This is a genomic window from Rhodococcus sp. BH4 (assembly GCF_002079265.1).
Lineage (GTDB): Bacteria > Actinomycetota > Actinomycetes > Mycobacteriales > Mycobacteriaceae > Rhodococcus_F > Rhodococcus_F qingshengii.
Map to the genome: position 1 here is coordinate 1224388 of NZ_CP014941.1, position 922746 is coordinate 2147133.

854 protein-coding genes, 5 tRNA genes, 3 pseudogenes and 5 riboswitches (1 of these 867 only partly in view) are annotated in these 922746 nt (G+C 62.1%); of the genes and pseudogenes, 531 read left to right on the forward strand and 331 right to left on the reverse strand.

The features are described from left to right. Positions 1-168: 168 nt before the first annotated feature. Complete coding sequence (locus tag A0W34_RS05635) at positions 169-1251, reverse strand: M48 family metallopeptidase (protein ID WP_042452503.1); 1083 nt, start codon at positions 1249-1251, stop codon at positions 169-171. 77 nt (positions 1252-1328) lie between these two features. Continuing rightward, a complete protein-coding gene (locus A0W34_RS05640) occupies positions 1329-1532 on the reverse strand; it encodes a hypothetical protein (protein WP_003945456.1) in 204 nt (67 codons plus the stop codon). Positions 1533-1677: 145 nt separating this feature from the next. On the opposite strand from A0W34_RS05640, the gene A0W34_RS33125 reads away from it, so the two are divergent. Continuing rightward, positions 1678-1833 (forward strand): DUF6131 family protein, encoded by a 156-nt coding sequence (locus A0W34_RS33125; RefSeq protein WP_003945912.1) that lies wholly within the window; start codon positions 1678-1680, stop codon positions 1831-1833. Here A0W34_RS33125 and A0W34_RS05650 read toward each other — a convergent pair. The 3 genes from A0W34_RS05650 to A0W34_RS05660 form a co-directional block, all read right to left on the reverse strand. After that, positions 1827-3005 (reverse strand): carboxylate-amine ligase, encoded by a 1179-nt coding sequence (locus A0W34_RS05650; protein ID WP_064074098.1) that lies wholly within the window; start codon positions 3003-3005, stop codon positions 1827-1829. The two genes, A0W34_RS33125 and A0W34_RS05650, sit on opposite strands and share 7 nt — an antisense overlap. Before the next feature lie 1165 nt (positions 3006-4170). Next, complete coding sequence (locus A0W34_RS05655; RefSeq protein ID WP_081557446.1) at positions 4171-5577, reverse strand: serine hydrolase; 1407 nt, start codon at positions 5575-5577, stop codon at positions 4171-4173. A 184-nt stretch (positions 5578-5761) separates the two neighbouring features. Then, a complete protein-coding gene (locus A0W34_RS05660) occupies positions 5762-6649 on the reverse strand; it encodes a class I SAM-dependent methyltransferase (protein ID WP_047269285.1) in 888 nt (295 codons plus the stop codon). 384 nt (positions 6650-7033) lie between these two features. Between A0W34_RS05660 and A0W34_RS05665 the strand changes: the two genes are divergently transcribed. Next, entirely contained in the window at positions 7034-7519 is a 486-nt protein-coding gene (locus tag A0W34_RS05665) for an RNA polymerase subunit sigma (RefSeq protein WP_081557447.1), read from the forward strand. A 44-nt stretch (positions 7520-7563) separates the two neighbouring features. On the opposite strand, the gene A0W34_RS05670 is transcribed toward A0W34_RS05665, so the two are convergent. From A0W34_RS05670 to A0W34_RS05685, 4 genes are all read right to left on the reverse strand, one after another. After that, positions 7564-8334 carry a glucose 1-dehydrogenase gene (locus tag A0W34_RS05670; RefSeq protein ID WP_081557448.1) on the reverse strand — a complete coding sequence of 257 codons (771 nt, stop codon included), beginning with the start codon at positions 8332-8334 and terminating at the stop codon, positions 7564-7566. Beyond that, positions 8331-8918 carry a TetR/AcrR family transcriptional regulator gene (locus A0W34_RS05675; protein ID WP_081557449.1) on the reverse strand — a complete coding sequence of 196 codons (588 nt, stop codon included), beginning with the start codon at positions 8916-8918 and terminating at the stop codon, positions 8331-8333. The genes A0W34_RS05670 and A0W34_RS05675 overlap by 4 nt, the downstream gene beginning before the upstream one ends. 51 nt (positions 8919-8969) lie before the next feature. Beyond that, on the reverse strand, positions 8970-9497 hold the full coding sequence (locus A0W34_RS05680; protein WP_007734657.1) for an SRPBCC family protein: 528 nt from the start codon (positions 9495-9497) through the stop codon (positions 8970-8972). A 114-nt stretch (positions 9498-9611) separates the two neighbouring features. Beyond that, complete coding sequence (locus tag A0W34_RS05685) at positions 9612-10799, reverse strand: zinc-dependent alcohol dehydrogenase (RefSeq protein WP_081557450.1); 1188 nt, start codon at positions 10797-10799, stop codon at positions 9612-9614. Between the two features lie 181 nt (positions 10800-10980). On the opposite strand from A0W34_RS05685, the gene A0W34_RS33130 reads away from it, so the two are divergent. Then, positions 10981-11127: a hypothetical protein gene (locus A0W34_RS33130; protein ID WP_003945804.1), complete on the forward strand. Its 147-nt coding sequence runs from the start codon at positions 10981-10983 to the stop codon at positions 11125-11127. 139 nt (positions 11128-11266) lie between these two features. Here the strand turns inward: A0W34_RS33130 and A0W34_RS05690 are convergent, their stop codons facing one another. Together A0W34_RS05690 and A0W34_RS05695 are read right to left on the reverse strand one after the other, a co-directional pair. Next, positions 11267-11905, reverse strand: coding sequence for a PAS and ANTAR domain-containing protein (locus A0W34_RS05690; protein ID WP_075832399.1), 639 nt, complete (start codon positions 11903-11905; stop codon positions 11267-11269). Positions 11906-12073: 168 nt separating this feature from the next. Next, positions 12074-12949 carry a haloalkane dehalogenase gene (locus A0W34_RS05695; protein WP_081557451.1) on the reverse strand — a complete coding sequence of 292 codons (876 nt, stop codon included), beginning with the start codon at positions 12947-12949 and terminating at the stop codon, positions 12074-12076. Positions 12950-13011: 62 nt separating this feature from the next. On the opposite strand from A0W34_RS05695, the gene A0W34_RS33795 reads away from it, so the two are divergent. Continuing rightward, positions 13012-13470 carry a MarR family winged helix-turn-helix transcriptional regulator gene (locus A0W34_RS33795; protein ID WP_172827091.1) on the forward strand — a complete coding sequence of 153 codons (459 nt, stop codon included), beginning with the start codon at positions 13012-13014 and terminating at the stop codon, positions 13468-13470. A gap of 125 nt (positions 13471-13595) precedes the next feature. Here A0W34_RS33795 and A0W34_RS05705 read toward each other — a convergent pair whose 3' ends face one another. From A0W34_RS05705 to A0W34_RS05715, 3 genes are all read right to left on the reverse strand, one after another. Further along, positions 13596-14210, reverse strand: a complete 615-nt coding sequence (locus A0W34_RS05705) for a hypothetical protein (RefSeq protein ID WP_081557452.1) — start codon at positions 14208-14210, stop codon at positions 13596-13598. 49 nt (positions 14211-14259) lie between these two features. Beyond that, positions 14260-15048: a hypothetical protein gene (locus tag A0W34_RS05710; protein WP_081557453.1), complete on the reverse strand. Its 789-nt coding sequence runs from the start codon at positions 15046-15048 to the stop codon at positions 14260-14262. 72 nt (positions 15049-15120) lie between these two features. Beyond that, a complete protein-coding gene (locus tag A0W34_RS05715) occupies positions 15121-15993 on the reverse strand; it encodes a hypothetical protein (RefSeq protein WP_081557454.1) in 873 nt (290 codons plus the stop codon). A gap of 369 nt (positions 15994-16362) precedes the next feature. On the opposite strand from A0W34_RS05715, the gene A0W34_RS05725 reads away from it, so the two are divergent. Next, the gene (locus A0W34_RS05725) at positions 16363-17739 is read left to right on the forward strand and encodes a WS/DGAT/MGAT family O-acyltransferase (RefSeq protein ID WP_081557455.1); all 1377 of its coding nucleotides are present in this window, start codon (positions 16363-16365) and stop codon (positions 17737-17739) included. A gap of 15 nt (positions 17740-17754) precedes the next feature. On the opposite strand, the gene A0W34_RS05730 is transcribed toward A0W34_RS05725, so the two are convergent. The 6 genes from A0W34_RS05730 to A0W34_RS05755 form a co-directional block, all read right to left on the reverse strand. Continuing rightward, positions 17755-18966 carry a serine hydrolase domain-containing protein gene (locus A0W34_RS05730; protein WP_081557456.1) on the reverse strand — a complete coding sequence of 404 codons (1212 nt, stop codon included), beginning with the start codon at positions 18964-18966 and terminating at the stop codon, positions 17755-17757. A 74-nt stretch (positions 18967-19040) separates the two neighbouring features. Then, on the reverse strand, positions 19041-20366 hold the full coding sequence (locus tag A0W34_RS05735; RefSeq protein WP_064074089.1) for an MFS transporter: 1326 nt from the start codon (positions 20364-20366) through the stop codon (positions 19041-19043). Positions 20367-20498: 132 nt separating this feature from the next. Then, complete coding sequence (locus A0W34_RS05740; protein ID WP_007734680.1) at positions 20499-20813, reverse strand: DUF202 domain-containing protein; 315 nt, start codon at positions 20811-20813, stop codon at positions 20499-20501. Next, positions 20810-21181: a YidH family protein gene (locus tag A0W34_RS05745; RefSeq protein WP_081557457.1), complete on the reverse strand. Its 372-nt coding sequence runs from the start codon at positions 21179-21181 to the stop codon at positions 20810-20812. The genes A0W34_RS05740 and A0W34_RS05745 overlap by 4 nt, the downstream gene beginning before the upstream one ends. A 59-nt stretch (positions 21182-21240) precedes the next feature. Beyond that, entirely contained in the window at positions 21241-22425 is a 1185-nt protein-coding gene (locus A0W34_RS05750; RefSeq protein ID WP_063314921.1) for an acyl-CoA dehydrogenase family protein, read from the reverse strand. Positions 22426-22437: 12 nt separating this feature from the next. Further along, a complete protein-coding gene (locus A0W34_RS05755; RefSeq protein ID WP_081558755.1) occupies positions 22438-23994 on the reverse strand; it encodes an acyl-CoA synthetase in 1557 nt (518 codons plus the stop codon). 115 nt (positions 23995-24109) lie between these two features. Here A0W34_RS05755 and A0W34_RS05760 point away from each other — a divergent pair, with 115 nt between their 5' ends. After that, positions 24110-24718 (forward strand): TetR/AcrR family transcriptional regulator, encoded by a 609-nt coding sequence (locus tag A0W34_RS05760; protein WP_007734687.1) that lies wholly within the window; start codon positions 24110-24112, stop codon positions 24716-24718. On the opposite strand, the gene A0W34_RS05765 is transcribed toward A0W34_RS05760, so the two are convergent. The 7 genes from A0W34_RS05765 to A0W34_RS05795 all read right to left on the reverse strand — a co-directional run bounded on the left by A0W34_RS05765 (position 24676) and on the right by A0W34_RS05795 (position 31614). Then, positions 24676-25878 carry a CaiB/BaiF CoA transferase family protein gene (locus A0W34_RS05765; protein WP_063314920.1) on the reverse strand — a complete coding sequence of 401 codons (1203 nt, stop codon included), beginning with the start codon at positions 25876-25878 and terminating at the stop codon, positions 24676-24678. The genes A0W34_RS05760 and A0W34_RS05765 overlap by 43 nt on opposite strands. A 138-nt stretch (positions 25879-26016) precedes the next feature. Then, positions 26017-26877 (reverse strand): hypothetical protein, encoded by an 861-nt coding sequence (locus A0W34_RS05770; RefSeq protein WP_073513487.1) that lies wholly within the window; start codon positions 26875-26877, stop codon positions 26017-26019. Positions 26878-26902: 25 nt separating this feature from the next. After that, a complete protein-coding gene (locus A0W34_RS05775) occupies positions 26903-27676 on the reverse strand; it encodes an ABC transporter ATP-binding protein (RefSeq protein WP_075832411.1) in 774 nt (257 codons plus the stop codon). Continuing rightward, positions 27673-28713, reverse strand: coding sequence for a FecCD family ABC transporter permease (locus tag A0W34_RS05780; protein WP_042920161.1), 1041 nt, complete (start codon positions 28711-28713; stop codon positions 27673-27675). The genes A0W34_RS05775 and A0W34_RS05780 overlap by 4 nt, the downstream gene beginning before the upstream one ends. Beyond that, on the reverse strand, positions 28710-29462 hold the full coding sequence (locus tag A0W34_RS05785; RefSeq protein ID WP_081557458.1) for a class I SAM-dependent methyltransferase: 753 nt from the start codon (positions 29460-29462) through the stop codon (positions 28710-28712). Before A0W34_RS05785 ends, A0W34_RS05780 begins: the two co-directional genes overlap by 4 nt. Continuing rightward, the gene (locus A0W34_RS05790; RefSeq protein ID WP_081557459.1) at positions 29463-30476 is read right to left on the reverse strand and encodes an ABC transporter substrate-binding protein; all 1014 of its coding nucleotides are present in this window, start codon (positions 30474-30476) and stop codon (positions 29463-29465) included. A gap of 58 nt (positions 30477-30534) precedes the next feature. After that, a riboswitch (cobalamin riboswitch) is annotated at positions 30535-30715 on the reverse strand. A gap of 41 nt (positions 30716-30756) precedes the next feature. Beyond that, entirely contained in the window at positions 30757-31614 is an 858-nt protein-coding gene (locus A0W34_RS05795; RefSeq protein WP_003945614.1) for a siderophore-interacting protein, read from the reverse strand. 157 nt (positions 31615-31771) lie between these two features. Between A0W34_RS05795 and A0W34_RS32725 the strand changes: the two genes are divergently transcribed. Both A0W34_RS32725 and A0W34_RS05800 read left to right on the forward strand, forming a co-directional pair. After that, positions 31772-31930 carry a hypothetical protein gene (locus tag A0W34_RS32725; RefSeq protein ID WP_156511691.1) on the forward strand — a complete coding sequence of 53 codons (159 nt, stop codon included), beginning with the start codon at positions 31772-31774 and terminating at the stop codon, positions 31928-31930. A gap of 166 nt (positions 31931-32096) precedes the next feature. Further along, entirely contained in the window at positions 32097-32888 is a 792-nt protein-coding gene (locus A0W34_RS05800) for an SDR family NAD(P)-dependent oxidoreductase (protein WP_063314916.1), read from the forward strand. 50 nt (positions 32889-32938) lie between these two features. Here A0W34_RS05800 and A0W34_RS05805 read toward each other — a convergent pair whose 3' ends face one another. Further along, positions 32939-34294, reverse strand: coding sequence for a DUF1254 domain-containing protein (locus A0W34_RS05805; RefSeq protein WP_063314915.1), 1356 nt, complete (start codon positions 34292-34294; stop codon positions 32939-32941). Between the two features lie 101 nt (positions 34295-34395). On the opposite strand from A0W34_RS05805, the gene A0W34_RS05810 reads away from it, so the two are divergent. The 4 genes from A0W34_RS05810 to A0W34_RS05820 all read left to right on the forward strand — a co-directional run bounded on the left by A0W34_RS05810 (position 34396) and on the right by A0W34_RS05820 (position 36951). Beyond that, positions 34396-34797 (forward strand): nuclear transport factor 2 family protein, encoded by a 402-nt coding sequence (locus A0W34_RS05810; RefSeq protein ID WP_007734703.1) that lies wholly within the window; start codon positions 34396-34398, stop codon positions 34795-34797. A 164-nt stretch (positions 34798-34961) separates the two neighbouring features. Beyond that, the gene (locus A0W34_RS33135; protein ID WP_003945564.1) at positions 34962-35117 is read left to right on the forward strand and encodes a DUF6131 family protein; all 156 of its coding nucleotides are present in this window, start codon (positions 34962-34964) and stop codon (positions 35115-35117) included. A 135-nt stretch (positions 35118-35252) separates the two neighbouring features. Continuing rightward, positions 35253-35729: a hypothetical protein gene (locus A0W34_RS05815; protein WP_003945539.1), complete on the forward strand. Its 477-nt coding sequence runs from the start codon at positions 35253-35255 to the stop codon at positions 35727-35729. Between the two features lie 64 nt (positions 35730-35793). After that, positions 35794-36951 (forward strand): AI-2E family transporter, encoded by a 1158-nt coding sequence (locus tag A0W34_RS05820; RefSeq protein ID WP_081557460.1) that lies wholly within the window; start codon positions 35794-35796, stop codon positions 36949-36951. 7 nt (positions 36952-36958) lie between these two features. Here A0W34_RS05820 and A0W34_RS05825 read toward each other — a convergent pair whose 3' ends face one another. Continuing rightward, a complete protein-coding gene (locus A0W34_RS05825) occupies positions 36959-37174 on the reverse strand; it encodes a hypothetical protein (protein ID WP_003945874.1) in 216 nt (71 codons plus the stop codon). Positions 37175-37245: 71 nt separating this feature from the next. Between A0W34_RS05825 and A0W34_RS05830 the strand changes: the two genes are divergently transcribed. Both A0W34_RS05830 and A0W34_RS05835 read left to right on the forward strand, forming a co-directional pair. Next, on the forward strand, positions 37246-37767 hold the full coding sequence (locus tag A0W34_RS05830; RefSeq protein ID WP_156511690.1) for a hypothetical protein: 522 nt from the start codon (positions 37246-37248) through the stop codon (positions 37765-37767). A 191-nt stretch (positions 37768-37958) separates the two neighbouring features. After that, positions 37959-38750: a CPBP family intramembrane glutamic endopeptidase gene (locus A0W34_RS05835; RefSeq protein WP_081557461.1), complete on the forward strand. Its 792-nt coding sequence runs from the start codon at positions 37959-37961 to the stop codon at positions 38748-38750. Between the two features lie 332 nt (positions 38751-39082). Here A0W34_RS05835 and A0W34_RS05840 read toward each other — a convergent pair whose 3' ends face one another. After that, the gene (locus tag A0W34_RS05840) at positions 39083-41551 is read right to left on the reverse strand and encodes an RCC1 domain-containing protein (RefSeq protein ID WP_332316121.1); all 2469 of its coding nucleotides are present in this window, start codon (positions 41549-41551) and stop codon (positions 39083-39085) included. Between the two features lie 1418 nt (positions 41552-42969). Here A0W34_RS05840 and A0W34_RS05845 point away from each other — a divergent pair. Beyond that, the gene (locus tag A0W34_RS05845) at positions 42970-43239 is read left to right on the forward strand and encodes a DUF4235 domain-containing protein (RefSeq protein ID WP_007734706.1); all 270 of its coding nucleotides are present in this window, start codon (positions 42970-42972) and stop codon (positions 43237-43239) included. A 22-nt stretch (positions 43240-43261) separates the two neighbouring features. Here A0W34_RS05845 and A0W34_RS05850 read toward each other — a convergent pair whose 3' ends face one another. Continuing rightward, complete coding sequence (locus A0W34_RS05850) at positions 43262-43669, reverse strand: RidA family protein (protein WP_047269303.1); 408 nt, start codon at positions 43667-43669, stop codon at positions 43262-43264. 111 nt (positions 43670-43780) lie between these two features. Here A0W34_RS05850 and A0W34_RS05855 point away from each other — a divergent pair, with 111 nt between their 5' ends. Further along, positions 43781-43996 (forward strand): BldC family transcriptional regulator, encoded by a 216-nt coding sequence (locus A0W34_RS05855; RefSeq protein WP_003945782.1) that lies wholly within the window; start codon positions 43781-43783, stop codon positions 43994-43996. 72 nt (positions 43997-44068) lie between these two features. Here A0W34_RS05855 and A0W34_RS05860 read toward each other — a convergent pair whose 3' ends face one another. From A0W34_RS05860 to A0W34_RS05870, 3 genes are read right to left on the reverse strand one after another with little or no spacing between them, the layout of a single operon-like run. Next, positions 44069-45268 (reverse strand): acetyl-CoA C-acetyltransferase, encoded by a 1200-nt coding sequence (locus A0W34_RS05860; RefSeq protein WP_065456052.1) that lies wholly within the window; start codon positions 45266-45268, stop codon positions 44069-44071. Further along, positions 45265-45927 (reverse strand): 3-oxoacid CoA-transferase subunit B, encoded by a 663-nt coding sequence (locus A0W34_RS05865; protein ID WP_075832417.1) that lies wholly within the window; start codon positions 45925-45927, stop codon positions 45265-45267. Before A0W34_RS05865 ends, A0W34_RS05860 begins: the two co-directional genes overlap by 4 nt. Next, positions 45924-46691, reverse strand: a complete 768-nt coding sequence (locus A0W34_RS05870) for a CoA transferase subunit A (RefSeq protein WP_172403426.1) — start codon at positions 46689-46691, stop codon at positions 45924-45926. The genes A0W34_RS05865 and A0W34_RS05870 overlap by 4 nt, the downstream gene beginning before the upstream one ends. A gap of 167 nt (positions 46692-46858) precedes the next feature. Between A0W34_RS05870 and A0W34_RS05875 the strand changes: the two genes are divergently transcribed. Beyond that, positions 46859-47638 (forward strand): IclR family transcriptional regulator, encoded by a 780-nt coding sequence (locus A0W34_RS05875; protein ID WP_081557463.1) that lies wholly within the window; start codon positions 46859-46861, stop codon positions 47636-47638. Positions 47639-47655: 17 nt separating this feature from the next. On the opposite strand, the gene A0W34_RS05880 is transcribed toward A0W34_RS05875, so the two are convergent. After that, entirely contained in the window at positions 47656-48237 is a 582-nt protein-coding gene (locus A0W34_RS05880) for a helix-turn-helix domain-containing protein (protein WP_064689456.1), read from the reverse strand. 112 nt (positions 48238-48349) lie between these two features. Between A0W34_RS05880 and A0W34_RS05885 the strand changes: the two genes are divergently transcribed. The 10 genes from A0W34_RS05885 to A0W34_RS05930 all read left to right on the forward strand — a co-directional run bounded on the left by A0W34_RS05885 (position 48350) and on the right by A0W34_RS05930 (position 61948). Beyond that, on the forward strand, positions 48350-49753 hold the full coding sequence (locus tag A0W34_RS05885; protein WP_064075790.1) for an MFS transporter: 1404 nt from the start codon (positions 48350-48352) through the stop codon (positions 49751-49753). 109 nt (positions 49754-49862) lie between these two features. Then, positions 49863-51770: an alkyl/aryl-sulfatase gene (locus A0W34_RS05890; protein ID WP_081557464.1), complete on the forward strand. Its 1908-nt coding sequence runs from the start codon at positions 49863-49865 to the stop codon at positions 51768-51770. A 17-nt stretch (positions 51771-51787) separates the two neighbouring features. After that, complete coding sequence (locus A0W34_RS05895; RefSeq protein WP_081557465.1) at positions 51788-52768, forward strand: linear amide C-N hydrolase; 981 nt, start codon at positions 51788-51790, stop codon at positions 52766-52768. Between the two features lie 104 nt (positions 52769-52872). After that, positions 52873-54204 carry an MFS transporter gene (locus A0W34_RS05900; protein ID WP_042452397.1) on the forward strand — a complete coding sequence of 444 codons (1332 nt, stop codon included), beginning with the start codon at positions 52873-52875 and terminating at the stop codon, positions 54202-54204. Positions 54205-54250: 46 nt separating this feature from the next. Beyond that, positions 54251-55447: an anhydro-N-acetylmuramic acid kinase gene (locus A0W34_RS05905; protein ID WP_075832423.1), complete on the forward strand. Its 1197-nt coding sequence runs from the start codon at positions 54251-54253 to the stop codon at positions 55445-55447. Next, entirely contained in the window at positions 55444-56319 is an 876-nt protein-coding gene (locus A0W34_RS05910) for a MurR/RpiR family transcriptional regulator (RefSeq protein WP_003941452.1), read from the forward strand. Before A0W34_RS05905 ends, A0W34_RS05910 begins: the two co-directional genes overlap by 4 nt. 71 nt (positions 56320-56390) lie before the next feature. Next, complete coding sequence (gene murQ, locus A0W34_RS05915; RefSeq protein ID WP_039972677.1) at positions 56391-57308, forward strand: N-acetylmuramic acid 6-phosphate etherase; 918 nt, start codon at positions 56391-56393, stop codon at positions 57306-57308. Continuing rightward, entirely contained in the window at positions 57309-58088 is a 780-nt protein-coding gene (gene nagB, locus A0W34_RS05920) for a glucosamine-6-phosphate deaminase (protein ID WP_003941456.1), read from the forward strand. A gap of 60 nt (positions 58089-58148) precedes the next feature. Further along, entirely contained in the window at positions 58149-59564 is a 1416-nt protein-coding gene (locus A0W34_RS05925; protein ID WP_081557466.1) for an FAD-dependent oxidoreductase, read from the forward strand. An 86-nt stretch (positions 59565-59650) separates the two neighbouring features. Continuing rightward, entirely contained in the window at positions 59651-61948 is a 2298-nt protein-coding gene (locus A0W34_RS05930) for a serine/threonine-protein kinase (protein ID WP_054187591.1), read from the forward strand. A gap of 27 nt (positions 61949-61975) precedes the next feature. Here A0W34_RS05930 and A0W34_RS05935 read toward each other — a convergent pair whose 3' ends face one another. After that, positions 61976-62284 (reverse strand): amphi-Trp domain-containing protein, encoded by a 309-nt coding sequence (locus tag A0W34_RS05935; RefSeq protein WP_037129603.1) that lies wholly within the window; start codon positions 62282-62284, stop codon positions 61976-61978. A 248-nt stretch (positions 62285-62532) separates the two neighbouring features. Here A0W34_RS05935 and A0W34_RS05940 point away from each other — a divergent pair, with 248 nt between their 5' ends. The 3 genes from A0W34_RS05940 (at position 62533) to A0W34_RS05950 (ending at position 65788) form a co-directional block, all read left to right on the forward strand. Beyond that, entirely contained in the window at positions 62533-62976 is a 444-nt protein-coding gene (locus A0W34_RS05940) for a Fur family transcriptional regulator (protein WP_064443491.1), read from the forward strand. A gap of 36 nt (positions 62977-63012) precedes the next feature. Next, the gene (gene katG, locus A0W34_RS05945) at positions 63013-65235 is read left to right on the forward strand and encodes a catalase/peroxidase HPI (protein ID WP_081557468.1); all 2223 of its coding nucleotides are present in this window, start codon (positions 63013-63015) and stop codon (positions 65233-65235) included. A 79-nt stretch (positions 65236-65314) separates the two neighbouring features. Next, positions 65315-65788 (forward strand): NUDIX hydrolase, encoded by a 474-nt coding sequence (locus A0W34_RS05950; RefSeq protein ID WP_003941446.1) that lies wholly within the window; start codon positions 65315-65317, stop codon positions 65786-65788. Positions 65789-65805: 17 nt separating this feature from the next. Here the strand turns inward: A0W34_RS05950 and A0W34_RS05955 are convergent, their stop codons facing one another. The 3 genes from A0W34_RS05955 to ctaD are packed head-to-tail and all read right to left on the reverse strand — an operon-like array spanning position 65806 to position 68588. Continuing rightward, a complete protein-coding gene (locus tag A0W34_RS05955) occupies positions 65806-66624 on the reverse strand; it encodes a universal stress protein (RefSeq protein ID WP_065456042.1) in 819 nt (272 codons plus the stop codon). Continuing rightward, positions 66602-66853, reverse strand: coding sequence for a hypothetical protein (locus A0W34_RS05960; RefSeq protein WP_007726433.1), 252 nt, complete (start codon positions 66851-66853; stop codon positions 66602-66604). Before A0W34_RS05960 ends, A0W34_RS05955 begins: the two co-directional genes overlap by 23 nt. Beyond that, positions 66846-68588 (reverse strand): aa3-type cytochrome oxidase subunit I, encoded by a 1743-nt coding sequence (ctaD, locus tag A0W34_RS05965; RefSeq protein WP_007726434.1) that lies wholly within the window; start codon positions 68586-68588, stop codon positions 66846-66848. The genes A0W34_RS05960 and ctaD overlap by 8 nt, the downstream gene beginning before the upstream one ends. Positions 68589-68787: 199 nt before the next feature. Here ctaD and A0W34_RS05970 point away from each other — a divergent pair, with 199 nt between their 5' ends. After that, positions 68788-69168, forward strand: a complete 381-nt coding sequence (locus A0W34_RS05970; protein WP_007726436.1) for a VOC family protein — start codon at positions 68788-68790, stop codon at positions 69166-69168. A 3-nt stretch (positions 69169-69171) separates the two neighbouring features. On the opposite strand, the gene A0W34_RS05975 is transcribed toward A0W34_RS05970, so the two are convergent. From A0W34_RS05975 to A0W34_RS05985, 3 genes are all read right to left on the reverse strand, one after another. Further along, the gene (locus A0W34_RS05975) at positions 69172-70872 is read right to left on the reverse strand and encodes a GAF domain-containing sensor histidine kinase (protein ID WP_063314904.1); all 1701 of its coding nucleotides are present in this window, start codon (positions 70870-70872) and stop codon (positions 69172-69174) included. Then, the gene (locus tag A0W34_RS05980; RefSeq protein WP_058038975.1) at positions 70862-71593 is read right to left on the reverse strand and encodes a response regulator transcription factor; all 732 of its coding nucleotides are present in this window, start codon (positions 71591-71593) and stop codon (positions 70862-70864) included. Before A0W34_RS05980 ends, A0W34_RS05975 begins: the two co-directional genes overlap by 11 nt. A 234-nt stretch (positions 71594-71827) precedes the next feature. Continuing rightward, a complete protein-coding gene (locus tag A0W34_RS05985) occupies positions 71828-72172 on the reverse strand; it encodes a nitroreductase/quinone reductase family protein (protein ID WP_037129595.1) in 345 nt (114 codons plus the stop codon). Positions 72173-72410: 238 nt separating this feature from the next. On the opposite strand from A0W34_RS05985, the gene A0W34_RS05990 reads away from it, so the two are divergent. Further along, complete coding sequence (locus tag A0W34_RS05990) at positions 72411-72632, forward strand: RGCVC family protein (RefSeq protein ID WP_081557469.1); 222 nt, start codon at positions 72411-72413, stop codon at positions 72630-72632. A gap of 107 nt (positions 72633-72739) precedes the next feature. On the opposite strand, the gene A0W34_RS05995 is transcribed toward A0W34_RS05990, so the two are convergent. Next, positions 72740-73342, reverse strand: a complete 603-nt coding sequence (locus A0W34_RS05995; protein ID WP_081557470.1) for a hypothetical protein — start codon at positions 73340-73342, stop codon at positions 72740-72742. Positions 73343-73365: 23 nt separating this feature from the next. Continuing rightward, the gene (locus tag A0W34_RS06000) at positions 73366-73815 is read right to left on the reverse strand and encodes a winged helix-turn-helix transcriptional regulator (RefSeq protein ID WP_007726458.1); all 450 of its coding nucleotides are present in this window, start codon (positions 73813-73815) and stop codon (positions 73366-73368) included. A gap of 127 nt (positions 73816-73942) precedes the next feature. Between A0W34_RS06000 and A0W34_RS06005 the strand changes: the two are divergent. After that, a pseudogene (locus A0W34_RS06005) lies at positions 73943-75022 on the forward strand (MFS transporter); the annotation flags it as partial. An 84-nt stretch (positions 75023-75106) separates the two neighbouring features. Here A0W34_RS06005 and A0W34_RS06010 read toward each other — a convergent pair. The 4 genes from A0W34_RS06010 to A0W34_RS06030 all read right to left on the reverse strand — a co-directional run bounded on the left by A0W34_RS06010 (position 75107) and on the right by A0W34_RS06030 (position 78315). Continuing rightward, a complete protein-coding gene (locus tag A0W34_RS06010) occupies positions 75107-76357 on the reverse strand; it encodes an amidohydrolase (RefSeq protein ID WP_064689438.1) in 1251 nt (416 codons plus the stop codon). A 97-nt stretch (positions 76358-76454) separates the two neighbouring features. Further along, positions 76455-76877 carry a hypothetical protein gene (locus A0W34_RS06015; protein ID WP_007726468.1) on the reverse strand — a complete coding sequence of 141 codons (423 nt, stop codon included), beginning with the start codon at positions 76875-76877 and terminating at the stop codon, positions 76455-76457. 469 nt (positions 76878-77346) lie between these two features. Next, positions 77347-77895 carry a hypothetical protein gene (locus A0W34_RS06025; RefSeq protein WP_003943619.1) on the reverse strand — a complete coding sequence of 183 codons (549 nt, stop codon included), beginning with the start codon at positions 77893-77895 and terminating at the stop codon, positions 77347-77349. A gap of 159 nt (positions 77896-78054) precedes the next feature. Continuing rightward, positions 78055-78315 carry a hypothetical protein gene (locus A0W34_RS06030; RefSeq protein WP_042452363.1) on the reverse strand — a complete coding sequence of 87 codons (261 nt, stop codon included), beginning with the start codon at positions 78313-78315 and terminating at the stop codon, positions 78055-78057. Between the two features lie 67 nt (positions 78316-78382). Here A0W34_RS06030 and A0W34_RS06035 point away from each other — a divergent pair, with 67 nt between their 5' ends. The 5 genes from A0W34_RS06035 (at position 78383) to A0W34_RS06050 (ending at position 83033) form a co-directional block, all read left to right on the forward strand. Continuing rightward, positions 78383-80098, forward strand: a complete 1716-nt coding sequence (locus A0W34_RS06035; protein WP_058038916.1) for a 3-ketosteroid-delta-1-dehydrogenase — start codon at positions 78383-78385, stop codon at positions 80096-80098. A gap of 689 nt (positions 80099-80787) precedes the next feature. Beyond that, entirely contained in the window at positions 80788-81594 is an 807-nt protein-coding gene (locus A0W34_RS06040; protein ID WP_232329995.1) for a M23 family metallopeptidase, read from the forward strand. Between the two features lie 244 nt (positions 81595-81838). Further along, on the forward strand, positions 81839-82063 hold the full coding sequence (locus tag A0W34_RS33380) for a hypothetical protein (RefSeq protein WP_223304614.1): 225 nt from the start codon (positions 81839-81841) through the stop codon (positions 82061-82063). A 215-nt stretch (positions 82064-82278) separates the two neighbouring features. Then, on the forward strand, positions 82279-82602 hold the full coding sequence (locus tag A0W34_RS33385; RefSeq protein ID WP_411561140.1) for a pentapeptide repeat-containing protein: 324 nt from the start codon (positions 82279-82281) through the stop codon (positions 82600-82602). Between the two features lie 119 nt (positions 82603-82721). Next, complete coding sequence (locus tag A0W34_RS06050) at positions 82722-83033, forward strand: hypothetical protein (protein ID WP_232329997.1); 312 nt, start codon at positions 82722-82724, stop codon at positions 83031-83033. Positions 83034-83111: 78 nt separating this feature from the next. Here A0W34_RS06050 and A0W34_RS06055 read toward each other — a convergent pair whose 3' ends face one another. From A0W34_RS06055 to A0W34_RS06070, 4 genes are all read right to left on the reverse strand, one after another. Further along, a complete protein-coding gene (locus A0W34_RS06055) occupies positions 83112-83453 on the reverse strand; it encodes a hypothetical protein (RefSeq protein ID WP_063314901.1) in 342 nt (113 codons plus the stop codon). Continuing rightward, positions 83450-84601, reverse strand: a complete 1152-nt coding sequence (locus A0W34_RS06060) for an alkane 1-monooxygenase (RefSeq protein ID WP_063315140.1) — start codon at positions 84599-84601, stop codon at positions 83450-83452. The genes A0W34_RS06055 and A0W34_RS06060 overlap by 4 nt, the downstream gene beginning before the upstream one ends. Positions 84602-84696: 95 nt before the next feature. Next, positions 84697-85350 carry a class F sortase gene (locus A0W34_RS06065; RefSeq protein ID WP_003943710.1) on the reverse strand — a complete coding sequence of 218 codons (654 nt, stop codon included), beginning with the start codon at positions 85348-85350 and terminating at the stop codon, positions 84697-84699. Further along, a complete protein-coding gene (locus A0W34_RS06070; protein WP_081557472.1) occupies positions 85351-86685 on the reverse strand; it encodes an ice-binding family protein in 1335 nt (444 codons plus the stop codon). It lies immediately after the preceding gene. Positions 86686-86908: 223 nt separating this feature from the next. Between A0W34_RS06070 and A0W34_RS06075 the strand changes: the two genes are divergently transcribed. Beyond that, positions 86909-87625, forward strand: a complete 717-nt coding sequence (locus A0W34_RS06075; protein WP_058038923.1) for a TetR/AcrR family transcriptional regulator C-terminal domain-containing protein — start codon at positions 86909-86911, stop codon at positions 87623-87625. Positions 87626-87981: 356 nt separating this feature from the next. Here A0W34_RS06075 and A0W34_RS33140 read toward each other — a convergent pair whose 3' ends face one another. The 5 genes from A0W34_RS33140 to A0W34_RS06095 form a co-directional block, all read right to left on the reverse strand. Continuing rightward, complete coding sequence (locus A0W34_RS33140) at positions 87982-88125, reverse strand: hypothetical protein (RefSeq protein ID WP_193595562.1); 144 nt, start codon at positions 88123-88125, stop codon at positions 87982-87984. 58 nt (positions 88126-88183) lie between these two features. Beyond that, a complete protein-coding gene (locus tag A0W34_RS06080) occupies positions 88184-88645 on the reverse strand; it encodes an Hsp20/alpha crystallin family protein (RefSeq protein WP_007726499.1) in 462 nt (153 codons plus the stop codon). Between the two features lie 186 nt (positions 88646-88831). Further along, positions 88832-89716 (reverse strand): MBL fold metallo-hydrolase, encoded by an 885-nt coding sequence (locus A0W34_RS06085; RefSeq protein ID WP_042452347.1) that lies wholly within the window; start codon positions 89714-89716, stop codon positions 88832-88834. A 137-nt stretch (positions 89717-89853) separates the two neighbouring features. Continuing rightward, a complete protein-coding gene (locus tag A0W34_RS06090; protein ID WP_064689433.1) occupies positions 89854-91107 on the reverse strand; it encodes a wax ester/triacylglycerol synthase domain-containing protein in 1254 nt (417 codons plus the stop codon). Between the two features lie 46 nt (positions 91108-91153). Continuing rightward, entirely contained in the window at positions 91154-92818 is a 1665-nt protein-coding gene (locus A0W34_RS06095; protein ID WP_232329998.1) for a hypothetical protein, read from the reverse strand. A gap of 183 nt (positions 92819-93001) precedes the next feature. Here A0W34_RS06095 and A0W34_RS06100 point away from each other — a divergent pair, with 183 nt between their 5' ends. Both A0W34_RS06100 and A0W34_RS06105 read left to right on the forward strand, forming a co-directional pair. Then, entirely contained in the window at positions 93002-93619 is a 618-nt protein-coding gene (locus A0W34_RS06100; RefSeq protein WP_007726510.1) for a hypothetical protein, read from the forward strand. A 200-nt stretch (positions 93620-93819) separates the two neighbouring features. Then, entirely contained in the window at positions 93820-94311 is a 492-nt protein-coding gene (locus A0W34_RS06105) for an FBP domain-containing protein (protein ID WP_007726512.1), read from the forward strand. 149 nt (positions 94312-94460) lie between these two features. Here the strand turns inward: A0W34_RS06105 and A0W34_RS06110 are convergent, their stop codons facing one another. Genes A0W34_RS06110 through A0W34_RS06120 form a run of 3 tightly spaced genes read right to left on the reverse strand, consistent with a single transcriptional unit; the run spans position 94461 to position 96492 of the window. Further along, the gene (locus A0W34_RS06110; protein WP_007726514.1) at positions 94461-95201 is read right to left on the reverse strand and encodes a hypothetical protein; all 741 of its coding nucleotides are present in this window, start codon (positions 95199-95201) and stop codon (positions 94461-94463) included. Continuing rightward, positions 95198-96133 (reverse strand): ATP-binding cassette domain-containing protein, encoded by a 936-nt coding sequence (locus tag A0W34_RS06115; protein ID WP_064689432.1) that lies wholly within the window; start codon positions 96131-96133, stop codon positions 95198-95200. The genes A0W34_RS06110 and A0W34_RS06115 overlap by 4 nt, the downstream gene beginning before the upstream one ends. Then, positions 96130-96492, reverse strand: a complete 363-nt coding sequence (locus tag A0W34_RS06120; protein WP_064689431.1) for a GntR family transcriptional regulator — start codon at positions 96490-96492, stop codon at positions 96130-96132. The genes A0W34_RS06115 and A0W34_RS06120 overlap by 4 nt, the downstream gene beginning before the upstream one ends. A 353-nt stretch (positions 96493-96845) precedes the next feature. Between A0W34_RS06120 and A0W34_RS33610 the strand changes: the two genes are divergently transcribed. Continuing rightward, positions 96846-96974 (forward strand): hypothetical protein, encoded by a 129-nt coding sequence (locus tag A0W34_RS33610; RefSeq protein WP_269750087.1) that lies wholly within the window; start codon positions 96846-96848, stop codon positions 96972-96974. Between the two features lie 2009 nt (positions 96975-98983). Here the strand turns inward: A0W34_RS33610 and A0W34_RS06135 are convergent. Continuing rightward, positions 98984-99057: transfer RNA gene (locus A0W34_RS06135), tRNA-Gly, on the reverse strand. A 173-nt stretch (positions 99058-99230) separates the two neighbouring features. On the opposite strand from A0W34_RS06135, the gene A0W34_RS33615 reads away from it, so the two are divergent. From A0W34_RS33615 to A0W34_RS06155, 5 genes are all read left to right on the forward strand, one after another. Continuing rightward, on the forward strand, positions 99231-99353 hold the full coding sequence (locus tag A0W34_RS33615) for a hypothetical protein (RefSeq protein ID WP_256261805.1): 123 nt from the start codon (positions 99231-99233) through the stop codon (positions 99351-99353). 9 nt (positions 99354-99362) lie between these two features. Further along, complete coding sequence (gene dcd / locus A0W34_RS06140) at positions 99363-99932, forward strand: dCTP deaminase (RefSeq protein WP_003943702.1); 570 nt, start codon at positions 99363-99365, stop codon at positions 99930-99932. A 25-nt stretch (positions 99933-99957) separates the two neighbouring features. Beyond that, complete coding sequence (locus A0W34_RS06145) at positions 99958-100242, forward strand: hypothetical protein (protein WP_081557474.1); 285 nt, start codon at positions 99958-99960, stop codon at positions 100240-100242. A 130-nt stretch (positions 100243-100372) separates the two neighbouring features. Next, positions 100373-100540 (forward strand): hypothetical protein, encoded by a 168-nt coding sequence (locus A0W34_RS06150; protein ID WP_003943658.1) that lies wholly within the window; start codon positions 100373-100375, stop codon positions 100538-100540. 30 nt (positions 100541-100570) lie between these two features. Beyond that, the gene (locus A0W34_RS06155; protein WP_081557475.1) at positions 100571-102094 is read left to right on the forward strand and encodes a hypothetical protein; all 1524 of its coding nucleotides are present in this window, start codon (positions 100571-100573) and stop codon (positions 102092-102094) included. 3 nt (positions 102095-102097) lie between these two features. Here the strand turns inward: A0W34_RS06155 and A0W34_RS06160 are convergent, their stop codons facing one another. Further along, the gene (locus A0W34_RS06160) at positions 102098-102850 is read right to left on the reverse strand and encodes an IclR family transcriptional regulator (RefSeq protein WP_081557476.1); all 753 of its coding nucleotides are present in this window, start codon (positions 102848-102850) and stop codon (positions 102098-102100) included. After that, positions 102850-104361, reverse strand: coding sequence for an APC family permease (locus A0W34_RS06165; RefSeq protein WP_042452324.1), 1512 nt, complete (start codon positions 104359-104361; stop codon positions 102850-102852). The genes A0W34_RS06160 and A0W34_RS06165 overlap by 1 nt, the downstream gene beginning before the upstream one ends. A 238-nt stretch (positions 104362-104599) precedes the next feature. On the opposite strand from A0W34_RS06165, the gene A0W34_RS06170 reads away from it, so the two are divergent. The 3 genes from A0W34_RS06170 to tatA are packed head-to-tail and all read left to right on the forward strand — an operon-like array spanning position 104600 to position 107067. Then, on the forward strand, positions 104600-106180 hold the full coding sequence (locus tag A0W34_RS06170) for a flavin monoamine oxidase family protein (protein ID WP_081557477.1): 1581 nt from the start codon (positions 104600-104602) through the stop codon (positions 106178-106180). Between the two features lie 39 nt (positions 106181-106219). After that, positions 106220-106891, forward strand: a complete 672-nt coding sequence (locus A0W34_RS06175; RefSeq protein ID WP_003943640.1) for a Rid family hydrolase — start codon at positions 106220-106222, stop codon at positions 106889-106891. Then, positions 106891-107067, forward strand: a complete 177-nt coding sequence (gene tatA / locus A0W34_RS06180; protein ID WP_003943732.1) for a Sec-independent protein translocase subunit TatA — start codon at positions 106891-106893, stop codon at positions 107065-107067. The genes A0W34_RS06175 and tatA overlap by 1 nt, the downstream gene beginning before the upstream one ends. Positions 107068-107119: 52 nt before the next feature. Here tatA and A0W34_RS06185 read toward each other — a convergent pair whose 3' ends face one another. From A0W34_RS06185 to A0W34_RS06205, 5 genes are all read right to left on the reverse strand, one after another. Then, on the reverse strand, positions 107120-107734 hold the full coding sequence (locus A0W34_RS06185) for a class I SAM-dependent DNA methyltransferase (RefSeq protein ID WP_007726541.1): 615 nt from the start codon (positions 107732-107734) through the stop codon (positions 107120-107122). Continuing rightward, a complete protein-coding gene (locus A0W34_RS06190) occupies positions 107731-108489 on the reverse strand; it encodes a PIG-L deacetylase family protein (RefSeq protein WP_058038936.1) in 759 nt (252 codons plus the stop codon). The genes A0W34_RS06185 and A0W34_RS06190 overlap by 4 nt, the downstream gene beginning before the upstream one ends. Next, entirely contained in the window at positions 108483-109421 is a 939-nt protein-coding gene (locus A0W34_RS06195; RefSeq protein WP_007726542.1) for a hypothetical protein, read from the reverse strand. The genes A0W34_RS06190 and A0W34_RS06195 overlap by 7 nt, the downstream gene beginning before the upstream one ends. Beyond that, on the reverse strand, positions 109418-110122 hold the full coding sequence (locus A0W34_RS06200) for a glycosyltransferase (RefSeq protein WP_081557478.1): 705 nt from the start codon (positions 110120-110122) through the stop codon (positions 109418-109420). Before A0W34_RS06200 ends, A0W34_RS06195 begins: the two co-directional genes overlap by 4 nt. Before the next feature lie 233 nt (positions 110123-110355). After that, on the reverse strand, positions 110356-111123 hold the full coding sequence (locus tag A0W34_RS06205; protein ID WP_003943624.1) for a GAF and ANTAR domain-containing protein: 768 nt from the start codon (positions 111121-111123) through the stop codon (positions 110356-110358). Between the two features lie 109 nt (positions 111124-111232). Between A0W34_RS06205 and A0W34_RS06210 the strand changes: the two genes are divergently transcribed. Beyond that, complete coding sequence (locus A0W34_RS06210) at positions 111233-111931, forward strand: HemK2/MTQ2 family protein methyltransferase (protein ID WP_198035689.1); 699 nt, start codon at positions 111233-111235, stop codon at positions 111929-111931. Here A0W34_RS06210 and A0W34_RS06215 read toward each other — a convergent pair. After that, positions 111888-112937 carry an iron-containing redox enzyme family protein gene (locus A0W34_RS06215; RefSeq protein ID WP_007726547.1) on the reverse strand — a complete coding sequence of 350 codons (1050 nt, stop codon included), beginning with the start codon at positions 112935-112937 and terminating at the stop codon, positions 111888-111890. The two genes, A0W34_RS06210 and A0W34_RS06215, sit on opposite strands and share 44 nt — an antisense overlap. Here A0W34_RS06215 and A0W34_RS06220 point away from each other — a divergent pair, their 5' ends adjacent. Further along, positions 112938-113177, forward strand: a complete 240-nt coding sequence (locus tag A0W34_RS06220) for a CDGSH iron-sulfur domain-containing protein (protein WP_003943717.1) — start codon at positions 112938-112940, stop codon at positions 113175-113177. It abuts the gene before it with no gap. 130 nt (positions 113178-113307) lie between these two features. On the opposite strand, the gene A0W34_RS06225 is transcribed toward A0W34_RS06220, so the two are convergent. The 3 genes from A0W34_RS06225 to A0W34_RS06235 form a co-directional block, all read right to left on the reverse strand. Continuing rightward, complete coding sequence (locus tag A0W34_RS06225; RefSeq protein WP_003943666.1) at positions 113308-113511, reverse strand: cold-shock protein; 204 nt, start codon at positions 113509-113511, stop codon at positions 113308-113310. A 316-nt stretch (positions 113512-113827) separates the two neighbouring features. Then, positions 113828-114805, reverse strand: coding sequence for a YihY/virulence factor BrkB family protein (locus tag A0W34_RS06230; protein ID WP_003943713.1), 978 nt, complete (start codon positions 114803-114805; stop codon positions 113828-113830). A gap of 86 nt (positions 114806-114891) precedes the next feature. After that, on the reverse strand, positions 114892-115329 hold the full coding sequence (locus A0W34_RS06235) for an STAS domain-containing protein (protein WP_042452313.1): 438 nt from the start codon (positions 115327-115329) through the stop codon (positions 114892-114894). Positions 115330-115659: 330 nt separating this feature from the next. Here A0W34_RS06235 and A0W34_RS06240 point away from each other — a divergent pair, with 330 nt between their 5' ends. Then, positions 115660-115908, forward strand: a complete 249-nt coding sequence (locus A0W34_RS06240) for a hypothetical protein (protein ID WP_003943680.1) — start codon at positions 115660-115662, stop codon at positions 115906-115908. Between the two features lie 16 nt (positions 115909-115924). Here the strand turns inward: A0W34_RS06240 and A0W34_RS06245 are convergent, their stop codons facing one another. Together A0W34_RS06245 and A0W34_RS06250 are read right to left on the reverse strand one after the other, a co-directional pair. Then, a complete protein-coding gene (locus A0W34_RS06245) occupies positions 115925-116707 on the reverse strand; it encodes a SigB/SigF/SigG family RNA polymerase sigma factor (RefSeq protein WP_003943639.1) in 783 nt (260 codons plus the stop codon). After that, entirely contained in the window at positions 116704-117138 is a 435-nt protein-coding gene (locus tag A0W34_RS06250) for an ATP-binding protein (RefSeq protein ID WP_003943620.1), read from the reverse strand. The genes A0W34_RS06245 and A0W34_RS06250 overlap by 4 nt, the downstream gene beginning before the upstream one ends. A gap of 237 nt (positions 117139-117375) precedes the next feature. Between A0W34_RS06250 and A0W34_RS06255 the strand changes: the two genes are divergently transcribed. Continuing rightward, positions 117376-117813: a hypothetical protein gene (locus A0W34_RS06255; protein ID WP_198035690.1), complete on the forward strand. Its 438-nt coding sequence runs from the start codon at positions 117376-117378 to the stop codon at positions 117811-117813. A gap of 9 nt (positions 117814-117822) precedes the next feature. Here A0W34_RS06255 and A0W34_RS06260 read toward each other — a convergent pair whose 3' ends face one another. From A0W34_RS06260 to A0W34_RS33145, 5 genes are all read right to left on the reverse strand, one after another. Continuing rightward, positions 117823-118140 (reverse strand): WhiB family transcriptional regulator, encoded by a 318-nt coding sequence (locus A0W34_RS06260; protein ID WP_003943622.1) that lies wholly within the window; start codon positions 118138-118140, stop codon positions 117823-117825. A gap of 185 nt (positions 118141-118325) precedes the next feature. Further along, the gene (locus A0W34_RS06265; RefSeq protein ID WP_081557480.1) at positions 118326-118997 is read right to left on the reverse strand and encodes an ANTAR domain-containing response regulator; all 672 of its coding nucleotides are present in this window, start codon (positions 118995-118997) and stop codon (positions 118326-118328) included. Between the two features lie 48 nt (positions 118998-119045). Next, positions 119046-119180 carry a hypothetical protein gene (locus A0W34_RS33620; protein ID WP_256261806.1) on the reverse strand — a complete coding sequence of 45 codons (135 nt, stop codon included), beginning with the start codon at positions 119178-119180 and terminating at the stop codon, positions 119046-119048. 73 nt (positions 119181-119253) lie between these two features. Then, complete coding sequence (locus A0W34_RS06275; RefSeq protein WP_003943731.1) at positions 119254-119799, reverse strand: Dps family protein; 546 nt, start codon at positions 119797-119799, stop codon at positions 119254-119256. A gap of 84 nt (positions 119800-119883) precedes the next feature. Further along, a complete protein-coding gene (locus A0W34_RS33145; RefSeq protein WP_003943664.1) occupies positions 119884-120042 on the reverse strand; it encodes a hypothetical protein in 159 nt (52 codons plus the stop codon). Positions 120043-120400: 358 nt separating this feature from the next. Here A0W34_RS33145 and A0W34_RS06280 point away from each other — a divergent pair, with 358 nt between their 5' ends. Then, entirely contained in the window at positions 120401-120703 is a 303-nt protein-coding gene (locus A0W34_RS06280; protein ID WP_003943719.1) for a MerR family transcriptional regulator, read from the forward strand. Positions 120704-120727: 24 nt separating this feature from the next. Here the strand turns inward: A0W34_RS06280 and A0W34_RS06285 are convergent, their stop codons facing one another. The 4 genes from A0W34_RS06285 to A0W34_RS06300 all read right to left on the reverse strand — a co-directional run bounded on the left by A0W34_RS06285 (position 120728) and on the right by A0W34_RS06300 (position 123593). Next, positions 120728-121105, reverse strand: a complete 378-nt coding sequence (locus A0W34_RS06285) for a hypothetical protein (protein ID WP_081557482.1) — start codon at positions 121103-121105, stop codon at positions 120728-120730. Positions 121106-121241: 136 nt separating this feature from the next. Continuing rightward, a complete protein-coding gene (locus A0W34_RS06290) occupies positions 121242-122729 on the reverse strand; it encodes an alpha,alpha-trehalose-phosphate synthase (UDP-forming) (protein ID WP_064075809.1) in 1488 nt (495 codons plus the stop codon). Next, positions 122726-123145, reverse strand: a complete 420-nt coding sequence (locus tag A0W34_RS06295) for an STAS domain-containing protein (RefSeq protein ID WP_081557483.1) — start codon at positions 123143-123145, stop codon at positions 122726-122728. Before A0W34_RS06295 ends, A0W34_RS06290 begins: the two co-directional genes overlap by 4 nt. A gap of 259 nt (positions 123146-123404) precedes the next feature. Then, positions 123405-123593, reverse strand: a complete 189-nt coding sequence (locus A0W34_RS06300; protein WP_136472457.1) for a PI-type proteinase — start codon at positions 123591-123593, stop codon at positions 123405-123407. Positions 123594-123760: 167 nt separating this feature from the next. Between A0W34_RS06300 and A0W34_RS06305 the strand changes: the two genes are divergently transcribed. Continuing rightward, a complete protein-coding gene (locus A0W34_RS06305) occupies positions 123761-124009 on the forward strand; it encodes a hypothetical protein (protein ID WP_007726566.1) in 249 nt (82 codons plus the stop codon). A 220-nt stretch (positions 124010-124229) separates the two neighbouring features. Here A0W34_RS06305 and A0W34_RS06315 read toward each other — a convergent pair whose 3' ends face one another. Together A0W34_RS06315 and A0W34_RS06320 are read right to left on the reverse strand one after the other, a co-directional pair. Then, positions 124230-124721, reverse strand: coding sequence for a hypothetical protein (locus tag A0W34_RS06315; RefSeq protein WP_218960345.1), 492 nt, complete (start codon positions 124719-124721; stop codon positions 124230-124232). Then, positions 124718-125296, reverse strand: coding sequence for an RNA polymerase sigma factor (locus A0W34_RS06320; RefSeq protein ID WP_007726571.1), 579 nt, complete (start codon positions 125294-125296; stop codon positions 124718-124720). Before A0W34_RS06320 ends, A0W34_RS06315 begins: the two co-directional genes overlap by 4 nt. Before the next feature lie 186 nt (positions 125297-125482). Between A0W34_RS06320 and A0W34_RS06325 the strand changes: the two genes are divergently transcribed. The 10 genes from A0W34_RS06325 to A0W34_RS06365 all read left to right on the forward strand — a co-directional run bounded on the left by A0W34_RS06325 (position 125483) and on the right by A0W34_RS06365 (position 129204). After that, positions 125483-125947: an Asp23/Gls24 family envelope stress response protein gene (locus tag A0W34_RS06325; protein WP_003943699.1), complete on the forward strand. Its 465-nt coding sequence runs from the start codon at positions 125483-125485 to the stop codon at positions 125945-125947. Next, positions 125944-126228 carry a hypothetical protein gene (locus A0W34_RS06330; RefSeq protein ID WP_054781084.1) on the forward strand — a complete coding sequence of 95 codons (285 nt, stop codon included), beginning with the start codon at positions 125944-125946 and terminating at the stop codon, positions 126226-126228. Before A0W34_RS06325 ends, A0W34_RS06330 begins: the two co-directional genes overlap by 4 nt. Before the next feature lie 70 nt (positions 126229-126298). Further along, on the forward strand, positions 126299-126487 hold the full coding sequence (locus A0W34_RS06335; RefSeq protein WP_232329999.1) for a hypothetical protein: 189 nt from the start codon (positions 126299-126301) through the stop codon (positions 126485-126487). 38 nt (positions 126488-126525) lie between these two features. Next, complete coding sequence (locus tag A0W34_RS06340) at positions 126526-126705, forward strand: hypothetical protein (RefSeq protein ID WP_003943629.1); 180 nt, start codon at positions 126526-126528, stop codon at positions 126703-126705. Beyond that, positions 126698-127090, forward strand: coding sequence for an Asp23/Gls24 family envelope stress response protein (locus tag A0W34_RS06345; RefSeq protein WP_042452300.1), 393 nt, complete (start codon positions 126698-126700; stop codon positions 127088-127090). The genes A0W34_RS06340 and A0W34_RS06345 overlap by 8 nt, the downstream gene beginning before the upstream one ends. Next, the gene (locus A0W34_RS06350; protein WP_019747451.1) at positions 127087-127656 is read left to right on the forward strand and encodes a DUF6286 domain-containing protein; all 570 of its coding nucleotides are present in this window, start codon (positions 127087-127089) and stop codon (positions 127654-127656) included. The genes A0W34_RS06345 and A0W34_RS06350 overlap by 4 nt, the downstream gene beginning before the upstream one ends. Further along, positions 127653-128237 carry a hypothetical protein gene (locus A0W34_RS06355; RefSeq protein WP_081557485.1) on the forward strand — a complete coding sequence of 195 codons (585 nt, stop codon included), beginning with the start codon at positions 127653-127655 and terminating at the stop codon, positions 128235-128237. The genes A0W34_RS06350 and A0W34_RS06355 overlap by 4 nt, the downstream gene beginning before the upstream one ends. Positions 128238-128301: 64 nt before the next feature. Continuing rightward, positions 128302-128424: a hypothetical protein gene (locus tag A0W34_RS33625; protein ID WP_256520448.1), complete on the forward strand. Its 123-nt coding sequence runs from the start codon at positions 128302-128304 to the stop codon at positions 128422-128424. A gap of 219 nt (positions 128425-128643) precedes the next feature. Continuing rightward, positions 128644-128907 carry a GlsB/YeaQ/YmgE family stress response membrane protein gene (locus tag A0W34_RS06360; protein ID WP_047890188.1) on the forward strand — a complete coding sequence of 88 codons (264 nt, stop codon included), beginning with the start codon at positions 128644-128646 and terminating at the stop codon, positions 128905-128907. 99 nt (positions 128908-129006) lie between these two features. After that, the gene (locus tag A0W34_RS06365; protein ID WP_007726588.1) at positions 129007-129204 is read left to right on the forward strand and encodes a CsbD family protein; all 198 of its coding nucleotides are present in this window, start codon (positions 129007-129009) and stop codon (positions 129202-129204) included. A gap of 33 nt (positions 129205-129237) precedes the next feature. Here the strand turns inward: A0W34_RS06365 and A0W34_RS06370 are convergent, their stop codons facing one another. Further along, the gene (locus A0W34_RS06370) at positions 129238-129960 is read right to left on the reverse strand and encodes a hypothetical protein (RefSeq protein WP_063314882.1); all 723 of its coding nucleotides are present in this window, start codon (positions 129958-129960) and stop codon (positions 129238-129240) included. A gap of 306 nt (positions 129961-130266) precedes the next feature. Here A0W34_RS06370 and A0W34_RS06375 point away from each other — a divergent pair, with 306 nt between their 5' ends. From A0W34_RS06375 to A0W34_RS06390, 4 genes are all read left to right on the forward strand, one after another. After that, the gene (locus tag A0W34_RS06375) at positions 130267-132228 is read left to right on the forward strand and encodes a hypothetical protein (RefSeq protein ID WP_081557486.1); all 1962 of its coding nucleotides are present in this window, start codon (positions 130267-130269) and stop codon (positions 132226-132228) included. Beyond that, entirely contained in the window at positions 132225-133958 is a 1734-nt protein-coding gene (locus tag A0W34_RS06380; RefSeq protein WP_003943618.1) for an ArnT family glycosyltransferase, read from the forward strand. Before A0W34_RS06375 ends, A0W34_RS06380 begins: the two co-directional genes overlap by 4 nt. 46 nt (positions 133959-134004) lie before the next feature. Then, the gene (locus tag A0W34_RS06385) at positions 134005-135153 is read left to right on the forward strand and encodes a cellulase family glycosylhydrolase (RefSeq protein ID WP_081557487.1); all 1149 of its coding nucleotides are present in this window, start codon (positions 134005-134007) and stop codon (positions 135151-135153) included. A gap of 572 nt (positions 135154-135725) precedes the next feature. Further along, positions 135726-136649 carry a UTP--glucose-1-phosphate uridylyltransferase gene (locus A0W34_RS06390; protein WP_081557488.1) on the forward strand — a complete coding sequence of 308 codons (924 nt, stop codon included), beginning with the start codon at positions 135726-135728 and terminating at the stop codon, positions 136647-136649. On the opposite strand, the gene A0W34_RS06395 is transcribed toward A0W34_RS06390, so the two are convergent. The 3 genes from A0W34_RS06395 to A0W34_RS06405 all read right to left on the reverse strand — a co-directional run bounded on the left by A0W34_RS06395 (position 136643) and on the right by A0W34_RS06405 (position 140166). Beyond that, complete coding sequence (locus A0W34_RS06395; RefSeq protein WP_228232489.1) at positions 136643-136969, reverse strand: helix-turn-helix domain-containing protein; 327 nt, start codon at positions 136967-136969, stop codon at positions 136643-136645. The two genes, A0W34_RS06390 and A0W34_RS06395, sit on opposite strands and share 7 nt — an antisense overlap. A gap of 261 nt (positions 136970-137230) precedes the next feature. Further along, the gene (locus A0W34_RS06400) at positions 137231-138703 is read right to left on the reverse strand and encodes a glycosyltransferase (RefSeq protein WP_081305432.1); all 1473 of its coding nucleotides are present in this window, start codon (positions 138701-138703) and stop codon (positions 137231-137233) included. Beyond that, a complete protein-coding gene (locus A0W34_RS06405; protein WP_232330000.1) occupies positions 138697-140166 on the reverse strand; it encodes a hypothetical protein in 1470 nt (489 codons plus the stop codon). The genes A0W34_RS06400 and A0W34_RS06405 overlap by 7 nt, the downstream gene beginning before the upstream one ends. 1023 nt (positions 140167-141189) lie before the next feature. Between A0W34_RS06405 and A0W34_RS06410 the strand changes: the two genes are divergently transcribed. The 20 genes from A0W34_RS06410 to A0W34_RS06510 all read left to right on the forward strand — a co-directional run bounded on the left by A0W34_RS06410 (position 141190) and on the right by A0W34_RS06510 (position 166785). Then, complete coding sequence (locus tag A0W34_RS06410) at positions 141190-142584, forward strand: sugar transferase (protein WP_232330001.1); 1395 nt, start codon at positions 141190-141192, stop codon at positions 142582-142584. Continuing rightward, positions 142568-143965 (forward strand): O-antigen ligase family protein, encoded by a 1398-nt coding sequence (locus A0W34_RS06415; RefSeq protein WP_156511689.1) that lies wholly within the window; start codon positions 142568-142570, stop codon positions 143963-143965. The genes A0W34_RS06410 and A0W34_RS06415 overlap by 17 nt, the downstream gene beginning before the upstream one ends. Further along, positions 143966-144721 carry a WecB/TagA/CpsF family glycosyltransferase gene (locus A0W34_RS06420; RefSeq protein ID WP_063314877.1) on the forward strand — a complete coding sequence of 252 codons (756 nt, stop codon included), beginning with the start codon at positions 143966-143968 and terminating at the stop codon, positions 144719-144721. After that, on the forward strand, positions 144718-145614 hold the full coding sequence (locus A0W34_RS06425; protein ID WP_064689394.1) for a glycosyltransferase family 2 protein: 897 nt from the start codon (positions 144718-144720) through the stop codon (positions 145612-145614). Before A0W34_RS06420 ends, A0W34_RS06425 begins: the two co-directional genes overlap by 4 nt. Beyond that, positions 145611-146702 (forward strand): glycosyltransferase, encoded by a 1092-nt coding sequence (locus A0W34_RS06430; protein ID WP_064689393.1) that lies wholly within the window; start codon positions 145611-145613, stop codon positions 146700-146702. The genes A0W34_RS06425 and A0W34_RS06430 overlap by 4 nt, the downstream gene beginning before the upstream one ends. 37 nt (positions 146703-146739) lie before the next feature. After that, positions 146740-147483 carry a polysaccharide pyruvyl transferase family protein gene (locus A0W34_RS06435; RefSeq protein WP_197487693.1) on the forward strand — a complete coding sequence of 248 codons (744 nt, stop codon included), beginning with the start codon at positions 146740-146742 and terminating at the stop codon, positions 147481-147483. Between the two features lie 9 nt (positions 147484-147492). Then, positions 147493-148935, forward strand: coding sequence for a lipopolysaccharide biosynthesis protein (locus A0W34_RS06440; protein ID WP_063314873.1), 1443 nt, complete (start codon positions 147493-147495; stop codon positions 148933-148935). 99 nt (positions 148936-149034) lie between these two features. After that, positions 149035-150387, forward strand: a complete 1353-nt coding sequence (locus tag A0W34_RS06445; protein ID WP_063314872.1) for a UDP-glucose dehydrogenase family protein — start codon at positions 149035-149037, stop codon at positions 150385-150387. A gap of 712 nt (positions 150388-151099) precedes the next feature. Next, positions 151100-152554, forward strand: coding sequence for a polysaccharide biosynthesis tyrosine autokinase (locus A0W34_RS06455; RefSeq protein WP_064689390.1), 1455 nt, complete (start codon positions 151100-151102; stop codon positions 152552-152554). A 1088-nt stretch (positions 152555-153642) separates the two neighbouring features. Beyond that, positions 153643-155166, forward strand: a complete 1524-nt coding sequence (locus tag A0W34_RS06460; RefSeq protein ID WP_058038980.1) for a sugar transferase — start codon at positions 153643-153645, stop codon at positions 155164-155166. Further along, positions 155153-156478: an O-antigen ligase family protein gene (locus A0W34_RS06465; protein WP_064074617.1), complete on the forward strand. Its 1326-nt coding sequence runs from the start codon at positions 155153-155155 to the stop codon at positions 156476-156478. Before A0W34_RS06460 ends, A0W34_RS06465 begins: the two co-directional genes overlap by 14 nt. 1 nt (position 156479) lies before the next feature. Continuing rightward, positions 156480-157691, forward strand: coding sequence for a glycosyltransferase family 4 protein (locus A0W34_RS06470; protein WP_081557493.1), 1212 nt, complete (start codon positions 156480-156482; stop codon positions 157689-157691). Further along, the gene (locus A0W34_RS06475; protein ID WP_081557494.1) at positions 157688-158899 is read left to right on the forward strand and encodes a hypothetical protein; all 1212 of its coding nucleotides are present in this window, start codon (positions 157688-157690) and stop codon (positions 158897-158899) included. The genes A0W34_RS06470 and A0W34_RS06475 overlap by 4 nt, the downstream gene beginning before the upstream one ends. Beyond that, the gene (locus A0W34_RS06480) at positions 158896-159792 is read left to right on the forward strand and encodes a glycosyltransferase family 2 protein (protein WP_065456015.1); all 897 of its coding nucleotides are present in this window, start codon (positions 158896-158898) and stop codon (positions 159790-159792) included. Before A0W34_RS06475 ends, A0W34_RS06480 begins: the two co-directional genes overlap by 4 nt. Continuing rightward, positions 159789-160955: a glycosyltransferase family 4 protein gene (locus A0W34_RS06485; RefSeq protein WP_042452263.1), complete on the forward strand. Its 1167-nt coding sequence runs from the start codon at positions 159789-159791 to the stop codon at positions 160953-160955. Before A0W34_RS06480 ends, A0W34_RS06485 begins: the two co-directional genes overlap by 4 nt. 5 nt (positions 160956-160960) lie before the next feature. After that, positions 160961-161755: a WecB/TagA/CpsF family glycosyltransferase gene (locus A0W34_RS06490; RefSeq protein ID WP_042452261.1), complete on the forward strand. Its 795-nt coding sequence runs from the start codon at positions 160961-160963 to the stop codon at positions 161753-161755. 97 nt (positions 161756-161852) lie between these two features. Next, entirely contained in the window at positions 161853-162884 is a 1032-nt protein-coding gene (gmd, locus tag A0W34_RS06495; protein WP_007726640.1) for a GDP-mannose 4,6-dehydratase, read from the forward strand. After that, on the forward strand, positions 162881-163849 hold the full coding sequence (locus A0W34_RS06500) for a GDP-L-fucose synthase family protein (RefSeq protein ID WP_081558758.1): 969 nt from the start codon (positions 162881-162883) through the stop codon (positions 163847-163849). The genes gmd and A0W34_RS06500 overlap by 4 nt, the downstream gene beginning before the upstream one ends. A 55-nt stretch (positions 163850-163904) precedes the next feature. After that, on the forward strand, positions 163905-165230 hold the full coding sequence (locus A0W34_RS06505) for a UDP-glucose dehydrogenase family protein (RefSeq protein ID WP_081557495.1): 1326 nt from the start codon (positions 163905-163907) through the stop codon (positions 165228-165230). Positions 165231-165360: 130 nt separating this feature from the next. After that, entirely contained in the window at positions 165361-166785 is a 1425-nt protein-coding gene (locus tag A0W34_RS06510) for a polysaccharide biosynthesis tyrosine autokinase (RefSeq protein WP_064074620.1), read from the forward strand. Here the strand turns inward: A0W34_RS06510 and A0W34_RS06515 are convergent. Then, a complete protein-coding gene (locus A0W34_RS06515; RefSeq protein ID WP_081558759.1) occupies positions 166757-167281 on the reverse strand; it encodes an arsenate reductase/protein-tyrosine-phosphatase family protein in 525 nt (174 codons plus the stop codon). The two genes, A0W34_RS06510 and A0W34_RS06515, sit on opposite strands and share 29 nt — an antisense overlap. Positions 167282-167389: 108 nt before the next feature. Here A0W34_RS06515 and A0W34_RS06520 point away from each other — a divergent pair, with 108 nt between their 5' ends. The 3 genes from A0W34_RS06520 (at position 167390) to A0W34_RS06530 (ending at position 171811) form a co-directional block, all read left to right on the forward strand. Next, a complete protein-coding gene (locus tag A0W34_RS06520; RefSeq protein ID WP_081557496.1) occupies positions 167390-168709 on the forward strand; it encodes a UDP-glucose dehydrogenase family protein in 1320 nt (439 codons plus the stop codon). Between the two features lie 149 nt (positions 168710-168858). Further along, positions 168859-170535: an Hsp70 family protein gene (locus A0W34_RS06525; RefSeq protein WP_232330002.1), complete on the forward strand. Its 1677-nt coding sequence runs from the start codon at positions 168859-168861 to the stop codon at positions 170533-170535. 442 nt (positions 170536-170977) lie between these two features. Continuing rightward, complete coding sequence (locus tag A0W34_RS06530; protein ID WP_081557498.1) at positions 170978-171811, forward strand: glycosyltransferase family 2 protein; 834 nt, start codon at positions 170978-170980, stop codon at positions 171809-171811. Positions 171812-171829: 18 nt separating this feature from the next. Here the strand turns inward: A0W34_RS06530 and A0W34_RS06535 are convergent, their stop codons facing one another. Both A0W34_RS06535 and A0W34_RS06540 read right to left on the reverse strand, forming a co-directional pair. Further along, positions 171830-172516 (reverse strand): DUF998 domain-containing protein, encoded by a 687-nt coding sequence (locus A0W34_RS06535; protein ID WP_081557499.1) that lies wholly within the window; start codon positions 172514-172516, stop codon positions 171830-171832. Then, positions 172513-173673, reverse strand: coding sequence for a hypothetical protein (locus A0W34_RS06540; protein ID WP_081557500.1), 1161 nt, complete (start codon positions 173671-173673; stop codon positions 172513-172515). The genes A0W34_RS06535 and A0W34_RS06540 overlap by 4 nt, the downstream gene beginning before the upstream one ends. A 234-nt stretch (positions 173674-173907) precedes the next feature. Here A0W34_RS06540 and A0W34_RS06545 point away from each other — a divergent pair, with 234 nt between their 5' ends. From A0W34_RS06545 to A0W34_RS06570, 6 genes are all read left to right on the forward strand, one after another. Then, positions 173908-175098 (forward strand): glycosyltransferase family 4 protein, encoded by a 1191-nt coding sequence (locus A0W34_RS06545; RefSeq protein ID WP_047269049.1) that lies wholly within the window; start codon positions 173908-173910, stop codon positions 175096-175098. Between the two features lie 2 nt (positions 175099-175100). Continuing rightward, entirely contained in the window at positions 175101-177116 is a 2016-nt protein-coding gene (locus A0W34_RS06550) for a glycosyltransferase family 2 protein (protein ID WP_156888907.1), read from the forward strand. Next, entirely contained in the window at positions 177113-179365 is a 2253-nt protein-coding gene (locus tag A0W34_RS06555; RefSeq protein ID WP_081557501.1) for a serine/threonine protein kinase, read from the forward strand. The genes A0W34_RS06550 and A0W34_RS06555 overlap by 4 nt, the downstream gene beginning before the upstream one ends. Beyond that, positions 179362-179580 carry a hypothetical protein gene (locus A0W34_RS06560; RefSeq protein ID WP_007726658.1) on the forward strand — a complete coding sequence of 73 codons (219 nt, stop codon included), beginning with the start codon at positions 179362-179364 and terminating at the stop codon, positions 179578-179580. Before A0W34_RS06555 ends, A0W34_RS06560 begins: the two co-directional genes overlap by 4 nt. Before the next feature lie 174 nt (positions 179581-179754). Next, positions 179755-180471 (forward strand): glycoside hydrolase family 16 protein, encoded by a 717-nt coding sequence (locus tag A0W34_RS06565; RefSeq protein WP_081557502.1) that lies wholly within the window; start codon positions 179755-179757, stop codon positions 180469-180471. Positions 180472-180571: 100 nt separating this feature from the next. Continuing rightward, a complete protein-coding gene (locus A0W34_RS06570; protein ID WP_007726660.1) occupies positions 180572-181423 on the forward strand; it encodes a glycoside hydrolase family 16 protein in 852 nt (283 codons plus the stop codon). Here A0W34_RS06570 and A0W34_RS06575 read toward each other — a convergent pair. The 3 genes from A0W34_RS06575 to A0W34_RS06585 all read right to left on the reverse strand — a co-directional run bounded on the left by A0W34_RS06575 (position 181405) and on the right by A0W34_RS06585 (position 186121). Continuing rightward, positions 181405-182712, reverse strand: a complete 1308-nt coding sequence (locus tag A0W34_RS06575; RefSeq protein WP_230691577.1) for a lipopolysaccharide biosynthesis protein — start codon at positions 182710-182712, stop codon at positions 181405-181407. The genes A0W34_RS06570 and A0W34_RS06575 overlap by 19 nt on opposite strands. Positions 182713-183096: 384 nt before the next feature. Then, positions 183097-184359 carry a YibE/F family protein gene (locus tag A0W34_RS06580; RefSeq protein ID WP_003943628.1) on the reverse strand — a complete coding sequence of 421 codons (1263 nt, stop codon included), beginning with the start codon at positions 184357-184359 and terminating at the stop codon, positions 183097-183099. A 508-nt stretch (positions 184360-184867) separates the two neighbouring features. Further along, the gene (locus A0W34_RS06585; protein ID WP_003943683.1) at positions 184868-186121 is read right to left on the reverse strand and encodes a pyridoxal phosphate-dependent aminotransferase; all 1254 of its coding nucleotides are present in this window, start codon (positions 186119-186121) and stop codon (positions 184868-184870) included. A gap of 76 nt (positions 186122-186197) precedes the next feature. On the opposite strand from A0W34_RS06585, the gene A0W34_RS06590 reads away from it, so the two are divergent. Continuing rightward, on the forward strand, positions 186198-188138 hold the full coding sequence (locus A0W34_RS06590) for a S9 family peptidase (RefSeq protein ID WP_081557503.1): 1941 nt from the start codon (positions 186198-186200) through the stop codon (positions 188136-188138). Here the strand turns inward: A0W34_RS06590 and A0W34_RS06595 are convergent. Then, positions 188128-189060, reverse strand: a complete 933-nt coding sequence (locus A0W34_RS06595; protein ID WP_058038565.1) for a hypothetical protein — start codon at positions 189058-189060, stop codon at positions 188128-188130. The genes A0W34_RS06590 and A0W34_RS06595 overlap by 11 nt on opposite strands. 245 nt (positions 189061-189305) lie before the next feature. Between A0W34_RS06595 and A0W34_RS06600 the strand changes: the two genes are divergently transcribed. Both A0W34_RS06600 and A0W34_RS06605 read left to right on the forward strand, forming a co-directional pair. After that, the gene (locus A0W34_RS06600; protein ID WP_063314857.1) at positions 189306-190484 is read left to right on the forward strand and encodes a DUF6745 domain-containing protein; all 1179 of its coding nucleotides are present in this window, start codon (positions 189306-189308) and stop codon (positions 190482-190484) included. A gap of 45 nt (positions 190485-190529) precedes the next feature. Continuing rightward, positions 190530-190985, forward strand: coding sequence for a hypothetical protein (locus A0W34_RS06605; protein WP_081558761.1), 456 nt, complete (start codon positions 190530-190532; stop codon positions 190983-190985). A gap of 172 nt (positions 190986-191157) precedes the next feature. Here A0W34_RS06605 and A0W34_RS06610 read toward each other — a convergent pair whose 3' ends face one another. Continuing rightward, positions 191158-194310: a (Fe-S)-binding protein gene (locus tag A0W34_RS06610; protein ID WP_081557504.1), complete on the reverse strand. Its 3153-nt coding sequence runs from the start codon at positions 194308-194310 to the stop codon at positions 191158-191160. 359 nt (positions 194311-194669) lie between these two features. Here A0W34_RS06610 and A0W34_RS06615 point away from each other — a divergent pair, with 359 nt between their 5' ends. After that, positions 194670-195320 carry a glycine zipper family protein gene (locus tag A0W34_RS06615; RefSeq protein WP_003943407.1) on the forward strand — a complete coding sequence of 217 codons (651 nt, stop codon included), beginning with the start codon at positions 194670-194672 and terminating at the stop codon, positions 195318-195320. Between the two features lie 79 nt (positions 195321-195399). Here A0W34_RS06615 and A0W34_RS06620 read toward each other — a convergent pair whose 3' ends face one another. From A0W34_RS06620 to A0W34_RS06640, 5 genes are all read right to left on the reverse strand, one after another. Then, positions 195400-196710 carry a S1 family peptidase gene (locus tag A0W34_RS06620; protein ID WP_054187117.1) on the reverse strand — a complete coding sequence of 437 codons (1311 nt, stop codon included), beginning with the start codon at positions 196708-196710 and terminating at the stop codon, positions 195400-195402. 225 nt (positions 196711-196935) lie between these two features. Continuing rightward, positions 196936-198276, reverse strand: coding sequence for a S1 family peptidase (locus A0W34_RS06625; protein ID WP_054187118.1), 1341 nt, complete (start codon positions 198274-198276; stop codon positions 196936-196938). 109 nt (positions 198277-198385) lie between these two features. Beyond that, positions 198386-199633, reverse strand: a complete 1248-nt coding sequence (locus A0W34_RS06630; protein WP_081557505.1) for a hypothetical protein — start codon at positions 199631-199633, stop codon at positions 198386-198388. 111 nt (positions 199634-199744) lie between these two features. Next, positions 199745-202180 (reverse strand): LuxR C-terminal-related transcriptional regulator, encoded by a 2436-nt coding sequence (locus A0W34_RS06635; RefSeq protein WP_081557506.1) that lies wholly within the window; start codon positions 202178-202180, stop codon positions 199745-199747. A 14-nt stretch (positions 202181-202194) separates the two neighbouring features. Then, a complete protein-coding gene (locus tag A0W34_RS06640) occupies positions 202195-203922 on the reverse strand; it encodes an Hsp70 family protein (RefSeq protein ID WP_042452235.1) in 1728 nt (575 codons plus the stop codon). Positions 203923-204257: 335 nt separating this feature from the next. Between A0W34_RS06640 and A0W34_RS06645 the strand changes: the two genes are divergently transcribed. The 5 genes from A0W34_RS06645 to A0W34_RS06665 all read left to right on the forward strand — a co-directional run bounded on the left by A0W34_RS06645 (position 204258) and on the right by A0W34_RS06665 (position 212367). Further along, entirely contained in the window at positions 204258-206537 is a 2280-nt protein-coding gene (locus tag A0W34_RS06645; protein ID WP_081557507.1) for an IniB N-terminal domain-containing protein, read from the forward strand. 124 nt (positions 206538-206661) lie between these two features. Next, entirely contained in the window at positions 206662-208530 is a 1869-nt protein-coding gene (locus tag A0W34_RS06650) for a dynamin family protein (RefSeq protein ID WP_075832496.1), read from the forward strand. After that, a complete protein-coding gene (locus A0W34_RS06655; RefSeq protein WP_075832498.1) occupies positions 208527-210011 on the forward strand; it encodes a dynamin family protein in 1485 nt (494 codons plus the stop codon). The genes A0W34_RS06650 and A0W34_RS06655 overlap by 4 nt, the downstream gene beginning before the upstream one ends. A gap of 104 nt (positions 210012-210115) precedes the next feature. Then, positions 210116-211699: an MFS transporter gene (locus tag A0W34_RS06660; protein ID WP_054782100.1), complete on the forward strand. Its 1584-nt coding sequence runs from the start codon at positions 210116-210118 to the stop codon at positions 211697-211699. 23 nt (positions 211700-211722) lie between these two features. Then, on the forward strand, positions 211723-212367 hold the full coding sequence (locus A0W34_RS06665; RefSeq protein ID WP_081557508.1) for an FMN-dependent NADH-azoreductase: 645 nt from the start codon (positions 211723-211725) through the stop codon (positions 212365-212367). Between the two features lie 19 nt (positions 212368-212386). Here the strand turns inward: A0W34_RS06665 and A0W34_RS06670 are convergent, their stop codons facing one another. Together A0W34_RS06670 and A0W34_RS06675 are read right to left on the reverse strand one after the other, a co-directional pair. Then, complete coding sequence (locus A0W34_RS06670) at positions 212387-213391, reverse strand: TIGR03617 family F420-dependent LLM class oxidoreductase (RefSeq protein WP_042926298.1); 1005 nt, start codon at positions 213389-213391, stop codon at positions 212387-212389. Next, positions 213388-213963, reverse strand: a complete 576-nt coding sequence (locus A0W34_RS06675; RefSeq protein WP_039972689.1) for a hypothetical protein — start codon at positions 213961-213963, stop codon at positions 213388-213390. The genes A0W34_RS06670 and A0W34_RS06675 overlap by 4 nt, the downstream gene beginning before the upstream one ends. A gap of 262 nt (positions 213964-214225) precedes the next feature. On the opposite strand from A0W34_RS06675, the gene dnaK reads away from it, so the two are divergent. From dnaK to A0W34_RS06720, 9 genes are all read left to right on the forward strand, one after another. Beyond that, positions 214226-216079 carry a molecular chaperone DnaK gene (dnaK, locus tag A0W34_RS06680; RefSeq protein ID WP_081557509.1) on the forward strand — a complete coding sequence of 618 codons (1854 nt, stop codon included), beginning with the start codon at positions 214226-214228 and terminating at the stop codon, positions 216077-216079. Next, positions 216076-216672 (forward strand): nucleotide exchange factor GrpE, encoded by a 597-nt coding sequence (gene grpE / locus A0W34_RS06685; protein WP_003944430.1) that lies wholly within the window; start codon positions 216076-216078, stop codon positions 216670-216672. The genes dnaK and grpE overlap by 4 nt, the downstream gene beginning before the upstream one ends. 22 nt (positions 216673-216694) lie before the next feature. Continuing rightward, the gene (gene dnaJ / locus A0W34_RS06690; RefSeq protein ID WP_003944329.1) at positions 216695-217867 is read left to right on the forward strand and encodes a molecular chaperone DnaJ; all 1173 of its coding nucleotides are present in this window, start codon (positions 216695-216697) and stop codon (positions 217865-217867) included. Next, a complete protein-coding gene (locus tag A0W34_RS06695; protein ID WP_003944355.1) occupies positions 217864-218274 on the forward strand; it encodes a heat shock protein transcriptional repressor HspR in 411 nt (136 codons plus the stop codon). The genes dnaJ and A0W34_RS06695 overlap by 4 nt, the downstream gene beginning before the upstream one ends. A 332-nt stretch (positions 218275-218606) precedes the next feature. Next, positions 218607-219821 (forward strand): ABC transporter substrate-binding protein, encoded by a 1215-nt coding sequence (locus A0W34_RS06700; RefSeq protein WP_081557510.1) that lies wholly within the window; start codon positions 218607-218609, stop codon positions 219819-219821. Continuing rightward, entirely contained in the window at positions 219818-220675 is an 858-nt protein-coding gene (locus tag A0W34_RS06705; RefSeq protein ID WP_007726703.1) for a branched-chain amino acid ABC transporter permease, read from the forward strand. The genes A0W34_RS06700 and A0W34_RS06705 overlap by 4 nt, the downstream gene beginning before the upstream one ends. A 1-nt stretch (position 220676) precedes the next feature. Next, positions 220677-222527 (forward strand): branched-chain amino acid ABC transporter ATP-binding protein/permease, encoded by a 1851-nt coding sequence (locus A0W34_RS06710; RefSeq protein ID WP_081557511.1) that lies wholly within the window; start codon positions 220677-220679, stop codon positions 222525-222527. Then, complete coding sequence (locus A0W34_RS06715) at positions 222527-223246, forward strand: ABC transporter ATP-binding protein (protein ID WP_003944438.1); 720 nt, start codon at positions 222527-222529, stop codon at positions 223244-223246. The genes A0W34_RS06710 and A0W34_RS06715 overlap by 1 nt, the downstream gene beginning before the upstream one ends. Positions 223247-223378: 132 nt before the next feature. Beyond that, entirely contained in the window at positions 223379-224554 is a 1176-nt protein-coding gene (locus tag A0W34_RS06720) for an NADH:flavin oxidoreductase (RefSeq protein ID WP_081557512.1), read from the forward strand. 91 nt (positions 224555-224645) lie between these two features. Here the strand turns inward: A0W34_RS06720 and A0W34_RS06725 are convergent, their stop codons facing one another. Continuing rightward, a complete protein-coding gene (locus A0W34_RS06725) occupies positions 224646-225107 on the reverse strand; it encodes a hypothetical protein (protein ID WP_007726708.1) in 462 nt (153 codons plus the stop codon). Between the two features lie 176 nt (positions 225108-225283). On the opposite strand from A0W34_RS06725, the gene A0W34_RS06730 reads away from it, so the two are divergent. Beyond that, entirely contained in the window at positions 225284-225943 is a 660-nt protein-coding gene (locus A0W34_RS06730) for a response regulator (RefSeq protein ID WP_081557513.1), read from the forward strand. A gap of 7 nt (positions 225944-225950) precedes the next feature. Here the strand turns inward: A0W34_RS06730 and A0W34_RS06735 are convergent, their stop codons facing one another. Then, entirely contained in the window at positions 225951-226391 is a 441-nt protein-coding gene (locus A0W34_RS06735) for a hypothetical protein (protein ID WP_047269511.1), read from the reverse strand. A gap of 387 nt (positions 226392-226778) precedes the next feature. Here A0W34_RS06735 and A0W34_RS06740 point away from each other — a divergent pair, with 387 nt between their 5' ends. The 5 genes from A0W34_RS06740 (at position 226779) to A0W34_RS06760 (ending at position 231098) form a co-directional block, all read left to right on the forward strand. Then, entirely contained in the window at positions 226779-228404 is a 1626-nt protein-coding gene (locus A0W34_RS06740) for a flavin-containing monooxygenase (RefSeq protein ID WP_007726712.1), read from the forward strand. After that, positions 228401-229198 carry a mycofactocin-coupled SDR family oxidoreductase gene (locus tag A0W34_RS06745; RefSeq protein ID WP_081557514.1) on the forward strand — a complete coding sequence of 266 codons (798 nt, stop codon included), beginning with the start codon at positions 228401-228403 and terminating at the stop codon, positions 229196-229198. The genes A0W34_RS06740 and A0W34_RS06745 overlap by 4 nt, the downstream gene beginning before the upstream one ends. A gap of 4 nt (positions 229199-229202) precedes the next feature. After that, on the forward strand, positions 229203-230033 hold the full coding sequence (locus A0W34_RS06750; protein WP_007726714.1) for a mycofactocin-coupled SDR family oxidoreductase: 831 nt from the start codon (positions 229203-229205) through the stop codon (positions 230031-230033). 115 nt (positions 230034-230148) lie between these two features. After that, complete coding sequence (locus A0W34_RS06755) at positions 230149-230451, forward strand: hypothetical protein (RefSeq protein ID WP_042452216.1); 303 nt, start codon at positions 230149-230151, stop codon at positions 230449-230451. Further along, a complete protein-coding gene (locus A0W34_RS06760; protein ID WP_003944437.1) occupies positions 230448-231098 on the forward strand; it encodes a hypothetical protein in 651 nt (216 codons plus the stop codon). Before A0W34_RS06755 ends, A0W34_RS06760 begins: the two co-directional genes overlap by 4 nt. Before the next feature lie 21 nt (positions 231099-231119). Here A0W34_RS06760 and A0W34_RS06765 read toward each other — a convergent pair whose 3' ends face one another. Further along, positions 231120-232553, reverse strand: a complete 1434-nt coding sequence (locus A0W34_RS06765; protein ID WP_081557515.1) for an FAD-dependent oxidoreductase — start codon at positions 232551-232553, stop codon at positions 231120-231122. Positions 232554-232965: 412 nt separating this feature from the next. Here A0W34_RS06765 and A0W34_RS33390 point away from each other — a divergent pair, with 412 nt between their 5' ends. Next, entirely contained in the window at positions 232966-233277 is a 312-nt protein-coding gene (locus A0W34_RS33390; protein ID WP_228232503.1) for an STAS domain-containing protein, read from the forward strand. A 236-nt stretch (positions 233278-233513) separates the two neighbouring features. Beyond that, positions 233514-234785 carry an EAL domain-containing protein gene (locus A0W34_RS06775; RefSeq protein ID WP_081558762.1) on the forward strand — a complete coding sequence of 424 codons (1272 nt, stop codon included), beginning with the start codon at positions 233514-233516 and terminating at the stop codon, positions 234783-234785. 57 nt (positions 234786-234842) lie between these two features. Here A0W34_RS06775 and A0W34_RS06780 read toward each other — a convergent pair whose 3' ends face one another. Continuing rightward, positions 234843-235085: a hypothetical protein gene (locus A0W34_RS06780; RefSeq protein ID WP_003944403.1), complete on the reverse strand. Its 243-nt coding sequence runs from the start codon at positions 235083-235085 to the stop codon at positions 234843-234845. A gap of 72 nt (positions 235086-235157) precedes the next feature. Continuing rightward, on the reverse strand, positions 235158-236528 hold the full coding sequence (locus tag A0W34_RS06785) for a cytochrome P450 (RefSeq protein WP_007726721.1): 1371 nt from the start codon (positions 236526-236528) through the stop codon (positions 235158-235160). 91 nt (positions 236529-236619) lie between these two features. Here A0W34_RS06785 and A0W34_RS06790 point away from each other — a divergent pair, with 91 nt between their 5' ends. Continuing rightward, positions 236620-237240 carry a TetR/AcrR family transcriptional regulator gene (locus tag A0W34_RS06790; RefSeq protein WP_039972697.1) on the forward strand — a complete coding sequence of 207 codons (621 nt, stop codon included), beginning with the start codon at positions 236620-236622 and terminating at the stop codon, positions 237238-237240. Here the strand turns inward: A0W34_RS06790 and A0W34_RS06795 are convergent. Further along, positions 237218-237895, reverse strand: a complete 678-nt coding sequence (locus tag A0W34_RS06795) for a uridine kinase (protein WP_081557516.1) — start codon at positions 237893-237895, stop codon at positions 237218-237220. The two genes, A0W34_RS06790 and A0W34_RS06795, sit on opposite strands and share 23 nt — an antisense overlap. Further along, complete coding sequence (locus tag A0W34_RS06800) at positions 237892-238326, reverse strand: nucleotidyltransferase domain-containing protein (RefSeq protein ID WP_037131485.1); 435 nt, start codon at positions 238324-238326, stop codon at positions 237892-237894. The genes A0W34_RS06795 and A0W34_RS06800 overlap by 4 nt, the downstream gene beginning before the upstream one ends. A gap of 119 nt (positions 238327-238445) precedes the next feature. Here A0W34_RS06800 and A0W34_RS06805 point away from each other — a divergent pair, with 119 nt between their 5' ends. Continuing rightward, on the forward strand, positions 238446-238931 hold the full coding sequence (locus tag A0W34_RS06805; protein ID WP_081557517.1) for a flavodoxin family protein: 486 nt from the start codon (positions 238446-238448) through the stop codon (positions 238929-238931). Here the strand turns inward: A0W34_RS06805 and A0W34_RS06810 are convergent. From A0W34_RS06810 to A0W34_RS06820, 3 genes are all read right to left on the reverse strand, one after another. Next, positions 238904-239149, reverse strand: a complete 246-nt coding sequence (locus A0W34_RS06810) for a hypothetical protein (protein ID WP_007726731.1) — start codon at positions 239147-239149, stop codon at positions 238904-238906. The two genes, A0W34_RS06805 and A0W34_RS06810, sit on opposite strands and share 28 nt — an antisense overlap. After that, positions 239149-239535: a nuclear transport factor 2 family protein gene (locus A0W34_RS06815; protein ID WP_003944423.1), complete on the reverse strand. Its 387-nt coding sequence runs from the start codon at positions 239533-239535 to the stop codon at positions 239149-239151. The genes A0W34_RS06810 and A0W34_RS06815 overlap by 1 nt, the downstream gene beginning before the upstream one ends. A 112-nt stretch (positions 239536-239647) precedes the next feature. Then, positions 239648-240148, reverse strand: coding sequence for a flavin reductase family protein (locus tag A0W34_RS06820; RefSeq protein ID WP_007726733.1), 501 nt, complete (start codon positions 240146-240148; stop codon positions 239648-239650). A gap of 240 nt (positions 240149-240388) precedes the next feature. On the opposite strand from A0W34_RS06820, the gene A0W34_RS06825 reads away from it, so the two are divergent. Next, positions 240389-241090, forward strand: coding sequence for a PadR family transcriptional regulator (locus tag A0W34_RS06825; RefSeq protein ID WP_081557518.1), 702 nt, complete (start codon positions 240389-240391; stop codon positions 241088-241090). 1 nt (position 241091) lies between these two features. On the opposite strand, the gene A0W34_RS06830 is transcribed toward A0W34_RS06825, so the two are convergent. The 5 genes from A0W34_RS06830 to A0W34_RS06850 form a co-directional block, all read right to left on the reverse strand. Next, positions 241092-241874, reverse strand: coding sequence for an IclR family transcriptional regulator (locus A0W34_RS06830; RefSeq protein WP_007726735.1), 783 nt, complete (start codon positions 241872-241874; stop codon positions 241092-241094). Positions 241875-242125: 251 nt separating this feature from the next. Next, entirely contained in the window at positions 242126-243037 is a 912-nt protein-coding gene (gene bphC, locus A0W34_RS06835) for a biphenyl-2,3-diol 1,2-dioxygenase (protein ID WP_007726736.1), read from the reverse strand. A gap of 39 nt (positions 243038-243076) precedes the next feature. Further along, a complete protein-coding gene (locus tag A0W34_RS06840; protein WP_003944352.1) occupies positions 243077-244258 on the reverse strand; it encodes an acyl-CoA dehydrogenase family protein in 1182 nt (393 codons plus the stop codon). 51 nt (positions 244259-244309) lie between these two features. Continuing rightward, entirely contained in the window at positions 244310-245506 is a 1197-nt protein-coding gene (locus A0W34_RS06845; protein WP_058038551.1) for a Rieske 2Fe-2S domain-containing protein, read from the reverse strand. 126 nt (positions 245507-245632) lie between these two features. Continuing rightward, the gene (locus A0W34_RS06850) at positions 245633-246178 is read right to left on the reverse strand and encodes a hypothetical protein (RefSeq protein ID WP_003944299.1); all 546 of its coding nucleotides are present in this window, start codon (positions 246176-246178) and stop codon (positions 245633-245635) included. Positions 246179-246400: 222 nt separating this feature from the next. Here A0W34_RS06850 and A0W34_RS06855 point away from each other — a divergent pair, with 222 nt between their 5' ends. Further along, positions 246401-247975: an AMP-binding protein gene (locus A0W34_RS06855; RefSeq protein WP_039972740.1), complete on the forward strand. Its 1575-nt coding sequence runs from the start codon at positions 246401-246403 to the stop codon at positions 247973-247975. A gap of 24 nt (positions 247976-247999) precedes the next feature. Here the strand turns inward: A0W34_RS06855 and A0W34_RS06860 are convergent, their stop codons facing one another. Next, on the reverse strand, positions 248000-248683 hold the full coding sequence (locus tag A0W34_RS06860) for a response regulator (RefSeq protein ID WP_064074641.1): 684 nt from the start codon (positions 248681-248683) through the stop codon (positions 248000-248002). After that, on the reverse strand, positions 248680-250332 hold the full coding sequence (locus tag A0W34_RS06865; RefSeq protein ID WP_231915011.1) for a sensor histidine kinase: 1653 nt from the start codon (positions 250330-250332) through the stop codon (positions 248680-248682). The genes A0W34_RS06860 and A0W34_RS06865 overlap by 4 nt, the downstream gene beginning before the upstream one ends. A gap of 112 nt (positions 250333-250444) precedes the next feature. Here A0W34_RS06865 and A0W34_RS06870 point away from each other — a divergent pair, with 112 nt between their 5' ends. Together A0W34_RS06870 and A0W34_RS06875 are read left to right on the forward strand one after the other, a co-directional pair. Then, positions 250445-251497 (forward strand): Bug family tripartite tricarboxylate transporter substrate binding protein, encoded by a 1053-nt coding sequence (locus A0W34_RS06870; RefSeq protein ID WP_081557520.1) that lies wholly within the window; start codon positions 250445-250447, stop codon positions 251495-251497. 93 nt (positions 251498-251590) lie between these two features. Continuing rightward, positions 251591-252976 (forward strand): CitMHS family transporter, encoded by a 1386-nt coding sequence (locus tag A0W34_RS06875; RefSeq protein ID WP_003944372.1) that lies wholly within the window; start codon positions 251591-251593, stop codon positions 252974-252976. 6 nt (positions 252977-252982) lie between these two features. Here A0W34_RS06875 and A0W34_RS06880 read toward each other — a convergent pair whose 3' ends face one another. Next, a complete protein-coding gene (locus A0W34_RS06880; RefSeq protein WP_042924169.1) occupies positions 252983-254170 on the reverse strand; it encodes a nitric oxide synthase oxygenase in 1188 nt (395 codons plus the stop codon). 235 nt (positions 254171-254405) lie between these two features. On the opposite strand from A0W34_RS06880, the gene A0W34_RS06885 reads away from it, so the two are divergent. Then, the gene (locus A0W34_RS06885) at positions 254406-255566 is read left to right on the forward strand and encodes a globin domain-containing protein (protein WP_003944359.1); all 1161 of its coding nucleotides are present in this window, start codon (positions 254406-254408) and stop codon (positions 255564-255566) included. 3 nt (positions 255567-255569) lie between these two features. Here A0W34_RS06885 and A0W34_RS06890 read toward each other — a convergent pair whose 3' ends face one another. Continuing rightward, positions 255570-256316 carry an FAD-binding oxidoreductase gene (locus A0W34_RS06890; RefSeq protein WP_003944435.1) on the reverse strand — a complete coding sequence of 249 codons (747 nt, stop codon included), beginning with the start codon at positions 256314-256316 and terminating at the stop codon, positions 255570-255572. A 16-nt stretch (positions 256317-256332) separates the two neighbouring features. Then, positions 256333-257529 (reverse strand): FAD-binding oxidoreductase, encoded by a 1197-nt coding sequence (locus tag A0W34_RS06895; protein WP_007726748.1) that lies wholly within the window; start codon positions 257527-257529, stop codon positions 256333-256335. 182 nt (positions 257530-257711) lie between these two features. Between A0W34_RS06895 and clpB the strand changes: the two genes are divergently transcribed. From clpB to pyrE, 5 genes are all read left to right on the forward strand, one after another. After that, positions 257712-260264, forward strand: a complete 2553-nt coding sequence (gene clpB / locus A0W34_RS06900) for an ATP-dependent chaperone ClpB (protein WP_007726750.1) — start codon at positions 257712-257714, stop codon at positions 260262-260264. Between the two features lie 158 nt (positions 260265-260422). Then, a complete protein-coding gene (locus A0W34_RS06905) occupies positions 260423-261394 on the forward strand; it encodes a hypothetical protein (RefSeq protein WP_064688856.1) in 972 nt (323 codons plus the stop codon). Positions 261395-261480: 86 nt separating this feature from the next. Continuing rightward, positions 261481-262368, forward strand: a complete 888-nt coding sequence (locus A0W34_RS06910) for a hypothetical protein (RefSeq protein ID WP_003944407.1) — start codon at positions 261481-261483, stop codon at positions 262366-262368. Positions 262369-262414: 46 nt separating this feature from the next. Continuing rightward, a complete protein-coding gene (locus tag A0W34_RS06915) occupies positions 262415-263215 on the forward strand; it encodes an SDR family NAD(P)-dependent oxidoreductase (protein ID WP_037131478.1) in 801 nt (266 codons plus the stop codon). Positions 263216-263289: 74 nt separating this feature from the next. Further along, a complete protein-coding gene (gene pyrE, locus A0W34_RS06920; RefSeq protein WP_003944385.1) occupies positions 263290-263823 on the forward strand; it encodes an orotate phosphoribosyltransferase in 534 nt (177 codons plus the stop codon). A gap of 51 nt (positions 263824-263874) precedes the next feature. On the opposite strand, the gene A0W34_RS06925 is transcribed toward pyrE, so the two are convergent. From A0W34_RS06925 to A0W34_RS06935, 3 genes are read right to left on the reverse strand one after another with little or no spacing between them, the layout of a single operon-like run. Continuing rightward, entirely contained in the window at positions 263875-265131 is a 1257-nt protein-coding gene (locus tag A0W34_RS06925) for an MFS transporter (protein WP_003944384.1), read from the reverse strand. Positions 265132-265154: 23 nt separating this feature from the next. Then, positions 265155-265598 carry a MarR family winged helix-turn-helix transcriptional regulator gene (locus tag A0W34_RS06930; protein ID WP_003944339.1) on the reverse strand — a complete coding sequence of 148 codons (444 nt, stop codon included), beginning with the start codon at positions 265596-265598 and terminating at the stop codon, positions 265155-265157. A gap of 33 nt (positions 265599-265631) precedes the next feature. Then, positions 265632-266195, reverse strand: a complete 564-nt coding sequence (locus tag A0W34_RS06935) for a TetR/AcrR family transcriptional regulator (protein WP_081557521.1) — start codon at positions 266193-266195, stop codon at positions 265632-265634. Positions 266196-266258: 63 nt separating this feature from the next. On the opposite strand from A0W34_RS06935, the gene A0W34_RS06940 reads away from it, so the two are divergent. Both A0W34_RS06940 and A0W34_RS06945 read left to right on the forward strand, forming a co-directional pair. Beyond that, the gene (locus A0W34_RS06940) at positions 266259-266939 is read left to right on the forward strand and encodes a lysophospholipid acyltransferase family protein (protein WP_003944312.1); all 681 of its coding nucleotides are present in this window, start codon (positions 266259-266261) and stop codon (positions 266937-266939) included. A gap of 49 nt (positions 266940-266988) precedes the next feature. After that, complete coding sequence (locus A0W34_RS06945) at positions 266989-267702, forward strand: lysoplasmalogenase (protein WP_064443267.1); 714 nt, start codon at positions 266989-266991, stop codon at positions 267700-267702. A gap of 4 nt (positions 267703-267706) precedes the next feature. Here A0W34_RS06945 and A0W34_RS06950 read toward each other — a convergent pair whose 3' ends face one another. Next, positions 267707-268150: a hypothetical protein gene (locus tag A0W34_RS06950; protein WP_007726759.1), complete on the reverse strand. Its 444-nt coding sequence runs from the start codon at positions 268148-268150 to the stop codon at positions 267707-267709. A gap of 34 nt (positions 268151-268184) precedes the next feature. On the opposite strand from A0W34_RS06950, the gene A0W34_RS06955 reads away from it, so the two are divergent. From A0W34_RS06955 to A0W34_RS06975, 5 genes are all read left to right on the forward strand, one after another. After that, positions 268185-268967 (forward strand): SDR family oxidoreductase, encoded by a 783-nt coding sequence (locus A0W34_RS06955; protein WP_003944309.1) that lies wholly within the window; start codon positions 268185-268187, stop codon positions 268965-268967. A gap of 67 nt (positions 268968-269034) precedes the next feature. Then, the gene (locus A0W34_RS06960) at positions 269035-269634 is read left to right on the forward strand and encodes a DUF6636 domain-containing protein (RefSeq protein WP_003944380.1); all 600 of its coding nucleotides are present in this window, start codon (positions 269035-269037) and stop codon (positions 269632-269634) included. Next, positions 269634-270326 carry a TrmH family RNA methyltransferase gene (locus A0W34_RS06965; RefSeq protein ID WP_081557522.1) on the forward strand — a complete coding sequence of 231 codons (693 nt, stop codon included), beginning with the start codon at positions 269634-269636 and terminating at the stop codon, positions 270324-270326. The genes A0W34_RS06960 and A0W34_RS06965 overlap by 1 nt, the downstream gene beginning before the upstream one ends. Positions 270327-270383: 57 nt before the next feature. Further along, entirely contained in the window at positions 270384-271505 is a 1122-nt protein-coding gene (locus tag A0W34_RS06970) for a glycoside hydrolase family 76 protein (protein WP_003944321.1), read from the forward strand. 11 nt (positions 271506-271516) lie between these two features. Further along, positions 271517-272224: an alpha/beta fold hydrolase gene (locus tag A0W34_RS06975; protein WP_081557523.1), complete on the forward strand. Its 708-nt coding sequence runs from the start codon at positions 271517-271519 to the stop codon at positions 272222-272224. Here A0W34_RS06975 and A0W34_RS06980 read toward each other — a convergent pair. Further along, entirely contained in the window at positions 272187-273185 is a 999-nt protein-coding gene (locus tag A0W34_RS06980; protein ID WP_232330004.1) for a GNAT family N-acetyltransferase, read from the reverse strand. The two genes, A0W34_RS06975 and A0W34_RS06980, sit on opposite strands and share 38 nt — an antisense overlap. Positions 273186-273276: 91 nt before the next feature. Here A0W34_RS06980 and A0W34_RS06985 point away from each other — a divergent pair, with 91 nt between their 5' ends. Together A0W34_RS06985 and A0W34_RS06990 are read left to right on the forward strand one after the other, a co-directional pair. Continuing rightward, the gene (locus A0W34_RS06985) at positions 273277-274629 is read left to right on the forward strand and encodes an LLM class flavin-dependent oxidoreductase (protein ID WP_064074650.1); all 1353 of its coding nucleotides are present in this window, start codon (positions 273277-273279) and stop codon (positions 274627-274629) included. Positions 274630-274673: 44 nt separating this feature from the next. After that, positions 274674-275801: a GTP-binding protein gene (locus A0W34_RS06990; RefSeq protein WP_064074651.1), complete on the forward strand. Its 1128-nt coding sequence runs from the start codon at positions 274674-274676 to the stop codon at positions 275799-275801. Positions 275802-275812: 11 nt separating this feature from the next. Here A0W34_RS06990 and A0W34_RS06995 read toward each other — a convergent pair whose 3' ends face one another. Together A0W34_RS06995 and A0W34_RS07000 are read right to left on the reverse strand one after the other, a co-directional pair. After that, positions 275813-276475, reverse strand: coding sequence for a DedA family protein (locus A0W34_RS06995; RefSeq protein WP_003944306.1), 663 nt, complete (start codon positions 276473-276475; stop codon positions 275813-275815). 29 nt (positions 276476-276504) lie between these two features. Continuing rightward, the gene (locus A0W34_RS07000) at positions 276505-277242 is read right to left on the reverse strand and encodes a VTT domain-containing protein (protein WP_003944390.1); all 738 of its coding nucleotides are present in this window, start codon (positions 277240-277242) and stop codon (positions 276505-276507) included. Positions 277243-277423: 181 nt separating this feature from the next. On the opposite strand from A0W34_RS07000, the gene fbaA reads away from it, so the two are divergent. Beyond that, positions 277424-278461 carry a class II fructose-bisphosphate aldolase gene (fbaA, locus tag A0W34_RS07005; protein ID WP_007726777.1) on the forward strand — a complete coding sequence of 346 codons (1038 nt, stop codon included), beginning with the start codon at positions 277424-277426 and terminating at the stop codon, positions 278459-278461. A gap of 94 nt (positions 278462-278555) precedes the next feature. On the opposite strand, the gene A0W34_RS07010 is transcribed toward fbaA, so the two are convergent. Continuing rightward, entirely contained in the window at positions 278556-279434 is an 879-nt protein-coding gene (locus A0W34_RS07010; protein ID WP_081557525.1) for an Rv0361 family membrane protein, read from the reverse strand. A 125-nt stretch (positions 279435-279559) separates the two neighbouring features. On the opposite strand from A0W34_RS07010, the gene A0W34_RS07015 reads away from it, so the two are divergent. The 3 genes from A0W34_RS07015 (at position 279560) to A0W34_RS07025 (ending at position 282129) form a co-directional block, all read left to right on the forward strand. Beyond that, positions 279560-279976: a DUF3151 domain-containing protein gene (locus tag A0W34_RS07015; protein WP_007726781.1), complete on the forward strand. Its 417-nt coding sequence runs from the start codon at positions 279560-279562 to the stop codon at positions 279974-279976. Continuing rightward, the gene (locus A0W34_RS07020) at positions 279963-281108 is read left to right on the forward strand and encodes an FUSC family protein (RefSeq protein ID WP_019749453.1); all 1146 of its coding nucleotides are present in this window, start codon (positions 279963-279965) and stop codon (positions 281106-281108) included. Before A0W34_RS07015 ends, A0W34_RS07020 begins: the two co-directional genes overlap by 14 nt. A gap of 91 nt (positions 281109-281199) precedes the next feature. Next, complete coding sequence (locus A0W34_RS07025; protein WP_007726784.1) at positions 281200-282129, forward strand: cation diffusion facilitator family transporter; 930 nt, start codon at positions 281200-281202, stop codon at positions 282127-282129. Here the strand turns inward: A0W34_RS07025 and A0W34_RS07030 are convergent. Further along, on the reverse strand, positions 282119-282583 hold the full coding sequence (locus A0W34_RS07030) for a pyridoxamine 5'-phosphate oxidase family protein (RefSeq protein WP_198035705.1): 465 nt from the start codon (positions 282581-282583) through the stop codon (positions 282119-282121). The genes A0W34_RS07025 and A0W34_RS07030 overlap by 11 nt on opposite strands. A 64-nt stretch (positions 282584-282647) precedes the next feature. On the opposite strand from A0W34_RS07030, the gene A0W34_RS07035 reads away from it, so the two are divergent. Beyond that, positions 282648-283601, forward strand: coding sequence for a helix-turn-helix transcriptional regulator (locus tag A0W34_RS07035; RefSeq protein ID WP_064074653.1), 954 nt, complete (start codon positions 282648-282650; stop codon positions 283599-283601). Here A0W34_RS07035 and A0W34_RS07040 read toward each other — a convergent pair. Next, on the reverse strand, positions 283598-284539 hold the full coding sequence (locus A0W34_RS07040) for a DUF808 domain-containing protein (protein WP_007726787.1): 942 nt from the start codon (positions 284537-284539) through the stop codon (positions 283598-283600). The two genes, A0W34_RS07035 and A0W34_RS07040, sit on opposite strands and share 4 nt — an antisense overlap. A gap of 240 nt (positions 284540-284779) precedes the next feature. On the opposite strand from A0W34_RS07040, the gene A0W34_RS07045 reads away from it, so the two are divergent. Then, positions 284780-285436, forward strand: coding sequence for a class I SAM-dependent methyltransferase (locus tag A0W34_RS07045; protein ID WP_042452162.1), 657 nt, complete (start codon positions 284780-284782; stop codon positions 285434-285436). A 28-nt stretch (positions 285437-285464) separates the two neighbouring features. On the opposite strand, the gene A0W34_RS07050 is transcribed toward A0W34_RS07045, so the two are convergent. Together A0W34_RS07050 and A0W34_RS07055 are read right to left on the reverse strand one after the other, a co-directional pair. Beyond that, entirely contained in the window at positions 285465-286634 is a 1170-nt protein-coding gene (locus A0W34_RS07050; protein ID WP_042452159.1) for a thiolase family protein, read from the reverse strand. Continuing rightward, positions 286631-288046, reverse strand: coding sequence for an MFS transporter (locus A0W34_RS07055; protein WP_081557527.1), 1416 nt, complete (start codon positions 288044-288046; stop codon positions 286631-286633). The genes A0W34_RS07050 and A0W34_RS07055 overlap by 4 nt, the downstream gene beginning before the upstream one ends. Positions 288047-288104: 58 nt before the next feature. On the opposite strand from A0W34_RS07055, the gene A0W34_RS07060 reads away from it, so the two are divergent. Both A0W34_RS07060 and A0W34_RS07065 read left to right on the forward strand, forming a co-directional pair. Continuing rightward, a complete protein-coding gene (locus tag A0W34_RS07060; protein WP_003944415.1) occupies positions 288105-288602 on the forward strand; it encodes a winged helix-turn-helix transcriptional regulator in 498 nt (165 codons plus the stop codon). A 92-nt stretch (positions 288603-288694) separates the two neighbouring features. Further along, positions 288695-289933 (forward strand): HNH endonuclease signature motif containing protein, encoded by a 1239-nt coding sequence (locus tag A0W34_RS07065; protein WP_081557528.1) that lies wholly within the window; start codon positions 288695-288697, stop codon positions 289931-289933. A gap of 84 nt (positions 289934-290017) precedes the next feature. On the opposite strand, the gene A0W34_RS07070 is transcribed toward A0W34_RS07065, so the two are convergent. The 3 genes from A0W34_RS07070 to A0W34_RS07080 all read right to left on the reverse strand — a co-directional run bounded on the left by A0W34_RS07070 (position 290018) and on the right by A0W34_RS07080 (position 292018). Then, positions 290018-290506: a GNAT family N-acetyltransferase gene (locus A0W34_RS07070; RefSeq protein ID WP_007726792.1), complete on the reverse strand. Its 489-nt coding sequence runs from the start codon at positions 290504-290506 to the stop codon at positions 290018-290020. 70 nt (positions 290507-290576) lie between these two features. Next, complete coding sequence (locus A0W34_RS07075; protein WP_003944319.1) at positions 290577-291347, reverse strand: site-2 protease family protein; 771 nt, start codon at positions 291345-291347, stop codon at positions 290577-290579. Further along, entirely contained in the window at positions 291344-292018 is a 675-nt protein-coding gene (locus tag A0W34_RS07080) for a hypothetical protein (RefSeq protein ID WP_080961056.1), read from the reverse strand. Before A0W34_RS07080 ends, A0W34_RS07075 begins: the two co-directional genes overlap by 4 nt. Before the next feature lie 283 nt (positions 292019-292301). Between A0W34_RS07080 and A0W34_RS07085 the strand changes: the two genes are divergently transcribed. Beyond that, a complete protein-coding gene (locus A0W34_RS07085; RefSeq protein ID WP_003944351.1) occupies positions 292302-293591 on the forward strand; it encodes an adenylosuccinate synthase in 1290 nt (429 codons plus the stop codon). Positions 293592-293643: 52 nt separating this feature from the next. Here the strand turns inward: A0W34_RS07085 and A0W34_RS07090 are convergent, their stop codons facing one another. Both A0W34_RS07090 and A0W34_RS07095 read right to left on the reverse strand, forming a co-directional pair. Beyond that, positions 293644-294114, reverse strand: coding sequence for a 5' nucleotidase, NT5C type (locus A0W34_RS07090; RefSeq protein WP_073513520.1), 471 nt, complete (start codon positions 294112-294114; stop codon positions 293644-293646). A 45-nt stretch (positions 294115-294159) separates the two neighbouring features. Then, positions 294160-294390, reverse strand: coding sequence for a hypothetical protein (locus tag A0W34_RS07095; protein ID WP_003944349.1), 231 nt, complete (start codon positions 294388-294390; stop codon positions 294160-294162). A gap of 61 nt (positions 294391-294451) precedes the next feature. On the opposite strand from A0W34_RS07095, the gene yczR reads away from it, so the two are divergent. Both yczR and A0W34_RS07105 read left to right on the forward strand, forming a co-directional pair. After that, positions 294452-295927 carry a MocR-like transcription factor YczR gene (gene yczR / locus A0W34_RS07100; protein ID WP_019749471.1) on the forward strand — a complete coding sequence of 492 codons (1476 nt, stop codon included), beginning with the start codon at positions 294452-294454 and terminating at the stop codon, positions 295925-295927. 47 nt (positions 295928-295974) lie between these two features. Next, positions 295975-297078, forward strand: coding sequence for a class I SAM-dependent methyltransferase (locus A0W34_RS07105; RefSeq protein ID WP_081557529.1), 1104 nt, complete (start codon positions 295975-295977; stop codon positions 297076-297078). A gap of 59 nt (positions 297079-297137) precedes the next feature. Here A0W34_RS07105 and A0W34_RS07110 read toward each other — a convergent pair whose 3' ends face one another. The 3 genes from A0W34_RS07110 to A0W34_RS07120 form a co-directional block, all read right to left on the reverse strand. Continuing rightward, the gene (locus A0W34_RS07110; RefSeq protein ID WP_042924245.1) at positions 297138-298238 is read right to left on the reverse strand and encodes a CaiB/BaiF CoA transferase family protein; all 1101 of its coding nucleotides are present in this window, start codon (positions 298236-298238) and stop codon (positions 297138-297140) included. Between the two features lie 107 nt (positions 298239-298345). Further along, complete coding sequence (locus tag A0W34_RS07115; protein WP_003944426.1) at positions 298346-300412, reverse strand: ABC transporter ATP-binding protein; 2067 nt, start codon at positions 300410-300412, stop codon at positions 298346-298348. Continuing rightward, positions 300409-302142, reverse strand: a complete 1734-nt coding sequence (locus tag A0W34_RS07120) for an ABC transporter ATP-binding protein (protein ID WP_007726810.1) — start codon at positions 302140-302142, stop codon at positions 300409-300411. Before A0W34_RS07120 ends, A0W34_RS07115 begins: the two co-directional genes overlap by 4 nt. A gap of 320 nt (positions 302143-302462) precedes the next feature. Here A0W34_RS07120 and A0W34_RS33630 point away from each other — a divergent pair, with 320 nt between their 5' ends. The 6 genes from A0W34_RS33630 to A0W34_RS07140 all read left to right on the forward strand — a co-directional run bounded on the left by A0W34_RS33630 (position 302463) and on the right by A0W34_RS07140 (position 306928). Further along, positions 302463-302585: a hypothetical protein gene (locus A0W34_RS33630; RefSeq protein WP_003944443.1), complete on the forward strand. Its 123-nt coding sequence runs from the start codon at positions 302463-302465 to the stop codon at positions 302583-302585. 210 nt (positions 302586-302795) lie between these two features. Next, a complete protein-coding gene (locus A0W34_RS33635) occupies positions 302796-302918 on the forward strand; it encodes a hypothetical protein (RefSeq protein WP_019749478.1) in 123 nt (40 codons plus the stop codon). Between the two features lie 362 nt (positions 302919-303280). Next, positions 303281-303427, forward strand: a complete 147-nt coding sequence (locus tag A0W34_RS07125) for a hypothetical protein (RefSeq protein ID WP_007726811.1) — start codon at positions 303281-303283, stop codon at positions 303425-303427. Positions 303428-303667: 240 nt separating this feature from the next. Continuing rightward, the gene (locus tag A0W34_RS07130) at positions 303668-305173 is read left to right on the forward strand and encodes a GGDEF domain-containing protein (protein ID WP_223304638.1); all 1506 of its coding nucleotides are present in this window, start codon (positions 303668-303670) and stop codon (positions 305171-305173) included. Positions 305174-305213: 40 nt separating this feature from the next. Further along, positions 305214-306449 carry a formate-dependent phosphoribosylglycinamide formyltransferase gene (purT, locus tag A0W34_RS07135; RefSeq protein ID WP_003944342.1) on the forward strand — a complete coding sequence of 412 codons (1236 nt, stop codon included), beginning with the start codon at positions 305214-305216 and terminating at the stop codon, positions 306447-306449. Beyond that, positions 306446-306928 (forward strand): DUF456 domain-containing protein, encoded by a 483-nt coding sequence (locus A0W34_RS07140; protein ID WP_042924222.1) that lies wholly within the window; start codon positions 306446-306448, stop codon positions 306926-306928. Before purT ends, A0W34_RS07140 begins: the two co-directional genes overlap by 4 nt. On the opposite strand, the gene A0W34_RS07145 is transcribed toward A0W34_RS07140, so the two are convergent. Together A0W34_RS07145 and A0W34_RS07150 are read right to left on the reverse strand one after the other, a co-directional pair. Beyond that, positions 306832-307671 carry an amidohydrolase family protein gene (locus A0W34_RS07145; RefSeq protein ID WP_232330005.1) on the reverse strand — a complete coding sequence of 280 codons (840 nt, stop codon included), beginning with the start codon at positions 307669-307671 and terminating at the stop codon, positions 306832-306834. The genes A0W34_RS07140 and A0W34_RS07145 overlap by 97 nt on opposite strands. Positions 307672-307780: 109 nt before the next feature. Continuing rightward, the gene (locus A0W34_RS07150; protein ID WP_003944405.1) at positions 307781-309178 is read right to left on the reverse strand and encodes an FAD-dependent oxidoreductase; all 1398 of its coding nucleotides are present in this window, start codon (positions 309176-309178) and stop codon (positions 307781-307783) included. A 230-nt stretch (positions 309179-309408) separates the two neighbouring features. On the opposite strand from A0W34_RS07150, the gene A0W34_RS07155 reads away from it, so the two are divergent. Genes A0W34_RS07155 through A0W34_RS07165 form a run of 3 tightly spaced genes read left to right on the forward strand, consistent with a single transcriptional unit; the run spans position 309409 to position 311529 of the window. Further along, on the forward strand, positions 309409-309834 hold the full coding sequence (locus tag A0W34_RS07155) for an Rv0361 family membrane protein (protein ID WP_007726820.1): 426 nt from the start codon (positions 309409-309411) through the stop codon (positions 309832-309834). A gap of 46 nt (positions 309835-309880) precedes the next feature. Further along, a complete protein-coding gene (locus tag A0W34_RS07160) occupies positions 309881-310309 on the forward strand; it encodes a rhodanese-like domain-containing protein (protein WP_007726822.1) in 429 nt (142 codons plus the stop codon). Then, a complete protein-coding gene (locus A0W34_RS07165; RefSeq protein WP_172403504.1) occupies positions 310306-311529 on the forward strand; it encodes an O-succinylhomoserine sulfhydrylase in 1224 nt (407 codons plus the stop codon). Before A0W34_RS07160 ends, A0W34_RS07165 begins: the two co-directional genes overlap by 4 nt. A 43-nt stretch (positions 311530-311572) precedes the next feature. Here A0W34_RS07165 and A0W34_RS07170 read toward each other — a convergent pair whose 3' ends face one another. The 8 genes from A0W34_RS07170 to A0W34_RS07205 form a co-directional block, all read right to left on the reverse strand. Continuing rightward, entirely contained in the window at positions 311573-312169 is a 597-nt protein-coding gene (locus A0W34_RS07170) for an alternate-type signal peptide domain-containing protein (RefSeq protein WP_081557531.1), read from the reverse strand. Beyond that, positions 312169-313776, reverse strand: a complete 1608-nt coding sequence (locus A0W34_RS07175) for a signal peptidase I (protein WP_190287649.1) — start codon at positions 313774-313776, stop codon at positions 312169-312171. Before A0W34_RS07175 ends, A0W34_RS07170 begins: the two co-directional genes overlap by 1 nt. 5 nt (positions 313777-313781) lie before the next feature. Then, a complete protein-coding gene (locus A0W34_RS07180) occupies positions 313782-314384 on the reverse strand; it encodes a SipW-dependent-type signal peptide-containing protein (protein WP_081557532.1) in 603 nt (200 codons plus the stop codon). Further along, positions 314368-315012: a signal peptidase I gene (locus tag A0W34_RS07185; protein ID WP_063314823.1), complete on the reverse strand. Its 645-nt coding sequence runs from the start codon at positions 315010-315012 to the stop codon at positions 314368-314370. Before A0W34_RS07185 ends, A0W34_RS07180 begins: the two co-directional genes overlap by 17 nt. Beyond that, entirely contained in the window at positions 315009-315575 is a 567-nt protein-coding gene (locus A0W34_RS07190) for a hypothetical protein (RefSeq protein ID WP_081557533.1), read from the reverse strand. The genes A0W34_RS07185 and A0W34_RS07190 overlap by 4 nt, the downstream gene beginning before the upstream one ends. 4 nt (positions 315576-315579) lie before the next feature. Continuing rightward, a complete protein-coding gene (locus A0W34_RS07195; RefSeq protein ID WP_047269467.1) occupies positions 315580-316137 on the reverse strand; it encodes an alternate-type signal peptide domain-containing protein in 558 nt (185 codons plus the stop codon). A gap of 290 nt (positions 316138-316427) precedes the next feature. After that, the gene (locus A0W34_RS07200; protein ID WP_003944345.1) at positions 316428-317243 is read right to left on the reverse strand and encodes an HAD-IIA family hydrolase; all 816 of its coding nucleotides are present in this window, start codon (positions 317241-317243) and stop codon (positions 316428-316430) included. 37 nt (positions 317244-317280) lie between these two features. After that, entirely contained in the window at positions 317281-318048 is a 768-nt protein-coding gene (locus A0W34_RS07205) for a sulfite exporter TauE/SafE family protein (protein ID WP_003944404.1), read from the reverse strand. Between the two features lie 199 nt (positions 318049-318247). Further along, positions 318248-318342: riboswitch (SAM riboswitch) on the forward strand. A gap of 7 nt (positions 318343-318349) precedes the next feature. On the opposite strand from A0W34_RS07205, the gene A0W34_RS33800 reads away from it, so the two are divergent. From A0W34_RS33800 to A0W34_RS07275, 16 genes are all read left to right on the forward strand, one after another. Continuing rightward, a complete protein-coding gene (locus tag A0W34_RS33800) occupies positions 318350-318427 on the forward strand; it encodes a putative leader peptide (protein WP_350318888.1) in 78 nt (25 codons plus the stop codon). Between the two features lie 110 nt (positions 318428-318537). Further along, positions 318538-319512, forward strand: coding sequence for an amino acid ABC transporter permease (locus tag A0W34_RS07210; protein WP_003944440.1), 975 nt, complete (start codon positions 318538-318540; stop codon positions 319510-319512). Then, positions 319509-320294 carry an amino acid ABC transporter ATP-binding protein gene (locus A0W34_RS07215; protein ID WP_020968833.1) on the forward strand — a complete coding sequence of 262 codons (786 nt, stop codon included), beginning with the start codon at positions 319509-319511 and terminating at the stop codon, positions 320292-320294. Before A0W34_RS07210 ends, A0W34_RS07215 begins: the two co-directional genes overlap by 4 nt. A 34-nt stretch (positions 320295-320328) precedes the next feature. After that, the gene (locus A0W34_RS07220; RefSeq protein WP_063314821.1) at positions 320329-321300 is read left to right on the forward strand and encodes an ABC transporter substrate-binding protein; all 972 of its coding nucleotides are present in this window, start codon (positions 320329-320331) and stop codon (positions 321298-321300) included. 10 nt (positions 321301-321310) lie between these two features. Then, positions 321311-322420 (forward strand): FAD-dependent oxidoreductase, encoded by a 1110-nt coding sequence (locus tag A0W34_RS07225; protein WP_075832542.1) that lies wholly within the window; start codon positions 321311-321313, stop codon positions 322418-322420. An 8-nt stretch (positions 322421-322428) separates the two neighbouring features. Further along, positions 322429-323019, forward strand: a complete 591-nt coding sequence (locus A0W34_RS07230) for a GNAT family N-acetyltransferase (RefSeq protein WP_190287651.1) — start codon at positions 322429-322431, stop codon at positions 323017-323019. 17 nt (positions 323020-323036) lie between these two features. Continuing rightward, positions 323037-323131: riboswitch (SAM riboswitch) on the forward strand. 8 nt (positions 323132-323139) lie between these two features. Then, a complete protein-coding gene (locus tag A0W34_RS33730) occupies positions 323140-323229 on the forward strand; it encodes a putative leader peptide (RefSeq protein ID WP_310504006.1) in 90 nt (29 codons plus the stop codon). Positions 323230-323368: 139 nt separating this feature from the next. Then, positions 323369-325006: an ABC transporter substrate-binding protein gene (locus tag A0W34_RS07235; protein ID WP_003944291.1), complete on the forward strand. Its 1638-nt coding sequence runs from the start codon at positions 323369-323371 to the stop codon at positions 325004-325006. Positions 325007-325008: 2 nt separating this feature from the next. Continuing rightward, positions 325009-326007 carry an ABC transporter permease gene (locus A0W34_RS07240; RefSeq protein ID WP_003944382.1) on the forward strand — a complete coding sequence of 333 codons (999 nt, stop codon included), beginning with the start codon at positions 325009-325011 and terminating at the stop codon, positions 326005-326007. Further along, positions 326000-326890, forward strand: coding sequence for an ABC transporter permease (locus A0W34_RS07245; RefSeq protein WP_042925872.1), 891 nt, complete (start codon positions 326000-326002; stop codon positions 326888-326890). Before A0W34_RS07240 ends, A0W34_RS07245 begins: the two co-directional genes overlap by 8 nt. Then, positions 326887-328509: a dipeptide ABC transporter ATP-binding protein gene (locus A0W34_RS07250; RefSeq protein ID WP_081557534.1), complete on the forward strand. Its 1623-nt coding sequence runs from the start codon at positions 326887-326889 to the stop codon at positions 328507-328509. The genes A0W34_RS07245 and A0W34_RS07250 overlap by 4 nt, the downstream gene beginning before the upstream one ends. Continuing rightward, positions 328496-329614, forward strand: a complete 1119-nt coding sequence (locus A0W34_RS07255; protein WP_075832548.1) for an LLM class flavin-dependent oxidoreductase — start codon at positions 328496-328498, stop codon at positions 329612-329614. Before A0W34_RS07250 ends, A0W34_RS07255 begins: the two co-directional genes overlap by 14 nt. 24 nt (positions 329615-329638) lie before the next feature. Continuing rightward, a complete protein-coding gene (locus A0W34_RS07260; RefSeq protein WP_058038522.1) occupies positions 329639-331009 on the forward strand; it encodes an NtaA/DmoA family FMN-dependent monooxygenase in 1371 nt (456 codons plus the stop codon). Beyond that, entirely contained in the window at positions 331006-331830 is an 825-nt protein-coding gene (locus A0W34_RS07265) for a DUF1684 domain-containing protein (protein WP_081557535.1), read from the forward strand. Before A0W34_RS07260 ends, A0W34_RS07265 begins: the two co-directional genes overlap by 4 nt. After that, entirely contained in the window at positions 331827-332969 is a 1143-nt protein-coding gene (locus A0W34_RS07270; RefSeq protein ID WP_058228020.1) for an LLM class flavin-dependent oxidoreductase, read from the forward strand. Before A0W34_RS07265 ends, A0W34_RS07270 begins: the two co-directional genes overlap by 4 nt. Before the next feature lie 28 nt (positions 332970-332997). Next, a complete protein-coding gene (locus A0W34_RS07275; protein ID WP_075832552.1) occupies positions 332998-333363 on the forward strand; it encodes a nucleoside deaminase in 366 nt (121 codons plus the stop codon). Positions 333364-333393: 30 nt separating this feature from the next. Here the strand turns inward: A0W34_RS07275 and A0W34_RS07280 are convergent, their stop codons facing one another. Further along, positions 333394-334335: an alpha/beta hydrolase gene (locus A0W34_RS07280; protein ID WP_003944347.1), complete on the reverse strand. Its 942-nt coding sequence runs from the start codon at positions 334333-334335 to the stop codon at positions 333394-333396. A 115-nt stretch (positions 334336-334450) separates the two neighbouring features. On the opposite strand from A0W34_RS07280, the gene A0W34_RS07285 reads away from it, so the two are divergent. From A0W34_RS07285 to A0W34_RS07310, 6 genes are all read left to right on the forward strand, one after another. Further along, positions 334451-335200, forward strand: coding sequence for a hypothetical protein (locus A0W34_RS07285; protein WP_081557536.1), 750 nt, complete (start codon positions 334451-334453; stop codon positions 335198-335200). Continuing rightward, positions 335200-335673: an RDD family protein gene (locus A0W34_RS07290; RefSeq protein ID WP_003944375.1), complete on the forward strand. Its 474-nt coding sequence runs from the start codon at positions 335200-335202 to the stop codon at positions 335671-335673. The genes A0W34_RS07285 and A0W34_RS07290 overlap by 1 nt, the downstream gene beginning before the upstream one ends. Further along, the gene (locus A0W34_RS07295) at positions 335670-336017 is read left to right on the forward strand and encodes a YidH family protein (RefSeq protein ID WP_003944317.1); all 348 of its coding nucleotides are present in this window, start codon (positions 335670-335672) and stop codon (positions 336015-336017) included. The genes A0W34_RS07290 and A0W34_RS07295 overlap by 4 nt, the downstream gene beginning before the upstream one ends. 95 nt (positions 336018-336112) lie before the next feature. Next, positions 336113-337126, forward strand: a complete 1014-nt coding sequence (fgd, locus tag A0W34_RS07300) for a glucose-6-phosphate dehydrogenase (coenzyme-F420) (protein ID WP_003944371.1) — start codon at positions 336113-336115, stop codon at positions 337124-337126. 146 nt (positions 337127-337272) lie between these two features. After that, positions 337273-339357 carry a phosphate acetyltransferase gene (pta, locus tag A0W34_RS07305; RefSeq protein WP_042452123.1) on the forward strand — a complete coding sequence of 695 codons (2085 nt, stop codon included), beginning with the start codon at positions 337273-337275 and terminating at the stop codon, positions 339355-339357. After that, positions 339354-340553, forward strand: coding sequence for an acetate kinase (locus tag A0W34_RS07310; RefSeq protein WP_047269457.1), 1200 nt, complete (start codon positions 339354-339356; stop codon positions 340551-340553). The genes pta and A0W34_RS07310 overlap by 4 nt, the downstream gene beginning before the upstream one ends. Positions 340554-340586: 33 nt before the next feature. On the opposite strand, the gene A0W34_RS07315 is transcribed toward A0W34_RS07310, so the two are convergent. The 3 genes from A0W34_RS07315 to A0W34_RS07325 are packed head-to-tail and all read right to left on the reverse strand — an operon-like array spanning position 340587 to position 345284. Continuing rightward, on the reverse strand, positions 340587-342914 hold the full coding sequence (locus tag A0W34_RS07315; RefSeq protein WP_058228018.1) for a serine/threonine-protein kinase: 2328 nt from the start codon (positions 342912-342914) through the stop codon (positions 340587-340589). Between the two features lie 7 nt (positions 342915-342921). Then, positions 342922-343908 carry a glutamate ABC transporter substrate-binding protein gene (locus A0W34_RS07320; RefSeq protein ID WP_063315129.1) on the reverse strand — a complete coding sequence of 329 codons (987 nt, stop codon included), beginning with the start codon at positions 343906-343908 and terminating at the stop codon, positions 342922-342924. Between the two features lie 14 nt (positions 343909-343922). Continuing rightward, entirely contained in the window at positions 343923-345284 is a 1362-nt protein-coding gene (locus A0W34_RS07325; protein WP_081557537.1) for a hypothetical protein, read from the reverse strand. A gap of 158 nt (positions 345285-345442) precedes the next feature. On the opposite strand from A0W34_RS07325, the gene A0W34_RS07330 reads away from it, so the two are divergent. Next, a complete protein-coding gene (locus A0W34_RS07330; RefSeq protein ID WP_042925897.1) occupies positions 345443-346042 on the forward strand; it encodes an NUDIX hydrolase in 600 nt (199 codons plus the stop codon). Positions 346043-346134: 92 nt separating this feature from the next. On the opposite strand, the gene A0W34_RS33640 is transcribed toward A0W34_RS07330, so the two are convergent. After that, positions 346135-346266: a hypothetical protein gene (locus A0W34_RS33640; RefSeq protein WP_003944354.1), complete on the reverse strand. Its 132-nt coding sequence runs from the start codon at positions 346264-346266 to the stop codon at positions 346135-346137. Between the two features lie 248 nt (positions 346267-346514). Next, entirely contained in the window at positions 346515-347210 is a 696-nt protein-coding gene (thiE, locus tag A0W34_RS07335) for a thiamine phosphate synthase (RefSeq protein ID WP_003944422.1), read from the reverse strand. Positions 347211-347236: 26 nt separating this feature from the next. Further along, positions 347237-347383: riboswitch (TPP riboswitch) on the forward strand. Here thiE and thiO point away from each other — a divergent pair. The 7 genes from thiO to A0W34_RS07370 all read left to right on the forward strand — a co-directional run bounded on the left by thiO (position 347383) and on the right by A0W34_RS07370 (position 353857). Further along, positions 347383-348462 (forward strand): glycine oxidase ThiO, encoded by a 1080-nt coding sequence (gene thiO / locus A0W34_RS07340; protein ID WP_003944311.1) that lies wholly within the window; start codon positions 347383-347385, stop codon positions 348460-348462. (Overlaps the previous riboswitch by 1 nt.) After that, positions 348459-348674, forward strand: coding sequence for a sulfur carrier protein ThiS (gene thiS, locus A0W34_RS07345; RefSeq protein ID WP_003944402.1), 216 nt, complete (start codon positions 348459-348461; stop codon positions 348672-348674). The genes thiO and thiS overlap by 4 nt, the downstream gene beginning before the upstream one ends. Then, the gene (locus A0W34_RS07350; RefSeq protein WP_007726857.1) at positions 348667-349419 is read left to right on the forward strand and encodes a thiazole synthase; all 753 of its coding nucleotides are present in this window, start codon (positions 348667-348669) and stop codon (positions 349417-349419) included. The genes thiS and A0W34_RS07350 overlap by 8 nt, the downstream gene beginning before the upstream one ends. 129 nt (positions 349420-349548) lie before the next feature. After that, complete coding sequence (locus A0W34_RS07355; protein WP_058038516.1) at positions 349549-350538, forward strand: ABC transporter ATP-binding protein; 990 nt, start codon at positions 349549-349551, stop codon at positions 350536-350538. Continuing rightward, positions 350538-351308, forward strand: a complete 771-nt coding sequence (locus A0W34_RS07360; protein WP_047268852.1) for an ABC transporter permease — start codon at positions 350538-350540, stop codon at positions 351306-351308. Before A0W34_RS07355 ends, A0W34_RS07360 begins: the two co-directional genes overlap by 1 nt. A gap of 132 nt (positions 351309-351440) precedes the next feature. Next, on the forward strand, positions 351441-352892 hold the full coding sequence (locus A0W34_RS07365; protein WP_196305112.1) for a M20/M25/M40 family metallo-hydrolase: 1452 nt from the start codon (positions 351441-351443) through the stop codon (positions 352890-352892). Positions 352893-353005: 113 nt separating this feature from the next. Further along, a complete protein-coding gene (locus A0W34_RS07370) occupies positions 353006-353857 on the forward strand; it encodes an adenylate/guanylate cyclase domain-containing protein (protein WP_081557538.1) in 852 nt (283 codons plus the stop codon). An 18-nt stretch (positions 353858-353875) separates the two neighbouring features. Here the strand turns inward: A0W34_RS07370 and thiD are convergent, their stop codons facing one another. Next, entirely contained in the window at positions 353876-354718 is an 843-nt protein-coding gene (gene thiD / locus A0W34_RS07375) for a bifunctional hydroxymethylpyrimidine kinase/phosphomethylpyrimidine kinase (RefSeq protein ID WP_003945044.1), read from the reverse strand. A gap of 237 nt (positions 354719-354955) precedes the next feature. Between thiD and A0W34_RS07380 the strand changes: the two genes are divergently transcribed. After that, a complete protein-coding gene (locus tag A0W34_RS07380; RefSeq protein ID WP_042453439.1) occupies positions 354956-355306 on the forward strand; it encodes a GNAT family N-acetyltransferase in 351 nt (116 codons plus the stop codon). A gap of 44 nt (positions 355307-355350) precedes the next feature. Here A0W34_RS07380 and A0W34_RS07385 read toward each other — a convergent pair whose 3' ends face one another. From A0W34_RS07385 to A0W34_RS07395, 3 genes are read right to left on the reverse strand one after another with little or no spacing between them, the layout of a single operon-like run. Further along, a complete protein-coding gene (locus tag A0W34_RS07385) occupies positions 355351-356151 on the reverse strand; it encodes an exodeoxyribonuclease III (RefSeq protein ID WP_042926198.1) in 801 nt (266 codons plus the stop codon). A gap of 16 nt (positions 356152-356167) precedes the next feature. Further along, the gene (locus A0W34_RS07390; RefSeq protein WP_218960382.1) at positions 356168-357109 is read right to left on the reverse strand and encodes an N-acetylglutamate synthase, CG3035 family; all 942 of its coding nucleotides are present in this window, start codon (positions 357107-357109) and stop codon (positions 356168-356170) included. 10 nt (positions 357110-357119) lie between these two features. Then, positions 357120-357719 carry a peptide deformylase gene (locus A0W34_RS07395; protein ID WP_003945053.1) on the reverse strand — a complete coding sequence of 200 codons (600 nt, stop codon included), beginning with the start codon at positions 357717-357719 and terminating at the stop codon, positions 357120-357122. Between the two features lie 244 nt (positions 357720-357963). Between A0W34_RS07395 and A0W34_RS07400 the strand changes: the two genes are divergently transcribed. From A0W34_RS07400 to A0W34_RS07420, 5 genes are all read left to right on the forward strand, one after another. Continuing rightward, positions 357964-358314: a DUF3263 domain-containing protein gene (locus tag A0W34_RS07400; protein WP_007730120.1), complete on the forward strand. Its 351-nt coding sequence runs from the start codon at positions 357964-357966 to the stop codon at positions 358312-358314. A gap of 53 nt (positions 358315-358367) precedes the next feature. Next, on the forward strand, positions 358368-358958 hold the full coding sequence (locus A0W34_RS07405) for a LytR C-terminal domain-containing protein (RefSeq protein ID WP_054827817.1): 591 nt from the start codon (positions 358368-358370) through the stop codon (positions 358956-358958). Positions 358959-359053: 95 nt separating this feature from the next. Beyond that, positions 359054-359755 carry a superoxide dismutase[Cu-Zn] gene (sodC, locus tag A0W34_RS07410; protein ID WP_007730117.1) on the forward strand — a complete coding sequence of 234 codons (702 nt, stop codon included), beginning with the start codon at positions 359054-359056 and terminating at the stop codon, positions 359753-359755. Between the two features lie 90 nt (positions 359756-359845). Further along, entirely contained in the window at positions 359846-360970 is a 1125-nt protein-coding gene (locus A0W34_RS07415) for a glutamate--cysteine ligase (RefSeq protein WP_003945034.1), read from the forward strand. 107 nt (positions 360971-361077) lie between these two features. Continuing rightward, on the forward strand, positions 361078-362445 hold the full coding sequence (locus A0W34_RS07420) for a phosphatase PAP2 family protein (RefSeq protein WP_081557540.1): 1368 nt from the start codon (positions 361078-361080) through the stop codon (positions 362443-362445). Here A0W34_RS07420 and mnhG read toward each other — a convergent pair. From mnhG to A0W34_RS07450, 6 genes are read right to left on the reverse strand one after another with little or no spacing between them, the layout of a single operon-like run. After that, positions 362411-362755 carry a monovalent cation/H(+) antiporter subunit G gene (gene mnhG, locus A0W34_RS07425; protein ID WP_003945045.1) on the reverse strand — a complete coding sequence of 115 codons (345 nt, stop codon included), beginning with the start codon at positions 362753-362755 and terminating at the stop codon, positions 362411-362413. The two genes, A0W34_RS07420 and mnhG, sit on opposite strands and share 35 nt — an antisense overlap. Continuing rightward, positions 362752-363021 carry a monovalent cation/H+ antiporter complex subunit F gene (locus A0W34_RS07430; RefSeq protein ID WP_003945061.1) on the reverse strand — a complete coding sequence of 90 codons (270 nt, stop codon included), beginning with the start codon at positions 363019-363021 and terminating at the stop codon, positions 362752-362754. Before A0W34_RS07430 ends, mnhG begins: the two co-directional genes overlap by 4 nt. Next, the gene (locus tag A0W34_RS07435) at positions 363018-363590 is read right to left on the reverse strand and encodes a Na+/H+ antiporter subunit E (RefSeq protein WP_003945063.1); all 573 of its coding nucleotides are present in this window, start codon (positions 363588-363590) and stop codon (positions 363018-363020) included. Before A0W34_RS07435 ends, A0W34_RS07430 begins: the two co-directional genes overlap by 4 nt. After that, positions 363587-365287, reverse strand: a complete 1701-nt coding sequence (locus tag A0W34_RS07440; protein ID WP_003945059.1) for a Na+/H+ antiporter subunit D — start codon at positions 365285-365287, stop codon at positions 363587-363589. The genes A0W34_RS07435 and A0W34_RS07440 overlap by 4 nt, the downstream gene beginning before the upstream one ends. After that, positions 365284-365916 (reverse strand): Na(+)/H(+) antiporter subunit C, encoded by a 633-nt coding sequence (locus A0W34_RS07445; RefSeq protein WP_003945054.1) that lies wholly within the window; start codon positions 365914-365916, stop codon positions 365284-365286. Before A0W34_RS07445 ends, A0W34_RS07440 begins: the two co-directional genes overlap by 4 nt. Next, positions 365913-368750, reverse strand: coding sequence for a Na+/H+ antiporter subunit A (locus tag A0W34_RS07450; protein WP_007730104.1), 2838 nt, complete (start codon positions 368748-368750; stop codon positions 365913-365915). Before A0W34_RS07450 ends, A0W34_RS07445 begins: the two co-directional genes overlap by 4 nt. Positions 368751-368940: 190 nt before the next feature. Between A0W34_RS07450 and A0W34_RS07455 the strand changes: the two genes are divergently transcribed. Next, a complete protein-coding gene (locus A0W34_RS07455) occupies positions 368941-369366 on the forward strand; it encodes an NUDIX hydrolase (protein ID WP_007730102.1) in 426 nt (141 codons plus the stop codon). Here A0W34_RS07455 and A0W34_RS07460 read toward each other — a convergent pair. The 3 genes from A0W34_RS07460 to A0W34_RS07475 all read right to left on the reverse strand — a co-directional run bounded on the left by A0W34_RS07460 (position 369323) and on the right by A0W34_RS07475 (position 372842). Then, positions 369323-370702, reverse strand: a complete 1380-nt coding sequence (locus tag A0W34_RS07460; protein ID WP_223304380.1) for a hypothetical protein — start codon at positions 370700-370702, stop codon at positions 369323-369325. The two genes, A0W34_RS07455 and A0W34_RS07460, sit on opposite strands and share 44 nt — an antisense overlap. A gap of 67 nt (positions 370703-370769) precedes the next feature. Then, a complete protein-coding gene (locus tag A0W34_RS07470) occupies positions 370770-372197 on the reverse strand; it encodes a hypothetical protein (RefSeq protein ID WP_075832576.1) in 1428 nt (475 codons plus the stop codon). Positions 372198-372206: 9 nt separating this feature from the next. Continuing rightward, on the reverse strand, positions 372207-372842 hold the full coding sequence (locus A0W34_RS07475; protein ID WP_042926208.1) for a TetR/AcrR family transcriptional regulator: 636 nt from the start codon (positions 372840-372842) through the stop codon (positions 372207-372209). A gap of 128 nt (positions 372843-372970) precedes the next feature. Between A0W34_RS07475 and A0W34_RS07480 the strand changes: the two genes are divergently transcribed. From A0W34_RS07480 to A0W34_RS07490, 3 genes are read left to right on the forward strand one after another with little or no spacing between them, the layout of a single operon-like run. Then, positions 372971-374239 carry a cytochrome P450 gene (locus tag A0W34_RS07480; protein ID WP_003945041.1) on the forward strand — a complete coding sequence of 423 codons (1269 nt, stop codon included), beginning with the start codon at positions 372971-372973 and terminating at the stop codon, positions 374237-374239. 46 nt (positions 374240-374285) lie between these two features. Then, positions 374286-375038: an isocitrate lyase/PEP mutase family protein gene (locus A0W34_RS07485; protein ID WP_007730096.1), complete on the forward strand. Its 753-nt coding sequence runs from the start codon at positions 374286-374288 to the stop codon at positions 375036-375038. A gap of 2 nt (positions 375039-375040) precedes the next feature. Next, positions 375041-376060 (forward strand): DUF2804 domain-containing protein, encoded by a 1020-nt coding sequence (locus A0W34_RS07490; RefSeq protein WP_029254792.1) that lies wholly within the window; start codon positions 375041-375043, stop codon positions 376058-376060. An 88-nt stretch (positions 376061-376148) separates the two neighbouring features. Here A0W34_RS07490 and A0W34_RS07495 read toward each other — a convergent pair whose 3' ends face one another. Further along, a complete protein-coding gene (locus A0W34_RS07495) occupies positions 376149-377387 on the reverse strand; it encodes an HNH endonuclease signature motif containing protein (RefSeq protein ID WP_081557541.1) in 1239 nt (412 codons plus the stop codon). A 198-nt stretch (positions 377388-377585) separates the two neighbouring features. Between A0W34_RS07495 and A0W34_RS07500 the strand changes: the two genes are divergently transcribed. Next, complete coding sequence (locus A0W34_RS07500) at positions 377586-377738, forward strand: hypothetical protein (protein WP_003941486.1); 153 nt, start codon at positions 377586-377588, stop codon at positions 377736-377738. Positions 377739-377828: 90 nt separating this feature from the next. Here the strand turns inward: A0W34_RS07500 and A0W34_RS07505 are convergent, their stop codons facing one another. The 7 genes from A0W34_RS07505 to A0W34_RS07535 form a co-directional block, all read right to left on the reverse strand. After that, on the reverse strand, positions 377829-379451 hold the full coding sequence (locus A0W34_RS07505; RefSeq protein WP_081557542.1) for an amidohydrolase: 1623 nt from the start codon (positions 379449-379451) through the stop codon (positions 377829-377831). Positions 379452-379460: 9 nt separating this feature from the next. After that, complete coding sequence (locus A0W34_RS07510; protein WP_081557543.1) at positions 379461-381638, reverse strand: AAA family ATPase; 2178 nt, start codon at positions 381636-381638, stop codon at positions 379461-379463. Between the two features lie 21 nt (positions 381639-381659). Continuing rightward, positions 381660-382490: a CDP-alcohol phosphatidyltransferase family protein gene (locus tag A0W34_RS07515; RefSeq protein ID WP_029254795.1), complete on the reverse strand. Its 831-nt coding sequence runs from the start codon at positions 382488-382490 to the stop codon at positions 381660-381662. Positions 382491-382549: 59 nt separating this feature from the next. Then, positions 382550-383263 (reverse strand): phosphatidylserine decarboxylase, encoded by a 714-nt coding sequence (locus A0W34_RS07520; protein ID WP_003941540.1) that lies wholly within the window; start codon positions 383261-383263, stop codon positions 382550-382552. A gap of 72 nt (positions 383264-383335) precedes the next feature. Further along, positions 383336-384355: a DNA polymerase III subunit beta family protein gene (locus A0W34_RS07525; protein ID WP_007733712.1), complete on the reverse strand. Its 1020-nt coding sequence runs from the start codon at positions 384353-384355 to the stop codon at positions 383336-383338. Next, on the reverse strand, positions 384345-384797 hold the full coding sequence (locus A0W34_RS07530) for a hypothetical protein (protein WP_003941524.1): 453 nt from the start codon (positions 384795-384797) through the stop codon (positions 384345-384347). The genes A0W34_RS07525 and A0W34_RS07530 overlap by 11 nt, the downstream gene beginning before the upstream one ends. 34 nt (positions 384798-384831) lie before the next feature. Continuing rightward, a complete protein-coding gene (locus A0W34_RS07535) occupies positions 384832-385302 on the reverse strand; it encodes an SRPBCC family protein (RefSeq protein ID WP_003941500.1) in 471 nt (156 codons plus the stop codon). A 189-nt stretch (positions 385303-385491) separates the two neighbouring features. Between A0W34_RS07535 and A0W34_RS07540 the strand changes: the two genes are divergently transcribed. Next, positions 385492-386883 (forward strand): amino acid permease, encoded by a 1392-nt coding sequence (locus A0W34_RS07540; RefSeq protein WP_021333985.1) that lies wholly within the window; start codon positions 385492-385494, stop codon positions 386881-386883. On the opposite strand, the gene A0W34_RS07545 is transcribed toward A0W34_RS07540, so the two are convergent. Continuing rightward, positions 386855-388108 carry an NAD(P)/FAD-dependent oxidoreductase gene (locus A0W34_RS07545; RefSeq protein ID WP_042926583.1) on the reverse strand — a complete coding sequence of 418 codons (1254 nt, stop codon included), beginning with the start codon at positions 388106-388108 and terminating at the stop codon, positions 386855-386857. The two genes, A0W34_RS07540 and A0W34_RS07545, sit on opposite strands and share 29 nt — an antisense overlap. A 786-nt stretch (positions 388109-388894) precedes the next feature. On the opposite strand from A0W34_RS07545, the gene A0W34_RS07550 reads away from it, so the two are divergent. Beyond that, positions 388895-389602: a hypothetical protein gene (locus tag A0W34_RS07550; RefSeq protein WP_147307994.1), complete on the forward strand. Its 708-nt coding sequence runs from the start codon at positions 388895-388897 to the stop codon at positions 389600-389602. Between the two features lie 212 nt (positions 389603-389814). Here the strand turns inward: A0W34_RS07550 and A0W34_RS07555 are convergent, their stop codons facing one another. Both A0W34_RS07555 and A0W34_RS07565 read right to left on the reverse strand, forming a co-directional pair. After that, positions 389815-391275 carry a wax ester/triacylglycerol synthase domain-containing protein gene (locus tag A0W34_RS07555; RefSeq protein ID WP_064443291.1) on the reverse strand — a complete coding sequence of 487 codons (1461 nt, stop codon included), beginning with the start codon at positions 391273-391275 and terminating at the stop codon, positions 389815-389817. Between the two features lie 1428 nt (positions 391276-392703). Next, positions 392704-393852: a PucR family transcriptional regulator gene (locus A0W34_RS07565; RefSeq protein ID WP_064443504.1), complete on the reverse strand. Its 1149-nt coding sequence runs from the start codon at positions 393850-393852 to the stop codon at positions 392704-392706. 82 nt (positions 393853-393934) lie between these two features. Between A0W34_RS07565 and A0W34_RS07570 the strand changes: the two genes are divergently transcribed. From A0W34_RS07570 to A0W34_RS07590, 4 genes are all read left to right on the forward strand, one after another. Next, entirely contained in the window at positions 393935-394720 is a 786-nt protein-coding gene (locus tag A0W34_RS07570; RefSeq protein WP_064443292.1) for an HAD-IIA family hydrolase, read from the forward strand. A gap of 80 nt (positions 394721-394800) precedes the next feature. After that, positions 394801-395358 carry a DUF6764 family protein gene (locus A0W34_RS07575; protein ID WP_019744475.1) on the forward strand — a complete coding sequence of 186 codons (558 nt, stop codon included), beginning with the start codon at positions 394801-394803 and terminating at the stop codon, positions 395356-395358. Positions 395359-395631: 273 nt separating this feature from the next. Then, complete coding sequence (groL, locus tag A0W34_RS07580) at positions 395632-397257, forward strand: chaperonin GroEL (protein WP_003941476.1); 1626 nt, start codon at positions 395632-395634, stop codon at positions 397255-397257. A 282-nt stretch (positions 397258-397539) separates the two neighbouring features. Beyond that, positions 397540-398985: a wax ester/triacylglycerol synthase domain-containing protein gene (locus A0W34_RS07590; RefSeq protein WP_073512156.1), complete on the forward strand. Its 1446-nt coding sequence runs from the start codon at positions 397540-397542 to the stop codon at positions 398983-398985. A 272-nt stretch (positions 398986-399257) separates the two neighbouring features. On the opposite strand, the gene A0W34_RS07595 is transcribed toward A0W34_RS07590, so the two are convergent. After that, entirely contained in the window at positions 399258-399461 is a 204-nt protein-coding gene (locus A0W34_RS07595; protein ID WP_003941534.1) for a PspC domain-containing protein, read from the reverse strand. A gap of 145 nt (positions 399462-399606) precedes the next feature. Between A0W34_RS07595 and ppk2 the strand changes: the two genes are divergently transcribed. Then, positions 399607-400521: a polyphosphate kinase 2 gene (ppk2, locus tag A0W34_RS07600; RefSeq protein WP_007733731.1), complete on the forward strand. Its 915-nt coding sequence runs from the start codon at positions 399607-399609 to the stop codon at positions 400519-400521. 51 nt (positions 400522-400572) lie between these two features. After that, the gene (locus A0W34_RS07605; RefSeq protein ID WP_054827775.1) at positions 400573-401406 is read left to right on the forward strand and encodes an alpha/beta hydrolase family protein; all 834 of its coding nucleotides are present in this window, start codon (positions 400573-400575) and stop codon (positions 401404-401406) included. A gap of 4 nt (positions 401407-401410) precedes the next feature. Here A0W34_RS07605 and A0W34_RS07610 read toward each other — a convergent pair whose 3' ends face one another. The 3 genes from A0W34_RS07610 to A0W34_RS07620 form a co-directional block, all read right to left on the reverse strand. Then, positions 401411-403462: a prolyl oligopeptidase family serine peptidase gene (locus tag A0W34_RS07610; RefSeq protein ID WP_081557544.1), complete on the reverse strand. Its 2052-nt coding sequence runs from the start codon at positions 403460-403462 to the stop codon at positions 401411-401413. An 84-nt stretch (positions 403463-403546) separates the two neighbouring features. Further along, positions 403547-404563, reverse strand: a complete 1017-nt coding sequence (locus A0W34_RS07615) for an alpha/beta hydrolase (RefSeq protein WP_003941485.1) — start codon at positions 404561-404563, stop codon at positions 403547-403549. A gap of 255 nt (positions 404564-404818) precedes the next feature. After that, positions 404819-405868 (reverse strand): alpha/beta hydrolase, encoded by a 1050-nt coding sequence (locus A0W34_RS07620; RefSeq protein ID WP_007733735.1) that lies wholly within the window; start codon positions 405866-405868, stop codon positions 404819-404821. A 233-nt stretch (positions 405869-406101) separates the two neighbouring features. Here A0W34_RS07620 and A0W34_RS07625 point away from each other — a divergent pair, with 233 nt between their 5' ends. The 3 genes from A0W34_RS07625 (at position 406102) to A0W34_RS07635 (ending at position 409717) form a co-directional block, all read left to right on the forward strand. Beyond that, complete coding sequence (locus A0W34_RS07625; RefSeq protein ID WP_039973363.1) at positions 406102-407088, forward strand: dipeptidase; 987 nt, start codon at positions 406102-406104, stop codon at positions 407086-407088. Between the two features lie 49 nt (positions 407089-407137). Continuing rightward, entirely contained in the window at positions 407138-408541 is a 1404-nt protein-coding gene (gene lpdA / locus A0W34_RS07630) for a dihydrolipoyl dehydrogenase (protein WP_003941477.1), read from the forward strand. Between the two features lie 183 nt (positions 408542-408724). Beyond that, entirely contained in the window at positions 408725-409717 is a 993-nt protein-coding gene (locus tag A0W34_RS07635; RefSeq protein WP_073512154.1) for an iron-siderophore ABC transporter substrate-binding protein, read from the forward strand. Here the strand turns inward: A0W34_RS07635 and A0W34_RS07640 are convergent. Continuing rightward, positions 409693-410142: a winged helix-turn-helix transcriptional regulator gene (locus A0W34_RS07640; RefSeq protein ID WP_007735410.1), complete on the reverse strand. Its 450-nt coding sequence runs from the start codon at positions 410140-410142 to the stop codon at positions 409693-409695. The genes A0W34_RS07635 and A0W34_RS07640 overlap by 25 nt on opposite strands. 118 nt (positions 410143-410260) lie before the next feature. Between A0W34_RS07640 and A0W34_RS07645 the strand changes: the two genes are divergently transcribed. Next, a complete protein-coding gene (locus A0W34_RS07645) occupies positions 410261-411112 on the forward strand; it encodes an SDR family oxidoreductase (protein WP_081557545.1) in 852 nt (283 codons plus the stop codon). A gap of 52 nt (positions 411113-411164) precedes the next feature. On the opposite strand, the gene A0W34_RS07650 is transcribed toward A0W34_RS07645, so the two are convergent. Beyond that, entirely contained in the window at positions 411165-412766 is a 1602-nt protein-coding gene (locus A0W34_RS07650; protein ID WP_047268858.1) for an MFS transporter, read from the reverse strand. 68 nt (positions 412767-412834) lie between these two features. Here A0W34_RS07650 and A0W34_RS07655 point away from each other — a divergent pair, with 68 nt between their 5' ends. Further along, positions 412835-413410: a TetR family transcriptional regulator gene (locus A0W34_RS07655; RefSeq protein WP_003941498.1), complete on the forward strand. Its 576-nt coding sequence runs from the start codon at positions 412835-412837 to the stop codon at positions 413408-413410. Between the two features lie 3 nt (positions 413411-413413). Here the strand turns inward: A0W34_RS07655 and atzF are convergent, their stop codons facing one another. The 6 genes from atzF to A0W34_RS07685 all read right to left on the reverse strand — a co-directional run bounded on the left by atzF (position 413414) and on the right by A0W34_RS07685 (position 419605). Continuing rightward, positions 413414-415123, reverse strand: coding sequence for an allophanate hydrolase (atzF, locus tag A0W34_RS07660; protein ID WP_047268859.1), 1710 nt, complete (start codon positions 415121-415123; stop codon positions 413414-413416). A gap of 17 nt (positions 415124-415140) precedes the next feature. Beyond that, complete coding sequence (locus tag A0W34_RS07665; RefSeq protein WP_019744458.1) at positions 415141-415842, reverse strand: GntR family transcriptional regulator; 702 nt, start codon at positions 415840-415842, stop codon at positions 415141-415143. A gap of 76 nt (positions 415843-415918) precedes the next feature. After that, a complete protein-coding gene (locus A0W34_RS07670) occupies positions 415919-416452 on the reverse strand; it encodes a carboxymuconolactone decarboxylase family protein (RefSeq protein WP_047268860.1) in 534 nt (177 codons plus the stop codon). Continuing rightward, positions 416449-417255 carry an SDR family NAD(P)-dependent oxidoreductase gene (locus tag A0W34_RS07675; protein WP_054186871.1) on the reverse strand — a complete coding sequence of 269 codons (807 nt, stop codon included), beginning with the start codon at positions 417253-417255 and terminating at the stop codon, positions 416449-416451. Before A0W34_RS07675 ends, A0W34_RS07670 begins: the two co-directional genes overlap by 4 nt. 97 nt (positions 417256-417352) lie before the next feature. After that, the gene (locus A0W34_RS07680; RefSeq protein ID WP_047268862.1) at positions 417353-418606 is read right to left on the reverse strand and encodes an MFS transporter; all 1254 of its coding nucleotides are present in this window, start codon (positions 418604-418606) and stop codon (positions 417353-417355) included. Between the two features lie 9 nt (positions 418607-418615). Then, on the reverse strand, positions 418616-419605 hold the full coding sequence (locus tag A0W34_RS07685) for an LLM class flavin-dependent oxidoreductase (protein ID WP_039973481.1): 990 nt from the start codon (positions 419603-419605) through the stop codon (positions 418616-418618). 227 nt (positions 419606-419832) lie between these two features. Here A0W34_RS07685 and A0W34_RS07690 point away from each other — a divergent pair, with 227 nt between their 5' ends. From A0W34_RS07690 to A0W34_RS07700, 3 genes are read left to right on the forward strand one after another with little or no spacing between them, the layout of a single operon-like run. After that, positions 419833-420462 (forward strand): SipW-dependent-type signal peptide-containing protein, encoded by a 630-nt coding sequence (locus A0W34_RS07690; protein ID WP_058227456.1) that lies wholly within the window; start codon positions 419833-419835, stop codon positions 420460-420462. Positions 420463-420469: 7 nt separating this feature from the next. Next, on the forward strand, positions 420470-421087 hold the full coding sequence (locus tag A0W34_RS07695) for a hypothetical protein (RefSeq protein WP_232330006.1): 618 nt from the start codon (positions 420470-420472) through the stop codon (positions 421085-421087). Between the two features lie 10 nt (positions 421088-421097). Then, entirely contained in the window at positions 421098-421706 is a 609-nt protein-coding gene (locus A0W34_RS07700) for a signal peptidase I (protein ID WP_058227458.1), read from the forward strand. 565 nt (positions 421707-422271) lie between these two features. Here A0W34_RS07700 and A0W34_RS07705 read toward each other — a convergent pair. The 8 genes from A0W34_RS07705 to urtA form a co-directional block, all read right to left on the reverse strand. Next, positions 422272-422553 carry a hypothetical protein gene (locus tag A0W34_RS07705; protein ID WP_143173038.1) on the reverse strand — a complete coding sequence of 94 codons (282 nt, stop codon included), beginning with the start codon at positions 422551-422553 and terminating at the stop codon, positions 422272-422274. 45 nt (positions 422554-422598) lie between these two features. Then, a complete protein-coding gene (locus A0W34_RS07710) occupies positions 422599-422961 on the reverse strand; it encodes a hypothetical protein (RefSeq protein WP_081557546.1) in 363 nt (120 codons plus the stop codon). 205 nt (positions 422962-423166) lie between these two features. Then, the gene (locus A0W34_RS07715) at positions 423167-423856 is read right to left on the reverse strand and encodes a GntR family transcriptional regulator (RefSeq protein WP_020906727.1); all 690 of its coding nucleotides are present in this window, start codon (positions 423854-423856) and stop codon (positions 423167-423169) included. Between the two features lies 1 nt (position 423857). Continuing rightward, a complete protein-coding gene (gene urtE / locus A0W34_RS07720; protein ID WP_003941544.1) occupies positions 423858-424550 on the reverse strand; it encodes an urea ABC transporter ATP-binding subunit UrtE in 693 nt (230 codons plus the stop codon). 3 nt (positions 424551-424553) lie between these two features. Then, entirely contained in the window at positions 424554-425390 is an 837-nt protein-coding gene (gene urtD, locus A0W34_RS07725; RefSeq protein ID WP_047268867.1) for an urea ABC transporter ATP-binding protein UrtD, read from the reverse strand. Continuing rightward, positions 425387-426493: an urea ABC transporter permease subunit UrtC gene (gene urtC, locus A0W34_RS07730; RefSeq protein WP_047268868.1), complete on the reverse strand. Its 1107-nt coding sequence runs from the start codon at positions 426491-426493 to the stop codon at positions 425387-425389. Before urtC ends, urtD begins: the two co-directional genes overlap by 4 nt. Then, positions 426490-427374, reverse strand: coding sequence for an urea ABC transporter permease subunit UrtB (gene urtB, locus A0W34_RS07735; protein WP_003941514.1), 885 nt, complete (start codon positions 427372-427374; stop codon positions 426490-426492). The genes urtC and urtB overlap by 4 nt, the downstream gene beginning before the upstream one ends. Before the next feature lie 54 nt (positions 427375-427428). After that, positions 427429-428685: an urea ABC transporter substrate-binding protein gene (gene urtA / locus A0W34_RS07740; RefSeq protein ID WP_007735391.1), complete on the reverse strand. Its 1257-nt coding sequence runs from the start codon at positions 428683-428685 to the stop codon at positions 427429-427431. Positions 428686-428952: 267 nt separating this feature from the next. Here urtA and A0W34_RS07745 point away from each other — a divergent pair, with 267 nt between their 5' ends. From A0W34_RS07745 to A0W34_RS07785, 9 genes are all read left to right on the forward strand, one after another. Next, complete coding sequence (locus A0W34_RS07745; protein WP_003941474.1) at positions 428953-429693, forward strand: TetR/AcrR family transcriptional regulator; 741 nt, start codon at positions 428953-428955, stop codon at positions 429691-429693. A gap of 126 nt (positions 429694-429819) precedes the next feature. Further along, a complete protein-coding gene (locus A0W34_RS07750; protein ID WP_042452925.1) occupies positions 429820-431004 on the forward strand; it encodes an ABC transporter substrate-binding protein in 1185 nt (394 codons plus the stop codon). 15 nt (positions 431005-431019) lie between these two features. Then, complete coding sequence (locus A0W34_RS07755) at positions 431020-431895, forward strand: branched-chain amino acid ABC transporter permease (protein WP_020906730.1); 876 nt, start codon at positions 431020-431022, stop codon at positions 431893-431895. Continuing rightward, positions 431895-432923 carry a branched-chain amino acid ABC transporter permease gene (locus tag A0W34_RS07760; protein ID WP_047268869.1) on the forward strand — a complete coding sequence of 343 codons (1029 nt, stop codon included), beginning with the start codon at positions 431895-431897 and terminating at the stop codon, positions 432921-432923. Before A0W34_RS07755 ends, A0W34_RS07760 begins: the two co-directional genes overlap by 1 nt. Further along, positions 432920-433693, forward strand: coding sequence for an ABC transporter ATP-binding protein (locus A0W34_RS07765; protein ID WP_007735383.1), 774 nt, complete (start codon positions 432920-432922; stop codon positions 433691-433693). The genes A0W34_RS07760 and A0W34_RS07765 overlap by 4 nt, the downstream gene beginning before the upstream one ends. Position 433694: 1 nt before the next feature. Continuing rightward, positions 433695-434399 (forward strand): ABC transporter ATP-binding protein, encoded by a 705-nt coding sequence (locus A0W34_RS07770; protein WP_047268870.1) that lies wholly within the window; start codon positions 433695-433697, stop codon positions 434397-434399. A 9-nt stretch (positions 434400-434408) separates the two neighbouring features. Continuing rightward, positions 434409-436049, forward strand: a complete 1641-nt coding sequence (locus A0W34_RS07775) for a class I adenylate-forming enzyme family protein (protein ID WP_047268871.1) — start codon at positions 434409-434411, stop codon at positions 436047-436049. Positions 436050-436117: 68 nt separating this feature from the next. Further along, a complete protein-coding gene (locus A0W34_RS07780) occupies positions 436118-437137 on the forward strand; it encodes an alpha/beta hydrolase (RefSeq protein ID WP_081557547.1) in 1020 nt (339 codons plus the stop codon). 131 nt (positions 437138-437268) lie between these two features. After that, positions 437269-438291 (forward strand): alpha/beta hydrolase, encoded by a 1023-nt coding sequence (locus A0W34_RS07785; RefSeq protein WP_073512147.1) that lies wholly within the window; start codon positions 437269-437271, stop codon positions 438289-438291. 5 nt (positions 438292-438296) lie between these two features. Here A0W34_RS07785 and ramB read toward each other — a convergent pair whose 3' ends face one another. The 4 genes from ramB to A0W34_RS07805 all read right to left on the reverse strand — a co-directional run bounded on the left by ramB (position 438297) and on the right by A0W34_RS07805 (position 442179). After that, positions 438297-439709 carry an acetate metabolism transcriptional regulator RamB gene (ramB, locus tag A0W34_RS07790; protein WP_003941547.1) on the reverse strand — a complete coding sequence of 471 codons (1413 nt, stop codon included), beginning with the start codon at positions 439707-439709 and terminating at the stop codon, positions 438297-438299. Between the two features lie 125 nt (positions 439710-439834). Further along, positions 439835-441094, reverse strand: coding sequence for a formamidase (gene fmdA, locus A0W34_RS07795; RefSeq protein WP_042923284.1), 1260 nt, complete (start codon positions 441092-441094; stop codon positions 439835-439837). A gap of 94 nt (positions 441095-441188) precedes the next feature. Next, positions 441189-441476 (reverse strand): FmdB family zinc ribbon protein, encoded by a 288-nt coding sequence (locus A0W34_RS07800; RefSeq protein WP_037129638.1) that lies wholly within the window; start codon positions 441474-441476, stop codon positions 441189-441191. A 79-nt stretch (positions 441477-441555) separates the two neighbouring features. After that, positions 441556-442179 carry a serine/threonine protein kinase gene (locus A0W34_RS07805; RefSeq protein ID WP_223304378.1) on the reverse strand — a complete coding sequence of 208 codons (624 nt, stop codon included), beginning with the start codon at positions 442177-442179 and terminating at the stop codon, positions 441556-441558. Positions 442180-442683: 504 nt separating this feature from the next. On the opposite strand from A0W34_RS07805, the gene aceA reads away from it, so the two are divergent. From aceA to A0W34_RS07830, 4 genes are all read left to right on the forward strand, one after another. Further along, on the forward strand, positions 442684-443973 hold the full coding sequence (aceA, locus tag A0W34_RS07815; RefSeq protein WP_003941533.1) for an isocitrate lyase: 1290 nt from the start codon (positions 442684-442686) through the stop codon (positions 443971-443973). Positions 443974-444157: 184 nt separating this feature from the next. Next, the gene (locus tag A0W34_RS07820; protein WP_003941541.1) at positions 444158-445054 is read left to right on the forward strand and encodes a 3-hydroxybutyryl-CoA dehydrogenase; all 897 of its coding nucleotides are present in this window, start codon (positions 444158-444160) and stop codon (positions 445052-445054) included. A 91-nt stretch (positions 445055-445145) separates the two neighbouring features. Next, positions 445146-447452, forward strand: coding sequence for a 5-methyltetrahydropteroyltriglutamate--homocysteine S-methyltransferase (gene metE / locus A0W34_RS07825; protein ID WP_003941510.1), 2307 nt, complete (start codon positions 445146-445148; stop codon positions 447450-447452). Positions 447453-447524: 72 nt separating this feature from the next. Next, on the forward strand, positions 447525-448565 hold the full coding sequence (locus A0W34_RS07830) for an NAD(P)-dependent alcohol dehydrogenase (protein WP_003941488.1): 1041 nt from the start codon (positions 447525-447527) through the stop codon (positions 448563-448565). Between the two features lie 37 nt (positions 448566-448602). On the opposite strand, the gene A0W34_RS07835 is transcribed toward A0W34_RS07830, so the two are convergent. Then, a complete protein-coding gene (locus A0W34_RS07835) occupies positions 448603-449397 on the reverse strand; it encodes an RNA polymerase sigma factor SigF (RefSeq protein ID WP_003941515.1) in 795 nt (264 codons plus the stop codon). Continuing rightward, positions 449394-449825, reverse strand: a complete 432-nt coding sequence (locus A0W34_RS07840) for an ATP-binding protein (protein WP_003941553.1) — start codon at positions 449823-449825, stop codon at positions 449394-449396. The genes A0W34_RS07835 and A0W34_RS07840 overlap by 4 nt, the downstream gene beginning before the upstream one ends. Before the next feature lie 391 nt (positions 449826-450216). Here A0W34_RS07840 and A0W34_RS07850 point away from each other — a divergent pair, with 391 nt between their 5' ends. Next, a complete protein-coding gene (locus tag A0W34_RS07850; protein ID WP_007735372.1) occupies positions 450217-450660 on the forward strand; it encodes an STAS domain-containing protein in 444 nt (147 codons plus the stop codon). A 68-nt stretch (positions 450661-450728) separates the two neighbouring features. Here A0W34_RS07850 and A0W34_RS07855 read toward each other — a convergent pair whose 3' ends face one another. Continuing rightward, positions 450729-451997, reverse strand: coding sequence for a glycosyltransferase (locus tag A0W34_RS07855; protein WP_003941555.1), 1269 nt, complete (start codon positions 451995-451997; stop codon positions 450729-450731). 120 nt (positions 451998-452117) lie between these two features. On the opposite strand from A0W34_RS07855, the gene A0W34_RS07860 reads away from it, so the two are divergent. Then, complete coding sequence (locus A0W34_RS07860; protein WP_003941464.1) at positions 452118-452531, forward strand: DUF6292 family protein; 414 nt, start codon at positions 452118-452120, stop codon at positions 452529-452531. Between the two features lie 22 nt (positions 452532-452553). On the opposite strand, the gene A0W34_RS07865 is transcribed toward A0W34_RS07860, so the two are convergent. Beyond that, entirely contained in the window at positions 452554-453123 is a 570-nt protein-coding gene (locus tag A0W34_RS07865) for a DUF2231 domain-containing protein (RefSeq protein WP_003941554.1), read from the reverse strand. Positions 453124-453237: 114 nt separating this feature from the next. Here A0W34_RS07865 and A0W34_RS07870 point away from each other — a divergent pair, with 114 nt between their 5' ends. Further along, the gene (locus A0W34_RS07870; RefSeq protein WP_039973486.1) at positions 453238-453459 is read left to right on the forward strand and encodes a hypothetical protein; all 222 of its coding nucleotides are present in this window, start codon (positions 453238-453240) and stop codon (positions 453457-453459) included. A 16-nt stretch (positions 453460-453475) separates the two neighbouring features. Here the strand turns inward: A0W34_RS07870 and A0W34_RS07875 are convergent, their stop codons facing one another. Further along, entirely contained in the window at positions 453476-454330 is an 855-nt protein-coding gene (locus A0W34_RS07875) for a polyphosphate kinase 2 family protein (RefSeq protein ID WP_054827968.1), read from the reverse strand. A 57-nt stretch (positions 454331-454387) separates the two neighbouring features. Then, a complete protein-coding gene (locus tag A0W34_RS07880; protein WP_003941527.1) occupies positions 454388-455122 on the reverse strand; it encodes a TetR/AcrR family transcriptional regulator in 735 nt (244 codons plus the stop codon). A 170-nt stretch (positions 455123-455292) separates the two neighbouring features. On the opposite strand from A0W34_RS07880, the gene A0W34_RS07885 reads away from it, so the two are divergent. The 5 genes from A0W34_RS07885 (at position 455293) to A0W34_RS07905 (ending at position 459595) form a co-directional block, all read left to right on the forward strand. Further along, positions 455293-456573: a DUF445 domain-containing protein gene (locus A0W34_RS07885; RefSeq protein ID WP_020968906.1), complete on the forward strand. Its 1281-nt coding sequence runs from the start codon at positions 455293-455295 to the stop codon at positions 456571-456573. Positions 456574-456676: 103 nt separating this feature from the next. Further along, on the forward strand, positions 456677-457183 hold the full coding sequence (locus A0W34_RS07890) for a helix-turn-helix domain-containing protein (protein ID WP_003941483.1): 507 nt from the start codon (positions 456677-456679) through the stop codon (positions 457181-457183). Continuing rightward, the gene (locus A0W34_RS07895) at positions 457176-458003 is read left to right on the forward strand and encodes a heparin-binding hemagglutinin (RefSeq protein WP_003941552.1); all 828 of its coding nucleotides are present in this window, start codon (positions 457176-457178) and stop codon (positions 458001-458003) included. The genes A0W34_RS07890 and A0W34_RS07895 overlap by 8 nt, the downstream gene beginning before the upstream one ends. Positions 458004-458098: 95 nt before the next feature. After that, positions 458099-458395, forward strand: a complete 297-nt coding sequence (locus A0W34_RS07900; protein WP_003941505.1) for a DUF2516 family protein — start codon at positions 458099-458101, stop codon at positions 458393-458395. 168 nt (positions 458396-458563) lie between these two features. Then, positions 458564-459595: an alpha/beta fold hydrolase gene (locus A0W34_RS07905; protein ID WP_021333908.1), complete on the forward strand. Its 1032-nt coding sequence runs from the start codon at positions 458564-458566 to the stop codon at positions 459593-459595. A gap of 12 nt (positions 459596-459607) precedes the next feature. On the opposite strand, the gene purU is transcribed toward A0W34_RS07905, so the two are convergent. Next, entirely contained in the window at positions 459608-460495 is an 888-nt protein-coding gene (purU, locus tag A0W34_RS07910) for a formyltetrahydrofolate deformylase (protein WP_003941509.1), read from the reverse strand. A gap of 64 nt (positions 460496-460559) precedes the next feature. On the opposite strand from purU, the gene deoC reads away from it, so the two are divergent. Beyond that, positions 460560-461225 (forward strand): deoxyribose-phosphate aldolase, encoded by a 666-nt coding sequence (gene deoC, locus A0W34_RS07915; RefSeq protein WP_047268935.1) that lies wholly within the window; start codon positions 460560-460562, stop codon positions 461223-461225. Here the strand turns inward: deoC and A0W34_RS07920 are convergent. Continuing rightward, positions 461222-461992 (reverse strand): LmeA family phospholipid-binding protein, encoded by a 771-nt coding sequence (locus A0W34_RS07920; RefSeq protein WP_007735358.1) that lies wholly within the window; start codon positions 461990-461992, stop codon positions 461222-461224. The two genes, deoC and A0W34_RS07920, sit on opposite strands and share 4 nt — an antisense overlap. Positions 461993-462119: 127 nt before the next feature. Between A0W34_RS07920 and A0W34_RS07925 the strand changes: the two genes are divergently transcribed. The 3 genes from A0W34_RS07925 (at position 462120) to A0W34_RS07935 (ending at position 466557) form a co-directional block, all read left to right on the forward strand. Beyond that, positions 462120-462698, forward strand: a complete 579-nt coding sequence (locus A0W34_RS07925) for a type IV toxin-antitoxin system AbiEi family antitoxin domain-containing protein (protein ID WP_003941523.1) — start codon at positions 462120-462122, stop codon at positions 462696-462698. A gap of 310 nt (positions 462699-463008) precedes the next feature. After that, positions 463009-464442, forward strand: coding sequence for an Ig-like domain-containing protein (locus A0W34_RS07930; RefSeq protein WP_232330007.1), 1434 nt, complete (start codon positions 463009-463011; stop codon positions 464440-464442). Positions 464443-464523: 81 nt separating this feature from the next. Next, entirely contained in the window at positions 464524-466557 is a 2034-nt protein-coding gene (locus A0W34_RS07935; protein WP_081557548.1) for an Ig-like domain-containing protein, read from the forward strand. 70 nt (positions 466558-466627) lie between these two features. Here the strand turns inward: A0W34_RS07935 and A0W34_RS07940 are convergent, their stop codons facing one another. The 3 genes from A0W34_RS07940 to A0W34_RS07950 all read right to left on the reverse strand — a co-directional run bounded on the left by A0W34_RS07940 (position 466628) and on the right by A0W34_RS07950 (position 468498). Beyond that, on the reverse strand, positions 466628-467416 hold the full coding sequence (locus A0W34_RS07940) for a hypothetical protein (RefSeq protein WP_003941937.1): 789 nt from the start codon (positions 467414-467416) through the stop codon (positions 466628-466630). 7 nt (positions 467417-467423) lie between these two features. Continuing rightward, a complete protein-coding gene (locus A0W34_RS07945) occupies positions 467424-467924 on the reverse strand; it encodes a DUF2505 domain-containing protein (RefSeq protein ID WP_007735352.1) in 501 nt (166 codons plus the stop codon). A 76-nt stretch (positions 467925-468000) separates the two neighbouring features. Continuing rightward, positions 468001-468498: a DUF2505 domain-containing protein gene (locus A0W34_RS07950; protein ID WP_081557549.1), complete on the reverse strand. Its 498-nt coding sequence runs from the start codon at positions 468496-468498 to the stop codon at positions 468001-468003. 74 nt (positions 468499-468572) lie between these two features. Between A0W34_RS07950 and A0W34_RS07955 the strand changes: the two genes are divergently transcribed. From A0W34_RS07955 to A0W34_RS07970, 4 genes are all read left to right on the forward strand, one after another. Beyond that, positions 468573-469616, forward strand: a complete 1044-nt coding sequence (locus A0W34_RS07955; RefSeq protein ID WP_081558764.1) for a UDP-N-acetylmuramate dehydrogenase — start codon at positions 468573-468575, stop codon at positions 469614-469616. A 32-nt stretch (positions 469617-469648) separates the two neighbouring features. Beyond that, complete coding sequence (locus tag A0W34_RS07960; protein WP_042452959.1) at positions 469649-470845, forward strand: L,D-transpeptidase; 1197 nt, start codon at positions 469649-469651, stop codon at positions 470843-470845. 120 nt (positions 470846-470965) lie between these two features. Further along, entirely contained in the window at positions 470966-472504 is a 1539-nt protein-coding gene (locus tag A0W34_RS07965) for a hypothetical protein (RefSeq protein ID WP_081557550.1), read from the forward strand. Further along, entirely contained in the window at positions 472501-473259 is a 759-nt protein-coding gene (locus A0W34_RS07970; protein WP_064688316.1) for an ESX secretion-associated protein EspG, read from the forward strand. The genes A0W34_RS07965 and A0W34_RS07970 overlap by 4 nt, the downstream gene beginning before the upstream one ends. Before the next feature lie 15 nt (positions 473260-473274). Here the strand turns inward: A0W34_RS07970 and A0W34_RS07975 are convergent, their stop codons facing one another. From A0W34_RS07975 to A0W34_RS07985, 3 genes are read right to left on the reverse strand one after another with little or no spacing between them, the layout of a single operon-like run. After that, positions 473275-474024 (reverse strand): SDR family NAD(P)-dependent oxidoreductase, encoded by a 750-nt coding sequence (locus tag A0W34_RS07975; protein ID WP_003942076.1) that lies wholly within the window; start codon positions 474022-474024, stop codon positions 473275-473277. A 15-nt stretch (positions 474025-474039) separates the two neighbouring features. Then, on the reverse strand, positions 474040-476361 hold the full coding sequence (locus A0W34_RS07980; RefSeq protein ID WP_081557551.1) for an arylsulfatase: 2322 nt from the start codon (positions 476359-476361) through the stop codon (positions 474040-474042). Continuing rightward, the gene (locus A0W34_RS07985; protein ID WP_042452972.1) at positions 476358-477335 is read right to left on the reverse strand and encodes a TauD/TfdA dioxygenase family protein; all 978 of its coding nucleotides are present in this window, start codon (positions 477333-477335) and stop codon (positions 476358-476360) included. Before A0W34_RS07985 ends, A0W34_RS07980 begins: the two co-directional genes overlap by 4 nt. 342 nt (positions 477336-477677) lie before the next feature. Here A0W34_RS07985 and A0W34_RS07990 point away from each other — a divergent pair, with 342 nt between their 5' ends. Then, positions 477678-478949, forward strand: coding sequence for an ROK family transcriptional regulator (locus A0W34_RS07990; RefSeq protein ID WP_081558765.1), 1272 nt, complete (start codon positions 477678-477680; stop codon positions 478947-478949). Between the two features lie 15 nt (positions 478950-478964). Here A0W34_RS07990 and A0W34_RS07995 read toward each other — a convergent pair whose 3' ends face one another. Continuing rightward, a complete protein-coding gene (locus tag A0W34_RS07995; protein ID WP_054782316.1) occupies positions 478965-479324 on the reverse strand; it encodes a YybH family protein in 360 nt (119 codons plus the stop codon). Positions 479325-479394: 70 nt separating this feature from the next. Here A0W34_RS07995 and A0W34_RS08000 point away from each other — a divergent pair, with 70 nt between their 5' ends. Further along, positions 479395-480264: a LysR family transcriptional regulator gene (locus tag A0W34_RS08000; RefSeq protein WP_081557552.1), complete on the forward strand. Its 870-nt coding sequence runs from the start codon at positions 479395-479397 to the stop codon at positions 480262-480264. Here A0W34_RS08000 and A0W34_RS08005 read toward each other — a convergent pair. From A0W34_RS08005 to A0W34_RS08015, 3 genes are all read right to left on the reverse strand, one after another. Further along, positions 480230-481234, reverse strand: a complete 1005-nt coding sequence (locus A0W34_RS08005; RefSeq protein ID WP_081557553.1) for a tocopherol cyclase family protein — start codon at positions 481232-481234, stop codon at positions 480230-480232. The two genes, A0W34_RS08000 and A0W34_RS08005, sit on opposite strands and share 35 nt — an antisense overlap. After that, positions 481231-481623, reverse strand: a complete 393-nt coding sequence (locus A0W34_RS08010) for a PaaI family thioesterase (protein ID WP_007735335.1) — start codon at positions 481621-481623, stop codon at positions 481231-481233. The genes A0W34_RS08005 and A0W34_RS08010 overlap by 4 nt, the downstream gene beginning before the upstream one ends. Positions 481624-481687: 64 nt before the next feature. Beyond that, entirely contained in the window at positions 481688-482461 is a 774-nt protein-coding gene (locus tag A0W34_RS08015; protein ID WP_003942001.1) for a PIG-L family deacetylase, read from the reverse strand. Positions 482462-482572: 111 nt separating this feature from the next. Here A0W34_RS08015 and A0W34_RS08020 point away from each other — a divergent pair, with 111 nt between their 5' ends. The 8 genes from A0W34_RS08020 to A0W34_RS08055 all read left to right on the forward strand — a co-directional run bounded on the left by A0W34_RS08020 (position 482573) and on the right by A0W34_RS08055 (position 491064). Next, entirely contained in the window at positions 482573-483799 is a 1227-nt protein-coding gene (locus tag A0W34_RS08020; protein ID WP_003942019.1) for an MFS transporter, read from the forward strand. After that, a complete protein-coding gene (locus tag A0W34_RS08025; protein ID WP_042452989.1) occupies positions 483745-484572 on the forward strand; it encodes an alpha/beta fold hydrolase in 828 nt (275 codons plus the stop codon). The genes A0W34_RS08020 and A0W34_RS08025 overlap by 55 nt, the downstream gene beginning before the upstream one ends. Before the next feature lie 42 nt (positions 484573-484614). Beyond that, positions 484615-485943: a D-inositol-3-phosphate glycosyltransferase gene (gene mshA / locus A0W34_RS08030; protein ID WP_003941843.1), complete on the forward strand. Its 1329-nt coding sequence runs from the start codon at positions 484615-484617 to the stop codon at positions 485941-485943. Next, on the forward strand, positions 485940-486437 hold the full coding sequence (locus tag A0W34_RS08035; RefSeq protein WP_047268888.1) for a YbjN domain-containing protein: 498 nt from the start codon (positions 485940-485942) through the stop codon (positions 486435-486437). The genes mshA and A0W34_RS08035 overlap by 4 nt, the downstream gene beginning before the upstream one ends. Positions 486438-486576: 139 nt before the next feature. After that, positions 486577-488178: an AMP-binding protein gene (locus tag A0W34_RS08040; protein ID WP_042452995.1), complete on the forward strand. Its 1602-nt coding sequence runs from the start codon at positions 486577-486579 to the stop codon at positions 488176-488178. A gap of 46 nt (positions 488179-488224) precedes the next feature. Next, the gene (locus tag A0W34_RS08045; RefSeq protein WP_003941992.1) at positions 488225-488980 is read left to right on the forward strand and encodes a phosphoglyceromutase; all 756 of its coding nucleotides are present in this window, start codon (positions 488225-488227) and stop codon (positions 488978-488980) included. Between the two features lie 162 nt (positions 488981-489142). Further along, on the forward strand, positions 489143-490378 hold the full coding sequence (locus A0W34_RS08050) for a sensor histidine kinase (RefSeq protein WP_003941938.1): 1236 nt from the start codon (positions 489143-489145) through the stop codon (positions 490376-490378). Next, positions 490375-491064, forward strand: coding sequence for a response regulator transcription factor (locus A0W34_RS08055; protein WP_081557554.1), 690 nt, complete (start codon positions 490375-490377; stop codon positions 491062-491064). Before A0W34_RS08050 ends, A0W34_RS08055 begins: the two co-directional genes overlap by 4 nt. A gap of 87 nt (positions 491065-491151) precedes the next feature. Here the strand turns inward: A0W34_RS08055 and A0W34_RS08060 are convergent, their stop codons facing one another. Beyond that, entirely contained in the window at positions 491152-491937 is a 786-nt protein-coding gene (locus A0W34_RS08060) for a hypothetical protein (protein ID WP_003941928.1), read from the reverse strand. Positions 491938-492003: 66 nt separating this feature from the next. Here A0W34_RS08060 and A0W34_RS08065 point away from each other — a divergent pair, with 66 nt between their 5' ends. The 3 genes from A0W34_RS08065 to A0W34_RS08075 are packed head-to-tail and all read left to right on the forward strand — an operon-like array spanning position 492004 to position 494979. Beyond that, complete coding sequence (locus A0W34_RS08065; protein ID WP_003941975.1) at positions 492004-492954, forward strand: Ppx/GppA phosphatase family protein; 951 nt, start codon at positions 492004-492006, stop codon at positions 492952-492954. Next, the gene (locus tag A0W34_RS08070) at positions 492954-494087 is read left to right on the forward strand and encodes a hypothetical protein (RefSeq protein ID WP_064074200.1); all 1134 of its coding nucleotides are present in this window, start codon (positions 492954-492956) and stop codon (positions 494085-494087) included. Before A0W34_RS08065 ends, A0W34_RS08070 begins: the two co-directional genes overlap by 1 nt. 7 nt (positions 494088-494094) lie before the next feature. Further along, positions 494095-494979 carry a sugar phosphate isomerase/epimerase family protein gene (locus A0W34_RS08075; RefSeq protein WP_042923251.1) on the forward strand — a complete coding sequence of 295 codons (885 nt, stop codon included), beginning with the start codon at positions 494095-494097 and terminating at the stop codon, positions 494977-494979. Here the strand turns inward: A0W34_RS08075 and A0W34_RS08080 are convergent. The 4 genes from A0W34_RS08080 to A0W34_RS08095 form a co-directional block, all read right to left on the reverse strand. Further along, positions 494959-496392 (reverse strand): HAD-IB family hydrolase, encoded by a 1434-nt coding sequence (locus A0W34_RS08080; protein ID WP_003941905.1) that lies wholly within the window; start codon positions 496390-496392, stop codon positions 494959-494961. The genes A0W34_RS08075 and A0W34_RS08080 overlap by 21 nt on opposite strands. Beyond that, on the reverse strand, positions 496389-498725 hold the full coding sequence (locus A0W34_RS08085; RefSeq protein WP_007735324.1) for a glycerol-3-phosphate 1-O-acyltransferase: 2337 nt from the start codon (positions 498723-498725) through the stop codon (positions 496389-496391). Before A0W34_RS08085 ends, A0W34_RS08080 begins: the two co-directional genes overlap by 4 nt. A 3-nt stretch (positions 498726-498728) precedes the next feature. After that, entirely contained in the window at positions 498729-500195 is a 1467-nt protein-coding gene (locus A0W34_RS08090) for a wax ester/triacylglycerol synthase domain-containing protein (protein WP_058227475.1), read from the reverse strand. 155 nt (positions 500196-500350) lie between these two features. Beyond that, entirely contained in the window at positions 500351-500974 is a 624-nt protein-coding gene (locus tag A0W34_RS08095; RefSeq protein WP_003942051.1) for a TetR/AcrR family transcriptional regulator, read from the reverse strand. Between the two features lie 150 nt (positions 500975-501124). Here A0W34_RS08095 and A0W34_RS08100 point away from each other — a divergent pair, with 150 nt between their 5' ends. From A0W34_RS08100 to A0W34_RS08130, 7 genes are all read left to right on the forward strand, one after another. Continuing rightward, positions 501125-501763: a MerR family transcriptional regulator gene (locus A0W34_RS08100; RefSeq protein WP_007735320.1), complete on the forward strand. Its 639-nt coding sequence runs from the start codon at positions 501125-501127 to the stop codon at positions 501761-501763. Then, positions 501760-502605 carry a thioesterase family protein gene (locus tag A0W34_RS08105; protein WP_042453009.1) on the forward strand — a complete coding sequence of 282 codons (846 nt, stop codon included), beginning with the start codon at positions 501760-501762 and terminating at the stop codon, positions 502603-502605. Before A0W34_RS08100 ends, A0W34_RS08105 begins: the two co-directional genes overlap by 4 nt. Before the next feature lie 34 nt (positions 502606-502639). Further along, positions 502640-503455, forward strand: coding sequence for a pyrroline-5-carboxylate reductase (gene proC / locus A0W34_RS08110; RefSeq protein WP_003941923.1), 816 nt, complete (start codon positions 502640-502642; stop codon positions 503453-503455). A gap of 126 nt (positions 503456-503581) precedes the next feature. Next, a complete protein-coding gene (locus A0W34_RS08115) occupies positions 503582-503818 on the forward strand; it encodes a helix-turn-helix domain-containing protein (RefSeq protein WP_003941845.1) in 237 nt (78 codons plus the stop codon). A 244-nt stretch (positions 503819-504062) separates the two neighbouring features. Beyond that, on the forward strand, positions 504063-504164 hold the full coding sequence (locus tag A0W34_RS08120) for a 30S ribosomal protein bS22 (protein WP_003402602.1): 102 nt from the start codon (positions 504063-504065) through the stop codon (positions 504162-504164). 217 nt (positions 504165-504381) lie between these two features. Beyond that, positions 504382-505515, forward strand: a complete 1134-nt coding sequence (locus tag A0W34_RS08125; RefSeq protein ID WP_063314775.1) for an NAD-dependent epimerase/dehydratase family protein — start codon at positions 504382-504384, stop codon at positions 505513-505515. Beyond that, positions 505512-506549, forward strand: coding sequence for a lysophospholipid acyltransferase family protein (locus A0W34_RS08130; RefSeq protein WP_081557555.1), 1038 nt, complete (start codon positions 505512-505514; stop codon positions 506547-506549). Before A0W34_RS08125 ends, A0W34_RS08130 begins: the two co-directional genes overlap by 4 nt. A 39-nt stretch (positions 506550-506588) precedes the next feature. Here A0W34_RS08130 and A0W34_RS08135 read toward each other — a convergent pair whose 3' ends face one another. Then, positions 506589-507584, reverse strand: a complete 996-nt coding sequence (locus A0W34_RS08135) for an HAD family hydrolase (RefSeq protein WP_081558766.1) — start codon at positions 507582-507584, stop codon at positions 506589-506591. A 200-nt stretch (positions 507585-507784) separates the two neighbouring features. On the opposite strand from A0W34_RS08135, the gene A0W34_RS08140 reads away from it, so the two are divergent. The 12 genes from A0W34_RS08140 to A0W34_RS08190 all read left to right on the forward strand — a co-directional run bounded on the left by A0W34_RS08140 (position 507785) and on the right by A0W34_RS08190 (position 516539). Continuing rightward, a complete protein-coding gene (locus A0W34_RS08140; protein ID WP_003941953.1) occupies positions 507785-508045 on the forward strand; it encodes a glutaredoxin family protein in 261 nt (86 codons plus the stop codon). A 140-nt stretch (positions 508046-508185) separates the two neighbouring features. Beyond that, positions 508186-509073 carry a redox-sensing transcriptional repressor Rex gene (locus A0W34_RS08145; protein WP_007735314.1) on the forward strand — a complete coding sequence of 296 codons (888 nt, stop codon included), beginning with the start codon at positions 508186-508188 and terminating at the stop codon, positions 509071-509073. Then, the gene (locus A0W34_RS08150) at positions 509070-510431 is read left to right on the forward strand and encodes a glutamyl-tRNA reductase (RefSeq protein WP_003941867.1); all 1362 of its coding nucleotides are present in this window, start codon (positions 509070-509072) and stop codon (positions 510429-510431) included. The genes A0W34_RS08145 and A0W34_RS08150 overlap by 4 nt, the downstream gene beginning before the upstream one ends. Beyond that, positions 510428-511402, forward strand: coding sequence for a hydroxymethylbilane synthase (hemC, locus tag A0W34_RS08155; protein ID WP_081557556.1), 975 nt, complete (start codon positions 510428-510430; stop codon positions 511400-511402). Before A0W34_RS08150 ends, hemC begins: the two co-directional genes overlap by 4 nt. Before the next feature lie 60 nt (positions 511403-511462). Then, complete coding sequence (locus A0W34_RS08160; RefSeq protein WP_003941969.1) at positions 511463-513025, forward strand: uroporphyrinogen-III synthase; 1563 nt, start codon at positions 511463-511465, stop codon at positions 513023-513025. Between the two features lie 75 nt (positions 513026-513100). Continuing rightward, on the forward strand, positions 513101-514075 hold the full coding sequence (gene hemB, locus A0W34_RS08165) for a porphobilinogen synthase (protein ID WP_007735309.1): 975 nt from the start codon (positions 513101-513103) through the stop codon (positions 514073-514075). A 49-nt stretch (positions 514076-514124) separates the two neighbouring features. Beyond that, positions 514125-514787 (forward strand): hypothetical protein, encoded by a 663-nt coding sequence (locus tag A0W34_RS08170; RefSeq protein ID WP_003942024.1) that lies wholly within the window; start codon positions 514125-514127, stop codon positions 514785-514787. Between the two features lie 57 nt (positions 514788-514844). Further along, positions 514845-515000, forward strand: coding sequence for a hypothetical protein (locus tag A0W34_RS33150; protein ID WP_003941930.1), 156 nt, complete (start codon positions 514845-514847; stop codon positions 514998-515000). A gap of 15 nt (positions 515001-515015) precedes the next feature. Next, a complete protein-coding gene (locus A0W34_RS08175) occupies positions 515016-515453 on the forward strand; it encodes a hypothetical protein (RefSeq protein WP_003942066.1) in 438 nt (145 codons plus the stop codon). Beyond that, positions 515446-515961, forward strand: coding sequence for a hypothetical protein (locus tag A0W34_RS08180; protein ID WP_003941872.1), 516 nt, complete (start codon positions 515446-515448; stop codon positions 515959-515961). The genes A0W34_RS08175 and A0W34_RS08180 overlap by 8 nt, the downstream gene beginning before the upstream one ends. Next, positions 515954-516226 (forward strand): hypothetical protein, encoded by a 273-nt coding sequence (locus A0W34_RS08185; protein ID WP_051649637.1) that lies wholly within the window; start codon positions 515954-515956, stop codon positions 516224-516226. The genes A0W34_RS08180 and A0W34_RS08185 overlap by 8 nt, the downstream gene beginning before the upstream one ends. Before the next feature lie 31 nt (positions 516227-516257). Then, entirely contained in the window at positions 516258-516539 is a 282-nt protein-coding gene (locus A0W34_RS08190; protein WP_003942012.1) for a metal-sensitive transcriptional regulator, read from the forward strand. A gap of 12 nt (positions 516540-516551) precedes the next feature. On the opposite strand, the gene A0W34_RS08195 is transcribed toward A0W34_RS08190, so the two are convergent. Next, complete coding sequence (locus tag A0W34_RS08195) at positions 516552-517163, reverse strand: TetR/AcrR family transcriptional regulator (protein ID WP_003942004.1); 612 nt, start codon at positions 517161-517163, stop codon at positions 516552-516554. Between the two features lie 254 nt (positions 517164-517417). On the opposite strand from A0W34_RS08195, the gene A0W34_RS08200 reads away from it, so the two are divergent. The 9 genes from A0W34_RS08200 (at position 517418) to A0W34_RS08240 (ending at position 527009) form a co-directional block, all read left to right on the forward strand. Continuing rightward, positions 517418-518164, forward strand: coding sequence for a 3'(2'),5'-bisphosphate nucleotidase CysQ (locus A0W34_RS08200; RefSeq protein ID WP_042453014.1), 747 nt, complete (start codon positions 517418-517420; stop codon positions 518162-518164). After that, positions 518161-519066: a sulfate adenylyltransferase subunit CysD gene (gene cysD / locus A0W34_RS08205; RefSeq protein ID WP_019744365.1), complete on the forward strand. Its 906-nt coding sequence runs from the start codon at positions 518161-518163 to the stop codon at positions 519064-519066. The genes A0W34_RS08200 and cysD overlap by 4 nt, the downstream gene beginning before the upstream one ends. Beyond that, the gene (cysN, locus tag A0W34_RS08210) at positions 519066-520967 is read left to right on the forward strand and encodes a sulfate adenylyltransferase subunit CysN (protein WP_081557557.1); all 1902 of its coding nucleotides are present in this window, start codon (positions 519066-519068) and stop codon (positions 520965-520967) included. The genes cysD and cysN overlap by 1 nt, the downstream gene beginning before the upstream one ends. 24 nt (positions 520968-520991) lie before the next feature. Next, positions 520992-521351 (forward strand): nuclear transport factor 2 family protein, encoded by a 360-nt coding sequence (locus A0W34_RS08215; RefSeq protein WP_070162618.1) that lies wholly within the window; start codon positions 520992-520994, stop codon positions 521349-521351. Next, positions 521345-522136, forward strand: a complete 792-nt coding sequence (locus A0W34_RS08220) for an SDR family oxidoreductase (protein ID WP_064074195.1) — start codon at positions 521345-521347, stop codon at positions 522134-522136. Before A0W34_RS08215 ends, A0W34_RS08220 begins: the two co-directional genes overlap by 7 nt. A 22-nt stretch (positions 522137-522158) precedes the next feature. Next, the gene (locus tag A0W34_RS08225) at positions 522159-523304 is read left to right on the forward strand and encodes a sulfotransferase family protein (protein WP_073512135.1); all 1146 of its coding nucleotides are present in this window, start codon (positions 522159-522161) and stop codon (positions 523302-523304) included. Between the two features lie 88 nt (positions 523305-523392). After that, positions 523393-524454 (forward strand): DUF1214 domain-containing protein, encoded by a 1062-nt coding sequence (locus A0W34_RS08230; protein ID WP_081557558.1) that lies wholly within the window; start codon positions 523393-523395, stop codon positions 524452-524454. 24 nt (positions 524455-524478) lie between these two features. Then, positions 524479-526137 carry an ABC transporter substrate-binding protein gene (locus tag A0W34_RS08235; RefSeq protein ID WP_081557559.1) on the forward strand — a complete coding sequence of 553 codons (1659 nt, stop codon included), beginning with the start codon at positions 524479-524481 and terminating at the stop codon, positions 526135-526137. Then, positions 526134-527009 (forward strand): TIGR03619 family F420-dependent LLM class oxidoreductase, encoded by an 876-nt coding sequence (locus A0W34_RS08240; RefSeq protein ID WP_081557560.1) that lies wholly within the window; start codon positions 526134-526136, stop codon positions 527007-527009. The genes A0W34_RS08235 and A0W34_RS08240 overlap by 4 nt, the downstream gene beginning before the upstream one ends. Here A0W34_RS08240 and A0W34_RS08245 read toward each other — a convergent pair. After that, on the reverse strand, positions 527000-527560 hold the full coding sequence (locus A0W34_RS08245; protein ID WP_003941925.1) for a TetR/AcrR family transcriptional regulator: 561 nt from the start codon (positions 527558-527560) through the stop codon (positions 527000-527002). The genes A0W34_RS08240 and A0W34_RS08245 overlap by 10 nt on opposite strands. Positions 527561-527691: 131 nt before the next feature. On the opposite strand from A0W34_RS08245, the gene A0W34_RS08250 reads away from it, so the two are divergent. Further along, the gene (locus A0W34_RS08250; protein ID WP_003941940.1) at positions 527692-528708 is read left to right on the forward strand and encodes an ABC transporter permease; all 1017 of its coding nucleotides are present in this window, start codon (positions 527692-527694) and stop codon (positions 528706-528708) included. 39 nt (positions 528709-528747) lie between these two features. Here the strand turns inward: A0W34_RS08250 and A0W34_RS08255 are convergent, their stop codons facing one another. After that, entirely contained in the window at positions 528748-530679 is a 1932-nt protein-coding gene (locus tag A0W34_RS08255; RefSeq protein ID WP_024487810.1) for an acyl-CoA dehydrogenase family protein, read from the reverse strand. A gap of 59 nt (positions 530680-530738) precedes the next feature. After that, a complete protein-coding gene (locus A0W34_RS08260) occupies positions 530739-531086 on the reverse strand; it encodes a hypothetical protein (RefSeq protein WP_007735283.1) in 348 nt (115 codons plus the stop codon). Positions 531087-531196: 110 nt separating this feature from the next. Here A0W34_RS08260 and hemL point away from each other — a divergent pair, with 110 nt between their 5' ends. From hemL to A0W34_RS08295, 7 genes are all read left to right on the forward strand, one after another. Further along, complete coding sequence (gene hemL / locus A0W34_RS08265) at positions 531197-532522, forward strand: glutamate-1-semialdehyde 2,1-aminomutase (protein WP_064074192.1); 1326 nt, start codon at positions 531197-531199, stop codon at positions 532520-532522. Between the two features lie 66 nt (positions 532523-532588). Continuing rightward, positions 532589-533248 carry a histidine phosphatase family protein gene (locus A0W34_RS08270; protein ID WP_003941868.1) on the forward strand — a complete coding sequence of 220 codons (660 nt, stop codon included), beginning with the start codon at positions 532589-532591 and terminating at the stop codon, positions 533246-533248. Then, positions 533245-533850: a TlpA disulfide reductase family protein gene (locus A0W34_RS08275; RefSeq protein WP_007735280.1), complete on the forward strand. Its 606-nt coding sequence runs from the start codon at positions 533245-533247 to the stop codon at positions 533848-533850. Before A0W34_RS08270 ends, A0W34_RS08275 begins: the two co-directional genes overlap by 4 nt. A 2-nt stretch (positions 533851-533852) precedes the next feature. Beyond that, entirely contained in the window at positions 533853-534701 is an 849-nt protein-coding gene (locus tag A0W34_RS08280; protein WP_007735278.1) for a cytochrome c biogenesis CcdA family protein, read from the forward strand. Continuing rightward, entirely contained in the window at positions 534698-536362 is a 1665-nt protein-coding gene (gene resB, locus A0W34_RS08285) for a cytochrome c biogenesis protein ResB (protein ID WP_081557561.1), read from the forward strand. Before A0W34_RS08280 ends, resB begins: the two co-directional genes overlap by 4 nt. Continuing rightward, on the forward strand, positions 536359-537321 hold the full coding sequence (gene ccsB, locus A0W34_RS08290; protein ID WP_047268895.1) for a c-type cytochrome biogenesis protein CcsB: 963 nt from the start codon (positions 536359-536361) through the stop codon (positions 537319-537321). Before resB ends, ccsB begins: the two co-directional genes overlap by 4 nt. Before the next feature lie 143 nt (positions 537322-537464). After that, positions 537465-539126 carry a MinD/ParA family ATP-binding protein gene (locus A0W34_RS08295; RefSeq protein WP_156888909.1) on the forward strand — a complete coding sequence of 554 codons (1662 nt, stop codon included), beginning with the start codon at positions 537465-537467 and terminating at the stop codon, positions 539124-539126. Between the two features lie 25 nt (positions 539127-539151). Here A0W34_RS08295 and A0W34_RS08300 read toward each other — a convergent pair whose 3' ends face one another. Together A0W34_RS08300 and A0W34_RS08305 are read right to left on the reverse strand one after the other, a co-directional pair. Continuing rightward, positions 539152-539358 (reverse strand): hypothetical protein, encoded by a 207-nt coding sequence (locus tag A0W34_RS08300; protein ID WP_003941996.1) that lies wholly within the window; start codon positions 539356-539358, stop codon positions 539152-539154. A 165-nt stretch (positions 539359-539523) separates the two neighbouring features. Continuing rightward, a complete protein-coding gene (locus tag A0W34_RS08305; protein ID WP_003942029.1) occupies positions 539524-539736 on the reverse strand; it encodes a BldC family transcriptional regulator in 213 nt (70 codons plus the stop codon). A 291-nt stretch (positions 539737-540027) separates the two neighbouring features. On the opposite strand from A0W34_RS08305, the gene A0W34_RS08310 reads away from it, so the two are divergent. After that, a complete protein-coding gene (locus A0W34_RS08310) occupies positions 540028-540414 on the forward strand; it encodes a DUF4229 domain-containing protein (protein ID WP_030535490.1) in 387 nt (128 codons plus the stop codon). Further along, positions 540411-541514 (forward strand): PLP-dependent cysteine synthase family protein, encoded by a 1104-nt coding sequence (locus A0W34_RS08315; protein ID WP_003941980.1) that lies wholly within the window; start codon positions 540411-540413, stop codon positions 541512-541514. Before A0W34_RS08310 ends, A0W34_RS08315 begins: the two co-directional genes overlap by 4 nt. Here A0W34_RS08315 and A0W34_RS08320 read toward each other — a convergent pair. Then, on the reverse strand, positions 541412-542035 hold the full coding sequence (locus A0W34_RS08320; RefSeq protein WP_081557562.1) for a GNAT family N-acetyltransferase: 624 nt from the start codon (positions 542033-542035) through the stop codon (positions 541412-541414). The two genes, A0W34_RS08315 and A0W34_RS08320, sit on opposite strands and share 103 nt — an antisense overlap. A 122-nt stretch (positions 542036-542157) precedes the next feature. On the opposite strand from A0W34_RS08320, the gene A0W34_RS08325 reads away from it, so the two are divergent. The 4 genes from A0W34_RS08325 to A0W34_RS08340 are packed head-to-tail and all read left to right on the forward strand — an operon-like array spanning position 542158 to position 544203. After that, positions 542158-542895, forward strand: a complete 738-nt coding sequence (locus A0W34_RS08325) for a lysophospholipid acyltransferase family protein (protein WP_065352133.1) — start codon at positions 542158-542160, stop codon at positions 542893-542895. 54 nt (positions 542896-542949) lie between these two features. Beyond that, positions 542950-543201: an HTH domain-containing protein gene (locus A0W34_RS08330; RefSeq protein ID WP_003941869.1), complete on the forward strand. Its 252-nt coding sequence runs from the start codon at positions 542950-542952 to the stop codon at positions 543199-543201. Between the two features lie 5 nt (positions 543202-543206). Next, positions 543207-543773 (forward strand): Clp protease N-terminal domain-containing protein, encoded by a 567-nt coding sequence (locus A0W34_RS08335; RefSeq protein WP_042453051.1) that lies wholly within the window; start codon positions 543207-543209, stop codon positions 543771-543773. A gap of 49 nt (positions 543774-543822) precedes the next feature. Further along, positions 543823-544203 (forward strand): phage holin family protein, encoded by a 381-nt coding sequence (locus A0W34_RS08340; protein WP_003941998.1) that lies wholly within the window; start codon positions 543823-543825, stop codon positions 544201-544203. Between the two features lie 12 nt (positions 544204-544215). Here A0W34_RS08340 and A0W34_RS08345 read toward each other — a convergent pair whose 3' ends face one another. Next, entirely contained in the window at positions 544216-545085 is an 870-nt protein-coding gene (locus tag A0W34_RS08345) for a 1,4-dihydroxy-2-naphthoate polyprenyltransferase (RefSeq protein ID WP_019744341.1), read from the reverse strand. A 49-nt stretch (positions 545086-545134) separates the two neighbouring features. Between A0W34_RS08345 and A0W34_RS08350 the strand changes: the two genes are divergently transcribed. Then, a complete protein-coding gene (locus A0W34_RS08350; RefSeq protein WP_065352870.1) occupies positions 545135-548383 on the forward strand; it encodes a BTAD domain-containing putative transcriptional regulator in 3249 nt (1082 codons plus the stop codon). Positions 548384-548404: 21 nt separating this feature from the next. Here A0W34_RS08350 and A0W34_RS08355 read toward each other — a convergent pair whose 3' ends face one another. The 7 genes from A0W34_RS08355 to A0W34_RS08385 form a co-directional block, all read right to left on the reverse strand. Next, the gene (locus A0W34_RS08355) at positions 548405-549232 is read right to left on the reverse strand and encodes an ABC transporter permease (RefSeq protein ID WP_003941848.1); all 828 of its coding nucleotides are present in this window, start codon (positions 549230-549232) and stop codon (positions 548405-548407) included. Continuing rightward, positions 549229-550236 (reverse strand): daunorubicin resistance protein DrrA family ABC transporter ATP-binding protein, encoded by a 1008-nt coding sequence (locus tag A0W34_RS08360; RefSeq protein WP_003941960.1) that lies wholly within the window; start codon positions 550234-550236, stop codon positions 549229-549231. The genes A0W34_RS08355 and A0W34_RS08360 overlap by 4 nt, the downstream gene beginning before the upstream one ends. An 88-nt stretch (positions 550237-550324) precedes the next feature. After that, positions 550325-551464 carry an o-succinylbenzoate--CoA ligase gene (gene menE, locus A0W34_RS08365; RefSeq protein WP_047268942.1) on the reverse strand — a complete coding sequence of 380 codons (1140 nt, stop codon included), beginning with the start codon at positions 551462-551464 and terminating at the stop codon, positions 550325-550327. After that, positions 551461-551763, reverse strand: coding sequence for a DUF3349 domain-containing protein (locus A0W34_RS08370; RefSeq protein WP_003941976.1), 303 nt, complete (start codon positions 551761-551763; stop codon positions 551461-551463). Before A0W34_RS08370 ends, menE begins: the two co-directional genes overlap by 4 nt. Positions 551764-551767: 4 nt before the next feature. After that, a complete protein-coding gene (locus A0W34_RS08375; protein ID WP_003941853.1) occupies positions 551768-552103 on the reverse strand; it encodes a DUF3349 domain-containing protein in 336 nt (111 codons plus the stop codon). A 54-nt stretch (positions 552104-552157) separates the two neighbouring features. Then, positions 552158-552421 carry a hypothetical protein gene (locus A0W34_RS08380; protein WP_003942079.1) on the reverse strand — a complete coding sequence of 88 codons (264 nt, stop codon included), beginning with the start codon at positions 552419-552421 and terminating at the stop codon, positions 552158-552160. 15 nt (positions 552422-552436) lie between these two features. Beyond that, on the reverse strand, positions 552437-553636 hold the full coding sequence (locus A0W34_RS08385; RefSeq protein ID WP_007728486.1) for an inorganic phosphate transporter: 1200 nt from the start codon (positions 553634-553636) through the stop codon (positions 552437-552439). Positions 553637-553920: 284 nt separating this feature from the next. Between A0W34_RS08385 and A0W34_RS08390 the strand changes: the two genes are divergently transcribed. The 5 genes from A0W34_RS08390 to A0W34_RS08410 are packed head-to-tail and all read left to right on the forward strand — an operon-like array spanning position 553921 to position 559517. Next, a complete protein-coding gene (locus tag A0W34_RS08390) occupies positions 553921-555345 on the forward strand; it encodes an ABC transporter substrate-binding protein (protein WP_047268900.1) in 1425 nt (474 codons plus the stop codon). 60 nt (positions 555346-555405) lie between these two features. After that, the gene (locus A0W34_RS08395; RefSeq protein WP_003941895.1) at positions 555406-557664 is read left to right on the forward strand and encodes an ABC transporter permease; all 2259 of its coding nucleotides are present in this window, start codon (positions 555406-555408) and stop codon (positions 557662-557664) included. Beyond that, positions 557657-558400 (forward strand): ABC transporter ATP-binding protein, encoded by a 744-nt coding sequence (locus tag A0W34_RS08400; RefSeq protein ID WP_003942056.1) that lies wholly within the window; start codon positions 557657-557659, stop codon positions 558398-558400. The genes A0W34_RS08395 and A0W34_RS08400 overlap by 8 nt, the downstream gene beginning before the upstream one ends. Further along, complete coding sequence (locus A0W34_RS08405; RefSeq protein ID WP_003941866.1) at positions 558397-559155, forward strand: ABC transporter ATP-binding protein; 759 nt, start codon at positions 558397-558399, stop codon at positions 559153-559155. The genes A0W34_RS08400 and A0W34_RS08405 overlap by 4 nt, the downstream gene beginning before the upstream one ends. Positions 559156-559157: 2 nt before the next feature. Then, entirely contained in the window at positions 559158-559517 is a 360-nt protein-coding gene (locus tag A0W34_RS08410) for a hypothetical protein (RefSeq protein WP_003942018.1), read from the forward strand. A gap of 97 nt (positions 559518-559614) precedes the next feature. On the opposite strand, the gene A0W34_RS08415 is transcribed toward A0W34_RS08410, so the two are convergent. Both A0W34_RS08415 and A0W34_RS08420 read right to left on the reverse strand, forming a co-directional pair. After that, positions 559615-560004, reverse strand: coding sequence for a VOC family protein (locus A0W34_RS08415; RefSeq protein WP_003941917.1), 390 nt, complete (start codon positions 560002-560004; stop codon positions 559615-559617). A 28-nt stretch (positions 560005-560032) separates the two neighbouring features. Beyond that, positions 560033-560926, reverse strand: coding sequence for a 1,4-dihydroxy-2-naphthoyl-CoA synthase (locus A0W34_RS08420; RefSeq protein WP_024487301.1), 894 nt, complete (start codon positions 560924-560926; stop codon positions 560033-560035). 83 nt (positions 560927-561009) lie between these two features. Here A0W34_RS08420 and A0W34_RS08425 point away from each other — a divergent pair, with 83 nt between their 5' ends. Genes A0W34_RS08425 through A0W34_RS08435 form a run of 3 tightly spaced genes read left to right on the forward strand, consistent with a single transcriptional unit; the run spans position 561010 to position 563146 of the window. Then, a complete protein-coding gene (locus A0W34_RS08425) occupies positions 561010-561654 on the forward strand; it encodes a PaaI family thioesterase (RefSeq protein WP_037129937.1) in 645 nt (214 codons plus the stop codon). Position 561655: 1 nt separating this feature from the next. Beyond that, the gene (locus A0W34_RS08430) at positions 561656-562651 is read left to right on the forward strand and encodes an o-succinylbenzoate synthase (RefSeq protein WP_054187820.1); all 996 of its coding nucleotides are present in this window, start codon (positions 561656-561658) and stop codon (positions 562649-562651) included. A 48-nt stretch (positions 562652-562699) separates the two neighbouring features. Then, positions 562700-563146 carry a DUF6918 family protein gene (locus A0W34_RS08435; protein ID WP_003941973.1) on the forward strand — a complete coding sequence of 149 codons (447 nt, stop codon included), beginning with the start codon at positions 562700-562702 and terminating at the stop codon, positions 563144-563146. Between the two features lie 66 nt (positions 563147-563212). Here A0W34_RS08435 and A0W34_RS08440 read toward each other — a convergent pair whose 3' ends face one another. Continuing rightward, positions 563213-564040: a siderophore-interacting protein gene (locus A0W34_RS08440; protein ID WP_076948849.1), complete on the reverse strand. Its 828-nt coding sequence runs from the start codon at positions 564038-564040 to the stop codon at positions 563213-563215. Positions 564041-564098: 58 nt separating this feature from the next. Next, positions 564099-564701 carry a flavin reductase family protein gene (locus A0W34_RS08445; RefSeq protein WP_054187848.1) on the reverse strand — a complete coding sequence of 201 codons (603 nt, stop codon included), beginning with the start codon at positions 564699-564701 and terminating at the stop codon, positions 564099-564101. 68 nt (positions 564702-564769) lie between these two features. Here A0W34_RS08445 and menD point away from each other — a divergent pair, with 68 nt between their 5' ends. From menD to A0W34_RS08465, 4 genes are all read left to right on the forward strand, one after another. Then, on the forward strand, positions 564770-566383 hold the full coding sequence (gene menD / locus A0W34_RS08450) for a 2-succinyl-5-enolpyruvyl-6-hydroxy-3-cyclohexene-1-carboxylic-acid synthase (RefSeq protein WP_003942063.1): 1614 nt from the start codon (positions 564770-564772) through the stop codon (positions 566381-566383). Continuing rightward, positions 566380-566823: a DUF3592 domain-containing protein gene (locus A0W34_RS08455; RefSeq protein WP_007728471.1), complete on the forward strand. Its 444-nt coding sequence runs from the start codon at positions 566380-566382 to the stop codon at positions 566821-566823. The genes menD and A0W34_RS08455 overlap by 4 nt, the downstream gene beginning before the upstream one ends. 68 nt (positions 566824-566891) lie before the next feature. Then, entirely contained in the window at positions 566892-568037 is a 1146-nt protein-coding gene (locus A0W34_RS08460) for a glycosyltransferase family 4 protein (RefSeq protein WP_197494315.1), read from the forward strand. Between the two features lie 37 nt (positions 568038-568074). Next, positions 568075-568773 (forward strand): demethylmenaquinone methyltransferase, encoded by a 699-nt coding sequence (locus tag A0W34_RS08465; RefSeq protein ID WP_003941879.1) that lies wholly within the window; start codon positions 568075-568077, stop codon positions 568771-568773. Between the two features lie 55 nt (positions 568774-568828). Here A0W34_RS08465 and A0W34_RS08470 read toward each other — a convergent pair whose 3' ends face one another. Continuing rightward, positions 568829-570091, reverse strand: coding sequence for a geranylgeranyl reductase family protein (locus tag A0W34_RS08470; RefSeq protein ID WP_371684349.1), 1263 nt, complete (start codon positions 570089-570091; stop codon positions 568829-568831). Between the two features lie 104 nt (positions 570092-570195). Between A0W34_RS08470 and A0W34_RS08475 the strand changes: the two genes are divergently transcribed. Continuing rightward, positions 570196-571245: a polyprenyl synthetase family protein gene (locus tag A0W34_RS08475; RefSeq protein WP_037129929.1), complete on the forward strand. Its 1050-nt coding sequence runs from the start codon at positions 570196-570198 to the stop codon at positions 571243-571245. A 153-nt stretch (positions 571246-571398) separates the two neighbouring features. Continuing rightward, positions 571399-572262 carry a zinc metalloprotease HtpX gene (gene htpX / locus A0W34_RS08480; RefSeq protein ID WP_081558768.1) on the forward strand — a complete coding sequence of 288 codons (864 nt, stop codon included), beginning with the start codon at positions 571399-571401 and terminating at the stop codon, positions 572260-572262. Positions 572263-572333: 71 nt separating this feature from the next. Here htpX and A0W34_RS08485 read toward each other — a convergent pair whose 3' ends face one another. Continuing rightward, complete coding sequence (locus A0W34_RS08485) at positions 572334-572825, reverse strand: YajQ family cyclic di-GMP-binding protein (protein WP_003941854.1); 492 nt, start codon at positions 572823-572825, stop codon at positions 572334-572336. A 224-nt stretch (positions 572826-573049) separates the two neighbouring features. On the opposite strand from A0W34_RS08485, the gene A0W34_RS08490 reads away from it, so the two are divergent. From A0W34_RS08490 to A0W34_RS08620, 27 genes are all read left to right on the forward strand, one after another. Further along, positions 573050-573132: transfer RNA gene (locus A0W34_RS08490), tRNA-Tyr, on the forward strand. Positions 573133-573462: 330 nt separating this feature from the next. Further along, positions 573463-573535 (forward strand) — tRNA-Thr (locus A0W34_RS08495). 45 nt (positions 573536-573580) lie between these two features. Next, positions 573581-573653, forward strand: a tRNA-Met gene (locus A0W34_RS08500). Between the two features lie 61 nt (positions 573654-573714). Next, on the forward strand, positions 573715-573882 hold the full coding sequence (rpmG, locus tag A0W34_RS08505; RefSeq protein WP_003941903.1) for a 50S ribosomal protein L33: 168 nt from the start codon (positions 573715-573717) through the stop codon (positions 573880-573882). A gap of 86 nt (positions 573883-573968) precedes the next feature. Next, entirely contained in the window at positions 573969-574523 is a 555-nt protein-coding gene (gene hadA / locus A0W34_RS08510) for a (3R)-hydroxyacyl-ACP dehydratase subunit HadA (protein WP_007728457.1), read from the forward strand. Further along, complete coding sequence (gene hadB / locus A0W34_RS08515; protein ID WP_003941909.1) at positions 574510-574935, forward strand: (3R)-hydroxyacyl-ACP dehydratase subunit HadB; 426 nt, start codon at positions 574510-574512, stop codon at positions 574933-574935. Before hadA ends, hadB begins: the two co-directional genes overlap by 14 nt. A gap of 173 nt (positions 574936-575108) precedes the next feature. Then, positions 575109-575181 (forward strand) — tRNA-Trp (locus A0W34_RS08520). 31 nt (positions 575182-575212) lie between these two features. Further along, a complete protein-coding gene (secE, locus tag A0W34_RS08525; protein ID WP_007728455.1) occupies positions 575213-575716 on the forward strand; it encodes a preprotein translocase subunit SecE in 504 nt (167 codons plus the stop codon). An 84-nt stretch (positions 575717-575800) separates the two neighbouring features. Continuing rightward, complete coding sequence (gene nusG / locus A0W34_RS08530) at positions 575801-576637, forward strand: transcription termination/antitermination protein NusG (RefSeq protein WP_003942049.1); 837 nt, start codon at positions 575801-575803, stop codon at positions 576635-576637. A gap of 66 nt (positions 576638-576703) precedes the next feature. Continuing rightward, a complete protein-coding gene (gene rplK / locus A0W34_RS08535; RefSeq protein WP_003941896.1) occupies positions 576704-577138 on the forward strand; it encodes a 50S ribosomal protein L11 in 435 nt (144 codons plus the stop codon). 109 nt (positions 577139-577247) lie between these two features. Then, positions 577248-577967 (forward strand): 50S ribosomal protein L1, encoded by a 720-nt coding sequence (gene rplA, locus A0W34_RS08540; protein WP_081557564.1) that lies wholly within the window; start codon positions 577248-577250, stop codon positions 577965-577967. Positions 577968-578118: 151 nt separating this feature from the next. Next, a complete protein-coding gene (locus A0W34_RS08545; RefSeq protein WP_081557565.1) occupies positions 578119-578811 on the forward strand; it encodes a hypothetical protein in 693 nt (230 codons plus the stop codon). A gap of 419 nt (positions 578812-579230) precedes the next feature. Further along, positions 579231-579815 carry a 50S ribosomal protein L10 gene (rplJ, locus tag A0W34_RS08550; protein WP_003942074.1) on the forward strand — a complete coding sequence of 195 codons (585 nt, stop codon included), beginning with the start codon at positions 579231-579233 and terminating at the stop codon, positions 579813-579815. A 78-nt stretch (positions 579816-579893) separates the two neighbouring features. Continuing rightward, a complete protein-coding gene (gene rplL, locus A0W34_RS08555) occupies positions 579894-580280 on the forward strand; it encodes a 50S ribosomal protein L7/L12 (RefSeq protein ID WP_003941857.1) in 387 nt (128 codons plus the stop codon). Positions 580281-580539: 259 nt separating this feature from the next. Further along, positions 580540-581661, forward strand: coding sequence for an ABC transporter ATP-binding protein (locus tag A0W34_RS08560; protein ID WP_007728450.1), 1122 nt, complete (start codon positions 580540-580542; stop codon positions 581659-581661). A gap of 9 nt (positions 581662-581670) precedes the next feature. Then, on the forward strand, positions 581671-582465 hold the full coding sequence (locus A0W34_RS08565) for an MlaE family ABC transporter permease (RefSeq protein ID WP_003942038.1): 795 nt from the start codon (positions 581671-581673) through the stop codon (positions 582463-582465). A gap of 5 nt (positions 582466-582470) precedes the next feature. Further along, on the forward strand, positions 582471-583331 hold the full coding sequence (locus A0W34_RS08570) for an MlaE family ABC transporter permease (RefSeq protein ID WP_003941894.1): 861 nt from the start codon (positions 582471-582473) through the stop codon (positions 583329-583331). Then, positions 583328-584689, forward strand: a complete 1362-nt coding sequence (locus A0W34_RS08575; protein ID WP_003942007.1) for an MCE family protein — start codon at positions 583328-583330, stop codon at positions 584687-584689. The genes A0W34_RS08570 and A0W34_RS08575 overlap by 4 nt, the downstream gene beginning before the upstream one ends. Beyond that, positions 584686-585765 carry an MCE family protein gene (locus tag A0W34_RS08580; protein WP_003941932.1) on the forward strand — a complete coding sequence of 360 codons (1080 nt, stop codon included), beginning with the start codon at positions 584686-584688 and terminating at the stop codon, positions 585763-585765. The genes A0W34_RS08575 and A0W34_RS08580 overlap by 4 nt, the downstream gene beginning before the upstream one ends. Further along, positions 585762-586757, forward strand: a complete 996-nt coding sequence (locus tag A0W34_RS08585; RefSeq protein ID WP_003942053.1) for an MCE family protein — start codon at positions 585762-585764, stop codon at positions 586755-586757. Before A0W34_RS08580 ends, A0W34_RS08585 begins: the two co-directional genes overlap by 4 nt. Next, positions 586757-588010 (forward strand): MCE family protein, encoded by a 1254-nt coding sequence (locus A0W34_RS08590; RefSeq protein WP_003941941.1) that lies wholly within the window; start codon positions 586757-586759, stop codon positions 588008-588010. The genes A0W34_RS08585 and A0W34_RS08590 overlap by 1 nt, the downstream gene beginning before the upstream one ends. Further along, entirely contained in the window at positions 588007-589284 is a 1278-nt protein-coding gene (locus A0W34_RS08595) for an MCE family protein (RefSeq protein ID WP_042453094.1), read from the forward strand. Before A0W34_RS08590 ends, A0W34_RS08595 begins: the two co-directional genes overlap by 4 nt. Continuing rightward, a complete protein-coding gene (locus tag A0W34_RS08600) occupies positions 589281-590528 on the forward strand; it encodes an MCE family protein (protein WP_047268908.1) in 1248 nt (415 codons plus the stop codon). Before A0W34_RS08595 ends, A0W34_RS08600 begins: the two co-directional genes overlap by 4 nt. 99 nt (positions 590529-590627) lie before the next feature. After that, entirely contained in the window at positions 590628-591356 is a 729-nt protein-coding gene (locus A0W34_RS08605; RefSeq protein WP_007728440.1) for a hypothetical protein, read from the forward strand. A gap of 45 nt (positions 591357-591401) precedes the next feature. Then, positions 591402-592250, forward strand: coding sequence for a hypothetical protein (locus A0W34_RS08610; protein WP_064113963.1), 849 nt, complete (start codon positions 591402-591404; stop codon positions 592248-592250). A 483-nt stretch (positions 592251-592733) separates the two neighbouring features. Beyond that, positions 592734-596240 (forward strand): DNA-directed RNA polymerase subunit beta, encoded by a 3507-nt coding sequence (rpoB, locus tag A0W34_RS08615; RefSeq protein WP_003942068.1) that lies wholly within the window; start codon positions 592734-592736, stop codon positions 596238-596240. Positions 596241-596357: 117 nt separating this feature from the next. Continuing rightward, positions 596358-600314, forward strand: a complete 3957-nt coding sequence (locus tag A0W34_RS08620; RefSeq protein ID WP_003941914.1) for a DNA-directed RNA polymerase subunit beta' — start codon at positions 596358-596360, stop codon at positions 600312-600314. 165 nt (positions 600315-600479) lie between these two features. On the opposite strand, the gene A0W34_RS08625 is transcribed toward A0W34_RS08620, so the two are convergent. Further along, on the reverse strand, positions 600480-600866 hold the full coding sequence (locus A0W34_RS08625; RefSeq protein ID WP_003942070.1) for a glyoxalase superfamily protein: 387 nt from the start codon (positions 600864-600866) through the stop codon (positions 600480-600482). Between the two features lie 88 nt (positions 600867-600954). Here A0W34_RS08625 and A0W34_RS08630 point away from each other — a divergent pair, with 88 nt between their 5' ends. Further along, a complete protein-coding gene (locus A0W34_RS08630) occupies positions 600955-601962 on the forward strand; it encodes an LLM class flavin-dependent oxidoreductase (protein ID WP_042453102.1) in 1008 nt (335 codons plus the stop codon). 13 nt (positions 601963-601975) lie between these two features. On the opposite strand, the gene A0W34_RS08635 is transcribed toward A0W34_RS08630, so the two are convergent. Beyond that, positions 601976-602473, reverse strand: coding sequence for a SixA phosphatase family protein (locus A0W34_RS08635; protein WP_007728426.1), 498 nt, complete (start codon positions 602471-602473; stop codon positions 601976-601978). Between the two features lie 73 nt (positions 602474-602546). Here A0W34_RS08635 and A0W34_RS08640 point away from each other — a divergent pair, with 73 nt between their 5' ends. Next, a complete protein-coding gene (locus A0W34_RS08640) occupies positions 602547-602747 on the forward strand; it encodes a hypothetical protein (RefSeq protein ID WP_003941897.1) in 201 nt (66 codons plus the stop codon). Here A0W34_RS08640 and A0W34_RS08645 read toward each other — a convergent pair. Both A0W34_RS08645 and A0W34_RS08650 read right to left on the reverse strand, forming a co-directional pair. Beyond that, positions 602744-603502 (reverse strand): acyl-[acyl-carrier-protein] thioesterase, encoded by a 759-nt coding sequence (locus tag A0W34_RS08645; RefSeq protein ID WP_007728423.1) that lies wholly within the window; start codon positions 603500-603502, stop codon positions 602744-602746. The genes A0W34_RS08640 and A0W34_RS08645 overlap by 4 nt on opposite strands. 44 nt (positions 603503-603546) lie before the next feature. Further along, positions 603547-604536: an NAD(P)-dependent alcohol dehydrogenase gene (locus A0W34_RS08650; protein WP_007728421.1), complete on the reverse strand. Its 990-nt coding sequence runs from the start codon at positions 604534-604536 to the stop codon at positions 603547-603549. A 65-nt stretch (positions 604537-604601) separates the two neighbouring features. Between A0W34_RS08650 and A0W34_RS08655 the strand changes: the two genes are divergently transcribed. From A0W34_RS08655 to A0W34_RS08685, 7 genes are all read left to right on the forward strand, one after another. Further along, complete coding sequence (locus A0W34_RS08655; RefSeq protein WP_003941871.1) at positions 604602-605258, forward strand: TetR/AcrR family transcriptional regulator; 657 nt, start codon at positions 604602-604604, stop codon at positions 605256-605258. A 79-nt stretch (positions 605259-605337) separates the two neighbouring features. Continuing rightward, positions 605338-606303, forward strand: coding sequence for an NADPH:quinone oxidoreductase family protein (locus tag A0W34_RS08660; protein ID WP_003941986.1), 966 nt, complete (start codon positions 605338-605340; stop codon positions 606301-606303). Positions 606304-606392: 89 nt separating this feature from the next. Further along, positions 606393-606863 (forward strand): MarR family winged helix-turn-helix transcriptional regulator, encoded by a 471-nt coding sequence (locus tag A0W34_RS08665; protein ID WP_081557566.1) that lies wholly within the window; start codon positions 606393-606395, stop codon positions 606861-606863. Further along, on the forward strand, positions 606860-608392 hold the full coding sequence (locus tag A0W34_RS08670; RefSeq protein WP_003942006.1) for a DHA2 family efflux MFS transporter permease subunit: 1533 nt from the start codon (positions 606860-606862) through the stop codon (positions 608390-608392). The genes A0W34_RS08665 and A0W34_RS08670 overlap by 4 nt, the downstream gene beginning before the upstream one ends. A 147-nt stretch (positions 608393-608539) precedes the next feature. After that, positions 608540-609634, forward strand: coding sequence for an LLM class flavin-dependent oxidoreductase (locus A0W34_RS08675; protein WP_007728412.1), 1095 nt, complete (start codon positions 608540-608542; stop codon positions 609632-609634). Next, the gene (locus A0W34_RS08680) at positions 609621-610094 is read left to right on the forward strand and encodes a MarR family winged helix-turn-helix transcriptional regulator (RefSeq protein ID WP_070162590.1); all 474 of its coding nucleotides are present in this window, start codon (positions 609621-609623) and stop codon (positions 610092-610094) included. The genes A0W34_RS08675 and A0W34_RS08680 overlap by 14 nt, the downstream gene beginning before the upstream one ends. Before the next feature lie 20 nt (positions 610095-610114). Further along, complete coding sequence (locus tag A0W34_RS08685) at positions 610115-611101, forward strand: pirin family protein (protein ID WP_039972959.1); 987 nt, start codon at positions 610115-610117, stop codon at positions 611099-611101. Positions 611102-611141: 40 nt separating this feature from the next. Here A0W34_RS08685 and A0W34_RS08690 read toward each other — a convergent pair whose 3' ends face one another. Genes A0W34_RS08690 through A0W34_RS08700 form a run of 3 tightly spaced genes read right to left on the reverse strand, consistent with a single transcriptional unit; the run spans position 611142 to position 613371 of the window. Further along, on the reverse strand, positions 611142-611669 hold the full coding sequence (locus tag A0W34_RS08690) for a gamma carbonic anhydrase family protein (RefSeq protein WP_003941993.1): 528 nt from the start codon (positions 611667-611669) through the stop codon (positions 611142-611144). 44 nt (positions 611670-611713) lie between these two features. Next, a complete protein-coding gene (locus A0W34_RS08695; protein WP_042453112.1) occupies positions 611714-612574 on the reverse strand; it encodes an EamA family transporter in 861 nt (286 codons plus the stop codon). Then, positions 612571-613371: a crotonase/enoyl-CoA hydratase family protein gene (locus A0W34_RS08700; RefSeq protein WP_003942035.1), complete on the reverse strand. Its 801-nt coding sequence runs from the start codon at positions 613369-613371 to the stop codon at positions 612571-612573. The genes A0W34_RS08695 and A0W34_RS08700 overlap by 4 nt, the downstream gene beginning before the upstream one ends. A 109-nt stretch (positions 613372-613480) precedes the next feature. Between A0W34_RS08700 and A0W34_RS08705 the strand changes: the two genes are divergently transcribed. The 14 genes from A0W34_RS08705 (at position 613481) to tuf (ending at position 629432) form a co-directional block, all read left to right on the forward strand. After that, positions 613481-614302, forward strand: a complete 822-nt coding sequence (locus tag A0W34_RS08705; protein ID WP_081557567.1) for a TIGR03084 family metal-binding protein — start codon at positions 613481-613483, stop codon at positions 614300-614302. Continuing rightward, positions 614299-616020, forward strand: a complete 1722-nt coding sequence (locus tag A0W34_RS08710; protein ID WP_081557568.1) for an acyclic terpene utilization AtuA family protein — start codon at positions 614299-614301, stop codon at positions 616018-616020. Before A0W34_RS08705 ends, A0W34_RS08710 begins: the two co-directional genes overlap by 4 nt. Beyond that, positions 616017-617165 (forward strand): acyl-CoA dehydrogenase family protein, encoded by a 1149-nt coding sequence (locus A0W34_RS08715; RefSeq protein ID WP_007728404.1) that lies wholly within the window; start codon positions 616017-616019, stop codon positions 617163-617165. Before A0W34_RS08710 ends, A0W34_RS08715 begins: the two co-directional genes overlap by 4 nt. Next, entirely contained in the window at positions 617162-618760 is a 1599-nt protein-coding gene (locus A0W34_RS08720) for an acyl-CoA carboxylase subunit beta (RefSeq protein WP_042921023.1), read from the forward strand. The genes A0W34_RS08715 and A0W34_RS08720 overlap by 4 nt, the downstream gene beginning before the upstream one ends. Positions 618761-618768: 8 nt before the next feature. After that, positions 618769-620754, forward strand: coding sequence for an acetyl/propionyl/methylcrotonyl-CoA carboxylase subunit alpha (locus A0W34_RS08725; protein ID WP_081558769.1), 1986 nt, complete (start codon positions 618769-618771; stop codon positions 620752-620754). After that, positions 620754-621914, forward strand: coding sequence for an acyl-CoA dehydrogenase family protein (locus A0W34_RS08730; RefSeq protein WP_003942033.1), 1161 nt, complete (start codon positions 620754-620756; stop codon positions 621912-621914). The genes A0W34_RS08725 and A0W34_RS08730 overlap by 1 nt, the downstream gene beginning before the upstream one ends. Before the next feature lie 13 nt (positions 621915-621927). After that, positions 621928-622713, forward strand: coding sequence for an enoyl-CoA hydratase family protein (locus A0W34_RS08735; protein ID WP_081557569.1), 786 nt, complete (start codon positions 621928-621930; stop codon positions 622711-622713). Between the two features lie 60 nt (positions 622714-622773). Next, complete coding sequence (locus A0W34_RS08740) at positions 622774-623385, forward strand: TetR/AcrR family transcriptional regulator (protein ID WP_003942008.1); 612 nt, start codon at positions 622774-622776, stop codon at positions 623383-623385. Positions 623386-623468: 83 nt separating this feature from the next. Then, positions 623469-624017 (forward strand): DUF3558 domain-containing protein, encoded by a 549-nt coding sequence (locus tag A0W34_RS08745; protein WP_047268916.1) that lies wholly within the window; start codon positions 623469-623471, stop codon positions 624015-624017. Further along, the gene (locus A0W34_RS08750; RefSeq protein ID WP_064074181.1) at positions 624014-624559 is read left to right on the forward strand and encodes a DUF3558 domain-containing protein; all 546 of its coding nucleotides are present in this window, start codon (positions 624014-624016) and stop codon (positions 624557-624559) included. Before A0W34_RS08745 ends, A0W34_RS08750 begins: the two co-directional genes overlap by 4 nt. A 409-nt stretch (positions 624560-624968) precedes the next feature. Then, positions 624969-625343, forward strand: a complete 375-nt coding sequence (gene rpsL / locus A0W34_RS08755; RefSeq protein ID WP_003941908.1) for a 30S ribosomal protein S12 — start codon at positions 624969-624971, stop codon at positions 625341-625343. Next, a complete protein-coding gene (rpsG, locus tag A0W34_RS08760) occupies positions 625343-625813 on the forward strand; it encodes a 30S ribosomal protein S7 (RefSeq protein WP_003941856.1) in 471 nt (156 codons plus the stop codon). The genes rpsL and rpsG overlap by 1 nt, the downstream gene beginning before the upstream one ends. Positions 625814-626013: 200 nt before the next feature. Next, positions 626014-628116, forward strand: a complete 2103-nt coding sequence (gene fusA / locus A0W34_RS08765; RefSeq protein ID WP_007728394.1) for an elongation factor G — start codon at positions 626014-626016, stop codon at positions 628114-628116. 125 nt (positions 628117-628241) lie between these two features. Next, positions 628242-629432: an elongation factor Tu gene (tuf, locus tag A0W34_RS08770; RefSeq protein ID WP_003941926.1), complete on the forward strand. Its 1191-nt coding sequence runs from the start codon at positions 628242-628244 to the stop codon at positions 629430-629432. Positions 629433-629568: 136 nt separating this feature from the next. Here the strand turns inward: tuf and A0W34_RS08775 are convergent, their stop codons facing one another. From A0W34_RS08775 to A0W34_RS08795, 5 genes are read right to left on the reverse strand one after another with little or no spacing between them, the layout of a single operon-like run. After that, entirely contained in the window at positions 629569-630132 is a 564-nt protein-coding gene (locus A0W34_RS08775; protein ID WP_042921019.1) for a hypothetical protein, read from the reverse strand. After that, positions 630129-631103: a DUF6286 domain-containing protein gene (locus A0W34_RS08780; RefSeq protein ID WP_081557570.1), complete on the reverse strand. Its 975-nt coding sequence runs from the start codon at positions 631101-631103 to the stop codon at positions 630129-630131. The genes A0W34_RS08775 and A0W34_RS08780 overlap by 4 nt, the downstream gene beginning before the upstream one ends. Next, the gene (locus A0W34_RS08785) at positions 631090-631269 is read right to left on the reverse strand and encodes a hypothetical protein (RefSeq protein ID WP_003942043.1); all 180 of its coding nucleotides are present in this window, start codon (positions 631267-631269) and stop codon (positions 631090-631092) included. The genes A0W34_RS08780 and A0W34_RS08785 overlap by 14 nt, the downstream gene beginning before the upstream one ends. A 1-nt stretch (position 631270) precedes the next feature. Further along, entirely contained in the window at positions 631271-631648 is a 378-nt protein-coding gene (locus A0W34_RS08790; protein ID WP_042453130.1) for a hypothetical protein, read from the reverse strand. After that, positions 631645-632112, reverse strand: a complete 468-nt coding sequence (locus tag A0W34_RS08795) for an Asp23/Gls24 family envelope stress response protein (protein ID WP_003941912.1) — start codon at positions 632110-632112, stop codon at positions 631645-631647. Before A0W34_RS08795 ends, A0W34_RS08790 begins: the two co-directional genes overlap by 4 nt. A 127-nt stretch (positions 632113-632239) precedes the next feature. On the opposite strand from A0W34_RS08795, the gene A0W34_RS08800 reads away from it, so the two are divergent. Together A0W34_RS08800 and A0W34_RS08805 are read left to right on the forward strand one after the other, a co-directional pair. Next, entirely contained in the window at positions 632240-633475 is a 1236-nt protein-coding gene (locus A0W34_RS08800; protein WP_230691564.1) for an NAD(P)/FAD-dependent oxidoreductase, read from the forward strand. A gap of 42 nt (positions 633476-633517) precedes the next feature. After that, complete coding sequence (locus A0W34_RS08805) at positions 633518-634282, forward strand: glutamate racemase (protein WP_042453135.1); 765 nt, start codon at positions 633518-633520, stop codon at positions 634280-634282. Positions 634283-634353: 71 nt separating this feature from the next. Here A0W34_RS08805 and A0W34_RS08810 read toward each other — a convergent pair whose 3' ends face one another. Beyond that, a complete protein-coding gene (locus A0W34_RS08810; protein WP_003941901.1) occupies positions 634354-634722 on the reverse strand; it encodes an SPW repeat domain-containing protein in 369 nt (122 codons plus the stop codon). A 361-nt stretch (positions 634723-635083) separates the two neighbouring features. Between A0W34_RS08810 and A0W34_RS08815 the strand changes: the two genes are divergently transcribed. Both A0W34_RS08815 and A0W34_RS08820 read left to right on the forward strand, forming a co-directional pair. Then, on the forward strand, positions 635084-635821 hold the full coding sequence (locus A0W34_RS08815; protein ID WP_042921012.1) for a DNA alkylation repair protein: 738 nt from the start codon (positions 635084-635086) through the stop codon (positions 635819-635821). A gap of 38 nt (positions 635822-635859) precedes the next feature. Beyond that, positions 635860-637176 carry a glycosyltransferase 87 family protein gene (locus tag A0W34_RS08820; protein WP_065455904.1) on the forward strand — a complete coding sequence of 439 codons (1317 nt, stop codon included), beginning with the start codon at positions 635860-635862 and terminating at the stop codon, positions 637174-637176. Here A0W34_RS08820 and A0W34_RS08825 read toward each other — a convergent pair. Continuing rightward, entirely contained in the window at positions 637148-638203 is a 1056-nt protein-coding gene (locus tag A0W34_RS08825; protein ID WP_003941851.1) for a ferredoxin--NADP reductase, read from the reverse strand. The genes A0W34_RS08820 and A0W34_RS08825 overlap by 29 nt on opposite strands. A 361-nt stretch (positions 638204-638564) precedes the next feature. Between A0W34_RS08825 and mdo the strand changes: the two genes are divergently transcribed. The 4 genes from mdo (at position 638565) to A0W34_RS08850 (ending at position 642932) form a co-directional block, all read left to right on the forward strand. Continuing rightward, entirely contained in the window at positions 638565-639839 is a 1275-nt protein-coding gene (gene mdo / locus A0W34_RS08835) for an NDMA-dependent methanol dehydrogenase (RefSeq protein WP_003942095.1), read from the forward strand. A gap of 86 nt (positions 639840-639925) precedes the next feature. Continuing rightward, positions 639926-641008: a MadB family AAA-type ATPase gene (locus tag A0W34_RS08840; protein WP_042453145.1), complete on the forward strand. Its 1083-nt coding sequence runs from the start codon at positions 639926-639928 to the stop codon at positions 641006-641008. After that, entirely contained in the window at positions 641005-642528 is a 1524-nt protein-coding gene (gene madC / locus A0W34_RS08845) for a MadC family VWA domain-containing protein (RefSeq protein WP_064074178.1), read from the forward strand. The genes A0W34_RS08840 and madC overlap by 4 nt, the downstream gene beginning before the upstream one ends. A 56-nt stretch (positions 642529-642584) precedes the next feature. After that, a complete protein-coding gene (locus A0W34_RS08850; protein WP_054187805.1) occupies positions 642585-642932 on the forward strand; it encodes a hypothetical protein in 348 nt (115 codons plus the stop codon). On the opposite strand, the gene A0W34_RS08855 is transcribed toward A0W34_RS08850, so the two are convergent. Next, positions 642921-643340: an RNHCP domain-containing protein gene (locus A0W34_RS08855; protein ID WP_054187804.1), complete on the reverse strand. Its 420-nt coding sequence runs from the start codon at positions 643338-643340 to the stop codon at positions 642921-642923. The two genes, A0W34_RS08850 and A0W34_RS08855, sit on opposite strands and share 12 nt — an antisense overlap. 11 nt (positions 643341-643351) lie before the next feature. Further along, positions 643352-643714, reverse strand: coding sequence for an RNHCP domain-containing protein (locus tag A0W34_RS08860; RefSeq protein WP_003941922.1), 363 nt, complete (start codon positions 643712-643714; stop codon positions 643352-643354). A gap of 435 nt (positions 643715-644149) precedes the next feature. Here A0W34_RS08860 and A0W34_RS08865 point away from each other — a divergent pair, with 435 nt between their 5' ends. Genes A0W34_RS08865 through A0W34_RS08875 form a run of 3 tightly spaced genes read left to right on the forward strand, consistent with a single transcriptional unit; the run spans position 644150 to position 647467 of the window. Next, on the forward strand, positions 644150-645355 hold the full coding sequence (locus tag A0W34_RS08865; protein ID WP_081557571.1) for an iron-containing alcohol dehydrogenase: 1206 nt from the start codon (positions 644150-644152) through the stop codon (positions 645353-645355). 58 nt (positions 645356-645413) lie between these two features. Next, positions 645414-646787: a MadS family sensor histidine kinase gene (locus tag A0W34_RS08870; protein ID WP_003941844.1), complete on the forward strand. Its 1374-nt coding sequence runs from the start codon at positions 645414-645416 to the stop codon at positions 646785-646787. Next, a complete protein-coding gene (locus A0W34_RS08875) occupies positions 646784-647467 on the forward strand; it encodes a MadR family response regulator transcription factor (protein ID WP_003942005.1) in 684 nt (227 codons plus the stop codon). The genes A0W34_RS08870 and A0W34_RS08875 overlap by 4 nt, the downstream gene beginning before the upstream one ends. On the opposite strand, the gene A0W34_RS08880 is transcribed toward A0W34_RS08875, so the two are convergent. Further along, positions 647464-648003, reverse strand: coding sequence for an RNA polymerase subunit sigma (locus tag A0W34_RS08880; RefSeq protein ID WP_081558770.1), 540 nt, complete (start codon positions 648001-648003; stop codon positions 647464-647466). The two genes, A0W34_RS08875 and A0W34_RS08880, sit on opposite strands and share 4 nt — an antisense overlap. Before the next feature lie 83 nt (positions 648004-648086). After that, positions 648087-648581, reverse strand: a complete 495-nt coding sequence (locus tag A0W34_RS08885) for a GbsR/MarR family transcriptional regulator (RefSeq protein ID WP_081557572.1) — start codon at positions 648579-648581, stop codon at positions 648087-648089. Between the two features lie 68 nt (positions 648582-648649). Between A0W34_RS08885 and A0W34_RS08890 the strand changes: the two genes are divergently transcribed. After that, on the forward strand, positions 648650-649585 hold the full coding sequence (locus tag A0W34_RS08890; protein WP_003942009.1) for an ABC transporter ATP-binding protein: 936 nt from the start codon (positions 648650-648652) through the stop codon (positions 649583-649585). After that, positions 649582-651252: an ABC transporter permease gene (locus tag A0W34_RS08895; RefSeq protein ID WP_081557573.1), complete on the forward strand. Its 1671-nt coding sequence runs from the start codon at positions 649582-649584 to the stop codon at positions 651250-651252. The genes A0W34_RS08890 and A0W34_RS08895 overlap by 4 nt, the downstream gene beginning before the upstream one ends. 12 nt (positions 651253-651264) lie before the next feature. Here the strand turns inward: A0W34_RS08895 and A0W34_RS08900 are convergent, their stop codons facing one another. Beyond that, the gene (locus A0W34_RS08900; protein ID WP_042920993.1) at positions 651265-652053 is read right to left on the reverse strand and encodes a thioesterase family protein; all 789 of its coding nucleotides are present in this window, start codon (positions 652051-652053) and stop codon (positions 651265-651267) included. A 233-nt stretch (positions 652054-652286) separates the two neighbouring features. Continuing rightward, positions 652287-652763, reverse strand: a complete 477-nt coding sequence (locus A0W34_RS08905; protein WP_007728315.1) for a MaoC/PaaZ C-terminal domain-containing protein — start codon at positions 652761-652763, stop codon at positions 652287-652289. 110 nt (positions 652764-652873) lie between these two features. On the opposite strand from A0W34_RS08905, the gene A0W34_RS08910 reads away from it, so the two are divergent. Continuing rightward, the gene (locus A0W34_RS08910; RefSeq protein ID WP_042920992.1) at positions 652874-653299 is read left to right on the forward strand and encodes a DUF6314 family protein; all 426 of its coding nucleotides are present in this window, start codon (positions 652874-652876) and stop codon (positions 653297-653299) included. A 16-nt stretch (positions 653300-653315) separates the two neighbouring features. Here A0W34_RS08910 and A0W34_RS08915 read toward each other — a convergent pair whose 3' ends face one another. Further along, the gene (locus A0W34_RS08915) at positions 653316-653528 is read right to left on the reverse strand and encodes a TOBE domain-containing protein (RefSeq protein WP_003942061.1); all 213 of its coding nucleotides are present in this window, start codon (positions 653526-653528) and stop codon (positions 653316-653318) included. 141 nt (positions 653529-653669) lie between these two features. On the opposite strand from A0W34_RS08915, the gene A0W34_RS08920 reads away from it, so the two are divergent. Further along, entirely contained in the window at positions 653670-653873 is a 204-nt protein-coding gene (locus A0W34_RS08920) for a DUF4287 domain-containing protein (protein WP_007728313.1), read from the forward strand. A gap of 6 nt (positions 653874-653879) precedes the next feature. Here the strand turns inward: A0W34_RS08920 and mftM are convergent, their stop codons facing one another. Continuing rightward, entirely contained in the window at positions 653880-654713 is an 834-nt protein-coding gene (gene mftM, locus A0W34_RS08925) for a mycofactocin oligosaccharide methyltransferase MftM (protein ID WP_042920988.1), read from the reverse strand. Positions 654714-654742: 29 nt separating this feature from the next. Beyond that, positions 654743-655342, reverse strand: coding sequence for a mycofactocin system transcriptional regulator (mftR, locus tag A0W34_RS08930; RefSeq protein ID WP_007728311.1), 600 nt, complete (start codon positions 655340-655342; stop codon positions 654743-654745). 150 nt (positions 655343-655492) lie between these two features. Between mftR and mftA the strand changes: the two genes are divergently transcribed. The 24 genes from mftA to A0W34_RS09050 all read left to right on the forward strand — a co-directional run bounded on the left by mftA (position 655493) and on the right by A0W34_RS09050 (position 685685). Continuing rightward, positions 655493-655588 (forward strand): mycofactocin precursor MftA, encoded by a 96-nt coding sequence (mftA, locus tag A0W34_RS08935; RefSeq protein ID WP_063836238.1) that lies wholly within the window; start codon positions 655493-655495, stop codon positions 655586-655588. Next, entirely contained in the window at positions 655573-655860 is a 288-nt protein-coding gene (mftB, locus tag A0W34_RS08940; protein WP_007728309.1) for a mycofactocin biosynthesis chaperone MftB, read from the forward strand. Before mftA ends, mftB begins: the two co-directional genes overlap by 16 nt. 76 nt (positions 655861-655936) lie before the next feature. Then, positions 655937-657154 carry a mycofactocin radical SAM maturase gene (gene mftC, locus A0W34_RS08945; RefSeq protein ID WP_003942089.1) on the forward strand — a complete coding sequence of 406 codons (1218 nt, stop codon included), beginning with the start codon at positions 655937-655939 and terminating at the stop codon, positions 657152-657154. Between the two features lie 55 nt (positions 657155-657209). Then, a complete protein-coding gene (mftD, locus tag A0W34_RS08950; protein WP_065352152.1) occupies positions 657210-658388 on the forward strand; it encodes a pre-mycofactocin synthase MftD in 1179 nt (392 codons plus the stop codon). Between the two features lie 26 nt (positions 658389-658414). Next, positions 658415-660346, forward strand: a complete 1932-nt coding sequence (locus A0W34_RS08955; RefSeq protein ID WP_081557574.1) for a mycofactocin system FadH/OYE family oxidoreductase 1 — start codon at positions 658415-658417, stop codon at positions 660344-660346. Beyond that, complete coding sequence (locus A0W34_RS08960) at positions 660343-661170, forward strand: mycofactocin-coupled SDR family oxidoreductase (protein WP_003941966.1); 828 nt, start codon at positions 660343-660345, stop codon at positions 661168-661170. Before A0W34_RS08955 ends, A0W34_RS08960 begins: the two co-directional genes overlap by 4 nt. Continuing rightward, complete coding sequence (locus A0W34_RS08965) at positions 661170-663119, forward strand: mycofactocin system FadH/OYE family oxidoreductase 2 (protein ID WP_081557575.1); 1950 nt, start codon at positions 661170-661172, stop codon at positions 663117-663119. Before A0W34_RS08960 ends, A0W34_RS08965 begins: the two co-directional genes overlap by 1 nt. 41 nt (positions 663120-663160) lie before the next feature. Beyond that, complete coding sequence (locus tag A0W34_RS08970) at positions 663161-664399, forward strand: HNH endonuclease signature motif containing protein (protein ID WP_081557576.1); 1239 nt, start codon at positions 663161-663163, stop codon at positions 664397-664399. A 98-nt stretch (positions 664400-664497) separates the two neighbouring features. Beyond that, entirely contained in the window at positions 664498-665190 is a 693-nt protein-coding gene (gene mftE / locus A0W34_RS08975; protein ID WP_042922382.1) for a mycofactocin biosynthesis peptidyl-dipeptidase MftE, read from the forward strand. A 97-nt stretch (positions 665191-665287) separates the two neighbouring features. After that, positions 665288-666685 carry a mycofactocin biosynthesis glycosyltransferase MftF gene (gene mftF, locus A0W34_RS08980; protein WP_007730153.1) on the forward strand — a complete coding sequence of 466 codons (1398 nt, stop codon included), beginning with the start codon at positions 665288-665290 and terminating at the stop codon, positions 666683-666685. Next, the gene (gene mftG / locus A0W34_RS08985; RefSeq protein WP_070162567.1) at positions 666682-668163 is read left to right on the forward strand and encodes a mycofactocin dehydrogenase MftG; all 1482 of its coding nucleotides are present in this window, start codon (positions 666682-666684) and stop codon (positions 668161-668163) included. The genes mftF and mftG overlap by 4 nt, the downstream gene beginning before the upstream one ends. Positions 668164-668268: 105 nt before the next feature. Continuing rightward, entirely contained in the window at positions 668269-669582 is a 1314-nt protein-coding gene (locus tag A0W34_RS08990) for a helix-turn-helix domain-containing protein (RefSeq protein WP_047268928.1), read from the forward strand. A 143-nt stretch (positions 669583-669725) separates the two neighbouring features. Next, positions 669726-671249, forward strand: a complete 1524-nt coding sequence (gene adh / locus A0W34_RS08995; RefSeq protein ID WP_007730158.1) for an aldehyde dehydrogenase — start codon at positions 669726-669728, stop codon at positions 671247-671249. Positions 671250-671340: 91 nt separating this feature from the next. Beyond that, positions 671341-671901, forward strand: coding sequence for a DUF779 domain-containing protein (locus A0W34_RS09000; protein ID WP_003942021.1), 561 nt, complete (start codon positions 671341-671343; stop codon positions 671899-671901). Between the two features lie 165 nt (positions 671902-672066). After that, positions 672067-673539, forward strand: a complete 1473-nt coding sequence (gene eat, locus A0W34_RS09005; RefSeq protein WP_003941913.1) for an ethanolamine permease — start codon at positions 672067-672069, stop codon at positions 673537-673539. Next, positions 673536-674960 carry an ethanolamine ammonia-lyase subunit EutB gene (locus A0W34_RS09010; RefSeq protein WP_007730162.1) on the forward strand — a complete coding sequence of 475 codons (1425 nt, stop codon included), beginning with the start codon at positions 673536-673538 and terminating at the stop codon, positions 674958-674960. Before eat ends, A0W34_RS09010 begins: the two co-directional genes overlap by 4 nt. Beyond that, entirely contained in the window at positions 674957-675730 is a 774-nt protein-coding gene (eutC, locus tag A0W34_RS09015; protein WP_058227511.1) for an ethanolamine ammonia-lyase subunit EutC, read from the forward strand. The genes A0W34_RS09010 and eutC overlap by 4 nt, the downstream gene beginning before the upstream one ends. Before the next feature lie 80 nt (positions 675731-675810). Next, positions 675811-677109: an HAD family hydrolase gene (locus tag A0W34_RS09020; protein WP_058227512.1), complete on the forward strand. Its 1299-nt coding sequence runs from the start codon at positions 675811-675813 to the stop codon at positions 677107-677109. 142 nt (positions 677110-677251) lie between these two features. Beyond that, positions 677252-677791, forward strand: coding sequence for a hypothetical protein (locus A0W34_RS09025; protein WP_054827683.1), 540 nt, complete (start codon positions 677252-677254; stop codon positions 677789-677791). Between the two features lie 331 nt (positions 677792-678122). After that, positions 678123-679400: an MFS transporter gene (locus tag A0W34_RS09030; protein WP_020906868.1), complete on the forward strand. Its 1278-nt coding sequence runs from the start codon at positions 678123-678125 to the stop codon at positions 679398-679400. A gap of 207 nt (positions 679401-679607) precedes the next feature. Then, a complete protein-coding gene (locus tag A0W34_RS09035) occupies positions 679608-681245 on the forward strand; it encodes an AMP-binding protein (protein ID WP_054186890.1) in 1638 nt (545 codons plus the stop codon). 4 nt (positions 681246-681249) lie between these two features. Further along, positions 681250-682917, forward strand: coding sequence for a sigma-54-dependent Fis family transcriptional regulator (locus A0W34_RS09040; RefSeq protein WP_003942072.1), 1668 nt, complete (start codon positions 681250-681252; stop codon positions 682915-682917). Positions 682918-683025: 108 nt separating this feature from the next. Next, on the forward strand, positions 683026-684525 hold the full coding sequence (locus A0W34_RS09045) for an aldehyde dehydrogenase family protein (RefSeq protein ID WP_019744236.1): 1500 nt from the start codon (positions 683026-683028) through the stop codon (positions 684523-684525). 47 nt (positions 684526-684572) lie between these two features. Beyond that, positions 684573-685685, forward strand: a complete 1113-nt coding sequence (locus A0W34_RS09050; protein ID WP_003942086.1) for an NDMA-dependent alcohol dehydrogenase — start codon at positions 684573-684575, stop codon at positions 685683-685685. A 55-nt stretch (positions 685686-685740) separates the two neighbouring features. Here the strand turns inward: A0W34_RS09050 and A0W34_RS09055 are convergent, their stop codons facing one another. Next, on the reverse strand, positions 685741-687189 hold the full coding sequence (locus A0W34_RS09055) for a hypothetical protein (RefSeq protein WP_081557577.1): 1449 nt from the start codon (positions 687187-687189) through the stop codon (positions 685741-685743). Between the two features lie 224 nt (positions 687190-687413). Here A0W34_RS09055 and A0W34_RS09060 point away from each other — a divergent pair, with 224 nt between their 5' ends. From A0W34_RS09060 to A0W34_RS09070, 3 genes are all read left to right on the forward strand, one after another. After that, positions 687414-689660: an MMPL family transporter gene (locus tag A0W34_RS09060; RefSeq protein WP_047268953.1), complete on the forward strand. Its 2247-nt coding sequence runs from the start codon at positions 687414-687416 to the stop codon at positions 689658-689660. 183 nt (positions 689661-689843) lie between these two features. Then, positions 689844-691283, forward strand: coding sequence for a hypothetical protein (locus A0W34_RS09065; protein ID WP_058227516.1), 1440 nt, complete (start codon positions 689844-689846; stop codon positions 691281-691283). Continuing rightward, positions 691280-692644, forward strand: coding sequence for an outer membrane protein assembly factor BamB family protein (locus A0W34_RS09070; RefSeq protein ID WP_058227517.1), 1365 nt, complete (start codon positions 691280-691282; stop codon positions 692642-692644). Before A0W34_RS09065 ends, A0W34_RS09070 begins: the two co-directional genes overlap by 4 nt. 45 nt (positions 692645-692689) lie before the next feature. Here A0W34_RS09070 and A0W34_RS09075 read toward each other — a convergent pair whose 3' ends face one another. After that, on the reverse strand, positions 692690-693562 hold the full coding sequence (locus A0W34_RS09075) for a glycosyltransferase (protein ID WP_063892130.1): 873 nt from the start codon (positions 693560-693562) through the stop codon (positions 692690-692692). A gap of 533 nt (positions 693563-694095) precedes the next feature. Beyond that, on the reverse strand, positions 694096-695493 hold the full coding sequence (gene dctA / locus A0W34_RS09080) for a C4-dicarboxylate transporter DctA (protein ID WP_058227527.1): 1398 nt from the start codon (positions 695491-695493) through the stop codon (positions 694096-694098). A gap of 188 nt (positions 695494-695681) precedes the next feature. On the opposite strand from dctA, the gene A0W34_RS09085 reads away from it, so the two are divergent. Further along, complete coding sequence (locus tag A0W34_RS09085) at positions 695682-695942, forward strand: GlsB/YeaQ/YmgE family stress response membrane protein (protein ID WP_003942027.1); 261 nt, start codon at positions 695682-695684, stop codon at positions 695940-695942. Positions 695943-696100: 158 nt separating this feature from the next. On the opposite strand, the gene A0W34_RS09090 is transcribed toward A0W34_RS09085, so the two are convergent. Beyond that, positions 696101-696847 (reverse strand): GTP pyrophosphokinase, encoded by a 747-nt coding sequence (locus A0W34_RS09090; RefSeq protein ID WP_019744227.1) that lies wholly within the window; start codon positions 696845-696847, stop codon positions 696101-696103. A 48-nt stretch (positions 696848-696895) separates the two neighbouring features. Continuing rightward, positions 696896-697495 (reverse strand): SACE_7040 family transcriptional regulator, encoded by a 600-nt coding sequence (locus tag A0W34_RS09095; protein WP_003941968.1) that lies wholly within the window; start codon positions 697493-697495, stop codon positions 696896-696898. A gap of 98 nt (positions 697496-697593) precedes the next feature. Between A0W34_RS09095 and A0W34_RS09100 the strand changes: the two genes are divergently transcribed. The 11 genes from A0W34_RS09100 (at position 697594) to A0W34_RS09150 (ending at position 774710) form a co-directional block, all read left to right on the forward strand. Further along, the gene (locus tag A0W34_RS09100; RefSeq protein ID WP_042453308.1) at positions 697594-699183 is read left to right on the forward strand and encodes a carboxyl transferase domain-containing protein; all 1590 of its coding nucleotides are present in this window, start codon (positions 697594-697596) and stop codon (positions 699181-699183) included. Positions 699184-699188: 5 nt separating this feature from the next. Next, complete coding sequence (locus A0W34_RS09105; protein WP_081558771.1) at positions 699189-701228, forward strand: acetyl-CoA carboxylase biotin carboxylase subunit; 2040 nt, start codon at positions 699189-699191, stop codon at positions 701226-701228. After that, a complete protein-coding gene (locus A0W34_RS09110) occupies positions 701228-702391 on the forward strand; it encodes an acyl-CoA dehydrogenase family protein (protein WP_007730190.1) in 1164 nt (387 codons plus the stop codon). The genes A0W34_RS09105 and A0W34_RS09110 overlap by 1 nt, the downstream gene beginning before the upstream one ends. After that, the gene (locus A0W34_RS09115) at positions 702388-702876 is read left to right on the forward strand and encodes a MaoC family dehydratase (RefSeq protein WP_081557578.1); all 489 of its coding nucleotides are present in this window, start codon (positions 702388-702390) and stop codon (positions 702874-702876) included. The genes A0W34_RS09110 and A0W34_RS09115 overlap by 4 nt, the downstream gene beginning before the upstream one ends. Continuing rightward, the gene (locus A0W34_RS09120) at positions 702873-703700 is read left to right on the forward strand and encodes an HpcH/HpaI aldolase/citrate lyase family protein (RefSeq protein WP_081557579.1); all 828 of its coding nucleotides are present in this window, start codon (positions 702873-702875) and stop codon (positions 703698-703700) included. Before A0W34_RS09115 ends, A0W34_RS09120 begins: the two co-directional genes overlap by 4 nt. A 3-nt stretch (positions 703701-703703) precedes the next feature. Continuing rightward, entirely contained in the window at positions 703704-704459 is a 756-nt protein-coding gene (locus A0W34_RS09125) for a CoA transferase subunit A (RefSeq protein WP_007730192.1), read from the forward strand. Positions 704460-704500: 41 nt separating this feature from the next. Continuing rightward, positions 704501-705106 carry a 3-oxoacid CoA-transferase subunit B gene (locus tag A0W34_RS09130; RefSeq protein ID WP_198035706.1) on the forward strand — a complete coding sequence of 202 codons (606 nt, stop codon included), beginning with the start codon at positions 704501-704503 and terminating at the stop codon, positions 705104-705106. Positions 705107-705563: 457 nt separating this feature from the next. Continuing rightward, positions 705564-734285: a non-ribosomal peptide synthase/polyketide synthase gene (locus A0W34_RS09135; RefSeq protein ID WP_156888910.1), complete on the forward strand. Its 28722-nt coding sequence runs from the start codon at positions 705564-705566 to the stop codon at positions 734283-734285. A gap of 93 nt (positions 734286-734378) precedes the next feature. Continuing rightward, entirely contained in the window at positions 734379-748199 is a 13821-nt protein-coding gene (locus tag A0W34_RS09140) for a non-ribosomal peptide synthetase (protein WP_081557581.1), read from the forward strand. Positions 748200-748460: 261 nt separating this feature from the next. Continuing rightward, positions 748461-773462 carry a non-ribosomal peptide synthetase gene (locus A0W34_RS09145; RefSeq protein WP_081557582.1) on the forward strand — a complete coding sequence of 8334 codons (25002 nt, stop codon included), beginning with the start codon at positions 748461-748463 and terminating at the stop codon, positions 773460-773462. Positions 773463-773834: 372 nt separating this feature from the next. Continuing rightward, positions 773835-774710, forward strand: coding sequence for a glycosyltransferase (locus A0W34_RS09150; protein ID WP_051649603.1), 876 nt, complete (start codon positions 773835-773837; stop codon positions 774708-774710). A gap of 69 nt (positions 774711-774779) precedes the next feature. On the opposite strand, the gene A0W34_RS09155 is transcribed toward A0W34_RS09150, so the two are convergent. From A0W34_RS09155 to A0W34_RS09200, 10 genes are all read right to left on the reverse strand, one after another. After that, positions 774780-775700, reverse strand: coding sequence for an esterase/lipase family protein (locus A0W34_RS09155; protein WP_081558773.1), 921 nt, complete (start codon positions 775698-775700; stop codon positions 774780-774782). A 71-nt stretch (positions 775701-775771) separates the two neighbouring features. After that, positions 775772-776821, reverse strand: a complete 1050-nt coding sequence (locus A0W34_RS09160; protein ID WP_081557583.1) for an alpha/beta hydrolase — start codon at positions 776819-776821, stop codon at positions 775772-775774. A gap of 155 nt (positions 776822-776976) precedes the next feature. Beyond that, on the reverse strand, positions 776977-777837 hold the full coding sequence (locus A0W34_RS09165) for an ABC transporter permease (RefSeq protein WP_047270224.1): 861 nt from the start codon (positions 777835-777837) through the stop codon (positions 776977-776979). Further along, positions 777834-778697 (reverse strand): ABC transporter permease, encoded by an 864-nt coding sequence (locus tag A0W34_RS09170; protein ID WP_003940946.1) that lies wholly within the window; start codon positions 778695-778697, stop codon positions 777834-777836. Before A0W34_RS09170 ends, A0W34_RS09165 begins: the two co-directional genes overlap by 4 nt. Beyond that, a complete protein-coding gene (locus A0W34_RS09175) occupies positions 778694-779665 on the reverse strand; it encodes an ATP-binding cassette domain-containing protein (protein WP_037129211.1) in 972 nt (323 codons plus the stop codon). Before A0W34_RS09175 ends, A0W34_RS09170 begins: the two co-directional genes overlap by 4 nt. Before the next feature lie 702 nt (positions 779666-780367). Continuing rightward, on the reverse strand, positions 780368-781333 hold the full coding sequence (locus tag A0W34_RS09180; protein ID WP_081557584.1) for a diiron oxygenase: 966 nt from the start codon (positions 781331-781333) through the stop codon (positions 780368-780370). A 6-nt stretch (positions 781334-781339) separates the two neighbouring features. After that, positions 781340-782239, reverse strand: coding sequence for a prephenate dehydrogenase dimerization domain-containing protein (locus A0W34_RS09185; protein ID WP_058039009.1), 900 nt, complete (start codon positions 782237-782239; stop codon positions 781340-781342). An 8-nt stretch (positions 782240-782247) separates the two neighbouring features. Next, a complete protein-coding gene (gene pabB, locus A0W34_RS09190) occupies positions 782248-784332 on the reverse strand; it encodes an aminodeoxychorismate synthase component I (protein ID WP_081557585.1) in 2085 nt (694 codons plus the stop codon). Then, complete coding sequence (locus A0W34_RS09195) at positions 784329-784853, reverse strand: chorismate mutase family protein (protein WP_019747551.1); 525 nt, start codon at positions 784851-784853, stop codon at positions 784329-784331. Before A0W34_RS09195 ends, pabB begins: the two co-directional genes overlap by 4 nt. A gap of 85 nt (positions 784854-784938) precedes the next feature. Beyond that, positions 784939-785415 (reverse strand): hotdog fold domain-containing protein, encoded by a 477-nt coding sequence (locus tag A0W34_RS09200; RefSeq protein ID WP_003940943.1) that lies wholly within the window; start codon positions 785413-785415, stop codon positions 784939-784941. A gap of 552 nt (positions 785416-785967) precedes the next feature. On the opposite strand from A0W34_RS09200, the gene rpsJ reads away from it, so the two are divergent. The 32 genes from rpsJ (at position 785968) to truA (ending at position 804144) form a co-directional block, all read left to right on the forward strand. Continuing rightward, complete coding sequence (gene rpsJ / locus A0W34_RS09205; protein ID WP_003938093.1) at positions 785968-786273, forward strand: 30S ribosomal protein S10; 306 nt, start codon at positions 785968-785970, stop codon at positions 786271-786273. Between the two features lie 17 nt (positions 786274-786290). Beyond that, entirely contained in the window at positions 786291-786947 is a 657-nt protein-coding gene (rplC, locus tag A0W34_RS09210) for a 50S ribosomal protein L3 (RefSeq protein ID WP_003940826.1), read from the forward strand. Further along, the gene (gene rplD, locus A0W34_RS09215) at positions 786944-787618 is read left to right on the forward strand and encodes a 50S ribosomal protein L4 (RefSeq protein WP_003940723.1); all 675 of its coding nucleotides are present in this window, start codon (positions 786944-786946) and stop codon (positions 787616-787618) included. The genes rplC and rplD overlap by 4 nt, the downstream gene beginning before the upstream one ends. Then, a complete protein-coding gene (rplW, locus tag A0W34_RS09220) occupies positions 787615-787920 on the forward strand; it encodes a 50S ribosomal protein L23 (protein WP_003940990.1) in 306 nt (101 codons plus the stop codon). Before rplD ends, rplW begins: the two co-directional genes overlap by 4 nt. A gap of 39 nt (positions 787921-787959) precedes the next feature. Next, a complete protein-coding gene (gene rplB, locus A0W34_RS09225) occupies positions 787960-788796 on the forward strand; it encodes a 50S ribosomal protein L2 (RefSeq protein ID WP_003940895.1) in 837 nt (278 codons plus the stop codon). A 13-nt stretch (positions 788797-788809) separates the two neighbouring features. After that, entirely contained in the window at positions 788810-789091 is a 282-nt protein-coding gene (gene rpsS / locus A0W34_RS09230) for a 30S ribosomal protein S19 (protein WP_003940820.1), read from the forward strand. Then, positions 789088-789492, forward strand: coding sequence for a 50S ribosomal protein L22 (rplV, locus tag A0W34_RS09235; RefSeq protein ID WP_003940717.1), 405 nt, complete (start codon positions 789088-789090; stop codon positions 789490-789492). The genes rpsS and rplV overlap by 4 nt, the downstream gene beginning before the upstream one ends. Next, positions 789492-790298: a 30S ribosomal protein S3 gene (rpsC, locus tag A0W34_RS09240; RefSeq protein WP_003941003.1), complete on the forward strand. Its 807-nt coding sequence runs from the start codon at positions 789492-789494 to the stop codon at positions 790296-790298. The genes rplV and rpsC overlap by 1 nt, the downstream gene beginning before the upstream one ends. 3 nt (positions 790299-790301) lie before the next feature. Next, on the forward strand, positions 790302-790718 hold the full coding sequence (gene rplP, locus A0W34_RS09245; protein WP_003940899.1) for a 50S ribosomal protein L16: 417 nt from the start codon (positions 790302-790304) through the stop codon (positions 790716-790718). Next, positions 790718-790954, forward strand: a complete 237-nt coding sequence (rpmC, locus tag A0W34_RS09250) for a 50S ribosomal protein L29 (protein ID WP_003940734.1) — start codon at positions 790718-790720, stop codon at positions 790952-790954. Before rplP ends, rpmC begins: the two co-directional genes overlap by 1 nt. Beyond that, complete coding sequence (rpsQ, locus tag A0W34_RS09255; RefSeq protein WP_003941020.1) at positions 790951-791232, forward strand: 30S ribosomal protein S17; 282 nt, start codon at positions 790951-790953, stop codon at positions 791230-791232. The genes rpmC and rpsQ overlap by 4 nt, the downstream gene beginning before the upstream one ends. 326 nt (positions 791233-791558) lie before the next feature. Then, positions 791559-791927, forward strand: coding sequence for a 50S ribosomal protein L14 (rplN, locus tag A0W34_RS09260; protein WP_003940951.1), 369 nt, complete (start codon positions 791559-791561; stop codon positions 791925-791927). Beyond that, a complete protein-coding gene (gene rplX, locus A0W34_RS09265; RefSeq protein WP_003941019.1) occupies positions 791927-792244 on the forward strand; it encodes a 50S ribosomal protein L24 in 318 nt (105 codons plus the stop codon). The genes rplN and rplX overlap by 1 nt, the downstream gene beginning before the upstream one ends. Before the next feature lies 1 nt (position 792245). Next, positions 792246-792812, forward strand: a complete 567-nt coding sequence (rplE, locus tag A0W34_RS09270) for a 50S ribosomal protein L5 (RefSeq protein ID WP_003940924.1) — start codon at positions 792246-792248, stop codon at positions 792810-792812. 4 nt (positions 792813-792816) lie between these two features. Then, a complete protein-coding gene (locus tag A0W34_RS09275) occupies positions 792817-793002 on the forward strand; it encodes a type Z 30S ribosomal protein S14 (protein ID WP_003940698.1) in 186 nt (61 codons plus the stop codon). Between the two features lie 451 nt (positions 793003-793453). Then, the gene (gene rpsH, locus A0W34_RS09280; protein ID WP_003940873.1) at positions 793454-793852 is read left to right on the forward strand and encodes a 30S ribosomal protein S8; all 399 of its coding nucleotides are present in this window, start codon (positions 793454-793456) and stop codon (positions 793850-793852) included. A gap of 14 nt (positions 793853-793866) precedes the next feature. Then, positions 793867-794406 (forward strand): 50S ribosomal protein L6, encoded by a 540-nt coding sequence (gene rplF / locus A0W34_RS09285; RefSeq protein WP_003940970.1) that lies wholly within the window; start codon positions 793867-793869, stop codon positions 794404-794406. 1 nt (position 794407) lies between these two features. Next, on the forward strand, positions 794408-794815 hold the full coding sequence (rplR, locus tag A0W34_RS09290; protein ID WP_003940996.1) for a 50S ribosomal protein L18: 408 nt from the start codon (positions 794408-794410) through the stop codon (positions 794813-794815). Between the two features lie 31 nt (positions 794816-794846). Next, positions 794847-795518, forward strand: a complete 672-nt coding sequence (gene rpsE, locus A0W34_RS09295; RefSeq protein WP_003940718.1) for a 30S ribosomal protein S5 — start codon at positions 794847-794849, stop codon at positions 795516-795518. Then, on the forward strand, positions 795518-795697 hold the full coding sequence (rpmD, locus tag A0W34_RS09300; RefSeq protein WP_003940751.1) for a 50S ribosomal protein L30: 180 nt from the start codon (positions 795518-795520) through the stop codon (positions 795695-795697). Before rpsE ends, rpmD begins: the two co-directional genes overlap by 1 nt. A gap of 2 nt (positions 795698-795699) precedes the next feature. Then, entirely contained in the window at positions 795700-796143 is a 444-nt protein-coding gene (gene rplO, locus A0W34_RS09305; RefSeq protein WP_003940829.1) for a 50S ribosomal protein L15, read from the forward strand. A gap of 276 nt (positions 796144-796419) precedes the next feature. Further along, positions 796420-797739: a preprotein translocase subunit SecY gene (gene secY, locus A0W34_RS09310; RefSeq protein ID WP_003940773.1), complete on the forward strand. Its 1320-nt coding sequence runs from the start codon at positions 796420-796422 to the stop codon at positions 797737-797739. Further along, entirely contained in the window at positions 797736-798281 is a 546-nt protein-coding gene (locus A0W34_RS09315) for an adenylate kinase (protein ID WP_003940868.1), read from the forward strand. Before secY ends, A0W34_RS09315 begins: the two co-directional genes overlap by 4 nt. Continuing rightward, positions 798281-799078: a type I methionyl aminopeptidase gene (gene map / locus A0W34_RS09320; protein ID WP_003940806.1), complete on the forward strand. Its 798-nt coding sequence runs from the start codon at positions 798281-798283 to the stop codon at positions 799076-799078. Before A0W34_RS09315 ends, map begins: the two co-directional genes overlap by 1 nt. A gap of 314 nt (positions 799079-799392) precedes the next feature. Next, positions 799393-799614: a translation initiation factor IF-1 gene (infA, locus tag A0W34_RS09325; protein WP_003418601.1), complete on the forward strand. Its 222-nt coding sequence runs from the start codon at positions 799393-799395 to the stop codon at positions 799612-799614. Between the two features lie 90 nt (positions 799615-799704). Further along, positions 799705-799818, forward strand: a complete 114-nt coding sequence (gene rpmJ / locus A0W34_RS09330; RefSeq protein WP_003938068.1) for a 50S ribosomal protein L36 — start codon at positions 799705-799707, stop codon at positions 799816-799818. Between the two features lie 250 nt (positions 799819-800068). Further along, positions 800069-800443 carry a 30S ribosomal protein S13 gene (gene rpsM, locus A0W34_RS09335; RefSeq protein WP_003940834.1) on the forward strand — a complete coding sequence of 125 codons (375 nt, stop codon included), beginning with the start codon at positions 800069-800071 and terminating at the stop codon, positions 800441-800443. After that, positions 800443-800856 (forward strand): 30S ribosomal protein S11, encoded by a 414-nt coding sequence (rpsK, locus tag A0W34_RS09340; protein ID WP_003940683.1) that lies wholly within the window; start codon positions 800443-800445, stop codon positions 800854-800856. The genes rpsM and rpsK overlap by 1 nt, the downstream gene beginning before the upstream one ends. A 22-nt stretch (positions 800857-800878) precedes the next feature. Beyond that, entirely contained in the window at positions 800879-801484 is a 606-nt protein-coding gene (gene rpsD, locus A0W34_RS09345; RefSeq protein WP_003940769.1) for a 30S ribosomal protein S4, read from the forward strand. A 120-nt stretch (positions 801485-801604) separates the two neighbouring features. Further along, positions 801605-802666, forward strand: a complete 1062-nt coding sequence (locus A0W34_RS09350) for a DNA-directed RNA polymerase subunit alpha (RefSeq protein ID WP_003941016.1) — start codon at positions 801605-801607, stop codon at positions 802664-802666. Between the two features lie 29 nt (positions 802667-802695). Further along, positions 802696-803253, forward strand: coding sequence for a 50S ribosomal protein L17 (rplQ, locus tag A0W34_RS09355; protein ID WP_054188117.1), 558 nt, complete (start codon positions 802696-802698; stop codon positions 803251-803253). A gap of 6 nt (positions 803254-803259) precedes the next feature. Beyond that, a complete protein-coding gene (gene truA, locus A0W34_RS09360; RefSeq protein WP_064112324.1) occupies positions 803260-804144 on the forward strand; it encodes a tRNA pseudouridine(38-40) synthase TruA in 885 nt (294 codons plus the stop codon). Between the two features lie 57 nt (positions 804145-804201). On the opposite strand, the gene A0W34_RS09365 is transcribed toward truA, so the two are convergent. Next, entirely contained in the window at positions 804202-805344 is a 1143-nt protein-coding gene (locus A0W34_RS09365) for an acyl-CoA dehydrogenase family protein (protein ID WP_007728582.1), read from the reverse strand. A 57-nt stretch (positions 805345-805401) separates the two neighbouring features. Between A0W34_RS09365 and A0W34_RS09370 the strand changes: the two genes are divergently transcribed. Together A0W34_RS09370 and A0W34_RS09375 are read left to right on the forward strand one after the other, a co-directional pair. After that, complete coding sequence (locus A0W34_RS09370; RefSeq protein ID WP_081557586.1) at positions 805402-805980, forward strand: TetR/AcrR family transcriptional regulator; 579 nt, start codon at positions 805402-805404, stop codon at positions 805978-805980. A gap of 22 nt (positions 805981-806002) precedes the next feature. Further along, entirely contained in the window at positions 806003-806560 is a 558-nt protein-coding gene (locus A0W34_RS09375; protein WP_003940967.1) for an NADPH-dependent FMN reductase, read from the forward strand. A 16-nt stretch (positions 806561-806576) separates the two neighbouring features. Here the strand turns inward: A0W34_RS09375 and eccE are convergent, their stop codons facing one another. Beyond that, entirely contained in the window at positions 806577-808217 is a 1641-nt protein-coding gene (eccE, locus tag A0W34_RS09380) for a type VII secretion protein EccE (protein ID WP_081557587.1), read from the reverse strand. 97 nt (positions 808218-808314) lie between these two features. Here eccE and eccB point away from each other — a divergent pair, with 97 nt between their 5' ends. Continuing rightward, positions 808315-809781: a type VII secretion protein EccB gene (eccB, locus tag A0W34_RS09385; RefSeq protein ID WP_081557588.1), complete on the forward strand. Its 1467-nt coding sequence runs from the start codon at positions 808315-808317 to the stop codon at positions 809779-809781. Positions 809782-809795: 14 nt separating this feature from the next. Here eccB and mycP read toward each other — a convergent pair whose 3' ends face one another. Next, positions 809796-811208, reverse strand: a complete 1413-nt coding sequence (mycP, locus tag A0W34_RS09390) for a type VII secretion-associated serine protease mycosin (RefSeq protein ID WP_081557589.1) — start codon at positions 811206-811208, stop codon at positions 809796-809798. Between the two features lie 14 nt (positions 811209-811222). Beyond that, positions 811223-812689, reverse strand: a complete 1467-nt coding sequence (gene eccD, locus A0W34_RS09395) for a type VII secretion integral membrane protein EccD (RefSeq protein WP_081558774.1) — start codon at positions 812687-812689, stop codon at positions 811223-811225. A 221-nt stretch (positions 812690-812910) separates the two neighbouring features. Here eccD and eccCa point away from each other — a divergent pair. The 15 genes and pseudogenes from eccCa to A0W34_RS09485 all read left to right on the forward strand — a co-directional run. Next, positions 812911-814509: pseudogene (gene eccCa / locus A0W34_RS09400) on the forward strand (type VII secretion protein EccCa); the annotation flags it as partial. 14 nt (positions 814510-814523) lie between these two features. After that, a complete protein-coding gene (locus A0W34_RS09405) occupies positions 814524-815876 on the forward strand; it encodes a recombinase family protein (protein WP_081558775.1) in 1353 nt (450 codons plus the stop codon). 587 nt (positions 815877-816463) lie between these two features. Further along, positions 816464-816667 carry a helix-turn-helix domain-containing protein gene (locus tag A0W34_RS33805; protein ID WP_442971947.1) on the forward strand — a complete coding sequence of 68 codons (204 nt, stop codon included), beginning with the start codon at positions 816464-816466 and terminating at the stop codon, positions 816665-816667. A gap of 802 nt (positions 816668-817469) precedes the next feature. Further along, on the forward strand, positions 817470-817820 hold the full coding sequence (locus A0W34_RS33810) for a helix-turn-helix domain-containing protein (RefSeq protein ID WP_156888911.1): 351 nt from the start codon (positions 817470-817472) through the stop codon (positions 817818-817820). A 363-nt stretch (positions 817821-818183) separates the two neighbouring features. Then, positions 818184-819488 carry an IS256-like element ISRer3 family transposase gene (locus A0W34_RS09430; protein ID WP_042927240.1) on the forward strand — a complete coding sequence of 435 codons (1305 nt, stop codon included), beginning with the start codon at positions 818184-818186 and terminating at the stop codon, positions 819486-819488. 68 nt (positions 819489-819556) lie between these two features. Further along, entirely contained in the window at positions 819557-820639 is a 1083-nt protein-coding gene (locus A0W34_RS09435; RefSeq protein ID WP_081557594.1) for a hypothetical protein, read from the forward strand. Positions 820640-820716: 77 nt separating this feature from the next. Then, complete coding sequence (locus A0W34_RS09440) at positions 820717-821043, forward strand: hypothetical protein (protein WP_156888912.1); 327 nt, start codon at positions 820717-820719, stop codon at positions 821041-821043. 164 nt (positions 821044-821207) lie between these two features. Further along, positions 821208-821378 carry a hypothetical protein gene (locus A0W34_RS32735; RefSeq protein ID WP_156888913.1) on the forward strand — a complete coding sequence of 57 codons (171 nt, stop codon included), beginning with the start codon at positions 821208-821210 and terminating at the stop codon, positions 821376-821378. Beyond that, positions 821375-821725, forward strand: coding sequence for a hypothetical protein (locus tag A0W34_RS09450; protein WP_081557597.1), 351 nt, complete (start codon positions 821375-821377; stop codon positions 821723-821725). Before A0W34_RS32735 ends, A0W34_RS09450 begins: the two co-directional genes overlap by 4 nt. A gap of 52 nt (positions 821726-821777) precedes the next feature. Beyond that, a complete protein-coding gene (locus tag A0W34_RS09455; protein ID WP_081557598.1) occupies positions 821778-822494 on the forward strand; it encodes a hypothetical protein in 717 nt (238 codons plus the stop codon). Positions 822495-822844: 350 nt separating this feature from the next. Beyond that, positions 822845-823105, forward strand: a complete 261-nt coding sequence (locus A0W34_RS09460) for a hypothetical protein (RefSeq protein ID WP_081557599.1) — start codon at positions 822845-822847, stop codon at positions 823103-823105. Continuing rightward, entirely contained in the window at positions 823098-823526 is a 429-nt protein-coding gene (locus A0W34_RS09465; protein ID WP_081557600.1) for a hypothetical protein, read from the forward strand. Before A0W34_RS09460 ends, A0W34_RS09465 begins: the two co-directional genes overlap by 8 nt. Before the next feature lie 103 nt (positions 823527-823629). Further along, positions 823630-823905, forward strand: coding sequence for a hypothetical protein (locus tag A0W34_RS09470; RefSeq protein WP_156888914.1), 276 nt, complete (start codon positions 823630-823632; stop codon positions 823903-823905). Positions 823906-823908: 3 nt separating this feature from the next. Continuing rightward, positions 823909-828819, forward strand: a complete 4911-nt coding sequence (locus A0W34_RS09475) for a tape measure protein (protein WP_081557602.1) — start codon at positions 823909-823911, stop codon at positions 828817-828819. Positions 828820-829359: 540 nt separating this feature from the next. After that, positions 829360-829617, forward strand: a complete 258-nt coding sequence (locus tag A0W34_RS09485) for a hypothetical protein (RefSeq protein ID WP_081557604.1) — start codon at positions 829360-829362, stop codon at positions 829615-829617. 76 nt (positions 829618-829693) lie between these two features. Here A0W34_RS09485 and A0W34_RS09490 read toward each other — a convergent pair whose 3' ends face one another. The 5 genes from A0W34_RS09490 to A0W34_RS32750 all read right to left on the reverse strand — a co-directional run bounded on the left by A0W34_RS09490 (position 829694) and on the right by A0W34_RS32750 (position 832187). Continuing rightward, positions 829694-830146, reverse strand: a complete 453-nt coding sequence (locus tag A0W34_RS09490; protein ID WP_081557605.1) for a hypothetical protein — start codon at positions 830144-830146, stop codon at positions 829694-829696. A 365-nt stretch (positions 830147-830511) separates the two neighbouring features. After that, positions 830512-830673, reverse strand: a complete 162-nt coding sequence (locus A0W34_RS32740; RefSeq protein WP_156888915.1) for a hypothetical protein — start codon at positions 830671-830673, stop codon at positions 830512-830514. Positions 830674-830894: 221 nt separating this feature from the next. Then, complete coding sequence (locus A0W34_RS32745; protein WP_156888916.1) at positions 830895-831083, reverse strand: hypothetical protein; 189 nt, start codon at positions 831081-831083, stop codon at positions 830895-830897. 287 nt (positions 831084-831370) lie between these two features. After that, positions 831371-831754 (reverse strand): hypothetical protein, encoded by a 384-nt coding sequence (locus A0W34_RS09500; protein ID WP_081557607.1) that lies wholly within the window; start codon positions 831752-831754, stop codon positions 831371-831373. Between the two features lie 277 nt (positions 831755-832031). Further along, a complete protein-coding gene (locus A0W34_RS32750; protein WP_156888917.1) occupies positions 832032-832187 on the reverse strand; it encodes a hypothetical protein in 156 nt (51 codons plus the stop codon). 98 nt (positions 832188-832285) lie between these two features. Between A0W34_RS32750 and eccCb the strand changes: the two are divergent. The 10 genes and pseudogenes from eccCb to A0W34_RS09550 all read left to right on the forward strand — a co-directional run. Beyond that, positions 832286-834739 (forward strand): annotated as a pseudogene (gene eccCb / locus A0W34_RS09505) (type VII secretion protein EccCb); the annotation flags it as partial. Continuing rightward, complete coding sequence (locus A0W34_RS09510) at positions 834736-836238, forward strand: type VII secretion-associated protein (RefSeq protein ID WP_081558776.1); 1503 nt, start codon at positions 834736-834738, stop codon at positions 836236-836238. The pseudogene eccCb and the gene A0W34_RS09510, both read left to right, overlap by 4 nt. Positions 836239-836422: 184 nt before the next feature. After that, positions 836423-836728, forward strand: coding sequence for a WXG100 family type VII secretion target (locus A0W34_RS09515; protein WP_081557608.1), 306 nt, complete (start codon positions 836423-836425; stop codon positions 836726-836728). Positions 836729-836828: 100 nt separating this feature from the next. Continuing rightward, the gene (locus tag A0W34_RS09520) at positions 836829-837122 is read left to right on the forward strand and encodes a WXG100 family type VII secretion target (protein WP_003940975.1); all 294 of its coding nucleotides are present in this window, start codon (positions 836829-836831) and stop codon (positions 837120-837122) included. Positions 837123-837412: 290 nt separating this feature from the next. Then, on the forward strand, positions 837413-837856 hold the full coding sequence (gene rplM / locus A0W34_RS09525) for a 50S ribosomal protein L13 (protein WP_003940842.1): 444 nt from the start codon (positions 837413-837415) through the stop codon (positions 837854-837856). Beyond that, the gene (gene rpsI / locus A0W34_RS09530) at positions 837853-838362 is read left to right on the forward strand and encodes a 30S ribosomal protein S9 (RefSeq protein ID WP_007728596.1); all 510 of its coding nucleotides are present in this window, start codon (positions 837853-837855) and stop codon (positions 838360-838362) included. The genes rplM and rpsI overlap by 4 nt, the downstream gene beginning before the upstream one ends. 154 nt (positions 838363-838516) lie before the next feature. Next, positions 838517-839854 (forward strand): phosphoglucosamine mutase, encoded by a 1338-nt coding sequence (gene glmM, locus A0W34_RS09535; protein WP_003940774.1) that lies wholly within the window; start codon positions 838517-838519, stop codon positions 839852-839854. 110 nt (positions 839855-839964) lie between these two features. Beyond that, complete coding sequence (locus A0W34_RS09540) at positions 839965-840270, forward strand: hypothetical protein (RefSeq protein WP_064073932.1); 306 nt, start codon at positions 839965-839967, stop codon at positions 840268-840270. After that, positions 840267-841415 carry a hypothetical protein gene (locus tag A0W34_RS09545; RefSeq protein WP_081557609.1) on the forward strand — a complete coding sequence of 383 codons (1149 nt, stop codon included), beginning with the start codon at positions 840267-840269 and terminating at the stop codon, positions 841413-841415. The genes A0W34_RS09540 and A0W34_RS09545 overlap by 4 nt, the downstream gene beginning before the upstream one ends. Then, complete coding sequence (locus A0W34_RS09550; RefSeq protein WP_042922488.1) at positions 841412-841696, forward strand: hypothetical protein; 285 nt, start codon at positions 841412-841414, stop codon at positions 841694-841696. The genes A0W34_RS09545 and A0W34_RS09550 overlap by 4 nt, the downstream gene beginning before the upstream one ends. Here the strand turns inward: A0W34_RS09550 and A0W34_RS09555 are convergent. Beyond that, on the reverse strand, positions 841657-842496 hold the full coding sequence (locus A0W34_RS09555) for a poly(ethylene terephthalate) hydrolase family protein (protein ID WP_081557610.1): 840 nt from the start codon (positions 842494-842496) through the stop codon (positions 841657-841659). The two genes, A0W34_RS09550 and A0W34_RS09555, sit on opposite strands and share 40 nt — an antisense overlap. Before the next feature lie 112 nt (positions 842497-842608). On the opposite strand from A0W34_RS09555, the gene glmS reads away from it, so the two are divergent. Next, positions 842609-844471 (forward strand): glutamine--fructose-6-phosphate transaminase (isomerizing), encoded by a 1863-nt coding sequence (glmS, locus tag A0W34_RS09560; RefSeq protein WP_003940837.1) that lies wholly within the window; start codon positions 842609-842611, stop codon positions 844469-844471. A gap of 53 nt (positions 844472-844524) precedes the next feature. Here the strand turns inward: glmS and A0W34_RS09565 are convergent, their stop codons facing one another. Continuing rightward, positions 844525-844896 carry a plastocyanin/azurin family copper-binding protein gene (locus tag A0W34_RS09565; protein WP_081557611.1) on the reverse strand — a complete coding sequence of 124 codons (372 nt, stop codon included), beginning with the start codon at positions 844894-844896 and terminating at the stop codon, positions 844525-844527. Between the two features lie 38 nt (positions 844897-844934). On the opposite strand from A0W34_RS09565, the gene A0W34_RS09570 reads away from it, so the two are divergent. From A0W34_RS09570 to tsaD, 7 genes are all read left to right on the forward strand, one after another. After that, on the forward strand, positions 844935-846368 hold the full coding sequence (locus A0W34_RS09570; RefSeq protein WP_081557612.1) for an NAD(P)H-hydrate dehydratase: 1434 nt from the start codon (positions 844935-844937) through the stop codon (positions 846366-846368). A gap of 55 nt (positions 846369-846423) precedes the next feature. Then, a complete protein-coding gene (gene alr / locus A0W34_RS09575) occupies positions 846424-847626 on the forward strand; it encodes an alanine racemase (protein ID WP_007728606.1) in 1203 nt (400 codons plus the stop codon). After that, complete coding sequence (locus A0W34_RS09580) at positions 847623-848675, forward strand: alpha/beta fold hydrolase (protein WP_003940782.1); 1053 nt, start codon at positions 847623-847625, stop codon at positions 848673-848675. Before alr ends, A0W34_RS09580 begins: the two co-directional genes overlap by 4 nt. After that, entirely contained in the window at positions 848665-849156 is a 492-nt protein-coding gene (tsaE, locus tag A0W34_RS09585) for a tRNA (adenosine(37)-N6)-threonylcarbamoyltransferase complex ATPase subunit type 1 TsaE (protein ID WP_003940673.1), read from the forward strand. The genes A0W34_RS09580 and tsaE overlap by 11 nt, the downstream gene beginning before the upstream one ends. 107 nt (positions 849157-849263) lie before the next feature. Continuing rightward, complete coding sequence (tsaB, locus tag A0W34_RS09590; protein WP_042449737.1) at positions 849264-849947, forward strand: tRNA (adenosine(37)-N6)-threonylcarbamoyltransferase complex dimerization subunit type 1 TsaB; 684 nt, start codon at positions 849264-849266, stop codon at positions 849945-849947. A gap of 10 nt (positions 849948-849957) precedes the next feature. Then, entirely contained in the window at positions 849958-850452 is a 495-nt protein-coding gene (gene rimI, locus A0W34_RS09595; protein WP_003940971.1) for a ribosomal protein S18-alanine N-acetyltransferase, read from the forward strand. Continuing rightward, positions 850449-851486: a tRNA (adenosine(37)-N6)-threonylcarbamoyltransferase complex transferase subunit TsaD gene (tsaD, locus tag A0W34_RS09600; protein ID WP_007728610.1), complete on the forward strand. Its 1038-nt coding sequence runs from the start codon at positions 850449-850451 to the stop codon at positions 851484-851486. Before rimI ends, tsaD begins: the two co-directional genes overlap by 4 nt. 18 nt (positions 851487-851504) lie before the next feature. On the opposite strand, the gene A0W34_RS09605 is transcribed toward tsaD, so the two are convergent. After that, on the reverse strand, positions 851505-853094 hold the full coding sequence (locus A0W34_RS09605; protein ID WP_042449735.1) for an Hsp70 family protein: 1590 nt from the start codon (positions 853092-853094) through the stop codon (positions 851505-851507). Positions 853095-853255: 161 nt separating this feature from the next. Here A0W34_RS09605 and A0W34_RS09610 point away from each other — a divergent pair, with 161 nt between their 5' ends. Next, positions 853256-853816, forward strand: a complete 561-nt coding sequence (locus A0W34_RS09610; protein ID WP_054782245.1) for a potassium channel family protein — start codon at positions 853256-853258, stop codon at positions 853814-853816. Positions 853817-853835: 19 nt separating this feature from the next. Here the strand turns inward: A0W34_RS09610 and A0W34_RS09615 are convergent, their stop codons facing one another. After that, complete coding sequence (locus A0W34_RS09615) at positions 853836-855551, reverse strand: TIGR03767 family metallophosphoesterase (RefSeq protein ID WP_081557613.1); 1716 nt, start codon at positions 855549-855551, stop codon at positions 853836-853838. A gap of 233 nt (positions 855552-855784) precedes the next feature. On the opposite strand from A0W34_RS09615, the gene groES reads away from it, so the two are divergent. Then, positions 855785-856084, forward strand: coding sequence for a co-chaperone GroES (gene groES / locus A0W34_RS09620; RefSeq protein ID WP_003940763.1), 300 nt, complete (start codon positions 855785-855787; stop codon positions 856082-856084). Positions 856085-856170: 86 nt separating this feature from the next. After that, positions 856171-857781, forward strand: coding sequence for a chaperonin GroEL (gene groL / locus A0W34_RS09625; RefSeq protein ID WP_003940715.1), 1611 nt, complete (start codon positions 856171-856173; stop codon positions 857779-857781). 74 nt (positions 857782-857855) lie between these two features. Here the strand turns inward: groL (A0W34_RS09625) and A0W34_RS09630 are convergent, their stop codons facing one another. From A0W34_RS09630 to A0W34_RS09645, 4 genes are all read right to left on the reverse strand, one after another. Further along, positions 857856-858593, reverse strand: coding sequence for an anti-sigma factor (locus A0W34_RS09630; protein WP_081557614.1), 738 nt, complete (start codon positions 858591-858593; stop codon positions 857856-857858). 1 nt (position 858594) lies between these two features. Then, on the reverse strand, positions 858595-859263 hold the full coding sequence (locus A0W34_RS09635; RefSeq protein ID WP_007728615.1) for a sigma-70 family RNA polymerase sigma factor: 669 nt from the start codon (positions 859261-859263) through the stop codon (positions 858595-858597). An 88-nt stretch (positions 859264-859351) separates the two neighbouring features. After that, positions 859352-860017 (reverse strand): fasciclin domain-containing protein, encoded by a 666-nt coding sequence (locus A0W34_RS09640; protein ID WP_007728616.1) that lies wholly within the window; start codon positions 860015-860017, stop codon positions 859352-859354. A 165-nt stretch (positions 860018-860182) separates the two neighbouring features. After that, entirely contained in the window at positions 860183-860479 is a 297-nt protein-coding gene (locus tag A0W34_RS09645) for a WhiB family transcriptional regulator (RefSeq protein ID WP_003940939.1), read from the reverse strand. 768 nt (positions 860480-861247) lie between these two features. Here A0W34_RS09645 and A0W34_RS09650 point away from each other — a divergent pair. The 3 genes from A0W34_RS09650 (at position 861248) to A0W34_RS09660 (ending at position 863622) form a co-directional block, all read left to right on the forward strand. Continuing rightward, entirely contained in the window at positions 861248-861946 is a 699-nt protein-coding gene (locus A0W34_RS09650; RefSeq protein ID WP_081558777.1) for a hypothetical protein, read from the forward strand. 175 nt (positions 861947-862121) lie between these two features. Next, entirely contained in the window at positions 862122-862700 is a 579-nt protein-coding gene (locus A0W34_RS09655) for a sigma-70 family RNA polymerase sigma factor (RefSeq protein ID WP_003940953.1), read from the forward strand. Beyond that, on the forward strand, positions 862684-863622 hold the full coding sequence (locus A0W34_RS09660; RefSeq protein ID WP_230359675.1) for an anti-sigma-D factor RsdA: 939 nt from the start codon (positions 862684-862686) through the stop codon (positions 863620-863622). The genes A0W34_RS09655 and A0W34_RS09660 overlap by 17 nt, the downstream gene beginning before the upstream one ends. A 102-nt stretch (positions 863623-863724) precedes the next feature. Here the strand turns inward: A0W34_RS09660 and A0W34_RS09665 are convergent, their stop codons facing one another. Beyond that, complete coding sequence (locus A0W34_RS09665) at positions 863725-864129, reverse strand: DUF5319 domain-containing protein (RefSeq protein WP_003940777.1); 405 nt, start codon at positions 864127-864129, stop codon at positions 863725-863727. 243 nt (positions 864130-864372) lie between these two features. Between A0W34_RS09665 and guaB the strand changes: the two genes are divergently transcribed. The 3 genes from guaB to A0W34_RS09680 all read left to right on the forward strand — a co-directional run bounded on the left by guaB (position 864373) and on the right by A0W34_RS09680 (position 868991). Further along, positions 864373-865896, forward strand: a complete 1524-nt coding sequence (gene guaB / locus A0W34_RS09670; RefSeq protein ID WP_003940903.1) for an IMP dehydrogenase — start codon at positions 864373-864375, stop codon at positions 865894-865896. Between the two features lie 27 nt (positions 865897-865923). Further along, positions 865924-867063 carry a GuaB3 family IMP dehydrogenase-related protein gene (locus A0W34_RS09675; RefSeq protein WP_003940976.1) on the forward strand — a complete coding sequence of 380 codons (1140 nt, stop codon included), beginning with the start codon at positions 865924-865926 and terminating at the stop codon, positions 867061-867063. Positions 867064-867236: 173 nt separating this feature from the next. Then, complete coding sequence (locus tag A0W34_RS09680; RefSeq protein WP_003940689.1) at positions 867237-868991, forward strand: GMC oxidoreductase; 1755 nt, start codon at positions 867237-867239, stop codon at positions 868989-868991. 69 nt (positions 868992-869060) lie between these two features. Here the strand turns inward: A0W34_RS09680 and A0W34_RS09685 are convergent, their stop codons facing one another. Both A0W34_RS09685 and A0W34_RS09690 read right to left on the reverse strand, forming a co-directional pair. Further along, the gene (locus A0W34_RS09685) at positions 869061-870818 is read right to left on the reverse strand and encodes an Ig-like domain-containing protein (protein WP_003940813.1); all 1758 of its coding nucleotides are present in this window, start codon (positions 870816-870818) and stop codon (positions 869061-869063) included. A 51-nt stretch (positions 870819-870869) separates the two neighbouring features. Beyond that, positions 870870-872639 carry an Ig-like domain-containing protein gene (locus tag A0W34_RS09690; protein ID WP_081557615.1) on the reverse strand — a complete coding sequence of 590 codons (1770 nt, stop codon included), beginning with the start codon at positions 872637-872639 and terminating at the stop codon, positions 870870-870872. A gap of 367 nt (positions 872640-873006) precedes the next feature. On the opposite strand from A0W34_RS09690, the gene guaA reads away from it, so the two are divergent. After that, the gene (gene guaA / locus A0W34_RS09695) at positions 873007-874578 is read left to right on the forward strand and encodes a glutamine-hydrolyzing GMP synthase (RefSeq protein WP_007727510.1); all 1572 of its coding nucleotides are present in this window, start codon (positions 873007-873009) and stop codon (positions 874576-874578) included. A gap of 55 nt (positions 874579-874633) precedes the next feature. On the opposite strand, the gene A0W34_RS09700 is transcribed toward guaA, so the two are convergent. Both A0W34_RS09700 and A0W34_RS09705 read right to left on the reverse strand, forming a co-directional pair. After that, entirely contained in the window at positions 874634-874867 is a 234-nt protein-coding gene (locus A0W34_RS09700; RefSeq protein ID WP_003940832.1) for a hypothetical protein, read from the reverse strand. Then, complete coding sequence (locus tag A0W34_RS09705) at positions 874864-876249, reverse strand: PspC domain-containing protein (RefSeq protein ID WP_081557616.1); 1386 nt, start codon at positions 876247-876249, stop codon at positions 874864-874866. Before A0W34_RS09705 ends, A0W34_RS09700 begins: the two co-directional genes overlap by 4 nt. Before the next feature lie 236 nt (positions 876250-876485). Between A0W34_RS09705 and A0W34_RS09710 the strand changes: the two genes are divergently transcribed. The 3 genes from A0W34_RS09710 to A0W34_RS09720 are packed head-to-tail and all read left to right on the forward strand — an operon-like array spanning position 876486 to position 879926. Next, positions 876486-877766 carry an ATP-binding protein gene (locus A0W34_RS09710; protein WP_037125680.1) on the forward strand — a complete coding sequence of 427 codons (1281 nt, stop codon included), beginning with the start codon at positions 876486-876488 and terminating at the stop codon, positions 877764-877766. Continuing rightward, positions 877763-878422, forward strand: coding sequence for a response regulator (locus A0W34_RS09715; RefSeq protein WP_003940972.1), 660 nt, complete (start codon positions 877763-877765; stop codon positions 878420-878422). The genes A0W34_RS09710 and A0W34_RS09715 overlap by 4 nt, the downstream gene beginning before the upstream one ends. Positions 878423-878471: 49 nt before the next feature. Then, positions 878472-879926, forward strand: a complete 1455-nt coding sequence (locus A0W34_RS09720; protein WP_042449833.1) for an MFS transporter — start codon at positions 878472-878474, stop codon at positions 879924-879926. Here the strand turns inward: A0W34_RS09720 and A0W34_RS09725 are convergent. The 6 genes from A0W34_RS09725 to A0W34_RS09750 form a co-directional block, all read right to left on the reverse strand. Further along, positions 879923-881131 (reverse strand): MFS transporter, encoded by a 1209-nt coding sequence (locus A0W34_RS09725; protein WP_081557617.1) that lies wholly within the window; start codon positions 881129-881131, stop codon positions 879923-879925. The two genes, A0W34_RS09720 and A0W34_RS09725, sit on opposite strands and share 4 nt — an antisense overlap. Positions 881132-881319: 188 nt before the next feature. After that, positions 881320-882714: a sensor histidine kinase gene (locus tag A0W34_RS09730; RefSeq protein WP_081557618.1), complete on the reverse strand. Its 1395-nt coding sequence runs from the start codon at positions 882712-882714 to the stop codon at positions 881320-881322. Continuing rightward, positions 882711-883409, reverse strand: coding sequence for a response regulator transcription factor (locus A0W34_RS09735; protein WP_065455179.1), 699 nt, complete (start codon positions 883407-883409; stop codon positions 882711-882713). The genes A0W34_RS09730 and A0W34_RS09735 overlap by 4 nt, the downstream gene beginning before the upstream one ends. A gap of 75 nt (positions 883410-883484) precedes the next feature. Further along, complete coding sequence (locus A0W34_RS09740; protein ID WP_047270193.1) at positions 883485-884126, reverse strand: phosphatase PAP2 family protein; 642 nt, start codon at positions 884124-884126, stop codon at positions 883485-883487. A gap of 2 nt (positions 884127-884128) precedes the next feature. Further along, positions 884129-884713: a M15 family metallopeptidase gene (locus tag A0W34_RS09745; RefSeq protein ID WP_003940687.1), complete on the reverse strand. Its 585-nt coding sequence runs from the start codon at positions 884711-884713 to the stop codon at positions 884129-884131. 110 nt (positions 884714-884823) lie between these two features. Beyond that, on the reverse strand, positions 884824-885501 hold the full coding sequence (locus A0W34_RS09750) for a winged helix-turn-helix transcriptional regulator (RefSeq protein WP_003940889.1): 678 nt from the start codon (positions 885499-885501) through the stop codon (positions 884824-884826). A 135-nt stretch (positions 885502-885636) separates the two neighbouring features. Between A0W34_RS09750 and A0W34_RS09755 the strand changes: the two genes are divergently transcribed. Continuing rightward, positions 885637-886473 (forward strand): class I SAM-dependent methyltransferase, encoded by an 837-nt coding sequence (locus A0W34_RS09755; RefSeq protein ID WP_007727495.1) that lies wholly within the window; start codon positions 885637-885639, stop codon positions 886471-886473. Continuing rightward, complete coding sequence (locus A0W34_RS09760; protein ID WP_003940869.1) at positions 886470-887861, forward strand: FAD-binding oxidoreductase; 1392 nt, start codon at positions 886470-886472, stop codon at positions 887859-887861. The genes A0W34_RS09755 and A0W34_RS09760 overlap by 4 nt, the downstream gene beginning before the upstream one ends. Before the next feature lie 9 nt (positions 887862-887870). Here the strand turns inward: A0W34_RS09760 and A0W34_RS09765 are convergent, their stop codons facing one another. Next, positions 887871-889070: a serine/threonine-protein kinase gene (locus A0W34_RS09765; protein ID WP_003940952.1), complete on the reverse strand. Its 1200-nt coding sequence runs from the start codon at positions 889068-889070 to the stop codon at positions 887871-887873. A gap of 227 nt (positions 889071-889297) precedes the next feature. Between A0W34_RS09765 and A0W34_RS09770 the strand changes: the two genes are divergently transcribed. The 7 genes from A0W34_RS09770 (at position 889298) to A0W34_RS09800 (ending at position 896627) form a co-directional block, all read left to right on the forward strand. Continuing rightward, a complete protein-coding gene (locus A0W34_RS09770; RefSeq protein ID WP_081557619.1) occupies positions 889298-890188 on the forward strand; it encodes a hypothetical protein in 891 nt (296 codons plus the stop codon). Next, positions 890185-891738 carry a DNA polymerase Y family protein gene (locus A0W34_RS09775; RefSeq protein ID WP_065455178.1) on the forward strand — a complete coding sequence of 518 codons (1554 nt, stop codon included), beginning with the start codon at positions 890185-890187 and terminating at the stop codon, positions 891736-891738. Before A0W34_RS09770 ends, A0W34_RS09775 begins: the two co-directional genes overlap by 4 nt. Before the next feature lie 165 nt (positions 891739-891903). Further along, positions 891904-892749, forward strand: a complete 846-nt coding sequence (locus A0W34_RS09780) for an alpha/beta hydrolase (RefSeq protein ID WP_003940874.1) — start codon at positions 891904-891906, stop codon at positions 892747-892749. Further along, positions 892736-893491 carry an alpha/beta fold hydrolase gene (locus A0W34_RS09785; protein ID WP_030535116.1) on the forward strand — a complete coding sequence of 252 codons (756 nt, stop codon included), beginning with the start codon at positions 892736-892738 and terminating at the stop codon, positions 893489-893491. The genes A0W34_RS09780 and A0W34_RS09785 overlap by 14 nt, the downstream gene beginning before the upstream one ends. 67 nt (positions 893492-893558) lie before the next feature. Further along, complete coding sequence (locus A0W34_RS09790; RefSeq protein ID WP_007727485.1) at positions 893559-893900, forward strand: DUF6292 family protein; 342 nt, start codon at positions 893559-893561, stop codon at positions 893898-893900. Between the two features lie 45 nt (positions 893901-893945). Beyond that, a complete protein-coding gene (locus A0W34_RS09795) occupies positions 893946-895583 on the forward strand; it encodes a sulfatase-like hydrolase/transferase (protein WP_081557620.1) in 1638 nt (545 codons plus the stop codon). A gap of 87 nt (positions 895584-895670) precedes the next feature. Then, positions 895671-896627 carry a R2-like ligand-binding oxidase gene (locus A0W34_RS09800; protein ID WP_003940790.1) on the forward strand — a complete coding sequence of 319 codons (957 nt, stop codon included), beginning with the start codon at positions 895671-895673 and terminating at the stop codon, positions 896625-896627. 9 nt (positions 896628-896636) lie between these two features. Here the strand turns inward: A0W34_RS09800 and A0W34_RS09805 are convergent, their stop codons facing one another. Then, positions 896637-897275 carry an HD domain-containing protein gene (locus A0W34_RS09805; protein ID WP_081557621.1) on the reverse strand — a complete coding sequence of 213 codons (639 nt, stop codon included), beginning with the start codon at positions 897273-897275 and terminating at the stop codon, positions 896637-896639. A 125-nt stretch (positions 897276-897400) separates the two neighbouring features. Here A0W34_RS09805 and A0W34_RS09810 point away from each other — a divergent pair, with 125 nt between their 5' ends. Continuing rightward, positions 897401-898357, forward strand: coding sequence for a GlxA family transcriptional regulator (locus tag A0W34_RS09810; protein ID WP_030535113.1), 957 nt, complete (start codon positions 897401-897403; stop codon positions 898355-898357). Here A0W34_RS09810 and A0W34_RS09815 read toward each other — a convergent pair. After that, entirely contained in the window at positions 898342-899187 is an 846-nt protein-coding gene (locus A0W34_RS09815; RefSeq protein WP_081557622.1) for an alpha/beta hydrolase, read from the reverse strand. The genes A0W34_RS09810 and A0W34_RS09815 overlap by 16 nt on opposite strands. 292 nt (positions 899188-899479) lie before the next feature. Here A0W34_RS09815 and A0W34_RS09820 point away from each other — a divergent pair, with 292 nt between their 5' ends. From A0W34_RS09820 to A0W34_RS09835, 4 genes are read left to right on the forward strand one after another with little or no spacing between them, the layout of a single operon-like run. Then, positions 899480-900040, forward strand: coding sequence for a TetR-like C-terminal domain-containing protein (locus A0W34_RS09820; RefSeq protein WP_037129117.1), 561 nt, complete (start codon positions 899480-899482; stop codon positions 900038-900040). 8 nt (positions 900041-900048) lie between these two features. Beyond that, positions 900049-900552, forward strand: coding sequence for a hypothetical protein (locus A0W34_RS09825; RefSeq protein WP_081558778.1), 504 nt, complete (start codon positions 900049-900051; stop codon positions 900550-900552). A gap of 9 nt (positions 900553-900561) precedes the next feature. Beyond that, positions 900562-901134 carry a YdeI/OmpD-associated family protein gene (locus tag A0W34_RS09830; protein WP_064689601.1) on the forward strand — a complete coding sequence of 191 codons (573 nt, stop codon included), beginning with the start codon at positions 900562-900564 and terminating at the stop codon, positions 901132-901134. Between the two features lie 58 nt (positions 901135-901192). After that, positions 901193-902083, forward strand: a complete 891-nt coding sequence (locus A0W34_RS09835; protein WP_081557623.1) for a sucrase ferredoxin — start codon at positions 901193-901195, stop codon at positions 902081-902083. 54 nt (positions 902084-902137) lie between these two features. Here the strand turns inward: A0W34_RS09835 and A0W34_RS09840 are convergent, their stop codons facing one another. Further along, positions 902138-903121: a hypothetical protein gene (locus A0W34_RS09840; RefSeq protein WP_081557624.1), complete on the reverse strand. Its 984-nt coding sequence runs from the start codon at positions 903119-903121 to the stop codon at positions 902138-902140. A 76-nt stretch (positions 903122-903197) separates the two neighbouring features. On the opposite strand from A0W34_RS09840, the gene A0W34_RS09845 reads away from it, so the two are divergent. Next, the gene (locus A0W34_RS09845; RefSeq protein ID WP_081557625.1) at positions 903198-903779 is read left to right on the forward strand and encodes a GNAT family N-acetyltransferase; all 582 of its coding nucleotides are present in this window, start codon (positions 903198-903200) and stop codon (positions 903777-903779) included. A 13-nt stretch (positions 903780-903792) separates the two neighbouring features. On the opposite strand, the gene A0W34_RS09850 is transcribed toward A0W34_RS09845, so the two are convergent. Further along, entirely contained in the window at positions 903793-904407 is a 615-nt protein-coding gene (locus tag A0W34_RS09850) for an NAD(P)H-dependent oxidoreductase (RefSeq protein WP_081557626.1), read from the reverse strand. Positions 904408-904483: 76 nt separating this feature from the next. Between A0W34_RS09850 and A0W34_RS09855 the strand changes: the two genes are divergently transcribed. Further along, positions 904484-905059, forward strand: coding sequence for a TetR/AcrR family transcriptional regulator (locus A0W34_RS09855; protein WP_042449699.1), 576 nt, complete (start codon positions 904484-904486; stop codon positions 905057-905059). Between the two features lie 2 nt (positions 905060-905061). On the opposite strand, the gene A0W34_RS09860 is transcribed toward A0W34_RS09855, so the two are convergent. After that, positions 905062-905985, reverse strand: coding sequence for a LysR family transcriptional regulator (locus tag A0W34_RS09860; RefSeq protein WP_081557627.1), 924 nt, complete (start codon positions 905983-905985; stop codon positions 905062-905064). 81 nt (positions 905986-906066) lie between these two features. Between A0W34_RS09860 and A0W34_RS09865 the strand changes: the two genes are divergently transcribed. Next, on the forward strand, positions 906067-907056 hold the full coding sequence (locus A0W34_RS09865; RefSeq protein WP_081558779.1) for a threonine ammonia-lyase: 990 nt from the start codon (positions 906067-906069) through the stop codon (positions 907054-907056). Positions 907057-907439: 383 nt separating this feature from the next. Here A0W34_RS09865 and A0W34_RS09875 read toward each other — a convergent pair whose 3' ends face one another. The 5 genes from A0W34_RS09875 to A0W34_RS09890 form a co-directional block, all read right to left on the reverse strand. Further along, on the reverse strand, positions 907440-907880 hold the full coding sequence (locus A0W34_RS09875) for a hypothetical protein (protein WP_225320329.1): 441 nt from the start codon (positions 907878-907880) through the stop codon (positions 907440-907442). Positions 907881-907932: 52 nt separating this feature from the next. Then, positions 907933-909927 (reverse strand): SDR family oxidoreductase, encoded by a 1995-nt coding sequence (locus A0W34_RS09880; protein WP_081557628.1) that lies wholly within the window; start codon positions 909925-909927, stop codon positions 907933-907935. Positions 909928-909977: 50 nt separating this feature from the next. Next, entirely contained in the window at positions 909978-910100 is a 123-nt protein-coding gene (locus tag A0W34_RS33645; RefSeq protein WP_003940840.1) for a hypothetical protein, read from the reverse strand. Between the two features lie 284 nt (positions 910101-910384). After that, positions 910385-910852, reverse strand: a complete 468-nt coding sequence (locus A0W34_RS09885) for a hypothetical protein (protein ID WP_231917264.1) — start codon at positions 910850-910852, stop codon at positions 910385-910387. Positions 910853-910919: 67 nt separating this feature from the next. Then, on the reverse strand, positions 910920-913040 hold the full coding sequence (locus A0W34_RS09890) for an MMPL family transporter (RefSeq protein ID WP_081557629.1): 2121 nt from the start codon (positions 913038-913040) through the stop codon (positions 910920-910922). Positions 913041-913111: 71 nt separating this feature from the next. After that, positions 913112-913257: riboswitch (cobalamin riboswitch) on the forward strand. Between the two features lie 116 nt (positions 913258-913373). On the opposite strand from A0W34_RS09890, the gene A0W34_RS09895 reads away from it, so the two are divergent. The 4 genes from A0W34_RS09895 to A0W34_RS09910 are packed head-to-tail and all read left to right on the forward strand — an operon-like array spanning position 913374 to position 916985. Beyond that, positions 913374-914369, forward strand: coding sequence for an ABC transporter substrate-binding protein (locus A0W34_RS09895; RefSeq protein ID WP_030535103.1), 996 nt, complete (start codon positions 913374-913376; stop codon positions 914367-914369). After that, positions 914366-915406 (forward strand): FecCD family ABC transporter permease, encoded by a 1041-nt coding sequence (locus A0W34_RS09900; RefSeq protein ID WP_065455169.1) that lies wholly within the window; start codon positions 914366-914368, stop codon positions 915404-915406. Before A0W34_RS09895 ends, A0W34_RS09900 begins: the two co-directional genes overlap by 4 nt. Further along, complete coding sequence (locus tag A0W34_RS09905) at positions 915403-916218, forward strand: ABC transporter ATP-binding protein (protein ID WP_372452363.1); 816 nt, start codon at positions 915403-915405, stop codon at positions 916216-916218. The genes A0W34_RS09900 and A0W34_RS09905 overlap by 4 nt, the downstream gene beginning before the upstream one ends. Then, a complete protein-coding gene (locus A0W34_RS09910; RefSeq protein WP_081557630.1) occupies positions 916215-916985 on the forward strand; it encodes a (2Fe-2S)-binding protein in 771 nt (256 codons plus the stop codon). Before A0W34_RS09905 ends, A0W34_RS09910 begins: the two co-directional genes overlap by 4 nt. A gap of 31 nt (positions 916986-917016) precedes the next feature. Here A0W34_RS09910 and phoA read toward each other — a convergent pair whose 3' ends face one another. Continuing rightward, positions 917017-918549 carry an alkaline phosphatase gene (phoA, locus tag A0W34_RS09915; RefSeq protein ID WP_003940796.1) on the reverse strand — a complete coding sequence of 511 codons (1533 nt, stop codon included), beginning with the start codon at positions 918547-918549 and terminating at the stop codon, positions 917017-917019. Between the two features lie 268 nt (positions 918550-918817). On the opposite strand from phoA, the gene A0W34_RS09920 reads away from it, so the two are divergent. From A0W34_RS09920 to A0W34_RS09930, 3 genes are all read left to right on the forward strand, one after another. Continuing rightward, on the forward strand, positions 918818-922105 hold the full coding sequence (locus tag A0W34_RS09920; RefSeq protein ID WP_081557631.1) for an error-prone DNA polymerase: 3288 nt from the start codon (positions 918818-918820) through the stop codon (positions 922103-922105). 234 nt (positions 922106-922339) lie between these two features. Beyond that, the gene (locus A0W34_RS09925; RefSeq protein WP_007727425.1) at positions 922340-922687 is read left to right on the forward strand and encodes a hypothetical protein; all 348 of its coding nucleotides are present in this window, start codon (positions 922340-922342) and stop codon (positions 922685-922687) included. A gap of 14 nt (positions 922688-922701) precedes the next feature. Next, positions 922702-922746, forward strand: partial view of a glucose 1-dehydrogenase gene (locus A0W34_RS09930; RefSeq protein WP_030535097.1) — the start only. It continues 726 nt past the right edge of the window; only the first 45 of its 771 coding nucleotides appear in the window; the start codon lies at positions 922702-922704; its stop codon lies off the right edge, out of view.

Consider the following 922746-nt stretch of genomic DNA (forward strand, 5'->3'; position numbering starts at 1 on the left):
TACCCGACAACCGGTGATTCGACACGACCGCTTTCAGTTCGCACGTTTGTTCGACTGCTGGTACTGTCTGTGAACGTGAGGGTGGTGCAGAGGGAAGCCTGCATCACCTTCACGCCAAGAGCCCGGGACCTGCCGCCGACTGCCTTCGGTGGCAGGTCCCGATTCTGCTTACTCGGCGTCGTCAGTGCCCTTCGACCTGTCGGAACTCTTGCGCCAGTGAGTGAATCGTTCCTTGATGTCCGACGCTACATCGCCGACGCCATTCCCCACGGCGCCCACCGCACCGCCCAATCCGCTACCGATGTCGCGCACCATGCGGATCAAAGGGTCCTCCGACTCGTCGAAGTTCTGCTTGTAGGTCTTGGCTGCATTCTTGAACTCGTCGCTGATCTTCGCTCCGTCGTCATCGCCGCGACGGGGGTAGTTTCCGCGCAGAATCGCGGCGTAGTCTCCGCTGTCCACCCACTTCTTGAGCTCGGCGGCGCGAAGCACCGAGAACGGGTGAGAGAGCAGTTCGATGTTGAGGAGCTTGAGTACACCGTCGCGGAGGTCGCCGCTGGCGTCGTACTCGGCGGCCTGGGCAAGAAACGCGTCGATGTCGATTTCACTGACTCGGGATCCGCCCGCCAATTTCATCTGGACGCGAATCGCGGTGTGTACGTCCTGCCCGCACAACAGTCCGGCACGATCACCGGACAGTTCTGACTTGCGCTGCCATTCCATGAGGGCGGCGATGATCGCGCGCAATGCCCACCCGCCGACGGGCAGCCATCCGATGGTTCCGGCCAGTCGCATCAAATGCATCAGGATGGTCCGATACACAGCATGACCGGACAGCGCGTGGCCAAGTTCGTGGCCGATGATGAACCGCTGTTCCTCGTAGTTCATCACGTCCAATAGGCCGGTAGTGACCACCATGAACGGCTTGTCCATGCCGATGGTGAAGGCGTTGACCATCGGGGTCTGGAGTACGAACAGCTCGGGTGTCTCGTCGGCCTGCAGGATGTCGACGCAGTCACGGCGCAGGTCGTTCAGGTCGCTGAACTGGCGTTCGTCGACTCGCACCGACGTGGCGAGGTACATGAGGCGGTGCTGACGTTCTTGGAGCAGTCCGGACAGCGTCCGCAGGACAGTGTCGAACCCCCGAAGCGTCCGGAGCGTCACCAATGCAGCCCGATCGGCTGGGTGTTCCCACGCACGCGAGCTGATGTCCGGGAACTCGATTCGGGTGCGATCTGGTGCAGTGGTCATGGTGGCCCCTCACTTCGATGTGTGTCGACTCACCTCCAGGGTAACGACTAGTCGGTTTAGCGTGGATTTCCGGCAGCTCACTCGGTGGGCTGGGGGAGCGTGCAATCGGTGACTTTGGGGTTGACGCCGAAGTAGTTCAGCGGACCCGCGATGACCGTGAGCGCGATGGTCCCGACGCCGGCGCAGTTGGTCGGCGAACTGCTGTAGTAGCCGCGTTGGCCGGCCGCGACGGCCCCGACTATCAGCCAGATCAGAACGATCAGAGTCACAATTCTCATCATGGCGGGCTCGATTCTTCAAATATTATGGTGCCCAGCGAAATACCCGGTCAGAGTGGGTATGAAACGCTCTGCCGACGGGTATCCACGGTGTATGCGGCTCGAGGCGGGCGTATCCGCCCGAGTGAACGCACTGAAGGAGCTTGTGATGATCATCCTCGGCGTGATCCTGCTGATAATCGGTTTCGTGGTGAACATTCCGATCCTGTGGACGATTGGTGTCGTCTTGCTGGTGATCGGAATCATCCTGTACGCGCTGGGCGCGGCCGGGCACGCCATCGGTGGTCGGCGGCATTACTACTGATCCGTTGTCGGCTCGTCGTGCGTATCCGTGCCAGTCGGCGCGGTCGGTACGGTGCGCTGAACGGCACGCGCAATCAGTTCCCGAAGGCAGACCTGGCGCAGCGTTCGCTGTTGCCAGTCGCTGCCGTTGCCTGTGACTGACTTGAGCTGCAGCGCCGACTCCACGCTCGAGTACTCGCCTCCCTCGTCGAGGGAGTCACGGACATGGATCAGGAGCCGGTGCAACAGTTCCGTGGCTGAAATTCTTTGTGAGGTAATCGGATCGATCGACGCTCCCAGGACGCCTTCCTTCGCGGACACCCAGGTTGCGAGGCGGAGGCTCTCGAGGGAAATGTTCGGAGCCTCGATGCCCCGGTCTATCGCGCGTAACGCAGTTGCCACCAGAGCCCGTCCAAGGGTTGCAAGTAGCGCTGCATCCTCTGCTGTCGGCTGAACGTCGCAGACTCGGATCTCGACGGTCGGTAGGTGGCAGGAAGGTCGGATATCCCAGTAGGCCATCCGCTTGTCGAGCATCACGCCGCAATCCACCATCTTCGCAACCGCGGTGTCGAAGTCCCCGGTGGTCTCGAAGTACGGCGGCGGCCCGGCGACTGGCCACCGGGACCATTGGATCGCCCGCCAACTCGCGAAGTCGGTGTCGACTCCTTGGTGGACACGGGAATTGGCGCTCAGTGCCAACAAGGCGGGCAACCAGATGCGCACGTGATTGCAGACCTGCACGGCCTGTACTTGATCAGCGACGCCCACATGTATGTGGCAACCGCAGATGCTTTGTTCGGCAGCGAGGGCGCCGAAGCGTTCGCCCATCCGGCGGTAACGAGGCGAGTCGCTGATCTCGAAACGCGAAGGCCCCGAAAGAGGTGCGCCGACGGCCAACAGCCTGCAGCCGTTCAACTCGGCAGCTTTTGCCGCGAGCCGACGCATGTCGGTCAAGTGGGTTCGGAGTTCGTCGATGCCATGGCACACGGGAGAGTTGGTCTCGACTTGGCAGCGGGACAACTCGAGCTGAAGATCCAAACCCAGTGTCGACGCGGTTTCCGCAACCGCAGCATTGTCGGTGGACGGCAACCAGGAGGTCGGGTCGACGAGGATGAATTCTTCTTCGACGCCGACGGTCGGGGTCGTCGATTCGTGGCGGCCAGCGGTGGATTCGGTCGAGCAGGTGGCGCCCATGCTCGCGTCTACCCGGTCGGTCGAAGGCGGAAACCGACCCGAGGAAGCCCCGTTCTCGTCGGGAGAACGGGGCCTGTGGTCGGCCTTGCCAACATCTCGGAAGCGTCAACGAGTCCTTGCACACCGTATGAATCTGGGGACTGGCGTGCCTGGGAAAACGTACTGTGTCGGACTCGGTAAAACGAGACCCCAAGGCATGTCTCACCCCCTATTTCACCCTCGTGTGGACTTGTCCGCACACCCTTCGCCGAGTCGCGGATCATGACCTGGCGGCCTGCGGTGGTGCAGTCTCGGTTTTATCCGTGGGGCCGCCGTTATCGAGCAGATTCCGAGAATGCGAACCCATCTAAACTAACGTCCAGCATTCGGATGTGGCGTTCTGGCGGAGTGTGTGGGTTCGGTGAGTCAACAGATATTTGATCAGTTAATCGCGTGCACAGCATCCGGAGAAGTTGTGGAACTTTCGAACTGGTATTGCGTTTCACCAGCGCAAATCTTCAGTGGTCATGGGTAAAAGTCAGAAGATGGGAGAAAGTGCCTGGGATTGTGTTGCTACCGGTTCGTTATCGCAGACGAATGTCCACTATGTGCGTGGATGACGACTCTTGAAGGCGGGCAAAACTGCGTGTCAGCTGTGTCGGAGCTTCCTCTGTCTTTGTGTTCTTGGATTGAGAGTTTCACCAGGAATATCTTTCGTGATCGACGCGCCGGGAAATTTTTCTCAAGATTTACCCACTTGCGAATTGGGGAAATACGCGGGTTGCGGAAGACCGAAATATTGCGGGTGGGAGCTGTTATTTCCGGTGATTTGCCCATATCTTGCTGAGTGACGTATTTGCAACCGAAGTGTCGCGCGGTCGAGAAATAATGCTTTTCATGCTTTACATTGGAAATTGCAAGATGCACGTTTCATCCTCAGTGTTAAACGAAAGGACGAACGCAATGGGTAGCTTGGAAGATTTCGACATCGCGGCACTTCTTCAGAAGGTCATCGCATTCTTCGACGGATTCTCGTCGGACGAGACCGAGACCCCCACGGGCTAAGACTTAGCGAAGCCGCTGTGCATCCGGATGACACTGGATGTGCAGCGGCTTCTCTGTATCCGGCGCCTTCATCGGCGAAGGCAATGAATCGGCGTGCGTGGTTTCGGCCCGCCACTGGGCACTAACTGGTTGCATCCGTCTGGATCAAGAGCATCGCGTCGTCGACCGGATCGAAGTACAGAGCCGGGTCGGCAACCAGTGCAGCGTCGTCACCATGAGTTTGCATGGTGACAACCCAGGCACGATCGTCGTGTTCCACGTAATAGGCACCCGCGAGGACCCCGATGGAACTGCCGCCCTTGAATCCGCCGTAAGTGAACCATTTCGCGGACTCGTCACTGAGCGCCGGATCCTCGGCGAGAATGTCTCGAACCGGTGCGCCGCTCTCGGTCTTCGCCTTCTCTTGCAACGTGACCAACGCGGCACGCAGGTCGGCGGGCGAGGCGAACCAATCGATGTCGAAAGGCCATGCGGGGGTGGTGAATGCTGACGCCGGGATGTCCACCAGGCCGCCAGGTAGTGCCGCGAGTATCGCTCGACGCTCGTCCGGAGTTCCGTCGCGCCAAGCGATACGTTGTGCGCCTTGGTCACCCCAGCCGAGTTGGAACAGTGCGCGGGTCGGCTTGAGCGGGATGTTGAGCGAAGGATTTGCCATGCCCATCGGGGCGAATTCGGCTTCTACCTGCTCGCGCCCGACAGCAGCGATCAGCATGTCGGTGGCGGTGTTGTCGCTGATCGAGATCATCTTGCCGGCGGTATCTCGGACCGTGACTCCAGTTCCCGATGGCAGGTCCTGCATGGTCCCGCCGGGCATCGATTTGAGGTCGTCGGTGATGGTGAGCTTCTGATCCCAGGAGAGTGTCCCGTTCTGGACGGCCGTCGCGACCGCGCCGAGAACGTACAGCTTGATCGTTGACCCTGTGGGCTGTGGTGAGGTGTCGCCGACACTGAAGACTTCGGCGTTCTTTCCTTCGGTGACCTCGGTGACGGTCAGATTGGTCGGCGCGGGAAGCGCTTTGACGGCTGCCTCGAGTTCTTGCCAAGATGCGGCCGGCACATGAACGTCCTTGGTCGGTGTGATCGCCATTCCGAGGATCAGCCCGTTGCCGTCGACGACGACGTTGACGTCGAACGCACCGCCGGTGGTGCTGGTGATGGAAACTGTGCCGTCGGAGTCGCCTCCCTTGTACTTCACTGTTGTCCAAGGCTGTCCGGCTCGGATGGAGTCGAAGTCCGGAGGTGTCAGGACTACGGGTGCAACGGGCCCGAAGTGTTCGGCGATTTCTTCCTGGGTCAACGGCGTGCTCGTGTTGAACGCACTGAGAAGCCAGGTGATCTGCTTGCCGACGGAGCTGTCAGGGATCGTGACCGTAGCGGGTGCCGCGGTCGGGGAGGTCTTTGTGCTGTTTTCAGAGGTTTGTGCGGAATCAGTCCCGGAAGTACATGCGGCGAGGGCGAATACCGCTGCGGAGGCAAGTGCTACCAGCGCGAGCGGGCGGCCTTTCCTGCGTGTGTGTTCGAGATTCATGGACTTATTTCATCAGCATCTTCTTCGGCGCGCGTCCGTCTAAGGTGTAGACATACTCAGCCTGAGGTACTGAATCGCTTCATCCTGGAGTACCGTCAACCACTTGTAGTGGTGACACGCGCCTTGCCGCTGGACAAATGGGAGAAAGGCTGCACTCGAAGAACTTTCGTGATGACTGCGAGAGCTAGTTCTTGGTCGCGGCCAAAAAGGACGGTTGCGTTGACAGCGCTGCGATTTCTTCGGGGAGTTCGGGGATCCGACGATCGTACAGTTCTGCCAACTCGACCGAGCTGAAGCGTCGGACAGTCCAATTGTGTTCAGCCAACCACTGGCCCGGATCGGATCGCTTGTCGCTGTAGAACAGTTGCGAAATGTCCAGGTCTCCGAACGGGTCCTTGGCGAAGTACTTGGATCTGATGGCCGCAAGCTTGCTCGGGTCGGTTCCGGCCGGAAAGTCGTTCACCGCCAAGCGACTACCGGTGGCCGAGAGTTCGTCGATCCGCTCGAACAGGGCGTCGTGGGCCGGGCCGGGGAGATAGGCGAGCAGGCCTTCCGCCGACCAGGCTGTGGGTTCGTTCGGGTCGAAACCAGCCTCCTCGAGTGCGGCCGGCCAGTCGTTTCGCAGATCAGTAGGCACAGTGCGTCTATCGGTCTTCGGCTGGGCGTCGTGCGCAGCGAGCACTTCGGCTTTGAACTCCAGCACCTTTGGCTGATCCACTTCGAATACCGTCGATCCTGAGCTCCAATCCAGCCGGTACGCACGCGAATCCAACCCTGCTGCAACGATTACCGCCTGCCTTACTCCGGATTCGGTTGACGACGAGAAGAATTCGTCGAAGAACCTGGTTCGCAACCCCATGAAACCGCCGAAGGGGGTGTCCTCGAGGAGTGTGGGATCTTTCAGAAGAGCTGTGAAATGCGGCTCGGCTGCAGCTTCTACGAACCACGATGCGAACTTGTCTTCGATGATCGCGTCCGGACGGGTGCTCTCCAGTGCTCGGAACGTTGCCACTGCCAGCGCGGTAAGTCCGACGCTACTGACGATGTCCCACGTATCTCCATCGCTCCGCATTGTCTGGGTGTCCTTCCGCTCTTGACGACTGAGCCGAACTCTCTCGACCCTACGCCCGTGTGACCCCTCGTCGCCTGGAACGGAACGGTCGGACTTGGAGCAGCAAATACACGCTGACCGGATCGAAAAATTCTGCAGTGCAAGGCGTTCGGTTTGAATCAGCATCCTGCCAGGAATTTGCCAGGTCAGTGCCAGTGAGCGGCAAGGATGCAGGACTTCACTGGGGTGTGCCTCAGGGCTGAGAGAGAGCCTCGAGAATCCTTCGGGCAGGGGATTGATCGTGGCATGACCATCCGCCGGAACCACTTCGTGGGACCGTTCGGTTCCAGTTGATCTCTCGGACCGCACAACGAATGTCCCGTCGAGAAAGAGAGATGTGAGCCCATGTTGCAGGAAGGCTCGCTGGATGTATTGGCCGCCGCGGCGCGGAGCGGTAGCCGTGAGTCCATGGCCAGTTTGTATGCGGCGTTTCGTCCGATGGTTGTGCTGCGGTGCCGCGCCGAGCTTGATCAGGCCGTTTCCGATTCCGCCGCGGATGCCGCGTGCGTCGCCGTTCTCACGGCAGTGTGCGACGGATCGGAGACGTATCAGCCTTTTCTACGCGTGCTGTACGCGAGTACAAGCATCGCGATTGCTCGGGCGGCATCCGACGGGTTCAGCGGTGGATCGCTCCCGCCTCCGACAACGCTCCCGGTTGTCGAACGCGATGTCTTGGTGTTGCGGCTGATCGTCGGGCTCGATACAAAGGCGACCGCAACGTCGCTTGCCCGTACGACAGACGAGGTGTCGCTCGACCTGCATCGGGCGCTGCAGCGACTGCGAAAGTTGTCTTCTCCGAATGTAATCAGGGAGAGCTTGGTATTCACCTGAGGGCGTTCGGAATGCGCAGATTCGGGCGGGAACGGATCCCTGCCTTACTGGCCGGCGATGTATTCGATCGACGGGCCGGCAGTCCACCCGCCGTCGACGGCGATCTCGGAACCCGTTGTGTACGAGGCATCGTCGGAAAGCAGGTAGGTGACCGCGCCGACCAACTCCTCCGGGCGACCGACACGGCGATACGGATTGTTGGGGAATGCGCCCTCTTCGAGGCTGATACCCGTCGGTGCAGTCATGGGCGTCAGGACCATGCCGGGGTGAACCGAGTTGACCCGGATCTTGTCGCGGCCGAGTTCGACGGCGGCGATCTTGCTCAGCCCACGCACGCCCCACTTGGCTGCGCCGTAACCGCTGGTCAGGGCCATGCCCATCAGGCCGGCGGCCGAGGAGATGTTCACGATGGATCCGCCGCCGGCTGCCTTCATGAACGGCACCACCGTGTGGATACCGGTGTGCACGGACACCAGGTTGATCTGGATGATGCGCTGGAACGTCTCGAGTGGTTCCTCGGCGACTGTTTGGCCGGACGCCGAGATTCCGGCGTTGTTGACCAAACCGCTGATCGCGCCGAACTCGGATACCGCGTACTCGGCGGCGGACTTCCAAGACGCTGGATCGGTGACGTCGAGGTGAACGTAACGCGCTGCGTCGCCGAGAGATTCGGCCACTGCTCGACCGTCGTCGTCGAGTAGGTCGCCGATGACGACGCGGCCGTTGCCCGCGACGATGCCGCGGGCAAACGCCTCACCCAGGCCGCGTGCGCCGCCGGTGACGAGAACGATTTTTCCGGAGAGATCCTGAGTCATGATTGTTCCTTACCTGTTGGTGTTGCGAGATATGGCTTCGAGAACGCCCGGAGCGCGCGGGTGATGGCCTCGGGTGCGGGCGTCCGGAGGTCTGCCATCTCACGCAGTGCGGCCACTACCGCAAGTGTTGCCTGGCCCGAAGCCGCTGTGGTGTCGAGCGAGGTTTCCGGACGATCGATCAGGCGTGCGACTTCTGGGCGAATCAGTTCCATCGTCTCGAAAGTTGCTGATTCCCAAACTCTCCGGAGTGCCGCATCACCGAAGATGATGGGCATCAGTGACCGGGTCATCGGCTCGAAGGACTCGCCGACCGATGCGATAAAGGCATTCCTCACAGCCGCTGCGAGCCCGAATTCGCGGGCTTGCGCGCTGAGTGCCGTGGCCAGACTGCGGTTTCCCTCGTCGAGCATCGGCCAGATGCTCTCCTCTTTGGTGGCGAAGCAACGGTAGAACGTTCGCTCGGAGATTTCTGCCCGATCGGCGAGCTCCGCGATGGTCGTCGAAGTGTCGCCGCGTTCGACGAAAGCGGCAGCACAACTCTGCGAGACGCGGAGAAGTAGTGCAGTGCGGCGGGCTGTTGCCATATCCGCACTGTACCAAAAGTGGCAGAAACTGCCACAAATGGTGTCGGCCGGTCAGCCGACGTTACCTTCGATTCCGGAAACCTCCTGCTCAACTGCGTTCTTGAGGTTCAGGAGCGTCTTGCGGATGTTGCCGCGCTGAAAGTCGGCGAAGGTTTTTCCTCCGGTGGCAATTTTGTCGAACATGTCGGCGGCGAAGTCCGGCCAGCCGCGCCTGTCGTCGGTCCACGTTTCGGTAACTCGGGTTCCGTCGGGCACCGGCGAGAATCGGTACTGCCAGGTTGCGATAGAGGCGGGGATCCGGGGAGTACCGAGGCCGATCTTGTGAACACGGAATTCGAAGAGCTTCCCGGCCTCGGCAGCGGTGACTGTGCATCGCGTGGTCCACTGCGCGCGCCCACGCTTGTTGTGCCCGTCGAACTCCATGCCCAGGAAAGCGCTTTCGCGGTCTCCCCGCAAGGTTGCGCCTATGTTTTCGGGACTCCAGGCACCCATACGAGTGGGATCGCTGATGACCTCGTAGAGGGAAAGCGCGTCGGAGCTGACGACGATGCTGTCGGAGACGGTAAGTTCGCGAGCCATTTCGGTTTCAGGTTCTTTCTGTCGAGCGTGTGTGAGGTGTGAGTATGACGATCGGTGGTTTCGCGAACAAGATGCGGACGTGGCGGATGAACCGTCGAACTGATCGGCGTTGAACTACAGGTGCGGTTTCAGTTGGATCTTGACCGCGCCTTCCTGCTTCTTCTGGAAGATCTCGTAGGCGTGTGGCGCCTGATCGAGCGGCAGCTGATGGGTGGAAAAGGTGTCGACGCCGAGTGGGTCGTCGTCAGTGAGCAGGGGCATGATGTCCTCTACCCACTTCTTGACGTTCGCCTGGCCCATCCTGAGCTGAATCTGCTTGTCGAACATGGTCATCAGCGGCAGCGGATCAACCATTCCGCCGTAGACACCGATCAAAGAAATGGTTCCGCCGCGCCGAACGATGTCGATGGCCGAATAGACAGCGCCAAGGCGATCGATTCCTGCGTTACGCATCGCAGGCGCGGCAAGAGCATCGGGAAGGAGTCCGACGAACTGCTGCGCGAGCTTTCCGATCGGAGACCCGTGCGCTTCCATACCGACAGCGTCGATCACCGAATCGGTTCCGCGGCCGTTTGTCGTGTCTCTGATGGCATCGCCGATCTTGCTGCCGTAGTCGTCCAGGTTGAGGGTCTCGATACCGCGTTCGGCAAGGCGCGCAAGGCGTTCGGGTACACGGTCCACACCGATTACTCGAAACCCCTTGTGGTGGGCGATACGAGCCGCCATGTCACCGATCGGTCCGAGGCCGAGGATTGTCACGGACCCACCCGGCGGAATGTCGGCGTATTCGACCGACTGCCAAGCGGTGGGGAGCACGTCGGAGAGGTAGACGAATCGCGAATCCGCGGGACCTTCGGGAACTTTGATGTGTGTGAAATGTGCTTGCGGTACTCGGAGGTACTCAGCCTGCCCGCCGGGCACCGAGCCGTAGAGCTCGGAGAAGCCGAACAATGCTGCGCCCGTTCCCTGATCGCGGACCTGCGTCGTCTCGCACTGTGTGTAGAGGCTCGAATCGCACATGAAACAGTTGCCACACGAGATCTGGAACGGAATCACGACGCGGTCACCTATCTCGAGACTCGTGACTTCCGAACCGACTTCTTCGACGATGCCCATCGGTTCATGGCCGAGAATGTCGCCGGCATTCATGAACGCACCCAGAGTCTCGTACAGGTGCAGATCGGATCCGCAGATATTCGTCGTGGTGACCTTGATGATTGCGTCGGTGGGTTCGACGATCTTCGGGTCCGGAACCGTATCGACGCTTACTTTCCGTTTGCCTTGCCAAGTCACTGCGCGCACTGGGATCGACCTCTCATCGTGGAAATGCTGTTCGCAGTCACCTGCCCGAAAGCACTGAAATGCAAACAAAATCGGTGAGGGTTGCGAGAAGTCCTGAGCGCGTTAGATTGAGATGGAGCTGGGTCCCGGTCTCTTTGCACCGGCTCCAGGACCGAGACGACGAGATGATGAGGACGATCGCATGACCGACAAAGACGACAACGACCAGTCGCCCAAGGGCGGGCACCCAGGACCCGTGGACAAGGGCGGCGACGGGGGAATGGCAACGCGAGAACAGGCGCCTGAACTGGTCGAGGAGACCTCCGACGAGAAGTCTGACGACGAGTAGTTTCCTTTTACTCCGCGTTGGGTAACAACGGGGATAGGCCGCATCGGACCGTCCCGGAATCAATGCGGGCGAGGTTCCTCGAGGTTGAGCAGCCAGCCACGGGAACCGCCTTAAGCAGATCCCTCAACCCTGTTGTCATTCAACCCTGTAACAGCACGTGATCGAATCGGGTCCGCAGTAGTGTCGGGACCCGGAAGTCGTCAAGCGTTCGAATTATCAACTGTTCGGCAACATCCCGGAGTTTCACGTTGGTCTCTTGAGAACGCCACACGAGGATGTCGAAGGCGCGATCGGCCGAAATGCCGTAGATCACCATGAGCATGCCTTTGGCTTGCTCGATTACTCCGCGAGAAGCGGTGATTTCGTTGACCAGCACGTCGACAGACGCTTTCACCGTACTGTCGAGGGTTTCGGTGACGTCGATGTAGAAGCCTGAGCTGCCGACCACGGCACCCGACTCGTCCACGACGCTGTCGCCGACGACGATTACCGAGTGAGTGTCCCCTGCTGTGTCGATGATGCGGTGGCGGCTGCTGAAGGGTCCGCCTGAAGTGCGGATGGCGTGCAGTGTCTGAGCAACGTGTCTTCGGTCGTCGGGATGCTTGTGCGAGAGCATCAATTCTGTCGTCGGAGCTACTTGGTCGGGTTCGTATCCGTGAATCCGTGCAACTTCGTCCGACCACTCCCACCGGTCGCCGTTGCGGTGATAGAGAAAGCCGCCCACCCGGTGTGGAGCCCCCGATCCTGACGTTCGCCCCAACCCGTCCTCGTTCACCACACACGCCCCCTCGTTCTCGACCTCGTCCCAACCGGCGTACTCGCCAGTTAGTTATATCGGACAAATCCGGCGGAGGTGGTGTCGGTCCCATATTTCGGAGCATTGTCTGGATCGCTACCGCATGGGTCGGGGAAACCGGCGCTCAGAGTACTTGGCGACAGTCCCACGTCACTCGCGGTTGAAACAGTGTTGCCGCTGTGTCCATTCGGTGATCGCCGCCGCGATGGCCGCAGGCTGATCCTCGGGGGCGAGATGTCCTGCGGGACCGCACTGTTTCACCTCGAGATTTGCGATATTCGATCGGCTCCACGTGACTTCGTCAGGTCCGATCATGAGAAGTTCTGCGGGGCCGCTGAAGGTGAGAAGAAGTTTGGGTACGTCGGTGCTTTCTGCGAGCCAATCGCTGTACGCCGCCACACGTGCATTCACGTCACCGGGAGTTCCTTCGATGGGGAAGGATCGTGGCCACTCGAGAAGGGGTCGGCGACTCTCTCGTGACGGATAAGGGGAGCGATAGGCCTCGGCATCGGTTTCGGTCATTTCACCGAGAACCGTTCTGTGAAGCGCTATTTCGAGAAAGAAGTTCTCGTCGAGTACCTTCGTCTCTCCTGTGTCGGAGTCCCTCAGAGCTTCCACCCGTGCCCGTGCCTCTCCCGGGAAGTGTTCGTCCCAGGTCATCGGACGAAGGATCGTTTCGAAGAAGGCCACACCTCGGACGCGATCGGGGTGGCGGGCAGCCCAGTCCAGTGCAAGTGCCCCGCCCCAGTCGTGTCCGACGAGTACGACGTCGTCGAGTTCCATCTGGTCGAACCAGGCGTCGAGGTAGCGGGCGGTGTCGAGGAAGCCGTAGTTGATTGGCGGTTTGCCTGACCGCCCCATTCCGATGAGGTCAGGGGCAAGTGCACGGCCCAGATTTCCTATCTGCGGCAGGATGTTTCGCCACAAGTGCGAGGATGTGGGGTTTCCGTGGATGAGTACGAAGGGTGGTCCTTCACCGCGCGAGCGGTAGGCCATGGTCGAGTCGAGCACGGGAATTGTGGGCATTGCGACTCCTCAAATAGTTTCCATATACTCTAATTGAGATAGTAGCCATGTATTCTATTTGTATGCAAGATCGAGAAACATGGACGACAGGGTCGCTGGTGTGGCACCTTGGCTTGCGCTGGCGGGCGGGGGTTGACCGAGCGATCGCGCACCTGGGGTTGACTCACGCCCAGTATTCAGTGCTCGCGTCTCTGCATGGTCTGGTGAGTGCGGGGGAGAGGCCGAGTCAGCGAGAACTCTCAGCGCACACAGGATTGCAGCGAATCTACATATCCAAGCTCGTGCGAGCGTTGGAGAAGAGCGGGTTTGTTGTCAGTGAACGCGATAGTCGCGATGCGCGAGCCGTTCGCCTCGATCTCAGTGACGAGGGCAAACGAGTCATAGAGCTCGCTAAAGACATTGTCCGCCAATTGGATGCAAAGAATACGGAAGTGCTGACGAAAACCGGAGGGCGGGAACTCGCCGAGCTCCACCGCGCCCTTGACGCGTTACTCGACGCCACCGAAGCAGGAGATGGATAATGCGCCGGTCCGCTTCGTGGCGCAACCGAAGGCGATCGTGTGCGGACCCGGTCCACAGGACGTTCGTTGGGGGAGCGACGGAAGCGTCGATCCCCCAACGAGCCCTATTGTCTAGCTGTCGATCGTCACGGTGTCACGTTGATCGGTGTGGCCGATGCGAACTGCAGTGTGCCCGACATTGTTGCCGTCCCAGTGGCTGCGGCGGGGCAGACGGGTCCGGTGCCGGTGCGTGTGTAGTTCACGGTGCCGGTGTTGCTTGCCACGACGCGCTGGTTGGGAATATCGAATGGCAGCGGTCCGACAGTGCTGGCCCCGACGGTGACTGTGCACGTGGATCCGGGCATCGTCACGACTGCGCCTCCTGCAGGAATGACCAGGGATCCCTGAGCCGATCCGGTGTCTGCCGAGACGTTCAATAGCCACGAGCCGGAGGTGGTGACCACAACGGGTAGGCCGTTAGCCTTGCACCCCGTCAGGCTGGGGGTACCGATATTGACGTTGACTCCGCCGGTGCCGGTGTTGGAATTACCCGGCCCGGATGGGATGGTCCCGGAGCCCGTCGTACTGGAGCAGGTAAGTGTGATCGTTCCTGTCTTGATACTGAGATTGCTGCTCGAAGCAGTCACGGTTTGACCCGCTGGAGTGACGACGGTCGAAGCCAGAGCGGTGCCGGCTGCGACTGCAATCGCGGCTGCGGCGGCAGCTGTGACGATGGTGGTGCGGCGAACTGCATGGGTCATCGATATCTCCTTGTTGTCGGTGATACTTCGTGAGTCGCCGGTGCTTGCTCTACTGCGTCCGCAGGCTGTCGGCGCCGATGTTGAACACATCGCTTGTGGTGGTCAACGAGTTGTGACCACTCGAAGACGGAACGTTGGCGCGAAGATTGACTGCCCAATTCAATGCGCCGAACAGTCCACATCCAGATGCGCCCGGTACCGCGAACGTCTGGTCGGCGTGCGTCACGTTTCTGACGGCGGCGGTATCCGGAAATCCTGGAACTTCCTCCAGGACACCATTCTCGGACACTCCGAGTTTGAACATGATCGGGTTGCTCGCAGAACCCAGATAGCAGTTGCCGCCCAGCAAGGGGTTGGAGATCTTCAATCTTGCCGGAAGTGTGACACCGAGTTGGAATGCGTCGACTGTTGGCAACGCGACCGGTTCGACTGTTGCCTTGATGGTGGTCAAGCCGCCGGGGAACGGTATACCGAGCCCGAAGATTCCTCCTGGTACCTCGATGGGGCTGGAATAGACGCCTTTGGTGCCGTCAGTGGGAGGAATGAAGATCTGGTCGAACCCGAATTCTGCGTCGGGGTTCTCGCGATAGGCGACACCGCCGGCGATATTCAACGAGCCGGAAGGAATCGGTACTTTGAGCCCGTTGATGTTCATTTCGCCGCCTTTGACGACGACGTCGACACAGGTGCTTGTCTCCGGATTGGCTATCGGGCATTTTCCCCAGCCCCCGAACGGCGCATTGGGCAGCGGGGCCGCCGTCGCGGTTGACACCGCCCCGAGAGCGAGGACTCCCGCTGCGACGACGGCGAGCGCGGCTCTGAATCGTATTGTGCGCATGGACAAGTGAGCTCCGTTCGAAGTGAGAAATCTTTCGGTGCTGACGGCTTCGGCTGGGAGTGAGTTGGATTGCTAGTTGGCACTACGTTCGGCAACGACGGCAGCGGGTTCGGGTGAGCCTGCCGGCTGGGGCCTGAGGCTGTCGGCACCGATGTTGTAGACGTCACTCGTCGTGGCGAGGGAGTTGGACGTGGTGGACGAGGGAAGCCCGGCGCGCCAGTTGACGATTGGATTCAGAACGCCGAACGGGCCACACCCGGAAGCTGTCGGGACCGCGAAAGGCTGCCCAGTGTGCCCGGTGTTCCGAACAACGCCAGTATCCGGGAAACCTGGAACCTCTTCGAGGACACCGTATTCGGTCACATCCAAGTTGAGTTGGACGGGGTTGTTGTCCGAGCCCAGGTAGCATTTGCCGCCGAGGAGAGGGTTCGCGATCTTCAATTTGACGGGTAGCTTCACACCAAGCTGAAATGCGTCCACAGTGGGGAGTGCAGACGTCGACTCTACGGTGGCCGAAGCCTTGTTCAGTCCGAAGAGATTGTTGAATGGCAGGTCGATTCCGAGTGCGCCCCCGGGGATGTCGATGGGTTTGGCGTAGATCCCCCGACTGTTGTCGTTGGGTGGGATGAATACTTGGTCGAATCCGAATTCAGCCTCTGGATTCTCCCGGTATGCAACTCCGCCTGCGATGCGCATCGCCCCGGCGGGAATGTTGACGGAAAGCTTGCCGATCTTCATGTTTCCGCCGGTGACCGTGACGTCCATACAGGTGCTGGTCTCGGGATTGTCGATCGGACATGAATCCCAACCGCCGAAGGGGATCTCCGCTGCCGGGGCGGCACCGGCAATACCTGCCGACAAGCTTCCCACCGCAGCGGCGGTGGCGAACACAGTTGCGGTGGCGAGCGCGCCGAAAAGCCCACGCGACGTCGAACGTCGGGACATGTATTTCTCCTTTGGGTACAACCGACCAGTCGGGATTGTGATGATGGGTGACGGTAGTCACGTGTGACTTGGATGTACAGACAATTTGAAACAATTCCGACAAAAGTATTACTGCGATCGCCTCCGCTACTACTTGTGGCTGTGAGGATTGAAATTTGTTGCAGTGCTCTGTGTCTCGTCATTCACCCACGAATCGCTGTGAGGTGCTTCGACCCGAAAAGGCGTTCGTCGACGGGAATATCGGACTCCTGTCGAAATCGAGGGGGCAATGTTTTGTCGGAGTCGCCAATGAGGGAAGTCAGGGCGAGTAACTTTGTCGAACAGCGGCTGATCGGTACTCCGGGCAGCTGCCCGAGAGAACGGATCGCCATGACGCTGATGCTGCCGCTCGACTCGATGTTCCTACTGATGGAGTCACGGGAGCATCCCATGCACGTCGGTGGCCTGTCGCTTTTCGTTCCGCCGGAAGGGGACGACGGCGAATTCGCAAGATCGCTCTACCGTTCGCTCACCGACGTCGACTCGATTCGCCCACTCTTTCGCCGCAAGCCGGTGCAGTTCTTGTCGAACTTCGCGCCGGTGCGTTGGACGGAGGACGAGGACGTCGATCTCGAATATCACGTCCGGTTGCTCGCGCTGCCCAAGCCGGGGCGAGTCCGCGAGTTGCTCGAGCTGACCTCCATGCTCCACGGCACGCTGCTCGATCGGCATCGGCCGCTGTGGGAGGCGTACGTGATCGAAGGTCTCGCCGACGGCCGAGTTGCCGTGTACATGAAGACGCACCACGCGCTCATGGATGGTGTGTCTGCTGTTCAGGCGTGGTACCGCAGCCTCTCGTCGGACCCGCTCGATCGAGAATCGATGCCTCCGTGGGCGCAGCGACCTTCTTCGGGGCGGGTTCGTGCCGGTCGCGGGCTGGACCTGCAGAGGCGGGTGGGCTCCGTGATCGAGACTGTGCAAGATGTGGTCGGGGTCGGCCCTGCGATAGTGAGCGCCGCTGCCTCGGCAGTGAAGGACCACGTCGCACCGTTGCCGTTTGCTGCCCCGAAATCTATCTTCAACGTCCCGATCACCGGAGCGAGGCGTGTCGCCGCGCAGTCGTGGCCGATCGAGCGCCTGCGCAAGGTCAGCTGCGTTGCAGACGTGACGCTCAACGATGCGGTGTTGGCAATGTGCGCGGGTGCGCTACGGCGATACCTGATCGAACTGGACGAGTTGCCGGACAAACCGTTGATCGCGATGGTGCCGGTATCCCTTCGCAAAGGTGAAGAGGGTGAGGCTTCCGGCAATGCCGTAGGTGCGGTGTTGTGTGATCTGGCAACCGAATTGGCAGATCCGGCGGCCCGACTTCAGAGAGTTCACGACTCGATGAGTAGCGCCAAGTCCCTGATGTCGGGCCTGACGCCCCTGCAGATCACGGCGCTCAGTGCATTGAACGTCGCGGGTCTCGGGCTGCCGCTGATCCCTGGTTCATCCCGACTGATCACTGGGCGTCCAGTCTTCAATCTAGTGATTTCCAACGTCCCCGGCCCGACAACGACGCGCTATTGGAATGGCGCGAAACTCGAGAGCTGTTACCCGGCATCGATTCCGTTGGACGGGCAGGCGATGAACATCACCGTCATCGGCTACGCGGACACCATGCAGTTCGGGCTCGTCGGCTGCCGCCGCAATGTTCCGCACTTGCAGCGGCTCCTCGGCCATCTCGAGGAATCCTTGAGTGAGCTCGAAGCCGCCGCAGGTTGAATGCGTGAGGAAACCTCAGCTGACGGGGACCGCTCCGCGAGCGTTCGATACCAAGTGAGTGCCGATCTGAAGGAACGCGGGTACGAAGTTCGGGGTGTCGATTGCAGGCGAAAGGATGTGGGCTCCGAAATGCGCGACCACAAACTCCAGGTCGCGTGAGATCAAGAGCCTCTGGCCATGGATTCCGCTTGCCATGAACGATCCGAACGGATCATTGAGGATCCACCAGTAGTCGTGGTAGCTCATCGTCGCGGGGGAATCGACAGGGGCACGCGGGCTTCTGACCTCCGAAGGATAGCCTGCGGGCACTCCCGCGGTCATCGATCGCGCGATGTGCGGTGGGATCACCTGACGATCCTCGACGGCACCGTCACAACGAATCATCTCACCCACTCTGGCCACGTCTCGAAGGGTCGCACTGAATCCGCCCGCCGCCATTTCCGTTCCAGCGGAGTCGACTATGTAGAACGCATCTTCTTCGGCTCCGATTCTTGACCAGACCAGCTCACTGAGTAGTTCGGCGAGTGAAGTTCCGGTCACGCGGCGCAGTATTTCTCCGACAGTCTCGACATTGCCGTTCTCGTAGCGGAATTCGACGCCGGTCGGGCCCGCAGTGCGTGCCGTGGCGAGGTGCTCGAGAATGGTCTCCGGGCCGCGGTAATTCATGGGGCGCAGCTTCGGGGCGACTACGGCCCAGAAACGGCTGGCTTCGATGGTGCGATGGAACGGCCGACCGCCGTACGTTACATCAGTGCCCATGTGAAGAAGGTCCTGAATCCGATTGTCTCCGAACGCAGTTCCTGCCAACTCGGGAATGAATTTCGACGCCCGATCGTCGCGGTCGAACAATCCTTGTGCTTCGACCAGTGCAGCCATCAAACCGACGTAGGATTTCGCCATCGATGCATTGAGGTGCGGTTCGTGCGGTTCGCAACCGTGCAAGTAACTCTCGTACACGATGCGTCCCCGATGTAGCACTGCGATACCGTCACTGTGCGCACCCGCGAGGAACTCGGACACCGTCTGCTTCGGCTGATCCGGAAGGTTCAATGTGACACCGGACAGATCCGTGTAGTCGGTCGGGAGGGTCCATTTGGGTCCGTCGCCGCGCCACACACGGCGAGTCGCAACCATCTCTCGTATGGTTGTGGCTTGTTGGCGCACGTCGGCCGGGTCGGTGAATCCGCGCGCCCAGGGGATGTCATCCGTTGCGATGTTTCGTGCCATCTGAGGTCTGCTTCCGTCTTGATTGCCGAGTTGGAGTGTTGATTGCCGCGTTCGTAGTTGATGAACTGAATTGCCTAGTGCCGAAGCGCATTCTGTTCATGTAGGGGGTTGGCGGATGGCCCGGAGAGTAGGGCCGCACTGTCGCGGGCGTAGGGGCGATACAGTGCGCCTGAAGCGACCCCGTTGACGGTGGTCAGCACTACGGTGACGATGAAGAGCGCGCCTTGCAATCCGATTCTGTCGCCGAGGGTTCCGACCAAGACAGCGTATCCGGCGTAGGCCAGCGCTTCGACTGTCGAGACGGAGACGGCAAAGGCCAGGGCTCGCAGTTCCGGACGAACTACGGCCATGATAATCGGCCGATTGACCACTGGGACCTGACCTTGAAGGACGCCGACGATCCCGAACAAGACCGCGTAGACGCCGATGCTGTTCCAGGAAATCTGCGTAGCGATCAGTGCTGCGGCCGCGAATCCGAGTTGGCTGGCCTGAAGCATGATGATGCGGCCGTTTCGGGGTCGTTTGACGTGTACGGCGTCGTTGACTCGTCCGCCGACGAACGTGCCGAGCAGGTACCCGATTGCGAAGGGCGGTGCGATGATCGAAGCAGTTGCGGTCGTGAATCCGTGCTCCTCGACGAGAAATACGATGCTGAAGCTCATGATGACGTTCTGGCCCGAGAATGCGCGTTGTACGAGTAAGTATCGGAATGTCTTGATAGCGAGTAGCTCTCGTATCCCTTCGCGCCAGAATCTTGCTTTGGAGCCGAGATCGTCGGTGGTCGTCTGTGCGGGCGCATCGGCGGATTCAGGATCGTCGAGGAAAAGCATGATAAGCACACCGATGGCGATGCAGATTGCACCGGTGATGATGTATCCGTAGCGCCATCCATCTTCGAAGCGAGACAAAAGCCCGAATATCGGGGCGGTCGCGCCGGTGATGACGGCGACGCCGCCGTATACCAATCCCGTTGCGCGGCCCCTCCGGGCGTCCTCGTACAGATCTCCGAGGATGGACAATGCAATCGAGCCGGCGCCGGCGAAACCTGCGGCGCCGATCGCATAGAGGACGAGAAACTGAGTGAAACTGCCGGACAATCCGGCCAGGATTACCCAGACACCCCAGAACCCTGAACAGATGGCAAGTACCGACTTACGAGAATATCGTCGGGCAAGGAACGCCCAGGGGATTGCCGTGAAGACCCCGACGGCCTTGGCCACTGCAACGATCGTGCCGAGCGCCGCCGATGACAATCCCATGGCCTCGCGCATGAGCGGGAAGAGCACGGACGTCACGCTGCTTTCGGCGTTGTCCATTGCCGTGGAGCCGGTCAGGAGTGCGAGGTTCTTACCTCGCCGACTGCGTGGAAACTGAGTAGGTGCCGCAAGTTCTGTGGTCATTGTTCCCTCTCGAAAAATGCCGATGATTGCTTGGGCGCGGTGGGCAGCGCTCGGCGGTCGACTGTGCACTGAGTCACAGTGAGCATTAATGGAGACAATATACATAAATAGACATACTGTCTATCTCTTTGTTCAAAGTTGGATGACAGTGCAGGTGCCGAGTCCCGCAACCGTGACGCCTACGGCCAAAGTCGCCATGACAATGAACGGTATTTCTCGAGAATCCTTGTCGTCCAGACTGAGTCGACGATGACGGATTGTCGTGCCCACGATGACTCCGGCAGTCGTAATGATGAGCGTGGCGAACACTGCGATTCGTAGAACGGACGGATGCAAAGCGATTTCGCGACCGGTGATCACTGACACAGTCACAGAGGAGAGGGCAGTTCGTCGCCAGGCGAGCACGGTTCGCTCGGGTTGCAGTCCGGGCGGCTCGTTTTTCGTCACAACACGGTCATCCCTACGCCGAGACCCGCAACGACACACACCCCACCGACGAGAAGCGCGATCATCGGTGACGTGGGTAAGGGAAGATCACGCCTCATCGCGGTTTGGACGGCCTTCCAGTGTCTGAGCGCGCCGAGCGCTACAGCCGACGCCACGACGGTGCACACGACTCCGAGCATTTTGTACATATTGTTGTCGTTTTCGGATACGTAGAACTGACCGACTGCGACGCCGCCTGCCAACAACCCCAACGCAGTTCGTATCCAAGCCAGAAATGTTCGTTCGTTCGCAAGACTGAATCTGTAGTCCGGTTCGTGATCGATCACGGTGATTGCCTCCGAAATGTCGAGTGCCCGCCAGGCCGTCACGTCGAGCGTATGACGACCTGGCGGGCGCGAAATTGGATACGACTGTCCTTGAATGATCTTCAGGTGGTGAGTAATTGACGCGCGATTCCGTTCTTCTGAATCTCGGAGGAGCCGGTCAGGATTCGGAACATCCTCAACCGCTGGAACAGTGATTCGACCTCCGAACCACGGATGACCCCGGCTTTTCCGTGAATCTGAACTGCGTGGTCGGCGATGGTGAAGGCCTTCTCGGCAACGAACAGCTTGCACATAAATGCTTCGGTACGCGGACTCCCACCGGCATCGAGTGTGGCGAGTGCGTCGTAGGTCATCGAGCGCGCAGCGTAGTAGTCGGTCGCCATGTCGGCGAGTTTGTGTTGGATGGACTGCAACATCGCAAGAGGAGCGCCCTGCACCTGGCGAGTCTTGCTGTACTCCAACGACAATTCCAGTGCTCGGCGGGCTCCGCCGAGGACGGTGGGGCAGTGCAACAACCGGTTGACTGTGACTCGACCGAGTCCGATTCTCAAGCCTTCGCCCACATTTCCGAGAAGCTGTTCCGGCCCCACGTAGCAGCCGTCGAGGATGATGTCCGCTTCGATGTGCTGACCGGACATCGGGACGTCACCGTCCGCCACTGTGCAGCCAGGAGAATCCAAGTCGACCAGGAAGGCCGAGTACGAATCCGGTCCGTCGCCGTCGGATGCCATCTTTGCGATCAGGACCGAAAAGTCGGCGAAGGGGCCCGCGGACGAGAACACCTTGTGGCCGTTCAGGCGCCATCCGGCACCGTCCGGGGTAGCTGTGGTGAGCATGCCGCGAACATCGGAACCTGCGTCGTTCTCGGTGAGAGAAAAGCAGCACGCCTTCTCTCCTCGCAGCACCGGAATCAAGTACTTTTCCAACTGGTGCTCGGTGGCGTATTGAAAGATCGATCCCGCGCGGAGTGGGCCACCCATGTCTCCGAGCACGGACGTCGCGAGGACCCGCGGCGATGCACCGACCTCTTCTTTGAGTGCGGCGAGTTCGGTATAGGTGAGGTTCTGGCCGCCGAGTTCAGTGGGGAGGTGTATTCCGTAGAAGCCGAGTTCGCGGCTGCGTCTCCACACTGGCTCGAGTGTCTCACGGATGTAGTGGGATTCTTGAGTGAGACCCAATTCGGCTTCGTACTCGGCTAGTTCGCCGTCGAGATAGTCGCGTAGACGCTCGACGAGCGATTGAAGTCTTGGATTGTCTTCGTAGGTAGGGGTGAGAGCGAATGACATGTCTATTTCCTGTCAGTTGACGTGACGGTCAGCGGTGGTCCAGTAGGTCGCGCGAATCGCGCGGCGATCGATCTTGCCGTTTCGGTTGACAGGCAACGAATCTGCGAAGTCGACCGAACGTGGCTTCTTCATGCTTGCCAGACGCGTCGAGCAGTGCGCGATCAATTCCATTGCGGTGGTGTCAGTTCCATCTCTGGTCACGACAACAGCCTTGACTGCTTCGCCCCACTTCGGATCGGGAACTCCCACTACGCAGACTTCGGAAACGGCGGGATGTTCGTACAAAGCGGCCTCCACCTCGCTGCAGTAGATGTTGAATCCGCCCGAGATGATCATGTCCTTCTTGCGGTCGACGATGAACAGGTAGCCGTCTTCGCGGAAATAGCCGACATCGCCCGTGTGGACCCAGCCGTTCCTGAACGTCTCAGCCGACAGCTCGGGTTCGTGGAAGTATTCGCGGACACAGTCCGGACCACTGGCTACGATCTCGCCGATCGTGCCGGCCGGGACCTGTACGCCGTTGTCGTCGACCACGCGAACATCGGTGTCGTATGCCGGCCGGCCGCACGAGAGAAGAAGCTCAGGGTCGGATTCGATACCGCGCACCACGTCTTCAGCGGTCAAGACAGTGACGACGCTGGTCGTTTCGCCGAGCCCGTATCCCTGAATGACGATGGGACCGAACACCTTTACCGCGTCGCGCAACCGTTGTGGAGAAACCGGCGCTGCGCCTACGCCGATGCAGCGCAGAGAGCTCAGGTCGACTTCGGTAACCGACGGATGGTCCATCAGCAAGTTGAGCATCGTCGGGACCACCATGGTGGTGGTGATCCGCTCACGTTCGATGGTCTGCAGGAACGTCCTCGTGTCCCATGCCGGCAGGATCACCACTGCGGCGCCCCTGGCGAACATTCCGAGCATCACCATGCCGGAAGCGTGTGTGATCGGGCCGGGGGCGAGGTAGCGATCACCAACAGTCGGCGCGCCTTCGGGGCTCATCAGTCGCTTGCGCATGTTCGCCAAGCGGTTGCCGTGACTCTGGACCGCAGCCTTGAGCTTGCCGGTGGACCCGGATGTGTAGTTGAGGACAGCCGGGGCGTCAATGTCGACGTCCACCTCGACGTTGTCTTCGCTGCCCCTTGTCGTCAGTTCGTGATAACTGTCCGCGCCGGGAGTCGAAGTGCTGTAGTCGATCACCCTGCAGTTCAGCCCTGCGTCGGCGACGACCTTCAGTGCCATCTCGGCACGGGCGGGGTCGACGAAGAGGACACGCACATCGGCGTCGGCGAGGATATGCCCGAGTTCGTCGGCGCCCAGTCGTGCGTTGATCGGCACCCTGACGAATCCTCCCTTGTACAAGGCCATTTCGGTCACTACGAGTTCCCCGCAGTTTCCGGCAAAGGTTCCGATCATGTGTCCGGGCCGTGTCCCGGTCACTGCGAGAGCGGACGCGAGACGGTTTGCGGCCGTATCGAGCTCGCTGTAGGTCCACCGGCCTTCGCCGCAGACAAGGGCTTCGAGATCGGGGTAGTAGCTGGCGCTTCGGGCGAGATAAGTACCGAGGTTCATGGACATCTCCAGAGAAAATCGACATCACGATTGTTAATGGACAGTCTGTCTATATTCGATCGTCCTGTCAATGTTGAACTATGCTTCGTACAACAGTGCGAAGGAAGGGAACCCAATGCCTCCAGAAGACAGACGTGTCCGGCGTACCCGACGATTGCTGCGGGATGCCTTGGTCTCGCTCGTTCTGGAACGGGGATATGCCGGGATCACCGTCGAAGACATCACGGACCGTGCAGATTTGGGTCGGGCGACGTTCTACAGTCACTACACCGACAAAGACGATTTGCTCGGTCAAGTCGTGTCCGATCTGGCCGATGACCTGCAAGAGCGGCTCGGTCCACTCATTCCCGCCTCTTCGATCGGATTCACCGGCAAGCCTGTGCTCGAGATGTTCAGGCATGCCGCTGAGGAACGTGACGTCTACCGTGTGATCCTGCGTGGTGAGGGGGATGGCAAGGCGCTGCGAAAGTTCGTCGAAGACCGCAGCGTCGCCGCTGTGCGGATATTTTCCGCACGGGCAGAAGCGCTCGGGGTTACTCCGCGAATCGACATCGAAGTACTCTCGCGGGCATGGGTGGGTGAACAGATCGCGGTCATGCAGTGGTGGCTCGAGTCCGACCCGCCACCGCTGACGCCGGAAGAAGTCACCGAGATGCTGCTCGAACTTTCGTTGCGGGGACGCTACTGGTCTTCGGGTTTCGACGGCGAATTGAAATCCGAATAGCCGCTGTCACGTCTCGCCGTTGCCGCGGCGGCTTCGTCGAGAACCGACTCGGTGTGCTCGCCCACGTATGGAGTCGGAAGTCGAAAACTGTTCAGTCCCAAGCTGAATTGCGCCGGGAATCTCATCTGGGGCCAGCTTTCTCCGTTTTCGGTCGCGACCTCGCTGAACAGGTTTCGAGCAACGACATGGGGATCGCTCATCAGCTGTCCGGCGTCGGTGAACACCGGCGCCCATGGGGCATTGATCGCAGTCAACGATCTTTCCCACCACTCGTATGTGTGCGTACCGAAGGTGGTGACCAGGAGTTCCCGCAACTCAGCCTTGTGCTGTGTTCGGGTCCATCGATCGTCGTAGCGCAGTGTGTTCAGTGCTGGAAACTCAGCGCTGAATGCTGTGCGGAACTCGATCCAGAACCTGTCTTCGAAAGTGGCAAGTGAAAGCAAGCAACCGTCGGAAGTCTCGAAAATGTCGTTGTCTCCCTGGACGGTCGGTGAATCGGTAGGGTTCTCGATATCGCGGATCATGAGCGCGAAAGGCGCGCACCACGCGGTTGCAGCCTCGGCGAGGGAAATGTCTATGTGTTGTCCGCGTCCGTGCTTGTCCACGCTGGCGAGAGCAACCGAGATGGACAGTGCTGCGTACATCGAACCCACCAGATCACCGGCCCGGATACCAGGGCGAGTGACGACTCCGTCGGTGCACCCGGGAACTGCGAAAAAGCCGGAAAGGCCGAGGAAGTTCAATTCGTGCCCCGGCTTGTCGGCATAGGGTCCGGACTGCCCGTAACCGGTGATCGAACATAATACGATGCGTGGGTTGGCTTTTCGAAGTACGTCGTAGCCGAGTCCCATGCCTGCCAGTACCTGTGGCCGGAACCCCTCGACCACTGCATCTGCAGTCTCGACCAGTCGAAGGAACGTCTCGCGATCGGATTCGAGACGGAGATCGAGCGCGATCGATCGCTTGTTCCTGTTCAACGAGGCCATCCGTTCACCAGCTGCCCGCGTGGGATCAGGTCGCTTCGGGTTCTCGACCTTGACCACGTCGGCGCCCAGATCTGCGAGCAGCGTCGTCGCAAACGGGCCGGGCAGAAGGCGAGAGAGGTCGAGAACGCGCTTGCCGTGTAAGAAACTCCATTCCGACGTGTTGTCACTGTCCATGTTCACACTCCGAAGGCTGTCGAGGCAGTGGCCGATAGCGCCAAACCCTCATCGGCATGGCGTTGTCCGTAGCTGCTGGATCCCAGGATGATCAACCTGATCGATAATTGGCAGACTATCGATTAATGAACAGGATGTCTACGAATTGATTGCGGCGAGGTTTTGTTCTGCTTTGTCGACGCGACGCTCAGCAACACGGAGTTCCTTCTCGGATTCTCGAACCGCAGCGTCACTGGTCTTCTCGGCGTTCCGTGCGAACTGCCGTTGCTGCTCAGCGTGCTCGAGTTCGGTGCGCAGTTCTTCAACGCGCCGTTCGACGTCGGAAAGCGTCGTTCTGGCTTCCTGGAGTTCGGCGGTCTCGGACTTCACCCGGCGGCGGATCTCGTCGGCCTGCGCCGTGGCTTCCTTCAATTCTGCTTTTGCTCTGGCTTGTTCGGCCTTCAGTTCCGGAGTTTTCGACTTCGGAGTCGTCGGCTCTTCAATCGCGGCGTGCTGCGGTGATTTCTCATTCACCGCGGCGAGCCCGGCGGGTCCGAAACCGCTGTAAGTCGCAGCGGTCACGACCCGTCCGAGTCGAACCTGCGCGGCAGTCTCCTCATCGGCCAGGGCGGCATTGAGAGTCTGGGCGACATCGCGCAACGAATCCTCGCCGACGCTTTTTCCCCGTGAAGCGGCGATCTCACCGGATTTGTGGGCGAGACTCCGCACCACCTGCTGCCTCTGTGTCGTCAGCCGTCGCAAGTCCGGGCCCGAGAGATGGCGTTGAGCGTCGCGTAGCGATTCGCCAAGCGCGAGAAGTGCATCCAGATCCTCTGGTGCATCGCGCGAGATGAGATTGACCAACCACCCCACGGTGGTCGGCTTCCGAAGTTTGCCGATTTCCGCGGCCAATGTGCGGTCGTTGTCCTCCCGGGCGGCCTTCACATGATGTGTACGCGCCTCGACGAACTCGCCGGGGTCGAGCCCGTACAGTTCGTTGGCGACATCATCGAGGGTCACGTATCCATATTGGCACTCGGAACGGTTACATGTGGCAAGGCGGAAGGTATCGCACGGTAGGTACTCCGCCGGGACCGTCCAGGCGAACCTCGGCGTCGACCTGGTAGACCTCGGCTATCAGGTCAGCGGTCAGGACCTCGGTCGGGCTTCCGTGGGCAACGATGGATCCCCGGTTCAGCATCACTATCGAATCGCAGAACATGGCGGCCAGATTCAGATCGTGCAATGCCATGATCGTGGTGGTGGGGAGGCGTCGCACGAGCGCGAGCAATTCGAGTTGATGGTTGATGTCCAGGTGATTGGTCGGCTCGTCGAGTAGCAACTCATGAGGTTCCTGAGCGAGGGCGCGCGCGATCTGGACGCGTTGGCGCTCCCCGCCGGACAGGGTGTGCCACGACCGGTCCAGCATGCCGGCGAGATCGGTGTGTTCGATCGCTGCCCGAACGGCGTCGCGATCGGAATCCGATTGCCCACCCCACAGTCCGCGGTGCGGTGTGCGTCCGAGTTCGACTACCTCCGCGACCGTCAGATCGATCTCGGTGTTGCTGTGCTGATCAACGGTCGCGATCCGACGCGCGACGTCGCGGCGTTTCCAGTCGGACAACGGGGTTCGGTCCAGGGTCACGACACCGGACGTCGGACGATTGTGCCCGGCAAGCAGTTTCAGCAGCGTCGATTTCCCCGAACCGTTGGGGCCGAGAAGCCCCACCGTACTTCCGGTTGTAGGCGAGACGTCGAGGTCGTCGACGATGAGCGCCCCGCCGACCCGCCAACTGACGCCGGTAGCTTCGAGTGTCATGGCCTGGCCTTCCGTCTCCAGAGGATGACGGCAAACGCAGGCACACCGACCAGCGCGGTCACCACACCGGCCGGGAGTTCCTGCGGCGCAATGGCTGTGCGTGCCACAGCGTCGACCCAGACAAGGAAGATGGAGCCGATCAGTGCGGACGCGGGCAGGAGTCGGCGGTGGTTCGAACCGACGAGAGCCCGCGCCGCGTGCGGGAGGACCAGGCCCACGAAGCCGATGGCACCTGCGACGCTCACGATCACCGCGGTCATCAAGGCTGTTGCCAACAACAGGGTCACACGCACCCGCCACACGTTCACCCCCAGCGACGACGCCGCGTCCTCGCCGAAGGCAAAGGCGTCGAGTGCGCGGGAGTGAGTCAGACAGACCGCGAGGCCGACTGCGACCACCGCAGCGCAGAGTGCGACGTCGAGCCAGTCGGCGCCGCCGAGTGAGCCCAGGAGCCAGAACATCACGCCGCGGGTCTGCTCGGGATCGGCCGAGGTGATGACGATGAACGAGGTGAGCGCGGAGAACAGTTGGGTCGCGGCGACACCGGCCAGGATCACCCGATCCGGCGTGCCGCCGGCCGCATGGGCGAGCAGCAACACAAGGGCGAAGGAGATCACCGCGCCGATGAAGGCGCCGCTCGACAAGCCGATCACTCCCGACCCGACTCCGAGGATCACGATCAGTACGGCACCGGTCGAGGCGCCGGACGAGATACCGAGGACAAACGGATCGGCCAGCGGATTGCGAAGCAGCGACTGCATGATCGCACCGCACAACCCGAGACCGGCACCGCAGAGCGCGGCGAGCAGGGTACGCGGCAGACGGAGGTCCCAGACGATGCCGTCACGAATAGGGGTGACGTCCGCCGCGGTACCGCCGAGATGGCCGACGACGATCGAAGCCACCTCACCGACCGACAGACCGGCGGGCCCCAACGTGATCGCCACGGCAGCCGATCCGGCCAGCGTGACAACACCGATCATCCACAGCAGGGTGACGGTCGTCGGGTTGTCACGCAGCCGAACTCTTGTCGTCATCTCACGCCGTAGACCACGTAGTCGTCGAACAGTTGCCAGACCGTCCCCGACTCCCGAAAACCTGCTTGCGCGAGCGCCGCCAACTGGAAGTCGACGGCCGTGGGCGCAGTGGCGTCACGTCCGGCGAATCTGCGCTCACGCTCGTCGGTCAGTGCCCCGATGCCGTGAGTGGCCCGCAACTCGTCCCACCAGCTCTCCCACTCGGGAGCGCCCGCAGCAAAGGCAGAGTGTTGCGTCTGCTCGTCGTGAGCCTTCGCCCATCGCCCGATGACAGGGAAGCGGCTGTCGAAACGAAAGTGATCACCATTGAGCAGGACTCCGTCCGGACTCAGCAGTTCGCGGCACTGCCGGTACACCTCGACGAGTTGCTGCGGTTGCAACCAGTGAAGCGCGGTTGTCGACACTATCGCCTGAACCGGCGCAGCCACCGAATTCGGCCAATCGGCTCCCGCCAGGTCTGCGTCGATCAGCTGCAGTCGGTCACCGAAACGCGTCGACGACTGGCGGGCGAGCTCCAGCAGCATCGGGTCGTAATCGATCCCCACAACGCTCGCATGCTCGAACTTCTCGAGAATCCGGGCGCTCAGTGAACCCGGCCCGCAGGCCAGGTCGACAACCGTGAACGGGGTGTGCGCGTGCTGCAATTCGAGAACGTCGAGAATCACGTCGAAGCGCTTCTCACGGTCGGCGATGTATGCCGCCTGCTGGTCGTCCCACTGGCGCACCAGTTCACAGATCTCCGCGGACATCTAGACCACACCCAACTGGCGCAGCCCGTCGGAGAGCTGTTCGATGCCACCGACATTGCGGATCGAGGGATCCATCGTCGTTCCTTCGAGGATGATGTAACGCTTGTTCTTCACTGCGGTGAGCTTGCTGGCGACCGGGTCCGATTCGAGGAACGCGATCTTGTCTGCGGCACTGTCGCCGTCTCCACCGCGGTCGAGATCTGCGAGCACCAGCACGGTCGGGTCTCGATCGAGGACACTCTCCCAACCGATTTCGGGCCAGTACTGCTTGTTGTCGTCGAAGGCGTTCTTCGCACCCACCGCGTCGGTCATGATTCCCGGTGCACCGCAGCACCCGGCGAAGTACGGAGTCTTCGTGGCTGCGTACCACCACGCCAGCGTCACGTTCTCAGCTCCCAGTGCCGCCGTGGCGGTGGCCGCGCGATCCTTCAAATTCTCGGTGAGCTCGACACCTTTGTTCTTGACATCGAACAGTGTTGCCACGTCGTTGATTTCGTCGTACAAGTCGTCGAGCGTGAGGGCCTTGCTCTGCTCGGCATCCTGACCGGTGCACTCGCTGGGTGACTGATATGTCGCGACACCGAGGTCGGTGAACTTGATCCGGTCGGCGATGCCCTCCGAGGTGAACGTGTAGTTGAACGTCGTGTAGACCATGTCCGGTTCGCGTTCGAGGACACTTTCGAATGACGGGAACTCGGTGTCGAACGCCTGGACCTGACCACGCGCCTCGCGCAGTTCGGGGAGGACATCGTCATCGCTCATGGCGTACCCGGCCATCCGGTCCTGCACTCCCAGCGCGAACAGCATCTCTGCTGCAGGTTGATTTACCGCGATTGCCCGTTCGATCGGTCGCTCCACCGTGACGTCTCGGCCACAGTTCTGGACTGTCACGCGCGATTGTTCGGAAGAGTTGGATTGTCGGGCAGCACTGTCGTCGGAGGAGCAGGCAACCAACGACGCGCTCAACAGGGCAGCGACGGCGGCGGCGGGTAGGCGAAGTCTGGACAGACGCATGGAATCTCGTTCTCGCAGGGGCTCGTTCGCGGAGCCCGTTACCGTGTGAACAGGCGCCTGTTGACCCCTGCTGCCAGCCGGTATTCGGACTCGAGATCGCTCCACCCGAGCGCCTTCCCAGATTGTCATCCAGTGGCGTAAGCCCGGGCGGTCACCCTCACCGCTGCGCGTCAGTTCCGGATTCACACCGGATTCCCTGACCCCCTGTGTGGAGGTCCGCTGGCACAGAGGAACTTATCACCGCAGTGCACCGCCGGTCAGGTCGGCTGGTGTGAGGCAATCAGATCTCGATGGCCAGGTCGTCGATGTCGGTGAGGGTTCCGCCGTCGGCGAGGATGCGCTCGTAGTTCTCGCGTCGACGGAGGTCGATTTCGGTGTTGCTGACGCCCTCCTTCCAATATCCGAATATCGCGACGTCGTTTTTGTCGAGTCCGACGGTCGATCGAAAGTGCTTCCGGATTGCGCGCATCTCGTTGCGTTCACCGGCGCCCCACACGACGTAGCTCGCGGGATTGGCGAGCTCGCGTGCTCGTACCGCCAGTGGGCCGTCGGGCTCGGCCGGATCTGCGCTCACGCGGTGAAGCTCCAGGCCGGGGAGGGCGGGCAGTTCGGCGAAGGCGACCTCGTCATCTGTTGTGACCCAGCCGATTCCGACGACGTCGGTAGGTAACTGCTCGATGATCGAGTGCAATGCGGGTATTGCGGTGCCGTCCAGAAAAAGTGCGATACGTCGACCAGGAACATCAGGGATCAAGAAGTGTGGCCGCGGACCGGTGAGGCCGAAGGTGTCACCGACGGCCAACGCTGCTGCCCACCTCATCATCGGACTGGTCTGTCCGTGCAGGACCACATCGACGACGATCGATCCGCTCGCTGAATCGTAGGAACGCACCGTGTACACGCGCGAAGCGTCGTCGAAGGCCGGCCCGAGATTCATGCGTACGGTCACATTCGGGCGTGACCAGGTCGGATCGTCGGTCGACTCCGTCAAACGAGCCGTGATCCGCAGCAGGTGATCGCTCGGTCGCTCCATCGCTTCGACGATCGCGAGAACGTCGTTGAGTCCGCGATTGTGGTCAGCGGTCCGTAGGACGGTCGTCGGGGGAGTTGTTGTGCGCGAGGCGTCTGCATGTGTCATCGACTGTGCTCCTGGATCGGGTTTTTCGGGATGCCACCAGGTTAGTGCTGCCTAAGTCGAGCGAGTTGTCCAGAAGTGACATCTGATTACCTGAATGATTCGGGTCTCGAAACGACGCGGTTGAGCGAGTGGTGCCGGCGCTGCTACCGTGCCTGTGATGTCCATACGCCTCTGTTCTCTCGCTTCCGGCCGTGCACTGCGCACGGCCCGATTCGGCGTAGCGACTTTCCGACGTGGGCGTAAGGCGATCGACCGCCGCCCGTCCGGTCTTGTCTGGATCGAAAGAGCCTTGGCCGCACCGGCCGGATCCGTCTGACATTCGCCACTTCGGCGAGCATTGCCTCGCCGAGATTTCGCAGTGCCACACCTGTTGCAGTGCTGCGCATTTCCCGTACCTGAAGTTTCTCGCGGGTGAGTTGTGAGTGTCGGCGCCACCGAGCCTGGACTACCAGCCAACTCGTTTTCGTGAAAGGTACACAGCAATGAATCGTTTCGAAGGTCGTCGTATTCTCGTCACCGGCGCAGGATCTGGAATCGGGCAGGCCACCGCGCTGCGGTTGCTCGCCGAAGGTGGCCGCGTGGTCGCTGCAGACATCTCCGAGCAGGGTTTGGCGAACACCCGGAAATCGGCAGAACATGCTTCGACGGAGGATCGCCTCGACACCGTCGTCGTCGATATCGGTGACGAGGGTTCCGTCATCAAGGTTGTGGGTCAGGCGATTTCGTCTCTCGGGGGATTGGACGTACTGGTCAACGCCGCCGGGATACTGCGTGGTGGGCACACCCACGAGACCTCGCTGGACCTGTGGAATCAGGTGCTCTCCGTGAATTTGACGGGCACTTTCCTCGTCACGCGCCAGGCACTGCCGGCTCTCCTTGCCACCGGCAACGCAGTCGTGGTGAATTTCAGTTCCACCTCCGCTGCCTTCGCGCACCCGTACATGGCCGCGTATGCCGCAAGTAAGGGAGGAATCCAGTCCTTCACTCACGCACTGGCTCTCGAATACGGCAAGCAGGGTCTGCGTGCCGTCGCGGTGGCTCCGGGCAGTGTGAAGAGCGGGATCACCGATACTACGGCGTCGTACTTGCCGGAAGACACCGACTGGTCGCTCTTCGGCAAGTTGTCACCGATTCTGAGCACTGATCTGGAGTCCGGTGGTGCCCCCATGGCCGGGCCGGAAAGTGTTGCGGGAGTTATCGCGATGTTGGCATCCGACGATGGTGCCTTCATCACGGGCACGGAGATCCGGATCGACGGCGGCACGCACGCCTGATTCTGCGTCCGTCTGACGGCCCGCACAGGCAGGCCGTCAGACGCGAGCCGTCATTCTTGCGAGCGAGTGATGGCGGGGACGACGTAGGACTGATCGAGCACGGCGGGCGAAGGTTCGTACATTCTCAGTACCGGTCGGAAATCCCCGCGCGGTGCGGGCAGCCAGTTTGCCTTCGCCGTGGGATCTTTCGGCTCCTCGTGGCTGATCGTGATCGTCAACGCACCGTCGGCGTCGTGGACGATTCCTGGAGTGCGGTCGCCGATCGAGTATCGGTCGACGGGGTTCGCCACGAGGAAGAAGTCCGGCACCGAGTACATCGTCAGCGACCAGAAGGCGCTCACCGGCGGAGTGGGGTCGAGTCTTATTGTGTAGGTCTGGTTTCCGTTCAACTGCTCGCCCTGATCGTCGACGTAGGTCATGATGTACGCCGCTTCGTAAGGGTGGTTGCCCCACAGCCCGCCCTTGGCAGCCGCGGCGCGTTCGACGATGCGCAACTTGGGATCGGCGATCTTGAATTGTGGATCGTCGATTGTGCCGACCTCGAAGTAGTCGAGGTTGTAGTCGAAGGCGTGGAATGTGAGCTTCCATCCGTTGACTTCGGGGCTGGAGCCTTTCGTGAGGGCCTCGAGCAGGTTCTTCTCACCGATCGTCAATCCGTCAGCCAACGCGGCTGCCTCGTCGGCAGAGAGTGAAGCGGCAGAGTGTGAGCTATAGGGAGAGGCCCCGGGCTCGTCGATTCCGATCGGGGAGAAGGAATCCTGGAGTTCTCGATCGCGTGGGGCCGGCGGAAACGCCTGTGACCAGATGCGGAGTTTCTCGAGGAACAGGAGGTCCTGGCTTACCCCGGGTTCGGGCACTGGGAGACCCGCCGAGTTTCCGGTGGAGTCGACGACGGTCAGTGTGGTGGCGTCCTGCAAGGCGTGCACCGCAGGGAGGTCGTCGTCGCCACCGCATGCCCACCGGCCCACGATCGACGCAATGTTCGTGGGAAATCTGATCACCGTGGTCTGGTCCGCCGGGGTTCCCGTCCAGGTGGGTGGGACGAGAAGGAAGTCTCCGCTCTTCGTGCCGGTGGCCCGATGCCCGACGTAAGCGAAATTGTTTGTCCAGGCGTCCACGAACTGGAGGACGTAGTAACGGCCATCGGTATCGGGGACGTGCAGCGCAACGGGGCCGACAGAGAGATCGATCTGCGCCATGGAATACAGGGTGTCGTTGTTGATCGTGACGAAAGTGTCTGCCGGCCCGGCCAGTGTGCGGGCGTGGCTGAAGGTGTTGAAAGGTGCGGCGGGGTTCGCTCCGACACCGTTGTGAACATACCGATGGACCTGGTCGAGATTGAAAACGAGGGGAAATCCGTAGATATACGCCTGAGCTGCAAGCTCGGTGCGACTGGTGTCTGTCATCTCTGCCCTCTCGTCGTGCACGTCGGTTCGAAGTCCACCCTGCGGGAACCCTGCCGTCGAGGCATCACCCGCCGAGGGTGACGACGGTAGAGGGAGAAGACATGTCGGATCAGGAGAGTGCGGCATTGGTCGCTGTCGCAGACGAGTGGAACGTCGCGATGTGCTCGAACGACGCCGAACGGATCGGCGATTTCATGGCAGACGACTGGGTGATCGTCTCGGAATCCGGAGTGTCGACCAAAGCGGAGTTCCTGGGCTTCGTGGCCTCGGGCGACTTGACTCATTCGGCGATGGACCGCGTCGGGAGCGCTCGCGTGCGTTTCTTCGGTGACGTCGCACTGTTCACTACGCGGATCGTCAATACCGCGCACTACGGCGGCAGACAATACGACGCCGACGAGTGGACCACCGACGTGTTCGCGCGGCGAGACGGTCGTTGGTGCTGCGTGTTGAGCCACATCACGCCGGCGGTCGAGGCGAAGATCGAGGACGTGGAACTGTGACGTAGAGATAAGAGAAAGGCTGATGTTTTAACGGTGACACTATTGGGTAGTAATACGAGTTTCGCATTTATGAATGTATTTATCGGATTTATCGATTGTGAAGTTTCTGTAGTAGCGTCAGTTGAGTAGATCATTTTGATACGCATACCGGATGAGGTTCTCACATGATTGTTCTCGGCATTATTCTGGCGTTGATCGGCTTTTTCACGGGGTTGAGCATTCTGACCACCGTCGGCATCATCTTGGTCGTCGTAGGTGCAGTTTTGTCCATCCTCGGTGCTACCGGGCGCGCAGTGGGCGGACGAAAAGTCTGGTATTGATCAATACTGCGCGAGTAGCTGAGAAGGCGGTACCCGATCTCTTCGGAGATCGGGTACCGCTTTTTGTGCTCCAACTGGTTTTCGGTCTCTCTACCCCAAATTATCGATCTGAGCGGCATCGGGTAAACATGAAGGATGCTTTCTCGAGACCATGACGAAGAGAAATCTGCCGAGCGATTCAGATTCCCTCGCAGATGGAATCAGGTTGACGAATCGCGCCGCGGTTTGGTGTTGGCGTGGGTGGCCTTCACGTTGACGTTCGGCGGAGCACGTCTGGTGACGTGGTTGATCCAGATCGACACCAGAGACGTCGGCGACATCAGCGCCGGTGGCACTCATCTGCATCACTATTTATGGGGAATTCTGCTGTTGGCCGGGGTGGCGATCTTCGGACTCGTAGACCGAAGCCCTCGCGCAAGAACATGGATGGGCATCGCGTTGGGCATCGCACTCGGGCTCATCGTCGACGAGGCTGCGTTACTGATCACTCTCGACGACGTCTACTGGCAGAGCGACGGTTGGCCCAGCATCGCCATCGCTGTGTCGATCATCGGAGTGGTAGGAACCGGTCTCGCGCTGACCCGAAGCGGAGCGGAGAAGCCTCGAGGTTGATCCGGCCACGGCACGGGTACTCACTCCCGTGCCGGGAAGTCGCGCGGATCGTGAGGTGGCTTGAATGGATCCCAGTTCCGCGGACACCTCACCGGACTCCGACAGTGAAGTCAAAGCGGCAGATCCGATGGCGGAAGCCGAACGTGAAGCCGCAGCATTGGCGACTCCCGTCCGGCCGCTGGGCGAACCGGGGCCGAGATTCGATCGTCGTTCACCGTTCTTCATCGGTCTGAGCGCGGCGGCCGGTGTTGCCGTGACGTACGCGGTGATCGAAGTGCTCCTGGCGGCGCGAGGCATGCTGATCCTGATCGTGGTCGCGCTGTTTCTCGCGGTGGGCATCGAACCGATGATCGTCTGGCTGGAGCGGAGACATTTCCGACGCTGGATCGCAGTCACTGTGGTACTCCTCGGAATTGCAGTGATGTTGGCGCTGTTTCTGGTTGCTGCGATCACCCCGCTGGTCGAGCAGGGACGTCAGTTCGCATCACACGCTCCCGAACTTCTGACACACATTCGTCACCGGTATCCGATCGTCAGCGACCTCGACGAGAAGTATCACCTCGAGGAGCACCTCACCACCCAACTGGACGGTTCGGGGTCTGCGCTCGCGACGGGTTTGCTCGGAGCGGGGCGGGCGGTGTTCAGCGCAGTCGCCGACGCTGGAATCGTTGCTGTACTGACGACGTACTTCTTGATCGACTACCCACGAATCCGCACGAATCTGTATCGGCTGGTGCCACATTCGCGGCGGCCACGAGCAATCGCCATCGGTGATCAGATACTGGCAGGTGTGGGTGGGTACGTCCTCGGCAATGTTCTGATCTCCGTGATCACCGCAGTGTGCACCTTCGCGTGGTTGTTGATCTTCGACGTGCCGTATCCGTTGATCCTGGCGCTGCTGGTCGCTCTGCTCGATCTGATCCCGATAGTCGGTTCCACGATCGCAGGGGTTGTCGTCGCCCTGGTCTCCCTGACAGTCTCTGTCCCAACGGCATTGGCGACAGTTGCGTTCTTCATTGCGTTACGTCTGCTCGAGGACTACCTGCTCGTTCCGAAGATCATCGGGAAGACGGTGGCGGTCCCGGCACTGGTGACCGTTGTCGCGGTTCTGTTGGGTGGAGCGTTGCTCGGTATTGTCGGTGCGTTGCTGGCGATTCCGGTCGCTGCGGCCTTGCTGCTGCTTGCAAGGGAGACGCTCTTTCCGCGCCTCGACGCTTCTTGACCGGCTTCTATCGGACGCTTCGCGCGCGACGCCGAGAACCAGGATTCGGCTTGGGACACATCCGAGTCGGGATGGTTTCTCCCTCGGCGGTGATACGGAATACCGAGACTTTCTCGCTACAACCGTGATTCAGATCGACCGCGTATGCGATTGCGGCGCGATCCGAGACGAAATCTTCCATCACCGTTGTACCGTCCGGTAGTTCGATTCTGTAGTTTTCCATGACTTACACAACCTTCTTTCGCTAAGACGATCCTACCCGGCTCGAGAAGTGGCAAACCCGTGGAACACAACGTGCGACAGTCGTCTTCGTGCCTCACCGCCGACGGTGGCACCACGTTGACCGTGAAGGCGATTAAGGCGATCGACAGGCGGTCCACCGAACTTGACCTACTGGACGAGGCAGAAGAGTCACTGGTGACTGTGTATCTCCGGCCCGAAACGCTGCTGACCGTGGTCGGCCCACCCGAACACGTCCTTCGTACGTCGAATCCGGTGGTAGTCGACGGCACTGCAACCTTGCAGTCGCTGCTCTACGACTCCGACGCGGTTCACTTTCCGTTCAGCGAAGCGAATCGGACTGAAATAGTCAACATTGCGAATGCCTCGGTGCGGTCGGATTCGGACTACGACAAACAAATGAGGATCGACCAGGATGAAATGTCGCTGCTCGTGAACGGACTCCTTGTGAGGAACGCCGATCACTTGCGGGCCCGAGTTGCCGGGGTCACCACCAGAGAAGGCGGCTTTGTCGTGTTTTATTTGACCGACTGCTCCCGAAATGAGGAGCAGAGGGTGGGGGGAGTGGCCCGTTGACCTCAACGATCCTCACGCGGTTGCTCGGTCCGCATTGCACATGTTCAGTTTGTGTTCGATCTGACCTGGCTCAGTAGGCCTCGATAGCTCGATCGGGGCCTAATTCGACTCCGCGTCCACTGAGCACTCCACCCGTTTCGGTGCTGGCGTGTTGCTTCCGCAATCACGAGGAGTGCTGGTCGAATGTCGGTATGACACGAACGCCAGCATCGGCACCTGCGATTCCCTTCCGCCTCGGTCCGGTCCGAGTCGCGGCCTACGCGGCCTTCACGATGCTCGTGGTCGTCGTCGCTGCGTACTTAGTCTTTGAAGGCCTTACGCAACCGATCGCCCTACCGAAAGTCATAGCTGGTGCAACGTACGGAGCCATCATGGTTCCAGGAATCATGTTGCTGGTCAACTACTTTGAAAAGGCCGACCGTCGTACATCGATGCGTACTGTGTTGCTCTCGTCTGGATTCAGCTTCCCGCGGTCCATCTGGACCGCCCACCGTCCCGTCGAGCCGTTGCTGCTGGGCATTGTTGCTCCCGTCGTCCTCGTCTTCGTCTGGTTACGGGTCCTGGATCCTCTGTTGCGTTCTGCCACATCGATCACACCGGCGATCGTTTCCACCGACCGCATCAACTGGTACAGCGGCCTCCCCACAGGTCTGGTGATTGTGTCGATCGCATCTGGTGTGATCTGGGAAGAGGTCCTGTTCCGTGGCCCCGGACTGCTGCTTTGGCAACTCCGTGACAGTGTCGAGAGCCGGATCAGTAGACACGCGCTGACGGTCGTCTCGATCGTTGGCGGCGGTCTGCTCTCCACCGTCGCATTCGGCTACCACCACGGCAATCAAGGCGCCTGGAATGTGCTCCTCGGGTGCACCTTTGGTGCATTGTTCTACCCGCTGGCGCTGGCGACACGATCGCTGTGGCCGTCGATTATCGGGCATCTGGTGTGGAACCTCGATGCGTGGGGGATCGCGAACTGGCTCCACTGACGATGCCGATGAGGACAGAGGGCACCGCTACGGTTCCAACTATGGATCCGTCAACGATTCCGAACCTCCCCTGTCGCCACTTCGACTGTCGCACAGCTCTCGCTATCGCGGGAATGGGGCGGTGTCCCGAACAGCTATGCGGGACACCGCCCCGTTTCGTCGGTAAAAAGGGGCGCGGCCGGCTGACCGGGCAGCACTTACGCCACCGGCGGGAAACAGCGGGCGCACCCATTGCACGCGACGGTCGGCTATGTGCGGCGGGGCCAATCCAGAAAGGCCGCAGCCCTAACGTGCCACTCCGCGGTGAGGCTCCGACGGCGTGTTTTATTCCGTTAGGAGCCGAACACGCTGCTCCCAGAGGATCCTGAGCTTCCAGGCGACGGTGGGCCTGTCGTAATCGGCGGCTCCGGATCAGTCGGCGTTGGTGAAGTGAGATCAATTTCGCTGATCACGATGACGTCACCGGACTCATCGGGGGCGGTCGCCGAGATACGAATCGGCACGATGAAGCGTTGGCCATCGCTATTGGTGGCGATGAGGTGATGATCGCCATCTACGAGCGATGCGGGGACGGTGAACTCGAATGCTGCTAGCCCGTTGCTGTCAGCGACGACGGTACCGATCTCGACTGGGTCCGATTCGATGGTCAGGTTGTACGCCATACCCGCGACTCCGGTCAAAACGCCCGTCGCCTGGCTGCCCGGCTTGAGTTCCAGCCATTCCCATCCGCCGAAGGCGTCGAAGGTGCCGCGCGGGACCACGTATCCCAGTTTCCGGACGATCTCTGTGGCTCCGCATGTCGTTGTGGTCAAGCGGAGAACGCCTATACCGCGGACCGTGCAGTTCATTGATGTCGTTTGATATGTGGTGTGCTGGTTGTACCCGATTTCGGCTGCGTTAGCTGCCCCAAGAGGACTGAGAACCCCACCTCCCCCGACCACGACCAACGTGGTGCCTAGAAGCAGGTTGTCGGAGGCGTCGCACACAAGGTCGAGGCTGGCGCAGATCGAGGTGAATCTCGATTTGTTGTTCCCATTGTTGATCCAGCTGTCGGTTTCAGGGTCGACGGCGGCTCCCGCGATCCGTCGTATCCCGAGCCCTTTGGTGTCGCTCAGTTCGTGAAGTTGTCCGCCGATCCGGCTGGGATTGCCGTAGTAGACGATTGAGACAACATTTTTGAAGTCGGTGGTGTTGCGCTCCCGTTGGACAGCTGCTGCGGCGGTATTGATTACGTCCGCGCCCTGCGAGTATCCAGCCAAGACAATTTTGGTGGATTTCCCGTTGCAGTTCTCATTGATCGTCGCGAGTTCATTGCGCAGGCTTTCGGCGCCTGCCCATAGAGATTCCAGGTATGCAAGGTCGTTGGCAGCGTAGTCTGGGACAGGTATTGCTGGGTAGACGATGCCGACGCCGCGTAGGTCGTTGGCTTTGCCCAGTCTTTGCAGAATCGATCGCAATGCGCTGTACTGGGCAGCGATAGGTTCGCCCATGCCGTTGTTGGTAGTACCGACTGGGTAGGTAGACGATGACGGAGTCACTCCTTGTGGTGCTTCGCTGGATCCCCGGACACCGAGATAGTTGATCGGTTTGCATGAACCGAAGAGGACTGTTGTCGGCGTGGATCGGTTGATGTCGGTTCCGTCTCCCAACTGCCTGTACTGGTTGCTTCCCCAGCATTTGATTTCGCCACCCGCCACCACCACGCACGAGTGTTGGGAGCCTGTCGACACTGCCTCAACACCGGCGATTCCAACCACGCTCACCGGTGCGGGTTGATGAGGAACGTCGGTGCCGGCTCCTAGTTGCCCGCTGCCGTTATCCCCCCAGCATTTGACGGCTCCGCCCGCCACCACCGCACACCCGTTGTATTCACTCACCGACACTGCTGTGGCAGTGGAGATTCCCACAATCACCGGTTTCGGTCGAATGTCGTCGATGCCGTCTGATAGGCGCCCTTCGACGTAGAGTCCCCAGCACTTGACGGTGCCACCTACCACCACCGCGCACGTTTTAACCCCTCCGGCCGCGAGTGCGGTGGCCCCGGAAATCCCCGCCACATCCACTGGTGTGGGGTGAAGAATTCCTATCCCCCCAGGATTCCCGTCTCCTAGTTGTCCTTCGTTGTTACGTCCCCAGCACTTGACGGCGCCCCCTGCCACCAGAGCACAGGTGTGGTAATTGCCACCAGACACGGCGGTGGCGCCGGAAATCCCCACCACGTCCACTGGTATTGGTCCTCCGGTGTGCAGAGCGCCGTCTCCTAGCTGCGCACTGTTGTTGTTTCCCCAGCATTTGACAGAGCCGCGTACCACCACCGCACACACGTGTTGCCAGCCGGCAGACACTGCAGTGGCGCCGGAAACCCCGACCACGCTCACGGGCGTGGGTATTCCCACTCCGTCGCTAGGGTCGTTTACCCCGTAGGTGTTGTCTCCCCAGCATTTGACAGATCCACCTGTCACTACGGCACACGTCTGATTCCCTCCTGCAGTGAGTGCGGTGGCGCCGGAAATCCCCACCACGTCCACCGGGGTCGATCGCGGGGTTATGCGGGTTCCGTCGCCTACCTGCCCCTTATCGTTGCTTCCCCAGCATTTGACGGTACCGCCCACCATCAACGCGCATGAGTGAGAGTGGCCGGCAACGACCACTTTGGCTTGTCTAAGTGGTTCAGTTGGTGCGGGATCAGCGATCGCACGACTTGCATCTGGAATTGTTGTTAATCCGAACGCGACGAGAACCGCGACGACTATCAGTAGAAGGCTCCGACTTCGGATGGATTCAAGCAACCTGGCACGCATCAAAGTATGTCCCTCGCTGGAAGTGTTGGTCACGTGGTCAGGTGCTCACGAAACAAGGAACTGCTGACGACACACCCGGATGGGACGGTATCTGTGGATTGCGGAATTTGGTATCGGTTGTTCAGATGACATTTATGGGCAGATGAGCTTTCCGAGACCGCCTGTAAGACCCGCAGAACAGCCGGTTAGCAAGTACTAGGCTCATCGCCGGGCCCAATCGTCGAGATGTCAAAGGCCGTGGAAGTCATCTAGGGCGGACGCTGTGACAAACACGCGAGAGCGGAGTAGATCCAGTGTCGCCGCAATGGATTGCCTCGGAGTTCTCGTTCGCTAGAAATCTGCTGGCGAAGGCGCTGAGGTGGCCGGTTAGCAATTGCAGGCACGCGAACTTCTCTGATTTGGCTGAATCGGCGCGATGGTGACTGCAAACAAAAAGCCGCACCCGGAACATCGCCGGGGGTGGGCTGTCGTTCCGGCGGCACCTGCAGCCACTCAGAGGTGAGGGTTCAGGCCGCGATCTCGCGGCAGTAGGGGCCACAGCGACGTGCCAATCAGCGCCCGCGCCGGCGATCCAATCGGCCGCGACAGCACCGTCGAAGGTCCGCGGCGACCTTCAGGGTTCGACACCTCGAGGATACCCTCAACGAGGACACGGGGACCGGAAGTGTGGAGTCGTCGGCGAACGCAACGAGCATGGCTCCCTTGCCCTCTGCGTTGTGTGCAACGCGGTCGAGGACATGTTGTTGTCGGTGATGTCGTCAGCGGCGTTCATCGTGTGCTCCTCGGCTCGGCGTTGCTGTTGGGAGACTCGCTCAGGCGAGGGATTCCGGTGTGCAGCACTGTCGAACAGTGCGACGGCCGGTCCCTACCCCATAGTTGTCTCTCCATCCGCCGGTGAACGGGGCATTTGGATAAGGGAGTCGTTGGTCCGCGGCGAAGGACAGGTTAAGGGCTCCAAGCAAGACACGCTGCACACGTATCGCGGAGGGACCGCGGCGGACACCGTATGTCGTGCACGATCACGGCGAACTCGAACGGATGGGCGGGCTGCACGTCATCGAGCGCGGTGGTCGTTATTCGCGGATTGGTGCATCGGTGTCGGTGTTACCCCGTTACCGGCAGACCGAGAGACGTTGATCGGGTTCGTGCGCGCGGATCCGGCAGCCTGTCGACGCAACGGGAACGACTGGCGGCTGTGTGGACGGCTCATTTGCACGTCCCAGCGCCTGCCAAGACCGATACGAGGGTCTTGAGGGGCGGTGGTCACGAGTGGCCTTCGGGCGAGGCCGCACGGGTGGTAGCTGCGCTGCCGTCAGCTGGATGACAGTCGGTGCAATGTTTCGACAACTCGCCTGCGGGGTAATGAGAGTCGGTCAGCCGCTCAGGCGGTACGTATCGAACCACGGAGGATCCGCGCAATGAGCGCAGTATCGAAAGCGATGTACAAGCCACTCTCACTGGCGACCAGCGTCCTGGGCGGCATCTTGGCCGGCGCTGTCTTCCAGCAGGTGTGGAAGCGCATCGGTGACGACAAGAATGCGCCCGAGCCCAAAGACTTGAGCAGGTCGAGCAAGGAAGTCCTGATCGCCGCAGCCCTGCAGGGAGCCATCTTCGCTGTTGTGCGAGCCGCAGTGGATCGTGCGGGGGCAAAGGGCTACCAGGCCCTTGCTCATGAAGATCCTCGGTAGGGACGCCCGGTTCGGTTCGAGTTCAGTCGACGACGGCCGCGATTGCCTCGATCTCGACCAGTTGATCGTCGTAACCGAGAACGGTCACACCCATCAGAGTGCTCGGGGCGTCGTGATCACCGAACGCGTCGCGGACTACCTCCCACGCCGCAACCAGGTCGGCTTGATTGCTCGACGCCACCAGGACGCGGGTGTTGATCACGTCGGTGATGGACGCGCCCGCGTCCGAGAGAGCTGTTCTCAGGTTGTCGACGGCCTTGGCTGCCTGTCCTGCGTAGTCACCGATGGCGGCAGTAGAGCCGTCCGCGTTCAGAGGACAGGATCCGGCCAGGAAGATCAGCCGTGCATCGGCGGGAGCCGTTGCTGCATAGGCATATTCAGCCACCGAAGAGAGTGACGTGGAACGGATCAGAGTTACCGACTTCGACATTATTTCCCCAAGGAATAGTAAAGTTTTGCAGCGAGTCTTTCACAGCACGCCAGGGGTTGCCAATTCATCGTCGGACCCATCCATTCAGTCGGCAGCTACGAATGACTGCCAATGAGCCGAGAAGAAGAGCACACAGCACCTGTCGACGAGTGGCTGACGACCAAACAGGTTGCAGCACTGTTCCACGTCGACAGGACCACGGTGTCCAGATGGGCGAGGGAGGGCAAAGTCGGCACTCTGAGAACGCTTGGCGGGCATCGGAGGTACCGGCGATCGGAGATCGAGACGTTGCTGCGTAACCGCTCGACGACGCTCGATCACCAATAACCTCCGGCACGAAACAGACAGGTCGCCGAGCATGATGAGGGCTCGGCGACCTGTCTGGTCAGCAGGAAGTAATTACGCCTTGGGGACGCGGACGATGAGTGCGTCGCCTTGTCCGCCGCCGCCGCAGAGTGCGGCTGCGCCGATGCCACCGCCGCGGCGTTGCAGTTCGAGGGCGAGGTGCAGGGCGATGCGGGCGCCGGACATGCCGAGGGGGTGGCCGACGGCGATGGCGCCGCCGTTGACGTTGACCTTGGCGGGGTCGAGGCCGAGTTCGCGGGTGGAGGCGATCCCGACGGCGGCGAATGCTTCGTTGATTTCGACGAGGTCGAGGTCGGTGGGGTCGATGCCTTCCTTCGCGCAGGCTTTGGCGATGGCCCGGGCGGGTTGGGACTGGAGGGTGGAGTCGGGTCCGGCGACGACGCCGTGGGCGCCGATTTCCGCGATCCAGGTCAGGCCGAGTTCTTCGGCTTTGGTTTTGCTCATCACGATCACGGCGGCGGCGCCGTCGGAGATCGGGGAGGCGGAGCCGGCGGTGATGGTGCCGTCCTTGCTGAACGCGGGACGCAGTTTGCCGAGGGATTCGGTGGTGGTGTCGGCGCGGATGCCTTCGTCCTGGGCGAAGACGATGGGCTCGCCCTTGCGTTGGGGGATGGAGACGGGGACGACTTCGTTGTCGAAGAGGCCGTCTTTCCAGGCGCGGGCCGCGTTCTGGTGTGAGGCGGCGGCGAAGGCGTCCTGCTCGGCGCGGGTGATGTGGGCGGTTTCTTGTTGGTTGACCTGTTCGGTGAGCAGGCCCATGGCCTGGTCGGTGAAGATGTCGTGGAGGCCGTCGTAGGCCATGTGGTCGCGGAGGGTGACGTCGCCGTATTTGAAGCCTTCGCGGCTTTTTTCGAGCATGTGGGGTGCGCGGGACATCGATTCCTGCCCGCCGGCGACGACGATGTCGAATTCGCCGGCGCGGATGAGTTGGTCGGCGAGGGCGATGGCGTCGATGCCGGAGAGGCACACTTTGTTGATGCTCAGGGCGGGGACGTTCATGGGGATGCCGGCGGCGACGGCGGCTTGGCGGGCGGGCATCTGGCCGGCGCCGGCGGTGAGGACCTGTCCCATGATGACGTAGTCGACCTGTTCGGGGGCGACTGAGGACTTGTCGAGGGCGCCTTTGATGGCGATGCCGCCGAGGTCGGACCCGGAGAGGTCTTTCAACGATCCGAGGAGTCGACCCATCGGGGTACGAGCTCCCGCAACAATCACAGTGGTCGTGTCGGTCATGCCAGTTCAACTTTCAGTTCGGTGCCGGTTGCGGCGACTACGTCTTCGACGCTGACATCGGGGGCGAGTTCACGCAGGACGAGTGGACCTTCTTCGCTCACGTCGATGACGGCGAGGTTGGTGATGATCCGATTCACCACGCCCTGGCCGGTGAGCGGCAGGGTGCAGGCGTCAACGATCTTGGGGTTGCCGTCGCGGTCGTTGTGCTCCATGACGACGATGACGCGTCGGGCTCCGTGGACCAGGTCCATCGCGCCGCCCATGCCCTTGACCATCTTCCCGGGGACCATCCAGTTTGCGAGGTCGCCCGTCTTCGACACCTGCATACCGCCGAGGACTGCGGTGTCGATGTGGCCGCCGCGGATCATCCCGAACGAGAGGGCCGAATCAAAATATGCTGCACCGGGATTGACGGTCACGGTCTCTTTGCCGGCGTTGATGAGGTCAGGATCGACGTGGTCCTCGGTGGGATACGGTCCGGTGCCGAGAATTCCGTTCTCCGAGTGCAGGACCACACGAACGTCCGAGCCCAGGTATCCGGGAATCAGTGTGGGAAGGCCGATTCCGAGATTGACGTACTCCCCGTCGATCATCTCTGCAGCCGCCCGCGCTGCCATCTGCTGGCGCGTCCAACCCGTCACTGTCACTGGTGCGGTCATCGTGAGGTTCCTTCCGAAGCGCTGACGGTTCGCTTTTCGATTCGCTTGTTCTGAGGGCCGGTGTGCACAATTCTCTGCACGAAGACTCCGGGCAGGTGCACCGATGCCGGGTCGATTTCACCGGGCTCGACCAGACGTTCCACCTGCGCGATGGTGACCCGTCCCGCCATCGCGGCGAGCGGGTTGAAGTTCATCGCGGTCTTGTCGAACACCAGGTTGCCGTCGGTGTCACCGAGAACGGCGTGCACGAGTGCGTAGTCGGCGTTGATCGCCTCTTCCATCACGTAACGCTTGGTTCCGAAGACGCGAGTCTCCTTCGGAGGCGATGCAATAGCGATCGAGCCGTCGGCGTCGTAGCGCCATGGCATTCCGCCGTCGGAGATGGGGCTACCCACTCCGGCCGGTGTGAAGAATGCGGGGATTCCGGTTCCGCCGGCGCGCAGACGCTCGGCGAGCGTGCCCTGCGGCGTCAGTTCCACTTCGAGTTCGCCGGCCAGGTACTGCCGGGCGAACTCCTTGTTCTCACCGACGTACGACGCGGTCACCCGTCGGATACGTCCGGCGCTCAGCAAGATTCCGAGACCGTGATCGTCGACGCCGCAGTTGTTGGAGAACACCTCGAGGTCGGTTGCACTCGTAGCTGCGATCGCGTCGATCAACACGTCGGGGATGCCGCACAAGCCGAATCCGCCGACGGCCAGCGTTGCGCCGTCGACGATGTCGGCGACCGCCTCCGCTGCGGACTCGTACACCTTTGCTGTCATGTTCTCTCCCTGCCAAGCGTTCATTGAGTAGACACTCACTCACTTCGATATCTAGTGAACTATCTCCAGTTCACAGGTTCAAGGAATCTCGAACATCAACCGAGAACTGATCGACTACTGATCGTCTGAAGGAATTTCGTTCATTGAATGGACGCTAGGATGGCTGCATGCCAACTCACGGGCAATCGCCGGCCATGGTCGCGCGGGTGGCTGCACTTCTGCGAGCCCTCGGCGCGTCCGAACCAACGGGCACTTCCACCACGGAATTGGGCAAGGTCACCGGCCTCGCTCGGCCCACTGCGCACCGACTGCTCACGTCCCTGGCTGCCGAAGGACTGGTCGACCGTGACGCACGAACCGGTCGATGGTCTCTCGGCCCGGAGTTGTACCTCCTGGGGGCGGCGGCCGGAAATCGGTACGACATCACCGACCGGGCTCGCGACGTCGTCGACGAACTTGCCCGGGTCACGGGGGAGAGCGCCTTCCTGTCGGCACGCCGAGGTGACGAGACCGTCTGCATCCTGAGTCAGGAAGGTAGTTTTCCACTGCGATCTCACGTGCTGCACGAGGGGAAGCGGTTCCCGTTGGGGGTCGCGTCGGCGGGGCTTGCCATCTTGAGCCATTTACCGACGCGGGACGTCGACGACTATTTCGCCCGGGTGAATCTGGATTCGGAATGGGGTGAGATCCACAGTGAGACATCGATCCGTGAGCGAATCGAGTCGACGCGTGTCACCGGGTACGCGGTCAATCCAGCCCTCATCGTCGAGGGAAGCTGGGGGATGGGTGCCGCGGTGTTCGATCGCAACGGTCGCCCGGCCTGGGCGCTGAGCCTGACCGGAGTGGAAACACGCTTCCGGCCCGCGCGTCATGCCGAGTTGGGAACGCGACTCCTCGAGTATGCTCATACGTTGTCGAACCGACTGAAAACACATGCAGTGAACTAGCTTTCGATAAACACGCTTTAGGCAGGAGCGTGCTTTACCTTCGTGCGCACGTGTGCCTTCTCGCCTTGCGGGCCGAACAGGTGCAAGATCTCCACCACCTGTTCATCGGCAGGCCCGAACCAATGGGGCTCGGCAGTGTCGAACTCCGCGACTTCCCCGGGGTGCAGGACAACCTCGTTCGCCCCCAGGATGAGACGCAGATCCCCGGCGAGGACGTAGAGCCATTCGTAGCCGGCGTGGGTGACGAGCTTCGGTGGACGCGGCCCGATCACCTGCTTGAAGACCTGCACTCGGCCGGGATAGCGCGTCAACGGAACGACGGCACTGCCGTTCTTGCGTCGGCTCGGGGTGAGATGGACCCGAGGATCGCCCGTAGCGGGGGCGCCGACGAGTTGGTCCAGCGCGACCCGGTGCGCTCGGGCAAGCGGCAACAGCAGATCGAGGGTGGGACGACGCTTACCCGATTCGAGGCGTGAGAGTGCGCTGACGGAGATGCCGGTGGCTTCGGACAGGCCCTCGAGGGTCAATCCGCGATCGCGTCGGAGCGTGCGCAGTCTCGGTCCGATATCGGTGATCAACTGCTCGAATTCAGCATCCATGCTGTCCATCTTTGCAGTTTCCGCAAAATTTCTACCGGCTTCGGACGCTGGAGAGCAACGATCCTTTCGACAGTCGAGTACGGCAGAGCACTTCGAGAGATGGAGTCCGACCATGAAACCTTCGAGCGGGATCGAACCGCAAGTGATCGGACTCGATGCAGGGCGGCGATGGGGCATCCTGGCGATCTGCTGCACGAGCCTGTTCGTCGTCGGGTTGGACACCACCATCGTCAACGTGGCCCTGCCGACGATCGGTGAGGGATTTCGCGTCGGAACCCGTGGTCTGGAATGGGTCGTCAACGCATACACACTCGTCCTGGCGAGCTTGCTGATCTCGTCCGGAGCAGTGGCCGATCGTTTCGGCAGGAGACGAGTCTTTCAGATCGGGCTCGTCGTCTTCGGGGTGGCGTCGATTGCCTGCGCGCTCGCTCCGTCCGTCGAGATGTTGATCGCGGCGCGGATCGTCCAAGGCGTCGGCGGGTCGATGCTCAGTCCGGTTGCCTTGGCGATCGTCGTCAACGTGATGACCGACCCGAAGGAGCGGGCCAAGGCAATCGGGGTGTGGGCCGCGGTCTTCGGCCTGAGTATGGCGGCAGGGCCGATCGTCGGCGGCGTGCTCATCGAAAGTTTCGGCTGGCGATCGGTTTTCTGGATCAACGTGCCGGTGATCTTGGCCGTGCTCGTCTTGACTGCTGTGTTTGTTCCGGAGTCCCGAGCGCAGCAGTCGCGACGACTCGATCTTCCCGGTCAGTTGCTACTGGTGATTCTTGTCGGCGGGGCGGTTGCCCTTCTGATCGAGGGTCCGCGAATCGGATGGTTCTCTGCCGCGGCGACGGCAGGGTATGTCGTTGTTGCTGCAGCGTTGGCCGCATTCATCCGCGTCGAATCACGCAAGCGCGAGCCACTGATGGATCTCGCACTCTTCCGCCGCAGACCGTTCTCGTCGGCTGTGGTCGGCGCTGTCGTGGTGTTCGTAGCGTTGAACGCGACGCTACTGCTCGGCACGTTCTACTTGCAGCACTCCCGCGGAATGAGTCCGGCACTGGCCGGCGCGATCACCCTTCCGATGGCTGTTGCGGCAACGGTCTGCGCGCCGTTGTCCGGAATACTCGTCGGACGCTTCGGCCCGCGGCGGCCGCTTCTCATTGCTGGTAGCTTCACGACACTCGGTGGGCTGTGCCTGGTCTCGCTCGACAACAATACGGCGATTCCGATGCTCTTGGCCGCTTACCTGTTCCTCGGTATCGGATTCGGGTTCTCGAATGCCCCGATCACCAACACCGCCGTCAACGGGTTGCCGAGATCGCAGGCGGGGCTTGCTGGTGGAATAACCTCCAGTGCACGCCAATTCGGTGCTGCTCTCGGTGTTGCGCTGGCCGGTGGCATTATCGGCGGCAGTGCATCGGTGGATGTCGCGCAGGCATCGAGGTCGGGATGGATCCTGGTTGCCGGATGTGGGATCGCGGTCCTGGTGATTGCACTCGCATCTCGGAATTCCGAGGAACTCCCCGGCTGATCACCTCGCGTGTTCGTGCGAGCTTCACCCTGCGCGGGTGATTCCAAGCGCGTGCCCAACCGATACAGATGATGGGGTATCAGATCGTCGTATCCGAGCGGGGAGTGCCATGTGCCAGACACCTAAGGACGCAACACCGGCCACAGTCACGGCGAATCGCGAGGCAGTCGCACGGTATGCCATGGACGACCGGCAGGATTTTGCCGACGCGGATCGAGGATTGATCGCTCCGTTGCCGGGCAAGGTTGTCGCCGATGACGGGCATACGGTCTTCGATCCCGATGCGATGGCATACCTCGGTGACGATGTTGCCGCGCCGGAGACAGTCAATCCGAGCCTGTGGCGTCAAGGACAACTGATGCGCCGAGGTGGTCTGTATCAGGTGACGGATCGCCTTTACCAGGTACGGAACAACGACCTGGCAAATTTGACGGTTGTCGAAGGTGGCGAGGGACTGATCGTCATCGACTGTATGGCGGGGGTCGAATCGGCGCGCCAGGGTATGAAGATGATTCGTGAGCACGTCAGCGACAAGCCAGTTTCGGCGATCATCTACACGCACACCCACATCGACCACTACGGCGGAGTCAAAGGGATCGTCGATCTGGACGACGTGACGTCCGGGCGAGTTCCGATCATCGCACCGGGCACGATCGCGTCGTTCGACAAGTTCGCGATCGGGGAAAACGTCGTCGCCGGAAATGCCATGGCGAGACGGTCCTTCTACGCCTTCGGTGGATTGCTCGATCTCGATGCCAAAGGGATGGTTACCTGCGGCATCGGCACGATCAGCACGAAAGGTCCACTTGTCTCGTATATTTCCCCCACTGACAGCATCACGGAGACCGGAACGAAGCGTGAGATAGCCGGTCTGGAATTCGAGTTCCTCTACGCGCCGGATACCGAGGCCCCGGAGGAAATGCACATCTGGATCCCCGAACTCGCCGCGCTGACCTGTGCGGAGAATGCCAATCATTCGCTCCACAACATCCAGACCTTAAGAGGTGCGCGCACTCGCGACGCTCGGAACTTCGCGCGGTATCTGGACGAGACTCTCGAGCGGTGGGGAGACGACGCGGCTGTTCACTACGGACCGCACACGTGGCCGGTGTGGGGTAACGAGAACCTGGTGCCGTTCATCGAATCGCAAAGGGACACTTACAAGTACATTCACGACCAGGCACTCCGTCTCGCGAACAAGGGGTACACGCCGCTCGAAGCTGCCGAGGTGATCGAACTACCGGACGAACTCGGGCGCAAGTGGTACAACCGCGGATATCACGGCACTCTGCACCACGACGTTCGCGCCGTGTACACCAAGGAACTGGGAATGTGGGACGGCGATCCGGTGTCGCTTCATCCTCATCCGCCGGTCGAATCGGCGAAGAGGTTCGTCGATCTCCTTGGCGCGCAGAAGATCCTGGACGAGGGTAAGCGGGCATTCGACGCCGCGGACTACCGATGGGCGGCAGAGATCCTGCACAAGTTGGTGTTCGCGCAACCGGAGAACGCCGAAGCGAGGAACCTGCAAGCCGACGTCTACGAGCAGATGGGCTATCAAGCCGAAGGGCCGCAGTGGCGTGGGATCTATCTCTCGGCCGCATTGGAACTACGCGAGGGCGCCCAGCCTGCCCCGTACGTCACGGCAAGTCAGGACAGTGTCCTCGCGATGCCCATCGACATCCTCTTCGACTTCGTTGCAATACATCTCATCGGCGACAAGGCCACCGACGCGGAACTGCGGATCGATTTCGTGTTCACCGATCGCGGCGACGAGGCATGGACTGCGTGGGTCAAGCGCGGTGTCCTCAATGCACGTAAGGGAGCGTCACCGAACACACAACTGACGGTCTCGGGCCCGAAAGCGGCACTCGTGGGAGCGCTTCTGCAACCGGGCGCGGCCGCCGAACTGGCCAAGGCCGGGAAGATTTCGCTCGACGGAGACGAATCAGCGCTCGAGACGCTGGGAGGGTTGCTCGATACCTTCGATCCCAGTTTCAATATCGTCACGCCGTAACGAAGGGATAGTTTTCGATGTGTACACGCTTGGTCTACTTGGGGCCCAACGACACTGTGATCACTGCTCGATCGATGGATTGGAAGGTCGACCTCGGAACAAACCTCTGGGCTTTCCCGCGCGGCATGACCAGAGGGGGCTGCGCAGGTCCGAACTCGATACAGTGGACGTCGAAATACGGAAGTGTTGTCGCGACGGCCTACGACATGTGCACGACCGACGGGGTCAACGAGGCTGGACTGTCTGCCAATCTCTTGTGGTTGGTCGAGTCCGAGTACCCGACGTATGACGGTTCGACCCCGGGATTGTCGATCGCGGCGTGGGCGCAATACGTCCTGGATCGCTTTGCGACAGTTCAGGAAGCGGTCGAAGTGCTCGCGTCGGAACCGTTCACGGTAGTGACCGCTGCCGTTCCCGGCGAAGACCGCCTCGCAACGCTGCACATGTCGCTCTCGGACGCCGGGGGAGACAGTGCGATCATCGAGTACGTCGGTGGACGCCCGACGATTCATCACAGCCGTGAGTACCAGGTGATGACCAATTCGCCGATCTTCGATCAGCAACTCGCCGTCAACGAGTACTGGAAGCAGATCAACGGGACCGTTATGCTGCCCGGAACAAACCGTGCCGCTGACAGATTCGCTCGGGCGTCGTTCTATGTCGATGCGATACCGCAGACGGACGATCCGCGGGCGGCGTTGGCGTCCACCTTCAGTGTTATTCGGAATGTGTCGGTGCCCCTGGGAATTTCGACTCCCGATGAGCCCAACATCTCATCGACCCGTTGGCGCACCGTCGTCGATCACAAACGCACGCTCTATTTCTTCGAGTCGGCGATGACGCCCAATACCTTCTGGGTGGACGTGGCGTCGATGGATCTCGCGGAAGGGACACCCGTCCGAAAGCTCGGACTCGGACCGAACGAGAGCACCGTCTATTCCGGTGACTCCACTGACCAGTTCGAACGGGCGGAGGCATTCACGTTCGCGGGAGCATAAGGCTTCCGGGCGTAGCAAAAATCCAATCGTGAAACTTCTTGACATTTCTACTCCGTTCAGATGAAACTTTGTTGCATATTCGGGTTTCGTCAACGGAGGACGGCATGGGCATCACAGTGCAGACACGGAACGATGGTGCGCAGCTCAAACGGCGCAGGGCGCTCGTCGCCGGCTCCGTCGGAAATTTCATCGAGTGGTACGAGTTCGGTGTGTACGGGTTCTTCGCGACAATCATCGCGTCGAACTTCTTCAGCGCCGACGGTTCCGGCGACCTCGAAAGCCTGATCAAGACGTATGCGTCGTTTGCGTTGGCGTTTTTCTTCCGCCCAGTGGGGGCCGCGCTGTTCGGTCGACTCGGTGACCGCATCGGCCGACGTCCCACCCTGGTGATCGTTCTTCTGCTGATGTCGGCTGCGACGACCCTGATCGGTGTGCTCCCCACCTACGAGAGCGTCGGAATTCTGGCACCGCTTCTCTTGACGGTCCTTCGAATTCTGCAGGGATTGTCGGCCGGTGGTGAGTTCGGCGGTGCGGTGTCGGTGATGACCGAGTTCGCTCCGCCCGGACGACGTGGGCTGTACGGCTCGTGGCAGTCGTTCACCGTCGCACTCGGACTGCTCGCCGGTGCGGGTATCGCAGCACTCCTCGCCACTGTCCTCGACCCGTCACAGCTCGGTGACTGGGGCTGGCGTATCCCGTTCCTCCTTGCACTGCCGATGGGGCTGGTTGCCCTGTGGCTCAGGCTCCGGCTCGAAGAAACGCCGTCGTTCGAGCGTGCTCGATCAGTCCAGTCCGAACCGACAGCTGATGCGCCGGCGCCGGTAGTGCAGCCGACTGTCGGAGAGACGGCCAGGGCGATTCTGCTCGGAATCGGGCGGTTGATGGGGTGGTCTGCTGCCGGTTACACGTTCCTCGTCGTGATGCCGACTTATCTTCAGAGTTCGCTCAACGCGACTTTCCATCAGGCACTTGTTGCTTCCGTGCTTGCCAATGCGGGCTTCGCGGTGACCATTCCGATCGCGGGTGGACTCAGCGATCGCATCGGACGACGCGCGGTCATGCTCACCGGCACCGTGATAATTCTGGTCTTGGCTCTGCCGCTGCTCAACGTCCTGCAGAACGAGCAGACGTCTTTGACAGCCAAGGGATTTGCAGTGTTTGCCGCCGGCGCCGCAGTGGGACTTGTTGCCGGACCCGGACCCGCCATGCTCTCCGAGATGTTCCCCACCTCGGTTCGGTACACCGGATTGGGACTCGCATACTCCCTGTCCAACGCGGTCTTTTCGGGCTGCGCCGGTTTGATCATCACGTGGCTGATCAAGGAAACTTCCAATCTCGATATTCCGGCCTACTTCGTGATGGCAACGTGCGCCGTCAGCGCGATCGCCTTGAGTACCTTGCGAGGGAATGCCCACAAGCGGGCACTCGTCGACTGACCGCAGTTCTTCCGAATGCCGAAACGATGCGAGTAAGGGATATTTCATGAGAGTCATCGGTCTGATGTCCGGTACTTCGTACGACGCTATCGATGCTGCCGCAGCAGACATCCGGATCGACGGGGACACTCTTGTGCTCACCCCACTGGGCATGGTCAGCGAACCGTATTCCGGTGAGTTGCGGGCTGCGGTGGCGGCTGCGGTACCGCCGGCGTCCACCACTGTCGGTCAGATCTGCCAACTCGACACCGAGATCGGACAGGCATTTGCGGCCGTGGCTGCGCGGGCGAACGAGGAACTGTGCGGTGGCAGTGCGGAATTGATCTCCTCACATGGTCAGACGATGTTCCACTGGGTCGAAGGAGCGCAAGTAAAGGGCACTCTTCAGCTCGGGCAGCCGGCCTGGATAGCCGAGAAGACCGGATGCACGGTCGTGTCGGACCTGCGCTCTCGCGACGTGGCGACGGGTGGTCAGGGTGCACCACTGGTCAGTGCGTTCGACGTATTGTGGCTCAACGGAAGAACTTCGGGTTCCGTCGCGCTCAATCTCGGTGGCATCGCGAACGTCACTGCTCCGGGAGGCGCCCCGACATCGACGGCAGAAGGTGCCGCAGTACCGATTGCCTTCGACACCGGCCCCGCAAATGCGTTGATCGACGCTGCGGTAAGCGAATTCACCGCGGGGGAGCAGTGGTTCGATCTCGGAGGTGCTCTGGGCGCAGCCGGCACACCGAACGTCGATCTGCTCGCACAACTACTGAGCGAACCGTATTACGCGCAGCCCGCTCCCAAGAGCACAGGCAAGGAATTGTTCCATCGGGACTACCTACTCGCCGCACTGCGGGGCTACGAATCCTTGTCTCTGGCCGACATCGTCGCGACACTGACTGCACTGACCGCCCGGACCGTCGCCGATTCCGTCAAAGCGCTGGCGGCTACCGAAGTGGTGGTGTCAGGCGGTGGCACCAAGAACCCGACGTTGATGGCGATGCTCCGTGACGAACTGGGCGACATCGCGCTTGTCTCTTCGGACGAGCTCGGCGTCACTTCCGACATCAAGGAAGCATTGGCTTTCGCGGTTCTCGGCTATCTCACCGCACACGGATTGCCTGGAAGCATTGCTTCGTGCACCGGTGCGCGTCACGCCAGTGTGCTCGGATCTCTGACGCCAGGAAGCCGTGGGCTGCCTAGAATCACATCGGTGCCGTCAGCTCCGAAAACGATGCGAATCGAGGCGTTATGACTTTGGACCGGAGTGCTCCGGCGTCCGTCGACCTGCTTGCTCGTATTCGTGCATCACTGAGTAGCCTCTCGCCTGCCGAGCTGCGGATCGCCGAAATCATCGAAGCCGACCCCAGTCTGGCCTCCACCCTGACGGTCAACGACCTCGCCGAACGAGCGTCGACAAGCACGGCGACAGTGGTCCGCACAGCCAAACGACTCGGTTTCGAGGGTTATCCACAGCTTCGTCTCGCGCTGGCGGCGATCAGCGGGTCCGGTACAGAGAACACGATTCCGCTCGGTGTGGACATCGTTGCTGCCGACTCGGCCGGTGAGGTGATGGCCAAGCTCGCCGAGTTCGAATCCGAACAACTCAAGGGCACGGCGCAATTGACAGATCCTGCTGCGCTCGAAGAAGTTGTGTCCCGGATTCGATCCGCCCGCCGCGTCGAGGTCTACGGCATCGGCGCCTCTGGCATCGTCGCGCAAGACCTCACGTTGAAGCTCTCTCGCATCGACGTCAACTGCCGGGTTCATCTCGACCGAGACGCGGCCATGGTCAGCGCCAGCTTGCTCGGACCGGACGACATCGCAGTGGGGATCTCACATTCGGGTGAGACTTCGGATGTCGTGGAACCACTTGCCCTTGCGCGTCGAACCGGGGCGTCGACGGCTGCGATCACCGGAGGGGCACGATCGACGCTCGCCGTGCAGTCACATCACGTTCTGCTCACTGCCGGTAGAGAATTCGGTTTCCGATCGGCTGCGATGGCAAGCCGCACCGGTCAGCTGTTGGTAGTCGACACAATTTTTGCGATGGTGGCGCACTCGCTGCCCAGCGCACTCTCTGCTCTGCAACGAAGCCATGATGCCATTGCTTCGAAGCGGCACTGACGAGGAGTCGTCGCTGTGAGTACTGACGAGGAGTCGTCGTAATGAATATCGATCGAGGAGGACTCGCCACAATGCAATTGGAAATGCTCTCCACCGAGAGACCCAACCCTCTGACCCGCGATCTCGATGTCATGTCGGTGTCGGGTCTGCTGACGGTGATGAATCAACAGGACGCAATCGTGGCCGGCGCGGTGGCAGCGGTACTACCCGCCATCGAAGCCGCAGTCGACTTGATCGTCGCGGCCCGAGCACAAGGTGGTCGACTGATCTACCTGGGAGCGGGGACAAGTGGGCGTCTGGGAGTTCTCGACGCGGTGGAATGCCCTCCGACGTTCGGGACCGATCCGGGCGAGGTGATCGGCATCATCGCCGGTGGCCCTGGAGCGTTTCTGAACGCCGTCGAGGGGGCAGAGGACGATCCGCGAGCGGCTGGGGTCGATCTCGACGCAATCTCGTTGAACGCCAACGACGTCGTGGTGGGTCTGGCTGCCAGCGGTCGTACCCCCTACGTCATCGGGGGACTCGATCACGCCCGCGAACTCGGCGCTGCAACAGTGGCAGTCTCGTGCAACCGGAACGCGGCAATGAGTTCTCACGCCGGCGTGGCCATCGAAGTGGAGACCGGCCCCGAAATCCTCACCGGATCGACGAGGCTCAAGGCCGGAACTGCGCAGAAGATGGTGTGCAACATGCTCTCCACGGCGAGTATGGTTCGCTCCGGGAAGGCATTCCACAATCTGATGGTCGATCTTCGGCCGACCAATGCCAAGCTTGTCGATCGTGCGAACCGGATCGTCGCGGCAGCCACCGGAGTCGATACCGAGATCGCTGCGGAGACCATCGACAATGCCGATGGTCATGTGAAGGCAGCGGTCGTCATGTTGTTGGCCGAATGCGACTTCGCCGAAGCAACCGAACTGTTGGACCGCGCTTCGGGTTCGGTACGTGAGGCCATCGTCGGAGCCGGCAAGAGCAGTGAGGAAGTCTGAATGGAAATCGTCATAGTTCCCAGTCCGGAGGACGGCGGGCGAATCGCTGCCGATATCGTTTGCGGCGCAATCGAAAACGGAGCGCGGACGCTCGGCCTCGCGACCGGATCGTCACCGCTGCACACGTATCGAGAGCTGATCAAGAGGCATCGAGAATCGGGAGTGTCGTTCGCGGCGATGAGCGCGTATCTTCTCGACGAGTATGTAGGTCTCACGTCCGATCAGCCGCAGTCCTACGCGCACACCATCCGCACGGAACTCGTGGATCACCTCGACATCGACAATGCGCGAGTGTTCAGCCCCGACGGCGGGGCCGCGGATCCCAGTGACGCTGCCCGGCGTTACGACGCTGCCATCGCCGAAAACGGTCCCATCGACGTGCAGATCCTCGGCATCGGCCTGAACGGACACATCGGTTTCAACGAGCCCTCCTCCTCGCTTGCATCGCGCACCCGAGTGAAGACCTTGACCGAGAGGACCCGCGCCGACAATGCACGGTTCTTCGCAGACCCAGCCGACGTACCGCATCATGTGATCACGCAAGGGCTCGGAACCATCAGTGATGCAAGGCATCTCGTCCTGATCGCGGACGGCGCCCGCAAAGCGCCCGCCGTCCGGGCCGCGGTCGAAGGTCCGGTCTCGGCATTCTGCCCGGCGTCGGTGCTGCAGCTGCATCCACACGTGACCGTCATAGTCGACGAGGCAGCTGCCGGCGAACTCCAACTAGCGGACTTCTACCGCTACACAACCGAGCACAAGCCTGCAGAGCAAGGTTACTGAAAAGCGGGCTGCTGAAAGCGGACTTGATCTCCAGCGCAGTTGAGGTCCTAGCCTCGGGGGATGATCAACGCCAGAGGTCCAGCGGTATCCCCGCCTGCGGCGCCCCGATTCTTCTCACCACCGCTCAGTGTCGCGATCGTCGGAGCGGGGCCGGCGGGAATCCACGCCGCCGGCGCTCTCGCCGAACTTGCGCCCGGCACCAAGACAGACGTGTTCGAGCGTCTACCGACGCCGTACGGACTGGTGCGCTACGGTCTCGCACCAGGGCACCCCGAGTCCGAAAAGTTCGCCCATTCTCTGCACACCACGCTGGTCGCCAGTGAGTTCCGGCTGTTCTGCAACGTGGAGATCGGAAAGGACCTTTCCGTCGATGACCTACGTTCGTCCTACGATGCCGTGATCATTGCAACCGGTGCGCCGCGGGATGCACCTCTCGACATTCCCGGCGTCGAGCTTCCAGGTTCTTTCGGTGGCGCCGAGTTTGTCGGTTGGTACAACGATCACCCGGACAGCTCGCCGCAGTGGCCGCTGAACGCGGAATCGGTCGCAGTGATCGGAGGTGGCAACGTCGCACTCGACGTCACCCGTATGCTCCTCGCCGAGGCGCAATCGCTGCAGGCCACGGACGTCTCCGACCAAGTTCGGGAAGGGATCGCCGGCAGTCGAGTTCGCGAAGTACACATCTTTGTCCGGCGCGGACCAGCCGACGCTCGCTTCTCCCCGAACGAGTTGCGCGCTCTCGGTGAACTACCCGGCGTAGATGTTGTCGTCGATTCTGTCGATGTCGTACCGGACCGGCATGTCGAGCGGATGACCAAACAGTTGGTGCACACCCGACTGGCAGTCGAGACACTCCGTGGTTTCGCGGACACTGCGCCTGCCGACCGAACTGCCCAGCGTCGAGTTCACCTGCACTTCTACCGACAGCCCGTGGAGATTCTCGGCAACGGGAAAGTCGAGGCACTCCGCGTCGAGCGGACAGTCCCGGACGGATACGGTCACGTCACCGCTTCGGGTATCTGTACCGACTATCCGGTTCAAGCTGTGTACCGGGCAATCGGATTTCTCGGGACGCCACTTGCCGGGGTGCCTTTCGATCACGGACGCGGCAATGTTGCGCACCAGGGCGGCGCAGCGGTCGACGAGAGCGGCTCGCCGATCGCAGGTTTGTTCGTGACGGGCTGGATGAAGCGAGGTGCCGCCGGGCTGATCGGTGCGGCTCGGCCTGATGCACGCCAAACCGTCGAAACCTTGCTGCGACAGTTGGATTCGGCATACGAGCGTCGAGCCGGCCACGGCCGTATCGCGGAGGTCCTCAGGGCCGGCAGAGTGGTGCCCGTCGATTGGGACGGATGGCTTCGCATCGATGCCGCCGAACGTGCCCTCGGTGTGAAGCATGGGCGTGATCGGATCAAAATCAAAGAGCGCGACGAACTCGTTCGCATCGGCACGGAGTCGGCAGTTCACGCCGAATAGATTCGCTGGGGTCTGGAGTACCACCGGGGTTACGCTGAAGTGAGTCACTCCGATTCATTGTGATCGAGGTGCGGAACAGAAGTGTCATGAATGAACGTGGTGCGCAGGCCAGTGACGCGACAATCGCGAGCGGGCCCCTGACCGAACGGGGCACCGTCACCGAGTTGCGCCCCTCAACGCTGCCGGTGATGCGTGACGGCCAGAACGGTGCAGACGGCCTCGGCCGCCTTGTGGCGGATTGGGAGGAGGGACGAACCCCGTCCGACCTGAGCGACTATCTGCCTGATCCAGCCAAGATTCGTCGGGCGGCGCTGATCGAATTGGTCGGAATCGACATGGAGTACCGCTGGCTGAAAAATGATTGCCCGAAACGGCTCACGGATTACTGTGCCGAGTATCCCGAATTACTCGAAGAACCATTACCGGCCGAGCTCCTGTACGAGGAGTTCCGGCTGCGGAAGCAGGGTGGGGAGGACGTCGCAGCAGCCGAGTACCTCAGCGAGTTTCCCTTGCAGGCAGAGAGTTTCGAGCAGATGTTCGACCGTGATTCGATGGCCGGTCGCGAAGACGTGATGATGTTGGGACTCTCGGGTTTCGACGAGTTCGAAATCGGGCAGCACCTGGACGATTTCGAGCTGGTGTTGGAACTCGGGCACGGCGCATTCGCCCGAGTGTTCCTCGCTCGGCAACTCTCGATGCAGCGGTGGGTTGCGTTGAAAATCTCGCGCAACGTCGGAGTCGAGCCGCAGACTCTCGCCCAGCTCGACCATCCCAACATCGTCCGGGTCTTCGATCAACGGTTGCTCGAGGAACGCGCACTGCGAGTCCTGTTCATGGAATACGTGCCGGGTGGGACCCTGCTCGACGTGGTCAAACTTGTCCGCGTGACACCGCAGGCGCAGCGGTCCGGACAACTACTTCTCGACGCCATCGACAAGACCCTGGCGAAGAAGGGAGAGATGAAGCCCAGCGAGACGAGCCTGAGGAGCGAGATCGCTGCGATGTCGTGGCCGGAGACCGTGGCCTGGATGGGGATGCGACTGGCCGATGCCCTCGAGTATGCGCGTGAGCACGGCGTATTACATCGGGACATCAAGCCGGCGAATGTCCTGCTCAGCGTCGAAGGCATCCCCAAGCTCGCCGACTTCAACGTCAGCTCGAGTGAGGAGGTCTCGACCGAGGACGCTGCATGTTTTGTCGGAGGCTCGCTTGCCTACATGTCTCCGGAGCAATTGGAGGCCTGTGCGGTGGGGGCGCCTGGCACACTCGACACCCGTAGCGACATCTATGCACTGGGCGTGATGTTGTGGGAACTCCTCACCGGGAGTAGGCCTTTCACGGACGACGGTACGGGGGAGAGCCCACCGTCGCCCAAGAAGGCGCTCGAGGCCCGCCGGCGCGGGGTGGATCCCGCAGCCGAGGCACGGCTACCGGACGACTGTCCGCCGGCGCTGCGCCGAGTTCTGGTCAAGTCTCTCTCGCCGGAGAGAGACGGAAGGTGGTCTGGCGGCCGAAAGTTGGCTCGTCAGTTCGCACTGTGTCTGGACCGGTCTGCTCGCAATCTGGTGGACCCACCGGAAGGGAGTCCACGTTCGACGTTGTGGAAGTGGGCGCTGCCGATAGTGCTTGCCGCGATCGGAATTCCGAATCTTCTTGCGGCGGGCTACAACTACTACTACAACAAGATGCTGATCATCTCGGGTCTCTCGCCGCAGGCTCAGCAGCATCTCGAGCAGGTTCATCTGGTCATCGGGGTGGCTGCGTTCTCTCTCGGTGCCGCAGCGATCCTGTATTGGTGTCGGCTTGCACTCACCGTGCCTCACGGACTGCGCAACGGTCAGACGTACAGCGCGGAGGTCTTGAACAAAGCGCGTACCGCGACGCTGAATGTCGGACATCGCGCGGTGGTGATCGCATTCGGGCTGTGGGTTCTGGCCGGTATCGCATATCCGGTCGCATTGCAGATTGCCGCCGGCGGAATTCCGCAGCGAGCCTACGTGCACCTGATGTCGTCGCTGGCGGTGTGCGGCGCCGTCGCAGTCGCGTATCCGTTCTTCATCCTGACGTATTACTCGGTTCGATGTCTGTATCCGATCTTGTTGTCGCACGGCGAGTTACGAAGCGACGACGGACGCGATATTCGCTCACTGGGTCGGAGCAGCACGCGTTACCTCGCAGTCGCGGCGTCGGTTCCCCTGGTGGGAATCGCGGGGCTCAGTTTTGTCGGTTCGGGTGCCGGTGAGGAACTCAACGCAACAGTCCGTGCGCTGTGTTTGGGCGGGATCGCCGGATTCATCGTTGTGTATCAACTGTTTCGACGGATCGAAAGTGACCTCCGAGCACTGCTGCGCGTCGTGTCTCTCGAGGTGTCGGCGTCTCCGTAAGTGCCGAACAACCGTATTCGAGTCGGCCTATGTGGAAGTGCTCTTGCGTGGTCGGCTGCGACGAACTGCTTTGGTGCGAGGCGGAGACTTCTCTTCCGATTCTTCCTGAGGGTCGTCGCGCCAGTGAATCTCGATTTCTATCTCGACTTCGTTGCCGTCGACTTCGATCTCGAGTTCCCACCGAACCTGTTCCGGAACACTGATTTCGATCGAGTCCCCACCCGACCCCAGCTCCACTTCCGATCCACTGGCGAGGGCTTGGCCGAGGGCGATGAGTCGGTCGGCGACTTCCTGCCGTGAGAGTTCTGACTTCCTCTTGATCTCCAGTTTGGGCACGAGCACTCCTGACCTCGGCGGATTCTCCCTTTCACGGTAGTTGGACGAAGGGGAGATTGTCGGAGTTTGTGGAACCACACAGCAGGACGCGTCGACGCGCAACAAACCTGAAGGCGGTGTGGGGACGCCAGAAAGAGCGAGGAATCCGGCTCACTTCCAGCACGGACGAATCGGGCGGGAGGGCCCTGTCAGCGATGATTTTCGCGAAAGTCTGGGTTCAGTCCAGAAGATTGCGCAATAGTGGAAAGGTGCCTTCGACGCCGGATTATGCAGCCCAACTGCGTAACGCTGAGCTTCGCGTGACTCGTCCCAGAGTCACGGTGCTCGAGGTTGTGCATGCACGCCCACACGCAGCCACCGAGACTGTCTTCGATGCTGTGCGGGCTGTTCTGCCTGGGGTGTCGCGGCAGGCGGTCTACGACGTGTTGCACGCTCTCACCGACGCCGGGCTGATCAGGCGGATCCAACCGTCCGGATCGGTGGCGCTGTACGAGTCACGCGTCGGCGACAACCATCATCACGTCGTCTGCCGGTCCTGTGGGGTCGTTTCAGATGTCGACTGCGCAGTCGGAGAGGCACCGTGTTTGACGCCGTCGGCGCACAACGGTTTCGTTCTCGACGAAGCCGAGGTCATTTACTGGGGCCTGTGTCCCGACTGCTCGACAACTCAGAGTTTGCGATCACAAACGTGATCGAAGTCCGTTCTACTCGCTCATGGAGGGATTATCGTGTCCGATAGTTGCCCGGTTGCTCACGACGGAAACACCGAGAGCACCAGCGAAAGTGAAAACCCCGCAATCCCGTCTCCGACGCCTACCGGGAATCGTCCGAGAACAAACAGCGACTGGTGGCCGAATCAGCCGGATCTCTCTGTCTTGCATTCACATTCGTCGAAGTCGAATCCGATGGGTGCCGACTTCGATTACGCCCAGGAATTCGCCAAGCTCGATGTCGAGGCGCTAAAGCGCGACGTCATCGCGTTGATGACGGCGTCGCAGGATTGGTGGCCGGCCGACTACGGGCACTACGGCGGACTCTTCGTGCGTATGAGCTGGCATGCTGCCGGCACCTATCGCATTGCAGACGGCCGCGGCGGTGGCGGCCAAGGTGCTCAGCGTTTCGCCCCGCTCAACAGTTGGCCGGACAACGCCAGCCTCGACAAGGCCCGGCGCCTGCTTTGGCCCGTGAAGCAGAAGTACGGAAAGCAGGTTTCCTGGGCCGACCTGCTGGTGTTCGCGGGCAACTGTGCCCTGGAGTCGATGGGGTTCAAGACCTTCGGCTTCGGATTCGGCCGAGAAGACATCTGGGAGCCCGAGGAGATCTACTGGGGTCCCGAGGACACCTGGCTCGGCGACGAGCGTTACAGCGGAGACCGTGAGCTGTCCGGACCGCTCGGAGCCGTGCAGATGGGCCTGATCTACGTCAATCCCGAAGGACCCAACGGGCAACCGGATCCGGTAGCGGCCGCCCGCGACATCCGAGAAACGTTCGCCCGCATGGCGATGAACGACGTGGAGACAGCTGCGCTGATCGCCGGCGGTCACACCTTCGGCAAGACGCACGGAGCCGGACCGGCCGACCTCGTCGGACCGGAGCCGGAAGGTGCTCCCATCGAGCAGCAGGGACTGGGCTGGAAGAGTGCCTTCGGCACGGGTGTGGGTAAGGACGCGATCACCAGTGGTCTCGAAGTCGTGTGGACTCCCACTCCGACGAAGTGGGACAACACCTTCTTGGAGATTCTGTACGGCTACGACTGGGAGCTGACCAAGAGTCCGGCGGGTGCGTGGCAGTGGATTCCGAAGGACGGCGCGGGGGCGGGCACCATCCCGGATCCGTTCGATTCGTCGGCCGGACGCACCCCGACGATGCTGACGACCGACCTGTCCCTACGCCTGGATCCGACGTACGAGAAGATCACCCGGCGCTGGCTCGATCATCCGGAAGAATTCGCCGAAGAGTTCGCCAAGGCTTGGTACAAGCTCCTTCACCGTGACATGGGACCGGTCACGCGCTACCTGGGACCTTGGGTTCCCGAGCCGCAGCTGTGGCAGGACCCGGTTCCCTCGGCCGATGATCAACTGATCGGGGACGCAGACATCGCGATCCTCAAGAATCGACTTCTCGACTCCGGGCTGTCCATTTCGCAGTTGGTATCGACGGCGTGGGCGTCTGCCGCGAGCTTCCGCAGCACGGACATGCGCGGCGGCGCCAACGGTGCGCGAATCCGACTGGAGCCGCAGAAGAATTGGGAAGTCAACGAGCCTGCAGCTCTCTCCGCGGTGCTTCAGACTCTCGAGCGTGTTCAGCAGGACTTCAACCAGGCTGGTGGAGCAAAGGTTTCTCTCGCCGACCTGATCGTTCTGGGTGGTACAGCGGCCGTCGAACAGGCTGCGAAGAACGCCGGACAGGACATCACGGTCTCGTTCACGCCGGGCCGAACGGATGCAACGCAGGAGCAGACAGACGTCGACTCGTTCGAGGTACTCGAACCCCGGGCCGACGGATTCCGGAACTACCTCAAGGGAGGCGAGAAGATTCCGGCAGAGATTCTGTTGGTCGACCGCGCGTACATGCTGTCGCTGACCCCGCCCGAGGTGACAGTGCTGGTCGGCGGACTTCGCGCGCTGAACGCGAACTTCGGCAATACCCGTCACGGCGTGTTCACCGATCGTCCCGAGACGTTGACCAACGATTTCTTCGTCAACCTTCTCGACATGGGTACCGAGTGGAAGCCGTCGAAGACGGACGAAAACGTATACGACGGCGTTGATCGCGTGACGGGCGATCCGAAGTACACGGCAACTGCGGTCGATCTCGTTTTCGGATCGAATTCGCAACTGCGTGCACTCGCCGAGGTGTACGCCAGCGCAGACGCCAAGCAGAAGTTCGCCGAGGACTTCGCCGCAGCCTGGACCAAGGTGATGGACCTCGACCGGTTCGACGTGAACTGATCCAGCAGATCGTCGACGACGCCCCGCGAGCTTGTTCTCGCGGGGCGCCGTCATTTCACGCGCACGATAGCGTGGTCGTGTGGCCGATCAATTTGCGCTGGTACCAGCGGTGTACGTGATGTTCTGTCGAAGCAACCCGGTACAACGGCGCGAGGTGCTGCTGCAATTGCGCGAGGGCACGGGATTCATGGACGGATACTGGGCTCACGCTGCTGCGGGCCACGTCGAACTGGGGGAGTCGGCGATCGACGCTGCCGTTCGGGAGGCTGCGGAAGAACTTGGTGTCGAATTGCTTTCCTCGGAACTGAAGCCGCTGACCGTGTTGCATCGCCGCCACGCGGACGGGAGCGAACCGGTGGATCATCGAGTGGACTTCTTCTACGAATGCCGCACGTGGTCGGGTGAACCACGCCGGATGGAGCCGTTGAAATCTGCAGATCTGCGGTGGTGGCCGGTTGACGAACTCCCGGAGAAGTTGGTCGACCACGAGCGTTTCGTAATCGAAGCCCATCACTCCGGTCAGCTCGCACCCATCCACAGTTACGGCTTCTGACCGGGTGACGATCTGATTCAGGCTTCGCTGGCAACGATGACCGGGCAGTGTGCTTTTCGAATCATCGCACTGCTCGTGGTGCCGAGAGCGGTGTCGTCGAACGAGCCTCGCCCACGCCGACCCACGACGAGAAGCCGTGCCTCGGTGGAGAGTTGTTCAAGAATGGCAACCGAGGGGCCGTCGAACTCGATCTGACGGATCGCGACGCCAGGGTAGAGCGTGGCCCAACCCGACAGTTGCCACGTCAGCGGCGTCGAGTGCTGGGGCGCGTGCCCGGATGCGAAGTCTCGACGCAGCTCGGCCTCTGGCGGCGCTGCGTGCACGACGACCAGTTCGGTGTTCGCTGCCTCTGCTTCCTTGAATGCGATGGCCAGAGCGCTTTCGCTGTAGGCGCTTCCGTCCAAACCGACGACAACCGGCAAGGCTGCCGCAGCGCTGCTTTCACGCGGTGTTCCGACTCTTGCGAACGAACATGTCGGTCCAGGTGCGGCGGGATCGTCCTGTGGTGCGACGATCAAGGCGGCCTCAGCTGTCAGCGCGGTGAGAATTGCGGTGTTCTCCCCGGAGATCAGATCGGTCCGGATCCGAAGATCTGGCGACACCGACTCGGCGATCTGAATGGCCTCCATGAACAGGCCGGTCGGCGATGCCGAGGTGTTCAGATCGGCGCTCGGAGCTACGAAAACGATTCGCATCCAGAGACCGTGGCGATGTGCGAACTCAGCCGCCCACGTGATCTCGCCGGGGCGCAGCGGGGATCCGTCGATGCACACGACCACCGCTCCGTCCGCGGACCACTCCGAGGTGATGAGATCAGTCGATAGTTCGGGCTTCATCGTGAACTCCTCGAGCTGTGTCTGTTGAATGCGAACTAGCTTGCAGGACAGTGCCGAACAGCAATCCTGCGACGACTATCGAGCACGCGGCAGTCGTCAGGGGCAACCACACGAGCGTCGTGACAGCGAACATGAGCACGAGCAACGGGGCGAGGAGATGGCCGGGTTTCGCTCGGCATTCGTGGTGCTGCTTTTCTGCCCAGGCTCGGTACTTCGTGCCGTCATTCATGTTGTTTCACCTCAGTTCTCACGTCGGAAACCGACTTGTGACCAAGCAGTCCGACATGCGCCTCGTCGCGCATTCTTTCGACCATGTGGGGGTAGTGCAGTTCGAATGCCGGCCGCTCACTGCGGATTCGGGGAAGTTCGGTGAAGTTGTGTCGCGGTGGTGGGCAGGACGTCGCCCATTCGAGCGAGTTTCCGAAGCCCCAAGGATCGTCGACGGTCACAATTCGGCCGTACCGGTAGCTCTTGAAAACGTTCCAGATGAACGGAATCGTCGAGGCTCCGAGCACAAACGCGCCGATGGTCGAGATCGTGTTGAGAAGAGTGAAATTGTCCGATGGCAGGTAGTCCGCGTACCGACGAGGCATGCCCTGGGCGCCGAGCCAATGCTGGACGAGAAATGTTGCGTGAAAGCCGATCAGGGTCAACCAGAAATGGATCTTGGCGAGCTTCTCGTCCAACATCCGGCCGGTCATTTTCGGGAACCAGAAGTAGATTCCGGCGTATGTCGCGAACGCGATTGTCCCGAAGAGGACGTAATGGAAATGCGCGACAACAAAGTACGAGTCGGTGACATGAAAGTCCAAGGGCGGGCTGGCAAGGATGACGCCGGAGAGTCCGCCGAACAGGAATGTGACCAGGAAGCCGACGGAGAACAGCATGGGCGATTCGAAAGTCAACTGCCCCTTCCACATGGTGCCGATCCAGTTGAAGAACTTGACTCCGGTGGGAACTGCGATCAGGAAGGTCATGAACGAGAAGTAGGGGAGGAGAACGGCGCCGGTTGCGTACATGTGGTGCGCCCACACAGCGATCGACAGTGCAGCAATTCCCAATGTTGCGTAGACCAATCCGGTGTATCCGAAGATCGGCTTGCGGCTGAAGACGGGGAAGATCTCCGAGACTATGCCGAAGAACGGCAGCGCCAGAATGTAGACCTCGGGATGGCCGAAGAACCAGAACAGGTGCTGCCACAACATGACTCCACCGGTGGCGGGGTCGAACAGGTGCGCTCCCAGGTGCCGGTCCACCCACAGTCCGATCAAGGCAGCAGCGAGCAGCGGAAAAACGAGGAGGATCAGCATGCTGGCGACCAGCGCATTCCACGTGAAGATCGGCATGCGGAACATCGTCATACCCGGGGCGCGCAGGCAGACGATCGTCGAAACGATGTTGACTGCGCCGAGGATGGTGCCGACGCCGCCGAGAGCGAGACCGATGATCCACAGGTCGGCGCCCATGCCGGGGGAGTGGAGTTCGCTGGTGAGCGGTACGTAGGCGGTCCAGCCGAAATCTGCCGCACCACCAGGTGTTACGAATCCGGCGGACGCGATCAGGCCGCCGAAGAGATAGAGCCAGTAGCTGAAGGCGTTGAGTCGCGGGAAACACACGTCCGGCGACCCGATCTGCAGTGGCATGAGGTAGTTGGCGAATCCGAAGAACACCGGGGTCGCGTACAGCAGGAGCATGATCGTGCCGTGCATGGTGAACAACTGGTTGTACTGCTCGTTGGACAGGAATTGCATTCCCGGAACGGTCAATTCCATGCGCATGAGTAGTGCCATCAGTCCGCCGATCAAGAAGAAGGCAAACGATGTCACGATGTACATCAGACCGATCATCTTGTGATCGGTGGTCCTGAGGATCTCGACCAGTTTCGAACCCTTCGGAGCGGTTCGGGGAATTGCATCGGCGGGGGAATCGACCTCACCGACCGGCCGGGGCGCGAGATCAACCACGACGGCCGCCTACGCACATCGACGTGACGAAAGACCGAGAATGCCTGGGACTGTGGAACATAACGCAATGATCGTGGCGACCGGGAACTCGGACGAGGGGAAAAGGTCCCTAGGATCGGAACAGAGGCATGGCGTAGATCACGTGGTCCGGTACGGTCGAGAGAGTTGTCTTCACGAGCCGAAAGAAAGCGAGATGGTCATGGCATGTCGTATCAGTGAACTGGTGCTCGGTTGCCGGGAACCCGAGGTGCTGGGCCGGTTCTGGTGCGAGGTCCTGGACTTCGTCGTGCTCGATCGAATGGACGACGGTTCGTTGGAGATCGGCCCACGCGAAGGGTTCGGCGGTCCGCAGCCGACGATCATCCTCAGTCGCAGAGACGAACCGGAGAAGGGTAAGCCCCGCCTGCATATCGACGTCAACGCCACCGATCGCGATCAGGAGGCCGAACTGGAACGCCTGTTGAGTCTTGGTGCGCGGCCGGCCGACATCGGCCAGACAGGGCACGAACAATGGCATGTCCTGGCCGATCCGGAAGGTAACGAGTTCTGCCTGCTCAAGGCCCAACTGGATCCGCTCTGACGCTCAACGATGCTGGATCGGCAACGGACTTCGCCTGGGGCTCAGCGGAACACGCCACACCAGTTCGGTGACACCGTTCTCGCTGGTGATGTTGCTCGAGCCTCCGCACTGACGAGCGCGGGTCGCCAGGTTGTCGAGACCGTGGATTCTGGTTGCCTGGTCGATTCCCACACCGTCGTCGACGATGCTGATGACAAGCTCCTCGGTGGCCCGGATGGTGACGTCGATGGCATCGGCATGTGCATGCCGCAGAGCGTTGCTCAAGCCCTCGCGCACAACGGCTTCGGCGTGCGGGGCAAGTCGAGACGGGACGGAACTGTCGATGGTTCCCTCGAAAGTGACGCTGGGAGTGATCGACGAGTGGCCGGACAGACCGTTGACGGCATCGAGTAGTCGCCGCCGCAGGCTTGTGGGAGTAGACATCTCGCTCGTATGGAGGTCGAAGACTGCGGTGCGGATTTCACGGACTGTTCGATCGAGTTGATCGACAGAGGTGTCCAATACGGTTCGAACGGTGTCCTCGTCGCCTGGACGTTGCAGCACCCCCTGCAAACTCAACCCGGTGGCGAACAACTGTTGGATGACGTGGTCATGGAGATCCCGCGCGATTCGGTCGCGATCTTCGAGGACGTCGACCAGTCTTTCTTTCCGTTGCTGTTCTGCGAATTCGACAGTGACAGAAGCGATGTCTGCCATCGCCGTCAGTTGCTCGATCTCGTCCACTCCCCACGGGCGGTTGCTGCGGCGTGACGCGAAGAGAACACCGCCGCCGAACGAGGTTCCGGAGAGGGGGAGTGCGACCACTGATTCGTCGCCGGAAACGTTCAGTGCCGGAACGGAACTGCCATGTGGTGCAGAGATCGGCCGCCGGCTCCGCGCAGCGTCGTCGATCACGGTCCCGGACAGATCGACGGCTGATCCGGTCGCGGGGGCAGGCTGGGAATCAGCAGCATCGGCGACGTGGACTACCGGCTCTCTGCCGAGGTCGTAGCGAACGACGCACACAAGATTTCCATCCGTGAGGTGCCGCGTCGTCCGAACCAGTTCCGATAGCGTCTCGTCGCGGGATCCGCCGCTGAGCAGACGTGCATTGACGGCGGCGACGGCCTTGAGCCAGGCTTCTCGCGTCCGGGATTCCTCGAACAGACGCGCATTGTCGATGGCGATGCTCGCAGCATTTGCCAGAATCTGGAGTACAGCCTCGTCGCGGTCGTCGAATGCAGTCCGTTCCGAGCTGTCCGCGAGGTAGATGCTGCCGAACACCTCGCCCCTGACGAAGATCGGAACACCGAGAAACGTGTCCATCGGCGGATGATTGGTCGGAAACCCTGCCGAGGACGGATGCGAGGAGATTCGGTCGGTTCGAACCGGGCACGGTTCTCGAACGACCAGGCCCAGCAGGCCGTGACCTTCGGGAAGATGCCCGATCTTGGCAACCTGCCCCTGAGTCATACCGGAGTGGATGAATCGGGACAAGCGTCCGTCGGGGGATTTCACGCCGAGCGCGCCGTAGTCCGCTTCGAGGAGATGTCGCGCGACGTCGACTATCTGTTGCAGGGTTTCGTCGAGCTGGAGTGTGGACCCGACGGTCAACACGGCACTGAGCAGTTTGGGAATTGCAGTCGGGTTGAGAGCAGTCAGCTCTGCGCTTCCGGCGATGTCGCCGAAAAGGCTGAGCATGAGCGCGTCGCGGCTACCTGGCATGGTGCGTGCCCGTGGTGGCGGAGAAGGGCGAGCCGGATGGCGTCAGCAGGTGAGTGGTCGCCTGGCCCGAAGGATCCGGGTGCAAAGTGCCCGCACGAAGCTTTGTCGCCAGAACTGCGGCCTGCGTTCGACGTTCGAGACCCAGTTTCTCGAGGATGCGTGAGACGTAGTTCTTGACTGTTTTCTCCGAGAGTTCTGCGTGCGAGCTGATCTCTCGATTGCTCAGTCCCTTGCCGATCAACTCGAAGATCAAGAGCTCCTGATCGGTCAACAGGGCTGCCGCAGTACCCGACTTCTGTTCGGACCGGATGCGCCGGACCAAACCGATCACCGCCTGGGTGTTCAACAGCGACTTGCCGGTAGCAACCGTGCGGATCGCCGACACCAGGTCGTGGCCGCGGATGTTCTTGAGGACGAATCCTCGTGCGCCGGCGATCAGGGCGTCGAGCAGTGCGTCGTCGTCGGAGTACGACGTGAGCATCAAAGTGGCGGCGCTCGGGTAGGTCGACGCCAGTTCTCGGCACAGTTCCACACCGTTACCGTCGGGAAGTCTGACGTCCATGACAACCACGTCGGGTCGGCATTCGGGTATTCCGGCCGAGGCTTCGCGAACACACGACGCCTCGCCAACAACGTTGAATCCCGATACCTGATTCAACAGGTCTGCCAATCCACGACGGACGATCTCGTGGTCGTCGACCAGATAGATGCCGATCGTCACGGTGGTCACCTCTTCCAGCTCACGCCTGCCGTCGATGTTACCGGACGGTAATGTCCCGACAGGATCGGGTTGTCCGACCGATGGTCGACAAAAAACCCGCGTCGAAGGGTGCGAGACCGAGTCTCGATTGCACAGAGTCAAAGGTCCCGACCGTCACGAGATCTGAATCACCCAGATCTCGTGAGGCGGTGGGTGTGAGCTGAATGTGATTGCACCGGTGGCTGTTCGATCCGCTCAGTCGACGGGAGCGAGTTCGACGGAGACGTAGACACCCTTGCCTTTTCGGTGTGCGAGTGCCTCGCCGGGGCGATCGATACCGTCCAGTTGGAGAACGATCGGACCTTGTTCCGGGTAGAAATTGCGCCACCAACTCTTCTTGTCCGGCATGGCAACGCCGATCGTCACATGGTCGCCTTTTCGTTTGTAGGACACGGGCGCGCTGAAGGTGCGACCGGACTTGCGTCCGACGTAGGTGATGACGGTCATGGAACGGCCCAGTAGTTTGCCTACGATCGGAGCGCCGATCAGTGGTTGGACCACTACGTTCACGGCGGCGGATACACGTTGGAAAGTGTTCACGAGAAGCCCTTTCACGACGAATGCTGCACGAATTCGAATCCTGCACGGAAATGGTGCGTGCAGTAGTTCTATCCTGCTCGACCGGGATTGTCGCGTGGGCAGAAATTGGTACAAACCGGTGTGCCGAAGCGAGTAGCGTGGGGTACGTCGAGGGTCATTCGAATATGCGCGGTCAAGCCATGTCGTCCTCGACGCCAACCCGGTCTGTGGTCGAACGGCCGAGAACTGGAGCGCCGGTATGGCGTCGAACCCGTCCGATGTGTCGAATGCACGAGGGCAATCCGAGTCGACTGACGAGGATCAGAAAACACCGTCGATCTGCCCGGCGTGTCAGCACAGTATGAAATCCCACGATCCGCTCGGGGTTCGCTTCTGCGCAGTGACTGCCGACCGCGGTCTCGATCGAAAGTGCATCTGCGCTGCCGATCGTGAGGAAATTCAGCACTACTCGCGATACTGATCCGCCTGGGCATCACGTCAATTCATACGCCAAGATTCGACTGTCACCTCGACGACACTGCCCGCGCCACTGAACGCGCCGCGGGTGAACCGCACTGAGTGACAGATTCACCCTCGTTGCGACCACTTGCTGCGCAGAAGCATCAGTGCGGTAAGGGTGAGGCCCCATCCGATTGTGGACAGTGCGACGCCCACGCCTGCCTGTCCGGTGACATCAGTACTGGCGTCGATGCTGAATGCGGTGGTGAATCCCGCAGCAGTGCCGGCAGCGGCCGTCATACCGCCGGCCTTCATCCATCGCGAGCAATGGGCGGAACCGAAACACGCCAGAATCACTGTCAGTCCACAGGCGACGACCTGCCATGTGGGGAACTGTGTCGGGGCAGGCAGGCCGGGGCCGCGGAATCCGCCTTTGTAGTCGGCTGACCAGCTGAGCCAGCCCATGCAAGACAGAAAGCCCAGTGCAAAGGCCAACAGGCCGGTGCTCCACAGTCCGAGTGAGCCCGATCCCGTGTGCCCGCCGCCGAGGGCGGTCGTGGAGTGCTCCAGGCCAGTTCGTTCCGAACGCCAGATTGTCCAGATGATGCTCGCGCCGATAGTTGCGGGCACGCCGACGAAGATGAATGCAATCCAGAGAAACTGCGGCCAGGAGAACTCGAGATCGACAGTCATAGTCGGAGTATGCGCGCACTTCGAATCATGTGCGCCCATCTGTCAATCTGGCGAGTTGCGGGTCAACCTTCCTCGACCTTCTCCACATGTGTACTTGTAGGGTCCAGGTCGATATTCCGTGTGTTGATCAGTCGAAGCCTGGGAACCGGATCGCCCGTGGTGTCGTCGATCAAGATCGAGTGTGGCTCACCGTCATCGAAGGCGTGGCGCTCTCCCCACTGTCGCAGGCTAATGATCACGATGAACAGATCCATACCGCGTTCGGTCAGGATGTACTCGTTGCGGGTACCTTGCGCGTTCGGTTGGACTTCGAAGATTCCCTGCTCGACAAGGACTTTGAGCCTGTCCGTGAGAATGTTCTTTGCGATGCCCAGGTTTCGTTGAAACTGACTGAATCTCGATGACCCGTCGAAGGCGTCACGCACGATCAGCAGCGACCATCTGTCGCCGATGATGTCGGCCGCTCGGGCCGTCGGGCAGTGCGGGTCCGTCCATTGTGCGCGATCCGGCATCGAGTTCCTCATTGGTTGCGTTTTGAAACTGTATTGACGTAACCTCCAAATGGTATCAAAACGCAACCAAGTTGAGGTGGAAGTGACTGCACGTCATGCTGTCGAGAACGCGCGGGGCAAGTTGAAAATGTCTCGCGGACTTCGCCTGTTGCTCGCAGTGCTCTGCGGGGTCTCGGTAGCCAACATCTACTACGCACAGCCGCTCCTCGGGCAAATAGGCTCGGATCTTTCCATTCCTCCGGCCGGCCTCGGTTTCGTAGTCGCACTCGCCCAACTCGGTTATGTGGTGGGGTTGATCGTGTTGGTGCCATTGAGCGATCTCGTGAATCGAAAGAAATTGATCGCAATCCAGATCGTCGCTGCTGCAACGGGAACGATGCTTGTTGCTCTGGCCACCACGAATCTGCAGCTGTTGATCGGGATGGCGGTCGCAGGCACGTTCTCGGTAGTTGTTCAAGTCATAGTTGCCTATGCTGCGGCAATCAGTGACCCGGACGAGCGGGGCGCAAACATCGGTGTCATCACCAGCGGCGTTGTCGTCGGCATCATCCTCGCTCGGACTGTCGCCGGCGCAGTTGCGGATCTGGCAGGCTGGCGGGCGGTCTACGCGGGATCCACTTTCATTTCGGTACTGGTCGCGGCCGTCGCGCTGACGATGCTGCCGAAAGATCCTCGTTCGCAACACGATAGGCGTTCGTACGTGCGTGCAATGGGGTCTGTCGTGACGTTGACGCTTACGAACCGACTGTTTCGCACCCGGGCCCTGATCGCCTTGTTCCTTTTCGCGTCCTTTGGTGCTTTGTGGAGCGGAATGGCCCTGCCGTTGAGTGAGGAACCATGGCGGTTGTCGACCACACAGATCGGGCTCTTCGGAATCGCAGGATTGGTTGGAGCATTGGGCGCGGTCGGTGCCGGTCGGTGGGCCGATCAAGGCAAAGCGCAACGCGTCACCGGGGCGTCGTTGGTCGTTCTCTTGCTGTCGTGGGTATTCAACGCGCAGGCGACGCACTCGCTGGTGTTACTCGTAGTCGGTGTTGTTGCGTTGGACTTCGCCGTGCAGGCTGTTCATGTCACGAGCCAGAATCTGATCGTCGCGAACACACCGGAATCGTCGGGGCAGATCATCGGTAGTTACATGGTGTTCTATTCGTTGGGCAGCGCGGCTGGGGCGGTTTCCACCACTATGGTTTTCGACGCGGCAGGGTGGGGCGCTGCAAGTATTCTCGGCGGCGCCTACGCGTTTGCAGCCTTGATCGAATGGACGATCGATCGATTGCGGACCCGCAACACTCTAGGGAGTTGGGAGCCACGTCCTGGCCGCGACGACCAAGGCGTTCACACCGATGGTCAGGGTCGGCTCGATCACGGGAGCGTAGTGCGGAGAGTGGTTCGACGGCACGGTTCGCAAAGCCGGATCAGTCATGTCACCTGTCGTGAACAGTGAAGGGTCGGTACCGCCCAACAGCCAGTACGACAGTGGCGCACCGGCACTGGTCGCGAGAATGCCGACATCTTCACTACCTGCTCCCGCTCCGGGATCGAGAATCTTGTTCGTCCCCAACCATTCGGCAAACGCATCGAGTGTCTTGTCCAGCGCTGCCGGATCATTGACGACGATCGGAAAGTGCTCCGTCTCGGTGATGGTCGGTGGGGTGGGTGCACCGGCGGTGGCCGCTTCGCCCCGGACGATGCGGTCGACGCTGTCCAGGATGCGCTGACGCACACCTGCGTCGTAGCTGCGGATGTTGAGTTGCAGTTCTGCTTCGCCGGGAATGACGTTGGCGGCATCTCCAGCATGGATGGAGCCGACGGTGAGGACAGCTGTGGCAGTACTCGGGACCTCGCGTGAGATGACAGTTTGCAAACGCAACACGGTTTCGGCTGCCATGACCACGGGATCGACCGAGTTCTCCGGCATAGATCCGTGGGCGCCCTTTCCGACCAGTCTCACACGAAGTGAGTCCGATCCCGCATACGAGGGGCCGGCGTGCCCGGCGATCGTGCCTGCCGGTAGCGGCGATACATGTTGTCCGAGAACGATGTCGGGCCTCGGGAATCGCTCGAACAGTCCGTCGTCGACCATGGCTTGCGCACCCGCGCCAAGTTCCTCAGCCGGTTGGAAGACGAGGACAAGAGTGCCAGACCAGGTCGTCGTATCCTGAGAGAGGATCCGGGCCGCACCGAGTAAGCAGGTCGTATGCAGGTCATGGCCGCACGCGTGGCTGACCGAGACGGTCTTTCCCTGATCGTCGGTCGTTGTTACGGTACTGGCGTAGTCCAATCCGGTTTCTTCCCGAACCGGGAGGGCGTCCATATCCGCACGCAGCAGCGCTGTGGGGCCCACTCCGTTCTTCAGGACTCCGACGACTCCGGTAGTCCCGACATCGGTGGTGGTGTCGAATCCAAGTGCTGTTAAATGTCTTTCCACCAGACTGGATGTTCGTTGCTCGTGAAACCCCAGTTCCGGATGGCTGTGGAGGTCCTTGTACAGGTCGATCAAATCCAGATCCACGGCGATCGTTTCGTGCACTGACGAGGTCATGAGTGTCCTCTCGGTAGCGTCTTTTCAGGCTAACCGGGATGACGGGTCGGTAAACAGGACCTTAGGTCCAACGGTGCCGGTGATGCGGAGTCTGGTGCTACGGCACGTAGAACGATGTGACACCTGGGGTGATGATGGATCCGGCCACGGACAGCACGGCAACAGCGACTTGACCGGTCCCGGTCTGCACGATCGCCTCTGCTGGGACTCCGTTGAGACCGTCCGAGAGCCGAGCCGAGCCGGAGGCCCCGGTCGAAAGGTTCAGCCAGCGCACTTCGGACGAGAGCAGGCATCCCCACCGGCCTTCCTTGCCTCCGGTGATCGTCACCGTGCCGGGTTGTTCACCGACGACAGCTACGCAGCGGACGGCCGGCGCGTCGAAGCTGCCGTTCGGGTTGCCGTACGGCGCAGGGTTGACCTGGAATGGAATGGTCACCGCGGCGGATGCGAGCGCTACCGACGTCAGAGTAGAAGCGATCACGACGGATGTGCAGACGCTCAGTCGGCGAACGAGATTCATCACGGAGGCCTCCAGCCATGTCCAGGTGATTTGCTTGTCTTCCCCGACGTAACGTTTTGGTCGTAGCTTCCCTTCTTGCATCGCCGCATTGAAGACGACAGCCTCACCGTATCCGGTTGCACAGGAGAATTCAGGTACTCGTCGCTATTCGCTACATGTGGCGGCCTCAGATGCCGTCCGTCGAACCGCCTCTGCCGTCGTCGAAGCACGTACTACGGCAACCGGTGTTCCGGCTGCGGGATCGAAACTCCAGTCCTGCCGATAGGACTGGAGTAGATCTGGATCTGTGATCATCGCACCTGGCGACAATCGCTGGGCGAGCGTGTTCAAAGCGTCGACACTACCATGATCTGGTTTCAGCCTTCCGCTCCGAGATGTGAAACTCATTGTGTCCAAGGCATGTCCGTGGACCCGAGAGTTGAAAGTCAGTATCTCGAGTGCGGTTGAGATCCACCGAATATGGCGTACGTCATATGTTGCTGAGGTCGGTCAGTACCTGATCGAAGGCGCCGGTACGTCCAGGTGTCACTACCTTCTGAAACAGTGTCAGGACACATTCGTCAAGGGCGTCCGTTGCCGTGAGGGTTCTTCTGGCGACGGTGCTTCTACCGGACCATCGGCCACGTTCCATGTGTGCCAATGCGATTCCGTCACGCCGGGCTGTTGCCTTTCGGCCCGATGAATGAACGAAGAGGTATGTTCTGCCCGCGATATCGACTTCGCACAGCTTGTTCTTGCGGCGCATGGCCTTGGGCTTCTGGTCGATCAGGGTCCCGATCGTTCCGTCGGACAATCGAAGTGATGCAGGTCGGCCTTTACGGAATGTGAGCCTGGATCGATCCTGCTCGGCTGTTGACGATTTCCTCTTCCGCCCGCCGGCAACGCTCTCCGATCCGTCGTCGGATGCGGGAATCAGTTCGCCTTGAACGTTCCCCGACGGATCGAATATCGATACGGCCGAACCACCTTCGGCGAGGTTGACGAACCAGCCGGTCTCTGTAGGGGTGTTCCATTTCATGTAGATGATTATTCTTCATCAGTGCCGAGGAACATCAGCCGACAGCCCGAGACGAGGATCGCGGTCAGGATTCGACAGTCACCTCGATCACGCCATCGTCGCCGTTGAAACGAACCGCCGGCCAGTACCCGTCCATGAAATGCAAACCGCACGAGTCTGTCAGACGTTGACAATCGCTTCGACGGCCAGACGGTGAAGAGCCTGGTGCTGCTCGAAGACGTGGCGTAGGCGGGGAAGCATGCCGCGTGCAAGGGTGCCGAGCGTTTCGTCGACGATGCCGAAGCTGGGATTTGTCCTCACGTGAGCAGCGTAGACATCGAAGAAGGCAAGCCGCGATTCTGCTGGGGCGGGCACAACGCCCGAACCGTGGCAGGAGCCGTTCTTCGCCAATCCACTCGCAATGTCCCGCTGACTGGGCATCCGGAACCTTCTGCGCCGCGACTGCCTTAGCGTTCTACGTCGATAACCACGTGAAGGGATTTGTTCAATGGCGAAGAATCAGGCACCCCCCGCGACACAAGCCAAGGACATCGTTGTCGATCTACTGGTGATCGGGTCCGGTACCGGCATGGCTGCCGCCCTCACCGCGAACGAGCTCGGCTTGTCCACGCTGATCGTGGAGAAGACGCAGTACGTTGGCGGTTCGACGGCGCGGTCCGGTGGAGCGTTCTGGATGCCTGCCAACCCGATCTTGGCGAAAGCCGGTGCGGGCGACACCGTTGAGCGCGCGAAGACATACGTGCGGTCGGTGGTCGGTGATACTGCCCCTGCCCAACGTGGGGAGGCATTCGTCGACAACGGTGCGGCCACCGTCGACATGCTTTACCGCACGACGCCCATGAAGTTCTTCTGGGCCAAGGAATACTCCGATTACCACCCCGAACTGCCGGGAGGTAGCGCCGCCGGACGTACCTGCGAGTGCCTGCCGTTCGACGCGTCGGTACTCGGCGCGGAACGCGGTCGCCTGCGGCCCGGTTTGATGGAAGCCGGACTGCCGATGCCGGTGACAGGTGCGGACTACAAGTGGATGAACCTGATGGTGAAGAAGCCGAGCAAGGCTTTCCCTCGCATCATCCGCCGCCTGGCGCAGGGCGTTTACGGCAAGTACGTACTCAAGCGTGAATACATCGCAGGCGGTCAGGCGCTCGCCGCCGGCCTGTTCGCAGGTGTGGTCCAGGCCGGTATCCCGGTGTGGACGGAAACGTCGTTGGTTCGGCTCATCACCGAAGATGGCCGCGTAACGGGTGCAGTTGTGGTGCAAGACGGACGTGAAGTGACGGTGACCGCTCGGCGTGGTGTCGTTCTGGCAGCCGGCGGGTTCGACCACAACATGGAGTGGCGCCACAAGTACCAGTCGGAGAGGCTCGGTGAGCACGAGAGCCTGGGCGCAGAGGGCAACACCGGCGAAGCGATCGAGGCAGCACAAGAGCTCGGCGCAGGTATCGGATCGATGGATCAGTCGTGGTGGTTCCCGGCGGTGGCAAGCATCAAGGGCCGCCCGCCGATGGTGATGCTCGCAGAGCGTGCGCTGCCAGGCTCGTTCATCGTCGACCAGACCGGTCGTCGATTCGTGAACGAGGCGACGGACTACATGTCGTTCGGCCAGCGCGTGCTCGAACGGGAAAAGGCCGGAGATCCGGCCGAGTCGATGTGGTTTGTTTTCGACCAGGAGTACCGCAACAGCTACGTGTTCGCAGGCGGTATCTTCCCCCGTCAGCCGCTTCCGCAGGCATTTTTCGACTCCGGCATCGCGCACAAGGCGAGCAGTCCGGTCGAGCTTGCCCGCAAGGTCGGTCTTCCCGAGGAGGCTTTTGCCGAGTCCTTCGAGAAGTTCAACGAGGCCGCTGCTGCCGGTAGCGATGCGGAATTTGGTCGCGGCGGAAGTGCATACGATCGGTACTACGGCGACCCGACAGTGTCCCCGAACCCGAACCTGAGGAAGCTCGACACGAGTGCCCTCTACGCGGTGAAGATGACGCTCAGCGACCTCGGCACCTGCGGCGGTGTGCAGGCAGACGAGCATGCACGCGTGCTTCGTGAGGACGGCAGCGTGATCGACGGCCTGTATGCGATCGGCAATACTGCGGCCAACGCATTCGGTCACACCTACCCGGGCGCCGGTGCAACGATCGGCCAGGGGCTGGTTTACGGATACATTGCCGCTCACCACGCAGCCGAGAAAGTAGCTGCGACTCAGCAGTAGATCCACTAGGCAACAGATCGCCGAACGGGAGATCAGCACGCGTTTCCGATGCCGGGAACGTGCACTGGTCTCCCGTTCGGCTTGTAGGAGCAATGCCGCCTGTATGTCCCATCTCGGTAACGCTGACGCGCCGGGTGACCAAGACGCGGTATCGTCTCCAGAAGTGACATGGGGCACTGGCGATTGTTCGACCAGATGCCATCCACCGAAGGCGCGCCTGATATCGACCGGTCGGGTCGAATGCGCAAAAACAGGTATGTACCCAGGTAATTCAACCGTGGTGTGGAGCGTCGTGAAGCGACAGCGTATGAGGTGATTCCTCATCCGCAACGCAAGGATCTCCATGTTCCACCCTCTTTCCGACCATCCGGGTAGACACCCACCCTGTCGATCTTCGAATGAGAAGCCTTCGGTTTGTTCCGGCATTCGTAGTCCTCGATCAACGATCGATTCAGGCACTGCCTCGATGTAGAACCCGTATCTCCTGTGCTGTCACCAGGAGATACAGACCTGCGGGTCTATGCGCGCGCTCGCGTTCGAGAGCGGTCACCGTACCTCTCTCCATGGCGCGATCCGAACATTTCACTCCAACGGAGTCTTGGTGCGATACACCAAGTAGCTCAGCACGTATTGAGTGCTGTCTGCGGGTAGAGCCTGCACCTGCTCCGAGCACATCAGTCAAGGAAAACATGAGTAAGCACAGAAAACACAAGCCTTCCAGCACAAAACGATTCATCGCCGTAACTGCGGGACTGGGCGCCCTTGTGGGGGCCGGAGCAGTAGCCAATGCAGGTACCGCCGGTGCGCAGGGCTGGTCGGCGAGTTGCAATTGGGAGTGGCCGGTAAGCGGATCACTTTCGCAGGGTTACCACGCGGGACATGACGGAGTCGACTTCGCTGTCAACGTCGGCACCGCGCTCCACTCGCCCACATCGGGCACGATTTCTGTTGCCGGACCCAATGATCCGGGTGGATATGGAACGTATATCCAGTTGGAAGCGGACAGTGGCGAGCAGATTCAGATGGGCCACCTCTCCGAAACATGGGTCGGTGTGGGGCAACACGTCGAGGTAGGCGACGAGATCGGGGCAACGGGCAACACCGGTAGCTCCACCGGTCCACATCTGCATCTCCGCATTCACAGTGGAGGCGCAGTCGATCCCATGTCCTTCCTGAGTTCGATCGGGGCGTGCGATACCGGGTCGAGTATTGTTCCCGCGCCCGCGCCCGCGCCGGCACAGGACGTAGCACCCGAATTTGCACCGGAACCGGCGCCTGCTCCTGTTGTCTACTCTGAGACATCCGAATCTGCACCGGTAGAAAGCATTCCGGAGTCGGAGACTCCAGCGTCCGGCTCAGAGGTAGTCGTTGCGGCCGGTGATACATTGTTCGACCTCGCGGCAGAACGAGGTCTCACCTGGCAGCAGGTGTGGGACATGAATCCGCAGATCGTCAATCCCGATCAGATCTTTGTGGGCGACGTGATCAACTTGTGAGAGTTGATAATTCGATACTGATCCGGGGATGAGTCAACTACTCGTACACGACCGGTTTCAGTACCCCAGTTGACTCCGAGTTCCACTTGGTGTGCGTGAGCGCTGCAGCCGGGCCGTGTATTTCACGGTCCGGCTGTTTTGCGCGCTCCGAGAAGTGATTCCTACCGAAGTACTGATGCGTGGTGGTTCGCTTCTCGGACAGCCACGGCCAATCGCTGGGGATCTTGCCGATACTATTGAGCCCGTGAACCGGTCCGCGATCACCTCCCTACGTCGACGTTGGTCAGATGAGGACGTCGATAATTTACGGGCGCAATTGCTCGATCAGTCGCGGATCGTCAAGCCTCCCCACACTCTCGTCTCCCCACGGGCGGAGACCGATGACGGGCTGATCGATGTGCGTGGCCTGACAGCGGGTAGCGCTGGATTGGACATTCGGTATCTCTCACGTTGGAACGGATTGATCTGAGCTTCGCTCGGGGTTCGATCTCCGTCTTCGAATCCGAATTATTCGACTGCCGTTTCGATTTCGTGGCACTGACCGGACAGCCCCGTTTCAATCGCCGACTCGAACGGTGCAGTTTCCGGGGTGCGACGCTCTCGCGTGTGGCGCTCGGACCGAGGGTCGTCGATTGCGATTTCACTGGAGCCAAAGCACGCGGGCTCCGCTCCGTGCCCAATACTGTGTTCGAACGATGCGCATTCGACGACACAGACCTGACTGGTGCGCAGCTCGCCGATACCTCATTCGTGGAGTGTACTTTCGGCGGCGCACGATTCTCGGCGGCCACGAGTTTTGTGCGGTGTTCCTTCACCCGGACCGCTGTCGAGTTCTCCGAGGCGCAAGTGTCGCGAACAACGTGTGACGGCACCGCGATTCCGGATCAATGGGAAGGTGAGGCCGATTCAGCAGTCGCACTGGAGCGGTATGCCGGTCGATATGCCCGAGCACTTGGCGTGGGGGATACAGAGGGTATGGCCCTCGATCCTGAAATGGATGATTCGTAAAGGGGGGCAGATCGATGACTCGCGGGGTCACGTTCAGGACAGTATTCGGTGGACCGTCGGTGCCGCTTGACTTCATCGAGGAGTTGACTCGGCTCAGACACCGGCTGAGGGGCATCGCGATGCAGTACGACTTCGATCTGTTTGTTGTGGTTGGTGGCGACATCTCCGTGGTGACCGATCCGACCGGGACCCGGCTTCCGCGTGTGTTTCTGGGCAGGCGTACCGCTACGGCGCAGGTACAGATGAACACTGACGACGTGATGGGGGTGCCCGACCCGCGTGCATTTCTGTACACGACGATCCATGCGGCACTGACGGAACTGATCACGCGTGTCTCAGACCGCGACAACGACTTCGATGCGGACGGGGAGCGAGCGAAGATCGAGTTCTTGATCCTCGATGACATTGGCGAGCGCGAATCAAAGCTGTGATGGCAAATGACAAATGCTGCGCTCCCGCATTCGTCAGGCTGTTGTCACTCTCTGGCATCAAACACTGCGGTGACCACTTCACAGAAAATCGCCGGGTGCCGGCGATGGACGAACCTCACTGTGAGTTCTGCGGTGCGCGGTAGCGGTGACAAGTAGGTAGCGTTCAGCTGCGGCGTAGTCGGTGATCGATGTTCCGTCGGGCCCGGGGGTTTGAGTGATCAGGTCGAGGTATCGGCGGCGATAGAGGTATGCGTCGGGCTGGGTCAACAGGTACTCCGCGGCAGCGACGACGTCCAGGCTCGGTGCGGCTCGTCTGAGCCGGGTGCGCGCCGGCTGGTACGCAGCTCTGGCGTGTTTGGTCGGCCCGGTGGCCGTGTAGTGCCCGTCGCTGTGGTCGTCGTCTCGGGCATTGTCATTCATATCGTCGCCTTGGTGTGAATGAGCTCGACGTTGCCGTTGTAGTAGCCGAGGACACGGTGATCCATCATCCGCCGCCACAGTGGTGGTACGGCAGCGCAGACGATCATCACCGCGTATCCGGCAGGGAGTTGCGGAGCGGTTGGAGCGCTGCGCAGAGATTGGTAGCGCAGACGCGGATTCGCGTGATGGTCACTGTGTCGTTGTAATTGGTACAGGAACAAATTGGACAAGAGATGATCACTGTTCCAACTGTCTTCGGGCCGGGCTTTGACAAAGCTGCCGTCTTGTCTTCGCGCACGGAGCAATCCGTAGTGTTCGAGGTAGTTTGCGGCCTCGAGGAACGTGATCCCGGCCAAGGCTTGCAGGAGCAGCCAGGGCAGTATCTGCCACCCGAATAAGGTGATCAACGTCCCGAACAGTGCGGCGCTCAGCGACCATGCCTGCACGATGTTGTTTCGAGGTGACAGTGCGGGTGAACCCTGCCGGCGCAGGCGTGCTGATTCGATCCGCCAGCCCGATTTCAGACCTCCGAATATGCTGCGGGGCAAGAATATCCAGAACGATTCCCCGAAACGAGCACTGGCGGGATCGCGCGGCGTCGCAACGTTGACGTGGTGACCGTGATTGTGCTCGATGTAGAAGTGCCCGTAGAACGATTGAGCGAGCACAATTTTCGCCAACCGCCGCTCGAGGCGGCTGCTCTTGTGGCCTAGTTCGTGTGCGGCATTGATACCGACGCCCGCAACGACGCCGACGGTCATCGCCAGTGCGATCTTCTCTCCGGTTGCCATCGGGGCGTGCGCCCAACACCATGCGGCGAAGACGAGGCCAGCGTATTGAAGTGGCACGAACAGGTAGGTACACCATCGGTAGTAGCGGTCGTCCTGCAATGCCGCGATCACGTTGTCGGGTGGGCTGCGGCCATCTGCGCCGACTGCGACGTCGACGATCGGGATGACGAGAATCAGGATCCAGGCACCGGTCGCCCAGAACAGGCCGAGGTGCAAATATTCGACCAGCAGCCAGGACAGGAAGGGACTCAGCGGGATCAGCAATCCCAACGGCCACCAGTAACGCTTCCGATCCCGCCATGCAGGAGCGTCGACACCTGCTTCGGCGCTCGCTCGAATGTCGTCGGTGTCTGTCATCGAAACTTCTCGAGCACGGGAAAGTGGAATACGGTCATTGTTCTCCAACGGTTCGTGCGGACTTTCGAAGTGGTGTGCTGCGGCGTCTCAGGCGGTTAGGCCAGGTCGGCGAATGCGATGATGTTGTCGTTGTAACTGCGTGCGGTTTCGTCGAAGGATCCACCGCACGTGATGATCCGGAGTCCGGGGTGGTCGATGTCGCCGTATACGACGTCGGTGGGAAAGTCCTCTTTGGGGAAGTGTTCGACACTGGTAGCGGTGAACACTGCGCGACTTCCGTCTTCGCGGGTGACGATGATGTCGGCTCCTGTTTCGAGATTCCGCAGATCGAAGAAGACCCCGTCGGTGCCTTGCCAGTCGACGTGGCCGGCGATGATTGCCGGTCCGACCTCACCGGGGGCGGGAGCGCCGGTGTACCACCCTGCGTCCTTCCCATCCGGTGGGACCTCGAGTGCTCCATCGGTATCGAGTCCGAGATCGATGATGTCGGTGTCGACGCCGATGGACGGGATTTCGAGGCGCGCGGGGCGGTGTTCAGCAGTTACCGGCGCCCTTTCGGGCAGTGCAGAGTCAGTGGCGCGTGGCGCGGATGTGGTGTCTTGTCGAGGCGACGAGTGTGGTTGTGAATTTCCGCTGTCGGATTGTCCACCGGCGCATCCGACCACCGTTACGAGTACTGAAACAGTAAGGGCGAGAGCCGTGATGGCTCGGCGAGTTCGCGGAGCCATCACGGAGTTTTCGTCTTTCATCTATCGACTTGTCCGACGGATGACGAGGGCCGACATAGCCACGACGCTGAAGAAGCCGACGAGCAGGGCGATCCACCCTCCACTGGACTGTCCGTCGCGTTGGGATTGTGTGCTTCCGTCACCGGTGTCGACCGACCCTCGTGGTACCTGCTGCACCTGAGGGGCTCGAACATTCGGGGATTCCGGGCCTACCGGTTGAGTGGTCGGGGTACCCGTTCGAGAAGCTGACGTCGTCGGCACCCGAGACGGGACGGTTACCGTCCCGGGAACGGTGGGAGGTATTCCCGGCAGTGGTGGGAGACCGGGAATCTCGGGTATGGACGGAATGTTTCGGCTGGTCGTGATGATCGGCGGCGGTACGTCCACAGTGGTTGTAGTCGTGCCGTTCGGCCCTGGTGTGGTGGTCGTCGCTTCCACCGGTGTACCAGTCGTGGTTGTAGTCACCTCCGGCGGGACGACCGTCGTGGTTGTAGTCACCTCCGGCGGGACGACCGTCGTGGTTGTAGTCACCACCGGCGGGACCACAGTCGTGGTGGTAGTCGTCGCGGTGTCAGGCGGGACTGTAGTCGTCGTAGTGGTCGGAGTCGTGGTCGTGACAGGAGGCGCACAGGTCGGGATCGTAACGGTGTTCGTATCCAGAGTGACCGCGCCATTGATCGCCAACAGTCGACCCTCGACGGTTGCCTCGGTTGTGGCAGTAATGTCTGTCAGCGCCAACAGGTTTCCTCGGAAGACGGAGTTGGTGCCCAGGGTGGCGGAACTTCCAACCTGCCAGAAAACATTGCACGCCTGCGTTCCGTTGATCAGTGCAACGGTGCTGGACGACGATGTGATCAGCGTTGATCCCGCTTGGAAGACGAAGACTGCATCGGGGTCACCTTGCGCGTCGAGGGTGACGGTTCCCGACAGTGCGATCGACGAACCGGAGTTGTAGACACCCGAAACCAGTGTCCGACCGGTCAAGTCGTCTCCCGTCGGTTGTGTGGGTCCCTGACCGGCAAGAGTGTTGTAGGCAGTCAACACGTCGGGTTTCGCTCCCTGCGATACCGCGTCGCCACCATGATTGGTGCCGGTAATCGTCAGGCCCGATACACCGGTGATGGTTGGAGTCGGATACGTGCCGATATCGCCGCCGAGGGTTGTCGGTCCGGTGTTGGTGATTCCTGCTCCGGCAAGGACTGCAAAGGGCTCAGCGGTGCCGAGTCCGACAGCAGTCGCTTCCGCGCCGGCAGTGCCGGCCGGCAAGACGAGAATGCCGACGGAGAAAACGGAAATCGTTGCAATACCCGAGAATTGAAAGAACCGCGAGCGTCGTGTTGCGGTGGGTGCTGTCATGTTCTGTTCATCTTCGATCCTTTGAAGAAGGGACTCATGCGACGAAAGTGAGTCCGTACGTCCGCGCCGACTCCGGCGCCGGAACGTATCGATGAGCGCCCACGTAAATCCGGACATTCCGGGTATACGTTGTGTGTATACGTTGTATGCATAGGGCGTATCCGAACAGTAAACCAGCCGTACTGTTCTGTCAACGCGTAGGCATACGATGTATGTTTTGTGGATGACCGGACACTCGCCAGATCGCACTAAGGGTTTGATTCCCGCCGCGGACCGCGAGGAGCCCCTCACCAGGGCGCTCGTACTCTCGACGGCGTTGGCGATCATCAACGAGGAAGGTGCCGACGGCCTCTCCATGCGCCGACTGGGCAAAGCGCTCGACAGAAATCCGATGACTCTCTACAGGTACGCGGCCAACAAGGCGGCCCTGCTGGACGGGGTCGTCGAGACCGTGCTCGAACAACTGGTCGTCGACCCGTCCGATCGCGACTGGAGGGGGCAGCTGCACGCAGTTGCGTACGGGTATCGCCGCCTCGCGCTCACGCACCCCAACGTGGTTCCTTTGCTGGTCACTCGGCCGCTGTCCACCCCGCTCGGATTGCGTCCTCCCGGGACGTTGCGCTACGTCGAAGCGATTCTCGAACTGCTGATACGGGCCGGTTTCACTCCTGAAGACGCATTACACATCTACCGAGCAGTGTTCGGCTTCCTCAACGGGCACATTCTCAACGAGCTTCAGGAAATAGTCGAAAATCCCGAGGAGACGGACGATCTCTTGCGGCTCGGTCTGCATCGGCTTGCGCTTGCCGAGTTTCCGAGACTGCGGTCGATGGCTACGATCATGGCTCACTACGACGGGCAGGACGAACTCGAGCGCGGTCTGGCAATCCTTCTGGAGGGTCTGGCGACGGCATCTCCTCCGACGAGGGTTGAGGGCTGACCACTTTCAGTTTGGGTATAGACATGAGACGACCTCGACGGCCACACAATTCAGGGGACCGACGAGGTCGGTAAGCGTCAGCGCAGTCACTGACGTCTACATTTCAACCGTACGAGTCACGGTTGGCAGGTGGCGGCGAGCTTCGTCCTTGTTGTGTGAGTGTTTCGTCCTGCTTCGCCCATTTCGGGCGGTTCCTGACCTGCTGCAGGTGATTGCTCTTCGGTTCGGCCGGAATGCTTCATCGAGCTGAACGTGTGTAGAGCGCCTGTAAATGCCGTCCGTCCGCCTCGGTGGACGGACGGAAGGCATCAATTCATTTGTGGGTGACCGTATTCGGCGAACACGGTCTGGTTTTGTCAGGGTTGAAATTCTTCGTTGGTGGGGTTCTCGGGCGGGGTGGCCGCGAGGATGCGCTTCCACCAGCCTTGCCGCTGCGGGTCTTCGTTCCAGACGACCGGTTCAGCCAGAGCTGCGGCGGGGGCCATGATTGGCGCGAGCATAGTGGACCTCCTGGATGAAAGGTTCTCGTACAGTCGATTTCGTGCCAAGCCGTTCAGGTCAGGCTTCGATCTGTCCTTGGGTTTTCACCTCGGAGTTTGCGGTGCGGGACGGCGGTCCCGACGAGATTTCGATCCGCCGCGGTTTCGCCTTCTCTGCGATCGGCAAGGTCACGGTCAACACGCCGTTGTCGTATGAGGCGACGATCCGTTCGGAATCGATGTCCTCACTGATGGACAGCTGCCTTCTGTATGTTCCTGTGAAACGCTCACCGGCCAGCCACGTCACTCCCTCTTCGGAAATGGCGCTGCGGTGCGCGGTCAGGGTGAGGGTCGAGCCGTCTACCTGTACGTCCACTGATCCTGGGTCGACGCCGGGAAGATCGGCGTGAAGGACGTAGTGGTCATCGATCTTGTAGAGGTCCATCGGCATGAAGCGTGGACTTCGGCTGCTGCCGGTTCCGGTGGCAAGCAGGGACTTGGTGATCGCGTCGATGTCGGTGAAAGGATCGAAACGAAGCACAGCAACACACCTCCCGTATCGTCTAAGAAAGGTCACCGTCACCTCGACGGCGACCGAACTTACTGTGCGAGAACATGATAACCAGCCAAACTGGCACTCTGCAACCTCGAGTGCCAGATTTTTTCGGTGAACTTCGGTCCGATTTTCGGAAGTATCCGAAATGGCGCGATCAGTTCGCCAGGGATGTCAGAGGGTCCGGCGAAACACCTTGTCTTCGTCGACTGTGACGGCACCGGATGCGATGAGTCGTTCGAGGTGTAGCTGAGCTGTCCGTCGTTCGACGGCGTCGACGTACGGTGCCGATACGTGGGGGCGGTAGACGAGTCGATGAGCGACTATGTCTTCCAATAGTTTTGGTTCGCCGAGGAATTGGATGAGACGGTCTTCGCGGCTCAGTAATTTGTCGCGGTATGCGGACAACCGGCGACGGAACTCGTCGCTGCCCTCGACCACGCCCTTCTGATGGAATGTTCCGTACCAGCGTGCGTCGATCGTTGCGACGTGGTCGATGGAGTCGAGGAAGTCGTTGACGCTGCTACCCAGGTCGCCGTACATCGGGCCGAAGGAGGTGAGGTCGATGTCGGCGACGTAGAAGAAGCCGTCGGGTTCAACGAGGACCCCGCAGTGTCCGCGGGTGTGCCCTGGCAAATGAATGACTGTCGCAGTGCGGTCGCCGAGGTCGAAGACGTGGCCGCCCGCGATCCCCGACACGTTCTCGTGGGTCGGGGGTATGCCGTATTGCGTAGCGATCGACTGCTGGACCTCGACTCGTTCGTTCGGAGGAAGGCCGTAATTGGTGAGCATCGTGTCGAGGGATGCGACTGCGGGTGCGTCGAGATGGTGCGCATAGGCCGGGGTGTCGAAATGGCGTAGTCCGGCGATGTGGTCCTCGTGCCCGTGGCTGACGAATACGAGGTCTGCGCCGACGGGGTCGCGGTCGAGGGAGAGCGAAGGGTCGATGACGAGCGTGCTTTCAGATCCGTGCACTACCACGGTGTTCCCGTAGGGGACGGCACCACCGTTCTCAGGAACCAGTACCGAGACCTTGCCGAATTCTGCAGGTGTGAACATCTTTCGCCTTCCTCGTGACGATCGTGTCGTGACGACACCGGCTTGCAGGCTCGAATCAGTGGAGATGTTGTCGAGACGTCTCGACAGTATCCGTTGCCCAAGCGGCGAGGTGCATCGGATAGTGGCAGTAGATCCAGTCAGTGTGCAGTGCTGGCTATTTCGTCGAGAGTCCGTTCGACGGCTCGGGCGATCTTGCTTGCAGGTGGGAGATGCTCGGCATCGGCCTGGATTCCGATCCAGAATGTGTCGTTGTAGGACGCTGCGGTGAAGCCGACGCGGACATTGCCCGCCAACGGGCCCAGAGGCCAGAGTTCGACTAGCGCTGCCCCGTCGAGCGTGAGCGGGCCGCGCGGTCCATGGACGTTGGACACGACTGCACCGATCATGTGCTGCCGCTTTGCGAGCTTGTCGAAAATGCCGGCGATACGCGGTGACCGAAAGGTTGTTCCCGCAGCGCGTGCGGAAGGTTTGGCCGCAGCGGTTTGCTTCGCGACGATCGCGACTGTGCGTTGTGGGTCGGTTTCACGAAGTGGAAGGTCGATGATCATGAACCCGACGGCATTGCGTGCGCTACCGATCGCTGTGACTGCGACGGGTACCGATACCGCAATCGACTTGGGGATGGGCTCGCCGCATTCTTGGAGGATGAATCGCAGTCCGCCGCCCACCGCAACGAGATAGGCATCGTTCAAAGTGCCTCCCGCTTGCTGCGCGGCATGCTCGATCAGAGAGGTGCGGACGTTGACGGACGAGATCGATCTCGTGGGACCAATGGCGCCCAGCAACACCCGTGATCGGATTGGCCGGTGCAGGAAAGTACCGATTCGAAATCGGAGGAGGTCGAGCGAACCGGCGGCCTTCGGAGGGATGTTCGGCACGGGAGCGCCCGGGTCGGTACTTTTCGAATCAGGTGAGGCGAACAAGCGCTCGAAAAGGTCGCTGGCTCTGGCGCCGTCGAGAACCGCGTGATGCACTCGGATCACAATGCCGCACAGACCCGGTCGAGCTGCAGGAACGAAGGCGATGTGCCACAACGGTCGGGTGGTGTCGAGGGGTTGCATCACGAGTCGACCACAGACGGATTCGAAGTCGGGTTCTGTAGGCCCGCGTTCGTCAAGCGAGAGATGGAGGTCGAAGTCGATGTCGTTTTCCGTCCACCACCATGACCCGTTCCGCATGATCGGTCGCTGCCGCAGTAACGGCTCCTGCGCGATGTGAGCGGCGAGAGTGCGGTGAAGTCGCACTAGATCAGGTCGACCGTCTCGATCGACGAAGCCACCAGGAGCGAGCAGTCCGGCAATAGTGACCAGGTAGGGCTGGACGTGCACACCGAGCTGGAAGCTCGCAGCGTCGACGGGTGATATCGGCACGTCGGGTGTGGTGTCGACCATCTGCTGAGCCTAATCGAGGCGACATGGTGGACGGCGCTGTTTTCGGCTAGCGGATCACCAAGTCGTGGTCGGTGGCGCTGAGCGTGATCGCGGCAATGGGGTTTCCGTGCATCCAGTCCTGCACGAACGCGTCCAGAGCGGGGTTCGATGCCCGATCCGCGTACGCGTCCGACGGGATCTCGATTGCCCCGACGAGGTGGCGCGGATCGGCATCGAGGCCGGATGCGCGGGGAGTCATCCGTAGTCCGTCGGCGGTGTGCAGGACGACCGGAAGAACCGTGCCATCCGGTGCAGTCACGGTCGCGGTCCGCGTGGTGGCGACCGGGTCGAAATGGTCCACGTCCAGTCGGTATCCGGACGGTTGTGCGTGCTGGCCGATCGCGTCGAGCATGCGCGGATCCACCACAGAGTACGGAAACCCGATGTCGATCAGAGTCTGACCGTCGATGGCACCGTCGCGGGCGGGCAAGGTCGTGGACAAGTGCCAGGGGGCAGCGGGGGACAGGGTATCCGTCGACCGGTCTGTCGGCGCGTTTTCGATCAGTGTGCCGAGGAGGGACGCGCCGGTCGGTGTGAACTCCCAGTCGCCGCCGACGAGATCCTTGTGCCAGAAGCCGGATTCGGCGCCGCGGAGACCCTCGACACGCAACTCCCGCCGGTTCGGGCCGGGACCGAGTGAGTGCACACTGATCGCGGATGTAACTTCACCGGGAATTTTGGGCTGGTGCACCCAGTCGGGGGCCGGAAGTTGAATCGCGGCGGTGCTGCGGTCCAGTGTTTCGGCCACGAGGTTGGGTGCCGACGGCTTGTCCGACTGATCTTCCCAGCTGTAGCGGAAGAAGATCGAGTCCGATCCCGAAGAATCGAAATCAAATGTGCGGGTGTACATGTCGCCGTACTTGTTCATCACGAAAGTGGTTGATCCGGCCGCCGACAGCGAGTCCGCCTGGAATCGCCCGCCGAGCGGGCCGCCGATCTCGTAGCTGTCGTCGTTGGGCAGCCACGGGTCCGCGTAGGTTATCCGGCTGCCGTCCCCGGTCAACGTGGGGATCATCGTCATCTTGGCGAGTCCAACGAAGTGAATCCGTCCTGCGACGTCGGTGAAAGTTTGGTTGTCCCAAGGCGACGAGACGCTCAGTGCCCACCCGTTCGGGTGGTCTCCGGGGAGTTGTCGGCCGGGACCGCTCCACAGCGGTGCGCCCCATGCCGAGGTCCAATTCCACACCAGCGGATCCTGGGATGCGTTGTCCATCGTGTAGATCCAGCCGTTGTCGTCGACCGCGACGAGTTCGTCGTCGTCCAGTGATATCCCGACCAGTCGTCCACGCAGGCACTCGGGCATCGGCACGAAACGCCACGGTTGAGCCGTTGATGCGCCTGTCTCTCGCGGCCGAGCGAGTAAGTCGTGGTCGACTAGCGCGAAGTCCCAGAAACGATTGAATTGCGTAGTTGGCGTGCGGATCTGGACCGAGCTGGGGGCGGTTGAACCGGTGAATGTCGGTAGGTTTGCCAACCCGACTCGACCTCCACCGGAGGGCGCACCTGGTGGCAGTTGGGCGGTTCCGAATGATATGCAACTGGCCGGCCCAGGTTCGGTGGGCGCGGCAGCGGCGAGGGGAGTGGACCACAGGAGGGCGGCGGAGAGTAGGACGCCGACGCTCAGCAGTCGCGGTCGGTGCGGGTGCGAAACTCCACTCGCGGTCTCGTTCACCGTCCGATTGTCGCATGATCGGCACGTTGAATCTGAGAATTGTGAGGTTTGTCCATCTGTGTCGGTTGCGGCGAGAGTGCCGATCGCTGCGTTGGTTGTTGTGAGTGGAACGAGAGTGCGTGTACTGCAAAGGTATTCGCCGTGTAGCTGAGTTTTGCCATGACCTGCAGATACGGTGGGGTGATGAGAAGGCCGAAGTCGCTGGGTGAATGGTTGGTAGCTGACCCTCCGGAGTCGTCCAAGCCACCGGGGCCGATTCTTTTGGCATTCACCGTTGTTCCGCTCATTGCGTTGGTCTGCCGGCATTACGGTTGGTGGCCTTCGCCGTTCGGGGAGTACAGATGGTTGGATCCCTTCCTCGTCAGCGCCGCGGCTCTGCTCATCTTGATCGTGGTCGGTCTGGTGTGGGCGATCCGCACCCTCTATGCCCTTGGCCAGGACCGGCGGTGGTCGTGGTGGATTCTGTCCTCCCCGATCGCCGTCATCGCTGCAGTAGCTCTGGTGTTGTTGATGCCGCCGGCAACTTTCCTCGACAAGAGCGGAGAGTTCGAGACCATCGCGATTGGTCTTTTGGAGCAGCCTGAATCGACCGTGGAAGAGCTCGAGATCGGCCAGTTCGATATCAGTAGTGCCCATGTCGTGCGGCCGGATGAGGTCTACTTCATCGACAACGACAGCATGTTCATCACCTCGAGTGGGTGGGTGTACTCGCCCAGCGGCCCACCATCGGGGTTCGATGATTTCTCCGCAACTCACCTCGGCGGACCTTGGTACGAGTTCACGGCGGTATGGCGTGACTGATAAATCGAGTGGCCTGTAACGCAGGCCTGTAGCTACCATCGCGGTGTGGATACGTACACGGTGACGCCCCATGGGCGTGAGGGGGTTGTCGGCGTCGTCTTCGCCGGCGACAGATAGCGCATTTCGGACCCGACAGCACTTGGTGCTGATCGGGCCATGAGCTGTACCCACCTTCACCGAGCCACGATTGGTATACACCCATGATCATTTTGACCGATACATCTATTCGTTCCAGCCTCGTCAACGCGAGTCGTAAGGAGAAGTCCGATCTCACCCTGCCGGACGGCTTCGGCACCATCGACTTCGACGCTCTCGACTACCTGGGCTGGCGAGATCCGAAAATGGGCCGACGCGCCTACGCGATCGTCCCGACACTCGACGGGGAGACCATCGGAGTCTTGCTCGTTCAAGCCGAGGCCACTCCGCGATCGCGCGCCCAGTGCTCCTGGTGCCGCGACACGCGACTCCCCAACGAGGTCGTCTTCTACGGCGCCAAGTTGGCCGGGCCCGCCGGTCGACGTGGCAGCACGGTCGGAACACTGATCTGCCGAGACTTCCAGTGCTCGTCCAATGTTCGTAACGACCCCCCGCTCCCGTATGCCGGCTACGATGCCGCCGCTGCGCGCCAGAACCGGAAAGATGAACTGGTGCTGCGGGCTTCGAGTTTTGTCGAGCGGGTGGCTCGGCAGTAGAGCGGACCAAATCGGGGACGAGATAGCACCCTGTTGTGACGTTCGTCCCCCTTTCCTGACTCAGGGAGGGGGACGAGCTGTCTAGACGGGTTTGATCCGACGAGCACTTCGAGACGACGCGACATGTGGCGTCGCACATGATTGCGCGGTCACGGCGTTGCTCGACGCAACGTCGCCCAGGCTCCGGCGATGCACGCGATGGCAAGGGCCAGAGGGAGTAGTGCCATCGGTACCACTCGGGGAGTATCGACAAACCACGAACCGATCGCCGGCCACCACCCAGCCCAGGTGATCGCGATCGCTGACAAGCCGAGCAAGCCGAAAAGCCCGGTGAGGGAGGCGAGTAGACCGGTGATCCTCCACCGCTGGTAGATAGCACCTGCCAGCATTGCGATCGAACTGGTCAGCAGCAGCGTCGCGAACAGTGCGAGCAACTGTACGGCGGTGTTGTCGGTGAAATAGCGTGCGATGCCGAACATGCGCATGTGCACACCCCAGCCGTTGGTGGCGGACTCCAGCACGGACAGCAGTTGCAGCGCGATTGCGAAGACTGCGGACTGTGCCAGCGCCATAACCGTGGTGGCAGTGAAGAACTCGCGGCGAGTCACGCTCAGTCCGAGCGCGAATGGGAACGTCTGCGTCATCGACTGGAGGTAGAACGCCAGCACGAAACCGTAGACCGAGAACACACTGCCGGTGAATCCCTCACCCTCTTCGTTCCCGACGATCGCGTAGATAGTGAAGCTGATCAGGAACGAGATCAACAGGATGCCCACTGGCCAGGCGATCAGCAACGGCCACGCGACCGTGTGCAGTTGTAGGACGGCACCGATCCTGGACCGAGCGGGCGTCTTCGGGACCGTCCGTGGCTCTGTCGTTGCGATACTCATACGGTGATCTCCTTGCGCTGCGTCGAAGTCGCGATGACAAGTTCCTGCAAAGATGCCGGTTCCACTTGGACTCCTGCCTCCCGCAGTCGGTTTCGCTCGGTCTCTGTCACATCGGCCTGCAACATGATTCGGCTGTGGGCGCCCAGTGTCTCCCGGCGCAGGACCCTGCCGGACGCAGCAACGGCATCCACCGCATCAATGGGACCGGATACCAGCACGGCGCGGCTACGCAGTGCATCCGCGTCTGCGTCGACGACAATCCGGCCGCCGTCGACGACAATCACGTGCTCGAGTAGATTGGCTACCTCGTCGATCAGGTGAGTCGAAAGCACCACAGTGCGAGGATGTTCGGCGTAGTCCGCAAGCAGGCGATCGTAGAACAGTTGGCGTGCAACGGCATCGAGACCGAGATACGGCTCGTCGAAAAGCGTCAGGGGCGCGCGGGAGGCGAGTCCGATGATCACCCCCAATGCCGACCGCATGCCGCGTGAAAGCTTCTTCACCTTGCGACAGAGGGGAAGTTGGAAGTCGTCGAGCAGTGTCTCGGCGAACGCGTGGTCCCAATTCGGGAGTAGATGGCCGGCGGCGACGAGTACGTGCTTGACCTTGAGGTCTTCGGGGTACGTCTGGCTTTCCTTGACGAAGCACACGTTCGCCAGGACGTCGGCATTTTCGAACGGGGCAGCGCCGAATACCTCGACGTCGCCGCGGGTGTGCAGGTCCTGCCCGGTCAGTATCTGCATGATCGTCGTCTTGCCTGCGCCGTTACGGCCGAGCAGACCGTAGATCTTGTTGCGGCTGATCTCGAACGAGGTGTCCGCGAGCGCGTCGACATCCCCGTACTTTCTGTCCACGGAGCGCATCGAGGCGACAAGTTCAGTTTCGTCGAAACGCCTGACTCGGGGCTCGGTCGTTGTCGTGCTTGCGTTCATCGGTCCGCCTTCCTGTCGTCCAGCATGGATTTGAGTTCGTCGAGGGAAATCTGGAGGCGGTCGGCCTCCGCGACCAGTGGCTCGATGTACTGGTGTGCGAACGCTTCTCGGCGTCTGAACCTGAGTGCATCACGGGCGCCGACAGTGACAAACATTCCGATTCCGCGTTTCTTGTAGAGAATCCCCTCGCCCACGAGTTGATTGAGGCCCTTGGCTGCAGTGGCCGGATTGATCCGGTGGAACGCCGCCAGTTCGTTGGTTGAGGGCACCTGCCCGTCTTCGGGTAGTGAGCCGTCGATGATCGAACTCTCGATCTGTTCGGCGATCTGTTGGAACAGTGGTCGTCCGTCGTCGATCACGATGACCGGCGCTCGGTGTTCACTGGTTCATTACTCATGTAATGAACCATAGAACGTCATGGGGCATGTTGGCAATGAGATCGCGGAAACTGGCACCGATGACTTGGGTCTCCGAGCGCTACCCATCGGGACATTCATCGCAGTGGCTGATGGAACAGCTTGGATGCAGACCAGCTACGACTTCCAGATCCCGGGGCGTTGCGCACAGGCATTGAGCTTCTGCGGAACCATGGAACCGCCGATCTAGGTGGTCGACCACGGGACGGGGCACCTTCGGGTGGCCGGTAGTTATTGCCTCAATGAATTCGGCCACCTCATCGAAGACGGCAACTATGTCGCGGGGGTCATTCTGCATGGACGTTGTCGATGGAGAGTTCACGTACGCGTTGACCGAAACACCCGTCAGCATCGGCAATTCGCCACCCAACGTGAACAGACGAAACCCCGCGGCCTCGGCTTCCGGTCGTAACCCGCAGTCGTAGAACAGAAGCCGGACCGCACGCCGCGGTCGGGCTGTTTTTCGTCAACCCAAAGACGGAGTCGTATCCACCGCAAGTAGGGACTTAGCGCCCTGTTTTGGTGTTTCTGTACTGATTCGCAATCCCGATACGTACGCTTCCGGCCAGGGAATCGGACACTCGACCAGCAGGGGTATCTATGCCGAATGTGACAGTGAAATTCGGGGGTTCAGACCCGGAAACAGCAGACCTCGCACGCCGGGCACTGCAACCAGTACTCGACAGCATCTACCGCACATACCGCAGGAAACCGCTCCCATTCGTCGAAGCCGCACTTAAACGCGCAGGCCGAGGAAGCTTCTCACAAGCAGGAATTGAACGATTTGCCGACTACATTTCAAGAGGAGACCGACCGATCCTCACCACATAGCGGCCGCTCATGATCACGCCGAAGAGCGAAGCGCTTCCACCGGCTACCTGTTCGACGACCTAAATTGGTCAGTGCCAACTAGGTACAGGTCCATCGTGGTCAACATCAACATCAAGAGACAGCGCCCGCCCGCGTCCGAGATCGGTAGCTTGCCTCACCGTGGCAAGGGCACTCGAGCCAGCAGACGTATTCGATCAAACGGAGCTGAGAAGGCTGATTCAGCAGATGCACATTAATCGACCTCTGTGTGAATTCTGCTCACGGTGCACACTCGCGTGATCAAACCAGTCGGCGCTGTGACATTCGGTTGCAGATCCTATTCGGGGCGGCCTCGACCGACTATTTGGGACCTGTCAAACATGAGCTCCCCTTCCTGGCCAGGTAGGGGAGCTTGTGTTTGTGACCACCGCACGATCCACGCATCTTCTGATATGCAGGTTTCAGGCAGAGCTGAAAATGTCATCCACATGCGGTCGGCCGATCTTCTCTACAAGTCGGGAGCGGTTAGTGGCCCTGCGCCTTCTAGTGAGAAGGGGATCGTGGAACCGTTCGCCATCGCCACGATCACGTTGACGATAGCAAAGAGGACGTTATCCATTTGAATTCACCTCCTCGCTCCGTCTAGGGCCCGGCAAGATTCGCTACTGCATACAGGGCAGATGTCCTGCTATCGAAATTGGGACCTGCAATGTAAGCGGGCGAGCCTGGACCGAATGAGGTGACTGTCCTGATATATCCGAGGCGATTCGAGGAGTTGTAGTCCACCAACCAAGGTCCACCAGAAGCACCTGCGCCAAAGTTGCCCGGTTTGGGAGTTGCGTGAGAAGCCGTAGCTCCGAACGTCATAACCAGGGAAGGCGCTGCGATGCTTGCGGGGAATAAGGTTTCGACTCTGGACACTTACGGCCTTCTATCGAATTGGGGCCAATCTGCCGGTTTCTAAAGATCGTCGGGAAGGTAGCACGACGCTAATGTGACAGTCCTCGAAACTGGGGTATTTCTTCGAGCTTTATCCGGCTCTCCGGATCCGTGCAGAGCGATGGTCGTGCATTGGGACTTACGGTTAGGGCTGTCCGATACTTAGGAAGAATACGTACTTGATGCTTTTCGAAGGTGATTTTTGACGGACTTGGGTATTTTCACAGTTGTGATTGTGAGAAGATCTGCATTCTTGCGTGAGTTGTGGTCCCCGGTGTCCGGGTGCGCTACGGCAGATCGGTTTCAAAAACTTCAACTGATAAGCGGGCGGAGTCCGAGCGGAGACAGTTTCCAACCCCATCGGTTGGTAGTCGCGCTCGAATCACTGATGGACGGCAAACGAACCGAGGTACCGGCGACCATCGGCTTCGAGGTCGACAGCACTCTCCTGACAGTGCGCGCAATGGACACCGATTCAGGCCGGGGCACGACCAGTCGGACGGCATCGATGAACTGCAGAATTCCGAGACGCGGTCCTCTAGCACCCCCATTTTCGGTGGATTCACATTGACTGATCACTGAATGGAGGGGGTTGTGTACCTGCCGTCTACCTGTCACAGGACTTGGAACCCAAACAAGCGAAGTCCGACTGCCCCAAAAAGGGCTCTGAACTGCGGAGAATCTGTGGAGCCGATGACGGGAATCGAACCCGCGTATTCAGCTTGGGAAGCTGATGTTCTACCATTGAACTACATCGGCGTCGCAGCCGACCGGACGTGTTTTCACCGCCGATCAACGTGCTTTCCGAACATTATCAGACGAGCTTTCAAGCGGCGGTGTCCCCGGCCGCCATTGATCAACACAGGCATGTCGAAGTCGGCGCCTTCGGTAAATGATTTGCCCACAAGTTCTGCGCGGGAAAGCCTTTCGGCATGGAGAACTTGAGACAGGTGGGGCTGGGCTCTGCCGTGGGAGTCCAGAACCCGCGCATCGTGTTCGGTAACCACAGTGTGATCGCCCCGGCGATGGGCCGGCACTGCCCGCAGAACCGGTAACCTCTACCTGTGCTGCTCTCCGATCGTGACATCCGTGCCGAAATCTCCGTTGGACGTCTGGGTATCGACCCTTTCGACGACTCCATGGTGCAACCGTCGAGCGTCGACGTGCGCCTCGACGGTCTTTTTCGGGTTTTCAACAACACGCGGTACACGCACATCGACCCGGCACTGCGCCAGGACGAGCTGACCAGCCTGGTCGAACCGGCAGAGGGCGAGCCGTTTGTGCTTCATCCCGGCGAGTTCGTTCTCGGTTCGACTCTCGAAGTGTGCTCACTGCCGAACGACCTCGCCGGCCGCCTCGAAGGTAAGTCGAGCCTCGGGCGCCTGGGCCTTTTGACGCACTCCACCGCCGGCTTCATCGACCCGGGTTTCAGCGGCCACATCACACTGGAGCTGTCCAATGTCGCAAACCTGCCGATCACGCTCTGGCCGGGAATGAAGATCGGACAGCTCTGCCTGCTCAAGCTCTCGAGCGCTGCAGAGTTCCCCTACGGAAGCTCCGAGGCCGGATCCAAATACCAGGGCCAGCGCGGCCCGACACCGTCGAAGGCGTACCTGAACTTCAACCGCGGCTGAACGAACGAACTTCGGGGGGAGTCGCATGATCGGAATTTTCTACGGTCTGGTTTTCATGAACTTGTTGTTCGTGACCAGCACCGTGTGTTTGATGAAGCCGTCCAAAGCCAGTGTTGTTGTGACCGTCTGTGCAGGGGTGGCGTGGCTGTTCTTCAGTGGACCGCTGGAAGGTCAGGTCTTGTGGTCGTTGAACAGAGAACACGGTCTGACGGTCTCGGATCTGATGTCGCTTGTTGCCTTCGGCATCGCCGCTCGTGGTTGGAATCAGGTTCGCAAAGCCCGCGAAACCGTCGACGCAGATCGTTTCTGACCTGCGCGCTCACCTGGATTGACCGCCACGATTCGGACAGATGTTTCGACCTGGAGCACAACAGTCGTCGAATCGGGCACAATTACTGGTTATGTGGTGGATTGTCGGAGGCGTACTACTCGTATGGGTCGTGTGTTCCATTCCGATTGCCATCCTGGTGGGGCGGGGTATCGCGCGTCGGGACCGCGCGGAATTCGACGGGCGAAATCAACAGTGGGCCGACGAGGTTGTCAGGTCGATCGAGAAGCAATCGGAGCAGGACAATGCCGATCGGCGTAAGCCACCACTGATCAGCTGACCAGCTGGACTTTTCCGGAGGTGAGTGGGCATGGAACTTCCATCCGATACTCCCGACGACGTTGTGGCCGCGGCCGCCGGCGGACCAAGGGTTCCGCAGTTCGATCCCACAGTGGGGATTCCGGTAGTTCCGCCAGGGGGAGATGCTCCCCACCGGTTGGTGGTCATCGGCGATTCGCTGTCGCAGGGATTCCAGAGCGGGGCGATCTTCAATACCGATCTGTCGTATCCGGCGATCATTGCTCACCAGCTGGGCCGGCTCGACCAGTTCCGCTTTCCCCGTTACGGCGGCCCGGGCGGGCTTCCGCTCAACATCGAACTGTTGCTCCGCACCCTCGAGGAGCGCTTCGGCCCACGGCTCGACCTCTGGGAGGTTCCGCTCGCACTCTTTGCTGCACGTGCGTTCATGGACCAGGTGGAGGACTACTGGGAACGCGGACCGGGCAGTGAGGCGCCGACGTTCTCGGCAATCAACCACAACCTCTCGGTGTACGGGTGGGATCTTCGTGACGCTCTGACCAAGACGGCGCAGGGCTGCGAGGATGCTCTTCACCAACCGCACGACGATTTGATCAGCCAGATCGTCGAGAACAACGGCGAGCGCGCCGCACTGCGAGTTCTGCCGCGAGGCTCCGACGCCGAGAAGCGTATGACCGCGTTCGACGCAGCAGCGGAGTTGGGCAAGGAAGGCATCGAAACTCTGATCGTCTTCCTCGGTGCCAACAACGCGCTCCGCACCGTCACCGAACTCCGAGTCGAGTGGAGCGGCAACAACTTCCGTGACCCGGTCGGCAAGCGCGACTACACGGTGTGGCGGCCTGAGCACTTCGCGTCGGAGTATGCCGAGGTGCTGGCCGCGATCCGGAAGATCAACGCGCAGCACGTCATCCTCTGCACTGTCCCACACGTGACCATCGCACCGATCGCCCACGGGCTCGGCGGCAAGATCGAAATCGGATCCCGCTACTTCCCGTACTACGCACGACCGTGGGTGCGCGACACCGACTTCGACCCACAACGCGATCAACACATCACCGGCGCGCAGGCATGGGCCGTCGACAGCGCAATCGACATGTACAACGACGGAATCGAGCAAGCCGTCGCGAATGCCCGTCGGGTGGGGAAGGACTGGTACCTCTGCGATATTGCCGGGTTGCTCGAGCGCGTGGCCTCACGGCGCTACGTCACCGACGTCAATGCGCGGCCGTCGTGGTGGACGCCGTACCCCCTTCCCAAGGCGCTGACCGACTTGCAACCCGTGCCGGACTCGCTGTTCCTCTCCGCCGACGGTCGCGGCGGCCGCGCTTCGGGCGGCCTCTTCTCGCTCGACGGCGTTCATCCCACGACAGTCGCGTACGGGGTGATGGCGCAAGAACTGGCGAACATCATGGTCACGGCAGGGGTCCAGTTCGACCGCGCTCAGATCGATTTCGACCGACTCGTCCGACGCGACACCTTGGTGCGCACTCCGCCGCAGAATCTCGATTCCACGCTCGGCGTCATCGGCTGGGCCGACGAGCATCTCGGCTTTGCCAAACGTGTGTTCGGCCTCTGACTTTCAGCTTGCCTTCGACATCGTCGGTGCAACGATGCGTTCCGCGTACTCCCGCAACAGCACGACCAGGTCTACGTCGTCGACGGAAAGTCTGCCGGTCGGACCTATCGCAGCCAAGGCACCGACGACACACCTTTCCGCGTCGTGGATCGGGACGGCGACGGCGGAGCGTCCGACACGAATCTCGTCGACCTCACGGGCGGCCTCACCGCGCCGGATCCGCGAGAGCTCGAGTTCCAACGCGTCGCCGTCGGTGATGGTGTGTGCGGTGACCTTTCGCAGTGGGGCCTCGGCCAATTCGGGTCGGTTGGCGAGGAGCAGCTTCCCGATAGCCGACGCGTGAACGGCTGTGACCAGTGTCCGTTCGCCACTGAGTTCGTGGTCGGGATCGCGATCGACGAGCCGAATTCTGTTTTCTGCAAACGACGCGAGGTAGACGCCGAACCGTAGCTGTTCGCGGAGTTCTTCGAGGAGCACCGAATTGTCGATGGGTGTGGGTTCGGCGGCAGCCCCGGCTAATTCACGGGTGCGTCGGCCTAGTGCGAAGCCGGAGAGGTCGGCGATCCGAACCAGGTAACCGTCGGCGACAAGGATGTTGAGTAACCGATAGGCAGTGGCAGGTGGGATGTCGGCCAGGGCGGCAATGTCCTTGGCGGTGGCTCCCGATCCGAGCCTGGCCGCCGACTCGAGGAGGGCAAGGGCGCGCTGAACCGCTCGGGGTTCGTGCCCACCGAGGTCGCGTGGTCGGCCCACCATCAGCGGGCGCCGGCAGTCGGCTCGCCCACCAGCACGATGTTTCCGGCTGCGTCGGTGGCGAACACCCCAGCTCCTGGTAGTACGTCCTCGGTTTCGGGACTGTCGAAAGCTCCGACGTGCAGCAGACTTTTGGGGCTTCGGCGTCGCAGGTAGAACTGCCAGAGTGTGCCCGAAGTCAGGATCACGAGTACGGCGATCGGTGCAACGTACGCGTGGTCGATCGTGTTGGCATAAACCAGGTAACCGAGGACTATCGCTCCGGCACCACTGCCACACGACGCGGCCGCGAGAACGCCGGGAGTGTGCTCGCCGATCCGTGTCAGGAAGACAACGGATGCGATAGCCGTCAGTGCATAGGCCACGATGACGGCGCCGCGAACAGTCAGTCGAACGTCGTCGAAGATTTCTCCGCGCCCGAGAACGGCAAAGGTTCCGCCGCCCAGCAGGACGGTGCAGACCACGGTAGTCAATGCGAAGTAGGGCGTACGGAAGGCACTGTGAACCGAGGCGAACCGGCGGGGGAGTAGGCGCTCGACACCGAACGAATAGACCAGGCGTGACGCAGCATTGGACGACGCCATCGAGGACGCCAGCCACGAGCACCCCAGACCGACGTTGAGCGCGATCACGACACCGGGGCTCACGCCCGTCGCCGTTCCGTGGAGATAGGCGTTGACGAGGGTGTCACTGCGCCCGGACCAAGCGGCCCAGCCCGCGAAGATGAAGAGCGATCCACAGATGATCGGAGTGAGAAGGACTGTGCGGGTGACGGTTACCAGCGGACGACGGGCCTCGGGGCCGAAGAAGGCCGCGCTCTCGAATCCGGCGAGAGCGAACACGGCAGCCAGGGCGGTGAGTAACAACCCGTGGCCGGAGGTGGGTGGAACGATCTGTGCTTGTTGACTTCCGGAACCGCCCAGGATCATGAGCCCGACGATGAACAGAAGTGAACAGCTTTCGACGACGAGGATCGCAAGCGCGGCAAATCTGACACTTCGCACGAGAGCGCCGAGAATCAGCAAGGCTATCCCCAGATAGAGCGCGATGACGTGAAAAGTCTTGTCCACGTGCACACCCGCGAAGCCGAGCAATGCGATTGCGGCCTGTCCGCCGTGATAGAGCGTCATCACCGCGCTGCCGACGTACTTGACCAGCATGGCGATGCCGGTGGTCAATGCTGCCCGGGTGCCCAGGCCACGAAAGACGAAGCTGTGCAATCCGCCCGACGCAGCCATTCGGCGAGTGAACTGCGAAACGCAGAAGGCTATGAGCGTCACCAGCACGGTGGCCGCGATGATGGTGATCATCCCGCTCAACAATCGGCCGTGTGTCAGCATGGTGACGGGCAGAACGACCATCGACACAGCAGGGGCAGTGGTTGCCACCGACTGGGCCAGCACTTCGGCGCCCGAGAGTTGCCGACGGCCCAACGCCCGCAGCGGTGATCGCGCCGGGGGCTGCTTCTCGCGCGTGGTGAAGGACCGCGCGATGGCTTCGGTGAGAGCGGACATGTCGCGTCACGCTAGTCCGGTTCTGTAACGCCGATATTGCGGGCATGCTTCCGCTGATCGCACTCGGGTGAGAGAGCAAGATGCGAACGCTCGCACGTTTCTCACTCGGTCCCCACCGACTGTTTCCTGCGCGTCAAGTTCCGGACCCAACGCTCCTGAAGTCTGTGTTCAACACCAACCACCCGGGTCACCGGGAGCACACTGGGGAGCTCGAATGCCATACACACGTAGATCTTTCATGCGCAGCCTGGGAATCACCGGCGGCGCCGGCCTGGCACTCGGTGCTATGTCGTCCATCGGCCTGGCGCCGGCAGTGGCGTCGACGCCGAGGCGATTTCAGGCACCTGCTGCGGGTGACCTGATCGGAAAGGTCAAGGGAAATCACTCCGTCGTGATCCTCGGCGGCGGACCGTCCGGGCTGTGCTCTGCCTACGAACTGCAGAAGGCCGGATACAAGGTCACCGTCCTCGAAGCACGCAACCGCCCGGGTGGTCGGGTGTGGTCGATCCGCAACGGCACCGAAGAAACCGACCTGAACGGTGAGACACAGACCTGTTCGTTCTCCGAGGGGCACTTCTACAACCTCGGTGCGACGCGTATTCCGCAAAATCACAACACCATCGACTACTGCCGCGAACTGGGCGTCGAACTGCAGATGTTCGGAAACCAGAATGCGAACACCTTCGTCAACTACACCGGCAACAAGCCGCTGGCGAATCAGTCGATCACCTACCGAGCAGCCAAAGCCGACACCTACGGATACATGTCCGAGCTGCTGCAGAAGGCCACCAATCAGGGCGCTCTCGACCAGGTCTTGAGCAAGGAAGACAAAGAAGCACTCTCGTCCTTCCTCACCGACTTCGGCGATCTTTCCAGCGACGGCCGCTATGTCGGATCCTCGCGTCGAGGGCACTCCGCGGAGCCGGGCGCCGGCCTCAACTTCGGAACCGAGATCGAACCATTCGGGATGAGCGATGTCATCCAGGGCGGCATCGGGCGTGCATTCTCCTTCGAGTTCGGTTACGACCAGGCCATGACGATGATGACCCCCGTCGGTGGCATGGACCGGATCTACTACAAGTTCCAGGACGCGATCGGGATGGACAACATCGAGTTCGGCGCCGAGGTCAGCGGCATGAAGAACGTGCCGGAAGGCGTCACCGTCGACTACGTCGTCGACGGCAAATCCAAGTCGATCACCGCCGACTACGCAATCTGCACGATCCCACCGCACCTGATCAAGCGGCTGAACAACAACCTGCCCTCCGACATCCTGCTCGCGTTGGATGCAGCCAAGCCGTCGTCGTCGGGCAAGCTCGGTATCGAATACTCGCGTCGGTGGTGGGAGACCGAGGACCGCATCTACGGTGGCGCGTCCAACACCGACCGCGACATCTCCCAGATCATGTTCCCCTACGATCACTACAACTCCGACCGCGGCGTCGTCGTCGCGTACTACAGCTCGGGTAAGCGTCAACAGGCTTTCGAATCGCTCACCCACCGTCAGCGGCTGGCAAAGGCCATCGCCGAAGGCGCAGAAATCCACGGCGACAAATACACTCGCGACATCTCGTCGTCCTTCTCCGGAAGCTGGCGTCGCACCAAGTATTCGGAATCCGCCTGGGCATCATGGGCCGGCGCGGGAGATTCCCACGGCGGCATGGCAACTCCCGAGTACACCAAGCTGCTCGAACCCGTCGACCGGATCTACTTCGCCGGCGATCACCTCTCCAACGCCATCGCCTGGCAGCACGGGGCCTTCACGTCCGCGCGGGACGTCGTGACCCACCTGCATCAGCGTGTTGCGCAAACTGCCTGACGTGCTTCGTTTCCCATCACTTTTTCTGGAGGTCTAATCATGAAATCTCGCAGCACCAAGGTCCTTGCAGCGGCATTCGCCGCCACCACGCTACTGGGCTTCGCCACTGCCTGCTCGTCTGACGAGGCGGACGCCGAGACCACATCGAGTTCGTTCGTCTCGAAATCGATTCTCGAAGCGGGGCAGGCAAACCCGATGATCGCTCAGGGCGTCGCGATCGGCGGCGACACCGCAATCTACAAGACCAGCGGCATCGGTCCGTCGGCAGGAAACAAGGCGGCGCCGGAAGGTTCGCCGGAGTCGTACATCGACGGTCAGTTCTCCGGCGGTGTTCTGCCGGCCGGTGTCACCGTCACCGAGGCGCAGGGCATCAATGTACTCAAGAAGATCCGCGACAACCTCGAAGCTCAGGGATTGAGTCTCGAAGACGTCGTGACGATGCGCGTCTTCCTCGACAACGCGCCGGGATCGGACAAGGCCGACTACACAGGATGGAATCGCGCGTACCGGCAGTTCTTCGCCAACACCAATCTCGACACGGGTGACACCGAGTTGGTGCCGATGGGCACGGCCGAGCCGATCGCTCCGATCGAGCGAAACAGCGCCCGGCCCACCCGATTCGCCCTCGAGGTTGCCGGACTGCCCGTTGCCGGTTGGCTCGTCGAGGTAGAGGTCGATGCGGTGTACCCCGACGGCAAGGAACCCGCCTGATGGGCGCGCTCAGCCCGACTCACTGGGCGATCGTCGCAGTAGTGCTCGTGGTGCTGTTCGGTTCGAAGAAGCTGCCCGACGCGGCCCGGGGCCTCGGCAGGTCGATGCGGATCCTGAAGTCCGAAGTCGGTGAACTGCAGTCGGATACGGACCTCGCGTTGGAGCAGCGAGACTGACCCCGGTGCGCGGTTGAGGAGCCCCCACACTCCTCAACCGCGCACAGGTTTACTAGATCAGACCTTCGGAACGAGCTACCGACGGTGGTGACGGCGGACCCTTCACGAAGACATCGATCAGCACGTCCTCGTCCTGGTACGACGCGAACTGCGCCAACCCCGGCGTCTGGCGCACAGCCGAATGAACAGCGTCACCGTTTTGCGGATACTCCGGCACGACGTGACGCCAATGGGCGCACAGCAGCGTTCCGCCAGGCTCGAGATGCTCGACGACCTGCAGCATTGCCTCGATGAGCTTTTCGAAGGTCAGGTAGTAGCCGACTTCGCTGATGACGACGAGGTCGAAGGTTTCTTCGGACCAGTCGTCACCCAAGGCCCAGAGCCGAAATTCGGCGTCATGTCCGGTAAGCCTCGCACGAGCGCTCTCGAGTGCGGTCGGGACGATGTCGGTGGCGAGAACGCTGTCGCAGCGCTCGGACAACTTCTCGGTGAGAACCCCGATCGAGCACCCCGGTTCGAATGCGCGACGGTATCGAGGTTTCGGGAGCATAGCGACACTGAGTGCGTACTTCCGCTGCTCGTACCAGCGGGATTCGAAATCCCATGGGTCGGACTGTGCGGCATACATCTTGGCGAAGTAATCCGCGGGGAGTTCACGATCGCTCATACGAACACCGTCTCGTACGGCCTCAGTAATCGTTCCATCGCGTGGCGGGGGAGGATGGGTGCATCCGCGGGATGATCGGAAAGCGGAGCGATCTGTGAAGTGAACTCATTGGTGGCAGCAGATTTCGCAGCCTGAACGTCGGAGGGCAAGGGCACCTTTCGTGCTCTTTCCCACGGGACTGCCGCATGATCCGGCGCGGCCCAATGCCACGCCCAGATGGGATACTCGATCAAGCGCGATCCAGTGTCCGCGCACGCCCTCGCCGCCGCGTCTCCGGTGGCTTCGTGGTCCGGGTGGCCGTCCCCGCGCCACGTGGAGGCGCACCAGGTATCCGCCGAGGAATCACCGAGAATCGAGCTGAGGCGGTCGGTCAACTCCTGTCGGTTCTCGCCGATCTTTCCGTCCGGGATGCTCAATCGAACCGGTGTGGGAATTCCGAGGACACGCGCTGCCCGATCCGACTCGGACCGTCGACGGCGTTCCATCTCGGGCTGAGTCACGGTCGGTGAATCGGGATGCGAAGCTCCGCCGTCGGTGACAGATACGACCTGAACACTGATGCCGGAAAGTATTGCCAGAAGAGCGGTTCCGCCCAGACCGAGTATTTCGTCGTCGGGATGGGGAGCGACGATGATCAATCGTGAGCATCCGGTGAGATCCAGTTCCGGAAAACTTCTTCCCCACTCCCGCCATGTCGATTCGGGAGTACCGCCGTCGTCGACAGGCTTCTGCGCGAACAGTTTCGAGTTCACCACGGCCGTTTCCCCTTGGCTGCAATCCGGCCCAGCTCGGCGAGATCCTTCTCGGCGTGACTCTGCCGCAAGTAGACGGTGAGATCGGCTACCCGTGCCGCGTGCGCGGCGTCCATGCAGAGCGGTGCGGCGCCGAGAGCGCGTCCCACCCGATCCAGGGTCTCGGTAGCGGCGCGCTCGACAATTGCGCGCACACGGAGTGCCCGCTGCATGGCCTCGGCATTTTCGTCGAAGGGATCCGCATCGATCTCGGCCGCCGCGACTGCGAGCGCGTTGCGCGCTGCGGCGAGCGCTGCATCGACCGCACCGAGGTGTGCGAGTACGTAGGGGTCTTCGCTGCTTGCAGCCTTGTCGTACAACGGATCAGCGACGCCGCAGGCGCCGCCGTACCAGCATGCAGCCACGCCGATCGCGCCGTGCCAGAACCCCGGGCGGCTCAGATAGTCGCCTGCCGTCCCGACCGGTATGGCCGGAACCATGTCGAAGTCGACCGCGCTGGAGTCGCTTTCGGCCATACCGACGGCCTTCCACGAATCGGGAACGGGATGCACCCCAGGTAGTCCGAGCTCGACCGCGAAGAGGGAGGGGACACCGTCGACCAAGGCGGTGATCAGTGCATGCGTGCAGGTGTTGGCGCCGGAACACCACAACTTGCGACCGGTGAGCGTCCAGATCCCCACGTGCTCAGACGCATTCACCACAGGTTGGGGTGGCTCGGCCGCCCACACTCCCCACAGCTGCCCGGGTTCGGGATCCGGTCCGTCGAGTTCGGTGAGTATCGCGACGGCATCGGTGTGAGCCTCAGCCATCCGGCCGAGAACCACATTCTCCCGTGTGAGCTCTGCCAGGGAGGTCCACCGTGCGGCCGTCGCGCCGCCGCCGGGCAGCGGCAAGTACAGTCCACCTGCGTCCAGGAGTGTGTGTAGTCGTTTCATCGTGCCAGCTCCGCTTCTTCGTTATCGGCGGTCGTACCACCCAGGTTACGGATATGTCCGGCAAAGCCGCCCGGAGTTCGGCCGTCGAGACGCGCAGACGTGGTGACCGCAATGTCCTCTGCCCACGCGATACAGGCACCGGCCTCGCTCAACCGCCGGACGAGATCGACATCCTCGTCTTCTTCGAGATCGCAGAATCCTCCGACGTCCCAGTACATATCGGCGCGGACACCGAGGTTGGCACCGTGGACGTGACCGTGTCGACCATGGGGATGTGCGTGGTACATACGTTCGTACCGTTCGCGAACGGAGTGCGGATGGCCTTCCCAGTCCGCGATGCGAACGGTGCCCGCGACGACGTCCGCAGTACGCGCATACTCCAATTGGCGCGCAATCCAGGTGGGGCCGACCACCGAATCGGCATCGGTCGTGGCGAACCACGCTGAGGCCCCCAAATCCGAGCCGAACGCAGAGAAACCCGTCGCTCGCGAACGGCCGACGTTCTGATGCTCGACGCGGAGTACTTCCACCCCGTCGGGGATGACCCCCGCGGTTCCGTCCGAACAGTTGTCGAGGACGGCAACCACTCGGACGGGGACAACGCAAGCCGACGCCGCTGTTGCGAGTGCACGAAGGCAATTGGGGAGGTCTTCGGCTTCGTTGTGGGCGGGAACTACGACAAGAACCTGGTCGATTGGCACAGTGACGATCCTTTCCTCACCCTGGTACGGTCGGGTCTTCTTTCGTCCCGGTTCTCAACAGATAACCACATTTCGGACGGGTGCCGCCGCGCGACCGCCAGCAGCCGTGCAGGTCGAAAACTGTTTCGGTGAAACATCTCTGGATACGTTTGAGAGATGTGCCGGCGGGGTACAAGACGGGGTTTTGCGACTGTGCTTTCGGGTGCAAAACGGGGTTTTGCACCGAAGAATCTTCAGAACCGGCGGTGGCGCACCGAATCGACGAGCATCCGGGCCACCTCGTGCAGTTTCACGTTGGTGTGCTGCGATTGCTGAACGAGTCGGCTGAATGCTTCGTCGGCGTCGATGCCGTGGATGGCGATCAGCACGCCCTTGGCTTGTTCGATCTCGGCACGAGATTCCATGGCGCAGTGCAACTGTTCGATGTGCTCGTGTGCCTGACGCCAGCGTCGTGAATCTGCGATCGCCGCGCCCGCACCGGCGGTGAACAATTTCATCAACTCTTCGTCGAAGGGCTTGAACTCTGTCGAGGCGAATCCGTAGACGTTGAACGCGCCGAGAAGTTCGGTGCTTCCTTCGCCCATGGTGAGCGGCACGGACAAGTAGGACCGGACACCTTGTTTCCGGGCCTCGGCGGTGAATTCCGGCCATTTGTCGTCGTGATCACCCACCTTCGACCGAACCGACGACATGGTGCGCGCGGCGTCAACGCACGGACCACGATCGGCGGAATGCTGGGCATCGTCTATCGCGGAAAGGTAGTCCGCGGTAGATGCAGCAGTTCGTGGGCCATCGGCGGACAGCACCGTCACGCTGACAGCATCGGCATCCGGCAGCGCTTTGACCGCCGTCTCGGCCAGACGTTGGAGCATGGAGTCGAGATGCGCGTCCGTGTTCAGAGTGGACCGGAGTCCGGCAATCGCTTCGGCGAGGGTGTCGAGCGAATCTGCTGCGGAAGCAAACGCCGCGGCTCCCTGTGGGGTGTCCGCATTGCCTGTCATGATTCAGGTCTACTCCGCAAATTGCGGCGATGTAACCGTTCCAGGCGGTCTTTGCTTCGATGTTGCATGAAATCCGAGGTTCCTGGGTAGCCGCACGCAGCGATGTGCGATGTCGCCTGAAAAAGAGGAGCCGATGATGATCCTGCGTTTACCTGGTGTGTATCCACCGCAACACGACACGTCGTTACTGGCGGATGCGCTGCTGTTCGAGCGCCTCACCGCTCGCAGTCGGGTGCTGGATCTGTGCTCGGGGACCGGCGCCCTCGCTGTCGCGGCAGACGCGGCAGGCGCAGGCCACGTCGTCGCGGTCGACATATCTCGCCGCGCGTGTGCCAATGCTCGTCTCAACGGGATCCTCAACGGAACCTCGATCGACTCCCGTCGTGGCGACCTCACCGAGGCGGTGCACGGCGAACTCTTCGATCTGGTGATCTCCAACCCGCCGTACGTCCCTGCTCTTGCAGATGATCTCCCTACCGCTGGAATCGAACGTGCTTGGGACGCAGGAAAGGACGGACGCGCCCTCATCGACAGGATCGCAGCCACCGTGCACGAGGTGCTCGTCCCGGGCGGCACACTGCTTCTCTTGCAATCGGTGCTGTGTGGGGTCGACAAGACCGAGGCGATACTCGAAGAACACGGTATGGCCGTAGAGATTTCAGCCCGGAAGTACGTTCCCTTCGGGCCCGTGATGCGCGAGAGGCGCACCATGCTCGAGGCACGAGGGTTGATCACCACCGGTCAGGAAATCGAACAACTCGTGATCATTCGCGCAACGAAGTCTTGCCCTTCTCCCAACTCGATGTGAGGTGATCGCCGAGAAGATCGTCGAACGCCAGGCACGCTGCGGCGCCGAACAAGATGTCATCAGTGCGGTGCGGCTGCGAAGAAGCGAGACCGCCGGCAAGGTCCCGAACGGCGATCTGTTCGTGAACGGAATCCGCTTCCACGTGCTCGTCGTAGAACAGTGTCGCGCCCGAACCGAATCCGAGTCGGCGCAGTCCTGCGCTGTATCGTTTGCTCGGCAGCGCAGACGTGGTCTCGACAGCGCACAGGTGCCCGACCAGCGTTCCGAGATGGCGGCGATGAAAACCGAAGAGCGAGAGAGCATTCAACGACGCCAACGTTACCGCGGGAACAGAATCGATGTAGTGGCCGTAGCGGTCCGAAAGACCTACAGCCCGCATGGTGTCGGCAAAAAGACGCGAATGCATTCGCTCTGCGCGACCGCCTCCGTACTCGTCGCTCTGCACTTCGACGAGGGCGGCCTTGACGGCACCGGAGAGACGCGAAATTCCGAGGGTGTGCACATCCGCCTCGCGGAGCTGATTGAGCGAACGGTGAATCAGCACCTCCGAGAACTGATCGATCGTTGCATCCTTCGCCATGAAGGACGCAAGACCTGGGCCTGCACTGGGGGCGGTCATCGACCAGAGGTCGGCCACGACGTCGCCAGACGACTCGACTGTCCCCACGAGTTGCGCGATGGCGGACTCGAAACGCTCTTCGAGCCGAGACCGCACCGCGAGCAGGTCCGGATTCCACTCCCATTTGTCCGAGACGTTCTCGATTCCCTGCAAATGAAGCTCGTAGAGGAGCGTCAGGGTCAGCTGAGCGTCGTCGTCACGAAGAATGTCGTAGGTGAGGTCGGTGGACTGTGCATCCTCGTACGCGTCAGCGGCAGCCGTAATCTCCCTCGGATCGGCCGAGGAGCGCAGAATGGAAACGAGAGTGGCGCTCAGTGGGCCGCGGGCCTGTGGAACAGGCATGGAAGTGGGCACACCAGTGGCCGAATCGAGAACTGAAGAGGACATATGACCGCGTTTCCCGAATCGTCATCTGCCGAAACACCGAGTGTTCCCGGTAACAACACCACCATAACCGCCTGCACGGACGGCCCGCTGCTGGTGCGTGGTGACTTCGAGTTGCTCCGTGACGACGGCACTCCGATAGAGAACAAGCGCTCTACGGTTGCATTGTGTCGATGTGGGCGGACCGGCATCGCACCGTTCTGCGACAGCTCCCACAAGAAGAAGCGGGCGCGAGCGACGTAACCGGTGCCAATATTCGGAACAAGCCCGACCCGTGAACCGAGACGACCCGGAAACCAAGAAAAGGCTGGATGCCGGCACCATGCGGTGCAGCGTCCAGCCTTTTCAGTCTGAAGTCAGACTGGGATCGAACTCAGATGGCGCGAACATTCTGAGCCTGGGGGCCCTTCTGGCCCTGTCCGATCTCGAACTCGACCTTCTGGCCCTCGTCGAGGGACTTGTAGCCGCTGCCCTGGATCTCCGAGTAGTGAACGAACACATCCGGTCCGCCACCTTCCTGCTCGATGAATCCGAAGCCCTTTTCACCGTTGAACCACTTGACACTGCCCTGAGCCATAACCAAATTCTCCTGGATCCATCGAGCCGAGCCCTCCCATCGAGAGTCCGGTCTCACACCTGATCCTGCCATGCTCTTCTTTTTCTGTCTCCAATTAGATGCATGGCGAGTTGCAGTATTTGACGGCTTTGTCCCGTTCCGGGACCACGTCGGAAGCAGGTGATTGTTCAACTATGCGCGTTTACCTGCTGTGATGTATTCGTCCCTTCGATGCAGCGCGAAATGACAACACCTGTGTTAAATCTGGATTCGCGGCGCAGAATGCCACCCCGATACCGAGGAGGGGACCAAATACCCAACTCGATCGGGGTCGAGATCAGTCCGAATCGTCGGGTTTGGTGTGCCCGTCGAACGTCACATGGATGTTCTCGTGGGGAACCGCGCGTTGTGCTTTTGCTTGATCGGCGAAGGTGCGCCGATCGCCTTCGATGAGTTCGGTGTTGTCGGTGAACGGAGCCAACAACGCCCGCGGATGGAGTTTGTCGACTCGCACGACGTTGATTTCCGCGCACATGACGATCGAGGCTGCAGCGAGGAACAAGAAGGCCAACAAACCCAGAACGATGGCAAAGACGCCATTGGTGGTGGAGGCACCCCGCACCACAGAGGTCACATAGAGGGCACCGAAGGACTGAAGTGCTTGCCAGAGAACAGCAGCGGCGATCGCTCCAGGTGCCACATCGGCTACCGAGAGCGGGCGGGCGCAGGTGAGCCGGAAAGCGACGATGAAGATGCCCGCATTCAAGACGACTACCGCAAGGGTCAGCAGGAAGCTGAACGAACCGCCCAGATGAAGCGCACCGCCGATGTTGGAGACAGCGGTGGTCCCCAAGATCGCGAGACCGATCGTGCCGAGAAGTAGTAGCCCTTGGAGACGCCCGCGGATGGGATCCGGTCGCATGTTTCGGGGCACCGACCACACCGTGTTCATCGCGTTCTGGCAAGCCAGAGCGACACCGAGGCCACCGTAGAGACCACCGACGATTCCGATCACCAGACCCGTGACACCGCCGCCGATCTGTTGCGCATTGCCCAGGTCGTCACCGATCACCGGAAACTGATGCAGCGCGGAGTCCAAGATCTGTTGCTGAAGCTCAGGGTTGCCCGACAGCACGAAGCCGAGAATGGTCGAGAGCAACAGAAGAAGAGGAAAGAGCGAGACGAAGCCGTAGTAAGCGATCAGCGCGGCTAGATAAACACCTTGATCGTCGAGGAACTTGTAGAGGACCGCTATCGGGAACCCCAGGGCCGGATGCTTCTGTTGCAAGGCATCGAGGCGCTTGGCGATTGTCATTCTCGGTCTCTCTCAGCTCGTCGGACAGCCCGACGAACCTTAGTCGCTGCGAGCGCCTGGCGCTCGACGCCGGGGCAGCCGTGGCGTCAGGAGGCTTCGAGTGACTTCTCTGCTTCGTCGAGCGCGCGCATTGCTCCCTCGACAGAGTTGGTGACCGGGAATTCCTCTTCCGCCCGCGCCGCGCGAAGCAAGCGTCGAAGCGGGTGTGACCCGATCGCGGCCCACTGGAAGTCGTTGGCTCGCGAACGGGAGTTCAGCTCGGCGAACAGTTCGAGGCAGACCGCACCGACGAACAGTGAGTTGGACAAGTCCAGAATGACGCGAGGCCACTCCGCAGCGTACGAGTTGAGAAGTTCTCGTAGTTCTGGGGCGGAGAGTTTGTCGAGGTCGACGTCGACCCGGATCAGGACTGTCGAGGGCGCTATCCGCCAGGCCGCGAAACCATGCGTTTCCACGATCGGCCCCAATTGTGTTGAGGGATCGATGGAATCGATCGGTGTGTGGTCGAGTTCATTCAGATTCATGGCAGATCCGGTCTGTGTGCTTTCATCGAAAGGCTGACGACCGATCTGGCGGCGCGGAAAGTGAATGCGTCCAGGCGTGGAAAGCTTTAGAGCTCAATGGAAATGAACAGTACAGATGTGCGCAGGAAATACTCACCTGATCCAGAGCCTTGATGCGAACCGAGCGCCAGTGGCTTCAACCCCGGCTGTATTCTCAACCTCGGTACCGTTCAGTGTAGCTCGAGGGCGTGAATCGGTCCAGGTGAGAGGTCGAATATTAAGCGGTGCAATGTTTTTGGCTCGACGCTTCGGTATGGTGGAAGATCAGCGTCACCGGACGAAGGGAATCAGATGAACGACCGCGATGCACTCACGGCCATCTCGACCAAGCTCGACACACTGATCGGCGCGGAGACCAACGGTTTGCGGGACGAGGTTCCGCCCGGTTCCAGTGTGCAGCGCACCGAGCAGGACGGCGAGCACGGCCGGTGGGGGCACGATTACCGCCTCGCCAACAAGTATCTCGAGGCCCTCGACATCGGCCAGCCCGGTCTCATCGATCGAGACGAGCTGGAACGTCTTGCACAGGAATACATCTGATCCTCGAGACGTACCTTCAGAAGATTTCACCCATCTCGGTGCGTAGCTGCTTCAGTGACTGAGTGAGGATTCTGGATACATGCATCTGAGAGATGCCGACCTTTTCGGCAATCTGGGATTGGGTGAGATGGCCGAAGAATCTGAGAACGACGATCGTGCGCTCGCGCTCCGGTAGTGCCAGGAGCGCGGGCCGCAGGGTTTCGTGATTGTCGATCCGACTGATCGCTTCGTCGTACTGTCCCAAAGTGTCTATCAGAGTCAGACCACTCCCGTCGCCGGCGGAAGCGGTGTCGAGCGGTGTGGTTCGGTACGAATTACCGGCGGTCAAACCTTGTTCGACCTCGTCCGGTTCGATGTCGAGTTCCTTGGCGAGTTCCGCGACTGTCGGTGCACGGCCGAGCGTCTGGGACAAAGTCGTGAGCGCCCGGTTGAGGGCAAGGTGCCGTTCCTGAAGGCTACGAGGCACTCGCACGGACCAGCCGTGATCGCGAAAATGCTTGCGTACCTCACCCATGACGGTCGGGACGGCGAACGACAGGAAATCCGATCCTTTGTCGACGTCGAATCGCTGCACGGCCTGTATGAGCCCGACGCGAGCAACTTGCTCCAAGTCCTCGAAAGGCTGGCCACGCCCCTGGTACCGGCGAGCGACGTGTGTGGCCAGGGGTAGGCACAGTTCGATGATCGAGGTGGTGATCTTTTCTCGGCTGGGATCATTCGGCGGAAGGGAGGCCATCGAGACGAACAGTTCGACAGCTGTTTCGTACTGGTCCTTCTTGTCCGGTGGGACAGCGGTCACGCACGCTCCTGGGGCAAGCCCTTTTCAAGCGTCATCGTCAGGGTGATGTGACCGTCCGCGTCGATTTCCGACTGTTCCAAGCGGACGGAATCGACCAGCGCTTCGAGAACGAACCATCCGAAGCTGTGCGACTTGTCGGGTATCTCGGAGTGCGCGATCACGGACACGACGGTCCGAAGTGTGCGGCCGACGGTGTCGAATCGGCAGGTCAGGTCGCTGGACGGTATCGCGTGGCCGATGAGGATGCTCGCGACTTCGTCCATCGCCAGAGCAAGATCGGCTGTTCCGTCGACATCGAGTCCGGTGTTGTTGGCAACCGTTCGGGTGATTCCGCGCAGAGTGGGAAGTTGAGAGTACGACGCGCGGACGCGGAGCGAGGCGATGGAGTCGTGAGTTAGTTCGGTTTCGGTCGGACTCGACAGAGGGATCAAGGGGCTTCCTGTAGGTAGATGTGGCGTGATTCCGGCGGACCGAGGCAAGGACCGGTACCGGCCGTGCGTGCCAGCCATCTCTACCCCGGAAGTATTCATGGCCTTGGATTACCCTTCGCCCGGCGAACTAACCCTCTTTACCCGAACTAGAGGATGAATTGTGAGACACATCACCTGTGGTGCGGACGTACCGAATCCTCATCTTTCATTTTCGCGTCGTTCGGGTACAGCCGCTTCATGGACACCCATTCGGACAGACAGATCCCCGTACACATACGACCGGAAGGTGTCACTGATGACGAGGTGAAGGCGGCAGGAGTGCTGTCGAACGCCCTTGAAACGGTGGAACGGGCACGCGGTGCTCTGTACGACTTCCATCAGCTGATAGGGCATGCCGATCTGATGCTCGACGAGGTCGTCGAGCTACTGCGATCCAGCGGCAACGACGACCTGGCCGATCAGGTCGAGGGCGAGTTGATCGGCCGGAACGTGGTCGAGGGGCGCTGGACTTTCCAGTTGGTCGAAGAGTTCGACGAGAACTACTGGTCGTTTTTTCGTGGATGCGAGAAAGTGGTGCGCGACAAGCTGGCAGGCGGAGTGCCGCACCTCTTCGAAGCCGAGATGAAGGAGCGACGCCGCACGCACGGTTTGCGGCACCACGAGGCCAGGCCCTGAGGTTCCTACCTACTCTCGTGAGCTCGTCGCGGCACTGATCAGTGGTTCAGTTCGAGCTTTGCGCAGCGATTCTCGCTCGGTCGCCGTCATGCCGCCCCAGATACCGTGGGGTTCCCCGGTCTGGATGGCGTGCACCAGGCATCTCTGCACGACAGGGCATCTGGCGCACACCAGCTTCGCCGAACTCTCGCGCTTCGCTCGCCTGGAGCCGCGCTCGTTCGTATCGTCGTAGAACAGAGCGGGGTCGGTGTCGCGGCAGGTGCCGGACAGTTGCCAATCCCACTCGTCGGCAAGGGGCCTGGGAGATGTGTAGGAGCGCATGAACATGGACGTTCCCTTCGCTGCGTGACGAACTCGACTCGGATCGCGGATCCAGGTCGGGTGTTAAGGCAAAGCTCGGTCCCGCCGGCCTGAACCGGCGGGACCTTCGAGGCTCCTCCCTCGAGGGGGAAGATTTCGGGGGTACCTCTGGTCGGTCATTACCCAGCCGTACAACTTTTGAATCCCGGTCGTCAGGAATTCTTTCGATCCACGGCACGTCGTTCTGCTGCGGCGACAAGACCACCGGCGATGTCGCGCACCTTGACGTTCCATTCCTGCGACATCTGGACCAGAAAGTCGAAGGCTTGGTCGGCCGAGCACTCACGCTCGGCCATCAGTAATCCCTTGGCCTGCTCGATCAAGGGCCGAGAATCCAAAGCTCTTCTCAGTTCGTCATTTTCCGCGCGAAGGCGGGTGAGGACGTCTGACGCCGAACTGGACTGCTGAGCCAGCGGTCGTTGAACCTCGTATACACGATGAAGCACACCGATGACCCTGCCGTCATCATCGGTGACGGCGGAATTCACCGTATTCCAATAGCGGGTGACAAACATCCCGCTCCCGCGCTCGTCGCGCACGTCGTAACGCTGAGTCGGCAGTGTGTCCCGAGTTCGGGACCGCATCGTGCGCTCGAATGACGCTGTCAACGAGAAGATTCCATCGGCAAACGAGTCGTCGGGATTGTCGGGGAAGGCTTCGAACACTTCCACTCGGTGCAATTGATCGAGGCTGCGACCGGATACGGCAAGGTATTCGTCGTTTGCGCCCTGGATACGAAAATCGCTGTCCACGAGCAGAAGAGAAGAACTGCTTGCCGCAAATCGATCGCTACGAACGATCGAGCGGAGAGTGCTCGAACTCATGATTGTGTCGTTTCTGTCCTGTCTTCGACGGTTGCGGCCCCTGATATTTCAGAAGTAGGTGATCGCGAGAACTCCAAGGGCGGTGCCTGCCAAGATCGATCCGAACAACAAACGCTGCTGCAACACGAACATCTGATACTCGCGACGTGTTTGTGTCGACGTGCCGCGCGAGTCCGCAGACATGCTCTTGCCCTTTCCTGTTGTGGGGAGTGCGATTTCGGCCGACCCCCGATCGGCCGAAACCGCGGACGGTGCGTCAGTTCTGACGCGCCTCATTTGCGGCATCCTGCTCGGTGGACGCGCCTTCGTGTACGAGGCTGCCACCCGAGTTCTCGAGGTGAGCACGAACGAACCACTGGAACTTTTCCAACTGCGCCGTCTGGCCGATCAACATGTCCTCGGTGATCGGATCGATCTTGCCGACGCTGTCGATTGCGGTGCGACTGTCGGTGATGATCCCGGTGTAGACGAGGTCGAGCGCAGCGAGGTGCGCACGAGCGTCGTCGCGGCCGACGGAGTAGTCGTCCCACGTTCGATCGCGCTCGATTGCTCCCGCGGTGCCCTTGGGCGAGTTACCCAGTGCCGCGATACGTTCGGCCACATCGTCGGCGTAGCCGCGAACCAACTCCACCTGGGGGTCGATCATCTCGTGCACGCCGATGAAGTTGGGGCCCACGACGTTCCAGTGAACGTGCTTGAGCGTGAGGTGAAGATCGTTGTAGGCGCTGAGGCGTTCCTGCAGAATATCGGCGACGGACGAACCGTCTGCGCTGCTCAGTCCCGGTACGGTGAACTCGGACATATGTTTTCCTCTCGTCTTGATGGGGATCGCCCTCCAGTGGGGCGGTCTCGCGCCATCGTCAATCGGATCGCGTGTCGGTCAGGTTCAGTGCGCGAGTGCTACTGGCTCCTCTGTCACCGGGTCGCCGTACATCATCGCGATTCGGCGCTTGACCTCTTCGGTTGTCAAAGTCGCACTTGCGACAGTGATTCCGATGCCGGTGGTGCTCTCGCCCTGTGTGGGCGGGATGTCGATCGTCGTCATCTTGCTCCCGGTGAAGAGTGTGCCGTGAGGGAGTCGGCTGAACCACCGACTCCGACGTCTGGGTGTTCTGCGCCTTCGAGCTCCAGTTATGGCGCTTTCAGGTGCTACAAAATCTATATCAGCCGATGTAGATAATTGGCAAGGCTACTTCGATTCGCGGGCGAAGGAAAGCGCATTGTGCAATCTTGTCGAAATCGGCTTTGATCTGCCATTTCACGCCTTTTCTGCTCGACGATTCTTGTTGTCAGTGGTCCTGGACACGCTTGAATCTATGTCCTGGGCGTCAGATTCACTGCGTGATGGTGCTAAGGTCGGGTGACGCCGATTGAGACAGCCGACACCGAACTAGGAGGTTCCAGTGACGTCGGAATCCCAGACCCGGGCGCTGCGCGGCGTGTACGGGATCTCAGTGATGTCTGAACTGTCCGGGGTAGGACCTCAGACGCTGCGCCTTTACGAGCGAAGGGGCTTGCTCACACCAACCCGCACCGATGGCGGTACGCGCCGGTACAGCGAGGCCGACCTGGACACGCTCGGACGAATCACCGCGCTGATCGACGACGGAGTCAATCTCGTCGGTATTCGTCTGATTCTGTCCCTCGAGGCCGAGAATGCAGTCTTAGCGGCTCGAATCAGCCAGTTGACCGCCGAGGGGGACTAGTGGTGCTGCTCGAGACGATGCCGTTCAGGATGGAGTTTCGGTGCGGGTAGGGTCGCCGAAGTCCGCGTCGGCGGAGATTTTGTTCCCTGCCGCTGCGATCTGTTCGAGCGCGGCGTCCAACGCATCGACCAACCATTGATGCGACGCCTCCGCGAGGAGGCGATCCGGAGTGTCGGTGTTCTCGGATTGGAAGAACCGCACCAGCCATGATTCTCCGTTGTCGGGTCGATCGGAGAGTCCAGCCGCGGTATTGGTCGCCAGAAGGAACCGGTTGTATTCGAGGTCAACACGAATGGCGTACTCGCCGAACAGGTTCACCACGTTGGCCGGCCGATGAGTAGCGGCAGCGAGCGCAGTGAGAGCGTCGTTGTAGGTTTCGGAGTACTTCATCGTGAGGGGCATGGTCGGCCTGTCTTTCTGGGCCGATGCAGCATTGCACGGCTATGTCGAGGAGATCAGTTCGCAGCCGCTGCTTGACGATGAACTGAAACCAATCCTAGCTCGAGTCTCCGAGCGCACTGACGCAAGCCCGTGAGGGTCAGTTGTTGCGCGCAAAGTTCGACTCACGCTCCGTGACGAACTGATCGTCCGGAAGCGGTCCGGGTGGGGCAAGCGCAGTCAGGAACGACTCGGCCCACTGATGCACATCGTGTGTCATGACCTGTCGATGCAGCGCAGCCATACGGCGACGGCCTTCCTTCGGATCCTGATGAACCGCGGTCAGGATCGTATTCTTCACGCCGTCCAAATCGTGCGGGTTGACCAGGTATGACTGTCGTAATTCCATTGCGGCACCGGTGAACTCGCTGAGAACGAGAGCACCTCCGAGGTCGCCACGACAGGCCACGTACTCCTTGGCCACCAGATTCATCCCGTCGCGCATCGGCGTCACGAGCATGACGTCGGCAGCGACGAACAGTGCGATCAGTTCTTCACGGTCGACCGGCTGATACAGGTAGTGAACGACGGGGCGGCCGATCTGACTGTGGTCACCGTTGATGCGGCCCACCTGCTCTTCGATGACGCTACGCAGGTCGATATAGTGCTGCACGCGTTCACGACTGGGCGTCGCGAGCTGCACCATCGTGTACTTCTCCGGATCCAGACGATCCTCGTCGAGGAGTTCCTTCAAGGCTTGAAGCCGCAGGTCGATACCCTTGGTGTAGTCCAGCCGGTCGACTCCCAGCAAGATTTTCTCGGGATTTCCCAGCTCTTCCTTCAACTCGCGCGCGCGACGCAGGACCGAATCGCTTTTCGACTGGCGCTCGAGTTCGGCAGAATCGACGGAGATGGGAAAGGCGCCCACCTTGACGACGCGAGAATCGAAATCCACATGCCCGAGCGCACTTCGAACACCGACGCCCGCGGTCGTCGTCTTGAGGCCGAGAAGTTTGCGGGCCAAGAACAGGAAATTGTTTGCGCCACCAGGTAAGTGGAAGCCGATCAGATCGGCGCCCAGCATTCCCCTGACGATCTCCTTGCGCCACGGAAGCTGCATGAAGAGCTCGACCGGAGGGAACGGGATATGAAGAAAAAACCCGATCGTCAGATCTGGCCGCAGCTCGCGCAGCATCGCCGGCACAAGTTGCAACTGATAGTCCTGCACCCAGACAGTCGCTCCGTCCGCGGCGCAACGCGCGGTTTCCTCGGCGAACCGCTGGTTGACTGCGACGTAGGTGTGCCACCACGACCGCTCGAACGTCGGAGCCACCAGAACGTCGTGGTAGAGCGGCCACAACGTGTCGTTGGAGAACCCCTCGTAGTACTCGGCGAGGTCCTGAGAGGTCAGCTCGACGGGAAACAGACGAAGGCCGTCAACCACTATCGGATCGACCTTCTCGTCCGCGACCCCCGGCCAGCCGACCCAGGCGCCATCCCGCTGTCGGAGGATGGGTTCGAGCGCAGTGACGAGCCCACCCGGACTTCGCTTCCAGTTCTTGCTTCCGTCTTCGTCGGTTTCGAGATCGACCGGCAGTCGGTTTGCGACGACGACGAATTCGGAGAGCTTTTCGAGATCGGTACTCACGCCGACATCGGCTCCGCCAGGGTCTCGTCCAGGACGGAGGTCGAGGACAGGTACGCGACTGCATCGGCTGTCGAGTCGGTGTACACGATGTCGGTGTCCATCTTCAGAAGAGACAGCGGACGCCTGACAGGGTGCGCTGCGACGAGCGTCCACGGCACGCCGAGCCTCCGTGCCTTGGCCGACAGAGTCTCGATGATGGAAAGACCTCCGACGGAGATGAACTGGACGTCCGAGCAGTCGAGTACGAACGGGTGTCGCTCACCGATCAGGTCGTCGACGCAGGCAGCGAAATCAGCTCGGGACCGGACGTCGATCTCGCCGCTGACCACGAGCGACTGAATGTTTTCGGCACAGGTCGTCGTGAAGATGGGGGGACTGTCCGTACGCTCATCTGTAGTTCTCGAAAACTCGTTCATCGAAACTCCTGACGGATTGCTCGAAACGGTTCGTTCGAACGGTCTGGTTCGAAACGGTTTCGTTCGAAACCGGGAAACGGCACGGGAAGCAACGCACGAACCGTGCTCGTCTTCAACGGCTGGGTACTCAACCGTGCTGAGTGCCTACCTTACCGCATCGCGAAAACCCAGGTGAAAAGCGTTAGATCCGTACGGATTTCAAGGTCCCGTGAGCGTCGGCCCACGGGACCTTGGTCCCGATGGTTCAGACCTTCCGGGATCAGTCGGTGTCAGTCGCCGGGCCGGTGCTCGAGGCTCCGCCCTCGTCGGCCCACGTACGTTCGCCCGACGGATCGGTCTGAACGTCCTTGGGTGCGGTGTCGGAGCCGGTTCCCGGACCGTGGTCGGTGCCGGTGGTCTGCGGCTCGTCCGTCTGATCCGTGCGGTCGGTGGAATTCTGTTCACTCATGGTGTGCGTTTCCTTCGGGAAGTCGTTGTTCATGTACTTGTCGTTTCCTGCTCACCCGCGAGGGGTACTCAGTAGGGAGTAGTGCGTCACGTCGAGCCAGTACGTCACGTCGAGTCCATACCGGCAAAGTCAGCTGTCACCGAAGCAGGAGATTTCACGTGAACCATATGACCGTGACGACCGAACACCTGCGTGCACTGCTGGGCAGTGGCCCCCATTCGGAACTGGTAGCGGTCGGGGGCGAGATCGAGATCTACGTCCCCGATGAAGAAGGGTTCGGTCTCGAGGGTATCTCGCTTGTCACTCGCGAGCAGTTGGCCGAACGTCTACCGTCCTCACCCGACAACCCCGACGAAGGTGAACTACGTATCGCCGCAGAATCGTTGAGCGAGATGATCGCCGAACTCGGCGGTTGAACTCCGAAGTTCGGGGCAGCCGACGTCAGATCTGCGGGATCGGATCCGGAGGGTACGGGTTCGGTGGCGTCGGAGTCGGTGGCACGGGCGGCGGATTCATCGGATCGGGTGGTGTCGGCGCCGGTGGTGTCGGCGGCCCCGGGTCGGGGGCGGGGCCCGGATCCGGTGGTGGGGGAGTGGTCATGAGTGCCGGGTTCCCAAACACTTGCCGAACAAACACCTAGTGTTCGGAGTGGCTTTTGGTGTTCCCTTCGGCAGGTAGATCATCGACGATGTCGACTACGGCGACGTGGATGCTCTCTGCAGAGACCGGTGGGTCCGTGTCGCCGAGGATCAGGTGAACGACATCGACGACGGTGAATCGAACCCGGTCCGACAGTTCGGCCAGATCCACTCCGTATGGCGCTGCCAGTTCGATACGTAGTGAACGTATTTCGTGGCCGTCGACGAAGAACTCGATGCTGCTCGGCGAGCAGTGGTGCCGAGAACGTATCTCGGCGGCCAAGTGGGTGCGGAGTACGTGATCGCTCACCGACACCGTGCCTAGACGTGGACCTTCCGACGCGTGTGCGTCGAGCGGCCAACCGGACGCCGAGGTCGACCGTAGCGCCCGGATCACCTTGTCGCTGATTCGATCCCAGCCCGGCTCGGGAGCGTTCCGCAGGACGTCGGATGCGTGCGCCATCAATGCGTCGGTTCGTGATTCAGTCATCGCCACCTCGTCATTCGTTCACTCAGGTTAGCCCGTGCACGATGGTGATGCCCGCGCACCGCATCCGGGGTGAGTCTTAGAATCTTGCCGATTTGAACGAACGTGAGCATCTCCACCTCTCGCAGCGTCCATGCCGCACGCTGGCGATAAGGCAGTTCACCCAACGCTTCTTCCAGTGCCTCGAGGAACGCGGAGTTCGAGGTCGTGTCGAACGGGCCGGCCTCGGGAGACGGCACGAGAGGATCGAGCAATCTGTCGTCGATCGGTTGAGCTCTCTTGATTCGATAGCTGTCCACGATCTTTCGGGAACAGATCGCGAAAAGCCATGTTCGCATCGACGATTCGCCACGAAACGAATCGAGTCGACGCCAGGCGGCCACGAAGGTGTCCTGGACTACCTCGAGAATGTCACCTTCGTCTGCGAGCATGCGACGCGCATAGCGGTGAAGTGCAGGTCCGTAGTAGTGCACCAGTGACTCGAATGCTTCTCGGTCGCCGAGTATCGCAGCGTTCACTGTCGCGGTGTCCAAACCGTCAGGTGCTTCGGTGAGCCCCTGTGTATGCGGTAACGCCACAGTCGCTCCTCTCGCGGAAATGCGGAAAACTCGGCTGCGTTCGAAGATTGTTCGCCCGGCCGGGGCGTTGAATGTTACGGACAGTAACTAACAAGTGTCAGTGATGCACGTCACCTGACTGGGGCATTCGGTTTTGCCTTCGAGTGACGACTACACAGGTAGATCGATCAACAGGAGGAGATGACAATGGTCAGCACGCAGGTTGCGACAGCATCTACGAAGGATGTTGCATCATCGAACGACTCGGCTCTCGTGAGTTCGCAAGGAAAGACGTCGATCGCCGACACCGTTGTCTCGAAGATTGCCGGCATCGCCACGCGAGAGGTGAGCGGCGTGTACGACGTCGGCGGCGGAGCGTCGCGGGTTGTCGGGGCACTGCGCGAGCGGATCCCCGGCGCGAGTGTCAACCACTCCCAGGGAGTATCGGTCGAGGTCGGCGAAAAGCAGGCAGCGGTCGACATCGACATCGTGGCCGAGTACGGCGTATCGCTCGCCGATCTGGCCACCGGCATTCGCCGCAACGTCATTGCGGCGCTCGAACGGATGACGGGTCTCGAAGTGACCGAGGTGAACATCACGGTTCACGACGTTCACCTCGACGAGGGCAGTGACGACGAAACCGGCGAGCCCAAGACTGCACGGGTGCAGTGAGTTCCGAAATCGCCGACACCATCGCGGCGGCTGTGACGGGGATACCTGGGGTCGCCTCGCTTCATGCCGGAATGTTCGGCGAGGTTGGCACGTACCTCCCCGGTCGCCGCGTCGTCGGCGTGCGGGTGACGGAGTCGTCGACAGACATCCATGTGTGCATCTTCGCCGACGCCGCCGTTCGAGACACGGCTTTACGTATCCGCCAAGCGGTTTCAGGACTCGTTACAGGCCCCGTGAACGTGACAGTGGAAGACGTAGTCGGTCGTGGACGCGATGCCTGAGCACTCTCGGGGTTCAGTTCCTGATCGACGATCCGCACGCCGAGAGGCGATCAGGAACTACCACCCCGACGTGGGTGGATCTGCTGACGCGCTCAATCGAGCGCTCGAACGCGTCGACCGGGACTTCGCATCCCCGATCGGTGTGGTTGTGCGCACGTCGCTGCGCGGCACGATGCGACAGATAGCCAAACCCGTTCGGGCCCAGTACACGCGTTTGCGCGCTCGGTTTCCGGGTGCCAAGACCTACACCGAGATCTGACAGGCACCAACGAACATCATCCACAACGGAGGATTCACATGACCACCTCGACTGTCGGCCTACTGGCAGGACTACTTCTCGGAGTCGCAGCTGCTGCAGGCGGTTTCACCGGATTCCTCATCGCTCTGGTTCTCGGTGTGATCGGATACCTCGTCGGTGGTCAGCGTGACGGCGAGTTCGATCTCGGTGTGATGCTGAAGGGTCGCGGACGTGGCTGAGACAGCTCGACCGGAGTCGTCTGTGCTTGCCGAGCCGGGCGATCGTGGAACGCTGACGATTCGAGACAGAGTCGCGCAGAAGTTGGTTCTCGAGGCGACGCGCGGGACCCCGGGGGTGCGTCATCACGCCGGCGGCATGGACAAACTGACCGGGCGTGAACTGCCGAGGGCGCGAGTGCTGGTATCCGGCAAGCGGGTACGGGCCAAGGTGGACATCGCGATCGAGTGGCCCGGATCCTTGTCGGTCATCGGTACCGCGGTGCGAGAGAACGTGACAACCCAGTTGCAGTCTGTATCGGGCCTGGACGTAGACGGCGTGGACGTGGCGATCGTGAGCGTTCTCCCGGCATCGACCACGCGTGACGCGGGAAGGAAAGTGCGATGACCGCCGACAAGGTCGCACCACCCACTGCCTCGAGGGCTGCTGCTCCTGTTCCCCTTGCGGCGCCCGGATCGGCCGTCACGGGATTCCTCATCGCCGCGGCGCTACTTGCGCTCGGCGTGGTCGGCGTCCGCGACGCGCTGGTGGATACCGGCGTGATCACCGGGTCGCAGTGGATACCAAGTGCTGCCGCATATGTGGACGGGCTCGCGTACCAGGGTTGGATGTTGCCGGCGGGGATCGCAGCCGTCGTTCTCGGCCTGTGGTTCGTCATCCTCGGACTCAAACCGCGACGAAAGACTGCCAATGCCTTGGTCGGAGTCGCGAATACGTGGATCGATCCCGCCGATGTAGCGGCGATAGCGTCTGTTCGCGTCGAGTCACTGGCCCAGGTTCGATCCGCTTCGTCACACGCGACCCGGCGCAAGCTGGAAGTGAAGGCCTCGGTCACGCCCGATGGAGCCGCCACCGCTGAATCGGAAATCCGTGCGGTGCTGGGGGACTTGGCCGGGTCGCTGTCACCATCGCCGCGAATCAAGGTTCGTATCCAGACGGGATCGCTGTCATGACTCGGACGGCGACGGCGATGGATCGCGTGGCGACATGCGTCGTGGGGATGCTCGCGATAGCGGTGGGAGTTGCAGCGATCCTGTGGAATCGCGACGTGATCAAGGATTTCCCGGCGCGTATCGAGATCCCGTGGGCTGAAGATCTTGTCGATCACTCGTGGTGGCCATGGGCTGTCGGAGCTGGGGGAGTACTGCTAGTCCTCCTCGCGTTGCGGTGGTTGATCGCGCATGTGCCGCTGCGTCGGGTGAAGGAGATCGCCGTCCATGGGTCGAACTCACACAATTCCACCACCGCGGATCTGGGTGCGGTGGCGGAAGGGGCGAGCGCATCACTGGAGGACTTCGACGAAGTGTCGCGTGTCCGAGGAAAAGCGTTGCTCGATCGTGGAGTTCGCACGATCGATTTGCGAGTGACATTGAGACGTAGCGTCGTATCCGGATCGGAAACGTTGTCCGAGCTGATTTCTCGCGTCACCGACACGGGGGATCAAGTCGCTGCGGTGGTCGGTGATCCATCCGTCGCGACCAGAACTCACATCGCCGTGGAAAGCGCGAAACGCGATGAGCCGAGAACTCTCTGATCAATCGAGGTTTGAGCCTCCCGGTGACCGGGTATTGGTAGACCTCCCGATCGTGCACAGAGTCATGGATGTTGCTGTGGCACTGTGTGTCACGTTGCTCCTTGCGACCGTGACCTCGATGGCGATCGCGATCGTAGTGACGCTGATCATGTGCGCGTCGGTGAGTGTCGTTTCTCGTATGTGGTGAATCGCCAGTCATTTTGGTTCTGTCGTGAACACCTGATAGAAAGGTAAGCAGACAATGTGGCTGCTACTGAGTGCACGATCCCCCGCGTCGTGCGGCGGAGAGTCCGGTTGTGTGCAAACACAACCCGCGATCACGGTCTAGTTGCGCGGGCCGATCGCTCGGAACTCTCCCTTCACCGGCAGTCTCTCATTGCGCCGTCCCTTACCTCAAGGAGTCACAATGCTCTCACTCGGAATCATCGCCTGGATCATCATCGGTGGACTAGCGGGTTGGATCGGCAGCAAGATCATGAAAACCGATGCGCAGCAGGGGATCTTCCTCAACATCGTTGTCGGTGTGATCGGCGGCCTGATCGGTGGTTTCCTGCTTCGAGTCTTCGGCGTCGATGTCGAGGGCGCGGGCTGGATCTTCAGCTTCCTCACTTGCCTCCTCGGCGCTGTCATCTTGCTGTTCCTGGTCAAGGCAGTCACCGGAAAACGCTGACACATTTGTCCACGCAGTTCGAGTTCGACTGAATCCACGGCCGAATCCCACGGCCGAACGCACGACCGAATCCACACCGAATTCAAGAAGGAGAAATACATGTCTGACTTCATCGACAAGGCAAAGCACCGCGCTGAGGATCTCATCGGCGAAGCGAAGGAAAAGTTCGGAAACGCCACGGGCAACGATGATCTGGCTGCCGAGGGTGTTGCCGATCAGGGCGAGGCGAAGGTCAAGAAGGCCGGAGACACTGTCAGTGACAAGGTCTCGGATATCAAGGACAAGTTCACAAGCTGAGTGAGCTTCGGCGCGGTTGATCGGCAAGTCCGGTCAACCGCGCTTTTGTGTGTCTCCTCGGCCGTTGCGGCTACCGCGATACGCGAACTTGCGCGTTTCTGCGAGCCACTCCGGAAGCATGCGCATGTGGGCCGGCCTGTTCAGAATCGGATCGAAGGACGGCTGGAGGCAATCCGGGTGGTCCTCGACCTCGTCGAGACAGAGATGCCCGATCGGTATCAACTGAAGTTGAATTCTCGCGAGGTACACGGAGAAGTGCAGCGGGGAATGATCGACCGCAGCTTTCAATGCAGACAAAGAAGTGCCGGCCGGATGGACACCGCGCGGTGTCACGATCAGCCACGCCGCGGCACCGCCCGCGCGTGAGTAAGGAACCAGTGTGCTGTATCTCGCGCCGTTCCACGAGAAAGCCGGAGCTGGAAACATTTTCGAGAAGGTAGAAAGTCCTGATGTTGCGAGAAGAATGTCCCACGGGTTTTCATCTGCGCCGACATCGTGCAACCGAAGCGCCAGGCCGAGTACGTCGGGTAGGTCTCCGGGTGTTCCGAGGGCTTTCGACATTCGAGCGGTGACGGTAATCGTCGACGACTCCGATACCGGCCACCATGGGGTGGCCGGCTTCAATGTTCCCTTCAGTTCGATCCCGTGAGGGTGAAAAACCCTGGCCATGCGCAGCGATGATGCGAAGTGGAACGGCGCACCGACTAGCTTTCCGATCGCACTCTTGCCGGCGGGGATGATCGAATTGATCGTCACAGCTTCCTTTATCTGAGAATTCTCCGCCCGTGAAGCGCCCGGACTGGACGGACGTTCAGGCGTATTGACGGGCTTTTCAGTGGCGTCTTTCGACTTCCCGGTGGTGGTGATTGCTAATCATGTGACATGCCGTAACAAAAGTCTCGCCCGCCGGGATAATTAGCCAAACGCATAAATTGGTCGTTATGGTTTGTTTGTCCGTAACGGTGCGATCGGACCTGCGACCGTCGCGAACTGGCGAGATTGCTACTCGTGATTTGTGTTTGGTGATTGCGCGGAAACAAGAAATGTCGAGGAGACACGCTGATGGGCCACTCTCGAACCTGGCTGACGCGCGCGCTGGCAATGCCGGTGGCTGTCGCGGTCACTTTGTTGCTTCCGCTCGGCAGTGTCGCCTCCGCCCAGGATTTCGAGGACGACGCAGATACTTCGGTGGCCGCCGCAGCCACAACTCCGATCTCCTTCACCGAACTCGGACGAGGAACAGACATCGTGTTCTCCTCCGATGACGCACCCGTCTTGGTGACCGTGCCGGTGCCGGACGGACTCACCGCAACAGCCGTGACCGGAATCCTGACCGCCCCGACCGACTTCAGTAGGGGTTGGCTCGAAGTGACTGCGGACGGCAGATTGGTGAGCCGCGTCGACTTCGACGCCGGGCAGGCCGGAACCGGCCTACCGATTTCGGTTCCGTTGCAAGGTCTCGAAGTGGTCGACCGGAGCGTGACCGTGTCGATGATCGCTCACCTCGTTCCCGTCGACGACCGCTGCTACGACCGAACGAGATACCAGCCCCTTGCGCTCCGGGATGCCTTTGTCGCCTACGACGGTGCCGAGCAGCAGCCCACGACTGTTGCAACCTTCTTTCCGCCGATTTTGAGGAAGGCAACCATCTACGTCACGGATGGTTCGTCACGGTCACAGCAGAGTGCGGCTCTGCAGCTGAGTGCAGCGATTGTCAACAAGTACGGAAGTCAGCCTGACGCCGTGGTGGTGGAACAACTGCCGAACGGCCAGAGTCTGCCGTCCGCTGAGCCGGGACTGTTCGAGAGAGCTGTAGTACTCGGCAACAGTGGGGACGCCGGCATCGATCTCGCGGCTGCTCCGAATGGTGCACCAGTGCTGCGAATTTCAGGGGACGACAAGACCCTCGTTCCTCAGGTCAGTCTGTTGGCGGCGAACTTCGACGGCTACTGGGCGGCGAGCAGGGCGCTCGCGTCACCGGACAACACAGTTGCCCAGATTTCCCAGGACGCCATCACCGTCGGTGAGCTGAAGCTCGGAACGTTGACGGCTTCCGGTCTCAATCACATCGAGGTCGACGTCCCGTTCAGCCAGTCGCAACTGGGGCGTCCGATGAAGGACGTGTCGATCCGAATGATCGGTTCCTATGTACCGCTGCCGAATTCACGCAACGGAGAACTGTCGATTTCGCTGGGGGACTCACGGCTTGCTTCGCAGACGGTGAACGAGACAGGGCGCTTCGACATCGGCGTCGATGTTCCGAACGAACTCCTGCGTCGCGACCTGACCTTCGAAGTCTCGATGGATGTGACCGGCGACTTCCAATGCGGCACCAGTAGCCCGTCTTCGCTCACTGTCGATCCGGCAAGCACCATCACGTCCACTACCGGATTCCCGCCGACGCCTGGAGGATTCCAGGCATTACCGCAGTCGATGCTGCCCACACTCGATGTCGGTTTGAGTCACGGTGATTTCGCAGATCTCGTTCGCGCGCAGCGCCTCGTTGTGGCGATGCAGCGGTTGAGCTATCTGCCGCTGCAACCGCGTGTGCTCCCGTTCGGCGACGCGGCGACCAGTTCGCTGCCGGCGTTGTTGATCGCGGCGGACGGGAAGCTTCCCACTCCGGTGGCTCTACCCATGGACACAGCAGATCAAGGGCTCCTGCGCTTGCAGGGTCTGGAATTCGGTGGACAATACGGTGCCTTGCAGGTGGTTTCGGGTTCGCACAACGAAGTGGTGGCGCTGACCTCTGAGGGTGATGCGGCCGATGCCGACGGTCTGCTCAACTGGTTGGAAAGTGGGAAGGACCGGTTCGCAGAACTGACCGGCGATCTCCTGGTCGCGCCTCGGGGAGGTGAGCCTTTCGATGTCGGAGTCAACGTCGCCCCGTTGGGCACCGCGACCTCGGCCGAAGAGGAGACCGGACTGAGCGCGGTCACGATCGGCTGGATCGGATTCGGGACCGTGGTTCTGATCGCTGTTGCCGTCGGTGGTGTGCTCGTGGCTCGGCGTCGCGGACAGTGACCGTCACCGATCGCCCGGCCCTGTCCGTCGCGGTCCACGATCTACCGGGCCGCAAGCCATGGCGGATGTTCGTCGCGCTCTTCGCGATCTACACCGCGTTGGGCGTGTGGATGAACGCGGGTATCGGGTTCATCTTCACCGATTCGCTGAGCCGCGTCGCCGCGGTGTCGGCGATGCTGCTCAGCCGTGATCCGCACTTCGCGGCGATCGGGTTCGTGTTCACCCCGTTGACGGCGGCAGTCCAGATTCCGATGGGCCTGATGGGTCATTGGTGGCCGGATCTGCTGCGGTGGAACATCACTGCGGTCGTGATGTCCGCGGCCTTCATGGCTGGTGCTGTGATTCAGGTACGTGGGATCAGCCGCGACCGTGGGTGTGCGCGATGGGTCACCGTCGTCCTGACCGTGCTGTTCGCTGTCAACCCGATGATCGTCATGTACGCGGCGAGCGGAATGAGCGAAGCTCCGTTCCTCTTCTTCGTTCTGTGGGCGACGCGTCGATTGATTCGGTGGATGCGAAGCGACGACGTACACGACCTCATCGGTGCCGGCCTCGCGTTCGCTCTGGCGTACCTCACCAGATACGACGCATTGGCCCCGCTGTTCGTCGCGGTGGTGCTGGTGACCGTGGTGAGTTGGCTTCGTTTCCGCCCGACTGCTGAGGAGCGCGGCGAGGGCGCGGGGCCTGGCTTGCGGCTCTGGGCAGCAGCCCTCGACGGTGCCGTAGTGCTGATGCCGGGATTCCTTGCCTTCGCCTTGTGGTCGTTTGCCAGTTGGCTCATCACAGGTCAAGCGTTCCAACAGTTCTCGTCGGTCTACGGGAACAGTTCCATCCTGGAGCAGGCTGGTGCCGGAACCGACTCACCGATCGCCCGTCTCGCGTTCTCGATTACCGAAATGGCCGTACTCGGCCCGGCGCTCCCGGTGCTCGCGGTCCTTGCAATCATCTACGCACTTCGGCGGCGCGACACCGAAGTGGTCGTGCCTCTTGTGTTGTTCGGCGCCATCCTCGGTGCCCAAACCTTGCTCTACGTGATGGGATCGACGTTTCCCCTTCTGCGCTTCTACATTTCGATCATTCCGCTGTGTTTCGTGTTGGTCGTCCTGATCGCACCTCGCGGTGCGCCGGTCGTCACGCGTCGACCGGGGGCTGCTGCGTCACGCTCGGTATCGACGTACCCCGAGCAGTCGGGGCCCTCTCTGCCCCTTGTGATCTCTCTGTGCTTGCTGGTCGGGTCGACGCTGGTCACGTTTGTCGCGATGGGTAATGCGCGGATCGCAGTGCTCGAGCATTCCATTGCCAGTGCGATCATTCCGGGCCGGCAGAACCTGGAGGAGCAGACGAATCTGCGCACGTTTGCGGCCGAGCGTCGCATCGCCAGATACCTGGACGACTTGGCTCTGCCGGAGGGGTCGGTTCTGCTCGACACCGTGCAGAGCTATGCCGTCGTGGCGTCGTCGAACAACCCTCGGCAATTCGTCGTGCCTTCCGATGCGGACTTCGTGCGCGTACTGAACAACCCCGCCGAACATCACGTCGAATACATCCTGTCGGTGCCGAACACCGGTCGCGGTGTGTCGGACGCGGTCAATCGGCGCTATCCGACGATGTACGACACCGGGGCCGGCGGTGTGGGAGCGCTGGTACTCGAGGTTCCCAACGACGGCGGCATGGACCCTTCGGCCTGGCGTTTGTATCGCGTCACCGGTGAACGGCAAACGGGTCGATGAGGCAATTCGTGTGGGAGGATTGTCCGTATGACGTGGATGGTTGTAGATGTCTTCTGAAGAAGTGCGTCCGCGTGTGCCTGGCACAGTGCGTCGCCGTATCGCTGCCGCTGTAGTCAGCTTTGCAACCGTCGCGGTGGTGACAGGAATGTTCACGACGCCGGTGGTTGCCGATTCGCCCAAGACGGTTCGGGTGGGAGCGTCGTCGAGCGGACTGACGCTCGACGGACAGCCATGGTGGCCTACCGGGCTGAATGCTTATCAACTGGCCACTGATTGGTCGGTGAACTTCGGCTGTGGCGCCATGGTCGATCTCGATGCCTACTTCGGTTCTCTGCCACCGAACTCCGTCACGCGTTTCAACGCGTTCCAGGCGCTCGCGGTGAACAAGGTGTCCGGGGAGATGGATTTCGGCCCGATGGACGCGGTGTTCGACGCTGCGGCGCGACACAATCAGTTCACGATTCCGGTGCTCTCACCCCAGGACAGCGGGTGTGATGACGGGCTGTTCAAATCCAGGGACTGGTACACCGACGAGTGGAAGGTCGCGAACCTGATCCCAGGTCGAGCCACCATGAGCTTCCAGGACTGGATGCACACCGCCGTCGACCGTTGGAAGAACGAGCCTTCCGTCGCGGCGTGGGAATTGGTGGGGGAGCCGGAGCCGAGCCTGTGTACCGATGCCGCCTGCAATTGGTGGACAAGAACGTGCCCGTCTGATTCCGCGCAGGTGTTGCGGGAGTTCTTCGACACGGCAGGCGCCGAACTTCGGGCGATCGATCCGAACATCCTGATCACGGCCGGATACGTCGGGGGCGGTCAGTGCGGCACTGCGGGTGGCGACTACCAATACGTGAGCGAGTCCGACTTCGTCGACGTTCTGCAGTATCACGACTACGGAGCAGACGGGGTTCCGCTTCCGGGCGACCAGTGGAACGGACTGGCGCGTCGCATCGAACAGGCCGCGAACGTCGGGAAGCCGTTGTTGGTCGCCGAGACAGGCGAATTGGCAGGCAGTTGTGAATCACTGGCGACCAGAGCCACGAATATCGAGACGAAGCTGACGGGGCAGAAGGTGGCCGGTACGGCCGGAGCTCTCCTGTGGGCATTCGTGCCGGATCCACGGCCGAACGAATGCACAATGGATATCGGGCCTGACGATCCACTCTTCGACGTGATTGCTTCACTGGCAAGTTAGGACACTGCTAGTAGTCCACTGGGAGTTCCATCCAGTGGGAGTATGGTCACGATTTGATAACAACCTGAATCTGGTGTTGTGGCGTGATGACCGTATTTCGTTCGTATTCAATGGTATTCAGTGGCATTCACCTGTGGATAACCGAACTTGAAGACGGGTGAAGTCGCACGGGACCATCGATGCGACGCTTCCAGGACCTTCGTCCGGGTCGGCTGGGGACGGTCCGGTTGAGGTGCTGAGTTCGGAAGTTGTGTCGTACCTGTCTCTTTGGCCAGTTGCTACGTCCCGCCGTGGTCAACGTCGAAATACGATCACAACCGTTCGCCGCGGTAACGGGTAGTGCGCGGAGTGCGGCGTGCCCCTCGTGGAAGTGACATCGAGGGGTGGTGTGTAGCTCTCGCGCGCAACGAATTCCGAGTTCGAGTCAACTTGCGGCGGCATCGGCCGCCCGGTAGACCTTGTGCGCAGGCTGTACATGCGATGTGAGCTTTCGGTCGTCGAAATGAGGGGACGACCGCTGCATGCGCGTAACGGTAAGTGTGTGGAGCATCGTGTGAGCGGAGAGGTGAACGATGACTGGGTGCGCTGAACGGCCTTTCAAGACTGCTGTGGTGCCGGCTGCCGGGATGGGGACTCGTTTCCTCCCGGCCACCAAGACGGTTCCGAAAGAGTTGCTCCCCGTGGTCGATACACCCGGGATCGAGCTGGTCGCAAGCGAAGCGGCGCAAGCAGGCGCGGAACGTCTGGTAATTGTCACTGCGCCGGGCAAGGCATCGGTCGTCGGGCATTTCGTCGAGGACCTGGTGCTCGAGGGCAAGCTCGCCGCCAGCGGGAAGCACCATCTACTCGAGCGTGTGCGTCGGGCCCCGGGCCTGATCTCGGTGGAGCCGGTTGTGCAAGAGTCTCCGCTGGGATTGGGACACGCTGTCGGTCTGGTCGAATCGGTGCTGGATGCGGACGAGGACTCGTTCGCGGTGCTGCTTCCCGACGATCTGGTCCACCCCTGCGGCATTCTCGACGCGATGGCGAAGGTACGTGTCGAGCGTGGTGGTTCTGTGCTGTGCGCGTTCGACGTCGCGCCCGATCGTGTTGGGGCCTACGGAGTATTCGACGTCCAAACACCTGTGGAGGGCAGCGATCCCGATGTGCTTGCCGTCATCGGCATGGTTGAGAAGCCGGCTCCTGAGGATGCTCCGTCCACTCTCGCCGCGGCCGGACGATACCTTCTCGATCGCGCCGTGTTCGACGCGCTCAGACGAATCTCACCCGGGCAGGGTGGCGAACTACAACTGACGGATGCGATAGCGCTGTTGATCGCGGAGGGGCATCCGGTTCACGTCGTCGTCCATCACGGAACCCGCCACGATCTTGGTAACCCGGGAGGCTTTCTGCGAGCATCTCTCGACCATGCGCTCAGTCGCACCGAGTACGGACCGGAGTTGCGAGTCTGGCTCAAGGAACGATTGGATCAGCCGGATCCGCAGCTGACCTACTGACTTGCAAGGCTATGCGACGCGGAGCGTCTCGCCAGCTCATCGAGGAGATCTTGCGTGCTGAGCGACGACAGCGAAATCGGCTTGTCGTCCAGACCCGACTCGTCAGGTGTCATGTAGCCCGCCGCGACAAGAATTTCCTGGACGTGGACGTCGAAGACGCGGCAAGCAGTTCTGATCGTGTCCTGCGTGGGAGGGCGTTTCGCGGACAGCCACCGACCGAGCTCGGAGGGGCGTATTCCCAGCGCACGCGCAGCATCGGCTACGTCAGTTTCTTGGCGAAGTTCCAGTTGATGCTTCACCCATTCCGAAAAACCGCTCATACCGGTCATAGTGCCTGAGTGCTGCGCGGTAAGCCAGCGCCGTCTCGACACGTAAGGCGCTCGACGGCTGATCTGTGATCATTCGGCAACCAATCACCGCAGTTCTCGCGTACCGGTAGTTAAGTTTTGTGACTGGATTGTGTGTTTACTGCAACCATCTAGCTGTGCGTTTTCCGGTGAAACCCGAAATCGGGTGAAATTGTGGGTGAGGCGGATCAGTAGACATAACTCACACCTGTGTAGAACGTGAGGGTTGCGTTGTCACGTGTTCAGACCGTGGAAGGTTTTTTCCCAGTAGGACGGGTTGCGAATCAATTGGTAGGTCCCCTTGATCGCCGCGATGCTCATCAGCACCCAATACAACGGAGCAGTCAGACAGGCGAGGAGGAGCATCGCGTTTCGCGTTTCTCGGCACGCCACGAGGTTCATGTAGAGAACAGCGGCATTACCGAATGCCAGAGAGATCAACGCGGGGAAATAGACATAGTTGGGGAAGACCTGGTGGATCACTTCAGGTTGTCCGAGAATCCAGTCCAGACTGATGAGCCAGAACACCATGTTCAAAGTGGCGACCAAAGGTGTGCCGGCCATGAGAATCGTGAATCGGAGAAAGCCGATCGGACCCAATCCTCGCCATAATTTGACGGGTTGGCGCATGTGGACGAGCCACGTCTGCAAATAGCCCTTGTACCAACGCGAGCGCTGTCTGATCCAGTTGATCGTGTCACTGTTGGCTTCTTCGAGCGTGGTGGAATTCAAGACCGCGGTGCGATATCCGCTCTCTGCAATCCGCACGCCGAGGTCCGCATCCTCCGTGACATTGAAAGGATCCCACGCCCCGATCTCGTCGAGGACGCTACGGCGTAGGTGATTCGAAGTGCCGCCGAGAGGAATCGGTGAATTGCTCCGCATCAATCCAGGAAGGATGAAGCTGAACCACAGCGCGTAATCGGCGGTGAACCACGCGGTCAACAGGTTCTGAGTTCCGTTGTGGAATGCAAGTTTGGCCTGAACACAAGCAGTGTTCTCGGGAAGTTTCGCGAAAGTTGCGACTACTCGACGTAATTGGAGTGGGTCGGGGGAATCCTCGGCGTCGTAGATCGTCACGATCTCGCCCGTCGAGAAATGCAGACCGTAGTTGCATGCTTTCGGTTTGGTTCGTGGATCGGCCGCGGGCACCTTCAGAATGCTGACGACCTCGTCCACACCGGCGGCAAGTGCAGCTTCGATAGTGACGGCGTCGTCTTCCTCCAGTAGGAGAAGGACTTGCATCTTGTCTGCCGGATACTCGATCGCTCGCATGGCTGCGATGAGGTCGCCGACGACTTCAGGCTCGTTGTATGCGGGGACCAGAATGGTATAGGTGGGAAGGTCGTCGTATGAAAGAGCAAGTGCCTCCTCGTCACTGATCGTCATGATCGAGGACGCATCGAGACCCCTCGTGAACAAGATCAGACGGTCGACCATCGCCCAGATGTATCCAATGGTGCAGATCAATGTCAGCGCGATGAGAGTCGGGACGAGGAAGAACACGAGGCTGACGACGACCAGCGCAAAGCCTGCCAACAACGTATTTCGCTGCCACGGATAGAAGGCCACGGAGGCGGATGAGATCGGATGGCGCTCGCGTAGACCGTTCACTGCATCGTGCAGGGCGGCCTCGCGGTACTCCGCTGTATCCGGGTCACCGCTGACCACGACACTGTTGGACTGGCTTCGGTTTGCGTTCACCACGTCTGAGCCTCCACGAGTAGTCGAGCGAGTGCTTCGAGCATGTCCAGGTCCTTGTACTCGGATTCGGTGTCTTCGGTCGAGGTTTCACCACGCAGTAGAACGGCGAGGGTATTGCTACCGTTGGACGCCATCGACGGCTTCGGTTCGGGGAAGTAGGCGTCGGGTTCGTGATTGTCGACGCTGATCAGGCTGACTCGTTGCGCTGCTCCGTCGCCCCGCGTCCAGACGAAATTGAGATTGCTCCATGTGAGAAGGAGAGCGTCGTCGACGATCGTGTACATCTCGGCGACGATCCCGTGCGGCAGCTCCAGCGTGACCGTCGGGCTGACTCTCGCGTTCTCCAGGTCGTAGGTGGTCTTGCTGGGATACACGGCGAGCGTGGAGGGTCGACGGACCTGGACGACGTCAATCTGTACCGTGCGAGGCCGCATCTGTGAGTCCCAAGCGGGATTCGGAGTGTCGGCCCGAATGGTCTGACGACTCAGTTCGGCGGTGCTGCCGAAGTAGCGACGGGGCCAGTCGTATTCGGATGCTCCAATCTGATGCCAGCCCAGCGGAACGACAAGTCGAGGATCCGCAGTAGCCGGGGGCGGACCGACGTTGACGGTCAAACTTGTCGATGGCAGCGGCGTGAAGAACATCAGCACTGCGGCGGCAAACACCGCGAGGATGGTCCAGTTGCTTGTGGCTGTCGAAGGCTTTCGGAGTGGTCGGTCGAACGGTTTGAGCGACTTACCCCGGCGTTCGTACAGATAGAAGGCGCCGCCGACGACGATTGCGGTTCCGAGTGCCGGAAACAACTGCACGGCGAAAAGCGGAGCAGTGGGATACTTCTGAATCGTGAAGTAGAGAATCACCACACCGAGCACCGTTGCGGCGACGAAGGCGATCGCCCCTCGCCTCCACGTTCTACTGACGGCGATCGTGGTCGCGGCAGACGCGACAAGCACCATGAGGACGCTGTAGTCGAAACGAGTCCCGCCCATTTCGGTCGCGATGGCGCGGTAATGCAGCGGCGCCAAGATGATCGGGACCACCCAGATTGCCCAGTACCGATTGACCGGACGGAGGCCGAACATCAGAACCGCTGCGCTCCAGACGAATACCCAGGCTGCGATGACGTCGATATGCATCAGTTCGTAGGTCTCGGCGAAACGCGGTAGCAGGAGCGCTTGAAGTCCCAACGCGACGAAGAGACCGATGCAGCCGACTATCTTGTCGGTCTCACGATCGTGAATCGGAAGCTCCGGGCCGCGCCTCAAGTCTGTTCCGACGGCTGCAACCAGGCACAAGAGCGGTAGAGCGAAGACGTAGCCGATGGCAGTTCCGCTGGCCGTGCTCTGCCAAAGCTTGGTCCAGGTGGGCCAAAATGCAAAGATCGTGGCGAGCGCGATCATCAACCACCGCACTGCGAGTCGAGGAATGATCCCGGACTCGGAGCGGATCTCACGAATCTTCAACATTTCCAGTTCCATTCGCTTGCTACCCGACATCTGCGTGCGATTCGAGGCTGCGCACCGCTGGGGACTGCCGACCATCGCCATCGGTCCGGCGCCATATGCAGACATTACTTGATCGAGACATATCGCCCTCGCCATGTCGAAGCGCCAATCTCCGAGCAGTCCGGCCGGAAGGTTTCACGTGCTCACATCTCACATAGTGGGAATTTTGAAATCTTTTTTTCGGTACCCAGTGCGGGTCTGGGTTGGCCGGATGGCATGGCGGGATTTCGGGTCTGCCGAATTACTCCATATCGAAGGGCAATTCACTTGCGAATTGCAGAAAGTTCAATCAGGTCCGGCGGATTCGACCTACGGGGACATAGGTCCCCGGCGTGCAGGGACGGTTCTCGGTTGCGTGGATTCGGGTCCAGTTACCCATGCGAAAGAACTGTGGTCAGCAGTGAGAGGCAATGTCCGCTTTGTGAGCTATTGCAGCCGTCGGGACCTAAGCCCTCGACGTTTCCGCGGATTTACTCAATAGCTGAACTATAGCTACTAAATGGTAACTACAGCGTAAATGGCACCGTGACATTGCGGCGATTGAACGTGAACGATCGTCCAACATCCTTTGGGTGTGTGCTGGGAAGAAAAATTGCCGGTTAGAGTCTTGACCTGCAACATTATTCGAATTGAACTCCGGCCGTGGAGATGTTCTCATAGTACTCACGCGGCACGTGCAATGCCTCCGGATTATCGAGTTGCAATGTTGCCGATACCTAAGCGGAACATTTGCTCTTCTCCATCTTTAGCTGTGCCTGAAGCGTTCGGGTGCAAACGGGAAATTCCGAAGAACGGTCGGGGCCTGGCGGCTCGCAAACGGGAAGGTTGGTCAGATGTCGGCATTGGACATGTCCATGGCGCCGTCGCTCGGGTATCGGCGTCCGCGCATCGTGCCGGACTCCCGTGCGGAGTTTTCCTCGCGTGCTGCGTGGCAGCATCGATACATACGTGCTCTGGCAGTGACGGATTCGCTGATTTCTGGCAGTGACGGATTCGCTGATTGTCGTAGCGGCGGTTTCGGCTGCGCAGTGGCTTCGATTCGGCGCCGCGCCGACCGCCGTCGACGCTCGTGAGCTCGGGCAGTTCAGCTACACCGGTTTGTCGATCGGCGTGGTGATCGCGTGGCTGGCGACGTTGCAGATATTCAGGACCAGATCTGCGAGTGTGATCGGAAGCGGTCCTGAGGAGTATCGGCGAATCCTGGTGTCCGCGATGAGATTGTTCGGCGTCATTGCGATAGTAAGCCTTCTGCTTCGTCTCGATATCGCCCGGCTCTACCTCGCATTCGCCTTCCCTGTCGGCCTTCTCGCGCTACTGGTGAGCCGTTGGCTCTGGCGTGGGGTGATCGTGCGAAGGCGTACTCGCGGGGAGTGCCTCACATCGGTACTGGTGGTGGGCAGCAAGGATGCCGGCGCTGAACTTGCACGAAACTTCGAGCGGGGTAGCGCAGACGGTTTCCGCGTGGTGGGAGTGTGTGTGCCGGGGTTCCTTCGGCGCGCGGACGAGTCCATCGCAGTCGACGGGCGTGACATACCGCTCCTCGGTGGTGAGACATCGGTGGTCGAAGCGCTGGAACTGGTCGGCGCAGACACCGTTGCCGTGACGGCAACCGAACATCTCGGCTCGGATGGAATCCGTGCGCTTGCCTGGGATCTGGAATCGCGGGACGTAGATCTGGTCGTTGCGCCAAGTATCGTCGACGTGTCGGGGCCGCGCCTGTCGATGCGGCCGGTGGCCGGTCAGCCTTTGATACGCGTCGAGCGCCCGAAATATCATGGTGCGCAACGCTTTGCGAAATCTTCGTTCGACGTAATTTTCGCGTCATTGTTACTGGCAGCAATTGCACCTGTTCTCCTGGCCGCGGCTCTGGCGGTCAAGCTCTCGAGCCCGGGCCCGGTGTTGTATCGAGCGGAGCGAATGGGACTGGACGGCAAACCATTCCCGATGCTCAAGTTCCGTTCGATGGTCCAGAACGCAGACTCACAGGTGGAGTCGTTGATGGCCCAGAACGACGGCGCCGGTGTGCTCTTCAAGATGCGCGACGACCCGCGCGTTACACCGGTCGGGCGCTTCTTGCGCCGTTACTCGATTGACGAGCTGCCACAGTTCGTCAATGTTCTTCGGCGCGAGATGAGCGTGGTCGGCCCCAGGCCTCCGCTTCGCCGCGAGGTCGAGGCCTACGACGGAACAGTCAGTCGCCGACTCCTCGTCAAGCCGGGAATCACAGGGCTGTGGCAGGTCAGCGGACGCTCGGATCTTTCCTGGGAAGAGACTGTACGACTGGATCTCTCGTACGTCGACAACTGGTCGCTTATGGGGGATGTCTTGATCGTCGGCAAAACGTTGAAAGCGGTATTGGCCAGTGACGGCGCCTACTAGTTTCCCGCTTACCGATGCCCGCAACGAAATGACTGGCGCGTCGGCGCTTCGCGCTCCGAGCGAATCGACGAACGATCACAGCCGGAAGATGTCGAGCGCCTCCTGGGTAGGCATCGTTGCCGGTGCTGCCGCGGCTCTTACCGGAGTTTCTCTGCCTGGCCTGCCCTCGACGGTCAATGCATCACTGCCAGTCGCAGCACTGGCTCTGGTCATTGCATGTCTGGCATCGCCGCGGGGACGCATGGTTCGGTTTCGCTTGCGGGCGTTGGATGCATTCCTCCTGCTGTACGTGACGGCCATCGCGTTGGTCGAGTATTTCGACGTAACCTATTCGGACGCCGCCTTTTCGCTGTCGACGATCCTGAACCTGGTCGGTGTGCTTGCTGTGTACTTCGCGTGCCGACTGGTCGTGACGAGCGCAAACGACGGTCTCCGTGTGCTCCAGGGCGTGTTCATTGCAGCGATTCCGGTTGCAGTGCTGGGAATCTCCCAGATGCTCGGCGGCCGTCAGGTCAGCGAACTTCTGGTGAGATTCACCATTGCACCAGGATTGCAGGGCAGGCTTGATCTCGGATGGCCATTGCGCGCCACGAGCACCCTTGGCCACTGGACGGCACTGGGTGGATACCTAGCCATCGCGATCGCCATCGGCTGTTATCTGATTGTAGAGAAATCGGGTTCGCAGCTGATCCCCAAGCCTTTGGTTCTCGGCATTGGCATCCTCTTCGTCGCTCAAGTGTCGACATTCACGTTTGCGCCGATCTTGGTCGCGATCGTGACGATGCTCTACACGGCAGTGCAGGTCAAGATTCGTTTCATCGGCCTTCTCTCTCTGGTCAGTATCGGGGGCGCGGCATTCTTGCTGTTCGACGAGCAAGTTGGCGATCGACTGACCTCGCAACTGAGCAGCCCGTCCAAAGATGGTCTCCCTCGCTGGATTCCAGAGACCATCAGATACCGCGTCGGGATATGGAACAACGAGACTGTCCCGGCCGTCCTGGACAGTCCGCTGTTCGGGCACGGGGCGAATGTCTACAACCGCATTTCCGCAGGGACGGCACCTTCGACGTTGCGATGGCCGTCTCCTGAATCCGAGTGGATGAGAACGGCTGTTGCCAGTGGTGTCGTGTTGGCCGTGCTGGAGGTGGCACTTCTCGTCTACGCAGTCAGCAAGGTATGGACGACCTCGGACCTACCGGGCGTCACCAGTTTTCGCACAATCGGGATCGCCCTCGTCGGGATTCTCGTCATTTCTTCCTTTCATTCGCATTTCAGTAGCGGGTCGGTGGCGATGATGTTCTGGATGGTCGTCGCCGTTGTTCTGAGTACGCAGGATTCTTTGACTATGTCGGGCAAGAATAACTATGGGCGGGTTAGTTGAATGGATACCATCGATCTGTGGGGAATACGCGTGAAACCCTGTGCGCCCGATGATGTCATCGAATGGATCAGGAACAATCAGGGTGAAAAGAAGGTCTTGCTGAACCATAATCTGCACAGCACGTACCTCCACCTCACGAATGAAAAGTTTCGCAGTCTCTATTCCAGTTCGGATCTGACTCTGATCGACGGAATGCCGATACTGGCGGCTTTGGCAATTCGCAGATTTCGGAGACAACAACCGTCGCTGAGCGTGTCGCAACGCTGTGGTTCGACGGACTGGATTCCGCTGGTCGGTGACATCGACGATGGGATTCGTATCGCGGTCATCGGTGCCAGCCCGAGTTCCAATTCATCTGCTGTGGATGCGATTTCAAGAATGGCCGAGCATGGCGAAGTTCGAGGGTGGAGCGGATACGCGGGCAAGGAAGCGCTGATTTCCGAAGGCTTCGAGTCCCTGCGCACATTTCGACCAGATCTCGTATTGATCGGATTGGGTATGCCGATCCAAGAAGAGTTCTTGCTCGATCACTGGGATGCATTGCCCGCCGCCGTTTTTGCAACTGTAGGCGGGGCCATAGATCAACTGTCCGGACAGCAGCGCCTGGCTCCTCGGTGGACAGGCAAGTTGGGTATCGAATGGCTGTGGAGGCTGGCTTCGGACCCGAAGAGGCTTGCGTCGAGGTATCTGGTGGAGCCTTTCAAGCTGATGCGTGTGACTGTCGAGTTTCAGTTCGAGAGACGAGGAATTCTGTGACCGATGGAGTAAACGATCAACTGGTCACCGTCGTAATTCCGTCGCTGGGGCGGAGTGAACTGGTTCGCACGATCGAGAGTGTTCGGCACCAGACGCACCGCGATATCGAAATCATCGTCGTGCTGGATACCGCCATGGACGAGGGTGGCACTGCAACCGGAGCGGACATCGTGCTGACCACAGGGGGCGGTCGCGGTGCAGCAGTGGGAAGAAACATGGGAGTCGCAGCGGCGTCCGGACGCTTCGTCGCGTTTCTCGACGACGACGACTGGTGGGAAGCAACCAAGATCGAGCAGCAGCTCGCCAGTATGACTCGACAATCAACAGAGTTCTCCTACACCGCAACCTACTTCCACTCAGGAAACACAGTGCGTACTCTTCCGATCACTCGGTACGGTGAGGGCTCGTCGATGGGCGACTACCTAGTCTTGCGGCCTGGGTTGCGGCACGGGCACGGATACGTGCAGTCGAGTTCGATCATGCTGACTCGTCGACTCGCCCAGCACGTCGCCTGGGACGAATCACTCTCCAAGCATCAGGATTGGGACCTCGTGGTTCGTCTCGAAGAAGAAGTAGGCGAGAAGGTGTCGTATGTAGACGAGCCTCTCGTTCACGTCCAGCAGGCCAGCAATAGTTCAATTTCGACTGTGCGGAATTGGAGGCGAAGCGTCCCGTTCTACGACAAGCACGCGTCGTCGTTGGGGAAGACGGCGAGGGGCGACTTCATCGCCACTCAAATACTGAGATCTGCACTGGCTGCCGGAGACGGACGGGGAATCGTGTACGCAGCATCCGGGCTTTCGAAGGCCCGTGTTCATCCAGCGGCACTGATCGTCTCGCTCTACGGTGCGGTCGAGTTCGGGAAGCGACTTCGTCAGCGGGTGGCGTCGTGAGTAGGCAAATCGTGGTGTGGGATCCCAACCCCTTCAATCCCTACGGGGTGGAAGTCGCCCGAGTGATTGCGGATACGCATGAGTCGGTGCTTCGCTTCGGCCGGCGCGGTCAGGGGATCACTCACGATCGGGTCAGATCCGTCGGTCTGCTCCCTCCGCCTGCAGCAGGCTCTCGCAACATCTGGGTGCTGGTGCAGTACCTGGCGGGGCTTGCGACATTTGTCGTCTACGCAATCGTTCGACGGCCACTCGTCGTGGTCTGCTGGATGAATTCCGAATTGGAACGACGAATCATTCGTGGACTTCAGCTTTCGGGATGCCGGACGCTCGTAGTTGTGCACAATCCCGTTAAGAGTCGGGACGATGCGGACGATCACCCGATCATCCGTTCCATTCGTTCGGGCGCGAGCGGCTTGTTAGTTCACGACTCTTCGCTCCTTGCGGGAGTCGGAGAGTATCCGAACGTCCTGGTCGCCGCGCACCCCGCCTACCTTGCGTGGTCGGAGTCTACGGAAGGAGCGATGCGCCTTCCTCGAGATAGTTCGTCGGCAGCCCTCTATCTCGGGAGTGCTCGCGCAGACAAGGGATTCGACGTGTTGCCTAAGCTGGCGGAGGATCTGGCGCATCTGAACATCAGGCTGCAGTGTGCAATCGGAAGGCTGACATCTGGGGAGAACGACCTTCTCCGTCGATCCGAGAACATCGATATTCTGGCCGAACCGTCTACACATATGTCGGATGTGGACGTACGCCGATACATGGAGTCCTCATCTGTGTTGGTGGCGCCGTACCGGGATGTCACTGCATCCGGAACCATCTTGATGGCACTCACAGTGGGATTGCCCGTGGCCGCCTTCACATCGGACGTTCTCCTCGAAATGCTTTCCACCGACAGCCTAGCCGATACCGGAGACACGAAGATGCTCGCTGATTGTGCAGTCCGCGCAAGCGAGGCGGACCGCGCTGTCGTTGCAGAAACCGCTCGCAATCATGACATCCGCGCGACGAGGGAGTGGACGCTTGCTGTCCGCACGGTGCTCGACGAGACGATTCCTCATGTTCCCTCGACTAGGGTCGCGAATGTCTGAGGTCGAGGTTGTCAACTGGAATCCCAGGAACCAAGTCGTGATCCCAGGTATTTCGCGAAAGTTGCGGATCGGGAGACGAATCAACAACTTCGGCGACCTTCTAGGTCCGGTCGTGGTCGCATGGATGTCGAAGCAGAGTGCCAGACGAGCGCGCAGCAAGCGCAACCAGCGGCTGCTGGCGGTCGGTTCCATCATGCACATGGCGAGAACTGGAGACTGCATCTGGGGAACGGGGGTCAACGGCAAGATAACTCCTGACGAGTATCGCTTCGATGCGCTCGACGTCCGGGCAGTTCGTGGACCGCTTTCGCGTGAGTTCCTGGAAATACGCGGAATTCACACTCCGCCCACGTACGGCGACCCGGGATTGCTCGTTCCTTCCGTCTTTCCTGAACTTGTCGAACTCACGAAGAACCCTTCGCGCGACGTCGTTGTCGTTCCGAATCTGAACGACCTGCCGCGGTGGTTCGACACGCCGTCGGTTCTCGACCCAACCGAGGATTTGCAGACTTGCCTCCGAACTATTGCGAGCAGTCGACTCGTCGTCGGCAGTTCGCTTCATGCCGTGATCGTTGCCGACGCGCTGGGCATTCCAGCGCGTTTGATTCCCTCAGGTTCGGAAGCGGAATTCAAGTATGCGGACTATTACCTCGGCACCGGCCGCGAATTGTCCACCGCACCAACTGTGAAGGCTGCTATTTCAATGGGTGGCGCGCCTGGCCTGGGGTGGAATGACGGACCGCTTCGCGAAGCGTTTCCCCACGATCTCTTCGGAAAGTAGGCGCACGCAGTGGGATTGGGTACAACTGCTGCGCGCGGCTCCGCAATCACGTTGGGGGGACAATGGGTCAAGTTCCTCATTCAGTTCACCTCAATCGCCGTACTTGCGAGGGTTCTGAGCCCGGACGACTTCGGCAAGATGGCGATGGTCATGGCGGTGGTCGGAGCTGCAACGGTGATCGGCGATTTCGGGCTTTCTCTTGCCTCCGTACAAGCGTCGGAGATATCGGAGAATCAGCGTTCGAATCTCTTCTGGATCAACACGGCAATCGGATTGCTGCTGACGGTCCTGGTCTTCGCCGCAGCGCCATTGTTCGACCGGTTCTACGACGTCGACGGGCTTTCTGACATTGTCAGGGCGGTGTCGGTGATCTTCGTGCTGAACGGGCTCACCGTACAGTTGCGAGCGGATCTGACCCGGAATTTGAAATTCGTGAAACTGACGGTGACCGAAATTGCCGCACAGGGGATCGCGTTGGCCGTAACGATTCCGCTTGCCCTGTTGCACTACGGAGTTTGGTCACTCGTTGCTCAGCAAATCATCGTCTCTGCGGTACTCCTGGGCAGTTCGGCGATGCTTCTTCGATGGATTCCGAATCTCCCGACACGTCGTGCAGACATGCGGTCCCTGCTGTCGTTCGGCACCAACACCATGCTGACGCAACTGGTCACCTACTCGAGTGCGAACGCAGATTCCGTGGCACTCGGAAAGCTTCACGGCAGTACTGAAGTCGGTGTTTACGATCGGGCATATCAGCTCTTCAAGATACCGATCGCGCAATTGGCCACGCCGATGACACGTGTTGCGTTGCCGGTGCTTTCGCGAATTACCGATCCTGCTCTCTATATGGCGTATCTGGTCCGAGCTCAGACCGTACTGTGTTACGTCATGCTCGGTGCGTTTGCCTACGCGGCAGCCGTGGCGAACCCGTTGATGGATCTCGTGCTCGGAAGTGGTTGGGATGCTGCGGCGCCGATCTTCCGGATCCTCGCCGTAGGTGGTGCATTTCAAGCTTTGTCATACATCTACTACTGGGTGTTCCTTTCCACTGGCCGAGTCGATATGCACCTTCGGTATAGCCTTTTGGGACGTGGATTGATGATCGTTGCAGTCTGTGTCGGTGCGATATTCGGAAGCTTGGGCACGGCGATCGGGAGCAGCGTCGGCTTTGTTGCAGTCTGGTTGATCTACTCGTTTGTCGCCATTCCACGGATCGGAATCGGGACGGGTCCCTTGGTCCGAAGCGCTGTGCGGCCGATGGTGCTATTCGCTGCGATGTTCGGCGTTGCTTCACTTTCTCTAATCCTTTTTCAACAGGTTCCGAATTTCGTAGCGCTCGCACTTGCGGGAATGGTCTGCGTCGTCTTCGTGGGAGTTGTTGCCCTGACTACCAAGTCGGTGCGTTCGGACTTGAATGCGCTGGTGGACACGTGCAGAAAGGTGGTCGGTTGACAGTGCCGTTCAACGACCTCCGAAAACGGAGTACTCGGCCACACGGGAGTGGACGCCCCGACGACCTCGTCCACATGAACTTCGACCGAAAGGTTTTCAATGACTGAGCTCCGCCCGACTGAATCGATTTCGCGCCGGATGACCGTATTCGGTACCGGTTATCTCGGGGCGACCCATGCGGCGTGCATGGCCGAGTTGGGCCACGAAGTCCTTGGCGTCGACGTCGACCCGAGCAAGCTTGCCATGCTCGAAGCCGGCGAAGTTCCCTTCTACGAACCCGGCCTCGAGGAGGTACTGCGGCGCAATATCGCGGCAGGTCGTCTCCGATTCACATCGTCGTACGAAGAGGCCGCGGAATTTGCGGACATTCATTTTCTCGGTGTGGGTACTCCCCAGAAGAAGGGGGAATTCGCAGCGGACATGCGTTTCGTCGATTCCGTCGTCGACAGTCTCGCACCGCTGCTGACGCGGCCTGCCGTGATCTTCGGAAAATCCACGGTGCCGGTCGGCACCGCGGAAAGGCTTGGTGTCCGAGCACGAGAATTGTCACCGGCCGGCCAGGACGTCGAGGTCGCTTGGAACCCGGAATTTCTCCGAGAAGGGTTTGCAGTCAAGGACACCCTGCACCCGGACAGGTTGGTACTGGGCGTGGACCGCAAGCACCCGGGGCGTGCCGAATCTGTCGCTCGCGAGGTCTACGGGAAGATCCTTGACGAGGGTACGCCATTTGTCGTCACGGATCTTGCAACGTCGGAGTTGGTGAAAGCGTCAGCCAATGCATTTCTGGCAACCAAGATCTCGTTCATCAATGCGATCTCGGAAGTATGTGAAGCATCGGGTGCTGACGTGACGATACTGGCGGACGCGATCGGGCACGACGAGAGAATCGGTCGAAAATTTCTCAACGCCGGAATCGGTTTCGGCGGCGGTTGCCTACCCAAGGACATTCGCGCATTCATGGCGCGTGCAGGCGAATTGGGTGCAGATCAAGCTCTCACATTCTTGCGCGAGGTAGACAACATCAACATGCGTCGCCGGACACGGATGGTCGAGTTGGCGCGCGAGGCATGTGGATCGTTGTTGGGAGCCCGAGTAGCTGTGCTGGGAGCTGCTTTCAAGCCGGACTCCGACGATGTTCGAGACTCACCGGCCTTGAATGTCGCCGGCCAGATTCAACTTCAAGGCGCGGCTGTCAGCGTGTACGACCCGAAGGCGATGGGAAATTCTCGATCGTTGTTTCCGACGTTGACCTATTCGGCGAACACGGAGGAAGCTTGCGCGGGTGCAGATGTCGTCCTGATCTTGACGGAATGGGCGGAGTTTCGGAAGTTGCTGCCTTCGGATCTCGACGACATTGTTCGAAAGAAGGTTGTCATCGACGGGCGGAATTGTCTCGAACCGGCAATCTGGCGAGATGCTGGGTGGACCTACCGAGGGCTCGGACGACCCTAGGGCTCAGTTCACTCGGCTCGAACCTCAACTCTGTTTGGAAAGTCGGGACCAAGGTCTGTTGGTTGATTGTCCAGTCGTCACCGGAGATTCCGATCGGATATCCGGTAACGCATCGGCATTCGTGTGGTGTCGAACGGCAACTACCGGCGAGTCCACCGTTTGCAACCCACCGCGCCGCGGTGGTCGACGATTCACTCGCCGATTGTCGATTCGACGCACTGATCGGATGAGATAAGCGTCATGTCTCGGACGTTCCTCTCGGATGTTGTGGATTCATCGTTGATATTCGTTGTCGGACTTAGGTCCCAAGCGTAGCGCGTGATGAGTGGCCTACGTCGTTCATCGGTGCGACGAGATGCGAAGTCGCGGGGTGTATACGGTGGTTGGAGTGGTGAAAAGTGTGATGAGACAGTAATGTTCAGTTCAGCCCTTCGTGGTGTTCGCTCCCTTGGATTCACGGGATCAGCCGCAGTTCAAGACCTGACAGACCGGGCCGGTGAGGGCGAGGAGTGAGTTGTTCTCACCCTGCATTGTCTTCCGTTCAATGGGATCGTTGTGTCTTTACTCCGCCAGCTTGTTGCCGCGATACGTGGAAGAACGTCAATACGGATGGCTGTCCTGTTCAGACAAGAGCGGGGGTAGTGGCTCGACCGACAGCCGGTGATTACTGCTCGGATGCGCGATACGTATTCGAGCCGAAGGAGATTCGACGATGGATGTACGGGACTACCTGAAGACTTTGCAGGCACGGTGGAAGATCGTCGCTGTCGTTACTGTGGTCGTGATCTTGGGTGCATTAGGTGCCTCGTTGATTGCCACGCCGGTGTACAAGGCGTCTACTCGCCTGTTCGTGTCTACTTCGACCGGAACGACTGTGAACGAGGCATTCCAAGGCAATCAGCTCTCGCAACAGTTGGTCACTTCGTACGCGAGACTCCTCACCGGGGAGACGCTCGCCCAGCGAACAATCGATGCGGTGGGGCCAGATCGCCTCGGTGGCCTTTCTGCCGCGGAGCTTTCATCGAAGGTGACGGCCACATCGGCACCGGATACGGTACTTCTCGACCTGAGCGTGCAAGATACGTCGCCTGAGCTGGCCCGCGATATCGCCAATGCGCTCTCGGACGAATTTGTCTTCATGGTCAAGGATTTGAGCACGCCCGTTAACGGCGGCACTGCGCCTGCGCGCGTAGTTGTCGAGCAGCGAGCCCAAACCCCGGTAGAACCTGTATCTCCGAAAACCACGAGGAACGTCGCTCTCGGAGCAGTGATCGGTCTACTGCTGGGGATCGGTCTGGCTGTGTTGCGTGACCGCTTGGACAACACTGTCAAAGAACGCAAGACAGTCGAAGACATCGTTGGTGCTGCGATGGTGGGAACCATTCCGTTCGACAAGGAACGTGAAGTTCATCAGGCGATCAACTTCCACGAGGGCAACTCCGCCAGCGCCGAGGCATATCGTGAACTGCGAACCAATCTGCAGTTCTTGGCCGTGGATCGCCCCCCGAGCGTCATCGTCGTCACGAGTTCTCTTCCCTCGGAGGGCAAGACTACGACCGCCGTCAACATTGCACTCGTGCTGGCCGAGGCGGGCAAGAAGGTATGTCTCGTTGAAGGCGACCTTCGCAAGCCGCGTGTTTCGAAGTACCTCGGACTGATCGGAAGTGTGGGCCTGAGTTCGGTCCTGGCCGGGCAAGCAGACCTGGACGATGTGCTTCAAGTGACGAACAATGCGGACCTGACGGTTCTTGCCTCGGGCCCGATTCCTCCGAACCCGAGCGAATTGCTGGGGACCGACACTGCTCATGCAGTCTTTGCCGATCTGCGACGAAGGTTCGACTACGTCATCATCGACGCCTCGCCGCTGCTTCCGGTTACGGATGCTGCAGTTCTGTCTGCTCTGGCTGACGGCGCTCTCGTTATTGCTCGTCATGGTTCAACGAAGAGGGAACAGTTGAGCAGGGCGGTGGGCAACCTCCACAGCGTAGGTGCGACGATTCTCGGCGCTGTCATCACGATGACTCCGCTGAACGGTCGCGGCGTTTACGAGTACAAGTACTACTACGACTCCGATCCTGTCGTGGCTGATGTGGCTGATGTGGCTGTGGGAAGTTCAGTCGGTGGCAGGGCACTCAACGAAGTGCGGGCACCGTCGACAGTCAACTGAATGGGTCAAGTACTGACCTTTGTAGTACCCGCGTCCGCGCTGACGGGCCCCCGAGCAATGCTCGGGGGCCCGTTCTCGTCACGGCGCATCCGCTGGTCTCGGCGGAATCGCGCCGAGCCGCGTTACATCCAACCGATTCGATGTTTCGGAACCTGCCAATGGATGCGGTGAGTACCCGGCCTGTCAACGTCTGATTCGGTCTGGGTGAGCTGGATCGATTGGGATTCAGCAGTTTACGAACGTCAGTCGACGTGCTCTCCTTCCCATAAGTGCCGATGATCATCGGGCCAGTAACATGCGGCAGCAGGCTCCGTGCACTGCAGTTTCGGGCCGGCGCTCGGCCCAATTTGCGAATAGTTCTGTACTGCAATCATTTTCGACTTGCATCAACCTATGGTGGGTCTGGCCCAATTTGCTGAATAGTTCGTCTTCAACTGTCGCATGACGCTCTCATCGGCGAAGCTCGGACGATTGTTCAGAATTGCAGCGCCGCCGGACCCGCGATGGTTCGATTTGCGGAGCGATTACCAACTGTGTGCCGGTTTCCGTCCAAACGCGGAGCCCAAATGGGCTAGGCGATGAAAACTATAGGTACGCAATGGTAATGGTGAGCAATGTTCACTCCTTCTTGTCGAAGGGTGAATAACTGACGTCAATGCTGGCGTCGGGAAGAACTTCGGAAAGCGCTATTGCCACGCTGTCCGGAATGTGGCAAACTCCTCACTGGTACTGACCAGCTAGCCGAATAGTTGCCAAGATGTGAGTCCTGGCAATATCGAGGCCGGCGACGTCAGCGGGCGAGGAGAAATCGCCGATCGTCCTGTGTTTGGGTTGTTAGTGGACTCTGCTTCAATCACGGGGTGTGAGCTGCGGCAATGCCGCAATAATCGACAGTTGGGCCGAGGCCTGACAATAGTCGCCGGATTAACTGCAAGGCGCACGTAATGCGACCATACGCACTGAACGCAGCAATGCGGAGCAGTTGCTTCGCTGTCGAAGTTTCGGGATTCGGCAAGGCGGTCCGATGGACCTCGGCCGGTGAACATCTTCAGGCCGAATTCTGTGCATGGGGAAAGGTTTCTGAACACATGACGGTTCTCGAGATGGCCGCGCCCACGAAAGAGCGGCCACAACAACACCGACGAGTAACGCCGGAGAGGGCCGGTGGAGTTTCCGCACGCAGGAAATGGCAATCTGCGTATCTTCGTCGTCTGGCGATCACCGACACGGTCATCGTTGCGGGAGTTGTGTTTCTGGCTCAATGGTGGCGATTCGGTAGCGACGCGGATGTCGTCGACGGTGAAGCATTCGGCCATTTCAGCTACACCGCACTGTCTTTCGCCCTGATTATCGGCTGGTTTGCCGTACTGAGGGTATTTCGGACCAGATCTCCTCGTGTGATCGGAAGCGGCCCTGAAGAGTACCGATTGATCGCTGTCGGAACGCTCCGCCTGTTCGGACTGATTGCGATCGCCAGCCTTCTCCTTCACCTGGAGATCGCGCGCCTGTACCTTGCCGTGGCGTTTCCGATGGGATTGACCGCCTTGATCGCGAGTCGTTGGATCTGGCGACGGGTGATTGCTCGTGAGCGAGCCCGAGGTGAATTTCGAACTGCCGTACTCGTGGTCGGTGTGCGAGGGGCGGTTGTCGATCTTGCACGCAACCTCGAGCGCGACGATGCCCATGGATACCGAGTTGTCGGAGTCTGCGTACCCGGCTACGGAGGAGAAACGGGCGAAGTTGTCACAGTGAACGGCCGGGACATTCCGGTGCTCGGAGACGAGCACAGTGTCACCGACGCACTCGAACAGGTCGGTGCCGACACGGTGGCGGTGACGGCGTCGGAGCGACTCGGACCGGAAGGGCTGCGCAAGCTGGCCTGGGATCTCGAGCGCGATCATGTGGACCTTGTTGTCGCACCAGGGATTCTGGATGTATCCGGGCCGAGGCTCTCGATGCGCCCGGTCGCAGGATTTCCGCTGATTCATGTCGAGCGTCCGCGCTATCACGGCGCACAGAAGTTCACGAAGACGACCTTCGACATCGTCTTCTCAACCGTGGTACTCGCCGTGATCAGTCCGGTGCTACTGGCGGCTGCGATCGCCGTCAAGCTCACGAGCAAGGGGCCGGTTCTGTACAAGTCCGAGCGGATGGGGTTGGACGGTCAGCCGTTCCCCATGCTCAAGTTCCGCTCGATGGTCCAGAATGCGGATTCACAGGTCACGGCACTGATGAAGGAGAACGAAGGCGCCGGAGTGCTTTTCAAGATGCGAGACGATCCGCGTGTGACGACGGTAGGTCGATTCATGCGCCGATACTCGATCGACGAGTTGCCCCAGTTCGTCAATGTCCTCCGGCGAGAGATGAGTGTTGTAGGACCGCGGCCACCGCTTCGGCGCGAGGTCGAGATGTACGACGACGCGGTCAGTCGTCGGCTACTGGTCAAGCCCGGTGTCACCGGCCTGTGGCAGGTCAGTGGACGTTCTGATCTTTCGTGGGAAGACACTGTCCGCCTGGACCTTTCCTACGTCGACAACTGGTCGATGATGGGTGACGTCATGATCGTCGCGAAGACGCTCAAGGCGGTGGTGGGAAGTGATGGCGCCTACTGACAAGAAGGCGGTACCGGCGCCTTGCGAAAATGAGGCGCCGAACAATCCGCTGATCTTGCGAACGGCATTGGTGATCGCGGTCATCGGCGCGAGCGGAGCCTTTCAGGCGTACACGCAGAGGACAGCGCTCGGATCGTTGCTCGTACACGGTTCGGCCGTTCTTTCGGCGACACTTGCGTTGGTCTACTTCCTCGACCGGCGATACTCACGCAATACGACGTGGCCTGTCTTCACGCTTATGATCTCGGCCGGCGTCCCGGCAACCAGCTGGTACTGGTCGACACTGCCCCGGAACTCCGCCGTCGCCGGCATCGTCGTCGTGTGCCTGGCGATCACGGGAATCATCGTCGCCCGTGAGTTGACCTTCGCGGTGCGAGTGCGGACTGTTGCCCTCACCTTGCTGGTACTTCTCGTGCTGTCGCTGATGGTCGTGTTCCTCGATCCTTCGACTGGCATCGACGTGGACACCCGCGCCGTTGCTTATCGCGGAATCTTCACGCACAAAAACACTTTGGGACGAATGGCTGCCATCGAAGTTGTACTTGTCGGTGTCATGCTCATGCTTCCCGACATCAAGCGTATTCCGTGGGTGGCGGCGCTTGCTGTCGCCGGCATCGTGTTGTTCGAGGCCCGGAGCCAGACCGGTCTCGTCGCTGCAGGGATTGCGCTGGCGACAATGCTTGCTCTGAGGTGCTTTAGACGGACACCGAACGCTCACCTCGCCTCGACTGTGATCATCGGCCTGTACCTCGGGGTGTCCGGCGCGATGAAGGTGCTCGGACCCGATGTCGCGGCGCTACTCTCGCGAGATGTCACGCTGACCGGCCGGTTACATCTCTGGACGGTATCCGACTACTACGCCGAACAGCGGCCTCTGCTCGGATGGGGCTTCGGCTCGGTGTGGGCGCCGGACAGTGCAGTGGGGCAGATGATTCGGTCAAAGCTGTCCTTTCCGGCGACCAGCGCACACAACGGAATGCTCGACATTCGGCTGCAGATCGGTTGGATCGGATTCCTGCTGCTGTTGGCCGGCTATTACCTGCTTCTGAGCACGGCGCTCGGGCGAGCCCGCAGCAGAACGGAGTACATCGCCGTCGTCGCGATCATGGCTCTCGTCTTCTCGATGGACTTGACGGAGTCGACGCTCTTCTTCGGCGCCATGTGGCTGATCGCATGGGTCTTCCTGGCGCCGTACGGACCCTCGACCCACCGCTCCCACAATGCGGGCAACGCCGAGTTGTCGATCCGTGGGGTTCGTGCCGACAAGAACGACGCGTACAGGTTCGCTCCGGAGCGAAGAGGAGGTCACTGAGATGTACAAGTCGTTCGATGTAGCGCGTTCGAAGCCCGAAGTGAACCCGACGTCCGCCGGTGGATTCACGCCGCCGAAAGCCTTGATGTTCCATGCGATCTATCGGAATCCGGGTGGTGAGGAGCAGAGCTTCGCCAACGAATCCAAGCTCCTGAAATCGATCGGATACGAGACGGTTCAGTGCACCACCGAGAATTCCAAGATCTCCCGGGGACCGTGGGCGGCAGTCACCGCAGTGTTCAGTCCTCGCGTACTCGTCGATGCGTTGCGCATCATCCGTTCGGAGCGCCCCGACGTCATCTACGTGAACAATCTCTGGCCGGCGTTCTCGGCTTCGTTGCTCGTGGCCGCAAGAGCCGCCGCAATTCCTACGTTGCAGGCGGTTCGAAACTATCGCCTCGCCACACCGTCAGCCAAGTTGCGCGCAGATGGCACGTGCACCGAATGCGGTTCCACCAAATACTTCACGAGTTGTGTCCGCAACGGATGCTACGGAAACAGCCGACTGCAGAGCCTTGTCTGCTACCTGAGCGCTACGGCGGTCAAGCTGAGCGTCTTGGGGTGGAAGCAGCACAGGTTCGTCGCAACGAGCGCGATGACAGCACGTCTGGTCGAAGGACGACTGATCAGTTCTGGCCGAGTCGTGGTTCGTCCGAACTTCGGATTCGAAGAAAATGAACCCGAGTTTCGGAGCACTGATTCGGTTGTGTGCGTCAGCCGACTGACACCGGAGAAGGGCGTCCTGGATTTGGTGCGCAACTGGCCGCAGGGCGCTGGAAGTCCCTCGCTCACAGTTCTCGGTGACGGACCGCAGTACGGCGAGATCTCCAGCATAAGCGCAGCTCTCGACAACGTCACGCTGGCCGGATTCACTTCGCACGAAGATGTGATCGAGATACTTCGCGACAGTGCGGCGTCCGTGGTGCCGTCTCAATGGGCAGAACCGTTCGGACGCGTTGCGATCGAATCGATGTCGGTTGGCACCCCGGTCATCTACGCAACCAACGGTGCACTCGCGGACATCGTCGGACCGGGCGGAACGCCTCTCCATACCTTGGAAGAGTCGTCGATACGCGAGGCCCTCGATCGAATCTTCGGAGCGGACGATCGATCGGCGATACGCAGATCTGCTTATCGTCACTACTCGAATCGCTTCACATCGCGCAAAGCGGCGACGTCGATGCGTGAGCTCATCGACGAGGTGAGATCGTGAAAGATCGCACTCGGCATGTGACATTCATGGCCGATCAAGGGCTTTCGAGCGTCCTCACTTTTGTCGTTCTCACCTCGGTGGCACGACTCGGTGGTCCGATCGAAGTCGGCCAGGTTGCCGTGATTCAATCGGCGGGTCTGTTGGCACTGGCACTGGGGAGAGCGATCGGCGTCGACGTCTGGCTGTCGCGAGGGGCGGGGTCCGACGAGCGTGGACCGGCGTTGGCGCCCACGATCGTGCTGGCGGCGGTATCGGTGACATCGGTGTGGGCACTGTTCGTGATCGCCGGCTCGGACTCGATGAATCTCACGGTATACGCCTTGGCTGCAGCTGGTTTCGTGGTGTTGGACGTGATACGCACGATGCTGATGCACGACGGTGCGAGTTGGATCTCTGTGTCGATACAGATCGTGACACTCTCGTTCGTCCTTATTGCAGCTTTCCTGGTCGAGAATCTGACACTTGCACTCGTGACCTATACGGTCGGTGTCTTCGTCGCGCTCGCTCTCGGTCACGCATCCATGCGTCTGGTACCGCCGGTACCGTCGATCAGGTACTCGCGCACTCACCGATATAGATCAGTGCCGTTTGCGATCGAGATATTGATGGGATCAGCTGCTCAGCAGGCGATGTTCTTGATACTCACTGTGGTGGCGTCGATCTCGATGATCGGTGAGATCAGAACTGCCCAGACACTGCTCGGTCCGCTGTCCTTGATGTTCGCGGGCATCTCGCCAATTCTGATGCGTAAGTTCGGCAGTGGTGTCGAAGCGATGAGCCCGAGCGAGTGCATGGCACTCGGCCGCCGAGTGGGCTTGCAGATCTTCTGGGTTTCGATCATCGGCGTTTCGCTGATCTGTCTCACGCTCGAGATTCGACTCTCGGGAGTGCGATTGATGGATCATCTGGTCGGGCCGCACTTTCCGAACTTGATACCGGTCATTCTGCTGTGCGGGTTGGCGGTGGCGTTCAACGGGATTCTTCTGGGCGTCGGTACCTCGATCCGCGTCGTGGACAAGACCGCAAACCTCAACACATTTCGCGCCATGCTGTTGCCTCTACAGTTTCTGATCGTTCTCGGGGCGGGACTGACCGACAGCGCCGTATACGTCGCAGGAGCATTGGCCGTGTCGGCGTGCGCCAGCGCGAGCGTCGCACTTCTGGTTTCGATGAACCGTGACGCCCGACCGAAAGTTGACCTCTCATGAAGAATCCCAACGGCGTCGTAGTGGCGATTTTGACCTTTCGTCGTGAATCGGAACTGGCTGTCTGCATCGACAGCGTCCGGGCATCGATCCAGGCTTCCGGTGCCTCCGCCCAGGTCGTAGTAGGCGACAACGATCCGGAATCCACCACGCCGACGTATGTTGCCGACGGGATCGAACGACTGCATCTCGGATTCGGCGGGGTATCTCCGGCGCGACGTGCGCTGGTCGATCTCGCCCGTGCACGAGATCGTCGTTACATCGTCTTCGTCGACGACGACGAGTACGTCGATGTCGACTGGCTGTCGAATCTCCTCACCTGCGCCGCAGATTTCGACGCAGGTGCTGTGGCCGGTCCTGTGATTCCGGTGGGTCTGCCTGCCTCGGAACTTCCATTGCACACTCGCGTTCGCCATTCGACCGGCACCCCGGTTGCGTCTGCAGGCGCTGGAAATCTGTTGTTGGACCTGAAGGCTTTGAACGGCTTGAACTTCAGTGACGACTGGGATCTACCTGGCGGCGAGGACACCGAGTTCACGCTCAGGATGAGCGCCGGCGGTGTCCGGTTGGTGTGGTGCGACGAGGCGCTTGCGTACGAACCGGTAGACGAGGATCGGCGTCGGGATTCCTGGCTCTTCGCCCGGTATGTCAACAACGGACGAATCCTCGCGGTCTGTCAGGGACAGCTCGAGCTGCCACTGTTGGCGGCTCAGAGTGCCAAACGCGCTCTGCTCGTACTCGCGTCGGCGACGTTGATCCCCGTTGCCTTGATCAGTCCACGGATCAAGCGCGTGGTTCTCGACAACGGTGCACGCAACATCGGTTGGTTCTCAGAGCGATTCAGCCGCAGCGATTCTCGGACGCCGCGCGCACAGAGGCTGGTGGTAGCGCGATGACACGGTTGTTGATGACGGCATACGCCTGCGATCCGAATCAGGGGAGTGAATCCGGTGCGGGTTGGGCGCTTCTCTCGGCAGCTTCGGAACTGTGTGAGTCGATCACGGTGGTGACTCGCTCCGGTGAGGCTCCCGCATTGGAATCAGAGTGTGAACAGCTCGGTTGCGAAGTTCGTGTCGTGCGAATAGCGACTTTGCCCGCGGAAGAAGCCGGATCGTACGGTCGATACCTCCGATGGCTCTGGCACACCTCACTGTTCGTTCGGCGTGAAGCGGCAAACTTCGACGTCCTGCATCATGCAACGTTCGCCTCCGACTGGTTGCCCCCACCGGTGCTGTTCGGTGGAGCCGGCGGAGTACGACTGGTATGGGGGCCTGCCGGGGGCAACACCTACCCGCCGATGCCGCTCGCCAGGCGCATCGGTATGCGGTACCTGGCAACCACGGCAGTTCGGACCTGCTCCACGAAAGCCGTTCGGTCACTGACACACATCTTCATGTCCGGACGAGTCGACACTTTCATCGCGATGAACTCCGACAGCGGACGAGGCGCACCGCGGGCACGCAATGTCGTCGTCCAACCCAATTGTGTTCTGGACTACGACGGAATCGAGAAGCAAGCGGTACCCAGACCGAAACGAAGACTCTTGTTCGTAGGAAGACTGTTGCAATACAAAGGAATCGACCTGATTCTGGATGCGCTCGAGCAGCTGGGCACCGATTGGTCCATGACCTTTGTCGGGGAGGGACCCGCCCGCGGGCGGATCGAGAAGTCGCTTCCGTATCGGCGCGGTCAGGTCACGCTTCGCGGATGGCGCGACAGATCGGAAGTGGTAAGCGAGATGGGGGCCTCCTCCGCTCTGCTCTTCCCGAGCATGCACGATTCGGGCGGCTGGGTGGCGGCCGAAGCGGCTGCGGTGGGCCTGCCGGTGGTCTGTTTGGATCTCGGCGGTGTGCCGACACTGGCAGGTAGGAACGCCGTGACGATCCAGGTTGCTCCGGCGTCGACTCTCTCCTCTCGTATCGCTCGATCGATTGTCGAGACCGAGCTTTCTCTCTTTGAACCGCAGCGTGATTGGACTCGGTCCCGGTTGAAATTGGTCTTGTCGCGCAGCTACGGCCAGTGCAATGAACGTCGACATACGAACTCGGAAAAGTGGTGAGACAGATGAGCAGTCCGTTCGAGGTCATCGAGGTGGGTGGCATTCCGTTTGCCGCGACCAATCTCGAGAGAGCTACCGATTGGGTAGTCAACGACAGACGAGAGGGAGCAGGAACCGGAGTCTCCGTGAGGTTGTCGAATTCCTACTGCGTGTCGGCGGCGCACAGTGATCGCGACTACTCCGCGGTTTTGAAGGGTCCGGGTGTGAACTTCGCAGACGGAACCCCGGTCAGCTGGGTGATGCGCCTGATCGGCGGCACCGCCGATCACGTCGGTGTTCGACCAGTCCGGGGTCCGTCGTTCTTCGAGGCCACCCTGGACAAGGGACGCCGCTACAGCCTTCGTCACCATTTTGTCGGCACGACAGAAGAGACGTTGAATCTCTTGACGGATCGAGTCGAGGAGTTATACCCGGGAATCAAGGTGGCCGGCACATATGCCCCGCCGTTTGCCGCGTTCAGCAAGGAGTTCGTCGACGACATCATCACGAAGATCGATCCGACGTCACCGGACATCGTGTGGGTCGGTCTGGGTGCGCCGAAGCAGGACTTTGTCACGAAGGCGATAGCGGATCGAACCGACTACGTGGCCGTCGGTGTCGGCGCGGCCTTCGACTTCTTGGCCGGAACTGTCTCGGAGGCACCATCTTTCGTCCAGAACTCGGGTTTCGAGTGGTTGTATCGACTTGTATCCGAACCCAAACGTCTGTGGCGGCGCTACCTGTTCGGTAACTCGACATTCATACGGCTGGCATCACGTGACATACGAAAAGTCTTCGGCCGGTTGGGGGGACGCGCATGAGCGAGATCAAGACTGCCGAGCGATTCGGAGGACTACGGACCACGACCGTGGTTTCGCAACTATCAGGCGGGCTGTCCCGCAACGGAAGGAACGCAGGATGAAACGCGCACTGATTACCGGAATCACGGGGCAGGACGGCTCTTACCTTGCCGAGTTGCTGCTCTCCAAAGGCTACGAGGTTCACGGACTGATCCGTCGATCCTCGACGTTCAACACTTCGAGGATAAACCACATCTACGTTGACCCGCACGATGCGGATGCTCGACTTTTTCTTCACTACGGTGACCTCAGTGACGGAGCGCGCCTGGTGACACTACTCGCGCAGATCAAGCCGGACGAGGTGTACAACCTCGCTGCGCAGTCTCACGTCAGGGTCAGCTTCGACGAACCCGAACACACCGGGAACACCACTGGCGTCGGGTCGATCCGACTACTCGAAGCGGTTCGGATGGCCGGACTCGACTGCCGGTTCTACCAGGCGTCGAGTTCCGAGATGTTCGGTGCCACACCGCCACCGCAGAACGAGGAGACACCGTTCTACCCACGTTCGCCCTACGGTGCGGCGAAGGTGTACTCGTACTGGATCACCAAGAACTATCGTGAGGCATACGGGATCTTCGCTGTGAACGGAATTCTGTTCAATCACGAATCCCCTAGGCGTGGTGAGACATTCGTGACGCGGAAGATCACGCGCGCGGTCGCACGCATCCAGGCAGGTATCGAGGATCATCTGTACATGGGCAATCTCGATGCGATTCGCGACTGGGGATATGCGCCGGAGTACGTGGAGGGAATGTGGCGCATGCTGCAGGTCGACGAGCCTGAGGATTTTGTGCTCGCCACCGGTGGCAACTACTCGGTGCGCGACTTCCTGACCGTCGCGTTCGAACATGCAGGTCTGAACTGGGAAAACCACGTTCGATTCGACGAACGGTATCTTCGGCCGACCGAGGTGGACGCACTGATCGGGGATCCGAGTCATGCCGAGCGCAAACTCGGTTGGAAGGCCGGCGTGCACACACCCGAACTGGCCCGGATCATGGTCGAGGCAGACATCGAAGCGCTCGAACACGAAGGGCGACCGTGGATCGACACTCCGGCACTTCCCGACTGGTCGGCGACGCGATGAGTGATTCATTCGCAGCGCGACCACTCGATCGAGGCGCACCGTTCTACGTGGCCGGCCACCGAGGTCTGGTCGGCTCTTCGGTGTGGCGACACCTGGAATCTGCGGGCTTCACCAGGTTGCTCGGAAAGACGTCGGCCGAACTCGATCTACGTGACCGGGAAGCTGCTTTCGATTTCTTCGCCCGCGAAAAGCCGACCAACGTGATCCTTGCAGCAGCAAAAGTTGGGGGGATTGCGGCGAACAGCACTTTCCTCGTCGACTTCCTGTCGGAGAATCTGCGCATCCAGGTGAACGTGCTCGACGCTGCCCTCGCACACGGCGTCGAGCGTCTCCTGTTCCTCGGATCATCGTGCATCTACCCGAAATTGGCACCGCAACCGATCAAGGAGGAATACCTGCTCACCGGGCATCTCGAGCCGACCAACGACGCCTATGCAATAGCAAAGATCGCGGGAATACTCCATGTTCAAGCTGCCAGGCGGCAGCATGGTCGCCCCTGGATCTCAGCTATGCCCACCAACCTGTACGGCCCGGGAGACAATTTTTCGCCGCACGGATCGCACGTACTTCCCGCCCTCGTTCGGCGTTACGACGAGGCGCAGTCGTCGGCAGTCCAGTCGGTTGTCAACTGGGGGAGTGGCAATCCGCGACGTGAATTCCTGCATGTCGACGACTTGGCGTCGGCGTGTCTGCATCTGCTCGACAACTACGACGGTGCATCGCATGTCAACGTCGGAACCGGCGAAGACCACACAATTCGCGAGATCGCTTCGATGGTCGCCGACGAGGTCGGATACACCGGCGAGACGCAGTGGGACACCTCGAAGCTTGACGGAACGATGCAGAAACTGCTGGACGTGAGCATGATTCGTGAACTCGGATGGCGGCCGACAATCGGATTGCGCGAAGGAATCGCGTCGACGATCTCGTGGTACCGCGACAACATCGGTGCCGTACGCACCTGAATCACTTTTCCCATCAACACACTTCGCACACTCTCGAGAAAGCAGATCGAGCAACATGAGCACTCGCATAGCAGTATTCGGCACGGGATGCCTGGGCGCGACACACGCGGCCTGTATGGCCGAACTCGGTCACGAGGTCCTCGGAGTGGATGTCGATGCGGCAAAGCTGGAGAAACTGGCAGCAGGTGAAGTTCCGTTCTACGAGCCAGGGTTGGGCGAGGTCCTACGAAACAACATCGATCGAGGGCGACTGAAGTTCACGTCGTCGTACGAGGAAGCCGCAGAATTTGCGGTCGTGTTCTTCCTCGGGGTCGGTACGCCGCAGAAGAAGGGTGAGTTCGCCGCGGACATGGTCTACGTGGATGCCGTGATCGAGACTTTGGCGCCGCTGCTCACCAAGCCCTCGGTCATCTTCGGCAAGTCCACAGTACCGGTGGGCACCGCGGAACGGCTCGGCAAACGCGCGCGGGAACTGGCACCGATCGGTGACGGCGTCGAAGTCGCGTGGAATCCCGAGTTTCTCCGTGAAGGATTTGCCGTCCAGGACACGTTGCACCCGGACCGACTTGTGCTCGGAGTCGATCGAAATGTCCGCGGTCGAGCGGAATCTGTTGCGCGCGAAGTTTATGCAGAGCTCCTCGATGAGGAGATTCCGTTTCTCGTCACGGACCTTGCGACGGCGGAGTTGGTGAAAGCGTCAGCGAACGCTTTCCTGGCCACCAAGATCTCGTTCATCAACGCCATCTCCGAAGTGTGCGAGGCCGCGGGCGCCGACGTCACAGTGCTCGCCGACGCGATCGGGCACGACGTTCGGATCGGACGTCGATTCCTCAACGCGGGAATTGGTTTCGGCGGAGGGTGTTTGCCGAAGGACATCCGCGCCTTCATGGCTCGCGCCGGTGAACTCGGTGCCGACCAAGCACTGACGTTCCTGCGCGAAGTCGACAACATCAATATGCGCAGACGTACACGCATGGTCGAACTGGCGCGGGAGGCATGCGGATCGCTTCTCGGTGCGAGAGTCGCAGTTCTGGGTGCCGCGTTCAAACCGGACTCGGACGACGTTCGTGATTCGCCGGCGCTCAACGTCGCGGGTCAGATTCAGCTCCAAGGTGCTGCAGTGAACGTGTACGACCCAAAGGCCATGGACAATTCGCGCGCGCTGTTCCCGACGCTGACCTACTCGGCAAATGCATTGGAGGCCTGCGAAGGTGCCGACGTCGTCCTGGTATTGACCGAGTGGCTCGAATTCTTGAAGTTGCAGCCGTCCGATCTCGATTCGGTGGTTCGCAACAAAGTGATCGTCGACGGGCGCAATTGCCTTTCCCCCGACGACTGGCGAGGCGCAGGTTGGAACTACCGCGGACTGGGACGCCCGTGAGCACAGGACGTCTCGTCCGTCGCAGCTGATCTATATCGAAATTGATAAAGCCCGGTTCGCCCTCGCGGTCCGACCGGCAAAGACCGCTCAGACCCGCAGTGGACATGCGTGAGCCGAAGGAGACATCAAGATGGAAATTGTCGACTACCTGAAGATATTGCAAGCCAGATGGCGAATCGTCGCTGCTGTAACCGTGCTCGGAATCCTCGGAGCCCTTGGCGCTTCTCTTCTTTCGACGCCCGTTTACCAGGCCTCGACGAGGCTGTTCGTTTCGACGTCGGCGGGTACCTCGGTCAACGAGGCACTGCAGGGCAGTCAACTTTCACAGCAGCGAGTTCTGTCCTATACAAAACTCCTGACCGGCCGAACACTCGCACAGCGGACGATCGACGAACTGGGACCGAGGGTGGTCGGCGGGATGTCGGCTGACGAGTTGGCCTCCAAGGTCACTGCGACGTCGGCGCCCGACACTGTGTTGATCGACCTCGCAGTCAAGGACGCGTCACCGGAACTCGCACGCGAGATCGCGAACACTCTCTCATCCGAATTCGTGGCATTGGCAAAGGAACTGGAGACACCCGAGAACGGCGGAACACCGCCTGCACGTGTGGTCGTCGAACAGCAGGCTCAACAGCCGACTGTTCCGGTGTCACCCAAGACTTCGCGCAACCTCGCGCTCGGCGCAGTGGCGGGACTGGTTGTGGGGATCGCGCTTGCGTTGATTCGTGATCGACTCGACAACACGGTGAAAGATCGTCGAACTGTAGAAGAGATCGCGGGTTCGGCGATGGTGGGCACGATCCCGTTCGACAAGGACGTCGAAGTCAATCACGCGATCGCTTTCAGTGACGGAAGTTCCGTGAGTGCCGAAGCCTTCCGTGAATTGCGCACCAACCTTCAGTTCCTCGAGGTGGACCATCCACCGCGTGTCATCGTCGTCACGAGTTCGCTTCCCTCCGAAGGTAAGACGACCACGGCCGTGAACATCGCTCTCGTCTTGGCGGAGGCCGGCAAATCAGTGTGCCTGATGGAAGGCGACCTCCGGAAGCCGCGAGTGTCGAAGTATTTGGGATTGCTTGGAAGTGTCGGCGTCAGTTCGGTGCTCTCCGGTCAAGCGACGCTGGACGATGTGCTTCAGCCGACTGAGTTCGACGGGCTGACAGTGCTCGCCTCCGGACCGATCCCGCCGAACCCGAGCGAACTACTCGGCACGGACACGGCCAAACATGTTCTCGAGGAACTGCGGGCGCGATACGACTACGTCATCATCGACGCCTCGCCGTTGCTACCCGTCACGGATGCCGCGGTCCTGGCCGCGATGTCGGACGGTGCACTTGTGATCGCCCGACACGGCTCCACGAAGTGCGATCAACTGGCGCGCGCGGTCGGAAACCTACAGAGTGTGGGTGCGCACGTCCTGGGCACTGTCATCACGATGACGCCGTCTCGCGGACGCAATGCGTACGAGTACAGCTACTACTACGAGTCGGACAAGTCGCTACCGCAGTTGACCGCGGTGCCCGCGCTCAACGCTCACCGAAGCGAAGTCGGCTGAGCAGCGGGCCGAGGAGATCGGCGATCTCGAGTCCGATCTCGTGAAACACGTTCTCTTCCTTACCCATCGGATCCATGACGTCCTCGGGTTCGGTGGCACGAAATCGGGGTCTGGCGGCGGCGAGGTCCTCGACAGTTCCTGCATCTGCGAGCGAGCCCAACCGTGCGGCTTCTCGAAGTGTGAACGTGCGCTTGAGCCGCGCCGGAGCCATCGCCAGGACTTTGTCTCGCTGACTTTCGGTCATCGTGAGAATGAGGTCGGCGTCCGAGGCCAGCGCTGTTGTCATGCGTCGGGCTTGAAACTCCGTGGGGTCGCCGCCGAGCCCCGCGAGAACCCTCGCAGCAGTCGGCTCGATCGGGTGTCCGACCATCGCCCGGGTTCCGGCACTCGACGCGGTGAATCCGGTGATCCCGGCTTCGGCGGCATAAGCACGTGCAAGGCGTTCGCCCGTGGGTGATCGGCAGATGTTTCCCGTACAAACGAAGAGAACGTGCATGGCAGAAGCATAGGTTGCACACGCGACGCACTCGTCGTACGCCCGATGTTGGTTTCGCGCCCACCTGGCGTACGCGTTTCGGAAAGTTCGGACGCATACCAACAACACATGAAGATGACAGTGTTCGGAACGGGATACCTGGGGGCGACCCACGCAGTGTGTATGGCCGAACTTGGCCACGACGTGCTGGGAGTCGACATCGACCAGTCCAAGGTCGACAAGTTGTCTCGTGGGGAGGTCCCGTTCTTCGAGCCGGGTCTGACCGACATGCTGGAGAAGAATCTGGCGTCGGGTCGGCTGCAGTTCACGACTTCCTACTCCGATGCCGCGGATTTTGCGGACATCCATTTCGTCGGTGTGGGGACGCCCCAGAAGAAGGGGGAGTACGCCGCAGATCTGAGTCATGTTCATTCGGTGATCGACATGTTGGCGCCGTTGTTGCGAAAGCCTTCGCTGATAGTCGGGAAGTCGACGGTGCCGGTAGGCACGGCAGCGGCTCTCGGCGAGCGACTCCGAGCGACTGCGCCGGCGGGTGGCTCGGTAGAGGTGGCCTGGAATCCGGAGTTCCTGCGTGAAGGACACGCGATCGCGGACACCTTGAGCCCTGACCGGTTGGTTCTGGGGATCGATCGTGACCGGCCGGGAAACGCCGAAGGCATTCTTCGCGAGGTGTATGCCGAGATACTGGGCGCGGGGGTGCCGTTCCTCGTGACCGATCTGGCGACGTCCGAGTTGGTCAAGGGATCTGCGAACGCGTTTCTCGCGACCAAGGTGTCCTTCATCAATGCGATTGCGGAGGTGTGCGAGGCGACCGGGGCCGACGTCACGATGTTGGCCGACGCTCTCGGGTACGACGCTCGTATCGGTAGACGGTTCCTCAATGCGGGCTTGGGGTTCGGCGGTGGTTGCCTGCCGAAGGACATTCGGGCGTTCATGGCACGCGCCGGGGAGTTGGGTGTCGACCAGGCGCTGTACTTCCTCCGCGAGGTCGACAGCATCAACATGCGACGACGGACAAAAGCTGTGGAACTGGTGACGGCAGCCTGCGATGGCAGTTTGCTGGGAGCTAACGTGTCGGTGCTGGGAGCTGCGTTCAAGCCCGAATCCGACGATGTGCGCGATTCGCCTGCGCTCAACGTTGCAGGAATGATGCAGTTGCACGGGGCGGCGGTCACCGTTTTCGATCCGAAGGCAATGGATAATTCTCGCCGACTGTTTCCCACCCTTCACTACGCAACCTCCACGTCAGAAGCTTGCAGGAATGCTGATGTGGTCTTGATCGCCACTGAATGGGACGAGTTCGTCTCACTCGTGCCCGCCGATTTGGAACCACTCGTTCGGCGGCGGGTGATCGTTGACGCCAGAAATTGCCTCGATCCGGACCTGTGGCGCTCCGCCGGTTGGAACTATCGCGGATTGGGGCGGTAGGTCGAACGTCCAGGTAGCGAAAAAATAGCTGCGAGAAGGCCTTAGGTGAGATGCGCGAACCTCGCAGACCATGCCCAGTGGGTAGACTTCCGGCCGGGGAATGACGGGGTCTGGTGACGGAACCCGTCGACGGTCGACGAAGGTGGATCATGAACTTGGTTTTGGGTGTGACGGTGGGAGCCAGCGCTGTGCGTTTGGCGCGCCCGGGGACGCCCGACCACAGTGGTCCGGTGTTCCGATCCAGAGCGGTCGATCGAGGCCGCGAGATTCCCGAGGAAGTCGCAGCGGAGGCAACCGGCGTGGCCTTGACCGAGAATGCCGACCTCGGCAGCAATACGGTCGTCGCCTACCGGGATCAAGCGCAGGCCGGAGCACTCCAAACAGCGTTCGAACAGAAAGGCATCGACAACTTCGAGCTGGTTCCCGAAGTAGTCGCGACGCTTCGAATGCTCGAGGAGTCCGGTGCGTTGACCGACCAGAGCACACTCGTCGTCGTCGACATCGGTAGTTCTGGATCGACGATCAGCATTGTGGACAGGCAGATGCGGTCTACCGTCGTCACCGCCCGGTCGACGCGGGTCAGTGGAGATCACTTCGACGAGCTCGTCTACTCGGATCAGACCGTGCGTCGCCGTATAGCTACGCCGGCCGACCCGGGCGGCGATGCCGAACTGCAGGCGCGATGCCGACTCGCGAAGGAACAGCTGTCCTCACGAAGTGCGGTGTGCCTGCCCGGCCCCGGCGGGCTTCTCCTGCTGTCGCGGGAAGTTTTCGATTCGTTGGTCGTCACGTCGGTGGAGGCCTTCGCACGCGAGATACGAGAGGTCATCGCAACGTCCGGCCGTAACCCCGACGCGATTCTCCTGATCGGTGGCGGTGCACGCATTCCGATCGTGCGGGCGACCCTCGCCGCGTGGCTGGAGTGCCCCCTCATCGCGCCCGAGCAGCCGGAACTCGTGACTGCTCAAGGCGCTGCGCTGATCGCGGAGTCGTCGATGACGCCATCGGCGCGCGCGGTATCTGCCCCGGTTCAAGTTCCGGCTGTAGCGCCGATCTTTGTGCCGTATCCGATCCACACCCCGGCGGAGGTACCCGTTCCGGTTCAGGCGTTCAGCCACGGAGGGGTCGCAACGCTCGCGGAATCGGAGCGGCCGAATGCCTTGTCCGAAGCCGCTTCCGGTACGAAGTCCGTTCCGCAGGAACAGGTGCCGAGCCCTTACGCGGCGGAACTGCCTCAGCCGCGACCGAACCGACACGAGCAACGATTCGATCCGGCCGCAGATCTCGTGGTCGCCGACAGCGACCCGGCCACGGACGGATTCGGCACAGAACGTGACGCAGACACCGAGGCCGTGATGGTTGACGCCCAGGCGTACTCGGCGATGTACGAAGGCGAGGGACCCGGGGCAGGAACCGCACACCCGTCCTGGCTCGCCGGGACACAACCCGTTGAATCGACATCCAAAGAGCCGAGAAACCCGCTACGGTTCGCGGGCCTCGGCGCCGGTGTGATCGCGGCGATCGTGATCGTGGGGCTGGGATTGGGCTACGGAGGAAAGGTCTTCGATTCCGAGGACGCCGGACCCGTGGCAACCGAGGTGACCACGACGGCACCGACGACCACGACTACTCCGCCGCCGACGACCACAACGACCGCGCCCCCGACGACGACGGAGGAAGCCCCTCCGGTCGTCGAGGCTCCGCCAGTCGTGCAGGACACTTACGTGCCTCCCGCGCCCGCGCCCGCGCCGCCACCGCCGGCGATCTACATCCCGGGGCTTCCGCCGATTCTGTTGCCGGTCCTCCCACCGATTCCCGGACTCTGAGCAGTTGATTCCTGGACCCTGAGTCGCCGATTCGTGGACTCTGGGGCCGGTTGGGCTGTTCCTGACGGGCGGCGCGGCCTTCGCAAAGCAGGTCCGGTGATCGACTTCACAGGGTTCCCGAAGGCTGGATGAGCAAATTTCTGGCTACTTTACTTTGGTGCCGAATTTCTTTGCTTTCGTGTTCCAATAACCGGGTTGTTGGTCTCTTTTCGCCCAAAAATTCAGGCAATTCCCCCTTTGAGCTGAAATTATTCGCCTTGCGAACAGTATCTTGCGACGATTTGGCTTATACAAACGAGGTCATGGTTTGCGCTCAGGCGGATGACTATCCCGTGCATTCGGCGCAGATTCGTGTAGGTTTCGATTTGCTGATTGGTAGCGATTCGATGAATCTGTATCGATTGAGCATCACTGTGAGGCACACGACCGAAGGAAGCACATCATGGACAACGACGCCTCTGCGGCAGACGAGCGTATGCGTTCGGCGACGATGCGCCCCCGTGTCACGGTGATCGTGCCGGCGATGAACGAGGCGAAGAATCTGCCTCACGTGGCTGCTCAGATGCCGAAGGGAATCGACGAGATCGTGTTCGTCGATGGAAATTCGGTTGACGACACCGTCGAGGTCGCCACGATGTTGTGGCCCGACGCCACGGTGATCACACAAACGCGCAAAGGAAAAGGAAACGCCCTCGCATGCGGGTTCGAGGCGGCGACCGGCGACATAATTGTCATGATCGATGCCGACGGGTCCACCAACCCCGGCGAGATTCCGCTCTTCGTGCAGGCACTCGTGGATGGGGCCGACTTCGCCAAGGGTTCGCGATTTATCGCAGGGGGTGGAAGTTCGGACATCACAAAGTTGCGGCGGCTAGGCAACTACGGCCTGAATTCCCTGGTGAATATCCTCTTTCGTACGCATTTCACAGACCTTTGCTATGGGTACAACGCGTTCTGGCGCAATGCACTCGACGTCATGCAGCTCCCGGATACAGACATTGCTGCAGCTCAGTGGGGTGACGGATTCGAGATCGAGACGTTGATCAATGTTCGTGTAGCTGCCGCCGGATTGGGAATTGCGGAAGTCGGAAGCTTCGAGGCCGATCGAATTCACGGTGTCAGCAACCTCAATGCCTTCTCTGACGGAATGCGCGTGCTGCGTATCATCGGGATGGAGTGGCGCCGCCGACGCAGCGCACGCAGGGGCGCTACCTCGCGTCGCTCCAGCCCTCTCGACCCGCAAAAATTGACGTTGCCTGAGTCGATCGTCAGCTGAAGCAGGTTGGAGCGCACATTAAATCGGTTCCTGTTCGCGTCTGGTTGCCGGTTCGGTACCCAGGACCGTCGCCAGCGCGATCAGTCCGATCAGTGACGGGTACACCGTGAACCTTTGGATCGTGCCCTGCCCGAGCATGCCGAGACCGCCGACTGTGTGGATGAAGTAGGCGCTCAGTCCGAGTACTCCGGCTGCGAGGGCGACCCATTTTGCTGCCGACGGTCTGCGGAGCGTCCGGGACGAGGTCGCGATCATGATCACGGCGGTGTTGGCAAAGACGAAATACATGTTTGCGCCGATTCCATGGAGGATCGATCCGCGGTCGAGGGGCGACACGGCGATCAGGATCAAACCGCTTGCCGACACGAGTAGAAAGGAGCCTTCTGTAGGCGATACGACTCGCGACTTCCACCACAGAAGTGTGCCGACAGATATTCCCAATGCAGTGGTCACGAAAGAAATGTTCATCAACCAGTACCAACTGCACACGCCCGCACGACTGTCGCAGACACGAACACCTAGTTCGCTTACGAATTGATTGCGGCGCGAGTAGTTTCCTCGCCAGCTCCACGCGGTCAAGAATTCACACACAAAAAACAGGGATGTCGAAATCCACGCGTATCTGGCGAACAGTTCGATAATGTGCGAGGATTTGCCATTTCCTTTGTTTGTGACGAATTCTTCGTTGTAGTCCGAGTGGATCATTCAGCGATTCCTTCTCTGAAGAACTTCAGTGGATTCTTGCATGCATTCTCGAATGCGGATCCGATTCTTTCGGCGTCGAATACATTGTCGTGAAACGAAAACGAGACATTGTTCAAGGTTCCCAGTCGTCCGACTGCAATCACGATATGTTCGGGACTTTCAGGTAACAAGGTCGCGATATAGACAGATTCCTTCGGGGTGCCGGTCAATGGAAAATTCTTGAACTGCGGAGCGCCTGACATATCGCTGTAAGCGATGCGCGCACGAGGGTGTGCCGGAGCGCTCGTCACAGCGTCTCCCACCGGCTTGCGCGTAATGCGACCGAGTCGGGACTTTACTGAAGTGGCGGCGAGATTGAGCAGCGGTCGACCCGAATCGGCCGCAGCGGAGATACCGTCCCCGACGGATGCAGGTGAGCCCGCATCGTCGAATGACAAGTCCAGGCCTGCCGCGAAGTTGGAGAGCGTCCGGTGGTTCTCGGGGAGGTACCGCCTGGCGTCGAACAGGACCTTCACGGTGTTGTCCACCTTGATACCTTCCTCTCGAAGTGCGCGCACTATGGAGGCGAAGAAGATCGACGACAACGACGCGGGAACGGCGTTTGCTTTCCTCCAAGCTGCGAGATCGCCAAGCGCAGTGGGTGACGATGTTGCGAATCCGACGTGATGGGAAGGTTGCCACTTCGCTGTAATTGGTTGTGAAGAAACCTCTTTCGGTCTCCCTGCGGTCACGCTGCGGAGAAGCTTGCCGGGGCTCGACGCATAAAGATTCCAGGAGGCAGCCGTCAGAGGGAATCGTGTCGGTTGTAGCGCAGTGCACCATTGTGGGACTTTGCCGGTACGCGTCGCAGGTTCAGCGAGCGCGCGCGTGAGATTGACTGTGGTCTGGCCGTCTCCCACTCCGTGTGCAAGTCGCACGATCAGGTATCGGCCGCAGACCGTCACCGCAATAGGCAGCGACACGTCGGCCAGGCGGACCGCAGCGGCGAGGGTGGCAGGTAGGTCTTGTGTGTGAACAGCAGGGATTTCGTGCACGCCGCGCTGCAGTGAGTCCGGTTCGAACACCCAATTCCGAGTTCGACTGCTCGGGATCAGTCCGACTCGCGCGTGTGGGCCCGCGGACGCGATCGTGCGGAGCGCAGCGCGAACTCCTTCCACACCTCCATGGTCGATTGGCCCCATTGCGACTAATGTCCAGTTTTCAACCATGGCAACGTCGAGATCGGTAACTTTGTAGCGCGTGGGCTGAATCTCATTTCGCACGGTGAGGCCTTTCTAATAGTAGAAAGTGGGGAGATATGCGACATTTCGGAAATTGTGTCCTCATGGCGCGTGATTCTTTCTTGGTATGCTAATTCAGTGACGCGTAGCGAGGTTATCAAAGTGCTTGGAGTGACGCTTTCGGAGAATGTCGGCGGAACCGATCACAGCTTCCGAAATCTAGCTCTCGTTCTTGCCTCGGAAGGTATTCAATTGTCGCTGGCAGGCCCGTCCGGAGATACCCCGACCCGGCGCTGGTGGACAGAATCGAACCTTGAATATGTTCCGCTGGAAATTCCCAAACGAGTTGGATTGCGTCCGACAAGCGGGGAAGGCTTCAACTCCAAGTATGACTTTTTCTCGCAAGTCCCGAAAAGTATGCGCGCGGTCAAGGCTTTGATCGGGAAGGTTCGTTCCTTCGATGTCGTCCATTCGAACGACTTGATGACTCACGTGGACGTCGTGCTCGCCGCGCGACTAGCAGGAAGGCCGTCGTTGCTCGAGTTGCACGACATCGTGCCCCCAGGTGGTGGGCGGCTGGTGATGAGTAGTGCGGTGTCCACCGCAAACGCAGCAGTCGCCGTGAGCGAGGCTGTATTCGAGCAGTTGGGCCCGCTGGCACGGAGGAAGACCCGGGTCGTCCATCAAGGTGTCGACTCTGTTCGATTTAGTCCGGGAGTGGCCGATCCATCGATTCGCGCCGAGCTGTCAGCAGATCCCCGAGCATTGCTCGTGGCGGTGGTGGGGAGGTTGGACAGAGAGAAGGGCATCGGCGAGTTGATCGAGGCACTGGGGTCGTTGCGTCGATCGGGAGTTGACGTACATCTGGCTGTTGTCGGCGCACCGGCCAAGAATGACGCTGCATTTGTCGACGCGTTGCACACCTTGGCGCGGGCATCGATGCCGGGCGCCCATCGGTTCCTGTCGCCCAGAAATGACATTCCGTCGATTCTGCGTGCCGTCGACGTCCTCGCGTGCCCGTCTCACGACGAGCCTTTCGGGCTGATCGCGTTGGAAGCTCAAGCCTCCGGAGTCCCGGTGATAGCCAGTGACAGTGGAGGATTGCGCGACTTCGTTCACGACAACAGGACCGGCGTGGTCTTCCGGACAGGGGACGTCGATTCTTTGACCGTTGCCGCACAACGGCTTCTCGGCGATCCCGCACTATGCACCCGAATCGCCGCCGAGGCGTTGGGCCGGTCCAGAGACGACCTGTCCATCGAGCGACGAGCAGATTCGTTCGCCACGACGTACAGAGCTCTGCTCCGTGACGCAGGACGGCGGAGGCGAATATCGAGGTTCGATTCGAACGGGCAGGGGTGATCATGTCTTCGTCGCCAGTTTCGAAGGTCGAATTCCTCGACAAGACAACATGTTCGGTATCCGTGGTGATCTGCGCGTACAGCATGAGTCGGCTCGAGATGCTGCTCGCTGCGGTTGATGCCGCCACTGTCCAGGCAAACGGCCCAGGCGACGAGGTCGTTGTTGTCATCGATCACAACGAGTCCATGCTTGCTCATGTTCGTGCACACGTACCAACGGGGGTCCGGGTGGTGCCCAACACTGCCGAGCAGGGCTTGTCCGGCGCGAGAAACTGCGGAATCAGTGCAGGCAACGGTCATCTGGTGGCATTTCTCGACGACGATGCGATCCTCCGAACTGGCGGGATCGACGCGATCCGAGCAACGATGAGTGCAGATCCCACGATTGCGGCAGTCGGAGGGGCAGTGCACGCACGGTACGAGGGGTCTAAGGCTCGGTGGTTTCCGGAGGAATTTGGCTGGGTCGTCGGCTGCGACTACCGCGGCCTCCCACCAGACGGAGAACAGATTCGCAATCCGATCGGCGCATGTATGGCGGTTCGGCGCACCGCGCTCGAGTCCATCGGCGGGTTCTCGAGCGAACTCGGGCGGGTCGGCACGTTGCCGGTCGGTTGTGAGGAGACGCTGATGGGAATCAAGATCCGCCAGCGGGATCGCACTGCCAAGATACTGCGAGTCTGTGATTTCGCAGTCGATCATTTTGTTCCTGCCGACCGCCAGCAGTTTCGCTATTTTCGTCGACGTTGTTTCTACGAAGGTCGGTCCAAGCGAATTCTCACCCAAGCGGTGGGGAGCGCGGACGGGTTGTCCAACGAACGGGCGTACGTCGTCGGTGTCTTGAGCAGTGGAATCTTCACCGCAGCCAAGGATTCGATTCGAGGCGATCGCTTCGCGCCAGCCCGCGCGGCAGCTCTGATTTTCGGGTTCCTTGCCACCTTGCTCGGGTTCCTTTCGGCGAGAACCGTATTCGGTGGAGAGCACCTGGTTGACGACTGCGACGACATAAACGCCGATGAACTGGTGTCTGTGGTCGTGGCCACCGTCGGCCGTGATTCGCTCGCTCGGACACTGGACGCTCTGTTGGGTCAGAGCCACCACAATCTGCAAATTCTGGTGGTCGACAACAAACCTGATACCGATCGCGTGGACCAGGTCCTGTCGGCGATGGACGACGAGCGTTGCGTGATACTGAGACAACCAGTCAAAGGTGCTTCTGCCGCGCGTAATCTCGGACTTCACCACGCGAACGGGCGAATCGTGGCCTTCACCGACGACGACGCGGAGCCCGACCCATTGTGGATCGAGAAGATTTTGGACGTCTTCGTGCTCGACGCCTCCCACGAGGTTGCTGCGGTGACCGGTCGCGTTGTGGGAATTGGCATCGACACCGCCGAACAACGGTGGTTCGAGGAAGTGGGCATATTCGACAAGGGCGATACCACGACCTTGTGGGCGATGGAGACGCCGAAAATTGCTTCGATCGGATTGGGTCAGCGGGGGACTTCACCGCTTTTCCCCTACACGGCAGGCGAACTCGGTAGCGGCAACAACATGGCCTTCCGCACCGAAAGCATCCGACGTCTCGGCGGGTTCGACGAGGCACTCGGACCCGGAACACCGACGCTCGGAGGCGAAGACCTCGACCTGTTTCGGCGGGTAGTTCTTGCTGGAGCGACGCTGGTTTACGCCCCCGAGGCAACAGTAGGACACCATCACCGCGCGAGTGTCGCGGAGTTGCGGGACCAGATGTACGGCTACGGAACGGGAATGTCCGCGGTTTTGGTCAAGATCATTTCGGGCGGCGACCGGACTGCTCTGGGTTTGTTGAAGGTCGTGCCCCGAGGTGTGCGCATGCTTCTCGTTCCCGACACTGCGCGTTTCGGTGACAGAAGTACAACGATGCCCGGCGATCTCAAGCGAGTGGAACTGGCCGGGTATCTGGCCGGCCCCTATCTGTACGCTTCCAGCAAGCTACGCCTGCGTCGTAGGCGGGCGCAGGCGGATCAGTTGTCCCGATGATCGTCGGACAGGCGTCGACTAAGGGGGACGCGGAAACGAAGCGTGGTCGTCATCGAGGTGACCTCGATGACGGCGGAACCACTCGCACCGCACAACTGGGACTCGATCATGTCGTCCTCATCGCAATCGCTGTATTGACCTGTACCGCGCTGATTCTCGCGTTGCTTGTTCGCCGCGATGGAGGGGAGGGAGTTCCATTCTCACTGCGCGTGTTGATCGGGGTCGCGACGACGGTTCTGGTTCCTGGTGTGCCTATTGCACTCATGGTTCGCATTCCGGATCCAGTGATCACGACGGCAGTGGGGATAAGCCTCTCACTCTCGGTCAACATCATTGTTGCGCAGTCTCAGTTCGTTATCGGCGCATTTCATCCGACCTTGATTCAGACAGTGCTGTGCGGGCTGTCCCTCCTCTCCTGTGCGGTGGCGTGGAAGGTTATGCCCTATCGAGAGATCGGACCGCCGCGGGTAGGGCGTCGGCGAATGCTCGCCGGTGTGACGATCACGGTTGCAGTGCTCTTCTTCGCGGTGGCAGTTCGAACTCTGGACACCGCTGCCGCAGGCGCCGCAGGAATCATTCCAGAAATCGGGTGGGCGTACTACGTTGCGCTTTTCCTGGTCTCACTCGTAGCCGGGATCGCACTGACTTCGCGCAGACTCGACGCAGTAGTGCTGACTGTCGCAGCACTGACTTTGATCACATTCACGACTTTGCTGGTAAGCCTTGCAGACGGGGTGACATCAATCCCCACAGCTTACGTACATCGTGGTCTCATCGAGATACTCGTCCATTTCGGAGAACTTCCACCACCCTCCGACGCGCGCTTCAGTTGGGCTGGATTCTTCTCCGGGAGCGCCCAAATGAGTACCGCCTACGGGATTACCGATTTCACCGCCATTTTCATCTGGGCACCCGTGTTCTTCAACGCGATGATCGCGTTGCCGATCTACTCGATCGGGTTGTCGATATCACGGAGTCGACGTGTGGCATGGCTGGGCGTGTTTGTCTATTTGCTTTTCAACTGGTACCAACAGGACTACTTTGCGCCACAACCAACCGCAATGATGTTCTACACCAGCGTGATTGCAGTGCTCTTGTGGCAACTGCGTCGTGCTCCACTCCCCGTGGTCGAGGGAGGGTTGGTGGCGAGAACTGTCGGCGCATCTCGTCGCACTCCGGGGCGTGTGCCTGGACAGAGTTCGGCGCAGACCCTCGCCGTAGAGGCGATTCTGGTTGTGATTCTGGCGGCGATGGTTGTGACACACCAGTTGACGCCGATGGTGATGGTCGGTGCACTGTTGATGTTCACGCTGACGGGATCGACTCGCTATCGGTTGTTGTGGGTGGCCGCCGGCGCGCTCTTTCTCGTCTGGTTCAGCTACGGCGCAGTCGACTACTGGAAAGGCCACCTTCAGGCGTTGCTGTCGGATGTCGGGCAGGTGAGCGGCGCGGTGCAAGGCGGTGTCAGCAAACGCATCGGCTCCGGGCCGACCTACCAAGCAATGCAATATCTGCGGCTCGCAGCTACAGGTTTCATGGGATTGCTCGGGTTCCTCGGCTGGGTTCTGACACGTGGACGAAAGACGTGGTTGATGTCGGGAGTGCTGTGTGTGGTTCCCTTCGGATTGGTGGCAGTACAGAGTTACGGCGGCGAAGTGGTCATTCGGTGTTTTGTCATGGCAGCTCCGATCCTGGCTCCACTTGGCGCCGTGACAATTGTGCGTAGTGCCGCTGCGCTTCGGAACGTTCTGATGAATTCGAGACGACGGCGTGGCGGGCGTATACCGCGTGTTGTCATGGCGTCGCTGTCGATTCTCGTTCTCTCCGTCATTCTCACCGCTACTCGAGGGTTGAACACCTCATTCGAGCACTCGTCGCCTTATCAGATCCGGATTGGTGATGCACTCCTCGCGTCAGTACCGGACGGTGCCACGATCATGGCGTGGGGACCGTCCGCGCAACTGGTCTCCCCGCGAATTCTCACCGGAGTGACGGTTTCTCAAGTTGATTCGATCGATTGCCTGGACAACTTCGATACATGTGTCGCTGATCGAGATCCGGACTACGTATTCGTTGCGCAGCAGGCTTCCTCCCAGATATCCCTTCAATACGGATACCCTGCGGGAATGTTCGACGATGCCATCGCCGATATGCTCGCGTCCGGCAATTTCGAGATCGTCGTCGAGAATGCCGATGTCGCCGTGCTGCGTCGCGCTGGTGCCCCCGAGATCGACCTGGAACAGCGATGACAAATCTGTTGGGAGCATGCATCTTCGGATTGTTGTTCGTTGTGCTCACTCTGATTACGGTGACGCGGGAACGGCAGGTGCCGGACCTCGGCACCATCGGCCGTGGGAAGGCTGCGAGAGCTCTTACCGTTCTCGGGGTCGTCCTGGTCCTGTGTGCAGTCGCCGTGGTGTTCTTACGATTCGACCAGATCGCGCTGATCTCGAGTCAGGAGTGAAACACATTGTTGTTCAACAAAATAACGGCCCTCGGTGGAGTTGTCGCTTTGTGCTTGTCAGTGGGGTGTTCGGTCACGGGTGACGTGCCAACCGACGCATGTGAAGAAGGACCGAGCGCGCCAGGCACCACGAATGCGCCGACAGGGGATCTACGCGGGTGGACGCAAGTATTCGTGGACAACTTCGATCGCTGCGAGTTGGGAGAAATGTGGGGGGCGTACAGCGGCCAACCTGGGGGTGATCCTCACAGTTGGTGGGAGCCTGAGCAAGTCAGTGTCACCGAGGGGGTTTTGCGCCTGCGTGCGCAGCAGGATGGCGACCAGTGGGTCACTGGCGGTGTTTCTAACAGTGCAGTGTCGCAAACTTATGGGAAATGGATGGTTCGTCTGCGGGCGGGGGTATCGGACGAGATCAGCTATCATGTGTTGCTGTGGCCGCGAGACGAGGTATGGCCGCCAGAGATCGACATCGCGGAAAGTGTGTCGGGTCGACGTGAGTCGATGTCATCTTTCATTCATTGGTCCGACGAAGGTGAGCATCACTTCGCACAAGCGGACAAAACTGGTCGATTCGACGAATGGCATACCGTCGGTGTGGAGTGGGGCCCGGGAATTGTTCGATACCTTGTCGACGATAGTGAGTGGGCTGAATTCGAATCATCTTTTGTTCCATCGACTTCCATGTGGTTGGGGATTCAGGCGCAAGCCGGGGCATGTGACAAGCAGAGGGAGTGGGGAACGGGGGATTGCCCGGTTTCGGGGTCGCCGGCAATCGCTGACATCGATATCGATTGGGTCAGCGTCTACTCGCCCGATTTCGCGGCTCTGGCAGCTGTCGAGTCTGCGCGAAGTACTGATCTCGAACTGATCGAACTGACTCCACGTCGGTAGTAGCTGTGGATTAATTGTCGCTGAAAATTTATACCTTTAGTCCCAATTGGTGCGTTATGCTCTGGTAGCAGATGAACATTCACTGCGACTAGACGGTGGCATGATGGTAAATCCACGGCAGCGTGTTTCGAAGCGGTTCTTCGGTTGGCTCAATCTTCTTCTTCTGTCTGTTCTTGTGGGAATAGTGCCGCAGGCAACCGTGAGCGCAGCTCCGCTGTGTTCCTCGGTAGCGAGCTCCGGTACCAAACCTGCTCCGGTCGGGAATATTTCGACCTGGCCGAAGTGGCGCCAGATCTTCATCGACAACTTCGACCGGTGTTCGCTGGGCGGGGACTGGGGTCCTTACTATGGTGCACCAGGTGGCAATTCGGCGAGCTGGTGGGATCCGTCGATGGTTCGCCTCGACGGTGGCAAGCTGCAGCTTCGTGCGCAACAAGTAGATGGTCGATGGCTCACGGGTGGGGTTTCCAACTTCACCCGCGCGCAGCAGTATGGCAAATGGGAAATGAGATTTAGAGCAGACAAGTCCGACGAGATCAGCTTCCATCTTCTGTTGTGGCCGAAGAATGAAATATGGCCACCCGAGATCGACATTGCGGAAACTGTTGACGGAAACCGGAAGTCGATGTCGGCGTTCGTACACTGGAATACACCGACAGATGGATTCGGTCAGGGGCAAGCAGACATCACAGGCGACTTCAGCAACTGGAATACGGTGGGAGTGGAGTGGGGGCCAGGAATTGTTCGCGGCACTCTCAACGGTCGCGTGTGGACTACGTTCGAATCTGCAACCAAGGTTCCGGCGACGCCGATGTGGCTCGGACTGCAAACCGAGTCCGGGGCCTGCGCGCGGAAAGTGGCGTGGGGAGTGGGGTCCTGTCCATCTGCGGGTACGCCTGCGGTCTCGAACGTCGAAATCGATTGGGTGAGCGTCTATGCCCCCGGCTGGTGATCGACCGTCGATTCGTTGGATTCGATTTGAGTCGGAGTACGTGCGGCGCGTCGCAACATTCCGACCAGTGGAACCGAAACAATTGCTGCGGAGAGAATTTCGGCCGCGAGGTAGGACCAGCCGACACCGGCTATGCCGACGTGAGGTGTCAGGACAATTGATCCGGCGATGACCACGATGGTGTTGAGTACTTGCGCAACAACAGCCGAGCCCATTCTTTGGTACACCCTGGCGAGTGCGTTGTGTAGAACGACGAGTGCGGATATCGGAATGATGATCGCAGACAAGCGAAGTAGGGTCGTGCCTTCTGTCCGATAGTGATCGCCGACGGATCCCAGCGCAACCGGTGCCACGAGTGCGAGAAAGATTGCACCGAGAACGGCGAGTCCGGACAGTAGTGCGATGAATCGACGGGTCAGTGACTGTATCTGCGTCGGAAAGGCGCTCGCCTCTGAGACGAATGGGCCCATGAGCATGTAGAAGAGTACGAACAGGGCGCTCACCAATGCCCAGGTTATCGCGAAGTATGCATTCTCCTCCGCGCCGAGAAGTGAAATGACAACGAGCGGCACTGCAAGCGGGGCAAGGGAACCGAGCGTCATGAGGCCGTACGAGTGGCCGAAGTACGACCACAGTTCACGTGCAGGGGGAAGTGCCGGTTGGGCCGCGGACTCACCTCGCGTGCGCAGCTTCCGACGTATCGCAACACCGAGGACCAGGGCCGCGATCGCCGCCGACCCACCCCAGGCTCCGACGACAGCAAGTTCATGCGCTGTGAATGCCAGTGACGCGACAAGAGCTAGTTTGGCGATGGCATGAACGATGTTCTTCGCGGCTGACCACCTCGCAACTCGAAGACCGTTGGTGGTCTGGTCTTCGAGGGCGAACAGCGCGAGGGTAACGACGAGCCCTACATACGAGAGCATGGCCCACCCCGAGGAGAACAGTTTTTCACGTGGACCGAACATCAACAGTGCGGTGGCGAGGATTGTCGCGAGGAGCGCTACGAGGAGATATCCGCGCGCCACCAGTGCGCCGGCACGGCTTCCTGCCAAAGGTAGGAATCGCTCGTACATCGATCCGAGGCTCAACGTAGACAGAGTGGACAGTACCACCGCCGAATTGATCACCGCAGATGCCCGGCCGACAACGTCGACCGGATACATCCGAGCTGTGACTGCCCAGAACACCAGCCCGAGTACTGCCGTGACGGCGCCCGAGATCAGCACGGCGATCGAGTCGTACTCGAACTTGCGCTTGTCTGTAGCTGGCGTTTCTGGTGATGCCACGGTTGTGACCGGTGATGAGTGCGTCATGTCCACTTTCGGAAGTCGATCTTCCGATGCTACTTGCCAGTAGTTAACTTGTGCATGTCGACGGGTCGGTCAAAATTGCTCTATTGAGAATCGTTGCACTTCAAGGCGGGTGATAGCGCGAATAAATTGTGAACTTCTATGTGCGAGCGATTTGCCTGATGCGACCGACTGGTCGGGTTTGTGCAGTCCAGTACGATGGCGCCGTGGCTAATGGCGAGGGCGAAGTATGTGCATGCGGTCATGCAGAGGTGGCACACAGCCATCATCGTGCGGGAACCGACTGCGCCCTCTGTGACTGCGTCAGGTTCAAGCGTCGTGGGAGCATACTTTCCCGTCTGCTTCGCTGAACAGCTGGTGTCAACGCTTGGAGTGTCGGCCACCTGACGTGGGGCCGGCCTTGACCGCGCTACCGGGCGGACGGGCGAGAATCACGGCGATGGCAGTGGTGAGTGGAACCGAAAGCGCCAGGGCTATTCCGCCGACAGCGGACCTTACGATCTCGATTGCGACGGCGTCACCGACCAGGACGTCCTGAAGAGGGCGCCCGCTGACGCTGAAGAGCAGTAGCAGTGGCAGCGCCCCACCCGCGTACGCGAGAACCAAGGTGTAGACCGTGCTGGCGATGTGATCACGTCCGACCCGCATCGCACCGCCGAAGACTTTTCGACGGGACGCATGCTTGTCGAGTTCGGCCAACTCGAATGCCGAGGATGCCTGGGTGATGGTGACGTCGTTGAGAACGCCGAGCGAGCCGATGATGAAGCCCGCCAGCAGCAGGCCGGTGATGTCTATGTGCTCGATATAGGTCTGAACATTGGTGTTCTGCTCTTCAGACAAACCGGTGAGGTGTGTCAGTTCAATGCAGAGGTAGGAGAGAACCGCGGCGAGCACCATGGCGGCAAGGGTGCCGAGCAAAGCAGAACTGGTCTTGAGTGAGACCCCGTGCGCCAGATAGAGAACCGCGTACAAGATCACCGCCCCGGCGACCAGCGCAACCGGTATCGCAGGCTTGCCGTCGAGCAGAGCGGGTAGGAGAAACCCGACGACTACGCCGAAGGCGATCACCAGGCCGACGAGTGCGCGCAGCCCTCTCCACCGTGCGACTGCGATGATGACGACGGCGAACGCGATGACGATCAACGCCAGCGGGAGCCCACGCGAATAGTCTTCGAAGGAGTACTGCGTGTTTCCGTTCGGGTCGGTCTGACGCACCAGGCGAATGTGGTCACCCACGCGAAGGTCCGGCTGACCGGCGCCCGGAATGACCTCGAGCAATGTCTTCGTTCCGGCATTCGGCCCGGATTCGATATCGACGATACTTCGCTGGCACTGGTAGGCGGAGGTAGGCGGCGGTTGCGGGGCACCGACGAATACCCTTCCGGCAGAGGAACTTCCGCAGTCACCGAGATCCTGCATCGTGACGGTGCCCGCCTCGGTTTCCACCGAGCTGCCGTCGGCATTCTGGAAGGGGAGTGGGACGGGAATGGTGTTCTTGTCCGGCCACAGTGCGACAGCTGCCGCGACGACGACCATGCCGATGACGACGAGCAACCCGATGACGACGCGTGATGCGGTGGGGCCGATCTGAATGGGGCCGCCGTGGCCGTGGCCGTGACTCATCGGAAACTGAGTGTCGGACTGGGGATTTGCACCGGTGCAATGTTATCGGCTCCGAAGCGAATGGTCAGCTTCTGACGGCAGTGTCGGTGAAAGGCAGTGTCGCTTCAAGGCAGAGTCGGCGAAAACCGGTGCTACCGATGAGGGGTTGTGAAACTGGGATTGGTCGAGCTGGGTGGCGGGGAACAGGGGGGGTTGTCCCCGCCACCAACCTGGTATCCACAGGGGGGGAGGGATACCAGGTGCTCGCGGCACCGAAGTGCTGCTAACTAATGTACCCAATTTCAAACCGATTTGGCGCGTTGTCCAACTACCAATTTCACAACGAATCACGTACCGGTTGGACCGTTTTCACATCGGGGCAGGTCACTAAATAGTTAAAGAGTCAATCAAACCGCATGGTTTGCGAAAAATGTGACCAAGGTCGCACAAATGCCCCGCAGTTTTACGTTTACGGGGCATTTGTACAACGAATTGTTTACTCGATTTCAGCCGGATTCAGCGTGAGAATCTACTGTTTGTAACTGGTGAGGAAGTTGCCGAATCGCTCGATGGCCACGGCGAGATCTCGGGCCCACGGAAGGGTGACGATCCGAAGGTGATCGTGATTCGGCCAATTGAACCCGGTGCCTTGAACCATCAGGATCTTCTCCTGGAGAAGCAGGTCCTGAACCAATTTCTCGTCGTCGTGGATCTCGTAGACGTTCGGATCCAGACGAGGGAACGCGTAGAGCGCGCCGCGAGGCTTCACACACGAAACGCCCGGAATCATGTTCAATCGCTCCCAAGCGACGTCGCGCTGCTCGAGCAGGCGGCCGCCGGGCAGGATCAGGTCTTCGATGCTCTGGTGACCGCCGAGGGCGACCTGAATGGCGTGCTGTCCGGGGACGTTGGGGCACAGACGGGTCGACGCCAAGAGATCGAGTCCCTCGAGGAAGCCGGCCGCGTGATCCTTCGGGCCCGTGATCGCCACCCAGCCGGAGCGGTAGCCGGCGACGCGGTAGGCCTTCGAGAGGCCGTTGAACGTCAGGCACAGCAGATCAGGGGCAAGTGTTGCCAGCGAGATGTGCTTGGCGTCGTCGTAGAGGATCTTGTCGTAGATCTCGTCGGCGAGCAGCAGAAGCTGATGCTTGCGTGCCAGATCGACCAACTGCTGCAGAACCTCCATCGAGTACACCGCACCCGTGGGGTTGTTCGGGTTGATGACGAGGAGAGCCTTGGTCTTGTCGGTGATCTTGGATTCGATATCGGCGATATCGGGATTCCAGTCGTTGGCCTCGTCGCAGAGATAGTGGACGGGCGTGCCTCCGGACAAGCTCGTCATCGCAGTCCACAGGGGGTAGTCCGGTGCTGGGATCAGAACCTCGTCGCCGTTGTTGAGGAGGGCCTGCATGGTCATCGTGATCAGCTCGGAAACACCGTTGCCGAGGTAGATGTCGTCGACGTCGAGCTCGGGGAAGCCGGGAACCAGCTCGTAACGCGTCACGATTGCGCGCCGCGCCGACAGAATGCCCTTCGACTCCGAATAGCCCTGTGCATAGGGCAGGGCGGCGATCATGTCCCGCATGATCACATCGGGGGCGTCGAATCCGAACGGTGCCGGGTTGCCGATGTTGAGCTTGAGGATCCGGTGTCCTTCCGCCTCCAACCGGGCGGCATGCGCGTGCACCGGTCCACGGATTTCGTACAGGACGTTCTGGAGCTTCGACGACTGCTCCAGCTCGCGCTGCGGCTGACGGTGGCGGACGGGTTCTGGTGTGCTCACGAGTTACATGATTCCACCACTGTGCAAGTGCATTGTCGGGGACCGTGTCGCACGCCCCGTTGGCTATTGTCGAGCGATGACCCCCAGCGAGCAGATTGCAGCCCCGTACGGATCGTGGACTTCTCCGATCGGAGCAGCTGATCTGGCTGCAGGTGGGCACCCTGTCGAGGGTGGACGATACGTCGGTGATGAGATCTGGTGGGCTGAACTTCGTCCGACCGAGGGTGGTCGGACCTCGATCCGTCGATCTGGTCTCGACAACCAACCCGTCGACATCCTCCCCGCGCCGTGGAACGCGCGTACCAGGGTTCACGAGTACGGCGGTGGCGCCTGGACGGTCACCGAGTCCGGAAAACTGGTCTTCAGTGAATTCTCCGATCAACGGGTGTACATCCTCGAAGGAGTCACTCCACGGGCTCTGACGCCCGAACCGGCGTCGCCGGCCGCATTGCGATACGCAGACCTGCAGATCGTGAACGGCGAGGTGTGGGCGGTTCGGGAAGCGCACGCGGAGGACGGGGTGATCACTCGCGATATCTGCGCGATTCCGCTGGACGGTTCCGGCAACATCCGCTCGATCGTCGGCGGCTCGGACTTCCTCTCGTCACCGAGGCTTTCGCCGAGTGGAACCAAGATCGCCTGGATCGCATGGAACCATCCGCAAATGCCCTGGGACGGTACCGAACTGAGGGTAGCTCCACTCGTCGACGGCGTCGCTCAGGCGTATTCCGTGCTGATCGGCGGACTTGAAGAGTCCGTCCTGCAGCCGGAGTGGATCACCGACGACGAACTCTACGCAATCAGCGATCGCAGCGGCTGGTGGAACATCTATCGCGTCGGCGGCAAGATCAGCCCGATTTGCCCGGTGAACGCGGATTTCGGTGGCCCGCAGTGGCGCTTCGGTGGGCGCTGGTTCGTCGAACTCGGCAACGGGCACCTTCTCACCGCACGCACCGTCGGAACCGACACGCTGGCGGTACTCGACCCGGCGTCGGGGGAACTGCGCGACATCGCGACCCCGGGTGTCACCAGCATCGGCCTCATGCAAGTTCGCAACGATCGGTTACTGCTCATCTCGGGAGGCGCGAAACTGGCGGGCGCGCTACGTGAACTGGACCTCGGTACCGGCGAACTCACCGAAATCCGTTCGTCGGTCGAAGAATTGCCCGAGTCTGCCTACCTTCCGGAAGCGCGAGCCGTCGTGGCTCACGGACACGGGCGAGAAGTTCACGCCGTTGCGTATCCGCCGCGCAGTCCGCGATACAAAGGGCTCGACGATGAACGACCGCCGTATGTCGTGTTTGTTCACGGTGGGCCGACGGCGCACGTCGCACCGGCCCTCAACCTCGTCTACGCCTTCTTCACCAGCCGCGGAATCGGCGTCGTCGACGTGAACTACGGCGGGTCGACCGGTTACGGACGTGAGTACCGTAATCGATTGCGTGGTCAGTGGGGTGTCGTCGACGTGCAGGACGTCGTCACCGCCGTCAACGGGTTGGCCGAGCAGGGGCTTGCCGATCCGGCCCGTCTTGCCATCGAAGGCGGATCCGCCGGTGGTTGGACCGTTCTGGCCGCACTGACGACGTCCGACGTGTTCGCTTGTGGTGCTTCCTATTTCGGCGTGGCCGAACTGGACCTGTTCGTGCAGGAAACTCACGATTTCGAATCGCGTTACGTCGACGGTTTGATCGGCCCGCTGCCGGAATCTGCCGACCTGTACGCGGAACGTGCTCCACTCAACAACGTCGACGGGTTGAACTGCCCGGTGTTGCTTCTCCAGGGTCTCGACGATCCGATCGTGCCACCCTCGCAGGCGGAGCGATTCCGGGATGCTCTGGTGGCCAAGGGCATTCCGCACGCGTACCTGGCCTACGAGGGTGAATCTCACGGATTCCGCAAGCAGTCGACCATCATCAGCTCACGCAACGCCGAGCTGTCCTTCTACGGGCAGGTGCTCGGATTCACTCCACCCGGCATTCCGACGCTCGAGCTGTGGAAGCCTGCGATCAGTAGCTGACGGCCCCGTGGCTGCGCGCGAAGGCCGCCAGGATCCGACTTGCCACCAGTGACGGGGTCGACAGGTCGGCCCACGTCCACCTCGCGACCTCCCACCCTGCGTCACGGAGTCGGTCTTCGCGGAGCTTCTCGTTCCAGAGCGCGTCCTCGGGGCTGCGACCGGCTGGCACCAGTCGGCCGTACTTGACGCGGCCGTCGAACTCTCCGATGGTGCGCTGCTCACGCCACAGGAAGTCGACGCGGCCGGCGAACCCTCGAGCGTCGTGGATGTCGACCTGGGGTTCGGGGAGCGGCAGGTGTTCGTGCAGGAACAATGCGAGGCTCCGTGATTCACCGACGCTTTCGATGCGGGAGTCCATCGCGGTGAGCGCGTGGAGCGCATGTCGATGGCGCGGATGGTTCGGGCTGAGTGCCAGCGAGGCTGCAACCGCGTCCTTGGTCAACCTTGAACGGTGCAACGCTGAATTGCCCACGACGAGAGCCTGTTCGAAAGTGAGTGTCCTCGCGAGATCCGCAACAGTTCGTGCCGGAGTCGTGACGCGCAGCCCATCGACTTCGGTGATCTCGTTGTCCGCCAGCCATGTCGAGTGCACGTGACGTCGAGCGGACTTTCGGCCACCACCTCGCCGGTTCCGGGACAGGTGAACGACCTCGAGCGGAGTGTTCCAGAGTTCGAAACCGTGCAGAACCGCAGCCGAGACGTGGCTGACAGTGGCACCGGGTGAAGCGGCGCAGGCCACGGCCTCTGCCCGCAATCGATGTCGTCCGTATGCGTCGAGGCGGGACAGGTGGCCGCTGTCCACGTACGCACCACGATGGATTCTGGCCCAGGTTCCACTAGCGCAGGCCTGTCGGATCTCGGCATCGGTGCGACCGATCGACAGTTGGTCCGGCCTGCGGATGATATGTGTCTGTTCCCCCATGTCGATCGATCTTGCTGTGCCCGGCGCTGGAAAGGAAGCCGTGACCCCGGGGGTGTGGATAGCCGTGAGTGAACACCACTTGTCCACAGTTCGAACCGGTTTCGCGTCGCTGGAGAGGGTGTTCGGTATGGGGAAACGGTGGCAGGTTCCCGGTGTCGCGCTCTAGGAAACCCTTGCGTCCGCAGCGTTCGCGTGCCAGGCTGTTCAACTATGACTACAGGAAAGGCGGACACCGCCACCGTCGCGTGAGCGCCGCACCGATTCGCTCGTCGGCATCACATCGAGCGACATTGCCCGAGAACTTCAATCTCTTCGATGAAGACAGTCTGGCCCTGGAAAAGATCCGCGACGTATGGCTCGAACGCGGATTGTGTACTCGTCCTGCTGATCGAACCACCGCAGAAGCCTCTGTCGCGCAACTGTATCGGCGCTCCGGGCTCCCGAAACCGGAGTTCGTCTGGGTCCCGTCGCCGTCTGCTGGTTCGGACCTGATCGTCACCGAAGGACTGTCGACCAAGATGTCATTGGACGGCACCGGCCTCGACTGCGCTTCCGGGTATATCGCGAGCATGTTTGCGGCATCGCGCCGACGCATGGACGCGCGAATCGAATGTCGGAGAACTGGCTGGCAGATGGAACGCCGGCAGGGGGAGCGCTTGATCAGGGCGTCCATTTGGGAATCGTTGCACACCACGCTGTTCGACGGCGTCGCAGCTGCGATACGAACGATGTCGACTCCGGTGGCCGGGGAAGTGACCTGGTACGGGCAGCAGGACGCACATCGAATCGCGTACTACGACACATGTCATCGATTCGGTCTTGCGACTTTCCGCTCGGAAGACCGTGAACTCCTCGACGTGCAGACCGCACTGGCCGACTCGACCGGGTGGTGGTGGGCGTTCGACGACGTGTGCATCATGGCGGAACGACCCACCGCCTTACATGCCGAACCGATTCCGGGCAGCGCGCAGGGAGCACGGCGCTTGCATCATTCTGATTCCCCCGCAATCGAATTCGTAGACGGTACACAGGCGTTCGTTCTACACGGAGCGATCGTTCCAGACTGGGTAGTGCTCGACCCCACCGCCGAACGCATCGCACACGAGCGCAATGTAGAGATCCGTCGATGTGCAATCGAGCGGATCGGGTGGGATTCCTACATCGAGCTGGCGGGCCTGACACTGGTCGACCAAACCGACGATCCCGGTAACGCCGGTTGCCTGCTGCAGCTCTACGCGTCGCCGGAGGGCTGGGGTCGAAGTGGACGGATTCTCCTCGCGGTCAACGGTTCTCTCGAACGCGACGGGCATCGGCGTCGATACGGCCTTCACGTACCCGGATGGTTTACCTCCGCGTTGGATGCCGCCGGATGGACTTACGGCATCACCGGTACCGACTATTCCCGTCTCGTTCGTCGAACCTGAATCTCGAACCCTCTACCCTCAATCCTCAAACCTTGGGTGATACTTATGAACTCGAACATGACCTTGTCCGCTCTCACCAGCCTCACCGGCCTCGATGTCTTCGACTACCTGGACCAGGAAGTGTCCATTCCTGTGATCGACGGACTCCAGGCGCAAGGCGATCTCATCGTGATCCCGTTTTCGCTGCTCGCAAATATCGTGGCGCCTCTGCCATGGACACGCTCTGTGAGAGTGCCGCTCTCCGGCGTGGAACTGCTGCGAAGTGCGGCGGGAGGGAACCCCCACAGTCTGGTTGCAGACGAAGGGGAGTGCACGTGGTCGACGCCGGTGAAAGATGCTCGGGGCCTTGCACTCGGCGTGCTCGACACCCGGGTGACCGCGTACCTCATCCACCCGGAGCACGGCGCGACCGGTATCGCTCCGGGGCGATACGTCATCGGCCGGCAGCAGGAAAGGGGCGTCGGGCGTGCGCGCGGTGCGGTGATGCTTGTCGCCGACTGACACGCCGGCCTCGAGTTGGCGGGGAGTGGGCACCACTTGCGTAGGGCGAGCACCGGTTTCCGTGTGCTGGACGGTGTGTTGGGTCGAGGGAAAGGGTGCTCGGTCGGCAAAGGCTCCCGCACAAACACGAATGCCCTCACCGTGACGGTGAGGGCATTCGCGTGTGGTGCGCTTACTTCTTGCGGCCAGGAGCCTTCGCGCCGGCCTTGAATCCGAGTCCGCCTGCCTTGGGGGCGGGCGGCGCGGCAGCAGGCGCCGGAGCTTCCGCGGGTGCGGACGCCTCAGGTGCTTCGGCGGGTTCTGCCTTCACAGGTTCGGCCTCGGGAGCCGGGGCCTCAGCAGCCGGCGCCGGGGCCGCAGCGGGAGCTGCCTTCCGGGCACCGGGAGCCTTTGCGCCCGACTTGAATCCGAGTCCGCCGGCCTTGGCAGCAGGCGGAGCCTTCGGGGCTTCCGCCTCGGCGGCCGGAGCCTCTGCCGGTGCGGCCGGAGCCTCTGCCGGAGCAGCAGCAGGTGCTTCAGAAGCAGGAGCAGCCTTTGCTCCAGGAGCCTTGGCCCCGCCCTTCATCTGCAGTCCCTTGCCGCCGGGTGCCTTGGCGCCGGACGCCAGGCCCAGACCCTTCGGCTTGGCGACGGGTGCAGCAGCCTCAGCAGCCTCAGCTGCCGGAGCAGCAGCAGGTGCTTCAGAAGCAGGAGCAGCCTTTGCTCCGGGTGCCTTGGCGGCGCCCTTCATCTGCAGTCCCTTGCCGCCGGGAGCCTTGGCCCCGCCTGCCAAGCCGAGACCCTTGGGCTTTGCGACAGGTGCTGCCGGTGCAGCAGCTTCGTCAGCGGGAGCTTCCGCGCTTGCGGCGGGAGCCGCCTTCTTGGCGCCGGGAGCCTTTGCCCCGCCGGCCATTCCGAGCCCCTTGCCGGGTGCCTTGGCACCGGGAGCTTTTGCACCTGGTGCTTTGGCGAGGCCCTTCATGGCCAGACCCTTGCCTGCCGGTGCAGCCTTGGCTTCCGGAGTCGCGGCAGCTTCCTCGACTTCGGCGACCCGATCCTGCTCGACGGTCTCGGCCTTTGCCTCAGCAGCGACCGGTGCCTTCTCGCGCGGGATCACCTTGATGTTCTCGCCGAGCTGGGCGGGATCGAGACGAGTGACGGAGTTCAGCATCAGCTGCGCGACGTCGACGACCTCGACGCCTTCGCCCTGGCCTTGCTCCTGGCGGGCAGTGACGCCGTCGGTGAGCATGACGCGGCAGAACGGGCAACCCGTGGCGATCTTCTTGGGGTTGGTGGAGAGCGCTTCGTCGACGCGGTCGACGTTGATGCGCTTGCCGATGTTCTCTTCCATCCACATGCGAGCACCACCGGCACCACAGCACATGGAACGTTCGCCGTGACGCGGCATTTCGACGAGCTTGGAGCCTGAGGCTTCCATGAGTTCACGGGGAGCGTCGTAAACCTTGTTGTGGCGTCCGAGGAAGCACGGGTCGTGGTAGGTGACGTCTTCGCTCACGGACGCAACCGGGATCAGCTTCTTCTGGCGCACCAGACGGTTGAGCAGCTGAGTGTGGTGCACGACCTCGTAGTCGCCGCCCACCTCCGGGTACTCGTTGCCGAGGGCGTTGAAGCAGTGCGCACAGGTGACGACGATCTTGCGCTTCTTCTGCTCGATACCGTCGAAGACCGAATTGAGCATCTCGATGTTCTGCATCGCGAGCTGCTGGAACAAGAACTCGTTGCCGGCACGACGTGCGGAGTCGCCGGTGCAGGTTTCGTCGGCGCCGAGGACCATGAACTTCACTCCCGCGGTGGCGAGGAGTTCGGCAACGGCCTTGGTGGTCTTCTTGGCACGGTCTTCGTAGGCGCCGGCGCAGCCGACCCAGAAGAGGTACTCGTAGTCCTCGAAGCTGTCGGCGTCCTTGCCGAAGACGGGGATCTCGAAGTCCATCTCGTTGATCCAGTTGAGGCGATCCTTGGAGTTCTGACCCCAGGGATTGCCCTTGTTCTCGAGGTTCTTGAACAGGCCGGCGAGCTCGGAGGGGAACTCCGATTCGATCAGGACCTGGTAGCGACGCATGTCGATGATGTGGTCGACGTGTTCGATGTCGACGGGGCACTGTTCGACGCAGGCGCCGCAGTTGGTGCAGCTCCACAAGGTTTCGGCGTCGATGACCGGGGCCATCTCGCCTTCGACGGTTTCACCGACGAGCTTGCGGTCGGCCTCGAGGCGTGCCGCCTCGGGGATGGCTGCGAGGGCGCCTTCCTTGACATTGCCTTCGCTGTCGACGAGACCGATCTCGTCGCCGCCCATGTCCTTGCGTCCACCAGCGAGCAGGTACGGGGCCTTGGCGTAGCCGTGGTCACGCAGCGACATGATGAGCAGCTTGGGAGAGAGCGGCTTTCCGGTGTTCCACGCGGGGCACTGGGACTGGCAACGACCGCACTCGGTGCAGGTGGTGAAGTCGAGCCAGCCCTTCCAGGAGAAGTCTTCGATGTTTCCGGCGCCGAGAGTGTCGGTGTCGGGGTCGACGTTCTCCATCGTCAGGACTTTGCCCTTGGACATCATGGGCTTTGCCGCGCCGAGGGCGACGGTGCCGTCGTCTTCACGCTTGAAGTAGATGTTGAAGAACGCCGAGAAGCGGTGCCACGCGACGCCCCAGGTGATGTTGCGGCCCACGATCGCGAGCCAGATCATGCCGGTCATCAGCTTCACGAATGCGAACACCGAGATCATGACGGGGCTGGCGGGAAGCAGTTTCGCGACCTGCATGGTGAAGAAGTCGGTCCACGGGTTGGCGTGACCGTAGGTCGCGATCTTGCCTGCCTTGACCATGATCATGCCCAGGCCCTCGAGCAGGACGATGCCTTCGATGACGTAGGCAGCCTTGAAGTTGGAGCCGCCGAAACGGGACAGGCGCGCGGGCAGACGCGGGTGGTTGAGCTGACGGATCACGATCAGCGTGGTGATACCGATGACGGTGCCCAGGCCGAGGATCTCGTCCCACAGGTGCCACGCCCACGTGTTACCGAAGATGGGCCAGTGGAATTCGGGGTTGAACGTCTGGCCGTAGGCCTCGAACCACAGCAGGAACCCACCGAGGAAGCCGACCATGACGAGCCAGTGGGCCCAGCCGACGCTGCGGAACTTGTTCATGCGCGTGTGCGCGATGAACTCGATGATCATCTGCTTGAAGCGAGGGAAGAACGGGCGCCATCGATCGGGTGCCGACTGGCCGATGCGCACGGTGTTGAACATCCTCAGCGCGCCTGAGAGGAAGATGTACCAACACACCAAGCTCAGCAGAGCACCAATCGTGCCCAACGTAATCGTCAGGGCATTCATGTCGCGGCCTTTCGTTTCAGGGCGACGCGTCGGCCACCTCGGGACAGCCCACTGATACTAACCTGCGTTATGTTACCCGCCAGTAACTAGCATTACCAGCCTGTAGGTACCGGCTGGTAACCGCTCGTGGCCTGGAGAGATCGATCTTCTGCGTCGGACGGGCTGGGCCAGACGCAGACATGTCTGGTCGTCACGTTAGGCGGTGCCCGTCAGGTGTCCATCTGTCAGGCAGCCCTAAGTCGGGTTCCGAGCAGGTGAGAACAACCGACCGGCTGTTATCGTTACGCCCGTCACGCACAGGGGAAACGGGTGGTGTGAGTCATCGACTGACGCCCGCCCGATCCCGGGGAGGATCAAAAATGTTCATTCGAAAAGCTGCGGCCGTCGCAGCGATGACCATTGCCGCTACGGGCATCGCTGCAGGTACTTCTTACGCAGCTCCGGAGACGTCACCCGACGTTTCGTACACCGCCGAGGTCGTCGACCAGGCCGTTGTCACCACCATCGACGCCGGAGCATTCCGGGTCTCGGGCGACGGAACTCACGTCGACTTGCAGAACAGCCAGGGCGCAACTCTCGTGAGCCTTCCGCTCGCGTTCAACCTCGGCGACGTTCAGTTCCCGTTCGACGAGACCGTCAGTGAGGACGGCAAGACCCTCACCCTCAAGCCGAACCTGGACCCGGCCAGCTCCAAGCCGAAGCCGGTCGCTGCCGAGTTCACCCCGGTTGCTTCGCCTGACGAGGATCAGAAGGCAATCGAGAAGTTCCAGTCACAGCTCGGGCTTGCCACGCAGATCGGTAGCCTCACCGGCACGATCGTCGGGGCGGTCATCGGTTGCATCGTGGGTCTGCCCGGCCTGGTCGTCGGCTGCCTGCCCGGCATGGTCACAGGGGCCGGTATCGGTGGAGTCGCCGGTACCATCCTCGCCGGTGGCGGAACCGCCGTCGTCGCGGGCTTGGACCTGATCAAGGTTCTGAACGCTCCGGCTGGAACAACTCTCTTCCAGTAGAACGTCACGAATGCCGAAACGGGCGCCACACCTTCAGAAGGTGTGGCGCCCGTTTTGCTGTCTCGAGGAATGCGTGTGATCAGTAGTCGCGAACCTTCAGGCCTGGGTTGGCGGCGAGGATGTCGTTGATCGGCGTCGCGTACTGGGTCGGGGCTTCTTGCCCGAACAGTGTCTCTGCCTGAGCGATCTCGCACAGGGGAGAGGTGGCGACGTTGGACGCACTCGTGATGCCCACTGCCAACGTTCCGGAGACGATGGGGCCACCGCTGTCACCCTGCAGGACGCAGATGTTGGTGGTGAAGCCGTTGTCGAGGGTGTGATCCAAAACCTTTGCGACGCGGTTGACGCCGGTGACGACGCCGCAGCTGAAGCCTGTGGTCGATCCTGCCTTGCAGACCGGGGCGCCCACGACAGGATCGGCGGTACCGGTGATGTTGACCGAGCGGTTGAACGGGACCCGCACGCTGTTGTTCTCGAAGCGGTACTTCGCGTTGTCGTCGATGTTGATGATCGAGTAGTCGCGCCCGTCGAAGCTGCTCTTGGCGAAGTACCCGACGCGGGGCCCGGTCTGGTTGTTCACCATCGGGAAGACCTGGCTGGAGTTCGAGGTGCCGGCAGCGGCACGGTTGGGATCGCAGTGACCGGCGCTGATGTTGACTGTGCGTCCTGAACCGTCGGTGCCGTTGAAGCCGAACGAACAACGCAGTCCAGTGTTACCGGAGGTTGCGCCGAAGGCGTCTCCGCCCAGTGCGGCGTCGCCGGTTGCGGATCCGGTTGCGGGGATGAGGTCCGCGACGATCGGGGGAACCAGTAGCGGAGCAGCGGTATGGACGACGGTCCGCTTCAGGAACTCAGGCAATTCGATGCCGGCGGCAGGATCGGCGGTGAGGGCGACTCCGTTGCCGACGACGTCGACGGCAATGCCACGCACGAGGTCTGCGACCTCGGCAGGCTGCGAATCGAGCCAGGTGTTGAGTGCCGAGAGTTGACCTTGCAGAGCCTGCTCGCTCTGCGCGACGTCCTTGACCTCGAAACCGGCCTTCTCGGCGGCCTCGCGGGCAGCATCCTTGTCGCGACCGTCAGCGAGAGCGACGATGCCCTTGCCGAGGTCGTCGAGCCACACTCCGGCAAAAGAGTCGGGAAACTGGACGCGCGCGATGGCGGCGAACTCCGCGAGCTTCTGCGCGAGTTCGGAACGCGAGACGAACTGGTCGGGCGTCAGCGCCAAGTCGTGCTGTAGGGCTTCGGCGAGTTCGACGGGCAGATGGGCTGCCTGATCGGATACCCCGGATTCGTTCGGTTCTGCGTTCGCGACCGCGGTAATCGGTCCGAGGAGCAGCAGCGCGGCCGAACCGAACACTGCGGCGCGACGTGCGATGGAGCTTCGCATGTGGGCCTTTCCACTTCGTTGACCGCGTACCACCCCCCTGGGAGCACACGGATACGGCTCACGGACTTGTGGTGAGCCGATCACAGTCGACCATGACTATATGGGTTCGAACGCGCTATTCCCACCCGTTACATGAGCAGACAGCGCTGACCCCGACCGACAACAGCACTGTGCCCGCCGATCGCGAAACGGATCGGCGGGCACAGTGCGTGAATCAGTGGTTGGTCAACCTGCAGTGCGGACGCGGATTCCGGCACCGACACCGCCACCGGAAGCGCGATCCGCCGCGTCGAGGATGTCTCCGACCGGAATACCCAGATTCGAGGTTCCACCGGAGGTCGCCAGTACCAGGTTCGCTTCGTTGCAACTGGGTGCTCCGCTGCTGTTGGAGCCGCTGGTGATGCCCAGAGCCAAGGTTCCGGAGACGATGGCGCCGCCACTGTCCCCGGCGAGGGTGCACGCGGTGCCGGCGAATCCGCGAACGGTTCGTGAATCACCGTCCGCCATGACCAGTTGAGTTTCGACGCGATCGGCTGCCACGACACCACAGGTGAAGGACGACGTCTGGCCGGACTTGCAGATGGGAGCGCCGATCACGGGACGTGCCGTTCCGGTGATCGCGAGGGTGGTCCCGTTGGCACCGCGGACGGCAGCACGGTCGAGGCCCGCGTCGATGCCGGACTGGTCGAACTTGATGACCGAGTAATCGAGATCGCCGGCGTTGTTGCCGACGGAAGACTGTGAGAATGCTCCGATCAACTGACTGTCGTCGACGTTCGCGTGATTCGGCAGGTAGACGGGCGACTTCGAACCCTCGGCCGGATTGCAGTGTCCGGCACTGATATTGAGAGCATTGTTCTGATCGTCGACGGCGTTGAACCCGAACGAGCAGACCGAGATGTTCTCGGTCGGTGTCTCGCGAATGGGGCCTGTCGACGTGATGTAGGTGTCGCCGCCGAGTGCTCCGGGATCAACCGATCCGCCGCCGTCCGGGCTGAGAACGATCTTGGTGTTCTCGAGCAGGGTCGGAAGATTGAGCGCCTGCCCGACGGGGCTGTTCGCGACGTCGATGACGACCTGGTTGTTCAGGACGTCGATAGTCGCCGAATTGACTGCGCGTGAGATTTCCTTGGGCAGCCCGGCAATCCATCCGTTGACATCGGCCAGCGTCTTCTCGAGGGTGTCGGCGGAGACGGGGGCGACGTGCGTGCGGTAACCGTCGTCGGCCGCGATGCGTGCAGCTTCGGTGGTGGTGACGGCTACGACGGGTTGACCGTCGAGTCCCATCCACGAGCCGGCGTAGTCGCCAGGGCGCTCGGACTTGAATTCCTGGGCGTATGCACCGAGTTCCTGAGCTTTGGCAGCGCGGTCCAGATACTCCTGTGGGGAGATCTTCAGATCGCGTGTGATCGCCTCGATCAGCTCAGCCGGAAGCTGATCTGCCCCGAGCTGTTCGACATGCGTGTCGGAGGCGGGCTCTGCCGATGCCGTCGTGGTGAATGGAGCTGCGAGCAGTAGTGCCGAGGCGCCGACCACAGCGGTGCGGATCGCCAACGAGTTACGCATGAAATCCCTTCAAGTCCCCGGCACCGAGCCGGTAGGTACCGCACCCACCATAGGGGAAAAGTTTCGACGACGAATATGTGCCTGTTGTCGGCAAGTCGAATTATTCTGTCTAACTTGGCATTCCGGGTCTCGGGGCCAATGGCATGACGGGCATGTCGGGATTCGGAACCACCGGATCGGTTGTGTCGGTCGGGTTGGACGGCTGCGTCGGCGTTGTCTGTGTATCAGTGGGGGCGGTCACGGCGGGAGTGTCCGGGGTATCCGGATCGACCGGATCCAGCGGTCCGACGACCGGCGGCAGGTTCTCGATCCGAAGGGGATCGATCTGGATGGTGATCGGCGATCCCTGTTGCGCGGGGACGTTCGCCGTAGTGGATTTCTCTGTACCGGTGCCCGGACTCACCGGAATGGGCTGGGATTCGGATGAGGTCGATTCCGCTTCGGATGCCCACGACTGCGCCGTCGGCTGCGCGCCGAGAGCGGGTACTTCCGGTGGGGGTGAGGTCGCTGATTGCGTGCCTGTCCCGGATGAACTCGTCGGGGTGGCAGCTGTGTCCGTCCCGGGGGACAGGGAAGATTGTGCGTCGAGAATCCTGGGTGCTGAAATGGTCGGAGTGTGTCCGATGATGACCGCTGCCGCGCAACCCGACACCGTCAGAAAGACTGCGGCGGCTGCTGCGGCGATGATCGGTCGGCGCTCCGACCGCCACTGGCGATTCAGCCAACCGTCGATGCTCGGTTCTTTCGTGACCGGTGCCTCCACGCCGGATTCCGGCTCCGGTTCGATCAGAACGAACGGCGGAAACTCTTCGGGGGTGTCTTCTGGCTCAAAATCGGTTGGCTGGGGTTCGGGACGGGTAGAGGTGATCGAGAAGGGTGCGGCCAACGCTGCGGCTCCGCGAGCAGCACGGTCGTCGGCGTCCGGATCCGCGAGCCAAGCCGCAGAGGCTTCATCTTCTGAAATCAGTTCGACGCCGTCGAGATTCATGCTGTCGAGTGCGCCGCGCAGTACGTCGACGGAATCGCTCGACCAACCCGCGGGGATCACCGCAGAGATGTTCAGGTTCTGATCGGTGAGTGTTCGGACTTCCTTGACCAGGCAATACATTGCTGTCGCTACCAGTTCCTCCCCTCGCGTCATGTGCTCGGAGAAGTTGTCGGTATCGTCGGTGCCGACCCTGTCGAGGAACCCGCGCAACCCGGTGGACCCCGCCGCGGTTCCGCCTAGCTGCACGGTGCCGTCGGGGGCGTGGTGCAGAACCGATTCGCGTTCGAGGGTCACCAGCTCCGAGTCAGGTCTCGCGATCGCAGCAATGCTTCGTTTGTTGCCGACGGCGAGTCCGACTCCCCACTTCATAGCGATCCCCGTTTCACAGTTACCGAACTTTGCTCGGCAGGCATGCCCTGATTCCTGTGAAAACTATCACTTAAACGAATATACGCAACCCTCTGGACAATATGCAGCTAACTACTTGTTCGGCGGTGTCATGCTGCGAAGGATGGTGAGCAGTTCCGAACGAGACTGCGCCCCGACGCGCCGCTTGATCCGTGCGACATGGTGCTCGACGGTTTTAGCGGAGATGTAGAGGCGTTCGCCGATTTCCCGATACGTCAGTCCGACGACGACGAGTTCGGCAACTTCTTGTTCGCGCTCGGTCAGCACCGACGGTGGCGCCGCACTTGTGGCGGTATCGGTTGCACTTGTCTCGGCCGTCGACGTTGTGCGTAGCGAGCGCGCAACGTGGAGCAGTGCCGTGGCCGATTTGGTGTCCGGGGTGCGCAGCGCTGCTTCGCCGGCGAGGCGAGCGGCGTCCCACGGGAGTCCGATCCGACTGAGCGTTCGTGCGGCGGCTTCGACACCGTCTGCGTCGACGTTGCCTTGCATGAGTAGGAGCCACTGGCGTCCGGCGATCGCCAAACCGGCTGCGTAAGTGTGAGTTTTGGCTGATTCGGCGAGTGTATGGGCGTGTGGGAGGAGATCGGCCGGCGACTGCGAGAGGATCGACGCCTGGACGCCGTACCAATGCAGCGGCGACGACCACAGCGGCGGCTCGCCGAGCGCGCGGAGGAGTGAGCGCGCGTCGTCGACGAGATGCTCGACCTGCTCGGTCTCCTCGAGCCGTACTGCCGCGAGCCACAGTTCGCCGATGGGAAGCAGATTGAACAGATCAACGCTGCAGGACGAGAGGGTGCCTGCCGCGCCCGACCAAGCTCGACGCAGCTGGGCGAGATCGCCGGAACGCCGAGCGAGACCCACGATCAGAGCATGCAGAAACAGTGCGTCACGCTCGCGGAGGGGGCCGCGGACTACCTCCTGCGGTAGGTCTTCGAGAATCGCGTCCTGCCCGCGGACCATCGCGATCCAGGCGCCGAGAAGGTGAAGTCGTGCCCACGTGTGACTGCTTGCGTCGTCGGCGGCGATCGCGGACGTGACGACAGCGGCGGCCCGTTCATGGGCGCCGTTGTGCAGGAGTGCAAGAGCTACCAGCGCCGGGGCGGAATCAGGCTGGAATTCAGATGTGTCGGCTCCGCCGGGGAGCGAGAGTGCGCGCGACATCGTGTTGAGCGCACTCGGTGCGCTCCCGGTGACCGATTGCATCAGTCCGTTGGCCAGTGTGGTAGCGCCGACCGTCGAGCTCGACGGTGATCCGGTGTGTCCGGTGAGCGCCGCGTTCGCGTCATCGACCTTGCCGATGCCGAGGAAAGTGATTGCGGCGAAGGGGGATTCGTTTCCGGTGCGCCCGGGCCCCAGCCAGGTGTAGAGATCTGCAGCGGCGCCGAGTTGGCCGCATGCTGCGGACGAAGCTGCGCGGATTCGCACCGCCGCAGCCAATCTCGCGTCGTCGAGATCGGGTGCGGCGATGACGGAATCGGCCAGACGGCAGGCAGTGTCGAGGTCACCACTGCGAGCCGAGACCTGGGCGTACAGCAGCGTGTCGGCCACGCCGAGAGGCTCGATCGAATTCACGCGGCGAAAGAGATCTGCCGCGACCGCCGGCGTGCTCGCCTCGACGGCGTCTCGTAGTACACCCGTGAGATCGCGGTGGCGGATTCCGGAGTCGAAAAGTCTTCGTGCTGTGTCGATATCGAGGGTTCTCGTGTGTGCGCGTGATTCGACGATTCTGATCAGCTCGCTGCGGATACGCCCGGTGCTCGTCGACTCGGCGAGCACGCTCGCGACGAGTGGTGATCGCGAACCGAACAGTCCGGTCGCCAGTGCCCGGTCGAATGCAGCTGTGAGGCTGAACTTCTCCTGTCCCAGATCGAGCTCGAAGGCGTCGATGTCCGGGACGGCGAGTGAAACTTCGAGGATCTCGCGCTCGATCGGATGCAGAGCGGTGACCTGGTGGAGGATGTGTGTGCGTATGGCGTTCGGCATTTCCGGGCGGCCTGCCGATGCGGCGGCGAAGTACGCTTCGATCGCCCCGAAGGAACCACCGGACAGATGCTCGAGCGCCACCACGGCGCGGTCGTCGAGCGGGACTCTTCGCTCGGCCGCGATCTTCCGAATATCGTTTCGGTTCAACGGGTTCAGATGCAACACGGTGCCGAAACTCGAGATGTTCGAGTAGATCGGTGCGAATGGTGGATCGATCCGATCGGAGGCTACGACAACTCCGAGGTCGTCACGTTGGACAAGCTCTTTCAGGGCACGGATTTCATCGGAGGTCAGAGCTTGCGCGTCCGCGATCACCACAATCGCGTCGGCGGGGACGTCATGCGTGACTGCGGTGACCACGGGCTTGTCACCCGATTCGATTCGCTTCCGTACAACCCTCGTCACTTGGGGCCGAGCGCTGGCATCGGTCCCGGTGACGAACAGGCGCAGTGGCGATGCAGTCAGGTCGACGTCGCGCAAAAGTCCTGCGATGAACGACGATTCGGTGCCGTTGTCACGGTTCATCGAAAGACCGCCGGTCAGCGGATCGGTGCGGTGACGCCGCCGACGACACCACCGACCACGTTTCCGACACCACCGACGACGTTACCGAGACCTCCGACCACGCCGCCGACTCCGTTGCCGACACCGTCGACCAGACCGCCGACTCCGTTTCCGATGCCGGTCGCAGCGTCACCGACACCGGTCCCGACGCCGGCTCCAGGCGCGGGTGCGGGTGCTGGTGCCGGGGCGGGAGCAGGTGCGGGCGCCGGGGCGCCGGGTGCGGCAGGTGCAGGCGCCGACGGAGCGGTCTCGCCCGGTGCGGGCGAGGATCCCGCCGGTGCGCCGGCAACCGGAACTGCCCCCGGCGCCGTCGTCGAGCCGCCTGCGGCAGCAGGAGAACCGGGCTGATTGCTTTGAGTGCCGTTGTTCGCAGTCGTGGATCCGGTGCCTGCCGCTTCCGCTGCCGTGGTGCTGCCGGGAGTAGAGCCCGCGGTGGTCGAAGCGGTCGAGGAGGTGGACTCGCTGGTGGTGTTCGCCGAACTGGACGGAACGTTGATCTTGTCCATGGCAGTTCCGATTCCGAGCCCGCCTGCGGCGAGCACGATGAATGCTCCCACCACTGCAGCAACGACGCCGACCCTCGACGAGCGTCGAGTCGCCGTGTTCTCTTCTTCGGTCGGCTCGGCAAGCAACGGAGTGGAGAAGGCGGGAACTGGTGCGGGCTTGCGAGACGGCTCGGCGGGAATCACTGCAGTGGCGGCGGCCGGTACTTGCGAGTCTCTGGCGTCGAGTGCGAGGGCCGCGGCGCCGGACGCCGCGCTCGACGCTGGATCGGCGTCGGCGATCACCGGGACACGAAGCTCCGCCGACAGTAGTTCGGCGACAAGGGGAATGGACGAGCTTCCGCCGGCCAGGACAACCTGATTGACGTCACTGGACTCGACGCCGGCAGATCGCAGGCTTTCGCGAACCAATGCCACCGATTCGGTGAGGGCGGGCCGGATCAGATCTTCGAGTTCGGAACGAACGAGTCGAACGTCGCTGACGGCACCGGGAAGCGCCACGCGGGCAACGGTTTCCGTCTCGGTGGAAAGTTCCTCCTTGGCTGCGCGGGCATGCTCGCGCAGAGTTTCCAGCGCTGCAATCGTCTCGGGTGCAAAGGGATCAAGGGTTGCGAACTGGTCGGAAACCGCATCGAGCAGGTGAACGGTGACGAGGTGATCGAATTCGTCGCCGCCGATGTCCTCGCTGCGCAGCGGCTTACCGAATATCTCGCTTCGTCCGTCGGTCGTGGACATCATCGTGACGTCGAGCGAGCGAGCACCGAGGTCGTAGACGACGGTCAGACCGTCGCTGACGACAGTTCCGGAAGCGGCGAGCCACGCCATGACGGCTGCGGGTTCGGCGACGAGAGTCGCCCCGTGAATTCCGGCGTCGTCCAGAGCGGACTCCATGGTGCGTGCTGTGTGGCGGTTCCACCCCACCGGGTGAGCCAGGACGACAGTTGGCCCTTCGTTACCGCCTGCCTGGTCTACCAGTGCGCCGACCGCTGTCGCCGCGAGAGCCTCGCCGCGGTACTCGGTACCGTCGGCGGCAAGTATCGGAATCGGGTCCCCGACGCGCTCGACAAATCCGGTGATGACGGATCCGTCGTCCAATTGCAGCGCACTGGGTAAGCGGACCTGTTGCGTTTCACCGGTCGAGCCGTCGGTGACAGCTACGAGAGTGGCCGAACCGATGCTGATGCCGAGCCCTGCCGCCATGAACGAACTCCCCTGGTCGTGGGCGACAGAAGGACTGTCGCGGTTGTCTGCGATGTCGGTTTCAGGACCTAGATCGTTACCGGATCGGAGGCGTCGCGACGAAGTAGGGGACCGATCCCCTAATCGGGGCAAATCCCCTATTCCGACCGGGCGTAGCCCAATGGGGGGCTTCCCCACCTGTCCCTGGAGAAGAGGGGGGTGCTCCCCGTTGGCCCCAGTCGCAAAAGTTCTTAGCGTTGATTCCACTCGCTACCTCTGGCAGCGCACCAGTTTCCGGACCACCGGCAACTACCCACCGGCAACAACCCGGTCAACGAACTTCAGGAGAACCCGCCATGGCAACGAACGCCGTACTCGAATTCATCCTCGGGCTACTTCGTGACGACGAGGCAGCTGCCAACTACTGCGCCAACCCGACCGCGGCACTCGATGCTGCCGGTCTGTGCGACGTCAGCCCCGCCGACATCGTCGCGGTCGCTCCGCTGGTCGCCGAGTCCGGACTCTTTGCCGGTGGCGGCGCCGACCTGTCCGCGATCGTCAACGCCGGTGCGTCCGCTGCCGGTGCAATCGGCGGCGGTCTCGGACTCGGCGGTGGTCTCGGTGGTGGACTCACCGGTGGTCTCGGTGGTGGCCTCGGCGGCAGCCTGGGTCTCGGCGCCGGTGCAGGAATCGGAGTCGGAGGCGCCCTCGGCGGCCAGTTCGACCTGGTCGGCGACTTCGCAGCAGCCCTCAGCGCTGCGCTTGCCATCGGTGGCGAGATCAGTGCCGAACTCGGCGCAGCCTTCGGCGCTGTGATCGAAGCCGGTCTCGGTTTGGGCGGCGCACTCGATCTCGAAGGAGCTCTCGATCTGGGCGCACAGCTCAGCGCGGCTCTGGGCGGCGCCCTCGGTGTGACCGGCGGTCTGACTGCGGAGCTGGGAGCAGCCCTCGACGCCGCGATCGGCGCAGTCGGCGGACTCGACCTGACGGCAGGGCTCAGCGGAGCTCTCGCACCCGTCTTCGCCATCGGTGGTGACCTCGGAGCCGATCTCGGCCTGGCTCTCGGTGGACTCCTCGGCGGCGCAGCAGACCTCAGCGGTCTCCTTGACATCGGCGGCGAACTGGGCGCGAGCCTGACCGGCGCACTGGAATCCGCTCTTGCACTCGGCGGCGGCCTGGATCTTGCCGGCGCTCTGACAGGTGACCTCAGCACGGCATTGTCCGGCGCGCTCTCGGGCGTCCTGGGAGCCGGCGGCACGATCGGCGCCGATCTGGGTGCATCGCTCGGCGGCGTCCTCGGCGCGATCACGGATGTCAGCGTTCTCACCGATATCGCGGGCGGCCTCGATCTCGGTGCTGCCCTGAGTGGCGCCCTCGGCGGAGCACTCGGCGTCGGCGGCGGTCTGGAAACTGCATTGGGCGGCGCACTCGACGCAGCACTGGGTCTCGGCGGCGGACTCGACCTCGACGCCGTACTCGGCGGCGGCGCAGACCTCGGCGCGCAGCTCAGCGCGGCACTCTCCGGCGCCCTCGGTGCCGGCGGAACGGTCGGAGCCGACCTGGGTGGCGCACTCGGTGGACTGCTCGGGGGAGCACTCGACCTCGAAGGTGGTCTCGGCGCAGACCTCGCGGCAGCTCTGGGCGGAGGCGCGAATCTGTCGACGGCCCTCGAGGGTGTTCTCGGTTCGGCACTCGGCGTCGATGCCGGGCTCGCGGGCGGTCTCGGCGGCGCTCTCGACGCAGCGCTGGGCGCAGGCGGACTTACCGGAATCGACCTCGGTGGTGCACTCGGTCTGGGCGGTGAAGCAGGCTTGGCAGCCGGTGTCGCTGCGGCTCTCGACACCGCCCTCGCAGGTGCAGGCGGCTTGGGTGCTGTCGGTTCCGTGGGCACGGACCTGACCGGCGCGCTGGACGGTGCGCTGGGCGCGGGCCTCGGGCTGGGGGGCTCTCTCGACAGCGTTCTCGGTGCCGAAGGTGCACTCGGTGGAGCGCTGGACACGGCACTGAACCTCGGCGGAATCGACACCGGTTCGATCGGTGCCGACTTGCCCTCCGTCGACCTCGGCGCTGTGAACCTCGGCCTGATCTCCGCTGAACTGCCTTCCGTCGACCTCGGAAGCATCGCGGCAGAAGGCCTGAACCTTGGCGGTGTGACCGGCGACCTCGGAGCAACTGTGGGCGGCGCGCTGGACGCAACAGCAGGTCTCGACGCGGCCACGAACGCTGCGGCCGGTTTGGGTGGGTCGCTCGGCGGCGCACTGAACGGCGTCACCGATCTCGGTGGATCGCTCGGCGGGGCTGTCGGAGCAGTCACCGACGTGACGGGTTCGATCGGTGCCGACGCAGCCGCAGCTGCCGGTGGCACAGTCGACGGCGGCGGTACCGTTGGCGGCGGCGGAGTCGCTGACCTGGGCGGATCCCTCGGTGGAGCAGTGAGCGGAGTGTCCGATCTGACGAGTTCGTTGACCGGTGCGCTGAACCCGTGGTCGTCGATCGATGCGACCGATGCTTTCGGTTCGGGTTCCACTTCGGGTCTGAGCGCCGATACCGAACACTCGCTCTTCGCCGAGGATTCGGTTGCAGCGCCGGTCGATCCCATCGACCCGGTAGCGGTTGTCGATCACCTGCATCCCTGATCTGCTGACGCAGGAACTGAAATCGGTCAAAATGACCTGATGTAACAAATCCGGCCCCTGCGTGCGCTATGCGTTCGCAGGGCCGGATATTCGAGTCGGGAAGAATTGCGGGTCAACGTAGCTCATGAGTGATTCAGCGAGTCAGGTAAGCAGCCGGAAGGCGCGCGTCGCGTCGTCGACGGCGTCGTTGCTCGAACGAACAGCCGTCGTGGCGAAGGATTTCGGGCGCACGGATCTGGTGCGTCGACTCGAGAACGCTCAGGCGAGGGTCAACGACCCGCGTATTCGCATCGTGGTGGTCGGACCCCTCAAGCAGGGCAAGAGCCAGTTCGTCAATTCTCTGCTCGGCATCGACGTGTGCTCGGTCGGTGACGACGAGACCACGGCCGTGGCGACGGTAGTTCAGTACGCGGAGACCGCGGTCGCCGAACTGATTCTCGCCGATCCGGGTGCGGCGCCCATTCGGGTGCCCCTCCCGCTCGAGGAACTCATGGGGATCACCCCGGCCACGCCTCGCGCCGAAGGGCGTGAGGTTCTGCGTGTGGAAGTGGGTGTTCCCAGTCCGCTGTTGGCCGACGGTTTGGTTCTGATCGACACCCCCGGTGTCGGCGGTCATGGAAATCCTCATGCTGCAGGAACATTGGGATTGATCACTGCGGCCGATGCAGTGTTGGTTCTGTCGGACTCCAGCCAGGAGTTCACCGAACCGGAGCTGGGATTCATCCGCCAGGTCGTCAATCTGTGTCCTGCGGTAGCCGGGCTGATCAGCAAGACCGATCTGTACCCGCACTGGCGGCAGATCCTCGACGCCGATCGCGGACATCTCCAGCGTGCCGGGTTGGATCTGCCGCTCATTCCGATCTCCTCGGTACTGCGCTCGCACGCGCTGAGGCTGGGGGACAAGGAACTCGAAGCGGAATCCGGATTTTTGGACCTCTATCAGTTCTTGCGGGACAACGTCGTTGCGCGTGCCGAATCGAATACTCGACGCGCAGTTGCGATGGATGTGCGTTCTGCGGCAGCGCATCTGACGTTGGAGATGGGCAGTGAGCTTGCGGCGCTGAAGGATCCGTCGACCGCTCAGGCAGCGGTCGCGGGACTGCAGCGTGCCCGGGCAGCGGCCGAGGAACTGCACAAGAAGACCTCACTGTGGCAGCAGAGCCTCGGTGACGGCATCGCAGACCTCGCCGCCGACATCGATCACGACCTCCGGGACCGGTTGCGCCGGGTGACCCGCCAGGCCGAGGAGACGGTCGACGAAGGCGATCCCGGTAAGGACTGGGACGTCGTGGGGGAGTGGCTCGAACAGGAGATCGCCACCGCGATCGGTGACAACTTCGTGTGGGCGCATGATCGCGCACAGTGGCTGGCAGAAGTTGTGGCGCAGCACTTTGCGGAGACCGGTGACGTCGCGCTCCCGCATCTCGACGTCGCCGACACCGACGGTTTCCTGGAACCGGTCGGTGCATTGGCGGACCTCGAATCCGGCCGAATCGGCATCACTCAGAAAGTCCTGGTCGGCATGCGCGGCTCGTACGGCGGCGTGCTCATGTTCGGCTTGATCACCACGATGATGGGCATGGCTCTGGTCAACCCGATCTCCATCGGCGCCGGGGTTCTGCTGGGCACCAAGGCTTATCGTGAAGACAAGCAGGCTCAGGTGCTCAAGCGTCGCGCTGAGGCGAAAGCGGCTATCCGACGGTTTGCCGACGACGTCAGCTTCCAGGTGGGCAAGGAGTCGAAGGACCGCCTGCGCCTGGTGCAGCGACTCCTGCGGGATCACTTCACCGACATCGCCGAGCAGGCGCTGCGCTCGATCAACGAATCCCTCCGCGCCACTCAGGAAGCCGCGCAGTTGGAATCGAGTGAACATGCCGCTCGGATCAAGCGTCTGGAGACCGACATGCGCGTCGTCGCGGAGCTCGACGCCGTTGCCGGAACGCTGATCGGCGAAACTCCCGCTCCTGCCTCGGCAAAGGTGACCAACGCATGAATGCCACGACCACCGTGACCGCAGTGGAGTCGGCACACGCCCTGATCGACCACGCCAGACGTGCCTACGCCGATCAGCCGCAGACGCGCGCCCAGTTGGAAGAATGTGCGGCCAGGCTCGACGAGCCACTCCGGGTGGCGCTCGCCGGCTCCCTCAAAGCGGGTAAGTCGACGCTGCTCAATTCGCTTGTCGGACAGGATATAGCGCCTACCGACGCGACGGAATGCACACGCGTCGTCACCTGGTATCGGAACGCGACGACGCCGCAGGTGACCGCGACGGCCGAGAACGGTGCCGAGTTCAACGTGCCGGTGACGCGCCGCGACGGCAGGCTCACGTTCGATCTGGGCGAGTACACCGCAGACTCGGTGGACCGCATCGACGTCGACTGGCCGTCTTCGGCATTGGCTCGTACGACGATCATCGACACACCGGGCACCTCGTCGCTCTCGACCGAGGTCTCGGCCCGCACCTGGGACATGCTCGTTCCCGACGGTGAGGCACCGGGCGCGGATGCAGTGGTCTACCTCTTGCGGGCTCTCAACGCCAGTGACATGCAGTTCCTCGGGAAGATCGCGGATCACGTGGGCGGAGAATCCGGGCCACTCGGAGTGATCGGAGTGCTCTCGCGTGCCGATGAGGTCGGCGCAGGCAGGCTCGACGCGTTGTCTTCGGCGAAGGACGTCGCGGCGCGATTCGCCGAGGAGTTGGAGCGAACCGGCCTGTGCCAGTCGGTGGTTCCGGTGGCAGGTCTACTCGCGCTCGCTGCTCGGACGATGAGGCAGAGCGAGTTCGCGGCCTTCTCGGCGCTCGCGCAGGTTCCGGCCGAGGATCTGAGCCTTGCACTGCTCTCCGCGGATCGCTTTGCCAGGCAGGACAGTCCGCTGCCGGTCGATGCGGCGATGCGGGCGCAATTGGCCGATCGGTTCGGGCTCTTCGGAATTCGCCTCGCCGTGACGTCGATCAAGTTGGGGGCGACCGATTCACCGTCCCTGGCGGCCGAATTGTTGGAGCGCAGCGGCCTGGACGAACTGCGTCAGGTGATCGACGTTCAATTCGGGCAGCGGGCAGATCAGCTCAAATCGCACACGGCGCTGGTGACGCTGGGAAGAATCCTCGAAGCCGATCCGAGCGAGGAAGGCGATCAGATCGCGGCGGAGGCGCAACGGTTGCTTGCCGATGTTCACGGCTTTCACGAACTTCGCCTGCTCGGGCGTCTTCGTTCGGTACACACGGATCTGCCACCCGACGACCTGGCACAACTGCAAAGACTGATCGGCGGCTACGGAATCCGGGCCAGTGACCGGTTGGGCTGCGAACCGGAAGAATCGCCGGAGGTGCAGCGTGCGCGGGCCACGGCGGCTGTCCGCAGATGGCGCGAGTTGTCCAGACATCCGCTCTTCGACAGGTTCACCTCGCGCGCCTGCCTGGTCGCCGCCCGCAGCGCCGAGGGCGTCCTGGCTGAAATTGTGCCCGAATAGGGACCCGTTCACTATGCGAGCGCCGGACGAGGGTTCTATCTTGAGTTCGGGATGATCCGGACATAACTCCCAGGTTCGGGTCCCACCTCGATGGGAGCACGCGCATGGCGAGTGACATCAAGTCCGCTTCACCGGATCGAGCCACCCTCGTCCTGGGGACGCTCATCCTGGTCGCTGCGGTCGCGAACCTCAATCTCTCGGTCGCGAATGTCGCTTTGCCCGATATCGGGCGGGCTTTCGACGCCAGTCAGACGCAACTGAACCTGATCGCGGTCGGCTACTCGCTGGGCCTGGCCGGAACGGTGCTCTACCTGGGGGCCTTGGGAGACCGATACGGCCGCAAGATGTTGCTGGTCACCGGCATGGCGCTGTCCATTCCGGCGTCGATCGTGGCGGGATTCGCCGGGAACTTCGAAGTGCTGTTCCTCGCTCGGATAGTCGGAGGCGTCTCGGCAGGTCTGGCGTTCCCGACCACGCTGGCAATCATCACGGCGTTGTGGGCCGGACCGGCACGAACCAAGGCGATTGCCATGTGGTCGGCAATCGGTGGCGCGATTTCAGCACTCGGTCCGATCGTCTCGGGGGCGCTGCTCGAGCAGTTTCACTGGGGTTCGGTCTTCTTCGTCACCCTTCCCTTGGCCCTTGTGGCACTGATCTGTTCCCTGGTGTTGGTTCCCGCTCACGTCAACGAGACGACCGAGCGAGTCGATCACCTCGGCGGCATAGTGTCGATCGTCTTCATCGGGGCTCTGGTGTTGTCCATCAACTTTGCGCCGGTGAAGGGTTCGGGCACGTTGGCTCTGGTGCTCGGGGCGATAGCAGTTGTCGCGGGTATCGGGTTCTTCCTGCAACAGCGACGCGCGGCCAATCCGCTGTTCGATCTTCACGTAGCTGCGCGCCCGACCTTCTGGGTCGCGGCGGTGGGTGGGTTGGTCGTGTTCGGTTCGCTCATGGGCGCGATGTTCATCGGCCAGCAGTTCCTGCAGAACGTCCTCGGGTACTCGACGCTGGCAGCCGGTGCGGCGATCATTCCGGCTGCGCTGGCGATGGTGATCGTTGCGCCGCGCTCGGCGACCATGATCGAAAGGTACGGCGCCCGCGTCACGCTGCTCGCCGGCTACCTGTTCGTGGTTCTCGGGTTGTTCGTCGCGCTGTTCCTGTGGAACGAAAGCACACACTATTGGCAGGTCGCGCTGGCCTATGCGCTTGTCGGCATCGGCGTCGGTCTGGCCGGTACACCGGCATCGCGTTCGCTGACCGGATCCGTTCCCGTGCACCGCGCTGGTATGGCGTCGGGAACTTCGGACCTGCAACGCGACCTGGGCGGCGCCATCATGCAGTCGATTCTCGGCGGAATACTCACGGCCGGGTACGCAAAATCGTTGGGAAATGCGATCTCGTCCTCGCCGAACGCATCCGAAGTGACTCCCGAAACTCAGGCCGCGCTCACCAAATCCTTCTCCAGCGCCGAAGTTCTGGCGGAACGCTACCCGCAATACGCGGAGCAAATCATGACCGCCGCCAAAAACGCCTTCCTGGACGGGGATACAAACGCCTACATCGCGGCGATCATCATCGTGTGTGCCGGTGCCGCGGTGGTGACGTTCTTCTATCCGCGTCGCGAGCGCGAACGAGTTCTGCTGGCGCAGTACGCGGCGGAATCCGATCTAGCCGCGGAGAAGAGTTGAGCGCGCTCTGGTAGTGATGAGGGATGCCACAGCTACTTCTCATCGATTCGTCCGCCGAACTCCACCACTCGACCTCACGTGATCTGACCGCACTGTTCGCTCAGCAGTGGTCGAAGAACAGTCCGGATCACACGACGGTGACGTTGGACCTGCACCGGGATCCCTTGCCGCACCTCGCGGACGCGGCCCTGCACTATGCACCACGCTTGCGAGTCGAGGGCGAGATTCCGGATCCCGCCGCGGAAGCACTCCAGGCTCGGGTCATCGAGCAACTTACCGCTGCAGACGTCGTCGTGATCGGTGCGCCGATGTACAACTGGTCGATCCCGTCCACGTTGAAGGCGTGGATCGACTACGTACACGTCCTGGGGACTACGGTCCCTTTCGACACGCGTACTCAGCCTCTGGCAGGTAAGCCGGTGGTGATCGTCTCCAGCCGCGGAAACACCTATGCGCCGGGCTCGGGAAACGAGGCCAACGATCACACCGTCCCGCCACTCGTTCAGGTGCTCGGGGTGTCGATGGGAATGGATGTCTCCGTCATCACCACGGAACTGACTTTGGCGCAACGTATTCCGGCGATGGCACCTCTGATCGAGCAGGGTGACGCGAGCCTGCGTGCTGCCCGGGAGTCGTTGACCGAGCTGGCCCGTACCTTGGGGGCCTGATCAAGAAGTTCGACCGGGTTCAGGTGAGAGACGAGATCATCGACGCCACGTCTGACGGTTCTACGTCGTAACCGGGGAAATAGCAGCACACTTCGTCGGCATGTTCGCCGAACCGCCGCCGAATCTCGGTGGCGCACTCTTCGGGAGTGCCGACGACGGCGAGTGTGGTCAGCATCGGATCGGTGATCAGCGACGCCATCTCGGTGTAGCCACCTCGCTTCGACAGGGCATTGAGTTCCGGTTGGACCTCGCCCCACCCTTCGACGTCGAGCACCGGACGGTATGCGGGCGTCGAACCGTAGAACGAGAGCAGGGCTCGGACGCCTCTGGCGGCCGCGGCAAGTTGATCGTCGCCGCGGCCGACGCCGACGATGACCTGCGGGATGATCGTGAATTCGTCTCGGGTGCGGCCGGATTCGCGAAGACCGGCACCGACGGCCGGAAGTGTTCGTTCGAGGAAATGACGTTGCGTGTGGAACGGCATGACCAGTAGTCCGTCGGCCACCTCGGCAGCCGTCCTGGTCATCACCGGTCCGAGCGCACCCATCAGGATGGGCGGTGGCCCATAGGGGTTGGGGCCTGGATCGAACGTCGGAGGCATCAACGTGTGGGTGAAGAACTCGCCGCGGAAGTTCAGCGTCGAGGTGTTCTCCCACGCAGTGAAGATCGCCTTGACCGCTGCGACCGTCTCCTTCATGCGGGCCGCCGGACGCGACCACGTTGCGCTGTAGCGTTTTTCGATGTGCGGTTTGATCTGCGATCCGAGACCCAGTCGAAAGTGGCCGCGACTGAGCAACTGCAGGTCGTTGGCCGAATGCGCCAGATGCATGGGACTGCGGGGGAATGCGATGGCGACGTTGGTCATCAGGTCGAGGTCGACGGCCGATGCTGCTTCGACGAGCGGGAAGAACACGTCGTGTGGTCCCTCGAACGTGAACAGGCCACCGGCGCCGGTCTCCGCGAGTTCACGGCTACGAGCAGCGCCCGCGCCTGGCGCGGAGTCCAGTTGTACGTGAACCTTCATCGGCGTCCCCGCAGCCAGGTGCTGACACCGGGAGCGAACGGAGCGATCGCCGCCACCGCGACCAGGGCGCAGTAGAGAATCGGACCCCATCTCAGAACTCCGGCGCCGATGTCTGCTGCGCCGTCGACCAGAGACATGAAGCCGAGTCCGGCCGCGATGCTCACGACTCCCACGATCGCCGTCATCACCCGCCCGGCGTTCTTGCGTGCGCGGAGGAGTTGAAGGCTCATGAGTGCGAGCAGGACCAGGACGAGAGCGCCGCCGCCGCTGCCCGCGAGTACGACGGTCACGGCATCGGAGATGTCGGTGGACGAGTATCCGGGATTGTCGCGCGCAGTCGATTCTTCGAGAGCCGATCGGACGTCGTCGAGGCTGGTGACTACCACTCCGGCGATTCCGGCCAGGACGACGAACGAGCCGATCCAGGCAGAGGTAGACAATGTCACGGCTTTGGGTGTCTCGTCGCTCGCTGCAGGTCGGAGCGGCCGAACCGAGACGTCGGGTCGCTCGGGTGCCGGGCGTGGAGGTGACGGGCGAGGAGGTCGCGCGGGAGAATTGTCGGGATCGGTCACCGGCCGATCCTAGCCATTCGGAGAGATACGGAAGTGATGTGGCGCACTTTTCCGGCTTTTCGGGGAAGGCGGGAACAAATCTACGTGGGCTGTAGTTGACCATTTCGACAAGCTTGAGCGCCCTCGGCTCAACTTCAAGTTGACTCCCGGCCACGGTCGGAGGCAAACTTGAGCGGAGGACGCTCACCAAGCGAAAAACTCGCGGTCATGTTCGAGATCAACCACTCGGGCAGAGAACCGCAGAACGAAAGGTAGGAACACTATGGCTCGTGCAGTCGGTATCGATCTCGGTACGACCAACTCGGTAGTTGCAGTGCTGGAGGGCGGCGAGCCCGTAGTGGTCGCCAACGCCGAAGGCTCACGTACCACCCCCTCGGTGGTCGCATTTGCCAAGAACGGCGAGGTTCTCGTCGGTCAGCCCGCGAAGAACCAGGCAGTCACGAACGTCGACCGCACCCTCCGCTCCGTCAAGCGCCACATCGGCACTGACTGGAACGTGGAAATCGACGGCAAGAAGTACACGCCGCAGGAAATCAGCGCCCGCACGCTCATGAAGCTCAAGCGTGACGCGGAGGCTTACCTCGGCGAAGACATCACCGACGCCGTCATCACCGTCCCCGCGTACTTCGAGGACGCACAGCGTCAGGCAACCAAGGAAGCCGGCCAGATCGCCGGCCTCAACGTCCTTCGTATCGTCAACGAGCCCACCGCGGCTGCACTGGCATACGGACTCGACAAGGGTGACACCGAGCAGACCATTCTGGTCTTCGACCTCGGTGGCGGCACCTTCGACGTCTCCCTGCTCGAAATCGGCGACGGTGTCGTCGAGGTTCGCGCAACCTCCGGTGACAACCACCTCGGTGGCGACGACTGGGACGAGCGCGTCGTCGCTTGGCTGGTCGACAAGTTCAAGGCTCAGAACGGCATCGATCTGACCAAGGACAAGATGGCCCTGCAGCGTCTGCGTGAGGCTGCGGAGAAGGCGAAGATCGAGCTCTCCAGCTCGCAGAGCACCTCCATCAACCTCCCGTACATCACGGTCGACGCGGACAAGAACCCGCTCTTCCTGGACGAGCAGCTCACCCGCAGCGAGTTCCAGAAGATCACCTCGGACCTGCTCGATCGCACTCGTGCGCCGTTCCAGGCAGTGATCAAGGACAGCGGAATCGCCGTCAAGGACATCGACCATGTCGTGCTCGTCGGTGGCTCCACCCGTATGCCGGCCGTCTCCGATCTGGTTCGTGAACTGACCGGTGGCCGTGAGCCCAACAAGGGCGTCAACCCGGACGAGGTCGTCGCCGTCGGCGCCGCACTCCAGGCCGGTGTGCTCAAGGGTGAGGTCAAGGACGTTCTGCTCCTCGACGTCACGCCGCTTTCCCTCGGCATCGAAACCAAGGGTGGCGTGATGACCAAGCTCATCGAGCGCAACACCACGATCCCCACGAAGCGTTCCGAGACCTTCACCACCGCTGACGACAACCAGCCTTCGGTGCAGATCCAGGTCTTCCAGGGTGAGCGCGAAATCGCTTCGCACAACAAGCTGCTCGGCTCCTTCGAGCTCACCGATCTGCCGCCCGCCCCGCGTGGCGTTCCGCAGATCGAGGTCACCTTCGACATCGACGCCAACGGCATCGTGCACGTGACGGCGAAGGACAAGGGCACCGGCAAGGAAAACACGATCAAGATCCAGGACGGCTCCGGTCTGTCCAAGGAAGAGATCGAGCGGATGGTCAAGGATGCCGAGGCTCACGCCGAGGAAGACAAGGCCCGTCGCGAAGAGGCAGAGGTTCGCAACCAGGCCGAGTCGCTGGTCCACCAGACGGAGAAGTTCGTCAAGGAGCAGCGTGAAGGTGAGAACGCGGGCAAGGTCTCCGAGGAGATCCTGACCAAGGTCGAGGCAGCGGTCAAGGACGTCAACGACGCCCTGACAGGCACCGACATCGCTGCAGTGAAGACCGCAGTGGAGAAGCTGGGCACCGAGTCGCAGGCTCTGGGCCAGGCCATCTACGAGGCTTCCGCTGCAAACGAGGCCGGAAACACCGACGGCGCAGGCAATGACGACGACGTCGTCGACGCCGAGGTTGTCGACGAGCCCACCGACTCGGACAAGAAGTGACCTCGGACAACCCCGAGAACAACCCGGTCGACCCCGAGACCGGTGCACAGGGAGAGGCGGCGGGGGAATCCCTGCCGCCGCTCGACTCGGAAGACACAGGGGTAGTTCAGGAAGCAGAGTCGATCGTGGAGGAAGCATCCGCCACCGATCAGCTCGCCGAACGGACTGCGGATCTGCAGCGACTTCAGGCGGAGTTCACCAACTACCGTCGTCGCGTCGAGCGTGACAAGCAGGTCATCAAGGAAACCGCGCGGGCTTCGGTCATCACCGAGCTCATCGGAATTCTCGACGACCTGGATCGCGCTCGGGCACACGGTGACCTCGAATCGGGTCCACTGCGTGCACTCGCAGACAAACTCAACACGACCCTGACGGGTCTGGGTTTGACCGACTTCGGCAGCGAGGGTGACGATTTCGATCCCGCACTCCACGAAGCGGTGCAACATGAAGGCGAAGGCCACGACCCCGTACTCGGGACGGTCATGCGCAAGGGATACAAGCTCGGCGACCGGGTCCTTCGGACCGCAATGGTGGCCGTGACGGACCGGGTAGGCGACAAGCCTGCAGACGGTTCAGAACAAGAAGCGAAGTAAGAGTGAGAGGAGGAGACGCCCAGTGAGTCAACGGGAGTGGATCGAGAAGGACTTCTACAAGGAGCTGGGCGTCTCGTCCACCGCGACGGCCGACGAAATCAAGAAGGCGTATCGCAAGCTGGCTCGGGATCTTCATCCCGACGCCAACCCTGACGATGCGAAGGCCGAAGAGCGTTTCAAGTCCGTCAGTGAAGCTCATGCCGTTCTGTCTGATCCGGACAAGCGCAAGGAGTACGACGAGGCTCGGCGCCTCTTTGCCAGCGGCGGCTTCGGCCCCCGCGCGCAGGGCGGCGGCGGATTCAACCCCGGCGCTGGTGGTTTCGACATCAACGACCTGTTCGGCGGCGGGGCCGGTGGGCAGGACTCGGGTCTCGGAGACATCTTCGGCGGATTGTTCAACCGCGGGGGAGCGGGCCAGCGAACAGCTGCGCCCAACCGCCCGCGTCGAGGCAAGGATCTCGAGACCGAGACGACGCTCGCCTTCCGTGAAGCAGCGCTCGGTGTCACCGTCCCTCTTCGTCTGACCAGCCCTACGTCGTGCACCACGTGTCACGGCAGCGGCGCAAAGCCAGGCACCAGTCCGCGAGTGTGCCCACATTGCAACGGAACCGGCGTGGTCAGCCGGAACCAGGGCGCCTTCGGATTCAGTGAGCCGTGTGACGATTGCCGGGGAACCGGCTCGATCATCGACTCGCCGTGTGAAGACTGCCACGGTAGCGGCGTCACCAATCGCACACGGACCATCACGGTTCGCGTGCCTGCCGGTGTGAGTGACGGTCAGAAGATCAGACTCAAGGGCAAGGGCGAAGCGGGACTCCGCGGCGCTCCGGCCGGCGACCTGTTCGTCAACATCCGCGTCAAGCCGGACAGTGTCTTCGGACGCAACGGCGACGACCTGACACTGACGGTTCCGGTGAGCTACGGCGAGCTGGTGCTGGGAACGACACTGTCCGTGCCGACTTTGGAAGGCCGTGTCGGAGTGAAGGTTCCGGCTGGAACGGTGGACGGACGCATTCTGCGAGTTCGCGGACGCGGTATCCCCAAGCGGCCGGACGGTGCCGGTGACCTTCTGGTCACGGTCAAGGTATCCGTTCCGCAGAAGTTGGACGACCCGGCGATCGAAGCGCTGAAAACCTATCTCGAAGCCGAGAAGGCGAGCGGGTTCGATCCACGGGCCGGGTGGGCCGGTGCATGATGACAGAGCGACCGCAGAATCAATGGGATGCGACGGTCGATCCTGACGCTCAGATCTTCGTGATCTCGGTGGCAGCCGAGTTGGCCGGAATGCACGCGCAGACTTTGCGTAACTACGACCGACTCGGGTTGGTCACCCCGCATCGAACCACCGGTGGCGGACGACGCTACTCCCCGCGCGATGTTGCGCTTCTTCGTGAAGTACAACGGCTTTCGCAGGACGAGGGAGTCAACCTTGCCGGAATCAAACGAATCATCGAACTGACCAACCAGGTCGAGGCTCTGCAGCATCGCGTCCGCGAATTGGCCGAGGAGATCGCGAAAGTCCATGCGGGCTATCGCCGGGATCTCGTGCCGATTCCGCGCAACAACGCGTTGGTGGTCTGGAAGCCCCGCAACCAGCGATAGTCGGACCTTTACACAATCGGCTCCACGCCCTGTCGGATTCATTTCGTCGAATCCGCCAGGGCGTGGAGCCGTTTCGGCGTTTCCACCCAGCGGGAAGAGATCTGTCGACGCCGCCTCAATGTGCATAGCGTCCGCTTCCATGACTCCACTTTTCAGCGTTTGACGTTATCCAGATCACATTCTATGCTCCATCCCAAGCAACTGCTTGCTAGATCATCAAGCGGGTGCTTGGTTGGCTGGTGCTCGAAATCAGGCACGTCCACCGGCCGATCATTCTTTCGTCAGGTATTCGCCTGACGTTCGGTGCATACATGTGTTCTAGGAGTGCAGACATGAATCGTCGGCCCATTCTTGTTGCGGCAGTTGCCGTGACGGCTCTGGCTCTTGCAGGGTGCAGTGGTTCTTCGGAGTCCGACGGAGGTGCGGACTCGCCCTACCGTGTGCTGCTGACCGGCGGGATCAGTGCACAGGGAGTCCTCGCGGCTAATTCGCAGACCTCGCTGCTCGCCACCAAGGCGGGCGTTCAGGTCCAGAACGAAGCCGGGGGGATCGGTGGCCGTCAGATCGAGCTCACTACGGTGGACGACGCGGGTGACGCAACCATCGCCGTCACCAAGCTGCGCGAAGCCATCAATTCGGGGAACAAGCCTGACCTCTACCTGAACTCGGGTCCGTCGTCGATCGCGGCTGCGGTTCTGCCGATCCTCAAGCAGAACAACATTCTCTCGATGAGCATGGCTCCCTCTCCCGATTCGACGGACCCCTCGAAGTTCCCGCTCAACTTCGATCTGGCTCCGGGTGCGACCGATACCGCTCGCGGAATTTCCGAGTACGCGAAGTCCAAGGGTTACAGCAGCGTCGGAGTCTTGCACGGCAGCACCGCTTACGGTGAGCTGTTCGGCGAAGAAATGACCAGTGCTTTGCAATCCGCAGGTCTGAAGGCCACCGGTAACGAGGAGTACGACGCCGCCGCTTTGGACATGACGGCGCAGTTGCAGTCGCTCAAGAATTCGGGCGCCGCGGCAATCGCCTTGGATGCGTACGGCGCTCCTCTCGGATACGTGTTGCAAAGCCTCGAGCGACTCGGCTGGGACGTGCCGCTGGTCGGAAACACCTCGGTGTCTGCCACCAACCTGATCGCGAATGATCCGCCGGCCGGTGTGCTCGGCACCCCGCAGGTGAAGAACCTGGTGACGCAGGTGTTCAGCAGCACGGTGTTCGATCCGAACAACGCACTCGTCAACACGATGGTGGACACGATGGCTTCGCTGGGCTCCATCCCGTCGACGCTGATCCTCGCGGACAACTACGACGCATTCCCCCTCGTCGCGGCGGCAGCGGAGAAGGTCGGCAGTTCGACCGATCCGAAGAAGCTCGCCGAAGCACTGGAAACCACTGAGGTCCAGGAGAATGCCAAGACCGCATTCCTCTCGCGCTACAACTTCAGCTCCGACAACCACGGCCCGAACCCGGACACCAGCGAGCTGAAGTTCATCAGCCCGACGAAGATCCTCAACGGTCAGTTCGGAAACCCGGCTGCGTCATGACCATTCTGTGGTCCGGATTGGCGCTCGGCGCGGTTTACGTGCTGGTTGCCATCGGGTACAACATCGTTTTCGTTTCCTCCAACACATTCAACTTCGCTCAAGCTCAGCTGATGATGGTGGGCACCTTTGTCGCCTACACGGGTCTGGTGACCCTGAAACTCCCCGTTCTCGTGGTGGCCGTCATGGCTACCGTGACCGTGATGCTCCTCGCCTCGGTCGAGGAGATCGTCGCGATCAGACCGGTGGCCGATCACCAGAACCAGTTGGTCACGACGTTGGGTGTCGCAACTCTGCTCAACGGCGCCACTCAATTGATCTGGGGTAGTGAACCTCTCACGGTTCCGTTCTTCGGATCGAACGAACCGATCACCCTGCTCGGCGGCCGTACCTACCCGGTCGAGATCGCTCTGCTGGTTGCGGCGATCGCACTGGTCGTCGGGTTGAGTTACGTCTCGAAGAAAACGATGACGGGTCTGGCTCTGATCGGCATCTCCGAGGATCGTGAAGCGGCGATGCTGCGAGGAGTCAACGTACGACGGTTGGCACTGGGAGCGTTTGCCTTCTCGGGTGCCTTGGCCGGTGTCCTCGGACTCTTCGTCGGCCCCAAGACGTTTGCAGTTGCGACGTTGGGTGCAGCGTTGGCCCTCAAGGGATTCGTGGCGTTGGCGATCGGCGGGTTCGGCTCTCTGCCTGGCGCTTTGATCGGCGGTCTGACCGTCGGCCTGGTGGAATCGTTCACCGCCCTGTGGGCGGGAAGTCAGTACAGCAATATCGCCGTCTTCACGGTGCTGATCGTCATCTTGATGGTCAAACCGGCTGGACTGTTCGGCAATGTCCGAGAACGGGTGGTGTGAGATGGTAAGTGCGTGGCGGACTTTCCGTTCCCTACCGAGCTGGATCATCCCACTCGTCCTGGCCGTGGTGATCCTGCTGCTGCCCGTGATGGGACTCGACCTGTCGACATCACGTCAGATTCAATTGGCCTGCATCCTGGCACTTGTGGTCAGTGGCCTGAACTTGAGCCTCGGCTTTGCCGGTGAACTGGCACTCGGCCAGGCAGCGATGTACGCGGCCGGTGCCTACACCGCGGGTCTGATGTCCCAGGCCGGTCACACCGACATTCTGCTTCAGCTTGCTGCCTCCGGAGCAGTGGCACTGGCGGTCGGAATCCTGACCGGTGTTCCCGGTCTGCGCCTGGGCAACTGGTCCCTGGCGATGACGTCGTTCTTCCTGGTTCTGCTGGTACCGGACGTACTGGCGATCTTCGGTGGCAAGACCGGCGGCCGAAACGGCCTCACCGGTATGGAGCCGCCGACGTTCTTCGGTTCCGAACTCGACACCCAGCAGTACTACATGGTGGTCGTCGTCGTGACCGTGCTCTGGTTCGCGGTGATGCGTAACCTGGTGGTCTCGCGCCACGGCATCGCGTTCCGCACGCTCAAGCAGTCGCCGGTTCTGGCGTCGTCGCAGGGTGTATCGGTGTTCCGGATGAAGCTGCTCGGTTATGCCATCGGTGCGTTCCCCGCCGGTCTGGCGGGTGCGCTGTTCGCCAACACCGACCTGTTCATCTCGCCGGAAGCCTTCGGGTTCACCTTTGCCACAGCAGTTCTGGCGGCGTCGATCCTCGGCGGTGCGGCAAGTGTGTACGGCGCCGTGGTCGGTGCCGCGATCATGCAGCTCGGTCCCAACCAGTCGACGGCGTTCCAGGAGTATTCGCTGATCTTCTACGGCGGCTTCCTGATCATCGGCGGTGTGCTTCTCTCCGGGGGTTTGACCAAGGTCGGGCGAGCGATCGTCTCGAAACTCGATCGCAAGGCCGGCCTGGGCGTAGTCACCGCAAAGGAAAACAGCGGTGGGACACCGGAACTGGCGCCGATCAACGGAGCACGGTTGGTAATCGACGGAGTCTCCAAAGCGTTCGGTGGCAACCAGGCGCTCAATGCGGCAACCCTGACCGCAGAGGCCGGTAAGGTCACCGCGTTGATCGGGCCCAACGGTTCGGGTAAGACGACCATGCTCAACATGATCTGCGGCTTCTACACCGCAGATGCGGGCGTGATCACGATCGGTGACACGGTGGTCTCGCAGTCGTCGCCGCACAAGGTGGCGCGCGTGGGTGTGGCGCGCACGTTCCAAACTCCGACGATTCCGGAAAACATCACGGTTCTGGAAGCTGTTGCATCCGGACGTTATTCGGTGCACCGAGCGTCGATGGCGTCGGCTGTGCTTCGCCTGCCCAGCTTCCGCAGGATCGCGAAGGCCGACATCGTCGAGGCCGAGCGTGTCCTCGAACTCGTGGGGATGTCACACTTGCGCAACGAGATCGCGACGTCGCTGCCCCTGGGGATGCGTCGCATGCTCGAGGTTGCTCGCGCCGTCATCGCCGAACCGAGGGTCGTCCTCTTCGACGAGGTGGCATCCGGACTCGACGAGGACGAACTCGAACGCCTGGCAGATCTGATCCGGGTACTGCGAGATGCCGGGGCGACAGTGGTGTTGGTGGAGCACAACTTCCGCCTCGTCCTCTCGCTGGCCGACGAGATAGTCGTGCTGGCGCAAGGGCAGGTGATCGCCACCGGCGATGCGGCAACCATCGAACATCACCCACGCGTGTTGAGCGAGTACCTCGGAGTCAAGTCCGGCGACGAAGAAGCACTTCTCGAAGAAATCGGCGCGGTAGACCATCAGACCAGTGAGGTGAAGTGATGGAACCGATTCTGAAGGTCCGAAACTTGCAGACCGGGTACGGCGATCTGCGCGTCGTCTGGGATGTCTCGTTCGACGTCTATCCCGGTCAGGTGACCGCCCTGCTCGGACGCAACGGCGCAGGCAAGACGAGCACGCTCCGTGCCCTGTCCGGCCTCAACAAGGTGGCCTCCGGAACCGTCGAGATGGACGGCGCCGACATCACCGGAGTCCCCGCGCACAAACGGGTACGACAGGGGATGGCGTACGTGCAGGAGGGCAAGCGGGTCTTCCACAAGCAGACCGTCGAGCAGAACCTCCTGCTGGGCGGGTACACCCGCAAGGCAAAGCGCGGCGAGCTTATGGAATCCGTCGAATCGATGTACGAGATGTTCCCGATCCTGGGGGAGAAGCGTTCGCTTCCCGCCGGTTCCATGTCGGGCGGTCAGCAGCAGATGCTCGCGATCGGCGCAGCGCTGATGGCGCAGCCGAGGTTGCTCCTTCTCGACGAACCTTCGGGCGGTCTCGCTCCCGTGATCGTCGGTGAGGTGATGGACCGCGTCCAACAACTCAAGGAAACCGGCCTGGCTGTTCTGCTGGTCGAGCAGGCAGTCGAGGCCGCGATGAGCGTCGCCGATCATGTCACGGTCCTCGACATCGGCAAGGTGGTTCTCGACGCCGATGCCAAGGACATCGACGACCTGGCAGTGCTCAAGGATGCGTACTTCGGACGCGTCTGAACGGCAATGACGACTTCAGCCCGGCCTCCTCGGCCGGGCTGAAGCCGTTTCCCGCTCCGTGGCACGGGCCCTAGCCGGCTCGGGGCCATCGATCTACCGTCCTGCAAACAACTCCCGCGAGAGGCAAACTCGATGACCACTGCTCCCGACGTGCTCGCCCCGGCGAAGCTCGGCCCGGTGACCCTTCGAAATCGAATCATCAAGTCCGCGACATTCGAAGGCAAAACTCCCGACGCCCTGGTCACCGACGAGCTGGTCGAGTTCCATCGTCGCCCAGCCGCCGGCGGAGTCGGGATGTCCACCGTCGCGTATTGCGCCGTCGCACCGGAAGGGCGCACCGAATACGGCCAGCTCTGGATGCGGCCCGATGCCCTCCCCGGGCTTCGGCGGCTCACCGATGCCATTCACGCCGAAGGTGCTGCTGCGTCGGCGCAGCTCGGCCATGCCGGTCCCGTGGCGAATCAGAAGTCGACCGGACTGCCCGCGCTGGCACCGTCGAGTTCGTTCAATCCGTTGAGCATGAGGATGATTCGCACCGCCACGACAGCGGACATCACCAGAATTGCGGCCGCGCACGGGAGCGCTGCGCGACTTGCCGTCGAGGCAGGATTCGACGCCGTCGAGATCCACTTCGGTCACAACTATTTCGCGAGCTCGTTCCTGAGCCCGAAACTCAACCGTCGTAAGGACTCCTACGGCGGATCGCTGGAGAACCGGGCTCGCGTCGTACTCGAAACTGCACGCAGTGTGCGCGATGCCGTCGGTGACAAGGTCGCGATCTTGGCCAAGCTGAACATGGACGACGGTGTGCCAGGCGGATTCTGGGTGGACGAAGCAATCCAGGTGGCGCAGTGGCTCGAAGCATCCGGAAGCGTCGACGCGCTCGAGTTGACGATGGGCAGTTCACTGCTCAACCCGATGTACCTGTTCAAGGGCGATGCGCCGATCCGCGAGTTCGCCGCGGCGATGCCGCAACCTGTTCGACTCGGTGTGCAGTTGGTGGGGAAGAGCATGTTGCATACCTATCCGTACAAGCCGTTGTTCATGCTGGAAGAGGCTCGGCAGATTCGTGCTGCGGTGAAGTTGCCGCTCGTGCTGCTCGGGGGTGTCACGGACAAAGCGGGCATGGATACCGCAATGGCGGAAGGGTTCGAGTTCGTCGCCATGGCACGGGCGCTGCTCAGAGAACCGGATCTGATCAATCGGATCGCGGCCGAATCCGATACCCAATCACTGTGCATCCACTGCAACAAGTGCATGCCCACGATCTTCAGTGGCGCCCGCTGCGTGTTGGTCGAACGCGTCTGAGCTGGTCAGCGCACACCACGTCCCGACATCCATGCGGATACCGGGTCGTGGGCCGTAGCGGATCAAGTTCGTGGTTGCATCAACGCTTGGTTCAGTTCTGCGTGAAGACGTCGTAGGAGGCGTTCATCGTGGGGTAGCCGGTGGCCATGTAGTCGGTGAGGATGACGTGCGTCGGGTCGCCGATGATGCGAGTCCCGTCGAGGGTGGGGTTGCCGACGTAGTTGTTGGCAGCCATGACCGTCTGGACGCCGTCGGCGACGTTGTAGGTGACGTCGACACCGATACCGCGGGGATCGCTGCTGTAGGCGGTGACGATCTCGGTGGTGTGCGGGGCCAGGTAGGAGCGGGGGCCGTTGATCCACTGTCCGTAGGGGTTGGACGCGCTGTCCAGCAGCATCGGGTTGTCGGTGTTGTTGGTGATGGTCATGGCAACCGTCGGGCCGTCGGTGGGCATGGTGCCGGCGTTGGCGATCGCTGCGGTTCCCAGTGCGGTTCCGCCGACAGCGAGGGCGATTGCGGTGACTGCTACGAAGCGAGTGGTGTTGGTACGCATGATGTCTGCTCCTGGGATGGTGTGTGGTTGCCGTTCTCGGCGATGAATCAATCTTGTCGCGAATGAGTGCTGCAGTATGTCCGCCGACGGGGCCGTGGCGGGGTTGAATCTCTTGTCCCCCGATCGGGGGAGGCGTAAGTGCTCGCATTGCTGGTACGGGCGTGAGAAAGTGAGCAATGCGCGAAGGCACGAAGCCGCTGGCCGGCAAGGTTTCCGTGGTGGTCGGCGACGATCACCCACTGTTCCGTGAGGGCGTGGTTCGGGCTCTGACCGGCAGTGACGGCATCGACGTCCTGGGCGAGGCCGACGACGGCGCAGCAGCGTTCGCAATGATCCGCGAACTACGCCCGCAGGTCGCGCTGCTCGACTTCCGGATGCCGCACCTGGATGGAACTCAGGTCGCCGCCGCAGTCGTTCGAGACGAGCTTCCGACGCGTGTGCTTCTGCTCAGCGCTCACGACGAATCGTCTGTCGTGTACCAGGCCCTGCAAGCCGGTGCTGCCGGATTCCTGCCGAAGGAATCCACTCGCGCCGAGATCGTGAGTGCCGTGCTCGACTGTGCTGCGGGACGAGATGTGTTGCCGCCCAGTATCGCCGCCGGATTGGTAGGAGAGGTTCGGCGTCGTAGTGAACCGTCCGGTCCGACGCTCAGCGCCCGCGAACGTGAGGTTCTCGGATTGATCGCGCAGGGCGCCAGCATCCCGGTCATCGCCTCACAACTCTTTCTTGCGCCCTCCACCGTCAAAACTCACGTGCAGCGCCTCTACGAGAAACTCGGAGTCAACGATCGAGGCGCCGCCGTCGCCGCTGCAATGCGGCAGGGATTGTTGGAGTGAGCAAGCGTCACCGAAGCACGTACGTGACGTTCATGGCCGGGTAACCCGAGGTCATCGTCACCGTGACGTCGTGGCTGTCGGGGGCGTACGTACCTCCGGCATCCGCCCTGGTCTTCGAGTTGGTAGCACTGAAGACAAACACCCCACCGTCGTCGGAGCGGTACGTGAGCACGATGGGGAAGTCGTTCTGGTTCTTGCTCGTGGCCACAACGTTCACGTTCATGTTGGGGAGGATGTAGTCCGCCGGCGGGACGACCCAGTCGCCGTTCGGGTTGGATGCGTCGACCAGATACAGGGCCCCGCGACCCGAATTGCTGATCATCGCCGTCGTGACGGATGTGTCGGTCATCGACTTCACCGTGTTCGCACCGGCGGAGCGGGCAACGAGAGCTGCCATGCTGAGGCCGGAGAAGGAAAGTGCTTCAGGTCGAATTGTGTTGGTGCTCATCATGTTCTCCTCGATTTGTCGGTCTCGGTGACCGTGTGTTTCTGTGATGAGACAACTATGGCCCCGAAATCCCTTCGGGTCTGTCCACCTACGGGTCCGAGTGCTGGACGACATCGCTGTCCCCCGATCGGTGGACACAGCGCTCTCCGCCCACCCAGTGTCATGGGGTGGAGGCTTCGCCCACCCCGTGTCATGGGGTGGAGGCTTCGCCCACCCAGTGTCATGGGGTGGAGGCTCCGCCCACCCAGCGTCATGGGGTGGAGGCTTCGCCCACCCAGCGTCATGGGGTGGAGGCTCCGCCCACCCAGCGTCATGGGGTGGAGGCTCCGCCCACCCAGCGGGAGAACCTGTTCCTCTACCATTCAACCCACTCGTAGCGTGGCCACCATGACCGATCCTGACTTCTCCACCGCACCACTCGACGTCGTAGTCATCGGCGCCGGCGTCGCCGGCATGTACGCCATGCACCGACTTCGCGAGCAGGGGCTGCGTGTCCACGGCTTCGAGGCGGGCTCCGGAGTGGGCGGCACGTGGTACTTCAACCGCTACCCGGGCGCACGCTGCGATGTCGAGAGTTTCGACTACTCCTACTCGTTCTCCGAAGAGTTGCAACAGGATTGGGACTGGAGCGAGAAGTACGCCGCGCAGCCGGAGATCCTGTCCTACCTCGATCACGTCGCCGATCGCTTCGACCTACGCAGTGGGTTCACTTTTGATACCCGTGTCCTGAGCGCACAGTTCGACGAGGACTCGTCGACGTGGCGAGTGCACACCGACGGTGGTCATGACGTCACCTCGCGGTTCGTGGTGTGCGCCACGGGCAGCCTCTCGACCGCGAACGTTCCGAACATTGCAGGTCGCGAGACTTTCGGCGGTGAGGTCTTCCACACCGGCTTCTGGCCGCACGAGGGCGTCGATTTCACCGGCAAGCGAGTGGGAGTGATCGGCACCGGATCGTCGGGCATCCAGTCCGTTCCGTTGATCGCCGAGCAGGCCGATCACCTCTTCGTGTTCCAGCGGTCCGCGAATTACAGTGTGCCGGCGGGAAACACGCCTCTCGATGACAAACGACGCGCAGAGATCAAGGCCGACTACGCCGAGCGTCGAGCGCTGTCCAAGCGCAGTGGCGGTGGATCTCCGTTCGTCTCGGATCCTCGCAGCGCGCTCGAGGTGTCCGAGGCCGAGAGGAACGCGGCCTACGAGGAGCGGTGGAAGCTCGGCGGTGTTCTGTTCGCCAAAACCTTCGCAGACCAGACCAGCAACATCGACGCCAACGCGACGGCGGCCGCATTTGCCGAGGCCAAGATCAGATCGGTGGTCGAAGATCAGGCCATCGCCGACCTGCTGATCCCGAACGACCACCCCATCGGGACCAAGCGGATCGTGACGGACACCGACTACTACCAGAGCTACAACCGTGACAACGTGAGCCTGGTCGATCTCAAGAGCGCACCGATCGAGGCAATCGACGAGGCCGGGATCAAGACGACCGACTCGCACTACGAACTCGACGCATTGGTGTTCGCCACCGGCTTCGATGCGATGACCGGGGCACTCGATCGCATCGAGATCCGTGGCCGCAACGGCGAGACCTTGCGAGAGAACTGGCATGCGGGTCCGAGAACCTATCTTGGTTTGGGAGTTCACGGCTTCCCGAACTTGTTCATCGTCACCGGGCCGGGCAGCCCGAGTGTGCTGTCCAACATGATTCTCGCTGCCGAACAGCACGTCGACTGGATCGCCGACGCGATCAACCACCTCGATTCGGCGGGGATCGACACCATCGAGCCGAGTGCCGAAGCCGTGGACAACTGGCTCGAGGAGTGCTCACGCCGGGCGTCGGCAACATTGTTCCCATCCGCGAACTCCTGGTACATGGGAGCCAACATCCCGGGAAAGCCGAGGATATTCATGCCCTTCATCGGAGGCTTCGGTGTCTACTCCGACATCTGTGCAGACGTGGCAGCAGCGGGATACCGAGGCTTCGAACTGAACAGCGCGGTGCACGCATGAGCCGGCTGGAGGGCAAGCGGGTACTCGTGACGGGTGCTGCCGGAGGAATGGGACGCTCACACTGTGAGCGGCTCGCCGAGGAAGGCGCGTCCGTGATCGCGTTGGATGTCGAACAGGCACAATCGGGGTTGGCGGAAACCGCTCAGGCAGTGCGTGATCGAGGCGGTATCGCGGTCACCGGTGTGGCGGATATTCGGGACTTCGACGGTCTGGCCGCCGTCGTGGCCGAGTGCGTTACCGAACTCGGCGGGTTGGACGTCGTGGTCGCGAATGCAGGCGTCTACGACACGCCGGGACCGTCGTGGACCATCGATCCTGCAGTGTGGAACCGCTCGCTGGACGTCAATCTGACCGGGGCGTGGCACACCGTCAAGGCCTGCGCTCCGCACTTCGGCGACGGTGGATCCGTCGTTCTGGTCAGCTCGACAGCGGGAATCAAAGGTATTGCCGGAGCAAGTCATTACAGCGCAGCCAAGCATGCCGTGGTGGGCCTGGCCAGAACGCTGGCCAACGAGTTGGGGGCGCAGAGTATCCGCGTCAACTCCGTGCATCCGGGTTCGGTACGTACCCCGATGATCATCAACGAGCGAGTGTTCGCGAACCTGTGCCCGGACATCGAGAATCCCACCGAAGGAGACGCTGCTGCAGTGCTCAGCGCTCGCAACTTGCTGCCCGTTCCCTGGGTCGATCCGGTGGACGTCAGTAATGCGGTCCTGTTTCTCGCATCCGCGGAGTCCCGCTACATGACCGGCTGTCAGTTGATTGTCGACGCCGGCCTGACCCAGAAAGTGTGAATTGATGACTTCTCGATTGGAAGGCAAGATCGCGCTGATCACGGGTGCGGCACGAGGAATCGGGCGGGCTCAGGCCGTGCGTTTTGCCGAAGAGGGCGCGGACATCATCGCGGTCGACGTGTGCACTTCGGTGGAAACCACAGTCACGCCGCCCGCGACGGAGGCCGATCTCGATGAGACAGTGGCGCAGATCCGGGCGCTGGGGCGAAAGGTCGAATCTGCGGTAGTGGACGTTCGGGATCTCGAGGCACTACGCAGTGCCGTGGACTCGGCCGTCGGAACGCTCGGTGGTCTCGACATCGTCTGCGCTACAGCTGGTATCACGTCCTCCGACGGGGCCCTGACCATGTCGGAAACGATGTGGCAGACCATGCTGGACGTCAATCTGACCGGCGTGTGGCACACCACGACCGTCGCGGCTCCGCACTTGATCGCGCGGGGCGGGGGATCGATGACACTCACAAGCTCCATCGCCGGACTTCGGGGGCTGGTCGGAGTCGCGCACTACACCGCAGCCAAGCATGGAGTCGTTGGTCTGATGCGTTCGCTGGCAAAGGAACTGGCTCCGCACAACGTACGCGTCAATACGGTCCATCCCACCAACGTCGACACCCTCATGATTCAAAACCCGTTGGTGCGCGGCAAGTTCCGCCCCGATCTCGAGAACCCGACGCGCGAAGAATTTGCTGCCGCAGCGATGACGATGAACATGCTCGCCATTCCGTGGATCGAACCGGTGGACGTAGCGAACGCTGCTCTGTTCCTGTCTTCCGACGAGGCTCGCTACATCACGTCGGTCGCCCTGCCGGTGGATGCAGGAAGTTCGTCCCGCTGAGGTTTCGAACAGCTGAAATCTTGAACAGCTGAAATCTTGAACAGCTGAGGTTTTGACACGCTGAGTTCCGCCACGGTGTGTAGCGTCGGTTTCACCTAACCGAAAGGCGTACACCGTGGCGGAACGGCGCTATCTGGAAGTCACCGTCGGGATCAACATCGTGATGGTCCTCGACCACCGCACGGTGGAGGTCTTCGACCGCACCGCCGCGAGCACGAGCGAAGTGGCTCGTTGGCATGTCGAACACATTGCGGTGAAGGCGAAACCGTCGAAGTCGGGACTGAAACTCACCATCGGGAACAGGCTCGCCGACGACTCGATCGCGGTAGCGGGTCCACGGGCATCGCTGACTGTTCCGCCGGAGAACGAGGCAGCCGTCATCGCGTTCTTCGACGAGGTCAAGGCTGCTCGGGTGTGAATCGGCAGAAGACCTTCGGCGCGGATGATTCGGGTTCTCTAGTCGAGCACGTCGTGCGCTGCCACGAAGATCGGGCCGGACGCACTTTTGTCGGGATCTCGGGAATCGAGGCTTCCGGAAAATCGACGATCGCGGACGAGTTGGCTGCCGGTATCTCGAAGTCGGGCCATGACTTCATCATGATCCATGGGGACGAGTTCTCGACTGCGAAAGCGGTACGGAACAAAGATCCTGACACGGTGCGTGGGTATCTCGAGGATGCGTACGACTATTCGAACCTGAGTAGCCGTGTGATGGTGCCGCTACGGTTGGCCGAAGTTACCGAAATTTCCTACGTCTCGACTGATCCGGAGACAGACGAATCTGTGGTGTCGAAGCCACGAGTCCCGGATCGCGCCATTGTGATCGTCGAGGGAGTGCTGCTTTTTCGCGGACTGATGCGAGATCAGTTCGACCTACGAATCTGGGTTGAAGCAAGCTTCGACGAGTCCTTGCGGCGTGCGAAGGGACGTCCGCGCGATGTGAGCTATTACGGGACGGCCGAGGCGATAGCGTCCCGGTACGAATCCCGGTTTCATCCGGCGCAGAGGATTCATCTGCGTGACGATCGACCACAACTGACCAGCCACGTAATCGTGCGTGGCTAGTCAGTCGAAAGGCCGGCGATATCAAGCTTTACGCGCGGCGGCATGGGCCCCGGCGACACGGCCGAATGCGAAGGCGTCGGCAATGTGGAATCCGCCGTCCTTCGCCGCGCTGTAGGTGGAACTGACCGCGCCCGCGGCGTAGAGGCCAGGAATTGGATTGCGGGCAGTATCGAGTACGCGGGAATGACCGTCGCGGCGCGGCCCACCGCTACTCCATCCCAGCAGTGGCGACCCGGAGACGGCGTAGAACGGAGCGGTAGCCACCGGGGCCAAAGTTTCGGGATTGCGGCCGAACGAATGGTCGATGCCGTCCGCGCACGCCTCGTTGTAGCGTCGCACGCTCGTTTCCACGACTGTTGGGTCCAGTCCGAGTTTCTCGGCGAGTTCGGCGAGCGTGTCCGCCTTGAGGATCCATCCCTTGTCGATCTCGGCTTGATTGTCCGAGCTCCACTCGTACCCTTCGTCGAGAACCCTGTGGCCGACGGGCAGTGCGTCGCGGCCGGGGCTCAGCTGTCCGGCCAACCTCATCGTCTCGTCGAAGACGACGTTCATCGGTTGCACCGGAAAGTGTTGGTAGGAACCCTCTCTGAACACATGACCATGCCGCATTTCGGCTGACTCGTCGGTGAAGCGTCTACCTTCCCGGCTGAGGAACACATAGTTGTGCGCGTTCCACAGTGCGAGGAAGAATCCAGTCGGATTTTCGAGGTCGCCGGGAATTCCCGTAATGGTCATCATGTTGTTCATGTGCCACAGATCGGCGCCCACGGCCTGTGCCATGCGGTGACCGTCGCCGGTTGCCGATGGTGAGCCCCAGATCTTCGGATTCTCCAGACGCAAGTAGTCGCGCACCATCGTCGGATTTGCTTCGAATCCTCCGGTGGCAAGGATGACGCCCCGGCGTGCCTGGATCTGCGAAGTCTTTTCACCCGAACGGATCTCGACTCCGGTCACCGCTCCGGATTCATCCGTCAGCAGTCCGGTGGCTTCGGTGTCGAATAGTGTTGTGACGCCGCGTTCAGCGAGAGCGGAGACGAGGAACCGGTAGAGAAGTTCATTGCCCATCTTCCCTTCGACGGTGTCCATCCCTGCGTAACAAGAACTTCCGTCAAGTTCGGCGAACTCTGCCGTGGAATGGAAATCGCCGGTCATCGCTACAGTTGCACCCAGACTGCGGATCCAGTCGGACAGTCCGTGAGTGTTCTCGGCCCAGGCATCGATGACGTCCTCGGCAACGGGGAACTCCCCGTTCAACGAACGCAGGAAGGTTCGGGCGGCAGCGGGGTCCTGGTTGACGAACCATCCACTGCCGGACAGTCGAGTGTTGCCGCCCGCGGAATCAGGTCCGCTCTTTTCCAGAATCACGACCGATGCGCCGTCGGCGTGCGCTTGGAGCGCTGCGGCCGATCCGGCAGCTCCCGATCCGATGACGAGTACGTCGACAATGTTATCCATGTCACAGAAGGTATTGCGGAATGGTGGTGCGGCGAACCCACCTTCCCGATGAGCGAGAAAGCCAGTGGTCGACGCCGCAGAGACGTCGCCCCGGGGGCCAGGCGAGGTAGCGGTTCAGTGCGTCAGGGGTGGCGCCAAAAGTGCGATATCGCGCTGTGACGTTTTCGAGACCCTAGCGTTATAGATGTGGTTGTGTCGGCGAAACCTGCCGGTGGCAGAGTTCGTCTGGAACGCAGTGACCGACACGGTTGGTTATCCGACGCACAGTGATTCATCGCTGATTCGGGCGGTGGGGCACGCCGAGTCCAGACAAGAGGCTTTCATGACTACGATCAACGAACGTTCTTCAGCTGCAAATGTTCTCGATCTCTTTGACAGCGCCGGCCGAGAAGGGCATCGGTACAGTATCGACGTGGAAAGCTACACCCCTTCGTATGCGGTACTGAGACTTGCCGGAGAATTGGACATGGGTCAGCGGGTGGAATTGGTGCACGCGCTCGACCGACTTCTCCTGGTCGGAACCGATATTCACGTCGATCTCTCCGGCGTGACCTTCATGTCGTCCGGAGTGGCGAATGCCGTTGTCGATGCTGCGGGGCGTGGCAACAACCGCATTCGCTTGTTTGCCCCGACGCGAGCGGTCTCCATGATCTTTCAGGCTCTCGGCGCCTCCGAACTCATTGCGGGCGATGCCACGTCGACCGCTGATGCTCTCGGTGCTTGAGCCGGAAACAACTCCCACGAACGATGTGAAGTGAGCAGTGCTCGATACGCGTTGACTTGGTATCTGGTCTGATCTGCGTGTCGATGTGCACTTTGCGGCGCGGGATCAGGTTGTCGTCACCGGGTTGCGCCGAGATTTGCGGTAGTCTCGTTCGGTGTCGAGCAGCCGGCGCCGCCATCGACGCGTCCGGCCGCATGAACGCTTGGTGGTCCCGACTCGTAGTGAAGAGCCACACCATGGCGTATGACACCAGCAACGGTTCGACATCGTCGAATTCTCCGATCACCCAGTTCTCCGATGTGATTGGTCTGGAAGTAAGCATGCAGTTCGCACCGATACGCCGCCTCGACGACCACGCACTTGCAGGCGCCGAGTTGCAATTGCGTGGGCCTGACAATTCCTCTCTGTGTTCGGCGCATGCCCTTCGTCGCGCCTCGCAATTGATGCAGCAACGCTCGGAATTCGACAGTCACAAACTGGCCATGTCCCGTACTGCACTCGCATGCACCGTCGCGGATCGCCTGCCGTTGCTGGTGGCAGTCGACTCGGCTTCCCGAGCAGCTCTGAACGCTCCCGGTATCGAAGGAGCGACGAGAAATCTGCAACGGATCGTCATCACGGTTGACAGCGCATCGGTGCTTACCGATCCCCACAACTCTCTGGCAGTGATCAGAGAAGCCCGCGCGGGCGGGCGTCTGATTGCACTCGACGGTGTCGGCATCGACAGGCACTCGGCGACACTTCTGTCTTTGGTCGAACCCGACATCATTATCACTTCCGCTGAATTACTCTCCAAGGCAGCATATTTCGAAGTCGGAACGACGGTGCACGCGCTCGGCGCCTACGTCGAGCGATCGAACGCGATTATCCTTGCCGAGGGTGTCGACTCGGAATCGTCCCGTCTTGCCGCAATCACCATCGGAGCCACATACGGAACGGGTGAGTTGTATCCCGCAGTCGACGATCCGAGTTCACTGTTGTCCGAACCGGTCGTCGCGATGCCCGACAGTCCGGTGTGGAGTGATCCCATCCCCGACGTGGGCACTCCCTACTCGATCGTGTCTGCTCACAGCCGGATCCGGCGCGGTACCAAGCGTCTGTTGATCCAACTGAGCAAGTCTCTCGAAGCGCAAGCCACCACATCGGGTTCCTCGATGCTTGTTCTGGGCACCTTTCAACAAGCCGAGCATTTCACCGCATCCACAACAGCACGGTGGCGTCACCTCGCCGATACCGTAGGGTTTGCCGGTGTCTACGGTGTCGGACTGTCCGTGATGCTCGACGGTAAAGTTCAACACGCACCGCTCGACCCGGGTGATGATCTCGTCAACGAGTGGACGGTCGTCACTCTGGGACCACACCATGCGGCGATGCTGTCGGCGCGAGATCTTCATGACAACGGTCCAGATCTCGAGCGGACCTTCGACTTCGTGCAAACCTACGATCGCACCACCGTCACCCAGGCAGCGCACTCTATTCTTCGTCGTTACCCCAAGACGAATTCGTGAACCCCGTACCGATGTTCTCGACGTTCGCCGCGAGCGCTGCCCGACCGGCGATCGTGGCTAAGGAGTGGCCGGGCGCCGCGCAGCACGTCTCTTTGCTGCAGAGTTGAGTAGATACCTTTCGGCGACCGTGTAGTCCGTGACGGTTGCGCCATCCGGCGCTGTGGTGTGGGTGAGCAGTTCGAGATAGCGGCGACGGAAGACATGGGCGTCGGATTCTGCGAGTAGGAACTCCGCCGCTGAGACGACCTCTGGTTTCGGAGCAGCGCGTGCATGCCGGTTTCGGGCGGGCCGAGTGCTCATGTTTTCCTCTGGATTTCGAAAGCGTCTGTGCCGGTAGTCATGTGCGAGTTGATCCTGACGTCTGTTCGGTCGCTACCGGTCATGAGAAGTCGTGAGTGGTTTCAGATCGATCGGCTGTCCGTCGGAGGGGAACGGCAAGGACATGTAGTTGAGAGGGGCGGTGTAGCCGGGCGCGACCTGCCAATCGAAGCGTGTGAGCAGGTGGTGCATGATCGCTTTGATTTCGACGCCGGCGAAGTGCATGCCGAGGCATTTGTGCACGCCTCCACCGAACGGTTCCCAGGCATACCGGTGCACCTTGTCTTCACGTCGGTGGTCCGCGAAACGTTCGGGATCGAAATGTTCGGGGTCGGGCCAGTACTGCGGCATGTGGTGAGTGAAATGTGGCACCACTGACACGTAGGTCCCAGCGGGTACGAAGTGGTCCTGTATCTGGGTGTCACACACCGCTCGGCGAGCCATGACCGGCACGGGAGCGACGAGTCGGAGGCATTCTTTCATCACCAGGTCCAAGCCGGCGAGTTGGTCGAGTTCGGCATAGCTCGGCGTCGACGTACTCAGTGCGAGTGATTCCGCCCGACATCTGTTCTGCCACTGAGGATTCTGGCCGAGATATTGCATCATTGTCGAGATGGTGATGGTGGAGGTGTCATGTGCGGCCATCAGCAGGAAGATCATGTGATCGATCACCTCGCCGTCGCTGAAGCGCTGTCCGGTGTCTGATTCGATGTGACAGAGAACGGAAAACAGGTCGTCGGTTTCGCGTGAACGGCGCGCAGGTAGGTAGCGGCGGAAGAAGTTTTCGAGGGTTCGGCGCCCGTCGAGGCCGCGCTTCCATCTGGTGCCGGGAACTCGATAACGGATCACCGAGGTTGCAGCTTGCACGCAATCGACGAAAGCTTTTTTCACAGAGTCGATTTCGTTGTCAGTGGTCCCTTCCGCGCCGCCCATGAAGATGTCGGTCGCGAGGTTGAGTGTGAGAGCTTTGAGAGCGGTGTAGGCGCGGAAGCCATCGGACGGAGTCCAGGCGTCGAGCGCGGAGGCTATCGCGGGATTCAGCACGTCCACGGTCTTTTCGAGACGCGATCTCGTGAAGGCTTGTTGCATGATGCGTCGTTGTCGTAGGTGCTCTTCGGAGTCGAGAAGCATTAGACCCCCGTGGAAGAAGGGGCCGATGAGCACTGACCAACCGTCGCTGTTGACAAAAGCGCGGTCCTTGTTCTGGAGAACTTCTTGGCATGCGTCGGGTCCGAGGGCTGCGACCCACCGTCTACCGGCCATCGAGAACCACGAGACCTCGCCGTAACGATCCCAGCGTTTTTGCATCAGAGCGAGAGGGTCGCGGATGTATTCGAAAGTTTGCCCTATTCCGGGTAGTCCCGAATTGCCTGAGATGGGACGCAACTGCGACCGGATGGGTGGAGCGGCCAGGATTTTCGACATCACGTACCTGCCTTCCGTTTGCATCTGACAGTGGCGCCTGTCAGATGGGGGTAGTCTGCGTCACAGTCGCGTTGTCTGTCAAGATCGACTCATGGCTTCTCCCACACCCCGTCGATATGCCGGTCTGAGTGGTGAGCAGCGGGCCGCGCTTCGGCGTGAAAGCTTGCTCGCAGCAGGACTGGACGTGTTTGCAGCCGCGGGCAGGCAGGGTGCCACCATGACCGCCATCTGTGCGCATGCCAAGCTGACAGAGCGATATTTCTACGAGAGTTTCACCAGCAGGGACGAACTCCTCCAGCAGGTTTTCGACGGAATCGTCGACGAGGTGCGCGTGGCCGGAATGGCTGCACTCCGAACGACCGATGGGACACGGGAGGAGCGCGTGCGGAGCGCCATTGCTTCGTTCGTCAACATCCTGACGGACGATCCTCGAAAAGGGCGTGTCGCGATGGTCGAGTCGGTGGCTTACGAGCCGCTGCGCACTCACAGGCGGGGAGCGCTGCGTGGGTTCGCGCAGATGGTGGCCGACGAGGCTGCGCTCTTGTACGGCGATCGAGCTTGGCCTCCCCATCAGGGTGAGATCAACGGATTACTGTTCGTGGGCGGCCTGGCCGAATTGGTGACGGCCTGGCTCAACGGCGAAATCGACATCACGCCCGCTGAGATCGTGGATGCCGCAACCTTCCAATTCACATCCACAGCGCACCGATGAAACGCGGGGCCGGCGATGCGGACTGCCAACTCCAGTGGGCGGCATGTGTCGTGATTCGAGGCAGTTTCGGGTCTGAATTGTCGATGACACTGTCCGCGCGGGTCCAGGGCTCTGCAGCCGCGAAGTACAGACGTTGGCCGCCGACATAACGGTTCATCGACGGGTGTTCCGGATCCGCGTTCGTTCCGTCGCGAAGGTTCATTCGCTCGGCGGTGATCTCGAAGGGCACGTCGAGAAAGATCGAATAGTCCCATCGGGAAGCAAGTTCGTCCCGATGCAGAAAGAGTCCCTCGACGAGGACTACGGCTCCGTCGGCTGCATGCAAGTACGCGTCGCTGTCCCGTCGTGGTCGGTACTCGCGGTTACCTCCCGGTCTCAGAGGGGCGAGAACATGACGCTCGAGGGCGTCGTAGTCGTAGCTGTCGAGCCAGAAGCCTTCCGGTGACAGCCGACCTCTGCGATGGCGAATCTCCGGCGGATTGAGGAAGTCGTCGACGTGAATCACAATGGCGGGGCGTTCATTCAGCTGTGCTGCAAGACTTTTCGTGAATGTCGTCTTGCCGCTCCCGTCGACGCCGTCGATCGCGACGACGGGAGGGCCGCGCAGCGCGTTTATTTCGGCGGCCAAGGTCTCGAAGACCGTCTTGGTGCTCATCGAGCAGTTCTTCCCGCGCTCGTAGCGACGCGAAGAGGCCCGGTGTCGTACAGGATTCGGTGGCCGTCTTCGAGGACGCGTCGAGTGCCCGCGTCGAGCGGAAGGTCGGCCCAGCTCTCGCTCGCGAAATTCAGTTCGACGAGGAGGCCGGACCGTAGGCGGAAGCGTCGTTCTCGGACTGGCCCCCAGTTGGCGGCTCTGATGAATCGCGCGTCGGGGCGGAGCCGGTCGAACCAGTCTTCATTTGCGAGCGCGTTCGCGTCGTCGGCCAGGATCATCAGATCAAGATCACTCGCCATACGCTCCGCGCCGCGCGCGTAGGACCCGACCAGCGCTACAGCTTTGACGTCATCGTGCTCAGCGGCCCATCGTTCGACGTCGACGAGCAGCGCGTTCACCGCACGTCTTCGCCCCTTCAATCGTGCTGACATACCGGCATCATTCCCCATCGCCACCCTTCTCCGTAGCTTCGCCGGGGCCTCTATCCTGGAACTGTCAGTGACAAACCAGGCGGAGGGATGCGTATGTCCAAAATGAGAGAACTTAGCCGATGAAAGCAATCATCGTGTGTACCTCTGTCTCCCATGGCAATACGAAGCTGATCGCCGATGTCATCGGAGAAGTTCTCGATGCTCGCGTGGTCGAGCCCGGTGACATCGACGCCGCGCAGCTCGCCGACTACGACCTGGTGGGGTTCGGCTCCGGCATCTACCTACGCTCGTACCACGCAAATTTACGCTCGTTCGTCGAGGCACTCCCCGAAGAACGGCGATCCAAGGCTTTTGTCTTCGCCACCAGTGGATTTCCTGACAAGGGGATTCATCGCTTCTCGCGTCCACTGGTTCAGTTGCTCGAACAGAAGGGCTTCGATGTGGTCGCAGCCTTCTCGTCCCGTGCGTGGGATACCTATCTCCCGTTCAAGCCTTTCGGCGGTATCCGGAAGGGGCGGCCGAACGCCGACGACTTGGAATCGGCGCGCATGTTCGCCGAAATGCTACGCGGAAGCGTTCAGGACAGCTTGCCCGGCACCGGGTAGCTGCGCAGGCTCATCTCCAGCTCACCGGCGTCGGCAAGGTCGTTGATCGTCTGGCGCAGAGCGCCACACGTCCGCTGAGCGTTGGCACGGCTGTTCGCGCGACCCAACTCCGGGCACACTTCCTGCGACTCTTCGAGCCATTGGACGCTGGTGTGCGCTTCGCTGTACTTCTCGACGAGGACACGGTTTCCGCAGTTGCGGCAACTGACCTGACGCATCAGCGTGCAATCAGATCGGCCGGTGACCAGAAGGCGCGCATGCTCGTGATCTTGGCGTCCTCGTCGAAAGTCATGACGTCGATCGGTTCGACCTCGTAGACCTGATCGCCCACCGGTGTGACGACGCGGAAGTGGAAGGCCGCGCTGGATCCGCTCACCCGCAAGGTAAGCAGTTCCGTCTCTTGCGAACCGCCCTCGAGAGCGCCGTAGAACTCGGTGATCGCGGCCTTGCCGACGCGGGGTTCGCTGCCGACCGGGTCTTCGAGCGTCGCGTTCTCGGCGTAGAGGGCGGCGATGTCCGCTGACGATCCGCGAGCCACGGCGTCGAGGTAGGTGGTAACCGTCGCCGTGATCGCGGCCGTGGTGTCTGGTTCGAGAGTGGTCATCGAGTTAGTCCGATCAGTCGAGAAGTTCAGGGTCTGACAACTACTTCGGACGCTATCGGTGCGGGCTCGATTCGGCGCCGGCATCTCCCACGCAGCGGGACAGCCTGAGCACTCAGGCGTCGAAGCGTCCGAACCCGCCGCGGTAGAACAGAAGCGGACCGTCGTGGCGCAGCACGTTCAGATCGGTGATGCGTGCGACGACGATGGTGTGATCACCGGCGTCGTGCTCCTGCTCGACCGTTGCTTCGATGCGGGCGAGCGCGCCGCTCAGCGCCGGAGCACCGTTGCCGGCGGCATCCCACTCGACGCCGAGGAACTTGTCCGTCCCGCCGCGAGCGAACGCCGAACACATGTCCTGCTGATCGTGGGCGAGAACATTGATGCAGAGAGTTCCCGTTTCGCGAAGCTTCGGCCAACTTGTCGACGTCTTCGCCGGGCAGAACGAGAGCAACGGGGGATCAAGCGATACCGAGACCAGGGACTGGCAGGTGAAACCGAGGGGTGAATTTCCGTCGTGAGCGGTGATGACGGTGACGCCGGTGCAGAAATTGCTCATCACGTTGCGAAGTGTGCGTCCGTCCAGAACTGGCGGCTCGGCGTTTTCCACGGTCATGTCGTCTCCTTGTTCAAATCTTTTGTTCAAAACTCTGCAAACAGCTTCAGAAGCAACGATGTGTGGCGCCGCGGCCGTAATCCAGCGGCAGTCCCACTCAATGGCAGCAATGGCTTCTCGGCACGGGTCAGGACCGACCGAGTGGCAGGTGGAGGGGTTTCGAGCAAATTTGATCCCGCTCAGCGGTCCGTTCGGATTCTACGAAACCAGCAAATGACCAGTGATTGTTAGACTTCGGGCATGTCCGAACCTGATGACGTGTCCCGAGGACTTCCCGCTACCAGCTGGGCAGTGCTCGGGATGCTGACGTTCGGGGAGGAGCTGACCGGAAACGATTTGAAGAAGTGGGCTGACTGGAGTGTCGGCTTCTTCTATTGGAGCCCGTCCATCAGCCAGGTGTACGCAGAACTGAAGAAGCTCGAAAGCATCGGGTTCGTGGAGTCCCGGGTCGTCTCCGAACCAGGGGTGCGAGGCAAGCGCCTTTACTCCATTACTCAGTCAGGAACCGACGCCGTCCGGACGTGGTCACGGGAGGCACCGGTGGAAGTTCCGGTGCTCAAGCACGGTGTGATGTTGCGTCTGTGGATGGGACACCTCAACGAGCCCGAGCGACTGAAGGCGCTGGTGGAAGCCCACATCGCCAATGTCGAAGAGCAGATTCGACGCGCGAAACTCCACGCAGATCATGCCGAGAACGAGCCGGCCTGGTCGTTCCCGGTCATGACGTTGCGATGGTCGGAACGGTACTTCCGAGCCGAGATCGAACTTGCTCGCGAACTGCTCGACGACATCGATCGTGCGACCGCCGAGTTCGCGAACGTCGCCGAGCACGACCGACTGGGATCACCGTTGCCCTCGACGCCTGGCAGATGGAAGAACGTCGAGGAGTACGTGTTGGCGCTCGAGCAAGCCGGGCTCACCGGCAACGGTTCGAGTATCTGAGTCAGGCCCCGGCTGCGGTCGGCATGTTGCGCAGCAAATGACGACGTTGCAAAGTCGGAGTGACGCTCAGCGATCCGCCGTCGATGCCTCGCCAAATGGCAGCGGCCGCCATACGGACCGGCGCTGCGCTGACGTGGTCGAGGCGGAGGGCCTTCGACGGCGCGCAGATGGATACCGCGGCGACGGCGCGGCCGATGGGGCCGATCGGTGCCGCAAGACAGCTGAATCCCGGTAGGCCGTTTCCGGATTCGAAGGCCACCCCGGACTCGCGGATTCTGGCGAGGTGGGGCAGTGCGTAGCCCGAGGACTTCGGCGAACCGAACGCGAGCAGTGCCTGACCGATCGCAGTGGTCTCGGCGCGGCGTCGACCACCGACACGCGTCGGCACTGCGGCGGCGAGGCGTCCGCCGATCTTCTCCATGTAGACCACATCGGGCCCGTCGAGGATGCCGAGGTGAACCACGAATCCGGTGACTCGGTAGAGCTCATGGAGAAGGGGCATGGCTGCAGCGTGGAGGCGGTCCTGATGAACCGCGAGCGATCCCAGTTCGACGAGGCGCATACCGAGTTCGTAGTCACGGCCGTCGCGACGCAGCCAACGCATCGAGACGAGACGTTCGAGCATGCGGTGGGCAGACGAGCGGGGAAGGCCTGTGCTCCGAACGACTTGAGCGAGCGTCAACCTGCCGGGACCGTCGAAGGCGTCGAGAACCAGCGAGACGCGATCGAGAATTGCTGTCGGGGCCGAATCGGCGCCTAAAGCATCCACAGCCTGCAGTGTCATCGTGTACCTCACTTCTCTTAGAGCTCCACAACCAGTGAACTGGCTATTTCAATTAGAAATAGTGTCATAGAGTTACGGATTTGTGAAGTGGATCACCGGTCTGTTTTCGGGCGCGTCGCGGTGGAAACGACGAGGGGGTTTGCGCGAATGCTCGCGCAAACCCCCTCGTCGTTTAACTACTGGCAGGTATTACATCGCCACCGGCAGGTATTACATCGCCACCGGCAGGTATTGATCGCCACCGGCGGGTACTACATAGCTGCCAGTGGTTCGCTTCCGGACCAGTCGTGGCCCCAGTAGCTGTCAGCGGTGATCTCCTCGGAGGAGTACGAGTCCTGATCCACCCTCGCGCCCTCGGTGCCGAACTCGATGTCCCAGCCGCCGGGTGCGCGGACGTAGAAGGAGATCATCTTGTCGTTGGTGTGACGACCCAGGGTCGACGACACGGAGAATCCGTCCTTCATCACGCGGTCGAGTGCCTGGCCGACGGCGTCGAGGGTGTCCACCTCGACCATGATGTGAATCAGGCCGGGTGCGCCGCCGTGCGGTGCCGGGCACAGGGCCAAGCTGTGGTGACGCTCGTTGACGCCCATGAAACGGATTCGCAGCGGCCCGAATTCAGGCGGGGCCGGCAGGCGGAAGGCGCCGCGCGGGTAGAAGCCGAGCACCTCGGTGTAGAAGTCGAAGCTCGCAGCACTGTCCATGACGGGGAGTACGACGTGGCCGAGACCCTGTGAGCCGGTGACGAATCGAGCGCCGAAGGGCGTCACCACGGGGCTGTGGTCGAGGATCGCTCCGTGGAAGACCTCGATGGCTGCTCCGCCGGGATCGGTGAAGGCGATGACCTCTTCGACCCGTCGAGCATCTGCTTCGGCGAGCGAAAGCTGCTCGACCTCGGTGCCGTTCTTTTCGAGTGCTTCTTGAACGCGGCGCAGTGCGGCGTGGTCGGCGACCTCCCAACCGATGTTGACGATCTCGTCGCGCTCACCCTCGACGACGACGATGCGAGCAGCACGCTCGTCGAGTCGTAGGTAGAGCGCGTTCTCGTCCGGCCCACTGCCCTTGGCGAAGCCGAGAACGTCGAAAGCGAAAGTGCGCCAACGTGCCATGTCGTTGGTCGAGATCTTGACGTAGCCAAGTCCCTTGATGTCAGTGCGTGTCATCGTGTCTTTTTCCTGTCGATTTCTTGTGTCGAAGTCTGATCAGATCATCGCCCGCAGCGGACCCTGCGGGTCTGCGCCGAGACGGCTCAGTGATGCGGCGTGGAAAACGGTGCTCGGCACGTGAATTGCGTGATGCTGTCCAGCATGAGCATCGCGCCAGAATCGCTGAAGCGGCTTGTCCATCCGCAATGCGTTGCCACCGCAGCGTGGGTAGACCTGATCGATTGCGTTGACGGCGCGCCAGGCGGCCTGTACCTGAGTCTGACGTCCCTCCGCGCGCTGCTCGAAGGTCACTTCCTTGCCAGCGTCCACTCGATCCCACATGCGGTCGACGTTGGCAAGCAGGGTGTCGCGCGCAGCCCGGATGTCGGCGGTTGCCTGACCGATGGCGAACAAGGTGTACGGGTCGTCCTTGATCGCCGTGCCCTGCGCGTTGATGCGATCGGCTTGGTACTCGTTGGCGTGGAAGAGCATTCCCTCGCAGATGCCGATCGTGGCGGCGGTGATTCCGAGGGGGAAAATGTTCGACCACGGCATGAGGTACAGCGTCTCGGTGCGCCCGTACTTGCGCACTGCCGTGCCGTCGATGACCTCGTCGCAGTCCATGACGCGGTAATCGGGGACATACGCATCCTTGACTACGAGATCCTTGGAGCCGGTGCCGCGAAGTCCCATGACATCCCACGAGTCTTCGATGATCTCGTAGTCGGTGCGCGGAATGATCACATGGAGCATGCGCGGCGGCATCTCCATGTTGCCGTCCTTGTCGCACGCCATCGCGCCGAGGAATGCCCAGTCGCAATGGTCGGTACCGGAGGAGAACTGCCAGCGACCGGAGAACTTGTAGCCGCCGTCGGTGGGGATACACATTCCGCCGGGCATGTACGGCGATGCCATCCAGGTGTCGGGATCGGATCCCCAGATCTCCTGCTGCACCTTGGGATCCGCGAACGCGAGTTGCCACGGGTGAACTCCGACGATCCCGTGGACCCAGCCGGCCGACGGGTTCAGTGAAGCCATGCGCATGACGGTTTCGGCGAATTCGCGCGGATGCGCCTCCATGCCGCCATGCTCCTTGGGCTGCAGCATGCGGATGGAACCGATTGCCTTCATCTTCTTGGCGGTGTCGTCGGCCACCCGGCCGATCCGCTCGGCCTCGATGCCTTCGGCGAAGATGTCGTCGGCCATCGCGTTGATCTGTTCGAGCACTTCGTACGTCATGTTGTTCCTTGCATCCAGTCTGGTTGTCTCAGCAGTGTTTTCGACTGCGGATCAGGAGGTTGTCTCGAGTGCCTGGGCGTCGCGTGCGGCAACGTTTTCGGCGACTTCCCGCTTCCAGCTCTCCACTGCGCGGGTGGTGTCGATCTCGAATTCGAAGCGCTTCGTCATGTCTTCCGTGACATTCTCGACGTCGGTGTAGAACTGGTTGTACCAGCGACGCAACTGGTAAACCGGGCCGTCCTCCTCGGAGAGCAGGGGGTTGTCGATCGGAGCTTTGTTCTTCCAGATCTCCACGTCCTGAAGGAATCCCATCTCGACGCCCTCGGTGAACTGCGCGGCCATCGCGGCAGTGGACTCGTCGTCCATACCGGGTAGCTTCTTGACCATCGCGCCGTACTGCAGGACGAACGCATTGTTCGAGATCGGGTAGTGGCAGTTGATCAGGACGGTCTCGATGATCTGCCCGTTGGCTTCGCTCTTGATCCAGTCGATCATGTACGACGGTCCGAAATATGAAGCATCCGAACGGAGCACAGCGTTGGGATCGCCGTAGTTGGTGCCGCTGATGACGTCCTCACGTCCCACCGATTCCATGTACTGGCTCGCGACATGACCTTCGAAGATGTTCTTGAAGTACTTGGGGAACGAGTAGTGAACGTAGAAGAAGTGGGCCATGTCCACGACGTTGTCTACGATCTCGCGGCAATGAGAGCCTTCGATGGTGAGCGTGTTCCAGCTCCAGGCGCTCCACTCATCGCTTCCGAAGCCCTCGATGTCGGGGATCGTGACCTCGGCGGGCGGGGGATTTCCCTGGGGATCGTGCCAGACGAACAGCTGACCGTTCTTCTCGAGAGTGATCCATGCCCGCGTCTTGGCCAGCGGCGGAACGCGTCGTGCGTAGGGGATCGCCGTACATTTTCCGTTACCGCCCCAACGCCAGTCGTGGAACGGGCAGGCGATCGAATCGCCCTTGACGGTTCCGTGAGCAAGGTTGCCACCCATGTGGCGGCAGTATGCGTCGAGAATCTTGATGTCGCCCTTGCTGTCGGCGAAGACGACAAGGCTGGTGCCGAATGCCTCGATCTGGTGGGGCTGACCGTCGCGATAGGTATTGCTCAGTCCGAGGCAGTGCCATCCACGTGCGAACCGTGCGGGAGGCGCTGCCGCTTCGATTTCTCGAATTTCCTCGCCGGCGCCCGTCTGCGTCGGGGTGTCCGTAGTGGTGAGTGGGCCGGTTCCGAGTGCCATGTCTTCCTCCGAGCCGCGTCTTGCGACGCTCCAGTGATGTGATCCGTCTCATACAACGACGAAGCGTCCGCTGGAGATACGGCAGTTCCCGCTGGATGGAACGCCTACTCGGTGACCTGCAGAGATTCAGCTCGCGAGTGTCGCCACATCGTCGATCGCGTAAGTCGCCCAGGCCCGGGCAGTGACCACCCCAGCGGGATCGGTGGCGACCAGAGCTACGTCGGCCACGCTCTCGTGGTCCTTCTCGTACGTCGCGAGCACTGTCACGGAGCAGTGCAGATCTGTTCCCGTGGAAGTCGCGGTGCAACGTCCGCGGAAGCGTCGTAGTGACGCCGAGCCGTAACGACGAGCAGCGAAATCAGCAAGGGCGGCAACGGAATCGGTTCCGGTGCCCGCTGTCGGGGCTTCCCGGACGAAGACCTCGGCCACCAGATGGCCGGTCTGGTCGTGGTATTCGGTGATCCGCTCGAGTGTCGAACTCAACGCCCTCACGGATCCGGTGAGCAGTGCGCCGGGATCGGGGCGTCCGAAGAACACGACGTCCTGCTCGACGACGGCCCCGTCGGGTGCCGAGCGCACGGTGCCGTACAACGAGTCGAAATCGGAGAGGAGCGTGGTGGCAGTACGCGGAGCAGTTGCCGTGAAGTGGGCGGTACCGAGGTTGGTAGTCATGACACTCTCCGTTGGACGCGACCGAGACGCTGTCGTCTCGGTGGGTACATCGACGCTAACCACCGCTCTCGCGGGTGACGACGGGCTTCCCGCTGATCGGGAGCATTCTCGGATTCGATCGAAGAGGTGGAACCTGTTCCAGTTTTGTGCAATTCTGGATATCGTATCCGTGACCGGGAGCACATCTCGATGACTGCACGCGCCGAGCAGAAGGAAGACCAGATGACAGACGAGTTCGCTGACCTGCACCGACCGGTATACGGTCCGGACCTGCTCATCACCGCTCTGGAACGCAATCACGACAAGCCCGCGCTGTACCTCGGCGACGTGATCCTCACCGGCGGTCAGATGCGCGATCAGATCAGCTGCTTCGCCCAGGCGCTCGCGTCTTTGGGAATCACTCAGGGCACCAGCACCGCGATGCTGTCGAAGAATCGCCCCGAGGTTCTGATCAGTATGGGCGCGACCATGATCACCGGCTGCCGGGCGAGCGCCTTGAACCCGATGGGATCGCTCGACGACCACAAGTACATCGTCGACGACGCCGAGATCGAGACGCTGATCTTCGATCCCAATGCCTTCGAAGAGCGTGCCGCCGAGTTGAAGGCGTCGTCACCCTCGTTGACCAACGTGCTCTCGATGGGGCCGTCCGAGGTGGGAATCGACATCCTCGCGCTGGCTGCCACGTTCGAGCCCGCGCCGCTGAAGGCAGCGCACGTCGACGCCGAAGACGCCAGCAGCATGGTGTACACCGGTGGAACGACCGGCAAGCCCAAAGGTGTTGTCGGATCCTTCCGTTCGGGTGCTGCGCTCAATCAGATCCAGATGTCGGAGTGGCAGTGGCCCGAGGACAACCGCTTCCTCATCTGCACGCCACTCTCACACGCAGGTGCAGCGTTCTTCATCCCGACCTTGCTGCGCGGCGGTGCGTTGATCGTCCTGCCTGCCTTCGAGCCAGGTGCTGTGCTCGAAGCGATCGAGAAGCACAAGATCACGGCAACCATGTTGGTGCCCACCATGATCTACATGCTCATGGACCACCCCGATCTGCCCAAGCGGGACGTCTCGAGTTTGCAGACGCTGTTTTACGGAGCGTCCGCGATGTCTCCCGCCAGACTGCAGGAGGGCATCAAGAAGTTCGGTCAGATCTTCTTCCAGTTCTACGGTCAGACCGAGTGCGGCATGACTATCTCGGTGCTGCGCAAGGAAGAACACCTCGCCGACGATCCGGCCCGCCTCGCCACGTGTGGGCGTCCGGTGCCGTGGCTCGACGTCCGGTTGCTCGACGACGACCTCAACGAGGTGCCGCAGGGAGAACTCGGTGAGATCTGCGTCCGTGGCCCGCTGATCATGAAGGGCTACTGGAAGAAGCCGGCCGAAACCGCCGAGGCGTTCCGGGGTGGTTGGCTGCACACCGGCGACATCGCGCGCAAGGACAAGGACGGGTTCATGTCCATCGTCGATCGCAAGAAGGACATGATCGTGACCGGTGGTTTCAACGTGTTCCCCCGCGAAATCGAAGACGTGATCTCGGCGCATCCGTCCGTCGCGTCGGTGGCGGTAGTCGGTGTGCCGGACGACAAGTGGGGCGAAGCCGTCAAGGCCTGTGTCGTACTTCGTGCCGGACTGACCGTCGACACCGAGGAACTGGTCGACAAGGTGAAGGCAGCCAAGGGTTCGGTTCACGCTCCCAAGAGCATCGACTTCGTGGAATCACTCCCGCTGACACCGCTGGGCAAGCTGGACAAGAAGGCGCTGCGCGCGCGGTACTGGGAGACCAGCGCCCGCGCGGTCTAGGAACCAGCGTCGGGTAGCGAAGGGTCAGCGTTTCCAGACGTAACGACGTTCCGGGCGGCCCACCACTCCGTATTTCAGCGAAGTGGTGGACCGCCCGGTTTCGTAGAGGTATTCGAGGTAGCGCCTCGCGCTCGCGCGTGAGATGCCGACCCTCTCGGAAATGTCTGTGGCCGAGGCGGGTTCGGTTTCGTCTCGTAGTGCTGCCTCGACCAGCTGAAGGGTCTCAGGACTGAGTCCTTTCGGTAGACCCTTGAGGGACGACGCCGTTGTCGCGCCACCTGCCACGCCGAAAGCCTCGTCCACCGCCTCCTGTTCTGCTTCGCCGGAGCTGTCGAGATTCGCATATGTCGATCGGTAACGCTCGAGACGCTCACGGAGAACCTCGAACGTGAAGGGCTTCATCAGGTAATGCACGACGCCGCTGCGCAGCGCTTTCTTGACCGAGCCGGCCTCGCGCTCACTAGTGATGACAAGAACATCCAGCTCCGGTGCCAGCGCGCGAAACGGGGCGATCAGATCGAGTCCGGTGGTGCCGGGCAGGTGGACGTCGAGAAGCACCAGGTCGGGTTGCAACTCACCGACTGCGGCCAGCGCGGTCTCGGCCGAATGGGCAACGCCGCACACTTCGAAACCGTCTATCCGTGAGACGAATCCGCTGTGCACCTTCGCCACCATGAAGTCGTCGTCGACCACCAGTACCCGGATCATGCGCCCTCTCCGTCGTGTAGGACTGCGCTGAAGACAGTCCACTCGATGTCCTCTGCCGAACGAGTGCTCACGGTGACGTCGCCGCCCCGCCGACGACACGTCAGGCGCACCAGCGCCAAACCGAAACCGTGTCCGTCACTCGATTGTCCCTTGGTGCTCCAACCCTGGCCGAACACCCTGTCGCGATTCTCCGGCGCGATACCGGGGCCGGCGTCCTCGACCCGCACTTCGACCGCGGTGCCACGGCCCCGAATCGACAACCGAACCTTGCGGCGCGCGGCTTCCGGCATCTCACCGACGGCGTCGACGGCATTGTCGACGAGGTTTCCGACCACTGTCACGAGATCTCGTCCGAGTCTGCGGTCCACCGGTTCCAGATGCGTGTCCGCCGCCAGCTCGACCGTGACCAACCCCTGTGCAGCAGCACCTATCTTGGCGATCACGAGTGCGGCGGTGCCGACGTCGGCGATCTTCTCGGTCACGGTCGCGCTGACCTGCGCGCGCTCCATGGTCAGACCCTCGACGTAGCCGACCACCTCGTCGTATTCGCCGAGCTGGATGAGGCCGGAGATGGTGTGCAGTTGATTGTCGAACTCGTGGATGTGGGCGCGTAGTGCGTCGGTGCTGGTTTTGGTCACGTCGAGTTCTTCTTCCACGGAGCGCAATTCGGTGCGGTCGCGGAAAGTGGTGACCGACCCGATGGTGCGGCCTTTCGATTCGATCAAGACGGTGTTGAGGACGAGCAGGCGATCGCCGACAAGAACCAACTGATCGGATTCGGTTGTGCCGGAGGTCAGTACACTCTGGAGGCGGTCGTCGAGACCGAGGTCCCGCACCGATCTACCGGCGCTGCCGCGTGGGATGTCGAGGAGTTGGTGGGCACTGTCGCTCATCAGCACCACCTTTCCCTGCGCGTCGAATGCGATGACGCCTTCCTTGAGACCGCGCAGCATTGCTTCACGTTGGCGAACCAGGTCCAGGATCTCGCCGGCTTCCATGCCGAGGGTTTGCCGTTTTACCCTGCGGGCCAACAGGATCGACCCGACGCCGCCGAGAAGGGATGCCACCGCGAGGTATACCAGGAGATTCGGTGCAGACTGCAGCAGCCGTGTCCAGATCGAGGGGTACTCGATGCCGACCATCGCGGTTCCGGTAATCGCTCCTTCGCTGCCGAGAATCGGAACGTGCGCCTCCACGGCCTTGCCGGAGGGCGTGTCGACCAAACCCGTCCACGACCGATCCTCCGTCTGACGTGCGTCGATGCCGACATCACCGGGACGCGTCGAAATGACGACACTGCCGTCGGCGTCGGCAAGCGAGACGTAGGTGACGCCCGAGATGGCGCGTACCGAGTCGACCGAACCTTGTAGTCCGGAGCGGAGACGGGTCTGCGCCTGGGGGAGTAGCTCGCGTACTGCCGGATTGGCTGCGAGCGATTCCGCTGCCGAGAGTGCGCGACGTCCCTCCTCGCGTTGGAAACTCGCGGACGACTGCGCGAGGGAGAGGGCGGTGACGCACACGAGAACTGCAACGACGATCAGAAGTTGCAGTTCGAGAAGTTGTGTCGCCAGAGTGTGCCGGCGGCGAAATAGCCGGGCAAACAGAGACGACTTGCTCTCTCGCTCCGCCTGCTCGTTTCCTGAGGACACCAGCCAGACCCTAGCCTTCAGTTCGATGCCGGGAAAGCGGCCGTTCGTGAGCACAATGAGCACAAATCAATTTGCTTTCCCAATGGTGACCCCAGTCACAAAGTGCGTAAGTATGAAACCTGTTCACACATCGGTACCGGCAGACAAGGACGAAGCCATGAGCACATCGAAGCGGCTGAGCAGGCATATCGCCCTGCTCGGTGCCTGCGCGATGACTCTCGTGCTCTCGACCGGATGCACTCCGGTCGAGTCCTTCTTCGCCGGTGGCCGAGCGGGTGAGAGTTCCGAAGAACTGCGCGTACTGGTGCCCTCGGTGGCCGGTGGTGGTTACGACCTGACCGCCCGGACCATGGTGCAAGCACTGGCCGACGAAGGGACCGTCGACGCCGACGTCGTTGTGCTGCCCGGATCGGGCGGCATCGTCGGACTCAACCGGTTGGCTCTCGAAAGCGGGAATCCCGACCTACTCATGGTCATGGGGCTCGGAGTTCTCGGTTCGCTCGAGATACTGCCGTCCGAGCACACACTTGCCGACGTGACACCGATTGCGAGACTCGTCGAAGAACCGGAAGCGCTACTGGTTCCAGCAGATTCACCGTACAAAACTCTCGCCGATCTGACGCAGGCCTGGGTGGCGGATCCGTCGTCGATCTCGATCGGCGGTGGTTCGAGTGAAGGTGGACCGGACGGGTTGTTCCGCCTTCTGTTCGCACGGGCGGTCGGCGTCGATCCGTCGCGCTCCCCGTACCGCATCTACGACGGCGGCGGCGAACTGCTTCCCGCACTGCTCACGAGGCAGGTCGACGTAGCCGCCACCGGTATCGGTGAGTACCTCGATCAGATTGCGGCAGGCACGGTTCGGGTCCTTGCGGTCAGCTCGCCGGCCCGTACCCCGGCGGTGGATGCGCCCACGATGGCGGAGTCTGGCGTCGACGCCACGTTCACCAATTGGCGCGGCCTCATGGCGCCGCCGGGCCTGACGGACGATCAGCGTCAGCACTTGCAGAATTTGGTGCGGGATCTGGCGGCAAGCCCGCGCTGGAACGAGCTGTCTCGCCGAAACGGTTGGAACAGTGCAGTTCTCACCGAACCCGAGTTCTCCGCATTCCTCACCGATCAATCCCGGTTCGTCGACGCAACACTCGATCCGCCCGGCATCAACTGAGCACTACCGAAGTTTCGTTTCACCTCCACGAAGGTCACCGGCTCGATTTGCCGTGCCGTTTTTCTCGGCAATTCAGCACCAAAGGAGTTCATCATGCTCGTCACACTCGGCTTCCTCATGGTTGCGGTGTTCATGTTCCTGATTCTCACCAAACGCGCGACCCCGGTGGTGGGACTGACTCTGGTTCCGGTGGCCTTCGGACTACTTGCCGGGGCGGGCCTCGGAATCGGCGACATGATCACCGACGGCATCAAGTCGCTCGCACCCACCGCGGCGCTGTTGTTCTTCGCGATCATCTTCTTCGGAATCATGATCGACGTCGGCCTCTTCGATCCGCTGGTCAAGCTCATCTTGCGGATGGTGCGAGACGATCCGATGAGGCTCGTGGTCGGAACCGCAGTGCTCGCGATGGTGGTCTCGCTGGACGGAGACGGTTCGACGACCTTCATCATCGTGACCTCGGCGCTGCTTCCGCTCTACCTCAAACTCGGTGTCAGTCCCGTCGTTCTGACGGTGATCGCCGGCCTGTCCAACGCGACCATGAACATCATTCCGTGGGGCGGCCCGACCGTCCGGGCCGCGAGCGCGCTGGGACTCTCACCCTCCGACGTGTTCGTGCCGATGGTGCCGTCGTTGATCGTCGGCCTGATCATGGTGCTCGGATTCGCGATTCACCTCGGGATCATGGAGCGCCGCAGGATCGGGACTTTGGTCCTGACTTCTGAGCGCATCCTTGAAAAGGTCGGAAACGGTGGAAGTTCCAGCACCGGTAGCGCCGGCACCGGCGGCTCGAACGACTCCGAGGACGACGGCGGCGACACCGGACGATTCATCGACGGCCTCGACCCCAAGCGGGACACCTTGCGGCCGAAATTGCTCTGGTTCAACGCTGCGCTGACGACGATCCTTCTCGTCGTACTCGTGATGGACATCCTGCCCATCCCGGTGCTGTTCATGATCGCGTCGTCGATCGCCCTCGCGGTGAACTTCCCGGCGGTCAAGGATCAGGGTGAAGCAATCGCACGCCATTCGTCGAGCATCGTCTCGGTGGTCGCGATGGTGCTGGCAGCAGCGGTGCTGACCGGCGTTTTCCAGGGAACCGGCATGGTCGAGGCGATGGCAGAGTGGCTGCTTCAGGTCATCCCCGACGCGATGGGCCCGCACCTCGCCGTCATCACGGGCGTCCTGAGTATCCCGCTCACGTTCTTCATGACCAACGACGCGTTCTACTTCGGTGTGCTGCCGGTGCTGTCCGAGACTGCAGCGCAGTACGGCATCGAGCCGGTGGAGATGGCGCGCGCCTCGATCACCGGGCAGGCCGTGCACATGCAGAGCCCGCTGGTCCCGGCGATCCTGCTACTGGTCACACTCGCCGGTGTTTCTCTGGCGGATCACCACAAGAAGGTTCTGTGGCGAGCGGGCCTGATCTCGATCACGATGCTCGTGGTCGGCGTCGGATTGGGGCAGATCCCCTTCTGAGCGCGATCAGTTGTGGAAGGGGCACCGGCCTTGGTCGGTGCCCTTCTTCTTTTTTGTCACGAAATTGGGCCGGATGTCGAGATCGGGCTCGTCGTACAGGCGGTGGAACGTCGGCGTGAGCGAGCTGGACATGGGCGGGTTCACCCATGACCAGTCGGTCGGGCACTTGCGCCCGGCCTTGTCCTCACGCGCGATGTGATCGATGAATTGCTTTGCGACAGTGTGATGGTCGACCATGATGACGCCGGCCTTGCGGTAGCTGTGGATAACTGCACGGTTCAGTTCGACCAGTGCGCGGTCCTTCCAGAGCGTGCGGTCGTGGCTCATGTCGAGCTCCATCATCGCTCCGATGGTGGGCAACATGTTGTAGCGATCGGTGTCGCTGAAGTTGCGTGCGCCTACCTCGGTGCTGACGTACCAACCGCTGAACGGCGTGCAGGGATAAACGATTCCGCCGATGTCGAGGTTCATGTCCGAGACCGCAGGGACGGCATGCCATTTAAGCCCCAGATCAGCGAACCAGCTGTATTCGGGGTGCTCGATCTCGACCTCGAGAACCAGGTCGGTCGGGACGTCGAAGTACTGCAGGGGTTCGTCGGGAACCGAAATCAGTACGGGGAGAACGTCGAACGGCGTACCGGCGCCCTTCCACCCCATCGCGGTGACCTGAGCAGTCAGATCGACGTGCCACGGGTCGCCCAGGATGGTGCCGTCAGGCTGCCGGTAGCCGGCGTAGCGGATCAGTTGCGGGCTGAGGATTCGGTACTCCTGACCGTCCTCGCGGGGGAGTGGCCCGACCGTCACGACCGACTGCAGAGCGCCGCCGTTGGTCGACAGTCGCAGGTGCTCCCAGCATGCTTCGGCGAGAGCGGAAGCCGTGACGGCATCGCGCGCGTCGATGAGTTTGAGGGTCCGCCAATGCGCGCGACCGACGCACCTGGCGTGGTTTCGCCACGCGAGTTTGGCGCCGACGAGCAATTCCTCCGCTGTGTGCGTGTAGGTGCCGGTCCGATGGAGTTCACGCAAGGCCTCACGCCGCCGAGACGTCGGGAGGTGGCCCAGTTCCGGAGAGTCGAAAAATTCGACGCACTCGAGTTCCCGACGCTGAAGCTCGGTCAGCGTCGGGGTAGTGGAGGCGATCTGGGACGTAAGCCCGCTATCGGTGGGCAATTCGTCCTGTCGAACAAAATCCACGGCACGACTCCTGTTTGGCTGGTTGAGATTTCGCTGAACGTTAGCTCGGCGATCGAGAGTGTCGAAGCTCTTGTTTATCTTGCACGCAAGAATAAGAAAGGGACGGTCACACCGCGAAATGGGGTCGCATTGTGACACTTGTCCAGAATGATTTACGAGTCAGACATTTGTGACATAAGCTGCAGACGAAATTCCGCGGCGGGTCTTGCCGCGTCTAGTCGGGACGAGGATGAGCGTGGATTCGCAAGCAATCTCTCTGGTCCGGTCGAGCTTCAAATCCGTCGCTGCGGTAGAAGATGGTCCGGAACGGCTCGCCCGTACCTTCTATTCGATCCTGTTCGCTCGATCGCCCGAAACCCGGGAGTTCTTTCCGGCAGCGATGGATGTGCAGCGTGACCGGCTTGTCAGCGCTATCGCTCACGTCGTCGAACGCCTCGACGAGTCCGACGCGATACTCGAGTACCTCGCACAGCTCGGCCGCGATCACCGTAAGTACGGCGTCACCGACGAGCACTACACGGCAGTCGGCAATGCCTTGATCGAAGCACTCGAGACCTTCGGTGGCGCCGAAATGTGGACCGACGAGGTCGACAGCGCGTGGCGTAACGCGCTCGCGATCATCTCGGCGGCGATGATGGATGCCGCCAACGCGGAAGACGGTCCGCCCGCGTGGAGTGCCACGGTCATCGAATGCCGCCCGGTCATCAAGGGCGTCGCCGTCGTGCGGCTGCAACTCGACCAGACGATGGAGTACCGCGCCGGTCAGTACGTCAGCGTGCAGGTCGCCGCGAGGCCACGGATGTGGCGCTACCTCTCTCCGGCCACGCCGTACGACGGGACCGGAATCCTCGAGTTCCACATCCGCCAGGTCACCGGCGGGTGGGTCAGCCCGGTCATGGTGAACCAGACCGCTGTCGGTGACACCTGGGTGGTCGGTTCGCCCATCGGCGCCTTGGGGATTCCGGAGAACTCCAAGGACCTTTTGATGATCGCGTCGGGAACAGGTGTCGCGCCTCTTCGCGCTCAGATCCTCGAACTGATCCGACGCGGCAACACTCGCAAGGTCCAACTGTTCTACTCCGGACAGCATCCGTGCGATCTCTACGACCTTCCGCATCTGTGGAAGCTGGCCGAGAAGTACCCGTGGCTCACGATCATCCCGGTCTCCGAAGAAGACGAGAATCCGTGGTGGCACACCGAAGCGGAGCCACTGCCGCCGATCGGCATGAAGCGGCGCATCGTCGGCAAGGTCGGTAAGGTCGTGACCTCGTTCGGGGACTGGGCGGGCTACGACATTCAGGTCGTCGGCAGCGAATCCATGGTCAACAGCACCAAATTCAGGCTTCGCGCAGTGGGCATCGACGTCGATACCGTTCGCAACGACCCGACGTACTGACCGTCAGTACGGATCGAACTGAATGACCTCGGCCGGCGTTCCGGCCTCGATCAATCGATCACGCGTCGACCGAACCATGGCCGCCGATCCGCACACCAGGACCTGATGTTCGGTGAACGCACCGTACGACGCGACGACGTCGGCGAGCGTGCCTTCGATGAGATGATCGTCGCCGAATCCGATGTCGACGTTCAACCGGTCGAACCATCCGTCGGGCGGGCCGCCGTCGGAGAGATCTTCGACGACAGGAATGGGCTGCAACCACGGAAACTGGTCGGCGAGCAGCCACAGCATGTCCGCAGCGTAGAGATCACGAAGCGTTCGGCCACCGAAGAAGAGGTACACCTGCGGCGGGTTCGGGGTCTGAGCCAGATCGAGAATGATCGACCGGAGTGGGGCCAAACCGGTTCCGCCCGCGACCATGATGACGGTGGGGCCGTTCTCGTCGACGGACAGGTTGCCGCGCGGGTCGAGGATCTGCCAGACGTCACCAGGCTGGGTGTCCTTGACTATCGAACCGCTGACCCAACCACCGGGAACCGTCTTGACGTGAAACTCCAACTTCCCGTCGTGTGAGGGAGGCAGTGCGGGGGAGAGTCGACGGAGCAACCGCGAATTCTGCGGGACGCTGACGTCGACGTACTGGCCCGGTCGGAACGGGACGACGTCGCCGACAAGACGAACAACCGCCAGATCCTCACGGAGACGGTGATGTTCGACGACTGTGCTCGACCAGGTTCGCTGGGCCATGAAAGTTCTCCTGTAGTCAGTAGAGCGGGTCGTGCCGGATCTGGTCGAGCGGAGTTCCGCCGGCACGCAAGGCGTAGACGGTTGTCTTGATCATCGACGGTGACCCCGAGATCTGCACCTGACGGTCGGCCCACGAACCGAACTGCGCGACCACTTTTCCGATCGGTCCGATCAGCCGGCTGTGCATTCCGAACGGTGGTTCGAGCACCGGTCCGTTGTGCCACCAAGGGTTTTCGGGTTCTTCGGAAACCGGCACGACGGTCAACCACGGGTTGCTGAGCGAGATGTGCCAGAGGGTTTCGAGGTCGTACAGATCGCAGGGATAGCGGCCGCCGACGAACAGGTGCACGCGCGGGTTGTGCGCGCGTTGAGACATTTCCATCACCTGTGCCCGCAGTGGAGCGATACCGGTGCCGGACCCGATCATGAGAACGTCACGGTCGCTGGTGAAGTCGACCTCGAGGCCGCCGAGGGGAGTGGACATGACCCAGCGGTCACCGACGTTGGTTTCGCTGACGATCGCGGGGCTGACCCATCCTCCCGACACCTTGCGGATGTGGAACTCGAGCTGACCGAAAGGGTTGGTCGGAATCGCCGGTGAGTAATACCGCCACATTTTCGGGCGCTGGGGAATCTGAACACCTACGTATTGCCCCGCCCCGTACGGAATGGGTGGGTCGGCTTCGAGGCGAACAATCGCCAGATCGTCGAGGACTCGTTCGTGGCTGACCACGGTTGCGCCCCAGAGCGCCGGGGTCGTATCGGATTCGGCGCCGTCGGCCATCGTGCCGACGACGAGGTCGGTGAACTGAGACCAGGCCTCGTCCAGCTCCGGCGTCCACTTGTAGCGGCTGTGCGCGCTCGTGCCGTACATCGACCGAACCGCGCGCTTCAGAGCGACGCCGGCGGCCTCGTAGTGCTCACGCTCGACGCCGTAGCGACGGTGGTCGCGGCCGAGTTGGGTGAGGAACTTCCGGATTCGGCGATGCTGGGGCAGATTCTTCACGACGAACTCGATGGCTCTGAAGAAACGGTGGCCCTGCGATTCCATCCCGGCGGGGAACAATGAGCGGTACAGAGGATGTTCCGCAAAGAGGCCGGTGTAGAACACTGCCGAGAAGTGCGCACGGCTCTCTTCGTCGTCGGTCAGAGAATCGAGGCTGGATTGCAGACGGGCGATCACTGTCGGATCCAATCCATCCCCCTTTCGCACCAGCTGCAACTCTCGCCACAATTCTAGTACGGCTGAAAATGTGACCTACGAAACCAACTCGGCCTGGCGAAAACAAACTTGAGCGGAATAGACTCAAGTTTGTCCGCGTTGAGCATATTGACACAGTCGCAATACCAACCGGTCGCGGCTCTTCCCGTTCGACTTCGCCAGAAAGGTGACAAGTGGACTCGTTCACACCAACAACCAAGACCCAGGCTGCGATGACGGCTGCACTGCAGTCGGCGTCGTCGGCGGGTAACCCCGATATCCGGCCTGCCCATCTGCTGGTCGCATTGCTCGACCAGACCGACGGCATCGCTGCCCCACTACTCAAAGCTGTAGGCGTCGACCCCACGGTCGTACACCGTGAAGCACAGGCAATCGTCGATCGCCTGCCCAAGACAACCGGCGCAAGCTCCACCCCGCAACTCGGGCGTGAGGCACTCGCGGCACTCACTGCTGCTCAGCACCTCGCCACCGAGATGGACGACGAATACGTCTCCACCGAGCACGTCCTCTACGGACTGGCCGGCGGGGACTCCGACGTCGCACAGTTGCTCGTACGGCACGGCGCCACCCAGGACGCATTGCGTGAAGCCTTCACCACCGTCCGCGGCAGCGCTCGCGTCACCAGCCCGGAGCCCGAAGGCACCTACCAAGCGCTGGAAAAGTACTCCACCGACCTCACCGAAGCTGCACGTAGCGGCAAGCTCGACCCGGTGATCGGTCGCGACACCGAGATTCGCCGTGTCGTGCAGGTGCTCTCGCGTCGTACCAAGAACAACCCGGTACTCATCGGTGAGCCCGGCGTCGGCAAGACCGCGATCGTGGAGGGCCTTGCCCAACGCATCGTCGCGGGTGACGTCCCGGAATCGCTGCGAGGCAAGACCGTCGTGTCCCTGGATCTCGGGTCCATGGTCGCCGGTGCCAAGTTCCGCGGTGAATTCGAAGAACGCCTCAAGGCTGTCCTCGACGACATCAAGAACAGTGCCGGACAGGTCATCACCTTCATCGACGAGTTGCACACCATCGTCGGCGCCGGAGCCACCGGTGAATCCGCGATGGACGCAGGCAACATGATCAAGCCGATGCTCGCCCGTGGTGAGCTGCGGCTGGTCGGTGCGACCACACTCGAGGAGTACCGCAAGTACATCGAGAAGGACGCAGCACTCGAGCGTCGTTTCCAGCAGGTGCTCGTCGGTGAGCCCTCGGTCGAGGACACCATCGGTATCCTGCGCGGCCTCAAGGAGCGCTACGAGGTGCACCACGGCGTGCGCATCACCGACTCCGCGTTGGTGGCGGCTGCCGCGCTGTCGGACCGCTACATCACGTCGCGGTTCCTGCCGGACAAGGCCATCGACCTCGTGGACGAAGCCGCATCGCGACTTCGTATGGAGATCGACTCGCGTCCCGTCGAGATCGACGAGGTGGAACGCACGGTTCGCCGACTCGAAATCGAAGAAGTGGCACTCGAGAAGGAAACCGACGACGCGTCCAAGGCGCGGCTCGAGAAGCTGCGTCAGGAACTCGCGGACGACCGCGAAAAGCTCAATCAGCTCAGCACCCGCTGGCAGAACGAAAAGCAGGCCATCGACTCGGTGCGCGTGCTGAAGGAACAGCTCGAAACCCTGCGAGGAGAGTCCGAACGCGCTGAGCGTGACGGCGATCTGGGCAAGGCAGCCGAGTTGCGCTACGGCCGTATCCCGGCGCTCGAGAAGGAACTGGAAGAGGCAGCAGCCGCTTCCGGAGCTGCCTCCGACGGTGACGTGATGCTCAAGGAAGAGGTCGGGCCCGACGACGTCGCAGACGTGGTCGCAGCCTGGACCGGAATCCCCGCCGGCCGGATGATGGAAGGCGAAACCGAGAAGCTGCTCCGCATGGAGTCCGAACTCGGCAAGCGCGTCGTCGGCCAGACCGACGCCGTCGTCGCCGTCTCGGATGCGGTTCGCCGCGCCCGAGCAGGTGTCGCCGACCCCAATCGGCCCACCGGTTCCTTCCTGTTCCTCGGCCCGACCGGCGTCGGTAAGACGGAGCTCGCCAAAGCCTTGGCGGACTTCCTCTTCGACGACGAGCGCGCGATGATCCGCATCGACATGAGCGAATACGGTGAGAAGCACTCGGTGGCCCGACTCGTCGGTGCTCCTCCGGGATACGTCGGCTACGAAGCCGGTGGCCAGCTCACCGAAGCAGTTCGACGACGCCCGTACTCGGTGGTCCTCTTCGACGAGGTCGAGAAGGCACACCCCGACGTGTTCGATGTCTTGCTCGCAGTGCTCGACGAAGGCCGACTGACCGACGGTCAAGGCCGCACGGTGGACTTCCGCAACACCATCTTGATCCTGACCTCCAACCTGGGATCCGGTGGCACGCGGGAGCAGGTCATGGATGCGGTACGCCACGCGTTCAAGCCGGAGTTCATCAACCGTCTCGACGACGTGGTCATCTTCGACTCGCTCTCCGAGGAGCAGTTGGAGCACATCGTGGACATCCAGCTCGAGCAGTTGCAGAAGCGTCTGGCTGCGCGTCGTCTCACCCTCGAGGTGAACGGTGCGGCTCGGATGTGGCTCGCAGTGCGCGGCTACGACCCGCTGTACGGCGCTCGGCCATTGCGTCGACTCGTTCAGCAGTCGATCGGCGACCAGCTCGCCAAGCTGCTCCTGGCCGGCAAGGTCCAGGACGGCGACACCGTGCACGTCGGTGTCAGCGAGGACGCGGATCAGTTGGTTCTCTCCTGATTCGGTAAGCGGAATGCCCCGTCGATCCACTTGGATCGGCGGGGCATTCGCATTTTGTTCTACCCTGGATGGCTGGATGCTCGAAGCGGGGACGAGTGCACCCGCGCCTCTCCGAACGACTCCGACGCTCTTTCGTCCCAACCGAAGGTGAGCCAGGCATGACCGATCAGAACGATCCGCGTAACTCGGGTGGGCCGCGCCGTGAGGATCCCGAGGCGACCGAGGTGTGGGGGCGTACGCCCGACCAGCCGACGGAGCAGTACGGGACGGTGTCCGGCCAGAATCCGAACCAGCCGACGGAGTATTTCGGTCAGCCGCCGGGGGCACAGCAGTATCCGGGGGCACAGCAGTATCCCTACGGCGGACCGGATCAGAACACGGAGTACTTGGGGCAGCAGGGGCAGCAGCCGAATCCCACTCAGGCGTTCCCTGCCTACAACCCGCAGTTCGATCCGCAGGCGCCGCCGCCTGGTGCGACGCAGGCCTATCCGCCGTACACCGCTCAGCAGTACGGGAACCCGGATCAGTACGGGAACACGCAGCAGTACGGAAATACACAGCAGTATCCGGTTGCCGGTGGTGGCGGTGGAGTTCCGCCGGAACAGCCGTTCATCGACGATGGATCGTCGGGCGGCGGTAAGAAGCGCAAGCTCGCGACGTGGGTGGCCGCTGGTGTGGTCGGGATCCTGGTCGCCGTGATCGCGATCATCGCGTTCTCGGCGTTCGGCTCGAACGACAAGGGCACCCAGACCGCTTTCGTTCCCCCGACCACCACGACGCAGGCGCCGACCACGACACCGCCGAAGGCCAGCACCACGGCGCCGACTCCGACGACGGATTCTCCGCTCAGCCAGCTTCCAGGCGGGCTCGGCGAAGTCATCGGTGACGCCGGGGGAGCCGTCGGCACCGTGAAGTCGAACGACGGCGGCACGTTGGTCATCGATTCGATCGGGGGTTCGCAGGTGACGATTCTGACCACAGCGGACACCACGCTCATCGCGCTCAACCGCGCCACCATCGCCGATCTGCAACCGGGAGACAACATCGTCGTCGACGGCACGCCGGTGGAGAACGGCACGATGACCGCCAACACGATTCTGAGTACGTCGCTGCCGAAGTTCGGCAACTGAGTCGTTCACGACACATCGGGCGAGTCCACCAGGGTGTCGCGGGAGGTTGAGGCCGCGAGTCGCTACCCTGGAGGGTGATGACTGGAATGTGGTTCGGACTGGCAGCAATTGCACTCGCAGGCGCGGGTGCGCTTCTGTACGTCGACAGGACGAGGCGAGATCAATCCGGGCGAGTGCGTCAGATCTGGGCCAAGGCGCAGGGTTACACGTACACGGCCACTGACGATCAGCTGGCAGGCGAATGGCACCGCGCGGTCATGGCCAAGCAGGACTACCTCACTGCTACCGACGTCGTCCGCGGCCGCCGTCGCGGAGAACAGTTCGTGCTGTTCGACCTGGAAGAGACCGCAACCATCGTGGCCGTTCGCCGCGAGATCGGGTCGGACGTCGACATCGATCTTCGGTTGAAGTCGACGGCTCCGCCCAAGGACGGCGACCTGAACCTGTTGGGTGCGATCGGTTCCCGGGTGGTTTTTGCAACGGACCTCGAGATTGCTCGTCGCGTCTGTGATCAGCGCATGGTGGCGTTCACCGAATCGGTTCCGCCGTCGATCAGCATGCTGTGGAGCGAAGGGCAGTGGACGCTCGGTTCGCTTCCGGTGACCAGTAACGGCCGGGACTGGGACGCGGCAATCGAGTCGGTTGCGCGCCTGTCCGGCATTCTGCATGTCCTGCCTCCCGTCACCGATCCCAACGAACTCGAGGTCGATCACGATCCGAGCCGCCCGCGGCCGGGCGCCGAGAAGTCTCGCCCAACTCCGGATCCGGTAGAACAACCCCGTTCGCGTCAAGAGCAGCCGCCCCGTGACGCTCCGCCGCGTGAATTTGCCCCGCGTGAGTCCGCACCGCGTGAGCCCGCACCGCGGGAATCTGCGCCACGTCCGGATCAATCGCTGCGCAAGCCCGAGGCGGCTGACAAGCCGGCTCAGCGCCCGGCGTCGCAGCGCTCGGGCACAATTCGCCCGGTCGACTGACCTTTAAGGTTCCCGTCCAGGCGCGATAACCACTAGCGTGGCCGGTATGTCGACTTCCCACTCGGATCGCCCTGTGCGTCCCGTTGCCCTGGTGACCGGACCCACCTCTGGTCTCGGCGCCGGTTTCGCCAAGAAATACGCCTCCCTCGGATACGACCTGGTTCTCGTCGCACGTGACGAGGTCAGATTGCACGACCTCGCGTCCGAGTTGAAGACGATGTTCGGCACCGAGTCGGAGATTCTGGTTGCCGATCTCGCATCGGAGGCCGGACGCGACACGGTCGCGCTTCGTTTGGAGAAGGGCGTCGAGGTGTTGGTGAACAACGCCGGATTCGGTACCTCCGGCGAGTTCTGGACCGCCGATCCAGCGCTCCTTCAGTCTCAACTCGACGTCAACGTCACCGCCGTGATGCGGCTGACCCGTGCGGCGCTGCCCAGCATGATCGCGTCGGCGCACGGAACGATTGTCAACGTGGCGAGCGTCGCGGGCCTGCTGTCCGGGCGGGGTTCGACGTATTCGGCAAGCAAGGCCTATGTCATCTCGTTCACCGAAGGGCTGTCCGGCGGGTTGGCCGGGACGGGAGTGCGCGTGCAGGCGCTGTGCCCGGGCTTCATTCGCACCGAGTTCCACGAGCGCGCGGGCATCGAGATGTCCACGATCCCCAAGCCGATGTGGCTGAGCGTCGACCAGGTGGTTGCGGCGTCGATGAAGGATCTCGGTGACGACAAGGTCATCAGTATTCCGGGATTCCAGTACAAGGTCCTCACGACGGCCGGGCGTCTCGTTCCCAAGGGGCTGGTTCGCCGGCTGACCAACATCGTCGGACGAGGCCGCGGGCGGACGTAGCCCAGAGGCGGAAGCCGGACGTAGCCCAGAGGCAGAAGCCGAACACAAGGCAGTGGTCGGTAGGCTGAGCACTCATGAGCGATCGTGAGGATTTGGCTGCGCTGGTGCGCGAATTGGCTGTTGTACACGGAAAGGTGACGTTGTCCTCGGGCAAGGAAGCCGATTACTACGTCGACCTTCGCCGCGCGACACTTCACCACAAGGCAGCGCCGCTGATCGGCTCGCTGCTGCGTGAACTGGTCGCGGACTGGGATTTCGACGCCGTCGGCGGTTTGACGATGGGCGCCGACCCGGTTGCCATGGCGGTGATGCACGCTCCCGGCCGACCGATCGATGCGTTTGTCGTCCGCAAGGCCGCGAAGGCCCACGGGATGCAGCGCCAGATCGAGGGCCCGGACATCGTCGGCAAGCGTGTCCTGGTTGTCGAGGACACGACCACGACGGGCAATTCGCCGTTGACAGCAGTGAAGGCCCTGCGCGAGGCAGGGGCCACCGTGGTCGGAGTCGCTACGGTCGTCGATCGCGCGACGGGTGCGGATGCGGTGATCGGTGCCGAGGGCGTCGAGTACCGCTCGCTGCTGGGCCTGGAAGATCTGAACCTGAGCTGACGCCCCGTGAGTGGTTAAGGAGTCCCTGCACTCCTCAACCACTCACAGGGGTCAGTCGCCTACGGTGACGGCGAGTGCTTCGTCGACGCTGTGCGGCGCGGGATCGTGGTCGTCGACGTGAGCGAGAACCTTACGTCCGCTCGACAGGACGAATACGGCGGCGAGGGTGAGCACCGCGCCGACCCAGAACGGCATGTGGACGTTGGATTCGCCGAGCTTGCCGGCTACCCACGGAGCAGCGGCGCCGCCGACGAATCGGACGAAGCTGTAAGCAGCCGAGGCGGTCGACCGCTCCACGGGAGCTGAGATCATGACGGTTTCGGTGATGAGTGTGTTGTTCACGCCGAGGAACAAACCGGCGAGGACGACACCGACGATCAAGACGATCTTGTTCTCGGTGAAGAGCGCCATCATGCCCAGGTCGAGTGCGAACAGGGTCAGTGCCAGCATCATCATCGGCAGGGTGCCGAAGCGTCGTTGCAGGCGAGGGGCGAGGAAAACCGACGAGATCGCCAGCATCAGGCCCCAGCCGAAGAAGATGAATCCGATCGGGTACGCCCCCATGTCGAGGGGGAACGGCGTGTACGCGAGCAGCGTGAAGAATCCGTAGTTGTAGAGCAGCGCGGTGATGGCAACGGTGAGTAGCCCGCGGTGCCGCAACGCCTGGAAGGGCGCAGCGATGGACGTGTGGTGTTCGGGCTTGGGTGCGCTCGGAAGCATCACCACGATGAGAATGAAGGCGACCGCCATCAGGGCTGCGACGCCGAAGAACGGTGCGCGCCAGCTGATGTCACCGAGAACTCCGCCGACCAGCGGTCCGACTGCGATACCGATGCCCAATGCAGCCTCGTACAGGATGATCGCCCGTGCCACGCCGCCGCTGGCCGCGCCGACGATTGCCGCGAGCGCCGTTGCGATGAACAGTGCATTGCCGAGTCCCCAGCCCGCACGGAATCCGACGATCTGGCCGATGGTGCTGGAAGCGCCTGCCAGAGAAGCGAACACGATGATGATGGCAAGGCCTGCAAGAAGTGTTTTCTTGGCGCCGATGCGGCTGGACACCACACCGGTGATGAGCATGGCCACGCCGGTGACGAGCATGTAGCTGGTGAACAGCAGCGAAACCTGCGACGGTGTGGCGTCGAGTTGTTCGCCGATCGGCTTGAGGATCGGATCGACCAATCCGATGCCCATGAAGGCGATGACGCTGGCAAAGGCTACCGCCCACACCGCTTTCGGTTGTTTCAGGAGGCTCGGCGGAGCCTCGTTCTGGTGCGTTGATGTCGCGGTCGTGTTGCTCACGGCCACCTCCTTTTTCAGTGGTGGGTGTTTCAGCTGGGATCGGAAGTCTTGATGATGGACCGCAATTCGGCCAATCCGTCGGCCAGTTTCTTGATCTGCTCAGGCCCGAGTTCGACGAAGTGGGGGACTAGAGCGTCGGCGATCTCGTTTCGACCGTCGTTCAAGATCTTTCGGCCCTTGTCCGTCATGGCCACTCGGACTGCCCGGGCGTCCTCGGGGTCGGCGCGGCGTTCGACGTAACCGTTCTCGCCGAGTTTGCGCAGTAGTGCAGTGGCAGAGGGCTGCGAGCTTCTGTCGAGTCGAGCGAAGTCGCTGATCCGCATTTCGCCGTATTCCTCGAGTAACGAGAGTGCGCGCAGCCAGGCGCGTGGGTACTGATCGGACGCGAAGGAGCCTGCCAGCTTCGCGAAGCGGTGCGTATTGCTCACGAGGTCGACGAGTAGTTCGTGCAGTTGCTGTTCTTCGTCTGTCACGAAGAATATTATTGCATAGGTTAACTATGTAAATCAACGAGTCCGTGGAAGGTGGTCCGTCACGGCGGTGGCTACCAGCGACGGCACATCGAGGTCGGGTGCGACGAGTGTGAGGCTTCGATTTGCCGCCAGCACTGCGATGCCGTGGGTTCCGGTCCAGATGTTCAACGCAGATGTGGTGGGATCGGAGGCGTCGGCCTCTTCGGTCAGGGATTGCAGGGCGGCGAAGAGTGGGAGAGAAGACTCTCTGAGGTTGCTGCCTGCGCCCTCGAGGAGGTCGTGGCGAAACATCAACTCGAACATCGCCGGTCGCTCCTGGGCGAATGACACGTATTCGATTGCTGCCGAGATCAATCGGCTACGAGCGGGTTGTTTGCCGGCGAGGACGGGATCGAGTCTGTCGGCGAGATCGCGCAGGCCGTGTGAGGTAATTGCGGCTAGCAGGCTGTTGTGGGTCGGAAAGTATCTCCGCGGGGCGCCGTGCGACACGCCCGCCCGACGCGCTATCTCCCGTAGCGTCAGTTCTGTGGCGCCGTCGGCATCGAGAATCTCGACGCCGGTGGCGACGAGTGTTTCGCGAAGGCTGCTGACAGTCATGGAAGACAGTGTCTACTATTCTCGTCGTAGACACTGTCTACTAGACGGAAAAGGTGATGCCCTGTGCTCTATTGGCTGTTCAAATACGTCCTGATCGGCCCGGTCCTCTGGCTGTTCGGGCGGCCGACGATCGAGGGGCAGCACCACATCCCCAAGAAAGGGCCGGTGATTCTCGCCGGCAACCATCGGGCAGTCGTCGACTCGTTCTTCCTGGTTCTCATGGTGCGCCGACGCATCACCTTCGTCGCGAAGAGTGAATATTTCACCGGGACCGGTGTGAAGGGCGCGATGCAGCGCTGGTTCTTCGGTGGGGCCGGTCAGGTGCCGATCGACCGTAGCGGCGCCGACGCCTCCCGTGCGGCGTTGGACACGGCCATCGGGATTCTCGACAAGGGTGGTGTCTGGGGGATCTACCCCGAGGGAACACGATCACCCGACGGTTGCCTGTACAAGGGAAAGACCGGAGCGATTCGAGTTGCATTGGAAACCGGGGCGCCGGTCATTCCCGTCGTCGTACACGGCGGCGACGCAGTCAACCCGCCGGGTACGCGGATGTGGCGCTTCAGCAAGGTCCGGATCACGGTAGGGGAGCCGATCGACTTCTCTCGGTACCGCGAACTTCGTGGCTACCAGGCCGTCGTGCGTGCGGCGACGGACGAATTGATGGCAGTGCTCTGTGACCAGTCGGGGCAGGAATACGTCGATGTCTACGGCGCGGACGTCAAATCCGGCGATGCCGCCTGAGTGACCCAGTACGGTCGCTGTTGGACGTGTAACCAACAGGAGGATTGTGATGGCGGGCAAGTGGGGCATCGAGCACGCAGTTTTTGCGGCGGCGACGGCAGCGACAGTGTTCGGGGCAGTAGTCGGTAACGAGCGGGTTCAGCAGATCGCGAAGCCGTTGATCGCACCCGCTCTGGCCGCCCGAGTGCTGCGCAAGCGCTCGGAGACGGAAACTGCCGATACCGCACTGCTTCTGGCCGGTCTCGCCGCTGCAACTGTCGGCGACGTGTTCATGATCGACCCGGACAACGATGCTCGTCTGATCAAGGGCGCGTCCTCGTTCGCGGTGATGCAGGCCAGTTACTCGGCGCTCCTGCTGCGGCGCGGCGCTCGGCCGACCCGCGCTGCCCTGCGGCCCCGCATCAGCGGTTGGTCGACGGCGTCCGGACTGCTCCGTGCCAAGGCCCCGAGCGTGTCGACGCCGCTCACCGGATACGGATTGATGTTGGGAACCACCTCGACGTTGTCGGCGGACCCCGCTCTGGCACCGCAGTCCAAGGCCGTGCTCGACGTGGTCGTCCCGAACAAGGATCGACGCTCCTGGCTCGGATTGGGCGGAGTGCTCTTCACCGCATCCGACGGACTGATCGTGGTGCGTCGTCTGTTCATCCGCGGGACCGCCGGCCGCGCTGCTGCCGAGGGTGTGATCCTGGCGTCGTACGCGGGAGCGCAGCTGATGCTGGTGGAGGGCATGTTGGCGCTGGGGCGCAAGAAGAGCGTCTAGTCTTTCACGGGCACAGCATGATTCGGTCTCGGTTCTTCGGATCCACCATGACGGTGACCGTGGATCCGGGAGTGATCTTGTCTTTGTACTCGGGTCGGATCTCGTACTCGATCCGGCCCGAGTACGAATCGGAACCTGGAACCGTGAGGTGGAGTGCGAGCTTGGCCAATTCGCCGTCGACGGTTCGGCGCAGGGGTGTGACGGTGTCGATTCGTGCCCACCCTTCGAGGCCGTGCTTTTCGAGTTTGCGCTCGGCGCGGGTCGGGCGGTTGGCCCATGCCATTCCGAATCCGAGAACCGAGCCGAAAGCGGCGAGCAGCCCGCCGATCTGATAGGGCAGCGTGCCAGGTGGGGTGTGCTCGACCAGCCATCCGAGCCACACGGCGAGCACGATCAGATACCCCACCGCGATGAAACACACGGTGTGTACGACGCGACGGTGATTCATCAGATTTCCTCCACATCCAGGATAGCCTGACCGGATGAGCGAACCGAACGTCTTCATCACCGGTGCTGCGGCTGGAATCGGGCGGGAGACGTCGCTGTTGTTCGCGCGCAACGGATACCGCGTCGGCGCGTTCGACATCGACGACGCCGGCCTTGCCTCCTTGAAGGCCGAGATCGACGGTTTCGGCGGCAGTGTCGTGACGGGTGTCCTGGATGTCACCGATCCGGCGGGATGGGCGCAGTGTCTGGCCGATTTTGCCGGGGAGTCCGGGCGTCTGGACATCCTGATCAACAATGCGGGCGTGCTCTCGTCGGGACGGTTCGAGGATATTTCTCTTGCGGCGCATCGCCGAATGGTCGACATCAACATCACCGGCACCCTCAACGGCACGCACACGGCTTTCCCGTACCTCCGCGATACCGTCGGCGCCCAGGTGGTCAATCTGTGCTCCGCTTCGGCGATCTACGGCCAGCCCGAACTGGCGACGTACGGTGCAACCAAGTTCGCGATCCGCGGCCTGACCGAGGCGCTCGATCTGGAATGGGCACAGCACGACATCCGTGTTCTCGCGCTCTGGCCGTTGTTCGTCCAGACCGCGATGGTCACTGGAATGGACACCGGAGCCACCAGATCGTTGGGTATCAAGCTGACTGCAACCGACGTCGCGCAGGAACTGTGGGCGGCCACACGCGGCGCCGGACGGATGCACAAGGTTCACTACCCGGTCGGAACTCAGGCGAAGCTCTTCCTCAGCGCGTCGCGGTTCTCGCCCGCGTGGCTCTCACGGCTGATGAACAAGCGCGTCACCAGCACTTAGTCGACCACACGATAGAGTGCACTGTCGGCTGTTGCTGGGCCAAGATGACGTGTGTGGAGGTAGTCGGGTGGTTCGTGTTCGGGTGGGGTTCGTCTTGTTGGGCGTCGGGTCGGCGCTAGTGCTCGCAGGGTGCAGCGGGGAGGCGGATTCAGCGCCGACCGTAGCGGCGCAGCCCAGTTCGTCCACCACTACCGCAGTGCCGACGACAACCACCACCGTCGCGCCCGTCGTCCCCACGACCACCGAACCACCGACCACGACGCTGCCACCGACGACGACACTCACGGACGTGCAGTTCGAGCGCAACGAGTCGTACTACTTCACCACTCCCGACGGAAACTTCCAGTGCGGCATCATCAAGTTGCCCACCAGAATCGAAGCCGGGTGCGAGGGAACGACCACTCCCGTTCCGCCGCGGCCGGAGAGCTGCATGGTCAACTGGGGCAACGGTATTCGCGTCACCGACGAGGGTGAGGGTGCTTTCATGTGTTCGGGCGGAGAGGTGTACACCTCTGGCGGCCCCGACGCCGATCCGGTGTTGGCGGCCGGTCAACCGCTGAGCAAACTGGGTTTCACCTGTACGACCACCGCGACAGACGTCTCGTGTGTCAACGATCAGACCACGCACGGCTTCACCGTGGCTGCAGATTCCAACGAGGTGTTCTGATGACCGAAGTCGCAGCTGACGACGTGTCCGGCGGGGCCAGTGAACCGGGACCCACCGAGTGGGGCGAGAATCCCAACGGCGTCGGACCCTGGGCCGAGGAGCGCGACACGGAAGCGCCGACCGACGCGCGCTACGACCCGGTACTTCTGGCCGAGGGTGATCGTCGAAACGTCTTGGACGAGTATCGGTACTGGACGCGGGAAGCGATCGTCGAGGACATCGACTCGCGCCGTCACACGATGCATGTCGCCATCGAAAACTTCGCGCACGACGCCAACATCGGCACGGTGGTCCGCACGGCCAACGCGTTTGCCGCGGCCGCGGTCCACATCGTGGGGCGTCGGCGCTGGAATCGGCGGGGCGCCATGGTGACCGATCGATACCAGCACATCGTTCACCACGCAGACATCAGCGAGCTCGTCGAGTACGCCCGTGAGAATTCACTCACGATCGTGGCCGTCGACAACACCCCGGGGTCGGTGCCGCTGGAAACGGCAAGCCTGCCGCGGGAGTGCATCCTGCTGTTCGGTCAAGAAGGCCCCGGAGTGACCGATCATGCGAAAGAGGTTGCGTCCATGACGGTCTCGATCGCACAATTCGGTTCGACTCGCAGCATCAACGCCGGTGTCGCGGCCGGCATCGCGATGCACGCGTGGGTACGTGAGCATGCCGATCTCGCCGATTCCCGCTGATCTCGCTCGCGAATTCCGGCTAGCGTGTAGCGCCTCGACCAGACAGGATAGGTAGTTATGCAGGAAGTGTGGGCAGAGCGGGCCGATGCGGCTGAGGGCGCGATAGTCAGTCGTCACCTTCGGCGCCTGTGGGGAATGCCCCGGACAGCACTCGGCGTGGTTGCCTGGCCTGCTGTTCGACGCGAGCGGATGTTCAAGCCGTGGCACTACTGGTGGCAAGCGCACCTGCTCGATACTGCGATCGACGCACTCGAACGTGACCCGACCCCCAAGCGTCGTCGCCGGGTCGCGAAGGTTGCCCGCAGTGTGCGGGTCCGCAACGTCTCGGCGTGGACCAACAACTACTACGACGACATGGCGTGGCTGGGCCTCTCGCTCGAACGTGCGCAACGCATGTTCTCGGTCGATCACCGAACTGCGGTTCAGGCGCTCGAATCGCAACTCTTCGATTCGTGGTCCCCGGCCGACGGCGGCGGTATTCCGTGGTGCAAAGGCTCCGATTTCTACAACACACCGGCAAACGGACCCGCCGGAATCATGCTGGCGCGCACCGGAAAACTCTGGCGTGCGCAGGCAACGGCCGACTGGATCGACGAGACACTGCGGGATCCGGACTCCGGACTGATCTTCGACGGTATCCGCCGCGACGGCACCCTCGAGCGCGCGATCTATTCGTACTGTCAGGGCGTCACGCTGGGGTTGGAAACCGAGTTGTCGACGCGATTGGGCGAGCCGCGTCACCGCGAGCGAGTCCACAAACTCGTCGACGCGGTGTACGACGGAATGACCGAGTACGGAGTCATCACGGGCGGTGGCGGAGGGGACGGCGGACTGTTCAACGCAATCCTGGCTCGCTACCTCGCGTTCGTGGTGGTGAACCTGTCCTGGGAGACTCACGAGGACCTGCGAGCGCGCGAACTCGCAGCGCAGATCGTTCTCTCCTCCGCGGAAGCTGCCTGGAACAACAGACTGCAGATCGAAGGCCTGCCGCTGTTCGGGCACGACTGGACCAAGGATGCTCAGTTGCCGAGTCTGTCCGGCGACATCGCCACCTTCGCCGCCGGAACCGTGCGCTCGTCGAGCGTGCCCGAGCGAGACCTCTCGGTGCAGGTAGGTGGGTGGATGCTCATGGAGGCAGCCTTTGTCGTCTCGGCGGCTGGATACCCGCGTAAGCGTTAGGCTTTTTCCTCATGGAATCCCGGCACGTGGTCGACACGGACGGCGTACGTCTTCACATCGATGTCGGTGGGGCAGGGGCGGACGTTCTGGTTCTCTCCGGCGGCCCGGGATGCGTTCACTATCTTGCTCACGACGAGCTGGTTCCGGAAGGAATGCGCGCGTGGTGCCCTGAGCCACGCGGAGTCGGCCGGTCCGGTGGCGGCGCTCATACGATGGCGCAGGCCGTTGCGGACCTCGAACTCGTCCGACGCACGTTCGAGATCGACAGCTGGGTCGTGCTGGGGCACTCGTGGGGATCCGACTTGGCGGTGCGGTACGCACTCGACTGTCCGGAATCGGTGTCCGGCGTCGTCGGCATCGCGGGGCACGGCCTCCACAAGGACCGGACCTGGTCGAAGCAGTACGAAGCGGGAATCGAGCCGGACCCGCAGATACCTTGGGAACCTGTTGTCTGGCAATCGCTTCAAGAATCGTTCATCGAATGGATCCATGAACCACAGCTGTTTCGGCAGTTGGCCGACTCACCAGTGCCCATGACATTTCTCGCGGCGGCCGACGACATTCGCCCGTCGTGGCCGTTGCAGCAACTGGCCGAGCTCGTGCCTAACGGTAGTTTCGAGGTCGTCGACGGTGTCGCGCACAACTTCTGGCAGTCTCACCCGCTCCTGTGGAGGAAGATCGTCACCGAGGCTTGTGCTGCGCACTCTCGGCTCTCCTGATTTCCACCAGGATCCGCTCCGCGACGGTCTGGTATCCCAGGCTCCGATTGACGGTCAGCATCGGGTGATTCTCCGCGTTCACCGTTGTGTAAATCTTTCGCACGGAGGGAAATTCAGCTGCCAACACAGACGCTTGTTGCTCCTTGACCCACTGAGCGAGACCGTGTCCGCGGTGCTGGGGAAGTACCACGGTGTCGTGCTGCGATGCGTGGGTGCTGTCATGTTCGTCCACCGTCACCACTGTCGCTGCGGCTACTTCGCCGACGCTGTCGTCGACCGCGCAGCACACCAGGAGTACTTGAGAGCCACCCGTCATCTTCTGTTCCCACGATCTGACCTCGTCGGCTCCCCAATTACGTTCGGGCACCTGCAGTTCAGCGCCCGGCGCGTCGAGGAGTCGGTTCAATGCCTCCGAGAAGGAGTGGACCAGCTCGTCCGGGGTTCGGTTGCGCCAACTGACGATTCGATAGCCGGGGCGGGTGCTGTGTGCGGTGGGAGGGCTGAGGTGCTGAACCTGGTTGGCCAACCGAAGCAACACGCGGTGACCGTCGAACGATCGCAGGAAATGCTCGGCTGCGCTTCCGACGAGCGCCGTCACTCTGATTCTTCGCACGCCGAACCCGGCGATGTCGACTTCGACGAGTTCGGCAAGCGCTCGTCCTACCCCTCGTCGCTGCGCGTGGGGTGTCACGTACATCCGAAACTCTGCGAGATCGGCTTCGGCCGAGTTGCGTCGTGCCTGGGCGATGCCGAGGACCTCGTCGGTGCCGGCGTCGCGTGCAATCCAACGCCGTACATCGGCCGAATTGTCCTCGGCCTCGATCATTTCCATCAGCGCAGTCGCTGTCGGCGCAGTCCCGGACAGGTGACGCTGGCCTTCGGCGAACACCTCACACCACTGATGAAGAACAGTTGCTGTCGCTCCGGACGGTACGAACTCGGCTACAACTACGCGGCTCACCCATGTGACGATACCGACCTGCCCACCCTGAGTTGGAATCACGCGAACCCTAACCCTGTCGGACTGCGGCGGCAGTTGCCAGCATTCAGGCATGTCTGATTCTCCGCGCCAACTGAGCCTCAACGCGTTCATCCACCCCGCCGGTCATCACGAAGCGGCGTGGCGTCATCCGTGGACAACCCCGGAACGTCTGTTCGACGTCACGTATTTCCAGGAGATCGCTCGCACTGCTGAGGCGGCGAAGTTCGACGGAATCTTCTTCGCCGACGGTCCCGCGTTGCGCAGCGACGTCGAGCACGGTCCCGCAGGGACATTGGAGCCGATCACCTTGTTGACGGCCATTGCAGTGGTGACCGAGCGAATCGGATTGATCGCGACGGCGTCGACCACGTACTACGAGCCGTACAACCTGGCTCGGCTGTTCGCCTCGCTCGACCACATCTCGAACGGACGCGCGGGGTGGAACATCGTCACCACGGGTACGGATCTGGCGGCAGCCAACTTCGGGCTGGCCAAGCACCCGGATCACGGGGACCGGTATTCGCGTGCAAGGGAATTCGTCGACGCGGTGGTGCGGTTGTGGGACAGCTGGGAGGACGACGCGATCAGTCTGGACCGGGAGAACGGAATCTACGCGGACAGAAACAAGATTCACGAGATCAACTACGTCGGGCGGCATCTTCGGGTGCGGGGACCGTTCAACGCACCGCGAACGCCGCAGGGATACCCGGTGCTGGTGCAGGCCGGTGCGTCCAACGACGGTCGCGCGTTTGCCGGTCAGTATGCGGAGGCGATTTTCACAGCGCACCAGAGACTTTCCGATGCGCAGGCGTTCTACACCGACATCAAGTCGAGGGCTGCGCAGTTCGGGCGCAACCCCGATCATGTCAAGATTCTGCCGGGAATCAGCCCGTTCATCGGTGACACCGAGGAACAAGCCAAGGCGCTCGAGCGAGAATTCAACGAGTTGACCTCGCCGGAGTACGGGCTCGCGCAACTCGGTGCACTCACCGGGACCGATGTTCGGAATCTGGAACTGGATGCACCGGTTCCCGTCGAATTGTTCGCGGCGGCAGGTGATGTCACCGACAACAAGCAAAGTAGATTGCAGGTGATCGCCGGCATCGTCGAGCGTGAGCGTCCGACGGTTCGGGGACTGCTTCATCGTTTGGCGGGTGCGCGCGGACACCGGGTGTTTGCCGGAACCGCCGAGCAGGTGGCTGACACGATCGAGGAATGGTTCACCAGCGGTGCTGCTGACGGCTTCAACGTCATGCCGCCGTACTACCCGGGTGGGCTCGAGATCTTCACCGAGCGTGTGGTCCCGATCCTGCAGGATCGCGGTCTTTTCCGGACTGAATACACGGGTACGACCCTTCGTGATCATTTCGGTTTGCCGAGGCCCGAGAGCCAGTTCTCGGGTAGTGCCTCTGCAGCGCAGTAGGCCCGCCTGCTGTTGTCGATAATGACAATGGTTACCATTAAGGAATGAAGCAGCTACCGGTAACCGTGCTGTCCGGATTTCTGGGCGCAGGCAAGACCACACTCCTCAACCACATTCTCGCCAATCGCGATGGCCGTAGGGTCGCCGTCATCGTCAACGACATGAGCGAGATCAACATCGACGCGGCCCTCGTCGCGGGCCAGGGTCATCTCGACCGCACGGAAGAGAAGTTGGTCGAGCTGACCAACGGATGCATCTGCTGCACGCTGCGTGAGGATCTGATCGACGCCGTCGGCGCCCTGGCCCGAGAGGGGCGATTCGATCAGTTGGTGATCGAGTCCACCGGCATCTCCGAACCGATGCCGGTGGCGGCCACCTTCGACTGGGAATTCGAGGACGGTTTCAGCCTCGGCTCGCTCGCGAAGCTCGACACCATGGTGACCGTGGTGGACGCGTCGACCTTCCTCGGCGAGCTGGCAAAAGGCGAACGACTGGACGAGCGCAACCTCGAAGCCGGGGAGGGGGACGGACGCAGCATCTCCGATCTCCTGGTCGATCAGGTGGAGTTCGCCGACGTCATCTTGCTGAACAAAACCGACCTGGTGAGCCCGCGGGCGGCAGGAACCGTCGAGGCGACGCTTCGTAGGCTCAACCCCACCGCTCAACTGATTCGAACAGATCACGGCAACGTCACCCTCGACCGTGTCCTCGAAACCGGTCTCTACAACCCGGAACTTGCTGCGCAGGTACCCGGTTGGGACGAGGAACTGGCCGGTGGGCACACCCCGGAAACCGAGGAATACGGAATACGCAGCGTCACATACCGCGCCTCGCGACCCTTTCATCCGGCGCGACTCGAGGCCGCGCTCGGTCAGTTCGCCGGACTCCTGCGGAGCAAGGGATTCTGCTGGATCGCCAGTCGGCCCGAGTTCGCCGCGATCTGGTCGCAGGCAGGCCCCAACCTCGTCATCGAACCGGCTCAACTGTGGGCGTCGGCGGCGGAGGTGCCAGGGCAGGAGATCGTGTTCATCGGAGTGAAACTGGACCCGGCGGAGCCGTCACGAATCCTCGATCCGGCTCTGCTGACCGATGACGAACTACGTGAAGGACCGCGGGCATGGACTCGCTACGAAGACCCGCTGCCGGCGTGGGACCAGAGCCACCTGCACTGAGCAGTCAGCTTCTAGTCGAGGACTTCTTCGACCTCGACGTCTTCGGCCGGTCGGGCCATCTCCTTGCGGTACTGCCAGATTCCCAGCGCAGTACCGATGACCAAGCTGACCATCATCACGATCAGCACGGCGGGCAGCAACCACGGCACGCGATCGAGGAACGAGCCACCGTAGAAACCGAGTAGCAGGAGCACGGGCGCCCAGATGATCGCGCCGATGGTGCTCGCGATGGTGTAGCGCGTGTGGTTCATCTTGGCTGCGCCCGCGACCATCGGGCACAGGGTGCGCACCCACGGAACCCAGCGAGCAATCAGGACCGCCCAGAACCCGTGTTTTTCCAACAGGATGTTCACGCGGTGCAGGTTCTTCTCGGTGAAGTACTTGCCGCCCTTACGGGCTTTGATGTGATTGCCGGTCCGGTGGCCGATGACGTACCCGACCTGGTTGCCGGCAATGGCCGCGATCATCGCACCGACAGACAACGCCCACACGTGGCCCGCGCCGGATTCGTGGCCGGCAAGAACGATTCCGGCTGTGATCAGAAGCGAATCACCGGGGAGAAACAACCCGAGGATGATCGCGCACTCGATGAAGACGAACGTGACGACGATGATCCAGACCAACAGAGGCCCGGCAGTCTCGAGCGGGGAGAAACTGCCGGATGCGAGCGTCATCGTCGTCAGTTCTTCGCCTCGTTCTGCAATCAGGGGGTGGGGTCTTCGGGGACTGTCACCGTCGAATTGTCCGTAGTGGAAGTATTCGCCGTTTCACCACGTCTCGACGCCAGAATTCGTTTCCCGATTTCGAAGACGATCGGCAGAACCGACACCAGGACGATCAAGATGAAGATGTAGTCGACATTGTCGCGGATGAATTCGATCTGCCCCAGGAGGTAGCCGAGCAAAGTCACGCCGGCACCCCACAGGATGCCGCCGACGATGTTGTACGTCAGGAACAGTGAGTACTTCATCTTCGAAGCGCCGGCGACAACCGGAGCAAAAGTACGCACGATCGGCACGAACCGAGCCAGGATAATGGTGATCGGGCCGTGCTTTTCGAAGAAGGCGTGTGACTCGTCGATGTACTTCTTCTTGAAGAACCGCGCGTCGTCCGTCTTGAACAGGGCAGTTCCGCCCTTGGCGCCGATGTAGAACCCGACTTGGTCACCCAGAATCGCGGCGATCGGAATGGTCACCAGGAGCACCCACAGCGGCGCGAACGGTTCGATCTCGGTGGACTTGGACGCCGCGATCAGCCCTGCGGTGAAGAGGAGCGAATCGCCGGGCAAGAGCGGAAACAGCAGGCCTGATTCGATGAAGACCACCAGAAGCAATCCCACCAGAACCCACGTTCCGAAGGAATTCAAGAGGTTCACGGGATCGAGGAAGCCGGGCAGCAAGGCCAGGTTCGTCACGGATTCAGTTGCTGCCTGCACATTCACGGTGGCCAGAGTACCGGCCGAATCTGAGTGTTTCCCACCACCGCAGGTCATCGCGTCGGTGGCGGCGGGCCGAGACCGCAAAGAGACGTGACGAGTCGGACTTGCCATACTGCTAGGACCACACGAAGCGCTTTCACATCGCCGAGCGCTCCGAACGACACGTATATGGAGGACTCCCGCCGTGCCTATCGCAACTCCCGAGGTCTATGCCGAGATGCTTGGTCGGGCCAAGGAGCATTCCTTTGCCTTCCCCGCCATCAACTGTGTCGGCTCCGAATCCATCAACGCAGCCATCAAGGGCTTCGCGGACGCCGGCAGTGACGGCATCATCCAGTTCTCGACGGGCGGCGCCGAGTTCGGTTCCGGTTTGGGCGTCAAGGACATGGTCACCGGCGCTGTTGCGCTCGCCGAGTTCGCACACGTGATCGCGGCAAAGTACGACGTCACCATCGCGCTGCACACCGATCACTGCCCGAAGGACAAGCTGGACACCTACGTGCGTCCGCTGCTCGCGATCTCGCAGGAGCGCGTCGACGCCGGTCGCAACCCGCTGTTCCAGTCGCACATGTGGGACGGCTCGGCTATCCCGATCGACGAGAACCTGGCCATCGCCAAGGAACTGCTCGCCCTCTCGAAGGCTGCACGCATCATCCTCGAGGTCGAGATCGGTGTCGTCGGCGGCGAAGAAGACGGCGTCGAAGCCGAGATCAACGACAAGCTCTACACCTCGAGCGAAGACTTCGAGAAGACGGTCGATGCTCTGGGCATCGGCGAACAGGGCAAGTACCTCCTTGCCGCCACCTTCGGCAACGTCCACGGCGTCTACAAGCCGGGCAACGTCAAGCTCAAGCCCGAGGTTCTCGAAGAGGGCCAGAAGGTCGCCGCCGCCAAGCTCGGCCTGGCTTCCGGTTCGCAGCCCTTCGACTTCGTCTTCCACGGTGGATCGGGATCGTTGAAGTCGGAGATCGAGGACTCGCTGAACTTCGGCGTCGTCAAGATGAACGTCGACACCGACACCCAGTACGCGTTCTCCCGTCCGATCGCCGGACACTTCTTCACCAACTACGACGGCGTCCTCAAGGTCGACGGCGAGGTCGGAAACAAGAAGGCATACGACCCGCGCAGCTACCTCAAGAAGGCCGAAGCCGGCATGACGGCTCGCGTCGTCGAGGCGTGCAACGACCTGAAGTCGGCCGGACGCTCGGTGTCGGCAGGCTGATCGGTTTCACAACTGCGCTTCACAGAACAAAATGCGCGCCGGCGAAATTCTCGCCGGCGAAATTCTCGCCGGCGCGCATTTTCTGTTCAGGTACCTACTTGCTGGGATCGCAGACCTTCCACGTGCCGTCCTGGCGCTCGAGGTCGAACGTGCGCCACGACTGCTCGCCCGTGCTCGGCAAACTCGCCTGGACCTGAGCGATCGCGGTGTCGTCGGTGATGCGCACCGCGTCGACGGCTCCGACCTGCGGGATCGTCTTCTGAGCGACGGCATTGTCGTGGACCTGAGCGAACGCTGCGTCGGGAATGGTGCGGTAGTACTCGCCCAACGCCCCACAGGTCGACGTTCGCAGCGTTGCCAGATCGCCGGTCTGCAGAGCGTCGACATACGTCGAGATGGCGGTCTGGACCTGAGCTTCGGGTGAGCTTTCACCGCTACCGCTGTTGGACGAGACGAATACGGCGACGCCGATCGCCGCGAGGACGGCGACGCCGGCCGCTGCTGCCGCGATGTACCAGCCCTTGCCGCTGCGCTTGGTCTTCTCCGGCGCGGCGGGCTCGATGCGAGTCGGCATCGGCTGAGCCGGCGGTGGGGTCGCTGCGACACCCACACGTTGAGGCGCGGCGCGCTGCGGTGGTTGAGGCGCGGCGCGCTGCGGTGGTTGAGGCGCGGCGCGCTGCGGTGGTGGTGGGGTCGGAGCCTGCCGGGGTGGTGGTGTCGGCTGCGTGGCTTTCGGAATCGCGACGGTGGCAGGCTCCGGCTTGGGCCGGGGTGTCGGTGCTGCTGTGGTTGCCTGAGTTGCCTTGGGGATCGCGACGGTTGGTGCGCTGGCAGTTTTGGCGTCGCCGTCCGCTTTCGAGGCCTTGTCTGTCTTCTGGATCGCCACAGTCGCAGGTTCGGTCGGGGCCGACTTCTCGGGCGCACCCTTCGGTGCTGCGCTCTTTTTCGAGTTGTCGTCTTTCGAGTCCGGCACGGGTAACCCTTCGGTCTTATGCAGCAATGACCATGTCAGGGTAACGACCGGTATGTAGCCTGCATAACTCCGACCGTCGGCGAGGCGGTCCTGTGGCAGAAAGGCGTAGCGGGCACAATGAGCGCATGACCCAATTCGGTGACCTGCTCGGACCCAAGCCCACTCTGCTTCCCGGCGACGACGACGCGGAATCGGCACTGCTCAACCACGCTGAACCGGCCCAGGTAGCGGCCGACCACCCCACTGCCTCCATTGCGTGGGCCTACCTGGCCGAGGCTGCCCTGGACAAGGGCGAAACCATCACGGCCTACGCCTACGCGCGTACCGGATACCACCGCGGACTCGACCAACTGCGTCGCAACGGTTGGAAGGGTTTCGGTCCCGTGCCCTACAGCCATGAACCGAACCGTGGTTTCCTGCGTTGCGTCGCAGTCCTGGCCAAGGCCGCGAAGACGATCGGTGAAGCCGACGAGTACGCGCGTTGCCTCGATCTGCTCGAAGACTGCGATCCCAACGCCGCCGAAGCGCTTGGCCTCGGTTAGCAGTTTCCGTCCGAGCCGGGCCGGCATCAAGGACCGGGCTCGCAAATCGGTGCGTCGGCTTCAGACGTCGGCGCTACCGATCATTCAATGTGCCTTGGCGGCCGGATTGGCGTGGTGGGTTGCCACCACGGTGATCGGGCACCACGCGCCGTTCTTCGCGCCGATTGCCGCTGTGGTCTCGCTCGGTCTGTCGTTGGGTGCACGACTACGACGCTCGTTCGAGTTGGTTGCGGGAGTCACGGTCGGTATCGGAATCGGTGATCTGATCATCTCCGGTATCGGGAGCGGACCGTGGCAGATCAGTTTGGTTGTCGTGCTGGCGATGTCCGTCGCGGTGCTTCTCAACAGCGGGCCGATCTTCTCCATGCAGGCGGGAAACTCGGCTGTGCTGGTGGCGACGCTGATCCCGCCGGGCGGCAGCGGCGGTCCCGATCGCATGATCGATGCCCTTGTCGGTGGTCTGGTGGGTATCGCGGTGGTCGCGATCATCCCCACCCACCCGGTACGACGCGCGCGCAAGGATGCTGCATCGATCCTCGGAACAGCTTCCGAGGTACTGCAATTGGTGGCAGACGGCCTCGTCGCGAATGACCCGGACCCGATCGTCAAGGCACTGCAGAAGGCGCGCGCAACTCAGGGTGCCATCGACGGGTTGCGCAGTAACCTTCTCGGCGGTCGCGAGATCAGCCGAATCTCCCCGCTGTACTGGAACAGTCGGCCTCGCCTCGAAAGGCTCATGGCGACAGCCGATCCCATCGACAACGCGATGCGCAACATTCGAGTGCTCGCGCGTCGTTCGTTGACGTTGGTCAGGGACGACGAGATCCTCGATCCGCGTCTGGTGGCTCAGGTCGAGCGCTTGTCGAAAGCCGTCGAAGTTCTCAAGGACATGATCCTGGCGGAGCCGGGGGAGCAGCCTGATCAGGCCGAAGCAGCGCGCGTCCTGCGCTCGGTCGCGAAGGAACTGAAACCGGCGATAGTGGAGAACGCGGGCTTGTCCTCGACGGTGGTGTTCGCCCAGATTCGATCGCTGGTCGTCGACCTGTTGCAGGTCGCGGGCATGAAGCGAATCTCGTCGATCGCCACTCTGCCGCCCACCGTGCCTCATCCCGCCTACGAGCCGGATCACTGACCTCTGCCGTTTCCCGCTCACTGAGCAACTCATTGTATGTATGCGAATGTATGCATATGCTCTGAGAAGGACTTGGGAGGGAACAGGACAAATGGGAGCAGGGCACGGTCATTCACATGGCCACTCGGCAGCAGATTCGGTCGGCGTAGGACCGTCACCGCAACGCATCAGAAAAATGGCGATCGCGCTTGCGATCCTCGTTGCGTTCCTCGTACTCGAGGCCACGGTCGGTATCCTGATCAACTCGTTGGCTCTGCTTGCCGACGCCGGTCACATGCTCACAGACGTGGTGGGTATGGCCATGGGACTGACGGCGCTGCTGCTCGCGAAGAGGGGCAGCACCACCGCGGCCAGGACCTTCGGTTGGCACCGCGCCGAAGTGCTGACCGCCATGGCCAATGCGGTGATGCTGCTGGCCGTCGCCGCCTGGGTCTTCTACGAGGCAATCGGCCGCATCGGTAACGAACCCGAGATCCCGGGCGGCGCCCTGATCATCACGGCGGCTGCCGGATTGGCCGCGAACATCGTCGTGATGCTGATGCTGCGCGGCGATTCCAAGGACAGCCTGGCCGTGCGTGGCGCCTACCTCGAGGTGCTTGCCGACGCCGTCGGTAGCGTCGGCGTTCTGATCGCCGGTGGCCTTGTCCTGCTGTTCAACTGGACGTGGGCAGACGTCGTCGTCGGTGTTCTCATCTCGCTGTGGGTGGTGCCGCGTGCGATCAAACTGGCCGCAGCATCGCTGCGCATTCTGACGCAGGCTTCGCCGGCCGACGTCGACGTCGAAGCGGTCGAGGCCGACCTGGCGGCGCTGCCGAGCGTGATGGGTGTTCACGACCTACACGTCTGGACGCTCACCACCGGCATGGATGTCGCGACAGTCCACCTGACCAGTGACGCGAATTCGTCGAACGTTCTGGAATCCGCGCGCACCGTCCTCGAGAGTCACGGTCTTTCCCACGCCACCGTTCAGGTGGAATCGTGTGCCAACGGCGAGCACTGCGAGAAGAACGTCACTTGGTGAAGCGGGTGATCTCCTTGCCCGGCTTCCAGAGATCGACATACATGTGTTCGTCGTCGACGGTCGTGTGCACCACCTCGTCGATGTCGAGGACAAAGAGGTGCAGAGGCTTCGGAACTTCGTAGGTGTAGCTTGCGAGCACGGCTTCGAACTCGTCGCCGGTCACCTCGCGTGCGAGTCCGGCGATCTTCGCGTCACCGCCCTCCATGGTGTGCTCGCCGGGATTGCTGTGGAGGGCGTAGCGCCCGTCACGGATGAGATCCTTCGCCTTGAGTGCGCCGAACATCGAACCGAGCACCAGACGCCCGTCGAGGATTTCGACTTCGGTGCCGCTGACCCGTGGTGAGCCGTCCTTGCGCAGCGTTGCGAGGACGTGATGCGTGTGGGCTTTGAACCGCGCTAGGACCGCGTCGGCAAGAGCGGGTACTTCTTCGGAGAACTGCTTCCAGGTGACCATGACGGTCATTGTGCACCCCTATTCCTGACAACTTCTGTCAGTGATTCTCGGTAATGTTCGGTCCATGAGATCCGCGCGGTTACTCCAACTCATGCTGCGTTTGCAGGGGAGTCGCGGCGTCGTCGCCGAGCAGTTGGCCGACGAGTTCGGTGTGTCAGTGCGGACGATCTACCGCGACGTGGCCTCGTTGTCGGCTGCCGGTGTGCCGATCTGGACCGAGAGCGGCCCCGGTGGTGGCATCCGTCTGCTCGACGGTTGGCAATCCAAGTTGTCCGGCATGACGGACGACGAGACGTCCGCACTCATGCTGTTGGGTGTGCCGTCCATCGCTGCAGATCTCGGACGATCAGACGCCGTCGGTTCGGCGGGGGCCAAACTGCTCCGCTCCCTGCCCGGTCCGCTGCGCGAGAGCGCACGGTTGTGGCAGGACCGCATTCTCGTGGACGTTCCGGGTTGGTTCGGCGGCGTCGACGACATCTCTGCGCTTCCGATCGTCACATCCGCTGTGCTGGACTCGCGTCGACTGCGCTTCGCCTATCGCGATCGCGAGCGGACGGTCGATCCGCTGGGTCTGGTCATCAAAGCCGGTGTTTGGTATCTGGTGGCGGGGATGAACGGTCGAACGCTGTCGTTTCGAGTCGGGCGCATCAAAAATGCCGTGGTAGAAGATGATTCGTTCACTCGGCCGGTGGATTTCGACCTGCCGTCGTGGTGGGCGGCGTCGATGGCCGAGTTCGACCGGTCGCTGCTTCGCTTCGAGTGTCGCGTGCGATTGACACCAGAGGGCAGGCGCCGGCTCCCCGATGTGGTGGGCGAGCTTGCCGCTGCAGTCGAAGTGGGGCCAGAGGACAACGACGGATGGGTCAGTGCCGAGCTGAAACTCGAGAGCGAAGCTGTCGCGCTCTCGCAGCTGATCGGGCTGGGAGCCGACGTCGAGGTGCTCGAACCCTCGTCTTTGCGTGACGGGATACGCACCGTGGCGGAGCAGATGGTGCTCCGCCACGGGCACGACAGCTAAGCCGTCGCAGAACGCTTTGCGAGCATGCGGGTGATACCCAGTTGAGCGGCGACGATAACGGCGCCAACCACCAGGCCCAGTGCTGCCGAGGCAAGTGTGTTGACGATCCACGCCAGCACGCCACCGACTCCGGCGATGTCACTGACTGCTTCTTCGCCGTGATGAACGGCGTCGTAGAGCGGGTGGAAGCCCAGTTCGTCGATGCCGACCAACAGGATGTGGCCACCGACCCACAACATCGCGGCGGTTCCCACGACCGAGAGCACTGACATCACGTGAGGCATGCCGCGAACGAGGCCTCGGCCGACCTTGTGGGTGAAGCCAGACGACGTCTCGGCGATCTTCAATCCGATGTCGTCCATCTTCACGATCAGTCCGACGACGCCGTAGACGACCACGGTGATGACGACCGCCACGACGGCAAGGATCACCAATCGGCTCCAGAAGCCTTCGCCTGCGATGGTGTTGAGTGCGATCACCATGATCTCGGCGGACAGGATCAGGTCGGTGCGGACGGCGCCCGAAACCACTGCTTCTTCGTCGCGAGGATGCTCGTCAGCGGCCTCGTGGTGGTCACCGTGGCCGAAGATTGCACCCCAGATCTTGTGAACCGCTTCGTAGCTGAGGTAACAGCCGCCGACCATCAACAGTGGCGTCAGCAGCCAGGGGAGGAACTGACTCAGCAGCAGAGCGATCGGAAGGATGATCAGCAGCTTGTTGCGCAACGATCCGATGGCGATGCGCTTGATGATGGGCAACTCGCGTTCGGCTGCGAGCCCACGGACGTACTGCGGCGTGACGGCTGCGTCGTCGATGACCACGCCGGCCGCTTTGGCGGTCGCCTTACCGGTTGCGGCGGCAACGTCGTCGATCGAGGCGGCAGCCATGCGAGCCAGGGCTGCGACGTCGTCGAGCAGGGCGAAGAGTCCGCCGGCCATCACAGACCTCCAGTGGAATCAGTGGAAAAAGGTGGCCGGACCGAACCGGTGACGCAGTTACTTGATCGCACGAGGTCTCTATCCATGATCGTCGTAGGTGAGGTCAGGTCACCTGGAACGATACCGGGGGCATCCGTCAGGGACGACCTCGCGAGGTCGGTTGCCCTTCGTCACGAAAGGTCTTCCCGACCCGGTGCCCGCGTGTAAGACTGCACAGAAGATCGATCGAAACGGGGCACTATGCGTGAACCAGACACTGCACAGGTCGCCAAGACTTTCGACGCAATGGCGGCGCACTACGACCGACAGATCGGGCGCTTCGAACGCTTTGTGCTCGGTGACGCCCGGAAATGGGCCGTGGACCAGGCGCATGGCCGCGTGGTCGAGATCGCCGTGGGTACCGGACTGAACCTGCCTCTCTACGGAGACGACGTCGATTACGTCATCGGCGTGGACATCTCGACTGCGATGCTCGATCAGGCCAGGCTCAAGGTCTCCGAGGGAGTGAAGACCGAAGTCGACCTACGACTCGGAGACGTGCAAGCACTCGATGTTCCCGACGAGTGCGTGGACACGTTGGTCTCGACCTACGCCTTTTGCACGATCCCCGATCCGGACCGAGTTGCGAACGAAGCATTTCGAGTCCTGGTACCCGGTGGTCGATTCGTCCTCGCCGAGCACGGACCGAGCAAGAACGTTGTTGCTCGAACGTTGATGAAGGTCGTCGAACCGCTTTTTGTTCGGTTCGGTGCCGATCATCTCACCCGTGAACCGGTTGAATACCTCGAAAACGCCGGTTTCCTGATCGACGAGGTGCAGCGCAGCGGCCGGGGCGGAATCGTGTTTCGGGTCGTTGCGCGCAAGCCGGATCCCGAATGGACGGCACTCGGTCACTGATGTCGGAATGCCGTCCATCGGGGATTGCTCAGCCCAGGCGCTCCAGGATGGTCGCGTTGGCCAACCCACCTGCCTCACACATGGTCTGGAGTCCGTAGCGCGCGCCGCGCTGCTCCATCGCGTTGACCAGGGTGGTCATGATCCGCGTTCCGCTGCCGCCCAGTGGGTGGCCGAGCGCGATGGCGCCGCCGTGGACGTTGACCTTGGACAGGTCGACGCCGGTGTCCGCTGCCCACGAGAGGACGACGGGGGCAAAGGCCTCGTTGACCTCGAACAGATCTATGTCCGAGACCGTCAATCCCGCACGGGCCAGGACCTTCTGCGTAGCCGGGATGACCGCGGTGAGCATGTAGAGCGGATCGTCGCCGGCAACTGCGAAGCTGTGCAATCGTGCCTTCGGGGTGAGGCCGAGTTTCGCGGCGATCTCACTGGTCGTGATCATCACCGCCGAACTGCCGTCCGAAAGCGGGCTGCTGTTGCCCGCGGTGATGGACCAGTCGATCTGTGGGAATCGCTGTGCGTAGTAGTCGGATTCGAAGGCGGTCCGTAGGCCGGCCAGGGTCTCGACCGTGGTGCCGGGGCGGATGGCCTCGTCGACCGACAGCTGCGGGAGCGTGGCGAGTTCCTTGGTGAAGTAACCACTCTCGGTTGCCAGCGCGGCTTTCCGATGGCTCGACGCCGAGAACTCGTCGAGTTGGGTGCGGCTCAGTCCCCACTTGGCAGCGATCAATTCGGCGCTGATGCCCTGCGGTACCAGACCGTCCGGATAGCGCTCTTCGAAACCCACGCCGAGTGATTCGCGCCCGATGCTGCTCGAGCCCATAGGGACTCGGCTCATCGACTCGACTCCGGCAGCGACAACGATGTCGTACGCACCGGCAATGACGCCCTGAGCGGCAAAATGAACTGCTTGTTGGCTACTTCCACACTGTCGGTCGACGGTGGTTCCCGGTACCGACTCAGGGTAGCCTGCGGCGAGAAGGGCAGTGCGAGTGACATTCTGGCTCTGTTCACCGACTTGGCTTACCGCTCCACCGATGACGTCGTCGATCAATGCTGCATCGATTCCAGTGCGTTCGACTACCGCCTTGAGGCTGTGGGCGAGGAGGTCGACGGCGTTGATGCCGTGCAGGGCGCCGTTCGCCTTTCCCTTGCCGATCGGAGTGCGAACGGCTTCGACGATAACTGCGTCTCTCATGACAAATTCCTTTCAGGGATGGCGGATTCAACAGGGACAACCGGGGTGGGTGTGGTCGCAGGCGTCATTTCCAGTGATGCCAGGGCAGACACAAGCGCGACGGCAAAGATCACCCACCAGGCCTGGCGGAAGGTGTCGTAGTCGACAGCAGAGCCGAGAACCGCGATCAGAACGCTCACGCCGAGAACGGTTCCGATCTGTCGGCTCATGCTGACGATTGCGCTACCGGTGGCCGATCTGGCAGGTGCCAGATCCGCCGTGGCCTGCGACAGAATGGTCGGCAGGGCAAGACCGACACCGATCCCGGCGATGATCCAGCCTGGTAGGAGTCCGGTCGCGTAGTTGGGCGTCGTATCAACCGAGACGAGAACGAGTACGGTTCCGACTGCCCACAGAAGGCTGCCGAGTGCGGCGACGCGTCCCGCCGAGTACCTGCGCGTCAGCGATCCGCCGGCGATGGCGAACAGCGGAACGAGAAGCGGACCCGGTGAGACGGCGAAACCGGTTCGCAGAGCGGAGTATCCCCAGGCTTCCTGGAGCCACAGGATGTTCGAGAGAAGACCCGCGGCGAATGCTGCGCTGAACAGGATGGCGGTGACGTTGGACCAGGCAAACGAGCGGATCTTCAGAAGATCCGGAGCAATCAACGGAGTCCGGTGACGAGAGTTGCTCCACCAGAACGAGAGTAGTGTCACGGCGGCCACGGCGAAGGCGATCAGAACGCGATTGTCGGTCCATCCCCAGTCCGGACCCTGGACGAGTGCCAGGGCGAGAGAGCCGATTCCGACGGTGAGGAGGGCAGCGCCGACGAAGTCGATACCGGCATCGGGGTCCTTGTGTGTTGTATCCGGTACGAGTCGGACTGCGAAGTAGAGCAACACGATGCCCACTGGAACATTGATCAGGAAGACCCAGCGCCACGAGGCCTCTACGAGGATGCCGCCCACGACAGGGCCGAATGCAGCTGCTGCAGCGCCGGCGGCTGCCCAGATGCGAACGCCGGATTGACGTTTCGCGACGGGAAGCGCATTGATCAGAAGCCCGAGGCTGGCCGGGGTGAGCGCTGCGGCGCCGACTGCCTGGACGATACGGAAGGCCACCAGTGCCCACAAGGACGGGCTGAAGGCACAGGCGGCGCTGGCGAGGGTGAACAATGCGAGGCCGGCGATGAAGGCGCGCTTGTGCCCGATCCTGTCCGCCCAGCGTCCGAGGGGTATCAACAGTGCGGCGTAGACGATCGCGTAGCTGTTGAGGATCCAACTGAACTCGCCGAGCGAGTGACCCGGGTAGCTCTTGGCGATGTCGCCGAAGGCCACGTTGACCACAAAAAGATCGAGGCCGGCGACAAACGGCGCCCCCGACAGTATCGCGAGCAGGGGTCCGATCCGCACCGGCTGGCTATGAAGTTCCATAGTCAGCAATCTAGACTCTGGCTATGGTTATGGCAAGCCAGGGGGTATGGTGAATTGCATGGACGCTGTACGACTGACCGGAGTGCTCGAAGATCGCGACGCCTGGCGGGCCACGCACTGTTCGATCGGGCGGGCCATGGAAGTGGTCGGCACTCGATCCGCGATGCTCATTCTGCGAGAGGCCTATTACGGCACAACGCGTTTCGACGACTTCGCGTCGCGAGTCGGCATCACCGAGGCGGTTGCGTCGGCGAGGCTGAAAGAACTCACTGAGGCGGGACTGTTCGAGCGTGTGCCGTACAAGGAGCCTGGAAAGCGGACGCGGCACGAGTATGTGCTCACCGAGAAGGGCCGTGACCTGCTGCCGGCGGTTCTCGCGCTGATGCAGTGGGGCGACAAGTATCTGCACGGCGGAAAAGGTGGACCGTTGGAGGTGGCCGACGACGCTACTGGTGAGCGCGTTCGCGTTGAGGTGCGCAGTGAGTCGGGTCGTGAAGTGCCTTTGGGGGAGTTGCGAGTCTCTGTCAACGAATCGCGTCGGCGGTTGCGCGAATAGCGATGCATCTCAACAGCTCTCGAGTGTAGGTCTTCTTGAAGTTGTCCGGTTTGTCTCTGGCTATCGAAAGTATGTTCGATTAAACTTTGAGCATGGACAGTCGGGATGCGTGGCAGTTGGATGGTGAGGGCCTCAAGGGTGAGGTTCTGGATCTGGTGCGTGTCCGGCACGAGTTGCAGTCGCGGATGGTGTTGCTGATCGTGGAGATGTTTTCCCGTGAGGTTCTCGGCGGGAAGGGTTTTCGGGCGATCGCGCAGTGGTTGCATGGTTCGACGAATTTGAAGATCGGTGAGTGCAGTCTGCTGGTCGGGTTGGCGCGGTTGTTGATGCTCGAACCCGTGGTGGGCGATGCGTTTCACCGCGGTGACGTGGATGCGTTGAAAGCCCGTCAGGTGGCGTCGTTTTGTCAGCATCCGCCGAAGAACATGACGCCGGCGGATGTGGACAAGGCTCGCGGGATTTTGTTGTCGTTGGCGTCGAAGAACATTGCGGATTGTGATGCGGTGCGGGCGGCGATCCGGCGGATCGAGAAGCAGTACGGCAAGCGTGAGGACGGCGTTCCGGTCGGCGAGGATTCGGAGCGTAACGAGTTCTATGCCTCGAAAGGTTTGTACGGGCGGGTGTCGGTGAAGGGTGACTTGGATGCTGTGAACGGGGCACGGTTGATCACGTTGTTGTCGAGTCTGTCGGCGCCGACGCCGGAGAAAGACGGCGTCAAAGACACCCGCACTCCGGCGCTACGGCGGGCGGACGGCTTTTGCGAGTTGTTGCGGCGGTATGAGCGGGCGGGGTTGGGTCCGATCGAGGGCGGGGTGAAACCGCACATCACGGTGACCGCGTCCGCGAAAGACATGACGGACCTCAAGGCGTTGAAGGACCTCTTGCCGTCCACGGAGGAGTTGGGGTTCGCGTGGACGGATTGGGTGGGCCCGATCAGTATCGACACGGCCCGGATGTTGGCGTGCGACTGCACGGTCACCCGGATCTTGTTGGACGAGAGTGGTGTTCCGCTCGACTGCGGTAAGGAAGCGCGAACGGCGACGGTGCCGCAGCGGCGGGCTCTTGCGGTTCGTGATGGTGGGTGTGCGTTTCCGGGGTGCGGGACTCCGTCGGGGTGGTGCGATGCCCATCATATTGTTCACTGGAGTGATGGTGGCCCAACGGATCTCGACAATCTGATTCTGTTGTGCGGTCATCACCATCGGACGCTGCACCACACGGAGTGGCGGGTGGAGATCGGACCGGATCGGAAATCGGTGTTCTATCCACCGATGTCGATCGATCCGTATCAACAGCCGATCGGCGGGAACAGCCCACCCACAGCGGCGTGAACCGCGACAACTGAAGACGTGAGCACCGGGGCACCTCTACGCCCCGGTGCTCGAGCTCGCGTTTGGGAGTTTTGTGGCAAGGCGTCAGCTCAGTGATTTCTTGAACCCGACATGGGAGGCCACAAATCCGAGTCGCTCGTAGAAGTCGTGAGCTTCCTTGCGAGTTTGATCCGAAGTGAGCTGCGCCAGGAACGCGCCGCGCCGGGCACCTTCTTCGCAGGCCCATCGGATCATCGAACTGCCGATGCCTTTACTTCGGTAGTCCTCGTGGACGCGAACTGCTTCGATCTGCAGTCGCGTGGCACCCATCCGGCTCATACCCGGAATGAAGGTCAATTGCATTGTGCCGATTACCGCGTCGCCGACCAGAACGGTGACGAGAAGTTGAGCCGGATCCTCGTCGATTCGCTTGAACGCGTCCTCGTAGATCGTTCGGGCTTCGGGGTTGGTCGTCTCCCGGGTGCTGCCGATCGGGTCGTCGGCGAGCAAGTCGATCAGTGCCTCCACGTGTCGAATCTCGGCCCGCGTGAGGGTGTACTCCACTCCGCCGGACTGAAATGACGTCGCAATCATCGATGCTCCCCTGAAGAAGAATGAATGTCTGAAATGTCAGACTCTCACGAGTCTCCTCCAGCGCACTCGATCACGTCCAAAAACGCATGAGGGCGTTACCGAGCATGGCGTAGTAGTCGGACACACCGCTCAATTCGAAGATCCAGTAGATCGCGTCGAAGAAGACGACATTGATCTGTGGGACGAACAGGAGCGCAACCAGCAGGAGCAGTCCGTACGGCTTGAACTGGTCGAGTTGGTGCCGTGTGTTGGGTGCGAGGTAGGGCTCCAGTGCGTTGTAACCGTCCAGACCCGGGACTGGGAGCAGGTTCAAAACTGTTGCCATGACCTGCAAGAAGGCCAGGAAACTGAGGCCTGCCCAGAACGTCAGATGCTCGGCCGATGAGCCGTACGTACGTATGACGACAAGGAGGATCACGGCGGCGACGGCATTCGTGAACGGACCGGCGAGCGATATTCGGGCCTGCACCTTGGGCGGGAACATCCCGGTGCGCAGGTACACGGCGCCGCCGGGAAGCCCGATGCCGCCCAATGCGATGAACAGCACCGGCAGACCGATCGAGAGCATCGGATGGCTGTACTTGAGCGGGTTGAGCGTCAGGTAGCCACGAGCCTCGACGTCGGTGTCTCCATGACGCCACGCCAGATAGGCATGCGCGAATTCGTGCAAGCAGAGCGTGACCACCCAGCCGGCAACCACGAGGACAAAAACACCCGCGCGGCCCGCGATGGAACCCCACGTCGAGTTCCAAGCGACGATTCCGGCGATGACAGTGATCGCAACGACGCCGAGGAAGACAGGGCTCGGCCGAACCGCCGACCGTGCTGCTCCGGTTCTCACCTGACCAACAACCAAGTCTTGTCGTGCCGGTAGAAGGTCGAACGCTTCAGATCGCGTGGGTTGGCCACCCCGTCGCGTACCAGTCGCGCTGCCGGCGAGCCCAGTTGAATGGCTCGGCCTTCCAGCCAGCGTCGCCCGCTCCAGCGGCTCTTGCGGTCGACTGATGCCTTGATCCCGGGGAGCTTCGGGCTCGGCACTATCCGGATGCCGGGGACTGTGCCGGAGAACAGCTTGTTGTCGTCGACGTAGGCCTCGCCGATCAGTTCGTCTGCATCCGCCGGACCCGTGACAGTTGCTGCGCCTACCAGCGCGATTCCAGCGTCGTCGCGAATGAGCGGCACGGTGTGGACTGTGCCTTTCAAGGCCGTGCGCGCAGCTCGTGCACCGGTCGCGAGTTTGTACGCGTCGGTTGCGTCGGACCTGTTCTCGGTGACGTAGGCGAGTTCGACGTTGAGTCGCTCCAATCGCATCAACCGCGTCAATGCCGCGGCAAACGCGCCGTCGTTACCCACGACGATCAAGCGAGGCTCCGTCACGACCTGCAGTTGGGACAGTGCCTCGTCGAAGTCTTGCTTCTCCGGAAGTTCAGGGACAGTGAACGACGTGAGTTCACCCAGGGGGAGTGGAACCGGCGAATCGCCACATTTGAGCACCACAGGGGTCAAAGCCACTCCTAGCTCGATCAAGACTTCTTCTCGGGTAGTGGGACCTCGCCACCCTTCCCCGAAATGGCCGTCCGAATCACTGCCGACGATCTTAGTGCGAGTGTCTGTGTCGACTCGCAATCGTGATGGTCACCGGCCAAATTCTGGACCGTCAGGTCTGGTCTGGTGCTCTGGGCTAGACTGCTCCTTCGGTCACTGCAACAGTTCGGCGCTGCATCATGTGCGCGGAAGCCAGGCAGTACCAATGCGGCGGGACAACTGCTGCACGTCGACCGTAGGAGACAACGTCATGCCGGCAATCGTCCTGATCGGCGCCCAGTGGGGCGACGAAGGTAAGGGCAAAGCTACAGATCTACTGGGCGAGCAGCTTCAGTGGGTCGTGCGATACCAGGGCGGTAACAACGCCGGACACACCGTGGTTCTGCCGAACGGTGACAAGTTCGCACTGCACCTCATCCCGTCCGGAATCCTCACCCCCGCCGTCAACAACGTCATCGGTAACGGTGTCGTCGTCGACCCGGGTGTGTTGTTGACCGAATTGGCAGGCCTGGAAGAGCGCGGCGTGGACACGTCCCGCCTGCTGCTTTCTGCTGATGCGCACCTGATCATGCCGTACCACGTGGCCATCGACAAGGTCACCGAACGCTTCCTGGGAGCGAAGAAGATCGGCACGACCGGCCGCGGTATCGGCCCGTGCTACCAGGACAAGATCGCCCGTGTCGGTGTTCGTGCCGCGGACGTCCTTGACGAGAAGATCCTGACCCAGAAGGTCGAAGCAGCACTCGAATTCAAGAACCAGGTGCTGGTCAAGATCTACAACCGCAAGGCACTCGACCCGCAGCAGGTCGTCGAAGAAGTACTGACGCAGGCCGAGGGTTTCAAGCACCGCATCTCGGACACGCGCCTGGAACTCAACCTCGCCCTCGAGCGCGGCGAGACCGTTCTGCTCGAAGGTTCGCAGGGCACTCTGCTGGACGTCGACCACGGCACGTACCCGTACGTGACCTCGTCCAACCCCACTTCGGGTGGTGCGGCGGTCGGTTCGGGAATCGGTCCCACCAAGATCACCACAGTGCTCGGCATCCTGAAGGCGTACACGACGCGTGTCGGTTCCGGTCCGTTCCCGACGGAGCTGTTCGACGATCATGGCGCATACCTGGCGAAGCAGGGCGGCGAGGTCGGTGTCACCACCGGACGCGCTCGTCGTACGGGATGGTTCGACGCTGTCATCGCGCGTTACGCGACGCGCGTCAACGGCATCACCGACTACTTCCTCACCAAGCTGGACGTGCTGAGCAGCCTCGACACCGTGCCGATCTGTGTCGCGTACGAGGTGGACGGTGTCCGCCACGACGAAATGCCGATGTCACAGAGCGACATTCACCACGCCAAGCCCATCTACGAAGAGATGCCCGGCTGGTGGGAAGACATCTCGGAGGCTCGCACCTTCGAGGAACTGCCGCAGAATGCGCAGAACTACGTGCTTAGGCTCGAAGAGCTTTCGGGTGCGTTCATCTCCTGCATCGGTGTCGGCCCCGGCCGCGACGAGACGATCGTCCGGCGCGAGATCGTCCGCTAGTTCGTTCCCTCGAAATCCCCGCTCATGCAAGCATGAGCGGGGATTTCGTGTTTCAAGCCAGCTTCGACAAGTGCGCGGTGACGGTCATCCAGTCGGGAAACTTGGTGCTGCCGAACTTGATCCACTCGCCCTCGAATCGATCTGCTCCGTTTGCTCCGCGGTCGTCGACGAGGTAGTCGCCCCGATTGAGGTGTTTGTGGTGCGAGAGGATCAGACGTTTGTACGCGACGCTGCCTTCCTCCATTCCGAGATGCTCTTGTACCCACAGAACCTTGTCGTGCCAGGCTGTGGCGTTCTTCCACGGCGCTGTCGAGAGGATGTAGGTGTCGAACTGCTGTGCCAGTTGGTGGTAGGCGTCGATAGCGCCGTCGAGAGGATCCATGCGAGAGAAGATGTGCGGCGCTTCGTCGAGGTCGTTCTTGTACTTCTCTCGGACGCTGTCGGTCAGGCGATCGATGCCCGACTGGAAGTTGACCAATGTGTTGTCGAGATCGATATAGAGAATTTTTTTGGAAGCCGGCATAGAAACCCTCTCTGGAGACTTTCTGAGTGCGAAAAGAGTCCAGTTTTACGCAACTGGACTGAGATCAGTGAATTCTTCCCCCTGATCACAATCGCACGGGGGTCTGACAGCGTCGTTCTCGCGGTCTGAAGTCTTGTCGTGGAAGATGCCGCCGAGGGGTGCTGCCAGGCGAAACTGCTCCAACCGAATGTATGTACCTTCACCTTCAGCGGGCGCGAAGAAGTAGACGAGTGCCACGAAGAGTCCGATGCCAATCAGGGTTGCGAAGGTAGTCATGGACATATGATCAACTCGACTGGTATTGAGTTACATAGCCAAGTTGTCGATACTGGACTGCATGATGACTCGAGTTCTCGGTGCCCGTTCGCTTGCGCGCGATCTGGGGTCCTGGCAGGAAGAGTCCGGACGCAGGCCCGCGTACCGTGCGCTTGCCGACGGTATCCGCCTGCTCGTGCACGACGGTCGCGTTCCGCTGGGAGTCGCACTGCCGAGTGAGCGTGAACTTGCGGCGGTACTCGAACTCAGTCGAACCACGATCACGTCGTCGTACTCGGTGCTGCGAGACGAGGGGTACCTGATCAGCAGGCAGGGTTCGCGAAGCACCGTGGCATTGCCTGCCGGCGCGCGGCCGAACGGGTTGATGTTCCGCTCCCATCAACCCGGGCCGAGTGGACCCGTCGTCGACCTCAGTTACGCGGCGATGGCAGCTCCCGCCGCTCAGGTCGAACTGGCGTATGCGTCTGCGCTGCAGGAACTTCCGAACTTCCTGCCCACGCACGGGATGGAACCGGTCGGGATCGCCGACTTGCGTGACGTGATCGCGCAGCGCTACACGGCGCGGGGTCTTCCCACCACCGCCGAACAGATCATGGTGACCTCGGGTGCGCAGCACGCGCTTCGATTGTTGCTGTCGGTGCTCACCTCACCCGGCGAGCGAGTGCTGGTCGATCATCCGACGTACCCCAATGCGCTGGAAGCGATTCGGCGAAACGGCGCTCGGCCCGTACCGGTTCCGGTCCGACCGGAGTTCGCAGCAGCCGGAGCCTGGGATCTCGACGGGATTCGTAGTGCAGCAAGGCAAACCGCTGCCAGAATGGCATACCTGATCCCCGACTTTCACAACCCGACCGGCCTCTGCATGGACTCTTCCGGCCGCGCCGAGCTTGCGAAGATTGCGCACGAAACGCGAATGACTCTGGTCGTCGACGAGACGATGGTGGATCTGTGGCTCGACGCACCACCGCCGGCGCCGGTCGCCTCACATGGGCGAGGCGCAGCGAAAACCGAAGTGGTGACGCTCGGTTCGACCGCGAAGTCGCTGTGGGGCGGGCTACGTGTCGGTTGGATTCGCGCCGATGCCGCGCTCATCACCCAGTTGGTGGGGGCGCGTGCCGCGGTCGACCTCGGTACTCCCGTCATGGATCAGTTGGCAGCCGCCTACTTGCTCGCCGACGACCGCTCGTTGCTCGAACAGCGTCGCGAAGTTCTGCGAGAACAGCGTGCGGTACTCCTCGGTGCGGTGGCCGAGCATCTGCCGGACTGGCGTCCCACCATCGGTTCCGGCGGAATGTCGGTCTGGATGCGAATGTCCGCGCCCGTCTCGACGGCGTTGGCGGCGGTGGCACCCAACTTCGGCGTACTCCTTGCCGCCGGCCCCCGTTTCGGCGTAGAAGGTGCGTTCGAACGATTCATCCGCGTGCCGTACGCACGTTCTCCCGAGGACCTCATTCGCGGCGTTGCGTCCATCGCCGCTGCGTACGACACTCTCGCGACGGATCGCGACACGGCAGACCAACGAATGGTCGTCGTCTGAGAACTGGGTACACACCCTGAAAGTGGTGTGAAACCAGGAGGTAGGGCATGACGGCGGTAGACGGTACAGGCGCAGCGGGAACCAGTGCGGCGGAAGCGCTCGCAGAACGATTGTTCGCGGCCACGCTCGGGGCATCGGAGCTGCAGTCCGTGTATCTGGGCGACCGGTTGGGCTGGTACCGCGCGCTGAGCGATCACGGCCCGCTCACGTCGACGGAGCTGGCGGACCGGACAGGGACCGTCGAAAGATATGCGCGGGAGTGGCTCGAGCAGCAGGCCGTCGCCGGTTATGTGGACGTCAATTCGGATGCCGATCGCCGGTACAGCCTGCCGCAGGCCCACGCCGATGTTCTGGTCGACGACGAGAACCTGCTTTTCCTGGCGCCGCTGGCGAGGCTGTTCGTCGCGACGACGTCGTCGATGCCACGTCTACTCGACGCTTATCGTCACGGTGGGGGAGTCACGTGGGAATCGATGGGCCCCGATGCTCGCGAGGGTCAGGCGCTACTGAATCGGCCGATGTATCTCCATCAGCTCTGTCAGCAGTTTCTGCCGGTAGTCACCGACCTGCACGCCACACTTTCGGACGGCGGGCAGGTCGCTGATCTCGGGATGGGGGAGGGCTGGTCGTCGATCGCGCTCGCCCTCGGATACCCGAAGATCGAAGTGCACGGCTTCGACGTCGACGCGGCGTCGGTGAACGCTGCCCGTCGTAACGCTCATGATCGGGGGGTGGACGACCGCGTGCATTTCTCGTTGGTCGACGTCGCCGGACAGGCTCCTGAGGCCGGGCGAGCCGATGCCGGGACCTACGACGCCGTCTTCGCTTTCGAGTGCCTTCACGACGTTCCGGATCCGGTGGGCTTTCTGTCCACGGCTCGGGCGATTGCCCAGCCGGGCGCTCCGGTGATCGTGATGGACGAACGAACGGCGGATGAGTTCGATCCCGAGGCGGGTCCGATCGAGCAATTGCTGTACGGATTTTCGATGACCTGCTGCTTACCGGACAGTCTTTCGCATCCGGGAAGCATTGCCACCGGGACGGTGATGAGGCACTCGACACTCGAAAGCTATGCCAAAGCGGCAGGTTTCGAGCGGGTGGACGTGCTGCCGATCGAGCACGAGATGTTCAGGTTCTACAGGTTGGGCTGACGCCCCGTGCGCCTTTTTGGTTGCAGTAACTACCAAAAAGGCGCACGGGGCCGAAGGCCCTAGGTCCAGACCGTATCGATATCCGTCGCCTCACGCGCCGGCGCAGCAGGCGTTGTGGTGGGCGTGCGCGAGAAGCGCGGTGCGGGAGCATGCTGGGTGACGCCGTCCAGTTCGATGAGCGAACCGCGAGCCGCGATGTGTTCGTTGGACGGAGCCTCGGCGAAAGTCAGGACAGGGGAGACGCAGGCGTCGGTGCCGAGGAAGATCTTGGCCCACTCGTCGCGAGTCTTGGACAGGAACTTTTCGGTGAAGAGCTTCTTCATGTCGTCCCACTTGGACGTGTCCATCTGGTGAGGGAGCGTCGCGGGATCGAGTTCGAGGCCCTCGAGCAGCAATGCGTAGAACTGCGGTTCGATGGATCCGACGGCCATGTACTTGCCGTCGGAGGTCTCGTAGGTGTCGTAGAACGGAGCGCCGGTGTCGAGGAGATTGACGCCGCGCTCGTCGGACCAGACGCCGCGACCGCGGAATGCCCACATCATGTGGGAGAGCGCGAGGGTTCCGTCGACCATTGCCGCGTCGACGACCTGGCCCTTACCGGACGTCGAGCGCTCGACGAGAGCCGACAGAATGCCGAAGATCAGGAACATGGAACCGCCGCCGAAATCGCCGACCATGTTGAGCGGCGGGACGGGACGTTCACCCTTGCGTCCGATGGCGTTGAGGACACCGGTCAGTGAGATGTAATTGATGTCGTGACCGGCGGCGTTGGCGAGCGGTCCTTCCTGTCCCCAGCCCGTCATACGGGCGTAGACGAGGCGCGGATTGCGCTCCGAGACCACGTCGGGTCCGAGTCCCATGCGTTCCATGACGCCGGGACGGAAACCCTCGATGAGGACGTCGGCGCGGCCCAGGAGATCGAGCACTTTCGCGACGTCGGCCGGGTCCTTCAGGTTGGCCTCGACGATGCGGCGGCCGCGCTTGATCTGGTCGGTTGCGTTCGAGTCCTGCGGAATCTGCCCTGCCCGCTGCACGATGACGATGTCGGCGCCCATGTCCGCCAACAGTGTCGCGGCGTGCGGGCCCGGTCCCAATCCAGCGAATTCCACGATCCGAATGCCCGCGAGCGGGCCCTTCTTCTCCACAGCTTCTGCAGACACACGCACTCCCAATTCAGACGGTGACAACACTTCTGACCCGACGGTAACGTGTCGAATCGATCAGGTGTGCTCCGGGGCACTGTGTCCACCGAGGGAGGCGCCGATCACTAGACGGCGGCACCCTCGAACTGAGCGTTGTAGAGACGGAAGTACGCGCCCGCCGCTGCGATGAGTTCGTCGTGTGTGCCCTGCTCGACGATCTTGCCCGCCTCCATCACGACGATCAGATCGGCGTTACGGATGGTGGAGAGCCGGTGCGCGATGATGAAGCTGGTCCGCCCGACGCGCAACGCGGACATTGCTTGCTGCACAAGCTGTTCCGTACGTGTGTCGACCGAGCTCGTCGCCTCGTCGAGAATCAGCAGCGACGGCTCCGACAGGAATGCACGAGCGATCGTGATGAGCTGCTTCTCGCCGGAGCTGATGTTCGACGCCTCCTCGTCCAGCACGGTGTCGTACCCGTCCGGGAGGGTGTGGATGAAGCGGTCGACGAAGGCAGCGCGTGCGGCTTCGTGAATCTCGTATTCGCTGGCGTCGAGTCGGCCGTATGCGATGTTGTCGCGGATCGTGCCGCCGAAGAGCCAGGTGTCCTGCAGAACCATGCCGACGTGCTTGCGCAAGTCGGAGCGGCGCATCTGCGAGATGTCGACGTCGTCGAGAGTGATTCGGCCGGAGTCGACTTCGTAGAAGCGCATGAGCAGGTTGACCAAGGTGGTCTTGCCGGCACCGGTGGGCCCGACGATGGCGACCATCTGACCGGGCCGGGCCGTGAGGTACACGTTCTCGATCAACGGCTTGTCCGGCTCGTACCGGAACGAGACGTTCTCGAACTCGATGTGACCGACGTTGCGATGACGTCCGGCGGGCTCGGGGAGAAGCGGCACGTCGATGTCGGGCGACTGCTCGGGTTCGTCGAGAAGCTCGAAGACCCGCTCCGCCGACGCGGCTCCGGACTGCAGGCTCGTCGACATGGACGCGATCTGCGTCAGTGGCTGGCTGAACTGGCGCGAATAGACGATGAAGGCCTGAACGTCACCGAGTGACATGTTGCCGCTGGCGACCTTGAGAGCGCCGACCACAGCGAGCAGCACGTAGGTGATGTTTCCGACGAAGTTCATGACCGGCATGATCAGGCTGGAGAGGAACTGTGCGCCGAAGGACGCGTCGAGGAGCTTCTTGTTCTGCTCGGCGAATTCACGCTCGGCTTCGGCCTGATGCCCGTACACGCGTACCAGGTCGCGACCGCTGTAGTTCTCCTCGATCTGCGCGTTGATCTTGCCCGTCTCGGTCCACTGAGCCTTGTACAACACCTGTGCTCGCTTGGCGACCCTGGCAACGAGGAGCACCGATACCGGCACCGCGATCAGTGCGATCAGGGCGAGCATCGGAGAGATGACGAACATCATCGTCAGGACGCCGAGGACGGTGAGCACCGACGTCAGGAGCGAGGTCAACGTCGACGACAGCGTCGACGAGATGTTGTCGATGTCGTTGGTGACGCGGCTGAGGATCTCGCCGCGCGGTGTCTTGTCGAAATACGGAAGGGGGAGACGGTGAAGCTTCGCCTCCACCGAGGCACGCAGGTTGTAGATGGTCTTCTGGACGATGATGTTGAGGAGGAATGCTTCCAACCAGGCAAGCAGCGACGAGAGCAAGTACACGCCGATCGCGAGCATGACGACCTTGCCGATGGCGTCGAAGTTCAGACCCACACCGGGAACGACGTCGGTCGAGTTGGCGACAAGATCGGCGAACGTCGAATTCCCTGATGCCCGGATGGCGTCTGCGGCCTGCTCGCGGGTCAGTCCGGCGGGCAGGCTCTTGCCGATGAACCCGGCGAAGATGAGGTCTGTCGCGTGACCGAGGATTTTCGGCACTGCGACCGACAGCGCGATGCTGGCGATCGTCGCAACGACGACACAGAAGACCGCAAACTTGTGCGGCTGCAGAAGCGAGAGAAGCCGCTTCATCGTCGCCTTGAAGTGGCGAGGTTTGGTGTCAGTCGCGGTCAGCGCGGGCTTCGGCTCTTTGTCGGGGGTCTCGGGGTTACTCGACTTCGCATCCCCGTCCGCGGATTCAGGTTCGCTCGGGATCTTGGCGAACACCACCGTCGGGGCATCGTCGAAGTACTGGCTGTTGGGGCCGCCCCATGTCGGGTCCTGCGGGCTGGTCATGCGCTCATCTCCGCGGGAATCTGGGAAGCCACGATCTCTTGGTACGTCGGACAGTTGGCCAGAAGGAACTGATGGTCGCCGAGGCCGACCGGCGCACCGTCTTCGAGGACCATGATCTGGTCGGCATCGATGATGGATGCGACGCGCTGAGCCACGATGATGACCGTCGAATGAGTCGAAACCGTCCGGAGTTCGCGTCGGACCGCGGCGTCCGTATGCATGTCGAGAGCGGAGAACGAATCGTCGAAGACGAAGATCCGGGGTCTGCGGACCACCGCTCTGGCGATGGCGAGACGTTGTTTTTGTCCGCCCGAGAGATTGCCGCCGCCCTGGGCGATCGGTGACTCGAGACCGTCGGACAGCTCCCGGACGAAGTCGTCTGCCTGGGCGATGGTGAGGGCTGCCCAGATGTCGTCGTCGGTGGCGGTCGGGTTTCCGTAGCGGATATTGCTCGCGATCGTGCCGGCGAACAGATAGGCCTTCTGGGGCACGTATCCGAAGTTGGCGAAGAGTTCGTCCTGATCCCAGCCACGGACGTCCAAGCCGTCGACCAGGACGGCGCCGGCTGTGACGTCGAAGAGCCGGGGGATGAGTGAGACGAGGGTCGATTTGCCACTGCCCGTACTGCCCACGATCGCGGTGACCGTGCCTGGCATGCATCGCATCGAAACATTCGACAGAACCGGCGTTTCTGCTCCCGGATACGTGAATCCGGCTCCACCGAACTCGACCACGCCGTATGGGCTGGTCGGGCGAAGGGGCTGGGCCGGCGCGGGCACGGTCGCCTCGGTGTCGAGTACTTCGGTGATGCGGTCGGCGCACACGGCGGCGCGGGGGATCACGACGGCCAACATGGTCGCCATGACCACCGACATCAGGATCTGCATGACGTAGGCGAGGAAGGCGCTGATCTGTCCGATCTGCATGTCCCCGGTGTCGACCAGATGCGCGCCGAACCACAGGACCGCCACGCTCGACAGGTTGGCGATCAACATGACGGTGGGCAGCAGAACCGCCTGGTACCGGCCGATGAGGAGCGAAGTGTCGGTCAGTTCCTTGTTGGCCTTGTCGAAGCGGATCGTCTCGTCGGGTTCGCGAACGAAGGCGCGAATGACACGCATACCGGTGAGCTGTTCGCGCAGTGATCGATTGATGTTGTCGATCCGCGTCTGCATCGTCCGGAAATGCGGGATCAGCTTGGCCACCACGACCGAGACGGTGATGCCGAGCAGTGGTACCGAAATCGTCAGGAGCCAGGACATCTGCAGGTTCTCGCGCAGAGCCATGATGATGCCGCCGATGCACATAAGTGGGGCGCTGACAAGCATCGAGGACGTCAGCATGACCAGGGCCTGGATCTGCAGGACGTCGTTGGTGTTGCGTGTGATCAGCGTCGGCGCACCGAAACTGTTGAATTCGCGATCCGAGAAACTGCCGACTGCCTTGTAAAAGGCGCCTCGAACGTCGTGGCCGAAGCCCATCGACGATTTTGCAGCCAGATAGGTCGATGCGACCGACGCGATGATCGACGCAAGCGAGACCAGGAGCATGATCCCGCCGGTGGACATGATGAATCCGGTGTCGCCTCGGGCGACGCCGTCGTCGATGATCCGCGCGTTGAGTGTGGGGAGGACCAACGACGCGATGGCCCCGAAGAGTTGCAGTGCGAGGACCCCGGCAAGCAACCAGCGGTACGGCGGCAGGTACGTCTTGAGGAGTTTTGCTAGCACGACGGTTCCCGGTGAGTTGCCTCGGTTGCCGCTCGTTCGCGATTGATCACACGCACACGGTATGACAGATCGCGGTCGAGGTTGGCACCGACTCTGACGATTGCATCCTTTTGTCCTAATTGACTGTGATCTCGAACACACTCGAATTCGAGATTGGATTCAGGTCACAGCACCTGAACTGCAGGTTTACATATTAATCCAATGTGTCACGTTTTCGCTTGGACAGAAACAAACTGGACGTACGTATTTAGCTTGGCTACAAAGACGTGGAGCGAACAAAACGTGCGCCGCGTCATAGATATTCATGCAAGGAGTCACATATGGGATCCCTCGGAAACCTCCTCAAGGCCAACGGTATGGGCTGGGGCATTCTCCAGCTTCTGCCCCTGGTCAACATGCTCAAAACCCTTCAGGGGCTGGACACCGCGAGCTCGAACTCCTGACGTTCGACCGCGAGAAATCTTCCGAAACAACACAGGAGTGGTCGCATGACCTCGATTCAGAATCTCGACGCCTTCCTCAAGAGTGTTCTTGCATTCGTGACCAAGTTGAACGCGGGATCGGCAGACGGCTCGGGTTCGGCCGGTTCGGCCGCCGAGTAGTTCTCGGTCCTCACTTCATCTCAACTGCATTCCGACAAAAGGAGGCCCGACATGGGTTCATTCGAAGACTTCAGCGGCGTCGTCAAGACGTTCATTCCGGTGCTCAAGGACCTGTTCACGGCACTCGGTGGTGGCTCTCTCACCCCTGGGACGGGATCGGCGGCCGATAAGTAAGTCCAGTTTGTCCGAAAGTGTGGCTCGCAGTTGTCTGCGGGTCACACTTTTCGGCTTTTCACTGTGAGCTAAATCACATTATGGGACATTCTAGAGGGTGGATTTGCCCTTTGAACTGCAATTATCCGTAAGGGTGTGACCGAAAGTCCGCATTGATAGCTATTAGGTAGCTAGACAAGTGTGGAAAGCCGGTCTATAAATGCAGGCAGCGCCAAGTAAGTGCGCTACATCACAGCTCGGGATGTTGTTCGGGGGGCGGTTCAGCCATCCGTGCGGCAGAAGTTCCCGAACCATCTCGGCCACCGCCTGCGGCCGGAATGGCGCTGGAACATCACATCACCTCACATACAGGAGAACCTCCTATGTTCGGATCACTCAGCACCCTCGGACCCCTGCTCACCGCGCTCGGAGCTTTCCTCAAGTCCGTTCCCACCGAATCGCTGTCCGGCAAGGGCGAGGGCTCGTCCACCGGTTCACTCTCGGGTCTGTCCAGCGGATCCGCCGAGTAGTCATCCCTTCCGGCAGGTCCATTCGGCTCTGCCGATCGGATTGCATGCAGGTGCCCTCTGTCCACTGTCGTGGCCGGAGGGCACTCGCGTTTGCGGAGATGGTCGCAGCTGCCGTTTTGGCATGTGAACACAGAACTGCGAGTGGCAGCACCTGCGTACGATGGTTCGACGACATCGGCATACGGTCACCGCGACGTCCGGTGCTCCCGAATTCAGAGGTAGCCGACCGCGAGGTGACGCATGGTAGGGACGAGTCGCTTTCTGCGCCTTCTCCTAGTGCTGGCCGTCGTACTTGCGGCATCGTTGATCGGCATCCTCACGCGCCCACCAGGTTTGCTCGCGACTTTCTGGTGCGCCAACGCCATTCTGCTTGGAATGATGGTCAGATGGCCGGTCCTGATCGAATGGCGGACGTGGATCGCCGCGGCCGTCGGATACGTCTGCGCTGACCTGATTACGGGCAACTCGCTGTCGCTTGCCCTGCAGCTGAACGGGGCCAACCTCGCCGGAGTGACGCTCGGTGTTCTCGTTCTGTACTACTTGAAGCGCACACCGTTCCGATTGGTCGATTCGCAGTCGCTGGTATGGATGGTCTTTGTTTCGTTCGTCGCGGCGACTGGTACCGCGGCCACGGCCGGCGCCTTGGACCGGCTCTTACGCGGTCAGTCCTTTGCCGACACGTTTTTCCACTGGGGTGCCACCGAGGTCATGGCGTACCTGCTGGTCCTTCCTCTCATTCTCACTCTCACCATCCCATCGAGTCTTGCCGAGTTCCGCAGGAAACTGACCGCCAGAACTGTCGCCGCTCTGAGCGTTCCGCTACTCGCCACTGCAGCCTGCGTGCCGATCGCCCTCAGTATCGAAGGGCCGATTGCGCTGGTCTTGCCGATTCCAGCTCTCCTCTGGTGTGCCACTCGCATCTCGGTTCCGAGCACTGCCTTCGTTTCAGTGGTCTGGTCGGTGTGGTCACTCATGATGGCGGGTAGCGGTCGACTCGACATCGGAGATCAAGCCGCCTCGACGTGGAACGAGGACGTCATCACATCCATAGCGGTCACCCTGATCGCGTTGGGGCCGATAGCGGTTGCCTGTGCGACCGAGGAACGCCGTGCTGCCGAGCGTGAGCTCTTCCTTGCCGTCGAATTCGACCATCTGACCGGGGTCCTCTCGCGCGGTGCGTTCCTCGGCCACGCGGAAGCGGAACTTGCCGACGCGACTCGCACACAATCTCCGGTCGGCCTGCTGATGCTCGACCTGGACCACTTCAAGAGCATCAACGACACGCATGGACATATGACCGGTGACAGCGTTCTCGCGAACTTCGCCGAGCGGGCCGCTGACCGATTGTCGGACGGCGATCTGATCGGAAGGCTCGGCGGCGAGGAGTTCGCCGTTCTGCTTCCGGACTGCAGCTACGCGCGAGCAATCGATGTCGCCGAGGCGGTCCGCGGCGCGCAAGTCGAGTACTCGGCCGAATCAGATGTGACGAGCACCGTCAGCGTCGGCGTCGCGTGGGTCGATCATGCGACGCCGGCGCTGTCGACCCTCATGAGCGTCGCAGACGAGGCTCTGTACGACGCCAAGCGTGCTGGGCGCAACCTCGTGAAAGTGCACCGCGTCGGCAACGACACCGTGCCGCAACGGAATTCCGAGCCGGACACTGCCACCCACACCTATCGCAAACCTGCGCTACCCCGAACGATCCGGCGAGGATTTGGCCGCGAAGGTGTGGTGGACGGCCGATAACCGCGCTGACCTGCATCGGGATTGGCATATAGTCGCACCCATGCAGCTTGATTCGACGCCTTCGCCCCTGCCGACGCTTCCGCTCCGATTCGGAACCCCACTGACCGAGAACTCCATCCGCGTGATGATGTTGGGATCAGGCGAGTTGGGTAAGGAAGTTGTCATCGCGCTGCAGCGTCTGGGCGTCGAAGTGATTGCGGTGGATCGGTATCCCGATGCCCCTGGGCACCAGGTGGCTCATCGTGCTCATACCGTCGACATGACCGATCCGGAAGCACTGCTTGCCGTCATCGAGTTGGAAAAGCCTCACTTCGTGGTTCCCGAGATCGAGGCCATCGCGACGGATGCGCTTGCACTCGTCGAAGAACGCGGGGGTGCGGTGGTCATTCCGACCGCCCGAGCCACCCAGCTCACGATGAACCGTGAGGGAATCCGTCGGCTCGCGGCCGAGGAGTTGGGCCTGCCCACTTCGCCGTACGCTTTCGCGGACTCGCTTGCCGAAGTGCAGGCAGCGACAGACCGAATCGGTTTCCCGTGCGTCATCAAGCCAGTCATGTCCTCGTCGGGGAAGGGACAGTCGACGGTTCGATCCGCCGAAGATCTCGACGCCGCATGGGATTACGCGATGGCCGGAGGTCGTGTGAATCACGGCCGGGTGATCGTCGAAGGCTTTGTCGATTTCGATTACGAGATAACGCAATTGACAGTTCGAGCCGTCGGTGAGAGCGGTCAGGTCGAGACGTCGTTCTGCGAACCGATCGGGCACCTGCAGGAGGCCGGAGACTACATCGAATCGTGGCAGCCGCAGCAGATGTCCGCGGTTGCCCTCGCCTCGGCCCGAGACGTCGCCGAGAAGGTGACCACGGCTCTGGGCGGGCGAGGCATCTTCGGCGTCGAGCTATTCGTGAAGGGCGACGACGTCTTCTTCTCCGAAGTGAGCCCACGGCCGCACGACACCGGATTGGTGACTCTGCGGACGCAGCGACTTTCGGAGTTCGAACTGCATGCCCGCGCGATCCTGGGCTTGCCGGTCGACACGACGCTCACGTCTCCGGGAGCATCGGCAGTGATCTACGGCGGAGTGGAGGCAAAGGGGATCGGATTCGACGGCGTCGCCGAGGCGCTCGCGGTTCCCGAGACGGACCTGCGGCTCTTCGGCAAGCCGGAGAGCTTCACGCGTCGTCGCATGGGTGTTGCAGTGTCGACGGCCGCCGATGTGCCTACTGCACGCGACCGTGCTCGCGAGGCTGCGTCGAAGGTGCGTCCCGTCGGATGAGTCCAGCGGCCGAGGTCCTCGTCGGGCTGGTCATCCTGGTCGGTCTGATCGGTGTCGTCGTTCCGATTCTCCCGGGGACGCTTCTCGTTTTCGGTGCAATTCTGGTGTGGGCGATCATGACCGGTGGTGCCACGGCGTGGACGGTGTTCGCGCTGTCCGCGCTGGCACTGGTGGTCACCGGGATCGTGAAGTACACGTGGCCGGGCAAGCGGATGAAGTCCGGGGGAGTGCCCAACCTGTCGGTGGTGGTCGGCGGCGTCGTCGGCATCATCGGGTTCTTCGTGATTCCGGTCGTGGGGTTGTTCCTCGGATTCATCGTCGGAACGTATTTCGCGGAACTAGCGCGGCTGCGCCGTTACGACATCGCTTGGTCGTCGACGCTTCACGCGGTGAAGGCAGTCGGATTGTCCATGCTGGTGGAACTGTTCGGAGCGCTGATCGCGGCCGGGCTGTGGCTGGGAGCCGTTGCGTTCACCTGAGCGCAGCGGTACCAGGCGCGGGCGTTGTCGCACATGACCGCGGGCAGGTCGTCGCCGACAGCGTCGGCGATCACGTCCAGGTCGTGGACCTCGAACGCTCGACGTGCCCGTGTACCGGGTAGATCGGTGCCGAACATCAGCGCAGCGGGATTGACCGCGTGGATCTGGCGCAGCACATCGCTGACGTCGGAGATGGTGGTGCGGCCGAACCCGGTGGCTTTGACGCGCACTCCGCGGTCGACGAGGTTGAGGAGATACGGCAGTCCGCGGGTGGACATTCCCAAGTGGTCGATGCTCACCGCGGGCAATTTGGCGAAGACCGGTTCCAACGACAGCAACAGCGTGGCATCGACGTAGAACTCGGCGTGCCAGCCGACCAGATCGAATGCGCGGTTGGCGAGATCGGCGAGCAGACGCAGGTCGGTGGCGCCGCGGCGCAGGTTGAACCGGACGGCACGTACTCCCAGTGCGTCCAGGGCAACGATGTCTTCATCCGTCGCATCGAGCGGCAAAGCAGTGACGCCCACCCAGCCTTCGCCGAGTTCGGACAAGGCAGCTTTCAGGTATTCCTGGTCATTGCCCTGGTACGACGCGGTCACCACCGCGCCGCCGTCAACGCTGAGGCCCTTCAGCGAGGCAATCCGGGCCCGGTAATCGGCCACGGTGAAGGGCTCAGGCAGGTACCCGTGATTCTCGACCAGCGGGAAGCGCGGGTCGATGATATGCACATGGGCGTCAAACACGGGGTCTATTTTGCCCTGTTGCCCTGGGTCCCTGCACACACCACCGGCCCGATGTGACCTGGGTCGCGTCGGGCCGGTGGAGGGCTTCTGTTCAGTTACTTCCGCGCACTCAGTTCGCGCGGTCGGGCTCGGATGCCTTCAGCATGTCGTGACGCTCGACGACCTTGATGCGCTCACGGCCCTCGGGCTCGCCCAGGCTGCGCTCGTGCGCGTCGAGGCGGTACCAGCCCTGCCAGGTCGTGTACGGAACCTGCTTGCCTTCGAGGAACTCGATGACGGCGTTCTCGTCGGGGTTCGCGGCGCCCGCGAAGTCGACGGAGTCCTCGAGAAGATTCGCGACGGTTTCGTTGGCGTCACCCTTGGTGTGGCCGATGAGGCCGACGGGGCCGCGCTTGATCCAGCCGGTGACGTAGGTGGCCGGCATGAACCGGGCTGCGCCCTCGGCGTTGTCGTCGGCGACGACGCGTCCGGCGTCGTTGGGGACGGTGCCGGCCTGGTCGTCGAACGGCAACTGCGTGATGTTCTGCGAGAGGTAACCGACGGCGCGGTACACGGCCTGGACATCCCAGTCCTTGTACGTGCCGGTGCCCTTGACGTTGCCGGTGCCGTCGAGCTGAGTGCGCTCGGTGCGCAGGCCGACGACTTTACCGTCTTCACCGAGGATCTCCGTGGGAGATTCGAAGAAGTGCAGGAACAGCTTGTGAGGACGGGCTCCGACGTCGCGAATTGCCCAGTCCTGCAGCGTATTCGCAACCATGTCGACCTGCTTGGAGTTGCGGCGAGCCTGCTCGGAACCCTCGTCGTAGTCGATGTCCTCGGGGTCGACGATGACCTCGATGGTCGGCGAGTGGTCGAGTTCGCGCAGTTCGAGAGGGGTGAACTTGGCCTGGGCCGGGCCGCGGCGTCCGAAGACGTGAACCTCGACGGCCTTGTTGTTCTTGAGGCCCTCGTAGACGTTGGCGGGGATCTCGGTCGGCAGCAGTTCGTCGCCGGTCTTGGCGAGAACGCGGGCGATGTCGAGGGCAACGTTGCCGACGCCGAGGACGGCGACCTTCTCGGCTTCGAGCGGCCACGTACGCGGTACGTCGGGGTGGCCGTCGTACCAGGAGACGAAGTCGGCCGCGCCGTAGCTGCCGTCGAGTTCGATGCCCGGGATGCCGAGCGCACGGTCGGCGTTGGCGCCGGTGGAGAAGATGACCGCGTCGTAGAACGACTGCAGGTCGTCGAGGGTGATGTCGGTGCCGTAGTCGATGTTGCCGAGCAGGCGTACCTGAGGCTTGTCGAGCACCTTGTGCAGGGCGGTGATGATGCCCTTGATGCGCGGATGATCAGGCGCGACGCCGTAACGAATCAGGCCGAAGGGCGCGGGCATGCGCTCGAAGAGGTCGATGCTGACGCCGCGGCCGGAAACTGCGGTGTCGGATTTCATGAGGGCGTCGGCGGCGTAGATGCCGGCGGGGCCGGCGCCGACGATCGCGACCCGGAGTGGGCGGTTGGAGTCAGTCATCGTGAGGACAGCTACCTTCTTCGAAGTTCGGACAACATATCGACAAGTATCCAATTTAGCCGAACCTAAGCACAGTGCCTCGGTTGCGGCCGAACGGATCCACACTCTCACTCGATCGGTTGTGGGTAAACCTATTCTTTCCTCCCATTCTCCTGTTGTCTCGGGTATCCGGGGTAGGGGCCTGATCCTTGACGGGCCACAATTTCAAGTTGTGGGGGACTATTGGCGTTATGAGTGACGAGCTGCGCGAATCCGACAACATCGATGGCAAGAAGGCGTCTGCGGGGCCGTTCCTCTTGGCTGTCGCCATCGTCGCCTTGATCCTGGGTGGAATCTTCGTCGCATCGTGGATCTCGCCGGCCGAGGAGAACGTCACCGAGTCGGACCGCGTGAGCCGCTCCGTCACCGACTACGTCGATGCCGAGAATCGGAATGACGCGGAGACGATCAAGACCCTGACCTGCGCGAGCTTCAATTCGAGCAACGGTCCTATGGCCGGCGTCGACGGGACGGTCGAGCTGAAGGGTGTGGACGGGGTCGCGGTCAACGGCGATCGCGCCCGGGCCGACGTGACGATCACCGGTGGCGGAGCGGGCGAGCGAGTCTCGACCTGGGCCCTGACCCGTGACGGCAACCGTTGGGTCGTCTGCAACTGACGGCCCGCTCAGGCGCTCACGGCAGTCTTGTGAAAACATGGACTACGTGAGTTACGCAGGCGATCTGACGCCGGAGCAAGCCTGGGAGCTGCTCCGCGAAAACCCCGACGCCGTGCTGGTCGACGTGCGGACCGATGCGGAGTGGAAGTACGTCGGTGTCCCCGATGTGTCCTCCCTCGGCAAGCAGGCTGCACTGATCGAATGGGTGAGCCACCCGACCGGCGCGCGCAATGACAACTTCGTCGACCAGTTGAAGGAAGCCGGCATCACTGCTGATTCCTCCGGGTCGGAGCGTCCGGTGATTTTCCTGTGTCGATCCGGACAACGTTCCATCGGTGCGGCGGAAGCTGCGACTGCGGCGGGCATCGGCCCGTCGTACAACGTGCTCGACGGGTTCGAAGGCGCATTGGGTGCCGACGGACATCGCGGACTTGTAGGTTGGCGGGCCATCGGCTTGCCATGGAGGCAGCAGTGAGCGGAATTCCCCAGGGTGGCGCATTTCAACGAGCGCTGCCGGACGACGTCGGTCTCGGCACCCTCGGTGTTCGCGGCGGACTGATGCGTACCGGGTTCGAGGAGACTTCCGAAGCGCTGTTCCTCAACTCCGGATTCGTCTACGAGAGTGCAGAAGCCGCCGAACAAGCCTTCACCGGCGAGGTGGATCATTTTGTCTACTCCCGCTACGGCAACCCGACCGTCAAGATGTTCGAAGAGCGTCTGCGTCTCATCGAAGGTGCAGAAGCCTGCTTTGCGACTGCCAGCGGAATGTCGGCAGTCTTCACGGCGTTGGGCGCACTGTTGGCCAACGGCGACCGATTGGTGGCTGCGCGCAGTCTCTTCGGATCCTGCTTCGTCGTGTGCAACGAGATTCTTCCGCGCTGGGGAGTCGAGGTCGTCTTCGTCGACGGTGAGGACAACGCGCAGTGGGAAGAGGCGCTGTCCGTGCCTACCACGGCAGTGTTCTTCGAGACGCCGTCCAACCCGATGCAATCTCTCGTCGACGTTCGACGGGTGTCGGAGCTTGCTCATGCAGCCGGTGCAAAGGTAGTGCTGGACAACGTCTTCGCGACGCCGCTTCTGCAGCGCAGCCTCGATCTGGGGGCCGACGTCGTGGTGTACTCCGGCACCAAGCACATCGACGGTCAGGGGCGCGTGCTTGGTGGCGCGATTCTCGGTACCGAGGAATACATCAGCGGTCCCGTTCGAGAACTGATGCGGCACACCGGTCCTGCGCTCAGCCCGTTCAATGCGTGGACTCTGCTCAAGGGCCTGGAGACGATGCCGGTTCGTATTCGGCACTCCGTGGCTTCGGCACTCGAGATCGCCGAATTCCTCGAAGGACACTCCGGCGTCAAGTGGGTCAAGTATCCGTACCTGACGTCGCATCCGCAGCACGAGCTCGCGAAGTCTCAGATGAGCGGTGGCGGAACGGTTGTCACGTTCGAGCTCGATGCGCCTGACGGAGAGGGCAAGAAGCGGGCGTTCGAGGTTCTCAACGGCCTGCGCGTCATCGACATCTCCAACAACTTGGGAGATTCCAAGTCGTTGATCACTCACCCCGCCACGACAACGCACCGGGCCATGGGGCCGGAAGGCCGTGCAGCAGTGGGTCTTACAGACGGCGTTGTCCGTCTGTCCGTCGGGCTCGAAGACACGGCTGATCTGTTGGCTGATCTGAAGCGAGCACTCGGCTGAATCGCTGGAGCGCCTTGCCTCGAACTTCCGACGGCAAGGCGTTCTACGGTGCGGGCGTGAGACCCAGTTGTTTGACGTCGATCGTCAACGCCGTCGTATTCAGTGTGAGACCTGAGCTTGTCGTGTCGGTGGGGTAGATCGTGAACAACACCTGCGCCGTCAGATTGGTGTTGTTCAGGGCCGACGTGACCGCGATGAGGTTCGGCGTCGGTGCTGTGCTGTCGTACAGCAGATTGTTGCTCTGATCCGTGACGTACGTGCGAAGGTCGATGTTGGCGGCTGCGAGCCCGCCGCTCAACTTGGTCTTGTCGACTGTCACGTTCGCTTTCAGACGTGGGCCGGTGGCCATCACCTTCGAATCGCAGAAATACGTGTAGTTGAATCCGGGCTTGAGCCGGTAGGTAGTGATGTCCGGGATATATACGAGTGGATTCGGATTGGTGGGCGCGTTGACGTAGACCTGCGAATACCAGCCCCCGCCGTTCGTGGTCACGCATGCTCCCAGATCCAGGGTCCCGGACTGGACAGCGGCGCTTGTCAGGGTCGCACTGTCGGTCCACTTCGCCAATGTGCCCGAGTCGCCGAGCAATACAGCTCCGGCCGCGGCGACTGCCATTGCAGCCTTCGTCGTCTTCTTCATCACGGCACCAGTGCCTTGATTTCGTCCGGAAGTTCGCTCGGGGTAGGAGATTCGGCCCAGACTCCCGTTGACGTGTCGATGACGGTGACTCCGGAAGGGGTGATTACGTATAGCTGATCGGTACCGGTGAGCCAATGCAGGACAGCGTCGCTGTCAACGGGACCTCGATATACCTCAGCGCCCGATGAATTCGACACGGACACAACCGTTCCGCTGGCAGTCGAGAGCTTCTGGGCGCTGAGACCGGTCGTGGTCGCCGGGGCGTCGACGGGAACCTCGCTCGGGGTGGTCGTAGTTGGTGGCACCGTTGTCGTTGTCGTTGTCGTTGTCGTTGTAGCGGTCGTCGTCTGGGGCGCCGTAGTTGTAGCCGGTGACGAGGTGGTTGTCGACGGTGCAGTTGTGCTGGTGGTTGTCGACGGTGCAGTTGTGCTGGTGGTTGTCACAGCCGGCGCCAATGTCGTGGTGGGCGTGGTGGATGAGGCGGTCGTGGAAGTGACGGCCGTAGTAGGAGTGCTCGGAGCGTCTGCCGCCAGTGCCGGCGCTGCCGATCGACTGAGAGCAGATGTCCCGCTGATCGGACCGCCACACGAGTAGAGCAGGCCGACGAGAATGCTGAATTGGTAGCCGGAGTACGACGGCGTGACCGACGTGCCGCTCAGTCCATGGATTTCGATGTTGTAGGTGCCGACTATGAGCGGGAACGCGACTGTTGTACCGCCCGAGCCGTATCTCATGGAGCCTGTAGTAGACGTTGCGGTGTAGTCGTTCGACCCCAAAAGGTTTCCGCTGGCGTCGCGAGCGATGAGGCGGTATGAGCTTCCGACAGTCGCGGGCCAAGTGATCGTTACTGCGACCGGAACAACGAGCGCAAAATTCACCGCGCAACTGGCTGTGCTTGGCGACGTGGGAAAGGTTGCAGCAGTGCCGAACTGAATGCTTGTTGCCGCGGCTGTGTCGGTGTACCCCGCCTTGGTACCACCGATCTGGGACACACCGACCACCGTGAGACCGACCGTAGCCAAGGCGACGATGGCCTTGAGGGCATGGGAGTCGCCGCGTATGTCCTGACGATCCCGCTGAGGTTCCTCCGCGTCGGAAGCCTCACGTCGACGGAACGCGATGTACAGGAGCCCGCCGACGGCAATCGCACCAAGCACAAGCCCACTCGGTCCGGACAGCCAGACTGCCACGTATCCGAGGCGGTTGATGCTGAAGAAGACGCGATCGGCTTCGGTGATGACGTAGGGATCGGGATCGGCGATCGGATTTGCATCACCACGCAGTTGTGCGACGGCAAGGTTGTTGCCCTGCTGATCTATTGATTCCACACGATGGGTGATGCGCGTGCCTTGGCTGTCGGAGACGCTGACGATGTCACCGACCAGCACTTCCGAAGCAGGCACGGTGCGCGCGAATGCGAGAGCACCGGTATCGATCGTGGGTGACATCGATCCACTCCGAAAGATCAGCGGGGTGATACCGAAAGCCAGACCGGCGATGAAAATGATGATGGATACCAAGCCTGCGAGGGCTCCCAGGCTGAGCAGGACTTCCCGTACCCGGTTCTGCATCGAGGCCTTTGCATGTTTTTTCGTGTGTCGAGCCATTGCCATCACACCTTTGCCGTGAAGGTCAGGACGATGTTCGACGTGCTGTTCGTCGGCGGTGTCGGTGTTGTCGGAAGCTGCACCGAGACACATAAATTCTCGGTAGCCCCGACCGCCAGTGGGCGGTCGGGGCTACCGATGGCTTGATTCGCGGTGAGTGTCAGCGCGAGCGAGGACACAACGTTGGCGCCGTCAGTGCACTTGTTGGCAACAGTTCCGTTGGAGGAAACCGTCATTCGTAGAGAAGTCGTCAACGCACCGCTACTCGTAGACGTGATCGTGTACTTCAGTGGGACAGTTGCCGCTGTGCCCAGGTTGTTGACCTTGATCAGAGCGGTGTTCGAATCACCGGGAATCATTCCGGACTTGCCAAGCTCACTGAAATTCAGGGACTTGGTCAGGGTGGGCTGGGCGGTGCTGTTCAACTGCAGATTGATAGAACCCGTCGTGATGTTGCCCGAGGTTGCCGTGGCGGAAGACGTCCAGGCCGCGAGCGTGGTCACTCCGCCGACACCAAGCACCATCCCCAGCGCGAGCAGCGCGCGAAAACGCGTGCTGGCCAACAGGTGACGAATCCGATGGGCCGGACGGTCAGGGCGCGAGGGCATCGTGCTGGCCTTTCTCGATCTGGGCGGAGTCTGCGGGCGCGAAAGTTGCAGGGTCAGGAGCCAATCGGGCTCGAGCCCGCTCCTTCCGGCCGTCACGGATGCCGCTGATCATCATGTACGACGCGTACAGCAGTAGAGCGGTCACTACGATCACCACGATCACGGTGCGCTGCTCTCCCGTCAGCCAGGTGTTCACGTAACCGAGATAAGGCAGGCTGTACCAGACCTTTCCCCGGATCTGCACCGGCCGCACTTCCTTCTCGTCAGGCTCACCGTTCGCATCGCCCTGGGTGATGAAAGTTCTTTCACCCTTCTGGTTTTCACTTGTGGCGATGATCCGGTGCGTGACGACGGTCGGCTGACCCGATTCCAGCTGGTACGTAATAGGTGTACCGATCCCCAGTTCGGACGGATCGACAGGTTTGACCACTACCAGTGATCCAGGGTTGTACGTCGGGCGCATCGAACCGGTCAGAATCGTGAAGCGCTGTGCTCCGGCAAAGAAGGGAACGACAATCGTTGCGACGATGACTGCCGAAATTGCCAGCAGCAGTGTCCAACTGACGATAGAGGTGATCCACCAGAGTGGGCCGGTGCGATCGGTGCGCTTCGTGGAGTGTTTTGTCATACCGGACCTGCCTGGAAGGTCAAGGTCGTGGTGCTTGTTGCACCTGAGACCGCCCCGACGCCTACCGTGAGTCGCAAGCACAGAATGTACGTACCGCCTGAGACCAGTGGACTCGGCATGTACGCCGGTGAAACCGGGTACTGCAGCGATGCATCCATCGATCCGGACGTCAGTGGGGTCACTGCCGGAGCCGCGGTGTTGACGCCGGCAGGGCAGGCGCCTTCGTTGGCGACTCCGTAAGTGGTCAACGTGAATCCCGTAAATGCGGTCGTCGACTGCATTCGCCATTGCAGAGGATCAGTCCCCGAATTCTTGACGGTGAGCGGTGCTTGCACCGTGTTTCCCGGGACAACGGGCGTCGCGGCCGTCGTCAAGTTCGCCAGGGTGTACGCCGCACTGGTTCCGGCAGATGTACCAACCGTGAGGTTGACGCTGGCGGCTGTCGCCGTACCGCCATTCGCGCTCGCCGAATCGGACCACAGCGCGAGCGACTGCTGTGACGATGCAAACACCGCTACAGCAGCCACCGCGACTGCGATCGCTCCCCAGACCTTTTTCCTCATGAAATTACGGGGCCGGTGTCAGTGCTGTCTGAGTGACGACCAACTTCATCGCCGACAAGTTCAGCGACTGGTTCTGCGCGACCTGATTGGCCACCTCGTTGAAGTTCAGCCGGACTCCGACGTGGACGATCGTTCCGTTCTGGGCTTTGGTGATCTGCGAAATCGGGTTGCCGCCAGTGTCCTTGATTGTCGTCACGGGCACGACAGCAGCGGCAAGCTCGGCGCTGTTCGCACCCGGAACGATTCCGGCCGTATCAGCGGTCAGAACAGCCGCGAGACGATCGCCCACTGCGGTCACAGTGACGTCGCAGGTGTATTCGATGCTCTCGGTGGTGACTATTCGGTAAGCCGAGATGTTGGTGATCGCGGTCTTCGTCGGGTTGAGGGAGTTCCACCCGCCACCGACCGGTGCGCAAGAGCTCAGGTCGAGGGCGCCGGACGTGACGGGCCCGCCGCCACTGACGTCGGCCGAATCGCTCCAGACTGCGAGCGAGCCGGCACCGCCGAGGAGGAGGGCACCGGCCGCCGCAGCAGCGATCGCACCCTTGGTCTGCTTCTTCATGAAAATCTCATTTCATGTCTGGGACCCGAAATGGGGCCATTCAGACATGAGTATCAGACACGGCAAACGATTCGTTACCACTTTTCGAAAAATCAATTTTACGACTGGAGTCCAACTGTCACTCGGTGTCGAAATGATCTTTGACCTGCGTCTAACTACTCGTTTGTAAGTTTGGTGCGAATAAAACCGTTGGTTTGTTCAGTTGGACAAAGCGGACGAGTCGGAACCTGGCAAATCTGCTGTTTTTTACCAGTTAATTACCGAGTTTCGGTTTTGTTTTGCAATTTGAATCAATTGTTTGTGTTGCTACGAAATGGATCGGTTGTTGTTCCCACAAGATCGGCGACCGACTCGAGGACGATGGTCGGGCGATAGGGATAGAGCTCTACCGACGCGCGGGTCGAGATCCCGGTCATCACCAGAATCGTCTGCAGTCCGGCTTCGAGGCCACAGACGATGTCGGTGTCCATGCGGTCGCCGATCATCAACGTATTGGCGGAATGAGCGCCGATGGACCGCAGGGCTGAGCGCATCATCAAGGCGTTGGGCTTGCCGACGTAGTAGGGATCGCGTCCGGTTGCCTTGGTGATGAGTGCCGCGACAGAGCCGGTGGCCGGCAGCGAGCCGTCTCGCGACGGTCCAGTGGCGTCCGGGTTGGTGGCGATGAACCGCGATCCACGCTCGACCAGGCGAATGGCGGTGGTGATTGCCTCGAAGGAGTACGTTCGCGTCTCGCCGAGGACGACGTAGTCGGGGTCGCTGTCCGTCAGAACGTAACCGATGTCGTGCAGGGCAGTGGTCAGGCCCGATTCGCCGACCACGTAGGCGCTGCCGCCCGGCCGCTGGTTGGCCAGGAACGTCGCGGTTGCGAGCGCTGACGTCCAGATCGACTTCTCCGGGATGTCGAGTCCCGAATTGAGCAGGCGTGCTCGCAGGTCACGCGGGGTGCGGATGGAGTTGTTGGTGAGCACCATGTACGGGATGTCGTTCGACGCCAGCTCTGCCAGGAACGTGTCCGCTCCAGGTATCAAGTGCTCCTCGTGGACGAGAACCCCGTCCATGTCCATGAGGTAGGTCCAACCGGTCTGATCTTCTGTACTGGTCATTACTCCAGTATGTGCGGGTGGCGCCCGATGTGGGCGGTCAAGCGAGAAGGCGCCACAGTCCGATCAGGCCGACGACGACAATCGTGTAGCGCAATGCAGTGGGGGACAGGCGCCGTCCGTAGCGGGCGCCGAGAACGCCACCACCGAGCGACCCGACAGCGATCAAACCGGCTGCTGCCCAATTGATCTGATCGAATGCCAGAGTGATGTACATCCCTGCTGCAACGATGTTGACGAGCAGCGACAGCAGGTTCTTCGCGCCGTTCATGCGCTGGAGGGTTTCCGGGAGGATGGCACCCATCACACCGATGAGAAGGATGCCCTGCGCGGCAGTGAAGTACCCGCCGTAGATCCCGACTGCAAAAGTGCCGGCGGTCAGGAGCATCAGCCTCTTGGTGGACAGCGTCGTTTCTTCGGTGGAACGCTTCTTGGCCCACGCCTGGATGCGTGGTTGGAGGAGGACGAGCGCGAGAGCGAGGACCAGCAGCACCGGAACGATGGTCTCGAACAGTTTCTCGGGTAGATGCATGAGCAACCACGAACCGAGTAGTGCCCCGGCGAGTGACGCCGGAATCTGCCACTTCAGTCGATCCCACTGTCCGGACAGCTCACGTCGGTAGCCCCAGGTACCCGAAACTCCGCCGGCGACGAGCCCGACCGCGTTGGACATGGTTGCGGTCACGGGCGGCATGCCGAAGGCGACCAGCGTCGGGAACGTGATCAGCGTTCCACTGCCGACCACGGCGTTGATCGCGCCCGCGCCGATACCGGCCAACAAGATGAAGAAAGCGTCGAGTCCACTCACTCCGCAGACGGTACGGCAGAGGAAAAGTCAGTCCGGACGGCGGTCCCGGTCTTCATTCGAACGCTCCATTCAACACGCCGAACGCGGCTTCGGACACCGTTGAAATCAATGCGATTTCAACATCGTAGACACTTCATTTCCCTTGCAGTGCAGGGAAATACAACATTTGACGACTCGACATTTCGCGTCTAGTCTTTGCTCACCATCCAGAGCGACCGAGAGACCTGGCTCGTCGACGTCGCAGCAACCCCCCGAGTGATCGGGAGCGGGTGCTACCGCCAGGACCGATGGAAGGCATCACATGGGTACCACTTCGCACGCTGCGCACAAGCGACGTCACATCGATCTGTGCCGCACCGCTTCGTGTCACTGTCGCTGACCGAACTCTCGTCGTCTTCGCAACTCGAGCGCACCAACTCGAGGACACAGCTGCGTTCCCATTTCCCCGAAAGGTCTATTCGTGATGTCCACTCCGTCAGGTAGCGCGCCGTGAGCGCGCCCACCGATGTCCGCCCCGAAAAGTCGGTGTCCGAGTCGCAACTTCCCGACTCGGAGCTTGTCGTCGCTCGCACCTGGCACCCGCTGCGCTGGGTGATCAGTGCGGTCGTGCTGGTCCTGCTTGCTCAGTTCATCCACGGGCTCGTCGTCAACCCCGGCTGGGACTGGCCGACGTTCGCGCAGTACTTCACCGCGAAATCAGTGCTCGCCGCGTTGTGGATGACGATCAAACTGACCCTGTGGGGGACGATCCTCGGGTTCGGTCTCGGTGTTTTCCTGGCACTCGGTCGGTTGTCGAAGAATCCGGTCCTGCAGGTGATCGCCTGGACCTACATCTGGGCCTTCCGCTCGATTCCACTCATCGTGCAGTTGCTCTTCTGGTTCAACATCACTTACCTGTACCAGACACTTTCTCTCGGAATACCTTTCGGTCCCGAGTTCTTCACCTTCCAGGTCAGCGGTGTGATCGGCGGATTCACCGCGGCAGTCATCGGTTTGGCGCTGCACCAGGCTGCATACTCGGCCGAGATCATTCGCTCCGGAATCATCTCGGTGGATCACGGTCAGATCGAAGCTGCTCACTCGCTCGGCATTCCGCGCAGTCGCCAGTTCTTCAAGATCGTTCTCCCGCAGGCAATGCGGGCGATCCTCCCCAACGCCGCCAACGAGGTCATCGGACTCTTCAAGGGAACGTCGATCGTCTCCACCATGGCAATCGCCGAACTGTTCTACCAGGTGCAGGTCATCTTCGGACGCAACGGACGAGTCGTGCCCCTGCTGATGGTCGCCACGATCTGGTACATCATCCTCACGACGTTGCTCTCGATCGGTCAGTACTACGTGGAGCGCCACTATGCACGAGGATCCGCCCGTGCTCTTCCGTTGACTCCGGTACAGAAGGCGCGCAAGAAGTTCGAAGAGATTCGCGATGCGCGTCTCGATATTCCGAGAGGTGCGACCCGATGACCGCAGAACTGGCCGAAGAGACGGTGTATGCCGTCGAAGCGCGCGGAATTCACAAGTCCTTCGGCACGCTGGAAGTACTTGCCGGCGTTGATCTCCTGGTCCGCAAGGGCGAAGTGACCGTCATTCTCGGTCCGTCGGGTTCCGGTAAGTCCACCTTGCTGCGAACCCTCAATCACCTCGAAAAAGTCGACCGCGGAACCGTACGGATCGACGGAGAGCTGATCGGATACCGGCGCAAGGGAAATCGACTCCACGAACTGCGTGACCGCGAGATCCTGAAACAGCGTTCGCACATCGGATTCGTGTTCCAGAACTTCAACCTGTTTCCGCACCTGACCGCGTTGGAAAACGTGGTGGAAGCGCCGCTCTCGGCCCAGAAGCGTGATCGTGACGAGGTGTACCGCGAGGCCCGCGCACTGCTCGAGCGAGTGGGAGTGGGGGACAAGGCGGACGAGTATCCCCGCCAACTCTCCGGTGGCCAGCAACAGCGCGTCGCGATAGCGCGAGCGCTGGCACTGCGGCCGGCGGTCATTCTCTTCGACGAGCCGACGTCGGCGCTCGACCCGGAACTGGTGGGCGAGGTTCTCGAAGTCCTGGCTCAGCTGGCCCGTGACGGCGCCACCTTGGTGATCGTCACACACGAGGTCGGATTTGCTCGGGAAGTGGCGGACACTGCGGTCTTCATGGACGGCGGCGTCATCGTCGAACAGGGCCCGCCTTCGCAGGTGATCGACAATCCGGTCCACGAACGGACCAAAGCCTTTCTCTCCCGCGTCCTCTGACGCGACCCAGACTCATTCCCGGAAGGAAAAATTGATGTTCTCCACATCCCGTCGCGCGACTTTTCTGATCTCGGCGCTTGCCACCGTCGGATTGCTCAGCGCTGCATGCAGCAGCGCGGACGCCGAGTCCGACGGCGCCCAGGTCACCGCTGCTGCGGGTTACAACCTCACGGCCGATCAGAACCGCATCAGCACCGACAAGGTGGATTCCATCGCCGCCGAGCTACCTCAGGACATCCGCGATCGTGGCACGCTGCGCGTCACCGGTAGTGCCGGTTCCGCTCCGCCGCTCCGTTTCTACGCCGACGACGACACCACCCTCATCGGTTCCGAGACCGACTTCGCCTATCTGATCGGTGACGTTCTCGGCTTGAAGGTCGACCTGCAGACAGCAGATTGGGCACAGAACTTCGTCCGGATCGACTCCGGTGAGGCCGACGCCTTCCTCTCCAATGTGACTGTCACAGAGGAGCGTAAGGAGAAGTACGACTTCGCGACCTACCGTCTCGACACCCTCGCCTTCGAAGCCAAGAAGGGTGCCGGAATCTCCATCAAGGAACCCAAGGACGTCGCGGGCAAGAAGATCGCCGTCTCCTCGGGCACCAATCAGGAAGCGCTGCTGGTCAAGTGGAGTGAGCAGAACGTCGCGGCCGGCCTGGCGCCTACCGACATCTCCTACTACCAGAACACCACCGACTACTACCTCCCGCTGCAGTCCGGCCGGATCGACGCCTACTTCGGCCCGAACCCGTCGTCGCAGTTCCACGCCAAGCAGTCGGGGGAGACCGAGGTTGTCGGTGAGTTCTCCGGGGCCGGCGACACCCTGCAGGGGCAGATCGCGGTGCTGGTGAAGAAGGACAACGGCCTGATCAAGGCGATCAACGACGCGATCAACCACACGATCGAGAACGGCACGTACCAGCAGATCCTCGAGCGCTGGAACATCACCAGCGAAGCCGTCGACACGTCCCTGATCAACCCGCCCGGCCTTCCGAAGACCAAGTGAGCTCTCGTCCATGAGTGAGATTTTCGATGTGATCGTCATCGGCGGAGGACTCGTCGGGTCCTCCGCCGCCTGGCGGCTCGCGGCACGCGGACGTAGCGTCGTTCAGCTGGAACAGTTCGGGCCGGGGCACAAGCACGGTGCGTCGCACGGTACTTCGCGCATCTACCGGCAGGCGTACGACAATCACCTGTACACAGGTTTGGCGGCCGACGCGCTGCCGCTGTGGCGGGAGTTGGAGACCACGACGGACATCGGGTTCCTGGAACTCACCGGTGCCGTTGATCACGGCCTGCCGCAGGCCGTGCAGTCCAAGGCGAAGATACTTCTCGAGGCGGGCATCAAGGGTGAGATCCTCACCCCTGCCGAGGCGTCCGCCCGTTGGCCGGGGCTGCGATTCGACACCACGGTGCTCCATCATCCCGACGCAGGCCGGTTGCACGCGGACCGCGCCGTGACCGCTCTGAAGGCGGGAGCGGTGTTTGCCGGTGCCGAGGTCCGTCACGATGTTCGGGTGTTGGCACTCGCGCGAGCGTCCTACGGCGTGGACGTGGTGACGGACAGTGGAACGCTCGCAGCTCGTCAGGTCGTGATCGCGGCCGGTGCGTGGACTGCGGACCTGATCGCAGACAGCGGTCTCGGCTCCGAGATCGTATTGCCGACACTGCGCACGACACAGGAACAACCAGCACACTTCGCACCGCTCGATCCCGGAGTCGAGTGGCCGAGTTTCGTTCACCACACCGGCGCAGAATTGGAGACCGCGGGGATCTACGGGCTTGGTTCCGAGGACGGGATCAAGATCGGCGAACACGCGACCGGGCCGGTGGTGACTCCGCAGACCCGTGACTACACCCCTGACGTCGACGGAGAGCGGCGATTGGCCCAGTACGCCGAGTCGTGGTTGCCCGGTGTCGATTCCACCCGTGTCGAGTCGCTCACCTGCCTGTACACGAGCACGCCGGACAGTAACTTCGTCATCGACCGAGTCGGCGCCGTCACAGTGGCGGCGGGGTTCTCGGGGCATGGGTTCAAGTTCGGTCCGGCCTTGGGTGAACTTGTGGCGGACCTCGTCGACGGAACCACCCTCGCTCCGGAAGTTTTCAGGCTGGGGGAGCGTTGACCAGATTCATGGAGGAAAGTGTTGTGGCACTGGAGCTCGGAACTCGGCAGCTCGAGGGTATCGGAGCGGTAGAGGTCTATTCGGTATCGCAGGACGATCCCTTGGCAGCTCCACTGATCGCGGAGTTGGCACTCGAATACAGTTCGCGTTACGGCGGGACTCGCGAAGCGATGCTCGATGATCTCACGACGTATCCGGCAGAAGAATTTGCCTACCCGCAGGGTGCGCTTCTGGTGCTCACCCACGACGGTCTGCCGATCGCCGGTGGTGCGTTTCGTCAATTCGATTCCACCACTGCCGAACTGAAGAGAATCTGGACGTCGGTCGACTATCGGAAGCGCGGCCTCGGCAAGGCCGTCGTTCGCGAGTTGGAACGAGAGATCGAACTTCGTGGATACAACCGTGTGTTTCTCACGACGGGTCCTCGGCAGCCGGAGGCCGTCGCGCTGTATCTGTCCAGTGGATACACACCGCTTTACGACGCTTCACTCTCGCCCGAAGAGGTGGGCGTCCACCCGTTCGAGAAACAACTTCGGGTGCTCGAAAATGTGACTCGAGCAGCAATTCCTACCGACCGGGTTGACAACACCCGGGTTTGACCTCGTAGACTTGCGAACGACCATCCAGAGCGACCGAGAGACCTGGCTCATTGAAGTCGCAGCAACCCCCCGAGTGATCGGGTGCGGGTGCTACCGCCAGGACCGATGGAGGAACACGAAATGAAGGCAGTCGAAGGCGGTTTCGATACCGCCTGGTCGCGTCGTCACGTAGACCTGTGCCGCACCGCGGGATCTTTCTGTACCAACTGACCTCTCGGTCAGTCATTCACACTCAGGCGAGTCGTCGACAAGTCTGTTTTCTCTTCTCTCACAAGTGATTCGTGCTCGATCGCCTTTTTCGTCTCAGGCGACGGGTGCGCTCTTCGGCATGCCTCTTTAGGAGTTCTTGGTGTCTTCGCCCTCATTCGGTGCCCGCAAACGCGCGACCGTAATCGCCGGTATCGGTGCTGTCTCGGTTCTCGGCACCGTCCTCGCCGGCTGCAGCAGCGGGAGTGACAGTGCTGCCGACGCAGGCCCCGCCCAGTCCGGCGGAACCCTTCGCTACGGTCTGTCGCAGGCGCCGACGTGCGCCGATCCGGCCCAGGCCGGCAGTAACCAGACCGTGTATGTCACTCGGACAGTGGTGGATTCGCTTACCGATCAAAATCCCGACACCGGAGAGATCACCCCGTGGCTCGCCAAGAGTTGGGAGATCAGCCCCGACGCCGCTAGCTTCACGTTCGTCCTTCGCGACGACGCCACCTTCAGTGACGGCACACCGGTGACGGCGGATTCGGTGAAGAAGACCTTCGACTCGGTCAAGAACCTGGGACCGAACGCGTCGTTGGCGAAGAGTTACCTGTCCTCGTACACCGGTACCGACGTCGTAGATGCTCACACGGCGAAGATCAATTTCTCCGGACCCAATGTTCAGTTCCTGCAAGCAACTTCGACGCCACAGCTCGGAATCCTCGCCGATTCCACCACCGCGCTGGCATCCGAGCAGCGCTGCCCCGGTGCAGCGGTGATCGCCTCCGGACCGTTCGTGTACACCGACTGGCAGCAGGACAAGAGCGTCAAGATCGCCAAGCGTGCGGGATACAACTGGGCCTCGGATGCGGTCGCGCATCAGGGCGAGGCGTACCTCGATGGCGTCGACTTCACGGTGGTTCCCGAATCCGGTGTGCGGGCGGGCAGCGTGGCCTCCGGCCAGCTCGATGCGGTCAGCGATGCGCTTCCGCAGGATGCGCCGCAAATCGAGGGCGCGGGTGGACGAATCCTCACAAGGCCGAACCCGGGTGTGAGCTTCTTCTTCCAGCCCAACGTCAGTCGCGGCGTTCTCGCTGATCAGGCTGTTCGTCAGGCCATCATTCCCGCGATCAACCGCCAAGAACTCGTCGACACCGTTCTGGATCCGTCGTTCTTCCCGGCCACGAGCCCGCTGGCTCACACCACTCCGCTCTACAGCGACGAATCCAGTGTCGTGACGTACGACGCCGACAAGTCGGCGAAACTCCTCGACGCGGCTGGTTGGAAGACCGGCAGCGACGGTATCCGCGAGAAGGACGGGCAGAAGCTCACTTTCAGCGTCACCTTCAGTCCGGTGTTCTCGGGTAACCAGGCCATCCTCGAGCTCGTGCAGCAGCAGCTCAAGAAGGTCGGCGTCGACCTGCAGCTCAACTTGGTCTCGAACGGTGAATGGACCGAGAAGGGAGTATCGGGTGATTACGATTCGCTGTATTACAACAGCACTCGCGCGGACGCCGACATCTTGCGGGCATCGTTCAGCACCGAAGGCCGCAACCTGAACCGTCGCGGCGCAGATCCGGAGCTCGACAAGGTACTCACAGACCAGCTTGCAGCCACGGACAACGGCCAACGCGGCGAACTGGTATCCACCGCACAGGAATTGATCCTCGACCGTGGACTCTCCATCCCCACCATCGAGCTCTCGCAGGCCATCGGCGCCGGATCGAGTGTGCAGGACCTGAACTTCGAAGCCTCCTCGCGCCTGCAGTTCTACGACGCATGGTTGTCGGGTAAGTAATCATGACTCGATACGTACTCACCCGACTGGGCCAGGCCGCAGTGGTTCTGTGGGCCGCCTTCACCATCTCGTTCGTGATTCTGTTCCTCCTGCCCAGTGATCCCGTCAGCATGGCTGCCGACTCGTCCGGTCAGGGTGTTGCAGTGGATCAGGCTGCGCTCGATCAGCTTCGGGCACGGTACGGCTTGGACCAGTCGGTGTGGGTGCAGTACTGGACGTCGCTGACGAATGCTCTTCGCGGCGATTTCGGTACGTCCATCTCCACCGGTCAGTCGGTGACGGATGCCATCTTCTCGGCGCTGCCGAGCACTCTGGTCTTGGCAACTACCGCTTTGGTTCTGGCCGTGTTGTTCGGAGTGGCGATCGCGTTCTTCGCTACCTACACCCGCAAGCGGTGGCTCGCGAATCTGTTGTTCTCACTGCCGCCGCTGGGTGTGGCGGTGCCTACCTTCTGGGTTGGCCTGATTCTTCTGCAGCTGTTCTCGTTCCGTCTGCACATCTTCCCCGCTTTCGGAGACAAGGGATTCGCAACGGTGATTCTTCCGGCGATCACCTTGGCGATCCCGACCGGCGCGGTGATCGCGCAGGTACTCACGACCAGCCTGCAGTCGACGCTGCGTTCGCCGCACGTGGAGACTGCGTATGCCAAGGGCGCCAGCCGCTGGCGCGTGCAGACCCGTCATGCGTTGCGACTGGCGAGCATTCCGGCATTCACCATCGCCGGTGTACTGGTCGGCACGCTGCTGGCGGGCTCGGTGGTTGTGGAAACGGTGTTCTCTCGCGCGGGCGTCGGCCGTCTGACACAGACGTCGGTGATGGCGCAGGACATCCCGGTGGTGCAGGGAGTCGTTGTGTTCGCCTCTCTCGTGTTCGTGCTCGTCAACCTCGCGGTCGACCTCTTCTACCCCTTGATAGATCCACGGATCATCCAGACGAAGAAGAGTCACACCGAAAAGTCGAATACCGAAAGCTCGACCGATCTGGAGCCGGCTCATGTCTGACACATTGATCGAACCCCTACTCCTCGATCCGACCGTCGAGGCGAAGGCACCTGTTGTTTCGCGCCGAAAGTCCACGGCCATCGGCTGGATCCGAAAGCCCGGCTTGGTGATTCCGGTGTTGATCGTGTTGCTTGCCATCGGCTTTGCCGTCGCACCCGGATTCTTTGCCAGCGGCGATCCGTTGTCCGGTGTCCCGGCGGACAAACTGCAGGGCCCGAGCCTGGCTCACTGGTTCGGAACCGACAATCTCGGTCGTGACCTGTACACACGGTTCGTGCACGGCGCCGCGCTGTCCCTGACCGCAACCTTGGTGGCGGTCGGAATCGCATTGGTGGCGGGATCGATAATCGGTTTGCTCGCGGGCTTTGTCGGTGGCGTCGTCGACGCCGTGCTGATGCGCATCGTCGACGTGCTGCTGTCCATTCCGGCGCTGCTGCTCTCGTTGGCACTGGTGACCGCACTCGGCTTCGGCACCATCAACGTCGCCATTGCTGTCGGCGTCAGTATGGTCGCCAATTTCGCGCGAGTGATGCGTGCCGAAGTGATGCGGGTGCGCGGAGCTCAGTACGTCGAGGCCGCGTTCAGTTCGGGTGTGCAGTGGCTCGGTGTCCTGCGTCGGCACGTGCTTCCCAACTCCTACGCGCCGGTGGTCGCGCTGTCCGCTGTCGAGTTCGGGCAGGCAGTACTGGCGGTGTCGGCTCTGAGCTTCTTGGGATTCGGCGCCGTTCCGCCTACCCCGGAATGGGGATCGCTGGTATCCGAGGGACGTAATTTCCTCGCCAATGCCTGGTGGATGACCACACTTCCCGGTCTCGCGATTGTCGCCGTGGTCATCTCGGCACACCGTATCGGCCACGAGATCGAAAGGAACAACCGGCGATGAGCACGACCGAGGAACAGTTGCTTTCCGTCGCCGACTTACAGATCGCCTACGGCGCCGAGCCCGCGGTATCCGGCGTGAGCTTCAGCGTCGGTCGGGGCGAAGTAGTTGCGGTGGTCGGGGAATCGGGTTCCGGTAAGTCGACCACGGCCCACGCGATATTGGGTCTGCTCGCCGGCAGTGGCCACGTCACCGGCGGGACCGTCGAGTTCGAGGGTGAACAGATCGACTCGTATTCCGACCGTGCGTGGCAGCGAATCCGCGGCGCGCGTATCGGTTTGGTGCCGCAGGATCCGACGACCTCGCTCAACCCGGTGACGAGGATCGGCGACCAGGTTGCAGAAGTCCTCCGGATCCACGGCCTCGCAGACCGTCGCAAAGCCCGGTTGGACGCCGTCGAGGTGCTCGAGCGCGCGGGTATCGACCGGCCGGAAATCCGAGCACGCCAGTACCCGCACGAGCTCTCCGGCGGTATGCGGCAACGAGTTCTGATCGGTATCGCGCTTGTCGCGAACCCGGCCCTCGTAATCGCCGACGAGCCGACCAGTGCTCTGGACGTCACGGTTCAACGGCGCATTCTCGACCATCTCGACGAGCGGATTGCCGAATCCGGTGCCGCCGTGCTCCTGATCACGCACGACCTGGGTGTGGCCGCAGACCGCGCGGACCGGATCCTGGTGATGCAGGGCGGCAGGATCGTCGAATCCGGCCGCACCGCAGATATTCTGGACAACCCGCGAGACGAGTACACGAAGAAACTTCTGAGCTCTGCGCCGAGCCTGTCCTCGGGACCAGTCGTTCGCCCGGTCCGCCAGGACACCAGCCCGTTGCTGACCCTGACGGGAATCACCAAGCACTTCAACGTCGGACGCGGGAGTTCGATCACCGCGGTGAACGAAGTGTCGCTGACTGTTCCGAGGGGTCAGACGGTGTCGCTGGTGGGGGAGTCGGGCTCCGGCAAGTCGACCACGGCGCGCATCGCCGTGCGGTTGGAGCAGGCGGATGCCGGCACCATCTCCTTCGACGGACACGACATCACGAAGGTCAAGGGCAGCGATCTGCGCGAGCTGCGCCGAAAGATCCAGCTCGTGTACCAGAACCCCTATGCATCACTAGACCCGAAATTGTCCGTCCAGGACATCGTTGCGGAGCCGCTGCGGGCCTTCAAGGTTGGTGGACGCAGTCAGCAGCAGACTCGTGCGGCAGAGTTGCTCGATCAGGTTGCACTTCCCGAGCAGTTTCTGAGCCGCAAACCGGCCGAACTCTCGGGCGGCCAGCGTCAACGGGTGGCGATCGCTCGTGCGCTCGCGTTGAAGCCGGACCTGCTCGTTCTCGACGAACCTGTGTCCGCTCTCGACGTCTCGGTGCAAGCGCAGATTCTGGCGCTACTCGACGAGTTGCAGCGCGAACTGGGCCTGACCTATCTCTTCATCTCCCACGATCTTGCGGTTGTTCGCCAGATCAGCGACGTCGTCGGCGTCATGCAGGCCGGGCGATTGCTCGAAATCGGCACTACCACCGAGATTTTCGACAATCCCCGAAACGAGTACACACGCACACTTCTCGACGCGATCCCCGGGCGGGATCATTCGACACGAAAGGCCGAACATGTCCGAGCGTAGTTCCGGAGCATTCCTGGTCGGCCTCGAATTCGAGGGAACCGGAGCTCATCCGTACTCCTGGCGACGCGAGGATTCGCGCGCCGAAGATCTGTTCACGCCCTCGTACTGGGTGGACCTGGTGACCGCCGCGGATCGGGGTGGGGTGGATCTGGCGTTCCTCCCCGACTCGTTCGGACTGCAATCCGAGGGCCAGCACGCAGTGCGGGGCAGATTGGAGGCGGTTGCAACTGCGGCGCGGCTGAGTGCTGTGACCTCGCGTATCGGCCTGATCCCCACCGCGACAGTCACGCACACCGAGCCGTTCCACATCTCCAAGGCCGTCGCGAGTATCGACTACTCCTCAGCGGGGCGGGCCGGCTGGCAGGTCGCGGTGTCCGACACCGCTGAGCAGGCGTCGTTGTTCGGCCGAAAGGCAGTGCAGGGCCCCGAGTCCGCGTGGGAGGAAGCGTCCGAGGCTGTCGAGGTGGTCAGTCGGCTGTGGGACAGCTGGGAGGACGACGCCGAGATACGGGACGCTGCGAGCGGACGATTCATCGATCGAGACAAGCTGCACTACATCGACTTCGAGGGAAAGAACTTTTCCGTCAAAGGGCCGTCCATCACGCCGCGCTCCCCGCAGGGGCAGCCGCTGATCGCCGTCGACGCGAGCAGGCCGGAGGCACGCGAGCTCGCTGTTGCGCGCGGAGATCTGATTCGGATCTCGGCAACCGATCTCGCCGAGGCCAAAACTACGGCCAAGCTGGTCCACGCGAGTGCCGCCGCCCTCGGGCGCAGCGTGCGGGTTCTCCTCGACGTCGACGTGCTCCTCGGCGCCGATCGCGGTGCCGCCGACGACGCTTTGGCGGAACTCGAGGAATGGGCGGGAGCGCCGTATGCCCCGCACTCGCTGTTCTATCGCGGTGACAGCGCGGGTTTGACTGCGCTGCTGCGTGAGATCGGTGGGCTCGCCGGGATCGACGGTGTGGTTCTGCGTCCACTGGCGCTGGCCGCCGCCGTGGAGAAGATCGCGACGGACGTAGTGCCAACTCTCAATCCGCGACCGAGTACCGCCCCGACGCTGCGCGAGCGGTTGGGCTTCCAGTTGCCCGTCAATCAGTTCGCGTAGCGCGAGTAGAGAACAGGAACACCGATGACACAGAACAGGATTCGCAAGCAAGTCCATCTGGGCGCTCACTTTCCCGGCGTGAACAACACCACGGTGTGGACCGATCCGGCGTCCAAGAGCCAGATCGAGTTCAGCTCGTTCGAGCATCTCGCTCGCAGTGCCGAACGCGGATTGTTCGACTTCTTCTTCCTCGCAGAGGGTTTGCGCCTACGCGAGCATCAGGGCAAGATTCACGACCTCGACGTGGTCGGCCGCCCGGACACGTTCAGTATTCTCAACGCGGTTGCCGGTGTGACAACGCATCTCGGCCTGGCCGGGACGATCAACACCACGTTCAACGAGCCGTACGAGTTGGCCAAGCAGTTCTCGACGCTCGATCATCTCTCCGACGGCCGCGCCGCCTGGAACCTGGTCACCTCCTCGGACGCCTTCACCGGCGAGAACTTCCGCCGCGGTGGCTATCTCGAGCATTCCGAGCGGTATGCACGCGCCAACGAGTTGGTCGACGCAGTACGGACGCTGTGGGACAGTTGGAGCATCGATCGTCCGATCGTCGACCGTGAGCGCGGCGTTTTTGCCACCGACCAGCAGGTCGGTCAGTTCCACCACGCCGGTAAGCAGTTCGATATCACCGGACGCTTCGAAGTTCCTCGGAGTCCCCAAGGGCACCCAGTTCTGTTGCAGGCAGGTGATTCCGACGAAGGACGCGAGTTCGGCGCCGCCAAGGCGGACGCGATCTTCACCGGGCACGGAACGCTCGAAGCAGGCAAGGCGTTCTACGCCGACGTGAAGGGACGCCTGGCCAAGTACGGACGCACGCACGCAGACCTCAAGATTCTCCCCGCCGCCACCTTCGTGCTCGGTGACAACGCCGCGGACGCACAGGAGAAGGCGTATCACATCCGGCGGCAGCAGGTCGGACCCCAGACTGCCATCGCTTTTCTCGAACAGGTTTGGGGCAGAGACCTTTCCCAGTACGACGCCGACGGCCCGTTGCCGAAGGAAGATCCGTCGGACGACGTCAACATCACCCGTGGACGCGTCCGCCACGTCAAGGATCCGCGAGCGGTCGCAGATCAGTGGCGTGCCAAGGCCGAGGCCGAAAACCTCAGCATCCGTGAACTCATCATCGAAGTGACTGCCCGCCAACAGTTCGTGGGTAGCGCCGCCGAAGTCGCTGCCGAGATCGACAGCTACGTCCAGGGCGACGCAAGCGACGGATTCATCCTCGTTCCCCACATCACCCCCGCGGGCCTCGACGAGTTCATCGACACCGTCGTACCGGAACTTCAGGACCGCGGCAGTTTCCGGACCGAGTACTCAGGAACCACCCTGCGCAGCCATCTCGGGCTGCGCCACCCGCACGAGCAGGCTGAAGGAGTCCGCGCATCATGACCGTTACCGACACTTCCACCAGCACCTTCACCGGCGATTGGAATGCCTGGCACGCCTCACGCGACGCCACCTTCGGCGAACCCCTCGGCTGGCTGAGCCTGACTGCGTTGCATTGGCTGGTGGATACCGATTCCACCTTCGCGGACCTGCCCGGTGCATGGCGCGCCGACGCGAATGCCGTTGTCGTCACCGCGACGCCGGCCGACGACCTCTCGATCGACGGCGTCGCAGTAGACGGTTCGGCCACTCTGAATCCGATCGAGGGGGCGCCGGGACTGATCGTCAAGCAGGGCGCGCGGTTGGTCGAGGTCATCCGCCGCACCGGCGAGGTGGCTCTGCGGATCCACGATTCGTCGGCCCCGGCTTTGGCTCAGTTCGGTGGTATCCCGACCTTCGAGCCTGACCCGCAGTGGCGCATCGAGGGTGTCTTCACAGCTTTCGAGGAGGCTCGCACGGTGACGACGGGCGCGGTCGTCGAGCGCCTCGAGCATCATCACGACGCCCGCGGAACCATCAGCTTCGAACACGACGGTGCAACGTATACGCTGATTGCGTTCGCGGGCAAGGACAACGGCTTTCACATCCTGTTCACCGACGCGACCAGTGGTGTGTCCACCTACCCGGCCGCACGCTCGCTGCACGTGAGCGCACCTGAACCCGGTGGCGCGGTAGTCCTCGATTTCAATCGGGCGTCGAACCTGCCCTGCGCGTTCACCGATTACGCGACGTGCCCGGTGGCCCCCGCCGAGAACCGCCTGGCGTTCGCGGTGGAAGCCGGCGAGAAGACACCGGACACCCGCTCCGAAAGCGGACCGAGGTGAGCGCGCCGCTGTCCGTACTCGACCTCTCGCCGATCAGTGAGGGCGGAACGGCCCGCCAGGCTTTGCGGAACTCGCTGGACCTCGCTCGTTCTGCCGAAGCGTGGGGATACAAGCGTTACTGGGTCGCCGAACACCACTTCGTCGGTGTTGCCTCTTCGTCGCCAGCAGTGCTTGTCGGGCTGATCGCGGCCGCCACCAACACCATTCGCGTCGGCTCGGCCGCCGTGCTGCTGGGCAACAACACGGCGGCTCAGGTGGTCGAGGCCTTCGGTACCGTCGAAGCGTTGTATCCGGGTCGTATCGATCTCGGCATCGGGCGCAGCGGACAGCGTCGGGTGGAGGCACTTCGCGCGGTCGCTGCCGGAACGCCTGCGCCGGCAGAATCGAAGCGAGAGAACGTCGTACGCGACGGTGTCGTGATCCCGGCGCCCTTCGATCCAACCGGTCTTCTCACGTCACCGCGATTGCAGGCGTCGTTCGAGGCATTGGCGTTTCCGGGCGCGCAGGCGCCCGATTTCAAGCAGCAGGTCGACGACATACGCTCGCTCCTGAACGGTACCTACAGAACCCGCGACGGCATCGAATTGCACGCCAGTCCCGGCGAGAATGCCGACGTCGAACTGTGGGTGTTCGGAAGCAGTGCGGGCCCCAGTGCCGAGCTCGCCGGACGACTCGGATTGCCGTTCGGTGCGAATTACCATGTGGCGCCCTCGAGTACGCTCGATGCCGTCGAGGCATACCGTGCAGCATTCCGACCGTCGGCAGTTCTGTCGGAGCCGTATGTCGTCGTCTCCGCGGATGTTGTTGCTGCGGAAGACGATGCGACGGCGAGGGAGTTGGCGTCGACCTTCGCGCACTGGACGCACAGCATTCGCAGCGGACACGGCGCCATCCCGTACCCCGATCCCGCGACAGCGCTCCCACTTTCCGACGCCGACAAAGCAGTGGTGGAGGATCGGCTGATCACGCAGTTCGTCGGTTCACCGTCTACCGTCGCCGACAGGCTCGACAGTTTGCAGAAGCTCACCGGAGCGGACGAATTGGTGATCACCGGGGTGACCCATCGGCACGAGGATCGTCTGCGCTCGTACGAGCTGCTTGCCAAGGAATGGGGACTACCCGCACTACTGGCAGCGTGAGTTTGCCTTGGTCCATTAGTGTCGAGTGATGTTTTCACCTCGAGATGCCCTTGCGGTTGCTCTTGACGTAGCGCGTGAGGGCATGGAGCTCGGGGAGATGCCGATCGGCGCAGTCGTGTTCGACGACGACCGTGTGCTCGGGCGGGCGTATACGCAAGAACGGGCACTCGGCCGACGGGTAGTCCATGCGGACCTTCAAGCGCTCTTGCAGGCCGACGAGGCTCTCGGATTCACTCGAGCGTCCGGTGAATTGACATTGGCGGTCAATCTCGAACCATGTCTCATGTGTATGGGTGCCGCGATCACGCTCGGTGTGACCCGGGTGTGGTTCGCTGAATACGCCACCGGCACTGGCCCCGCCGGGATGCGGGACTGGGCGCGCAGTCTCACCTGACGCCATGGCTTGTAAGGAGGGCCGTGAGGCTCACGCCCCGATAGCGCCCGCGATCATCGGCCACGACGCGCGCATGTCGGCTTCGAAGAGCCCCCAGGTGTGGGTGCCTTCGGGTCGGAAGCTGAACGTCGCGGGAATGCCGAGCTGACCGAATCGCCCCTGCAGGGCAGCGGTGCACATGTTGGTGATGCCTTCGAGGACCGCGCCGGGAACGACGCCGGCGGCCATCGCCAGCGAGTTGATTCCGTCCACCGGGCCGGGGAGGCCGTTGCCGGTCGAGATGAACAGCGCTGTGCCACGCAGTTTCTCGGCGTTGATCAACGGGTCGTGCGCCGCCCACTGCGGGCTACCCCACGGCCCCCACATGTTGGCCGCGTTGCCGCCGCCGAGTATCTCGACCATCGAGCGCACCGCTGCCTGGCCGAGCGGGTCGCCGGCGCGCGGACAGCCGCTGTACGAGCCGACTGCGCGGTAGGTGCCCGGCGACTGGATCGCGAGGTCCAGAACCGGTCCGCCTGCCATCGACACACCACCGAGTGCGTTGACACCGGTCGTGTTGTACCGAGCGTTGACCGCCGCCGGTAGTTCCTTGGTGAGGTACGTCTGCCACTTGTTACGGCCCAGCACCGGATCGTCGGCGTTCCAGTCGGTGTACATGCTGAACTTGCCGCCGACCGGCATGACCACGTTGACGTGTTTGTCGTCGAAGAAGTCACGAACTCCGGTGTTGTTGAACCACGAGATCCCGTCCTCGCCGCCGCCGACACCGGTCAACAGATAGAAGGTCGGGGCCGGGCCTCCTCCGGCCGGCGAAATCACGTCGTTGGCGATCCAGCGGTCCATCGAGGGGGAGTAGACGTCGATGCGACTGACCACGGAATCCGCACTCGCGGTCGGCGCGCTGAGGCCGAGAAAGCCGGCGGCCATGGCCACCGCCATCGTCAGCCGAACCGTGAAACGACGTGTCTTCATATTTCCCCCCAGGCGCAAGCCGGACAGCGTATTTGTGCCTTCCAACAGTGGCACAATGCGAAGAGGAGTGACGAATGTCCGGGTAACAGTCGTATAAGAAGATGGAGACATTTGCGTGGGATCGCAGTCGCACCACCCCGAATCCGACGTGATTCGGCTGGCCTTCGGGCTGGCCGCGATCACGGCTGGTGCGGCGCGCAGAACCGCTGGTCTCGCACTTGATTCCGTGCAGCGGATCCCTGTCGTCGGTGACGCACTCGACGGCGCGATCACCCAGGTCAGCACTCGCGGCACGGAAGCGATGCACTCGACCGTGGAGTTCGCCGACTCGACCTTGCGGACGGTGATCAAAGCTGTCGTCGACGCTGCTCTGTCCGAAGTCGACATCACCAAGATCGTCGTCGACCACGTGGACATCGACAAGATCGCCGAGAACATCGACGTGGACAAGATTGCCGAACGGGTCTCGCTCGAACCGATCATCGACCGGGTCGACGTGGACGAGATCGCAAGCCGCCTCGACGTCAAAGCGGTGATCGATCGCCTCGATCTCGACGGGATAGTCGACACGGTCGACCTCGAACGCCAGGTCAACCGCATCGACCTCGTCAAGATCGCCGACCAGGTCATCGAGGGCGTCGACCTGCCCCAGATGATCCGTGAATCGACCGGTTCACTCTCCACGGAAGCCGTGCACGGAGCTCGAGTGCAGGGCATGCAGGCGGACGACGCTGTCGCCGGCTTCGTCGGGCGACTCTTCGGCCGCGACAACGCACCGTCATCAGATAAACCGTCATCAGATAAACCGTCACCAGAAAAACCGTCGACAGAGACCGATCCGAAGACGAACGCAGGCGAACGCTAGTGGCCCAGGAGAGTTCCGGCCCAGCCGGCATCGTCACCCGTGGACTCGCCGGACTGATCGACCTGGGCGTCGTCCTGCTCCTGATGGGTTCCGTGTACGTGGGCTTCGCCTTCGTCCGACTGCTCTTCTCGCCACAGAGTTTCACTTTCTCGGAACCGGGAATCTTCCTGTCCACGACGGCATTTCTCGGTGTCTCGGTGGCGTATCTGACCGCCTGCTGGGCGACCACCGGTCGGACCGTCGGGTCCCTCGTGATGGGGCTGCGGGTGATCACGTCCGGGCATCGCCTCGTGCGCTGGCCGTTGGCCTTCATCCGTGCGGTGCTCTGCGTGCTCTTCGCCTTCGGATTGCTGTGGTCGGCGGTCGATCGACGACGACGTTCGTTGCAGGACATCGTTCTGCGCACCGAGGTCGTCTACGACTGGCGTCAGGACCCGGATCTGGTGGCACCGCACGGAGGTGAGCACGCATGAGTGAACCGAACCGCCCGGACGAGCGCTTCACCCTTGCCAGCGAGCGCACCTTCCTCGCCTGGATGCGTAGCTCACTCGCCCTGCTGGCCGGAGGCATCGCCGTCGTCCAGTTGGTACCGGAATGGAGTACCGGGTGGGTTCGCACGACTCTCGGTCTGACCCTGATCGCACTCGCGGCGGCAGCCGCACTGGTAGGTATGCGACGCTGGCTACAGGTAAAGAAGGCGCTCGAGGACGGAGCGGCGATGCCGGAGCCGCACGCATTGTGGCTGTTTGCACTGGCACTGGCCGGGGTTGCCGTCGCAGCCGGCGTGGCAACGGTGGTCACCAGCCTCGCTCGCTGAGATACGCAGAGAAGTCCCAGCGGTGTCTGGATAGTCTGCAAAGAACGTGAAGCATGTCAGAGAAGTAAACGAAACAGACGACAAGGGAGTGCACTGTGGCGCAGGAACTCAAGCTCGGATACAAGGCATCGGCTGAGCAATTCGGCCCTCGCGAACTGGTAGAGCTGGCAGTTCTGGCAGAGCAGCACGGCATGGATTCCGTTGCGGTGAGCGATCATTTCCAGCCGTGGCGCCACAACGGTGGCCACGCACCGTTCTCGCTCGCCTGGATGACCGCCGTCGGTGAGCGCACCGAGCGCGTGCAGATCGGCACGTCCGTGATGACGCCGACGTTCCGCTACAACCCGGCAGTCATCGCTCAGGCGTTCGCGACGATGGGATGTCTCTACCCGGGACGCATCATGCTCGGCGTCGGCAGCGGTGAGGCTCTCAACGAGATCGCCACCGGCTTCCAGGGCGAGTGGCCCGAGTTCAAGGAACGCTTCGCGCGGCTGCGTGAGTCCGTGCGGTTGATGCGTGAGCTGTGGCTGGGCGATCGTGTCGACTTCGAAGGCGAGTACTTCACCACTCGGGGCGCGTCGATCTACGACGTTCCCGAGGGCGGCATTCCCGTGTACATCGCGGCCGGCGGACCCGTTGTCGCCCGGTACGCGGGACGTGCCGGTGACGGCTTCATCTGCACCTCCGGAAAAGGCATGGAGCTCTACACCGAGAAGCTGCTTCCAGCCGTTGCCGAGGGCGCAGCCAAGGCCGAGCGCGACGTCGCCGACATCGACAAGATGATCGAGATCAAGATCAGCTACGACACCGATCCGGAGGCTGCACTCGAGAACACCCGCTTCTGGGCTCCGCTGTCCCTGACGCCGGAGCAGAAGCACAGCATCGAGGATCCGATCGAAATGGAAGCCGCTGCCGACGCTCTGCCCATCGAGCAGGTGGCCAAGCGCTGGATCGTCGCTTCCGATCCGGACGACGCCGTCGAGCAGGTCAAGGCCTACGTCGATGCCGGTCTCAATCACCTGGTGTTCCACGCACCGGGCCATGATCAGCGCCGGTTCCTCGAACTGTTCGAGCGTGACCTCGCGCCTCGCTTGCGTGCTCTGGGCTGATCCTCGAGATCAACTGAACGGTGTCTGCCACTCGACGTGTGGCAGGCACCGTTCGTCTTTCTCGTAGCCGCCGGTTGTCGGCACGAGCGTGAGCGTGACCACGATCAGTGGCAAGGTGGGCGGCGGCCCACACTAGGCTGTTGGGCATGCCAGAAGCGCCCGCTGCCGTGTCGAGTGTCTACGTTGCCTCTCCTGAAGGTGACACCGGAAAATCCACCATCGCGCTTGGCGTGCTGCAGATGCTGTGCGCGACCGTCGCCCGGGTCGGTGTCTTCCGCCCGATCGCCCGCTCTACCGAGGAAACCGACTACATCCTCGAACTGCTGCTCGAGCACACCACCGCCGATCTCTCCTACGCCGACGCACTCGGCGTCACCTACGAGCAGGTTCACGCCGATCCTGAAGCCGCGCTGGCCGACATCGTCGCGAAGTACCACACCGTGGCCGAGCAGTGCGACGCCGTCGTCATCATCGGAAGTGACTACACCGACGTAGCAAGCCCGAGCGAGCTGAGCTTCAACGCCCGCATCGCCGTGAACCTCGGCGCGCCGGTTCTGCTGGCGGTTCGAGGCGCTCGGCGCAGTGTCGAGGAGGTCGCCCAGCTCGCGCATCTATGCGCCGCCGAGTTGGCCGCCAACCACGCTCATCTGCTCGCGGTCGTCGCCAATCGTTGCGATCCCGACAAGCTCGACGAGGTCACCGCAGCGCTGTCCGACATCGGTGTTCCGACGTGGAGCCTGCCGGAGATTCCGTTGCTCGTCTCGCCCACGATGGCCGAGTTGATGGAGGCCACCGGCGGCGAGTTGTATTCGGGTGACCCGGAACTGCTGCACCGCGAAGCGCTGAAGGTGATGGTGGGCGGCATGACCGCCGAGCACATCCTCGAGCGTCTGGTCGAGGGCATGGTCGTCATCGCACCGGGTGACCGCTCGGACGTGCTGCTCGCGTTGCTCAATGCGCATGAGGCGGAGGGATTTCCGTCGCTCGCGGGCATCATCATGAATGGCGGGATCACGCCGCACCCAGCCATCGCAGCGTTGATGGCCGGCCTCAAACAGCGTCTTCCGATCCTGACGACAACCCTCGGTACCTTCGACACCGCAAGCGCCGCAGCCCAAACCCGCGGACGCGTGGCAGTCGGTTCGCAGCGCAAGGTGGACACCGCGTTGAGCTTGATGGAACAGCGCGTCGACGCCGACGTCCTGATGGACCGACTGGCACTGCCGATCCCGTCCGTCGTGACCCCACAGATGTTCGAGTACAAGCTGATCGACCGTGCTCGACGCGATCGCAAGCACATCGTCCTGCCTGAGGGTGACGACGACCGGATCCTGCGCGCGGCCGGCCGGTTGCTGCAGCGCCAGGTTGCCGACCTGACGATCCTCGGTGACGAACCCAGTGTGCGTCGACGCGCAGCGGAACTCGGCGTCGACATCAGTGGCGCGCAGGTACTCGCACCCGCGCAGTCCGAGTACACCGAGCGCTTCGCACAGGAATACACCGCGCTGCGTGCGCACAAGGGCATGACCATCGAGCGGGCCCGCGAGGTGATCGCCGACATCTCGTACTTCGGAACGATGATGGTGCACTTGGGAATTGCCGACGGCATGGTCTCCGGTGCCGCCCACACGACCGCTCACACGATCCGGCCCTCGTTCGAGATCATCAAGACCGCCCCCGGAGTTTCGACGGTCTCGAGCATCTTCCTGATGTGCCTGGCCGACCGCGTTCTCTCCTACGGTGACTGCGCCGTGGTTCCGGACCCGACGTCGGAGCAGTTGGCGGACATCGCGATCTCGTCCGCACAGACGGCGTCGCAGTTCGGGATCGATCCGCGCATCGCGATGCTCTCGTACTCCACCGGCGATTCGGGCAGCGGAGCCGACGTCGACAAGGTTCGCACCGCGACCGCTTTGGTGCGCGAGCGTCGACCGGACCTGTTGGTGGAAGGGCCCATTCAGTACGACGCCGCCGTCGAGCAGAGTGTCGCCGACAAGAAGATGCCGGATTCGCTGGTGGCGGGCAAAGCAACGGTGTTCGTGTTCCCGGACCTGAACACCGGCAACAACACGTACAAGGCAGTGCAGCGTAGCGCCGGTGCTATCGCCGTCGGGCCGGTTCTGCAGGGACTGAACAAGCCGGTCAACGACCTCTCGCGTGGAGCGTTGGTCCAGGACATCGTCAACACCGTGGCTATCACGGCAATACAGGCACAGGGAGCGCAAGCGTGAGCGACGGCACCGTACTGGTCATCAATTCCGGCTCGTCATCCATCAAATTTCAACTCGTGCATCCGGATACGGCGGAATCGGTGGCGCACGGTCTCATCGAGCGCATCGGTGAGCCCGACGGCCACATCGTCTACAACCACCGCACCGGAGTCGAAGACCGGAGCCTTCCGATCGCCGATCACCGCGCAGGTCTGAAGATGGTGCTCGACATCGTCGCCGAGGTCGGGCGGCCGCTGAGTGAGGCCGGAATCATCGCAGTCGGTCACCGAGTCGTGCACGGTGGTGACATCTTCTATTCGCCGACTCTCATCGACGACGGCGTCGTGAAAGCCATCGCGGATTTGTCGAACCTTGCGCCGCTGCACAATCCGGCCAACGTGATCGGTATCGAGGTGGCGCGCGAAGAACTGCCAGACGTTCCGCACGTCGCAGTGTTCGACACCGCCTTCTTTCACACACTGCCCGCGGCGGCGTCCACCTATGCGATCGATCGGGATGTGGCCAAGGCCAATCAGATTCGCCGGTACGGCTTCCACGGGACCTCACACGAATACGTGTCTGGACGGGTCGCGGAGTTCCTCGGCAAGGATCCGGCCGAGCTGAATCAGATAGTCCTGCACCTCGGAAACGGCGCTTCGGCCTCGGCAATCAAGGGCGGCAAGGCCATCGACACCACGATGGGCCTCACCCCGCTCGAGGGTCTTGTCATGGGCACCCGCAGCGGCGACATCGATCCAGGCATCATCTTGCACCTCAACCGCAACTCGGGAATGAAGGTCGACGAGATCGACGACCTCCTCAACCGGCGCTCCGGTTTGAAGGGACTGTCGGGAGTCAACGATTTCCGTGCCCTGCTCGCACTGATCGAGGGCGGCGACCAAGACGCACAACTTGCGTACGACGTTTACGTGCACATGCTCCGTAAGTACATCGGCGCCTTCATCGTTCAACTCGGTGGCGTCGACGTCATCACCTTCACCGGCGGCGTCGGGGAGAACAACGTCGACGTACGACGCGACAGCCTGGCCGGGCTTTCCCGTCTCGGTATCGAGGTCGATCCGGCTCTCAACGAGGCGAAGAGTCGCGACGAGCGTCGTATCTCCGCATCCTCGTCGGCCGTCGAGGTGCTGGTGGTCCCCACCAACGAGGAGTTGGCGATCGCCCGCGCGGCGAAGGCTTTGGTGGCCGCACTATAGGTTTCTGCAGCACTGTAAACCTCGGGGCGTCCGTCAGAAATTGCTGCGCGGACGCACCGCATTCGCCCGGTCCACGAGGGCGTAGCGGTGCGTGCGGGAGGTCGTGGCGCGAGCGAGGGCGCGAAGGCAGGCTTCGGCTCCGGTGCGCAGACCTTGCTCGGTGAAGGGCAGGTCGAGGATGGGTTCGAGTTCGGTGTGCGAGCGATTGCCGTAGCGAATCCAATCGAGTGCCGTGCCCAACACCAGGGTTCGCATCTGCAGGCTTCGGCTCTCTTCAGCAGGTAGCGCCCGAACACGACGGGCGGCTTCCCGCAGAGTCGATTCGTCGAGTTCGGCGATCGGAACGCCGGACAGCATCGTCAGAGCGCTGGACATCCGTGCGACGTTGTAGTGCCGGGAAGACGTGGGTACTTCGTCGAGGGCGGCGATGGCTGCCTTCTTGTTGCCGTGATCGGCGAGTTGTCGGGCGAGCCCGAATGCTGCGCTCACGTAGTTTCGTTCGGTCCGCCAGACGGTGCGGTAGTACTTCTCGGAGAAGCGGCACCATTGGTCCGGGTCGTCGCTCTCCCAGTGCTGGAGAATCAGTTCTGCCGTCGCTGCCAACGCCAGCTTTGGTGCAGCCTCGCCGGGCAGTGCGGTGAGAACTGTCTCGAAGTGACTGAAAGCGGGCTCGAATCGGTCCAGTTGTAACGCCGCAAGTCCTCGATACCACTCGATCTTCCAGTGGTCCCCGATGTTCTGCTGGAGTTCGCCCAGAACTGTCAGTGCGGTTTCCGGATCACCGAGATCGAGATGAGCTTTGGCCTCGGCCAGTCGAACTTCGCCCGAGACGGCGGCCGCCGGTGTGCCCGATGTTCGGTCGATTCCGTTCTCGCGGGCGTGTTTCAACGCATCGAGGGTCTGCGACGGTTCGCTGTGCACCGCTGCCGCCAGCAACGGCGCGCTGGGATCGGTGGGGTCGACCAACGGAATGGGAAGTGCGTGCGCAACTTCGCGCGGATCGAGAGCGGCGTCGTGGCTGACACCGTCCACGTACACATCGGTTTGCCCGACCAATTCATCGGTGCCGAAAGACGTTCGCTGCCTGCTGAACACGAGCGAGAGTCCGGGATTCTCCTGCCCGGTTTGCTCGGCGAGGATTTCTCGCAGAACGCCGGTGAGTTGTCCCGCGATTTCCTCGGCGGACTGGAATCGCTTCTTCGGATCCGGGTCGGTGGCGCGTAGCAGTAGACGGTGGAAGAACTCGTGGTCGCGCAGTAGTGGCTCGTCCTCGGGTTCGGGAAGGCCGTCGAGGTACCGTCCGTGCTTCGAAGGCATGTCGAGGGTGAGAACCGCGAGTGTTCTTCCGACGGTAAAGATGTCGGAGGCGATGGTCGGACCGGTCTCGATGATCTCGGGTGCTTGATAGCCGGCGGTACCGTACAGGTATCCGTAGTCTTCGATTCCGGACACGGCGCCGAGATCGATCAGCTTCAACTGATCCTCGGTGACCATCACGTTCTCGGGTTTGAGGTCGTTGTAGGCCAGGCCGGTGGAATGCAGATAGCTCAGCGCCGGAAGGATTTCCAGTACGTAGCCGATTGCCTGCTCGATCGGCATGTGCTTGCCGTCCGGGAATTCGGCCAGCACCTCTCGCAATGATCGCCCACCCACGTACTCCATGACGATGTACCCCATGGGTGTGCCGTCCGGGCGCGGATGCTCGACGAAGTTGAAGATCTTGACGATGCTGGGGTTGGCGACCTCGGCGAGGAACTGACGCTCGGCCACCGCAACGGCTTGCGCTTCGGAATCACCGAAATGCAAGAGCCCCTTGAGAACTACCCACCTGTCGCTGACATTGCGATCGATCGCGAGGTAGATCCATCCCAGGCCGCCGTGCGCGATGGGCCCTTGAACCTCGTATTGACCGGACACCAATTCGCCCTCTTCGAGGAGTGGGCGGAAGTCGAAAGTGGAACCGCACTTGGGGCAGGTGCCGTGCTGAGTTGCCTTGGTGCTTGCGCTCTTACGACCGACTGGTTCGTTGCATTTCCAACAGAACCGTTTCCGCTCGGGGACGGTCGGGTCACTCATCACCGCAGATGCGGGGTCGATCTGCGGGACGGGGGGAACCTCGACCAGGCCGCCGCCGAGACGCAGCTTTCGTCCCGACCGGCTGCGGCGGGATCGAGTGGAGCGGCCGGTCGGGGAGGAGGATGCGGAGGGCGTGGTACCCCGTATCTGCGCCGAAGTCGGCTCGAGACGCTCGTAGGCGCCGGTGGCTTCGGGCTCGGGCCGCTCGTAGGCGCCGGTGGCTTCGGGTTCGGGACGCATGGAAGCCTGCGTGGCGTCGGGCTCGGGGCCGGTTTCTTCGGTCATGTCAGCCTCAATCCCGGTAGACGGCCGGCGGGGGACCGGGCGAAGGACCGAGGACGCTGAGCCAGCGGTCGTAGATACGGTTCCAGGTCCCGTCCCCGCGGATCCGATCCAGGGTTCCGTTGACGAATCGGACCAAGTCGGGGTTGTCCTTGTTCACTCCGATTCCGTATGGTTCGACGCCCAGTGAGCCACCGACCATCATCAGATACGGGTCTTGCGAGGCGAGGCCCGCGAGGATCGTGTCGTCGGTGCTGATCGCGTCCACCTGCCCCTGCTGGAGGACGACGAGGCAGTCGGACCACATCGGGACGGTGACGACGGTGGCTTCGGGTTGGAGTTGCTGGATTCGAGTGGCCGAGGTCGTTCCCCGGGCAGCGCAGACCCGCTTGCCTGCGAGGTCGTCGATGCCGCGGACGGATGACCCCTGCAAGACCTGAATTCGTTGTTCAGCGGAGAAGTACTGCGTCGAGAAGTCGACCTTCTCGCGCCGCTCGCACGTGATGGTCATGGTCTTGACGACCACGTCGACCATCGATTCCTGGAGTGCGGCGATCCGATCGTCCGACGTCAGGATTCGGTACTCGATCTTCTCCGGGTCACCGAGCAGATCTCGGGCGATTTCGCGGGCGATGTCCACGTCGAAACCCTCGAGGCGCCCGGTGGCCGGATCGCGAAAGCTCATGAGGTTGGAACCGGTGTCCAGGCCCACGATCAGCCGCCCGCGGGCGCGGATGGCGTCGAGGCTCGGCGTGGGTGGCTGCGGAGATGCGTCTGCGGGGGTGGGCCGCAGGCTCGCGGTGAGGTTGGTGCACGACGCGGTAGTCGTCGGTGTCGGGCTGGGAGCGATGGTGGCCTCGGCCGGCAGCGGCGGTTCCGTGTACGACGTGGCGCCTGCGTTGTCCAAGTCTTCGGCTCGATCCGCACCGCAACCGGCGAGCACCAGCATGGCCGCTGCCAGAACCGCGACACATACGGCCGGGCTCTTCCTCCGCATCACCGGTACTCCCGTCACTGATACTCCCGCAGTCGAGGCCAGAATCCGATGAAGATTCCGGCAACTCCGAGAACTGCCAATACAGACATGCCCGGTGCAGAGGCAGCCAACACCCGGGAGGCGTACGAGACGTCGGACCGAAGATTCGTGCGCGAATCCACGATTCCCTGCCAGAGTTCGTGATCGAGCTTTCCGTACTCCGCGGCCGAATCCTGTTCTCCGGCGCCGATGGTGATGGCTGCGGCGGACGTGAAGTCGCCGTTTCCGAGACGGTCGTACATGCGCGTGTGCGCAGCCACCCACTGCTGGCGCGAGTCGAGTGCGGCGGTCAGCACTTCGCTGTTCACTCGGGCGCGTTCGTCGCTTTGCAGGCCCTCGAGGATGTCCCGCAGAGCATCGACCTTGCGGGTGAACGTCACGTTGTCCTCGGAGGTCGAATCCCGCCTCGCCAGCGTAAGGGTTTCCACGGTGCGTGCTTGCTGCGCCATGATTCGTGCCTCGGTCAGTTCGTGCAGTGGCTCGGCCCCGGCGTCGAGCGCGCGCCCGGTGGCCAGTGCGGAGACCAGTCCGACCGTGAGCAGCCACAGCAGAGCTGCAGCGACCGCCAGCGAGGCAAGGATCAACCCGAGATTGAAGCGTCGGCGACTCTTGCGGGAGAAGTATATCTGTGTCGCCACCAGCGCGCACAGCACGAAGACGAACGCCACGATCGGCCACCACGGTGGAGTCTCGAAATCGCGCTGCACTTGTGAGACCAGCGTCTCCTGCGAGGCGTGCAGTTGCTGGGCCATCGGCAGCAGCGAGGTCTGCATCAACTGCGAGGCCTCGCTCAAATATGCTGCCCCGACCGGGTTTCCGACGCGATTGTTCGCCCGTGCAGTTTCGACCAGCCCGGTGTAGACGGAGAGGTCGGTCGAGATGGTGGTCAACGCGCTGTGACCGGCAAGATCGGTCGAGTCGAGACCGGCCGACGCCTGGACGATCTCCGCAGAGGCCTCACCGATCGACTGCGTGTATCGGTCGCGGACTTCGGCGGGTTCGAGGCCGCCGGAGATGAAGGCGGTGGCCGCGGCGGCGTCTGCCAAGGACAACGCACTGTAGAGATTCTGGGCCGAGTTGGCGAGAGGCTCGGTTTCGACGAGGAGGAGGTCGAGGTTCGCCTGGCGGTTCTCGATCGCTGCGGTGGCGAGGAGTCCGGCGATCAAAGTGATCGCGATCAGGATCAGTCCGACGACGGTCAACCGGCCAGGCGTCGAGGACATGAAGGCCTGCAGTTCGCGCCGCAGAAGTGCCTGCTCGTCCTCCGCCGACACTGATGTGGCCTCGGAGGGCGGCAGCGACCGGGGTTCGATGGACGGGACGACACGGTCGACCATCGAGCACCTCACTTCGCTGTAGGCGGGCTACCGAGAAATGATGCCGCCGAGAAATGATTCAGGGCATCTTCGCGAGCATATAAGCATCACCTACACCTGGAGCAGATTGAAACGGTTAGTGTGGGACAACGGCGAGAGCGGGCGGAGCGAGGTAGTCGATGCGTGGTGACGGTGACGGTTGGTCCATCGGATCGGACGGTACTCGGCATTGGGGTAAACACGGAGCCGCAGGACTACTTCTGCGTGCCCCCGATTCGGACGGATCACCCATGGTCTTGCTGCAGCATCGTGCGGCGTGGAGCCATCAGGGCGGAACGTGGGCACTGCCCGGCGGAGCGCGGGACTCACACGAGAGCACGACGCACGCTGCCGTCCGGGAAGCACACGAAGAAGCAGGTATCGCCGAGGACGCCGTCCGTGTCCGCGGGGAAGTAGTGACGATGCGCGCCGAGAGCGGGTGGACTTACACCACCGTCGTGGCTGACGCGGCGCATCCACTGTCGACGGTTGCCAATGGTGAGAGCACCGAGTTGCGGTGGGTACGCGAAGCCGACGTCGACTCACTGCCGCTGCATCCGGGCTTCGGTTCCTCATGGCCCGACCTCCGGACCGAGCCTGTTGTGGCCGTGGACGGCGATCCGCACACCGTCGTGCTCGAGGACGGCGGATTCGGATGGTTGTCGGGTAGTTCCCACCAAGGCAGTGAGCAGTCAGGCAGTGACCAGAACCTGTCCGAGGCGTCGAGTACGCAGTCGTAGCACTCGAGTCTTCACAGTTCATACACAGCAGAAGGGCCGGACTCCGCGGGAGTCCGGCCCTTCGGTGTTTCGGTCGTCGACCGAAACGAGGCTCAGCTGAGCGAGTTCAGCGCCGTGATGAAGCTGACCGCGGTGATACCGAGCTTGAGCAGCTCGCTGATCTTGCCGAGGTTCAGGTCTTCGAGCGATTCGGTGCTGAGCGAGCCGGTGTCGAGGGATCCCATTTAGTGCTCCTAGGTTCAGTTAGTAACTGGAGGTAAACTACAACAAACCGAATGGGATGTGACACGCAATCGGAGCAACTGTGAGCAAGATCACTTAATCCGACTTTTCGGACATCCAATCGCACCTAGGAACTGGGAGTTTGTTGTCTGATCGGACAACTTCCGTTCACAATTCGAGTCAGGCGTGCTGACCCGTAACTGTGCGGAAATCGCCCGGCAAACTCTTGACGAACGCCAGTTACCGGCTTTCAGCGCCCAGCGACGGCTGCGGCGAGGCGTTGCGCGGCCGCCTGGGGGTCCGATGCTTGCGTGATTGCACGCACGACGACGATGCGCGTGGCGCCGGCATCGAGCAGCTCTGGCAGACGTTCCTCGTCGATGCCGCCGATCGCAAACCAGGGCCGCGGCGGTGCGGCGTCGGCGGTCGATCGAACCAGTTCCAAACCGGACGCACTTCGATTCGGTTTGGTCGGTGTCGCCCAGACCGGCCCGGTACAGAAGTAGTCGACGCCCTCTTCGATGGCGGCCAGACTCGCCTGCGCGCGACTGCTCGTCGAACGGCCGATGACTACGTCTTCACCGACAACGGTTCGCGCGTAGGGGACGGGAATGTCGTTCTGGCCGAGGTGGAGGATGTCGGCGCCGGAAGCCATCGCGAGATCCGCGCGATCGTTGACGGCCAACAATGCGCCGTGGCGTCGCGCTGCGGTCGCGAGAATGCCCAGCGCCACCAGTTCGTCCTTGGCCTCGAGCGGGCCGAACTCGCGCTCACCGGCAGAGCCTTTGTCACGCAATTGGATGATGTCGACTCCGCCGGACAATGCTGCCTCGGCGAACTGCGCGAGGTCGCCTTTCTCGCGGCGCGCGTCGGTGCACAGGTACAGCCGTGCTGCTGCCAGGCGCTCGCGCCGGTCGATGTCGTTACTGGGATGTGTGGGGTGCACGGAGCAAACGGTAGCCTCTAGGGAGCAAGGTTCGACACGGGAGTCCTGAAACGTCGTCGTCACTTTTTGTCGTGACTGCGAGGTTCGTAGGGCTGAGAGGGGATCGCGACCAGATCCCGACCGTCAGACCTGACCCGGATCATGCCGGCGCAGGAAGTGGAGGTGGAGTTTCGTGAGTACACACGCTCGTACGGTGTCGGTTGTCGGCGGCGGTGTCATCGGTCTCGCTATCGCGTGGCGAGCAGCCCGCGACGGGTGGGCCGTTCGGTTGTACGACCCGTCCATTGGATCAGGTGCTTCGTGGGTGGCGGGCGGAATGCTTGCCCCGCTTTCCGAAGGCTGGCCGGGTGAAGAAACCGCGTTGACAATCGGTGCAGCGTCCCTGGAACGGTGGCCGACGTTCGGTGAGGAGCTCGGAAAATTCGGGCAATCGGTCTTCACCGCGGACAGCTCGCTGACGGTTGCACTCGACGCTGCCGACGCGCAGGACCTGCAGACCATCGCCGAGTGGGTGAGCTCGCAGGGGCACGAACTCGAAGTTCTCGGTCGCGCGCGCATCCGTGAACTCGAACCGATGCTGGGCCGGGGCATCCGGTCGGGGTTGATGGCTGTTGGTGAGTCCGCCGTCGACAACAGACTTCTGCTGGCGGCGTTGCAGAAGGCCTGTGCGGAATCCGGCGTCGAATTGATCGCGCGGGCCGTCGACGACCTCGCCGAACTCGATACCGATCAGATAGTGCTCACCGCCGGTATCGCGTCACCCAAGCTGTGGCCCGGGCTACCGGTACGCCCGGTCAAGGGCGAAATCCTTCGCTTGCGCAGTAGGCCTGGAGTCACCCCGGCGCCCAGCCGCACCATCCGCGGAAGCGTCCACGGGCGGCCCGCCTACCTCGTCCCGCGCGGTGACGGAATCGTCGTCGGCGCAACACAATACGAGTCTGGTGAGGACACACAGGTCACGATGGCCGGAGTACGGGACCTGATCAACGACGCCGAGGCACTGATGCCGGCGATCGGCGAATACGAACTGTACGAGTGCGCGGCAGGTCTGCGTCCCATGACGCCGGACAACCTGCCGTTGATCGGGCGCGTGTCCGATCGTGTTGTCGTCTCCACCGGGCACGGCCGCAACGGAGTCCTGCTGACGCCCGTCACCGCCGATGCGACGGTCGCGTTGCTGAACGGCACATCTTTGGTCGAGGTAAAAGGAACCGAACCCGAGCGGTTCGCAGTAGCTAAGGAAAATTCATGAGTGAGCAGGTCCCGATCGGGATCACCGTCAACGGCGAAGATCTCGAGTTCGATCGAGCAGTCACGGTGACCGAACTTCTGACGCACCTCGAGTTGCCGAGCAAAGGCATCGCCGTCGCCGTCGACGGTGCGCTCTTTCCTCGCGGGCGTTGGGACGAATCCGTCGGACGTGGTTGGGAAATCGAGATCCTCACGGCGGTGCAGGGTGGCTGAGCAGGACCTTCTCACTATCGCGGGCCGCAGTTTCGGTTCCCGGCTCATCACGGGGACAGGCGGCGCCGCCAACCTTGCGGTCCTCGAGGAAGCGCTTGTCGCCTCCGGTACCGAACTGACCACCGTCGCGATGCGGCGAGTCGACGCGGCCGGCGGCACCGGCGTTCTGGACCTGCTTCGTCGCCTCGGAATCGAACCGTTGCCGAACACCGCCGGGTGTCGGGGCGCCGCCGAAGCGGTCCTGACGGCGCAGTTGGCACGCGAAGCGCTCGAGACGAACTGGGTCAAACTCGAAGTCATCGCCGACGAGCGGACTCTGCTGCCCGACGCAATCGAACTCGTCTCCGCCGCAGAACAATTGGTGGACGACGGATTCACCGTCCTGCCGTACACGACGGACGATCCGGTGCTGGCGCTTCGCCTCGAAGAGGTCGGCTGCGCGGCAGTCATGCCGCTCGGTTCACCCATCGGGACAGGGCTGGGTATCGCGAATCCGCACAATATCGAGATGATCGTCGAGCGCGCCGGCGTGCCCGTCATCCTCGACGCCGGAATCGGAACGGCCAGCGACGCCACCCTTGCCATGGAGTTGGGCTGCGACGCCGTCCTACTTGCGACAGCGGTGACGCGGGCCAAGAATCCCGCGTTGATGGCGTCGGCGATGCGGCACGCAGTGGTAGCAGGTTTCGAAGCGCGTCACGCCGGCCGGATTCCCAAGCGGTTCTGGGCCCAAGCATCGTCCTGACGGACCATTTCCGGGTGTTTTCTCAGGGTTATGCCCAGATTGTCCGGCTTCGTGTCCTACCTGAGTACCACTCGGAACTAGACCTGTGGCCGATGTGCTGGTCATTGCCGGTAGGGCAAAGTTCTCCTCATGATTGAACTGAGGGGATTGACCAAGGTTTACGGACCGACGAAAGCGGTGGACGATTTGTCGTTCACGGTCAAGCCGGGCATCGTGACGGGCTTCCTGGGCCCGAACGGTGCAGGTAAGTCGACGACGATGCGGATGATCCTGGGTCTGGATCAGCCGACGTCGGGTGCGGCGTTGATCGAGGGCAAGCCGTACCGCGAGCTCAAGACGCCGTTGCGGACTGTCGGCGCGTTGCTGGATGCGAAGTGGGTGCACCCCAATCGCAGTGCGCGTGCACATCTGCAGTGGATGGCTGCTTCGAACGGGATCCCGAAGTCCCGCGTCGACGAGGTGCTCGGGTTGGTCGGGTTGTCCGAGGTGGCGGGCAAGAAGGCCGGCGGGTTCTCGCTCGGTATGTCGCAGCGTCTGGGGTTGGCGGGTGCGTTGTTGGGGGATCCGAAGGTGTTGTTGTTCGACGAGCCGGTCAACGGTCTCGATCCGGAGGGCATCGTCTGGATTCGTAAGTTCATGCAGCGGTTGGCGGCCGAGGGCCGCACGGTGTTGGTGTCGAGTCACCTCCTGTCGGAGATGGCGCTCACGGCGGAGCAGTTGGTGGTGATCGGTCGGGGTCGGTTGATTTCGGATTCGACGGTCGCGGAGTTCGTGGATCGTTCGTCGGAGTCGACGGTGCGCGTGCGCAGCCCACAGCTCGATGCGTTGCGCAGTGTGTTGCTCTCGCAGGGGCTGACGGTGCGTGAAGACGGTTCCGGCGTTGCCCCGGCATTGGTGGTCGTGGATTCGACCACCGATGTGATCGGTGGTTTAGCTGGTTCGCAGGGAATCGTGTTGTACGAGTTGGCTTCTCAGCAGGGGTCGCTCGAGGATGCGTTCATGAAGTTGACCGGGGACGATGTCCAGTACCACGCATCCGGTATCGATCCGGGTGTCGGTGCACACCACGCAAATACACAGCAGGCAAACACGCAGCAGGCTATGGGAGGTGCACTGTAATGGCTGTTCTCAGTGCTGAACGTATCAAGATCACCACGACCAAGTCGCCGCTGTGGTGCTCGGTCATCATCGTCGTGCTCGCGCTCGGCTTCGCGGCCATCATGGGCGCGGTTGCCAAGTCGGCTCTGACGTCCTCCGACGTCCAGGGAGCACCGGACCTCGACACCGCCGTTGCCACGGCCGGCATCTCGGGTTTCGGAATCATGGTTCTCATGATCATGGCGGCCCTCGCGGTCACCAGTGAGTACCGCTTCGGGACCATCCGCACCACCTTCCAGGCCGTTCCGAACCGTGCCTCGGTTCTGATCGCCAAAGCCGGCCTCATCGGTGCTTTCGGTGCTGTACTGACATTTGTTCTCGCCTTCGGCGCGTACGCCATGGCCAAGGCCATCGCCGGTACCGAGGCGAGTGCCGGATTGACTCTGTCGAGCGGCAGTGACTGGCGTGCGATCTACGGCATCCCGATCTACGCCTTCCTGTGCGTGATTCTCGCTGTCGGCGTCGGATCGATCATTCGCCAGTCGGCCGGCGCTATTGCGTTGCTCCTGCTCTGGCCGCTGCTCATCGAGAGCCTGTTCGGACTGTTCGGCAGCTTCGGCGAGAAGATCACTCCGTTCCTGCCGTTCGCGAATGCAAACCACTTCCTCAGTGCGAGCAGCGGTGGCGTCGACTTCCACTGGGGACCCTGGGGCAGCCTGATTTACTTCGCGGCCTTCGTTCTGGTGATTTTCGGAGCAAGTATCGTCATCGTGAATCGTCGCGACGCCTGATCTTGTCGCTCCCTCGGTAGGTGTTGTCGGGAGACCTACCGAGAACAAGGAGTGACAGCAGAGTAGGGACCCAGTACGAAAAACCATTCGTACTGGGTCCCTTTCCTGTGCTCCGGCCGATATCCTCCGAAGATGAGACTCTTCGGTGTGGTTGTGGTCGCAATGGCTGGAGCACTCGTGGTGAGTGGATGCGCGTCGGGAAGTGAAGCGGCCGTCCCGACAGACCCGGTTGCATTCTCCGAGACCGTCACGGTCGACGCCGTGACCGGGCATCTGGAGCAACTCGAGAAGATCGCCGCCAACAACGAGGGCAATCGATCGGCCGGTACCCCCGGCTACGACGCCAGTGTCGACTACGTGGCAAACCTGCTCGAAGACAAGGGTTTCGAGGTCAGCACCCCGGAATTCGACTTCAGCTCCTTCGATCCCGGCACCGAATCCCTGAAAGCCGCTGACGGCTCCGATGTTCCGGTGCGGGCGCTGACATATTCCACCTCCACGGGACCGACCGGAATCACGGCGCGTCTGGTGGCGATTCCCGCCGACGAGACCCCCGGTTGCGAGGCCACCGACTACGACGGCCGCGACGTGAACGGTGCCATCGTGCTGGTCACCCGTGGAGTGTGCCCGTTCGGCGACAAGCAGAAGATCGCCGCTGATCGCGGCGCGGCGGCGTTGCTGGTTGCCAACAACGAGGACGCAATGCTGGGCGGGGCTACCTTGGGTGAACCCGAAGACGCCCGCATTCCGACCGGCGGGGTGAGTAAGGCGTCGGGCGAGGCTCTTGCCGCAGCGCCCGGAGACCTCACGCTGATTCTCGACACGTCGACGGAAACGACGAAGTCGCGCAACGTGATTGCACAGACCAAGACCGGCGCGACCGACAACGTGGTTGTCGTGGGCGCCCACCTGGACAGTGTGCCGGAAGGTCCCGGAATCAACGACAACGGAAGCGGCACCGCAGCCGTGCTGGAAACCGCGCTGCAGATGGGAAGCGCACCAAGCATCGAGAATGCCGTGCGTTTCGCTTTCTGGGGAGCGGAAGAAGTGGGATTGGTCGGCTCCACCCGCTACGTCGAGGGTCTGAGCGATCAGGAACGGGCCGACATCGCCCTGTACCTGAATTTCGACATGCTCGGTTCGCCCAACGCCGGATACCTGGCTTACGACGGCGACAACTCGGATGCCGTCGGGGAGGGGCCCGGGCCCGAGGGGTCGGCGGGCATCGAGCGCACCTTCGTCGATTTTCTCGCCGGGCGAGGGATTGCGGCGGACGGAACGGACTTCGACGGGCGCTCCGACTACGGCCCGTTCATCGAGATCGGGATCCCGGCGGGTGGCGTGTTCAGCGGCGCGGACGAGCGCAAGACGCCGGCACAGGCCGAGAAGTGGGGCGGAGAAGCGGAGGAGACCTTCGACCCGAACTACCACAGTGCCCAGGACAACCTCGCGAACATCGATCGCGAAGCGCTCGCTGCCAACGCTTCTGCAGTAGCCTTCGGAGTTGCGACGTATGCCCAGGATTTGAGCGGGCCGAACGGAGTTCCCGTCGGCGATGCCCGGACACAGGCCAGAACCGAATGATCGACTGACCGAATGATCGACTGACCGAATGATCGACTGCGCGAGCGACCAGGAGGCCACTGTGCGAGAACGGCGGCAGCACACTGTCTGTAACTCTGAGTTACGCTTGAGTTATGGCTGATCTGTCCCCGGAGAACACCGACACGGCAGGTGCTTCTTCCTCCTCGGTTCGAGGCGTCTTCGACGTCGTCTTGAACTCTGCGGCAGAACTTAACCGTCGGCAGCAGCTCATCGACGCGCTACGACGCCTCAGGCGGGCACTACCCGGTGATCCAGGGTTTGGGGATCCGCTCTCGCTCGCCGGCCCCGGCGGTGCCCGCGCCGTGGCGCGCGTCGCTGACAGATTGCTCGATCAGAAGCCGGCAGCCACTCGCGAAGTGAGCCTCGGAGCACTGCAGGTGTGGCAGGCAGCGCTGGAAAAGATGGGCCGCGGACGTGGCGATCAAGAACTGACCATCGTCTTCACCGATCTGGTGGGCTTCTCCACCTGGTCGCTCGCAGCCGGTGACGGCGCGACGCTGACCCTTCTGCGTGCGGTGGCGCAGGCCGTGGAAACTCCGATCACCGACAACGGCGGACACGTCGTCAAACGGATGGGCGACGGTCTGATGGCAGTGTTCATTCGCCCGGATGCGGCCTTGAAGGCGGTGTTCACCGCGCAGGACGCGCTCGCGGAAGTCGATCTCGACGGATACACCCCACGCATGCGCGTCGGCCTACACACGGGTACCCCGCGTCAGATCGGTGACGACTGGCTCGGCGTCGACGTGACCATCGCCGCCCGGATGATGGGCTTGGGCGGCGACGGCAACGTCATGATGTCGGCGACAACTCTCGAGGAACTCGAAGCCGGCACCCTGGAGGATCTCGATCTCACGATCCGGCCATGGCGGCGAGGGTTTTTCGCCACGACGCCCAACGGGGTTCCCGTCGACCTGGGAATCTGGCGCGTACGCCGGAACTAGCGCCCTGGACCTCGAGCGCTAGACCTGGAGCCGCCAGAGCGGGGACACCGGACCGTGTCCCGCGCCGAGGTCGTACGACGCCTCGAGGCACTTGGTCACCCACTCTTTGCCGAACGCCACCGCGTCCGGAACGGAATAGCCGTGTGCGAGAGCGCAAGTGATCGCAGCAGCCAGCGTGTCTCCGCCGCCGTGATCGTTGCCGGTGTCGATCCGGGCACTGCTGAATTCGAGGAAACGGTCGCCGTCGAACAACAGGTCGGTGGACAACTCCGAAGTACGAAGGTGGCCACCCTTGACGATGGACCATTGAGCGCCGAGCGCATGCAGCGCTTCTGCCGCTTGGCGGGCGCTCTTGTCGTCGACGACCTCGATACCGGTGATCAACCGAACCTCGTCGAGGTTCGGAGTGACCACCGTGGCTGCCGGAATCAAGGTGTTGCGGACCGCGTCGAGAGCTTCTTCGTGCAACAGCGGATCGCCGTGCATCGACGCGCACACCGGGTCGACCACGAGCGGAATCGGACGGTCGCGGCCGATCCCAACCTCGGCGGCAACCGCGGCCACCGCTTCGATGATCGTCGTCGACGCGAGCATTCCCGTCTTCGCCGCACCGACGCCGATGTCCGAGACCACGACGCGCACCTGGTCGGCGACGATCTCCGGCGGAATCTCGTGGAATCCGCTGACTCCCACCGAATTCTGGACCGTCACTGCGGCGACGGCCACGCAGGCGTGCACTCCGCACATCGCCATCGTGCGGGAATCGGCTTGAATGCCGGCTCCGCCACCGGAGTCGGTTCCGGCGATGGTCAATGCCCGAATCGGGGTCTGTCCGGCGGGGGTCAGGGGCAGCAGCTTCACGACGACGAGCCTACCGATCGGACCTGGGGAAACGGCAGCTCGGTCCCACCTCTCGCGGGAACGACGGCGCGAACTGCGATTGCGATCCGGTCGTTCCCGGTGCAAAAATTGGTCGAACCCGGGACAGCGTCGTCGGTAGCTGATTCTATGAGTGGCATGGATCACAGTTATGGAGAGCGTGCGAACGCAGCTGTCGCCGATCGCGCAGGTGCACATCGTGCCGTGGAGGTCGCCGCAATGAACGACATCGAAAATTCGAAAACCGGAACCTCACCGGAAGTCACGCTCGTGGACAATCCGTCGCACGAACGATTCGAACTGCTCTCCGACGACGAGTTGGTCGGCATCCTCGGATACCGCGACGAAGACGAGATTTCGGGGAGCGGAGCCGAAGCGGGCGACGTGGTTGCGTACATGCATACCGTCGTCAAAGAGGAGTACGGCGGGCAGGGACTGGCAGCCGTACTCGTGCAGTTCGCAATGGACTGCGCCCGTGAACGTGATTGGTCGGTACGGCCCGTGTGTACCTATGTTCAGCGGTACCTCGGCGAGCATCCCGAGTATCTGGAACTGCTCGTCGAGGACTAGAAGCCCGAGGGTGCAAACAGACGATCAGGCTCCGAGATTCACGATCACCCGAGATTCACGATCACCGGAGCGTGATCGCTGGCGCCCTTGCCTTTTCGCTCGTTTCGATCGATCTCGGCCGCCTCGACGCGTGCTGCGAATGCCGGTGAGCCGAGGATGAAGTCGATTCGCATACCCTGCTTCTTCGGGAAGCGAAGCTGCGTGTAATCCCAGTACGTGTACACGCCGGGACCGGGTGTGTACGGGCGAACTACGTCCGCGAACCCGGACTCGGTGAAGGCGGTGAACGCAGCTCGTTCCGGCTGCGACGTGTGGGTCTTGCCCTCGAAGAAAGCGGGATCCCACACGTCGTCGTCCGTGGGAGCGACGTTCCAGTCGCCGACCAGGGCGATCTGCGCGTCGGGATCCTGCTTGAGCCAGCCCTCCGCGTCGTCGCGCAGCTTGGCCAGCCAATCCAGCTTGTAGGCGTAATGCGGGTCTTCCAGCTCACGGCCGTTGGGGACGTACAGGCTCCACACCCGCACACCGCCGCAGGTGGCACCGATCGCACGTGCCTCGCGGACCGGGTCTGCCTCGGGATCCTTGTCGAATCCGGGCTGATCCTCGAATCCGATCTGCACGTCGTCCAAGCCGACGCGGGAAGCGATGGCGACACCGTTCCACTGGCTCAACCCGACGTGGGCGACCTCGTAGCCGATTTCCTTGAAGCGTTCGTACGGAAACTGCTCGTCCTTGCACTTGGTTTCCTGCATTGCCAGGACGTCGACGTCGGATCGACCGAGCCAGTCGATGATCCTGTCGGTACGGGCACGGACGGAGTTGACGTTCCAGGTAGCGATGCGCACGAGGGCAAGCCTAGCGTCAGCCGCCGACAGGATCGGTGGCGTATCGGTAGCGGTGGTGTTCGACGAATCCGAGCTGCTCGTAGAGCGCGATCGCCGCGAAGTTGTCCGCCGAAACCTGGAGGTACGCGTGCGTCGCACCGTTCTCACGACCCCAGGAGAGTAGATCTCCGCAGATCAGCGACCCGATTCCGTGACGACGGTGTTCAGGGGCGACGTGAATGCCGGTCAGTCCTACCCAGCGTTTGTGGTCGGGTGCCTCGGTGAGCGCAGCGCGCCCGATGGCAAGCGTCGTGTCGGTGTTTCCGATCGCGCCGAAAGTTGCAGTGCCCACGACAGCCGTGAGGACCGCCTCGACGTACGCCGGATCGCCGTGGGTGTCGTACATCGACAGCCAGTTGTGGTCGGGGCGGTCGGCGAACGAGGTGACCGGAGGACCGAGCGGCAGCGTGACATTGCCCAGATCGGCGGCCATCACGATGGTTTCCTTCTCGCTGCTCCACCCGTCCGGAGCGGTGCCGAGTCGATCGGGGAGGAGCAGCAGGGTCGGCAGTCCGCGGTCACCGAACCACTGGCGTATCCGCTCGATGGTGCTCGCGTCGAAGCCGGCAACCGCCCCCGCACCACCGAGCGGCAAAGCCGAATTGGCGCGACCGGTGACACCGTGACCGGCGCGCAGCAACCAACCGTCGATCCACGCCTGCTCGACCCCCGGCCACGCCGCCGCAGCAGCCGTTTCGAGGTTTCGAATCTCGCCGATGCGAATCGGGCGGGCCGAGAGACTCTTGAGCGCGATCACCTGATCGGCGGAGACCTGGACCAGCCGACCGTCGCCGGCGCGAACGGCGATGGGATCGGCGCCCTCGAGGATGCCGATGACGTCGGTCATGGGATGCGAATAGCCGGGTGGGAGCTTGTATCGCAAAACCACCCGGCTACCGATCGAAATGTTGCCGTTCAGAGCAGAATTCTCAGTCTTCGTAATCGTCGTCGTCGTGACCGAACGGATCGTCGACGGTCCCCGGCGTCCAGGTCAGACCGGGCTTGCCCCAACCGGAACGCTTGATGATCTTCTTGGCAGCGCGCGCGTTGCGGCCGATCAGTACGTCCGTGTAGAGGAAACCGTCGAGATGCCCGGTCTCGTGCTGGAGCATCCGTGCGAAGAATCCGGTGCCCTCGACCTCGATCGGGTTGCCGTCGGCGTCGGTGCCGGTGACCTTCGCCCAATCGGCGCGACCCGTCGGGAACTGCTCGCCGGGAACGGACAGGCAACCCTCGAAGTCTTCGTCCGGGTCGGGCATCGTCTGGGGGATTTCGGACGTCTCGAGTACCGGGTTCACGACGACGCCGCGTCGACGCTCGCTGCTGCGGTCGTCACCGGGGCAGTCGTAGACGAAGACTCGCAGTGGAACACCGACCTGATTGGCCGCCAGACCGACGCCGTTGGCAGCGTCCATCGTCTCGTACATGTCTGCGATCAGTTCGGCGATCTCGGCCGGGGACTGAGTGACCGGCTCTGTCGCCTTGTGCAGTACCGGGTCGCCGACGATTCGGATGGGGAGGATAGCCATGCGGACAAGGATAGTGCGGCGCGCCCGCGTAGTTATCACGGCCCGCACACTCGATCATGGTTCAATGGTTGCTGAAGAACAGCGATGTAATTCGTTGCTCGGTCGGAACGTGGGCCGCGGGGGAAATTGTGAGTTACCTTCGGGCCAGGGGACCGGGAAACTCACGGCCGCGAGAATTCGGTCGGAAAAAGAACACCGGGCATACGAGTCTCGCTGACGCCGAGCACAGCAGTCGAGGAGTGACATGGACGGCGCAACCGCGCGTAGTCGGAACCAGTCCGAAGGCACTGGCGCCGACGATTCGGTAGTAGATACAGCAGGCATGCACGAGGTCGGCGAAGACGGCCTCACCCGCCGGGAGCACGACATCCTCTCCTTCGAGCGTCAGTGGTGGAAGTACGCCGGTGCGAAGGAAGAAGCCATCAAGGAGTTGTTCGACATGTCGGCAACCCGCTACTACCAGGTTCTCAACGCCTTGGTCGATCGCCCCGAATCCTTGGCGGCTGATCCCATGCTGGTCAAGCGCCTGCGTCGTCTGCGTGCCAGCCGTCAGAAGGCCAGGGCCGCCCGCCGCCTCGGCTTCGAGGTCACCTGAATCACGCGTACATATGATCGGGCTGTCCACGCACTGGCGATAAGGTCGACATCGTGAGTACCCCGAAAGAGCAGCCGTCCGGACCTCCGCTTCGCGCAATCGCCATGGTGTTGATCGCGTTGGCGATCGTGTTCATCGGTCTCGGAGCAGCCTCACTGGGTGGATCGAGCGACGGTGGATCGGGCGACGAGAACACCGCAGCACAGCAGACCGAATCCTCGGCGTCTGCCACGACGAGCGCCCCCGCGCCTGCCACCACCAAGCCTGCAGCGACGACGCAACCCGCTTCGGGCGATACCACCACTACGTCGCGTCCCTCGGGAACTGCGACGACCACGACTTCCAGCTCCGCGAGCGGCGCCGACACGTCGAATGTCAGCGTTCGAGTTCTCAACAACAGCACCGTCTCCGGTCTGGCAGCAGGCACCGCCGAGGAATTGACGGCAGCAGGTTGGAACGTCGAGGAGACGGGTAACTACAGCGAGGGCACCGTCAGTACGACGACGGTGTATTACGGATCGTCCGCGGCGGAGAAGGCAGCGGCGCAGAAGATCGCGGCTGAACTCGGAGTCTCCGCAGAGCCTCGATTCGCCGGCATCGCGAACGCGTCACCTGGCGTGATCGTGATCGTGACCTCCAACTGACCGGTCGTGAAGGTGGAACTGACCCGTCGGTTCCAGCTACTACACGCGCCGTTATGATCAGAAGCACTTTCTCGCCACCTCAAAGGAGCGGTTCGATGGCCCCCAGCAGCACCCGGCGTATGTCCTGGCGCGTCGTTGCCCCTGTAGTCGCGATTGCCGCTTTCGGCTTGACCGCTTGCAGTAACAGCGAAGAGCCCAGCAGCGTCCCCGGCACGACTCCTCCGGTGTGGACCGGTGCAGCCGATCCCAGCGCGCACGAAAGCGCGGGCGGCCACGGTTCCGAGACGGCTCACGCCGGCGCTTCTGCCGAAACGGTCACCGCAACGCTGAACGGCACCGACGGCGCCAAGGTCGGAACGGTCACGTTCGCGCAGGAAGGTAGCGACGTCAAGGTCACCCTCGACGCCAAGGGCCTCACCCCCGGCTTCCACGGATTCCACGTCCACCAGGTCGCCAAGTGCGAGACCAATTCCGTTGCCCCCAGCGGCGGAGAGCCGGGTAACTTCCTCTCGGCAGGCGGACACTTCCAGGCCGAGGGTCACACGGGCCACCCGGCGAGCGGCGACCTCACTTCGGTTCAGGTCCTCGAAGACGGCACCGCCACACTGGTCACCACGACCGATGCATTCACCGTCGACGAACTGGTCGCAAACGGTGGAACATCCGTCATGATCCACGCCGGAGCGGACAACTTCGGCAACATCCCGACGCGTTACGCGCCGGCACCGGATCAGCAGACCCTCGACACCGGTGACGCAGGCGGACGCGTTGCTTGCGGTGTCATCACCAAGAGCTGACAAACTCACCTGAGTTTTGCATCACTTCCGGCGACTACCACGCAGTAGCCAGCACGGTGTTTTTACCGACACTGTGATTGGATTCTCTGCGTGGTAGTTCCATTTCCAGGTTCGCCGCGCCCGACGCTGGGCGTGGAGTGGGAGATCGCGCTGGTCGATCGCAAGACCAGAGATCTCTCCAACACAGCAGCCGAGGTGTTTTCGGCGGTCGAAGAGCTTGCCGGCTCCGAAACCCCGCACATCACCAAGGAACTACTGCGAAATACCGTCGAACTCGTCACGGGTATTCATTCGACGGTCGGCGAGGCGATGAGTGATCTCGACAGGTCACTGGATCTGCTGCGTCGCGCTGCGAATCCGCTGGGCGTCGACCTCATCAGCGCGGGCACGCACCCGTTCGCGCAATGGTCGACTCAGTTGGTCACCCGGACGCCCGACTACGACGAGCTCATCGAACGCACGCAGTGGTGGGGTCGGCAGATGCTGATCTGGGGCGTGCACGTCCACGTGGGTGTCTCGTCCGCGGACCGCGTTTTCCCCATCATCAACGCACTGCTGCAGCGCTATCCGCATTTGCTGGCGCTGTCGGCATCCTCGCCGATGTGGGCCGGTGTCGACACCGGCTATGCGTCCAATCGAGCGTTGATGTTCCAGCAGCTCCCCACCGCAGGTCTTCCGTACCAGTTCGAGAACTGGGCCGAATACGAGTCGTTCATCGACGACCAGATGAAGACCGGTGTGATCACCAAGATCGGTGGCATGCACTGGGACATCCGTCCCGCGCCGAAGTGGGGAACCATCGAGGTCCGGGTCTTCGACGGCGTCTCGACGCGCGCCGAACTGGGTGCCCTCGTTGCTCTGGTCCACTGCCTCATCGTCGATCTGGACCGCAGACTGAGCGCCGGTGAGACTCTGCCGAACATGCAGCCGTGGCACGTCAAGGAAAACAAGTGGCGCGCAGCGAGATACGGACTGGACGCCGAGATCATCCTCGACTCCGACGCAAACGAGTGCCTCGTCACTGACGATCTGGATCGCCTACTCGACGACTTGGCGCCGATCGCGGTCTCGCTCGGCTGCGCGGACGAGTTGGCGTCGGTGGCGGACATTCCCCGTCGCGGCGCGTCCTACCAGCGGCAACGTCGTGTAGCGGAAGCGACGGGCGGCGATCTGGTTGCGGTCGTCGACGCCTTGGTCGCAGAGTTGGGCACCTAGCAGGTTCACAGTGCGAAGGACTGTTTCGCGGACTGGAAATCCGGGCATACCAACCGTTTGTCCAGTGGGTGTCCATATTCAGTTCACACGCCGTTTACTATTGTCCGGTGTTGATAGACAGTTGGTCCCAACGAGGGGGCGCACCCGGACAGTCGGACCGTTCGTGGGCGAGTTCTCACCGACTCCTTCTGATCGGCACAGCAGCATTGACCCTGCTGGTCCTGGGCGTGCAGGCGTTCGCGTCGTACAAGGGCTATCTCGGTCCGGTGGAAAGCCTGTTCGGTGACTACTTCCTCGTTCCCCGCTCCGCGACCATGCCTTGGGTGGGCCTCGCTCTCGCGCTCGTCGGACTGAACAACAAAGAACGCATCTACGCGGTATCCGCGGCCGTCGTGATCGACGTGGTCGTCGGCGCGATCCGCTGGTTCTCGGGTGGACCGCTGACGATGGGCACCGGCGGCACCTGGGTGCTGACGGCCATCGCGGTGTACGCGGTGTGGAAGTTGTCCGGCGAGCGTCGACTCAGCGTTCTGCACGGCGTCGCGCTGGGCGCGTTGCTCATCATCGCGGCCAAGGTTGCCGAGACGTGGCTGGAGATCACCATTCTCGTCGGCACCGACGTGTGGGACGAGTACGTGTTCCTCGCCGACCAGGCTCTCGGGAATCCGTCGTGGGTGATGGGCCAGATCGTCGACGCGATGGGCCCCGTCGGTGCAGCAGCCCTCGACTGGATCTACGTCGAACTGCCGGTCGCGGTGATCGTGGTTGCTCTCTATCAAGTACGTAAGGGATGGCCGTCGCATCACCTGCTGCGCACGTTCCTGCTCATCGGGCTGATCGGCCCGATCTTCTACGTCCTGTTCCCGGTGGTCGGCCCGGTGTTCGCCTTCGGTCCGCGTGGGTTCGGATTCCAGATCGGTGACTACTGGCCGAACATCGTGCCCAACTTCGACTTCGCATCACCGTCGTCGCTGCCGTTCGACGACGCCGCACCGCGAAACTGCATGCCGAGCCTGCACACCGCGTGGGCAGTCGCGCTGTTCATCCACTCGCGCAGCGGGCCGTGGTGGATTCGCAGCCTGGGATCGTTCTGGCTCGTTGCGACCCTGACCGCGACGCTCGGTTTCGGATTCCACTACGGCGTCGACCTCATTGCCGGTGCCGTCCTGTGCTTGACCCTCGATGCGGCGCTACGGGATCCGGAGCGAGGCTGGGGGTGGTTCCGAGTGCGTCTGTTGATCGGTGGCTCGGCACTCCTGGCGGGATTGTTGCTCTCGTACCGGTTCGCTGCGGTGCAGATGGCCGAGTACCCGGCGATCTTCGGGCCGCTGCTGATGGCTGTCCTGGTTCTGATGTCGGTGGCGTACTTCGCCACCTTCTTCGCCCGCCCCGGCACTGCTCTTGCGGTGTGGGGCGAGCGCGACGGCGAGTGGGATGCCGTTACAGGAGAGAGTCCGGGTCTTCCAGCTCGTTGATCTTCATGAGGTCGTCCTCTTCGCGCTGTTCGCGGTAGGCGACTCGGCCGACGCTGTGCGCGATCACGGGCGCCGTCAGCAGCGTGAAGATGCCCACCAGGACCAACATCCAGATGTCGACGCTCCCACGAAGCAGGAACACGGCGCCCATCAGGACCAGGATCAGTCCGACCACCTGAGGTTTCGTGGCCGCGTGCATACGCCGCAGAGTGTCGGGGAAGCGAACGATTCCCACCGCGGCGGTCAGCGCGAGCAGCGCGCCGAGGAAGATGGAGATGGCCCCGATCGTGTCGAGGATGTTGCCGATCACTGGTCACTCACCCGGAAGCGCGCGACGGACACCGAACCGATGAAGCCGACCAGCGCCAGCGCGACGATCGCGGGAACGATGGTCGTGTCTTTGCTGTACGCGGCCCAGACCGCGAGTCCACACATCGAGACCGCGATGATCGTGTCCAGGGCGACGAGGCGGTCGAGTGAGCTCGGACCGTCGAGCAATCGGAACGTGGTCAGTACGGCGGCGATCAGCAGAATCACTCCGGAAATGATCAAGATCGTGGTGATGAACCCGTTCATGGTTGGTCCTCCTGCCGGGGTGCATCGAATTCGTAGTCGCGCTGGTGCCATGGGCTGGGTTGCCAGTCCGAATCACGTTCGAACGACGCGATGAACAACCGCTCGAGGTCCTCCACCGAGCGGTAGAACGCGCTGACGGCTTTCTGCGAGCCGACGTCGAGCACGTGGACGTAGACGATGCGTCGGTTCTGGTCGATCTCGAGAACCATCGTGCCGGGGATCAGGTTGAGAACGTCGATGCACAGCGTGAGAACCAGGTCGGACTTGATCCCGAGTTGGTACCGCAGAACTCCGGTGACCGGCGGCGGCGACGGACGGATCGCCAGCCACGCGACCTGGATACTCGACTGGATCGCGTAGTACACGATCATCCACAGCAGACGCAGAATCGACAGCAGATGTACCCGACCCTCGACCGGTACGCGGGGGAGGGGAAGCAGGACCATGATGATCAGGCCGACGGCGAGTCCGCCGAAGATGTTGCCGAAACTGATGTTGCCCCACAACAGGATCCATACGACCATCAGCCACAGCAGGATCCCGACGCGGAGTACCTGTTCGCGTTTCATCGCGGAGCCTCCTCGGTATTCGGGACGTCGGTGTTCGGGGCCTCGGTATTCGGAACGGCTGCGGGGTCGTCTGCAGCGACGGGAGCTTCGTCGACCGGCACGGGCCGGTGGTTGCCGAGAACCGCGTCGATGTAGATGGACCGGTCCTGCAGGTCCTTCGCCGCTCTGTCGCTGATGTCGATGATCCGGCCCGCGAACACCGTCAGTGCCAGACCGACGATGACAAGTCCGACCGTCGGAATCAGCATGAAGAGCGGAATCTTGCCGACATCCTCGCGGTCGACGAACGCGATGTCCTCTTCGGACTCGTCGATCAACGCTGACGGGCTGACGTCGGCGAGGTCACCTTCGGGCGCGTCGGCCCGGGCTCGCCAGAAAGCCTTGGTCCACACGCGGGCGACGGCGTAGAGCGTCAGCAAGCTGGTGATCGTGCCGCCGGCAACGAGGATCCAAGCCAACGCGCTGGCGTCGGCCGCACCGGCCTGAAGGAGCGCGACCTTGCCGATGAAGCCCGAGAACGGCGGGATACCACCGAGATTCAGCGCCGGGATCAGGAAGACGATCGCGAGGATCGGGCTGGCCGCCGCCAGACCGCCGAGACGGCGCAGCGACGACGACCCGGCTTGTCGTTCGATCAGACCCACGACGAGGAAGAGCGTCGTCTGCACGATGATGTGGTGGGCGACGTAGTAGATCGCGCCGGACAGCCCGGACGTCGTGGACAGTGCGATACCGAAGATCATGTAACCGATATGGCTGACCAGTGTGAACGAGAGCAGACGTTTGATGTCGCTCTGCGCGATGGCACCCATGATGCCGACCACCATCGTGAGCAGGCCGCACACCATCAGTACGTTGTCGAGTTCCCCTTGCGGGAACAGCAGTGAATGCGCGCGGATGATCGCGTACACACCGACCTTGGTGAGCAACCCGGCGAAGACGGCGGTGATCGGTGCGGGCGCGGTCGGATACGAGTCCGGTAGCCACGCGGACAGCGGGAAGACCGCAGCCTTGATGCCGAACGCCACGAGAAGGACAGCGAAGATGGCGGTTCGTGTGCCCGGCGGAATGTTGTCGAAGCGCAGGGCCATGTCGGCCATGTTGAGGGTGCCGGTCGCCGCGTAGGCGAAGGCGATGCCCGCCAGGAAGATCAGCGAGGACACCATCGAGACCATCACGTACGAGACACCGGCCCGGACGCGGTCGGCGCTGGCACCGAGCGTCAGGAGCACGAAACTCGCAGCGAGCAGAACCTCGAATCCGACGTACAGGTTGAAGAGGTCACCGGCGAGGAACGCGTTGGAGATACCGGCGGTCAATGCGAGATAGGTCGGCAGGAAGATCGAGACCGGCTGGGCCTCGCTGCCGTCGCGGATACCCTGACCGATCGCGTAGATCATGACGGCGAGCAACACCACCGACGAGACCACGAGCATCATCGCCGAGAGACGGTCGACCACGAGTGTGATGCCGATGGGGGAGTCCCAGCCGCCGACCTGAACGGCCGTCGTACCGTCGCGGTCGGCGAGGTAGAGCAGCAAGCCCGACACCGCGACGACGCCGACGAGCGCGATCAGTGTGATCACGCGCTGGAAACGAGGACGTCGGCCGACGACCAGCGTCGCAGCTGCGGCCAGCATCGGGATCAAGACGGGCAGGGGCGCAAGGGCTCCCATCAGGTTGTCCGAGATGGTCATGCGCCTCCACCTCCCTCGATCTTGGTCTGGCGAGCGTCTTTGCGCCGCTTCTCGGATTCCTTCTTACGAGCAAGGTCGGTGGCCCAGTCGGGTACCGGTTCGTCCTCGAAGTCGCCGTCGTGGAGGTCGTCGTAGCATTCGATGTCCTCGAGGTTGACCAGTTGTTCGAGGGGAATAGGGTTGCCGTCCTTGTCGAATGCGTCGCCGCCGATGCTCGGGGCACCGGTGACCGGGTCGTCGGAGCGGTCGTGGTCGGGAGCGTCGGCAGGCAGGCGACGCTTGAGAACCTTGGTGTCCTCGGGATCGTCCTCGACGGCGTCGGCGGTGTTGATCTTGTAAGACCGGTACGCCAGTGCCAGAACGAAGCCGGCGATACCCATCGTGATCACGATCGCCGTCAGGATCATGCCCTGGGCGAGCGGATCCGCTATTTCCTCGTGGACCGAATCTCGGCCGACGATGGGCGGATTCCCGTCCGATCCACCGACGGTCAGGATCAAGAGGTTGATGGCGTTGCCGAATAGAAGTAGACCGAGCAGCATCCGAGTGATGCTTCGTTCGATCAGCAGGTAGACACCGGCCGACGTGAGGACGCCGATCAGGATCAGCATTCCGATGTTTGCGCTCATGGTGCTTTCACCTCGATTTCTGCGTCGAGGCGGGCGCCGAGACTTCGGAGTACGTCCAGGACCAGGCCGACCACGATGAGGTAGACGCCCAGGTCGAAGAACAGTGCGGTGACCAGTTTGACGTGGCCGATGAGCGGGAGTGTGAACTCGAAGACGGCGGACGAGAGCGCCGGGGCGCCGAGGAACAGCGACACCAGGGCGGTGCCCGCGGCCAGCGCCAAACCGAGGCCGAGAATCTTGCCCGCGTCGATGGGTACGGCTTCACCGAGTTCGTAGCGTCCGCCGGCGAGGTACCGAAGTACCAGCGCCAGGCCCGCCGTCAGGCCTCCGGCGAAACCGCCACCGGGGGCATTGTGACCGGAGAAGAAGAAGTAGATCGACAACACCATGATGGTCGGGAAGATCAACCTCGTGGTGACCTCGAGAACCAGCGAACGGTGTCGAGGATCGATGAGGTCTCCGCCGCGCAACCACGTCGTGTCCGAGTTGGCAGCTGCCTTGTCGACGATGACGGAGGGGGCGTCCGCGACGCGCGGCGCGATACCGAACCGGCGGTTGCGGAAGACGAGGCTGGCGACGCCTGTCGCAGCTACCAGCAGCACCGAGATCTCACCGAGGGTGTCCCATGCGCGGATGTCGACGAGTAGGACGTTGACGACGTTCTTGCCGTTGCCCAGGTCGTAGGCAGCGTCGGGAAGCAGCTCGTAGATCGGACGAGTGTTTCGGGCATTGGTCGCGAAGGCCGCGATGGTGGTGACGGTGATACCGACGGCGACAGCGAGTGCGGCACGCGGCCACTTGAAGCCGATCGCCTTGCTCTCGTCGACTTCGGCGGGGAACTTCCGGAGCACGAGCACGAAGATCACCAGTGTCAGTGTCTCGACGAGGAACTGGGTCAGCGCGAGGTCGGGTGCGCCGTGCAGCGCGAACAACACGCCGCAGCCGTAGCCGGTGAGTCCGACGAGGATGACGCTGGCGAGTCGGTTGCGCATCAGCGTCGCGGCGATGGCGGCCGAGATCATCATCAGCGCGATAGTGAACTGGATGGGTGAATCCCACATCCGAAGGTCGACTCCGCCGCCATCGGTGTCGATGATCAGCAGGAACAGCGGCACAACGACCAGCGTCGCGAGAATCGTCGACTGTGTGCGGGGGAGCGAACCACGCTGAGTGGCACCGGTCAGGCGCATCGAGATGGTGTCCATGCCGCGCAGGGTCGCGTCGTAGATACGGTCGGCGTTGCCGAGCGGCGGGTGCTCGAAGTGCAGTCGGCTGATCTGACGCTGCGCGATGTAGAGCGCGATGCCGCCGGCGATGACGATGCAGGTGAGCAGCAGCGGAGTGTTGAATCCGTGCCACAGCGCGAGGTGGTAGTCGGCGTGAGGTCCGGGGGCCAGTGTGGTGGAGTACGGGGTCAGCAGCTTCTCGAGCTGGGGCGAGAGAATGCCGGCGGCCAGACCGAGAACAGCGAGCAGGCCGGGCGCGAACAGGAACAGCCAACCCGGCTTGTGCATCTTGCTCACGGCTGGGCTGGGCTTGCTCAGGGTCTTACGTCCGAAGGCGCCCCAGATGAAGCGTACGCTGTAGCCGACGGTGAGGATCGAGCCCAACACGATCACCGTGACGACGGCGATGGACGACCAGTGGCCGAGCGCGTTCGTTTCGAGCACCGATTCGAGTGCGGCTTCCTTGCCGACGAATCCGAGTAGCGGTGGCAGACCGGCCATGCTGGCGGCAGCGAGGCTCGCGATGATCGCGAGAGCGGGTGCCGCTTTACCCAGGTGAGCAAGTTTGCGCAGGTCACGGGTACCGGTCGTGTGATCGATGATGCCAACGACCATGAAGAGTGCGGCCTTGAACATCGCGTGCGCCACGACCATCGTCATGCCGGCCAGGGCGGCGTCACGCGTGCCGATGCCGACCAGGACCATCATGAAGCCGAGTTGGCTGACGGTTCCGAAGGCGAGGACGAGTTTGAGGTCGTACGCGCGCATGGCTCGCCAACCGGCGAGGATCATCGACAGCAGACCCAAACTGATGATGGTGATGCGCCACGGCGGCGAATCGGCGTACCCGGGAGCCAGGCGCGCGACGAGGTAGATACCGGCCTTGACCATTGCAGCAGCGTGAAGATAACCGCTGACAGGGGTTGGCGCGGCCATTGCACCGGGAAGCCAGAAGTGCAGGGGCACGATTGCCGATTTGGAGAGCGCACCGATCAGGATCAGGACGATCGCGACGGACGGGAGCCACCCCGTCGGCGGGTTCGCGACCAGTTCGGACAGGTTGTAGCTGCCGCCGACCTGGCCGAGGATGATCATGCCGACCAACATCGCCAGACCACCCGCGGTGGTGACCAGCAGTGCCTGGGTCGCGGCGCGGCGGCTGGTGGCGCGTTCGGCGTAGTGACCCACGAGCAGGAACGACAGGACCGTTGTCAGTTCCCAGAACACGTAGAGAAGCAGCATGTTGTCGCTGGTCACTAGCCCGAACATGGCACCCGCGAAGGCGACCATCTCGGCGGCGAAGATACCGAGTCGAGGTTCGTCGTCGGTGAAATAGCGGGCGCAGTAGACCAGGATGAGCGTGCCGACACCCAGGACGAGCACGGCCATGATGGCCGAAAGCGCGTCGAACCTGAAGTCGATGTCCATCGACAGCCCTGGAACCCAGGTGATGTGCAGCGTCTCGACGGTGCCCCATTTGTCGATGACCCAGCCGAGGCCGGCGAGGGGGACTATCGCGAGGGGGAAGAAGCCGTTTCGCCCTAACCTGCGCACCACAAGCGGAGCCAAGAGGGCGGCAACGGCATGGGCAAGCAAGATAGCGAGCAAAAGGCACTCCGTCGTGTTGTCAGCGGGCGGCGGGGTGTCCGAACAAAATCGAACCTATCGGATTAACGAGACAATTCACCTTGTCGGAGAGGTTGTCTTTGCGTACATATTACCGGGCGTGGCAGTTTCGATGTGCAGCGAGTCGATTCGGACATCATCGGCACTCGCTGATACACGTAGGTTGGACGACGTGAATTCGTCGACACCCACCACGATCATCCGTACCGCTGCCCTTGCACACATTCGTGACCGCAAGCTGATCCAGACCCGCTCCGTGGGCAAGACGGCGTTCTACATGGCCGGCGGAAAGATCGACCCGGGGGAGACGCCCGAGCAGGCACTGCACCGCGAAATTCGGGAGGAACTCGACGTCGATCTGGTCGACGGGACGGTCACGTTCCTCGACGTCTTCGAGGCTCACGCTTTCGGACATTCCGCGGACACGGGCCTGCACATGAGTTGTTATCTGGCGGAGATGGCCGGAGACCCGCACCCGACCAGCGAGATCGCCGAGTTCCGCTACTTCACGCTCGCCGAGTACGCAGCGATGGACGAGGTGGCGCCCGGATCGCTCAAAGTGTTCCATCGCCTGGCGTCGATGGATCTGATCGACTGATCGGCGGAGGAACGGATCGATTGATCCGCCCCAATCGGAGACTCACGTAGGCGCAGACGGCCACGATGATCAGCGCCACGGCGTCGAGTATCAGAATGTCGGTCGAGATTTCGAACGGGCCGACCGTCGTGATGCCGTTGAAGGGCTTGTTCTCGTCGAGCGGCGTGTACGCCGTCCATCCGTAGTCGAACTGCGGATAGACGAGCAGGGCCAGCGCCGTCGGGCCGAAGATGACACCGAGTCCGACGAGTGCTCGCGACGCTCCGGTCCGCGGTGGCTCTCGGTACATCGCGCTGGCGATCGCGTATGTGACGACCGCAGCGGTGAAGGCGACAAGAAGATCGCTGATCGTGAGAACGTCACCGATCTTCGGCGACGGCGACGTGGCGTAGCTGACGATCCCGGCGACCGTGACCGTCAGGAGCAATCCGTAGCCGACGACTCGCGAGGGAGCGATCGCGCCGATCGCTGCCGCGGCGACGATGACGAGTCCGATCACGACGGCGGTGGAGGCGGGGGTTTTCGACCATTCCATGGCTTCGGTTGCGGGACGGTTCGCCGAGACCGCCGCCAGAGTTGCGACGGCAGCGGTACACATCAGCAGGATTCGACTGCCGTCGCCCAGCACCCGCGCGCAGATCACCGTGATCACCAGCGCGACGAGTAGTAGAGGCACCGCCGCCGTGACGGTGGTGATCTCGAACCACCAATTCGCAGCGACCCCGAAGAGAGTGAGCACCGCCGCGATAGTCACCGGTCGAACGGCCATCCGTTCCTTGGGGTGGTCCTTGTCGAAGTCGTGGAACCAGAACGCGGCGACGCAGGCGGCGGCCAAAGCGAGCGCGAGCAGTGTTGCCCCCAACACTGGTGGTTGAAACTGGTTGGTGTTGTCGGCGATGTAGTCCGCGTACCGCCGAGGAATAGCGTCTTCGTCGAGGAGTGAATCCGAGACATGCACGGCAACAATCGTTCCCGCGACGGAAGCGGCTCGGACCCGGGGAGCGGCAGCAACCGTGACCGCGCCGACAGCGACTCCCGCACCCACGGGTGAGAGTGCCTCGAAGTTGTGATCGTAGAGCCCGGGCAGTTCGAGTAGGAGTCCACCGAAGACCGTCATGGCCGCGGTCCGCAAGCGGCAGCGGGCCATCATCGCGGCTGTCCCGACCGCGACGACAGCCAGAACGCCGGCGCCGATCGTCGAGATCGACCAGAACCTGTCGCCCGTCGAAATCGACGTCGACTGGCTGTTCACGAACGGTGCCAAGGCGACGACGGTGACGACGAATGCCGTCACACCACTCAGCGCGACGAGCAGCGTCCTGCGGGCGATGGGCACTGCTCCAAAATAGTCAATCCGGTACCAGTTGCACCGCAATAGCAGGTCTCAGTCCGGTGACGGTGTGTCAGTCGACTGGCTCCGGTTCGATCCGAGATTCCGTGGTGTCGAAGGGTGGATGGGACCGTCGGAGGATCGCTGCACCGCAGAAGCCGATGATCAAGGCGAAGAGGATTGCAGCGCCGACGGTCTGAGGGGTGACGTAGTCGATGGTGATGCCTATTCCGCGTCCGAATAGTCCTCCGTTGGCGCTGACGTGCGCCGGGATGGGAAGTTCCATCAATCGCTGAATGTCTGCCGCTGTCAACTCTGGCGGCGCGGTGAGCTGATCGGTGAGAATGGCGATCGACGAGAAGGTCATTGCGGCAAAGGGAATGGCGAGTCCGAGTGTGGCGTCGACCAGGCTGCCGGGAGCCAGGGCACCGAACAGCAATCCGGCGGCGAGACCCAGCGAGGCGATCTTCAGTGCGATTGACCAGACACCGTGCGTGGAGTCGAAGGGCAGTAGTTCTGACAGCGGTACCGCAACGAGAACGGCGATGGGAACGAGGTTTGGCACCTGCTTGTGCAGTCGCAATCCGACGGCGACCGGCAGGGCTGCGAAAAGCACCAGTACCCAGGGGGACTTCAGGTCTCCCCAGTGGCCGGAACCCTTCGCGATGTCGACGAACAGCGGAGCCGACGCAGCGGCCAGAGCGGTTGCGGCCCAGAGGAACTTGCCACCAGCACCGGAGGTGTCGCCGAGACGGTAGGCGGCGATCCATGTCAACGCGAGCGCAGCGCCCGCTGCCAAGACCATGACGATCCAGGCAGTTGCCTCGGACGCGTACTGCTGGCGATCGATCACGGCGCCGAGCACTCGATGCCCGATCGCCAGCGCGGCGATCACCACGAGCGCGATGCGGATTTCGCCCGCGTCGGGCTTGCGGATCCGGAAGCCGGATTGCGCGGTCACTGCACAGGCGATTGCTGCTGCGGCCGTGGCGCCGATCAGCCACCACGACGGCTCACCTACCGAAGACGTACTCATTCGGCCCGTCCCGCCGGCGAACGTGCGAACCGCGAGGAAGGCGGCAAGCACGCCGAGGAGGGTGGCGTTCTTCGTGGCGGTGCGATCCCAACTGACGGCAACCACACAACCCAGAATCGCGCCGGCTGCAACACTTTTGACGATGATCACGGCGATCAGCAGGTCCAGTGACGCAACCTCGGGCACGACTGTCCGAATGATCGCGATGACGGCGACCCCGACGGTGATCGCGATCCAGGCTGCCCGACGGGAGCCGCGACGCTGTGAGAGTGCGCAGGCAAGTACGGCAACCACGGCGCCGAGCCCGACAGCAGTCGGTCCACTGCTGATCCAGCGATCTACTTCCGACGGGGAGGCCACGATGGCCCAGTCACGGACAACCGGATTGGTCAGGGCCAGCGCCGCGAGTATCCCGGACAGGAGCGCAGCGACGGTGGTGAGGATCGCTCGAAGATCGAGTGGCATCGGGCCAACCTATCGCGGCGCCGCGACATCGGTCGTGGGCGGCGTGAGTGCCGGAAACCAGATGTCGGTGAGAACGTCTGCTGCGACGTCCGCACCCGCGGTGATCGCGCCCTGTTCCGCCCAGCGAATGAAGAAGCGCTCGACCTGTGTCAGCAGGAGTTCGACCCGGAGTTTCGCCTCGTCGTGTCGGCTCTGCGGCCAACGGGCGAGGTACGACGGCATCGCGTTGGGCAGTGCAGAGATGCCTTCGCGGGCCAGTGTGCGGAACTCGGGTTCGAGGACCATGGCCTCGTCCCACGCCCGCATCATGTGGTGGTGATCGCGGCACCAGTCGAGAGCGCGGTTGATCCAGCCGGCGAATTCTTCGCGCGAACCGGAATCGAGTACGTGGTCGAGATCCTGGAATATGGCGAGGGTGCTGGATACGACGGTGTTCGAGCCGAGCGCCTTGAGGATGTCGATCTTTCCGGGAAAGTGCAGGTAGAAGGTGGCTCGGCTGCAACCGACCCGGCCGGCGATGTCCTCGACGGTGACAGCCGCGTATCCGCGTTCGGTGAAGAGCGCGCCGGCGGCATCCACGAGGTCTGCGCGGGTTCGCTGCTTCTGCTTCTCTCGCAGCGTCAGTCTGCCGGAGGTATCTGTCATTACCAGGATCCTAGTGCCGCGGGGGCTCTCACGGGTCAGTTGCACGAGACTCTCCGTCTTTCACTTGACAGTCCGTTAGTGAAAGCTACTCTGTGGTGTAGCGCACATTCGACCGATCAGAGGACGCCATGACCATCTCGGACACAACACGCACGCCTGACCTGCCGGCCGGATTCGACGTCACCGATCCTGCTGTCCTCGGGGAGCGGATCCCTTTCGAGGAATTCGCCGAACTGCGTCGCAACGCACCCGTGTGGTGGTGTGAGCAGCCGCCGACGGTCGGTGGATTCCAGGACGAGGGCTACTGGGTGGTCTCGCGTCACGCTGACGTCAAAGAGGTCAGCCAGCGCAGCGATGTGTTCTCGAGCTGGGAGAACACCGCGATCGCGCGTTTCGCCGACGACATGCCACGTGAGGCCGTCGAGATGCTCCGGCATCTTCTGCTCAACAAGGATGCACCGGAGCACACCAAGCTCCGCAAGCTGATTTCGAAGCTGTTCACGCCTCGCGCGATCAACGGCATGCGCGACGAATTGGATCGTCGTGCACGGAGCATCGTCGACACCGCTGTGAGCGAAGGCCCGGGCGACTTCGTGAAGCAGGTTGCCAGCGAGCTGCCGCTCCAAGCGATCGCGGATCTGATCGGTGTACCGCAGGACGATCGGGACAAGCTGTTCAAGTGGTCCAACGAGATGATGGGCTACGACGACCCGGAATACCAGGGTGATCCGGCAGTCGCGTCCACCGAGGTCCTCGGATACGCGTACCAAATGGCAGACGCACGTCGTACCTGCCCGGCAGACGACATCGTCACCACTCTGGTCCAGGCCGACATCGACGGCGACTCCTTGAGCCCGGAGGAGTTCGGGTTCTTCGTGCTCATCCTGGCGGTCGCAGGGAACGAGACCACTCGCAACGCCATCACGCACGGAATGATCGCGTTCCTGGACAACCCCGAGCAGTGGGAGCTGTACAAGAAGGAACGTCCCAAGACGACGGCCGACGAGATCGTCCGTTGGGCGACACCCGTCACCGCCTTCCAGCGCACCGCGCTCGAGGACACGGAATTGGCAGGAGTGTCGATCAAGAAGGGGCAGCGCGTGGTGATGCTGTACAGCTCCGCGAACTTCGACGAGGACGTCTTCGAGAACCCGATGACGTTCGACATCACTCGTAACCCCAATCCGCACTTGGGCTTCGGCGGAACGGGCGCGCACTTCTGCATCGGTGCCAACCTCGCTCGTATGGAGATCGACTTGATGTTCAACGCGATCGCCGACAACGTCCCGGACATCACCAAGATCGGTGATCCGCGCCGTCTGCGCTCGGGTTGGATCAACGGCATCAAGGAGTTCCAGGTCGATTACAAGAGCACAGGCTGCCCGGTCGCTCACTAGAGTCGGTAGGTGAGAGGTACACCCCACGATCTCGAGGAGCCACCGCATGACTTCGATCAACGACAAGGCAACTGCTCTATTGGCGTTGCACCAGCCAGGTAATCCGGTCATTCTCCCGACGGTATGGGACGCGTGGTCGGCGAATCTTGCGGTGGCTGCCGGTTTTGCAGCCCTGACGGTAGGCAGTCATCCGGTTTCCGATTCCATCGGCAAGCCGGACAACGAGGGCATCACCTTCGACGAACTTCTGCACCGGATCAAGCAGATCACCGGTGCGGTCGACGCCCCGATCTCGGTGGACATCGAGGGTGGTTACGGGCTCGAGCCGGCAGTTCTCATCGACGGGTTGATCGATGCCGGCGCTGTCGGACTCAACATCGAGGACACCGTTCACAGTGAAGGCGGACGCTTGCGCGAGGCGCAGGAGCACGCCGACTTCGTGGGTGGGCTTCGTCAGGCCGCCGACGCAGCCGGAGTTCACGTTGTCGTCAACGCGCGCACCGACCTGTTCGTGAAGCAGGTCGGTGACGAGTCCGATCGCGTCGATCGCGCCATCGCACGCCTCAAGCTGGCGGCCGACGCCGGCGCCGACGTTCTCTACCCCGTCGGGCGCCATGACGACGCGACCCAGCGCCGCCTGACGTCCGAGCTCCCACTTCCGATCAATGCGATCGGAATCCCGGATCAGGACGACCCGGCAAGTTTCGGTCCGCTCGGAGTGGCACGTGTGAGCTTCGGTCCGTTCTTCCAGATGGCATTGGCCAACCGTGCGAACGAGATCTTGGGACGCTGGAAGTAAGAATGCAGACACTGATGTCGCCCGGCCCGCTTCTCGACGATCGCGGACATTTGGTCGAGACGGGTTGGGCCCCATCGGAGATTCGCAAGTATCGACGCTCTGCGATCACCGCTCCCAAGTTCCGGATCAAGGAGTGGGACTACTACTGCGTTCTCACTGCGGATTACGGCATTGCGTTGACCGTCGCCGACAACGGGTACATGGGCTTGCTCGGAGTCTCCTGGCTCGATTTCCGAACACCACACGAGATCACCGAAAACGTGATGCTGCCGTTCCCGATGGGAAGGCTCGGTCTGCCCGAAAGCGCGGACGACGGTGATGTGGTGGTGTCGAAAGGTAAAGCTCGCTTCGAGTTTCGCCATGTGGACGGTGGGCGCCACCTGATTGTCGACTACCCGGCTTTCGACGGTGGGCGAGGCCTTCATGCCGATTTGTTCCTGGCGAGTCCTGCCGATGACCGGATGGTGATCGCCACACCGTTTCCGAAGGCGTCCCGTTCGTTTTACTACAACCAGAAGATCAACTGCCTGCCCGCTGCCGGGACCGTGCGAATCGGGAGCGACGACTTCACATTTCGCTCGGAAGACTCGTTCGGCGTTCTCGATTGGGGCAGGGGAGTCTGGACTTACGACAACACCTGGTACTGGGGTTCTGCATCCGGACTGGTGAACGGCGAGCGGTTCGGATTCAACATCGGTTACGGCTTCGGCGATACTACGGCGGCCAGCGAGAACATCGTGTTTGTCGGAGGGCGGGCCCACAAACTGGACAGGATCGACTTCGGCATCCCGCAGGGAACGTACGACGGCGCTCCGTGGAACTTCTCGAGCAACGATGGTCGCTTCGAGATGACTTTCGAGCCGATCATCGACCGTGCCGCGACTTTCGACGTCGGGGTGCTGCGTTCGATTCAGCATCAGGTGTTCGGAAAGTTCTCCGGCACAGTGATCCTCGACGACGGTACCTCCGTGGTGGTTCGAGATCTCCTCGGATTTGCCGAGGAGGTTCGGAACCGCTGGTAGGCCGTACGTCTCCGCGAAGATGACGGAACGCAGCATGAGCACCGGAGCATGATCGTGCCCCGGTGCTCGCGTCTCGAGTTGTTTCACTTCAGGCGGCTGTTGGTGGGCTGTTCCCGCCGATCGGCCGCTGGAACGGATCGATCGACATCGGTGGATAGAACACCGATTTCCGATCCGGGCCGATCTCCACCCGCCACTCCGTGTGGTGCAGCGTCCGATGATGATGACCGCACAACAGAATCAGATTATCGAGATCCGTTGGGCCACCATCGTTCCAGTGAACAATATGATGGGCATCGCACCACCCCGACGGAGTCCCGCACCCCGGAAACGCACACCCACCATCACGAACCGCCAACGCCCGCCTCTGCGGCACCGTCGCTGTTCTCGCTTCCTTACCGCACTCGAGCGGAACACCATTCTCATCCAACAAAATCCGCGTCACGGTGCAGTCGCACGCCAACATCCGCGCGGTATCGATACTGATCGGACCTACCCAATCCGTCCACGCGAAACCCAGTTCTTCAGTCGACGGCAAGAGGTCTTTCAGCGCCTTGAGGTCTGTCATGTCTTTCGCGGACGCAGTCACAGTGATGTGCGGTTTCACCCCGCCCTCGATCGGACCCAACCCCGCCCGCTCGTACCGGCGCAACAATTCGCAGAACCCGTCCGCCCGTCGTAGCGCCGGAGTACGCGTGTCCTTCACACCGTCCTTCTCCGGCGTCGGCGCAGACAGACTCGACAACAACGTGATCAACCGTGCCCCGTTCACCGCATCCAGATCACCCTTCACCGACACGCGCCCGTACAAACCTTTCGACGCGTAGAACTCGTTACGCTCCGAATCCTCGCCGACCGGGACGCCGTCCTCACGGTTTCCGTACTGCTTCTCGATTCGGCGGATCGCCGCCCGCACCGCATCACAATCGGCAATGTTCTTCGACGCCAACCCCAACAAGATCCCGCGAGCCTTGTCCACATCCGCCGGCGTCATGTTCTTGGGTGGATGCTGACAAAACGACGCCACCTGACGGGCTTTCAACGCATCAACGTCACCGCGGTGAAACGCATCGCCCACAACGGGTTCGAGCATCAACAACCGCGCCAACCCGACCAGCAGACTGCACTCACCGATCTCCAGATTCGTCGACCCGTGCAGCCATTGCGCGATCGCCCGAAAACCCTTCCCGCCGAGAACCTCCCGGGAAAACATCTCCACGATCAGCAGCACCATCCGCGACTGCAACTCGTGTCGGGCGCGCACCAGATCGAGAACCTCGCTCTTGAGGTCCTCGCTATCCAGTTGCCACGCTTCCCGACTGTCCATGCTGAAAGTCTAATCGAACAAAGTTTCGAACACAAGACTTGTATCTCGAAAACTGTTCCTATGCAATAATTTTCGACAATTCCGATTTTTGGGACTTTTCGGATCTTCATTCGATTTGCGGCAGGCAATCTCGACTGCCTCATTGCATGGACTCTGCTGACGCCGAGCACTCGGCATACATTCCGGCTTCATGTTGACGTGGACGAGGGCACTTGGACGCGTGGCCGCGCATGGGCTCTGTCGATTGCATTGGTTGCCTTGCCGTACTACCGCGACACGAACGAGCAGATCACGGCCTGGGCGAAACATGCGATCGCTCAGGTCGTTGACGACATCCGCACCGGACCCTGAGACCACTTGCGCCGTCTCCGTTTTCGCAACAATCCTTGGAACTCGAGCAGAGAAGGTTATCGGCCTTTGTCCACGGCGTTCGGCGACCGATCAGCCGATCGCGCTCAGGTCTCCGTACACCGTCCGACCCTCCAGGATGGTGGCGAGCACCGTGATGTCGGCCAGCCTGGTCGGCTCGACGTCGAGGGGATTTGCCGACAGCACAACAAGATCCGCGTAGGCACCGGGAAAGATGGACCCGATGTGATCTTCGCTGAACAGCTGCCACGCGGCGTTGACCGTGTGGGCGCGCACTGCGGCATCCACGGGGATCCGTTCCTGGGGTGCCACGACGCGGCCGCTGGGCGAAAGTCTGGTGACGGCGTCCTGCATATTCCGTAGCGGATTGGCGGGGGTGACGGGACCGTCGTTGTGGAAGGTGAACCGTTGCCCGGCTGCCAGCGCAGAACCTGCTGCGGCCCAGACGGATCCGTATTCGGGGCCGAACAGGTCATCCACCAGAACGTCACCCCAGTAGTGCAGGTGGTCGATGAAGATGCTGACCGTGACGCCCAGTTCCGCCGCGCGGACGAACTGATCCGGACGCATCGCGCCGACGTGTTCGAGACGCAACCGGTGATCGGGCCGGGGGTGCTCCTTCAGAAGTTGCTCCCACGCATCGAGAACCATGGTGATCGCGTCGTCACCGTGGGCGTGGCACGCCATCTGCCACCCTTTGGCGAAGTAGGCGGAACTGATGTCGTGGATCTGTTCGCCGGTGTAGTTGGCGTGCCCGTGCGTGCAGGCGATCCCGAGCGCGCGGGTGGCTTCGGTATCGAGATACGGGAAGCTGGTGGCGATGTTACCGACCCACGGTGAACCGTCGGACCAGACCTTGATGCCGATCTGGCGCACCAGGTCGTTTCCGTCGCCCGGTGACGCCTCGGTAGTGCGCGCGTCGTTGGACATCTCGTAGAGCCGCAGGCGGGTGGTGAGGAGTCCGGCGTCGGCTATCGCTGCCAGGGCGGGCCGCATCTTGGGGTCGAACGACAATTCGGCGATGGTGGTGATTCCCGCGGCGTTCAGCCGGGCGCATTCGGCCGCCACCAGTGCGGGGAAGTCGTCACCGATGGTGACTGCGTGGCCCGCGACTGCGAACACCGCAGGCATTTCGTACGCGGCTCCGTCGAGTGCGCCCGTCGCGTCGTGGCCGTACGATCCGCCGATCGGATCGGGGGTATCGCGGGTGATGCCGGCCTGCACTGCTGCCGCCGTGTTGAAATACGCGACGTGTCCCGAGTTGTGCATGATCACGAGGGGGTACTCCGGCGCTGTGGAGTCCAGCCAGTCGATGGTCGGATCGGGTAGGCCCTTCTGCAGCAACGGGTCCCAACCGTTCAGAGAAGCGCCGGCAGCACCTCGCGAACGAACAGTGTCGACGACGGCAGCAACTACGGCATCCGCCTCGGCGATCGTGACAGGCCGGATGTCGACGACGTCAGGCCCGAGAACGATGGCTTCTTCCAGGGGGTGACCGTGCGGTTCGATGAACCCCGGCAGAACAGCGGCACCTCCGACGTCGACGACGCGGGTATCCGGCCCCACCAGTTTCTCGACGTCCGTGCGCGCGCCGACGGCTGTGATCCGGCCGCCCGTCACGGCGAGCGCCTGGGCGCGTGGTGATTCCTCGTGCATGGTCACGATGTCGCCGTACAGAACCAGATCAGCAGCCATGGTCAGTCCTTATCGGTTGTCCGCGTACGCCTGTAGGTGTGCCACCTGCTCGGGATCGAGTGAGGGACGTACCTTCTCACGGGCGGTTGCCACGTCCGCGGCCGTCACGTCGGCCGCGTCCATGCTCCGACGCATGGCGGCGAGTGCAGCCTCACGCAGGAGAGCCGAGCAGTCTGCTGCCGAGTATCCCTCGAGATCGACGGCCAGAATGTCCAAATCGACATCTTCGGCGAGCGGTACCGACTTGCCGGAAGCACGCAGAATCGCTTTGCGGGCCTCCGCATCCGGCGGCGGTACGAATACGAGACGTTCGAGTCTGCCGGGGCGCAAGAGAGCCGGGTCGATCAGATCCGGTCGATTGGTGGCGCCCAACACCACGACGTCGCGTAGCGGTTCGACGCCGTCGAGTTCGGTCAGCAACGCGGCTACGACGCGATCCGACACCCCGGAGTCGGAACTTTGACCACGACGCGGGGCAAGGGCGTCGATTTCGTCGAGGAAGATCAACGACGGCGCCGAATCGCGTGCGCGCTGGAACAACTCTCTTACGGCCTTTTCGGAGGCGCCGACCCACTTGTCCATCAGCTCTGCGCCTTTCACGGCATGAACGCTGAGGTGCCCCGAGCTGGCAAGGGCACGAACGAGATACGTCTTGCCGCAGCCAGGAGGGCCGTAGAGGAGCACGCCGCGGGGTGGGTCGACACCGAGGCGCGCGAAGGAGTCGGGGTGCTGCAGCGGCCACAACACCGCCTCGGTGAGCGCCTGTTTGGTTTCGACCATGTCGCCGACGTCGTCGAGGGTGACGCTGCCGATCGACAGTTCTTCGGTACTCGAACGAGACAGTGGCCGAATCACTTCGAGGGCACCGACAAGATCTTCCTGCGTGATCTCCGGAGAATCACCGGATTTGGAGGCCCGCGTCGCCGCTCGCAAGGCAGCTTCACGGCAGAGCGCCGCGAGGTCGGCGACCACGAATCCCGGTGCGAGCGAGGCGATGGCGTCGAGTTCGAGGGTTCCGGTGGGCACGCGGCGGAGCAGGAGTTCGAGCAACGCCTTGCGGGTTGCGCCGTCCGGCAGGGTAAGTGCGAGTTCTCGATCGCAGAGATCCTGGCCGCGAAGGCGCGCGTCGACGGTCTCCGGATGGGCGGAGGTCGCGACGAATGCCACGCCCGGGGTTGCGACGGCGCTGCGCAGTTGTTCGAGGATCAGTGCGGATACCGGTTCCGCGGTGGCCGGAAGCAGAGCGTCGATGTCACTGATCAGCAGTACACCACCGCCGCGCACGGCAGCAACGGCGTCGACGATTCGCTGCAGGCGGGTATTCGCCTCGGTGGCACCGACTCCCGGGCCGTCGAGTTCGACAAGTTTGCGCGAGGACAGGACCGAGCGGGCCAACGTGGCTTTGCCCACGCCGGCGGGGCCCGTGATGAGGACGCCGAGGTGCGGTGAGGCGCCGAGCGTACGGAGCAGTTCTGGTTCGTCGAGTGCCAGGCCGAGCCACTCGGTCAGCTTGGCTGCCTGCGCCTGCGCGCCGACGAGGTGATCCAGCGGAACCGACGGTGCAGGCTCGATTGCGACGGCGGCCGGACTGGAAACAAGCGCACTCGGTGTCAGTGTGCCCGCCGAGCCGGAACCCCAGTTGACCGCCGAATTCGGCTGGACGCTGACCGGACCACCGGCAGGTTCGACGGCCGTGACGGTGAGCAGTTCGGATGTCCACGCGACGCCGAAGGTACGGGAAAGCGCTTGGGTGGCTTCGGAAGTGCTCGTACCCGGACCGAGATCGCGGGGGAGGAGCGAGACCGTGTCGCCGACGCTGACGACCTTGCCCAGAAGGGCTTGTCGCAGAACCGTCGAGCTGATCGAATTTGTCGCCATGGACGAGCCGGTGACGGAGACGGATCGCGCTCCGTACACCGTCACCGGACCGACCACGACGGAAGAGTTCTCGGTCAGGCCGACGTTCGACATGGTGACGTCGTCGAGAAGGATCGTGCCTGCCGGGGTTCCGGTGGGCGCACGGCCCGCGACGGTCGCGGTGCCGCGGGCTCCCATGAGTGCGATGGCATCCCATTCGCGGATGCCCAACGCCGCCAACGCTTCGGGGTGCAAGCGCACTACCCCGCGGCGTAGGTCGGCGGCAGAGGTGTTGAGTCGAACGGTGAGGGCGAGTTCCGGCGAAGTCACCTCTCGAGAGTACGTCGTGGACTAGCGGGGTCGCCGCAATCCGAGTCGAGCGGCCGAGCGGCGACCACCGACGTTGGGTTGGCGTCGGATCGCGCGGCGTTCGGAAGGCTTGATGTCCCAGGTTTCGGGACGTGCTGCCACCCACCGCTTCGAGTGCACGGCAAACGGGATGTGCACCAGGTAGATCGCGATGAGAACGATCAGCAGGATGTACGGGTAGGTGATGAGTGCGGCTGCAGCCAACGTCACCAGGACGAGCAGGCCGGCCGCCATGTGCGGCGGCACGGATACCGACTTCATCGCCAGCGTCGGGATGCGGCTGACGATCAGTGCAGCCGAGAAGAGCGTCCACACGATGACGACGAAGTGCGAAGACCACCAGCCGTCACCCCACTGAGCCGTCGCGGCCAGGGGAGTGAGGGCGATGAGTGCGCCGGCCGGAGCCGGAACGCCGACGAAGTACTCACGTGCGTACGCGGGGACGTCGTCGTCGTCGAGCAGAGTGTTGAAACGTGCGAGTCGCAACACGATGCTGACCGCGTAGATCAACGCGATGATCCAGCCGATGCTGGTGCCGTCCAGCAAGGTCACGTACAGGACCAGGGCCGGGGCGACGCCGAAGGAGATGGAGTCGGCCAGTGAGTCGAGTTCGGCGCCGATCTTGCTGGTGGCGTCGAGCAGTCGCGCGATGCGGCCGTCGAGTGAATCGAGGACGGCAGCTGCGCCGATCATCGCGAGCGAGGTACCGGGTTGTCCGTCGAGAGCGAATTTGACGGCGGACAGCCCGGCGCACAGCGCCAGGATGGTGATGACGGACGGCAGCAACCGCACCGCCTGGGTGCGTTTGGGCATCTTCGCGCCGGGTTGGGCTGCTCCCGGCTTCTTCACGGCTGACTTCATCTTCGGCGTCTTCACGGCAGTTGCGCGATAACTGTTTCAGCACCGATCGTGCGTTGTCCCGGCTCGACCAGGAGTGTGGTTCCGGCGGGGAAATAGGTGTCGACGCGTGAGCCGAAACGGATCAGTCCGTACGTGTCGCCGATCGGCAGGACGTCACCGACACCGGCGTAGCAGACGATGCGGCGTGCAAGCAGTCCCGCGATCTGGACAACCGCAACGTCGTGACCATCGGCGGTTTCGATCAGCATGCTGTTGCGCTCGTTGACCTCGCTGGCGTCGGCGAGATCTGCGGAGAGGAACTTGCCTGCCTGGTGAACGACCTCTTTGACCGTTCCACCGACAGGGCTGCGCTGGACATGCACGTCGAGAACCGACAGGAAGATGCTGACGCGCGGGCGCGGCTCGCTTCCGAGATTGAGCTCGGCGGGCGGAACGGCGTTGTCGACCAACGCCACCTCGCCGTCGGCGGGTGCGACGACGACGCCGATGCGGTTGGGCGGCACCCGGTGCGGGTGACGGAAGAACGTGGCGCATGCGGCGGCGGTGGTCAGACCGGCTCGGCGCACCCACTTACGGTTGCGGCCCAGAGCTGCAACTCCCAGCGGGGCCAGCACGAACGGCAGGCCGGCGGGATGAAGTGGCGGAATCGCATGGCGAACCAGATCGACGATATGTCCGATCCCGGTGGGTTGCGGGGTTCCGGGGGGTGTGGGTCGGCGTGCCACAGGCTCCTCTAACTACTCGGTAGGTCTTCTGCTGGTCGCACTGACAGTACGGGGTGGTAGAGCATCCATAGATTACGTGAACGCCTTCTCTCCTACAGGCTGTAGTGGCATCAAGTACGAGTAGTACCCGACACAGTCGCCGGTGCGTATCGCCAGCGGGAGCGTCGCACCGCTTACTCGGATCACCAGTTGCCGCCCCGGTTGGGCTGCGGCGGCGTCGCGCAGTCGCTGCCGGTCGACCAGTACTCGGAACTTCTCACGGGGATCCGTTCCGCCCGGATCCACCCGGGCACCACCGTCTTCGCCGACGCTGACGACGGCACTGTCCTCGGTGCCGTTGAGCAGGGCGGCAAGGTGGTCGCCGCTCAGTTCGACGGCGTTGTGGTGCTCGCGCAGGATTCGGTGATCGGGGAACTCTCCGTCCTCGATCAGGGGGCTGGACACCTCACCTCCCGGATACGACGCAGTCACCGTGCGCGCGGAGAAAGTCAGCGTCACGACGCCGGCGACGTCGCGCAACAATCGCGCGAAGGTGACGGGAACGACAGCGGACACCGTCAGAGCGGAGTGAACTTTCACCTCGGCGACCGCGAGCCGGAACTGATCAGTGGTGACAAACGCAGCGACGCCGTCGTGAATGTCGAGGTGGACGCCGCGAAGTATCGGGAACTCCGATTCCTCGTTCACGGCGAACAGCACGGCGTCGAGTGCGCGTCGTAGATCCCACGAGTCGATGTCCACGCCGCCGGAGATAGGTAGCGCGTCGATCAGGCGGTGGATTCGTCCCAGTTCGGCCCGGGCGTCGGCGAGACCGTCCTCGAGGTTGCGCAGATGGGCGTCGAGGCACGAATGGGGTTCCGGTCCGGTCAGGACGGCCATCATGTCGCGGATCGGAACACCGACGCGCCGCATACCGGCGATCACGCGTGCGTCGCGGAGTTGGTCGTCGGTGTACCAGCGGTAACCGGTGTGCGGATCGACGGAATGCGGGACGAGCACGCCTTCCTTGTCGTAGAACCGCAGCGCGCTGATCGGGAGCGCCGACGCCCTGGACATCTCGCCGATCGTCAAGAGGGCGGAACTAGTGGTCACGGATCAATTCTGCCCGCAGTCGCTCGATAGCGCCCCTGATCATCCGGCCGTAACCGTCGTCGGCGAGTGTGCCGACCGACGCCTCGGCCTTCGTCAGATGCTCGACGGCCTCGGTGTCGCGTCCGAGTTTGCGGTAGTCGGCAGCCAGGTTGAGGTGCAGCGATGGATAGAAACCGGCGACCTGCAGCGATGCGTGGTGTTCCTGGGCTCGCGCGTCGGTCAACGAATCGGCAGCGTCGAGGGCGCGCAGGTCCCAGCAGAGCTCCTGAGCCGGGTCGTCTTGAACGTCGGCCATGTAGTGCGCGAGGGAGACGATGTGGAGCGCATCGGGGGCGGCGCTGATCTCTTCCCACACCTTCTCGAACGCAGAGCGAGCCCCGGCTCGATCGCCGGAGCTCGCCAATTCTTGTGCCTGCGCTATCTGTGTCATCACGGGATCCATGGAACGGATCCTGATGCCTCGACCAGGTCGAGGGTCAAGCAGAGGTGCGTGCAGCCGCCTCGGCCTCGCTCTTCACACGCTTCAAGGTGGCATTCATGCCTTCAACGAGCTCGACCTCGAAGTCGGCGTTTCCGCCCAGGACGGTCTTGACGAGGAACTGCGAGACCTTCGACGTTCCGGTGGGAGCCTCGCGACGCTCGGTCACTTTGGTGCCGGTAGCGGTCGGCTCGAGTTCGTAGGACCAGATCGTGCGGTTCTCCGCGATGCGGAACGCCACCGACTTGTTGGGCTCGAAGCGAACGACCTTCGACGACGTCGGCCAGACCAGCAGGCCCTTGCGGTTGACGTTGATCGTCTTGGCGCCCTCACGCACGGTCCCGCCGATTACCTTCATCACCTTGCACTGGGGGCTCCATTCGCCCATGCGCTGCAGGTCGGCGACGATTGCCCACACGTCCTGCGGTGATGCGTCGATGTCGATGCTTGCTTCGAGGGTGTTGGACACAGTCTCTCCAGTCGAGTTGATGCTACGTAAAGTTACAAACACTTTTGTCGATCGTAAGCGATCCGTCAATGGACCATGTGTGTCAGGTCACTGTACGGCCGTCCAACAGGGTCGTGCGGGAACACGCGCGGTGGTAGCGGACAATGGTTCGCGCACGTATGACGATCCATCCGACTGGAGTACCGAGAAGTGAACAGCGACGCCGCGACGCAGGATGGCCTCAAGCGAGGGCTGACAGCGCGCCATATCCGCTTCATCGCCCTCGGATCAGCCATCGGAACCGGACTGTTCTACGGCAGCGCCGAGGCCATCAAACGAGCCGGCCCGTCGGTGCTCCTGGCCTACCTGATCGGCGGTATCGCGGTCTACCTGGTGTTGCGAGCGCTCGGCGAGATGGCGGTCCGTAACCCGGTTTCCGGTTCGTTCAGCGAGTACGCGAACAAGCACCTCGGACCACTCGCCGGTTTCATGACCGGGTGGACGTACACGTTCGAGATGGTGATCGTGTGCCTCGCCGACGTCACCGCCTTCGGCCTGTACATGCAGTTCTGGTTCCCGGACGTACCGAGATGGATCTGGGTTCTGGCTGTCGTCTTCTTCATCGGCGCGATAAACCTGTTGAGCGTCAAGGTGTTCGGCGAACTGGAATTCTGGTTCACGCTCGTGAAGATCACCGCCATCATCGCGATGATCGCCGGCGGCATCGCGATCATCGTGTTCGGATTCGGCGTTCACGACACCGATGCCGGAATCAGCCACCTCTGGTCGGACGGCGGGTTCTTCGCGACGGGCTTCGGCGGATTCGTCGCGTGTTTCGCGATCGTCATGTTCGCGTTCGGTGGCACCGAGATCATCGGTATCACCGCGGGCGAAGCCGAGGATCCGGCGCAGACCATCAGGAAAGCCGTCAACACGGTCCCGGTGCGCATCATTCTCTTCTACATCTGCACCCTCGCCGTCATCATGGCGATCATTCCGTGGCAGACCATCAACTCCGACAACAGCCCGTTCGTCCAGATCTTCGAGAACCTCGGATTGGGAACGGCCGCATCGATCCTCAACATCGTCGTCATCACCGCAGCCCTGTCAGCCATCAACAGCGACGTTTTCGGTGCGGGTCGCATGATGTTCGGAATGTCGCATGCCGGCCAGGCCCCGCAGGTGATGAAGAGAGTCTCCGCCAACGGTGTTCCGTGGATGACCGTTGTCATCATGACCGTTGCCCTGTTGGTGGGAGTAGTGCTCAACTACCTGATCCCGGACCAGGTGTTCCTCGTCATCGCCTCGCTGGCGACCTTCGCCACCATTTTCGTCTGGATCATGATCCTGCTCTCGCAGTTCCGTTCCCGCGCTCAGATGAGTGCAGACGAAACAGCGGCACTGAAGTTTCCAGTGCCGCTGTGGCCGTACGGTCAGATCTTCGCGATCGTGTTCCTGGCTTTTGTCATCGTGTTGCTCGGCGTCATCGCCGATACCCGAGTTGCGCTGCTCGTCGGCGCCGGATGGCTGGTTCTGCTGACGGGCGCGTACTACAAGTGGGTGAAACCGGCTGTCAGCGCAGCGGATCGAAGTGACTCATGACGGTCGGCGTCTGAGCACCGGTCATCGAGTCGGCCACCATCTTTCCCGTCAACGGACCCAGAGCGATTCCCCACATCCCGTGGCCACCGGCGACGTGCACGCGCGGCGAGCGCGTGGCTCCGATCAACGGCAAGCCGTCGGTAGTGCACGGTCGTGATCCCACCCATTCCTCTTCCCGCGCAGTCCAGTCGATGCCGCTGAGCATCGGCTTGGCCGCATCGATGATCGCCTGCACGCGGCGCGGATCCAGCGGCGCGTCAGGGCTGCGGAATTCCATCATTCCGGCCACTCGGAAGCGATCGTGCAACGGAGTGCATGCGACGCGCTGGGTGGGGAAATACACAGGGTTCTTGGGGAGGTGCTCGGGCTTGACGCTGAAGCTGTATCCGCGTCCGGCCTGCACCAGTTTGCGCACACCGAACGGTGCTGCGAGCTTGTTCAAGCGGGCACCGCTCGAGATGACTACGGAGTCACCGTCGCGTGAATCACCGTGTGCACTGCGAACAGTGACTCCGCCGACCCGATCGTCGATCTGCGTGACGTCGAAACCGCTGACGATTTCTCCACCGCGTTCACGAACCGCGTCCGCCAACGAGTTCACGAACAACGGGGGATCGATGAAACGCTGATTGCGCAGGCGCAAACCGGCTTTCACACCCTGGCCGAGTGAAGGCTCGAGCGAATGAATCGCGTCGTAGTCGAGGAGGTCGAAGTCGACCTCGCCGCCCGCGGCCTCGACGTGATGGAACTCGTCCACCAAAGTCTGTCGGTCCTTCTCGGATGCAAACGCGGCGAGGAAAGGATCGGCCAGGCGGGTCAGCTCTTTGACGCCACCGTCGGCGAGTTCGTCATACGCGCCCAAGGCTGTTCGGTTGACCTCGGTGTAGACCGACATCGCTTCCTGCCACTTCGACGGAGTGCAGTGGCGCGCGAACCCGACCAGGAACCGAATCAGCTTCAGGTCGGTGGTCAGTGGCACGTACACCGGTGACGACGGGCTGAGCATCGCGCGCAAGCCGTATTGGAGCACTGCGGGTTCGGGCAGCGGAAGCGTCAATGCGGGGGCCAGCCAACCGGCGTTGCCCCAGCTCGCGTCGGCCGCGACGCCGTCGCGATCGACGACGGTGACCTCGACTCCACGTTCCTGCAAGAACCAGGCCGTCGACAATCCGACAACACCCGCACCGACCACGACCACACGATCGGGGCTTTGACGAGTTCCCATGACGCACTCCTTCTACAGACTCTGCTCGAACCGAGACGCCGGTCACATCCGGCTCTTCTCTCAAGCATGAATCGCAGGGGTGGCAAAAGGACTGGCCGTTCGGCCACAGCTTCGGGGAATGCGTTGTGCGAGTGCACAGCCCTCGCTTGGGAAGCGAATCACAGTGAGTCGATTCGTGAATGCACTGGAACTTTTGAATTAATACTAAAGTATTAACCATCTCTGGAATGAGCTGCGTTGTTAATACTTTAGTATTAATGTTTCGCTGAATGTTAGTTCCTTGGTATTAGTCGCGTGCAAATCCTCGATGTAAGTGGGGTCGCCGTTTCAAGTTGTCGAGAGATTTCTTTCAAAAACTGTTACAAGTTCTAGTAATTGAGGTATGGTGACGGTCATCACATAAGCGGCAAATCGTGAATGGCTTTCAATCGTCGATCAGCTGTTCCAACTTACCGCTCGGTGTGAGCATCCAGTGGAATTGGTGCTACCAAACCAGCTGATTGGAGGTGGTTTCTCACGGTCGGACGTCATCTTTTTCGGAATCGAGACATGATTCCCGGGTGATGTCGTATCGCTAATCTCCGTTGTCAAGATTTCGGTCGTGCATCGGTAGTGAACAAATCCTATCGTGCTGCGCACGGCCTCAAAGACTTCCCCTTCGCCGCGAAACTTCCGGTGATGCGGAGGCTGTCAATGCAGTAGTTCAACTTTGCTCGAACTGCGTTTTGGCAGGAAGTGCTATCAACGCTATAAACCGATCCCGAAAGGGAATGAGGAGTAGAAGATATGCATGTTTCAACGGCAAAACGTACGGTGGCCGCTCTAGCAGTAGTAACTGCTTCGGCGGGCATGGTATTCGCAGCAGTTGCACCGGCGTCGGCAACTGCAGGTACGACGGTGACGAGCTATAACCAGGCGTGCCGCGCTGTAAGTGTTGGGCAGACCGTGGATCAGGTAGTTCCAACCTCGGTCACGGCTAACCACGTCACTGTGAATGCCACGCCCGGGGTAAATTCATACACCCTTCAGCCCGGTTCAGCGACGACACCCAGCAGTTCTGGCGTCTCGGGTGTCACATTCCTCGGCATTGATGACGTCAGGCTTGTCTACCGCTATGACCCAGCGACGTTCGTCGCAGGATCGGCCGCACTGGTGGCCGGTTCCGGTTCGGGCTACACAGGCACGGTCACTCTCACCGATACCGGATCGCAACTGATCGTGGACGGTGCGGATGTCGGCGTAGGCGTGACATACCAGCTTCCGAAGATTAGTTTCCAAACTCGGAACAGTGCGTTGGACGTGAAGTTCGACACTCAGGGCACCGCGGCCCAGATGTATAACTTCTCGGCGAATTACTTCCGTTTCACATCGAAGGCGTCAGTGCCTATCTTCGGGACAGTCAGTGCGCCGACCTCATGCATTCCCGCCAATGCGGTGGGTGCGACCGGTAGTTACCCGGCACTGAATTCGGGTGCGGGCGTTCTGCATCCATAGTCAATCCGGACCCCGGTGATTAGCAGCGCTGCCTGACACCCCACTCAGGCAGCGCTGTTTTGCGTAGTCTTGTGCGTGAGTGCCAGAAGTGTGTGCCGGGAGGCGCTTCCAGACCATGTGGATGCGAGTTACGTGCAGAATTACCCGCTCGACAAGAATCCCGACCTACCGCAGTGGTAGGCCGGGATCGTAATGTCTTGGTGAATAAGGGATCAGGATGCGATGACGGTCGAGTTGCTCTCGAGCTCACGCGTCTTTGCGGCTTCCTTCAGTTCCTCGAAACTCGCGCGAAGCAACTCCAGGTAGTGGCCTAGATCTGGCATCGTTGCGGCGTCTGCAATAACGTTGAGCGTTAGGTTGCCGCCACTCGCAGCTACCATGAAGTGCCGCAGCCCGTCACCGTCGACCGGTGCTTGATTAGCGAGTACGGCAGTGCCAGTTGCCCCGTTCAGGGTCAGTCCGTTGACCGAGAGCGGAATGTTACTCACCATCGTGTGCTGATACCGCGGCCCATCCGGGCTGTAGTCGTCATGGTGACGTGAATATGCCATCAACCGCGCTATCGGAGCGGGTAGGGTCTCCAACACTGTGCTCATCCGCCGGACCGCTGTGTGGGACGTACGGGCCTTCTCCGAGCGTGCAGACTCTGCGATGAGAGCGAGTCTCTTCAGCGGATCCGTGATCGTGGTGTGCATGTTCACGGACAGATTCACCAATTGGTTTGCGGACTCCCACTCCTCTTGCTTGCGCATGGACCGCGGAACCATCGCGAACAGAGAACCTCGAGGCGCTTCGCTCTTCTCGGTAAGGTATCGCGCCATCGCGCAACCGACCACAGCCAGAAGGACGTCGTTGACAGTCGCTCCGGGGACTGCGTTCTTCACATGCCGAACCTCGTTGCCTGCGAGGATGATCGGCTCCACCAATGCCGACCCGCTTACCTTGCAGTTGAAGCGGGTGCTAGTACTTTCGTAGATGCACTCGTCCCATTCTCCAGCACTCTTCGCCTCGACTACCGCACGGGCAGCAGCCCGATTGCCCGGAATGCTCTTGGCGAACTGGATAAGTTGGCCGGGGAAACTCAGCGCTGATCGCGTGAAGAGACGTCCCCGTAGGAACCGTATTGCAGGTGCTGATTTCCTCGGCCGTTGCGCATCCGAAAATATGGCTTCACCCAGCATTCGGATCGCGATTCCGTCGGCCGCGCTGTGATGAGACTTGAGCACAACCGCCGTCAGCCTGCCGGGTAGAGCGTCAAGCCCCTCGATCCCCGTGAAAAAGTGCAGTTCCCACGGTGGGCGGCTGAGATCCATTCTCGAGGTCAGCAGGGCGCTGAGCATTTCTTGAAATGGTGCCCAACCCGGCTCGGAAATCGCGTTGACCCGCACGTGGTCGCCCACATCCAGGTTGGGGTCTGGAACCCAGTACGGATGGCCGAGTCCCAGTGGCGTGTGCTGGATTCGGTGGGTGAACATGCGATTGTGTCCGAGCCTGGCGGTGACCCAATCGACGGCTTGCGCCTGCGTGAATTCTGCGGCTGGGTGCTGAGATGTTTCGAAGAAGTACACGCCGACCAGATGCTTCAGGTGGCCGGCGGACTCGTTGTAGACGAAGTCCGCGTCTCGCGGATTCACCTGTGTGACAGCCGCATCCAGCAGGTTGGGCAGTCTCATGTCGAACTCCTCACGTGGCGGGTGCCGGATCAAAGTGTCCGTGCCCCGGAACTCTCGTGGCCCGGAACTCTCGTGCCTGGAAAACTCTCGTGCTTGGAACGCGAAATGACCCCCGAGGCGAATTGGAGCCTCGGGGATCATCGAAGTTCAGAGTAGAGAAGTTGCACCAGAGAATTTACTTCTGCAGAATGGTACTTCCCAGGCCGGTCAACTCTATGGTCCCAGTAGCCCAGGCGATCAAACTGGTGATATATCTTTGCAGCATTGTAAATCACCTTTCCTTAGAGCGGCGTCGGCGTGTACGCGGACAGGGTGTTGAGATACTTCGCGAACGTACCTACTAGGTCGATTGAGCCAAATCCCACCAGATCCGACAGATAGCTCATTGAAAGATCGAACATTATTGTCTCCTCTCCCGACTACGGGGCAACGGTCGAGCCGAGGGCGGTCTGAATGCTTCCACCAATACCTGCAGAACCGCTAGCCATTAGGTTGATGGCTGCGGAGATAGACTTGAAGATGCCGTCGACTATTGCCTGCACATAAACGAACGGGGGAAGCAATGATTGCGAATCAATGCTCGTGACTGCGTCGATGATACTTGCTGTATCCACTATGCTAACGCTCCTTGCGGTAGATTTTTATCACGGTAGGAAATTCTGTTGAAGTCAGCCGAGTGGGGGTTGCCAGTCGAAGTCGACTGACGCCATGGAGCCTCTGTATACGAGCAATGAAATGATCTGCAAAATTATCGGTTCCTTGAGGTAAGGCACCATCGATCCTAGATCCATCGTTTACTCCTGTCGTTGGGTGATGTTCTGAAATGGATCAGGGTTGCGATGAGCCGGTCTCGATTAATCCGGCTAGCGAGCCGGTGGCGCCCTCGATGCCGGGCACTAGGGATCCGCTCCATACATTGTCCAGTAATCCGGTGAACAACGCAGCCGTTGCTTGAAGGAACATTGCGATCATATGAAGTTCCATCCTTTCGATAGATCTGGAAGACTTTTTGTACATCGGCGCATGCTTGTTGCATTCCACAAAGAGCAGGTTCGACTAGTGCACGGACCCTTGCGATCGTTCTGCTAAGAGATCCGTGTGGCGTTCGGGGTCTTATGTGGCGTGACGAGAATGAGGTTAGCTCGAGCAAGTCCACTTTGACTAGGAATTTGTAGAACCAAACTGAAACGTGTTTCATTTATGCTGGTCAGGCAACCAAAATGGCCTATTTGGGCCGTGAGAGGAAGATCTTGCGGAACGCTAACCAGATTGCAAGATTGATGATTGCCGAATTGCTGGGTTTTGGGAATCGTGGCCGGTAATTATGACTTTTGGCGGACTGGTCGTTAATACTTTTGGGTGATATTTTGTCGAATACCTCCCAAAGTGGAGCGGCACGGGAGATGCTCCGATACCTTCTTCGCCGGCTCAGGAACTTCGTAGTTTGAACTGAAGCATCAGGATCAGTCGAGTGTCCGCGTCGCTCAGGTCAACCCCGCACATCTCCTTGCAGCGGCGTAATCGATTGCGGAGAGTGTTGGGGTGAACATGCAATGCTGCGGAAGAACTCGCGACATCACCGCCCTTGTCGAGGAAGGTGTGGGCCGTTGCGACGAGTTCGCTTCCATGTCGACGGTCGTACCCTTCCAGGGCGTGCATAGGTGTGGCGGTGCTCAGTCCGTCGAAGATGTCGGCAACATGTAAGGCCAGTACCGACGCCAAGGTGTCGTTCATACCCGCGACAATCCCGCCGGACCGGTTGTGTCGCAGCGCGCCCAGAACATGGTCGGCGTCGGCGCGTGACAAATGGCATTCGCTGGCTGATTTCACGGTGCGGCCCACCGCAACGGCAAGTTGTGCTCGTGTGCGGGCGCGGCTGAGGAAGTCCTCCAACAGTCGGCGGGCGTTCGCTTCGTCAGCGGCGACAACAAGGTACGTCGAGTCGATCAACTGTGCGATCACGGCGTCGACGGCCAGAGTGTCCAGGTACAAGCTCAAGGAGGCGACCAACCCCGCCGGCAGTGGTCCCGCGACGGTTCCGACGGCGACGACGGTGAGCGGGCCTGCCAACCGCAAGTCGTCTGCGGCGCGGAATGCGGGTTCGCCACCGCCGATCAATGCTTGGACGCGCTGGGATTGGCGACGGCGTGTGCTGTCGACCCGGTCACGCTCCGAGGCGATTCTCCCGGCCACGACAGATACCGCGGAACGAAGTATCGATTCCTGTGTGGGCGTCGGTGATCCGGCCAGTGCGACCCAGATCGAGCCGACGGGGTGATCGTTCTCGCGAACTGCGATAACCAGTCGCGGCGTGATCGAGGGGTCTTCGAGGTCGACGTAGATGGGATCGCTCTCTCGGTGAAGCCGATCGAATACTCCTGCATCGGAGAGTAATTGGCGGAATCGGCTGGGTACCTGCCGACCGAGGATCGTGCCGATGCGAGCTTCGTCCACGGCCTGCTCGCCGCCGGAGTACGCGAGAACCGTCGAGTTCTCGTCCTCGATCGTGACGGGAGCGCCGAGCAATTCGGCCAGAGAACCGGCGACGGAGAAGAGGTCGTCGTCGCGCAGGTCCATGGGTGGGAGCCTACTGAGCGATCGACGGATTTCGGGTTTCGACGCCTCGGCAGGACCTCGATGGCGAATATAGGCTGGTGCAATGGCCGACATCGAAGGTGTTCTGTTCGATATCGACGGAGTCCTGCTCACGTCCTGGCAGCCGATCGAGGGAGCAGGGGAAGCAGTACGCGAAGTTCGGCGGCGCGGATTGGCCTGTGGGTTTCTGACCAACACCACCTCGCGCAGTTCGACACTCATCGCGCAGGGGTTGTGCGACGCCGGTATCGAGGTGGAGGCGAGCCAGATAGTTACTGCCGCCAGGCTCACGGGGGAGTACGTGCGGGCGACGTACCCGGACGCGAGGGCGTGGGTACTCAATCACGGTGACGTGTCCGCCGATCTCGAGGGAATCGAATTCGACGACGCCGATCCCGAGGTCGTGATTCTCGGCGGCGCCGGCCCGGAGTTCACCCACGAGGCGCTGAGCAGAGTGCTCGAACTACTGCTCGCCGGAGTGCCCGTCGTCGCGATGCACCGCGGGATGATGTGGGAGACGTCAGGTGGCCTTCGAATCGACACCGGAACGTACTTGCCCGGCTTCGAGGAAGTGGCGGGTGTAAATATCGCCGCGGTGGGTAAACCGTCTCTCACGGGGTTCCTTACAGCCACGGAGCTGATGCATGTCGAACCTGAGGCGACGGTGATGGTCGGCGACGATCTGATCGGGGACGTCCTCTCCTCACAGCGGGTCGGCCTGACCGGAGTTCTGGTGCGCACAGGCAAGTTTCGGCAAACAGTGCTCGACCTCTCGGTTCAGAAGCCCGACCACGTCATCGATTCGGTCGCGGATCTTCCGGCCCTTCTCGGGGTCGTCCTCGAGGCTTGACCAGGCGGGGGTGACGGACTTCACTCGAGCGGGTACTCTCGCGCCCGAATCCAATGAACTTGTTCCACGAAGGAGTTTCTATGCCCTTGATCTCGTCAGTCTGGTTCCGCCGCTCATCCTCTCGAGTCAGCGGAATTTCCAGTAGTCGGTTGGGGGGCCGCCTGGCGAGAACAGGGGCTGTGATGACTGTAGGTATGGGGCTCGCCGCCGGGCTGGCGCTGACCGGTGCGGGAGCTGCTTCGGCAGCCCCCGTCACGTGTGTCTCGCCGCCGTCGGCCAATGACATCCAGGTCTCCGAGACCGCGAGCTGCGGCGCGCAGTCCGTCGGAGCCGGCCGTTCGCAGGCCGGTGCCGCCGAGAGCGGTACCGCTGTGAGCGTCGCCGCCGACAACGGCTACTCAAATTCATATGCCAACGGCTTCGGAACCGCGCTGGGGGCTTCTCGCGGTAACGGTCAGGCGCAGGCATTTGCACTCGGCGGCGGTATCGCGCGGGCCGGGGCGGCTGACGGAAATGTCACCTTCGCCATCGCTGGTTACGGAGCGGGCGCTACAGCCGATGCCAATGGCGTCGACTGCGTCGGAGTGCTCTCGTTTGCGGTCAATTTGAGTAACGGACAGTTCTGCATCGCGGGCTGAGGCTCAACCTTGCACTCGGCACGCTCGAGTGCTAAAAATGCAGTTGGCACTCGCGAACCGTGAGTGCCAGGTCGAGGCAGTGAGACCGGGAACCATAGACACCCCCGGTCGTCCGTCGCGGGCACTGACTAGACCACAGGCGTAGATGGGTGACCAGGCAAATCGGTCGCCCGTGTAATGAGGTGACCGGTCAAACGGTCGCCTTGTGCCGATGAGGTGACCCGACGAGCGGTCACCTTGTGTGTCACCCCCTATCCGGAGGATCACTTCGCAATGGCAAAGATCATCGCGTTCGACGAAGAGGCACGTCGTGGCCTCGAGCGAGGCCTCAACGCCCTCGCCGACGCTGTCAAGGTGACGTTGGGCCCCAAGGGTCGCAACGTCGTTCTCGAAAAGAAGTGGGGCGCCCCCACGATCACCAACGATGGTGTTTCCATCGCCAAGGAGATCGAACTCGACGACCCGTACGAGAAGATCGGCGCCGAGCTCGTCAAGGAGGTCGCCAAGAAGACTGACGACGTCGCTGGCGACGGCACCACCACCGCTACCGTTCTCGCACAGGCTCTGGTCCGTGAAGGTCTGCGCAACGTCGCAGCCGGCGCGAACCCGCTCGGCCTCAAGCGCGGCATCGAGAAGGCTGTCGAGGCTGTCACAGCTCGCCTGCTCGAGACCGCCAAGGAGATCGACACCAAGGAGCAGATCGCTGCTACCGCCGGTATTTCCGCCGGCGACCCGTCCATCGGTGAGCTCATCGCCGAGGCTATGGACAAGGTCGGCAAGGAAGGCGTCATCACGGTCGAGGAGTCCAACACCTTCGGCCTGCAGCTCGAGCTCACCGAGGGCATGCGCTTCGACAAGGGCTACATCTCGGCGTACTTCGCCACCGATGCAGAGCGTCAGGAAGCCGTCCTCGAAGACGCGTACATCCTGCTCGTCAGCTCCAAGATCTCCACGGTCAAGGATCTGCTGCCCCTGCTGGAGAAGGTCATCCAGTCCGGCAAGCCGCTCCTGATCATCGCCGAGGACGTCGAGGGCGAAGCTCTCTCCACCCTCGTGGTCAACAAGATCCGTGGCACCTTCAAGTCTGTTGCCGTCAAGGCTCCCGGCTTCGGTGACCGTCGTAAGGCTCAGCTCGCCGACATCGCCATCCTCACCGGTGGCGAGGTCATCAGCGAAGAGGTCGGACTCTCCTTGGAGACCGCAGGCCTCGAGCTCCTCGGCCAGGCACGCAAGGTCGTCATCACCAAGGACGAGACCACCATCGTCGAGGGTGCCGGCGACGCCGACGCAATCGCCGGTCGTGTCAGCCAGATCCGCGCCGAGATCGAGAACAGCGACTCGGATTACGACCGTGAGAAGCTGCAGGAACGTCTGGCCAAGCTGGCCGGCGGCGTTGCAGTCATCAAGGCCGGCGCTGCTACCGAGGTCGAGCTCAAGGAGCGCAAGCACCGCATCGAAGATGCAGTGCGTAACGCAAAGGCAGCCGTCGAAGAGGGCATCGTCGCCGGTGGTGGCGTTGCACTTCTCCAGGCAGCTCCCGCACTGGACGACCTCAAGCTCGAAGGTGACGAGGCAACCGGCGCGAACATCGTTCGCGTTGCACTGTCCGCTCCGCTCAAGCAGATCGCATTCAACGCAGGCCTCGAGCCCGGCGTTGTTGCGGACAAGGTCTCCAACCTGCCCGCAGGTCACGGCCTCAACGCTGCGACCAACGAGTACGGCGACCTGCTCGCTGCAGGCATCAACGACCCGGTCAAGGTCACCCGCTCGGCACTGCAGAACGCAGCGTCCATCGCGGCTCTGTTCCTGACGACCGAAGCCGTTGTCGCTGACAAGCCCGAGAAGGCCGGAGCGCCTGCAGGCGATCCGACCGGCGGCATGGGCGGCATGGACTTCTGAGTCCATCTCCACCTAGCTCCTAGAGCCCGGCCCACCATTCGGTGGGCCGGGCTTTTGCTCGTGCGGGGGAGGCAAGTTTCCATGACTTGGCAGCGGCAGCCGCGATGCAGATTGCGGATTCACCTAACCAAGAGGTTGCCTCCTGATCGCTCGGAATCACAGGCACCTTTTCCGATTGCTGGATCCGGTGATACCCAACGATTCCGAGCAGAACCCAGAGGATCGGCATGTCAGCTCGCTACAATTCGGACATTCGTTCAGCGTCGGAATTGAGGGGCATGCATGATCTTTCGGAACTCGTTGCCAGCCGCGGTATCTCAGATGGGGCCGCGAGACGCGGAGTTCGTCTACAACGAGTCCGGCGGACATCTGAGCCACATGGTCTGCGCCTACTTCTTCGACACGACGGGCCATCCGCTCGCAGAGATGACGCACGACGACGCGGTTCGGTGGATCACCGAAAGATTCGGATACTGGCCACTGTTCACGAGTCGACTCCAGCGAGTTCCGCTGGATCTGGACTATCCCTATTGGGTCCCGGCCGATTTCGACGTCGATGATCACGTGCACGTCCATCGTGCCCCGGTTGCCGGGTGGGCGCCGATTCGTGAATTGCTCGGGCGCTCGCTCGGTGAGCCGATGGACTTGTCCCGGCCGCCCTGGGAGTTGCACGTCATGACCGGAGTGCACGGGATCGACGAGCTACCGGGCAATCTGACGCTGATCATGCTCAAGACCCACCACGGGGCCGGTGACGGTCTGGCGATCCGCGATCTGACCAACCTTCTGTTCTCCGGTCCGCCGAAGCCGGAGACGAAGCGTGCCGGTTCGGGGCTTTCGTCGCTGGATTTGATCGGGCGCACGGTCGTGGGTTTGCCCGGCCAGGCGATCCGTTTCGGCCGGGGTCTGTCCGTGACAAAGGTTGCGGCCGAGACGGTTCGGGAGGCGGAAGAGGCCGGAGAGCTGCCTACGTACTCGGCCGACCGCCTGCCGACCCGATTCAACGGCATGCTGGGCGGAGACATCACGATCGATTTCCTGACGCTGGACGGCGCAGACATCAAAGCGATCCGAGCGGCCATTTCGGACGTGACGGTCAACGACATCTTCCTGACCGTCGTCGCCGGCGCTCTCGACGCATACCTGTCGGAGAAGGGCGAGAAATCAGGCAGTGGGTTGGCGGCGATGGTTCCCCGATCGATGCGGCAGATCGCCGAATGGGAATCGGCCAACCAACTGGCGCTGTTGACGGTCGATCTGCACACGGACGTCGAAGATCCGGTCGAGCGGCTGACACGAATCAGGGATTCGGCGCTGATGGCAAAGGGGCGGAGTTTGCACCCAGCCGTCCGTCGATACGGCACACGCATCGAAACGTCGCCCGCGGCTCTGCTCAGACTCACCGGTCTCTCGCGTCGGATCAACAAGCTTGACCCTTCGCACAAGGTCATTCAGAACACGACGATCAGCAATGTCCCGGTATCGGTCGACGGCAATGTCTTCGAAGGTGCGCCGGCGGTGGCAGTTCTCGGCGGGCAGGCGCCGGTCGACGGAGACATTCTGCGCCACTTCCTCATTGCTGCGCGTGGAGGTTCTCTGACGCTCAATGTCATCGTCTCGCGAGAGACGATGCCGGATATCGAGCACTACATCGAATTATTGCGGGTGGGGTTCACGACGCTTCTGCAGGCAGTTTCCGACCAAAATCGTGAGTTGGTCGAACGATAATCTCTCGGCACCCCCGGCTTTACGCCGCCTGTCATTCCCTGAGTTTTCGGATTGGCGTCATTTCCTCGTCCCAAGCGAACCACTGAACATCTTGGTTGGGCAGCGTCAGTGGCCTGGCCGTCAAGGGTCTCGAGGCCCTCGCTGCGCTCAGCGGTGGAGAGTTGAAGGCCGCCAAGTGGATTGTTGATTTCGGGGCCTGCTCGTGTTGGCGCGTAGGCCCCGAAATACCTTTTGTCGGCGCGTAATTCTCGCCATGTGAATTGCCGGAATTCTCACCCTAATGGCATGAGCATCCAGGCGGCGAGATATACCAATGCCGCGGTTCCACCCGTGCAAATAGCGGCGATAACGGCGAGTAGACGGACAAGATTGACGTCGGCGCCGAAGTAATCTGCAATTCCGCCGCACACTCCGGCGAACATTTTCTTGTCGTTGGAACGGGTGAAGGGGCGAGGTGTGTTGCTTTCGAATGTCATGCTTCAATTCTGAAGCGAGATCGCATCAGGCACCATCGGGGACGACCCCCATCTGCACCCTGATCTTTTGAGCCCGTCGTGTCATACCCCGGTAGTTCATCCCAGCTTCACCGAACGGTTGCTGCGGGAGACTAACTTGTCGGCGGTGACCGATTTAGCAGAACGCCGACCGTTCCTCAGCGCCTTCGCGGACCTCTCGACCGCCGTCGATCTGGCCGACACCGCCGCCTTCACCGTCGACGACAATGACGACGACGATCCGGTGCTGCTGACGTCGCCGGACGGTTTCGAGGTCGACACCTGGCGGGAGGGATACCCGTACGACGCACGGATGCCTCGGGACGAGTACGAAATGTCCAAGCGTCTGCTGCAGATCGAACTCCTCAAGCTGCAGAACTGGTCGAAAGAAACCGGCGCACGGCACGCCATTGTGTTCGAAGGACGCGACGCTGCCGGCAAGGGCGGAACGATCAAACGATTCATGGAGCACCTCAATCCTCGTGGCGCTCGCGTCGTCGCGCTGGAGAAGCCGTCGGCTCGCGAGTCGACGCAGTGGTACTTCCAGCGCTACGTGCAGCACCTTCCCGCCGCCGGGGAACTGGTGATGTTCGATCGATCTTGGTACAACCGGGCCGGGGTCGAGCGGGTCATGGGTTTCTGCACCGACGAGGAGCACGAGCGATTTCTGCGCCAGGTGCCGTTGTTCGAGCAGATGCTCGTCGACGACGGCATCAGCTTGATCAAGTTCTGGTTCTCGGTTTCACCGCTGGAGCAGCGCACGCGGTTCGCGATCAGACAGGTCGATCCCGTGCGGCAGTGGAAGCTTTCGCCGATGGACATCGCTTCTCTGGACAAGTGGGATGCGTACACGGCGGCGAAGGAAGAGATGATCCGGTTCACCGATACCGCCACCGCTCCGTGGACCGTCATCAAGAGCAACGACAAGAAACGCGCGCGGATAAACGCGATGCGTCACGTGCTCAGTCAGTTCGATTACGACAACAAGGATTACGAGATCGTGGGTACTCCGGATCCGCTGATCGTGGGAAGCCTCGAATAGTCGGCGCGTGGGCTCTGCCCATCCGCGGCGTGGGTGGTTAGTGTGAGTTGAATGGAGACCGTACCGATCCAACTCCCCGACGGCACCGTGACCCCGATCCGTCTGTTTCCCGGACCGAACGACGACGCACCCGTGGTGGTGATGTTGCCAGGGCTCGGAGTTCCCGCCGGGTTCTACGATCCGGTGGCGCAGGCCCTGGTCGAAGCCGGCTTCAATGCGGCCATCGGTGAACTGCGCGGCCAAGGTGACAGCAAACCGCGCCCGAGCGCGTCGAGTGCTTTCGGATATCAGGAACTGGTCTCGATCGATTGTCCGGCGACGTTCGAGGTGGTGCGCGAGCGGTTTCCGGCCAGCACACCATTTCTGATGGGGCACAGCATGGGCGGCCAGATCGGGGTCATGTACGCGTCGAGGATTCGGGGCCGGCTCGGCGGACTGATCCTGGTTGCCTCCGGATCGCCGTATCACCGCGGATTCCCCGGAATCCGTGCGCCCGGACTCTATCTGGGTTCGTCCGCGATGTCGGTGACAGCCAACATTGCCGGCTTCTGGCCGGGAGACCGGGTCAACGTCGGCGGCTTCGGTCGACAGTCGAAAGTACTGATCACCGATTGGGCACGGTTCGCCAGGACCGGTCGCATGGAACCCATCGGTGCGGATATCGACTACGAGGAGCGGATCGCTCGCCTGACCTTGCCGGTTCTGTCGATCACGATCGAAGGGGACGATCTCGCTCCACGCCGGTCGGCAAAGAACCTGGTGGACAAGCTCTCCGGGGCCCAAGTGACGATGACGCACATCGACGAACCACTCGGTCACAACGGTTGGATACGCAATCCCACCGCTGTGAGCGAGCGCGTCGTCGCGTGGTTGCGCGACCGCTGAAAGATCAGGCGAGCTTCTGCCAGAGGAACTCGTAGGTCAGCGCGGTCTTGAATGCCAGCTGAGCATTGTCCGCGGCGCCGCCGTGGCCACCCTCGATGTTCTCGAAATACAGCACCTGCTTGCCCAGCTCTTCCAGCCGTGCGGCCATCTTGCGGGCATGCGCGGGGTGGACGCGGTCGTCGCGGGTGGATGTCGCGATCAGGATCGGTGGGTACGACGCGGCGGCGTCGATGTTCTGATACGGCGAATACTCCGAGATGAATGCCCACTCCTCCGGGACATCGGGGTCACCGTATTCGGCCATCCAGGACGCGCCGGCCAGCAGGAGATGGAATCGACGCATGTCCAGCAGCGGGACCTGGCAGACGATGGCGCCGAAGAGTTCGGGGTACTTGGTCAGCATGATGCCCATCAGCAGGCCGCCGTTGCTTCCGCCCTGAGCTGCCAGAAGATCCGGGGTCGTGATTCCGCGATCGACGAGGTCTCTCGCGACGGCAGCAAAGTCTTCGTGCACCTTGTGGCGCCCAGCCTTGAGAACCTGTGTGTGCCAACCGGGTCCGTACTCGCCGCCACCACGAATGTTCGCAACCACATAGGTTCCGCCCTGCGTCAACCAGGCACGGCCCAGAGAACCGCTGTACGACGGCGTCAGCGAGATCTCGAATCCGCCGTACCCGTAGAGCAGGGTGGGGCCGGGCTCGCTACGCGGATTGCGGACCACGAAATAGGGGATGAGGGTGCCGTCGGCGGAGGTGGCGAAGAACTGCTCCGTGGTGATGTCCTCGGCGTCGAAGAACGCGGGAGCCTGCTTGAGGGCAGTGGGTTCGGTTTCGCCGATCACGCCGTGCAAAAGAGTTGCAGGGGAGGTGTATCCACTCGAATTGACGAAGTACTCGTTGCTGACATCAGGGTCGGTGTCGAGAATTTCGATACTGGTCAGTTCTGGAAGCCCTTCGAAAGGTCGATCCTCCCAGCCGTTTTCGCCCGGCGTCAGGATTCGCAGCGTCGTGCGCACGTCGGTCAGGACCACCAGAATCAGATGATCGCGTGTCCAGGTGTAGTGCTCGAGCGAGGAATGTGCGTCGGGTTCGAAGATCGATGTCAGTGCTCGTGAGCCGGCAAGGAAATCGTCGTAACGGATGGCAAGCAGTGCGCCGGTCGGATATTCGGTGTCCTCGACGGCCCACACGGACTTGGTGCGGATCAACAACCACTCGTGGTGAATCGAGATCCCGGCGTCCTCGGGGACGTCCACGAGCACCAGTTCACCGTCGGGGCGAACTTCGAAATGCTGAGAGTTGTAGAAATCGACCGAGCGAGTGACGAAGTCCCGTTCGAACCCGGGCGTCGGATCGTGCGAAGCCGAGATGGCCACGTCCGTGGCCTGGCCCTCGTAGACGGTCTCGGCGCTGGAGAGGGGAGTGCCGCGCTTCCACCGCTGGGCCAGACGGGGATATCCGGAATCGGTGAGCGACCCCGGTCCGATATCCGTTCCGACGTAGACGGTATCGATGTCGATCCAGTCGATGTCGGTCTTGGCCTCGGGAAGGTAGAAGCCGGGATTCTCGCCCTCGGGAGCGAGGAACTCGCGCTTGTCGATGTCGAACTCGCGAACGACCGCCGCGTCTGCCCCGCCGCGGGAGAGGCTGATCAATGCACGGTTGCGGTGTGGCCGTAGAAGTTGCGTGCCCTTCCAGACCCAGTTCTCGCCCTCGGCCTCGGCCAGGGCGTCGAGGTCGACCAGGACGTCCCATTCCGGGTCGTCGGTGACGTACTGATCGAACGTCGTGCGTCGCCACAATCCGCGAACGTGGGTGCTGTCGCGCCAGAAGTTGTAGAGGAACTCACCTCGACGGCGGACGTAGGGGATTCGCGCGTCGGTATCGAGGATCTCGCGCACGTCGCTCTGTAGTCGATCGAAGCGCTCGTTGTCGGTGAGCTGCTCCTCGGTCACGGCATTGTGCTGACGGACCCAATCGAGTGCAGACTCACCGGTCACGTCTTCGAGCCAGAGGTAGGGGTCGTCGCCGGTGGTGGGCTGCTGATCGGAAGTCATACGTCCATTCTTACTGCTCGCTCCCGACAGCACTCGACCCCGCTCCCGAAACACTGGAGCGGGGTCGAGTGAGAACGAATCGGGTCAGACGCCCAGGGAGTGAGCGAGCATCGGCCAGGAGTTGTGGAGATCGTCCTGCCAGTAGCCCCACGAGTGGGTGCCGGTCGGCTTGAAGTCGAAGGTGGCCGGGATCTTCAGATCGCTCAGGCGGTAGGCGAGGTTGTGGGTGCAGTAGTTGACCGCTGCCTCGATGACGCCGCCGACGATCGCCTGGTTGGCGAGCGCACCGACCTGACCGTTGATCGCGGGATTGGCGAGAGTGTCGTGTGGGCCGGGGAGTCCGGAGCCGGTGGAGACGTAGAGTTCGGTGCCGCGGAGCTTCTCGGCGTTGAGGACCGGATCGTTGTCCTTCCAGCCCTGACCGTCGAGCGGGCCCCACATGTTGGTGATGTCAGCTCCGCCGCGGGTACCTGTGACAAGTTCGATCGCACTCTGACCGACGGGGGTGCTGGTCTCAGCGCATCCGCTGTACGCCCCGACGCCCTTGTAGAGGCCGGGAGCCGCGATGGCGAGGTTGAGGACCGAGGTCGCGGTCATGGAGATCGCGGAGATCGACTGGACCTTGTTGGTGTTGAACTCGGCGTCGATGACGGGCGGGAGTTCCTTGGTGAGGAACGTCTGCCACTTCTGGCGACCGAGAACCGGATCGTCGTTCACCCAGTCGGTGTAATAGCTGAACGCGCCTTCGAGTGGAGTGACGACGTTGACGTTCTTGTCCTGGAAGAAGTTCATGACGTCGGTCTTGCGTTGCCAGGTCGCCGAGTCTTCGCCGCCGCCTGCACCGTTGAGCAGGTAGAGCGTCGGGCGGGGTTCGCTGCCATCTGCGGGGAGGATGACCTCGAGCGGGATGTTGCGATCCATCGCCGGGGAGAAGACCGAGATGGTGACCTTGCGGTCGCCGGTCTTGGTGTTGCTCACGACGTGCGATCCGGACGTGTCACCGCCCGCAGAAGCTGTCGCCGGACTGATCAGCATCGGCAGCACCGTGGCCACTGCGAGAGCTGCGATCACACTGCCACGCTTGAAAATTCGAGCACGCATACGTTCGGATCCTCCACCTGAATGTCTTCGGATCCGGAACGGATCGAAGTGCCTGTGAGCCCTTACTGGAACAGGTTCACTTTTTGTTATGTGTCAGTAAAGCAGAGCGGGCGCAGAAAGTGACGCGATTCGATTGCCTGACAATTGAATTGGCCCCGGAATTAACCCCCGAACTAACCCCCGAATCGGCCCAGACAAGCACTCGACCCCGCTCCCGGAAGTGCAGGGAGCGGGGTCGAGTCGGAACGATTTCGGTCAGATGCCCATCGAACGAGCGAGCATCGGCCAGGAGTTGTGGAGATCGTCTTCCCAGTAGCCCCACGAGTGGGTGCCGGTCGGCTTGAAGTCGAAGGTGGCCGGGATCTTGAGATCGTTGAGGCGGTAGGCGAGGTTGTGGGTGCAGTAGTTGACTGCTGCCTCGATGACGCCGCCGACGATCACCTGGTTGGCGAGTGTGCCGACCTGTCCGTTGATCGCCTCGTTGTTCAGGGTGTCGTGCGGGCCGGGGAGTCCGGAGCCGGTGGAGATGAAGAGCTCGGTGCCGCGGAGCTTCTCGGCGTTGACGACGGGGTCGTTGTCGATCCAGCCCTGGCCGTCGAGGGGGCCCCACATGTTGGTCACGTCAGCGTCGCCGCGCATGCCCACAACCAGTTCGATGGAGGACTGGCCGACCGGTGTGCTGGTCTCGGCGCATCCGCTGTATGCACCGACGCCCTTGTAGAGGCCCGGAGCTGCGATGGCGAGGTTGAGGACCGAGGTCGCGGTCATCGAGATCGCGGAGATCGACTGGACGCCGTTGGTGTTGAACTCGGCGTCGATGACGGGCGGGAGTTCCTGGGTCAGGAACGTCTGCCACTTCTGACGGCCGAGGGACGGGTCGTCGTTCACCCAGTCGGTGTAGTAGCTGAATGCACCTTCGAGCGGGGTGACGACGTTGACGTTCTTGTCAGCGAAGAACTCGTTGACGTCGGTCTGACGCTGCCACGTCGCCCGGTCTTCGCCGCCGCCTGCACCGTTGAGCAGGTAGAGGGTCGGGCGGGGTTCGCTGCCGTCTGCCGGGAGGATGACCTCGAGCGGAATATCGCGTTCCATGGAAGGGGAGTACACCTTGATGGTGGCGATGCGCCCGTTGTCCGTGCGGCTCGAGAGCTTGGAACCCGTTGTGTTTGCCTTGGCAACAGTTGCCGTGGTGGTCGACGGATCTCCGCCTGCGGACGACACTGCAGGGCTGATCAGCATCGGCAGCACGGATACTGCGGCTACAGCGGCGACCAGACGGCCACGCTTGAAAGTGCGAGCACGCATACGTTCAGAAACCTCCACCTAAAATTCCTTCGAATCCGCCCAGGAGTGAACGGTCCTTTGTTGCTGTTCCCGTACGGGAATTCATGCTGGGTACATGCTCTGTCGATAGGTACAGGGCGTGTGAGTCTTGTAAGTTCTACCGCATCGGTGCGTTATCCGCCAGTGAACCAGAGATTTGCTGAACGTACGACCAGTTTCAGGTGAATTTCCCTGATCATCGACGGGATTAGTGAGTGAACCGGACATATCCACTATGGGAACAACATTGTTGCCTACCTCTGCAGTCGAACGCGTCTGTCGAAGATCTTCTCCGATATCAGCGCCCAGCGGGGAGTTACGTTTCGGTGAACGTCGGTTACTCGCCGCAGACTCGCGCGGACTCGACGGCAATCGCCAAGAGTTTCGCGTGGCAGGCGCGGGTCGAGTTCCCGGAGATCACCCCTGTCTTCAGCGTCGACGGCGTCGTGGAGATTCAGGAGTCCGGCGGAATCGCCCTGGCCTTCGACCTGGAAGACTCGAATCCGCTGGAGGGAGACCTGGCCAACGTCTCGTACTTCTGCGACCTCGGAGTCCGCTCGATGTTGCCGACGTACAACTACATGAATGCTGCCGGCTGTGGCTGCTTGGACCTGGCGGACACGGGGTTGAGTGGATACGGCCGTGACCTGGTTGCCGAGATGAATCGCGTCGGAATGACGGTCGACGGCTCACATTGTTCGGTACAGACGGGGTTGGACATCTCAGCTATCACCCAGCGAGCAATGATCTACAGCCACTCGAATCTCCGAAGGTTGTGGGAGCATCCGCGCAACATCACCGACGATCAGGCCAGGGCGTGTGCGGAGACCGGCGGCGTCATCGGGATCAACGGCGTCGGCATATTCCTCGGCGTCAACGGACCGGATGACGACCAGGCTCGGCTGTCCGCGATGGCCGACCACATCGAAGAGGCTGTGGGACTCGTCGGCATCGATCATGTCGGGATCGGCTCCGACTTCTCCTTCGACGCCGACGACTTCCGCGAAGAGATCGAGCAGAACCCGTCGTCGTTCTCCGAGGCGTACACCGCGTGGGGGCCACTGCAGTGGACTCCTCCGGAGGAGGTGCTGACACTTGATCAGGTATTGCGTGAGCGGGGCTTCGACGAGCCGTCGATCGAGGCCGTGTACGGCGGAAATTTCGCCCGAGTTGCCCGAGAAGTGTGGGCTACCGACGGGTAATACGACCATCTGGGGACAGCGAAACGATGCAGGACTACCCTGGTGAATCGTGACCTCACACTATGACGTCGTTGTCCTCGGAGCCGGCCCCGGTGGGTACGTCGCTGCTATCCGCGCGGCACAACTGGGCCTGAGCACCGCCATCATCGAGCAGAAGTACTGGGGCGGTGTATGCCTGAATGTCGGCTGCATTCCGTCCAAGGCGCTTCTCCGTAACGCCGAACTCGCGCACATCTTCACGAAAGAAGCGAAGACGTTCGGCATGTCCGGAGACGTGTCCTTCGATTTCGGCTCCGCTTTCGATCGCAGCCGCAAGGTCGCGGACGGGCGAGTCAAGGGCATTCACTTCTTGATGAAGAAGAACAAGATCCCGGAGTACGACGGCAAGGGCACGTTCGTCGACGCCAACACCATCAGCGTGGAGCTGAGCAAGGGTGGCACCGAGACGATCACGTTCGACAACGCCATCATCGCGACCGGTTCGTACACCAAGCTGCTGCCCGGCACCTCGCTGAGCGAGAACGTCGTGACCTACGAAGAGCAGATCCTCACCCGTGACCTTCCGGGTTCGATCCTCATCGTCGGTGCCGGCGCGATCGGCATGGAGTTCGGTTACGTCCTCAAGAACTACGGCGTCGACGTCACGATCGTCGAGTTCCTCGATCGGGCACTGCCCAACGAGGACGCCGACGTCTCGAAGGAAATCGCCAAGCAGTACAAGAAGCTCGGCGTCACCATCAAGACCGGTGCCGCTGTGCAGTCCATCAGCGACGACGGCAGCAAGGTCACCGTCTCGATCAAGGACAACAAGTCCGGCGAGATCGAGACCGTGGTCGTCGACAAGGTTCTGCAGTCCGTCGGCTTCGCACCGCGCGTGGAGGGCTTCGGTCTCGAGAACACCGGTGTCGCGTTGACCGATCGCGGCGCCATCGCGATCGACGACTACATGCGCACCAACGTCCCGCACATCTTCGCCATCGGTGACGTCACCGCCAAGCTGCAGCTCGCGCACGTCGCAGAAGCTCAGGCTGTCGTCGCTGCCGAGACCATCGGCGGCGCGGAGACGCAGACACTCGGTGACTACCGGATGATGCCGCGTGCGACGTTCTGCCAGCCGCAGGTCGCCTCGTTCGGTTTGACCGAGGAGCAGGCCAAGGCCGAGGGCTACGACGTCAAGGTCGCGAACTTCCCGTTCGCTGCCAACGGCAAGGCACACGGTCTCGGTGACCCGACCGGTTTCGTCAAGCTGATCGCCGACAAGAAGTACGGCGAACTGCTCGGCGGGCACCTCATCGGACCGGACGTTTCGGAACTGCTGCCCGAGCTGACCTTGGCCCAGAAGTGGGACCTCACGGTCAACGAGTTGGCACGCAACGTCCACACCCACCCCACGCTCAGTGAGGCACTGCAGGAAGCGATCCACGGCCTCGCCGGCCACATGATCAACTTCTGACGGCAGGGCCTTCGGCCCCGTGCGCCTTTTTGGTAGTTCGCTCTACCGGAAAGGCACACGGGGTTTTTCGTCTTTTGTGTCGAGTTGTGTTGCGAAACCGCCAACTGAGGCCTTCGAGTCGGGGTGTAGGCGCGCAACGCATTAGCGTCCCGAGTCGACCATCCGGCTTTCGAAGGACCACTCATGAAAACTCGTTCCGTACTGCTCGCGGCTTGCGTCGCGCTGACGCTCTCCGCCTGTGGAACCTCAGGTGACGCCGGATCGGACACCGAAGCTTCGGGTGCCGCCGAGGCGGGGGCGTTCCCCGTGACCGTCGACCACGCTTACGGCTCGACCACGATCGACGCGGAGCCTATGCGCATCGTGACCATCGGATGGAGTGGCCAGGATTCGGTGATTGCACTGAACAAGGTCCCGGTCGCCATGGAGAGCTTCTCCGGCGACGGCATCGAGAACAACATTCTGCCTTGGGACGCTTCGCGTCTGAACGGTGCGAAGCCCGTTCTCATGACGACCAATCCCGATATCCCGTTCGAGCAGATCCTCGGGCTCGATCCCGACGTGATCCTCGCCGTCTACTCCGGTATCGACGAGGGCGAGTACAAGCGCCTCAGTGACATCGCGCCGACCGTCGCCTTCCCCGACCAGCCGTGGGATACCGCGTGGGACAAGCAGATGAGCATGATCGGCGCGGCGCTCGGACAGCCGGCGCAGGCGCAGACGCTGATCGACGAGACCGGGGCGTACTTCGAGAAGCAGGCCGCTGATCACCCGCAGTTCCAGGGCAAAACCTCGACGTATGCGATGCGCACCGATGAGGGCTTGATCGTCTTCTGCGGCACCGACCCGCGGATCCGTCTTCTCGGCCAGCTCGGGGTGAAGACCTCGCCCGGTGTCGACGCAGTGTGCACTTCCGGCGACAGTTCGGTGTCCGTGGGCATGGAATCCATCGACACACTCGACGCCGACGTCTTCATTCTCGTCGACGCCGACGGCACCAACCTGGACAAGCTCATGTCCTTCGGTCCGTTCGCGAACATGACCTCGGTGTCGAACGGCCGTCTGGTTCGTCTGGTCGGAATGGACTACGCGATGGCTACGTCCGCTCCGACGGTGCTGAGCGTTCCCTACGCATTCGACGAGTTCATCGCTCAGCTCTCGGACAAGTTGAGCTGATTCCGGGCGTCGTACGACGCTTGTGACGCAACGATTTTCGGCACCTGCGATTCGAGTAGTTCGATCAGGGCCGTGATCTTTGCGGCGACGTCGGCGCCGAGTTCGGTCAGGCTGTATTCAACTTTGGGCGGGATGGTTTCGAGTACCTCACGGTGCACGAGGCCATCCCGCTCGAGTGTTTGCAGGGTCTGCGAGAGCATGCGCTCGCTGACTCCGTCGACGCGTCGGCGCAGGGCACTGAACCGGTACGGGCCCTCGTTCAATGCCGCCAGCGCGAGTGCGCCCCAGCGTCCGGTTGCATTCTGCAATGCCGCCCGAGAGTTGCACCCGCGAGCGAAGACGTCAGCCTCGAGTGTTGGGTCCACGACGTCGGCATTCGGATCAGGGGTCTGGGCAGCACGTGAAGGTGAGTCGGTGCTGGTCATGAACCCAGGCTACTACTGCACGATCCCATAGCGCTAACTCGACATGTTGCACTTACGAAAAATAAGTGCATGATGGTTGCAGAACGCATTTACGCTTCAACCTGGATCGGGAGTTCGCATGAGCATTGCAGTCACCGGCGCAACCGGAAACCTCGGACAACTGGTAGTCGAGTCGTTGATCGAGCGGGGAACCGCCGCGTCCGACATCGTCGCAGTGGTCCGCAATCCGCAGAAGGCGCAAAGCCTCGCCGCCCGCGGAGTAGTTGTACGTCGGGCGGACTACGCCGATGCCTCGGCGTTGGAAATCGCATTGGCGGGAGTCGACAAGCTGGTGCTGATCTCGGGAAGTGAAGTGGGGTCACGGCTCGCGCAACACACCAACATCATCGACGCGGCGAAGGCTGCCGGTGTCGGATTCATCGCGTACACGAGCATCTTGAATGCTCGAGACACTCCGATGAAGCTTGCTGCCGAGCACAAGGCGACCGAGGACGTGCTCACCCGAAGCGGTATTCCGTTCGCACTGTTGCGCAACGGTTGGTACTGGGAGAACTTCACCAACGACCTGGCCGGTGTGATCGAACGCGGCGCACTCGTCGGTGCGGGAGCGGACGGAAAGATCGCGGCTGCGGCGCGTGTGGACTACGCCGACGCCGCAGCAGTAGTCGCGACCACCGATGGTCATGAAGGTGCAGTGTACGAGTTGGGCGGTGACGAGAGGCTCACCTACGCCGAATTGGCCGAGAAGATCAGCGAGTTTGCCGGCAAGCCTGTCGCGTACCAGTTCGTGAGCGAGGACGCATACAAGGGGATTCTCGAGAGCGTCGGCCTGCCTGCCCCGGTCGCAGAGATTCTCGCGGATTCCGATGCTGCAATTGCCAAGGGGGCATTGGACACCGAGTCGGGTGACCTGCAGAAGTTGATCGGCCGCAGCAGCACTCCGGTGACTGAGGTGTTGAGGAAGGCCTGACCTGCTGTGCGCCTTTATTAACCGCGGGCGGTTAATAAAGGCGCACAGGGGGTTACCCCATGTGGACTGCACCCTCGGCGGGCAGATCACCCTTCTTGGCGCGGACCAGAACCAGCACTACCGGTGCGATGATCGCCAACAGGATTGCCGCCCAACCGAATGCGGCCGAGTATCCGGATACCTCGGCGCCGAAGAAGTAGTCCGTCATCGAGGCGACGAAGTCCTGCACCGGCTGGGGGAGTAGCGCCAACTGATCGCCGGTCGGGATGGTCGCGTTCGACATGTCGACAGGAATGCCTTCCGGCGGGATCGGCGCCGCGTTGTTGACGGTGAAGGCCGACTTTGCCGAAGCGTAGATCGTGGTGAACAGTGCGGTTCCGAGTGCGCCGCCGATCTGCAGGGTGGCGTTGACCAGGGCACTGGCAGCGCCGGCGTCGTGGTCGGGGACACCGATCAGTGCGAGGTTCTGCATCGGCACCATCAGCAGACCGAGTCCGAAGCCGAAGATGGCGAGGCCGGGGAACACGTGCGTCCAGTAGGAGCTGTGTACCTCGATCTGGGTCAGCATGAGCAGTCCTACTGCTGCCACCAGCGGGCCGGCGACCATGAGCGGCTTGGGGCCGATCTTGGTGGACAACTGCGCTGCGATGGTCGACGCCAAGACGATGAAGAACGCCATCGGCAGCGATCCGACGCCGGCCATGACCGGGCTGAATCCGAGCACGATCTGCAGGTAGAACGTCAGGTACAACGTGCCGCCGAGCAGGGCGGCGCCCACCAGCATGGAGCCGATCAGAGCAGCGCCGCGATCGCGATGCCACGGAACGCTCAGCGGTAGAAGCGGATTCTTGCTGCGGCTCTCGACGACCACGAAGATCGCGAGGAAGACCAGACCCAGTGCGATGAACAGCAAAGTGTCCGCCTGACCCCAGCCGTGCTCGGCGCGTGTGAATCCGTAGACCAGTGAGCCGAGCCCCAGGGCGATTAGGACAGCGCCGGGAAGGTCGTAGCTCGTGTCGCCGTGCGCTTTGGTTTCCTTGACGATCGGGACGGCCGCAGCGATGGCGATCAGCGCGATCGGGATGTTGACGAGCAGGCACCAGCGCCAGTCGACGTACTGCGTCAGCACTCCACCGAGGAGAAGGCCGATAGCAGCGCCACCGCCGGAGATCGCGCCGTAGACGGCAAAAGCCTTGGCGCGCTCCTTCTCTCCGATGAAGGTGGTGGTGAGCATCGACAGCGCGGCGGGCGCGAGCAGTGCTGCGAAGACGCCCTGGCCGGCGCGGGCGATGAACAGTTCGATACCGCTCTGCGCGATGCCGCCGATGCCGGAGGCAACCGCGAAGCCCGCCATGCCGACGATGAAGGAGCGCTTGCGGCCCCAGTAGTCGGCGATACGTCCGCCGAGGAGCAGCAGCGCACCGAACGCCAAGGCGTACGACGTGACCACCCACGCGCGGTCAAGGTCGCTGATGCCCAGTTCCTCCTGGGCTGCCGGTAGGGCGATGGAGACGATGGTGCCGTCGAGCACCACCATGAGTTGAGCGAACGCGACGATGCAGAGCACCAGCCAGCGACGTTGATGATTCGGATTCTCGGAGACAGCCGGGATCGGTGGCAGAGTGCCGCCGTCGACGTGGGACGTGGTGGTCATTGGAAAAAGGTATTCCAGCCTTCTCGGGTGAGTCAAACGAAATAGTTCGTTCGGTTACCATCATCACTATGGCTCCCACTGACGTGACCGCGACGAAACAGCGAATCCTCGACGCTGCGCAAGAAGAATTCGGCACCTACGGGCTTGCCGGTGCGCGCATCGATCGGATTGCGAAGAACGGAAACGCCAGTAAGGAGCGCCTCTACGCCTATTTCGGTGACAAGGTCGCGTTGTTCCACGCGGTGCTCGACGTCGACTTCGAGCAGGCGATGGAATCCGTCGAGTTCACCGGTGAAGACATGCCCGCGCATGCTGTCGAACTGTTCGACGCAATGCTCGGCAAACCACAGATTCAACGGATGATGATCTGGGGTCAATTGCAGGGTGAGGCACCACGGATGAAGAAGTTGGCCGAGGAACATTCCAGCTGGGTTCCGCGAATGGCCACGATTCGCAAGGCTCAAGAAGACGGCCTCATCTCGAAGCACTGGGACCCCCAGGACCTGATCACGATGCTGTTCGGCCTCGTGTTCGGCTGGGTGGTGGCCCCCGGTGTGGCCGACAACCAGAACGTCGACGCCGACGAGATCGCGCGCCGCCGTGAAGTGGTGCGCGAGGCCGTCACTCGAATCTGCAAGCCGTGACTGTCAGCGAGAGAGGTACGCGGCCCAACCGCCGTAGTCGGTGATGTCAGCTGCGCCGTTTACGGCGTCATGAGTGCAGCTGAAACCGACTGTCGTTCTGCCGTCGGATAACTCGACGCTCGTGAGCGCCATCGGTGCAGGCAAGGCGGCGAGGAATGTTCCCAGCCCGGCCGGTGAGATTCGGAAGATCTCGCCGACGACCGGTGCGCCGAGTCCAGGGCCACGGCGTACCAGGCCGGGCTTCGGTGGCGTCGTGTCGAGAGCGAAGAGCCGGTAGGCATCCGAGGTCGTGACGGTTTCGACGTACCGCGCGCCGAGGTCGACCAACTGTGTGTTGAGGGGTTGCCCGCGCAGGTGAGCGCCGAATACTGCGAGATCGATTCCGGTATCGACGAGGGTGGGTGAAGGCACACCGCCGAGTCGCGCAGCGAGGTCGATGGCGATCTGGTCGTCGAAAGCGGGTACGACGAACATGACGCCGAACGGGTGATCTTCGGCGGTGCGGTGTCCGGGCGCCGCGACGGCCGCCATGTCGAGCAGGTTGCAGAAGTTGGTGAAAGTTCCCATCCGGCGGTTGATTCCGAACGGATCCTCGGTCACGGCAGCGATGGTCGGATGTTCGGTGGTGGTGGGAAGCAGTAGGGCGTCGAACCCGGCGAGGAGTTCCCGGGCGGCAGCCTTGGCGTGGGTGAGAGCGTCGAGATCGTCGACTAGCTGGTATCCGGTGGGGTGCTTCGCGCCGAGCACGATGTCGGACACCGCGGGATCTGCTCCGGCAGGACGAGTTTCGAGGAACTCGCCGGCAGCGGCGTACCGCTGCGCCACCACGGCGCCGTCGTAGAGCAATCGGGCCGCGTCGAGCAGCCCGGAGATGTCGACGGTCTCGGTCTCGGCGCCGCCGGCTACCAGAGCTGTCACAGTGTCCTGAAATGCTGCTGTATACGACGGGCTCAGTTGAGCGAGATCCTCGATTCGGGGGACGGCGACGCGGGGATTCGGCGCCGCCGCGAGACGAACGTCGGAAGGCCAGACGCGGCTGCGGGGATCCCGAGGTTCGTGGCCGATCATGATTGCCGCTGCCGCGGTTGCCGATTCGAGGTCGTCGGCAAATACCGTCAGAGCGTCGTAGTCGACGCAGGCGGGCAATACTCCGTGGGCGGGGATGACGCCGAGCGAGAGCTTGAGTCCGTAGATCCCGTGGAACGCTGCCGGCACCCGGCCCGAACCGGCAGTGTCGGTGCCGATTCCGATGTCTGCAATTTCCAGCGCGACAGCGACGGCGGATCCGGAGCTACTACCGCCCGAGATCAACTCTTCGTCCCAGGCGCAGCGAACGGCTCCGTACGGACTGCGCGTTCCGACCAGTCCGGTGGCGAACTGGTCCAGATTGGTCTTCCCCAGAACAACAGCCCCGTGCTCGATCAACCGCGCAACGGCACTGGCGGTTTCGTCCGGCGAATACGCGAATTCGGGGCACGCCGCTGTGGTCGGCAGACCGGCGACGTCGACGTTGTCCTTGACGGCGACCAGACGCCCAGCCAGAGGAAGATGCTCGCCCGCGGCGATTCTGGCTTCGACCGAAGCGGCATCGGCAAGCACATCTTCCTTGCGGCGCAACGTGATCCAGACTTCGGGGCGATCTACTTCCTCGATCCGCTGGAATGCCTGCTCGACCCGGGCTGTCGGGGTGAAAACTTCTGCTGCGATGGTCATGGTGTGTACTGCTCCGATCAGTCCGTGATGTTGGCGAGTGAGAGCGCGGTGATCGCGCGGGTCACCCGGTCGAGGACGACGTCGAGAGACTCGCCGATGTGCTGGTGCAAAAGCGTGCGGGCCTCGGGCAGATTGCCGGCACGTAGTTCTTCGAGGATTCGAATGTGCTCCGCGATCGAGGTGTCGATGCGGCCGTTGACCATGAAGTCGTACATCCGAACGTGCCGGATACGGGAATTCACCGACAGCAGCGACGCGACCAGTTCATTGTTTCCCGACGCCCTCAGTACGGCGACGTGGAATTCCTCGTCCAGTTCGACGAACCCCGGTTCCTGAGCGGGCGGATCGAGAGCCAGGGCACGCCACCGCACCAATTCGTCGTCGAGGATTGTTCGGTCGTGCCGGATCGTCGGATCTGCGATCGCCCGGGTAATTCCCTGTAGTTCCAGAGTGATTCGGAGTTCATACAGATCTCGGATCCGCGGGATACTCGGGCGCACGGCGGAGAACCCGTACTCTTCCCGGCGCAGGAGTCCATCGGCGCACAGCATCGTCAACGCTTCCCGTACTGGTGTGCGAGAAATGCCGAAACGCGTGGAGAGTTTCGGTTCCGTCAGGCGCTGATCGAACCCGATAGTCCCGTTGACCAGTTCGGTGCGTAGTTCCCGGTAGACCACCTCACGCAGTGGCTCCGGCGCCGTATTCATCCCTGTCGACATACCTGTATACGCTATTGATCAGGTGTTTCGTCCAGATGTCTTCGGGTTAGAGCTGAGTTACGGCCGCCGCGGAACTTCAGGAGAAGTCGCGCTGAACCCGCAAGGTTCCGATCGTGGTGGCCAGGCCGTCGTACTGAGTGACCAACAAGGTGAATTCGATCAACCGACGATCGTCGAGATGCTGCGAGAGCGTTCCCCACGTGTTGTCGGTGACGTCCTTGGTGGTGACCAACTCGTCGACCGCAGTCAAGATCGCACGGTGACGCGGACTCAACTCGGAAGCGCCAGGGCCCTCGATGATTCGGGCCAGTTCTTCTGCGTCGATTCCGGCTTTGCGGCCGAGCCTGATGTGGTGATCCATCTCGTAACCGCAGTCCCGCAGGTGCGCGACCCGCAGGATGATCAGTTCGGTGTCGTGGCGAGAGATCTTGCCGCCGGGCATGAGTGAGCCGGAGTAGTGCAGCCAACCGCGGAAGAGTCCACCCGTGCGCCCCAAGGTGCTGAACAGATGCGCATCGGGTGCTCCGGCAGCCTTCGACAGGACACGCCAGATTCCCCAGTTGATCGGACCGAGGTCCTTGAATCGGCCGGGCGGGATGCGGGGGTTCATGCGACTCCACGGATGTGAGAGGGACGGAGGTCTATAGCTCGTTGCGCGATGTGGCGAACCGCGGCGCTGCGGCGGGGCGCGTGTACGCGTGACTTCCGGCCGACGATACCGCGCTCGAACGCGTCGACGGCGTCAGCGACGGTCGTGGTGCCGACGCTGGCGAGGGTTCCGCGTGCTCCGTCGAACGACAGTGCGGTGGTATCGGTGTCGATGTCGCCGATATACGCGACGCCCACCTTGGTGCCGAGGTGTTTCATTTCCAAGCGCAACGCGTCACCCAAGGCTTCGACGCCGGCGCGCGAAGCACCGAACGGTCCGCGAAACGGATGCTTGGCGGCGCCGTGAGCCGAGGCGACCACCAGGGCGTAACCGTTTTCGTGACTGATGTGCGGACCGGCTGCGCGCAGGGTGTAGTACGTGCCCATGAGATTGACTTCGACGGCGCGGCGCATGTCCGCAGGGTCGCCGCCGAGGATCGACGAGTTCGCCTCGACACCGGCATTGGCGACGACGACGTCGATGCCTCCCAGCTTCTCAGCGATGTAGTCGACGCCGCGAGATACCTGCTCGAGGTCGGCGACGTCGCACAACTGCCACGGCGCGCGGCCGCAGGAAGTGGCGACTTGCTCGAGAAGTTCCGGCTCGAGGCCGAGCAGTCCCACGGACGCACCACGGTCGTACAGGCGTCTGGCCAGCGAAGAACCGATATTGCGGGCAGCGCCGGTGATCAGGATGCGCCGACCCGTCAGATCGTCGCCACTGCTCTTGGCCGATTCGGCCTTGCCCGCCTCGCTCTTGCCCATGTGCTGTGTCCCTACGCAGTTACCTTCTGGTCCTCCGACGCTAACACCGCCGGGTAGCTGCGACTGCAAGTACCGCCAACTCCGTCCGAACGGGTGTTCAGACCGATGCGGCTTCGAGACGCGGATGTGACGAGGAAGCCTGGGTCGACCGCAATCGACGGAATCGGACCACGGCAACGACGGCGGCAACAGCGGCGAGGATCACCAACGGCAGTGACGGACCCATCGTGGGTTCGATGACAACCAGTAGCACCGGCAGTCCGAATCCGAGATAGGTGCCGACGTAGAAGATCCCGGTCAAAGCGCCCCGCGAGGCCGGGGGAGCCAGCGACTCGAGGTCGAGCAGTCCCTCACGCAGACACAGTCCGTAGGCCGTACCGAGGACGAGCGCGCAGACGATGAACAACCCGAGCGCGGGGTGTGCGCCGCCGACGGCGACCAGGCAGTATCCGAGCGCCGCCAGTGCGGCGCCGACCGTGCCGGCCTGAGGACCCCAATTGCGATGGCGCGCAGCGGTTTGAACCAAGATTCCAGCACCCAGAGTCAGCGCCGCCGCGAAACCCGGAAGGAGAGGGCCGGAGTAGCGGTCTCCGAGCCTGGCCGTCATGGTCACAAAAGAGGCTGTTGCGCTGGCGAACACCCACGGCGCCAACGGAAGTGCCCAGAGCAGCGCATTTGCGACGGAGCGCTCCGCGCCGTCTGGCGCATTTGCGACGGAGCGCTCCGCGCCGTCTGGCGCATTTGCGACGGAGCGCTCCGCGCCGTCTGGGACAGGTGTGATGGTCGCGGCTTCTACGGAAACAGGTGTACGACTCCACACAGCTGCCGCGGTAACCGAACCCACCGACAAGAAGGCCGAGACGACAAAGGGCGTAGCGAGTGGGAAGGCGGCAAATTGTGCCAACAGACCCGAAAACAGTGGTCCCAGTGCGAAACCCGAGGTGAGTACTACGCCCGCCATCACGGTTCCGGACTTGCCGCGAAGGTCAGCCGCCCACGCGGTACCGGCGCCGATTGCCAGACCGGCACCGATACCGACAACGAGGCGCCCGACCATGAGCCCGGGCGCGTCGTGCCAGAGAAGAAGAATCAAGGTTCCGAGCGAGGCTATGAGCGCTCCGGGCAGGACGACTACAGCTCGGCCGACGCGATCCGACAGTGCTCCACCGGTCAACAGGCCGGGTAGAAGTCCGAGCGCGTAGATACCGAAAACACCGTCGAGCACGGTATGCGAAAGGCCCTCGTCCACCCGGAGAACCGGGATGAGCGAAGCAAAGTGGTTGGCGGCCCAACCCGTCGAAAGTAGAACTGCCAGTACCGAGATGAACCCGCGACGGGATGGATCGCCCATACCGGCAGCTTAGGCGGGTACCAGATCGCTCACGTCGGCGAGGAGTTCGAACGTGCGCAACCAAGCCTCGCGGTTGGTGCCGGTCGACACCGTGATCAGCTCGTCGGCCTGTGCATGCTCGGTGAACTCGTCGAGGTAGGCGCGGACCTCCGTGGGCGTGCCGATGGCGCTGTACTTGGTCATCTGCAGAACCTGCTGACCCGCGGGGGAGTCGAGCAGCATGTCCGCTTCGTCGTCCGTGAACTTGCGTCCGCGTCCGAGAAGAAGGCTGACGCGCGAACGCTTGGCCGCGAGGAAGTCCTGCTGAGCCTGCTCATGGGTGTCGGCGGCGATGACGTTGACGCCCGCGATGACGTACGGCTCCGCCAACTGCTCCGACGGTTTGAACTCGCGTCGATAGATCGCGACGGCGTCGCGCAGGGCGTTGGGGGCGAAGTGCGAGGCAAATGCATACGGCAGGCCGAGCATCGCGGCGAGCTTGGCTCCGAACAGTGACGATCCGAGAATGTAGAGCGGAACGTGAGTGCCCTTACCGGGAACGGCATTGATTCCGGGGACGCGCGAAGTGTCGCCGAGGTAGCCCTGAAGCTCGAGTACGTCCTGCGGGAAGCTGTCCGAAGAACTCGGGTCGCGTCGCAAAGCCTGCATGGTCTTCTGATCACTACCGGGCGCGCGACCGAGACCGAGATCGATGCGACCCGGGTGCAGAGTCTCGAGGGTGCCGAACTGCTCGGCGATCGTCAGCGGCGCGTGGTTGGGCAGCATGATTCCACCGGCGCCGAGGCGGATTTTGCTGGTGTGCGCGGCGACGTGGCTGATCAGAACGCTGGTGGCCGAAGACGCGATGGAACCCATGTTGTGGTGCTCGGCGTACCAGATTCGCTTGTAGCCCCACTCCTCGGCACGCTGCGCCAAGGTCACGCTGGCGTCGAAGCTGTCTTTGGCGGTTTCGTTGTCGCCGATGTGGGCGAGATCGAGGATGGAAAGTGGGACGGCCATGAATGTGGTGCCTTTCTCAGCGAATAGAACGCAAACGTCGTTGGAAGGTGCAACCATCTGGCCGGCTTTCCTATTTCCGCCTGGTCAGCGCCCACGAATGGTGGCGAGGCGGACAAGGCGTGAAGTTCTTGTCTCGATTTCGGTCATTTCGGATATTTCGGATGAAATTGGGGGCTAGATTTCCCGAATCGGAGGTTCTTTCGCATTCCAAGTGAATCGAGACCAGCATGGCCACTGATCGGAAGGCTGTAAACAAGCGCAAAGTACGTGCGTTACTTGCCGGAGGACTTGTCCTCGGTATCGGCGCCGCTGTCACCTTGGCGGCGTGGACAGACAATGTTTTCGGCGACGCGCAGTTCAAGACGGGAAGTTGGAATCTCCAGGGCAGTTTCGACGGACTGACGACCTGGGGTGAGTATCAAGTGGACGCTTCCGCCGGCCACTTCCAATTCAGCACGGGATTCAACACACTCGCACCCGGAACGACGGTATATGCGCCGGTAGCGCTTCGGATCGGTCCCACGGCCAGCACTTCCGGCGCGACGGTACAACTACTCGGTGCGACGGGCGGTGATGCCGATCTCAAACCCGCCCTGCGGTACTCGGTGTATCGAGGTGTCTCCTCCACGGCCTGCACGGCGGCGGGAATTGGAGCAGGAACAGCATGGGTGGGCACGACAGCTAGTCCGGTGGCCTTGACGGCAGGTTCGGGTTCGGATGTCACCTTGCTAGGCACGGGCGTGCCGGTGGAACTGTGCTTCGCGGTCACGCTGCCTGCCGGAGTCGACCCTTCGATCGTGTCGGGCAAGGACACCGGGCGCTTGCTCTGGCAGTTCACCGGCCAGTCCACCCCCTGACGCCTGCGTGGTCACACGGCGAATGCGTCAGGTGTACGCACTGGCGGCCTCGGGACTCGTCCTGGGTATCGGTGCAACCACCGTGGCGGCCAGTTGGGTGGACAGCACGATGGGCGATGCATCGTTTCGCACCGGAACATTCGGAATCGAGTCGAACGTCGGCGGTGGATGGTCGTCGCATTCATCCAGTGCCCCTGGCGTTTTCACGTACACGCCCTCGGTGCTCCTGATTCGCCCCGGTGCGTTCTCGTATGGCCCGATATCTCTTCGAACAGTGCCGGTCTCGCCGGCAGCATCCGTCACTCTGCAGGCGGCCACGGTTGCCGGCGACTCAACTCTGGCGTCGGCGCTGCGGTATCGGGTGGTCAAGTCGACGACCTGTGATGCGTCGGCCTTCTCCACGGGAACACCACAATTCGTGGTGGGAAGTGCGACGGTGTTTCCGTCGCTCTCAACTGGTTCCGCAGTCGGGGCCATCGCGCTACCCACCGGTGGAGCGTCCCCGGGCGCCGCGGTGGCGCTGTGCTTCGAGATTTCGCTGCCCGCAACCTCGGCTAATTGGAGCAACTCGGCGCTGACCGGTAAAACGGCAACTCCCACTTGGCAGTTCAGTGCAACACCCTGAAGGAGCTGCAATGCCAACACATGCCCGGGCAACACATGCCCGGACGAAGAAGCGTTCGGTCCCCACGATCATCGGGGACTGCATCCTTCAGGTTCTTGCAGTCGGTGGGGTCATCTGTATCGCTTTGGTGATCTGTGCCTTCGTTTTCGACATCACACTGATCATGTTCAAGACCGGATCGATGTCGCCGACCATTCCAACCGGATCTCTGGCAGTTGTGCGGGAAGTACCGGCAGATTCCGTCGAGGTGGGCGACGTCGTCACCGTCGATCGGGGAGTGTCCGAACTGCCGGTGACCCACCGGGTCGTCTCCGCTCGTACCCAGGACAACGGCATCACGATTCTCGATCTCAAGGGTGATGCCAACGGTTCGGCTGATCCCGCGGTATACGAGGTCACCACGGTCCGAAAGGTGCTCTGGCACGTTCCGGGATTGGCGCGGGTGATCGTCTACTTCTCGAATCCTCTTGTTCTGGGGGCGATCACGCTGACCATGGCCGCTTTGGTGGTCGCGGTATTCTGGCCGCGCAATACCGATGACGACGATGATGCCGACTCGGCCGACCCGAAAACCGAACCCATTCAGGTTCTTCTACCGCCAGACGGCGGTAGACAATGAAGCGTCGCCACCTGTTTTCAGTCATCGTATTGGCAGTTGCGGTTGTTTTGGGCTCTGGTTTCTCGTCTCACCCACTCCTCGGAGAGACAGAAGCGGCGTGGACAGACTCCGAGTACGTTACCGGCCCGATTTCCACCGGTTCATGGACGACGAGTGGGTACGGCAGATCGACGTCGGGCATAGGAACAGCGACCGGCGGATTGATAACTCTCGGAGGAAATCTCGGCGGTTCGCTGGTTGAACATCCGACCGTGCAAACTCAGCTGGCACCGGGCAAGGCCACGGGGACGGTTTCGTTGGCGGACAATTCCGGTGTGCTGCTGGGGCTGCCCGCGCTCAGCCGCACGGGTAGTGCCGTTCAGTGCGCCGCGTATCTCGTAGGAGCATCGGCATCGTCCCCATGTGGGGCGGCTGGGTCGGATGCGGACGCGGAAACTACATCTACATTGGGTTTGCAATTGAATCTGGTTTCGGTACTGGGGATCACGTTGATACCGGCGGACGCCATCACGAGCACGAGCGTCAAGACAAACGCCCGCTGTGCGAGTACTTCTGCTGCTACAGATCAGCCGACGGGAACCGTGAAAGTCGGCGGCGCCACAGTTGCCATCCCGGCAGTGGGCGCAAACGGTTCGGCCACGTCGACGTCGCCGACTAGTGCAACATTCGTGATGGCGAATGTCCCACTGCTCGCGCGGGTAGAAGCGCGCTTCTCGAACATCAAGGTCACCAGTACCCGAGTGGCGTCCAGTTCTGCGCCTTTTGTCGCGTCCTCCACTGTTTCAGTGAGCTTCACAGTTGAGGCCGTAACCATCGCGTTGTCGGTCTTGGGCGAAGGGCTGGTCACAGTGATCCTGGGATCGACGAACATATCCGTCAATCTGTCGGCCGCTCAGTGCGGACTTGATTCTTCACCCCCGGCGACGCCGCTGAGTCTTGCCGCCGGCGGACAGTTGGCTCGAGCCGCGGGGCCGACACAGACAGCACCGGCAACACCGACAGCTGTTCCCGTGACGACCACGCCGACTACGGCAACGACGACTCCTGAACCTACGACTCCTGAACCTACGACGGGTGAACCCACCAAAACATCTGCCCCTGAGGCCACAACGACCAGCGCGGCTGTAACTACCAGTGTGGCTGCAATCACCCCGACAACGACAGCCACACCAATTACGAGCACACCGGCTCCGGCAGATCCAATCGGGACAGCGATCCACGGCCCTGCCGATTCGAGCATCTCCGCCTTCACCACGGATACCGGACTCTCCTGCGAGGTTGCTCCTGATGCGGACTACACGAGCGAAGTTGCAGTCGAATGCTCGGACGGCACAACGGGTACGGTGCCCGGTTCTGTACTCGGCCCGAAGCCAACCGTACCGGGGGAGTACCTCAGGATCCCCCTGACGAGAGACCACGTCACCGAAGTCTTCACCCTGAAGTCAGCGACACGACGCTGATCAGTTCCGCACAGCGTTGGCCATGGCGGCCAACGAGAGGGCCTGCCGAGCGCGGTCGAGGACAACCGCACGAGAGATGTCGATGTGCGACACCAGTGCCTCGTGTGCTTGCGGAATCTTGCCGTCCAGCACCAGTTCGACGACGGAGATATGTTCCTCCACCGTGGCCTTCATACGGTCGGGAGTCAGGTAGTCGAACATCCGCACGGGGCGCAGCTTCGAGTTGACGGCCTGAAGAGCGTCGACCAACGCGTGGTTTCCGGACGAGGCGAGGAGCGCGATGTGGAACTCCTCGTCGAGCGTCACGAAACCGGCGTCCGGTACCGGCATCTGTTTGAGAAATGCGTACCACTTGTCGAGTTCGGAACCGAGCGCGTCTCGATCATGAGCGGGGGCCTCACCGTCGAGTACCCGCCGAAGTCCGTGTACCTCGAGGAGTATGCGCAGCTCGTAGAGGCCACCCAACTCGTCGAGGTGCGGTCGGTACGGAAAGAGGCCGTGTTCGTCGCGCTCGACCAGCCCGTCGGATTCCAACTTCGCGAGCGCTTCGCGCACCGGTGTTCGCGAGACACCGTAGAGATGAGCCAACCGTTCTTCGCCGAGTCGTTCGGATGGCGCGATCTGACCGGACATCAGATCGTTCCGGATCGACCGGTAAACCTGCTCGCGCAGCGGCGGCCGCACACTCATGTCAGATTGCCATCGCTCGACGAACCGCCTCGGTGGACGTGGTGCCGCCCTCACCGGTCGAGGTCACGTGTCCCGCCGCGAGAATGCTGTAATGCTGCGCAGATTGGAGCGCGAAACCGATGTGCTGCTCTACGAGGAGGACACCGAGATCGCCGCGTTCGGTGAGTTCCATGACGGTCCTTTCGATTTCGGCGACCACGTTGGGTTGAATGCCCTCGGTTGGTTCGTCCAGAATGAGGATCTTGGGCTCGGTGATCAGGGCGCGAGCGATGGCAAGCTGTTGTCGCTGCCCACCGGAGAGAAGTCCCGCGCGACGGTCGAGGAGCGTGGTGAGTGCGGGAAACAGATCCAATGCCTCTGCGATGAGTGCCTTTCCGCGTTTGCGCCCGTCGGCGACCACCCGAAGATTCTCGGCAGTTGTCAGTTGTCCGAACGACTGCTGACCCTGGGGTACGTAGGCAAGTCCGCGAGCGACGCGGGCGCTCGGCCGTAGACCGGTGATGTCCTCACCGTTCAGAAGTACCTTTCCCCGTGTAGGTTTGATCAGACCGACGGCGGCGCGCAGCAAGGTGGTTTTACCCGCACCGTTGTGACCCATGACTGCCGCAACTCCGTCGCTGGGAACCAGCAGGGATACGCCGTGGATCACTTCGGTGCGTCCGTAGCCGGCGCGGATGTCGACGAGCTCGAGCATGATTCAGTCCTCCGGGGTCGGTTCGGTGTCGGCGCCGAGATCGGTTCCGGCAGCGGCGGTGCCGAGGTAGACCTCTTGCACCTTGGGGTCGGCTTGGACCTCCGCCACAGTTCCTTCGGCAAGCACTTTCCCAGCGGCGAGCACTGTGACGGACGTGGCGAAGGATCGCATGAAGTCCATGTCGTGCTCGACTACGGCGACGGTTCGCGCACCGCCGATGCGCCGCAGAAGGTTCCCGGTCTCCTCGCGCTCCTCGAGGCTCATGCCTGCGACGGGCTCGTCGAGCAGGAGCACGGAACAGTTCTGTACCAACAACATTCCGATTTCGAGCCACTGCTTCTGTCCGTGCGCCAGAATGCCTGCGGCGGTGTCCCTGAGGTGCTCCAACCCGGTTGTCTCCAGCGCCTCTTCGATCTCGGGAAGCACACCTTTGCGTTTTCTGAGCAGGTTCCACGGTGATCGGCCGGCTCCGGCCGCGATGTCGAGATTCTGCAGCACCGAGAGCTCTTCGAAGACGCTTGCCGTCTGGAAGGTTCGCCCGACGCCGAGGCGGGCGATCTTGTGAACCTTCTTGCCGAGCAGTTGCTCGCCGGACTTCGTGATGGAACCCGTCGCGGGAACGAGTCCGGTGATGGCGTCGACCAACGTTGTCTTTCCAGCCCCGTTCGGGCCGATGAGAAACCTCAGGTCGCCCTGCATGAGGGTCAAGTCGACGCCGTCGACGGCCTTGAAACCGTCGAAGCTGACCGAAAGATTTCGTACTTCGAGGTACTCGGACGACATTCCGGCGTTGCCACCCAGTGCCGGTGTGGGTTCGCTGGTGGCGGTTGTGTTGGTCATGACGACACCTCCACTGGTTCGGGTTGGGAGACCTTGACCGGCGGGTCGGCCGGGGCCTCACGCTTCTTGCGGTGGCGCATCAGGGCGAACAATCCGGCCACACCTGCCGGGAAGAACCCGACCACGACGATGAACATCAACCCTTGTGCGTAGATCCATCCCGAAGGGAGTTTCTCCGAGAATGTCGACTGCGCCCACGCGACGCCGATCGCACCGAGTACCGGACCGAGAAGCGTTGCGCGGCCACCGATCGCGACCCCGATGAGAAAGGCGATTGACGGAACGATCCCGACGTCGGCGGGGGAGATGATGCCCACGATCGGAACGAACAGCGCACCGGCGATACCGGCGAGGAACGCCGCGGTCACGTAGGCGACCAGTTTGATGTTCGCCGGATCGTATCCGAGGAAACGTACTCGCTCCTCTTGATCACGGACGGCGACGAGGAGTTCGCCGTATCGGGAGTTCATCAGCTGGCGAATCAGAGCGACCGATGCGAGAAGAACTCCGGCGGCGATGAAGAACAACATCTGCTTGTTCGCCGGATCGTTGAGGTTGAAACCGAAGAACGTGCGAAAGCGGTTGAGGCCGTTGCTGCCACCGATCGACTGCTGGCCGATCAAGAGGATTGCGAAAGCCGCGGCGAGTGCCTGCGAGAGGATCGCGAAGTACGCGCCCTTGACTCTCCGCTTGAACACACCGAGTCCGAGGAGAAAGGCAACAGCGGCCGGCAGGAAAAGGATGGCGAAGATCGCCACGAATGGCGAGGCGAACGGTTGCCAGTATCCCGGCAGTTCGGTCTTGCCGGCGATGGACATGAAGTCCGGGACCGCGTCACCCTTGAGTTCGGCATCGGCGATCTTGAGGTGCATCGCCATCACGTATGCGCCGATCCCGAAGAACACCCCCTGGCCGAGCGTGAGCATTCCGCCTCTGCCCCAAGCCAAACCGATACCGACAGCGACTATGGCGAAGCACAGGAATTTGGCCAACAGTGACAGCCTGAAGTCCGAGAGCACAGCCGGAGCGACGGCGAACAGCACGATGGCGGCGAGTGCAAAACCGCCCCACACCCGAATTCGGGAATTGTTCAGGATGCTCATACGAGGCTCCTCGTCTTGACTGCGAACAGGCCCTGCGGCCGAACTTGAAGGAAGACGACGATGATGACGAACACGATCACCTTCGCGATCGACGCTGTCGTCGAGTACTCGATGAACGAGTTCAAGATGCCGAGGGCGAAGGCTGCGATCACGGCTCCCTTCATCTGACCGAGACCGCCGACGACAACAACCAGGAAGGCGTCGATCAGATAGGACTGGCCGATGGTCGGGCTGGTGGAACCGATGAGCGTCAACGCGACACCCGCGACGCCGGCGAGCCCGGAACCGAGGAAGAAGGTCGTGATGTCCGTACGACGAGAGGAGATTCCGCTCGTCTCGGCCAGATCGCGATTTTGGACGACGGCCCGGATGCGTCTACCCATCGACGACTGCTTCAGTGCGACCGAAAGTGCGATCACTGCTGCGATCGCCAACACCAGAATGAAGATGCGGGTTTTCGGCACCACGGCGCCGAAAATATCGACCCCGCCCGAAAGCCAGCTCGGCGCCGAAACATTGACTGCCGGCGCGCCGAAGATGTCGCGCGCCAACTGCTGAAGGATCAATCCGACGCCGAATGTCACCAACAGGGTGTCGAGGGGTCGGTGGTACATCCGCGATACCAGGACCACTTCGAGCACAACACCCATCAGTCCGCCGACGACGAAACCGACGAGCAGAGAAATGATCAACGATCCCGTTGCATTCGAGATCACCTGCTGCACTACGTATGCGGTGTACGAGCCGGCCATGATGAACTCGCCGTGTGCCATGTTGATGACACCCATCTGCCCGAACGTGAGAGACAACCCCAACGCTGCCAACAGGAGAATCGATCCGATACTCAAACCCGTGAACAACTGCCCGATCACAACATCCATGACAGACGCTCCACCTCTCTACTCGTCGATTCCGTCAATTCCGCCTTTTGTCGATCAGCTACCGAGCCCCTCAGCCCAGGGGTAGTTCTTCAGGTACGGATCCGGCTCGATCGGCTGTCCCGAATCCCAGACCGTGTAGATCAGTCCGTCGGAACGGATTTCGCCGATCCGGGCAGTCTTGGTGATATGGTGGTTGTCGCCGTCGATGGTGACGAGTCCTTCGGGCGCCTGGAAGGTCACACCGTCGGCGTTGTCCTGAATATCCTTGACCGCAAACGAGTTGGCCTTCTCGACGGTGTTCTTCCAGAGATAGACGGAGGTGTATGCCGCTTCCATCGGATCGGACGTGGGCTTGTCCTGGCCGAACTTTGCCTTGTACGCCGCGACGAACTTCTTGTTCTCGGGGGAGTCGATGGTCTGGTAGTAGTTCCACGCCGTCAGCTGGCCTTCCACGTTCTGGACTCCGATACCACCGACCTCTTCCTCCGCAATGGAGACGGAGACGACGGGCATGTCGGCGGGCTTCAGGCCGACATTTGAGTATTCACGGAAGAACGCAACGTTGGAATCGCCGTTGAGTGTGTTGAACACGGCATCGGCGTCGGCTGTGCGGACCTTGTTCACGATGGTGGAGAAGTCGGTCGAACCCAGAGGCGTGTAATCCTCGCCCTTGATCTCGATGCCGTTCGCTGCCGCGTACGCCTTGATGATGCGGTTGGCGGTCTGAGGGAACACGTAGTCGCTGCCGACCAGATACAGCGACTTGACGCCCTTCTCCTTCAGGTAATCCAGAGCCGGGATGATCTGCTGGTTGGTCGTTGCGCCCGTATAGAAGATGTTCTTCGAATCTTCCAGTCCCTCGTACTGGACCGGGTAGTAGAGCAAAGAGTTGTTGTCCTCGAACACGGGCAGCATGGCCTTGCGGCTCGAGGAGGTCCAGCCACCGAAAACTGCTGCGACGCAATCGCTGCTGATCAGTTTCTCGGCCTTCTCGGCGAACACTGTCGGCTCCGACGCGCCGTCCTCTGCGACGATCTGGATCTTCTTACCCAGTACACCGCCGGAATCGTTGATCTCCTGCACCGCCAACGAGATGGAGTCGCGGACCGTCACTTCACTGATGGCCATGGTGCCCGAGAGTGAATTCAGGGAACCGACCTTGATCGTGTCCCCCGAGGTGTCGACGCACGACGTAGCCGTCGAATCTCCCGATGCGGTGTCTGTTGCCTTGCTTCCGCAGCCGGTGAGAACCAAGCCCAGCGCGGCGAGAGCGGCCGGCGCGGCAAGGGTGCGCTTCGAGAAGGTTCGCATGTACGGGCCTTTCGTGTCGATGGCTCTGGCAGACAATGGCTCTGACAGATCTGTATCCGGAGTGCGTATACAACGCTGTATTCGTCGAGTGCACAGAGTAGGTGGAAGTTGTTGCGGTGGAATGACTGTCGGTGACAAGTGTGTGTCCGGTGTTTCGATTGGGTGTCCAGGACCTCACACCGCAGGTCAGCGAGGGTGCGGTGTTAGCATCGACGAGAAATTGATCAAGCACTCGCTTGACGATCGGAACGTCGGAAGGATCTTCTCGTGCGCTCGACCCGACGGGACGAAATACTCGCTCATGCGGCCAAGCTGTTCAGTGAGCGGGGGATCGCCGCGACGACGGTGCGAGACATCGCCGACGAAGTCGGGATCCTCTCCGGCAGCCTCTATCACTACTTCGACTCCAAGGATGCGATAGCCAACGAGATCGTCGTCCGGTTCCTCGAAGATCTCAACGTCCGGTACGAGGACTCGATCGAACCGGAAGGTTCGGCTCGAAATCGCCTGGCCACGATGGTGTCGGTCTCTTTTGCCTCGGCGGTGGATCACCCGTATGCCACGGAGGTCTATCAGGGAGAAGCCATACTTTCGTCGCAACCGGCGGACGCGCCCATCACCATCCTGGTTCAGAAGGCACACAGCTACTGGCGATCGGCTATCGCTCGCGGAATTGCCGACGCGGAGTTTCGGGAAGACATCGATCCCGAACAGTTTCACCGTCTCCTGCGTGAATCCGTCTGGTCCACCGTCGCGCAGTATCGCCCGCAGCTTTCCGAATTGGCCGAAGATCTGCAGCGCAATCTGATTTCGGTTTTCCTGGACGGCTTTGCCGCACGTTCCGTCGACGGCGAGCCGGTGGCACGCATTGCGCGGCGCACGGCGAAGAAGGAAGCGCAGACCGAATCTCCCGACTCGGACCTTGCCGAACTCCGCTCTGATGTCGACGAATTGAAGTCCGTCATTCGCGAACTCAGCTCGTCGATCCGGCAGCTGCAGAAGCCGTAACACCGCATTTCCTGCGCGTGTAGTTCGGATTTTGACTATCAGTGTGACCCAGTGCATACTTCTGTCCACACTCGTAAATCAAGCGCTTGTTTGATTTACCAAGCACAGTTAGGACGGGAGTTCGATGTGAGACTCGGAAAGGCGATCGCCGTCTGCGCGGCAGTGGTCCTCGGGGCGAGCGCGTGCGCATCTGCCGGTGTCATTCCCGAAGACACCATCGTCATCGGTTTGGACGAGGACTCCACCGGGCCCGGTGCGTCGTACAGCACGATCGCCGGCAAGACGGTGCGGATGACCGTCGACCTGATCAACCAGGCGGGCGGAATCAACGGTAAGCAAGTCGAATTGGTTGTCGAGAACGACGAGAGCAGTCCCACCAAGACCCCGTCGATCATTCGGAAGTTGGTCGATCACGGGTCCAGTGCGGTCATCCTCGCCACGGGCAGCGGGTCGGTGCTGCAGGCCAAGTCGATTCTCCAGCAGTCGAAGATTCCTGCGATAGCTCCGGTCGTTCTCAGCGACGCCTTTGCCTCCGCGCCCGACAACGACTTCTCGTTCATGATTCCGAACTCGTTGAAGCAGTACGCCCAGGTGTACTGCGGGGCTTTCGAGAAGATGGGGTACAAGTCCCTGGGAATTCTCGGTGACGCGAGTGCGTCCATCGACGGAATCATCAAGACCCTGCGGCCGGCGCTCGAGAAGTGCGCGAGAGTGACGGGCGTCGAAAAGGCGCCGGTCGATGCCGCGGACATCACCGCACAGGTCTCACGTCTCGCGGAAACCGAACCGGACGCGATTCTGGTCGCCAGTATCGGCGGGCACTTCGAAATCCTCGCGCACAACACCTTGTCGAAGGTCACCCCGCAGACGCAACGCTTCTCACTCGCTTCCATCGGAAACCAGCCCGCATCTTGGGCTTTGGCGGACCCGAAGGCGTTGAGCGGCATGGTGTACATGGGCTCGCTTAGTGAGAACAACCCGAGAACCGCCGAACTGCGTCGCAAGGTGCAGGCGGTCAAGGGGCCCGATTATCAACTGACCGCCTACGACGCACAGGCGTACGACGCCGTCATGATGTTGGCCGAGGCCATCGAGATTGCCGGCGATCACCGAGATCGGACGGCCGTTCGTGATGCTCTTCAACAGGTTTCGGCACTTCCCGCCAGCTTCGGCCAGGACGGACTGACACTGTCGTTCTCCTCGCAGGATCACCTTGCTCCGGACAGCCTCTGCGGACTGGTGCTCGTCGAATTCGGTGAGGACAACAAACCGGCCCATCCGTGGGATTCCTACCAACCCCCGTGCGGATAACCGAGGAGCTTTGACATGACAGACGCACAACTGTGGCTCGCAGCCATCGAGATCGGTGCCTTCTTCTCTCTGATAGCCCTCGGAATGTATCTCGTGGTGGTCGGCGCCGACTTCTTCAACTTTGCGATGGGCCCGTACGCTATGGCTGCGGCAATGGCGTCGAGTTGGGTCGCGATCAATTACGGGCTCGCTCTCTGGATTGCCATGCCGCTGGGGATCGCGGTAGCGGTGGCGCTGTCGATCTTGACGGAAAAGCTTGTGGTCAAACAGGTTCAGAAGCGTTCGGGTCGTGGGGAACTACCGGCGTTGGTGGCGGTGACCGCAGTACTGTTCGGGATCCAGCAGCTCGCCGGCACGGTCTTCGGCCGCACACCACTTCCCGGGCAGAAGATCTTCGACTTCGATCCGATATCGGTACTCGGTGCGACCGTCGACAGTTCGACCGTTGTACTCGTCGTCGGAACTGCCGTGATCTTCGTCGGTATCGGACTGTGGCTGAACCGGTCCACCTCGGGCCGTCTGCTACGCGCCGTCGGCGACAGTCCGGATGCCGCCCGCGTCCTGGGCTTGCCGGTGGATCGGGTACGCCTCATCGCGTTCACCCTCGCGGGTGTGATCGCCGCCGTCGCCGGACTTCTGTTCGCTCCAAAGGCCGGTGTTCAGTTCACGAGCGGTCTGTCATGGACGCTGACGGCATTCATCGCACTCGTCATCGGTGGTACCGGCCGAAGTTGGGCTCCGCTGATCGGCGGAATGGTGTTGGGCGTCGTCCAGGTATTCGCCCCGTACTACTTCGGTGCGAGTGCTGCTCAAACCGCGATTCTGTTGATTGCCCTGGTGTTCTTCGCTTTCCGTCCGGAAGGCTTGCTCTCGAGGAAGGTTCGCGTCTGATGGCCTCGCTTTCTACCAGTCCGCTGACGTCAAATCCGCCCACTACATCCGGCCGTTCCCGGACGAGGATGCTCGCCCTGTCACGAGAAGCGCTGATCACCGTGGTCGTGGTTGCTGCCGTGCTGCTGTGGATGGGGCCGAGTCTGTACCGGCAGGATCTGGTGTTCCTCGCTGCGACGTATTCGCTGATCGCACTCGGCATGTACGTGCCATTCGTTCTCGCGGGATCACTGTCGATGGCGTACAGCGCTTATGCGGCGATCGGCGCGTATGCCGTTGCGCTGATCTCGGTTCGGACCGGGTTGTCGATGTGGTGGGGATGGATTCTCGGCGCCCTCGCCGCTGCAGCGGTTGCAGTACTCCTCAGCTTGGCAACGCAGAAACTCTCCGGCTTCTACCTTGCCGCGGTGACCTTGTTGTTCGGTATCGCTTTCGAGCACTGGTTGATCGACGGGCCGAGTTTCACCGGCGGGTCGGCCGGGATCTCGGGCGTCGAGACTGTGACGATGTTCGGCTGGGAGCCACCGCGCTACGCATTGGTCGTGTTCGCGATCTTGTTCGTGTGTCTGATCGCGGTCACTGTCGATCGACTTCGGAAATCGGTGTGGGGGCTGATGTTGCAAGCTGCCCGCGACAATCGTAATGTCGCACGGTCTTCCGGCGTCAATCCTGCGCACCTGACCGTTGTGGCGCTGGCGATCGGTGCCGCGATCGCGTCGACCGGCGGATCGCTTTTCACCGTGTCGGTGCAGGCTGTCACTCCTGAAACCTTCACTCTCAGTATTGTTTTCCTTGCGATCTTCATGCCGATCATCGGCGGTCGCGGTTCGGCGTGGGGTGCTCCGCTCGGTGCATTGATCGTGGTGATCGTGACGCTGAACATGCCTGGGTACCAGGGAAGCGGCGAACTCCTGCTTGCCGGAGCCGTCCTGGTGATCCTCATCGTCGCGCCTGGTGGGGTGATCGGGTGGAGTCAGAACGTTCTGGGTCGAATGAACCGTCTGTACAAGGAGCGTGGCAATCGATGACTCGGCTACTCGAAGTGAGCGGGCTCCACAAGTCCTACGGAGGCGTCCGCGCTGTCGACGATGTCTCGTTCAGCGTCGGACCGGGAGAGGTGATCGGACTGGTCGGCCCGAACGGGGCAGGCAAGACCACACTGGTGGACTGCATCTTCGGCACTCAGCAAGCAGACTCCGGAACCGTCGCGCTCGCGGGTGCTCCCTTGACCGGGCCGTCGGAGCGCCGTGCACGGCAAGGGCTCTCGCGCACGTTTCAACATCCGCAGCTCGCGGCGGAACTCGACGCCGTCGACAACATCATCCCGGGACTGTACGGGCACAAGATCACCTCACCTCTGCACTCGCTGTGGTGGGCGATCAAAGGACCTTTCGAGAACTGGGACCGGACAGCACAGCGGGCCCGGGAGATTGCTGCGCGATACTCGGTCACCGACGTCGAGAGTGCTTGCGGGGATCTCAGTTTGGGGGCGCAGCGTCTGGTCGAGGTGGCGCGGGCGATGGCGACCGAACCCGAAGTCCTCCTGTTGGACGAACCGTTTGCCGGCGCGGATCACGACGGCATCGCTGCCATCTCCGGTGCCGTGCGATCGATTGCCGCGCAGGGCAAAGGAGTAGTCCTGGTTGATCACAACGTCGATCTCATCGCGGCGCTCGCAACCAAGATCGTGCTGCTCAATTTCGGATCAGTGGCGTTCTACGGACCACCGCAGGAGTGCTTGGCCAGCGACGCGATGCGAGAAGTCTATTTCGGTTCCGAATACGAGGAAGGCGCCTGACATGCTCGAACTCGACAGAGTCACAGTTCGATACGGATCCGCTGTCGCCGTCCGGGAAGTCTCCCTTGCCGCTCCCGCCGGTGAAGTGACAGCGATCGTCGGGCCGAACGGTGCAGGCAAGACCAGCTTGGCGGGATCCATCTACGGCTCGGTTCCCGCCACCGGGACAATGAAATTCGATGGTCGAGAGATCCAGAAATTATCGGCACTGGATCGTGTCCGCAGCGGATTTGCCTACGTTCCCCAAGGCCGGCAACTGTTCATGCGAATGTCCGTTCGCGAGAATCTACGCGTGGGCGCAGACCTGCTGGGATTGAAAGCCGAAGCCGTGGAAACAGCTTTCGAGAGGTTCCCGATCCTGCGTGAACGCTCGGAGAGTTATGCCGGGGTCCTCAGCGGTGGTGAGCAGCAGATGTTGGTTCTGGGGCGGGCCCTTCTGGAAACCCCGAAGGTGTTGCTCCTCGACGAGATGATGACAGGACTGGCACCGAAAATCGTCGCGGAGCTGCGAGCATTGGTCGGGGGTCTGGCCGCCGAGGGTGTGACCGTCATCGTGACGGAACCGGCACTTACTGCACTGAAATCGGTTGTCGACCGCGGATATGTCATGCAGCGCGGCGAACTCGTCCGCGAATGCGATTCCGCAGCGACACTGGACAACGCGTACAAACAATCGATGGGCGTCCTCAGCGCCGACGGGAGATGATCGACGATCATGCTTGAAACGAAGACACTCGACTTCACCGTCGGTGAATTCGCCACGAATCCGGACCGCTTCGCCGGCGTCAGCATCAGCGAAATGGTCAGGCATTGGTCTGAGACCATCCCGGACGAAACCGCCTTTGTCACTCCGGAATCGAGGGTGTCGTGGAAGCAGTACGACGCGGCTGCCGATGCGATCGCGTCGGCGCTGGATCTAGCTGGTGAGGGATACGGACATGTAGCCGTGTTGCTCCCCGACACCGCTGTATTCCATGCGGCTCTCTGCGCAGCATTTCGTACCGGCCGCGTCGCCGTCGGAATCGGTTCGCGCTCGGGCATTCGCGAGATCTCTCATCTGATCGCCCGCTCGGAAGCCTCCGTACTCGTCACCACTCGCACGCTGCGCGGCGTCGATACCGCCGAACTCGTGGCGAGTCTGCGGGCAGAGCATCCCGGACTGGACGTCGTCTTCGCCGACGAACGCGCCGACGTGAGTTTCGAACGCGTGAGCGCAAACGGCGAACTCACCTCGTTGCCGGTCGAGCTAAAGCAGTTCCCCGCAACCAGTCCGTGTTTTGTCACGTCAGCCGTTTCGATGCTGAACTCGACCTCCGGCACAACGGGCCTACCCAAACTGGTCACACAAACCGAGGATCGTTGGGTTGGTTTCTCCGAGATTGCCGCCGAGGCGGCGGCGATCGGTTCGGATGAGGTGTTCCTCGGCGCGGTTCCAGCACCTTTCGGATTCGGCCTCTGGACTTCGCATTTCCTGCCGGCACTACTCGGTGCTCGCAATGTCGTCATGGAACGCTTCGACGTTTCGGTGATGATCGAGTTGATCGAGCGCGAACGGGTGACTGCTTTGAATTGTGTGAGTACACAATTCAAGATGCTGTTGCGTTCGGAGGCCGCGGAATCGGCCGATCTCTCGTCACTTCGTTTCATGTTCACCGGTGGTGAAGCCGTGCCCTATTCGGAGGCGCTGGCATTCGAACAACGTACCGGAGCGGCTGTCCTGCAGTTCTACGGATCGAACGAAACCGGCGCCGTCTCGGTGACGACGGTTTCGGACGATTCCGACACCCGACTGAAGACGTGCGGCCACGTCATCGATCGCATGCAAGTTCGTGTATTCGACGATGCGGCAAAGGAAATGACCGGCTCCGTCCGCCGCGGTCAGCCTGGGGTGAACGGACCGCTGATGTGTCAGGGCTATTGGGGGGACACCGATGCGAACGACGAGTTGTACACCGATGACGGTTGGATGCTTCTCGGCGACATCGTCGAGATCGACGAGACAGGACGGGTGCGTGTGGTCGGGCGCAAAGCCGACATCATCATTCGTGGCGGCAAGAACATCTCCGCGGTCGAAGTCGAGGAGTACGTGCGCGCGCACCCTTCGGTGGAGTTGGTCGCCGTGGTCGGGGTCGACGATCCGCTGTTCGGTGAGAAGGTCTGTGCGGTCGTCGTGTCCGCCGATGACGATCTGAGTTCGGAGGATCTGACCGCCTGGCTGCAGAGCCGAGGAGTGACCCGCGAGTACATACCCGAGTACGTGATGACGGTCGCCGAATTGCCGATGGCGGCAGGCGGCAAAGTAGCCAAGGGTGAAGTCAAGGCACTCGCGCAGAGGCGGATCGCTGAACTCGGCTGATCGCACTTGGCGGTACCGGCTTCGCGTTACGCTGATCCGGACATTGTGCCGAGAGTGAAGGAAACCCGATGACGAACCCTTCACCGCATCGGTGGCGCAGGCGCTTGCTGTGGGCTCTGGCAATTGTGTTCGTTCTGGTCGGAGCCGTGGTTCTGGCCTTCGTTCTGAGCCCGAGACCTGGCGCACTCACCGTGCGATGGGTCTTCGATCGTGATGCGGTGAAAGTCACCGAGGCGCTCGAGAAGCACGCGCCCGAAGGCGTCGACTCGATCAAGGACCAGCAGTACCGCGCCGATGACGACGACGCATACCTGGATGTCTACTTTCCCGCAGCGACGACGACCGCATTGCCTACGGTGATCTGGACTCATGGCGGTGCCTGGATCTCGGGAAGCAAGTCCAACTACGCGCCGTACTACGAGTTGCTGGCCTCTCGTGGCTACACCGTTGTGTCCCTGGACTACTCACTCGGACCTGAGCACCACTATCCGACTGCGGTGCGGCAGCTCAACGACGCTCACGCGTACGTCGTCGCGAATGCGGAACGGCTGCATGTTGATCCGACGAAGATCGTTCTCGCCGGTGATTCTGCGGGAGCGCAACTCTCGAGTCAGCTCGCCACTCTCATCACTGATCCCGCGTATGCGAACCGTGTGGGCGTGGTCCCGTCGCTGCGGCAGGATCAGTTACGTGGAGTAATCCTGAACTGTGGAATCTACGACGTCGGGAACATGGTCGGCGGACCCGGCATCATCGGTTGGGGAGTTGATCGGTCCCTCTGGGCGTATACCGGCGTGCGTGACTTCATGAGTACCGACGCAGCGGATCAGATGTCGACCTTGAACTACGTCACCGATCGATTTCCGCCTGCCTACATCAGCGGCGGCAACGCCGATCCGTTGACGGATTCTCAGTCGAAACCGATGGCTGACAAATTGACCGGGTTGGGAGTTGCGGTCGACACACTGTTCTATCCGGCCGATCACGTTCCGGCGCTCGGGCACGAGTATCAGTTCGATCTGGACAATGCCGACGGTCTCACTGCGCTCGATCGCACGGTTCAGTTTCTCGAGGCTCATACCGGCTAAATGTCGGATTGTGGTGAACCACTGAGAAAATGGTCATTTTGGACAAAGCTCCGCGGGTGCGTTGCCAGGGAATTCTCAACTAGTCCTTTTGGTCTAGCCTGGGTGAATCCGATCCGACCCCAGGAGTTGTTGTGCGCGCGTCTTCCCCCGACAGACGGCGAAGGCGCATTGTCGGAATCGCGGCGGTATTCGTCGTCATTCTGCTGTCCGGGGTAACCGCGGCACTCGTCAGTCCGTGGCCAGGAGTTCTCCTCGTACGGTGGATGTCAGCGGGTGGCTCCGAAGCGACTCACGCACAACTCGACAGGCATGCACCGTCAGGAATCGTCTCGATTCTCGATCAGTCGTACCGCGACGGCGACGACGATGCACAACTGGACGCGTACTACCCGTCGGAGTCCACTTCGGCGCTACCCACGGTGGTCTGGGTGCACGGCGGTGGCTGGATATCAGGCTCGAGAACTGATGCCGACGGTTACTACAAACTGTTGGCAAATCAAGGCTTCACTGTGATTTCGGTGGACTACTCACTGGGACCAGATGCGTATTACCCCACCGCAGTGAATCAGCTGAACGACGCGTATCGATTCATCGTGAGCAATGCGGACAGGTTGCATGTCGATTCGACCAATCTCTTTCTTGCGGGAGATTCGGCAGGCGCGCAGTTGTCCAGTCAGTTGGCGACCGTCATGACCAGCCCTGACTACGCGTCGGAAATGGGTGTGGAGCCGGCATTACGTCCCGAGCAGATACGCGGAGTTGTCCTCGACTGTGGGGTCTTCGATCTGAAACCGCTGCTGTCACAGGGGAAGTACTTCGGTTGGGGCGTCGACAAGCAATCGCTGTGGGGGTACCTCGGAACGAGGGACTTCGACGGGTCGACTGCAGTGCGTCAGATGTCGACACTGGGTCATGTGACCTCGGACTTTCCAGCGACGTTCATCACCGGCGGAAATGTCGACCCACTGACTGCCAGCCAGTCGAAACCCATGGCAGAACGGCTCGCCGATCTGGGCGTCGAGGTCGATGCACTGTTCTACCCGGACGATCACGAGCCTGCACTCGACCACGAATATCAGTTCGACCTCGACACCGTCGACGGGGTGATCGCGTTCGATCGCACAGTCGCGTTCCTGCGCGACCACGTGCGTTAGCGCGGTCAGCGAATCACGTACGGCGAAATCGAACTCCGGTGCTCGCTGATGTCGAGGTCTTTACCCAACGGAGGGAAGGCACGCTGCGGACAATTGAGGCGTTCGCAGACACGGCAGCCCGAGCCGATCGGCGTTCCCGGATTCGACTCGTCCAGATCCAGACCGTCGCTGTAGACGAGTCGGTGGGCGTGTCGAATCTCGCATCCCAATCCGATGGCGAAGATCTTTGCGGGCTGTCCGTATCGAGCCGCTCGACGTTCGACCGTGCGAGCAACCCATAGGTATCGGCGGCCGTCGGGCATCTGTGCGATCTGAGGCATGATCTTGCCCGGATACGAGAACGTCTCGTAGACGTTCCACAGCGGACACGTACCGCCGCTGGTGGAGAAGTGGAATCCGGTGGCGGACTGACGCTTCGACATGTTTCCGGCACGATCGACACGCACGAACATGAACGGAACCCCGCGAAGTTTGGGGCGCTGCAGGGTCGAGAGGCGGTGGCAGATCGTCTCGTAGCTCGCGGAATAGAAGGCGGACATACGCTCGATGTCGTACCGGAAGTCCTCGGCAACCTCGTGAAACTGGCTGTAGGGCAGCACGGTGGCCGCGGCGAAATAGTTGGCCAAACCAAGCTTCGCCAGGGAAACCGACGCTTCGCTGGTGAAGTTGCCCTCGGCCACCAACGAGTCGAGCAGGTCGCCATGCTCGAGGTATGCGAGTTCTGTCGCGAACTTGAAGACCTGTTGCCCGCCGGAGAGTCGTGCGGAAATTTCCAGGACCCTGGTGTCCGGGTCGTAGCGATGAAGTATGTTCTCGCCCAAGTCGACTCGTCGAACGATCTGCACGTCATGGACGGACTCGAGGCGTCTGGCGATCTCGCCGGCGACGTCGCCACGGTGAAAGCGCATCCGGGCAGTGAGTTCTTCGGCCGCGGTGTCGAGATCGTGGATGTAGTTCTGTCGCTGATAGAAGTAGTCGCGCACTTCCTCGTGCGGCATGGTGATCGAACCGCTGCCGCTGCCGTCGGAGAAACGGTCCTCCGTGGCTGCGGCGAGCTGCGCCGTCGTGTTCCGGAAGCGGCGATGCATGTTCACCATCGCCTTGGCCAGGCCCGGGTGGGTGGAGACCATCTCCGCGATTTCGTGGGCGTCGGCGTCGATACCCATCTCTTGATCGAGGGCAACTTCACGCATTTCCGCGATCAGGCGTGTGTCGTCCTGCGGGGAGAAGAAGGTGGTGTCGACACCGAAGACTTCACTGATTCGCAGGAGCACCGGCACGGTGAGTGGCCGGACGTCGTGCTCGATCTGATTGAGATAGCTTGCCGAGATCTCGAGCGTCTTGGCCAGCGAAGCCTGACTCAACCCGCGCTCGGTCCGCAGTTGGCGGAGCCGGACACCGACAAAGGTTTTCGACATTTTCCCAGGATACGAGTGACAGTCCGGCTTCGCAAAGGTGGGTTCGCAGTCTTCGCACAGGGGCTCCGCCCCCGTGAGTGGTTGAGGAGCCTCGGCACTCCCTAACCACTCACGGGGCCGGAGGCCTAGACCCTGTTCTCCGAACGCGGGGCGCCGATTCCGGGATCGATCTGGAACGGCCCGCTCGACGAGGGTGCAAGGGGGAAGTCGAAGATCGCAGTCGGGAGATAGACCGTCGAACACGAGTTGGGGATATCCACGACACCCGACAGGCGGCCCTCGATCGGCGCCGCGCCGAGTAGCAGGTACGCCTGCTCTGGCGCGTACCCGAACTTGGTCAGATACTCGATCGCATGCAGGCACGCACGCTGGTAGGACAGATGTGAATCCAGGTACTTCTGTTCGCCGTCCAACGTGACGGAAGTGCCCGAGAACGCAAGCCACTCGGAATACTGCGGATCCGTGTTGCCCGGCATGAAGATGGCGTTCTCGGAAACACCGTAGGTATCCATTCCGCCCTTGATGATGTCCACACGAAGATCGATGAAGCCGCCCATCTCGATGGCACCGCAGAAAGTGATCTCACCGTCGCCCTGGGAGAAGTGAAGATCGCCGACCGACAGATTCGCACCGTCCACGAACACCGGATAGAAGATTCGGCTGCCCTTGGTGAGGTTCTTGATGTCCTGGTTTCCGCCGTTCTCACGCGGGGGAGCGGTACGAGCCGCCTCGCCGGCCACGCGTGTGTACTCGTCACCGGTCAAGGTTCCCAGTACTGCATCGCGGGGCTCGGGCGGAAGTGCAAGCGGGGGAACCCGATTGGGATCGGTGGCAATGAGGGCGCCCTCGCGGGCATTCCACTTGGCGAGCAAGGCTGCCGACGGAGCCGTGCCCATGAGTCCCGGGTGGACGATGCCCGTGAACGAGACGTGCGGAATGTGACGCGACGTCGCCGTTTGGCCGGAGAAATCCCAGACGGCCTTGTACGCGTCGGGGAACTGTTCGGTGAGGAAGCCACCGCCGTTGTTCCGAGGGAAGATGCCGGTGTACCCCCAGCCTTGTCCGGCCAACGGACCCGAATCTTCTTGGGGGATAGGCCCGATATCCAAGATGTCGACGATCAAGAGGTCGCCGGGCTTCGCGCCTTCGACGGCAAAGGGGCCGGACAGCGTGTGGACCGTGGTCAGTGGTGCATTGAGAATGTCGTCGGCTGAGTCGTCGTTGTGTATTGCGCCGTCGAACCATTCGCGGCAATGGACACGAAACGCATCACCGGGTTTCACCGTCACCGCCGCTGGGATGTCCGGGTGCCACCGATTGTGGCCGACGATTGCCTGGTCGGTGAATTTCTTGGCGGAATCGAGTGGAAACAGCAGTTCAGGCATATGCACTCCTCATTCTCGAAGAAACGGAAAACTCGTGGCGGCAGGACTTTCGTGTCGGATCGGGACTCACGGCGAGGGCGCGCGGTGAGGACGCTCAGGGGCGAGGTAGCTTGCGGTGCAACGGATTGGATGTCGTCGGCGCAGATTGCCGGCCGCGGCCGGGTAGCGACCCACTGACCACGGCAGGCTCGTGAGCCGATCGAGCAGTGCTGTCCAGTAGACCCATCGCGGCCGACGACGCGTGACTCAACCGGGGAGACGAGACCACCCGCTTGGACTCGAGACTGCACTGGGGGCAAGTAATCGACTGGGGCACTTCGGCCATCGCGAACGACCGCTCGAGCGGGCCGCAGCCGGTACAGCGAAACTCGTACAGAGGCATGCGGTCACGCTATCGGAGGATCCGTAAGTGCGACACTGGAACGACACGCACCGGGTTGCCGATGCCGCAATTGCGCCCGTCAGCGCAAGTACACAACCGCGTTGTCTCCGCCGGTACAGGTGACGATGCCGGAGGTCACCTTGCATGCCATCGTGTACTCCTTGCCGGTCACCGGACTACGTGCGGACACGGTGCTGGATGCACCGGTTGCACCGGAGTTCCCGTAGGCGATCCGAACCGCCTCGGCAAACTCACATGAAGTTTTGCCCCCACTTGTCGCGGACTCCTTGTAACTTCCGGCCGGCTGCCCGCCGGGGCAGGCGGACGCACCGGCCGGGAAGTTCGCGGCGCGTGTGGTCGTCGGGGATGTCGTGCTGGGAGCGGTTGTCGTGGTGCCGGGTGTGTTCGCGGCGCTGATGGTGGTGTGGGCGGCGCCACCGGCGGCCGAGTTGGGGACGTCCTTCGGCCAGAGGACCCAGGCAAGCCCGCCGAAGAGAGCCAACACAGTGATGACTCCGATTACGGATACCGGAATCACCCAGCCGGGCCGACGCGGCGGCGGATTTCCACGTGGCGGTGCAGGCGGGAATCCCTGGGGCGGGGGATACGACTGCGGCGCGGCTCGGTAGCCCAACTGCGGCGGCTGTGGACCGGATTGCGACCATGCCTGGTTGTTCGGTGGCCGCTGATAGTTGTCCGGCACCGCTTTATCGCCCGGTCGGGGGCGTCGAACGACAAGTCATGGTTCGACAGCATATGGCCGGCGAATGGGTTGTCTGTGGCTTTCTGACGGGTAGATCCCTGGAATCGCCCGAGCGAAGGCTGTTGCCGAGGAGTGATTGCGGTCACTCGCGGGTAGTGAAGTTGGCTCCGAAGTAGCGGACAGGCCTGTTCCGAGTGGCGTGCGAACTGCCGGAATTCGCAAGCGGCAGAGTTGAGTGCATTTCGTTCACAGCCTGCGGTTTCTTTCCTACTCGCCAGTACGGAACCTGTCCGATTGGGTAGTACCAGCCGCGTAGGAATCTTCACAGACTTAGCAAAGTGTGTTGAAAAGGTAGCGAAGATTGGCATTAGCAACAGGTAGACGGCACTTTTTCGATGTGCCATTCTCGGTAAGTACACAAGAAGGGCCTGGCAAGTATGTGAAGTAGTACGCACGTACTGCTCACAACAGGCCGGACCAGCAGATCAAAGAGATGGAGTCTTGATGTCGACCACCGGCACCCCGAAGACCGCAGCTGAGCTCCAGCAGGATTGGGACACCAACCCTCGCTGGAAGGGCGTTACTCGTAACTACACGGCCGATCAGGTCGTCAAGCTCCAGGGCACCGTCGTCGAGGAGCAGACCCTCGCTCGTCGCGGATCCGAGATCCTGTGGGATCTCGTGAACAACGAGGACTACATCAACTCCCTCGGTGCACTTACCGGCAACATGGCTGTGCAGCAGGTTCGCGCCGGCCTGAAGGCCATCTACCTCTCCGGTTGGCAGGTTGCCGGCGATGCGAACCTCTCGGGCCACACGTACCCGGACCAGAGCCTCTACCCGGCCAACTCGGTTCCGACCGTCGTCCGTCGCATCAACAACGCACTGCTGCGCGCCGACGAGATCGCCAAGACCGAGGGTGACACCTCCGTCAGCAACTGGCTCGCTCCGATCGTTGCCGACGCCGAAGCCGGCTTCGGTGGCGCTCTCAACGCTTACGAGCTGCAGAAGGCCATGATCGGCGCCGGCGCTGCCGGTGTCCACTGGGAGGATCAGCTCGCTTCGGAGAAGAAGTGCGGCCACCTCGGCGGCAAGGTGCTCATCCCCACGCAGCAGCACATCCGCACCCTGACCTCGGCTCGCCTGGCTTCCGACGTCGCGGACGTTCCGTCCGTCATCATCGCCCGCACCGACGCTGAGGCCGCAACCCTCATCACCTCCGACGTGGACGAGCGTGACCGCCCGTTCCTCGACGGAACCCGCACGGCTGAAGGCTTCTACGGCGTCAAGAACGGCATCGAGCCCTGCATCGCTCGCGCCAAGGCTTACGCACCGTACGCAGACCTCATCTGGATGGAGACCGGCGTGCCGGATCTCGAGGTTGCAAAGAAGTTCGCCGAGTCCGTTCGCAGCGAATTCCCGGACCAGCTCCTGGCCTACAACTGCTCCCCTTCCTTCAACTGGAAGGCGCACCTGGACGACGCGACCATCGCGAAGTTCCAGAAGGAGCTCGGCGCAATGGGCTTCAAGTTCCAGTTCATCACGCTGGCCGGCTTCCACTCGCTCAACTACGGCATGTTCGACCTTGCCTACGGCTACGCCCGCGAAGGCATGACGGCATTCGTCGACCTGCAGGAGCGCGAGTTCAAGGCTGCCGAAGAGCGTGGCTTCACCGCCATCAAGCACCAGCGTGAGGTTGGCGCCGGCTACTTCGACACCATCGCCACCACCGTTGACCCCAACACCTCGACGGCAGCTCTCAAGGGCTCCACCGAAGAGGGACAGTTCCACTAAGAACTGACTTCGGGTGGGGGAGAGGCTCGGCTTCGGGTCTCTCCCCTGCTTGTATCACCGCACTACTTTCTCTCGTCTTCAAGGCAGTTCCGATTGCGTCGGCCACCAGCGTCGACGCAGTTCGAAGTGCTTGTTTTGCAACACCTTCACCAGACAAACTCCACGAGACAAACAAGGAGCTGACGTGACCAGCGAAAAAATTCAGCGCGTCGGCGTTATCGGCGCCGGAATCATGGGTGCCGGAATCGCCGAGGTGTGCGCCCGCGCACATGTCGATGTTCTGGTCTTCGAGCAGACTCGCGAGCTTGCAGCAGCCGGGCGTTCACGCATCCTGCGTTCGCTCGACCGCGGCGTGAGCAGCGGAAAGATCACAGAACGTGAGCGTGAGCAGGCCGCATGGCGTCTGCGTTTCACCTCCGATCTGGGAGATTTCGCGGACCGCCAGCTCGTCGTGGAGGCCGTCGTCGAAGACGAGAAGATCAAGAGCGAAATCTTCGCCGAGCTCGACGCGGTCGTGACGGACCCGGATGCGGTTCTCGCGTCCAACACGTCGTCGATCCCGATCATGAAGCTCGGCATCTCGACCAAGCGTCCCGAGCGAGTCATCGGCATGCACTTCTTCAACCCGGTTCCGGTTCTGCCGCTCGTCGAATTGGTGACGACGCTCAAGACCAGTGCCTCCGTCTCGCAGCGCGCCGAGGCTTTTGCCAGCGACATCCTCGGCAAGCAGGTCGTCCGCAGTGCCGACCGCTCCGGCTTCGTCGTCAACGCACTCCTGGTGCCGTACCTGCTCTCGGCGATCCGCATGGTCGAGTCGGGCTTCGCGACCAAGGAAGACATCGACAAGGCAACGGTTCTCGGCCTCGCGCACCCCATGGGTCCGCTGGCTCTGACGGACCTGGTCGGACTCGACACCGTCAAGTCCATCGCCGACTCCATGTACGAAGAGTTCAAGGAGCCGCTGTACTCCGCTCCGCCGTTGCTCCTGCGTATGGTCGAAGCCGGCTTGACCGGCAAGAAGTCCGGCGCGGGCTTCTACGAGTACGCCGACAACGGTCGCTCCACCAAGCAGGCAAGCTAAGGCCCAACGCCCCTGTGCGCCTTTCTGGTAGTTCCGGCTACCACAAAGGCGCACAGGGCGCTCGCGCCCCTCGGTTAGAAAGGTCGACCGCATGTCCAGCAGCACTGCAGCATTCGGCTCCAGCGTCCTGGGGTATCCGCGCATCGGGCCGCGCCGTGAGCTCAAGCGCGCCCTCGAGTCCTACTGGCACGGCACTTCGGACAAGGACGCACTTCTCGCGGTCGCCAAGGAACTCCAGGAATCGACCTGGAGCGAATTGGCTGCGACGGGATTGAGCCAGGTTCCCGGCAACACCTTCTCCTTCTACGATCACGTGCTCGACAATGCGCTGCTCTTCGGCGCAGTGCCGGAGCGGTTCAAGCCGCTCGAGGGCGCCCTCGAGCCGCTCGATTTCTACTTCACGATGGCCCGCGGCCGCCCGGACTTCCCGCCTCTCGAGCTGGTGCGCTTCTTCGGTACGAACTACTACTACCGTCAGCCCGAGATCGACGCGAACACGGTGTTCTCGCTCAACTCGGATGCACTTCTCGACGAGTTCGAACGTGCGAAGGCGCGCGGCATCGAATTGCGCCCCGTCATCATGGGGCCCGTCTCGCTGCTTCTGCTTTCGAAGGTCGGACCTGCCACCGAGAAGTCCGATCCGAACTTCACCCCGCTCGACCTGTTGGACGCGCTCCTGCCCGAGTACGAGAAGCTCTTCGAGCAGCTCGCCAAGGCCGGTGCGACCTGTGTTCAGTTGGACGAGCCTTCGGTCACCGAGGACCGCACCCCCGAGGAGCTAGCCGCTCTGGGACGTGCGTACGAGAAGCTTTCGACGGCCCCGCTGCGCCCGCGCCTGTTGGTGACGGGTCCGTACGGCAAGTTCGGCGAAGCCCTCAACATCTTGGCGCCCACCAAGATCGAAGCCTTCGGTCTGGACCTGGTGCACGGCAAGATCACGGCCGAGGAACTGGCCGCGGTGCCGAACATCAAGCGCAAGCGCATCTACGCGGGCGTCGTCGACGGTCGCAACGTCTGGCGCGTCGACAGGTTCAACACCTTGACGTACCTGAACGAACTCAAAGACGTTGTGCCTGACCTCGTCGTCTCCACGTCGTCGTCGCTGCTGCACGTGCCGTACGACGTGCTCTCCGAGTACGACATTCCGGGAGACGTCGCAGACCGTCTGGCTTTTGCGAAGCAGAAGGTCGGCGAAGTCGTCTCACTGGCGAAGGCGCTCACCGAAGGTCCTTCGGACAAGTGGCGTAAGCGTCCGACGAAGGTGCACTTCAAGCTCAAGCACGCTGTCCGTGCTCGGGTGAACGCGATCAAGCCCGAAGATCGTGTGCGTGCACCGTACGAGGAGCGTCGTAAGGCTCAGCAGGAACGGTTGAATCTGCCCTTGGTGCCGGCCCAGACACTGGGTTCGTTCCCGCAGACCGACGCGATTCGCCAGGCGCGTTACGAACTCGGCCAGGGGCGTTTGGAGTGGGACGACTACTACAAGCGCATCCAGGAAGAGATCGAGCGCACAATCCGTCTGCAAGAGGACATCGGTCTCGATGTTTTCGTGCACGGCGAGCACGAGCGCAACGACATGGTCCAGTACTTCGCCGAACTGCTCGAGGGCTATGCCTTCACGCACAACGGTTGGGTTCAGGCCTACGGATCTCGTTGCACGCGTCCGCCGATCCTCTACGGCGACATCGCACGTCCGAAGCCGATGACGGTCGAGTGGATTGCGTACGCGCAGTCGCTGACCGACAAGCCGGTCAAGGGAATGCTGACGGGTCCGGTCACCATGATCGCCCGTTCGTTCGTTCGCCAGGATCAGCCGCTCTACGAAACGGCAGAGCAACTGGCACTTGTCATTCGAGACGAAATCGCGGATCTCGAAGCTGCCGGAATCGCCATCATCCAGGTGGACGAACCGGCAATTCGTGAACTGCTGCCACTGCGTGAGGACGGCCGGGAGGCCTACCTGGAGTGGGCCGTCGACGCGTTCCGTCTGGCAACAGGTGGAGCGAAGCCGGAAACACAGATCCACACACATCTGACGTACTCCGCTCGGTCGTCGGTGGTCGACGCCATCGAACGGTTGGACGCCGATGTGACGGCTATCGTCGCGACCCGCTCCATCACGTGGGTTCTCGAAGCACTCAAGGAAGGCGCGCTCACGCACGGCGTCGGCCCCGGTGTCTACGAATCTCGCTCGGCTCGGATTCCCGACATCGACGAACTCGACGAATTGCTCACCGAGGCAAGCGAATCGATCTCTCTCGATCGCTTGTGGGCAAATCCGGACGGCGGCCTCAAGACCCGCCATCCGTGGCAACTCGAGCCTTCGCTGCGCAATATGGTTGCGGCCGCGAGGCGCCTGCGTCGTCGGGCGGAGCAAGCCGAGCGCGACGCCGGGTAAGTCACGTAAAGAACAAGTCATGGAGGGGCCTGCGAGTTGCAGGTCCCTCCATGCACGGGTAGGCATGTGTGCATGGTTACTGCTGCTGCTTATGCCGCGACGTCCGCTGACGGTCCCCTCGAGAAGACCACTGTCGAACGCCGCGAGCTCGGTCCACTGGACATTCTCATCGACATCAAATTTGCCGGCATCTGCCATTCCGACATCCACACCGCTCGCAACGAGTGGGGCGGAGCCAAGTACCCGATCGTCCCCGGACACGAAATCGCCGGCGTCGTCGCCGCCGTGGGGTCCGATGTCACCAAGCACAAGGTCGGCGACCGCGTGGGCGTCGGCTGCTTCGTCGACTCGTGCGGGGAGTGCGACGCCTGCACCGCCGGTGAAGAGCAGTACTGCCGCAAGGGTGTGACGGGTACGTACAACGCCACCGGCCGCGACGGCGAGCGCACTCAGGGTGGCTACTCGACGCACATCGTCGTCACCGAGCACTTCGTGCTCTCGATCCCGGAGGGCATCGAACTCGACGTTGCAGCGCCGCTCCTGTGCGCGGGCATCACCTTGTACTCACCGCTGCGGCACTGGAACGCCGGCCCCGGCAAGAAGGTCGCCATCATCGGTTTCGGCGGCCTCGGGCACGTCGGCGTGAAGATCGCCAAGGCGCTCGGAGCGGAAGTCACCGTCCTGAGCCAGACGCTCGGCAAGAAAGACGACGGGCTTCGCCTCGGCGCCGATCACTACTACGCGACCAACGACCGTGAGACGTTCAAGGCTCTTCGCGGCGAGTTCGACCTGATCCTCAACACGGTCTCGGTCAACCTCGACATCGACGCCTACATGTCCTTGCTTGCCATCAACGGCACTCTCGTCGAACTCGGCCTGCCCGAGAAGCCGATCGAAGTTCGAGCATTCTCGCTCGCCGCAAACCGTCGTAGCCTCGCCGGTTCCATGGTCGGAGGTATCCCGCAGACACAGGAGATGCTCGACTTCTGCGCCGAGCACGGCATCGGCGCAGAAATCGAACTGATCCCGGCGAGCGACATCAACGACGCTTACGAGCGCGTGATCAAGAGCGACGTCCGATACCGATTCGTGATCGACACCGCAACGATCTGACCCGCCCGGTCCTGCTCAGTCGAATTGTTCGCGGAGCTCAGTCGAGTTGCTCGCGAAGATTACTCAATGTCTTCGCGAGCAACCTCGACACGTGCATCTGGGACACACCGACTTTCTCGGCGATCTGTGTCTGCGTCAGGTTTCCGAAGAATCTGAGCATCAACACCGTCCGCTCTCGCTCGGGAAGCTTGTCGAGAAGCGGACGCAACGCCTCGTGATTCTCGACGTTCTCGAGTGCTGCGTCGTAGTCACCGAGTGTTTCCACGAGCGGGAGATCGTCGGTGTGATTGGACGCGGCACCGTCGACCGAGACCGTCTGATACGCGTTGCCGGCGATCAAGGCCTGGGCAACTTCTTCGCGTTCGATCCCCAACGTCTCGGCCAACTCGTCGACGGTCGGCGCGTGCCCGAGCTGTTGTGACAGCTCGCTGATGGCCTGCCCGAGTTGGAAGTGCAACTCCTTCATCCGGCGGGGAACCCGCAATGCCCAACCGGTGTCGCGGAAGTGTCGTCGAACCTCGCCCATCACGGTGGGAACTGCGAAGGAGACGAAATCGGATCCGCGCGTGGAATCGAAACGGTCGACGGCGTTGACCAGACCGAGACGCGCCACCTGAACCAGATCGTCGTGTGCCTCGCCACGACCGTCGAATCGTCTGGCGATGTGCTCGGCCAACGGTAGGCATCTGGTGATGAGTGCAGTGCGCACTCGTTCGTACTCCGGGCTGTGGGGCTCGAGGGTCCGCAGTTCCTCGAAAACTGGTATTACGTCCCGATATTCGTCGGTGGACCGCCGACGCGGGCGTGACGGGCCGTCTGCGGAAGCGGTCACAGGCGCCCGCTGAGGGCCTTGGTGAACTTCATGGTGGTGATGTAGCCGACGCCGCCGAGGTTCTCTTCCTGGTCGAGCGAAATCGAATCGGTGAGTTCGGTGAGGATGTGCCACCCGAACGAACGCTGACTGCTGTCCTCGTACTCCGTGGTCGTCGTGGACACGGACACGTGCAATTGCGGCGGCGTGAAGACGAACCGACACACCAGAACCGAATCAGGCGCAGCGCGAACGATCAGATGCGTACAGATTTCGTCCATGGCCAGTTTGATGTCGGCGATGGCGTCGAGGTCGAAGTTTTCCTGAATGGCAACGGTGGCGGCCAGTGCACGCAAAATCGACAGCTGATCGAGAGTCGCTTGAATCCTCAACTCCACAACTGGCTGAGTCTGATCCTGATCGGGCTCGAGTGCGCTGAGGTGTGCCATAAGTTCTCCGGATCGTCGTACCAGGGGTCGCGGTGAAGTCTGGTGCCGAGAACGATACCCATCCCGACCTTCACAGTGACCCCCGAACACGAAATTTGGTCGATGGTGGTGCCGGGGTAAACGACACGATTCTGCTCACGACCGTTGGCGATCGCAACATCGGATTACCTCGCGGAACCGCAGACCAAACCACATTTTTGTTCGGAACACCGAAACGAATGGTCGCAACGCACTTGTGACGTCCGTCATGCTGGCGTACTGTTTCAAACCGAGGTTGAGCACACAGCCGATGAGGGATTTATCCGTATTTCTGGAGACCCGTTCATCGTGCGTCTCCTTCGGAGGTCCCTTCTCTTTTGCAGAGTGTAAACCGTTGCGGGATGGGAGAACCATGACTGTTGTTCCAGGATCATCTATTTCAGGCTTTACGAACGCGGCGAAGGGATCGGTAGACTACGGACCTCCCGCGACCGGGACAGCGACCGCATCGTTTCACGCGCACCGCATCAGTGCACACACCGCTGTGATCAAAGTTCGTGGTGAGATCGATCTGATGAGCGCCAATGCTTTTCGTGACTTCTTGACGTACCACGTGGCCGCGGACCGGACGCTGGTCGTCGATCTATCCGAACTCGAATTCATGGGGACGTGTGGCTTGTCCGTACTGTCGGTCCTGTCGACGCGATCACGCGACGTGGGCGGCACACTCGCGCTCGTCTGCGCCCGCCCGGTGCAAAGGTTGCTCAAAGCAGCTGGTCAGGAGTCGATGTTTGCCTGCTACGAGTCGCTCGATCATGCAATCGGACTCGAAGAGACCCGACGTTTCCCCGCTTGATCACGCAGTTTCAGTCCAAGCTACGTGAAATCACCTTCGTGAATTCAGTTTCGTAGAGCCCGTCAGCGTCAGTGCACTTCACTTCGGTGAGTGCCCTTGTGTTGGCGGGCTCTCGGCGGTGCTGTGACGCAGCGGCCGTAGGTGCGGACCACTTCGGTGGCGACGTGATCCCACGAATACGATTCGCACGCTCGGGCCCGGCTCTGCCGTGCAAACGCCGCGCCTTCGTCCTCGTCGTCGAGAAGATGGCGGACTGCGCGGGCGGTTTCCACCGGGTTGTTGACCGGGACCCGACGCCCGGTGAGTCCGTCGATCACCGTATCCCGCAGTCCGCCAACAGGAGTCGCGACTACGGGAACTCCGCACGCCATTGCTTCCAGCGCCGCGATTCCGAACGGTTCGTATCGAGGGGTGCACACGAGGGCGTCGGCCGATCGCATCAGTTTCGGTAGTTGGCGGTGCGGAACCCGTCCCAACAATTGGACGCGATCTGCGACGCCGAGGCGCTCGGCGAGCTTGACCAAGCGGATCGCCACTTCGTCGGTGCTCAGTTGCGCGACGGGTGGCCCGCCGATCACCACCAACTCCGTATCCGGTAGCGAAGCCAGCGCGGCGACGGCAACATCGAAGCCCTTCTGCTCCACCAGTCTTCCGACGCAGATCAATCGATGCGGTGCGGTTTTCTTCGCGGCGGGTCCCTCCGGGGTGAATGCTTCGGTGTCCACGCCCGAGGGCACCATCGTGGTCCGTGATCGTGGTGATCCCTGCCGGACCAGATCGAAGATTTCGTCCGAACTGGTCGCGATGACATGGGTTGCGCCCCTGGCGATCAACGGTTCCAGGTGAGTCCGCTCCGAGGGGCTGTCGTCGGCTGCTCCGAGGTGGCGGTGCGCCGCAGATCCCAGGGAATGGAATGTCTGAAGTACGGGGATGCCGAGCGATCGGGTCGCGAGTTCCGTTGCCACACCGGACATCCAGAAGTGCGAATGCACCACATCGGGTCGGTCGGTACTCCACTGAGCGCGCAGAATGCTGGCAAAGGTTCCCAGGTGAGGGAGGATGTCGGCATCCGGAAGAGCCTGCGTCGGGCCGGCCTCGAGATAGTCGACGGAGTACCCGGCGCGGGCGCGAACGCGGTCCGGCCCACCGACGTGGGCACGCCTGGTGAAGACGGTGACGTCGTGTCCGGCACGAACCAAGGCGGCAGACAGTTCGTCGACGTGCAGGTTCTGTGCACCGGCTGCCGAGCAGCCCACCGGTGCGAGTGGATCGGCGTTCACCGACACCATGGAGATCTTCAGCATTCGTCCGGGAGCCATAGCGGGCGAGTACTTCATCGGGTCCCCTCTCCACTTGATCGGTTCGTCTGGGGATACCCGGAGTCCGTGATCTGAACCGGGTTTCGACGCGGTCAGCGCTGGGCACATTCCAAACACGATGGCGAGGAGTGAGGTTCGATGACAGAACAAATGCTGGTCGACGCAACCGTCGGACTCGGGTTCGAGCGGTACGTACAACGGGTGGCGGTCGGTGTGGGGGCCGGCATCGAGCAGTGGTGTTGCAGGCGCGAGCACCCTCTGGAGGCTTACATCGCATTGGACCGAACTGTGCCGCGTTTCCCCGGGCGCGAGGTGGCTTTGCTGTGGGAGGAGACGTGCGGTTGGGCCCTGGCCGTGGAGACCAGATCAGGGGAGGACCTCATCGTTCTCGGATATCTGGGCGAACACGCAGTGCCGACCCCGGACGCCGTCGCCGATTTTGCCGCGACACTGGGTACGCGCAGCCCACACTGGGTCATGAACAGACCATTGGCGGATTCGGACGAGACCGCGCGAGAACTGCGGAGCTACTCCGGAAGTGCTTACGCCTGAACAGTATCGAGGTCCGATCGGCTCAGTTGACTACATCCAGGATGGGATCGAGAACCGGAGTCGCTGCAGCCTCGACGGCCGGATCGTCCATGAGCTTGAAAACGATGTGACCACCGAGCGCGCCACCGACACCGACCGCGGTGAGCCCCAGCACCGACAGCACTCGCGCCAGTGCGAGTGAGTCCTTTCCGCGTAGCCTGTACGACGCCGCAAAAGACCAGATCCCCACTGCATTCGACGCCGCGTGCACCAGCCCCACTCGGCGTGCGACGTCGCCACGTTCGGACCAGTCCAGCCATCCCGTCAGCAAAGCCGGCGGAGTCGAAACCAATCCGAGCCCGATCAGCCGTCGTGCAGTCTGCGGATCGCCTAGAACATCGAAGACCAACGAAGCCGTCCACGCGCCCGCGGGAATGGTCACGAGGGCAGGATGGATGGGATGCCCGACGGCGGCGCCGCGCAGAAGTGCGGCGACAGTGCGCGATCGGTCCGATCGCTCCGTGATCTCGAGGATTCTGCGCCTGAGGCCAGTGGACGGACCGTCCAGTCCGCGAGCGGATTCGATTCCGCGATAAAGAGTTCCGATGTCCATGTAATTCGGCTACCCGGCGTAGACGTCGGGAAACCTCGAGGCGGCAGTGTCTTGTCGACCGTCATGCTCCGGCGTACGGTCGAAACGAAAGAGATCCGACCGGAGGAGCGAACGATGAAGCTCAATCTCTTTGCAGCGTGGGCGTCGTATTTCCTGGTGCTGGCCACAGTGGTCTGCCTCGGCAGTTTTCTGGTGGCGGCAGGTTCAGGCCAGGGTGGTTGGGCATTGATCGCCGGCCTCGCCGGCGTCGCGTGCATCGGCCTCGCGGTAGCCCTGTACGCCAGTACTGTGCGTCACGACCACAAAGTGCACCGCGAATCCCCACACCTGTTCTGATCGGGCCTGCTTCTGATCAAGACTGTGCGAGTCGTGCCTTCTCCGCCTCGATGTCGAAGTCGGCAGGGGGCCAGTCGAGATCGAGCTTTTCCAGAGCGTCGATCAGTAGCTCCGTGACCGCAATGCGGCTGTACCACTTCCGATCACACGGCACGACGTACCACGGCGCGTGCTCGGTCGACGTCTTGTCGAGCATTGCCTGATACGCCTGTTGATATGCAGGCCACAAACCGCGTTCGGTCACGTCGCCGGGGTTGTACTTCCAATACTTGTCCGGGCGGTCGAGACGTTCTTCGAGTCGCTTCTTCTGCTCGTCGAGCGAGACGAACATCGCGACTTTCACGATAGTGGTTCCGGCGTCGACGAGTTCCTTTTCGAACTGGTTGATCTCGTCGTAGCGCTTGCTCCAGACATCCTCCGGGACAAGATCGTGGACGCGCACTACCAGGACGTCCTCGTAGTGGGAGCGATCGAACACACCGAGATAGCCGCCGCGGGGGAGTTCCTTCTTGATCCGCCAAAGGTAGTGATGTTGCTTTTCCTCTTCGGTCGGGACGCCGAAGGCCGCGTGCTGAACTCCCGAAGGATCCACGTGACCGATCACGTGTCGGACCATGCCGCCCTTGCCTGCGGTGTCCATTCCTTGCAGAACCAGCAGGACTGAACGACTGTCCCCTGACCGGCCGTTGGCGTACAGCAACTCCTGCAGGTCGGACAGAACCGCGCCGCGCTCCTCGAGCAGACGTTCGCCGTCAGCTTTGTTTCCGGTGAATCCCGGAGTGCTGTTGCGATCGAGTTGATCGAGTTCGAACCCGGGCTCCGCCCGCAGGGTCTTGGCGGCCGGTGTTTCCCACAGCGAGTCTTGCGCCATGCCGAAAGAGTGCCACAGGATCGCGCCCGGCGGCTCGAAAGTTCGGTCTCGGGCGAGTCAGTCCTCGGCAGGCTTGACGAGGGGATGCGGAACCGACTTGAACTTGGCCGGTGATCCGTTGACCGCCGCTATGCCGGTGATGCCGCCCCACGTCATCATCGTGAGGTAGTCGATCAGCGATTCCGCGGACATCGACTTGTTGGAGATCCACCAGTGCGTCGCGAGCTGAATTCCGCCCACGATCCCGAACGCCCACGGCAGCGAACCGCCGGAATCCATCTCCATCTCGCGAAGACGATTGCCCAACACCGTGGAGAGCAATTCGGCGATCATGCGCTCGGAATCGGCAACGACGTCGCGGTTGGCGCCGGCGCCGTTGGCCATGACGTAGAGGTAGATGTCGGGGTCGGATGCCACCGTCTCGACGTATGCGGTGATGCTCGCCTGGGTGAGTTCGAAATCGTCGAGATCGCCACTGATCGCTTCGTAGATACGCGGCGACAGGATGGTCTCGACGTACCGCATCATCGTGGCGGTGGTGAGGTCGCTCTTGTCGGCGAAGTATCGGTAGAGCACGGTCTTGGAGACACCGATCTCGGACGCGATCTCGTCCATGCCGATCTCACGGCCGCGCGCGCGGATGGCGGCGATGGTGCCGTCGACGAGTTCCTCGCGGCGAGCGATCTTGTGCTCACGCCAACGACGCTTCCGACCGTCGGATTTCTCGGGCTTCGCATCAGCAACGACTGGGCCGTCTACCTGCTCGTTGTCCTGCACGGCATTCTTGGCCACGAGTCATCTCATATCTGTGGTGCGAGCCACGTCCGATCGGTCTACTTTCCGGTCCAGCTTAATGTCCGCGCCTTTATCTCGGGCACTCACATCCGCAGTTCGGGGGATTAGGTCCTGCAGAATCGGACTTCGTGTCGCTCGCGCTACGCCGCGTCACACCTTTCGGCACAATGGCGAGGGTGCAGCAACTGAGCCTCTCCGCCTTCGACGACGCCGCCAAGCGTCGGGACCTTCGCAAGATGAAGGTCTTCGCTACTGGCCTTCTGGGCTTCGCGACGGTGGTCTACATCTTCTGCCGGTGGCAGGAATCCCGCGGCGCCGGAGAGTGGGTCGGGTACGTCCGGGCCGCGTCCGAGGCAGGCATGGTCGGCGCGCTTGCCGACTGGTTTGCCGTCACCGCGCTCTTCCGTCATCCGATGGGCCTTCCCATCCCGCACACTGCCATCATCAAGCGTAAGAAAGACCAGCTCGGAGCCAGCCTGAGCTCATTCGTCGGTCAAAACTTCCTGGCTCCCGAGGTTGTGTCGGCCAAGGTGCAGCAGGCGCAGATTCCGCTGCGGCTCGGCACGTGGATGGCCGAACCTGCCAACGCCGCTCGCGTCGCCGCCGAGACGTCGACGGTCTTGCGCGGCATGGTCGAGGTTCTTCGCGACGAGGACATCGCCCAGATCATCGACAACACGATCGTGAAGCGTCTGGCCGAGCCCATGTGGGGACCGCCGATCGGCCGAGTGCTCGGTGAACTTCTCAAGGACAACAAGCAACTGCCGATCATCGAATTGCTTGCCGAGCGGGCACATCAGTGGGCTCTCGGCAGCCAGGAGACGATCGATCGTGTGATCGTTCGCGATTCGCCCGCGTGGTCGCCGAAGTTCGTCGACGCCATGCTGGGGGAGAAGATATACAAGGAACTCGTCGAGTTCACCTGGAAGGTCCGTTCCAACCCCGAACACGAGGTACGCCTCGCCGCCAACCGCTTCCTGATCGACTTCGCCGATGATCTGCAGAACGACCCGGAGACCATCAAAAAGGCCGAGGGGATCAAGGCCGAGATCATGGGTCGCGAGGAAGTGACGGGTCTGGCGTCGTCGACATGGCAGGTTGCCAAGCGGCTCATCATGGAGTCCGTCGACGATCCGAACAGCACCCTGCGGACCAAGGTCGCCGAGAACGTGGCCGGCTTCGGAGTCAGGCTGCGTGACGACGAGTCCATGCGTGAGAAGGTCGACGGCTGGCTGGTGCAGGGCACCAAGTACATCGCGGAGAACTACACCGACGAGATCACTGGAGTCATCAGTGACACCGTCGAGCGGTGGGACGCCGACGAGGCGAGCCAGAAGATCGAGTTGCAGGTCGGTCGAGATCTTCAGTTCATCCGTATCAACGGCACCGTTGTCGGCTCGATCGCCGGGCTGCTGATCTACACGATTTCGACGCTCATCTTCGGCTGAGCTGTCCGATATGTGACGTCCACCACGAGTGCTAGCAGTAGTGCTTGCAATAGTTAGCACCCTCTCCTATCCTGGGAAATGTCCACTGGAAAGGGAGGACGCAATGCCAGCGAAGTCGACGAACTCCGATGACGGAGATCGTGAATCATCCGGTGCCGCAGCCGGAGCAAGCGACTTGGCAGCTCGCGTCGTCAGCTCTGCGGCACACGACATCGGGGGGTTCATTCGTGCACAGCGGGAAGCCGCCCAAGTTTCGATGCGCCAACTCGCTCAACTCGCCGGCGTCAGCAATCCGTATCTGAGTCAGATCGAACGCGGATTGCGCAAACCGTCGGCGGACGTACTGGCGCAAATCGCCAAGGGCCTTCGAGTCTCATCAGAAGTGCTGTACGTCCAAGCGGGATATCTCGAGCAACGCCCGCACAGTCCCATCAGGGACGCGGTGTTGGCCGAGACGGCCATCAACGAACGGCAGAAGCAAGTACTGCTCGAAATCTACGACTCGTTCTGTCGCGAGAACGAGTCGTCAAGACCAGCCGCAGCGCCCGATTTCGCTGAATCGGCCGCAATTCCAGACACCGAGACTTCACTAGGAGAACAAGATGACTGACAAGAACGCCATCGACAGCGTCAAGACCTCGCTCTACGCCGCCGTCGGCGCAGGCGACCTGGTTGTCCAGGCCGTGGCCGATGTAGTTGCTCAGGTTCGTGAGCGCGCCGAGAACACCCAGGGCGATGTCAACGGCCGTGTCGACGGTGCTCGCGAGAAGCTCGCTTCCGTCCAGGGTGACGTTGCCGAGAGCGTCGATGCGCTGCGCGAGCGTCTCGCCGGCCTGCCGTCCGAGCTGCCCGAAGAGCTTGCCGAGCTGCGCGAGAAGTTCTCACCCGAGGAACTCCGCAAGGTCGCCGAGGCATACCTCAAGGTTGCCGGAGATCTGTACAACTCCCTCGCAGAACGTGGCGAAGACGCAGTCGAGCGCATCCGCAAGCAGCCCGCAGTCGAAGAAGGCATCGCTGCTGCAGAGTCGGCACTCGGCGACGCCGTCGAGCTGACCGAAGACGCACTCGGAACCGTTGCTCGTCAGACGCGCGCCGTGGGCGAGCAGGCTGCCAAGCTGGCCGGCCGCGCTGCCGGACGCATCTCCGACACCGCAGAAGAGGTCGGCGAGAAGATCTCTGACGCCGGTGAGAAGATCGCCGACGCAGGCGACGAGGCTGCACTGAAGGTCCTCGACCTCGGTGACCAGGCTGACGAGGCTTCCAAGGAAGCTGCCGCTCGCGTGACCGCTGCTGCTTCCGACGTCCAGGAGCGCGCGACCACCGCCGCGAAGAAGGCCGCTCCGGCCAAGGCTGCACCCGCCAAGGCTGCTCCGGCCAAGGCCACCGCACCGGCTCCGGCCAAGAAGGCTGCTCCGGCCAAGAAGGCCTGATTTGCCCAGCTCCACCTGACGAAGGCTCCCTCACTCAGCCGAGTGTGGGAGCCTTCGTGTTCGTCGGGAACCGGATGAGAACTTAGGATGTAGTTGTGACTCAAGTCGATGGGCTAGTCGGTCTGATCTTTCTCGCACTCAAAGTGCTCGCATTGGTGGGTGCTGTCTACGCGATCGTTCATGCCGTCAGGCAGCGTCCTGACGCTTTCACCGCGGTCAACAAATTGACCAAGCCGATCTGGCTGGGAATTCTGATCGTCGCGGCGTTGATCCTCTTGGCGACGTCCCCTGTCGGGCTCCTGGGCATCATCGCGGTCGTTGCAGTGTGCGTGTATCTCGTCGACGTTCGCCCGCGGGTGGACGACATTCAGCACGGCGGTTCTCGCTGGTAGTTTGCCGCACTCCCGCTCATTCCGAGCCGTGGTTCCCGGCTCATGGTGTGCTGCCCCACTCTTCTCTCCAACGCTGACAACGGGCGTTGTTCGAGTGATAGTGTCGGTTAACGGCAGTCACACATAGATTGCATCCGTCTGTCGTCAGCAGCAGTCAGGGGTAAATGCATGTCCAGTCGTTCGCGCACCACAGAGCTTCGAGTACTGGCAGGCGCCGTCGGAGTGGGAGCACTCGTCGCGGCCGTCGCTGGGATCCGTCATCGGCGATCCACGCGTGGGTTGACTCTGTCGAGCGACGTCGAGCCCAATGCACTCCTGAAGACTCCGACTCTCAAAGCTGACATCAGCGAACTGACCACCGACGACGGTGCGATCATCAATGTCCGGGCTTACGGTCCCGTCGACGGCGATCCGATCGTTCTCAGTCACGGCTGGACGTGCTCCACCGAATTCTGGTACCCGCAGGTCAATGCGCTTGCCGGCGAATATCGCGTCATCACCTACGATCAGCGCGGTCATGGCCGCAGCACCGTCGGCAATCTTCCGCTCGGCCCGGACGTCCTTGCCGACGATCTCTCTGCAGTGCTGGCGGCCACGGTTCGCGAGGACAAGAAGGCCGTCATCGTCGGTCACAGCATGGGCGGGATGAGTATCATCGCCTGGGCGGGTCGTCACCCCGACGAGGTCAAGAAGTACGCGTCGGCGGTCATGCTCGCGAGCACCGCGAGCGAAAGGTTGATCGCCGAGACCACGGTCATCCCACTGCCCAATCGTTTCCCTCGCGTGCCGGTCCCCGTGGGCCGCGCCATCCTCAGTTCGCCCGTTCCGTTCGTCTCCTCGGGCGCCATGACGAAGGCGATCCAGTACGTCTCGATGTCACCGAACGCGACCAAGGCCGAGATTCAGTTCTGCGAGAACATCGTTCGTGAGTGCAAGCCCCGCATCCGTGGAGGTTGGGGAGCAGCGCTGAGCACCCTCGACATTCACGAGGGACTCGACAATCTCGAAGTGCCGACCACCGTGCTCGTCGGTTCGCTCGATCGGCTCACTCCGCCGGTCCATGCGCGCAAGCTTGCGCAAGTCCTCGACGACGCCGGCAACCTCGAACGGTTGATCGTGTTGCCGGGCGTCGGTCACATGTCGTCGATCGAGAACATCGACGAGTTCGACAAGGAAATCGTGCGACTGCGCAATCTCTAGCGCAACGCAGCTCTAGCTGAAGACGACCGTCTTGCGCCCGTGGACCAGCACACGATCCTCGAGGTGCCAGCGCAGTCCGCGGGAGAGTACGAGCTTTTCGATGTCTCGACCCTGACGGACCATGTCGGCGACATCGTCGGCGTGGTCCACACGGATCACGTCCTGCTCGATGATCGGACCGGCATCGAGTTCGGCGGTCACGTAGTGGCAGGTGGCGCCGATCAACTTCACGCCGCGGGCGAACGCCTGGTGATAGGGGCGGGCACCGATGAACGACGGCAAGAAGCTGTGGTGGATGTTGATCGCGCGCCCGGCCCAGTGCTCGCACAGTGATTCGGGCAGCACCTGCATGAATCGGGCAAGCACCACGGCGTCGGGATTGTGAGCGTCGACCAGGGCGCGGACCTTCTCGAAGGACGGTCCCCGTTCTGCCGGGTCCTTGGCGAACGGAACATGGTGGAAGTCGATCCCGTGGCGCTCGGTGACACTGCGCAGATCTTCGTGGTTTCCGATGACGGCGCTGATTTCTGCCGGGAGTTCCCCGCCCGCGGCGCGGCCAAGGAGGTCATGCAAGCAGTGACCTTCCTTGCTCACGAGCAACACGATCTTCTTGGGTGCGCCGGAGTCGTGAAGAGTCCACTCGGTTTCCGGACCGATCTCGGCCGCAACAGCTTTGAACCGTTCACGAAGCTCGTCGATGCTCATGCTCACCGACGATGCACGGACCGCCTGACGCGTGAAGAACCATCCGGTGTCGGCATCGGCGTGGTATGCAGCCTCCACGATCCATCCACCGACGTCGGTGAGAAAGGTCGAGATGCGTGCGACGATGCCCGTGGTGTCGGGGCAGCCGAGGGACAGAACATAGCGACGATCATCGATCGATGGTGCAGCGGTCATGCGGCCTAGTCTCTCAGGTGCGGCTGCAGCGACGGTCGCGTGGTGGTGTGCCAAGCTTTCCAACATGTCTGAAGCTGCACTCACTCGTTCCCAGGTTGCCGCGATGGTGGACCACACTCTCCTCAAACCCGAAGCCACCGCGGCCGATGTGACCGCCCTGATCGACGAAGCACGCAGCCTCGGTGTGCTGGCTGTCTGTGTCTCGCCGTCGATGTTGCCGATTCGCGCCGAGGGACTTGTGACGGCGGCCGTCGTCGGATTCCCGTCGGGGAAGCATCATTCGCTGGTCAAGGGTGCTGAAGCGCGACTGGCCGTCGATCAAGGCGCAGCCGAGATCGACATGGTCATCGACGTAGGAGCGGCGGTCGCCGGCGACTACAGCGCGGTGTTGGCCGATATCCTCACCGTCCGCGAGGCGATGGGGGAGAGTGCGATCCTCAAAGTGATCCTCGAAACCGCAGCGCTGTCCGACGAGGCCATCGTCGAATGTTGCCGCGCAGCTGTGCGTGCCGGAGCGAACTTCGTCAAGACCTCCACCGGCTTCCACCCCGCGGGTGGAGCGACGGTCGAGGCCGTCGCACTGATGGCGCAGACGGTCGGCCCGGGCGTGGGAGTCAAGGCCAGTGGCGGAATACGTACGACGCAGGCAGCGCTCGACATGATCGCGGCCGGCGCCACCCGCCTCGGACTATCCGGAAGTCGAGCAGTATTGGACGGTCTGGCCGACTAGGTCAGCAGGCCGCAGCTGTCCGGAACCGCCGAGGTGTTCTGGTTGTTCGCGTCGGCGACGGGCATGGCGTAAGCGCCGCCCTCCAACGAGATCTGGATAGCGTCGTCGGTGACGGTCAGCTTCGTGGGCTTCATGTCCAGCGGGTAGGTCTGCAGGCTGTCGGTGAGTGTCTGGACGATGCCGTCGACCAGATCGGTCGGCAGACCCAATCCGAGAATCTCGGCGCCGACGGTCTGGACGTCGACCACACCGTTGGTGACGGTGGGCTTGACCGTGAGCTTCGCGAGCCCGACCGGACCGACGTCGAACGCGAGTGTTCCGGCGCTCGAGTCGGCGGTGACGCCGGAGACGAGCCCGCCGAAGGTCTGTTCCTGCAAGGTGGCGAGAATGCCTGCGGTAGACCAGGTGACGTCGGCGCTGGAGCTGCCGATGGTGCCGCTGTTGCCCGCCGAGGGCTGCAAGTTGATGTCGTTCACCTTCGCGTGAACCTGCATTCCCGTTGCGGGGCCGAACGAAGAGTCGTCACTGTCGATGCTGATGTACGGCACCTTCTTGTCGACTGCCTGCAGGAGTACGGGCTTCCAGCTCAACCCGACGTCGACCTGGGATCCCAGTTCGCTCTGGAACTGATCGGCCATGCAGGTCTTCACCTGGTTGCGTACGTACAGTTCTCCACCGACGAGCGCCGCGACGAGTACGGCGATCACCACGAGAAGGATGATGAGCACTCGGTTGCGCGGACGAGGGTTGTTCGCTGCGACAGTCATTCGCCAGATTCTTCCCGACGAGTCTGAACGAACTCTGTGAATACGCACTTCCTCATTCCTGTGATGCGCGACACACTCGCCCGTAGTCTGTTCGAAACGGCGTTTTCGACGGTCACCGGAGGTGGTCATGGCTTCGGACTACGAATCACTCGAGTTGCTGGCGCTGCGACAGTGCGGATTTGTCACGGCTCTCCAGGCATCCGAACTGGGTTTCGGTCTGGCGTTGATGGAAGAAATGACGGAATCCGGAACATGGACATGTGAGTGCCGCGGGCTTTTTCGCCTCGAACGCGTCAGACATACCGCCTTGGACGAGTTCGCGAAGTGGTGCACGTGGTTCGCCGGTAGCGCCACCGTCTCGCACTACAGTGCCGCAGATCTGCATGGCCTCGGGCACCTGCAACCTCGCTTCATTCACCTCTCCGTTGCGCACCCTCTCGCGGCGCCGACCCGCCAGGTAGCGCTGCACCGACTGCCGCTCGCGGACGACGAGTGTGAACAGATCGGGCCCATCCGCATCACCACGCCTTTGCGTACCGTGCACGACCTCGCTTCCGGTGGAATTTCTCAAGTCCTGCTCAACGAAGTAGTCGCCGATGCGGTCGCGATAGGCCGACTGGACGCGCACGAGCTGTATCTCTCGTGTGAGAACGCGAGCGTCGACGTTGCTGTTCGGGTCGAGTTGGCTCTGGCCGCAAGCCTGTAGCCGAGAGAGATCTTCGAGGCTCCTGCGACCTTCTGGCATCACGCCCGAAATCGAATATGACGCCGATATCAGAGATTTGTAAATCGCTATTTTCGGGCGACTGTTTTGTCTTTAGCGCAGGTAAGAACGCATCCAGATGTGCGGTGCGGGACGTTCAGCCCACTGTTACTGCAGTTCGGCGATGTCGCCGATGAACTAAATCTGCGAAAAGCGTAGTTACTTTACAGTCAATGGGATAACGTCACGGCATCGAAAGCAGACGGACGCTTGTCCTGGACGCCTGTCTGCCCCGTTGTCGAGAGGGATCTGGATGTCCGTGAGTGGTGTTCGTCGTGTTGTCGGTGGGTTGAGTGTTTTTGCTGTTTCTGCGGGCTTCGCGGTGGTTGCGGGTGTCGGGGTTGCTGGTGCGGCTCCGGTGACGGCGGAGTTCAATTCCGACGGGTACAAGGTGACTCGGACGATCAGTAACGGGACGCCGTCCGAGGGTGATGTGATCACGTCGAAGACGGTGTTCAAGCGAACTGCCGCGGTTCACAATCTGTATGCGGTGCGCGATTTTCATCCGGCGTGTATGACGTATGTCGATGGTTCGGCGACGGTGAACGGTAGTGCGTTCCGTGTCAACGAGGTGGCTACTGATTCTGTTCGTTTGAGTGCGGGTGCTACGGAATGGCCGATGTGGGGTGGTGACGTCAAGACGTTCGAATTCCAGTATCGCGTCGGTGCGGATTGTGCTCGTGGTACTGATTTGTCGACGACGGTGCATTTCGACGGGACGGTGTTCGTTGACGACACGACGAATGGTCGTGGTCCGTCGATCAACGTTCAGAAGAACGTGTCGACGACCACCGTGTCACCGGTCAGTGGCGCTCAGGTGGGGCAGCCGGTGACGTTGAGTGCGACGGTGACCGGTGGTGCCGACGGTGATTCGGTGGAGTTCTTCGACGCCGGTTCCAAGATCGGTGCGGGCGCGCTCGCCAATGGTGTTGCAACACTTGCCTGGACACCGACCACCCGTGGAGACCACTCGATCACAGCGAAGTTCGCCGACACGGCGCGTGCCGTCGGTTCCGCTTCGGCAGCGCTGATCGTGAACGTTTCGCAGGCCGATGCTCAGTCCAGTACGACGCTGGCGCCGATCTCGGGCGCGCAGGTCGGCAAGTCGACCAATCTCAAAGCGACTGTGTCCGCGTCGGGCACCGGTGGAACGGTCACGTTCAAGGTCGGCGGAACGGTGCTCGCTTCGATGCCGGTGGCAGGCAACGGTGAAGGGACCTACGCCTGGGTTCCGACGGTTGCCGGTGCGCAGACCGTCGAGGCTGTGTTCTCCGGCAGATCCGGCGTCACTGGGTCGAGTACCACCGCGAATGTGACAGTCGCCGAACAGCCCGCCGGAACAACAAGCTCCACAACAGATCTCAGCGTAGTGGCGGGCCAGGTCGGCGTTGCCCAGACGATCTCCGCTCAAATCAGCCCCGCCAATGCGGGTGGCACAGTCACCTTCAAGGACGGCGAGACCGTCATCGGCACGGCTACGGTCGATTCATCCGGAAAGGCCAGCCTTTCGTGGAAGCCCGCAACTCAGGGACAGCGAGTTGTCGCGGCGGAGTACTCGGGCGCCGGCACGGTGACGGCATCCTCCGATCAGGTCTCCGTCCAGATCGCCGCACCCGTCGACGGTGGAGAACCCGGTACCGGTGGGAGCGGCTCGCTCGGCAGCCTCGGCAACATCTTCGGCTCCTAGCCGCCGACACCTGGTGATGCCCCGCCCGCGTTCGGCGGTGGGGCATCACCCATTTCGCTCACTTCTCGAGAAGGAAAAGCTATGTCTGTAGGTTCTGCACGCCGTGCAGTTGCAGGTTTGAGTGTGTTTGCTGTTGCTGCGGGTTTCGCGGTGGTTGCGGGTGTCGGGGTTGCTGGTGCGGCTCCGGTGACGGCGGAGTTCAATTCCGATGGGTACAAGGTGACTCGGACGATCAGTAATGGCACGCCGGCTGAGGGTGATGTGATCACGTCGAAGACGGTGTTCAAGCGAACTGCTGGGGTTCACAATCTGTATGCGGTGCGCGATTTTCATCCGGCGTGTATGACGTATGTCGATGGTTCGGCGACGGTGAACGGTAGTGCGTTCCGTGTCAACGAGGTGGCTACTGATTCTGTTCGTTTGAGTGCGGGTGCTACGGAGTGGCCGATGTGGGGTGGTGACGTCAAGACGTTCGAATTCCAGTATCGCGTCGGTGCGGATTGTGCTCGTGGTACTGATTTGTCGACGACGGTGCATTTCGACGGGACGGTGTTCGTTGACGACACGACAAATGGTCGTGGTCCGTCGATCAACGTTCAGAAGAACGTGTCGACGACCACCGTGTCACCGACCAGTGGCGTGAAGTTGGGACAACCTGTTCCGTTGAGCGCGACGGTGACCGGTGGTGCCGACGGTGATTCGGTGGAGTTCTTCGACGGTGCCACCAAGATCGGTGCGGGCGCGCTCGGTAATGGTGTTGCAACGCTTGCCTGGACACCGGCTGACGTCCGAACCCACAGCGTGACGGCCAAGTATCTCGGTAATGCAAAGGTGGCGTCTTCCACGTCGTCAGCTGTCGACGTCGTAGTGTCCGAAGCGGACAAGAGCACTGCAACCGCGATCACCGGTCCCGCAAGTGCAGTTGCAGGTGAGTCCGTGACCGTCGAGGCTACGGTGTCGCCCACTCCGGCGGGTGGCACGGTGCAGTTCAAAGACGGTGCAACCGACCTCGGCGGCGCCGTTCCCGTCGATGCCAACGGCAAGGCTTCGCTGACGAATTCCTATGTAGTCGGAGCGCATTCGATCGTGGCGGTGTACTCCGGTTCCGGTGTCTACCAGACTTCGACGTCGGCGCCACATGCGCTGACAGTCGCTCCGGTGGTGGTCGAGGAGAACACAACGACTACCCTCGTCGGCCCGTCGACAGGTTCGACAGGGGAGGCCTTGTCGTTCACTGCCTCCGTCTCGACCGGTGCTGCAGGCGGAACCGTGCAGTTCAAGGAAGGTGGCAGGGATCTGGGATCCCCGGTTCCCGTGGATGCCTCAGGTAAGGCAACAACCACGCCGACCTTCAACGTGGCGGGCGAGTACAGCATCACCGCAGTGTTCTCGGGCTCGGGCAACTACTTGGGTTCGACATCGAACGCCCAGACCGTGAACGTCAAGGCGCCGGCTCCCACCGACCAGCAGACCCAGACGGTCTTGACCGTTCCGGCGGATGCAAAAACCGGTACGGCAGTTGGTCTGTCCGTAACCGTTACGCCGACGCCGGTGGGCGGCACAGTGCAGTTCAAGGACGGCTCGGGCAATCTCGGCTCGCCGGTGCCGGTCGTCGAGGGCAAGGCGTCGATCATGCACGAGTTCGCGAGCGTCGGTACGCACGACATCACGGCCGTCTACTCGGGTGCAACAGGATTCCTCACCTCTACCTCGGCCGCTCAGTCGGTTTCGGTCACGGCTCCGGCCGCGGAGGATCAGGAAACGTCCATCACCGTGAGCGCTCCGGCGTCAGCGGTCAAGGGCGCGAAGGTTGATCTCGTTGCGGCAGTGGTACCTACGCTCAGCGCAGGAACGGTTCAGTTCATGGACGGAACCACCCCGATCGGTGGACCAGTTGCGGTGGTGAACGGTAAGGCCACGCTCTCGCACACCTTCACCGAACTCGGAGATCGCCGAATCACCGCGGTGTTCAGCGGAACTGACGGCTATCTCGGTTCCGAGACCCAGGCCGCAGTCACCGTCAAGGTCACGGCAGAGTCCGACGGCGGCGATCCCGGCAACGGCGGCAGTTCGACTGGTTCACTGGGAAGCCTGGAAAACATCTTCGGGTCCTAGCCCGACGCCTGCATACAGACGCCTCGCCGCGGAGAACACCTCCGCGGCGGGGCGTTTCCCGTCTGTGAGTTCAGGGATTCGGCGCTACGACGTGCCAGGGCACGGTCAGGATGCAGTCACGAAGACGTCGCCGCGCGGGCTGCACGGGAATTCCTTGCGCCCGAAGAATTTCCAATGCGGCGGCCCAACGATGGCGAGGTCCGAACGAGGCGTGCGGCGCGGCGGTGGCCCAGGCTCGATCGGCCGCGCTGAGCAACGCGTGGATCGGCTCACCGGGAACGTTGCGGTGGATGAGAGCCTTCGGGAGACGTTCCGCGATGTCGGAAGGGCGCTCGATGTCGAAGGGATCCCAGGCCAGTGTCAGGGTCAATGGACGATCAGCGTCGAGAAGCACCCAGGCGCAACGTCTCCCGAGCTCGTCGCAGGTTCCGTCGAGTAGCAGCCCGCCCGGTGCGAGACCGGACTGAATGTGTGACCACGCAGAGTCCACAGCCTCCTCCGGGTACTGCCGGAGCACGTTGAAGGCGCGTACGAAAACGGGTGTGAGACCGGCAAGTTCGAATCCACCACGGGCGAAGCTGACACCGTCACGACTCTCGACCACGCGGGCGGGGTCGATCTCGAGCCCGATGACGCGTCGATCCCGCCGGACAGCGGTGAGGCGGCTTGCCATCTCGAAGGTGGTGTCCGGCCTCGCCCCGTACCCGAGGTCGACGATCAACGGATCGGTCGCGTTGTTCAGGGCGTGCGCGATAGTGCGGTTGTGCACGATCCACCGGTCACTACGTCGCAGTCTGTTGATTCCCGTCGTGCCACGGGTGATGACCCCCTCGATCTTCGGGGGTGGAGCTTTCTTCACGGCGGGTTCAGCGTGCGGCGAGCCAGGTCGCGGTGACCTGGGCTTCGGTGCGGAACAGATCTACGAGGTTGATGAGCATCAGTTGCTCCAACTTCGCGCCGATGAACGGTATGAAGACCTTGGCCTCGGACGTGGTTCGCAGCGTGGACCCGGTATCGGTCGCGAACAACTCCATGGTGCCGGACAAACTCCCCGGCCCGGCCGGGATGGACGCTTCGTACGTTCCGGTCACGGTGTCACCGAAGGCGCCGTACGACTCCTTACGAGTGATGACAAGATCCTTCTTCATCACTGTCTGAGCGATGTCGGGCAAATCCGTGCGCGGAAGAATGTGGTGGAGCACGAGATCGATTCCGGAATCGGTGACCTCGAAATGTTCCACATGGTTCTCGGAATGCTTGCGCATCTCCTCGACACGGGCCTCCCAGTACGAGCGGTCCGCCAGCGCCGCATAGACCTGCTCGGGGGAGTGCTGATAGCGGGCGGAGTAGTCGATGCGGCGAGCCATGATCGAAAAGAATACCGGTTACACGCTGTGACAAGCCAAATCGGCTGTATCCACAACTGCCGCCGCCCGCAGGGTTTTACTTCGCGATCCACTCCCGGGTGAAGTCCTGTTCGGCCTGGATGAGCCGGACAACCTCGTCGACAATCGCACTTTCGATCTTTCCGCCGAGGAACGGGATCTTGACCTCGACCTCACCGTCGATCTCGAGAGTGGCGGAGTTCTCGTCACCTGTCAGCACCTGCGTGCCCTCGACACGGGCGGGAACGCCGTCGACGTGGGCGGAGAAGGTGCCGGTGGCCTTGCCGTCCTTGAAAGGCGCCATCGTTTCACTGCGCTTGATGACGATGTCGCCGTTGACGACTTTCGACACCATGCTGGGGAGGTGCTCTGCGGCAATGATCTGCGACATCGTGACCGCGACGGTCTCGTCGCGAACGGTCAGCTCTTCGATCGCCGCGCCGGGACCACCGACAGCGACGATTCGGTCGCGCCAGTACTGCTCGGAGGTCACCGCCTCATGGACCTTCTCGGCGGGGACTGTGTACTTCGACGAATGCTCGATGCGACGGCTCACGATTGTGGAGGCTACCGTTTATCGATGTGTGGGACGTAACCATTGGCAGACGCGTCGTGGAATCAGGCGCTTTCGTGTCCGAGAACGTTGACTTGTCGGGATTGACGACGCTCCGAATCGGGGGACCGGCGCGGCTGCTCGCCGAATGTCCGACGACGCAGTCGTTGATCGACGTCGTGACGCTGCTCGATCGCGAGCAGATCCCGACGCTGATTCTCGCCGGCGGATCCAATCTCGTGATCTCCGACTCGGGATTCGACGGAGTTGTCGTTCGTGTGGCCAACACCACCGTGAGCCTCGACACGGACCGCGTCGTTGCCGAAGCGGGTGCCGTGTGGGACGAAGTAGTCGGTCAATCGGTCGCCGCGGAACTGGGTGGCCTCGAGTGCCTGTCCGGGATTCCGGGCTCGACCGGTGCGACGCCGGTGCAGAACGTCGGCGCGTACGGCGTCGAGGTGGGCTCGCGGCTCCGGCGGGTTCAATTGCTCGACCGACGCAGTAGCGAAGTGTCGTGGGTCGAACCGTCGAAACTCGAATTGGGTTACCGGTCGAGCGTCCTCAAGCATTCCGATGCAGCAGTGGTTCTCGCCGTCGAATTCGATGCGTCGACCGACGGACTGAGTGCCCCGCTCGCGTACCGCGAACTGTTCACCGCACTCGGGGCCGAAGAAGGCGAGCGGTTACCTGCGTCGCAGGTCCGCGAGGCAGTTCTGGGACTTCGGACGGGTAAGGCGATGGTGCTCGATCCGTACGACCACGACACCTGGAGCGCGGGTTCCTTCTTCACCAACCCCGTGGTGCCGGACGACAACCTGCCCGCCGTGCTCGAAGCAATCGCCGAACAGCTCGGGGACGTCACCGTGCCGCAGTTCCCGGGCAGTGGTGGAACCAAGCTCTCGGCCGGATGGTTGATCGAACGGGCCGGATTCTCGAAAGGTTATCCCGGTGAAGATGCACCGGCCAGGCTGTCGACCAAACACACCTTGGCGTTGACCAACAGAGGGTCGGCAACGAGCGCGGATGTGGTCTCGCTCGCGCGGACAGTGCGCGACGGCGTCGAAGCCGCGTTCGGTGTCCACCTGGAACCGGAACCGGTAACTGTGGGCTGCACCATCTGATTCCTGACGGAGCCCGCAGGTAGCCTGTTGAAGTGCATGAGCTGGGTGGTAGGAGAAGTCGTTCGCGTCTTGTTGCGTTGGTAGCTGTATTGCTCGCTGTGATGGTGGCCGTCGTCGGCTGCACGATCGGTGGCAAGGACGGACAGGGCGGCGCGGCGGCCGCCGAGCCAGCACCGGTGGCGACCGTGGTGTCGACGCCGGCGCCCGGCACCAAAGATGTCAGCCCGGTCGCCCCCGTCTCGGTAGCCGTGACCCAGGGAACGCTGTCCGACGTCAGCCTCAGCAATGCGGCCGGTAAAGCCGTTGCAGGACAATTGTCGCCTGACAAGACATCGTTCACCGTCAGTGAGGCACTCGGCTACGGCACCACGTATTCGTGGTCAGGCTCGGCAACCGGAACCGACGGTAAATCCGTGCCAGTCCAAGGGAGCTTTACGACGGTTGCCCCGGAGTCGACCACCGGCGCCACCCTCAACATCGCCGACGGCCAAGAAGTTGGTATCGCGGCACCGATCACGTTGCAGTTCGACAACTCCGTCGTCGACAAGGCGGCCGTCGAGAAGGCGCTTGTCGTGACCACCGTGCCGCCCACCGCCGGATCGTGGGCTTGGCTGGCCGACGACAACGGCGGATCGCGGGCCCATTGGCGTCCGGCCGATTACTGGGTGCCGGGCACGACTGTCCATCTGGACGCCAAGCTCTACGGCTTGAACTACGGCGGTGGCGCCTTCGGCGACCAGGATCTCACGCTCGACTTCACGATCGGTCGTAGCCAGATCGTGAAGGCGAATGCGCCCAGCCACCGCATGCAGGTGGTGCGCGACGGTCAGACGATCATGGACATTCCCGTCAGCTACGGCGAGGGAAACGAACCTCGCAACGTCACGCGCAGCGGCATTCACATGGTGACGGAGAAGTACGAAGACTTCATGATGTCCAATCCGCCGTTCTACGAGAACGTGCGTGAGCGGTGGGCGGTGCGCATCTCCAACAACGGCGAATTCATCCACGCCAATCCTGAGACCACCGGGGTGCAGGGCTCGTCGAACGTCACGAACGGTTGCATCAACCTGTCGACATCCGACGCGCAGGAATACTTCGGAACCGCCCTCTACGGTGACCCCGTAGAGGTGACCGGCACGTCGATCGACCTGTCTCCTGCGGACGGCGACATCTACGACTGGGCAATCGATCTGCCGACCTGGAAGTCGATGTCGGCACTGCCGTAACTCTGTACTGCGGTAAATCCGTGGATGAGGGAACCGTCCGGGCTCTGCTTGCGTCTGTACAGGTAAGTGCTGTCGGCTCGGGGGAGTCCGACGGGGGTTTTCGACTTCAGGGGGACAGCGGTGGGCATTCCATTTCTGGAAGACGTGCTGGGAAGAATCTCCGAAGCGACGCAGGCCGTGCCTCCTGGCGTGGCGGCATTGCCAGTTGTCGGCACTCCCATCGCGAGCGCAATCGCTACATCTGCTCTGGTGCAATCCATAACCGACGACCGCGGCGCGTTCGACGACGAGATGGCTGCTGCGACCGTCGACGCCGATGTGGAGCGCGCACGAGCCTGGGGTGAGCGCGATGCCCTCACCGCCCAGACGTCGTCGCTCGAGTACAGCGAACACGCAATCGTGGACGACGATCCGTTCGATGCGATGTCGCACTCCGAAATCTTCGACCACGTCAACGAGATGAATCCGGCAACCCTGAGTGCGATCGGTGAGGCTTGGAAGGCCATTGCAGGCCGGGTCGAAGCCGGCATCGGGAAGTTCCAGAACGACGTGAACGGTGCGATCACCGAAGGCTGGCAGGGGCGCGGCGGCTCGGCTGCGCTGGAAGCAGTGCTGGCCTACTCGGCTGATGCGGGTGAGCTGAAGGTGCGGGTCGATCTGATCTCGAACAAGATCGAGGAGGCGAAGATCGCACTCGACGAGGCCAAACGCTCGATTCCGGCCCCCGACGGCGCCTCGACGGTCGAGAGGTTTCTCAGCATGGTTCCCGGGGCTACATGGAAGCAGGCCCAATACGAAGCGGAAGAAGCCGAACGTCAAGCGCGCCAGGTGATGAAGGACGTGTATCTGCCGTCCATGAAGCGTGCGGACGATCAGGTGCCGATCCTCCCGGCCGCATTCAATCCGGTCACCGGCGGTGGAGGGGCTGGAAGTGGCGGGGCTGGAAGTGGCGGCGCATTCGGTGGTGGTGGTGCCGACGGCGGGAACTTTTCGGGTCCAGGAAACGGGCTCGGCACGCCATCTACATCGGGTGGCGGAATTGGCGGGGGAGCGGACGGTGGAAACTCCGGCGGGGCAAACCCGCCCGGACACGGTTCCGGTCAGAATCCATCCGGCACCGATTCCGGAAATGGTGACAACCGTAGCGGCGTTGATGCCCAAGGGAATCCGAACGTCGATGCAGTTCGATCCGGAACCGATTCCGACCCGGCCGGGACCACGGCGGCACATGCCGGTCCACTGTCCGCCGGTGCAGCGCCAGATGGCCTAGCTCGTGCAACTCCGAATGGTGCTCAGCTCGGTTCCGGAGTGCCTTCAGGCCTCATGGGTAGCGGTTCGGGTGGTGGTTCCGCAGGTGGAATCGGTACCGGAGGCTTCGGGCCAGGTGGAACCGGAGGTGGCGCTCTCGGCCCTGGCGGCGTGGGCGGCCTCGCCAATGGCGGGCGTGGGGGCGTCAACGGAACTGGCGGTACCTCGGCGACGGGCGCGCAGAGCGGTCGGGGCGCGATGGGTGGCGTCGGCGGCATGGCACCGGGACGAGGGCAAGGGCAAGACGAAGACAACGTTCACGACACCCCCGGCTACCTCGTCACAGTCGAGAACGGCAATGCCCTGGTCGGCGACCTACCGATGGTCTCCCCGGCGGTGCTGGGCGAATGACCACCATGCAGTGGCAGTTCACCGGCCTCGAATTCCAGATTCTCTGGGAAGCGGTCGGACGTGACCGACTCCCGTACCCGCTGCGGTTTCGTCCGACGGCCGAAACCATGAACGAGCTGACAGAAGAGCGACGTCGAGCGGGAGCACACCTGGCTTGGTTGCTCGACGATCGGCTGCATCACGTTCTCGGTGCTCTTGCGAATCCTGATGCTCGCGTTGAGGTTTCCGGTTTTCACGGGCAGAACATGAGTACGGTGACGCGATTGCACGGCGTTGTTGCCGGCGACCTGGGGGTGCTCCTGACTCAACTGCCCGGCAGGACTGTCGACTGTGGCTCCGACGTGGTTTTCACCGTGGTACGCCCATCGGCAATTCCACGGATGCTCGTCGATCACCTGCCGACCTGCCCCGCTGGATCGGAGCGTGGTGTGAGCATCGAAAGGCCGAAAACTTCCGGTAGAGCGAGCTTCCTGAGCAGTGCTGCGGGTGCGCGCGGGAGCGAGGAAGTGAGCAGATTCTTCGACCGAGAGCGGACCTCGATCGGTGAAGTCACCACATACCCGGGAGGAGCGGTGGACAGCAGACCGACAGACGACGGCATAACGTTCCACTGGTACGACTATGCCGGAGATGGTCGGTACATCGTCACCGCTGGTGAAACTGTAAGTGCCCGTAGCGCTTCCACGGAAATGACGGAGGCCGAGATTGCACGCAATCTCGGCCTCGTCCTGCACCGGGTGATTCGCACTGGTTAGTCAGAACGATTCGAACTAGCTGGTGGTGCGGTGGAACCGACCGGGGCTTGCCTGATCCCTCGGCTTGACGATGATCTGATCGAGGTTCACATGTGACGGCCGCGACGCGACAAAACCGATGATCTCGGCGATGTCCTGCGCCACCAACGGTGTGATTCCCTCGTACACCTTGTCGGCCTTGTCCTGATCGCCCTCGAACCGGACGAGTGAGAACTCCGTCTCGACGGCTCCCGGCGCGATTTCGGTCAGTCGAACGGGCTTGCCCAACAGTTCACCACGCAATGTCCGATGAAGGACGGCTTGAGCGTGCTTGGCGGTGGTGTAGCCCGAGCCGTTGTCGTATGCCTCCAGCGCGGCCACCGAGGTGATGGTCACGACCAGACCGTCACCCGAATCGATCAGCTTGGGCAGCAGTGCCTTCGTCACACGCAACGTGCCCAGAACATTGGTCTCCCACATCCACCGCCAGTCGTCCAGATCGGCGTCCAGGACTGTTGCCAGACCCTTTGCACCACCCGCGTTGTTGACCAACACGTCGACACGTGGGACCACGGCCGCAAACGCGTCGACGGAATCCTCGTCGGTGACGTCGAGTTCGAGAGCGGTACCACCGATTTCCTCGGCGATCTTCTCGAGACGATCGACGCGGCGAGCACCGATCACGACGTGGAATCCCTGAGCTGCCAGGGTGCGGGCGGTGGCCTCACCGATTCCGGAGCTGGCTCCGGTGACTACGGCGATGCGGGCATCGGAAGAAATGGTCATGATGCAATCGTAGGGCTAGTCGGCGGCATACTCTGCTTCCCGTTCGATGGATTCGATGTGACGACGCGGTACTTGTATCCGGCCGGGTGTGTAGGTGACGGCGCGCAGCGCGCCGCTGTACCGGAAGGGACCATGGCGTCGTCGTACCTCCCACGACACAGGTCCCCTGGCGTCGACACCGACCGAGATACCGGTCCACGGCGCCATTCCCACCAGTTGTACTTGCCCGAGCAGCCGGCCCGCGTGAATGCCGTCGACGCTGACGTGGAGATCCCAACGCAACCGCGGTACCACCGTCACCGACAGCTCGATGCGTTCGGTGCCGAGCGCCAGCGGTCCGGCGTCGACAACGGAGTAGGAACCGAACGCGTTGTACCCGAGATGCAGATGCCCGTCCTCGACGTAGAGAAGGTACCCACCCTGCGGATCGCCATGGGCGACAAGGACACCGGCGTCACCTTCGCGGTAACCGTCGAGTTCGACCGTGATGTCGAAGTCGCGGAACCCGATCAGCTTGGATGAGCGGTAGCGCTCCAGCGGGGGCGTTCCGGCAAGTAGTCGCACCGGGCGTGAGAGTGCTCCTTCCTCCGGACGGCGAACCGCGCCGACGGTATTGCCGAGTAGAGGAAACACGGTGTTCGCCCACGCCGAGTGGTCCCAGGCCTCGGCGAGTTCGCGAACCTTGTCGGGAAACCGTGATGCCAGGTCGTCGAGCTCGGTCGGGTCGGTGCGGACGTCGAACAACTGCCAGTGCGGTTTGTCGATGTCCGCCGGGGTGAGAGCCAGCAGTTTCCAGCCGTCCTTGTAGTAGCCACGGTTGCCGGTCATCTCGGTGTACTGCTCGGTGTGAGTGCTCGGAGCGGCAGACGAACGCAGAACGGACGCGGAAGACACCCCGTCGAACTCTTTCACCGGGAGCCCGTTTCGCACACTGGGTGCGTCGATTCCGGCCAGTTCGAGCAGCGTAGGGGTCAGGTCGGTGACGTACGCGAACTGGTCGCGAATCCCGTTGTCGTCTGCTCCGGGTTTCAGTCCAGCGGGCCAGGACAGGAGAAAAGGAACACGGATCCCGCCGGCAAAGGATTGCCCTTTGTAGAACCGGAACGGGGTGTTGGACGTCTGTCCCCATCCACGTGGATAGTGGACGCCCAATTCAGGTCCGCCGATGAGGGATTCGTCGTGGGGGACATCGCCCACCCAGTCCGGATCCTGAATATGCGCGAACTGTGCGAAGTAGCTTCGGGTCCCGTCCGAACCGCCCTCGGCGGTGCCGCCGTTGTCGGAGGTGAAGACGATGATCGTGTTGTCGAGCTCGCCGAGTTCGTCCAGGGTGTCGACGATGCGTCCGACGCTCTGATCGATCGAGTCGACCATCGCCGCGTACACCTCCATGTAGCGGGCGAACCTGGACTGCACTTCCGGCGTGAGTGATTCCCATTCGGGGACGTCGAAGCCGGGTTCGGAGTTTCGCGGTGCTTGTTGCGTACCTTCCGGAAAGAGGCCTTGCACGAGCTGAGAGGCGAACCGCGACTCGCGGATTCGATCCCACCCTTCGTCGTAGCGGCCGCGGTACTTTTCCTGGTCGGCAGGCTTGGCCTGCAACGGTCCGTGCATGGCGACGTGTGCGAAGTAGAGGAAGAACGGCTTGTCCTGATCGTGGGCGCGGAGGTCCTTGATGTACCCGACCGCTTTGTCGGTCAGATCGTCGGTGAGGTAGTACCCCTCGGGGTACTCGTCCACGTCGACCACAGAATTGTCGGAGATCAGTTGATTGGGATAGTAGAAGGAGTTGAGGCCTTCGAGTGAGCCGTAGTAGCGATCGAAACCGCGCTGCGTCGGCCAGGAGTCACGACTTCGTCCCGGGGCCAGGTTGGCGTCGCGTACGAGGTGCCACTTGCCGACGGCATAGGTCGCATAGCCCGCGCCGCGGAGGATTTCGGGGAGTGTCTGGACGTCGTCGGCCAATTCCAGACGCAGTCCGGGGTAGCCCGGATCGGCGTTGGCGACAAAACCGTACCCGGCGCGGTGCGGATTCAGGCCGGTGAGAAGAGCTGCGCGCGACGGCGAGCAGAGGGGCGTCGTGTGATAGTTGGTCATCCGAATGCCCTGCGCGGCAAGGCGGTCGAGGGTGGGAGTCTCGATCTCGGAGCCGAACGGCCCGATGTCGCTGTACCCCATGTCGTCGATCAGAACCACGATGATGTTGGGTGATCCGGGAATCGGGGGCGTGGAGGTGGGCCACGACGGGGTCGAATCGGCTGCGGTGCGGCCGATTCGACCCTCGAAGCCTTCGTATCCGCGGGCGTGCGGAGGAGGGGCGGAATCCGGTGAAGTCATGGGAGAGTCGAGGCGCCTTCGATGATCGAGTATTCGGAAGCGTCGCCGGCGATGCTGCGGCTTCGTTCCCCGTGGATGTTGACCGGGATGTCGCCGGCAAGGGTGATGCGCTCCAGACGCCGGTACTGATCGTCGTAGTCGGCGATCGCGTAGTGCTGGGTGGCGCGGTTGTCCCAGATCGCGACGTCACCCGCTTCCCAGTTCCACCGCGTCGTGTACTCGAGCTTGATGGCGTGATCCTGCAAGAGCTTGAATACACCGTTCGACTGTTCGGTGCTCAACCCGACGAAGTTCTTGACAAAATGTCCGAGGACGAGCGTGCGTTCTCCGGTTTCGGGGTGGACCCGCACCACCGGGTGTTCCGTCTCGAAGTACGTGGACTGGAACTCCTCGCGGTAGGCGGCCGTGCGATCTTCGGTGAGCCGCTCGGCGCTGGTTGCCGCATAGTCGTAGACGTTCGTGTGGCGAGCCCAGAGGTTCTCCGCAAGCGCCTTGAGCGGATCCGGCAGTCCGTTGTAGGCGGCTACCCCTGACGCCCACGTCGTGGAACCGCCGTATTCGGGTAGCTGCACCGCGCGCAGGATCGAAGCCTTGGGGATGCGGTCGACGAAGGTGACGTCGGTGTGCCAGCTGTTGGCCTTGCCCAGGTCCGAGTCGATGGGCAGAACTTTTGCGCCGTGCGACTTCACGGTGGGGTGGGCAGTGGTCGGGGTACCCAGCAGTTGGGCGAACTCGTACTGCGAATCGTTGTCGAGGTGGTCTTGCCCGCGAAAGAAGATCACCTTGTGTTCGAGAAGTGCTTGCCGGATGAGGGAAATCGTCGCCGGGTCGAGATGCCCGCCGAGAGTGATTCCGTCGATTCGGGCGCCGATATGCGCGCCGAGGGTGGTGACAGTGCCGCGAGCGGCGTCAACGGCCGCTCCGTTCGTTGATGCCGAATTCGTGAGGGTCGGCTTGGCGAAAGCTGTAGACATGGTGCACCTTTCGTGGGGAGTGTGCCCACCCAAACACGCGAGATTTCGCCCCGACAGGGTTGCGTTCAGTGTGATCGTTACCGCACCTGATTTGTGAATCTCGGTGAAGCTGCTACTTTTGGAGCCATGTCGACCGACCAGCCTGCCGCTTTGCGGGTCACCTATGTGACCGCTGCGCTTGGTTCGCGTCTGCCTCTGGCGCGAGAGCTGTGTTGTCGCCGCCGTTCTTTCTGCAGCTAATTTCTGCGCCTTTTCTGTCTATTTCTTCGTGTGACCAGTGGAAACGCTGATTTCTCGGTCGACAGAGATATGCGCCTTCTCCTCCTTCTGCAAGGGACAGCCATGTCGACACCCACAATCTCCGCCATTCCGAACATCCGATCGCGAACCGCGCTCTCGGGAACCCGGACCCGTACCCAGATAGTTGCGCCCGAACTACGCATCGCCGACGGCCCGTCCGCGACTGTGTTGCGCATTGCTCGATCCCGTGGGCCGCTCTCACGTGACACTGCGGCAAAGGCATCAGGACTGAGCATCGCCACCGTGAACCGGCAGGTCACGAGCCTGCTGGACCTCGGGATCCTGCGCGAACGCGCGGACCTGACGGCCTCCGGAGCAATCGGGCGTCCGCGAGTTCCGTTCGAGGTCAACCACGAGCCTTATCTGACAGTCGGCATCCACATCGGTGCCGTCGTCACCAGCATCATTGCCAGCGACATTCGTGGAAAGGTGCTCGGCGCCGTCGAGATTCCGACGCCTGCCACCAATTCTGCTGTCGCGCTTGCCACCATTGCGCGCTCGGCCAATTCCTTTGCCTCGCGGTGGCACAAGCGTCGTCCGCTCGCGGTCGGCGTGGCCATCGGCGGTCGCGTCGATTCAGCGACCGGAGTCGTCGATCACCCGCGTCTGGGATGGAAGGGCGCCAAGGTCGGGTCCATCATCGGTGCCGGCTTGGATCTCCCTGTATCGGTAGCCGCCCACGTCGAGGCGATGGCTGCGTCGGAACTTCTGCTCAGCACCGACCGTGCCGAAGCCCCGACGCCGGGCACTACCGGCCTGTACTTCTATGCTCGTGAAACTGCCGGCATCGCAATCACTTTCGAAGGGCGAGTGCACACGCCGTCCAGCGGACCCGGTTCGATCGCGCACCTCCCCACCGGTTCGTCCGCACGGTGCACCTGCGGAGCCGTGGGTTGCCTTGAAGCGACGATCAGTGACCGCGCCGTAGTCGCGCAGGCTTTGTCTTCGGGCGCCGTGATCCAGGGCAGCGAGCGTGTCACGATCGCGGACGTCTACCGGGCAGCGTCGTCGGGTTCCATTCCGGCACACGAGCTTCTGGTTGATCGAGCACGCGTCCTCGGCCGGACAGTGGCGATGCTGCGTGACCTGTTCAACCCGGATCGGGTGATTCTGGGTGGTCAGGCATTCACCGACTATCCGGCCGGGGTGCCCCATGTCGCCGAGGCCTTCTCGACGGCATCCTCCTTGGAGCGTAAGGACATTCGAATTACCGGTTTCGGCAATCGGGTTCAGGAATACGCTTCCACGGTCGTGTCACTGAGCTCGCTGTTCGCCGATCCGGCGGCGGCCATGCGGCGTGCGTCGGCCGTCTGACTGCGAAGAGGGCAGTCAGAGTTCCGGTCGATCGAGCACCCGCAACCACGAACCGTCGGGCTGGCGGCGCGCCACCTGTGTGCGTCCGCCGGTTCCGTCGGAAGGTTTGGTCGAGGTCATGGCGAGGTCGTCGCTGATCACCGTTGGTAGGGCTTCCTCGACGGTGAATCTCGGTGCAGCTGCCAGCATCTGAGAGATCACCTCGCGGATGGCTTGGCGGCCCACGGTGAGTGATCCGGGCGGGAAGGCCATCACCGCATCCTCCTCGTAGAGTGCGGCGACGGCGTCTGCGTCACCAGCGTTGGCGAACTGCACAAAAAGCTTCGCGATGTCTTCCGGGGTTCCGGCCTTCTGAACGTCATCTGTTGTTGTCATGCTTCCATCGTTCTACCGCACCGGTGATAAGTCCAAGATCTAGTTTGTCTCGCAGCTAGAATCAACAGTTATGGAACTTCGGCAGCTCGAATACTTTGTCACGGTAGTGGAGGAAGCCAACTTCACTCGCGCCGCCGAGCGGCTTCACGTAGCCCAACCGGGTGTGAGTGCGCAGGTCAAACGGCTGGAACGTGAGTTGGGGCAGGAATTGCTCGATCGTAGTGGTCGAACCGTTTGTCTGACCGACGCCGGGCGAGCTGTCCTCCCGCACGCCTACGCTGCACTCGCTTCCGTTCAGAGCACCCGCGACGCTGTCGATGCCCTGAACGGACTTGTTCGCGGTTCCGTTTCGGTCGGGATGGTTACCGCCTGCGCTTCCGCCGACCTCACAGATCTGCTCAGTCGGTTGCACAACAAACACCCCGGACTGGACATCTCGCTGGCCGAGGACGATTCGCGCAGTCTGCTTGCCGGAGTGTTGGACGGAACCTTCGACATAGCCGTCATCGGGGTGGCGGGAGAGTTGCCGGAAGGGCTCGAATCGAGGGTGATCACCGACGAACGACTGGTGGCCGGAGTGGCAACGGATCATCCGCTGGCCGAGGTGTCGTCTCTACCGTTTGCCGAGCTCGCCACGCGATCGGTCATCTGTCTGCCGGAGGGAACCGGTATCAGGACGTGTCTGAACTTCGCATGCGCCGCGGCCGGCACCACGCCGACGGTTGCGCTCGAGGCAAGCAACCTCGGCATCATCGTTTCATTGGCCGCGCAGGGGCTGGGAATGGCCGTGCTTCCCGAGTCGGCAGTGGGGGAGTTGCATCGGATCGATCTCGAACCGGAGGCGCGATCTCGGCTGGAATTGGTCTGGCGTTCGTCGGGCGGCAAGAATCCTGCGGCCTCCGCTCTCATCGATCTTGCGAGAGCTGTTCCCGCCGAGTGAGTTCGGCCTGCGCCCGATCCAATCCGCCGTGCTCGAGAGCAGCCAACCTCGACCTGTCCTTCCAGACGATGGTGCCGCGCCGGCGGACGATGACCGACATCGTTCCACCGAGATGCTCGAGCGCTCCTGGCACGTTTCGACGCTCGGCAGGTATCGGAACAGGAAGTATGTGTGCGTCGGCGATGGGTGCGGTCCCGTCGATGTCGACGCTCCACTTCCGGCTGTAACCCCGAAGCGTCCAGCGATCGTCGGACACCGTCGTCTCCACCTGTGACGTCAGTGGATTACCCAGCCGCAATACCGTTCCGTCCGGTAGCGCGGCAACGACGGCGGTGACTTCGGTGCGCAGAGGTCCGGCGCTGACCTGTCCGCCGGCAAACGCCACGCAGGCTCGAGGATCGGTGAACCCCTGTGCCTGTCCCCACCACCAGGATTCCGGAAATCCTCCCTTTCCCCAGTTCTTCTCGCCGTACACCTGCGCTCCGGTGAGATCCCAGCTCTGCCCGTCGATGACGGCGCTTCCCTCGACCCGGCCGCCGAGCAGCCACGGATGCCAGTACTGATTGAGTGCGGGAATTGATTGGAAGTAACTCGATCCCCCGAAGCGGCGGTGCGGCCAGAATCGCTGACTACTGATGCGCACGTCGAGATGACTGTCGCCGAAATCGACCTGGAGTCGATCGGCATTGCCGAGGAAAGCGTTGTCGGCGTAGGCCCCCAGGATACGGGGATCGGCCGATCCATTCGGATGCTCAGCAGTGCGGAGGAATCCGCCTGGGTGTGCCGCGAGACCGAGCGTCGACCAGCTGCCGCCGTCGGCCTTGTTGATTCCGGCGAGCGCGATCACCACCCGCCCGCTGTCTGGCATCGTGAATCGCCAGAAGTAACCCTCCATCGCAACGTCATGGGAGGCAAGCAGATTGCCGTACGGCAGGGTGGCACCCGAAGCGCGGTACGCGGGAAGCTTCACGGTCCCAGTACTGCCTGTGATGCGGTGACCTGAGCGACGAGGCGGCCCTCGTCGTCGCGGATCTCGGTCACCACCGCGACGGTGCTGCGCCCCGCGTGCAGTGGCCGGGCGGTGGCGGTGACCGTGCCCTTGCGCACGCCGCGAGTGAAGACGGTCGACGAACTGGTGGTGGACGTACTTGCGCCGGACGGCAGATTGAGGAATGCACAGACGGCGCCGACGCTGTCTGCCAGCGTCATCAAGGCGCCGCCGTGCATTCCGTTGCCGGCGGTGGTGCGGTGGCTGTCCCAATCCAGATGGCCGACAACCTGTTCGGGTGCCGCGCTGTCCAACTGAATTCCGGTGTGAACTGCAAAAGGCATGCTCGCGACAAGTTGTTCGAGGTCCATGCCTACCGATGTTAACGAGCCGCCGAAACCTCCGTCGGGACTTCGGTTTATCGAGGGCGGTGACTCACAGGGGCAGGGCGGTTTCCGACAGCCCTTCCGGCGCGTTGCGACGACGGAACCACTCGGTGCCGAATGCCGCGGCGAGCTGCTCCGTCGGCATTTCGAGGAACGGGCCGAAATCGCCGACCTGCGTTGCGTGCGCGTACATGGCCGCGCGCTTGGACGAGATCACCGAACTGACGTCGACCGCGGTGGTGAGTTGGTCAGCCGGAAGCCCGAACGATTCGATGTCCGGCGGCTGCGCCTCCTCGGTCCACTCGGGGTTGGCCTGCATCAGCATCTTCATGTGATCGCGGTTGGTGGACGCCTCGTAGACGAACGGCGTGCCCGCGAGTTCTGCAGCACGAACGCCGACGTGGTGGACCTGGATGTGATCCGGGTGGCCGTATCCGCCGTTGGGGTCGTAGATGGTCAGGACATCGGCGTTCTCTTCACGAAGAACCTCGGCCAGACGCTCGGCGGCCTTCTCGACGTCGACGTTGCAGAACGCTTCCGGATTCTCGTTCTCGGGCGTACCCACCATCCCCGAATCCGGGTAGTGCAGGGACACGACGCGACTGGCACCCAACGCGTCGGTGGACGCCTCGAGCTCACGGCTGCGGCGCTGAGCCAACGTCTCGTATTCGTCCAACAGTCCGTCGGGGAATTCACCGAGAGCACCGTCGGTAGCGGTGACGACTACGACGCGGTGACCTGCGTCGGCGGCCATTCTCATCACGCCGCCCGTAGTGAAAACTTCGTCATCGGGATGGGCGTGGAAACACACCAGGACACTCATTCGCGCAATCGTAAGGCAAGTTACCGACAGGTCAACCCGAGCGCACAGTGAAAACGATTTGTCGAGTCGGCCTCGGCTCTGTGAACCTTGTTCAGTGCACGAGAAGCTGACATGAGCGAATCCACCAACAAAGGCCTGCTGAGCGCCTACCGCGAGATCTTTGCCGCCCCCGGATCGGTCGCCTTCTCGGCCGCCGGATTTGTCGCAAGGCTGCCGATCGCCATGATCGGTATCGGAATCGTGACGATGATCTCGCAACTTCGTGGTGACTACGCGCTCGCCGGCGCGCTCGCCGCGGTTTTTGCGCTCTCGTCGGCGATCATCGCGCCCGCGGTCTCGCGTGCGGTCGACCGCTTCGGACAGCGAGCGGTCCTGCCGATTGCCGCAGCCGTGAGCGTCACCGCGATCGGGGCGCTCCTGCTCGCAGTCCGGATGGAAGCTCCCGACTGGCTGCTGTTCGTTCTGGTCGTCCCCGGCGGCGCCACTCCGACGATCGGCGCGATGATTCGCGCCAGGTGGGTGGCGATCTATGTCGGAAAACCTCAGCTGCGCACCGCCTTCGCCTTCGAATCGGTGGTGGACGAGCTCTGCTTCGTGGCGGGCCCGGTCATATCGGTAGGTCTGAGCATCGGGCTCTTCCCCGAGGCTGGACCACTGGCAGGGTTGATCCTGCTGGTCACCGGAACCCTGCTGCTGGTCATACAGCGCGGAACCGAACCGAAGGTGCATCCGCGTCGACCCGGCCGCGGACGATCGGTTCTCGGTAACCACGTGATGTGGATCGTCATCGTGATCATGGTGATGCTCGGAACGATCTTCGGCGTCATCGACGTCGGCGCCATCGCGTTCACCAAGGAACAGAATTCGCCGGGGTCGGCGACGCTGGTCCTCGCGCTGTTCGCCGGCGGTTCGGGAATCGCGGGACTGATCTTCGGGTCGATGCACCCGGCGCGATCGCTGCGCGGGCAGTTGATGATCGCGTCCTCGGCGGTCGCCGTTCTCAGCGTCCCGCTTCTGTTGGTCGGAAACGTGGCCGCACTTGCGGGTGCCTACGTGCTGGCGGGCGCGACCATCGCACCGACGCTCATCATCGCGACAGCCCTGGTCGAACAGATCGTCCCACCGGAAAAGCTCACCGAGGGAATGACCCTGACGGTTACCGGCCTCGGCGTCGGCGTGGCGCTCGGGTCTGCGCTGGCCGGACAGCTGATCGATCGCTACGGCGTCCCGTCGGCCTACATGCTCGCCGTCGGCGCCGCAGTCGCAGCCTCTATCGTGACGGCATGTCTATTCGTGAAGCCGTCAGCGTCGACGGCACGTCCATCGTCTATCGAGTAACCGGAAATTCGGCGGGGACCCCGCTGGTGTTGCTGCACGGCTGGGCTCAGTCCTCGCAGTGCTGGGGCGAGCAGGTCCTCGCGGACCTGGCCGCGGACTATCGGCTGATCGCCGTCGATCTGCGCGGCCACGGTTACTCAGATGCGCCCGAATCCGGATACGACGATTCCGCGAACTGGGCCGGCGACGTCGCGGCTGTTCTTGCGGCCGAAGGCGTCACCGAGAACGCGATCCTGCTCGGCTGGTCGTACGGCGGTCTGGTGATCTGCGATTACCTGGCAGCGCACGGCACCGGCGCGGTGGCGGGCGCGGTTCTGGTCGGGGCGATCACCAGCATCGGGCGCGGCGAAAAAGGTGGCAAGGTCGGCTCGGCGATGCGTAGCGCAGTTCCCGGCGCGATGTCCGAAGATCCCCGCGAGGCGATCCGTGCACTCGGCGCTTTCGGCAATGCTCTCACCGGCCCACCCGAGGGCAAGGGTGCAGCGTCGCAGGCCTTGTTCGGGTACAGCCTCTCGACGCGTCCGCGGGTGCGCGCAGCACTGTTCAACCGTGCTGTCGGTCACGACGAGTTGCTTCGCAACCTGGACATCCCGGTCCTCGTTCTGCACGGAACCGACGACTCCGTCGTCGACGTGAGCGCAGGTAAGCACGCCGAGGAACTGATTCCCAAGTCCCAGGCGTCGTACTGGGAAGGCTGCAATCACGGCCCGTTCGTGGAGGATCCGACACGATTCGTGTCCGAAGTGCGAACCTTCATCTCGAGCCTCGGTTAGAGTTCGCGCCCGGTGAGGGGGCAGTATGGAGTCGTGACGCCCATGCACATTTCGCGCCCTCGCCGGGTGGCCGTTCTCTCGGTCCACACCTCGCCATTGGCACAACCCGGCACCGGTGACGCGGGTGGGATGAACGTCTACGTTCTGCAATCCGCCATTCAGCTCGCCAAACGTGGCGTCGAGGTGGAGATATTCACCCGCGCGACGTCCTCGGCCGACGCACCCGTGGTGGACGCCGCTCCCGGAGTGCGGGTTCGGAACATTGCTGCTGGTCCCTTCGAAGGGCTGGACAAGGCGGATCTGCCGACTCAACTGTGTGCCTTCGTCGCAGGAGTTCTGCGGGAGGAAGCGCGCCACGAGCCCGGGTACTACAGCCTGATTCACTCGCACTACTGGTTGTCCGGTCAGGTCGGCTGGCTGGCCCGCGACCGCTGGGGCGTGCCCCTCGTACACACCGCCCACACCCTCGCGGCGGTGAAGAATCTTTCGCTTGCCGAGGGAGACACCCCGGAGCCGGCAGCACGTCAGATCGGCGAGCAGCAAGTAGTCGCCGAGTCCGATCGCCTGGTCGCCAACACCACCGACGAAGCCAAGGCGCTGCACGAGTTGTACGGCGCAGATCCCACGCGTATCGACGTCGTGGCTCCCGGCGCCGATCTCACCCGCTACCGACCGGGCGATCGCGATTCCGCCCGCGCGTCGTTGGGGTTGGACCCGGGCGAGGTCGTCGTGACTTTCGTCGGCCGGATCCAACCTCTGAAAGCGCCGGACGTTCTGCTGCGTGCTGCCGCCGAAGTGATCAGCCGTCGCCCCGAGTTGCCGTTGCGCATCCTCGTCGTCGGCGGGCCGTCCGGAACTGGCCTCGCGCGGCCGGACGTGCTGATCGAACTGGCACGCTCACTCGGCATCACAGCGCAGGTGACGTTCTTGCCGCCGCAGGCTCCTGAGCGTCTCGCCGATGTCTACCGTGCCTCGGATCTGGTTGCGGTGCCGAGCTATTCGGAGTCCTTCGGATTGGTCGCCATCGAAGCTCAAGCCTGCGGAACTCCCGTGATCGCCGCCGACGTCGGCGGACTGGGAGTAGCCGTACGCAACGGGGAGACAGGCCTGCTGGTTCAAGGACACCGCACCGAAGACTGGGCCGGCGCCCTCGAATCTTTGGTGACAGCACCGACGCGCTTGGCCGAACTCGCCGCGCAGGCACCGCGTCACGCCGAAAATTTCTCGTGGGAACACACCGCGGACGGTTTGCTCGAGAGCTATCGCAAAGCCGCAGTCAACTACAACAACGGAACCGGTCCCAGCGACTTCTCGCCCCGCCGTGCGCGGGGTCTGTGGCGTCTGCGCCGGACCGGGGGAGTGCGTACATGAGCAGCATTTCGGACACCATCGAGCAGGCCCTCACCGAGCGTGAACTCGACTTCACCAGAAAAGACGACGCGCATTTCATCGTCGAACTTCCCGGTGAACACAAACTCAAGACGTCGACTCTGCTCACCGTCGGCAATCACGGTGTGCGGGTCGAGGCCTTCGTGTGCCGCAAGGTGGACGAGAACTTCGAAGGCGTCTACAAGTTCCTGCTCAAGCGCAACCGCCGTCTGTACGGGGTGGCGTACACACTCGACAAGGTCGGGGACATCTACCTGGTCGGCAAGATCGCGGAGCATGCCGTGACCGGCGATGAACTCGACCGAGTGCTCGGTCAGGTTCTCGAAGCCGCCGACGGCGATTTCAACGTCATCCTCGAACTCGGCTTCTCCTCGTCCATCAAGCGTGAGTGGGCGTGGCGGGTGTCGCGAGGTGAGTCGCTGGCGAATCTCGAACCGTTCAAGCACCTCATCGAGGAAGAGCCCGCGCAGAGCTGATCGAGCGGGGTGAGACACATCGCGGATGTGTCACGTAAAGTGGCCTTTACTTGTGACTGTCGTCACGGAATAATACTGTTCCCGTGAGTCACAGTAAGTTGGTCACACCACCCCGCCGCGCAACTTTTCGAGGAGCACAGTGAGCTTCAAGAGTCCGTTCCCCGACGTTGAAATCCCCAACCTCAGCGTCTACGACTTCCTGTTCGGAAACACCGACCCCGCAGACCTCGACAAGACGGCCTTCGTCGAGGGCAGTTCGGGCGCAGTCACCACATACGCTTCGCTGATCGCACAGATCAACGGCGTTGCAGGCGCACTCGCAGCGCGCGGACTCGCCGTCGGCGACGTGGTCGGGCTGCATTCGCCCAACGTCCCGGCCTTCGGTTCCGTCTTCCACGGCATCCTTCGTGCCGGCGGCGTCGCGACCACGATCAACGCGCTCTACACCGCCGAGGACATCGCCAAGCAGCTCACCGATTCCAAGGCCAAGTTCCTCTTCACCGTCTCGCCGCTCCTGCCGCAGGCAAAGGCAGCTGCTGACCTGGTCGGTATCCCGGCCGAGAACGTGTTCGTGCTCGACGGGGCCGAAGGCCACCTCTCGCTGCGTGATCTGCTCGGCGAGGGTGCAGCGGCGCCCGAGGTCTCCTTCGATCCGGCCACCCAGCTCGCGGTGCTGCCGTACTCCTCGGGCACCACCGGCCGACCCAAGGGGGTCATGCTCACTCATCGCAACCTCGTGGCCAACGTCTGCCAGATCATTCCGCGGATGGGCATCGAGACCGACGACAAGATCCTCGCGGTCCTACCGTTCTTCCACATCTACGGCATGACGGTCCTGCTCAACGCTGCGCTCTACCGCCGCGCGAGCCTCATCACGATGCCGAAGTTCGATCTCGTCGAGTTCCTGCGGATCGTCGCCGAGCAGAAGTCGACGTACATCTTCGTCGCACCGCCCGTTGCCGTCGCGCTGGCAAAGCACCCGCTCGTCGATCAGTACGACCTCTCGAGCGTGCACACCATCTTCTCCGGTGCGGCCCCGCTCGACGCGGCGCTCGGCAAGGCCGTCGCCGACCGGTTGAACTGCCACGTCCGCCAGGGCTACGGCATGTCCGAGATGAGCCCGGTCTCGCACGCGATCCCGTTCGATCGTGACGACATCGCCCTCGACACGTGCGGTCCGACCATCGCCAACATGGAATGCAAGCTCGTCGACCCCGGAACGGGCGAAGAGGTCGCGTACCCGGCTCTCGGCTCGGACGGCGTCAGCGAGCCCGGCGAACTGTGGTGCAAGGGCCCGAACATCATGCTCGGCTACCTCGGCAACGACCAGGCCACCAAGGACACCCTCGACGACGACGGTTACCTGCACACCGGTGACATCGCGACCGTCGACGGCGACGGCGTCGTCAAGATCGTCGACCGCCTCAAGGAACTGATCAAGTACAAGGGCTACCAGGTTCCCCCGGCGGAACTCGAGGCCTTGCTGCTGACCCATCCGCAGATCGCCGACGCCGCAGTGATCGGTGTGCTCGACGCCGAGGGCGAAGAGGTCCCGAAGGCATTCGTCGTGCTCCAGGACGGCGCCGAGTTGACCGAAGACGACGTGATCTCGTTCGTCGCCGAGCGCGTCTCGCCGCACAAGAAGGTTCGCCAGGTTTCGTTCATCAGCACCGTGCCGAAATCCGCGGCCGGAAAGATCCTCCGCAAGGATCTGCGAACTGCGGAAGTAGCCCCGAGCTGATTTCCGGACAGGGTTGATCAAGAAGGGTTCCGGTACTCGTGCCAGGATGAACGCCATGAGTATCGGAACCCTGGTCCTGCTCCGCCACGGCGAGAGCGAATGGAATGCACTCAATCTGTTCACCGGCTGGGTGGACGTACACCTGACAGACAAGGGCATGGCCGAGGGCAAGCGCGCCGGCGAACTGCTCGCCGAGCACAACCTGTTGCCCGACGTTCTCTACACGTCTCTGCTGCGCCGCGCGATCAGCACCGCAAACCTCGCGCTCGATGCCGCCGATCGCCACTGGATCCCCGTGGTCCGCGACTGGCGCCTCAACGAGCGTCACTACGGCGCTCTGCAGGGCAAGAACAAGGCGCAGACCAAGGAAGAGTACGGAAACGAGCAGTTCATGCTCTGGCGTCGTAGCTACGACACCCCGCCGCCCGCCATCGAAGCCGGCAGCGAGTACAGCCAGGACACCGATCCCCGGTACGCGAACCTCGACGAGGTTCCCTTGACCGAGTGCCTGCTCGACGTCGTCAAGCGTCTGATCCCGTACTGGGAGGACACCATCTCCCAGGAGCTGCTCGCCGGTCGGAACGTGCTGGTCACCGCGCACGGCAACTCGCTGCGTGCGTTGGTCAAGCACCTCGACGGCATCTCGGACGAGGACATCGCGGGCCTGAACATCCCGACCGGAATCCCGCTGCGTTACGACCTCGACGAGAACCTGAAGCCGCTCAATCCCGGCGGCACCTACCTGGATCCGGAGGCCGCAGCTGCCGGCGCCGCCGCGGTGGCGAATCAGGGCGGAAAGTAGCAACCCGATGATGTGCGTCGAGGCCCCCCGAACAGTGATTTCGGGGGGCCTCGGCCAACAGCAGATGAACGACGAACCAACGCCGTCCACCTGGCGGATTACACGGGTGGGAACGTCCGAACCCGCCGTAACCGACTCTTCGCGCGAACGTACGATTGCGCCGTGAGTGTCGTGATTGCAGTGCTGCTGGTCGTGGTCGCCGGCTTGGTCGGCTACCTCGTCGGCGGGGTGCTGGTACCCAGGCTGTCGTCGCGCCAGAGTCAGCGCTCGGACGAACAGACCGGGCTCACGATGTCCCAGGTTCTCGACCTCATCGTGTTGGCTTCGGAAAGCGGTATCGCCGTCGTCGACGGTTTTCACGACGTCGTGCTCTTCAATCCTCGCGCCGAGGAACTCGGTCTCGTCAAGAATCGTCTGGTCGACGAGCGAGCTTGGCGGGCTGCTCAGGAAGTTCTGCGGACGGGTCAACCCGTCGAGGTCGATCTGACGGCGCAGACCGCTCAGCGGGGCCGCGACAAGATCGCGGTACGTGGCACGGCCCGGTTGCTCAGCAAGGACGATCGCAACTTCGTGGTCCTGTTCGCCGACGACGATTCCGAGCAGGTCCGCATGGAGGCGACCCGACGCGATTTCGTCGCGAACGTCAGCCACGAACTCAAGACGCCGGTCGGTGCGATGAGCCTGCTCGCGGAGGCGCTGCTCGAGTCCGCTGACGACCCGGAATCGGTGCGCCACTTCGGCGAACGGGTGCTCGGTGAGTCGATTCGTCTGGGCAAGATGGTCACCGAGTTGATCGCACTCTCGCGTCTGCAAGGTGCCGAGAAGCTGCCGGATCTCGACGTGGTCGACGTCGACACCGTGGTGTCCGAAGCACTGTCGAGGTCAAATCTGTCGGCCGAGGCCGCCGGGATCACGGTCACCACCGACCATCCGAGTGGGCTGGAAGTACTCGGGGATCAGACTCTCCTCGTCACGGCATTGTCCAACCTCATCGAGAACGCTATTGCATACTCGCCCAAGGGTTCTCCGGTTTCCGTCAGTCGGTCGGTACGCGGCGACAATGTCGCGATCGCAGTCACCGACCGAGGAGAAGGCATCGCGAAAGCGGACCAGGAGCGAGTGTTCGAGAGATTCTTCCGCGTGGACAAGGCGCGGTCACGGCAGACCGGTGGAACCGGTCTGGGGCTGGCGATCGTCAAACACGTCGCGGCCAATCACAACGGCTCCATCGAACTGTGGAGCAAACCGGGTACAGGGTCTACCTTCACGTTGCAGATACCGGCACACGTGGAGTCGGACGACGACATCGACTCTGACGACGCGGGAACCGCCGGTTCCACGCGGATCGGCAGACGAGAACAAGGCAGTAGAGAAAACGGCATGGAGGCCAAACGATGACGAGTGTGCTGATCGTGGAGGACGAGGAGTCCTTGGCGGACCCGCTGGCGTTCCTGCTCCGCAAGGAAGGCTTCGAGACCACCATCGTCAACGACGGACCGTCGGCGTTGGCGGAATTCGATCGCTCCGGAGCGGACATCGTCCTGCTCGACCTCATGCTGCCCGGCATGAGTGGCACGGACGTCTGCAAGGCGCTGCGGTCGCGCTCCGGCGTCCCCGTCATCATGGTGACGGCGCGTGACAGTGAGATCGACAAGGTCGTCGGACTGGAACTCGGTGCGGACGACTATGTGACCAAACCGTATTCGGCGCGTGAGCTGATCGCTCGCATCCGTGCGGTGCTGCGCCGCGGGGTGGAGAACGAGGCGGACCTCGTCTCCGACAACGGGGTGCTCGAGGCCGGACCGGTACGGATGGACGTCGAGCGCCACGTCGTGCAGGTCGCGGGTAACCCGGTGACGTTGCCGCTCAAGGAGTTCGACCTCCTCGAGTACCTGCTCCGCAACTCCGGTCGGGTGCTGACCCGCGGACAGTTGATCGACCGCGTCTGGGGCGCCGACTACGTCGGTGACACCAAAACCCTTGACGTACACGTGAAGCGGTTGCGTTCGAAGATCGAATCGGATCCGGCCAAGCCGGAACATCTGGTCACGGTCCGTGGATTGGGTTACAAGCTCGAAGCGTGATCGAACCTCGTCGAGAAGAAATGTCGAGAAGAATTCAGCCGCTCACACGATCGTGTGAGCGGCTGAATTCTTTTTGTTCAGGCGGAGTCAGCCCTGAGCTTTGTTCTGAGCGATCGTGGTCGCCGGATGGACTGCGATGAGGCCGAGGCCCGCGCGACGTCTGCAGAGGCGAGCCAGCTCGTCGTACGCGCGCTTTCCGAGAAGCTCCGTCAACTCGGGCCCGTAGGACTGCCAGACCTGCCGCTCCCCGACATGAGCGTCGGGGGAGCCGGAGCAGTACCAGGCGAGGTCGTCGCCGCCCTCACCCCAGCCGCGGCGGTCGTACTCGGTGATCGTGGTCTTGAGGATCTGGACGCCGTCCGGCCGGTCGACCCAGTCCTGGGTGCGGCGGATCGGTAGCTGCCAGCACACGTCCGGCTTCACCTCGAGCGGCTCGATGCCCTTCTTGAGCGCCATGGAATGCAGAGCGCAGCCCTCGCCTCCGGCAAAACCCGGCCGGTTGAGGAAGATGCACGCTCCTTTGTAGCGGCGGGTGCGCAGCGCGGGCTCGTCCTCGAGGTCGTCTTCTTCGACGTAGCCCTTCTTGCCGAGACCCTTTTCCATGAACTGCCAGTCTTCGGCTGTGAGCATTTTCACTGACGCATCGAGCTTGTCCTGATCTTCCTGATCGGAGAGGAAAGCGCCGTGCGAGCAGCAACCGTCGTCCGGGCGGTCTCCGATGATGCCCTGACACGCCGGCGTGCCGAACACGCAGGTCCAATGCGAGAGCAACCACGTCATATCAGCGGAAATGAGGTGTTCGGAGTTATCCGGATCGACAAATTCGACCCATTCGCGCGGGAAATCGAGATCGACCTCGGGGCTCGGAGTCATCTTGTGGGACCGGTCTGGGTTACCTGCTGTCACAAGGGCCGACCGTAGACCCAGTAACGTGGCGATGTGCGACTAGGGGTACTCGACGTCGGAAGCAATACCGTCCATCTATTGGTTGTGGACGCCCATCGGGGCGGCCACCCAACACCCATGAGCTCGACCAAGTCCACGTTGAGGCTGGCAGAAAACACTGACGACCGCGGCGATATCACCACGTCAGGAGCCGATCGGTTGGTCTCGACGGTTTCCGAATTCGCCGGTATCGCCAAGACGTCCGGGTGCGAGGAAATGATGGCTTTTGCCACTTCCGCGGTCCGTGACGCCAACAATTCCGAAGCCGTACTCGCCCGCGTCCGCGCCGAGACCGGAGTCAACCTCGAGGTTCTGTCCGGGGTCGACGAAGCCCGCTTGACCTTTCTGGCCGTGCGCCGCTGGTACGGCTGGAGCGCCGGACGCATCCTGAACCTGGACATCGGCGGCGGCTCGCTCGAACTCACCGCAGGTGGTGACGAGGATCCGGACGTCGCCTTCTCACTGCAACTCGGTGCCGGACGGTTGACGCGCGACTGGCTACAGGCTGATCCGCCGGGCAAGCGCCGGGTCGCTGTATTGCGCGACTGGCTGGACGCGGAGTTGGTCGGACCAGCCAAGGAACTGCGCGCCGCCGGCGACTGGGACCGCACGGTCGGGACTTCGAAGACCTTCCGATCGTTGGCTCGGCTCACCGGCGCGGCCCCTTCTGCCGCAGGCCCCCGGGCAAAACGGACCCTGACTTCCAGCGGACTCAGGCAACTCATAGCCTTCATATCCAGGATGACGGCAGCGGACCGTGCAGAATTGGAAGGAGTGAGCTCGGATCGGTCACAGCAGATTGTGGCCGGCGCGCTCATCGCAGAGGCAACCATGCGGGCGCTCGGAGTGGACGAACTGGAAATTTGTCCCTGGGCACTGCGTGAGGGTCTGATTCTGCGAAAGCTCGACACAGAAATGGGCGGTGAATTGGTGGTGAGTGCTTGATGACCGAGGACAGTCAGCAGATTTCCGTAGCGGAACTGCTCAAGCGGAACGGTCAGAGCGTCGAATCCCGAGGTGGACGACGCCGGCGCGGCGTAGCCGGTGGCATCTCCGTCGCCGAACTGACGGGTGAGATCCCGATCGTTCGCCAGTCGGGATCGCGCGCGGCCGCCGAGCCCGAGTCCGACGAACCAGCAGCCCAGCCTGAAGCCGCTGCGCCGGAAACCGCTGCGCCGGAGAACTCTGCACCTTCAGCGCCGGCCGAGGCTGTCGCGGAAACCGCCAAGTCAGTCGAACCGGCACCGAAGGTTCCCGCCGATCGCACCGCAGCCTTCGCCGTCTCGTTCGACGACGACGATGACGATGACGAGCCGCAGGCACCCAAGGGTGAGTCGAAGCCGGTTGCTGCGCCGCCGGTCACCACTCCGAAGCCGACTTCCACACGTTCGCCGGGACAGACCTCGAAGTCCTCGCCCGGGCAGTGGGTGAGCCGGGCACCGCTCAACTCCTCGTCACCGACGCAGGTAACGCAGGAACCAGCCCTGCTGTCGGGTCAGACCCTGGCGGGCGACCTGATGCGTCAGGAGCGCGCCGCAACGCAGTCGCCGTCGTTGCGTCCGCCGATCCTGCCGCCGCGTGTCCCCACTCCCGTCGCCAAGGCACCTGCACAGACCGCTCCCGCTCCGGCCGCGCCGGAAGAGAGCACCGAACTGATCGACAAGATTGCAGACGCGGATGCCGGCGAGGCCGAATCCACCGCCGTGGTCGATCTGGTCAAGGCGCCGGCTGTCGATGACGGTGCAAAAAAGACCAGTGCCGCCGCGGAGTCCGATGTCGAAGCCGAACCGGCAGCGGAAGAGGCAGGCGAGCGTAACTCGATCCGTGAATGGGCAGTGCTTGCCGGTCAGGTGGTTGTTGCACTGATCGTCGGCGGCGCGATGTTCAAGGGCTTCGAGAAGCTGTGGGACATGCTGCCATGGGTGGCGTTGGTGCTCGCGCTGATCGTGATCGTCGGCTTGGTTGCCGTCGTGCGGGTTCTGCGCAAGACAGACGACATCACGAGTTTCGTGATCGCGGTGGTCGTCGGCATGATCGTGACGCTCGGTCCACTGGCGTTCTTGTTGACCTCGGGTTGATCGGACGATGATCGGGGGATCGCAGCGCATGGTTCGTCGGCCGATAGCCGTCGGCCTGTCGACGGCTTCGGTATATCCGGAGAACACGGAAGCAGCATTTCGCTACGCCGCTGATCTCGGATACGACGGCGTCGAACTGATGGTGTGGGCCGAATCCGTGAGTCAGGACATCGGTGCTGTTGCTGCCCTCGTTCGCAAGTACGCCATTCCGGTGCAGGCCGTGCATGCGCCGTGTCTGCTGATTTCGCAGCGCGTGTGGGGTTCCGATCCGGTCGAGAAGCTCGAGCGTTCGGTGCGCACCGCCGAAACCTTGGGAGCGACGACGGTGGTCGTCCACCCGCCGTTCCGGTGGCAGCGCAAGTACGCCGAAGGCTTCGCGGAACAGGTTGTCGAACTCGAATCGAAGAGCAGCGTCGTGGTGGCGGTGGAGAACATGTTCCCCATGCGCGCCGACAGCTTCTTCGGCGGCAAGGACAAGTCCGCGGAGCGTCTGCGTAAACGTGGCGGTCCAGGGGCAGCGTTGTCCGCGTTCAGTCCGTCGTACGACCCGACCGATTCCGATCATGCTCACTACACACTCGACCTGTCGCACACCGCAACGGCGGGCATGGATGCCCTGGAGTTGGCCTCCCGCATGGGCAAGGGGCTCGAGCACCTGCACCTGGCCGACGGTCGCGGGGCGTCGATGGACGAGCACCTGATTCCGGGGCATGGCTCACAGCCGTGCGCGGAGTTGTGTCAGCAATTGGCTGCGAGCGAATTCAGCGGCCAGGCAGTCATCGAGATCAACACGCAGAACGCGCGCACCCGGCGGGAGCGGTCGTCGATGCTGGCGCAGGCGCTCGCGTTTGCACGCGAGCACCTGGCACGCTCAGCGGTGGCCGGCAAGTAGCGCAGCTTCGAACTGCGCGCGCACCTTCTCGACGTGTGCGTCGAGGTCTTTGGTCTCCCAGCCTTCGGTCGAGATGGGATCGAGCACCGAGACATAGACCGGGCCTGGATGGGCGACAAGCGAATTGCGCCACATCCGTTCACCCGCGTTGTGAATCACCACGGGCACGATCGGCACACCGGCTTGGATCGCCAAGTGGAATCCACCCTTCTTGAAAGGGCCCAGACGTGGCGTCGGAGAACGGGTGCCCTCCGGAGCTATGACTATCGAGACACCATTCTTCAGCTTGTCTACTGCCGGTTGCAGTGCAGCCTTCGCCTTCGTGGTGTCGGTGCGGTCGATGTAGGCGACGTCGAGCAGTGCACCGACGGGCATGAACCGCGGATCGCTTGCCGCTTCCTTCTTCGCGACGCCGGTCACGTCACGCTTGATCACGGTGCCCAGGACCAACATGTCCAGGGAACTCTGATGGTTGAACATGAACACCGCCGGGCGGTGATCCCACACGTTGTGCTCGCCGTCGATCTCGACGTCGATGCCCAGCAGTGAGAGCGAGATGTCGGGGCCGTACGTGCCGACCAGGTTCGCACCCAGTTGACGGTTCCCGGTGACAATGCCTGCCGACGCACCGAGGGCGGCGGTGGCAGCAAGCGCGCCCATGGCCGTCGCCGTTCGGATCGTGGAGATCGGTGTTGCGCCTCGTTGCGGTTTACGCAGGCTGACCGAAGGCCAGTGATTGCGCAACGCGATCTTGGCCAGACCACGATCGGGATTCAACGCGACAGGTCGCCCGACGGCCTCGAGCATGAAGACGTCTTCGACACCGTTGGAGTACGCAAACGCGTTCTTCAGATCGGCGCCCATCTTCTCGGCATAGCCTGCAAGGGCATTGGCCTTGGCCGGCCCCCACAGTGCGGGCGAAGACAGTTCGCCGGTGAGCATGCCGTCGACGACTTCGGGCTCGGTGCACAGCACGTCTTCGATGTCGAGATCTTCGGCGACGTACTTGGCCTGGAACGGAGTCGCCGACGTAGCCATCACGATCGTGTGGCCGGCTCGCCGGTGTGCCGCCAGTAGCCCGCGGGCTTCCGGGTAGATCATCGCGGCGATTTCCTGCTTGAACAGCCGTCGGCCCCAGTCGTTCAGTTCCTCGACGGTACGGCCGCCCAAGGCTCGAACGCCGATGTCCATGAGTGCTCCGACGTCAGCACCGCGGAATTGGGTGTCGATCGCGGCACCGGTGGTGCGCAAGAGTTCGCCGACGCTGATATCCAAGCGTCGCAGGCGGTCTCGGTACACAACGCTGGCCGAGTACCCGCTGATCAAGGTGCCGTCGAGGTCGAAGGCGGCGATCGTTCCGGGCCCGGGCGGGGCGGCTTCGATGGCGGAGTGCAGACGCTCGAGTCCGGTCACAGTCCTACTTCCTCGTTCGCGGCGGGCGCTCGGTTTGCTTCTGGAATGGTCACTACCGCAGCGGCGTCCGGTACCGGCATCGCCACCTGATCGAGTCGTGCATGCGCGAGTGCGCGAAGGTGACGCAGGCGCTCGACCTGAACCTTGATCTCGGCAGCGAATGCCAGGCGCCGGGCCCGGACTCCGTCGTCGTCGACTTCGATCAAGTTACGGTTGCGCGCCAAATTCAGTGCGGTGGCGAACAACTCACCGGAGACGGATTCGTTGCTGGCGATCTGCTGCCGCAGTCGACGCTGATGTGCGACGTCGATGCAGTTGCTGATGAACGACTTTTCGTCGAACGATGTCGAAATCGGCGCGAGCACAAGCTGATCGGCGACAACCTGGTACGCCTCGAGGAACGGTTGGAGCACGCGGTGCGCGAGGTACGGGCGAACCGTCTCGATCATGTGCTCGGTTCGTTTGTCGTCGGCCATGACGGTTTCCCACTCGGGGTCGATCAGCGTCAGCTCGGTCCGCATCTCCTGCTCGAACGTGTCCCGGTCACTGAAGAAGAACTCGAATTTCAACAAATCTCGGATGCGCTTGGCCTCTGCCCACCCGTCCCCGATGGGGTCCTCGAACCGCTCTTCGACGGCTGCCTGAAGTACGAGTTCGGTGATGGCACGCACGACAAGAAAGTGAATCGTGTTGTTGCGGTAGAAGGCAGCGACAAGATGCTGGTCCTTGCCGAGGTAGAAGACCTGCTCGCCGCCCCGATCGAAGCGCTCGAGCACCCCGGAATCGACGTGTGTCTGCAATGCCTTCTCGATGACACGCGGATCGGACAGTTCGACGTCGCCGGCGATCGGAAGATTTCGCGCGGTGATGTAGCCGAACAGCGGCGTGAGAATCGCGGTGAGTTCACGAACTGTCAACGCCCGGTCTTCGATTCCGAGGAACGCCAACATCGCCAGTGAAGACACGGTCACCGGGGTGACCTCGTTGATGCGGTGACACACCTCGATGCCGGCCTTCTGAATGGCGAGGCGCTGATCGGTTTCCTGGCTGAGTGCGTCCGCGAGTGAGAGCGGCCGGCCGATGGTCACGTGCGCGACACCGTTGCGTTTTCCCTGGGCGCGTACGTAACCCACCATCCAGCGCAGGCCTTCCGGTGTCTTCTCGGCGCCGAGCGCCTCGGCAGCCATGGCCCCGACCTCGTAGAGTTGGTCGTAGCTCAGCGCAACCGGGACGAGGTACACGTCGGACGCTCCGCTGACCTGAAATGCCTTGGTCAGGTAGGTCAGGAGACCGAAGCGCGGCGGGCGTAGTTTCCCGGTACGTCCGCGTCCACCTTCGATGTACCACTCCAGATTGAAGCGCTTGGTCAGCAGATAGCGCATGTACTCGTGCATCGACCACTTGTAGACCTCGTCGTTGCCGATGCTTCGACGAATGAAGACGGTGCCGCTGCGCTTGAGGATCGAGCCCATGGGCCAGAAACTGATGTTGAGGCCGCCCATGACGTGATTGAGCGGCAAGCCGTTCGCGATCAACGCCGGACGCAGGACGAGGGGATCGAGGTACGAACGGTGACTGGGGAGGAAGACCAGTGAGTGTTCCTTGTTCAGCTCACGGAGTTCCTCGAAGCGGCTCGTGTCCACGTCCAGCTTGTAGGCGCGAGCGAAGTAGCGGCCCAGGCGATCCCACACCGCGATGGCTTGGCGACTCTGGGTGGCAACCATTTCTTCGAGAGCTTCACGTGCGCGGCGATCGACTTCGGCGACGGCGATGTTCAACCGGTCGGCCAAAGCCATGACCTCGGTGGCGAATCGGCGGGTGTCGGTGATCTCGTCGACGACGAACCGTGACACCTTGTACTGGCCACCCAGTAGGCCCAATTCGGCTCGTTCGAGTGCCAGAGCGGCCTGCCGTCGGATGAACTCCGGTAGCGAACCGCCACCGCTCTTTTCGAGGCGACGCTCGAGATCGCTCAGTGGTGCGGGTTCACCTTCGATGACCTGGCACCGAGAGGGGTCGGTGCGCAGGGTTCTGCGTTGTGCACCGCGTCCGGGGTGGAGAGGATCGCGTGGTGCCAGCGCATCACGTAGTCGCACCGCGACGTTGTGCTTGGTATGGGTGTCCGGAATCCACACCACGCGAAGCGGTGCGAGCATCGGGTCGTCGGTCCGTGCCGCCAGTTCTGCCAGGGTCTTGTCGGTGATGTTGACGGTGACCGGCCGAGTTTCGGATGAGCTTGCCTTGTCGGCAAGCCACTTTCGCAGCACGCCGGCTTCGGCCTCTGTCATGGTTTCGGTGAGGTACACGCGCGGGTTGGTCGTGTTCTCGCTCATGACTCACGCGCCTTCCGTTGTGACTCCGAGAGCGACGATCTCGTCCAGGCTCTCCTGCAAGCACTGCATCAGCAGCGCGGGTTTTGTGATCGCAGCGGTGTCGAGATTGATTCCGATACAGCACACCCCGACGTGGGAGACCAGTGTCGCCATTGCCGCGCAACCGGGCGCCGGGCCGAACGGGAACATCCGCTCGATCTTCGCTCCGGCGAGATAGACCGGTACCGGTACGCCGGCGACGTTGCTGGCCTGCAGGTCCAGTCCTGTCGACTGGGACAGATACCAGTTCGCGAGTAGATAGTTCGGCAGGCGAGCGAGGATCGGGGCGGCGACGTCGATAGCGTCCAACGCCGGTTCCTCACGCAGACTCAGAACGATCTCTCGCACCTGCCTGATGCGTTTGGCCGGATCCGTTTCGGAGACCGGGCCGTTGAAGCGAACGGCTGCAAACCGGTTGCCGCCGTTGGCGTCTGCGCCCGTACGCATGCTGATCGGCATACCCATCGGAATGCTGTCGACGGATTGTCCGAAGGCTTCGTGGTAGCGATGGAAGCCGCCGAGCAAAGCGGCGACGTACGCGTCGTTGAGTGAGCCGCCGGCAGCTTTCGCCCCGGCCTTGAGCTCGGGGACACCCACCTCGAGAGTTCCGAACCATCGTCCGAGACCACGATCGTGGAGCAGAGGGGAACCGGAACGAGCTGGGGGAGTGACGATCTTGCGGAGTGAATTGGCGTAACCGAGGACCTCGGAAGCTGTCGTGATCGGACTCGAGATTGCCGTGGTCGCAACATTGGTGGCACCGCGGACCAGCTTGGCGATACGCGAGGGCGCACGCCGGATCTCGCTGACGACCTCCTCGCCGAAGGCGCCCACCGATGACAGATGCTCAGGAGCAGGCGGTGTGCGGTCGGGCTTGTTCGGAGTGGGGTCCGGGCGTCTGCTGTGCAGGAGCGTCATCATCTGGATGCCGCCCATGCCGTCGGTGATGGAGTGGTGAGTCTTGACCACGAACACGGCGCGACCGTCGTCGAGACCTTCGATGAGCAGCGCGCTCCACGGCGGTCGAGCCTTGTCGAAAGGTTCCGTCGCAAGGTGACGACACATGCGCAGTGCGTGATCGAAGTCCGCCGGTGCAGGTAAGCGGACGCGTCGTAGGTGGTAGCCGATGTCGAACTCGGGATCGACGGACCACACCGGATTGCCCAGCTGCATTGCCGGTTCCACTGCTCGCATACGAATACGCGGAACCACGTGCGATGCCCACTCGACTGCGTCGAGAAGTCGATCCCAGTCCGGGGCACGATCGAGAACCTCCACCGCAACGATCGGTGAGCGCAGTTGCGGCTGCGCCTCTTCCATCCGCCACATTCCAGTCTCGAAGTCGGACATCGTGCGGTTCGCCCCCCAGGCGACCGCGGAAAGGTCGACGTCGACCGCGCTAGGAGGAACAAATGGATTGCTGTTGGCCATACGTCAAGAACTCCCTCGGTCTGCGGATCCACCCCGCGCATCTCTGCTTCTAAGTGTGGACCCGCGACCGTGGGCGCGTCCCGGTTTCGGTGTCAGCCGACAGGTGTGACGTTCGTCAGTTAAGGGCTAATCGGACATGCCGGGAAGTTCAGTGCTCAAGAAGTGACGCCGACGGCTTTCAGGGCTATCTCGCGGTAGAGAACACTGACTTCGCGCGGAGTCTGCGGTCCGTCGAGTCGATACCAGAGGACGACGGACTGACACATTCCCAGTAGCGCACGGCCCGTTCCGGTGATGTCCGGGACCGTGAACTCACCGCTCTCGACGCCTGCCGTCAGTACGTCGACGAGTAGGTTCTCGAGCTTCTTTCGCTTGGCGGCGTAGCTCTTTCGTTCCGCGTCCTCGAGGTATCGCAGTTCGGAATCGAGGAAGGCTATGTCGGAGCGACTGGTCATGTGCAGAACACACGCCTCGACGAGATTGCCGAACTGTGCCGTCGGCGACGGTCCGGCAGCGTCGACCGCAGCGCTCGCGCGTGCGGTGACGTTCTCGATGCCCGGTTCCATCAGCGCGACGAGGATGCCCTGTTTGTTGCCGTGGTGGTAATACAGCGTCGGCACGGTGACACCGGCACGTTTTGCGATGTCACGAACCGACGCTCCGTGGTAACCGAGTTCGTGGAACACCTCGAGTGCGGCGGTGAGCAGGGGAGTCAGCGTCAGTGGTTCCACGATGCGCCACTGTTCGTCGGGCTGAGCCTCCGACTGCAAATCCGTCATTCCGCCTGTTCGCTCCGTTCGGAAATTTCTGGTGGTGTGCGCAAAGAAGGTTCAACCCTAGCGCAAGGCGTGTCCTCCTTACCGATGCTCGGCCCCCATTGGATAGCATCACTATCCAGTAATGGGTCGAGCGAGTTGGACGGAGGAGCGGTGAAGGTTTCCGAACTGGCCGCACAGTCCGGCGTTGCACTGGCCACTATCAAGTACTACCTCCGTGAAGGTCTGCTGATGCCGGGTGAGCCGACCAGCGCAACGGGAGCGAGGTACGGCGAACAGCACGTCCGGCGACTCGCGTTGATCAGGGCCCTGGCCGGGGCGGGACTCGCGATTCCACGGATTCGCGCGGTGCTCGAACTGGTGGACAGTGACGAGCGATCCGAATTCGAGACTTTCGGCCGCGCAATCGCGCAACTACCCCCGTACGTCGAACCTGAACCGGATCCAGAGTTCCCCAGAGCTCGCAAGGTTCTGGAGTTTCTCGGTCAGGTCTTCGAGCCGAGGTACGTGGCGGTCGCGCACCTCGAGCGGGCACTGATCGGCCTCGAGGATGCCGGACTGAGTCTCTCGGACGCGCGCCTGCGCGCCTACGGCGACCACATCCGAGGGATTGCCGAAGTGGAAATCGAGCTGATGCCTACCAGTTCGACCGAGGACGGCATTCGCTATGCGGTCCTCGGAACCGCCATGTACGAACCCGTCCTGACAGCTTTGCGACGCCTGGCGCACCAAGATTTGGCCGCACGACATTTCCCGCAACACCGAGAAAGCACCGAACAGGAAAATCGATGAGCACCAGTCCCTTTCAAGATCTCAATCGCCTCACCTCGCTCGGCGACGGGCGATACACCGCAACGATCGATTCGATCTGGACCATCGGGCCGAAAGTGCACGGCGGTTCCATGATGGCTGTGTGCGCCGCTGCCGCGCGTCGATGTCTGCGAGACGGCGCAGGTGAGAACGACTCGCTTCTGAAGATGCAGCCACTCGCGGTGAGCGCCAACTATCTGTCGGCCCCAGATCCGGGTGAAGTCGAACTGGAGGTGATCGTCCGAAAGCAGGGACGCCAGGTCGCGTTGTTAGACGTCGAGTTGAGCCAGGCGGGCCGCAGCGCTGTTCGCGCGGCGGTCACGCTCGGATTCCCCGATGACGGCGACCCCACCTTCGTCACGGCCTCGTCGATCGACGACATGTCACCGGAACCGCCGGAGAGTGCGGTGGCAGTCATCGGCGATCACCCGATGGCGCAGGTCGTGCATGTCGGTCAGGGTTGCGACATGCGAATCGACACCACCTCGGCACACTTCCTGACCGGCAGCCAAGGCGAGGCCGAGGTCAGGATGTGGGTCCGTCCTCGACCCGAGGACGAAAACGACCTCGACACCGCTGTGCTGTTCGCGATCATGGCGGGTGACATCAGCGCGCCGGTGACGATGAACCGCGGCCTGTTCGGGTGGGCGCCGACCGTGCAGTTGACGACGTACCTGCGCCGACTGCCGACGCCGGGATGGCTTCGCGTGCGGGCGAGCTCGGATGTTCTGGGCAGCACGTGGTTCGAAGAGGATCATGCTGTTCTCGATTCGACGGGCGCAGTCGTCGTCCAGAGTCGTCAATTGGCGATGATGCCCCGCTAGGGTCGATCGCTGCGGTCGTGGCAGGCTGTTCGCCATGACAAGAATTGCGATTATCGGTGGCGGCAAGATCGGCGAGGCGCTGATCTCCGGGCTGTTGCAGGCCGGCCACGCCATCAAGGATCTGGTCGTCGCCGAGCAATATCAGCCTCGCGCAGACGAATTGATCGCCGAATACTCCATCCGCGTCAGCACGGTCGCCGATGCCGCCGAGGGTGCGGACGTCATCGTCATCGCGGTGAAGCCGAACGACGTCGAGTCAGCGCTCACGGCGTTGACGAAGGTCGATCTGGACGGCGACCTCGAACAATTGATCGTTTCCCTTGCGGCGGGAATCCCCACGGGATTCTTCGAAACGCGTCTGCCCGCAGGGTTCCCGGTCATCCGCGTCATGCCGAACACCCCCATGTTGGTCGGGGAGGGCGTGAGCGTGCTCTCGCCCGGACGGCACGTCAAGGCCGAGCATCTCGAGCTCGTACGCGGCATCCTCGGCAGCGTCGGCAAGGTGGTCACGGTTCCCGAATCGCAGATCGACGCGGTCACGGCTGTCTCCGGTTCCGGCCCGGCCTACTTCTTTCTGGTCGCCGAAGCGATGATCGACGCGGGAGTCGGTCTCGGCCTGACGCGCCCGGTCGCTACCGAATTGGTGGTGCAGACGATGGTCGGTTCCGCAGCGATGCTCGATCGCACCGGCGACAGCGCGACGGATCTTCGCGCCGCGGTGACGTCACCGGGCGGAACGACGGCTGCGGCACTGCGTCAGCTCGAAGCGGGCGGCCTGCGGACGGCGTTCTTCGATGCCTTGGATGCCGCCAAGTCGCGCTCGGCCGCGATGGGTGCAGCTGCGGATTAGTCGTCCGTTTAGCCACACCCGTCGCTTTAACCCCACCAGTACAGCTAAGCTCGACTTAGTACGTACGTGTCTGTTCCGCCGGAGGGGAAGCCGGCGGCGCGAGTCGTGCTGGAGGTATGTGGATTAATGGTGTCTGCAAACAAGCCGTCCATGGGTTCGTCCCACGACGGAAAGCCGGCAGTGGCCGGCACGCAATTCCTCACTGTTGCTGAGGTAGCAACTTTGATGAGGGTGTCGAAAATGACTGTGTACCGGTTGGTACACAGTGGCGAATTGCCTGCTGTACGAGTGGGCCGTTCGTTCCGTGTACATGCGAAGGCAGTACACGATTACCTCGAAACCTCGTACTTCGATGCCGGCTGACCAGCCGGTTCGAAGAGGATGACCTCGGCGTGAGCCGAGTCGCGGGCACAGCGGTTGCTGTGCCGGAGGCTCGGTTTATGCCGAGTGACTCCACACCGGTACGATGAGTCACTGTCGTACCAGCAAGCTGGTGTCGTAAGGCGCTGAGCTAGTTAAAACGAGGGCCAGGCGCCAATTGCTTGGCGCAGGCGTACGTGACCGGCGTGCGCAGGAACGCTAGAGAAGAACGTGAGGGACACCCGCTATGGGTTCAGTGATCAAGAAGCGTCGCAAGCGCATGTCGAAGAAGAAGCACCGCAAGCTGCTTCGTCGTACCCGAGTACAGCGCAGGAAACTCGGTAAATAAGCAGTACCTGTTGATGCCCGCCACCCCTTCCGGGGTGGCGGGCATCAGCATATTCGGGGGGAAGCGATGTGTGCCACGTCTCATTGGCTGGGCGGTTTGTCTTGAATGGCCGAAATTTGGGTAGTCAGCGCGGGACCCCCTCTGCCCGTAAAGTGGGGGAAAATCGCGGGAGGGACGCTTCGGTAGAGCGCGTTTCTACTGGATATGGGGGTACTTGGTGGTTGAAGGTGACAACACTTCAGGGGGCACGACGCCTCGCGTCGTACTGGTGACCGGGGCGAGCAGATTTCTCGGCGGCTACCTGGTGACCAGGCTTGCGCAGAATCCGTCGATCGAGCGTGTCATCGCCGTCGACGCCGTCAGTCCGAGCAAGGACATGATGCGCAGAATGGGCCGCGCGGAATTCGTGCGAGCAGACATCCGCAATCCGCTGATCGGCAAAGTGATCCGAAACGCCGAGGTCGACACCGTCGTGCACGCGTCGACGCTTCAGAAAGCCCCCAAAGCCGGCAGCCGCGCCGCGATGAAGGACATGAACGTCATCGGCGCCATGCAACTGTTCGCGGTCTGCCAGAAAGCTCCGACGGTTCGCAAGGTGGTCCTGCGCTCGGCTTCGGTCGTCTACGGGTGCAGTGCCAAGGATCCCGCTCAGTTCACCGAAGAAATGAGTGCGCGCCGCCGGCCGCCGGGCGGATATGCCCGCGACAGCCTCGAGATCGAGGGATACCTCCGCGGGATGGGGCGTCGGCGCCCGGACATTTCGGTCGGGATTCTGCGGTTGGCGCCGTTGATCGGACCTCAGCTGACTGCAACCGTCGGGCACTACGTCACCGCCCCACTCGTGCCCACCATCGTCGGGCGCAACGCGCGCCTGCAATTGCTCCACGTCGAGGATGCCCTCGCGGCGCTGGAGAAGGCGACCATCGGACACGCTTCGGGTACGTACAACATCGCCGGCGACGGAGTGGTCATGATGTCGCAGGCGATCCGCCGGGCAGGCAGGGTGGAAGTTCCCATGCCGCTCGCTCTGTTCCGCAGCGTCGGGAGCGCGTTGGTGGGGTCGTCCATGAGGCTGTACACCGACGAGCAACTCGAGTACTTCCGGTTCGGCTGCGGACTCGACACCACTCGCATGCGCAGCGAGCTGGGGTTCGAGCCGCGATGGACCACCATGCAAGCACTCGACGATTTCATGCGTGCGATGCAGACGCGCCGGATCATCAAGTCCGAGTGGATCGATCGGGCGGAGAATGCGTTGACCACCATCCTCGGCGGTGACGCCGCCGCGGCGGCAACAAGTGCAGACGTGATGCACATGCCGCTGTCGGGACGAAGTGCGGTGAAGGGGTGACTGACGTGGCGAAGGTAATTCCCCTGCGGCCCAGCGCAACTCACACCGGAAAGTCGGCAACTTCCCGTTCGCGTGAGTCCGTCACCGGTGCGGAGCGTGACATCCGTGAACAAAGTGAGCGCCGGCATCCGTCCGGAGTGTCCTCGGCGGCCGACCACGGCGGTGAGAGCACGTTCGTCGATTCGGCCAGGTCGGCGATCGTCGACCAGATCGCCTCGGTAGCAGAATTCCTCCGACGTCGGGTGTCCGGCGACTACGAGGTCGACGAGTTCGGGTTCGACCCGCATTTCGCGGACAACGTCGTCATGCCGATGTTGCGCCCGTTGTTCGAGAAGTGGTTTCGCGTCGAGGTCAGTGGGATCGAGAACATTCCCCTCACCGGGGGAGCGCTTGTGGTCGCCAACCACGCCGGTGTGATCCCGATCGACGGACTGATGACGTCGGTTGCCGTGCACGATCACCATCCAGCGCATCGTCCACTGCGAATGTTGGCTGCGGACATGGCATTCGAGATGCCGGTGGTGGGTGGACTGGCGCGCAAAGCCGGCCATACGTTGGCCTGCAACCCCGACGCCGAGCGTCTGCTCAACGACGGTGAAGTCGCGGCCGTGTTCCCGGAAGGATTCAAGGGCATCGGGAAACCGTTCAGTGAGCGGTACAAGTTGCAGCGGTTCGGGCGCGGTGGCTTCGTGTCGGCCGCAATGCGAACCGGTGTTCCGATCATTCCGTGCTCGATCGTGGGTTCGGAGGAGATCTATCCCAAAATCGGTGATCTCACCACACTCGCACGCGTTCTCGGTCTTCCGTATTTCCCGGTGACACCGCTGTTTCCACACTTCGGGCCGCTCGGCCTGGTTCCGTTGCCGTCGAAGTGGTACATCGAGTTCGGAAAGCCCATCGTCACCGACACCTTCGAGAGCGGTGCCGCCGACGATCCGATGGTCCTGTTCGAGGTCACGGACCACGTCCGGGAAACCATTCAGCAGACGCTGTATCGACTGTTGGCCAAGCGTCGCAACGTCTTTCTCGGCTGAGTTCGGTCCGGATCGCTGCTCGATCCGGACCGAACCCGCTCAGGCGTTCTGTTCTTTGCGCCTGGCGAGAATTGCCGCGAGCGCCCCGCCGACCGCTCCGAGCACCAGCGCCGTCGGTACGCCGATCTTGGCGGCCTTTCGTCCGGTGCGGAAATCGCGAACTTCCCACCCGCGGTTCTTCGCGAGTTCACGAAGATCTGCGTCGGGATTGATCGCCACCGGTGTCCCCACCAACGAGAGCATCGGAACGTCGTTGTGGCTGTCGGAGTAGGCGGAACAGCGCTTGAGATTGAGTCCTTCACGCACCGCCAACGTCCGTACGGCGTGCGCCTTGCCCATGCCGTGCAGGATGTCGCCGACGAGTCGGCCGGTGAAGACGCCGTCCTCACTCTCGGCGACAGTGCCCAAGGCGCCGGTCAATCCCAGTTTCTCGGCGATGACCTGAGCCAGTTCGACCGGAGTTGCCGTCACCAACCACACCTGTTGTCCGGCGTCGAGGTGCATCTGGGCCAACGCCCTCGTGCCTGGCCAGATCTTGTCGGCGATGACCTCGTCGTAGATCTCCTCGCCGAGGCGGGCGAGTTCGGCGGTGGATCGACCGGCCACGAAGGACAGTGCTTTCTCGCGGCCTTCGGCGACGTCGTTGCTACTTTCTCGGCCGGTGACTCGGAACTTGATCTGCTTCCACGCGAAATCCACCAGATCCGAGGTCTTGAGATACTTTCGTGCAGCGAGACCACGGGCGAAGTGGATGATCGACGCACCCTGCACCATGGTGTTGTCGACGTCGAAGAATGCGGCGGCCGTGAGGTCGCGCGGAACGGCCGGGGGCTCTTCGCCGGTTTCCGGTTCTGTGGGGTTGGCAGCTTCGTGCAATGCCAGAGCTGCGTCAGCGCTCGCCTCGCCGGCGAGATTGGCTCGAACTTCCGACTCACTCGGGCCCAGCGGATTCTTCACATGGCGACGTCCGGGGAGAATGACCCCGGCAAGCCCTGATCCGAATCCGGAGCCGTTCGGTAGTGATCGCGCAGGCACCCGCACCTCCCGTGTTGCATTCTCGAGCAGAGAACTCTTCGAGTCAGCCTATCCTCCGCGATGAGGCCCGATGGGTTGGATGGTGACCTTCCCTGTGGTGTGTGACGTTCCTCTCCGCCGATTTGGCACCGAGTGGGGCTCCGGAGGCACACTCGACCGATCAAGTAGATGGCGTCCCCGTAGAAGAAAGGTATGCGTCGATGACTGCAGCTACGCATGAAGTGACCCTGTTGACACGCGCAGGATGCGCGTCCTGCGTCGGCGCGGCGGAGGTCCTGCGACGGGTCTGTTCCGAGTTCGAGCTGGAATTGACGTGCATCGACGTGGACGAAGCTGCCGCGACGGATCCAGAGCTGAGAGCGGAGTACGGAGACAGATTGCCCGTCATTCTTCTCGACGGACGCGAGCACGGTTACTGGGAAGTCGACGAGGAGCGCCTTCGTGACGATTTACGCAAGTAAGGCAACCCTCAAAGTTGTCCGCGGAGCCGCTTTGCAGGTGAACGGCACATCGAACCCGTCTCGAGCAACTTTGTGCATGGGTTCACAAGCGGTTACCGTGGTGTGAACATTCCCCCGGAGCATCGTGGAGGTCGACAGTCGTGTCGACCGGACGAGGAGCCAGCGACGTGACCGAACCGCACCAGACGCATGAGCCTGTGGCTCAGCGCGTCACCGGCGCTGCGGGCTCTTCCGTCACCGACGCTTCCAGCGCCTCGGTTACCGACCCGATCGCTCAGGATCGCGTCATCCCCCAGGCTACGGTGACGCGCTTGGCCGCATACCTGCGGGTCCTCGGAGTGATGTCCGACCGGGGTACCTCCATCGTCTCGAGCGAGGAACTCGCGCAGGCGTCAGGTGTCGGATCAGCGAAGTTGCGTAAGGATCTGTCGTTCCTCGGACCCAACGGTGTCCGTGGCGTCGGGTACGACGTCAACAGGCTCCGCATCCGCATCGAGCGTGCACTCGGACTCGATCGTGGGCACAAGGTCGTTCTCGTCGGAGTCGGAAACCTCGGCAAGGCGCTGGTCGGCTACGGCGGATTCAGCCGCCGCGGTTTCGAGATGGTCGGACTCTTCGACAGTGATGCAGATCGAATCGGAAGCAGAGTCGGGGATCTCGTCGTGCGCAGCACCGAGGAACTGACCGTCGCCTGCCGTGAACTGAATGCGACCATCGGCGTCATCTCCACACCGGACGAGGCAGCTCAGGGCGTGTGCGACCAGTTCGTCAGCGCCGGGCTGCGCTGCATCATGAGTTTTTCGCCGATCGCCCTCGACGTTCCCGATCACGTGGAACTGCGACGTGTAGATCTAGCCGTCGAGATGCAGGTTCTCTCCTTCAACAGTGCGCGCAATGCCGATCAGGCATCCAGCGCGCCGCGAGTACGAGTGGCTCACGCCGCATCCGCTTCGTCAGTCCCATCCACCAGTTCACCCGCTCCGGTCGGAGCAGGTTCGACAAGAAACGGATCAGTGATCGCGCCGTGAGTGTTCTGCTTGTCGGGGTCTCGCATCGAACCGCGCCCGTCCCGGTGCTCGAGCGAGTAGCTGTCACCGACACCGATCGTCCGAAGCTGATCGACAAGCTTCTGGCGTCTTCGCACATCTCCGAAGCGATGATCGTCTCCACCTGTAACCGGGTGGAGGTCTACGCGGTGGTGGACGCGTTCCACGGTGCACTCACCGAGGTCGGTGAAATCCTGGCCGACCATTCGGGTCTCGACCTGACAGCGCTGCACGCTCACGCGTACGTCCGCTACAGCGAAGCAGCCGTCGAGCACCTCTTCGCGGTGGCCAGCGGCCTCGATTCCATGGTGATCGGCGAACAGCAGATCCTCGGCCAGATCCGTTCGGCCTACGCATCTTCGGATGCGCAGCAGGCCGCCGGACGCGTCGTCCACGAACTGGCTCAGCAGGCACTGCGCGTCGGCAAGCGAGTGCATTCCGAAACCGGAATCGACTCCGCCGGAGCATCAGTCGTGTCGGTGGCTCTCGATCGTGCAGCGGGCATCATCGGTGAGGGCGGCCTGGTCGGCCGCACTGCCGTGGTTGTCGGTGCAGGCTCGATGGGCGGTCTGTCGGTTGCGCATCTCACCCGCGCCGGAATCGCACGCATCGTCGTCGTCAACCGGACACAGGAACGCGCCGAGCACCTGGCAGAGACGGCACGCTCCAACGGCGTCGACGCCGACGGTGTTGCCTTCGATCAGCTTTCGGCCGCGATGGCGCAGGCAGATGTCATGGTCACCTGTACCGGCGCGGTCGGGGCAGTGGTCACCCTGGCGGATGTGCACCGCGCACTCGCCGAGCCCGATCGCGACAACACCAAGCACCTCGTCATCTGCGACCTCGGGCTGCCGCGCGACATCGATCCCGCCGTCGCCGGCCTGCCGGGTGTGACCGTTCTCGACATGGAGACGCTGCAGCGTGATCCAGCGGCAGGCGCCGCCGCCTCTGACGCAGATGCCGCACGCACCATCGTCGCCGGCGAGCTTGCGACCTACCTTGCCGGACAGCGCCTCGCCGAGGTCACTCCGACCGTGACGGCTTTGCGTCAGCGCGCCGCCGACGTCGTCGAAGCCGAACTGATGCGACTCGATTCGCGTCTGCCCGGCCTGGACGATCCGCAGCGCGACGAGGTTGCACGCACCGTGCGACGCGTCGTGGACAAGCTGCTCCACGCCCCGACCGTGCGCGTCAAGCAACTCGCGTCGGCCCCCGGCGGCGACTCCTACGCAGCAGCGCTGCGCGAACTCTTCGAACTCAGCCCCGGATCTCCCGCGGCCGTGGCCACACCCACCGATCTGGTGGACGGCGACCGCACTGGAAGGGACCTGCAGGCATGAGCGTCACCACCCCTCGATCGGGGAGCCCGCTGCGGATCGGCACTCGCGGAAGTCTTCTCGCGACCACGCAAGCCGGTACCGTGCGCGATGCCCTCATTGCGGCCGGACATCCCGCCGAGTTGGTCATCATCAAGACCAAGGGCGACCAGTCCACCGATCCCGTCCAGAAGATCGGCGTCGGAGTGTTCACGGCAGAGCTTCGAGAAGCCTTGGTGGACAACCGCGTCGACGTTGCGGTGCATTCCTACAAGGACTTACCGACCGCGCAGGACCCGCGTTTCGTCATCGCGGCGATTCCCCCACGCGAAGATCCGCGTGACGCGCTGGTCGCCCGTGACGGTCTGGTCCTCGGGGAGCTTCCGGCCGGTTCCAAGGTGGGAACCTCGGCGCCGCGCCGTGTTTCGCAGCTGAAGGCACTCGGTCTCGGCCTCGACATCGTGCCGTTGCGGGGCAACCTGCAGCGCCGTCTCGGCAAGGTCGAATCCGGTGAACTCGACGCCGTGATCCTCGCTCGCGCCGGCCTGTCTCGTATCGGTCTGCTCGATCTCATCACCGAGAACATCGAGCCCGTGCAGATGCTCCCCGCTCCGGCGCAGGGTGCTCTGGCCGTCGAATGCCTTTCTGCCAATGTGGAATTGGCGGCGATCCTCGCCGAGCACGACGACGCGGGTACCCGGGCGGCAGTTACGGCCGAGCGCGCCCTGCTCGCCGAGTTGGAAGCCGGCTGCACCGCTCCGGTGGGAGCGATCGCGGAGATCGTCGAATCCCTCGACGACGACGGCAGAATCTTCGACGAACTGTCGGTACGCGGCTGCGCAGCCGCCATCGACGGTTCGGACGTCATCCGTACCGGCGCCGTGGGTGCGCCGGACAAGGCCGAGGAACTCGGCCGAGCGGTAGCGCGCGAGTTACTCGAACTCGGCGCCCGCGAGTTGATGAACGTGACTACAGGCGAGGCAGCCGATGTTTGACGCCCCACTTTGCACTTGCACCAAGTTCCCATTTCGATACAGCGCACTGGAGAATCACCGATGACCCGAGTCCGAAAGAACACTCCCGGACGGATCCTGTTCGTGGGATCGGGACCGGGCGACCCCGCCCTGCTCACCGTTCGCGCACGTGACGTCCTCACCGGCGCCGCAATGGCATTCACCGATCCGGATGTCGACAAGGGCGTCGTCGCACTCGTCGGCATCGACATGGGCCGCGACGAGGAGACCGGCGAGCTGATCGCGGACGTGCGTCCGGCACTCGGCGAGCCTGCCGAGGTTGCAAAGACATTGGTGCACGAGGCCAAGAACGGCCACGACGTCGTGCGTCTGGTCTCCGGCGACCCGCTGACCACGGATTCCGTGATCGCAGAGGTCACCGCAGTCGCCCGTACGCAGGTTCAGTTCGAGGTTCTCCCGGGTCTGCCTTCGGGTTCGGCTGTGCCGAGCTACGCCGGCATGGCGCTCGGCTCGGGTCACACCGAGGCCGACGTTCGCGGTGAAGTCGACTGGGCTGCTCTGGCCGCTGCACCGGGACCGCTTGTCCTGCACGCGACGTCCGGACATCTCGCCGAGACCGCCAGCGCGCTGGTCGAGAACGGCTTGGCCCCGCAGACGCCTGCTGCGATCACCGTCCGCGGTACCACTCGTCAGCAGCGAACCGTCGAGGCAACTCTCGCGACGCTCAACGAAGCCGGATCCGAACTAGTGGGCTCGCTCATCGTCACCGTCGGCAAGGTTGTCGCGCAGCGCAACAAGATGTCGTGGTGGGAATCGCGCGCTCTGTACGGCTGGACCGTCCTCGTGCCGCGCACCAAGGATCAGGCCGGCGAGATGAGCGACCGTCTGGTCACTCACGGAGCGATCCCGATCGAGGTTCCGACCATCGCCGTCGAGCCGCCTCGCAGCCCGGCTCAGATGGAGCGTTCGGTCAAGGGACTCGTCGACGGTCGCTACCAGTGGGTCGTCTTCACTTCCACCAATGCTGTTCGCGCAGTGTGGGAGAAGTTCGAAGAGTTCGGCCTCGACGCTCGCGCCTTCTCCGGTGTGAAGATCGCCTGCATCGGTGAAGCAACCGCAGCCAAGGTGCGCTCGTTCGGCATCAACCCCGAGCTGATCCCGACCGGTGAGCAGTCCAGCGAAGGCCTGTTGGCCGAATTCGCCCCGTACGACGACGTTTTCGATCCGGTCAACCGGGTTCTGTTGCCGCGGGCGGACATTGCGACCGAAACCCTCGCAGAGGGCCTGCGCGAACGCGGTTGGGAGATCGACGACGTCACCGCCTACCGCACCGTCCGGGCAGCGCCGCCGCCGGCCGAGACCCGCGAGATGATCAAGACCGGTGGATTCGACGCCGTCTGCTTCACCTCGTCCTCGACCGTGCGCAACCTCGTCGGCATCGCCGGCAAGCCGCACGCCCGCACGTTGGTCGCGTGCATCGGCCCGAAGACGGCCGAAACCGCTATCGAGTTCGGTCTGCGCGTCGACGTGCAGCCCGAGACCTCGCAGGTGGGACCGCTGGTGGAGGCTCTCGCCGAGCATGCTGCTCGTCTGCGCGCCGAAGGTGCTTTGCCGCCCCCGCGCAAGAAGTCTCGAAGGCGCTAGCGCACCCGTGAGGGGTTGAGGAGTCTGTGGACTCCTCAACCGCTCACAGGTTCCGACGAAGGAGGGCTACTTCTCGTGTTTCCTACTCATCGCCCTCGCCGGCTCCGGCGCACTCCTGCGCTCCGGCGACTCGTGGCAGAGACCTCGCTCGAACCCCGGCACCTCGTTTTGCCGATGTTCGTCGCCGACGGCATCGACGCACCGCGTGAGATCAGTTCCATGCCAGGCGTTTTCCAGCACACCCTCGATTCGCTGCGGTCCGCAGCGGTGGAAGCGGTGGAAGCCGGCGTCGGTGGCCTGATGCTGTTCGGTGTCCCGAAGGCGGAGGACAAGGATCCCCAGGGGTCCGGTGCCTCCGATCCCGACGGCATCCTCAACGTCGGATTGCGCGCTCTGGCAGACGAACTCGGCGATTCGACGGTCATCATGGCCGATACCTGCCTCGACGAGTTCACCGATCACGGCCACTGCGGCGTGTTGACTGCCGGCGGCGCTGTCGACAACGACGCGACCTTGATCCGATACGTAGAAATGGCTCTCGCGCAAGCTGAATCGGGTGCGCACCTGCTCGGCCCCAGCGGCATGATGGACGGTCAGGTGGCTGCGATCCGTGGTGCACTCGATGCTTCGGGGTATGTCGATGTCGGCCAGCTCGCCTATGCCGCGAAATATGCGTCAGCGTTCTACGGGCCGTTCCGTGAAGCCGTCGGATCCTCACTGCAAGGCGACCGTCGTACGTATCAGCAGGACGGCGCCAATCGCCGCGAGTCGATGCGCGAGGTAGACCTCGACGTCGCCGAGGGCGCCGACATGGTGATGGTCAAGCCTGCAATGTCCTACCTGGACATTCTGCGTGAGACCGCCGACCGGTCCCCGGTTCCGGTCGCTGCGTACCAGATCTCGGGGGAGTACTCGATGATCACTGCGGCCGCGCAGAACGGGTGGATCGATCGGGACGCGGCGATTCTCGAATCGCTCATCAGCATTCGCCGCGCCGGTGCCGACGTGGTCCTCACGTACTGGGCGTCGGAAGTTGCCGGATGGCTGTGACGGAGTCACGCATGGTGGCTGCGCCGGTATCGACCGATACGCTGGTGTCATGACCGAGCAGTGGCCGCCGTCGCGCCAGGAACCGCCCCGCCGGGAACCTCCCTACGAGAACCAGCCGTTCGAGAATCAGCCGTACCGCGAACTCGGACCGATGCCGACGGGTCAGATCCCGGGATACGGCCCCGGTTACAACGGATACCCGGGACCTGCGCCGAAACCCGAGCCGCCGACGGACGTCGTGACTGCGATTCAGTTGTGGTGGGCTGTGACGGCGCTGGGGTTGGTCCAGGGCGGCGCGATGATCTGGATGCTGCTCGGGCAGAAGTCGATGTTCGTCGACGAGATGCTCAGAAATCAGGCAGCTGTCGACGCCGGTCTGACGCGTTCCGACGTGGAGGGCATGTTCCCACTGGTCATCGTATTCTCTGCGGTTTTGGTCGTGATCGTCACCGCCGTGTTCCTTCTGTTCGTGCGCGCGATGAGTCGCGGCAAGAACTGGGCTCGAATGTTGCTGACGTTCTGTGGCGTCTTCATGCTGGTATCCGCGATCCCGGTGATCTTCGGGCTCGGCGGAGACGGCGGCGCGGCCACTCTGCTGTTCGGCGGAGCGGAAATCCTGCAGGCAGTTGCTGCTGTCGGGGCGATCGTGATGATGCACCGAAAAGAGTCCAATCCGTACTTTCTTCGTTTCCCCCCGGCGGGGAACCGGTAGGTAGCTCGGGGTACTGTGAAACGGGTCACTGAAGTAGTAGGGGAGAGGTCGGACGCGATGAGTTCTCAGGAAGCCCTGCGTACGGAAAGCACCCACGACGCGCCTCTGCGCCAACGTGGTTCACGCACCGAAGTGATCTTGTTCGCGATCCTCGGAGCCTCTGTTCTGGTGACACTCCTGATGCTCATGATTCCGGGCATCGTCAGCGGATAGCGCACACTTGAACCCGTGAGTATCTCTACGAAGGTCAGGCGCCCGACGGCTGTCGAGGCAGCATTCTGGCTGTGGATCGCCAGCGCGTTCCTGCTCATACTCTTCGGCCTGATCAATGTCACCAGCGCTTCGTATTCGTTGCGTGAGCAGTTCACCGATCAAGGCGTTTCGGCCGGAAACATCGACATCTACGTCACCTTCGTGCGGGTGTCAGGGCTGGTTCTGCTGTTGACCGGCCTCGCGATCGGCGGCCTCGCCGGTCCCACTCGCGCCGGAAGGGCGCTGTGCCGACGGATCCTGGTGATCGTGTCCGGAGTGTTCGCGGTGCTGCAGATCGCGCTGGTCGTGGCCGGGATAAGTACCGTGCTCGCGCTGGTTGTTCCCGTCATGCTGATCTGTGCCTGCGTCGCGATCTACCGCGACACCACCCGAAGTTGGTTTGCCCGTGGCTGATCGCGCGCCGGAAATCGGCCCGGACGTTCTGTACTACGAACCGGGTTCTCGGTGGTGGGCCATCGCGTTCGGTCCGATCTTCTGCCTGATCGCCTTGGTCATCGAGCTGTTCACCGGCCCGGTGGTGCATTGGTTCGGTCTGGCGATGTTCGCCGTGATCCTCACCGGATTGGTCTACGTGCAGGTGATCGCAGCACGGCGGCACGCGAGCGTACTTCTGACGGCGACCACGTTGCGTCAGGGAACCGAAGAGGTGCCGATCACCGAGATCGCCGAGGTGTTCCCGGAGTCCGACGACGCTGCCTACGAGGACGAAATGGAACCGTGGGAAACGGCACGCGCGCTCGGTGAGCTGTCCGGAGTGCCCAGGCGTCGGCACGGTATCGGCTTACGTTTGACCACCGGGGGATTGGTGCGGGCGTGGGCAAAGGACGATCAGGCACTGCGCGAGGCGTTGAGTCAGGTCGTTGTGGTTGGTGTCGAACCGGACGGGTCTGCCGATGACTGAGCCACCGCCATCCCCGCGTGTCGACGTGAAGACGTGGATCGGTGTACTCGGTATCGTCGCCGCAACGATTCTGGCGGTCGTGTGCTGGCGAGCGGGTACGACGACGTCCGACTTCGGACCGATACTGGAGGGCGCTCCACCGTTCGAGAGCACGCACTACGACGGTCTCTGGATCTCGGGCGCCGGGTTGTCGATTCTGGTTGCGGGGCTGATGGCCATCGATGTCGTGCGCCGCGTCCGGGTGGGCTTCGTCGCATCGCAGTAGCCCTCATACGGGTAGGGGGTATAGTTGCGGTATGAGTAGTTACAGCCCCGAGCAGGACGATCTGCTCAAGCGCCTTCGTCGTATCGAAGGTCAGGTAGCCGGAATTTCACGCATGGTCGCAGACGACCGGTACTGCATCGACGTGCTCACCCAGGTATCCGCCGCGACGAGCGCGTTGCAGTCCGTGTCCCTGAAGCTTCTCGACGCCCACCTTGCGGGTTGCGTCGTCGAAGCTGCCAAGCAGGGTGGTCCGGAAGCGGACGTCAAGATCAAGGAAGCTCAGGCGGCCATCGCTCGCCTCGTTCGTTCGTAAGGTGTCGGTCCGTCACTCCGTGATGGACCGCGCGAGCGCCCGGGCGGAGAAGCTCACGAAGTACTCGGGTGTGACTTCTTTGGCGATGTTGATGACGATGGTGTCCGACAGGCCTTTGAGTCCGGAGAGCACGAGATGGATCAACGCGGGGTCGTCGATCAACCGGCTCCCTTCGGCTGCAGCAGATTCGGTGAGCGCTCGAATCAATGCCGAGTTGTAGACCGCTACGGATGCGTGAAGTTCCCGCATGCTTTCTCGGTCGGACCCGGCCATGCCTTCGATGTCGCGCCAAGTGGTGGTAAGTCGACCCACCCGTGCCCAGTGCCGAGCAAACTCGGAAATCATGGACTCGAGTAAGGCGCTCAGTCCTTGCTCGCGGGGGAGCGAGTTCACGAAGTCCGCCATTTCCAGCTGACTTTCGCTGAGGAGGGCGGCGAAGATGTCCTGCTTGTCGACGAAGTACTGGTAGATCAGGCCAGTGCTGGTGCCGGCTCGTTTGGCGACAGCGCGGATCGTGAGCGCGGAGTAGCCTCCTTCGTCCAGAAGCGAGATCGCCGCGTCGAGAGTTCGGCGTCGACGCACTTCGGCGTCGCCGTAGATCGACTTGCTGCTGGTACTGCTCATTTGATCACCGTAGTCGCGGTGGTCGGCATCCTCAATTCACATCGAACACTGTTCGTTGTCGAACGCCACCCAGAAACTAATGTGACTCAGATCATAGAATGAACATTGTTCGAAATAGAATGAACATCGTTCATTCTGGTGTTACGGTATGGCGCAGACCACATCGAGGCCAGTGCAAAGCGCTGGACACTCTGCGGTCTGCCTGACCTTTCTTCCCGTATCGATCGGGAGGTCTACACAGTTGTGGAGTACCTATGACACGCACTAACGATGAACGCGCGGCGATCGACATCGCCGCTGCGGCTGGAGAACTTCTGCTCGACCATCGGAAATCCCTCGGCGAAAACGACGGTGATGTCGCGACTTTCAAGAACGCGGCCGATCGGCTCAGTCATGAATTCATCGTCGCCGAACTTGCCCGACGCTTTCCTGCGGATGCAGTGCTGTCGGAGGAAGGGGCTGACGACCTCGCGAGGCTGGCTGCGGATCGGGTGTGGATCGTCGACCCTCTCGACGGCACCCGTGAGTACGGCGAGGCCGGACGATCGGACTGGGCCGTTCATGTTGCGCTGACCGAAAACGGTGTCCTCACAACCGGTGCGGTCGCAATGCCTGCCCTTGGCGTCACCTATTCGAGCAGCGATGATCGGACCGAACGGGATGCCGCGACGCCGGTTCGAGTCGTCGTATCGCGGACGCGTCGTCCGGAACCGGTCATGCGCATGGCCGACTCGATGGGCGCGGAGTTGATCGAAATGGGATCCGCCGGAGCCAAAGCAATGGCGGTCGTCTCGGGTGAGGCAGACATCTACGCACATGCGGGCGGACAGTACGAGTGGGATTCGGCGGCGCCCGTTGCTGTCGCACATGCTGCGGGACTGCATGTTTCGCGTATCGATGGCAGCGAACTGCGCTACAACCAGGAAAACCCGTGGTTGCCGGATCTGCTGATCTGCCGACCCGAACTCGCCCCGAAAGCACTGGAGGAACTGGGCCGATGACCGCGACACTGACGCACCTCGAACGACTCGAAGCCGAGAGCATTCACATCATGCGTGAAGCTGTTGCCCAGAGCGAGAACCCGGTGATGTTGTACTCGGTGGGCAAGGACTCCGCCGTGATGCTGCATCTGGCGCGCAAGGCCTTCTATCCGTCGAAGCTGCCGTTTCCGCTTCTGCACGTCGATACCACGTGGAAGTTCCGTGAAATGTACAAACTTCGTGACAGTACCGCCGCTGCAGGCGATCTCGATCTGATCGTCCACACCAACCCGGACTGCGTGAAGCAGGGGATCAACCCGTTCACTCACGGCAGCGCTGTCCATACCGACATGTGGAAGACCGAAGGCCTCAAACAAGCCCTCGATCACTACAAGTTCGACGCTGCATTCGGCGGCGCCCGCCGTGACGAAGAAAAATCCCGCGCCAAGGAACGCATCTTCTCGATCCGATCAGCTGCGCACCGTTGGGATCCCAAGCAGCAGCGACCGGAACTGTGGCGGATGTACAACGTCCGCAAAGCGCCGGGCGAGAGCCTGCGCGTCTTCCCTCTCTCGAACTGGACCGAGCTGGATGTGTGGGAATACATACGCCAGGAAGAGATTCCGATCGTTCCGCTGTATTTTGCCGACAAGCGGCCCGTCGTCGAGCGGGACGGTGCGCTGATCATGGTCGACGACGACCGGATGCCGTTGCTGCCGGGAGAGACTCCGGAACTCAAGAGCGTTCGTTTCCGCACCCTCGGCTGCTACCCGCTGACCGGAGCCGTCGAATCGACCGCCACGAGCCTGACCGAGATCATCTCGGAAATGTTGCTCACCACCACTTCCGAACGCCAGGGACGGGTCATCGACCACGACTCCAGCGCGTCGATGGAAAAGAAGAAGCAAGAGGGGTACTTCTGATGACTGTTTCCTCGGATCTGATCGCTGACGACATCGAGGCGTACCTCGAACGTCATGCGAACAAGAGCATGCTGCGATTCATCACGTGCGGCAGCGTCGACGACGGCAAGAGCACCTTGATCGGCCGTCTGCTCTACGAATCGAAACTCGTCTTCGACGACCAGTTGACGGCGCTCGAAGCCGATTCGCGCAAGAGCGGAACCCAGGGGGAGGGGCTCGATTTCGCGCTCCTGGTCGACGGCCTCGCCGCCGAACGTGAGCAGGGCATCACGATCGACGTCGCCTACCGCTACTTCACGACCGAGCGACGCAAGTTCGTCGTCGCCGATACTCCGGGGCACGAGCAGTACACCCGAAACATGGTGACGGGCGCGTCGACCGCCGATCTTGCTGTGATCCTTGTCGATTCCCGCAAGGGGATACTGACCCAGACCCGCCGGCACTCGTATCTGGTGTCGTTGCTGGGGATCAAGCACGTGGTGCTTGCCGTGAACAAACTCGACCTCGTCGACTACTCGCGAGAGGTCTTCGATGCCATTACCGCGGATTATGCAGAGTTCGCTCACGAGATCGGTCTGGACGGGTTCGTCGCCATCCCGATGTCGGCATACATGGGTGACAATCTCACCGAGCGCAGTGCGAATACCCCGTGGTACTCCGGACCAAGCCTGATCGAGCATCTCGAAAGCGTGGACATCGACGATGCTGCCGCCGCGGCTCCGTTCCGGATGCCGGTGCAGTGGGTCAACCGGCCGGACCTCGACTTCCGCGGATTCTCCGGCCAGATCGTTTCCGGCACCGTATCTCCCGGAGATCCCATCCGCGTGCTCCCCAGTGGAAAGACGTCCTCAGTCGAGCGCATCGTGACCATGGGTGGCGACCTCGACGTTGCCGGTGCGGGCCGCTCGGTCACCATCACGCTCGCCGACGAGATCGACATCAGTCGCGGTGATGTGCTGTCCATCGGCGACAATCCGCCGGCCGTAGCCGATCAGTTCGAGGCCTGCATCGTCTGGATGGGTGAGGCTCCCATGCTGCCAGAACGGCCGTTCCTGTGCCAGATCGGTACCGTCACAGTCACTGCGCGCATCACCAAACCGAAACACAAGATCAACGTCAACACTCTCGAGAAGACCGCAACGACTACTCTCGCGCTCAACGAAATCGGTGTGTGCAACCTCAGTTTCGATCGACCGGTCCCGTTCGACCCGTACGTCGGCAACCGTGACACCGGTAGCTTCATCCTCATCGACCGCCTTACCAACGGCACTGTCGGTGCGGGCATGATCACGCACTCGCTGCGTCGATCGGACAACATTCACTGGCAATCCGTGGACGTCGACGAGGCCGCGCACACCAGGCTCAAGGGACACCAACCCGCAGTTCTGTGGTTCACCGGTCTCTCCGGTTCGGGAAAGTCGACCATCGCGAACGATGTCGAGCGTCAACTACACGCACTCGGCGCGCACACCTACCTCCTCGACGGAGACAACGTCCGTCACGGGCTGAATCGAGACCTCGGATTCACCGAAGCCGACCGCGTCGAGAACATCCGTCGCGTCACCGAGGTCACCCGACTGATGGCGGACGCCGGTCTGATCGTGCTCGCGTCCTTCATTTCACCGTTCGAGGCCGAGCGTCATGCCGCCCGCGAATTGATCGGCGACGAACAGTTCGTCGAAATCTTCGTCGACACCGCTCTTGCCGTCGCAGAGGAGCGAGATCCCAAGGGGCTGTACAAGAAGGCTCGACGGGGCGAGTTGGTGAACTTCACCGGAATCGATTCGCCGTACGAACCGCCGCAGAACCCTGACATTCACATCGACACCAGTGTCACGACGACCGAGGACGCTGCGATCGCGATCGTCGACCATCTCCGCGCCCGCGGAACCATTTCTTGATCCGCCTGAACATGAGGAGCATCCATGCCTGACAGGGCTGAAATAGTTTCTGCCGTAGAAGATTACGTCAAGTGTCTCGGAAGTCACGACGTCGACGGACTGGTTGCGCTGTTTGCGCCCGACGCAGTTCAACACGAACCGCTGGGGGTCCAGACCTACCGCGGCATCGACGAGATTCGCGAATTCGATACCGCGAACGCGCAGGTCGATTTCACAGTCAGCCTGCTCGGTCCGATTTCGGTGACGGGAAAGTACGCAGCGATGCAGCTTCGGGTGCAGCGCGCCGGTATCCCTGACTTCGCTGCCACCGACGTGTTCGAGTTCGACGAGAACGGCAAGATCATCTTCCTGAGTGTTGTTCTCGATCCGCAGGCGCTGTGCTGACCCATCAGGGCCTGCTGGCAGGCAAGGTTGTCGTCGTCTCGGGAGTGGGCCCGGCGCTGGGTCGTTCGATTGCGCTGCAGAGTGCGGCGGCCGGAGCGAAGGTTGTTCTGGCTGCCCGCACACCCGAGCGCTTGGAATCGGTGGCAAGGGAGATTCGAGACCGCGGCGGAATCGCGTTGGCCGTACCGACGAACCTCACCGACGTCGATTCGATCGCTTCGTTGGCGGAGACAACTGTCGCTGAGTTCGGTGCGGTGCATTGCTTGGTGAACAACGCATTTGTTCAACCCGCGCAGGTCCCGCTCCTGGACGCCGACGTGGTGTCCATCCAGTCGGGCATCGACATCAACTTGCTCGCGGCGTTGAACGTCACCAGAGAATTTGCTCCGGCATTGATCGAGTCGCACGGGTCCGTCGTGATGGTCACGTCCATGGTGTTGCGCAACCAGCTTCCCGGGTTCGGGGCCTACCGCATCATGAAATCCGGGCTCCTGGCAATGGCACGCAGTTTGTCGATCGATCTCGGTCCCAAGGGCGTTCGAGTCAATTCGGTTGCTCCCGGCTATATCTGGGCGGACTCGGTCAAGAACATGTTCGAGAAGAAGGCGGCGGCGGCAGGAGTCGACCCCAAGGTGATCTACGACGAGATCGCAGCGGGCGCCGATCTGCGCCGATTGCCGGAGCCAGATGACATCGCAAACGCTGTCGTCTTCCTCCTGTCCGATTCAGCGAGGGCCATCACAGGGCAATGTCTCGACGTCAACTGCGGTCACACGCACCACTGATCAACTCATACAAGGACTAGCCATGACACAGGATTACGACGGCATCGGTTCCATCGATCACCTGCACCAGGCTGCGCGCGAGGCGGCCGGGTACGAAAACTTCGGCAGCGAAAGCTATCTCGAAGGACTTCGAGTTCTCCTCGAGTCGTTCCAGAACGAGGCCGACCTCACTCCTCACGGCAAGGTGATCGCTCGCAAGATGATCGTCGGAGCGCTCGCGGGTCGCCTGACCAGTGAGGCCGGATTCGCGAAATATCCAGAGCACGTAGATGTTCCGATCGAACGCCCGATCTTCGTGGTCGGGTTGACCCGCACCGGCAGCACCGCGCTGCACCGTTTGCTCGGTGCCGACCCGGCGCATCAGGGCGCCGAGATGTGGCTCGCCGAGACGCCGCAGCCGCGCCCCGAGCGCGACAAGTGGTCGGAGAACGAAGATTACGTTCGCTCCGACGCCTTCTACCGTGCTCGCCAGCGTAACGAGGCAGACCTGATGAAGGTTCATTTCATGGGGGCGGAGGAGGTCGAGGAATGCTGGCGGCTGCTGCAGCAGACGATGCTCTCGACCGCGTTCGAGACGGTGGCGTACGTGCCGAGTTACACCCGGTGGCTGGCGGAGCAGGACTGGACCGAAACATATGCGCGGCACAAGAAGAACCTGCAGTTGATCGGGCTGCACGACCAGGACAGACGGTGGGTGCTCAAAAGCCCGAGCCATGTCTTCGCGATCGACGAGATCATGTCGGTCTATCCGGATGCACTGTTCGTTCGGACCTTCCGGGACCCGTTGACATCGATGGCGTCCACCTTCAGCCTCGTCGAGCAGGGCGGACACGACATGTCGAGGGCCTTCGATCGTCCGGCCATCGGGCGCACGCAACTGGAGTTGTGGGCGCGAGGGAATGCGAACTTCAACAATGCCCGTAGCCGTTACAACCCCGATCAGTTCATCGACGTCGACTACAAGGACTTCATCGCCGATGCGGTCGGCACCGTCGAGAAGATCTATGCACAGTTCGCCCTGCCCTTCACAGACGACGCCCGCGCCGCGGTGGAGGCGTCGCATCAGGCCAGCCTTGCCGAGCACCGTCGTCCGTCGCATCGCTATTCGCTCGAGGATTTCGGCGTGAGCGCTGCCGACGTCGAAGCGAAGTTCGCCACCACACCCTGAAGGCCTCCGGCCCTGTGCGCCTTTTTGGTAGTGCCGACTACCAAAAAGGCGCACAGGGCGAAGCCCCAACCGAAACAAGGAGATTCACATGAATGCTGTTTGGGAAAAGTTCTGCGCAGATCTGCTCGAGATCGGAAAGGTCCTGGAAGACGAGATCGTCCCTCAGGAGCCGCTGACTCAAGCCGAGGGCGTCCGCTACCTGAGTCGGTTGCTTCGGTACGGCACGATCAACTGTGTCGAGTACACCGATCCACGGTGGCCGCAGTTCTCGTCGGCTCCGAACCCGAACATGATGACGAAGATCGGTGCCGACAACCCGGACAACGTCTACATGCGCGCCAACATTTCCGGTAAGTACAACTACCGGATCATCGGCACCCGAGGCACCGTCCCGCTGATCACCTTCGGCTCGCGCGTAAATCGGTACCACATCGACGGCACCATGCTGCAGACCGGCGATCTGCATATCCACGACCTCGAGGTCGACGAGAACGGCCGATTCGAGTTCATCGCGAGCGTCGACAAGCCCGATGAGGGCGCTTGGCTGCCTTTGGCGCCCGACAGCAACCTCATCTCCGTTCGGCAAACTCACCGGGATCGGCGCAACGAGGTCATCGGTGATCTGACCATCGAATGCCTGAACCCGGACGGGGAGTTCGTCCCGTTGAGTCCGGAAGAGATCGGCGAGCGCCTCACCAAGTCCGTCGGGATCGTGAAGGGGATGGCGGAGACCTTCCTGGAATGGTCGCGCAAATTCCAGCCGCACACCAACGAGATTTTCGACTGGGGACAGGACTACTTCCAGGATGCCGGCGGCGATCCGACGATCTTCTACTTCCACGGTTACTGGAAGCTCGCCGAGGACGAGGCGTGGGTCATCGAGACCGAGGTTCCGAACTGCGAGTACTTCAACTTCGTGCTGCAGAACTTCTGGGTCGAGTCCCTCGACTACAACCGCACGAACATCTACATCAACAATCACACCGCGAAGCTCAACGACGACGGCACCATGACAATCGTCGTGGCGGCGAAGGATCCGGGTTATGGCAACTGGATCGACACCGATTCGCATGCCGAGGGGACATGGGCGCTGCGCTGGATCAAGGCGGACTCGCACCCGATCCCGACGTCAAAGGTAGTCAAGATCTGACACGCTGACGGAGATTGGGAACGTATGTACACCAGGAAGATTAGGTTCGGCCCTCGCTTTGTCGCGCTCAGGCTTGCCGGTGCATTGATGTTGGCCGGCTGCGCGTCGAGCAGTGGGGACAACTCGGGATCGGCTTCATCGAGCAGTAGTGGCGCAGCTGGTTTTGTGGGCGCCCCAGATGTGGGGGAGCGGATCGACGGCGGTGTTCTCACCTTCGGGTCCTATGCGTTCCCTTCCTCGTTGGACCCCACGAGAACGCAAGCCGCCGGTTCGACCGGCGGAACCGAAATGGCCGCGATTTACGACACGCTGGTACGCAGCGACTCCACAAACGGGAGCTTCGTGCCACAACTCGCGAAGACACTGTCGAACAACAGCGACTTCACTTCGTACACCGTCACTTTGGCTGATGGCCTCACCTTCAGCGACGGAAGTCCGCTCGACGCGGAAGCGGTGAAGTGGAGTATCGATCGATTCGTGGCAGGCAAGGGTGATGTATCGCAGACCTGGCTCAACATCGTGGATCGGATCGAGACGCCCGACGCCACCACAGTCGAATTCGTGCTCGAGCGGCCCTGGCGTCAATTCCCGGCGCTGTTGTCGCTCGGGCCCGGAATGATCGTTGCGCGAAGTTCAGGGGGAGAGGCAGGGTCGGTTTCAGGAACCGGGGAGGGAGCGTTCACACCGATCGGGGCGGGTCCGTTCACCTTGGCCAAGTTCGCCCCGCACGAAGAACTGGTACTCGCCGCACGCACGGATTATCAGGGCGGTAAACCTCCACTGGACACAGTGCGGTTTGTTCCTACATCGGGCGCGCAGTCTCAGTACGAATCGTTGAAGAGCGGCCAGATCGACATGACGTACATTCTCCGCGACGAGGCCGTGATCGAACAAGCTCTCGACGACGGATACTCGGGTTACCTCAGTCCGACCGGACAGAACGGGATCGGCACGATCAACAACCGTGAGGGCAAGCCCGGGGCCGATGTTCGCGTCCGTCAGGCGATCGCCTACGGGGTGGATCCGGCGGCGGTCAATACCCGGGCGAACAACGGATTGGGCACCGCCAGTTCCGAACTGGTCCCGCAGACGTCACGTTGGTACAACAACACAGCAGGCATTCCGTTCGATCAGGTGAAGGCAAAGGCGCTGCTCGATCAAGCGAAGTCCGACGGGTACGACGGGAAACTCCGCTACCTCACCACCTCGGAGCCGAGCCAACAGGCGACGGCACTGACGGTTCAGGCTTCGCTGAACGCGATCGGTTTCGACGTCACCATCGACTACGCGACCGATGTGACCGATCTGGTTCGACGGGTATACAAGGACCACGATTTCGACATGACCAGAGGTGGCGCTCCGGTCGGAGAAGAAGCGCCGTACCTCAATTTGTACAACAGTATGGCCAGTGATTCGAAGAACAACCCGTCCGGCTTCGCGGACCCGGAGATGGACGCGATGATCACAGCTGTGCAGACGGCATCGACGGACAATGCTGTCCGTGAGGCGATCAGCAAGGTGCAGGAGTACGCCAACGCGACTGTGCCTTACGTGATCTGGGGGCCGGCGTCGGTGTTGACCGCATGGGACGGCAACGTTCACGGCGTCGTTCGCAACATCACCGACATTATGTTCTTGGGCGGCGCTTGGATCTCGCCCAACGGCGAAACGGTGGAACGATGAAGTGGTCCTTGGCGGGTGCGATGATCGACGCGCTGGAACTGTGCGAGTTGGCGCAGGTCGCCGAAGAGGTGGGGTTCGACGGAATCGCGATGCCGGATTCCGTGTTCTATCCGGAGCAGGTGTCGGCGCCGTACCCGTACACTGCTGACGGGAAGCGGATGTGGGCGCCCGAGACGCCGATGCCTGATCCGTTCATTGCCATGGCGGCGATGGCGGCCGTCACATCGCGAATTCAGTTCTACACCAACGTGTTTAAACTTCCACTGCGCGATCCGCTGTTGACTGCCAAGCAGGTCGCGACCATGGCCGTGATGTCGAGGAACCGCGTCGCTCTCGGCGTCGGTTTGTCCTGGATTCCCGAGGAATTCACCTTCACCGGTACCGAGATGCGCACCCGCGGCGCGCGTACCGACGAAGCCATCGAGATCATCAAGGCGGTGTGTGCGGGACGTGGGCCGGAATGGGTCGAATACCACGGCAAGCACTACGATTTCGACGCTCTGATGATCAGTCCTGCTCCGGAGATTCCGGTTCCGATCTACATCGGTGGGCACAGCGAACCGGGGTTGCGTCGTGCAGCCAGGCTGGCTGACGGTTGGATGTCGGTGAACACGACCAAAGCCGAATTAGCCTGCGCCATCGATCGTCTCACGGAATTGCGGGTCGAGTACGGTCGTGCCGATGTTCCTTTCGGCGTCAACGTCTCGCCGACGGATGTTCGTGATCTGGACGGATATCGCGAACTCGAGACTCTCGGAGTCACGGAAATCAGAGTTTTGCCCTGGTATCACTACGGAGTTGACTCCGGTGATCGTCAGGGACGACTCGACTCCGTTCGGCGGTTTGCCGAGGAGGTCATCGCTCAGTACTGATCGATCAGCGTCTGCATCGCCCGGCCGTAGAGTTTTGCCAACTCGTCGCGATCTGCGGACTGGGGGATACTCTCGTCGCTGAGGACGCTCAACAGCCCGGACACCTGGGCGGAGACCAGGAGTGCGCGGGTGTACGCGTCTTCGCCGTCTAGACGAGCGGCGAGATTGGTGGCGAATACTCCGGTCATGTCTCGGAGTCGCTCCCGGATGCGTGGACTGTCCGACGCTCGCATGAGCGCTGTGTACACCGACAGCATCCGGGCGTCGGCCTTGCCCAGGACGAAGGCGGCGATTCGCTCACCGAGGGTGTCGAGTGGGCCGTCGAACTGGCCTTCGAAGTAGTCCGCAACCGGCGTGGTTTCCAGGAACAGTGCTTCTTTGGACCCGAAATGCCGGATGACCAGGGCCGGATCGATTCCGGCAACTTTGGCGATGGCGCGAACTGACGTGCCGCCGAACCCGTGCTCGCCGAACAGTTGGAACGCCGCCGCGCGAATCGCCTCGGATGTCGAGGGTTGCTCCTGCTCTGGCGTGTGCCTCGTGGGTGTCACGACATCGACCTCTGTGCTCGCTCGCCGACCGCGTTGTCAACGGCGTTGACTATAACGTGTCAACGGTGTTGACTGTTGAGTCTGTCAACGGTGTTGACAGCTAGATGCGGTTAGTGAAGAGAGCGTGGAATATGACAGATACCGACGTCCGAGTACCCAGCGAAGAAGTTGTCGATCCGCCGACCAATTGGAAGATGGTGGGCAGTGGACTCGCATTTCCGTTGTTCTTCGTCATCATGTTCTGCCTGTGCTACGTCAGCGCCTTCCATTCGCCGACGCCGAATCAGGCACCGATCGTGGTGGTCGGGTCGCCGTCCGTCACGGCCCCGCTGATCGACGGAATCCAGGCTTCGTCGGGTGACAAGTTCGACATCGTTGCCACAGCCAACGCCGCCGACGCACTCTCTCGGATCGACAACCGCGATGCGATCGGCGCCATCGAGATCGGTGACACCGTGACCGCACATATCGCCACCGGCGCGGGCGCCTCGACGGTTTCCGTGGTGAGCAGCTTGGCGCATTCGGTTGCGGAGCAGACGGGGCAGCAGGTCACGGTGATCGACTCGGCGCCTGTCACGGCGCGCGACTCCTCGACTGTCGGACTCTTCTACTTCCTGATCGTCTGCACCCTCGGTGGCTACCTGACCATCACGGTGCTCAGTCAGGTTGCGCCGAGAATGCGGTTGCGCGAGCAGTATTCGATCCTGGCCGGTGCGGCGATACTCACCCCGCTCATAGCCTTCGGCATCACCAGCATCTTCATGCACGCCTTCGGGGCGTCGTTCGGCCAGATCCTGCAACTGCTGGGAATCTCGATGGTTTACACGTTCACCGTCGGTGCGGTGAGCATCCTGCTCAATCGACTGCTCGGCCAAGCCGCGATCTTCGCGGTGCTGACGGTGCTCGTTTTCATCAACTTCCCGAGTTCGGGTGGTGCCATTCCGGTGTCGTTCCTGCCCGGATTCTGGCAGCACATCCATTCGTTCTGGCTCGGATCGGCAGCCATGGAGCCCATCCGCTCCGTCATCTACTTCAGTGGCAACGGCGCCGGACCGCACCTGCTCGTTCTGGGGATCTGGCTGGTCGCGGCACTCGGCCTGACCGGACTGCTCGCCTCTCGCCAGTCGAAAAAGGCAGCAGCGCACTGAGTGTGGTGGGGCCGGCGATTGCCGACCCCACCCGAACCCTTACTTCAGCCGTACCGCGTCGGTGCCCGGTCCGTCGAGCATCGCGGACCCCAGCAGGATGTCCGGAATGCCGAACCCGTCGATCAGTGTCTCGACGTGGGGGCGCAGGGTGCGGCAACGCTCGTTGATTCCGCGCGTCACGGCCTTCGAACGCTCCACCGACAGATGCCGGTGCTCCATGAACCAGGCCTTGTCCTCTTCGATCACGGACAGTGCGTAGAGATCGCACACCTCGCCGAAGAGTTCCTTTGCGGTCTCGTCCTCACACGAGTCGATGCCGGCGACGAATGCTTCCAGGATGACGCGCTCGATGTGCGCCTGAGCGGCTTTGAGTACGTGGTCCTGCACGAAGTTGAACGCGTCGAACGGGTTCTCCTCGCGCTTCTGCGCTGCCTGCAATCGCCTTGCCGCAGTGGCGAGTAGGTACTCTTCGCGGTCTTCGAACATCTTCATCTGGGTGCCGCGATTGAAGAGGCTGCCGTCCTCTTCGTTGTCCTGGCGAGTGTCGACGATCGTCTGCAGGATCTGCTGCGCTGCCGTGCGTTTCTTGACAACGTCGGAGACCGTCGTAGCGGCGAAGCGCATCCAGTCGACCGGGCTCATGCCGCGGACTTCGTCGGCGTAGGAGGTGAGGAGTTCTTTTGCGACCAACTGCGTCAGAACGTGGTTGTCACCCTCGAACGTGGTGAAGACGTCGGTGTCCGCCTTGAGTGCGGTGAGGCGGTTCTCGGCGAGATAGCCTGCGCCGCCGCAGGCTTCGCGTGCCTCCTGGATGGCCCGAGTGGCATGCCAGGTGTTGGCGGCCTTGAGTCCGGCGGCGCGACCTTCGAGTTCGCGCTGCTCCTGCGGATCCGGGTCGTCGCTGCTCTGGATGTCGTGCATCGCGGCTACGAGTTCGTTCTGTGCGAACTGCAGAGCGTACGAGCGGGCGATCAACGGCAGCAGACGCTTCTGGTGCACGAGGTAGTCCATGATCAGGACTTCGTCGTCACTCTTCGGAGCACTGAACTGCCTGCGCTGCAGGGCGTATCGACCGGCGATTGCCAATCCGACGCGGGCGGCCGCTGCCGCGGAACCACCGACGGTGACACGTCCACGAACCAGTGTGCCGACCATCGTGAAGAAACGACGGTTCGGGTTCTCGATCGCCGAGCTGTACGTGCCGTCCTCGGCGACGTCGGCGTAACGGTTGAGTAGATTCTCACGCGGGATGCGGACCTGGTCGAAGACGATGCGGCCGTTGTCGACTCCGGGCAGTCCACCCTTGAGCCCGCAGTCGGACGTCGTGACGCCGGGGAGGTCGTTGCCGGCGTCGTCACGAATCGGCACGACAAAGCAGTGGACGCCCTGACTTTCGCCTCCGGTGATCAGCTGTGCGAACACCGCTGCGACGGTGGCGTGCTGGGCAGCGCCGCCGATGTAGTCCTTGCGAGAGGACGGAGTGGGGGAGTTGACGACGAACTCGCCCGTCTCGACGTCGTAGGTCGCCGTGGTTTCGAGTTCCTGGACGTCGCTGCCGTGACCGGTCTCGGTCATCGCAAAGCAACCGAGCAGGTCCAGATCGATCAGCGGCTTGACGTACGCCTGGTGGTGACGCTCGGTGCCGAGGTTTTCGATGGCGCCGCCGAACAGACCCCACTGGACGCCGGCCTTGACCATCAGTGAGAGGTCGGACATCGCGAGCATCTCGATGCTGGTGACGGCGCCACCCGCGTCGCCCGTTCCGCCGTGAGAGACCGCGAAACCGTTTGCGGCGTACCCGAGATCGGCGAGGACCCGCATCTGTTCGAGAGCCTTGGAGCGCGCAATGGCGGTGTTGGGTGTGTAGTGCGGAGCAAAACGTTCGTCGTTCAATTCGCCGCGAACGCGCTCACGCACCTCCCGCCAGCGTCCGTCGAGTGTTGTCCTGAGGTGGTCCGCTGTGGTGGCCATGGAACCGACGATAGCGCGTAGCGCACCGCGGGCAACCCGGTTCGATCCCAGCCTCACATTCAGCAGGAGCCCGCGGCACCCGCTTCGATTCCTTGGCGGAAGAGTTCCTTCTCGCTCTCGGACATAGCCTGGTACGAAGGGTCGTTCTCGACGATCTTCAGGAAGTCGGCGCCCGCCGTCTGGGTCGACGTGTCGCCGCTCTGAACACGCTGCTGAACGTAGACGGACACCGCCGAACACCCGCCGAGAAACGCGGGGTCGGTGCTCGTCGCCGCGGTGGTTCGAGCCGAGTCGGTGGCGCTCGGCGGCGACGAAACTGTCGCCTTGTCGTCGTTCGAAGCGTCCGAACCACACGATGTGAGAAGAATCGCAGCCGAGACCATCAGCGTCGTCAACAGTCGCTTCATGCCCGGAATCGTCTCACGCGGGGCCCGGTTCGACCGGAAAACTCGCCTCGAGCACCGAAGTCCTACACCCTGTCGTTGTCAGATTCGACAGAACTGGGACACTGGAAGCCGTGACTGTGTCTTCCGGTGATCCCGACGTGCATGCAACGAACTCCGCTCGGCTCTTCGAACGTGCCGGCAACGTGATTCCGGGTGGCGTCAACTCGCCCGTCCGTGCGTTCGGTTCGGTCGGCGGAACACCGCGATTCATTCGCGAAGCATCCGGCTACACCCTCACCGACGTCGACGGAAACAATTACGTCGACCTGGTGTCGTCCTGGGGTCCGATGATTCTCGGGCACGCTCACCCGGCAGTCGTCGAAGCCGTTCGCGAAGCAGCCCTCGGAGGTCTCTCCTTCGGTGCGCCGACCGAAGGCGAAGTTGCCCTCGCCGAGGAAATCGTCGCCCGCGTCGCGCCCGTGGAAAAGGTTCGCCTGGTCAACTCCGGAACCGAAGCCACGATGAGCGCAGTCCGCCTCGCCCGCGGATTCACCGGGCGGACCAAGATCGTCAAGTTCTCCGGTTGCTACCACGGCCACGTCGACGCCCTTCTCGCCGACGCCGGATCCGGCCTCGCGACGTTCGGGCTGCCGACCTCTCCCGGCGTGACCGGCGCTCAAGCAGAAGACACCATCGTCGTGCGCTACAACGATCTCGACGCGGTGGCCGCGGCGTTCGAGGCCAATCCCGGGGCCATCGCGTGTGTCATCACCGAAGCTGCCGCCGGAAATATGGGCGCCGTCGCACCGCTTCCCGGTTTCAACGAGGGTCTGCGTCGTCTCACCCGTGAGCACGGCGCACTCCTGATCATGGACGAGGTGATGACCGGATTCCGCGTCAGTGCCTCGGGTTGGTACGGCATCGACAACGTCGCAGGCGACCTCTACACCTTCGGCAAGGTCATGAGCGGCGGCCTGCCCGCCGCAGCATTCGGCGGCCGCGCCGACATCATGGGCCACCTCGCACCGGACGGTCCCGTCTACCAGGCAGGCACCCTCTCGGGTAACCCCGTAGCCGTCGCCGCCGGACTCGCGAGCCTGCGCGCCGCCGACGCCGAGGTGTACGCCAAGCTCGGCCGGAACGCGACCGCCCTCGGCGACCTCATGACCCAAGCACTCACCGCCGAAGGCGTCGAACACCGAGTGCAGTACGCAGGCACCTTGGTGAGCGTGTTCTTCACCGAGAACACGGTGACCAACTACGACGAAGCCAAAGCCGCGCAGACCTGGCGATTCCCCGCCTTCTTCCACGCACTGCTCTCCCGCGGCGTGTACCCGCCGCCGAGCGCGTTCGAAGCGTGGTTCGTCTCCGCAGCCCTCGACGATCGAGCCTTCTCGATCATCGCCGACGCCATGCCTCACGCAGCCAAGGCCGCAGCTGCTGCCGTCAAGCCCTGAGCAGTTCCCATTCCAGAACACCCGCACGCTTCCGACATCCATCATCTTCAGCGAGGACCCTCGACTGTGACCGACGCCGATCACCCCGACCACACGTCCACCCGCACCATCGTCCACGTCCTGCGCCACGGCGAAGTACACAACCCGCGCGGGATCCTCTACGGACGGCTCCCGGGTTTCCGGTTGTCGGTGGCGGGCGAAGCTCAGGCTCGTGCGGTCGCGTCGGTGCTCGCCGATCACGACATCACCCACGTGGTCGCGTCGCCGCTGCAGCGGGCACAAGAGACCGCGACTCCGATCGCCGAGGCACACAAGCTCGACATCGTCACGGACGAAAACCTGATCGAGGCAGGCAACGAGTTCGAGGGTCTCAAGGTTGCCGTCGGGGACGGTGCGCTCTCGCGTCCGCGTCACTGGTGGAAACTGCGTGACCCGTTCACCCCGTCCTGGGGCGAGCCCTACCTGCAGATCGCCCATCGCATGCTCGCAGCCGTCAATGCCGCACGCGTCGCGGCAGTCGGACACGAAGCCGTCGTCGTCAGCCATCAACTTCCGGTCTGGACACTGCGTCGATTCCTGCAGGGCGAGCGTCTCTGGCACGATCCCCGTCACCGTCAGTGTGGACTGGCCTCGTTGACTTCACTGGTCTACGAAGGCGACACCCTGGTCGACATCGTCTACTCCGAACCTGCCGGCGCCTCCGACCCGAGAGTGACAGGAGCATGATTTCGCGCCGCATCGCCGCAGCATTCGCAGCCGCTGCGTCGGCGATGCTTCTTCTCTCGTCCTGCGCGACCGGCGACGACGCCGTCGCACAGGGCGGAACTTTCGACTTCGTCTCACCGGGCGGACAAACCAAGATCTTCTACGATCCGCCGTCCGACCGAGGCACCATCGGCAAGCTCTCCGGGCCCGATCTGATGAACGAAGGTCAGAAGGTCGGTGTCGAGGACTTCGAGGGCAAGGTCGTCGTTCTCAACGTCTGGGGTCAGTGGTGCGGACCGTGCCGCGCCGAAGCCGACGACCTGGAACAGGTCTACGAGCAGACCAAGGATTCGGGCGTGCAGTTCCTCGGCATCAACGTCCGCGACGACACCAAGAACAAAGCGCAGGACTTCGTGGTCGACAACAAGGTCTCGTACCCGTCGATCTACGACCCGTCGATGCGTTCGCTGATCGCCCTCGGTGACGGCTACCCCACGTCGGTCATTCCGACGACGATCGTCCTGGACCGCCAGCATCGCGTCGCCGCGGTGTTCCTCCAAGAACTTCTCGCCGAGGATTTGCTGCCCGTCGTCCAGCGAGTAGCTCAGGAAGACGCGCAGTAAAGATGACAACCACGACCACTACGCTGCTGGCCGGCAGCGACACATTGAGTGCCGGTGTGGGCGAAGCGTTTCAGAACGCGGCGTCGTCCGGTCCGCTTCTGCTCGCCCTCGGCGCCTGTGTGCTCGCCGGTCTGGTGTCGTTCGCTTCACCGTGCGTCGTGCCGCTCGTTCCCGGCTACCTGTCCTACCTGGCCGGCGTCGTCGGTGCCGACGCTCCCGCGATCACCGCCGAAGAAGCGAAGACGCGGACGATCACCCGGAGCAGTCGACTGAGGGTGGCCGGTGCGGCCGGACTGTTCGTCGCGGGCTTCACCGTTGTGTTCGTCCTCGCGACCGCGTCGGTATTCGGCGTGATCTCCACGCTGCTCGTCAACCGCGAGGTCCTGATGCGAGTGGGCGGTGTCGTCACCATCGCGATGGGTCTCGTCTTCATCGGGCTGATTCCGGCGCTGCAGAAGGACGTTCGTTTCGAACCGCGTCGCGTGTCGTCACTGGTGGGTGCGCCGCTGCTCGGGGGAGTGTTCGCTCTGGGCTGGACGCCGTGCCTCGGTCCGACATTGGCAGGCGTGATGTCCGTAGCGGCGGGAACCGACGGGATGACGGCCGCGCGTGGTGTCACGTTGATCGTCGCGTACTGCATCGGACTCGGCCTGCCGTTCATCATCTTGGCGCTGGGATCCGCGCGCGCGCTGACCGGCGTCGGCTGGTTGCGTCGTAATGCACGCACCATTCAAATTTTCGGCGGAATCATGTTGGTGGCAGTGGGAATCGCCCTCGTCACCGGCGCGTGGGACCAGTTCGTCGGCTGGGTTCGCGACGCATTTATCTCGGAGGTGACGCTGCCGATATGACAGCTGACGACAATAACGACCACCCGAAACCCGTGCTGCCGAAGCAGTCGGTGATCGGTCGAGTCGTTGCACTCGGGCGCAACACCTGGCGCGGGCTCACCTCGATGCGGACCGCGCTGGTACTGCTGTTCCTCCTCGCGCTCGCTGCGATCCCCGGCGCCCTGCTGCCACAGCGAACCCTCAACGAGGGCAAGGTCACCGACTACATCGCCGCGCGTCCGACGCTCGGTCCGTGGATGGACCGCCTCGAATTGTTCGACGTGTTCAGCAGTTTCTGGTTCACCGCGATCTACGCATTGCTCTTCATCTCGCTGGTCGGCTGCATCCTGCCGCGTTGCGTGGAGCACGCGAAGGCGCTGCGCACCCGTCCGGTGAATGCGCCGCGCAATCTTGCTCGCCTGCCGCACCACACCAAGAGCGTTGTGGACGGCGAGACTCCCGACGAACTTGCTGCCCGGGTGTCGAAAGAACTGCGCGGGTGGCGCGTCGAAACGCGTCGCGGCGATTCGAAATCACGACGCGAAGGCGAGATCACCATCTCGGCGGAGAAGGGATACCTCCGCGAGTTCGGCAACCTCGTGTTCCACCTCTCGCTGGTCGGATTGTTGATCGCGATCGCCGCGGGCAAGTTGTTCGGCTACGAGGGCAATCGCATCGTCATCGCCAACGACGGCCCCGGGTTCTGCACGACCTCGCCGGCAGTGTTCGACTCCTTCGTCGCCGGTCTGAGCCTCGACGGCACCGGCATGACCCCGCTGTGTGTACGTGTGAAGAATTTCCAGGCCGACTACCTCGAGACCGGTCAGGCCGAGATGTTCACCTCGGACATCTCGTACCAGGCAGGCGACGACCTCGAGTCCGATACCTGGCGGGACACGACCATCCAGGTGAACCACCCACTGCGGATCGCCGGCGATCGTGTGTACCTGCAGGGACACGGATACGCGCCGACGTTCACCGTCACGTTCCCGAACGGTGAGACCCGCACCGAGACGCTCCAGTGGCGTCCGGACGACGCCACGACGTTCCTGAGCAGTGGCGCGATGCGCTTCGACCCGCCGGGCGGCATTTATCCCGATGCGGACGAGCGTCGGAAGAATCAGATTGCCATCGAAGGATTGTTCGCGCCCACCGCGCTGTTCCACGGCAACCTGCTGTCGTCGAGTTACCCGGCGATGAACGATCCGGCAGTCGCCATCGACATCTACAAGGGCGACACCGGACTCGATACCGGTAACCCGCAATCGCTGTTCGAACTCAACACCGAACTGATCAATCAGGGCCGACTGGTCAAGCAGGATCGAGTCAATCTGTTTCCGGGGGAGAGCGCGACGCTTGCCGATGGAACCCAGGTGCGATTCGATGGTGCCGTCGACTTCGTGAACCTGCAGGTCTCCCACGATCCCGCTCAGGTGTGGGTGTTGGTTTCGGCGTTGACCATGATGGCGGGCCTACTCGTCTCGCTCGTGATCAAGCGTCGCCGCGTCTGGGCACGTATCTATCCAGATGACGAACGACGTACTGTAGTAGAACTTGGTGGGCTTGCCCGCACCGACCACGCAGGCTGGGGCGACGAGTTCGACCGCCTCGCCGACCGCTTGCTGAAAAGCAATCCGACCACCGCGGTGAACCAACCGCACGCGCAGGAGAACGCCCGATGACAACGAACGAGACACTCGCGCAGTACAGCGACTGGGCCTTCAAGTCCGCCTTCACCGTGCTCGTGCTGGCGTTTGTGCTGCTCATCGTGCAGTACGCGTCGGCCAGAGCAAAGGCGGTTCAGGACAAGGAACTGGTCTCCGCCGGCGGTGTCGACGCATCCGTGCCTGGCAGGGTCGCGGAGACTCCGAGCAAGTCGCTCTCGGAACGATTCGGCGGAATGGGCCGAGCTGTCCTGGTCGTCGGAACGGTGCTGATCATCGCGTCGATCGTGCTCCGCGGATTTGCGACGGAACGATTCCCGCTCGGCAACATGTACGAATTCGTGGCGATGGCGTGTGCGGCGTCGTTGCTGGTCGGGCACGTCCTGTTGATCAAGCCGGCGTACCGTCCGATGTGGGTCTTCTTGCTGGTGCCGGTTCTGATCTTGATGTTCCTCGCCGGCACGGTCCTCTACGCCGACGCGGCTCCCGTGGTGCCGGCGCTACGCTCGTACTGGCTTCCGATTCACGTGACGATCGTCAGCGTCGGCTCCGGAATCTTCATGATCGGCGGTATCGCGAGCCTTCTGTTCCTGCTGCGACTGAAGTTCCCGCCCGGTGAGGAAGGCACGAGCATCGGTGGCCGGATCGCAGAGCGACTGCCGGATGCCCAGACTCTCGACCGCTTGGCGTACAAGAGCACGATCATCGCGTTTCCGCTGTTCGGCGCCGGCGTCATCCTCGGTGCCATCTGGGCGGAAGCTGCGTGGGGACGCTTCTGGGGTTGGGATCCGAAGGAGACGATGTCCTTCATCGCCTGGGTGATCTACGCGGCCTACCTGCATGCGAGGGCAACCTCCGGGTGGCGGGAGACGAAGGCCGCCTGGATCAACATCGCCGGTTTTGTTGCGATGCTGTTCAATCTCTTCATCATCAACATGGTCGTCTCCGGCTTGCACTCCTACGCGGGACTCACCTGATCCTCTCGAGGTACCGTGGGTGGCTGCCGACCGGTCTGTAGGTATTACCGGTAGGTACGTCAGGGGCGGGCAACAGTTACGATGCAGCTTGGCGAATTACTAGCTGTCTGGTAGCTGTGGGATCGACGAGGGGGAGCGGCGAGATGGCCGACAAGATTGAAGACGCCGGAGCAGGATTGTGGGAGCCGGTGCGCCCTGCCGAGCCGACGCGGCGCGAGCCGCGCGCATCCGCGCCCGAGCCGTCATCGGACTCGGTTCCCAGCGACGTTCGTAGTCTCTTCGTGGCCCCGGTCGACTCCGGGCCGCTCCAGCAAGTCGCCGGCCAGGTGCCCAGTGCACCCGCCGCTCCGCCGCCGACGACGACCCCAGCGGCTCCGGTACCAGGTCCCAAGACTCCGGTCATCCAGTATCCGGCAGCGCAGCCAGGCCCGATCAACGGCCAGTTCTCGACCTCGCCTGCGATGCCGATGCAGACCTACGAACCTACGAATCGTGGAGGGTCGCTTCCGGATTCACGAACTGGCGTTCCGCAGCCTGTTCAGAATTCGCAGCCTGTTCGGAACTCGCAGCCTGTTCAGAACCTGCATCCTGTTCAGAATTCGCAGCCCGGCCCGACGGCGCATTCATCCGCGAGACCGCTCCAGCAACCGCAGGCACCTTTTTCGCCCGGCGTCCATCCGCCCAATCCCGCGATTCGGCAGTTCGGTCATCCCGGCGCTGCGCCGGTGCAGAACGGCCACGCCCTCCAGAATGGTCAGGCCGTGCCGATGGCCCCGCCGACGGCGCCACCTACTCGCGCTCCGATGCCGCAGACCGGACTCACCTCGGCTCCGGACAGTCGCTTCGAGTCCGCTCTCCCGATGACTGCGCAAGATCTCTCGGCTGCGCTCCTCGTCAAGCGGCCTGTCCGGCCTGCCCCGGTGGGTGGCTGGCGCAAGGCGCTGTACACGTTGTCCGGCCGATCGGTGAACCTCGGAAACGGTGCAAAAGAGCAGCACCTCGTCGAGTTGACGCGCCAGATCAACCAGCCGCTGCAGGGCTGCTACAAGGTTGCGGTGCTCAGTCTCAAAGGCGGCGTCGGAAAGACAACGACCACAGCGACACTGGGGTCGATGTTCGGCTCGATCCGCGGCGATCGCGTCGTCGCTGTCGATGCAAACCCCGACCGGGGAACGCTGAGCCAGAAGATCCCGCTCGAAACTCCGGCAACAGTGCGAAACCTGCTGCGCGACGAGAACAGCATCGAGAAGTACAGCGACGTCCGTGGCTACACATCGCAAAATCGACACCGGCTCGAAGTGCTTGCCTCCGACAGCGATCCAGCAGTTTCAGAGGCCTTCAGCGGTGGGGACTACACGCGCACGGTCGACATGCTCGAGAAGTTCTACAGCATAGTTCTGACCGACTGCGGCACCGGATTGATGCACTCGGCGATGCAGGCCATTCTCGAAGGTGCAGATTCGTTGATCGTCGTCAGTTCCGGTTCCGTCGACGGTGCACGTAGCGCCTCCGCAACCCTTGATTGGCTCGACGCTCACGGTTACAGCAGGCTGGTCGCCACGTCCGTAGCTGTCATCAACGCGGTACGGCCTCGCTCGGGCAAGGTTGATCTGCCGCGGGTCGTCGAGCACTTCGAGCAGCGCTGTCGAGCGGTGAAACTGATTCCGTTCGATCCGCATTTGGAAGAGGGCGCCGAAATCGATCTGGACCGGCTGCGTCCAGGTACTCGGGAAGCGGTGCTGGAGTTGGCTGCGGTGGTTGCGCAGGACTTTCCGGCCTCCCCGTTCGCGTTGACGGGGCGGTAATCGGATAGCCGGGCGAGCCCGGACGCTATGTCGACGCGTCAGTCGGCGGTACGTCCGGACCTTCCGTGCGCTTGCGTCGTGTTTGCTGGTTCACATTCCACAGGAATTCGGGATCGTCATCCGGCCCGCGTACACCGCTCACCGGGGTGCGCGTCGACGGATCGGGCCCGAATGCCTTCCACATCAGAACGATCAATGTCACCAAACCCACCAACGCCAACAGATACAACACGGCGCACCTCCTCAGGGAACTGAAGTCGAGCCTACTCAGTCTCCGCCCCGCTTCACCAGAAGTGGTGCGGACAAGCGTTTCGGCTCAGTGCGCTAGTGCTGTATCTGTCGGGTACTGCAAGATCTCTCGGGTACCGCAAAGTGCTTCGAAGTGAGCTGAAGTTGCTCAGTTGTTGTCTGCTTCGGTGGTCAGCGAGCGCAGAAGCTGCATGACCTCGGTCTCACGGAATCGACGATGTCCTCCTGGCGTGCGAAGCGAGCCCAGTCGTCCTGCGTGTGCCCAGCGGGTCACGGTCTTGGGATCGACATGAAACAATGCCGCTACCTGTCCGGGCGTCATGAGTGCGTCTGCGGCGGTATTGAAGGTTGGTGCGCTCATTGTGAGGTCCTCCATGTTGATGTCGAACGTTTGACGAACAGTGATTCCGAACCGAGCAGTGATTCCGAACTTTGGTTCCGAACCGGTGTGTCGACCAGTTGCCAAAAACCTGCGTCGAGTTTGTTTCGAAGTCCTTCGCTCACATTCGACCGTTTTCTGAGTGGTAGCGCAATGTTTGCACAGATATAGCCGGGTAGTCGATCTTTCAAGAAAAAGTAATGTTTAAGTAAAGGACAAAATGGATATAGCGGGCTCGGTCCCACCTGTATTCGGAATGGGTAACCTGAGAGGGTGAGTCAGTTGTCTGAAAACCCCGAAAATGTTCCTTCTGAGCCGGTCAAGGCCAGTAAACCTTCCGCAAACTCTGGGCAAGCAAAGTCGGCTTCCGGGCCGGTGACCAAGGGTCAACTAGCCCGCGACGTGGTGCTGTACTCGGTCGCTCGGCTGCTGCTTGTCGTCGTGATCGGTGCCGTCATCATCGGTGGCGGAAAGCTCGCCGGCACGGACGTTCCCTTGATCGTCGCGGCGCTGTTCGCAGTTCTGATCGCGCTGCCGCTGTCGTTGCTGCTCTTCGCGAAACTGCGCAAGCGCGTCAATGCGGGCATTGCGGCGGTCGACGCCCAGCGTCGGTCCGATCGTGACGATCTTCGCTCCAAGCTGCGCGGAGACGGGCGGTGACCACGGGGTCGCTCGACGTCGACCGTCGGACCTCACGCCAGTGGGTCGACAACGCGGTGCGGTTGATCGAAGCCGACGCGCAACGCAGCGCGGACACTCACCTGCTGCGCTATCCGCTGCCGAGTAACTGGACCGTCCAGCTTTATCTGAAGGACGAGTCGACCCACATCACGGGGAGTCTCAAGCATCGACTCGCACGGTCGCTTTTCCTCTACGCGATCTGCAACGGCTGGGTTACCGAAGAGACCACTGTCATCGAAGCGTCGTCCGGATCGACGGCTGTCAGCGAGGCGTATTTCGCGAAGTTGCTGGGCCTGGATTTTGTCGCGGTGATGCCCGCGAGCACGAGTCCCGCCAAGATCGCGTTGATCGAGGCGCAGGGGGGACGTTGTCATTTCGTGAGCGATCCGTCGTCGATCTACTCGGAATCGCATCGGCTCGCGAGTGAGTTGAACGGTCACTACATGGATCAGTTCACCCACGCCGAGCGCGCGACGGATTGGCGCGGAAACAACAACATCGCCGAATCGATCTTCACTCAGCTCGAACACGAGGAACATCCGATTCCCGACTGGGTGGTCGTCGGAGCCGGGACGGGCGGAACCGGTGCCACGATCGGCCGCTTTCTTCGTTACCGGAAATTCGACACGGGGCTGTGCGTGGTGGACCCGGAGCACTCCGTGTTTTTCGACGCGTGGCGAGCGAGCGATCCGTCGATCGTCGGTACGCGAGGTTCCCGGATCGAGGGCATCGGCCGTCCGCGCGTCGAACCGTCTTTTGTCGGTCAGGTGGTCGACCGAATGATCAAGGTGCCGGACGCAGGCTCGATCGCGGCCGCCCGGCACGCCAGCGCGGCCCTGGGGCGCAAAGTGGGCGGCTCGACGGGGACGAACCTGTGGGGAGCTTTCGCGTTGATTGCCGAAATGATGGCGGCCGGGCGCAGCGGCAGCGTCGTCACCCTCCTGTGCGACGGCGGAGAGCGTTACTCGGGCACGTATTACAACGACGAATGGGTGGCTTCGGAAGGGATCGACCTGCTCGGCCCGACGACAGTGCTGGACGAGTTCGTCCGTTCGGGTGCGTGGACGGCCAGTTCCTGAATCGCCGGCGCCGGACCGTGTGACGGGCGGCTCATCGTCACGCGCGGCCAGGCGTCCAACCCGGACGACTGCTCGTCCGTTCTGATGCGTATCAGGCCGGGGGAGAGCGTGTTCTCGGCCAGGCGCACGAACCCGAGGCGCTCGTAGTACGGCGCGTTCCACGGAACGTCGACGAACGTCGTCAGAGTCACGAGATCGTGGTGATGGTCCGCCGCCCATTCGGCGACGGCGTCGATCAGCTGGGCTCCGAGGCCTTTCCGGGCATGATCGGGGTGAACGGAGACCTGTTCGATATGCGCGCCGCCGTCCACGATCTCGACGAGTGCGTACGCAACGGGTACGTCGTTCGCGTCGGTCTGAACCCAGATGTGCTCGGCTGCGAGAAAATCGTTCAACTCGTCGAGAGTCGGCGGTGGATCGTCTGCGATGGCGTCCATCCCGATGTCTCGGAACGGTTCGCCCGCGGCGATCTCGATCTGTTGCAGTGCGGGTAGGTCGGTGGATATGGCCGAGCGGATCACAGAAACCGTTTTACCTCGAGAAGTGCGTTTCTCCCAGCGCTACGCCTTCTGTAACGCAAACCTACGCAACCGTAGGTTGTGTATCGTTTGGTCAAGGGGCACTTCTCCAGCGAGGGCGGATCATGGGCAATCCTGAAGTTTCACTCGACAATTACGAGGCTGTGTACGAGTACTACCGCAGTCATCAGCAGAACCGATTCGTGGCGAAGCTCGCTTATGCCGCATTGGCGCTGAAGTACCGCCCGCGAGTGAGGTACGCGCCGGGTGCGGAAGGTGCGCTGAAGACTCTGCTGGAACGTAAGACGCAGTTGGTCGTGGCAGTCAATCATCTGACCGAGAGCGACCAGTTCACGCTCGCCGCGACCGCGTGGCGTACTCCGTTGCGTCGAGTGATCGGACGGACCCGGGTCCTCGCCAAAGACGAACTCTTCGTTGATCCTTCACAGCGCAAGAAGGTCGACATGATGGGCAGCATCCCGGTTTTTCGCAGCAAGAACTACGGCCTCCGTGCAGTTTCGGATGCCGGCCGAGTGATGATGGACGTCGCGGCCGAGCGGCTGGGCAACGGGGACTGTCTGGCGATTTTCCCGGAAGGGACGTGCAACACCGAAGATCCGACGCGGCTGCAGCACGTCAACAGCGGAATCGGCCACATCGTCGCGCGCGCCGAGAAGTTGGGATGCTCACCGGCACTGGTGTCGATCGGCATCAATTACGGTCCGGTGGCCGGCGACGTCAAGGCTGCGAGTGTCTTTGTCGGAATGCCGGTGACCGAACTTCCGGACAAGCCGATGGATATCGCCCGAACTGTGCAGGCCGACTTGCAGGTGGCAGTGGACGGGGCCGTCGCCGGGTACTAGGCGCGCCTGTCAATTTTGGTTGACAAATTCCGGTTGTCAACCTAAATTGACAACATGACCGAAGCAACCTCTCTCGCTGCTGCCGCCGGTAGCCCGGATCCCACCGAGGGATTGCGTGCTGTTCGAGCGCTGCGTCGTCTTCTCGAAAAACTCGAGGCCATTCAGGTCGCCAATGCGCGCCGTCACGGATGGTCCTGGCAGGCGATCGCGGAAGCTCTCGAGGTCAGCCGTCAAGCCGTCCACAAGAAATACGCGTCCGCGCAGTCGGAATCGATGCTGCGTTCACTGCGCGAGAAGGGCAGGTAATTGCCATGTTCGAAAGGTTCTCCGCACAGGCTCGAGGCGTCGTTGTCGATGCTGTCGCCGGCTCCGGTCCTGTCACGCCGATGGAACTTCTGACCGCGCTGATCACCTCTGATCGGGGCATCGCCACCGAGGTGCTCACCGAGTCTGGTGTCACGCTCGACGTGATCCGCCACGCCGGCGCCGGATCGAACGAAGGTAGCTCCAACAATTTCGACGACGACGCCGAGATACTCAAGTCGATCGGCATCGATCTCGATGCGGTTCGGGAGAGTCTCGAGCAGTCCTTCGGCGAAGGTGTGCTGGACGAGACTCCTGTGCCGGACGGCGTCGACACTTCTCGCAAGAGCCGATTCGGGTTCCCTCGTTCACGATTCGAGAAGGACTCCAAGAAGGTGTTGGAACTCTCGCTCCGTGAAGCGCTCGCGCACAAGGACAATCGCATCGGCGCCGAACACATCCTGCTCGGCATCCTGCGTGTCGCCGACGGGCCTACCCGTCAGGCCCTCGAAACGCAGGTCACGATGTCGGTGATCCGTGAGCGCTTGGAAGCGAAGATGAATCGCGCCGCCTAGATTCGGCACGGCTCCGCATGCACGGGGCGGGATGTGCCAGCATTCAGACATGACATTTCTGGCACGTCTCATCATCAACGGCATAGCCATCTGGCTGGCGTCGGCGTGGGTCACCGGCATCACGATCGCCAACCACGACAACGGCACCTGGGGCACGGTTCTCGTGATCGCGGTGATCGCTTTGATCTTCACGGTGGTCAACGCGTTCATCAAGCCGGTAGTGCAGCTTCTCTCGCTACCGCTGCTCATCCTGACTCTCGGATTGTTCACGCTCGTGATCAACGCCCTCATGCTGATGCTGACGGCGTGGATCTCGTCTGGAACGTCCTACGGCTTGACGGTCGACGGCTTCTGGACGGCAGTCTGGGGCGCGCTGATCATCTCGATCGTGAACTTCCTGCTCAGCGCGTTCGTCCCGGACAACCGTTGAGTCCGTCGACTTTCAGGCGAGACTGAGCGCAACTGCGGTCGCGGCACCCCAGACGAGCATGGCGAGTCCGGTGTCGCGCAACGCGGGGATCAGGGCCATACCCTGCCCGCCCGAACGCAGTGGGGCGTTGGCTCGGATTGCCAGTGGCAACGCCAGCAATCCGAGCAATGCCCACGGAGTGCGCAGGATCAGCAGCAGGGTCGCGACGAACGGGACGGCCAGCAGGATCACGTGCAGTGTGCGGGTCTTGGCGTCGCCGAGCCGGACTGCGAGAGTGATCTTTCCGGACTCGGTGTCGGTCGGGATGTCTCGAAGATTGTTGGCAACGAGCACCGCGCTCGAGAACGAGCCGATGGCGATCGCGCCGGCCAGCCCGGCCAGATCCACCCGTTCGGCCTGTACGAACTGAGTTCCCAGCACTGCAATCAGTCCGAAGAAGATGAACACGGCGATCTCGCCGAACCCGCTGTATCCGTACGGCTTCTTGCCGCCGGTGTAGAACCAGGCACCGATGATGCAGAACACGCCGACCGCAACCAGCCACCAGGCTGTGGTCGCCGCCAGAACGAACCCGGCTACCGCGGCAACGGTGAAGCAGCTGATCGCCGCGGCCTTCACGGCTCCGGGACTGACCAACTTCGATCCGACCAAGCGCAGTGGCCCGACGCGGTCGTCGTCCGTTCCGCGGATTCCGTCGGAGTAGTCGTTCGCGAAATTCACCCCGACGATCAAGGCCAAGGAGACGATCAGTGCCAGGAGCGCCTTCCACCACACTGCGAGGTCCAGGGACGCCGCGGCTCCGGTGCCGACCAGCACGGGCGCAATCGCGTTCGGGAGTGTGCGCGGCCTCGCGCCTTCGATCCATTGAGCAGCTGTTGCCATACAACGATCTTTGCACTGTGCAATACGATCGAACGCGGTGGATCAGCACATGACTCGAGACGTGAGTGAGCGCGCCAGGTACGCGCAGTCGGGCGAAGACCTGGCAGACATTGCCTTGCTCGGACCCGTTTCGACCAAAGTGGGCGGTCGTCTGGTTCCGTTGCCGGGTCCGCGAGCTCGAACTCTGCTGGTTGCGCTGGCTCGCAATCCGGGTGAGCCACGTACCGCGCAGAGCCTGATCGACGACGTCTGGGGGCTGGAGCCGCCGCGCTCACCGATGAACGCCCTCCACACTCAGGTCTCGCGCCTGCGATCTGCACTCCCGGACGGGGCCCTCGAAGTCACGGCGGCCGGATACCGGCTCACTCTCGCTCGGGAGCGTGTCGACCTGGCCAGGGCAGCGGACGCCGCCCGTGGTCTGCGCACCGTCGGCGCCGAAGCGTCCGAAGCGCTCGCCGTCACGACCGCGTCATTGCGCCTGTGGCGCGGTACCCCCGGGAGTGACGTCGTCGGCGACGTTGCAGATCGTCTGGCGCTCGACGCAGGCCGGGTGTACGACGAACTGGAGACGGCGCAGATCGACGCGTTGCTCACATTGGGGGAGTACGCGGCAGCCATTCCCCTGGTGCGCGGACGCCATCTGGCGAGCCCATTCGACGACACAGCGGCCGAGGCGTTGATGCGTGCGCTCGCCGGAGCAGGCCGAGTCAACGAGGCACTCGAAGTGTTCGCGGAGTTCCGCAACCACCTCGCCAATCGCCTGGGCGCTGATCCGTCACCCGCACTGGTGACTCTCAACGCGGAACTTCTCGGGGCACCTGCGGCTACACCGCGGGCCGCGCGTGCGATCGGTCTCCGCGCTGCCCCCAACACCTTGCTCGGTCGCGACAACGACATCGACCAGATCGAATCCTTGCTCGCCCGCTCGCGCGTCGTCACCATTCTCGGACCTGGTGGCGCCGGAAAGACCCGTCTCGCACACGAATTGGGCTTGCGCGGATCCGTGAACCAGCCGGGCGTCTCGGTGGTCCTCGTGGAGTTGGCGTCGTTGCGCAGCAGCGAAGATGTCATCGCGGCCATCGGAGGCACCCTCGGAATCAGCGAATCCGATCTGGCGCCAGGCAAATTGACCGTCGGCCGAACGCATTCGGCGAGAGAGCGACTCAAAGAGGCGCTGTCCGCCGGTCCGATGTTGCTCATCCTCGACAATTGTGAGCACGTGATCGGCGCGTGTTCGGAGATCGTGGCCGAGATGATCGCGGCCGGTCGTCAGCTGACGGTACTGACCACCAGTCGTTCTCCGCTCATGATCAGTGCCGAGGCGGTGTACCCGTTGCCGCCGTTGGCGATCGAAGACGGAACCGGCTCGGCAGTCGAACTCTTCTCGGCGAGAGCCCGTGCGGTGCGGCCGTCTGTTCATCTGGACGTCGACGCGGTCGTCAAGCTGTGTACGACGCTCGACGGACTCCCGCTGGCGATCGAGCTCGCTGCCGCGCGGGTCCGCACCATGAGCGTCGACGAAATCGGTTCGAGACTGCGAGACAGGTTCGCGTTGTTGCGCTCCGATGATCCGACGTCTCCGGATCGGCATCGCACCCTGCACGCGGTGATCGACTGGAGCTGGAATCTGTTGGGCAGCGGGGATCAGATTGCGTTGCGTCGATTGTGCCGATTCCCGGCCGGCTTCACCCTTTCTTCGGCGCAGGCCGTTGCCGGGTGGGGCGAGTTGACCGATGTGGCAAGTGCCGTCGAAGCGCTGGTGAATCAGTCACTTCTTTCCGTCAGCGACGGGCAGGGAGATCTTCGGTACTACATGCTCGAGACTGTCCGTGAATACGGCGAGGAGCAACTCGCCGCGTCCGGGGAGGGACCGGAAGTGATTCGGCGCCTCGACGACTGGGCGATTGCGATCGCCGAGGATGCCGTCGTGCGTGCACGGACGGATCAGCTCCGTCTGATTGCCGACCTCGACGCCGAGCACGACAACCTTCTGGCTGTACTTCGCTGGGCCGTGGAACGCGGCGACGCGGTGACCGTAGCCAACGTCTTCCCCGTCCTTGCGATTCTGTGGGCCGTACGAGGATCGAACTCGGAAATTTCGAACTGGGCGTCGAAGATCGTCGGGGCGACCGCGGACAACGATCTGCGCGACGTGAATGCAGAACTGGTGGGCGCTACGTTCATCCTGGTGGCGATGCATCTCTTCTTCGGAGAGGCCGATCGAAACCATGCCCGTGCGCGGATCCGACTTCGAAAGCTGTTGCGTGAGCGCGATGATCTCGGTCCGTTGTTCGCATTTCTGATCAAGCTGACCACGAGTGGGATCGCCAACCACAAACTTGCGCGGTTGGTGGCCGAAGGCGTTCGCAGTTCCGATCCCGAGACCCGAATGGCGGCGCTGTCCGCGCGTTCGAACATGCGGGAGAACATCGGAGATCTGCGCGGTGCGTTGCTGGACGGGGAGACTCTGTTCGACTACGCCACCAGCATCGGTGACGAGTGGGGTCTGGCGATGGCGGCCCAACATGTCGGGTCGGTTCACAGCCAATCCGCCCGCTATGGCGAGGCCATCGAGTTCTACGCGATCGCGGCGGCGTCGATGGAACGCCTCGGTGCGCGTGACGAGGCGATGCAGCTCATCTGCTTTCAAGCCGGAGCAATGATCGCGGCCGGTGACACCGCTGGTGGTCGGGTGCTTCTCGATCGTGCACGTCCGGCATTGGCGCATTCGGGTGGGACCGGGGCCATCGAAACCGATCAACGTCGCGCGGCGCTCATAGCGAGTATCGCCGAGGCGGATCTCGCGGACGGCCGTATCGACGAGGGCTTGGCTCGGTATCGAGAAGCGCTGGAGCTGTTGGGTTCTGCGATCGAGAACATCTTCGGTGATCCCTTCGTCGTTCTGCTCGGTGCCGCGGCTGTGTGCGCTCACGCAGTTCACGGCCGGCACGAACTGGTGGCGGGCCGCGTTCTGCAGATGAAGGAGTCGAGTGCTCTCAAGCTCGATCCCAACGGTTACGCGGACCTGCCGCTCGCGGGTTCGTTGGCGTCGGCGATCGGGTCGTTCGATCTTGTCACGGGCAACATCGAACGCGGAGTCGAACTGATGGCTTTGTCGTTGAAAATGCCGGGGAGACAAGACTTCGTCTCGCTCCATCACGCGCGCCTCTCCGACTTCGCGGTTGGTCTGGTCGGAGCCGACAGGTGGTCTGTGGAAACCGAGAAGGTATCGGGTTACTCACGCAGAGCGGTCCGCGAAGCAGTGTTGGCTGCGCTTCGCGGACCGGTGCTGGACTAGGTCTGGACGATGGTGCGGGACTTATGTCTTGCGCATGTACATCCGCACGGTCAAAGGTGCCATGACGGCAACGATCACCGCGGCGCCCACCAGCGACCATACGACGTGGATACCGAAGTGTCCGTCGTTGGCCAGCTCGCGAACCGCGGTCACCAGGTGTGAGACCGGATTGACGTTCACGAACTTCTGAAGCCAACTCGGCATGGTGGCAGGATCGACGAACGCATTCGACAGGAACGTCAGCGGGAACAGCACGAGCATCGAAACACCCTGCACCGTGGACGCTTTGTTCATCAGCACGCCCATGAGAGCGAAGATCCAGCTGATGGAGAACGCGCACACCATGACCAGGATCGCGGCAGACAGAATGCCGACCACGCCGCCTGCGGGGCGGTAACCCATCGCGAAACCGACGATGAACGTGATGGTCGTGGCGATGCCGTAGCGCACGACGTCGGCGAGCAATGCACCGGACAGCGGGGCGATACGAGCGATGGGAAGGGACTTGAAGCGGTCGAACACGCCCTTGTCCATGTCCTCACGAAGCTGAGTGCCCGTGACGATGGAACCGGTGATGACGGTCTGGACGAGGATGCCGGGGATGATCGTCGGCAGATATGCCGTCACGTCACCGGCGATCGCGCCGCCGAAGATGTAGGTGAACATCAACGTGAAGATGATCGGCTGGATGACGACGTCGAACAGTTGCTCGGGGTTGTGCTTGATCTTGAGAATTCCGCGGTACGCCATCGTGAACGTGTTCGCGAAGCTCTGCTGCAGGCTGATGCGGCGGGGTGCGGCATCCGGCTGGGCTATCGGCGACCGGGGTTTGGTGAGGGTGGTTGTCATGCGACGCTCCGATCGGAGTCGTTGTCGGACTGGGCGTCGTTGCGTCCACCGTCTTCGGGCTGGTGCCCGGTGATGGTCAGGAACACTTCGTCCAGGCTGGGTTTCTGTACGTTGATTTCGTCGACGGCGATACCTTGCTCACGCAGACGGATCAACAGGTCCGCCGTGATCGACGGGTCGCTGAGCGGGGCGGTGATCCGCCCGACCTCGGGAGTGACACCCACCTCGACGCTCAGCGCAGCGGCGATGAGCGAGCGAGCCTCCTCGGTGCGATCACGATCGACCAGCTTGAGTTGGAGCGAGGAGATCCCGACCGAAGCCTTGAGTTCGTCGGCGGTGCCGTTGGCGATCACGCGGCCGCGGTCGATCACCGCGATGCGATCGGCCAGTTGATCGGCTTCGTCGAGGTACTGCGTGGTGAGCAACACCGTCGAACCCTCGGCGACGAGTCGCCGGATGGTCACCCACATCTGGGCGCGGGTGCGCGGATCGAGGCCGGTGGTGGGCTCGTCGAGAAACAGCAGCGGCGGGCGCGCGATCAGGCTTGCCGCCAGATCCAGGCGTCGACGCATGCCACCGGAGAAGTTCTTCAGCGGTTTGGTCGCGGCCTCGACCAGATCGAACTCCTCGAGGAGTTCGAGGGACTTGGTGCGCGCATCGCGGCGGCTCAGGCCGAGCAGCCGCGAGAAGATCACGAGGTTCTCGGTCGCCGTCAGATCCTCGTCGACGGAGGCGTACTGACCGGTGACGCCGATCAGGGATCGGACCGCGGTGGGTTCACGGCTGACGTCGTGGCCGAAGATGCGCGCCTCACCGCCGTCGGGGCGAAGGAGAGTGGCGAGCATGCGGACGGTGGTGGTCTTGCCGGCGCCGTTCGGCCCGAGGACGCCGAACACCGAGCCGGTGGGGACGGTGAGGCTGACGCCGTCGACCGCGCGGTGCTCGCCGAACTTCTTGACGAGTCCGTCGGCCTCGATGGCAAGAGGCGAAGCTGTGTGGTTCATGGGATGAAGCTTGGCAGACCGATCTTGCATGGACCTTGCGTGGAACTTGCGGTTACTTGCACAGCGCGCGAGGTCGGTGCTGCGGATGCTAGCTGAACCGCGCTACCAGGGCGGCGCGGTCGAGCTTGCCAGGTCCGCGCAGGGGGAGCGCGTCCAGGACGAAGAGTTCCCGCGGCGCTGCGGTGACGTCGAGTGTCCGCTGAGCATGTGCGCGTAGTTCGTCGAGCGTCGGAGCTTCGCCCTCGGGTACGACGACGGCCACCACCCGCTGCCCCAGCCGCGGGTCCTCGATGCCGATCACCGCGCACTCGCGAACGGCGGGGTGATCGGCCAGCGCGGCCTCGACCACCTGCGGTACGACGGTCAGCCCACCGGTGGAGATTGCCTCGTCCAACCGGCCGCTGATGCGCAGGACCCCGTCGACCACAGATCCGGCGTCGTCGGTCCGGAACCATCCGGGTTCGGCGAAGGCAGGGTGGTCGGGAAGCCCGCGGTACCCGGACGCGAGCATCGGTCCGCCCAGCAGTACTCGCCCGTCGTCGATACGAATCTGTGCTCCGGACAACGGGATTCCGTCGTAGACGCAACCGCCGGACGTTTCGCTCATCCCGTAGGTGCGGACGACGGTGATGCCCGCTTCGGTGGCCTGCGCGAGTACCGGTGCGGGAGTAGCAGCGCCGCCGAGCAGAACCGCGTCGAGCGAAGCCAGAGCCTCGACCGCGGCGCGATCACCGAGTGCCTTGACCAACTGCGTCGGCACCAACGAGGTGTAGCGGCGCGGTCCGCTCATCGCGGCGACAGCGCCCGGCAATGCGGCAGGGTCGAAACCCGCACTGACGTCGACGATCACCGGTTGTGTTCCGGCGAGGACACTGCGCAACAGAACTTGCATCCCGGCGATGTGGTGCGGGGGGAGAACCAGTAACCAGGATCCGGTGCCGCCGAGGCGTTCGTGGGTCGCGTCGCCGCTGGCTCGCAGTGCGCTCGCGGTGAGCATCGCGCCCTTCGGGGTTCCGGTGGTCCCCGACGTGGCGACCACCAGCGAGATGCCGTCGTCGATTGGCTGATCGGGGTGCAGAGCGTCGCTCAGTCGGGCCGTCTCGCGTGCGTCGGCCGCCGGGACGGGAAGCACGGCGTCGTGCACGCCGTCCAGGATCTGCGCGATGGCAGGCAGTACCTCGAAGACCGCCTCACCCTGTGGAACGGCCAGTGTGCGAAGAACGTTCACCGGACGTCCGGCCCGGCCAGCGGCCAACCACCGGCAGCCAGATGGCTTCGTACGCGGTCGACGTCGGTTTCGAGTGGCATCTCGTTGGTGATCTTCGTGATGAGGACCTGGATGTCGGTCTTCTCGATGGGCAGATCGCCGTCCTCGATCAACGCGTCGGCGACGGCGTCGACCTCGGTTTCGGAGAGTCTGCGAGTGAGGAGCGCGAAAAGTGGGATGTAGTCCTGCTCGGGGACGCCATTGGGATAGCCGGCCCGCAACCAGCCGACTATCGACGTGAGGAAGGGCGGAAGGGCCATGACGTCAGCTCACGTCTCGAACTTCGTTGTCGGTGTCCACGTCTTCGATGACCGGCCACCCACCTGCGCGCAGCCTTTCGGTGACACGATCGACGTCGTCCTCGGACGGCTCCTCGTTGAGGATTCCCTCGATGATGGCGCGGATGGTGTCGTAGTCGACATGGCGGTCCGGCACTTCGTGTGCCGACTCGATGGACATCGAAACGACCTGCTCGATCTCCTCATCGGTCAGACGACGACGGAGAACGGCGAGCAGCGCAAAATGATCCTTGTCCGGGATGCCCTCGGGATACCCGGCACGCAGCCAGTCGAGCACGCTGCGCAATGAATACTTGCTCAAATCCTCGGCCTCATTTTCGTTTCGGTGGTTTCAGTGGTGTGCCGCGACGACCACTCAGAAGACGTGGATTCCGAACGTGCTGGCCAAGAAGTTCTTCATCAACAACAGTATTCCGGCGAAGATCGTGACGAGCACGACCGCAAAACAGAGGTACGCACCCATTTTACCCAGGGTGGACGGTCCTTCGGTGCCGTCGGCGTTCGGCAGGCTCAGCGACTTGAGGCCGAAGGCGAAGATCGCCGGCAATCCGGCTCCGAAGAGCAGTCCGACTGCCACTACCTGCCAGAGCGAATCGAGGGTATCGGTGAGTAAATGCATTCTCTTGCGCCCCTTTCAGGAGTTGCGAGTGGGTTCGGTGGACGGAGTGGGATCAGCAGTCGGAATCTCGCGAGCCGTCGCATCCGGATTCTCGTCCCATTCGGCGGTCACGTTGGCGGCGTCTACGGGTTCCTTACGCGAACGCAGGTACATGAAGATCGCGAACGCGATGAGGGCAGCGAATACGACGAGCACGCCGGCCAGGCCGCCGATCAGATGCGCGAGTGCCCAGCAGATGGCGCCGACCACTGCGGCCGACGGCAAGGTGATCAACCAGGCGGCGGCCATCCGGCCTGCGACGCCCCAGCGGACCTCGGCGCCCTTGCGCCCGATGCCGGTACCGAGGATCGATCCGGTGGCGACGTGGGTGGTCGAGAGGGGGAGTCCGAGGTGGCTCGACGTGAGAATGATGGCGGCGGACGACGCTTCGGCTGCCAGACCCTGCGGCGCGGCGATCTCGACAAGGCCCTTGCCCAGGGTGCGGATGATGCGCCAACCGCCCAGGTAGGTGCCGAGAGCGATCGCGACGGCACAGGTGAACTTCACCCAGAACGGCATCTCGGTCTCGGCGGTGATGGTGCCGTGAGCGACCAGGGCCAAAAAGATGACGCCCATAGTCTTCTGGGCGTCATTGGTGCCGTGCGCAAGTGAGATCAGCGAGGCGGTGCCGATCTGGCCGAAACGGAAACCGCGCTCACGCTCGTCTTCCTTGACGGATGCGGTGATTCGGTACACGAGCTTGGTACCGACGCCTGCGACCAGGGCCGCGACGACCGGCGCGAGGATCGCGGGGACGACGACCTTGGTCAGAACTCCACCCCACTCGACGCCGCCCATACCGATGGAGGCGATTGCGGCGCCGATCAATCCGCCGAACAGTGCGTGTGAGGAGCTCGACGGCAATCCGAGCAGCCAGGTCGCCAGATTCCAGATGATTCCGCCGACGAGACCGGCGAAGACGATCAGCAGCAGATCCTGCCCACTGACCGCACCGAGGTTGACGACGCCTTTGGCCACGGTCGCAGCGACCTCGACGGACAGGAACGCACCGACCAGGTTCAGGATCGCGGAAAGTGTGACCGCAACTTTGGGCTTGAGTGCTCCGGTCGCGATGGAGGTGGCCATTGCGTTACCGGTGTCGTGAAAACCATTCGTGAAATCGAACGCGAGGGCGGTGACAACTACCACCAGGAGGATTACGAGCTCTGCGGTCACAACGTGAATTGTGCGTATCGAACGCGTAAAAGTACAGCGAACGGGATGCGAACAGGGGCTCCTCGGAGTACGTCCCCGCGCGTGGGCTGCGGCGCTGCCGTTCGCGATGTGTTCAGCGCCACGAAATCGGAACCCTGTGTGGGACCTCACTTTTTGGTCTCACTCACCGGGAAGGCACATTCGGACCGTTTTAAACGCTGATTACCTACGGGCACCGAGCGCACCGGAACAGGGGTTTCACCCCTGTTTCTCGGTGTCTGTCAGTGAGAAGGAGAGCTCCGACCGTGAAGCCCAACAAGTCCACGAAGCTGATCGTGGCACTCGCCGCGACCGCCGTTCTGGCGTCAGCCTGCGCATCGAATCGTGGTGACGATCCCTACGCCGTCGCTGTCGGCGGATCAGGCGTCAGCGCCGACCTTGCGTCGAGCACATCCGACGCGAAGTTCGGCACCCTCGATTCGCCCTGTGGTGAAGGCGACGCCACCGGCGCAACCGATCAAGGCGTCAGCGACACCGAGATCAAGATCGGGTTCGGTGACGACCGCGGTTATGTGAAGTCTCCTGGGCTGAACAAGGAAATGAGCGATGCGGTGAACGCGCTCATCTCTTGGTGCAACGATCAGGGCGGCATCAACGGCCGCAAGGTCGTCGGAACCGACTACGACGCCGCGATGACGCAGGCCAACTCGGTCATGCAGGAAGCGTGCGCGAGCCAGTTCATGATGGTCGGCTACGGCTTCGCGATGGATCAGACCGCCGAGCAGACGCGTGTCGCGTGCAACCTGGTGTCCGTGCCAGGCTTCACCGTGTCACCCGACGCAGCCAACGGACCGATGACATTCCAGGGTGTCCCGTTCCCGGTCGACTACGCGAACGGTTCGCAGTGGTTCCAGATGGCCGAGATGCACCCCGATCTGGTGAACGACTTCGACGTCGTCAACAGCACGATGCCCACGATCATCAGCTCCACCACGAAGATTCGCTCGATCGCCGAGGCTGCGGGTTTCAAGCTCAAGGATTGCGGCGTCACACTCAACTACGAGGGCGAATCGAGCTACGTGCCGTTTGCCGAGAAGTACAAGGAGTGCGGTGCGAAGGGTATCTGGACGTCACGATCGGCAAGCCCGTCGGAGCTGAACTTCGTGAAGGCGCTCGATCAGGTCGGGATCGATCCCATCTTCTTCGGTGAAGCCACCTGGTACGGCGCGACCGTCTCCGATTGGAACAAGGACACCGGACTGCTCGACAACCTCAACGCGGGCATGACCTTCCAGATGCTCGAGAACGCGGACAAGGTGCCCGCAGTGAAGAAGTACGTGGATCTGGTCTCCGAGCAGGGTGGCAAGACCGCGCTCCTCGGTATGCAGGCGGCGTCGTCGTTCCTGCTGTGGGCGGCCGCCGCGGACGAGTGCGGTAGCGATCTGACGCGTCAGTGCATGGTGAACGAACTCTCGAACATTCACGAGTGGGACGGCGGCGGATTGCACGCCGTCACCGATCCCGGCAAGAACATGCCGGCCACCTGCGGACTCATGACCTCTCTGAAGGGCAGTACCTACGCGCAGGCGTTCCCGTCCACCGCGGGCGAATTCAAGTGTGACCCCAAGTACCTCGTCGCGACCGACAAGAGCACCTGGGGAACCGAACTCGGCGCTGACCGCGTGTCGACGAAGTACCAGAACGCCAACGTCATCAAGCCGCAGTCCTGATTCTTCCGACTCGGGCGGCGAGCGCCAACCGCCGCCCGAGTCCCTAACGAGGGTTCAGCCATGAACACTTTTGTCACTTTCACGATCCTGGGCCTGGTCCTGGGGTCGGTGTACGCGATCGCCGCCTCCGGGCTGGTACTCACGTACAACACGTCAGGCATCTTCAACTTCGCGCACGGTGCACAGGCAATGCTCGGTGCGTTCATCTACTGGCAGTTGCGCTACGGCTGGGAACTTCCCACTTTCGTCGCCTTGCTGATTTCACTCGTCCTGGTCGGGCCACTGATGGGCCTCGGCCTCTACGTCCTGATCATGAAGGGTCTGCGCGATACCGCCGAGGTCACCAAAATCGTTGTGACGGTCTCGATCCTGCTCGGAATGCTCTCGATCTCGCACTGGTTCTGGCACCCCGAGACCGCTCGGACGATGCAGATGTTCTTCGGCGACCAGTCCAAGATCACGGTGTTCGGCGCGAGCATCCGCTACCACGAGTTGATCTGCATCCTCGTTGCGATCGCCATCGCCGTCGGCCTGCGCATCCTGTTCACGCGCACCCGCGCCGGTGTCGCGATGCGCGGCGTCGTCGACGATCCGGAACTGTTGCGCCTCAACGGCCACAATCCGGAGCGTCTTGCGGCCCTGTCCTGGGCGATGGGTTCGACGCTCGCAGTCCTGGCCGGCATCCTGATCACCCCGATCAGTGGCGGCACACTCGAGGCGAACATGTTGACACTCTTGGTGATCGACGCGTTTGCCGCGGCCATGTTCGGCCGGTTGCGCAGCATTCCGCGCACGTTCGTCGGCGCCGTGGTTCTCGGGCTTGCCGGTACGTACGTATTGGCGTACTTCCCGACGAGTTGGAGTTGGACGTCGAATTTCCGTGTCTCCCTGCCGATGATCGCGCTGTTCGTGGTGCTGATCGTGCTCCCACAGGACCGGTTGCGTGGAGCGGTCACCCGTACTCGCGAGCGTTACCACGTGCCGAGCGTGCGCAAGGCCGTCGTCTGGGGCGTGGCCCTGATCGTCATCGTCTACCTGATCCGTCTGCTGATGGTGACCTCCGCCGTCACCACACTGACCATCGGAATGACGTTCGCGATCATCGCGCTCTCGCTCACACTCCTCACCGGTTACGCGGGTGAATTGAACTTGGCGCCGGTGTCTTTCGGCGCTATCGCTACCATCGTGGCCTTCCACTTCGGGATCTCCGGTTCCGGGTTGGCTGCGCACCTCAACCTGTGGGGCATCGTCGTCGGAGTCCTCGTCACCGCCGTGATCGGTGGCCTCGTCGCCCTGCCGGCGCTGCGGCTCAGAGGGCTGTATCTCGCGCTGGCAACCATGGCCTTCGGAGTGTTCCTCTCCAACATGGTCCTTCGCGACACCACCGAACACGAGATGTTCGGCATGAAGTACTCGCTGTTCAAGGACGGGAACATCGCCCTCCCTCCGCTGAAGATCGGTCCGCTCGATCTGAGCAACGAGACGGTGTTCCTGATGACCGTGACCGCGCTGTTCTCGATACTCGGCGTCGGCGTCATCGCGTTGCGTAACAGCGGCTACGGGCGCCGACTCGCAGCGATGAAGGACAGCCCGGCCGGTTCGGCCATGCTCGGACAGAGCCTGGTTCGGCTCAAGCTCAGCGTCTTCATGATCTCTTCGGGGATCGCCGGTCTCGGCGGCATTCTGATGTCGAGCGCCATGGGGTCCGTCTCGGGCGAGAGCTTTGCCATCATGGTCAGCCTCTCGCTGCTCATGCTGACCGTCGTCGCGGGTATCGGATACGTCACCGGCGCCCTGTTCGGTGGACTGATGGCTGGAATCGGGTTTGCGGTCATCATGGTCTCGTTCACCAATCTGGCTTCGGCGCAACCGGAGTTGGAGGGAATGTGGCTGCTCTTCGGCAACATCGCGGCAGTCAGCCCGGCACTGATCGGCATCGGCGTCGGCGCGAACCCCAGCGGAACGGTCCACAGCGTGATCGAGGGCTACCGACGGCTCGCCGGTGCCAAGCCTGTTCTGATCGGCGGCGCCGCAGTCGTTCTGCTGACCTACGTCCTCGCTCTGACCGGTGTACTCGGCAACTGGTGGTTCGCGTCCATCACGATCGCGGTGGTGTTCATGCTGCCGGTGATCGGTGAGATGGTCATGCCCAGCGCGGTTCTCACTCCGGAGGAACTGGCCGCCAAAGCGACAGTCGTTCCCGAGGACATCGGGATCGATGTCCCTTACAGCCCCGAGATCCGTGACGAGATCGACCGCGAACTGGGGATTCCTCAGTACCAGGGTGGCTCGCCGAAGGAGTTGACCGTCCATGTCTGATACACCACTTCTCGAAACGCGCGGTGTGAGCGTTCGTTTCGGTGGACACGTCGCGGTCAAGGACGTTTCGCTCACCGTGCAACCCGGAACGGTGACAGGACTCATCGGACCGAACGGTGCCGGCAAGACGACGCTCTTCAACACCATCACCGGGCTGCAGAAACCCACCTCCGGTCAGGTGTTCCTCGGTGGCGTCGACGTGACGAAGCTGCCGCCGCACAAGCGGGCGGGGCGCGGGCTGGCACGTACCTTCCAGCGGCTCGAACTGTTCGTCTCGCTGTCGGTGCGAGACAACCTGCGCGTCGCGGGAGACATCCACAAGGCGAACGGCCGCAACAAGATCGACGTGGACGGCGAGACCGATCGCCTGCTGGAGCTGACCGGGCTCACGGATGTCGCGGACAAGGACGTCGCGGACATCCCCACCGGACGGGCTCGCGTCGTCGAAGTTGCACGAGCCCTCATGACCGACCCGCGAGTGCTTCTGCTCGACGAACCGGCCTCGGGTCAGACCGAGCAGGAAACCGAGGTCTTTGCCGAGATGCTCACCGAACTTGCTGCGGGTGGACTCGGAATCTGTCTGGTGGAGCACGACATTCCGCTGGTGATGAAAGTGTGCTCGACCATCCACGTGCTCGACTACGGCGCAGTCCTCGCCTCGGGTGATCCGGAGAAGATCCGGACGGATCCGGAAGTGATCGCGGCCTACATCGGGACCGAGGAGGAGGCGGTATGACTTCAGCGAAAATCGGCGAGGCGAAAATCGACGAGGGTATACGCAGCCCCGACCGCGCCGAACCGTTGCTCGAACTGTCCGGTGTCCGCGCCGGTTACGGATCCATCGAAGTTCTGCACGGGGTGGACCTGATTCTGGAACCGGGCGCCGTGGTGGCGCTGCTCGGACCCAACGGCGGCGGCAAGACGTCGACGCTCAAGATCTGCTCGGGCGTCCTTCCGGTCACCCGCGGCGAGTTCCGGCTCGCGGGCCAGGTCGTGAACGGAGTCGAGCCTTCGGAGTTGGCTCGGCTGGGGGTCTGCTCCATCCCCGAAGGACGCGGGATCTTCGCCAACCTCACTGTGCGGGAAAACCTGTGGATCGCCACCGGAACGGGCGTCGGGCTGGCCGAACTCGAAGAGGTTGCGTACGGCAGGTTCCCGATCCTGGGGGAGCGGCGCGGACAGTTGGCCGGATCGATGTCCGGTGGTGAGCAGCAGATGCTGGCGCTGTCACGGGCACTCGGCACTCACCCGACGGTGCTCCTGCTCGACGAGCTGTCGATGGGTCTCGCACCTCGAATCGTCTCGCAGATGTACGACGTCGTCGGCTCGCTTGCAGCCGAAGGCATTTCCATTCTCGTCGCCGAGCAGTTCGCGCGAGCGGTGCTGCCCATCGCGACCTCGGCCGCACTGATGTTGCAGGGACGCGTCGTCAAGACCGGCGATCCACACGACATCGAAAACGAACTTTCTACCAGTTATCTAGGAGGATGACGATGACTACTCTCGCCGAAGATCGCCGTGAGGAATTCAAGAAGAACATCGCAGAGTTGAAGCTGGACAAGAAGCAGGCAGGCGGCGACGCGGCGACGCGCATCGCGGGCCTGGTGCTCATGGTCGTCGGAGTGGTCGGCGCCTTCGTCGTCTACATCTCTTCGCTGACGCTCTCGGACCTGCGGGATCTGGTGTCGTACCAGATCCTCACCGTGGTTTTCCTCGCCCTGACAGTGGTCGGTGCCGCTCTCTTCCTGGCCGCATCGGTGGCAAAGGTGCTGCGGCTGTGGCTGGTTCGCCAACTGCTCGAGGGCCAGGCCCAGACAGATCAGATCTCGCAGGCGTTGAGCACGCGCAACTGATCTTTGTGAAGAACCGAACGATGCCCGCCACGAAAGTCGTGGCGGGCATCTGTCATTGCTCGGCTACAGCGGTGTCTCGGCTACAGCGGTGTCTCGACTACGCGGACGGTGGCCGGGAATCGCGTCGGATGGGATGGTCCTCCGGGATCTGCACCATCACGATCGGTGTCCCGTCCGGGTCGGCGATCCACATCTCGTGTAGACCCCACGGTTCCTGTCTTGCCTCGCGCGCGATCTTGACCCCGGCGAGAACCAGTTCGGTCTGAACGGCAGTGAGGTCCCGGACCTGCAGCCAGATCGCGCCGCGAAAGCCGCCCTCGCCGGTGCCGCCGTGCGCAGCGACTTCGATCAGACCTTGGCCGGCGAAGAAGACTGTGCCGCCGGGATATTCACGAGCGATCGCCAGACCGAGGGTGTCTCGGTAGAAGCTCAGCGTTCGTTCGTACTCGCTCGGGCGCAATATCGTCCGACTGCTCAGAATCTCCACGTCCGACCTCCCTCTCGCACCTACTGTGTCAGAAATACCAGGGATATGGTGACCAGTCGGGATCACGCTTTTCGAGGAACGAGTCACGACCCTCGACGGCCTCGTCGGTCATGTACGCCAAACGTGTTGCCTCACCGGCGAACAGCTGCTGGCCGACCAACCCGTCGTCCTGCAGGTTGAACGCGTACTTGAGCATCCGCTGTGCCTGCGGCGACTTGCCGTTGATCTTGCCGGCCCAGTCGATCGCGACGTTTTCGAGTTCAGCGTGGTCGACAACTTTGTTGACCGCGCCCATCTGATGCATTTCCTCGGCGGTGTACGTCTCACCCAGGAAGAAGATCTCGCGAGCGAACTTCTGGCCCACCATCTTTGCCAGATAGGCGCTGCCGTAGCCGCCGTCGAAGCTTCCGACGTCGGCGTCGGTCTGCTTGAACCGTGCGTGCTCGCGGCTGGCGAGCGTCAGGTCGCACACCACGTGCAGGCTGTGGCCGCCGCCCGCAGCCCAGCCGTTGACCAGGCAGATCACGACCTTCGGCATGAAGCGGATCAAGCGCTGGACCTCGAGGATGTGCAGGCGCCCGGCGCGTGCTTTGTCGACGGTGTCCGCCGTTTCACCTTCGGCGTACTGGTAGCCGCTGCGACCACGGATGCGCTGGTCTCCGCCGGAGCAGAACGCCCAACCGCCGTCCTTCTCGCTCGGTCCGTTGCCGGTCAGGAGCACCGCTCCCACGTCGGAGGTCATCCGGGCGTGATCGAGCGCGCGGTACAACTCGTCGACGGTGTGCGGGCGGAACGCATTACGCACTTCCGGTCGGTCGAAGGCGACGCGAACGGTGCCTTGGCTGACATGCCGGTGGTAGGTGATGTCGGTGAGGTTCTCGAATCCGGGGACAGGGCGCCAGAGCTGCGGGTTGAAGGTCACCTGAGCCACGATAGAGGCACGGCTCGCGCGTCTAACGGATACCTGAGGTAGAACACGTTCCCGGGCGCGCTAACGTGCAGGTCATGAGCGAACAAACCGCAGACGGCACGGAGATCGTCACAGACGGTGAGAAGCGGGGCGGATTTCCACGGTTCCGGCACACTCCCGCAGGTCCGGACTTCGGCCGCTTCGTCGAAGCGATGCGCAGGTTGCAGGACCTTGCCGTCTCGACCAATGTTCCCGACGACGTACTCGCAGACATCGCTACGCAAGCCGAAGAGCTTGCCGATCGGTTGACTCCGTACGAGGTCCCGGAAGGCAAGTCGCCCGCAGGCTCGAACATCCAACTGCCCGGACGCGGCAGCCTCCTCATGCTCCCGTGGATGGTCGAGAAGTTCGACACCGAAGGAGTCCGCAGTACCGGCGTCTTCCGCCGCTACCACCTGGGCGGTAACGGCGCCGCTCACGGCGGTGTCCTGCCCTTGCTGTTCGACGACGTCTTCGGGATGACGGTCCACGCGGGTGGCCGTCCGATCTCCCGCACCGGCTACCTCCACATCAATTACCGCGCGATCACTCCGCTCAATCAACAACTGGTGATCGAGGGGCAGGTGGATCGGGTCGAGGGTCGCAAGACTTTTGTCAGCGCGCGCCTGACCGATCTCGACGGCAAGCTCCTCGCCGACGGTGAGGCGCTCATGATCGAACTGCTTCCGGGACAGCCCTGACATGTTCCCCTCGTTCGACGATCTGATCGCGGACGCCGTGGTGCTCGCGCTGCCGATGCGAGTTCGCTTTCGCGGCATCACGACTCGTGAGGCCCTGCTCGTTCGCGGCCCGGCCGGGTGGGGAGAATTCGCCCCGTTCGTCGAGTACGACGACGACGAGGCGTCGCAGTGGCTGCTCGCGGGTATCGAAGCGGCGTGGCTGGGTCCGCCGCCTGCGCTTCGTGACGCAGTTCCCGTCAACGCGACCGTGCCGGCGATCGACGCGTCTGCCGTTCCGGAATTGCTGGAGCGCTTCCCCGGGGCCCGGACAGCCAAGGTCAAGGTCGCCGAGAAGGGACAGTCGCTGGCGCAGGACGTCGCCCGGGTGAACGAGGTGCGTCGGCACATCCCGAACGTGCGCGTCGACGCCAACGGCGGGTGGAGCGTGGACGAGGCGATCACGGCCTTGCGAGCGATCACCGATGACGGTGAACTCGAATACGCCGAGCAGCCGTGTGCAAGCGTCGAGGAACTGGTCAGGGTCCGCGCCGCGGGGACCGGTGTGCGGATCGCTGCCGACGAGAGCATTCGCCGTGCCGAGGACCCGCTGCGCGTCGTACGAGCGGGGGGAGCGGACGTCGCCGTCGTGAAGGTGCCGCCGCTGGGCGGAATGCGTGCTGTGGTGGCGCTGTCGGCGCAGCTGGCGGACTACGGGGTGCCGGTGGTGGTCTCGAGCGCTCTGGACACGGCTGTGGGGATGTCCGCGGGACTGGCGGCCGCGGCAGCCTTGCCCACCCTTCCGTTTGCCTGCGGACTCGGTACCGGCGGCCTGTTCGTCCGGGATGTCGCGGTCACCGGGGCAGCTGTCGACGGTGCTTTGTCGGTGGGTGCCGTCGAGCCTGATCCGGTTCTGCTCGAGACGCTGGCCGCGCCCGCGGACCGGCGCGACTGGTGGTTGGAGAGGGCCAGGCGCTGCCATCGGATACTCGGCAGTAGGGACCAGCCGAATTTCGTATAGTCTCGGGCGCGACCTGATGAACATCAGTGAAGAATGAAGGGATCGAAAGTGGTTGCAGCTCTGAACGAAACCCTGCTCGAGGAATCACGGGTTCCCGCGGTCGTCGCGGACGTGCAGACCTTGATCGACGCAGAGGTTTCGGATAAGTCGGGGGCCTCAGGGCTGGCTCTCAAGGGTGGCTACGGCGCGGTCAAGAAGGTGAGCCCGTCCATCGTGCCGGACGCCGTCACCGCGCTTCTGCCGGCTTTCGTGGCAAAGCTCGAGCCGTACTGGCAGGAATTCTCGGCTTCCGGTGAAGGCAGCTTCGCCGATTTCATCAGCGCCCGCGGTGACGCGGTTGCCGATTCCCTCCTCGAGGTGACGGACGAGCGTATCGAAGGTAGCGACAAGGCCGTCGTCAAGTCGATGTACTCGAAGCTGCGCGGTTCGGCGAAGAAGCATGTGACTGCAGCTCTGCCGCGTCTGGGCGATGTGATCCAGAAGCACGCTGCATAAGCGAACGTAAAACGACGAGTGGCCCGGGAGTTTCTCCCGGGCCACTCGTCGTGTTCGGTGCGTTTGTCAGTGAGCCGAATGTCCGTGGCGCCAGAAGCCGGTGAAGGTGATGTCGGTTTTGGCGAACTTCCGGTCGTTCACGAGGTGCCGACGCAGCCCGGTGGTGAGTGCCTGTTCGCCGGCGACAAAGGTGTACGACGGCCCCTCGGGCAGTTCGGCGGCGCGGACGATCTCGAGGGTCAGAACACCCGGCGTCGCGTGTTCGTCCTCGCGAACGAGCCAATGCACGTTGACGTTCGCCAACTCCGGAATGTCTTGCTTGTCTTCGATGTTCGGAATCTCGACGAAGACCTCGGCACGCAGGTCTGCGGGTGCGGATTCCAGAATGCCGATGATCGCGGGAAGTGCACTCTCGTCGCCGACGAGCAGTTGCCACTTGGCCTCGGGTGTGGGGTTGTAGATGCAGCCTTCGTCCAAGAGGGCGACCTCGTCGCCGGCCGACGCGGTGTCCGCCCACGCGGATGCCGGGCCGATGTCGCCGTGATAAGCGAAGTCGATGTCGATCTCCGTGGTCTCGCCGAAGAGACCGGATCCGGCGGCACGGTAGGCGCGAATCGTGTAGTTGCGCACGACGGGCCGCGTGTCCTTGGACATCAACAGGTACTGCGCATACCAGAGATTGCTGGCCGCGCTCGGCAACCGGAGTTCACTCTGGCCGACCTGCGGGATGAACATGCGGAACCACTGATCGGCACCCATCGGAGCGATGGTGGACAGCTCTTCGCCGGCAATGGTCACCCGGATGAAGCTGGGGCTGATTCGTTTGTTCGCCACGACCTGCGCCGACACGATGCTGCGTGAGGCCGGTTTCACGAACTTGGCGCGCTTGGCCATGACTGGTTGCTCCCTGATTATCTGTTACTCGTACCTAATCAGGTAACCCTAACCTGATTTACGGTCGCTGTGGAGTGGTGGGTCTGTCCTTTTCGACGACTTCGGGAGGAAGACCCCACTGCGCTCGGCCAAGTCGGCTCATCGGTGCGATTGCCGCGAAGTCCGGTAGGCCGTCGTCGGCGACAGCCTCGGGACGTACTGCGACCGCGACCACATTTCCCATCACGACAAATGAATTACCGACCTCGACGACCTGGTGGAGCGTGCATTCGATGGCGATCGGGGAGTCGGCGACCCGGACGGGGCGAACCCGCTCGCTCGGCTCGCTACGGATGTTCAACTCGAGAAACTCGTCGGCCTCGGCGTCGTAGAAGGCGGAACTCTGGTTCACCACGTCGGCAAGCCTGGCAGTCGCCAGGTTGATCACGAATTCGCCGGTCGCTTCGATGTTGCGCAGACTGTCCTTGCGGCCGACCGACGTGAACTGCACGATCGGCGGCGCCGAACTTGCCACGGTGAAAAAGCTGTACGGAGCCAGATTGCCGACGCCGTCCGCCGACAGGGTGGACACCCAGGCAATCGGCCGGGGGACCACCGAAGCGGTGAGTAACTGATAGAACCGACGGGGTTCGAGCTCGGCTGGATCGAAGAGTGTGCGCACCCACACATAATGCCGCTGTCCCCGCCCCTGGGCATGCTTGCGCCCGAACATCTGACACTCTTGAAGGCGTGAATCCGTCCACTGCACAAGCCACAGCCGTCGTCGACGAACTGGTTCGTGGTGGCGTGCGTGAAGTCGTGCTGTGTCCAGGCTCTCGCAACGCGCCCCTCGCATTTGCCCTCCAGGCTGCCGATCTCGACGGCCGGTTGCGTCTGCACATGCGGATCGACGAGCGGACAGCAGGCTTTCTGGCACTCGGACTGGCAATCGCCGGGAAACGACCGGTCCCCATCGTGATGACTTCCGGGACCGCCGTCGCGAATCTCGGACCCGCTGTCCTCGAGGCCAACTACGCGCGAGTGCCGCTGGTGGTCCTGAGCGCCAACCGGCCGTACGAGATGCTCGGCACCGGCGCCAACCAGACCGTCGAGCAACTCGGGCTCTTCGGCAGTCAAGTCCGCGCAACCATCAGCCTGGGCCTGGCGGAGGACGATTCGACGCAGAACAGCCAGTGGCGCTCGGCGGTCTGCCGGGTCCTCGCCGCTGCCCGCGGAACCCGATCCGGAAACGCGGGTCCGGTGCACTTCGACATTCCACTTCGTGAGCCGCTGGTGCCGGACGTGCACGTGCAGGGACCGGTCCCGGAGGGCCGTCCCGGCGGTGCGGCCTGGACCACCACCCAGAATGCGACGCTCGACGTTCCCGTCGATCTGGATCTCACCGCAGATACGGTGGTCATTTCCGGACACGGTAGTGCGCTTCGGCCTGAGCTGGCCGGCCTGCCGACGGTGGCCGAGCCGACGGCTCCGATGCACGGGATCGCACTGCATCCACTCGCGCTCTCGCAACTCAAGCCCAAGCAGGCGATCATCACCGGCCGCCCGACGTTGCATCGTCAGGTCTCGAAGGTGCTGGCCGACCCGGGCGTCGACGTCTACGCGCTGACTACCGGGCCGCGCTGGCCGGACGTATCCGGCAACGTACTCGCCACCGGAACCAGGGCAGTGGTCACCGGGACTCCCGATCCCGCCTGGATCGCTCGATGCGCCGCGCTGACCGAACACGCCGAAACTGCCGTCCGCAAGCAACTCGACGCCCACCCCAAGGCCACCGGCCTGCACGTGGCCGCTGCTGTGATGGATGCTCTCGCGGACGGCGACCAGCTTCTGCTCGGCGCATCCAACCCTGTTCGCGACGCGGCACTCGTGAGCTACCCCAAGCCCGCCGTACGGGTGCTGTCGAATCGCGGCGTCGCAGGTATCGACGGCACCGTCTCGGCGGCGGTGGGCGCCGCGTTGGCGTACGAGGGCGGCAGGACCGTCGCTCTCATGGGCGACCTGACATTCCTGCACGACGCTTCCGGGCTGCTGATCGGGACCGGTGAGCCGAGGCCGAGCGACCTCACCATCGTCGTCGCCAACGACGACGGCGGCGGTATCTTCGAGCTCCTCGAACAAGGCGACCCGCAGTACGCCGGCGTCTTCGAGCGAGTGTTCGGAACACCACACGGCATGGACCTCGCTGCGCTGTGCGCGGCCTACCGCGTGCCCCACGCAGCGGTCACCGTCGACGCCCTGGCAACGACGCTGGCGCAACCGGCCAACGGCATTCGTGTGCTCGAGGTCGCGACGGATCGCAGTGGGCTGCGCGAACTCCACGCTTCCGTGCGGGCACAGCTGTGACGCAAACGGTTCTGCGTCGTCTCCGCATCGGCGTACTGGTGGTTGCGGTCGGCATTTCCGTGCTCGCGGTGATCCTGGTTCTCGGTGCCTGGCGCAACGATCGGACCATCGAATCGAACATGGGGACCGCAACTGCCGAGGTGCTCTCGGCAGGCTCGCTACGTTCGGCGATCAGCTTCGTGACACCGGACGGCGCCAACCACAACCCTGAACTCGGCGTGCTCTACCCCACCAATCTGACTGTGGGACAACGCATCGAGGTGGAGTACTCCAAAGCCGACCCTGATTTGGTCCGGGTAGCGGGACGCAACGCGACGGTGGCGCTGATCCCGGCAGGATCGGTGATCGTCGTGACGTGGCTCCTGGCTGGACCGTCGATCTGGTACCTGCGCAAGCGGGAAGCGCAGGCGGCAAGTTCGGCGCCGGTCGCCTCGAGTTAGTTCGCGCTTCGCCCGAACTTCACACGAACATGACGTGGACTTTTCCTGGCCCTGTCACCGTTCTCGGTGTGAGAGTAGCCATCGTTGCGGAGTCATTCCTGCCCAACATGAACGGCGTCACCAACTCGGTACTACGCGTGCTCGAACACCTCGATCGCACTGGCCACGACGCCATGGTCATTGCGCCGGACACCGTCGGATCCGACACCTCTGCCGCCACCGAACACGAAGGCGTTCAGGTGGTTCGGGTGCCAGCCGTCATGGTGCCCAAAGTCAGTTCACTTCCCGTCGGCCTGCCGCAACCACGATTGACCACGGCCGTGCGGACCTTCGCGCCCGACGTCGTCCATCTGGCGTCACCGTTCCTGCTCGGCGCCGGGGGAGTGGCCGTCGCGAAGCGGCTCGGGATCCCGACCGTCGCGGTCTACCAGACCGACGTCGCCGGATTTGCCGAAAGCTACGGTCTCGGCGTCACCAGCCGCGCCGCGTGGGCGTGGACCCGTCGAATCCACAAGAGCTGCAACAGGACACTCGCGCCCTCCACGTCGGCAGTCGACGCCCTCGAAGAGCACGGCATTCCGCGCGTGCACCGATGGGCCCGCGGCGTCGACGCACAACGATTCGCGCCTTCGCGTCGTAGCTCGGTGTTGCGGCAGTCCTGGATCGGCGACAGCGACCGGTTGGTGGTCGGCTTCGTCGGTCGCCTCGCGCCCGAAAAGCACGTCGAACGATTGGCGGCCCTGGCCGGCGATCCCAGTGTGCAGATCGTGATTGTCGGAGACGGCCCGGACCGCGAGAACCTACGACGACTGATGCCGGACGCGATCTTCACCGGACAACTCGGCGGTACCGCGCTGGCCGACGCCTATGCGAGCCTGGACGTATTCGTTCACCCCGGCGAGCACGAGACCTTCTGCCAGGCGGTCCAGGAAGCCCTCGCGAGCGGTGTGCCTGTCGTCGGACCGGACGCCGGCGGACCACGTGACCTGATCTCGCATTGCCGCAACGGCTACCTCCTGCCGACGGACAGGTTCACCGAACTCCTGCCAAGCGCCGTCGACGCACTTCGTCAGCGTGATCTGCGGGTGCAGTTCGGCTCCGCGGCGAGGCGCTCGGTGCTGCACCGGACCTGGCCGGCAATCTGCGAAGAGTTGCTCCGTCACTACGAGGACGTGCAGGGCCTCGGGCGGCGAACGGGTGCCAGAGCAGCCTGAACGCCCTCGCTGCCCGAGGGTTGGTAGCGTTTCGGGTGTGGCCACTACACACGGAACCCGAGCAACTCTCGAGAAGCAACCGCACGAAGTCGCGTCGATGTTCGACGACGTCGCGGAGCGATACGACCTCACCAACACCGTGCTGTCCTTCGGCCAGGACAAGGGTTGGCGCAAGGCCACCCGCGAAGCCCTCGATCTGAAGCCGGGCGAGAAGGTGCTCGACCTCGCCGCCGGAACCGGAGTCTCGACCGTCGAACTGGGGCGCTCCGGTGCCTGGTGCGTCGCCACCGACTTCTCCAAGGGCATGCTCAAGGCCGGAATCTCGCGCAAAGTTCCGATGGTCGCAGGTGACGCGATGTACCTGCCCTATGCCGACAACGTGTTCGACGCCGCGACGATTTCCTTCGGCCTGCGCAACGTCTCCGACTTCGAAGCCGGACTGCGTGAGATCGCCCGCGTCACCAAGCCGGGCGGACGTCTCGTCGTCAGCGAGTTCTCGACGCCCGTCTTCGGGCCCTTCCGCACGGTCTACATGGAGTACCTGATGAAGGCGCTCCCGCAGGTCGCACGCACCGTCAGCAGCAACCCCGACGCCTACGTGTACCTCGCCGAATCGATCCGTGCCTGGCCGACCCAGGAAGAGTTGGCCCGCAAGATCGAGGCTGCCGGGTGGAAGAACGTCAAGTGGCGCAACCTCACCGGCGGCATCGTGGCGCTGCATTACGCCACTGCCTGAACTGCTGTGCGCCTTTATCAACCCCCGGCGGTTAATAAAGGCGCACAGCACTTGCTCAACCGAACAGCGGTCGGGAGTCGATCTTTCTCGACGCGGCCCCCGACGCCCGCCAGGCCTTCGCCGTCAGATCGGCGTCGGCGTCGGTGACGAGGTTCCCCATCACCCGAACGGCGACCGTCATCAGTGCCCGTGAGCGCATCGCGATCGGACCCGACGCGGGCAGGAACTGCGGAACCGTCAGCAGGCCTGCGAGCCGGCGCGCGACCGAGAACGCCTGCCCGTAGTGCTCCCGAAGCACGGTCGGCCACAGCTCCGTCAGATCGTCGGCGCCGAGCTGTTCGACCACCAGACGTCCGCCTTCGAGGCCGTAGTCGATGCCCTCACCGTTGAGCGGGTTCACACACGCTGCGGCGTCGCCGATCACGGCCCAGTTGCGTCCGGCGATGTTGGAAACTGCTCCACCCATGGGTAGCAAAGCCGAAGCGACGGAATGTATTTCGCTGCTCCACTGCCACTCGCTTCGGCGCTGATCGGTGTAGAGGTCGAGCAAGGGTCGCAGGGCACCTGGAGCCGGGCGCTTGGACGTCGCCAGTGTCCCGACGCCGATGTTCACCTCGCCGGTGCCGAGCGGGAAGATCCAGCCGTACCCCGCCTGCAACGTGCCCTCCGCGTCCCGCAGTTCCAGATGCGAGGTGATCCACGGGTCGGCGCTGCGCGGCGTAGCGACGTACGCGCGTGCCGCGACGCCGTACGCGGTGTCCCGGTGCCACTGCCGTCCCAGCTTCTTGCCGAGCGTCGAGCGAACGCCGTCGGCGATGATCAGCGTCCGGCAACGAAGAGTGCTTCGTCCCGAGGGGCCGGCGAGTACGACGGCGGCTACTCGATCACCGTCGAGTTCGACGTCGACGGCCTTGGTGCCCTCGACCATGACCGCGCCCGATTCGACGGCGCACCGGCGAATGGCGTCGTCGAGTTCGGTCCGGGGGATGGCGCTGCCGATCGGCGGGAACGACGTCCCCGGCCACTCGAGTTCGAGTTCTTGTCCGAAGCCGGACAACCGTAGTCCCTTGTTCGTCGTGTGTGACCGAACCCACTCGCCGAGGCCGAGGAGATCCAGTTCGGCCACGGCGCGCGGAGTGAGTCCATCACCACAAGTCTTGTCTCGCGGGAAGACGGCAGCGTCCACCAGCACGACGTCTCGGCCGCTGCGGGCGGCCCACGCCGCGGCCGAAGAACCCGCGGGACCTGCGCCGATGACCACAATGTCGGTTTCGTTCGGAAGCGAATCGACGACGGGGGACTGCTCTTCTACGGACACACTCACATCTTCCCAGGCTCGCGATCGCCACCGTGGCGAGGCCGTCCCGAGTGCGAACCGCTAGGTTCACTACCGTGGGAACCGAGCCGTCACTGACGACAGGAATGGGTACTGACATCGTGAGCACCGAAAAGACTGCTGCCGACGCAACCGCATCGAGCACCGTCGTTGCAGGCATCGACCTGGGCGACGAACAGCTCGCCGCAGTAGTGCGTGGTGGACTCTCCGATGTCGAAGAGTTGTTGGTCAGCGAGCTGTCCGACGGAGAAGACTTCCTCACCGAGGCTGCGCTGCATCTCGCGCGAGCTGGTGGAAAGCGCTTCCGTCCGTTGTTCACGATCCTGACCGCGCAACTCGGACCGGTGCCGAACGATCCGTCGATCATCACCGCAGCGACTGTCACCGAACTCGTTCACCTGGCGACGCTCTATCACGACGACGTCATGGACGAGGCGTCCATGCGGCGCGGAGCACCCAGCGCCAACGCCCGCTGGGGAAACAGCGTCGCGATCCTGGCCGGCGACTATCTGTTCGCGCACGCATCACGACTGGTGTCGACGCTCGGACCCGAGGCCGTTCGGATCATCGCCGAAACATTCGCCGAACTGGTCACCGGCCAGATGCGCGAGACGATCGGTGTCAAGAAGGAGCAGGATCCGGTCGAGCACTACCTCAAGGTCGTGTGGGAGAAGACCGGTTCGCTGATCGCTGCTTCGGGACGCTTCGGCGGCACCTTCTCCGGCGCCGACGCAGCTCACATCGAGCGCCTCGAGCGCCTGGGTGACGCCGTCGGCACCGCGTTCCAGATCTCCGACGACATCATCGACATCTCGTCCGTCTCGGCGCAGTCCGGCAAGACGCCCGGCACCGACCTGCGCGAGGGAGTCCACACCCTGCCCGTCCTGTACGCGTTCCGCGAAGAAGGGGCCGACGCAGATCGCCTGCGGGAGCTTCTCGCGGGCCCGGTTACCGAAGATGCCCTGGTGGAAGAGGCCCTCGAACTGCTCGAGCGTTCGCCGGGCATGGTCAAGGCGAAGGCAAAGCTCGGCGAGTATGCCGTCGCGGCGAAAGCTCAGTTGGCTGAGCTCCCGCAGGGACCGGCCAACGAAGCGCTCGTGCGTCTCGTCGATTACACGATCGAACGAGTCGGCTGACACCTCGGCGAATCGGGGCTACCGGGTGGAAACCCCGACAGTCACTGGGTGGGAACCCTGATGCCCCTGTCCTTCGTTGACTGAACAGAACCGGTGCATACACCGGGGAGTTCGGGTGAGCCTTCGGCTCCAGCGAGGCAAGAGGTGAGCGGTTTGCACGGCTACGCGAACGGTGCGAAGACATTCGGCTTGTTGGTGGGGATGTCGGCGCTGATCGTCTTCATCGGCTCGCTGTTCAACAGCCCGTTCCTTCTGTGGGGATCCGTTCTGTTTGCCGTCGGCATGAATGCCTACGTGTACTTCAACAGCGACAAGCTGGCGCTTCGATCGATGCGCGCCCAGCCCATCACCGAGGTCGAGGCACCGGCGATCTACCGGATCGTGCGCGAACTCGCCACGATGGCGCACCAACCGATGCCCAGGCTGTACGTCAGCCCCACGAACGCCCCGAACGCGTTTGCCACCGGTCGTAGCCCTCGGCATGCCGCGGTGTGCGTGACCAGCGGCATCATGCAGATTCTGAACGAACGCGAACTGCGTGCCGTGCTCGGGCACGAACTCTCCCACGTCTACAACCGGGACATTTTGATCTCGTCCGTGGCCGGCGCGATGGCCAGCGTCATCTCTGGCCTGGCCAACTTCGCGATGTACGCGAGCATCTTCGGCGGCCGAGGGAACGGGCAGGGAAGCAATCCGATCGCGCTGCTGCTCGTCTCCCTGCTGGGACCGATCGCGGCAACCGTGGTCAAGCTGGCCGTTTCGCGCTCTCGCGAGTACCAGGCGGATCAATCGGGAGCCGAGCTCACCGGTGACCCGCTGGCGTTGGCGTCGGCGCTGCGCAAGCTCGAGTCGGGCGTCGCAGCCGCGCCGTTGCCGCCTGAGCCCAAGCTCGCGGCGCAGTCCCACCTGATGATCGCCAACCCCTTCAGGGCGGGGGACAAGGTCAGCAAGCTGTTCTCGACGCATCCGCCCATGGCGGACCGGATCGAGCGTTTGGAGAAGATGGCGGGGATGTAGGGGCCTTCGGCCCCTGTGAGCCTTTCTGGTCGTCGGAACTACCAAAAAGGCGCACAGGGGCGCAGCCCCTGCTACCGGTAGTTCACGAACTGCAGGGCGATCCCGAAGTCCTCACCCTTGAGCAGGGAGATGACGCCCTGGAGGTCGTCGCGCTTCTTGCTGCTCACACGAAGTTCCTCACCCTGGATCTGCGCCTTGACGCCCTTGGGGCCCTCGTCGCGAATCTTCTTGGTGATCTTCTTCGCGTTCTCGCTGCTGATGCCCTGGACCAAGGTTCCGGACAGCTTGTAGATCTTTCCGGACTGCGCCGGCTCGCCGGCATCGAATGCCTTCAGCGAGATGTCACGACGGATCAACTTCTCCTTGAACACGTCGAGGGCGGCCAGCAGTCGCTCCTCGGTGTCGGCGTTCAACGTGATCGTCTCTTCACCAGACCACTCGATCGACGCTCCCGTGTTTCGGAAGTCGAAACGCGTGGTCAACTCCTTGGCAGCCTGATGCAGGGCGTTGTCCACCTCTTGACGGTCAACCTTGCTCACCACGTCGAAGGACGAATCAGCCACTTCACACTCCCGCTTTCCGGTAGTTCACGAACATCGAGTTCCGCCCACCTTCCATACCGGTGGACACCTCGACGTTATCGGGTCGGCACCGCCCGTTACCACCCGGTTTGCAAAATGGGGGTGTGTTCGTTGTATTCTTCTCACCGCACCGAGGAAGCCGTTTTCGGCCGCCGCACGTCGCGATATACTTGCGAATGCGCCGGATCGAAGCCTGGTGCAAGCACGGCAGATTGCCCGAGCGGCCAATGGGAGCGGACTGTAAATCCGTCGGCTTATGCCTACGTAGGTTCGAATCCTACATCTGCCACACCAAGTCAGCCCCGATTCTCTTCGCGAGAGTCGGGGCTGACTTTTTTGTGCGTGTACCGAGGTCGAGCGCGCGTTGGCGACGCAGGCGCCGGCTTCGGCTCAGGGGTGTCGGGGGCTCAGGGGCCTCGGGATGGGCACCGGGGGATGGTTTCAGGGGGAGTGCAGGGTCGAGCTGGTTCCCGCAAAGCCCTCGCCAGCGGCCCCGATCGGTGCAACAATGGGCTCCGGCACCATTTTTGCCCCGATGACCAGCGGATTTGGTGCTGGCGCTCGTTCGTGTGTAATCTTTCGGAGGCTTCAAGAGAGCGGCAACGCACTCCTGAGCCACGCCCCCTTAGCTCAGTCGGTAGAGCGTTTCCATGGTAAGGAAAAGGTCAACGGTTCGATTCCGTTAGGGGGCTCGCTGGATTGTGGTGCCGTGCTTTCCGCGCGACACTCGACACCGAGGCGGTGTAGCTCAGTTGGTAGAGCAAACGACTCATAATCGTTGCGTCGCCGGTTCAAGTCCGGTCACCGCTACACAATATGCATGATCCACCCTGATTGCTCGTAATCAGATACACCCGAAAGAAGGCATCCCGTGGCCTCCTCGACCGACGTTCGGCCCAAGATCACCTTGGCCTGCGAGGTATGCAAGCACCGCAACTACATCACCAAGAAGAATCGGCGCAACGACCCCGATCGCCTGGAGCTCAAGAAGTTCTGCCCCAACTGCGGAACCCACCAGTCGCATCGCGAGTCGAAGTAGTAAGTCCTTAACAGGACGACGATTTTCGCGGAAGACCCTCTCTGGGCCTGCGTCTTCGGGTCCTAGCTAGAAGAGAGTCTCACCGCGTGACAGATTTGCAAGAGAACCAGGCAGCGGCCGAGGTCCCTACGGACCCGGCCGCTCATGCCGTCCAGATGGTCGGTCACCACTATCGTGTCGAAGACTTCTACGAGGTCGGACGCGAGAAGGTACGCGAGTTCGCTCGCGCCGTCCAGGACGCCCATCCCGCGCACTACGACGAGACGGCAGCCAAGGGCCTCGGATATGACGGCCTGATCGCTCCCATCACGTTCGTCGCCATCGTGGGTGCCATCGCTCAGCGACGTCTGTTCGAAGAGATCGTCACAGGCTACGACCTGAGTCAGATTCTTCAGACCGATCAGCGCTTGGTGCTGCACAAGCCCATGCAGGTCGGTGACCGACTCTTCTGCGACGTCTTCCTGGATTCGTTCAGGCAGGCCGCAGGTAGCGACATCATCGTGACCAAGAACATCATCACCGATCAGAACGACGAAGCCGTCGTCACCACGTGGACGACGCTTGTTGCTCGAACGGGTGGGGAAGTGGACGAGAACATCGCCCACGCAGTCAAGGACGTGATGATGCATGTCGCTTCGTAAATTTTCCGACGTGAGTGTCGGCGAACTTCTCCCCGAGAAGTCCGTCACCCTGACGCGTGGAAACCTCGCCAACTACGCGGGTGTTTCGGGAGATCCCAATCCGATTCACTTCAGTGACGAGGTCGCACGACTTGCCGGCTTGCCGGACGTCGTCGCGCACGGCATGCTCTCCATGGGCATCGGTGCCGGCTACGTCACCGAATGGCTGGGAGATCCGGGCGCAGTGACCGAGTACAACGTACGGTTCACGAGCCCGGTGATCGTGGCAGCCGACAAGGCTGCCGAGATCGAGTTCACCGCCAAGGTGAAGTCGATCGACGAAGAAAGCAAGACCGCAGTACTGGCAATTGTGGCCAAGTCCGAAGGTAAGAAGATCTTCGGTCGTGCCACTGCCACGGTCCGTCTAGCCTGATCGCAGGGCGGATTGTGTTTGTTCCGGGGCTTTGAAGTACACTGAGATTTCTGGGATTCCTCAGCGCTGCGCGCTGCCCTGAATGTTGCAAGACATTCACCTCGGGTAGCGCGTATGTTGTGTGATCGCAGAACGGTTGATTCAGGCAGGGTCTACCTGTCGAGGTCAACCAAAGGGGCGTAGCTCAACTGGCAGAGCAGCGGTCTCCAAAACCGCAGGTTGCAGGTTCAAGTCCTGTCGCCCCTGCCCCCGGATGCCAGCGACTGAGAGGAACGACGTGAGCGAGGAGCGCGCCAAGCGCGACGCCGACACTTCGGATGCGGAGACTTCACCGTCTGCCGATTCGACCGGTGTCGACGACACTGCAGCTGACGCGACTACGCGTTCCGATCTTTCGTTGGACAAGGACGGTGCCGAAAAGGCTCCCTCCGCATCCACTGGGGTTTCCAACAAGCCGACCGGCAAGCGCGCTGCACGCGGCGCCTCGGTCAGCGCGTCCACCGTGAAGACTCCGGCCCGGACGGCATCCCGGACATCTTCGGCCAAGCCGACTGCAACGAACCCCGGCAAGAAGCCCAAGGCGAAGAAGGACAACATCTTCAAGCGCCTGCGCAAATTCTTCCGCGAGGTCATCGCAGAACTCCGTAAGGTCATCTGGCCGAACCGCAAGCAGATGATCACCTACACCAGCGTCGTGCTGACGTTCGTGGTCTTCATGGTCGCTTTCATCAGCGGCGTCGATATCGCTGTGATCAAGGGTGTCACCTGGCTGTTCGGCTGATCGCCGTAGCAGTCGGGCGTCTTTGCCTGCGAGCGCGACAAGACCCGACCCGGGTCCGAGTAACGAGAGGAAGCGAGTGCCCCAGTGAGCACCCCCGAGAACGACACGAATGAGGCTTTGGCCGAAGAGCGTGTTTCTGCCGAGGCGGCAGCCGAAGTAGACGTCGTGGTTGCCGAAGGCACCGATGCAGACGTTGCCGAAGGCACTGATGCAGACGCTGCAGCGACCGAGGACGTCATCTCCGACGATGCCGAGAACTCCGACGAGGCCGCTCCCGCCGCCGAGCTCGAGGTCGAGGATCCCGTTGCCGAACTCAAGGCTGCGCTGCGCCGCGCCCCGGGTGACTGGTACGTCATCCACTCGTACGCCGGTTACGAGAACAAGGTCAAGACCAACCTCGAGACTCGCGTTCAGAACCTCGATGTCGGCGACTACATCTTCCAGGTGGAAGTTCCCACCGAAGAGGTCACCGAGATCAAGAACGGCCAGCGCAAGCAGGTCAACCGCAAGGTTCTGCCCGGATACATCCTTGTTCGCATGGAGCTCAACGACGAGTCGTGGGGCGCCGTGCGCAACACGCCTGGTGTCACCGGTTTTGTCGGTGCTACGTCGCGTCCCTCGCCGCTGACCCTCAACGAGGTCGTCAAGTTCCTGCTCCCGCAGCAGGAGCAGAAGAAGCAGCAGGCTGCAGCGGCCGCCGTCGCAGCAGGCGAGGCACCGTCCGAGTCCTTCGGCAAGCCCCTCATCGAGGTCGACTTCGAGGTCGGCGAGTCGGTCACCGTCATGGACGGCCCGTTCGCAACCCTTCCGGCCAGCATCAGCGAGGTCAACGGCGAGCAGCAGAAGCTCAAGGTTCTCGTGTCGATCTTCGGTCGTGAAACCCCGGTTGAGCTCAACTTCAACCAGGTCGCGAAGATCTGACCACCCCAAAACTTGCAATTTGTTCGACGCAAGACACACACCCAAGCTAGAAACTAGGAACTAGAGATGCCCCCAAAGAAGAAGAAGCTCGCCGGGCTCATCAAGCTGCAGATCCAGGCAGGTCAGGCTAACCCTGCACCTCCCGTGGGTCCCGCGCTCGGTCAGCACGGCGTGAACATCATGGAGTTCTGCAAGGCCTACAACGCGGCGACTGAGTCCCAGCGCGGCAACGTTGTGCCGGTCGAGATCTCGGTCTACGAAGACCGGACCTTCGATTTCAAGCTGAAGACCCCTCCCGCCGCCAAGCTGCTCCTCAAGGCAGCCGGCGTCGCCAAGGGCTCCGGCGAACCGCACAAGACCAAGGTTGCCTCGGTGACCATGGATCAGGTGCGCGAAATCGCGAAGACCAAGGCTGAAGACCTCAATGCCAATGACATCGAGCAGGCCGCGAAGATCATCGCCGGCACCGCTCGTTCCATGGGCATCACGGTCCAGGGCTGATAGTCCGCTCCACAGCATTACGTGGGAGGGCCGGCCAGGCCCCGACCACAACTGAACCATTCACCACTGCACAGGTAATTCGCTGCAGTGACAAGTAAGGACAGAACAAATGGCAAAGCGCAGCAAGGCGTACCTCGCCGCCGCTGAGAAGATCGACGCAGACAAGCTCTACAGCCCGCTTCAGGCTGCAAAGCTCGCCAAGGAGACGTCGTCCACCAAGATGGATGCAACCGTTGAGGTTGCAGTTCGTCTGGGCGTCGACCCCCGTAAGGCTGACCAGATGGTCCGCGGAACGGTCAACCTGCCCCACGGCACCGGTAAGACCGCTCGCGTCATCGTGTTCGCTGTTGGCGAGAAGGCAGCAGAAGCCGAGGCTGCAGGCGCTGACGTAGTCGGTGTAGAAGACCTGATCGAGCGCATCCAGGGTGGATGGGTCGATTTCGACGCCGCAATCGCGACTCCTGATCAGATGGCCAAGGTCGGCCGCATCGCCCGTGTCCTCGGACCGCGTGGCCTGATGCCGAACCCGAAGACGGGCACCGTCACGGCGGATGTCACCAAGGCTGTCAACGACATCAAGGGCGGAAAGATCAACTTCCGCGTCGACAAGCAGGCCAACCTGCACTTCGTCATCGGCAAGGCATCGTTCGACGATGAGAAGCTGGTGGAGAACTACGGCGCAGCCCTGGACGAGATCCTGCGTGCGAAGCCCTCGTCGGCCAAGGGCCGCTACGTGAAGAAGATCACGGTCTCGACGACCACCGGTCCGGGCATCCCGGTGGATCCGAACCGTACTCGCAACCTCCTCGAGGATGCTGCAGACGCGTAAGCAGTCCGCATACGAACAAGAAGGCCGGCAGGGATCACTCCCTGCCGGCCTTCTTGTCGTTTCGGGAGAGGGTGATCCCTGCCGGTGGTATCGGTCCAACGGTGGTATCGGTCCAACGGTGGTATCGATCTAACGGTGGCATCATCGGGGTATGCACGAAGCGTTCCAGTTCCTCGGAAACTTTTGGTGGCTGATCTTCGTTTTCGGCGGCACCATCGGTGGGGCGCTGAAGGGTGTCGCGGTTGCCAACGAAAGGCGGATCGAGCGCCGGCAAGAGCGCTTCCGGCTCAAGCAGCAGACCAAGGTCGCCATCGCGCAAGCCAACGCACAACATCACGCCGACGAAGAAACACAGCGCCGAGAGCTGGCCAAGGCAATCGAGCAGCACGATGCGGTCGACGCCCGATGGTTCTCGTACGAACTCGATCCGGTCACACTGCTCGACACCCCGATGATGACGGACATGCGCGAGCCTTTGACCGCCGATTTTCATCGAGCCAAATATCGTGCCGATCTGCTTCGCCCAGGCAATCCGGAGACGATGATCGGCAACCAGCAGGCACAAACCGAGTACCGCGAGGCGGTGCACGCTTACTCGATCGCCTTCGAAATCGCGGAAGCTGAGGCGAAGCGCCGCCGACGGAGCGGATTCACCCTCGACGAACAAGAACGCCTGGTAAGGGCGCAACGTCTGCTGCGACTGGCCATGGACGAGGGCGCGACGCCACAGGAACGTCAGAGTGCGTACCGGAAGGCCCACAAGGAACTCGATGGATTGCTGGTGTTGCCGGACCGAGCTCGGGCAGCAATCGAACACAAGATCGCCGGGGCTATCGGTGCTTGAAGGAATCGGGTGCGTGACGAACCCGATTTGGTTGTGCAGCGAGCAGTCAGGTAGTCTTCGAGGCGGAGTTCAGTGCTGGATATGAACTTCACCCCAAAATCATGTTCTACCCAAGACCGTTGGTGATTGCACTCAGTGATGGGTGTGGTTGAAAGTCCGGGAGTGCCCGGCGGCCCACGTAGGTGAACGAGGTAGGGGGATAGCTTGATGTAGTGGTTCTACAGTTTGCCTGGTTATGCACTGCCTCGCTTTGCATCGTTACGCTGATTCGTAAGCCTCTTCTTCATGTTTCCTCTGTACGCCCCGTGCGCTTGCGCCGGGGCGTTTTGCATGTCGCGGACTGTGTCTTCTCGGGTTCACCCCGATGAGGTGCAGCGGTTCCTGAGTGGGACAACGACTGTCACGAGAGGAGGCGAAGTATGGCAAAGCCTGAGAAGGTTTCCGCAGTTGCGGAAATCACCGAGCAGTTCAAGGGTTCGACCGCCGCTGTGGTCACGGAATACCGTGGCCTTTCGGTTGGCAACATCACGACACTGCGACGCGCTCTCGGAGAAGGTGCCACCTACTCCGTCGCCAAGAACACCCTGGTCAAGCGTGCCGCCGCAGAGGCTGGCATCGAGGGCCTTGATGACCTGTTCGTTGGTCCGACCGCCATTGCATTCATCAAGGGCGAACCGGTCGACGCTGCGAAGGCTCTGAAGAACTTCGCTAAGGACAACAAGGCGCTCATCATCAAGGGCGGCTACATGGACGGCGCTGCGCTGTCCGTGGAAGAGGTCAACAAGATCGCGGATCTCGAATCCCGCGAAATCCTGTTGGCAAAGCTTGCCGGCGCGATGAAGGGCAACTTGGCAAAGGCCGCAGGCCTGTTCAATGCTCCCGCTTCGCAGATGGCCCGTCTGGCCGCTGCCCTGCAGGAGAAGAAGGCTGCAGAAGGCGGAGCCGCAGAGGCCCCCGCAGAGGCTGCCACCGAGGCTCCGGCCGAGGCCGAAGCCGAAAGCTGATCCGCACCCGCGCATCACTGCTATAACCCCGCCCGGTCGCGGATCAGCGACATGGGACTTACAGGAAGGACCGCCACAATGGCGAAGCTCAGCACCGAAGAGTTGTTGGACCAGTTCAAGGAGCTCACCCTCCTCGAGCTCTCGGAGTTCGTTAAGGCATTCGAGGAGACCTTCGAGGTCACCGCTGCTGCTCCCGTCGCCGTCGCCGCTGCAGGCGCACCGGCTGCCGGCGCAGAAGCTGCTGAAGAGCAGGACGAGTTCGACGTCGTCCTCGAGTCGGCTGGCGACAAGAAGATCCAGGTCATCAAGGTCGTCCGTGAGGTCGTTTCCGGCCTCGGCCTGAAGGAAGCCAAGGACCTCGTCGAGAGCGCTCCGAAGGCCATCCTCGAGAAGGTTGCCAAGGACGCCGCAGAGGCTGCCAAGGAAAAGCTCGAAGCTGCCGGCGCAAAGATCGTCATCAAGTAAGACGGTTTTCCCGCTGCTCTTCGCGAGTAGTAACGAAGAGGGCCACTCCCCACGGGGAGTGGCCCTCTTTTTTTGAACTTTTTTCGCGGGTGATATGCCGGAATTCATGCAGGTGGGAGGGGTGTCCGAACTAGGCTGTGATCTGAATTATGCTTCTTCTCTACTCGTTAGTAGTATTCGCAGTCACGGGTACCACTCCCATGCGATAGAGTGACCCAACCCACACGGGTGCATGCATGCAACGGACGTCGCGGAGGTAATGGTGGGAGTCGAGGTAGCGGTACAAGGACTGACAAAGTCTTTCGGGTCGCAGAGGATTTGGCAGGACGTGTCGTTGACACTTCCCGCGGGTGAGGTCAGCGCACTGCTCGGGCCTTCGGGTACCGGTAAGTCGGTGTTCCTGAAGTCCCTGATCGGACTGCTCCGCCCTGAACAAGGCTCCATCGTCATCGACGGCACGGACATCCTGCAGTGCTCCTCCAAGGAGCTCTACGAGATCCGCAAGCTGTTCGGCGTTCTCTTCCAGGACGGCGCACTGTTCGGCTCGATGAACTTGTACGACAACATCGCCTTCCCGCTTCGTGAGCACACCAAGAAGTCGGAATCCGATATCCGCAAGATCGTGATGGAGAAGTTGGACCTCACGGGTCTGGTCGGCGCCGAGGACAAGCTTCCCGGTGAGATCTCCGGCGGTATGCGCAAGCGTGCCGGTCTGGCGCGTGCACTCGTTCTCGATCCCGAGATCATCCTCGTCGACGAGCCCGACTCCGGTCTGGATCCGGTGCGTACGACGTACATCAGCCAAACGCTGATCGACATCAACGCCCAGTCGGACGCGACGATTCTGATCGTCTCGCACAACATCAACCTCGCACGCACGGTGCCGGACAACATCGGCATGCTCTTCCGTCGTCAGTTGGTGATGTTCGGTCCTCGTGAGGTGCTGCTCACCTCGGACGAGCCCGTCGTCAAGCAGTTCCTCAACGGAACGATGATCGGTCCGATCGGTATGTCGGAGGAGAAGGACGAGGCTCAGATGGCGCACGAGCAGGCGCTCGTCGACGCCGGTCACCACGCCGGTGGTGTCGACGACGTCGAGGGCATCGTGCCGCAGATGAAGGCCACCCCCGGAAACCCGGAGCGTCAGGCTGTTCGTCGTCGCCAGGAGCGCGTCCGTCAGATCATGCACACCCTCCCAGCTAACGCACAGGCGGCGATTCAGGACAGCCTCGACGAGGTTGACGGAACTGGGCAGTACGATCCCCAGTACGCCGAAGCGAGCGGCTATCAGGGGGAGTGGAACGACAACTCGCAAGACACGCAGGTCATTCCTGCATACGAGGGCGATCCCTACGGAAACACGACACACGGGCAAGGGTAGGCATATCGGATGGGGGTTACCCGCAACTCGGTTCTGAGTCCGGTCAACGGAGCATTAACTCAGGCCGGAAACATCGTCGAACTGTTTGTCGACGTCGTCAGGAATACGTTCCGGCGTCCATTTCAGTTCCGTGAGTTCATCGAGCAGGCCTGGTTCATCGCCAGCGTGACAATTTTGCCGACGGCATTGGTAGCCATCCCTTTCGGCGCCGTCGTCTCACTGCAGACCGGTTCGCTGATCAAGCAGTTGGGTGCAGAATCGTTCACTGGCGCTGCCAGCGTCCTGGCGGTGATCCAGCAGGGTAGCCCCCTGGTGACAGCGTTGCTGGTCGCCGGTGCGGCCGGATCGGCCGTGACGGCCGATCTCGGTTCTCGAACCATCCGTGAAGAGATCGACGCGATGGAAGTCCTCGGAATCAATCCGATTCAGCGCCTGGTGGTTCCGCGTGTACTCGCGATGGTGCTGATCGCTGTTCTGCTCAACGGACTGGTGTCCGTCGTCGGTATCGCGGGTGGTTACTTCTTCAACGTGATCCTGCAGGGCGGTAACCCCGGTGCCTACATCTCGTCGTTCTCAGCTTTTGCGCAGCTACCGGACATTTGGAGCGGTGAGATCAAAGCCGCGGTGTTCGGTGTCATCGCTGGTGTGATCTCCGCGTACAAGGGACTCCACCCGTCCGGTGGCCCGAAGGGCGTCGGTGAGGCGGTGAACCAGGCCGTCGTCATCACGTTCCTGCTGTTGTTCTTCGCCAATCTGATTCTGACGATGGTGTACCTCCAGATCGTGCCGGCGAAGGGATCTTGACCTAAATGACCATCGCACGAGGCCGCGGCGATCAGTTCCTGCTGAAGAGTCGCAAAGTAGCCAGAATTCCAGTGAACGCGTTGGACCGCGCGGGCGAGCAGATGTCGTTCTACGCGCGCGCCATCGCGTGGACCCCGCGCACCCTGCATCGGTATCGGAAGGAGACGCTTCGACTACTCGCCGAAGTGACCTTCGGTAGCGGTGCGCTCGCAGTGATCGGCGGAACCATCGGCGTCATCGCGATGATGTCCGGATTCACCGGTGTCGTCGTCGGCCTCCAGGGCTTCGCCGCTCTGGAGCAGTTGGGTAGCTCGGTCCTGACCGGCTTCCTCTCCGCATACGTCAACACCCGTGAGATCGCTCCGATCGTTGCGGCTCTTGCGCTCTCGGCCACGGTTGGTTGTGGCTTCACCGCCCAACTCGGTGCCATGCGTATCTCCGAAGAGATCGACGCGCTCGAGGTCATGGCAGTTCCGTCGGTGCCGTTCCTGGTCACGACGCGCATGATCGCCGGCTTCGTCGCCGTCATCCCGCTGTACATCGTGGGTCTGCTTGCGGCGTACCTCGCCTCGAGAGTGATCAGCACGGTCTTCAACGGGCAGTCGACGGGTTCCTACGACCACTACTTCAACCTGTTCCTGCCACCGCAGGACGTGCTGTATTCGTTTGCGAAAGTCCTGGTATTCGCCTTCGTGCTGATCCTGATCCACTGCTACTACGGGTTCCATGCCTCAGGTGGTCCCGCAGGTGTCGGCGTGGCCGTCGGCCGCGCTGTTCGCGCCGCAATCGTGACGATCGCCGTTCTCGACTTCTTCCTCAGCCTCGCAATCTGGGGCACCACGACGACAGTGAGGGTGGCCGGATGATCGAGGCTCCGTCAGTCCTGCGCCGCCGTGTGCTCGGACTCGTGTTCTTCGTGGTGTTGGCATTGTTCCTGGCCTTCACCATCGGAACCTTCAACAAGACGTTCAAGGACGTCGTGAAGATCGACCTCGTGACCGACACAGTCGGAAATGCGTTGCCACCCAACGCGGACGTCAAGGTCCGTGGGCTGCTGGTCGGCGAGGTGCGATCCGCGTCGACGAAAGACGGCCAGGTCACCTCGGTCCTCGCGATCGAGCCGGACAAGGCTGATCTGATTCCGTCCAACGTCACGGCGCGTCTGCTCCCGAAGACGCTTTTCGGTGAGCGCTACGTCTCCCTGATCATTCCGGAGGGAACCACCGCGACCCCGATTTCCGCGGGAACGGTGATCCACCAGGACAAGAGCGGCAATGCTGTCGAGGTCGGCGACGTTCTGGACGGACTGCTCCCACTTCTGCAGGCGATTCCGCCGCAGGATCTGGCGAACACTCTCGGTTCTCTCGCGCAGGGTCTGACGGGACGCGGCGCCGAGCTCGGTCTGACGGTCGATCGTCTCGAGGAGATCTTCCGCGGCGTCAATACCGAACTGCCCGCGGTGCAAGAGGATCTGCGCAAGTTCGCGGACTTCTCCCAGACGTACTCGGACGCTGCGCCCGATCTGATCAACGCTCTCGACAATCTGCGGACCACGGGTAACACGGTGGTGCAGAAGCAGGACCAGTTGCGGACACTGCTGGCGTCGCTCACCGTGACATCGTCTGACACCGCAGCCTTCCTCGAAGCGAACTCGTCCTCGATCATCACGCTCGCTGCGGATTCGAAGGAAGCTCTTCAGCTTCTGGCCCAGTACTCTCCGACCTTCGGGTGCACGTTCAAGGGCTTCTCGGACACCGCTCCGGAAGCTGCCAAGATCCTGTCCACCGACGCGCCCAATCCTGGTGTGCGTGCGAGTATTCAGATCGTGAACCCCAAGGGTCGCTACCTGCCCAACCAAGACGAGCCACGGCTCGTCGACAACCGCGGCCCGGTTTGCTACGACAACGTCACCGAGCCCGGTCGTCCGTTCCCGCAGTACCCCGGCGGTTCGTACGGTGACGGTTCCTACCAGGTTCCTTCCCGCAATCCAGGTCCCGCCACCATGGAATTCCTGCCTGCACCCGAGGGCTCCGGACCTCAGTTGTTCTCGACCAACAACAGCGGTCCGGCTCAGCAGGCCGGCTACGCGGGCTCGAAACTCGAAGAGGATACGTTGAAGGTGATCTACGGACAGGCCAACGGTGTTGCGCCGGACGATGTTCCGGCGTGGACCACGATGGTCAGCGCTCCGGCATTCGCAGGTGCGGAGGTGAGCGTCCAATGAGAGGACTCGCAGCTCCGCTGACAAAGCTCATCATCTTCGTTGTGGTGACGGTCCTGGCGACAGGACTGCTGGCAGCCAGTATCGCCAACCTCGGCGGCGGTGGCGGCACCAAGTTCAACGCCGTCTTCTCCGACGTCACTTCGTTGAACGAGGGCGACGAGGTCCGCATTGCCGGTGTTCGTGTCGGCCAGGTCGAGAAGATTGCCATCGTCAACGACAACCAGGCCGAGGTCCAGTTCTCGGTGTCCGACCGTGATTGGTTGCCGGCCAGTTCCATCGCCACCATCCGGTTCCGCAACCTGGTGGGGCAGCGGTACATCTCGCTCTCGCAAGGTGAAGGCAGCCAAGGCAAGAAGATCACCGGCGGCGATACCCTGCCGCTGTCTCAGACGCGCCCGGCAGTCAACCTCACGACACTCTTCAACGGCTTCAAGCCGCTGTTCACCACCCTGAGCGCGGACGACGTCAACAAGCTGTCGTACCAGATCATCCAGGTCTTCCAAGGCGAATCGGGCACCATCAGTGAGCTCGTGCGCAACACCGCGAGCCTGACCAACACCGTCGCGGACAAGGACGCGGTCATCGGCGCGGTGATCAAGAACCTCAACGACGTTCTCGACACCGTCAACGCGAACGACAAGAACCTCGATTCACTGATCGTCAACACCCAGCAACTCGTCACCGGGTTGGCCAACGAGCGTGGGGTGGTCGGTTCGGCCGTCACCTCACTCGCCGGCCTGACCGACGCGACGGCAGACCTGCTCGAGCCGACGCGGCCGTCGATTCAGGGCTCGATCACGGCACTCAACACGCTGGCGACCACACTCAATCGTCGGAGTGACGACGTCAACGCGGTGCTCGAGACCTTGCCGGTCAAGCTCGAGAAGCTCGCACGCGTAGCGAGCTACGGTTCCTGGTTCCAGTTCTATCTGTGCGGAATCGACATCGTTGCCGGTCCAGGACAGTCTGCCTCGCTGAATCTGCCCACCGGCCTGCCGACGGTCAATCAGCCGATTTACACCAACGCGGCCACGCGATGCACTCAAGACGGTATGAGGGAGTTGCAAGGTCGATGAGTAAACGTCGCAGTCCGGCAATGGCCGGAGCCATCGGTATCTTCGTGGTGCTGCTGGCCACTTTGTCCGCGTTCTTCCTTGATTCGCTTCCGTTCGTGGGAGCAGGCTCGTCCTACTCCGCCGAGTTCTCCGAAGCCGCGGGTCTCAAGCCTGGTAACGAGGTTCGTATCGCCGGCGTGAAGGTCGGCAAGGTCACTTCCGTCGATCTCGACGGTGACCGTGTTCTCGTCGACTTCAAGGTCAGTGACGCGTGGGTGGGAGATCAAACCTCTGCGTCCATTCAGATCAAGACCATTCTGGGACAGAAGTACCTCGCACTAGATCCGCGCGGAACCGACAACCTCGATCCCAAGGATCGGATTCCGCTCGAGCGCACCACCTCTCCGTACGACGTCGTTCAGGCCTTCTCGGCCGCGGCGGACACCGTCGGCGACATCGACACCGACCAGTTGGCGAAGAGCATGGAGACGTTGTCCCAGGCATTCTCCGAGACGCCTGGCGATGTCCGCGCTTCGCTCGACGGTGTCAGTCGGCTGTCGCAGACGATCGCGAGCCGCGATCAGGACTTGCAGAAGCTCTTCGCCGCCACCGGGAAGACGTCGCAGATTCTTGCTGACCGCAACAAGGAATTCACCCAGCTGATCCGAGACGGTGGACTACTGGTGCAGGAGCTCAACAATCGCCAGCAAGCGATTTCGCAGCTGCTCACCGGAACTCAGCGCGTCTCTCAGCAGCTCACCGGTCTCGTTCGTGACAACGAGGCGGCAATCGGGCCGGCGCTGACGCAGCTCAACGGCGTCATCGACATCCTGAAGGCAAACAACGAGAACCTGGACAAGGCACTGAAGCTCTACGAACCCTTCATTCGCTTGTATGCCAACGTGGTCGGCAACGGCCGTTGGTTCGACCAGGTCGTCGTGAACCTCCTTCCGCCGGGTCTGCCGGACATTCCGGGCTACCGTGACCCCGTTCGTACGTTGGGAGGCAACTGATGGCTGATACTGCCGAAGCCGGAAGCGGCTCCAAGAAGCGCTCGGTCGCGATCATCGCCGCTGTTCTGATCGGGTTACTCGTAATCGGTGGCGCGCTGTGGTGGGTGTTCACTCGCGCCGGTACCACCAAGATCACCGCCTACTTCGACAAGTCGGTGGGTATCTACGACGGTTCCGACGTTCGTGTCCTCGGTGTCAAGGTCGGCACCGTCGAATCCGTCGAACCCCAGGGAGATCAGGTCAAGGTCGAGCTGCGTGTCGATCGTGGGATCGACATTCCCGCGGGTGCCAGTGCCGCTCAGATCACGCCGTCGGTGGTTGCCGACCGCTACATCCAGCTGACACCGGTCTTCACCGGCGGCGACAAGATGGCCAGCGGTGCAGTAATTCCGATCGAGAAGACGGCGACGCCTGTCGAGGTCGACCAGTTGTACTCCAGCATCGACGAACTCGCGTCGGCTCTCGGTCCTGAAGGTGCCAACAAGAACGGAGCACTGTCCGATTTCGTCGAGACAGGTGCGGCCAACCTCGAGGGCAACGGTGAAGCGTTGGGAGACAGCATCACCAACCTCTCGGATGCCGCACGGACGCTCAACGATTCGCGTGACAACATCTCGCTCACCATCAAGAACCTGGATACTTTTGTGGGCGCTCTCGCGGCCAACGATCAGCAGGTGCGCCAGTTCAACACGCAGTTGTCGGACCTGACCGGATTCCTGGCAGGTGAGCGCGACGATCTCGGTGCCGCTCTGAACCAGCTCTCGATTGCGCTCGGCGACGTCGCGAAGTTCGTGGCCGACAACCGCGATCAACTGGTCCAGACAACCGAAGGTCTCGTCGAACCGACACAGACATTGGCGAACAACAAGGAAGCACTGGCCAACACGCTCACCATGCTTCCGCTGGCGATCTCCAACTTGGTCAACTCGTACGACGCCGAATCAGGTGTGCTGGCTTCACGTCTGGCGTTCCCTGATCTTCAGAACCCGGCCGGCGTGCTCTGCAAGTTGATGGACCTCGGCAAGCTGTTGCCCGGTGATCCGCGGTTCGAGGCATTGGGAAGGCAGATGCAACCGGCTATCGACCAGTGCGCAAACGTCGCAGCGATGACCGACGCAGCCAATCAGGCTGCAGGCCTGAACCTTCCCTTCGGCATCCTTGCCGGTTCCGAACGACAGATGCAGGTAGTTCCGGGCACTGTGCCCGGCGTCGTGTCACCGCGACTGACCAGTGGAAACGGGGAGGGCGAGTGAAGCGTTCATTGATAGTCGGCGCCGGATTGTGCGCCGTCCTGATCTCGGCAACCGCCTGCTCGTCCGAGGGGATCTACGCTGTCCCGCTTCCCGGCGGTCCTGATGTGGGTTCCGATCCGATGCACTTGACCATTCAGTTCGACGACGTGCTCGACTTGGTTCCGCAGTCCGCTGTGAAGGTCGACGGCGTTCCCGTCGGTCGCGTCGACGACGTGTCGGTCGGACCGGACGGATGGACCGCGGATGTCGGCATTATCCTCGACTCGTCGGTTGATCTGCCCGCCAACGCAATTGCCGCGGTCGAGCAGACCAACCTGCTCGGCGAGAAGTTCATCCAGCTGTCGGCCCCGCCGTCCGGACCGGACTCTACGAAGCTGGCCGACGGTGATCTCATTCCGCTGGATCGCACTCGCCACGCCACGGAGATCGAGCAGGTTCTCGGCGCATTGTCGCTGCTGCTCAATGGCGGCGGTGTGGGCCAGTTGCAGCCCATCGTCGAAGAACTCGGTGCCGCGTTCGACGGTCGCGAAGGCAAGACGAGAAGTCTTCTGGAGCAGGCGAACACACTCATCGGTGGACTCAACGAGCAGCGTGACGACATCACACGCGCGCTCGACGGCCTGGATGTGCTCTCGACTCGCGTCAACGATCAGAACGAGAAGATCGGGAAGATTCTCGAGGAACTCCCCGTTGCGACACAGGTTCTCAACGAGCAGCGTCCGCAGCTGACGCAGATGCTCGCTCAGGTGGATCGACTCGGAACAGTGGGAACCGACGTCCTCACACAGTCCAAGGACGATCTGATCGCTGATCTTCAGGCTCTGCGTCCGACGCTGCAGGCGCTCGCAGACTCCGGTGACGACTTCGTGGGGGCACTTCCGTTCCTTCCGACGTTCCCGTTCCCGGACGGTGTCGAGAAGATTGCACAGGGTGGTTCCGTCAACCTCTTCCTGAGTGTCGACCTGCAGATCGGCAATACACTCTCGGGTCTCGGTGTCGGGCAGGGAGAACCGGAATACCGCCAGCCCAAGTTCGGCAATCCCAAGCCGGTGGTCGACCCCTCCAACCCGTACTACAACGGCAACGGACCGCGACCGGGCTGGCCGACAGTGTCACTGCTGCCGATCGCTCCGATCCTGCCGCAGGTTCCCGTTGTCGCCGGCCTTCCCGCCACAACAGCGGGTGACCCGGCAACGCCGGCGCCCGCGGCGAACCCACTCAACCCCATCCAGGGAATGCTGGAACAGTTCGGAATCGGCGGTGATGGACAGTGAGATCAGCTCTGGTCAGATGGCAGCTCGTCGGCTTTGTCGTGGTTGCGCTCCTGGGTCTCATCTACGTCGGCGCCAAGTACGTGCGCCTGGACAACCTCATGGGGTTCGGTCAGTACACGGTCAAGACCGAATTGGCCACGTCCGGTGGAATTTTCACCAACGCCGAGGTGACGTATCGCGGCGTGCCGGTCGGGCGAGTGGGCGACATGTCGTTGACCGAGGACGGAATTCAGGTCGACCTGAAGATCGACAACAGTGCTCCGGAGATTCCCGCGTCGGCCCGTGCCGTCGTGGCCAACCGCTCCGCCATCGGTGAGCAGTACGTCGACCTTCAGCCCGATACCGACCAGGGACCGTTTCTCGAGGACGGCTCGGTGATCGCGGTGGGGGACACCACAACTCCGATCCCGATCGAGGATGTGCTGACCAGTGCCAACGGCTTGGTCAAGTCCGTGCCCGTCGACGCGCTCCACACCGTCGCCGTCGAACTCGGTGCAGCGTTCAACGGCAAAGGCGAGGACATTCAGGTCCTGGCCGATTCGCTGTCCGGTCTCTCGCAGTCCGGGCTCGACACTCTGCCTCAGACGCTCGCGCTGATTCGGAACAGTGAGACGGTACTGACGACGCAGTCGGATCAGTCCTCCGCGATCAAGCAGTTCAGTACCGATCTCGATGCTGTCACGGCGCAGTTGAGGACCAGCGATCCGGACATCCGTCGCTTGATCGACAACGGCATCCCGGCCAGCGATCAGATCGGTGCCCTCATCAACGAGGCGGGCCCGAGCCTGACGACTGACCTGACCAATCTTGCCGCGACCACCAAGACGCTTGCACCCCGAACGATCGCGCTGCAGCCGTTCCTGATCTTCCTTCCCGGCCTGGCCGCTGCCGCACCGACGGTTGCTCCCGGCGACGGAACGGTCCATCTGGGCTTGGTGCTCGAGACCAACAATCCGCTCTCGTGCACGGTGGGTTACGAAGGCACCATGGCGATCCTGGACGAGATGAAGCGTCAGAATCCCAACTTCGACGACACCCAGCAGGATTTCCCGCTCAACACCGCGGCCTCGTGTGAGACGCCGCTGGGCAGCGAGACGGGCGTCCGCAGTGCCAACCGCGTGGTGTACGCCGATCCCGACACGATCCAGCCTTGGGACTTCAAGCCGAAGGTCGATCCGGACAAGTTGAACCTCAACCCGATCGCGACGCAGTTGGCGCCGTTGCTCGGAGTGACACCGAAGTAGACCGATCCGAATGTGGTCGAGTTTGTGCAGTTCAGGCTACTGAGTTGTGGCAGTTGACGATTCGCGGCCAGAGGCTGGGCAAAACAGGTAAGTAGGGTAGTGAGTGTGATTCAGAGAAACAGTTCCCCGCAGTCCGGCGGGCCCGAGCAAGTCGAATCGGGAGCGCCGACAACCGGTAGACCGAAGGGGCTGACAGCGTCTCTGATTGCGGTCGGTGTCTTGCTTCTGGCGGCAGTGGTTGCGCTCGGTGTGTTCGGCGTCCCGTACGTTCGGGCGCTCACCACCGACCGCACCACCGCCGAGATGCGTGACGACGCGTTGATCGGTGCGCAGCAAGTCGCGATCAACCTCAACAACGCGGATTCGGCCAATCTCGACCAGTCGATCGAGAACATGCGTTCTTCGGTGACCGGTGACGAGATGACGACGTATCTGCAGACCGTTCAGGATTCCATCACAGACGAGTTGCGTAACTCGGGCTCGAAGGCTGACACCGAAGTCGTTCAGTCCGCGCTGACCGAGCTCAATACCGATGACCGGACCGCCACGGCACTGGTCGTCGTTCGAGTCACCACGACCCAGGGCAACCAGTTCGTCAAGAATCAGCTCGGCATGCGGCTGGGCATGGTCGAGGTCGACGGGGTCTGGAAGGCTCAGTCGGCTGATCCGATCGGCTCTCGGCTCGATCTCGGCTCCGGCACCCTGCCGGCCACCGACGGCTCCACGCCTGCTCCTGACGCAACGCCCGCACCCGGTTCGGGGACCGAGGCACCTGCCTCCGGTGCTCCCGCACCGACAACCGAGGGTGGTGATTCCGGTGGCCAGTAGTTCGTCGAACCTGCACACCGACATCCCTCGAAGGAGAAGCGCGTAATGCCACCCAAACGTCGTACCGGCGGACCGTCCTCCCCGCAGAACCGTCGGCCGAAGATCGCGGGAAGCGCTCGCTCGCTCAACGTCCCCGCGGGGACGTCCGATTCGGATCCGGTCGAGCCCACGATCGAACAGCCGGAAGAAGAAACACAGGAGGCTGTGAAGCCGGAGGTTGCGAAGCCGACGCTCACGAAGGCCGAGTCCGGAGAAATCGAGCCGCCGAAGACGGAAACCGACGCTCCGGAATCCACACCGGGCCCCGATCTGACCAAACCGGCGAAAACCGTCGCAGACGAGCCCAAGGCCCCTGCTACCCCGGAGACGGGCGCGGGGGAGTCGGCGACAACACCTACACAATCCAAGGCCGGTTGGCGCCTGGTCGCGATCCTGGGGGCCGCAGCGGTCATCGTCGCGATCCTCGCCGGCATCGCCTTCTTCAAAGTCGGCGCGAAGACGGACGACATCGCCTGGGTGGACGAAGGCGCCACGGCTGAAGTTCTTCGTGTGACGCCGTCGGCGTTGGCTGCAGTCTTCACGTTTTCTCCCGACACCTTCGACGCCGATTTCGACAAGGGTGTCCAGGGCCTGAACCAGTCGATGCGCGATCAGCTGACGCAGTACAAGGACACGCAGAAGGCCGGCGTCGAACAAACCCAGACGGCAACGACCGCTGATGTCCCGCTGATCGGGATCACACGGCTAGAGAAGGACCGGGCGCAGTTGCTCGCCCAACTGAACGTCAGCTCGACGCAGAACGGCGTGGCGGCAGACTCTCGCTCCGGAATGGTCATCGTGAGTCTGGAGAAGCAGGACGGAAACTGGCTGATCTCGGAGATTCGCGACCAGTAGCTCGGAGATTCGCGACCAGTAGCTCGGAGATTCGCGACCAGTAGCACCTGCGCACCAGCGCGAAGATCTGGATCGACGCACGATGTCGGTCCAGATTTTTCGTATGTGACGCCGTTGCTGGCTACACTCCCGGTGGCAGTGTTCGAATGCGCGTCACGAATGTTCGAATGCTGCGACACGCGCTCTCGCCCTTGACGGAGCGGTCCGCAAGGTCCACTCTGATCGGTGAACATGCACGGACGAGTGATCGGCAGTCTCACGTCAGTATCTGAATTCGACCCTCAGTTACACCCGACTCGACATTTCCAGAGTAAGGGTGTACTTTTGGACGTTGCGCTGGCTGCCTCCTGTCCACCCCTCGTCTCAACCGCTGCGAAGTCAAGTACTTCTTGCTTTCTGCGACGGGTTTCGTTCGGGTTGTAACCAGCGAAATTCGAAGCAGATACAGCGGCGGTCGCAACAGCACGGAGCGGCCCGCGTGAGGTGCTGGAAGGACGCATCTTGGCAGTCTCTAGCCAGACCAAGGCAGTTTCCGGAATCCCCGGAGCCCCGAAGAGGGTTTCGTTCGCGAAAGTTCGCGAACCCCTCGAAGTTCCCGGGCTTCTTGACGTACAGACAGATTCGTTCGAGTGGCTGATCGGCGCGCAGAGTTGGCGTGAACGAGCAGCGGCACTCGGCGACAATGCAGTGTCCGGTGGTCTCGAGGACATCCTCGCGGAGCTTTCTCCGATCGAGGATTTCAACGGCACTATGTCGCTGTCCTTCTCCGACCCTCGATTCGACGAGGTCAAGGCCTCGACGGACGAGTGCAAAGACAAGGACATGACCTACGCGGCGCCGTTGTTCGTCACCGCGGAGTTCATCAACAACAACACTGGTGAGATCAAGAGCCAGACGGTCTTCATGGGAGATTTCCCGATGATGACCGACAAGGGCACCTTCATCATCAACGGCACCGAGCGTGTGGTCGTCTCGCAGCTCGTGCGTTCCCCCGGTGTGTACTTCGACATGAGCGTCGACAAGAGCACCGAGAAGGATCTGCACAGCGTCAAGGTGATCCCGGGTCGCGGCGCATGGCTCGAGTTCGACGTCGACAAGCGCGACACCGTTGGTGTCCGTATCGACCGCAAGCGTCGTCAGCCTGTCACCGTCCTGCTCAAGGCACTCGGCTGGACCACCGAGCAGATCACGGAGCGCTTCGGCTTCTCCGAGATCCTCATGGCCACGCTGGAGAAGGACAACACCGCCGGCACCGATGAGGCGTTGCTCGACATCTACCGCAAGCTGCGTCCGGGCGAGCCCCCCACCAAGGAGAGCGCGCAGACCCTGCTGGAGAACCTGTTCTTCAAGGACAAGCGCTACGACCTCGCTCGCGTGGGTCGTTACAAGATCAACAAGAAGCTCGGCCTGAACGCGGGTCAGCCGATCGTTGCATCCACGCTCACCGAAGAAGACATCGTCGCCACCGTCGAGTACCTCGTGCGTCTGCACGCAGGTGACACCTCGATGACGGCTCCGGGCGGCGTCGAGGTTCCCGTCGAGGTCGACGACATCGACCACTTCGGCAACCGTCGTCTGCGTACGGTCGGCGAGCTCATCCAGAACCAGATCCGCGTGGGCCTGTCCCGCATGGAGCGTGTGGTTCGTGAGCGCATGACCACGCAGGACGTCGAGGCAATCACGCCTCAGACGCTGATCAACATCCGTCCCGTCGTCGCTGCAATCAGGGAGTTCTTCGGAACCTCCCAGCTGTCGCAGTTCATGGACCAGAACAACCCGCTGTCGGGGCTGACGCACAAGCGTCGTCTGTCCGCCCTCGGCCCGGGTGGTCTGTCCCGTGAGCGCGCCGGCCTCGAGGTTCGCGACGTTCACCCGTCGCACTACGGCCGCATGTGCCCGATCGAGACCCCGGAAGGCCCGAACATCGGCCTGATCGGTTCGCTGTCGGTCTACGCCCGCGTCAACCCGTTCGGTTTCATCGAGACCCCGTACCGTCGCGTCGTCGACGGACAGGTGACCGACGAGGTCGACTACCTGACCGCTGACGAAGAAGACCGCCACGTAGTCGCGCAGGCCAACTCGGCCATCGACCGCGAGGGTCGCTTCACCGACTCGAAGATTCTCGTCCGCCGTAAGGGTGGCGAGGTCGAGTTCGTCGCGTCCTCCGACATCGACTACATGGACGTTTCGCCGCGTCAGATGGTGTCCGTCGCAACCGCGATGATTCCGTTCCTCGAGCACGACGATGCAAACCGTGCCCTGATGGGCGCGAACATGCAGCGTCAGGCTGTCCCGCTGGTTCGCAGCGAGGCACCTCTCGTCGGTACCGGCATGGAGCTGCGTGCAGCTGTGGATGCCGGCGACGTCATCATCACCGAGAAGACCGGTGTCGTGGAGGAGATCTCCGCGGACTACGTCACGGTGATGGCTGACGACGGAAGCCGCAAGACGTACCGGATGCGCAAGTTCGCGCGTTCCAACCAGGGCACGTGCGCCAACCAGCGTCCGATCGTGGACGAGGGACAGCGTGTCGAGGCCGGCCAGGTTCTGGCCGACGGTCCTTGCACCGAGAACGGTGAGATGGCGCTGGGCAAGAACTTGCTCGTCGCGATCATGCCGTGGGAAGGCCACAACTACGAGGACGCGATCATTCTGTCGCAGCGTCTCGTGGAGGAGGACGTCCTGACCTCGATTCACATCGAGGAGCACGAGATCGATGCCCGCGACACCAAGCTCGGTGCCGAGGAAATCACTCGCGACATCCCGAACGTCTCCGACGAGGTCCTCGCCGACCTCGACGAGCGCGGCATCATCCGTATCGGTGCCGAGGTTCGTGACGGCGACGTGCTGGTCGGAAAGGTCACGCCGAAGGGCGAGACCGAGCTGACCCCCGAAGAGCGCCTCCTTCGCGCCATCTTCGGTGAGAAGGCTCGCGAGGTTCGTGACACGTCCCTCAAGGTTCCTCACGGTGAGACCGGCAAGGTCATCGGAATCCGCGTGTTCTCGCGTGACGAAGACGACGATCTGCCTCCCGGTGTCAACGAGCTGGTCCGCGTCTACGTGGCACAGAAGCGCAAGATCCAGGACGGCGACAAGCTCGCCGGCCGCCACGGTAACAAGGGCGTCATCGGCAAGATCCTGCCGCAGGAAGACATGCCGTTCCTCTCGGACGGCACGCCTGTCGACATCATCTTGAACACGCACGGCGTCCCGCGTCGTATGAACATCGGTCAGGTCTTGGAGACCCACCTCGGGTGGATCGGCAAGACCGGCTGGAACGTTCAGATCGCGTCCGACGGCTCTCGTCCCGACTGGGCTGCGACCCTGCCGGAAGAGATGCTGTCCGCTCCGGCCGACTCGAACATCGCCACCCCGGTGTTCGACGGTGCGAAGGAAGACGAGCTCACCGGTCTCCTCGGCGCGACGCTGCCGAACCGTGACGGCGAGCAGATGGTCGGCCCCGACGGAAAGGCCACCTTGTTCGACGGCCGCTCCGGCGAGCCGTTCCCGTACCCGGTCTCGGTCGGTTACATGTACATCATCAAGCTGCACCACTTGGTCGACGACAAGATCCACGCTCGTTCGACCGGTCCGTACTCGATGATCACGCAGCAGCCTCTCGGCGGTAAGGCCCAGTTCGGTGGCCAGCGCTTCGGTGAGATGGAGTGCTGGGCGATGCAGGCCTACGGCGCGGCTTACACGCTGCAGGAACTGCTGACCATCAAGTCTGACGACGTGGTCGGTCGAGTCAAGGTGTACGAAGCCATCGTCAAGGGCGAGAACATCCCCGAACCCGGCATCCCCGAGTCGTTCAAGGTGCTCCTCAAGGAGCTCCAGTCGCTCTGCCTCAACGTGGAGGTGCTGTCCTCGGACGGCGCGGCCATCACGATGGCGGACGGCGACGACGAGGACTTGGAGCGGGCCGCAGCGAACCTGGGCATCAACCTGTCCAGGAACGAAGCTGCGACGGTCGACGACCTCGCGAACTAGGTTTCGGTCCCCGGGTTGCTCTTGAGAGAGCGGCCCGGGGGCGTAGTTCACATTTGAATTGGCAGTCAGGTTGCCGGGTGACCGGCAACCGTAACCCCAACGGGGAAAGGAAGTTACGTGCTCGACGTCAACTTCTTCGATGAACTCCGCATTGGCTTGGCCAGTGCAGAGGACATCCGCAATTGGTCCTACGGCGAGGTCAAGAAGCCGGAGACCATCAACTACCGCACGCTCAAGCCCGAGAAGGACGGCCTCTTCTGCGAGAAGATCTTCGGCCCCACTCGGGACTGGGAGTGCTACTGCGGTAAGTACAAGCGTGTCCGCTTCAAGGGCATCATCTGTGAGCGCTGTGGCGTCGAGGTCACTCGCGCCAAGGTTCGTCGTGAGCGCATGGGTCACATCGAACTGGCCGCACCGGTCACGCACATCTGGTACTTCAAGGGTGTTCCGAGCCGTCTCGGTTACCTGCTCGACCTGGCTCCGAAGGATCTCGAAAAGATCATCTACTTCGCTGCCTACGTCATCGTCGGTGTCGACGAGGAGCTCCGTCACAACGAGCTGTCCACCCTCGAAGCCGAGATGCAGGTCGAGAAGAAGACCGTCGCAGATCAGCGCGACGCCGATCTCGAGGCACGTGCGCAGAAGCTCGAAGCCGACATCGCCGAGCTCGAGGCAGAGGGCGCGAAGTCCGATGTCCGCCGCAAGGTCAAGGACGGCGGCGAGCGCGAAATGCGTCAGCTCCGTGACCGCGCGCAGCGTGAGCTGGATCGTCTCGACGAGATCTGGACCACCTTCACCAAGCTGAGCGTCAAGCAGCTCATCATCGACGAGCTCCTGTACCGCGAGCTGGTCGACCGTTACGGCGAGTACTTCACGGGTGCGATGGGCGCAGAGTCCATCCAGATCCTGATGCAGAACTTCGACCTCGACGCCGAGGCAGAGTCTCTCCGCGAGACCATCCGCAGCGGCAAGGGCCAGAAGAAGCTGCGTGCACTCAAGCGCCTCAAGGTGGTTGCGGCATTCCAGACCAACGGCAACTCGCCGATGGGCATGGTCCTCAACGCTGTTCCGGTGATCCCGCCGGAGCTTCGCCCGATGGTTCAGCTCGACGGTGGACGTTTCGCGACGTCCGACCTCAACGACCTGTACCGCCGCGTCATCAACCGCAACAACCGCCTCAAGCGACTGATCGACCTCGGTGCTCCCGAGATCATCGTCAACAACGAGAAGCGGATGCTGCAGGAGTCGGTCGACGCCCTGTTCGACAACGGTCGTCGTGGACGTCCGGTCACCGGACCGGGTAACCGCCCGCTGAAGTCCCTGAGCGATCTGCTCAAGGGCAAGCAGGGTCGCTTCCGTCAGAACCTGCTCGGTAAGCGCGTCGACTACTCGGGTCGTTCCGTCATCGTCGTCGGTCCTCAGCTCAAGCTGCACCAGTGTGGTCTGCCCAAGCTGATGGCTCTCGAGCTGTTCAAGCCGTTCGTGATGAAGCGTCTGGTCGATCTGAACCACGCGCAGAACATCAAGTCGGCAAAGCGCATGGTCGAGCGCAAGCGCGTCCAGGTGTGGGACGTCCTCGAAGAGGTCATCGCCGAGCACCCCGTGCTGCTCAACCGTGCACCTACGCTGCACCGTCTGGGTATCCAGGCATTCGAGCCGCAGCTCGTCGAGGGCAAGGCCATTCAGCTCCACCCGCTGGTGTGTGAGGCCTTCAACGCCGACTTCGACGGTGACCAGATGGCTGTTCACCTCCCGCTGTCGGCAGAGGCACAGGCCGAGGCACGCATCCTGATGCTGTCCTCGAACAACATCCTCTCGCCTGCTTCGGGTCGCCCGCTCGCCATGCCGCGTCTGGACATGGTCACGGGTCTGTTCCACCTGACCCGTCTCGACGAGGGTGTCACCGGTGAGCTCGTTGCTCCGACCAACGACGAGGCAGAGCAGGGCGTGTACTCCTCGCCCGCCGAGGCTCAGATGGCAGTCGACCGCGGCGCGCTCTCGGTTCAGGCTCAGATCAAGGTGCGTCTGACGCAGCAGCGTCCGCCGCGCGACCTCGAGAACGAACTGTTCCCCGAGGGCTGGAACTACGGTGACGGCTGGACCGCCACCACGACACTCGGCCGTGTGCTCTTCAACGAGCTGCTTCCGGCGGACTACCCGTTCGTCAACGAGCAGATGCCGAAGAAGCGCCAGGCGACGATCATCAACGATCTCGCCGAGCGGTACCCGATGATCGTGGTTGCTCAGACCGTCGACAAGCTCAAGGACGTCGGGTTCTACTGGGCCACCCGTTCGGGTGTCACGGTCTCGATCTCCGACGTGCTCGTGCCGCCGGAGAAGCCTGCCATCATCGAGGACTTCGAGGCTCAGGCCGACAAGATCGAGAAGCAGTACCAGCGTGGTGCTCTGGACAAGAAGGAGCGCAACAGCGCTCTGGTCACCATTTGGCAGGAAGCGACCGACAAGGTCGGCAAGGCCATGGAGGCTCACTTCCCCGACAGCAACCCGATCCCGATGATCGTGAAGTCCGGCGCAGCCGGCAACATGACTCAGGTTCGCTCGCTCGCCGGTATGAAGGGCCTGGTGACAAACCCGAAGGGTGAGTTCATCCCGCGTCCGATCAAGTCTTCCTTCAAGGAAGGCCTGACGGTTCTCGAGTACTTCATCAACACGCACGGTGCTCGTAAGGGTCTGGCCGATACCGCACTCCGCACCGCCGACTCGGGTTACCTGACCCGTCGTCTGGTGGACGTTTCGCAGGACGTCATCGTCCGCGAGGTCGACTGTGGAACAGAGCGCGGCATCGTCACCACGATCGCCGAGAAGCAGGCCGACGGCACGATGATCCGCGATGCTCACGTGGAGACCAGCACGTACGCCCGTACCTTGGCGGCCGATGCAGTCGACGCGAACGGCACCGTCATCGTCGAGCGTGGCCACGATCTCGGTGACCCCGCGATCGATGCTCTGCTCGAAGCCGGCATCACGACGGTCAAGGTCCGCTCGGTCCTGACCTGCACCACCGGCACCGGCGTTTGCGCCACTTGCTACGGCCGCTCGATGGCCACCGGCAAGCTGGTCGACATCGGTGAGGCTGTCGGTATCGTCGCCGCACAGTCGATCGGTGAGCCCGGTACCCAGCTGACCATGCGTACCTTCCACCAGGGTGGTGTCGCAGGAGATGACATCACCGGCGGTCTGCCGCGTGTCCAGGAGCTGTTCGAGGCACGTGTGCCCAAGGGCAAGGCTCCTATCGCGGACGTCACCGGTCGGGTACAGCTCGAAGACGGCGATCGTTTCTACAAGATCACCATCGTTCCGGACGACGGCGGCGAAGAGGTTGTCTACGACAAGCTCAGCAAGCGTCAGCGTCTGCGTGTCTTCAAGCACGCCGACGGTCGCGAAAGCCTCTTGGCTGACGGTGACCACGTCGAGGTCGGACAGCAGCTCATGGAAGGTGCTGCCGATCCCCACGAGGTCCTGCGAGTCATGGGTCCGCGTCAGGTTCAGATCCACTTGGTCAACGAGGTCCAGGAGGTGTACCGGAGCCAGGGTGTGTCGATCCACGACAAGCACATCGAGGTCATCGTGCGCCAGATGCTTCGTCGCGTGACGATCATCGATTCCGGTGCCACCGAGTTCCTGCCCGGTTCGCTCACCGAGCGCGCCGAGTTCGAGTCGGCAAACCGCCGCGTTGTCGCCGAGGGTGGCGAGCCCGCAGCCGGCCGTCCGGTGCTCATGGGTATCACGAAGGCGTCGCTCGCGACGGATTCGTGGCTGTCCGCGGCATCGTTCCAGGAGACCACTCGTGTCTTGACCGACGCGGCTATCAACTGCCGCTCGGACAAGCTGATCGGTCTGAAGGAAAATGTCATCATCGGCAAGCTGATCCCTGCCGGTACCGGTATCAACCGTTACCGCAACATCCAGGTTCAGCCCACCGAAGAGGCACGCGCCGCTGCTTACGCAGTGCCGTCGTACGACGACCAGTACTACAGCCCGGACGGCTTCGGCCAGAACACCGGTGCTGCAGTTCCGCTGGACGACTACGGCTTCAGCAACGACTACCGCTAGTCGGGTAGTCGCATGTGACGACTACCGCTAGTCGGGTAGTCGCATGTGACGACTACCGCTAGTCGGGTAGTCGCATGTGACGACTACCGCTAAGCGTTAGTTCGTAGAAAATCCCCCCACTTCGAAAGAGGTGGGGGGATTTTTCATGTCAGGAGTGGGACGTTTTCAGGAGTTGCTGCCGCTGAGGTCCGGGATGACGATCTCCTGGACGGCCCACTTGTTGCCGTCGGGGTCGGCGAAGTAGATGAATCTGCCCCAGGCCTGGTCGTCGATCGGGCTGATGTCGATGCCGCGGCTCTTGAACTCGCGCTCAGCCTCTTCGATGTCCTTGACCACTACCTGCATGCCGACGACGGAACCGGGCTCGGCGTCGGTGATTCCCTTGCCGATGCAGATCGAGCAGGCCGAACCGGGTGGGGTCAGCTGGACGAATCGCAGGTCTTCGCTGACCGTGTGATCGTGGTCGGCGTTGAATCCGAGGCGGACGTAGAAGTCCTTGGCGCGGTCGATGTCGGTGACGGGAATGGCGACCAGTTCGAGCTTGATGTCCATGACGTGCCCTTCATGTGATGGTGAATTCCGGCGACAGGTCCAGTGTTGCGGGTATTGCGGTCAGAAACGGTCCTCGTTCGGCGTCCGGATGAAACTTTCCGAATTCCTTGTTGCTCCGAGGGTACTTCTCTCACTGCTCGACCGATCCCGAACCCGGAGCGGATACCCCGACTCCGCAGCTCTGACGCATTCCGTCGAACGTGCCGCGCACGCCGACGCTCTCGGCTACCACCGGTTCTGGGTCGCCGAGCATCACGCGGTGCCCGGGATCGGGAGCGGGTCGCCGGCAGTACTGCTTGCCGCGATCGGCGCGCATACGCGCGATATCAGACTCGGCAGCGGTGGGGTCATGCTGCCGAATCACCAACCGCTGATCGTCGCCGAGCAGTTCCTGATGCTGGAGGCTCTCTACCCGGGGCGAATCGATCTCGGCCTCGGCCGATCGCTGGGATTCACGGAGCCCGTACGTCAGGCACTACGACGCAGCAAGGACGCTCCGGACACGTTTGTGTCGGACCTGGACGAGGTGAGGCGTTATCTGGACGGTTCCGCCGCAGTGACGGCACGGCCGGCGTCGCAGACTGGAGTCCCGATCTTCGTGCTGGCGACGCGCACAGGCCTGAAAGTGGCAGCGCAACTGGGGCTTCCGGTGGTCGTGGGTGGGCCGATACTCGGAATTGGGAGCACCGACCGGGTGGAGGCATTGGACGAGTACCGCCGAGCTTTCCGGGCCACCGACGCTCATCCCGAACCCTATGTGGTGGTTTCTCTCGAAGTGGCGGTTGCCGATTCCACCGACGCGGCGCGTGAGTTGCTGATCCCGGAGGCACACGCGCTCGCAGAATCGTCACGGACAGGGGAGTTTCCGCCGCTCGCGTCGCTGGACGAGATCAGGCGTGCTCCGCGCAGTGATCGAAACGCCAGGCGGATCGAGTCGTTCATGGCGTCGGCGCTGCACGGCACACCCGTCGAGGTGAAACAGCAACTTCACGATCTCGCCGAACGGACCGGTGCCGACGAAGTGTTGGCGTCGACATCGACGTACGACCGTGACGCGCTTGCACTTTCGGACCGCCTATTGCGTGAGGTGGTTTAGCAGTGTGGTTGATCTAACGGGGCACGTGAAACTCGAGCAGAGTGGCGACGGAGTCGTCGAGTTCGGTCCACGGCACCGGTACGGAGAGGACGGCGATCGCCGAAGTCGGGAACTTGTCGCGGATACGTTGGGCCGCTTCGGAGTTTTCGTTCGATGCGAGATCGAGTGCAGTCCAGGGAATTCCGGGTTCGTGTCCGACGATCAGGAGCGTCTTGACGTGGTCGGACGTGGTTCGCGCAGCTGCAATGACGTCTGCGGGTGAGCCGCCGTAGATGGACTTCTCGAACCCGGCGGGAGCTTCGATTCCCGTCGAGGCAAGGGTTTCGACGGTCCGCCGGGAGGTGGAGCACAGAACGGCGTCGACGGGCGGGACGTTTTCGCGGATCCATTCGCCGCCGATGCGGGCCTCGCGCAGGCCCCGTTCGGCGAGCGGACGCTCGTGATCACGGATGCCCTCGGGGTAGCTGGACTTGCCGTGTCGCATGAGGACGAGGGTGCGGTGGTCGGCCATGCGTTCACGGTATCCGCTTTGTGCCCGTCAGTCCGGTTACTCTGGATGGTCAGGACCTTGAAGGAGGTTTTCGATGGCCGGTAAGAAGCTCGATCGAACTAATGCCCGAACTGCACTCGAGGTGGTACGCGAAAGCCCCACCATCGCTTTCATCACCGTTGCCCCGGCAGTGGTCGTGTTCGGCGTGGTGTGGTGGCTCTTCGGTTTCTGGGCCGCGATTCTTCTTGCGTTGGTGTTCGGTGTCGCGGCTGTCGCGACCCAGAAACTGCGTTAGAGGGCGCTCACCTGCGCAACTGCGCGGAGCGCTTCGCCGACCAGGAACCAGACCGTGACGGTCTTGTCGTCGACGCGGCTGCGCAGGACGACGTCGTCGCTGGAGACGATGGGGGAGAGGTACTCGATCAGTGCTCGATGCGGAACTGTCCGTAGTTCGGTGCGAGCGCTGAGGACCTCTTCGACTGCCTGCCAGTAGACGGCGTTGTTGACGTGGTCGAACGGGTCGATATCCGTGGCGCGCAGAGCGAACGGCGTGTCCAGAACACCGGCGTCGTCCGCCTCCGGTGCGTTCTCGGCGAGTACCCGCTTCCACTTCAGGCGATGCTCGTCGGTGGATTCCTCCAGTGGCCGCATGAAGTCGTCACTCATCCGCGTGGGCATGCCCGACTCGGCGCTGATGTTGATCCAGAAGCCTTCGGTTTCCATCAGCGCGCCGTTGCTGCCGTCGAAGCGCACACGCATGTTCGCCCATCTCGTGGAGAAGCCGGAGCACCAGCGAGTCATCGTCAACTCTTCCGGCCAGATCGCCGGGCGTACGACGTCGACGACCGTACGACGCACTATCCAGAGCGGATGGGTGTCGATGGCTCCCGCGGCCTCGATGTTGTCGTTGCCGATGTCCTGCAGGTAGCGGGCGACGGCGTCGAGCCTGACCTGCTTGGCGACGTCGATGTCGCCGGTGCGGACCGGGCGGGACTTGACGAAGATCGGTCCTCGGTCCGGCTGTTGCGCGAGCGTGAGATCTGGGTTCACGTGAGATTCCTGTTCGCTGGAGTGAGCCGATTCTGTCAGGCTTTTCAGCGAGTGGCGATTATCTGCTTTCCGCAGCCGGAGCCGTCGACCATTCGTGCCACGGCGACGGCGGTGTCGGCAAGGGGATGAACGGAGTCGATCACCGGGGTGATGTCACCTGCGTCGATCATCTGCGTCAGGACCTCCAGATCGTCGGCGTTCTCCGAAGCGATGAAGGTGCCCATTTTCTGAGATATGAACGGAGACAAGCACTGTGCGCGTATTTGGCGATCGGTTCCGCCGAGCCACCGTCCGCCGTTCTCGCCGCCGACGATCACCAGCGTTCCGGTGCGTGTGAGCGCCCGTCGAAGATCTCGCAGTCGGCGGTTGCCGCCGGTGTCGATGATGACGTCGTACCGATGCGATCCGTCGGTGGCGTCGTCGACGCGGTAGTCGAGAACCTCGTCGGCACCGATGGAGCGGACGGTATCGGTTTTCGAGGTGCTGCACACGCCGGTGACGTGAGCGCCCATGGCTTTTGCCACCTGCACCGCGTAGATCCCGACGCCACCGGATGCGCCGAGTACGAGGACGGATTGGCCCGCCTGCACGCGGCCGTGGTCGCGCACGGCTTGCAACGCTGTGAGGGCGGAGACCGGCACCGCTGCTGCCTGTGCGAACGACAACCGGGCAGGTTTTGCGGCAATCTTCGTCTCGAGTGCGCGTGCGTACTCCGCGAACGAACCGACCGCGATCCCGTACACCTCCTGGCCGACTGCCACGCGGGTCACCGAACTGCCGACGGCCTCGACTCGGCCGGACACGTCCAGTCCGCGGACTCGGTTCCTAGGTCTGCGCAGCCCGAAACCCGCGAGGCGCAACGGATATGGCAGTCCGGCCATGAGATGCCATGCCCCGCGGTCGACGGACGCGGCCTCGACGCGTATCAGCACTTCGTTGTCGGCGACAGTGGGGCGCGGAATGTGGTCGACGTAGAGAACGTCGGCCTCTCCGTAGCGATCCTGTACGACGGCGGTCATCAGTTCCTTCGGCATGCGAGTCTCCGTTCGTCGAATACTTACAGCGTAAGTATTGCACTTACGGTGTAAGTTCTGTCAATGTGGAGAAGCGCGCAAGATTGACCCGAGACGACGTCGTACACGCTGCTGTCGCGCTTGCCGATTCCGTCGGAATCGATTCGATGACCATGCGGAAGCTGGGCACCGAACTGGGCGTCGAAGCGATGTCTCTGTACAACCATGTTTCGGACAAGGGGGATCTGCTCGACGGAATGGTCGATGCGGTCTTCGCGGAGATCGATCTGCCGACGCCGGGACGCCCGTGGCGCACGGAACTTCACGTGCGAGCGGTATCGACAAGGGAAGTGTTGGGGAGGCACCCGTGGGCAACTCCGTTGATGGAGTCCCGAACGACGCCTGGTCCCGCGACCCTGCGCCACCACGATGCCGTCATCGGAACGCTACGCGCCGCCGACTTTCCCGTCGCCCTTGCTGCGCATGCCTTTTCGATCATGGATGCGTACATCTACGGCTTCGTGCTGCAAGAAGTGAGCTTGCCGTTCGAAACAGCGCAGGAAACGACGGAACTGGCGAAGGCGATCATGGGCTCGTTCGAGAGCGGTCAGTATCCGCACCTGGCCGAGTTGACCACCGAGCACGTCCTTGCTCCGGGATACAGCTACGCCGCCGAATTCGCTTTCGGTCTCGATCTGATTCTCGACGGACTCGAACGTCTGCACATCGGGAGCGAACGATGATCTGACGTGAGTACCGGGTTAAAGTCGAGAAAACCGGGTTACCGGTCCAGACTTCAGATGTCCCGAAGAGGAGCTTTCTGTGCGCGCCATGGTGGTTACGGAACTGTCCGGTCCCGAAGGAATTGTCGCGCAGGAGGTTCCCGAGCCCGCAGCCGAAGGTCTTGTTCTCATCGATGTGAAGGCAAGTGGCGTCTGCTTTCCGGACCTGCTCATCACCTACGGCAAGTATCAGATCCGCCCGGAACCGCCGTTCATTCCCGGCGCGGAGATCTCGGGCGTCGTGGTCTCCGCGCCGGAAGGGTCGGGTTTCGCTCCGGGCGATCGTGTTCTCGCGGCCGCGTATCTGGGTGGGTATGCAGAGCGGATTGCCGTCAACCCGGCGCAGGTACTCCGAATTCCGGACGGACTCGCCTTCGACGAGGCGGCCTCGCTGATCATCAACTATCAGACGATGGAGTTCGCGCTCGCTCGTCGCGCGAAGATCGTCGCGGGGGAGACTGTCGTCGTGCTCGGCGCTGCAGGCGGAGTCGGAACGGCAACCATCCAGCTGGCCAAGGCGCACGGTGCCCGGGTGATCGCCGTGGTACGACGCGAGGGCGTCGATGACTTCTTGCGTGAGCTCGGTGCCGACGAGGTGGTCGCGCTGGCTCCGGGATGGGGAGAGCGGATTCGGGAACTGACCGACGGCGTCGGCGCTCAGATCGTGGTGGATCCGGTGGGCGGCGATGCGTTCGACGACGCGGTCCGGGTTCTGGCACCCGAAGGACGACTCGTGGTGATCGGATTCGCCGGCGGCGGTATTCCCGAGGTAAAGGTGAACCGGGTGCTGTTTCGCAATATCAGCATTGTCGGCGCGGCATGGGGTGAGTTCACGCGTACCAATCCCGAAGCGGTAGCCGAGGTGCATGCATCGCTGGTAGAACACGTCCGGAACGGCTTGCGTCCGCTGGTCAAGGCACGGTATCCGCTTGCCGACGCAGCAGTTGCCCTGGCTGATCTCGAAAGCGGCAAAGTTCTCGGAAAGGCCATCTTGCTGCAGGAATGATTCTTCGCAACGTGATGGTGGTCACCAAATAATAAGTTGCAACATGTTTTCATTTGGGCAATAGTTGCAACCGCACTACCATTTGCCAGGTGATCGCTTCCGATTCTGATGACCTGTATGGAGCACTCGACGAGTTGTTCACTCGCCTGATGAGCGCCGGTGATTCGGAGTCGATCGATGCGTTGATCGAACTGGATCTCTCGTTCTCTCAGGTGCGTGTGCTGTTCGTACTTGCACAACGTGATGCGGCGATCCCGATCAACGAGGTTGCCGACGAGCTTCGGCTCTCGGTGGCAGCTACGGGGCGGAACATCGATCAGCTCGTGAACATGGGTCTGGTCGATCGCCGTGAAGACGAGCGGGACCGACGCGTCAAGCGGGTTTCCTTGTCGGAGGCCGGTCGTAAGGTGACGACCAACCACATCGAGTGCAAGCGCGGCCAGCTTCGCGAATTCGCGTCGCGTGTTCCTGAGCCAGAGCGGATTCGTTTGTTCGAGGCTCTCAAGCCCCTTCTCGCGGGTGACTATCTGCGAGCACTTAACCAGGAGACTTCGCGATGACATCGCCGAACGCGCCGGCACCGGCGTCCGACAAACTTGACGGGGCGGTCCTCAAGATCGCTTCCGTGGTGGTGCTCGGCGCCATCATGTCGATTCTCGACGTAACCGTGGTGAGCGTCGCGCTCACCACTTTTGCCGAGGACTTCGAAACTTCGTACGCCACCGTCGCGTGGACGATGACGGCCTACACGCTCGCCTTGGCGACGGTCATTCCGGTTACCGGTTGGGCTGCCGACCGTTTCGGTACCAAGCGCCTGTACATGACGGCCCTGGTGCTGTTCGTACTCGGTTCGGTCGCTTGTGCGATGGCGTGGGACATCACCTCGCTCATCGGCTTCCGTGTGCTCCAGGGCCTCGGCGGCGGCATGTTGATGCCGCTCGGTATGACCATCATGACCCGGGCCGCCGGTCCGGACCGCGTCGGTCGCGTCATGGCAGTTCTCGGAATCCCGATGCTGCTCGGCCCCATCGGTGGCCCGATCCTCGGTGGTTGGCTGATCGAGGCCGCGAGCTGGCACTGGATCTTCCTGATCAACCTGCCGATCGGCATCATCGCGTTGGCAGCAGCATTCATCATTCTGCCGTCCGACAAGGCGAAGCCTTCGGAGTCCTTCGACTTCCTCGGCATGATCCTGCTGTCACCCGGCCTCGCGCTGTTCTTGTTCGGTGTGTCGTCCATCCCTGAGGTGGGAACGGTTGCGTCGGCTCGGGTTCTGGTGTCGGCCGGTATCGGTCTGGCGCTGATCATCGCCTTCGTGTTCCACGCGCTCAACAAGGATCACCCGCTGATCGACTTGCACCTGTTCAAGAACCGTCAGTTGACCACCGCCGTCATCACGACGTCGCTGTTCATCGTCGCCTTCATGGGCGCCGGGTTGCTGTTCCCGAGCTACTTCATCCAGGTCGGCGGTCACACCACGCTCGCTGCCGGATTGTTGATGGCTCCGCAGGGTCTCGGCGCTATGGTCACCATGCCGATCGCTGGTCGACTGGTCGACAAGATCGGCCCGGGCAAGATCGTCCTGACCGGTTTGCCGTTGATTCTGATCGGCTTGGGTGTGTTCACACAGGTTGCCTCGGATTCCCCGACGTGGCTGCTGATGGGTGCCTTGTTCGTCATGGGCCTCGGTATGGGTTGCACCATGATGCCGCTGATGACCGCAGCTATCGTGACGCTCTCCAACGAGCAGATTGCTCGCGGCTCCACCCTGATGAACATCGTTCAGCAGACCGCAGGTTCGATCGGTACCGCCGTGATGTCGGTGGTCTTGACCAACCAGCTTCTCGATCGTGGCCTCGACACGACGATGGTCGGTGCGGCCTCGCACATTCCGACCGAACCGGGAAGTCCGCAGGAGTCTGCTGCGAATTCGATTCTCAGTGCGGCGTCGGATGCCTTCGGTAACACCTTCCTCGTTGCCACTGTGCTGATCGTCCTGACCCTCATCCCGGCGTTCTTCCTGCCGCGGAGCAAGACCACCAGGCCGGTGGCCGAGGGCGAGACGGCAACGCCGATCGTTATGCACTGACCGCTTTTCGGTAGATCGTTCGTCCAGGTGAGGGCGGCACACATCTTGTGTGCCGCCCTCACCTTTTTGCCGTGGAATACAGCTGGATGGTTGAATGTTTGATCAGTTACATGCAAACGCATGGATCTAGTTCGCGGAGGAGCAACCATGCAGTTCGGAATCTTCACGGTCGGTGACGTCACCACTGATCCCACGACGGGGGCGACCCCGACAGAGCACGAGCGCATCAAGGCCATGACAACCATCGCAAAGCACGCCGAGGAAGTCGGTCTCGACGTCTTCGCGACCGGCGAGCATCACAACAAACCGTTCGTGCCGTCATCTCCGACCACGATGCTCGGATACATCGCGGCCCAGACCGAGAAGATCACGCTCTCCACGTCCACGACGCTGATCACCACCAATGACCCGGTGAAGATCGCCGAGGATTACGCGATGCTTCAACACCTCGCCGAGGGGCGCGTCGATCTGATGATGGGTCGCGGAAACACCGCGCCGGTGTACCCGTGGTTCGGCAAGGACATTCGCGCCGGTATCCCGTTGGCGCTCGAGAACTATCAACTTCTTCGCCGGCTCTGGGACGAGGAGGTCGTGAACTGGCAAGGGGAGTACCGCACTCCACTCCAGGGATTCACGTCCACACCGCGCCCGCTGGACGGCGTCGCGCCGTTCGTGTGGCACGGCTCGATCCGCAGCCCCGAGATCGCGGAGATCGCGGCGTATCACGGCGACGGATTCTTCGCGAACAACATCTTCTGGCCGAAAGAGCACTACATCGAGCTGATCAATCTTTACCGCCGGCGTTACGAGCATTACGGCCACGGGTCCGCGGATCAGGCGATCGTCGGTCTCGGTGGTCAGGTCTTCATGCGCAAGAACAGTCAGGACGCGGTCAAGGAATTCCGTCCGTATTTCGACAATGCTCCGGTGTACGGCCACGGGCCCTCACTCGAAGAGTTCACCGAGCAGACGCCGCTGACCGTCGGTTCCCCTGAGCAGGTCATCGAGAAGACGTTGGCGTTTGCCGATTTCTTCGGCGACTACCAGCGCCAGCTGTTCCTGATGGATCACGCCGGGCTGCCGCTCAAGACGGTGCTCGAGCAGCTCGATCTGCTCGGTGAGGAAGTTGTTCCGGTTCTGCGCCGTGAGTTCGCGGCCAGGCGGCCAGCACATGTGCCGGACAACCCGCCCACTCACGCGTCGATGAAGGCGGCTCGTGAGGCAAGCAGTGTCACTGCCTGACGAGCAACCGCCTGAGGTTCCGGTCAGCACCACCGAACTCGCCACCGACGCCTGGGAAGCCTTGTTTCGCGCCCAGGTGTCGGTGCTGCGGCGGCTCTCTGCCGACGACGTCTGGGATCAGGTATCGATGCGCGAGTACGACGTGCTGTTCACGCTGAGTCTTGCGCCGAGTAGTTCCCTTCGCCTGCGTGACCTGAATCGGGAGATATTGCTGAGCCAGCCTTCGCTCAGTCGCCTGGTGGAACGGTTGGAGGGCGAAGGTCTGGTAACGAGAAGTGTTGATCCACAGGATCGCCGCGGGACGATCGTGCAACTCACCGAAACGGGTGCAGCGCTGCAGAAATCAGTGGGTCGCCGTCATGCCGCGAGCATCCGCCGCCACGTCGGACCGGCCCTGGACGCGGATGAACTTCGACTGTTGGCCGAATTGTGCACGCGTCTGCGTCTCGCGCAGTCATGACTGGAGGCAGGATGGACGATATGAGCAACCTCGAAGCGCAGCCCGTCGAGCAGGAATGCGAAGGCCATCCGGCGGAGAGCGAGATTCAGATCCTCACCCCGCGCGACGTACCGCTCGGTGGCCCGCGGGCCATGCGAGTGCGACGCACCCTCCCGCAACGCGAGCGTTCGCTGATCGGGGGATGGTGTTTTGCAGATCATTACGGTCCGGATGACGTCGGCTCAGGACCGGGCATGCATGTGCCGCCGCATCCGCATACCGGTTTGCAGACGGTGAGTTGGCTGTTCACCGGAGAGATCGAGCACCGTGACAGCATCGGTTCCCATGCGATGGTGCGGCCGGGTGAACTGAATCTGATGACGGCCGGGAGTGGGATCGCGCACTCCGAGGTGTCGACGCCGAATACGAAGGTTCTGCACGGGATGCAGTTGTGGGTGGCCCTGCCGGATGCGGCGCGCGATACCGCACCCGCGTTCGTTCACTATCGACCGGAGCCGGTGACAACCGATGGTGTCACGCTCAGTGTGTTCCTCGGTTCGCTCGCCGGTGAAACGTCTCCGGTGTCTACCTTCACCGAATTACTCGGTGCCGAGGTGATTCTCGATCCTGGGGCCGAGATCGCCCTCGATGTCGATCGTTCACATGAGCACGGCGTGATCGTCGATCAAGGATCGGTTGTTCTGCGTGGTACCACTGTCGGCTGGGCCGAGTTGGGTTATCAAGCACCGGGTTTCGGAAAACTGACTTTGCGCAATCCGGGATCCGAACCGGCTCGACTGCTACTTCTCGGCGGGAAACCGTTGGGCGAGCAGGTCATCATGTGGTGGAACTTCATGGGCCGTACACACGAAGAGATCGTCGAGTATCGACGCAAGTGGCAGGCCGAGCTTGCCTCCGGATTCGACGGCAGCGTCCCGGACCGGCGTTTCGGCGTCGTGCCGGGATACGACGGTCCGGCGCTCCCGGCACCCGAGTTGCCGAACAGCACGTTGCGGCCCCGAGGCTAGTCGTTGCTCTTGCTGCTACCGGCCGCGAGCGTCGTTTCGATCAGGCTTGTTCGATGTCCTGGTGAGCCTTCGCGAGCATGATGTAGCCGGCGCCGTTGGCGGTGATACCGGCCTTTTCGCCTTCGGAGAGTTCACGTTTGACCTTGGCGGGCACGCCGGCGACCAGTGATCCAGGTGGGATTTGCATCCCCTGAGACACGACAGCGCCGGCTGCAATCAGTGACCCCGAGCCGATGTGTGCGCCGTTGAGCACCACGGCACCCATGCCGACGAGAACGTCGTCTTCGACGGTGCACCCGTGCAGCACTGCGTTGTGGCCGACCGAGATTCGTTCGCCCAGCACTGCGGGGAACGTCGGGTCGGCGTGCACGGTGCAGTTGTCCTGAATGTTCGTGTCAGCGCCGATGGAGATCGATTCTGCGTCGCCGCGGATAACCGCGCCGTACCAGATGCTGGCTCCCGCAGCGATGGTCACCGCGCCGACAACGGTGGCGTTGGGTGCGATGAACGCACTTTCGTCGATCTGCGGGGTGTTACCGAGAACGGTGGCGATGATCGGGTTGGTCATGGTTCTCCTGTGCGTTGGAATGACGTGCTCTGACGGTACCTGGACTACTTCGCTGTGGGTTTTCGATTCATGACGACAGTGCCGACACCCGCGGTCACCACCAGTGCGATGGCCACGAGTGTGAATGCGTCGAGCGTTTGCCCGATCACGAGGACTCCGGCCAGTGCGGCCGCTGCGGGTTCGAGGGCGATGAGGACGGCAAAGACTTTCTTGGCGAGAGAGCGCAGCGCCCACATTTCCAAGCTGTACGGGATGACGGACGAGAGGACGGCGACGGCTGCGCCTGCGGCGAGCATCGTCGGATCCAGTAGTTCACTTCCTCCCGAGACGACGCCGAAGGGCAGCGTCAATACGGCCGCGACGATGCTTGCGCCTGCCAACCCGTCGGCGCTCGGGAGCGTCGCGGCCAGGTGGGAACCGGCCACGATGTATCCGGCCCACGCAGTAGCGGCGATCAACGCGAACATCACCCCGATCGGGTCCAAACCGGATTCGCCGTGATCGCCCAACCCGAGCAGCAACACTCCGCCGAAGGCGAGCAGCACCCATGCTCCGTCGGCCCACCGACGAGACAGAACTGCGGCCAGGGTGAGCGGTCCGAGGAACTCGATGGTGACGGCCGTTCCGATGGGCACCGTGTCGAGGGCGAGGTAGAAGGCGCCGTTCATCACGGCGAGGGCGATGCCCAGCGCGAAGATGCCTTTGCGCTGCCGGTTCGACCATCTGCTCCATCGCGGGCGGACGATGACGCCGAGGATGATCGCGGCGATCGTCAGCCGCAGCGTCGTAGCTCCGGCCGGCCCGATCTGCGAGAACAAAGTCGTCGCGAATGCCGCGCCGAACTGGAGCGACAGTATCGACGTGAGGACTGCTCCGACCGGCAGTAGCTGACTGCCGGCCTTCATTCTCCGGTGAACTCGGGACTTCGACGCTCGAGCATCGCGGCGACGGCTTCGTGGTGATCTCGGGTGTGGTGGGCGATCGACTGCATGGCGGCGGAGAGTTCGAGCAAGCTCTCGAGGCTCTGGTGCTGGCCCTCGCGGAGGAGCTTTTTGGTCATGCGGAGTACCTGCGGGGGATTGGCGGCTACTCGAGCCGCCAAAGCGTGCGCAGCGGAAAGCAATTCCTCGGGCTCGGTCACCTGCGAGACCAGACCCCAGTCGAGTGCTCTCGCAGCATCGATCGGTTCACCGGTGAACGCCATCTCGGCCGCGCGGGCGTTGCCGATCGCGCGCGGGAGCAGCCACGCTCCGCCGTCGCCGGGGATGAGTCCTACCTTGACGAAACTCTCGGCGAAGACTGCGGCGGTCGAGGCGATGCGGAGGTCGCACATGAGTGAGAGGTCGCAGCCCGCTCCGATGGCCGGGCCGTTGACCGCCGCGATGGTCGGCACCTCACACGTGTACAGCGCGAGCGGGATGCGTTGGATGCCGTGCCGGTAGCCCTGGCGGATCTCGCCGGGTGCGCCACCGAACATGCCCTCCTTGTCTCGCATGTGCTTGACGTTGCCGCCGGAGGAGAAGGCCGATCCGGCCCCCGTCAGAATGACCGTGCGCACACTCTGATCTCGGTTGACCGCGGTGACTGCGTCTTCGAGGGCCTCGATCATGTCGATCTCGGAGATCGCATTGCGGGTGTCCGGGCGATTGAGGGTCCACGTGACCACATCGCCGGTTCGCGAGATCAGTACGGCGTCGCTCATGGGTGCTCCTGGTTGTCGATGGCAGTTGAACTCAGTCTCTCACCACAGGATTTCGCAATAACAATCATTCGTGCTTGATTTTTATGGATGTGGGTGTGATGCTGGTCGCATGGCCGAACTTCAGACGTTCATCGATGACTTGCGGGCCGAAGGCGAGAGCCTAGACGCCCTGGTTGCGGATCTGCCCGAGGAGAAGTGGGCGACAATGACGCCTGCGGAAGGGTGGACCATCGCACATCAGATCGGGCACCTGCACTGGACGGACAGTGCAGCGATCCTGGCGATCACCGACCCGGACGGTTTCGCGGAGCAGTTGAAGGCGGCGTTCGTGAACCCGGCAGGGTTTGTCGACGACGGTGCTGCTGAACAGGCGGCCCGCCAGCCGGCGGAGTTGCTCGCCGATTGGCGAGCGGGGCGCACCGCTCTCGTCGAGGCGCTCACCGCCGCCCCGGCCGGAACCAAGTTCCCCTGGTACGGCCCGCCCATGGGCGGTGTTTCCATGGCTACCGCGCGACTGATGGAGACGTGGGCGCACGGGCAGGACGTTGCCGACGCACTCGGCGTCGAACGCGCTCCGACGGCGCGCATCAAGAACATCGCTCACCTGGGTGTGCGGACGCGAAACTTCGCGTACTCGGTCAACGAGAAGACGCCGCCCGCCGACGATTTCCGGGTTGAGTTGACCGCGCCGGACGGGTCGCTCTGGACCTGGGGGCCGGAAGATGCGCCGCAGAAGGTTACCGGGCCGGCGTTGGACTTCTGCTTGCTGGTCACCCAGCGCGCCAATCGCGCCGATCTCGATCTGGTCGCCGTGGGTGCCGACGCGGACGAGTGGCTCGGGTTCGCGCAGGCCTTTGCCGGACCCAGCGGTGAGGGACGAGCCGCCGTCGGATCCATCGGTGAGGGACGAGCATCGAAGGTGGGCAAATGAGTTCGGTACGGATCGGTAACTGCTCCGGGTTCTACGGCGACCGCGTCTCGGCGATGCGCGAGATGCTCGAGGGCGGCGAACTCGACTACCTGACCGGCGACTACCTGGCCGAACTGACGATGTTGATCCTCGGGCGGGACCGGATGAAGGACCCGGCGCTCGGCTACGCGAAGACGTTCCTGCGGCAGGTGGAGGACACGCTCGGCCTTGCGCTCGACAAGGGGGTGAAGATCGTCGCGAATGCAGGCGGTCTCAACCCGGCCGGACTGGCCGACGCGTTGCGCGAGGTCAACACCAAGCTGGGGTTGAACGCAAAGATCGCCCACGTCGAGGGTGACGATCTGGTCTCTCGGGCAGACGAACTCGGACTCGGCTCCCCGCTGACGGCCAATGCGTACCTCGGCGCCTGGGGCATCGTCGAAGCATTGTCGGCCGACGCCGATGTCGTGGTCACCGGACGGGTCACCGACGCTTCGGTGATCGTCGGTCCGGCTGCTCACCATTTCGGTTGGAAGCGAGATGATTTCGATCAGCTTGCCGGTGCTGTCGCGGCGGGCCACGTCATCGAGTGCGGAACCCAGGCCACCGGCGGCAACTACGCGTTCTTCACAGAGATTCCCAATCTGGGCCGGCCTGGCTTCCCGATCGCCGAGATCAACGCGGACGGATCTTCGGTCATCACCAAGCACGCCGGAACGGACGGCGAGGTGAGCGTCGGCACGGTGACGGCGCAGCTGCTGTACGAGATCACCGGTGGACGCTATGCAGGCCCGGACGTGACGACCCGCATCGACAACGCAGTGCTCACCCAGGAAGGCCCGGATCGGGTGCTGATCAGCGGCGTCACGGGCGAGGCTCCGCCGCCGCAGTACAAGGTCTCGCTGAACACGCTGGCCGGGTTCCGCAACGAGGCCACTTTCATTCTCACCGGTCTCGACATCGAGGCCAAGGCCGATCTGGCGAAGACTCAGCTCGAATCCTGGCTGACGAAGAAGCCCGCCGAACTGGTCTGGACTCTCGCTCGCACGGATCATCCGGATTCCGACACCGAGGAAACCGCGAGTGCGTTGCTGCGCTGCGTGGTTCGCGATTCCGACCCCAAGGTGATCGGTCGTCCTTTCTCCGCGGTTGCGGTGGAAATGGCACTTGCCAGCTACCCCGGCTTCTCGCTGACGGCTCCGCCGAGCAACGGCCAACCGTACGGAGTGTTCACCCCCGGCTACGTCGACGCGGGATCGGTGCCGCACGTGGCCGTACTGCCGGACGGCACGCGCGTGGACATCGCTCCATCCACGTTGACGCAGGACCTCGAACCCGTCGACGAACCGGAGCGTCCGGAGCCGTTGCCGCCACAGACGTCGCTGTCGGTACCACTCGGCACGATCGCCGGTGCCCGTAGTGGCGACAAGGGCGGAAATGCCAACGTCGGCGTCTGGGTTCGCACGGACGATCAGTGGAAGTGGTTGGCGCACACACTGACCGTCGAGATGCTCAAGGAACTGCTACCGGAAGCAGCAGACCTGAACGTCACTCGCTACCAGCTTCCGCACCTTCGTGCCGTCAACTTCGTGATCGAGGGAATTCTCGGTCAGGGTGTCGCCTCGCAGGCGCGGTTCGATCCGCAGGCCAAGGGAATTGGTGAATGGCTGCGTTCGCGCCACATCGACATCCCGATTTCGCTACTCCCCGTAACTGACGAGAAAGAGGATTCACGGTGACCGTGTGGACCACACCGGAAAGGCTTGCGCTTCGCGAGACCGTACGCGGATTCGTGAACCAGGAGATTCTGCCGCATCTGACGCAGTGGGAGCGAGACGGCGAGATTCCGCGCGAATTGCACCGCAAGGCAGGCGCTCTCGGACTCCTCGGGGCCAGCGCACCCGAATCGGCCGGTGGTGAGGGCGGCGACGCCGTCGACTCCATCGTGATCTGTGAGGAGATGCATCAGGCAGGTGCGTCGGGCGGGCTGTTCGCATCGCTCTTCACCTGCGGCATCGCGGTGCCGCACCTGATCGCGGCCGGCGACGAGGCGCAGATCGAGAAGTGGGTCAAGCCGACCCTGCGCGGCGACAAGATCGGCTCGCTCGCCATCACCGAGCCCGGCGGAGGCAGCGACGTCGGGCACCTGACAACTACAGCCAAGCGCGACGGCGATCATTACGTCGTGAACGGAGCCAAGACGTTCATCACCTCCGGCGTTCGAGCGGACTTCGTCGTTACAGCGGTGCGCACCGGTGGTCCCGGCGCCGGTGGTGTCTCACTGCTCGTGATCGAGAAGGGCACACCGGGATTCACCGTCTCGCGCAAACTCGAGAAGATGGGCTGGCGCGCATCCGATACCGCGGAACTCTCCTTTGTCGACGCCCGGGTTCCGGTGGAGAATCTGGTCGGTGCAGAGAACAGCGGCTTCGCGCAGATCGCCCAGGCATTTGTCTCCGAGCGGGTAGCGCTCGCCGCGCAGGCGTATGCCAGTGCAGAACGTTGCCTGGAGCTGACGCTCGAATGGTGCCGCGCCCGTGAGACTTTCGGTCGCCCCCTGATCAGTCGGCAGGCCGTCCAGAACACCGTCACCGAGATGGCCCGCAAGATCGACGTCGCCAAGGTGTACACGCACTCGGTGATCGAGCGGTACATGGCCGGTGACGGCGATCTGATCGCCGAGGTGTGCTTTGCGAAGAACACGGCAGTCGAGACGGGCGAATGGGTTGCGAACCAAGCTGTTCAGCTGTTCGGCGGCCTCGGATACATGCAGGAAAGCGAAGTGGAGAGGCAGTACCGGGACATGCGAATTCTGGGAATCGGTGGCGGAACCACCGAAATCCTCACCGGCCTCGCGGCCAAGCGATTGGGGTATCAGTCATGAGTGTCATCCGGTCAACACTGGACACCAATTCCGAGGTGTACAAGACCGCAACATCGACCATGAACACCAAGCTCGCCGAGATCGAGGTCGAGCACGCCAAGGCGTTGGCGGGTGGCGGCGAGAAGTACACCGAGCGGCACCACAAGCGGGGAAAGCTTCTGGCACGCGAGCGGATCGAACTCCTGCTCGATCAGGATTCACCGTTCCTCGAACTGTGTCCCCTCGCTGCGTGGGGGAGTGACTTCCCGGTCGGAGCCAGCACCGTGGTCGGTATCGGCGTCGTCGAAGGTGTCGAATGCCTGATCGTCGCCAACGATCCCACCGTGCGCGGCGGCACCAGCAATCCGTGGACGCTGCGTAAGGGTTTCCGGGCCAACGATATCGCCATGCAGAACCGCCTCCCTGTGATCTCCCTCGTAGAGTCCGGCGGCGCAGACTTGCCGACGCAGAAAGAGGTGTTCATCCCGGGCGGGCGTATGTTCCGTGACCTCACTCAGCTGTCCGCAGCCGGAATCCCCACCATTGCACTGGTCTTCGGTAACTCGACGGCCGGCGGTGCGTACATCCCGGGCATGTCCGACCACGTCGTGATGATCAAGGAACGCTCCAAGGTGTTCCTCGCAGGCCCGCCGCTGGTCAAGATGGCCACCGGTGAGGAATCCGACGACGAGGCACTCGGCGGCGCCGAAATGCACGCTCGCAAGTCCGGGTTGGCCGACTACTTCGCCGCCGACGAGCAGGACGCGATCCGCATCGGGCGCTCGATCGTCAAGCGGCTCAACTGGACCAAGAAGGGGCCGGCGCCGCGCGCGGAGATCATCGAACCGCTCGAGGATCCGGAAGAGTTGCTCGGCATCGTTCCGGCCGACCTGAAGATCCCGTTCGATCCGCGTGAGGTCATCGCCCGTATCGTCGACGGTTCCGACTTCGACGAGTTCAAGCCGCTCTACGGCTCCTCCCTCGTGACCGGGTGGGCAGAGCTGAACGGCTACCCGATCGGCATCCTGGCGAACGCACGTGGAGTGCTCTTCAGTGAGGAATCACAGAAGGCCACGCAGTTCATCCAGCTCGCCAATCGTTCCAACACGCCGTTGCTGTTCCTGCACAACACCACCGGCTACATGGTGGGTAAGGAATACGAGGAGGGCGGCATGATCAAGCACGGATCGATGATGATCAATGCGGTTGCCAACTCCAAGGTTCCGCACATCTCGATCCTGCTCGGAGCGTCGTACGGCGCCGGTCACTACGGTATGTGCGGACGCGCGTTCGATCCGCGGTTCCTCTTTGCGTGGCCCAGTTCCAAGTCCGCCGTCATGGGCGGTGCGCAGCTCGCCGGCGTCATCTCCATCGTGGGACGCGCTGCTGCCGAGGCGCGCGGCCAGGTCTTCGACGAGCAGGCCGACGCAGGCATGCGCGCGATGATCGAGAACCAGATCGAGGCCGAGTCACTCCCGATGTTCCTGTCGGGTCGTCTGTACGACGACGGCGTCATCGATCCCCGAGACACCCGCACCGTGGTGGGAATGTGCCTGTCGGCCATCGCCACCGCCCCGATCGAAGGCACCGACAACTTCGGCGTCTTCCGTATGTGAGGCACGCCGTGACAATCACTTCAGTACTGGTCGCCAATCGTGGCGAAATCGCCCGCCGTGTCTTTGCAACCTGCCGCAAGAACGGAATCGGCACGGTCGCGGTATTTTCCGACGCAGATGCCGACAGCCCGCACGTCGCCGAAGCCGATGCTTCGGTTCGCCTGCCGGGTAACACGCCTGCCGAGACCTACTTGCGGGGTGAGCTCGTCATCGCCGCCGCCAAGGCTTCGGGCGCCGACGCGATTCACCCCGGATACGGATTCCTCTCCGAGAACGCGGAGTTCGCGCGCAGCGTCATCGACGCGGGACTGACGTGGATCGGCCCGCCCGTCGAATCCATCGAGCTCATGGGGTCGAAGGTCGAGTCCAAGAAGATCATGGACGCCGCCGGAGTGCCGGTGCTCTCCGAACTCGATCCCGCCGCGGTGACCGAGGCTCATCTGCCGGTGCTGATCAAGGCGTCGGCGGGCGGCGGCGGACGCGGAATGCGTGTCGTTCGTGAATTGTCGGCGCTGGACGGCGAACTGGAAGCGGCGCGGCGTGAGGCGCAGTCCGCTTTCGGCGACCCGACAGTCTTCTGTGAGCGTTACCTCGAGACCGGTCGGCACATCGAGGTTCAGGTCATGGCCGACCGCCACCGTGCGGTGTGGGCGGTGGGGGAGCGCGAGTGCTCGATCCAGCGTCGGCATCAGAAGGTAGTCGAAGAGGCCCCGTCGCCGCTCGTGCAACGCATCCCCGCCATGCGCGACAAGCTGTTCGACGCCTCGCGGCTCGCAGCCAACGCCATCGGTTACGAGGGCGCAGGAACCGTTGAATTCCTGGCTGACGAAAAAGGCGACTTCTTCTTCCTGGAAATGAACACGCGTTTGCAGGTGGAGCATCCGGTCACCGAGTGCACCACTGGACTCGATCTGGTGGAACTGCAATTGCAGGTCGCTTCAGGTGAAGCACTTCCGGACGATCAGCCGGAGATCCGTGGGCATTCGATCGAAGTGCGCCTGTACGCCGAGGACCCCGCCAAGAACTGGCAGCCGCAGAGCGGAACCGTCCACCACATCGAGTTGCCCGGTGACCCGCAAGAATTCAGTGTTCTGCGTGAGCAGGGCGTTCGCCTCGACTCCGGCGTCGTCGACGGCAGTGTTGTCGGCGTCCACTACGACCCGATGTTGGCCAAGGTCATCTCGTACGCGCCGACGCGGACCGCAGCTGCCCGGCTGCTCGCATCGACGCTGGCGCGCACCAGGATTCACGGGCTGCGCACCAACCGCGACCTGCTCGTCAACGTCCTGGCCCACCCCGCCTTCATTGCCGGAGACACCGACACTGCCTTCTTCGAGACTCACGACCTCGAGAAGCTGTCTACGCCCTTGGCCGATACCGACGCCGAAAGACTCTCGGCGTTGGCGGCGGCACTTGCCGATGCCGCGCACAACCGGGCGTCGGCCCGCGTCATCGGCCGCTTGCCCAGCGGGTGGCGCAACCTCCCGTCGCAGCCGCAGAGCAAGAGCTATTCCACTGCGTCGGGCGACTACGACGTCCGCTACTCCCTGAGCCGAAGCGGCGTGCTGAGTGCACAAGGCTTCGACGACGTGCGCCTGGTATCGGCAACTGCGACCCGGGTAGTGCTCGAGCAGAGCGGAGTACAGCGCTCGTTCGACGTTGCGGCCTACGGGAGTGAGATTTTTGTCGACTCCTCGCTCGGACCCGTCGCGTTGACGGCAGCACCGCGCTTCGTGGATCCGTCGGCAGAAGTCGCCGCCGGTTCGTTGCTCGCTCCGATGCCGGGATCGGTCATCCGCCTCGGTGCCGCACTCGGTGACACCGTCACCGCCGGCCAGCCGATTCTGTGGCTGGAGGCCATGAAGATGGAACACACCGTCACCGCGCCGACTGCCGGTGTCCTGGTGGAACTTCCGGTGGCCGTCGGCCAGCAGGTCGAGGTCGGATCGGTACTCGCACGTGTGGAAGAACCCGCTACAGAAGAGGAAGCATGATGAGTTTCATCGAAACCGAAGAGCAGAAGGAACTGCGGGCATCCGTTTCCAAACTGGGTGAGCGCTTCAACTACGTCGACTACGTGCTGCCCAAGGCGCGAAAGGGGGAGCCGCTCACCGAATTGTGGAACGAGGCGGGCAAACTCGGATTCCTGGGCGTCAACCTGCCTGAGGAATACGGCGGCGGCGGTGCAGGCATCTACGAACTCGCGCTGGTGCAGGAGGAATTGGCGGCGCAGGGTGCCGGTCTGCTCCTGGTTGTCGTATCCCCGGCCATCTGCGGCACCATCATCGGCAAGTACGGCACGGCGGAGCAGAAGCAGCAGTGGCTACCCAGCCTCGCCGACGGCTCCAAGATCATGGCGTTCGGAATCACCGAGGCCGACGCTGGTTCCAACTCTCATCAGATCACCACGACGGCACGCAGGGATGGCGACGACTGGATCCTGAGCGGCAACAAGATCTACATCTCGGGTGTCGATCAGGCTGACGCGGTCCTCGTCGTTGCGCGCACCGAGGACTCCAAGACGGGCAAGCTCAAGCCCGCTCTGTTCATCGTCCCCACGGATTCTCCCGGATTCGTGAAGACGCAGATGGAGATGGACATCATCGAACCGGACCACCAGTTCATCCTCTTCCTCGACGACGTCCGTCTGCCGGCCGACGCTCTGGTCGGCGAAGCCGATGCCGCCCTGATGCAGTTGTTCGCGGGCCTCAACCCCGAGCGGATCCTGGGTGCGTCGATGGCCATCGGGATGGGCCGTTACGCCCTGAACGCCGCAGTGAAGTTCGCCAACGAGCGCACGGTGTGGAAGACGCCGATCGGTGCGCACCAAGGCATTTCGCATCCACTCGCGCAGGTGAAGATCGAACTCGAACTCGCCAAGCTGATGATGCAGAAGGCCGCGGTGCTCTACGACAGCGGTGACGATTTCGGTGCTGCCGAAGCCGCGAACATGGCAAAGTACGCCGCCGCCGAAGCCAGCATCAAGGCACTCGATCAGGCGATCCAGACGCACGGCGGCGCCGGCCTGACGAAGGAATACGGACTGGCCGCCATGCTCGGTGCGGCTCGTATCGCCCGCGTCGCGCCGGTGAGCCGCGAGATGATCCTCAACTTCGTCTCACAGCATTCCCTCGGTCTGCCACGGTCCTACTAGGAAGAGGCGACTCATGACGGATCAGGACAAGCCATACGTACGGTACGAAATATCGGGCGGTGCTGCCACGATCACTCTCGACTCACCCCACAACCGCAACGCGATTTCGACGCGGTTGGTCACGGAGTTGCAGGCTGGGTTGACGTCGGCTGCCGCCGATCCGGCAGTTCGAGCGGTGGTACTCACCCACACCGGTGGAACATTCTGTGCGGGAGCCGATCTCAGTGAGGCCTCCGGTTCGTCCGCATCACCGGAGGACGCCGTCAAGGAGCGAGGACGGGGGATGCTGACACTCTTGCGCAGCATTCTCGAGCTTCCCAAGCCGGTGATCGGGCGGATCGACGGTCACGTCCGGGCCGGAGGCATGGGTCTTGTCGGGGCGTGCGACATCGTCGTCGCCGGACCGGCGAGCACCTTCGCGGTGACGGAATCACGGTTGGGTTTGGCAGCGTCCATCATTTCGCTCACGGTCCTACCGAGGCTCGACCAGCGATCTGCGAGCCGCTATCTGCTCACCGGCGAGAAGTTCGGCCAGCACGAGGCCGAATCCATCGGACTCGTCACCGCCGCGTCGCAGGACACGGGGGAGTCGATCACCGAACTGCTCGGCACCTTGCGCCAATGTTCACCGCAGGGACTTGCCGAATCGAAGTGGATCACGACGCGTTCGGTCCTGGCTGGATTCGACCGGGACGGCGAGGAGATGATCGCGCAGTCGGCTCGGCTGTTTTCCTCTGACGAGGCTCGTGAGGGCATGATGTCTTTCTTGCAGAAGCGTCCAGCGACCTGGGCGCAGTAGAAACTGCGCAGCTGGGACACAGAAGCGCTGGAACACAGAAGTAGAAGGGATGGCGGCGCGATGACTCGAGAGCCCAAGCAGGACCGAAGTCGAGTCACGCGCTCCCACCTGCTCGAAGTGACTGTGGAGTGTCTCGCCGAACTCGGGTGGAGCGCAACGACGATGAGCGTCGTCGCGCAGCGTGCCGGGGTGTCCAGAGGCGCCATGCAGCATCACTTCCCGACCCGCGAGGACCTCATCACCGCGGCGCTCGAGGTGATGTTCGACGCCCGGATGGATCAGGCACGAAAGGAATCGACCGACCTTCCGGTGGGTGCCGGACGAACCGAGGCGATCATTTCGCGGTTGGTGGAGTACTACACCGGGACTCTGTTCAAAGCAGCGCTGCAGGTGTGGACGGCCGCTGCCTCCGACCCCGACCTGCGTGCCCGCGTACTGCCCCTCGAGGAACGATTCGGGCGCATCGCGCACCGCATGGCCGTCGAGAGTCTGGGTGTCGACGACTCCGACCCGGTGACGCACCGCTTGGTACAGGCGACCCTGGACCTGGCCCGCGGGCTGGGGCTGGCTGATGTCTTGACAGACGACTCGCGCCGACGCACCGAGGTGGTCAAACAGTGGGCGGCGCAATTGGATTCCACACTTGTTCGGGTACCGGTGGCAACTCCCTGAATCGGTAGCGGCGGGGCCGGCGCCGGTGCTCTCGACGCGCACGTGGCGTGTGTCGGGGGCCACCGAGAAGTACAGTCGGCTCCATGGCCGCACGCACTCTCACTTCGATCGGGACTTCGGTATTGGTCTCGGCTGCCGTGCTCTCGGCCGTGGTCGGCTGCAGCTCCGGCGACGGGTCCGTCGATCAGCCGGGCGACGGTGCGGGTTCGCAGGCACTCGCACCTACGGATCCGGGCCCGATGTTCGCCGAATGCGGCTCGGTGACCGACGAGGAAGTTGTCAACGCCTTCAATCTCGGCACTTTTGCGACGACGACGCGCAACGGCGTCGGTTGCCAGTGGGAAGTCGCCGGTTCGAACGGTCCGAGCGTCAGTTTCTCCTGGTACCGCGGTAGCCCGATCGGCCGCGAACGGGCCGGGTCCGACCTGCTCGGACGTCCTGCCGACGACATCACGATCGGTGGACACCAGGGCTTCATCGCGTCCACGGCAGGTTCGTTGTGCGAGTTGGGTATCGCGTTCGGCGGAGACTTCGTGCACTGGTCGATCACCTACGGTTTGCTGCCACCGACCGCGGATCCATGCACGGTGGCGCGGGATCTGATGGAAAAAACAGTTTCGAGGGCACAGTGAAGTTCGAGGGCGCCGTGAAGCGCATAAGGATCGGACTCGCCTTGGCGGGGTCGCTGGTTCTGCTGACAGGCTGCGGCTCGGTGGTCACCGGGACTCCCCGTGCGGAGGGCAGCTACGGCGGTAGTGACAGCCAGGAATTCGCGAACGTCCTCCAAGAATGCGAAGCCGTCACCGACGAGCAGATCGCCGGTGCCGTGGGTGCCGACGCCGTCGGGCGTGGGTTCTTCGGCGCTATCTGCCGTTGGGACGGCATCGGGACCGCGGGTCCGATCAAGATCACCTTCAACTGGTTCGAGACGGGCACCCTCGATCACGAGCGCGCTGCATTCGAGCACCTGGGATACGTGGTGGCGAAAATCGACATCAACGGCAGTGGCGGGTACCAGGTTCGCCAGCCGGCCGATCCGCAGAGCTGCGGGGTGAGCGCGAGCGCACCGGCCGGGGGAGTGTTCGGTTGGTGGGTCACCGAGCCGCAAGGCGGCGCGGATCCGTGCGAGGCTGCGGCAAAGCTCGGCGCGTTGACGTTGAACCGCAGCATCTGATCGCGACCGGTCCGGCTGCGTGGTCTGAGTGTGCAGCCAGAGTGTCTGGTCAGAGCGTGAGGTCACTATCACCGTGGCCTCGCTTTGACCTCGTGGCGCGCCGACAGGTATCGTTATGGGTCGTGTCCGGCATGCCCGGGCCGATCTGTGTGCCTAGCTAGGTATTGCCGTGCGCGCGTTCGAGCAGAAACTGCTGATGAACGAGCATCCGGCTGCCTGTGTGGGGGTATGCGACACGCCCGACCTCGGGGGCAGTGCGCGGCATGAAAGTGCTGAGTACAGACTCTGAGGTGGGTGAGGAGCAGCAGCTCTCTTGCTCCAACTGCTAGATCCCTAATTTCAGAACAGCCACGTTTTCGAACGGCCCGAGTTCGCTCGAGCAGTCTGTTCGTCACAAGAAAGCCGGTAAATGCCAACCATCAACCAGCTGGTCCGCAAGGGTCGCCGCGACAAGACCGCCAAGGTCAAGACGGCAGCCCTCAAGGGCAGCCCGCAGCGTCGTGGCGTGTGCACTCGCGTGTACACCACCACCCCCAAGAAGCCGAACTCCGCGCTCCGTAAGGTCGCACGTGTTCGCCTCACGACTTCGGTCGAGGTCACCGCGTACATCCCCGGTGAAGGTCACAACCTTCAGGAGCACTCCATGGTGCTCGTCCGTGGCGGTCGTGTGAAGGACCTCCCGGGTGTCCGTTACAAGATCATCCGCGGCTCCCTCGACACCCAGGGTGTCAAGGGTCGCAAGCAGGCACGCAGCCGCTACGGCGCCAAGAAGGAGAAGAGCTAATGCCACGTAAGGGCCCCGCTCCGAAGCGCCCGCTCATCAACGACCCGGTTTACGGTTCCCCGTTGGTGACGCAGCTCGTCAACAAGATCCTGCTGGACGGCAAGAAGTCCACCGCAGAGCGAATCGTGTACCAGGCTCTCGAGCAGGCACGCGAGAAGACCGGCACCGATCCGGTCGTCACCCTCAAGCGCGCCCTGGACAACGTCAAGCCTGCACTCGAGGTTCGTAGCCGCCGCGTCGGTGGCGCTACCTACCAGGTGCCGGTCGAGGTTCGCCCCGGTCGTTCCACCACGCTGGCACTGCGCTGGCTGGTCACCTTCTCGCGTGCACGTCGTGAGAAGACCATGGTCGAGCGTCTCGCCAACGAGCTCCTCGATGCCAGCAATGGCCTCGGTGCAGCTGTGAAGCGTCGCGAAGACACTCACAAGATGGCCGAAGCCAACAAGGCATTCGCCCACTACCGCTGGTGATGTAAAGCGTCGGAGCAACTGCCATCGGGTGGGGCTCCGACGCTTGTCGCCGTTGGCGGCCTGATCATCGCGACGGATTCCGGACGCAGGTGGCCAGGTTCGCCTCGGCAGAGACATAATTGAAAGACCATGGCCCTGACGGTGGAACACACCGATAAGGCCGACACCCGAAAACCAAGCAACGAGCGGGGAAGAAACCTGTGGCACAGGAAGTGCTGACTGACCTGAACAAGGTCCGCAACATCGGCATCATGGCGCACATCGATGCCGGCAAGACCACCACCACCGAGCGCATCCTGTTCTACACCGGTGTCAATTACAAGATCGGTGAGACGCACGACGGTGCGTCGACGACGGACTGGATGGAGCAGGAGAAGGAACGCGGCATCACGATCACGTCTGCCGCCGTGACTTGCTTCTGGAACAACAACCAGATCAACATCATCGACACCCCCGGCCACGTCGACTTCACGGTCGAGGTGGAGCGGTCGCTGCGCGTGCTCGACGGCGCAGTTGCTGTCTTCGACGGTAAAGAGGGTGTCGAGCCGCAGTCCGAGCAGGTTTGGCGTCAGGCTGCCAAGTACGACGTTCCGCGCATCTGCTTCGTCAACAAGATGGACAAGATGGGCGCGGACTTCTACTTCACAGTCCAGACCATCATCGACCGCTTGGGCGCGAAGCCGCTCGTTCTCCAGCTGCCCATCGGCGCTGAGGACGACTTCGACGGCGTCGTCGACCTGGTCGAGATGAAGGCCATCACCTGGCGCGGCGTGGTCCCGACGGGAACCGCTCCGACCATCGAGGAGATCCCCGCGGATCTCGTCGAGAAGGCTGCCGAGTACCGCGAGAAGCTGCTCGAGACGGTTGCAGAGTCCGACGAAGCTCTCATGGAGAAGTACTTCGGCGGCGAAGAGCTCACCATCGAGGAGATCAAGGGCGCCATCCGCAAGATGACGGTCGCCTCCGAGCTGTACCCGGTTCTCTGTGGCTCCGCGTTCAAGAACAAGGGCGTTCAGCCCATGCTCGACGCTGTCATCGACTACCTTCCGAACCCGCTGGACATCGGCGAGGTCATCGGCCACAAGCTCGGTGACGAAGAAGTAGAGATCACTCGCAAGCCGAGCAAGGACGAGCCGTTCTCGGCTCTCGCCTTCAAGATCGCTGCTCACCCGTTCTTCGGCAAGCTGACCTTCGTCCGCGTGTACTCGGGTCGTATCGATCCGGGTGCTCAGGTGCTCAACGCAACCAAGGGCAAGAAGGAGCGCATCGGAAAGCTCTTCCAGATGCACGCCAACAAGGAGAACCCGGTAGACGAGGCCGTAGCTGGCCACATCTACGCAATGATCGGCCTCAAGGACACCACCACCGGTGACACCTTGTGCGATCAGGCGAGCCCCATCGTCCTCGAGTCGATGTCGTTCCCCGCGCCGGTCATCCAGGTCTCCATCGAGCCCAAGACCAAGTCCGACCAGGAAAAGCTGGGCGTCGCGATCCAGAAGCTCGCCGAAGAGGACCCGACCTTCTCGGTCGAGCTCGACGAAGAGACCGGTCAGACCGTCATCGGCGGTATGGGCGAGCTCCACCTCGACATCCTCGTCGACCGCATGCGTCGCGAGTTCAAGGTCGAGGCGAACGTCGGTAAGCCGCAGGTTGCGTACCGCGAGACCATCACCAAGAAGGTCGAGAAGCACGACTACACCCACAAGAAGCAGACGGGTGGCTCGGGCCAGTTCGCAAAGGTCATCATCGCTCTGGAGCCTTTCGTGGGCGAAGACGGTGCTACCTACGAGTTCGAGAACAAGGTCTCCGGCGGACGTATCCCGCGCGAGTACATCCCCTCCGTGGATGCCGGTGCGCAGGACGCGATGCAGTACGGTGTTCTCGCCGGCTACCCGCTCGTGAACCTGAAGCTGTCGCTGCTCGATGGTGCTTACCACGACGTCGACTCCTCGGAAATGGCGTTCAAGGTTGCCGGTTCGCAGGCACTGAAGGAAGCCGCCCGCAAGGCCGGCCCCGTCATTCTCGAGCCGCTCATGGCTGTCGAGGTCACAACGCCCGAGGAGTACATGGGCGACGTGATCGGCGACCTCAACTCCCGCCGTGGCCAGATCCAGGCCATGGAGGAACGCAGTGGTGCCCGTGTCGTGAAGGCGCTGGTTCCGCTCTCGGAGATGTTCGGTTACATCGGTGACCTGCGGTCGAAGACCCAGGGCCGAGCGAACTTCTCCATGGTGTTCGATTCCTACGCAGAGGTTCCCGCGAACGTCTCGAAGGAAATCATCGCCAAGGCGACGGGCGAGTAAGCACAGCGAGCTCCCCAGCCCGCGCCGGCAAGTAACCTCGGTTTCTTCCGGCACGAAGCACGACCTAGTAACAACCAACCGCACTGCTGCATACGGCAAGCAACAACAGTCCAGGAGGACACAAAGTGGCGAAGGCGAAGTTCGAGCGGACGAAGCCGCACGTGAACATCGGCACCATTGGTCACGTCGACCACGGCAAGACCACGACGACGGCGGCCATCACCAAGGTTCTCGCGGATGCATTCCCCGACCTGAACGAGGCTTCGGCCTTCGATCAGATCGACAAGGCTCCCGAGGAAAAGGCTCGTGGCATCACGATCAACATCTCGCATGTTGAGTACCAGACGGAAAAGCGCCACTACGCGCACGTCGATGCACCGGGTCACGCCGACTACATCAAGAACATGATCACCGGCGCAGCTCAGATGGACGGCGCTATTCTCGTCGTCGCAGCTACCGACGGCCCGATGCCCCAGACGCGCGAGCATGTCCTGCTCGCTCGCCAGGTTGGCGTTCCTTACATCCTCGTCGCCCTGAACAAGGCCGACATGGTTGACGACGACGAGATCCTCGAGCTCGTCGAGATGGAGGTCCGCGAACTGCTGGCCGCTCAGGAATTCGACGAGGAAGCCCCCGTCATTCCGATCTCGGCACTCAAGGCACTCGAGGGTGACCCGAAGTGGACGCAGTCCATTCTCGACCTGATGGCTGCTGTCGACGAGTCCATCCCGGACCCGATTCGTGAGACCGAGAAGCCCTTCCTCATGCCCGTCGAGGACGTCTTCACGATCACCGGCCGTGGCACCGTTGTCACCGGTCGTATCGAGCGTGGCGTTGTCAACGTCAACGAAGAGGTCGAGATCGTCGGCATCAAGGAAACCTCGACCAAGACCACGGTCACGGGTATCGAGATGTTCCGCAAGCTGCTCGACTCGGGCCAGGCCGGCGACAACGTCGGACTGCTCGTTCGTGGCATCAAGCGCGAAGATGTCGAGCGTGGACAGGTTGTCGTCAAGCCGGGCACCACGACTCCCCACACGGAGTTCGAGGGCCAGGCATACATCCTGTCGAAGGACGAGGGCGGCCGCCACACCCCGTTCTTCAACAACTACCGCCCGCAGTTCTACTTCCGTACCACGGACGTTACGGGCGTCGTGACGCTGCCTGAGGGCACCGAGATGGTCATGCCCGGTGACAACACCGAGATGTCCGTCAAGCTGATCCAGCCTGTCGCCATGGACGAGGGCCTGCGCTTCGCAATTCGCGAAGGCGGCCGTACGGTCGGCGCCGGCAAGGTTGCCAAGATCATCAAGTGAGACTCTTGTCTCGCTAGCTGATTCACAGCACTGAAAAGGCGCTCATTCCCTTCGGGGAGTGAGCGCCTTTTCTGTGTCTGTGATCGAGTGGCCTGTGATCGAGTGTTCGGTGATCGGGTGCCTTCGTGCTTCTTACTTACTTGTTGGCTTCCACCCTGTCGAGGTGCAGCAGAACCTGTACTGCGACGGTTGAGCCGTCGAGGCTGCGCCTGGTTGCGCCGGCGATGCGTTCGGCCGAAGCGGTGAATCCGGCGACGTCGATCGACGGATCTGCAGTGACGACAATCGACAGCGTCGGCAGTCCGCGATCGACCGTCGCTTTGCTCTTGGTGCTCCGCACGCCGGTCAGCTGAGCGAGTTCGGCCGCTACGCCGTCTGCGACGGGTCCGAGATCCACGCTGACGTCGGTACCGGATTCGTTGTGCCGCAATGTGACTGCGCTTGTGCGGCGCCGGCGAAGGTTCAGGTACAACAGCCCGAAACCGGCGAAGACACAGAGGACGAAGGTGCCCGACAGTACCCAGTGCCACCACGGCTCCTCCGGAAGGCCGAAGAGGACCTCCCGATCGAGGCGTGACACCCAGGTTCGAATCAGCGACGCGCCCGCGTCCCACGCGATGGCGTATGCGCCCGCTGCAAGCAACGCGATTCCGACGATGAGGACGATGATCCGATCGACCACGGAGATCCAACGGTTCACGAGGCGTCCTTTCGTCGTACTACAGTTTCTCGCACGACAACCGAAAGTTGCAGTGGCCGCTGCAGTATCGCGAGATGAGGCCGAACCGCCGCGTCGACGGCTGCGGCAAGTTCAGCTCGATCGCCACCGGTCGATTCGATGTGGACCTTGACGTGTTTACGGTCGACGCTGGTGTGAGCCGAGCCGACGCCGGGAACGACCGCTGCGTGGCTACTGCACAGACGTGCAATGTCAGTCGGCCGCATCCACACCGTCGATGCGCTCGGGTTCCCGAGTGGGACATGGGTTTTCGCACGGCGTTTGATCGCCGACATTATCAGGACAACACCCGCGACAACGGCAGCGATCGCCACCGGAAGTAGCCACGGTTGCCAGTGCAGACGAGACGTCCACTCCACGGAGTTTCGGATCCAGGGTGCCGATTCGAAAGTTCCACGGTTGATGAACCATTCGCGCGAGACGACGAAGGCGAGTGCGAGTAGACCACACGCGATGATGACGGCCGAAACTGCGGCCGCCGGGTTCGCAGAGGGGACCCGCGGCGGAATCGGATCCGAGAGTGCCTGCTGTGCCGGGCCCTCCGCGATCTCGACGCCGGAAACACAGGAGTCGTCAGAACCCTCGGTTGCCGCGATCATCACGTTCATGTCGTGGAGTGGAAGCCCGGTCAGCGATTCGACGCTGCGTCCGACTTCCGTTCGCACCCGGCCGGTCAACTCGGTGACCGAACACGGCCAGGACACGGCGAGGAAGAGATTGATGGCGACGGCGTCGCTACCCATCGAGATGTCGGCTCGCGGAAGGTCGCGTCCTGTCAGGCGAGTCAAGCCACCGGACTGGCGGACCACCCCCGGGACGTTCACCGCTGCGGCCGTGGCGATCTTGGCCATCGCACGGTCCTTGATGACCAAGGAGCCGCGTAGACCAGGATCGTCCGCTGCGCTGGGATCGGACGGCTCAGCCACGGCCACGGCTTCGGAGGATCGCGCCGAGGTCGAGATGTCCGTCGCGGTGTGCTCCGATCGCCATACCGGCGGCGCCGAGCAGGACTGCGAAGACGAAACCGCTGAACCCACCCATGATTCCGGCGAGTGCGAGGAGCAGACCGACCAGCAGTCCGACGGTGGTGCTGTTCATGTCAGTTCCCTTCTCGAATGTTCGGTGCAATGTCTGTGACGGTGGCAGGCTCGGTGACTGCATTTTCGGCATCAACGGGTAGATATCCCGCTGTCGACAGGTCGCCGACGGTCACGTTCACCGGTACGTCGACCAATCTCGCCACCACCGCTCGTACGCGTTCGGCGACGCTGCGAACGTCTGCCGGATAGTGAACGGAAATGTGTACAGCACAGGAGTTTTCGTCGACGACGACGCCGGTGATGCGGCGTCCGGGGAGGTAGGTTCCCACTTCGCCGAACTGTCCTCCGTGCAGATCTGCCACTTCCGGGATGGCAAGAACCGCGTCGGCGACTACCTCGGCCGCGTCGATCTCGCGGCCGGCGTCGGCGGTACTCACTGAACCCTCGGCTTGGCTTCCGGATCGGTACTGCCGCCGCTCTCTGCATCCTCGAAGAGCATGACGTCGAAGACGGTGATGTTGACCTCGGTGACCTCGAGACCCGTCATGCTTTCCACTGCGGCAATGACGTTGCGGCGGATACCTACCGCCAGTTCGTGGAGTGCGACGCCGTACTCGGCGACAATGCCGATGTCGATGGCGGCTTGTTTCTCGCCTACCTCCACCGCCACGCCCTGGGCATGGTTGACGCGGGCGCCCGGTATGCGGTCGCGAAGTGCCCCCACCGCACGCGCTGTGCCCCCGCCGACGTCGTACACGCCGTTGATCTCGCGGGTCGCGATACCGGCGATCTTGGCGACCACGGCGTCGGCGATGATCGTCTTACCCTGGGTGCTGACTAGTTCCGCGCCACCGTCGGCGCCGAATCGGACGCTGTTCTTTTCACTGGAATCGCTGGTCATGGGGGCTCCCTGCTCATGTGTCAGTGCGTGCGTCTGAAGTACCTCCAACTGTAGTGACTGGTAGGTGACCATGCGGGATGCACCACACCTACTCCGGCATTTGGTATGGCAGAGTCGGAGGCAAATAGTGACGGCGTTCATAGTGAGCGCTGCAAGTGACGTGGGTCGGACAGGGTGGTACGTGGTGGCACGGATAGTGATCGTGGGTGCGGGTTTGTCGGGACTGCGGACCGTCGAGGAACTGCGACGAGCTGGTTTCGAAGGTGAATTGACGCTCGCGGGTGGGGAAACGCATCTGCCCTACGACAGGCCTCCGTTGTCGAAGGAAGTGATCCGCGGCGACAAGGACGAGACGACCTTGCGTCCGGCCGAGTTCTACGTCGAGAACAAGGTCGATCTCAAGCTCGGTTCGCCGGCAACCTCGGTGGACACGGTCGCCAAGTCGGTGGCGTTCGCGGACGGATCCACTCTGGACTACGACGAGTTGGTCATCGCGACCGGACTGACTCCGCGTCGCATCGCCGGCCTTCCGGAGTTGTCCGGAGTGCACGTTCTGCGCTCCATCGAGGAAGCGTTGGCCCTCCGCGCCGACCTTGCTCCCGGTAAGCGTGCGCTGATCGTCGGGGCCGGCTTCATCGGCTGCGAACTGGCCGCGAGCATGAAGTCTCACGGCGTCGACGTCGTGTTGCTCGAACCCCAGCCGACGCCGCTGGCGTCGGTGCTCGGCCCCACCGTCGGCGCCCTCGTCGAACGTCTGCATCGGAACGAGGGCATCGACGTCCGAGTCGGCACCGGCTTGACCTCGTTGTCCGGCGACGGAGCGGTTGCCGCTGCGACCTTGAGCGACGGTTCGGAAATCCCGGTCGACGTGGTCGCGATCGGAGTCGGTTCGGTGCCGGTCACGGGATGGCTCGACGGTTCGGGGATCGAACTCGACAACGGAGTGCTCTGCGACGGCGTCGGCCGCACCAGCACCGAACACGTCTGGGCGGTCGGCGACGTCGCGTCCTGGCAGATCGGAGATCGACGCAAGCGTGTCGAACACTGGACCAATGCTGGGGACCAGGCCAAGATCCTGGCGGGAGCGATCACCGGAACGGGTGATCCGGACGCGCCGGCGCAGGTTCCGTACTTCTGGAGCGATCAGTACGACGTCAAGATCCAGGCATTGGGGACCGTCGCACCCACGGACACCGTTCACATCGTGAAGGACGACGGCCGAAAGTTCGTCGCCTACTACGAGCGCGACGGTGTGCTGGCAGCTGTCGTCGGCGGCGGTAGCGCGGGAGCTGTGATGAAGATGCGCGCGAAGATCGCAGCCGGCACGCCCATCTCGGACGTGTTGGAGTCCACACCGGCCTGAACGGATGAGGCAGGACCGGTTCCGAGGCGATAGATTTGTGCGGTGATCGTCGCACTCATCGACTCGGGACTGGGCCTGCTCCCTACCTCTGCGTGGCTCAGACGCCTGCGCCCGGATCTCGATCTTGTGCTGTCCCTCGATCCGGACGGCGCCCCCTGGGGACCCAAGCCCGAGCAGTGGGTCGTCGACCGGGTACTCGGTGCGGTGCGGCGGAGCCTCGATCGTGGGGCTCAGGTCATCGTTCTTCCATGCAATACCGCGAGCGTCACCGCTCTCCCACACGTCCGCGAACTGGTCGGACCGGGTGTGCCGGTCATCGGAACGGTGCCCGCGATCAAGCCCGCGGCCGCCGCGTGCGATTCAGTGGCGATCTGGGCTACCGCCGCGACGACTGCCAGCCGGTACCAAGCCGATCTGATCGAACAGTTCGGCAACGGCGCCAAAGTCGTCGGGGTGCCGTGCCACGGCTTGGCCGATTCGATAGACCTCGGTGATCGTGCAGCCGCACTTGCAGCCATCGAATCCGCAGTGGCCCGGACGCCGGACGACGTCAACGGCGTTGTCCTCGGCTGCACGCACTACCCACTGCTCGCGGACGAAATCGCAGCGCGGCTACCCGCCGGTGTCACACTCTTCGACAGTGCCGAAGCCGTTGCACGACAGACCCTGCGGCGGATCGACGGGCTCGGTGACGCGGGTGAAGGATCGGGAACCGTCGAGGTTTTCGTGAGCGGACGTCCGGGCGCGCTACCGCCCAGCGCCGAAGCCTTCGACGCCGGGCGGTTGTTGGGCGCGATCAAAGCCTGATCCAGCCTGCAGCCAGCCATTCATCAATGGGCAGCTACTCCGCTCCGTCAATGGGCGGCTACTCCGCTCTGTCAATGGGCGGCTACTCCGCCGTGACCCCCGTGATGCATCCGCGCACTCATCACCGGCATCGCACTCACCGCGACCACAACGGTCAGGACCCCGACCACCCAGGCCGTCCACGACGCACCGCGTAGAGCGTCGAAGCTCATGACCCAGGGTGAAATGAACATCAAGACGCCGAAAACGCCCATCGCGTAATCCGCCATGGCCATGTCCGGACGTGCCATGTGCGCCAGACCCGACAGTGCAACCAGGACACCCAGGACGACGAGTGACCACATTGCCCGATCGGTGGTGTCGAGCCACATCGGCGAGAGAGCCGCAAAGACGCCGAGAACCACCGCGACGGCATCTTGCATTCGATTCCACGACTTCATGACGAGACCTCCAAAGACGAGAGTGTGTCCACCTGTAGTACACGCCCGCGGCAGATCGAGATCAACTCTCCGCCAATTGCATTCGCGTTGCAGTTAGCGGCGATGTGGAGGCTCGAATATCAAGATTTGTGACTATTCGTCCGGATTGCCACGAGCCCGCGCGGAGCGCTGGCCGCGATATGTCCCGAGAGTGCCATGAGGGTGAGAGTGGTGAATGCGATAGCGGCGGTGATCATGGGTGGTCCTTTCACTGACTGTCCTCGAGTGTCGTCTGCCGACCTGTGGCCGAGCAGGGCAAACGGTGTGAGGACGCTGAGAGAATCGAAGAGTCCGCACAGACGACCCGTGAGAAGGTTCTGGGGTGACGCAATCGAGTGCCCAGGACGTGATCGAACAGTTGGCCGACCTCGCGGATCCCGCGGATGCCGTCCAGCTACAGAAGTTCTTCAAGACAGCGCCGGGGGAGTACGGCGAGGGTGACGTCTTCATCGGCGTGCGAGTACCGAAGACGCGTTCGGTGGTGAAGAAGCATGTCGGTCTCGAGTTGCCTCAGGTACGCCTCCTTCTCGACAGCGACGTCCACGAGCATCGCTTGGCCGGTCTGTTGATCCTTGTTGCTCGATTCGAAAAGGTCAGTCGCCCAAAATTTTTCGACGACGAGAGTCGCTCCCGCATCGCCGACTTCTATCTCAGCGCTGTCGAGGACGGGCGGGTGAACAATTGGGATCTCGTGGATTCGTCCGCCGGACAGATCCTCGGCGGCTGGCTGTACGACCGAGATCGCCGGCTGATCTTCGAGCTTTCCGATTCGGGTGACCTGTGGCGACGACGGGTGGCGCTGCTGACGACGTACGGATTCATCACTCGCGGCGACGGGTCGACCACGCTCGAGCTTGCCGCGCGGGTGCTGGGTGATCGACGAGACCTGACCCAGAAAGCGATGGGCTGGATGCTCCGCGAGGTGGGCAAGCGGGTGGACCGGGATTTGTTGACCGGTTTCCTCGCGACGAATGCAGCAGACATGGGACGCACGGCACTGAGCTACGCGTGCGAACACCTGACCGCAGACGAGCGAGCGCACTTCCGGGCGGCCCGCTAGCGAAGTACCGCTCGGTAGGTTGTGGGACGATTCTCGGTATGCCCGCCACCCGTGTCGAGGCGTCTCGAATTGTGACGATCGGTTCACTGATCGCTGCCGGCGTCGCAGCTCTGTGTTATCTCGTGTACTCCGTTCGAGCCGTCGAACCCGTTGATTTTCTCGTCTACCGCTACGCTGCCCAGGCGTTCGCAGCGGGATCGAACATCTACGAGGGCAATCTGTCCGGCCCGTTGATCGTCGACGAGGGCATGCCGTTCACCTACACCCCGTTCGCGGTGATCTTCCTCTGGCCGACTGTCCTCTTCGACTGGTGGACTGCCTATCTGCTGTGGTCGGGATTGTGCATCGCGGCGTTGGTGTGGACGGTTGCGAGGTTCACTCCCGCTCGCGTCCCCAGGCGGCCGCTCGTCATGGCGGCATTGGTCCTGGCCGTGTCGGTGACTCCCATCGTCAGTGCGCACATCTCATTCGGCCAGGTGAACTTGGTGCTGATGGTGCTCGTACTGCTCGACGTGACTCGCCGAGAGGATTCGAGATTCGGCCGGTGGTTTCCGCGAGGACTGCTGATCGGCGTCGCGGCCGCGATCAAGCTGACTCCGGCTCTCTTCATCGTCTACTTCGTCGTCACGAAGCAGTGGCGACTCGCGATCTGGAGTTCGATCGGATTTGCCGCGGCGACCGCCGTCGCAGCAGTGGTGGACCCGGCCGTCAGCTGGACCTTCTGGTCGGACGTCGTCTGGAACCTCAGCGACCGGGTGGATTTGAGCGGGCAGGCGATCGCGAGTGCCGGCAACAGTTCGCTGCAGGGCGGACTTGCCGCGCTGGGCCCATGGACAGCGTCTCTGGCGATGCCGTCGACCGTGCTGTGCGCGGGGGTAGCGCTATGGATCGCCCGAGATGTCTATCGCGTCGGGCGAGCGGTCGATGCGGCGTTGGTGATCGGATTGAGCGCGCCGATTCTTTCGCCGATCAGCTGGATTCACCACTGGGTGTATCTCGTGCCTGCTGCCGTCACGGTTCTCTTTCGGCTTCGATCGCCGCTGCAGTTCGGTGCGGCCGCTCTGGGGTTGGCCATCGTCTACTGCGGGCCGAGTATGGGACAGCAGTTCATCGAGACGTCACCGCTCCTGCTGCCGTTCGGGTTGCTCCTTCGTGAGGGTTTCCTGATCGTGACCCTCGCACTGATTCTTGCGCTGTGGCGGTTGCCCACAACGGCGCCTGCGTGGGTTTCGCGGCGGGACTCGGAAGATGACTCGGGAGACTCCGAACATGACAAAGCCCCCGATTCCGCAGGGAATCAGGGGCCGTCATGCATCGAAGCAGGGTTCAGAACTCGATCTTCAGGTGATCGGTGATCGGCTTCGCCTGGCAACCGAGGATGTAGCCGTTCGCCACGTCCTCGGCGTCGAGGATTTCGGAGTTGTCCATCTGAACTTCGCCTTCGGTGACGGTGCAGGCACACGACCCGCACTCGCCTTCCTGGCAGGAGTACGGCACGTCGAGGCCCTTGGCGAGCATGATGTCGACGAGCGTCTGCTTGCGCGGCCAGACGAGGGTGTGGGTTTCACCGTCCAGTTCGACCTCGACGGTTGCGGCGTCGGCTGCTTCCTCGTCGGAGACCTCGGCTACCTCGACGTCACGGAACGGGTCACCCGCGAGCGAATTGAAGACCTCGGCGTGAACCTGCGTGCGGGGCATGCCGGCCTCTGCCAGTGCCTTGTGGACGGCGTCCATGAAGGGGCCCGGACCGCACATGAAGGCCTCGTACGCGACAAATGGCTTGGCCAGTGTCGCCAACTGTGAGACGGCGGGGAGTCCCTGCACGGTTTCGATCCAGTGGACAACGGTGAGGCGGCCGGGGTGTTGCGCTGCCAATTCGCGAAGTTCGGCGCCGAAGATGACGGACTTCTCGTCGCGATTCGCGTAGATCAGCACGACGTTGCCGCTGCCCTGCGTGAGGGCGGACTTGAGGATCGAGATCACCGGAGTGATACCGCTGCCTGCACCGAAGAGCAGAAAGTCGTGATCGAGCGACTTGGGCGTGAAGACACCTGACGGCGGCAGCACTTCGATGGTGTCGCCGACCTGGAGCTTGTCGCACAACCAGTTGGAACCGTAGCCGTCGACGGTTCGCTTGACGGTCACCTTGGGGGCGTCGTCGGTGAAGGGTGAACTGGCCAGCGAGTAGCAGCGTGCGACCGAGCCGGTCTGATCACTCGGGATGCGCAGGGTCAGGAATTGACCTGGCTTGTAGTCGAACTTGTCCTTCAGTTCTGCGGGAATCTCGAACACCAGCGACCGGGCGTCGGAAGTCTCTTCGATGACTCCGGACACGGTGAGTACCGCCGATCGCGAGCTGTGCGGTACCTCGACTGTCGTCATCGCGAAGCTAGTCCTCTCGTGAAGCTGGGTAAAGCGCAGGTCAGTGAAGTGCAACATCTAGAACGTGTTCTAGTTCAATGTTAGCAGTGATGAAAAGCTACTGGGGATCGTAGTCGCCGAGCAACACGTTCCCGATCAGCGGGAACCACGGCGGTCTGATCCAGCCGTCCTGGCAGTCCGGGGTGGCGTCGACCTGCCCGAACGGGCGGTTCGTGAGCGGCGTCCGGGCGGTTGAGCTGCCGAAGTCTGTGCACGGGCTGTTTGTCGGTACACAGTGGGAACCAGGTGAGACGCCGGTCACAAAGAATCGGCTCGAATCCCTCCCGCAGTCACATTCGTGCACATCCCTGAGGAGATACCGATGGCTATCGAGCTCAACCAGATCTGGGACTTTCCCATCAAGGAGTTCCACCCCTTCCCTCGCGCCCTGATGGGTGTGGGCGCTCACGACATCATCGGGGTGGAGGCCAAGAACCTCGGCTTCAAGCGCACCCTTCTGATGACGACCGGTCTGCGCGGTTCGGGCATCATCGAGGAACTCGTCGGCAAGATCGAGTACCAGGGTGTCGAGGTCGTGCTCTACGACAAGGTCGAGTCGAATCCCAAGGACTACAACGTCATGGAGGCCGCGGCTCTCTACCAGAAGGAGAAGTGCGACTCGATCATCTCGATCGGCGGTGGTTCGAGCCACGACGCCGCCAAGGGCGCTCGCGTCGTGATCGCACACGACGGTCGCAACATCAACGAGTTCGAGGGCTTCGCCAAGTCCACCAACAAGGAGAACCCGCCCCATATCGCCGTATCCACCACGGCCGGAACGGGTTCCGAGACCTCGTGGGCGTACGTCATCACCGACACGTCGGACATGAACAACCCGCACAAGTGGGTGGGCTTCGACGAGGCGACCATCGTCACCCTGGCGATCGACGATCCGCTGCTCTACTACACCTGCCCTCAGCATTTCACCGCGTACTGCGGCTTCGACGTACTCGCGCACGGCAGTGAGCCTTTCGTGTCTCGTCTCGATTTCGCGCCTTCGCTCGGTAACGCGATCTACTCGGTCGAGTTGGTCGCGAAGAACCTGCGCGAGGCTGTCTTCGAGCCGCGCAACCTCAAGGCCCGCGAGGGAATGATGAACGCGCAGTACATTGCCGGGCAGGCCTTCAACTCCGGTGGCCTCGGCATCGTTCACTCGATCTCGCACGCGGTCAGTGCCTTCTTCGACAGCCACCACGGTCTGAACAACGCCATCGCGTTGCCGCGTGTGTGGGAGTACAACCTGCCTTCGCGCTACGAGCGCTACGCCCAGTTGGCCGGCGCACTCGGTGTCGACACTCGCAACCTCACCACGGTTCAGGCCGCGGATGCTGCCGTCGAGGCTGCCATCCGTCTGGCCAAGGACGTCGGTATCCCCGACAACTTCGGTCAGGTTCGCACCGACTCGTACGCGAAGAACCAGATGAACACCAAGAAGTACGAGGGCCGTGGTGATGTCATCAAGGGTGACGAGAAGACTGTGCGCGCCATCTCCGAGCACATTCAGGACGACTGGTGCACCCCTGGCAATCCCCGTGAGGTCACCGTGGAGTCGATGATCCCGGTTGTCGATCACGCGATCAACAAGTCGTACTTCTAGCAGGGCCTTCGGCCCCGTGCGCCTTTTTGGTAGCCCGCACTACCAAAAAGGCGCACAGGGGCTTGCCCCCCCATGAAAGGTATTCCATGTCCGGTCGCAGTTTCTCCAGCGGAATCGAAGTGAAAGATGCTCTGCGAGAGCAGGACTACATTGCCGATGACGAGTTCGCGGTAGTCGTTCATCTGGCGACGGCGCTGGGGCGTCCGCTCCTGCTCGAAGGTCCGGCCGGTGTCGGCAAGACGGAACTGGCGAAGTCTCTGGCTGCGATCGGGGGCCGCAAACTGGTGCGATTGCAGTGCTACGAAGGGCTGGACGACAATCGCGCGCTGTACGAATGGGACTACGCGAAGCAACTCCTGCACGTGCAGATGCTCCGCGACCGGATCAGCGATCAGGTTTCCGAATTCGACAGCGTCGCCGAAGCGTCCAAGTTTCTGGCCGATCAGGATTTCGGTTTGTACTCCGAGAACTTCCTGTCCGTACGACCGCTGCTCGAAGCAATCCTCTCACCCGATCCGGTAGTGCTTCTGGTCGACGAGGTAGACCGCACCGAGGAGTCGATGGAAGCACTGCTCCTCGAGATTCTCGCCGAACAGCAGATCACCATTCCCGAGGTCGGTACGTTCGTTGCCCGCTCGCAGCCCTGGGTCATCCTGACGTCCAACGACACCCGCGAGCTCTCACCCGCACTCAAGCGTCGTTGTCTGCATTACCATCTCGGCTATCCGACGTCGGAGCGTGAACGCGAGATCGTCACGGCCCGAGCGCCGGAGGTGGATTCGGCTACGGCCACCGAGGTCGTCGAATTGGCTCGCATCCTGCGTGACCTCCCGCTGCGCAAGAGTCCGTCCATCTCGGAGGTCATCGACGCGGCCAGAGCGGCAACAGTGCTCGCGGCCGGCGGATTCGACACCGCTTCCGACGCCAAGGTGCGCGACATCCTGCTCACGGCGTTGCTCAAGTACTCGTCCGATGTGACGCTGGCCAAGGAACGATTCGACGGAAAGCGTTTCGAATCATCGTCGCGTGACGGTGGCGAGCCGATCGAGCGGGCCACGGTGGCAAGCAAACCCGCCAACACGACGACGGCCGTGTTCCGGGGCACGGGTGGACGTGACCCTCATCAACAGGGAATCCGCGGCGGCAGCGGAATCCGTTCGACGCGATGACGACGCTCGGTGGCCTTGCCGTGTGGCAACCGTCCTTTGTTCTCGACGTGGTGTCCGCGAGTTTCGGCCGATTGCTGAGGGCGGCCGGAGTTTCCGCGTCACCGGCCGAGGTCATCGAGGTTCGGCGTGTTCTCGCGATGGTCGGCGCTTCGGATCGTGAGACGTTGCGAGCATGTCTTCGGGCAGTGTGCGCCAAGTACTCTCACGAGCAGGCCGGTTTCGATCGGGCATTCGACGCGCTGTTCCGGCCGGCCGCAGGCAAAGCGCACGGCGAGCGGATGGGTTCGCGCGCCGAGGTGGCGGACGGTCTGCCCACCGCGCTGGGGATCGACGAGGATCAAGAAGTTGGTCGGTACGCCGAGTACAACGAGCGTGCGGCCGAGGTCGGCGACTACTTCGACACTCCGGAAGCGGAGAAGGGCTTCAACCCGCACAAGGACGACGACGATGTGTCGATGACGTCGAGCGATGCCGAACTGTCGGTCGATACCGGTTCGGAGACCGGTCGACGCGGAGTCAGTTACACGGTCGACGTGGACCGTGCAGCATCGGCGGTGGTCGGTGACCTGAGCACCAGTGTTGCTGCAGCAGTGGTCGGCTCGCTGTCCTGGGACGATCCGACGTCGATCCTCGCCTGGTTGGATGCCTACGACCCGAGCAAAGCGTATGCAGATGTCTCCGACGACGGGCCGTTGACGCAAGCACAATTGAACCGGCTCGTCGAGGCGGTCGAAGCGTTCGTGCAAGCACTCTCGGCAGCTGCACTCGCCGAAACCGCTCCCGATGCGCCCGACAGTGAATCTGCAGCGGGCGCAACGCACAACGACATCGAACTCGCGTGCCACGAAGTGCTTCGGCGGATGAGAGGACCGTCCAGACCTCGGCCCCGTGAGCGCTCTCGTGGGCATCTCGACATGCGACGCACGGTGCGTTCGAGTCTGCGCACCGACGGAATTCCCTTCCATCTGGTCGTGAAAGCTCCTCGCCCCGATCGTGTTCGACTACTTCTCATCGCCGACGTGTCGCTGTCCGTGCGCCCCATCACCGCGTTCACTCTGCGCTTGGCTCAGGCAATGCATCGCCGAGCAGATCGTTGTGAAGTCCTCGCCTTCGTCGATCGTCCGGTCGACGTGACCGACACCCTTCTCGCCAGTAGTGGTGACGGCGCACTGGCCGCGGTACTCGCGCACCCGGTTCTGGATCTGGAAGCCAGCAGCGATTACGGGCGGGTGCTCACAGAATTGTTGGACGAGCACGGAAACACCTTGAACTCACGGACGTCTGTCATCATCGTGGGCGACGGTCGGTGCAACGGGTTGCCCCCGCAGGCGGACAAGCTCGAGGAACTCCGCCGAAAGGTCCACCGTCTGGCCTGGATCACGCCTGAACCACAGCGTTACTGGAACCAGGCATCGTGCGCGATGCCGGAGTATTCGGAGATCTGCGACGAGGTTGTTGTTGCCCGAGATGCCGCGCAACTGATGGCAAAGGCCGCCGAGCTGGGGCACGCACTTCGCTGATGTCAGTGCACTTCACCGATGTCACTGCGCGATCTGTCGTGAACTAGTTTGATCTCATGTCCGAAATCAGGGGATCGATCTGGCGACCGATCGCGGCGCTGACAGTGCTCGGCGCCGTGTGTGGGGTTGTGGCGCTCGGCGTGTTTCAGTGGTGGTGGAAGTCGTTGGCGTCACCGCACATTCTCACCGGAGGATCCTATCGGGAGCCGTTTTCCGAACCGACATACACCGGACCCATATTCATGGACCTCTTTCCGGCAGAACCTGCCCCGTGGTTGTACTCGGGACTGGTCCTCGGACCGACTGTGGTCGGCTTGCTCGCCGGGATCGTGTTCGTGGTCTTCGTCCGGTGTAATCGTGCGCAGAACCGCGCGAGTACACCGGACGAATCATCAGAGCGCTAGCAACGCGCGCGAGCGCAGGCGGGGGTCTGCCAACGGACGTAGCGCCAAGCGCAGCAGGACCAAGACGTTGTCGTCGCCGGCAATCCTGTTGACTTTCAACGTATTGCACTCGACACACTGGTGAACGAGCATCCATTCACCGTCTTGACGGACCGACAGGCACAGCGCCGCCATGGCACCTCGGCACTGTTGTGCTCGGTCGCCCGGAACGCGACCGTCCACGTGGCGGCTGGCCAGACAGTTCGGGCAGTGGTTCCGATGAGCGGTACCCGGCGCCGCAGTGGAGATGTCCAAACGGCATGTGAGACAACGGAAGCTCGATCCTTGTTCTCCGCCGATTCCGTGCAGTACGTGCTTGGCCCGTTGCGGTGCCCGCCGCGCGCGGGTGCTGGGATTCCTACGTGGCATCTGATTCCCCCTCACAAGTCGCCGAAGGCTTCGAGCGGGAAGGGCGGTTGCGCGAGCGGTCGCACTGCCATTCTCATCAACAACAACTGGTTGTCGTCTCGGCTGACGGGGTTGGAGGTGAGCTCGAGGCACTGTGCGCAGCGGTGGATGATCATCCAATCGCCACTGCGCAGTACTGCGATCGAAATGGGAGCCATCCGCATTCCGCAGTCCGACGGTCCACCTTCCACCTGGTCGAACAGGTGTCGGGAATGCAGGCAACTGGGGCAGTGGTTTCGGCGATCACCATCGGGGCCGTACGTCATGACTGTGAGTCCGCACTGAATGCACGAGAAGGTGTCGGTTTTCGAGATGGAATTGTGTGATTGAGGCACTGGAGAACTCCTAGCTGAGTGAACAAAGCAGTAGGAGCAGGCCGAGGGGGCCTCGCGGCTGTCAGTCCGACGTTTCGAGGATCAGCATGTGACCCTCGAGGTTGCCGGCAGTGCAGGGGCGGGAGGCGCGCTCGGCGCGGGCTGGGTCATAAACACCTTCTGAATCGGTTCTACGGGCCACTCTGGCCGCAACCGAAAGTACAGCGGGACCTTCTCGCCGCGCCATTCATTTTCCCGAGACGCCTTACCTGCCCGAACGGGTAGGTAAGCGCCTCTCCTTCGGTGGGTGTGCCCCGACTGCTGTCCGCGTAGGCTCGGGGCCAGCGATTGTAAGGTGGATCACACCAGTTTGTGCACGTGGGAGTTGATGCGCTGAGAGCGACGGATGCGAAATCCCGACCGGAGATCTCAGAGCAGCGAGAGGAGAGTGGGGTCGTGTCCGTGGCATACCCGGATGCTGTGAACCACGGTGTTCATCGCCGCGGCACTGCTGCTCGACTGGTCAAATTTCACGCCCCCGAGATCGTCTTCGGTATCGGTTCCCTGGTCGAGGCAGCACACGCGACTCTGAGGTTCGGCGGGTTCCGACCATTCCTGGTCACCGATCCCGGTCTGATCGACGCGGGATGGGTCAGCGAACTCGAAGACCATCTCACGGAGCAGGGATTGACGGCGACGGTGTGGTCAGGGCTGACGCCCAATCCCAAGGACTTCGAGATCGCGGCCGGTTTCGAGGTGTACCAGGAAGGTGAGTGTGACGTCATCATCGCGCTCGGCGGCGGTTCCGTCATCGACGCGGCTAAGGGTGTAGCCGTCCTCGCTGCCAACGGTGGCAACATACTCGACTACGAGGGGGTAGATCAGGCGACCAAACCGATCCCGCCGTTGGTGATGGTTCCCACCACGTCCGGCACGGGCGCGGACGTGTCGCAGTTCTGCATCGTTACGGACACGACCCGCGGCACCAAGATCACCATCATCGGCCGGGCGCTGGTGCCAGATGTGACGGTCATCGATCCGCGGTTGCTCACGACGATGCCCGAGTGGCTCAATGCGGCAACAGGATTGGACGCACTGACGCACGGAATCGAAGCCTTCGTCTCACTGGCGCACAATCCGTTGACCGATCATCACGCGCTCCGCGCTGTCGGCCTAGTGACCGAGAATCTGGTGCACACGATCCAGGACCCGATGGAGATGGAAGCTCGATCGGTGATGGCGCAGGCGAGCCTCGAGGCCGGGTTGGCGTTCACCAACGCGATACTCGGAGCCGCGCACGCCATGAGTCATCAGGTGGGCGGCATGCTCGACCTTCCGCACGGCGTCATCAACGGAATTCTCTTGCCCCACGTCATCCGGTTCAATTCCACCACGGACGCCGCCCCCTTTGTCGCCATCGCTGCGGCACTGAGGCTTCCCGAGCAACGCGGCACCCCGGAGGAAGCAGCGCTGGCAGTGGCCGACCGTGTCGAACGTCTCGCACGGGAGGTCGGTGTGCCGAAGGGGCTGGGGGAGTTGGGTGTTCGCGAGGAAGACCTGAGTAGGCTCGCCAGCTTCGCGTTGCTCGACGCCTGCATGTCCACCAATCCCAGGGAAGCGACGCAGGAACAGATGGTGGCGCTGTTCCGAGGTGCCTTGTGAAGATGGACGCTGTGAAGATGGACGCTGTGAAGAGGGCCGCTGTGAATTGGTGCAGGCGATGACCGCGGACCTGTCCCGGCTCACCGGATTACGATCGGGTAAGAGTTCGTTCTACCCGCAGTATCGCGGTGCGGCCGAGCGCCTCGAACGCGTCGTGCATGCCTTGGAGTTGATCTCGCGGGCTTTGGTGCGCACCGTCGAGGGGCCGGAAACCCTCGTCTGCGCGGTCGCGGAAGCTGCCCGTGCGCATCTGAGTGCCAACTGGATTGTCTTCGCCTTGGCTGACGGAACTTTGCCCGACGCCGGACCACGGCGACTGGTTCTCGGCCCGGACGCCACCCCTTTTCTGGTCGACAACGTCGAGGGGCCGCCACTTCCGGAGGATGTCGTCGAATGCCTCGACGACATCCGGTACGGAAGAATCGAATCCAACTCGGTGATCGACGCGCACTACGCGTTTGTGCCGATCGTGCTCGGTGGCGGCGTGGTAGGTGCCTTTGCAGCCTGGACGCCGGCCAACCGAACCCTCGACACGACGGACGGAGCCGTGCTCAGCATTCTGGCCAGCCAGACTGCTGTGGCTCTGCAGAATTCGGCGCTCTATCAGCGCGGACAACTACTGCTCGAGCGTGCCGAAGATGCGTATGCGGAGGCCAATCGTACTGCAGCCGACCTTGCGGTGCGCAACAGCGAATTGGAGTCCACTCAGCGTCAACTCGGAGTGGCGCACCGGCACCAAGTGGTCGACGACGAACGTCACCGGATCGCCCGCGAACTGCACGACAGTGTGACACAGGCGGTGTTGTCGGCGGGCATGCAGATCGAGGTCTGCCGGAGCGACATCCCGGAGGCTGAACGCAGTGAAAGACTGGACTTGGCAAAGGATTTGACCAGGAGGGCGGTCGAGCAGCTTCGTTCGGCGATCTATGCGCTCAATCATTCGTCGGACGCGGACCGGACGTCGTTGCCCGAGATGCTCGAGCAACTCGGCGTGGTTCACATGCCGGACGAGTTGGCGGTGAGCGTTCGCGTCGGCGGTACCCCGACCGAACTTCCGGGCGATGCCGAACACGCTCTTCTCCGGATCGCGGGGGAAGCTCTCTTCAATGCAGCGGTCCATGCTCACGCGAATCGGGCGGTGCTTCGTCTGACCTATCGGGCGGACTCCGTGTTGCTGTCGGTCTCCGACGACGGTGACGGCGACCCTGCGCGAATGCGTCTGATCCTCAAACTCGCAGCCACCAACGACGTCGACGGCCGCCATCGCGGTCTCGCGAACATGCAGGCGCGAACACTCGAGTTGGGTGGTGCGCTCGAAGTACGGCGCGCGCGGATCGGTGGGATTCAGATTCTCGTGCGACTACCACTGCCGTTCGACTCGGGCATGGAAAACCTTTGCTCCACCACTGAAATCGAGAGCGAGGAATCATGACCACTGCGCGTCCCGTCATCACCCGCGGAGCATCGCCGGTTCAGGGATTGGTTCGAATCGTCCTGGTCGACGACCATGCAATTCTGCGGCAAGGGCTCCGCTCGGTTCTCGAGCGCGAAAGCGATCTCGAGATCGTGGGGGAGGCTTCGTCCCTCGCCGAGGCACTCGCCGTGGTCGACAAGGTCGGCCCGGACATCGTCCTGATGGATCTCAAACTCTCCGCCAGTTCCGACTACGAGGGACTGACCCTGTGTGGCCAGCTGTCCTCGGCGCATCCCGGCCTCGGACTGTTGGTTCTCACCACGTTTCTCGACGATCAACTGGTGGTGCGAGCGGTGCACGCGGGTGCTCGCGGCTATGTCGTCAAAGACGTCGACACCACCGAATTGGTGCGTGCGATCAGGGCGGTCTCGCGGGGTGAGAGTGCGTTCGATTCGCGCAGCGCGTCAGCTGTCGTGCGATCGCTCAACGGGCAGTCGTCGTCGAAAGAACGATTGACCGATCGCGAACTCGAAGTGCTCAGACTCCTCGCAAACGGCTTGTCCAACATCAAAATCGGTGAGAGATTGTTCATCTCACCGACCACCGTCAAGTTTCACGTCAGCAACATCATGCGCAAACTCGAGGTGAGCCGTCGAGCAGAGGCCGTCTACGCCGCGAGTAAGCAAGGTCTGATCTAGCTCTGCTCGGAGACCGTCCAGGCGCGCAGCGCTTGATGCTGTAGGAGGAGCACGCTCGAACGAGTTGTGCACAGAGTCGATGCGGTCATCTCGGCAGTCAGACCCACTGCGATTCGTAGTACCAGAACCTCACGTTGGTCGTCGGTCAGGCGGCGCGGGCGTTTGAATTGTCCGTCGATGTTGCGTGACTGGGGAATTGACGCAATTCGTCGAGAGGCCAACTCGTACGCGAAGGTCTCGATGCGTGTGTCGGCCGAGATCGTGTCGGACATTCGTGTGACGACGTCCAGGGTGCATTGGTGGGCGAGATCGTCGGCGAACGTCGCGACGGGCGTCCCGAGGAGTCTGGCGCGATAGTAGAGAACGACGCGAGGGTGCAACCGGGCCAGTAGTTTCGACAGTGCATGGTGATCACCGGCGAATGCCTCGGCGGCGGTGCGATTCAGGGAAATCGATCGTTCACAGGTTTCGGGTGAAGCGGTACGCGCGAAGGGTGGAGTCGGTGAAGTGTTCGCGCCCCTGATCGACAGCTTCATCAGCAACTCCTCGATTACACCGCACCTGACCATGCTGGAACGAGAATTGAGGTACCCCGCCGAAATTGCGGGTAAACCTGAAGTTACCTGCCAGGTGTCCGGTCTTTTCGCCGGGAGCGCCAGTCCGCGAGCATTCGCGGCATTTCCGCGGCCATGAAGTCGAAGAAGTCGCGCAGATCTGCCATTCGATCGCCGGCTGTTGTTCCTTCACCGAGGACTCGTATGCCCTCGTCCGCAACTGCCGAGACCTGGTAGAGCGAGGACTGTTTCGTGACAAACGCGTCGGCCCACATGTCGATGCTGACGCAGTAGTGCTGACGCCGCGATCCGGGGACGGCCACACGCTCGATCAATCCGACTTGCTGGAGGTATCTGACGGCTCCGGAAATGGCGGCGGGGCTCACTCCCAACCGAGATCCGAGATCTCCTGGCGTGGACGAGGGTGCCTCGCTGGTCATCAACGCGGCCCAGACGCGGGCGGGCATCGGCGGAAAACCCATGTTGCTCAGTACGAGTGAGAGTCGCTCGACATAGTGTCGGCTCTCGTCCGGTGCAACGGTGTGGCTGGTGTCGGTCATCGGAACCCTTCGATCTTTCCGTCTTTTCTATCTTCACACATTTGTGAAATCGGCGTACGGTCAAATTCATGGGTGCGGCAATTTCAGTGAAAAGCCTCGTCAAGACCTTCGGTACCACCCGCGCGCTGGACGGCCTCGACCTCGACGTCTCGACGGGTGAAGTGCACGGATTCCTGGGGCCGAACGGTTCCGGAAAGTCCACCACTATTCGGGTGCTCCTCGGCCTGCTCCGCTCGGACTCCGGAGACGCAACCGTTCTCGGCGGCGATCCGTGGCGAGACGCTGTCACTTTGCATCGACGTCTCGCCTATGTGCCTGGCGACGTGAATCTGTGGCCCAACCTCACCGGCGGTGAGGCTATCGATCTGTTGGCGGGCCTGCGCGGTGGCCTGGACCGAAAACGCCGCAGCGAGTTGCTCGATCGCTTCGAATTGGACCCGACCAAGAAGGCGCGCACGTACTCGAAAGGTAACCGGCAGAAGGTTGCACTCGTGGCCGCGTTCTCGTCCGACGTCGACCTTTACGTCCTCGACGAACCCACATCGGGGCTCGACCCGTTGATGGAGGCGGTATTCCAGGACTGCGTCGAGGAGGTGGCTCACGCCGGAAAGACGGTACTGCTGTCGAGCCATATCCTCGCCGAGGTCGAAGCGCTGTGCGATCGTGTGAGCATCATCCGCGACGGGCGGACGGTGGAAGAGGGAACACTGTCCGAACTCAGGCATCTCACGCGCACGTCCGTCGCGGCGGAGACGCAGCGTCCGATCGGTGGACTCGACGGACTCGGCGGTGTCCACGACGCGGTGATCGACGGTAACCACGTCACCTGCGAAGTCGACAGCGCGCAACTCGGACCACTCATGACGTACTTGGTCGGATTCGGAATCGTGGCGCTCACTTCCACTCCGCCGACTCTCGAAGAACTTTTCTTGCGGCATTACGGTGACGAACGGGCTAGGGAGACTTCGGTACACCTGCGAGCCGAGACCGGAGTACGGCCGTGACCGTTGTTGTCGAGGCCGCTCCACCGGTACCGGCCTCGGCAAGTCAATTCACCGGCACACGCCGACTGGTTCGGCTGGCTTTGCGGCGGGACCGAATTCAGCTCTCCGTGTGGGTTATCTCCATCGTCTTGTTCATGCTGCTGGTTGTCGCCAGTGTGACCGGGCTGTACTCGACACCCGAGGAATTACGAAACATCGCAGTCAGTTCCGCGGTATCGCCGGTCGCGCTGGCGACCAACGGGATCGTGTCCGGTGATTCGCAGGGCGCGATAGTCGCCAGTCAGTCGGTGCTCGTGTTCGCGTTGGTGGCCGCATTGATGAGCACCCTTGCGGTGGTTCGCCATACGCGACAGAACGAGGAGACCGGCCGAGCCGAGATGATCGGTGCAGCGGTGGTAGGTCGACGAGCGCTCCTGACCTCCGCACTGATCGTAACGGTCGGTGCGAACGTCGTTCTTGCACTGGGAATTGCACTGGGATCGATCGCCGTCGGTTTGCCTGTCGTCGGTTCGTTCGCGTTGGGTGCCTCGATAGGTGGGACCGGAATCGCGTTTGCCGGAGTGGCAGCCGTGACGGCGCAGATCACCGACGGTGCTCGTACGGCCAACGGCCTGGCGGGTGCCGCGATCGGCGTTGCCTTCATGCTGCGCGCGATCGGCGACGTGAACAGTACGGTCGTCGACGTCGGAACTCGCGTGGTCAGTGGCTGGTTGTCGTGGCTCTCGCCGATCGGATGGGCACAACAGATCCGGCCCTTCGACGACGACGCCTGGTGGATCCTGTTGTTGCTGCTCGGATTTGCGGCTGTGCACGTGGTGGTGGCTTTTGTTCTCATCGGCCATCGCGATCAGGGAGCGGGACTCGTTCAGCCCCGACCCGGCCCGCCAGTCGCGGCATCGTGGCTACCGTCGGCCTGGGGCCTGGCGTGGCGCATGCAGCGAATGACGATGTTCTGGTGGATCTTTGCCGTTGTCATACTCGGGTTCGCGTACGGCGCTGTGGGCAACGAGATCGACGCGATGGTGGGATCGTCGCAGCAGACCGCGGAGATGTTCGAGAAACTTGGCGGCGGCGGATCGGATCTGGTGGATTCCTACTTGGCCACTGCTCTGGGGCTCACGTCGATAGTCATCGCGGCGTATTCGGTCCAGAGTCTTCTCCGGATGCGGGGCGAGGAAACATCGGGACGGCTCGAACCGTTGCTGGCAACGTCTTTGTCGCGGTGGAGGTGGATGCTTTCCCACCTGGGTGTGGTTGTGGGCGGCGTGATCCTCGCGCACGTCTTGATGGGTGCCTTCACCGGTTTTGCCTTCGGGCTCGTCACGGACGACATCGGCGGCAACACACTTCGTATGACTGGCGCCGCGTTGGCCTATCTGCCTGCGGTGCTCGTAGTCGTGGGGTTGGTGTCGTTGGCTTTCGGACTGTTTCCGACGTACGCGTCGGCGCTCTCCTGGGGAATCTTGGCGGCATGCATCGTGCTCGGGCAACTCGGCACGTTGCTGAAGCTTCCGCAGGTAGTGCTGGATCTGTCGCCCTACACTCACGTGCCGGGTGCCCCTGCCGAGCCGGTGACAGTTCTGCCACTGCTGGCAATGATCGTTGTGGCAGTGGTGCTTTCGACAGCATCGCTTGTTGCGTTCCGTCGTCGCGACCTCCAGGTGTAGGAGAGCTGAAACTCAACTCAGAATTCGACGAAGCTGGCGAGCCCGAGCAGCAAGTCGTCCGGTCGAGTCGAATAGTTCGGATTCGTCAACACAGAGAGTGTCCGTCGCCCAGGCAGTCCCGTGGCGTAGGCGATACCACGGTGACAGCGTTCGGGGATCTGCCGTGAGGTGCTCCGGGGTGAAATGCGCGGTGAACTCGATGGTCGGTATGGCCACGGGCATCGTCAGTGTCGCGAACAGTCCGGGCGGAAGCGCGTCGAGAAGGACCGCGGCGCGCTCTTGGGCCGTGAAATCGAGGTCTGTGAGCAGGCGGATCCAGACGTCGAATTCAGGGGAGTCGCCACCGGCGAACGGCCTCGCGGAATTGATCGGCCGGATGTCGAGGTGCTGGGCGAACGGCACAAAATCCACCGGGATCTCCAGCGGCGGCAGGGTTGACGGGTCGGCCGGAGCCGGTTCGGCGACAGGGGCGGACATTGTTGTAGCTCCTATGTCGCGGGCCAACCGAACGAGAGCGGATCCCGAACCGGTCAGCGTGACGTGGCAACTGACGGTCCGCCCGCCCCGCATCTCGCCGACAGTCAACTCGGCCGGCCCAGGAGGAACGGGGCGGTCCAGATGCGCCGTGACTGCCAGCGGTTCGGCTCCGGACGCGTCGGCCGCCACCCGCAGCATCCGTGCAATTGCGAGTCCGCCCTGGATGCCGTCGAAACTCCGCCAACTGGAGTCGAATTCGGTGTGATGACGCGCTGCGTCGGTCGACGGCGCGGCCGCCACTGATGCCTGACTAGTAATTGCCATAGTCAGCACCCTAGATGCTGACTATGGCTATGGCAAGCTAGGGTCTATTCGGGAGTGCTGGACGACCCACCGAAGAGCATGTAGATGAGGATCTGAAGAATGCCGAGAGGATTGATCTCGCCGAGGCTGCTCATGTGTGAGGAACTCCTGATTGCAGGGATGGGTATTGTTGCGTCGCAACGTCACTGAAAGTACGGCAATTCGAACAGGGTGGTGCGGAATTTACCGATAATTCACTGTCCGCGAGTCGAGCGGCAGTGCAGGTAGGCGTCAGTGACCACGTCGAGAACGCGATTGCCGTGTGCATCGACCAATTTCGCTGTGATGGTCACCAATCCTCGCGCGCGATTGTCGAACACGACGTTGTCGACGGTGACCTTTCCGCTCAGGGTGTCACCGGGGCGAAGCGGACGGAGGAAGCTCACGTCGCGCATGGTTTTCCCGGCGATCACGTTCCACTGGTCGTAGAGACTGGCGACCACCAACTTCTGGCAGATCGACAGGGTGTGCAGCCCGCTGGCGATCAACCCGCCGAAGACGCCGGACTCGGCGGCTTCCTTGTCGACGTGAAACCACTGGGGATCCCACTGAGTTGCGAACTCGACGATTTCCTCTTCGGTCACCGAATACGAACCCAATGGGATCACTTGGCCGATCTCGAGATCCTCGGCGAACACTGCGCGTTTGTGAAGGGCGGCCGAATCGTTCATGGTTGTGAAAATCTCCTGCGTGTTCCGGGTGTACTCGGAACATACTCTCGCAGTGTGTTCGAGTCGGTCTCCGGTGTCGTCGGGCAATGCAGGGTCACTAGAATCGCCACATGGTCGACGACGCGAAAATCGAGCCGAGGGCGCTGGTAGGAAAGTGGCACTTCGAGCGGGACATCGTCGACCGCCTTTCTGGTTCCACCAAGCATGTATTCGGCGAGACCACTATCTCCGACGCCGGTGACGGTCGGATGCGCTGGTACGAGAGCGGCACGCTGCGTGACGGCGACCTGGAATTACCCGTGTTCCGAACTCTGTTCGTTGCCGAGCGCGGCCTCGAGTGGGCCGTGACATTCGAAGACGGCAGAGAGTTCCACGACTGGGCGCCGGGGGAGGAAGTCGAGCACCTGTGCGGTGCGGATACCTACCGCGGGCGAATCGACGTCACTGCCGGAGATCGATCGACCTGGACTGTCGTCTGGACCGTGACGGGGCCGAGCAAGGACTACACGATGACCACGCATCTCACCCGGCCCTGATCACATCGCTCGCCAGTTACTCGACGCCGATCGTCACCTCGGTGGACTTCACGAATACCGTTGCGGCTTGGCCTGGTTCAAGATCGAGATCCAGTGCGGCATCGCGGGTGATCGACGAGGTCACAATCTGATTCCCGCCGTCCAACTTCACCTTGACCGTCGCCATGACGGTGCCGAGGTTGACCTCGGTTATGGTGCCGGTGAGTTGATTTCGTGTGGACAGTCGCATCGCTGAACTCCTGTGCTCTCGGGTGGGTGTTCTTCGACCATAATGCGATGGTCGCGTATCTACCCAGCGATTCCGCAGGTGCGGACATGCGGGCGCCGCCGGTGCGCGAATATTGTCGGGCGGTGGAGGTAGATTCCGGTCATGACTGAACCCGTGAAAGGCCCGGCGTCGTATTTTCCGTCGATCGAGAAGAAGTACGGTCGGCCGATCGGTGAATGGCAAGAGCTGATCAGAAGCTCAGACCTCACGAAGCACATGGAATTGGTCAACTGGTTGAAGTCGGAGCACGGTATGGGTCATGGGCACGCGAATGCGCTTGTCGCCCATACGCTGAAAGAAGGGTAGTTCTTTTCAGGCGGCCGATGCGTCCAGCACCAACCAGCCGCCGTGATGCTCGAATACCTCGAACGGCACACGGCTCTGCCTGCCGACCGCACGCAGTGACTCGAGATCGAAAGTGCGGATGTGGCCGTGGCACGCGGTGGCTTCGTCTTCGAAGGGGACGGCAAGGACGACCCGTTGACGCGCGATCCGGAGTGCTTGCGCGATCACGGCCTCGCCGACTGCGTCGTCGACGTGTTCGAGGAGATGAATCGCGGTGACGGTGTCGGCGCTGTTGTCCGGTGCCGGTACTTCACCCGCGTCGCAGATCACCGTGTCGATCGTGATGCCGAGTTCGGGGGCAACCGCGTCGAGCAGGATCATCGTTCCGGGCAGGATGTCCGTGGCGGTCACGTCCATTCCGGCGCGCGCGAGCCGCAGGGGCAGGAAACCGAAGCAGGAACCCAGATCGAGCACGGAACCGCGGACCAGCTCTTCGGCTTTGTCGTGAATCGGCGCGAAATCTGCAGTGCCGTCCAGTAGTTCGGCAAGTGAGTTCCGGTAGTAGGTGGTCCAGGATTCGAGAGCGCCGTCCACGGTGGAGCGAACCAGGCCGACCATCGTCAACTCGAATTCGTCCTGACCGAACTCCGCGTCCTGGATCGACGAGGTGACTCCGGCGACGAGTCGCTCACTCAGATCGGCGGGAGTGAGGGAGTGCCTGACGTGGAGGCGACCGCCTCGGCGATCGAGCGAGATCGGACCGGACTCGACGCGTTCGACGGTGACATGTCCGAACGACCACAAGCCCGGCGTCGACGGCGCCAGGGAATCCAGGACGGGTTCGTTCGTGATGGTGGACATGATCGCCTTTCTCAGGTGGTGATGCTTTCTCAGGTGCTGATACCGGTCCGCAGGGACTGCGTACCTGTTTTCAAGAGTTCCGGTAGCTCGAGTGAATCGTCGGTGAGCCACTGCTCGTACGCCGACATCGCGACCCCGAGCAGAAGATAGCCGACCGTGCGTGGGCCGTGATCGGTCGGCTCGAGATTCATTCGGCGTGCGACGTAGTCGGCGACCACCTGCCGCCAACCTTCGTACATCACCACAGAGTATGCCTGAAGCGTCGGAACTTCGAGGATCAATTCCATCCGTTTGCGATGTACCGCAGTCTCTTCCGGTGGGAAGGTGTTGAACGTCAACAATGCGGATTCGAGTGCGTCGACCAACGGAATATCAGCGGGCAGTGAATCCAGGTGCTCGCGCATCTCGTCGAGATGTCCGTCGAAGTCTCCCCAGGGGACGGCGTTCTTGGACGGGAAGTAGCGAAAGAAGGTCCGACGCGCGATGCCGGCGGCGTCGGCTATCTGGTCGACGCTCACCTCGTTGAAGCCGACTGTCGAGAACAGTTCGATCCCGATCGTGCTGATTCCCTCCTTCGTTGTGGAGGGGCGACGACCTATCCGAGCGGACGGTTTCTTGCGGCTACGCATACTTTTTTCGCTCCATGTGTGTCATTCTGCACTCGATGCCATTACAGTGGTGAACCGAGTCACAGTGAAGTCCCACTAGTGACCACCAACTCCCAGGTTGGAAGTCTGATCTACAGACTTCCAGACGGAGTGCGACCGCAGGAGGAATCCATGTCAGATCGTGACAACAAGGCGCTTGAGAACGACCTCGTCGAGGAGTCCCTCGTGGAGGAAGTTTCCATCGACGGCATGTGCGGCGTGTACTGACCGTGTCTGCTTTGGATCTCGATGCGGGGTGGAAACTCCACCCGCAGGTAGCGCTTCGCCCCGAACCTTTCGGGGCGTTGCTCTACCACTTCGGAACACGCAAGCTGTCGTTCCTGAAGAACACGACCATCGTTGCGGTGGTCAAGGCGTTGCCAGACCATCCTGATGTCCGGTCCGCACTACGTGCGCAAGGCATCGAAGATGACGCGGCTCCCCAATATGCCCGCGCGCTGAGCACTCTCGCCGACTCGCACATGATCGTGCCTGTCTGAGCCAGACGCTCGCCCCCACGTGCGGAACAGCCCTTCCGCACGTTCGCCCGCTTCATTTCTTCGCGAGGACACAGCCATGACCTCAGTTCTTGAACAGCCCTCCCCGCCCGCCAAGGTGGGTCGCCTCGTCGATCAGTTCGAACTCGGACTCGACGCCCCCATCTGCCTGACGTGGGAACTCACCTACGCCTGCAACCTGTCCTGCGTGCACTGCCTTTCGTCGTCGGGTCGTCGTGACCCCAACGAGCTGAGCACCGAACAGTGCAAGTCCATCATCGACGAGCTGCAGCGTATGCAGGTTTTCTACGTCAACATCGGTGGCGGCGAGCCGACGGTACGCTCCGACTTCTGGGAGCTCGTCGACTACGCGACCGACCACCAGGTTGGTGTGAAGTTCTCCACCAACGGCGTGAAGATCGACAAGAAGGTCGCGGCGCGCCTCGCAGCCAGTGACTACGTCGACGTGCAGATTTCCATCGACGGTGCCACCGCTGAGGTCAATGACGCTGTGCGCGGGCCTGGTTCGTTCGCGATGGCCGAGCGCGCTCTCGCGAACCTGAAGGAAGCCGGCTTCAAGGACGCCAAGATTTCGGTGGTCGTCACGCGGCACAACGTCAGTCAGCTCGACGAGTTCAAGGCTCTCGCGGACAAGTACGACGCGACCCTGCGCATCACTCGACTGCGTCCTTCGGGCCGCGGCGCCGACGTGTGGGACGACCTGCACCCGCGTCCGGAGCAGCAGCGTGAGCTCTACAACTGGCTGGTCGCCAATGGCGAAGGCGTCCTGACGGGCGACTCGTTCTTCCACCTCTCCGCCTTCGGCGATGCACTGCCCGGTCTCAATCTCTGTGGCGCGGGCCGCGTCGTGTGCCTGATCGACCCGGTCGGTGACGTGTACGCATGCCCCTTCGCGATTCACGAGCAGTTCCTCGCCGGAAACATCGTGAAAGACGGTGGATTCCAGGAAGTCTGGCAGCACTCGGACCTGTTCGAGGAGCTGCGCTCGCCCCAAACCGGTGGCGCCTGCAGCAAGTGCAACCACTACGACTCCTGCCGCGGCGGCTGCATGGCGGCCAAGTTCTTCACCGGACTGCCGATGGACGGACCTGACCCCGAGTGCGTCATCGGCAACGGTGAAATGGCACTGGCGTCGGCGGGAGAGGTCCCGAAGTCCAGTGTCGACCACTCCCGTTCCGGTCAACGTAAGACCCCACGTGCATCGGTGCCACTGACACTGATGATGCGTCCGCCCGCCAAGATTTGTGACGAAAACCCGCTTGCGGGAATGCAGTAACTACTGCGCGATACCGACAGTGCGGCGAAAGCTGCACCCCAGAGAGGTCAGTTCAATGGCTAAGAATGCTTTCTTCGAGACGGTGGCAGAAGCACAGCGCCGTGCGAAGAAGAGGTTGCCCAAGTCCGTGTACGCGGCGTTGGTAGCGGGATCCGAGAAAGGGCTGACGGTCGACGACAACGTCGCGGCATTCAGCGAATTGGGTTTCGCTCCCCACGCTGCCGGGCTGTCGGACAAGCGCGAGATGTCCACCACCATTATGGGCCAGGACATTTCGTTGCCCGTCATGATTTCACCGACCGGTGTGCAGGCAGTGCACCCCGACGGTGAAGTAGCGGTAGCCCGTGCGGCTGCAGCACGGGGAACAGCCATCGGACTGAGTTCTTTTGCCAGCAAGTCCATCGAAGAAGTTGCCGCGGCCAACCCGCAGGTCTTCTTCCAGATGTATTGGGTCGGCAGCCGCGACGTGCTCCTGCAGCGTATGGAGCGCGCTCGCGCTGCCGGTGCCAAGGGCCTGATCATCACCACCGACTGGTCCTTCTCGTACGGTCGCGACTGGGGCAGCCCGTCCATCCCCGAAAAGATGGACCTCAAGGCGATGTTCCAGTTCGCACCCGAGGGAATCATGCGCCCGAAGTGGTTGCTCGAGTTCGCCAAGACCGGCAAGATCCCGGACCTGACCACCCCCAACCTCGCGGCTCCCGGCCTGCCTGCGCCGACGTTCTTCGGCGCATACGGCGAGTGGATGCAGACTCCGCTTCCGACGTGGGAAGACATCGCCTGGCTTCGTGAGCAGTGGGGTGGACCGTTCATGCTCAAGGGCATCATGCGCATCGACGACGCCAAGCGAGCTGTCGACGCCGGTGTCTCCGCTATCTCGGTCTCCAACCACGGTGGTAACAACCTCGACGGCACCCCGGCGCCGATCCGTGTGCTCCCGGGCATTGCCGAGGCCGTGGGCGATCAGGTGGAAGTTGTTCTCGACGGCGGCATTCGACGCGGCGGCGACGTCGTCAAGGCGCTCGCACTCGGAGCCAAGGCCGTCATGCTCGGGCGCGCCTACCTGTGGGGCCTCTCGGCCAACGGCCAGGCCGGTGTCGAGAACGTGCTCGACCTCATGCGGATGGGCATCGACTCGGGGCTGATGGGCCTCGGCCACTCGTCCATCACCGAACTGAGCCCGGCGGACCTGGTGATTCCGGAAGGCTTCACACGCACATTGGGTGCCAGCTGAGATTACGGCTCCGATAGAGCTGTGAGTTGACACTCGACGAACACACGACCCTGGCCGGACGCCTCGTCCGGTCCAGGGTTGTTTTCGGTCCGCACGAGACCAATCTTGCTGTGGGACGCTCGCTTTCCGATCGGCACCGTGCGTACTACCAGCGCCGCGCCGAGGGCGGAACCGGGATCGTCGTCACCGAAGTGGCCTCGGTATCGGAGAACGACTGGCCGTACGAGCGGGCGCCGTTGGCGTCGCAATGTGGCCCGGGGTGGCGGTCGATCGCGGCTGCATGTGCTCCGTACGGAACGCTGGTTCTGGCCGGGCTCGGTCATACCGGCATGCAGGGATCGAGCGCATACTCCCAGTCGGTGCTGTGGGGACCGTCAAGAGTGGCCGACCCGGCGACGCGTGAGTTGCCGATGGCAATGGGGCAGCCGGAAATCGACCAGCTGATAGTCGGCTTCCGTGAGGCGTCGGCGCTGGCCGTCGCTTCGGGAATGGACGGAGTGGAACTCGATGCCGGTCCTCGAAGCATTCTGCGACAATTCCTTTCGGGTCTGACCAACACTCGGCCAGACCGATACGGTAGCGATCGCGTTGCTCTTGTTCGCGAGGTCATCTCGGCAGTGCGCGAGGAAGTCGGGTCGGATCACGTTGTCTCCCTGCGGTTGTCCTGTGACGAGGAAGCTCCATGGGCGGGTCTGACGCCCGATCTTGCCATCGGTATCGCGCGTGAAGTGTCTCCGTTCCTCGATCTCCTTGTCGTCGTTCGTGGCGGACTCTATTCGTCTGACCGGTACCGCCCCGATTTTCACTGCCCGCCGAACTTCAACCTCGATCTGTGCCGTGAGATCAAGGCCGCTCTGTCGATTCCTGTTGTCGTGCAGGGGAGCGTCGTGGACATCGCCGACGCTCACGCGGCGCTGGAAGTAGGTGAGTTCGTCGAGATGACCCGGGCCCAGATCGCAGACCCGGACCTGGTTGTGAAAGCCGCGCGCGGCGATCGTCCCCGGCCGTGTGTGCTCTGCAATCAGACGTGCCTCGTGCGTGATCCTCGCAATCCTGTCGTGACGTGCGTCGGGAATCCGAGCGCGGGTTTCGAGACGGTGGACCCCGATGAGCGAGAGCAGATTTCGACACCGGGAGCCGTGCTGGTCGTGGGGGGTGGCCCCGCTGGGATGGAAGCTGCACGGATCTCGGCGGTGGCGGGGCACTCGGTCACACTCGTCGAGAGTTCATCGCAGTTCGGCGGCATGATCCGAACTTTTGCGCGAGGTGACGGCCGTAGCCGGTTCGCACTCCTCGCGCAGTGGTTGGAGGACGAATGCCGTCGTAGCGGCGTGACGATGCGGACCGGGGCGGCGCTCGACGCCCAAGACCTGGGTGACGCACGCAGCCGGGGCGAGTTTGTTGTCGTTGCCACCGGTAGTGCTGCGAGGCCGCCGACGTATCCGGTCGACGATTCGGTTCGATGGTTGGATGCGTCGGAAGCCTTCGAGAAGTTGAGCACCGTGGGGCCGGGTCCGGTCGCGCTGATCGATCCCCTCGGTGGACCGATCGCGGTGGCGCTCGCAGAAGCACTCGCGGCCCATGGCATCTCCGTCTCGATTGTGACTCCCGACAGCATCGTCGGTTCGAGGCTCGGTGCGAGTGGGGATCTGGTCGGCGCCAACACGCGCATCCAGCAGGCCGGGGTCACCAGGGTGCTCGCGTCACGTGTCACCGAAATCGCTCGAGGGGCCGTCTGCGTCGAACACGTCCATACCGGCGAGCGGTCACAGCTCGAGTGCGAAGTGGTGATCGACTGCTCGCCTCGTCTGCCGAACGAAACGCTGAAGGAAGAGGCCGACATTCAGGTGGGCGACTCGGTTGCCCCGAGAACTGTTCTCGAATCCATCCGCGAAGGGCGCTTTGCAGGGTTTACTACTAGAACGAGTTTCAATTCTGCAGAGAGGGCTATCTCATGACACAGGGTTCAGTTCGTTCGCTCGAAGGTCGCGTTGCTTTCATCACCGGCGCAGCGCGCGGTCAAGGACGTGCGCACGCGGTCAAGATGGCGCGCGAGGGAGCAGCGATCATCGCGGTCGACGTATGCGCGTCGGTGGCGTCGGACAATTCCTACGACGCAGCAACTTCCGAGGACTTTGCCGAGACGATACGTCTGGTGGAAGCGGAGGGCGGGAAGATCCTCGCCCGGGAGGTCGATGTCCGTGACGGCGCAGCGCTCACCGCGGTGGTCAAGGACGGCGTCGAACAGTTCGGACGTCTCGACATCGTGGTCGCCAACGCCGGGGTCTGCAACTGGAATCGATTTTGGGAAATGTCGGACGAGCAGTGGGAAACCCTGATCGACATCAACCTGACCGGAGTCTGGAAAACCCTCAAGGCCTCGGTGCCGGCGATCATCGAGGGTGGGCGCGGTGGATCGATCATCGTGGTCAGTTCGGTGGCCGGACTCAAGGCGCTGCCCGGACAGGCGCACTACGCGAGCGCCAAGTTCGGTCTCGTCGGTCTGACGCAGGCCGCGGCAAAGGAACTGGGGGAGTACAAGATCAGGGTCAACTCGATCCATCCTTACGGAGTGAATACGCCGATGGGGGTCGACCAGGGCGCTCTCGAGGTATTTGCAAAGTTTCCGCAGTACCTTCCCAACTTCACTCCGATCCTCTCGGACATCGCTTTCGCCGAACCTGACGAGATCGCCGATACCGTCCTGTGGCTCGCCGGTGACGGTTCCCGCACCGTCACGGCAAGTCATATCGCTCTCGATCAAGGAAACTCCAAGGTCTGATGACGCCGTACCCGCGCCTCTTCGCGCCACTGCGCCTGGGCAACCTGACACTCCGCAATCGGGTCGTGTTCTCCGCACACCTGACCAATTACGCGGAGAACGGGTTGCCGACGGAGCAGCACGCGAGCTACTACGAGGCGCGGGCACGCGGCGGTGCGGGTCTGATCATCACCGAGGAGCACTCGACGCATCCTTCGGATCGACCGTACGAGAAGATGATTGCGGGCTATCGGCCGGAAGCGATCGAGGGATACCGGCGGATCACCGACGCCGTTCATGCGCATGGTTCGTCGATTCTCGCGCAGATCAACCACAATGGGGGTCAGGGCGCTGGAACCTATTCGCGATCGCCGCTGTTGGCGCCGAGCGCCGTTGCGGATCCGTTGTTCCGCGAGGTGCCCAAGGCTGTCGACGACGCGGACATCGCCGAGATTCTCGCAGGGTTCGCCCTTGTTGCGCGCAACTGCGTTGCCGGTGGCTTCGACGGGGTGGAATTGCAGGCGTCGCAGTCGTCCATCGTGCGCGCGTTTCTCGCACCCTCGACCAACCTGCGCACTGATCGCTACGGCGGGGGCGTGGCGAATCGTGCGCGTTTCCTTCTCGAAGTGCTCGGGGTACTGCGTAAGGCCATCGGCCCGGATCGTGTGCTCGGTGTGCGCCTGAGTGGATACGAAGGAACGCGGGGTGGCATCGAACTGTCCGACGCGGTAACCACCGCCCAACTCATCGAAGCTGACGGTCACGTCGACTACATCAACACCACCGTCGGAATGGCCACGGAAACACTGCATCTGGTCGAAGCATCGATGGCTGTACCCACCGGCTACGCCAACTTCGTCCCGTCTGCGATCAGGGAGGTCGTCGATCTTCCAGTCGTCGGAGTCGGCCGTTTCAAGACGCCGGAGCAAGCCGAAGCTGCACTCGAGGACGGTGTATGCGATCTGGTGGGCGTAGTTCGCGGGCAGATCGCCGATCCGGATTTTGTGAACAAGGCGCGTGCTGGTCAATCGGTACAGGTGCGAACCTGCCTGTCCTGCAACCAGGAATGCGTCGGGCGGATGGGTCTGGGACGTTGGTTGGGGTGCACCGAAAATCCGCGCGCCGGTCGGGAATCGGTACCGCTGCCGATGCCGCGGCGACGGGGCCGCACGGTGGTGGTGGTCGGTGGCGGCCCGGCCGGCCTGCAAGCTGCGGCTACAGCGGCCCAGCGAGGTCATGCGGTGACGCTGTTCGAGCGTGAACGAAGACTTGGGGGACAGATTCTTACCGCCTCGGTGGTACCGGCTCGCCGTGAGCTCGCCGACCTCGTCCGGAATCTCGAATCTGAGTGTCGCCGAAGCGGTGTGACGATCGAGTTGGATGCTGGAGCTGATCTCGCGATCGTGGAGGAGCGCGCGCCCGAGGTGGTCGTGATTGCAACCGGAGCGCGGCCTGTGCGACCGGCGTGGGCGGGTGGATCAGAGCGTGTGGTGGGTGTTCGAGACGTTCTCGACGGCAAGATTCTGCCGAGTGGAACGGTGCTCGTCTACGACGAACTGGGATTCCATCAAGGTACGTCGGTGGCGGAGTTCCTCGCTGATCGAGGCTGTGCCGTCACGATCGCGACCAACGGCATGGTGGTCGCGCAGGACCTGAGCATCACCCTGGATTTCGAGGGGTGGAACCGCCGAGCGTTCGAGAAGTCGATCGGTCAACGGACAGATCTGATGGTGACTTCGGTGAGCGCTGGGGCCTCGCCGCTCGTGAGCTTGGTTCACCTTCCGACGGGTGTGACCGAGGAAGTTGCAGTCGACTGGGTGGTCTTCGCGACACAGCAGGAACCTGTCGACGAGTTGTGGAACACCTTGCAGGGAAGCTGTTTCGAGAAATTTCGCATCGGTGACGCCTTGTCTCCGAGGCGTTCGCACGCGGCCGTCATCGAGGGGCATCGGGCCGCGTTGGCGATATAGTCGTCCGTTTTGTCCCTGGTTCTCGAAAGTATGTTTTGAGCATGGACAGTCGGGAAGCGTGGCAACTGGATGGCGTGGGCCTCAAGAGTGAGGTTCTGGATCTGGTGCGCGCCCGGCACGAGTTGCAGTCGCGGATGGTGTTGTTGATCGTGGAGATGTTTTCCCGTGAGGTTCTCGGCGGGAAGGGTTTTCGGGCGATCGCGCAGTGGTTGCATGGTTCGACGAATCTGGAGATCGGTGAGTGCAGCCTGCTGGTCGGGTTGGCGCGGTTGTTGATGCTCGAACCTGTTGTCGCGGATGCATTCCATCGCGGTGACGTGGATGCGTTGAAGGCGCGGCAGGTGGCGTCGTTTTGTCAGCATCCGCCGAAGAACATGACCCTGGCGGATGTGGACAAGGCCCGCGGGATTCTGTTGGGGTTGGCGTCGAAGAACATCGCCGATTGTGATGCGGTGCGGGCAGCGATCCGGCGGATCGAGAAGCAGTACGGAAAACGCGAGGACGGCGTTCCGGTGGGTGAGGATTCCGAACGTAACGAGTTCTACGCCTCGAAAGGCTTGTACGGGCGAGTGTCGGTGAAGGGCGATCTGGATGCTGTGAACGGGGCACGGTTGATCACGTTGTTGTCGAGCCTGTCTGCGCCGACGCCGGAGAAGGACGGCGTCAAGGACACCCGCACGCCGGCGCTACGACGGGCGGACGGGTTCTGCGAATTGTTGCGGCGGTATGAGCGGGCGGGGTTGGGTCCGATCGAGGGCGGGGTGAAACCGCACATCACGGTGACTGCGTCGGCGAAAGACATGACGGACCTCAAAGCCTTGAAGGACCTGTTGCCGTCCACGGAGGAGTTGGGTTTCGCGTGGGCGGATTGGGTGGGCCCGATCAGTATCGATACCGCCCGGATGTTGGCATGCGACTGCACCGTCACGCGGATTTTGTTGGATGAGAACGGGGTTCCGCTCGACTGCGGCAAAGAAGCGAGAACGGCGACGGTTCCGCAGCGGCGGGCGTTGGCGGTTCGGGATGGCGGGTGTGCGTTTCCAGGGTGCGGGACACCGTCGGGGTGGTGCGATGCCCATCATATTGTTCACTGGAACGATGGTGGCCCAACGGATCTCGACAATCTGATCTTGTTGTGCGGTCATCATCATCGGACGCTGCACCACACCGAATGGCGGGTCGAGATCGGCCCCGACCGAAAAACAGTGTTCTATCCACCGATGTCGATCGATCCGTATCAACAGCCGATCGGCGGGAACAGCCCACCGACAGCGGCGTGAACCGCGACAACTGACGAATACGCCGGGGCACAACAATGCCCCGGTGTATCCGCATGCAGTGTTGCGGTGGGAGGGGCCCGCACCAATACGATCGGGGGATGAGTTCTCCGCGTGACCTTGCTGCCATCCCGAGTCCTGCGCTCGAGGGCACTGCGCTCACCGTCGTGGTCCCGGTCGGTTCTTTCGAACAACACGGACCGCACCTGCCTCTCGATACCGACACTCGGATCGCGAGAGCAGTCGCACAGGCTCTGCCCGACGTCGTCGTGGCCCCGGCCATCGAATACGGGGCGAGCGGCGAACACGAAGGGTTTGCCGGCACGATTTCGATCGGTGCCGAGGCTATGGAAACCGTCGTCGTCGAATACGGAAGGTCGGCGTTCCGATGGACGAAGCGGGTGCTGTTCGTCAACGGCCACGGCGGAAATGGTCCCGCATTGGCCAAAGCGGTGGCACTTCTGCGGTATGAGGGGCGTGATGCTGCTTGGGTGCCGTGCGCTGTTGCGGGTGCCGACGCTCATGCCGGACACACTGAAACGAGCCTATTGCTGCACCTTTCGCCCGATTTGGTGCACATGAGCCTTGCTGAGACAGGAAATTTGTCTCCTATCGCGGACCTGATGCCAGGAATGCGTTCGGGCGGTATGGTCGCTGTGTCGCAAAACGGCGTTCTCGGCAATCCAGTCGGGGCTACCGCCGAAGACGGCGCATACATCTTCGGTGAGTTGGTAGGACGCGTGACGGATGGACTGGCCCGGTGGGAGCCTGGTCCAGATGGGAGGCTTCGGTGACGACCACGACCGAGTGGGGGCGGACGGTCCACCTGCGACGGCTTTCGAGGCTGCGACGAGTTGCAGCACGACGGGCTACGTCCCTTACGATCATCTGATGCGACCAGCAAGACTCCCCGACGGCTTCGGCATTCGGTTGGACCCCAAGGTGCGCACGTACTCGGGTGGCCGGGTACTCATCGGCGGATCTCCGACACGGATGCTCAAGCTGGCGCCGACGGCTGCGGCGATGATCGGTGACGGCTTCCTCGAGGTGGTCGATCAGCAGAGCGCTGCGGTTGCGCGACACCTTCTCGATTCAGGTGTCGCGAATCCTCGTCCGATGTCGACGCCGTCCGCTGCCGATGTCACGGTCGTGATTCCGGTCAAGGACAACCAGGCCGGCGTCGAACGCCTATTGCCCGTCCTCAAGGATCTGACCGTCATCGTTGTCGACGACGGTTCGGAAGTGCCGGTGGAGCCCCGTCGCGCCTGCCCGGGCACCGGCACCATCACAGTGGTCCGGCACGAGAGTGCGCGCGGACCCTCGGCAGCGAGAAACTCGGGATTGCGTTCGGCCCAAACACGTTTCGTAGCTTTTCTGGACTCCGACGTCATACCGCGTGCCGGTTGGCTCGAGTTGATGTTGGGCCACTTCAGCGATCCGGGGGTTGCCCTTGTTGCACCCCGCATCGTCGCCCTCGATCCGTACGGGACGGCGCTGGCGCGGTACGAGAACATGCGATCGTCTCTCGACCTCGGACGCAAGGAAGCTGCGGTGAAGTCGGGCAGTCCGGTCGCCTATGTCCCCAGCGCCGCCGTGATCGTCCGGCGCGACGTGGCACTCGAATGCAACGGTTTCGACGAGAGTCTCGAAGTAGCCGAGGACGTCGATTTCTGCTGGCGACTGCAGGCTGCAGGTTGGCGACTGAGGTACGAACCGGTTGCGCATGTCGCCCACGATCATCGAGTTCAGTTCGACAAGTGGTTCGCCAGGAGAGCGTTCTACGGCACGGGTGCGGCGCCGTTGGCTGCAAGACACGAGGGTTCGGTTCCGCCGATGGCGATGTCGTTCTCGACACTCTTCGCGTGTATCGCCGCTGCAACACTGACCCGTTCCGGTCTTGCCGGCGCACTCGGCGCTTTGCTGTTTACCGTTTACCGGCTGCGAAAGATGTTCACCGGCCTGAGTCAACCCACCCGGATCGCGGCGATCCTCACCGCGCAGGGAGTTGTCGGCGGATTCTGGCAACTCGCCTCGGCAATGTGTCGTCACTACTGGCCCGTGACGCTCCTGGCGGTGATCGCCTCCCGTCGAATTCGGCGGCTGGCCGTCGCTGCAGCAGTCACCGAAGGTTTGGTGGACTGGTATCGCCACCGTGAGCCAGGCGGGCTGGGACCGGTTCGGTACGTCTTCTTCAAACGAGCCGACGACATCGCGTATGGAGCCGGACTCTGGCGTGGCGCATTCGACGCCCGCGACTGGGCGGCGCTGAAACCTCGAATCACCAAGTGACAGAAGCCGACTACGCAGATTTCCTGGTTGTCGGTGGTGGCACGTGTGGTTGCGTGGTCGCAGCCAGGCTCAGTGAAGATCCATCCGCCACGGTGATGCTCCTCGAATCGGGAAGCGGATATCGATCGGCGCTCGAACTCCCGGACGTCCTGGGTGATCCGTACCGACTGCCGGTCGGACCTGCGAGCGAATACACGTGGACCTATCCGGTCGAACTGACGCCGCGTCGGGCGTCCACAATTGCGCGGGGGCGGACACTCGGTGGATCCGGAGCCGTCAACGGTGCGTACTTCACCCGCGCGACCCGTGCTGATTTCGAGAATTGGCCGAGTTCATGGCGATACGACGACGTCTTGCCGTACTTCAAGAAGTCCGAAACGGATCGTGATTTCGAGAGCGAGTTCCACGGGACCGCCGGACCGATCCCGGTCGAGCGTCGAGCGTGGGACCAACTGCATCCACTGAGCGGCGAGTTTCATGCGGCAGCGCTCGGAGCAGGCTTTCCCGACGACGTCGACAAGAATGCGCCGGACTCGTTCGGGGTGGGCCGAGTGCCACTGAACGTGTCGGATCATCGTCGGATCAGTACGGCGATCGGGTATCTGATGCCGGCGTTGCACCGGCCGAATCTGCGGGTGGAATCCGGAGTGAACGTCATTCGTATCGCGTTCTCGGGTACCCGTGCGATCGGCATCGACGTTCTCGACGACGGCAATGTCCGACGCATTCGTGCCGACCATGTGGTCGTGTGTTCGGGCGCGGTGGCGACACCGCACATTCTCCTCAATTCCGGTGTTGGTCCAGCGGAACAACTTGTAGGGCAGGGAGTTTCCGTCGTTCTCGATCGACCGGGCGTCGGACAGAACTTCGTCGACCACCCGGAAGTGCTGCTGCCGTACCATTTTTCGAAGCCCCGCACGATTCGATCGCAGACTCCGGTGCTGGAGACAGCCCTCAACCTCGCTGAGATCGAAATCCGTCCGTACACCGCATCTTTCACAGACCTGGTTCCCGGTGCGCCTCGCATGGACCACGGCGTCGGAGTGGTCCTGATGGCGCCGCGCAGCCGGGGAAGCATCGAACTGGTATCGGGGGATCCCGCTGGGGCGCCGCGTATTCGGTACAACTATGTCGCGTCGGCGCACGATCGAGCTGCCATTCGGGAAGGGATGCAGATCGCCGAGAATCTTCTCGAGTCGATCGCCGAGACGGGGTTGATCGATCGCCCCGTCGTGGAGTACACCGATGAGTGGGTCGAATCCCGCCTGGGAACGTCGCTGCATATGTCCGGTAGTTGCGTGATGGGTGCCGAGGCGGACCCGTTCGCAGTCGTCGACGGTCGGTGCCGTGTGATCGGCGCGCAAGGACTCAGTATTGTTGACACGTCAATCCTGCCGACGATCCCGACCCGCGGCCCGCATGCGACCGCGGTGATGGTCGCGGAACGAGCAAGCGCCATTCTGCTCGGCGACGAGTGACCGCGAGGGGCAGCAGGCTGGGTCGGCAGTCATACCGAATGGTCGTTCTCGCCTATGGGCTGTGATCGGCGTTACAGTGGTCCACGGAGCGGAGGAACGCAAAATATGGCACGTGAACAGGCTGTGCCCGGCAACCCGTGGGTGGCGGTCAGGCCAGGCGATGACGTCGCGTTACTCGCGCGGCGACTTTCGTCTGCCCATCAGTCGTTCATCGATGCCCGCGGCGTGCCCGGCCAGGGGCTGACCGACGACTCCCATGTCCGCTCGGTCGTACTCGAGTCCTGGATGCGTAGCCGCAACAAGGGGGTAAATCCCGATGTGGTCGGCAACCCTGAGATGCTCGAAGGGTTGGAGCTCGAAAAATATCGCTCCGCGCATCCCATGTCACTGATCCGTCCGGTGATTCGGAAACTCCTGGTGGAAGATGCTGCCGAGACCGGACTACTGATCGCGATCAGTGACGCACACGGTCGACTGCTCTGGGTGGAGGGTGACAACTCGGCCAAGGACAAGGCGTTGTCCATGAACTTCGTCGAAGGCGCCGACTGGAGCGAAGATCGTGTCGGCACCAATGCGCCGGGAACGGCGCTTGCTCTCGATCACTCCGTACAGATTTTCGGATCCGAGCATTTCAACCGAACCGTGCACGACTGGAGTTGTTCGGCCGCACCCGTCCACGATCCCACCACTGGGCAAATCCTTGGTGCCATCGACATCACCGGTGGTCCCAGGGTTGCGGTTCCCGAAGTGCTGTCACTGATCCGTGCAACTGTCGCGGCCGCCGAATCGGAATTGCGATTCCATCTCTTGAACTCGCCCATCCCACTCAGTGCCACGGCTCCGCGCCTCGAAACATTCGGTGCCGGCCGGCCGACGCTGGTTCGCGGCGGTGACCGCATCCCGATTTCGCAGCGTCACGCCGAGATTCTCCTTCTGCTTTCCGAACACCCGGAGGGTCTCAGCTCCGACCACCTTGCGGTCCTGCTCGACGAGGGCGAACTCGACGCAGTGACCATTCGCGCGGAAATGTCGCGGCTTCGTAAGGTTTTCGGTGCCGACCGGCTGGCTTCGCGCCCCTATCGGATCATCACGGAGTTCACGACAGATGTCGGCGAGGTGCGGGCAGCGTTGGATCGAGGCGACGCAGCGACGGCGATGAAACTGTATTCGGGCCCGGTGCTGGCGGGCTCGGCGTCTCCCGGCATCGAAGAGGTGCGGGAAGAACTACGCACCAGGGTCCAGGCAGCTCTGCTGCGTGGAGGTGACGCCAACCTTCTGGCCCGGTGGACCACGTCGGTACACGGCCGCGAAGACTCAGTCGTGTGGGAGGCCTACCTGTCCACGTTGGATCCTCAATCTCCGCTGTATTCGCAGGTCCAGGCAAGAATTGATCTCCTCGACCGCCAATTGGGCATCTGAGAATCATCCGCGTTTCTCGCACGCAACGTACTTGCAACGTTGCAACTCCTAGTGTTGTGAATCACACCCCACCGGGGGGTGGGATTGCAGTCACCGATTTGGTGGGTGCGCCCAGGAAGAACACGTTTACATAGGAGCTTGCAATGACCGTGTACGCCCGCCCAGGTACCGCCGACGCGATCATGTCCTTCCAGTCTCGATACGACAACTGGATCGGCAACGAATGGGTTGCTCCGGTCAAGGGTCAGTACTTCGAGAACCCGACACCGGTGACCGGACAGAATTTCTGTGATGTGGCTCGTAGCACCGCAGAAGACATCGAACTCGCTCTCGACGCAGCGCACGCAGCAGCTCCGGCCTGGGGCAAGACCTCGGTCGCCGAGCGCGCGATCATCTTGAACAAGATCGCTGATCGTATGGAGGAGAACCTCGAATCCATCGCACTCGCCGAGTCGTGGGACAACGGCAAGCCGATCCGCGAGACCCTCAACGCCGACATTCCGCTCGCCATCGATCACTTCCGATACTTCGCGGGAGCCATTCGCGCACAAGAAGGTTCGCTCTCGGAGATCAACTCCGACACCGTGGCGTACCACTTTCACGAGCCGCTCGGCGTAGTCGGCCAGATCATTCCGTGGAACTTCCCGATCCTCATGGCCGTGTGGAAGCTTGCCCCCGCCCTCGCTGCCGGTAATGCCATCGTGCTCAAGCCTGCCGAGCAGACGCCAGTCTCGATCCTGCACCTCATCGGCATCATCGGTGACCTGCTGCCTGCCGGTGTTCTCAACATCGTCAACGGCTTCGGCGTCGAGGCCGGAAAGCCGCTCGCGTCCAGCCCGCGTATCAAGAAGATCGCGTTCACCGGTGAGACCACCACCGGTCGCCTGATCATGCAGTACGCGTCGCAGAACCTTATCCCCGTCACCCTCGAACTCGGTGGCAAGAGCCCCAACATCTTCTTCTCCGACGTCCTTGCCTCCAACGACGACTACCAGGACAAGGCACTCGAGGGCTTCACGATGTTCGCCCTCAATCAGGGCGAGGTCTGCACCTGCCCGTCACGTTCGCTGATCCAGGAAGACATCTTCGACGAGTTCCTGGCGATGGCAGCCATCCGCACCAAGGCTGTGCGCCAAGGGGATCCGCTCGACACCGACACCATGATCGGTGCCCAGGCCAGCAACGATCAGCTCGAGAAGATCCTCTCGTACATCGAGATCGGCAAGGCCGAAGGCGCCAAGGTCATCACCGGTGGTGAGCGAGCCGAACTCGGCGGAGACCTGTCCGGCGGTTACTACGTCCAGCCGACGGTGTTCACCGGCAACAACAAGATGCGCATCTTCCAGGAAGAGATCTTCGGACCCGTCGTCTCGGTCACCTCGTTCAAGGACTACGACGAGGCCATCGAAATCGCCAACGACACGCTCTACGGTTTGGGCGCCGGTGTCTGGTCCCGCGACGGCGGAGTTGCTTACCGCGCAGGCCGCGACATCCAAGCCGGTCGCGTCTGGACCAACACGTACCACCAGTACCCGGCACACGCCGCTTTCGGTGGATACAAGCAGTCCGGCATCGGCCGCGAGAACCACCTGATGATGCTCTCGCACTACCAGCAGACCAAGAACCTCCTGGTCAGCTACGCCCAGAAGGCTCAGGGCTTCTTCTGATCTACCCACCGGCACCCGTGAGCCCCTCGCTGCGGGTGCCGGTGAGCAAGACTGCAACACGCGAAACCTGCACAAACACACGGAGGTTGGAATGAGCGCCACGGACACACCCGATACCGGCGCCGTTCCACCCCGGTTGGTGACCACCGCTGGGGCGGCTGACCTCCTGCGCCGCCTCAGCGGGACTCACGGCGAACTGATGATGCATCAATCCGGCGGATGCTGCGACGGCTCGGCCCCGATGTGTTATCCCTCAGGCGAATTCATCGTCGGGGACCGTGACGTACTACTCGGAATCGTCGATCTCCGACTTGCTGTCGGAGAGACTCCCGAAGACCTTCCCACCGGAACCGACGCTGTACAGGTCTGGATTTCCGGATCACAGTTTGAAGCCTGGAAGCACACCCAGTTGGTACTGGACGTCGTGCCCGGCCGCGGCAGTGGATTCAGCCTGGAGTCTCCTGAAGGATTCAGATTCCTCAGTCGAGCAAGGGCATTCACACCGGACGAAAACGAAGCACTCGGCGCGTCGAGCATTCTCGTGGGCGCTGATTGGGAAGCGGGCGTGCGTCCTTTGCCCCCGACGGTTCCCCAGGTGGTCGCCGAGGCCGTCGACGCCTGCCCGGTGCCGGGCGCGGCCGCCCGATCCTGAGAACGGCAGCCTGAAGAAGATCTGAACAGACTCGGGGCCGCTCACATGACAGCCAGTTAACAGCACGGTCATCTCCAGGCGACCTTCTCCGTACATCGCCCACATACCGTTCATTTCACGCGACGCATCCACCGTGCGTCGTCTCATTCTTGACCGATTCAGAGGATGGACATGTCTCTTTCCGACCACGCAACCGGCAAAAACGCCGGTGCCGCGGGTGCACACCACGACGGCGCAGACTTCCATGCGGAAGACAATTCGTATCTGGAGAAACGAACACTCCGAAAGGGAACAGCAGGGTGGGTGCTGCTTGCGGGGTTGGGTGTCAGCTATGTGATTTCCGGTGACTACGCCGGCTGGAACAACGGTCTGGCTGAAGGTGGTTTCGGTGGCCTTCTCATCGCGGCGGTTGTCATCGCGGGTATGTACCTGGCGATGGTGCTCGGTATGGCCGAGATGTCGTCGGCACTTCCTGCCGCTGGTGGTGGATACACGTTTGCCAGACGGGCCATGGGGCCCTGGGGCGGATTTGCCACCGGCACAGCAATTCTCATCGAGTACTCGATAGCACCCGCAGCGATCGCGACCTTCATCGGTGCGTACGTCGAGTCCCTGAACCTGTTCGGGATCACCGACGGCTGGTGGGTGTACCTCGCGGTGTACGCGATCTTCATCGGCATTCACCTCACCGGCGCCGGTGAGGCACTCAAGGCGATGTTCATCATCACCGCCATTGCACTCGTCGGCCTGGTCGTGTTCGCGGTTTCGGCTGTCGGCCTTTTCGATTCGTCCAACCTCACCGATATCGCCGTCGACACCAGCGCAGTCGGATCGTCGTCGTTCCTGCCATTCGGTCTGCTCGGAATCTGGGCCGCCGTGCCCTTCGCGATCTGGTTCTTCCTTGCGGTCGAAGGTGTACCGCTGGCCGCCGAGGAAGCACGTGAGCCGGAGAAGAACGTCCCCCGCGGCATCATCATCAGCATGTTGATCCTGATCGTCACAGGCGCAACGGTTCTCTTCCTCGCCACCGGTGCGCTCGGCGCAGACGCCCTGTCCACCTCCGGAAATCCGCTCGTCGAGGCTCTGGGGGACAGCGGAGCGGCAAAGGCCGTCAACTACATCGGACTTGCCGGTCTGGTCGCGAGCTTCTTCTCGATCATGTACGCCTACTCACGCCAGACGTTTGCGCTCTCCCGCGCCGGCTACCTGCCGAAGAACCTGTCGGTGACCAACAAGCGCAAGGCCCCCACTCTCGCTCTCGTCGTACCCGGAATCATCGGCTTCGCGCTCTCACTCACCGGTGAAGGTGCAATGTTGCTCAACATGGCGGTGTTCGGCGCGGCAGTGAGCTACGTCCTGATGATGGTGAGTCACATCGTTCTTCGTAAGCGTGAGCCGAACATGCCGCGCCCGTACCGCACGCCCGGCGGTATCGCCACCACCTCGTTTGCACTCGTGATCGCGGCAGTGTCGGTGGTCGCCACCTTCCTGGTCGATCCCGTTGCGGCACTGCTGACGTTGGTCGCCTTCGGTGTTCTCATGGCGTACTTCGGTCTCTACAGTCGCCACCACCTTGTTGCCAACTCGCCGGACGAGGAGTTTGCTGTACTTGCACAGGCGGAAGAAGAATTGGGATGAGTCGCGGGATGGCCAAGTATCACCAGCAGGTATCCGGAACCAACTACTCGTTCGACGGTCTCGTCGATCTGATGGCAAAAGCGACACCACTGCGGTCGGGTGACGAACTAGCCGGTTGCGCGGCAAGCTCCGACGCCGAACGTGCTGCTGCTCAATGGGTTCTGGCTGATCTTCCGTTGACGGTGTTCCTCGAAGATCTGGTGGTTCCGTACGAGGACGACGAGGTAACCAGGCTCATCATCGACAGCCACGATCGCCTGGCCTTTGCGCCGGTGGCCCACCTGACTGTTGGCGGACTACGAGACTGGTTGCTCGAGACCGCGTCGGCGCCGGAAGCTTCCGCACGGTTGTCCGCCGTAAGTCCCGGGCTCACCCCCGAGATGGTTGCGGCGGTCAGCAAGATCATGCGCAATCAGGACCTGATCGCCGTCGCGAAGGCCATCACCGTGACCGCGGGGTTCCGTACGACCATCGGACTGCCCGGCCGGCTGAGCACCCGACTCCAGCCAAACCACCCGACAGACGATCCACGCGGCATCGCGGCGGCCACATTGGACGGTCTCCTGATGGGATGTGGCGACGCCGTCATCGGTATCAACCCCGCGACGGATTCACCCCAGGCCACCTCGGATCTGCTCCACCTGCTCGACGACATCCGTCAGCGATTCGAGATCCCGACTCAGTCGTGCGTGCTCTCGCACGTGACCACCACGATCGGACTGATCGAATCGGGGGTGCCGGTCGATCTCGTCTTCCAGTCGATTGCCGGTACCGAAGGCGCCAATTCCGGTTTCGGAGTGAACATTCCGCTCCTGCGTGAGGGCAACGAGGCCGGGCGCTCCTTGAACCGCGGAACGGTCGGCAACAACGTCATGTACCTGGAGACGGGGCAGGGGTCCGCCCTCAGCTCAGGTGCCCACTACGGCACCGGCGGAGCCCCGGTCGATCAGCAGACACTCGAGACCAGGGCATACGCAGTGGCACGTGATCTCGAACCGCTGCTGGTCAACACCGTGGTCGGCTTCATCGGTCCCGAGTATCTCTACGACGGCAAGCAGATCATTCGCGCGGGCTTGGAGGATCATTTCTGCGGAAAACTCCTCGGGCTGCCGATGGGAGTGGACGTTTGCTACACCAACCACGCCGAAGCCGATCAAGACGACATGGACAACCTGCTCACCTTGCTGGGCGTCGCCGGCGCGGCGTTCGTGATCGCGGTGCCCGGCGCCGACGACGTGATGCTCGGCTATCAAAGTCTGGCGTTCCACGACGCGCTGTATGTGCGTAAGGTTCTCGGTTTGCAGCCCGCCCCGGAGTTCGAGACCTGGCTCCACAACTTGGGGATGACCGACGCAAACGGTCGGGTTCTTCCGATCGATGCCGAAATGTCGCCGTTGCGGGCTTTGACGGTGAACTCATGACCGAAGATCAGGCACCGATCCTCGATTTCTGGGGTCCACTGCGCAAGACCACACAATCGCGTATCGGGCTGGGGCGTGCCGGAGATTCGTTGCCCACCAAGCGGGTTCTCGAATTCAAGGCAGCTCACGCCGCAGCCCGCGACGCGGTCCACGAGCCACTCGACTCCGAGACGCTTGCCAGTCGGGTCGAAGGGGTGGGCATCGGGGCGCCGGTGGTGGTGGCGAGCAGCGTCTCCACCCGCAGTGAGTATCTCCGGAGACCCGACCTGGGGCGCCAGCCGGCTGACCTGAGCGCGATCAAGAGCTCCGACAAGGAAATCGGGTTCATCCTCGCCGACGGACTCTCCCCGCGAGCACTGATGGACCACGGCGAGCAACTATTGTCCGCGTTGGTCACGGTGTTGGGGGAGCGGTACTCGATTGCGCCGCCGGTGATCGCCACGAATGCCCGTGTGGCACTGGGTGATCACATCGCCGCCGCGATGGGAGTGCAGACGGCGATCGTCCTGATCGGCGAACGTCCAGGGCTCTCCGTTGCGGACAGCGTCGGGATCTATCTGACTCATCTTCCGCGCGTCGGTCGTACCGACGCGGATCGAAACTGCATTTCCAATGTCCACCCACCCGAGGGACTCGGATACGAGCAGGCTGCTCGTGTCGTCCTGGGATTGGTGACGGGAGCGCGCCAGTTGGGCCGCTCCGGCGTCGACCTCAAGGACACCTCTCGCGCCGACGCCGTTGCGTCGGGAGAAGTGCTGACGCTCGATTAATTGACAACTGCACGGCATACCCGGGTCGATCGACCCGGGTATGCCGTCGTACCCGAATCACGACGAAAACGAGGGAATCGATGTTCCGTTCGCTGCATTCCCGCGCCCTGTGCGCGTTGGCGGTAGGTAGTGTCCTGTTGAGTGCAACTGCATGTAGTTCGGCCGAGAGCGCCCCGAAAGAAGATGTGGCGCAGAGTGGTTCATCCTGCGCGGCGTTGGATCCCAGTCTTGCGTGGTACGGCGACAACCGTGTGACGTTGGATGCCATGATGACGGAGTTCGGAACGTGTGGAGCTGCAGGTGATGTCGATGACGGAGCTCCGTTGGCGCTCTTCGACTGGGACAACACAGTTGTCAAGAACGACATCGGAAGCGCCACCGCATTCTGGATGATCAAGAACAACAAGGTGTTACAGCCTGCCGGAGGGGACTGGGCAACCACCAGCCGCTTCATGACGCCAGCCGGCGCTGCCGCACTTTCCGCCGCGTGCGGCTCCGAGACCGCGCCGGGGCAACCGTTGGCAACCAGCACCGACTTGGACTGCGCGGACGAGATCGTTGCGGTACTCGAAGAGAAGACTCGCGACGGGCAGGCCGCATTCGACGGTTACGATCACCGCCGGACAAAAGCCGCATACGCGTGGGCCGTGCAGTTGATGGCAGGGCACACCGAGGACGAGGTCACCGAGTACGCCCGCGCAGCGCGTGCCGAGAATCTCGCTGCTGCAGAAGGATCCGATCAGACCGTCGGTACGACGGAAGTCGACGGCTCGGTGCGGTACTACGCGCAAATCGAAGATTTGGTGAAATCCCTCGGCGCTCATGGATTCGACGTGCGGATCATCTCCGCGTCGGCCGAACCGGTCGTTCGAGTCTGGGCGGAACAGCTGGGATTGGACGCCGATCACGTGATGGGAGTTCGGCCCATCGTCGAGGGCGGGGTTCTCACCGGGCGCCTGCGTGGGTGTGGTGGCGTTGCGGACGGCGACGACTCGGTCATTCCGTACATCGACGGCAAACGGTGCCAGGTCAACGAGGTTGTCTACGGGGTTCAAGGGCCTACGGCGTTCGAGCAGTTGGCCGCCGATCGACGTCAGGTATTTGCTGCCGGTGATTCTGTCACCGACGTGACGTTCCTCGGAGATGCGACCGGCGCGCGCCTGGTGATCAACCGCAACAATCCCGAACTGATGTGCAATGCCTACGACAACAGTGACGGGAAATGGCTGGTCAACCCCATGTTCATCGAACCGAAAGCACAGGCGGATGCTCCCTATCGCTGCTCGACCGATGCTTACACCGACGCGGCCGGGGAGAAAGGTGCCGTGACTCGCGCAGACGGCAGCGTGATCCCCGATCAGGCCGATACCGTCGCGTGACGGTCGACTTGTCGCGGTGACTTCACAACGATCGATCGGGGTGTGATCTGATTCTGTCGAGCCCTTTGTCGGGCTGCGGAAACCCACGGGTGTCCGCTGTGATGCTGGAGCCGCAGAGGCGGCACGTGAGTAGGAGAAATCGATGGCCTTCGCTGGCAATGTGGACGAGTTGGCACTGCTCCAAGCAGTACGTCTCAAGGAGCGGGTCGGAGCGGTCGTCCTGGCCGAGCACCTGGGCGTCAGCTCGGCTTCCGGTCAAGCTGCGTACGACGCACTTGTCGCGCAGGGCAAAGCGGTCGAAGCGGAAAACGCCATCAGCCTGACCGAGAAAGGTTTGGCAGAACTCGAAGATCAGTTGGACGCCGAGCGCGTCTCGATCGACGAGGACTCCATCGCTGAGGTGTACGAGGCGTTCCTTCCCTTGGACGAGGAGTTCGCCGCGCTCATCGACGACGCAGATTCGGATTCCCTTGCAGAGTTGGATCGCCGGGCTGCAAACCTGTTCGACGATCTGTCGGCATTCGTTCCGCGGTTGTCTCGTTACCAGGATCTCTTCTCGGATGCTCTCGCGAAAGTGCAAGCCGGGGAGTCCAAGTGGATTTCCGAACCGATCATCGACTCCTACGCCACGGTGTGGGGCGAGATCCGTCAGGAACTGTTCGGGGCTGCCGGTAAGGCTTGATCCGTAGCGTTGCACCGTGACGCCGTTTCTCGAGGGCCGTCCGATTCGTGAGAACGAATCGGACGGCCTGCGGCATGTCGAGGGTCGTGAAACTCGTTACCATTGCATACAAGTGGTGACCGAGATCACTCCTACCCCCTTTCGGGGGTAGTGCGGGGGTGAGCCACATCACTACCTTTCCTCCTATCGACGGTGATGCCCACAGGGCGACACCACGGGACCACGGAGGAATCGAGTGACCACAGTCTCTCCCACAGGCGGCACCAGTGCCGCCGGCGCCGGGGGTGCGAGTGCCGCAGGTGCGACGCAGCCCCCGCAGAACACCACCAGTGTGCGGCGCGTCGCAATCGCGAGTTGTATCGGCACGACTATCGAGTTCTACGACTTCTTCATCTACGGAACCGCTGCGGCACTTGTCTTTCCGACGGTGTTCTTCCCCGCGCTCGGTGCCACTGCGGGAACTGTCGCATCGTTTGCGACTTTCGCAGTCGCATTCATCGCCCGGCCCGTCGGCGCAATGTTGTTCGGACACTTCGGTGATCGCATCGGTCGCAAGAAGACGCTGATCTCGACGCTCCTGCTCATGGGTATCTCGACGCTCCTGATCGGCTTGCTGCCCGGTGCGGCAACCATCGGTGTTGCGGCTCCGATCATCCTGGTGCTCTTGCGATTCGGCCAAGGCTTCGCGGTCGGTGGTGAATGGGCCGGCGCAACTCTGCTCACCGCGGAATACGCCCCACCGGGCAAACGTGGTCTGTATGCGATGTTCCCGCAGCTCGGCCCCGCAATCGCCTTCGTGCTCTCGAGCAGTACATTCCTCATCACCGGCGCTGTTCTCGGCGACACCAATCAGGCCTTCCTCGACTACGGCTGGCGTATCCCGTTCTTGTTCTCCATCGTGTTGGTCGGCATCGGCCTCTACATGCGACTCGCTATCGAGGAGACCCCGGTCTTCAAGGCGGAGCAGGCAGAGCGCGTTGCAGAGCAGAAGAACGAAGCACCTCGCACCCTCCCGTTCCTGGATGCCTGGCGGTTCCAGACCAAGGAAATCCTCCTCTCGGCCGGCGCCCTCGCTTGCCTGTTCGCGTTCTTCTACATGGGCACGGCGTTCCTCACGAGCTACGGAACCAAGACCCTCGGCTTCTCCCGCCCGTTCGTCCTGTCGGTCGGTATCGCTTCCGCCTTCGTCTTCGGTGCCGCGATCATCGTCTCCGCCCTGTACTCGGACCGCATCGGGCGTCGCAAGGTCATCATGATCTCTTGTGGTCTGGCTGTGGTGTGGGCGCTCATTCTGTTCCCGCTCCTGGACACCGGAACACCGATCGCGTTCATCCTCGGAATGTTCGGCACGCTGATGATCTTCGGAATCGCGTACGGCCCCTGCGGTGCGCTACTTCCGGAAATGTTCCAGACCCGCTACCGCTACACCGGTGCCGGCCTCGGCTACAACCTCGCCGGAGTGCTCGGCGGCGCAGTGCCGCCGCTGATCGCCGCACCGCTGGCCTCGGCCTACGGGAGTATGGCCATCGGAATCATGTTGGCAATCCTCGGTGTGGTGAGTCTGGTCTGCACCTGGGCGCTCGTCGAGACCAAGGACCACGCGCTGTAACCACTGTGCGCCTTTATTAACCGCCGGCGGTTAATAAAGGCGCACAGCAGGCGGGTGGGGTGTCCGGACTCTGAACAGTTACGGCCACCCCGCACCGGGAAGTATGTCGTGCATCACACCGAATCGAGTAAATTCGTAGATGAGAGGGTCCGCTGCGGCGGCCCCTCTCATAGGTGCCTGAACAGGTAACCGGAGAGGACAGAACACATGAGTACGCCGCTGCCCAGCTATACGTCCGGAGTATGGGACGGTCCGATGCTGGGCGACACCATCGGAGACAACCTCGATCGCACGGTTGCCGCACACGGCGACCGCGATGCGTTGATCGACCACGCCAGCGGTCGACGATGGACGTACCGGGAGTTCGCCGAGCAGGTGAACGGGCTCGCTGTCGGACTACTTTCCCGTGGTGTGGGGAAGGGCGATCGGGTAGGAATCTGGGCTCCCAACTGTCCGGAATGGACGTTCACGCAATACGCGACGGCAAAGGTCGGCGCGATCCTGGTCAACATCAATCCGGCGTACCGCTCGCACGAGTTGCAGTACGTGCTCGAGCAGGCCGGGATCTCGACGCTGGTGTCTGCGGCCAGCTTCAAGACCTCGGACTACGCGTCGATGATCGAGACGGTGCGGCCGCAGTGCCCGGATCTGACGTCGGTGCTCCTGCTCGGTTCACCCGAGTGGGACGCGGTGCTTGCAGACGGCTTGGCGGCGCAGGCAAGCGATCCGGCTCCGCTCGCCGCAGCCCAGGCCGCGTTGTCGGCCGACGACGCGATCAACATCCAATACACCTCGGGTACTACCGGTTTCCCGAAGGGCGCGACGCTCAGTCACCACAACATCCTCAACAACGGCTATTTCGTCGGCGAGTTGTGCCACTACAGCGAGGTCGATCGGGTGTGCATCCCGGTGCCGTTCTACCACTGTTTCGGCATGGTAATGGGCAACCTTGCGTGCACCAGTCACGGTGCTGCCATGGTCATTCCGGGTCCGGCTTTCGATCCGCGTGCTTCGCTCGAAGCCGTTCAGGCCGAAAAGTGCACGTCCCTCTACGGCGTTCCGACGATGTTCATCGCGGAGTTGGCGTTGCCGGACTTCGACAGCTTCGATCTGTCGTCCCTTCGCACCGGCATCATGGCGGGCTCGCCCTGCCCGGTCGAGGTGATGAAGCAGGTCATCGATCGCATGGGCATGTCGGAGGTGTCCATCTGCTACGGCATGACGGAGACCTCGCCGGTGTCGTTGCAGACCCGCTCGGACGATTCGATCGAGCAGCGCACCGAAACGGTCGGACGGGTAGGGCCGCATCTCGAGATCAAGATCGTCGATCCGGCAACCGGATTGACGGTGCCCCGTGGCGAGCCGGGTGAACTGTGCACGCGTGGTTACTCGGTCATGCTCGGATACTGGGAGAACCCGGAGAAGACCGCCGAGGCGATCGACGCTGCCCGGTGGATGCACACCGGAGACATCGGAGTCATGGACGAGGCCGGATACGTCGCCATCACGGGACGCATCAAGGACATGGTCATCCGCGGTGGCGAGAACGTCTATCCGCGTGAGATCGAGGAGTTCCTCTACACCCACCCCGACATTCTCGATGCGCAGGTCATCGGTGTACCCGACGCAAAGTACGGCGAGGAATTGATGGTGTGGGTCCAGATGCGCGAAGGTGCAGATGATCTCGACGCCGATTCGGTCCGCGCGTTCTGCACCGGCAAGCTCGCGCACTACAAGATTCCGCGGTACGTCCATGTCGTCGACGAGTTCCCGATGACAGTCACGGGCAAGGTCCGCAAGATCGCGATGCGAGAACAGGCGATCGAATTGATCGGTCAGGCCTGAGAGTATGTCCGCGAACCCAGGGGAGCGTGAGCCGGTACGCCCCGAGATCGCGCTCTCCTGGAAGCGTTCTCGACTGAGTGGCCTCGACCCGTCGTCGGCCATCGCCGTGGACACCGAGGAGCAGGACGGTGAGTCTCGTCTGCTCCGGGCCGCCGCACCCGTGCTCGACGAAGTTTCGCAACAGATCGCGGGCACCGGTTTCTGCGTGCTGCTTGCTGATCGAGAATGCCGCGTCGTCGCTTCGGTGTACTCCGACAGTCGCGTCGAGCGAACGATCGAGCGGTTGGGCGTCGTCAACGGTTCACGCTTCGGCGAAGAGCACGCCGGCACCAACGCGCTCGGTACGCCCCTCGAGGTCGGACGAAGCGTGGTGATCCACGGTGACGAGCATTTCCTCGACAGCCTCAAGGGTTTGAGCTGCTACGGACAGCCGATCCTGCATCCCGTCACACGTCGTGTCGAAGGCATTCTCGACATGACCGGCGTTGTCTCGCAGGCCAACCCACTGTTCGCGCCCTTCCTTGCGCGTGCTGCAGCGGACATCGAGAAACGGCTGCTCGAAGGCTCGAAAGCATCGGAGCAGCGGCTGGTCGACGCATTCCAGCGAGTTTCACATCAGCGCCACATTGCCGTCGCGGCCATCGGCGACGACATCCTGCTGAGCAACCGAACCGCTTTGGATCTGCTCGACACCGCAGACCATGTATCGCTCCGTTCCTTGATTGCCGACCTGAATCCGGACCAATCACGATTGGTGACAGTCGAATTGGCGTCCGGCGCTCTGGCGCGAGTTCAAGCCGACCGGATTTCCGGGGCTGACGGTGGTGCGCTCTTCCTGGTCGAACCACTCCAACGGGAACGGGCACCGATCCGCAGAACGCACGAGCGGGCACCGTCTCCGGGCGAACGACTGCGGCGCGACCTGATGCGGGCGCGGGCAACCTCTGCCGCAGTGGCGATCTCTGGTGAAGCGGGATCCGGCCGAACCTCGGCAGCATCGGATGTCGTCGGCAGTGTCGATGCGAGTTGGCTCGATGCCACGCGAATCGCGTTCGACGGCCGTGAGCAGTGGGTCACCGATCTCGTGCGAGCAGCCCGTAAGCGTTCGGGCGTGGTCGTGATCGAACAGGTGCAACTCCTTCCTGACTCGGTCTTGCCGCTGGTCGCAGACCTGATCGACGCCAGCGCTGAGGGGCCGAAAATCGTACTGACCAGCGGAGCGGCAGTTGATCTTCCGCCGACCATCGCCGCGCTGCTCTCACGATGCGCCTCCCGGGTTGTCATCACCCCACTGCGCGAGCGACAGGCTGAGATCGCCGAGTTGGCACAAGTAATGTTGGAGGGGATCTCGCCAGAACTGAGGTTGACCGCCAGCGCTGCCGAAGCACTCGCGGCGGCCAATTGGCCGGGCAACCTGGCAGAATTGCGCGTCGTGTTGAATCGCGCCTCGGATGAACGCTCGAGCAATCGCATCGACGTCGCTGATCTGCCCGAGGACTATCGCACCACGACCAAGGTGTCGCGGTTGGCAGGGCGGGAGAAAGCCGAGCGCCAGGCGATCATCGGAGCGTTGAAAGACTGTGGCGGCAACAAGGTTCACGCGTCGGCGCAACTCGGAATCAGCCGAAGCACTCTCTACACACGGATGCGGGCGCTCGACATCACTGTGTAGTTTGCTGTCCGACTTCAGTTGTACAAAGTTCGGACAGTTAGCACCCCTGGAAGCGCGGAAGTATGGCGTGCATCACATTCGCACCTCACTACTTCAGGGGAGTTTCCGATGACGGCAGTAGCCGAACACACCATCAGTTCCGCGGTACAGGGTTTCCTGAACGGACCGAAGAAGCTCTACATCGGCGGCGAATTCGTCGACGCCGCTTCGGGTCAGACCTTCGCGACGTACAACCCGGCTGACGGACAGAAGCTCGCAGACGTGGCACACGGTCAGGCCGAAGACATCGACCGCGCGGTACGTGCCGCTCGAACGGCTTTCGAGGACGGCCCCTGGTCACGTATGAAGGCAAACGAGCGCGAGCGGATGATCTGGCGCGTCGGCGACATTCTCAGTGCTCGTGCCGAGGAATTCGGTCAGCTCGAAGCTCTCGACAACGGCAAGTCCGTTGCCATCGCCACCGCCGTCGACGTGGCTTGGGCCGCAGACGTTTTCCGCTACTACGCGGGTTGGGCCACCAAGATCGAAGGCAGCACCGTCAACGTGTCGATGCCCTTCTCTCCGGGCGGCGAGTTCCACGCCTACACCCTGCGTGAGGCGATCGGCGTCTGTGGACTGATCGTGCCGTGGAACTTCCCGCTGCTGATGTCGTCGTGGAAGCTCGCCCCCGCGCTCGCCGCCGGCAACACGGTGATCCTCAAGCCCGCTGAGCAGACCCCGCTCACCGCACTGCTTCTCGCGGAGGTCTTCGAAGAAGCAGGCTTCCCGCCCGGCGTCGTCAACATCGTTCCCGGCTTCGGCGATGCAGGTGCTGCTCTGTCCGGCCACGACGACGTGGACAAGGTTGCGTTCACCGGTTCCACCGAGGTGGGTAAGAAGATCGTCGACGCCGCCAAGGGCAATCTGAAGAAGGTTACGCTCGAGCTCGGTGGCAAGAGCCCCAATATCGTGTTCGCCGACGCCGATTTCGATTCCGCGGTGGAGGGTTCGCTCAACGCGTGGCTGTTCAACCACGGACAGTGCTGCGTTGCGGGTACTCGTCTGTACGTCGAGGACACCATCTTCGAGAAGTTCACCGAGGCCGTCGCGCACGCAGCGAGCCAGGTCAAGATCGGACCCGGCCTCGATCCCACCACCCAGCTCGGACCGCTGGTCTCGCAGGAGCAGTTCGACAAGGTGACCGGCTACCTGCGTGAGGGAATCGCCGACGGCGCACGTGCACTGACGGGCGGCAACCGCTGGGGCGATCAGGGCTACTTCGTCGAGCCGACCGTCTTCGTTGACGTCAAGCCCGAATTCTCCATCGTTCAGGAGGAGATCTTCGGACCCGTCGTGGCGGCGCTGCCGTTCAATGCGGACGACGGACCGATCACTGCCGCAAACGATTCCATCTACGGCTTGGCCGCCGGCATCTGGACCCGGGACATTTCCAAGGCTCACCGCACGGCGAAGCGCTTGAAGGCCGGTTCGGTGTGGATCAACCAGTACAACGGCTTCGACACTGCAATGCCCTTCGGTGGATACAAGCAGTCCGGCTGGGGCCGCGAGCTCGGCGCTTCGGCTATCGATCTCTACACCCAGACCAAGGCCGTCAACATCGCTCTCTGACCGACCCCATCGCTCATTCTCTCGTCCGACAATCAAGGAGATCACCAGTGAAGACCAAAGCTGCTGTACTGCTCGAGCCCGGAAAGCCTTTCGAGATCATGGAACTCGACCTCGACGGCCCGGGTGTGGGTGAGGTACTGATCAAGTACACCGCTGCCGGACTGTGCCATTCGGATCTGCACCTGACCGACGGTGATCTCCCGCCGCGTTACCCGATCGTCGGCGGACACGAAGGCTCGGGCATCATCGAAGAGGTCGGCCCAGGCGTCACGAAGGTCAAGCCGGGCGACCATGTCGTGTGTAGCTTCATCCCCAACTGCGGCACCTGTCGCTACTGCTCGACCGGTCGCCAGAACCTCTGCGACATGGGTGCCACCATCCTCGAAGGCTCGATGCCCGACGGTTCCTTCCGTTTCCACGGCAACGGAATGGATTTCGGCGGAATGTGCATGTTGGGAACGTTCTCCGAGCGCGCCACCATTTCTCAGCACTCGGTAGTCAAGATCGACGACTGGCTTCCCTTGGAGACAGCGGTGGTCGTCGGCTGCGGCGTGCCTTCGGGTTGGGGAACGGCAGTAAATGCCGGTAACCTTCGCGCCGGTGACACCGCTGTGATCTACGGCATCGGTGGTCTCGGCATCAACGCCGTCCAGGGCGCCGTTTCGGCCGGCTGCAAGTACGTCGTTGTGGTCGATCCGGTTGCTCTCAAGCGTGAGACCGCACTGAAGTTCGGTGCAACCCATGCCTTTGCAGACGCCGAGAGCGCTGCTGCCAAGGTCAACGAGCTGACGTGGGGACAGGGTGCCGACGCTGCGCTCATCCTTGTCGGCACCGTCGACGAGGACGTGGTCAGTGCAGCGACGGCAGTGATCGGCAAGGGTGGCACCGTGGTGATCACGGGACTCGCCGACCCCGCCAAGCTGACCGTTCACGTGTCGGGTACCGACCTGACGCTGAATCAGAAGACGATCAAGGGCACGTTGTTCGGGTCCATGAATCCGCAGTACGACATCGTGCGACTGCTGCGTCTCTACGATGCCGGTCAGCTCAAGCTCGACGAACTGATCACCAACACCTACAGCCTCGAAGACGTCAACAAGGGCTACCAGGATCTACGTGACGGCAAGAACATCCGTGGCGTGATCATTCACGACAAGTAACCCCAAGTGCTGTGCGCCTTTATTAACCGCCCGCGGTTAATAAAGGCGCACAGCACTATTTCTTGGCTTTCGACAAAATCTGCATCAACTGAAGTAGCGCCGAGAACTTCGCGAACACCGAGCGCGAGACCACCGGACCGAAAGCCGCGGTGTCGGTTGCGTCGAAGGCGTCGAGCAGATCGCGGAAACTTTCGACCTGTTTGACCATCGCGTCGAGATCGACGTGCGTGACTGTGTCGGCGTCACGCAGAGCGAGCAGGTACTGCGGCGCCGTCACCAAGGCGACCGCCGGTATCTTCCGCTCGAACAACGGTTCACCCTCACCGAAATGAATGACCGGTCCCGGCGCCACGATTCGGCGATCGCCTGCCCCGATGTCGCGCCACAGCGGTGCAACGATGTCGTGTACTTCCCGACTCGTCGCGTAGAGCAGTTCCGGTTCCGGAGTGGTCTCCAACGAATAGCTGCCGGTCGAGGTGTTCTCGGTATCACCCAGTGCGCCGAGGTGTTCGATTGCGATCCCCGCTACTGCGCGCGCCTGACCGTCTTCGCCCTTCCACATCTCGGGGTGTGCTTCGAGCCAGGTGGACGTTGCCTGTCCGTGCTTGGACACCGCTGGAATGCGAAGGTGGCCGGTCGTCAGCACAAAAACGTACGACCGTCGATGCGGCTGCGCGACGGCGTGACGCGCCAAGGCCAACATTCCCAGATGCCCGTTCTCCTCGACGCCGTTGGTTCCGTCGCTGTGAGTGATGAGCAGAATCGTCTCTTCCGGTGATGTCCCCGGGGATACCGCCCACACCGTGTCGGTCCGGGTGTCCGGATGCAGAGTTGCATCCAGAACGAGAGTGGCCCGCTGGCCGGAACGAGCTGCAGCGACAACCTTCGCGCCCTCGTCGCCGGCCACCCAGACGGCGGGGATGTCGTGGTACGGCTGCGTGAACGGAAGATATTGTCCCAGCGCGTTGTCCGGAGCGATGTCACGCCACACCGCGATCACGCCGAGCACTCCGGCTTTGCGGGCCTTGTCGAGTTTCGGGCCAAGAAGAGTCGCGGAGAGAACCGGATTTCGAAGAGTCTCGTCGTTGGCGATCGGACCCCACTCGCTGACCAGTAGCTTGCGCGGAAGATCGATGTGCGGGACCTCGATCACTGCGATCGCGCCCCTGGCCAAGGACCACTTGGGGCGTCGCGCGCTGACGTGGACCAGGGGAGCGGAGATTCCCTGAGGGCCGGTCAATCCCGAGTAGGGGAATGCGGACGAAACCTTGATCGGCCCCGTGGGCAATTCGATGCGAAGTCCGTCAGACGTTGCCGGTAGATCCCAGCGTTCGAAAGTGTGTGAATCACGCCGGACTTCGAGGCCCAGTTCGGTCAGTTCGTTCGCGACTTCCTCCACCACCGCGTGGTGTGAAGGTGATCCCGTCAATCGTGGCCCCCGCGCGTCGAGTCGCTGTTGGCCTGCAAGGAGGAGATCGCGATCGACGGCCTGGCCGTGATTCATGGGATTGCCTTTCGTACTACGCGACGTCTGCTCTGGTGAGGCGCCTGCCCGTGTCGTGTCCACGGTACCGAGCGGTCTGAAAAGGAGACGGAGAGCGCGCCGGATATGCCGTTTTCGCAGATATACCAGGTGCCAACGAGCCGGTCGGTCCGTACCGTATGACCTTGGCACCGAAAGACTCCGTGTTCTTCGGACAGACCAGTCCACGGCGAGAGAGGCCTACGTTGGCTACGTATCTTTACAGGTTGGGGAAGTTCGCTTTCCGCCACAAGTATCTTGTGGTGGCCGCGTGGATTATCGTGATCGCGGTGGTGGGGGGCGCTATCAGCGCCACAAATCCGACGTTCTCCAAAGAATTCAACCTTCCGGGCACCGATTCACAGCGTGCGACCGAGTTGATGAACGAGAACTTTGCAGCTGCAGCGGAGCAGCAAACTCAGGCGTCGACCAGTATTCTCATCGCGGCAGACGACGGGCTTGCCGCGCACAGCGATCAGATCGATCAGTTGATCGCGCAGGCGAAGACGTTGCCGGACATCGTCGATCCCGAGAAGATCGTCAATCCGGTCACTCTCGCGGAGGCCAATCCAGCGGTGGCGTCGGCCGTTCTCGGCGACAACGGCAAGGTCGGGCTGATCCAGCTCAATCAGTCGATTCGCATCGAGGATCAGACGCAGGCCAACAAGACCGCGTTCCTCGACTTGATGGCAAAGTTCCGCACCGGCGGCTTGCAAGTCGAAGGAACCGGCTCGATGATGCAGGTGCAGGCCGCGGGCGGTCTGTCGGAGATGCTCGGCTTCGCGGTGGCGTTCATCGTGATGATCGTGGCGTTCGGTGCACTCATCGCGGCGTTTATTCCGTTGTTCACTGCAATTCTGGGAATTGCGCTGGCCACTCTGACTGTCACCCTCGGCTCGGGCTTCTTCGACATCAACGAAGGCGTCACGGGAATCGTCACGATGATCGGCATCGCAGTCTCGATCGACTACGCGTTGTTCATCGTGTCGCGCTACCGCAGTGAGCTCAACCTGGGCGGAACCAGGGAAGCTGCCGCCGGACGCGCAGTAGGTACTGCCGGTTCGTCTGTCGTATTCGCAGGCCTGACAGTGGTGGTTGCGCTGGCGGCCCTGGCGGTGGTCGGGGTTCCTATGATCACGCAGATGGGAATCTCGGCAGCGGTTGCCGTCATCATCGCTGTGCTCGGCGCAATCACATTGATCCCAGCGGTTCTGGGTATCTTCGGCCGATTCGCGTTCTCGCCTCGTATCCCCGGGCTGCGCCACGGTGACGAGCCCGAGACGATGGAATCCAACGGACATCGCTGGGCCAAGATAGTCACCAAGTACCCGTGGCCGATCGCGGGTGCTGCGCTGGTGCTTCTGGTGATCGCGGCTATTCCGATGACGAAGCTCGAACTCGGACTCTCGTTCACTCAGGACGAAGAGCGGCCGGCACTTGCCCTGCTGCAACGTGGGTTCGGTGAAGGCGTCAATGGCGAATTGTTCGTCGTGCTCGACGCGCCTGACGGCACCGACATCACCGCGATTGCCGAAGGCACTGTCGCGCACATCAAGGGCCTCGACAACGTCGCAACTCCGGATCAGTTGATGTGGGTCGGAAACGGACCGGACGCAGCAAACCCGATGGCGGGCGCCAACTCTGCGCTGATCGCGGTCACCCCGCAGATGTCACCGAGCGGCCCCGAAACCCACGAGCTGATGAATCAGATCCGGGATTACGGATCGACGGTGAAATCGGAAGGCGCAGAACTCGGTGTAGCGGGGCAAACCGCGATCGTTGCCGACATGTCGTCGAAGCTCAGTTCCGCGCTCATCCCGTATCTCATCGTGGTTGTGGGGCTGGCGTTCATCATCATGATGGTCGTCTTCCGCTCGATCCTGGTGCCGCTGACCGCAACTCTCGGATTCCTGTTTTCCGTCTGTGCGACCTTCGGCGCCACGGTGGCCATCTTCCAGGAGGGCGACTTCGGGCTGATCGAGCACACACAACCCATCATCTCGTTCCTGCCGATCTTCATGATCGGTGTGGTCTTCGGGTTGGCGATGGACTATCAAGTGTTCCTCGTGACGCGAATGCGCGAGGAATACGTGCACGGATTGTCGGCCAAGGACGCCATCATCTCCGGCTACACCCATGGTGCTCGCGTGGTCGCGTCGGCGGCCATCATCATGATCTCCGTGTTCGGCGCATTCATGCTGTCCTCGGAGACGACAAGCAAGATGATGGGCTTCGGCCTCGCGGCTGCAGTCTTCTTCGACGCCTTCATCATCCGCATGATCGTGATCCCTGCGGTCATGTCGATTCTCGGTGATTCGGCATGGAAGTTGCCGGCGTGGCTCGACAAGATCCTGCCGAACGTCGACATCGAGGGTGAAGCGATTCGACGGATTCCGATCGAGCAGGATCCGGATTCCGATCCAGACCCGAATCAGGTGCCTGTGAGGGTGTAAGCACTCAGGCAGTCAGAACGGGGTGCCGGTTGCACAGCAACTGGCACCCCGTTCTTCTGTGTTCATACGGAGCCCGCGCGATAGGAAACCATCCGGTTGGTAACAGAAATTGCTGTGATCGCGACAGGAATTCCAGAGGCGACGCGCATCGGGGGCGAGCCGTGACGGTGACTGCGAGGGTACGTGTCGAAGGAGCAAACCGATTTGAAGCGGGCCGAGAAGTGGACCTTCGCGCTGACGGTCGTCTCCCTGATCGCCGGTGGGACAGTGGTTGCCGGGCTGGTGGATCGGTGGAGCAGTTCGCCGTCCGATGACATCTCGGTAGCTGCGTCATCTTCGATCACCATGACGTCCACACCGGACGAGATTCCGGCGGAAGACGTGCCTGAATTCTCGTACGTCACGCCGAGCGCGGTGTACCCGACCACGATTCCGGGTTGTGAGAGTGTCGAAGCGCCGGAGGAGGATTCGTTCTTCTCCTATATTCTCGACGGATCTGATACGTACGACGATCCACGCTTTCCGTGGTTCTCGAGTGTCAAGGCCGCCGCGATGTCGGAAGCGGTCAAGCAGGCGCTCCCGAAAGATGTCGAGCTGAAGTTCGCCAGCCCGAGCCGATTACTCCAGTTCGGTCCGATCTCGGCACCGTCGACCTCGGACGAGTTGCCCGAGGGATGGACGATCGAGGATCTGGCGTCCACTGATGCGTCGGCGACAATACTTCGAGGCGAGGCCAGTGGTGGACTGTCGGTCTCGGTCAACAGCAGTAAGTCGCCGGTTCCTCCGTGCATTGCCGGTTCTCTCGTCGAACGTCGCTCACTCGCGGATGGTTCAGTTGTGGACGTGCAGGACTCGTGGAGTGAAATCAACGGACAACGCACTCTCTCTCGTTCGGCGTTCCTTTACGGCATCGATGGCACACGAGTTCACGCCTATCTCGATGACACTGCCGATCGAGTCGGCGCCGAGGTTCAGGCAAGCGGCGCGCTTCCACTGACCATCGACGAACTGGTGTCCTTGGTCAGCCTGCCGCAACTGCGAATCACGACGCCTGCTCCGCCGGGTACGGCACCGCTTTCGCCCGGGTGCCACGGGATCCCCCGAGACTCTGGCGACGTGGCCGAACTCGGTCGCGCGACGATCGAACGTCTCAACGCGGTACTCGAAGTCAGATGGCGCGCTGTACCTCCGGGTTTTCCGATTCTCGATACCGGACCGGGCACTCTGACGGTGGCGGAGAATGACAAGTCCACTGCATGTCAGAGACTTCTCACCCGGACGGGAGACAGCGAGTCGACGCTCAACATGACAATTACCGGCGGACAACCACTCCCTACGGAGCCCAACAAATACGACCCTTCCTACGACGGGCACCCCTTGGAGGTCGTGACGCGACCGGATGGATCCGTGATCGAGCGAGACGAACGGAACTACGCGACCGTGCCCATGACAAATGACGGCTCGAAAGCAGAATCGACGCAGGAAACGAGCAGGTCGGTGGTCGTCACCCGCCCGAATGGGACCCAAGTCTCGGTTTCGTCGTCGGCTGCGATCCCGAACGATCCGATGACGTTCGCGCAGTTGGAGTTTCTCGCGACGACCGAAGGCCTGGAGATTCGATGACCACCAGATTCTCCCCGAAATCGCGACTTCGGATCGCGGCCGCCGCAGCCGTAGTCACCGTCACTGCCGCCATCGCCACGGTGGTCACGTCGACGAGTTCCGAACCGACAGCGATCTCGTCGCCGCTATGGAGCGTCGAGGCCTCCGAGATTCTCGGGCGCGAGTTCGCGATCTTCCGGAGCCCACTTGTTGGAACCGAATTCAACATGGACATGGGCGGATTCATCGACGCCGGATCACTCGTGGTCACGATGATCGGTATGCCGGATCGTCAGGCGTATTCGTTGGACGACGCAGAATTGGTCGGATTGGACGCCGAAGATGGCACAGTTCGTTGGCGCACGTCGGCGGTCGACATCGGTGGTTGCTCCGAGACTCTGCTCGGCAGTTCGGTGCTGTGTTTCTCCGGGCCGTACGTATCCGGTGGTTCGTACTCGCTGTTCGACATCGAGACGGGAGAGCGGCGAGACATCAAGACACCGTGGTCGCCGATCGTCGCGGTTGTCTCGGGCGACACCGTCCTCGCGCTCGAAGGTGATATCGAGAGCAACGACGTTCGCGTGCACAGCGGAACCGTCGACGATCCGGAAGCGAACTGGTCCAAAGCGTTCGACATCGGTGGATCGTGGGAAGCCGGATACGTCGATCCGGTGATGTCGGTTCACGGCGACCTGGGCGTGATCGCTCTCGACGAGTCCTTGGGATTCGACCTGAAGACCGGCGAACAGCGGTGGGTACACGGTTACTCCACCTGTTCGACCGCGCACACATCGTCCGACGGGGTGACATTGGTGTCGGATGGCGGTTGCGAAGGCAATGGCCGTCCGACAAGTGAGTACGCGCTCGATCAGAACGGGCGCGAGTTCGCCAGGACGGACGAACTGCCCTCGGAGTCCTCGTACTACGGCGGACGATACAGCCGAGATGATCCGGCGGGAGGATCGACTCCGATCATTCTGGGACACAGCGGTTTCGACCGGACTTCGGGCGAGAAATTGTGGTCCAACAGTGAAGTCTTCGACACCGCACAGTCGTTGGCGGTGATCGGCAACGTGATCGCCGTGACCCGCTCCAGTTCCGAGCCCGAGGTCCAGTTCGTGGACCTCTTCACCGGTGAGGTCCTGTGGCGATCGAACGCCGAGCGCGCCGGGGAGGTTGTCTGGCACGGCGATGTCGTTATCGACGAGGGAAACGTCTACGGAACAGATGTCAGGACCGGCCAACGTAGTTGGGAGGTCCAAGTCGTCCAGGACGGGGACGACGAGTTCACGCCTTGGGTGATGCCGCGCGAGCTGTGGGCGGGGGAGAAGGTGCTGTTGCGTTCCAGTGAAGACCGCATCACGGCGTTGAAACTGTCGTGAAATTCGGTGGCTGCGAACCTTCGGTGATTAGCGAAATTCGATGGGTTACTGGTGAACTGGCATGATTCGACCTTTCGACATGCCGAACAAGCGCCTGAACTCCAGGCGCTCCTGCTCGAAGTTGTAGATGCGGTAGACGGGCCACACGAGCGCGTGGAGCATCGAGTCGCCCCAGATGGTCAGTTTGAGGCGCCAATTCATGATGTTGTGAAGGTGCAGAACCGATTCGGATGCTTGGTTGTACTTCAGGTACTCCAACGGAGGGGTTTCACCGCGTCGACCGGACGTTTCTGCTCGCATGTCGGCGATCTGACCGATCGTCATCCCTTCCTCCCGAAGGCACAGTGAAAGGTCGATATCTTCGTGGATGTCCGGCCGGTCACTGACTTGCTCGCGGACCGACAACCATGCGCTTTTTCTGATCGCCATGTTCGCTCCGGCGACAGCGAGTACTTGACGTTCGCAATCGAACTTCCCCTGTTTCACCTGCCTGTCCAGTGCGTAGCGGTGGATTCGAGCAAACGGCGATTCGAAGAGGTAGGTGAGTCCGGCAACCGCTGAATGAGCGGTGCTGCGTTGGAAGAAACCCTTGACCGCATCTGCCCATCCCGGTTGTACCCGTGTGTCCGCGTCGATACGACCGATGATGTTGCCGGTCGAGGCGTCGAAGCCCGCGTTCCGGGCGTGTACGACGCCTTGGCGGGCCTCGAAGACATATCTGACTTTGTCGTACTTCTCGGCGAACTCCTGGATGATCGATGCAGTACCGTCCGTCGAGTTGTTGTCGACAATCAGAATCTCATCGATTTCCGACTGGGTCAGTAGACGCTCGATGCAGCCGGAAACCGCGTTCTCTTCGTTGAATACCGGAACAACCACCGAAAGTCGATTAGTGGACAAGTGTTCAATATCCTGCATGGATGCGGTCACTGTATTCCTTTGCTGGGCAATCGGGTCCAGTCCTTCGCAAAGGTTACGATAGCAATAGGTGACCATTCGGACAATTTGAACCGAGGGCCATATGATCGATCCCGCAACAGCTTATTGCGGGAAACTATCAGCATAAGTGCAGCTGGCATGGCATAAATGCATGCAGAATAAGCCTTTCGGAACTGATTGATTTTTACCCACTCGAGTCTATTCGTCGGTCGAACACCGGACTTTAGTCCTTCTAATTTCGGCAAATACAATGCTGCCCGTTCGCTGAATTGTGAATCGCCACTGCGGCAACCGCCGGGCAATATCTGGATGTCGCAAGTTGCTTTTCAGTGAAGTGGAGTCGGTGCAGCGCAAGTGTCGTATTTGTAGATTCAACGGACCCCTGACGGCAAGGTTGTCGCCATCTGCAAATATTTGCTTTTGTAGCTGTCGGTCTGGATTTTCCAGTGAAGTCTGCCCCCCGCGACTCTTCAGCACCGATTTCCGATGTGCAAACAGCAGCCGGCACCTACCTATCGGGTCAGGATGCTTTCGGTTTCGGGTGCCGGAACGGTTTTCCCCGCGATCGGATCGACTTCCTCGAGCGGTGGAACGTCTTCTCCGTCGAGCACTCGGCGCATGCGCTCCTTGTCGAGCTGCCCCTCCCAATTGGCGACCACGAAGGTTGCGACACAGTTCCCGAGCAGGTTCACCGACACCCGCATCGAATCCATGATTCGATCGGCGCCCAGTAGGAGAGCGACTGCGGCGACGGGAATTGCGCCGTGACCGATTGCGGCCACGGTGGCCGACAGCGCCAGGAATGACGATCCCGGCACGCCGGCCATTCCCTTCGAGGTGAGCATCAGAACCAGGACGGCAGTGATCTGTTCACCGAGTGTCAGGTCCACGCCGAGTGCCTGCGCCAGAAACAGCATGCAGATCGACAGGTACAGCGTTGCGCCGTCGAGATTGAACGAGTAGCCGGTAGGCACCACCAATCCTGTTGTAGTGCGCGAGCATCCGGCGTTGGTGAGCTTGACCATGATTCGGGGCAGAACTACTTCGGTCGACGCCGTTCCCAAAGCGAGGAAGAGTTCGTCCTTGATGTACTTGACGAATTTCCACAGGTTCACGCCCGCGAAGTACCTGACTATCGCGGCCAGGATGAGGATGAACAGGACGGCGGCGAGATAGCATGCGGCGATCAGCTTTCCGTAACTTCCGAGCGAAGCGATCCCGTACTGACCGACGATGTACGCCATCGCGCCCAAAGCGCCCAACGGCGCCAGTCTCATGATCCAGCCGATGATCGTGAAGAACAGATGGCTCAGACGATCGACGAGTTCGAACACGATCGGTGGTCCACTCTCACCCGCCTTGGCCAATGCGAGCCCGAACAGTACGGCGAAGAAGAGGACTTGGAGGAGTGCGTTCTCGGCGAAGGCCGAAACTATCGACACCGGAATGATATTGAGCAGGAATTCGACGGTGTGGGGAAGTTCGCCACTTCCGGTCTTGGCTGCCACGGCGTCCGCACCGTTCGACAGCGTCTCCGGATCGATGTCGAATCCCGCACCCGGCTTCATCAGATTTCCGATGAGCAGCCCGAACAACAGGGCGAAGGTGGTCACGACCTCGAAGTAGATGAGTGCTTTGACGCCGATACGCCCCACGGCCTTCAGATCCCCGACGTGGGCGATCCCGATCACAACGGTGCAGAAGATGATCGGCGCGATCAGCATTTTGATCAGCTTGATGAACCCGTCGGCGAGGGGCTTGAGGTTCGCGCCGAATTCCGGCCACAACCAGCCGATGAGAACACCGATGACGATAGCGGCGATCAATTGCACGAACAGTGATCGGTACCAGGGCGGCTTGTTGGCGAGTCGCGCGAGCTCGCTGTTCGGCAGTTTTACGGAAGTTGGCATGGATGGGAACGGTAGGTCCGCTTGATTGCGAAAAAATAACTCGCGAATGTCGTGGATGTAACGCGTCGAGGTTGCATCTCGGACAACAATTCGGTCAACAAGCGACAGTTGTGTGTGACTGTGGTTATTGTTTCCCTGAGCGGTGATCTTCCGTCCGCGTGCATGCACGACGTGTGAGAGGGGCTGTCATGGGGCAAATTATCGGAACCATCATTTTCGGCGCAGTCATCGGAATCCTGGCTCGTCTCGTACTGCCAGGTAAGCAGCAGTACGGCATGATCGTGACCGTCGTGCTGGGTATCGCCGGAGCGCTTATCGGGTACTGGGTCTGGGGAGCGATCTCGGACAAGGGCGACACGGGTGGAATCGACTGGATCCGCTGGATCATCAGCATCGCCGCGGCGGCCGTGCTCTCGATCGGCTACAGCGCCGTCACGGGCAAGAAATAGCAAGCCGACCCAATTCGAGAAGTGCGCCCTCCCGAAGTTCGGGAGGGCGCACTTCTTTTTGTTTGCCCTAGTTGTCCGACCCCAGTTGTGAGCGAACGGCACTTTCGTCGCCTCAGATGCGCCGAAAGGCGCGTTCGCTCAGGGGAGGGGGACCGAATTCAGAGCGCCCGTCGCTGAAGATGCAGCGCCTCGAGGAACTGCGCCGGCAGATCCTGCTCGAGGATTTCGTCGTCAGGATGCGGTAGCGCTTTGATTTTGGCGAACTCGTCGTTGAGTCGTTCCATCTTGACGTCGAGGCGGTGTGCCGCGGCAGCAGCCTCGGTGAGTTCGTCGAGGAGTTCGACGGGAACCTCGCGGTTGTACTTGTAATAGATCTTGTGCTCGAGGCTCGCCCAGAAATCCATTGCGATCGTGCGGATCTGAAGTTCGATCGGTACGTGCCTGACGCGGTCACTCATGAAAACCGGGACCTCGACGATCAAGTGCAAGCTCTTGTAGCCGTTGGGTTTCGGATCGGCGATGTAGTCCTCGCGCTCGATCACCCGAAGGTCCGTCTGGCTGGTGAGCATCTCGGCGATTCGGTACGTGTCGGAAATGAAGCTGCAGGTGATACGTACTCCAGCGATGTCGAAGATGTTCTTCGAGATGTCGTCGATCGTGAGCGGGATGTTCAGGCGTTGAGCCTTACGCAGGATGCTGTCCGGCGACTTGACCCGTGACGTGACGTGTTCGATGGGGCTGTACTGATTGATGTGAGTGAACTCGTCCTTGAGGATGTTCACCTTGGTCATAAGTTCGGAGATTCCGAATTGGTACAACATCATGAAGCGGGAGAACTCGGTCCGCAGTTCGGCGAAATCGGCCCTGCTGACCCCACTGCTGTCTTCCACGTTCGGCACCCTCATCTGTTAGCTGGTGTAACCAGTCTGCCACCGATTGTGCCGTGTCCGGTTTCAGTGGGTGCGCAGTGCGGCGAGCGTCATATCCCGCAGGACTCGACGCGCGCGTGCCGGCGAAGCGGGGTTGGCGCTGTGAGGGGTCGAGTTGATCAGACCGAAGGTGGCATGCGCTTTGATTCGTGCGTCCGCCTGATCGAGTTGGGGATCGAGTTGCTCGAGCACCCCGACCCAGACCTCGACGTACTTGCGCTGCGTCTGGCGTACCTGTCGACGCGCGTCGGCCGGCAAGCTTTCGAGGTCGCGGTCCTGGATGCGGATCAGGTCCGGCTCGCCCAGTGCGAAGTCGAGGTGGAACTCCACCAGTGCGTCGAGAGCAGCGCTCGGTGAGTCCGCTGCCTCCGCTGCCGCAGAGCCGCCTTCGTGCAGGCGCGTGCTGATGCCGACGAGAAGTTCCACGAGGACGGCGTCCTTGTTCGGAAAGTGCCGGTACACGGCCGGGCCGCTGATGCCGACGGCCGCGCCGAGGTCTTCGAGTCGCACACTCACGAATCCGCGTTCGGCGATCAACCGTGCGGCGGCGTCCAAGAGCTGACGTCGACGGTCGGCCTTCATCTGATCGCGTCGCGTCGGAGCTGCTACCTGCTCAGAGGTCATTCTCTCGATCTTTCTTCGCTTGTGTTCTGGACAACTCAGTTAATCATAGTTAATCTAGTTTCAGTTATCGAGCATTAACTCATGGCGAAGGCGGCGGGATGACTCCCAGTGGAATCACGCAAGGATCGGGCTACCGGTCCGATCACACCGTTCTGGTGGACGAACTGAAGAAGAAACTGGCGCAAGCAGCGCTGGGTGGCAACGAGCGCTCTCGCGAGCGTCACGTGAGCAGAGGGAAGTTGCTGCCGCGAGATCGCGTCGACTCGCTGCTCGACCAGGGCAGCCCGTTCCTCGAGCTGTCCCCACTGGCGGCCAACGGCCTGTACGACGACGAGTGCCCGGGCGCCGGCGTCATCACCGGTATCGGACGTGTGTCGGGCCGCGAGTGCGTCATCGTTGCCAACGACGCGACGGTCAAGGGCGGCACGTACTACCCGATGACGGTGAAGAAGCACCTGCGCGCGCAGGAAGTTGCGCTGCAGAACAACCTTCCCTGCATCTACCTCGTCGATTCTGGTGGCGCCTTCCTGCCGCGCCAGGACGAGGTCTTCCCGGACCGCGAGCACTTCGGCCGGATCTTCTACAACCAGGCGACCATGAGCGCCAAGGGGATTCCCCAGATCGCCGCAGTTCTCGGTTCGTGCACCGCGGGCGGCGCCTACGTGCCCGCGATGAGCGACGAAGCAGTGATCGTCCGCAACCAGGGCACCATCTTCCTCGGCGGCCCGCCGCTGGTGAAGGCGGCCACCGGTGAGATCGTGACGGCCGAAGAGCTCGGCGGCGGCGACCTGCACTCCAAGGTTTCCGGCGTCACCGACCACCTGGCCGAGGACGACCGCGACGCACTTCGGATCGTGCGCAACATCATTGCCACGCTCGGCCCCCGCTCCGAGCGCCCGTGGGACGTCATCTCCACGGTTCCGCCCGTCGCCGATCAGAGCGAGCTGTACGACGTCGTTCCGACTGATCCCCGTACTCCGTACGACGTGCACGAGGTCATCACCAAGCTCGTCGACGGTGGCGCGTTCCAGGAGTTCAAGGCTGAATACGGCAAGACGCTCGTCACCGGTTTCGCGCACATCGAGGGCCACCCGGTCGGCATCATCGCCAACAACGGCGTGCTCTTCGGCGAATCCGCCATGAAGGGAGCACATTTCATCGAACTGTGTGACAAGCGCAGTGTGCCGCTGCTGTTCCTGCAGAACATCGCAGGCTTCATGGTAGGACGCGACTATGAGGCCGGCGGCATCGCCAAGCACGGCGCCAAGATGGTCACGGCAGTCGCGTGTGCACGGGTCCCCAAGCTGACAGTCGTCATCGGCGGCTCGTACGGCGCCGGCAACTACTCCATGTGTGGACGCGCGTATTCACCTCGCTTCCTGTGGATGTGGCCGAACGCGCGCATCTCGGTCATGGGCGGCGAGCAGGCCGCGTCGGTGCTCTCGACGGTTCGTAGTGACCAGCTCGACAGCGCGGGTAATCCGTGGTCGGCCGAGGACGAAGAATCCTTCAAGGCGCCGATCCGCGAGCAGTACGAGGCTCAGGGCAATCCGTACTACTCCACTGCGCGGCTGTGGGATGACGGTGTCATCGATCCCGCAGATACCAGAACTGTTCTCGGCCTGGCCCTTTCGGTGTGCGCGAACGCGCCGATCGAGCCGGTCTCCTACGGCGTCTTCCGGATGTGAGCGAAATGACTGAGTTGCGCACTATCGATACTGTTCTCGTGGCCAACCGCGGTGAGATCGCGGTTCGCGTGATCCGCACGTTGCGTGAGTTGGGAATTCGCAGCGTCGCCGTCTACAGCGACGCCGACGCGAATGCTCGCCACGTCCGCGAGGCCGACACTGCCGTCAACATCGGACCGGCCGCGGCGCGTGAAAGCTACCTCGTCATCGACAAGGTCATCGACGCTGCCAAGTCCACCGGTGCTCAGGGTATTCACCCCGGTTACGGCTTCCTGTCGGAGAACTCGGCGTTCTCGGCTGCCTGTGCGGCTGCCGGAATCGCCTTCCTCGGCCCCTCCGAGCACGCCATCGAGGTGATGGGTGACAAGATCACCGCGAAGAACGCCGTTGCCGCGTTCGACGTACCGGTGGTCCCGGGTATCGCTCGCCCCAATCTGACCGACGAAGAACTGATCGCAGCGGCCGAGGACATCGGCTACCCGGTGTTGGTCAAGCCTTCGGCCGGCGGAGGCGGCAAGGGAATGCGTCTGGTCGAGGATCCGGCCAATCTGGCCGAGGCTCTTCGCAGTGCCCGCCGTGAGGCCGCGTCGTCGTTCGGCGACGACACCCTGTTCCTCGAGCGATTCGTCCTGCGGCCCCGGCACATCGAGGTCCAGGTTCTCGCCGACCAGCACGGCAACGTCGTTCACCTCGGTGAGCGCGAATGCAGCCTGCAGCGGCGTCATCAGAAGGTCATCGAAGAGGCTCCCTCGCCGCTGCTCGATCAGGTGACCCGTGACCGGATCGGCGCGGCAGCGTGCAACACCGCTCGAAGCGTCGATTACACCGGCGCCGGCACCGTGGAGTTCATCGTCTCCGCCGACAAGCCGGACGAGTTCTTCTTCATGGAGATGAACACCCGCCTCCAGGTCGAGCATCCCGTCACCGAAATGGTGACCGGACTGGATCTGGTCGAATGGCAGGTCCGTGTGGCAGCAGGGGAGAAGTTGGCCTTCTCCCAGAGTGACATCACGCTGACCGGGCACGCCATCGAAGCTCGTGTGTACGCGGAGGATCCGGGCCGTGGATTCCTGCCGACCGGCGGCAGCGTCGTCGATCTGGTCGAGCCGTCAGGTTCCGGCGTGCGCGTCGATTCCGGACTGCTCGCGGGCACCGTCGTCGGCAGTGACTACGACCCGATGCTCAGCAAGGTCATCGCCCACGCTCCCGACCGCGCGGGCGCACTGCGCAAGCTCGATCGCGCACTCGGTGACACCGCAGTGCTCGGAGTCGTGACCAACATCGAATTCGCACGGTTCCTCCTCGCTGATCCGGATGTGATCGCGGGCAACCTCGACACCGGTCTGCTCGATCGTCGCGTCGAAGACTTTGTCGCAGCCGACGCCTCCGACGAGGTTCTCATTGCTGCCGCGGCGTATCGCTGGCTCTCGCGATGGACAACTTCGGAATCCGTTGATCCCTGGGACGTCCCGAGTGGGTGGCGCGTCGGAACTCCCGCTCCGACCAGCATCAGGCTCGCCGCCGGCACCCGAACGTCGCACGTTGCGATCGTCGGCGTTCCCGCGGATGCAAAGGTCGAGGTCGAAGGTTCACAGCCGCGCGCATTCAGCGCGACCCTGACGGGATCCGAACTGGCGGTGGTGATCGACGGACGCCGACGCACGTTTGTCGTCGCCGAGACCGATGGTGGTCTGTGGCTGGCAGGCGGCGGAACCTGGCACGTGCGCGAGGTTGCCGAAGTCAGCGTTCGCGGTGAGGACAAGCATGCCGGTGACGCCGAAATCGCCAGCCCCATGCCCGGTGCCGTCATCGCAGTCAACGTCGAGAACGGCGCGGCAGTGAGCGCGGGACAACCACTCGTCGTGGTCGAGGCCATGAAGATGGAGCACTCCTTGACGTCCCCGATCGACGGGATCGTGGAAGTGCTTGTCCGTCAGGGCGATCAGGTGATGGTGGATCAGGTTCTGGCCCGCGTGGTACCTGTCGCGGACGAAGAGACTGCAGAAGTAAAGACCGAGAACACGACGCAGAAGGAAGACGCCTGATGTCCGATTACCTTGCCACCGGAGCGCTTCCGGACGAATACCAGCAGCTCGCCAAGACGGTTGCGGATTTCGCGAAGACCGTAGTGGCACCGGTTGCTGCCGAGCACGACGCCAACCACACCTTCCCGTACGAGGTAGTGGCCGGGATGGCCGACATGGGACTGTTCGGCCTGCCGTTTCCCGAGGAGTACGGCGGAATGGGCGGCGACTACTTCGCACTCTGCCTGGCGCTCGAAGAGCTGGGCAAGGTCGACCAGAGCGTCGCGATCACTCTCGAAGCTGGTGTGTCCCTTGGTGCCATGCCGATCTACCGTTTCGGTAACGAGGCACAGAAGCAGGAGTGGCTTCCGCAGCTCACCAGCGGCAAGTCGTTGGCTGCCTTCGGCCTGACCGAACCCGGTGCGGGTAGCGACGCCGGCGGCACCAAGACCACCGCGAAGTTCGACAGCGGTGAGTGGATCATCAACGGCAACAAGCAGTTCATCACCAACTCGGGCACCGACATCACCAAGCTCGTGACGGTCACCGCGGTCACGGGTGTCAAGGACGGCGGCAAGAAGGAGATCTCGACGATCCTCGTGCCGACCACGACGCCCGGCTTCACGGCCGAACCGGCGTACAACAAAGTCGGTTGGAACGCATCCGACACCCATCCGCTCACGTTCGCCGATGTTCGTGTCCCCGAAGAGAATCTGCTCGGTGAGCGCGGCCGCGGCTACGCGAACTTCCTGCGCATCCTCGACGAAGGCCGCATCGCCATCTCCGCGTTGAGCGTCGGTGCCGCCCAGGGCTGCGTCGACGAGTCGATCAAGTACGCCAAGGAGCGCGAGGCGTTCGGTCGCCCCATCGGACACAACCAGGCCATCGCGTTCAAGATCGCGCGTATGGAGGCTCGTGCCCACGTCGCACGTACCGCGTACTACGACGCGGCCGCACTCATGTTGTCGGGCAAGCCGTTCAAGAAGCAGGCGTCCATCGCCAAGCTGATTTCCTCCGAAGCTGCCATGGACAACGCCCGTGACGCCACGCAGATTCACGGCGGATACGGCTTCATGAACGAGTACGCCGTCGCGCGCCACTACCGTGACAGCAAGATCCTCGAAATCGGTGAGGGAACGACCGAGGTGCAGTTGATGCTCATCGCTCGTGAGGCAGGGCTGTGACGAACCCCAAGAAGATCACTCAGCGCGGGCTCTGGTTCGAGGAGTTCGAGGTCGGCGCGATCTACGAGCATCGCCCAGGCCGGACGGTGACCGAGGCTGACAACGTCCTGTTCACGACTTTGACGATGAACACGCAGGCGTTGCATCTCGATGCCGCGTACAGCGAGGACACTCAATTCGGTGTGCGGCTGGTCAATTCGATGTTCACCCTGTCGACCATCGTCGGCCTGTCCGTCGCGCAGTTGACGCAGGGCACCATCGTGGCGAACCTCGGTTTCTCCGAGATCAGCTTCCCGAAGCCGCTCTTTCACGGCGACACCTTGTATGCCGAGACGCTCATCGCGGATAAGCGCGAATCGAAGAGCCGTCCAGGTGAAGGCATCGTGACGCTCGTGCACACCGGGCGTAACCAGCACGGTGACGTCGTCGCACTGGCCACGCGCAAGACACTGGTGCAACTGCGTCCGGCAGGGGTGTCCTCATGACGTGGACGCCGCCGGGGCCGGCGTGGTTGTTCTGCCCGGCGGATCGTCCCGAGCGCTATGCGAAGGCCGCGGCTGTTGCCGACGTCGTGATCCTCGATCTCGAAGACGGTGTGGCTCCGGCCGACAAGGAAGCCGCACGTGCAGCCCTGATCGACACGCCTCTCGATCCGGAGCGGACGGTCGTGCGCGTCAATCCGGTCGGTACACCTGATCACGAACTCGATCTGATCGCGCTGGACGGCTCACACTATTCGCGTCTCATGCTGTCCAAGTGCGAATCGGCCGAGGACGTCCTCTCGCTCGCACCGGCGGACGTGGTTGCGCTCGTCGAGTCCCCGCGAGGAGCCCTCGCCGTGGCCGACATCGCGCTTGCTGCGAACGCCATCGGTGTCATGTGGGGAGCCGAGGATCTTGTGGCCGGTCTCGGCGGTAATTCGAGCAGGCACCCGAACGGTTCGTACCGCGACGTTGCCAAGCACGTCCGATCGACGTCTCTCCTGGCCGCGAAGAGCTACGGCCGGTTGGCTGTCGATTCCGTGTACCTCGACATCAAGGACCTCGTCGGCCTGGGCGTCGAGTCCGCTGATGCCGTCGCAGTCGGCTTCGACGTGAAGGTTGCGATCCATCCGAGTCAGGTCGAGGTCATCCGCGGGGCCTTCGCACCTTCGGAAAAAGAGATCGACTGGGCCACACGAGTGCTTGCCGCGGTGTCTACTGAACGTGGTGTGTTCGCGTTCGAGGGCAAGATGGTCGACGCTCCCGTTCTCCGTCACGCCGAGAAGCTTCTTCACCGAGCCGGAATCTTTCAGCAGAAGGAGAACTAACGGATGAGCAAAGTCGTGAATACGGCAGCTGAGGCAGTTGCCGACATCGCGAGCGGATCCAGGCTCGCAGTGGGCGGCTTCGGGCTGTGCGGTATTCCCGACGCACTGATCGCGGCGATCGCCGACGGCGACGCCACCGATCTCGAGGTGTTCTCCAACAACTGCGGTGTCGACGACTACGGTCTCGGCATTCTGCTCGGCGCGCACCGGATCGCCAGGGTGACGGCGTCGTACGTGGGGGAGAACAAGGAGTTCGCGCGCCAGTATCTCGCCGGTGAGCTCGAAGTGGAGTTGACGCCGCAGGGGACGCTGGCCGAGCGGCTGCGAGCTGGCGGTACCGGCATCCCGGCGTTCTACACTCCGGCCGGCGTCGGCACCCCGATCGCCGAGGGCGGCTTGCCGTGGCGATACAACCCGGACGGTTCGATCGCCGTGGCGTCGCCACCGAAGGCGACGGCAGTGTTCGGTGGCCGCACGTATGTATTGGAAGAGGCGATCACCGCTGACTTCGCGCTCGTGCACGCGGACTACGGCGACACCGAAGGAAATCTCGTCTTCAACAAGACGGCGATGAACTTCAACCCGCTTGCTGCCATGGCCGGCCGGATCACCATCGCGCAGGTGGAGAACCTCGTCGAGCCGGGCGACATCGACCCCGCACACGTGCACCTACCTGGTGTGTTCGTCGCGCGGGTCGTGCACACAGGCCCACAGGAGAAGCGGATCGAGAAGCGGACCGTCTCAGGAGGTACCAAGTGAGCAGCGCAGAGGAAACTCGTATCGGTTGGACCCGCCACGAGATGGCCGCTCGCGCTGCTGCCGAGATGCGGCCGGGTGAGTACGTCAACCTCGGCATCGGCCTGCCGACGCTGATCCCCAGTTACCTGCCCGAGGGTGTCAAAGTGGTCCTGCACAGCGAGAACGGCATCCTCGGTACCGGACCGTATCCGACCGATAATCAGGTCGATGCCGACCTCATCAATGCCGGTAAAGAAACCGTCACCGTCAAACCTGGTGCCGCGTTCTTCGACTCGGCCCTCTCGTTCGGGATGATCCGCGGTGGTCACATCGACACCGCGGTGCTCGGCGGGATGCAGGTATCGAAGACCGGTGACCTTGCCAACTGGATGGTGCCGGGCAAGATGGTCAAGGGCATGGGTGGGGCGATGGACCTGGTCCATGGAGCCCGCCGCGTCATCGTCGTGATGGAGCACACCGACCGCGACGGCAATCCCAAGATCGTCGAGGCCTGCACGCTGCCGCTTACCGGTCAGAGCGTCGTCAACCGGATCATCACCGACCTGGCAGTGCTCGACGTCACCGCGGACGGGCTGCAGCTTGTGGAGCTAGCTCCAGGGGTCAGCAGCGAGCACCTGAAGAGTGTGACTGGTGTGGGCTTTTCCTGAAGCTTCGTACCGTAAATCGAAGAACGCGCCGATCGCTGGTCGGCGCGTTCTTTCGTCGGTCTGTCGGCGAGTACCGATAGTCTCGATCAGCGACTGTCGAATCTTGTTCGAGCTCAGACACCCAGTACCTGGCGGCCCTGTAAATTGTCCGAGGTGACTGATGTGGGTTGGGGTGTAGATCGTCGGTTGCAATTGATTGTCCCAGGGGGAGAGGTGTCGCGCGCCGCGTCTGAACGGTGCGTTTCGGCAATGCGATCGGGGGGTAGATGAGCTGGGCGATTTGTAACGAATTGCAACAAAACCATCGATACACCGGGGTATGGATTTCTCTTGTCACCTATGTATCGGAGACAATGGGTGGTTCTGGCTCGTCGAGGTTGGATGAGGTCGGTAGCTGCTGCGAATCGGACGTTCGGCTCGCACGGGTGCGCAATGGTGTGGAAGAGAGGCTGTGGGCGTGAATTCGCTGGGTAACGGAGAACTGGGGAGCGGCAAGCCGGAGGTCGGCAGCTCGCCGGAAGACGTTCAGCGATCCGACGCATTCCCGCTTTCCGCGGCCCAGCTCGGTATGTGGTTCGCGCAACACCTCGATCCCGCCGTTCCGGTCAACATCGCTCAGTACGTCGAACTCCGTGGTGCTCTGGAACTTGACGCCCTTCGGCAGGCCTGCGCAGACGCCGGTCGCGAAATCGGGTCGGCCTTCGTCCGGATCTTCGAGATCGACGCCCAGCCTTACCAGATCATCGACCCCACACTCGATGATTCGGTCGGTTACGTCGACCTTCGTAGTGAAGACGACTCGCACGACGCTGCCATGCGGTGGATGCGAGCAGATCGCAGCCGGCCGATCGACATGCTCACGGACCGCTTGATCTCTGCCACGATCCTGCGGCTCGGCGAGAATCGCTACTACTGGTACACACGGGTCCACCACACAATTCTCGACGGATTCGGTGCGTCGACGTTCGTCACTCGTGTGGCGGAGCTGTACTCGGCGCGCGTGGAGGGCCGGGATCCGGAGCCGAGTGAGGCCTCCGATCTCCGGAACGTCTACGAGGTGGACAACAAGTACCGCCAGTCGAGTCGTTTCGAAACCGATCGCAAGTACTGGGCAGACAAGATCGAGAATCTCGACGAGATCTCGAGCCTCGCGGGTCGAAGTGCCGCGCCGGCTCCAGTCAGTCGGATCGACAGTGCAGCGCTGTCCAACCACGTCGAGGCTCTGCTCGGGCGGTTCCTCGAGCGCATCGAGAAGACCACTGTTGCCGGCACTGTCGTCGCGGCGTTTGCGGCGTACCTCGCTCAGATGACCGGACGAGAGGACGTGTCGCTGAGTCTGCCCGTTTCCGGTCGAACAACAGCCGTGCTGCGTCGATCCGGAGGCATGGTCTCCAACGTCGTGCCGCTGCGCCTGACCGTCACCGCGGACACCACCGTCCAGGAGCTTCTGGACGATGTCAGGAACGAAATGTCCGGCGCACTGCGCCACCAGCGATACCGACACGAGGACATGGTTCGCGGCGGGGACGGGCCGGGCCGGGGCGGATTCTTCGGCCCCTGGATCAACATCATGATGTTTTCCACCGAGTTGGCGTTCGGGCCCCTCGTCGGCGAACTTCACATCTTGTCCACGGGTTTGATCGAAGACCTCGGTGTCAACCTGTATCAGAGCGTCGGCGATACCCGCACACACATCGACTTCGAGTCGAATCCCAATCTGTATGCGCCCGCGGACGCCCAGCGAAATCACTCGCGGTTCGTGGAGTTTCTCGAGAAGTTCGTCTCGGCCGAAACGAGCCGCAAGGTCTGGGATCTTCCTGTCGCAACCGACGAGGAGCGAAACAAGGTTGCCTTGTGGAACCGCACCGGCTTCCACGTTGCCTCGCAGACCATCACCGAAGCATTCGAGCGTCAGGTCGAGAGAACTCCCGATGCCACCGCTGTCGTTTTCGAAGGCGCCAGCCTCACGTACGCCGAATTCGACTCTCGCGCAAATGGTTTGGCTCGTCAACTCATCGCCATGGGTGTTGGGCCCGAATCGCTTGTAGGACTGTCGATCCGCAGGTCTTTGGACTTGATGGTCGGTCTGTACGCGATTGCCAAGGCCGGCGGAGCCTGGGTACCGGTGGATCCCGACCACCCAGCCGACCGCACCGCCTACATTCTCGAGTCGGCGCAGCCCACGTGTGTTGTGACCACTGCGCGGGACGACGTGGATCTGCCCTCGGGCACACGGGTCATCGAGATCGACACACTGGACTATGGGCAGCTCGACAGCAGACCGATCGTCAACGCGGATCGCCTGTCTCCCTTGCATTTCTCGAACACTGCGTACGTGATCTACACCTCGGGTTCGACCGGTCGACCCAAGGGTGTCGCGGTCACTCACGCGGCGATCAACAATCAGCTTCAGTGGATGAACGCCGAGTACGGGCTTTCGGCGTCGGACATCTACCTGCAGAAGACCGCTACGACATTCGACGTGTCGCTGTGGGGATTTTTCATGCCGTTGCAGGTCGGCGCCACGCTCGTCGTCGCGACTCCGGACGGTCATCGAGACCCGATCTACGTGGCGAACAAGATCGCGGAGCTCGGCGTCACGATCACCGACTTCGTGCCATCCATGCTCACGCTGTTCACTGCGAATGCACCTGCCGGATCTTGTGATTCGTTGCGCCACGTGTTTGTCATCGGCGAGGCGCTCCCGCCCGAGACGTCTTCCGCCTTCCGCGAACTCTGTGGAGCCGGACTGCACAACCTGTACGGTCCGACCGAAGCCGCGGTATCGGTCACGTACTACGAGGCCGTGGCCACGGATACTACTTCCGTGCCGATCGGTATGCCGCAGTGGAACACTCAGGCGCACGTACTGGACGGACAACTTCGCCCGACCCCCATCGGGCAGCCGGGTGAGCTCTATCTCGCCGGCGTTCAACTCGCGCGCGGATACGTTGGTCGACCGGACCTGAGCTCGGATCGGTTCGTAGCCAATCCGTACGGCACGGCCGGTGAGCGTATGTACCGGACCGGCGACCTCGTTCGTCGCCGTGAGGACGGAAATCTCGACTACATCGGGCGTACAGACTTCCAGGTGAAGTTCCGCGGGCAGCGCATCGAACTCGGCGAGATCGAGACCGTCCTTCTGGCGCACCCCGACGTTTCGCAGGCTGTCGTTTTGGTGACCGTCACCCCGACCGGTGATCAATTGGTCGGCTACGTAGTGCCGGGTCCAGGCCGAAACATCGATGCTGCGGTGCTCAGTGAGTTCGCCGGCCGAAGCCTCCCGTCGTACATGGTTCCGGCCGCGTTGATGGTGCTCGATGCGTTGCCGCTCAACACGAGTGGCAAATTGGATCGTGCCGGGTTGCCCGAGCCGGTGTTCGCGAGTGCGAAGCAGTACCGCGAGCCCCGCACCGAAATCGAACGCATCGTGGCGGACGTGTTTGCCGACGTTCTCGGTGTCGAGCGCGTCGGTATCGATGACGACTTCTTCGAGCTCGGTGGAAACTCTCTGGTTGCAACACAATTGGTGACGCGAGTGGGTTCGGCATTGGGAGTGCAACTCGGCGTTCGAGAGCTCTTCGAATCCACCACGGTCGCCACCCTGGCGGCCCGCGCCGAGTCGGTGGCGGGCAACGCCAGGCAGCTCACCCCGCTGATCGCCAAGCCTCGTCCCGAGGTCGTCCCGCTCTCGCTTGCGCAGCAGCGCATGTGGTTCATCAACCGTCTCGATCCGTCGACGCCCGCCTACAATCTTCCGTTCACAGTCCGGCTCACCGGTTCGGTGGACCCGTCCGCCCTGCATGCCGCGGTGATGGATCTTCTCGAGCGACACGAGTCCTTGCGGACGATCTACCCTGATGTCGACGGAACCGCGCAACAGCTGGTTCTGCCGGTCGACCGGGCCGCGGTGGAGTTGAATCCGGTCAAGATTCGGAATTCGCATCTCGACGCGGCGCTGTTCGACGTGGCGTCTCGCGGCTTCGACGTGACGCTCGAAATCCCGGTACGGGTTGCCCTCTTCGAGGTGTCTCCGACGGACTACGTCCTGGTGATGGTTCTCCATCACATCGCTGCAGACGGACTGTCGTTCCGTCCGCTCGCACGTGACCTTCTCGTCGCCTACTCGGCGCGAAGTGAGAAGTCTGCGCCGGCGTGGACGCCGCTGCCAATTCAGTACGCCGACTACGCCCTGTGGCAGCGCGAAGCACTGGGATCCGACGAAGACCCGCGCTCGGAGTCGTCTCGCCAGATAAACTTCTGGCGCCGGGCACTTGCCGATCTGCCGGATCAGTTGGATCTGCCGACCGACCGACCTCGTCCTGCCATCGCGTCCAATCACGGCGCCAAGCACCATTTTCAGATCAGCGAACGCACGACGCGCAAGTTGAACGAGTTGGCGCGCTCGAGGAGCGTCTCTCTGTTCATGGTGTTGCAGGCGGCGTATGCAACGCTGTTGAGCCGGCTCAGTGGTACCTCCGACATCGCGATCGGTGCCCCGATCGGTGGGCGAGGCGATCAAGCGCTCAACGACGTGATCGGCATGTTCGTGAACACCCTGGTGCTTCGCACCGAGGTCGATCCTGATGAGCCATTCGCCAATCTGATTCAGCGAGTTCGTGATTCGGGCTTGTCTGCGTACGCACATGCGGATGTCCCATTCGAGCGCCTGGTAGAGGCTCTCAATCCGCCGCGCTCACGGGCTCGTCACCCTCTGTTCCAGGTTGCGTTGACCGCGGAGATCAGTGGACGGCGCGAGCTCGAGTTCTCTGGAGTGAAGGCCGTGGCGGCGGAACTCGAGGTGCCGATCGCGAAGTTCGACATCGAGCTGATGGTGTCCGAGGGGCAAGAGGGCGCAACGGACTTCGAAGGCCTGGAGGCGACGCTTACCTACGCGACCGATCTCTTCGATGCTTCGACAATGGTGGAGTTCGCCGAGCGTTTCATCCGCGTCCTGAATGCCGTCGTCGACGATCAAAACACGAAGGTCGGCGATATCGCCGTGTTCGGGAAAGACGAGTCGGCAAGAGTGCTCGACTGGTCGGCGGGAACGCGCTGTAGTGCTCCGGAGTTGTCGATCTTGTCGGCCTTCTACCGTGCTGCAGACGCTCAGCCGAACGCCGTCGCGGTGGCGGACGACGATCGAACACTGACCTACGAGGAATTGGACACACGGTCCAGTCTCCTCGCACTGGAACTGGCCGCGACCGGTGTATGTGCGGGCGACGTTGTGGCGTTGACCGTTGCCAGGTCGTGGCAATGGGTAGTGGCGATGCTGGCTGCATGGAAGGTAGGAGCCGCGTACGCACCCATCGACCCGAGCTTCCCGCAGGAGCGCATCCAGTCGATTCTGGAAGATACCGATGCGGTGTGTGTCGTGACTGTCGACGTCATCGAACTCGACATCCCGATACTCGTTGTGAAGTCTGATCTTCCACCGGCGACCGCCGTTCAGCGCCAGGACGACCCCTGGCTTTCTGTCGGTGCGAAAGATCATCTCGGATATGTGATTTCGACGTCCGGCTCGACCGGGCGTCCCAAGCCGACGATGGTACCGATGCGAGGCATCGAGAACACCGTGGCGTGGTACCGCTCGGAACTGCCCGAAGCCGGGCCGATCCTTGTTGCGTCCTCACCGAGTTTCGACCTCACGCAGAAGAACATATGGGCAGCGCTCGGTAGTGGAGTGCCGCTTCATTTGAGCGGAGATGGTTTCGACCCGCATGCCATTCTCGGGATCGTCGAATCAGCTGGCATCCGTGTTGCGAACATGTCGCCGAGCGCCTTCGTCGCTCTTTCCGATGCAGATGCGGAGGGAGTGCTCACACAACTGGATGTAGTCTTCCTCGGCGGTGAGCCGATTCAACTCCCCAGGCTCTCGCACCTGATGCGGGCTGGGGTGCGAATCGTCAACAGCTATGGTCCCACTGAGGCTTCGGATGTTGTTTCGGCACTGTCCGCGACATCCGAGCATAGCGCCGGAGTGCCTATCGGTACGCCGATTCCGAACATCGACTTGTTTGTGCTCGATTCTCGTCTGCATCCGGTCCCAGCCGGCTTGATCGGCGAGCTGTACGTTGCGGGCGTTGGTGTCGGGCGAGGTTACGGTGCTCGGTTCGACGTGACGGCAGAACGGTTCGTCGCAAATCCGTTCGGCGACGGTGGTTCCAGGATGTACCGGACAGGCGATCTTGTCCGGTGGAACGATCTGGGACAGTTGGAGTATGTCGGCCGCAGCGACTTCCAGGTGAAACTGCGTGGGCTGCGGATCGAATTGGGCGAGATCGAAGCCGCGCTCGTGTCGCTCGAGTCAGTCGTGCAAGCCGTCGTCTTGATGCACAACGACGAACGGATCGGCGATCAACTTGTCGCGTACGTCGTCGCGGACGGTGATACGTCCCTCGAAACTGAGATGCTCACGACTGCCGTCGCGGAGAAGCTTCCCGAGTACATGATTCCTTCCGCGTTCATGATCGTGGAGGAAATCCCCCTGACGTCGAACGGCAAGTTGGATCGTCGCGCATTGCCAGTCCCCACGTTCGAGGTGCGCGAATTCCGTGCACCCACCACGCCGGTGGAAGAGATTGTCGCGCAGGTGATTGCGGATGTTCTCGGAGTGGAACGAGTCGGCCTCGACGACGACTTCTTTGAACTCGGTGGCAACTCCCTGGTGGCTACTCAGGTCACCTCCCGATTGGGGCGGGCGCTCGACACTACGGTGCCGGTGCGAACGCTATTCGACGTTTCCACCGTCGAGGCGCTCGCCGCACACATCGAGTCGCACGTAGGTAGCGGCGGGCAGAAGGCGCTCGTCGCACAGGTGCGTCCCGCGGAAATTCCGTTGTCGCTGGCGCAGCAGCGCATGTGGTTCCTGAACCGCTTCGACACCGACTCAGCTGCTTACAACATCACTTTTGCTCTGCACCTGACTGGTCATCTCGATACTGCCGCGATGGAAATGGCGCTGGAGGACGTACTGGCCCGGCATGAGGTGCTCCGAACGGTATATCCGGACGGGGCTTCCGGACCGAAGCAGTCGATTCTGTCGCTCTCGGAGGCGTTCGGCGGGCTGACCGTGGAGTCGGTTTCGAATCAGGACGAGCTCGAAAGTCGAGTCGCTGCAATCGGATCTTCAGCGATCGACGTCACCGTCGACGTGCCGATCCGTGTCCGCCTGTTGACGGTCAGCGACACCGAGCACACCCTTGCGATCGTGGTTCATCACATCGCCGCTGACGGTTGGTCGATGGCGCCCCTGGCTCGCGATGTCATGATTGCCTACTCGGCACGCAAGGACGGGATCGCGCCGGCGTGGCAGCCGTTGACTGTGCAGTACGCCGACTATTCGTTGTGGCAGCGTGAGGTTCTGGGGTCGGAAGACGACTCGGAATCACTGATCTCGCAGCAGATCTCGTACTGGACCGAGACTCTGGCAGACCTACCGGACGTGATCGAGCTTCCGTCGGACCGGTCTCGGCCTGATGTGGCGTCGATGCGCGGCGAGCGATTTGCGTTCGAGATATCCGGGGATGTGCACCGTCGATTGGACGCGCTGGCACGGGAGAACAACGCGACGCTCTTCATGGCGTTGCACTCGGCGCTTGCCGTTCTGATGGCCCGACTGAGCGGGACCTCGGACATCGCCGTGGGCACTCCCGTTGCCGGTCGCGGGGACGAGGCGCTCGACGATCTCGTCGGCATGTTCGTCAACACGCTTGTTCTGCGCACCGAGGTCGACCAGGCCCAGGCATTCACAGATCTGCTGGCTGCGGCGAGTGATTCCGCGCTCGGAGCGTTCGCTCACTCGGACGTGCCCTTCGAGCGGTTGGTGGACGTCTTGGCTCCCGCCCGGTCGCAGGCCAGACATCCGCTCTTCCAGGTTGTGCTGTCCTTGCAGAATCTCGCGCAAACGGCATTGGAACTGCCGGGACTGGCGATCAAGGCCGCCGAAATCGACACGACCACTGCCAAGTTCGACCTCGAACTCGCAGTGACAGAGTCGATCGGCGAAGACGGGATCCAGCAAGGGCTCTCGGCCGAATTCACGTTTGCTGCAGATCTGTTCGACGTTTCGACGGTCGAGGGGTTTGCTCGGCGTCTGGTTCGTATCCTCGAGACTGTCGTGTCGGTTCCTTCGATTGTCGTCGGTGACATCGATATTCTCGATGCGGCCGAGCGGGGTGTGCTGGCCGATGTTCACGGAGGTCAGTCGGTCTCGGGAACCCTGGTCGAGATCCTCACAGCGGCGGCCGCTTTGGATCCGTCGGCGGATGCGATTCGCTTCGACGGTCAGTCGATCAGCTACCGCGAACTCGACGAGCGGTCGTCGCGACTCGCTCGTGTTCTGATTGCGAAGGGCGTCGGGCCGGAGGATCGGGTCGCGATCGCGATTCCGCGTTCGGCCGATTCAGTTCTCGCTCTGTGGGCGGTGGTGAAAACGGGTGCTGCATTCGTGCCCGTCGACCCGACGTATCCGGTTGACCGTATCGCCCACATGATCTCCGATTCCGGTGCGGTGCTGGGTCTTGCGCTCAGTGACGTCGAGGCAGGATTGCCGTCGGCGTTGACGTGGGTTGTTCTCGACGACGAGAGGACAGTGGCAGCGTGCGCGGCAGAATCTTGCGCGCCGGTAAGTGATTCGGATCGACGCAGTGCGATCGACGAGCGGCAGCCTGCTTACGTCATTTACACCTCGGGCACCACGGGTCTGCCCAAGGGCGTTGTGGTCATCAATGCGGGTGTGGCGAACTTCTGCGCCGAGCAGGTCGAGCGCTATGCGCTGACCGCGGATGCTCGGACGCTGCATTTCGCCTCGCCGAGTTTCGATGCTTCTGTTCTCGAGTTGCTGATGGCATTCGGAGCAGCATCGACGATGGTGATTGCGCCGACGACGGTGTACGGCGGCGCGGAATTGGCCGAGATCTTGCGCTCGGAGGGCGTGACGCATGCGTTCGTGACGCCCGCTGCGCTGGCATCAGTGGATCCGAGCGGGCTCGACGCGTTGCGGGTGGTTGTCGTCGGTGGCGAAGCCAGTTCGCGGTCTCTCGTTGCCAAGTGGGCGGTGCCGCTTCCGGATGGCGGTGTGCGTGGATTCTTCAATGCGTACGGTCCGACGGAGTCGACAGTCGCCTCGAACATCAGCGATACGCTGACCGCGTTTGATCGTATGAACATCGGCGGCCCGATTCGGGGAATGGCCGCGCGGATCTTGGACGGCCGCTTGCAGCCCGTTCCGGTTGGTGTCGCAGGTGAGTTGTACGTGTCGGGTGTTCAGGTCGCTCGTGGATACCTGGGACAGCCGGCATTGACAGCGGGTCGTTTTGTCGCAGACCCGTTCGGGGCGCCGGGAGAGCGGTTGTACCGCACGGGTGACGTGGTCCGGTGGATCGACGGTGGCGCAGTGGAGTACGTGGGTCGCAGTGACTTCCAGGTCAAGATCCGTGGGTTCCGTATCGAACTCGGCGAGATCGAGGCCGCGCTGACCCGTTGCGCGGGCGTTGCGCAAGCTGTTGCTCTCGTTCGTTCCGACGATCACTTCGGAGATCGTCTCGTTGCATACGTCGTGCCGCAGGCCGGCGCCGAGGTGGATCCCGCACAGGTCATCGAGTCGGTGTCGACGTTCCTGACCGGCTACATGGTCCCCGACTCGGTACTGGTACTCGATTCGATTCCGTTGACCACCGCGGGCAAGACGGACATCAAGGCTCTGCCCTCGCCCGTGTTCGAGTCCAAGGTGTACCAGGCGCCGATCACGACCGTCGAAGAGACTGTCGCGCAGGTGTTCTCCGAAGTTCTTGGAGTCGCACAGGTTGGCCGCGACGACGATTTCTTCGAACTCGGCGGCAACTCGTTGATCGCGACCCGTGTCGCCGCTCGGCTGGGAGAGGCGCTCGACACAAGCGTTCCGGTTCGTGCGCTCTTCGAAGCGTCGACCGTGCAGTCACTCGCCGTCCGGCTCGAGCTGCACGCCGGTTCGGGCGCCACCGCCCCACTGGTGCAGCAGCCCCGGCCAGCTCGGATCCCACTTTCGTTGGCGCAGCAGCGCATGTGGTTCCTGAACAGGTTCGAACCCGCGTCGGCAGTGAACAACGTCCCGGCGGCGATCAGGATTTCGGGCGCCCTCGATGTGGCAGCTCTTGACGCCGCCGTGATCGATGTCGTGGGCCGACACGAATCACTGCGAACTGTGTATCCCGAGGTCGACGGCGTCGGCTATCAGGACGTCCTCGACGTCCAAGACGTTGTCGTCGATCTCAGCCCCGTGTCGATCACGGAAGATCGCCTGGCTGCGGGCGTCGCCGAGCTGGCGACAGTCGGCTTCGACGTGACGTCCGAAGTCCCGTTGCGCGCCAAGCTCTTCAAAGTCGGCGACAGCGAATACGTCCTGGTGTTCGTCGTGCATCACATCTCGACCGACGGTTTCTCGATGGGTCCGTTGACCCGTGACGTGATGGTTGCCTACGAAGCACGTACACGAGCGTCGGTGCCGGCTTGGACGCCGTTGCCGGTGCAGTACGCCGATTACTCGTTGTGGCAGCGTGAGGTTCTCGGGTCCGAGGACGATCCGCGGTCCGTGATCGCGAAGCAGATTGCGTTCTGGTCGGATGCGTTGGCTGATCTTCCGGAGCAGTTGGATCTGCCTGGTGATCGTCCGCGTCCCGAGGTCGCTTCAGGGCGCGGAGCCGAGGTCGAGTTCGATATCGACGCCACCCTGCACGAAGCTGTCAATTCGATTGCGCACAGCAGTAACTCGACACCGTTCATGGTTGTTCACGCAGCGCTCGCCGTCGTACTTTCTCGTTTGTCCGCAACGACCGACATTGCGATCGGTGCCCCGATCGCGGGTCGCGGTGAGGCGCAGCTCGACGATCTGATCGGTATGTTCGTCAACACTTTGGTGTTGCGCACCGAGGTTGATCCGTCGATGTCGTTCACGGATCTGTTGGCTTCGGCGCGTGAGGTGGATTTGCAGGCGTTCGCGCATGCGGATGTTCCGTTCGAGCGTGTGGTGGAGGTTCTCGATCCGGTTCGTTCGCAGGCTCGTCATCCGTTGTTCCAGGTGGCGTTGACGTTCCAGAACCACGAACAGACAACGCTCGAACTGGGCGACCTCGAAGTGTCGATCGAAAGTGCCGATCTTGCGTTGGCGAAATTTGACCTCCAGTTGACCCTGACCGAACGAACCGACGAGGCCGGCGCACCCGCCGGAATGTCCGCCTCTTTGACGTATGCGACGGATCTGTTCGACGAGTCGACCGTTGTGGAATTCGGTGATCGGCTGGTAAGGACCTTCCGTGCGGTGACTGCTGATCCCACCGTAGCGGTGGGTGACGTTGACATCTTGGTCGATGGAGAACGAAACCTGCTGTCCCGCTTCAGTGCTGGCCAGATCGATCATGGTGTGGATTCGACGTTGTCGGCGTGGTTCGATGATGCTGCTGCGCGGTTTGGTGATCGGGTTGCGGTGCGGTTCGGTGGCGAGTCGTTGTCGTATGGTGAGTTGTCGGTGCGGGCTAATCGTTTGGCGCGCAGGTTGATTGCTCAGGGTTGTGGTCCGGAGTCGTTGGTGGCGGTGGCGTTGCCGCGGTCGGCGGATCTTGTGGTGGCGTTGTTGGCGGTGGTGAAGTCCGGTGCGGGGTATTTGCCGGTGGATCCGTCGTATCCGGCTGATCGTGTCGAGTTCATGTTGGCTGATGCTGCTCCGGTGGCTGCGATTTCGTGGTCCGGGCGTGAGTTGGTGTTGCCCGCTGGTTTGCCTGTGGTTGATATCGACGCGGTGGATGTGTCGGAGTTCGATGGTTCGGTGGTTTCGGATGCGGATCGTGTTGCGCCGTTGCGGTCGTCGAATGTTGCGTATGTGATTTACACGTCGGGTTCGACGGGTCGCCCGAAGGGTGTGCAGGTCCCGCACACGACGGTGGCGAAGTTGTTTGCGAATACTGAGAGTGTGTACGGGTTCGACGAATCCGATGTGTGGACGATGTTCCACAGTTATGCGTTCGACTTCTCGGTGTGGGAGTTGTGGGGTCCGCTGTTGTACGGCGGCACGTTGGTGGTTGTGGATTATGTGACGTCGCGGTCGCCGGAGCAGTTCTTGGAGTTGCTTGCTGCTGAGCGGGTGACGGTGCTCAATCAGACGCCGTCGGCGTTCTATCAGTTGGCCGAGGCTGATCGGTTGGCGTCGGAATCCGGTCGGGCTGCTGAGTTGTCGTTGCGGTGGGTTGTTTTCGGCGGCGAGGCGCTCGAGCTGCGTCGCTTGTCGGATTGGTACGGCCGCCGCGGTGACTTCGCGCCGACGTTGGTGAACATGTACGGCATCACGGAGACGACGGTGCATGTGAGCCATCGTGTGTTGGATGCTGCGTTGGCGGCGGATGCGTCGGCGAGTGTTGTGGGTCAGGCTATTTCGGGTCTGCAGGTGTTCGTGCTCGATACGCGTTTGGCTCCGGTGCCTGTTGGTGTCGCGGGTGAGATGTATGTCTCTGGTGTTCAGTTGGCTCGGGGTTATCTGGGCCAGGCGGGGTTGACGTCGACGCGGTTTGTGGCGAATCCGTTCAATGCCGGCGAGGTGTTGTACCGCACGGGTGACGTCGCGTCGTGGAACAGCGCTGGTGATTTGGAGTATCTGGGTCGCGCGGATGATCAGGTGAAGATCCGTGGTTTCCGGATCGAGATCGGTGAGATCGAGTCTGCGGTGTTGGCGGATGTGTCGGTGGCGCAGACGGCGGTGGTTGTCCGTGAGGATTCTCCGGGTGATCAGCGGTTGGTGGCGTATGTGGTTCCGGCTGCGGGTGCGAGCGTTTCGGTCGACGATCTTCGGGTGTCGGTGGGTTCGTTGTTGCCGGAGTACATGGTGCCGTCGGCGTTTGTGGTGTTGGATTCGATTCCGTTGACGGTGAACGGGAAGTTGGATCGTCGGGCGTTGCCGGTTCCGTCGTTGCAGGTTGCGGTGTTCCGTGCTCCAACGTCGGTGGTGGAAGAGGTTGTTGCGCAGACGTTTGCGGATGTTCTGGGCGTCGAGCGTGTTGGTTTGGATGATGATTTCTTCGCGCTCGGTGGTAATTCGCTGATTGCGACGCAGGTGACGTCTCGGTTGGGTCAGGCGTTGGATGCTTCGGTGTCGGTGCGGGAGTTGTTCGAGGCGTCGACGGTGGAGGCGTTGGCTGCTCGTTTGGGTTCTCATGTCGGTGGCGGTTCACGTGCGGCGTTGACTGCGCAGGTGCGTCCGGTTCGGGTGCCGTTGTCGTTGGCGCAGCAGCGCATGTGGTTCCTCAACCGATTCGACACCGATTCTGCTGTCAACAATGTCCCTGTTGCCGTTCGGCTCACGGGTGCGCTCGATCTGGCGGCCCTGAATTCGGCAGTTCACGACGTTATCGGCCGCCACGAGGTTCTGCGCACGGTCTACCCCGAGGTCGACGGCGTCGGCTACCAGAAGATCTGCTCGGTAGAAGATGTCTCGATCGATCTCGGCGCAGAACGCGTCACAGACGACCGAATCCAGGCGGAGCTGTATTCGTTCTTCGCCCAGGGCTTCGATGTCACTGTCGAGGTTCCGTTGCGCGCCAAGCTTTTTCAGGTCGCCGATGACGACTTCGTGTTGTCGTTCGTGATGCATCACATCTCGACCGACGGCTTCTCGATGGGCCCGTTGACCCGCGACGTCATGACCGCCTACTACGCCCGAACCAACGGCCAGGCTCCGACCTGGACGCCGTTGCCGGTGCAGTACGCCGACTATTCGTTGTGGCAGCGTGAGGTTCTCGGGTCCGAGGACGATCCGCAGTCCATGATCGCGAAGCAGATTGCGTTCTGGTCGGATGCGTTGGCTGATCTTCCGGAGCAGTTGGATCTGCCTGGTGATCGTCCGCGTCCCGAGATTGCTTCAGGGCGCGGCGCCAATCACAGTTTCACCATCGAACCGCAGCTGTGGTCTGAGCTGGACGAACTGGCCAAGGCAACGAACGCAACTCCGTTCATGGTTGTTCACTCGGCTCTGGCGGTGCTGTTGGCACGACTGTCCGCGACGACCGACATTGCGATCGGTGCCCCGATCGCGGGTCGTGGTGAAGCCGAGCTCGATGACGTGATCGGTATGTTCGTCAATACCTTGGTGCTGCGTACCGAGGTTGATCCGTCGATGTCGTTTGCCGAGTTGTTGGCGTCGGCGCGTGAGGTGGATTTGCAGGCGTTCGCGCATGCGGATGTTCCGTTCGAGCGTGTGGTGGAGGTTCTCGATCCGGTTCGTTCGCAGGCTCGTCATCCGTTGTTCCAGGTGGCGTTGACGTTCCAGAACCTTGGACAGAGTGCTCTCGAACTGCCCGGACTCACCGCCGCTGCTGTGGAATTCGACGCAGCACTGGCCAAGTTCGATCTGCAATTCACACTTGAAGACGTCGCTGACGCCGGTATGTCCGGCACCCTGACCTACGCGACGGATCTGTTCGACGCGTCGACAGCGGCCGAGTTCGCTGATCGGTTCGTGTCCGTCCTCCGTGGCGTTGTCGCGAATCCGGCCGCTGCCGTTGGCGACGTGGATGTTATGAGCGCCGGTGAGTTGGATCGCGTTCTGTCATGGAGCGACACGGGTGTCGACAGTGGTATGGATTCGACGTTGTCGGCGTGGTTCGATGATGCTGCTGCGCGGTTTGGTGATCGGGTTGCGGTGCGGTTCGGTGGCGAGTCGTTGTCGTATGGTGAGTTGTCGGTGCGGGCTAATCGTTTGGCGCGCAGGTTGATTGCTCAGGGTTGTGGTCCGGAGTCGTTGGTGGCGGTGGCGTTGCCGCGGTCGGCGGATCTTGTGGTGGCGTTGTTGGCGGTGGTGAAGTCCGGTGCGGGGTATTTGCCGGTGGATCCGTCGTATCCGGCTGATCGTGTCGAGTTCATGTTGGCTGATGCTGCTCCGGTGGCTGCGATTTCGTGGTCCGGGCGTGAGTTGGTGTTGCCCGCTGGTTTGCCTGTGGTTGATATCGACGCGGTGGATGTGTCGGAGTTCGATGGTTCGGTGGTTTCGGATGCGGATCGTGTTGCGCCGTTGCGGTCGTCGAATGTTGCGTATGTGATTTACACGTCGGGTTCGACGGGTCGCCCGAAGGGTGTGCAGGTCCCGCACACGACGGTGGCGAAGTTGTTTGCGAATACTGAGAGTGTGTACGGGTTCGACGAATCCGATGTGTGGACGATGTTCCACAGTTATGCGTTCGACTTCTCGGTGTGGGAGTTGTGGGGTCCGCTGTTGTACGGCGGCACGTTGGTGGTTGTGGATTATGTGACGTCGCGGTCGCCGGAGCAGTTCTTGGAGTTGCTTGCTGCTGAGCGGGTGACGGTGCTCAATCAGACGCCGTCGGCGTTCTATCAGTTGGCCGAGGCTGATCGGTTGGCGTCGGAATCCGGTCGGGCTGCTGAGTTGTCGTTGCGGTGGGTTGTTTTCGGCGGCGAGGCGCTCGAGCTGCGTCGCTTGTCGGATTGGTACGGCCGCCGCGGTGACTTCGCGCCGACGTTGGTGAACATGTACGGCATCACGGAGACGACGGTGCATGTGAGCCATCGTGTGTTGGATGCTGCGTTGGCGGCGGATGCGTCGGCGAGTGTTGTGGGTCAGGCTATTTCGGGTCTGCAGGTGTTCGTGCTCGATACGCGTTTGGCTCCGGTGCCTGTTGGTGTCGCGGGTGAGATGTATGTCTCTGGTGTTCAGTTGGCTCGGGGTTATCTGGGCCAGGCGGGGTTGACGTCGACGCGGTTTGTGGCGAATCCGTTCAATGCCGGCGAGGTGTTGTACCGCACGGGTGACGTCGCGTCGTGGAACAGCGCTGGTGATTTGGAGTATCTGGGTCGCGCGGATGATCAGGTGAAGATCCGTGGTTTCCGGATCGAGATCGGTGAGATCGAGTCTGCGGTGTTGGCGGATGTGTCGGTGGCGCAGACGGCGGTGGTTGTCCGTGAGGATTCTCCGGGTGATCAGCGGTTGGTGGCGTATGTGGTTCCGGCTGCGGGTGCGAGCGTTTCGGTCGACGATCTTCGGGTGTCGGTGGGTTCGTTGTTGCCGGAGTACATGGTGCCGTCGGCGTTTGTGGTGTTGGATTCGATTCCGTTGACGGTGAACGGGAAGTTGGATCGTCGGGCGTTGCCGGTTCCGTCGTTGCAGGTTGCGGTGTTCCGTGCTCCAACGTCGGTGGTGGAAGAGGTTGTTGCGCAGACGTTTGCGGATGTTCTGGGCGTCGAGCGTGTTGGTTTGGATGATGATTTCTTCGCGCTCGGTGGTAATTCGCTGATTGCGACGCAGGTGACGTCTCGGTTGGGTCAGGCGTTGGATGCTTCGGTGTCGGTGCGGGAGTTGTTCGAGGCGTCGACGGTGGAGGCGTTGGCTGCTCGTTTGGGTTCTCATGTCGGTGGCGGTTCACGTGCGGCGTTGACTGCGCAGGTGCGTCCGGTTCGGGTGCCGTTGTCGTTGGCGCAGCAGCGCATGTGGTTCCTCAACCAGTTGGATACGAGCTCGGCAGGGAACAACGTCCCGGTTGCGATAACTCTCACCGGAGAACTGGACGTCTTGGGGCTGGAGCAAGCGGTCGCCGACGTTATCGGCCGTCACGAGGTTCTGCGCACGGTCTACCCCGAGGTCGACGGCGTCGGCTACCAGAAGATCGTTGCACCGGCTGATGTCGACGTGAACCTCGCTGCAACCTCGGTCTCGGATTCGGAGATCGTTTCCGAGGTAACGAACTTCGTAGCGGCAGGCTTCGACGTGACGGCCGAGGTGCCGTTGCGCGCCAAGCTTTTCCAGATCAAGGCCGACGAGCACGTTCTGGTATTCGTGGTGCATCACATCTCGACCGACGGTTTCTCGATGGGCCCGTTGACCCGCGACGTCATGACCGCCTACTACGCCCGAACCAACGGCCAGGCTCCGACCTGGACGCCGTTGCCGGTGCAGTACGCCGACTATTCGTTGTGGCAGCGTGAGGTTCTCGGGTCCGAGGACGATCCGCAGTCCGTCATCGCGCAACAGATCACTTACTGGGCGCAAGCACTGGACGGCGTGCCCGAACAGTTGAATCTGCCGGGGGATCGGGCTCGGCCGGCGGTATTCTCCGGTCAGGGAGCGACATTCGAATTCTCGATCGGTCAGGAATTGCATGAGCGGCTGATCAGCGTGGGCCGGGAACACAATGCGTCGATGTTCATGGTGGTCCATGCGGCTCTGGCGTCGCTTCTCGCTCGTCTGTCGGGAACAACGGACATCAACATCGGTGCACCGATGGCCGGGCGAGGTGAATCCGAACTCGACGATTTGATCGGAATGTTCGTCAACACCCTGGTTTTGCGTACCGAGGTTGATCCTTCGGCGGCGTTCACAACACTTCTGGCCTCGGCTCGGGAAACCGACCTTCAGGCGTTCGCGCACTCGGACCTTCCGTTCGAGCGGCTCGTGGAAGTGCTGGATCCCGTTCGGTCGAGGGCACATCACCCGCTGTTCCAGGTGGCATTGGCATTTCAGAACCTGGGGCAGAACTCGTTGGCTCTGCCCGGTCTGACGGCGGCCGAGTTCGAAATCGACGAGACCGTGGCCAAGTTCGACCTGCAGCTCACGATCAGTGAGGTATCAGAAGGGCTGTCGGCGACGTTCACGTACGCGACGGATCTGTTCGACGAATCGACCGTCCGCGGATTCGCCGCACGATTGATGCGCATTCTGAACGGAATTGCGACGGACCCCGCAACTTCAGTGGGTGACATCGAAATCCTCGACGCGTCCGAGCGTGAGGTTCTGACGAGTCAAAGGGCTTCGTCAGGAGTAGCGCAGGCGCCGTTGGCCGAGATTCTTGCCGACGCTGCTGCGCGCTACCCGGACAACGTCGCTTTGCGCTACCCCGGCACGGCGCAGGCCGCGGCCGGTAGGTCCATGACGTATCGCGAGGTCGACGAGTGGTCGTCGAGGCTGGCCCGCGTTTTGATCAACCGTGGTCTCGGGGCTGAAGATCTTGTGGCGGTGTCGATTCCGAGATCCGTCGAATCGGTACTCGCGGTCTGGGCAGTGTCGAAGACCGGGGCAGCGGTCGTTCCGATCGATCCGCACTATCCGGCAGACCGTATCGCGCACATGCTCAGCGACTCGGGTGCGAAGGTTGGCCTGACCCTCGACGTCGAACGTCCGAATCTCGCCGACGACGTCGAGTGGTTGGTCGTGGACGGACCGCTTGGCGAACAGATGATCGCCGGAGTGTCCGGAGCGCCAATAGATGCCGAGGAACGTGTCCGTCCACTGACGACTGCTCATCCGGCTTGGGTCATCTACACCTCCGGCACGACAGGACTGCCGAAGGGCGTTGTCGCGACCAACGCGGGACTGGCGAGCTTCAGTGTCACGCAGGCCGCGCATTACCTCGTGAAGCCCACCTCGCGGACATTGCACTTCGCGTCACCGAGTTTCGACGCGTCGATGCTCGAGTTGTTCCTCGCGGTGGCCACCGGCGCGACGATGGTCATCGTCCCGCCTGGCGTGTACGGCGGCGACGAACTGGCTGAGGTGTTCCGTAGCGAACGAGTCACGCATGCGTTCATCACACCCGCTGCCCTGGCGTCGATGGACCCGAGCGGCCTGGACGACCTGACGGTGGTAGGCGTGGGTGGCGAAGCGTATTCGCCGGAACTGATCAGCAAGTGGACGACAGGGGACGGATCGGCCGCGTCGGCTTCGGCTCCCAGGACATTCCTGAATGTCTACGGCCCGACCGAGACGACGATCGTGACGAACGTCAGCGTTCCGCTTCTGCCCGGTGACCGAATGGACATCGGCGCCACGATCGGTGACATGGCCGCATTCGTCCTGGACACACGACTCAATCCAGTTCCACTGGGAGTCTCGGGCGAGCTGTATCTGTCCGGTCCTCAGGTGACCCGCGGCTATCATCGTCGTCCAGGCTTGAGTGCCGATCGATTCGTGGCAAACCCGCACGGTAATCCGGGCGAGCGAATGTACCGAACCGGTGACGTGGTGCGCTGGGTCGCTGGAACGGCACCCTCCACCTACGCCGTGGAATACGTGGGCCGCAACGATTTCCAGGTCAAGATTCGCGGTTTCCGTATCGAACTGGGCGAAATCGATGCATCGCTGACGGCGCACCCCGAGGTCGAGTTCGCTGCGACGATGGGTACGACCCTGCCGTCGGGTGCCCCGGCGCTGGTGTCGTACGTGTTCACCGGAAAGCACGCTTCGGTCACTTCGGCGGAATTGATCGAATTCGTCTCCAGAACCCTTCCGGCCCATATGGTTCCGGCTTCGGTCATGGTCTCCTCGGACATGCCGCTCAGTCCGGCAGGCAAGCTGGACCGAAAAGCGCTCCCAGCACCGGTTTTCGAGACCAAGGAATTCCGCGCCCCGGTCACCGAGATGGAACAAATCCTGAGCGAGATCTTCGCGGACGTTCTCGGTCTGGATCGCATCGGCACCGATGACTCGTTCTTCGCTCAGGGCGGCGACTCGATCATGTCCATCCAACTCGTCTCTCGTGCGAAGGCACGTGGGGTCGTATTCGCACCCAGTGACGTCTTCGAGAGCAAGACTGTCGCGGCATTGGCCGAAGTGGCGGAGTATGCCGCCGACGTCGAGGCCGCGGTGGTGCTCGAGGAGTTGCCGGGCGGTGGAGTCGGCTGGATGCCGTTGACGCCGATCGAACGATTCATGGTCGAGCGCGGTGGCAGCTACAACCGATTCACGCAGACGATGACTCTCGAGCTTCCACTCGGAGTGCAGCGAGCCGACATCGTGCGAACACTCGCCGCAGTCGTCGACCACCACGACATGTTCCGCTCGCGGCTGATCTCCGACGGTCGCGGATGGGGGATGTCGGTCTCCGAGCCCGGAACCGTGGACGTCGAGGATCTGCTCAGCCGCGTCGATGTCGACGCGGCTGCGGACGAGTCGACAATTGTTCTCACGGCTTCCAAGGGCCTCGACGAGGCTCTCGGCCGGTTGAATCCGGCGGACGGCGTAATGGTTCAGTTCGTGTGGGTCGACTTCGGTCCCACTCGCACCGGGCGCTTGATCATCGCTGCACATCACCTGATCGTCGACGGGGTCTCCTGGCGAATCATCGTTCCGGATCTGGTGTCGGCTGCGGCTCAGATGGCCGGGGCGAGCGGAGCGACGGGGGATGTTGCTCTCGAGCCGACCGGTACGTCGATGCGACGCTGGGCTCATGCTTTGTCCGAAGAGGCCCATCGGGATTCGCGTGTGGCCGAGCTGGATACGTGGCGGAAGGTGTTGCAGACACCGGACCCGGTGCTGGGTAAGAGGGCGTACGACTCTGCCGTCGACGTTGCGGCAACGGTTCAGCGGATAAGCGTGACGGTCCCCACTCAGGTGACGGAGACTCTGTTGACCACGCTGCCGGAGGTTTTCAACGGCGGCGCCAACGACGGCCTGCTCGCTGGACTGGCACTCGCGCTGATCGAGTGGCGTCGCCGAGCCGGAATCGACTCGACGTCTGCCTTGCTGCAACTCGAGGGCCACGGTCGCGAAGAAGCCGTGATTCCTGGCGCGGATCTGTCAAGGACCGTTGGCTGGTTCACCGCTGCCTTCCCGATCAGTCTCGATCTTTCCGAGGTAGATCTGGGTGACGCTTTCGCCGGAGGTGATTCGGCGGGACACGCGATCAAAGCAGTGAAGGAACAGCTTCTGGCGATCCCGGACAAGGGCGTCGGGTACGGACTGCTGCGCTACCTGAACGAAGACACGCGCGCAGTGCTTTCTCGCTTCGCCGGGGGACAGGTCAGCTTCAACTACCTGGGACGAGTTGTCGCCGAGGATCTTCCGGCAGGCGTCGAGGGACTCGGGTGGCTGCCGGCCGGCGATTTCGCCAACGTGTCGGCACCCGAAGACGTCGACATGCCCGCAAACAAGGTCGTCGACATCAATGCGATCGTCAACGACGGCGCAGACGGTGCTGTTCTGGAGGCCTCTTTCGCATACCCCGTCGGTGCCATCGACGGCGAGAGTGTCGAGACATTTGCACAGATTTGGGTCGAAGCACTGACTGCCCTGGCGGAGCATTCTCGCTCCGTCGGAGCCGGTGGACTCACACCGTCCGACGTGCCGCTTGTCTCCGTGAGCCAACGAGATATCGACGGCTTCGAGAATCGATTCGGTACGGTGACCGACATCTGGCCCCTGGCACCGCTGCAGTCCGGTTTGCTCTTCCACGCGATGTTGGCAGAATCCAGCGTCGACCTCTACTCGGTGCAGATGATTCTCACTCTGTCCGGGAAGGTGGATGCCGACCGCTTGCGCACTGCAGCACAGGGAATCATCGACCGTTATGCGAACCTGCGAACGGCATTCACGGCCGACGACGACGGAACGCCGGTCCAGATAGTCCTCGAAGACGTTCCAGTCCCGTGGCGGAACATCGATCTCAGCGATATTGCGGCCGTCGACCGTGAGGCAGCTCTGAACGAAGTTTTGACGGCTGACCAGGCGACACACTTCGACATGGCGTCACCGCCGTTGATTCGGTTCACCTTCGTCACCATGGCGGAGGGGGACTATCGCTTGGTGGTGGCGAATCACCACATTATTCTCGACGGTTGGTCGGTGCCACTGCTCTTGCAGAACCTGTTGGCGCTGTACGCGACGCGTGGTGACGACTCGGTTCTTCCGCGTGTGCGTAGCTATCGCAATTACCTGGCGTGGCTTGTCGATCAGGATCGTGATCGATCACTCACAGCCTGGGCGGATGTGCTTTCCGGCGTCGAAGAGCCGACGCTGCTTGCTCAGGTCACAGGCGGACAGGAATTCACCGCGCTGTCACAGAAGCTGAACGTGTCGATGTCGTCGGAGACAACCGCGGCGCTCACCGCTCTGGCCGCACGACTCGGGGTCACCGCCAACACGATCGTGCAGAGCGCGTGGGCGGTCCTGCTCGGTGCGTTGACCGGAACCGACGACGTTGTCTTCGGTGCAACAGTGTCCGGCCGGCCACCGGCGCTCACCGGCGTCGAATCGATGGTCGGGTTGTTCATCAACACCCTCCCCGTGCGGGTGCGCCTCGACGCCGCGGAGTCCGTCGAAGAATTGGTTGCCAGGGTCCAGATCGAGCAGGCGAGAATGCTTGATCATCACTATCTCGGTTTGACCGATGTCCAGAAAGCAGCGGACGTCGGAACACTGTTCGACACGTTGGTTGTATTCGAGTCGTACCCGGTCGACCGTGAGGGCCTCGCCGCACAGGCGGATGTTCTCGACGGAATGATGATCGACGACATTGCCTCGGACGATTCCACGAACTACCCGTTGACCCTGCTGATCGCACTCGACGAGCAGTTGCACTTGACGCTGCGGTACCTACCGGACTTCTTCGATGCCGACTACGCAACTGCGTTGCTGGACAGAGTTCTTCGACTGCTCTCCTCCGTAGCCACCGATCCTTCGGTGCGTGTTGGTGACGTTGATATTTTGGATTCTGTTGAGCGTTCGTTGGTGCTCGAGGGGTGGAATGACACGGCTCGTGAGGTTGGGGGTGTGTCGGTGTTGGATGGGTTTGTTGCGCAGGTGGCGGCGTCTCCGGATGCGGTAGCGCTCTCGTTCGAGGGTGTGTCGTTGTCGTATGCGGAGTTCGATGCTCGGGTGAATCGTTTTGCCAGGTATTTGGTTTCGGTGGGTGTGGGGCCGGAGTCGTTGGTGGGTGTTGCGGTTCGTCGGTCGGTTGATTTGTTGGTTGCGGTTTACGGTGTGCTCAGGGCTGGTGGTGGGTATGTTCCGGTGGATCCGGATCAGCCTGCGGACCGTAATGGGTATGTGTTGGCGGCGGCGTCGCCGGTGTGTGTGGTCAGTACTTTTGATGTTGGTTTCGATGCTGGTGTGGTGCCGGTGGTCGAGGTTGATGTTGTTGATGTGTCTGGTTTTTCGGATGCTCCTGTCTCGGATGTGGATCGGGTTGCGCCGTTGCGGTCGGGGAATACGGCGTATGTGATTTTCACGTCGGGGTCGACGGGTCGGCCGAAGGGGGTGGCGGTCAGTCATCGCAGTGTGGTCAATCAGGTGTCGTGGTTGGCGGAGCGTTATGCGGTGTCGGGTTCTGATGTGGTGTTGTTCAAGACTCCGGTGACGTTCGATGTGTCGGTGTGGGAGTTGTTTGTTCCGTTGGCGGTGGGTGCTCGGTTGGTGGTGGCTACTCATGACGGTCATCGGGATCCGGGGTATTTGGCGTCGGTGGTGGCGGCGGAGTCGGTGTCGATGGTCTCGTTTGTGCCGTCGATGTTGGAGGTGTTCGTCGATCAGTTGGTCGACACGTCGGAGGCGACGATTTCGCGTCTCGGTGGTGGTGGGTTGGGTTCGTTGCGGGTGATTTTCGCGGCGGGTGAGGCGTTGCCGGCGTCGGTGGTGGGTCGGGTGTTGTCGGTGTTGCCGTCGGTTGAGGTTCATAATTTGTATGGTCCGACGGAGTTCACGGTGCATGCGACGGCGGCGGGTCCGCTCGATGGTGTGGGTGTGGTGGTGCCCATGGGTGCTCCGGTGTGGAATTCGTCGGTGTTGGTGTTGGATTCGCGGTTGCGTCCGGTGCCGGTGGGTGTTGCGGGTGAGTTGTATTTGTCGGGTGTGCAGGTCGCTCGTGGGTATTTCGGGCGGGTGGATTTGTCGGCGGAGCGGTTTGTGGCGAATCCGTTCGGTGGGGTGGGTTCGCGGATGTATCGCACGGGGGATGTGGTGCGGTGGATCGGTGTGTCGGGTGAGCTCGAGTATGTCGGTCGTAGTGATTTTCAGGTGAAGTTGCGTGGTCAGCGGATCGAGTTGGGGGAGATCGAGGCTGCGGTTCGGGATCAGGTGGGTGTGGGTTCTGTTGTGGTGGTGGTGTGGCGTGATCAGTTGGTTGCGTATGTCACTGCTGCGGTGGGGTCTTCGGTTGATGTTGATGTGGTGAAGGTGGGTGTGGGGGAGCGGTTGGCGTCGTATATGGTGCCGTCGCAGTTTGTGGTGTTGGATGCGTTGCCGCTCAATGCTTCGGGCAAGTTGGATCGGAAGTTGTTGCCGGAGCCGGTGTTCGAGGTTGCGGTGTTCCGGGCTCCGGTGACGGCGGTGGAGGAGATCGTTGCGTCGGTGTTTGCCGAGGTGTTGGGTGTTGATCGTGTGGGTCTCGATGACGATTTCTTCGAGCTCGGCGGCAACTCTCTCAACGCCACTCGCACGATCAAACGAATCGCCGATGCTCTCGACACCGAACTTTCGGTTCGAGTTCTGTTCGAAGCATCCACGGTGCAGGATCTCGCAGCGCACGCCGAAAGCCGGACCGGGTCGGGTGGGCGAGTCGCGCTGACCGCGGTCGAGCGGCCAGAGCGGATTCCGCTTTCGTTGGCGCAGCAGCGTATGTGGTTCCTCAACCGATTCGACGGGAGTGCAGCGGCATACAACATCCCGATGGCGCTGCGCCTTCAGGGCGATCTTGACGTCTCGGCGCTGAGCGCGGCGATTTCTGATGTGATCGGGCGGCACGAATCACTTCGAACCGTCTACCCGGAAATCGGAGACGGTCCGGTGCAGGTCGTCAAGCCCGTGTCGAGTTGGTCGGACGAAATCGTCGCAGAACCGACTGGCGTGGACGAACTCGAAGGTGAGTTGGTCGCGCTGGCGTCGACGCGCTTCGACGTCACACGCGAGATTCCGATTCGTATCCGGTTGTTCCAGTTGGCTTCCGACGAATACGTACTCGGTGTCGCGATTCATCATATTTCCGCCGACGGTTCCTCGATGGCACCGTTCGCTCGGGATGTCGTGACCGCATACGCCTCGCGGGTTGCCGGGTACACACCGTCCTGGGCTCCTCTCGACGTTCAGTACGCCGACTACAGCCTGTGGCAGCGAGAGGTGCTGGGCAGTGAGGAAGACGCGGGATCTATTGCTTCGCAGCAGATTGCGTACTGGAGCAATGCTCTTGCCGGGCTGCCTGATCAGCTTGCACTTCCCGCCGACCGGCCGCGCCCCGCGACGCAGTCCTTCCGCGGCGGTTACCTGCACTTCGATATCGATGCAGAGTTGCATGCTCGGTTGAGCGGTCTTGCCAGGGCAAATAATTCGACGCTGTTCATGCTCACGCACACTGCGTTCGCGATGTTGTTGGCTCGACTGTCCGGAACCGAGGACATCGCGGTGGGTACACCCATTGCAGGACGTGGTGAGCGGGCACTCGACGATCTCATCGGCATGTTCGTGAACACCTTGGTGTTCCGTACGCAGATCGACAGCGGCGCGCCGTTCCTCGACCTGCTCGGACGTGTCAGGGAGACCGACCTTCAAGCATTTGCACATTCGGACGTTCCTTTCGAGCGACTCGTGGAGGTGCTCAACCCACCACGTTCGACCGCTCGTCATCCGCTCTATCAGGTCGGCTTCCTCTTCCAGAACATGGAAACCGGAGGGCTCGAGCTTCCGGGGCTCACCGTCAAGGGCGTCGATATCGACAACGGGGTCGCGCAGTTCGATCTTCAGTTGATCGTCAGTGATCGGTACGACGCGAACGGATCTGCAGCCGGCATCACGTCGATGTTCAGCTACGCGCATGATCTGTTCGACGAGTCGACCGTGCAGGACTTCGCCGATCGATTCGTGCGATTGCTCGCGGAGATCGCGTCCGATCCGTCGTTGACCGTCGGCGACTTCGCGCTGCTGGATTCGTCCGAGAGCGACCGGATCCTGAACCGCTGGAACGAGACCGATCACTCCGTCCCGGGAGTCACTCTGGTCGAACTGTTCGACGAGCAGGTCGGTTCGAACCCGGGTGCGGTGGCAGTGATCGCCGGGAACACGTCGCTGACCTACGCCGAGTTCGATGCACGTGTGAACCGTCTCGCACGCCATCTGATTGCAACCGGTGTCGGTCCGGAGTCGTTGGTCGCGTTGGCAATCGAGCGATCGGTCGAACTGCTGGTCGCCATGTACGCGGTGGTGAAGGCAGGTGGTGGATACGTACCGATCGATCCGAACCACCCGGCGGACCGCATCGAGTACGTGTTGACCATGGCAGATCCGGTCTGCGTCCTCACTGCCTCGACCACTGCGAAGAATCCGGCGTTCGGTGATTCCGTGATCGAGGTGGACACGATCGATCTCGCGTCCTACGCGGAAGCGACGGTTACCGATGCGGATCGGATTGCTCCACTGCGAGTGGGCAACACCGCCTACGTGATCTTCACGTCGGGATCGACGGGGCGACCGAAGGGCGTCGCGATCTCGCATCAGGCGGTGGTCAACCAGATTCTCTGGAAGCGCGATCAGTACAGCCTGGACCGATCCGATGCGATGGTGCTCAAGACCGCGGCAACGTTCGACCTCTCGGTCTGGGAGTTCTGGTCGGCACTGACTTCCGGTGCACGACTGGTGATTGCCGAACCCGAAGGTCACAAGGACCCGAGCTACCTGCTCGACCTGATGACCCGGGAGAAGATCACGACGCTCCACGTGGTGCCGTCGATGCTCGCGATGTTGCAGTCGGCATCGGAAAATGGCCTTCCGGAATCACTTCGTCAGGTGCTTGTGATCGGTGAAGCGTTGCCGGCCGCGACCGCGACCGAGTTCGCAGAACTCAGCGACGCGCAGTTGGTGAATCTGTACGGTCCGACCGAGGCCGCCGTCTCGGTGACAGCGCACGTCGTCGGTTCGGACGATACGACCTCGGTGCCGATCGGTGCCCCCGAATGGAACACGCAGGTGTTCGTGCTCGACACGCGTTTGCATCCGGTCCCCGTCGGAGTCACCGGGGAGCTTTACCTCGCCGGTGCCCAGCTTGCTCGCGGCTATCACGGTCGCGCGGATCTGACGTCGGAACGATTTGTGGCCAACGTCTTCGGTGACGCGGGTTCGCGGTTGTACCGCACGGGCGACCTCGTCCGGTGGACGGAGAACGGCGAACTCGACTACGTGGAGCGCGCCGACTTCCAGGTCAAGATCCGTGGCTACCGCATCGAACTCGGTGAGATCGAAGCGCTTCTTCGCAAGCAGGCCAGCGTGGACTCCGCGGTGGCGGTGGCCAAGTCGGATGCGCGTATCGGTGATCGACTTGTCGGCTACGTCGTTCCTCAAAGCGGGGAAAGCATCGATGTCGAAACCTTGAAGCGGACTCTTGTGGCTGAGTTGCCGAGTTACATGGTGCCGGCGGCATTGATGGTCTTGGACGAACTACCGCTCAACATCAACGGCAAGGTCGATCGCAAAGCCCTGCCCGACCCCGAATTCGAGGCGACCGAATTCCGTGCGCCGACCAACCCCGTCGAAGAGATCGTGGCGGGTGTGTTCGCTGACGTACTCGGTGTGGCGAGGGTCGGACTCGACGACGACTTCTTCGAGCTCGGCGGAAACTCTCTCGTCGCGACGCAGGTCGTGTCGAGGCTGGGTGAGGCGTTGGACGCGCAGATTCCGGTCCGCGTGATCTTCGAGGCGTCGACTGTCGGGGCATTGGCGTCGAGGGTTCTCGAACACGCGGGATCTGGTGGCCGCCCACCGTTGGTGGCTCAGGTGCGTCCGTACGAGATTCCGCTGTCGTTGGCGCAGCAACGTATGTGGGTGCTCAATCAGTTCGACAAGACCTCGGGTGCGTACAACATCCCCGTCGCGATCCGGCTGTCCGGCGCACTCGATGTCGACGCACTTCACTCAGCGGTGTCGGATCTGATCGAGCGTCACGAAGTGCTCCGGACGGTATACCCGGACCGGGGCAACGGACCGGTTCAGATGATCCTGCCTCGCTCCGCAGCGGCGGTGGGACTGGAAGTGATCGCAACCGACGAAGCGTCGGTCGCCGAGCAGGTGGCTGACACAGTTCGCGAGGGCTTCGATGTCACGACAGCCGTTCCGTTGCGAATCCGTCTCTTCGAGGTCGACGAATCCGAGCGGGTCCTCGTCGTTGTCATTCACCACATCAGCGGTGACGGCTTCTCGATGGCTCCGTTGATCAGAGACACCATGGTTGCGTACACCGCACGTACCGGCGGGGAGACCCCGGAGTGGGCTCCGCTCGAGGTGCAGTACGCCGACTACACGCTGTGGCAGCGTGATGTCCTCGGATCGCCGGAGGACGCGGACAGTCAGCTGGGCCGTCAACTCGCGTACTGGGTGAACGAGCTCAAGGGCACTCCGGAGCTTCTGGAACTGCCGACCGACCGGCCGCGGCCGGCGCGGGCCAGCATGCGCGGTGCGGAATTCGAGTTTGCCGTCGATTCCGAGACCACGGACCGGCTCGCGACGATCGCACGGGAGCAGAACTCGACAGTCTTCATGGTGGTTCACACTGCCCTGGCCGTGCTGTTGGCGAAGATGAGTGGATCGAACGACATCGCAATCGGTACGCCGATCGCGGGTCGAGGTGAGCGGGCGCTCGACGATCTTGTCGGGATGTTCGTCAACACGTTGGTCTTGCGAACGGAGATCGCGCCTGCTTCGACGTTCGTCGACGTTCTGGCACACGTGAAGGACAAGGACTTGTCGGCATTCGCCAATGCCGACGTACCGTTCGAGCGGTTGGTCGACGAACTGGGGCGAGAGCGCTCTCACGCATACTCGCCGCTCTTCCAGGTCATGCTCACCTTCCAGAACATGGCTCTCGGTACGTTCCAGCTCCCGGGCCTCGAGCTCTCTGCGGTCGACAACGGTTTCGACCAGGCGATGTTCGATCTGCAGCTCACCGGTATCGAGCAATTCGACGATGCCGGGGTGCTGTCCGGGCTGAGGATGCGTTTCACCTATGCGACCGACCTGTTCGACGAATCGACCATCGCGCTTTTTGCGGCGCGATTCGGGCGGGTGCTCGAAGAACTGGTGACCGATCCCGGGGTCGTGATTCGCACGATCGACATCGTGACCGAGCAGGAACGCGAGGAAGCGAGCGCTGCCGAGCCGAAGTCCGCGGCGGACCTACCCGAACTGGCAGCCGCAGCGGCGGCCGCCGATCCTGAGGCAATTGCGTTCACCCACGGTGATCAGGCTGTCACCTTCGGTGAGTTGTCGACCAAGCTCGTTGCCATGCGTACCGCCATGGGGGCTGCTCTCGCCCCCGATGCTCTGGTTTCTGTGTCGCTCGCCGGACTTGTTCCGGGCATCCTGCCGGCACTTGGCGTCGACGGTCTCGCCACACTTGTGAGCTCGGTGATAGCTGACGCACAGTCGGTGTCAGCGGGCCGTGGGGGTACGGCCGGGTAACATTCAGTATTTGCCCAGTGAACGCCTCCGGCCGAGCAGAACGCTGTGCTCGACCGGGGCGCACTTCACGAAAGTCAGTTGGAGGAAGTGTAGATGTCCGTCGGTATTCCGGGACCGCAGTCGCTGACGATCGAAGATCTGCCGAAGTTGGTGGCTGCAGTTGCGGCGGTAGATCCTGATCGTGTGGCTCTGAGCCACGGTGGAACCGAAATCAGCTACGGACGACTCAATGACGAGTTGGTCACTCTCGACACCGCGATGGGTGGGGCATTGGGGGCGGATGCCCTGGTTCCTGTTGTCGTTTCCACGGTGCTGCCAGAGCTGATCGGCAGCGAGGCCGACGGTCTCGGCGCGGTGGTCGACCGTCTCATCACCGACGGCACTTCGATCGTGGAGGTCGCGTCGGAGTCCGATGTACACGTGACCCTCGCAGGACTCTTCGACGAGCAGGTCGAGCGGACGCCGGATGCGCTCGCGCTGGATTACGCCGGAACGCAGCTCACTTACGCGCAGTTCGACGCGCGGGCGAACCGCCTGGCCCGTGAACTCGTCGCGGCAGGTGTCGGACCGGACAGCCTCGTCGGTCTCGCAATGCGTCGATCGATCGATCTCCTCGTCTCGATGTACGCGATCGTCAAGGCCGGCGGCGCGTACGTTCCACTCGACCCGGATCATCCTGCCGACCGTCTCGCTTACGTACTCGAGATCGCGAAGCCCACGGCTGTGCTCACACGTACGTCCGATGCCGTGGTGCTGCCGCACGGCACGCCCACGCTCGACGTCGACACCCTCGACTTGTCGGGTCGTGCCGAGACAACTGTCACCGACGCCGACCGGTTGGCGCCGCTGCGCGCGGACAACACTGCGTATGTCATCTTCACGTCCGGATCGACCGGACGCCCCAAAGGCGTTGCAGTCTCTCACCGTGCCATCGTCGCGAACCTGCAATGGCGTCAGACCGAGTACGGATTCACTGCCGACGACGTGATCTTGCAGAAGACACCCTTCACTTTCGATGTGTCCGTGTGGGAGTTCTTCTGGCCGCTGCAGGTCGGTGCATCGCTGGTGATCGCGGAACCCGACGGACATCGTGATCCGGTGTACGTGGCTCGCACGATGATCGAGCGCGGAGTGACGGCGGTGCACTTCGTGCCGTCGATGCTCGCCGTGTTCGTCGCCGAACCCCTTGTTGCGCAGGTCAAAACCCTTCGCTACGTGTTCGCTTCCGGTGAGGCGTTGCCGGCTCGAACGGCGGCACGGCTGCGCGAGGTCAGCAGCGCTGGACTCCACAACCTGTACGGCCCGACCGAAGCCGCCGTCGACGTGACTTATTACGAAACCGGCGAGCAGGATCAGGTGTCGGTGCCGATCGGTGCAGCAGTTGCGGACACCGAGCTCCTGGTGCTCGACGATGCGCTGCGGCCCTCGCCGTCGGGTGTAGCAGGAGAGCTCTATCTTGCCGGGATTCAGCTGGCCAGGGGATACGTGTCGCGTCCCGATCTCACGGCAGACCGCTTCGTGGCGCGGCCCGGCGCTACTGACGGATCCCGGATGTACCGAACCGGAGACCTGGTGCGCTGGCGCGGTGCCGGAGCGAACCGTCAGCTCGAATACATCGGTCGCACCGACTTTCAGGTCAAGCTCCGCGGTCTGCGCATCGAGCTCGGTGAGATCGAGGCGGCACTGCTCGATTGCGAAGGTGTTTCCCAAGCCGTGGTGATCGTCCATTCGGACGAAACGATCGGTGACAACTTGGTGGCCTACATCGTCGCCGAGGGTATCGATTCTGAGAATCTGACGTCGTCGCTTGGCGAACGGCTACCCGACTACATGATCCCTGCCATGTTCGTCGAACTGGACGAGTTTCCGCTCAACGCCAGCGGCAAACTGGATCGAAAGGCATTGCCCACACCCGAATTCGCGTCGAAGACGGTTGAGTATCGCGAGCCCGCGACACCCACCGAAGCCGGTGTGGTCGCGATCTTTGCCGATCTACTCGGGCAGAATCGGGTAGGGGCAGATGACGGCTTCTTCGAACTGGGCGGCAACTCGTTGCTCGCCACTCGCGTGGTTGCGCGGATCAATGCCGAACACGGCATCTCCATCGACATGCGCAACTTCTTCGACGCACCCACCGCCGCAGAACTTGCCGTCTTCATCGACGAAGCGAAAATCTCAGAAGACCGCAAGGCTCACGTTCCCCTGATCACTCGCGAGCGCCCCGAGTTGGTTCCGCTGTCTTTGGCACAGCAGCGCATGTGGTTCCTCAATCGATTCGAACCAGAATCGGCAGTCGACCATATTCCGGTCGCGCTGCGGCTCAGCGGAGCGCTCGATGTCGATGCGTTGCAAGGCGCACTCGAGGATTTGATCGAGCGTCACGAGATCCTTCGGACTGTGTACCCGGAGGTCGACGGCGTCGGATATCAGCGCCTGGTCGACATTGCAGCCGTGGTACCGAACCTGACTCCCATACGGGTGGACGAGTCGGCGATCGTCGAGCGCGTGACCGAATTCGTGACTCCGGGATTCGACGTGACCACCGAGGTTCCGATTCGGGCGGCACTCTTCCAATTCGCCGCCGACGAATTCGTCCTCGTGTTCGTCGTCCATCACATCAGCGGTGACGGGTTCTCCATGGGACCGTTGACCAAGGACATCGTTTCGTCTTATGTGTCTCGGACACAGGGAATTTCGCACGATCTTGCTCCGCTGCCCGTACAGTTCGCCGACTTTGCACTGTGGCAGCGCGAGGTTCTCGGCAGTGAAGACGACCCGGATTCTCTGATCACTCGCCAGGTCGACTACTGGCGCCACGCGTTGGCCGGTATCCCCGATCAGCTCGATCTTCCGTCGGACCGCCCGCGCCCGCGCGTCGCGTCGAACCGGGGAGCCGGGCACACATTCACGATCGAGCCGGATCTCCACCAGGCTCTCAATCGAATTGCGCTCGACAACAACGCATCTCTGTTCATGGTGTTGCACAGTGCCGTGGCGATTCTGCTGGCGCGGTTGTCGGGGACTTCGGACATCGTGATCGGCACTCCGGTCGCCGGTCGAGGCGATCAAGCTCTCGACGACCTGATCGGAATGTTCGTCAACACACTCGTCCTCCGCACGGAGGTTGATCTCGAAGCTTCGGCACGGGACATGATTTCGCGGGCGCGCGAATCCGACCTCAGCGGCTTCGGGCACGCCGATGTGCCATTCGAACGACTGGTGGAGGTACTCAACCCCGCCCGGTCTCAGGCACGGAACCCGTTGTTCCAGGTGATGCTCTCGCTGCAGAACTTGGGACAGAGCATGCAGCAAAGTCTGGAGGTTCCGGGACTGCGCATTTCCGGACTGGACGTAGAGTCGTCGGCCGCGAAGTTCGACCTCCAATTCACTGTGTGGGAATCTGATACCGCGGACAAGGTCGGTGGTTTGACCGTCGCACTGGTCTATGCGACCGACCTGTTCGACGAGTCGTCTGCCAAATCAATCGGAAAGCGGTTGATTTCAGTTCTCGAAGCAATGGTTGCCGATCCCTCGATTCGGGTTGGTGATGTGGATGTGTTCGATTCGGGTGAGCGATCTTTGGTGCTCGAGTCGTGGAATGGCACTGCGCATGAGGTTGCGGATGTGTCGTTGGTGGACGTGTTCGATGCTCAGGTTGCGGCGTCGCCGGATTCGGTAGCTGTGTCGTTCGAGGGTGTTTCGCTGTCATATGCGGAGTTCGATTCGCGGGTGAATCGTCTTGCCCGGTACCTGGTTTCGGTGGGTGTGGGACCGGAGTCGTTGGTGGGTGTGGCGGTACGTCGGTCGGTTGATTTGTTGGTTGCGGTTTACGGCGTGCTCAAGGCTGGCGGTGGGTATGTTCCGGTAGATCCGGATCAGCCTGCGGAGCGCAATGCGTACGTGTTGGAGTCGGCGTCGCCGGTATGCGTGATCAGTACCTCTGAGGTTGGATTCGATGCCGGTGTGGTACCGGTGGTCGAGGTTGATGTTGTTGATGTGTCTGGTTTTTCGGATAACCCTGTTTCGGATATCGATCGGGTCTCGCCTTTGCGGTCGGGGAATGCGGCGTATGTGATTTTCACGTCGGGGTCGACGGGGCGTCCGAAGGGTGTGTCGGTTTCGCATGCGGCGATTGTGAATCGGTTGGCGTGGATGCAGGACGAGTACGGGTTGGATTCGTCGGATGTGGTGTTGCAGAAGACGCCGTTCACGTTCGATGTGTCGGTGTGGGAGCTTTTCTGGCCGTTGCAGGTTGGTGCTCGGTTGGTGGTGGCTGTGCCGGATGGGCATCGTGACCCGCGGTATTTGACGTCGGTCATTGTGGGGGAGGGTGTGACGACGGTGCATTTCGTGCCGTCGATGCTCGAGGTTTTTGTGACGGATTCGTCTGTGGCTGCGTGTGTTTCGCTGACTCGGGTGTTCGCGTCAGGTGAGGCGTTGCCGGCGAGTGTTGTTGCCGATGTGTGGGCTGTGTTGCCGGGTGTCGGGGTGCACAATTTGTATGGTCCGACCGAGGCGGCGGTGGATGTGACGTTCCACGAGGTTGTGCCGGCGGATGTTCTGGGGGTGCCGATCGGTGCTCCGGTATGGAATACGCAGGTGTTTGTTCTGGACTCTCGATTGAGTCCGGTGCCGGTAGGTGTTGCGGGTGAGCTGTATCTGGCGGGTGTTCAGCTGGCTCGTGGGTATGTGGGTCGGCCGGATTTGTCGTCGGATCGATTTGTGGCGAATCCGTTCTCGGGTGATGGTGGGCGGATGTATCGCTCCGGTGATGTGGTGCGGTGGACTGCGTCGGGCGAGTTGGAGTACATCGGGCGTAGTGACTTTCAGGTGAAGTTGCACGGTTTGCGGATCGAGCTCGGTGAGATCGAGTCGGTGATTCGTGAGCACGAGTCGGTGTCGTCGGTAGTTGTGGTTGTGCGTGAGGATGTGTTGGTTGCGTACGTTACGGCCGCTGGTGGTGTGGTGGACGTTGACGAGTTGAAGAGAGTTGTTGCGGGTCGTCTGCCGGGTTACATGGTGCCGGCGGTGGTGATGGTGCTGGAAGAGTTGCCGTTGGGTGTGTCGGGGAAGTTGGATCGGAAGCATCTTCCGGATCCGGTGTTCGTGGCGCGCGAGTTTCGGGCACCGTCGAGTGTCGCCGAAATCGCTGTGGCCGGCGTCTTCGGAGATGTTCTCCGGTTGGAACAGGTCGGTCTGGATGACGACTTCTTCGAGCTCGGCGGAAACTCTTTGGTCGCAACGCAGTTGGTGGCTCGCGTAGGTCAAGCGCTCGACACTCAGGTTCCGGTGAGGGTGTTGTTCGATGCTTCGACTGTCGAAGGTTTGGCAGCGCAGGTTGAGTTGATCGCAGGGGCAGGAGGGAGGACCGCGCTCGTGGCCCGCCCACGGCCGGCGTTGATCCCACTCTCACTAGCTCAGCAGCGAATGTGGTTCCTCAGCCGCTTCGATCCTGATTCTGCCGTCAACAACATTCCAATCGCATTGAATATCAAAGGCGTCCTGAATGTTTCGGCGCTGAGGCATGCGATTTCTGATGTAATCGAACGCCACGAGTCGCTCCGGACCGTCTATCCGGAGCAAGGTGGACAAGGACACCAGGTAGTCCTCCCGTCGTCCGAGGTGCCGGTTGAACTGACACCGAAGGTCATCGACGCCTCGCATATTCACAACGAACTTCTGAGTTTCGCGCTCCAGGGTTTCGACGTGACGTCAACCGTTCCGGTTCGAGTCGGGTTGTTCGAACTTGCAGAGGATTCGTACGTTCTGGCCTTCGTTGTGCACCACATCGCAGCGGACGGCTTCTCGATGCGCCCGTTGACTCGGGATGTCATGGTTGCCTACACCGCTCGGGTTTCGAACGGCGTTCCGAATTGGACTCCGCTCGAGGTGCAGTACGCCGATTATGCACTCTGGCAGCGGGAGGTCCTCGGCGACGAGGACGACCCGGATTCGTTGATCTCGGCTCAGCTGGACCACTGGCGCTCCGTCCTCCGTGATTCTCCGGAAGTGCTTGCGTTACCGGCTGACCGATCCCGCCCGGTCGTCGCCTCGAATCGTGGCGCTACGTATCGCTTCTCCGTCAGCGAAGAGATTCGGTCGAGCTTGGACTCACTCGCACGCGAGCGGAACGCATCGCTGTTCATGGTGGTGCATTCGGCCCTCGCCGTGCTTCTCGCAAGGTTGTCCGGCACCAGTGACATCGTGATCGGTACTCCGGTTGCAGGGCGAGGCGAAAAGGCGCTCGACGATGTGATCGGTATGTTCGTGAATACACTGGTCCTGCGGACTCCTGTTGACCTCGCCAGTTCGTTCAGTGCGCTCGTCTCGGCAACGCGGAGGACAGACCTTCAGGCGCTCGGCAACGGCGATGTTCCGTTCGAGCGGCTGGTCGAGGTGCTCGATCCCACCCGATCGCAGGCACATCACCCGCTGTTCCAGGTCGCGTTGTTCTTCCAGAACATGTCGCAGGATGCTTTGGAGCTTTCGGGATTGGAGGTCTCAGGCGTCGAGTTCGATGCCGGTATCGCGAAATTCGATCTTCAACTTACTCTCGCTCCCCGCGTCGAAGATGCGCTCGAAGACGGCATGTTCGCCGAGTTCGCATACGCCACAGATCTGTTCGACGAGTCGACGATTCGTGGATTCGCCGATCGGTTCACCAGGATCCTCGAACAGGTGGTCGTGGATCCGTCGATCACCGTGGGTGACATCGAGCTGTTGGACGAGGCCGAGCGCGAGTCGCTGTTGACTGCGCGCAACTCCACCGCACATGACGTCGGGAACAGTGAGACATTGGCTTCGCTGTTCGACACTCGCGTTGCGTTGGCACCCGATGCTGTTGCCGTGGTGTTCGACGGCCAGTCGCTGACCTATGGCGAGTTGTCGGAACGTGTGAACAAATTGGCACGCAAGCTGATCGAAAATGGTGTCGGGCCCGAATCGTTGGTGGCCTTGGCGATGCGTCGATCGCTCGATCTGGTAGTAGGTATGTACGCGGTGATCGCCGCGGGCGGAGCCTACGTGCCCTTGGATCCCGATCACCCCGCCGAGCGAATCGGGCACATCCTCACGACGGCCGATCCAGTCTGTGTGCTGTCGACGACGAGGGACGCTTTCGTAGCGCCGAACGGCGCCGACGTGCTGTTGATCGACGCTGCTGATTTCTCGAGCTATTCGCCTTCAGTCGTTTCCGATGCTGATCGTCGCGGTCGTCTGCATGATGTGAACGCCGCCTACGTGATCTTCACCTCGGGTTCCACGGGCAAGCCCAAAGGCGTTGCGGTGTCGCATCACGCCATCGTGAACCAGGTCCTGTGGATGCAGGATCAGTACTCCATCGACACAGAAGACGTCTATCTGCAAAAGACTGCAACGACGTTCGACGTCTCGTTGTGGGGATACTTCACCGCGCTTCTGTCCGGTACGAGTGTGGTGCTGGCATCTCACGACGGACATCGAGATCCCGCGTATCTGGCTGGTCTGATCGAAGATCATCGGGTGACGCTGACGGACTTCGTTCCGTCGATGTTGACCGTCTTCGCGGCTTCGGTTCCAGAGCGCGCATTGGTGTCGCTGAGGGACGTCTTCGTGATCGGTGAGGCGTTGCCGGTCGAGACGGTACGTGCATTCGCTCAGGTGTCGTCTGCAAGCTTGCACAATGTGTACGGCCCAACCGAGGCTGCGGTCTCGATCACCTACTACGAGGTCGATGGATCGGAGTCGACAGGGATTCCGATCGGGGTGCCCGAGTGGAACTCGCAGGTCTACGTGTTGGACAGTCGGTTGCAGCCGGTGCCGGTAGGCGTTGCAGGTGAGCTGTATCTGGCCGGTGATCAACTGGCGCGCGGTTACGTCGCGCGACCCGATCTCACCAGTGATCGTTTTATCGCGAACCCATTTGCGAAGGTGAGCGACACGAACGGTGAAATCAATCCCGGTGGCAGTCGGATGTATCGCACCGGGGACCTTGTGTGGTGGAACACCGCAGGCGAACTCGAGTATGTCGGGCGTACCGATTTTCAGGTCAAATTCCGTGGTCAGAGGATCGAACTCGGTGAGATCGAGTCAGCTCTGTTGGCGCACCCTACGGTGGCTCAGTGCGTGGTCGCAGTGGTGCACACGGACACCGGCGACCAGCTCGCTGCGTACGTCGTCGCATCACCGAGTTCGGTCATCGACGTGGCCGTTTTGCGGGCATCGCTTCCGAAAGTTCTGCCGGCGTACATGATTCCGACGGCAATCGTTGTGCTGGAAGAATTGCCGCTCAACTCTTCGGGAAAGCTCGACCGGAAGTTGTTGCCTGAGCCGAAGTTCGAGGTCGCGGTGTTCCGAGCTCCGGCGACCCCTGTGCAGGAGATCGTGGCGTCGGTGTTCGGCGAGGTCTTAGGTGTTCCGAGGGTGGGCCTAGATGATGATTTCTTTGCCCTGGGTGGGAATTCTCTGATCGCCACGCAGGTAGCGGCGCGGTTGGGTGAGGCTCTGGATTCGAGGGTGGCGGTTCGGCTGTTGTTCGAGGCGTCGTCGGTCGAGTCGTTGGCAGCGCGGGTGGAGTCAGAAGTCGGCTCAGGTGACCGGGTGGCTTTGGTTGCTCAAGTCCGGCCGGAGCGAGTTCCGTTGTCGTTGGCGCAACAGCGAATGTGGTTCCTGAACCGATTCGAACCTGGATCTGCAGTGAACAACCTCCCCCTGGCCATTCGATTGACGGGCAGCTTGAATGTTGCTGCCCTGCAAGTTGCTGTCGCTGATCTTGTTGCACGGCACGAAATTCTGCGGACCGTGTATCCGGAATTCGATGGCGAGGGATACCAGCAAGTTCTTTCTGCAACCGAGTCTGTGTCGCTTGCGGTTCCAGTTGAAATCGCCACGGACGACGTCGTGAAGGTTGTGACCGAGTTCGTATCGGTGGGTTTCGATGTCACCAGTGAGGTGCCCGTCCGCGCACGACTGTTTCGCGTAGATGATCACGAGCACGTACTTGTTTTCGTGGTTCATCATATTGCGGGCGACGGATTCTCCTTCGGGCCGCTGTCGCGCGACGTGATGGCCGCGTACGCAGCGAGGCTGTCGGACGACGCCCCGAATTGGGAACCCTTGGCAGTGCAGTATGCCGACTACTCTCTGTGGCAGCGACAGGTATTGGGTGCAGCGGACGACCCCTCCAGCGTCCTGTCACGTCAGTTGCACTACTGGACGCAGACGTTGGCCGGCGCTCCTGATGTTCTCGATCTGCCTGCAGACCGAGTTCGGCCGAAGGTTGCATCGAATCGGGGAGCCGACTTCGCATTCCGGATCGACCGACGGATCAACGAAGCCATGAATGTGATTGCCCGGGAACATCGGGCGTCGTTGTTCATGGTGGCGCACGCGGCACTGGCAGTTCTCTGCGCGAGACTATCGGGGACATCGGACATTGCGATTGGTACACCCGTTGCGGGGCGTGGTGATCGAGCACTTGACGACATGATCGGAATGTTCGTCAATACCCTGGTGCTTCGCGCAGATGTTCCTTCGGACGACTCGTTTGAAGCGCTACTGGATCGAGTCCGCACGGCAGATCTGGGCGCATTTGCGCACAGTGACATACCGTTCGAGCAGCTGGTAGACGTACTCGACCCGGAGCGTTCGCAGGCGCGACATCCACTTGTGCAGGTTGTTCTGACGTTCCAGAACATGGCCCCGAGGGTCTTCGAGTTGCCTGGGCTGTCAGTTTCGGGCGTGGACCCGGACACGGAGTTCGCGAAGTTCGACTTGCAGTTGACGTTGGCTGAGCAGTTCGACGAATCCGGAGCCGCTGCTGGATTGGCAGCGAAGTTCACTTATGCGACAGATCTTTTCGACGAATCGACCGTGGCGTCTATGGCATCGCGCCTCGTTCGAGTGCTCGAGGCCGTGGCTGACAATTCGGGTGTTGTGGTTGGCGACATCGAATTGCTGGCGCCCTCCGAGCGTGCGGATGTGTTGGGCGAGTGGGCCGTTCCAGGTGTCAACGTGAACGCGGATGCGACTCTCGCGGCGATGTTCGAATCGCAGGTTCGCGATACGCCAGATGCGATTGCCGTGGTTTTCGAGGGTCGGCGCCTCACATACAGTGAGCTGGATTCCTTGGCGAACCGGCTGGCGCGCAAGCTCGTTGAGTTTGGCGTTGGTCCGGAATCGCTGGTGGCCGTCTTGTTGCCGCGTTCGGTCGAGTTGGTGGTTGCACTCCTGGCAGTGGTCAAAGCTGGAGGCGGATACCTACCGGTGGATCCGTCGTATCCGGCGGAGCGTATTGCGTACACGCTCGCTGATGCGCGGCCTTTGGTTGTGCTCGGATCTGCAGATGTCGCGATCGATATCGAGGTGCCGGTTTTGGACGTCACCAGCGAAGATCTGTCCAGCTACGACGCGGCCGCTCTCACCGACGCAGACCGTTGCGGACGACTGCGCGCCGATGACGTTGCATACGTGATTTACACATCCGGTTCGACCGGTCGTCCGAAGGGCGTCGCGGTTACCCACCGAAATGTCGTGGAGTTGTTCGCGAACTCTCAACCGAATTTCGAATTCGACTCGTCAGATGTGTGGACGCTGTTCCACAGCTACGCATTCGACTTCTCTGTGTGGGAGTTGTGGGGCCCGTTGTTGTACGGCGGTACCGTTGTGGTCGTCGACTATTTGACCTCGCGATCTCCGGAGCAGTTCCGCGAGTTGGTTGTTCGCGAGAAGGTAACCGTGCTCAACCAGACTCCGTCTGCGTTCTATCAATTTGCCGAAGCTGATCGTGCCGTCGGTGATTCTGCGGGCTCACTGTCCTTGAAGCATGTGATTTTCGGTGGCGAAGCGCTGGATCTGTCTCAACTGACGCGCTGGTACGACCGGCACGGCGATTCGTCGCCCCGGTTGGTGAACATGTACGGCATCACCGAGACGACGGTTCACGTCTCCTTCCTGGGCTTGGATGCGGAGATGGTCCGTGGAGCGTCGGCCTCCGTGATCGGCCGTGGGTTGGGTGGGTTCTCGGTGTTCGTGCTCGACGACAGATTGCGCCCTGTCCCTGTCGGAGTGCGCGGTGAGATGTACGTTGCCGGGGCGCAACTCTCACGTGGTTACGTGGGGCAGCCCGGATTGACGGCAGGACGTTTCGTGGCCAATCCTTTTGCCCGTAACGGTTCTGGTGGGCTTATGTACCGGACTGGAGATGTCGCGCGTTGGAACGTGGACGGAATGCTCGAATATGCCGGACGCAGCGACTCACAGGTCCAACTGCGTGGTTTCCGTATCGAGATCGGTGAGATCGAGGCGGCCCTTCTTCGTGTAGAAGGTGTTGCCCACGCCGTGGCGATGGTCCGTGCGGACGATGCGCTCGGTGAGCGGTTGGTGGGATACGTTGTGCCCGCGGCCGGCTCGGAGCTCGAGGTGTCCGATGTTCTGGCTTCCGTGTCGCAGTTCCTGACCGGATACATGGTTCCGGATTCGCTGGTTGTGCTCGACGAACTTCCATTGACCGTGAACGGGAAGCTGGACCGAAATGCGCTGCCTGATCCGATCGTTCAATTGCGTGAGTTCCGGGCGCCGGCTACCCCAGTCGAAACTGTCGTAGCGGCAGTGTTCGCGGATGTGCTAGGTGTGGAACGAGTCGGCCTCGATGACGATTTCTTTGCCCTCGGGGGCAATTCGCTGGTAGCCACCAGATTGGCTGCCAGGTTGGGGCAAGCGCTGAATACGCAGGTGGCCGTGCGGATCTTGTTCGAGAACTCGACTGTCGCGAGTCTGGCGCGATCGGTTTCGGCGCTGGCCGGATCCGGAGCGCGGAAGGTGTTGGAGGCCCGCGACCGTCCGGAGCGCATCCCGCTGTCGCTGGCTCAACAGCGTATGTGGTTGGTCAACCAGATGGATTCGGCATCGCCGGCGTACAACATCCCGTTGGCGCTGCGATTGAGTGGTGAGTTGGATGTGGAGGCGCTCCGGGCGTCGCTTCGAGATGTTCTGGTGCGGCACGAATCTCTTCGCACCAAGTACCCGAGTGATGTGGATGGTCCGACACAGGTGATCGTCACTGTCGACGACATCGCGCCGGCTCTCGAAGTCGTCCAGCTCGAAGATGGCAGAGCAGCGTATGAACGAGTGGCGCAGTTCGTGTCGCGCGGTTTCGACGTCGCTCGGGAGATCCCAGTCCGAGCTGAGTTGCTGCAGCTCGCGCCCGGTGATTTCGTCTTCGTGCTCGTCGCGCATCACATCGCTGCAGATGGCGAATCCATGGCACCGCTTGCGAGAGACATGATGGTTGCGTACGAGTCGCGTTCACGAGGTGCCGCTCCGACGTGGGCCCCCTTGCCTGTGCAGTACGCGGACTTCGCTTTGTGGCAGCGTGAGGTGGTCGGTTCGATCGACCAGGTTGGCTCTCCGGCCGCGAAGCAACTGGGGTTCTGGCACCGAAACTTGAGTGGACTCAACGCGATCGGCGGACTACGGGCTGACAGACAGCGCCCGGAGCACATGTCGACCAAGGCGGGCGTTGCGGAGTTCACCGTCGATGCTGCGACTTCGGCCCGTCTCAACGAGATCGCTCGCGAACACAACGCGACGCTGTTCATGGTGGCGCACGCAGCCCTCGGTGTCCTGATCACGAGGATGGGTGGCAGTCGAGATTTTGCGATCGGCACCGTTGTGGCAGGTCGGGGCGAAAAGCATCTCGACGACGTCGTCGGCATGTTCGTCAACACTCTGACTCTTCGAACCGCGCCCGATCTCGATGCAGGCTTCGGTGAGCTTGTTTCGTTGGTGCGCGACACTGATCTCGAAGCGTTCGCGAACGGAGACGTGCCGTTCGAGGAGGTCACCGGTGCGCTGGGTGTTTCAGCGAACGACCTGTTCCAGATTGCACTGTCGGTCGAACCGATGGCCGGAGCCGAATTCAGCCTGGGCGGGTTGACGATCACTGCCGTCGAGGGTGTCGAAGCAACAGCGAAATTCGACCTGCAACTGACACTCACAACGGATCCTCAAACACAGGGGATGGTCGGGCACTTGGTCTACGCTGCGGATTTGTTCGATCAGCACACGGTCGACGGGTATGCCCAGCGCTTTGTACGCGCCATCGAGCAGGTGGTCGCAGATCCGTCGCGCCCTATCGGCGACGTTGAACTGCTCAGTGACGCTGAGCGTGCCGAGCTACTGGTCTCGGTCAGTGCATCTGATTCCACGGCATTGCGCGGATCGAATCAATTGGTCCCACAGCGTCTGGCAGCTGCAGTCGAGGACGATCCGGAGGCCGTCGCCGTTGTGGTCGACGGAGTGGACTTCACGTATCAAGACGTCGATGCCCGCTCGTCCCGTCTGGCTCGCCATTTGATCAATTGTGGGCTTGGACCTGGTGACCAGGTCAGCATCAGCGGGCTCACGGGTTTGGATCTGGTCGTGGCGGTATGGGCTGTATTCAAATCGGGTGCTGGAGTCGCGACGGGAGCAAGGGATGACAACCCAGTCGACCTGCGAAACACAGAGGTAGCCGCGGAAGTTGCCTCGCAGTCGGCGCGACCCGTTGGGTACTCGGATCGAGTTCGTCTCTTGACACCCGAATCACCCGCACTCGTTGTAGATGACACGAGTCGGAGTGACGTGAATCATGGAGAGTTCGCTGACAGCCTGCGTGCGATGGCGAACGAGCATGACGTCGACTACGACGCAAGACTGATGTACATAGGTCCTGACGATGACGAAACCTCTATTCGGACGATATTGCTTGCGGGGTCAGTTGGGGCGGCAGTTGTCATGACCAGTGAAGAGGTCCGGGTGCCGAATCTGCATGGCGTCTTGGAGGAGGACTGGATTACCCATGTCATCGCTCCGCCGGAGCTTGCCGCGGAAGTCGACGCAGAAGCTCTTCCGGACCTGAAGCTGACGTGCAGCCCGGGAAAATGGTCCTTGAACTGAGCGCGAACCCATTTTGAACCGGACCGGTTGGGATTTACCTACGGTCCGATGTGGTTCCTACCCCTATAGCTGTAACAATGGTTCGGTGTGTCCGATCAACTACAGGGACGTCCGGAGCGGGTAATCCCTGGTCACGGCCGGAGCCTTGGACAGATCAGCCGCTTGAACAGCGATCGAAACTGCAGTACCAAAACGAAGGTGAATTGTCTTGACGCAGCACGAGCTCTTCCAACATGCCGTTCGATCGCAGGTCGTGGCCGGATGAGCACCGACGGAGTGACGCCCGAGACATCAGCGGCTCGCAGGCCCCGCCGCCAACGCCCAGCACGAGGCCGCAGGGACCGAACCCCGTTGCTGCCTCAGTTGCTTGCGGCAGCCGTGGAGATGAACCCTTCGCAGGAGGCTCTGCGGTTCGAGGGCAGGTCTTTGTCTTACTCCGAGTTGGACGAGTGGTCGTCTCGTTTGGCTCGGGTGTTGATTGCGGACGGTGTGGGGCCGGAAGATCGGGTTGCCGTCTCGGTTCCGCGGTCCATCGAGTCCGTGTTGGCGTTGTGGGCGGTGGCGAAGTCGGGTGCGGCTTTTGTTCCGGTGGATCCGAATTATCCGGCTGATCGTGTGGCGTACATGATCGAGGATTCTGGTGTTTCGGTGGGGTTGACCGTAGAAGAGGTCGTTTCCGACCTTCCTTCGTCGGTCGATTGGAAATCGATTGATTCGCCGAAGGTCAAACAATCGCTGTCCGAGGTGTCGCGGGATCCGGTGGCCTATTCGGATCGTGTTTCGACGCTACGGGTGGAGCATCCGGCATATGTGATCTATACCTCGGGCTCGACGGGTCGACCCAAGGGTGTAGTAGTCACGCACGGAGGGCTCGGCAATTTGCTCAGTGAGCAGGTCGACAAACTCGGCGCTAAGGCACAGTCGAGGATACTGCACTTCGCAACACCCAGCTTCGATACGTCGCTGTTCGAATTGTTGCTCACCATCGGGTCCGGCTCGACAATGGTCATCGTCCCGCCGAGCATTTACGGTGGCGAGGAACTGGCGGAGCTGCTCGAAGCGGAGCGGGTGACCCACGTGGTGGGTACGCCCTCGATGCTGGCTTCCGTCGATCCGACGAACCTGAATTCTGTCGAGGCGGCAATCGTCGGTGGTGAGGTCTGCCCGCCCGAACTGGTCGCAAAATGGGGTCGGGGCAGAGCCTTCTTCAACGCGTACGGACCTACCGAAACCACGATCATCACGAACATAAGCCCGAATTTGGCACCCGGTGATCGGGTGAGCATCGGTGGGCCGATCCAGGGCGTTTCATCATTGGTTCTGGACTCACGCCTCCTGCCAGTACCTGTCGGGTCGACGGGAGAGTTGTATCTCGCGGGGCCGCAGGTGGCGCGTGGATACCACAACCTCAGAGGTATGACGGCCGATCGCTTCGTTGCGAATCCTTTTGGAGCTCAAGGCGATCGAATGTATCGCACGGGTGACCTGGTGCGGTGGGTAGCTGACGCCGGTGCGCGTGACCTCGAATACGTGGGGCGCTCGGATTCGCAGCTGAAGATCCGCGGCTTCCGCGTCGAACTCGGCGAGATCGACGCAGTGTTGGCAAAGCACCCATCGGTGGAGTTCGTCGCGACAATCGGCCGAAAGCTCGACAACGGTGAGCACGCATTGGTGGCGTATGTACTTCCACTGACGGGTTCCGAGTTCGACGTATTGGAGCTGATCGACAACTGCAGGCGTGAACTTCCGCGTCACATGGTTCCAGCGTCGGTGATGGTAATTGACGAGATTCCGTTGACGCCCGTAGGTAAGTTGGATGTGGCGGCGTTGCCGGATCCGGTTTTCGAGTCGCGTGCGTTCCGTGAGCCTTCATCTGAGTCTGAGATGTTGGTTGCGGGTGTGTTCGGTGAGTTGTTGGGTCTCGAGCAGGTGGGGGCTGATGATGACTTCTTCGAGTTGGGTGGTAATTCGCTGATTGCAGCGAAGTTGGCGGGTCGTTTGAGTGCGGCTTTCGATGTGCGGGTTCAGGTCAAGACATTGTTCGAGTCTTCGACGGTGGCGTCGTTGGCTTCTGTGTTGAGGGCTTCGGCGGGGCGTGTGCGGGTGCCGTTGTCGGCGCAGACGCGTCCGGAGCGGGTGCCGTTGTCGTTGGCGCAGCAGCGGATGTGGTTCTTGTCGCGGTTCGATGCTGTGTCAGGTGTCAACAATATTCCGATCGTGCTGCGTTTGTCTGGCACGGTGGATATTGCAGCGTTGGGTGCTGCGGTGTCGGATGTTGTTGCGCGGCATGAAGTTTTGCGGACGGTGTATCCAGAGTTCGAGGGTGTGGGGTTCCAGCGGGTTCTTTCGGTGGATGAGTTCGAGGTGGAAGTATCGCCGGATCTTGTCAGTGAGGCCGATTTGTTGAAGGTGTTGGCGCCGGTAGTGACTGAGGGTTTCGATGTCACTTCCGAGGTGCCGTTGCGGGTTCGTTTGTTCCAGACGGGACCGTCGGAGTTCGTGTTGGCGTTGGTGATTCACCACATTGCCGCTGACGGCGTTTCCTTGGGTCCGTTGGTGCGTGATGTGTCGGTGGCGTATGTGGCGCGTGCGGGTGGGCAGGTTCCGCAGTGGGCGCCGTTGGCGGTGCAGTATGCGGACTTCGCGTTGTGGCAGCGTGAGGTGTTGGGGTCCGAGGGTGACCCGTCGTCGTTGATGTCCGAGCAGTTGGGGTATTGGACGTCGGTGCTGGCGGGATTGCCGGAGCGGATCGACTTGCCGGCGGATCGCCAACGGCCGTTGGTGGCATCCAATCATGGTGCGAGTTACCAGTTTTCGGTAGACGAGCGGTTGCATCGGGCGCTCGAGCAGTTGGCGCTTGATCGCAGTGTGTCGTTGTTCATGGTGGTGCATGCGGCGTTGGCGGTGTTGTTGGCGCGACTGAGTGGTAGTGATGATGTTGTCGTGGGCTCGCCGATCGCTGGACGGGGTGAGCAGGAGCTCGATGATCTGATCGGGATGTTCGTCAACACGTTGGTGTTGCGGACGGAGGTGGATTCCTCGGAGTCGTTCTCGAAGTTGTTGGGTCGGGTTCGTGAGGTCGATCTGGGGGCGTTCGGCAACGAGGATGTTCCGTTCGAGCGGTTGGTGGAGGTGCTTGATCCGGCGCGGTCGCAGGCTCATCATCCGTTGTTCCAGGTTGCGTTGTTCTTCCAGAACATGGCGCAGGGTGACGTGGAATTGCCGGGGCTGTCGATTGCCGGTTTCGACGCCGGTGTGGAAATCGCGAAGTTCGATCTGCAGTTGACGGTGACGCCGGTGGAGGAGGACGGCGTCGGTGTGGGGATGCCGATGTCGTTGACGTATGCGACGGATTTGTTCGACGAGTCGACGGTTGTTTCGTTTGCGGAGCGGTTGGTTCGGGTTCTGGAAGCGATGGTGGCGGAGCCTGATTCGGTTGTCGGGGATGTGGAGTTGCTTGGTGAGGACGAGCGTTCGCAGGTGTTGGTGGCGGTCAATGACACTGTTCACGAGTTGACTGCTGGTGCTTTGTTGCTCGACGGGTTTGTTGCGCAGGTGGCGGCGACGCCGGATGCGGTGGCGGTGGTGTTCGAGGGGCAGTCTCTGACGTATGCGGAGTTCGGGTCTCGGGTGAATCGCCTTGCACGGTATTTGGTTTCGGTGGGTGTGGGGCCGGAGTCGTTGGTGGCGTTGGCGATGCGCCGGTCGGTTGACCTTGTGGTGGGTATGTATGCGGTGGTTGCTGCGGGTGGGGCGTATGTGCCGCTGGATCCCGATCATCCGGTCGAGCGCAATGGTCATATTCTCGGGACCGCGGCACCGGTGTGTGTGTTGTCCACTGCTGGTGACGGTGTGGTGTTGCCGGGTGAATTCGATGTGGTGTTGATCGACGAGTTGGATGTGTCCGGGTTCTCGGATGCGCCTGTTTCCGATGCGGATCGTGTTGCGCCGCTGCGGGGTTCGAATGCTGCGTATGTGATCTTCACGTCGGGGTCGACGGGGAAGCCGAAGGGTGTGGCGGTTTCACATGCGGCGATCGTCAATCAGATGGCGTGGATGCAGGGTCGATATGTTCTGACCGGGTCGGATGTGTATCTGCAGAAGACTGCGACGACGTTCGACGTGTCGTTGTGGGGGTTCTTCTTGCCGTTGGCGGTGGGTGCTCGGTTGGTGGTGGCCACTCATGACGGTCATCGGGATCCGGGGTATTTGGCGTCGGTGATCGCTGATCAGGGTGTGACGGTGACGGACTTCGTGCCGACGATGCTGTCGGTGTTCGCGGGGGAAGTCTCTGCCAGCCAGTTGGATTCGCTGCGTGATGTGTTCGTCATCGGTGAGGCGTTGCCGGCGCAGACGGTGCGCGATTTCGGTGTGGTGTCGGGTGCGCGGGTTCACAACTTGTATGGTCCGACCGAGGCCGCGGTGTCGATCACGTTCGCGGATGTGACGTGCGCCGTCGATGGTGGTGTGGTGTCTATTGGTGTGCCGCAGTGGAATTCGCAGGTTTTCGTGTTGGATTCTCGTTTGCGTCCGGTGCCGGTGGGTGTTGCGGGTGAGTTGTATCTTGCGGGTGATCAGTTGGCTCGTGGGTATGTTTCTCGTCCGGATTTGTCGGCGGATCGGTTCGTTGCCAATCCGTATGGCGGCGTGGGTTCGCGGATGTATCGCACTGGGGACTTGGTGCGGTGGGGCGTTTCGGGGGAGCTCGAGTACATCGGTCGTACCGATTTTCAGGTGAAGTTCCGTGGTCAGCGGATCGAGTTGGGGGAGATCGAGTCGGCGTTGGTGGCCGATATGTCGGTGTCTGTGTCGTCGGTGGCTGTGGTGTCGACCAAGACCGGTGATCAGTTGGTGGGGTATGTGGTGCCCGCGTCGGGTGCGGTAGTTGATATTGCGGCACTGGTGGATTCGTTGGGTGCGGTGTTGCCGTCGTATATGGTGCCGTCGCAGATCATGGTGTTGGATGCGTTCCCGTTGAATGCTTCGGGGAAGTTGGATCGGAAGTTGTTGCCGGAGCCGGTGTTCGAGGTTGCGGTGTTTAGGGCTCCGGTGACGGCGGTGGAGGAGATCGTCGCGTCGGCGTTTGCCGAGGTGTTGGGTGTTGATCGTGTGGGTCTCGATGATGATTTCTTTGCTTTGGGTGGTAATTCGCTGATTGCGACGCGGGTGGCGGCTCGGTTGGGGCAGGCGTTGGATGCGCAGGTTCCGGTGCGGGTGTTGTTCGAGGCGTCGTCGGTGGAGTTGTTGGCTGCGCGGGTGGAGTCGGAGGTCGGTTCGGGTGCGCGGGCGGCGTTGACGGCGATGGTGCGTCCGGAGCGGATTCCGTTGTCGTTGGCGCAGCAGCGGATGTGGTTCTTGAACCGCTTCGAGCCTGAATCAACGGCATACAACTTGCCCGTGGCGATTCGGTTGTCGGGGTTGTTGGATGTGGCGGCTTTGCAGGCTGCTGTGTCGGATGTTGTTGCGCGGCATGAGGTGTTGCGGACGGTGTATCCGGAGGTCGACGGCGTCGGATACCAGCAAATCGTCTCGGTCGATCGAGTAGAGCTGGACCTGACACCGGTTCCGGTCTCGGAAGCCGACGTGATGTCGGCGGTGGTCGGATTCATGTCGAGTGGTTTCGATGTCACGGTGCAGGTCCCCGTACGCGCGCGTGTGTTTGTGGTGGCACCTGACGAGTACGTGCTGGTGTTCGTTGTTCATCACATCAGTGCGGATGGCTCGTCGATGGGCCCGATGACGCGAGATCTGATGGTTGCCTACATGGCTCGATCCGCGGACGCTGTGCCGTCGTGGGCGCCGCTGGCAGTGCAGTATGCGGATTACGCGTTGTGGCAGCGTGAGGTGTTGGGTTCGGAAGATGATGCGGCGTCGTTGATTTCGCGTCAGGTCGAGTTCTGGTCTCGGGCGTTGGCGGGGTTGCCGGACCAGTTGGTGTTGCCCTGGGATCGTCCGAGGCCTGCGGTCCAGGCATTCGACGGCGGGCAGGTTCCCGTGGTGATCGGTGCGGACCTGCATCGCCGTCTCGTGGATGTCGCGCAGCAGAACAATTCGACGCTGTTCATGGTGGTGCATGCCGCCCTGGCGGTGGTGTTGGCTCGATTGTCGGGTACAGAAGACATCACAGTCGGCACACCGATTGCCGGTCGAGGCGAGAGAGCGTTGGACGATCTGGTCGGGATGTTCGTCAACACGTTGGTGTTGCGGACATCCGTTGATGCCGGCGTTTCGTTTACTGATCTTCTCTCTCGTTCGCGTGAGGCGGATTTGGCGGCGTTTGCGCATGCGGATGTGCCGTTCGAGCGTTTGGTGGAGGTGCTCAATCCGGTTCGGTCGACGGCGTATCATCCGTTGTTCCAGGTGGGGTTGTCGTTCCAGAACTTGGCGGAGTCGACTTTCGAATTGAGTGGTTTGACGCTTTCCGGTGTCGAATTCGAGAGTGGAACTTCGCAGTTCGACCTTCACTTGATCGTGACCGACCACTATGACGGTGGGGCGGCTAGTGGAATTTCCGGCACTATGACGTTCGCGTCGGCTTTGTTCGACGAATCGACGGTGTCCGGGTTTGTGGATCAGTTCGTGCGCGTTCTGACTGCGATTGCAGACGACGTCGAAACTGTGATCGGTGATATCGATCTGCTCACCGATACAGATAAAAGCCTGGTCGAGCGAGCAGGGCACGGTGTGCGTCGTGCTGGTGTTTCGGGGACGTTGGTGGATTTGTTCGACGGGCAGGTGGTTCGTGGTGCGGATCGTGTTGCGTTGGTGTGTGGTGGTGTCGAGCTGTCGTATGGTGAGTTCGATGCGCGGGTGAATCGTTTTGCGCGGTATTTGATTTCGGTGGGTGTGGGGCCGGAGTCGTTGGTGGCGTTGGCGATGCGCCGGTCGGTTGACCTTGTGGTGGGTATGTATGCGGTCGCCAAGGCTGGTGGCGGGTATGTTCCGGTGGATCCGGATCAGCCGGCGGATCGTACGGCGTTCATTCTCGAGGCCGCTGCTCCGGTGTGTGTGGTCAGTACCTCTGATGTTGGTTTCGATGCTGGTGCGGTGCCGGTGGTCGAGGTTGATGTTGTCGATGTGTCTGGTTTTTCGGGTGCGCCTGTGTTGGATGTGGATCGTGTTGCGCCGTTGCGGCCTGAGAATACGGCGTATGTGATTTTCACGTCGGGTTCGACGGGTCGGCCGAAGGGTGTGGCGGTTTCGCATGCGGCTGTGGTGAATCAGTTGCTGTGGAAGCGTGAGGCTTTCGGTCTTGATCAGGATGATGCGGTGTTGCTCAAGACTGCGTCGACGTTCGATTTGTCGGTGTGGGAGTTTTGGTCTGCGTTGGTTTCGGGTTCTCGGTTGGTGATCGCGAAGGTCGGCGGTCAGCAGGATCCGCAGTATCTGCTCGATGTGATGGCTGTGTCGGGTGTGTCGACGTTGCATGTGGTTCCGTCGATGTTGGAGGCGTTGGCGGCTACTGGTGGTGGTGTTCTTCCGTCGGGGCTTCGTCAGGTGTTGGCGATCGGTGAGGCGTTGCCTGCTGATCTGGCGCGGCGTGTGCGTGTGGCCAATCCTGATGTGCGGTTGTTCAATTTGTATGGTCCGACGGAGGCGGCGGTGTCGGTGACCTCGCATGAGGTGACCGATGGTGATGTGTCGTCGGTGTCGATCGGGTCGGCGGAGTGGAATACGCAACTGTTGGTGTTGGATTCGCGGTTGCATCCGGTTCCGGTCGGTGTTGCGGGTGAGTTGTATCTTGCGGGTGCGCAGTTGGCTCGGGGGTATCAGGGCCGGGTGGATTTGTCGGCGGAGCGTTTCGTCGCCAATCCCTTCAGCGGCGCGGGTTCGCGGATGTATCGCACGGGCGATGTGGTGTCGTGGAATCGTTCGGGCGAGCTCGAGTACGTGGGGCGCAGCGATTTCCAGGTGAAGTTGCGTGGATTCCGGATCGAGCTCGGTGAGATCGAGGCGGCGTTGGTTGCTGTCGATTCGGTGGGTCAGGCGGTGGCCGTCGTGCACGAGGACGCGCACGCCGGTGAGATGTTGGTTGCGTATGTCACTGCTTCGTCCGGGTCCGGGTCCGGGTCCGGGTCCGGGTCCGGGTCCGATGTCGATGTCGACGTTGTTCGTGAGGTGTTGTCGGCGGGTCTGCCCTCGTACATGGTGCCGTCGCAGATTCTGGTGCTCGAGGAGTTCCCTCTCAATATCAACGGCAAGATCGATCGGAAGTTGTTGCCGGAGCCGGTGTTCGAGAAGGCGGTGTTTAGGGCTCCGGTGACGGCGGTGGAGGAGATCGTCGCGTCGGTGTTTGCGGATCTGCTGGGTGTGGATCGTGTGGGTCTCGATGATGATTTCTTTGCTTTGGGTGGTAATTCGCTGATTGCGACGCGGGTGGCGGCTCGGTTGGGGCAGGCGTTGGATGCGCAGGTTCCGGTGCGGGTGTTGTTCGAGGCGTCGTCGGTGGAGTTGTTGGCTGCGCGGGTGGAGTCGGAGGTCGGTTCGGGTGCGCGGGCGGCGTTGACGGCGATGGTGCGTCCGGAGCGGATTCCGTTGTCGTTGGCGCAGCAGCGGATGTGGTTCTTGAACCGGTTCGAGCCGGGGTCTGCGGTGAACAATATTCCGGTGGCGATTCGGTTGTCGGGGTCGTTGGATGTGGCGGCTTTGCAGGCTGCTGTGTCGGATGTTGTTGCGCGGCATGAGGTGTTGCGGACGGTGTATCCGGAGGTCGACGGTGTCGGGTTCCAGGAGATCCTTTCGGTGGATCGGGTAGTGCTGGATTTGTCTCCGGTTGTGGTGTCGGAGTCCGGTGTTGTTGCTGCGGTGTCGGAGTTCTTGTCTGCTGGTTTCGATGTGGCGGTGGAGGTTCCGGTTCGGGCGCGGTTGTTTGCGGTGTCGGAGTCGGAGTTCGTGTTGGCGATGGTGGTTCATCACATCAGTGGTGACGGGTTCTCGATGGGGCCGCTCACGCGTGATGTGATGGTTGCGTACGAGGCTCGTTCTCGGGGTGAGGTTCCGGGGTGGGCGCCGTTGGCGGTGCAGTATGCGGATTACGCGTTGTGGCAGCGTGAGGTGTTGGGTTCGGAAGATGATGCGGCGTCGTTGATTTCGCGTCAGGTCGAGTTCTGGTCTCGGGCGTTGGCGGGGTTGCCGGATCAGTTGGATCTGCCGGCGGATCGTCCGCGGCCTGTGGTGGCGTCCAATCGTGGTGCGGATTATTCGTTCGTGGTGGGTGCGGATGTTCATGCTGGTTTGAGTGATGTTGCGCGTGAGTCGAATTCGTCGTTGTTCATGGTGGTTCATGCGGCGTTGGCGGTGTTGTTGGCTCGGTTGTCGGGTACTTCGGATATTGCGATCGGTACTCCGGTGGCGGGTCGTGGTGAGCAGGTTCTCGATGATGTGATCGGGATGTTCGTCAATACGTTGGTGTTGCGGACCGAGGTGGAGGGTGCTGCTCGGTTCGTCGATTTGCTGGCAGGTGTGCGGGAGGCTGATCTTCAGGCGTTCGGGCATGCGGATGTGCCGTTCGAGCGGTTGGTGGAGGTGCTCAATCCGGAGCGGTCGCAGGCGCGGAATCCGTTGTTCCAGGTGATGTTGGTGTTCCAGAACATGGAGCAGTCGGTCCTCGAGCTCGGTGATCTGACTGTTGCTGGTGTCGATGCGGGGTCGGTGTCGGCGAAGTTCGACCTGCAGCTGACGGTGGTGGAGTCGTTCGACGATGCGGGTGCTGCGGCGGGGATGGCGGTGTCGTTGACGTATGCGACGGATCTGTTCGACGAGTCGACCGTTGCCTCATTTGCTGAACGATTCGGACGAATCCTCACCGCAGCAGCGGCGGATTCGGCTGTTCGTGTCGGTGATGTGGAGTTATTGGATTCGGTCGAGCGTTCGCTGGTGCTGGACGGCTGGAACGATCAGGTTCGGGTGAAGCCCGAAGTGGATACGACGTTGGTCTCGATGTTCGACGCGCAAGTGCTGGCTCGGGGCATGTCGACTGCGGTGGTGTTCGAAGATCGCAGAGTGTCGTATGTCGACTTGGACGCTGCAGCGAATCGTTTGGCTCGCAAACTGATTGAGTCAGGTGTGGGTCCGGAGTCGTTGGTGGCTGTCCTCCTGCCTCGATCGGTTGACTTGGTCGTGTCGTTGTTGGCGGTGCTGAAGGCAGGTGGTGCCTATCTGCCGATCGATCCGAGCTATCCCGCTGAGCGGATTGCGTTCACGCTCGACGCGGCGCGGCCGGTGTGTGTTTTGGGTGGGGCCGAACTCGATCTCGACATTCCTGTGTTCGACGTCGCGTCCATGGATGTGTCGAAGTACGACGGATCTTCAATCACCGATCATGATCGCGTTGCTCCGCTACGTGATTCGAATAGTGCGTATGTGATCTACACCTCGGGATCGACTGGCCGACCGAAGGGTGTTGCGGTCTCGCATCGCAACGTCGTCGAATTGTTTGCCAACAGTCAGAGCCGGTTCGAGTTTGACGACTCCGACGTATGGACGTTGTTCCACAGCTACGCATTCGATTTCTCGGTGTGGGAATTGTGGGGGGCGTTGTCATTTGGTGGCACGGTTGTGGTGGTCGATTTCCTCACGTCGCGTTCGCCCGAACAGTTCCGGGAGTTGGTTGCTCGCGAGCGAGTGACGGTACTCAATCAGACTCCGTCCGCGTTCTATCAATTTGCTGAGGCCGACCGAGTAGCGGGTCAAGCGGCGACACCGCTGTCGTTGCGGTACGTGGTATTCGGTGGCGAGGCACTGGACTTCGCGCAGTTGGAACGGTGGTTCGAGCGCCACAACGATCGGTCCCCGCGGTTGGTCAACATGTACGGCATCACGGAGACGACTGTTCACGTGTCGTTCCTCGAGGTGGATGCGGTATGGGCGCGTGAGGCGACAGCGTCTGTGATCGGACGCGGGTTGGGTGGACTCTCGGTGTTCGTGCTCGATGATCGATTGCGTCCGGCTCCGGTGGGAGTTCGCGGCGAAATGTATATCGCGGGAGAGCAGCTTTCGCGCGGGTATGTAGGACAGCCAGGTCTGACGGCCGGCCGCTTTGTGGCGAATCCTTTTGCGCACACGAGTTCCGGTGCGGTGATGTATCGCACCGGTGACGTTGGGCGGTGGAGTGTCGACGGGCAGCTCGAGTATGCAGGCCGCAGCGATTTCCAGGTCCAGTTGCGTGGATTCCGGATCGAGCTCGGCGAGATCGAAGCTGCGCTGTTGCGTGTTGAAGGTGTGGCGCGTGCAGTCGTGCTTGTGCGTTCGGATGCTTCCCTTGGAGATCGTCTCGTGGGGTACGTGGTGCCGGAGTCCGGTGTCGACCTGGTGGTTGCTGATGTCTTGTCATCGGTGGCGCAGTTCCTGACCGGGTACATGGTGCCGGATTCTGTGATGGTGCTCGAAGAATTGCCGTTGACAGTCAATGGCAAGTTGGATCGGAAGTTGTTGCCGGAGCCGGTGTTCGAGAAGGCGGTGTTTAGGGCTCCGGTGACGGCGGTGGAGGAGATCGTCGCGTCGGTCTTTGCCGAGGCGTTGGGTGTTGATCGTGTGGGTCTCGATGATGATTTCTTTGCTTTGGGTGGTAATTCGCTGATTGCGACGCGGGTGGCGGCTCGGTTGGGGCAGGCGTTGGATGCGCAGGTTCCGGTGCGGGTGTTGTTCGAGGCGTCGTCGGTGGAGTTGTTGGCTGCGCGGGTGGAGTCGGAGGTCGGTTCGGGTGCGCGGGCGGCGTTGACGGCGATGGTGCGTCCGGAGCGGATTCCGTTGTCGTTGGCGCAGCAGCGGATGTGGTTCTTGAACCGGTTCGAGCCGGGGTCTGCGGTGAACAATATTCCGGTGGCGATTCGGTTGTCGGGGTTGTTGGATGTGGCGGCTTTGCAGGCTGCTGTGTCGGATGTTGTTGCGCGGCATGAGGTGTTGCGGACGGTGTATCCGGAGGTCGACGGTGTCGGGTTCCAGGAGATCCTTTCGGTGGATCGGGTAGTGCTGGATTTGTCTCCGGTTGTGGTGTCGGAGTCCGGTGTTGTTGCTGCGGTGTCGGAGTTCTTGTCTGCTGGTTTCGATGTGGCGGTGGAGGTTCCGGTTCGGGCGCGGTTGTTTGCGGTGTCGGAGTCGGAGTTCGTGTTGGCGATGGTGGTTCATCACATCAGTGGTGACGGGTTCTCGATGGGGCCGCTCACGCGTGATGTGATGGTTGCGTACGAGGCTCGTTCTCGGGGTGAGGTTCCGGGGTGGGCGCCGTTGGCGGTGCAGTATGCGGATTACGCGTTGTGGCAGCGTGAGGTGTTGGGTTCGGAAGATGATGCGGCGTCGTTGATTTCGCGTCAGGTCGAGTTCTGGTCTCGGACGTTGGCGGGGTTGCCGGATCAGTTGGATCTGCCGGCGGATCGTCCGCGGCCTGTGGTGGCGTCCAATCGTGGTGCGGATTATTCGTTCGTGGTGGGTGCGGATGTTCATGCTGGTTTGAGTGATGTTGCGCGTGAGTCGAATTCGTCGTTGTTCATGGTGGTTCATGCGGCGTTGGCGGTGTTGTTGGCTCGGTTGTCGGGTACTTCGGATATTGCGATCGGTACTCCGGTGGCGGGTCGTGGTGAGCAGGTTCTCGATGATGTGATCGGGATGTTCGTCAATACGTTGGTGTTGCGGACCGAGGTGGAGGGTGCTGCTCGGTTCGTCGATTTGCTGGCAGGTGTGCGGGAGGCTGATCTTCAGGCGTTCGGGCATGCGGATGTGCCGTTCGAGCGGTTGGTGGAGGTGCTCAATCCGGAGCGGTCGCAGGCGCGGAATCCGTTGTTCCAGGTGATGTTGGTGTTCCAGAACATGGAGCAGTCGGTCCTCGAGCTCGGTGATCTGACTGTTGCTGGTGTCGATGCGGGGTCGGTGTCGGCGAAGTTCGACCTGCAGCTGACGGTGGTGGAGTCGTTCGACGATGCGGGTGCTGCGGCGGGGATGGCGGTGTCGTTGACGTATGCGACGGATCTGTTCGACGAGTCGACCGTTGCCTCATTTGCTGAACGATTCGGACGAATCCTCACCGCAGCAGTTGAGAATTCGGCTGTTCGCGTTGGCAGTATCGACGTACTTGCTGCTTCTGAGCGCAGCAAACTATTCGAGTGGTCCACTGGCCCCAGTGATGTGTCTGCAACCAAATCCTTGGTGGCGATGTTCGGTGATCAGGTTGAGCGGACTCCCGATTCGGTTGCTGTGGCATCTGATAGCGAATGTCTGACGTTTGCGCAACTTGACGCTCGCTCGAGTTCAGTCGCGGAACGGTTGATCGAAATCGGCGTAGGTCGGGACGATGTAGTCGCCTTGGTCGTACCGAGATCCATCGAATGGATAGTCGGGATGTTGGCGGTGTGGAAGTCCGGTGCGGCATACGGGCCGATAGATCCGTCGTATCCGCAGGATCGAATCGACGCGATTATTGCAGATACAGGCGCCCGATGCGCGCTTAGCGCACAGCCCTTGGATCTGGCGGTCGACGTCCTGGTGTTCGATGACGTCCAGTTCGGCGTGGACGCTGACAGCGTGCGAGTGGATCACTGGCGGAACGCTGGTGCGGGGGACCGGTTGGGGTATGTCATTTCGACGTCAGGTTCGACGGGTCGCCCGAAGCCTACATTGGTCCCGATGGCGGGTATTGAGAACACGGTGTCCTGGTATCGCAGCGAATTACCTCAGACCGGTGGCCTTTTGATCGCCTCGTCACCTAGTTTCGACTTGACACAGAAGAATGTCTGGGCCGCACTGAGCAGTGGACGGACTGCGGTCCTTGCAGGTGAGGGGTTCGACCCTGACGCGATCGTTACTCGCGTCGCGCAGGGTGACGTCACAGTGGTGAACATGTCGCCCAGCGCTTTCGAAGCGGTCGTGTCTTGTGACGACCAATCTGCGCTGAGTGCCCTGGACGTCGTATTCCTCGGCGGCGAGTCGATCCGGCTTAATCGTCTGGGCGGCTTGTTGTCGAGCGGCGTGCGTGTGGTGAACAGTTACGGGCCAACGGAGGCGTCGGACGTAGTTTCATTCCACACGGTAACGGCACATGACACGGTCAGTGTTCCGATCGGCAAGTCAGTGCCGAATGTAGATCTGTTCATCCTTGATCAGTCGTTGGGCCTTGTACCTCCGGGTGTAGTTGGCGAGTTGTACGTGGGCGGTGTCGGTGTCGGACGCGGATACGGAAAGCGCTCGGCGTTGACCGCCGAAAGATTTGTCGCCAGTCCCTTTGCTGTTGGGGGCTCGGGTGATGTGGGCTCAGGCGGTAGGTTGTACCGGACGGGTGACCTGGTCAAGTGGAACGCTCAGGGCGAATTGGAGTACATCGGTCGTTCGGATTTCCAGGTGAAGTTGCGTGGGCAACGTATCGAACTTGGCGAGATCGAGTCCGCATTGATCGCTCACGACTCAGTTGCGGACGCGGTTGTTGTCTTGCATACCGATGCCGTGTTCGGTGACAGCCTGATTGCGTACGTCATCGGAACTGCGGTGGATTCTTCGGCAGTTCTGAACTCGGCACGAGAAGTCCTTCCGTCGTATATGGTGCCGTCGCAGATCATGGTGTTGGATGCGTTTCCGCTCAATGCTTCGGGGAAGTTGGATCGGAAGTTGTTGCCGGAGCCGGTGTTCGAGAAGGCGGTGTTTAGGGCTCCGGTGACGGCGGTGGAGGAGATCGTCGCGTCGGTGTTTGCGGATCTGCTGGGTGTGGATCGTGTGGGTCTCGATGATGATTTCTTTGCTTTGGGTGGTAATTCGCTGATTGCGACGCGGGTGGCGGCTCGGTTGGGGCAGGCGTTGGATGCGCAGGTTCCGGTGCGGGTGTTGTTCGAGGCGTCGTCGGTGGAGTTGTTGGCTGCGCGGGTGGAGTCGGAGGTCGGTTCGGGTGCGCGGGCGGCGTTGACGGCGATGGTGCGTCCGGAGCGGATTCCGTTGTCGTTGGCGCAGCAGCGGATGTGGTTCTTGAACCGGTTCGAGCCGGGGTCTGCGGTGAACAATATTCCGGTGGCGATTCGGTTGTCGGGGTTGTTGGATGTGGCGGCTTTGCAGGCTGCTGTGTCGGATGTTGTTGCGCGGCATGAGGTGTTGCGGACGGTGTATCCGGAGGTCGACGGTGTCGGGTTCCAGGAGATCCTTTCGGTGGATCGGGTAGTGCTGGATTTGTCTCCGGTTGTGGTGTCGGAGTCCGGTGTTGTTGCTGCGGTGTCGGAGTTCTTGTCTGCTGGTTTCGATGTGGCGGTGGAGGTTCCGGTTCGGGCGCGGTTGTTTGCGGTGTCGGAGTCGGAGTTCGTGTTGGCGATGGTGGTTCATCACATCAGTGGTGACGGGTTCTCGATGGGGCCGCTCACGCGTGATGTGATGGTTGCGTACGAGGCTCGTTCTCGGGGTGAGGTTCCGGGGTGGGCGCCGTTGGCGGTGCAGTATGCGGATTACGCGTTGTGGCAGCGTGAGGTGTTGGGTTCGGAAGATGATGCGGCGTCGTTGATTTCGCGTCAGGTCGAGTTCTGGTCTCGGGCGTTGGCGGGGTTGCCGGATCAGTTGGATCTGCCGGCGGATCGTCCGCGGCCTGTGGTGGCGTCCAATCGTGGTGCGGATTATTCGTTCGTGGTGGGTGCGGATGTTCATGCTGGTTTGAGTGATGTTGCGCGTGAGTCGAATTCGTCGTTGTTCATGGTGGTTCATGCGGCGTTGGCGGTGTTGTTGGCTCGGTTGTCGGGTACTTCGGATATTGCGATCGGTACTCCGGTGGCGGGTCGTGGTGAGCAGGTTCTCGATGATGTGATCGGGATGTTCGTCAATACGTTGGTGTTGCGGACCGAGGTGGAGGGTGCTGCTCGGTTCGTCGATTTGCTGGCAGGTGTGCGGGAGGCTGATCTTCAGGCGTTCGGGCATGCGGATGTGCCGTTCGAGCGGTTGGTGGAGGTGCTCAATCCGGAGCGGTCGCAGGCGCGGAATCCGTTGTTCCAGGTGATGTTGGTGTTCCAGAACATGGAGCAGTCGGTCCTCGAGCTCGGTGATCTGACTGTTGCTGGTGTCGATGCGGGGTCGGTGTCGGCGAAGTTCGACCTGCAGCTGACGGTGGTGGAGTCGTTCGACGATGCGGGTGCTGCGGCGGGGATGGCGGTGTCGTTGACGTATGCGACGGATCTGTTCGACGAGTCGACCGTTGCCTCATTTGCTGAACGATTCGGACGAATCCTCACCGCAGCAGCGGCGGATTCGGCTGTTCGTGTCGGTGATGTGGAGTTATTGGATTCGGTCGAGCGTTCGCTGGTGCTGGACGGCTGGAACGATCAGGTTCGGGTGAAGCCCGAAGTGGATACGACGTTGGTCTCGATGTTCGACGCGCAAGTGCTGGCTCGGGGCATGTCGACTGCGGTGGTGTTCGAAGATCGCAGAGTGTCGTATGTCGACTTGGACGCTGCAGCGAATCGTTTGGCTCGCAAACTGATTGAGTCAGGTGTGGGTCCGGAGTCGTTGGTGGCTGTCCTCCTGCCTCGATCGGTTGACTTGGTCGTGTCGTTGTTGGCGGTGCTGAAGGCAGGTGGTGCCTATCTGCCGATCGATCCGAGCTATCCCGCTGAGCGGATTGCGTTCACGCTCGACGCGGCGCGGCCGGTGTGTGTTTTGGGTGGGGCCGAACTCGATCTCGACATTCCTGTGTTCGACGTCGCGTCCATGGATGTGTCGAAGTACGACGGATCTTCAATCACCGATCATGATCGCGTTGCTCCGCTACGTGATTCGAATAGTGCGTATGTGATCTACACCTCGGGATCGACTGGCCGACCGAAGGGTGTTGCGGTCTCGCATCGCAACGTCGTCGAATTGTTTGCCAACAGTCAGAGCCGGTTCGAGTTTGACGACTCCGACGTATGGACGTTGTTCCACAGCTACGCATTCGATTTCTCGGTGTGGGAATTGTGGGGGGCGTTGTCATTTGGTGGCACGGTTGTGGTGGTCGATTTCCTCACGTCGCGTTCGCCCGAACAGTTCCGGGAGTTGGTTGCTCGCGAGCGAGTGACGGTACTCAATCAGACTCCGTCCGCGTTCTATCAATTTGCTGAGGCCGACCGAGTAGCGGGTCAAGCGGCGACACCGCTGTCGTTGCGGTACGTGGTATTCGGTGGCGAGGCACTGGACTTCGCGCAGTTGGAACGGTGGTTCGAGCGCCACAACGATCGGTCCCCGCGGTTGGTCAACATGTACGGCATCACGGAGACGACTGTTCACGTGTCGTTCCTCGAGGTGGATGCGGTATGGGCGCGTGAGGCGACAGCGTCTGTGATCGGACGCGGGTTGGGTGGACTCTCGGTGTTCGTGCTCGATGATCGATTGCGTCCGGCTCCGGTGGGAGTTCGCGGCGAAATGTATATCGCGGGAGAGCAGCTTTCGCGCGGGTATGTAGGACAGCCAGGTCTGACGGCCGGCCGCTTTGTGGCGAATCCTTTTGCGCACACGAGTTCCGGTGCGGTGATGTATCGCACCGGTGACGTTGGGCGGTGGAGTGTCGACGGGCAGCTCGAGTATGCAGGCCGCAGCGATTTCCAGGTCCAGTTGCGTGGATTCCGGATCGAGCTCGGCGAGATCGAAGCTGCGCTGTTGCGTGTTGAAGGTGTGGCGCGTGCAGTCGTGCTTGTGCGTTCGGATGCTTCCCTTGGAGATCGTCTCGTGGGGTACGTGGTGCCGGAGTCCGGTGTCGACCTGGTGGTTGCTGATGTCTTGTCATCGGTGGCGCAGTTCCTGACCGGGTACATGGTGCCGGATTCTGTGATGGTGCTCGAAGAATTGCCGTTGACAGTCAATGGCAAGTTGGATCGGAAGTTGTTGCCGGAGCCGGTGTTCGAGAAGGCGGTGTTTAGGGCTCCGGTGACGGCGGTGGAGGAGATCGTCGCGTCGGTCTTTGCCGAGGCGTTGGGTGTTGATCGTGTGGGTCTCGATGATGATTTCTTTGCTTTGGGTGGTAATTCGCTGATTGCGACGCGGGTGGCGGCTCGGTTGGGGCAGGCGTTGGATGCGCAGGTTCCGGTGCGGGTGTTGTTCGAGGCGTCGTCGGTGGAGTTGTTGGCTGCGCGGGTGGAGTCGGAGGTCGGTTCGGGTGCGCGGGCGGCGTTGACGGCGATGGTGCGTCCGGAGCGGATTCCGTTGTCGTTGGCGCAGCAGCGGATGTGGTTCTTGAACCGGTTCGAGCCTGAGTCGACTGCGTATAATATTCCGGTGGCGATTCGGTTGTCGGGGTCGTTGGATGTGGCGGCTTTGCAGGCTGCTGTGTCGGATGTTGTTGCGCGGCATGAGGTGTTGCGGACGGTGTATCCGGAGGTCGACGGTGTCGGGTTCCAGGAGATCCTTTCGGTGGATCGGGTAGTGCTGGATTTGTCTCCGGTTGTGGTGTCGGAGTCCGGTGTTGTTGCTGCGGTGTCGGAGTTCTTGTCTGCTGGTTTCGATGTGGCGGTGGAGGTTCCGGTTCGGGCGCGGTTGTTCGCGGTGTCGGAGTCGGAGTTCGTGTTGGCGATGGCGGTTCATCACATCAGTGGTGACGGGTTCTCGATGGGGCCGCTCACGCGTGATGTGATGGTTGCGTACGAGGCTCGTTCTCGGGGTGAGGTTCCGGGGTGGGCGCCGTTGGCGGTGCAGTATGCGGATTACGCGTTGTGGCAGCGTGAGGTGTTGGGTTCGGAAGATGATGCGGCGTCGTTGATTTCGCGTCAGGTCGAGTTCTGGTCTCGGACGTTGGCGGGGTTGCCGGATCAGTTGGTGTTGCCCTGGGATCGGCCGAGGCCTGCGGTGCAGTCGTTCGCCGGCGGCACAGTTGGTGTGTCGGTGACTCCGGAGGTTCATCGGGCGTTGATGGAGTTGGTTCAGCGTACGAACACGACCATGTTCATGGTGGTGCATGCGGCGTTGGCGGTGACGTTGGCTCGTTTGTCCGGTAGCGATGACATTGTGATCGGTTCCCCGATTGCGGGACGTGGGGACGAGATCCTTGATGATCTGGTCGGGATGTTCGTCAACACGTTGGCATTCCGCACCAGAGTCGATCCAGGGGAATCGTTCAGCGCTTTGCTTGCTCGTTCGCGTGAGGCGGATTTGGCGGCGTTTGCGCATGCGGATGTGCCGTTCGAGCGTTTGGTGGAGGTGCTCAATCCGGTTCGGTCGACGGCGTATCATCCGTTGTTCCAGGTGGGGTTGTCGTTCCAGAACTTGGCGCAGTCGACTTTCGAATTGAGTGGTTTGACGCTTTCCGGTGTCGAATTCGAGAGTGGAACTTCGCAGTTCGACCTTCACTTGATCGTGACCGATCATCACGACGATACGGGCGCCGCGGCTGGGATAACCGGCGTGATGACGTTTGCGTCGGCTTTGTTCGACGAATCGACGGTGGCCGGGTTTGTTGATCAGTTCGTGCGCGTTCTCGAAACTATTTCAGCGAAACCGAACGTCGTGGTGGGCGATATCGTTGTGTTGGGTGAGGCGGACCGCGCGCTCGTCCTGGAGTCCGGTTGCGGTGAGGTGCGTGCTGGTGTTTCGGGGACGTTGGTGGATTTGTTCGACGGGCAGGTGGTTCGTGGTGCGGATCGTGTTGCGTTGGTGTGTGGTGGTGTCGAGCTGTCGTATGGTGAGTTCGATGCGCGGGTGAATCGTTTTGCGCGGTATTTGATTTCGGTGGGTGTGGGGCCGGAGTCGTTGGTGGCGTTGGCGATGCGCCGGTCGGTTGACCTTGTGGTGGGTATGTATGCGGTCGCCAAGGCTGGTGGCGGGTATGTTCCGGTGGATCCGGATCAGCCGGCGGATCGTACGGCGTTCATTCTCGAGGCCGCTGCTCCGGTGTGTGTGGTCAGTACCTCTGATGTTGGTTTCGATGCTGGTGCGGTGCCGGTGGTCGAGGTTGATGTTGTCGATGTGTCTGGTTTTTCGGGTGCGCCTGTGTTGGATGTGGATCGTGTTGCGCCGTTGCGGCCTGAGAATACGGCGTATGTGATTTTCACGTCGGGTTCGACGGGTCGGCCGAAGGGTGTGGCGGTTTCGCATGCGGCTGTGGTGAATCAGTTGCTGTGGAAGCGTGAGGCTTTCGGTCTTGATCAGGATGATGCGGTGTTGCTCAAGACTGCGTCGACGTTCGATTTGTCGGTGTGGGAGTTTTGGTCTGCGTTGGTTTCGGGTTCTCGGTTGGTGATCGCGAAGGTCGGCGGTCAGCAGGATCCGCAGTATCTGCTCGATGTGATGGCTGTGTCGGGTGTGTCGACGTTGCATGTGGTTCCGTCGATGTTGGAGGCGTTGGCGGCTACTGGTGGTGGTGTTCTTCCGTCGGGGCTTCGTCAGGTGTTGGCGATCGGTGAGGCGTTGCCTGCTGATCTGGCGCGGCGTGTGCGTGTGGCCAATCCTGATGTGCGGTTGTTCAATTTGTATGGTCCGACGGAGGCGGCGGTGTCGGTGACCTCGCATGAGGTGACCGATGGTGATGTGTCGTCGGTGTCGATCGGGTCGGCGGAGTGGAATACGCAACTGTTGGTGTTGGATTCGCGGTTGCATCCGGTTCCGGTCGGTGTTGCGGGTGAGTTGTATCTTGCGGGTGCGCAGTTGGCTCGGGGGTATCAGGGCCGGGTGGATTTGTCGGCGGAGCGTTTCGTCGCCAATCCCTTCAGCGGCGCGGGTTCGCGGATGTATCGCACGGGCGATGTGGTGTCGTGGAATCGTTCGGGCGAGCTCGAGTACGTGGGGCGCAGCGATTTCCAGGTGAAGTTGCGTGGATTCCGGATCGAGCTCGGTGAGATCGAGGCGGCGTTGGTTGCTGTCGATTCGGTGGGTCAGGCGGTGGCCGTCGTGCACGAGGACGCGCACGCCGGTGAGATGTTGGTTGCGTATGTCACTGCTTCGTCCGGGTCCGGGTCCGGGTCCGATGTCGATGTCGACGTTGTTCGTGAGGTGTTGTCGGCGGGTCTGCCCTCGTACATGGTGCCGTCGCAGATTCTGGTGCTCGAGGAGTTCCCTCTCAATATCAACGGCAAGATCGATCGGAAGTTGTTGCCGGAGCCGGTGTTCGAGAAGGCGGTGTTTAGGGCTCCGGTGACGGCGGTGGAGGAGATCGTCGCGTCGGTGTTTGCGGATCTGCTGGGTGTGGATCGTGTGGGTCTCGATGATGATTTCTTTGCTTTGGGTGGTAATTCGCTGATTGCGACGCGGGTGGCGGCTCGGTTGGGGCAGGCGTTGGATGCGCAGGTTCCGGTGCGGGTGTTGTTCGAGGCGTCGTCGGTGGAGTTGTTGGCTGCGCGGGTGGAGTCGGAGGTCGGTTCGGGTGCGCGGGCGGCGTTGACGGCGATGGTGCGTCCGGAGCGGATTCCGTTGTCGTTGGCGCAGCAGCGGATGTGGTTCTTGAACCGGTTCGAGCCGGGGTCTGCGGTGAACAATATTCCGGTGGCGATTCGGTTGTCGGGGTCGTTGGATGTGGCGGCTTTGCAGGCTGCTGTGTCGGATGTTGTTGCGCGGCATGAGGTGTTGCGGACGGTGTATCCGGAGGTCGACGGTGTCGGGTTCCAGGAGATCCTTTCGGTGGATCGGGTAGTGCTGGATTTGTCTCCGGTTGTGGTGTCGGAGTCCGGTGTTGTTGCTGCGGTGTCGGAGTTCTTGTCTGCTGGTTTCGATGTGGCGGTGGAGGTTCCGGTTCGGGCGCGGTTGTTTGCGGTGTCGGAGTCGGAGTTCGTGTTGGCGATGGTGGTTCATCACATCAGTGGTGACGGGTTCTCGATGGGGCCGCTCACGCGTGATGTGATGGTTGCGTACGAGGCTCGTTCTCGGGGTGAGGTTCCGGGGTGGGCGCCGTTGGCGGTGCAGTATGCGGATTACGCGTTGTGGCAGCGTGAGGTGTTGGGTTCGGAAGATGATGCGGCGTCGTTGATTTCGCGTCAGGTCGAGTTCTGGTCTCGGGCGTTGGCGGGGTTGCCGGATCAGTTGGATCTGCCGGCGGATCGTCCGCGGCCTGTGGTGGCGTCCAATCGTGGTGCGGATTATTCGTTCGTGGTGGGTGCGGATGTTCATGCTGGTTTGAGTGATGTTGCGCGTGAGTCGAATTCGTCGTTGTTCATGGTGGTTCATGCGGCGTTGGCGGTGTTGTTGGCTCGGTTGTCGGGTACTTCGGATATTGCGATCGGTACTCCGGTGGCGGGTCGTGGTGAGCAGGTTCTCGATGATGTGATCGGGATGTTCGTCAATACGTTGGTGTTGCGGACCGAGGTGGAGGGTGCTGCTCGGTTCGTCGATTTGCTGGCAGGTGTGCGGGAGGCTGATCTTCAGGCGTTCGGGCATGCGGATGTGCCGTTCGAGCGGTTGGTGGAGGTGCTCAATCCGGAGCGGTCGCAGGCGCGGAATCCGTTGTTCCAGGTGATGTTGGTGTTCCAGAACATGGAGCAGTCGGTCCTCGAGCTCGGTGATCTGACTGTTGCTGGTGTCGATGCGGGGTCGGTGTCGGCGAAGTTCGACCTGTCGGTGACGGTGGTGGAGTCGTTCGACGATGCGGGTGCTGCGGCGGGGATGGCGGTGTCGTTGACGTATGCGACGGATCTGTTCGACGAGTCGACCGTTGCCTCATTTGCTGAACGATTCGAGCGGATCATCGGTGCGGTCGTTGCTGATCAGTCGATTGTCTTGGGTGACATAGATATCCTGGATGTCGACGAACGCAGGATGTTGACGAACGTCGACGGCGCGACCGAAATGCCTCAAAGTCGGCTGGTTGATATACTTACTGCCGCTTGCGAGGTCGATCCCACTGCGATTGCAGTCCGAGCTGGTAGTCGATCGGTTACTTACGGGGAACTCGATGAGATGTCATCCAGACTTGCCAGGGTTCTCATCGGACGTGGATTTGGTCCCGAATCGATCGTGCCGCTGGTTTTTTCTAGGTCGTATGAGATGGTGCTCGCGGTATGGGCGGTTGCAAAGTCGGGGGCGGCCTACCTACCGATCGATCCCAAACATCCGTCAGATCGAATTGAGCACATGCTCTCGGATTCGGGTGCATCCTTTGGGCTGACAACCTCCGCTATCTCGGAAACATTGCCGGAAATTGCTCAATGGCTGATGATCGATGATGCACTGACAATAGAGATGTGCTCGGCTGAGGAAGCGTCGCCCATCCGCGAAACTGATCGAGTCTCAGTTCTGCGCCCCGAACATCCGGCCTACCTGATCTACACGTCGGGTTCTACGGGCAAACCCAAGGGCGTAGCCGTAACTCATTCGGGGCTTCTCGGATTGCTGAATATCGCGAGCGAGTTGTACTCCGTTTCTAGTGAGTCTCGTATTCTCCACAATTGCGCGCCGAGCTTCGATCCTTCGGTTCTCGAATGGATGTTGGCGTTCAACGTGGGTGCGACGCTGGTCGTCGTTCCTCCATCTGTGCTGGGTGGTTCTGAGTTGGCAGATCTGATCCGTTCCGAACGTGTCAGCCACGCGATCATCACTCCCGCGGTGCTTGGAACGATGGATCCCGATACCTTGCCTGATCTAGAGGTGGTTTCGGTCGGCGGCGACGTTACGTCTCCGGATCTCTTGGCCAGGTGGGCGCCGGGAAGGTCGTACTTCAATGCGTATGGACCAACAGAGACGACGATCATCTCGACGTATGCCTCATTGATTGCGGAAAGCCCAGTGACAATCGGCTCGCCGATCTCAGGCGTCACGGCGCTAGTGCTGGACGCGCAGCTGAATCCAGTTCCCGTTGGAACTCGCGGTGAGTTGTATTTGTCGGGTGACGTTCTAGCCCGTGGCTACCACGAACGGCGGGGGTTGACTGCTGATCGGTTTGTGGCAAACCCGTATGCGAACGGGGGTGCGCGAATGTATCGCACCGGCGATCTAGTGCGTTGGACCGCTGGAGACGCGATGACGACAGACCTTCAGCTCGAGTACGTCGGCCGAAGCGATTTTCAGGTCAAAGTCCGTGGGTTCCGAATCGAACTCGGCGAAATCGATGCGGCACTGGCGGAATACCCTGGCGTCGAGCAGAGTGTGACAATCGGCACGGAATTGACCTCGGGCGCAACCGCGTTGGTGTCGTACATCGTGCCGACTGATGGTGGCGTAGTCGAAACCTCGGATGTAACGAGTTTCTTGTCGAAGAAACTGCCGTCGTACATGGTGCCGTCATCAGTTGTCGTAATGGATGCCTTGCCGCTGAATACCAGTGGAAAGTTGGATCGTAAGTTGTTGCCGACCCCGGTATTCGAGACACGGGCGTTCCGTGCACCCGTCACGGACATGGAACGTCTCGTAGCCGAGGTATTCGGCGAACTCCTCGGGGTCGACGGAGTCGGGTTGGACGATGACTTCTTCGAGCTCGGCGGTAACTCACTGATCGCGATGCGCGCGGTATCCAGGCTTGGTAATGCGATATCGACGGACGTTCCGGTGCGCGTTCTGTTCACCAACTCGGGAGTCGGCACATTGGCAGACAGCCTCGGAGTTGGAATGCGTGTCGGCTTTGAAACTGACCGAGATAACGCGATTCAGGTGATGATGCCAATTCGTGTGACAGGAACTGAGCGCCCACTATTCTGTATCCACCCTTTGATGGGGCTAGCGTGGCCCTATGCGCCGCTGTCTGCTCACGTCGATAGAAATGTTCCGATATATGGATTGCAGACTCCGGCCTTGACGGAGGAGGGATTCGACGCACAGACGTTGTCCGATTACGTGTACCGCTATGCAGACGAGATCATGAAAGTGCAGACGGAGGGTCCATACCGAATTCTCGGGTGGTCGCTTGGCTGTGTTCTCGCGCAGGGTGTTGCGGCGCGGATCGAGGAACTGGGCGGAAAGGTCAGCGCGCTGATACTCCTCGACGGTGCGGTCGCCAAGGTAGATGAAGCAGAATTCGTGGACGGTTTGCGTTCCGAGATCGGAAATATCGGTATCGCCCTCCACACAGACGAGAAACTTGAGGAGTTCTCACTAGAGCGTGCTAGGGCATTGATGTCGCTGGTGGAGGGCGAGAAGGTCGGCTTGACGGCTGAACGAATTCAGCGCCTCTTCGTCAGTATTGCCCGGATGCATCGGTTGATGAACGAGTACACCCCGCCGATCTTCGACGGTGAGATTGTGTTCGTCAGCTCAAGCGATGAAGGCTCGGCAGTGATCCGCGCAGATATTTGGCGTCAGTTTGTCCGAGGCGCTGTTAGTGAGACGCCAGTCGATATTGCACACGTCGATATGATGTCGCCCGAAGGGCTGATGGTCGTGGGTCCGATAGTTAACGGGGCATTGGGACGGGAATTGATGAACCCCTAGCCCAGATCCTGTCTATTTGTGGGTAACGGGATACGAGGACGAAAGTTTCTTCACCGAATCCGACCACTTCGCGGGAATCAGAACCAGGCTAATCCTGTCGTCGGGCCATCTGCCGAACCGTCGAAACCGGTGTCCTCATTGCAGAGGCGCTGGATTTCGTCGGCAGGTGGTGGACTTCATTTGCCCGGCGGGTGTGAGGCGGGTATCGCCGGCCGCCTCCCGGCGCCCGCGTCGGGCCAATCAGAATCGGCGCTGAAGTTCGTGCCGACCGTGCTGTGGGTGTGGGGATAGCCGGCGTCCTGAATTGGTCAGGCAATACAGTGGATTCGCGGCGTCAGCGTGAGGACGGTTCCGATGAGGTATTGTGTCCGCATGCCCGCGCTGACACTTTCCGTCGTGATTCCCGTCTACAATGAGGAAAAATATCTAAAGCGCTGTATCGATGCCCTGTTGGATCAAGGTGAGTCTGTAAATGAGATTGTCATTGTTGACAATAATTCGAGTGATGAATCGCTTTCGATTCTGAAAAAGTATGCTGAGAAATTCGAAAAAATAAAAGTAATTTCCGAGAGCGCTCCTGGTGTGGTTCATGCAAGGAACGCTGGTTTCAAGACATCTACCGGGTCGATGATCGGCCGAATTGATGCGGACACAGTCGTATCCGCGGGCTGGGCAAAAACTATAATCGAGTTCTTTGAATCGCATGAGGACGTATCGGCTGCGACCGGACTATCGTATCTCTACGAAACTCCGATTTCGAACTATCGCACACGATCCATCGATCGTCAGATTGAACGAGGTAAGATCAAGGACGGCAGGTCACTTCCGATGTTGCAGGGGAACAATATGGCAATTCGTCGGGAGGTTTGGGACTCGGTGAGCAAACTTCTCGATCCTTCCGACGAACTGCATGAAGATATTGATCTCACTATGTGTTTGATTCACGAGAAGCTAGAGATCGTGCAGTTGCTGGGAATGCGAGCGGAAATATCGGGTCGTCGCAGTTGGACGTCACCGCTGGAATATGCCAGTTATGTCAGCGCATCGCGTCGAACATATGCTCGACATGGCATAAAGAACCCCGTCCTGACGACCCTTTTCGGAATTAACGTATTGATGCATACGGTCTTGTGGCCGCTTCATTTGGCGTACGATCCTGCCACGGAGCGCATTTCCATCCGGAATATTTTCAAAACCCGAAGTAAGCTGGGTCTGCCGTTCTCCGCGGATACTAGACCTGCGTCATAATATCAGTCGCCGCACGTCAGCTTTCAGGCTGCTCTTTCAAAGTTAAAGAGCCCTCAACGAGATGGGAGCCTACCCGCACGGGAGAGGCGAGAAACTCGGATCGAGCGCGGACTTCACTAGGTTGAGGGAATCCGTAGCAAGAACCAATTGAGCATGCGAAACGGTACTTCCGGGGCAGCCGTCTTGAACCCAGACATTGTGAACCTCGGAATCGGGTCCCGCAGTGAGGAACGTCGCTTCGGGAGGAGTCGAGATCTGGTCCTGAGTCGTGGCGATCACCGTGTACTCGACGCCTGGTTGTGTTTCAGATCCAGCGTTGAGCGCAGCCAGAAAGGGGGTCCCACCGAGTTGCTGAACTCCGGCGGGGCCCCAGATCGTCTGAACCAGCAGGTCACCGGGCACTCCCATTGCGGAAAGCATTTGAGCATTAGCCTGAAGGCCGCCGAAAGTTGTGCCGTGATTAGTAGCGCCGAGGCTAACGAGGGAGTGCACCGCATTCTGGGACGGATTTGAAGGCGTGGCACCTCCCTCGAACTTCAGATATTGGCGAGCGACTACTCCGCCCTGGGAATGACCGACGATGTCGACCTGCTGTGCGCCGGTGTGGGATCGAACAGATTCGACGAAGGTCGCAAGCTCTTTTGCGGACCGACCGATATCGGTGATGCCCCAATGCACGGCGGCGGGATTAAGGATTTCTTGCGCGCCACCGTAGTTGAGGGCGAATACGCAGTAGCCTAGGTCAGACAGTTGCGGAGCGAGTGTGCCCCACGTGTCGACCATACTTACGCCCGTACCGTGGACGAGCACGACTGGGCGAGGGTGGTCGGCAGTCGGCGTGCAGTTCCAGTCGTTAGCGCCTTCAGGTGATGCCCCCATAGCCGAAAACCCAGGGGACGGTTCTCGCGGTCCCGCAGATGCAGCTCCCGAGGTTCCTAACAGCAACACGCATGCCGATAGCGTCGCCAACATGATCTGACTGGACCGCATGAATATCTTCCTCGCGCAATGCATAAGGTGATTCCCTCGCCGGGACTTGCCGACGAGGGAATCGGATGGGATCAGAAACCGAGTGACTGAGCAATAAACGGCCAGGACTTGTGCAGGTCGTCTTGCCAGTATCCCCACGAGTGGGTGCCGGTCGGCCGGAAGTCGACCACGGCGGGAATATTCAGCTCGTAGAGCCGCTTTGCCATGTTCGAGGTGCACAGATTCGTTGCCAGCTCGATCGGACTTCCGACGACGATTTGATCGAACATTGCAGCGCGGCCGTCCTGAATACGTGGATTCGCTGGTGTGTCGTTGGGGAAGCCTGGCAGCCCGCTCCCGGTGCTCATGTAAATCTGAGTCCCCCGAAGCTTCTCTGCGTTGACCAGTGGGTCATGTTCTCGCCAGCCGTCGCTGTCGAACGGACCCCACATGTTCTGGATGTCATCAACCCCGCCGATCCACTCAGTGGTAGTCCTGACGAACTGCTGTCCGAGGGGATCGCTGGTTTGCGCACAGCCGCTGTACGCCGCAACCGACTTGTAGAAACCTGGGTACTCGATGGCCAAATTGAGAACTGAGGTACCTGACATCGAGATCGCTGCCAAAGATTGGTCCCCGTTGCTGCCGAGTTGTTTGTTGAGCAGCGGTGGGAGTTCCTTGCCAAGGAAGGTACTCCACATGTTCTTGCCGAGTTTGGGGTCTTCTTTCTCCCAATCGGTGTAGTACGACAACCGGCCGCCAACAGGCGTTGCAACATTGACATTCTTGTCCTGGAAGAAGTCGACGACGTCAGTCTGGTACTCCCACGTTGCCGAGTCTTCGCCGCCGCCCGCGCCGTTGAGGAGATACAAGATAGGGCGTGGCACGGAGTTGTCCGCAGGCGTGATGACCTGAATCGGAACCGTGCGATCCATGGACGCTGCGTATACGTTGACGATCTGCTGGCGTTCGTTGATTTTTTCGACCGATTCGATATACGAACCGTCCGCGCTTGTCTCAGACGAGTCGCCATCCTGCTGGTGAGCAGGAGTCCCTGCGCTCGCAATTCCGACTGGAATCAGCGCACAGGCCATGGTGAGGGCGGCAACTTCAGTTACACGCCGCCACACGGATTGATTCATTCGCGTCAAGTTATTTCCCTCTCGTTGCATGGTCGCATTCGGCGCAATTGCGGCCAGCGTTTGACGTGGTTCTCAGACTGCTAAGTCGGTTCTTCGAACGCCATCGTTACGATCGGCAGTTCCGCCAAACCTGGTCGCCGCTGAATTCCAGGTCCTCACGCGGTTTCTGCTGCTCGTCGGAATCCCCTAATCGCCGGGAGAATGAACACTGCCACCATCCCCAGTGACCAGATCAGTGTCTTGATCATAGGCTCGGCCACCGGTCCTCCTAACGACAAACCCTTCATCGCGTCGATCGCCACAGACATGGGTTGTTCAGCGACAATGGGCTGTAGCCACTTCGGATAGGCGATGACGGGTACGAATCCCGAATTGAAAAACATCAACAGAGTGCATGAAATTGAAACAATCTCGACAAGTGGCAGATTCGCGGAGACTGTTGCGAGTGCAGTCACCATCATTGCGAAACCAACACCAAACACAATGGGTAGAGCCAGGAGTGCCACAGCCGCGAGAGGGCCTTGGTTAAATCTGAAGCCAAGGGCGTATCCGACGGCGAGGATGACGATTGATGTGACGAGGACGCGGACAGCTTCAGCAATCATGCGTCCGACAAGACCTGAGGCGCGGTGTGCGGGTAGCGTCCAGAACCGGCTGAGCAGTCCGGATGCCTGTTCGCCTTTAAGTCCCACAGCGCTAGCGATCGATCCGAACATCGCGCCGACGAGAATGATCAGCGGCACGGTTCCGAATATGCTTGATTGCCCGGTTGCTGCGGAAATCGAATTGCCCAACACCACCCGGAACATCAAGAGCATGAACGCCGGATACACGAGGGCCTGAATGGTTGTCGAAGGGTCACGCATCCACGTGATCAGCAGTCGTTTGGCCTGAATCCAACTGTGCACGACAAGCGCATTGAGCGAATTCTCGGGCAACGCTTTGTCTGGGTATGGGAAGTTGAACCCCTCCGCAGGGCGAACAACTGCCATGAAACGATCAGTCGGCTCACTCATGATCGCCTCAAACTTGCCCAGAAGGCGAGTGGTGCAAATACAGCAATCAACCCGATCGTCCACGCCACCACCGGGAACAGCACGTTCCAAGTTACGCCGCCTTGCGCGAGATCGCGCATGGCGAATGAGAACTGGGATACTGGTTGATTTCGAACGAATGGGCGGATCCACTCGGGAAAGCCAGTTTCGGGCGCAAAACCGCACGACAGCATGCCGAGGATAAGTTGCGGCAACGTGAGCGCCTGGCTTGTCGCTTGAGGGCTCTTCGACAACGAGCCGATTGCGTCGCCGGCGAAGGATAGACATGTACTGAAGGCAAGGGCAATCGCGCAGAACAGAGCAGCCTGAGCGAATCCGGCCGAGAATCGGAAACCAATTAAATGGCCAAAGGTCAAAGCTGCGGCAAGGGCAACTGTGGATCGCACAAACCCGCTGGATTGGCGGGACAGTAAAGGAACCGGCCCGACGACGGGCATGGTCTTCATTCGGTTGCTGAAACCTGTGATTGATTCAGTCGAAGCCATTTGGGCAGCGGAGATCGACGTGAAAGCCATGGCTTGCAGCACGATGATGGGCATCAGAAACTGGGCGTAGTTGATGCCCTGAAGCTGCATGACGAACTTCAGCGGGAGGTAGAAGCCGATCGTGAAAATCAGCGGCGCGATGACCGCGATCAACAATTCGTAGCGCTTGACCATCGATTTGATGGTTCGGGCCGTCAGGACCCACCACTGATTGATCGCTGACGGGTGAGGACGGCGATGCTTGCCGACGCTCAAGGCTTCGGGAACCGCAATCTTACTGAGGGATCCGCCTCGAACCGTGACCTGATCGACCCCGAACTTGGTTGTCGTTGTCACTGTGTCTCACTTACGTGTTGCTCACCTGTGAGTGAGAGGAAGACATCGTCGAGTGACGGGCGGCGAAGTGCGATGTCAGCTAGCGGTATTCGCGCGTGGTCCAAACGGCGTAATGCTTCTGAGAGCGTTCCGGCTCCAACAGGGGCAGGTATGGCGATTCGGCCACTCTCCTGCGCCAGGTCGAATCTGAAGTCACGCGGGACGAGATTTCCGAGTGCGTGGACCGCGTGAGCCAATTGCTGAAGATCCGAAGGGACGATCTCACAGAAGCTTGCACCGGTTCGAGCCTTCAGTTCATCGGCCGTTCCCTCGGCGATGACCGCGCCTTTGTCGATGACGATGATGTTGTCGCTGAGTAGATCCGCTTCCTCGAGGTACTGAGTTGTCAGGAGCACCGTGATGCCCTGTTCCTTCAGTGATTGGACCAACGACCAGACGCTCTGTCGACTTCGCGGATCCAGACCAGTTGTCGGTTCGTCGAGGAAGACAACCTCGGGTCGAACGACGAGACCGCACGCGATGTCGATTCGTCGCCGCATACCACCCGAATAGTTTCGTACGACGCGCGATCCGGCCTCGACGAGATCGAACTGCGAGAGAAGGTCGGCAGCCCGGACCTTCGCCGACATCCTGTCGAGTCCCATCAAGCGACCGAACAGTTCGATGTTCTCGCGCCCTGTCAGCGAATCGTCGAGAGCCGCAAATTGGCCCGTCATCATGATGGAGCGTCGAACCTCAGGTGCGTTTCGCACTACGTCGTAGCCTGCAACGGTCGCGCGCCCACTGGTTGGGCGGATGAGCGTGGAAAGCACCTTCACCGTGGTGGTTTTGCCTGCGCCGTTCGGGCCCAGGATTCCGAGCACTGTGCCGCGTGGGGCGACGAAGTTGATCCCCCGCAGCGCGTGCACGTTCTTGAAAGACTTATGTACGTCCTCCACTAGTACTGCTGCGTCCGTGGAAAAGGGCATCAACACTCCGCTGTCTGCATGGTCGGAACGGGCACGCGCTCCCGACGGGCGCACAGATGCCTTCTGTCTCATATCTGCGTTCTCCGGTCAGATGTTACCGGAGGGGTTGGCCGGAACTTCGGTCGTCGAGCTCAGCCGTCTGTGGGGAACGGGTCTGCCAGCGACTCTGCAGGCGTCGCTCACCCTGAAATTTACCTTGTGTCAAAAGTCACATGCGCTTGATCCGGCTGATTTCTAACATCTTCGATCACGTTGCCAGGCGATAGGGTTGGTATTGGCGCAGGTAGTTCTTCTCGATTGCGAATAGGGTGGTCTTGCCCGGTTCGCGGGTTAATCCGCTCCATGTCCGTTTTTTCCAGCGGGCGCTAGGGCAGTCGCGGTTGGCAATCCGTTCTTTTATCGACAGATGGCGAACTCGACACTTTCGGCCGTAGGTCGTGAACATGACGAGTGCGAGTACATTGCGATTTGCGTTGACGCATTGTTGGCGCGGTGGCTACGTCGACGATATTATAGTCGTGGGCATTAATTGTCCGATGACACAGCAGAGTCAATCAAGAATATGTTCGGCGGGGTCGAAGATTTACACGTAGCGGCATTATCGGTCGAATCGACGCGGAGATAATCGTGAGGCTCGGGCGGGCTGAGGGTGTGCACGAACTCTTTCGTCGTCACGAAGATTTCTTCGGAATACTGCATGACCTAGGTTGTGAAATTCCAAGTGAGCCCCGATCGAGGTGCAATCTTTCCGTACAGGGCTTGAATCCCACTGTAATCCTGTAGGAATAGTGAATTTTCTGTCGCAGATTCGACGTCGTCGAGCATCTTCTGTCCGCCGGGTATGGCTTCGATCTCCATGATTGCTCGCCACGCGCCGAAGTCGGTCCCGCTGAACGCACGCATCGCGTCCTCGAAACTTTCGAGTAGATAGCTGCGATCTCCTCCACCCAGGGAATCCCAGACCGACACGGCCAGTTCCCCGGCAATCGAGGCATGGCAGTACTCGTCGCGAGCGTGCAACCGGATCGTCGCGCGGTTGATCGACTGCACGCCCGGGTCGTCCGAGATCAGGTCGAGGTATGCGGTGATCGACACCTCGGCGACGGTCATGAACGCCAACTGTGTCAGCGCGATCTTGCGCGGATCACCGGCTGCGTCGAGGGCTTGCGCCCGCGTGCGGACCGTCAGGACGTCGGGCAATGCCTTGGTCGGCAGCCCCCAGCCCCTGCCTCGACGGGTCGCTGAACTGGCATTGAAGTGCATGAGCGTGTGATATTGCTCGTCGACCATCGCCTGATTGACCGCCACTGCAGCCCAATCTCCGAGACCGACGCCGAGTCGGTCTTCGGCGAGAACGTCGAAGCCGGGATTGACGACGTACTTCTCGATGTCCATGACGTTCTTGTTGAACGCGATCCATGCCCAGGCTTGCAGGCGTTGCTTCTGCTCGGGGCTCAATGCCAGGTAGATCGGATGCTCCGCGAACGGGAGAAGTGCTTCGGGGTAGTCGGACAACGACGAATCGAAGAGATCGTCCAGTTCCGGCTCCGCCTTCTTCACGGTTGCCCGGCGCGCCCAATTGCTCGCAAGGCGGCGGACGATTGCACTCTCGACCGGATCGGAGGCGTCGTACTCCGGGAGGCTGGGCGGACTCACTCCAGGTCTCATCGTGCCCTACTCTCTGTGCCCTTCGGCGATCTCTCTGTGCCCTTCGGCAATGCGATCGAACAAGCTCTGGCACTCCGCGTTCAATTCGCCTGAGCGATTGTCGAGCGCTGCGTCGGCGGTTTTCATCAGCGTCGTGAAGTCGCCGAGGGTTTCGGCCGCCCTGTCCACCTGTGCGGTGGCATCGAACAGTGCTTTTCGTGTCGCACCTGCATACGGATTGCCCGCTTGCACGTCCCAGTACACCTCCGGCTCGCCGCCGGCTACACGCGCCAGGAGCGCGAGCAAGGTCCGATGCGGGGGAGGGGCGACCGCGAGGAGTTCGTCCGCGGAAACTCCGAGTTCAGCCAGGGCAACGCCGAAAGCCAGCACCGACGCGTGTGTCAGAACCTGGGTGGCCGCAGCCAACCGGTCGTGACGATCGGCGTCCATCACCGCGACCGACGCGCCCCACGAGCGCACGATGTCGAGGAATCTGTCGGACTGCGGACCGCCGACGTACGGCACTGCGATGACGGCCCGACCGCGTGGCCCGAGCGACGGACGGAACATGGGGTTGAGTCCGAGGAACTCCCCTTCTCGGCCGGCGTCGGCGATTGCTGCGTCCATCCGCGATTTGACCGACAGCGTGTCCACAACGAGAGCGCCGGATGTCCGAAGGCTCGGTAGTGCGGCTAGAGCGACCTGTTCGGGAACCGCGAGCACGATGATGCGCGAGGACTCCACGTGCGCGAGGACTTGCTCACTGGGTTTCGTGATGTCTCCGACGACTACATCTCCGTCGGGATCGCTGCCTGCTGGGTCGACGACGGTGACGGTCGACCCCCCGGCGCGAAGCAGTTCGACGAACATGGATCCGACGGCACCCAGCCCGCCGACAACCGTCGCTGTGCCTGATGACGCCGTCATCGCTGGATCTACCCGCCGTACTCGAGGACCCGCGAGGACACCGCGTCGAGCGCACGGAGCAGCGTGGACGCCTTGACCGTGGTCTCGTCGAATTCTTCTTCCGGATCGGACAACGCTGTGATGGCACCGCCGATTCCGAAGGTCACGCCGCTCTCGGTACAGACCAGCGACCGGATCACGATCGAGAGGTCCGCGGCGCCACCGAGCGCGAAGTACCCGATCGATCCCGAGTAGACCCCACGAGGGCCGGATTCGAGGCGGTCGATGATCTCCATCGTCCGTACCTTCGGAGCGCCGGTCATCGATCCACCGGGGAACGCGGCACGCACACAGTCCACCGCCGACGACCCCGGACTCAGGTGTCCGCGCACCGTCGACACCATTTGGTGAACGGACGAGTACGACTCGATCGCGAACAGCCTCGGAACGTGGACACTTCCCGGAACGCAGACCTTGGTGAGGTCGTTGCGGGTGAGGTCCACGATCATCAGGTTCTCGGCGCGGTCCTTCTCGCTGTCGAGCAGGTCCTGCCGTAGGGCAGCATCACGCGCTCGGGTGACGCCGCGCGGGCGGGTACCTTTGATCGGCTTGGACTCGACGTTGCCGGCCGAGTCGACACGAAGGAACCGCTCAGGCGAGGCCGAGACCACCGAGATGCCGGTGAAGTCGAGAAGTGCGCTGTACGGCGTCGGATTGATCGAGCGCAGATACTCGAACGCCTGCTGTGCATCGATCGTCTCGTCGACGCTCGCCATGTTGGTCAGACATACCTCGTAGGACTCACCTGCCCGGATCTCCGAGAGGGCCGTTCCGATCAACGACAGGTACTGATCGCGATCATGCCGAAGGCGAGCCTGCGTCCAGACGGTGTCGCTGATCAGCGGAACGGGGGTGCGTTCCGGAAGGTCCGCGCCGATCCGCGCCAGGGTGTCGACGGTCGATTCGAGCCAATCGTCATAGCCGGCGTCCCGGACTTTCTCGCGCAACCTCAAAACGTGAGTGCGGCCCGCGGTGTGATCGATGACGACGGCGCGATCGGCAAACACCAGGGCGGCATCAGGAGTGGGTGCCGGATGGACTGCCCTTCCTCCGGTCTGTGCTTTCAGTTCGTAGCCGAGGTAGCCCACGTAGCCGAGGTTGAAGTCGAGTTCCGGATGCGAGGGCACGAAGCGCGTCGAGAGTTGTGCGTCCAAGTAATCGAAGAACTGAACTCGAATGTGCTCGTCGGACAAGCCTTTTCGGCTGACAGTCAGTACCTCGGCTTGCACGTCGTACGTGATGAACTCGGCCAGCGGCCCCGACGAATCGCCGAGAATCGAAAAGCGCGCACTCGGCTCTGCGGTTGCCGCGCGGTCCAGCCAGAACGCGTTCGGGCCGTCGGCGAACAGTGCTGCATAGGCCGCCGACGGGTCCACTGCAAAATCGAGAGTCACGTCGTCGACGTCGTAGTTGATCGCCGGCCGCAGGTCGGGTGTTTGCGGAGCAGGTTCGGGTCGGATCACCGAATCCAGAGTGCGTCCGACGGACAGATCGCGGAAGTTCGCGAGCAAATCTATGCCGAACTCGGTACTGATGGACTCCGGATGGAACTGAACGCCCCACATCGGCTTGGTCCGGTGCCGGACACCCATGAGCAGACCGTCGGACGTCCACGCGGTACGAACGAAGGCGTTCGGCAGATTCTCGACGGTCAACGAGTGGTAGCGAACAGCTCGGAACGGCGACGGAAGTCCGGCAAAGATGCCCGAGCCGTCGTGATCGATCAGCGAAATTCGGCCGTGCATCGGGACGGGCGCAACCACCACGTCCGCGCCGAACAACTCGCACAGGCCCTGGTGGCCGAGACAGACACCGAGAAGTGGGAGAGGCGCTTCTTCGATGAAACGGCGGCTGATTCCGAAATCACGGTCGCGATCCGGCCGGCCGGGACCTGGGGAGATGACCACGTTGTCGTACGACGCGAGATCGAGGGAATCCCAATCCGCGTCGTTGCGGACCACGGTCGGCACAACCCCGTTGACCTCGGTCAACAGGGTGAACAGGTTGTAGGTGAACGAGTCGTAATTGTCCACCAGAAGGGTGCGGGAACTCATGTCGATGATCCTGATCTCGGTCCGACGGATTCCCGAACAGTGTCCTCCTCCTCAACAGGTGCGTTGATCACCAGGTCTTCGAGTCGACAGGTCTCGGCAATCATCAGCTCGTACAGGGCGTTGAAGAAGTCGGGGGAGAGGTCGTGTCTACGGGCGAATTCACGCGCCCGCTCCTGCACGAGGCGGACGCGGCCGGGTTGCATCATCGGAACCTCGCGGGAGCGCTTCCACTCGCCGATGCGCAGGCAGAGTTCCAGCCGCTGCCGCACCGTCTCGAGAAGTAGAGCGTCGATGGCGTCGAGGTCGCGCCGGAAGCTGTCCAATCCCTCGGCCTCGTCCGGATACGACGAGGTCTGCGTGCCTGCTTCGGAACTCGTTGTGGTCAAGAACTCTTCCACGAGGCCTCCCGGTGCTCGGCGTGACGCGAGGTCGACAATGTGGTGCCCGGAACGCAACCCACCTCCGGACACCGGCACCCCGACCGACCATCGCCGTTCGGGGAGGTGTTCCACGATCGTCATTCGCCGAAACCTGCGGTGGTGCCTAATTCCGCGAAACCTGTTTGGCGGGCGAATCAGGTTGCGATGCAGGCGGGTTCGTGAGTGCCTACTTGGGGGAGACCCAGGTGGTGATTTCGGCGTGGACTACTTCCTTGCCGCCCCGGTCGAAGATCGAGATGGGAACGAGAAGTTCCGTGCCACTCTCGATCGCCGCGAAGTCCGGCAAAGTCTCGAGTCGGGCGACCGCCCGCAGGCCCGTCTCGGCCTTGGCGAGGTAGTCGACCTTCATGGACTTGGGGATCCAGCGGTGCGAGTTCGGAACCGTCGCTTCGCTCAGCATGCCCATTGCGACCTCCGCGAGATTGCAGGCAGCGATCGCGTGGAAAGTGCCGAGATGATTGTGGACGCCCCACCATTTGGGGGAGCGGACCTCGCAGAGCCCTGGTTCCAACTTGGTCACCCGGGGGAGAACAGAGGCGAAATAGGGCACGCGAATGGACATCGCCGCCGAGAAAACTGCATGTCCGAGGGCATTGTCCGGCAATTTCTGCCATCCGCGATAGGTAGGGCTGGAGGTAGTCATAGGCCTATCTTACTTCTGAGTAAGGTTGTTGTCGCGCAGCTCACTCGGAAAAGGCAGTTCGGGGGAGTTGAGGATTTGGGCCAGGTACGGCATACTGGTCGGGTTGCCTTGTCCGGGACGCGGTCGATTGCGGCCGTGATCGGGTAAGGGTAAGACGTCACAGACGATCGATCGCAGATCCCGTCAGGGTAATCGGGTCAACGACTGTGACCATGCAAGACGAGAAGTAATGCAGGACGGAAGCAGTACCTACTTTGTGTTCGACATCGAACACGTCCGGTACGCATCACGCGCCAGATAATCGAAAGATTGTCCGGCGCAGGATGAGTGAGAAGGCGACACGCCCGACCGCGTGTACCGGAGAACAATGACAAACGAACAGCGGCAGCAGATCCTGATCTCGATCCGAACCTCGGTACTCCCGAGAACTTGGACTTGGTCCCGATCGCTTCAGTGTTCGTCGTGTCATCGTCCAGGCAAGGACTGTGCAGACGAGGTAGCTCGAGCCTGACCAGGCGGGCTACGAAACGCGGCAAGAAAAGGACACTAAGCGTGGCGGGACAAAAGATCCGCATCAGGCTCAAGGCCTACGACCACGAGGCGATCGACGCGTCAGCGCGCAAGATCGTCGAGACGGTAACCCGTACGGGTGCCCGCGTCGTTGGACCTGTGCCGTTGCCGACCGAGAAGAACGTATATTGCGTCATCCGCTCGCCGCACAAGTACAAGGACTCGCGCGAGCACTTCGAGATGCGTACTCACAAGCGGCTGATCGACATTCTCGACCCGACGCCGAAGACGGTTGACGCGCTCATGCGCATCGACCTTCCGGCCAGTGTCGACGTGAACATTCAGTGACGGCGGAGACAAAAACAATGACTGATACCAAGATCAAGGGAATCCTGGGCACCAAGCTCGGCATGACCCAGGTCTTCGACGAGAACAACCGGGTTGTCCCGGTCACCGTCGTGAAGGCTGGGCCGAACGTCGTAACCCAGATCCGTACCGAAGAGCGTGACGGCTACAGCGCCGTTCAGCTCGCGTTCGGCGCCATCGACCCGCGCAAGGTGAACAAGCCGACTTCCGGCCAGTTCACCAAGGCTGGTGTGACCCCGCGTCGCCACGTAGTGGAGCTCCGCGTTGCGGACACCTCCGACTACGAGGTCGGCCAGGAGCTCACCGCCGAGGTCTTCGAGGACGGCGCATACGTCGACGTCACCGGAACCAGCAAGGGCAAGGGCTTCGCCGGAACCATGAAGCGTCACGGCTTCAAGGGACAGGGCGCGTCGCACGGTACCCAGGCTGTTCACCGCCGCCCGGGCTCCATCGGTGGCTGTGCAACTCCCGGCCGCGTGTTCAAGGGCATGCGCATGTCCGGACGCATGGGTAGCGACCGCATCACGACGCAGAACCTCTCGGTCCACAAGGTGGATGCAGAGAACGGCCTGCTGCTGATCAAGGGTGCGATCCCCGGCCGCAAGGGCGGCCTCGTGATCGTCAAGAGTGCAGTGAAGGGTGGTGCACGGGCATGACCAGCACCGAGACCAAGTTGACCCTGGACGTCAAGGTCGCCGGCGGCAAGACCAACGGCACCGTCGATCTCCCCGCTGAGATCTTCGACGCTCCGGCCAACATCGCGCTTCTCCATCAGGTTGTCGTCGCGCAGCTCGCAGCTGCTCGTCAGGGAACCCACTCCACCAAGACCCGCGGCGACGTCCGCGGCGGTGGCAAGAAGCCGTACCGCCAGAAGGGCACCGGCCGCGCACGCCAGGGCTCGACTCGCGCACCGCAGTTCGTCGGCGGCGGAACCGTTCACGGCCCGCAGCCGCGTGACTACAGCCAGCGCACCCCCAAGAAGATGAAGGCAGCCGCTCTTCGCGGAGCCCTCTCTGACCGCGCACGCAACGAGCGCATCCACGTCATCACCGAACTGGTTGCAGGGCAGACGCCTTCGACCAAGGGCGCAATCGCGTTCCTCGGCGAGATTTCGGATCGCAAGAAGCTGCTGCTCGTCGTGGGTCGCCAGGATGTAGCCGCTTGGAAGAGCGTGCAGAACCTGGAAGGCGTGCATCCCATTGCACCCGACCAGCTCAACACCTACGACGTGCTCAATGCAGACGATGTCGTGTTCAGCGTCGAGGCACTCAACGCGTTCATCCACGGGCCCGCAGAGAGCGCTCAGAACAAGGAGGACGCCAAGTGAGCACCATCGCTGACCCCCGCGACATCCTGCTCGCTCCGGTCATCTCCGAGAAGTCCTACGGACTGATCGAGGAAGGCACCTACACCTTCCTGGTGCACCCGGACTCGAACAAGACGCAGATCAAGATTGCCGTCGAGAAGGTCTTCGGCGTCAAGGTGACCAGCGTCAACACCGCCAACCGTCAGGGCAAGCGTAAGCGGACCCGATTCGGTTACGGCAAGCGCAAGGACACCAAGCGCGCGCTCGTGACCCTGTCCGCTGACAGCAAGCCCATCGAGATCTTCGGAGGACCGGTCGCGTAAGCGCCGGGACTTGACGAGACATAGAGGACGAGAAGACTCATGGCAATCCGTAAGTACAAGCCGACAACACCGGGCCGTCGTGGCTCGAGCGTCTCGGACTTCGCCGAGATCACTCGGTCGACCCCCGAGAAGTCGCTGGTTCGCCCGCTGCACGGTCGCGGTGGACGTAACGCACACGGTCGTATCACCACCCGTCACAAGGGTGGCGGACACAAGCGTGCATACCGACTGATCGATTTCCGTCGCAACGACAAGGACGGCATCCCGGCAAAGGTCGCTCACATCGAGTACGACCCCAACCGCACAGCAAACATCGCACTCCTGCACTACGCAGACGGTGAGAAGCGCTACATCATCGCCCCCAAGGGCCTGGTGCAGGGTTCACCGGTCGAGTCCGGTGCAGGCGCCGACATCAAGCCGGGCAACAACCTGCCGCTGCGCAACATCCCGACTGGTACCACCATCCACGGTGTGGAACTGCGTCCCGGCGGCGGAGCCAAGATGGCTCGTTCGGCAGGCGCCAGCATCCAGCTCCTCGGTAAGGAAGGCAGCTACGCCACGCTGCGTATGCCTTCCGGTGAAATCCGTCGCGTCGACGTGCGCTGCCGCGCATCCGTCGGCGAGGTCGGCAACGCCGAGCAGTCGAACATCAACTGGGGCAAGGCCGGCCGTATGCGTTGGAAGGGCAAGCGCCCGACCGTTCGTGGTGTCGTGATGAACCCGGTCGACCACCCGCACGGTGGCGGCGAGGGCAAGACCTCAGGTGGACGCCACCCGGTCAGCCCGTGGGGTAAGCCTGAAGGCCGTACCCGCAAGAACAAGGCAAGCGACAAGATGATCGTCCGTCGCCGCCGCACCGGCAAGAACAAGCGCTAGGAGGGAGTGAAGGATGCCACGCAGCCTTAAGAAGGGCCCGTTCGTCGATGACCACCTCCTCGCGAAGGTGGATGTACAGAACGAAAAGGGAACCAAGCAGGTCATCAAGACCTGGTCCCGTCGTTCGACAATCATCCCGGACTTCATCGGCCACACGTTTGCAGTTCACGACGGCCGCAAGCACGTCCCCGTGTTCGTTTCCGACTCCATGGTCGGACACAAGCTCGGAGAGTTTGCACCGACCCGCACGTTCAAGGGTCACATCAAGGATGATCGGAAGGCGAAGAGGCGATGAGCAACACCGAAACCGCCAACCCGACTGCCAAGGCTGTAGCGAAGCACGTTCGCGTTACGCCGATGAAGGCACGTCGAGTTGTGGACCTGGTCCGCGGGCGCTCGGTTGAAGACGCCCTGAACATCCTGAAGTTCGCGCCGCAGGCAGCGAGCGAGCCGGTCGCCAAGGTGATCGCCTCCGCAGCAGCCAACGCCGAGAACAACCTCGACCTCGACCCCAGCACGCTTGTCGTTGCTACGGCGTTCGTGGACGAGGGCGCGACCCTCAAGCGGTTCCAGCCGCGTGCACAGGGACGTGCGTTCCGTATTCGCAAGCGCACCAGTCACATCACCGTGATCGTGGAGAGCCTGCCGAAGACCGGAACATCGACCCGTAATCGCCGGAAGGGAAGTGCTCAGTAGTGGGCCAGAAAATCAACCCGCACGGCTTCCGTCTCGGCATCACCACCGACTGGAAGTCTCGCTGGTACGCAGACAAGCAGTACGCGGAGTACGTCAAGGAAGACGTCGCGATCCGTAAGCTCCTCGCCACCGGCATGGAGCGCGCAGGAATCGCGAAGGTCGAAATCGAGCGCACCCGTGACCGTGTTCGCGTGGACATCCACACTGCACGTCCGGGCATCGTCATCGGCCGCCGCGGCGCCGAAGCCGATCGCATCCGCTCCGAGCTCGAGAAGCTGACCGGCAAGCAGGTTCAGCTGAACATCCTCGAGGTCAAGAACGCAGAAGCTGAAGCACAGCTCGTCGCACAGGGTGTGGCCGAGCAGCTCTCGAACCGCGTTGCCTTCCGTCGTGCAATGCGCAAGGCCATCCAGTCGGCCATGCGTCAGCCCAACGTCAAGGGAATCCGCGTTCAGTGCTCCGGTCGTCTCGGCGGCGCCGAGATGTCCCGGTCGGAGTTCTACCGCGAAGGCCGTGTGCCGCTGCACACGCTTCGTGCGGACATCGACTACGGCCTCTACGAGGCCAAGACCACCTTCGGTCGCATCGGCGTCAAGGTCTGGATCTACAAGGGCGACATCGTCGGTGGCAAGCGTGAGCTCGCCGCCAACACGGCCGCACCGGCCGGGGATCGCCCGCGTCGTGAGCGTCCGAGCCGTCCGCGTCGTTCCGGTGCCACCGGTACCACTGCGACCAGCACCGAGGCCGGCCGCGCAGCGACCGCAACCGCCGATGCTCCCGCAACTGAACAGAATCAGGAGGGCTGACGCATGTTGATCCCACGGCGGGTCAAGCACCGCAAGCAGCACCACCCGAGCCGTTCGGGTGCCGCCAAGGGCGGTACCCAGGTGACCTTCGGTGACTACGGCATCCAGGCTCTCGAGCCTGCCTACATCACCAACCGGCAGATCGAGTCCGCTCGTATCGCCATGACTCGGCACATCAAGCGTGGCGGCAAGATCTGGATCAACATCTTCCCGGATCGCCCCCTCACGAAGAAGCCGGCCGAAACCCGAATGGGTTCCGGTAAGGGTTCGCCCGAGTGGTGGATTGCCAACGTCAAGCCCGGACGCGTTCTGTTCGAGATGACATACCCCAACGAGGAGATTGCTCGTGAGGCCCTGCGCCGCGCGATGCACAAGCTCCCGTGCAAGTGCCGGATCGTGACCAGAGAGGAGCAGTTCTGATGGCTACTGGAACCCCAGCAGCAGAGCTCCGCGAGCTCAGTGAAGACGAGCTGGTCACCCGGCTCCGTGAGTCGAAGGAAGAGCTTTTCAACCTTCGTTTCCAGATGGCTACCGGCCAGATGGACAACAACCGACGACTGCGCACCGTTCGTCACGAGATCGCGCGCATCTACACCGTCCTGCGTGAGCGTGAGCTCGGACTCGCTGTGGGTCCGGATGCAGGTGACGCGGCATGAGTGAGGAAAAAGCAGTGAGCACAGAAGAGCGCGCGAGCCGTAAGGTCCGTGTCGGATACGTCGTGTCCGACAAGATGGAAAAGACGATCGTGGTCGAGCTCGAAGACCGCGTCAAGCACAAGCTCTACGGCAAGATCATCCGCCGTACGACCAAGGTGAAGGCGCACGACGAGAACGGCGTTGCCGGCGTCGGCGACCGCGTTCAGCTGATGGAAACCCGTCCGCTGTCCGCGACGAAGCACTGGCGTCTGGTCGAGGTCCTCGAAAAGGCCAAGTAAGCCTGATCGAATCCTCGAGCTGATCGAGTATCACCGAATGGCCCGCTTCCCCTTGGGGGAGTGGGCCATTCGGCTTTCCGGGCGAAGGGTTCGAGTTGCGTCGAGTACGGCTGATTTGGTATTCGGTGAACCCTTCCCTACAATAGAACGGTTGCCTGTGGCAGAGGTGTGTCCTCACGTGCGCAGCTCGAACGGTGCTTGCAGTGATCGTCTCCCGACGTCAGTCGGTGGGACTGCAGCTCAGACACGACGCAGGTGGCAACAATGACCGCGCGCACCGGGTCGGTAATCCGTTGCGCACGAAATTCCAGGTCTAGGGAGATCAAGTGATTCAGCAGGAGTCGCGAGTTCGCGTCGCTGATAACACGGGTGCCAAGGAAATCCTTTGCATCCGCGTTCTCGGCGGTTCGTCACGTCGCTACGCCGGGATCGGTGACGTCATCGTCGCCACCGTCAAGGACGCAATCCCCGGTGGAAACATCAAGAAGGGTGAGGTCGTCAAGGCCGTCATCGTTCGCACGACCAAGGAGCGCCGTCGTCCGGACGGTTCCTACATCAAGTTCGACGAGAACGCTGCAGTGCTCATCAAGGCTGACAGTGATCCCCGTGGAACCCGCATCTTCGGACCCGTCGGCCGTGAGCTGCGCGAGAAGAAGTTCATGAAGATCGTTTCGCTTGCCCCGGAGGTGCTGTGATGAAGGTGCACAAGGGTGACACCGTTCTGGTCATCGCCGGCAAGGACAAGGGCGCGAAGGGCAAGGTCATTCAGGCCTACCCCGCGACCGACAAGGTCCTCGTCGAAGGCGTGAACCGAATCAAGAAGCACACCGCGGTTTCCGCGAACGAGCGCGGAGCATCCTCCGGCGGCATCGTTACGCAGGAAGCCCCGATCCACGTTTCCAACGTTGCAGTTGTCGACTCGGACGGAAACCCCACCCGCGTGGGCTACCGCACCGACGAAGAGTCCGGCAAGCGCGTTCGGATTTCCCGGAAGAACGGGAAGGACATCTGACATGACCTCCACCGAAAACAAGGTCCAGCCGCGCCTCAAGGCACGCTACCGCGCTGAGATCAAGGACGCGCTCAACAGCGAGTTCGACTACTCGAACGTCATGCAGATCCCCGGCGTCGTCAAGGTTGTCGTCAACATGGGCGTCGGCGACGCCGCCCGTGACGCCAAGCTGATCAACGGCGCTGTCCATGACCTGTCGCTGATCACGGGCCAGAAGCCCGAGATCCGCAAGGCACGTAAGTCCATCGCGCAGTTCAAGCTCCGCGAAGGTATGCCCATCGGTGCACGCGTCACCCTCCGTGGTGACCGCATGTGGGAGTTCCTGGACCGCCTCGTGTCTGTCGCTCTGCCCCGTATCCGCGACTTCCGCGGTCTCTCGGGCAACCAGTTCGACGGCAACGGCAACTACACGTTCGGCCTCAACGAGCAGTCGATGTTCCACGAGATCGACGTGGACAAGATCGATCGCCCCCGCGGCATGGACATCACCGTCGTGACCACCGCAACCAACAACGAAGAAGGCCGTGCACTGCTCAAGCACCTCGGCTTCCCGTTCAAGGAGAACTGAGCGCATGGCTAAGAAGGCATTGGTCAACAAGGCCAACAAGAAGCCCAAGTTCGCGGTTCGCGCCTACACCCGCTGCCAGCGGTGCGGTCGCCCGCACTCGGTGTTCCGCAAGTTCGGCTTGTGCCGTATCTGCGTTCGCGAGATGGCTCACGCCGGCGAGCTTCCCGGAGTTCGCAAGAGCTCTTGGTGATCTGAGGCCCTCGGGCTTCGTCACACCACGCATGTGAATGGGCGTGGGTTCCTTTGGAACCCACGCCCATTCGTGGTTTTCATCGAGATGTGAATCGTGCCGATCCTGAAAAGAACTGCCCCGCTGCGACTCTGGTTGAAAGCGATCATCGTTCGTCGGTGTCGTTCTTCGGTGCCGAACGAGCAGTTCAGATTTCGGGGTGCGTCGATAGCTTCCCGATCGCATCCTTCGGGCGGCAGTGGGGGAGGCGACATGGGATCCCGGTGGACACTTGCGCCAAAGTTCCCTACACTAGAGCGGTTGCCGTGGCTGACGCATGCGTTCAGCTCGGTGCGGTAACTTACGCCGTCTGACACAAGTCGGACGGCCCAGCCGAATTGCTGGAGGCCCACGATCGGATTCGTCCGGTGTTGCATGGGAACCACAGCGAGAAAGGTGTCGAGGTCGACCTATGACCATGACTGACCCCATCGCAGACTTCTTGACGCGTCTGCGCAACGCCAACACGGCGTACCACGATGAGGTGAAGCTTCCCCACTCGAAGATCAAGGCGAACATCGCCGAGATCCTCAAGCGCGAGGGCTACATCTCCGATTTCCGTACCGAAGACGCAGAGGTCGGCAAGACCCTCATCGTCGATCTGAAGTACGGTCCCAGCCGCGAGCGTAGCCTCGCCGGCGTGCGTCGCGTTTCCAAGCCCGGTCTCCGGGTTTACGCGAAGTCCACCAACCTGCCCAAGGTCCTCGGAGGCCTCGGCGTGGCCATCATCTCCACGTCGTCCGGTCTGCTCACCGATCGCCAGGCGGCCAATCAAGGAGTAGGCGGGGAAGTCCTCGCCTACGTCTGGTAAGGGAGGCCACCACAATGTCGCGTATTGGAAAGATTCCGGTCACCGTCCCCGCGGGCGTTGACGTCACGATCAGCGGCCAGGATGTCACCGTCAAGGGTCCCAAGGGCACCCTCGCGCTGACCATCTCCGAGCCCATCGCAATCGAAAAGGCAGAGGACGGCTCGCTGAGCGTCACGCGCCCCGACGACGAGCGTCGTAGCCGCGCGCTGCACGGTCTGTCGCGGACCCTGGTTGCGAACATCATCACCGGTGTCACCGAGGGTTACACGAAGAAGATGGAGATCCACGGTGTTGGTTACCGTGTGGCACTGAAGGGCAAGGACCTCGAGTTCGCGCTCGGCTTCAGCCACCCGGTGCCGATCGAGGCTCCTGAAGGCATCACCTTCGTCGTCGAGTCGCCCACCCGGTTCTCGGTGTCCGGCATCGACAAGCAGAAGGTCGGGCAGATCTCGGCCAACATCCGTCGTCTCCGTCGTCCGGACCCGTACAAGGGTAAGGGCGTGCGTTACGAGGGTGAGCAGATCCGCCGCAAGGTCGGAAAGACGGGTAAGTGATATGAGCCAGACTGCAAACCAGAAAGCCAAGCGGATTCCGCTGGGCAAGGATGCGTCCACCAAGCGTCGTCTCTCGAAGACGCGTCGTCACTTCCGTCTCCGCAAGAAGGTCTCCGGCACGCCCGAGCGTCCCCGCTTGGTCGTCAACCGGTCCTCGCGCCACATCCACGTCCAGCTCGTGGACGACCTGGCCGGCCACACCCTGGCCTCCGCGTCGACCATCGAAGCAGACGTGCGCGTGGCAGAAGGCGACAAGAAGGCTGCGAGCGCGAAGGTCGGTCAGCTGATCGCCGAGCGCGCCAAGGCTGCCGGCGTGGAAGCAGTTGTCTTCGACCACGGCGGACACGGCTACCACGGTCGCATCGCGGCCCTGGCAGACGCGGCTCGCGAAGGCGGGTTGAAGTTCTGATGACCAACATTTTCAACGGAAGGACAGCCTGATGCCGGGACGTCAAAGGCGTGACGGCGGAAGCGGACCCGCCGGACAGAATGGCCCCAACAGCGGTGACAACAGCAACGCTCGTGGGGACAACCGTGGTGGCGGCCGTGACCGTCGCGACGGTGGCCGTGGCGGGAACGCTGCGGAGAAGTCACAGTTCATCGAGCGCGTTGTCACGATCAACCGCGTTTCCAAGGTCGTCAAGGGTGGTCGTCGCTTCAGCTTCACCGCTCTGGTGATCGTCGGAGACGGCAACGGACTGGTCGGCGTCGGCTACGGAAAGGCCAAGGAAGTTCCCGCGGCCATCCAGAAGGGTGTCGAGGAGGCTCGCAAGAGCTTCTTCCGCGTCCCGATGATCGCCAACACCATCACTCACCCCGTTCAGGGTGAGGCTGCTGCCGGCATCGTCATGCTTCGCCCGGCAAGCCCCGGTACCGGTGTTATCGCCGGTGGCGCTGTGCGCGCCGTGCTGGAGTGCGCTGGTATCGCGGACATCCTGTCGAAGTCGCTCGGTAGCGACAACGCCATCAACGTCGTGCATGCGACCGTTGCTGCGCTCAAGGGTCTGCAGCGTCCCGAGGAAGTTGCGGCTCGCCGCGGCCTCACCCTCGAAGAGGTTGCACCCGCCGGCATGCTTCGCGCTCGCGCACAGGCTGCTGGGAGTGTGAAGTAATGGCAGATCTCAAGGTCACTCAGATCAAGAGCATCATCGGGACCAAGCAGAACCAGAAGGATTCTCTGCGCACGCTGGGTCTCAAGGGCATCCGTCAGACCGTTGTTCGTGAGGACAACGCACAGAACCGCGGTCTGATCAACGTGGTGCGCCACCTCGTAACAGTTGAGGAGGTCTAACCATGACCATCAAACTGCACCACCTGCGCCCCGCTCCGGGATCCAAGTCCAACAAGATTCGTGTTGGACGCGGTGAGGGCGGCAAGCGTGGTAAGACCGCAGGTCGCGGTACCAAGGGCACCAAGGCACGTAACACCGTGCGCGTGGGCTTCGAGGGTGGACAGATGCCGCTTCACATGCGTCTGCCCAAGCTCAAGGGCTTCACGAACCCGTTCCGCGTCGAGTACCAGGTCGTCAATGTCGGCGACATCGCCCGTCTGTTCCCCGAAGGTGGAGCAATCACGGTCGAGGATCTCGTCGCCAAGGGCGCAGTCCGCAAGAACCAGCTCGTCAAGGTTCTGGGCGACGGCGAACTGACAGTTGCCGTTCAGGTGACCGTCGACAAGTTCACCGGTTCCGCCAAGGAAAAGATTGCTGCTGCCGGTGGTTCCGCCACCGAGCTGTGAGTGATCACGCGTAGCTAGTCCGATGGCCGCAGCGCAGCGTTTGCTGCGGTGCGGCCATCGGCGTCTACGAGGTCGTGTCACAGGTACGAGGTCGTGTCACAGATTGGTCGTGCATGCTCGGACGGGCCAGTATTCTGGTCACCGAGTGGCAAATGTATCTTCGGCTTACCCGGTTTTCGTGGTCTGCCCGCCTAGTTCCCAAATGCTCACTGTTAGAGTTCAAAAGTTCGACAGGTCAAAACGATCTGTCTCCCTACCGTCGTGCCAGGAGGATCTTTGCTTTCCGCCTTCGTCTCGGCCCTCAGGACCCCAGACCTGAGGCGGAAGATCCTCTTCACCCTCGGCTTGGTGGCTCTGTATCGGGTCGGCGCTCTCATCCCGTCCCCAGGTGTCGACTACGGCCGTGTGCGTCAGTGCATCGATATCGCCAACTCCGGTGACTCAGCAGGTATCTACTCGCTGATCAACCTGTTCTCCGGCGGCGCTCTGCTGCAGATGTCGATCTTTGCGATCGGCATCATGCCGTACATCACGGCGAGCATCATCGTGCAGCTCCTGACCGTGGTGATTCCGAAGTTCGAGGAACTTCGGAAAGAAGGCCAGTCCGGCCAGGCCAAGATGACGCAGTACACGCGTTACCTGTCCATTGCTCTGGCAATCCTGCAGTCGACCGGCATCGTCGCTCTTGCGGCACGCGGACAGTTGCTCCAGGGCTGTGACGACATCATCGCCGACAAGTCGATCTTCGGACTTGTCATCATCGTGCTGGTCATGACTGCCGGTGCTGCCATGGTCATGTGGTTCGGCGAGGTCATCACCGAACGCGGCGTCGGCAACGGTATGTCCCTCCTCATCTTCGCCGGTATCGCATCGCGTATCCCGAGCGAGGGCAAGGCAATCCTCGACAGCCGTGGTCCGCTGGTCTTCGCCTTCGTCTGCCTCGCAGCGCTGCTGATCATCGCCGGTGTCGTCTTCGTCGAGCAGGGTCAGCGTCGTATCCCGGTGCAGTACGCGAAGCGGATGGTCGGACGCAAGATGTACGGCGGATCCTCGACGTACCTGCCTCTGAAGGTGAACCAGGCCGGCGTCATCCCGGTGATCTTCGCGTCTTCACTGCTGTACCTCCCGAACTTGATTGCACAGCTGACTTCGGCCAGTACAGCGGTCGACCCCAGTTGGTGGCAGCGCCTCATCAACACCTACCTGGTGAATCCGGCCAACCCGGTGTACATCGCGATCTACTTTGGCCTGATCGTCTTCTTCACGTACTTCTACGTCGCCATCACCTTCAATCCTGAAGAGCGCGCCGACGAGATGAAGAAGTTCGGCGGCTTCATCCCCGGTATCCGACCCGGTCAGCCGACCGCGGACTACCTCAACTACGTGCTGAGTCGCATCACCCTTCCGGGTGCGATTTACCTCGGCACCATTGCTGTTCTGCCCAACCTGTTCCTCGACATCGGGAATGGCGGCGGCGCGCAGAACCTGCCGTTCGGTGGCACCGCGGTGCTGATCATGGTCAGCGTCGGCCTGGACACCGTGAAGCAGATCGAGAGTCAGCTAATGCAGCGTAACTATGAAGGGTTCCTCAAGTGAGACTTGTCCTCCTTGGTCCTCCCGGTGCCGGCAAGGGCACCCAGGCCGCTATCTTGTCCGAGAAGTTCGGCGTTCCCCATATCTCCACGGGTGATCTCTTCCGCGCGAACATCGGTCAGGCCACCGCTCTCGGTGTGGAAGCAAAGAAGTACATCGACGCCGGCGAACTCGTACCGAGCTCGATCACCAACGACATGGTGAAGGCTCGCGTCGCAGAACCGGACGCAGCAAACGGTTTCCTTCTCGACGGATTTCCGCGCTCGGTCGAACAGGCTCAGGCACTCGAGGGAATCTTGAAGGATCTCGACACCAAGCTCGACGGTGTCCTCTCCTTCGTCGTCGACGAGGACATCGTGGTCGAGCGTATGCTCGCCCGCGGTCGTGCAGACGACACCGAGGACGTCATTCGCAACCGACTCCGGGTCTACCGCGACGAGACGTCACCGCTGTTCGATTACTACAAGGACAGCATCGTCTCCGTCGACGCGATCGGCGAGGTCGAAGAGGTCAACGCTCGCGCACTGGCAGCGTTGGGTAAGTAATGGTCTTCGGGCGCAAACGCAAGGTTGTTCCGTTCCGCTCCGCGGGCGAACTCGACGCGATGGCTGCTGCCGGCGCGATCGTGGGTTCGGCTCTGGTGGCGGTTCGCGCTGCGGCGAAGCCCGGTGTCAGCACTTTGGAATTGAACGCGGTCGCTGAATCCGTCATTCGTGACGCCGGCGCCGTGCCCTCGTTCCTCGGGTACCACGGCTTCACCGGCTCGATCTGCTCTTCGGTCAACGATCGCGTCGTTCACGGAATCCCTTCAGCTCAGGACATCCTGGCTGAAGGCGACCTGGTTTCCATCGACTGTGGCGCGATCCTCGACGGATGGCACGGTGACTCCGCTTGGACGTTCGGTGTCGGTGAGATCAGCGTCGCCGATCAGGAGCTCAGCGAAGCCACTCGGCTTTCTATGGAAGCCGGGATCGCGGCAATGATCGCCGGCAACCGTCTGACGGATGTTTCGCACGCGATCGAGGTCGGTACTCATGCCGCCGAGAAGTTGCACGGTCGTTCCTACGGCATCGTCGACGGATACGGCGGACACGGAATCGGCCGGGAAATGCACATGGATCCGTTCCTCGCCAATGAAGGTGCCCCGGGTAAGGGTCCTGAACTGGTTGTCGGATCGTGCCTGGCGATTGAGCCGATGCTCACGCTCGGCACCACCGACACGGTGATTCTCGACGACGACTGGACCGTTGTGACGACCGACGGGTCCCGTGCGGCGCACTGGGAACACACTGTCGCAGTGACCGAAGACGGTCCGCGGATTCTGACACTCCGGCCGGAGTAGTCGACACAGTCGCTGACAAGTGTTGGCAGCGAGCATGTTTCATGTTCGAGAAGTCCCAGCCTCATTTCGAGGCTGGGACTTTTTCGATGGGGGAGCGGTGTGCGTCGTCACCCTGACCGGAGGCGCATTTGGCCTGGTCGTTTACATCGCGTAACATGGCTAGGCGGTGCGCTATGCGCGTCGATAGTTCGTGTGCCTACGCTCGGATCACTCCGGGATCGGGCTTTCGAACTGCCGACGATCTTTTCCATTGCGTGCCAATGTAACGGAAGCCGATGCACGAAGCATGCCAAACCAAACGGATCGCGGAGGATATGGCTAAGAAAGACGGGGCCATCGAGGTCGAAGGACGAGTAGTCGAGCCGCTGCCCAATGCGATGTTCCGCATTGAGCTCGAGAATGGCCACAAGGTCCTCGCCCACATCAGCGGAAAGATGCGTCAGCACTACATTCGCATCCTCCCGGAAGATCGCGTTGTCGTAGAGCTCTCGCCCTACGATTTGTCGCGCGGACGCATCGTTTACCGCTACAAGTAACGAACTTCCCGGACCTGACCTGGGTCAGGGAGAAGTATGTCTGCCGCGGTTCATCGCGGCGGGCTGCGACAAAACAGGAGATCAGAAGACGTGAAGGTTCAGCCGAGCGTCAAGAAGATCTGCGAGAAGTGCAAAGTGATTCGCCGTAACGGTCGAGTCATGGTGATCTGCGAGAACCTGCGTCACAAGCAGCGTCAGGGCTAGATCTAGCTTTTCGAAGATCTGCTTGGCAACAAGCAAAGAAGACCTCCCAGTACCAGCCATTGTTGACGAGACCCCACGCGATCGTTCACCGATCGCCAAGGTCGGACAATGGTTCACCCCCGGCACGGAGGCCGGGGCCCCACTGAGTTAGTTGATGAGATCATCTGCGCCTTCGGGCGTCGGTACTCGGCAAGAGGCACAGGGGAAGGGCTGGGAGCAGACCTCCGCACACCGATAAGGAAATGCCAACATGGCACGTCTCTCTGGTGTTGATCTTCCTCGCGAAAAGCGCATGGAGATCGCACTGACATACATCTACGGCATCGGCCGTACCCGCTCCAAGGAAATCCTTGACGCCACCGGCGTCAGCCCGGATCTCCGGAGCAAGGACCTCTCGGACGAGGACCTGGCAAAGCTCCGCGAGTACATCGAGGAGTCGCTCAAGGTCGAGGGTGACCTTCGCCGCGAGGTTCAGGCCGACATCCGTCGCAAGATCGAGATCGGCTGCTACCAGGGCCTGCGCCACCGTCGTGGTCTGCCCGTGCGTGGTCAGCGCACCAAGACCAACGCCCGTACCCGTAAGGGTCCGAAGCGCACCATTGCCGGCAAGAAGAAGGCGAAGTAATGCCCCCGAAGTCACGTAGCACCGGTCCGAAGAAGACCCAGAAGACGCGTCGCAGGGATAAGAAGAACATCCCGCACGGCGCCGCTCACATCAAGAGCACCTTCAACAACACCATCGTGTCCATCACGGACCCCGCCGGAAATGTCATTTCCTGGGCGTCTTCGGGACACGTCGGCTTCAAGGGTTCGCGTAAGTCGACTCCCTTCGCCGCTCAGCTTGCTGCTGAGAGCGCTGCCCGTAAGGCGCAGGAGCACGGTGTCAAGAAGGTTGACGTCTTCGTCAAGGGACCGGGATCCGGTCGCGAGACCGCAATCCGTTCCCTCCAGGCCGCTGGCCTCGAGGTCGGCACCATTTCCGATGTAACCCCCCAGCCGCACAACGGCTGCCGTCCGCCCAAGCGGCGTCGGGTATAGCGGGAAGGATAGGTAGAAGAAAATGGCACGTTATACCGGACCCATCACCCGCAAGTCGCGTCGTCTGCGCGTCGACCTCGTTGGAGGCGACCAGGCATTCGAGCGTCGCCCGTACCCGCCCGGACAGCACGGCCGCGCGCGTATCAAGGAGAGCGAGTACCTGCTCCAGCTGCAGGAGAAGCAGAAGGCTCGCTTCACCTACGGCGTCATGGAGAAGCAGTTCCGCCTGTACTACAAGGAGGCGAACAACCGCCCCGGCAAGACCGGCGAGAACCTGCTTCGCATCCTCGAGTCGCGTCTCGACAACGTCGTATACCGCGCAGGCCTCGCTCGCACGCGCCGTCAGGCACGTCAGCTGGTCACGCACGGTCACCTTCTCGTGAACAACAAGAAGGTCGACATCCCGAGCTACCGCGTCTCGCAGTACGACATCATCGATGTCAAGGAGAAGTCGCTCTCCACGCTTCCGTTCCAGGTTGCGCGTGAGACCGTCGGCGATCGCCCGGTTCCCGGGTGGCTGCAGGTTGTCGGCTCGCGTCTGCGGATCCTGGTTCACCAGCTTCCCGAGCGCGCGCAGATCGACATCGCTCTGCAGGAACAGCTCATCGTCGAGTACTACTCGAAGTAAGGCGCTTCGCACCCCGTGAGTGGTTGAGGAGTCTCCGGACTCCTCAACCACTCACAGGGCCGCAGGCCCTTTCCCATCGTGGGCGTCAAATAGTGGACGTCCGTACAGGAGGAAATACCAATGCTCATTTCTCAGCGACCCACGCTGACCGAAGAGGTCATCGCTGATAACCGCTCGAAGTTCGTCATCGAGCCCCTGGAGCCAGGTTTCGGGTACACGCTCGGCAATTCGCTGCGCCGCACGCTGCTCTCGTCGATCCCCGGCGCTGCTGTCACCAGCATCCGTATCGACGGCGTTCTCCACGAGTTCACCACCGTCCCGGGCGTGAAGGAAGATGTCACCGACATCATCCTGAACCTCAAGGGCCTCGTCGTGAACTCCGAAGAGGACGAGCCGGTCACCATGTACGTCCGCAAGCAGGGCCCCGGCGCTGTTACTGCGGGCGACATCGTGCCCCCGGCAGGCGTCACCGTGAACAACCCTGATCTGCACATCGCCACCCTGAACGACAAGGGAAAGCTGGAGATCGAGCTCGTAGTCGAGCGCGGTCGTGGCTATGTCCCCGCCGTTCAGAACAAGGCGTCCGGCGCAGAGATCGGCCGTATCCCGGTCGACTCGATCTACTCGCCGGTGCTCAAGGTCACCTACAAGGTGGAGGCCACTCGCGTCGAACAGCGCACCGACTTCGATCGGCTCGTTCTCGACGTGGAAACGAAGAACTCCATCACCGCACGGGACGCGCTCGCTTCGGCGGGCAAGACCCTGGTTGAGCTCTTCGGCCTGGCCCGTGAGCTGAACGTCGAAGCAGAAGGAATCGAGATCGGACCCTCGCCTGCCGAGGCCGATCACATCGCTTCCTTCGGACTCCCCATCGAGGATCTGGACCTCACGGTCCGCTCCTACAACTGCCTCAAGCGCGAAGGTGTTCACACCGTCGGTGAGCTTGTCGGCCGTACCGAGTCCGATCTGCTCGACATCCGCAACTTCGGACAGAAGTCCATCGACGAGGTCAAGGTCAAGCTGCATTCGCTCGGCCTGTCCCTCAAGGACAGCCCCGCATCCTTCGATCCCACCACCGTTGCCGGCTACGACGCCGCCACCGGAACGTGGAGTGACACTGATGCCGGTTCCTTCGGCGATGCCGAAGGTACCGAGGACTACGCCGAGACCGAACAGCTGTAGCAGCTCAGGTCCTTTACTAGGAGATCATCATGCCCAAGCCCAAGAAGGGTGCCCGCTTCGGCGGGTCGGCTTCCCACCAGAAGGCGATTTTCGCCAATCTGGCTACCGCGCTCTTCGAGCACGGTCGCATCACCACCACCGAGTCCAAGGCCAAGGCACTGCGCCCCTACGCCGAGAAGCTCGTCACGCACGCGAAGGCCGGCACGCTGGCTCACCGTCGTGAGGTGCTGAAGGTCATCCGCAACAAGGATGTCGTTCACACCCTGTTCGCCGAGATCGGCCCGTTCTACGCGGACCGTAACGGTGGATACACCCGCATCATCAAGACGATCCCCCGCAAGGGTGATAACGCTCCGATGGCAATCATCGAGCTCGTCAAGGAAAAGACCGTCACCTCCGAGGCTGACCGCGCTCGTCGCGTCAAGTCCTCGCAGGAAGCTCCCGCCGCAGAGAACGTCGTCGAGGCCGTAGAGGCCGACGCGACCGACGCTGAGGTCGAGAACGCTGACGCAGTCGTCGAGGCCATCGAGAACGAGACCGCAACTGCGGCCGACGCTCCCGAGGCCGAAGAGGCCAAGAAGGACTAATCTCCCTTGGTTTCGGCACACGCTGAATCGAACGAGCCCGCCGCCCCCATCGGGGACGGCGGGCTCGTTCGATTGCGGCTCGACATCTCCTACGACGGCACCGACTTCTCGGGTTGGGCCCGCCAGACCGATCTGCGCACCGTGTGCGGTGAGATCGAAGACAAGTTGGGAACGGTGCTTCGACACCCGGTTCAGTTGACCGTTGCCGGTCGAACCGACGCCGGTGTCCACGCCACCGGTCAGGTAGCGCACGTCGACGTTCCGGGAGAGTTGCTCCCGGACGATCCGTCGCGACTCGTGCGCAGACTTGCACGATTTCTGCCCAAGGACGTTCGGGTCAAACAGATATCGGTGGTTCCGGGTGACTTCGATGCGCGCTTCTCCGCGATGCGACGCTATTACGAGTACCGGGTGACCAACGCGGCGTTCGGAGTGGAACCACTACGCGCACGCGACACCGTCTCGTATCCCAAACCACTCGATCTCGGAGCGATGCAGGAAGCGTCGAATCGGCTGCTGGGTCTGCACAACTTCGCGGCATTCTGCAAGCGTCGAGAAGGCGCTACGACGGTGCGGGAGCTGCAGCGTTTCGACTGGACCCAAGTGGGCACGGTGTTCACGGCGTACGTGAATGCTGACGCATTCTGCTGGTCGATGGTTCGCAGTCTCGTCGGCGCAGTCCTCTCCGTCGGTGAGGGACGGCGCACGGCCGCCTGGGTGGCAGGTTTGCTCGACGAAACGTCGCGATCCAGTTCCATCCTCGTTGCGCCGGCGCACGGACTTTCGTTGGTCCGCGTGGACTACCCCGACTACTCGGAACTGGCTGCCCGCAACGCGATTACCCGTGAGACCCGCGAGATTCCGTCTTCGGGTGGATGCTGCGGCGACTGAACATCACCATGCAAAATGCCCTCCCACTCTGTGTGGGAGGGCATTCGTATCGGGGGGCTATCCCGCCAGTTGGCGCGCGATGACCAATCGCTGAATCTGGTTGGTGCCCTCGAAGATCTGCGTGATCTTGGCCTCGCGCATGTAGCGCTCGACGGGGAAGTCCTGGGTGTATCCGTACCCGCCGAATACCTGAACGGCGTCGGTGGTGACCTTCATTGCCGCGTCGGTGGCCACGAGCTTGGCGACGCTCGCGTTGCGTGAATACGGAACTCCGGCGTCGCGGCGGCGGGCTGCATCGAGGTAGGTGGCTCGCGCGGAGTCGACTGCGGCAGCCATGTCCGCGAGCACGAAACCGAGTCCCTGGTGATCGATGATCCGCTTGCCGAATGCCTTGCGCTCCTTCGCGTAAGCGACCGCGTCGTCGAGCGCGCCTTGAGCGATTCCGACGGCAACGGCAGCGATTCCGAGTCGGCCGGAGTCGAGAGCGCTGAAGGCGATCGGCAGCCCCTGGCCGCGCTGACCGATCAATCGCTCCTCAGGAATGAAGGCGTCGTCGTAATTCGCGGAGGCAGTGGGGACCGCGCGTAGCCCCATCTTCTCTTCGGGTTTTCCGAAGCTGAGGCCTTCGGTGTCCTTGTCCACCAGGAGGCAGGAGACGCCGCGTGAACCGTCGTCACTGGTGCGTGCGAAGAGGTTGTAGAAGTCCGCCTTGCCGCCGTTGGTGATCCAGGCTTTCGAACCGTTGACGCGGTAGCCACCGTCGGTGGGCGTCGCCTTGCACGACAACGCGGCGGCGTCGGATCCGGCCTGCGCTTCGGAAAGGCTGTACGCGCCGATGGTGTTGCCGCCCAGCATGTCCGGTAGCCAGCGGTTCTTCTGTTCGTCGGTGCCGAAGGTGAACAGCGGGAAGCACGACAGGCTGTGCACGCTCACCGCCACTGCAACCGCTGCCCAGCGTGAGGCGATCTCTTCGAGCACTTGGAGGTACACCTCGTACGGCTGATCGCCGCCGCCGAACTCCTCGGGATACGGAAGGCTCAGCAGGCCCGCCTGTCCGAGTGCGGGGAACACTCCGTCTGGATACTTCTCGGCCTTCTCGTATTCGTTGACCTTGGGCGCGAGTACCTTGTCCGCGACATCACGCGTCAGTTCGATGAGATCGCGAGCTTCTTGGCTGGGCATCAGGCGTTCGACGGGCACGGTCGGCTCCTAGCTAGGTAATAGTACTGAGAACGATACTGCAGTACTGTTGTAGGTATGGCAAGGCTGGTTCACAAGACGACTGCGCGCAGGGCCGAGTTGTTCGATCAATTGGTCCAACTGTTCTTGAGTGAGGGTTTCGCCCACCTCACGCTCGACGAGATCTCAGCTCGTCTGCACTGCTCCAAGAGCACCTTGTACACCGTGGCGGCCGGCAAAGAGGATCTGGTGCGGGCTGTGACAGTGCACTTCTTCCGGGCGGCGACCGATGCAGTGGAGAGTGCAGTCGCCGCCGAAACGGCCCCGCCTCGTCGAGTCGCGGTGTATCTCGAAGCAGTGGGTGATCGGCTGTCCGCGGCGTCCAGTCAGTTCATGGAAGACCTGGCCGAATCGGCGTCGGCGAGCCAGGTCTACGAGAAGAACACGTCGATCGCTGCTGATCGTGTGCGATCGCTCATCGTCGAGGGAGTCGATTCGGGCGCATTCCGGCAGGTACACGCATCATTTGTCGCCGATGCCGCTGCGGCGACGATGGTTCGGATCCAGCAACGCGCGGTCTACCGGGCAACTGGTCTGGACGATGCCAGCGCTTATCGGGAACTGGCAGCACTCATCACGGACGGGATCACTGCGTGATCAGTCGCTAGCATCGACGTTCATGGCACCTTTGAACGTCGAAGTCATCGTAGGTTCGGTCCGCGAGGGGCGAATGGGACGAGCAGTGGCGGACTGGTTTGTCGAGCGCGCAACCGCGAACCCGTCGTGGAACGTATCGGTGATCGACCTCAGAGAGCTGTCGTTGCCCCAGGATTTCTCGGATTCACCTGCCACGGAGGTTTTCCGCCGGCGAATCGGGCGCGCCGACGCTGTTGTCGCCGTGACCTCCGAATACAACCACGGGTATCCGGCTGCCCTCAAGACCGCATTCGATTCGGTGAAACACGAGTGGCGTGCCAAGCCGATCGGATTCGTGTCCTACGGCGGGATTTCAGGTGGTGTTCGGGCCGTCGAGCAACTGAGGCAAGTGGTGGCGGAGTTGCACATGGTCTCGGTGCGTCAAAGCGTGACCATCCACCGGGTGCGTAAGCAATTCGGACACGAGCCGTACGGCGTCGATTCGATTGCGATCGATGCAAGCGAGAAGATGATTCGTGAATTGGATTGGTGGGGAAGCGGATTGCGGATGCAACGTGCAAGTGATCCCTATCCCGGCTGATCTTGGACATACGCGATCACGCCATCTGGTGAGCGTCGCCGGCTCGTGGACGGCCGATGAACGATGTCTCGGAAGCGATGGTCACCAGAGTCAGGTCGACGCGTGTACGGCCGGTTTCGACCGTGATCTTGTCACCGAGTGCGAATGGCTGGACTATCGAGATTTCAGGGTCGACCCGAGGCCATTGGCGTGGATGTCCGTACACATAGATTGCGGTCACGCCGGCACGCGGAGATAACCCCTCGACGCCGTCGAACACGACAGTGTTGAAGGCGCCCTCAGGCCCACCGCCCTGCCCGGACACGCGGAGTCGGTCAGGCACTCCCATCGAGTCGGTGAGCGCGGTCCACGCTTGCGGTCGATCGGTGTGGACGAGTACCAGTGCGCCGGTCGCGATGGCTCGAAAGATCAACTGCTGAGCCAGATAGAGTTCGCCGGCGACAAGAACGGTGTTGACGCCCGGTCCCGAAATTCTGGCCGCGACACCGTGCCCGTTTCGGTCCGAGCCGATGAGTTGGCCGCACCCGGCAAGGGGTAGAGCGAGTGAGTCGAGTGTGCCCCCGTCCATGCGAACGCCCGGCGTGATGCCGTCCAGCGCGGCCAATGCGGTTGGCAAGTTGGTCAGCAATCCGTCGCGCTGGCGCCCACGTAGCGAGACCAAACCGGCCAGCGGTGCGTTCTCAGGTGGATTGCGCGTGGTGAAGCGACATGTCGCACTGACCTTCGCCTCTCCGCGTCGTCCGGTGGGTCGTAACCGAATTGTCACGGACGTCCCGGCCGTTGCCACTGCCCACACTCGGGTCAGGGTCGCAGTGGTGATGAAACGGGGTTCGATCCCAAATCCGACGTTGGACACGCCAGGCAAGGGGGTACTTCGCCACGTTTCGGTGACCTCGTGGCCGGCCACTCCTCTTGTCACCTGGGCAGTGGACGACGCGATCTCCGGTGCGGTCAGGATCCGCGCCTTGCACCCCGCTGAATCGAGCACCCGGATGACACGATTGGCGGCAACAGCTATCGCGCGGCCGGCGCCCTGTTCGCCCCCGCCCCGGCGTTCGACTGCTGCACCACCCTCCAGCGCGTCGAAACGTAGTGCAAGCCAAACACTTCTGGTGGCGGTGGCTGGTAGTGGTCCGATGAGACGTTCGTAGACTTCGGTGGCCGGCGTTCCCGACGCGGCGCGGTATCCGTGACTGACGATGTCGATGCCGGTGAGTGAGATGTCGTGCTGATAGAGACAATTGGCGAGGGCTGCCGTGGGCAGAAGGTGGGAAGCGTCGAACGAATGACGGCCGATCCTGGTCAGGTAGTCGCGTGGAGGAGCGATCTCGACGACAGCGACGAGCGAAGATCCGTCCACTCGGAGCCCGATGGACTGCTCGGAGGGAGTGTGAAAACTGACGATCGTGCTGCGGTCGACGTCCTTGCGGTGCAGATAGCGAAAGTACCTGACAATCCAGGACATTACCGACCAACCGCCCACATGAAGCAGCATTGATCCGGCAACCACACAACCGATTGCCAGCGCCCAGAACCAATCGAGCCCACTGGCCATCGCGATTCCGCCCGCACCGATTCCGAAAATCTGTGCCGGCACGAACTCGCGCGTCGAAATCCTGTGTGACGACGGCCAATGCTTCAACCGCGATCGGTCCACGGTTCCTCCCCGATACCTGACCTGCGAACTACCCGAAAATTTCCGCCCCAGCGGAACTGTACTGTGTCTTCGCAAGGGGATGTAAGGCACGGGGGGAATGATGGCTGCGACACCTACCACGCGCTGGCAGGTCAACGGGTACCGATTCTTGGTCAGGCGGATGGAACATGCGCTGGTCAGACGAGACGTGCGGATGCTTCACGATCCGATGCGATCACAGTCGCGCGCGTTCACCGTCGGAATAGTCCTCGCTGCACTGGGATTGGCGGGTTGCGCTGTACTCGCTCTGTTTCGGCCACAGGACAGAATCGGCGATGCAGAGATCGTCGTTGCAAAGGAATCGGGCGCGATGTTCGTCGCCATGGAGGGTACGTTTCGCCCTGTGCTGAACTTGGCCTCCGCACGACTGATTCTGGGTTCGCCAGGAAAACCGGCAATAGTCAAGGCATCCGAGGTCGAGGCGAAACCCCGGGGCGCGCTCGTCGGCATTCCCGGCGCACCGTCCGCGCTGCCGGAATCGGCCGACCCTACCAACGCCGCGTGGACGGTGTGCGATTCCGTCGGATCCGACGGGAGAAAATCGTTGACGACTTCGGTCCTGGTCGGCTCGTCCAATGTCGGCGAAAACACGACATATCTGACGAATGACCGTGCATTCCTGGTGAAGTCGGGTTCCGATCACTTTCTCGTGTACGACGGGAAGCGAGCGGAAATCGATGTGGACGATCCGGCGATCATGCGGGCTTTGGGCCTGGAAGGAGCACAGGCGCGACCGATCAGTATCGGATTCCTCAATTCGATTCCCGAAGTTCCGCGCATCGAGGCTCCGCGAATCCGCCAACTGGGATCGGCGCCCCGGTTTCCTCTGCAGAACAAGACTGTCGGCTCCGTCGTCCAGGTTTCGGTGGGTGCGGACCCGCAGTACTACGTGGTACTCGAGAACGGGATCCAGAAGATCGGTGCGGCGCTCGCCCAACTGATCTACTTCTCGGATTCGCAGGGCGCCACCGGGATCGCGAGCGTCACCCCTGATGCCATCAGTCGTATTCCCTCGGTGAGTGAGCTGGCCGTCGACTTGTTGCCGCGGGTGGTTCCGGAGATCGTCGATGATCACGGCGCACCTGTCGGCTGTCTGGAATGGGCTCCCTCACCTGCAGTCGAGGGCGGCGAAAGTAGTTCTGCAACGCTGAAACTTGTCGCTGGATTGCAGGTTCCGATCCCGGAGGGTGGCAAGTTGGTGTCCTTGGCGCAGGCGGACGGATCGGGTGACAATCTCGACAACGTCCATGTCGAACAGGGATTCGGCGGATTTGTTCAAGCGACCGGAATCGAGACGAACAGCACCAGGCACGACGGAGTGTTCTACGTAGCCGATATCGGTGTGAAGTACGGCGTACCGGACGAAACCTCCGCTCGCGCGCTCGGATTGACGCGAACGCCTGATCGCGCGCCTTGGCAGATGCTCGACCTACTTGCATCAGGTCCCGCGCTCGAGAAGAGCAATGCACTGATAGCTCACGACGGAATCGCCCCCGATACAGCGCCGGCCGCTCCGGTGAACTGAACACTGCTGACGGTTCAGGGATCGATGTTCTGGCGTTCGGGAAGATGCCGACGAATTACTCGACGAAGAGGCATCGATGCCAACAGCGTCAGTAGAGCGAGGGTGCCGACCGTTCCGGCTCCGACGAGTGCCGTGTCGCGAGATCGGTTGTCGGGGGTCGGCGGCGTGGGTAGGGGATCGATCGACACCGACTGATGGTTGACCTTGACGCGTTCTCCTGGGGCCAATTCGCCCGTCACTGCCGCAAGTGGATCGATGACGCCGTGACCGACGTAGGGATTCCAACCCTGCGCCGGAGCGTGGGCGGTGGCTTCGATACGTTGCATGACCTGAAGCGCAGTCAGTTCCGGGTGAACCGACCGGACCAGTGCGGCGGTTGCCGCGACAAGGGGCGCAGCGAAACTGGTCCCGTTGAACGACTGTACGGCGCCGTCGGAGCCGTACACCCCGTTGGTCAGACCGGGCGACGTCGGGTGAAGTGAGGTGATTCCGGTGCCGGGCGCCGCCACGTCGACCCATGGACCGCCGAGGCTGAAGGAACTGGCGGCGCCATTGGGGTCTACCGACCCCACTGTGAGGACATAGTCGTCGTACCAAGCCGGACTGGCAATCGTCACAACCGAGTTCCATGGATCGGCCAGGGGATTGAGGGGATCCGGCGGCGGATTCTGGTTCTTGCAACCTCCGGATCCGACGTTCCCTGCAGCTGCGACGACTACGACGTTCTTCGCGATCGTGGCGTATTCGATTGCAGCGCCGAGTCGTTGGTCGCTGATCCCGTCCCCGGCAGGCTTGCAGGCGACTTCGGAGATGTTGATGACGCTTGCACCCATGTCCGCAGCGTGACGGACGGCCGATGCCATGGTGTCGACGTTTCCGTACCCGGATGAGTTCTCGGCTACAGCAGGGTCTTCGCGTTGGCCGGCCACCGAGAAGGCGGCACTGGACTGCCTGATCGAAATTATCTGTGCGTCAGGCGCAGCTCCGGAGAATCCGGAACCCTCGACTTGCTGGGCGGCGATGAGACCGGCCACGACAGTTCCGTGTGCGTCACAATCGTCGGTGCCGTCGGAGGTACCGACGTAATCACCGCCGCCGTCGAGCGATGGCAGCCGGGGATGTCTGCTGACACCGGTGTCGATGACAGCAATTCGCTGTCCTGCCCCTCTGGTGATCGGCCACACAGAATCGAATCCCAGATCTCGTTGAGAACGTGGAATGTCCGCATCGTCACCACCTGCCACGGCTGGGACGCACAGGGTTCGTTGTTCGGTGGGTTGTGGAGGTGCGGGCGGACCGTCCTCCGGCAGCATTGCAGGATCGATGGGGGAGGGAACCGCGCTCGATGCGCCACCTGCCCCGGCGAGAACGCTGAAGGCGACGATCACGAGACTGGCGCAGATGTTTGTTGCACGTCGAATCACCATCGATCACCGATCGCTCAGAGGCTACGCATGAGCGCGAAGAGGCCACTGACCCAGCAGATCAGCGGAACGATTGCTGCAATCGCAGCGAGGTCCAACAGCTCGGCAGCGCGTCGCATAACGGGGCTGAATGTGTTCTGGGGGGCGAGGATTCCCAGAATCAGTGCCAGGAGGAGAACGGTCATCGTGATGGCGAAGATGACCAATGCATGGTCGCGATGGGTCCATGCCATGTCGCCCAGGAGAACGAGAATCACCGAGATGCCTGCCGCGATGAGTGGCACAGCCTGCTGTGCGCCCGCGTAGGTGCGCCCGCGAAACATCAGCACGACGGCCGTCGCGAATGCGAGAGCAAGATTCGGCCAGACGATCCCCTGACCAGGCCAGGACCACGCGAGTGCGACGGCAGCGACGAGCGCGACCACTGACGTGGCCACGATCAGCCCGGTCAGATAGCTACGCGCCCGCCCTGCCCTTTCCGCCAACTCGGTCAGCCCGGGTAGTTCGGGTTCGGGCAGTCCGTCGCGGTCGTCGTCGAGGGGATTACTCGGCGTCGGAACAGGGGGAAGCGGTAGTCGCGCGAACAACATCGACAGTCGAGCGGTGAACGTGAGAACGATCAATGCGGCGGCAATCACCGCGCCGCTGACGGTCGCGGTGCGCGCCTCGGGAAGCGTGGTAGTGACGGCAAAGGTGCCCACCGCCGCGAGAAGGACGACGAGAAGTGCGGTGAAGACAGCTAATCCGGCGCCGCACAAGCGGAAGCAGATCAGAGTTACCGCAGCGGCAAATGCCGAACCGAGAAGCAGATGAGCCGAAAGAACAGTGCCGGGCACGCAGAGTGCGCCGGAGACGAACGCCAGTGGCACCGAAGCGCATCCGAGCGTGACGGAACTTGCAGAGTCTCCGTACACCCGCGCCGCCACGACGGCGGCGACGGTGAGCACCAAAGACGTCACTCCGCCGCAGACGGCGCCGATCAGTCCCGTGTCGCCGAGGACCAGGGCGAGGGCCGCGACGAGCGCAGCGACGAGGGCGGCGGTCGAGCCGACAATGCGCGCGGTGACCGGAGTCCAGCGTCGGTAGACGTCCGCATCCGTGGCCGCGACGGTGTACATGATGTCGTCGAAGAGTGGGGGCGGGGCAGCGGTGTCCGAGGCCTCGAGTACGAGCAATTCTCCATCGCGGATTCCGTGCTCGTGCAGCGACAGCGTCGGTGCCAGCGGTGCCCTGCCGACTTTCGACAGAGTCCAGTCGACGGGCTCGAATTGTTCGGTGGTGTGGTCGAACTCGTTGAAATTGCTGTGGTTGACAATTGTGTCCACAATGCCCGGAATGACCACGGTGAGTGGAACACGAAGCGGCACCGCAAGATCCACCTGCGAATGGGCTGAAAGTACCGTCAACCTGCACAGTTCGGCAGAATGACTCGCGCCTCGTCCGTTTCCGGTGTTCGCAGCGCTGGTTGTAGTGGTGCTGGTCAAGATCTGTCCCCTCCCATGACGCGATTCCCCCTTCGCGTCACCCCAGTTCACCCGAACAATACGACATGAACTGCGCGCCTGTATCGGAGACAGCGCCGACAACAGGTGGCACCGACCCGAGTGTCGGTGTTGTGATCTACTCTCTTGCAATTGCGCGAGTACGCCTTGGGGGGGCCGGCGGTAGTCGGACGAGGCGTCTGGCGGCAACAGCTGCAGCACCGATGGGGGTGGGTGAATTGAGCACTGTCAGATTTGCGCGTCGAGCACGCCGTGAATCGCCGCGCACACCGGGCGGCGAGGTGACGCTTCAGGCCCCACCGGAGATACCTCGCGTCACGCCGGGAAACCTACTGACCAAACTACTTCCGGTGATCATGGTGGTTGCCATGATCGGCATGGTGGCGCTGATGTTCTCTTCCGGCATGGCGCGCAATCCGATGTCCCTGCTGTTTCCGGTCATGATGATGGTGTCGATGCTCGGAATGCTCGCCGGGGGCGGTCGTAGCGGTGGAGCAAGAGCGTCCGAGGCGAACGAGGACCGCAAGGACTACCTCCGGTACCTGGATCAGATGCGTAGTGATGTTGCTGCGACGACTGGTGCGCAGCGTGCTGCTCTCGAGTGGAGCAATCCCGAGCCGTCGCTGCTCTGGACACTGGCCGGGACTGTGCGGATGTGGGAGCGTCAGATCACCGACTCGGACTACTGCCACGTTCGGGTAGGTCTGGGTACACAGCGATTGGCCACCAGACTCGTGTCTCCGGAGACCGGGCCGGTCGAGGATCTCGAACCCGTCGCTGCTGTCTCACTTCGGCGATTCGTCCGTGCACATTCGGTTGTGCAGGACCTGCCGACCGCCGTCTCGCTTCGCGGATTTGCTGCGATGTCCATCGAGGGGCAGAGAGATTCCGCTCGTGCGCTTGTCCGCTCGATGTTGATGCAACTGTGCACATTCCACGGTCCGGACACGCTCCAAGTTGCGGTGGTGTGCGGTCCCGATACCGAATCCGAGTGGGAGTGGGTCAAGTGGCTCCCACACGCGCAACACCCGCAGTCTCAGGACGGCACCGGCACTGCACGCATGGTGTTCGGTTCGTATCTCGAATTCGAAAGTTCCCTCGGGGAACCGCTTTCGATGCGTGCTCGATTCGCTCGCAACACTCCAGCCAGTGCGGGCGTTCCGCATCTCGTGCTGGTCGTGGACGGTGGCTTGTTCGAAGGTGACACCGGCCTGTTGTCCGAATCCGGGCTCGACTCGGTGACCGTCCTCGACCTGTGCGGGTTCTGCCCGCGGCTGGTGGCGACGCGTGGTTTGCGACTGGTCGTCAGTAGCGATCAGATCGGCGCGGTGAGCAGCGCAGGAGTTGAGAACTTTGCGAGGCCTGACGCTGCGACGACGAGCCTGGCGCAGGCGTTCGGCCGTCGCATCGCACCGTTCCGTGCGGCATCGCAGAATGCCGTCGACGCAGCTGACGACGACCGATCCCTTCGGACGTGGAGCCAGATGTTGGGGATAGGAAACATTGCGAGGTTCAATCCTGAGCATGGCTGGCTTCCACGTCAGGGACGCGACCGACTCCGCGTGCCGATCGGTGTCGGACAAGACGGAAACCCCGTCGAACTGGATCTGAAGGAGTCGGCCGAGAACGGTATGGGTCCGCACGGGCTGTGTATCGGAGCCACCGGTTCTGGCAAGTCGGAGTTCCTGCGAACCTTGGTGCTCGGCCTGATCGCGACCCACTCTCCCGACGCACTGAACCTCGTCCTGATCGACTTCAAAGGTGGTGCAACCTTTCTCGGGACTGATTGTCAAGTACCACACGCTATGGTGTATCCATGCGTACCGCGATCTACACCCGCATCTCACTCGACCGGACTGGCGAGGGGCTGGGCGTTGAACGGCACTTCGAAGACTGCTCCGCATTGGCGAAAACGCTCAATTGGGAAGTGGTAGAACACTATTCGGACAACGACATATCCGCCAGTAGGGGCCTTGTGCGACCTCGGTACGAGGACATGTTGGCCGACATTCAGGCAGGCAAGATCGACGCAGTGATTGTGTATCACGCAGATCGCCTCTATCGCTCGCCACTCGAACTCGAACGACTAATCGCGATCTTCGCCAACACGGAGATCCGGACAGTCAAATCGGGAACGCTCGACCTGACCACCTACTCCGGCCGGATGGTCGCCAGAATCCTCGGCAGTGTCGCCAGAGCAGAGGTCGATGCGATGTCCGATCGCCGGAAACGCGCCAATGATCAGAAGGCAGCTTCTGGTCTCTGGATCGCATCGCGCCGACCATTCGGATACACGATTGACGGAGAGCTGCTTGAGCCGGAGGCGACGGCAATACGAGAAGCCGTGCAGTCCGTGTTGTCGGGGATGTCCGTGCGGCAGGTGGCGCGTGAGTGGAATGCGGCAGGACTGAGGACGGCACATGGTGGCCAAGAATGGAAGTCGACCAGCGTGCGGCGAGTACTGAAGAACCCGAGATATGCAGCCCTGCGGGTACATCGTGGCGCAGTCGTCGGGACTGGTCAGTGGCCGGCGATCATCGATGTTGATGCCCACTACGGCATCGTGGCGTTCCTGGATGACCCGAAGCGGTCGAGCAGTTTGGGGTTCGAGCGCAAGTGGCAGGGCAGCGGCGTCTATCGGTGTGGGGTTTGCGATGAGCGCATGGTGGTTCACGTAGACGCCAATAAGCGGCGGTCGTACAAATGCCCTCAGAATCATGTTCGACGGCAGGGTGTGGCGCTCGACGAGTTGGTGGATGGCGTGGTGATTGCTCGGCTTTCGATGCCTGATGCTGCTGTGGTTTTGCAGTCTGACGAAATCGATGTGGCTGGACTTCAGGTTGAGCGGGATTCGTTGCAGGTGAGGGCCGAGCAGATAGCGGGGATGTTCGGTTCTGGGGCGATGGATGCGGGTCAGTTTGAGGCCGCGAACGCTGCTCTGCAGTTGCAGGTCGACAGGGTTGATGCGGAGTTGGGTAAGGCGCGGATGGGGGATCCGCTGGTGGAGCTGGTGTTGGCGGGGGACCGTCTCGTTGAGGTTTGGGAGGGTAAGTCTCCTGATTTGCGAGGGAAAATCATTGATGCGTTGATGGTGGTTCGGGTGCATCCTTCGGATAAGGGGCTTCGGCGCTTTGATCCTCGGTTCATCGAGATTGAGCGGAAAGTGTAGCGAAATCCAAGCAGTCGTTAAGCAGGTGCTTAAGCGAATGGTTAGCAGGTGGTTGCTTTTTGCTAGTCGATTGTCCGTGTAATTCGATAGGTCCTATTGAGGATCTAAGTAGGTTCTATGTAGACCCGATGGAGACTCTATTGAGAGTGTCGGTGGAAAACTACTACTGTAGTAGTTTTCCACGAGAAGCTCCCCGGCAGCGGGAACCTTTTTGTGCGTGTCCGCAAAAACTCCGGTGGAAATGTGGGGTTGTCCCACTGGGACACCTGGTGGGACAACCGCCGGGACACCGACCGGACATGTTGAAGCATGTCCGGAATCTCTACGGGATCCCGTAAAGTTTGCCGTCACGGGAGGCGCGACCCGCCGACTTGTGCAATGCGCGCTTCGTCGTATCGGTTCAACCTGCGTCTTTAGTTCATCTATCTCGCTACATCTCGCATTATGTGTTTCTGTCCGCCACTGGGTGTAGTTTTCTCAACAAAGCGGTGTGACCGAGCAGGTAGATATGATGCCTGTATAGGGAAACGGTTTCCCAGAAAATCAATTATCAACTAATCCAAGTAGGGAGAACCATGACGGAAGCGATGCTCACCACGCGCCAGGCTGCCGAGCACGTGAACCGCACGCCACGCACATTGCGCAACTGGCGCAACCGAGGTGATTTGATTGGCCACCCGCGGGCCAGCGGAAGAATCCTCTACTCGCGAGATGATCTTGAGCGTGCTGTCCAGATTCAGGTGGAAAGGTTTACAACCCGGAGTGTCGGCGGCCGGCCGCGGAACACCTAGTGCGGACCACGGTGACTCGTCGCCAGTGCGGCATATAATCGAAAACACGTTCGAACTGAACATCTGATTGCTCGACCTGCCCTGAGTTCGCAGCTCAGGGATATTTTCTGTGCTGTTTTATCGGATCGAAGGGCGGAGCTTGCCAACAAAAACGTACCACCCTAACCCTGAAATTTCCAAGTTCATTGACGATCTCATTCGAGACTGGCCTCCGCTCACGCCTGAGACGAAAGCCCGCGTTACGGCGCTGATGAGGTGTGGAGATTGACCACACACGTCTATTCGCTGGAGACAGTGGTCAACGCGATTCCTGAAGTGATCGCGCATCTGCGTGGGGGACTGTATCGGCAGCCGCGGATCGGTACTGCCGAGTCCAACCCAGACTCGAAACAGACGGATAAGCCGGGTCCTCGGGCGCCGGTAAACCTCGACGCTCTCGATGCAGCTGACGAGCAGCTGAGGTGGCTTGCTGAGTGGGCTGAGCATGCGGGTGTTGACATGTCGAATCTGGGTTCTACATGGAGGTTCCGTTTCGGCGAGAACGCCGGGTACATACGGGGCATTCGTGACAACGACGCACGGCCTGCTGATCGGCTCCGTGAGCGCCTTCTGCGCGTGATGGCTACTCCCGGTTGGGTTCCCCCGCAAGGGATGCACACGCACCTTATGCAGATGATGTCACGGCATATGCGCTCGTTCGCGACCGTTGGAGACATATTGGCTGAGTCGAGGGTGGGTGATTCTGTTGCGAGCCTTGCCAATTGTGGATGAGACCGTACCCGTTCTCGTGCCTGTGAGGTGGATGAACGAACCGGATGCCGCCGTGTACATCGGTCGGAGTCGTCGCAGTCTGCGGAACTGGCGATCGAACGGTCTGATTCCTGCCAGACGCCGTGGTGGTGAGTGGGTCTATTTGCCTGCGGATCTGACTGCGGCGAGAGACAAGGCTGACCAGCGAATGCGTCAAGGCCTATCGACAGCATCGAAACCCGGTCCGGGGCGCGGGCATAAACATCCCGCTAGATCGCGGATCAGGGAGCTTATCGAGGCCGGCGGGATGAGCCAGCTGGCGATTGCCCGCGCGATAGGTTGCAACGCCTCGCTGGTCGCTGTTGTGAACCGGGAACTAAAAACGGCAAGGGAGATGGTGTGAGCTTCGAAGACAGTTCGACTGGACTCAACGCCTCACTGTACGAGGTCTGCGAATACCGCAATGGTGTCCACTACGCCGAATCCGGTATGAGTCCTGAGGAATTCGCGGTTCACGATGATCTGGTTCGGCAGGCAACTCGTGATGAGGATGGGCGCTTGTACATCTGGATTCCGAACGAGCTGCTTGAGCCTGAGGGGGTCGTGTGACAGAGGCTTTCGTGTGGAAGGACAGAGCAATGATCAGAACCTGTGGATGGTTCTCGGCGAGGCGGCGTGAGTGGGCGCACCTTCCCGGGAATGATCTGAAATTCCATCAGCTCTGATCAGGACCGGCGTTGGCGCGCTGGTTCGGGAAGGTACGCCCATGCTCACGGTAGTTCAGGATCAGCAATCCTCCAACGACGACAGCGGTGTTGGTCGGTCGTTGCTTGACGAGATCGTTCGCGACGGTGCCCGGCAGATGCTCGCGGCGGCGTTGGCCGCCGAAGTCGCCGCATACATCGAGCAGTTCGCCGAGCATCTCGATGAGCACGGCCGGCGGCTGGTGGTCCGCAACGGCTATCACCACGAGCGTGACGTGCTCACCGCGGCGGGGGCGGTGACGGTGACCGCACCGCGGGTCAACGACCGCCGTGTCGACGCCGAGACCGGTGAACGGCAACGGTTTTCCTCGGCGATCCTGCCGGCGTGGTCACGCAAGTCCCCGCAGATGACCGAGGTGTTGCCGCTGCTGTACCTGCACGGGCTGTCCAGCGGCGACTTCGGTGCGGCGTTGGAGCAGTTCCTCGGCACTGGTGCCGGGCTGTCGGCCTCGACGATCACCCGGCTGACCGCGCAATGGCAGGACGAGGCGAAGGCCTTCGCCGACCGGGATCTCTCGGGCACCGATTTCGTGTACCTATGGGTCGACGGCATCCATCTCAAGGTCCGCCTGGAGCAGGAGAAGCTGTGCTTGCTCGTGATGATCGGCGTCCGCGCCGACGGCCGCAAGGAGCTCGTCGCGCTCACCGATGGGTTCCGGGAGTCCACAGAGTCGTGGGCTGATCTGCTGCGCTCATGCCGACGCCGCGGGATGACCGCCCCGGTGCTGGCCGTCGGTGATGGGGCGCTGGGGTTCTGGAAGGCACTGCGGGAGGTGTTTCCGGATACCCGTGAACAGCGCTGCTGGTTTCACAAGCAGGCCAATGTGCTTGCTGCGCTGCCCAAGTCGGCTCATCCAGGTGCGACCGCGGCGATGCGGGAAATCTACAACGCCGAGGACATCGACAAGGCCCAGGTCGCGATCAAGGCCTTCGAGGTAGATTACGGCGCGAAGTACCCCAAGGCGGTCGCCAAGATCGTCGACGACGCCGACGTGCTCCTGGAGTTCTACCGGTACCCGGCCGAGCACTGGATCCACTTGCGCACTACGAATCCGATCGAATCGACGTTTGCGACCGTGCGGTTGCGAACCAAGGTCACCAAGGGCCCTGGGTCACGCGCAGCGGGGATTGCCATGGCCTACAAGCTGATCGACGCCGCACAAGCCCGCTGGCGGGCGGTCAACGCCCCCCATCTGGTCGCGCTGGTCCGTGCCGGCGCGGTGTTCCACAAAGGCAAGCTGCTCGAACGACCCATCGACATCTCACCCGCTGAGCCCGACGAATCAAGCGAAACGGAGGTCGCCTGAAACACCCTCATCCACAGGTCTTGACAATATCTCGGAAGGACAAGTTTCACTGGCATGAGGCGTACGGGATGTCTGATGTTCCAAGCAATGCGAGGTCGGTGGCTTACATCGTCTGGGACCACACAGACAAGTTCGGGAAGCGCGGGTTCCCTGGCATGGATATTTTGACGGCCAAGACGAAGCTGAGTGAGCGTCAGGTGAGCAGGAATCTGCAAACCAATCAGAAGGCGGGCTGGCTTGATCTTGTTGTGTCGGGGTCGTCGATGGGTAACGGACGGAAGAGTGAGTACAACCTCGCCTATCCGGTTGGCTACGTTGATCACAAGCTAGACCACCAGACACTGATGTCCGGTGGTGATGATGGCAAACCGGAACCACCAGACACTGATGTCATAGACCACCAGACACTGATGTCCGAACCACCAGACACTGATGTCTGCCCAACAGAGTCTTTATCAAACCCTAGATCAGATCCTCCTCCTCTAACGAGCGAGGACGAGGAGGACGACCTCTCATATCTCTACGAACAGGAAATCAACACCGACGCTGGGGACACCGAAACCCTCAGATACGTCAGGATCACCGAACTCCTCGACAAAGGGTTCGCACGGTCAGCACGAACTGAAGCTGAGAATCAGGAACTCCTCGATGCCGGATTCACCTATGTCGACGGCCCTCGCTTCTCGATCAACGGCGGACCAACAGGCGGGTGGACAGATCCATCCCCCGAGGCTTTCGCCCGACGCCGGTCACTAGTCGACGCCCACCGTGCCCAGCGTCTCGCTGTCCGGCGGTGCAAGTGGGAGGAGATGCAGCGCGTCGAAGCTGAGGCCCGCGCCGAACGTGACCGACAGTTCGAGGCTAAACGTGCACAACGTCAAGCACAGACAGAAATCGACAACCTCGCCGAACTGAAGTCGATCGAGTGGGTCTCGAGGAACTGGGACCGCTTCGAAAAGTACTGCGCCACCGAGGGCGTCAACCTCGAGCGACAACTCGCCCTCGCCCAACGCGCCCAAGAGAAGGCCACCTCAAGCCCATTCGGTTTGTTCAAGTCAATGGTCAACAACGGCGTAGATCCCGGCTCATCGATCAGTAGCTGGGATACAGCCTGCGCCTCACCCGCATCGGGTCACGCATGGCAGGAATGAGCACAGCGCCCCCTCAGCCTTCCCCTGATCGACTTTCAGCCCCAAGGAGACCCGATATCAACAACCCGCCTCCCTACGTGCTCACCGCAGTCCTCCGCCAACGGACATGCAAACGCGCCAACAGACGCCACTACCGCCTCGAAGTGCCCACCAATGACGGCTACTACTGGAGGTTGACCGCGTCGAAACTTCGACAACTGTGTGATGCAGCCGGCGATGCCCTCGACACAGGCGCCGGAACAGTCGGACCGTTTCTTGCGACATGCGATGCGAGCGGCCTCTGCACCGTCCGTGAAGGCCACAAGCAATTCGAACTCGCCGAGGACGATCTCGCCGATCTGGTCACTCGGGCAGACGAATTGATCTCCACCCTCTCAGCCGACATCAGCCCCGACAACGAATGAAACCAATGCCAGTAACCGTCCTATCGAAATCGATTCACATTGAAAGGCGCCACATGCCAGCGCACGAAACGACACTCGAAGCGATGTTCCTCGGACCATGCGATGCCCCGATCCGCCCAAGCCAATACAGACCCTCACGGGTCGCTCTTACTGAGTACCTCGACGTGAAGCCATTGGCGTCCAAGCTGGAGCCGCTAGCGCCCGTCGCTGACGGTGACGCAACGAAGCTCGAGACGATCCTCGCGAACCAGAAACGGATCAGCTCGCAACTCAGGCTCATCACCAACCTCCTCGTCAGCGCTCTCGACGACCGAGACGAGGACGACGTGCAGTGACCGACGAATGGCGCTGGACCTACGCCAAACGGGGACGACGACACCAACTCCGACGCGACAAAAACGACATCGAGATCTACAACTGGCGGCTCAACGACGAGCAACTCCAAGCATTCTGTGACGCCGGTACCGATGCGCTGAGCGGACAAAGATCGAGGGTTGGGGAGTTCTACGCCCACCCTCTACGCCGCGAAGGCGAACTCCACATCACGTGGATCAGACGGCATCGCGAACCGTCCAACATGCTGATCTCTCAAGCGGATCTCATCGAGATCATCACCGCGGCTGACCAAGAACTACTGGCCAAAGAACTCGGAAACTCCGAGCTTGTCCACGTCAGCCGATAGACATCTGAAACACATTGCATCACAACAACTAACACCGATTGGGAACCAACACATGGGTATCAACAACACGCCGGCCGCACAGCAGATCATCGCAGCCTACGAGAACCGCGTCTACGAAATCACCGAGAACACCAAGCACCAGCGAGCCATCAGCCCCAACCCCAACAGGCAGGCAGAGGCCAACCTCAACAAGCACCTGGATCTACAGCGCCGAGTACACACCGCCCGCGCCTACCTCACAGCAAAAGAAGAACTCGCCAACCTCAAGGCAGAACAAACCCAAGCGCGACAGAAACTCCGACTCGACACCGAGCGCAAGCTACTCGGCATCAGCGCCAACGACCGGGAATCCCAGCAGCGCTACATGGCATCAAAGCGCCTCGCACGAGAAGCCGCCGGCCCAATCACCACCAACACCGCCGACGACGCATCAGCACGCCAACGACTCACCGACCTGTACAACGACTCCATACTCACCGGAGACAACGTACTCGCCAAGTCCATCGCAGCAACCGCACTCGAACGAGGATGGCAAGACATCGCCAACCTCCACTTCGAACATCACCCCGCCGACAAAGACCTCATCGAAGACATCCAAGTCATCGACAACGCCGAAAGCCCAGCCAACTTCGAAGAACTGGTCAACTTCAGCATCGTCAACCACCTCGACAACCTCGCCGACCGAGTCGACCTCCAACGCGAGTTCGGAGTCCAGGTAGATGACGGAGGCCTGCGGGAACTCGCTGACATGCCCGTCGCCGACATCTGAAGCACCACATAGGGGCCTGACATCCTCGGGGGTGGTCACGGCGACCCTCAGGCAAAGGGCCGCATCTATATATCGGCCAGGTTTCCACATCACCTGTGGACAACCTGCCATCAATCTCGGGGCAATCAGCACACGAGTTGCAACGTCTCTACCTGCACTTATGTCGCATTCACTGCATAAGTGCAGGTCAGGGACTCGCAGAAACCAAGCGAGGGGCGCCCCATCCCCTTAAGGGGCCTAAGGCGACCCTCGGGCGTAGAGCCCTCTACCCCCCCATCAGGTCTGTACACCAAGTTGTTTCTGACCTGCGGTGATGGTGAGGAGTCGAATGAGTATGAAAGGGCGAATTTATGGAAGTCGTCAAAGTTAAGGTCGCGCCGGTCGCCAGCCTGGGTGGCCATCTGAAGACGTTGGAAGCGTTGCGGGACAGGTTGGCGGGGGCGATCGATGCGACGACCTCGGCTCGCGATGTGGCGATGTTGTCGTCGCGGCTGATGGACGTAATGAAATTGATCGGTGAGCAGGATCCGGTGCCGAAATCGCGGACGCCGTTGGACGAACTGCATGAGCGTCGAGAAACGAAATTGAGGGGAAGGCTAGTTGATGGATGAGGACTTGGGTGGGTTGACGACGGCGGATCTCGCTGAGGAGCGCGCTGCCCGTAAGGAAGCCGATAAGGCGGTGAGGGCCGCGAATGCGCGCCTCGCAGAACTCGAATCAGGTGTCGAAATTAGACACGTGGATGATCCTGCTGAGATTGAAGCCGTGACTGCGGAGAGGGATACGGCAGTCGCTGCCCTCCTTCGGCATCAGGTGCGGGTCGAGAAGAAGCTGCCAGTGGAGTCGTTGGAGTTTCTGACTGGCGGCACTCGTGAGGAGTTGGAGGAGCAGGCGGAAGCCATGGCGGCGGTTCTCGCGCTGAGTCGTCCGCCGGCGCCGATTGTGCCGAGTGAGGGGACTGCCCCAGCTCGCGTGAACAGTCCCTATCTGCAAGCGCGGCGGATCCTTCTCGGTGAGAACTCGTACTACTGATTGATGTTCGAAATAACTGAATAGCAAGACATCTCGGAGGCTCGGACCGTATTGGTTCGGGCCTCCTTTGCATGCCCAGATTGGGCAATTTTTTGGGGGATTAGTGATCAAAACACACAGGGGTATCCGCTTATGGGCGCGGCTGCTGGAGTCGAAGGGGGACCCGATTGAGGTTCGGCGACTTCTGGATGCTGAATCGCTTGATGAGGATGGCGAGCAGTTCCTGCGAACGCTGGGGATCGCTCTCACACTCTTTTTCGGGTCGAGTTGGGGGCGGATTCTCGCGCTGTTGGAAGACGCGGGCATCAGCCACGAGGAACTGCTTGAGATTTCGGCTCTGGGGCTTGACGCGGATAGCCGCTCGTCTGTGGAGGGCTGACAGATGGCTGTTGAATTAGCCACTGCCTATGTCAGCTTAATAGTTGACACCAAGCAGGTTCCGGGACAGGTTCGGGCGGCACTCGGTGCGGCTGAGCGTGGAGCAGACGCGACCGGTAAGAACATCGGCACCAAGATGTCGACGGGCCTCGCTTCGGCTCTGAAGGCTGGTGCGATTGGTTCAGGACTCGCTGTGGGCGGATTGCTCGCAGCGTCACTGGTGAAGGGTATGGGTCGTCTCACCGCGATCGATACCGCTGAAGGCAAGCTCCGCGGTTTGGGTCATTCGACTCAGTCGACCGCGAAGATCATGGATTCCGCTTTGGCGTCTGTGAAGGGTACTGCTTTCGGTTTGGGTGATGCTGCGACTGTGGCTGCTTCGGCGGTTGCTGCGGGTATCGCTCCGGGTAAGGAGTTGACGAAGTATCTGTCGTTGACTGGTGATGCTGCGACGATTGCGGGTTCGTCTCTTTCTGAGATGGGTTCGATTTTCAATCAGGTTCAGGCGTCCGGAACGGTGTACACGGATACTTTGAATCAGTTGTCGGACCGCGGTATTCCGATTCTGCAGTGGTTGCAGGCGGAATATGGTGTGACTGCTGAGGCTTTGGCGAAGATGGTCAAGGGCGGCGAGGTTGATTCCGCGACGTTCATGAAGGTCATTTCCGAGAACATTGGTGGCGCGGCTCTTGAGTCGGGCAACACTGTTGTTGGCGCTTTTGAGAATGTCAAGGCTGCGATGGGTCGTCTTGGTGCGGCTGCTTTGGGTCCTGGGTTTGAGCGTTTGCCTGGCCAGATGTCGTCTATTACAACGGCGTTGGATGATACGGCGAAGTCTGTTGGCCCGTTGGCTAAGGCTTTCGATCATCTGTTGTTTGATGTGATGTTGCCTGAAAACTTTGATGCCGGAAAGATGCTTTCAGGGCTCACGTCGTCGGTAATCGACCAGTCTACGTACGGGATCAACAAGTTCTCGGCTTGGATCACTGGCGAGCTTCCGGGGTTGGTTGAATCCGGCAAAGCGAAGATGTCCGAACTGTTTTCACTCTCTGGGGTAGACGGTTCTTGGAATCGCATTGTCGGCGTGTTCAACTCCCTGCTTGGGACGGTGAAATCCGCTGGTCCGGCTGTTGTGAGCATTGCGGCTTCGCTGGCTGCGGCATCCGGTGCGCTTGGTGTGTCCGCGTGGGATGGTTTTCTGTCGGCGCTTGAAGCGTCAGCATCGATCCTCAACGCCACCCTGGTGCCGGCGTTGAATCTCACTGCCGGTCTTTTGCGGGATAACCAGGGCGCGGTAGTGGCATTGGCCGCGGGTTGGCTGCTATTCAAGACCATTCCGGCGATCATGGGACGTGTCACATCAAGTCTCGCGCCGATCACCGCAGGAATGCGTAGCGCGAATACGGCTACGTCGGGTTACCGGGCGTCACTTGGTGCGATTCGGGGTGACTTCAGGAATCTGGCTCCGCAGATCGGCGTGACCGGTGCAGCGATGCGGGCACTCGGTAACAACTCGTCGACCATCCGCGGAATGCAGAACGCGTTCATGGGTGCGTCTTCGGCGACTAGCGGGTTCGCGTCGGCGATGCGTGTTGGTGCAACCCCTGCGGTGGGAGCGCTGAAGGCAAGTGTTGGCGGCGTTGTGAACGCTCTAGGCGGGCCGCTCGCTATGGGCCTGATGGCCGCTACGGTCGCGTTTGTTAACTACAAATCTGGTGTAGCGAAGGCAACGAATCAGAACCGTATCCTTGCGGACTCCGTGACGAACGCTGCTTCTGCGCAGGCAGATTTGATGAAGGCGATGGTTGCGGGTGACGAGGCTGCGATTTCGTCTCAGGTTGTTTCCAATCTGCGTTCGCTTCGCCAGGAGCAGGCTTCTCTGGCTTCGACAGGCCCGAGTTTCATTCAGAAGTCTGTGGCAGGTTGGGAATCGCTCAGTCACGCAATGGGCATAACCCGCGGCGAGACCGCTTCGTCAACGTTGGCGCAGGAAGACGCGGCCAACACGTCGAAGGCCGTGACCGCAACCCTCGATGGATTGAAGATCACCAACGAGGATCTCGGCCGAGCTGTCACAGGCTCGTCTGCAGCGTTCGACGCTTTACGTGGGCGCATGTTGGCGAGCGGCGACGACAGCAAGGAGGCCGTTGAGTGGCTCGACAAGCAACGTGCGTCGCACAGACTTCTGCAGTTGACGATGGAGGCAGTGGGGCCGGCGGGCGTTGAGATCGCGGGCGCCATTTCACAGATCGCGGATTCTGCCGGCGATTCCAAGTCCAAGCTCGATGGCCTGACGACTGTTCTCCAGGCGTTGGGAATTCTCGAGACTGACACGCAGTCCGCGATGTTTGATGCGGCTGAGGCAGTTCGAGAACTGGCTAAGGCCGCGGAAGAGGGCGTTGATCCTGTCGGCGGTCTGGGCGATGCGCTGGTCGGTTTGGATGGGGGTCTCGATCCGGAGATGCCCAATGCCAAGGCGCTTCGTGACTCGCTTATCGGCCTCAGTAAGGAATTCGCAAACCTGATTGCCAGTGGACTGAGCAGCAAGGACGCAGCTGCTGAACTTGAAGGCGGTCTGCAGTCACTAGCTGATATGTACGACCTGCCGATCGAGAAGGTTCGCGAACTGGCGCAAACTCAAGGGCTGCTCGTAGACAAGCGTGTCGATATCACGATGGCAGTCGATGGTCGCGACGAGGCATCAGAAGCGTTGTCCAACATCGCTGTGCGGGCCGACGAGTTCCAGGGTGATCGCACGATCACCATGACAGTAAAGGATCAGGCCGCGATCGATGCGATCACCAACCTGAACCTCGGCTTGCTCAAGATCAATGAGACCACTGGTGAAGTTGAGATCACGGCGGAGTCTGACGCTGCGCTTGCTGGCATCGGCGCTGTGGTTGTAGAACTCGGCAAGCTCGACAAAAATGTTGCTACGCCGACTATCACGGCTGACCAGACCAGGTTCTTCGTTGCCGATGCTGACACCAGGCAGAAGTTGGCTGAGATTGACCGGACGCAGGTCGATCCCAAGGTTGGCTTGGTCCTGGACCAGTTCTCGGAAGGTCGAAATGTAACCCTCGCTGAGTTGCAGAGGATCGACTTGACGACTGCTTCGCCGGATGTTCAGTTGATCATCAAGGACGCAATCGCGAACGCGCAGGTTGTGAACGCTGAAATCACTAATGCGGCGCGAAACCGAACCTCGGTCATCACAATCGATGTTCAGCGCACGGCCGCAGCGCAAGCGGCGTTCAACGGCACAGGCCAGTACGGCCCTGCCGCACCAGTATTCAACTCGCGAGGCTCACGACTGCCGAAGAACTCGGCAGGATCCAGGCTCCCAACCTCAGGTCCAGGAACGTCCACAACAGACGGCATTCTCGGAATCGGCTACGACGGTGTACCTACATCATGGGTCGATAAGGGCGAATGGATCATCAATGGTCGATCCTCCGAGAAATACAACGGACTACTGGCAGCGATCAACCGGGACGACCCCCGACTGAACACTCTGCCAAAGTTCGCAGAGGGCGGACGGAACGGCATCGACGCCGCACTAGGCGCAGGACGCTCCGTCGAAGGCAACAAATACGTTTGGGGCGGAACCGGACCCACAGGATTCGACTGCTCCGGATTCGTCGGATGGCTCCAACAAATAGTGATGGGCGTAGTCGGCTCCACCAAGAGGCTGTACACCACATACAGCATCCTCGACGGGGCACTAGCAGGACTACAACCAGGACTCGGGCCGGCAGGAACACAATTCCAGGTCGGCGTGTCACAGCAGCATATGGCTGCGACTATCGCCGGTCAGGCCGCGGAGTCGGGTGGCGCTCACGGAACATCAGGTATCGGCGGGGGCAGGGCGAACGCTCAGCACTCGCAGTTCCCGAACAAGTATCACCTGCCAAATTCGATGATCGCCGGATGGAATGAAGCCCAGGGCGTCACAGGCGGCGGCACTACGAGTGAGGTGACGTGGACGGACAAGCAGGAACTTGACCTGCAGTCCGCGGACATTGCTGTTCAGCAGGCGAAGGAAGCCCGCGACAAGGTTTACGCCGATGAGAAAAAGTCGGAAGCTGACCGTGCGCAGGCAGACATCAAAGTTCAGCAGGCCGAACAGAAAGTCATCGATCTCCAGGCTAAAAAGGACGAAGCCGGAACAGGAAAGAAGGGACCGTCACCACAGGCACCCGAACTTTCCAAGGCCTACACCGACGCGGAGATTGAACGCCTCGAAGCTCAGATGCAGGTCGACGACGCCAACGAGCGCCGAAACGATGTGTACGCGGACGCCGAAGCATCACCGAACGATCGACTGCGGGCCGACATCGCACTGCAAGAAGCGAAGGACGGACTCGCCGAGGTCCTGAAGGGCAAGCAGGAGACCGGAGGCAAGGACTACTCGCTGAATGGGATCCTGAAGTCGTTCGGCCACAACGCCGTGGACGCACTCTTCACCGGCCTCCAGGGGCAGGATTACTTCGGTATCGGTGAGTCCCGTTGGTTGTCGACGGACTTCGCTGAGTTGATGGGTAAGCCTGCGATTCCTGCACCGACGCCGGCAACATTCACGCAGGCTGAGATCGACGCGCAGACGGGCGGTATGTCTGCTGCTGAGATTCTGGAGCGTTGGGGTGTGAAGGCGCCGAAGGTTTTTGATGATGGTGGTTGGCTGATGCCTGGTGAGATGGGTATCAATTTGTCTCAGCGTCCTGAGCCGATTTTCAATTCGCCGGGTCAGTTGCAGGCGTTTGCGGGTTCCACTCTGGCGCCTGCGAAACCGACATCAGTTGTTCATGACAACAGCATCCACATCGGTGATGTCACAACGGCAAACGTGGACGATTTCGCTCGTCAGATGCGATTGGAGCAGCAGAAGAAGGTCTTCGGGTTCACCGGAGGATAGATCGAACGATTGCCGCCCCACTGGACTTCGGTCTGGTGGGGCGGCTTTTCGTCGTTCAACTAGCTACTCCACGGGCTGCCGATCGTTAATCTGAGCCCAGAGCTGAAGGCAGCTCGCAACAACCATCGCCGCGGCCTCAGGGCTTGGCTGCAGTGTCACGAACACAACCATCCCAACCGTCAACGCCAACACCACGCTGAACTTGACGAGCGCAGTGAGGAACTGCGCCAGTTCAGAACGATTTTCGTCGTTCCGATTGTCAGGTTCCCCTGTCGCGGGTACCTTAAGAGCCATAACCAAAATCCGATCTGTGAGTAGGTCAATTGGTTTGAGAAGTTGCCCCGGAACCTCGTGCAGGAGGTCCTGGGGCTTTCTCTATCTAGGACGCTATCGGGGATCGGACACTCGCGCCACGGAACGAGGCGCACATTTGGTAATCTTCATGTAACAAAATGCCACTCGTGTGATTCGGCGGCGTCATCGGTGCCCAAACCGGGCACCCGGTACGGGCCCTAAGTGAGTCGTACGTCACTATTGGGTATGACGATTAATTCAGGACAGACACTCGAAGGCCTCCGTGACGTGATCGCGCAGGAGTTGCCCATGGCCTACGACATCTATGTCAAGGCAGTCTCCGAAGATGACGAGCGAGAGACGCACTGGGCGCGAGGTCGTGTCGATGGTTTGCTTCAGACGTTGAAGCGGATCGACAAGGACAAGTACGCAGAGCTGGATTCGATCTGGCAGAAGACGTGGATGACGGCAACCGGAGTCTCCGACGATTGGCCCAAGGCCTGAAGATCTTGAAATGATTAACCGAGAACCCCGCTGCGTGCGGGGTTCTCGGGCCTGGAGGTCGCCCTCAGTCCAGTGATCAGAAGTAGGTCGGCTTGATGAGACGACCACCCAGCTGCGCTTTGATGTTCATGCAGTTGTCGTTGATCGTCGTGTCACCGCAATTGATCATCCACTTCGAGCCCGCAACGAGTCCGTACTCGATCTTCTTCGGCTCCATCAGCGTCGAAAAAACCTTGATGTTGTCGGCCTGGTCGGTATCCGAAGTGAAAACTGAAAGCACCGTTTCCTCGCCGGCTATCTCACAGGTTGCTGACTGTGTGGCGTATCGAGTCGACTCGTTGATCGTGAAGTTCTCGCAGGGCAGACCGGCAGCAGCGAGGTCGTCCGCGATGCCTTGCGCCGAGTCATACTGCTGTGTCCCGGATTTCGGTTTGAAGGTTTCTTCTTCGGCGGTGTCGTTGCTGGAGCATCCGCCGAGGATGAGTGCGGCCGAGCTGATGGCCGCTACCGCGGCGAGTGTCCTGTTCATGCGAGTATTACTACCAGGTTGCTCAGACAGTGGATACCAGTCGGTCCGAAAAATGTCATAGGCATAGGAGCCACTTCTCCAGCTCTGAGTTTTCGATCAGCCAGCGACCTTTGAACTTGCGTTGGATGCCTTTCAGTTCACTGCTCTGCAGGGCCTGGTAGATCATGTTTGGGTGGCATTTGGCGATTGCCGCGGCCTCGTATGGTGTGTGCAGTACGAGCATGATCGTGGATGTCCTTCGGCTTGCGGGGATGATGCAGTGGTCGAAGGTATGGTGGCGAGGTTGTGGGGGCAAGGGGAAACGCCGGTTGGCGCAACTATCGGGGCATTCTTGCGAGTTGGTGCTCTTCTGCTCCCAAGTTTGATCAGTCTGATTCCTGCTGCGCCTTCTCTTCCGTTAGGACTCGATCGTGAACTTCGAAGAACGCCCGCCGAAGCAGATCCTTCTGATCTTCGCTGAGGGGAGGAGCCTCATCGAGAACTCGCTGCACCCATTCCTCATGCGTCATCGACACTCTGTTCGTCACATTTGACTCCCGTCTACGGATTTGAAAACTCGACGGATCACATCCACTTGCGACTGAGACAATGGCGGTGCCTCGTCGACCACCATGTTGACCCATTCTTCCGTGGAGAGTGGTTTGGAATCGTTCGGCGATTTGGTCACCGTGGGTTTATATCAGTAGGGCTGCAACGGATTTGGCCCATATGGGCCGATTGCATCGGTCGTATATTGCCCTACCTGGCCTTACGTTGTTTCACTGTGCGGCGTGTCGCTCTGGCTCGTTGTCGCTTGTGGTGAGCGTGGGGCGTTGACGACCACGGAAAAAGCCTGCCGCAGTATCTGTATTTGCTCTTCGGTGAGGGGCGGCGCATCTGCGACTATTGCCTCGATCCATTCGTCGGTGGTGAGTGTGGGTTTCTTTGAGTTGGTCACGACGGATGTATACCAGTCGAGGTCGTAGGTCCACTAATTCGACTGCGCCCCACCCGAATCGAGATGCTCGGGTGGGGCGCTATTTGTCGTTTCTGGCAGATCCTCAGCTGTACAATCTTGTACAGTTCGATCTACGTGGACTTGGCGAGGGACTGTGTGAACCACTCGTGGAGCATGGCCAGAGTTTCGGGAGCGGCATCCGGGTTGCGCAGGGCGTGGAACGCTGTGCACGAAGCGGCATCGTCGGCGACGCTCGGCAGCCTGGCGCGTGGTGAGCATCGCTTCCGTCATGGTTTCGCGTTAGCCCAGGGCTCCAGCTTCTCGGCTGGTTTGTCGTCGGGCGACGATGATCCAGCCCTTCGTGCCGATTCAGCCTTCCGATACTCGACAGTGGCCTCATGATCAGGCTGCAAAACCATCAACGTCTCCAACGCTGCCGTCAGCGACTTCAGAAGTTCGAGGCCTGATGTCAGATCCACCTCGAGTTCGCGGCCGTGGCTCTGCTCAACGAGAACGTCGTAGGCGGGTACTTCCCCTGGGGTGATCGTGGTGTGTGTTGTTACGCGCATCGCGTAGGCGGTGTCGGCCGCGGAGATGTCCTGCTTAGTGTGGGTGATCTGATACGTGCCGTCGATGTCGATATCGAGTCCGTAGGCGGGTGTTGAGTTCATGGGGTACTCCAAGTGTGATACAGCGCTACTGGGCGCTGAGAATGCTTCTGGGGCAGGTGTATTGGTGACCGCTACAGCTGCCACGCTGTCCTCGTCCGGGCCTGCCTTCAACGAGTGCCTGTGTGTGATCGGAATGGGTGCTACTACCCATCTGACGGGTGACTTCAACGGGGGCTAGCCGTCACACCCGTGTGGTTTCTACGGGCGCAGAGAATCGAACTGAGATCGGTGACCTACGGTTGCCGGAATGGTCCGAGCGTCACTGTCTCGGTGGGATTTATGCGCACCATCCCAGCGCTATGAGCGCTTTAAGGAAGCCGTATGTGGCGGCGTAGGTGATTGCGAGGATCAGGATTACGGCGGCGACTTCACGCACGTTCTCGCTGGTCGAAAGTTTGTCGGTAGCTCTTGCTACATTTTTCGTACGGTTCATCGGAGTTCCATTCCGGTTGGGCCGAGGCCCTGGCTGAGTGTTGGTAGCACTCGCTGGGGCCGTCTTTTTTGTGTGGATCCTTACAGTGGACAACCCTGACATCTGTTGGCCTCGAGGAGGCACCGCATGTTGCTGCGATCATCACCAACCTTGCCGAGGAATTGGCGATGGTCGATCGTATGAAGGACGCGCTCGCCGGCGAAATGAATCGTCGACAAGAACTGTTGCGTGCGGCAGGAAACTTCGCAAACGTGTCCGATTACGAGAGGGCGAGGCTGGCCGGCGCTGCACTCGATCCGTTACCGGCACTCTTCGTGGTCGTCGACGAGTTTTCTGAACTGCTCAGTCAACAGCCGGAATTTGCCGAATTGTTCGTGGCCATCGGGCGATTGGGCAGGTCACTTCACATTCACCTGCTGCTGGCCAGTCAGCGACTCGACGAAGGAAAGCTTCGGGGTCTCGACAGCCATCTTTCGTATCGCGTCGGGTTGAAAACGTTCTCGGCGAACGAGTCTCGTTCCGTCCTCGGCGTTCCCGATGCTTATCACCTTCCGGGTACACCCGGTGCGGGATACCTGAAGTCCGATTCTGCTGAGATCGTTCGCTTCCAAGGTGCGTACGTGTCAGGCCCGTACGAGGGCGAGCGGATCGTGCCCACTCGATTCTCGGTCGATTCCCCCGTCGAACTGGCGCCGCTGCCGTTTACCGCGAAGCCCGTGATCGGACCAGAGGCCGTTGTCGTTCCCGTCGAGCCCGACGTCGTCGACATGGGTGAAATCGGTGACGATGCACGTACTCTCATGGGAGTCCTCGTAGACCGCATGCGCGGTCACGGTCCACGTGCGCATGAAGTGTGGCTCCCGCCGCTCGAGTCATCTCCGACGCTTGACCAGTTGTTGCCGCGGTGGGCGACCGGTGATCAACCTCGCGGAAATCTGAGCGCACCCTTCGGCATAGTCGACAGGCCGTTCGATCAGCGCCGCGATCTACTCGTCGCCGATCTCAACGGATCGACTGGCAACCTCGCGATTGTCGGCGGCCCGCAGTCGGGAAAGTCGACGGCGTTGCGCACGTTGATCTTGTCTCTGAGCATGACGCACACGCCGGAACAGATTCAGTTCTACTGCCTCGACTTCGGCGGTGGAACGCTCCTCGGATTGAAAGATCTGCCGCACGTCGGATCGGTGGCAAACCGCTTGGATTCCGACCGCGTCCGGCGCACAGTTGCCGAGGTACTCGGTGTGGTCGCCAAACGGGAGCGACTGTTTCGTGACCTCGGCATCGAATCGATGGCCGATTTCCGTAGATTGCGAACAGTTGATCCCGCCGGGGAAGGTGAGGCTGCGGGACTCCGAGAGGACCCGTACGGTGACGTCTTCCTCGTCGTCGACGGTTGGCCAAGCGTTCGTTCGGATTTCGAATCACTCGAGCCCCAGATCAACACGCTCGCCGGTCAAGGTTTGTCCTTCGGTGTACACGTGATCGTCACGACGTCGAGGTGGGCCGAGATCCGGCCGGCGCTCAAGGATCAACTGGGTACTCGCATTGAACTTCGATTGGGTGATCCGGGAGATTCGGATGCGGGTCGCCGGAAAGCCGGCCTGGTGCCGGAAGGTCGACCGGGTCGTGGCATCACTCGCGACGGACTCCACCTTCTCACCGGACTACCTCGAATCGACGGCCTACCGGGTAGTGAGAACTCGAGTACGGCTGTGGTGGCGACGGTCGAACGTATTGCAGCCATGTCGAATTCGCGTCCGGCACCCACCGTGCGGATGCTCCCGGATTCCTACTCGCGGGCAGAACTTCTCGAAGCTGTCGGGACCCGGTGGCCCTCACCGAGTGCGGCCGACGGTCGGTGCCTCACCGTGCCGATCGGGCTCGGTGAGACCGACCTCGCCCCGGTGTACATGGACTTCCGAGAACACCCGCACCTGTTGATATTCGGCGACACCGCGTGTGGGAAGACATCTCTCGTGCGTGGAATAGCCGAAGGGATCATCGCGTCGAACACACCGGCCCAGGCCAAGCTGATCATCGGTGACTATCGGCATTCCCTGCTGGGCGTGGTCGAAGGGAATCACCTCGGCGGGTACTCGGCGTCGTCGACGACCTTCGGTGAGTTGATGGTCGACTTGGCTCGGATCGTCGCTGCCAGAATGCCGAACGCCGGAACAACGCAGCAGCAATTGCGGGAACGATCTTGGTGGAGTGGGCCGGAGATTTACGTACTGATCGACGACTACGACCTTGTGGCCACACCGAGTGGAAATCCGGTGGCGCCGTTGCTCGAATACATTCCGCACTCCAAGGACATCGGTTTGCACCTGGTTATTGCCCGCCGTTCCGGTGGTGCGGCCAGAGCACTGTACGAGCCGGTCATTGCGAGAATTCGCGACATGGCGCCGGCCGGATTGATCATGAGCGGAAGTCGTGACGAGGGAAATCTCGTCGGCACTGTCCGCGCGTCGGCGATGCCGGAAGGCCGTGGGGTTTACGTTTCCCGCTCGCAAACCCAACTTGTCCAAGTTCCGTGGATGCCACCGCTGTGACCGCTCCGTCCGCAGTGTCGGTCTCGTTACATTGGGGTGCATCGAATATCTGGGTCGTATCGGGTCAACGCGAATTCTGTTGCAGTGCAGACCTCAGACGCGAACCGACGTCGGGCCCCGGTGCGGCCGGTAAGAATGCGATCGATTACATCGACGACGATTATGTCGACGTGGATGGTCGGGTTGTCCCGACAGTCTTGGAGGTGGCCAGGCTGATCTCCAGTGCGATGGACGGGTGCGGAATCGTCGACGCAGACATTCTTCATCTCAGTCATCCCTCGGATTGGGGTGCCCCACGCAGGCGGCGATTGCTCGATGCCGCACGTCGAGTGGCGCACGACGTCGTACTCGTTCCGACGTCGATCGCGGCGGCGAGGTCGGCTCATACGGCTTGGCGATCGCGGTGTGTCGTCCTCGAACTGCGAGGCGGAACGGTGGTCGCTTCTGTTGTCGCTGAGGTCGACGGTGAACTCCGAATCGACGGAACACAAAGTTCGGAGATCGCAGACGTTGCGGGGTTGTTTTCCGCAATCGGGGATCTATCGGTTCGGGACGCTGTGGTGTTGGTCGGGCCGAGCTCTCATGCTGTTGCGGCTTCGCTCGAACGGGGGTCGACGAATGTTCACGGCCACGCGAGCATCCGAATTCTGGACGAGAGCCGGGTGGCTGCGTCTCTGGTGGATCCTCAGACGCTCGTTCGCCAGACAACCGCGCGGGACAGTTCGGGACGAATCGTCGACAATTCGGCTTTTGGCGCCGGGTGGGTAGGCGATACGGATGGCGCGAAGTCGATTCCTTCCTTGGACTCGAATGCCTCTTCGCCGCGTCGCGTCGGCGGGCGGCGCGGAGGCCGTCGATGGTTCGCGGCGGCGCTTGCGGTGGTCGCCGTCGCCGGTGCGGTCGCAGGAACGGTCGTGGTGTCCACTCGCGATCGAAACGATTCTCGGTTGACGGGGTCGGTCGCAGCCACGGCGGAAGACGAAGTAGAGATCGTGGAGGCGTCGAAAGAGCAGGAAACGCCTGCACCGAAGACTTCGATCTCGTCGATCGAGTCCGGGGCCACGCCGGAACTTACTCGTGTGGACGTGGGAAGCGTTGCGGCAGAAGTGCCTTCCGATTGGAAGCTTCTGTCGCGAGGGACCTCGAGCGGGCGTACCGATTTGGTACCCGGTTCGGGTGCGGATCGCAAGATCGTGGTCATCGAGAAACGTCTTGCGGAAGGTGTGGGATTCGATTCCGTCGAAGCTGTTTTGCGTCAGCAGTTTTCGACGTTCGAGGACCCATTGCGGTTCGCAGAGTTTGCTGTGCTCGACGACGCCGCAGGAAAACGGGCAGTGGTGTACGTCGAGTTTCCGGACGATTTCTCCGAGGTGCGTTGGCACGTGTACGTCGACAACGGACGGCAAGTGAGTATCGGCTGCCAGTATCTGGTCGGTGAGTGGGGCAGTCTCGAAGCGGACTGCCTGCGGATGTGGCAGTCGGTCGAATTCACACCGTGACCGGATCGGTCGGTTCTGAAAATATTCTTCGGTCGGGCCGGAACCGTTGGCACGAAGGTCGCGTCAAAGTATGTGTAGCGCACATCAGGGAGTTCCGCTCGACCCCGGTGCACATCCGACGGACAAAGCCCGTTGTGTGTGATCGCCGATACCGAACGGTACTCACCGAATCCAGGGGGACGACATGGGCTTTACCGCAACTACCGCTGAATTGATCGATTCGGCGGGGACCATCGACGGACATCTCGGTGACATCAGGGGGCTGGTCAACGCTGTTCGGTCGGAGGCCGACGCTTCGCACAATTCGTGGAACGGTGCGGCGCAGGTCGAATACGCAGGAATCATGGAGCGATACAACAGCGCGGCCCTGAAGTTGGACACAGCTCTGACCGACATCTGCGAGCAGATCAAACAGGCCGCGGGAACCTTCGACTCGTCCGAAGACGACAACGTCAGCTCGCTTCGCGGCGCGACGGTGAACATGTCCTGACCGCCAGCTCTTCATCGTCCGATCAAGCAATCCTCAGCCAGTAGTTCTCACAAGTTAGTTCTCACAAGTTCTCTCCAGTCACACCGAACCGGGAGCAGTTATGTCCGACAGGATCAAGTACGACTTCGGCGGCCTCGCAATGCTGTCCGATCAGATGAAACAGCAGGCCAAAGCGATCAACGACAAACAGGGCGACATCAAGGTTGTCGTGGACAAGCTGCAAGCAGGCTGGGAAGGGGCAGGTTCCGAAGCGTGGAACGACGCACAGCGTCGCTGGGCCCAGGCTTCCGAAGAACTGAACATGGTTCTCGCGCAGATCGCCGGAGCGACGGCGAGCGGCTCGGAGAAGATGCAGGAAGCTGATCGGATCGCGGCAAACGGGTTCGGTCGCTGACAACATCCCATGCCGTGATGACACCCCGCCTGCCCCGGTACCGTCAGGTTGCCGGGGCAGGCGCATGTCGATCGCTCGCATCGCCGTGCTGGACGATGATGCTGTTGGCAGGAATGGCTGCGCTTTGACCTGGCAGCGGGTAGACCGGTATCGTCTATCGGTGGCGTGCCGTAGGGCTCCGGCAGAAATGCGTGGAGACCGGCGGTTCTCGGGTCTCAACTGGCCGCCGAGGATCGTTTACGCGATACGCACATGGTCAGCAGTGGAATGAATTAAGACGAGGAAGATCTGTGTCTACGTACACCCCGAAGGCCGGAGATGTGACCCACACGTGGCACGTCATCGACGCCACTGACGTGGTGCTCGGCCGTCTTGCCGTTCAGGCAGCGAACTTGCTGCGTGGCAAGCACAAGCCCACCTACGCGCCGCACATCGACGGTGGTGACTTCGTTGTCATCATCAACGCAGAGAAGGTTGCCATCAGCGGCAACAAGCTGCAGGGCAAGAACGTTTACCACCACTCCGGATTCCCGGGTGGCCTGAAGTCCCGCACTGTCGGTGAGGTCCTCGACAGGACTCCCGATCGTCTCGTCGAGAAGGCCATTGTCGGCATGCTCCCCAAGACGAAGCTCGGCCGCGCAATGAGCAGCAAGCTCAAGGTTTACGCGGGCCCGAATCACCCCCACACCGCGCAGCAGCCGGTGCCGTTCGAGATCAAGCAGGTCGCACAGTGACATCGCCGGAAGAGCAGAACGTGTCCGAAGAGAACATCGAAGCAGTGGAAGAGCTTGTCTCTGACGCAGTCGAGGTCGTCGAAGAGGTTGCTGCAGCTACGCTCGCACCGATCGTCCTCGATCGCCCGGTCCAGACCGTCGGTCGCCGCAAGGAGGCTGTCGTTCGCGTCCGGATGGCTCCCGGTACCGGTCAGTTCAAGCTCAACGGTCGTACGTTGGAGGACTACTTCCCCAACAAGGTTCACCAGCAGCTGATCAAGGCTCCGCTGGTGCTCGTCGAGCGTCCCGAGTCTTTCGACATCATTGCACTGCTGCACGGTGGCGGCCCGTCCGGTCAGGCAGGCGCACTGCGTCTGGCTATCGCGCGCGCACTCATCGAGGTAACCCCTGATGATCGTCCGGCCCTCAAGCGTGCAGGCTTCCTGACGCGTGACGCCCGCGCGGTCGAGCGTAAGAAGTACGGCCTGAAGAAGGCCCGTAAGGCATCGCAGTACTCCAAGCGCTGATGCTTTGCCGAGGTTGACCCGACGGGTCTGCTTCGGCACCTGTTCACCACAAGAGCGGGCGTCCATCGTTACCGGACGCTCGCTCTTGTGTTTCTCGGAGAAATTCCCTTCTCGAGTTCCCTTCTCGAGGTTCACAGGATTCAGGAGTCGTTCTATGGGTCGGTTGTTCGGTACTGACGGTGTTCGTGGACTTGCCAATTCGGATCTGACTGCAGATCTTGCATTGAGATTGGCAGTTGCCGCGGCGAGCGTACTGACAGCCGACACCTCGGACGCACGTCCGACCGCCGTGATCGGCCGCGATCCTCGCGCAAGCGGTGAGATGCTTCAAGCCGCGGTGACCGCAGGATTGAGTTCCGCGGGTGTCGACGTGCTCGACGTGGGTGTTCTTCCGACTCCGGCAGTTGCATACTTGACGGCAAAGCTCGACGCCAGTCTCGGTGTCATGATCTCTGCATCGCATAATCCCATGCCGGACAACGGAATCAAGATTTTCGCAGCCGGTGGACACAAGCTGGATGATGCTGTCGAGGTGGCGATCGAGGATGCACTCGACGGCACTGCGCCGCCCGTCCTACCGACAGGTGCCGGGATCGGCCGCGTCCGTACGGTCGACGACGCCGCTCAGCTGTACCTTGCGCATCTGGCGAGCGCGGCGAGCGAGCCACTCGCTGGACTCACCGTTGTGGTCGACTGCGCCAACGGCGCTGCTTCCGCGCTCGCACCGGTTGCCTACGCGGCAGCGGGCGCTCGCGTCATCGCGATCAGCGCCGAGCCCGACGGCCTCAACATCAACGACGGCTGCGGATCGACGCACCTGGAGAATCTTCAGAAAGCCGTGGTCGATCACGGGGCGGACCTAGGCCTCGCGCACGACGGCGACGCCGACCGTTGCCTGGCCGTCGACGAGACCGGAGCGGTGGTCGACGGTGACGCGATCATGGCAGTTCTGGCGATCGCGATGAACGACGCCGGCGAGTTGGTCGAGAACACTCTCGTCGCGACTGTCATGAGCAATCTCGGTTTGCACATCGCGATGCGCGAGGCCGGTATCAACATCGTGACTGCTGCCGTAGGCGACCGCTACGTTTTGGAGGAACTGCGCGCGGGCGGATACAGCCTCGGCGGCGAGCAGTCAGGCCATGTCGTGTTGCCGGCGTTCGGCACCACGGGCGATGGGATTCTCACCGGCCTCCGGCTGCTCGGACGAATGGCTCGCACGGGTAAGTCGGCATCCGCACTGGCCGCAACGATGACAACCCTTCCGCAGGTTCTGATCAACGTGAAGGTCGGGGACAAGGCGACAGTCGCAGCATCGCCGTCGGTACTCGCAGCAGTCGCGGACGCAGAGCGCGTCCTCGGTGACGGTGGTCGCGTGCTCCTGCGCCCGTCCGGGACAGAGCAACTGGTCCGCGTCATGGTCGAGGCCACCGAACTTCCGCTCGCGCAGAAGCTGGCCGACGAGTTGGCCGAGATCGTCGGTTCGGTTTAGCCCCTCATTACGCGTTCGCGTTTTGAGGGAACGTAATTGCGCCCTGCTGCGTCCAAGGAGTCAAAGGCCGCTCGACGTGCGAGTGGTTCCGCTGAAACTTGGGGGCGCTCGTGGATGTCGACCGCGCTGGAACAGATGAATTGGCACGCCAAGCGGTGTCGGTGGCCCAGGCTCTGCGCGATTCTGCGGACCCGATCAGGCGTCTGCGATTCAGCGGTGCCGTTTCGGGCCGTGATTACGCCGAGCATGGAGCCGCGTTGGCATCGGCATTGGCGGTCCTGAATTCTCGCTTGACGGGGCGTGCCGATCTTCTCGATACGTTGGCGCCTCGGCTTTCCTCTTCGGCTGAGGTGATCGCTGAGGTGGACGGTCAGGGTGCGCGGCGATTGCGAGACTCCAGCGGGTCGGTCTCATGAGACCGACGAGCGGTACCGCACAGGCAGTACCAAACAGCTACTATTGCGTCGAAGATATTCTTGCACTGCGTGATTCACGCGTGCGTCCTGACGAAATCCTGGATGCTGGTGCGAGGGGACTGCAGTTCTTCGATCGATTTCACGACCTGGCCTCTCGGTTGGGCTTCGAAGAACGGATGCTTACGTCCTACGAGGATGCGTATCGCGCAGAGGCTGGTATCGATTTCGAGGCACTAATGCGAGATGCGTCGGACATGGCCGCAGCGGTGGACGGTTCGGTCGCCGAGATCGCGATGCTGACGACCCTGGCGGAGAATCTTCCTGCAGTGTGGAATGTTTCCGGCGTGGGTGCGGTCGTAGATCAGGCCTTCGCGGCGCGGCGTGAAGCTCGGTCCGATGCGGATTCGGCGCCACTGTTGATCACGCTGGCCGACGAGTTCGCGCGGACGGTTCGAACGGCTTTGGCAGACAAGGCTTTCAAGGTGGCAAGCCTCGACCGGGCGACGATCGGCGGTCTGGGTGCGGGGGAGATCGACCAGCTGACTCACGTCGCTTCCACCGGTCGTGGTGCGGCGCCATGGCTGGACACGGTTTTTCGTTCGGCGTATCTCGGTACTCGCGATGAATTCGACAGGGCGTGTGCGGAGTGCGCGAGCGCGGTTGGTCATGCTTTTGACGCCGCGACCCAGTGGGTGACAGACGCGTTCACGTCAACCTTTCCGATCGCCGAGCCGAGTGCATCCGGTGTCGCCGCCGCTCCTGTCTCTTTCTCGATCGGCGGCAACACTTGGGGCTTCTCGATTGCGTCCGACGGTCGTGGGGTGAGTCTGGATGTTGCAGGTGCTGACGGGAACTCTGTGTCGGCCACCCTGGAGTTGAGCGAAAATGGTTGGCCGAGAATAGTGCTCGATGCCGATCCGGAGATGTCGCTGCACGAGGCGCGCCCGCAAGAAGCGTCCCAGCCTGCGACACTCCAGCCCGAAACTCCCGACCCTGAGATTCGCGAGCACGAGGTGCCGGTCGAAACCACCGCCGAAGTCTCGCCCGCGCCGGACCCGGAGCCGCCTTCCACAGTCCCCGACGAGTCGATCGTGGCTCCCGACGGAGAGACGGGCGCTGAGTTGGCCGGAGCTGGTCCGCTGTGAAGTCCGTTCACGCGCCGTTCGAAGCGATCCGTCGAACCCTCGATTCTCAACTCGACGACTTCCGTGAGCGCAGAGTGGCCGCAGCGAGCGCGGAATCGCGCCAGGAGCCGCCGTCCGAAACGACATCCGCCGAGAATGACACGGATGGGACCGTGAGAGCCGGCCCGTATCTGCGATCCGCGTCAGAGCCGACGCCGACGCCGCCGTGCTCGCCGCCGGAGTCGGTGGCGAGTACGGACTCCTACTTACGCAACAGCTGGCTGGCCCGCGCGTCGGAGTGAGGTTCGACCGGCAGCAACGGCGCCGTGTGCGGAATCTCGACGTCGGGATCAGCAAAATCCTTGTACTTCTTGTCGCCGGTCAGATGGAACAACAGGAAGCCCGTGAGCAGGCACCGTGTGGCGGCCTGTGTCTTGCGCTCGGATCCACCGAGGCCCAGGGCGCCGAGGAGTCGGCGGCCTTCGATCAGTCCGGCGTCTTGGGCGTCATTCACGGTACGTGCGATGACAGGACCGCCCCACTCCACGCTCAGCGGCCGGGCATTGCTGGTCAAGGACTCGACGTCGTCTTCGCCGGCGAGGATCAATCCGGGCGCTGTGATCTTCGACGCGTAGTTCTCCGCCTTGGGTGCTGTCGGGGCCGGGAACAGTGCGGCTACCGCACCGACATCCCCGCGCTGCGCTGCGGCCAGTACCGCAGCGCCCGCACCCATGCCGTGACCGGCAAAGGCGACCCGATCGGGTTGGACGCTGATCTGTCCGGGGCCGAGTCGCACGCCGACGCAGATGTCGAGCGTCGCTCGAAGATCTGCAGCCAATCCGAGATGTGACGGGACCGGACCGCGTTCGCTGTCGGGCGCCGCTGCGACAATTCCCCAGGAAGCGAGGTGCTGGAGTGTCTGCTCGTACTTGTGGGACCCGACCATCCACCCGTGCGCGAAGGCAACGGCGGGGAGATTGAAACCGGTTTCCGGCGTGTACACGACACCCGGCTGTCCGGCGAGGGCGAGGTTGCCGCGGAGAACTCGGTGCGGGCCGCGCTTGGACAGCTCACGGGTCAGTGTCTTCAGTTTCGGTGCCACGGTTGAAGACGTTATCCGATGAGCCGCCTCGTGTATGCGGAGCGGACGCTGCAACCAGGTGCGGGAACCGCAAAATGCGCCCACCGCCGATGTCCAAGTACCCTGAGTCACCATGTGCGGAATCGTGGGATACGTCGGCCACCGCCCAGCTCTGGGCGTTGTGGTGGAGGCTTTGCGACGAATGGAGTATCGCGGGTACGACTCGTCGGGAATCGCGATTCTCGACGGAACCGGTGGGGTCGAGATCGAGCGTAAGGCCGGTAAGTTGGCCAACCTCGAGGCGGAGCTCGGCGAGTACGGTGCGGATCACTTCGTCGGTACGTCCGGTATGGGCCATACCCGTTGGGCGACGCATGGGCGTCCGACGGACCGCAATGCGCACCCGCATCGTGATGCCTCGGGCAAGCTGGCTGTCGTTCACAACGGAATCATCGAGAATTTTGCCCCGCTGCGTGCGGAGCTCGAGGCTGCAGGCGTCGAACTGCAGAGCGACACGGATTCCGAGGTCGCGGTTCACCTCGTCGCCCGGGCGTACGCCCAGGGGCCGACGGCAGGTGATTTCATCGAGAGTGCGCTGTCGGTGGTTCGTCGGTTGGAAGGTGCGTTCACGCTCGTCTTCACGCACGCTGATCATGCGGACACGATTGTCGCCGCGCGCCGCTCGACACCGCTCGTAGTCGGTGTCGGTGAGGGCGAGATGTTCCTCGGCTCCGACGTCGCTGCATTCATCGAGCACACACGCGATGCGGTTGAACTCGGACAGGATCAGGCAGTGGTGATCACTGCCGACAGCTACCGGATCTCCGACTTCGCGGGTAACGAGGCAGAAGGACGCCCGTTCCGCATCGACTGGGATCTCGCGGCCGCCGAAAAGGGTGGTCACGATTACTTCATGCTCAAGGAGATCGAAGAGCAGCCGACTGCTGTCGCCGACACGCTCCTCGGCCACTTCGAGAACGGGAAGATCGTCCTCGACGAGCAGCGGTTGTCCGATCAGGAACTGCGCGACGTCGACAAGGTGTTCGTTGTCGCTTGCGGTAGCGCTTACCACTCCGGTCTGTTGGCGAAGTACGCGATCGAGCATTGGACGCGTCTACCTGTCGAGGTCGAACTCGCCAGCGAATTCCGTTACCGCGACCCGGTTCTCGATCGCTCGACGCTTGTTGTCGCAATCTCGCAGTCGGGGGAAACGGCCGATACGCTCGAGGCTGTCAAGCACGCCAAGGACCAGAAGGCGCGCGTCCTGGCGATCTGCAACACCAACGGTGCACAGATCCCGCGTGAAGCCGACGCAGTCCTCTACACCCGGGCAGGACCGGAAATCGCGGTCGCGTCCACCAAGGCGTTCCTGGCGCAGGTGACCGCGAACTACCTCGTCGGTTTGGCTTTGGCGCAGGCTCGCGGAACCAAGTATCCGGACGAGGTCGCCCGCGAGTACGCCGACCTCGAAGCGATGCCCGCATTGGTCAGCAAGGTACTCGAGACGGCAGAACCGGTGCGCGCGTTGGCGCGCCAGTTCGCGCACGCGTCGACCGTGCTGTTCCTGGGGCGTCACGTCGGCTACCCGGTGGCGCTCGAGGGTGCGCTCAAGCTCAAGGAGCTCGCGTACATGCACGCCGAGGGCTTTGCCGCCGGTGAGCTCAAGCACGGCCCGATCGCCTTGATCGAGGAGGACCTTCCGGTCATCATCGTCATGCCGTCGCCGCAGGGCCGCGCTGTCCTGCACTCGAAGTTGGTGTCCAACATTCAGGAGATCAAGGCGCGCGGGGCGACGACTATCGTCATCGCTGAGGAAGGCGACACCGTCGCCGCGGCGCACGCGGATCACCTGATCGAGATTCCGGCGTCACCGACTCTGCTGCAGCCGTTGCTGTCCACGGTTCCGTTGCAGATCTTTGCGGCCGAGGTTGCCGCGGCGCGTGGCTATGACGTCGACAAGCCGCGTAACCTGGCGAAATCGGTTACGGTCGAGTAGCTTTCGCTAGAAAATCGGGCCCCGCAGTCGCAAGACTGTGGGGCCCGAGCGCGTTACGGCGTCTCGACGACGACGGTTCCGCGCATCTCGGGATGCGGTGTGCAGGTGTAGTCGTAGGTTCCGGGTTCGGTGAACGTGTAGGTGTAGGTTCCCGATTTCTTGAGCGGACTGCGGAGTTTGCCCTTGGCGTCCCCGAGGCCGTTGACGTCGTGGGCCATTCCGTTGTCGTCGAACACCCACGTGACCGGCTCGCCGACATTCACGGTGATGGACGCGGGGGAGTACGCCATCCCGGAGATGGTCACCACGGGTCCGCTGGCCGTCGTTTCCGGAGCCGGTGGTGTGGAGTCGGTGCCGGAACTGCACCCGACCAGACCGAGAGCGAGCACGAGACCCGCGATTGCCGGGCGAAGACGTGATTTCATGGTTTCGAGGGTAGCGACGGCAACTGAAGGGTTCCGACATGCGTGGGTACTACACAGCCGATCAGGTGCGAGCAGCTGAGGCGCCGCTGCTCGACAAGCTGCCCGACGGGGTGCTGATGCGTCGAGCGGCGTACGGTCTTGCGCGAGTAGTCGCGGACGAATTGCGTTCCCGTACAGGGTCGGTCGCGCATCGGTCGGTGACGCTGCTGGTCGGTACGGGCGACAACGGCGGTGATGCCCTGTGGGCCGGTGCGTTGCTCCGCGAACGAGGTGTGAGCGTGCGGGCCGTGTTGCTCGATCCGGCGCGCGCTCATCGGGCGGGCCTCGATGCTCTCTTGAAGGCCGGCGGCCGAGTCGCCGCCGAAGTCGGGTCGCCGGATCTGGTGATCGACGGCATCGTCGGGATTTCCGGGCACGGCGGTCTACGGCCTGACGCGGCCGATCTCGTCGGCCAGGTGGATGCACCGATCGTGGCGGTCGATCTTCCGAGCGGCGTCGACGCGAACACCGGCGCAGTGGACGGCCCGTCGGTGACTGCTGATGTGACGGTCACATTCGGTGCGCTCAAGCCGGTACACGTACTCGCGGCTCCGCTGTGTGGTCGTGTCGAACTCGTGGACATCGGATTGAGCGTCGGCGAACCCGAGTTCGGTTCGCTCGATCCGGCGGAGGTCGGTGCGCTGTGGCCGGTGCCCGGTCCGGAGGACGACAAGTATTCGCAGGGTGTGGTGGGCATCGTTGCGGGAAGTGAGCAGTATCCCGGCGCGGGCGTGCTCTGTACCGGTGCCGCGGTTACCGCGACCGCCGGCCTGGTCCGCTACGCCGGGCACGGCGCCACCGAGGTGCTCGCCCGGTTCCCGGAGGTGATTGCGAGTGAGACGTTCCGAGCCGCCGGGCGAGTTCAGGCGTGGGTGGTCGGCCCCGGTATGGGTACCGACGACGACGCCGCGCGACTTCTGGCGTCGGTGCTGGCTACTGATGTACCCGTTGTTGTCGATGCGGACGGGCTTACCCTCCTCGCTCAGCGTCCCGAACTTGTCGCAGCCCGGACCGCGCCGACACTGTTGACGCCCCACGCCGGCGAGTTCGCTCGATTCACAACTCTTGGCGACGACAGGATCGCGGCCACGCGTGCTCTTGCCGCACGCCTCGGAGTCACGGTCCTGTTGAAGGGCCATACGACGGTGATCTCTGATCCCGGCGGTGAGGTGCTGGTCAACGACGCCGGCGGCTCCTGGGCATCGACGGCAGGCTCGGGTGACATCCTCTCCGGTGTGATCGGTGCGTTGCTGGCGTCGGGTCTTAGCCCTCTCGAAGCCGGGGCCGTCGGGGCGCGGGCTCACGCGTTGGCTGCGAACATCGCCGCTGCCGGCGGTCAGAGGGATGTCGCCGGAGCACCGATTTCGGCTTCACCCCTGCTGGGAGGTCTGCGGGAATCGGTGCGTGTGCTTCGCTCTTTTGCCCTCGATTGAGGGTGTTCAAACCCGAACACGTGTCCGATTCTGCGTGGGTGGCAGGATTGTCGCCATGACGCTTGCCCAGGGAAGAGCACCGAAGGAGCCTGCGGAGGGGAAGGCGAGCCGACTCGACGACGCAGTAGGGCCGCAGACGGAGGCAGTCGTCGATCTGGACGCGATCGCGCACAACGTGCGTGTTCTGCGTGAATTTGCCGGGGATGCAGCGTTGATGGCGGTCATCAAGGCGGACGGATACAACCACGGCGCAGTTGCGGTGGCGCGGACGGCGCTCTCGGCGGGAGCCCGGGAACTCGGCGTCACCACCATCGCGGAGGCACTGGTCCTTCGCGAGGCAGGCATCACCGCTCCCGTTCTTGCCTGGCTGCACGGCGTCGACGCCGATTTCGCCTCGGCGATCCGATCGGACGTCGAGATCGGCGTGTCCTCCCCGCGACACCTGGCCGCTGTCGTCGACGCGGCACGGGTTCTGGGACAAAAGGCGATGGTGACGCTCAAGGTGGACACCGGTCTCAATCGCAACGGCGTATCGAGAACCGAGTGGCCGCAGATGCTCGACGACCTCGCCACTGCGCGGGACGAGGGCACGATCAGGCTGCGCGGAGTGTTCTCTCACCTCGCGCACTCGGACGAACCGCATCACGACGTCATCGACATGCAGAAGCAGCGTTTGATCGACGCGGTTGCCGACGTCCGCGCTCGCGGATTCGACCCCGAAGTTGTTCATCTTTCCAACTCCGCTGCTACAGTCACCCGTCCTGACCTGCGGTTTGACATGGTTCGGCCCGGAATCGCGATATATGGATTGTCTCCGGTGCCCGAACTCGGAGATTTCGGTTTACGACCGGCGATGACGCTGCGAGCGAAGGTGATTCTGGTGAAGAAGGTAGCCGCCGGAGAGGGCGTCTCCTACGGGCATCAGTGGGTCGCACCGCACGACACCACTCTTGCGCTGCTTCCCGTCGGCTACGCCGACGGTTTGTCTCGCTCACTGAGTGGCAAGTTCGAAGTGCAGTTGGGCGGTAAGCGTCGCCAGGCTGTCGGGCGAATCTGCATGGACCAGGTATTGGTGGACCTGGGTCCGGACGGTGACGGAGTTCGCGAAGGCGACACCGCGATCTTCTTCGGCAACGGCGATCACGGCGAACCCAACGCGCAGGCCTGGGCCGACGTACTCGACACCATTCATTACGAGGTCGTGACCGGGATACGTGGACGCACTGTGCGTACGTACATCGGGGGAGAGACGTCATGAAGACTGCAGGAAAGATGAGCATTCTCGGTGGCCTGCTCAGCGCCGTGGCGCTCGGCTCGATGGCCGGCGTGAACGCATTCAAGACCGCGACGCGTCCGGGCCGGGAAATCTACGCGGACGAGGACTTCGACCTCATGACGCGCGACCGCAAGAGCACGGTGCGCACCGAGGACGGTGTCGAGCTGGCAGTTCGCGAAGTGGGACCGGACGACGCTCCGCTGACAGTCGTTTTCGTGCACGGATACTGCCTGAGTGCGCTGTCCTGGCATTTCCAGCGCCGCCAGCTCGAAGAGCGATGGGGCAACAAGGTTCGCATGGTGTTCTACGACCAGCGCGGACACGGAGACTCGGGCATGCCGCGTTCGAAGAGTTGTACGGTTTCTCAGCTCGGCCGCGACCTCGCGACCGTCGTCGAGGCCAAGGTACCCAAGGGACCGATAGTTCTGGTCGGTCACTCGATGGGCGGCATGACGGTACTCGCGCTCGCCGGTCAGCGACCCGAATGGTTCGAGGGCCGAGTCATCGGCGTGGGGCTGGTCGCGACGACGGCGGCAGGCCTGGCGGAGACCGGCCTGACCCGCAATCTGCAGAATCCGATCATCGACGGATTCCGGTTGGCAGTGCGCACCTCACCAGGAGTAGTTCAGCATGCCCGGGGCGCTGCGCGAGTATTGATCACGCCGATCCTGCGTGCGGCCTCGTACGGCACCGATGTCAGCCCACGGCTGCATGAACTCTCGGACGGCATGCTCGACCGGACCTCGGTTGTGACCATCGTCAATTTCCTGCGGACGTTGGAACTGCACGACGAGTCCGCTTCTCTCGAGGTCCTCGCGCACACACCGGCAGTCGTGATCTGCGGCGATCAAGACATGATGATTCCGTTCATCAGCTCCAAGCGTCTCGCTGCCGATCTCCCCGAGTCCGAACTCGTGCGAGTTCACGGGGCCGGCCATCTGGTGCAGCTCGAGTTCCCGGCGATCGTGACGGACGCAATCGACAAGTTGGTGCAGCGAGCGCAGGTAGAAGAGCGGTCCGATGTCGGCTGAGAACTCCACGGGACTTCCCGTGTCCGGACAGATCACGTTGGAAACGGCCGAGGATACCGAGGCTTTCGGCCGACGCTTGGCGGCGGGACTTGTTGCCGGCGACCTGGTGGTGCTGGACGGTCCACTCGGGGCAGGCAAGACCGCGTTGACGCGCGGAATCGGCGCCGGGCTCGGGGTGCAGGGCCGGGTGACGTCCCCGACGTTCGTCATCGCTCGTGAGCATCGTCCGGGCACCCGCCCCGGCGGCGGAGTTCCCGTCGGCATGATCCACGTCGACGCATACCGGCTGGGAGACAGCGGACCGCATGCGCTCGACGAACTCGATGCCCTCGACCTCGACACCGACCTCACCGATGCAGTGGTGGTGGTCGAATGGGGTGGTGACGTCGTGGAAAGGCTCGTCGAACGGCACCTGCGAGTGCAGCTTCATCGGGAACCCGAATCGGATGTGCGGACTGCGAGTTGGTCCTGGACGTCGTGAAACGGAGTTTGGTGTCACAGACGTCGTGAAACGGAGTTTGGTGTCACAGACGTCGTGACCCTCCCGGGCCGGAAGTAGTTCTTCACGTGCGGGTACCCTGAGAAATCGTGCTTGTTCTCGCAATTGACACCTCCACTCCGGCAGTCACTGCCGGAGTCGTCTCCCTGTCGGCTTCGTCGCCGGACCCAGTGGCACCGGACGCAGAGTCACCGGACACAGTGGAGACGCTTGCCGTGCGTGTCACGGTCAATCCTCGTGCGCACGCCGAGGTCTTGACCCCTCACGTCCTCGAATGCCTCGCCGAGGCAGGGCTCACACCGGCCGACTTGAACGCCGTCGTCGTGGGTGTCGGGCCAGGGCCGTACACCGGACTGCGTGTCGGCATGGCGACGGGCGCTGCCTTCGGTGACGCACTCGGTGTTCCCGTGTACGGCGTGTGCAGCCTCGATGCGATCGCGGCTGCGGTACCGACCACACAGAGCCTGCTCGTCGTGACTGACGCGAGGCGTCGCGAGATCTACTGGGCGCGCTATGACGGCGGAGTGCGCGTCGAAGGACCGGCTGTGAATTCCGCCGGCGACGTCGATCCTGCGCCTTCGACGCTGATTGCCGGATCCGCTTCGCACGTGGACTTCTTCGATCTACCCGTCGACCCGGCGGAGACACCTTCACCGGCCGGGTTGGTGACAGTCGCTGCTCGCGAGATCCTGGCCGGCTCGGTTCCGGCCCCGCTGGAGCCGCTGTACCTCCGACGCCCGGACGCGAAGACCCTTGCAGAACGTGGCAAGTGAGACAGAGCAGATGAAGTACAGCATCGAGCCGATGAACGTCGATGACGCCGAACGGTGCGCGGAGTTGGAGCGCGCGTTGTTCGCAGGCGACGGACCCTGGAGCGCACAAGCGTTCGTCTCGGAACTTGCAGGCGCACATAATCATTACTTCGTTGCCCGGGAGCCTGACGGTCACGTCCTCGGCTACGCCGGAGTCGCATTGTTGGGGGCGTCGCCGAACATGGAGGCCGAGGTTCACACCATCGGTACAGATCCCTCGGCTCAGCGACTCGGAATCGGCGGCGCGTTGCTCGATGCGCTTCTGACTCTGGCGGATTCACGGCAGTGCCCGGTGTTCCTGGAAGTGCGCACCGACAACGAACCTGCCATCGCGCTGTACCGGCGCGAAGGATTCGAGATCGTCGGAACACGAAAGAAGTACTACCAGCCCAGTGGGGCAGATGCGTACACGATGAGACGGCCTGCCGTGCTCGGTGTCCGCGAAATTGAGGAGCAGCAAGCATGATCGTCATGGGTGTCGAAAGTTCTTGCGACGAAACAGGTGTCGGTATCGTCCGCTGGAACGGTGACGGAACTTGCGAATTGTTGGCCGACGAGGTGGCATCGAGCGTGGATCAGCACGCCAGGTACGGGGGAGTGGTTCCCGAAGTGGCCTCGCGGGCTCACCTCGAGGCGATCGTGCCGACGATGCGCCGTGCCCTTGCTGCCGCCGGTATCGAGAAGCCCGACGCGCTGGCCGTCACCATCGGACCCGGCCTGGCCGGCGCGCTGCTGGTCGGTGTAGCCGCAGCGAAAGCCTATGCGGCAGCATGGAACATCCCGTTCTATGCGGTCAATCATCTCGGCGGTCACGTCTCGGTGGACACTCTCGAGCACGGTCCGTTGCCCTCGTGCGTCGCATTGTTGGTCTCCGGCGGTCACACACACCTGCTTCACGTCGAAGATCTGGGCAAGCCCATTGTCGAACTGGGCACGACTGTCGACGACGCCGCCGGTGAGGCCTTCGACAAGGTGGCCAGACTGCTCGGACTCGGCTTTCCCGGTGGACCGGCACTCGATGCTGCTGCGCAAGAGGGAGATCGGAACGCAATCGCCTTCCCTCGCGGCATGACGGGGCCGCGCGATTCGCGGCACGACTTCTCGTTCTCGGGACTCAAGACGTCCGTCGCGCGCTATGTCGAATCGAAAGAGCGCGCAGGCGAGACCTTTTCGATCCCGGACATCGCTGCCTCGTTCCAGGAAGCGGTTGCAGACGTCCTGACGATGAAGGCAGTGCGTGCAGCCAAGGACGTCGGGGTCGACACGTTGGTTCTCGGCGGCGGCGCCACGGCCAATTCGCGTATCCGCTCACTCGCCGAGCAGCGCTGCGCCGAAGCGGGCATCACGTTGCGCATTCCGAAACCTCGACTGTGCACGGACAACGGCGTGATGATCGCATCGTTGGCCGCTCACCTGATCGGAAACGGCGCAGGCCCTTCGGAATTGAGTGTTGCGACGGACCCGGGGCTGTCGGTCTCGGTCAGCCAGTTGATGCACTGAAAATCGGCCGACTGAGAATCAGCCGACCGGGGCGGGTTCCCGATCCGGTGTGGTCGCGGGACCGTTTTCGGGCATCGAGGTATTCGGTTCACCGGGCTTCGTCGTCGGATCACCACCACCAGGGGTAGTGATTTCGGTTTCGGTGGAACCGGATCCAGGAGTCTCCGGCGTCGTCGGGTTCTCGCCGCCGCTCTCACCCGGGCCGAGACCGCCGCCGGGGTTTGCCTCGGTCGGATCGACCGGGGGCGTCGCCTCGGTGTCCGGCAGCGTCGGCCACCACGCCGGTGGATCGGGCAGTGTGATTCCGGGAATGGTCGGCCAATTCGGAGTGGTCGTTGTCGTGGTCGGCGGCGTGGTTGTCGTCGAGGTGTCCGGGATCGGCGCAGGCGGAAGTGTGTACTGATGCGTTGTGTACGAGTGCGTGTCGTAAGGCTGCGAGTCGAACGGGGTGGTGGGATACCCGTACCGAGGATACGTGCTGCCGGCTACCGAAGGCAGAGGATCATGAGACGGAATGATCGTCGATCCGGTGCTCGGTGTCGCTTCGGGGCTCACCGTCGTCGTGGTCGACCCGGTTCCGACGGGCGAGACCGCGGTGTCGTCGGTCGGCACCAATTCCTTTGCGCCGTAACCGAGTACCAGTCCGCCGACCACGAGCGCACCGATCAACGCTCCCGATACCTTGGCGGTGGATCCGGAGCGCTGGTCACTTCCGGAGCCCAGCAGCGGGAAACGAATTGCGGTGATCGAATCTGCCAGGAGTGCAGCACCTTTGGTTGCCGCAGTCTCGGGCTCGACGATCTCGACCATGGGGACGTCGACGGCAGCGGCGACGGCGGACCGCACGGCCGGAATGTGTGCGCCACCGCCGATGAGTACAACGGCACCGACGGGCCGCGGTGAGCCCTTCACGACTTCACGGATGAAGGTGACGGCGCGCTCGATATCCGGGGCGATGATGGCCTCGAACTCGTCGCGCGTGATCGCCATCGCGTCGATCGGAAGGTCGACGGTCACCTTGGTGGACGTGGACAGTTGCTCTTTGGCGACATGGCACCGGGCGGCAAGAAGTTCCGCGTCGGTGTACCGGCGCAAGTGCCCTGGCGCCTTCTCGGTCACGAAGTCGACCAATGCCCGGTCGATTCCGGCCCCTGCGAGGGCGTCGATACGGTCGGAGTGCAGAACTTCCCCGGTGTGGTCGACGACGGACACCGTCAGACCTTGATCACCGACGTCCACCTGAGCTGTCGTGTCGTACCGCTCGGTTTTCCCTGTCTCGGCGAGATACGCGTGTACGGCGGCAGGTTCGGGGATTGCACGGACCTGCTTCGGCGAGCGCGAAAGAGATGACCTGATGCTCGCGAGTTGATCGTCCGTGCGATAGCTGACACCGATCGAGCGCGGCGCTTCAGATCCGTCCGTTACCTGCGTCGTCATCAGCTTGATGGATGCTCTGACAAGGTCACCGACGTTGGAATTGGCCTGATCCGCCGAGACGAAGCGAGTCTCGGCAGGCACGGCGCCTGGCGCGTTTGTGCTGGTATCGGTGTCGACGAGTGCTGAATAGACACCGGAAGATCCAGTGGAAATTCCCAGTGAACAACTCATCGCACACCTCCTCACAGTCAATACCGGTCAATGTTCAATCGACCGCCGTTATATGAACGTTACAGAAGGTTCGTGAGGATTGCTCAGTGCTTTTCGTCTCCGTGACGTCCTTTTCGGACCGAAAGGGTGGTTTTACCTGCGAAATTGTCGATCATTGATTCATGCGGAAAAAAGGCGATTCTCCCCACATCGACCGGGAACGACGACGCGCGCTGATCCGTGGTGCAGTGCTTCGACCCACGCTGACGGTGATCGCCTTCGGATGCGCGTATTTCTTTCTGCCGTGGATCGATGTACATACCGCCAGTGCAATCTTCCTCTTGATCGGTGGAGGCGCCGCGGTACTTGCCGTGACCACCTGGCAGGTGTGGCGAATTCTGCGTTCCGATGTGCCATCTCTGCAGGCGGTCGAAGCTGTGGCGGTGGTGATGCCGACGTACTTGTTGTTGGTGTCCATCACTTATTTTTCGGTCGAGCATGCAAGCCCTGGCAGTTTCACCGAACCGCTGTCGCGTATGGCGGCGCTGTACTTTTCGTTGTCCGTCTTCTCGACAGTCGGATTCGGTGACATCGCCGCGCAGACGGACCTTGCCCGGGGGCTCGTGAGCCTTCAGATCGTCTGCAATCTGGTGTTGATCGGATTCGGTGTTCGATTCGTCGTTGCCGCAGTGTCGTGGGCGAAATCGCACCGCTCGCCTTCGAGCGGACCTGAAATCACCTAGGACACTGCGGCAATCGGAGTCATCGTCCGGTGTGAACCAACAATTCGACGTTCTGGTCGACGCCGGTACCCGTCAGCTTCGGGTCGCGGTGGATGTCGTTGAACGACAGTTCGCGGTACAGCGAGGCGAGCCCGGCTGCCGACTTGTCGCTGTAGTCGACGGAATTGGGACTCTCCGCCTCGAAGAGCGTCGCAAGCAACGACACCGTTCCGTCATGGTTGTCCGCGATCTCGATGATGCGTCCGAGTTGCGGGTAGTCGATGTGAGAGGCGGTGTTGATCTCCCAGAAGCCCTGCTCGGGGGTCGCGCCGGGCCACGGGGTGATCTTGTTCTCGTGGGTGTGTCCGTTGACCCAGGCAAGTACGTTCGGGAAACGATGCAGCAAGTCGAGAAGCTGTGAACCGCGCAGGCGTGGCTCGAGGACGTTCTCGGGGTCGGGAATGAGATTGTCCATCGTGTCGCTCGTGTGGTGACTGAACAGCACGAAATACGTGTCACCTCGCGACTCGGTGACGCGAGAGCCCGCGGCGTCGTAGTAGGTGCTGCTGCCGGCGCGCAGGGTGTTCTCGATCCACTGGAACTGAGCGGCGCCCAGCGAACCGTCGACGAGGCCCGCGCGGTTGGTGGAGTCCATGCTGATGCCGACGACGCCCGGTGCGATCTCGAACGAGTAGTAACCGATACCGGTGTCGCCGGCGTCGGGGGCGAAACCGTGTCCGACGGGACCGGGACCGGTGTGCGCGGGATCAAGATGTGCGGCGATGAACTGTCGCGGTGTGAACGGCGCGCGCGACGGGTCGGGGGTGACCTGGCGCGGCGGCGTCGTGAAGGCGGACAGGATTCCGGGTATCGCACTGGGATCGAACTTGGTGGCGACGTCGATCTGCTTGGCCTGCTCCGGTGAACCAGGCACCTCGAATTTGAGAGATCCCGTGTACATCGCTTCGAGCGGCGGGATGCCGCTGGGCACCGTGCCGGACACCGAATCGTCGTGGTTGCCGAACACGCAGTACCAAGGGGTGTTCAGGCCGGGGCTCGACACGGGCGTGAAAGCGGCACCGAAGAAATCGGGGATCTCCGGGAATCCGGCCTTCTTGAATATGTCGAGCATCGGTGACTCGGGGTTCCAGTAGAGATCGGCACCCGAGTTCTGTACACCCTCGTAGCGGTCCTTGGCACCGGTATTGGCGACGACGGTTCCGCCGTTGAGTGAGGTGAGGAACCAGTCGAGTTCGGCGAATTCCTTGTTGTCCGTGTTGTCGCCGGTGGTGACGACGGCATCGAAGGGTCGCGACGTGTGCGGGCCACTGCCGATCGAATTGACCCGGCGGACAAGTGAAATCAGCCCGTGCGCCGTCAGGGTCTCCTGGGGGCGGAACGCCGAGCCGGTGATCTGGTGGACGTACTCGAATCGCATGGGGGACTGGGCGTCGACGATGTGGACGTCGGTCAGCTGCACGAGTGAGGCGAGTGCGGTGCGTCGGTCCTCGCGTCCCGACTTCGGCTCGGCCAACTCGCTGCGCACGATGTTCGCCCAACCGGGTCCGGCGGTGAGCTTGGTGTAGCCGTTGCTGCTGACGGGGGTGGACACGGACTCGAGAGTGGTGCCAGGACCTGACGTCGGAATGGTCGACGCGCCTGCATATTGCAGGCCCCACGGCTTGCCAAGGCTGACCGCGCCGACGGCGCCGAGTCCGGCGAAGGTCAGAAAACTACGGCGATTGATGTTCGTCACGAAGTGAACAATAGGTGAACGTGGTGGACGGCTGTCCTGTTTCGCTCTGGACGAAGAGAAAAATGCGCCCAGTCCTTGAGGGTTGGCACTCTCACGTATAGAGTGCCAATTGGCGCTGATCGAGTTCCGGCACCCGCGACGACGGGACTGCAGTGACGCGCCGTAAACGGCATACCCAAACAGCTGTCCGAGGATCGCCTCGGACGCACATACCCCAAAGTGGAGGGCTCATCGTGGCGAGCGTCAACATCAAGCCGCTCGAGGACAAGATCCTCGTCCAGGCCAACGAGGCTGAAACGACGACGGCTTCCGGCCTGGTCATTCCTGACACAGCCAAGGAAAAGCCCCAGGAGGGCACCGTCGTTGCAGTCGGCGAAGGCCGCGTCAACGAGCAGGGCAACCGCATCCCGGTCGACGTCAAGGAGGGTGACACGGTCATCTACTCCAAGTACGGCGGAACCGAGATCAAGTACGCCGGCCAGGAATACCTGATCCTGTCGGCACGCGACGTGCTGGCTGTCGTCTCCAAGTAAGACACACGTGATCCGCCCCGGAGTCCACACAGGATCCCGGGGCGGAATGCGTTCACGCCCCGAAGATTCAGGAGCTGACAGAACAGATGTCCAAGCAAATTGCGTTCAACGAGACCGCACGCCGCGCTCTCGAAGCCGGAGTCGACAAGCTTGCCGACGCCGTCAAGGTGACCTTGGGCCCGCGTGGACGCCACGTCGTGCTCGCCAAGGCATTCGGCGGCCCCACCGTCACCAACGACGGTGTGAGCATCGCCCGTGAGATCGAGCTCGAAGATCCCTTCGAGAACCTCGGCGCACAGCTCGTCAAGAGCGTCGCCACCAAGACCAACGATGTTGCCGGCGACGGCACCACCACCGCGACCGTTCTGGCCCAGGCCATCGTCCGCGGCGGACTCAAGAACATCGCAGCGGGCGCGAACCCGATGGCTCTCGGCGTCGGCATCAACGCCGCAGCCGACAAGGTCGTCGAGGAACTGCTCGCCGCAGCCACCCCCGTCGAGGGCGAGAAGTCGATCGCTCAGGTCGCCACCGTCTCCTCGCGTGACGAAGAGATCGGCAAGCTCGTCGGCGAGGCACTCACCCGTGTCGGAACCGACGGCGTCGTGACGGTCGAGGAATCCTCCACCGTTGCAACCGAACTCGTTGTCACCGAAGGTGTTCAGTTCGACAAGGGCTACCTCTCGCCCTACTTCGTCACCGACATCGATGCGCAGAAGGCCGTCTACGAAGACGCGCTGATCCTGCTCTTCCGCGAGAAGATCAGCTCACTTCCCGACTTCCTTCCGCTGCTCGAGAAGGTTGCCGAATCCGGCAAGCCGCTCTTGATCATCGCCGAGGACGTCGAGGGTGAAGTTCTCTCCACCCTCGTGGTCAACTCCATCCGCAAGACCATCAAGGCCGTCGCCGTCAAGGCGCCGTTCTTCGGTGATCGTCGCAAGGCATTCCTCGACGACCTCGCAGTCGTCACGGCAGGCACCGTCATCAACACCGACGTCGGCCTCTCGCTCAAGGAAGCCGGCCTCGAGCTGCTCGGCAGCGCTCGCCGCGTTGTCGTCACCAAGGACGAGACGGTCATCGTCGACGGTGCAGGCACCGCTGACGACATCGCGACCCGCGTTGCGCAGCTGCGTCGCGAGATCGAGAACACCGATTCGGATTGGGACCGCGAGAAGCTCGAAGAGCGTCTGGCGAAGCTGTCCGGCGGCGTGGCCGTCATCAAGGTCGGCGCAGCCACCGAAACCGATCTGAAGGAACGCAAGTTCCGCGTCGAGGATGCGGTCAACGCAGCCAAGGCAGCAGTTTCCGAGGGCATCGTCCCCGGTGGCGGATCGGCTCTCGTTCAAGCCGGTACGGCTCTGATCGGGAACCTCGGCTTGACGGGTGACGAGGCCACCGGCGTTGCCGTGGTCCGCGAAGCCCTCAACGCCCCGTTGTTCTGGATCTCCAGCAACGCAGGCATCGACGGTTCCGTCGTTGTCAGCAAGGTCGCCGAGATGACCAAGGGCGAAGGCTTCAACGCTGCCACCCTCACCTACGGCAACCTGCTTGCCGACGGCGTCGTCGACCCGGTCAAGGTTACTCGCTCGGCAGTGGTCAACGCCGCTTCCGTCGCGCGCATGATCCTCACGACCGAGAGCGCCGTCGTCGAGAAGCCGACCGAGGAAGTTGCCGACACCGGACACGGTCACAGCCACTGACTCGCTGCTCGTAGTTTCAACAAAGAAGAGATCCCCCACCGGATTCCGGTGGGGGATCTTTTTTCGTCTGGCGATCAGATGAGCGGGATCGTTGCGAACGGCTCGCTCGTCGGCTGCTGCGATCCGCCGGGCGGTTCGACAGTGAACGCCAACTTCGTATTCGGACCGATGCCGTCGAGCACCACCTGGGTAGTGGGTTTGACGTCACCCGGAGCCATCGTCCCCATCGGGATCATCGTGGTGTCGTCGGTGTCGCCCGGCACCAGCCACATCTGGTAGACGGTATCCGGACTCGGGGGAGTCACATCGTTCATCACGAGGACTGCGGCGTCTTCGGAGGGCGAGAACAGCGTCGTGGCACTACCGCCGCCCGGGATGTCACGCGTCGTGGCATGAACGTCGGGTGCTGCCATGATTTCGGACGCGGCGTTCTGCGGCGGCGTGTTGTCGGACAGCGTGCGTCCGATTCCGATGCCGCCGACCAGGATTGCGACTGCGGCGGCCGCCGCAAGAGCCATGGTCCACGGGCGTCGACGGTTACGACGCTCGGCCAGCGAAACCGGGGCGTTGGGAGCCGCGGTCTGTTCTGCGATCGAGGCGAGGACGCTGCTGCGCAGCGACGGCGGGGGCTCGACGGCGTCGACGACGGTCATCGCGGCCATGGTTTCGGCGGTGAGCCGGACCTGGGCGTCGAATTCGGCGCGGGTCGCGGAGTCCGAAGCGGCAAGTCGTTTGTCGACCTCACGGCGCTCGTCGAGGTCCAACGCATCGATCGCGTAGGCGTACGCGTAGTCGATCAGCTCTTCGTCCATCTCACATCACCCCCAAACATCCACGTAGGCGCAGTAGTCCGTCGCGAATTCGCGACTTGATCGTGGGAATCGCCACGCCGAGATCTTCGGCCACCTCGCGGTACGTTCGGCCGCCGTAATAGGCGAGAGTCACCGATTGGCGCTGAGTGTCCGTCAGCGTTTCGAGACAGTCGGTGACAGCACGATGCTCGTCTCTTCGTGTCACTTCGTCGCTGACGACGTCGAATTCGGGAGTGGCATTGGTGGTGTCGTAGAGAGCCTGTCGATCCGAACTCGACTGTTCGGAGCGCACGCGATCCACTGCGCGCCGGTGTGCAAGTGTCAGGAGCCAGGAAAGCGCGGACCCCTTGGCAGGGTCGAAGCTGTCGGCTGATTTCCAGGCCTGGAGGTAGACCTCTTGGACCGCTTCCTCGGAGAAACCTGGATCACGGAGTACACGAAGAACCATGCCGTACACACGGGAGCTGGTTCGGTCGTAGAACTCGGCGAAGGCGCTCTGGTCGCCACCGGCGACGTTCGCGAGGATCACTGCCAGCTCGCGTGATTCCGCGATTCGCGCGGTGCGGGCCGCAGAATTGTCCGTCGGGCATGCGTCGGCCGCATCCGACGCATGGTCTGGCTCGCTCACGAAGAGTTGTCTCGCTTCATCGCGTACAACCGTAGCGTGCATGTCCGGTTCTTTTCTCTTGGCCCGCCGTTGGCCGCTGTGCGCCTTTAGTAACCGCGGGGGGTTGATAAAGGCGCACAGCAGGTGGGGACTACTGCGGCATCAGCACCGAATCGATGAGGTAGACGGTGGCGTTTGCGGTCTTGACTCCACCGCAGACGACAGTTGCGTCGTTGACCTTGATGTTGTCACCGGATCCGGTGACGGTAACCGTTCCGCCCTCGGCGGTGGGGTGAGTTCCGTCGATCGCGTCAGGGGCGATCTGGCCGGGAACCACGTGGTAGGTGAGGATCTTGGTCAGCGTGGCGCTGTCCGTCTTGAGGCTGTCGATCGTGGCGGGGTCGATCTTGGCGAATGCCGAGTCGATCGGTGCGAAGACGGTGAACTCGCCACCGTTGAGAGTGTCGACCAGGTTGACGTCCGGGTTGAGCTGGCCGGAGACCGCCGCGGTCAAGGTGGTGAGCAACGGATTGTTGGACGCCGCTGTGGCAACCGGATCCTGGGCCATTCCGCTGACCGATCCGGCGCCGCTCGGCACTGCAGCTGCATAGTCGGCACAACCTGCACCGACCAGATCAGAAGCAGGCTCCGCCATCGCGCTGCTGGGAGACATGCTCGATCCCATGGCGGAAGACGTCATGGCGGCGCTGGACGTGTCGGTCGACGAATCGTTGTCGTCGGAGGAGCAACCGACCACGCCGAAGACGGCGAAAGAGGCTGCTGCGGTGACTGCCAGAACTCGAGTAGAGGTGTTCATGGGTCTGCCTTCCTGAAGGGATGTGCTGAGGTGCACTGTCAGAAGGCATTCGGAGGCGGGCGTCGGTCGGATGGGTCGTGTCGGAAATTCTTTTCGACGGTGTCCCGTCCACACGCAAAAGCCCCCGAAAACTCTCGGGGGCCTAGTGCGCTCTACCTACGTGTATCAGGAAGCTATGCGGGTGGTGCGACGGTGGCGCGCGTGTAGTTCACGTTCGGTTTCCGACATTCCTCCCCAGATGCCGTACGGCTCGGCGACGGTCAGCGCGTGGCTGCGGCACTGCATCAGGACCGGGCACTGACGGCACATCTCTTTTGCGCGGGTTTCGCGCTGGGCACGTGCTCTACCGCGTTCGCCATCGGGATGGAAGAACATGGAGGAGTCGACTCCGCGGCACAGACCGTGCATCTGCCAGTCCCAGATGTCTGCGTTGGGGCCTGGAAGGTGATTCGGTGCAGGCATGTTGACTCCTTACTGCAAGCTCGCGTTGATCAACGAGCGGACCAAGTTGCCCGGAGGTTATCCGGGCCTTCTGAATCGTTCACGCTTGCTAACCGTAAGGGTGCTGAGTAAATCGCGTCAATAGGCTCGTTCAGTGGCGATCGGCATATATCGAAATGCGAGAGTTAACGAAGTATATATTTACATTTCGGGCCCCTCGTGCGTTGTTCTGCGCCGATGTCGAAATTGGGTCGATCGAGGTGGCGGCCGGCAAGCCTGGCAGCTCGAGATGCGAAACCCACAGATCAGGGATATGTTCGAGGCTGATCGCCCGGCGAAATCACTCGGTCATTCGGCTCGGTTTGCGTCATTTGTCCGATATTGCGTGGGCGGGGTTGCACTCCATTTCGGGACTTAGTGCCCAAGTTTCAACTAGGACATCCGTCCAATAAGTAATGCGCAGTTAACGTCACGGATATATGCCCGTTAAATATCATTACGAGTACATTTGGCAAATCTCAGTTGAATATCTGATTAACTCCGACAAACTTGCCTTTTCGTGTTTCGTGCGACTTTTGGCATCGTTGGTGTGACGCCGGTCGTGCGAATGTCTGCTCGTGCTGCTGCGATGATCAACCTGTGTCGACACCTGCGCGCCCTCAATCACCTGTGCTCAACGAAACAACTGCACTTCCAGGGTCCCTCGAGTCTGCCGCGTTCGGTGCGGATCCGGATCTCGACCGCCTCCCGGCGCCTTGCTCTACCCGAGATTGGTGGACAACGGCAGTAGTGCTGGGTGGTCAGGGCCACTACGCAAGAGCGCGGGCTGCATTGGATGTCCTCGATCGGCTCACGGCCGGGTTCTCGACGCACTCGGATCGGGTTCTTGCCTCTCTGTCTGCCAGCACGAGGGCGTCGTTTCTTCGCCAGAGCGGACGCCATGCACTCGCGTCCACGTGGGACGGGCGCGCACTGGCGATCGTCGGCGGCCTGCCAGGTGATCCAGAGGCTGCCTGTGACGCTCTGACCGGTCTGGCCGCAGACGCCCTCGGCTGTGGCAGGCTCCCGCTCGGCTGGCGCCTGCTGGCGCAATGTCGGGCGCGTCTGGATGCCGAGGGCGGGCTAGGGCGGCAGGAAATTCGGATCGAATGGGTCTCCGCAGAATTGGCGTTGGCGGGAGGCGACTTCGCTCGTGCCCGCAGACACGCAGAACGCGCCGTCGAATTGTCAGCGGAATCGGAGTCTGTGCGGCACCGCGTGAAGTCGGATCTGCTGCGTAGCGCCGCGCTGACCGGAACAGACGCGAGCGCAGCCGTGAAGATGGCAGCAGATGTGTTCGCGCGGTGCCGGCAATACGGCCTGCTGCCCCTGGCCTGGGCGTCGTCTCTGTTGATCGAAGGTGTCAGCGGGGAGAGAACCTCACCGAGTGCCCGGGAGATCGGCGATCTGATTGCGATGCGTGGTGGATCACTCCTACCTTTGTCGTAACCACTCCACCGAAGTCTCCGGAGAACATTCCAGAAGGAGCTGTATCGATATCGCGACTGCTGGGCAGGTATGCGGAGACCAGTCGGTCCGGATGGTTACTCTTAGAGGGTTCCGCTGAGAGCGGGAGCACACCCGCTCGGGAGGTGCCACTGTAACGCCAGGATTTTCGCTGACGATGACAAATACGAGCGATGAGTTGGACACCGCGGTCGCCGCTGCTGCGCAGGGCGACCGTACAGCTCTAGCTTTGGTTCTGGAGAACATCCGACCGATGGTGGTGCGCTACTGCCGCGGTCGAGTGGGTGCGGCCGAGAGAGGACACCTGTCCGCTGACGACGTCGCACAGGAAGTCTGTCTGGCCGTGATGACCGCGCTGCCGCGTTATCAGGACCAGGGACGCCCGTTCATGGCCTTTGTGTACGGAATTGCCGCGCACAAGGTTGCGGACGCACATCGAAGCTCCGCCCGTAACAAGTCGGAGCCCGTTTCCGAAGTACCGGATGTAATAGCACTGGATGATGGTCCCGAACAGCGAGCTCTCGATTCGGAGTCCAGCAGACAGATGCACGAACTTCTCGGCACACTTCCGGAGAAGCATCGAGAAATCTTGATACTTCGCCTGGTGGTCGGGATGTCGGCCGAGGAAACGGCCGTCGCCGTCGGTAGTACCGCCGGAGCTGTACGAGTCGCTCAGCACAGAGCGATCGCGAAACTGAAAAAAGAAGTGACGAAAGCAGGTGAGAGCTTTGGCTAGAGACGAGGGGCATGACGCTTCGAATCTCGGTGATCTCGCCGACGACGGTACGCCAGTGGATTTGGCTGCGGTTCGGCGTGACGATGCGCTGATCGAATCCATTTCGAATGGTGGGCCGGTAGCAACCGATAGCACCGAACAGTACGAACTTGCGTTGATCCTCTCGCAATGGCGTGACGATGTCGTTGCGACTCCGATGCCCGAGGGTCCGTTGTTGGACGATGTCATCGCTGCAATCACAGCGACGCCGTCCGGCTTCTCCGATCGTCAGCGTTCACGTTCCCGTTCTCGATTGCGTGTGGTTCGTCCGATCGCCGCCGCTGCAGCTGTTGCAGCAGTGGTCTTCGGTGGCGCCACGGCGATGGCGTACGACGCCCAGCCCGGCGATGCCCTGTGGGGTGTCAAGCAGGTCGTCTTCGCCGACGAGGCCAACTCGACAGTTGCGAAGATCGACACGACTTCCGAGCTGGAAAAGGCCGAGCGGCTGTTGGCTGCCGGAGACATTCCTGCGGCAAAGATGGTGCTGGACAACGCAGCTCACCGTGCCGATGCGGTCAAGGACTCGCAGGACAAGACCGACCTCGTCGAGCGTTGGGGCAAGTTGATGACGCAGGTCCAGGAGACCACGTCACCCGTAGCGCCGCCGCCGACGAGTGGTCAGCCGGCCGGCCCGACCACTTCGATCACGGCAATTCCGGGCTCCTCGGTCAAACCGCTCAATCCTCAGGGACCTGGCGAACCGACAAGTTCGACCAAACCAGATCCGGGAGTGCAGCTGCAGTTGCCGCCGACGTCGGCTTCCTCGACGCCTCCGACCTCGTTGCCGACGACAACCACGACGACAACGACCACCACCACGACGACGACGTCTCTGGCGCCTGCCTCGTCGCCGTCCGGTGATTTCTCGTCACCGCCGCCCTGAGACCCGCTCTAATCGGCATCGTTCCGATCTGAATTCATACGAAAGTGGCCGACAAGCAATTGCTTGTCGGCCACTTTCGTATGAGCTTGGGTGAGGTTTCGCTCAGCTGTCGAAACCGTCACCGTGCATCGCCTCGTTCATCGACGCGTCGGCGTATCCACGGCAGTAGTCCCACGTGACATATGCCTCAGGCATCGGGTCGTAGGCAGGCTCGTGGGGGCGGACGGTTCCGTCCACGAGCAGCTGCAGCAGGTTTGCGCGCAGCATGTCCCAGTCGTGGTAGTGATCCTGTTGGCAGTCCTCGCAGCAGACTACGAGACCGCGGATACCGCGGTGAGCGAGGAGTGCCTCGTATACAGCGAGGTCAGCGAGATCCTCCTCGACCGCTTGGCGTTCGTGGGGGTCGAGTGGTTGGCCCGGCTCGATGGCATCGAGAGCCGCGGAGGGGTCAGCTGGGTCGCCGGCGAAGGGATCTGGCGGCAGACCGGGGGGCAGTTGATCACGCACAGCACCACGGTACGCAGGTCAGGGGGGTCAGCGCCACTTGTTACGCGTACCCGCAGCGTGGGTGGGATGGTTCGGACCTTTGAGTGAGCCGATACCATGGTGTGCAACGCCGGGAAAAGGTGCCAGGAATTTCTTTCCGTGCAGGCGCCTTCTATCCGATATCCAGCTTTCGTAATCCGTTTCGAGGCGGCTGCTACAGCGGTCGCCCTGGGCGAATCTAGGTCCATGGAGGGTCCTGACCGCATGAGTAGTTCTGCAGGACATGTACACACCGGAGGAGACGACCCCAACAAGGTCGCGATGCTGGGACTGACATACGACGACGTGCTGCTGTTGCCTGCTGCGTCCGACGTCATCCCGAGCCAGGTCGACACGTCCAGTCAACTGACCCGCGACATCCGTCTGCGGATTCCGTTGGTCAGTTCTGCGATGGACACCGTCACCGAGTCGCGCATGGCAATTGCGATGGCACGCGCCGGCGGCATGGGTGTTCTGCACCGCAACTCGTCGGTTGAGGTCCAGGCAGGACAGGTCGAGACGGTCAAGCGTTCCGAGGCCGGCATGGTGACCGATCCCGTCACGTGTAAGCCGACCGACACGATGGGTGAGGTCGATGCGAAGTGCGCTCGTTTCCGCATCTCGGGTCTGCCTGTCACCGACGACGCCGGCCAGCTGGTTGGCATCGTCACCAACCGGGACATGCGTTTCGAGGTCGACCAGAATCGCCCGGTCGCGGAGATCATGACCAAGATGCCCCTGATCACCGCTCAGGAAGGCGTCACCGCTGACGTGGCACTGGGCCTTCTTCGTCGGCACAAGATCGAGAAGTTGCCCATCGTCGACGGAAACGGCAAGCTCACCGGTCTGATCACGGTCAAGGACTTCGTCAAGACCGAGCAGCATCCCGACGCCACCAAGGACCGTGACGGTCGACTGCTGGTCGGCGCTGCAGTCGGTGCCGGCGATGACGCCTTCCAGCGCGCGATGGCGCTCACCGATGCCGGCGTGGACGTTCTCGTGGTGGACAGTGCGCACGGGCATTCGTCCAACGTTCTCGACATGATCGCCAAGCTCAAGCGTGAACTGGGCGAGCGGGTTCAGATCATCGGTGGCAACGTCGCTACGCGCGCGGGTGCTCTGGCACTGGTCGAAGCCGGCGTCGATGCCGTCAAGGTCGGAGTCGGCCCTGGTTCCATCTGCACCACCCGCGTCATCGCCGGTGTCGGTGCCCCTCAGGTCACGGCCATCCTGGAAGCGGTTGCCGCGTGCAAGCCTCTCGGTGTGCCCGTCATCGCTGACGGTGGACTCCAGTTCTCCGGAGACATCGCGAAGGCTCTTGCCGCAGGTGCGTCGACGGCCATGCTGGGTTCACTCCTGGCCGGTACCGCTGAATCGCCCGGCGAACTGATTCTGGTCGGCGGCAAGCAGTTCAAGAGCTACCGCGGAATGGGTTCGCTCGGCGCGATGCAGTCGCGTGGCGAGGCCAAGTCGTACTCCAAGGATCGGTACTTCCAGGACGACGTGCTGTCCGAGGACAAGTTGGTTCCGGAAGGCATCGAAGGACGTGTCCCGTTCCGTGGCCCGCTCTCGCAGGTGACGCACCAGCTCACCGGTGGTCTGCGCGCTGCCATGGGATACACGGGGTCGGCGACGATCGAGCACCTGCAGAACGCTCAGTTCGTCCAGATCACGGCGGCCGGTTTGAAGGAAAGCCATCCGCACGACATCACGATGACTGTCGAAGCACCCAACTACACCGCTCGTTAGCAACCAGTACACGAGAAAGGGGCGCGCGTGCGCGACCTCGTTGAGATCGGCATGGGTCGAACGGCCCGACGTACCTACGAGTTGGACGATGTGAACATCGTTCCCTCCCGGCGAACTCGTTCGTCGAAGGAGGTGTCGACTGCTTGGCAGCTCGACGCTTACAGGTTCGACATTCCTGTCCTCGCACATCCCACCGACGCGTTGGTCTCGCCGACTTTCGCGATCGAGTTGGGTAAGCGCGGCGGCCTCGGTGTCATCAACGGTGAAGGCCTGTGGGGCCGTCACCCCGATGTCGAGGAGAAGCTCCGGCGTCTCGTCGAGATCGCCGAGAAGGACGGTGGCGTCGACGCGGCCATCCGCTACCTGCAGGAGCTGCATGCGGCTCCGCTGCAGGCCGGTCTTCTGGCAGCTGCGGTGGCGCAGGTCCGTGATTCGGGGGTCACCACTGCCGTTCGCGTCAGCCCGCAGAATGCGCGCGCACTGACGCCGGAGCTGATCAAGGCGGGAATCGACCTCCTGGTCGTCCACGGCACGATCATCTCGGCCGAGCACGTCGTGCACACCGAGCAGGAACCGCTCAACCTCAAGACGTTCATCTCGGAACTCGACGTTCCGGTTGTCGCGGGTGGGGTCAGTGACCACCGCACCGCGCTGCACCTGATGCGTACCGGCGCTGCCGGTGTCATCGTCGGGTACGGGTCTACCGAGGGCGCAACCACCACCGGTGAGGTCCTGGGCATCGGCGTTCCGATGGCCACGGCCATTGCCGATGCTGCAGCAGCCAGGCGCGACTACCTCGACGAGACGGGTGGACGCTACGTCCACGTCATCGCCGACGGTGACATCGCAACTTCGGGTGATCTGGCGAAGGCCATCGCCTGCGGTGCCGACGCTGCCGTTCTGGGCACGCCGCTGGCCGTGTCCGCCGAGGCGCCGGGTGGTGGCTGGTACTGGCCGTCCGCGGCGGCTCATCCTTCGGTTCCGCGTGGAGCACTTCTTCCGGTTTCCTATGGTGAGCGTCCGAGTCTGGACCAGGTTCTGAGCGGCCCTTCGGACGATCCGTACGGTTCGCTGAACTTCGTCGGTGGTCTCCGTCGGTCGATGGCGAAGGCCGGATACTCCGATCTCAAGGAGTTCCAGAAGGTCGGGCTGACAGTCCGCGCGTAGTTTGTACCTTTCTGTGGCCCCGGTTCTTCGTGAACCGGGGCCACAGTTCGTTGTGCAGGACTTTCTTCCGTTCCTGATACTTGCGGTTACGCTTATGGGGCCCCTTGTGGTGGTAGTCACAAGGGATAGGTGCATACTGGCGGGTAACTACGGTTCACGGTGGAGGTGTCCTGATGGGCAAGCAACGGGCAACGGACTACGACGTACTGATCGTCGGATCCGGGTTCGGCGGAAGCGTGAGCGCGCTTCGTCTCGTGGAGAAGGGCTACAAGGTCGGCGTCATCGAAGCCGGCCGACGGTATGCCGACGAAGATTTCGCGAAGACCAGTTGGGATCTCAAGAAGTTCCTCTGGGCTCCGAAGCTGGGGTGCTTCGGCATTCAGCGCGTGCACCTGTTGCGCGACTGCCTCATTCTCGCGGGCGCAGGCGTCGGCGGCGGGTCGTTGAACTACGCCAACACGCTGTACCAGCCGCCGGAGCCGTTCTTCCAGGACAAGCAGTGGGCGCACATCACCGACTGGCGCAGCGAGCTCACGCCGTACTACGAGCAGGCTCAGAAGATGCTCGGCGTCGTCCAGAATCCGCACATGACGCCCGCCGACGAGATCATGAAGTCCGTCGCAGATGACATGGGTGTCGGCGACACGTTCATCCAGACGCCCGTCGGCGTCTACTTCGGTGAACCTGGCAAGAAGGCGAAGGACCCATACTTCGGCGGCGTCGGACCCGAGCGCACCGGTTGCATCGAGTGTGGCGAGTGCATGACGGGCTGCCGTCACGGAGCGAAGAACACGCTCCTCAAGAACTATCTGGGCCTTGCCGAGACAGCCGGCGCCGAGATCATTCCGATGACCACCGTGTCCGGGCTTCGTGAGGCTCGCGACGGTTCGTGGGACGTGTTCACCGAGCGAACCGGTGCATTCGGACGAAAGAACCGCCGCACCTACACGGCTGCGAACGTCATTCTCGCGGCCGGAACGTGGGGCACTCAGCATCTGCTCTTCGACATGAAGGACACCGGAGCGCTGCCCAAGCTCTCCGACAAGCTCGGCGAGTTGACTCGAACGAACTCCGAATCCATTGTCGGTGCAGGCAAGTACAAGGTCGATCCCGCACTCGATCTGACCCGCGGAGTGGCGATCACGTCGTCGTTCCACCCGAGCAGCGACACCCACATCGAGCCGGTCCGCTACGGCAAGGGATCGAACGCGATGGGCCTGTTGCAGACCTTGATGACGGACGGCGGCGGCAAGACGCCCCGATGGATCAAGTTCCTCGGTGTGGTTGCGAAGAATCCGTACCAGATGTTGCGCATGTTGACGGTCAAGGACTGGAGTGAGCGCACGATCATCGCGTTGGTCATGCAGAACCTCGACAACTCCATCACCACGTACACGAAGAAGGGCCTGTTCGGTCGACGCAAGGTCACCAGCAAGCAGGGCCACGGTCAGCCGAACCCGACGTGGATCCCGGAGGGCAACGAGGCGACGCGTCGAGTTGCCGAGAAGATCGACGGCGTCGCGGGCGGCACGTGGGGCGAGATCTTCAACGTTCCACTGACGGCGCACTTCCTCGGCGGTTGCGCTATCGCGTCGGATTCCGATCACGGCGTCATCGATCCGTACCACCGCGTGTACGGCTACCCGACGCTCAGCGTCGTCGACGGCGCAGCGGTCTCGGCCAACCTCGGTGTGAATCCGTCGCTGACCATTGCCGCTCAGGCCGAGCGCTCGGCCTCGCTGTGGCCGAACAAGGGGGAGACCGACCTGCGTCCCGCCCAGGGCAGCGGCTACGAGCGTTTGGCTCCGATTGCACCCAAGTCGCCTGTGGTGCCGGCGTCGGCTCCGGCCGCGCTGGTCCTGCCGATCGTGAAGATCACCGGCGGCAAGACAGCTACCGCTGTTCCGGCGGAGCCGGCAGCCGGATAGTTCGCCGCGAACGAAGATGGGGCGTGTCGTCGAGGATTCGACGACACGCCCCATCTCTGTTTCAGAGTGTCAGCCTCCTAGCGACCCGAACAGAGTGCCGAGGTCGAGGCTGCCGGTCCCGCCTCCGGGCCCGCCGTCCGTATCGCCGGGGACGGTCAGGGTCTGCGGCGCGGATGCGGAGGCCGTGTAGCCCGAAGCGCCCACGAATTCGGCGGTGACACTGTAGGTCCCGGAGTTGTAGAACGTCGCCGGTACCGTTGCGACACCGTTGACCACGTCGACCGGTCCACCGATGAGGGTGTCACCGACCTTGAACTGGACCTTGCCCGTGGCGCCGGACGGATCGACCGTTGCCTTGAGCGTCACCGGGGTGTTCTTCTGAACAGTTCCGACGGCGTCGAGAACCGTGGTCGTCTCGACGTCAGCCGGAGCCGGCGTCGTCACACTGACCGGGAATGCCGGGGCAGCGGACGGCGCGAATCCTGGTGAGCCCGTGAACTTCGCGACAACCTTGTGCGTTCCGGTCGAGGTGAAGGTGTACGGAGCGACGGCAACTCCGTCGGTTCCGACCGGAGCACTGACCGTTTCGGTGCCGTCGACGATGAAATCGACGGTGCCGCCGGTACCCTGCGGATCGACCTTGGCAGTCAGGTTGACGTCTTGTCCGACCTTCGCGGTCGACGGCGACACCGTGGCGGTAGTGGTCACGGCGTCCGGCGGTGCATCGGTCGTGACGGTCACGATCTTGGCCGACGCCGACGTCGACGCCAGGAACCCGGGGGCTCCGCTGTAGCTCGCGGTGATGGAGTGCGGTCCGTCCTCGGTGAAGGTCGGGGAGATGCTGGCCGACCCTCCGGTTACCGGCACGGCGTCCTCGAGTGGGTTGTCGCCGTCGAAGAACTGGACGGTTCCACCGTTTGCGCCGCCGCTCACGTTGGCTGACAGGGTGACGGGAGTTCCGTTCTTGGCGTTGGCCGGTCCGACGACTGTGGTGGTGGTTGCCTTGTCCGCCTCGATGATCCGCGTCGTGGCGAGGGGGCCTGCGCCGCTGTTGAGCGGACCGTTCTCGGCGTCACGCGGGGTGCATCGCGTGGGCGCCCAGGCGGTGATGACCAGGGTGGCCTTGGGGAGGAACGTGAGGAAGTTGCGATCGTTGTTCCACGCTCCCGCGCTGCCGCCGGTGCGTACCTTCATCGCGACGTCCCCTGAATCGCCGGCCTTGAGAACTGCCTTGACCTGGGGGAGCTGGAACTGCGTGTAGCCGTCGGCATTGTTGGAACCGTCGACGTTCTTGCCGGTCGCCTTGACGACGATGCCGCCCTCGGAGTTGATGCTCGAACTGGGGCTGTTTCCGATGACCTGGTTGTTTCCGGAGAGGCGCAGAATCGTTCCGTTGGGATCGACGTTGCCGTTCTCGTTGACGCGCAGGATGTTCGGCGCTACACCGCTGAGCCCCGCCGAAGTGCCGGGGACGATGGTGGCTTCCACCAGGGTGGCGTTCGCAGGAACGTCGACGTCGACCTTGATGCGGGAGACGTTCTGGACGGTCGCCCCCGAAGCGGAGCCGGGAAAGGCGATGGGGCCGGGTTGGATGGTGACCTCGAAGGTTTCACCGGCGCCGATGGATTCCGGTGCGTCGACGATGACCGAGCCGGACTGTGACTGCGTGGTCGGACCGGCGACAGCGGACGGGGTTGCCAGGCAACTCGTGCCGAAGGTTGTTGTCACGGGGGCCGCTGATGCGGGGATTCCCGCGAGGATGACGCCACTGGCGAGTGCCGTGGCGGCGATCGGCGCCGCGATGCGACGTCTGGAGTACACGAACATGGATTCTCCTGAGCTGGGTACGGGAGTGGTGTCCAAAGCTGATGTGGGGGACTAGCTTCCGAAGAGCGGGATGAGGCCGCTGAGCGAACCGGTGTCCACGCTTCCGGTGCCGCCGCCGTCGGTCGGTGCGGTGCCGACCTGCACGACCGTCGGGCCGGAGACGGAGTTCTTCCAACCGGCGTCGCCGACGAAGTTGGCAGTGAGGCCGAACGTTCCCTCGTCGTCGAAGGTGTGCGTGAGTGTCGCGACGCCGTTGACGACGGCAACGGGTGCGCCGATGGGCGTCGTGCCGGACTTGAACTGGATCATTCCGTTTGCTGTTCCGGGTGCGACGGTGGCCTTGAGCTGCAATGCCTTTCCGACCTGAGCCGAGCCGCTGACGGTCAGAGACGTCGTGGTGTCGGCGCGGGCGGGTTCGGGATCGGTGACGTTCACAGTGAACGACGTGGACGTGGAGCCGATGAATCCGGTTCCGCCGGAGAACTCTGCCGTCACGGCTGCAGCGCCCGCTGATGCGAAGGTGTGCGGGAGGATCGCGACGCCGTCACCCGTGCCGACCGGTGCGGTACCGACCTCGGCGCCGTCGACCTTGAACGTCACGGTTCCGCTGCTCGGGATGGGGGAGACGGTGGCCGAGAGGTTGGTCGGTTCACCGACAACAGCGGTGAGTGGTTCGACAACTGTGGTCGTGGTTCCCCAGTCGGGATCGCTGACGTCGAGTTGGGTTGCGGTGGAGACGGAATCGCCGTAACCGGCCTCGCCGGTGAACACTGCGGTGAAGCTGTGGGTGCCCGAAGCGTCGTAGCTGCGGGTCAGGGAAGCCGTCCCGTTGACTACAGCCACCGGTGCGCCGAGGTTGGTCTCGCCGTCTTTGAACTGCACCGTGCCCACGGCGTTTGCCGGTGTGACGACAGCGCTCACGGTGATGCTGTCACCTACCAGCGCGGCGTTCGGGGCCGAGATCGTGGTGGTGGTGTCCGCGGAGACGTCGACGGTCTGGACTCCGGAGGTCGAGCTGTGGAATCCCGGACCGGCGTTGTACGCGGCGGTGATGTCGTGGGCGCCGACGCTGTCGAAAGTGTGGGAGAGGGTGGCGCTACCGCCCGAAACCGGGACCGGTGAGCCGATGTCGTTGCCGCCGTCCTTGAACTGGACGGTGCCGCTCGCGTCGGACGGCGCAACTGTCGCGGTCAGGTCGACCGGCGTGCCGACCTTCGCCGTTGCCGGTGCAACCAGTGTGGTTCCGGTGGCGACAGACGGGTCGACTACCTGGACGTTGACGTTGATCGGGTTGAGGCCCTGCTGTGTGCTGAAGGCGTTGACGTCGAAGAGCATGCCGCTGTCGTACGTCCCGAATGCTGTGCCGACGGGGACCGTGTAGGTCGCTTCCAGTGTGACGGGTTGGTTCTTCTTGACGACGAATCCACCGACCAGGAAGGTGCAGCCGCTCGAGCACTTCGCGGAGACTCCGCCGTCTGATTCGTTGGTGATCGTGGCCCGGTTGGTCACACCCAGGTAGGTGGCCTTGGCGCTGCCCGGCACGAGGACGAATCCTGCGGGCGGGATGTCACGGATCTTTGCGATCGACCGTTCGATGCCGCTTTCGTTGTGCTTGATCTCGGTCTTGTACGTGACGGTGTCGCCTGGGTGAACTGCCGCGTTCCCGATGACACTCTTCGTGAAGATCAGGTTGTCGGTCGTGCCGGTGAAAGTGGTCGGCGGGGCTTCGTCAGCAGTGGCCGGCGTGCCGAGGACTAGAAGTCCGGCGGCAGCCGTCACAGCTGCGACAGGTATGGCGAGTCGTCGTATGAATCGACGCACAGGTCCTCCTCGAGGTGAGCGCCGTTCGGCGGCGCCGGCCGTTTGCGATCGTGATCCTGATCACTTGACGGGCGAGATTACCTTTACTGGACGTTTGGTTCAGGCGAATCGGTCAAACGTCCAGAAAATTCACCCTTCGTCCATTTCGGGCTCTGGCCTGCGGTGATGCTGCCGAATTGATTGCCGAAGCTAAGGTGCGGGTGATTGGGGCGCCGTTGACCTGGACGGTGGTCTAGATCCGCGCGAGGTCGCCGCGCAGTTCTGAGGGGAGGCCTTTGTAGTGACGTACCTCGCGCTCGCTCGGCCGAGTAGCGGGCTGAGTCCATGCATGCGCAGAAGCGCTGGCTGCGGCGATTAGACTGCACCTGTGGCAGATATCGAGCAGCAGAGACCAGTTCTTGTCGTCGACTTCGGGGCGCAGTACGCGCAGTTGATCGCACGGCGAGTTCGCGAAGCCAAGGTCTACTCGGAGGTGATTCCGCACACCACGACCGTCGAGGAGATCGTGGCCAAGAACCCCTTGGCTGTTGTGCTCTCGGGTGGGCCCTCGAGTGTCTACGCAGACGGTGCTCCCAAGCTTGATCCCGCACTGTTCGATCACGACATTCCGGTTTTCGGAATCTGCTACGGATTCCAGGCAATGGCAGGCGCCCTGGGCGGCACCGTCGCCGAGACCGGTACCCGCGAATACGGCCGTACCGACATCGCGGTATCCGGCGGATTGCTCCACGACGGTCTTCCCTCGACGCAGCCGGTATGGATGAGCCACGGTGACGCCGTCACCGAAGCGCCTTCCGGCTTCGAGGTGACCGCGACCAGCGACGGTGCTCCCGTCGCGGCGTTCGAGGACCGCGCCCGCAAGCTCGCCGGTGTGCAGTACCACCCTGAGGTTCTGCATTCCCCGCACGGTCAGCAGGTCCTGAGCCGCTTCCTGCACGAGATTGCCGGTATTCCGGCAGCGTGGACGGCGTCGAACATCGCCGATGCGCTGATCGAGCAGGTTCGCGAGCAGGTCGGAGACGGACACGCCATCTGCGGTCTGTCCGGTGGCGTCGACTCCGCTGTCGCTGCGGCTTTGGTTCAGCGCGCAATCGGCGACCGGTTGACATGCGTCTTCGTCGATCACGGTTTGATGCGAGCCGGTGAGCGCACGCAGGTCGAGCAGGATTTTGTCGCGGCAACCGGCGCTCGTCTGATCACCGTGGATGCCGCGGACACCTTCATCGGTGAGCTGGCCGGCGTCACCGATCCCGAGACCAAGCGCAAGATCATCGGCCGCGAGTTCATCCGCAGCTTCGAAGGCGCAGTCAGTGATGTTCTGGGCGAGAACGCATCTCATGGTGCGACCGTCGACTTCCTCGTCCAGGGCACGCTCTACCCGGACGTCGTGGAGTCGGGCGGCGGCACGGGAACCGCAAACATCAAGAGCCACCACAATGTCGGCGGGCTGCCGGAAGACCTGCAGTTCAAGTTGGTCGAACCGTTGCGTCTGCTGTTCAAGGACGAGGTCCGTGCAGTGGGCCGCGAACTCGGCCTGCCGGAAGAGATCGTCGGACGCCAGCCGTTCCCCGGTCCCGGACTCGGTATCCGCATCATCGGTGAGGTCACCCGCGATCGCCTCGAGATCCTGCGTCAGGCAGATTCCATTGCGCGCGAAGAGCTTACGTCTGCAGGCTTGGACGGAACCATTTGGCAGTGCCCGGTCGTTCTCCTCGCCGACGTCCGAAGCGTGGGCGTGCAGGGTGACGGCCGGACGTACGGTCATCCGATCGTGCTGCGTCCGGTCTCGAGTGAAGACGCGATGACCGCGGACTGGACGCGTCTGCCGTACGAGACCCTCGAGCGCATCTCGACTCGAATCACCAACGAGGTTGCGGACGTGAACCGCGTAGTCCTCGACGTGACGAGCAAGCCGCCGGGAACTATCGAGTGGGAGTAAAAACAACTGTGCGCCTTTATTAACCCCCCGCGGTTAATAAAGGCGCACAGCAGTTTTACTTCCGGTTGCGCCGATTCGGCAGAATCACCAGCAGTAGTCCTGCCACGACGGCGGCACCGACGAACAGCCAACGGAATTGAATGTTCGCTGCCGGCGCCAGGGAGAACGGCCCGACCAACGCCCACACACTGACCAGAAGTGCGGCCAGTCCGGCGATCAGCAGAAGTGCCGAGGGGCGCTTGGATTCTCGGGTCTCGTCGTGCTCTGTGGTCTCGTCGTATTCGCTCATGATTGCGTCACCTTCAGACTGCCGAACGTGGCTTTGGCGTTGATGGTCAGTGTGGGCGAATCCGGTGTCGCCTCGCGGCCCGGGTGTACTCCGCCGTCGAGGCAACCGGATCCGTCACCCATGACGACGGTGCAGCTGTTCTTGACGTTGACGGTTGGTGGCACCATGACGGTGAACTCACCGAACGACGCCGCGACGTCGATGGTCTTGTCCTCGGTGAACTTGACCCCGTTGAGGTCGAGAGTGAAGCTTCCGAAGGCTCCCGAGTACGACGGCTCCAACTCGGAAGCGGTTGCCGGAGTCCATCTTTGCTCTCCCGAGGCGTCGAAATCGATCGGGTAGACCAACGAGGCGAGAAGCACGAAACCCACGAGCGGTCCGGTGACGACCAGCAGGCCGTACCCCTTGCGGAAGAATGCCCCGAGGATCAGGCCGAGCGCGATGACGGCGAGTCCGACAGCACCGACTCGGCCGGGAGTGAACCACTCGTTGCCGGTTGCCGCGCCCGCTGCCCCGGTGACGGCGGCGACGATGATCGCGAGTCCGAGCACTGTCAGCGTCCATCGTGAGCGACGCTTACGTGGTGGCAAAGGCAGCAGCGGCGTGGCTTTGACTGCCGGGTCCGGGAGATCCCAGGCGAACGGAGCGACGCCGAGCGGATCCCAGGAGGGCGGTGTGATGGCGGCCTCGCCGATCACCTCGGTCGGATTGGCGGCGGCTGAAGCGCTCGGGTCCTTCGACAGGTTGATCGTCGGATGATCGGCCTGAGATTGCGGTGACTGTTCGGCCGGCCGTTCCTCGGGCACGTAGGTGTCGGGGAGTTTTGTGTACGGCGTGTACACGGGCGGCTGATTGGGTGCGAAGTATCCCGGAGTGAACGGCCCGGGCGTGAATCCCGTGCCTGGATACGCGGTACCCGCGCCGACGTACGGTGACGTGCTCTGTGGCAGCGCAGGCGGGACCGGCGCTCGTTGGTAGAGCAGCCACAGGCCTCCGACCATCAGAATCAGCCCGATCAGACCGGAACCACCCAGGCCGACGCCGACAGGCCCGACGGTCGTAGCCGCGATGGCGAGAGCCACCAACAAGACGATGGTCTTGGTACTGGAATCGGAGCTGTGTCCGCGGCCCATCAGCGACTGTGCGGGGGACGATCCGTCACCGGCGCGGGCGAGCACCAACCACCCGGCGAGGTAGAGAAGGATGCCTGAGCCGCCGAAAATAGTGGAGGCCACAAACGCGACACGTACCAGAATGGGGTCGATGCCGTACCGGTATCCGATTCCGGCGCATACCCCGGCCACGTGACCTTGTGCCGGCAGACGCACGGGGCGGGTCCGCCACAGATCCTGGATCTGTTCTTGGAAAGTCGGATTGTTCATGAATCAATCCTGGCTTCCGGGGCGGCCTCCGCGCATCAGGGCCAACCCTGATCTTTGTGACGATCGGGGCCAGGGGCGCCGCCCTGATTCAGGGTTGGACCCTGATGTGACTGCGAGTGGTTCGTGCCAGTATCGACTATGTGCAATATCTGTCAGATCCGCCGTTCGTGAGCGGTCCCGCTCCCGGGTTCACGGGAGGCCCGCCCGTCAACGGGGTACCGGTGCATGCCGTACCCATGAAGAAGGGTGTGCCCATTCCGGGCGGTGTTCCATTGCGAAAGCTGGAGCGGCGCTCCGGCGGTCGCATCGTCGCCGGTGTTGCAGGCGGTATCGCCGATCATCTCGGGATCGACGTCCTGAAGGTTCGAGTCGCCTTCGCGATTCTGGCGGCGATGGCCGGATCCGGCATCGTGATTTACGGCGCCCTCTGGATCTTCACCTCAGCCGGCACGGACACCCAGAAGCCGTCCGCGGCCGAGCGGCAGCGGGCGTACGGATTGATCGCACTCGGATTGGGCGGCGCAGCCGCGTTGTCCTGGCTGTTCAGCGGCACAGCGGGTTCGGTGCTCGCACCGTTCTTCGTCGTCGCGATCGGTGCCGCTTTGGTGTGGCGCGAGTTCGACTCCGACGGTCCCCGGACCGTCATCGGCTTGCCGCAGCGGCCTACCGTTCTCACGTGGGCGCGGGTGGTCGGGGGAGCGACCTTGATCATCTTGGGTCTCGGCGTCGTCGTCCTTGCTCAGGTCGACCTCGAAGCACTGCGCTCGTCCCTGCTGGCCGTGGTGGTGACGCTGATCGGTGTCGGATTGTTGACGGTGCCGCTGTGGCTGCGGATGTGGCGGGCTCTCGGCGCCGAGCGTGCGGCCCGAATTCGCAACGACGAACGTGAAGAGATCGCCTCGCATCTGCACGACTCCGTACTTCAGACGTTGGCGCTGATTCAGAAGCAGTCCGACAATCCGCAAGAGGTGGCGCGCCTGGCCCGTGGTCAGGAACGCGAGCTGCGCAAGTGGTTGTTCAGCGGCGGGGATATCGACCACACGAGCCTGACGGAAGGTCTGAAGATCATCGCCGGTGAAGTGGAGGACCAGCATGGCGTCACGGTCCGCCCCGTCACGGTCGGCGACGTACAACTCGAAGGCGAAGGCGTCGAGAACGGTCTGCCCAAGGAAGCGTTCACCGCGCTCCTCGGTGCGACGCGTGAAGCTCTGGTCAACTCCGCAAAGCACTCGGGGGAGAAGGAAATCAATCTTTTCGCCGAGGTCGAGGGCGACCAGGTCAGTGTGTTCGTTCGTGATCGCGGAGTCGGATTCGACGTCAATGCGGTGCCGGAGGACCGTCAGGGTTTGGCCAAGTCGATTCGTGGTCGCATCGAGCGACGGGGTGGCCGCGTCGTGGTTCGATCCGACATCGGAAAGGGCACCGAGATCCGCGTGCACATGCCGCTCGGTGACTCTGCTCTAAAGTGGGACCAGACTGCTGACCGTGTCGACAACCCCGAGGAACAGCCCCAGTGACTTCGCTTGCGCCGCCCCCGTACCGCGTATTTCTTGTCGACGATCATGCAGTGTTCCGCTCCGGGGTGAGGGCGGAACTCTCGCGCGAGGCAGACATGGACGTAGTCGGTGAAGCCGGTGGCGTCGCTGAGGCGATCGCGGGTATCAACTCGACGAAACCGCATGTCGTTCTGCTCGATGTCCACATGCCTGACGGTGGTGGAGTGGCAGTTCTGCGCGGAATCGATTCCGGCCCGGTGTGCTTGGCGCTCAGCGTTTCCGATGCGGCCGAGGATGTGATCGCGGTGATCCGCGGCGGCGCGCGCGGGTACGTGACCAAGACGATCTCGGGATCCGAACTGGCCGAGGGTGTACGACGCGTTGCCGGTGGTGACGCAGTGTTCGGGCCTCGCCTGGCAGGCTTCGTACTGGACTCCTTCACCGGGCGTTCCAATGCACCCGAACCGCAACTCGATCCGGAACTCGACTCGCTGACTCCGCGAGAACTCGAAGTGCTCAGATTGCTGGCACGTGGGTACACCTACCGTGAAATCGCCGAGGACCTGGTGATTTCCGTGAAGACGGTCGAGACTCACGCATCGAACGTCCTGCGAAAGACTCAGCAGTCCAATCGCAATGCGTTGACGCGTTGGGCACATCGCCGCCAGATCGACTGAATTCCCGCGCGCTCTTTCGCGATTGCGTGTGAAGGCGCACCATGGACCGATGACGGAACCACTGGCGCTCGCGTCGAAGCGTGGGCGTTGGGTTGTCGCCGCCACCGTTCTCGGCTCGAGCATGGCTCTCCTCGACGGCACCGTCGTCAACATTGCTCTTCCTCACATCGGTGAAGAACTGGGTTCCGGTGTCGCCGGACTGCAGTGGACGCTCAGCGGTTACACCTTGGCCTTGGCGTCGCTGATTCTGCTCGGGGGAGCCCTCGGTGATCGTTGGGGTCGGCGACGGGTATTCGTGTGGGGGACGGTCTGGTTCGCGGTCGCGTCGTTGCTGTGCGGAATTGCACCGGACATCACGTTTCTGGTGATTGCACGAATCCTGCAGGGAGTGGGAGCTGCGCTCTTGACACCTGGCAGCCTTGCCATCATCTCCGCGTCACTTCGTGAGGAGGACCGCGGCGCGGCAATCGGATTGTGGTCGGGTTTAGGTGGTGTTGCCGGCGCCATCGGACCGCTTTTCGGTGGTTGGCTGGTGGAAGTGGCGGGATGGCGATCGGTATTCCTGCTCAATATCCCGCTGGCGATCGTCGTGGTGTGGGCAGCGGTGCGCCATGTACCGGAGAGCCGCGACCCGCATCCGCCCGAGCACCTGGACGTGGTCGGATCTGCCTGCGCAGTAGTCGGTCTCGGCGCACTGACGTACGGGCTGATCGAGGTCAACCCGATAGTCGGGCTGATCGGAGTGATCGCGCTCTGCCTGTTCGTCGTGGTGGAACGACGCTCACCGAGTGCCCTTGTGCCGCCGTCCCTGTTCCGTTCGCGGATGTTCGTCGCGGCCAATCTGGTGACCCTTGCGGTCTATGCGGCGCTGGGCGGTGTGTTCTTCCTGCTCGTGCTGCAACTGCAATTGGTTGCCGGGTACTCGCCGGTGGCTGCCGGCGTCGCAACGGTACCGATCACCTTGGCATTGCTGCTGTTGTCTTCGCGCGCGGGCAGTTACGCGCAGACGCATGGACCGCGATTGCCGATGACGGTCGGGCCCGCCGTTGCCGCGGTGGGGTTGGTGTTGATGACGCGGATCGGCCCGGATGCGTCGTACCTGACCGTCGTGCTGCCGGGAGTTCTGGTGTTCGGGCTCGGCCTGGCGGTGATGGTCGCGCCGTTGACCGCCGCGGTGCTTGGTTCGGTACCGGTGGAGCAGTCCGGAATCGCATCCGGTGTGAACAATGCCGTTGCTCGCACGAGCCAACTTCTTGCCGTCGCGGCCTTGCCTGCCCTCGTGGGTATCGACGCCGAAAGTCTGGTCGATCCGACGAGTTTCTCCGACGGGTTCCGGTACGCGATGTACATCTGTGTGGCACTGCTGTTGGTCGGTGCAGCGATCGCCGCGACGCTGATCCGAACTCCGACAGTAGAGCCTGTTCAGGAAGCGGATTCGGTTGCCTGCAAGCCGCATTGTGATCTGACGGGACCTGCAGTGCAACCGAATCCGATGAGGGACTAGACGCTGATGTCGCGATCGCGGCTGGGCACCAAGGGAATTGCTGCGGCGGGAAATGCCGCGACTATCGCGAAGGCGAGCGGGTAGCCGACCGCGCCGATCAGCGCACCGACCACCGGGCCCACTGCTGACGCGGCAATGAACTGGCCGGTGTTCTGTGCGCCCAATGCTTTTCCTTGCCATTTCGGCCCGGCAGCTTCGGCGACGGAAGTGAATGCCAAACCGTTGTCGGCGACGCTGATAGTGGTTGCCAGCAGCAGGATCAAGGCGGGAACGCCCCAAGGCGCTGCGCCGGCTGCCGCCATTGCCAACATGACCGCAGACGCGGAGACGGCAACCAACCGCAGCGGGCCTACTCTGCTTCCGGCGCGATCACTCCAGATGCCGACAACGATGCGTCCGAGTGCACCCACGAACTGGGAGATCCCGATCAGGAGCCCAGCGGGCGCAGCGTCCCATCCTTGCTCGCTGATCAGCCAGACCATACCGAATGTCGAAAGGGTGAACTGCGGAAACACCAGCAGTGCCGAGACGACGTGAATGCGCCACAGGAACCAGTTCGAACGATAAGGGTTGATCGTCTCGACCGGGCTATCTGTGGGCCGCGCCGCCGGCCGCGGGGGATTGATCAATGCGACGGCGCAGATCAGGGCGAGAACGCCGTTGAGAGCTACCGACAGTCCGACGGCCGAACCGATTCCTACGTTCGCAGCGAGAGTCGGGATGGTCAGCGACGCAATGGTCACGCCCAGGGGCTGTGACATCTGCCGGATTCCCATCGCGAGGCCGCGCCGATCCTTGGGAAACCAGCCGACCACAACACGTCCACTGGCAGCGTTGGTGCTCGCCGCAGCCATTCCGCCCAGCAGAAATGCGATCCCGAGGAGGGTGTAGTTGTCGGTGGTGGTCGCGGCCAGCGCGGCGATCGCCGTCAGGCCGAGCCCGATTGAGATGACCCATTTCTCGCCGAATCTGTCGGCCATCGCTCCCCACGCCACCAGCGTGAGAACCATGCCGAAAGTGGGTGCAGCGGCCAGAGTTCCGGCCTGCGTCAACGAGAGGCCGTGTTCGGAATGCAGTAGCGGGATCAAAAAGGCGGGGGTGCTGACGAAGACGGTGCCTGCGGCCTGGGCTGCGACGCCGATTCCGAGCATCGTCCACGCCTTCGGGGAGACGGCCGTCTTTTCCAGCCGCGGCGCCTGCGTCATGGTGCCCTCCGATCTCTACGCTGTTCGACGATGCCGACGCTACTCGCGTGGTTTCACATGCTGAAACCAGAATCCCACTATTTGGTCAAACGCGGACGGTTCAGGGTGCGAAGTGCCCACCCCTTTTCGAGCGAACGGTACGACGATCGCCTTGGGTGCGCCGAAAGGTACGTTCGCTCGGGAAGGGGTCAGCGACGGGGCAGGCGAACCGTGAAGACCGTGCGACCATCCACCTGGTCCACGCCGATGGTGCCGCCGTGCAAGTGCACGTTCTCGACGGCGAGCGAGAGTCCGAGTCCGCTGCCCTCGCTGCGTCCGCGCGCGGTGTCGACCTTGTAGAACCGCCGAAAGATCGCCTGCCGGTCTTCGGGTGAGATGCGGGGGCCGTGGTCGACGACGGTGATGACGGAGAAACCGGATTCGACGCTCAACTCGACGCGAACCGGGGGCGCTCCGTGGCGCAGTGCATTGCCGACGAGGTTGGCGACGACAATGTCGATCCGACGCGAATCGACTCTGGCGCTGACACTTTCGGGTGCGCGCAGTTCGACGGTGTCTGTCCATCCGCGGCTCTCGAGTGTGCGCTCGGTCAATTCGACGAGGTCGACGTCGTCGAGGACGAGGTGCGCTTGCTGAGAGTCGTGGCGAGACATTTCGATGAGGTCTTCGACAAGTCGAGTGAGCTTGCCGATCTCACTGCTCACGATGCGCGCGGCAGCGGCGGCGTCGGGCGGAAGATTGGGGATCTCTTCACGGAGGATCTCACTGACCGGCACCAGTGCTGCGAGCGGCGTCCGGAGCTCGTGGGAGACGTCGGCGACAAACCTTCTCGACTGCTCTTCCGATTCTTCCAGACCTCGGATGACCGCTTCGTTGCGAGCGACCATGTTGTTGAACGTTGTTGTGACCTGGGCGAGTTCGGCTACTCCGTCTTCGGGGAGTCGGACGCTGAGGTCGCCGTCGGCAGCGCGGGCGGCCGCCTTGTCCAGGCGTTTGAGCGGACGGACAAGCGTCGACGCGATCCATAGCCCGAGTAGTCCGCTCACCAACACACCGGCGGCGAGGGTGAGGCCGACAGCTCGAAGCAGGTCGTCGAACTTGTCCTGCACTCCTACCAGCGGCCGGATGGTGACGGCTTTGACCAATGTCTCGTTGTCGTAGCTGTCGTCCGCGCTCATGTCCACGACATTGACGGACATTCCCAACATGATGCGCTGGGAGTCGAGCCTCTCGAAACGGATCAGCTTCGGACTGTCCAAACCTTCGTCGAAGCTGGGCGGAATGGTCGCCGCATCCACGGATCCTTGACGGATGACTTCGCCGTCGACGATCAGCGTCATGTCGGACTGGAAGATCTGTTGGAGGTTGGCAGGCGTCAACTCGTCTACCGGTGTTCCGTTGACGTATTGCAGTTCGTCGCGAAATTGTGCGGTCGCGACATCCTGAGCGTTGGAATAGATCCACGACCGCGCCATGAACGAGACGACACCCGCGGTTGCCCCGGCGATGATCACGACGATTGCGATGAACACGAGCACGAGCCTGGTTCGCAGACCGTCGACCTGAAGCCAGGTCGGTCTCATCGGGCTGGGCTGGTGTTGAAGCGATACCCGAACCCGCGCACCGTTTCGATGACGGTCGGTGCGGCCGGGTCGTCCTCGATCTTTCCGCGCAGCCGCTGCACTGCTGCATCGACGATTCTGGAATCACCCAGATACTCCTGGTCCCAGGCTGCGGACAACAACTGTCGGCGGCTCAGGACCTGTCCGGGGTTCTCGGTCAGCGCCAGGATCAGTCGGAGTTCGGTCGGGGTGAGGGTCAGCAGCATCCCGGCCTTGCGGACCTGCAGCGACGACCGATCCAATTCCAGGTCGCCGAACGTCTCTGCACCCGGCGTCGCATCCGGGCGCGTCGTTGCGGGTGCCGAGCGCCGCACGACGGCTTTGATACGAGCGTCGAGGACGCGCGGACTGGCCGGTTTGACGACGTAGTCGTCGGCACCGGCTTCCAGGCCGGCGACGGTGTCGATGTCGTCGGACCGAGCGGTCAGAATGATGATCGGGATCGAACTTCGGGTGCGGACACGTCGGCAGATCTCGTAACCGTCGGCACCCGGCAGCCCGAGGTCGAGTAGGACGAGGTCCGTGGCACCCAGGGCGTCGTCGAAATCACCGTTACCGTCGGGGCGATGGCTGACGTCGTGCCCGAGTCGGTTCAGTCCCAACGTGATTGCCTCGGCCACGGCTGGATCGTCTTCTATGAAAAGAATGCTCACCATGAGCTCACCTTGGACTCGCCATGATCAGGGGCCTTCTGCGGTCGGAGAAATCTCGGTCAGCCAAGGGTACAGGGGTCACACTCGCGAGAGTCGCTCGTTGCCTGAGTCTGCCAGCACCGCATGCCGGGCGACGCTGGTGTTCAACGGAAATGCCGACACAGCGAGGGTGTAGCAGCCGACGAGCAGTAGTGCACCGATCACGTCGCTCGGGCGGTGCCATTGCAGCACGACTACCGAGATCGCGGTTCCGATGGTGATCAGCGCACCGTTGACCGCAACGACCGCCCGCCACCTCGAGGGCGTGACGATCACGATCGCGCAGACCAGAGCAGCTATGGCCGTCAAAGTGCCGCTGGGGAAGGAATTGTGCATCACCAGACCGTTCAGGTCCGGTCGATCCAGCGATTGTTTGAGAACCCAGGCCGTCGTGATGGGACCGAGGGTCACGACGACGACGCGTAAAGCTAGCGCAATCGGGTTGTTGCGCAATGTGATCATGAGCGCCACGAGCACTCCTCCCACTATCAGTATCGGGGTGACGAGGCCGATGAACTCGGCGGAGAACACGCTGAGGCGTTCGGAGGTGGCCGCGCCCACCATGAGTTGTTGGTCGACGATCTGACCACCGGTCGTGTTGACCGCCAATTCGAATTCGACGACTCCGAGGATCAAGAGTGCCAGTGCGGCAATCAGTCTCGCTGGTTTGACTCGTGTCATGATCAGCCTTCCGCTCTCTCGTCCGAGGGGTTGCTCAGTTGTGGCGGGCATTCCCCGCCAGGAGTGGTTGCCAATTCGAAATGCCACATCTCGTTGGCGTAGGTCTGGCAGAGGCCGTAATCGCTGCCGTGCTGAATGAGCCAGTCGTCGGCGTCGGTCGGTCCGATGTCGACGGCCTGTCCACTGACATGCTTGGACAGGCTCGGCGAGTGCACCCACTTGGACGCTTCGTCCACGCTGCCGTACTTGACGACGGCTTCGTCGAACAGTCGCTGTTGGTATGCCGCGGACCGCCAACCCGACGTGACGTGCATGTCCACGCCGGATGCCTGTGCGTCGGCCGCTGCCGACTGGAGCGCCGCGAGCAGTGCGGAATCGAGACGGGCAAGCGCTGGCACATGAGTGTCCTGCAAGCTGATGCCGTCCTCGATCTCGCCGCCTGAAGGTCCTGAATCAGGCTGAGTGGCAAGGTAGTTACCGCTCTTCGGTTGTGCTTCTTCTGTGTACGAGCAGGAGCTGAGCGCGACCGCACCGAGCACGACTGCACCGAGTGCGACGAAGCGGATGATTCCGCGGTGGCTGGGCATACAACAGAGACTTCTCGGTCAGTGTCACCGGCAGGTGGTCACCGTTCGTCGACGGTGTCACGGTCTGCAACAGCTCTGTAACAGGACGGAACGGGGCTGGTGAGCGCGCGCTACGCGGGGCGCGGGATCGACGCGAAAGTCGACAGCTCGAACCACGATGGCAGGCTACGACGCAACGCAGTAGGCCCAGAGATGGTGACGTCACCGGACCGTATGGCGTCCGACCAGGTCAGGTTACCTCGCCAGATCTCGGTCATCTGTCGCAAGCCCGCAGAGACCGACACTGCAACGTCGAAACCCGGATCGATATCGCACATGTCCACCTCACCGGAATTGATGACGAGCCACCAGTTCCGCGAATGTCCACGTACTCCGGAGAATGCGAAGTGCACCACGGTCTTGCCTTCAGGCACCACGGAATGATCCACGCGGCGATGCATGTCCCACAGCAGCAGCTTCGGATCCAGATCTTCGTCGCCCAGTTCACCGATCCACCTGGTACCCCAGATGCCGAGAGCTTCGACCACAGGGCGCAGTTCGCGGCCGGCGTCGGTCAGACGATAGCTGACGACACAGTCGGTTTCTTCTCGCTCCACGATGCCGGCGACCGCGAGTTGGTGAAGCCGGGTCGAGAGCAGAGTCGGTGACATTCGCGGGAGCCCGCGGCGGAGATCGTTGAAATGTTCGCTTCCCATGATCAGTTCGCGGAGGAGAAGCAGTGTCCACCGCTCGTCGAGTAGCTCCATCGCCTTGGCGACGGGGCAGAACTGGTGGTACGAGGACCCCATCTCTCGATCGTAGGCCTCCGGGGTGCTCCGGTACAGATTTCGTACTGGAGAGGAGCGAACCGTCGTCGTAGCGTCGGAGTAACGGCATGAACGCTGTCGGGCTCCGAGTACGAAAATTATTGAAGGAGAACGGTAATGAGTGAATCAACGGGGACTCTCGGGTTGGACCGGGAGCTGAAGGCCAAGCACCGGGCAATGTGGGGGCTCGGTAACTATCCGGCGGTGGCGACGCAGGTCATCGCGGAACTCGGACCTGTATTGGTGCGTGAATGCGGCGTGCAGAAAGGAGATCGGGTGCTCGACGTCGCGGCGGGGTCCGGCAACGCCGCCATTCCGGCGGCTGCGCTGGGTGCGCAGGTGATCGCCACCGACCTGGCTCCCGAACTGTTCGTGGCAGGACGGGAGGCCGCGGCGCTCGCGGGTGTCGAACTCGATTGGCAGGAGGCCGATGCCGAGGCTCTTCCGTTCGGCGACAACGAGTTCGACGTAGTGCTCTCGTGCGTCGGTGTGATGTTTGCCCCGCATCATCAGCGCGCCGCTGACGAACTTTTGCGAGTATGCCGACCCGGCGGAAAGATCGGAGTGCTGAGTTGGACTCCGACGGGATTCATCGGCGAGATGTTCAAAACGATGAAGCCGTATGCACCGCCGCCGCCTCCTGGTTCGCAGCCGGCGCCTTTGTGGGGCGACGAGAACCATGTTCGGGATCTGCTCGGCGATGTTGCCGCGAGGAAAGACGTACTTCGTGTGGACACATTCAGCGGGCCGGAAGATTTCCGCGATTTCTTCAAGAAGAATTACGGCCCGACCATCGCGGTGTACCGGAACATCGCCGGCGATCCTGACCGCACGCAGGCGCTCGATCGCGATCTGCTCGAGTTGGCAAAGAAGTACGGCAGCGGAAGCGAGCCGTTCGTGATGGAGTGGGAGTACCTGCTTCTCACCGCGACACCCGATGAGGGCGGTGCATGATGACGACGGTCGAGTTCGCGCCACTGAAATCGGCGATCACGGGTTCTGTGTTCAGCCCCCGAGATCCGGAGTACGACGACGCCAGGTCGATCTGGAACGGGCAGATCGATCATCGTCCGGCGGTGATCGCCAGGTGCCGGTCGGCGTCGGATGTGTCTGTGGCACTTGCATTTGCCAGAGCCCATTCGTTGGAGGTTTCGGTCAGAGGTGGTGGGCATTCCTACCGAGGTACATCGGTGTGTGAGGGCGGTGTGATGATCGATCTCAGTGCGATCAACGTAGTCAGTGTCGCCCCGTCCGCGAAGCGAGCCAGGGTCGGTGGTGGTGCGACGATTGCCGACCTCGACGCCGCGACGCAGGAACACGGATTGGCAGTGACCGGTGGAGTGATCAGTGATACCGGCGTCGGTGGCCTGACCCTCGGCGGCGGCATGGGGTGGTTGACGCGCACGCTCGGCCTGGCGATCGACAATCTGGTGTCGGCAGAGGTGGTGCTCGCCGACGGTTCGATCGTGCGGGCCTCCGAGAACGATCACAGCGACTTGTTCTGGGCGCTGCGCGGCGGCGGCGGAAACTTCGGAGTGGTCACCGAGTTCGAGTACCGTCTGAGCGAGATCGGTCCGGAAGTGCATCTGGGACTGTTCTTCTGGGGGATGGAGGACGGACCCGCAGCGCTTCGTCTGTGCCGCGAAGTGGTGCCTGCCCTGCCGAGAAATGCCGGAGCGATGGTTGCCGTCGGTTTGTCCGCGCCTCCGGCACCGTTTGTTCCGGATCAGTTTCACCTGCTGCCCGGATACGCGTTGCTGGTAGCCGGTTTCGGATCGGAAGAGGAACACTCGAACGCGATTGCGCCGATTCGAGAGGGCGTGCCGACGCTGTTCGAGTTCGTCACCCCGCTCCCGTACATCGGTTTACAGTCGATGCTCGACGAATCGGAACCATGGGGTGCATACGCCTATGAGAAGGCCTTGGACCTGGTGGATTTCTCCGACGACGTGATCGATGTTCTGACCGAGCAAGCGGGCAAGAAATCGTCGCCGATGTCCTTCATGCCGATCTTTCCGCTGCAGGGAGCTTTCACCTCCGTCGGCGAGGACGACACTGCGTTCGGTGGTTCTCGCACACCACATTACGTGTGCAACATGACGGCTACGGCCACCGATGCCGGGACACTGGAATTGGATCGATCGTGGGTGCGTGAGACCTGGGAAGCCTTGCGTCCGTTCTCGTCCAATCAAGGCGGGTACGTCAACTTCATGACCGATGTCGACGAGGACCGAGTGCGAGCGTCCTACGGTGCGGCGAAGTACGCGCGATTGTCCGCCGTCAAGGCGAAGTACGACCCGGACAACGTGTTTCACCTCAACGCAAACATTCTGCCCGCGTAGAGCGTCCGGTCAGGCCGTGAACACCAGGATGACGACGATCAGTGCGGCCAAGATGATGACGGCAACCATGCCTGTCATGGCGAGGGGAGCCCAAGCCACTACCTTGTCGCGGGTGCTGGCATCGGCGGGGCCGGTCGGTATCCGCGGCGGCCAGGAGAACATGTCCATGGGGCTGGGAACGTTCCGCAGTGGCGTGTTCTGTTGCACTGCAGGCAGTCCGGTGATCGTGGAGCCGGTCAGGCGATTGCGGCGGTGTGGGTCGGCGAGTTGTGTGGTGCGGTGAGCCCACGCCGGCACGGCGCCTTCGGACGAGTAGACGGGAGCGTCGATCAACTGCTCGATCGTGCCACCGCCCGTCGCGGCTGCAGCGAGCGCGTCGCGTGCCTGAGCCATCGTCGGCCGACGGGTGGGGTCCGGCTCGAGGAGCTGAAGGAGAACGTCGGTGAGCGGTCCGGACTTGGTGGGTCGGTAGATCTCGGCCTTGGCGACACGATGCAGTAGAGCGATGGCGTCCGAGTCGATGCCGAAGGGCGGTTGACCCTCGATCACCGTGTAGAGCGTCGACCCGAGTGAGAAGACGTCACTGGCCTCGGTGGGATCGTCGCCGCGGGCAACTTCGGGTGCAAAGTACGCGGGAGTGCCGGTGATGACCTCGTCCTGGGTGTCGGATACGTCGCTCTTTGCGCGGGCGATGCCGAAGTCACTGATCTTGACGGTGCCGAGAGACTTGCCTCGGTCGGCGATCAGGATGTTGCCGGGCTTGATGTCGCGGTGGACGATGCCGGCGGCGTGCGCCTCGGTGAGTGCCGCAGCGATCTGCGCGCCGATCTGCGCGACCTCCAGCGGTGGCAACGTGTCGGCCAGGTTCATCGCCTGGGCGAGGCTGCGGGCGGGGAAGTACTCCATGACCAACCACGGTTCACCGGACTCGATCGCGACGTCGTACATGGCGATGGAGTGGGGGTGGGTGAGCTTTGCGGCGTTCCTGCCTTCGCGCAATGTACGTTCACGGACCTCTTCGGCCGTTTCGGTGTCGAGGCCTTCCGTGCTTGTGACCTGTTTCACCGCGACGTCACGGCTGAGGAGGGTGTCGCGGGCCAGCCAGACGGCGCCCATGCCTCCGTCGCCGATCTTGGAGCGGAGTCGGTACCGCCCCGCCAGCAGGTATTCGGGCCCGATGCCCCTCCCGGTCTGCTCCTGAGCTGTCACATCTCAAGGTTAATGGATTGATGCCACTGTGACGCTCGAGGCTCCTGTGAACTGGGTTTTTTGCTCTGCTTGACGTGTCGGGGGTGACACGGTTTACTGAAAACAGTTCGAAAATATGTTCGAAATTGCTGTTCGTTGGATGCATGTCAGACCCGACTTCCCCGCGGTTTGCCGGCTGGTTATGGATTGCTGCCGAGTGAGTTTTTCCGGTGTTCCGGAGGATGGGGATGACCGAGGTGACCGAGTTGGTGGAGCTGTCGGCAGATGCGGCGGGGTTGTCCCGTCAGGATCGGCTGGCACAGCTCCGCCGACAGATCGCGTCCATTCCCTCTCGCGGCGATACGTCGTTTTCGGGACCGAGTGTTTCCGTGGCTGGTGTTTCCGGGACAAGTGCAGCAGCCTTCGAGAGTGTTGCCGACCGGGACATACCGGTCGTGAACCGCGCGCACAAGGCTGGTGTTCTCCCAGTGCCGGAAGGTATCGGGGCATTGCTACCGCAGGGCGGTTTGGTGCGCGGAACCGTGGTGTCCGTCGAGGGCGCTGCTTCCTTGCTCTTGGGATTGGTCGCGTCCGTGACGGCGTCCGGGGGGCATGTGGCAGTCATCGGGCAACCTCGACTGGGATTGCTGGCGGCGTACGAGATGGGTGCGCAACTGGAACGTCTGGCGCTCATTCCGGCGCCTGGGCCGGATCCGGTCGAGATCGCTGCTGTGCTGCTTGACGGTATGGATCTGGTGATTCTGGGATTGGCGGGTGCGTCGGTATCCCCGTCGCGTGCGCGAGCGGTGGTGGCGCGCGCCCGGAGCAAGGGCTCGACTCTTGTTGTCACCGAAGGTCACTGGGACGGGGCCGAAGTTCGGTTGGACGCTCGGGTTCATGGTTACGGTGGGTTCGGTCAGGGCCGTGAGTTGGGGCGTGGTCGGCTCAGTTCCCTGAGCCTCGCGGTTCGTGCTCGGGGGCGCTCGTTCCAGCCCCGGACCACGCGTCTGGACATCTGTAGTGCAGCCGGGCGGGTCGAGTGGGTACCTTCCCGGCCGGTCGAGGCCGTGTCGGAGCAGGTGGTGTCGGAGCAGGTGGTGTCGTCGCGGGTGGTGTCGTCGCGGGTGGTGTCACTGTGAGCAGAGTTCTGGCGTTGTGGTGCCCGGACTGGCCGGCGGTGGCAGCGGCAGCGCTTGCCGATCTTCCTGCCACGCATCCTGTCGCGGTCACCTCGGGTAATCGGGTGATCGCATGTTCGGCGACGGCCCGCGCGGAGGGAGTGCGACGAGGCCTGCGCCGACGCGAGTCGCAGGCCCGCTGCCCGGAACTGTATGTGGCGATGGCAGATCCGGAACGCGACGCCAGATTGTTCGAGCCGGTCGCCGCGGCCATCGATGCGGTGGCACCGGGCGTCGAGGTACTCCGTCCCGGTTTGTTGGTGCTCAGTGCGCGAGGTGTCAGTCGGTACTTCGGTTCGGAGGAAGCCGCGGCGGAACGATTGGTGGATCAGGCATCTGCTGCGGGCGTCGAGGGTCAGGTGGGTGTGGCGGATCAACTGTCCACAGCGGTCATTGCCGCGCGCCGGGCAGCGCTGGTGCCGCCGGGGGAGGGGGCACGGTTTCTGGCGCCGCTACCCATGCCGGAGTTGGCGGCAGAGCCCAGTCTGTCTGCGCCGCATCGCGGGGAGTTGGTGGATCTGCTGCGCAGGCTCGGGATCAGAACCATCGGTGCTTTCGCGGATTTACCGGCAGTGGACGTCGCTTCGCGTTTCGGGGCCGATGCGGTGCTCGCGCATCGTGCGGCGCGCGGTGAACCCGAGCGGCCACCGTCGGCGCGGACGCTTCCGCCGGATCTGGAAGTGGAGCAGCATTACGATCCGTCGATCGAGCGGGTGGATGCCGCAGCGTTTGCCGGGCGCGCCTTGGCGAGTCTCCTGCACGACAAATTGTCGGCTGCCGCAGTGGCGTGCACCCGCCTGTCGATTTCGGCCAGCACGGGCAACGGTGAAAATCTTTCTCGGACTTGGCGTTGCGCCGAACCTCTGACACCGGAGGGAACGGCCGATCGAGTGCGATGGCAACTGGACGGCTGGCTCACCGGGCGCAGTGAGACCCGGCCGACCGCAGGCATAGCGGTGTTGCGTCTGGAACCGGTGGAGGTGGTCAGTGCCGGCGCTTTGCAGTTGGGGCTGTGGGGCGGTGTCGGCGACGAGGAGGAGCGGGCCAGGCGAGCATTGGTGCGCGTGCAAGGTCTTCTGGGCGGCGAATCTGTTCAGGTCGGTGTCCTGAGCGGTGGTCGAGGGCCCTCGGAGCGAATTACCCTGTTGCCCTTGGGTGACGAGCGGGTAGCTGCTCATGATCCGACAGCCCCGTGGCCTGGTCGTCTGCCGCAGCCGTCTCCGGGGTCGATCTTCGTCGACAATCCCAAGGTATGGCTGGAGGATGTGGCCGGCAACGCCGTGTACGTCACTGAGCGCGGTGTCTTCAGCTCGCAGCCGGGAAGGCTGAAGTGGGGGAGCAAGGAATGGGCAGTGCAGGGATGGGCCGGGCCCTGGCCGGTGGACGAGCGATGGTGGGACGCAGCCTCGGCGCGCACGGCCGCGCGGGCTCAGGTGCTGTTGGAGGAATCGCGGGCGTTGCTGATGATCTGTGAAGGCGGTGGATGGTCGGTGGAGGGTGTGTACGAATGAGCTCGCAGGTACAGCCAGCTGTACCGGACATGGTCGAGTCGACTGTACGAACAGTAGGGGCGCTGGCGCCATCGCACCGACGCCATCGGGCGCCTAGCGTTGATGACATTCAAAAACTCACTGTTGCAATGATTCTCGTCGTTGCAACTCTTCGCGAGGAGTGTCATGAAAACGGCGGGTCGAGCTGACGTTTCCGGAACCGATCGACTTCACTACGAGCCGATGGAGCTACGCGACGCACAACTTCTGGCGTACGACGAGACCGGCGAAGGCCGGATCGTGGAGGTGTTCGGCGATGTCGCCACCGCCGAGCACATCATGATCTTCGTGCCGGGCAACGACAACGGACTGGGAAACTACTTCGACGAGAACCGTCCGACAGGACCACGCGCGAGCGGATGGACGCTGGGAAGGATGCTCCGAACGCTCGGGCCGAACGACCGCGTCGCGGTGATCGTGTGGGTCGGTTATCGGACGCCGTGGGGATTTCTCGAGTCGTTCTCCCGGACACTTGCAGAACTTGGTGCGATAGATCTGGCGCGGTTGACTCGTATCCTGCCGCGATCGGCGCATGTGACGCTCGTCGGACACAGCTACGGGGCCGTGGTGTGCGGACTCGCTCTCCCGTCGGCGCGAGTGGACGATTGCGTGGTGCTGGGTAGTCCGGGGATGGGGACCAGTTCGCGCGAAGACCTGTGCTTTGCCGGAAATCTCTGGGCTGCGCTTGGTCCGTCGGACTGGATCCGCTACTTCCCACGCGTGAAGATCGGCCGCCTCGGGCACGGCCCGTCTCCAGTTCGGGCGCAGCACGGAGCCATTGTTTTCGGTACCGGTGCCGTTCGAGGGCATTGCGGCTACTTCGCCGATGCAAGCGAGTCGCTGCGAAACATCGCGAGGATCGGACTCGGTCGCTACGACGAGGTCACACGACCAGGGGAGTTGCAGCCTCGGCTGACCGCGTCAGCAATCCGTGAGGGCGGGTCTATCCTGGGAACTCGTGAGTGTCGCTAACGTACGAAGTGCCGGCGGGGTCCAGATCAGCTACCGCGATTCCGGCTCGCATCCCAGTGTGGCCGATCTGCCTCCGGTAGTCCTCGTGCACGGGATGGGCGGCGACAGCGGTACCTGGGACAAGTTCGCGCGGACCTTGCGATCACGCAACCGGCGAGTTGTCTCGGTCGACCTTCGCGGCCACGGCCGGAGCGCTCGTGCGTCGTCGTATCTGTTCGAGGAGTTCGCGGACGACGTCATGGACGTGTGTGATCATCTCGAACTCGAGCAGGTGGATCTGGTCGGCCACTCGCTCGGCGGGCACGCGGCGTCGTTGATCGCGCAGAAACGTCCCACTGCGGTGCGGAAGTTGGTCATCGAGGAAGCGCCGTTACCACTACGTGCGGGTGACCCGGAACAGGTGTTCGCGAGGAAATTGCCGAGTGTCCCAGAACTGTGGCACGCCACAACAAGTTTGGTGCGGCATCCGCGAGCCGCGTTGACGTTCGATCGCTCGATGACGCGGTCCGCGCTCGAGCAGTTCCGCCGACCGGATCCGCAGTGGTGGGATCGGTTGCCGCTCATCGAGGCTGACATGTTGTTCCTGCGTGGAGGTCTGGGCGGGATGGTGGATCCTGTTCGCCTCGACGCTGTTGCAGCCACCGTCGCACGCTGCGAATTGGTCTCTTTCCGTACCGGCCACAGTGTCCACCGCGACGGTCATCGCCAATTCGAATCCGTTGTGTTGCCGTTCATTTCCTGAAAGCGCAATACTCGATCGGTGATGCCAAGAACCCATCCGAAACGTGTGTGGCACCGAATGTACTTCCATGCATACCAACGGCAACGACTGGTCCGCACACGAATACGTCGACGCGGTAGCACGGTCCGTTCACGGTGAGACCGTCCGATGGCCGCAGGGGCCGAGCATGGATGCGGTGATCGTCCTTCCCGTTCATGCCAGGCACCATCCGGGGAAGAACGCAGTTCTGCTCTGGAATCACGACTTCGGTTGGTCGTGGGGTGTCGAGGAGGCTGATGTGCGAAGGACGATTTCGATAGTCGACACCCTCGGTATCGGCCGGACACCGGATCCGCTGCGCTGTGCGGATCGGGTTATCGAACTGATCAGCGCACGGGCAGTTTGCTCGCGCATGTGTAGCGAAGAGTGATTCGGTCAACTCTGGGGCGACAACGCCTCCGAGAGGACGACGCCCGTGAACCCAGAGAACGTTCCAGCCCCGCATTGTCATTCATTGCCGCGCCGGACGTTCCTCGGTGGCGTTGGTGCCCTTGTCCTCGCGGGAGTGGCAGACGTCGCGGCCGGCGCGGTGAGCGCGGTGCCGGTACAAGCAGCACCCGCCGATCGGTTTCCACAGAAACCCAACATCGTTGTCATCATCACCGATCAGGAACGCCGGCCGATGTACTGGCCCCAAGGCTGGGCTGAACAGAATCTGCCCAACCGCAAGAGGATTGCCGATCACGGGCTGAGTTTCGACCAGGCAGTGTGCAACACCGCGATGTGCTCGCCCAGTCGCAGTACGTTCTTCACCGGCCTCTACCCCGCGCAGCACGGGGTCACCAGAACGCTCACCGAAGGTGGCACTGTCTCACCCACCGAGCCACAGTTGCAGGTCTCCGAACAGAACATGGCAAAGCTGCTGGCGTCGGCCGGCTACAACGTCCAGTACCGGGGGAAATGGCATCTGAGCAAAGGCGTCGAGGGTGGTGATCCGACAAGCGAGGACGTGGCAGGATTCGGCTTCGAGGGGTGGATTCCGCCGGACGCGGGCCAGGACACCAATCCGGATCATTTCGGTGGCGGGTGCGCAGACCATGATCGCCGTGTCGCCGAGGAAGCTGTCGAGTTTCTCTCCGGACCCGCAGTCGCATCCGGACAGCCTTGGGCGCTGATCGTCTCGTTCGTGAACCCGCACGATGTCCTCGCGTACCCCCAGACGTGGAACGCGATGAACGGCACGTGCGACAACTACGGATCGGACGCGCCAGGCGCCTTCGAGCAGGGTATCGACTTGCCGCCCACCTTCGACGAGATCCTGGCGCTCAATCACAAACCGACAGCCCAGGTTCAGTCGGAACTGCTGTTGGCAGCCGGGCTCGGGCCGCTGCTCGGACCCGATCAGGCGCGTAACTACATCAACTTCTACGCCTATATGCACAAGGTGGTCGACGAACACATCGGCAGCGTGCTCGACGCGATCGAAGCCACTCCACAGATGCTCGACGACACGGTGATCGTTCGGATGTCCGATCACGGGGAGATGGGGATGAGCCACGGAGGTTTGCGGCAGAAAGTGTTCAACGCCTACGAGGAAACACTGCGCGTTCCACTGGTCATCAGCAACCCCTTGCTGTTTCCCGAACCCGTTCGCACCGACGCCCTGGCGTCGTTGATCGACGTGGTGCCCACTCTCGCCACGCTCGCCCAAGCGCCTGCGCGTCAATCGTGGAACTTCCTGGGTACCGATCTGACACCGGTCATCGTCGACGCTGCCGCTTATCCGCAAAGTCCCAGCACGCAGGTTCAGGACACGATTCTGTTCACCTACGACGATCAGAACTGTGCGACGCCCGACGGTCAGAACATCGTCACGCAGCCCAACCACATTCGGTGCATACGCGAGAGCCGCTGGAAGTACACGATGTACTTCGATCCTGCGGGAGTTGCTGCGCCGCAATACGAACTGTACGACTTACAAGCCGACCCCTTGGAACTGAACAATCTCGCCAATCCGCTCAACATCGGTTCGTATCGGCCGGATCTGGCAGCTCAGATGAACGCCAAGCTCTTCGCAGTGATGGAGACCAAGGGTGTTTCCCTGAAGGAATAGATCGAATTTCGTCAAAACTGATTCACGTTTCAGTTCTGCGGGCATGCTGGTGGGGCATCTGTCTTCGGTTCGGGAAGAAGGAATGTCATGACTGTCACCTCGCCGGGGCGAGAAGGTTTCAGTTCTCTTCGGTCGGGAGGGTTGAACTGGGATTCGTTCCCACTCCGATTGTTCACCAAGGGAAACGCCAAATTCTGGAACCCAACCGACCTCGATTTTTCGCAGGATGCCCGTGACTGGCAGGAGCTGACCAGCGAACAACAGCGCAGCGCCACCTTCCTGTGTGCGCAGTTCATCGCCGGTGAAGAAGCCGTCACCGAAGACATTCAACCGTTCATGAAAGCAATGTCGACCGAGGGACGATTCGGCGACGAGATGTACTTGACGCAGTTCTGTTTCGAGGAAGCCAAGCACACCCAGGTGTTTCGGCTGTGGATGGACGAAGTGGGATTGACCAGTGACCTGCATTCCTACGTCGCTGACAATCCGTACTACCGGCAACTGTTCTACGAGGAGTTGCCGTCGTCGCTACGCATTCTCGAGACAGACCCCAGCCCGGTCAACCAGGTGCGTGCCAGCGTCACGTACAACCACGTCATCGAGGGCAGTCTGGCGCTGACGGGCTACTACGCCTGGCAGAAAGTCTGTGCGACGCGCGGAATCCTCCCTGGCATGCAGCAATTGGTGCGAAAGATCGGTGACGACGAACGACGGCACATGGCTTGGGGAACATTCACCTGCCGAAGGCACGTCGCCGCCGACGATCACAACTGGGACGTCGTCCAGCAGCGGATGGGTGAACTCATGCCCATGGCCCTCGGAATGATCAACTGGGTCAACGATCAATTCGAGGTGCAGCCGTTCGGTTTGGACAATCAGGAGTTCCTCGAGTATGCCGCAGACCGTGCGCAGCGCCGACTTTCGGCGATCGAGTCTGCACGCGGGCGCGACGTCGCCGAGATCGACCTCGACTATTCGCCGGAGACCCTCGAGGAAAAGTTCGGGGCAGAAGATGCCGCTGCGATGAGTGAGGCGGCCAAATGACTGCGAATTCTATTGGAGCCAAGCCGAGTTCTGGATGACCTCGACAAAATCGATGTGCCGAAATCCCGGCACGAAATGTTCGAGTACGTCAGCGTTCACCGTCCCGAACGTACTTTCGGGACGGTGCTTGAAGCCGTCGGTGAAGGCCTTCAAGATCTGATTCTTGAAATCCGGACGGGGGTGGGCCGCGGTGACGGCGTCGATGTCGGCCTGGTCGAGTTCGCTGTATCCGATTCCGAGTACATCGGTCTCCACACCCGCTGTCACCAAGGCGATTTCGGGCTCCAGCCGCGAGGGGACCTCGGGCGTCGTATGTAGAGCGATGCCTTCCCACACTTTGCGGATGTCGGTTTCGTCGACTTCGTAGCCGGTGAGGAATCGCCGCGCTTCGTCCGCGCTGTCCAATTCGAATCGCGCCGTACTGTCCCGGAATTTCTCGGTGAGCCCCAGGTCGTGAAACATGGCGCCGACGTAGAGCAATTCGGGGTCGGCGTGCAGTCCCAAACGCGCGCCTTGCAGCGATCCGAAGAGGAAGACGCGTCGCGAGTGGTGAAACAGTAACTCGGACGCCGTATCTCGGACGAGTTCGGTGGCGTCGGCAGCCATCTTCGAATCGGGGATTTTCACACCGGCAATGATCGTGTTCATCGGTACCTGCTCTGCTCGTCGCTGCTGCGAATTTCTCGGTCTGTCCCAGTGTCGGTCGAGCACGCACGCGGGCGCACCCTGATCTCGGCCATACTGTCCACAGATCAGGACGAAGGGGAGCGATCGTGACCGCAGTGCATCGAGTTGCCGTCCTGGTGTTCGACGGCGTCAAACTGCTCGACGTCGCAGGTCCGAGCGAGGTGTTCGCAGAGGCCAATCGCGGCGGAGCGAACTACGAGTTGGTGATCTGCTCGGTGGGTGGACACGATGTCGACTCGTCGACCGGCATGCGCATTCCGGTCGACTGTGACGTCGCAGATTCCGGTTCCTTCGACACGTTGCTGGTCATGGGTGGCGACGTGTTCCCGTCGATGCCGGTGAGTCCGGAATTGCGTGAGGCAGCGAGCGATCTTGCGGGACGTTCGGGTCGGGTTGCCTCGATCTGTACCGGGACATTCATCCTGGCGGCGAGTGGACTGCTCGATGGACGCCGCGCAACGACGCATTGGCAACACACGGCAACGCTGGCGCGCGCCTATCCGCAGATCACGGTAGTTCCCGACGCCATTTTCATCCAGGACGGCACGGTGTTCTCGTCTGCGGGTGTGACCGCCGGGATCGACCTCGCGCTCGCATTGCTCGAGCGAGATCATGGTGCAGAAATGGCCCGACGTGTCGCACAGCTTCTGGTGGTATTTCTCCAACGTCCAGGTGGGCAGTCACAGTTCTCGCCGTCGTTGAGCGGGCCGCGGCCCCGGGTGCCCGCGCTTCGCGCAGTGGTCGAGGCGGTGGCCGCCGATCCGGCGGGGGAGTACTCGGTCGACGAACTGGCTGCCCTGGCGCACCTGAGCCCACGGCATCTGACGAGGCTCTTTCGGGAAGAACTCGGTACGACGCCGGCCAAATACGTCGAGTTGATCCGTTTCGACTCCGCGAAAGCGCTCCTCGATGCCGGCCACTCGGTGACCGAAGCCGCGCAATTGGCGGGATTCGGCAGTTCGGAATCCCTACGACGAGCATTTTCGACGCATCTCGGAATCTCGCCGCAGGTGTACCGCCGTCGTTTTCAAGCCTTCGGCTGAGACTGACTTTCGTGCTTGCCTTGCGGCGGGCTCATGCCCTGCTTGTCGAGCCAGGCAAGGCTGTAGTCCGCGATCTCACGCCAGCCGTGGTCGATGGTCAGCGAGTGACCTCGATCGCCGAAGACCTTGTATTCGTTGATCGTCGGGGCCTTGGCGTACTTCTTGAACGAGCTGTCCGAACTGGCTTTCGGGACTGTGCGATCCTTGCTGCCGCCGATCATCAGGAGTGGCCCGCGGCGGGCGTTGAAATCTACTGCAGCGGGGCTGTGGGGCGCGAAGTTGGCGAGTGCTGCCTCGAACAAGGGCCGACCAGGGGCGGGAATCGCATACTGCTCGAACAAGGCGTCGGACTCGTCCTTGGACACGGCGCTGGCAAAGGATTTGTGGAACGACTCTCTGTTGTGTGAGTACGCCTTCCGGTAGTTCCCGGGGTTGGACAGGACCGGGAAAACACTGCCCAGTTGAACGAGGGGAAGTTTCAACACCCCTTTGGGCTGAGCCGGGTCGATGGCAATTGCCGCGGTCGCCAGCTTCTGGCCGAGAAGTTTCTGCGCGATCAAACCTCCGAACGAATGCCCCACCACGATCGGTGGTTCGTCGAGATCGGCTATCACCTTGGCGTAGTGATCCGTCACGTCCTCGATGCCGTGTCCCGCGATGTCTTCCGGGTGTTCACGCGTCTCACCCACGGTCGACGCGTCCCCTGGCCATCCCGGCGCCATTGTGGAGTACCCCTGCGCGCTGAAAACCTGCGCCCAGGGGTCCCACGTGGTCGGGTGCATCCAAAGTCCGTGGATGAACAGAACAGTCGGGTTGGACTTGGGCGACATGCGCGCTCCCCGCTATCGGACCGATGATCGATACGGAATGCCCGCTTTTTACAACCTCATTCACCGGCGATCCGATCCAAGGCAGACGTCATTGTCGGTCGTCCGTGATCAGGCGGTAAATGACGTACATGGCAAACCATGCCATCGCGACCGACGCGAGAACAAAAAGCACTTCGAAGAACACAACCATGTCAATTGCCACCTCATTGGTGAAGAAAACTGTTCGAGTATCGAACATATCGCAAGTAGTAGTTGCGATATGTCTGGGTGTCGCGATTGGCACAATGAGGCTATGAAGCAAAGGGGTCGAGCGGTCCGAACGGCCGTGATCGAAGCGACTGTGCGGAAGGTCGCTGAACTGGGACCGCAGTCGGTGACGATCGCCGCGATAGCGGTCGAAGCCGACGTTCATCCAACGTCGATCTACCGTCGATGGGCGACGGTCGACTTGCTGGTCGTCGATGCACTCCGAGAGTTCACCGATGCAGGTTTGTCGATACCCGACACCGGAACACTCGTCGGTGATCTTCGAACTTTTGCTCGACGTCTGCAAGATTGGCTCGCGACAGACACCGGATTGGCACTGGCCCGCACGGGTGTGATGCCTACTGATGACGCGGAAGTCCTGGCTGCGCGCGCACAGTTCTGGCGGACCCGATTCGATGCGGCAGCAGTCATGATCAACCGCGGAATCGAGCGCGGCGAGGTCCCGGACAGTACTGATCCAGACACCGTTCTCGCGGCAATAGCTTCGCCGATCCGTCTGGCCGCGATTTCCCAGAGCACAGAGCCTCGTATCGATATCGACAAACTGGTTGCACTTGTCGTCGGCGTCGATTCAAGAGTGAAATGATCGACGACATGGCACCAACTGGATCTGCGAAGGCGATGGCACTGTGGACCACCGCTTTTGTTGTCTCACAAGCGAATATTGCTCGCCTACTCGGGCCGGTGGCTCCCAAAGTATTGGAAGTGCAGACGGCGTTCTCCGCTCGCCGGTACGTCGAGATCTTGGACTCCATGGATGACGAGGCCACGGCACGATTTCGTAGTCACTACTACCCCGACTTCGTACATCCCACGATCTACGCGATGGCTTTGCTGTCAGCGGGCACGAGGCTCGGGGAGCGGGTTCCCCTTTCCCCGGCAACTCGGCGCGCCCTTGCCGTAGTGCCCGTACTGTCGGCGGCCGGCGACTACGTCGAGAACGTGGTCGGACTCCATTTCCTTGATCATCGCGACAGGATCACCGACTCGAGGGTTCGCGCCGCTTCGACCGTCAGTATTGCCAAATGGGTGCTCGCACTCGGAACTCTCGGATATTTGTCGCAGGGTTTTGTCAGAGTATGGGTATCGCGAAAATGAGGAGCACTGATGGCAGTCGAACTCGGCACCGAATACTTCGCTGACGGAGCAGAGTTCCGTCGATGGCTGTCCGAGAACCACGAGTTGGTCCCCGGCCTTTGGCTGAAAATGGCCAAGAAGACCTCGTCGCACAGTTCGATCGACTACGACCAAGCGTTGGACGTTGCCCTGTGCTTCGGCTGGATCGACAGCCTCGCACGGCGAATCGACGACGATTTCTTCGTACAGAAGTTTTCGCGACGCACCGCGCGGAGTCCGTGGTCCAAACGCAACGTCGAGATAGTCGCCCGCCTCGACGCTGCGGGACTTCTCGAGCCTTCCGGCATCGCCGAGATCGAGAAGGCCAAGGCCGACGGTCGATGGGATCGCGCGTACGAGGGATCAGCCAAGGCCGAGGTACCGAAAGACTTTCTCGATGCGCTCGCGGAAAACCCGAAGGCTCGTGAGTTCTACGCGACGCTCAATTCCACCAACCGATTCACCATCGCGTACCGACTGCAGGAGGCAAAGCGTCCGGAGACGCGAGCCAGGCGGATCGAGAAGTTCGTGAACCAGCTTGCGGAGGGCAAGAAGTTCTATTGAGCTGCCGCGTCACTGGGCCACAGGGACTTGCGAATCGACACCCAGCGAGGCTGACACAATGGGCCTCGTGATCGAAGCCGAAACCTGTTCCGCACTGTCTGCTGTCGATGAGCCGCTGGCAGGCAGCGCTGCCGTCGTGCAGGGCTGGGTATGCCTCGAATTCAACGCCGCGTGGGGTCGTGACGTGTTGGACGGTACGGCCTTGGGAGAGGAGCTTGCCGCCGAGCTGAGCCGCCGAGCCGATGCAGCGAACGTACGAATCATGTTCGTTCGGCGACCCGGGCGTACCGATCCGATGACTGATGGACACACCGTCCTGCTTGCGCGCTCCGATCCGAGCGACTCATGGTGTGAAAGGTTGCACATCGATTCGCCGATGGACTTACACGACGTCGATTTCTCCCTGTTGGATGGGCCGCCACCAGGACTGGGCGAGCAAGTGACCGAGCCAGTCGTATTGGTCTGCGCGCACGGCAAGCGCGACCAGTGCTGCGCTGTATTCGGCAGGCCGATCGCCGCAGCGCTGATGTCGTCCTTCGGCCCCCAGGTGTGGGAGTGTTCGCATACCGGCGGGCACCGATTCGCGCCGTCGATGATCCTGTTGCCGAGCGGCAATACGTACGGCCGTCTGTCGGCAAGTGAGAGTGTCACGGCCGTGGAGGTGGCTTCCCGAGATCAGGTCCATTTGCCAGGCCTGCGTGGACGGAGTTGTTGGTCTCCTGCGGGGCAGGCTTCGGAAATTGCTGTGCGACAGCAAATAACCTGCGGAATCGACGACTTGGCTGTCATCGAGCAGGCGAGTGACGGGACATGCGTCGTCGCACATGTGGACGGCCGGCGATGGGCGGTGGAGACGGCACTCTCCGAACTCGCGCCACGTCCACCGAGTTGCGGCGCGGCGCCCAAGCCGGTCAGGCCAGTTGTCGTCACGTCGATTCGAGACCTGTGATTTCATCGTCGGTTTTCTACGATCAGTCTCGATGAACTCGGGTGTGGGTCATCGCTACTGCAACAGGAGCGCAATGACTGCGGGCGGTAATTGACGTTGTCCGAGGAGGTTTACGCGTTGGCATCCGTCGAGTTCGACTGCCATCCGCGTGCCGCCCGATCCGTCGGGACGAAGTACGTCGATCGAAGCGATGTGATGGGCGACGAGATCGCATGGGCCTGCAGGTGGCGCGGTGGATGCAACCTCCATCAGATCAGTACTCTGCTGGCGTGACAAGCGGATTCGGGACTCGGGCAGCGGCGGTTCGGTGGAATAGCGGCACACCAGTAGTCTGCCGACGTCGGAAATCGGTGTAGCCAAAGCTGTTTCCGTCAGTGGGCGCGCGTGAGTGTCTTCGTGTTCTGCCATGCGACTCATGTCAGCTTCACTGGTCGTCGCGAACGGTTGTCCGATCGACTCCGCGCAGGTTCCGGCGTCATCGGAGGAGATGCCGTCGACCGGATGCTGCGCGCGGCTGATCTCATGTAGTTGGCTCAGGGCTGCGTGTGGTTTCTCTTGCAGTCCGCAGGGCGCGGTCGGCCAGGTAGGGCGTATGGCTGCTCCTGCTTCGTCTACCAGCCACAAACCGGCTGGCGGGACGAGACGGTACGCGCAGTCGGCCCGGACGTTGGCAGGAAATCGACGAGACTGTTCGCGGAATGCATCGTCCACCGCGTGGATGTCCCCCTCGAGGCGTATGGAGTCGATGGTCAACCCACCGTCGGACGTTTCTCCGCGTTCGCATCGAACAACGGCAACGGGGCTGAAATCAGGAGGCGGGTAACCACTTCCCTCGGGGCGAAGTGCGATGCTGCTGTCGCGTGCCTCGGGGGCTACGAGCGCGGCGGTGATATCAGGGGCGAGGCAGTCTGCCCGATCGACCGCCGTCGCGACCGGTGGAGTGAAAGATTCATAGTCTCGAACGCCGGTCCAAACCAACGCAACGGCGACGACACTGACGACGACGATAAAGACCCCAGCTGTGAATCGTCCACTCATACATCGACACTATGTGCTTTTGCGATGGATTGAGGCGAAGTCTCGACCATTGCGGGTGCGACGTAGCATCGCTGCTATGACAGTCGATTTGGTTGCGCCTGACGAGGCCTTGTGGGTGTCCTGGTTGGAGTCGCGTGACGAGTGGGGTGGACCGCAGGCGGATCAGCCCGGTTCGGCGTTGGGAGTTGCGCAACGTCTGGATCTCGACCTTGCATCCCGCGATGGGTTCGGGCACTGGGTGCAGGAGTTGTTGGCGCAGCCTGAGGCGTTGCCGGGGCCCGACATTGTCCCGGCAACCAACTGGTGGATCGTTCGAGACGGCAGGTATCTCGGTGCTATCCAGTTGCGGCACAGCTTGAATGAGTTCTTGGCCGATGTCGGTGGTCATATCGGCTATGGGGTCAGGCCGTCGGAACGCCGGAAAGGGATAGCGTCGGCTGCTCTGGGGGAAGTGCTCACGTATGCCGGCGACCCGGTGGGGCTCAGTCGCGTCCTGATTACCTGCGACGAAACGAACGCGGGTTCGCGTAATGTTATCGAAGGGTGTGGGGGACTTCTCGATAGCGTGCGCCCAGCTGATCAGTTGTCGCGCAACCTCGGCCATGCTGGAGACACGCTTCGCTACTGGGCGGCCACGGGCCGGTCAAGCGTCAGTTGACCGTATTTGACCGTCAACGGGAAGTCACGGTCGCAGGGTAGGCGACACGGGACGCGATGCTTTCGCTGAGGTCGTGGATTTCTGCGGCGAGGACGTCTCGGCTCTTCGTGTCCGACTCGTGAACGAAGGTTGTCGATCCCAGTGTGGCACCGCAATATTCGATGATTCCGCGTTCGATCTGTGTCCGGAAGGCCTCGTACACGCCGTGTCGGTCGAAACTCTCGGCGTCGTCACCTGCGACTGGAATCAGGTGGACGGTGAGTCGGTCCAGTTTCTTCACGAATTCGCTTCCCGGGGTGAATTCGTACGCCCATCCGCTGACGAAGACTCGATCGATCCAACCTTTGAGTAGTGCGGGCATCGACCACCAGTACATCGGAAACACGAGAATCAGATCGTCTGCACGATCGATTCGGTCCTGCTCGGCTACAACGTCGGCCGGGGGAGTCCCTTTGCCGCGGAACAGGTTCACATCGGCTTCGGCAAATCGGGGATCGAAATTCTCGGCATGTAGGTCCGCGAAGTCGACGTCGCCGCCCAGGTCGCGGATCGCGTCGGCGGTAGAACGGGCGACATGCTGGGTAAGTGACTGGGGATCGGGGTGGGAGACTACGACGAGTGTGGTCATGAGCGTCCTTCGGTAGATGGTGCGCTTATGTACTAAGAGTAGGTTACTATTGGTATATAGCGCAAGGAGGTGTCCGATGGCACGTACGAGACTGTCGCGAGCCGGCAGGTACGAACAACTCGTGGAGGTGTCGTGGGCATTGGTGCGAGAGGAGGGTGCGGACGCGCTGACCCTTGGTCGGTTGGCTGAACGTGCCGGCGTTGCAAAGCCAGTTGTATACAGCCATTTCGCCTCTCGCGCCGCGTTGTTGGCAGCGCTCTTCAAGGAATTCGACGATCGTCAGACGGTGATGCTCGAGGAGTATCTCGATGCCGCGGATGAGTCTCTGAACGGACGCGCGAATGCCATCGCCGACTCCTACGTCGGATGTTCGCTGGCGCAGGGGCGTGAACTGACGGGTGTGCTTGCAGCGCTGGAGGGTTCGCCCGAGCTGGAGCGGGTCAAGCGTGAATCGGAACACGCCTATTCCGAACGATGTCGGGAGGTGCTGACTCCCTTTGGTGCGGGCGGAGGACTTGCGCAACCTTCGATGACCGCAATATTCGGTGCTGCAGAGGCACTCTCGCATGCGGCGGTAGCGGGAGCGCTCTCGCCCGACGATGCTCGAAGCGAACTTGCCGCACTGATAGTCGCGGTGGTCGGCCGGACCTGAGGTCACCGGTTATCTTGGTGCCCATCCAATTCGACGCGCTCACGCATGGATTCGGATATCGCTGTCAGAGTTCTGACGAACGCGTCGATCGCGGGAGCAAGTGGAGGTTTGCCGTAGGTTGCGACGGAGACAGTGCGTCGCTCGCCGGGAATGCGGTGTGCGCGGATACTCGGGTTCTGATGTGCCTGGAGGGCGAGGGCCGGAAGGGTGCTTACCCCGCTTCCGGAGGCGACCAGGGCTTGGACGGCGACGTAGTCGTCGGTCTCGAACTCGATCCGCGGAATGAATCCAGCTCGATTGCAAGCGGTGAGGAGGTGGGCTCGGCAGCTCGGGCAACCGGCAATCCAGGTCTCACCGGCGTAGTCCGTGATCTCGTTGGCGGCATCTGCATTCCGCGTAGATGTGATCAGGTACAACGGATCTTCCAGCAAAGTCGTCTGCGCGACCTGCTTGAGCCCGACTTCAGGGGTGTCCTCGTGCGCGAAGACAACAGCTACGTCGACATCGTTGTTACGAAGCAGTGCAAGTGCTTTGGGTGGTTCTGCATCAACGAGGCTGATGGACACATCGGGGTACTGGGACGTGAACGCTGCCATCGCCTGCGGAATCAAACTCGCCAGGGCTGACGGGAATGCGGCCAGTCGTACCCGCCCGGCCCTCAGTCCTGCGTACGTCTGGACTTCGGCTACCGCTGCGTCGAGGTGGCCGAGGATCTCGGTGGCTCGCCGAACCAGCACTGCGCCGGCGTCCGTCAGGCGCAGTCCACGACCCGCTCTCTGGAACAGTGGAACCCCGACTTCCGATTCGAGCTGTCGAAGGTGGTGACTGATGGAGGGCTGCGCGTAACCGAGAGAATCGGCGGCGGCTGTCACCGATCCTTCCCGTGCAACAGCGACCAGGACCCTCAGCCGAATTAGATCGAGCATGCCAAAATTATAGAAGATTTCGATGCTTTGGACGAAAACACGTATTGGATCTATGAATCGGTGTTTGGCAGGGTGAATCACATGGCACCGGCATCTGATCTCACGGCATCAAACCAGCTACATCCACCCGTATGGGCAGACATCGAGCGTGCCAGTCAGGTCGTCTGTCGGCATCTACCGGTCACGCCCCTGATATCGCACCCGACCTTGGGTGCGGGCTCGTGCAGCCAATTGTTCGTCAAACACGAGAACGTGCACCCCACGGGTGCGTTCAAGGTTCGCGGCGGACTGAACCTGGTGGCAGGACTGGATGAGGCGACGCGGGCGCGGGGGATTGTCGGCTACTCGACCGGAAACCATGCTCAATCCTTGGCGTATGCCGCGGCGGGTGCGGGCGTGCGGTGTGTGATCGTCATGCCGGTTGGGGCGAATCCAGTCAAGGCTCACGCTGTCCGCATGCTCGGAGCCGAGCTCATCGAGCACGGTGTGAACTTCGACGAGGCACGTGCTCATGCCGATTTCATCAGCGAACGTGACGGCCTGCGTCTCGTGAGCGCCGCCAATGAGCCGGCAATCCTCGCCGGTGTTGCAACGGCCTACGTCGAACTCCTCGAACAACAACCTGATCTGGACGCGGTGGTGGTCCCAGTCGGTGGCGGCAGCGGTGCGGCAGCGGCGTGTCTCGTCGCCAGTGCGCTTGCACCGCACCTCGAGGTGTTCGCAGTGCAGTCTGAGGCCGCACGAGCCGCACATGACTCGTGGTGTTCCGGCACGTGCGTCGAGCGCCCGAACACCACCCGTGTCGAAGGGCTTGCGACCGGTGCCGGGTTCGCACTCACTCAACGTGTCTTGCGTGAACGCCTCGGGGGATTCCTGCTCGTCACGGACGACGACATCACCCTCGCGCAGCGGGCGTTGCTCTACGACGCTCACACTTTGAGCGAAGGCGCCGGTGCGGCCGCACTTGCTGCGGTCTATGCGCATCCGAACACCTTCGCTGGCAAGCGCGTTGCTGTTGTCTGCACGGGCGCCAATGCCTCCGAGAGTGAGATCCGCAGGTTCGTCGGCTAATTCATCTCGTACTCGGAACAATGTGCAGTGTCAGCGAACTGACGGAAAGCCGAAGTACGGTGTTCCAATGACTTCACCCCGAGACAAGTCACCTATCACTCGCAATGTTCCCGCACTCATGCTGGTAGTCGGGGTCATTGGATTGATCGCAAGTTTCGGAGTGACCTCACGTTGGGGGTTCCCAGCGTCCGCATCGGAGCTTTGTAGATCAAGTTCGCATGGAAGCGGATTGCTCGAAGAAGCAGGATGGGCTTGGATCCCGTTTCCCGTAGCCTCTTGCAAGGCAGTGGATTTCGATTCTTCCGCAGTTTACTTCGCCCTCGGATGGGAAAACTCGATCACTGCCGCAGTATCGATCGCATTCATCGCCATGGCTCTGAAACTCACTTGGGGTGCAGGAGTTCAGTGATGCTCATATGCCCGGCCTTGGGTTCGTTCGGAAGGCTGACCGGCACAAGCCCCATGCTTTCCCGACGCTCGTTGACCGAAAAGACGTACTGGGCAAATTCAGGCTTGACGTGCACGTCCGGAAACTGTGCCCGAAGTTTGCCCACGATCTGATAGCCCTCGTCGTACCAGTCGAAAACGTTGATCCCTGGATTCCACCGCGGTCGTATCGCGAAGCCGTCGATCTCGGTCACAAAGAACTTTTGGAAGCGATCAGTCCACGCCAGTATCTTCTCTCCGAGTTCGTCGTCGATCCCCATTTGGCTCGGGAGAACGTATGCCTGCGGGAACCGTTGCGGCGGGATGACAATCAATTCCTTCGACGGCCACAGCGAACTGGGATGACCATGGTCTGGATAGATTCTGATGACTAGCATTGCAGACTCGTTCCGCTGGCCGAAACGCTCCGAGGCGAAGTCACACCACCGGTCACCAGTGCGTACCGGGCACGAGTCGGGCGGCACGACGGCCGAGTTTGCGGATGCGCGAGCGCGAGTGGTGCTGTCGCGTCGGTGTTGCCGGAGCGTCTGCCGGAGTTTCCTTGTCTACCTGACCCTTTGCCGCCGGAGAATCGGGGAAGGCCTGGTACATCTGGTTGAGAATTCGGTCCTTGGTGTGCGGTGCGAACAGGGTTCCCAGATCACCCAGGGTTCCCAGTGGTACGTCGATGCGTTTGGGGCGGTCGATCAGCGCGCGGATCACCATTGCCGCAGCCTTTTCCGGGCTGGTGATCGGGCCGTTGTTGTATTCGCCGGTCGGAGCGATCATCGGTGTTTCGACCAGAGGCATGTGGATGGTCGTGAAAGTGATTCCGTCCGCCAGGGTTTCAGAGGCGGCTACGTCCGAGAAACCGTCGAGGGCGGCCTTGCTCGCCACGTAGGCCGAGAATCTAGGCGTTGCCGCCTGGACTCCCGCGCTGCTGATGTTCACGATGTGGCCGAAGCGGCGAGAACGCATGGTCGGTAACAAGGCGAGCACCAATCGCACAGCGCCGAAGTAGTTCACGGCCATCGTTCGTTCGTAGTCGTGGAAACGATCAGTGGAGTGGTAAATGCCGCGCCGGATGGATCGGCCGGCGTTGTTTACCAACATGTCTACGTGATCGTGTTCTGTCAGAATGCTTTTGATCGTGTGCTGGACCGACTCGTCGTCGGTGATGTCGCAGGGGTAACCGAACGCCTTGCCTCCGGCTGATCGAATCTCCTGTACTGCGGCATCGAGTTCGTCGGTGCGGCGTGCGATCAGGAGAACGGTGGCGCCCTTCTGAGCAGCGGCAATGGCCGATGCCTTGCCGATTCCGGAAGAGCCTCCGGTGATCAGAACGATCCGACCGACGAGTGGTCCTTCGGGACTGTTACGTCGTGCGCGATTGGGATCGAGGTTTGCGCGCCAGTACTTCCACAACACAGTGGAGTACGACCCGAACTCGGGGACCGCCAGTCCTGATCCGGCCAGGGCGGCAACGGTTCTCGCGGAGGTGAATTTCGGCGCCATCGTCATGTTGTCGAGTAATGCTGCAGGCATGCCGATGCGATCGAGGAAGGCCTTCCGCGCCGATTCTGCCGAATCCATCGGCAATGGCGAGACAAAGGGTTTGGCGATCACGCCCGGCAGGCTGAGTGCGGGCCGGGGCGCTCCGGCGGCCTTGGCGAGTCCGGCATAGATTTCGCGTACCGGTTGAGGTTTCGGATTCACGAGATGGAATGCTTCGCCGTCGTGGCCGGGCGCGTGCATCAATTCGACGAGGGCGGCGGCTACGTAATCGACGGGCACCACATTGGTTGCGCCGAGGTTGGGGATCGGGACGGGGAGTGCTGCAGGTAGTTTCGCGAGTAGCGCCAGTCCTGGAAACAAGTAGTACGGACCGTCGATCTTGTCCATCTCCCCGGTGACGGAGTTGCCGACCACGGCAGACGGCCGATAAACACGCCAGGTGAGGCCTTCTCGTTCTCGAACGAGCTTCTCGGCCTCGAACTTGGTTCGGTGGTAGGGCGTCGGAAAGCCTTGGCCGCAATCGAAATCGGTCTCGCTGAACGTGCCCGGATAGTCGCCTGCGACTGCGACCGATGACACGTGATGAAGGGTGGCTCCCAGTTTCGCAGCAAGTTCGACCACGGAGCGTGTGCCGTCGACATTCGTCGAAGCCTGCTCGTCTCCGGCCGTGATGTCGTAGATCGCGCCGAGGTGAAGGACGTGGTCGGCAGGTGGGGGAGAATCGATGCCCAGCCCAGGCTCGGTCAGATCTCCAATGAGCGGATGCACGCGATCGCCGCCGGGAATTGCCGACACCTGTTCTTCGAGTTTGGCGACAGAACCGGCTCTGACCAGCACATGGATCTGAGCAGTTTGATCACGCTCGAGCAGGAGTGGCAGTGCAGCTCGTCCGAGAAATCCGGTACCGCCAGTGACGATGTATGTGGCCATAGTCGGTAACTTACTCCAAAGTAAGATCAGCGGCTAGAGGGAAACGAACATCAATGCGTCATGACCCCGTCCTCGGCGTCGAAGTCGATGCCCGCGGAGATGATTCCGGAGAACAAGAACGCGACGGCAAGCGCAAGAGCGGGGATTGCAAGGATCCATTCGAAAATTGTCATGCTCCAAGTCTGACGAAATCAGCTTCGGAGAACATCGCCCTGCGGAGCGATTTAGACGATCGGGCAGTCATCCTCGAGGACGACTGCCCGATCAGGGAAATCCACTAGGTCTGTTGCTGAAGAGTTTCGGGCGCAGTGGGGTGCGCGCTCGTCCTTGCGTCGCGTGACCTGATTTCGGATGAGATGTGGGCGGCCGTTGTTCCGAGGGTGTGAAGGCCATGCGCCGTCCGCCAGTAGACCGGCGCACCATCGTCGAGGCGATGGAGTGGCCAGGCCGGCAAACCCTAGGCCGGTTCAGCGCCCGACAAGTCCTCGACCGCATACGGGGTCGTTCCTTCGAACAGAACACCGATCCCGAAAGGATCGGCCATCTCGAGCCTTGACTCAGCGAACCGCAGCAGCCAGGTTCCGTCAGCCCAGATCACCGCCTCAGGTTCGCCGAACAGTGACTCCGTGGCGTCCAACTCCACGAGTTCGGAGTGGCGGAGGCCGAACTGTGGCCCACGCAGCTGTTGACGCAGGTAATCGGCGGCGACTTCGGCAAACTCACCGAACCGGGCCATCACGGTCGCAGCGAGCGCACACACCGCAGACTCCGGCACGGTGGCCGGCTCGATAACCAGACTCACCGGCCTGGAGTCACCGACCCCCTGGACATCGATGATCGATGTCCAGCACGCCAACGAATCGTCCGAGTCGACACGCGAAAACACTGCTGAGCCGACCACAACACTCTCAGGTAAGTCATCCACGACCCCTAGTCAAACACGGCTCTCCGCAGGATCCCAGGCACTCTTCAGCGACATGATCCAGTCGCGATCAGTGGCCGATGCCGACCTTCGCGTGAACCTTTTTCATCCACACAGGAGCCCACCAGTTCGCTTCGCCCATCAACTTCACGAGCGAGGGCACGAGCAACATGCGGATGATGGTCGCGTCGACGATCAGCGCGACGATCATGCCGACGCCCAGGAACTTCATCACTGACAGCCCTGACATTGCGAAGGCCCCCGTCACCACTATCAGGAGTAAGGCGGCAGCCGTCACGATGCGGCCGGTGCGCTCGGTTCCGAACTTGACCGCTTCCTCTGTCGTCGCTCCCGCGTTCTTGGCCTCGACCATCCGTGACATCAGGAAAACCTCGTAGTCCGTGGACAATCCGAAGACCACCGCCAGGATGAGCACGACAAACGTCGCCTCCAGCGGAGTTTGACTGACCCCGAGGAGTTCGACGCCGTGTCCGTCCTGGAAGACGAAGGTGAGGACACCGAAGGTGGTCGCGAGACTCAGGGCTGCCATCAGCACCGCCTTGATCGGCAGCACCACCGAACCGAACGCGAGGAACAACAGGATCAGGGTGGATCCGACCATGATGAGGATCATCACCGGTAGCCAGTGCAGGACGGCGTTGTTGCCGTCGTCGACCATGGCTTGACCGCCGCCGACAAGCAGCACCGTTCCGTCGGGAGCGGAGATCGCACGCAGATCTGTCACTGCGGCGCTCTGTGATTGGGGTGTAGAGCCCTCGCTGTAGAGAGCCTGAACCGCGACGAGTTGATTGGTGCTCGCGACGACGGTCACCTGACCGATGCCCTCGACTTGACCGGCGGACTCGGCGATCGCTGCACCTTCGGCCGGGGTGAGAGTGTTCCCGTCCTCGGCCTGAAGGATCATCGTTGCGCCGTTTCCGGTTTGCGGGAAGTCGTTGACCAACGTGTCCATTGCAACGCGAGCGGGGTCGTTGTCCGGTAGTGCGGTGTACGAGAGTTCTCCCAGCCGGGCGCCGAGCAGCGGCGAGGCCATCACGAGCAGCACGGCCACGATCGTCACCGAGACTGCGACCGGACGCTTCATCACCCACGTGACGACGCGGCCCCAGAACTTGCGCGAGCGTTCCTCGCCGCGTTGCGCCGCATCCTTGCGCCACGTCAGGGCGTTGATGCGATGCCCCAGAATGGCAAGCAGCGCAGGCACAGCGGTCAGCGACAGGACGGCCGCGCTCAATACTGCGGCGATCGCGCCGAAGCCCAGAGACCGGATGACGGCCTGGGGGAATACGAGCATGCCGCTGAACGCACAGATCAGCAGTAGACCCGAGAACATGACGGTGCGACCCGCCGTCAGAACTGTCCGCTGAGCAGCCGCTCCCGGGTCCGAGCCCGAATTCAGTTCTTCACGGAACCGACCGACCACGAACAGTCCGTAGTCGATGGCCAGTCCCAACCCGAGAAGAGAAGCGACGTTGATCGAGAACGAGGACACATCGGTGATCAGCGTGAGGATTCGCAGAACGGCCAAAGCGCTCAGGACACTGAGTACACCCACGAACACGGGCACGGCAGCAGCGACGATGCCGCCGAAGATGAAGACCAACAGCACCAGAGTGATCGGAATGGCGATGGCTTCGGCGACCACCAGGTCCTTCTCGAGCTTGGTGTTGAATGCGACGCCGACGACGGTGTTACCCGCGAATTGTGCCTCGGCACCTTCGACTTCGAGCTTCGGCAAGAGATCGGCGAAAGTGGCCGGCGTGATGCCCGAGTCCGGTGCCAACGTGATCGCGACGGCCGCCATGGATCCGTCGTTCGAGAGCAGGCTGGCCTTCGCTGCGGCGTCTGTTCCCCAATACGATTTCACCGAAGCGGTCGGCACTTCGGTTTTGAACTGGTCGACGGCGGCTGTCACTGCCGGCCCGATGTCGTCCAGAGTCTTGCCGTCCGTGGGCGAGTAGATCGCGATGATGTCCGGGGTCTGCGGTCCGAGATTGTCTTCGATGATGTCGGCGACCTTCGCGGAGTCGCTGCCCGGATCGATGAAGCCGCCCTGGCTGAGCTTGCCGAACACTCCGAGTCCCCACACCCCACTGATGAGAACTATCAGAACCGCGAGGCTCAGTACCCACCATTTCCGGGCGACGACGGTTTGGGCCCAGCGTGTCATGTATCAACTCCGGTGTGTGGGGGCGTCTGGCCAGATCGACTGTAGTGGGCGTTTGGTCTTGAATCGGAAACGTCATGCATACTGCTCGAAGCACTTGCAAGCCACGCGTGTGGGGGAAGCCGGTCCGAATCCGGCGCTGACCCGCAACGGTAGGTCGATTCTCGGTAGTCACCGAGTGTCGGCAAGCCCGATTACCCGCCGCGCGGTGTGCGACATCCATTCGTCGTGGTCTACGAAAAGGAAGTCCAGCAGGAGCTCTGGCCGAGGATCAGCGTGCGGGCGGAGTTGTCTGTCGGATTCTCATTCGTGGCTCAGAGCCCTTACGAGGTCCCCGTGTCACTTCAGTTCTCCCCGTCCCGCGCCGCCGCTGTTCTCATCGCGGTCGCCTTGGTTTCGGCAGGTTGTTCCAAAGGCGAAGCGGCTGGTGGTTCTTCAACCACCGAATCCTTTACGCAGCCGGTTTCCATCACGAACTGCGATCGAGAAGTAACATTCGATTCGCCACCCCAGCGGATCATCACCATGAACGATCACGTCACCGAAGTACTCATCGAGATGGGCGTCGGTGACCGGATCGTCGGGATGGGATACGGCGACAGCACACCAACCCCCGAGACCGCCGAGCAGTTCGCGAAGATCACCAACCTCGCCAAGGAATACCCGACCACCGAGCAGATTCTCGATCTCGATCCCGATTTTGTCGTCGGAGGTATGAGCAGCGCCTTTCAAGAGAAGGAAGGCCGTTCGCGGGACCTGTTCGCCGAACGCGGAATCAACACGTTCCTGTTCTCCGAGTACTGCGGCCAGGGATTCCCCGACATCTCGATGCTGGAAAACGACTACGAGCAGTTGGGGAGAATCCTCGGCGTCGAAGGTGAAGCAGCCGAGGTCACCGATCAGGTAACGCAAGGGCTCGATGCGGTGAAGGCGGCAGTCGGAGATGCACCGCCGGTGCCGACATTCTTCTATGACGGCGGCAAGGACGTTCCGACGACGATCGGCGGAGTGGGTGTCGGTCAGCTCGTCGCCGGCTACGCGGGAGCGACGAACATCTACTCCGAGGGCGAGCGCCCATACGTCAAGACCACATGGGAGGTCGTGGGTGAGCGTGCGCCCCAGGCGATCGTCGTTCTGGACTACGGATCTGAGAACGCCCAAGCGAAGATCGATTTCCTGAAGTCACATCCCGTCATGGCCACCACTCCCGCCGTCCAACAGAATCGATTCGTGGTCATTCCTCTCGACGACTTCTTCGAGAGCCCTCGTCTGGTGCGCTCGGCCCAGACCATCGCGGCGGGTCTGCATCCGGGCGTAGTTCCGGCACAGTGACCAGATCTCGTTCCAGCTATACCGCTTTGCTTGCAGTCCTGTGTGTTGCGCTTGCCGTGGTCATGGGGCTGGCGGTGTCTTTCGGGTCGGTCCGCATTCCCGTCGGTGACGTCTGGGCGATAGTCGGAGCCCGTTTGGCGCCAGGGACTTTCGAGACGTGGTGGACCGCGGCGCGGGAGTCGATCGTGATCGACTCCCGCCTGCCACGTGCACTCACTGCCGCGGTAGTGGGTGCTTCGTTGGCCATGGCAGGTGCAGTTGCTCAAGCTGTCACCCGTAATCCGCTTGCCGATCCGTATCTGCTCGGAGTCTCGTCGGGCGCAGGATTCATGGTGGTTTTGGTTACGGTTCTGGGGATCGGAGCCGGAATGCTCGGCGTATTCACGATTCCTGTTGCCGCGTTCATCGGAGCGATGATTCCGTTGTTCCTCGCGTTGCTGATTGGTGGTAGATATCCGCAGCCGACTGCAATCATTCTTGTGGGTGTTGCGCTCGGACAGATATTTTCGGCATTGATCACTTTTTGTCTCTTGGTGATTGCAGACGAGCGTCACATCACTGGAGTTATGCATTGGCTCGCCGGCGGATTCGGTGATGCACGATGGTCGACGCTGATCTTCCCGACGATCACACTGGCCGTCGTCGGCACAGCCCTTCTGTTCAGTTCGCGATGGATGGACGTTTTGCAGACCGGTGACGACGGGGCTGCTGCACTCGGTATGAACGTCCGACGGTTCCGTGTGTTGTCCTTGCTCGCGGTCTCCGTACTGGCGGGCGCAGCAGTCAGCGTTGCCGGTGGAATCGGTTTCATCGGTCTGCTGATCCCGCATCTGGCCGGCTTCATCGTCGGCACCAGAGCAATTCGACTGCTCCCTGCTGCAGCCCTGCTGGGCGCCGTCGCGATGGTTGCCGCGGATACCGCTGCGCGCTCGGTGGCACAATCCACTGAAGTTCCGGTCGGAGTGATCACGGCCCTCGTGGGTGCACCGATCTTCGTCTGGATGCTCTACCGGCAGTATCGGAGGCTCGAACAGTGACACAGGCCAGAACAGTGACACTCCCGAAAGACTCCGAAACTGCGCCCCTGCTCGAACTCGTCGAGACCCGGGCGCGGCTCGGAAATCGCGAAGTGTTGCGCGGCATCACTTTCGCAGTCAAGTCCGGTGAAATATTGGGCTTGGTCGGGCCGAACGGCAGTGGCAAGACGACGGCGCTGCGCTGCTGCTACAACGCTTTGACGCCGACAGGTGGCGCAGTTCTGATCGATCAAGTCGACTCGACGACGCTCTCGCGTAAGGACATCGCCCGAACTGTCTCGGCAAGTGTTCAAGAACCCACTGTCTCGGCAGGACTTTCGGTTCGTGAATCGATCGCGCTCGGACGAACTCCGCACCGCAGCTGGTTGGACCGAAGCACGGAGCGCGATACCACCATCGTGGACCGGTGCATCGAGCAGGTCGGTTTGGTCGAGCTTGCCGGACGAGACGTATCGACCCTGTCGGGTGGTGAGCGGCAACGTGTCTCGATAGCTCGCGCATTGGCTCAGGAGCCCAAGGTTCTGTTGTTGGACGAGCCGACCAATCATCTCGATCTTCGTCACCAGTTGATCGTGATGGAACTGCTTACCGAACTTGCGTCGGCGGGGCTCGCAGTTGTGGTCACGATGCACGATCTACGGTTGGCAGTCGAGTACTGCGACAACCTTGCCGTGCTCACCGAAGGTGAACTCCGCGCGTGTGGGTCTACGGTCGAGGTGTTGGACGAGCCGTTGTTGGCCGAGGTTTTCGGCATCAGGGCGCGAGTCGAACGCGGAGTACGTCCGCGGATGGAGATATTGGGGCTGGCATGACGGAATCGGTGGCCGGGATCTACGCCCGTATGGCAGTAGCTGTGCCGTTCTTCGACAACCTGAGCGCGTATCCGGATACGGTGCCCGCGGTGTTGATGACCGACCCCCAGTGGTTGGCAGCACGTGTCGCCGATACGGCAGAGCGATGGGGGAGTGCGGACAGTCGAGTGAACGGCACGTTGTGGTGGTACTCGGCCAGCTCGACGCTGACCGGCATTCCGATCGGAACCGGGATGGTCACCGGGTTCGCGGCCGATCCATCGTTGGACGGTGGGCGGATCTTCTTGCGTGACAACGGCTATCTGGGCGGTTTTGCTGCCGGATCGGTCATTCCGATCTCGCGGAGTGTGGCGGAGTTGGGCCACACGATGTTCCGCTCGCTCAATCCCGTGATCGAGGTACTCGCCGAGGTGTCCGGCGTTCGGCAGCAGGCGCTGTGGGCGATCACAACGGACTCCATCGCCAATCGCAGCCTCGATGCCGCCGGTAATGCGCGGGAGCGCGGAAGTGCATTTGCGGCCGGTCTGATCGAAGTTCTCCGCGGTGAGAACCCGGGCATTCCGGTCCCGCGTTTCGTGGACGTGGATCGCAGAGAATCTGCTGTGCGCGTAAGTAATCCATTGACGCCGGTGGCATTCGGGCGACGCAGATTCACGCAGCGGGCGTCGTGCTGCCTGATCTACGAGGTACCCGGTGAAGGCAAATGCACCAGTTGCCCGAAGCGCGCACCCGAAGATCGGGTGCGCGCCTTGGCCGCTCTGGTGTGACTGTGGGTGGGCGGATTCAGGTGTTATCGGATCAGTGAGCTGCGACCTTGGAACGGTCGAGTCCCAGCGCGTCGGTCATCGTGAAGAACAGGTCGGTCTGGTCCGTGAGACCGCTGACGTTGGCCGCATGCGGGCCGAAAGCTGCTACGCGCAACTGAGTTCCGGTGTGTCCTTCGGACTCGACGGCCGGATCCTCGGACGTTCCGTAGCTGATCGTCATCTCCGAGCCGTCCTTCGTGGTCAGCTTGCGGGTCAGTCCGGGGTAGACGATTTCCTGGGCGCGCTCGACCGGGATGTTCTGGTCCTTGGCGATGGTGGCGATGTCGTCGGCGCTGACATTGGTGACGATCTGGCTGGTGTGAGCGTGGTCGGCTGTGACGATGACCAGGGTTTCTCCGTCGGTCTTCGCAAATTCGAGTGCCTTCTGCACAGCTTCGTCGAGGTCGACGGTTTCACCGATCTGACCGCATGCGTTGGCTGCGTGATCCTGCTTGTCGATCGAGGCACCTTCGACCTGGAGGAAGAATCCGTTGTCGTTGACCTTCAGTAGGTCGATGGCCTTCTGAGTCATGTCCGCGAGCTTGGGTACGTCGGAGGTTCGCTTGGGGTTGTCGACGCAGGTTTCGGCGGGCTGCAGGTAACCGTCGCGGGTGGCGACGGATCCTTCCCAGCGGACGGGCATGTTGCCGTCGGCGAACAAGCCGAGCACGGGTGCATCCTGATCGGCCTTGCCGACCTCGTTCATCTCGGCGGCGTTCTTCACCAGCTGGTAGCCACGGGCGGCGGCCTGCTCATTGAGTGTCTTGCCCTGCCAGTCACCGGCTTTCGCAGTTTCGGCGAAGGACTTGGCGCCGCCGGCAAAGGTGACGTCGGCGCGGGTGTCGAGGAGTTGTTCGCTGATCGATCCCTTGCCGCCGTTCTCGAGGGCGTTCTCCGGGCAGGACTTGGACGTCGCCTCCGGTCCGTAGCACTTGCGGCCACTGACGTGCGCGACCTGCACTGCGGGGGTGGCGTCCTGCACCTCGGCGGTGGAGACGTTGCCGGTGGCCTTGCCGTTCGCCTTGGCGATCTCGAGGACGGTCGACTGGGCCTGCCCCTTGATGTCGACCGAAATCGCGCCGTTGTAGGTCTTGGTGCCGGTGGACCATGCCGATCCGCTGGCTGCGGAGTCGGTGACGTAGTCGGGCTTGCCGTCCTTGGTCAGTGCGTAGTGCGTGTACTGGCCGGTGATCGGCAGGGCGTCGAGGCCGGGGAAGCTGCCCGCAGCGCCTTCGGCGTAGTTGCGTGCGGCGGTGATCTCCGAGTCGCCCATGCCGTCCCCGATCAGGAGGATGACGTTCTTCGCGCCGGAGGCATTGACGGCGTCGCGCACTGCGGCCGACTGATCACCGTCGATGCGACGAGCGCCACCGTTCGAGGACAGTTCGCCGGTCGCGGCGCGATCGACGGTCGCGCCGTTCGAGCCGGTGGCCTCGTCGGCGCTGCTGCTGCAGCCGGCAGCGGCCAGAACGGCGACGGCGCCGGCGACGGCCGTCAACCTACGTGTGTTGCGCGAGAACGACATACGAGTAGTACTCCTGGAAACAGTATGGATGGAGATTATGAACGCCGCTAATGATCTGGGGCGAAAGTGAACGGAGTGCAGACATGCGTACATCTGAATGTGACGAGACGGTGAGGGTTGAGATTCGCTCTGTTGACTGTGGGTGAGTGACCTGTCAGACTGAATCTGCATCGAACATCAGTTCGATGCATGTGGTGCGTCTTCCCTTTCGGCATCCTCGAGCAGTCGGTCGTCCCTGACGGCCGACTCGATCAGGTGCGAGGTCAGTGTGGGTTGGGGAAATGGGCCGCCGACGTGGTCCGAGATGGAACGGGTGCTTTCCGGACGACCCGGCCGTGTGGAACATGAGGATTTGTTTCCGGGCGATGGAAGCGACAGCCCCGCCTGGTCAAGAAAGCGCGGCGAGTACCACGCGGGCGAGCTCACCCGTGGTGCCGGTGTAGTTCCTTACGCAGAACTGCACGCTCACTCGGCCTTCAGTTTCCTCGACGGTGCATCACCGCCGGAAGAGCTGGTCGAGGAAGCAGTGCGTCTCGGGCTCGAAGCTATCGCCGTCACCGATCACGACGGCTTCTACGGCGTGGTGAGGTTTGCGGAAGCCGCACGTGAATGGGGAATGCGCACCGTGTTCGGGGCCGAGTTGTCTCTGGATTCGGTACCCAGAACCGGCACGTCAGATCCCGGTGGAACGCACCTCCTGGTACTTGCCCGTGGGCAGGAAGGGTATCGCCGGCTCTCGCGGGAGATCGCTGCCGCGCATCTGGCGGGCGGCGAGAAGGGCAAACTGCAGTACGACTACGACGTGCTGACCGAAGCGGCCGGTGGCCACTGGCAGATCCTGACCGGGTGCCGGAAAGGTCATGTGCGGCAAGCCTTGACGTCGGGTGGTCGCGAAGCAGCGGCGGATGCCTTGGGGGATCTGGTCGAGCGTTTCGGGGCGGAGCGAGTGTCGGTGGAACTCACTCATCATGGGTTGGCGGAGGACGACGAGCGCAATGCCGTTCTGGCCGAATTGGCGAGAGAGCATGGACTACGTACGGTGGCGACCACCGCCGCGCACTTCGCCGCTCCTCCGCGTCGACGCCTCGCCATGGCAATGGCGGCTGTGCGGTCGCGTCAAAGCTTGGACGAGGCAGCAGGATGGTTGGCCCCTACCGGCGGAGCGCACCTGCGGTCCGGCGCGGAGATGGCGGCACTGTTCTCGCTCTATCCCGAGGCTGTCAGTGGTGCCGCCGATCTTGGTCGTGAGTGCGCTTTCGATCTCAAGCTCATCGCGCCCAAATTGCCACCGTTCGACGTGCCAGCCGGGCATACCGAGGCGTCGTGGTTGCGTGAGCTCACCATGGTGGGGGCGCTGGAACGCTACGGACCGCCGGAAGGTGCACCGAAGGCATACAAACAGCTCGAACATGAACTTGCCATCATCGAGGGATTGAACTTTCCCGGATATTTCCTGGTGGTGCATGACATCGTGTCGTTCTGCAAGAACAACGACATCCTCTGTCAGGGAAGAGGTTCCGCTGCGAACTCGGCGGTGTGTTACGCGATCGGCATCACCAATGTCGATCCGGTTCGCAACAAACTGCTGTTCGAGAGGTTTCTTGCGCCTGAACGTGACGGCCCGCCGGACATCGACGTGGACATCGAGTCCGACCGCCGGGAAGAGGCGATCCAGCACGTGTACGCGAAGTACGGGCGTACGTATGCCGCGCAGGTCGCCAATGTCATCACCTATCGAGGAAAGTCGTCGGTGCGGGACATGGCTCGGGCGCTGGGCTTTTCGCAGGGACAGCAAGATGCGTGGAGTAAGCAGGTCGGCCGGTGGGGTGGTATCGACAAGAATGCGGATACCGATATTCCGCGTCCGGTACTCGAACTGGCGGCGCAGATCGAAGGCTATCCGCGGCACCTCGGTATCCACTCAGGCGGCATGGTCATCTGCGATCGTCCCATCGCCGACGTCTGCCCGGTGGAGTGGGCGCGGATGGCCAATCGCAGTGTCCTGCAATGGGACAAGGACGATTGCGCTGCCGCTGGGCTGGTCAAGTTCGATCTGCTCGGCCTCGGCATGCTCTCAGCTTTGCACTACATGATGGACCTGGTAGCCGAACACAAAGGCATCACAGTCGATCTGGCGCAACTCGATCTGTCGGAAACAGCGGTGTACGAGATGTTGCAGCGGGCAGATTCGGTGGGTGTGTTCCAAGTGGAATCACGTGCGCAGATGGCGACACTGCCGCGTCTGAAGCCTCGAAACTTCTACGACCTGGTAGTCGAGGTCGCGCTCATCCGTCCGGGGCCGATCCAAGGCGGATCAGTGCATCCGTACATTCGTCGGCGCAACAAACTCGAACCTGTGTCCTACGACCATCCGTCGCTCGAGAAGGCACTCGAACGCACGTTGGGGGTTCCGCTGTTCCAGGAACAGTTGATGCAGATGGCCGTCGACGTTGCGGGCTTCACGCCGTCCGAGGCCGATCAATTGCGTCGGGCAATGGGATCGAAACGCTCCACCGAGAAGATGGAACAACTGCGCGCGAGGTTCTATCAGGGCATGCGAGACCTACACGGCATCGGTGACGAGGTTGCCGACCGGATCTACGAAAAGCTTTATGCATTCGCTAATTTCGGTTTCCCGGAAAGCCATTCACAGAGTTTTGCCGCGCTGGTCTTCTACTCCTCGTGGTTCAAACTTCATCATCCCGCTGCGTTCTGCGCCGGACTTCTGCGCGCGCAGCCCATGGGTTTCTACTCGCCGCAGTCCTTGGTTGCCGATGCGCGCCGGCACGGAGTGCAGGTACACGGTGCAGACATCAATGTCAGCCTCGCGCATGCCACCGTCGAGGCAGGTGGATTCGAGGTTCGGCTGGGGCTGGGGGAAGTGCGCAACATCGGCGATGCACTCGCCGGGAAAATTGTCGAACAGCGCGACCTCGGTGGACCGTTCACGTCGTTTCTCGATCTGACCGGGCGGGTGGAACTGACTACCGCACAAGCTGAATCGCTGGCGACCGCCGGTGCACTAGCCAGCTTCGGTATCTCGCGTAGAGAAGCGCTGTGGGCAGCGGGCGCTGCGGCGGGGGAGCGCCCCGACCGCTTGCCCGGTATCGGTGCGTCGGTCACAGCTCCCACCCTGCCCGGCATGAGCGACGTCGAATTAGCGGCGGCGGATGTCTGGGCGACAGGAGTATCTCCCGACACGTACCCGACACAATTCCTCCGCCCACAGCTCGACGCGCTCGGCGTGGTGCCGGCGTCGAGACTTCTCGACATCCCGGACGGTGACCGTGTGCTGGTAGGGGGAGCAGTCACACACCGGCAGCGTCCGGCCACAGCTGCGGGCGTCACGTTCATCAACCTCGAGGACGAAACCGGCATGGTCAACGTCGTGTGTTCGGTGGGGTTGTGGGCAAAGTACCGAAAATTGGCAAATACGGCGCCGGCGTTGCTTATTCGAGGGAAGGTGCAGAATGCAGAAGGCGCTGTCACCGTCGTGGCAGACCGGATGCAGCTGATGGATCTGCGAGTAACGGCCAAATCGCGAGACTTCCGTTAACGCCTGATTCTGGCCACCGTGTTAGTGCCGAGAGACAATTTTGTGCCGAGAGGACAAATGTGGAGCTCAACTCTGACCTCCGAGCATATGGTGCGGGTCACATTTGCTCCCTAGGGTTGTCGCTTGAGCGCGATCGATTCACCACACGCAGCCGCGGTCAGTTGCCTTGCGCGTGAATATCGTCGCCTTCCAAACGCGCTGAACCAAAAGCACTTCGAGTCGAAGAGGAACTTCATGAGCACAGCGATTCTCGTCGCACACGTACACCCCGCCGATCCGTCTTCGGAGGATGCGTTCAACCGCTGGTACGACGACGTGCATATTCCGCAGGTCGTCGAACGAGTGCCCGGAGTTGTCTCCGCCTCCAGATTCTTCCTGGCGGATGTGCAGTTGCTGCCCGAGGATGCATTGCCCGCGCGCCGCTACCTGAGCATCTATCAACTCGACACGGAAGATCTCGCGGGCACCGCGCAGGCGTTGGGAAGTGCTTTGGGCGACGGAACTCTCGACATGTCCGAGGCCATCGCGACCACCGGTGACACCGGACCCGAATTGCTTTTCTACGTCCCGACCGAGAATTGAAGGGGAACGCTGACATGTCCGATCTTCTCGCGAACAAAGTTGCAATTGTCACCGGCGCA

Excerpts from the sequence above, each read along its gene's own strand:
- A0W34_RS05805 (WP_063314915.1), bottom strand. The coding sequence starts at position 34,294 with ATGACAGACACCAGTCGCACCGAGCTTGCAGCTCAGGCGTATATCTAC.
- A0W34_RS06160 (WP_081557476.1), bottom strand. The coding sequence starts at position 102,850 with ATGGTGGGCCGACCACGCGACCTCGGTGGGCACGAACCCCGAGCGGTT.
- A0W34_RS09075 (WP_063892130.1), bottom strand. The coding sequence starts at position 693,562 with ATGCAGGATATTGAACACTTGTCCACTAATCGACTTTCGGTGGTTGTT.
- murQ (WP_039972677.1), top strand. The coding sequence starts at position 56,391 with ATGCAATTGGAAATGCTCTCCACCGAGAGACCCAACCCTCTGACCCGC.
- A0W34_RS06745 (WP_081557514.1), top strand. The coding sequence starts at position 228,401 with ATGAGCCGGCTGGAGGGCAAGCGGGTACTCGTGACGGGTGCTGCCGGA.
- A0W34_RS06365 (WP_007726588.1), top strand. The coding sequence starts at position 129,007 with ATGTCTGACTTCATCGACAAGGCAAAGCACCGCGCTGAGGATCTCATC.
- A0W34_RS09865 (WP_081558779.1), top strand. The coding sequence starts at position 906,067 with ATGGCACCGGCATCTGATCTCACGGCATCAAACCAGCTACATCCACCC.
- A0W34_RS09910 (WP_081557630.1), top strand. The coding sequence starts at position 916,215 with ATGACGGAATCGGTGGCCGGGATCTACGCCCGTATGGCAGTAGCTGTG.
- purT (WP_003944342.1), top strand. The coding sequence starts at position 305,214 with ATGCAGCTTGATTCGACGCCTTCGCCCCTGCCGACGCTTCCGCTCCGA.
- A0W34_RS06635 (WP_081557506.1), bottom strand. The coding sequence starts at position 202,180 with ATGAACCGTGACAACGGCACCGAATCGTCGTTCATCGCAGGACTTTTG.
- A0W34_RS08400 (WP_003942056.1), top strand. The coding sequence starts at position 557,657 with ATGTCTGATACACCACTTCTCGAAACGCGCGGTGTGAGCGTTCGTTTC.
- A0W34_RS05855 (WP_003945782.1), top strand. The coding sequence starts at position 43,781 with ATGAGCCGAGAAGAAGAGCACACAGCACCTGTCGACGAGTGGCTGACG.
- A0W34_RS08795 (WP_003941912.1), bottom strand. The coding sequence starts at position 632,112 with ATGACCAGCGATTCCAGTGAAAAGAACAGCGTCCGATTCGGCGCCGAC.
- A0W34_RS09890 (WP_081557629.1), bottom strand. The coding sequence starts at position 913,040 with ATGACACGCTGGGCCCAAACCGTCGTCGCCCGGAAATGGTGGGTACTG.
- A0W34_RS09830 (WP_064689601.1), top strand. The coding sequence starts at position 900,562 with ATGGCAGTCGAACTCGGCACCGAATACTTCGCTGACGGAGCAGAGTTC.
- A0W34_RS05670 (WP_081557448.1), bottom strand. The coding sequence starts at position 8,334 with ATGACTCAGGATCTCTCCGGAAAAATCGTTCTCGTCACCGGCGGCGCA.
- A0W34_RS08370 (WP_003941976.1), bottom strand. The coding sequence starts at position 551,763 with ATGGCCCTTCCGCCCTTCCTCACGTCGATAGTCGGCTGGTTGCGGGCC.
- A0W34_RS06510 (WP_064074620.1), top strand. The coding sequence starts at position 165,361 with ATGGAAATTGTCGACTACCTGAAGATATTGCAAGCCAGATGGCGAATC.
- rpsE (WP_003940718.1), top strand. The coding sequence starts at position 794,847 with ATGCCGGGACGTCAAAGGCGTGACGGCGGAAGCGGACCCGCCGGACAG.
- A0W34_RS05660 (WP_047269285.1), bottom strand. The coding sequence starts at position 6,649 with ATGCGGAGCGATGGAGATACGTGGGACATCGTCAGTAGCGTCGGACTT.
- A0W34_RS06075 (WP_058038923.1), top strand. The coding sequence starts at position 86,909 with ATGACCGGACACTCGCCAGATCGCACTAAGGGTTTGATTCCCGCCGCG.
- tsaE (WP_003940673.1), top strand. The coding sequence starts at position 848,665 with ATGTCGGCTGAGAACTCCACGGGACTTCCCGTGTCCGGACAGATCACG.
- infA (WP_003418601.1), top strand. The coding sequence starts at position 799,393 with ATGGCTAAGAAAGACGGGGCCATCGAGGTCGAAGGACGAGTAGTCGAG.
- A0W34_RS08965 (WP_081557575.1), top strand. The coding sequence starts at position 661,170 with ATGACGCCGTACCCGCGCCTCTTCGCGCCACTGCGCCTGGGCAACCTG.
- A0W34_RS06305 (WP_007726566.1), top strand. The coding sequence starts at position 123,761 with ATGACCGTGACGACCGAACACCTGCGTGCACTGCTGGGCAGTGGCCCC.
- A0W34_RS09820 (WP_037129117.1), top strand. The coding sequence starts at position 899,480 with ATGAAGCAAAGGGGTCGAGCGGTCCGAACGGCCGTGATCGAAGCGACT.
- A0W34_RS05900 (WP_042452397.1), top strand. The coding sequence starts at position 52,873 with ATGGGCATCACAGTGCAGACACGGAACGATGGTGCGCAGCTCAAACGG.
- A0W34_RS08570 (WP_003941894.1), top strand. The coding sequence starts at position 582,471 with ATGACCATCGCACGAGGCCGCGGCGATCAGTTCCTGCTGAAGAGTCGC.
- A0W34_RS06765 (WP_081557515.1), bottom strand. The coding sequence starts at position 232,553 with ATGGATAACATTGTCGACGTACTCGTCATCGGATCGGGAGCTGCCGGA.
- A0W34_RS08875 (WP_003942005.1), top strand. The coding sequence starts at position 646,784 with ATGACCACTGCGCGTCCCGTCATCACCCGCGGAGCATCGCCGGTTCAG.
- A0W34_RS05820 (WP_081557460.1), top strand. The coding sequence starts at position 35,794 with ATGGATCCCAGTTCCGCGGACACCTCACCGGACTCCGACAGTGAAGTC.
- A0W34_RS08710 (WP_081557568.1), top strand. The coding sequence starts at position 614,299 with ATGAGTTCGGTACGGATCGGTAACTGCTCCGGGTTCTACGGCGACCGC.
- A0W34_RS08695 (WP_042453112.1), bottom strand. The coding sequence starts at position 612,574 with ATGAAGGCCGGCAGTCAGCTACTGCCGGTCGGAGCAGTCCTCACGTCG.
- A0W34_RS08820 (WP_065455904.1), top strand. The coding sequence starts at position 635,860 with ATGCCCGCCACCCGTGTCGAGGCGTCTCGAATTGTGACGATCGGTTCA.
- A0W34_RS06790 (WP_039972697.1), top strand. The coding sequence starts at position 236,620 with ATGGCTTCTCCCACACCCCGTCGATATGCCGGTCTGAGTGGTGAGCAG.
- A0W34_RS07030 (WP_198035705.1), bottom strand. The coding sequence starts at position 282,583 with ATGGTCACCTGGAAGCAGTTCTCCGAAGAAGTACCCGCTCTTGCCGAC.
- A0W34_RS06350 (WP_019747451.1), top strand. The coding sequence starts at position 127,087 with ATGACCGCCGACAAGGTCGCACCACCCACTGCCTCGAGGGCTGCTGCT.
- A0W34_RS33140 (WP_193595562.1), bottom strand. The coding sequence starts at position 88,125 with ATGCTCGCGCCAATCATGGCCCCCGCCGCAGCTCTGGCTGAACCGGTC.
- A0W34_RS06715 (WP_003944438.1), top strand. The coding sequence starts at position 222,527 with ATGGAACCGATTCTGAAGGTCCGAAACTTGCAGACCGGGTACGGCGAT.
- rplV (WP_003940717.1), top strand. The coding sequence starts at position 789,088 with ATGAGCAACACCGAAACCGCCAACCCGACTGCCAAGGCTGTAGCGAAG.
- A0W34_RS08260 (WP_007735283.1), bottom strand. The coding sequence starts at position 531,086 with ATGAAGCGACTGTTGACGACGCTGATGGTCTCGGCTGCGATTCTTCTC.
- A0W34_RS07200 (WP_003944345.1), bottom strand. The coding sequence starts at position 317,243 with ATGACCAGTACAGAAGATCAGACCGGTTGGACCTACCTCATGGACATG.
- A0W34_RS07260 (WP_058038522.1), top strand. The coding sequence starts at position 329,639 with ATGACACAGAACAGGATTCGCAAGCAAGTCCATCTGGGCGCTCACTTT.
- A0W34_RS08000 (WP_081557552.1), top strand. The coding sequence starts at position 479,395 with ATGGAACTTCGGCAGCTCGAATACTTTGTCACGGTAGTGGAGGAAGCC.
- A0W34_RS06710 (WP_081557511.1), top strand. The coding sequence starts at position 220,677 with ATGGTAAGTGCGTGGCGGACTTTCCGTTCCCTACCGAGCTGGATCATC.
- A0W34_RS06220 (WP_003943717.1), top strand. The coding sequence starts at position 112,938 with ATGACCGCGTTTCCCGAATCGTCATCTGCCGAAACACCGAGTGTTCCC.
- A0W34_RS06605 (WP_081558761.1), top strand. The coding sequence starts at position 190,530 with ATGAACTCGAACATGACCTTGTCCGCTCTCACCAGCCTCACCGGCCTC.
- A0W34_RS08720 (WP_042921023.1), top strand. The coding sequence starts at position 617,162 with ATGAGTGTCATCCGGTCAACACTGGACACCAATTCCGAGGTGTACAAG.
- A0W34_RS06785 (WP_007726721.1), bottom strand. The coding sequence starts at position 236,528 with ATGTCGAAAATCCTGGCCGCTCCACCCATCCGGTCGCAGTTGCGTCCC.
- A0W34_RS06670 (WP_042926298.1), bottom strand. The coding sequence starts at position 213,391 with ATGAAGGTTCACGTACAACTGGACTCCGCGCCAGGCGCGGGCGCTGCT.
- A0W34_RS07330 (WP_042925897.1), top strand. The coding sequence starts at position 345,443 with ATGCGTGGTGACGGTGACGGTTGGTCCATCGGATCGGACGGTACTCGG.
- A0W34_RS08330 (WP_003941869.1), top strand. The coding sequence starts at position 542,950 with ATGACCGAAGCAACCTCTCTCGCTGCTGCCGCCGGTAGCCCGGATCCC.
- A0W34_RS07025 (WP_007726784.1), top strand. The coding sequence starts at position 281,200 with ATGGGAGCAGGGCACGGTCATTCACATGGCCACTCGGCAGCAGATTCG.
- A0W34_RS08115 (WP_003941845.1), top strand. The coding sequence starts at position 503,582 with ATGGTGTCTGCAAACAAGCCGTCCATGGGTTCGTCCCACGACGGAAAG.
- A0W34_RS09035 (WP_054186890.1), top strand. The coding sequence starts at position 679,608 with ATGAGTACGCCGCTGCCCAGCTATACGTCCGGAGTATGGGACGGTCCG.
- A0W34_RS05695 (WP_081557451.1), bottom strand. The coding sequence starts at position 12,949 with ATGCCCACAATTCCCGTGCTCGACTCGACCATGGCCTACCGCTCGCGC.
- A0W34_RS07095 (WP_003944349.1), bottom strand. The coding sequence starts at position 294,390 with ATGACTACCTTCGCAACCCTGATTGGCATCGGACTCTTCGTGGCACTC.
- rpsS (WP_003940820.1), top strand. The coding sequence starts at position 788,810 with ATGCCACGCAGCCTTAAGAAGGGCCCGTTCGTCGATGACCACCTCCTC.
- A0W34_RS09070 (WP_058227517.1), top strand. The coding sequence starts at position 691,280 with ATGACCACCAGATTCTCCCCGAAATCGCGACTTCGGATCGCGGCCGCC.
- A0W34_RS09165 (WP_047270224.1), bottom strand. The coding sequence starts at position 777,837 with ATGAGTGAGCCGACTGATCGTTTCATGGCAGTTGTTCGCCCTGCGGAG.
- A0W34_RS07505 (WP_081557542.1), bottom strand. The coding sequence starts at position 379,451 with ATGGCTGCTGATCTGGTTCTGTACGGCGACATCGTGACCATGCACGAG.
- A0W34_RS07105 (WP_081557529.1), top strand. The coding sequence starts at position 295,975 with ATGACGGCGGTAGACGGTACAGGCGCAGCGGGAACCAGTGCGGCGGAA.
- A0W34_RS06035 (WP_058038916.1), top strand. The coding sequence starts at position 78,383 with ATGGCGAAGAATCAGGCACCCCCCGCGACACAAGCCAAGGACATCGTT.
- A0W34_RS06595 (WP_058038565.1), bottom strand. The coding sequence starts at position 189,060 with ATGGGGGAACAGACACATATCATCCGCAGGCCGGACCAACTGTCGATC.
- A0W34_RS09185 (WP_058039009.1), bottom strand. The coding sequence starts at position 782,239 with ATGACGGCGTCATCAGGCACAGCGACGGTTGTCGGCGGGCTGGGTGCC.
- A0W34_RS07435 (WP_003945063.1), bottom strand. The coding sequence starts at position 363,590 with ATGAAACGCGAACAGGTACTCCGCGTCGGGATCCTGCTGTGGCTGATG.
- A0W34_RS06375 (WP_081557486.1), top strand. The coding sequence starts at position 130,267 with ATGGGCCACTCTCGAACCTGGCTGACGCGCGCGCTGGCAATGCCGGTG.
- A0W34_RS09000 (WP_003942021.1), top strand. The coding sequence starts at position 671,341 with ATGAGCGCCACGGACACACCCGATACCGGCGCCGTTCCACCCCGGTTG.
- A0W34_RS07840 (WP_003941553.1), bottom strand. The coding sequence starts at position 449,825 with ATGGCACACCTCAGCGCACTCGAGCCCGATCAGGATCAGACTCAGCCA.
- A0W34_RS09175 (WP_037129211.1), bottom strand. The coding sequence starts at position 779,665 with ATGCCCTTTTCCACGGACGCAGCAGTACTAGTGGAGGACGTACATAAG.
- A0W34_RS07170 (WP_081557531.1), bottom strand. The coding sequence starts at position 312,169 with ATGAAGAAGACGACGAAGGCTGCAATGGCAGTCGCCGCGGCCGGAGCT.
- A0W34_RS07680 (WP_047268862.1), bottom strand. The coding sequence starts at position 418,606 with ATGGGCGATCCATCCCGTCGCGGGTTCATCTCGGTACTGGCAGTTCTA.
- A0W34_RS09855 (WP_042449699.1), top strand. The coding sequence starts at position 904,484 with ATGGCACGTACGAGACTGTCGCGAGCCGGCAGGTACGAACAACTCGTG.
- A0W34_RS07440 (WP_003945059.1), bottom strand. The coding sequence starts at position 365,287 with ATGACCATCTCGGACAACCTGATGGGAGCCCTTGCGCCCCTGCCCGTC.
- A0W34_RS09655 (WP_003940953.1), top strand. The coding sequence starts at position 862,122 with ATGACAAATACGAGCGATGAGTTGGACACCGCGGTCGCCGCTGCTGCG.
- A0W34_RS09130 (WP_198035706.1), top strand. The coding sequence starts at position 704,501 with ATGGCCGCTCGCGCTGCTGCCGAGATGCGGCCGGGTGAGTACGTCAAC.
- A0W34_RS07220 (WP_063314821.1), top strand. The coding sequence starts at position 320,329 with ATGTTCTCCACATCCCGTCGCGCGACTTTTCTGATCTCGGCGCTTGCC.
- A0W34_RS06945 (WP_064443267.1), top strand. The coding sequence starts at position 266,989 with ATGGCGGGCAAGTGGGGCATCGAGCACGCAGTTTTTGCGGCGGCGACG.
- A0W34_RS09860 (WP_081557627.1), bottom strand. The coding sequence starts at position 905,985 with ATGCTCGATCTAATTCGGCTGAGGGTCCTGGTCGCTGTTGCACGGGAA.
- A0W34_RS07255 (WP_075832548.1), top strand. The coding sequence starts at position 328,496 with ATGTCCGAGCGTAGTTCCGGAGCATTCCTGGTCGGCCTCGAATTCGAG.
- glmM (WP_003940774.1), top strand. The coding sequence starts at position 838,517 with ATGGGTCGGTTGTTCGGTACTGACGGTGTTCGTGGACTTGCCAATTCG.
- A0W34_RS06110 (WP_007726514.1), bottom strand. The coding sequence starts at position 95,201 with ATGAGTATCGCAACGACAGAGCCACGGACGGTCCCGAAGACGCCCGCT.
- A0W34_RS09635 (WP_007728615.1), bottom strand. The coding sequence starts at position 859,263 with ATGCACGCTACGGTTGTACGCGATGAAGCGAGACAACTCTTCGTGAGC.
- A0W34_RS09640 (WP_007728616.1), bottom strand. The coding sequence starts at position 860,017 with ATGAACACCTCTACTCGAGTTCTGGCAGTCACCGCAGCAGCCTCTTTC.
- A0W34_RS08630 (WP_042453102.1), top strand. The coding sequence starts at position 600,955 with ATGAAACTTTCCGAATTCCTTGTTGCTCCGAGGGTACTTCTCTCACTG.
- eat (WP_003941913.1), top strand. The coding sequence starts at position 672,067 with ATGGACATGTCTCTTTCCGACCACGCAACCGGCAAAAACGCCGGTGCC.
- rplQ (WP_054188117.1), top strand. The coding sequence starts at position 802,696 with ATGCCCAAGCCCAAGAAGGGTGCCCGCTTCGGCGGGTCGGCTTCCCAC.
- A0W34_RS09565 (WP_081557611.1), bottom strand. The coding sequence starts at position 844,896 with ATGAAATCACGTCTTCGCCCGGCAATCGCGGGTCTCGTGCTCGCTCTC.
- A0W34_RS07230 (WP_190287651.1), top strand. The coding sequence starts at position 322,429 with ATGGAGGAAAGTGTTGTGGCACTGGAGCTCGGAACTCGGCAGCTCGAG.
- A0W34_RS06405 (WP_232330000.1), bottom strand. The coding sequence starts at position 140,166 with ATGTTGAAGATTCGTGAGATCCGCTCCGAGTCCGGGATCATTCCTCGA.
- A0W34_RS07185 (WP_063314823.1), bottom strand. The coding sequence starts at position 315,012 with ATGACAAAACACTCCACGAAGCGCACCGATCGCACCGGCCCACTCTGG.
- A0W34_RS08745 (WP_047268916.1), top strand. The coding sequence starts at position 623,469 with ATGGCCGCACGCACTCTCACTTCGATCGGGACTTCGGTATTGGTCTCG.
- A0W34_RS05790 (WP_081557459.1), bottom strand. The coding sequence starts at position 30,476 with ATGCGTCTGTCCAGACTTCGCCTACCCGCCGCCGCCGTCGCTGCCCTG.
- phoA (WP_003940796.1), bottom strand. The coding sequence starts at position 918,549 with ATGTCGTTCTCGCGCAACACACGTAGGTTGACGGCCGTCGCCGGCGCC.
- A0W34_RS33125 (WP_003945912.1), top strand. The coding sequence starts at position 1,678 with ATGATCATCCTCGGCGTGATCCTGCTGATAATCGGTTTCGTGGTGAAC.
- A0W34_RS09515 (WP_081557608.1), top strand. The coding sequence starts at position 836,423 with ATGGGCTTTACCGCAACTACCGCTGAATTGATCGATTCGGCGGGGACC.
- A0W34_RS08590 (WP_003941941.1), top strand. The coding sequence starts at position 586,757 with ATGGCTGATACTGCCGAAGCCGGAAGCGGCTCCAAGAAGCGCTCGGTC.
- A0W34_RS06795 (WP_081557516.1), bottom strand. The coding sequence starts at position 237,895 with ATGAGCACCAAGACGGTCTTCGAGACCTTGGCCGCCGAAATAAACGCG.
- A0W34_RS06340 (WP_003943629.1), top strand. The coding sequence starts at position 126,526 with ATGACCACCTCGACTGTCGGCCTACTGGCAGGACTACTTCTCGGAGTC.
- A0W34_RS07190 (WP_081557533.1), bottom strand. The coding sequence starts at position 315,575 with ATGAGGAAAAAGGTCTGGGGAGCGATCGCAGTCGCGGTGGCTGCTGTA.
- A0W34_RS08090 (WP_058227475.1), bottom strand. The coding sequence starts at position 500,195 with ATGGCCAACAGCAATCCATTTGTTCCTCCTAGCGCGGTCGACGTCGAC.
- A0W34_RS07085 (WP_003944351.1), top strand. The coding sequence starts at position 292,302 with ATGCCGGCAATCGTCCTGATCGGCGCCCAGTGGGGCGACGAAGGTAAG.
- A0W34_RS05955 (WP_065456042.1), bottom strand. The coding sequence starts at position 66,624 with ATGAAGCCCGAACTATCGACTGATCTCATCACCTCGGAGTGGTCCGCG.
- A0W34_RS09745 (WP_003940687.1), bottom strand. The coding sequence starts at position 884,713 with ATGCCCAGCCACCGCGGAATCATCCGCTTCGTCGCACTCGGTGCAGTC.
- A0W34_RS05845 (WP_007734706.1), top strand. The coding sequence starts at position 42,970 with ATGAGCGCAGTATCGAAAGCGATGTACAAGCCACTCTCACTGGCGACC.
- A0W34_RS09085 (WP_003942027.1), top strand. The coding sequence starts at position 695,682 with ATGGGGCAAATTATCGGAACCATCATTTTCGGCGCAGTCATCGGAATC.
- A0W34_RS07475 (WP_042926208.1), bottom strand. The coding sequence starts at position 372,842 with ATGACAGATACCTCCGGCAGACTGACGCTGCGAGAGAAGCAGAAGCAG.
- A0W34_RS05810 (WP_007734703.1), top strand. The coding sequence starts at position 34,396 with ATGTCGGATCAGGAGAGTGCGGCATTGGTCGCTGTCGCAGACGAGTGG.
- A0W34_RS07945 (WP_007735352.1), bottom strand. The coding sequence starts at position 467,924 with ATGGCTCGCCGCATCGACTACTCCGCCCGCTATCAGCACTCCCCCGAG.
- A0W34_RS08735 (WP_081557569.1), top strand. The coding sequence starts at position 621,928 with ATGACGGATCAGGACAAGCCATACGTACGGTACGAAATATCGGGCGGT.
- A0W34_RS07055 (WP_081557527.1), bottom strand. The coding sequence starts at position 288,046 with ATGGAACTTCATAGCCAGCCGGTGCGGATCGGACCCCTGCTCGCGATA.
- A0W34_RS08560 (WP_007728450.1), top strand. The coding sequence starts at position 580,540 with ATGGTGGGAGTCGAGGTAGCGGTACAAGGACTGACAAAGTCTTTCGGG.
- A0W34_RS09730 (WP_081557618.1), bottom strand. The coding sequence starts at position 882,714 with ATGAGACCGACCTGGCTTCAGGTCGACGGTCTGCGAACCAGGCTCGTG.
- eccB (WP_081557588.1), top strand. The coding sequence starts at position 808,315 with ATGATGGCTGCGACACCTACCACGCGCTGGCAGGTCAACGGGTACCGA.
- A0W34_RS09780 (WP_003940874.1), top strand. The coding sequence starts at position 891,904 with ATGAAAACGGCGGGTCGAGCTGACGTTTCCGGAACCGATCGACTTCAC.
- thiS (WP_003944402.1), top strand. The coding sequence starts at position 348,459 with ATGAGTGAGCAGGTCCCGATCGGGATCACCGTCAACGGCGAAGATCTC.
- yczR (WP_019749471.1), top strand. The coding sequence starts at position 294,452 with ATGATGACTCGAGTTCTCGGTGCCCGTTCGCTTGCGCGCGATCTGGGG.
- A0W34_RS05705 (WP_081557452.1), bottom strand. The coding sequence starts at position 14,210 with ATGACCCATGCAGTTCGCCGCACCACCATCGTCACAGCTGCCGCCGCA.
- A0W34_RS09020 (WP_058227512.1), top strand. The coding sequence starts at position 675,811 with ATGTTCCGTTCGCTGCATTCCCGCGCCCTGTGCGCGTTGGCGGTAGGT.
- A0W34_RS07610 (WP_081557544.1), bottom strand. The coding sequence starts at position 403,462 with ATGACTTCCGATCAGCAGCCCACCACCGGCGACGACCCCTACCTCTGG.
- A0W34_RS05725 (WP_081557455.1), top strand. The coding sequence starts at position 16,363 with ATGACGCTGATGCTGCCGCTCGACTCGATGTTCCTACTGATGGAGTCA.
- A0W34_RS05650 (WP_064074098.1), bottom strand. The coding sequence starts at position 3,005 with ATGGGCGCCACCTGCTCGACCGAATCCACCGCTGGCCGCCACGAATCG.
- A0W34_RS06030 (WP_042452363.1), bottom strand. The coding sequence starts at position 78,315 with ATGCCCAGTCAGCGGGACATTGCGAGTGGATTGGCGAAGAACGGCTCC.
- mftR (WP_007728311.1), bottom strand. The coding sequence starts at position 655,342 with ATGCGTAGCCGCAAGAAACCGTCCGCTCGGATAGGTCGTCGCCCCTCC.
- A0W34_RS06315 (WP_218960345.1), bottom strand. The coding sequence starts at position 124,721 with ATGACTGAATCACGAACCGACGCATTGATGGCGCACGCATCCGACGTC.
- A0W34_RS09010 (WP_007730162.1), top strand. The coding sequence starts at position 673,536 with ATGAGTCGCGGGATGGCCAAGTATCACCAGCAGGTATCCGGAACCAAC.
- A0W34_RS09110 (WP_007730190.1), top strand. The coding sequence starts at position 701,228 with ATGTCCGATTACCTTGCCACCGGAGCGCTTCCGGACGAATACCAGCAG.
- A0W34_RS06255 (WP_198035690.1), top strand. The coding sequence starts at position 117,376 with ATGGACACCCATTCGGACAGACAGATCCCCGTACACATACGACCGGAA.
- A0W34_RS06730 (WP_081557513.1), top strand. The coding sequence starts at position 225,284 with ATGCGCGAAGGCACGAAGCCGCTGGCCGGCAAGGTTTCCGTGGTGGTC.
- A0W34_RS05825 (WP_003945874.1), bottom strand. The coding sequence starts at position 37,174 with ATGGAAAACTACAGAATCGAACTACCGGACGGTACAACGGTGATGGAA.
- A0W34_RS06830 (WP_007726735.1), bottom strand. The coding sequence starts at position 241,874 with ATGACACTGCAGGCTGTGGATGCTTTAGGCGCCGATTCGGCCCCGACA.
- A0W34_RS09180 (WP_081557584.1), bottom strand. The coding sequence starts at position 781,333 with ATGAGACCTGGAGTGAGTCCGCCCAGCCTCCCGGAGTACGACGCCTCC.
- guaB (WP_003940903.1), top strand. The coding sequence starts at position 864,373 with ATGAGTAGTTCTGCAGGACATGTACACACCGGAGGAGACGACCCCAAC.
- A0W34_RS06455 (WP_064689390.1), top strand. The coding sequence starts at position 151,100 with ATGGATGTACGGGACTACCTGAAGACTTTGCAGGCACGGTGGAAGATC.
- A0W34_RS09850 (WP_081557626.1), bottom strand. The coding sequence starts at position 904,407 with ATGACCACACTCGTCGTAGTCTCCCACCCCGATCCCCAGTCACTTACC.
- A0W34_RS07215 (WP_020968833.1), top strand. The coding sequence starts at position 319,509 with ATGACCGCAGAACTGGCCGAAGAGACGGTGTATGCCGTCGAAGCGCGC.
- rpsM (WP_003940834.1), top strand. The coding sequence starts at position 800,069 with ATGGCACGTCTCTCTGGTGTTGATCTTCCTCGCGAAAAGCGCATGGAG.
- A0W34_RS06385 (WP_081557487.1), top strand. The coding sequence starts at position 134,005 with ATGTCTTCTGAAGAAGTGCGTCCGCGTGTGCCTGGCACAGTGCGTCGC.
- rplA (WP_081557564.1), top strand. The coding sequence starts at position 577,248 with ATGGCAAAGCGCAGCAAGGCGTACCTCGCCGCCGCTGAGAAGATCGAC.
- A0W34_RS08380 (WP_003942079.1), bottom strand. The coding sequence starts at position 552,421 with ATGCATTTACTCACCGATACCCTCGATTCGCTCTGGCAGGTAGTGGCA.
- pta (WP_042452123.1), top strand. The coding sequence starts at position 337,273 with ATGCCAGAAGCGCCCGCTGCCGTGTCGAGTGTCTACGTTGCCTCTCCT.
- A0W34_RS08840 (WP_042453145.1), top strand. The coding sequence starts at position 639,926 with ATGTCCGGTCGCAGTTTCTCCAGCGGAATCGAAGTGAAAGATGCTCTG.
- A0W34_RS33730 (WP_310504006.1), top strand. The coding sequence starts at position 323,140 with ATGAAGGCAGTCGAAGGCGGTTTCGATACCGCCTGGTCGCGTCGTCAC.
- metE (WP_003941510.1), top strand. The coding sequence starts at position 445,146 with ATGTCCAGCAGCACTGCAGCATTCGGCTCCAGCGTCCTGGGGTATCCG.
- aceA (WP_003941533.1), top strand. The coding sequence starts at position 442,684 with ATGTCGACCACCGGCACCCCGAAGACCGCAGCTGAGCTCCAGCAGGAT.
- A0W34_RS09580 (WP_003940782.1), top strand. The coding sequence starts at position 847,623 with ATGAAGACTGCAGGAAAGATGAGCATTCTCGGTGGCCTGCTCAGCGCC.
- A0W34_RS08475 (WP_037129929.1), top strand. The coding sequence starts at position 570,196 with ATGGGTACTGACATCGTGAGCACCGAAAAGACTGCTGCCGACGCAACC.
- A0W34_RS07760 (WP_047268869.1), top strand. The coding sequence starts at position 431,895 with ATGGCCTCGCTTTCTACCAGTCCGCTGACGTCAAATCCGCCCACTACA.
- A0W34_RS06970 (WP_003944321.1), top strand. The coding sequence starts at position 270,384 with ATGCAGGAAGTGTGGGCAGAGCGGGCCGATGCGGCTGAGGGCGCGATA.
- A0W34_RS06555 (WP_081557501.1), top strand. The coding sequence starts at position 177,113 with ATGATCGTCGGACAGGCGTCGACTAAGGGGGACGCGGAAACGAAGCGT.
- A0W34_RS05775 (WP_075832411.1), bottom strand. The coding sequence starts at position 27,676 with ATGACACTCGAAGCTACCGGCGTCAGTTGGCGGGTCGGCGGGGCGCTC.
- A0W34_RS33645 (WP_003940840.1), bottom strand. The coding sequence starts at position 910,100 with ATGACAATTTTCGAATGGATCCTTGCAATCCCCGCTCTTGCGCTTGCC.
- A0W34_RS08140 (WP_003941953.1), top strand. The coding sequence starts at position 507,785 with ATGACTGCAGCTACGCATGAAGTGACCCTGTTGACACGCGCAGGATGC.
- A0W34_RS09095 (WP_003941968.1), bottom strand. The coding sequence starts at position 697,495 with ATGACCTCTGAGCAGGTAGCAGCTCCGACGCGACGCGATCAGATGAAG.
- A0W34_RS09435 (WP_081557594.1), top strand. The coding sequence starts at position 819,557 with ATGTCTGATGTTCCAAGCAATGCGAGGTCGGTGGCTTACATCGTCTGG.
- A0W34_RS06085 (WP_042452347.1), bottom strand. The coding sequence starts at position 89,716 with ATGTTCACACCTGCAGAATTCGGCAAGGTCTCGGTACTGGTTCCTGAG.
- A0W34_RS06470 (WP_081557493.1), top strand. The coding sequence starts at position 156,480 with ATGTACAAGTCGTTCGATGTAGCGCGTTCGAAGCCCGAAGTGAACCCG.
- A0W34_RS08280 (WP_007735278.1), top strand. The coding sequence starts at position 533,853 with ATGACAACCACGACCACTACGCTGCTGGCCGGCAGCGACACATTGAGT.
- A0W34_RS06025 (WP_003943619.1), bottom strand. The coding sequence starts at position 77,895 with ATGAAATGGAACACCCCTACAGAGACCGGCTGGTTCGTCAACCTCGCC.
- rplE (WP_003940924.1), top strand. The coding sequence starts at position 792,246 with ATGACCTCCACCGAAAACAAGGTCCAGCCGCGCCTCAAGGCACGCTAC.
- groL (WP_003940715.1), top strand. The coding sequence starts at position 856,171 with ATGTCCAAGCAAATTGCGTTCAACGAGACCGCACGCCGCGCTCTCGAA.
- A0W34_RS07325 (WP_081557537.1), bottom strand. The coding sequence starts at position 345,284 with ATGGTCGACCGTGTCGTCCCGTCCATCGAACCCCGGTCGCTGCCGCCC.
- A0W34_RS09720 (WP_042449833.1), top strand. The coding sequence starts at position 878,472 with ATGACGGAACCACTGGCGCTCGCGTCGAAGCGTGGGCGTTGGGTTGTC.
- A0W34_RS06010 (WP_064689438.1), bottom strand. The coding sequence starts at position 76,357 with ATGACCTCGTCAGTGCACGAAACGATCGCCGTGGATCTGGATTTGATC.
- A0W34_RS09840 (WP_081557624.1), bottom strand. The coding sequence starts at position 903,121 with ATGAGTGGACGATTCACAGCTGGGGTCTTTATCGTCGTCGTCAGTGTC.
- A0W34_RS07130 (WP_223304638.1), top strand. The coding sequence starts at position 303,668 with ATGGTAGGGACGAGTCGCTTTCTGCGCCTTCTCCTAGTGCTGGCCGTC.
- rplR (WP_003940996.1), top strand. The coding sequence starts at position 794,408 with ATGAGCCAGACTGCAAACCAGAAAGCCAAGCGGATTCCGCTGGGCAAG.
- A0W34_RS07015 (WP_007726781.1), top strand. The coding sequence starts at position 279,560 with ATGACCCAATTCGGTGACCTGCTCGGACCCAAGCCCACTCTGCTTCCC.
- A0W34_RS05925 (WP_081557466.1), top strand. The coding sequence starts at position 58,149 with ATGATCAACGCCAGAGGTCCAGCGGTATCCCCGCCTGCGGCGCCCCGA.
- A0W34_RS06195 (WP_007726542.1), bottom strand. The coding sequence starts at position 109,421 with ATGAAACGACTACACACACTCCTGGACGCAGGTGGACTGTACTTGCCG.
- A0W34_RS06845 (WP_058038551.1), bottom strand. The coding sequence starts at position 245,506 with ATGGCACTCGGAACCGGCCCACTCACCACTACGGACACCCCGACGCAG.
- A0W34_RS08340 (WP_003941998.1), top strand. The coding sequence starts at position 543,823 with ATGACATTTCTGGCACGTCTCATCATCAACGGCATAGCCATCTGGCTG.
- A0W34_RS09090 (WP_019744227.1), bottom strand. The coding sequence starts at position 696,847 with ATGAGGGTGCCGAACGTGGAAGACAGCAGTGGGGTCAGCAGGGCCGAT.
- A0W34_RS06360 (WP_047890188.1), top strand. The coding sequence starts at position 128,644 with ATGCTCTCACTCGGAATCATCGCCTGGATCATCATCGGTGGACTAGCG.
- A0W34_RS07065 (WP_081557528.1), top strand. The coding sequence starts at position 288,695 with ATGGACAGTCGGGATGCGTGGCAGTTGGATGGTGAGGGCCTCAAGGGT.
- A0W34_RS08200 (WP_042453014.1), top strand. The coding sequence starts at position 517,418 with ATGACACGCACTAACGATGAACGCGCGGCGATCGACATCGCCGCTGCG.
- A0W34_RS07155 (WP_007726820.1), top strand. The coding sequence starts at position 309,409 with ATGAGTGACGAGCTGCGCGAATCCGACAACATCGATGGCAAGAAGGCG.
- A0W34_RS06420 (WP_063314877.1), top strand. The coding sequence starts at position 143,966 with ATGGATACCATCGATCTGTGGGGAATACGCGTGAAACCCTGTGCGCCC.
- A0W34_RS09835 (WP_081557623.1), top strand. The coding sequence starts at position 901,193 with ATGGGCCTCGTGATCGAAGCCGAAACCTGTTCCGCACTGTCTGCTGTC.
- A0W34_RS07615 (WP_003941485.1), bottom strand. The coding sequence starts at position 404,563 with ATGCGTGCTCGAATTTTCAAGCGTGGCAGTGTGATCGCAGCTCTCGCA.
- A0W34_RS08575 (WP_003942007.1), top strand. The coding sequence starts at position 583,328 with ATGATCGAGGCTCCGTCAGTCCTGCGCCGCCGTGTGCTCGGACTCGTG.
- A0W34_RS07890 (WP_003941483.1), top strand. The coding sequence starts at position 456,677 with ATGCCAGCGAAGTCGACGAACTCCGATGACGGAGATCGTGAATCATCC.
- A0W34_RS07550 (WP_147307994.1), top strand. The coding sequence starts at position 388,895 with ATGCATGTTTCAACGGCAAAACGTACGGTGGCCGCTCTAGCAGTAGTA.
- A0W34_RS06990 (WP_064074651.1), top strand. The coding sequence starts at position 274,674 with ATGAAGCAGCTACCGGTAACCGTGCTGTCCGGATTTCTGGGCGCAGGC.
- A0W34_RS33615 (WP_256261805.1), top strand. The coding sequence starts at position 99,231 with ATGGAGAACTTGAGACAGGTGGGGCTGGGCTCTGCCGTGGGAGTCCAG.
- rplL (WP_003941857.1), top strand. The coding sequence starts at position 579,894 with ATGGCGAAGCTCAGCACCGAAGAGTTGTTGGACCAGTTCAAGGAGCTC.
- A0W34_RS07315 (WP_058228018.1), bottom strand. The coding sequence starts at position 342,914 with ATGACCGAAGAAACCGGCCCCGAGCCCGACGCCACGCAGGCTTCCATG.
- A0W34_RS07195 (WP_047269467.1), bottom strand. The coding sequence starts at position 316,137 with ATGAAGAAGCAGACCAAGGGTGCGATCGCTGCTGCGGCGGCCGGTGCC.
- A0W34_RS06810 (WP_007726731.1), bottom strand. The coding sequence starts at position 239,149 with ATGCGTCAGGTCAGTTGCCGCAACTGCGGAAACCGTGTCCTCGTCGAG.
- mftF (WP_007730153.1), top strand. The coding sequence starts at position 665,288 with ATGCGACCAGCAAGACTCCCCGACGGCTTCGGCATTCGGTTGGACCCC.
- A0W34_RS07175 (WP_190287649.1), bottom strand. The coding sequence starts at position 313,776 with ATGGCTCGACACACGAAAAAACATGCAAAGGCCTCGATGCAGAACCGG.
- A0W34_RS09740 (WP_047270193.1), bottom strand. The coding sequence starts at position 884,126 with ATGACACGAGTCAAACCAGCGAGACTGATTGCCGCACTGGCACTCTTG.
- A0W34_RS06610 (WP_081557504.1), bottom strand. The coding sequence starts at position 194,310 with ATGAATGCCCTGACGATTACGTTGGGCACGATTGGTGCTCTGCTGAGC.
- A0W34_RS08810 (WP_003941901.1), bottom strand. The coding sequence starts at position 634,722 with ATGAAGTCGTGGAATCGAATGCAAGATGCCGTCGCGGTGGTTCTCGGC.
- A0W34_RS05910 (WP_003941452.1), top strand. The coding sequence starts at position 55,444 with ATGACTTTGGACCGGAGTGCTCCGGCGTCCGTCGACCTGCTTGCTCGT.
- pabB (WP_081557585.1), bottom strand. The coding sequence starts at position 784,332 with ATGAGTTCCCGCACCCTTCTGGTGGACAATTACGACTCGTTCACCTAC.
- tsaD (WP_007728610.1), top strand. The coding sequence starts at position 850,449 with ATGATCGTCATGGGTGTCGAAAGTTCTTGCGACGAAACAGGTGTCGGT.
- A0W34_RS08105 (WP_042453009.1), top strand. The coding sequence starts at position 501,760 with ATGAGCACCAGTCCCTTTCAAGATCTCAATCGCCTCACCTCGCTCGGC.
- A0W34_RS33135 (WP_003945564.1), top strand. The coding sequence starts at position 34,962 with ATGATTGTTCTCGGCATTATTCTGGCGTTGATCGGCTTTTTCACGGGG.
- A0W34_RS09800 (WP_003940790.1), top strand. The coding sequence starts at position 895,671 with ATGACTGTCACCTCGCCGGGGCGAGAAGGTTTCAGTTCTCTTCGGTCG.
- A0W34_RS09875 (WP_225320329.1), bottom strand. The coding sequence starts at position 907,880 with ATGCTAGTCATCAGAATCTATCCAGACCATGGTCATCCCAGTTCGCTG.
- A0W34_RS06935 (WP_081557521.1), bottom strand. The coding sequence starts at position 266,195 with ATGACTGTCAGCAGCCTTCGCGAAACACTCGTCGCCACCGGCGTCGAG.
- A0W34_RS07715 (WP_020906727.1), bottom strand. The coding sequence starts at position 423,856 with ATGAGTGTGCGGCCGCCGCTGCGCGAGCAGGTTTACCGGTCGATCCGG.
- A0W34_RS09520 (WP_003940975.1), top strand. The coding sequence starts at position 836,829 with ATGTCCGACAGGATCAAGTACGACTTCGGCGGCCTCGCAATGCTGTCC.
- A0W34_RS06700 (WP_081557510.1), top strand. The coding sequence starts at position 218,607 with ATGAATCGTCGGCCCATTCTTGTTGCGGCAGTTGCCGTGACGGCTCTG.
- A0W34_RS08350 (WP_065352870.1), top strand. The coding sequence starts at position 545,135 with ATGACTCGAGACGTGAGTGAGCGCGCCAGGTACGCGCAGTCGGGCGAA.
- A0W34_RS08325 (WP_065352133.1), top strand. The coding sequence starts at position 542,158 with ATGGGCAATCCTGAAGTTTCACTCGACAATTACGAGGCTGTGTACGAG.
- A0W34_RS08690 (WP_003941993.1), bottom strand. The coding sequence starts at position 611,669 with ATGACCAACCCGATCATCGCCACCGTTCTCGGTAACACCCCGCAGATC.
- A0W34_RS08670 (WP_003942006.1), top strand. The coding sequence starts at position 606,860 with ATGACATCGCCGAACGCGCCGGCACCGGCGTCCGACAAACTTGACGGG.
- A0W34_RS07930 (WP_232330007.1), top strand. The coding sequence starts at position 463,009 with ATGTCCGTGAGTGGTGTTCGTCGTGTTGTCGGTGGGTTGAGTGTTTTT.
- A0W34_RS08405 (WP_003941866.1), top strand. The coding sequence starts at position 558,397 with ATGACTTCAGCGAAAATCGGCGAGGCGAAAATCGACGAGGGTATACGC.
- A0W34_RS06800 (WP_037131485.1), bottom strand. The coding sequence starts at position 238,326 with ATGTCAGCACGATTGAAGGGGCGAAGACGTGCGGTGAACGCGCTGCTC.
- A0W34_RS09570 (WP_081557612.1), top strand. The coding sequence starts at position 844,935 with ATGCGTGGGTACTACACAGCCGATCAGGTGCGAGCAGCTGAGGCGCCG.
- A0W34_RS07125 (WP_007726811.1), top strand. The coding sequence starts at position 303,281 with ATGTTCGGATCACTCAGCACCCTCGGACCCCTGCTCACCGCGCTCGGA.
- A0W34_RS07370 (WP_081557538.1), top strand. The coding sequence starts at position 353,006 with ATGGCTGATCTGTCCCCGGAGAACACCGACACGGCAGGTGCTTCTTCC.
- A0W34_RS08355 (WP_003941848.1), bottom strand. The coding sequence starts at position 549,232 with ATGACAACCACCCTCACCAAACCCCGGTCGCCGATAGCCCAGCCGGAT.
- A0W34_RS07430 (WP_003945061.1), bottom strand. The coding sequence starts at position 363,021 with ATGAACGGGTTCATCACCACGATCTTGATCATTTCCGGAGTGATTCTG.
- A0W34_RS07690 (WP_058227456.1), top strand. The coding sequence starts at position 419,833 with ATGGCCACTGATCGGAAGGCTGTAAACAAGCGCAAAGTACGTGCGTTA.
- A0W34_RS07070 (WP_007726792.1), bottom strand. The coding sequence starts at position 290,506 with ATGATTGCGACGTCATTTCAGTCCGGCGGAGTGGAGTACACCCTCACG.
- A0W34_RS08035 (WP_047268888.1), top strand. The coding sequence starts at position 485,940 with ATGAGCAGCATTTCGGACACCATCGAGCAGGCCCTCACCGAGCGTGAA.
- A0W34_RS09040 (WP_003942072.1), top strand. The coding sequence starts at position 681,250 with ATGTCCGCGAACCCAGGGGAGCGTGAGCCGGTACGCCCCGAGATCGCG.
- A0W34_RS06525 (WP_232330002.1), top strand. The coding sequence starts at position 168,859 with ATGAACTTGGTTTTGGGTGTGACGGTGGGAGCCAGCGCTGTGCGTTTG.
- A0W34_RS07755 (WP_020906730.1), top strand. The coding sequence starts at position 431,020 with ATGACAGACGCACAACTGTGGCTCGCAGCCATCGAGATCGGTGCCTTC.
- mftC (WP_003942089.1), top strand. The coding sequence starts at position 655,937 with ATGACCTCAGTTCTTGAACAGCCCTCCCCGCCCGCCAAGGTGGGTCGC.
- A0W34_RS06875 (WP_003944372.1), top strand. The coding sequence starts at position 251,591 with ATGCTCGTCACACTCGGCTTCCTCATGGTTGCGGTGTTCATGTTCCTG.
- A0W34_RS07485 (WP_007730096.1), top strand. The coding sequence starts at position 374,286 with ATGACTTCGATCAACGACAAGGCAACTGCTCTATTGGCGTTGCACCAG.
- A0W34_RS08345 (WP_019744341.1), bottom strand. The coding sequence starts at position 545,085 with ATGGCAACAGCTGCTCAATGGATCGAAGGCGCGAGGCCGCGCACACTC.
- A0W34_RS05755 (WP_081558755.1), bottom strand. The coding sequence starts at position 23,994 with ATGAACCTCGGTACTTATCTCGCCCGAAGCGCCAGCTACTACCCCGAT.
- A0W34_RS05880 (WP_064689456.1), bottom strand. The coding sequence starts at position 48,237 with ATGGATGCTGAATTCGAGCAGTTGATCACCGATATCGGACCGAGACTG.
- rimI (WP_003940971.1), top strand. The coding sequence starts at position 849,958 with ATGAAGTACAGCATCGAGCCGATGAACGTCGATGACGCCGAACGGTGC.
- A0W34_RS09755 (WP_007727495.1), top strand. The coding sequence starts at position 885,637 with ATGAGTGAATCAACGGGGACTCTCGGGTTGGACCGGGAGCTGAAGGCC.
- A0W34_RS08185 (WP_051649637.1), top strand. The coding sequence starts at position 515,954 with ATGACTGAGCCACCGCCATCCCCGCGTGTCGACGTGAAGACGTGGATC.
- A0W34_RS09200 (WP_003940943.1), bottom strand. The coding sequence starts at position 785,415 with ATGACTACCTCCAGCCCTACCTATCGCGGATGGCAGAAATTGCCGGAC.
- A0W34_RS09605 (WP_042449735.1), bottom strand. The coding sequence starts at position 853,094 with ATGAGTTGTTCACTGGGAATTTCCACTGGATCTTCCGGTGTCTATTCA.
- A0W34_RS08360 (WP_003941960.1), bottom strand. The coding sequence starts at position 550,236 with ATGAACCACACAGCTTCGCCTCTTGCCATCGAGGCCGACGGACTCGTC.
- A0W34_RS06750 (WP_007726714.1), top strand. The coding sequence starts at position 229,203 with ATGACTTCTCGATTGGAAGGCAAGATCGCGCTGATCACGGGTGCGGCA.
- rpsH (WP_003940873.1), top strand. The coding sequence starts at position 793,454 with ATGACCATGACTGACCCCATCGCAGACTTCTTGACGCGTCTGCGCAAC.
- A0W34_RS07250 (WP_081557534.1), top strand. The coding sequence starts at position 326,887 with ATGAGCACGACCGAGGAACAGTTGCTTTCCGTCGCCGACTTACAGATC.
- A0W34_RS07620 (WP_007733735.1), bottom strand. The coding sequence starts at position 405,868 with ATGCGTGCTCGCACTTTCAAGCGTGGCCGTCTGGTCGCCGCTGTAGCC.
- A0W34_RS08120 (WP_003402602.1), top strand. The coding sequence starts at position 504,063 with ATGGGTTCAGTGATCAAGAAGCGTCGCAAGCGCATGTCGAAGAAGAAG.
- A0W34_RS06985 (WP_064074650.1), top strand. The coding sequence starts at position 273,277 with ATGTCTGATTCTCCGCGCCAACTGAGCCTCAACGCGTTCATCCACCCC.
- A0W34_RS09710 (WP_037125680.1), top strand. The coding sequence starts at position 876,486 with ATGAAGAAGGGTGTGCCCATTCCGGGCGGTGTTCCATTGCGAAAGCTG.
- A0W34_RS08025 (WP_042452989.1), top strand. The coding sequence starts at position 483,745 with ATGTCTATTCGTGAAGCCGTCAGCGTCGACGGCACGTCCATCGTCTAT.
- A0W34_RS06655 (WP_075832498.1), top strand. The coding sequence starts at position 208,527 with ATGAATGCCACGACCACCGTGACCGCAGTGGAGTCGGCACACGCCCTG.
- A0W34_RS05870 (WP_172403426.1), bottom strand. The coding sequence starts at position 46,691 with ATGACAGCAAAGGTGTACGAGTCCGCAGCGGAGGCGGTCGCCGACATC.
- A0W34_RS08730 (WP_003942033.1), top strand. The coding sequence starts at position 620,754 with ATGAGTTTCATCGAAACCGAAGAGCAGAAGGAACTGCGGGCATCCGTT.
- A0W34_RS09375 (WP_003940967.1), top strand. The coding sequence starts at position 806,003 with ATGGCACCTTTGAACGTCGAAGTCATCGTAGGTTCGGTCCGCGAGGGG.
- A0W34_RS07645 (WP_081557545.1), top strand. The coding sequence starts at position 410,261 with ATGAGCATTGCAGTCACCGGCGCAACCGGAAACCTCGGACAACTGGTA.
- A0W34_RS06015 (WP_007726468.1), bottom strand. The coding sequence starts at position 76,877 with ATGAATCTCGTTCGCCGACTGAGCGTCTGCACATCCGTCGTGATCGCT.
- A0W34_RS09275 (WP_003940698.1), top strand. The coding sequence starts at position 792,817 with ATGGCTAAGAAGGCATTGGTCAACAAGGCCAACAAGAAGCCCAAGTTC.
- A0W34_RS08430 (WP_054187820.1), top strand. The coding sequence starts at position 561,656 with ATGTTCCCCTCGTTCGACGATCTGATCGCGGACGCCGTGGTGCTCGCG.
- rplD (WP_003940723.1), top strand. The coding sequence starts at position 786,944 with ATGACCAGCACCGAGACCAAGTTGACCCTGGACGTCAAGGTCGCCGGC.
- A0W34_RS09475 (WP_081557602.1), top strand. The coding sequence starts at position 823,909 with ATGGCTGTTGAATTAGCCACTGCCTATGTCAGCTTAATAGTTGACACC.
- A0W34_RS06275 (WP_003943731.1), bottom strand. The coding sequence starts at position 119,799 with ATGTCCGAGTTCACCGTACCGGGACTGAGCAGCGCAGACGGTTCGTCC.
- A0W34_RS07480 (WP_003945041.1), top strand. The coding sequence starts at position 372,971 with ATGACCATCTCGGACACAACACGCACGCCTGACCTGCCGGCCGGATTC.
- fmdA (WP_042923284.1), bottom strand. The coding sequence starts at position 441,094 with ATGCCTGAACTGCTGTTTCCACTCGATTCCGCCAAGAAATTCACCGAC.
- A0W34_RS05905 (WP_075832423.1), top strand. The coding sequence starts at position 54,251 with ATGAGAGTCATCGGTCTGATGTCCGGTACTTCGTACGACGCTATCGAT.
- A0W34_RS06055 (WP_063314901.1), bottom strand. The coding sequence starts at position 83,453 with ATGAATGACAATGCCCGAGACGACGACCACAGCGACGGGCACTACACG.
- nagB (WP_003941456.1), top strand. The coding sequence starts at position 57,309 with ATGGAAATCGTCATAGTTCCCAGTCCGGAGGACGGCGGGCGAATCGCT.
- A0W34_RS09630 (WP_081557614.1), bottom strand. The coding sequence starts at position 858,593 with ATGGACGAAGAGCTGATCGACTACGCGTACGCCTACGCGATCGATGCG.
- A0W34_RS07980 (WP_081557551.1), bottom strand. The coding sequence starts at position 476,361 with ATGACTTCACCGGATTCCGCCCCTCCTCCGCACGCCCGCGGATACGAA.
- alr (WP_007728606.1), top strand. The coding sequence starts at position 846,424 with ATGACGCTTGCCCAGGGAAGAGCACCGAAGGAGCCTGCGGAGGGGAAG.
- A0W34_RS33145 (WP_003943664.1), bottom strand. The coding sequence starts at position 120,042 with ATGACGACGATCGACATCCCGCCCACACAGGGCGAGAGCACCACCGGC.
- A0W34_RS06155 (WP_081557475.1), top strand. The coding sequence starts at position 100,571 with ATGGAACTTCCATCCGATACTCCCGACGACGTTGTGGCCGCGGCCGCC.
- A0W34_RS05960 (WP_007726433.1), bottom strand. The coding sequence starts at position 66,853 with ATGAATGACGGCACGAAGTACCGAGCCTGGGCAGAAAAGCAGCACCAC.
- A0W34_RS07470 (WP_075832576.1), bottom strand. The coding sequence starts at position 372,197 with ATGCCACTCGATCTTCGAGCGATCCTCACCACCGTCGCTGCGCTCCTG.
- A0W34_RS06040 (WP_232329995.1), top strand. The coding sequence starts at position 80,788 with ATGAGTAAGCACAGAAAACACAAGCCTTCCAGCACAAAACGATTCATC.
- A0W34_RS09045 (WP_019744236.1), top strand. The coding sequence starts at position 683,026 with ATGACGGCAGTAGCCGAACACACCATCAGTTCCGCGGTACAGGGTTTC.
- A0W34_RS09805 (WP_081557621.1), bottom strand. The coding sequence starts at position 897,275 with ATGAACACGATCATTGCCGGTGTGAAAATCCCCGATTCGAAGATGGCT.
- A0W34_RS06535 (WP_081557499.1), bottom strand. The coding sequence starts at position 172,516 with ATGATCCACTCGGACTACAACGAAGAATTCGTCACAAACAAAGGAAAT.
- A0W34_RS08250 (WP_003941940.1), top strand. The coding sequence starts at position 527,692 with ATGACAGATACCGACGTCCGAGTACCCAGCGAAGAAGTTGTCGATCCG.
- A0W34_RS07240 (WP_003944382.1), top strand. The coding sequence starts at position 325,009 with ATGACTCGATACGTACTCACCCGACTGGGCCAGGCCGCAGTGGTTCTG.
- A0W34_RS09460 (WP_081557599.1), top strand. The coding sequence starts at position 822,845 with ATGGAAGTCGTCAAAGTTAAGGTCGCGCCGGTCGCCAGCCTGGGTGGC.
- A0W34_RS07590 (WP_073512156.1), top strand. The coding sequence starts at position 397,540 with ATGATCTTTCGGAACTCGTTGCCAGCCGCGGTATCTCAGATGGGGCCG.
- A0W34_RS08850 (WP_054187805.1), top strand. The coding sequence starts at position 642,585 with ATGTCCGAAATCAGGGGATCGATCTGGCGACCGATCGCGGCGCTGACA.
- A0W34_RS06165 (WP_042452324.1), bottom strand. The coding sequence starts at position 104,361 with ATGTCCGCTCTCACCGAAGCCATCGCGCGGTCCTTCACCACGCGCGAG.
- A0W34_RS09485 (WP_081557604.1), top strand. The coding sequence starts at position 829,360 with ATGACGATTAATTCAGGACAGACACTCGAAGGCCTCCGTGACGTGATC.
- A0W34_RS33625 (WP_256520448.1), top strand. The coding sequence starts at position 128,302 with ATGGATGTTGCTGTGGCACTGTGTGTCACGTTGCTCCTTGCGACCGTG.
- A0W34_RS08255 (WP_024487810.1), bottom strand. The coding sequence starts at position 530,679 with ATGGCCACCACAGCGGACCACCTCAGGACAACACTCGACGGACGCTGG.
- A0W34_RS07855 (WP_003941555.1), bottom strand. The coding sequence starts at position 451,997 with ATGAAGTACTCGCCCGCTATGGCTCCCGGACGAATGCTGAAGATCTCC.
- A0W34_RS06210 (WP_198035689.1), top strand. The coding sequence starts at position 111,233 with ATGTCGCCTGAAAAAGAGGAGCCGATGATGATCCTGCGTTTACCTGGT.
- rpsK (WP_003940683.1), top strand. The coding sequence starts at position 800,443 with ATGCCCCCGAAGTCACGTAGCACCGGTCCGAAGAAGACCCAGAAGACG.
- A0W34_RS06000 (WP_007726458.1), bottom strand. The coding sequence starts at position 73,815 with ATGCCGGATCGCGCACAATGGACGGACCCGCACTGCCCGACGGCCCGA.
- rpmD (WP_003940751.1), top strand. The coding sequence starts at position 795,518 with ATGGCAGATCTCAAGGTCACTCAGATCAAGAGCATCATCGGGACCAAG.
- A0W34_RS06630 (WP_081557505.1), bottom strand. The coding sequence starts at position 199,633 with ATGAAGTGGGGAGTCGGACTCGCCGTCGGCAACAAACGAAGCATTGCT.
- map (WP_003940806.1), top strand. The coding sequence starts at position 798,281 with ATGGTCTTCGGGCGCAAACGCAAGGTTGTTCCGTTCCGCTCCGCGGGC.
- A0W34_RS06105 (WP_007726512.1), top strand. The coding sequence starts at position 93,820 with ATGATCATTTTGACCGATACATCTATTCGTTCCAGCCTCGTCAACGCG.
- A0W34_RS06355 (WP_081557485.1), top strand. The coding sequence starts at position 127,653 with ATGACTCGGACGGCGACGGCGATGGATCGCGTGGCGACATGCGTCGTG.
- A0W34_RS08275 (WP_007735280.1), top strand. The coding sequence starts at position 533,245 with ATGATTTCGCGCCGCATCGCCGCAGCATTCGCAGCCGCTGCGTCGGCG.
- A0W34_RS07670 (WP_047268860.1), bottom strand. The coding sequence starts at position 416,452 with ATGAACCCCCGCATCCCGCCCGGCCGATTCAAGGACCTCGGTCCGATC.
- A0W34_RS08235 (WP_081557559.1), top strand. The coding sequence starts at position 524,479 with ATGTACACCAGGAAGATTAGGTTCGGCCCTCGCTTTGTCGCGCTCAGG.
- adh (WP_007730158.1), top strand. The coding sequence starts at position 669,726 with ATGACCGTGTACGCCCGCCCAGGTACCGCCGACGCGATCATGTCCTTC.
- A0W34_RS07970 (WP_064688316.1), top strand. The coding sequence starts at position 472,501 with ATGACCACCATGCAGTGGCAGTTCACCGGCCTCGAATTCCAGATTCTC.
- A0W34_RS09925 (WP_007727425.1), top strand. The coding sequence starts at position 922,340 with ATGAGCACAGCGATTCTCGTCGCACACGTACACCCCGCCGATCCGTCT.
- A0W34_RS05975 (WP_063314904.1), bottom strand. The coding sequence starts at position 70,872 with ATGCCAGGTAGCCGCGACGCGCTCATGCTCAGCCTTTTCGGCGACATC.
- A0W34_RS08890 (WP_003942009.1), top strand. The coding sequence starts at position 648,650 with ATGGGTGCGGCAATTTCAGTGAAAAGCCTCGTCAAGACCTTCGGTACC.
- A0W34_RS06720 (WP_081557512.1), top strand. The coding sequence starts at position 223,379 with ATGACCACTGCTCCCGACGTGCTCGCCCCGGCGAAGCTCGGCCCGGTG.
- A0W34_RS09025 (WP_054827683.1), top strand. The coding sequence starts at position 677,252 with ATGGCCTTCGCTGGCAATGTGGACGAGTTGGCACTGCTCCAAGCAGTA.
- eutC (WP_058227511.1), top strand. The coding sequence starts at position 674,957 with ATGACCGAAGATCAGGCACCGATCCTCGATTTCTGGGGTCCACTGCGC.
- A0W34_RS06870 (WP_081557520.1), top strand. The coding sequence starts at position 250,445 with ATGAAACCTGTTCACACATCGGTACCGGCAGACAAGGACGAAGCCATG.
- A0W34_RS06645 (WP_081557507.1), top strand. The coding sequence starts at position 204,258 with ATGGCAACGAACGCCGTACTCGAATTCATCCTCGGGCTACTTCGTGAC.
- rplF (WP_003940970.1), top strand. The coding sequence starts at position 793,867 with ATGTCGCGTATTGGAAAGATTCCGGTCACCGTCCCCGCGGGCGTTGAC.
- A0W34_RS07675 (WP_054186871.1), bottom strand. The coding sequence starts at position 417,255 with ATGGGCAAGAGCGAGGCGGGCAAGGCCGAATCGGCCAAGAGCAGTGGC.
- urtB (WP_003941514.1), bottom strand. The coding sequence starts at position 427,374 with ATGGATGTTGTGATCGGGCAGTTGTTCACGGGTTTGAGTATCGGATCG.
- A0W34_RS06230 (WP_003943713.1), bottom strand. The coding sequence starts at position 114,805 with ATGACAATCGCCAAGCGCCTCGATGCCTTGCAACAGAAGCATCCGGCC.
- gmd (WP_007726640.1), top strand. The coding sequence starts at position 161,853 with ATGAAACGCGCACTGATTACCGGAATCACGGGGCAGGACGGCTCTTAC.
- resB (WP_081557561.1), top strand. The coding sequence starts at position 534,698 with ATGACAGCTGACGACAATAACGACCACCCGAAACCCGTGCTGCCGAAG.
- A0W34_RS05835 (WP_081557461.1), top strand. The coding sequence starts at position 37,959 with ATGACACGAACGCCAGCATCGGCACCTGCGATTCCCTTCCGCCTCGGT.
- A0W34_RS06295 (WP_081557483.1), bottom strand. The coding sequence starts at position 123,145 with ATGAACGAGTTTTCGAGAACTACAGATGAGCGTACGGACAGTCCCCCC.
- A0W34_RS06560 (WP_007726658.1), top strand. The coding sequence starts at position 179,362 with ATGACAAATCTGTTGGGAGCATGCATCTTCGGATTGTTGTTCGTTGTG.
- A0W34_RS07545 (WP_042926583.1), bottom strand. The coding sequence starts at position 388,108 with ATGGGAACTCGTCAAAGCCCCGATCGTGTGGTCGTGGTCGGTGCGGGT.
- A0W34_RS08060 (WP_003941928.1), bottom strand. The coding sequence starts at position 491,937 with ATGACTCCGAGCCCCGAGGTCGATCTCGATTTCCCGCGCGAATGGGTC.
- A0W34_RS09725 (WP_081557617.1), bottom strand. The coding sequence starts at position 881,131 with ATGACGCAGGCGCCGCGGCTGGAAAAGACGGCCGTCTCCCCGAAGGCG.
- A0W34_RS09055 (WP_081557577.1), bottom strand. The coding sequence starts at position 687,189 with ATGAATCACGGCCAGGCCGTCGATCGCGATCTCCTCCTTGCAGGCCAA.
- A0W34_RS06260 (WP_003943622.1), bottom strand. The coding sequence starts at position 118,140 with ATGTTCATGCGCTCCTACACATCTCCCAGGCCCCTTGCCGACGAGTGG.
- A0W34_RS08870 (WP_003941844.1), top strand. The coding sequence starts at position 645,414 with ATGACCGCGGACCTGTCCCGGCTCACCGGATTACGATCGGGTAAGAGT.
- A0W34_RS09685 (WP_003940813.1), bottom strand. The coding sequence starts at position 870,818 with ATGTTCGTGTACTCCAGACGTCGCATCGCGGCGCCGATCGCCGCCACG.
- A0W34_RS07060 (WP_003944415.1), top strand. The coding sequence starts at position 288,105 with ATGGACGCTGTACGACTGACCGGAGTGCTCGAAGATCGCGACGCCTGG.
- A0W34_RS06640 (WP_042452235.1), bottom strand. The coding sequence starts at position 203,922 with ATGGCGGCAGGGCTCGGCATCAGCATCGGTTCGGCCACTCTCGTAGCT.
- A0W34_RS05760 (WP_007734687.1), top strand. The coding sequence starts at position 24,110 with ATGCCTCCAGAAGACAGACGTGTCCGGCGTACCCGACGATTGCTGCGG.
- A0W34_RS08885 (WP_081557572.1), bottom strand. The coding sequence starts at position 648,581 with ATGACCGACACCAGCCACACCGTTGCACCGGACGAGAGCCGACACTAT.
- A0W34_RS32725 (WP_156511691.1), top strand. The coding sequence starts at position 31,772 with ATGTCCATACGCCTCTGTTCTCTCGCTTCCGGCCGTGCACTGCGCACG.
- A0W34_RS06185 (WP_007726541.1), bottom strand. The coding sequence starts at position 107,734 with ATGAGCGATCGTGAACTCCCCGCGGATTACTTCGCCAAGATGTATGCC.
- A0W34_RS07925 (WP_003941523.1), top strand. The coding sequence starts at position 462,120 with ATGGCTTCGGACTACGAATCACTCGAGTTGCTGGCGCTGCGACAGTGC.
- A0W34_RS08855 (WP_054187804.1), bottom strand. The coding sequence starts at position 643,340 with ATGCCACGTAGGAATCCCAGCACCCGCGCGCGGCGGGCACCGCAACGG.
- A0W34_RS06550 (WP_156888907.1), top strand. The coding sequence starts at position 175,101 with ATGTCTTCGTCGCCAGTTTCGAAGGTCGAATTCCTCGACAAGACAACA.
- A0W34_RS09455 (WP_081557598.1), top strand. The coding sequence starts at position 821,778 with ATGGGTATCAACAACACGCCGGCCGCACAGCAGATCATCGCAGCCTAC.
- mshA (WP_003941843.1), top strand. The coding sequence starts at position 484,615 with ATGCACATTTCGCGCCCTCGCCGGGTGGCCGTTCTCTCGGTCCACACC.
- A0W34_RS08700 (WP_003942035.1), bottom strand. The coding sequence starts at position 613,371 with ATGAGCGACGCCGTACTGATCTCGCGAACCGGCGATGTGGTCACGTGG.
- A0W34_RS08545 (WP_081557565.1), top strand. The coding sequence starts at position 578,119 with ATGCACGAAGCGTTCCAGTTCCTCGGAAACTTTTGGTGGCTGATCTTC.
- A0W34_RS05675 (WP_081557449.1), bottom strand. The coding sequence starts at position 8,918 with ATGGCAACAGCCCGCCGCACTGCACTACTTCTCCGCGTCTCGCAGAGT.
- A0W34_RS08610 (WP_064113963.1), top strand. The coding sequence starts at position 591,402 with ATGCCACCCAAACGTCGTACCGGCGGACCGTCCTCCCCGCAGAACCGT.
- dctA (WP_058227527.1), bottom strand. The coding sequence starts at position 695,493 with ATGCCAACTTCCGTAAAACTGCCGAACAGCGAGCTCGCGCGACTCGCC.
- A0W34_RS05750 (WP_063314921.1), bottom strand. The coding sequence starts at position 22,425 with ATGTCATTCGCTCTCACCCCTACCTACGAAGACAATCCAAGACTTCAA.
- A0W34_RS09490 (WP_081557605.1), bottom strand. The coding sequence starts at position 830,146 with ATGAACAGGACACTCGCCGCGGTAGCGGCCATCAGCTCGGCCGCACTC.
- A0W34_RS08705 (WP_081557567.1), top strand. The coding sequence starts at position 613,481 with ATGGCCGAACTTCAGACGTTCATCGATGACTTGCGGGCCGAAGGCGAG.
- A0W34_RS07115 (WP_003944426.1), bottom strand. The coding sequence starts at position 300,412 with ATGACCAGCCCGCAGGACCCGACATGGGGCGGCCCCAACAGCCAGTAC.
- A0W34_RS07990 (WP_081558765.1), top strand. The coding sequence starts at position 477,678 with ATGTCGACACCCACAATCTCCGCCATTCCGAACATCCGATCGCGAACC.
- rplB (WP_003940895.1), top strand. The coding sequence starts at position 787,960 with ATGGCAATCCGTAAGTACAAGCCGACAACACCGGGCCGTCGTGGCTCG.
- A0W34_RS06490 (WP_042452261.1), top strand. The coding sequence starts at position 160,961 with ATGAGCAGTCCGTTCGAGGTCATCGAGGTGGGTGGCATTCCGTTTGCC.
- A0W34_RS08085 (WP_007735324.1), bottom strand. The coding sequence starts at position 498,725 with ATGAGCGAGAACACGACCAACCCGCGCGTGTACCTCACCGAAACCATG.
- A0W34_RS09145 (WP_081557582.1), top strand. The coding sequence starts at position 748,461 with ATGAGCACCGACGGAGTGACGCCCGAGACATCAGCGGCTCGCAGGCCC.
- A0W34_RS07140 (WP_042924222.1), top strand. The coding sequence starts at position 306,446 with ATGAGTCCAGCGGCCGAGGTCCTCGTCGGGCTGGTCATCCTGGTCGGT.
- A0W34_RS06460 (WP_058038980.1), top strand. The coding sequence starts at position 153,643 with ATGACGGTTCTCGAGATGGCCGCGCCCACGAAAGAGCGGCCACAACAA.
- A0W34_RS06060 (WP_063315140.1), bottom strand. The coding sequence starts at position 84,601 with ATGACAGACACCGACGACATTCGAGCGAGCGCCGAAGCAGGTGTCGAC.
- A0W34_RS09405 (WP_081558775.1), top strand. The coding sequence starts at position 814,524 with ATGCGTACCGCGATCTACACCCGCATCTCACTCGACCGGACTGGCGAG.
- A0W34_RS33640 (WP_003944354.1), bottom strand. The coding sequence starts at position 346,266 with ATGGGATCCCTCGACACCGGCTCGCTCAGCACCGAATCGCTCGAAGAC.
- A0W34_RS08915 (WP_003942061.1), bottom strand. The coding sequence starts at position 653,528 with ATGCGACTGTCCACACGAAATCAACTCACCGGCACCATAACCGAGGTC.
- A0W34_RS05715 (WP_081557454.1), bottom strand. The coding sequence starts at position 15,993 with ATGTCCCGACGTTCGACGTCGCGTGGGCTTTTCGGCGCGCTCGCCACC.
- A0W34_RS05850 (WP_047269303.1), bottom strand. The coding sequence starts at position 43,669 with ATGTCGAAGTCGGTAACTCTGATCCGTTCCACGTCACTCTCTTCGGTG.
- A0W34_RS08020 (WP_003942019.1), top strand. The coding sequence starts at position 482,573 with ATGAGCGAATCCACCAACAAAGGCCTGCTGAGCGCCTACCGCGAGATC.
- mycP (WP_081557589.1), bottom strand. The coding sequence starts at position 811,208 with ATGGTGATTCGACGTGCAACAAACATCTGCGCCAGTCTCGTGATCGTC.
- A0W34_RS07920 (WP_007735358.1), bottom strand. The coding sequence starts at position 461,992 with ATGACTGTCGCAGCGAACAACCCTCGTCCGCGCAACCGAGTGCTCATC.
- A0W34_RS08240 (WP_081557560.1), top strand. The coding sequence starts at position 526,134 with ATGAAGTGGTCCTTGGCGGGTGCGATGATCGACGCGCTGGAACTGTGC.
- A0W34_RS09845 (WP_081557625.1), top strand. The coding sequence starts at position 903,198 with ATGACAGTCGATTTGGTTGCGCCTGACGAGGCCTTGTGGGTGTCCTGG.
- A0W34_RS06050 (WP_232329997.1), top strand. The coding sequence starts at position 82,722 with ATGCAGTACGACTTCGATCTGTTTGTTGTGGTTGGTGGCGACATCTCC.
- A0W34_RS06065 (WP_003943710.1), bottom strand. The coding sequence starts at position 85,350 with ATGAAAGACGAAAACTCCGTGATGGCTCCGCGAACTCGCCGAGCCATC.
- A0W34_RS05930 (WP_054187591.1), top strand. The coding sequence starts at position 59,651 with ATGAATGAACGTGGTGCGCAGGCCAGTGACGCGACAATCGCGAGCGGG.
- A0W34_RS07905 (WP_021333908.1), top strand. The coding sequence starts at position 458,564 with ATGTCCAGTCGTTCGCGCACCACAGAGCTTCGAGTACTGGCAGGCGCC.
- A0W34_RS33805 (WP_442971947.1), top strand. The coding sequence starts at position 816,464 with ATGCTCACCACGCGCCAGGCTGCCGAGCACGTGAACCGCACGCCACGC.
- A0W34_RS33800 (WP_350318888.1), top strand. The coding sequence starts at position 318,350 with ATGGGTACCACTTCGCACGCTGCGCACAAGCGACGTCACATCGATCTG.
- A0W34_RS08170 (WP_003942024.1), top strand. The coding sequence starts at position 514,125 with ATGACCGAGCAGTGGCCGCCGTCGCGCCAGGAACCGCCCCGCCGGGAA.
- rpmC (WP_003940734.1), top strand. The coding sequence starts at position 790,718 with ATGGCTACTGGAACCCCAGCAGCAGAGCTCCGCGAGCTCAGTGAAGAC.
- A0W34_RS06500 (WP_081558758.1), top strand. The coding sequence starts at position 162,881 with ATGAGTGATTCATTCGCAGCGCGACCACTCGATCGAGGCGCACCGTTC.
- A0W34_RS05735 (WP_064074089.1), bottom strand. The coding sequence starts at position 20,366 with ATGACCACAGAACTTGCGGCACCTACTCAGTTTCCACGCAGTCGGCGA.
- A0W34_RS06775 (WP_081558762.1), top strand. The coding sequence starts at position 233,514 with ATGGCGTATGACACCAGCAACGGTTCGACATCGTCGAATTCTCCGATC.
- A0W34_RS08650 (WP_007728421.1), bottom strand. The coding sequence starts at position 604,536 with ATGCCGAAGGAACTGATGACCGCCGTCGTACAGGATCGCTACGGAGAG.
- A0W34_RS08225 (WP_073512135.1), top strand. The coding sequence starts at position 522,159 with ATGACACAGGATTACGACGGCATCGGTTCCATCGATCACCTGCACCAG.
- A0W34_RS06965 (WP_081557522.1), top strand. The coding sequence starts at position 269,634 with ATGACCGAAGTCGCAGCTGACGACGTGTCCGGCGGGGCCAGTGAACCG.
- mftM (WP_042920988.1), bottom strand. The coding sequence starts at position 654,713 with ATGTCCACCATCACGAACGAACCCGTCCTGGATTCCCTGGCGCCGTCG.
- A0W34_RS06170 (WP_081557477.1), top strand. The coding sequence starts at position 104,600 with ATGCGCAGCCTGGGAATCACCGGCGGCGCCGGCCTGGCACTCGGTGCT.
- A0W34_RS07780 (WP_081557547.1), top strand. The coding sequence starts at position 436,118 with ATGACGAACCCTTCACCGCATCGGTGGCGCAGGCGCTTGCTGTGGGCT.
- A0W34_RS09120 (WP_081557579.1), top strand. The coding sequence starts at position 702,873 with ATGACGTGGACGCCGCCGGGGCCGGCGTGGTTGTTCTGCCCGGCGGAT.
- A0W34_RS05860 (WP_065456052.1), bottom strand. The coding sequence starts at position 45,268 with ATGACCGACACGACCACTGTGATTGTTGCGGGAGCTCGTACCCCGATG.
- A0W34_RS05990 (WP_081557469.1), top strand. The coding sequence starts at position 72,411 with ATGGCGTCGAACCCGTCCGATGTGTCGAATGCACGAGGGCAATCCGAG.
- A0W34_RS08970 (WP_081557576.1), top strand. The coding sequence starts at position 663,161 with ATGGACAGTCGGGAAGCGTGGCAACTGGATGGCGTGGGCCTCAAGAGT.
- rpsQ (WP_003941020.1), top strand. The coding sequence starts at position 790,951 with ATGAGTGAGGAAAAAGCAGTGAGCACAGAAGAGCGCGCGAGCCGTAAG.
- A0W34_RS07800 (WP_037129638.1), bottom strand. The coding sequence starts at position 441,476 with ATGCCTCTGTACGAGTTTCGCTGTACCGGCTGCGGCCCGCTCGAGCGG.
- A0W34_RS07050 (WP_042452159.1), bottom strand. The coding sequence starts at position 286,634 with ATGAGAGACGCAGTTATCGTCGAAGCCGTTCGCACTCCGATCGGCAAG.
- A0W34_RS08010 (WP_007735335.1), bottom strand. The coding sequence starts at position 481,623 with ATGGACCTCGAACAACTTGTCGCGAGCATGCCTTTTGCAGTTCACACC.
- rplC (WP_003940826.1), top strand. The coding sequence starts at position 786,291 with ATGACTGATACCAAGATCAAGGGAATCCTGGGCACCAAGCTCGGCATG.
- A0W34_RS08055 (WP_081557554.1), top strand. The coding sequence starts at position 490,375 with ATGACGAGTGTGCTGATCGTGGAGGACGAGGAGTCCTTGGCGGACCCG.
- mftE (WP_042922382.1), top strand. The coding sequence starts at position 664,498 with ATGAGTTCTCCGCGTGACCTTGCTGCCATCCCGAGTCCTGCGCTCGAG.
- A0W34_RS07565 (WP_064443504.1), bottom strand. The coding sequence starts at position 393,852 with ATGGACCTGCGCGACGACGACCTCTTCTCCGTCGCCGGTTCTCTGGCC.
- A0W34_RS05765 (WP_063314920.1), bottom strand. The coding sequence starts at position 25,878 with ATGGACAGTGACAACACGTCGGAATGGAGTTTCTTACACGGCAAGCGC.
- A0W34_RS05800 (WP_063314916.1), top strand. The coding sequence starts at position 32,097 with ATGAATCGTTTCGAAGGTCGTCGTATTCTCGTCACCGGCGCAGGATCT.
- A0W34_RS06325 (WP_003943699.1), top strand. The coding sequence starts at position 125,483 with ATGGTCAGCACGCAGGTTGCGACAGCATCTACGAAGGATGTTGCATCA.
- A0W34_RS07295 (WP_003944317.1), top strand. The coding sequence starts at position 335,670 with ATGAGTGAACCGAACCGCCCGGACGAGCGCTTCACCCTTGCCAGCGAG.
- A0W34_RS05885 (WP_064075790.1), top strand. The coding sequence starts at position 48,350 with ATGAAACCTTCGAGCGGGATCGAACCGCAAGTGATCGGACTCGATGCA.
- A0W34_RS05635 (WP_042452503.1), bottom strand. The coding sequence starts at position 1,251 with ATGACCACTGCACCAGATCGCACCCGAATCGAGTTCCCGGACATCAGC.
- A0W34_RS08215 (WP_070162618.1), top strand. The coding sequence starts at position 520,992 with ATGCCTGACAGGGCTGAAATAGTTTCTGCCGTAGAAGATTACGTCAAG.
- A0W34_RS06285 (WP_081557482.1), bottom strand. The coding sequence starts at position 121,105 with ATGCCCCTCACGATGAAGTACTCCGAAACCTACAACGACGCTCTCACT.
- A0W34_RS07895 (WP_003941552.1), top strand. The coding sequence starts at position 457,176 with ATGACTGACAAGAACGCCATCGACAGCGTCAAGACCTCGCTCTACGCC.
- A0W34_RS05995 (WP_081557470.1), bottom strand. The coding sequence starts at position 73,342 with ATGGGCGCACATGATTCGAAGTGCGCGCATACTCCGACTATGACTGTC.
- A0W34_RS07830 (WP_003941488.1), top strand. The coding sequence starts at position 447,525 with ATGGTTACTGCTGCTGCTTATGCCGCGACGTCCGCTGACGGTCCCCTC.
- A0W34_RS05710 (WP_081557453.1), bottom strand. The coding sequence starts at position 15,048 with ATGCGCACAATACGATTCAGAGCCGCGCTCGCCGTCGTCGCAGCGGGA.
- A0W34_RS06145 (WP_081557474.1), top strand. The coding sequence starts at position 99,958 with ATGATCGGAATTTTCTACGGTCTGGTTTTCATGAACTTGTTGTTCGTG.
- A0W34_RS07045 (WP_042452162.1), top strand. The coding sequence starts at position 284,780 with ATGCGTGAACCAGACACTGCACAGGTCGCCAAGACTTTCGACGCAATG.
- A0W34_RS09155 (WP_081558773.1), bottom strand. The coding sequence starts at position 775,700 with ATGCGGTCCAGTCAGATCATGTTGGCGACGCTATCGGCATGCGTGTTG.
- A0W34_RS33150 (WP_003941930.1), top strand. The coding sequence starts at position 514,845 with ATGAGTTCTCAGGAAGCCCTGCGTACGGAAAGCACCCACGACGCGCCT.
- A0W34_RS06890 (WP_003944435.1), bottom strand. The coding sequence starts at position 256,316 with ATGGCCCAGCGAACCTGGTCGAGCACAGTCGTCGAACATCACCGTCTC.
- A0W34_RS08440 (WP_076948849.1), bottom strand. The coding sequence starts at position 564,040 with ATGGCCAAGCGCGCCAAGTTCGTGAAACCGGCCTCACGCAGCATCGTG.
- A0W34_RS07280 (WP_003944347.1), bottom strand. The coding sequence starts at position 334,335 with ATGAAGACACGTCGTTTCACGGTTCGGCTGACGATGGCGGTGGCCATG.
- A0W34_RS33795 (WP_172827091.1), top strand. The coding sequence starts at position 13,012 with ATGCAAGATCGAGAAACATGGACGACAGGGTCGCTGGTGTGGCACCTT.
- cysN (WP_081557557.1), top strand. The coding sequence starts at position 519,066 with ATGACTGTTTCCTCGGATCTGATCGCTGACGACATCGAGGCGTACCTC.
- rpsD (WP_003940769.1), top strand. The coding sequence starts at position 800,879 with ATGGCACGTTATACCGGACCCATCACCCGCAAGTCGCGTCGTCTGCGC.
- A0W34_RS06910 (WP_003944407.1), top strand. The coding sequence starts at position 261,481 with ATGTGGTTCGGACTGGCAGCAATTGCACTCGCAGGCGCGGGTGCGCTT.
- proC (WP_003941923.1), top strand. The coding sequence starts at position 502,640 with ATGACAAGAATTGCGATTATCGGTGGCGGCAAGATCGGCGAGGCGCTG.
- A0W34_RS08920 (WP_007728313.1), top strand. The coding sequence starts at position 653,670 with ATGACTGAACCCGTGAAAGGCCCGGCGTCGTATTTTCCGTCGATCGAG.
- A0W34_RS08195 (WP_003942004.1), bottom strand. The coding sequence starts at position 517,163 with ATGAGCAGTACCAGCAGCAAGTCGATCTACGGCGACGCCGAAGTGCGT.
- A0W34_RS08015 (WP_003942001.1), bottom strand. The coding sequence starts at position 482,461 with ATGAGTGTCCTGGTGTGTTTCCACGCCCATCCCGATGACGAAGTTTTC.
- A0W34_RS08395 (WP_003941895.1), top strand. The coding sequence starts at position 555,406 with ATGAACACTTTTGTCACTTTCACGATCCTGGGCCTGGTCCTGGGGTCG.
- A0W34_RS08070 (WP_064074200.1), top strand. The coding sequence starts at position 492,954 with ATGACCGAGGACAGTCAGCAGATTTCCGTAGCGGAACTGCTCAAGCGG.
- A0W34_RS06650 (WP_075832496.1), top strand. The coding sequence starts at position 206,662 with ATGAGTGATTCAGCGAGTCAGGTAAGCAGCCGGAAGGCGCGCGTCGCG.
- A0W34_RS07245 (WP_042925872.1), top strand. The coding sequence starts at position 326,000 with ATGTCTGACACATTGATCGAACCCCTACTCCTCGATCCGACCGTCGAG.
- A0W34_RS06725 (WP_007726708.1), bottom strand. The coding sequence starts at position 225,107 with ATGCGTACCAACACCACTCGCTTCGTAGCAGTCACCGCAATCGCCCTC.
- A0W34_RS07150 (WP_003944405.1), bottom strand. The coding sequence starts at position 309,178 with ATGACTGACTCCAACCGCCCACTCCGGGTCGCGATCGTCGGCGCCGGC.
- A0W34_RS06815 (WP_003944423.1), bottom strand. The coding sequence starts at position 239,535 with ATGACCACTCTCGAACCAGACACCACGGCCGCGATCACGGCGACGGTT.
- A0W34_RS08640 (WP_003941897.1), top strand. The coding sequence starts at position 602,547 with ATGGCCGGTAAGAAGCTCGATCGAACTAATGCCCGAACTGCACTCGAG.
- A0W34_RS06395 (WP_228232489.1), bottom strand. The coding sequence starts at position 136,969 with ATGAGCGGTTTTTCGGAATGGGTGAAGCATCAACTGGAACTTCGCCAA.
- A0W34_RS08230 (WP_081557558.1), top strand. The coding sequence starts at position 523,393 with ATGAATGCTGTTTGGGAAAAGTTCTGCGCAGATCTGCTCGAGATCGGA.
- A0W34_RS08990 (WP_047268928.1), top strand. The coding sequence starts at position 668,269 with ATGGCACGTGAACAGGCTGTGCCCGGCAACCCGTGGGTGGCGGTCAGG.
- A0W34_RS06805 (WP_081557517.1), top strand. The coding sequence starts at position 238,446 with ATGAAAGCAATCATCGTGTGTACCTCTGTCTCCCATGGCAATACGAAG.
- A0W34_RS08425 (WP_037129937.1), top strand. The coding sequence starts at position 561,010 with ATGAGCGAACAAACCGCAGACGGCACGGAGATCGTCACAGACGGTGAG.
- A0W34_RS06740 (WP_007726712.1), top strand. The coding sequence starts at position 226,779 with ATGACCGATCCTGACTTCTCCACCGCACCACTCGACGTCGTAGTCATC.
- mftA (WP_063836238.1), top strand. The coding sequence starts at position 655,493 with ATGTCAGATCGTGACAACAAGGCGCTTGAGAACGACCTCGTCGAGGAG.
- A0W34_RS07515 (WP_029254795.1), bottom strand. The coding sequence starts at position 382,490 with ATGCCCAAACGCACCCAGGCGGTGCGGTTGCTGCCGTCCGTCATCACC.
- A0W34_RS06860 (WP_064074641.1), bottom strand. The coding sequence starts at position 248,683 with ATGATCCGGGTACTGGTGGTCGACGACGACTTCATGGTGGCGAAGGTG.
- cysD (WP_019744365.1), top strand. The coding sequence starts at position 518,161 with ATGACCGCGACACTGACGCACCTCGAACGACTCGAAGCCGAGAGCATT.
- A0W34_RS06840 (WP_003944352.1), bottom strand. The coding sequence starts at position 244,258 with ATGACGTACGAAGTGCTCGAACAGATCAACGCGATGGCCGACGACATC.
- A0W34_RS07090 (WP_073513520.1), bottom strand. The coding sequence starts at position 294,114 with ATGCCGGCTTCCAAAAAAATTCTCTATATCGATCTCGACAACACATTG.
- A0W34_RS07640 (WP_007735410.1), bottom strand. The coding sequence starts at position 410,142 with ATGACCAGCACCGACTCACCTTCACGTGCTGCCCAGACCCCTGATCCG.
- A0W34_RS33620 (WP_256261806.1), bottom strand. The coding sequence starts at position 119,180 with ATGTCTGCGGACTCGCGCGGCACGTCGACACAAACACGTCGCGAGTAT.
- A0W34_RS07870 (WP_039973486.1), top strand. The coding sequence starts at position 453,238 with ATGAAGCTCAATCTCTTTGCAGCGTGGGCGTCGTATTTCCTGGTGCTG.
- hadB (WP_003941909.1), top strand. The coding sequence starts at position 574,510 with ATGTCGCTTCGTAAATTTTCCGACGTGAGTGTCGGCGAACTTCTCCCC.
- A0W34_RS06480 (WP_065456015.1), top strand. The coding sequence starts at position 158,896 with ATGAAGAATCCCAACGGCGTCGTAGTGGCGATTTTGACCTTTCGTCGT.
- A0W34_RS33130 (WP_003945804.1), top strand. The coding sequence starts at position 10,981 with ATGACCGACAAAGACGACAACGACCAGTCGCCCAAGGGCGGGCACCCA.
- A0W34_RS06215 (WP_007726547.1), bottom strand. The coding sequence starts at position 112,937 with ATGTCCTCTTCAGTTCTCGATTCGGCCACTGGTGTGCCCACTTCCATG.
- A0W34_RS07595 (WP_003941534.1), bottom strand. The coding sequence starts at position 399,461 with ATGACATTCGAAAGCAACACACCTCGCCCCTTCACCCGTTCCAACGAC.
- A0W34_RS06235 (WP_042452313.1), bottom strand. The coding sequence starts at position 115,329 with ATGAATCTGAATGAACTCGACCACACACCGATCGATTCCATCGATCCC.
- A0W34_RS09465 (WP_081557600.1), top strand. The coding sequence starts at position 823,098 with ATGGATGAGGACTTGGGTGGGTTGACGACGGCGGATCTCGCTGAGGAG.
- A0W34_RS07180 (WP_081557532.1), bottom strand. The coding sequence starts at position 314,384 with ATGCCCTCGCGCCCTGACCGTCCGGCCCATCGGATTCGTCACCTGTTG.
- A0W34_RS08740 (WP_003942008.1), top strand. The coding sequence starts at position 622,774 with ATGACTCGAGAGCCCAAGCAGGACCGAAGTCGAGTCACGCGCTCCCAC.
- groL (WP_003941476.1), top strand. The coding sequence starts at position 395,632 with ATGGCAAAGATCATCGCGTTCGACGAAGAGGCACGTCGTGGCCTCGAG.
- ccsB (WP_047268895.1), top strand. The coding sequence starts at position 536,359 with ATGACAACGAACGAGACACTCGCGCAGTACAGCGACTGGGCCTTCAAG.
- A0W34_RS08585 (WP_003942053.1), top strand. The coding sequence starts at position 585,762 with ATGAGTAAACGTCGCAGTCCGGCAATGGCCGGAGCCATCGGTATCTTC.
- A0W34_RS07985 (WP_042452972.1), bottom strand. The coding sequence starts at position 477,335 with ATGTCTACAGCTTTCGCCAAGCCGACCCTCACGAATTCGGCATCAACG.
- A0W34_RS07665 (WP_019744458.1), bottom strand. The coding sequence starts at position 415,842 with ATGTCGACAGGGATGAATACGGCGCCGGAGCCACTGCGTGAGGTGGTC.
- A0W34_RS06915 (WP_037131478.1), top strand. The coding sequence starts at position 262,415 with ATGTCGACTTCCCACTCGGATCGCCCTGTGCGTCCCGTTGCCCTGGTG.
- A0W34_RS09160 (WP_081557583.1), bottom strand. The coding sequence starts at position 776,821 with ATGAATCAATCCGTGTGGCGGCGTGTAACTGAAGTTGCCGCCCTCACC.
- A0W34_RS09760 (WP_003940869.1), top strand. The coding sequence starts at position 886,470 with ATGATGACGACGGTCGAGTTCGCGCCACTGAAATCGGCGATCACGGGT.
- A0W34_RS08580 (WP_003941932.1), top strand. The coding sequence starts at position 584,686 with ATGAGAGGACTCGCAGCTCCGCTGACAAAGCTCATCATCTTCGTTGTG.
- A0W34_RS06850 (WP_003944299.1), bottom strand. The coding sequence starts at position 246,178 with ATGACTACCAACCTCGGTACCGCCCACTTCACGGCAACTGCTCCGCGT.
- A0W34_RS08565 (WP_003942038.1), top strand. The coding sequence starts at position 581,671 with ATGGGGGTTACCCGCAACTCGGTTCTGAGTCCGGTCAACGGAGCATTA.
- A0W34_RS07275 (WP_075832552.1), top strand. The coding sequence starts at position 332,998 with ATGTTTTCACCTCGAGATGCCCTTGCGGTTGCTCTTGACGTAGCGCGT.
- A0W34_RS06995 (WP_003944306.1), bottom strand. The coding sequence starts at position 276,475 with ATGACGCTCGCATCCGGCAGTTTCTCCCCGCTCGAGACTGCCGGGCCT.
- A0W34_RS06070 (WP_081557472.1), bottom strand. The coding sequence starts at position 86,685 with ATGACAGCACCCACCGCAACACGACGCTCGCGGTTCTTTCAATTCTCG.
- A0W34_RS05665 (WP_081557447.1), top strand. The coding sequence starts at position 7,034 with ATGTTGCAGGAAGGCTCGCTGGATGTATTGGCCGCCGCGGCGCGGAGC.
- A0W34_RS09645 (WP_003940939.1), bottom strand. The coding sequence starts at position 860,479 with ATGCCTGCACCGAATCACCTTCCAGGCCCCAACGCAGACATCTGGGAC.
- A0W34_RS08160 (WP_003941969.1), top strand. The coding sequence starts at position 511,463 with ATGACCCGAGTCCGAAAGAACACTCCCGGACGGATCCTGTTCGTGGGA.
- urtC (WP_047268868.1), bottom strand. The coding sequence starts at position 426,493 with ATGAGCATCCTGAACAATTCCCGAATTCGGGTGTGGGGCGGTTTTGCA.
- A0W34_RS06625 (WP_054187118.1), bottom strand. The coding sequence starts at position 198,276 with ATGCGTAACTCGTTGGCGATCCGCACCGCTGTGGTCGGCGCCTCGGCA.
- A0W34_RS08905 (WP_007728315.1), bottom strand. The coding sequence starts at position 652,763 with ATGAACGATTCGGCCGCCCTTCACAAACGCGCAGTGTTCGCCGAGGAT.
- A0W34_RS09150 (WP_051649603.1), top strand. The coding sequence starts at position 773,835 with ATGCCCGCGCTGACACTTTCCGTCGTGATTCCCGTCTACAATGAGGAA.
- A0W34_RS07770 (WP_047268870.1), top strand. The coding sequence starts at position 433,695 with ATGCTCGAACTCGACAGAGTCACAGTTCGATACGGATCCGCTGTCGCC.
- A0W34_RS07445 (WP_003945054.1), bottom strand. The coding sequence starts at position 365,916 with ATGAGCGCAAACATCGGAATGCTGATCCTGATCGGCGTCCTCACGTCG.
- A0W34_RS05895 (WP_081557465.1), top strand. The coding sequence starts at position 51,788 with ATGTGTACACGCTTGGTCTACTTGGGGCCCAACGACACTGTGATCACT.
- A0W34_RS09105 (WP_081558771.1), top strand. The coding sequence starts at position 699,189 with ATGACTGAGTTGCGCACTATCGATACTGTTCTCGTGGCCAACCGCGGT.
- A0W34_RS08675 (WP_007728412.1), top strand. The coding sequence starts at position 608,540 with ATGCAGTTCGGAATCTTCACGGTCGGTGACGTCACCACTGATCCCACG.
- A0W34_RS06955 (WP_003944309.1), top strand. The coding sequence starts at position 268,185 with ATGAGCGAACCGAACGTCTTCATCACCGGTGCTGCGGCTGGAATCGGG.
- A0W34_RS08910 (WP_042920992.1), top strand. The coding sequence starts at position 652,874 with ATGGTCGACGACGCGAAAATCGAGCCGAGGGCGCTGGTAGGAAAGTGG.
- A0W34_RS08785 (WP_003942043.1), bottom strand. The coding sequence starts at position 631,269 with ATGAACAGCACCACCGTCGGACTGCTGGTCGGTCTGCTCCTCGCACTC.
- A0W34_RS07575 (WP_019744475.1), top strand. The coding sequence starts at position 394,801 with ATGCCCTTGATCTCGTCAGTCTGGTTCCGCCGCTCATCCTCTCGAGTC.
- A0W34_RS08410 (WP_003942018.1), top strand. The coding sequence starts at position 559,158 with ATGACTACTCTCGCCGAAGATCGCCGTGAGGAATTCAAGAAGAACATC.
- A0W34_RS06905 (WP_064688856.1), top strand. The coding sequence starts at position 260,423 with ATGACCGATCAGAACGATCCGCGTAACTCGGGTGGGCCGCGCCGTGAG.
- A0W34_RS07570 (WP_064443292.1), top strand. The coding sequence starts at position 393,935 with ATGGCCGACATCGAAGGTGTTCTGTTCGATATCGACGGAGTCCTGCTC.
- A0W34_RS07935 (WP_081557548.1), top strand. The coding sequence starts at position 464,524 with ATGTCTGTAGGTTCTGCACGCCGTGCAGTTGCAGGTTTGAGTGTGTTT.
- A0W34_RS06090 (WP_064689433.1), bottom strand. The coding sequence starts at position 91,107 with ATGGTCGACACCACACCCGACGTGCCGATATCACCCGTCGACGCTGCG.
- A0W34_RS07360 (WP_047268852.1), top strand. The coding sequence starts at position 350,538 with ATGGCTGTTCTCAGTGCTGAACGTATCAAGATCACCACGACCAAGTCG.
- A0W34_RS07040 (WP_007726787.1), bottom strand. The coding sequence starts at position 284,539 with ATGGCCGGCGGACTCTTCGCCCTGCTCGACGACGTCGCAGCCCTGGCT.
- A0W34_RS07400 (WP_007730120.1), top strand. The coding sequence starts at position 357,964 with ATGGACGGCGCAACCGCGCGTAGTCGGAACCAGTCCGAAGGCACTGGC.
- A0W34_RS05865 (WP_075832417.1), bottom strand. The coding sequence starts at position 45,927 with ATGACCGCACCAGTGACAGTGACGGGTTGGACGCGCCAGCAGATGGCA.
- glmS (WP_003940837.1), top strand. The coding sequence starts at position 842,609 with ATGTGCGGAATCGTGGGATACGTCGGCCACCGCCCAGCTCTGGGCGTT.
- A0W34_RS09705 (WP_081557616.1), bottom strand. The coding sequence starts at position 876,249 with ATGAACAATCCGACTTTCCAAGAACAGATCCAGGATCTGTGGCGGACC.
- A0W34_RS07035 (WP_064074653.1), top strand. The coding sequence starts at position 282,648 with ATGAGATCCGCGCGGTTACTCCAACTCATGCTGCGTTTGCAGGGGAGT.
- A0W34_RS09700 (WP_003940832.1), bottom strand. The coding sequence starts at position 874,867 with ATGAGCGAATACGACGAGACCACAGAGCACGACGAGACCCGAGAATCC.
- A0W34_RS32750 (WP_156888917.1), bottom strand. The coding sequence starts at position 832,187 with ATGAACCGTACGAAAAATGTAGCAAGAGCTACCGACAAACTTTCGACC.
- A0W34_RS06780 (WP_003944403.1), bottom strand. The coding sequence starts at position 235,085 with ATGAGCACTCGGCCCGCCCGAAACCGGCATGCACGCGCTGCTCCGAAA.
- A0W34_RS05780 (WP_042920161.1), bottom strand. The coding sequence starts at position 28,713 with ATGACGACAAGAGTTCGGCTGCGTGACAACCCGACGACCGTCACCCTG.
- A0W34_RS07995 (WP_054782316.1), bottom strand. The coding sequence starts at position 479,324 with ATGACAACAACAGATGACGTTCAGAAGGCCGGAACCCCGGAAGACATC.
- A0W34_RS07860 (WP_003941464.1), top strand. The coding sequence starts at position 452,118 with ATGACAGAACAAATGCTGGTCGACGCAACCGTCGGACTCGGGTTCGAG.
- A0W34_RS09815 (WP_081557622.1), bottom strand. The coding sequence starts at position 899,187 with ATGTCGCCCAAGTCCAACCCGACTGTTCTGTTCATCCACGGACTTTGG.
- A0W34_RS06620 (WP_054187117.1), bottom strand. The coding sequence starts at position 196,710 with ATGCGAAGCTCCATCGCACGTCGCGCCGCAGTGTTCGGTTCGGCCGCG.
- A0W34_RS07975 (WP_003942076.1), bottom strand. The coding sequence starts at position 474,024 with ATGACCATTTCTTCCGATGCCCGCATCGCCGTAGTCACCGGAGCCAGC.
- A0W34_RS08825 (WP_003941851.1), bottom strand. The coding sequence starts at position 638,203 with ATGACGACAGTCGAGGTACCGCACAGCTCGCGATCGGCGGTACTCACC.
- A0W34_RS09500 (WP_081557607.1), bottom strand. The coding sequence starts at position 831,754 with ATGAACTCAACACCCGCCTACGGACTCGATATCGACATCGACGGCACG.
- mdo (WP_003942095.1), top strand. The coding sequence starts at position 638,565 with ATGGCTATCGAGCTCAACCAGATCTGGGACTTTCCCATCAAGGAGTTC.
- A0W34_RS09100 (WP_042453308.1), top strand. The coding sequence starts at position 697,594 with ATGACTCCCAGTGGAATCACGCAAGGATCGGGCTACCGGTCCGATCAC.
- rplX (WP_003941019.1), top strand. The coding sequence starts at position 791,927 with ATGAAGGTGCACAAGGGTGACACCGTTCTGGTCATCGCCGGCAAGGAC.
- A0W34_RS06665 (WP_081557508.1), top strand. The coding sequence starts at position 211,723 with ATGCCACAGCTACTTCTCATCGATTCGTCCGCCGAACTCCACCACTCG.
- A0W34_RS08625 (WP_003942070.1), bottom strand. The coding sequence starts at position 600,866 with ATGGACATCAAGCTCGAACTGGTCGCCATTCCCGTCACCGACATCGAC.
- deoC (WP_047268935.1), top strand. The coding sequence starts at position 460,560 with ATGTCTGAAGCTGCACTCACTCGTTCCCAGGTTGCCGCGATGGTGGAC.
- A0W34_RS07765 (WP_007735383.1), top strand. The coding sequence starts at position 432,920 with ATGACTCGGCTACTCGAAGTGAGCGGGCTCCACAAGTCCTACGGAGGC.
- madC (WP_064074178.1), top strand. The coding sequence starts at position 641,005 with ATGACGACGCTCGGTGGCCTTGCCGTGTGGCAACCGTCCTTTGTTCTC.
- hemC (WP_081557556.1), top strand. The coding sequence starts at position 510,428 with ATGAGCGTCACCACCCCTCGATCGGGGAGCCCGCTGCGGATCGGCACT.
- A0W34_RS09125 (WP_007730192.1), top strand. The coding sequence starts at position 703,704 with ATGAGCAAAGTCGTGAATACGGCAGCTGAGGCAGTTGCCGACATCGCG.
- A0W34_RS09735 (WP_065455179.1), bottom strand. The coding sequence starts at position 883,409 with ATGGTGAGCATTCTTTTCATAGAAGACGATCCAGCCGTGGCCGAGGCA.
- rplP (WP_003940899.1), top strand. The coding sequence starts at position 790,302 with ATGTTGATCCCACGGCGGGTCAAGCACCGCAAGCAGCACCACCCGAGC.
- A0W34_RS09880 (WP_081557628.1), bottom strand. The coding sequence starts at position 909,927 with ATGGCCACATACATCGTCACTGGCGGTACCGGATTTCTCGGACGAGCT.
- A0W34_RS05815 (WP_003945539.1), top strand. The coding sequence starts at position 35,253 with ATGCTTTCTCGAGACCATGACGAAGAGAAATCTGCCGAGCGATTCAGA.
- A0W34_RS08900 (WP_042920993.1), bottom strand. The coding sequence starts at position 652,053 with ATGGCAATTACTAGTCAGGCATCAGTGGCGGCCGCGCCGTCGACCGAC.
- A0W34_RS06175 (WP_003943640.1), top strand. The coding sequence starts at position 106,220 with ATGAAATCTCGCAGCACCAAGGTCCTTGCAGCGGCATTCGCCGCCACC.
- A0W34_RS08960 (WP_003941966.1), top strand. The coding sequence starts at position 660,343 with ATGACACAGGGTTCAGTTCGTTCGCTCGAAGGTCGCGTTGCTTTCATC.
- A0W34_RS05640 (WP_003945456.1), bottom strand. The coding sequence starts at position 1,532 with ATGATGAGAATTGTGACTCTGATCGTTCTGATCTGGCTGATAGTCGGG.
- purU (WP_003941509.1), bottom strand. The coding sequence starts at position 460,495 with ATGACCGCTGCACCATCGATCGATGATCGTCGCTATGTTCTGTCCCTC.
- A0W34_RS07650 (WP_047268858.1), bottom strand. The coding sequence starts at position 412,766 with ATGACCACCACGTCCCACGTCGACGGCGGCACTCTGCCACCGATCCCG.
- A0W34_RS09770 (WP_081557619.1), top strand. The coding sequence starts at position 889,298 with ATGACCGAGGTGACCGAGTTGGTGGAGCTGTCGGCAGATGCGGCGGGG.
- A0W34_RS09790 (WP_007727485.1), top strand. The coding sequence starts at position 893,559 with ATGCATACCAACGGCAACGACTGGTCCGCACACGAATACGTCGACGCG.
- A0W34_RS06615 (WP_003943407.1), top strand. The coding sequence starts at position 194,670 with ATGTTCATTCGAAAAGCTGCGGCCGTCGCAGCGATGACCATTGCCGCT.
- A0W34_RS07850 (WP_007735372.1), top strand. The coding sequence starts at position 450,217 with ATGACTGTTGTTCCAGGATCATCTATTTCAGGCTTTACGAACGCGGCG.
- A0W34_RS06515 (WP_081558759.1), bottom strand. The coding sequence starts at position 167,281 with ATGCACGTTCTCTTCGTTTGTACGGGAAACATCTGCCGATCACCCACG.
- A0W34_RS06580 (WP_003943628.1), bottom strand. The coding sequence starts at position 184,359 with ATGAGTCACGGCCACGGCCACGGCGGCCCCATTCAGATCGGCCCCACC.
- urtE (WP_003941544.1), bottom strand. The coding sequence starts at position 424,550 with ATGCTCGAGCTCGTCGACATCCGCGCCGGCTACGGACGCACCGAAGTG.
- A0W34_RS05875 (WP_081557463.1), top strand. The coding sequence starts at position 46,859 with ATGCCAACTCACGGGCAATCGCCGGCCATGGTCGCGCGGGTGGCTGCA.
- A0W34_RS06390 (WP_081557488.1), top strand. The coding sequence starts at position 135,726 with ATGACTGGGTGCGCTGAACGGCCTTTCAAGACTGCTGTGGTGCCGGCT.
- A0W34_RS05890 (WP_081557464.1), top strand. The coding sequence starts at position 49,863 with ATGTGCCAGACACCTAAGGACGCAACACCGGCCACAGTCACGGCGAAT.
- urtA (WP_007735391.1), bottom strand. The coding sequence starts at position 428,685 with ATGCGAACCTTCTCGAAGCGCACCCTTGCCGCGCCGGCCGCTCTCGCC.
- A0W34_RS05970 (WP_007726436.1), top strand. The coding sequence starts at position 68,788 with ATGGCATGTCGTATCAGTGAACTGGTGCTCGGTTGCCGGGAACCCGAG.
- A0W34_RS09610 (WP_054782245.1), top strand. The coding sequence starts at position 853,256 with ATGCGGAAAAAAGGCGATTCTCCCCACATCGACCGGGAACGACGACGC.
- A0W34_RS08095 (WP_003942051.1), bottom strand. The coding sequence starts at position 500,974 with ATGACGGATTTGCAGTCGGAGGCTCAGCCCGACGAACAGTGGCGCATC.
- A0W34_RS06300 (WP_136472457.1), bottom strand. The coding sequence starts at position 123,593 with ATGAGTGAACAGAATTCCACCGACCGCACGGATCAGACGGACGAGCCG.
- A0W34_RS06950 (WP_007726759.1), bottom strand. The coding sequence starts at position 268,150 with ATGAATCACCGTCGCGTCGTACACACCGTGTGTTTCATCGCGGTGGGG.
- A0W34_RS07530 (WP_003941524.1), bottom strand. The coding sequence starts at position 384,797 with ATGGATCCCGTGATGACACAGATAGCGCAGGCACAAGAATTGGCGAGC.
- A0W34_RS07225 (WP_075832542.1), top strand. The coding sequence starts at position 321,311 with ATGAGTGAGATTTTCGATGTGATCGTCATCGGCGGAGGACTCGTCGGG.
- A0W34_RS09350 (WP_003941016.1), top strand. The coding sequence starts at position 801,605 with ATGCTCATTTCTCAGCGACCCACGCTGACCGAAGAGGTCATCGCTGAT.
- A0W34_RS06825 (WP_081557518.1), top strand. The coding sequence starts at position 240,389 with ATGTCCGAACCTGATGACGTGTCCCGAGGACTTCCCGCTACCAGCTGG.
- ramB (WP_003941547.1), bottom strand. The coding sequence starts at position 439,709 with ATGTCGAAAACCTTTGTCGGTGTCCGGCTCCGCCAACTGCGGACCGAG.
- A0W34_RS06820 (WP_007726733.1), bottom strand. The coding sequence starts at position 240,148 with ATGACCGTGGAAAACGCCGAGCCGCCAGTTCTGGACGGACGCACACTT.
- A0W34_RS08635 (WP_007728426.1), bottom strand. The coding sequence starts at position 602,473 with ATGGCCGACCACCGCACCCTCGTCCTCATGCGACACGGCAAGTCCAGC.
- A0W34_RS06240 (WP_003943680.1), top strand. The coding sequence starts at position 115,660 with ATGAACGACCGCGATGCACTCACGGCCATCTCGACCAAGCTCGACACA.
- A0W34_RS06465 (WP_064074617.1), top strand. The coding sequence starts at position 155,153 with ATGGCGCCTACTGACAAGAAGGCGGTACCGGCGCCTTGCGAAAATGAG.
- A0W34_RS06205 (WP_003943624.1), bottom strand. The coding sequence starts at position 111,123 with ATGACAGGCAATGCGGACACCCCACAGGGAGCCGCGGCGTTTGCTTCC.
- rpsG (WP_003941856.1), top strand. The coding sequence starts at position 625,343 with ATGCCACGTAAGGGCCCCGCTCCGAAGCGCCCGCTCATCAACGACCCG.
- A0W34_RS08190 (WP_003942012.1), top strand. The coding sequence starts at position 516,258 with ATGAGTAGTTACAGCCCCGAGCAGGACGATCTGCTCAAGCGCCTTCGT.
- A0W34_RS07265 (WP_081557535.1), top strand. The coding sequence starts at position 331,006 with ATGACCGTTACCGACACTTCCACCAGCACCTTCACCGGCGATTGGAAT.
- rplJ (WP_003942074.1), top strand. The coding sequence starts at position 579,231 with ATGGCAAAGCCTGAGAAGGTTTCCGCAGTTGCGGAAATCACCGAGCAG.
- tatA (WP_003943732.1), top strand. The coding sequence starts at position 106,891 with ATGGGCGCGCTCAGCCCGACTCACTGGGCGATCGTCGCAGTAGTGCTC.
- mftD (WP_065352152.1), top strand. The coding sequence starts at position 657,210 with ATGGCTAAGAATGCTTTCTTCGAGACGGTGGCAGAAGCACAGCGCCGT.
- A0W34_RS06520 (WP_081557496.1), top strand. The coding sequence starts at position 167,390 with ATGAAGATGACAGTGTTCGGAACGGGATACCTGGGGGCGACCCACGCA.
- rplK (WP_003941896.1), top strand. The coding sequence starts at position 576,704 with ATGCCCCCAAAGAAGAAGAAGCTCGCCGGGCTCATCAAGCTGCAGATC.
- A0W34_RS33635 (WP_019749478.1), top strand. The coding sequence starts at position 302,796 with ATGGGTTCATTCGAAGACTTCAGCGGCGTCGTCAAGACGTTCATTCCG.
- A0W34_RS06485 (WP_042452263.1), top strand. The coding sequence starts at position 159,789 with ATGACACGGTTGTTGATGACGGCATACGCCTGCGATCCGAATCAGGGG.
- A0W34_RS09195 (WP_019747551.1), bottom strand. The coding sequence starts at position 784,853 with ATGACGATCGTGGAACACCTCCCCGAACGGCGATGGTCGGTCGGGGTG.
- A0W34_RS06695 (WP_003944355.1), top strand. The coding sequence starts at position 217,864 with ATGATGACAGAGCGACCGCAGAATCAATGGGATGCGACGGTCGATCCT.
- A0W34_RS05795 (WP_003945614.1), bottom strand. The coding sequence starts at position 31,614 with ATGACACATGCAGACGCCTCGCGCACAACAACTCCCCCGACGACCGTC.
- A0W34_RS33810 (WP_156888911.1), top strand. The coding sequence starts at position 817,470 with ATGAACGAACCGGATGCCGCCGTGTACATCGGTCGGAGTCGTCGCAGT.
- A0W34_RS06225 (WP_003943666.1), bottom strand. The coding sequence starts at position 113,511 with ATGGCTCAGGGCAGTGTCAAGTGGTTCAACGGTGAAAAGGGCTTCGGA.
- A0W34_RS07605 (WP_054827775.1), top strand. The coding sequence starts at position 400,573 with ATGGAGACCGTACCGATCCAACTCCCCGACGGCACCGTGACCCCGATC.
- A0W34_RS07320 (WP_063315129.1), bottom strand. The coding sequence starts at position 343,908 with ATGCGGAGGAAGAGCCCGGCCGTATGTGTCGCGGTTCTGGCAGCGGCC.
- A0W34_RS08685 (WP_039972959.1), top strand. The coding sequence starts at position 610,115 with ATGAGCAACCTCGAAGCGCAGCCCGTCGAGCAGGAATGCGAAGGCCAT.
- sodC (WP_007730117.1), top strand. The coding sequence starts at position 359,054 with ATGGCCCCCAGCAGCACCCGGCGTATGTCCTGGCGCGTCGTTGCCCCT.
- A0W34_RS07685 (WP_039973481.1), bottom strand. The coding sequence starts at position 419,605 with ATGGCCGTCCCACTTTCCATCCTCGATCTCGCCCACATCGGCGACAAC.
- rpsL (WP_003941908.1), top strand. The coding sequence starts at position 624,969 with ATGCCAACCATCAACCAGCTGGTCCGCAAGGGTCGCCGCGACAAGACC.
- A0W34_RS07365 (WP_196305112.1), top strand. The coding sequence starts at position 351,441 with ATGAGACTCTTCGGTGTGGTTGTGGTCGCAATGGCTGGAGCACTCGTG.
- A0W34_RS06660 (WP_054782100.1), top strand. The coding sequence starts at position 210,116 with ATGGCGAGTGACATCAAGTCCGCTTCACCGGATCGAGCCACCCTCGTC.
- A0W34_RS08295 (WP_156888909.1), top strand. The coding sequence starts at position 537,465 with ATGGCCGACAAGATTGAAGACGCCGGAGCAGGATTGTGGGAGCCGGTG.
- A0W34_RS07495 (WP_081557541.1), bottom strand. The coding sequence starts at position 377,387 with ATGGACAGTCGGGAAGCGTGGCAACTGGATAGCGAGGACCTCAAGAGC.
- A0W34_RS05655 (WP_081557446.1), bottom strand. The coding sequence starts at position 5,577 with ATGAATCTCGAACACACACGCAGGAAAGGCCGCCCGCTCGCGCTGGTA.
- A0W34_RS07875 (WP_054827968.1), bottom strand. The coding sequence starts at position 454,330 with ATGGCGCAAGACTCGCTGTGGGAAACACCGGCCGCCAAGACCCTGCGG.
- A0W34_RS06530 (WP_081557498.1), top strand. The coding sequence starts at position 170,978 with ATGGACAACGACGCCTCTGCGGCAGACGAGCGTATGCGTTCGGCGACG.
- A0W34_RS06100 (WP_007726510.1), top strand. The coding sequence starts at position 93,002 with ATGAGAAGGCCGAAGTCGCTGGGTGAATGGTTGGTAGCTGACCCTCCG.
- A0W34_RS08045 (WP_003941992.1), top strand. The coding sequence starts at position 488,225 with ATGAACGCCATGAGTATCGGAACCCTGGTCCTGCTCCGCCACGGCGAG.
- A0W34_RS09680 (WP_003940689.1), top strand. The coding sequence starts at position 867,237 with ATGGGCAAGCAACGGGCAACGGACTACGACGTACTGATCGTCGGATCC.
- A0W34_RS08075 (WP_042923251.1), top strand. The coding sequence starts at position 494,095 with ATGATCGGGGGATCGCAGCGCATGGTTCGTCGGCCGATAGCCGTCGGC.
- A0W34_RS05730 (WP_081557456.1), bottom strand. The coding sequence starts at position 18,966 with ATGGCACGAAACATCGCAACGGATGACATCCCCTGGGCGCGCGGATTC.
- urtD (WP_047268867.1), bottom strand. The coding sequence starts at position 425,390 with ATGACCAACACAACCGCCACCAGCGAACCCACACCGGCACTGGGTGGC.
- A0W34_RS06975 (WP_081557523.1), top strand. The coding sequence starts at position 271,517 with ATGGAATCCCGGCACGTGGTCGACACGGACGGCGTACGTCTTCACATC.
- pyrE (WP_003944385.1), top strand. The coding sequence starts at position 263,290 with ATGAGCGATCGTGAGGATTTGGCTGCGCTGGTGCGCGAATTGGCTGTT.
- A0W34_RS07700 (WP_058227458.1), top strand. The coding sequence starts at position 421,098 with ATGCCAACACATGCCCGGGCAACACATGCCCGGACGAAGAAGCGTTCG.
- A0W34_RS08880 (WP_081558770.1), bottom strand. The coding sequence starts at position 648,003 with ATGAAGCTGTCGATCAGGGGCGCGAACACTTCACCGACTCCACCCTTC.
- A0W34_RS07885 (WP_020968906.1), top strand. The coding sequence starts at position 455,293 with ATGGCGAGGGTGCAGCAACTGAGCCTCTCCGCCTTCGACGACGCCGCC.
- A0W34_RS07865 (WP_003941554.1), bottom strand. The coding sequence starts at position 453,123 with ATGGACATCGGAACTCTTTATCGCGGAATCGAATCCGCTCGCGGACTG.
- A0W34_RS09545 (WP_081557609.1), top strand. The coding sequence starts at position 840,267 with ATGAGACCGACGAGCGGTACCGCACAGGCAGTACCAAACAGCTACTAT.
- A0W34_RS07635 (WP_073512154.1), top strand. The coding sequence starts at position 408,725 with ATGAAAACTCGTTCCGTACTGCTCGCGGCTTGCGTCGCGCTGACGCTC.
- A0W34_RS09370 (WP_081557586.1), top strand. The coding sequence starts at position 805,402 with ATGGCAAGGCTGGTTCACAAGACGACTGCGCGCAGGGCCGAGTTGTTC.
- A0W34_RS33610 (WP_269750087.1), top strand. The coding sequence starts at position 96,846 with ATGGACGTTGTCGATGGAGAGTTCACGTACGCGTTGACCGAAACACCC.
- A0W34_RS06265 (WP_081557480.1), bottom strand. The coding sequence starts at position 118,997 with ATGAGTTCGAGCACTCTCCGCTCGATCGTTCGTAGCGATCGATTTGCG.
- A0W34_RS07775 (WP_047268871.1), top strand. The coding sequence starts at position 434,409 with ATGCTTGAAACGAAGACACTCGACTTCACCGTCGGTGAATTCGCCACG.
- A0W34_RS06855 (WP_039972740.1), top strand. The coding sequence starts at position 246,401 with ATGACAGACGAGTTCGCTGACCTGCACCGACCGGTATACGGTCCGGAC.
- A0W34_RS05680 (WP_007734657.1), bottom strand. The coding sequence starts at position 9,497 with ATGGCTCGCGAACTTACCGTCTCCGACAGCATCGTCGTCAGCTCCGAC.
- A0W34_RS06445 (WP_063314872.1), top strand. The coding sequence starts at position 149,035 with ATGACTGAGCTCCGCCCGACTGAATCGATTTCGCGCCGGATGACCGTA.
- rplO (WP_003940829.1), top strand. The coding sequence starts at position 795,700 with ATGACCATCAAACTGCACCACCTGCGCCCCGCTCCGGGATCCAAGTCC.
- A0W34_RS08335 (WP_042453051.1), top strand. The coding sequence starts at position 543,207 with ATGTTCGAAAGGTTCTCCGCACAGGCTCGAGGCGTCGTTGTCGATGCT.
- A0W34_RS07555 (WP_064443291.1), bottom strand. The coding sequence starts at position 391,275 with ATGAGACTGCCCAACCTGCTGGATGCGGCTGTCACACAGGTGAATCCG.
- A0W34_RS06735 (WP_047269511.1), bottom strand. The coding sequence starts at position 226,391 with ATGAGCACCAACACAATTCGACCTGAAGCACTTTCCTTCTCCGGCCTC.
- A0W34_RS06705 (WP_007726703.1), top strand. The coding sequence starts at position 219,818 with ATGACCATTCTGTGGTCCGGATTGGCGCTCGGCGCGGTTTACGTGCTG.
- A0W34_RS06505 (WP_081557495.1), top strand. The coding sequence starts at position 163,905 with ATGAGCACTCGCATAGCAGTATTCGGCACGGGATGCCTGGGCGCGACA.
- A0W34_RS33630 (WP_003944443.1), top strand. The coding sequence starts at position 302,463 with ATGGGATCCCTCGGAAACCTCCTCAAGGCCAACGGTATGGGCTGGGGC.
- A0W34_RS08305 (WP_003942029.1), bottom strand. The coding sequence starts at position 539,736 with ATGAGCGCACCAACCTTCAATACCGCCGCAGACGCACTCATGACGCCC.
- dnaK (WP_081557509.1), top strand. The coding sequence starts at position 214,226 with ATGGCTCGTGCAGTCGGTATCGATCTCGGTACGACCAACTCGGTAGTT.
- A0W34_RS09140 (WP_081557581.1), top strand. The coding sequence starts at position 734,379 with ATGTCCGTCGGTATTCCGGGACCGCAGTCGCTGACGATCGAAGATCTG.
- A0W34_RS05840 (WP_332316121.1), bottom strand. The coding sequence starts at position 41,551 with ATGCGTGCCAGGTTGCTTGAATCCATCCGAAGTCGGAGCCTTCTACTG.
- A0W34_RS07380 (WP_042453439.1), top strand. The coding sequence starts at position 354,956 with ATGAACGACATCGAAAATTCGAAAACCGGAACCTCACCGGAAGTCACG.
- A0W34_RS09430 (WP_042927240.1), top strand. The coding sequence starts at position 818,184 with ATGCTCACGGTAGTTCAGGATCAGCAATCCTCCAACGACGACAGCGGT.
- A0W34_RS09825 (WP_081558778.1), top strand. The coding sequence starts at position 900,049 with ATGGCACCAACTGGATCTGCGAAGGCGATGGCACTGTGGACCACCGCT.
- A0W34_RS07490 (WP_029254792.1), top strand. The coding sequence starts at position 375,041 with ATGCAGACACTGATGTCGCCCGGCCCGCTTCTCGACGATCGCGGACAT.
- atzF (WP_047268859.1), bottom strand. The coding sequence starts at position 415,123 with ATGACCATCGCAGCAGAAGTTTTCACCCCGACAGCCCGGGTCGAGCAG.
- A0W34_RS05785 (WP_081557458.1), bottom strand. The coding sequence starts at position 29,462 with ATGTCCGCGGAGATCTGTGAACTGGTGCGCCAGTGGGACGACCAGCAG.
- A0W34_RS06570 (WP_007726660.1), top strand. The coding sequence starts at position 180,572 with ATGATGGTAAATCCACGGCAGCGTGTTTCGAAGCGGTTCTTCGGTTGG.
- A0W34_RS07655 (WP_003941498.1), top strand. The coding sequence starts at position 412,835 with ATGGCTCCCACTGACGTGACCGCGACGAAACAGCGAATCCTCGACGCT.
- A0W34_RS09750 (WP_003940889.1), bottom strand. The coding sequence starts at position 885,501 with ATGGGGTCCTCGTACCACCAGTTCTGCCCCGTCGCCAAGGCGATGGAG.
- A0W34_RS07395 (WP_003945053.1), bottom strand. The coding sequence starts at position 357,719 with ATGGCTATCCTCCCCATCCGAATCGTCGGCGACCCGGTACTGCACAAG.
- bphC (WP_007726736.1), bottom strand. The coding sequence starts at position 243,037 with ATGACACGCACTGACATCAAGGGACTTGGCTACGTCAAGATCTCGACC.
- A0W34_RS07355 (WP_058038516.1), top strand. The coding sequence starts at position 349,549 with ATGATTGAACTGAGGGGATTGACCAAGGTTTACGGACCGACGAAAGCG.
- A0W34_RS06590 (WP_081557503.1), top strand. The coding sequence starts at position 186,198 with ATGACCCCCAGCGAGCAGATTGCAGCCCCGTACGGATCGTGGACTTCT.
- A0W34_RS06115 (WP_064689432.1), bottom strand. The coding sequence starts at position 96,133 with ATGAACGCAAGCACGACAACGACCGAGCCCCGAGTCAGGCGTTTCGAC.